This is a genomic window from Bradyrhizobium sp. USDA 4501 (genome assembly GCF_054062115.1).
Window position 1 is genome coordinate 8,014,121 of record NZ_JBSSEX010000001.1, and the last position, 888,102, is coordinate 8,902,222.

At 64.5% G+C, this 888,102-nt stretch carries 860 protein-coding genes, 13 tRNA genes, 26 pseudogenes and 2 riboswitches (2 of these 901 only partly in view); of the genes and pseudogenes, 549 read left to right on the forward strand and 350 right to left on the reverse strand.

The genetic code is table 11. From position 1 onward, the window contains the following. Positions 1-735, forward strand: partial view of a nitrate reductase gene (locus tag ACVWZM_RS37105; protein WP_456855837.1) — the end only. The gene continues 1,929 nt to the left of window position 1, outside the view; the window shows 735 of its 2,664 coding nt (coding positions 1,930-2,664); its start codon lies off the left edge, out of view; the stop codon is at positions 733-735. 97 nt (positions 736-832) lie between these two features. Continuing rightward, positions 833-1,888, forward strand: a complete 1,056-nt coding sequence (locus tag ACVWZM_RS37110) for an amidohydrolase family protein (RefSeq protein WP_253639613.1) — start codon at positions 833-835, stop codon at positions 1,886-1,888. Here the strand turns inward: ACVWZM_RS37110 and ACVWZM_RS37115 are convergent. Then, a complete protein-coding gene (locus tag ACVWZM_RS37115) occupies positions 1,885-2,136 on the reverse strand; it encodes a hypothetical protein (RefSeq protein WP_253639614.1) in 252 nt (83 codons plus the stop codon). The two genes, ACVWZM_RS37110 and ACVWZM_RS37115, sit on opposite strands and share 4 nt — an antisense overlap. Positions 2,137-2,429: 293 nt before the next feature. Between ACVWZM_RS37115 and ACVWZM_RS37120 the strand changes: the two genes are divergently transcribed. Next, complete coding sequence (locus tag ACVWZM_RS37120) at positions 2,430-3,656, forward strand: CaiB/BaiF CoA transferase family protein (RefSeq protein WP_229189315.1); 1,227 nt, start codon at positions 2,430-2,432, stop codon at positions 3,654-3,656. Between the two features lie 247 nt (positions 3,657-3,903). Then, entirely contained in the window at positions 3,904-4,299 is a 396-nt protein-coding gene (locus ACVWZM_RS37125; RefSeq protein ID WP_456855838.1) for a RidA family protein, read from the forward strand. Between the two features lie 29 nt (positions 4,300-4,328). Here the strand turns inward: ACVWZM_RS37125 and ACVWZM_RS37130 are convergent, their stop codons facing one another. Next, positions 4,329-5,018: a TetR/AcrR family transcriptional regulator gene (locus ACVWZM_RS37130; protein ID WP_057019566.1), complete on the reverse strand. Its 690-nt coding sequence runs from the start codon at positions 5,016-5,018 to the stop codon at positions 4,329-4,331. Positions 5,019-5,347: 329 nt separating this feature from the next. Here ACVWZM_RS37130 and ACVWZM_RS37135 point away from each other — a divergent pair, with 329 nt between their 5' ends. The 3 genes from ACVWZM_RS37135 to ACVWZM_RS37145 all read left to right on the forward strand — a co-directional run bounded on the left by ACVWZM_RS37135 (position 5,348) and on the right by ACVWZM_RS37145 (position 8,960). Next, entirely contained in the window at positions 5,348-6,580 is a 1,233-nt protein-coding gene (locus ACVWZM_RS37135; RefSeq protein ID WP_168857056.1) for an acyl-CoA dehydrogenase family protein, read from the forward strand. Positions 6,581-6,715: 135 nt separating this feature from the next. Continuing rightward, the gene (locus tag ACVWZM_RS37140; protein WP_253639617.1) at positions 6,716-7,774 is read left to right on the forward strand and encodes a phosphotransferase family protein; all 1,059 of its coding nucleotides are present in this window, start codon (positions 6,716-6,718) and stop codon (positions 7,772-7,774) included. Positions 7,775-8,045: 271 nt separating this feature from the next. Further along, positions 8,046-8,960, forward strand: coding sequence for a DMT family transporter (locus ACVWZM_RS37145; RefSeq protein ID WP_141342957.1), 915 nt, complete (start codon positions 8,046-8,048; stop codon positions 8,958-8,960). Positions 8,961-8,992: 32 nt separating this feature from the next. On the opposite strand, the gene argE is transcribed toward ACVWZM_RS37145, so the two are convergent. From argE to ACVWZM_RS37160, 3 genes are all read right to left on the reverse strand, one after another. Continuing rightward, positions 8,993-10,162 carry an acetylornithine deacetylase gene (gene argE / locus ACVWZM_RS37150; RefSeq protein ID WP_253639618.1) on the reverse strand — a complete coding sequence of 390 codons (1,170 nt, stop codon included), beginning with the start codon at positions 10,160-10,162 and terminating at the stop codon, positions 8,993-8,995. 754 nt (positions 10,163-10,916) lie between these two features. Then, the gene (locus ACVWZM_RS37155; protein WP_456851881.1) at positions 10,917-12,002 is read right to left on the reverse strand and encodes an IS4 family transposase; all 1,086 of its coding nucleotides are present in this window, start codon (positions 12,000-12,002) and stop codon (positions 10,917-10,919) included. A 150-nt stretch (positions 12,003-12,152) separates the two neighbouring features. Further along, positions 12,153-12,938: an SDR family NAD(P)-dependent oxidoreductase gene (locus ACVWZM_RS37160; RefSeq protein ID WP_057019562.1), complete on the reverse strand. Its 786-nt coding sequence runs from the start codon at positions 12,936-12,938 to the stop codon at positions 12,153-12,155. Between the two features lie 152 nt (positions 12,939-13,090). Here ACVWZM_RS37160 and ACVWZM_RS37165 point away from each other — a divergent pair, with 152 nt between their 5' ends. Together ACVWZM_RS37165 and ACVWZM_RS37170 are read left to right on the forward strand one after the other, a co-directional pair. Continuing rightward, entirely contained in the window at positions 13,091-13,798 is a 708-nt protein-coding gene (locus ACVWZM_RS37165) for a histidine phosphatase family protein (protein WP_057019561.1), read from the forward strand. A gap of 76 nt (positions 13,799-13,874) precedes the next feature. Continuing rightward, complete coding sequence (locus ACVWZM_RS37170) at positions 13,875-14,642, forward strand: SDR family NAD(P)-dependent oxidoreductase (RefSeq protein ID WP_456855839.1); 768 nt, start codon at positions 13,875-13,877, stop codon at positions 14,640-14,642. Positions 14,643-14,758: 116 nt separating this feature from the next. Here the strand turns inward: ACVWZM_RS37170 and ACVWZM_RS37175 are convergent, their stop codons facing one another. Continuing rightward, positions 14,759-15,982: a serine hydrolase domain-containing protein gene (locus ACVWZM_RS37175; protein ID WP_253639619.1), complete on the reverse strand. Its 1,224-nt coding sequence runs from the start codon at positions 15,980-15,982 to the stop codon at positions 14,759-14,761. Positions 15,983-16,151: 169 nt separating this feature from the next. On the opposite strand from ACVWZM_RS37175, the gene ACVWZM_RS37180 reads away from it, so the two are divergent. Next, positions 16,152-16,227: transfer RNA gene (locus ACVWZM_RS37180), tRNA-Trp, on the forward strand. 64 nt (positions 16,228-16,291) lie between these two features. On the opposite strand, the gene ACVWZM_RS37185 is transcribed toward ACVWZM_RS37180, so the two are convergent. Then, on the reverse strand, positions 16,292-17,449 hold the full coding sequence (locus ACVWZM_RS37185) for an ABC transporter substrate-binding protein (protein ID WP_456855840.1): 1,158 nt from the start codon (positions 17,447-17,449) through the stop codon (positions 16,292-16,294). A gap of 231 nt (positions 17,450-17,680) precedes the next feature. On the opposite strand from ACVWZM_RS37185, the gene ACVWZM_RS37190 reads away from it, so the two are divergent. Both ACVWZM_RS37190 and ACVWZM_RS37195 read left to right on the forward strand, forming a co-directional pair. Then, positions 17,681-18,445 (forward strand): FadR/GntR family transcriptional regulator, encoded by a 765-nt coding sequence (locus tag ACVWZM_RS37190; RefSeq protein WP_253639620.1) that lies wholly within the window; start codon positions 17,681-17,683, stop codon positions 18,443-18,445. 59 nt (positions 18,446-18,504) lie between these two features. Beyond that, positions 18,505-20,118 carry an acyl-CoA synthetase gene (locus tag ACVWZM_RS37195; RefSeq protein WP_253639621.1) on the forward strand — a complete coding sequence of 538 codons (1,614 nt, stop codon included), beginning with the start codon at positions 18,505-18,507 and terminating at the stop codon, positions 20,116-20,118. A 5-nt stretch (positions 20,119-20,123) separates the two neighbouring features. On the opposite strand, the gene ACVWZM_RS37200 is transcribed toward ACVWZM_RS37195, so the two are convergent. Continuing rightward, complete coding sequence (locus tag ACVWZM_RS37200) at positions 20,124-20,957, reverse strand: DUF3313 domain-containing protein (RefSeq protein ID WP_253639622.1); 834 nt, start codon at positions 20,955-20,957, stop codon at positions 20,124-20,126. Positions 20,958-21,161: 204 nt separating this feature from the next. Between ACVWZM_RS37200 and ACVWZM_RS37205 the strand changes: the two are divergent. Continuing rightward, positions 21,162-21,905: pseudogene (locus ACVWZM_RS37205) on the forward strand (response regulator). Here ACVWZM_RS37205 and ACVWZM_RS37210 read toward each other — a convergent pair. Next, complete coding sequence (locus ACVWZM_RS37210; protein ID WP_456855841.1) at positions 21,872-22,219, reverse strand: hypothetical protein; 348 nt, start codon at positions 22,217-22,219, stop codon at positions 21,872-21,874. The pseudogene ACVWZM_RS37205 and the gene ACVWZM_RS37210 overlap by 34 nt on opposite strands. A gap of 43 nt (positions 22,220-22,262) precedes the next feature. On the opposite strand from ACVWZM_RS37210, the gene ACVWZM_RS37215 reads away from it, so the two are divergent. From ACVWZM_RS37215 to ACVWZM_RS37245, 7 genes are all read left to right on the forward strand, one after another. Then, entirely contained in the window at positions 22,263-22,640 is a 378-nt protein-coding gene (locus ACVWZM_RS37215) for a hypothetical protein (RefSeq protein WP_456855842.1), read from the forward strand. Continuing rightward, a complete protein-coding gene (locus ACVWZM_RS37220) occupies positions 22,618-23,235 on the forward strand; it encodes a sensor histidine kinase (RefSeq protein ID WP_456855843.1) in 618 nt (205 codons plus the stop codon). The genes ACVWZM_RS37215 and ACVWZM_RS37220 overlap by 23 nt, the downstream gene beginning before the upstream one ends. A gap of 336 nt (positions 23,236-23,571) precedes the next feature. Further along, complete coding sequence (gene secE / locus ACVWZM_RS37225) at positions 23,572-23,763, forward strand: preprotein translocase subunit SecE (protein ID WP_028335448.1); 192 nt, start codon at positions 23,572-23,574, stop codon at positions 23,761-23,763. A 20-nt stretch (positions 23,764-23,783) separates the two neighbouring features. After that, positions 23,784-24,317: a transcription termination/antitermination protein NusG gene (gene nusG / locus ACVWZM_RS37230; protein WP_021081670.1), complete on the forward strand. Its 534-nt coding sequence runs from the start codon at positions 23,784-23,786 to the stop codon at positions 24,315-24,317. Positions 24,318-24,447: 130 nt separating this feature from the next. Next, the gene (gene rplK / locus ACVWZM_RS37235; protein WP_016840552.1) at positions 24,448-24,876 is read left to right on the forward strand and encodes a 50S ribosomal protein L11; all 429 of its coding nucleotides are present in this window, start codon (positions 24,448-24,450) and stop codon (positions 24,874-24,876) included. Between the two features lie 6 nt (positions 24,877-24,882). Beyond that, positions 24,883-25,575, forward strand: a complete 693-nt coding sequence (gene rplA / locus ACVWZM_RS37240) for a 50S ribosomal protein L1 (RefSeq protein ID WP_018272150.1) — start codon at positions 24,883-24,885, stop codon at positions 25,573-25,575. A 154-nt stretch (positions 25,576-25,729) separates the two neighbouring features. Continuing rightward, on the forward strand, positions 25,730-26,686 hold the full coding sequence (locus tag ACVWZM_RS37245; protein WP_456855844.1) for a 2-hydroxyacid dehydrogenase: 957 nt from the start codon (positions 25,730-25,732) through the stop codon (positions 26,684-26,686). Positions 26,687-26,694: 8 nt separating this feature from the next. Here the strand turns inward: ACVWZM_RS37245 and sigJ are convergent, their stop codons facing one another. From sigJ to ACVWZM_RS37260, 3 genes are read right to left on the reverse strand one after another with little or no spacing between them, the layout of a single operon-like run. Next, positions 26,695-27,579 carry an RNA polymerase sigma factor SigJ gene (gene sigJ / locus ACVWZM_RS37250; RefSeq protein WP_141342195.1) on the reverse strand — a complete coding sequence of 295 codons (885 nt, stop codon included), beginning with the start codon at positions 27,577-27,579 and terminating at the stop codon, positions 26,695-26,697. Beyond that, entirely contained in the window at positions 27,557-28,102 is a 546-nt protein-coding gene (locus ACVWZM_RS37255) for a hypothetical protein (RefSeq protein WP_456855845.1), read from the reverse strand. The genes sigJ and ACVWZM_RS37255 overlap by 23 nt, the downstream gene beginning before the upstream one ends. After that, positions 28,095-28,505, reverse strand: a complete 411-nt coding sequence (locus tag ACVWZM_RS37260; RefSeq protein ID WP_456855846.1) for a hypothetical protein — start codon at positions 28,503-28,505, stop codon at positions 28,095-28,097. The genes ACVWZM_RS37255 and ACVWZM_RS37260 overlap by 8 nt, the downstream gene beginning before the upstream one ends. Before the next feature lie 585 nt (positions 28,506-29,090). Between ACVWZM_RS37260 and rplJ the strand changes: the two genes are divergently transcribed. From rplJ to ACVWZM_RS37290, 6 genes are all read left to right on the forward strand, one after another. After that, a complete protein-coding gene (gene rplJ / locus ACVWZM_RS37265; RefSeq protein ID WP_028335452.1) occupies positions 29,091-29,609 on the forward strand; it encodes a 50S ribosomal protein L10 in 519 nt (172 codons plus the stop codon). 52 nt (positions 29,610-29,661) lie between these two features. Further along, a complete protein-coding gene (gene rplL, locus ACVWZM_RS37270; RefSeq protein ID WP_028335453.1) occupies positions 29,662-30,042 on the forward strand; it encodes a 50S ribosomal protein L7/L12 in 381 nt (126 codons plus the stop codon). A gap of 441 nt (positions 30,043-30,483) precedes the next feature. Then, entirely contained in the window at positions 30,484-34,602 is a 4,119-nt protein-coding gene (rpoB, locus tag ACVWZM_RS37275) for a DNA-directed RNA polymerase subunit beta (protein ID WP_057019553.1), read from the forward strand. A 127-nt stretch (positions 34,603-34,729) separates the two neighbouring features. After that, entirely contained in the window at positions 34,730-38,932 is a 4,203-nt protein-coding gene (gene rpoC, locus ACVWZM_RS37280; protein WP_057019552.1) for a DNA-directed RNA polymerase subunit beta', read from the forward strand. A gap of 180 nt (positions 38,933-39,112) precedes the next feature. Then, the gene (locus ACVWZM_RS37285; RefSeq protein ID WP_057019551.1) at positions 39,113-41,173 is read left to right on the forward strand and encodes an FAD-dependent oxidoreductase; all 2,061 of its coding nucleotides are present in this window, start codon (positions 39,113-39,115) and stop codon (positions 41,171-41,173) included. Between the two features lie 226 nt (positions 41,174-41,399). Continuing rightward, positions 41,400-43,442 carry an ABC transporter ATP-binding protein gene (locus ACVWZM_RS37290; RefSeq protein ID WP_253639629.1) on the forward strand — a complete coding sequence of 681 codons (2,043 nt, stop codon included), beginning with the start codon at positions 41,400-41,402 and terminating at the stop codon, positions 43,440-43,442. Between the two features lie 40 nt (positions 43,443-43,482). Here ACVWZM_RS37290 and ACVWZM_RS37295 read toward each other — a convergent pair whose 3' ends face one another. Next, the gene (locus tag ACVWZM_RS37295; RefSeq protein ID WP_456855847.1) at positions 43,483-44,694 is read right to left on the reverse strand and encodes an FAD-dependent monooxygenase; all 1,212 of its coding nucleotides are present in this window, start codon (positions 44,692-44,694) and stop codon (positions 43,483-43,485) included. 698 nt (positions 44,695-45,392) lie between these two features. Between ACVWZM_RS37295 and rpsL the strand changes: the two genes are divergently transcribed. From rpsL to ACVWZM_RS37460, 33 genes are all read left to right on the forward strand, one after another. Then, positions 45,393-45,764, forward strand: coding sequence for a 30S ribosomal protein S12 (gene rpsL / locus ACVWZM_RS37300; protein WP_006611834.1), 372 nt, complete (start codon positions 45,393-45,395; stop codon positions 45,762-45,764). Positions 45,765-45,779: 15 nt separating this feature from the next. Then, positions 45,780-46,250, forward strand: coding sequence for a 30S ribosomal protein S7 (rpsG, locus tag ACVWZM_RS37305; protein WP_016843741.1), 471 nt, complete (start codon positions 45,780-45,782; stop codon positions 46,248-46,250). A 30-nt stretch (positions 46,251-46,280) separates the two neighbouring features. After that, entirely contained in the window at positions 46,281-48,353 is a 2,073-nt protein-coding gene (gene fusA / locus ACVWZM_RS37310; protein WP_057019548.1) for an elongation factor G, read from the forward strand. Between the two features lie 39 nt (positions 48,354-48,392). After that, complete coding sequence (tuf, locus tag ACVWZM_RS37315; RefSeq protein ID WP_018272140.1) at positions 48,393-49,583, forward strand: elongation factor Tu; 1,191 nt, start codon at positions 48,393-48,395, stop codon at positions 49,581-49,583. Positions 49,584-49,669: 86 nt separating this feature from the next. Next, on the forward strand, positions 49,670-49,978 hold the full coding sequence (rpsJ, locus tag ACVWZM_RS37320) for a 30S ribosomal protein S10 (protein WP_002712302.1): 309 nt from the start codon (positions 49,670-49,672) through the stop codon (positions 49,976-49,978). A 54-nt stretch (positions 49,979-50,032) separates the two neighbouring features. Beyond that, positions 50,033-50,752, forward strand: a complete 720-nt coding sequence (rplC, locus tag ACVWZM_RS37325) for a 50S ribosomal protein L3 (protein WP_057019547.1) — start codon at positions 50,033-50,035, stop codon at positions 50,750-50,752. A gap of 1 nt (position 50,753) precedes the next feature. Next, on the forward strand, positions 50,754-51,374 hold the full coding sequence (rplD, locus tag ACVWZM_RS37330) for a 50S ribosomal protein L4 (protein ID WP_016843745.1): 621 nt from the start codon (positions 50,754-50,756) through the stop codon (positions 51,372-51,374). Continuing rightward, positions 51,371-51,670, forward strand: a complete 300-nt coding sequence (locus ACVWZM_RS37335) for a 50S ribosomal protein L23 (RefSeq protein ID WP_028339313.1) — start codon at positions 51,371-51,373, stop codon at positions 51,668-51,670. The genes rplD and ACVWZM_RS37335 overlap by 4 nt, the downstream gene beginning before the upstream one ends. Before the next feature lie 12 nt (positions 51,671-51,682). Further along, entirely contained in the window at positions 51,683-52,516 is an 834-nt protein-coding gene (rplB, locus tag ACVWZM_RS37340; RefSeq protein WP_021081655.1) for a 50S ribosomal protein L2, read from the forward strand. Positions 52,517-52,528: 12 nt separating this feature from the next. Then, the gene (gene rpsS / locus ACVWZM_RS37345; protein WP_028335459.1) at positions 52,529-52,807 is read left to right on the forward strand and encodes a 30S ribosomal protein S19; all 279 of its coding nucleotides are present in this window, start codon (positions 52,529-52,531) and stop codon (positions 52,805-52,807) included. 10 nt (positions 52,808-52,817) lie between these two features. Beyond that, a complete protein-coding gene (gene rplV / locus ACVWZM_RS37350; protein WP_016843750.1) occupies positions 52,818-53,204 on the forward strand; it encodes a 50S ribosomal protein L22 in 387 nt (128 codons plus the stop codon). 20 nt (positions 53,205-53,224) lie between these two features. Further along, complete coding sequence (rpsC, locus tag ACVWZM_RS37355) at positions 53,225-53,926, forward strand: 30S ribosomal protein S3 (RefSeq protein ID WP_016843751.1); 702 nt, start codon at positions 53,225-53,227, stop codon at positions 53,924-53,926. A gap of 30 nt (positions 53,927-53,956) precedes the next feature. Beyond that, positions 53,957-54,370: a 50S ribosomal protein L16 gene (rplP, locus tag ACVWZM_RS37360; RefSeq protein ID WP_016843752.1), complete on the forward strand. Its 414-nt coding sequence runs from the start codon at positions 53,957-53,959 to the stop codon at positions 54,368-54,370. A 5-nt stretch (positions 54,371-54,375) separates the two neighbouring features. Further along, complete coding sequence (gene rpmC / locus ACVWZM_RS37365; RefSeq protein WP_016843753.1) at positions 54,376-54,582, forward strand: 50S ribosomal protein L29; 207 nt, start codon at positions 54,376-54,378, stop codon at positions 54,580-54,582. 10 nt (positions 54,583-54,592) lie between these two features. Further along, positions 54,593-54,841, forward strand: a complete 249-nt coding sequence (gene rpsQ, locus ACVWZM_RS37370) for a 30S ribosomal protein S17 (RefSeq protein ID WP_016843754.1) — start codon at positions 54,593-54,595, stop codon at positions 54,839-54,841. Positions 54,842-54,916: 75 nt separating this feature from the next. Beyond that, positions 54,917-55,285, forward strand: a complete 369-nt coding sequence (gene rplN, locus ACVWZM_RS37375) for a 50S ribosomal protein L14 (protein WP_011473865.1) — start codon at positions 54,917-54,919, stop codon at positions 55,283-55,285. Then, positions 55,285-55,599, forward strand: a complete 315-nt coding sequence (gene rplX, locus ACVWZM_RS37380; protein WP_016843755.1) for a 50S ribosomal protein L24 — start codon at positions 55,285-55,287, stop codon at positions 55,597-55,599. Before rplN ends, rplX begins: the two co-directional genes overlap by 1 nt. Continuing rightward, complete coding sequence (gene rplE / locus ACVWZM_RS37385) at positions 55,592-56,149, forward strand: 50S ribosomal protein L5 (RefSeq protein WP_016843756.1); 558 nt, start codon at positions 55,592-55,594, stop codon at positions 56,147-56,149. The genes rplX and rplE overlap by 8 nt, the downstream gene beginning before the upstream one ends. Positions 56,150-56,195: 46 nt before the next feature. Next, positions 56,196-56,501: a 30S ribosomal protein S14 gene (rpsN, locus tag ACVWZM_RS37390; protein WP_456855848.1), complete on the forward strand. Its 306-nt coding sequence runs from the start codon at positions 56,196-56,198 to the stop codon at positions 56,499-56,501. Between the two features lie 15 nt (positions 56,502-56,516). Beyond that, positions 56,517-56,915: a 30S ribosomal protein S8 gene (gene rpsH, locus ACVWZM_RS37395; RefSeq protein WP_018272133.1), complete on the forward strand. Its 399-nt coding sequence runs from the start codon at positions 56,517-56,519 to the stop codon at positions 56,913-56,915. Positions 56,916-56,929: 14 nt separating this feature from the next. Then, positions 56,930-57,463, forward strand: a complete 534-nt coding sequence (gene rplF / locus ACVWZM_RS37400) for a 50S ribosomal protein L6 (RefSeq protein ID WP_092114986.1) — start codon at positions 56,930-56,932, stop codon at positions 57,461-57,463. 11 nt (positions 57,464-57,474) lie between these two features. Continuing rightward, positions 57,475-57,834 (forward strand): 50S ribosomal protein L18, encoded by a 360-nt coding sequence (rplR, locus tag ACVWZM_RS37405; protein ID WP_016843760.1) that lies wholly within the window; start codon positions 57,475-57,477, stop codon positions 57,832-57,834. A gap of 58 nt (positions 57,835-57,892) precedes the next feature. After that, a complete protein-coding gene (rpsE, locus tag ACVWZM_RS37410) occupies positions 57,893-58,468 on the forward strand; it encodes a 30S ribosomal protein S5 (RefSeq protein WP_016843761.1) in 576 nt (191 codons plus the stop codon). Positions 58,469-58,507: 39 nt separating this feature from the next. Then, positions 58,508-58,699 carry a 50S ribosomal protein L30 gene (rpmD, locus tag ACVWZM_RS37415; protein ID WP_028335461.1) on the forward strand — a complete coding sequence of 64 codons (192 nt, stop codon included), beginning with the start codon at positions 58,508-58,510 and terminating at the stop codon, positions 58,697-58,699. Between the two features lie 21 nt (positions 58,700-58,720). After that, on the forward strand, positions 58,721-59,206 hold the full coding sequence (gene rplO, locus ACVWZM_RS37420) for a 50S ribosomal protein L15 (protein ID WP_092082428.1): 486 nt from the start codon (positions 58,721-58,723) through the stop codon (positions 59,204-59,206). 156 nt (positions 59,207-59,362) lie between these two features. Continuing rightward, positions 59,363-60,697 carry a preprotein translocase subunit SecY gene (gene secY, locus ACVWZM_RS37425; RefSeq protein WP_016843764.1) on the forward strand — a complete coding sequence of 445 codons (1,335 nt, stop codon included), beginning with the start codon at positions 59,363-59,365 and terminating at the stop codon, positions 60,695-60,697. Between the two features lie 71 nt (positions 60,698-60,768). Continuing rightward, a complete protein-coding gene (locus ACVWZM_RS37430; RefSeq protein WP_141342190.1) occupies positions 60,769-61,653 on the forward strand; it encodes an adenylate kinase in 885 nt (294 codons plus the stop codon). A 189-nt stretch (positions 61,654-61,842) separates the two neighbouring features. After that, positions 61,843-62,211, forward strand: coding sequence for a 30S ribosomal protein S13 (rpsM, locus tag ACVWZM_RS37435; RefSeq protein ID WP_057019544.1), 369 nt, complete (start codon positions 61,843-61,845; stop codon positions 62,209-62,211). Between the two features lie 114 nt (positions 62,212-62,325). Beyond that, the gene (rpsK, locus tag ACVWZM_RS37440) at positions 62,326-62,715 is read left to right on the forward strand and encodes a 30S ribosomal protein S11 (protein ID WP_006021048.1); all 390 of its coding nucleotides are present in this window, start codon (positions 62,326-62,328) and stop codon (positions 62,713-62,715) included. A 119-nt stretch (positions 62,716-62,834) separates the two neighbouring features. Next, positions 62,835-63,866: a DNA-directed RNA polymerase subunit alpha gene (locus ACVWZM_RS37445; RefSeq protein ID WP_035631062.1), complete on the forward strand. Its 1,032-nt coding sequence runs from the start codon at positions 62,835-62,837 to the stop codon at positions 63,864-63,866. 210 nt (positions 63,867-64,076) lie between these two features. Then, complete coding sequence (gene rplQ, locus ACVWZM_RS37450) at positions 64,077-64,493, forward strand: 50S ribosomal protein L17 (protein WP_016843769.1); 417 nt, start codon at positions 64,077-64,079, stop codon at positions 64,491-64,493. Between the two features lie 291 nt (positions 64,494-64,784). Continuing rightward, on the forward strand, positions 64,785-65,579 hold the full coding sequence (locus ACVWZM_RS37455; protein WP_253639632.1) for an SDR family NAD(P)-dependent oxidoreductase: 795 nt from the start codon (positions 64,785-64,787) through the stop codon (positions 65,577-65,579). 6 nt (positions 65,580-65,585) lie between these two features. Continuing rightward, positions 65,586-65,882, forward strand: a complete 297-nt coding sequence (locus ACVWZM_RS37460; protein ID WP_253639633.1) for a DUF1330 domain-containing protein — start codon at positions 65,586-65,588, stop codon at positions 65,880-65,882. 102 nt (positions 65,883-65,984) lie between these two features. Here ACVWZM_RS37460 and ACVWZM_RS37465 read toward each other — a convergent pair whose 3' ends face one another. From ACVWZM_RS37465 to ACVWZM_RS37475, 3 genes are all read right to left on the reverse strand, one after another. Further along, positions 65,985-67,112, reverse strand: coding sequence for a hypothetical protein (locus ACVWZM_RS37465; RefSeq protein ID WP_456855849.1), 1,128 nt, complete (start codon positions 67,110-67,112; stop codon positions 65,985-65,987). Positions 67,113-67,165: 53 nt separating this feature from the next. Next, the gene (locus tag ACVWZM_RS37470) at positions 67,166-68,245 is read right to left on the reverse strand and encodes a phosphotransferase (RefSeq protein WP_076831366.1); all 1,080 of its coding nucleotides are present in this window, start codon (positions 68,243-68,245) and stop codon (positions 67,166-67,168) included. Between the two features lie 188 nt (positions 68,246-68,433). Next, a complete protein-coding gene (locus tag ACVWZM_RS37475) occupies positions 68,434-69,447 on the reverse strand; it encodes a zinc-binding alcohol dehydrogenase family protein (RefSeq protein ID WP_141343264.1) in 1,014 nt (337 codons plus the stop codon). Between the two features lie 118 nt (positions 69,448-69,565). On the opposite strand from ACVWZM_RS37475, the gene ACVWZM_RS37480 reads away from it, so the two are divergent. After that, entirely contained in the window at positions 69,566-69,946 is a 381-nt protein-coding gene (locus ACVWZM_RS37480) for a winged helix-turn-helix transcriptional regulator (protein ID WP_253639635.1), read from the forward strand. Between the two features lie 145 nt (positions 69,947-70,091). Further along, positions 70,092-71,255: an IS4 family transposase gene (locus tag ACVWZM_RS37485; RefSeq protein WP_253590589.1), complete on the forward strand. Its 1,164-nt coding sequence runs from the start codon at positions 70,092-70,094 to the stop codon at positions 71,253-71,255. A gap of 334 nt (positions 71,256-71,589) precedes the next feature. Here the strand turns inward: ACVWZM_RS37485 and ACVWZM_RS37490 are convergent, their stop codons facing one another. After that, positions 71,590-73,188 carry an OprO/OprP family phosphate-selective porin gene (locus tag ACVWZM_RS37490; RefSeq protein WP_456780390.1) on the reverse strand — a complete coding sequence of 533 codons (1,599 nt, stop codon included), beginning with the start codon at positions 73,186-73,188 and terminating at the stop codon, positions 71,590-71,592. A gap of 345 nt (positions 73,189-73,533) precedes the next feature. On the opposite strand from ACVWZM_RS37490, the gene ACVWZM_RS37495 reads away from it, so the two are divergent. Continuing rightward, positions 73,534-74,892 (forward strand): DegQ family serine endoprotease, encoded by a 1,359-nt coding sequence (locus ACVWZM_RS37495; RefSeq protein ID WP_092090135.1) that lies wholly within the window; start codon positions 73,534-73,536, stop codon positions 74,890-74,892. Next, the gene (locus tag ACVWZM_RS37500; protein WP_141343263.1) at positions 74,889-76,223 is read left to right on the forward strand and encodes a replication-associated recombination protein A; all 1,335 of its coding nucleotides are present in this window, start codon (positions 74,889-74,891) and stop codon (positions 76,221-76,223) included. The genes ACVWZM_RS37495 and ACVWZM_RS37500 overlap by 4 nt, the downstream gene beginning before the upstream one ends. Before the next feature lie 292 nt (positions 76,224-76,515). Here the strand turns inward: ACVWZM_RS37500 and ACVWZM_RS37505 are convergent, their stop codons facing one another. Continuing rightward, positions 76,516-77,433 carry an alpha/beta hydrolase gene (locus tag ACVWZM_RS37505; protein WP_246786891.1) on the reverse strand — a complete coding sequence of 306 codons (918 nt, stop codon included), beginning with the start codon at positions 77,431-77,433 and terminating at the stop codon, positions 76,516-76,518. Positions 77,434-77,600: 167 nt separating this feature from the next. Here ACVWZM_RS37505 and ACVWZM_RS37510 point away from each other — a divergent pair, with 167 nt between their 5' ends. From ACVWZM_RS37510 to ACVWZM_RS37520, 3 genes are all read left to right on the forward strand, one after another. After that, positions 77,601-78,893, forward strand: a complete 1,293-nt coding sequence (locus ACVWZM_RS37510) for an RluA family pseudouridine synthase (protein WP_141340981.1) — start codon at positions 77,601-77,603, stop codon at positions 78,891-78,893. Between the two features lie 116 nt (positions 78,894-79,009). After that, positions 79,010-80,224 carry an amidohydrolase family protein gene (locus tag ACVWZM_RS37515; protein WP_456855850.1) on the forward strand — a complete coding sequence of 405 codons (1,215 nt, stop codon included), beginning with the start codon at positions 79,010-79,012 and terminating at the stop codon, positions 80,222-80,224. 89 nt (positions 80,225-80,313) lie between these two features. Next, positions 80,314-80,616: a hypothetical protein gene (locus ACVWZM_RS37520; protein WP_225160323.1), complete on the forward strand. Its 303-nt coding sequence runs from the start codon at positions 80,314-80,316 to the stop codon at positions 80,614-80,616. 151 nt (positions 80,617-80,767) lie between these two features. Here ACVWZM_RS37520 and ACVWZM_RS37525 read toward each other — a convergent pair whose 3' ends face one another. Continuing rightward, entirely contained in the window at positions 80,768-80,977 is a 210-nt protein-coding gene (locus ACVWZM_RS37525) for a hypothetical protein (RefSeq protein WP_076831706.1), read from the reverse strand. 427 nt (positions 80,978-81,404) lie between these two features. Between ACVWZM_RS37525 and glsA (ACVWZM_RS37530) the strand changes: the two genes are divergently transcribed. From glsA (ACVWZM_RS37530) to ACVWZM_RS37545, 4 genes are all read left to right on the forward strand, one after another. Further along, positions 81,405-82,403, forward strand: coding sequence for a glutaminase A (glsA, locus tag ACVWZM_RS37530; protein ID WP_141340979.1), 999 nt, complete (start codon positions 81,405-81,407; stop codon positions 82,401-82,403). Between the two features lie 70 nt (positions 82,404-82,473). After that, positions 82,474-84,126 carry an MFS transporter gene (locus ACVWZM_RS37535; RefSeq protein ID WP_253639641.1) on the forward strand — a complete coding sequence of 551 codons (1,653 nt, stop codon included), beginning with the start codon at positions 82,474-82,476 and terminating at the stop codon, positions 84,124-84,126. Between the two features lie 419 nt (positions 84,127-84,545). Next, entirely contained in the window at positions 84,546-85,109 is a 564-nt protein-coding gene (locus ACVWZM_RS37540) for an HdeD family acid-resistance protein (RefSeq protein WP_092090157.1), read from the forward strand. 166 nt (positions 85,110-85,275) lie between these two features. Next, positions 85,276-86,583 carry an amidohydrolase family protein gene (locus tag ACVWZM_RS37545; RefSeq protein WP_456856834.1) on the forward strand — a complete coding sequence of 436 codons (1,308 nt, stop codon included), beginning with the start codon at positions 85,276-85,278 and terminating at the stop codon, positions 86,581-86,583. Between the two features lie 114 nt (positions 86,584-86,697). On the opposite strand, the gene ACVWZM_RS37550 is transcribed toward ACVWZM_RS37545, so the two are convergent. After that, on the reverse strand, positions 86,698-87,153 hold the full coding sequence (locus ACVWZM_RS37550) for a hypothetical protein (RefSeq protein ID WP_057015498.1): 456 nt from the start codon (positions 87,151-87,153) through the stop codon (positions 86,698-86,700). Between the two features lie 70 nt (positions 87,154-87,223). Here ACVWZM_RS37550 and ACVWZM_RS37555 point away from each other — a divergent pair, with 70 nt between their 5' ends. From ACVWZM_RS37555 to ACVWZM_RS37575, 5 genes are all read left to right on the forward strand, one after another. Continuing rightward, positions 87,224-88,009, forward strand: coding sequence for an ATP12 family chaperone protein (locus ACVWZM_RS37555; protein WP_253639643.1), 786 nt, complete (start codon positions 87,224-87,226; stop codon positions 88,007-88,009). 64 nt (positions 88,010-88,073) lie between these two features. Continuing rightward, positions 88,074-89,657, forward strand: a complete 1,584-nt coding sequence (gene fliK / locus ACVWZM_RS37560) for a flagellar hook-length control protein FliK (protein WP_456855851.1) — start codon at positions 88,074-88,076, stop codon at positions 89,655-89,657. Beyond that, positions 89,654-89,917 carry an EscU/YscU/HrcU family type III secretion system export apparatus switch protein gene (locus ACVWZM_RS37565; protein WP_028335488.1) on the forward strand — a complete coding sequence of 88 codons (264 nt, stop codon included), beginning with the start codon at positions 89,654-89,656 and terminating at the stop codon, positions 89,915-89,917. The genes fliK and ACVWZM_RS37565 overlap by 4 nt, the downstream gene beginning before the upstream one ends. Positions 89,918-90,050: 133 nt before the next feature. Next, positions 90,051-90,863, forward strand: a complete 813-nt coding sequence (blaOXA, locus tag ACVWZM_RS37570) for a class D beta-lactamase (protein ID WP_456855852.1) — start codon at positions 90,051-90,053, stop codon at positions 90,861-90,863. Positions 90,864-90,943: 80 nt separating this feature from the next. Further along, positions 90,944-91,600 carry a carboxymuconolactone decarboxylase family protein gene (locus ACVWZM_RS37575; RefSeq protein WP_028335490.1) on the forward strand — a complete coding sequence of 219 codons (657 nt, stop codon included), beginning with the start codon at positions 90,944-90,946 and terminating at the stop codon, positions 91,598-91,600. Positions 91,601-91,776: 176 nt separating this feature from the next. Here ACVWZM_RS37575 and ACVWZM_RS37580 read toward each other — a convergent pair whose 3' ends face one another. Then, entirely contained in the window at positions 91,777-93,135 is a 1,359-nt protein-coding gene (locus tag ACVWZM_RS37580) for an aminotransferase-like domain-containing protein (RefSeq protein WP_456856835.1), read from the reverse strand. A 353-nt stretch (positions 93,136-93,488) separates the two neighbouring features. Between ACVWZM_RS37580 and ACVWZM_RS37585 the strand changes: the two genes are divergently transcribed. Both ACVWZM_RS37585 and ACVWZM_RS37590 read left to right on the forward strand, forming a co-directional pair. Further along, complete coding sequence (locus tag ACVWZM_RS37585) at positions 93,489-94,352, forward strand: DMT family transporter (protein WP_456856837.1); 864 nt, start codon at positions 93,489-93,491, stop codon at positions 94,350-94,352. A 247-nt stretch (positions 94,353-94,599) separates the two neighbouring features. Beyond that, positions 94,600-95,542, forward strand: a protein-coding gene (locus ACVWZM_RS37590) for an IS630 family transposase (protein WP_456854999.1) whose coding sequence is annotated in 2 segments (ribosomal slippage) — positions 94,600-94,938 and positions 94,940-95,542 — 942 coding nt in all. Because the reading frame shifts where the segments join, the coding sequence is not laid out codon by codon here. Between the two features lie 22 nt (positions 95,543-95,564). Here ACVWZM_RS37590 and ACVWZM_RS37595 read toward each other — a convergent pair. Beyond that, positions 95,565-95,981 carry a DUF4260 domain-containing protein gene (locus ACVWZM_RS37595; RefSeq protein ID WP_028335494.1) on the reverse strand — a complete coding sequence of 139 codons (417 nt, stop codon included), beginning with the start codon at positions 95,979-95,981 and terminating at the stop codon, positions 95,565-95,567. Between the two features lie 160 nt (positions 95,982-96,141). Between ACVWZM_RS37595 and ACVWZM_RS37600 the strand changes: the two genes are divergently transcribed. Beyond that, positions 96,142-97,674, forward strand: a complete 1,533-nt coding sequence (locus tag ACVWZM_RS37600; RefSeq protein ID WP_092090150.1) for an acyl-CoA carboxylase subunit beta — start codon at positions 96,142-96,144, stop codon at positions 97,672-97,674. Between the two features lie 246 nt (positions 97,675-97,920). Here ACVWZM_RS37600 and ACVWZM_RS37605 read toward each other — a convergent pair whose 3' ends face one another. Then, positions 97,921-98,148, reverse strand: coding sequence for a hypothetical protein (locus tag ACVWZM_RS37605; protein WP_456855853.1), 228 nt, complete (start codon positions 98,146-98,148; stop codon positions 97,921-97,923). Continuing rightward, positions 98,100-98,990 (reverse strand): serine hydrolase domain-containing protein, encoded by an 891-nt coding sequence (locus ACVWZM_RS37610; protein WP_456855854.1) that lies wholly within the window; start codon positions 98,988-98,990, stop codon positions 98,100-98,102. Before ACVWZM_RS37610 ends, ACVWZM_RS37605 begins: the two co-directional genes overlap by 49 nt. Positions 98,991-99,112: 122 nt before the next feature. Here ACVWZM_RS37610 and ACVWZM_RS37615 point away from each other — a divergent pair, with 122 nt between their 5' ends. Continuing rightward, positions 99,113-99,460 carry a hypothetical protein gene (locus ACVWZM_RS37615; protein WP_225646218.1) on the forward strand — a complete coding sequence of 116 codons (348 nt, stop codon included), beginning with the start codon at positions 99,113-99,115 and terminating at the stop codon, positions 99,458-99,460. Positions 99,461-99,631: 171 nt separating this feature from the next. Here ACVWZM_RS37615 and ACVWZM_RS37620 read toward each other — a convergent pair whose 3' ends face one another. Together ACVWZM_RS37620 and ACVWZM_RS37625 are read right to left on the reverse strand one after the other, a co-directional pair. Continuing rightward, positions 99,632-99,982, reverse strand: coding sequence for a cupin domain-containing protein (locus ACVWZM_RS37620; protein ID WP_018272103.1), 351 nt, complete (start codon positions 99,980-99,982; stop codon positions 99,632-99,634). Positions 99,983-100,125: 143 nt separating this feature from the next. Beyond that, complete coding sequence (locus ACVWZM_RS37625; protein WP_456855855.1) at positions 100,126-101,373, reverse strand: glycerophosphodiester phosphodiesterase family protein; 1,248 nt, start codon at positions 101,371-101,373, stop codon at positions 100,126-100,128. A gap of 94 nt (positions 101,374-101,467) precedes the next feature. Between ACVWZM_RS37625 and ACVWZM_RS37630 the strand changes: the two genes are divergently transcribed. Beyond that, positions 101,468-101,785 carry a hypothetical protein gene (locus tag ACVWZM_RS37630; RefSeq protein ID WP_456855856.1) on the forward strand — a complete coding sequence of 106 codons (318 nt, stop codon included), beginning with the start codon at positions 101,468-101,470 and terminating at the stop codon, positions 101,783-101,785. Between the two features lie 135 nt (positions 101,786-101,920). Next, positions 101,921-102,217: a twin-arginine translocation signal domain-containing protein gene (locus ACVWZM_RS37635; protein WP_456855857.1), complete on the forward strand. Its 297-nt coding sequence runs from the start codon at positions 101,921-101,923 to the stop codon at positions 102,215-102,217. Between the two features lie 69 nt (positions 102,218-102,286). Here the strand turns inward: ACVWZM_RS37635 and ACVWZM_RS37640 are convergent, their stop codons facing one another. Then, entirely contained in the window at positions 102,287-102,550 is a 264-nt protein-coding gene (locus tag ACVWZM_RS37640; protein WP_076831326.1) for a GCG_CRPN prefix-to-repeats domain-containing protein, read from the reverse strand. On the opposite strand from ACVWZM_RS37640, the gene ACVWZM_RS37645 reads away from it, so the two are divergent. Continuing rightward, positions 102,549-102,674 carry a hypothetical protein gene (locus ACVWZM_RS37645; protein WP_256520351.1) on the forward strand — a complete coding sequence of 42 codons (126 nt, stop codon included), beginning with the start codon at positions 102,549-102,551 and terminating at the stop codon, positions 102,672-102,674. The two genes, ACVWZM_RS37640 and ACVWZM_RS37645, sit on opposite strands and share 2 nt — an antisense overlap. Before the next feature lie 179 nt (positions 102,675-102,853). Here the strand turns inward: ACVWZM_RS37645 and ACVWZM_RS37650 are convergent, their stop codons facing one another. Beyond that, the gene (locus tag ACVWZM_RS37650) at positions 102,854-103,549 is read right to left on the reverse strand and encodes an ArsR/SmtB family transcription factor (protein ID WP_026192884.1); all 696 of its coding nucleotides are present in this window, start codon (positions 103,547-103,549) and stop codon (positions 102,854-102,856) included. A 117-nt stretch (positions 103,550-103,666) separates the two neighbouring features. On the opposite strand from ACVWZM_RS37650, the gene ACVWZM_RS37655 reads away from it, so the two are divergent. Genes ACVWZM_RS37655 through ACVWZM_RS37665 form a run of 3 tightly spaced genes read left to right on the forward strand, consistent with a single transcriptional unit; the run spans position 103,667 to position 105,234 of the window. Then, complete coding sequence (locus tag ACVWZM_RS37655; RefSeq protein ID WP_050384507.1) at positions 103,667-103,975, forward strand: NIPSNAP family protein; 309 nt, start codon at positions 103,667-103,669, stop codon at positions 103,973-103,975. 33 nt (positions 103,976-104,008) lie between these two features. Next, positions 104,009-104,359, forward strand: a complete 351-nt coding sequence (locus tag ACVWZM_RS37660; protein ID WP_028338223.1) for an antibiotic biosynthesis monooxygenase family protein — start codon at positions 104,009-104,011, stop codon at positions 104,357-104,359. A gap of 56 nt (positions 104,360-104,415) precedes the next feature. Beyond that, a complete protein-coding gene (locus ACVWZM_RS37665) occupies positions 104,416-105,234 on the forward strand; it encodes an isocitrate lyase/PEP mutase family protein (RefSeq protein WP_456855858.1) in 819 nt (272 codons plus the stop codon). Positions 105,235-105,300: 66 nt separating this feature from the next. Here the strand turns inward: ACVWZM_RS37665 and ACVWZM_RS37670 are convergent, their stop codons facing one another. Next, positions 105,301-105,741 carry a hypothetical protein gene (locus ACVWZM_RS37670; protein ID WP_456855859.1) on the reverse strand — a complete coding sequence of 147 codons (441 nt, stop codon included), beginning with the start codon at positions 105,739-105,741 and terminating at the stop codon, positions 105,301-105,303. 144 nt (positions 105,742-105,885) lie between these two features. On the opposite strand from ACVWZM_RS37670, the gene ACVWZM_RS37675 reads away from it, so the two are divergent. After that, positions 105,886-106,527 (forward strand): trimeric intracellular cation channel family protein, encoded by a 642-nt coding sequence (locus ACVWZM_RS37675; RefSeq protein WP_168858105.1) that lies wholly within the window; start codon positions 105,886-105,888, stop codon positions 106,525-106,527. On the opposite strand, the gene ACVWZM_RS37680 is transcribed toward ACVWZM_RS37675, so the two are convergent. Beyond that, a complete protein-coding gene (locus tag ACVWZM_RS37680) occupies positions 106,508-107,758 on the reverse strand; it encodes a c-type cytochrome (protein ID WP_456855860.1) in 1,251 nt (416 codons plus the stop codon). The two genes, ACVWZM_RS37675 and ACVWZM_RS37680, sit on opposite strands and share 20 nt — an antisense overlap. Positions 107,759-107,991: 233 nt before the next feature. Here ACVWZM_RS37680 and ACVWZM_RS37685 point away from each other — a divergent pair, with 233 nt between their 5' ends. The 11 genes and pseudogenes from ACVWZM_RS37685 to ACVWZM_RS37735 all read left to right on the forward strand — a co-directional run bounded on the left by ACVWZM_RS37685 (position 107,992) and on the right by ACVWZM_RS37735 (position 122,727). Beyond that, complete coding sequence (locus ACVWZM_RS37685) at positions 107,992-111,483, forward strand: indolepyruvate ferredoxin oxidoreductase family protein (protein ID WP_456855861.1); 3,492 nt, start codon at positions 107,992-107,994, stop codon at positions 111,481-111,483. Between the two features lie 70 nt (positions 111,484-111,553). Then, on the forward strand, positions 111,554-111,916 hold the full coding sequence (locus ACVWZM_RS37690; protein ID WP_456855862.1) for a hypothetical protein: 363 nt from the start codon (positions 111,554-111,556) through the stop codon (positions 111,914-111,916). A gap of 154 nt (positions 111,917-112,070) precedes the next feature. After that, the gene (locus ACVWZM_RS37695) at positions 112,071-113,228 is read left to right on the forward strand and encodes a thiolase domain-containing protein (protein WP_456855863.1); all 1,158 of its coding nucleotides are present in this window, start codon (positions 112,071-112,073) and stop codon (positions 113,226-113,228) included. Continuing rightward, positions 113,228-113,617: a Zn-ribbon domain-containing OB-fold protein gene (locus ACVWZM_RS37700; RefSeq protein WP_456855864.1), complete on the forward strand. Its 390-nt coding sequence runs from the start codon at positions 113,228-113,230 to the stop codon at positions 113,615-113,617. The genes ACVWZM_RS37695 and ACVWZM_RS37700 overlap by 1 nt, the downstream gene beginning before the upstream one ends. Positions 113,618-113,826: 209 nt before the next feature. After that, complete coding sequence (locus ACVWZM_RS37705) at positions 113,827-114,687, forward strand: MaoC/PaaZ C-terminal domain-containing protein (protein ID WP_456855865.1); 861 nt, start codon at positions 113,827-113,829, stop codon at positions 114,685-114,687. A 137-nt stretch (positions 114,688-114,824) separates the two neighbouring features. Next, positions 114,825-115,706 carry an SDR family oxidoreductase gene (locus ACVWZM_RS37710; RefSeq protein ID WP_456855866.1) on the forward strand — a complete coding sequence of 294 codons (882 nt, stop codon included), beginning with the start codon at positions 114,825-114,827 and terminating at the stop codon, positions 115,704-115,706. Between the two features lie 93 nt (positions 115,707-115,799). After that, positions 115,800-116,756 carry a dihydrodipicolinate synthase family protein gene (locus ACVWZM_RS37715; RefSeq protein ID WP_141340969.1) on the forward strand — a complete coding sequence of 319 codons (957 nt, stop codon included), beginning with the start codon at positions 115,800-115,802 and terminating at the stop codon, positions 116,754-116,756. A 2-nt stretch (positions 116,757-116,758) separates the two neighbouring features. Further along, positions 116,759-117,559 (forward strand): NUDIX hydrolase, encoded by an 801-nt coding sequence (locus ACVWZM_RS37720; RefSeq protein ID WP_141340968.1) that lies wholly within the window; start codon positions 116,759-116,761, stop codon positions 117,557-117,559. A 272-nt stretch (positions 117,560-117,831) separates the two neighbouring features. Then, positions 117,832-118,739, forward strand: a pseudogene (locus ACVWZM_RS37725) (DMT family transporter). A 186-nt stretch (positions 118,740-118,925) separates the two neighbouring features. Beyond that, positions 118,926-119,897: a Bug family tripartite tricarboxylate transporter substrate binding protein gene (locus ACVWZM_RS37730; RefSeq protein ID WP_456855867.1), complete on the forward strand. Its 972-nt coding sequence runs from the start codon at positions 118,926-118,928 to the stop codon at positions 119,895-119,897. A 148-nt stretch (positions 119,898-120,045) separates the two neighbouring features. Next, positions 120,046-122,727 carry a PAS domain S-box protein gene (locus ACVWZM_RS37735; protein WP_310880518.1) on the forward strand — a complete coding sequence of 894 codons (2,682 nt, stop codon included), beginning with the start codon at positions 120,046-120,048 and terminating at the stop codon, positions 122,725-122,727. A gap of 106 nt (positions 122,728-122,833) precedes the next feature. Here ACVWZM_RS37735 and ACVWZM_RS37740 read toward each other — a convergent pair whose 3' ends face one another. Beyond that, entirely contained in the window at positions 122,834-123,184 is a 351-nt protein-coding gene (locus ACVWZM_RS37740) for a GrlR family regulatory protein (RefSeq protein WP_057015832.1), read from the reverse strand. Between the two features lie 235 nt (positions 123,185-123,419). Between ACVWZM_RS37740 and ACVWZM_RS37745 the strand changes: the two genes are divergently transcribed. Then, a complete protein-coding gene (locus ACVWZM_RS37745; protein WP_076831290.1) occupies positions 123,420-123,851 on the forward strand; it encodes a hypothetical protein in 432 nt (143 codons plus the stop codon). A 15-nt stretch (positions 123,852-123,866) separates the two neighbouring features. Here ACVWZM_RS37745 and ACVWZM_RS37750 read toward each other — a convergent pair whose 3' ends face one another. Then, positions 123,867-124,250 (reverse strand): VOC family protein, encoded by a 384-nt coding sequence (locus ACVWZM_RS37750; RefSeq protein WP_316396788.1) that lies wholly within the window; start codon positions 124,248-124,250, stop codon positions 123,867-123,869. Between the two features lie 159 nt (positions 124,251-124,409). Between ACVWZM_RS37750 and ACVWZM_RS37755 the strand changes: the two genes are divergently transcribed. Continuing rightward, positions 124,410-125,144, forward strand: coding sequence for a hypothetical protein (locus ACVWZM_RS37755; RefSeq protein ID WP_456855868.1), 735 nt, complete (start codon positions 124,410-124,412; stop codon positions 125,142-125,144). A 216-nt stretch (positions 125,145-125,360) separates the two neighbouring features. Beyond that, complete coding sequence (locus ACVWZM_RS37760) at positions 125,361-125,885, forward strand: hypothetical protein (protein ID WP_063790055.1); 525 nt, start codon at positions 125,361-125,363, stop codon at positions 125,883-125,885. Between the two features lie 120 nt (positions 125,886-126,005). On the opposite strand, the gene ACVWZM_RS37765 is transcribed toward ACVWZM_RS37760, so the two are convergent. After that, complete coding sequence (locus ACVWZM_RS37765) at positions 126,006-126,416, reverse strand: hypothetical protein (protein ID WP_028339251.1); 411 nt, start codon at positions 126,414-126,416, stop codon at positions 126,006-126,008. 217 nt (positions 126,417-126,633) lie between these two features. After that, positions 126,634-126,713: riboswitch (ZMP/ZTP riboswitch) on the forward strand. A 15-nt stretch (positions 126,714-126,728) separates the two neighbouring features. Here ACVWZM_RS37765 and ACVWZM_RS37770 point away from each other — a divergent pair. The 5 genes from ACVWZM_RS37770 (at position 126,729) to ACVWZM_RS37790 (ending at position 129,939) form a co-directional block, all read left to right on the forward strand. Beyond that, complete coding sequence (locus tag ACVWZM_RS37770) at positions 126,729-127,592, forward strand: bifunctional 5,10-methylenetetrahydrofolate dehydrogenase/5,10-methenyltetrahydrofolate cyclohydrolase (RefSeq protein WP_456855869.1); 864 nt, start codon at positions 126,729-126,731, stop codon at positions 127,590-127,592. 129 nt (positions 127,593-127,721) lie between these two features. Beyond that, on the forward strand, positions 127,722-128,174 hold the full coding sequence (locus ACVWZM_RS37775) for a MaoC/PaaZ C-terminal domain-containing protein (RefSeq protein ID WP_076831284.1): 453 nt from the start codon (positions 127,722-127,724) through the stop codon (positions 128,172-128,174). A 58-nt stretch (positions 128,175-128,232) separates the two neighbouring features. Continuing rightward, entirely contained in the window at positions 128,233-128,820 is a 588-nt protein-coding gene (locus ACVWZM_RS37780) for a zinc-ribbon domain containing protein (protein WP_206601531.1), read from the forward strand. 210 nt (positions 128,821-129,030) lie between these two features. Further along, complete coding sequence (locus ACVWZM_RS37785) at positions 129,031-129,324, forward strand: hypothetical protein (protein WP_456855870.1); 294 nt, start codon at positions 129,031-129,033, stop codon at positions 129,322-129,324. A 243-nt stretch (positions 129,325-129,567) separates the two neighbouring features. Further along, positions 129,568-129,939, forward strand: coding sequence for an SANT/Myb-like DNA-binding domain-containing protein (locus tag ACVWZM_RS37790; protein WP_016846479.1), 372 nt, complete (start codon positions 129,568-129,570; stop codon positions 129,937-129,939). A 121-nt stretch (positions 129,940-130,060) separates the two neighbouring features. Here the strand turns inward: ACVWZM_RS37790 and ACVWZM_RS37795 are convergent, their stop codons facing one another. After that, positions 130,061-130,321: a hypothetical protein gene (locus ACVWZM_RS37795; protein WP_316396765.1), complete on the reverse strand. Its 261-nt coding sequence runs from the start codon at positions 130,319-130,321 to the stop codon at positions 130,061-130,063. Between ACVWZM_RS37795 and ACVWZM_RS37800 the strand changes: the two genes are divergently transcribed. After that, positions 130,295-130,927 carry a class I SAM-dependent methyltransferase gene (locus ACVWZM_RS37800; protein WP_316396766.1) on the forward strand — a complete coding sequence of 211 codons (633 nt, stop codon included), beginning with the start codon at positions 130,295-130,297 and terminating at the stop codon, positions 130,925-130,927. The two genes, ACVWZM_RS37795 and ACVWZM_RS37800, sit on opposite strands and share 27 nt — an antisense overlap. A gap of 26 nt (positions 130,928-130,953) precedes the next feature. On the opposite strand, the gene ACVWZM_RS37805 is transcribed toward ACVWZM_RS37800, so the two are convergent. After that, positions 130,954-132,099 carry an alkane 1-monooxygenase gene (locus tag ACVWZM_RS37805; protein WP_316396768.1) on the reverse strand — a complete coding sequence of 382 codons (1,146 nt, stop codon included), beginning with the start codon at positions 132,097-132,099 and terminating at the stop codon, positions 130,954-130,956. 161 nt (positions 132,100-132,260) lie between these two features. Between ACVWZM_RS37805 and ACVWZM_RS37810 the strand changes: the two genes are divergently transcribed. Beyond that, on the forward strand, positions 132,261-133,271 hold the full coding sequence (locus ACVWZM_RS37810; protein ID WP_456855871.1) for a helix-turn-helix domain-containing protein: 1,011 nt from the start codon (positions 132,261-132,263) through the stop codon (positions 133,269-133,271). 898 nt (positions 133,272-134,169) lie between these two features. Here ACVWZM_RS37810 and ACVWZM_RS37815 read toward each other — a convergent pair. Both ACVWZM_RS37815 and ACVWZM_RS37820 read right to left on the reverse strand, forming a co-directional pair. Next, positions 134,170-134,246, reverse strand: a tRNA-Arg gene (locus ACVWZM_RS37815). Between the two features lie 102 nt (positions 134,247-134,348). Continuing rightward, the gene (locus ACVWZM_RS37820) at positions 134,349-134,621 is read right to left on the reverse strand and encodes a hypothetical protein (RefSeq protein ID WP_076831273.1); all 273 of its coding nucleotides are present in this window, start codon (positions 134,619-134,621) and stop codon (positions 134,349-134,351) included. A gap of 212 nt (positions 134,622-134,833) precedes the next feature. On the opposite strand from ACVWZM_RS37820, the gene ACVWZM_RS37825 reads away from it, so the two are divergent. Next, positions 134,834-135,280 carry a hypothetical protein gene (locus tag ACVWZM_RS37825; RefSeq protein WP_028339233.1) on the forward strand — a complete coding sequence of 149 codons (447 nt, stop codon included), beginning with the start codon at positions 134,834-134,836 and terminating at the stop codon, positions 135,278-135,280. A 76-nt stretch (positions 135,281-135,356) separates the two neighbouring features. Here the strand turns inward: ACVWZM_RS37825 and ACVWZM_RS37830 are convergent, their stop codons facing one another. The 5 genes and pseudogenes from ACVWZM_RS37830 to ACVWZM_RS37850 all read right to left on the reverse strand — a co-directional run bounded on the left by ACVWZM_RS37830 (position 135,357) and on the right by ACVWZM_RS37850 (position 139,537). Then, positions 135,357-136,994, reverse strand: coding sequence for a cation:proton antiporter domain-containing protein (locus ACVWZM_RS37830; protein WP_456855872.1), 1,638 nt, complete (start codon positions 136,992-136,994; stop codon positions 135,357-135,359). A 787-nt stretch (positions 136,995-137,781) separates the two neighbouring features. After that, positions 137,782-138,084: a hypothetical protein gene (locus tag ACVWZM_RS37835; protein ID WP_050385697.1), complete on the reverse strand. Its 303-nt coding sequence runs from the start codon at positions 138,082-138,084 to the stop codon at positions 137,782-137,784. A 13-nt stretch (positions 138,085-138,097) separates the two neighbouring features. Beyond that, on the reverse strand, positions 138,098-138,316 hold the full coding sequence (locus tag ACVWZM_RS37840) for a hypothetical protein (RefSeq protein WP_316396774.1): 219 nt from the start codon (positions 138,314-138,316) through the stop codon (positions 138,098-138,100). A gap of 85 nt (positions 138,317-138,401) precedes the next feature. Continuing rightward, entirely contained in the window at positions 138,402-138,629 is a 228-nt protein-coding gene (locus ACVWZM_RS37845) for a hypothetical protein (RefSeq protein ID WP_076831268.1), read from the reverse strand. Positions 138,630-138,717: 88 nt separating this feature from the next. Beyond that, positions 138,718-139,537 (reverse strand): annotated as a pseudogene (locus tag ACVWZM_RS37850) (AraC family transcriptional regulator). A 111-nt stretch (positions 139,538-139,648) separates the two neighbouring features. Between ACVWZM_RS37850 and ACVWZM_RS37855 the strand changes: the two are divergent. Beyond that, complete coding sequence (locus ACVWZM_RS37855; RefSeq protein WP_456855873.1) at positions 139,649-140,833, forward strand: MFS transporter; 1,185 nt, start codon at positions 139,649-139,651, stop codon at positions 140,831-140,833. 140 nt (positions 140,834-140,973) lie between these two features. Next, a complete protein-coding gene (locus ACVWZM_RS37860) occupies positions 140,974-141,348 on the forward strand; it encodes a hypothetical protein (protein WP_456855874.1) in 375 nt (124 codons plus the stop codon). Between the two features lie 30 nt (positions 141,349-141,378). Here the strand turns inward: ACVWZM_RS37860 and ACVWZM_RS37865 are convergent, their stop codons facing one another. Continuing rightward, positions 141,379-142,206: a hypothetical protein gene (locus ACVWZM_RS37865; RefSeq protein ID WP_057015859.1), complete on the reverse strand. Its 828-nt coding sequence runs from the start codon at positions 142,204-142,206 to the stop codon at positions 141,379-141,381. Between the two features lie 728 nt (positions 142,207-142,934). On the opposite strand from ACVWZM_RS37865, the gene ACVWZM_RS37870 reads away from it, so the two are divergent. Both ACVWZM_RS37870 and ACVWZM_RS37875 read left to right on the forward strand, forming a co-directional pair. Next, positions 142,935-144,152 (forward strand): IS4 family transposase, encoded by a 1,218-nt coding sequence (locus tag ACVWZM_RS37870; RefSeq protein ID WP_438071829.1) that lies wholly within the window; start codon positions 142,935-142,937, stop codon positions 144,150-144,152. A gap of 236 nt (positions 144,153-144,388) precedes the next feature. Beyond that, entirely contained in the window at positions 144,389-145,261 is an 873-nt protein-coding gene (locus tag ACVWZM_RS37875) for a DMT family transporter (protein WP_253608273.1), read from the forward strand. Here ACVWZM_RS37875 and ACVWZM_RS37880 read toward each other — a convergent pair. Both ACVWZM_RS37880 and ACVWZM_RS37885 read right to left on the reverse strand, forming a co-directional pair. After that, positions 145,258-146,721 (reverse strand): cryptochrome/photolyase family protein, encoded by a 1,464-nt coding sequence (locus ACVWZM_RS37880; RefSeq protein WP_456855875.1) that lies wholly within the window; start codon positions 146,719-146,721, stop codon positions 145,258-145,260. The genes ACVWZM_RS37875 and ACVWZM_RS37880 overlap by 4 nt on opposite strands. Positions 146,722-146,742: 21 nt before the next feature. Continuing rightward, entirely contained in the window at positions 146,743-147,402 is a 660-nt protein-coding gene (locus tag ACVWZM_RS37885) for a peroxiredoxin (protein ID WP_028337644.1), read from the reverse strand. Positions 147,403-147,790: 388 nt separating this feature from the next. Here ACVWZM_RS37885 and ACVWZM_RS37890 point away from each other — a divergent pair, with 388 nt between their 5' ends. Beyond that, positions 147,791-148,372 (forward strand): hypothetical protein, encoded by a 582-nt coding sequence (locus ACVWZM_RS37890; RefSeq protein WP_057017042.1) that lies wholly within the window; start codon positions 147,791-147,793, stop codon positions 148,370-148,372. A 43-nt stretch (positions 148,373-148,415) separates the two neighbouring features. Here the strand turns inward: ACVWZM_RS37890 and ACVWZM_RS37895 are convergent, their stop codons facing one another. From ACVWZM_RS37895 to ACVWZM_RS37915, 5 genes are all read right to left on the reverse strand, one after another. Continuing rightward, entirely contained in the window at positions 148,416-150,257 is a 1,842-nt protein-coding gene (locus ACVWZM_RS37895) for an alkaline phosphatase family protein (RefSeq protein ID WP_456835035.1), read from the reverse strand. A gap of 139 nt (positions 150,258-150,396) precedes the next feature. Continuing rightward, a complete protein-coding gene (locus ACVWZM_RS37900) occupies positions 150,397-153,621 on the reverse strand; it encodes an efflux RND transporter permease subunit (protein WP_456855876.1) in 3,225 nt (1,074 codons plus the stop codon). After that, entirely contained in the window at positions 153,614-154,834 is a 1,221-nt protein-coding gene (locus ACVWZM_RS37905) for an efflux RND transporter periplasmic adaptor subunit (RefSeq protein ID WP_456835037.1), read from the reverse strand. Before ACVWZM_RS37905 ends, ACVWZM_RS37900 begins: the two co-directional genes overlap by 8 nt. Positions 154,835-154,947: 113 nt before the next feature. Further along, complete coding sequence (locus ACVWZM_RS37910) at positions 154,948-155,298, reverse strand: hypothetical protein (protein WP_168858090.1); 351 nt, start codon at positions 155,296-155,298, stop codon at positions 154,948-154,950. Positions 155,299-155,390: 92 nt separating this feature from the next. Continuing rightward, positions 155,391-155,618, reverse strand: coding sequence for a hypothetical protein (locus ACVWZM_RS37915; RefSeq protein WP_076831245.1), 228 nt, complete (start codon positions 155,616-155,618; stop codon positions 155,391-155,393). 94 nt (positions 155,619-155,712) lie between these two features. On the opposite strand from ACVWZM_RS37915, the gene ACVWZM_RS37920 reads away from it, so the two are divergent. The 4 genes from ACVWZM_RS37920 (at position 155,713) to ACVWZM_RS37935 (ending at position 159,967) form a co-directional block, all read left to right on the forward strand. Beyond that, positions 155,713-156,207, forward strand: coding sequence for an ArsI/CadI family heavy metal resistance metalloenzyme (locus ACVWZM_RS37920; protein ID WP_456855877.1), 495 nt, complete (start codon positions 155,713-155,715; stop codon positions 156,205-156,207). Between the two features lie 124 nt (positions 156,208-156,331). After that, on the forward strand, positions 156,332-159,034 hold the full coding sequence (locus tag ACVWZM_RS37925; RefSeq protein ID WP_456855878.1) for a bifunctional diguanylate cyclase/phosphodiesterase: 2,703 nt from the start codon (positions 156,332-156,334) through the stop codon (positions 159,032-159,034). 81 nt (positions 159,035-159,115) lie between these two features. Beyond that, positions 159,116-159,565: a PPC domain-containing DNA-binding protein gene (locus tag ACVWZM_RS37930; protein WP_057017046.1), complete on the forward strand. Its 450-nt coding sequence runs from the start codon at positions 159,116-159,118 to the stop codon at positions 159,563-159,565. A gap of 153 nt (positions 159,566-159,718) precedes the next feature. Then, entirely contained in the window at positions 159,719-159,967 is a 249-nt protein-coding gene (locus ACVWZM_RS37935) for a septal ring lytic transglycosylase RlpA family protein (RefSeq protein ID WP_245467148.1), read from the forward strand. Between the two features lie 19 nt (positions 159,968-159,986). Here ACVWZM_RS37935 and ACVWZM_RS37940 read toward each other — a convergent pair whose 3' ends face one another. Further along, a complete protein-coding gene (locus tag ACVWZM_RS37940; protein ID WP_456855879.1) occupies positions 159,987-162,455 on the reverse strand; it encodes a PAS domain S-box protein in 2,469 nt (822 codons plus the stop codon). Between the two features lie 174 nt (positions 162,456-162,629). Beyond that, positions 162,630-163,409 carry a thermonuclease family protein gene (locus tag ACVWZM_RS37945; protein ID WP_456855880.1) on the reverse strand — a complete coding sequence of 260 codons (780 nt, stop codon included), beginning with the start codon at positions 163,407-163,409 and terminating at the stop codon, positions 162,630-162,632. 341 nt (positions 163,410-163,750) lie between these two features. Here ACVWZM_RS37945 and ACVWZM_RS37950 point away from each other — a divergent pair, with 341 nt between their 5' ends. The 4 genes from ACVWZM_RS37950 to ACVWZM_RS37965 all read left to right on the forward strand — a co-directional run bounded on the left by ACVWZM_RS37950 (position 163,751) and on the right by ACVWZM_RS37965 (position 167,439). After that, complete coding sequence (locus ACVWZM_RS37950) at positions 163,751-163,957, forward strand: hypothetical protein (RefSeq protein WP_016840474.1); 207 nt, start codon at positions 163,751-163,753, stop codon at positions 163,955-163,957. A gap of 197 nt (positions 163,958-164,154) precedes the next feature. Then, the gene (locus tag ACVWZM_RS37955; protein ID WP_141342728.1) at positions 164,155-166,170 is read left to right on the forward strand and encodes an acetyl-CoA carboxylase biotin carboxylase subunit; all 2,016 of its coding nucleotides are present in this window, start codon (positions 164,155-164,157) and stop codon (positions 166,168-166,170) included. Positions 166,171-166,276: 106 nt separating this feature from the next. After that, the gene (locus tag ACVWZM_RS37960; RefSeq protein WP_229193311.1) at positions 166,277-167,143 is read left to right on the forward strand and encodes an isocitrate lyase/PEP mutase family protein; all 867 of its coding nucleotides are present in this window, start codon (positions 166,277-166,279) and stop codon (positions 167,141-167,143) included. Continuing rightward, positions 167,140-167,439 (forward strand): acylphosphatase, encoded by a 300-nt coding sequence (locus ACVWZM_RS37965; RefSeq protein ID WP_253590005.1) that lies wholly within the window; start codon positions 167,140-167,142, stop codon positions 167,437-167,439. Before ACVWZM_RS37960 ends, ACVWZM_RS37965 begins: the two co-directional genes overlap by 4 nt. Positions 167,440-167,448: 9 nt before the next feature. Here the strand turns inward: ACVWZM_RS37965 and ACVWZM_RS37970 are convergent, their stop codons facing one another. After that, positions 167,449-168,261 (reverse strand): class I SAM-dependent methyltransferase, encoded by an 813-nt coding sequence (locus ACVWZM_RS37970; protein WP_456855881.1) that lies wholly within the window; start codon positions 168,259-168,261, stop codon positions 167,449-167,451. 230 nt (positions 168,262-168,491) lie between these two features. Here ACVWZM_RS37970 and ACVWZM_RS37975 point away from each other — a divergent pair, with 230 nt between their 5' ends. The 4 genes from ACVWZM_RS37975 (at position 168,492) to ACVWZM_RS37990 (ending at position 171,610) form a co-directional block, all read left to right on the forward strand. Continuing rightward, positions 168,492-169,049: a GbsR/MarR family transcriptional regulator gene (locus ACVWZM_RS37975; RefSeq protein WP_057020860.1), complete on the forward strand. Its 558-nt coding sequence runs from the start codon at positions 168,492-168,494 to the stop codon at positions 169,047-169,049. Positions 169,050-169,075: 26 nt separating this feature from the next. Further along, entirely contained in the window at positions 169,076-169,741 is a 666-nt protein-coding gene (locus ACVWZM_RS37980; protein WP_456855882.1) for a DUF4166 domain-containing protein, read from the forward strand. Next, complete coding sequence (locus ACVWZM_RS37985) at positions 169,738-171,174, forward strand: TIGR01777 family oxidoreductase (protein WP_456855883.1); 1,437 nt, start codon at positions 169,738-169,740, stop codon at positions 171,172-171,174. Before ACVWZM_RS37980 ends, ACVWZM_RS37985 begins: the two co-directional genes overlap by 4 nt. 73 nt (positions 171,175-171,247) lie before the next feature. Then, entirely contained in the window at positions 171,248-171,610 is a 363-nt protein-coding gene (locus tag ACVWZM_RS37990) for a hypothetical protein (RefSeq protein ID WP_141342732.1), read from the forward strand. A gap of 18 nt (positions 171,611-171,628) precedes the next feature. On the opposite strand, the gene ACVWZM_RS37995 is transcribed toward ACVWZM_RS37990, so the two are convergent. After that, positions 171,629-172,486 carry a LysR family transcriptional regulator gene (locus tag ACVWZM_RS37995; protein WP_253590625.1) on the reverse strand — a complete coding sequence of 286 codons (858 nt, stop codon included), beginning with the start codon at positions 172,484-172,486 and terminating at the stop codon, positions 171,629-171,631. A gap of 115 nt (positions 172,487-172,601) precedes the next feature. Between ACVWZM_RS37995 and ACVWZM_RS38000 the strand changes: the two genes are divergently transcribed. Then, positions 172,602-173,027, forward strand: a complete 426-nt coding sequence (locus ACVWZM_RS38000) for a tautomerase family protein (protein WP_141342690.1) — start codon at positions 172,602-172,604, stop codon at positions 173,025-173,027. A 3-nt stretch (positions 173,028-173,030) separates the two neighbouring features. Here the strand turns inward: ACVWZM_RS38000 and lipB are convergent, their stop codons facing one another. Then, a complete protein-coding gene (lipB, locus tag ACVWZM_RS38005; RefSeq protein WP_141342691.1) occupies positions 173,031-173,759 on the reverse strand; it encodes a lipoyl(octanoyl) transferase LipB in 729 nt (242 codons plus the stop codon). 60 nt (positions 173,760-173,819) lie between these two features. Here lipB and ACVWZM_RS38010 point away from each other — a divergent pair, with 60 nt between their 5' ends. From ACVWZM_RS38010 to ACVWZM_RS38020, 3 genes and pseudogenes are all read left to right on the forward strand, one after another. Next, entirely contained in the window at positions 173,820-174,065 is a 246-nt protein-coding gene (locus ACVWZM_RS38010; protein ID WP_021080574.1) for a FliM/FliN family flagellar motor switch protein, read from the forward strand. Positions 174,066-174,158: 93 nt separating this feature from the next. After that, positions 174,159-174,243: transfer RNA gene (locus ACVWZM_RS38015), tRNA-Leu, on the forward strand. 250 nt (positions 174,244-174,493) lie between these two features. Then, positions 174,494-174,867: pseudogene (locus ACVWZM_RS38020) on the forward strand (hypothetical protein). A gap of 6 nt (positions 174,868-174,873) precedes the next feature. Here the strand turns inward: ACVWZM_RS38020 and ACVWZM_RS38025 are convergent. Together ACVWZM_RS38025 and ACVWZM_RS38030 are read right to left on the reverse strand one after the other, a co-directional pair. Then, on the reverse strand, positions 174,874-176,253 hold the full coding sequence (locus ACVWZM_RS38025) for a polysaccharide deacetylase family protein (RefSeq protein ID WP_456855884.1): 1,380 nt from the start codon (positions 176,251-176,253) through the stop codon (positions 174,874-174,876). Positions 176,254-176,349: 96 nt separating this feature from the next. After that, positions 176,350-177,165 (reverse strand): polysaccharide deacetylase family protein, encoded by an 816-nt coding sequence (locus ACVWZM_RS38030; protein WP_057020842.1) that lies wholly within the window; start codon positions 177,163-177,165, stop codon positions 176,350-176,352. Between the two features lie 84 nt (positions 177,166-177,249). On the opposite strand from ACVWZM_RS38030, the gene mgtE (ACVWZM_RS38035) reads away from it, so the two are divergent. Both mgtE (ACVWZM_RS38035) and ACVWZM_RS38040 read left to right on the forward strand, forming a co-directional pair. Then, positions 177,250-178,671 carry a magnesium transporter gene (mgtE, locus tag ACVWZM_RS38035; RefSeq protein ID WP_057020841.1) on the forward strand — a complete coding sequence of 474 codons (1,422 nt, stop codon included), beginning with the start codon at positions 177,250-177,252 and terminating at the stop codon, positions 178,669-178,671. A 126-nt stretch (positions 178,672-178,797) separates the two neighbouring features. Further along, positions 178,798-179,118, forward strand: a complete 321-nt coding sequence (locus ACVWZM_RS38040) for a helix-turn-helix domain-containing protein (RefSeq protein WP_028343385.1) — start codon at positions 178,798-178,800, stop codon at positions 179,116-179,118. A gap of 773 nt (positions 179,119-179,891) precedes the next feature. Here ACVWZM_RS38040 and ACVWZM_RS38045 read toward each other — a convergent pair. Then, positions 179,892-180,419, reverse strand: a complete 528-nt coding sequence (locus ACVWZM_RS38045) for a DUF6428 family protein (RefSeq protein ID WP_456835041.1) — start codon at positions 180,417-180,419, stop codon at positions 179,892-179,894. 49 nt (positions 180,420-180,468) lie between these two features. On the opposite strand from ACVWZM_RS38045, the gene ACVWZM_RS38050 reads away from it, so the two are divergent. Genes ACVWZM_RS38050 through ACVWZM_RS38065 form a run of 4 tightly spaced genes read left to right on the forward strand, consistent with a single transcriptional unit; the run spans position 180,469 to position 183,096 of the window. Next, entirely contained in the window at positions 180,469-180,828 is a 360-nt protein-coding gene (locus ACVWZM_RS38050; protein WP_057020839.1) for an ArsR/SmtB family transcription factor, read from the forward strand. Further along, positions 180,828-181,514 carry an aquaporin gene (locus ACVWZM_RS38055; protein ID WP_456823037.1) on the forward strand — a complete coding sequence of 229 codons (687 nt, stop codon included), beginning with the start codon at positions 180,828-180,830 and terminating at the stop codon, positions 181,512-181,514. The genes ACVWZM_RS38050 and ACVWZM_RS38055 overlap by 1 nt, the downstream gene beginning before the upstream one ends. Further along, positions 181,511-181,933 carry an arsenate reductase (glutaredoxin) gene (gene arsC, locus ACVWZM_RS38060; RefSeq protein WP_456855885.1) on the forward strand — a complete coding sequence of 141 codons (423 nt, stop codon included), beginning with the start codon at positions 181,511-181,513 and terminating at the stop codon, positions 181,931-181,933. Before ACVWZM_RS38055 ends, arsC begins: the two co-directional genes overlap by 4 nt. Next, a complete protein-coding gene (locus ACVWZM_RS38065; RefSeq protein WP_316395081.1) occupies positions 181,930-183,096 on the forward strand; it encodes an MFS transporter in 1,167 nt (388 codons plus the stop codon). Before arsC ends, ACVWZM_RS38065 begins: the two co-directional genes overlap by 4 nt. Here ACVWZM_RS38065 and ACVWZM_RS38070 read toward each other — a convergent pair. Next, positions 183,065-183,973 (reverse strand): LysR substrate-binding domain-containing protein, encoded by a 909-nt coding sequence (locus ACVWZM_RS38070; RefSeq protein WP_057020835.1) that lies wholly within the window; start codon positions 183,971-183,973, stop codon positions 183,065-183,067. The two genes, ACVWZM_RS38065 and ACVWZM_RS38070, sit on opposite strands and share 32 nt — an antisense overlap. A gap of 80 nt (positions 183,974-184,053) precedes the next feature. On the opposite strand from ACVWZM_RS38070, the gene psrA reads away from it, so the two are divergent. From psrA to ACVWZM_RS38140, 14 genes and pseudogenes are all read left to right on the forward strand, one after another. Next, complete coding sequence (psrA, locus tag ACVWZM_RS38075) at positions 184,054-185,184, forward strand: iron-containing alcohol dehydrogenase PsrA (RefSeq protein WP_456835042.1); 1,131 nt, start codon at positions 184,054-184,056, stop codon at positions 185,182-185,184. A 25-nt stretch (positions 185,185-185,209) separates the two neighbouring features. Then, positions 185,210-186,457: a phosphonoacetate hydrolase gene (gene phnA, locus ACVWZM_RS38080; protein ID WP_456835866.1), complete on the forward strand. Its 1,248-nt coding sequence runs from the start codon at positions 185,210-185,212 to the stop codon at positions 186,455-186,457. Between the two features lie 26 nt (positions 186,458-186,483). After that, positions 186,484-187,932: a phosphonoacetaldehyde dehydrogenase gene (phnY, locus tag ACVWZM_RS38085; protein ID WP_456855886.1), complete on the forward strand. Its 1,449-nt coding sequence runs from the start codon at positions 186,484-186,486 to the stop codon at positions 187,930-187,932. 86 nt (positions 187,933-188,018) lie between these two features. After that, positions 188,019-189,335, forward strand: a complete 1,317-nt coding sequence (locus ACVWZM_RS38090) for an MFS transporter (RefSeq protein WP_210262819.1) — start codon at positions 188,019-188,021, stop codon at positions 189,333-189,335. A 441-nt stretch (positions 189,336-189,776) separates the two neighbouring features. After that, positions 189,777-191,081 (forward strand): MFS transporter, encoded by a 1,305-nt coding sequence (locus ACVWZM_RS38095; RefSeq protein WP_057020831.1) that lies wholly within the window; start codon positions 189,777-189,779, stop codon positions 191,079-191,081. A 52-nt stretch (positions 191,082-191,133) separates the two neighbouring features. Beyond that, positions 191,134-191,910, forward strand: a complete 777-nt coding sequence (locus ACVWZM_RS38100) for a maleate cis-trans isomerase family protein (RefSeq protein ID WP_076834556.1) — start codon at positions 191,134-191,136, stop codon at positions 191,908-191,910. A 15-nt stretch (positions 191,911-191,925) separates the two neighbouring features. Continuing rightward, positions 191,926-192,732 (forward strand): GntR family transcriptional regulator, encoded by an 807-nt coding sequence (locus tag ACVWZM_RS38105; RefSeq protein WP_456855887.1) that lies wholly within the window; start codon positions 191,926-191,928, stop codon positions 192,730-192,732. After that, positions 192,729-193,493 carry an aspartate/glutamate racemase family protein gene (locus tag ACVWZM_RS38110; RefSeq protein WP_057020829.1) on the forward strand — a complete coding sequence of 255 codons (765 nt, stop codon included), beginning with the start codon at positions 192,729-192,731 and terminating at the stop codon, positions 193,491-193,493. The genes ACVWZM_RS38105 and ACVWZM_RS38110 overlap by 4 nt, the downstream gene beginning before the upstream one ends. Next, positions 193,493-194,905, forward strand: a complete 1,413-nt coding sequence (hydA, locus tag ACVWZM_RS38115; RefSeq protein ID WP_456855888.1) for a dihydropyrimidinase — start codon at positions 193,493-193,495, stop codon at positions 194,903-194,905. Before ACVWZM_RS38110 ends, hydA begins: the two co-directional genes overlap by 1 nt. A 46-nt stretch (positions 194,906-194,951) precedes the next feature. Then, on the forward strand, positions 194,952-195,836 hold the full coding sequence (locus ACVWZM_RS38120; protein WP_456855889.1) for an alpha/beta fold hydrolase: 885 nt from the start codon (positions 194,952-194,954) through the stop codon (positions 195,834-195,836). 474 nt (positions 195,837-196,310) lie between these two features. Next, complete coding sequence (locus tag ACVWZM_RS38125; protein WP_456856838.1) at positions 196,311-197,957, forward strand: phospholipase C; 1,647 nt, start codon at positions 196,311-196,313, stop codon at positions 197,955-197,957. Positions 197,958-198,067: 110 nt separating this feature from the next. Beyond that, positions 198,068-199,399 carry a cytochrome-c peroxidase gene (locus ACVWZM_RS38130; RefSeq protein ID WP_253639688.1) on the forward strand — a complete coding sequence of 444 codons (1,332 nt, stop codon included), beginning with the start codon at positions 198,068-198,070 and terminating at the stop codon, positions 199,397-199,399. 72 nt (positions 199,400-199,471) lie between these two features. After that, a pseudogene (locus ACVWZM_RS38135) lies at positions 199,472-200,250 on the forward strand (aldo/keto reductase). A 205-nt stretch (positions 200,251-200,455) separates the two neighbouring features. Next, the gene (locus tag ACVWZM_RS38140; RefSeq protein WP_456855890.1) at positions 200,456-201,361 is read left to right on the forward strand and encodes a hypothetical protein; all 906 of its coding nucleotides are present in this window, start codon (positions 200,456-200,458) and stop codon (positions 201,359-201,361) included. Positions 201,362-201,554: 193 nt separating this feature from the next. On the opposite strand, the gene ACVWZM_RS38145 is transcribed toward ACVWZM_RS38140, so the two are convergent. Continuing rightward, positions 201,555-202,232, reverse strand: coding sequence for a DUF599 domain-containing protein (locus ACVWZM_RS38145; protein ID WP_076834541.1), 678 nt, complete (start codon positions 202,230-202,232; stop codon positions 201,555-201,557). Between the two features lie 119 nt (positions 202,233-202,351). On the opposite strand from ACVWZM_RS38145, the gene ACVWZM_RS38150 reads away from it, so the two are divergent. The 5 genes from ACVWZM_RS38150 to ACVWZM_RS38170 all read left to right on the forward strand — a co-directional run bounded on the left by ACVWZM_RS38150 (position 202,352) and on the right by ACVWZM_RS38170 (position 205,597). Continuing rightward, positions 202,352-203,005 carry a glutathione S-transferase family protein gene (locus tag ACVWZM_RS38150; protein WP_456855891.1) on the forward strand — a complete coding sequence of 218 codons (654 nt, stop codon included), beginning with the start codon at positions 202,352-202,354 and terminating at the stop codon, positions 203,003-203,005. 117 nt (positions 203,006-203,122) lie between these two features. Beyond that, positions 203,123-203,491 carry a YidB family protein gene (locus tag ACVWZM_RS38155; protein ID WP_057020822.1) on the forward strand — a complete coding sequence of 123 codons (369 nt, stop codon included), beginning with the start codon at positions 203,123-203,125 and terminating at the stop codon, positions 203,489-203,491. Between the two features lie 217 nt (positions 203,492-203,708). Next, positions 203,709-203,912, forward strand: a complete 204-nt coding sequence (locus ACVWZM_RS38160; RefSeq protein ID WP_018272021.1) for a hypothetical protein — start codon at positions 203,709-203,711, stop codon at positions 203,910-203,912. 155 nt (positions 203,913-204,067) lie between these two features. Then, a complete protein-coding gene (locus tag ACVWZM_RS38165) occupies positions 204,068-205,018 on the forward strand; it encodes a hypothetical protein (RefSeq protein ID WP_076834537.1) in 951 nt (316 codons plus the stop codon). A 138-nt stretch (positions 205,019-205,156) separates the two neighbouring features. Next, positions 205,157-205,597, forward strand: coding sequence for a DUF1489 family protein (locus ACVWZM_RS38170; protein ID WP_456855893.1), 441 nt, complete (start codon positions 205,157-205,159; stop codon positions 205,595-205,597). A 43-nt stretch (positions 205,598-205,640) separates the two neighbouring features. On the opposite strand, the gene ACVWZM_RS38175 is transcribed toward ACVWZM_RS38170, so the two are convergent. Both ACVWZM_RS38175 and panC read right to left on the reverse strand, forming a co-directional pair. After that, positions 205,641-206,387, reverse strand: a complete 747-nt coding sequence (locus tag ACVWZM_RS38175) for a hypothetical protein (RefSeq protein WP_456855895.1) — start codon at positions 206,385-206,387, stop codon at positions 205,641-205,643. Positions 206,388-206,528: 141 nt separating this feature from the next. Then, positions 206,529-207,380: a pantoate--beta-alanine ligase gene (panC, locus tag ACVWZM_RS38180; protein ID WP_456855896.1), complete on the reverse strand. Its 852-nt coding sequence runs from the start codon at positions 207,378-207,380 to the stop codon at positions 206,529-206,531. A 280-nt stretch (positions 207,381-207,660) separates the two neighbouring features. Here panC and ACVWZM_RS38185 point away from each other — a divergent pair, with 280 nt between their 5' ends. The 4 genes from ACVWZM_RS38185 to ACVWZM_RS38200 all read left to right on the forward strand — a co-directional run bounded on the left by ACVWZM_RS38185 (position 207,661) and on the right by ACVWZM_RS38200 (position 211,550). Beyond that, positions 207,661-208,584 (forward strand): division plane positioning ATPase MipZ, encoded by a 924-nt coding sequence (locus tag ACVWZM_RS38185; protein WP_456855898.1) that lies wholly within the window; start codon positions 207,661-207,663, stop codon positions 208,582-208,584. Between the two features lie 390 nt (positions 208,585-208,974). Beyond that, positions 208,975-209,916 (forward strand): alpha/beta hydrolase, encoded by a 942-nt coding sequence (locus tag ACVWZM_RS38190; RefSeq protein ID WP_057020818.1) that lies wholly within the window; start codon positions 208,975-208,977, stop codon positions 209,914-209,916. A gap of 89 nt (positions 209,917-210,005) precedes the next feature. Continuing rightward, the gene (locus tag ACVWZM_RS38195; RefSeq protein ID WP_253590024.1) at positions 210,006-210,746 is read left to right on the forward strand and encodes a VWA domain-containing protein; all 741 of its coding nucleotides are present in this window, start codon (positions 210,006-210,008) and stop codon (positions 210,744-210,746) included. Between the two features lie 84 nt (positions 210,747-210,830). Further along, positions 210,831-211,550, forward strand: a complete 720-nt coding sequence (locus ACVWZM_RS38200; protein WP_456855899.1) for a DnaJ domain-containing protein — start codon at positions 210,831-210,833, stop codon at positions 211,548-211,550. A 239-nt stretch (positions 211,551-211,789) separates the two neighbouring features. Here ACVWZM_RS38200 and ACVWZM_RS38205 read toward each other — a convergent pair whose 3' ends face one another. Beyond that, entirely contained in the window at positions 211,790-213,583 is a 1,794-nt protein-coding gene (locus ACVWZM_RS38205) for a serine hydrolase (protein ID WP_253590025.1), read from the reverse strand. Between the two features lie 422 nt (positions 213,584-214,005). Between ACVWZM_RS38205 and ACVWZM_RS38210 the strand changes: the two genes are divergently transcribed. Next, the gene (locus ACVWZM_RS38210) at positions 214,006-214,344 is read left to right on the forward strand and encodes a phasin family protein (RefSeq protein ID WP_016844841.1); all 339 of its coding nucleotides are present in this window, start codon (positions 214,006-214,008) and stop codon (positions 214,342-214,344) included. A gap of 716 nt (positions 214,345-215,060) precedes the next feature. Here the strand turns inward: ACVWZM_RS38210 and ACVWZM_RS38215 are convergent. Both ACVWZM_RS38215 and ACVWZM_RS38220 read right to left on the reverse strand, forming a co-directional pair. Further along, entirely contained in the window at positions 215,061-216,941 is a 1,881-nt protein-coding gene (locus tag ACVWZM_RS38215; RefSeq protein WP_057020815.1) for a TadE/TadG family type IV pilus assembly protein, read from the reverse strand. A 345-nt stretch (positions 216,942-217,286) separates the two neighbouring features. Further along, a complete protein-coding gene (locus ACVWZM_RS38220) occupies positions 217,287-217,463 on the reverse strand; it encodes a hypothetical protein (protein WP_156436563.1) in 177 nt (58 codons plus the stop codon). Here ACVWZM_RS38220 and clpS point away from each other — a divergent pair. Further along, complete coding sequence (gene clpS / locus ACVWZM_RS38225; RefSeq protein WP_038385792.1) at positions 217,456-217,788, forward strand: ATP-dependent Clp protease adapter ClpS; 333 nt, start codon at positions 217,456-217,458, stop codon at positions 217,786-217,788. The genes ACVWZM_RS38220 and clpS overlap by 8 nt on opposite strands. Before the next feature lie 259 nt (positions 217,789-218,047). Next, positions 218,048-220,453, forward strand: coding sequence for an ATP-dependent Clp protease ATP-binding subunit ClpA (gene clpA / locus ACVWZM_RS38230; RefSeq protein ID WP_028336408.1), 2,406 nt, complete (start codon positions 218,048-218,050; stop codon positions 220,451-220,453). Between the two features lie 84 nt (positions 220,454-220,537). On the opposite strand, the gene ACVWZM_RS38235 is transcribed toward clpA, so the two are convergent. From ACVWZM_RS38235 to ACVWZM_RS38245, 3 genes are all read right to left on the reverse strand, one after another. Next, the gene (locus ACVWZM_RS38235) at positions 220,538-221,959 is read right to left on the reverse strand and encodes an MFS transporter (RefSeq protein ID WP_456835051.1); all 1,422 of its coding nucleotides are present in this window, start codon (positions 221,957-221,959) and stop codon (positions 220,538-220,540) included. A 124-nt stretch (positions 221,960-222,083) separates the two neighbouring features. Beyond that, positions 222,084-222,437, reverse strand: coding sequence for a PilZ domain-containing protein (locus tag ACVWZM_RS38240; protein WP_456835052.1), 354 nt, complete (start codon positions 222,435-222,437; stop codon positions 222,084-222,086). Positions 222,438-222,597: 160 nt separating this feature from the next. Further along, entirely contained in the window at positions 222,598-223,554 is a 957-nt protein-coding gene (locus tag ACVWZM_RS38245) for an AraC-like ligand-binding domain-containing protein (RefSeq protein WP_456835053.1), read from the reverse strand. 207 nt (positions 223,555-223,761) lie between these two features. On the opposite strand from ACVWZM_RS38245, the gene ACVWZM_RS38250 reads away from it, so the two are divergent. Both ACVWZM_RS38250 and ACVWZM_RS38255 read left to right on the forward strand, forming a co-directional pair. Then, complete coding sequence (locus tag ACVWZM_RS38250) at positions 223,762-224,772, forward strand: carbon-nitrogen hydrolase family protein (RefSeq protein WP_076834510.1); 1,011 nt, start codon at positions 223,762-223,764, stop codon at positions 224,770-224,772. Between the two features lie 30 nt (positions 224,773-224,802). Further along, positions 224,803-225,855, forward strand: a complete 1,053-nt coding sequence (locus ACVWZM_RS38255) for a phenylacetaldoxime dehydratase family protein (protein ID WP_456855901.1) — start codon at positions 224,803-224,805, stop codon at positions 225,853-225,855. 32 nt (positions 225,856-225,887) lie between these two features. Here ACVWZM_RS38255 and ACVWZM_RS38260 read toward each other — a convergent pair whose 3' ends face one another. After that, positions 225,888-226,823 carry a glycine/sarcosine/betaine reductase selenoprotein B family protein gene (locus ACVWZM_RS38260; RefSeq protein ID WP_456855903.1) on the reverse strand — a complete coding sequence of 312 codons (936 nt, stop codon included), beginning with the start codon at positions 226,821-226,823 and terminating at the stop codon, positions 225,888-225,890. A 91-nt stretch (positions 226,824-226,914) separates the two neighbouring features. Here ACVWZM_RS38260 and ACVWZM_RS38265 point away from each other — a divergent pair, with 91 nt between their 5' ends. The 5 genes from ACVWZM_RS38265 (at position 226,915) to tsaA (ending at position 230,847) form a co-directional block, all read left to right on the forward strand. Further along, on the forward strand, positions 226,915-228,024 hold the full coding sequence (locus ACVWZM_RS38265; RefSeq protein ID WP_253639699.1) for a lytic transglycosylase domain-containing protein: 1,110 nt from the start codon (positions 226,915-226,917) through the stop codon (positions 228,022-228,024). A gap of 192 nt (positions 228,025-228,216) precedes the next feature. Further along, entirely contained in the window at positions 228,217-228,969 is a 753-nt protein-coding gene (locus ACVWZM_RS38270) for an AzlC family ABC transporter permease (RefSeq protein WP_028336401.1), read from the forward strand. Beyond that, a complete protein-coding gene (locus ACVWZM_RS38275; RefSeq protein WP_076834502.1) occupies positions 228,966-229,310 on the forward strand; it encodes an AzlD domain-containing protein in 345 nt (114 codons plus the stop codon). The genes ACVWZM_RS38270 and ACVWZM_RS38275 overlap by 4 nt, the downstream gene beginning before the upstream one ends. Positions 229,311-229,371: 61 nt before the next feature. Beyond that, complete coding sequence (locus ACVWZM_RS38280) at positions 229,372-230,352, forward strand: Bug family tripartite tricarboxylate transporter substrate binding protein (protein WP_456835057.1); 981 nt, start codon at positions 229,372-229,374, stop codon at positions 230,350-230,352. 3 nt (positions 230,353-230,355) lie between these two features. Then, the gene (tsaA, locus tag ACVWZM_RS38285; protein ID WP_456835058.1) at positions 230,356-230,847 is read left to right on the forward strand and encodes a tRNA (N6-threonylcarbamoyladenosine(37)-N6)-methyltransferase TrmO; all 492 of its coding nucleotides are present in this window, start codon (positions 230,356-230,358) and stop codon (positions 230,845-230,847) included. 98 nt (positions 230,848-230,945) lie between these two features. Here the strand turns inward: tsaA and ACVWZM_RS38290 are convergent, their stop codons facing one another. The 4 genes from ACVWZM_RS38290 to ACVWZM_RS38305 all read right to left on the reverse strand — a co-directional run bounded on the left by ACVWZM_RS38290 (position 230,946) and on the right by ACVWZM_RS38305 (position 234,063). Continuing rightward, entirely contained in the window at positions 230,946-231,371 is a 426-nt protein-coding gene (locus ACVWZM_RS38290; RefSeq protein WP_057020806.1) for an HIT family protein, read from the reverse strand. A 52-nt stretch (positions 231,372-231,423) separates the two neighbouring features. Continuing rightward, entirely contained in the window at positions 231,424-232,674 is a 1,251-nt protein-coding gene (locus ACVWZM_RS38295; protein ID WP_456816230.1) for a GNAT family N-acetyltransferase, read from the reverse strand. Positions 232,675-232,839: 165 nt separating this feature from the next. Next, entirely contained in the window at positions 232,840-233,592 is a 753-nt protein-coding gene (locus ACVWZM_RS38300) for a glycerophosphodiester phosphodiesterase (RefSeq protein ID WP_076834494.1), read from the reverse strand. Between the two features lie 3 nt (positions 233,593-233,595). After that, a complete protein-coding gene (locus tag ACVWZM_RS38305; protein ID WP_016845428.1) occupies positions 233,596-234,063 on the reverse strand; it encodes a RidA family protein in 468 nt (155 codons plus the stop codon). A 263-nt stretch (positions 234,064-234,326) separates the two neighbouring features. Here ACVWZM_RS38305 and ACVWZM_RS38310 point away from each other — a divergent pair, with 263 nt between their 5' ends. Both ACVWZM_RS38310 and ACVWZM_RS38315 read left to right on the forward strand, forming a co-directional pair. Next, complete coding sequence (locus ACVWZM_RS38310; protein WP_057020803.1) at positions 234,327-235,193, forward strand: cell envelope integrity EipB family protein; 867 nt, start codon at positions 234,327-234,329, stop codon at positions 235,191-235,193. 244 nt (positions 235,194-235,437) lie between these two features. Beyond that, positions 235,438-235,839: a RidA family protein gene (locus ACVWZM_RS38315; protein WP_038388572.1), complete on the forward strand. Its 402-nt coding sequence runs from the start codon at positions 235,438-235,440 to the stop codon at positions 235,837-235,839. Between the two features lie 164 nt (positions 235,840-236,003). Here ACVWZM_RS38315 and ACVWZM_RS38320 read toward each other — a convergent pair whose 3' ends face one another. Both ACVWZM_RS38320 and ACVWZM_RS38325 read right to left on the reverse strand, forming a co-directional pair. Beyond that, positions 236,004-237,320, reverse strand: a complete 1,317-nt coding sequence (locus ACVWZM_RS38320) for a DNA polymerase IV (RefSeq protein ID WP_076834490.1) — start codon at positions 237,318-237,320, stop codon at positions 236,004-236,006. Continuing rightward, positions 237,299-237,598, reverse strand: a complete 300-nt coding sequence (locus ACVWZM_RS38325; RefSeq protein ID WP_076834488.1) for a DUF3572 domain-containing protein — start codon at positions 237,596-237,598, stop codon at positions 237,299-237,301. Before ACVWZM_RS38325 ends, ACVWZM_RS38320 begins: the two co-directional genes overlap by 22 nt. A gap of 228 nt (positions 237,599-237,826) precedes the next feature. Here ACVWZM_RS38325 and ACVWZM_RS38330 point away from each other — a divergent pair, with 228 nt between their 5' ends. Together ACVWZM_RS38330 and ACVWZM_RS38335 are read left to right on the forward strand one after the other, a co-directional pair. Further along, on the forward strand, positions 237,827-238,192 hold the full coding sequence (locus ACVWZM_RS38330) for a response regulator (RefSeq protein WP_028336390.1): 366 nt from the start codon (positions 237,827-237,829) through the stop codon (positions 238,190-238,192). Positions 238,193-238,207: 15 nt separating this feature from the next. After that, complete coding sequence (locus tag ACVWZM_RS38335) at positions 238,208-239,581, forward strand: PleD family two-component system response regulator (RefSeq protein ID WP_028336389.1); 1,374 nt, start codon at positions 238,208-238,210, stop codon at positions 239,579-239,581. A 190-nt stretch (positions 239,582-239,771) separates the two neighbouring features. Here ACVWZM_RS38335 and ACVWZM_RS38340 read toward each other — a convergent pair whose 3' ends face one another. Further along, complete coding sequence (locus ACVWZM_RS38340) at positions 239,772-240,893, reverse strand: serine hydrolase domain-containing protein (protein WP_456855905.1); 1,122 nt, start codon at positions 240,891-240,893, stop codon at positions 239,772-239,774. A gap of 149 nt (positions 240,894-241,042) precedes the next feature. Then, positions 241,043-241,645 (reverse strand): TetR/AcrR family transcriptional regulator, encoded by a 603-nt coding sequence (locus ACVWZM_RS38345; RefSeq protein WP_076834486.1) that lies wholly within the window; start codon positions 241,643-241,645, stop codon positions 241,043-241,045. A gap of 133 nt (positions 241,646-241,778) precedes the next feature. Between ACVWZM_RS38345 and ACVWZM_RS38350 the strand changes: the two genes are divergently transcribed. The 3 genes from ACVWZM_RS38350 (at position 241,779) to ACVWZM_RS38360 (ending at position 245,111) form a co-directional block, all read left to right on the forward strand. Continuing rightward, entirely contained in the window at positions 241,779-243,011 is a 1,233-nt protein-coding gene (locus ACVWZM_RS38350; protein ID WP_057020799.1) for an MFS transporter, read from the forward strand. A gap of 501 nt (positions 243,012-243,512) precedes the next feature. Continuing rightward, positions 243,513-244,910 (forward strand): ammonium transporter, encoded by a 1,398-nt coding sequence (locus tag ACVWZM_RS38355; RefSeq protein ID WP_076834484.1) that lies wholly within the window; start codon positions 243,513-243,515, stop codon positions 244,908-244,910. A 72-nt stretch (positions 244,911-244,982) separates the two neighbouring features. Then, positions 244,983-245,111: a hypothetical protein gene (locus ACVWZM_RS38360; protein WP_256527872.1), complete on the forward strand. Its 129-nt coding sequence runs from the start codon at positions 244,983-244,985 to the stop codon at positions 245,109-245,111. Here the strand turns inward: ACVWZM_RS38360 and ACVWZM_RS38365 are convergent. From ACVWZM_RS38365 to topA, 7 genes are all read right to left on the reverse strand, one after another. Beyond that, on the reverse strand, positions 245,108-245,638 hold the full coding sequence (locus tag ACVWZM_RS38365) for a hypothetical protein (RefSeq protein WP_076834482.1): 531 nt from the start codon (positions 245,636-245,638) through the stop codon (positions 245,108-245,110). The genes ACVWZM_RS38360 and ACVWZM_RS38365 overlap by 4 nt on opposite strands. Positions 245,639-245,747: 109 nt before the next feature. After that, entirely contained in the window at positions 245,748-245,915 is a 168-nt protein-coding gene (gene rpmG, locus ACVWZM_RS38370; protein ID WP_018271988.1) for a 50S ribosomal protein L33, read from the reverse strand. A 128-nt stretch (positions 245,916-246,043) separates the two neighbouring features. After that, the gene (locus tag ACVWZM_RS38375) at positions 246,044-247,369 is read right to left on the reverse strand and encodes an LLM class flavin-dependent oxidoreductase (protein WP_076834480.1); all 1,326 of its coding nucleotides are present in this window, start codon (positions 247,367-247,369) and stop codon (positions 246,044-246,046) included. 205 nt (positions 247,370-247,574) lie between these two features. Next, the gene (locus ACVWZM_RS38380) at positions 247,575-248,324 is read right to left on the reverse strand and encodes an NUDIX hydrolase (protein WP_076834478.1); all 750 of its coding nucleotides are present in this window, start codon (positions 248,322-248,324) and stop codon (positions 247,575-247,577) included. A 36-nt stretch (positions 248,325-248,360) separates the two neighbouring features. Continuing rightward, entirely contained in the window at positions 248,361-248,798 is a 438-nt protein-coding gene (locus tag ACVWZM_RS38385) for a DUF983 domain-containing protein (protein WP_018271985.1), read from the reverse strand. Further along, a complete protein-coding gene (gene rnr / locus ACVWZM_RS38390; RefSeq protein ID WP_456855906.1) occupies positions 248,789-251,146 on the reverse strand; it encodes a ribonuclease R in 2,358 nt (785 codons plus the stop codon). The genes ACVWZM_RS38385 and rnr overlap by 10 nt, the downstream gene beginning before the upstream one ends. Then, positions 251,147-253,921 (reverse strand): type I DNA topoisomerase, encoded by a 2,775-nt coding sequence (topA, locus tag ACVWZM_RS38395; RefSeq protein ID WP_076834474.1) that lies wholly within the window; start codon positions 253,919-253,921, stop codon positions 251,147-251,149. It lies immediately after the preceding gene. Between the two features lie 1,000 nt (positions 253,922-254,921). Between topA and ACVWZM_RS38400 the strand changes: the two genes are divergently transcribed. Beyond that, on the forward strand, positions 254,922-256,139 hold the full coding sequence (locus tag ACVWZM_RS38400; protein WP_456855907.1) for an IS4 family transposase: 1,218 nt from the start codon (positions 254,922-254,924) through the stop codon (positions 256,137-256,139). A 16-nt stretch (positions 256,140-256,155) separates the two neighbouring features. Here ACVWZM_RS38400 and ACVWZM_RS38405 read toward each other — a convergent pair whose 3' ends face one another. Then, positions 256,156-256,437 carry a LexA family protein gene (locus ACVWZM_RS38405; RefSeq protein ID WP_076829365.1) on the reverse strand — a complete coding sequence of 94 codons (282 nt, stop codon included), beginning with the start codon at positions 256,435-256,437 and terminating at the stop codon, positions 256,156-256,158. Between the two features lie 39 nt (positions 256,438-256,476). On the opposite strand from ACVWZM_RS38405, the gene ACVWZM_RS38410 reads away from it, so the two are divergent. After that, positions 256,477-257,607 carry an IS630 family transposase gene (locus tag ACVWZM_RS38410; protein ID WP_076829362.1) on the forward strand — a complete coding sequence of 377 codons (1,131 nt, stop codon included), beginning with the start codon at positions 256,477-256,479 and terminating at the stop codon, positions 257,605-257,607. Positions 257,608-257,687: 80 nt separating this feature from the next. Continuing rightward, positions 257,688-258,451, forward strand: a protein-coding gene (locus ACVWZM_RS38415; RefSeq protein ID WP_139481326.1) for an IS5 family transposase whose coding sequence is annotated in 2 segments (ribosomal slippage) — positions 257,688-258,023 and positions 258,026-258,451 — 762 coding nt in all. Because the reading frame shifts where the segments join, the coding sequence is not laid out codon by codon here. 179 nt (positions 258,452-258,630) lie between these two features. Here ACVWZM_RS38415 and ACVWZM_RS38420 read toward each other — a convergent pair. Further along, the gene (locus ACVWZM_RS38420; RefSeq protein WP_076834473.1) at positions 258,631-259,107 is read right to left on the reverse strand and encodes a winged helix-turn-helix transcriptional regulator; all 477 of its coding nucleotides are present in this window, start codon (positions 259,105-259,107) and stop codon (positions 258,631-258,633) included. A gap of 109 nt (positions 259,108-259,216) precedes the next feature. Here ACVWZM_RS38420 and ACVWZM_RS38425 point away from each other — a divergent pair, with 109 nt between their 5' ends. Next, the gene (locus ACVWZM_RS38425) at positions 259,217-259,990 is read left to right on the forward strand and encodes an SDR family NAD(P)-dependent oxidoreductase (protein ID WP_057020793.1); all 774 of its coding nucleotides are present in this window, start codon (positions 259,217-259,219) and stop codon (positions 259,988-259,990) included. Between the two features lie 254 nt (positions 259,991-260,244). Next, on the forward strand, positions 260,245-260,403 hold the full coding sequence (locus ACVWZM_RS38430; RefSeq protein WP_092078167.1) for a hypothetical protein: 159 nt from the start codon (positions 260,245-260,247) through the stop codon (positions 260,401-260,403). A 57-nt stretch (positions 260,404-260,460) separates the two neighbouring features. Here the strand turns inward: ACVWZM_RS38430 and ACVWZM_RS38435 are convergent, their stop codons facing one another. Further along, complete coding sequence (locus ACVWZM_RS38435) at positions 260,461-261,069, reverse strand: FMN-dependent NADH-azoreductase (protein WP_076834471.1); 609 nt, start codon at positions 261,067-261,069, stop codon at positions 260,461-260,463. 99 nt (positions 261,070-261,168) lie between these two features. Between ACVWZM_RS38435 and ACVWZM_RS38440 the strand changes: the two genes are divergently transcribed. Further along, entirely contained in the window at positions 261,169-261,579 is a 411-nt protein-coding gene (locus tag ACVWZM_RS38440; RefSeq protein WP_038380388.1) for a winged helix-turn-helix transcriptional regulator, read from the forward strand. 167 nt (positions 261,580-261,746) lie between these two features. Here the strand turns inward: ACVWZM_RS38440 and dprA are convergent. Then, positions 261,747-262,775: pseudogene (gene dprA / locus ACVWZM_RS38445) on the reverse strand (DNA-processing protein DprA); the annotation flags it as partial. A gap of 85 nt (positions 262,776-262,860) precedes the next feature. Here dprA and ACVWZM_RS38450 point away from each other — a divergent pair. From ACVWZM_RS38450 to tnpC (ACVWZM_RS38465), 4 genes are read left to right on the forward strand one after another with little or no spacing between them, the layout of a single operon-like run. Then, positions 262,861-263,424: a hypothetical protein gene (locus ACVWZM_RS38450; protein ID WP_456855908.1), complete on the forward strand. Its 564-nt coding sequence runs from the start codon at positions 262,861-262,863 to the stop codon at positions 263,422-263,424. A 47-nt stretch (positions 263,425-263,471) separates the two neighbouring features. After that, on the forward strand, positions 263,472-263,945 hold the full coding sequence (gene tnpA, locus ACVWZM_RS38455; RefSeq protein WP_253610664.1) for an IS66-like element accessory protein TnpA: 474 nt from the start codon (positions 263,472-263,474) through the stop codon (positions 263,943-263,945). Further along, positions 263,926-264,279, forward strand: coding sequence for an IS66 family insertion sequence element accessory protein TnpB (tnpB, locus tag ACVWZM_RS38460; RefSeq protein ID WP_076834308.1), 354 nt, complete (start codon positions 263,926-263,928; stop codon positions 264,277-264,279). Before tnpA (ACVWZM_RS38455) ends, tnpB (ACVWZM_RS38460) begins: the two co-directional genes overlap by 20 nt. Positions 264,280-264,331: 52 nt before the next feature. After that, entirely contained in the window at positions 264,332-265,903 is a 1,572-nt protein-coding gene (gene tnpC, locus ACVWZM_RS38465; RefSeq protein WP_141343446.1) for an IS66 family transposase, read from the forward strand. 35 nt (positions 265,904-265,938) lie between these two features. On the opposite strand, the gene ACVWZM_RS38470 is transcribed toward tnpC (ACVWZM_RS38465), so the two are convergent. Continuing rightward, the gene (locus ACVWZM_RS38470; protein ID WP_456855909.1) at positions 265,939-266,481 is read right to left on the reverse strand and encodes a hypothetical protein; all 543 of its coding nucleotides are present in this window, start codon (positions 266,479-266,481) and stop codon (positions 265,939-265,941) included. A 180-nt stretch (positions 266,482-266,661) separates the two neighbouring features. On the opposite strand from ACVWZM_RS38470, the gene ACVWZM_RS38475 reads away from it, so the two are divergent. Next, on the forward strand, positions 266,662-267,651 hold the full coding sequence (locus tag ACVWZM_RS38475; protein WP_456855911.1) for an IS1595 family transposase: 990 nt from the start codon (positions 266,662-266,664) through the stop codon (positions 267,649-267,651). Here the strand turns inward: ACVWZM_RS38475 and ACVWZM_RS38480 are convergent, their stop codons facing one another. From ACVWZM_RS38480 to ACVWZM_RS38490, 3 genes are all read right to left on the reverse strand, one after another. After that, positions 267,652-268,224: a DUF2335 domain-containing protein gene (locus ACVWZM_RS38480; protein WP_456855912.1), complete on the reverse strand. Its 573-nt coding sequence runs from the start codon at positions 268,222-268,224 to the stop codon at positions 267,652-267,654. It lies immediately after the preceding gene. After that, a complete protein-coding gene (locus ACVWZM_RS38485; RefSeq protein ID WP_456856882.1) occupies positions 268,151-268,444 on the reverse strand; it encodes a hypothetical protein in 294 nt (97 codons plus the stop codon). Before ACVWZM_RS38485 ends, ACVWZM_RS38480 begins: the two co-directional genes overlap by 74 nt. Positions 268,445-268,656: 212 nt before the next feature. Beyond that, positions 268,657-269,112, reverse strand: a complete 456-nt coding sequence (locus tag ACVWZM_RS38490; RefSeq protein WP_456855913.1) for a hypothetical protein — start codon at positions 269,110-269,112, stop codon at positions 268,657-268,659. 105 nt (positions 269,113-269,217) lie between these two features. Here ACVWZM_RS38490 and ACVWZM_RS38495 point away from each other — a divergent pair, with 105 nt between their 5' ends. Together ACVWZM_RS38495 and ACVWZM_RS38500 are read left to right on the forward strand one after the other, a co-directional pair. Continuing rightward, positions 269,218-269,460 carry a DUF6471 domain-containing protein gene (locus ACVWZM_RS38495; protein WP_456855915.1) on the forward strand — a complete coding sequence of 81 codons (243 nt, stop codon included), beginning with the start codon at positions 269,218-269,220 and terminating at the stop codon, positions 269,458-269,460. 3 nt (positions 269,461-269,463) lie between these two features. Then, positions 269,464-269,766: an excalibur calcium-binding domain-containing protein gene (locus ACVWZM_RS38500; RefSeq protein WP_253608366.1), complete on the forward strand. Its 303-nt coding sequence runs from the start codon at positions 269,464-269,466 to the stop codon at positions 269,764-269,766. On the opposite strand, the gene ACVWZM_RS38505 is transcribed toward ACVWZM_RS38500, so the two are convergent. Next, entirely contained in the window at positions 269,763-269,885 is a 123-nt protein-coding gene (locus ACVWZM_RS38505; protein ID WP_456855916.1) for a hypothetical protein, read from the reverse strand. The two genes, ACVWZM_RS38500 and ACVWZM_RS38505, sit on opposite strands and share 4 nt — an antisense overlap. Before the next feature lie 125 nt (positions 269,886-270,010). On the opposite strand from ACVWZM_RS38505, the gene ACVWZM_RS38510 reads away from it, so the two are divergent. Continuing rightward, entirely contained in the window at positions 270,011-271,249 is a 1,239-nt protein-coding gene (locus ACVWZM_RS38510) for an amidase (protein WP_076834467.1), read from the forward strand. Between the two features lie 125 nt (positions 271,250-271,374). Here ACVWZM_RS38510 and plsY read toward each other — a convergent pair whose 3' ends face one another. The 3 genes from plsY to ACVWZM_RS38525 all read right to left on the reverse strand — a co-directional run bounded on the left by plsY (position 271,375) and on the right by ACVWZM_RS38525 (position 274,456). Next, positions 271,375-271,971 carry a glycerol-3-phosphate 1-O-acyltransferase PlsY gene (plsY, locus tag ACVWZM_RS38515; protein WP_076834465.1) on the reverse strand — a complete coding sequence of 199 codons (597 nt, stop codon included), beginning with the start codon at positions 271,969-271,971 and terminating at the stop codon, positions 271,375-271,377. 224 nt (positions 271,972-272,195) lie between these two features. Continuing rightward, positions 272,196-273,497, reverse strand: a complete 1,302-nt coding sequence (locus ACVWZM_RS38520) for a dihydroorotase (RefSeq protein ID WP_316395008.1) — start codon at positions 273,495-273,497, stop codon at positions 272,196-272,198. Positions 273,498-273,502: 5 nt separating this feature from the next. Further along, positions 273,503-274,456: an aspartate carbamoyltransferase catalytic subunit gene (locus ACVWZM_RS38525; protein WP_026192854.1), complete on the reverse strand. Its 954-nt coding sequence runs from the start codon at positions 274,454-274,456 to the stop codon at positions 273,503-273,505. A gap of 268 nt (positions 274,457-274,724) precedes the next feature. On the opposite strand from ACVWZM_RS38525, the gene ACVWZM_RS38530 reads away from it, so the two are divergent. The 7 genes from ACVWZM_RS38530 (at position 274,725) to ACVWZM_RS38560 (ending at position 280,425) form a co-directional block, all read left to right on the forward strand. Continuing rightward, on the forward strand, positions 274,725-275,459 hold the full coding sequence (locus ACVWZM_RS38530) for a M15 family metallopeptidase (RefSeq protein ID WP_076834461.1): 735 nt from the start codon (positions 274,725-274,727) through the stop codon (positions 275,457-275,459). Between the two features lie 186 nt (positions 275,460-275,645). Then, positions 275,646-277,289: an acyl-CoA dehydrogenase family protein gene (locus ACVWZM_RS38535; RefSeq protein ID WP_456855917.1), complete on the forward strand. Its 1,644-nt coding sequence runs from the start codon at positions 275,646-275,648 to the stop codon at positions 277,287-277,289. Positions 277,290-277,417: 128 nt separating this feature from the next. Then, on the forward strand, positions 277,418-278,188 hold the full coding sequence (locus ACVWZM_RS38540; protein WP_076834453.1) for a CPBP family intramembrane glutamic endopeptidase: 771 nt from the start codon (positions 277,418-277,420) through the stop codon (positions 278,186-278,188). 66 nt (positions 278,189-278,254) lie between these two features. Beyond that, entirely contained in the window at positions 278,255-278,497 is a 243-nt protein-coding gene (locus ACVWZM_RS38545; protein WP_076834451.1) for a hypothetical protein, read from the forward strand. Next, complete coding sequence (locus tag ACVWZM_RS38550) at positions 278,494-278,709, forward strand: hypothetical protein (RefSeq protein ID WP_076834450.1); 216 nt, start codon at positions 278,494-278,496, stop codon at positions 278,707-278,709. Before ACVWZM_RS38545 ends, ACVWZM_RS38550 begins: the two co-directional genes overlap by 4 nt. Before the next feature lie 38 nt (positions 278,710-278,747). Then, positions 278,748-279,146 carry a CPBP family intramembrane glutamic endopeptidase gene (locus tag ACVWZM_RS38555; protein ID WP_076834449.1) on the forward strand — a complete coding sequence of 133 codons (399 nt, stop codon included), beginning with the start codon at positions 278,748-278,750 and terminating at the stop codon, positions 279,144-279,146. Positions 279,147-279,213: 67 nt separating this feature from the next. Beyond that, positions 279,214-280,425, forward strand: coding sequence for an ABC transporter substrate-binding protein (locus ACVWZM_RS38560; protein WP_456855920.1), 1,212 nt, complete (start codon positions 279,214-279,216; stop codon positions 280,423-280,425). Positions 280,426-280,699: 274 nt separating this feature from the next. Here the strand turns inward: ACVWZM_RS38560 and ACVWZM_RS38565 are convergent, their stop codons facing one another. Beyond that, positions 280,700-281,083, reverse strand: a complete 384-nt coding sequence (locus ACVWZM_RS38565; protein WP_456855922.1) for a hypothetical protein — start codon at positions 281,081-281,083, stop codon at positions 280,700-280,702. An 18-nt stretch (positions 281,084-281,101) separates the two neighbouring features. Here ACVWZM_RS38565 and ACVWZM_RS38570 point away from each other — a divergent pair, with 18 nt between their 5' ends. Beyond that, a complete protein-coding gene (locus ACVWZM_RS38570) occupies positions 281,102-281,896 on the forward strand; it encodes a GNAT family N-acetyltransferase (protein ID WP_456785105.1) in 795 nt (264 codons plus the stop codon). 44 nt (positions 281,897-281,940) lie between these two features. On the opposite strand, the gene ACVWZM_RS38575 is transcribed toward ACVWZM_RS38570, so the two are convergent. The 3 genes from ACVWZM_RS38575 to ACVWZM_RS38585 form a co-directional block, all read right to left on the reverse strand. Then, positions 281,941-282,867 (reverse strand): AEC family transporter, encoded by a 927-nt coding sequence (locus ACVWZM_RS38575; protein ID WP_076834445.1) that lies wholly within the window; start codon positions 282,865-282,867, stop codon positions 281,941-281,943. Positions 282,868-282,869: 2 nt separating this feature from the next. Next, a complete protein-coding gene (gene ruvX, locus ACVWZM_RS38580) occupies positions 282,870-283,352 on the reverse strand; it encodes a Holliday junction resolvase RuvX (protein ID WP_028341005.1) in 483 nt (160 codons plus the stop codon). A 76-nt stretch (positions 283,353-283,428) separates the two neighbouring features. Further along, on the reverse strand, positions 283,429-284,319 hold the full coding sequence (locus ACVWZM_RS38585) for a LysR substrate-binding domain-containing protein (protein ID WP_456855924.1): 891 nt from the start codon (positions 284,317-284,319) through the stop codon (positions 283,429-283,431). Between the two features lie 58 nt (positions 284,320-284,377). On the opposite strand from ACVWZM_RS38585, the gene ACVWZM_RS38590 reads away from it, so the two are divergent. From ACVWZM_RS38590 to ACVWZM_RS38635, 10 genes are all read left to right on the forward strand, one after another. Continuing rightward, a complete protein-coding gene (locus ACVWZM_RS38590; RefSeq protein WP_076834442.1) occupies positions 284,378-285,424 on the forward strand; it encodes an NAD(P)H-dependent flavin oxidoreductase in 1,047 nt (348 codons plus the stop codon). Between the two features lie 152 nt (positions 285,425-285,576). Then, positions 285,577-286,656: an NAD(P)H-dependent flavin oxidoreductase gene (locus ACVWZM_RS38595; protein ID WP_076834440.1), complete on the forward strand. Its 1,080-nt coding sequence runs from the start codon at positions 285,577-285,579 to the stop codon at positions 286,654-286,656. A 360-nt stretch (positions 286,657-287,016) separates the two neighbouring features. Further along, entirely contained in the window at positions 287,017-287,304 is a 288-nt protein-coding gene (gene gatC / locus ACVWZM_RS38600; protein WP_057020773.1) for an Asp-tRNA(Asn)/Glu-tRNA(Gln) amidotransferase subunit GatC, read from the forward strand. Positions 287,305-287,382: 78 nt separating this feature from the next. Then, positions 287,383-287,613, forward strand: a complete 231-nt coding sequence (locus ACVWZM_RS38605; RefSeq protein ID WP_057020772.1) for a hypothetical protein — start codon at positions 287,383-287,385, stop codon at positions 287,611-287,613. Then, positions 287,610-289,085, forward strand: a complete 1,476-nt coding sequence (gatA, locus tag ACVWZM_RS38610) for an Asp-tRNA(Asn)/Glu-tRNA(Gln) amidotransferase subunit GatA (protein ID WP_253623789.1) — start codon at positions 287,610-287,612, stop codon at positions 289,083-289,085. Before ACVWZM_RS38605 ends, gatA begins: the two co-directional genes overlap by 4 nt. A gap of 3 nt (positions 289,086-289,088) precedes the next feature. Next, entirely contained in the window at positions 289,089-289,379 is a 291-nt protein-coding gene (locus ACVWZM_RS38615) for a hypothetical protein (protein WP_141341878.1), read from the forward strand. Between the two features lie 156 nt (positions 289,380-289,535). Next, positions 289,536-290,897, forward strand: coding sequence for a patatin-like phospholipase family protein (locus ACVWZM_RS38620; RefSeq protein WP_310885880.1), 1,362 nt, complete (start codon positions 289,536-289,538; stop codon positions 290,895-290,897). A gap of 117 nt (positions 290,898-291,014) precedes the next feature. Continuing rightward, positions 291,015-292,502: an Asp-tRNA(Asn)/Glu-tRNA(Gln) amidotransferase subunit GatB gene (gene gatB, locus ACVWZM_RS38625; RefSeq protein WP_076834432.1), complete on the forward strand. Its 1,488-nt coding sequence runs from the start codon at positions 291,015-291,017 to the stop codon at positions 292,500-292,502. A 30-nt stretch (positions 292,503-292,532) separates the two neighbouring features. Further along, on the forward strand, positions 292,533-292,955 hold the full coding sequence (locus ACVWZM_RS38630) for a hypothetical protein (RefSeq protein WP_141341872.1): 423 nt from the start codon (positions 292,533-292,535) through the stop codon (positions 292,953-292,955). A gap of 1,104 nt (positions 292,956-294,059) precedes the next feature. Further along, complete coding sequence (locus ACVWZM_RS38635; protein ID WP_021078341.1) at positions 294,060-294,326, forward strand: hypothetical protein; 267 nt, start codon at positions 294,060-294,062, stop codon at positions 294,324-294,326. Positions 294,327-294,367: 41 nt separating this feature from the next. On the opposite strand, the gene ACVWZM_RS38640 is transcribed toward ACVWZM_RS38635, so the two are convergent. The 4 genes from ACVWZM_RS38640 to ACVWZM_RS38655 form a co-directional block, all read right to left on the reverse strand. Next, positions 294,368-295,132 (reverse strand): sulfite exporter TauE/SafE family protein, encoded by a 765-nt coding sequence (locus ACVWZM_RS38640; protein ID WP_076834430.1) that lies wholly within the window; start codon positions 295,130-295,132, stop codon positions 294,368-294,370. A 72-nt stretch (positions 295,133-295,204) separates the two neighbouring features. Continuing rightward, entirely contained in the window at positions 295,205-295,927 is a 723-nt protein-coding gene (locus ACVWZM_RS38645; RefSeq protein WP_141341865.1) for an AraC family transcriptional regulator, read from the reverse strand. A gap of 69 nt (positions 295,928-295,996) precedes the next feature. Further along, entirely contained in the window at positions 295,997-297,259 is a 1,263-nt protein-coding gene (locus tag ACVWZM_RS38650) for an MFS transporter (protein WP_310885881.1), read from the reverse strand. Next, a complete protein-coding gene (locus tag ACVWZM_RS38655; RefSeq protein WP_456855927.1) occupies positions 297,256-297,762 on the reverse strand; it encodes a PaaI family thioesterase in 507 nt (168 codons plus the stop codon). Before ACVWZM_RS38655 ends, ACVWZM_RS38650 begins: the two co-directional genes overlap by 4 nt. 187 nt (positions 297,763-297,949) lie before the next feature. Here ACVWZM_RS38655 and gcvA point away from each other — a divergent pair, with 187 nt between their 5' ends. After that, on the forward strand, positions 297,950-298,849 hold the full coding sequence (gene gcvA / locus ACVWZM_RS38660) for a transcriptional regulator GcvA (RefSeq protein WP_057020764.1): 900 nt from the start codon (positions 297,950-297,952) through the stop codon (positions 298,847-298,849). 215 nt (positions 298,850-299,064) lie between these two features. Here gcvA and ACVWZM_RS38665 read toward each other — a convergent pair whose 3' ends face one another. After that, positions 299,065-299,853, reverse strand: coding sequence for an AraC family transcriptional regulator (locus ACVWZM_RS38665; RefSeq protein WP_456814449.1), 789 nt, complete (start codon positions 299,851-299,853; stop codon positions 299,065-299,067). Positions 299,854-299,949: 96 nt separating this feature from the next. Between ACVWZM_RS38665 and ACVWZM_RS38670 the strand changes: the two genes are divergently transcribed. Beyond that, a complete protein-coding gene (locus ACVWZM_RS38670; protein ID WP_057020762.1) occupies positions 299,950-300,858 on the forward strand; it encodes a DMT family transporter in 909 nt (302 codons plus the stop codon). Positions 300,859-301,281: 423 nt separating this feature from the next. Here ACVWZM_RS38670 and ACVWZM_RS38675 read toward each other — a convergent pair whose 3' ends face one another. Continuing rightward, a complete protein-coding gene (locus ACVWZM_RS38675) occupies positions 301,282-301,563 on the reverse strand; it encodes a hypothetical protein (RefSeq protein ID WP_057020761.1) in 282 nt (93 codons plus the stop codon). A gap of 163 nt (positions 301,564-301,726) precedes the next feature. Further along, complete coding sequence (locus ACVWZM_RS38680) at positions 301,727-302,293, reverse strand: hypothetical protein (RefSeq protein ID WP_456835067.1); 567 nt, start codon at positions 302,291-302,293, stop codon at positions 301,727-301,729. Between the two features lie 857 nt (positions 302,294-303,150). On the opposite strand from ACVWZM_RS38680, the gene ACVWZM_RS38685 reads away from it, so the two are divergent. Both ACVWZM_RS38685 and ACVWZM_RS38690 read left to right on the forward strand, forming a co-directional pair. Further along, positions 303,151-303,411, forward strand: a complete 261-nt coding sequence (locus tag ACVWZM_RS38685) for a hypothetical protein (RefSeq protein WP_141341846.1) — start codon at positions 303,151-303,153, stop codon at positions 303,409-303,411. A gap of 239 nt (positions 303,412-303,650) precedes the next feature. Beyond that, positions 303,651-303,959 carry a hypothetical protein gene (locus ACVWZM_RS38690; RefSeq protein ID WP_210262909.1) on the forward strand — a complete coding sequence of 103 codons (309 nt, stop codon included), beginning with the start codon at positions 303,651-303,653 and terminating at the stop codon, positions 303,957-303,959. A 240-nt stretch (positions 303,960-304,199) separates the two neighbouring features. On the opposite strand, the gene ACVWZM_RS38695 is transcribed toward ACVWZM_RS38690, so the two are convergent. Together ACVWZM_RS38695 and ACVWZM_RS38700 are read right to left on the reverse strand one after the other, a co-directional pair. Then, positions 304,200-304,293, reverse strand: a tRNA-Ser gene (locus ACVWZM_RS38695). A 239-nt stretch (positions 304,294-304,532) separates the two neighbouring features. Further along, positions 304,533-307,019, reverse strand: a complete 2,487-nt coding sequence (locus ACVWZM_RS38700) for a transglycosylase SLT domain-containing protein (RefSeq protein WP_375166565.1) — start codon at positions 307,017-307,019, stop codon at positions 304,533-304,535. 331 nt (positions 307,020-307,350) lie between these two features. Between ACVWZM_RS38700 and dapA the strand changes: the two genes are divergently transcribed. The 4 genes from dapA (at position 307,351) to ACVWZM_RS38720 (ending at position 309,887) form a co-directional block, all read left to right on the forward strand. Continuing rightward, positions 307,351-308,241, forward strand: coding sequence for a 4-hydroxy-tetrahydrodipicolinate synthase (gene dapA, locus ACVWZM_RS38705; RefSeq protein ID WP_456855929.1), 891 nt, complete (start codon positions 307,351-307,353; stop codon positions 308,239-308,241). Positions 308,242-308,300: 59 nt separating this feature from the next. Beyond that, the gene (gene mscL, locus ACVWZM_RS38710; RefSeq protein WP_057020874.1) at positions 308,301-308,717 is read left to right on the forward strand and encodes a large conductance mechanosensitive channel protein MscL; all 417 of its coding nucleotides are present in this window, start codon (positions 308,301-308,303) and stop codon (positions 308,715-308,717) included. 1 nt (position 308,718) lies between these two features. Next, positions 308,719-309,192, forward strand: coding sequence for an SsrA-binding protein SmpB (gene smpB / locus ACVWZM_RS38715; protein WP_076834415.1), 474 nt, complete (start codon positions 308,719-308,721; stop codon positions 309,190-309,192). A gap of 113 nt (positions 309,193-309,305) precedes the next feature. Further along, entirely contained in the window at positions 309,306-309,887 is a 582-nt protein-coding gene (locus ACVWZM_RS38720) for a peroxiredoxin (RefSeq protein WP_076834413.1), read from the forward strand. A 220-nt stretch (positions 309,888-310,107) separates the two neighbouring features. On the opposite strand, the gene ACVWZM_RS38725 is transcribed toward ACVWZM_RS38720, so the two are convergent. Next, positions 310,108-310,767: a uracil-DNA glycosylase gene (locus ACVWZM_RS38725; RefSeq protein ID WP_076834401.1), complete on the reverse strand. Its 660-nt coding sequence runs from the start codon at positions 310,765-310,767 to the stop codon at positions 310,108-310,110. Further along, positions 310,748-311,380, reverse strand: a complete 633-nt coding sequence (locus tag ACVWZM_RS38730; protein WP_016844002.1) for a LabA-like NYN domain-containing protein — start codon at positions 311,378-311,380, stop codon at positions 310,748-310,750. Before ACVWZM_RS38730 ends, ACVWZM_RS38725 begins: the two co-directional genes overlap by 20 nt. A 361-nt stretch (positions 311,381-311,741) precedes the next feature. Between ACVWZM_RS38730 and rpoZ the strand changes: the two genes are divergently transcribed. From rpoZ to ACVWZM_RS38790, 12 genes are all read left to right on the forward strand, one after another. Next, positions 311,742-312,134, forward strand: a complete 393-nt coding sequence (rpoZ, locus tag ACVWZM_RS38735) for a DNA-directed RNA polymerase subunit omega (protein ID WP_016844003.1) — start codon at positions 311,742-311,744, stop codon at positions 312,132-312,134. A 210-nt stretch (positions 312,135-312,344) separates the two neighbouring features. Continuing rightward, positions 312,345-314,636 carry a RelA/SpoT family protein gene (locus ACVWZM_RS38740; protein WP_057020754.1) on the forward strand — a complete coding sequence of 764 codons (2,292 nt, stop codon included), beginning with the start codon at positions 312,345-312,347 and terminating at the stop codon, positions 314,634-314,636. A 101-nt stretch (positions 314,637-314,737) separates the two neighbouring features. Beyond that, positions 314,738-315,511, forward strand: coding sequence for a pyridoxine 5'-phosphate synthase (locus ACVWZM_RS38745; protein WP_057020753.1), 774 nt, complete (start codon positions 314,738-314,740; stop codon positions 315,509-315,511). Then, a complete protein-coding gene (gene acpS, locus ACVWZM_RS38750) occupies positions 315,508-315,924 on the forward strand; it encodes a holo-ACP synthase (protein WP_021078359.1) in 417 nt (138 codons plus the stop codon). The genes ACVWZM_RS38745 and acpS overlap by 4 nt, the downstream gene beginning before the upstream one ends. A gap of 283 nt (positions 315,925-316,207) precedes the next feature. Next, positions 316,208-316,969: a signal peptidase I gene (gene lepB / locus ACVWZM_RS38755; protein ID WP_028333840.1), complete on the forward strand. Its 762-nt coding sequence runs from the start codon at positions 316,208-316,210 to the stop codon at positions 316,967-316,969. After that, positions 316,966-317,787, forward strand: coding sequence for a ribonuclease III (gene rnc / locus ACVWZM_RS38760; protein ID WP_057020752.1), 822 nt, complete (start codon positions 316,966-316,968; stop codon positions 317,785-317,787). Before lepB ends, rnc begins: the two co-directional genes overlap by 4 nt. Then, a complete protein-coding gene (gene era / locus ACVWZM_RS38765; protein ID WP_016844010.1) occupies positions 317,780-318,703 on the forward strand; it encodes a GTPase Era in 924 nt (307 codons plus the stop codon). The genes rnc and era overlap by 8 nt, the downstream gene beginning before the upstream one ends. A gap of 14 nt (positions 318,704-318,717) precedes the next feature. After that, positions 318,718-319,098: a hypothetical protein gene (locus ACVWZM_RS38770; protein WP_057020750.1), complete on the forward strand. Its 381-nt coding sequence runs from the start codon at positions 318,718-318,720 to the stop codon at positions 319,096-319,098. Positions 319,099-319,154: 56 nt separating this feature from the next. Beyond that, a complete protein-coding gene (gene recO, locus ACVWZM_RS38775; protein ID WP_057020749.1) occupies positions 319,155-319,904 on the forward strand; it encodes a DNA repair protein RecO in 750 nt (249 codons plus the stop codon). A 72-nt stretch (positions 319,905-319,976) separates the two neighbouring features. Continuing rightward, positions 319,977-322,232: a DNA topoisomerase IV subunit A gene (gene parC, locus ACVWZM_RS38780; protein WP_076834399.1), complete on the forward strand. Its 2,256-nt coding sequence runs from the start codon at positions 319,977-319,979 to the stop codon at positions 322,230-322,232. Between the two features lie 173 nt (positions 322,233-322,405). After that, positions 322,406-323,356, forward strand: a complete 951-nt coding sequence (locus ACVWZM_RS38785) for a cation diffusion facilitator family transporter (protein ID WP_076834397.1) — start codon at positions 322,406-322,408, stop codon at positions 323,354-323,356. Between the two features lie 149 nt (positions 323,357-323,505). Beyond that, positions 323,506-324,309, forward strand: a complete 804-nt coding sequence (locus ACVWZM_RS38790) for an N-acyl homoserine lactonase family protein (protein WP_076834411.1) — start codon at positions 323,506-323,508, stop codon at positions 324,307-324,309. On the opposite strand, the gene ACVWZM_RS38795 is transcribed toward ACVWZM_RS38790, so the two are convergent. Next, a complete protein-coding gene (locus tag ACVWZM_RS38795; protein ID WP_076834395.1) occupies positions 324,300-325,118 on the reverse strand; it encodes a helix-turn-helix domain-containing protein in 819 nt (272 codons plus the stop codon). The genes ACVWZM_RS38790 and ACVWZM_RS38795 overlap by 10 nt on opposite strands. Before the next feature lie 79 nt (positions 325,119-325,197). On the opposite strand from ACVWZM_RS38795, the gene ACVWZM_RS38800 reads away from it, so the two are divergent. Beyond that, the gene (locus ACVWZM_RS38800; protein WP_141342650.1) at positions 325,198-326,076 is read left to right on the forward strand and encodes a DMT family transporter; all 879 of its coding nucleotides are present in this window, start codon (positions 325,198-325,200) and stop codon (positions 326,074-326,076) included. Here ACVWZM_RS38800 and ACVWZM_RS38805 read toward each other — a convergent pair whose 3' ends face one another. Next, on the reverse strand, positions 326,077-326,268 hold the full coding sequence (locus ACVWZM_RS38805) for a hypothetical protein (RefSeq protein ID WP_057020744.1): 192 nt from the start codon (positions 326,266-326,268) through the stop codon (positions 326,077-326,079). A 174-nt stretch (positions 326,269-326,442) separates the two neighbouring features. Here ACVWZM_RS38805 and ACVWZM_RS38810 point away from each other — a divergent pair, with 174 nt between their 5' ends. Continuing rightward, complete coding sequence (locus ACVWZM_RS38810; RefSeq protein ID WP_076834391.1) at positions 326,443-327,699, forward strand: adenylate/guanylate cyclase domain-containing protein; 1,257 nt, start codon at positions 326,443-326,445, stop codon at positions 327,697-327,699. Positions 327,700-327,805: 106 nt separating this feature from the next. Here the strand turns inward: ACVWZM_RS38810 and ACVWZM_RS38815 are convergent, their stop codons facing one another. The 4 genes from ACVWZM_RS38815 to ACVWZM_RS38830 form a co-directional block, all read right to left on the reverse strand. Next, positions 327,806-329,047: an MFS transporter gene (locus ACVWZM_RS38815; protein WP_076834409.1), complete on the reverse strand. Its 1,242-nt coding sequence runs from the start codon at positions 329,045-329,047 to the stop codon at positions 327,806-327,808. 143 nt (positions 329,048-329,190) lie between these two features. Next, positions 329,191-330,945 (reverse strand): flotillin family protein, encoded by a 1,755-nt coding sequence (locus tag ACVWZM_RS38820; protein ID WP_141342651.1) that lies wholly within the window; start codon positions 330,943-330,945, stop codon positions 329,191-329,193. Between the two features lie 3 nt (positions 330,946-330,948). Continuing rightward, the gene (locus tag ACVWZM_RS38825) at positions 330,949-331,611 is read right to left on the reverse strand and encodes an OB-fold-containig protein (RefSeq protein ID WP_076834388.1); all 663 of its coding nucleotides are present in this window, start codon (positions 331,609-331,611) and stop codon (positions 330,949-330,951) included. Then, positions 331,608-332,738 carry a PspA/IM30 family protein gene (locus ACVWZM_RS38830; protein WP_253623801.1) on the reverse strand — a complete coding sequence of 377 codons (1,131 nt, stop codon included), beginning with the start codon at positions 332,736-332,738 and terminating at the stop codon, positions 331,608-331,610. The genes ACVWZM_RS38825 and ACVWZM_RS38830 overlap by 4 nt, the downstream gene beginning before the upstream one ends. 121 nt (positions 332,739-332,859) lie before the next feature. Here ACVWZM_RS38830 and ACVWZM_RS38835 point away from each other — a divergent pair, with 121 nt between their 5' ends. Further along, complete coding sequence (locus ACVWZM_RS38835) at positions 332,860-334,233, forward strand: Nramp family divalent metal transporter (RefSeq protein WP_076834384.1); 1,374 nt, start codon at positions 332,860-332,862, stop codon at positions 334,231-334,233. Here ACVWZM_RS38835 and ACVWZM_RS38840 read toward each other — a convergent pair. The 3 genes from ACVWZM_RS38840 to hemB all read right to left on the reverse strand — a co-directional run bounded on the left by ACVWZM_RS38840 (position 334,230) and on the right by hemB (position 336,901). Further along, positions 334,230-335,006 (reverse strand): arginyltransferase, encoded by a 777-nt coding sequence (locus ACVWZM_RS38840; RefSeq protein ID WP_076834382.1) that lies wholly within the window; start codon positions 335,004-335,006, stop codon positions 334,230-334,232. The genes ACVWZM_RS38835 and ACVWZM_RS38840 overlap by 4 nt on opposite strands. 86 nt (positions 335,007-335,092) lie before the next feature. Continuing rightward, a complete protein-coding gene (locus ACVWZM_RS38845) occupies positions 335,093-335,650 on the reverse strand; it encodes an RDD family protein (protein ID WP_057020739.1) in 558 nt (185 codons plus the stop codon). A 186-nt stretch (positions 335,651-335,836) separates the two neighbouring features. Continuing rightward, the gene (hemB, locus tag ACVWZM_RS38850) at positions 335,837-336,901 is read right to left on the reverse strand and encodes a porphobilinogen synthase (RefSeq protein WP_076834380.1); all 1,065 of its coding nucleotides are present in this window, start codon (positions 336,899-336,901) and stop codon (positions 335,837-335,839) included. A gap of 212 nt (positions 336,902-337,113) precedes the next feature. Between hemB and ACVWZM_RS38855 the strand changes: the two genes are divergently transcribed. From ACVWZM_RS38855 to ACVWZM_RS38870, 4 genes are all read left to right on the forward strand, one after another. Continuing rightward, positions 337,114-337,575: a DUF6163 family protein gene (locus ACVWZM_RS38855; protein ID WP_016845013.1), complete on the forward strand. Its 462-nt coding sequence runs from the start codon at positions 337,114-337,116 to the stop codon at positions 337,573-337,575. A 662-nt stretch (positions 337,576-338,237) separates the two neighbouring features. Next, positions 338,238-338,756, forward strand: a complete 519-nt coding sequence (ldtR, locus tag ACVWZM_RS38860) for a transcriptional regulator LdtR (RefSeq protein ID WP_018271925.1) — start codon at positions 338,238-338,240, stop codon at positions 338,754-338,756. A gap of 219 nt (positions 338,757-338,975) precedes the next feature. After that, on the forward strand, positions 338,976-339,206 hold the full coding sequence (locus ACVWZM_RS38865; protein ID WP_016845011.1) for a hypothetical protein: 231 nt from the start codon (positions 338,976-338,978) through the stop codon (positions 339,204-339,206). A 20-nt stretch (positions 339,207-339,226) separates the two neighbouring features. Further along, on the forward strand, positions 339,227-339,448 hold the full coding sequence (locus ACVWZM_RS38870) for a hypothetical protein (protein ID WP_050384934.1): 222 nt from the start codon (positions 339,227-339,229) through the stop codon (positions 339,446-339,448). 245 nt (positions 339,449-339,693) lie between these two features. On the opposite strand, the gene ACVWZM_RS38875 is transcribed toward ACVWZM_RS38870, so the two are convergent. Continuing rightward, positions 339,694-340,074, reverse strand: a complete 381-nt coding sequence (locus tag ACVWZM_RS38875; RefSeq protein WP_141341081.1) for a hypothetical protein — start codon at positions 340,072-340,074, stop codon at positions 339,694-339,696. 186 nt (positions 340,075-340,260) lie between these two features. On the opposite strand from ACVWZM_RS38875, the gene ACVWZM_RS38880 reads away from it, so the two are divergent. Then, complete coding sequence (locus ACVWZM_RS38880; RefSeq protein ID WP_076834407.1) at positions 340,261-340,518, forward strand: DUF3551 domain-containing protein; 258 nt, start codon at positions 340,261-340,263, stop codon at positions 340,516-340,518. 330 nt (positions 340,519-340,848) lie between these two features. On the opposite strand, the gene ACVWZM_RS38885 is transcribed toward ACVWZM_RS38880, so the two are convergent. The 8 genes from ACVWZM_RS38885 to ACVWZM_RS38920 form a co-directional block, all read right to left on the reverse strand. Beyond that, complete coding sequence (locus tag ACVWZM_RS38885) at positions 340,849-341,022, reverse strand: hypothetical protein (RefSeq protein ID WP_225158918.1); 174 nt, start codon at positions 341,020-341,022, stop codon at positions 340,849-340,851. Positions 341,023-341,787: 765 nt separating this feature from the next. Beyond that, on the reverse strand, positions 341,788-341,970 hold the full coding sequence (locus ACVWZM_RS38890; protein WP_057020734.1) for a hypothetical protein: 183 nt from the start codon (positions 341,968-341,970) through the stop codon (positions 341,788-341,790). Further along, positions 341,967-342,272: a hypothetical protein gene (locus tag ACVWZM_RS38895; protein WP_229192341.1), complete on the reverse strand. Its 306-nt coding sequence runs from the start codon at positions 342,270-342,272 to the stop codon at positions 341,967-341,969. The genes ACVWZM_RS38890 and ACVWZM_RS38895 overlap by 4 nt, the downstream gene beginning before the upstream one ends. Beyond that, a complete protein-coding gene (locus ACVWZM_RS38900; RefSeq protein WP_456855931.1) occupies positions 342,269-342,607 on the reverse strand; it encodes a hypothetical protein in 339 nt (112 codons plus the stop codon). Before ACVWZM_RS38900 ends, ACVWZM_RS38895 begins: the two co-directional genes overlap by 4 nt. Positions 342,608-342,695: 88 nt before the next feature. Next, positions 342,696-343,151 carry an Hsp20 family protein gene (locus tag ACVWZM_RS38905; protein ID WP_456855933.1) on the reverse strand — a complete coding sequence of 152 codons (456 nt, stop codon included), beginning with the start codon at positions 343,149-343,151 and terminating at the stop codon, positions 342,696-342,698. A 511-nt stretch (positions 343,152-343,662) separates the two neighbouring features. Beyond that, positions 343,663-344,052 (reverse strand): PRC-barrel domain-containing protein, encoded by a 390-nt coding sequence (locus ACVWZM_RS38910; RefSeq protein WP_076834372.1) that lies wholly within the window; start codon positions 344,050-344,052, stop codon positions 343,663-343,665. Between the two features lie 127 nt (positions 344,053-344,179). Continuing rightward, positions 344,180-344,943 (reverse strand): IS5 family transposase gene (locus ACVWZM_RS38915; protein WP_139481326.1). Its coding sequence is split into 2 segments (ribosomal slippage): positions 344,180-344,605 and positions 344,608-344,943, totalling 762 coding nucleotides; the frame shifts between segments, so codons are not numbered across the junction. 69 nt (positions 344,944-345,012) lie between these two features. Next, positions 345,013-345,246, reverse strand: coding sequence for a hypothetical protein (locus ACVWZM_RS38920; RefSeq protein WP_057020731.1), 234 nt, complete (start codon positions 345,244-345,246; stop codon positions 345,013-345,015). Positions 345,247-345,577: 331 nt separating this feature from the next. Here ACVWZM_RS38920 and ACVWZM_RS38925 point away from each other — a divergent pair, with 331 nt between their 5' ends. Genes ACVWZM_RS38925 through ACVWZM_RS38935 form a run of 3 tightly spaced genes read left to right on the forward strand, consistent with a single transcriptional unit; the run spans position 345,578 to position 348,542 of the window. After that, positions 345,578-346,546, forward strand: a complete 969-nt coding sequence (locus ACVWZM_RS38925) for a Bug family tripartite tricarboxylate transporter substrate binding protein (RefSeq protein ID WP_456855935.1) — start codon at positions 345,578-345,580, stop codon at positions 346,544-346,546. After that, positions 346,543-347,043 carry a tripartite tricarboxylate transporter TctB family protein gene (locus ACVWZM_RS38930; RefSeq protein ID WP_456855937.1) on the forward strand — a complete coding sequence of 167 codons (501 nt, stop codon included), beginning with the start codon at positions 346,543-346,545 and terminating at the stop codon, positions 347,041-347,043. Before ACVWZM_RS38925 ends, ACVWZM_RS38930 begins: the two co-directional genes overlap by 4 nt. Further along, positions 347,043-348,542: a tripartite tricarboxylate transporter permease gene (locus ACVWZM_RS38935; RefSeq protein ID WP_057020728.1), complete on the forward strand. Its 1,500-nt coding sequence runs from the start codon at positions 347,043-347,045 to the stop codon at positions 348,540-348,542. Before ACVWZM_RS38930 ends, ACVWZM_RS38935 begins: the two co-directional genes overlap by 1 nt. A 191-nt stretch (positions 348,543-348,733) precedes the next feature. Here ACVWZM_RS38935 and ACVWZM_RS38940 read toward each other — a convergent pair. After that, positions 348,734-348,940, reverse strand: a pseudogene (locus tag ACVWZM_RS38940) (hypothetical protein); the annotation flags it as partial. A 307-nt stretch (positions 348,941-349,247) separates the two neighbouring features. Here ACVWZM_RS38940 and glyA point away from each other — a divergent pair. The 9 genes and pseudogenes from glyA (at position 349,248) to ACVWZM_RS38985 (ending at position 357,950) form a co-directional block, all read left to right on the forward strand. Beyond that, positions 349,248-350,549 carry a serine hydroxymethyltransferase gene (glyA, locus tag ACVWZM_RS38945; RefSeq protein ID WP_057020726.1) on the forward strand — a complete coding sequence of 434 codons (1,302 nt, stop codon included), beginning with the start codon at positions 349,248-349,250 and terminating at the stop codon, positions 350,547-350,549. 26 nt (positions 350,550-350,575) lie between these two features. Beyond that, complete coding sequence (gene nrdR / locus ACVWZM_RS38950) at positions 350,576-351,058, forward strand: transcriptional regulator NrdR (protein ID WP_016844999.1); 483 nt, start codon at positions 350,576-350,578, stop codon at positions 351,056-351,058. Next, the gene (gene ribD / locus ACVWZM_RS38955) at positions 351,055-352,215 is read left to right on the forward strand and encodes a bifunctional diaminohydroxyphosphoribosylaminopyrimidine deaminase/5-amino-6-(5-phosphoribosylamino)uracil reductase RibD (RefSeq protein ID WP_456855939.1); all 1,161 of its coding nucleotides are present in this window, start codon (positions 351,055-351,057) and stop codon (positions 352,213-352,215) included. Before nrdR ends, ribD begins: the two co-directional genes overlap by 4 nt. A gap of 110 nt (positions 352,216-352,325) precedes the next feature. Continuing rightward, entirely contained in the window at positions 352,326-352,934 is a 609-nt protein-coding gene (locus ACVWZM_RS38960; RefSeq protein ID WP_076834365.1) for a riboflavin synthase, read from the forward strand. Between the two features lie 224 nt (positions 352,935-353,158). Then, positions 353,159-353,651: pseudogene (gene ribH, locus ACVWZM_RS38965) on the forward strand (6,7-dimethyl-8-ribityllumazine synthase). A gap of 2 nt (positions 353,652-353,653) precedes the next feature. Continuing rightward, complete coding sequence (nusB, locus tag ACVWZM_RS38970) at positions 353,654-354,148, forward strand: transcription antitermination factor NusB (protein ID WP_016844994.1); 495 nt, start codon at positions 353,654-353,656, stop codon at positions 354,146-354,148. A gap of 150 nt (positions 354,149-354,298) precedes the next feature. Continuing rightward, positions 354,299-355,300: a thiamine-phosphate kinase gene (gene thiL, locus ACVWZM_RS38975; RefSeq protein WP_076834361.1), complete on the forward strand. Its 1,002-nt coding sequence runs from the start codon at positions 354,299-354,301 to the stop codon at positions 355,298-355,300. 285 nt (positions 355,301-355,585) lie between these two features. Next, entirely contained in the window at positions 355,586-357,706 is a 2,121-nt protein-coding gene (locus ACVWZM_RS38980; protein WP_076834360.1) for a sodium-translocating pyrophosphatase, read from the forward strand. Positions 357,707-357,794: 88 nt separating this feature from the next. Next, complete coding sequence (locus ACVWZM_RS38985) at positions 357,795-357,950, forward strand: hypothetical protein (protein ID WP_167350400.1); 156 nt, start codon at positions 357,795-357,797, stop codon at positions 357,948-357,950. A 42-nt stretch (positions 357,951-357,992) separates the two neighbouring features. Here the strand turns inward: ACVWZM_RS38985 and ACVWZM_RS38990 are convergent, their stop codons facing one another. Both ACVWZM_RS38990 and ACVWZM_RS38995 read right to left on the reverse strand, forming a co-directional pair. After that, positions 357,993-359,000 carry a Bug family tripartite tricarboxylate transporter substrate binding protein gene (locus ACVWZM_RS38990; RefSeq protein WP_057020720.1) on the reverse strand — a complete coding sequence of 336 codons (1,008 nt, stop codon included), beginning with the start codon at positions 358,998-359,000 and terminating at the stop codon, positions 357,993-357,995. A 154-nt stretch (positions 359,001-359,154) separates the two neighbouring features. Further along, complete coding sequence (locus ACVWZM_RS38995) at positions 359,155-359,634, reverse strand: outer membrane protein assembly factor BamE (protein WP_310885889.1); 480 nt, start codon at positions 359,632-359,634, stop codon at positions 359,155-359,157. Positions 359,635-359,771: 137 nt separating this feature from the next. Here ACVWZM_RS38995 and ACVWZM_RS39000 point away from each other — a divergent pair, with 137 nt between their 5' ends. The 7 genes from ACVWZM_RS39000 to ACVWZM_RS39030 all read left to right on the forward strand — a co-directional run bounded on the left by ACVWZM_RS39000 (position 359,772) and on the right by ACVWZM_RS39030 (position 364,634). Then, entirely contained in the window at positions 359,772-360,323 is a 552-nt protein-coding gene (locus tag ACVWZM_RS39000; RefSeq protein WP_076834357.1) for a ubiquinol-cytochrome C chaperone family protein, read from the forward strand. Next, a complete protein-coding gene (locus ACVWZM_RS39005; protein WP_076834355.1) occupies positions 360,320-360,913 on the forward strand; it encodes a YceD family protein in 594 nt (197 codons plus the stop codon). Before ACVWZM_RS39000 ends, ACVWZM_RS39005 begins: the two co-directional genes overlap by 4 nt. Before the next feature lie 309 nt (positions 360,914-361,222). Continuing rightward, positions 361,223-362,284, forward strand: a complete 1,062-nt coding sequence (gene plsX, locus ACVWZM_RS39010; protein WP_076834353.1) for a phosphate acyltransferase PlsX — start codon at positions 361,223-361,225, stop codon at positions 362,282-362,284. Next, the gene (locus ACVWZM_RS39015) at positions 362,281-363,258 is read left to right on the forward strand and encodes a beta-ketoacyl-ACP synthase III (protein ID WP_057020717.1); all 978 of its coding nucleotides are present in this window, start codon (positions 362,281-362,283) and stop codon (positions 363,256-363,258) included. The genes plsX and ACVWZM_RS39015 overlap by 4 nt, the downstream gene beginning before the upstream one ends. A 130-nt stretch (positions 363,259-363,388) precedes the next feature. Further along, positions 363,389-363,724 carry an integration host factor subunit alpha gene (locus ACVWZM_RS39020; protein ID WP_035631661.1) on the forward strand — a complete coding sequence of 112 codons (336 nt, stop codon included), beginning with the start codon at positions 363,389-363,391 and terminating at the stop codon, positions 363,722-363,724. Between the two features lie 127 nt (positions 363,725-363,851). Next, the gene (locus ACVWZM_RS39025) at positions 363,852-364,445 is read left to right on the forward strand and encodes a MerR family transcriptional regulator (protein ID WP_076834351.1); all 594 of its coding nucleotides are present in this window, start codon (positions 363,852-363,854) and stop codon (positions 364,443-364,445) included. Positions 364,446-364,556: 111 nt separating this feature from the next. Continuing rightward, positions 364,557-364,634 (forward strand) — tRNA-Pro (locus ACVWZM_RS39030). Positions 364,635-364,850: 216 nt separating this feature from the next. Here ACVWZM_RS39030 and ACVWZM_RS39035 read toward each other — a convergent pair. Then, positions 364,851-366,184 (reverse strand): annotated as a pseudogene (locus ACVWZM_RS39035) (IS5 family transposase). A gap of 440 nt (positions 366,185-366,624) precedes the next feature. Between ACVWZM_RS39035 and ACVWZM_RS39040 the strand changes: the two are divergent. Continuing rightward, positions 366,625-367,524: pseudogene (locus tag ACVWZM_RS39040) on the forward strand (Mu transposase domain-containing protein); the annotation flags it as partial. 36 nt (positions 367,525-367,560) lie between these two features. Next, complete coding sequence (gene istB, locus ACVWZM_RS39045) at positions 367,561-368,307, forward strand: IS21-like element helper ATPase IstB (RefSeq protein ID WP_310885944.1); 747 nt, start codon at positions 367,561-367,563, stop codon at positions 368,305-368,307. Between the two features lie 110 nt (positions 368,308-368,417). On the opposite strand, the pseudogene ACVWZM_RS39050 reads toward istB, so the two are convergent. Further along, a pseudogene (locus tag ACVWZM_RS39050) lies at positions 368,418-368,573 on the reverse strand (SOS response-associated peptidase); the annotation flags it as partial. Here ACVWZM_RS39050 and ACVWZM_RS39055 point away from each other — a divergent pair. The 4 genes and pseudogenes from ACVWZM_RS39055 to ACVWZM_RS39070 all read left to right on the forward strand — a co-directional run. Next, positions 368,570-369,022 (forward strand): annotated as a pseudogene (locus ACVWZM_RS39055) (IS66 family transposase); the annotation flags it as partial. The pseudogenes ACVWZM_RS39050 and ACVWZM_RS39055 sit on opposite strands and share 4 nt — an antisense overlap. Positions 369,023-369,127: 105 nt before the next feature. After that, a pseudogene (locus tag ACVWZM_RS39060) lies at positions 369,128-369,659 on the forward strand (tyrosine-type recombinase/integrase). A 1,393-nt stretch (positions 369,660-371,052) separates the two neighbouring features. Then, positions 371,053-371,928 (forward strand): tyrosine-type recombinase/integrase, encoded by an 876-nt coding sequence (locus ACVWZM_RS39065; protein ID WP_310885890.1) that lies wholly within the window; start codon positions 371,053-371,055, stop codon positions 371,926-371,928. A 28-nt stretch (positions 371,929-371,956) separates the two neighbouring features. Next, a complete protein-coding gene (locus ACVWZM_RS39070) occupies positions 371,957-373,126 on the forward strand; it encodes an IS91 family transposase (protein WP_456856839.1) in 1,170 nt (389 codons plus the stop codon). 753 nt (positions 373,127-373,879) lie between these two features. Here ACVWZM_RS39070 and ACVWZM_RS39075 read toward each other — a convergent pair. The 3 genes from ACVWZM_RS39075 to ACVWZM_RS39085 form a co-directional block, all read right to left on the reverse strand. Then, the gene (locus tag ACVWZM_RS39075) at positions 373,880-375,040 is read right to left on the reverse strand and encodes an IS110 family RNA-guided transposase (protein ID WP_083715145.1); all 1,161 of its coding nucleotides are present in this window, start codon (positions 375,038-375,040) and stop codon (positions 373,880-373,882) included. 239 nt (positions 375,041-375,279) lie between these two features. Further along, positions 375,280-375,804 (reverse strand): hypothetical protein, encoded by a 525-nt coding sequence (locus ACVWZM_RS39080; RefSeq protein ID WP_310885891.1) that lies wholly within the window; start codon positions 375,802-375,804, stop codon positions 375,280-375,282. Between the two features lie 519 nt (positions 375,805-376,323). Next, entirely contained in the window at positions 376,324-376,806 is a 483-nt protein-coding gene (locus tag ACVWZM_RS39085; RefSeq protein ID WP_310885892.1) for a hypothetical protein, read from the reverse strand. A gap of 138 nt (positions 376,807-376,944) precedes the next feature. On the opposite strand from ACVWZM_RS39085, the gene tnpA (ACVWZM_RS39090) reads away from it, so the two are divergent. From tnpA (ACVWZM_RS39090) to ACVWZM_RS39105, 4 genes and pseudogenes are all read left to right on the forward strand, one after another. Next, entirely contained in the window at positions 376,945-377,418 is a 474-nt protein-coding gene (gene tnpA, locus ACVWZM_RS39090; protein ID WP_456855941.1) for an IS66-like element accessory protein TnpA, read from the forward strand. Beyond that, positions 377,399-377,752: an IS66 family insertion sequence element accessory protein TnpB gene (gene tnpB, locus ACVWZM_RS39095; RefSeq protein WP_456855943.1), complete on the forward strand. Its 354-nt coding sequence runs from the start codon at positions 377,399-377,401 to the stop codon at positions 377,750-377,752. The genes tnpA (ACVWZM_RS39090) and tnpB (ACVWZM_RS39095) overlap by 20 nt, the downstream gene beginning before the upstream one ends. A 52-nt stretch (positions 377,753-377,804) precedes the next feature. Then, positions 377,805-379,377: pseudogene (tnpC, locus tag ACVWZM_RS39100) on the forward strand (IS66 family transposase). A 278-nt stretch (positions 379,378-379,655) separates the two neighbouring features. Next, a complete protein-coding gene (locus ACVWZM_RS39105) occupies positions 379,656-379,967 on the forward strand; it encodes a hypothetical protein (protein WP_456855945.1) in 312 nt (103 codons plus the stop codon). Positions 379,968-380,094: 127 nt separating this feature from the next. Here the strand turns inward: ACVWZM_RS39105 and ACVWZM_RS39110 are convergent, their stop codons facing one another. Further along, positions 380,095-380,847, reverse strand: coding sequence for an outer membrane protein (locus ACVWZM_RS39110; RefSeq protein WP_310885894.1), 753 nt, complete (start codon positions 380,845-380,847; stop codon positions 380,095-380,097). A gap of 489 nt (positions 380,848-381,336) precedes the next feature. On the opposite strand from ACVWZM_RS39110, the pseudogene ACVWZM_RS39115 reads away from it, so the two are divergent. Together ACVWZM_RS39115 and ACVWZM_RS39120 are read left to right on the forward strand one after the other, a co-directional pair. Further along, positions 381,337-381,585 (forward strand): annotated as a pseudogene (locus tag ACVWZM_RS39115) (hypothetical protein); the annotation flags it as partial. Between the two features lie 292 nt (positions 381,586-381,877). After that, the gene (locus ACVWZM_RS39120; RefSeq protein WP_244559002.1) at positions 381,878-382,393 is read left to right on the forward strand and encodes a hypothetical protein; all 516 of its coding nucleotides are present in this window, start codon (positions 381,878-381,880) and stop codon (positions 382,391-382,393) included. A 304-nt stretch (positions 382,394-382,697) separates the two neighbouring features. Here the strand turns inward: ACVWZM_RS39120 and ACVWZM_RS39125 are convergent, their stop codons facing one another. Beyond that, entirely contained in the window at positions 382,698-383,210 is a 513-nt protein-coding gene (locus ACVWZM_RS39125) for a MarR family winged helix-turn-helix transcriptional regulator (protein ID WP_076834347.1), read from the reverse strand. A 454-nt stretch (positions 383,211-383,664) separates the two neighbouring features. On the opposite strand from ACVWZM_RS39125, the gene ACVWZM_RS39130 reads away from it, so the two are divergent. After that, a complete protein-coding gene (locus ACVWZM_RS39130) occupies positions 383,665-385,197 on the forward strand; it encodes a porin (RefSeq protein WP_057020678.1) in 1,533 nt (510 codons plus the stop codon). Between the two features lie 2,865 nt (positions 385,198-388,062). Next, a complete protein-coding gene (locus tag ACVWZM_RS39135) occupies positions 388,063-388,359 on the forward strand; it encodes a hypothetical protein (protein ID WP_141341069.1) in 297 nt (98 codons plus the stop codon). Positions 388,360-388,543: 184 nt separating this feature from the next. On the opposite strand, the gene ACVWZM_RS39140 is transcribed toward ACVWZM_RS39135, so the two are convergent. Next, complete coding sequence (locus tag ACVWZM_RS39140; protein WP_158074162.1) at positions 388,544-388,681, reverse strand: hypothetical protein; 138 nt, start codon at positions 388,679-388,681, stop codon at positions 388,544-388,546. 230 nt (positions 388,682-388,911) lie between these two features. Here ACVWZM_RS39140 and ACVWZM_RS39145 point away from each other — a divergent pair, with 230 nt between their 5' ends. Next, positions 388,912-389,874, forward strand: a complete 963-nt coding sequence (locus ACVWZM_RS39145; protein WP_076825270.1) for an SDR family oxidoreductase — start codon at positions 388,912-388,914, stop codon at positions 389,872-389,874. Between the two features lie 42 nt (positions 389,875-389,916). Here ACVWZM_RS39145 and ACVWZM_RS39150 read toward each other — a convergent pair whose 3' ends face one another. From ACVWZM_RS39150 to ACVWZM_RS39165, 4 genes are all read right to left on the reverse strand, one after another. Further along, positions 389,917-390,384, reverse strand: a complete 468-nt coding sequence (locus tag ACVWZM_RS39150) for a GcrA family cell cycle regulator (protein ID WP_076825272.1) — start codon at positions 390,382-390,384, stop codon at positions 389,917-389,919. A gap of 106 nt (positions 390,385-390,490) precedes the next feature. Further along, a complete protein-coding gene (locus ACVWZM_RS39155) occupies positions 390,491-390,691 on the reverse strand; it encodes a hypothetical protein (protein WP_016844973.1) in 201 nt (66 codons plus the stop codon). A gap of 173 nt (positions 390,692-390,864) precedes the next feature. Continuing rightward, positions 390,865-392,691 carry an AMP-binding protein gene (locus ACVWZM_RS39160; protein ID WP_076825273.1) on the reverse strand — a complete coding sequence of 609 codons (1,827 nt, stop codon included), beginning with the start codon at positions 392,689-392,691 and terminating at the stop codon, positions 390,865-390,867. Between the two features lie 195 nt (positions 392,692-392,886). Beyond that, positions 392,887-393,828 carry an acetamidase/formamidase family protein gene (locus tag ACVWZM_RS39165; protein ID WP_076825275.1) on the reverse strand — a complete coding sequence of 314 codons (942 nt, stop codon included), beginning with the start codon at positions 393,826-393,828 and terminating at the stop codon, positions 392,887-392,889. 66 nt (positions 393,829-393,894) lie between these two features. Here ACVWZM_RS39165 and ACVWZM_RS39170 point away from each other — a divergent pair, with 66 nt between their 5' ends. From ACVWZM_RS39170 to ACVWZM_RS39180, 3 genes are all read left to right on the forward strand, one after another. Continuing rightward, positions 393,895-394,689 (forward strand): YdcF family protein, encoded by a 795-nt coding sequence (locus ACVWZM_RS39170; RefSeq protein WP_083714900.1) that lies wholly within the window; start codon positions 393,895-393,897, stop codon positions 394,687-394,689. Positions 394,690-394,775: 86 nt separating this feature from the next. Next, complete coding sequence (locus ACVWZM_RS39175; RefSeq protein WP_076825277.1) at positions 394,776-395,558, forward strand: DUF169 domain-containing protein; 783 nt, start codon at positions 394,776-394,778, stop codon at positions 395,556-395,558. 66 nt (positions 395,559-395,624) lie between these two features. After that, a complete protein-coding gene (locus tag ACVWZM_RS39180) occupies positions 395,625-396,800 on the forward strand; it encodes a saccharopine dehydrogenase family protein (RefSeq protein WP_076825278.1) in 1,176 nt (391 codons plus the stop codon). Between the two features lie 178 nt (positions 396,801-396,978). On the opposite strand, the gene ACVWZM_RS39185 is transcribed toward ACVWZM_RS39180, so the two are convergent. Then, on the reverse strand, positions 396,979-398,178 hold the full coding sequence (locus ACVWZM_RS39185) for an FAD-dependent oxidoreductase (protein WP_310885897.1): 1,200 nt from the start codon (positions 398,176-398,178) through the stop codon (positions 396,979-396,981). A gap of 122 nt (positions 398,179-398,300) precedes the next feature. Here ACVWZM_RS39185 and ACVWZM_RS39190 point away from each other — a divergent pair, with 122 nt between their 5' ends. Further along, positions 398,301-398,795: a MarR family transcriptional regulator gene (locus ACVWZM_RS39190; RefSeq protein WP_141341084.1), complete on the forward strand. Its 495-nt coding sequence runs from the start codon at positions 398,301-398,303 to the stop codon at positions 398,793-398,795. Here the strand turns inward: ACVWZM_RS39190 and ACVWZM_RS39195 are convergent. From ACVWZM_RS39195 to ACVWZM_RS39210, 4 genes are all read right to left on the reverse strand, one after another. After that, positions 398,767-400,035, reverse strand: a complete 1,269-nt coding sequence (locus tag ACVWZM_RS39195) for an O-antigen ligase family protein (RefSeq protein ID WP_076825280.1) — start codon at positions 400,033-400,035, stop codon at positions 398,767-398,769. The genes ACVWZM_RS39190 and ACVWZM_RS39195 overlap by 29 nt on opposite strands. A 146-nt stretch (positions 400,036-400,181) precedes the next feature. Continuing rightward, positions 400,182-401,726: an undecaprenyl-phosphate glucose phosphotransferase gene (locus ACVWZM_RS39200; protein WP_057020669.1), complete on the reverse strand. Its 1,545-nt coding sequence runs from the start codon at positions 401,724-401,726 to the stop codon at positions 400,182-400,184. 115 nt (positions 401,727-401,841) lie between these two features. Then, a complete protein-coding gene (locus ACVWZM_RS39205) occupies positions 401,842-402,981 on the reverse strand; it encodes a glycosyltransferase family 4 protein (protein ID WP_229190295.1) in 1,140 nt (379 codons plus the stop codon). Positions 402,982-402,984: 3 nt separating this feature from the next. Beyond that, a complete protein-coding gene (locus ACVWZM_RS39210; protein ID WP_076825284.1) occupies positions 402,985-403,596 on the reverse strand; it encodes a polysaccharide biosynthesis/export family protein in 612 nt (203 codons plus the stop codon). Positions 403,597-403,771: 175 nt separating this feature from the next. On the opposite strand from ACVWZM_RS39210, the gene ACVWZM_RS39215 reads away from it, so the two are divergent. Beyond that, the gene (locus ACVWZM_RS39215) at positions 403,772-406,114 is read left to right on the forward strand and encodes a GumC family protein (RefSeq protein WP_456855947.1); all 2,343 of its coding nucleotides are present in this window, start codon (positions 403,772-403,774) and stop codon (positions 406,112-406,114) included. Positions 406,115-406,123: 9 nt separating this feature from the next. On the opposite strand, the gene ACVWZM_RS39220 is transcribed toward ACVWZM_RS39215, so the two are convergent. Next, positions 406,124-407,104 carry a Bug family tripartite tricarboxylate transporter substrate binding protein gene (locus ACVWZM_RS39220; RefSeq protein WP_076825404.1) on the reverse strand — a complete coding sequence of 327 codons (981 nt, stop codon included), beginning with the start codon at positions 407,102-407,104 and terminating at the stop codon, positions 406,124-406,126. Positions 407,105-407,243: 139 nt separating this feature from the next. Between ACVWZM_RS39220 and ACVWZM_RS39225 the strand changes: the two genes are divergently transcribed. Further along, entirely contained in the window at positions 407,244-408,203 is a 960-nt protein-coding gene (locus tag ACVWZM_RS39225) for a LysR family transcriptional regulator (protein WP_076825288.1), read from the forward strand. Positions 408,204-408,253: 50 nt separating this feature from the next. Here ACVWZM_RS39225 and ACVWZM_RS39230 read toward each other — a convergent pair whose 3' ends face one another. Then, entirely contained in the window at positions 408,254-409,591 is a 1,338-nt protein-coding gene (locus ACVWZM_RS39230) for an MFS transporter (protein ID WP_016844958.1), read from the reverse strand. Positions 409,592-409,914: 323 nt separating this feature from the next. On the opposite strand from ACVWZM_RS39230, the gene ACVWZM_RS39235 reads away from it, so the two are divergent. Then, the gene (locus ACVWZM_RS39235) at positions 409,915-410,853 is read left to right on the forward strand and encodes a LysR family transcriptional regulator (RefSeq protein ID WP_076825290.1); all 939 of its coding nucleotides are present in this window, start codon (positions 409,915-409,917) and stop codon (positions 410,851-410,853) included. A 4-nt stretch (positions 410,854-410,857) separates the two neighbouring features. On the opposite strand, the gene ACVWZM_RS39240 is transcribed toward ACVWZM_RS39235, so the two are convergent. Continuing rightward, a complete protein-coding gene (locus ACVWZM_RS39240) occupies positions 410,858-412,051 on the reverse strand; it encodes a GNAT family N-acetyltransferase (protein ID WP_456855949.1) in 1,194 nt (397 codons plus the stop codon). Between the two features lie 167 nt (positions 412,052-412,218). Here ACVWZM_RS39240 and ACVWZM_RS39245 point away from each other — a divergent pair, with 167 nt between their 5' ends. Next, a complete protein-coding gene (locus ACVWZM_RS39245; protein WP_168855923.1) occupies positions 412,219-413,247 on the forward strand; it encodes a polysaccharide deacetylase family protein in 1,029 nt (342 codons plus the stop codon). Here ACVWZM_RS39245 and ACVWZM_RS39250 read toward each other — a convergent pair. Beyond that, positions 413,244-413,453 carry a DUF2842 domain-containing protein gene (locus ACVWZM_RS39250; protein WP_016844954.1) on the reverse strand — a complete coding sequence of 70 codons (210 nt, stop codon included), beginning with the start codon at positions 413,451-413,453 and terminating at the stop codon, positions 413,244-413,246. The genes ACVWZM_RS39245 and ACVWZM_RS39250 overlap by 4 nt on opposite strands. A gap of 193 nt (positions 413,454-413,646) precedes the next feature. On the opposite strand from ACVWZM_RS39250, the gene ACVWZM_RS39255 reads away from it, so the two are divergent. Continuing rightward, positions 413,647-414,732 (forward strand): COX15/CtaA family protein, encoded by a 1,086-nt coding sequence (locus tag ACVWZM_RS39255; protein WP_168855922.1) that lies wholly within the window; start codon positions 413,647-413,649, stop codon positions 414,730-414,732. A 21-nt stretch (positions 414,733-414,753) separates the two neighbouring features. Here ACVWZM_RS39255 and nadC read toward each other — a convergent pair whose 3' ends face one another. From nadC to ACVWZM_RS39295, 8 genes are all read right to left on the reverse strand, one after another. Continuing rightward, positions 414,754-415,605, reverse strand: coding sequence for a carboxylating nicotinate-nucleotide diphosphorylase (gene nadC / locus ACVWZM_RS39260; RefSeq protein WP_456855951.1), 852 nt, complete (start codon positions 415,603-415,605; stop codon positions 414,754-414,756). Then, positions 415,602-417,152, reverse strand: a complete 1,551-nt coding sequence (locus tag ACVWZM_RS39265; RefSeq protein ID WP_456855953.1) for an L-aspartate oxidase — start codon at positions 417,150-417,152, stop codon at positions 415,602-415,604. Before ACVWZM_RS39265 ends, nadC begins: the two co-directional genes overlap by 4 nt. Continuing rightward, entirely contained in the window at positions 417,149-418,135 is a 987-nt protein-coding gene (gene nadA / locus ACVWZM_RS39270) for a quinolinate synthase NadA (RefSeq protein ID WP_456855955.1), read from the reverse strand. The genes ACVWZM_RS39265 and nadA overlap by 4 nt, the downstream gene beginning before the upstream one ends. 54 nt (positions 418,136-418,189) lie before the next feature. Next, positions 418,190-419,041, reverse strand: a complete 852-nt coding sequence (locus ACVWZM_RS39275; RefSeq protein ID WP_233286175.1) for an NUDIX hydrolase — start codon at positions 419,039-419,041, stop codon at positions 418,190-418,192. Between the two features lie 119 nt (positions 419,042-419,160). Further along, positions 419,161-419,568, reverse strand: a complete 408-nt coding sequence (locus ACVWZM_RS39280; protein WP_456855957.1) for a hypothetical protein — start codon at positions 419,566-419,568, stop codon at positions 419,161-419,163. Between the two features lie 157 nt (positions 419,569-419,725). Then, the gene (locus ACVWZM_RS39285; RefSeq protein ID WP_076825306.1) at positions 419,726-421,006 is read right to left on the reverse strand and encodes an O-acetylhomoserine aminocarboxypropyltransferase; all 1,281 of its coding nucleotides are present in this window, start codon (positions 421,004-421,006) and stop codon (positions 419,726-419,728) included. 148 nt (positions 421,007-421,154) lie between these two features. Then, complete coding sequence (locus tag ACVWZM_RS39290) at positions 421,155-421,739, reverse strand: CoA-binding protein (RefSeq protein ID WP_057020656.1); 585 nt, start codon at positions 421,737-421,739, stop codon at positions 421,155-421,157. A 106-nt stretch (positions 421,740-421,845) separates the two neighbouring features. Beyond that, positions 421,846-422,673 (reverse strand): enoyl-CoA hydratase, encoded by an 828-nt coding sequence (locus tag ACVWZM_RS39295; protein ID WP_057020655.1) that lies wholly within the window; start codon positions 422,671-422,673, stop codon positions 421,846-421,848. A gap of 70 nt (positions 422,674-422,743) precedes the next feature. Here ACVWZM_RS39295 and ACVWZM_RS39300 point away from each other — a divergent pair, with 70 nt between their 5' ends. The 5 genes from ACVWZM_RS39300 to ACVWZM_RS39320 all read left to right on the forward strand — a co-directional run bounded on the left by ACVWZM_RS39300 (position 422,744) and on the right by ACVWZM_RS39320 (position 426,013). Then, positions 422,744-423,172, forward strand: coding sequence for a PaaI family thioesterase (locus tag ACVWZM_RS39300; RefSeq protein WP_028340177.1), 429 nt, complete (start codon positions 422,744-422,746; stop codon positions 423,170-423,172). Between the two features lie 152 nt (positions 423,173-423,324). Beyond that, the gene (gene rplM, locus ACVWZM_RS39305; protein WP_016840522.1) at positions 423,325-423,789 is read left to right on the forward strand and encodes a 50S ribosomal protein L13; all 465 of its coding nucleotides are present in this window, start codon (positions 423,325-423,327) and stop codon (positions 423,787-423,789) included. Further along, the gene (gene rpsI, locus ACVWZM_RS39310) at positions 423,789-424,265 is read left to right on the forward strand and encodes a 30S ribosomal protein S9 (protein ID WP_028333930.1); all 477 of its coding nucleotides are present in this window, start codon (positions 423,789-423,791) and stop codon (positions 424,263-424,265) included. The genes rplM and rpsI overlap by 1 nt, the downstream gene beginning before the upstream one ends. 249 nt (positions 424,266-424,514) lie before the next feature. After that, complete coding sequence (locus tag ACVWZM_RS39315; RefSeq protein ID WP_057020653.1) at positions 424,515-425,732, forward strand: GGDEF domain-containing protein; 1,218 nt, start codon at positions 424,515-424,517, stop codon at positions 425,730-425,732. A 44-nt stretch (positions 425,733-425,776) separates the two neighbouring features. After that, positions 425,777-426,013, forward strand: a complete 237-nt coding sequence (locus ACVWZM_RS39320; protein WP_028333932.1) for a hypothetical protein — start codon at positions 425,777-425,779, stop codon at positions 426,011-426,013. A 7-nt stretch (positions 426,014-426,020) separates the two neighbouring features. Here ACVWZM_RS39320 and ACVWZM_RS39325 read toward each other — a convergent pair whose 3' ends face one another. Continuing rightward, positions 426,021-427,157, reverse strand: coding sequence for an AI-2E family transporter (locus tag ACVWZM_RS39325; protein ID WP_141342878.1), 1,137 nt, complete (start codon positions 427,155-427,157; stop codon positions 426,021-426,023). 278 nt (positions 427,158-427,435) lie between these two features. Between ACVWZM_RS39325 and ACVWZM_RS39330 the strand changes: the two genes are divergently transcribed. Continuing rightward, positions 427,436-428,206: a gamma-glutamyl-gamma-aminobutyrate hydrolase family protein gene (locus ACVWZM_RS39330; protein ID WP_456855958.1), complete on the forward strand. Its 771-nt coding sequence runs from the start codon at positions 427,436-427,438 to the stop codon at positions 428,204-428,206. Positions 428,207-428,491: 285 nt separating this feature from the next. Here the strand turns inward: ACVWZM_RS39330 and ACVWZM_RS39335 are convergent. Next, positions 428,492-429,252 (reverse strand): IS5 family transposase gene (locus ACVWZM_RS39335; protein WP_456815844.1). Its coding sequence is split into 2 segments (ribosomal slippage): positions 428,492-428,907 and positions 428,907-429,252, totalling 762 coding nucleotides; the frame shifts between segments, so codons are not numbered across the junction. Between the two features lie 506 nt (positions 429,253-429,758). After that, a complete protein-coding gene (locus ACVWZM_RS39340; RefSeq protein WP_229192711.1) occupies positions 429,759-430,568 on the reverse strand; it encodes a hypothetical protein in 810 nt (269 codons plus the stop codon). A gap of 752 nt (positions 430,569-431,320) precedes the next feature. On the opposite strand from ACVWZM_RS39340, the gene ACVWZM_RS39345 reads away from it, so the two are divergent. Both ACVWZM_RS39345 and ACVWZM_RS39350 read left to right on the forward strand, forming a co-directional pair. Continuing rightward, positions 431,321-433,594, forward strand: a complete 2,274-nt coding sequence (locus ACVWZM_RS39345) for a PAS domain S-box protein (RefSeq protein ID WP_456855960.1) — start codon at positions 431,321-431,323, stop codon at positions 433,592-433,594. A gap of 245 nt (positions 433,595-433,839) precedes the next feature. Continuing rightward, positions 433,840-434,844, forward strand: a complete 1,005-nt coding sequence (locus ACVWZM_RS39350) for an ABC transporter substrate-binding protein (RefSeq protein WP_456855962.1) — start codon at positions 433,840-433,842, stop codon at positions 434,842-434,844. A gap of 274 nt (positions 434,845-435,118) precedes the next feature. Here ACVWZM_RS39350 and ACVWZM_RS39355 read toward each other — a convergent pair whose 3' ends face one another. Both ACVWZM_RS39355 and ACVWZM_RS39360 read right to left on the reverse strand, forming a co-directional pair. After that, positions 435,119-436,348 (reverse strand): ABC transporter substrate-binding protein, encoded by a 1,230-nt coding sequence (locus ACVWZM_RS39355; RefSeq protein WP_456855964.1) that lies wholly within the window; start codon positions 436,346-436,348, stop codon positions 435,119-435,121. 184 nt (positions 436,349-436,532) lie between these two features. Then, positions 436,533-437,510: a GlxA family transcriptional regulator gene (locus ACVWZM_RS39360; RefSeq protein WP_456855965.1), complete on the reverse strand. Its 978-nt coding sequence runs from the start codon at positions 437,508-437,510 to the stop codon at positions 436,533-436,535. A gap of 152 nt (positions 437,511-437,662) precedes the next feature. On the opposite strand from ACVWZM_RS39360, the gene ACVWZM_RS39365 reads away from it, so the two are divergent. Next, positions 437,663-437,926, forward strand: a complete 264-nt coding sequence (locus tag ACVWZM_RS39365; RefSeq protein WP_253623815.1) for a tautomerase family protein — start codon at positions 437,663-437,665, stop codon at positions 437,924-437,926. 165 nt (positions 437,927-438,091) lie between these two features. Here ACVWZM_RS39365 and glnA read toward each other — a convergent pair whose 3' ends face one another. After that, complete coding sequence (glnA, locus tag ACVWZM_RS39370) at positions 438,092-439,501, reverse strand: type I glutamate--ammonia ligase (RefSeq protein ID WP_028333940.1); 1,410 nt, start codon at positions 439,499-439,501, stop codon at positions 438,092-438,094. Positions 439,502-439,652: 151 nt separating this feature from the next. After that, positions 439,653-439,991, reverse strand: coding sequence for a P-II family nitrogen regulator (locus tag ACVWZM_RS39375; RefSeq protein WP_011441447.1), 339 nt, complete (start codon positions 439,989-439,991; stop codon positions 439,653-439,655). A gap of 355 nt (positions 439,992-440,346) precedes the next feature. Here ACVWZM_RS39375 and ACVWZM_RS39380 point away from each other — a divergent pair, with 355 nt between their 5' ends. The 3 genes from ACVWZM_RS39380 to ACVWZM_RS39390 all read left to right on the forward strand — a co-directional run bounded on the left by ACVWZM_RS39380 (position 440,347) and on the right by ACVWZM_RS39390 (position 442,608). Continuing rightward, a complete protein-coding gene (locus ACVWZM_RS39380) occupies positions 440,347-441,846 on the forward strand; it encodes an NAD(P)H-hydrate dehydratase (protein WP_456855966.1) in 1,500 nt (499 codons plus the stop codon). Further along, positions 441,836-441,964 (forward strand): hypothetical protein, encoded by a 129-nt coding sequence (locus tag ACVWZM_RS39385; protein WP_256520413.1) that lies wholly within the window; start codon positions 441,836-441,838, stop codon positions 441,962-441,964. Before ACVWZM_RS39380 ends, ACVWZM_RS39385 begins: the two co-directional genes overlap by 11 nt. Positions 441,965-442,050: 86 nt before the next feature. After that, entirely contained in the window at positions 442,051-442,608 is a 558-nt protein-coding gene (locus ACVWZM_RS39390; protein WP_076825322.1) for a flavin reductase family protein, read from the forward strand. Here the strand turns inward: ACVWZM_RS39390 and ACVWZM_RS39395 are convergent. Then, the gene (locus tag ACVWZM_RS39395; protein ID WP_057016444.1) at positions 442,605-443,504 is read right to left on the reverse strand and encodes a LysR family transcriptional regulator; all 900 of its coding nucleotides are present in this window, start codon (positions 443,502-443,504) and stop codon (positions 442,605-442,607) included. The genes ACVWZM_RS39390 and ACVWZM_RS39395 overlap by 4 nt on opposite strands. Positions 443,505-443,647: 143 nt before the next feature. Between ACVWZM_RS39395 and ACVWZM_RS39400 the strand changes: the two genes are divergently transcribed. From ACVWZM_RS39400 to ACVWZM_RS39415, 4 genes are all read left to right on the forward strand, one after another. Further along, positions 443,648-444,649 (forward strand): HpcH/HpaI aldolase/citrate lyase family protein, encoded by a 1,002-nt coding sequence (locus tag ACVWZM_RS39400; protein ID WP_229191159.1) that lies wholly within the window; start codon positions 443,648-443,650, stop codon positions 444,647-444,649. Further along, entirely contained in the window at positions 444,639-445,838 is a 1,200-nt protein-coding gene (locus ACVWZM_RS39405; protein ID WP_229191158.1) for a CaiB/BaiF CoA transferase family protein, read from the forward strand. The genes ACVWZM_RS39400 and ACVWZM_RS39405 overlap by 11 nt, the downstream gene beginning before the upstream one ends. A 39-nt stretch (positions 445,839-445,877) precedes the next feature. Further along, the gene (locus ACVWZM_RS39410) at positions 445,878-447,248 is read left to right on the forward strand and encodes an LLM class flavin-dependent oxidoreductase (protein ID WP_253590111.1); all 1,371 of its coding nucleotides are present in this window, start codon (positions 445,878-445,880) and stop codon (positions 447,246-447,248) included. A 61-nt stretch (positions 447,249-447,309) separates the two neighbouring features. Continuing rightward, entirely contained in the window at positions 447,310-448,728 is a 1,419-nt protein-coding gene (locus ACVWZM_RS39415) for an MFS transporter (protein ID WP_456855968.1), read from the forward strand. Between the two features lie 93 nt (positions 448,729-448,821). Here the strand turns inward: ACVWZM_RS39415 and ACVWZM_RS39420 are convergent, their stop codons facing one another. Then, entirely contained in the window at positions 448,822-449,163 is a 342-nt protein-coding gene (locus tag ACVWZM_RS39420) for a hypothetical protein (RefSeq protein WP_063790074.1), read from the reverse strand. Positions 449,164-449,512: 349 nt separating this feature from the next. Here ACVWZM_RS39420 and ACVWZM_RS39425 point away from each other — a divergent pair, with 349 nt between their 5' ends. Further along, positions 449,513-450,289: a tetratricopeptide repeat protein gene (locus tag ACVWZM_RS39425; RefSeq protein ID WP_141341006.1), complete on the forward strand. Its 777-nt coding sequence runs from the start codon at positions 449,513-449,515 to the stop codon at positions 450,287-450,289. Positions 450,290-450,322: 33 nt separating this feature from the next. Here the strand turns inward: ACVWZM_RS39425 and ACVWZM_RS39430 are convergent, their stop codons facing one another. The 3 genes from ACVWZM_RS39430 to ACVWZM_RS39440 all read right to left on the reverse strand — a co-directional run bounded on the left by ACVWZM_RS39430 (position 450,323) and on the right by ACVWZM_RS39440 (position 453,564). Continuing rightward, positions 450,323-451,033, reverse strand: coding sequence for a hypothetical protein (locus ACVWZM_RS39430; protein WP_057016449.1), 711 nt, complete (start codon positions 451,031-451,033; stop codon positions 450,323-450,325). 77 nt (positions 451,034-451,110) lie between these two features. Beyond that, the gene (locus ACVWZM_RS39435) at positions 451,111-452,196 is read right to left on the reverse strand and encodes an enolase C-terminal domain-like protein (RefSeq protein ID WP_456855969.1); all 1,086 of its coding nucleotides are present in this window, start codon (positions 452,194-452,196) and stop codon (positions 451,111-451,113) included. Positions 452,197-452,214: 18 nt separating this feature from the next. Continuing rightward, positions 452,215-453,564 (reverse strand): multicopper oxidase family protein, encoded by a 1,350-nt coding sequence (locus tag ACVWZM_RS39440; protein ID WP_456856841.1) that lies wholly within the window; start codon positions 453,562-453,564, stop codon positions 452,215-452,217. A 136-nt stretch (positions 453,565-453,700) separates the two neighbouring features. Here ACVWZM_RS39440 and ACVWZM_RS39445 point away from each other — a divergent pair. From ACVWZM_RS39445 to lon, 5 genes are all read left to right on the forward strand, one after another. After that, a tRNA-Leu gene (locus ACVWZM_RS39445) sits at positions 453,701-453,785 on the forward strand. Positions 453,786-453,949: 164 nt separating this feature from the next. Continuing rightward, the gene (gene tig, locus ACVWZM_RS39450) at positions 453,950-455,308 is read left to right on the forward strand and encodes a trigger factor (RefSeq protein WP_057016451.1); all 1,359 of its coding nucleotides are present in this window, start codon (positions 453,950-453,952) and stop codon (positions 455,306-455,308) included. Positions 455,309-455,548: 240 nt separating this feature from the next. Next, positions 455,549-456,184 (forward strand): ATP-dependent Clp protease proteolytic subunit, encoded by a 636-nt coding sequence (locus ACVWZM_RS39455; RefSeq protein ID WP_016847729.1) that lies wholly within the window; start codon positions 455,549-455,551, stop codon positions 456,182-456,184. Positions 456,185-456,626: 442 nt separating this feature from the next. Then, positions 456,627-457,901, forward strand: coding sequence for an ATP-dependent Clp protease ATP-binding subunit ClpX (clpX, locus tag ACVWZM_RS39460; RefSeq protein WP_018271869.1), 1,275 nt, complete (start codon positions 456,627-456,629; stop codon positions 457,899-457,901). A 322-nt stretch (positions 457,902-458,223) separates the two neighbouring features. Next, a complete protein-coding gene (gene lon, locus ACVWZM_RS39465; RefSeq protein ID WP_028333951.1) occupies positions 458,224-460,653 on the forward strand; it encodes an endopeptidase La in 2,430 nt (809 codons plus the stop codon). A 65-nt stretch (positions 460,654-460,718) separates the two neighbouring features. Here lon and ACVWZM_RS39470 read toward each other — a convergent pair whose 3' ends face one another. The 3 genes from ACVWZM_RS39470 to ACVWZM_RS39480 all read right to left on the reverse strand — a co-directional run bounded on the left by ACVWZM_RS39470 (position 460,719) and on the right by ACVWZM_RS39480 (position 463,393). Further along, positions 460,719-461,378 (reverse strand): glutathione S-transferase family protein, encoded by a 660-nt coding sequence (locus ACVWZM_RS39470; protein ID WP_456855970.1) that lies wholly within the window; start codon positions 461,376-461,378, stop codon positions 460,719-460,721. A 133-nt stretch (positions 461,379-461,511) separates the two neighbouring features. Beyond that, positions 461,512-462,723, reverse strand: a complete 1,212-nt coding sequence (locus ACVWZM_RS39475) for an MFS transporter (RefSeq protein ID WP_168855909.1) — start codon at positions 462,721-462,723, stop codon at positions 461,512-461,514. A 1-nt stretch (position 462,724) separates the two neighbouring features. Next, the gene (locus ACVWZM_RS39480) at positions 462,725-463,393 is read right to left on the reverse strand and encodes a GntR family transcriptional regulator (protein ID WP_456855971.1); all 669 of its coding nucleotides are present in this window, start codon (positions 463,391-463,393) and stop codon (positions 462,725-462,727) included. Positions 463,394-463,591: 198 nt separating this feature from the next. On the opposite strand from ACVWZM_RS39480, the gene ACVWZM_RS39485 reads away from it, so the two are divergent. Beyond that, entirely contained in the window at positions 463,592-464,002 is a 411-nt protein-coding gene (locus ACVWZM_RS39485; RefSeq protein WP_057016455.1) for a GFA family protein, read from the forward strand. 63 nt (positions 464,003-464,065) lie between these two features. Then, positions 464,066-464,142 (forward strand) — tRNA-Val (locus tag ACVWZM_RS39490). 163 nt (positions 464,143-464,305) lie between these two features. Here ACVWZM_RS39490 and ACVWZM_RS39495 read toward each other — a convergent pair. Continuing rightward, a complete protein-coding gene (locus tag ACVWZM_RS39495; protein WP_016847733.1) occupies positions 464,306-464,515 on the reverse strand; it encodes a hypothetical protein in 210 nt (69 codons plus the stop codon). Between the two features lie 248 nt (positions 464,516-464,763). Between ACVWZM_RS39495 and ACVWZM_RS39500 the strand changes: the two genes are divergently transcribed. The 3 genes from ACVWZM_RS39500 to ACVWZM_RS39510 all read left to right on the forward strand — a co-directional run bounded on the left by ACVWZM_RS39500 (position 464,764) and on the right by ACVWZM_RS39510 (position 466,317). Continuing rightward, positions 464,764-465,045: a hypothetical protein gene (locus tag ACVWZM_RS39500; protein WP_038385060.1), complete on the forward strand. Its 282-nt coding sequence runs from the start codon at positions 464,764-464,766 to the stop codon at positions 465,043-465,045. 23 nt (positions 465,046-465,068) lie between these two features. After that, positions 465,069-465,374, forward strand: a complete 306-nt coding sequence (locus ACVWZM_RS39505) for a YciI family protein (protein WP_141341002.1) — start codon at positions 465,069-465,071, stop codon at positions 465,372-465,374. Positions 465,375-465,465: 91 nt separating this feature from the next. After that, positions 465,466-466,317: a class I SAM-dependent methyltransferase gene (locus ACVWZM_RS39510; RefSeq protein ID WP_456855973.1), complete on the forward strand. Its 852-nt coding sequence runs from the start codon at positions 465,466-465,468 to the stop codon at positions 466,315-466,317. A gap of 161 nt (positions 466,318-466,478) precedes the next feature. On the opposite strand, the gene pepT is transcribed toward ACVWZM_RS39510, so the two are convergent. Together pepT and ACVWZM_RS39520 are read right to left on the reverse strand one after the other, a co-directional pair. Beyond that, positions 466,479-467,735, reverse strand: coding sequence for a peptidase T (gene pepT / locus ACVWZM_RS39515; RefSeq protein WP_456855974.1), 1,257 nt, complete (start codon positions 467,733-467,735; stop codon positions 466,479-466,481). A gap of 171 nt (positions 467,736-467,906) precedes the next feature. After that, complete coding sequence (locus ACVWZM_RS39520) at positions 467,907-468,230, reverse strand: HU family DNA-binding protein (RefSeq protein WP_259171327.1); 324 nt, start codon at positions 468,228-468,230, stop codon at positions 467,907-467,909. A 308-nt stretch (positions 468,231-468,538) separates the two neighbouring features. Here ACVWZM_RS39520 and ACVWZM_RS39525 point away from each other — a divergent pair. After that, positions 468,539-468,615, forward strand: a tRNA-Asp gene (locus ACVWZM_RS39525). Between the two features lie 116 nt (positions 468,616-468,731). On the opposite strand, the gene ACVWZM_RS39530 is transcribed toward ACVWZM_RS39525, so the two are convergent. The 5 genes from ACVWZM_RS39530 to ACVWZM_RS39550 all read right to left on the reverse strand — a co-directional run bounded on the left by ACVWZM_RS39530 (position 468,732) and on the right by ACVWZM_RS39550 (position 471,737). Then, positions 468,732-470,036: a hypothetical protein gene (locus ACVWZM_RS39530; protein ID WP_456855975.1), complete on the reverse strand. Its 1,305-nt coding sequence runs from the start codon at positions 470,034-470,036 to the stop codon at positions 468,732-468,734. A 156-nt stretch (positions 470,037-470,192) separates the two neighbouring features. Next, a complete protein-coding gene (locus tag ACVWZM_RS39535; protein WP_057016461.1) occupies positions 470,193-470,384 on the reverse strand; it encodes a hypothetical protein in 192 nt (63 codons plus the stop codon). A 14-nt stretch (positions 470,385-470,398) separates the two neighbouring features. Further along, positions 470,399-470,599 (reverse strand): hypothetical protein, encoded by a 201-nt coding sequence (locus tag ACVWZM_RS39540; RefSeq protein WP_028333962.1) that lies wholly within the window; start codon positions 470,597-470,599, stop codon positions 470,399-470,401. Positions 470,600-470,697: 98 nt separating this feature from the next. Beyond that, complete coding sequence (locus tag ACVWZM_RS39545; protein WP_456855977.1) at positions 470,698-471,342, reverse strand: haloacid dehalogenase-like hydrolase; 645 nt, start codon at positions 471,340-471,342, stop codon at positions 470,698-470,700. A 191-nt stretch (positions 471,343-471,533) separates the two neighbouring features. Continuing rightward, positions 471,534-471,737: a hypothetical protein gene (locus ACVWZM_RS39550; RefSeq protein ID WP_057016463.1), complete on the reverse strand. Its 204-nt coding sequence runs from the start codon at positions 471,735-471,737 to the stop codon at positions 471,534-471,536. Between the two features lie 199 nt (positions 471,738-471,936). On the opposite strand from ACVWZM_RS39550, the gene ACVWZM_RS39555 reads away from it, so the two are divergent. Further along, positions 471,937-472,950: a TRAP transporter substrate-binding protein gene (locus tag ACVWZM_RS39555; RefSeq protein WP_456856842.1), complete on the forward strand. Its 1,014-nt coding sequence runs from the start codon at positions 471,937-471,939 to the stop codon at positions 472,948-472,950. Between the two features lie 41 nt (positions 472,951-472,991). On the opposite strand, the pseudogene ACVWZM_RS39560 reads toward ACVWZM_RS39555, so the two are convergent. Both ACVWZM_RS39560 and ACVWZM_RS39565 read right to left on the reverse strand, forming a co-directional pair. Continuing rightward, positions 472,992-474,283: pseudogene (locus ACVWZM_RS39560) on the reverse strand (spinster family MFS transporter). Positions 474,284-474,330: 47 nt separating this feature from the next. Continuing rightward, a pseudogene (locus ACVWZM_RS39565) lies at positions 474,331-475,517 on the reverse strand (Rieske 2Fe-2S domain-containing protein). A 130-nt stretch (positions 475,518-475,647) separates the two neighbouring features. Here ACVWZM_RS39565 and ACVWZM_RS39570 point away from each other — a divergent pair. From ACVWZM_RS39570 to mtnK, 22 genes and pseudogenes are all read left to right on the forward strand, one after another. Further along, positions 475,648-476,163 carry a MarR family winged helix-turn-helix transcriptional regulator gene (locus tag ACVWZM_RS39570; protein WP_057016467.1) on the forward strand — a complete coding sequence of 172 codons (516 nt, stop codon included), beginning with the start codon at positions 475,648-475,650 and terminating at the stop codon, positions 476,161-476,163. Positions 476,164-476,377: 214 nt separating this feature from the next. Continuing rightward, complete coding sequence (locus tag ACVWZM_RS39575) at positions 476,378-476,743, forward strand: NADH-quinone oxidoreductase subunit A (protein WP_018271860.1); 366 nt, start codon at positions 476,378-476,380, stop codon at positions 476,741-476,743. A gap of 50 nt (positions 476,744-476,793) precedes the next feature. Next, on the forward strand, positions 476,794-477,339 hold the full coding sequence (locus ACVWZM_RS39580; RefSeq protein ID WP_176936700.1) for a NuoB/complex I 20 kDa subunit family protein: 546 nt from the start codon (positions 476,794-476,796) through the stop codon (positions 477,337-477,339). A gap of 10 nt (positions 477,340-477,349) precedes the next feature. Then, on the forward strand, positions 477,350-477,967 hold the full coding sequence (locus ACVWZM_RS39585; protein WP_076825355.1) for an NADH-quinone oxidoreductase subunit C: 618 nt from the start codon (positions 477,350-477,352) through the stop codon (positions 477,965-477,967). After that, positions 477,964-479,160: an NADH-quinone oxidoreductase subunit D gene (locus tag ACVWZM_RS39590; protein ID WP_076825356.1), complete on the forward strand. Its 1,197-nt coding sequence runs from the start codon at positions 477,964-477,966 to the stop codon at positions 479,158-479,160. The genes ACVWZM_RS39585 and ACVWZM_RS39590 overlap by 4 nt, the downstream gene beginning before the upstream one ends. 41 nt (positions 479,161-479,201) lie before the next feature. Then, entirely contained in the window at positions 479,202-479,813 is a 612-nt protein-coding gene (nuoE, locus tag ACVWZM_RS39595; protein ID WP_029080758.1) for an NADH-quinone oxidoreductase subunit NuoE, read from the forward strand. Continuing rightward, entirely contained in the window at positions 479,813-480,025 is a 213-nt protein-coding gene (locus ACVWZM_RS39600) for a hypothetical protein (protein WP_035631350.1), read from the forward strand. Before nuoE ends, ACVWZM_RS39600 begins: the two co-directional genes overlap by 1 nt. Before the next feature lie 19 nt (positions 480,026-480,044). Beyond that, a pseudogene (nuoF, locus tag ACVWZM_RS39605) lies at positions 480,045-481,372 on the forward strand (NADH-quinone oxidoreductase subunit NuoF). A 5-nt stretch (positions 481,373-481,377) separates the two neighbouring features. Then, complete coding sequence (locus tag ACVWZM_RS39610) at positions 481,378-481,869, forward strand: hypothetical protein (RefSeq protein ID WP_143270708.1); 492 nt, start codon at positions 481,378-481,380, stop codon at positions 481,867-481,869. Between the two features lie 7 nt (positions 481,870-481,876). Continuing rightward, the gene (gene nuoG / locus ACVWZM_RS39615) at positions 481,877-483,952 is read left to right on the forward strand and encodes an NADH-quinone oxidoreductase subunit NuoG (protein ID WP_253639754.1); all 2,076 of its coding nucleotides are present in this window, start codon (positions 481,877-481,879) and stop codon (positions 483,950-483,952) included. A gap of 10 nt (positions 483,953-483,962) precedes the next feature. Further along, positions 483,963-485,033 (forward strand): NADH-quinone oxidoreductase subunit NuoH, encoded by a 1,071-nt coding sequence (nuoH, locus tag ACVWZM_RS39620; protein ID WP_018271855.1) that lies wholly within the window; start codon positions 483,963-483,965, stop codon positions 485,031-485,033. 7 nt (positions 485,034-485,040) lie between these two features. Beyond that, entirely contained in the window at positions 485,041-485,535 is a 495-nt protein-coding gene (gene nuoI / locus ACVWZM_RS39625; RefSeq protein WP_018271854.1) for an NADH-quinone oxidoreductase subunit NuoI, read from the forward strand. Between the two features lie 9 nt (positions 485,536-485,544). Continuing rightward, positions 485,545-486,183 (forward strand): NADH-quinone oxidoreductase subunit J, encoded by a 639-nt coding sequence (locus tag ACVWZM_RS39630; protein ID WP_028333975.1) that lies wholly within the window; start codon positions 485,545-485,547, stop codon positions 486,181-486,183. Then, positions 486,180-486,488 (forward strand): NADH-quinone oxidoreductase subunit NuoK, encoded by a 309-nt coding sequence (nuoK, locus tag ACVWZM_RS39635; protein ID WP_016841823.1) that lies wholly within the window; start codon positions 486,180-486,182, stop codon positions 486,486-486,488. Before ACVWZM_RS39630 ends, nuoK begins: the two co-directional genes overlap by 4 nt. A gap of 8 nt (positions 486,489-486,496) precedes the next feature. Beyond that, complete coding sequence (gene nuoL, locus ACVWZM_RS39640) at positions 486,497-488,569, forward strand: NADH-quinone oxidoreductase subunit L (RefSeq protein WP_456855978.1); 2,073 nt, start codon at positions 486,497-486,499, stop codon at positions 488,567-488,569. Then, a complete protein-coding gene (locus tag ACVWZM_RS39645) occupies positions 488,570-490,084 on the forward strand; it encodes an NADH-quinone oxidoreductase subunit M (RefSeq protein ID WP_016841819.1) in 1,515 nt (504 codons plus the stop codon). It begins immediately after the preceding gene. A gap of 10 nt (positions 490,085-490,094) precedes the next feature. Continuing rightward, a complete protein-coding gene (gene nuoN, locus ACVWZM_RS39650; RefSeq protein ID WP_456855979.1) occupies positions 490,095-491,531 on the forward strand; it encodes an NADH-quinone oxidoreductase subunit NuoN in 1,437 nt (478 codons plus the stop codon). Positions 491,532-491,592: 61 nt separating this feature from the next. After that, the gene (locus tag ACVWZM_RS39655; RefSeq protein WP_456856843.1) at positions 491,593-492,399 is read left to right on the forward strand and encodes a biotin--[acetyl-CoA-carboxylase] ligase; all 807 of its coding nucleotides are present in this window, start codon (positions 491,593-491,595) and stop codon (positions 492,397-492,399) included. Next, the gene (locus tag ACVWZM_RS39660) at positions 492,399-494,069 is read left to right on the forward strand and encodes a ribonuclease J (protein WP_456855981.1); all 1,671 of its coding nucleotides are present in this window, start codon (positions 492,399-492,401) and stop codon (positions 494,067-494,069) included. Before ACVWZM_RS39655 ends, ACVWZM_RS39660 begins: the two co-directional genes overlap by 1 nt. A gap of 71 nt (positions 494,070-494,140) precedes the next feature. Continuing rightward, positions 494,141-494,545 carry a methylmalonyl-CoA epimerase gene (gene mce, locus ACVWZM_RS39665; protein WP_057016476.1) on the forward strand — a complete coding sequence of 135 codons (405 nt, stop codon included), beginning with the start codon at positions 494,141-494,143 and terminating at the stop codon, positions 494,543-494,545. 6 nt (positions 494,546-494,551) lie between these two features. Further along, positions 494,552-494,827, forward strand: coding sequence for a DUF1467 family protein (locus ACVWZM_RS39670; protein WP_057016477.1), 276 nt, complete (start codon positions 494,552-494,554; stop codon positions 494,825-494,827). Positions 494,828-495,024: 197 nt separating this feature from the next. Further along, on the forward strand, positions 495,025-496,329 hold the full coding sequence (gene mtnK, locus ACVWZM_RS39675) for an S-methyl-5-thioribose kinase (RefSeq protein ID WP_456855982.1): 1,305 nt from the start codon (positions 495,025-495,027) through the stop codon (positions 496,327-496,329). A gap of 366 nt (positions 496,330-496,695) precedes the next feature. On the opposite strand, the gene ACVWZM_RS39680 is transcribed toward mtnK, so the two are convergent. From ACVWZM_RS39680 to ACVWZM_RS39695, 4 genes are all read right to left on the reverse strand, one after another. After that, positions 496,696-497,730, reverse strand: a complete 1,035-nt coding sequence (locus ACVWZM_RS39680; protein WP_057016587.1) for an ABC transporter permease — start codon at positions 497,728-497,730, stop codon at positions 496,696-496,698. 94 nt (positions 497,731-497,824) lie between these two features. Continuing rightward, a complete protein-coding gene (locus ACVWZM_RS39685; protein ID WP_253623821.1) occupies positions 497,825-499,327 on the reverse strand; it encodes a sugar ABC transporter ATP-binding protein in 1,503 nt (500 codons plus the stop codon). Positions 499,328-499,336: 9 nt separating this feature from the next. Further along, positions 499,337-500,374 carry a sugar ABC transporter substrate-binding protein gene (locus tag ACVWZM_RS39690; RefSeq protein WP_456855983.1) on the reverse strand — a complete coding sequence of 346 codons (1,038 nt, stop codon included), beginning with the start codon at positions 500,372-500,374 and terminating at the stop codon, positions 499,337-499,339. Between the two features lie 88 nt (positions 500,375-500,462). Further along, positions 500,463-500,888 (reverse strand): globin, encoded by a 426-nt coding sequence (locus tag ACVWZM_RS39695; RefSeq protein ID WP_057016481.1) that lies wholly within the window; start codon positions 500,886-500,888, stop codon positions 500,463-500,465. Positions 500,889-501,327: 439 nt separating this feature from the next. On the opposite strand from ACVWZM_RS39695, the gene ACVWZM_RS39700 reads away from it, so the two are divergent. The 10 genes from ACVWZM_RS39700 (at position 501,328) to ACVWZM_RS39745 (ending at position 512,146) form a co-directional block, all read left to right on the forward strand. Then, positions 501,328-501,717, forward strand: a complete 390-nt coding sequence (locus ACVWZM_RS39700) for a DUF2946 domain-containing protein (protein WP_253623823.1) — start codon at positions 501,328-501,330, stop codon at positions 501,715-501,717. 82 nt (positions 501,718-501,799) lie between these two features. Continuing rightward, positions 501,800-504,208 carry a TonB-dependent receptor family protein gene (locus tag ACVWZM_RS39705; protein ID WP_456855985.1) on the forward strand — a complete coding sequence of 803 codons (2,409 nt, stop codon included), beginning with the start codon at positions 501,800-501,802 and terminating at the stop codon, positions 504,206-504,208. An 11-nt stretch (positions 504,209-504,219) separates the two neighbouring features. Further along, entirely contained in the window at positions 504,220-505,446 is a 1,227-nt protein-coding gene (locus tag ACVWZM_RS39710; protein ID WP_456855986.1) for a sialidase family protein, read from the forward strand. Further along, positions 505,443-505,940, forward strand: a complete 498-nt coding sequence (locus ACVWZM_RS39715) for a TlpA family protein disulfide reductase (RefSeq protein ID WP_057016485.1) — start codon at positions 505,443-505,445, stop codon at positions 505,938-505,940. The genes ACVWZM_RS39710 and ACVWZM_RS39715 overlap by 4 nt, the downstream gene beginning before the upstream one ends. 35 nt (positions 505,941-505,975) lie before the next feature. Continuing rightward, positions 505,976-506,500, forward strand: coding sequence for a copper chaperone PCu(A)C (locus ACVWZM_RS39720; protein ID WP_456855987.1), 525 nt, complete (start codon positions 505,976-505,978; stop codon positions 506,498-506,500). A 7-nt stretch (positions 506,501-506,507) separates the two neighbouring features. Next, the gene (locus ACVWZM_RS39725; RefSeq protein ID WP_057016487.1) at positions 506,508-507,035 is read left to right on the forward strand and encodes a YcnI family copper-binding membrane protein; all 528 of its coding nucleotides are present in this window, start codon (positions 506,508-506,510) and stop codon (positions 507,033-507,035) included. 3 nt (positions 507,036-507,038) lie between these two features. Beyond that, entirely contained in the window at positions 507,039-508,601 is a 1,563-nt protein-coding gene (locus ACVWZM_RS39730) for a copper resistance CopC/CopD family protein (protein ID WP_456785044.1), read from the forward strand. A 164-nt stretch (positions 508,602-508,765) separates the two neighbouring features. Then, the gene (proS, locus tag ACVWZM_RS39735) at positions 508,766-510,085 is read left to right on the forward strand and encodes a proline--tRNA ligase (protein ID WP_038380332.1); all 1,320 of its coding nucleotides are present in this window, start codon (positions 508,766-508,768) and stop codon (positions 510,083-510,085) included. 72 nt (positions 510,086-510,157) lie between these two features. Next, positions 510,158-511,438, forward strand: a complete 1,281-nt coding sequence (locus tag ACVWZM_RS39740) for a lipoprotein-releasing ABC transporter permease subunit (RefSeq protein ID WP_028339647.1) — start codon at positions 510,158-510,160, stop codon at positions 511,436-511,438. 9 nt (positions 511,439-511,447) lie between these two features. Beyond that, positions 511,448-512,146: an ABC transporter ATP-binding protein gene (locus tag ACVWZM_RS39745; protein WP_016840545.1), complete on the forward strand. Its 699-nt coding sequence runs from the start codon at positions 511,448-511,450 to the stop codon at positions 512,144-512,146. A 111-nt stretch (positions 512,147-512,257) separates the two neighbouring features. Here ACVWZM_RS39745 and ACVWZM_RS39750 read toward each other — a convergent pair whose 3' ends face one another. Both ACVWZM_RS39750 and ACVWZM_RS39755 read right to left on the reverse strand, forming a co-directional pair. Continuing rightward, positions 512,258-512,530: a DUF3551 domain-containing protein gene (locus tag ACVWZM_RS39750; RefSeq protein ID WP_456855988.1), complete on the reverse strand. Its 273-nt coding sequence runs from the start codon at positions 512,528-512,530 to the stop codon at positions 512,258-512,260. A gap of 114 nt (positions 512,531-512,644) precedes the next feature. Continuing rightward, a complete protein-coding gene (locus ACVWZM_RS39755) occupies positions 512,645-513,010 on the reverse strand; it encodes a DUF3551 domain-containing protein (protein ID WP_456855990.1) in 366 nt (121 codons plus the stop codon). A gap of 222 nt (positions 513,011-513,232) precedes the next feature. Between ACVWZM_RS39755 and ACVWZM_RS39760 the strand changes: the two genes are divergently transcribed. From ACVWZM_RS39760 to fabZ, 14 genes and pseudogenes are all read left to right on the forward strand, one after another. Then, positions 513,233-513,967, forward strand: coding sequence for an outer membrane protein (locus ACVWZM_RS39760; protein ID WP_028333998.1), 735 nt, complete (start codon positions 513,233-513,235; stop codon positions 513,965-513,967). A 192-nt stretch (positions 513,968-514,159) separates the two neighbouring features. Further along, a complete protein-coding gene (locus ACVWZM_RS39765) occupies positions 514,160-514,363 on the forward strand; it encodes a GDCCVxC domain-containing (seleno)protein (RefSeq protein ID WP_253625991.1) in 204 nt (67 codons plus the stop codon). Between the two features lie 477 nt (positions 514,364-514,840). After that, entirely contained in the window at positions 514,841-518,365 is a 3,525-nt protein-coding gene (gene dnaE, locus ACVWZM_RS39770; RefSeq protein WP_253623833.1) for a DNA polymerase III subunit alpha, read from the forward strand. Between the two features lie 218 nt (positions 518,366-518,583). Then, on the forward strand, positions 518,584-519,576 hold the full coding sequence (locus tag ACVWZM_RS39775; RefSeq protein WP_057016493.1) for a 30S ribosomal protein S2: 993 nt from the start codon (positions 518,584-518,586) through the stop codon (positions 519,574-519,576). Positions 519,577-519,703: 127 nt separating this feature from the next. Beyond that, positions 519,704-520,627: a translation elongation factor Ts gene (gene tsf, locus ACVWZM_RS39780; RefSeq protein ID WP_057016494.1), complete on the forward strand. Its 924-nt coding sequence runs from the start codon at positions 519,704-519,706 to the stop codon at positions 520,625-520,627. 71 nt (positions 520,628-520,698) lie between these two features. Beyond that, positions 520,699-521,415: a UMP kinase gene (pyrH, locus tag ACVWZM_RS39785; protein ID WP_028334006.1), complete on the forward strand. Its 717-nt coding sequence runs from the start codon at positions 520,699-520,701 to the stop codon at positions 521,413-521,415. Positions 521,416-521,489: 74 nt separating this feature from the next. Beyond that, positions 521,490-522,053, forward strand: coding sequence for a ribosome recycling factor (frr, locus tag ACVWZM_RS39790; RefSeq protein ID WP_028334007.1), 564 nt, complete (start codon positions 521,490-521,492; stop codon positions 522,051-522,053). A gap of 21 nt (positions 522,054-522,074) precedes the next feature. Beyond that, positions 522,075-522,833 (forward strand): isoprenyl transferase, encoded by a 759-nt coding sequence (locus tag ACVWZM_RS39795; protein WP_057016496.1) that lies wholly within the window; start codon positions 522,075-522,077, stop codon positions 522,831-522,833. Beyond that, a pseudogene (locus tag ACVWZM_RS39800) lies at positions 522,830-523,679 on the forward strand (phosphatidate cytidylyltransferase). Before ACVWZM_RS39795 ends, ACVWZM_RS39800 begins: the two are co-directional and overlap by 4 nt. 4 nt (positions 523,680-523,683) lie before the next feature. Then, the gene (gene dxr, locus ACVWZM_RS39805) at positions 523,684-524,910 is read left to right on the forward strand and encodes a 1-deoxy-D-xylulose-5-phosphate reductoisomerase (protein ID WP_253623835.1); all 1,227 of its coding nucleotides are present in this window, start codon (positions 523,684-523,686) and stop codon (positions 524,908-524,910) included. 44 nt (positions 524,911-524,954) lie between these two features. After that, a complete protein-coding gene (gene rseP / locus ACVWZM_RS39810) occupies positions 524,955-526,106 on the forward strand; it encodes an RIP metalloprotease RseP (RefSeq protein WP_028339659.1) in 1,152 nt (383 codons plus the stop codon). 175 nt (positions 526,107-526,281) lie between these two features. Further along, positions 526,282-528,822, forward strand: coding sequence for an outer membrane protein assembly factor BamA (gene bamA, locus ACVWZM_RS39815; RefSeq protein ID WP_057016498.1), 2,541 nt, complete (start codon positions 526,282-526,284; stop codon positions 528,820-528,822). Positions 528,823-528,854: 32 nt separating this feature from the next. Beyond that, on the forward strand, positions 528,855-529,916 hold the full coding sequence (gene lpxD / locus ACVWZM_RS39820; protein ID WP_057016499.1) for a UDP-3-O-(3-hydroxymyristoyl)glucosamine N-acyltransferase: 1,062 nt from the start codon (positions 528,855-528,857) through the stop codon (positions 529,914-529,916). Beyond that, positions 529,916-530,374: a 3-hydroxyacyl-ACP dehydratase FabZ gene (gene fabZ / locus ACVWZM_RS39825; protein WP_016841580.1), complete on the forward strand. Its 459-nt coding sequence runs from the start codon at positions 529,916-529,918 to the stop codon at positions 530,372-530,374. The genes lpxD and fabZ overlap by 1 nt, the downstream gene beginning before the upstream one ends. 12 nt (positions 530,375-530,386) lie before the next feature. On the opposite strand, the gene ACVWZM_RS39830 is transcribed toward fabZ, so the two are convergent. Then, positions 530,387-530,710, reverse strand: coding sequence for a KTSC domain-containing protein (locus ACVWZM_RS39830; RefSeq protein WP_141342145.1), 324 nt, complete (start codon positions 530,708-530,710; stop codon positions 530,387-530,389). Between the two features lie 147 nt (positions 530,711-530,857). Here ACVWZM_RS39830 and lpxA point away from each other — a divergent pair, with 147 nt between their 5' ends. From lpxA to ACVWZM_RS39855, 5 genes are all read left to right on the forward strand, one after another. Continuing rightward, positions 530,858-531,652: an acyl-ACP--UDP-N-acetylglucosamine O-acyltransferase gene (lpxA, locus tag ACVWZM_RS39835; protein WP_028334015.1), complete on the forward strand. Its 795-nt coding sequence runs from the start codon at positions 530,858-530,860 to the stop codon at positions 531,650-531,652. 19 nt (positions 531,653-531,671) lie between these two features. Beyond that, positions 531,672-532,529 carry an LpxI family protein gene (locus ACVWZM_RS39840; protein WP_159109568.1) on the forward strand — a complete coding sequence of 286 codons (858 nt, stop codon included), beginning with the start codon at positions 531,672-531,674 and terminating at the stop codon, positions 532,527-532,529. Further along, a complete protein-coding gene (gene lpxB / locus ACVWZM_RS39845; protein ID WP_456855991.1) occupies positions 532,529-533,707 on the forward strand; it encodes a lipid-A-disaccharide synthase in 1,179 nt (392 codons plus the stop codon). The genes ACVWZM_RS39840 and lpxB overlap by 1 nt, the downstream gene beginning before the upstream one ends. 119 nt (positions 533,708-533,826) lie before the next feature. Further along, a complete protein-coding gene (locus ACVWZM_RS39850; RefSeq protein ID WP_076825392.1) occupies positions 533,827-534,486 on the forward strand; it encodes an SRPBCC family protein in 660 nt (219 codons plus the stop codon). Between the two features lie 93 nt (positions 534,487-534,579). Then, positions 534,580-534,948: an ArsR/SmtB family transcription factor gene (locus ACVWZM_RS39855; RefSeq protein ID WP_253623836.1), complete on the forward strand. Its 369-nt coding sequence runs from the start codon at positions 534,580-534,582 to the stop codon at positions 534,946-534,948. 34 nt (positions 534,949-534,982) lie between these two features. Here ACVWZM_RS39855 and gltA read toward each other — a convergent pair whose 3' ends face one another. Together gltA and gltX are read right to left on the reverse strand one after the other, a co-directional pair. Next, a complete protein-coding gene (gene gltA, locus ACVWZM_RS39860; protein WP_168855886.1) occupies positions 534,983-536,284 on the reverse strand; it encodes a citrate synthase in 1,302 nt (433 codons plus the stop codon). A 160-nt stretch (positions 536,285-536,444) separates the two neighbouring features. Then, positions 536,445-537,866 (reverse strand): glutamate--tRNA ligase, encoded by a 1,422-nt coding sequence (gene gltX / locus ACVWZM_RS39865; protein ID WP_168855885.1) that lies wholly within the window; start codon positions 537,864-537,866, stop codon positions 536,445-536,447. Between the two features lie 177 nt (positions 537,867-538,043). Between gltX and ACVWZM_RS39870 the strand changes: the two genes are divergently transcribed. The 3 genes from ACVWZM_RS39870 (at position 538,044) to ACVWZM_RS39880 (ending at position 540,796) form a co-directional block, all read left to right on the forward strand. Then, positions 538,044-539,723, forward strand: coding sequence for a glutamine--tRNA ligase/YqeY domain fusion protein (locus tag ACVWZM_RS39870; RefSeq protein WP_057016590.1), 1,680 nt, complete (start codon positions 538,044-538,046; stop codon positions 539,721-539,723). Positions 539,724-539,767: 44 nt separating this feature from the next. Beyond that, positions 539,768-540,154, forward strand: coding sequence for a YybH family protein (locus ACVWZM_RS39875; RefSeq protein WP_141342153.1), 387 nt, complete (start codon positions 539,768-539,770; stop codon positions 540,152-540,154). Between the two features lie 279 nt (positions 540,155-540,433). After that, on the forward strand, positions 540,434-540,796 hold the full coding sequence (locus tag ACVWZM_RS39880; protein WP_057016506.1) for an SPW repeat domain-containing protein: 363 nt from the start codon (positions 540,434-540,436) through the stop codon (positions 540,794-540,796). Between the two features lie 319 nt (positions 540,797-541,115). Here the strand turns inward: ACVWZM_RS39880 and ACVWZM_RS39885 are convergent, their stop codons facing one another. Both ACVWZM_RS39885 and ACVWZM_RS39890 read right to left on the reverse strand, forming a co-directional pair. Then, entirely contained in the window at positions 541,116-542,444 is a 1,329-nt protein-coding gene (locus ACVWZM_RS39885; protein ID WP_057016507.1) for an MFS transporter, read from the reverse strand. Positions 542,445-542,830: 386 nt separating this feature from the next. Beyond that, positions 542,831-543,112 (reverse strand): LexA family protein, encoded by a 282-nt coding sequence (locus ACVWZM_RS39890; RefSeq protein WP_076829365.1) that lies wholly within the window; start codon positions 543,110-543,112, stop codon positions 542,831-542,833. Positions 543,113-543,151: 39 nt separating this feature from the next. Here ACVWZM_RS39890 and ACVWZM_RS39895 point away from each other — a divergent pair, with 39 nt between their 5' ends. Continuing rightward, complete coding sequence (locus tag ACVWZM_RS39895; protein ID WP_076829362.1) at positions 543,152-544,282, forward strand: IS630 family transposase; 1,131 nt, start codon at positions 543,152-543,154, stop codon at positions 544,280-544,282. Between the two features lie 64 nt (positions 544,283-544,346). Further along, positions 544,347-546,627, forward strand: a pseudogene (locus ACVWZM_RS39900) (ComEC/Rec2 family competence protein). Here the strand turns inward: ACVWZM_RS39900 and ACVWZM_RS39905 are convergent. The 9 genes from ACVWZM_RS39905 to ACVWZM_RS39945 all read right to left on the reverse strand — a co-directional run bounded on the left by ACVWZM_RS39905 (position 546,624) and on the right by ACVWZM_RS39945 (position 553,667). Beyond that, the gene (locus ACVWZM_RS39905; RefSeq protein WP_076825420.1) at positions 546,624-546,851 is read right to left on the reverse strand and encodes a hypothetical protein; all 228 of its coding nucleotides are present in this window, start codon (positions 546,849-546,851) and stop codon (positions 546,624-546,626) included. The pseudogene ACVWZM_RS39900 and the gene ACVWZM_RS39905 sit on opposite strands and share 4 nt — an antisense overlap. Positions 546,852-546,996: 145 nt before the next feature. After that, positions 546,997-547,425: a hypothetical protein gene (locus tag ACVWZM_RS39910; RefSeq protein ID WP_026192810.1), complete on the reverse strand. Its 429-nt coding sequence runs from the start codon at positions 547,423-547,425 to the stop codon at positions 546,997-546,999. A gap of 256 nt (positions 547,426-547,681) precedes the next feature. Then, positions 547,682-548,386: a transcriptional repressor LexA gene (gene lexA / locus ACVWZM_RS39915; RefSeq protein ID WP_016841600.1), complete on the reverse strand. Its 705-nt coding sequence runs from the start codon at positions 548,384-548,386 to the stop codon at positions 547,682-547,684. A 243-nt stretch (positions 548,387-548,629) separates the two neighbouring features. Then, a complete protein-coding gene (locus ACVWZM_RS39920; protein ID WP_456855993.1) occupies positions 548,630-549,841 on the reverse strand; it encodes a molybdopterin molybdotransferase MoeA in 1,212 nt (403 codons plus the stop codon). A 26-nt stretch (positions 549,842-549,867) separates the two neighbouring features. Continuing rightward, on the reverse strand, positions 549,868-550,494 hold the full coding sequence (locus ACVWZM_RS39925; protein ID WP_076825423.1) for an HAD family hydrolase: 627 nt from the start codon (positions 550,492-550,494) through the stop codon (positions 549,868-549,870). 433 nt (positions 550,495-550,927) lie between these two features. Further along, the gene (locus ACVWZM_RS39930; RefSeq protein WP_253610086.1) at positions 550,928-551,086 is read right to left on the reverse strand and encodes a hypothetical protein; all 159 of its coding nucleotides are present in this window, start codon (positions 551,084-551,086) and stop codon (positions 550,928-550,930) included. Positions 551,087-551,170: 84 nt separating this feature from the next. Further along, the gene (locus ACVWZM_RS39935) at positions 551,171-552,442 is read right to left on the reverse strand and encodes a serine hydroxymethyltransferase (RefSeq protein ID WP_456855994.1); all 1,272 of its coding nucleotides are present in this window, start codon (positions 552,440-552,442) and stop codon (positions 551,171-551,173) included. 36 nt (positions 552,443-552,478) lie between these two features. Further along, a riboswitch (ZMP/ZTP riboswitch) is annotated at positions 552,479-552,564 on the reverse strand. A gap of 289 nt (positions 552,565-552,853) precedes the next feature. Then, positions 552,854-553,300 (reverse strand): YybH family protein, encoded by a 447-nt coding sequence (locus ACVWZM_RS39940; protein WP_076825427.1) that lies wholly within the window; start codon positions 553,298-553,300, stop codon positions 552,854-552,856. A gap of 85 nt (positions 553,301-553,385) precedes the next feature. Next, entirely contained in the window at positions 553,386-553,667 is a 282-nt protein-coding gene (locus ACVWZM_RS39945; protein WP_076829365.1) for a LexA family protein, read from the reverse strand. Positions 553,668-553,706: 39 nt separating this feature from the next. Here ACVWZM_RS39945 and ACVWZM_RS39950 point away from each other — a divergent pair, with 39 nt between their 5' ends. Then, a complete protein-coding gene (locus ACVWZM_RS39950) occupies positions 553,707-554,837 on the forward strand; it encodes an IS630 family transposase (protein ID WP_076829362.1) in 1,131 nt (376 codons plus the stop codon). A gap of 34 nt (positions 554,838-554,871) precedes the next feature. Here ACVWZM_RS39950 and ACVWZM_RS39955 read toward each other — a convergent pair whose 3' ends face one another. The 3 genes from ACVWZM_RS39955 to ACVWZM_RS39965 form a co-directional block, all read right to left on the reverse strand. Then, on the reverse strand, positions 554,872-555,564 hold the full coding sequence (locus ACVWZM_RS39955; protein WP_168855879.1) for a winged helix-turn-helix transcriptional regulator: 693 nt from the start codon (positions 555,562-555,564) through the stop codon (positions 554,872-554,874). 210 nt (positions 555,565-555,774) lie between these two features. Next, entirely contained in the window at positions 555,775-556,437 is a 663-nt protein-coding gene (locus ACVWZM_RS39960; RefSeq protein ID WP_028334034.1) for a response regulator transcription factor, read from the reverse strand. After that, complete coding sequence (locus ACVWZM_RS39965) at positions 556,434-557,858, reverse strand: histidine kinase (RefSeq protein WP_456855995.1); 1,425 nt, start codon at positions 557,856-557,858, stop codon at positions 556,434-556,436. The genes ACVWZM_RS39960 and ACVWZM_RS39965 overlap by 4 nt, the downstream gene beginning before the upstream one ends. A gap of 236 nt (positions 557,859-558,094) precedes the next feature. On the opposite strand from ACVWZM_RS39965, the gene ACVWZM_RS39970 reads away from it, so the two are divergent. From ACVWZM_RS39970 to ACVWZM_RS39980, 3 genes are all read left to right on the forward strand, one after another. Further along, positions 558,095-559,030 carry a DUF3280 domain-containing protein gene (locus tag ACVWZM_RS39970; RefSeq protein ID WP_310884643.1) on the forward strand — a complete coding sequence of 312 codons (936 nt, stop codon included), beginning with the start codon at positions 558,095-558,097 and terminating at the stop codon, positions 559,028-559,030. A gap of 137 nt (positions 559,031-559,167) precedes the next feature. After that, on the forward strand, positions 559,168-560,079 hold the full coding sequence (locus ACVWZM_RS39975) for an amino acid ABC transporter substrate-binding protein (protein WP_076825432.1): 912 nt from the start codon (positions 559,168-559,170) through the stop codon (positions 560,077-560,079). Positions 560,080-560,350: 271 nt separating this feature from the next. Beyond that, positions 560,351-560,638, forward strand: coding sequence for a hypothetical protein (locus ACVWZM_RS39980; RefSeq protein ID WP_143270718.1), 288 nt, complete (start codon positions 560,351-560,353; stop codon positions 560,636-560,638). A gap of 54 nt (positions 560,639-560,692) precedes the next feature. Here the strand turns inward: ACVWZM_RS39980 and ACVWZM_RS39985 are convergent, their stop codons facing one another. After that, on the reverse strand, positions 560,693-561,097 hold the full coding sequence (locus ACVWZM_RS39985) for a hypothetical protein (RefSeq protein ID WP_076825434.1): 405 nt from the start codon (positions 561,095-561,097) through the stop codon (positions 560,693-560,695). Positions 561,098-561,331: 234 nt separating this feature from the next. Between ACVWZM_RS39985 and ACVWZM_RS39990 the strand changes: the two genes are divergently transcribed. Then, entirely contained in the window at positions 561,332-562,525 is a 1,194-nt protein-coding gene (locus tag ACVWZM_RS39990; RefSeq protein ID WP_456855996.1) for an NADH:flavin oxidoreductase/NADH oxidase, read from the forward strand. Positions 562,526-562,678: 153 nt separating this feature from the next. Further along, entirely contained in the window at positions 562,679-564,037 is a 1,359-nt protein-coding gene (locus tag ACVWZM_RS39995) for a S41 family peptidase (RefSeq protein ID WP_076825437.1), read from the forward strand. Positions 564,038-564,226: 189 nt separating this feature from the next. Here the strand turns inward: ACVWZM_RS39995 and ACVWZM_RS40000 are convergent, their stop codons facing one another. From ACVWZM_RS40000 to ACVWZM_RS40020, 5 genes are all read right to left on the reverse strand, one after another. Continuing rightward, positions 564,227-566,959: a bifunctional diguanylate cyclase/phosphodiesterase gene (locus ACVWZM_RS40000; RefSeq protein WP_076825439.1), complete on the reverse strand. Its 2,733-nt coding sequence runs from the start codon at positions 566,957-566,959 to the stop codon at positions 564,227-564,229. 148 nt (positions 566,960-567,107) lie between these two features. After that, the gene (gene moaC, locus ACVWZM_RS40005; protein WP_050384518.1) at positions 567,108-567,635 is read right to left on the reverse strand and encodes a cyclic pyranopterin monophosphate synthase MoaC; all 528 of its coding nucleotides are present in this window, start codon (positions 567,633-567,635) and stop codon (positions 567,108-567,110) included. Between the two features lie 4 nt (positions 567,636-567,639). Continuing rightward, positions 567,640-568,461 carry an indole-3-glycerol phosphate synthase TrpC gene (gene trpC, locus ACVWZM_RS40010; RefSeq protein ID WP_076825441.1) on the reverse strand — a complete coding sequence of 274 codons (822 nt, stop codon included), beginning with the start codon at positions 568,459-568,461 and terminating at the stop codon, positions 567,640-567,642. Positions 568,462-568,476: 15 nt separating this feature from the next. After that, positions 568,477-569,490, reverse strand: a complete 1,014-nt coding sequence (gene trpD, locus ACVWZM_RS40015) for an anthranilate phosphoribosyltransferase (protein ID WP_076825443.1) — start codon at positions 569,488-569,490, stop codon at positions 568,477-568,479. A gap of 70 nt (positions 569,491-569,560) precedes the next feature. Beyond that, a complete protein-coding gene (locus tag ACVWZM_RS40020) occupies positions 569,561-571,462 on the reverse strand; it encodes a peptidylprolyl isomerase (protein WP_316394219.1) in 1,902 nt (633 codons plus the stop codon). A 241-nt stretch (positions 571,463-571,703) separates the two neighbouring features. Here ACVWZM_RS40020 and tpiA point away from each other — a divergent pair, with 241 nt between their 5' ends. Then, the gene (tpiA, locus tag ACVWZM_RS40025) at positions 571,704-572,456 is read left to right on the forward strand and encodes a triose-phosphate isomerase (protein WP_456855998.1); all 753 of its coding nucleotides are present in this window, start codon (positions 571,704-571,706) and stop codon (positions 572,454-572,456) included. Between the two features lie 224 nt (positions 572,457-572,680). Here tpiA and ACVWZM_RS40030 read toward each other — a convergent pair whose 3' ends face one another. Both ACVWZM_RS40030 and ACVWZM_RS40035 read right to left on the reverse strand, forming a co-directional pair. Then, positions 572,681-573,211 carry a GNAT family N-acetyltransferase gene (locus ACVWZM_RS40030; RefSeq protein WP_076825448.1) on the reverse strand — a complete coding sequence of 177 codons (531 nt, stop codon included), beginning with the start codon at positions 573,209-573,211 and terminating at the stop codon, positions 572,681-572,683. Positions 573,212-573,214: 3 nt separating this feature from the next. After that, positions 573,215-573,781 carry a helix-turn-helix domain-containing protein gene (locus tag ACVWZM_RS40035; RefSeq protein ID WP_456856000.1) on the reverse strand — a complete coding sequence of 189 codons (567 nt, stop codon included), beginning with the start codon at positions 573,779-573,781 and terminating at the stop codon, positions 573,215-573,217. A 203-nt stretch (positions 573,782-573,984) separates the two neighbouring features. Here ACVWZM_RS40035 and secG point away from each other — a divergent pair, with 203 nt between their 5' ends. Together secG and ACVWZM_RS40045 are read left to right on the forward strand one after the other, a co-directional pair. Beyond that, positions 573,985-574,374 carry a preprotein translocase subunit SecG gene (secG, locus tag ACVWZM_RS40040; protein ID WP_028334048.1) on the forward strand — a complete coding sequence of 130 codons (390 nt, stop codon included), beginning with the start codon at positions 573,985-573,987 and terminating at the stop codon, positions 574,372-574,374. A 167-nt stretch (positions 574,375-574,541) separates the two neighbouring features. Further along, positions 574,542-576,173, forward strand: coding sequence for a CTP synthase (locus ACVWZM_RS40045; protein ID WP_057016524.1), 1,632 nt, complete (start codon positions 574,542-574,544; stop codon positions 576,171-576,173). Between the two features lie 23 nt (positions 576,174-576,196). Here the strand turns inward: ACVWZM_RS40045 and ACVWZM_RS40050 are convergent, their stop codons facing one another. The 3 genes and pseudogenes from ACVWZM_RS40050 to ACVWZM_RS40060 form a co-directional block, all read right to left on the reverse strand. Then, entirely contained in the window at positions 576,197-576,859 is a 663-nt protein-coding gene (locus tag ACVWZM_RS40050) for a class I SAM-dependent methyltransferase (protein ID WP_057016525.1), read from the reverse strand. Between the two features lie 216 nt (positions 576,860-577,075). Then, positions 577,076-578,456 (reverse strand): annotated as a pseudogene (locus ACVWZM_RS40055) (sensor histidine kinase). After that, the gene (locus tag ACVWZM_RS40060) at positions 578,453-579,127 is read right to left on the reverse strand and encodes a response regulator transcription factor (RefSeq protein WP_316394226.1); all 675 of its coding nucleotides are present in this window, start codon (positions 579,125-579,127) and stop codon (positions 578,453-578,455) included. Before ACVWZM_RS40060 ends, ACVWZM_RS40055 begins: the two are co-directional and overlap by 4 nt. A gap of 168 nt (positions 579,128-579,295) precedes the next feature. Here ACVWZM_RS40060 and ACVWZM_RS40065 point away from each other — a divergent pair, with 168 nt between their 5' ends. Beyond that, on the forward strand, positions 579,296-579,622 hold the full coding sequence (locus tag ACVWZM_RS40065; RefSeq protein ID WP_018271819.1) for an NIPSNAP family protein: 327 nt from the start codon (positions 579,296-579,298) through the stop codon (positions 579,620-579,622). 182 nt (positions 579,623-579,804) lie between these two features. Here ACVWZM_RS40065 and ACVWZM_RS40070 read toward each other — a convergent pair whose 3' ends face one another. Then, positions 579,805-580,140 (reverse strand): PAAR domain-containing protein, encoded by a 336-nt coding sequence (locus tag ACVWZM_RS40070; protein WP_076825455.1) that lies wholly within the window; start codon positions 580,138-580,140, stop codon positions 579,805-579,807. A gap of 165 nt (positions 580,141-580,305) precedes the next feature. On the opposite strand from ACVWZM_RS40070, the gene kdsA reads away from it, so the two are divergent. The 3 genes from kdsA to glsA (ACVWZM_RS40085) all read left to right on the forward strand — a co-directional run bounded on the left by kdsA (position 580,306) and on the right by glsA (ACVWZM_RS40085) (position 584,388). After that, positions 580,306-581,163 carry a 3-deoxy-8-phosphooctulonate synthase gene (kdsA, locus tag ACVWZM_RS40075; protein WP_076825457.1) on the forward strand — a complete coding sequence of 286 codons (858 nt, stop codon included), beginning with the start codon at positions 580,306-580,308 and terminating at the stop codon, positions 581,161-581,163. 15 nt (positions 581,164-581,178) lie between these two features. Beyond that, a complete protein-coding gene (locus ACVWZM_RS40080) occupies positions 581,179-582,372 on the forward strand; it encodes an MFS transporter (RefSeq protein WP_456856001.1) in 1,194 nt (397 codons plus the stop codon). Positions 582,373-582,537: 165 nt separating this feature from the next. Further along, entirely contained in the window at positions 582,538-584,388 is a 1,851-nt protein-coding gene (gene glsA / locus ACVWZM_RS40085; RefSeq protein WP_456856845.1) for a glutaminase A, read from the forward strand. Between the two features lie 9 nt (positions 584,389-584,397). On the opposite strand, the gene queF is transcribed toward glsA (ACVWZM_RS40085), so the two are convergent. Together queF and ACVWZM_RS40095 are read right to left on the reverse strand one after the other, a co-directional pair. Further along, positions 584,398-584,859: a preQ(1) synthase gene (gene queF, locus ACVWZM_RS40090; protein ID WP_210262590.1), complete on the reverse strand. Its 462-nt coding sequence runs from the start codon at positions 584,857-584,859 to the stop codon at positions 584,398-584,400. 69 nt (positions 584,860-584,928) lie between these two features. Then, positions 584,929-585,912: a Vgb family protein gene (locus ACVWZM_RS40095; protein ID WP_456856003.1), complete on the reverse strand. Its 984-nt coding sequence runs from the start codon at positions 585,910-585,912 to the stop codon at positions 584,929-584,931. Positions 585,913-586,086: 174 nt separating this feature from the next. On the opposite strand from ACVWZM_RS40095, the gene eno reads away from it, so the two are divergent. From eno to ACVWZM_RS40160, 13 genes are all read left to right on the forward strand, one after another. Further along, positions 586,087-587,370 carry a phosphopyruvate hydratase gene (gene eno, locus ACVWZM_RS40100; protein ID WP_076825508.1) on the forward strand — a complete coding sequence of 428 codons (1,284 nt, stop codon included), beginning with the start codon at positions 586,087-586,089 and terminating at the stop codon, positions 587,368-587,370. Between the two features lie 47 nt (positions 587,371-587,417). Continuing rightward, positions 587,418-588,554 carry a zinc-binding dehydrogenase gene (locus tag ACVWZM_RS40105; RefSeq protein WP_076825465.1) on the forward strand — a complete coding sequence of 379 codons (1,137 nt, stop codon included), beginning with the start codon at positions 587,418-587,420 and terminating at the stop codon, positions 588,552-588,554. Between the two features lie 168 nt (positions 588,555-588,722). Further along, positions 588,723-589,274, forward strand: coding sequence for an NADPH-dependent FMN reductase (locus tag ACVWZM_RS40110; protein WP_076825467.1), 552 nt, complete (start codon positions 588,723-588,725; stop codon positions 589,272-589,274). A 139-nt stretch (positions 589,275-589,413) separates the two neighbouring features. Then, positions 589,414-589,725, forward strand: coding sequence for an FtsB family cell division protein (locus ACVWZM_RS40115; RefSeq protein ID WP_028334062.1), 312 nt, complete (start codon positions 589,414-589,416; stop codon positions 589,723-589,725). Between the two features lie 166 nt (positions 589,726-589,891). Then, complete coding sequence (gene pdhA, locus ACVWZM_RS40120) at positions 589,892-590,911, forward strand: pyruvate dehydrogenase (acetyl-transferring) E1 component subunit alpha (protein WP_057016533.1); 1,020 nt, start codon at positions 589,892-589,894, stop codon at positions 590,909-590,911. A 45-nt stretch (positions 590,912-590,956) separates the two neighbouring features. Next, on the forward strand, positions 590,957-592,351 hold the full coding sequence (locus tag ACVWZM_RS40125) for a pyruvate dehydrogenase complex E1 component subunit beta (RefSeq protein WP_076825471.1): 1,395 nt from the start codon (positions 590,957-590,959) through the stop codon (positions 592,349-592,351). Positions 592,352-592,356: 5 nt separating this feature from the next. Beyond that, on the forward strand, positions 592,357-592,662 hold the full coding sequence (locus ACVWZM_RS40130; protein ID WP_018271806.1) for a DUF5076 domain-containing protein: 306 nt from the start codon (positions 592,357-592,359) through the stop codon (positions 592,660-592,662). Between the two features lie 2 nt (positions 592,663-592,664). Continuing rightward, on the forward strand, positions 592,665-594,035 hold the full coding sequence (locus ACVWZM_RS40135) for a pyruvate dehydrogenase complex dihydrolipoamide acetyltransferase (protein WP_456856004.1): 1,371 nt from the start codon (positions 592,665-592,667) through the stop codon (positions 594,033-594,035). Between the two features lie 12 nt (positions 594,036-594,047). After that, the gene (locus ACVWZM_RS40140) at positions 594,048-594,224 is read left to right on the forward strand and encodes a hypothetical protein (RefSeq protein WP_456856005.1); all 177 of its coding nucleotides are present in this window, start codon (positions 594,048-594,050) and stop codon (positions 594,222-594,224) included. Continuing rightward, positions 594,225-594,467 (forward strand): hypothetical protein, encoded by a 243-nt coding sequence (locus ACVWZM_RS40145; RefSeq protein WP_057016535.1) that lies wholly within the window; start codon positions 594,225-594,227, stop codon positions 594,465-594,467. It abuts the gene before it with no gap. A 17-nt stretch (positions 594,468-594,484) separates the two neighbouring features. Then, on the forward strand, positions 594,485-595,906 hold the full coding sequence (gene lpdA, locus ACVWZM_RS40150) for a dihydrolipoyl dehydrogenase (RefSeq protein WP_456856007.1): 1,422 nt from the start codon (positions 594,485-594,487) through the stop codon (positions 595,904-595,906). Between the two features lie 179 nt (positions 595,907-596,085). Continuing rightward, complete coding sequence (locus tag ACVWZM_RS40155; RefSeq protein WP_456856008.1) at positions 596,086-597,327, forward strand: threonine synthase; 1,242 nt, start codon at positions 596,086-596,088, stop codon at positions 597,325-597,327. A 79-nt stretch (positions 597,328-597,406) separates the two neighbouring features. Further along, entirely contained in the window at positions 597,407-598,375 is a 969-nt protein-coding gene (locus ACVWZM_RS40160) for a tripartite tricarboxylate transporter substrate binding protein BugD (protein WP_456856009.1), read from the forward strand. Between the two features lie 48 nt (positions 598,376-598,423). Here ACVWZM_RS40160 and ACVWZM_RS40165 read toward each other — a convergent pair whose 3' ends face one another. After that, positions 598,424-600,643: a lytic transglycosylase domain-containing protein gene (locus tag ACVWZM_RS40165; protein WP_456856010.1), complete on the reverse strand. Its 2,220-nt coding sequence runs from the start codon at positions 600,641-600,643 to the stop codon at positions 598,424-598,426. A 299-nt stretch (positions 600,644-600,942) separates the two neighbouring features. On the opposite strand from ACVWZM_RS40165, the gene ACVWZM_RS40170 reads away from it, so the two are divergent. Further along, entirely contained in the window at positions 600,943-601,791 is an 849-nt protein-coding gene (locus ACVWZM_RS40170; protein WP_229159936.1) for an SMP-30/gluconolactonase/LRE family protein, read from the forward strand. Positions 601,792-601,809: 18 nt separating this feature from the next. On the opposite strand, the gene ACVWZM_RS40175 is transcribed toward ACVWZM_RS40170, so the two are convergent. Next, positions 601,810-602,064: a hypothetical protein gene (locus ACVWZM_RS40175; protein WP_456856012.1), complete on the reverse strand. Its 255-nt coding sequence runs from the start codon at positions 602,062-602,064 to the stop codon at positions 601,810-601,812. A gap of 27 nt (positions 602,065-602,091) precedes the next feature. On the opposite strand from ACVWZM_RS40175, the gene ACVWZM_RS40180 reads away from it, so the two are divergent. Further along, complete coding sequence (locus ACVWZM_RS40180; RefSeq protein WP_156436145.1) at positions 602,092-602,229, forward strand: hypothetical protein; 138 nt, start codon at positions 602,092-602,094, stop codon at positions 602,227-602,229. A gap of 38 nt (positions 602,230-602,267) precedes the next feature. Here ACVWZM_RS40180 and ACVWZM_RS40185 read toward each other — a convergent pair whose 3' ends face one another. The 3 genes from ACVWZM_RS40185 to dctP are packed head-to-tail and all read right to left on the reverse strand — an operon-like array spanning position 602,268 to position 605,196. Beyond that, positions 602,268-603,626, reverse strand: coding sequence for a TRAP transporter large permease (locus ACVWZM_RS40185; RefSeq protein ID WP_141340612.1), 1,359 nt, complete (start codon positions 603,624-603,626; stop codon positions 602,268-602,270). Continuing rightward, positions 603,623-604,177, reverse strand: a complete 555-nt coding sequence (locus ACVWZM_RS40190; protein WP_016842495.1) for a TRAP transporter small permease — start codon at positions 604,175-604,177, stop codon at positions 603,623-603,625. The genes ACVWZM_RS40185 and ACVWZM_RS40190 overlap by 4 nt, the downstream gene beginning before the upstream one ends. Continuing rightward, complete coding sequence (gene dctP / locus ACVWZM_RS40195) at positions 604,174-605,196, reverse strand: TRAP transporter substrate-binding protein DctP (protein WP_229191491.1); 1,023 nt, start codon at positions 605,194-605,196, stop codon at positions 604,174-604,176. The genes ACVWZM_RS40190 and dctP overlap by 4 nt, the downstream gene beginning before the upstream one ends. Positions 605,197-605,557: 361 nt before the next feature. On the opposite strand from dctP, the gene ACVWZM_RS40200 reads away from it, so the two are divergent. After that, the gene (locus ACVWZM_RS40200; protein ID WP_092083897.1) at positions 605,558-605,791 is read left to right on the forward strand and encodes a pentapeptide MXKDX repeat protein; all 234 of its coding nucleotides are present in this window, start codon (positions 605,558-605,560) and stop codon (positions 605,789-605,791) included. A 56-nt stretch (positions 605,792-605,847) separates the two neighbouring features. On the opposite strand, the gene ACVWZM_RS40205 is transcribed toward ACVWZM_RS40200, so the two are convergent. Both ACVWZM_RS40205 and ACVWZM_RS40210 read right to left on the reverse strand, forming a co-directional pair. Then, positions 605,848-606,204 (reverse strand): DUF6481 family protein, encoded by a 357-nt coding sequence (locus tag ACVWZM_RS40205; protein ID WP_057016541.1) that lies wholly within the window; start codon positions 606,202-606,204, stop codon positions 605,848-605,850. 208 nt (positions 606,205-606,412) lie between these two features. Next, positions 606,413-606,637, reverse strand: coding sequence for a hypothetical protein (locus tag ACVWZM_RS40210; RefSeq protein ID WP_057016542.1), 225 nt, complete (start codon positions 606,635-606,637; stop codon positions 606,413-606,415). A gap of 188 nt (positions 606,638-606,825) precedes the next feature. On the opposite strand from ACVWZM_RS40210, the gene ACVWZM_RS40215 reads away from it, so the two are divergent. The 3 genes and pseudogenes from ACVWZM_RS40215 (at position 606,826) to ACVWZM_RS40225 (ending at position 608,239) form a co-directional block, all read left to right on the forward strand. Beyond that, entirely contained in the window at positions 606,826-607,002 is a 177-nt protein-coding gene (locus ACVWZM_RS40215; protein ID WP_162832424.1) for a hypothetical protein, read from the forward strand. 140 nt (positions 607,003-607,142) lie between these two features. Next, positions 607,143-607,406 carry a hypothetical protein gene (locus ACVWZM_RS40220; protein ID WP_456856013.1) on the forward strand — a complete coding sequence of 88 codons (264 nt, stop codon included), beginning with the start codon at positions 607,143-607,145 and terminating at the stop codon, positions 607,404-607,406. Between the two features lie 117 nt (positions 607,407-607,523). Continuing rightward, a pseudogene (locus ACVWZM_RS40225) lies at positions 607,524-608,239 on the forward strand (IS5 family transposase). A 32-nt stretch (positions 608,240-608,271) separates the two neighbouring features. Here ACVWZM_RS40225 and ACVWZM_RS40230 read toward each other — a convergent pair. Beyond that, positions 608,272-608,448, reverse strand: a complete 177-nt coding sequence (locus ACVWZM_RS40230) for a hypothetical protein (protein ID WP_166205288.1) — start codon at positions 608,446-608,448, stop codon at positions 608,272-608,274. 208 nt (positions 608,449-608,656) lie between these two features. On the opposite strand from ACVWZM_RS40230, the gene ACVWZM_RS40235 reads away from it, so the two are divergent. From ACVWZM_RS40235 to ACVWZM_RS40245, 3 genes are all read left to right on the forward strand, one after another. Further along, positions 608,657-608,872 carry a hypothetical protein gene (locus ACVWZM_RS40235; RefSeq protein ID WP_026192800.1) on the forward strand — a complete coding sequence of 72 codons (216 nt, stop codon included), beginning with the start codon at positions 608,657-608,659 and terminating at the stop codon, positions 608,870-608,872. Positions 608,873-609,012: 140 nt separating this feature from the next. After that, on the forward strand, positions 609,013-609,927 hold the full coding sequence (locus tag ACVWZM_RS40240) for a 2-dehydro-3-deoxygalactonokinase (protein ID WP_456856846.1): 915 nt from the start codon (positions 609,013-609,015) through the stop codon (positions 609,925-609,927). 11 nt (positions 609,928-609,938) lie between these two features. Beyond that, on the forward strand, positions 609,939-610,574 hold the full coding sequence (locus ACVWZM_RS40245; protein WP_076825492.1) for a 2-dehydro-3-deoxy-6-phosphogalactonate aldolase: 636 nt from the start codon (positions 609,939-609,941) through the stop codon (positions 610,572-610,574). A 16-nt stretch (positions 610,575-610,590) separates the two neighbouring features. Here the strand turns inward: ACVWZM_RS40245 and ACVWZM_RS40250 are convergent, their stop codons facing one another. Further along, entirely contained in the window at positions 610,591-610,896 is a 306-nt protein-coding gene (locus ACVWZM_RS40250) for a hypothetical protein (protein ID WP_057016599.1), read from the reverse strand. 232 nt (positions 610,897-611,128) lie between these two features. On the opposite strand from ACVWZM_RS40250, the gene ACVWZM_RS40255 reads away from it, so the two are divergent. After that, positions 611,129-611,542, forward strand: a complete 414-nt coding sequence (locus ACVWZM_RS40255; protein ID WP_076825494.1) for an SRPBCC family protein — start codon at positions 611,129-611,131, stop codon at positions 611,540-611,542. Between the two features lie 20 nt (positions 611,543-611,562). Further along, positions 611,563-611,802 (forward strand): YdeI/OmpD-associated family protein, encoded by a 240-nt coding sequence (locus tag ACVWZM_RS40260; protein WP_316394257.1) that lies wholly within the window; start codon positions 611,563-611,565, stop codon positions 611,800-611,802. 664 nt (positions 611,803-612,466) lie between these two features. Here the strand turns inward: ACVWZM_RS40260 and ACVWZM_RS40265 are convergent. Next, entirely contained in the window at positions 612,467-612,925 is a 459-nt protein-coding gene (locus ACVWZM_RS40265; RefSeq protein ID WP_076825495.1) for a DUF992 domain-containing protein, read from the reverse strand. 88 nt (positions 612,926-613,013) lie between these two features. Between ACVWZM_RS40265 and ACVWZM_RS40270 the strand changes: the two genes are divergently transcribed. After that, positions 613,014-613,148: a hypothetical protein gene (locus tag ACVWZM_RS40270; protein ID WP_456856014.1), complete on the forward strand. Its 135-nt coding sequence runs from the start codon at positions 613,014-613,016 to the stop codon at positions 613,146-613,148. A gap of 521 nt (positions 613,149-613,669) precedes the next feature. Here ACVWZM_RS40270 and ACVWZM_RS40275 read toward each other — a convergent pair. Continuing rightward, a tRNA-Arg gene (locus ACVWZM_RS40275) sits at positions 613,670-613,746 on the reverse strand. A 288-nt stretch (positions 613,747-614,034) separates the two neighbouring features. Between ACVWZM_RS40275 and ACVWZM_RS40280 the strand changes: the two genes are divergently transcribed. The 7 genes from ACVWZM_RS40280 to ACVWZM_RS40310 all read left to right on the forward strand — a co-directional run bounded on the left by ACVWZM_RS40280 (position 614,035) and on the right by ACVWZM_RS40310 (position 627,311). Beyond that, positions 614,035-619,242, forward strand: coding sequence for an alpha-2-macroglobulin family protein (locus ACVWZM_RS40280; protein WP_456856016.1), 5,208 nt, complete (start codon positions 614,035-614,037; stop codon positions 619,240-619,242). A gap of 68 nt (positions 619,243-619,310) precedes the next feature. Beyond that, entirely contained in the window at positions 619,311-621,437 is a 2,127-nt protein-coding gene (gene pbpC, locus ACVWZM_RS40285) for a penicillin-binding protein 1C (RefSeq protein ID WP_456856017.1), read from the forward strand. Positions 621,438-621,519: 82 nt separating this feature from the next. Continuing rightward, a complete protein-coding gene (locus tag ACVWZM_RS40290; protein ID WP_375166968.1) occupies positions 621,520-623,265 on the forward strand; it encodes an ArnT family glycosyltransferase in 1,746 nt (581 codons plus the stop codon). Position 623,266: 1 nt separating this feature from the next. Continuing rightward, on the forward strand, positions 623,267-624,112 hold the full coding sequence (locus ACVWZM_RS40295; RefSeq protein WP_456835087.1) for a phosphatase PAP2 family protein: 846 nt from the start codon (positions 623,267-623,269) through the stop codon (positions 624,110-624,112). Positions 624,113-624,178: 66 nt separating this feature from the next. Continuing rightward, positions 624,179-624,970 (forward strand): glycosyltransferase family 2 protein, encoded by a 792-nt coding sequence (locus ACVWZM_RS40300; protein ID WP_310884665.1) that lies wholly within the window; start codon positions 624,179-624,181, stop codon positions 624,968-624,970. Further along, on the forward strand, positions 624,970-625,308 hold the full coding sequence (locus ACVWZM_RS40305) for a lipid-A-disaccharide synthase N-terminal domain-containing protein (protein ID WP_016845896.1): 339 nt from the start codon (positions 624,970-624,972) through the stop codon (positions 625,306-625,308). The genes ACVWZM_RS40300 and ACVWZM_RS40305 overlap by 1 nt, the downstream gene beginning before the upstream one ends. Before the next feature lie 203 nt (positions 625,309-625,511). After that, entirely contained in the window at positions 625,512-627,311 is a 1,800-nt protein-coding gene (locus ACVWZM_RS40310; protein ID WP_456843648.1) for a M23 family metallopeptidase, read from the forward strand. A gap of 48 nt (positions 627,312-627,359) precedes the next feature. On the opposite strand, the gene ACVWZM_RS40315 is transcribed toward ACVWZM_RS40310, so the two are convergent. Further along, positions 627,360-629,060, reverse strand: coding sequence for a Na/Pi cotransporter family protein (locus ACVWZM_RS40315; RefSeq protein ID WP_456835090.1), 1,701 nt, complete (start codon positions 629,058-629,060; stop codon positions 627,360-627,362). A gap of 338 nt (positions 629,061-629,398) precedes the next feature. Here ACVWZM_RS40315 and ACVWZM_RS40320 point away from each other — a divergent pair, with 338 nt between their 5' ends. Together ACVWZM_RS40320 and ACVWZM_RS40325 are read left to right on the forward strand one after the other, a co-directional pair. Further along, complete coding sequence (locus ACVWZM_RS40320; protein WP_076828746.1) at positions 629,399-629,644, forward strand: PilZ domain-containing protein; 246 nt, start codon at positions 629,399-629,401, stop codon at positions 629,642-629,644. Between the two features lie 140 nt (positions 629,645-629,784). Next, positions 629,785-630,609, forward strand: coding sequence for a tetratricopeptide repeat protein (locus ACVWZM_RS40325; protein WP_310884668.1), 825 nt, complete (start codon positions 629,785-629,787; stop codon positions 630,607-630,609). A gap of 15 nt (positions 630,610-630,624) precedes the next feature. On the opposite strand, the gene ACVWZM_RS40330 is transcribed toward ACVWZM_RS40325, so the two are convergent. The 5 genes from ACVWZM_RS40330 to metC form a co-directional block, all read right to left on the reverse strand. Continuing rightward, positions 630,625-631,893, reverse strand: coding sequence for an AAA family ATPase (locus tag ACVWZM_RS40330; RefSeq protein ID WP_057016553.1), 1,269 nt, complete (start codon positions 631,891-631,893; stop codon positions 630,625-630,627). Beyond that, the gene (locus ACVWZM_RS40335) at positions 631,890-632,630 is read right to left on the reverse strand and encodes a CpaD family pilus assembly protein (RefSeq protein WP_456856848.1); all 741 of its coding nucleotides are present in this window, start codon (positions 632,628-632,630) and stop codon (positions 631,890-631,892) included. The genes ACVWZM_RS40330 and ACVWZM_RS40335 overlap by 4 nt, the downstream gene beginning before the upstream one ends. A 33-nt stretch (positions 632,631-632,663) precedes the next feature. After that, complete coding sequence (locus ACVWZM_RS40340; RefSeq protein ID WP_038377148.1) at positions 632,664-634,112, reverse strand: type II and III secretion system protein family protein; 1,449 nt, start codon at positions 634,110-634,112, stop codon at positions 632,664-632,666. 34 nt (positions 634,113-634,146) lie between these two features. Continuing rightward, a complete protein-coding gene (cpaB, locus tag ACVWZM_RS40345) occupies positions 634,147-634,947 on the reverse strand; it encodes a Flp pilus assembly protein CpaB (RefSeq protein WP_057016555.1) in 801 nt (266 codons plus the stop codon). Positions 634,948-635,228: 281 nt separating this feature from the next. After that, positions 635,229-636,425 (reverse strand): cystathionine beta-lyase, encoded by a 1,197-nt coding sequence (gene metC, locus ACVWZM_RS40350; RefSeq protein ID WP_456856018.1) that lies wholly within the window; start codon positions 636,423-636,425, stop codon positions 635,229-635,231. Positions 636,426-636,753: 328 nt separating this feature from the next. Between metC and ACVWZM_RS40355 the strand changes: the two genes are divergently transcribed. Genes ACVWZM_RS40355 through ACVWZM_RS40370 form a run of 4 tightly spaced genes read left to right on the forward strand, consistent with a single transcriptional unit; the run spans position 636,754 to position 641,268 of the window. Continuing rightward, positions 636,754-637,770, forward strand: a complete 1,017-nt coding sequence (locus ACVWZM_RS40355) for an amino acid ABC transporter substrate-binding protein (protein WP_310884671.1) — start codon at positions 636,754-636,756, stop codon at positions 637,768-637,770. A 23-nt stretch (positions 637,771-637,793) separates the two neighbouring features. After that, on the forward strand, positions 637,794-638,999 hold the full coding sequence (locus ACVWZM_RS40360) for an amino acid ABC transporter permease (protein ID WP_456835093.1): 1,206 nt from the start codon (positions 637,794-637,796) through the stop codon (positions 638,997-638,999). Then, a complete protein-coding gene (locus ACVWZM_RS40365; protein WP_456835094.1) occupies positions 638,996-640,516 on the forward strand; it encodes an amino acid ABC transporter permease in 1,521 nt (506 codons plus the stop codon). Before ACVWZM_RS40360 ends, ACVWZM_RS40365 begins: the two co-directional genes overlap by 4 nt. Before the next feature lie 11 nt (positions 640,517-640,527). Further along, a complete protein-coding gene (locus ACVWZM_RS40370; RefSeq protein ID WP_028331915.1) occupies positions 640,528-641,268 on the forward strand; it encodes an amino acid ABC transporter ATP-binding protein in 741 nt (246 codons plus the stop codon). A gap of 149 nt (positions 641,269-641,417) precedes the next feature. Here ACVWZM_RS40370 and ACVWZM_RS40375 read toward each other — a convergent pair whose 3' ends face one another. Then, entirely contained in the window at positions 641,418-642,452 is a 1,035-nt protein-coding gene (locus tag ACVWZM_RS40375) for a cysteine synthase A (RefSeq protein ID WP_076828754.1), read from the reverse strand. A 614-nt stretch (positions 642,453-643,066) separates the two neighbouring features. Between ACVWZM_RS40375 and ACVWZM_RS40380 the strand changes: the two genes are divergently transcribed. From ACVWZM_RS40380 to ACVWZM_RS40405, 6 genes are all read left to right on the forward strand, one after another. Further along, complete coding sequence (locus ACVWZM_RS40380) at positions 643,067-644,536, forward strand: efflux transporter outer membrane subunit (protein WP_316394383.1); 1,470 nt, start codon at positions 643,067-643,069, stop codon at positions 644,534-644,536. After that, a complete protein-coding gene (locus ACVWZM_RS40385) occupies positions 644,526-645,971 on the forward strand; it encodes an efflux RND transporter periplasmic adaptor subunit (RefSeq protein ID WP_456856020.1) in 1,446 nt (481 codons plus the stop codon). The genes ACVWZM_RS40380 and ACVWZM_RS40385 overlap by 11 nt, the downstream gene beginning before the upstream one ends. 48 nt (positions 645,972-646,019) lie before the next feature. After that, a complete protein-coding gene (locus ACVWZM_RS40390; RefSeq protein ID WP_076828758.1) occupies positions 646,020-649,148 on the forward strand; it encodes an efflux RND transporter permease subunit in 3,129 nt (1,042 codons plus the stop codon). After that, positions 649,145-652,249: an efflux RND transporter permease subunit gene (locus tag ACVWZM_RS40395; RefSeq protein WP_076828759.1), complete on the forward strand. Its 3,105-nt coding sequence runs from the start codon at positions 649,145-649,147 to the stop codon at positions 652,247-652,249. The genes ACVWZM_RS40390 and ACVWZM_RS40395 overlap by 4 nt, the downstream gene beginning before the upstream one ends. 66 nt (positions 652,250-652,315) lie before the next feature. Continuing rightward, positions 652,316-653,011 (forward strand): tRNA-uridine aminocarboxypropyltransferase, encoded by a 696-nt coding sequence (locus ACVWZM_RS40400; protein WP_456856022.1) that lies wholly within the window; start codon positions 652,316-652,318, stop codon positions 653,009-653,011. A 55-nt stretch (positions 653,012-653,066) separates the two neighbouring features. Beyond that, a tRNA-Cys gene (locus tag ACVWZM_RS40405) sits at positions 653,067-653,140 on the forward strand. Positions 653,141-653,183: 43 nt separating this feature from the next. On the opposite strand, the gene ACVWZM_RS40410 is transcribed toward ACVWZM_RS40405, so the two are convergent. Beyond that, positions 653,184-653,366 carry a hypothetical protein gene (locus tag ACVWZM_RS40410; RefSeq protein ID WP_024584196.1) on the reverse strand — a complete coding sequence of 61 codons (183 nt, stop codon included), beginning with the start codon at positions 653,364-653,366 and terminating at the stop codon, positions 653,184-653,186. A gap of 396 nt (positions 653,367-653,762) precedes the next feature. Continuing rightward, positions 653,763-654,407 (reverse strand): TetR family transcriptional regulator, encoded by a 645-nt coding sequence (locus ACVWZM_RS40415; RefSeq protein WP_456856023.1) that lies wholly within the window; start codon positions 654,405-654,407, stop codon positions 653,763-653,765. Positions 654,408-654,501: 94 nt separating this feature from the next. On the opposite strand from ACVWZM_RS40415, the gene ACVWZM_RS40420 reads away from it, so the two are divergent. The 7 genes from ACVWZM_RS40420 to ACVWZM_RS40450 all read left to right on the forward strand — a co-directional run bounded on the left by ACVWZM_RS40420 (position 654,502) and on the right by ACVWZM_RS40450 (position 662,197). After that, positions 654,502-654,987 carry an anthrone oxygenase family protein gene (locus ACVWZM_RS40420; RefSeq protein WP_456856024.1) on the forward strand — a complete coding sequence of 162 codons (486 nt, stop codon included), beginning with the start codon at positions 654,502-654,504 and terminating at the stop codon, positions 654,985-654,987. A gap of 270 nt (positions 654,988-655,257) precedes the next feature. Further along, positions 655,258-655,332, forward strand: a tRNA-Asn gene (locus tag ACVWZM_RS40425). A gap of 135 nt (positions 655,333-655,467) precedes the next feature. Then, the gene (locus ACVWZM_RS40430; protein ID WP_050404540.1) at positions 655,468-655,647 is read left to right on the forward strand and encodes a hypothetical protein; all 180 of its coding nucleotides are present in this window, start codon (positions 655,468-655,470) and stop codon (positions 655,645-655,647) included. 136 nt (positions 655,648-655,783) lie between these two features. Beyond that, a complete protein-coding gene (locus ACVWZM_RS40435) occupies positions 655,784-656,449 on the forward strand; it encodes a protein-L-isoaspartate O-methyltransferase family protein (RefSeq protein WP_076828767.1) in 666 nt (221 codons plus the stop codon). A 215-nt stretch (positions 656,450-656,664) separates the two neighbouring features. Then, positions 656,665-658,068: a TolC family outer membrane protein gene (locus ACVWZM_RS40440; protein WP_050385334.1), complete on the forward strand. Its 1,404-nt coding sequence runs from the start codon at positions 656,665-656,667 to the stop codon at positions 658,066-658,068. 334 nt (positions 658,069-658,402) lie between these two features. Continuing rightward, complete coding sequence (locus ACVWZM_RS40445; protein ID WP_168856413.1) at positions 658,403-659,140, forward strand: PopZ family protein; 738 nt, start codon at positions 658,403-658,405, stop codon at positions 659,138-659,140. 192 nt (positions 659,141-659,332) lie between these two features. Beyond that, entirely contained in the window at positions 659,333-662,197 is a 2,865-nt protein-coding gene (locus ACVWZM_RS40450; protein ID WP_456856026.1) for a valine--tRNA ligase, read from the forward strand. A 21-nt stretch (positions 662,198-662,218) separates the two neighbouring features. Here the strand turns inward: ACVWZM_RS40450 and ACVWZM_RS40455 are convergent, their stop codons facing one another. Then, positions 662,219-662,824 carry a DNA-3-methyladenine glycosylase gene (locus ACVWZM_RS40455; RefSeq protein ID WP_456835099.1) on the reverse strand — a complete coding sequence of 202 codons (606 nt, stop codon included), beginning with the start codon at positions 662,822-662,824 and terminating at the stop codon, positions 662,219-662,221. A 165-nt stretch (positions 662,825-662,989) separates the two neighbouring features. Between ACVWZM_RS40455 and lipA the strand changes: the two genes are divergently transcribed. The 3 genes from lipA (at position 662,990) to ACVWZM_RS40470 (ending at position 665,046) form a co-directional block, all read left to right on the forward strand. Continuing rightward, positions 662,990-663,949, forward strand: a complete 960-nt coding sequence (lipA, locus tag ACVWZM_RS40460; protein WP_076828772.1) for a lipoyl synthase — start codon at positions 662,990-662,992, stop codon at positions 663,947-663,949. Between the two features lie 90 nt (positions 663,950-664,039). Then, on the forward strand, positions 664,040-664,579 hold the full coding sequence (locus ACVWZM_RS40465; protein ID WP_253623861.1) for a P-loop NTPase family protein: 540 nt from the start codon (positions 664,040-664,042) through the stop codon (positions 664,577-664,579). After that, on the forward strand, positions 664,579-665,046 hold the full coding sequence (locus tag ACVWZM_RS40470) for a type II toxin-antitoxin system RatA family toxin (RefSeq protein WP_076828775.1): 468 nt from the start codon (positions 664,579-664,581) through the stop codon (positions 665,044-665,046). Before ACVWZM_RS40465 ends, ACVWZM_RS40470 begins: the two co-directional genes overlap by 1 nt. A gap of 86 nt (positions 665,047-665,132) precedes the next feature. On the opposite strand, the gene ACVWZM_RS40475 is transcribed toward ACVWZM_RS40470, so the two are convergent. The 3 genes from ACVWZM_RS40475 to ACVWZM_RS40485 all read right to left on the reverse strand — a co-directional run bounded on the left by ACVWZM_RS40475 (position 665,133) and on the right by ACVWZM_RS40485 (position 667,521). Beyond that, positions 665,133-665,528 carry a BA14K family protein gene (locus tag ACVWZM_RS40475; RefSeq protein ID WP_168856409.1) on the reverse strand — a complete coding sequence of 132 codons (396 nt, stop codon included), beginning with the start codon at positions 665,526-665,528 and terminating at the stop codon, positions 665,133-665,135. A 165-nt stretch (positions 665,529-665,693) separates the two neighbouring features. Continuing rightward, positions 665,694-666,293: a CinA family protein gene (locus tag ACVWZM_RS40480; RefSeq protein WP_038386736.1), complete on the reverse strand. Its 600-nt coding sequence runs from the start codon at positions 666,291-666,293 to the stop codon at positions 665,694-665,696. A gap of 1 nt (position 666,294) precedes the next feature. Beyond that, the gene (locus ACVWZM_RS40485) at positions 666,295-667,521 is read right to left on the reverse strand and encodes a bifunctional 2-C-methyl-D-erythritol 4-phosphate cytidylyltransferase/2-C-methyl-D-erythritol 2,4-cyclodiphosphate synthase (RefSeq protein WP_076828778.1); all 1,227 of its coding nucleotides are present in this window, start codon (positions 667,519-667,521) and stop codon (positions 666,295-666,297) included. A 333-nt stretch (positions 667,522-667,854) separates the two neighbouring features. Here ACVWZM_RS40485 and dusB point away from each other — a divergent pair, with 333 nt between their 5' ends. The 9 genes from dusB to ACVWZM_RS40530 all read left to right on the forward strand — a co-directional run bounded on the left by dusB (position 667,855) and on the right by ACVWZM_RS40530 (position 680,392). Then, positions 667,855-668,808 (forward strand): tRNA dihydrouridine synthase DusB, encoded by a 954-nt coding sequence (dusB, locus tag ACVWZM_RS40490; RefSeq protein WP_233475472.1) that lies wholly within the window; start codon positions 667,855-667,857, stop codon positions 668,806-668,808. Further along, positions 668,805-669,980, forward strand: coding sequence for a two-component system sensor histidine kinase NtrB (locus ACVWZM_RS40495; RefSeq protein ID WP_026192783.1), 1,176 nt, complete (start codon positions 668,805-668,807; stop codon positions 669,978-669,980). The genes dusB and ACVWZM_RS40495 overlap by 4 nt, the downstream gene beginning before the upstream one ends. Positions 669,981-669,989: 9 nt before the next feature. Continuing rightward, on the forward strand, positions 669,990-671,432 hold the full coding sequence (gene ntrC / locus ACVWZM_RS40500; RefSeq protein ID WP_050419700.1) for a nitrogen regulation protein NR(I): 1,443 nt from the start codon (positions 669,990-669,992) through the stop codon (positions 671,430-671,432). A gap of 188 nt (positions 671,433-671,620) precedes the next feature. After that, positions 671,621-674,107, forward strand: a complete 2,487-nt coding sequence (locus tag ACVWZM_RS40505) for a sensor histidine kinase NtrY-like (protein ID WP_057016578.1) — start codon at positions 671,621-671,623, stop codon at positions 674,105-674,107. Between the two features lie 17 nt (positions 674,108-674,124). After that, positions 674,125-675,495, forward strand: a complete 1,371-nt coding sequence (ntrX, locus tag ACVWZM_RS40510; protein WP_028331957.1) for a nitrogen assimilation response regulator NtrX — start codon at positions 674,125-674,127, stop codon at positions 675,493-675,495. Between the two features lie 374 nt (positions 675,496-675,869). After that, positions 675,870-676,118, forward strand: a complete 249-nt coding sequence (gene hfq / locus ACVWZM_RS40515; protein ID WP_006020546.1) for an RNA chaperone Hfq — start codon at positions 675,870-675,872, stop codon at positions 676,116-676,118. Between the two features lie 11 nt (positions 676,119-676,129). Then, a complete protein-coding gene (hflX, locus tag ACVWZM_RS40520; RefSeq protein ID WP_168856407.1) occupies positions 676,130-677,512 on the forward strand; it encodes a GTPase HflX in 1,383 nt (460 codons plus the stop codon). 154 nt (positions 677,513-677,666) lie between these two features. Continuing rightward, positions 677,667-679,037: a magnesium transporter gene (gene mgtE, locus ACVWZM_RS40525; RefSeq protein WP_456856027.1), complete on the forward strand. Its 1,371-nt coding sequence runs from the start codon at positions 677,667-677,669 to the stop codon at positions 679,035-679,037. A gap of 269 nt (positions 679,038-679,306) precedes the next feature. Then, positions 679,307-680,392 carry an IS4 family transposase gene (locus ACVWZM_RS40530; protein ID WP_456856028.1) on the forward strand — a complete coding sequence of 362 codons (1,086 nt, stop codon included), beginning with the start codon at positions 679,307-679,309 and terminating at the stop codon, positions 680,390-680,392. Between the two features lie 169 nt (positions 680,393-680,561). Here the strand turns inward: ACVWZM_RS40530 and mazG are convergent, their stop codons facing one another. Next, positions 680,562-681,401 (reverse strand): nucleoside triphosphate pyrophosphohydrolase, encoded by an 840-nt coding sequence (gene mazG / locus ACVWZM_RS40535; RefSeq protein WP_456835101.1) that lies wholly within the window; start codon positions 681,399-681,401, stop codon positions 680,562-680,564. A 128-nt stretch (positions 681,402-681,529) separates the two neighbouring features. Here mazG and queC point away from each other — a divergent pair, with 128 nt between their 5' ends. Next, a complete protein-coding gene (gene queC, locus ACVWZM_RS40540; protein ID WP_168856406.1) occupies positions 681,530-682,249 on the forward strand; it encodes a 7-cyano-7-deazaguanine synthase QueC in 720 nt (239 codons plus the stop codon). A 447-nt stretch (positions 682,250-682,696) separates the two neighbouring features. Here queC and ACVWZM_RS40545 read toward each other — a convergent pair whose 3' ends face one another. Genes ACVWZM_RS40545 through nthA form a run of 3 tightly spaced genes read right to left on the reverse strand, consistent with a single transcriptional unit; the run spans position 682,697 to position 684,359 of the window. Then, positions 682,697-683,074, reverse strand: coding sequence for a nitrile hydratase accessory protein (locus ACVWZM_RS40545; RefSeq protein WP_050419707.1), 378 nt, complete (start codon positions 683,072-683,074; stop codon positions 682,697-682,699). Continuing rightward, positions 683,074-683,733, reverse strand: a complete 660-nt coding sequence (gene nthB, locus ACVWZM_RS40550) for a nitrile hydratase subunit beta (protein WP_076828791.1) — start codon at positions 683,731-683,733, stop codon at positions 683,074-683,076. Before nthB ends, ACVWZM_RS40545 begins: the two co-directional genes overlap by 1 nt. Further along, entirely contained in the window at positions 683,730-684,359 is a 630-nt protein-coding gene (gene nthA / locus ACVWZM_RS40555; protein WP_028344028.1) for a nitrile hydratase subunit alpha, read from the reverse strand. Before nthA ends, nthB begins: the two co-directional genes overlap by 4 nt. A gap of 74 nt (positions 684,360-684,433) precedes the next feature. Here nthA and ACVWZM_RS40560 point away from each other — a divergent pair, with 74 nt between their 5' ends. After that, the gene (locus tag ACVWZM_RS40560) at positions 684,434-685,240 is read left to right on the forward strand and encodes an enoyl-CoA hydratase/isomerase family protein (RefSeq protein WP_456856030.1); all 807 of its coding nucleotides are present in this window, start codon (positions 684,434-684,436) and stop codon (positions 685,238-685,240) included. Positions 685,241-685,473: 233 nt separating this feature from the next. Here ACVWZM_RS40560 and ACVWZM_RS40565 read toward each other — a convergent pair whose 3' ends face one another. Both ACVWZM_RS40565 and ACVWZM_RS40570 read right to left on the reverse strand, forming a co-directional pair. After that, positions 685,474-685,977, reverse strand: a complete 504-nt coding sequence (locus ACVWZM_RS40565; protein WP_168856405.1) for a DUF6496 domain-containing protein — start codon at positions 685,975-685,977, stop codon at positions 685,474-685,476. 123 nt (positions 685,978-686,100) lie between these two features. Continuing rightward, positions 686,101-686,382 carry a LexA family protein gene (locus ACVWZM_RS40570; protein WP_076829365.1) on the reverse strand — a complete coding sequence of 94 codons (282 nt, stop codon included), beginning with the start codon at positions 686,380-686,382 and terminating at the stop codon, positions 686,101-686,103. 39 nt (positions 686,383-686,421) lie between these two features. Here ACVWZM_RS40570 and ACVWZM_RS40575 point away from each other — a divergent pair, with 39 nt between their 5' ends. Continuing rightward, the gene (locus ACVWZM_RS40575) at positions 686,422-687,552 is read left to right on the forward strand and encodes an IS630 family transposase (RefSeq protein ID WP_076829362.1); all 1,131 of its coding nucleotides are present in this window, start codon (positions 686,422-686,424) and stop codon (positions 687,550-687,552) included. Between the two features lie 7 nt (positions 687,553-687,559). Here the strand turns inward: ACVWZM_RS40575 and ACVWZM_RS40580 are convergent, their stop codons facing one another. Then, positions 687,560-688,744: an acetate/propionate family kinase gene (locus tag ACVWZM_RS40580; protein WP_456835102.1), complete on the reverse strand. Its 1,185-nt coding sequence runs from the start codon at positions 688,742-688,744 to the stop codon at positions 687,560-687,562. A gap of 3 nt (positions 688,745-688,747) precedes the next feature. Continuing rightward, a complete protein-coding gene (locus ACVWZM_RS40585; RefSeq protein WP_168856403.1) occupies positions 688,748-691,153 on the reverse strand; it encodes a phosphoketolase family protein in 2,406 nt (801 codons plus the stop codon). 662 nt (positions 691,154-691,815) lie between these two features. On the opposite strand from ACVWZM_RS40585, the gene ACVWZM_RS40590 reads away from it, so the two are divergent. The 3 genes from ACVWZM_RS40590 to ACVWZM_RS40600 all read left to right on the forward strand — a co-directional run bounded on the left by ACVWZM_RS40590 (position 691,816) and on the right by ACVWZM_RS40600 (position 693,071). Beyond that, entirely contained in the window at positions 691,816-692,163 is a 348-nt protein-coding gene (locus ACVWZM_RS40590; protein WP_076828800.1) for a response regulator, read from the forward strand. Between the two features lie 306 nt (positions 692,164-692,469). Further along, a complete protein-coding gene (locus ACVWZM_RS40595) occupies positions 692,470-692,667 on the forward strand; it encodes a hypothetical protein (protein WP_076828802.1) in 198 nt (65 codons plus the stop codon). 224 nt (positions 692,668-692,891) lie between these two features. Then, entirely contained in the window at positions 692,892-693,071 is a 180-nt protein-coding gene (locus tag ACVWZM_RS40600) for a hypothetical protein (protein WP_076828803.1), read from the forward strand. 310 nt (positions 693,072-693,381) lie between these two features. On the opposite strand, the gene ACVWZM_RS40605 is transcribed toward ACVWZM_RS40600, so the two are convergent. Together ACVWZM_RS40605 and ACVWZM_RS40610 are read right to left on the reverse strand one after the other, a co-directional pair. Further along, positions 693,382-693,561, reverse strand: coding sequence for a hypothetical protein (locus ACVWZM_RS40605; protein ID WP_233475470.1), 180 nt, complete (start codon positions 693,559-693,561; stop codon positions 693,382-693,384). An 87-nt stretch (positions 693,562-693,648) separates the two neighbouring features. Beyond that, complete coding sequence (locus tag ACVWZM_RS40610) at positions 693,649-694,269, reverse strand: response regulator (protein ID WP_316394384.1); 621 nt, start codon at positions 694,267-694,269, stop codon at positions 693,649-693,651. Between ACVWZM_RS40610 and ACVWZM_RS40615 the strand changes: the two genes are divergently transcribed. The 13 genes from ACVWZM_RS40615 to ACVWZM_RS40675 all read left to right on the forward strand — a co-directional run bounded on the left by ACVWZM_RS40615 (position 694,163) and on the right by ACVWZM_RS40675 (position 704,947). Beyond that, positions 694,163-695,173 (forward strand): chemotaxis protein CheB, encoded by a 1,011-nt coding sequence (locus ACVWZM_RS40615; protein ID WP_168856401.1) that lies wholly within the window; start codon positions 694,163-694,165, stop codon positions 695,171-695,173. The genes ACVWZM_RS40610 and ACVWZM_RS40615 overlap by 107 nt on opposite strands. Further along, positions 695,173-695,442 carry a hypothetical protein gene (locus ACVWZM_RS40620; RefSeq protein WP_076828806.1) on the forward strand — a complete coding sequence of 90 codons (270 nt, stop codon included), beginning with the start codon at positions 695,173-695,175 and terminating at the stop codon, positions 695,440-695,442. The genes ACVWZM_RS40615 and ACVWZM_RS40620 overlap by 1 nt, the downstream gene beginning before the upstream one ends. Positions 695,443-695,803: 361 nt before the next feature. Then, positions 695,804-698,974, forward strand: coding sequence for a CheR family methyltransferase (locus ACVWZM_RS40625; protein ID WP_456856031.1), 3,171 nt, complete (start codon positions 695,804-695,806; stop codon positions 698,972-698,974). Continuing rightward, entirely contained in the window at positions 698,975-699,721 is a 747-nt protein-coding gene (locus ACVWZM_RS40630; protein ID WP_076828811.1) for a Crp/Fnr family transcriptional regulator, read from the forward strand. Between the two features lie 303 nt (positions 699,722-700,024). Then, a complete protein-coding gene (locus ACVWZM_RS40635; protein WP_028331978.1) occupies positions 700,025-700,225 on the forward strand; it encodes a hypothetical protein in 201 nt (66 codons plus the stop codon). Positions 700,226-700,580: 355 nt separating this feature from the next. After that, positions 700,581-700,835, forward strand: coding sequence for a hypothetical protein (locus ACVWZM_RS40640; protein WP_168856399.1), 255 nt, complete (start codon positions 700,581-700,583; stop codon positions 700,833-700,835). A gap of 245 nt (positions 700,836-701,080) precedes the next feature. Further along, complete coding sequence (locus ACVWZM_RS40645; RefSeq protein ID WP_456856032.1) at positions 701,081-701,941, forward strand: hypothetical protein; 861 nt, start codon at positions 701,081-701,083, stop codon at positions 701,939-701,941. 22 nt (positions 701,942-701,963) lie between these two features. After that, a complete protein-coding gene (locus ACVWZM_RS40650) occupies positions 701,964-702,185 on the forward strand; it encodes a hypothetical protein (protein WP_050385371.1) in 222 nt (73 codons plus the stop codon). 5 nt (positions 702,186-702,190) lie between these two features. Continuing rightward, on the forward strand, positions 702,191-702,634 hold the full coding sequence (locus ACVWZM_RS40655; RefSeq protein ID WP_233475468.1) for a hypothetical protein: 444 nt from the start codon (positions 702,191-702,193) through the stop codon (positions 702,632-702,634). 95 nt (positions 702,635-702,729) lie between these two features. Continuing rightward, complete coding sequence (locus tag ACVWZM_RS40660) at positions 702,730-703,242, forward strand: hypothetical protein (RefSeq protein WP_168856396.1); 513 nt, start codon at positions 702,730-702,732, stop codon at positions 703,240-703,242. Positions 703,243-703,244: 2 nt separating this feature from the next. After that, a complete protein-coding gene (locus ACVWZM_RS40665) occupies positions 703,245-704,330 on the forward strand; it encodes a YihY/virulence factor BrkB family protein (RefSeq protein ID WP_168856395.1) in 1,086 nt (361 codons plus the stop codon). A 53-nt stretch (positions 704,331-704,383) separates the two neighbouring features. After that, on the forward strand, positions 704,384-704,608 hold the full coding sequence (locus ACVWZM_RS40670; RefSeq protein ID WP_028331984.1) for a hypothetical protein: 225 nt from the start codon (positions 704,384-704,386) through the stop codon (positions 704,606-704,608). 9 nt (positions 704,609-704,617) lie between these two features. After that, positions 704,618-704,947 (forward strand): four-helix bundle copper-binding protein, encoded by a 330-nt coding sequence (locus tag ACVWZM_RS40675; protein WP_028331985.1) that lies wholly within the window; start codon positions 704,618-704,620, stop codon positions 704,945-704,947. Positions 704,948-705,139: 192 nt separating this feature from the next. On the opposite strand, the gene ACVWZM_RS40680 is transcribed toward ACVWZM_RS40675, so the two are convergent. From ACVWZM_RS40680 to ACVWZM_RS40700, 5 genes are all read right to left on the reverse strand, one after another. After that, positions 705,140-705,571 (reverse strand): CBS domain-containing protein, encoded by a 432-nt coding sequence (locus tag ACVWZM_RS40680; protein ID WP_057018654.1) that lies wholly within the window; start codon positions 705,569-705,571, stop codon positions 705,140-705,142. 128 nt (positions 705,572-705,699) lie between these two features. Continuing rightward, on the reverse strand, positions 705,700-705,876 hold the full coding sequence (locus tag ACVWZM_RS40685) for a hypothetical protein (protein WP_158074202.1): 177 nt from the start codon (positions 705,874-705,876) through the stop codon (positions 705,700-705,702). A gap of 64 nt (positions 705,877-705,940) precedes the next feature. Continuing rightward, positions 705,941-706,693, reverse strand: a complete 753-nt coding sequence (locus ACVWZM_RS40690) for a DUF72 domain-containing protein (protein ID WP_168856394.1) — start codon at positions 706,691-706,693, stop codon at positions 705,941-705,943. A 33-nt stretch (positions 706,694-706,726) separates the two neighbouring features. Next, on the reverse strand, positions 706,727-707,974 hold the full coding sequence (locus ACVWZM_RS40695; protein ID WP_168856393.1) for a DUF763 domain-containing protein: 1,248 nt from the start codon (positions 707,972-707,974) through the stop codon (positions 706,727-706,729). Between the two features lie 87 nt (positions 707,975-708,061). Beyond that, positions 708,062-708,550, reverse strand: a complete 489-nt coding sequence (locus ACVWZM_RS40700) for a YciE/YciF ferroxidase family protein (protein ID WP_028344048.1) — start codon at positions 708,548-708,550, stop codon at positions 708,062-708,064. A gap of 238 nt (positions 708,551-708,788) precedes the next feature. Here ACVWZM_RS40700 and ACVWZM_RS40705 point away from each other — a divergent pair, with 238 nt between their 5' ends. The 5 genes from ACVWZM_RS40705 (at position 708,789) to ACVWZM_RS40725 (ending at position 714,867) form a co-directional block, all read left to right on the forward strand. Next, positions 708,789-708,992, forward strand: coding sequence for a CsbD family protein (locus tag ACVWZM_RS40705; protein ID WP_028331989.1), 204 nt, complete (start codon positions 708,789-708,791; stop codon positions 708,990-708,992). A 101-nt stretch (positions 708,993-709,093) separates the two neighbouring features. Further along, a complete protein-coding gene (locus ACVWZM_RS40710; RefSeq protein ID WP_076828827.1) occupies positions 709,094-709,702 on the forward strand; it encodes a cysteine hydrolase family protein in 609 nt (202 codons plus the stop codon). A 556-nt stretch (positions 709,703-710,258) separates the two neighbouring features. Continuing rightward, positions 710,259-711,278, forward strand: coding sequence for a TRAP transporter substrate-binding protein (locus tag ACVWZM_RS40715; protein ID WP_456856034.1), 1,020 nt, complete (start codon positions 710,259-710,261; stop codon positions 711,276-711,278). A gap of 27 nt (positions 711,279-711,305) precedes the next feature. Further along, positions 711,306-713,192: a TRAP transporter large permease gene (locus ACVWZM_RS40720; RefSeq protein WP_156436347.1), complete on the forward strand. Its 1,887-nt coding sequence runs from the start codon at positions 711,306-711,308 to the stop codon at positions 713,190-713,192. A 25-nt stretch (positions 713,193-713,217) separates the two neighbouring features. Next, positions 713,218-714,867 (forward strand): acyl-CoA synthetase, encoded by a 1,650-nt coding sequence (locus tag ACVWZM_RS40725; RefSeq protein WP_310884697.1) that lies wholly within the window; start codon positions 713,218-713,220, stop codon positions 714,865-714,867. Positions 714,868-714,871: 4 nt separating this feature from the next. On the opposite strand, the gene ACVWZM_RS40730 is transcribed toward ACVWZM_RS40725, so the two are convergent. The 6 genes from ACVWZM_RS40730 to ACVWZM_RS40755 form a co-directional block, all read right to left on the reverse strand. Continuing rightward, positions 714,872-715,678, reverse strand: coding sequence for an MBL fold metallo-hydrolase (locus ACVWZM_RS40730; RefSeq protein ID WP_456856035.1), 807 nt, complete (start codon positions 715,676-715,678; stop codon positions 714,872-714,874). Further along, on the reverse strand, positions 715,675-716,466 hold the full coding sequence (locus ACVWZM_RS40735) for a TatD family hydrolase (RefSeq protein WP_057018720.1): 792 nt from the start codon (positions 716,464-716,466) through the stop codon (positions 715,675-715,677). The genes ACVWZM_RS40730 and ACVWZM_RS40735 overlap by 4 nt, the downstream gene beginning before the upstream one ends. Positions 716,467-716,480: 14 nt before the next feature. Further along, positions 716,481-718,475: a methionine--tRNA ligase gene (metG, locus tag ACVWZM_RS40740; RefSeq protein WP_456856036.1), complete on the reverse strand. Its 1,995-nt coding sequence runs from the start codon at positions 718,473-718,475 to the stop codon at positions 716,481-716,483. A gap of 87 nt (positions 718,476-718,562) precedes the next feature. Next, positions 718,563-719,603, reverse strand: a complete 1,041-nt coding sequence (locus ACVWZM_RS40745) for a DNA polymerase III subunit delta' (protein ID WP_456856038.1) — start codon at positions 719,601-719,603, stop codon at positions 718,563-718,565. Next, a complete protein-coding gene (gene tmk / locus ACVWZM_RS40750) occupies positions 719,600-720,286 on the reverse strand; it encodes a dTMP kinase (protein WP_168856388.1) in 687 nt (228 codons plus the stop codon). The genes ACVWZM_RS40745 and tmk overlap by 4 nt, the downstream gene beginning before the upstream one ends. Before the next feature lies 1 nt (position 720,287). Continuing rightward, positions 720,288-721,547, reverse strand: a complete 1,260-nt coding sequence (locus ACVWZM_RS40755; RefSeq protein WP_456856039.1) for a D-alanyl-D-alanine carboxypeptidase family protein — start codon at positions 721,545-721,547, stop codon at positions 720,288-720,290. A gap of 162 nt (positions 721,548-721,709) precedes the next feature. On the opposite strand from ACVWZM_RS40755, the gene ACVWZM_RS40760 reads away from it, so the two are divergent. Beyond that, positions 721,710-722,645 (forward strand): alpha/beta fold hydrolase, encoded by a 936-nt coding sequence (locus tag ACVWZM_RS40760; RefSeq protein ID WP_168856387.1) that lies wholly within the window; start codon positions 721,710-721,712, stop codon positions 722,643-722,645. Between the two features lie 33 nt (positions 722,646-722,678). Here ACVWZM_RS40760 and ACVWZM_RS40765 read toward each other — a convergent pair whose 3' ends face one another. Further along, on the reverse strand, positions 722,679-723,611 hold the full coding sequence (locus tag ACVWZM_RS40765) for a septal ring lytic transglycosylase RlpA family protein (RefSeq protein ID WP_456856041.1): 933 nt from the start codon (positions 723,609-723,611) through the stop codon (positions 722,679-722,681). A 662-nt stretch (positions 723,612-724,273) separates the two neighbouring features. Between ACVWZM_RS40765 and ACVWZM_RS40770 the strand changes: the two genes are divergently transcribed. Next, positions 724,274-724,834, forward strand: coding sequence for an NUDIX domain-containing protein (locus tag ACVWZM_RS40770; RefSeq protein WP_456856043.1), 561 nt, complete (start codon positions 724,274-724,276; stop codon positions 724,832-724,834). On the opposite strand, the gene ACVWZM_RS40775 is transcribed toward ACVWZM_RS40770, so the two are convergent. After that, positions 724,788-725,267 carry an arsenate-mycothiol transferase ArsC gene (locus tag ACVWZM_RS40775; RefSeq protein WP_456856849.1) on the reverse strand — a complete coding sequence of 160 codons (480 nt, stop codon included), beginning with the start codon at positions 725,265-725,267 and terminating at the stop codon, positions 724,788-724,790. The two genes, ACVWZM_RS40770 and ACVWZM_RS40775, sit on opposite strands and share 47 nt — an antisense overlap. A gap of 149 nt (positions 725,268-725,416) precedes the next feature. Between ACVWZM_RS40775 and ACVWZM_RS40780 the strand changes: the two genes are divergently transcribed. Both ACVWZM_RS40780 and ACVWZM_RS40785 read left to right on the forward strand, forming a co-directional pair. Beyond that, positions 725,417-725,506, forward strand: a tRNA-Ser gene (locus ACVWZM_RS40780). 298 nt (positions 725,507-725,804) lie between these two features. After that, positions 725,805-726,347 (forward strand): SGNH/GDSL hydrolase family protein, encoded by a 543-nt coding sequence (locus ACVWZM_RS40785; protein ID WP_456856045.1) that lies wholly within the window; start codon positions 725,805-725,807, stop codon positions 726,345-726,347. A gap of 7 nt (positions 726,348-726,354) precedes the next feature. On the opposite strand, the gene ACVWZM_RS40790 is transcribed toward ACVWZM_RS40785, so the two are convergent. Next, complete coding sequence (locus ACVWZM_RS40790; protein WP_456856047.1) at positions 726,355-727,275, reverse strand: alpha/beta fold hydrolase; 921 nt, start codon at positions 727,273-727,275, stop codon at positions 726,355-726,357. Positions 727,276-727,427: 152 nt separating this feature from the next. Here ACVWZM_RS40790 and ACVWZM_RS40795 point away from each other — a divergent pair, with 152 nt between their 5' ends. Beyond that, positions 727,428-727,886, forward strand: a complete 459-nt coding sequence (locus tag ACVWZM_RS40795; protein WP_229190720.1) for a winged helix-turn-helix transcriptional regulator — start codon at positions 727,428-727,430, stop codon at positions 727,884-727,886. Between the two features lie 86 nt (positions 727,887-727,972). Next, the gene (locus ACVWZM_RS40800; RefSeq protein ID WP_016847764.1) at positions 727,973-728,140 is read left to right on the forward strand and encodes a hypothetical protein; all 168 of its coding nucleotides are present in this window, start codon (positions 727,973-727,975) and stop codon (positions 728,138-728,140) included. Positions 728,141-728,152: 12 nt separating this feature from the next. Here the strand turns inward: ACVWZM_RS40800 and ACVWZM_RS40805 are convergent, their stop codons facing one another. Next, a complete protein-coding gene (locus ACVWZM_RS40805) occupies positions 728,153-728,971 on the reverse strand; it encodes an aminoglycoside phosphotransferase family protein (RefSeq protein WP_456856049.1) in 819 nt (272 codons plus the stop codon). Between the two features lie 201 nt (positions 728,972-729,172). Between ACVWZM_RS40805 and ACVWZM_RS40810 the strand changes: the two genes are divergently transcribed. Then, positions 729,173-729,430, forward strand: coding sequence for a hypothetical protein (locus ACVWZM_RS40810; RefSeq protein ID WP_028340659.1), 258 nt, complete (start codon positions 729,173-729,175; stop codon positions 729,428-729,430). Between the two features lie 18 nt (positions 729,431-729,448). Here ACVWZM_RS40810 and ACVWZM_RS40815 read toward each other — a convergent pair whose 3' ends face one another. From ACVWZM_RS40815 to ACVWZM_RS40835, 5 genes are all read right to left on the reverse strand, one after another. Then, entirely contained in the window at positions 729,449-730,792 is a 1,344-nt protein-coding gene (locus ACVWZM_RS40815) for a PQQ-dependent sugar dehydrogenase (protein ID WP_456856051.1), read from the reverse strand. An 80-nt stretch (positions 730,793-730,872) separates the two neighbouring features. Next, positions 730,873-732,486 (reverse strand): DHA2 family efflux MFS transporter permease subunit, encoded by a 1,614-nt coding sequence (locus ACVWZM_RS40820; protein WP_456856053.1) that lies wholly within the window; start codon positions 732,484-732,486, stop codon positions 730,873-730,875. Continuing rightward, positions 732,483-733,640 (reverse strand): HlyD family secretion protein, encoded by a 1,158-nt coding sequence (locus ACVWZM_RS40825; RefSeq protein WP_253623888.1) that lies wholly within the window; start codon positions 733,638-733,640, stop codon positions 732,483-732,485. Before ACVWZM_RS40825 ends, ACVWZM_RS40820 begins: the two co-directional genes overlap by 4 nt. Before the next feature lie 83 nt (positions 733,641-733,723). Further along, positions 733,724-735,220, reverse strand: a complete 1,497-nt coding sequence (locus ACVWZM_RS40830) for a sensor histidine kinase (RefSeq protein WP_057018673.1) — start codon at positions 735,218-735,220, stop codon at positions 733,724-733,726. A 16-nt stretch (positions 735,221-735,236) separates the two neighbouring features. Beyond that, positions 735,237-741,527, reverse strand: a complete 6,291-nt coding sequence (locus tag ACVWZM_RS40835) for a HAMP domain-containing protein (protein WP_057018674.1) — start codon at positions 741,525-741,527, stop codon at positions 735,237-735,239. A gap of 273 nt (positions 741,528-741,800) precedes the next feature. On the opposite strand from ACVWZM_RS40835, the gene ACVWZM_RS40840 reads away from it, so the two are divergent. Next, positions 741,801-743,789 (forward strand): PAS domain S-box protein, encoded by a 1,989-nt coding sequence (locus ACVWZM_RS40840; RefSeq protein WP_456856055.1) that lies wholly within the window; start codon positions 741,801-741,803, stop codon positions 743,787-743,789. A 180-nt stretch (positions 743,790-743,969) separates the two neighbouring features. Here ACVWZM_RS40840 and ACVWZM_RS40845 read toward each other — a convergent pair whose 3' ends face one another. After that, the gene (locus ACVWZM_RS40845) at positions 743,970-744,152 is read right to left on the reverse strand and encodes a hypothetical protein (RefSeq protein WP_225646739.1); all 183 of its coding nucleotides are present in this window, start codon (positions 744,150-744,152) and stop codon (positions 743,970-743,972) included. 169 nt (positions 744,153-744,321) lie between these two features. Next, positions 744,322-744,633: a hypothetical protein gene (locus ACVWZM_RS40850; RefSeq protein WP_456856057.1), complete on the reverse strand. Its 312-nt coding sequence runs from the start codon at positions 744,631-744,633 to the stop codon at positions 744,322-744,324. Between the two features lie 61 nt (positions 744,634-744,694). Here ACVWZM_RS40850 and ACVWZM_RS40855 point away from each other — a divergent pair, with 61 nt between their 5' ends. After that, on the forward strand, positions 744,695-744,895 hold the full coding sequence (locus tag ACVWZM_RS40855) for a DUF3072 domain-containing protein (RefSeq protein ID WP_026192767.1): 201 nt from the start codon (positions 744,695-744,697) through the stop codon (positions 744,893-744,895). Positions 744,896-745,012: 117 nt separating this feature from the next. Next, positions 745,013-745,267 carry a hypothetical protein gene (locus tag ACVWZM_RS40860; RefSeq protein WP_028332017.1) on the forward strand — a complete coding sequence of 85 codons (255 nt, stop codon included), beginning with the start codon at positions 745,013-745,015 and terminating at the stop codon, positions 745,265-745,267. A 173-nt stretch (positions 745,268-745,440) separates the two neighbouring features. On the opposite strand, the gene ACVWZM_RS40865 is transcribed toward ACVWZM_RS40860, so the two are convergent. Beyond that, entirely contained in the window at positions 745,441-745,698 is a 258-nt protein-coding gene (locus ACVWZM_RS40865) for a hypothetical protein (protein WP_456856059.1), read from the reverse strand. 112 nt (positions 745,699-745,810) lie between these two features. Here ACVWZM_RS40865 and ACVWZM_RS40870 point away from each other — a divergent pair, with 112 nt between their 5' ends. Further along, the gene (locus ACVWZM_RS40870; RefSeq protein WP_456856061.1) at positions 745,811-747,880 is read left to right on the forward strand and encodes an ATP-dependent helicase; all 2,070 of its coding nucleotides are present in this window, start codon (positions 745,811-745,813) and stop codon (positions 747,878-747,880) included. A 159-nt stretch (positions 747,881-748,039) separates the two neighbouring features. Here ACVWZM_RS40870 and ACVWZM_RS40875 read toward each other — a convergent pair whose 3' ends face one another. The 3 genes from ACVWZM_RS40875 to ACVWZM_RS40885 all read right to left on the reverse strand — a co-directional run bounded on the left by ACVWZM_RS40875 (position 748,040) and on the right by ACVWZM_RS40885 (position 749,109). Then, on the reverse strand, positions 748,040-748,267 hold the full coding sequence (locus tag ACVWZM_RS40875; RefSeq protein ID WP_456856063.1) for a hypothetical protein: 228 nt from the start codon (positions 748,265-748,267) through the stop codon (positions 748,040-748,042). Further along, positions 748,260-748,772 carry an adenylate/guanylate cyclase domain-containing protein gene (locus ACVWZM_RS40880; RefSeq protein WP_456856065.1) on the reverse strand — a complete coding sequence of 171 codons (513 nt, stop codon included), beginning with the start codon at positions 748,770-748,772 and terminating at the stop codon, positions 748,260-748,262. Before ACVWZM_RS40880 ends, ACVWZM_RS40875 begins: the two co-directional genes overlap by 8 nt. Before the next feature lie 85 nt (positions 748,773-748,857). Beyond that, positions 748,858-749,109, reverse strand: a complete 252-nt coding sequence (locus tag ACVWZM_RS40885) for a PilZ domain-containing protein (RefSeq protein ID WP_076828861.1) — start codon at positions 749,107-749,109, stop codon at positions 748,858-748,860. A gap of 264 nt (positions 749,110-749,373) precedes the next feature. Here ACVWZM_RS40885 and ACVWZM_RS40890 point away from each other — a divergent pair, with 264 nt between their 5' ends. Genes ACVWZM_RS40890 through ACVWZM_RS40900 form a run of 3 tightly spaced genes read left to right on the forward strand, consistent with a single transcriptional unit; the run spans position 749,374 to position 752,404 of the window. Further along, a complete protein-coding gene (locus ACVWZM_RS40890; RefSeq protein WP_456784951.1) occupies positions 749,374-750,780 on the forward strand; it encodes an MFS transporter in 1,407 nt (468 codons plus the stop codon). Between the two features lie 11 nt (positions 750,781-750,791). Next, complete coding sequence (locus tag ACVWZM_RS40895) at positions 750,792-751,979, forward strand: acyl-CoA dehydrogenase family protein (protein ID WP_456856067.1); 1,188 nt, start codon at positions 750,792-750,794, stop codon at positions 751,977-751,979. Between the two features lie 23 nt (positions 751,980-752,002). Continuing rightward, the gene (locus tag ACVWZM_RS40900) at positions 752,003-752,404 is read left to right on the forward strand and encodes a VOC family protein (RefSeq protein ID WP_141342398.1); all 402 of its coding nucleotides are present in this window, start codon (positions 752,003-752,005) and stop codon (positions 752,402-752,404) included. A 305-nt stretch (positions 752,405-752,709) separates the two neighbouring features. On the opposite strand, the gene ACVWZM_RS40905 is transcribed toward ACVWZM_RS40900, so the two are convergent. Beyond that, a complete protein-coding gene (locus tag ACVWZM_RS40905; RefSeq protein WP_076828866.1) occupies positions 752,710-753,450 on the reverse strand; it encodes a Spy/CpxP family protein refolding chaperone in 741 nt (246 codons plus the stop codon). 454 nt (positions 753,451-753,904) lie between these two features. Between ACVWZM_RS40905 and ACVWZM_RS40910 the strand changes: the two genes are divergently transcribed. The 9 genes from ACVWZM_RS40910 to ACVWZM_RS40950 all read left to right on the forward strand — a co-directional run bounded on the left by ACVWZM_RS40910 (position 753,905) and on the right by ACVWZM_RS40950 (position 763,430). Further along, a complete protein-coding gene (locus ACVWZM_RS40910) occupies positions 753,905-755,245 on the forward strand; it encodes an ABC transporter substrate-binding protein (protein ID WP_168856372.1) in 1,341 nt (446 codons plus the stop codon). 116 nt (positions 755,246-755,361) lie between these two features. After that, positions 755,362-756,300: a carbohydrate ABC transporter permease gene (locus ACVWZM_RS40915; RefSeq protein WP_028340672.1), complete on the forward strand. Its 939-nt coding sequence runs from the start codon at positions 755,362-755,364 to the stop codon at positions 756,298-756,300. After that, the gene (locus tag ACVWZM_RS40920) at positions 756,300-757,211 is read left to right on the forward strand and encodes a carbohydrate ABC transporter permease (RefSeq protein ID WP_016847559.1); all 912 of its coding nucleotides are present in this window, start codon (positions 756,300-756,302) and stop codon (positions 757,209-757,211) included. The genes ACVWZM_RS40915 and ACVWZM_RS40920 overlap by 1 nt, the downstream gene beginning before the upstream one ends. Before the next feature lie 4 nt (positions 757,212-757,215). Next, on the forward strand, positions 757,216-758,316 hold the full coding sequence (locus ACVWZM_RS40925) for an ABC transporter ATP-binding protein (RefSeq protein WP_456784949.1): 1,101 nt from the start codon (positions 757,216-757,218) through the stop codon (positions 758,314-758,316). Positions 758,317-758,345: 29 nt separating this feature from the next. Continuing rightward, positions 758,346-759,335, forward strand: coding sequence for a hydroxyacid dehydrogenase (locus ACVWZM_RS40930; RefSeq protein WP_225646746.1), 990 nt, complete (start codon positions 758,346-758,348; stop codon positions 759,333-759,335). Between the two features lie 69 nt (positions 759,336-759,404). Then, positions 759,405-760,829, forward strand: a complete 1,425-nt coding sequence (locus ACVWZM_RS40935; RefSeq protein WP_456856069.1) for an amidase — start codon at positions 759,405-759,407, stop codon at positions 760,827-760,829. A gap of 100 nt (positions 760,830-760,929) precedes the next feature. Further along, positions 760,930-761,595 (forward strand): hypothetical protein, encoded by a 666-nt coding sequence (locus ACVWZM_RS40940; protein WP_057018687.1) that lies wholly within the window; start codon positions 760,930-760,932, stop codon positions 761,593-761,595. Between the two features lie 55 nt (positions 761,596-761,650). Next, a complete protein-coding gene (locus ACVWZM_RS40945; protein WP_229192174.1) occupies positions 761,651-762,424 on the forward strand; it encodes a transporter substrate-binding domain-containing protein in 774 nt (257 codons plus the stop codon). Positions 762,425-762,596: 172 nt separating this feature from the next. Then, positions 762,597-763,430 (forward strand): DUF2147 domain-containing protein, encoded by an 834-nt coding sequence (locus tag ACVWZM_RS40950; protein ID WP_456856071.1) that lies wholly within the window; start codon positions 762,597-762,599, stop codon positions 763,428-763,430. Positions 763,431-763,594: 164 nt separating this feature from the next. On the opposite strand, the gene ACVWZM_RS40955 is transcribed toward ACVWZM_RS40950, so the two are convergent. Then, the gene (locus ACVWZM_RS40955) at positions 763,595-763,999 is read right to left on the reverse strand and encodes a (R)-mandelonitrile lyase (RefSeq protein WP_057018689.1); all 405 of its coding nucleotides are present in this window, start codon (positions 763,997-763,999) and stop codon (positions 763,595-763,597) included. Positions 764,000-764,019: 20 nt separating this feature from the next. Further along, on the reverse strand, positions 764,020-764,718 hold the full coding sequence (locus tag ACVWZM_RS40960; RefSeq protein ID WP_076828879.1) for a ribonuclease activity regulator RraA: 699 nt from the start codon (positions 764,716-764,718) through the stop codon (positions 764,020-764,022). A 213-nt stretch (positions 764,719-764,931) separates the two neighbouring features. Between ACVWZM_RS40960 and pxpB the strand changes: the two genes are divergently transcribed. From pxpB to ACVWZM_RS40980, 4 genes are all read left to right on the forward strand, one after another. Next, the gene (gene pxpB / locus ACVWZM_RS40965; RefSeq protein WP_456856073.1) at positions 764,932-765,663 is read left to right on the forward strand and encodes a 5-oxoprolinase subunit PxpB; all 732 of its coding nucleotides are present in this window, start codon (positions 764,932-764,934) and stop codon (positions 765,661-765,663) included. Then, positions 765,660-766,694, forward strand: a complete 1,035-nt coding sequence (locus ACVWZM_RS40970; RefSeq protein WP_456856075.1) for a 5-oxoprolinase subunit C family protein — start codon at positions 765,660-765,662, stop codon at positions 766,692-766,694. Before pxpB ends, ACVWZM_RS40970 begins: the two co-directional genes overlap by 4 nt. A 30-nt stretch (positions 766,695-766,724) precedes the next feature. Then, the gene (locus ACVWZM_RS40975; RefSeq protein WP_057018693.1) at positions 766,725-767,498 is read left to right on the forward strand and encodes a LamB/YcsF family protein; all 774 of its coding nucleotides are present in this window, start codon (positions 766,725-766,727) and stop codon (positions 767,496-767,498) included. 148 nt (positions 767,499-767,646) lie between these two features. Beyond that, positions 767,647-768,063 (forward strand): hypothetical protein, encoded by a 417-nt coding sequence (locus ACVWZM_RS40980; RefSeq protein ID WP_057018694.1) that lies wholly within the window; start codon positions 767,647-767,649, stop codon positions 768,061-768,063. 74 nt (positions 768,064-768,137) lie between these two features. On the opposite strand, the gene ACVWZM_RS40985 is transcribed toward ACVWZM_RS40980, so the two are convergent. The 3 genes from ACVWZM_RS40985 to ACVWZM_RS40995 all read right to left on the reverse strand — a co-directional run bounded on the left by ACVWZM_RS40985 (position 768,138) and on the right by ACVWZM_RS40995 (position 770,376). Continuing rightward, entirely contained in the window at positions 768,138-768,290 is a 153-nt protein-coding gene (locus ACVWZM_RS40985; protein WP_016844408.1) for a hypothetical protein, read from the reverse strand. A gap of 341 nt (positions 768,291-768,631) precedes the next feature. Next, the gene (locus ACVWZM_RS40990) at positions 768,632-769,789 is read right to left on the reverse strand and encodes a CmpA/NrtA family ABC transporter substrate-binding protein (protein WP_456856077.1); all 1,158 of its coding nucleotides are present in this window, start codon (positions 769,787-769,789) and stop codon (positions 768,632-768,634) included. Beyond that, on the reverse strand, positions 769,786-770,376 hold the full coding sequence (locus ACVWZM_RS40995) for an ANTAR domain-containing response regulator (RefSeq protein ID WP_028332037.1): 591 nt from the start codon (positions 770,374-770,376) through the stop codon (positions 769,786-769,788). Before ACVWZM_RS40995 ends, ACVWZM_RS40990 begins: the two co-directional genes overlap by 4 nt. A gap of 116 nt (positions 770,377-770,492) precedes the next feature. Between ACVWZM_RS40995 and rimO the strand changes: the two genes are divergently transcribed. Continuing rightward, positions 770,493-771,818, forward strand: coding sequence for a 30S ribosomal protein S12 methylthiotransferase RimO (gene rimO, locus ACVWZM_RS41000; protein ID WP_456856079.1), 1,326 nt, complete (start codon positions 770,493-770,495; stop codon positions 771,816-771,818). A gap of 101 nt (positions 771,819-771,919) precedes the next feature. After that, complete coding sequence (locus ACVWZM_RS41005) at positions 771,920-772,093, forward strand: hypothetical protein (protein WP_156436349.1); 174 nt, start codon at positions 771,920-771,922, stop codon at positions 772,091-772,093. A 4-nt stretch (positions 772,094-772,097) separates the two neighbouring features. On the opposite strand, the gene ACVWZM_RS41010 is transcribed toward ACVWZM_RS41005, so the two are convergent. Beyond that, positions 772,098-772,541, reverse strand: a complete 444-nt coding sequence (locus ACVWZM_RS41010) for a hypothetical protein (RefSeq protein WP_456856081.1) — start codon at positions 772,539-772,541, stop codon at positions 772,098-772,100. Between the two features lie 1,015 nt (positions 772,542-773,556). Then, complete coding sequence (locus ACVWZM_RS41015; protein ID WP_076828958.1) at positions 773,557-773,778, reverse strand: DUF3606 domain-containing protein; 222 nt, start codon at positions 773,776-773,778, stop codon at positions 773,557-773,559. A gap of 258 nt (positions 773,779-774,036) precedes the next feature. Between ACVWZM_RS41015 and ACVWZM_RS41020 the strand changes: the two genes are divergently transcribed. Further along, positions 774,037-775,233, forward strand: coding sequence for an acetylornithine transaminase (locus ACVWZM_RS41020; RefSeq protein WP_076828892.1), 1,197 nt, complete (start codon positions 774,037-774,039; stop codon positions 775,231-775,233). A 138-nt stretch (positions 775,234-775,371) separates the two neighbouring features. Here ACVWZM_RS41020 and ACVWZM_RS41025 read toward each other — a convergent pair whose 3' ends face one another. From ACVWZM_RS41025 to pcsA, 3 genes are all read right to left on the reverse strand, one after another. After that, positions 775,372-776,346, reverse strand: a complete 975-nt coding sequence (locus tag ACVWZM_RS41025) for a quinone oxidoreductase family protein (RefSeq protein ID WP_456856083.1) — start codon at positions 776,344-776,346, stop codon at positions 775,372-775,374. A 158-nt stretch (positions 776,347-776,504) separates the two neighbouring features. Continuing rightward, positions 776,505-777,230, reverse strand: a complete 726-nt coding sequence (locus tag ACVWZM_RS41030) for a TerC family protein (RefSeq protein WP_456856085.1) — start codon at positions 777,228-777,230, stop codon at positions 776,505-776,507. Next, a complete protein-coding gene (gene pcsA, locus ACVWZM_RS41035; RefSeq protein WP_057018701.1) occupies positions 777,227-777,955 on the reverse strand; it encodes a phosphatidylcholine synthase in 729 nt (242 codons plus the stop codon). The genes ACVWZM_RS41030 and pcsA overlap by 4 nt, the downstream gene beginning before the upstream one ends. Before the next feature lie 132 nt (positions 777,956-778,087). Between pcsA and ACVWZM_RS41040 the strand changes: the two genes are divergently transcribed. Beyond that, the gene (locus ACVWZM_RS41040) at positions 778,088-779,272 is read left to right on the forward strand and encodes a UbiH/UbiF family hydroxylase (protein WP_456856087.1); all 1,185 of its coding nucleotides are present in this window, start codon (positions 778,088-778,090) and stop codon (positions 779,270-779,272) included. Positions 779,273-779,342: 70 nt separating this feature from the next. Here the strand turns inward: ACVWZM_RS41040 and ACVWZM_RS41045 are convergent, their stop codons facing one another. Next, positions 779,343-780,296 (reverse strand): AEC family transporter, encoded by a 954-nt coding sequence (locus tag ACVWZM_RS41045; RefSeq protein WP_016845765.1) that lies wholly within the window; start codon positions 780,294-780,296, stop codon positions 779,343-779,345. 121 nt (positions 780,297-780,417) lie between these two features. Between ACVWZM_RS41045 and hspQ the strand changes: the two genes are divergently transcribed. Next, positions 780,418-780,750, forward strand: a complete 333-nt coding sequence (gene hspQ, locus ACVWZM_RS41050; RefSeq protein WP_021081543.1) for a heat shock protein HspQ — start codon at positions 780,418-780,420, stop codon at positions 780,748-780,750. 47 nt (positions 780,751-780,797) lie between these two features. Here the strand turns inward: hspQ and ACVWZM_RS41055 are convergent, their stop codons facing one another. Continuing rightward, positions 780,798-782,072, reverse strand: coding sequence for an MFS transporter (locus ACVWZM_RS41055; protein WP_456856089.1), 1,275 nt, complete (start codon positions 782,070-782,072; stop codon positions 780,798-780,800). Positions 782,073-782,084: 12 nt separating this feature from the next. Between ACVWZM_RS41055 and ACVWZM_RS41060 the strand changes: the two genes are divergently transcribed. Next, positions 782,085-782,369, forward strand: coding sequence for a hypothetical protein (locus tag ACVWZM_RS41060; RefSeq protein ID WP_456856091.1), 285 nt, complete (start codon positions 782,085-782,087; stop codon positions 782,367-782,369). A gap of 42 nt (positions 782,370-782,411) precedes the next feature. Here ACVWZM_RS41060 and ACVWZM_RS41065 read toward each other — a convergent pair whose 3' ends face one another. Next, positions 782,412-783,242: an invasion associated locus B family protein gene (locus tag ACVWZM_RS41065; protein ID WP_028340693.1), complete on the reverse strand. Its 831-nt coding sequence runs from the start codon at positions 783,240-783,242 to the stop codon at positions 782,412-782,414. 385 nt (positions 783,243-783,627) lie between these two features. Between ACVWZM_RS41065 and ACVWZM_RS41070 the strand changes: the two genes are divergently transcribed. From ACVWZM_RS41070 to ACVWZM_RS41080, 3 genes are all read left to right on the forward strand, one after another. Then, positions 783,628-785,361: an extracellular solute-binding protein gene (locus ACVWZM_RS41070; RefSeq protein ID WP_456856850.1), complete on the forward strand. Its 1,734-nt coding sequence runs from the start codon at positions 783,628-783,630 to the stop codon at positions 785,359-785,361. Between the two features lie 29 nt (positions 785,362-785,390). Beyond that, positions 785,391-786,944 (forward strand): AMP-binding protein, encoded by a 1,554-nt coding sequence (locus ACVWZM_RS41075; RefSeq protein ID WP_456856093.1) that lies wholly within the window; start codon positions 785,391-785,393, stop codon positions 786,942-786,944. 106 nt (positions 786,945-787,050) lie between these two features. Then, a complete protein-coding gene (locus ACVWZM_RS41080; RefSeq protein WP_456856095.1) occupies positions 787,051-788,277 on the forward strand; it encodes a GGDEF domain-containing protein in 1,227 nt (408 codons plus the stop codon). Between the two features lie 63 nt (positions 788,278-788,340). Here ACVWZM_RS41080 and ACVWZM_RS41085 read toward each other — a convergent pair whose 3' ends face one another. The 5 genes from ACVWZM_RS41085 to ACVWZM_RS41105 are packed head-to-tail and all read right to left on the reverse strand — an operon-like array spanning position 788,341 to position 792,788. Further along, positions 788,341-789,276: an arginase family protein gene (locus ACVWZM_RS41085; protein ID WP_456784938.1), complete on the reverse strand. Its 936-nt coding sequence runs from the start codon at positions 789,274-789,276 to the stop codon at positions 788,341-788,343. Then, entirely contained in the window at positions 789,273-790,529 is a 1,257-nt protein-coding gene (locus ACVWZM_RS41090; RefSeq protein WP_456856097.1) for a M20/M25/M40 family metallo-hydrolase, read from the reverse strand. The genes ACVWZM_RS41085 and ACVWZM_RS41090 overlap by 4 nt, the downstream gene beginning before the upstream one ends. After that, positions 790,516-791,181 (reverse strand): amino acid ABC transporter permease, encoded by a 666-nt coding sequence (locus ACVWZM_RS41095; RefSeq protein WP_168856357.1) that lies wholly within the window; start codon positions 791,179-791,181, stop codon positions 790,516-790,518. The genes ACVWZM_RS41090 and ACVWZM_RS41095 overlap by 14 nt, the downstream gene beginning before the upstream one ends. Positions 791,182-791,189: 8 nt before the next feature. Then, positions 791,190-791,984 carry an ABC transporter substrate-binding protein gene (locus ACVWZM_RS41100; RefSeq protein WP_456856099.1) on the reverse strand — a complete coding sequence of 265 codons (795 nt, stop codon included), beginning with the start codon at positions 791,982-791,984 and terminating at the stop codon, positions 791,190-791,192. Positions 791,985-792,011: 27 nt separating this feature from the next. Continuing rightward, complete coding sequence (locus ACVWZM_RS41105) at positions 792,012-792,788, reverse strand: amino acid ABC transporter ATP-binding protein (protein ID WP_038386315.1); 777 nt, start codon at positions 792,786-792,788, stop codon at positions 792,012-792,014. Positions 792,789-792,978: 190 nt separating this feature from the next. Between ACVWZM_RS41105 and ACVWZM_RS41110 the strand changes: the two genes are divergently transcribed. Continuing rightward, positions 792,979-793,884, forward strand: a complete 906-nt coding sequence (locus ACVWZM_RS41110; protein ID WP_076828905.1) for a LysR family transcriptional regulator — start codon at positions 792,979-792,981, stop codon at positions 793,882-793,884. A gap of 24 nt (positions 793,885-793,908) precedes the next feature. Here the strand turns inward: ACVWZM_RS41110 and mfd are convergent, their stop codons facing one another. Continuing rightward, the gene (mfd, locus tag ACVWZM_RS41115; RefSeq protein WP_456856101.1) at positions 793,909-797,427 is read right to left on the reverse strand and encodes a transcription-repair coupling factor; all 3,519 of its coding nucleotides are present in this window, start codon (positions 797,425-797,427) and stop codon (positions 793,909-793,911) included. Then, on the reverse strand, positions 797,424-797,714 hold the full coding sequence (locus tag ACVWZM_RS41120; RefSeq protein WP_141341314.1) for an FAD assembly factor SdhE: 291 nt from the start codon (positions 797,712-797,714) through the stop codon (positions 797,424-797,426). The genes mfd and ACVWZM_RS41120 overlap by 4 nt, the downstream gene beginning before the upstream one ends. A gap of 250 nt (positions 797,715-797,964) precedes the next feature. Between ACVWZM_RS41120 and recG the strand changes: the two genes are divergently transcribed. Then, complete coding sequence (gene recG, locus ACVWZM_RS41125; protein ID WP_456856103.1) at positions 797,965-800,073, forward strand: ATP-dependent DNA helicase RecG; 2,109 nt, start codon at positions 797,965-797,967, stop codon at positions 800,071-800,073. 146 nt (positions 800,074-800,219) lie between these two features. Beyond that, a complete protein-coding gene (locus ACVWZM_RS41130) occupies positions 800,220-800,507 on the forward strand; it encodes a GIY-YIG nuclease family protein (RefSeq protein WP_253590275.1) in 288 nt (95 codons plus the stop codon). Between the two features lie 123 nt (positions 800,508-800,630). Here the strand turns inward: ACVWZM_RS41130 and ACVWZM_RS41135 are convergent, their stop codons facing one another. Next, a complete protein-coding gene (locus ACVWZM_RS41135; protein ID WP_253590276.1) occupies positions 800,631-801,416 on the reverse strand; it encodes a DUF502 domain-containing protein in 786 nt (261 codons plus the stop codon). 95 nt (positions 801,417-801,511) lie between these two features. After that, positions 801,512-803,338, reverse strand: coding sequence for a glutamine--fructose-6-phosphate transaminase (isomerizing) (gene glmS, locus ACVWZM_RS41140; protein ID WP_456856105.1), 1,827 nt, complete (start codon positions 803,336-803,338; stop codon positions 801,512-801,514). A 286-nt stretch (positions 803,339-803,624) separates the two neighbouring features. Here glmS and ACVWZM_RS41145 point away from each other — a divergent pair, with 286 nt between their 5' ends. From ACVWZM_RS41145 to ACVWZM_RS41160, 4 genes are all read left to right on the forward strand, one after another. Next, on the forward strand, positions 803,625-804,902 hold the full coding sequence (locus ACVWZM_RS41145) for a tyrosine-type recombinase/integrase (protein ID WP_456856107.1): 1,278 nt from the start codon (positions 803,625-803,627) through the stop codon (positions 804,900-804,902). Positions 804,903-805,475: 573 nt separating this feature from the next. Then, on the forward strand, positions 805,476-805,625 hold the full coding sequence (locus ACVWZM_RS41150) for a hypothetical protein (protein WP_456856109.1): 150 nt from the start codon (positions 805,476-805,478) through the stop codon (positions 805,623-805,625). Positions 805,626-805,746: 121 nt separating this feature from the next. Beyond that, entirely contained in the window at positions 805,747-806,673 is a 927-nt protein-coding gene (locus tag ACVWZM_RS41155; RefSeq protein ID WP_456856111.1) for a hypothetical protein, read from the forward strand. Positions 806,674-806,771: 98 nt separating this feature from the next. Then, complete coding sequence (locus ACVWZM_RS41160) at positions 806,772-807,902, forward strand: hypothetical protein (protein WP_456856113.1); 1,131 nt, start codon at positions 806,772-806,774, stop codon at positions 807,900-807,902. A 419-nt stretch (positions 807,903-808,321) separates the two neighbouring features. Here the strand turns inward: ACVWZM_RS41160 and ACVWZM_RS41165 are convergent, their stop codons facing one another. After that, positions 808,322-808,615, reverse strand: a complete 294-nt coding sequence (locus ACVWZM_RS41165) for a hypothetical protein (protein ID WP_456856114.1) — start codon at positions 808,613-808,615, stop codon at positions 808,322-808,324. A gap of 319 nt (positions 808,616-808,934) precedes the next feature. On the opposite strand from ACVWZM_RS41165, the gene ACVWZM_RS41170 reads away from it, so the two are divergent. From ACVWZM_RS41170 to ACVWZM_RS41200, 7 genes are all read left to right on the forward strand, one after another. Next, positions 808,935-809,312: a hypothetical protein gene (locus ACVWZM_RS41170; RefSeq protein WP_456856116.1), complete on the forward strand. Its 378-nt coding sequence runs from the start codon at positions 808,935-808,937 to the stop codon at positions 809,310-809,312. Positions 809,313-809,467: 155 nt separating this feature from the next. Beyond that, positions 809,468-810,901, forward strand: a complete 1,434-nt coding sequence (locus ACVWZM_RS41175) for a hypothetical protein (RefSeq protein ID WP_456856118.1) — start codon at positions 809,468-809,470, stop codon at positions 810,899-810,901. Positions 810,902-810,903: 2 nt separating this feature from the next. Continuing rightward, positions 810,904-811,647, forward strand: coding sequence for a hypothetical protein (locus tag ACVWZM_RS41180; protein ID WP_456856120.1), 744 nt, complete (start codon positions 810,904-810,906; stop codon positions 811,645-811,647). 52 nt (positions 811,648-811,699) lie between these two features. Next, positions 811,700-812,506 carry a hypothetical protein gene (locus ACVWZM_RS41185; RefSeq protein ID WP_456856122.1) on the forward strand — a complete coding sequence of 269 codons (807 nt, stop codon included), beginning with the start codon at positions 811,700-811,702 and terminating at the stop codon, positions 812,504-812,506. Positions 812,507-812,945: 439 nt separating this feature from the next. Beyond that, complete coding sequence (locus ACVWZM_RS41190) at positions 812,946-813,167, forward strand: hypothetical protein (RefSeq protein WP_456856124.1); 222 nt, start codon at positions 812,946-812,948, stop codon at positions 813,165-813,167. Between the two features lie 313 nt (positions 813,168-813,480). Beyond that, positions 813,481-814,245 carry a helix-turn-helix domain-containing protein gene (locus tag ACVWZM_RS41195; RefSeq protein ID WP_456856126.1) on the forward strand — a complete coding sequence of 255 codons (765 nt, stop codon included), beginning with the start codon at positions 813,481-813,483 and terminating at the stop codon, positions 814,243-814,245. Next, the gene (locus tag ACVWZM_RS41200; RefSeq protein WP_456856128.1) at positions 814,220-815,761 is read left to right on the forward strand and encodes a GNAT family N-acetyltransferase; all 1,542 of its coding nucleotides are present in this window, start codon (positions 814,220-814,222) and stop codon (positions 815,759-815,761) included. The genes ACVWZM_RS41195 and ACVWZM_RS41200 overlap by 26 nt, the downstream gene beginning before the upstream one ends. 161 nt (positions 815,762-815,922) lie before the next feature. Here ACVWZM_RS41200 and ACVWZM_RS41205 read toward each other — a convergent pair whose 3' ends face one another. The 3 genes from ACVWZM_RS41205 to ACVWZM_RS41215 all read right to left on the reverse strand — a co-directional run bounded on the left by ACVWZM_RS41205 (position 815,923) and on the right by ACVWZM_RS41215 (position 817,772). Beyond that, complete coding sequence (locus ACVWZM_RS41205; protein ID WP_057018714.1) at positions 815,923-816,570, reverse strand: hypothetical protein; 648 nt, start codon at positions 816,568-816,570, stop codon at positions 815,923-815,925. Next, positions 816,567-816,842 carry a hypothetical protein gene (locus ACVWZM_RS41210; protein WP_057018715.1) on the reverse strand — a complete coding sequence of 92 codons (276 nt, stop codon included), beginning with the start codon at positions 816,840-816,842 and terminating at the stop codon, positions 816,567-816,569. The genes ACVWZM_RS41205 and ACVWZM_RS41210 overlap by 4 nt, the downstream gene beginning before the upstream one ends. A gap of 135 nt (positions 816,843-816,977) precedes the next feature. Continuing rightward, positions 816,978-817,772, reverse strand: a complete 795-nt coding sequence (locus tag ACVWZM_RS41215) for an adenylate/guanylate cyclase domain-containing protein (RefSeq protein ID WP_057018716.1) — start codon at positions 817,770-817,772, stop codon at positions 816,978-816,980. A 208-nt stretch (positions 817,773-817,980) separates the two neighbouring features. Between ACVWZM_RS41215 and ACVWZM_RS41220 the strand changes: the two genes are divergently transcribed. Next, positions 817,981-819,297: an ISNCY family transposase gene (locus ACVWZM_RS41220; protein ID WP_456856129.1), complete on the forward strand. Its 1,317-nt coding sequence runs from the start codon at positions 817,981-817,983 to the stop codon at positions 819,295-819,297. Between the two features lie 204 nt (positions 819,298-819,501). Here the strand turns inward: ACVWZM_RS41220 and ACVWZM_RS41225 are convergent, their stop codons facing one another. Next, complete coding sequence (locus ACVWZM_RS41225) at positions 819,502-820,566, reverse strand: carbon-nitrogen hydrolase family protein (RefSeq protein WP_057018472.1); 1,065 nt, start codon at positions 820,564-820,566, stop codon at positions 819,502-819,504. 175 nt (positions 820,567-820,741) lie between these two features. Here ACVWZM_RS41225 and ACVWZM_RS41230 point away from each other — a divergent pair, with 175 nt between their 5' ends. The 3 genes from ACVWZM_RS41230 to ACVWZM_RS41240 all read left to right on the forward strand — a co-directional run bounded on the left by ACVWZM_RS41230 (position 820,742) and on the right by ACVWZM_RS41240 (position 823,691). Continuing rightward, positions 820,742-821,692 (forward strand): LysR family transcriptional regulator, encoded by a 951-nt coding sequence (locus ACVWZM_RS41230; RefSeq protein ID WP_168856350.1) that lies wholly within the window; start codon positions 820,742-820,744, stop codon positions 821,690-821,692. 76 nt (positions 821,693-821,768) lie between these two features. Then, positions 821,769-822,095, forward strand: a complete 327-nt coding sequence (locus ACVWZM_RS41235; RefSeq protein WP_082653885.1) for a DUF485 domain-containing protein — start codon at positions 821,769-821,771, stop codon at positions 822,093-822,095. 12 nt (positions 822,096-822,107) lie between these two features. Beyond that, positions 822,108-823,691 carry a solute symporter family protein gene (locus ACVWZM_RS41240; protein ID WP_229190581.1) on the forward strand — a complete coding sequence of 528 codons (1,584 nt, stop codon included), beginning with the start codon at positions 822,108-822,110 and terminating at the stop codon, positions 823,689-823,691. 257 nt (positions 823,692-823,948) lie between these two features. Here the strand turns inward: ACVWZM_RS41240 and glmU are convergent, their stop codons facing one another. After that, positions 823,949-825,307 (reverse strand): bifunctional UDP-N-acetylglucosamine diphosphorylase/glucosamine-1-phosphate N-acetyltransferase GlmU, encoded by a 1,359-nt coding sequence (gene glmU / locus ACVWZM_RS41245; RefSeq protein ID WP_456856132.1) that lies wholly within the window; start codon positions 825,305-825,307, stop codon positions 823,949-823,951. Between the two features lie 183 nt (positions 825,308-825,490). Between glmU and ACVWZM_RS41250 the strand changes: the two genes are divergently transcribed. Further along, positions 825,491-826,861, forward strand: a complete 1,371-nt coding sequence (locus ACVWZM_RS41250; protein WP_456856134.1) for a hypothetical protein — start codon at positions 825,491-825,493, stop codon at positions 826,859-826,861. A 94-nt stretch (positions 826,862-826,955) separates the two neighbouring features. Then, a complete protein-coding gene (locus ACVWZM_RS41255; RefSeq protein ID WP_016844836.1) occupies positions 826,956-827,336 on the forward strand; it encodes a hypothetical protein in 381 nt (126 codons plus the stop codon). Here the strand turns inward: ACVWZM_RS41255 and ACVWZM_RS41260 are convergent. Beyond that, the gene (locus ACVWZM_RS41260) at positions 827,296-828,924 is read right to left on the reverse strand and encodes a glycoside hydrolase family 17 protein (protein WP_168856347.1); all 1,629 of its coding nucleotides are present in this window, start codon (positions 828,922-828,924) and stop codon (positions 827,296-827,298) included. The two genes, ACVWZM_RS41255 and ACVWZM_RS41260, sit on opposite strands and share 41 nt — an antisense overlap. 245 nt (positions 828,925-829,169) lie before the next feature. Between ACVWZM_RS41260 and ACVWZM_RS41265 the strand changes: the two genes are divergently transcribed. From ACVWZM_RS41265 to ACVWZM_RS41275, 3 genes are all read left to right on the forward strand, one after another. Then, complete coding sequence (locus ACVWZM_RS41265) at positions 829,170-829,781, forward strand: hypothetical protein (RefSeq protein ID WP_057018479.1); 612 nt, start codon at positions 829,170-829,172, stop codon at positions 829,779-829,781. A 193-nt stretch (positions 829,782-829,974) separates the two neighbouring features. After that, a complete protein-coding gene (locus tag ACVWZM_RS41270; RefSeq protein ID WP_076828919.1) occupies positions 829,975-832,824 on the forward strand; it encodes a glycosyltransferase in 2,850 nt (949 codons plus the stop codon). Positions 832,825-833,002: 178 nt separating this feature from the next. Continuing rightward, positions 833,003-833,078: transfer RNA gene (locus ACVWZM_RS41275), tRNA-Lys, on the forward strand. A 270-nt stretch (positions 833,079-833,348) separates the two neighbouring features. On the opposite strand, the gene ACVWZM_RS41280 is transcribed toward ACVWZM_RS41275, so the two are convergent. The 3 genes and pseudogenes from ACVWZM_RS41280 to ACVWZM_RS41290 all read right to left on the reverse strand — a co-directional run. After that, a complete protein-coding gene (locus ACVWZM_RS41280) occupies positions 833,349-835,385 on the reverse strand; it encodes an acyltransferase family protein (protein WP_199805295.1) in 2,037 nt (678 codons plus the stop codon). A 93-nt stretch (positions 835,386-835,478) separates the two neighbouring features. Continuing rightward, complete coding sequence (locus tag ACVWZM_RS41285) at positions 835,479-835,895, reverse strand: hypothetical protein (protein WP_456856883.1); 417 nt, start codon at positions 835,893-835,895, stop codon at positions 835,479-835,481. Positions 835,896-836,078: 183 nt separating this feature from the next. Then, a pseudogene (locus ACVWZM_RS41290) lies at positions 836,079-836,263 on the reverse strand (hypothetical protein); the annotation flags it as partial. Positions 836,264-836,577: 314 nt separating this feature from the next. Here ACVWZM_RS41290 and ACVWZM_RS41295 point away from each other — a divergent pair. Beyond that, positions 836,578-837,939, forward strand: a complete 1,362-nt coding sequence (locus ACVWZM_RS41295; protein ID WP_057018482.1) for a TubC N-terminal docking domain-related protein — start codon at positions 836,578-836,580, stop codon at positions 837,937-837,939. A gap of 737 nt (positions 837,940-838,676) precedes the next feature. Here ACVWZM_RS41295 and ACVWZM_RS41300 read toward each other — a convergent pair. The 4 genes from ACVWZM_RS41300 to ACVWZM_RS41315 form a co-directional block, all read right to left on the reverse strand. Further along, on the reverse strand, positions 838,677-838,901 hold the full coding sequence (locus ACVWZM_RS41300) for a hypothetical protein (protein ID WP_158074204.1): 225 nt from the start codon (positions 838,899-838,901) through the stop codon (positions 838,677-838,679). A gap of 305 nt (positions 838,902-839,206) precedes the next feature. Next, the gene (locus ACVWZM_RS41305; protein ID WP_057018484.1) at positions 839,207-839,443 is read right to left on the reverse strand and encodes a hypothetical protein; all 237 of its coding nucleotides are present in this window, start codon (positions 839,441-839,443) and stop codon (positions 839,207-839,209) included. Positions 839,444-839,585: 142 nt separating this feature from the next. Then, positions 839,586-840,491 carry a ribonuclease Z gene (locus ACVWZM_RS41310; protein ID WP_456856136.1) on the reverse strand — a complete coding sequence of 302 codons (906 nt, stop codon included), beginning with the start codon at positions 840,489-840,491 and terminating at the stop codon, positions 839,586-839,588. A 206-nt stretch (positions 840,492-840,697) separates the two neighbouring features. Beyond that, the gene (locus ACVWZM_RS41315) at positions 840,698-840,892 is read right to left on the reverse strand and encodes a hypothetical protein (RefSeq protein WP_016846119.1); all 195 of its coding nucleotides are present in this window, start codon (positions 840,890-840,892) and stop codon (positions 840,698-840,700) included. Positions 840,893-841,160: 268 nt separating this feature from the next. Here ACVWZM_RS41315 and ACVWZM_RS41320 point away from each other — a divergent pair, with 268 nt between their 5' ends. After that, positions 841,161-841,379, forward strand: coding sequence for a hypothetical protein (locus ACVWZM_RS41320; RefSeq protein WP_057018485.1), 219 nt, complete (start codon positions 841,161-841,163; stop codon positions 841,377-841,379). A 39-nt stretch (positions 841,380-841,418) separates the two neighbouring features. Here ACVWZM_RS41320 and ACVWZM_RS41325 read toward each other — a convergent pair whose 3' ends face one another. The 3 genes from ACVWZM_RS41325 to ACVWZM_RS41335 all read right to left on the reverse strand — a co-directional run bounded on the left by ACVWZM_RS41325 (position 841,419) and on the right by ACVWZM_RS41335 (position 842,428). After that, positions 841,419-841,877, reverse strand: coding sequence for a hypothetical protein (locus tag ACVWZM_RS41325; protein WP_456784926.1), 459 nt, complete (start codon positions 841,875-841,877; stop codon positions 841,419-841,421). Between the two features lie 37 nt (positions 841,878-841,914). After that, entirely contained in the window at positions 841,915-842,079 is a 165-nt protein-coding gene (locus tag ACVWZM_RS41330) for a hypothetical protein (protein ID WP_016846117.1), read from the reverse strand. A gap of 88 nt (positions 842,080-842,167) precedes the next feature. Then, positions 842,168-842,428, reverse strand: coding sequence for a DUF3551 domain-containing protein (locus ACVWZM_RS41335; protein WP_057018487.1), 261 nt, complete (start codon positions 842,426-842,428; stop codon positions 842,168-842,170). 333 nt (positions 842,429-842,761) lie between these two features. On the opposite strand from ACVWZM_RS41335, the gene ACVWZM_RS41340 reads away from it, so the two are divergent. After that, positions 842,762-843,553: a hypothetical protein gene (locus tag ACVWZM_RS41340; protein WP_057018488.1), complete on the forward strand. Its 792-nt coding sequence runs from the start codon at positions 842,762-842,764 to the stop codon at positions 843,551-843,553. Positions 843,554-843,709: 156 nt separating this feature from the next. Here the strand turns inward: ACVWZM_RS41340 and ACVWZM_RS41345 are convergent, their stop codons facing one another. Together ACVWZM_RS41345 and ACVWZM_RS41350 are read right to left on the reverse strand one after the other, a co-directional pair. Further along, positions 843,710-844,561, reverse strand: a complete 852-nt coding sequence (locus ACVWZM_RS41345) for a 3-hydroxybutyryl-CoA dehydrogenase (RefSeq protein WP_456784925.1) — start codon at positions 844,559-844,561, stop codon at positions 843,710-843,712. A 137-nt stretch (positions 844,562-844,698) separates the two neighbouring features. Next, complete coding sequence (locus ACVWZM_RS41350; protein ID WP_141340402.1) at positions 844,699-844,890, reverse strand: hypothetical protein; 192 nt, start codon at positions 844,888-844,890, stop codon at positions 844,699-844,701. 249 nt (positions 844,891-845,139) lie between these two features. Here ACVWZM_RS41350 and ACVWZM_RS41355 point away from each other — a divergent pair, with 249 nt between their 5' ends. The 8 genes from ACVWZM_RS41355 (at position 845,140) to ACVWZM_RS41390 (ending at position 850,187) form a co-directional block, all read left to right on the forward strand. Beyond that, positions 845,140-845,289, forward strand: a complete 150-nt coding sequence (locus tag ACVWZM_RS41355; protein ID WP_167350391.1) for a hypothetical protein — start codon at positions 845,140-845,142, stop codon at positions 845,287-845,289. Between the two features lie 219 nt (positions 845,290-845,508). Then, positions 845,509-845,724 carry a hypothetical protein gene (locus ACVWZM_RS41360; protein WP_057018490.1) on the forward strand — a complete coding sequence of 72 codons (216 nt, stop codon included), beginning with the start codon at positions 845,509-845,511 and terminating at the stop codon, positions 845,722-845,724. 128 nt (positions 845,725-845,852) lie between these two features. Then, complete coding sequence (locus ACVWZM_RS41365; RefSeq protein ID WP_057018491.1) at positions 845,853-846,110, forward strand: hypothetical protein; 258 nt, start codon at positions 845,853-845,855, stop codon at positions 846,108-846,110. Positions 846,111-846,179: 69 nt separating this feature from the next. Beyond that, positions 846,180-846,943 (forward strand): IS5 family transposase gene (locus ACVWZM_RS41370; protein WP_139481326.1). Its coding sequence is split into 2 segments (ribosomal slippage): positions 846,180-846,515 and positions 846,518-846,943, totalling 762 coding nucleotides; the frame shifts between segments, so codons are not numbered across the junction. Positions 846,944-847,124: 181 nt separating this feature from the next. Beyond that, positions 847,125-848,414: a hemolysin family protein gene (locus ACVWZM_RS41375; RefSeq protein ID WP_057018492.1), complete on the forward strand. Its 1,290-nt coding sequence runs from the start codon at positions 847,125-847,127 to the stop codon at positions 848,412-848,414. A gap of 121 nt (positions 848,415-848,535) precedes the next feature. Further along, positions 848,536-849,135: a formyltransferase family protein gene (locus tag ACVWZM_RS41380; RefSeq protein ID WP_018271570.1), complete on the forward strand. Its 600-nt coding sequence runs from the start codon at positions 848,536-848,538 to the stop codon at positions 849,133-849,135. 193 nt (positions 849,136-849,328) lie between these two features. Further along, the gene (locus ACVWZM_RS41385) at positions 849,329-849,688 is read left to right on the forward strand and encodes a hypothetical protein (protein WP_076828571.1); all 360 of its coding nucleotides are present in this window, start codon (positions 849,329-849,331) and stop codon (positions 849,686-849,688) included. Further along, positions 849,633-850,187: a hypothetical protein gene (locus ACVWZM_RS41390; RefSeq protein WP_076828573.1), complete on the forward strand. Its 555-nt coding sequence runs from the start codon at positions 849,633-849,635 to the stop codon at positions 850,185-850,187. Before ACVWZM_RS41385 ends, ACVWZM_RS41390 begins: the two co-directional genes overlap by 56 nt. Positions 850,188-850,257: 70 nt before the next feature. On the opposite strand, the gene ACVWZM_RS41395 is transcribed toward ACVWZM_RS41390, so the two are convergent. Then, entirely contained in the window at positions 850,258-850,656 is a 399-nt protein-coding gene (locus ACVWZM_RS41395) for a RidA family protein (protein WP_057018605.1), read from the reverse strand. Positions 850,657-850,887: 231 nt separating this feature from the next. Between ACVWZM_RS41395 and ACVWZM_RS41400 the strand changes: the two genes are divergently transcribed. Beyond that, a complete protein-coding gene (locus tag ACVWZM_RS41400; protein ID WP_057018494.1) occupies positions 850,888-851,763 on the forward strand; it encodes a DMT family transporter in 876 nt (291 codons plus the stop codon). Positions 851,764-851,843: 80 nt separating this feature from the next. Here the strand turns inward: ACVWZM_RS41400 and ACVWZM_RS41405 are convergent, their stop codons facing one another. Both ACVWZM_RS41405 and cysK read right to left on the reverse strand, forming a co-directional pair. Continuing rightward, a complete protein-coding gene (locus tag ACVWZM_RS41405) occupies positions 851,844-852,083 on the reverse strand; it encodes a BrnA antitoxin family protein (RefSeq protein ID WP_050400483.1) in 240 nt (79 codons plus the stop codon). An 18-nt stretch (positions 852,084-852,101) separates the two neighbouring features. Next, entirely contained in the window at positions 852,102-853,076 is a 975-nt protein-coding gene (gene cysK / locus ACVWZM_RS41410; RefSeq protein ID WP_076828575.1) for a cysteine synthase A, read from the reverse strand. A gap of 224 nt (positions 853,077-853,300) precedes the next feature. Between cysK and ACVWZM_RS41415 the strand changes: the two genes are divergently transcribed. Further along, positions 853,301-853,516, forward strand: a complete 216-nt coding sequence (locus ACVWZM_RS41415; protein WP_028332087.1) for a hypothetical protein — start codon at positions 853,301-853,303, stop codon at positions 853,514-853,516. Positions 853,517-853,525: 9 nt separating this feature from the next. On the opposite strand, the gene tgt is transcribed toward ACVWZM_RS41415, so the two are convergent. Next, positions 853,526-854,659 carry a tRNA guanosine(34) transglycosylase Tgt gene (gene tgt / locus ACVWZM_RS41420; RefSeq protein WP_456856138.1) on the reverse strand — a complete coding sequence of 378 codons (1,134 nt, stop codon included), beginning with the start codon at positions 854,657-854,659 and terminating at the stop codon, positions 853,526-853,528. A gap of 248 nt (positions 854,660-854,907) precedes the next feature. Between tgt and ACVWZM_RS41425 the strand changes: the two genes are divergently transcribed. The 4 genes from ACVWZM_RS41425 to ACVWZM_RS41440 all read left to right on the forward strand — a co-directional run bounded on the left by ACVWZM_RS41425 (position 854,908) and on the right by ACVWZM_RS41440 (position 859,058). Further along, positions 854,908-856,041, forward strand: coding sequence for a patatin-like phospholipase family protein (locus ACVWZM_RS41425; RefSeq protein WP_057018497.1), 1,134 nt, complete (start codon positions 854,908-854,910; stop codon positions 856,039-856,041). Between the two features lie 96 nt (positions 856,042-856,137). Next, entirely contained in the window at positions 856,138-856,896 is a 759-nt protein-coding gene (locus tag ACVWZM_RS41430; RefSeq protein WP_057018498.1) for a TetR/AcrR family transcriptional regulator, read from the forward strand. Between the two features lie 262 nt (positions 856,897-857,158). After that, positions 857,159-857,776, forward strand: coding sequence for a PepSY domain-containing protein (locus ACVWZM_RS41435; RefSeq protein WP_057018499.1), 618 nt, complete (start codon positions 857,159-857,161; stop codon positions 857,774-857,776). A 244-nt stretch (positions 857,777-858,020) separates the two neighbouring features. After that, on the forward strand, positions 858,021-859,058 hold the full coding sequence (locus ACVWZM_RS41440) for an aspartate-semialdehyde dehydrogenase (protein WP_057018500.1): 1,038 nt from the start codon (positions 858,021-858,023) through the stop codon (positions 859,056-859,058). A 167-nt stretch (positions 859,059-859,225) separates the two neighbouring features. Here the strand turns inward: ACVWZM_RS41440 and queA are convergent, their stop codons facing one another. From queA to coaD, 5 genes are all read right to left on the reverse strand, one after another. Further along, positions 859,226-860,302: a tRNA preQ1(34) S-adenosylmethionine ribosyltransferase-isomerase QueA gene (gene queA / locus ACVWZM_RS41445; RefSeq protein ID WP_057018501.1), complete on the reverse strand. Its 1,077-nt coding sequence runs from the start codon at positions 860,300-860,302 to the stop codon at positions 859,226-859,228. 114 nt (positions 860,303-860,416) lie between these two features. Continuing rightward, on the reverse strand, positions 860,417-860,881 hold the full coding sequence (locus tag ACVWZM_RS41450; protein ID WP_016846097.1) for a peptidylprolyl isomerase: 465 nt from the start codon (positions 860,879-860,881) through the stop codon (positions 860,417-860,419). Continuing rightward, the gene (locus ACVWZM_RS41455; protein ID WP_057018502.1) at positions 860,857-861,294 is read right to left on the reverse strand and encodes a hypothetical protein; all 438 of its coding nucleotides are present in this window, start codon (positions 861,292-861,294) and stop codon (positions 860,857-860,859) included. The genes ACVWZM_RS41450 and ACVWZM_RS41455 overlap by 25 nt, the downstream gene beginning before the upstream one ends. 5 nt (positions 861,295-861,299) lie before the next feature. After that, entirely contained in the window at positions 861,300-861,863 is a 564-nt protein-coding gene (locus tag ACVWZM_RS41460) for a peptidylprolyl isomerase (protein WP_057018503.1), read from the reverse strand. 45 nt (positions 861,864-861,908) lie between these two features. Next, complete coding sequence (coaD, locus tag ACVWZM_RS41465; protein ID WP_057018504.1) at positions 861,909-862,406, reverse strand: pantetheine-phosphate adenylyltransferase; 498 nt, start codon at positions 862,404-862,406, stop codon at positions 861,909-861,911. A gap of 267 nt (positions 862,407-862,673) precedes the next feature. Between coaD and ACVWZM_RS41470 the strand changes: the two genes are divergently transcribed. The 5 genes and pseudogenes from ACVWZM_RS41470 (at position 862,674) to ACVWZM_RS41490 (ending at position 865,957) form a co-directional block, all read left to right on the forward strand. Then, complete coding sequence (locus tag ACVWZM_RS41470) at positions 862,674-862,931, forward strand: hypothetical protein (RefSeq protein ID WP_057018505.1); 258 nt, start codon at positions 862,674-862,676, stop codon at positions 862,929-862,931. A gap of 167 nt (positions 862,932-863,098) precedes the next feature. Continuing rightward, entirely contained in the window at positions 863,099-864,997 is a 1,899-nt protein-coding gene (locus ACVWZM_RS41475) for a potassium transporter Kup (RefSeq protein ID WP_057018606.1), read from the forward strand. Between the two features lie 21 nt (positions 864,998-865,018). Further along, a complete protein-coding gene (locus tag ACVWZM_RS41480) occupies positions 865,019-865,297 on the forward strand; it encodes a hypothetical protein (protein ID WP_456856141.1) in 279 nt (92 codons plus the stop codon). A gap of 208 nt (positions 865,298-865,505) precedes the next feature. Further along, a pseudogene (locus ACVWZM_RS41485) lies at positions 865,506-865,730 on the forward strand (phosphotransferase family protein); the annotation flags it as partial. A gap of 68 nt (positions 865,731-865,798) precedes the next feature. Then, positions 865,799-865,957 carry a hypothetical protein gene (locus tag ACVWZM_RS41490; protein WP_456856884.1) on the forward strand — a complete coding sequence of 53 codons (159 nt, stop codon included), beginning with the start codon at positions 865,799-865,801 and terminating at the stop codon, positions 865,955-865,957. 70 nt (positions 865,958-866,027) lie between these two features. Here ACVWZM_RS41490 and ACVWZM_RS41495 read toward each other — a convergent pair whose 3' ends face one another. The 4 genes from ACVWZM_RS41495 to ACVWZM_RS41510 all read right to left on the reverse strand — a co-directional run bounded on the left by ACVWZM_RS41495 (position 866,028) and on the right by ACVWZM_RS41510 (position 872,064). Next, the gene (locus ACVWZM_RS41495; RefSeq protein WP_456856143.1) at positions 866,028-867,803 is read right to left on the reverse strand and encodes an adenylate/guanylate cyclase domain-containing protein; all 1,776 of its coding nucleotides are present in this window, start codon (positions 867,801-867,803) and stop codon (positions 866,028-866,030) included. 159 nt (positions 867,804-867,962) lie between these two features. Next, positions 867,963-870,689, reverse strand: a complete 2,727-nt coding sequence (gyrA, locus tag ACVWZM_RS41500; RefSeq protein WP_456856144.1) for a DNA gyrase subunit A — start codon at positions 870,687-870,689, stop codon at positions 867,963-867,965. 224 nt (positions 870,690-870,913) lie between these two features. Then, positions 870,914-871,312 carry a DUF2306 domain-containing protein gene (locus ACVWZM_RS41505; protein WP_456856146.1) on the reverse strand — a complete coding sequence of 133 codons (399 nt, stop codon included), beginning with the start codon at positions 871,310-871,312 and terminating at the stop codon, positions 870,914-870,916. Positions 871,313-871,569: 257 nt separating this feature from the next. Continuing rightward, on the reverse strand, positions 871,570-872,064 hold the full coding sequence (locus tag ACVWZM_RS41510) for a single-stranded DNA-binding protein (RefSeq protein ID WP_057018508.1): 495 nt from the start codon (positions 872,062-872,064) through the stop codon (positions 871,570-871,572). Between the two features lie 448 nt (positions 872,065-872,512). Here ACVWZM_RS41510 and ACVWZM_RS41515 point away from each other — a divergent pair, with 448 nt between their 5' ends. The 3 genes from ACVWZM_RS41515 to uvrA all read left to right on the forward strand — a co-directional run bounded on the left by ACVWZM_RS41515 (position 872,513) and on the right by uvrA (position 877,533). Continuing rightward, on the forward strand, positions 872,513-873,259 hold the full coding sequence (locus ACVWZM_RS41515) for an outer membrane protein (protein WP_076828596.1): 747 nt from the start codon (positions 872,513-872,515) through the stop codon (positions 873,257-873,259). Positions 873,260-873,517: 258 nt separating this feature from the next. After that, on the forward strand, positions 873,518-874,177 hold the full coding sequence (locus ACVWZM_RS41520) for an outer membrane protein (protein ID WP_076828598.1): 660 nt from the start codon (positions 873,518-873,520) through the stop codon (positions 874,175-874,177). Between the two features lie 368 nt (positions 874,178-874,545). Then, entirely contained in the window at positions 874,546-877,533 is a 2,988-nt protein-coding gene (gene uvrA, locus ACVWZM_RS41525) for an excinuclease ABC subunit UvrA (RefSeq protein WP_141340415.1), read from the forward strand. Between the two features lie 326 nt (positions 877,534-877,859). Here uvrA and ACVWZM_RS41530 read toward each other — a convergent pair whose 3' ends face one another. The 7 genes and pseudogenes from ACVWZM_RS41530 to ACVWZM_RS41560 form a co-directional block, all read right to left on the reverse strand. After that, complete coding sequence (locus ACVWZM_RS41530) at positions 877,860-878,396, reverse strand: RNA 2'-phosphotransferase (RefSeq protein ID WP_456856147.1); 537 nt, start codon at positions 878,394-878,396, stop codon at positions 877,860-877,862. Between the two features lie 167 nt (positions 878,397-878,563). Then, positions 878,564-878,863: a VOC family protein gene (locus ACVWZM_RS41535; protein WP_456856149.1), complete on the reverse strand. Its 300-nt coding sequence runs from the start codon at positions 878,861-878,863 to the stop codon at positions 878,564-878,566. Positions 878,864-879,040: 177 nt separating this feature from the next. Beyond that, the gene (locus ACVWZM_RS41540) at positions 879,041-879,373 is read right to left on the reverse strand and encodes a PRC-barrel domain-containing protein (RefSeq protein WP_141340418.1); all 333 of its coding nucleotides are present in this window, start codon (positions 879,371-879,373) and stop codon (positions 879,041-879,043) included. A gap of 262 nt (positions 879,374-879,635) precedes the next feature. Then, the gene (locus tag ACVWZM_RS41545; RefSeq protein ID WP_456856151.1) at positions 879,636-880,574 is read right to left on the reverse strand and encodes a YVTN family beta-propeller repeat protein; all 939 of its coding nucleotides are present in this window, start codon (positions 880,572-880,574) and stop codon (positions 879,636-879,638) included. 103 nt (positions 880,575-880,677) lie between these two features. Beyond that, positions 880,678-881,215, reverse strand: a pseudogene (locus ACVWZM_RS41550) (SRPBCC family protein). A gap of 158 nt (positions 881,216-881,373) precedes the next feature. Then, the gene (locus ACVWZM_RS41555; RefSeq protein WP_410469804.1) at positions 881,374-881,928 is read right to left on the reverse strand and encodes an AAA family ATPase; all 555 of its coding nucleotides are present in this window, start codon (positions 881,926-881,928) and stop codon (positions 881,374-881,376) included. Further along, positions 881,920-882,030: pseudogene (locus ACVWZM_RS41560) on the reverse strand (AAA family ATPase); the annotation flags it as partial. The gene ACVWZM_RS41555 and the pseudogene ACVWZM_RS41560, both read right to left, overlap by 9 nt. 189 nt (positions 882,031-882,219) lie before the next feature. On the opposite strand from ACVWZM_RS41560, the gene ACVWZM_RS41565 reads away from it, so the two are divergent. Continuing rightward, complete coding sequence (locus ACVWZM_RS41565) at positions 882,220-882,543, forward strand: hypothetical protein (protein ID WP_168858303.1); 324 nt, start codon at positions 882,220-882,222, stop codon at positions 882,541-882,543. 292 nt (positions 882,544-882,835) lie between these two features. Here ACVWZM_RS41565 and ACVWZM_RS41570 read toward each other — a convergent pair whose 3' ends face one another. The 4 genes from ACVWZM_RS41570 to ACVWZM_RS41585 all read right to left on the reverse strand — a co-directional run bounded on the left by ACVWZM_RS41570 (position 882,836) and on the right by ACVWZM_RS41585 (position 887,093). Beyond that, complete coding sequence (locus ACVWZM_RS41570; RefSeq protein WP_456856153.1) at positions 882,836-883,711, reverse strand: PCC domain-containing protein; 876 nt, start codon at positions 883,709-883,711, stop codon at positions 882,836-882,838. A gap of 4 nt (positions 883,712-883,715) precedes the next feature. After that, positions 883,716-885,356, reverse strand: coding sequence for an acyl-CoA synthetase (locus tag ACVWZM_RS41575; RefSeq protein WP_456856155.1), 1,641 nt, complete (start codon positions 885,354-885,356; stop codon positions 883,716-883,718). Positions 885,357-885,566: 210 nt separating this feature from the next. Next, on the reverse strand, positions 885,567-885,968 hold the full coding sequence (locus tag ACVWZM_RS41580) for an SPW repeat protein (RefSeq protein WP_057018520.1): 402 nt from the start codon (positions 885,966-885,968) through the stop codon (positions 885,567-885,569). A gap of 180 nt (positions 885,969-886,148) precedes the next feature. After that, positions 886,149-887,093 carry a tetratricopeptide repeat protein gene (locus tag ACVWZM_RS41585; protein ID WP_456856156.1) on the reverse strand — a complete coding sequence of 315 codons (945 nt, stop codon included), beginning with the start codon at positions 887,091-887,093 and terminating at the stop codon, positions 886,149-886,151. Between the two features lie 100 nt (positions 887,094-887,193). Here ACVWZM_RS41585 and ACVWZM_RS41590 point away from each other — a divergent pair, with 100 nt between their 5' ends. Beyond that, positions 887,194-887,466 carry a GNAT family N-acetyltransferase gene (locus ACVWZM_RS41590; RefSeq protein ID WP_229189821.1) on the forward strand — a complete coding sequence of 91 codons (273 nt, stop codon included), beginning with the start codon at positions 887,194-887,196 and terminating at the stop codon, positions 887,464-887,466. An 11-nt stretch (positions 887,467-887,477) separates the two neighbouring features. Here the strand turns inward: ACVWZM_RS41590 and ACVWZM_RS41595 are convergent, their stop codons facing one another. Continuing rightward, positions 887,478-888,102, reverse strand: partial view of a fumarylacetoacetate hydrolase family protein gene (locus ACVWZM_RS41595; protein ID WP_141340426.1) — the 3' portion only. It continues 167 nt past the right edge of the window; 625 of the gene's 792 nt are visible here — the last part of the coding sequence; the start codon falls outside the window, past its right edge — the gene reads right to left on this strand; its stop codon occupies positions 887,478-887,480.

Sequence of the window (888,102 nt, forward strand, 5' to 3'; positions counted from 1 at the left end):
GTCAGCGCCGACCAGCGCCGCGGCTGCGTGTTCGTGCCGATGCACTGGAACGCGGAGTTCGCCGGCGAGGGGCGCGTCAACGCGCTGGTCAATCCGGCGACAGATCCAGTGTCCGGCCAGCCGGAGTCCAAGCACACGCCGGTCAAGGCCGATCCCTATACGCCGAAATGGCACGCCTTCATCCTGAGCCGCGACGCGATCAGGCGTCCGGCAAGCGGCTATTGGGTTTACGGCAAGGCCGGTGATTGCACGCGGCTGGAGCTCGCGCTCGACACTCGCCCGGAGAGCTGGCGCGACTGGGCGAGGGCGCAGCTCGGCCTCGACGGTGTCGAGATCGAGTGGATCGCCTATCGCGATCCCGCGGCGGGACGCTTTCGCTACGCGGCGGTGCGCGACGGCGGGCTCGAGGGCTGCGTGTTCATCGCGCCCGATCACGCGCTGCCGTCGCGCGCCTGGCTGACCGGGCTGTTCGCCGAGCAGCAATTGTCGGCCAATGCGCGGATGTCGCTGCTCGCGGGAAGGCCGTTCGGCGCGGGCGAGGATGTCGGCCCGATCGTCTGCTCCTGTTTCAGCGTCGGACGGCACCAGATCACCGCCGAGATCAAAAAGGGCGCCGACAGCGTCGATGCGATCGGCCGCTGTCTGAAGGCCGGCACCAATTGCGGCGGCTGCAAGCCCGAGATCGGCAAGCTGATCGGCGCCACCGCGCAGCCGCGGCAGGCGATCGCGTCGTAGGTCGCCGCGCCAGGGCCCAGCCGAGAAATGCGCGATTCAAGATTGTTGCGGCGCAAATTGACCGTGAGCCCTATTTCTACGGCCGCAATTTCCTGATGTGATCTTCAATATTGCGAGCCAGTTTGCGGTTACCCCTGCTGAGGCGCGCCGTGCCGATCACCATCATGTCGTGACCAAAGCCATAGAACAGGAAGGACATTACATGCCTTCACGCCGTCATCTTCTGACCGGCGCCGTCGCGACCGGTGTCGCGCTGTCAATGCAACGCGCCACTGTAGCAGTCGCGCAGCAAAAACGAGTGATCGTCGATTCGCAGGTTCACCTGTGGCCGGCAAGCACTCCGGAGAGACCCTGGCTCCCCGGTGCCAAGCCGCAGCTCCCGGAGCCCTTCACCATCGAGCGAGTCATTCCACTGATGGACGAGGCTGGCGTCGATCGCGTTGTCATCGTTCCGCCAGTGTCGCTTGAAGGTGAGCGCATCGATTATGCCCAGGAGGCAGTCAGACGGTACCCGGGCCGCTTCGCCATCATGGCGCGTGTCGCCCTCGACAAGCCCGACCGCGCGGCACGGCTTGCGACTTGGCGCGACCAGCCCGGCGTACTGGGCGTGAGGTTGAACGTCGGCCCCGGCGAAGCGGCGTGGCTGACAGACGGAACCGCGGACTGGTTCTGGCCGGCGGCGGAGAAGGCCCGCCTGCCGGTGATGTTTCTCACTGAGGGGCAGACGTCGCTGTTCGCCCGCATCGCCGAGCGGCACCCGCAACTTACGCTCATCATCGATCACATGGGCGTCGGCGCGGGACTTCGCCCTCGTCCCGGCTCATCGGAAAACAACATGGTGCCGGAGGCTATCGTCCAGGCGGCCGCGCTCGCAAAATATGCGAATGTATCGGTGAAGTTGTCGTCGGTCCCGCTGATTTCGACTGAGCGATATCCATTCCGCGACGTGATCCCGCACATCCACCGCCTGTTCGACGCCTACGGCCCGGAGCGCTGCCACTGGGGGACCGATCTAACCAACTCATTCGCCCGGGCCACTTACCGGCAGCGCGTGACGCAATTCACCGAGGAGCTTCCGTTCCTCAGCGATAGCGACAAGGACTGGATCATGGGCCGCGCGATCCTGGCGCGGCTTCGCTGGACGTCGTCCTAGCAGCCGCGGCAGATGCTCTTCAGCTTGCTGTTGAGCAGGCGGTCCTCTTCGTCGGAGGCCGCCTTGGTGTAGGGGTCGTTGCCGTGGCGCTTGTCGTCGGCAAAACTGCCGGCGCCAGTGGCGCCGCCCACGTGCATGCCGTGCATCGCGTGCCCGCCGCCATGGCCGTGGCCGCCGCGCGCGTCCACCGCCGGCATCGCGACCGCAAGCAGCGTCAGCAGCAGCCCGACTGTCGTGATCGTCCGCATGTTTTCCTCCTCGTCGCGGCAAAATACCGCTGACGCTGAGGCAAATCGGTGTCGGTCATCTTCACAATTTCGCGTGGCGGCAATCGGAGCCGCACCGCTCTGGCCCGCGATCCGGGCCGGCCGGTTCCGGCCAAATACCGCCGGTGCGCCGCACATAGGCCGCCCGGGGATGGCTTCATGCCGACAATGCAGTGCTCGTCACACCAAAATGGTGTATCGGCAGGCTTGAGCGCGCGCGGGCAGCGGCCCGGTGCGACCACAATCAAGATATCGCAAGATTTGGAGGAAGGTTCATGTCGGCTCTGCCACTCTCGGGCATCAAGATTCTCGACCTGACGCGGGTGCTCGCGGGCCCGCTGTCGGCCCAGATGCTGGCGGATCTCGGCGCCGAGGTGATCAAGATCGAGCGGCCCGGCGGCGGCGACGACGCCCGCGCCTTCGGCCCGCCCTATCTCACCGATCCCGAAGGCAAGCAGAACAACAACAACTCGTTCTACCTCTGCGCCAACCGCAACAAGAAGTCGGTCACCGTCAACATCGCCAAGCCGGAAGGGCAGGCGATCATCCGCGAGCTCGCCAAGACGGCCGACGTGATGATGGAGAACTACAAGGTCGGCGACCTCAAGCGTTACGGTCTCGACTACGAGACCATCAAGCAGCTCAACCCCGGTATCATCTATTGCTCGGTGACAGGTTTCGGCCAGACCGGACCTTACGCGCCGCGCGCGGGCTATGATGCGATCCTGCAGGCGATGGGCGGCCTGATGAGCGTCACCGGCCATATCGACGGCGAGCCCGGCGAGGGCCCGATGAAGGTCGGCCCCTCGATCGTCGACTACATGACCGGCATGAACACCTCGATCGGCATCCTCTCGGCGCTCTACCATCGCGACGCCAACAACGGGGAAGGACAGCATATCGACGTCTGCCTGTTCGACACGGTGATCGCATCGCTGTCGCACTGGCTGCAGATCTACCTCGTCAATGGCAAGACCCCGCCGCGCCGCGGCACCTGGGGCAATGGCGGCATGCCGGCCGGCGTGTTCCGCTGCACTGATGGCGAGCTGATGCTGGTGGTCGGCAATGACGGCCAGTTCCAGCGCACCTGCGCCGTGCTCGGCGAGCCCGAGCTCGCGAACGACAAGCGCTTCGTCAAGAACAACGACCGCGTCGTGCACGGCAAGGAGATCATGGCGATCTTCGCCGGGCTGTTCCTGAAGCATCCGGTGGCCTACTGGCTGGAGAAGCTCGAGGAGGCCGGCGTGCCGTCGGGCCCGATCAACAATTTCGAGCAGGTGTTCAGCGATCCGCACGTGCAGTCGCGCGGCATGCGGGTCAAGGTCGACCATCCCTTCGAGCCGAACCTGTCGCTGATCCGCAACGCGCTGACCTTCTCGGGCACGCCGATCACCGAATACCGCGCCCCGCCGCTGTTGGGGGCCGACACCAAGGAGATCCTGGCGACCATCGGCTATGACGACGCCAAGGTCGAGGGACTGAAGGCGCAGGGGATTCTGTAGGCACTGACTTCGAGGCCGCGGGCGGTGGAGTTTCTCCGTCATCCTGAGGTGCGAGCTCTTGCGAGCCTCGAAGGATGAACGGCCCCGCTGGTGGCCGTCGACCCTTCGAGACGCGCGCAAGGGCGCGCTCCTCAGGGGTGACGGGACCAGGGTCGTCATTCCGCAACAACACTTCGACCAGCATCGAAGCATCATTGACATCCGCCTGCTAGGTTGGCGCCCTCGATCCTCATCGAAGGTGCCAATCATGAAACGTGAAGTGGTCCGCGTCGAACCGATCTCGAGTTGGCTGGAGCGCTGGAAGGCGCCGGCATCGCCGGTGACCCGGGCCGGCAACATGGTGTTCGTCTCCGGCCTGCCGCCGTTCGATCCCGCGACCGGCGAGTTCGCCGCCGGCGCGTCGATCGAGCGGCAAAGCGAGCTGGTCATGGAGCAGCTCAAGCAATGCCTCGAGGCGGCCGGCGCCACGCTCGACAATGTGATGAAGTGCAACGTGTTCTGCACTTCGGCAAAGCACTTCACAACCTTCAATGCAGTCTATGCAAGGTACTTCCCGCACCAGCCGCCGGCGCGGATCTTCGTCTGCATCCCGGAATGGACCGGGCCGTTCGACCTCGAGATCGACTGCATCGCGATGGTGTAAGGGCAGAGCGCCGCAGCGGCGCCCTCGCTTCACAAATCCTGCCGCGTCAGCCGCCCGTGCATCGCGACCGGTCGCGGCGCCGGCTTGCTCGGCACGTCGCCCATCGTCAGCGCCATCACCGAGACCGTGACCACGCGATCGATGATGCCGCGGACGTCGTCCAGATCGCATTTGCCTTCCGACAGCCGCAGCAGGCGTTCCTTCTCGCGGATGGTGTGGTGCGCCATCGCGAGCGCGAAGTGCAGGCCCCAATAGAGCTCGGTGTCGCTGCTGGCCGGCATCGCGCGGCGCATCGCCGCGGCGAACTTGCGCAGGTGATCGACCTCGCGATTCTTGATGCGGCGGATCGGCGGCACGGATTCGATCGAGGCGCGGATCATGAACCGCGCCGCGGTCGAGCCCTCGCGATCCGGCCCGAGGCAGCCGCGCAGGGTGGGGCCGACGAGGGCGCGCATGATGTCCTCGATCGCGGCGCGGCCGCCGCCTTTTTCCTCCGCCGCCCGCAGTTCGTTGAGGCGCTCGCGGTTGGTCTGGATGCTGCGGGTGACGAACAGCTCCGCGATCAATTCGTCCTTGGAGCCGAAATGATAGTTCACCGCCGCGAGGTTGACGTTCGCTTCCGCGACGATGTCGCGCAGCGTGACGTCGCCGAAGCCGCGGTCGGCATAGAGCCGCTCGGCGGCGGCGAGAATGGCGGATCGGGTCTGGTCGCTGGCCATGGCTGAGAGCCTCCGGTCATTCCGGGGCGATGCGCAGCATCGAACCCGGAATCTCGCTCCACAATTTCCGGATTCCGGGTTCAGCCCTGCGGGCTGCCCCGGAATGACGAACGCAAGGTTGCATTTCAAACATTTGTATGAAACTATCGTTTGAACGGTCGGAAATGTCAATCCGCAGATCGCGGGGCAGCATTCTGGCACACCGCCGCCGCCCTTTCGCGAACGCCCTTGCGAGCCGCGGAGGCGGGGTCAACAATGTCGGCAAATGGCTACGGCCCAGGTCATCGGCCCAGGTCAGCGGCCCAAGTCTAGGAAACGAGGAGCGTCCCATGGATTTCACGATGTCGCCCAAACAGAAGGAGTGGCTGGAGCGCGTTCAGGCCTTCATGAAAACGCACGTTCGGCCCGCCGTGCCGATCTACGACAAGCAGGATGCCGAGGGCCCGCGCTGGAAGGTGATCCCGATCCTCGAGGATCTGAAGAAGAAGGCGAAGGCCGAAGGCCTCTGGAACATGTTCATGCCGCCGTCCTCGCATGAGGACGATGAATTCCACGGCGCGGGATTGACCAATCTCGAATACGCGCTGCTGTCGGAAGAGATGGGTCGCATCTCCTGGGCTTCGGAAGTGTTCAACTGCTCCGCTCCCGATACCGGCAACATGGAAGTGTTCATCCGCTACGGCACCAAGGAGCAGAAGCGCAAATGGCTGCGCCCGCTGATGGACGGCGAGATCCGCTCCGCCTTCCTGATGACCGAGCCGGCGGTCGCTTCGTCCGACGCCACCAACATCGAGACTCGGATCGAGAAGGACGGCGATCACTACGTCATCAACGGCCGCAAATGGTGGTCGTCGGGCGTCGGCGATCCTCGTTGCAAGATCGCGATCCTGATGGGCAAGACCGACTTCAACGCCGCCAAGCATCAGCAGCAGTCGCAGATCCTGGTGCCGCTCGATACCCCCGGCATCAAGGTCGAGAAGATGCTGCCGGTGTTCGGCTTCGACGATGCGCCGCACGGCCACGCCCAGGTGCTGCTCGAGAACGTCCGCGTGCCGAAGGAAAACATCCTGCTCGGCGAAGGCCGCGGCTTCGAGATCGCCCAGGGCCGTCTCGGTCCGGGCCGCATCCATCACTGCATGCGCACCATCGGCCAGGCCGAGGAGGCGCTGGAGAAGATGGTGAAGCGGCTCGCCTCGCGCACCGCGTTCGGCAAGAAGATCATCGAGCATTCGGTCTGGGAGCAGCGCATCGGCGATGCCCGCACCGACATCGAGATGAACCGTCTGCTCTGCCTCAAGGCCGCCGACATGATGGACAAGGTCGGCAACAAGACCGCGCAGGCCGAGATCGCGATGATCAAGGTCGCAGCTCCCAACATGGCGCTGAAGATCATCGACCAGGCGATTCAGGCCTTTGGCGGCGGCGGCGTCTCCGACGACGCAGGCCTCGCCCGCGCCTATGCCCACATCCGCACGCTCCGTCTCGCCGACGGTCCGGACGAGGTGCACAATCGCGCCATTGCCAGACTTGAACTTCGGAAGTATGCAAACACGTCGCACTGAGCATGATGCGGAACGCATGGCGTTCGCGCGCACATCGTGCTCAGAATGAAAAAGAGAGATCAGGCTGGCGTGCCAGCCTGATTGAGGGAGCGCCCCGACGCGCTCCTTGAAAAATCGAGTTGAGGGAGCGTCATCGTGGCGGACGGCGTCAGGAAAGACGAAGAATTTTCCGGCACAAGGGAAGTCGAGGAGCGCCATCGTATCAACGAGGCCAGTCTCGACGCCTGGATGAGGGAACACGTCGAAGGCTATCAGGGCCCGCTCACGGTCCTGCAGTTCAAGGGTGGCCAGTCCAACCCGACCTACAAGCTCGAGACCCCCGGCCGCAACTACGTGATGCGGCGCAAGCCGTTCGGTAAATTGTTGCCGTCGGCGCATGCGGTCGATCGCGAGTTCCGCGTGATCGCGGCGCTTGGCAAGCAGAATTTCCCGGTCGCGAAAGCCTACGCCCTGTGCACCGACGATGCGGTGATCGGCTCGGCCTTCTACATCATGTCGATGGAAGAGGGGCGGGTGTTCTGGGATCCGACGCTGCCGAGCCAGGAGCCCGACGCGCGCCGAAAGATCTTCGCCAGCAAGATCGAGACGCTGGCCAAGCTTCATCTGTTCAATCCCGAGACGATCGGCCTCGGCGATTTCGGCAAGCCCGGCAATTATTTTGCGCGGCAGGTCGATCGCTGGACCAAGCAGTACCGCGCCTCCGAAACCCAGCACATTCCCGAATTCGAGAAGCTCGCCGAGTGGCTGCCGAAAACCGTTCCGGAGCAGAAGCGCGTCTCGATCGTTCATGGCGACTATCGCCTCGACAACATGATCTTCCACGCCACCGAGCCGCGGGTGCAGGCGGTGCTGGACTGGGAATTGTCGACGCTCGGCGATCCCATGGCCGACTTCACCTACCTGTTGATGCAGTGGACCATGCCGGGCCTCGTCAATGCCGATCTCAAGGCATTGAACATTCCGAGCCAGGATGAAGCGGCGCAGATCTATTGCGACGTGACCGGCATCCCGGTGCCGGACCTGAACTGGTATTTCTCCTACAATCTGTTCCGCCTTGCCGGCATCACGCAGGGCATCGCGGGCCGGGTTCGCGACGGCACCGCGGCGAATGCCAAGGCCCTCGAGTCGGCCAAGCGCACCGTGCCGCTGTCGCAGGCGTCATGGGAATACGCGCAGAAGGCCGGCGCAACCTGATTCAGGAAAGCGGCGCGATCCCGCAGGGTTCGCGCCGCCTTGCGTCCGCTTCACCTCGCCCCGCCTGCGGGGAGAGGTAGGATCGCATCGCCAGATGCGATCCGCGTGAGGGGAGTCTCCGCAAACACATTTGTCGCCGTTGATGCGGCGCCGCCGCTGCAAGGTGCGGCATGTTTCCGCATTGTAGCCATCTGTGACTTGAGTTCGCGCTGCCGCTTTGGCAAGTCAGTCCGGTCAACGCCCGCCCTGGTCCTGATCGGACATCTTCATTTTGACCCTTTCCTCCAATCTTCGCGGCAGCCTGTTCATGGCTGCGGCCATGGCCAGCTTCACGGTCAACGACACCATCACCAAGGCGGTGTCGGCGGAGCTCAACATCGGCGAGATCCTGCTGGTGCGCGGCCTGGTTGCGATGGTGCTGGTCGCGGCGCTCGCCTGGTACCGTGACGCGCTGCGCAGTTTCAGCGTGCTGCTGATCTGGCCGGTCGGGCTGCGCGTCCTTGGCGAGATCGGCGGCACGCTAACCTATCTCTCCGCGATCGCGCAGATCCCGCTCGCCAACGCCTCGGCGATCTTCCAGGCGCTGCCGCTGGTCATCACGCTCGGTGCGGCGCTGGTGTTCGGCGAGCCGGTCGGCTGGCGGCGCTGGCTTGCGATCGCGGCCGGCTTCATCGGCGTGCTTGTCATCGTTCGGCCCGGTGCGGAAGGCTTTAGCCAGGCTGCGCTCTTGGCGCTGGCGTCGGTCGGCTTCTGCGCGGTGCGCGATCTCGCCACCCGCCGTATCCCGAAAGAGCTGCCGACCGTGTTCATCACGCTGCTCACCACCGTGACCGTGACGACGGCGGGTGCTGTCGTCCTTGTCCCGCTCGGCGGCTGGCGGCCGCCGTCCGGCACCGCGCTCGGCCTGCTCATATTGGCCGCGGTCCTGATCCTGATCGGTTATCAGTGCATCATCGTGTCGCTGCGCACCGGCGACATCTCGGCGGTGGCGCCGTTCCGCTATACCGCGCTGCCGTGGGCGATGCTGACAGGCTATCTCGCCTTCGGCCACAAGCCCGATGGTCCAATGCTCGCGGGCGCCGCGATCATCGTGGCCTCCGGCCTCTATGCCTTCTACCGCGAGCGCAAGCGCGACAAGCTCCGTCCGGCCGCGACCGGACCGGGCCTGCCGCCGGATGGGCTGTGAGGCATCCGTGATCCTACGCAATCATTTGCAAATCACTTCGCGCAATGCGCGATCAGCCGTGCGACGAATGCGCCGCACGCCTCGAGCTGCGACATCTCGACGAACTCATCCGGCGTATGCGCCTGTGCGATCGAGCCGGGGCCGACCACAACGGACGGCACGTCCGCCATGCTGACGAACAGGCTGGCCTCGGTGCCGAAGGCAACCTTGGCGTGGTCGTTGCGGCCGGCAAATTGCTTGGCGAGCGTGACGATCGCGGCGTCCGCCGCGGTGTCGAGTGCGGGGTAGTCGAGGATCTCCTCGAAGTCGATGCCGCAGTCCGGATGCCGCTTGCGCATGTCAGGCTCGATCTCGGCCTTGGCCCAGGCGATGATCGCGTCCGTCACCTCTCTCGACTCGGTGATGCCGATGCCGCGGCACTCGAATTCCACCACGCATTGGTCCGGCACGATGTTCAGCGCGGCGCCGCCATGCACGATGCTGGTGAGCAGGGTCGAGTGCGGGACATCGTAGAGGCTGTCTCGCTCGGCATCCGCCGCCAGCAGCACGGCGCGACGGCGGATTTCGGCGATCAGGTCGGCGGCATATTCGATGGCGTTGACGCCGTCGGGCGCGATCGAGGAATGGCGGGCGAGCCCGCGGAACGTGGCGCGCACGCCATGCTTGCCCTTGTGACCGATGATCACCTGCATCTGGGTCGGCTCGCCGACGAAACAGCCGAGCGGCTTGATCGGCTTGCGCGCGACCTCGCGCAGCATCGGACGCACGCCGACGCAACCGATCTCCTCGTCATAGGAGATCGCAAGATTGATCGGCGTCTTCAGATCGGCCGCGAGCATCTCGGGAACCATCGCGAGGCAGACGGCGACAAAGCCCTTCATGTCGGTGGTGCCGCGGCCGTACAGCCGGCCGTCGCGCTCGATGAGCTCGAACGGGTTGTGGCTCCAGTCCTGTCCCACAACCGGCACGACATCGGTATGCCCCGACAGCACCAGTCCGGCCTTGTCCTCGGGGCCGACCGTGACCCACAACGAGGACTTCTGCCCGGTTTCATCGACGATGCGCTGTCCCGTGAGGCCAAGCGAGGCGAGGTAGCGCTCGATGTAGTCGATCAGGGGCAGATTGCTGCGGTCGCTGACGGTGTCGAAGGCGACGAGGTCGGCCAAGAGCTTGCGGATGCGGTCGGGACGTTGATTTTGCATTGCCTGTTCGTTTGCGAGGGGATTGTGCGAGGAATGACGAGTGTGCGGGCGATCCTACCAGCGAAGTATAACAGCTGGTGGGCCTGCCGAGGCCAAGCAATATTCGGACCGTTGCCAGCGGTTATTGGAGGTCCAGGCGTGTAGATGGGTAGAGCGAAGCGAAACCCATCAAACATATCCGCGCGGCGCGGTGAGATGATGGGTTTCGTGGAGCTATCAGTCGCGCGCGTTGCGCGGACCTAGCGCGGACGAAAGGCAAGACTCGGACGATTTATGTCGCGAGAATGCGAAGCTGTTCCCCATTCTCGGCTGTCATCGCCCGGCTCGGACCGGGCGATTCAGTACGCCGCGGCCTCTCGGCTCAAGCACAGACGTCTCTGGAGTACTGGATCACCCGCATGCGTATGCGCAGGTGATGACACCGCATTGTTTGGCACTTGAATGCGAACCATCTCCAGCGTCGTCCCGGCGAAGGCCGGGACCCATTACCCCAAATGCCAATGAATGCGCGACGCTGGGGCAACAGCCTTCTTCAACTACTCGACCCTGTGGTTATGGGTCCCGGCCTTCGCCCATAGGCGCTAAGATAGTTTGATCATAGTCTGATAGTGGCGCTTATGTCTGGGTGGCTCGCGTAGATGTCGCCGGAGAGCGTGACTGGCTCTGCAGAGTAGAGCGATTGCGGGCTGTGGAATGATCGCTTGCCGTAGCGAAGCGACGAGCTGGCGCAGCAGACGCCACGTCACTGGGTGGGTCAGGCGGCGTCGGGCAAGCGGGGAGAGTCTTCGAGTTCGTCGACGAGCGGCTCGAGCAATAGAATGATCAGCAGATGAGCGAGGATATGGGGTCTGGCGGACCGCTCGTCGGTTCCGGGAGGTCCCTTCAGGCCAATCAGGCTTTTCAGCCGCTTGAAGCCGAGCTCAATGCGCCATCGCAGCCGATAGAGGGCGAGGATATCTGCAGTCGTGAAGTCCTCTGGCCTGAGTGAGGTCACCAGGATCACCCAATCTGCGGCGTCAAGTGTTTGCCTGGAGAGCTGATGACCTCCCTTTTGTGCAGTCCGGCGCGCCTTGCGTCGCGCAGCCGCAGCAGCTTGCGCCGGCTTCTTCGCGGCAACCAGACGCACTGCGAGCGGCGGCGCACCTGACTTGCGCTTTATCCAAATCGGCCGATCGATCAGGCCACGCGCCGAGGCGTTGCGCAGTTCGGCAGTGAGGTCAACAAGATTACCTTCGGCATCGAGCCAGCGCGCGCTCTTCCAGCCGGCCCGGATCACGAAGTCTGCATCGGCATCGACGAGATGCGCCATGCGCTCCGGTTGCAGATAGGCGCGATCGGCAAGACGGATCTCACCGGCAACCGCCGGTATCCGATCCAGCGTCTCGCCCGCTCGCTGATCGGTCAGCTCGAAGTGACCAAAGCGCTCCTGCGGAAGATCGAACGCGCTATGGATACGCCACACTGCGTTCTTGTTCCTGCCGCTCGTCCCAGCCTTGGGGACCGTCGTGGCGTCAACAATACGGATCAGACGACCGCGGCTCGCCTTCGGCGCCGCGTCGGCAAGCGCCTGCTCGACCAAGATTGCCAGCCAATCTCCGCACTGACGTAAGCGATACAACAGAGCCACGTTGGAGATATCGACAAGCCCAACCGACGTGGCCCATGCCGCCGTCAACCGCAGCCCTTTCTCACCAAGGCAATAAGCCAAGATCAGGCGCAGCAAGTCGACCGCATTGCTGATCTCCCGCGGACGGACAAACGCCTTCGTCTTGCGCGCGCTAATGTTCAGAGCCTCGGCTCCGCCAAGTCGGGCGACAACGCGCGCCCAATCTTTGTTCACAAGCGATTCGTGTGCCATTCCATCTTGGAATCACAAACGAATCCAAGGCGCAAATCCTATTTTAGCGCCTATGGGCCTTCGCCGGGACGACGGTCGTGAATGTGGAGCCATCGGGGCCGCAGCCGGGATAACCACTGGAGACTGCCCTCGCTAGATCGGCTTGCCCGTATAGGGCATCGATGCGGTGAGGCCGCCGTCGACCGGGATGGCCTGGCCGTTGACGTAGGACGCATCATCGCTTGCCAGGAACAATCCCATCGCGGCGAGCTCGTGCGGCTGGCCGGCGCGCTTGAGCGGATTGAGCTGGCCGATCTTGTCGGCGGTGCCGCGCTCCTTGGCGCGATCGAACACCGGTTTGGTCATGCCGGTTTCAATCAGGCCCGGGCACACCGCATTGATGCGCACGCCGGTGCCGGAGAGCGAGTAGGCGGTGGTCTGCACCAGGCTGATGACGCCGGCCTTGCTCGCGCCGTAGGGATGTCCGCTGGCACCCGACTTCAGGCCCGCGACGGAGGCGGTGCAGACGATCGAGCCGGAGCCTTGCTTCGTCATATGCGGAATCGAATGCTTGATCGCGAGGAACGGGCCGATCAGATTGACGCGCAGCACTTCCTGCCAATGTTCGACGGTCTGGTCGGCGAGCGGGACGAGGCCGCCGCTGACGCCGGCATTGGCCCAGATCGCATCGAGCTTGCCATACTTCGAAACCGCCTTCTCGATGAAGGCCTTCACGTCGCTCTCCGAGCCGGCATCGGCGGTGACGGCCTCGACAGTGCCGCCGGCATCGCGCACCAGCTTGGCGGTCTCGTTGACGCCCTCGGTGCGATCGACCGCGATCAGCTTGGCGCCTTCCCTGGTGAACAGCAGCGAGGCGGCGCGGCCGATGCCGCTGCCTGCGCCGGTGATGATGACGGATTTGCCTTCGAGGCGGCCCATGGGTTTCTCCCTGTTCACGTGATTAGTTCGGGTGGTCCTTGGCGCGTCTGCCGCGCGACGGAATTCAAACAAAATTTCAAACGTCCGAAGCACTTGAGACGATGTGCGGCGTGACGTACAGCGAGACGGGACACTATTGAAGGGCTCATCCGATGTCCAATCCAGACAAGCCTGACGTGACGGTGACGCGGTGGTGGTGGGTTCGCCACGCGCCGGTGCGCAGCGACGGCGGCAACATCTACGGACAGGAGGATATCGACTGCGACACCGGCGATGTCGAAGTGTTCGAGGCGGTCGCCAAGATGCTGCCGCGCGATGCGGTCTGGTATTCGAGCAATTTGAAACGCACGCACAAGACCGCGGACGCGATCTGGGCTGCCGGGTTTCCAAAACCGGAAAGCATGACGCAGGAACGCGACTTCGCCGAGCAGCATCTCGGCCAATGGCAGGGCATGAACCGCGCCGCGTTTCTCGCCAGCCGTCCGCCGGGTACGGCCTGGTTCGCCGACGTCAACGATCCCGCGCCCGGCGGCGAGAGCTACATGGATCTCTACACTCGCGTCTGCCGCACCATTGTGCGGATCACCGCGGCGGAAGCGGGCAGGAATATCATCGCCGTCGGCCATGGCGGCGTGATCAAGGCTGCGGTCGGGCTGGCGCTCGGCGGCCAGCCGGACAGGGGGCTGTCGTTCGATATCGATAATGTCTCGGTGACGCGGCTCGATCACATCGCAAGCGCAGGCCTGTCGACCTGGCGCTTGCCGATGGTGAACCAGCAGCCGTGGATTGCCGATCCGCGCCACGCCGCTATGCATCAGCCGTCCGGGCCTGAAGTCAGGCCGGCGAGCAAGCTTGCGTGATTGCTGCTATCGCAACCCCACGACGCTGCTTAAGCTCACCGCAGAATTCAAACACCGTAACATCAGGGAGAGAAACATGACCTTGTTCGACATGAAGGGAAAAGTCGCCGTCATCACCGGCTCGACGCGCGGCATCGGACGCGCGATCGCCGAGCGCATGGCCGAGCACGGCGCCAAGGTCGTGATCTCCTCGCGCAAGGCTGACGTCTGCGAGCAGGTGGCGAAGGAGATCAACGACAGCTACGGCAAGGGCACCGCGGTTGCGATCGCGGCCAACATCTCGTCGAAGGAAAACCTGCAGAACCTGGTCGACGAGAGCAACCGCGCCTTCGGCAAGATCGACGTGCTGGTCTGCAACGCGGCGTCCAATCCTTACTACGGTCCGCTCGCCGGCATCTCCGACGATCAGTTCCGCAAGATTCTCGACAACAACATCGTCGCCAACAACTGGCTGATCTCGATGGTGGTGCCGCAGATGATCGAGCGCACGGACGGCTCGATCATCATCGTGTCCTCGATCGGCGGCCTGAAGGGCTCGACCATCCTCGGCGCCTACGCGATCTCCAAGGCTGCCGACATGCAGCTCGCGCGCAACCTCGCCTGCGAATATGGCAAGCACAATATCCGCGTGAACTGCATCGCGCCGGGCCTGATCAAGACCGACTTTGCGAAAGCGCTGTGGGACAATCCGGACAATCTGAAGGCCTCGACCGCGCGCTCGCCGCTGCTGCGGATCGGCGTGCCGGACGAGATCGCTGGCGCCGCCGTGATGATGGGCTCGCGGGCCGGCGACTTCATGACCGGCCAGACCATCGTGATCGACGGCGGCGCGACGATCAGCTGAGCATCACTCGTCATTCCGGGGCAGCCCGCAGGGCTGAACCCGGAATCTCGATGTTGTTGCGCGAGATTCCCCGATGCGCGATTGCGCATCTTAGGTTCGCGCCCCGGAATGACGGACTACTCCACCGCCGCGTACACCCCGTTGCGCACCAGCGAGCGGGTATATTCGCGCTGGCCCGGGCCCTGCATCATGAAGACCGCGATCAGGTCTTCGCTCGGATCGATCCAGAAGAACGTGCCGGCCATGCCGCTCCAGAAGTACTGGCCGACCGAGCCGGAGAACGGCGCGATGCCCTGCTGCATGCGCACGGCGAAGCCGAGGCCAAAACTGTGGCCGGGCGACACCAGCGTGCCCTGGATCTTCACGCCGCCGCCGAGGTGATCGGAGGCCATGAATTCGAGCGTCTTGCGGCCGATGATCCTGGTACCGTCGAGCGAGCCGCCGTTCAGCAGCATCTGCGCGAAGCGGGCATAATCCATCGTGGTCGAAACCAGGCCGCCGCCGCCGGATTCCATCGCCGGCTTCTCCAGCATGTTGAACAGCTGCACCTTGTCGTTGGTCCAGGGATCGTTGGCAAAGGCCTCGGCGAGGCGGCCGGCATTGGCTTCCCCGGTGTGGAAGGCGGTCTCGGTCATCTGCAGCGGCGAGAGGATGTGCTCAGTGAGGTACGCGCCGAGCGTCTTGCCGCTGACGACCTCGATGATGCGGCCGAGTATGTCGGTGGAGCGGCTGTAGTTCCACTCGGCGCCGGGCTGGCAAACCAGCGGCATGCCGGCGAGCATGGTGGCGTGCTCGGCATTGGTGATCTTGCGGCTGCGCAGCCGCGACTGCTGGTAGAGCTGCTGCACCGGGCCGTTGCCGGTGTGGTCATAAGTAAGCCCAGACGTGTGGCGAAGCAGGTCCTGGATCGTCATCTGCCGCTGCACGGGTACCAGCTCGAGCTTGCCGTTGTTCTCGACGCCGACCTTGGTCTCGGCGAATTCGGGGATGAACCTCGCCACGGGGTCGTTGAGCAGGAAGTGGCCGTCCTCCAGCAGCTGCATGATGCCGATCGAGACGATCGGCTTGGTCATCGAGAAGATGCGGAAGATCGTGTCATGCGCCATCGGCGCCGAGGCGGTCGGGCTTTGCCGGCCGATCGCGTCGAACCAGCCGATCTGGCCGCGCCGCGCCACCAGCACCGTCACGCCGGGCACGGTTCCCTTGTCGACCTCGCGGCGGAAGGTGTCGGACATCGCCTGCAGCCGCACGCTCGACAGCCCGATCGATTCGGGCTTGGCGAGGGGAAGGGACGGGGTGGTCGGGCTGGCGGCGTGCTTGGTGGCGGTTTGAGCGTTCATGGTCTCTCCCTGGTTCTTGATTCTTGCGGCGAGGTGCCGACACGGGGTGATCGCCGAAGTCTGGCGCAGAAGTTTTGCAATGAACAGAAGCTTCACCGCTTCGCCCTTGCAAACCGGCCATGCCCTGTGCTTGAAACGGCGCGAACCGGCGGCGACGCGGGTTCCCTGCAGGAGTGTAGCTCAATTGGTAGAGCACCGGTCTCCAAAACCGGGGGTCGCAGGTTCGAGCCCTGCCACTCCTGCCAGCCTTTTCCCAATCATTTGAATGCCTTGGCCGAGGTCCCGGACCCCGGCCATAATCCTGTTCGCCTACTTGATGAGCGGGCAGCCGCCGTCCTTCAGCGGCCGGAACGCCTGGTCGCCGGGCACTTCGGCGAGCACCTTGTAGTAATCCCACGGCGCCTTCGATTCCTCGGGCTTCTTGACCTCGAACAGGAACATCGAGTGCACCATGCGGCCGTCCTCGCGCACCACGCCGTTGTCAGTGAAGGCGTCGCGGACCGGGGTCGCGCGCATCTTGGCCAGCACCGGCCTGGTCTCCTTGGTGCCGGCGGCCTTCACCGCGTTGAGGTAGTGCAGGGTGGCGCTGTAGGTCGCGGCCTGGTTCATCGTCGGCATCCGCTTCATGCGCTCGAAGAAGCGCTTGCCGAAGGCGCGGGTGCGGTCGTTGAGATCCCAGTAGTAGGCCTCGGTGATGATCAGGCCCTGCGCGAGCTTGAGCCCGAGGCTGTGGATATCCGAGATGAACATCACGATGCCGGCGAGGTTCTGCCCGCCCGCGACGATGCCGAATTCGGAGGCCTGCTTGATGGTGTTGATGGTGTCGGCGCCGCCATTGGCCATGCCGATGATCTTGGCCTTCGAGGCCTGCGCCTGCAGCAGAAAGGACGAGAAGTCCGGCGTGTTGAGCGGATGCCGCGCGCTGCCGAGCACCTTGCCGCCGGCGGCGCGGACCACGTCGCCGGTGTCGCGTTCGATCGAATGGCCGAACAGATAGTCGGCGGTGATGAAGAACCAGGTATCGCCGCCGTTCTTCACGATCGCGCTGCCGACGGTGTGGGCGTTGGCGTAGGTGTCGTAAGTCCAGTGCAGCGTGTAGGGCGAGCAGGACTTGCCGGTGATGTCGGAGCTCGCCGCATCCGTCACGATCATGATCTTCTCGAACTGCTTCGACATCTCCATGCCGGCGAGCGCGGTCGCCGAGGTCGGCATGTCGATGATCATGTCGACATTCTCGGCCTCGTACCATTTGCGGGTGATGGTGGCGGCGACGTCGGCCTTGTTGAGGGCGTCGGCGGTGACGAGCTCGATCGGCTTGCCGAACATCGACCCGCCGAACTCCTCGATCGCCATCTTGGTGGCCTCGACATTGCCGGCGCCGCCGATGTCCGAATAGACCGACTGGAAATCCGTGAGCACGCCGATCTTGAGCGGCGCCTGCTGGGCGAGCGCCGGCCCTGCCAGCACAGCCGCGATCAGGCCGGCGGCGGACAGACTCTGACGATGGATTTCATGATGGTGTGCCTCCCCGAGGTGTTCTTGTCAGTTTGTCCGACAAAGCTAGATTTGCCCGGTTCCGGTGTCAATTCCGACCGCTCGGGTGCGACAATCAGGCCGAATATTGCCCGTTTGACGCCCCAAGGGCCTTCGCCTATCTTTTGTCCGACAAACGACAATCGGGGTCCGGGGGAGCTGAAGATGCCCACCACGCCGCTGTTCCGGCGTATCGATGTCGCGCCGGCCTATCAGAAGGTCGCCGACGCGATCGAACGCGAGATCATCAACGGGCGGATCAAGCCGGGCGAGCCGATCGGCACCGAGCAGCAGCTGGTTGCGCAGTTCGGCGTCAACCGCTCGACGGTGCGCGAGGGCATTCGCGTGCTCGAGGAGGGCGGGCTGATCCGCCGCGATTCCAGCCGCCGGCTGCAGGCCTGCCTGCCGCGCTACAACAAGCTCGCGACGCGACTGTCCCGCGCGCTGATTCTGCACGAGGTGACGTTCCGCGAATTGTTCGAGACCTCGATGACGCTGGAGGTCGCGAGCGTCGAGGGCGCGGTGGAGCGCGCGACCGAGGAGAACATCGCCGAGCTCGCCGGCAATCTCGAGCGCAGCGCAGCTGTCGTCGGCAATCCCGCTGCGCTTGCCGAGCTCGATGCGGAATTCCATGCGCTGATGGCCAAGGCCTCGCAGAACCGCGTGCTGCAGCTGGCGCGCGAGCCCGCCGCGCAACTGTTCTTTCCGACCACCGAGATGATCGTGGGCGGCGTGCCTGAGGGCGGCGCGCGGCTGGTCGAGGCGCACCATCATCTGCTCGACGCGATCAAGCGGCGCGACAAGGAGGCCGGCGTGCTGTGGACGCGGCGGCACCTGCAGGACTGGCGGCGCGGTTTCGAGAAGATCGCCTCGCTCGATCGCTCGGTCGAGCACACCTACATGGAACACGCTTACGCCGCCCGGCAATAGCGACGGCGCGGCCAAGACAAGACGAAAACAACGACAACAAGCACATTCAGGAGGGACAAATGAGCGGAGACATCGCAGCAACCATCCAGCGCGCCCGCGGGCACAGCATCGGCGATCTGCTGCGCCGGTCGGCGAAGCGCTACCCCGGCAAGACCGCGCTGATCTGCGGCGAGGTGAGCTGGAGCTTTGCGGAGATGGACGCGATCTGCAATCGGCTCGGCCGCGGCTTGCTCGCGCTCGGCGTTGCGAAGGGCGATCGCGTCGCGGTGCTGTCGCGCAACTCGCACGGCTTCGCCGCGCTACGCTTTGCGGTGGCCCGGATCGGCGCCATCCTGGTGCCGATCAACTTCATGCTCAATCCGGACGAGATCAATTTCATCCTCGCCAATTCCGGCGCCAAGCTGCTCGCGGTCGGCCCCGATTTCGTGAAGACGGCGCACGCTGCGGCCGCCAAGGGCTCGGCGGTCGAGACCCTGGTCTGGCTGCCCGGCGAGGATCCGGCCACCGCGCCCAACGGCATCACGACGTTCGACAGCCTGTTGCACGGCGACGCGTCGGCGCCGGAGGCATCGGTGGACAGCCGAGATCCCGCGCAGGTCATCTACACCAGCGGCACCGAGTCGCTGCCGAAGGGCGCGATCCTCACCCACGAAGCCGTCATGTGGCAGTATGTCAGCTGCATCATCGACGGCGGCATGGTGACCGACGACACGGTGCTGCACGCGCTGCCGCTCTATCACTGCGCGCAGCTCGACGTTTTCCTCGGGCCCGCGATCTATCTCGGCGCCACCAGCCTCATTACCGGCAAGCCGGTGCCCGACAATGTCCTGGCGCTGATCGCGGCCCACAAGATCAATTCGTTCTTCGCGCCGCCGACGATCTGGATCGCGATGCTGCGCTCGGGCGCGTTCGACCGCACCGACCTGTCGACCCTGCGCAAGGGCTATTACGGCGCCTCGATCATGCCGGTCGAGGTGCTGCTCGAATTGCAGCGCCGGCTGCCCGAGGTGAAGTTCTGGAATTTCTACGGCCAGACCGAGATCGCGCCGCTCGCGACCGTGCTTTCGCCGGAGGACCAGCTGCCGAAGGCGGGCTCGGCCGGCAAGCCCGCGATCAATGTCGAGACGCGGGTGGTCAGGCCCGATATGACCGACGTCGAGGTCGCGGAGGTCGGCGAGATCGTGCACCGCTCGCCGCATCTGTTGTCCGGCTATTACAACGATCCGGTCAAGACCGCGGCCGCGTTCGCCGGCGGCTGGTTTCATTCCGGCGACCTCGCGACCGTCGATGCCGACGGCTACGTCACCGTCGTCGATCGGGTGAAGGACATGATCAAGAGCGGCGGCGAGAATGTCGCGAGCCGCGAGGTCGAGGAGATGATCTACCGGCTGCCTTCGGTGTCGGAGGTCGCGGTGGTCGGGCTGCCAGATCCGCGCTGGATCGAGGCGGTGACCGCGATCGTCGTGGTCAAGGCCGGCGCGAGCCTCGAGGCCGAGGCGGTCATCAAGCATTGCGCGGCGTCGATGGCCCATTTCAAGGTGCCGAAGCAGGTCATCTTCGTGGATGCCTTGCCGAAGAATCCGAGCGGCAAGCTGCTCAAGCGCGAGCTGCGCCAGCGCTATGTCGGTGGCGCCACGCTCGATCAGGCGGTGCAGAAGAGCTTCGCCGGCTAGGCTGTCTATTGGCCAGCTGTCGCCGGCGCGTTGTCCGACCATTCCGGCGGCAAGCCAAGCTTGCCGGCGGCCATTCCGACCAGGCCGGGACTGCGGCCGAACGCCTCGCAGGCCGCGTATTTCGGCTTGCCGCCGAACGTTGCGCCAATCTTGTCGAACGATGGCGGCTCCGGCGCCTTTCCGAATGGCGTCGCGCCGGTGACGACGAGCTTGCTGAAGTCGTCGCTGAAGGAAGGGGCGAGATCGTAGGCGTCACCGGCGCTCGAGACCATCGGTGAGTTGGTGAACGAATTCGCCCCGCGGGCCCAGATCATCGCCGCCTGCTGGCGGCTGACCTGATCGCGCACCTCGGCTTCGACGGTCAAGCTGCCAAGCCCGACCGGCAACCGCGGCACCGGCACCGGCACGCCTGCGCCGAACGCGCTCGGCAGGAAGCTGACCACCTTGGAAGTGCCCGCCGCGACCTCGTCGGTGGGCGCCGCCTGGGTGACAAGCGCGTGCACGGACAAATCCGCAGGCTGATCGGGACGAACGACCTGAAGGCGCTCGCTCAGGCCGACGCACAGCGAACGATCGATCGCGTTGGCCACCAGGTGCCGCTGCTCCTGGGACAGCGTCGGCGACGCTGCCTGCGAGAAGGTCGTCGGGACGATCCGCACCGTCTTCGCAGCGAGGACCTCGTCCTTGTTGACGCGAACCAGCGATTTCGCCAGCACTCCGTCGGACGGCGTGAGATTGTCGTAGGATGCCAATGACCCGCCCCGCGTCATCGGTGCGCTGGCACAGCCCGACAACAACGCCACCAGAACCGCAGCGCCCGGCAGAAATTCGATTCTCATGTACCCCTCGAACGACCGCTCATCCCACGAACGATCGAAGGTCACGATAGAGCAGGGCCGCCGGGGTCGGGATTAAGAGATATTAAGTCAGATGTAGCTCGCGAAACCGCGCGACCTATTTGAGCCACATTTGGCCGTGCAGGCTTAACAAAACGCTATATTTGCGCACTGCGCATCCGGGGCCGAGGCCTCTAAAATGCCGTGATGCAAATCCTGGAATACGACCTCGTGGCTTTCCCCGTCACCAACGCACGCATCCTCTGCGTCGAGGACGATGCCGATATCGCGCGCATGCTGGCCGAGGTGCTTGAGGACAACGGCTTCCGACCGGTGCTGGTCGGCTCGGCCGTGGAGATGGATGCGCTGCAAGCGCGAGAGCTTTGATCTCGTCGTACTCGACGTGATGCTGCCGGGCGAGGATGGGCTGAGCATCTGCCGGCGCCTGCGCATGTCGTCTTCGATTCCGATCATCATGCTCACCGCGCGGGGCGAGGACATCGACCGCATCCTCGGCCTCGAGCTCGGTGCCGATGACTACGTCACCAAGCCGTTCAATTCGCGCGAACTGGTCGCCCGCATCCGGGCGCTGCTGCGCCGCGTCGAGAGCGGCGCCACGTCGCGGTCACGGCCGCGTCCGCTGACCTTTGCCGGATGGCGCACCAACCCCACCACCCGTGAGCTGCATGACCCCGCGGGCGTCCGGATCACGCTGACCGGCGCCGAGTTCGATCTGCTGCTGGCGTTCTGCCGCATCCTGGGCAGGTGCTGTCACGCGAGCAATTGATCGAGCAGGCCTTCGGCGGCCTGATCGCCTCAGTCGAGCGCAGCGTCGACGTTCATATCAGCCGCATCAGGCAGAAGATCGAACCGGATCCGAAGGACCGCTCGATGATCAAGACGGTGCGGCTCGGCGGCTACCTCTTCACGCCTGCGGTCGAGCAGATATGATGGGATGGGCGCAGCGGCTGATGCCGCGCAGCGTCGCTGCGCAACTCATGAGCCTCTTCGCGCTCTCGGAACTGATCGGCATCACGCTCGCGGCGGTGACCATCATTTTCATTCGATTCTCCCTCGATCACCGACACGCAGAAGTTTCTTGCCGGGCGGGTCGCGGAGATCACGCAGCTTGTGCGTTCCACGAAGACGCCGGCAGACGCGGATGAACTGCCGGCCGCAGCCAGGCGCGGCGGTCTCGACGTCAGGCGCGTCGCCTTGGGCGAACTGGTGCCTCGAACAGCCGCAGAGACGCGGTCGTTTTCCATGCGAGCGTTCCGGCAAGTGGCTGCCGAGCCCCGAATTGAATTGATGGAGGATCTGCGCCATCCCGCAGGCTCGTCGTCACAGGTGATCGTGAGACTCGACGATGGCCACGCGCTGATGGCCGACGTTGCGGTCAAAGGCGGCCTTTGGTCCACTTTGCTCCGCCCGCTGGCCGGGGGCACGATCATCGTGCTGATCTCGATGCTGCTGCTGTCGGTCTATGCGGTGCGTTGGGTGATCGCGCCGCTGGCCGATGTCGCGCGTGCCGCGACCTCGTTCGGCCGCTCGCCGCGGGCTCCCGAGGTGTTGCGCCGGCGCGGTCCGCTCGAGATCGCCGGTCGCCGACGCGCTGAACGACATGCGCACACGTATCGCAGCGCTGCTCGACGACCGCACCCGCATGCTCGCCGCCATCAGTCATGACCTGCGGACGCCGCTGACCCGGCTCAGGCTGCGCACCGAGCGCGTCGGCGACGACACCCTGCGCCCGGCGATGCTGGGCGATATCGCCAAGATGACGCGCATGATCAACGAGACCCTGGAGTATCTGCGCGAGGATGCCCGCTCGGAGGCGGCGTCGTTCATCGACCTGCCGAGCTTCCTGCAGACCATCTGTTCGGACTTCGCCGACATGGGCCACGCGGTATCCTATGCCGGGCCGGCGCGTCTGCCTTATGCCTGCCGGCCCCGCGCGCTGTCGCGCGCCGCCACCAAAATCGTGGAGAATGCGGTCAAGCACGGCAGCAAGGTCGCGGTGACGCTTCGCCCCATGGAGGCTGGCCACATCGAGATCGAGGTGGCGGATGACGGTCCGGGCATCCCACCTGCGCTGCACGACAAGGTGTTCGAGCCCTTCTTCAAGGCCGACAGCGCCCGGCAGGAGGGGGGCTTCGGGCTGGGACTATCGATCGCGCAGGATATCGCCAAGCGCCATGGCGGCAGCATCGCGTTGAGCCTGCGGGAGCCGAGCGGACTGCTCGTATCGATGCTGCTGCCGCCAAAACCCGGCCTGGCCTAGAGGGGCGAGACGAACGACGCTGATCCCGCCAGGACGCCAGGGGATCGCAGGGCGCCGGCTAAGCCCTTGATTTGGAGAGACCAATGCCCGATTTGCCCGAACCGGGCGGGAGCCGGACCCGACCCCGCCGACCTTGACGTTTGGCCGGTCTCGCAGTAGATACTCGCCACTCGCAGCCGGCCCGCTTTGATGGCGGATATCCGGCGCGGCCTAATTCCCCGAACATTCGAGCTCGTTTATCGGCTCAACCTTCCAAACGAGGGCTGGGTCCGCAAGGTCGGCTGTTCGGATTCCTTGAAACGTTGCAATCGTCCGGAGACGGACGCGGATCTCACGATGGCTTTCAGCCCGTTCAAATTCCTGCAGGAAGTGCGCTCGGAGACCGCCAAGGTCACCTGGCCGACGCGCCGCGAGACGACCATCACCACCATCATGGTGTTCGTGATGGTGGCGCTGGCCTCAGTCTTCTTCTTCGCCGCAGATCAGATCATCCGCTATCTGATTACCCTGATACTGGGCATCCACTGATGAGCATGGGAACTCAATTGATGGACAAGCGCTGGTACATCGTCCACGCCTATTCGAACTTCGAGAAGAAGGTTCAGGAATCGATCCGCGAGCAGGCCAAGCAGCGTGGGCTGGAAGAACTGTTCGAGCAGATTCTAGTGCCGACCGAGAAGGTCACAGAGGTGCGCCGCGGCCGCAAGATCGACGCCGAGCGCAAGTTCTTCCCGGGCTATGTACTGGTGAAGATGAAGCTGACCGACGAGGCGTTCCATCTGATCAAGAACACCCCGAAGGTGACCGGCTTCCTCGGCGCGGAAAACAAGCCGATGCCGATCTCGGAAGCGGAGGCGATGCGGATCCTGCACCAGGTGCAGGAGGGCGTGGAGCGTCCGAAGGCGTCGGTGTCGTTCGAGATCGGGGAGAACGTACGCGTGGCCGACGGCCCGTTCGCTTCGTTCTCCGGCGTGGTGGAAGAAATCGACGAGGCGCGCTCGCGCGTCAAGGTCGCGGTGTCGATCTTCGGCCGCGCGACGCCCGTGGAACTGGAATTCGGTCAGGTCGAAAAGGTGGTCTGACCGGACGGCGCGGGGTATCTGCCTCGCGTCAAGTCGAGAGGCCGTGGGAGGGAGGAGGCGGTCGCCAGCCCCTTCAACCGAACCACGGAACCTGAAACCGCCGGCACGTCCGGCACAACAGGAGTGATAAATGGCAAAGAAAGTGACCGGATACCTGAAGCTTCAGGTCCCGGCCGGTGCGGCGAATCCTTCGCCCCCGATCGGCCCCGCGCTTGGTCAGCGCGGTCTCAACATCATGGAGTTCTGCAAGGCGTTCAACGCGCAGACCCAGAAGGAAGAGAAGAACACCCCGATCCCGGTGATCATCACCATCTATGCGGACCGGTCCTTCACCTTCGAGATGAAGACCCCTCCGATGTCCTACTTCCTCAAGCAGGCCGCCAAGATCCAGTCCGGATCGAAGGCGCCGGGCCGTGACAAGGCCGGCCAGGTGACCAAGGCGCAAGTGCGCGAGATCGCCGAGAAGAAGATGAAGGACTTGAATTGCGACACCATCGAATCGGCCATGAAGATGGTCGAGGGCTCTGCCCGTTCGATGGGTCTGGAAGTTGCGGGGTAACGGGCCATGTCAATCGGAAAGCGTTTGAAGAAGGCCCGCGAGGGCGTCGATCGCGAGAAGCTCTATCCGCTCGCGGATGCCATCAAGATGGTCAAGGAGCGCGCCAAGTCGAAGTTCGACGAGACGATCGAGATCGCGATCAATCTCGGCGTCGACCCGCGCCACGCCGACCAGATGGTCCGCGGCGTCGTCAACCTGCCGAACGGAACCGGCCGTACGCTTCGTGTCGGCGTGTTCGCGCGCGGCGCCAAGGCTGAGGAAGCCAAGGCCGCCGGTGCTGACGTCGTCGGTGCGGAAGACCTGGTCGAGAAGGTGCAGGGCGGCGCGATCGATTTCGATCGTTGTATCGCCACGCCCGACATGATGCCCCTGGTCGGCCGCCTCGGTAAGGTGCTCGGTCCGCGCGGCATGATGCCGAACCCGAAGATCGGCACCGTGACCATGGACGTCACCAACGCCGTGAAGGGCGCCAAGGGCGGCTCGGTCGAGTTCCGCGTCGAGAAGGCCGGCATCGTGCAGGCCGGCATCGGCAAGGCCTCGTTCTCCGAGGACAAGCTGGTCGAGAACGTCAAGGCGCTTGCGGACGCGGTCTCCAAGGCGAAGCCGGCGGGTTCCAAGGGCACCTACATCCAGCGCGTGGCGGTTTCCTCCACCATGGGCCCGGGCGTGAAGGTCGAGCCGGGCACGATCCTCGGCTGAGGTCTCTGGCCGTGACGAGATAAAGAGGGGCGGGACCGGGCAACCGGTTCCGCCCTTTGTTTTGCCAAAGCGTTTTCGAGCGAAGTGGCTACCGGTTCGCGTGAAAAAAACGCGCCAAGACAAGATCTGAAGCCTCTCGCAAGAAAGAACAACAATGCCCGATAAGGTCCTGGTCTATTCACGCTTTCCCAAGGCCCAGCTGATCCGCTTCGGCGAGCGCTATGAGCTGCTGAATGCGGCGGGCAAACGATTGGACGAAGCGTTCCCGGCGGCCGAGCTCGCCGATATCCGCGCCATGATCACCGCGGGCGGCACCGCGCTCGGCGCGGAGGCCATCGACATGCTGCCGAAGCTCGGCGCGATCGTCTGCTACGGCACCGGCTATGACGGCGTCGATCTCGCCGCTGCCGCCAGGCGCGGCATCGCGGTCGGCCACAGCCCGGGGGCCAATGCGGCCTCCGTCGCCGACACGGCGGTGACCTTGATGCTGGCGTCGGTGCGGCGGTTGCTGGTGGCTGACAATTACGTGCGGAGCGGCGACTGGGCCGGTGCAAAGCCGTCGCCGATGATGCGGCCGCAGGCCGGCATGCGCGGCCGCAAGGTCGGCGTCTACGGCATGGGCGAGATCGGCCGCAAGATCGCCGCCCGCGTCGCGGCCTTCGAGACCGAGGTCGGCTATTTCAGCCGCTCGAAGCACGACGTGCCCTATCAATCCTTTCCGACGCTGGAAGCGCTCGCCGATTGGTGCAGCGTGCTGCTGGTGGCCGTCCGCGCCGGCGCCGAGACCGAGCATGCGGTCAATGCCGACATCCTGCGCCGGCTCGGCAGCGACGGGTTCGTCGTCAACATCGCGCGCGGCTCGGTCATCGACGAGAAGGCGCTGGTCGCAGCGTTGACCGACGGCGTGATCGCCGGTGCCGGCCTCGACGTGTTCGCGAGGGAGCCGCATGCGCCCGATGCGCTGACGGCGTTGCCGAACGTGGTGCTGTCGCCGCATCTCGGCGGCCACACGCTGGAATCGCACGTCGCCATGCAGGATTGCGTGCTGGCCAATCTCGATGCGTTCTTTGCCGGCAAGCCGCTCGCCTATCCGGTGGCGACGGCGGCCTGACCGGAGCTTCAGCTCCGGCGCGGCGCGTGGCGCAGCTTGTCCGGGTTGCGGACGATGTAGATCGCCGCGATCCGGCCGGTCTCGCCGTCGATCGCCATGCTCAGTGTGTGGTCGACTTCGCCATCGAGGAAGATCAGCGCGCCCGCGCTGCCATTGACCATCATCGGTTCGACGCGAACCTCGCTGCCGGCGTTCTTGCCGGCGATACCGATGATGAAGCGGACGATCTTCTCTGCCCCCTTGATCGGCTTCAGCGCCGCCAGCTTGCGGCCGCCGCCGTCGGTGATCGCGATGGCATCCTCGCGCAGCAGGTTGGCGAGGGCGGAGACGTCGCCGCTGGCCGCGGCCTTGCAGAATGCCGTCAGCAGCCGTGCGTGGCCTTCGGGCGGCTCGGCGGGAACAGGGCGGTTGTCGCGGACCGATCGGCGGGCGCGCGCGGCGAGCTGCCGGCAGGCCGCCTCGCTGCGCTCGAGGGTGCGGGCGACTTCCGCGAACGGCCGGTCGAACACGTCGTGCAGCAGGAACGCGGCGCGCTCGAGCGGCGTCAGGGCGTCGAGCGCCAGCATCAGCGCGAAGGAGAGATCGTCGGCGAGTTCGGTCGCCGCCTCGGCCGACAGCGCCTCGTCGAACACCGGCTCGGGCAACCAGGCACCGACATAGACCTCGCGCTGGGCGCGGGCGCTCTTCAGCCGGTCAAGACAAAGCCGGGTCACCACCGTGACGAGGAACGCCTCGGGATTGCGAACGTCGTCGACCGCGGCGAACCGCAGCCAGGCGTCCTGGACCACATCGTCGGCATCGCCGCGGCTACCGAGCATGCGATAGGCAAGCCCGGTCAGCCGCGCCCGATACGGCGCCAGCGGGTCGCGCTCAGGCAGCCTGCTTGATGACATCGATCTGATGGCCGGCCACGGTCACGCGGCGACACTCCCTGGCATATCCCAGCGCCAGCTTCATCATGGGGAATATCCGGCCGATTTGTAGGGCCATGGCGAGCTCGATCACGCCTTTTTCGCCCCAGCGCGCGCGAACGGCGTCGCGGCAGGCGTCATCGTCGGTCGAGCGCTGCACGATGGCGTCGGCGAAGTGGAAGCCGAGCGCGGTGTCGGCGGTCATGGCGGCAACGTCACGACGGAGCACGGCGGTGACCTGCTGTTCCGCCATTCCCGCTCCGATCGCCATGTCCACGACCAGTTGCGCACAGGGACCGCAATCTTCCGCCAGCGCGCCGGTCAGCTTGGCGGCATAGAAGGCCTCAACCGGCGCGACCGCGCGGTAGGCGGCGGCCTTCATCGCGCCGGCGAATTTGAAGAACGCGGCGGGCGATTCCTTCAGCATGATCTCGAGATAGGTGGTGTCGTAGCCGTAGCGCCTGGAATAGGCGCGCAGCATGCGGCGCGCGATGAAGCTACGCATGTCGTTCTCCTTGATTTGGCAGGGCGGAATAGAGGGCGAGCGCCGCCGGCAGGACGACCGCCACCAGATCGGATGCGGCATGGTGGTCGTGGCCGCCGGCGATCATCACGAGATGCAGCAGGCCGTGGCCGGCCAGGAACGCGGCGCCCGCGACCGCTGCCGGCCACCAGGCCGGCCACAAGGCTCGCGCCGCCAGGCCGAGCCCGGCCGCGATGAAGGCAATGCCGACGTCCTGGACCAAATGAGGGTTGAACGGACCGGTATCGGCGGCGCGGGGCACGAGCGACCACCAGAGGGAACCGGCCGACAGCATCACCAGCCCATTGGCGAGGTTGAAGAGGGCGAGAATTCCTGCAATCCATCGTTTCATGCGAGCCTCCAGCGCCCAGACGAGCGACGGCATTGGAGCGTGACGCCTCGGGGAAGAAATTTTTCGCTGGGCCGGGCAGATCGCCGAACTGGTCTGAAATTTGCTCTTGGCAAGTAGGGCAGGACGGGCTACATAGCGCCTTCCGGGCGTGCTGGCACTTGCTGGCATGTCCGTGCTCGCAATCCGAAAACCTGTGATGATAGGAGATCATTCCTTTCCGCATGCCCGCAAGGATGCTCGAAAGGAAGGAGACCCATCGCCTTCAGAGGAATGAGAGCAGGGGCCTTCAGCGTGCTGAAGTGCCTCGATCCTGTCCAAGACTGCAGGCGCCCGCGAGAACTTCGTGTTTTCAACGGCTTAATCGCATGGCCTGCATAGACGGGTGAAGACCGGATTTTGCACTCCACGTCGCGATCAGTTCGCGGCCGGGAGGCTGGTTTGGTTCGAACCTCGACAGCCCATGGCCGCAAGGCTCTGGGAGGGCAGGCTTCTAGATGTCGTCTTGCCCGGCATGTCCGAAGGGTCTTGCGCCCCAAGGATCAGGTTTAGGGCGGGACGATGGGTGCAACCCGGCGGTCCTGCCTTCGCGGAAAGGCCGCCAACCGGAAAGAGCTTGCTGTGGAACGAGCGGCAAAAAAAGAGTCGGTCGAACAACTTAACGAGGTCTTCAAGACCACGTCGGTTGCGATCGTTGCTCACTATTCCGGCCTCACCGTGGCCCAGATGCAGAAGCTGCGCATGCAGATGAAGCAGGCGGGCGCGTCGGTGAAGGTCTCGAAGAACCGTCTCGCCAAAATTGCTCTTGAAGGCACTGACGTCGCTGCCATCGGCTCCCTGCTGAAGGGACCGACCGTGATCGCTACTTCGAACGATCCGGTTGCGGCGCCAAAGGTTGCCATCGAATTCGCCAAGGCGAACGAGAAGTTCGTCATCCTCGGCGGCTCGATGGGTAAAACCGTCCTGAATGTCGACAGCGTGAAGGCGCTTGCCTCACTGCCGTCGCTCGACGAACTGCGCGGCAAGATCGTTGGCCTCCTCGTGGCGCCGGCGACCAAGCTTGCTCAGCTCTCCAACGCGCCCGCGGCCAAGCTCGCACGCGTCATTCAGGCTCATGCCTCAAAGGGCGAAGCGGCCTGACCCTTCGCTAATCTCAAACCTGGTTCGAACCAAACGTTTAAGGAACTGAACAATGGCTGACTTGCAGAAAATCGTCGACGACCTCTCGAGCCTCACCGTGCTCGAAGCGGCCGAACTCGCCAAGCTCCTCGAAGAAAAGTGGGGCGTGTCCGCCGCTGCCGCCGTTGCGGTTGCCGGCCCGGCTGCTGGTGGTGGCGGTGCCGCTGCTCCGGCTGAAGAGAAGACCGACTTCACCGTCGTGCTGGCTGGGGCCGGCGACAAGAAGATCGAAGTCATCAAGGAAGTCCGCGCCATCACCGGCCTGGGCCTGAAGGAAGCCAAGGACCTCGTCGAAGGCGCTCCGAAGCCCGTCAAGGAAGGCGTCAACAAGGAAGAAGCCGACAAGATCAAGGCCCAGCTCGAGAAGGCTGGCGCCAAGGTCGAGCTCAAGTAATGCGCGATCCGGGAGCGCCGCAGGGCGCTCCCGGGCCATGCAAACGGCGTGCGACAGGTTGTCGCGTGGCGCGCCGGACACAAAAAAGTGTGGGGATCCGTGGACTTAACCCTCGAATCTCCTTTATTGCCATCCCATATCGGGTTGGCAGCGGAAAAACACGGTAGGCGGCGGGGACGGCAGGGTCCTCGGCGGAAGCCGTTGGGAGACAGTCAGATTTCGGGCTTTTTCAGTCCGTAAAGCGGAGCGTTTGGACGAGCGGGTGCAGTGATGCGCCCCGCGCGTTGTTTTGCGTTTTGGAGGTGGTCGGGGCCGGGACGGGGATTTAATTCCTGACTTTGCGCTTCGTTCCTTCGAGACGATTCGAAATTCAACCCGGGGCCGATGGCAGTCGCTCCCGGAAGGTTCGCCCCACAAAGGCGACGAAAATGAGAGGCCACGATGGCGCAGCAGACATTCACCGGTCGCAAACGCGTACGCAAGTTTTTCGGTCACATCAAGGAAGTCGCCGAGATGCCGAACCTCATCGAGGTTCAGAAGGCGTCCTATGACCAGTTCCTGATGGTCGACGAGCCGACCGGCGGTCGGCTCGACGAGGGCCTGCAGGCGGTGTTCCGCTCGGTGTTCCCGATCTCGGATTTCTCCGGCACCTCGATGCTCGAATTCGTCCGCTACGAGTTCGAACAGCCGAAATATGACGTCGACGAGTGCCGCCAGCGCGGCATGACCTTCGCTGCGCCGCTCAAGGTGACGCTGCGCCTCATCGTGTTCGATATCGACGAGGAAACCGGCGCCAAGTCGGTGAAGGACATCAAGGAGCAGGACGTCTACATGGGCGATATCCCGCTCATGACGATGAACGGCACCTTCGTCGTCAACGGCACCGAGCGCGTCATCGTCTCGCAGATGCACCGTTCGCCGGGCGTGTTCTTCGACCACGACAAGGGCAAGACCCATTCGTCCGGCAAGCTGCTGTTTGCCGCGCGCGTGATTCCGTATCGCGGTTCCTGGCTCGACATCGAGTTCGACGCCAAGGACATCGTGTTCGCGCGCATCGACCGCCGCCGCAAGCTGCCCGTGACCTCGCTGATGTACGCGCTCGGTCTCGACGGCGAGCAGATCCTGTCGACCTTCTACAAGAAGATCACCTACAAGCGGACCAAGGACGGATGGCGCGTGCCGTTCGATGCCAACCGCTTCCGCGGCTATTCGACCGTCAACGACCTGATCGACGCCGACACCGGCAAGGTGGTGCTCGAGGCCGGCAAGAAGCTGACCGTGCGCCAGGCGCGCCAGCTTCAGGAGAAGGGCCTGAAGGCGCTGCGCATGTCGGACGAGGAGCTCGTCGGCAACTATCTCGCCGAGGATCTCGTCAACCCAAAGACCGGTGAGATCTACGCCGAAGCCGGCGAGGAGATCACCGAGAAGTCGCTCAAGGTGCTGAACGAGCAGGGTTACAAGGACCTGCCGCTGCTCGACATCGACCACGTCAATGTCGGCGCCTACATCCGCAACACGCTGTCTGCCGACAAGAACATGACGCGCGAGGACGCGCTGTTCGACATCTACCGCGTGATGCGTCCGGGCGAGCCGCCGACGCTGGATTCGGCGCAGGCGATGTTCCAGTCGCTGTTCTTCGACGCCGAGCGCTACGACCTCTCCGCGGTCGGCCGCGTCAAGATGAACATGCGCCTCGAGCTCGATGCGCCCGATACCCATCGCACGCTGCGCAAGGAAGACATCCTGGCGGTCATCAAGACGCTGGTCGACCTGCGCGACGGCAAGGGCGAGATCGACGACATCGACCACCTTGGCAACCGCCGGGTGCGCTCGGTCGGCGAGCTCATGGAGAACCAGTACCGGATCGGCCTGCTCCGCATGGAGCGCGCGATCAAGGAGCGCATGTCGAGCGTCGATATCGACACCGTGATGCCGCAGGACCTGATCAACGCCAAGCCCGCGGCTGCCGCGGTGCGCGAGTTCTTCGGCTCCTCGCAGCTGTCGCAGTTCATGGACCAGACCAACCCGCTGTCGGAGATCACCCACAAGCGGCGCCTGTCGGCGCTTGGCCCGGGCGGCCTGACCCGCGAGCGCGCCGGCTTCGAAGTCCGCGACGTGCATCCGACGCATTACGGCCGCATCTGCCCGATCGAGACGCCGGAAGGTCCGAACATCGGCCTGATCAACTCGCTGGCGACGTTCGCGCGCGTCAACAAGTACGGCTTTGTCGAGACGCCCTATCGCAAGATCAAGGACGGCCGGGTCACCGACGAGGTGATCTATCTGTCGGCGATGGAAGAGGGCCGCTACCGCGTCGCGCAGGCCAACGTGCCGCTCGATGCCAAGGGCCGCTTCACCGACGACCTCGTGGTCTGCCGTCACGCCGGCGAAGTGCTGCCGGTGACGCCGGACAAGGTCGACTACATGGACGTGTCGCCGAAGCAGCTGGTTTCGGTCGCCGCGGCGCTGATCCCGTTCCTCGAGAACGACGACGCCAACCGCGCGCTGATGGGCTCGAACATGCAGCGCCAGGCGGTGCCGCTGGTTCGCGCCGAGGCGCCGTTCGTCGGCACCGGCATGGAAGGCGTGGTCGCCCGTGACTCGGGCGCGGCGATTGCCGCGCGCCGCTCCGGCGTGATCGACCAGATCGACGCCACCCGCGTCGTGATCCGCGCCACCGAGGATCTCGATCCGACCAAGTCGGGCGTCGATATCTACCGGCTGATGAAGTACCAGCGCTCCAACCAGTCGACCTGCATCAACCAGCGTCCGCTGGTGAAGGTCGGCGACATCGTCAAGAAGGGCGACATCATCGCCGACGGTCCGTCGACCGATCTCGGCGAGCTCGCGCTCGGCCGCAACGTGCTGGTCGCGTTCATGCCGTGGAACGGCTACAACTTCGAAGACTCGATCCTGCTCTCCGAGCGGATCGTGAAGGACGACGTCTTCACCTCGATTCACATCGAAGAGTTCGAGGTGATGGCCCGCGACACCAAGCTCGGTCCTGAGGAAATCACCCGCGACATCCCGAACGTCTCGGAAGAAGCGCTGAAGAACCTCGACGAAGCCGGTATCGTCTACATCGGTGCGGAAGTCCGCGCCGGCGACATCCTGGTCGGCAAGATCACGCCGAAGGGCGAGAGCCCGATGACGCCGGAAGAGAAGCTGCTGCGCGCCATCTTCGGCGAGAAGGCCTCCGACGTCCGCGACACCTCGCTGCGCGTGCCTCCGGGCGTGCAGGGCACCATCGTGGAAGTCCGCGTGTTCAACCGCCACGGCGTCGACAAGGACGAGCGTGCGCTGGCGATCGAGCGCGAGGAGATCGAGCGTCTGGCCAAGGACCGCGACGACGAGCAGGCGATCCTGGACCGCAACGTCTACAACCGCCTCGCCGAGCTGCTGGAGAACCGCCAGGGCATCGCCGGCCCGAAGGGCTTCAAGAAGGATACCAAGATCACCCGCGCGGTGCTCGACGAGTATCCGAAGTCGCAGTGGTGGCTGTTCGCCTCGCCGAACGACAAGCTGATGGCCGAGATCGAGGCCATGCGGAAGCAGTACGACGAGTCGAAGAAGGGCCTCGAGCAGCGCTTCCTCGACAAGGTCGAGAAGCTGCAGCGTGGCGACGAGCTGCCGCCCGGCGTGATGAAGATGGTCAAGGTCTTCGTCGCGGTGAAGCGCAAGATCCAGCCCGGCGACAAGATGGCCGGCCGTCACGGCAACAAGGGTGTGGTGTCGAAGATCGTGCCGATCGAGGACATGCCGTTCCTCGAGGACGGAACGCACGCCGACATCGTGCTCAATCCGCTCGGCGTGCCTTCGCGCATGAACGTCGGTCAGATCCTTGAGACCCATCTCGGTTGGGCCTGCGCCGGCCTCGGCAAGCGCATCGGGCAGACCATCGACGCCTATTATCACAAGCAGGATCTCAAGCCGCTGCGCGAGACCCTGAAGAAGATCTACGGCGAGGATGAAACCATCAAGTCGCTGAACGACAACGAGCTGGTCGAACTCGGCCGCAATCTGAGCCACGGCGTGCCGATCGCAACGCCGGTGTTCGACGGCGCCAAGGAAGCCGACATCGAGGAGATGCTGAAGCTCGCGGGCTTCGACGCCTCCGGCCAGTCGACCGTTTATGACGGCCGTACCGGCGATCAGTTCGATCGTAAGGTGACGATGGGCTACATCTACATGCTCAAGCTGCACCATCTCGTGGACGACAAGATCCACGCGCGTTCGATCGGTCCGTACTCGCTCGTCACCCAGCAGCCGCTGGGCGGCAAGGCGCAGTTCGGCGGCCAGCGCTTCGGCGAAATGGAGGTCTGGGCGCTGGAAGCCTACGGCGCCGCCTACACGCTGCAGGAGATGCTGACCGTGAAGTCGGACGACGTCGCCGGCCGTACCAAGGTGTACGAGGCGATCGTGCGCGGCGACGACACCTTCGAGGCCGGTATTCCGGAATCGTTCAACGTGCTGGTCAAGGAAATGCGCTCGCTCGGCCTCAACGTCGACCTGCACAATTCCAAGGTGGGACCGGCGTCGACGTCGGAAGCGGCCGAGTAACGCTGTGATCATGCCCGGCGCCAAACGCGCCGGGCCTTCGCACTCCGCTCGGACGTTGGGCGGGGCGCGCGCTGAATAAAAGTTTCGAATTTGCTGCCGGTGACGATCGGCACGCGAGGAGAAGACCATGAATCAAGAGATTATGAATCTTTTCAATCCGACGACCCCGGCCCAGGTCTTCGACCAGATCCGGATTTCGATCGCGTCTCCGGAGAAGATTCTGTCCTGGTCCTACGGCGAGATCAAGAAGCCGGAGACCATCAACTACCGCACCTTCAAGCCGGAGCGTGACGGCCTGTTCTGCGCGCGCATCTTCGGGCCGATCAAGGACTACGAGTGCTTGTGCGGCAAGTACAAGCGGATGAAGTACAAGGGCATCATCTGCGAGAAGTGCTCGGTCGAGGTGACGCTGTCGCGCGTCCGGCGCGAGCGCATGGGCCATATCGAGCTGGCGGCGCCGGTCGCCCACATCTGGTTCCTGAAGTCGCTGCCCTCGCGCATCGGCCTCCTGCTCGACATGACGCTGAAGGATCTCGAGCGGATCCTGTACTTCGAATACTACGTCGTGCTCGAGCCGGGTCTCACCGCGCTGAAGGACCGTCAGCTGCTGTCGGAAGACGAGTATCTGAAGGCGCAGGACGAGTACGGCCAGGATTCCTTCACCGCCATGATCGGCGCGGAGGCGATCCGCGAGCTGCTCAAGGGGCTCGAGCTCGAGAAGCTCGAGGCGACGCTGCGTGCCGACATGGCGGAGACCGACTCCGACATCAAGCACAAGAAGCTCGCCAAGCGTCTGAAGATCGTCGAGGCATTCCGCGTTTCCGGCAACAAGCCGGAATGGATGATCATGACGGTCGTGCCGGTGATTCCGCCGGACCTGCGTCCGCTGGTGCCGCTCGACGGTGGCCGGTTTGCGACCTCGGACCTCAACGACCTGTACCGCCGCGTCATCAACCGCAACAACCGCCTGAAGCGGCTGATGGAGCTGCGTGCGCCCGACATCATCATCCGCAACGAAAAGCGCATGCTGCAGGAGGCCGTCGACGCACTGTTCGACAACGGCCGCCGCGGCCGCGTCATCACCGGCGCCAACAAGCGTCCGCTGAAGTCGCTCGCCGACATGCTGAAGGGCAAGCAGGGCCGGTTCCGCCAGAACCTGCTCGGCAAGCGCGTCGACTATTCCGGCCGTTCGGTGATCGTGGTCGGTCCCGAGCTGCGCCTGCATCAGTGCGGCCTGCCGAAGAAGATGGCGCTCGAGCTGTTCAAGCCGTTCATCTACTCGCGGCTCGACGCCAAGGGTCTGTCCACCACGGTGAAGCAGGCCAAGAAGCTGGTCGAGAAGGAGCGTCCGGAGGTCTGGGATATCCTCGACGAGGTGATCCGCGAGCATCCGGTGCTGCTCAACCGCGCGCCGACGCTGCATCGCCTGGGCATCCAGGCGTTCGAGCCGGTGCTGATCGAGGGCAAGGCGATCCAGCTGCATCCGCTGGTCTGCGCCGCCTTCAACGCCGACTTCGACGGCGACCAGATGGCCGTGCACGTTCCGCTGTCGCTCGAAGCGCAGCTGGAAGCGCGCGTCCTGATGATGTCGACCAACAACATCCTGCATCCGGCGAACGGCCAGCCGATCATCGTGCCGTCGCAGGACATCGTGCTCGGCCTCTACTACGTCTCGATTATGCGCGAAGGCCTGCCCGGCGAGGGCAAGATCTTCGGCGACATGGCCGAGCTCGAGCACGCCCTGCATTCGAAGGTCATCCACCTCCACACCAAGATCAAGTACCGGTGGGAAGGCCTCGACGAGGAAGGCAAGCACTCCAAGCGCTGGATCGAAACCACCGCGGGCCGCGTCATGCTCGGCAACCTGCTGCCGAAGAACCCGAAGATCTCGTACGACATCATCAACAAGCTGATGACCAAGCGCGAGATCTCCGGCGTGATCGATCAGGTCTACCGGCACTGCGGTCAGAAGGAGACGGTGATCTTCTGCGACCGAATCATGGCGCTCGGCTTCTACAACGCCTTCAAGGCGGGCATCTCGTTCGGCAAGGACGACATGGTCGTGCCGGCGTCGAAGTGGAAGATCGTCGATCAGACCCGTACGCTGGCGAAGGATTTCGAGCAGCAGTACAATGACGGCCTGATCACCCACGGCGAGAAGTACAACAAGGTCGTCGACGCCTGGTCGAAGGCCGGTGAAGAAGTCGCCAAGGCGATGATGAAGGAGATCTCGTCCACCAAGAAGACGGCGGCGGGCGCGGATGCCGACATCAACTCGATCTACATGATGGCGCACTCCGGTGCGCGTGGTTCGCCGGCCCAGATGCGCCAGCTCGCCGGCATGCGCGGCCTGATGGCCAAGCCGTCGGGCGAGATCATCGAGACGCCGATCATTTCCAACTTCAAGGAAGGTCTGTCGGTGCTCGAGTACTTCAACTCGACCCACGGCGCCCGCAAGGGCCTCGCGGACACCGCGTTGAAGACCGCGAACTCGGGCTACCTGACCCGCCGTCTGGTCGACGTCGCGCAGGACTGCATCATCACGCAGACCGACTGCGGCACCACGCTCGGCATCAAGATGCGCGCCATCGTCGACGCCGGCACCGTGGTCGCCTCGCTCGGCTCGCGCATCCTGGGCCGCGTGGCCTGCGATGACGTGCGCGATCCCGCCACCAACGAGGTCGTCATCAAGCGTGACACCTTGATGGAGGAGAGCCACGTCGACGCGATCCAGCAGGCCGGCATCCAGGAAGTGAAGATCCGCTCGGCGCTGACCTGCGAGCTGATCAACGGCATCTGCGCCAAGTGCTACGGCCGCGACCTGGCCCGCGGCACCCCGGTCAACCACGGTGAGGCCGTCGGCGTCATCGCGGCACAATCGATCGGTGAGCCCGGCACGCAGCTGACGATGCGCACGTTCCACATCGGCGGCGCCGCCCAGCTCAACGAGCAGTCGTTCGTCGAATCGAACTTCGACGGCAAGATCGTGATCAAGAACAAGGCGATCGCCCGCAACAGCGAAGGCAGCCTGATCGCGATGGTGCGCAACATGGTCGTTGCGATCGTCGATGCCGACGGCACCGAGCGTGCGACCCACCGTATTCAGTACGGTTCGAAGATGCACGTCGACGAAGGCGATATGGTCAAGCGCGGCCAGCGCATCGCCGAGTGGGATCCCTATACCCGCCCGGTGCTGAGCGAGGTCGAGGGCACGATCGGTTTCGAGGATCTGGTCGAGGGACAGTCGATCTCGGAAACGCTCGACGAGTCGACCGGTATCGCCAAGCGCGTGGTCATCGACTGGCGCACGACGCGCGGCGGTTCGGACCTGCGTCCGGCCATCGTGGTCAAGGGCAAGGACGGCAAGGTGATGAAGCTCGCGCGTGGCGGCGATGCCCGCTACATGCTGTCGGTCGACGCCATTCTGTCGGTCGACACCGGCGGGAAGGTGATGCCGGGCGACATCCTGGCGCGTATCTCGACCGAGAGCGCCAAGACGCGTGACATCACCGGCGGTCTGCCGCGGGTGGCGGAACTGTTCGAGGCTCGCAAGCCGAAGGATGCGGCGATCATCGCGGAGACCGCGGGAACGATCCGCTTCGGCCGCGACTACAAGAACAAGCGCCGCATCTCGATCGAGCCGATGGACAAGACCGAGGAGCCGCGCGAGTACCTGATCCCGAAGGGCAAGCACATCCACCTTCAGGACGGCGACATCGTCGAAAAGGGCGATTTCATCGTCGAAGGCAATCCGGCGCCGCACGACATCCTGGCGATCAAGGGCATCGAGGAGCTCGCTGCCTATCTGGTCAACGAAATCCAGGAGGTCTACCGGTTGCAGGGCGTGCTCATCAACGACAAGCACATCGAGGTGATTGTCCGTCAGATGCTGCAGAAGGTCGAGGTCACCGATCAGGGCGACACCGACATGATCTCGGGCGAGCAGGTCGACAAGATCGAGTTCGACGCGCTCAACACCAAGGCCAAGGAGGAGGGCAAGAAGCCCGCCACGGGTACGCCGGTTCTGCTCGGCATCACCAAGGCGAGCCTGCAGACCCGCTCCTTCTTCTCGGCGGCGTCGTTCCAGGAGACCACGCGCGTGCTCACCGAAGCTGCCGTCAACGGCAAGGTGGACCCGCTCGAGGGCCTCAAGGAGAACGTCATTGTCGGCCGCCTGATCCCGGCCGGCACCGGCGCCTCGATGGCGCGGATCCGCGAGGTCGCGGTCAAGCGCGACAAGCTGATCCTCGACGAGCGCGAGAAGCAGCAGGCGGCGATCGTGCCGACGGCTCCGGAAGCGGAGCCGCTGGCGCTGCCGCCCGCCGAATAGGCATCCGCAAGACTACGGGTATGGCGAGAAGGCCGGCGTTTAGCCGGCCTTTTTGCTGCTTTCTTTGCTTGCTGCGGTGCAGGGACGCAGTTTGTTCATCTTTCCTTCAGGCAAAAAAGTGCCTTTGCTGGGATGACTTAGACCGGCTGTTTGGCTCGCGCCGGAGACGACGGAATCCATATGCTCGACTTGGCTATCGTAGGCGGCGGCCCCGGGGGGCTGATGAGCGCCTGGTATTTGAAGCGCAAACTCGGCGACCTCTGCCGCGTTACCATCTTCGAGGCGTCGAACCGCCTCGGCGGCAAGATCGTCACGCGCAAATTCGACACCGCGCCCGCGATGTATGAGGCCGGCGTCGCCGAGATCTATGATTACTCGATGACGGGGCCGGACCCGCTGCGCGAGCTGATCCAGCATTTCGGCCTGCAGACGATCCCGATGGACGCCGAGCAGGTGCAGCTCGACGGCGAGTTGCTTGCCGACGTTCCCGGCATGCGCCGCAAATACGGGGCGAAGACCGCGGCCGCGATCGAGGCGTTCCGCAAGCGCTGCAGCGACCTGGTGTCGCCGATCGAATATTACGAGGGCGTCGGCGCCCACGACAACGAACACCCGTGGGCCTACAAGACCGCCGAGCAGGTCCTCGACGAGGAGGTCGAGGACGCGACCGCCAAGCGTTTCTTCAAGGTGATGGCGCGTTCCGACATCGCGACCGAGAGCCACAACACCAACGGCCTCAACGCGCTGAAGAACTACGTGATGGACGTCGACGGCTATATCGGCCTGTATTCGATCCAGAACGGCAACGAGCAGCTGATCGATTGTCTACGCTCGGAAGTCAGCGCCGACATCCAGCTCAACCATCGTGTGCTCAAGGTCGGCAAGACCGCTGGCGGCCGCTACCAGCTCAACATGATGAACGGCAAGGGGCCGGAGACGCGCGACTTCGATCTCGTGCTGGTCTGCCTGCCGCACTCCTGGCTCGCGACCATGCGCTGGGACGGCGAACAGCTGCGCAAGTCGATGGTCAAGCACGTCGCCTATTTCGACCGGCCCGCGCATTATCTGCGGGTCTCGATCCTGTTCGACGAGCCGTTCTGGGGCGAGAAGATCCCGGGCGCCTGGTTCATGTCGGAAGCGTTCGGCGGCTGCTGCGTCTACAATGAGGGCGCGCGCCACGATGTCGGCAAGCACGGCGTGCTGAACTGGCTGATCGCGGGCTCGGATGCGCTGGCCTTCGCCAATCTCAGCGACCAGGAGCTGATCGATGCCGCGTTGAAGTCGCTGCCGGCCTCGCTCGGCGATGCGCGCGAGCATTTCCTGGAAGGCAAGATCCATCGCTGGCTGTCGTCGGTCAATGCGCTGCCGGGCGGCCTGCCGGTGCGCGACGTCATGACCAACCACCGGCCCGAGCCGAAGGAGCATCCCGGCATCGTGGTGGTCGGCGACTATCTGTTCGATTCGACGCTGAATGGACTGCTGGATTCCTCCGATGCCGCGACCGACATCATCGTCACCGAGATGATGCGGCTGCGCCGTACCCGCGCGCAGGACGAGAGCTCGCTGTCCGACAAGATCGACCGCAGCTATTTCGACAATTATCGCGGCGTCGGCCCCTACAGCGAGGTCTGGCGCAACTTCACCGACCCGGCCTATCTGACGGACCTGATCAAGACGGTCTGGGGCAGGGCGAAGGGCTACAAGCTGCTGATCGCCGGCTCCGCCAGCGGCGAACTGGTCGGCGCGCTGCGCGAACGTGGCATCGATGCCTGGGGCATCGAGAACAACCGCTACATCCACGGCAAGACGCCGAAGGCGCTCAAGAAGTACAACAAGCTCGGCTCGATCGCCGACATGCCGTTCAAGGCCAACGAGTTCGACTTCGTGTTCGAGACCTCGCTGTGCCATCTCGGCGAGAAGCAGGTCGTGCGCGGGGTGCGCGAGCTCAACCGCGTGGTCAAGACCGGCGTCGTGTTCGCGTCGGTGACCTCCGACATGGCGGCGGCAGTGATCGATCGCTACGACCTGCTGCGCGGGGTGAAGAAGCTCGGCACCTGGTGGGAGTGGTCGGAATTGTTCTTCGGCAACGGCTTCGATCTGTCGATGCACCGCCGCGACTGCACCGATGCGCTGTGGACATTGACGCTGGCCGCCAACAAGGGGCCAGGGCAGTGGTACGCCGACTCCGACAGCCTGCGCTATTCCTTCTTCGACAAGGTCGAAGCCGACCTCGACGACTAGCGGGACCGACCGGAAGCTTTTGCCGCGAGCCGACCGGCCTCGTGTCAACCAGCTGTCAAACGGCGGCAATGCTTTGCTCCGCGAATCCGCGCGAGCGCGCCGCGACGCGTCGGCCGTTCCAAACGCTTTGCCGAATTCGTCGTGATCGCATAGGATTACGGGCGCAGTGTTATCAGCTGCGGTTTCGATTTGCGGTCATGCCGGCCGTGGAGCATCGGTTGGTTTCATGGCGCCAAGACCTCCTGCATCAGACGATCCGACGAGAGCGGCGGCCGACGATCCCGAGCTGAAGAAGAAGCCCGCGTCCGGTCCGCCCGCGGCGGCCGCCTCCACGAAGCCGTCCGCGGCGCCGGCTGACGACGAAGAGGAAGACGACGCGGACGACGAGTTCGAGCTCGATGACGACGATGATGACGAGGACCTCGTCGTCTTCACCGCCAAGGAAGCCGCCGGCGCGCTCTCCACGATCTTTGGCTTCGTCAGGCCGATCCTGGCGAACTACAGGAAGCCGTTCGCCTGCGTCGCCTTCGGCGTGCTGGTCGAGACGTTGTTCAACGTCATCATGCCGCTCAGCCTGAAATTCCTGATCGACGACGCGCTCGGCGAGGAGGATTTCGGGGCCCTCTACAAGATCCTCGGCGTGCTCGCGGTTGCCGGCATCGTCACCTCGATCATCGCGGTCTGGTACGAGCGCTGGGATGCGCGGCTGGGCGCCGGCATCATCGCCGACGTGCGGACGCGGCTGTTCGACCATGTCCAGAACCTGCCGTCGGCCTATTTCGCGCGCACCAAGCGCGGCGAGATCCTGTCGCGCTTCTCGATCGATCTGTCGGCGTTCGAGGGCTCGGTCAAGACCTTCGCCAACAGCGCGGCGCTGCCGGGCCTCGAGCTGGTCGCAGGCATCATCCTGATGCTGTTCCTGAACTGGCAGCTTGCCGTGGTCGCCTTGCTGGTGTTTCCGATCACCCTGATCGGGCCGCGCATCCTGACGCCGAAGGCGGTGCAAGCCAATTACGAGCAGAAGCAGAACGAGGCCGCGCTGCTCGGAACCGTGCAGGAGAACGTCGCCGCGCAGGCGGTGGTGAAGGCGTTCAATCTGCAGCGCCGGGCGCTCGGCTGGTTCACGATGCGCAACCGCGACGTCCGGGCCAAGGCCGCGTCAGCCATGTTCCTGTCGACCATGGTGGAGCGCACCGTCACCATCGCGGTGCTGCTGCTCCACCTCGTGGTGCTGGCGATCGGCGCCTATCTCGCCACCAAGGGGCAGATCACCGTCGGCACCTTCGTGACCTTCGAGAGTGCGTTCTGGGAGGTGTCGTACAACATCGCCCATCTGATGCATTTCATCCCGGTGTCGATCCAGTCGGCGGCGGCGGTGCGGCACATCCAGGAACTGCTCGACGAGCCGACCCGCGGCGCCGACCGTCCCGGCGCGCCGGATCTGCCGCGCATCACCAACGACATCTCCTTCGATCGCGTCACCTTCCAGTATGAGGGGGCACAGACGCCGGTGCTCGACAATCTCAGCCTCAAGCTCAATGCCGGCAAGAGCATTGCGATCGTCGGTCCCAGCGGCTCGGGCAAGAGCACGCTGATCAACCTGATCCTGCGGCTCTACGTGCCGGACGAGGGCCGCGTCGCCGTCGACGGCGTCGATATCCGCCGGGTGACGCGCGAGTCGCTGCGGGCCAACATGGCGGTCGTGTTCCAGGAGAACATGCTGTTCAACATGTCGATCCGCGAGAACATCCGGCTCGGCAAGGAAGGCGCGACCGACGCGGAGGTCGAGGACGCTGCCCGCAAGGCCGAGATCCATCGCTACATCATGAGCCTGCCGCAGCGCTACGACACGCCGGTCGGCGAGCGCGGCGATACCTTGTCGGGCGGCCAGCGCCAGCGCATCGCGATCGCGCGCGCGATCATCCGTAACCCGTCCGTGCTGCTGCTCGACGAGGCGACTTCGGCGCTCGACCAGACCACGGAGGCTGCGATCAATCGCACGCTGCTCAAGGTCGCCGAGGGCCGCACCATGATCTGGTCGACGCATCGCCTGACTTCGGTGGTCGAGATGGACGAGATCATCGTGATCTCCGGCGGCAGGGCGATCGAACGCGGCTCGCACGAGGAGCTGCTGGCCCGCAATGGCGTCTATCGCAAGCTGTGGGACGACCAGGGACATCTGAATCACGACGAGGACGCCGACGACGCGGATGATGACGATGATGACGATGATGATGAGGAGGACGAAGACGAGGATGAGGAGGCGTGAGGCCCGCGTCGCGGGCGATGGTCGAGCGCCAGATTTTTCGTTACGCCCGGTCCGCGGCGTGCGGACGTTGCCGGAAGTGGTTGGCCGGCTGCGTCGTTGACGCCGCCGCCGCAGGGTTGTGCAGCCGGCGCAGCCAGCCGCGGCCGAGATAGCCGAAAAAGCGCGCCCAGCGCTGGGCCTGCCACGAGGGCCCGCTGCCGACCGACACCTCGCGGAAGCTGAATGCCTTGGCGTTCGACCAGGCGTCGCAGGCGGTCTTGACCGGATCGTCGTAGAACGCGGTGATCTTCTCCTCGCCCATGCCGTCGGTCGACAGCCAGGCCGGGATGTGGACGTTGCAGAGCTGGGTGACGTCGGTGAACACCTTGTCGGTACCGGTGCCGGTGACGGGGCAGGTGCTGGCGAAGGCATCACCGACCAGCACCACGCCGGCCTGCCGATAGCCGGTGCTGACAAAGATGTCGGCGGGCCTGATCTTGATATCGCCGGCGATGTCGAACTCGCCGGTGAGCCGGCGCAGCCGCGGCAGCGCGGCGTTCAGCGTCTCCACCGGATTGCGCCGCATCGCCCGCAGCCAGGGATCGTCGGCCTTGCGATAGGTGAAGAGGTTGGCGCGCATCCGGCTTCCGATCGGAAACAGCGTGATGTAGGGGATGCGATCGCTCGGCCGCTCCGAGAAGTAGGTCATGGCCGCGAACGGGAAGGCGGGGCGGCCGACGGGGACGAAATCGAAGCCGAGCGAGATCGAATGGCAGAAGCTCGTGACCAGCCGCTCGATGCCGAGCATCCGGCGCAACCCGACGTTCAGGCCGTTGGCAAGCACCACAAGGCGCGCCGAGATCTCCTCGCCATTGGCAAGCACGAGCCGCTGCCGCTCGGAACTGGTCGCGACATTGATCACCTTGTCGCAGATGAATTCCGCCGGCCCGGCGATTTCGTTCCGAATCGCCGCAATCAGCGCGTCGTACATGATGCCGTATTGCCGGCTCGGCTGCCGGTCGAGCAACCGGCCGAATCGCGCGATCCAGTTCTCGCCGTCCAGCGTCGCCGAGCGGAGCACCGACTCGGCGAGGCCGGTCTTGGCGAATCGCTCGAGCTGGAGGTCGCCGCCGATCTTTTCGACACGGAAATCGAACGGGTAGACCCGGTGGGGGTCGATCAGGATCGTCGGTATCCCGGCACGGCCGAGCATGGCGGTTGCGGTCGAGCCCGCAAGACCGCCGCCGATGATCGCGATGTCGGTGTACCGCATGAGAATTCCGTGGCTGTGACCCCGATTTTTGCGCTGCGAATGGCAAATAAAGGCTTAGTTTCGAAGTTTGCCTTCGGGACTAACTTGGGGAGAGTTGTTTCTATTCATATTTTACCCGGATGTAATATGATTCCGCGCGCGCCCGAAGATTCGGATGAAGTGCGCGGGAGGTCGGTCGGCCGTCACATTTCGCCTTGCGCCGAACCTCGGTGAAATGCGAAATCCGCAAGTGCCAGAGGCGTTTCTTTGCTTGTCGTTTTGCTTGACTTCACTATCTCTCGATTATACAAGGCGCCCACTTAACGACAGGCGGTGAGCTACGCCAGCGTCGGAACGGAACACCCGAAGGTCCTTTTTGAGGAGCCGGACGGGCACCAACCTCGACGAATGCCGCTCAAACGCTGTCGATGATAGCTAGGCAATGCCAGGACGATATTAGTTCTCTTGAGCACGTCCTCTTGAGAGTGAATTCGGATGCATGACCTCGGTGGCGGACCGAACAGCGAACGCTGAACGGTTCGGGATCGCGGTCCTCTGTGGCGTCGATGCGCTTTCCGCTCAGCGATGAGTGGTTGGCGCGATTTCGCTTTGCGCGGTTGATTGTTCCGTGTCGAGCGGGCCGTGCGGGACGGCTAGTCCTGAGAAGAAATTTGCGGAGCCATTCAAGGTTTTCGCGCGAACTAAAGGGTGAAGGCTGCATGCCGACGATCAACCAGCTGATCGCAAATCCGCGTGAAGTGCAGAAGTCGCGTAAGAAGGTGCCGGCGCTGCAGCAGTCGCCGCAGAAGCGCGGCGTGTGCACGCGCGTCTACACCACGACCCCGAAGAAGCCGAACTCGGCGCTTCGTAAGGTCGCCAAGGTGCGCCTGACCAACGGCTTCGAGGTGATCGGCTACATCCCGGGTGAGGGCCATAATCTGCAGGAGCACTCGGTGGTCATGATCCGCGGCGGCCGCGTCAAGGACTTGCCCGGTGTGCGCTACCACATCCTCCGCGGCGTGCTGGATACCCAGGGCGTCAAGAACCGTAAGCAGCGTCGTTCGAAGTACGGCGCGAAGCGTCCGAAGTAAGCGGGAACCGATCAGATGTCGCGTCGCCATTCTGCCGAGAAGCGTGAAGTTCTTCCGGATCCGAAGTTCGGGAACATCATCATTACGAAGTTCATGAACTCGGTGATGTACGCCGGGAAGAAGTCGGTTGCCGAAAACATCGTCTACGGTGCGCTCGGCATGATCGAGGCCAAGACCAAGCAGAACCCGCTCGGCGTGTTCGAGCAGGCGCTCGAGAACGTGATGCCGACCATCGAGGTTCGTTCCCGCCGCGTCGGCGGCGCGACCTACCAGGTTCCGGTCGAAGTCCGTTCGGTGCGCCGTCAGGCGCTCGGCATCCGCTGGCTGATCTCGGCCGCCCGCGAGCGCAACGAGAAGACCATGACGGAGCGTCTCTCGGCTGAGCTGCTCGACGCCTCGAACAATCGCGGCAACGCCGTCAAGAAGCGGGAAGACGTGCACCGGATGGCGGAAGCCAACCGCGCGTTCTCGCACTATCGCTGGTAAGGCGAACAACGGAATTTAAGGAACAGTCTCATGCCCCGCCAACATGCCATCGAGGACTACCGCAACTTCGGTATCATGGCGCATATCGACGCCGGCAAGACCACGACCACCGAGCGTATCCTGTATTACACCGGCAAGAGCCACAAGATCGGCGAAGTGCACGAAGGTGCCGCGACGATGGACTGGATGGAGCAGGAGCAGGAGCGTGGCATCACGATCACCTCGGCTGCGACTACCGCGTTCTGGAACGGCAAGCGCCTGAACATCATCGACACCCCCGGCCACGTCGACTTCACCATCGAGGTCGAGCGTTCGCTGCGCGTGCTCGACGGCGCCGTTTGCGTTCTCGACTCCAACCAGGGCGTCGAGCCGCAGACCGAGACCGTCTGGCGCCAGGGCGACAAGTACAAGGTTCCGCGCATCGTCTTCGCCAACAAGATGGACAAGACCGGCGCCGACTTCTTCAAGTGCCTGTCCGACATCGTCGACCGCCTCGGCGCCAAGCCGATCGCGATCCAGCTGCCGATCGGTGCCGAGAACAACTTCAAGGGTCTCGTCGACCTCGTGAAGATGAAGGGCGTCATCTGGAACGATGAATCGCTCGGCGCCAAGTTCGACTATGTCGACATTCCGGAAGATCTGGTCGAGCAGGCCAAGGAATATCGCGAGAAGATGGTGGAAGCCGCCGTCGAGCTCGACGACGACGCTTTGGCTGCCTTCCTCGACGGCAAGGAGCCGGACGAGGCGACCCTGAAGCGCCTGATCCGCAAGGCCGTGCTGACCGGCGCGTTCTATCCCGTGCTGTGCGGCTCCGCGTTCAAGAACAAGGGCGTGCAGCCGCTGCTCGACGCCGTCGTCGACTATCTGCCGTCGCCGATCGACGTGCCCGCGATCAAGGGCACCGACGATGAGGGCAACGAAGTCGTGCGCAAGGCGGACGACAAGGAGCCGCTGGCGCTGCTCGCGTTCAAGATCATGGACGACCCCTTCGTCGGCACCATCACCTTCTGCCGCATCTATTCCGGCATCCTGCAGTCGGGCACCGGCGTGGTGAACTCGACCCGCGAGAAGAAAGAGCGTATCGGCCGCATGCTGCTGATGCATGCGAACAACCGCGAAGACATCAAGGAAGCCTATGCCGGCGACATCGTCGCGCTGGCTGGCCTGAAGGAAGCGCGCACCGGTGACACGCTGTGCGATCCCGACAAGCCGGTGATCCTCGAGAAGATGGAATTCCCGGAGCCGGTGATCGAGATCGCGATCGAGCCGAAGTCGAAGGCCGACCAGGAAAAGCTCGGCGTGGCGCTTGCCAAGCTCGCCGCGGAAGATCCGTCGTTCCGCGTGTCGACCGACCAGGAGTCCGGCCAGACCATTCTCAAGGGCATGGGCGAACTGCATCTCGACATCAAGGTCGACATTCTCAAGCGCACCTACAAGGTCGACGCCAACATCGGCGCGCCGCAGGTGGCGTTCCGCGAGCGCGTGACCAAGAAGGCCGAAGTCAAGTACACCCACAAGAAGCAGACCGGCGGTACCGGTCAGTTCGCCGAAGTGTCGATCGTCGTCGAGCCGAACGAGCCCGGCAAGGGCTATGAGTTCGAATCGAAGATCGTCGGCGGCGCGGTGCCGAAGGAATACATCCCCGGCGTCGAAAAGGGCCTCAACAGCGTGATGGGCTCCGGTGTCGTTGCCGGCTTCCCGGTGGTGGACGTCAAGGTGCAGCTGGTCGACGGCAAGTATCACGACGTCGACTCGTCGGCACTGGCGTTCGAAATCGCATCGCGGGCTGCGTTCCGCGAAGCGTTGACGAAGGGCAAGTCCGTTCTGCTCGAGCCGATCATGAAGGTCGAGGTGGTGACCCCGGAAGACTACACCGGTTCGGTCATCGGCGACCTGAATTCCCGGCGTGGCCAGATCCAGGGCCAAGACATGCGCGGCAACGCCAACGTCATCAACGCGATGGTGCCGCTCATGAACATGTTCGGTTACGTGAACAACCTGCGCTCGATGAGCCAGGGTCGCGCGACCTTCACCATGCAGTTCGATCACTACGCCGAAGCTCCGGCGAACGTGTCGGCTGAAGTCCAGAAGAAGTTTGCCTGATTGTCGTTGATGGCAGTCAACGATTGAACGGAGAGTCAAATGGCCAAAGCTAAATTCGAACGTAACAAGCCCCACTGCAACATCGGCACCATCGGTCACGTCGACCATGGCAAGACCTCGCTGACCGCAGCGATCACCAAGGTGCTCGCAGAAACCGGCGGCGCGACGTTCACCGCGTACGACCAGATCGACAAGGCGCCGGAAGAGAAGGCCCGCGGCATCACGATCTCGACCGCTCACGTCGAGTACGAGACGACCAACCGCCACTACGCCCACGTCGACTGCCCCGGCCACGCCGACTACGTGAAGAACATGATCACCGGTGCCGCCCAGATGGACGGCGCGATCCTGGTCGTGTCGGCTGCTGACGGCCCGATGCCGCAGACCCGCGAGCACATCCTGCTCGCCCGCCAGGTCGGCGTGCCCGCGCTCGTCGTGTTCCTCAACAAGTGCGACATGGTCGACGATCCGGAGCTGCTCGAGCTCGTCGAGCTCGAAGTCCGCGAGCTGCTCTCGAAGTACGAATTCCCGGGCGACAAGATCCCGATCATCAAGGGCTCGGCGCTCGCCGCCCTTGAAGACAAGGACAAGAAGCTCGGCCACGACGCCATCCTCGAGCTGATGCGCAACGTCGACGAGTACATCCCGCAGCCGGAGCGTCCGATCGACCAGCCGTTCCTGATGCCGGTTGAAGACGTGTTCTCGATCTCGGGCCGCGGCACCGTCGTCACCGGCCGTGTCGAGCGCGGAGTGATCAAGGTCGGCGAGGAAATCGAAATCGTCGGTATCCGCGACACCCAGAAGACCATCGTCACCGGCGTCGAAATGTTCCGCAAGCTGCTCGATCAGGGCCAGGCCGGCGACAACATCGGTGCGCTGCTCCGCGGCACCAAGCGCGAGGAAGTCGAGCGTGGCCAGGTGCTGTGCAAGCCCGGTTCGGTCAAGCCGCACACCAAGTTCAAGGCTGAGGCTTACATCCTCACCAAGGAAGAGGGCGGTCGCCACACCCCGTTCTTCACCAACTACCGTCCGCAGTTCTACTTCCGCACCACCGACGTGACCGGTGTCGTGCACCTGCCGGAAGGCACCGAGATGGTGATGCCGGGCGACAACATCGCGATGGAAGTGCACCTGATCGTGCCGATCGCGATGGAAGAGAAGCTGCGCTTCGCGATCCGCGAAGGCGGCCGCACCGTCGGCGCCGGCGTCGTCGCCGCGATCATCGAGTAACTACGCGAATAGGGAATGGCGAGTAGCGAGTGGGTCACTCCATTCGCTATTCGCTACTCGCCACTCACTAAAGAAAGAATACGGCAATGAACGGCCAAAATATTCGCATCCGTCTCAAGGCGTTCGACCATCGAATCCTCGATACGTCGACCCGCGAGATCGTGAACACGGCGAAGCGCACCGGTGCGCAGGTTCGCGGACCGATTCCGCTGCCGACCCGCATCGAGAAGTTCACCGTCAACCGTTCGCCGCACGTTGACAAGAAGAGCCGCGAGCAATTCGAGATGCGCACCCACAAGCGCCTCCTCGACATTGTCGACCCGACCCCGCAGACCGTCGATGCGCTGATGAAGCTCGACTTGGCCGCCGGTGTCGACGTCGAGATCAAGCTCTAAGGTTTTGGATTTTTACGTCCGCCGCTTGCGGACAGAAAGACAGGAAGCACGCCGATGCGCTCCGGAGTGATCGCACAAAAGGTCGGGATGACGCGGGTCTTTACGGAGACCGGCGAGCATATCCCTGTGACCGTGCTGAAGTTGGGCAACTGCCAGGTGCTGGGCCACCGCACGACCGAGAAGAACGGCTATGTCGCTCTTCAGCTCGGCTCGGGCGCCCGCAAGACCGTGTACATGCCCAAGGCCGAACGTGGCCAGTTCGCGGTCTCCAAGGTCGAGCCGAAGCGCAAGGTCGCCGAGTTCCGCGTGTCCGAGGACGCGCTGATCCCGGTCGGCGCGGAAATCCAGGCGGACCATTTCGTGGTCGGCCAGTTCGTCGACGTGACCGGTACCTCGATCGGTAAGGGCTTCGCCGGCGGCATGAAGCGCTGGAATTTCGGCGGTCTGCGCGCCACCCACGGTGTGTCGATCTCGCACCGTTCGATCGGTTCGACCGGTGGCCGTCAGGACCCCGGCAAGACCTTCAAGAACAAGAAGATGCCCGGTCACATGGGCGTCGACCGCATCACCACGCTCAATCTGCGCGTGGTTTCGACCGACGTCGAGCGCGGCCTGATCCTCGTCGAAGGCGCCGTTCCCGGCTCCAAGGGCGGCTGGATCTCGGTGCGCGACGCGGTCAAGAAGCCGCTGCCGAAGGACGCCCCGAAGCCCGGCAAGTTCAAGGTTGCAGGTGGCGAAGCTGCCGAGGCTGTGGCCGAGAAGGAGGGCGTGTGAGATGGAATTGAAAGTCACGACCCTTGAAGGCAAGGACGCCGGATCCGTCGAGCTCTCGGACGCGATCTTCGGTCTCGAGCCGCGCGCCGACATCATCCAGCGCTGCGTGCAGTGGCAGCTGAACAAGCGTCAGGCCGGCACCCACAAGGCCAAGGGCCGCGCCGAGATCTGGCGCACCGGCAAGAAGATGTACAAGCAGAAGGGCACCGGCGGCGCCCGTCACGGCTCGGCCCGCGTGCCGCAGTTCCGCGGCGGTGGCCGTGCGTTCGGTCCGGTCGTTCGCTCCCATGCGACCGACCTTCCGAAGAAGGTGCGCGCGCTCGCGCTCAAGCATGCGCTCTCGGCCAAGGCCAAGGACGGCGGGCTGATCGTGATCGACAATGCGCAGCTCGAGGCCGCCAAGACCAAGGCGCTGCTCGGCCACTTCTCCGGCCTCGGACTGACCAACGCGCTGATCATCGACGGCGCCGAGCTGAACGCCGGTTTCGCGACCGCGGCCCGGAACATTCCGAACATCGACGTGCTGCCGATCCAGGGCATCAACGTCTACGACATTCTCCGCCGCCAGAAGCTGGTGCTGACCAAGGCTGCGGTTGATGCGCTGGAGGCGCGCTTCAAATGAAGAACATCGATCCGCGCCACTACGACGTCATCATCTCTCCCGTCGTGACGGAAAAGGCGACGCTCGCCTCCGAGCACAACAAGGTGATGTTCAAGGTCGCAGGCAAGGCGACCAAGCCGCAGATCAAGGAAGCGGTCGAGAAGCTGTTCGACGTCAAGGTGAAGAGCGTCAACACTCTCGTTCGCAAGGGCAAGACCAAGGTGTTCCGCGGCAATCTCGGCTCGCAGTCGGACACCAAGCGCGCGATCGTGACCCTGGAAGAGGGCCACCGCATCGACGTGACTACCGGACTATAAGGCGCAACGACGATGGCATTGAAAACCTACAATCCCACGACGCCGGGCCAGCGCCAGCTGGTCATGGTCGATCGTTCGGCGCTCTACAAGGGCAAGCCGGTGAAGACCCTGACCGAGGGCAAGCTCGGCAACGGCGGTCGCAACAACACCGGTCGCATCACCGTGCGTTTCCGCGGCGGCGGCCACAAGAAGGCCTACCGCACCGTCGACTTCCGCCGCGACAAGGTGGACATGCCGGCGGTCGTGGAGCGGCTCGAGTATGATCCGAACCGCACCGCGTTCATCGCGCTGATCAAGTATCAGGACGGTGAGCTGGCCTACATCCTGGCGCCGCAGCGCCTGGCGGCAGGCGACACCGTCGTCGCCGGCAACTATGTCGACGTCAAGCCGGGCAACGTCATGCCGCTCGGCAACATGCCGGTCGGCACGATCGTGCACAACATCGAGCTGAAGATCGGCAAGGGCGGTCAGCTGGCGCGCTCCGCCGGCACCTACGCCCAGATCGTCGGCCGCGACCAGGACTACGTGATCGTCCGCCTGAACTCGGGCGAGCAGCGTCTGGTGCACGGCCGTTGCCGCGGCACGATCGGCGCGGTCTCCAACCCGGATCACATGAACATCTCGATCGGCAAGGCCGGTCGTACCCGCTGGCTCGGCTGGCGTCCGCACAACCGCGGCGTCGTCATGAACCCGATCGATCACCCGCACGGCGGTGGTGAAGGTCGTACCTCGGGCGGTCGCCACCCGGTTACTCCGTGGGGCAAGCCGACCAAGGGCAAGAAGACCCGCACCAACAAGTCGACCAACAAATTCATTCTCCTCAGCCGCCACAAGCGGAAGAAGTAAGGAACGCCGGACATGGTTCGTTCAGTCTGGAAAGGCCCGTTCGTCGAGGGTTCTCTGCTCAAGAAGGCAGATGCCGCGCGCTCGTCCGGCCGTCACGACGTCATCAAGATCTGGAGCCGCCGCTCGACCATCCTGCCGCAGTTCGTCGGCCTGACGTTCGGCGTCTATAACGGCCACAAGCACGTGCCGGTGGCAATCAACGAGGAAATGGTGGGTCACAAGTTCGGCGAGTTCTCGCCGACCCGGACCTTCCACGGCCATTCGGGCGACAAGAAAGCCAAGAAGGCTTGAGGATTAACCGATGAGCAAACCAAAGCGCGAACGTAGCCTCGCGGACAATGAGGCCAAGGCCGTCGCCCGCATGCTGCGCGTCAGCCCGCAGAAGCTCAACCTGGTGGCGCAGCTGATCCGCGGCCGCAAGGCGTCCGCTGCGCTCGCCGACCTGCAGTTCTCGCGCAAGCGGATCGCGGTCGATGTCAAGAAGTGCCTGGAATCGGCGATCGCGAACGCCGAGAACAACCATGACCTCGAGGTAGACGATCTGGTCGTCGCCGAGGCGCATGTCGGCAATGGCATCGTGATGAAGCGTTTTGCTCCGCGCGGCCGTGGCCGTTCGGGCCGTGTGTTCAAACCGTTCTCGCACCTGACCATCGTGGTTCGTCAGGTCGAGGCCGAGGCAAGCGCCTAAGAAGGGCGCAGGAGAAGACGATGGGTCAAAAGATCAATCCAATCGGGCTGCGTCTCGGCATCAACCGGACCTGGGACTCCCGTTGGTTCGCCGGCAAGCAGGAATACGGCAAGCTGCTGCACGAGGACGTCAAGATCCGCGAGATCCTGCACAAGGAGCTCAAGCAGGCGGCCGTCGCCCGCATCGTGATCGAGCGTCCGCACAAGAAGTGCCGCGTGACGATCCATTCGGCCCGTCCGGGCGTCGTGATCGGCAAGAAGGGCGCCGACATCGACAAGCTGCGCAAGAAGGTTGCCGACATCACCTCGTCGGACGTCGTGATCAACATCGTCGAAATCCGCAAGCCTGAGCTCGACGCGACCCTGGTCGCTGAATCGATCGCCCAGCAGCTCGAGCGCCGCGTCGCGTTCCGCCGCGCCATGAAGCGCGCCGTGCAGTCGGCGATGCGTCTCGGTGCCGGTGGCATCCGCATCAACTGCTCGGGCCGTCTCGGCGGCGCCGAAATCGCGCGCATGGAGTGGTACCGCGAAGGTCGCGTGCCGCTGCACACGCTGCGCGCCGACGTCGACTACGGCGTTGCCACCGCGTTCACGACCTTCGGCACCTGCGGCGTCAAGGTCTGGATCTTCAAGGGCGAGATCCTCGAGCACGATCCGATGGCCCAGGACAAGAAGATGGCCGAAGGCGACAGCACGCCGCGTTCGCGCCGCGACGCCGCTTGAGGCAAAGCAGGAATTTGAGGGCTTAAAGCCATGATGCAACCTAAGAAAACGAAGTTCCGGAAGGCGCATAAGGGCCGTATCCACGGCGTTGCGACCTCTGGCGCGACGTTGGCGTTCGGCCAGTTCGGCCTGAAGGCGATGGAGCCTGAGCGCGTCACCGCCCGTCAGATCGAAGCCGCCCGCCGCGCGCTGACCCGTCACATGAAGCGCGCCGGCCGCGTCTGGATCCGCGTGTTCCCGGACGTGCCGGTGTCGAAGAAGCCCGCCGAAGTCCGCATGGGCTCCGGCAAGGGTGCCCCGGAATTGTGGGTGGTCCGGATCAAGCCGGGCCGCGTGATGTTCGAGATCGACGGCGTGCCGGTGCAGACCGCGAAGGAAGCGCTGTCGCTCGCCGCCGCCAAGCTGCCGATCAAGACGCGCTTCGTTGCGCGCATTGCGGAGTAATCGCCATGGCCGAGATGAAAGTTGAAGACATTCGCGCGATGAGCGACGACCAGCGGGAAGACGCGATCCTGAATTTGAAGAAGGAACGCTTCAACCTGCGTTTCCAGCGCGCCACCGGGCAGCTGGAGAACACCTCGCGGATGCGGGAAGCCCGCCGCGATATCGCTCGTATCAAGACCATCGCTGCCCAGCAGCGCGCGAAGAAGAAGTAAGGGGCCAGCTATGCCGAAACGTACTCTGCAGGGCGTGGTCGTCAGCGACAAGCAAGCCAAGACCATCGTGGTGCGCGTCGATCGCCGCTTCACCCACCCGATCTACAAGAAGACGATCCGCCGTTCCAAGAACTACCACGCGCACGACGAGAACAACCAGTTCAAGCCGGGCGACATGGTCTGGATCGAGGAATCGAAGCCGATCTCGAAGCTGAAGCGCTGGACCGTGGTCCGGGGCGAACACAAGAAAACGGCCTGATTACTTCGGCCTGGCCGAGGGAATTCAGGGAAATTTTGAGCGCGCTGAAGCGCAGAAAGAGGACGAGGTGCATCAATGATTCAGATGCAGACCAACCTCGACGTGGCCGATAATTCAGGCGCACGCCGTGTCATGTGCATCAAGGTTCTTGGAGGTTCCAAGCGCCGCTATGCCACCGTGGGCGACGTTATCGTTGTGTCGATCAAGGAAGCCATTCCGCGTGGCAAGGTGAAGAAGGGCGACGTGATGAAGGCCGTCGTGGTCCGGGTCCGCAAGGACATCCGCCGCGCCGACGGTTCGGTCATCCGCTTCGACCGCAACGCCGCCGTGCTGATCAACAATCAGTCCGAGCCGGTCGGCACCCGTATCTTCGGGCCGGTGCCGCGCGAGCTGCGCGCCAAGAACCACATGAAGATCATTTCGCTCGCGCCGGAGGTGCTGTGATGGCTGCCAAGATCCGCAAGGGCGACAAGGTGATGGTGCTCACCGGCCGCGACAAGGGTCGCACCGGCGAGGTGTTCGAGGTGCGTCCGGACGAGAACAAGGCTCTCGTTCGCGGCATCAACATGGTGAAGCGTCACCAGAAGCAGACCCAGACCCAGGAAGGCGGCATCATCTCCAAGGAGATGCCGATCGACCTTTCGAACATTGCGTATGTCGGCAAGGACGGAAAGCCGACCCGCATCGGGTTCAAGATTCAGGCCGATGGCAAGAAGGTTCGTGTTGCCAAGAGCTCGGGAGCAGAGATCGATGGCTGATACAGCTTACACGCCGCGTCTGCGCGCGGAGTATGACAAGAAGATCCGCGGCATGATGACCGAGAAGTTCGGTTATGCCAACGTGATGCAGGTGCCGCGCCTCGACAAGGTCGTGCTCAACATGGGCGTGGGCGACTCCGTCAACGATCGCAAGAAGGCCGAGACCGCCGCCGCCGAGCTGACCCAGATCGCCGGCCAGAAGGCGATCGTGACCTATTCGCGGATCGCGATCGCGACCTTCAAGCTGCGTGAGAACCAGCCGATCGGCTGCAAGGTCACGCTGCGCAAGACCCACATGTACGAGTTCATCGACCGCCTGGTGAACGTGGCGCTGCCCCGCGTCCGCGACTTCCGCGGCCTGAACCCGAAGAGCTTCGACGGCCGTGGCAACTATTCGCTCGGCATCAAGGAGCACATCATTTTCCCCGAGATCGACTTCGACAAGGTCTCGGAAGCGCGTGGCATGGACATCACGGTCTGCACCACCGCCAAGACCGACGACGAGGCGCGTGCCTTGTTGACCGCTTTCAATTTCCCGTTCCGGCAGTGAGTAGCTGAGCCAAAGCCACTCAAACGCGGATACCCAGGAGCCAAGCATGGCAAAGAAGAGTTCAGTCGAGAAGAACAACCGGCGCAAGCGGATGGCGAAGAACGCCGGCCCGCGCCGCGAGAAGCTGAAGGCGATCATCGCCGACAAGACCAAGCCGATGGAAGAGCGCTTCGCGGCGACGCTGAAGCTCGCCGAGATGCCGCGCAACTCGTCGTCGACGCGCATCCGCAACCGTTGCGAGCTGACCGGGCGTCCGCGCTCGAACTATCGCAAGAACAAGCTCTCGCGCATCGCGCTGCGTGAACTCGGCTCCAAGGGCCTGGTTCCCGGCCTCGTGAAGTCGAGCTGGTAAGGGAGGGTCGGAACAATGTCTACGCACGATCCGATCAGCGATCTCATCACCCGCATCCGCAACGCGCAGATGCGCTCCAAGTCCAAGGTCTCGAGCCCCGGCTCGAAGATGCGCGCCAACGTGCTCGAGGTGCTGAAGTCCGAGGGTTACATCCGCGGCTACGCCAGCGTCGAGCATGCCTCGGGCCGCAGCGAGCTCGAGATCGAGCTGAAGTATTTCGACGGCGAGCCCGTCATCCGCGAGATCGAGCGGGTGTCGAAGCCGGGCCGCCGCGTTTACGCCTCGGTGAAGAACCTGCCGCGCGTGAACAACGGTCTCGGCATTTCGGTGTTGTCGACGCCGAAGGGAATCATGGCTGACCACCAGGCGCGCGACGCCAACGTGGGCGGCGAAGTTCTCTTCACGGTGTTCTGAGGAAGGATTTTACGATGTCACGTATCGGCAAAAGGCCGGTGGCGATCCCGTCGGGTGTGACGGCAAGCGTCGAGGGCCAGACCGTGAAGGTGAAGGGGCCGAAGGGCCAGCTTCAGTTCGTCGTGCATGACGACGTCGAGGTGAAGTTCGAGAACGGCCAGGTCAAGGTCGCTCCGCGGGTCAAGACCAACCGCGCGCAGGCGATGTACGGCACCGCGCGCGCGCAGGTCGCCAACCTCGTCGAGGGCGTCACCAAGGGCTTCGAGAAGAAGCTCGAGATCACCGGCGTCGGCTACCGCGCCGCGATGCAGGGCAAGAACCTGCAGCTCGCGCTCGGCTACAGCCACGACGTGGTGTACGCGATCCCGGAAGGCATCACCATCGCGGTGCCGAAGCCGACCGAGATCACGATCACCGGCAACGATCCGCAGCGCGTCGGCCAGGTCGCCGCCGAGATCCGCGCCTACCGTCCGCCGGAGCCCTACAAGGGCAAGGGCGTGAAGTACGCCAACGAATTCATCTTCCGCAAGGAAGGCAAGAAGAAGTAACGGAGCCGGTCATGTCACTCAAGGTTACGAATGCCCGGCGCAAGCAGCGCGTGCGCCTTGCGCTTCGCCGCTCGGCAGGCGGCCGTCCGCGGCTGTCGGTGTTCCGCTCGTCCAAGCACATCTACGCCCAGGTCATCGACGACCAGAAGGGCGAGACGCTCGCCTCCGCCTCGTCGCTGGAGAAGACCATGCGCGACGCCGGCAAGACCGGCGCCGACATCGATGCGGCGAAGGCGGTCGGCAAGTTGCTCGCCGAGCGCGCGGCGCAGAAGGGTGTCAAGGAAGTCGTGTTCGATCGCGGCGCCTACATCTATCACGGGCGCGTCAAGGCGCTCGCGGATGCGGCGCGCGAAGGCGGATTGAGCTTCTAAACTTTACGAACGATGACGAGGAAAGAGGCGCAAGGCCTCCTAGAGATTGGAAAACACCATGGCAGGTGAACGCGAACGCGGCGGACGCGAACGGAGCAGGGAGCGCGAGGAGCGCGACAGCGAGTTCGTCGACAAGCTCGTCCACATCAATCGCGTGGCGAAAGTCGTCAAGGGCGGCAAGCGCTTCGGCTTTGCGGCGCTGGTCGTGATTGGCGACCAGAAGGGCCGGGTCGGGTTCGGCCACGGCAAGGCGCGCGAAGTTCCGGAAGCGATCCGCAAGGCGACCGAATCGGCGAAGCGCAACCTGACGCGCGTCGCGCTTCGCGAAGGCCGCACGCTGCATCACGACATCGCCGGCCGTCACGGCGCCGGCCGCGTCTACCTGCGTGCCGCTCCGGCCGGTACCGGCATCATCGCCGGCGGCCCGATGCGCGCGGTGTTCGAGACGCTCGGCATCCAGGACGTGGTGGCGAAGTCGATCGGCTCGTCGAATCCCTACAACATGGTTCGCGCGACGTTCGACGCGCTGAAGCATCAGGATTCGCCGCGCTCGGTGGCGGCACGCCGCAACATCAAGGTCTCCACCCTGCAGTCGCGCCGCGTCGGCGGCGACGCCGAAGTGGTGGCGGAATAACAACGCGCGCTTCTCGAAGCGCTATTCGGAGTTACTGTCATGGCCAAGGCCAGCAAGACCATCAAGGTCGAGCAGATCGGCAGCGCAATCCGCCGCCATCACTCGCAGCGTTCGACGCTGATCGGCCTCAAGCTCAACAAGATCGGCCGGGTTGCCGAGCTGCAGGATACCCCTGAAGTTCGCGGCATGATCAGCAAGGTTCAGCATCTCGTCCGCGTCGTCGGCGAGTAAGCAGAGATAAGGAGAAGGGCGATGAAGCTCAGCGATATCGCCGACAACGCCGGCTCGCGCAAGAAGCGCATGCGTGTCGGCCGTGGCATCGGTTCCGGCAAGGGCAAGACCTCGGGCCGCGGCGGCAAGGGCCAGACCGCGCGTTCGGGCGTCCGCATCAAGGGTTTCGAAGGCGGCCAGATGCCGATGCATCGCCGTCTGCCGAAGCGCGGCTTCAACAACATCTTCCGGCTCGACTTCGCCGAGATCAATCTCGACCGTCTGCAGGAAGCGATCGACAACAAGCTGGTCGATGCGAGCGCGACGGTGAACGCCGAATCGCTGGTCAAGGCCGGCGTGCTGCGCCGCGCCAAGGACGGCCTGCGGCTGCTCGGCCGCGGCGAGATCAAGACCAAGCTGACCATCGAGGTGCACGGCGCTTCCAAGTCGGCCATTGCCGCGGTCGAGAAGGCCGGCGGCTCGGTCAAGATCCTGGCCCCCGCCAAGGAAGAAGGCGAGGCGGCGTAACATCTGCGTCATTGCCCGCGACGCGCGGGCAATCCGCAGATCGAATGATGGACTTATCGAGGCCGAGCACCAGATAATGTCCGGTGTCTGCCGGCGCCCGGGGAATTGATCTCTTTGGGGGCGCCGGCGAATGGGGCTCCGGGAGAAAGCCGAAACATGGTCTCAGCAGCCGAACAACTTGCCGCCAACCTCAATTTCGGACAGCTGGCGAAAGCCGACGAGCTGAAGAAGCGCATCTGGTTCACCCTGGGTGCGCTGCTTGTTTATCGGCTCGGCACCTACATCCCGCTGCCCGGCATCGATCCCAACATCTGGGAGCAGGTGTTCCGCAGCCAGTCCGGCGGCATCCTCGGCATGTTCAACATGTTCGCCGGCGGCGGCATCCACCGCATGGCGATCTTCGCGCTGAATATCATGCCGTACATCTCGGCATCGATCATCGTGCAGCTGCTGACCACCGTGTCGCCGCAGCTCGAGGCGCTCAAGAAGGAAGGCGAGGCGGGCCGCAAGACGCTGAACCAGTACACCCGCTATCTGACGGTGATCTTGGCGCTGTTCCAGTCCTACGGCATCGCGATCGGCCTCGAAGGTGCCGGCAATGTCGTCAGCGACCCCGGCATGTTCTTCCGGATCTCGACCGCGATCACGCTGACCGGCGGCACCATGTTCCTGATGTGGCTCGGCGAGCAGATCACCTCGCGCGGCATCGGCAACGGTATCTCGCTGATCATCCTGGCCGGCATCGTCGCCGAGCTGCCGTCGGCGCTCGCCAACATGCTGGAACTGGGCCGCCAGGGTGCGATGTCGACCGGGCTGATCCTGATCGTCATCGTGATGGCGGTCGCCGTGATCGCCTTCATCGTGTTCATGGAGCGCGCGCAGCGCCGGCTTTTGATCCAGTACCCGAAGCGCCAGGTCGGCAACAAGATGTTCGAGGGCCAGTCCTCGCATCTGCCGCTCAAGCTCAACACCTCGGGCGTGATTCCGCCGATCTTCGCCTCGTCGCTGCTACTGCTGCCGACCACGGTGGCGAACTTCAACGCCGGCAAGGGGCCGGAATGGTTCCAGTGGATCACGACCCAGCTCAGCCACGGCCGGCCGCTGTTCCTGTTCATGTATCTCGCGCTGATCGTGTTCTTCGCGTTCTTCTACACCGCGATCGTGTTCAATCCGACCGAGACCGCGGACAATCTGAAGAAGCATGGCGGCTTCATCCCGGGCATCCGGCCCGGCGAGCGCACCGCCGAGTACATCGACTATGTGCTGTCGCGCATCACGGTGCTCGGCGCGGTCTATCTCGCGATCGTCTGCCTGATTCCTGAAATTCTGATTTCCTACGCATCGGTCCCGTTCTACTTTGGCGGCACCTCGCTGTTGATCGTCGTCAGCGTGACGATGGATACGGTGTCGCAGGTGCAGGGCTATCTGCTCGCTCATCAGTATGAGGGGTTGATCAGGAAGTCGAAGCTCAGGGGAGGCCGCCGCCGCTGATCGCGGCTCGGCTTCGAACTCAAAACACAGGTGTGCGAACGTCGCCCACCTAGCCGGGGGGCGAAACAGATATGAGATTGATCCTTTTGGGGCCGCCGGGCTCGGGCAAGGGAACCCAGGCGCAGCGGCTGGTGCACAAGCACGGCATCGTCCAGCTCTCGACCGGTGAGATGCTGCGCGCTGCGGTCGCCGCGGGCACGCCGGTCGGCCTACAGGCCAAGGAGATCATGGCCAATGGCGGCCTGGTTCCAGACGAGGTCGTGGTGGGAATCATCGCCGACCGGATCGAGGAGCCCGATGCCAAGAAGGGGTTCATTCTCGACGGCTTCCCGCGCACTGTGCCGCAGGCCGAGGCGCTCGACGATCTGCTCCGGAAAAAGCACCTCAAGCTCGACGCGGTGGTTGAGCTCCGCGTCAACGAGAGCGCGCTGCTCGCCCGCGTTGAGAAGCGTGCCGAGGAAACCCGCGCGCGCGGCGAGGAAGTCCGCCTCGACGACACGCCGGAAGTGCTGACCAAGCGCCTGGCGCAGTACCGTTCGCTGACGGAGCCGCTGATTCACTATTATTCGGAGCGGCGGAAGCTCCTGACGGTCGATGGCATGATGACCATCGAGCACGTCACCCGCGAGATCAACCGGATCCTGACCGCACTCGGCGCGCTGGAACCGAAGGATCACGAGGATCACGCCCCGAAGGCGGCTAAAAAGGCCGCCAAGGCGGCCATGAAGGCCAGCAAGAAGCCGGCCCGGAAGGCAGCTAAACCAGCCCAAAAGGCCGCCAAATCGGCCCGGAAGGCTGCCAAGGCGCCCTCCAAGGCCAAAGCGGCCAAGAAAACCGTGAAGAAAGCCGCGAAGAAGGCGGTAAAGAAGGCCGCCCGCGCCGCCAAAGCCCGCAAGGGAGCAAAGACCGCCAAAAAGGTGGCAAAAAAGCTCACGAAAAAGCGAGCTAAACGCTAGGAGCGGTTGACGAAACCGACATGAATCCTTTAATAAGCTCCGCATCCAAGTTGGATAGTTTGATGACGATGCCGGGCCCCGAAGGACATGAGGGGAGGGCGTCGTGTTCGCGTTTGTGGACACAAGCCCGAGAGAGCAAGCACTTGAGAAGCCCGTATCCGTGATGGATCGGCGACAGGAGAGAAGTCCGTGGCCCGTATTGCCGGCGTCAACATTCCCACCAACAAGCGCGTCCTGATCGCGCTTCAGTACATCCATGGCATCGGCCAGAAGAACGCGGCCGACATCATCGAGAAGGTCAAGATCCCGCTGGACCGTCGCGTCAACCAGTTGACCGACCAGGAAGTCCTGCAGATCCGCGAAGTGATCGACCGCGACTACCTGGTCGAGGGCGACCTCCGTCGCGAGGTCGGCATCAACATCAAGCGGCTGATGGACCTCGGCTGCTACCGCGGCCTGCGTCATCGCCGCGGTCTGCCGGTGCGCGGCCAGCGCACCCACACCAATGCGCGCACGCGCAAGGGGCCGGCCAAGGCGATCGCCGGCAAGAAGAAATAAGTTTTGCGAATTGCTAGTGGGGAGTAGCGAATGGAAATTCGCTACTCGCCATTTGCGTTTTGAGGTGTAGCCGCTGGCACTACGGCGGCGTCGAGATCACAGGAAAGGTTTGAAATGGGCAAGGAAGCCACCCGCGTACGCCGCCGCGAACGCAAGAACATCGCCTCCGGCATCGCGCACGTGAATTCGTCGTTCAACAACACGACCATCACCATCACCGACGCGCAGGGCAACACCATTGCCTGGTCGTCGGCCGGCACCATGGGCTTCAAGGGCTCGCGCAAGTCGACCCCCTATGCCGCGCAGGTCGCGGCCGAAGACGTCTCCAAGAAGGCGCAGGAACACGGCATGCGCACGCTGGAGGTTGAAGTGGCCGGCCCGGGTTCGGGCCGTGAGTCGGCGCTCCGTGCGCTGCAGGCTGCGGGCTTCACCGTCACCTCGATCCGCGACGTGACCACCATCCCGCACAATGGCTGCCGTCCGCGCAAGCGTCGGCGCGTTTGATCTGTAAGTCGTGGGCGGCCTCTGGCCGCCCTGCGATGATTTTTGGAATTGACCGCGCGGACTGATCCGCGATCTCCAACGCCGGGTTCGGCCATTCGATTTGGCCCTGTGACCGGCAAATGGGTGAAACAGTGACGATCCAGAAAAATTGGCAAGAACTCATTCGACCGAACAAGCTGCAGGTGACGCCGGGCTCGGACGCGAGCCGGTTCGCCACCGTGGTCGCCGAACCGCTCGAGCGTGGCTTCGGCCAGACGCTCGGCAACGCGCTGCGCCGCATCCTGTTGTCCTCGCTGCAGGGCGCGGCGGTGCAGTCGGTGCATATCGACGGCGTGTTGCACGAGTTCTCCTCGATCGCCGGTGTCCGTGAAGACGTCACCGACATCGTCCTCAACATCAAGGACATCTCGATCAAGATGCAGGGCGAAGGCCCGAAGCGCATGGTCGTGAAGAAGCAGGGCCCGGGCGCCGTCACCGCCGGCGACATCCAGACCGTCGGCGATGTCACGGTGCTCAACCCCGACCTGCAGCTCTGCACGCTGGACGACGGCGCCGAGATCCGCATGGAGTTCACGGTCACGACCGGCAAGGGCTATGTCGCCGCCGAGCGCAACCGTCCCGAGGATGCTCCGATCGGCCTGATCCCGGTCGACAGCCTGTTCTCGCCGGTCCGCAAGGTGTCCTACAAGGTCGAGAACACCCGCGAGGGCCAGATCCTCGACTACGACAAGCTGACCATGACGATCGAGACCAACGGCGCGATCACGCCGGAGGACGCGGTGGCCTACGCCGCGCGCATCCTGCAGGATCAGCTCAACGTGTTCGTCAACTTCGAAGAGCCGCGCAAGGAAGTCACGCAGGAGATCATCCCCGATCTCGCGTTCAACCCGGCGTTCCTCAAGAAGGTCGACGAGCTCGAGCTGTCGGTGCGTTCGGCAAACTGCCTGAAGAACGACAACATCGTCTACATCGGCGACCTCGTGCAGAAGTCGGAAGCGGAAATGCTCCGCACCCCGAACTTCGGCCGCAAGTCGCTGAACGAGATCAAGGAAGTGCTGGCCCAGATGGGTCTGCACCTCGGCATGGAAGTGCCGGGCTGGCCGCCGGAGAACATCGACGAGCTCGCCAAGCGCTTCGAGGATCACTACTGATCCGATTCCACCGTCGTGGCCGGAAAACTTCCGGCCACGATTTTTTACGCAGCATGATCCCGGAAAAGCGCGGAGCGGTTTTCCGGCGAGGATCATGCTCAAACGAGATAGCAAAAGCGCGCTAAGGCGCTTTTGCGGGCGAACGCAGGATGCCCACCTGCAAAACTTGTCGCTGAACCACCGCGGCAGAATTGAAGAAGGAATAAGTCAATGCGTCACGGCAAGGTTCATCGGAAGCTCAACCGCACCGCCGAGCACCGGCGTGCGATGTTCGCCAACATGGCGGCCGCGTTGATCAAGCACGAGCAGATCGTCACCACGCTGCCGAAGGCCAAGGAGCTGCGGCCGATCGTCGAGAAGCTCGTCACCCTCGGCAAGAAGGGCGGCCTCGCCCTGCGCCGCCAGGCGATTTCGGAGCTGCGCGACGTCGACCAGGTCAAGAAGCTGTTCGACACGCTGGCGACCCGCTACAAGGACCGCCAGGGCGGCTACACCCGCATCATCAAGGCCGGCTTCCGCTACGGCGACAACGCGGCGATGGCCGTGATCGAGTTCGTCGACCGCGACGTCGACGCCAAGGGCCAGGACTCCGGTCCGGCGCAGGACAAGGAAGCCGAGGCGGCGTAAGCCCCGCTTCGAGCCAGGTTTTGAAAGCGGCGCCTTCGGGCGCCGTTTTTATTTGGTGGCCACGCTCCATCCCCGTCGTCCTGGCGAAAGCCAGGACCCATTACCCCAAATCTAAATTGTTGCGCGACGCTGGGGCTCAAATCCTTCTCATAATCACCTGCGGTGGTAATGGGTCCCCTGGCTTTCGCCAGGACGACGAGGTGTGTTCTGCTTCCTCACGCATCGGTGAGATGCAATTGCGGCGCTGCATGCCGCGCCCGATATGTCCGTCGACATCAATGGAGATGACAGATGAAAATCGACCTTTCCGGAAAGACTGCGCTGGTGACCGGCTCGACCGCGGGCATTGGCAATGCCATCGCAAGGGGGCTGGCCGAGACCGGCGCCGAGGTCGTCGTCAACGGCCGCGGTCAGGCCAAGGTCGATGCCGCGATTGCCGCGATCACGAAGGCAGTACCGGACGCAAAGCTCCGCGGCATTGCCGCCGACGTCTCGACCGCGGCGGGCTGCAAGGCGCTGCTCGCGGCGCTGCCGGACGTCGACATCCTCGTCAACAATGCCGGCATCTTCGAGCCGAAGCCGTTCTTCGACATTCCCGACGAGGACTGGAGCCGCTTCTACGAGGTCAATGTGATGTCGGGCGTGCGGCTGTCGCGCGGCTACATGCAGGGCATGCTGAAGCGCAACTGGGGCCGCATCGTCTTCATCTCCTCCGAGTCCGGCCTCAACATTCCGATCGAGATGATCCATTACGGCATGACCAAGACCGCGCAGCTTGCGATCGCGCGCGGGCTCGCCGAGCTGACCAAAGGCACCGCCGTGACCGTCAACTCGGTGCTGCCCGGACCGACCATGTCCGAAGGCGTCGAGACCTTCGTCAAGGATCTCGCCAAGCAGAACGGCCAATCGGTCGAGGAGGCGGCCTCCAACTTCGTCAAGCAGCACCGGCCGACCTCGCTGCTGCAGCGCTTTGCCAGCACCGAGGAGATCGCCAATCTCGTGGTCTATGTCTGCTCCAGGCAGGCATCGGCGACCAACGGCGCCGCGTTGCGCGCCGAAGGCGGCATCGTCAACACCATCGCATGAGGCCGCATGCCGGCCTATGTGATCTCCGAGGTCGAGATGCGCGACGCCGCGGCGTTCGAGGCCTATCGGACGCTGGCGGCGAACACCATCGCACAATTTGGCGGGCGCTACGTCGTGCGCGGCGGCACGGTCGAGGTGGTGGAGGGCGGTCCACCACCGAACGCGATCGTCATCGTCGAATTTCCGACCATGGCGCGCCTGCGCGAATGGTATGCGTCACCGGAATATGCCGAAGCGTTGAAGCTTCGCGCAACCGCGCTGGAGCGACGCCTGCTGTTCGTCGAGGGCGTGCCGGCGATCTAGAGCTTTTCCCGTTCCGATGGAATCGGAACGGGGCTCTAGATTCTTGTTTTGACGCGTTTTCTTCACGCGGACCGGTATCCACTTCGCTCGAAAACGCTCTAGCTATCCCTTCGCGCCGTCCAGGAATTCGCTGAAGCCTGCGGGACGGTAGGGACCGAAGCAAACCTGCTCCAGCACGCCAATTCCGGTCTGGCCGCCCTGGCGGGCGCGGACCACCTGCTGGACGTGCACATTCTCGCGGGCCAGCGGGTCGAGCGTCGATGGATCGAACGACTCGCCGCCGATCTCGAGCTCGCCCTTCCACATGCCCTGGCCCCACTGCGGATGGCCGTAGCCGAGCCCCTTCATCTGGAATTTGAGGATCGGGTCGAGCGCGATGGTCGTGGTGTGGCCGTCGATATCGACGAGGTCGATTTCAGCCGACTGCGCGAGCCGGGTGTGCGGCACGTATTTGACGCGATGCTGCGCGGTCGCCATGCGGCGGTCGAGGCCGTCGACCACGCCGGGAATCTCGGCCTCGCATCGGTAGAGCGGCGCGGTGATGCCCTCGCGGACCAGCGCCTCGCCCTGCGTCCCGTCGAAGAAGATCGTGTGCGAGATGTGGTCGTCCCAGACCAGCGGCGCCCAGAGGAAGAACACGCTCGGCGGCGGCATCGGCGCGCCTCCGACGTCGCGTTCGCCGACATTGCGCACGCCCCAGGAGCGATCCTTGGTGCCGTAGCAGGTGCGATCGTCGACCTTGATCCCGCCGTCGGGGTGGCTGATGACGCCGCTCCAGCGGCCGAACTGGTCGAACCGGGTCGAATCCATCGCGCGGCGGTCGCCCGACCAAAGCGTCTGGCGCGCTTCCTGGATCGCGGCGGTGCGCGCGGAGAAGGTCAGGTCGCAGGCGAGGCCCGTCGCATTGTCGTCGAGCACGACCCGGGTCCGCAGCATCGGCTCGAGCACTTCGAGCCTGAACGGACCGACCTGCATCTCGGTGCGCTCGAGCGGGGCGCGCCGCGAACCGTAAAAGCAGTGCTGCCGTCCGCCGCGCTCCACGACGCTGAAGGCGCAATCGAGGATCTTGCGGTGCGGGTAGATCGCAATGCCGATCCCGAAATAATACGCGGCGTCGGCGGTGTAGCCGTTGAACCAGGTCCGGTCATAGACATTGCGGTCGCTGGTCGAGGGAACCGCGATCGGCTCCGGCGTCTGGTGGATGGGGAAGTCGTCCAGTTTGTTGAGCACGCCGATCCCTTTCGATGTCCTGACGGGTTGTATCCACTTCGCTCGAAAGCGCGTCAGTCCTGCCAGTATGAAAAGCTGTCGTGGTCCAGGGCTTGCGCGCAGGCGCCGCGGGTCATTTTCAGGAACAGCGCGTCGCCTCGCTCGGAGCGCTGGACGCTGAGCGCGGAGACGACGCCCATCATGATGCCGTGCAGCGTGTAGCGCCGGTAATCCCGCCAGCAACGATCCCAGTCATAGTCCCGCACGCCGCGCCGGATCAGTTCCGAATGATAGAACCGCACCAGGTCGGCTTCATGAAGCCGCCGTTCGATCGGGTCGATGCCGGCCGAGAGGAAATAGGCGACGTCGACGATTGCCGGGCCCACTGTCAGCGTCTGCCAGTCCAGCGTCGCCATCGGATGGGTATTGCCGCGGACGTCGAACAGCATGTTGTCGAGCCGGAAATCTGCGTGCTGGAGCGTTCGCGGCGCCGATCGATCGGACTGGTAGCGCAATAGCGCGTCCGGAAGCCGGTCGATCAGATCAAGGAATTCCGGCTCGATCACGCCGCGATATCGCTCCTTGTAGTGACCGATGATGCCGGGCAGCACCGAGCGAAGGTCTCTGCGCCGGCTTGCGGCCATCACGAAGCATTGCACCGCATCGAGGCTCGGGTCATTCCATCGCGGCGCATGCAACGCCGCGGCCTCGGTCATGGCGATCTGGCTGTCGGCGATCGAGCATCCGGCGAGCTGATCGCCCGGACGTGCGGGCGCGAGGTCCTCCAGGATCAGGGTGAAGTCGTCGGTCGCCGGATCGATTTCGGCAAGAATCGGCCGCGGGGTGTGAATGGCGACGGTCGCCGCCAGTTCGCGATAGAACGCGACCTCGCGGACGTAAAGCGTGTGCGCGGAACCGGAGCGGCGGCTGTCGGGATCTGCGGCCGGGAATTTGCCGACGACGCTCAAAGGAGCGTTCGGCTCGTCGCCGTCATAGGTCAGACGAAATCGATAGCTGTCGCCGACGAGGCCATTGCCGACCGGCTTGCAGGCGAGATCGACGACCCTGACCTGGTCGATCACACCGGCTTCGCGCAGCGCCCGCGTCATCCACTCCGGATCGATCCGCGACGGATCGGCCGTGAGCAAACTCATCGGTTTCCTCCCATGCCCGTGGGCGTCACCACCGCTCCGGCCGCGTCCTGCGCGGCCGGATTGAGGACGGGGTGATCGTTGCGCAAATCATACAGGCGCTGGCGGCTTTGGCAAAAACCACCCGCCGGCCTGTGGGGATATCATGCCCGGGATGTTGCCCGGGCATGAGGAAGCGGACGTGAGGAGCCTTACCAGCCCTCGAGCACGATCTTGCCGCGTGACTTGCCGCTTTCCAGCAGAGCGTGGGCGCGCTTGAGGTTGGCGGCGTTGATGGTACCGAAGGTCTGGTCGAGCGTGCTGCGCAGCACGCCCTTGTCGATCAGGTCGGCGACATCGTTGAGCAGATGGTGCTGCGCGATCATGTCGGGTGTCTGGAACGAGGAGCGCGTGAACATCGATTCCCAGTGCACCGAGACCGCCTTGCCCTTGAACGCGGCGACGTTGAATTCCGGCGGATCGTCGATCAGGCCGAACTTGCCCTGCGGCGCGATGAAGTCGGCGATCGACTTGTAGTGCTGGTCGGTGAAGGTGAGGCTGGCGACGAGGCCGACCGGCGGCAGCCTCAAGCTCTCGATCTGCTCCTTCATCGGCTGCGAGTGGTCGATCACCGCATGGGCGCCGAGATCGCGGCACCACTTTTGCGACTCCGGCCGCGTTGCGGTCGCAACCACGGTCAGTCCGGTGAGGCGGCGCGCAAGCTGGATCAGGATCGAGCCGACACCGCCGGCGCCGCCGATGATCAGAAGCGTGCGCGGATCGAGGCTCTTGCCCGGCACCGCGCCGAGCCGGTCGAACAGCAGCTCCCACGCGGTGATCGAGGTCAGGGGCAGGGCGGCGGCCTGCGCGAAGGACAGCGACGCCGGCTTGTTGCCGACGATGCGTTCATCGACCAGATGAAATTCCGAATTGGTGCCCTGGCGCAGGATCGAGCCCGCGTAAAACACCTCGTCGCCGGGCTTGAAGAGCGAGACGTCGGGCCCGACCGCGTCGACCACGCCGGCCGCGTCGAAGCCGAGGATCTTGTATCCGCCGTCGGTCGGCGCCGCGCGCTTGCGCACCTTGTAGTCGACCGGATTGGCCGAGATGGCCTTCACCGCGACGCGGATGTCGCGCCCCTTCGGCTCGGGCTTGGCGATCTCGAAATCGACGAGCGAATCCGCCGCCTCGATCGGCAGCGATTTTTGGTATCCGACGGCCTTCATGCCTGGTCTCCGTGGTGGGCGATTGCCTGCCGATTAACTGTCGCGCTGGCGTCCATTTGGCAAGTACTGTAAAAACAGGGAACTAGTCCCTGTTTGTATACTATTGGGAAAATACTGCATGAAACGGAAGAATTTCGCGCGCCGGCCGGGCTGCGCGGTCGAGGCGGCGCTCGACCTGATCGACGGCAAATGGAAGGGCGTGATCCTGTATCATTTGCAGGCCGGCACCCAGCGCTTCGGCGAGTTGCGGCGGCGCATGCCCGGCATCACCCAGCGCATGCTGACCAAGCAGCTGCGTGCGCTCGAGGACGATGGCCTCGTGATCCGCAAGGTCTATGCCGAAGTGCCGCCGCGGGTCGAATACACGCTTTCCGAACTCGGCGAGAGCCTGCGCCCGGTGATCGGTATTCTGAAAGCCTGGGGCGAGGGCCATCAGGAGCGGCTGTCCTGCGCGCCGGCGCCGGAGGTCATTGTGAAGAAGTCGAAGCGCGCGGCCTGAAAGCATGTTCGCGCGACGCGCTCCGCTTCACCTCGCCCTGCGTGCGCAGGGGTGTCCGGGGAATGATTCACTGTGTCGCGGTGCATGCTCGGCAGGACCGAGGCAAATCGGTCTTTTCTGGTTGTCGAGACACAGAGGGCCGAGCATGCGATATCGCGGTAGCATTTTTGGAAGGCTGCTTGAACCGATCAATCGACGGCAGTTTCAGACGGTTGTGGATCGTCTGGACGGGGATGCCTACGACAAGTCGTTCAGGAGCTGGGATCATCTGGTGGCGCTGATCTATGCCCAGCTTAGCGGCAACAGCAGTCTGCGCGGGGTAGTGACTGGCTTCAACGCCAATTCGCAGCATCACTATCACTTGGGAACCGGCAAGCTGTCGCGCTCGACGTTGTCCGATGCCAATGCCCGCCGTCCGATCGGCATTTTCGCGCAAACCTTTGCGGCGCTGTCGGCGATGGCGCGTCGCCAGCTGCGGAGTGAAGGCATGGAGATGGTGCGTCTGATCGACGCCAGTCCGATCCCGCTCGGCAAGGTCTGCAGTTGGGCGACGTGGAACGGCCGCATCCGCGGCATGAAGCTGCATGTCGTCTACGACCCAAGGAGCGATGTCCCGACCTGCGTCGAGATGACGGCCGCGAACGTCAATGACATCGAGATCGGCCGACAGACCCCAATCCAGCCCGCCACCACCTATGTGTTTGACAAGGGCTATTGCCGTTTCGACTGGTGGCAGAAGATCAATGATAGCAAGGCTTTCTTCGTTACCCGGGCGAAGACGAGCATCCGTCTTCGCTCGCTCAGGCATCGCGCCATCCGCAAGCGTAACGGGGATGGCTTCGAAATCCTTGCCGATGACGAGGTGAAGCTCACCAGCAAGGGCGATTCGCGCCTTCCAATCCCGCTCCGCCGCATCAAGATCAGACGCGAGAAAGGCGGCAAGATCACACTCCTGACCAACGACCTTGCCCGTAGCGCCGTCGAGATCGCCGCCCTCTACAAGAGCCGATGGCAAATCGAGCTGCTGTTCCGCTGGATCAAGCAGCATCTCGATATTCGCAAGTTCCTCGGCGCCAACGACAACGCGATCCGCCTTCAGGTGCTCGCTGCGATGATTGCCTACCTGCTGCTGCGCATCGCCGCTCACTCCAACTGCATCAAAATGCTCCCGCTCAGGTTCGCCGAACTCGTCGGCCAGCTCCTGCTCACGCGTCGATCCCTCGCTGCCATCGACAAACCTCCGCCCATCAACCCCAGCCGTCGGAAATCAACCATCTCACCTGACCAGATGGAGCTCCGCTATGCCTGAATTTCCCCGGACACCCCTGCTGCGTGCGGGGAGAGGCATAGGCCGCCTACGGCGGCCGTTCTCAAGAACGCCGAAGCGGTGCTTCGGCTATGACGCATCGTCAGATGCGTTCCGGGTGAGGGGGAGCCTCAGCAAGCGCAGCTGCTGCCGAATACGCGGAGAGGGCCCCTCACCCCAACCTTCTCCCCGTAAGAACGGGGAGAGGGAGCGCGGCGCCGTCCTGGTCAATATTCGACCGATCTCATTCAGCTAGAAACGCGTGAACCAAACGCTCGATGAAAACGGCCGGAGCGATGCCCCGGCCGTCTATGAGTTGGTCTCAGCTCCGATCAGATCAGAACGCAACCTGCGTACGCAGCGCGACCGCGTCGAACTTCGAGCCGACGTCCGCAGCCGAGGTCGCCGAGGCCTGCTTGGCGATATCGCCGTGCAGATAGTTCAGCATGAAGCGGACATTGTTGTTGACGTACCAGTTCAGCGCGGCGGTGTAGACGGTCTGCCGTCCACCCGCGATGCCGACCGCCTGCGCGATCTGATCGTTGAGGTCCATCGTGCTGACGCGGCCGGCGATTTCCCAGGCGCCCCAGCCGCCGCCCGCGAGCGAGAACGGATCATGCGGCTTGATCCCGCTATAGGAGGCCGTCGCCGGGTTGTAGGCGTGGTTCTCGCCGGTCAGCACATAGCCGACCTGCGCGTAACCGCCGTCGAACTTCAGGCTCGGCGCGCCGAACGGCGGCAGTCCGGTGTTCGCGGAGCGATCGACATTGAACCAGTAATATTCGCCCTGCGCGATGAACGGGCCATAGGTCGCCGCCGCCTCGACGCCGTAGACCTGCGCGCCGGAGACGTTGGCGATCGCACCGGTCGAGATCAGCGTGGTCGGATCGATGCGCAGCTCGGGCCGGTCGCTGAGCGTGAGCGTCTGCGCCTGCGTGAGCTGGTTGCGTGGCGGCTGCACCAGCCATTCCGCATCGGCGCCAATGTGCACCGAATAATTCTTGCCGCTGATCGGATTGCCGGCGACGCGGATGACCCCGCCATACTGCTCGGACGTGCCGGCCGGCGAGGCGGAGGACGCGGAGTGGATGGCGCCCGACGTCGGTCCGGTGACATAGCCGCCGATCCAGAACTGGTCGTTCCACCAGCGGGTGCCGGCGGCCGAACGGAAGTCACCGGCGGCGATGTTCTGTGCGATGATGCCGACCGAGGCGCGCTCCATGAACAGGATGTCGTTGGAGCTGGTCGCTTCGTCGAGTGTCCACGGCACGTCCATGATGCCGCCTTCGATCGCCATCTTGCCGCCGAACGGCTTGAAGCCGGTGTAGCTCAGATACGCGTTCTCGATGCCCGAGGTGCCGCCGCCGGGCAGCGATCCCGGCGCCGCGCCGCCGAAGCCGTCGGACGAGCCGCCGAAATCGTAGATCAGTGAGTAATTCCAGTCACCGAAGAACTTGCCGACGATGCCGATGCGCGCGCGGCGGACGTTCTCGCCGCTGTCGAGCTTCTGCGGTGAGGTGCCTGCGGTGTTCGGGCGATAGTCGTAGCCGCCGACATCCCAGTGCACGCGGCTCGTGATCGCAACGCAGTTCTGTTCGTCCGCGGTGCAGATCGTCGGCCGGTTGTTCGGCATCGTCACCACGACGCCGGACGGCGCGACCGGGCCCTTCACCGGGATCGCGGCGTTGGCGCTCGCCACCCGCGCGGCCTTGGCATCCGCCGCCTTCGCATTGGCGTTTGCGCTGGCTGCGCTTGCGGTATTGGCGTTGGTCTGCTTCTGCAGTTTGTCGAGCTTCTGCTCGAGCATCTTCAGCTGCTGCTTCAGCAGCGCGATCTCCGCATCGCTGCCGCCTCCGGCCGATTGCGAATAGGCCGGCGAGGCGGCAAGCGCCCCTGCCAGGCCTATGGCGATTGCACTGACTTTTGTTGCACCCATTGTGCACCCCTGTTGTGTTTGAATTCCCCACTCACTCACTGAACGGTCCTAGGAGCGTATCGTGACTGACGCACGACAGTGCTTCCGGGCATCGCAGTTCCGCTTGTGGTCCGCAGGCAACAAGCGGAGCGGCGCAGTGAGATGACAGCCATCATAGAAGCTTGGCGGCGCGCTTCAACGCGGCCGCTGCGGGTTGTGCACCGGTACGGCGGGGGGCCAGTTATCCGGCCGGGCGCCCTTCAATTGCCCGGCGAACACGCCTATATTCCGGCGTTTCCACGAGAGGTGAGAATGCTCCGACCTGTCCGCTTTGCTGCCGTATCCGCTCTGTGCACGTTGGCCTTCATGGGGAATCTTTCCGCAGCCGCGGCCCAGGACCGCCGCGTGCCGTCCTCGCAGGCCGAGCTGCAATTGTCCTATGCGCCGATCGTGCAGCGGGTGCAGCCGGCGGTGGTCAATGTTTACGCCGCCAAGACCGTGCAAAACCGCAATCCATTTCTGGATGACCCGATTTTTCGCCGCTTCTTCGGCGTGCCGGGACAGCAGCCCGAGCAGATGCAGCGCTCGCTCGGCTCCGGCGTGATGGTCGACGGCTCCGGCCTCGTAGTCACAAACAATCACGTGATCGAGGGCGCCGATCAGGTGAAGGTCTCGCTCGCCGACAAGCGCGAATACGAGGCCGAGATCGTGCTGAAGGACAGCCGTACCGACCTCGCGGTGCTGCGCCTGAAGGACACCAACAAGGAGAAGTTCGCGACCCTCGACTTCGCCAATTCCGACCAACTGCAGGTCGGTGACGTCGTGCTCGCGATCGGCAATCCGTTCGGCGTCGGCCAGACCGTGACGCACGGCATCATCTCGGCCCTGGCGCGCACTCAAGTCGGGATCACGGATTATCAATTCTTCATTCAGACCGACGCCGCGATCAATCCCGGCAATTCCGGCGGCGCGCTGGTCGACATGACCGGCCGGCTCGCCGGCATCAACACTGCGATCTTCTCGCGCTCCGGCGGCTCGCAGGGCATCGGCTTTGCGATCCCCGCCAACATGGTGCGCGTCGTGGTGGCCTCCGCCAAGAGCGGCGGCAAGAATGTGAAGCGGCCATGGCTCGGCGCGCGGCTGCAGGCGGTGACGCCGGAGATTGCCGAGACGCTTGGGCTGAAGCTGCCGTCTGGCGCGCTGGTCGCCAACGTCGCGCCGAACAGCCCGGCGGCGAAGGCCGGACTGAAGCTCTCCGACCTGATCGTCGGGATCGACGGCACGCCGATCGACGATCCCAACGCGTTCGACTACCGCTTCGCGACCCGTCCGCTCGGCGGCAACGCGGAGATCGAGGTGCAGCGCGCCGGCAAGCCGGTGAAGCTCACCATACCGCTGGAGACCGCGCCCGACACCAACCGCGACGAGATCGTGCTGACCGCGCGCTCGCCGTTCCAGGGCGCGAGGGTCGCCAACATCTCGCCGGCGCTGGCCGACGAACTGCATCTCGACGCCGGTGCCGAGGGCGTGGTGGTGACTGATCTCGCCGGTGACGGCACCGCGGCCAATGTCGGCTTCCAGAAGGGTGACATCATCCTCGCGGTCAACAACGAGAAGATCGTGCGGACCAGCGACCTCGAGAAGGCATCGAAGACGGGGACGCGGGTCTGGCGCATCACGCTGGTGCGCGGCGGCCAGCAGATCAACGTGACGCTCGGCGGATGAGCCCCAAGCAACCGCGAGAGGCCGGCAACCTCTTTGCTGCGGCGGGGATGGAGCAGGACGCGCCGCACCCGCTGCCGGACCGGCTGCGTCCGCGCACGCTGGCCGATGTCGTCGGCCAGGATCACATCCTCGGCCCTGACGGCGCGCTGACGCGGATGCTGGAAACGCGCACGCTGGGCTCGCTGGTGTTCTGGGGGCCGCCCGGCACCGGCAAGACCACGGTGGCGCGGCTTCTGGCCGACGCCACCGAGCTGCATTTCGAGCAGATCTCCGCGGTGTTCTCCGGCGTCGCCGATCTCAAGAAGGCGTTCGATGCCGCGCGTGCACGCCGCGAGACCGGCAAGGGCACGCTCCTGTTCGTCGACGAGGTGCATCGTTTCAACCGCGCGCAGCAGGATTCCTTCCTGCCCGTGATGGAGGACGGCACGGTGGTGCTGGTCGGCGCCACCACGGAGAACCCGTCCTTCGAGCTCAACGCGGCGTTGCTGTCGCGCGCCCGCGTGCTGGTGTTTCACTCGCTCGATACGGCGGCGATCGAGAAACTGTTCGCCAATGCCGAGAAGATCGAGGGCAAGCCGCTGCCGCTCGATGCCGAAGCCCGCGCCGTGCTGGTGCGGATGGCCGATGGCGATGGCCGCGCCTCGCTGACATTGGCCGAAGAGGTCTGGCGCGCCGCCCGCAAGGGCGAGGTGTTCAACGCCGAGCAGTTGCAGGCCATCCTGCAACGCCGGGCGCCGATCTACGACAAATCGGCCGACGGCCATTACAATCTGATCTCGGCGCTGCACAAGTCAGTGCGCGGCTCCGATCCGGATGCGGCGCTGTATTATCTGGCGCGCATGTTCGATGCCGGCGAGGATCCGCTGTTCCTGGCGCGGCGCGTGGTGCGCATGGCGGTCGAGGACATCGGCCTTGCCGATCCGCAGGCGCTGGCGGTCTGCAACGCCGCCAAGGATGCTTACGACTTCCTCGGCTCGCCGGAGGGTGAGCTCGCGATCGCGCAGGCCGTGGTCTATCTCGCCACCGCGCCGAAATCGAACGCGGTCTACACCGCGTTCGGCGCGGCGATGCAGACCGCGAAGCAGGGCGGCTCGCTGCTGCCGCCCAAGCACATTTTGAATTCGCCGACCAAGCTGATGAAGTCGGAGGGCTACGGCTCCGGCTATCAATATGATCACGACATGCCGGACGCATTCTCCGGCCAGGACTATTTCCCGGAAGCGCTGGGCCGCCAGACCTTCTACGATCCGCCCGACCGCGGCTTCGAACGCGAGATCCGCAAGCGGCTGGATTACTGGCAGCGGCTGCGCAAGGAACGGGGCGGGAGCTAGAGCAAGACGAGATTGGGCCGCGGCCGCGAATAACGCACGTTCCCGTTTCCACCTGCGGCGTGGAAGCGTCAGTTGCGGAGGCTCGCCAATGCCATATGCAACACCTTCAGGCGAGGAATACTTACGTAACTTCGGAATATTAGAAATATATTCCTGATTTGCCCGACGTGTCAAGTTGCTTGGTGCCAGTTGCTTGGTGCCACGCCGATCGCCGCCGGCTCCTTTGCATTTGTTTTCGATATTTTGCCAGCGCCCGCTGCGACGGCCCATAACCTCATATTGCGCTGGCGCGTCACTTGACGCTCTTCACGAACTCCAAAATCTCGTCCGTCAGCCGCGTGTCCGGCGTGTTGATCGCATAGACCTCCGACATGTGGCTGTGCTGCGGCAGCATGAAGCTGCGGGCGCAGCCGCTCGGCCGCTTGCAGTTGGCCTGCTTCATGAGCTCGAACTGCTCGACGAAGCGCGGCGGATCGAGCTCCGCCGCCGTGATCAGGAACGGGATTGGGCTCGCGACCAGCCCTTGCAGCGAGGAGCGTTCGGCATAGCGCGAGGGGTCGGAGCCGTAATAGGCGAGCTCGGCGTCGCCGGCCGGCGAGGCCGTCAGATCATAGATGCCCGACACCATGATCGCGCCGGCAAGTCCGCCGCCCTTCACCTTGTGGAATTCGCCATGGGAGACATAGCTCGCGACATGGATCGCGCCGGCCGATTGGCCCATCAGGAAGATGCGCCTCGGCTCGCCGCCGCGGGAGGCGATGTTTTCCGCAACCCACTGCACGATCGCACCCATGTCCTCCGGGCCTGCCGGCCACGGAAAGGCCGGCGCGAGGCGATAGGTGGCATTGACGCCAACGAAGCCGTTCTTGACCGCCCACAGCATGATGTTGTCGTAGAACGGGCTGCCGGGCGCGCGCTTGTTGCCCGCGACGAAGCCCCCGCCATGGATGTAGATCAGCACGGGTCGTGCGGGCGCCGCCGTCTCCGGCGTGAACACGTCGAGCAGATGCCGGTCGGCGGGGCCGTATTTGAGGTCGCGCTCGACCTTGACGCCCTGATAGGGCTCCTTCTGTTGCAGCGGCGCGTAGAGTGCAGCGGTCTTGGGCGGGTCGATGACGCGGCCGAGTTCCAGGAGCTTCCAGGCCAGATCTTCCGGCATCGCGGCTTCGGGCATCGGACTTTGCTGGGCGAGCGCAGGGTCCGTGAGCATCAGGGCCGCCGCCAAAGCCGATATCGCCAGTCTCATTCCAGGGCCCCCGTCGATTGTCGTATGCGGCCGAACATGGCCGATGTTGCACCGGATTCACACCGATTTCGCCGTGACGATTCGCGGCATTTGCGCTAGGCACAATGCAGGTCTGGAGCCGAAAAATCACCATGAGCCGCCGCATCAAGAGAACTACATCGCCGGGCGACCGCGCCAAAGGGCGCGACAAGGGCCGCGACCGGGACCGCGCCGGCGATCGCGGCAAGGATCGTGGTAAGGATCGTGGCAAGAGCGGATCGGCGCAGCGCACCCGCAAGCCGGACGATCGCAAGTTCGGTGAGCGCAAGTCTGGAGAGCGTCCGTTCGCGCATCGTGCGGCCGGAAAGCCGCCGCGCTTTGCCGAGTCGCGTCGCGACCGGCAGGAGCGGGCTGAGCCCGCCGCTACGAAGCCCGCGGCCGAGCAGCCGCTGCCGACCAAGGTACAGACCGTCGTCGTCACCGCCGACGAGAACGGCATGCGCGTCGACCGTTTCCTCGAGGCACGCTTTCCCGGCCTGTCGTTCTCCCACATCCAGCGCATCGTCCGGAAGGGCGAACTCAGGGTCAACGGCAAGCGCGCCGATTCCAAGGACCGGCTGGAGGAGGGCCAGAGCGTGCGCATCCCGCCGTTGCGGCTCGATACGCCGAAGACATCAGGCACGCTCTCCGAGGCCGAGGCGAAGACGCTGCAGGCGCTGAAGGACATGACGCTGTACGAGGACGACGACGTGCTGGTGCTGAACAAGCCGGCCGGTCTCGCCGTGCAGGGCGGCTCCGGCATGACGCGCCATGTCGACCAGATGCTCGAGGTGATGCGCGACGCCAAGGGGCAGAAGCCGCGGCTGGTGCATCGGCTCGACCGGGAGACCTCCGGCTGCCTTCTGGTCGCCAAGACGCGTTTCGCTGCCACGCACCTCACCGGCGCATTCCGCCATCGCTCCGCGCGCAAGATCTACTGGGCGCTGGTCGCCGGCGTGCCGAAGCCGAAGCAGGGCCGCATCTCGACCTATCTCGCCAAGGAGGAGAGCGAGGAGGACAGCATCATGCGGATCGCCGAGCATGGTGACGAGGGCGCGAGCCACGCCGTGACCTATTATGCCGTGGTCGAGACCTCGGCGACCAAGCTCGCCTGGGTCTCGCTCAAGCCGGTGACCGGCCGCACCCATCAATTGCGCGCCCACATGGCGCATATCGATCATGCCATCGTCGGTGATCCGAAATATTTCAACAAGGAGAACTGGCAGCTGCCCGGCGGCTTGCAGAACCGGCTGCATCTGCTCGCCCGCCGTATCGTGATTCCGCACCCGAGGGGCGGCGTGATCGATGCCACCGCGCCGCTGCCGCCGCACATGCTGCAATCCTGGAATCTGCTCGGGCTCGAGGCCGATCGGTTCGACCCGATAGAGAACGCGCCCGAGGAGTGACGGACGGGGCGCGGCCTCCAATATCCGTCGCGGACAGCAACAACGATCAAACGGCTCCGCGCTTTGCGGCTATCTTCGCGCGCCGGCTTTTTGCCGGCCTGCAACGGAGACTCTCCATGATCGGCACCTGGCTGCGCGTCATGCTTTTCCTGATCAGCTCAGCTGTCGCCGCGGTGACGGCACAGGCCGAGACCATCGTGCTCCGCGGCGGCACGCTCTACGCATCGGCCGATGCGCAAGCGCTGCCGGATGCGGTGATCGTGGTGACCGACGGCGTCATCAGCGCGGTCGGCAAGTCCGGCGACATCCAGGTGCCGCCGGATGCCCGCGTGATCGATTGCAGCGGCAAGACCATCGTCGCCGGCTTCTGGAACAGCCATGTCCATTTCACGCAGAAAGTCTGGCGCAACGCCGGCGCAGCGCCGGCCGCGGCGCTGACGCAGCACATGCAGGAGATGCTGACGCGCTGGGGTTTTACCACGGTCTGGGATCTCGGCTCCGATCCGAGCGACACGTTGCCGCTGCGCAAGCGCATCGTCGTGGGCGAAGTCGCCGGCCCCAACATCCTGCTCGCCGGCAACATCTTCCCGAAGGGCGGGCACCCCGTCTACATCCCGCGTGAAGTGCAGCTTCCTGAAGTCGCAACGCCGGAGGAAGCCACGAAATGGGCACGCGACTGGCTCGGCATGGGTGAGGACGGCATCAAGCTGTTCACCGGGGCGTTCATGGGCGACAAGCCCGTTGTCAACATGGACCCTGCAATCGCCAAAGCGGCTGTCGACGTCGCGCATGCGCAGGGCAGGCCGGTGTTCGCACATCCGCAGAACAAGGTCGGCGTCGAAACGGTGATCGAGTCCGGCGTCGACGTGCTCGCGCACACCACGCCCGGCGAACCCAGCTACACCGCGGATCAGCTGGCGCGGTTCAAGGCACAGGGGACTGCGCTCGTTCCCACACTGTCGCTGTTCACCACCGTGGTGCTCGATCCGAACGTCACCAACCGTCTGGTGGCCTCGACCGTCAACCAGCTCAAGCAGTTTTCGGAGAATGGCGGCACGGTACTGTTCGGCACCGATGTCGGTTTCACCACGCTGTACGACACCACGCAGGAATTTCAGCTGATGCACCGCGTGTTGTCGGAGCGGCAGGTGCTGGCCACGCTGACGACCAATCCGGCGCGGTTCTTCAAGGCCACGAAGAAGGGACGGGTGGAGCGGGGCTTCGACGCCGATCTCGTGGTGCTCGACGGCGATCCGCTCGGCGACGTCGGCAATCTTGCGAAAGTGAGCAGCACCATCCGTGCCGGTCACGTGATCTACCAGAAGCCGTGACGAGGGTGGGGAACTCGCATTTTCGGGGACAGTATTGACGCTTGGTGCGTTCACTTGAACCGTTGCTGCCGCGTCACGACATATAGGCTATGAAGCGATCCCTGATTGTTGCCGGCATTCTGCTCTGGGCCATCGGCGCGGCAAGCGCGCAAATCCTTGCGCCCGGCCGCTCGACGTGGGATCCCCCGGTCCCTCAGCCTCCGCCTCCGCCGCGGATCGAGGTGCCGGCGATCCCCAGGATGGACGCGCCGACGCAGCCGAGCCTGCGTTCGCGGCCGCGCAGCTCGTTCGGCGACCGCGTCAGCCGGTGCCTCGACGAGGCCGCCGCCGCCGGCCTGAACCAGGCCGAGCGTGCCGCCTATTCGCGATCCTGCGCCAACCACCGCGATTAGGGCAGGGCGTTGTCTGCTAGGCTAGACAAGTCTTGCTGACGCATGGACGGAATTGTCGTCGCGCCGGCGCGAGTACGAACAGGCAAGCGGCATCGGCCGGCGGAGCCGCGGCGATCCGGTTCAAGGCTGTCGACCGTGCGAATCTGTCTGGCTATCCAAACGGACCGCTTTGATTTCGTCTCATGATCTTGAGCGTGAGCAGGGCCGCCCCGAGCACAAGAAGCAAGACACCGACGACAGTTGTGCTTGTCGATTCGAATGTCACACCGACTGCTGTCAGCAAGCAGCCGACAACGATAGCAATAAGCCCACCAAGCTTCTTTACCAACAGAAGCTGTCCGTCGCTTGCGCGCGCCACCATGATCAACCTCACTCTGTAAGTGATGCGGTCATTCCACCGTCGCCGCGGGCCGGTGTTGCTTGGACAAGCGGCGGGCTCACATCCGCACACGATGATCGTACTCTCGCGTGCCAATGATGGAAATCGCTCGTTGCTGCCATGATGACTTCTCTTTTGATTCAATTGCGCCGCGGGCGATTGGACAATCTTGCTTACCTAGCCGCGCCGAAACGTCGCATGACTATATCGAATGTGCATCGCGCAACGGCGCTGCGATTCCGCGATACGCAATGCGTTCAGCGCATTTGTCGTAAAGTGTTCTGGACCAACGCAAGCATTGCAAAGGCTGTGGGAGTGGATCGTTGACTCCGTGGTTTTTTGGGCGCCTACTTCTGGTTGCCGACTAGAAGACCTGAAGCAATAAGGTCGAAATCCGGAAGGACAGCCAATGCGGCCGCCTTCGATCGCGGAACAAGCGGAGCGGCCCTACATCTCGACCGGGCACTTGCCCGAACCCGAGATGGTGCAGGAGCTCGTGTCTCAAGCGCATCAGCGCTTCAAGTCGAACAGCGAAGGGACCAATTCGCAGGTTTATCCGGCCCTGGCCAGAGTGCCGAGTGAACTGTTCGGCGTCTGTGTGGCCGGTACCAGCGGGCGTGTCTACGGCGCGGGCGATGTCGAATACGAATTCTCGATCATGAGTGTATCGAAGCCATTCGTATTCGCATTGGTGTGCGAGGCCATCGGCCCTGAAGAGGCTCGTGCAAAACTGGGCGCGAACGCGACCGGGCTGCCGTTCAATTCACTGGCGGCGATCGAGCATGGAGCCGGGCGCACCAACCCCATGGTGAACGCAGGCGCGATCGCGACCACAAGCCTTGTGCCGGGCTCGAGCGCTGACGAGCAATGGCGGTTCATCCATGACGGTCTCTCGCGCTTCGCGGGCCGCAAGCTTTCGCTCAACGAGGAAGTCTACGCATCGGCATCCAAGACCAATTTTCGCAATCGAAGCATCGCGCGGTTGCTGGAGAGCTACGACCGGATCTATTGCGACGCCAGGCAGGCGACCGATCTCTACACCCGGCAGTGTTCGCTGAATGTGAGCGCCAGGGATCTCGCCGTGATGGGTGCGACGCTGGCCGACGGCGGGGTGAACCCCGTGACCCGGCAGCGGGTGGTCGATGCGGCCGTGTGCCACTATGCGTTGGCGGTCATGGTCACTGCTGGACTGTACGAGACGTCGGGCGACTGGCTGTACGACATCGGTCTGCCCGGCAAAAGCGGCATTGGTGGAGGCATCGTCGCGGTGTCTCCGGGAAAGGGTGGTTTCGGCACTTTCGGGCCGCCACTGGATGCGGCCGGCAACAGCGTGCGAGGGCAGCTCGCCGCGAAGTTCCTGTCGCAAAGACTGGGCATGGATCTGTTCGTGTCCCAACCGGACGAGTGAACAAGAGGCACTGAAGATCGGTCGAGCCGTGGCCCGATCGATCGCAACGTCGGGCAGGTTGGAGGACGCGATGGCAACGCAAGCAATCTCGATCGGCGACATTCATCAGGAAGAGCGCGCATCATGGGTGCCCATGGTCGCGATTGCGTTCGGCCAGATGATCATGTCGTTCAACGTCGCGTCGTTGCCGGTTGCGATGGGGGGAATGGTGGCCAGCTTCGGCGTGCCGCCGACCACGGTCGCGACTGGAATCGTGGCGTACTCGATGCTTGTCGCCGGGTTCGTGATGCTTGGCGCCAAGCTCGCCCAAAGGTTCGGGGCGGTGCAGGTATTTCGCGGTGCCGTCGTGCTTTTCCTGATAGCGCAGATTGCGATGACGTTCAGCCCTACGGCCTCCGTCATGATTTCCGCTCAGGCGCTTTGCGGCGCTGCGGGCGCGGTGATCGTGCCCTCGCTCGTCGCGCTGATTGCCGAGAATTATGCCGGACGCCAGCAGGCGACGGCCCTTGGCGCGTTGGGCTCGGCGCGGGCTGCCGCCGGCGTGCTGGCATTCGTCGTCGGCGGGTTGCTCGGCACCTATATCGGCTGGCGCCCCGCGTTTGGAGTTATCATCGTTGCCTCGGCGATCGCTTTCGCTCTGAGTTTCAGCCTGCGGCCGGACCGCGGTCGCGCGGATGTCCAGATCGACCTGATCGGGGTCGCTCTTGCCGCGAGCGCGATCATCTTCATCAGCTTCGGCTTCAATAATCTGAACAGTTGGGGCGTGATCCTGGCGACCCCTAACGCGCCATTCGACTTGCTGGGCGTCTCGCCGGCACCGGTCCTGATCGTGCTTGGCATAGTGCTCGGGCAGGCATTCCTGATGTGGACGCATCGCCAGCAGGCCGCGGGGAGGACGCCTTTGCTGGCGTTGGAGGTGATCGATTCGCCGGAGGAGAGGTGTGCGGTCTACGCGCTGTTCGCGGTCGTGGCGCTCGAGGCCGCGCTGAACTTCACGGTGCCGCTCTACATCCAGATCGTGCAGGGACGTTCGCCAATCGCGACGGCGATCGCGATGATGCCGTTCAATCTGACCGTCTTTCTCTCGGCGATGCTGATCGTCAATCTCTACGACAAGCTGAGGCCCCGCCAGATCGGACGCTTCGGTTTTGGGCTCTGCACCGTTGCGTTGCTGTGGCTCGCGTTCGTCGTGCGCAACGACTGGAGCGAGATTCCCGTTCTCCTTGGCCTCGTGCTGTTCGGTATCGGCCAGGGCTCGCTGGTGACACTGCTGTTCAACGTTCTGGTCACTGCTTCGCCCAAGGCGTTGGCGGGGGATGTCGGGTCTTTGCGCGGAACCACGCAGAATCTGGCGGCTGCCGTTGGCACCGCGGTGGCCGGAGCTCTTCTGGTCGGTCTTTTGAGCACGATCGCGCTCGGCAGGATCGCGGCCAGTCCGGTGCTGACCAAGGAGCTTCAGAGCCAGGTTGATCTCGGCAACATCACTTTCGTCAGCAATGATCGGCTGCGCAGCGTACTCGAAGGCACGAGCGGTACGCCACAGCAGGTCGAGGAAGCCGTCCGGGTCAACACCGAAGCTCGCCTGCGCGCTTTGAAGATCGGGTTGCTGATCATGGCCGGCCTCGCACTGCTTGCGGTCATTCCCGCGGGACGGCTGCCGAATTATCGGCCAGGCGAAATACCGGACGACGGAGCGACCGGCGAGGGCGAGCGATCGGCCTGATCGGACGTCGGGCGCCGCGGGGCAAGAAGGTCTCTGCAATAACGAGGTGCCAGATATGGATGAACTCGACCGTCGCATCGTGCTCCGGAGAATGCTTGGCGGCGTCGCAGTCGCTGGTCTCGGAACCGGCTTGCTGATGCAGGCGGCCAAGGCGCTGCCAGTCGCCCCCCGAAGATGCCCTCGTCGCGAAGATGGATGATCCGGAGCGGCCGCTTCATATGGTCGTCGCCCGGCCACCATCGCGCCCGCGTCCTCCGCCACCGCGCCGCCGCCGCTGGACCTGTTGGTGGCACAGAGGTCGCCGCCGCTGCGGATGGCGCTGGTGAGGGCAGGCACAAGCTTCGGCAGCTCGAGTGGCCCGGTTGCGCGGCCTGGAATGCGCGACCGTGCCATGGCTGCCAGGGATCAAGGAGGACGACATGGCTACCTATGAGAACAGTTCCACGATGCTCCGCGGCCTGCCTGGCCCGCCTTTATGGGTCTGCGTTCTGCTGGGCCTCGTCATGATCGCCGCGGGCCTTCTGGTCCTGGGAGATGTCGTGCTTTTCACCGTGATCAGCGCCATCTTTATCGGCTGGACGGCCATCGTTGCCGGCGGGTTCGAAATCCTGCACGCCTTCTGGACCAAGGGCTGGGGTGGATTCGTGTGGCAGCTTGTGCTGGGGGTGCTCTACCTTGCCTGCGGAATCGTTCTGCTCAGCCAACCGGTGGCGAGCGCGCTGCTCCTGACCTATGCCCTCGGTCTCATGCTTTTGGTCTCCGGGATTGTGCGCATGCTGGTCGGCATCGGCCATTGGCAGCAGTCCGGCTGGATCATGCTCGCATCCGGGCTGTTTGGCGTTCTGGCCGGCCTCGTCATTCTGACGGGATTTCCGGCGACCGGACTGTGGGTGCTCGGGCTGCTGCTGGGGATCGATCTGCTGTCTCATGGCATCGGATGGCTGAGTTACGCTTTACAGCCTGCCGCCAGAGCGGCTCAATAAGCCGTCGATCCTCCAGGGAGCAGCAGAACTCTCATTAATCGTCTGAAATCAAGTCGGCTCCTCGCGAGATCAATGACGGTCTCGCGCGATGCGCCATCGGCGGAGAGTGGACATGTCAGGTTTGAGGAAGGGCGTGAGAGTTTCGGCGCTGGTTGCGTCGATTGTGATGAGCCTCATCGCCTTGCTGCCAGCGCAAGCTCAGCAGGATGGCGACGTGCTGTTTCAGAACGTGCGAATTTTCGATGGCAGGAATGGCGCGCTGTCCGGGCCGTCCAATGTGCTGATCCGGAACAACAAGATCGAGAAAATTTCGACTGGGCCGATCGCGGCCGACGCTCAGGTGATTGCCGGCGACGGACGGGTGCTGATGCCCGGGCTGATCGACGCGCACTGGCATGCATTGCTGGTACGCCCGACGCCGGCGGCCGTGATGGCCAGCGACATCGGTTACATCAATCTTCTTGCGGCCGCCGAGGCAACGGCCACCCTCATGCGTGGCTTCACCACCATTCGCGACATGGGCGGCCCGGCCTTTTCCCTCAAGCGCGCGATCGACGAAGGTCTCGTCGTCGGTCCTCGCATCTACCCATCCGGTGCCATGATCACCATCACCGGCGGCCATGGCGACTTCCGGCCGCTGTCCGATCTGCCCAGAACAATCGGCGGCATGCTCAGCCGCATGGAGAGGATAGGCGGCGCCATGGTCGCGGACAGCCCGGATGAAGTTCGCGTGCGCGCGCGCGAGCAGCTCATGCAAGGGGCTACGCAGGTCAAGCTCACGGCGGGCGGTGGGGTGGCGTCGCCGTTCAGCCCGCTCGATGTGTCCACGTTCACTGAACCGGAGTTGCGCGCCGCGGTCGAGGCTGCGGAGAATTGGGGTACTTATGCCGTCGTACACGCCTACACGCCGGTCGCGATCCAGCGATCGATCGCAGCGGGGGTCAAGTGTATCGAGCATGGTCATTTGATGGACGACGCGTCGGCCCGCCTGATGGCCGAGAAGGGAATTTGGCTGAGCACCCAGCCCTTCCTCGATGTGTCGGGCGCCAGCGCCCTTGGACCTGCGGAGCAGGACAAGATGCGGCAGGTTGTTGCCGGCACCGACAGGGTCTACGGCTTTGCGAAGAAGTACAAGTTGAAGACGGCATTCGGTACCGACGTCTTGTTCTCGAAAGCGCTCGCTGACCGGCAAGGCGCCATGCTGACGACCCTCACGCGATGGTACACGCCGGCTGAAGCGCTCATCATGGCGACATCGACGAATGCCGAATTGCTCAGTCTGTCCGGGCTTCGAAATCCATATCCAGGCATGCTGGGCGTGGTGGAGGAAGGCGCGTTGGCCGACCTTCTGCTGGTCGATGGCAATCCAATCGACAACATCAAGCTGATAGAGGATCCGGCGAAGAATTTCCTGGTCATCATGAAAGATGGGAAGGTCTACAAGAATCTTCTTGGTGGTGACCGGAACAGGTAGGCGGACATAGTCACAAGGCGGGCCAAGCGGCAGCGTCAAAGCATCGGCTTGTAGCCGATATGGCTGCCGACGTGGCCGGTGGAGCAGCGATCGCCGGAAGGGCAAGGGCAGCTACTACCGCCGAAACTGCGTCAGAAACGTCCGCAAGGAATCGTGCGGGCTCTCGACATCCGAAATCACCCAGCCGTCGGGACCATTGACGACGATGAAGTTGAGCGTGACGGCGCGGCCTTCATTGTCGAATGTCACCGTCACGTCGGCCTTGTCGAACTGCCGGCGCGGGATTGCGATCGAGATCGGGCCGAGCCGCCAGGTCGGGCTCTGCACCAGAAAATCGTAGGGCGCATCGTGCAGCGCGGTCCAGGCACCGCGCAGGGTGGGATCGAAGAATCGGCGAGCCGTTTCCTCGTCGCGCGGCAGGCCGTTGGAATATTCGGCGCTGCCTCGCCCATAATGAGCGTAGACGTTGCGGATCAGGGATTCCGGCGAACGGAACCCGGCACAGGCTGTGGCGGAGGCGAAAACCACCGCAACCAGCGAAAAACCCGCAAGGAATTTGCCGCGTCCCATCAGCTTTATTTGCCGTTGCCCCTGACATATCTTGCAGGGAAATCCCTATGAACGAAAGCTACCCGGCGCGATGCGCGAACTTTTCGACGATGTCCCAGAACAATCTCCGTTCGATCCGCAGGAGGCGGTGCGGCGCCACATCCGCACGCCCCAGCGCAAGCGATTCTACACCGGCGCCGGCGTCGCCGAGGCCGATGGCGGATTTTCGATCACGCTCGACGGCAAGCCGATCCGCACGCCGTCCGGCAAGCCGATCGCGGTGCCGACGCGGGCCATTGCGGACACGGTGGCGGCGGAATGGAATGCGCAGCGCGAGACCATCGATCCCATGACCATGCCGCTGACGCGGCTTGCCAACAGCGTGATCGAGGGGGTGATCGATCGCATCGACGAGGTCGCCGACGATGCGGCCAAGTTCCTCGGCAGCGACCTCTTGTTCTACCGGGCCGGCCATCCAGAGACGCTGGTGGCGCGCGAGGCCCAGCACTGGGATCCGATCCTGTTCTGGGCCGCCGACGCGCTCGGCGCCCATTTCGTGATGGCCGAGGGGGTGATGCATGTCGGCCAGCCCGAGCCTGCGATCAAGGCGGCGCGGGCGGCGTTCCCGACCGACCCATGGTCGGTCGCGGCGCTCCATGTGGTGACGACGCTGACCGGCTCGGCGCTGCTGGCGCTGGCGCTCGCCCATGGCGTCCGCGACGAGGACCAGGTCTGGGCCGCCGCCCATGTCGACGAGGACTGGAACATCGAGAAATGGGGCGTCGACGAGGAGGTCGCCGTCCGCCGCGCCGCCCGCCAGCTCGATTTCAAGGCCGCCGCCGGCGTGCTCAGGGAGCTCAAGCCGGCCGCCGGTTAACGAGGGGTTTACGGCGCCGGGCTAGCCTGCGGCACGTTCCTCGCGCAGGGCCGAGACCTCCGACATGGCACTCGCCATCAATCCCGTGCTGCCGGTGCTCGCCTCGAAGGAGGTGGACGGCGTTGCGCCGGACCTCAAGCTTGAGGCCGGCAGCGTCGTCAATGCGCAGGTGCTGAAAGTGCTGTCCGCCGATCTGGTGCGGATCGCGATCGCGAGCCTGTCGATCGACGTCCAGACCGAGGTGCCGCTGCAGCAGGGCCAGAACCTGCAGCTCGCAGTGTCGCAGACCAATGACGGCATCCGCCTGCAGCTGGTCGGGCCGGGGCCGGACACCGGCGATGCCGTACGGCTGTCGCCGGCAGCGGCCAACGCCACCGATGCCGCCCAGCCGGTCGCCACGGCACCGAAGGCTGTATTGACGCCGCTGGAGCGCGTCACCATCACCGCGACGGCGCAGACCGCGGCGGCGGTGCAGGGAAGCCAGGCGCCGCTGTTCGCCAATCTCGCCGCGGTCGCCTCGGCCAATCTGCCGCCGAAGCTGCAGGCCGCGATCGCGCAGGTGCTGGCGCAGCAGACCGGTCTCGACGAGAATTTGAGCGGCGATGCGGTCAAGACCGGCTTGCAGAAATCCGGCCTGCTGTTCGAGGCGACGGTGGCGGCGGGCATTGCGCCCGCGAGCGGCAGCGCGCCCGATCTAAAGGCCGCGCTGATCGTGCTGCGCCAGGCGCTGACCTCGCTTGGTACCGCTGATGCCGGCAGGCCCGCGTCCGCCACACCGCTCCAGCAACCGGCGCAGGCCAGCGCCGCGACGGCGCCGAGCCTCATGCCATCCGGCACGCCAGACCTCGACGTTCAGGAGATCTTGCTGCCGCAGGCCCGCCTGCCGGTCGCCGAGGATGTCACCCGCGGCACCACAGGGTTCGCAGGGGCGCTCGCGGATGCGCTCGATGCCGGCCCGTCCTCCGGCGGCGCGCTCAATCTCATTCAGCAAGCGCTGCACGAACTCGGCAACCCCGCACGGCAAGGCGCCGCGCCGAGGGAGATGCTGCCGGGCGAGGTGCCGGTACGCGGCAACACACCGCCACCGCCGTTTCACGGTGCGCTGCCGTCGGCGCAGGCCGTCGCCGAGCCGTCGATCGCCCCAAACACGCCACTCGCGACCGCCGCGCATCGCCTGCTGGAAAACACCGACGCCGCGCTGGCGCGGCAGACGCTGCTGCAGGTCGCCTCGCTGCCGGACCGCGGCGACGCTACGCGGCCGCAGCTCGACGCCATGCTGCCGCGCTGGAATTTCGAGATCCCGTTCCTGACCCCGCAGGGCACGGCGATGGCGCAGTTCGAGATTTCCCGCGACGGCGGCGGCAATGAGGTCGAAGCCGCCAAGCGGGTGTGGCGCGCGCGCTTCACGCTCGATGTCGAGCCGGCCGGCCCGGTGCACGCGCTGGTGTCGCTGAACGGCGAGCGCACCTCGGTGCGGATGTGGGCCGAGCGTCCCTCGACCGCCGCGCAACTGCGCGCCGGCGCTTCCGAGCTGAGCCGGGCGCTGACCAGGGCCGAGCTCACGCCCGGCGACATCGAGATCCGCGACGGCAGCCCGCCGCAACCCGCACCCGCCCGCGCCGGCCATTTCCTGGACCGCGCATCATGAGCGAGGCCAACAACCAGCTCGCGGTCGCGCTGCATTACGACCACGCCGGTGCGCCGCGCGTGGTGGCAAAAGGCAAGGGCGCAATCGGCGCCAAGATCATCGAGGTCGCCAAGGCCAACGACATCCCGATCGAGGAGAACGAGGTGTTGGCCGGCGCGCTCTCCAATGTCGAGCTCGGCGACGAGATTCCGGCCGAGCTCTACAAGGCCGTCGCCGAGGTGCTGGTGTTCGTGCTGCGGATGTCGGGCCGGGCGCGCTAGCGGGCGCGTTTTCGAGCGAAGCGGGCACCGGTTCGCGTGAAGAAAACGCGACAGACAAGTGAGTTCTCTTGCCATCCTTTCACCACGATGGCATCCACCATCGTCGTCAATGCGAACCTGCCCAGGACTTGTCGTGATCCATCGCCGCCATGCGCTCGGTCTGCTTGCTGCCGCTACGATCCTGCCATCGCGCAGCTTCGCCAATGTGTCCTACCAGCGCAGCGAGTTTCGCGAGGAGCTGCAAAAGCGGTTCTTCGAGCTCGGCACCGAGGGCACCTTCGTCGGCTACAAGGTCGAGGACTATCTGATCATCGCCAGCGACAAGGTCCGCTCGGGCGAGGGCAGGCTGCCGGCCTCGACCTTCAAGATCCCGAACGCGCTGATCGCGCTCGAGACGGGGGTGGTGCAGGACCCCGACAAGGACGTCTTCAAGTGGGACGGCACAACCCGCAGCATCGAGGCCTGGAACAAGGATCACACGCTGCGCTCCGCGCTCGCGGTGTCGGCCTTTCCGGTGTTCCAGGAGATCGCCCGCCGCATCGGCGAGGAGCGGATGAAGAAATATCTCGAGATCATCGACTACGGCAACCGCGACATCGGCGGCGGCATCGACCAGTTCTGGGTGACCGGCAATTTGCGGATCGATCCGGTGCAGCAGATCGATTTCCTCGACCGGCTGCGCCGCGGCGTGCTGCCGGTCGACAAGCGCAGCCAGCAGCTGGTGCGCGACATTCTCCCGGTGACGAAAGTCGGCGACGCCGTCATTCGCGCCAAGACCGGCCTCACCGACAAGGAGCACGGCTCGCTCGGCTGGCTGGTCGGCTGGGCCGAGAAGGGCAACGACATCACGGTGTTCGCGATGAACATGGACTGCAAGACGCAGGCGCAGACCGATGCGCGGATGAGCGTCACGCAGCAATGCCTCACCGATATCGTCGCGCTGTGATGACCTGATCTGCGTGTTCATCGCTGGCTGGCGCTACGTAGCTCGACTAGCATCCTCCGATAAAATCAAGCGGAGGAATCATGCATTCAGCAACAGTCTGGCTCTCGTCGCTCACGCTGGCCGCGGCCGGCGGCTGGCTCGCGGCGACGGTGTTCTCGGTGCCGGCCACCAGCAAGGAGCCGCGCTTCCCGCAGCTCACGATGGAGCAGCTCAGCGACCTGCAAAAACCGCTCGGCGAGCAGATCATGAAGGTGTCGAGCGTCGGCATCGGCGGTCCCTACAATCCGATGATCCGGAGCCCGGTGCTCGGCCAGCGGCTCTACGATCTGTTCTATTATCTGCGCTGGCAGACCTCGGTGCCGACACGGCTGAACGAGTTCGCGATCCTGATCATCGGCCGGCAGTGGCGCTCGCAGGTCGAGTGGTTCGCGCACGCGCCGCTCGCCGCCAAGGCCGGCCTGCCACCCGACGTCATCGCGGAGCTCAAGGCCGGCAACCGGCCGTCGAAGATGGCCGACGACGAGGCGGTCGTGTACGACTTCGTTACCGAGCTGACCACGACCAAGAAGGTCTCCGACGAGACCTATGCGCGGGCCAAGAAGATTTTCAACGATCAGCAGATCGTCGACCTCACCGCGGTCGCCGGCAATTACGTGATGGTGGCGATGATCCTGGCGATGGCGGAGGAGACCGTGCCGCCTGGCAAGGAGGAGCCGTTCAAGGTTGGTGAGAAGTAGGGGCGGCGCGGACTCCGTTCACCTCGCCCCGCGTGCGGGGAGAGGTCGGAACGCATCGCAGATGCGTTCCGGGTGAGGGGACTCTCCTCAGGCACAGCTATCACCGTGCAAGAGGAAGCAGCCCCTCACCCCAACCCTCTCCCCGTAAGAACGGGAGAGGGAGTAGGGCGCCGTCGCTATTGGCGCCCGATCGCTCGCTGCAAGGTCGGCATCAGCTTCGGGTCGCGGCATTGCGCGACGTTGAAGCGCATGAAGGCGGCGGCGGTCTGCGAGGCGCTGAACACGTTGCCGGGCGCCAGCACGACATTGTCCGTTAGCGCCAGCCGCGCCACGTCGGCGGAGTCGCACCCGTCGGGCAGATGGCACCACAGATAGAAGCCGCCGCGCGGCATCAGCCAGGGTGTGACGCCGATGCGCTGCAGTTTGTCGCCGACGTCGCGGCGGGCGCGGGCAAGGCGCCGGCGCAGCTCCTCGACATGCTTGCGATAGAAACCGCTCGACAGCACGCTGGCGATGATCTCGGTGGCGACCGCGCTCGGGCCGCCGAAACCGGTCGCGACCTGGAGATCGACGAGATCCTCGATCCAGTCCGCCCGCGCGGCGATGAAGCCGCAGCGCACCGATGCCGACAGCGTCTTGGAGAAGCTGCCGATCCGGATCACGCGGCTCAGGCCATCGAGCGCGGCGAGCCGCGCCGAAGGCTCCGGCTCGAAGTCCGCAAAGATGTCGTCCTCGACGATGGTGAGATCATGGGCGGTGGCGGCATTCAGCACGCGGTGCGCGGTCTGCGGCGACAGCGTCGCACCGGTCGGATTATGCAGCGCCGAGTTGGTGACATAGAGCCGCGGCCGCTCGGCGGCCAGTGTCGCCTCGAAGCTTGCGACATCGGGGCCCGATGCCGTGTAGGGCACGCTGACGATGCGAACCTGATGCGCGCGCAGCAGCGCCCGGAAATTGAAATAGCAGGGATCGTCGACCAGCACAGTGTCGCCCGGCCGCAGCAGGAAGCGGCAGACGAGGTCGATCGCCTGCGTGCCGGACGCGGTCAGCAAGAGCTGCTCGGGTGGCACCTCGAGGCCCTCGTCGGCAAACCGCGCCATCAGGATCCGACGCAGCGTGAGCGAGCCGCGTGTCGCGCCATAGTCGGAGAGCACGGCGTCGTCGGCCCGCGCGAGGCCGCGCAGCGCGCGCCGCAGCGCCTCGGTCGGCATCCACTCGGCGGGCAGCCAGCCGCAGCCGGGTTTGAGCGCGCCGGTCTCGGCATCAAGCGATTGCCGCGACACCCAGAACGGATCCACCGCGCGGTCGCGTTGCGGCTGGTCCTTGGCGAGCGCGAGCGGCGGCAGGGCCGTGGACGAGACATAGAAGCCGGAGCTGGGCCGGGCCCGGATCAGGCCCTCGGCCACCAGCCGGTCATAGGCCTCGACGACGGTGGAGGGCGAGACGCCCATGGTCGCGGCCAGGCCGCGGATCGAGGGCAGGCGGTCGTCGGCGACCAGCGCGCGGCTCGCCACCTTGGCGCGGATCGCGTTCATCACGTCGGTGGTCCGCGTCGCCTTTGGCGCATCGGATTGCTGTTGCAAGTGTATGCCTACCTTTGCCCATACAGTTTGACGATATTGTACTGATCTGTAGCTGCCTTGGCGAGCCGTCGCTGGCTATGGTCGGTGCGACATCGGACTCGGCATCACCTCGCCCCGCCTGCGGGGAGAGGTCGGAACGCATCACCAGATGCGTTCCGGGTGAGGGGGGAGTCTCCACGGGTTCGGGCGTTACCGAGTATGCGGGGCGGCCCCTCACCCCAACCCTCTAAGAGCGAGCTTCGCTCGTCTCGGCCCCGCAAGAGCGGGGCGAGGGGGCGCAGTTACGTTTTGGGAAGCAAAGTATGATGGACAAGGCTTCGATCGACGGCTGGGGCAGCGGCCTGCTCGGCGTGATTATCTTCAGCGGCTCGCTGCCGGCGACCCGCGTCGCCGTGGCAGGGTTCTCGCCGCTGTTCTTGACTTCGGCGCGGGCGGCGATCGCGGCGCTGCTCGGCGCCGCGCTGCTTGCGGCGCTGCGGCAGGCCTGGCCGCAGCGCAAGGATCTGGTGTCGCTGACCATCGTCGCACTCGGCGTCGTGATCGGCTTTCCGCTGCTCACCGCGCTCGCGCTCCAGCACATCACCTCGGCGCATTCGATCGTGTTCATCGGGCTGCTGCCGCTGTCGACCGCCGTGTTCGGCGTGCTGCGCGGCGGCGAGCGGCCGCAGCCGCTGTTCTGGCTGTTCTCCTGCATCGGCAGCGCGACGGTCGGCGCGTTCGCCTTGTCGAGCGACGGATCGGCGTCGCTGACCGGCGACCTCCTGATGGTCGCCGCCATCATCGTCTGCGGCCTCGGCTATGCCGAGGGCGCGGCGCTGTCGCGGCGGCTCGGCGGCTGGCAGGTGATCTCCTGGGCGCTGGTGCTCTCAGTGCCCGTGGTGCTCGTGATGACGATCATGACGCTGCCGCCGAGCTGGCAGGGCATCGGCGCGCCGGCCTGGCTCGGGCTCGCTTATGTCTCGATCTTCAGCATGCTGGTCGGTTTCGTGTTCTGGTATCGCGGCCTTGCGATCGGCGGCATCGCCAGCGTCGGCCAATTGCAGCTGCTGCAACCGTTCTTCGGCCTCGCGCTAGCCGGCCTGTTGCTGCACGAGCAGGTGCCGTGGTCGATGATCGTGGCGACCATGCTCGTCGTCGTCTGCGTGGTGTTCGCGCGCCGCTTTGCTTGACGTCTGTCTCTCCTCACGGTGAGGAGCGCGGAACGCGCGTCTCGAACCATGAGGCCACAGGCGGGCCTGCATCCTTCGAGACGCCAGCAATCGACGCGCACGCTGTCAATTTGACCGGCCGTGCGTGGCGTCAGGAAGCGGGCGCTAGAGCGGTTTCCAGTTGAGGTGAATCGGAACAGTCAAAGGGGATTCCCACGGGCACGCAAATCAGATTCGGTGTTGCCCGCGACAACATGCGGGGCATGCGATGGCGAAGGGATACTCCAAGGACCTCAGGGTGCGTGCGGTTGAGCTTGTTGAGTCCGGCGAAAGCGCACGTGAGGCTGCGCGCATTCTCAATCTCGGCGCTTCGACTACGATCCGATGGATGGATCGTTGGAGGAAGACCGGAAACGTTGAGGCCAAGCCCGGCACCGGGCACAGCCGCTCGCCGTTGGAGCAGCACAAGCAGTGGCTGGTCGAGCTGATCGCCGCGGAGCCGGACCTGACGCTCGAGGAGATCCGCGCGCGTCTGCGCTCTCAGAGAAAGCAAAAGGCCGGCATCGGTTCGATCTGGCGTTTCTTCGACCGTCACAGCATCACCTTCAAAAAAAACACTGCACGCCGCCGAGCAGGATCGACCTGACGTCGCTGCCGAGCGTGCCGCGCTGAAAGCCGAGCAGCCCAAGCTGCGTGCACCGCGCCTCATCTTTATCGACGAGACTGCGGTCACGACGAAGATGGTCCGGCACTATGGGCGCTCTCCTCGCGGTGAGCGCCTCGTCTCTGGCGTGCCCCATGGTCACTGGAAGACGCTGACGCTTGTCGCCGCGCTGCGCATCGATGGCCTCACGGCGCCCTATGTCATCGACGGTGCAATGGATGGGCCCTCGTTCCTGGCTTATGTCGAGCAAGTCCTGGCGCCGACCTTGCGCAAGGGCGACATCGTCTTCATGGACAACTTGCGCACTCACAAGATCGCCGGTGTCCGCGAGGCGATCGAGGCTGTCGGCGCCCGCGTGCGTTATCTGCCGGCCTACTCGCCCGACCTCAATCCAATCGAACAGGCCTTCTCCCGGTTGAAAGCTGCGCTGCGCAAAGGCGCCACCCGCACGGTCCAAGCCCTGCTCAAACTCATCGGCAAACTCGTCAAGTCGTTTGCGCCGCAGATGTGTGCCAACTACTTTAGGCATGCTGGATACACCAGATGATCCACATCATGTGGAAAATGCTCTAGGCGGGCTCTTGCGCTTTCCCGATCCGCCCGAGATGGGTGAAGCCAAAGCCCTTGGAATATTTCAGCCCGTAGCCGAGGGCGCGGTCGATCCCGATATGGGCGAGCCAGATCATCGCGATCGACAGCACCAGCGGCGCCGCGGCGGCAAAGCCCAGCGTCATCAGCGCGACCGGCGCCAGATAGCTGTGGGCGGCGTTGTAGACGATGGCGCCGACCCGCGGGCCGGCGAGATAGGCCGCGAAACTCAAATCCGGCACCAGGAACAGCAGGACATAGACCAGCCACGAGCCCTCCCATTGGGCATAGAGCACGGTCATGCCGAGGAACAGCACGAGGCCCTCCAGCCGGAGCAGGGTGCGCACCCCGCCGGTCGGTGCGCCGGTCTCGACCGTGGCCGTGCTCGTGTCGGTCATCGCCATCTCCCCAGATATCGGAAAATCCTACCGTTTTTGCGCCCGAACCCGTCCACAACCGCCTTTCCGGTTCCGAAATGGCCGTGCTAAGCCATTTCCGAACGAAGCGGACCTCGGCTCGCGCCGGGACGCGGACTGTAGCTAACACGGGCGGAAACAAATGAAAGATATCCTCGATACCCTCGAAGAGCGGCGCGCCGGCGCCAAGCTGGGCGGCGGTGAAAAGCGCATCGAGGCGCAGCACGCCCGCGGCAAGCTGACCGCCCGCGAGCGGATCGAGCTCCTGCTGGACAAGGGCTCGTTCGAGGAATTCGACATGTTCGTCGAGCACCGCTCGATCGAATTCGGCATGGAGAAGACCAGGATCCCCGGCGACGGTGTCGTCACCGGTTGGGGCACGGTCAACGGCCGCAAGACGTTCGTCTTTGCCAAGGATTTTACGGTGTTCGGCGGCTCGCTTTCCGAAACCCACGCGCTGAAAATCACGAAACTGCAGGACATGGCGATGAAGGCGAGGGCGCCGATCATCGGCCTCTATGACGCCGGCGGCGCGCGTATCCAGGAGGGCGTCGCGGCGCTGGCGGGCTATTCCTATGTGTTCCGCCGCAACGTGCAGGCCTCGGGCGTGATCCCGCAGATCTCCGTCATCATGGGCCCCTGCGCCGGCGGCGACGTCTATTCGCCCGCGATGACCGACTTCATCTTCATGGTGAAGAACACCAGCTACATGTTCGTCACCGGCCCCGACGTGGTGAAGACCGTCACCAACGAGGTGGTGACCGCCGAGGAACTCGGCGGCGCCTCGGTGCATGCCACGCGCTCCTCGATCGCCGACGGCGCGTTCGAGAACGACGTCGACGCGCTGCTGCAGATGCGCCGCCTGATCGACTTCCTGCCCTCGAACAACAGCGACGGCGTGCCGGAATGGCCGAGCTTCGACGATATCGGGCGGGTCGACATGTCGCTGGACACGCTGATCCCCGACAATCCGAACAAGCCCTACGACATGAAGGAATTGATCCTCAAGGTCGTCGACGAGGGCGACTTCTTCGAGATCTCGGAGACCTTTGCGAAAAACATCGTCACCGGCTTCGGCCGCATCGCCGGCCGCACCGTCGGCTTCGTCGCCAACCAACCGATGGTGCTGGCGGGCGTGCTCGACAGCGACGCCTCGCGCAAAGCGGCGCGCTTCGTGCGGTTCTGCGACGCCTTCAACATCCCGATCGTCACCTTCGTCGACGTGCCGGGCTTCCTGCCGGGCACGAGCCAAGAATATGGCGGCCTGATCAAGCACGGCGCAAAGCTGCTGTTCGCCTATTCGCAGTGCACGGTGCCGCTCGTCACCATCATCACTCGCAAGGCCTATGGCGGCGCCTTCGACGTCATGGCCTCAAAGGAAATCGGCGCCGACATGAACTACGCTTGGCCGACCGCCCAGATCGCCGTGATGGGCGCCAAGGGCGCGGTGGAGATCATCTTCCGCTCTGACATCGGCGACCCCGACAAGATCGCCGCCCGCACCAAGGAATACGAAGACCGCTTCCTGTCGCCCTTCATCGCCGCCGAACGCGGCTACATCGACGACGTCATCATGCCGCATTCGACCCGCCGCCGCATCGCGCGGGCGCTGGCGATGCTGAAGGACAAGAAGGTGGAGATCCCCGCGAAGAAGCACGACAATCTGCCGTTGTGAGGAGAGCGTAGGGTGGGTTAGCGCAAAGCGTAACCCACGACCTTCGCATGCGCGTCTCCCTTTGTTGCTCTTGTTGTCGTCATTCCGGGGCGCGCGTGAGCGCGAACCCGGAATCTCGAGGTTCCAGGGGCGTACGATCCGTGGCGGGTTGCGGCTTCCGCCTTCGCTCACTGCGCTACGCGCGCGGACCCGGTCGCGTAACCGGCCCTGCGAACAGAGAGCTGAGCTCAGCCCCATTCCAACCCTTTACGCTGAAAGGGGCGGACAGTCCGTCACGGCAGGCAGGAGAAACCGGTTGAGGATGGCGTTTGAGATGGCATCGTGGTCGAAGGCGTTCACGACGACCACCAGATCGAGCCCGGGCACGATGAAAAGGCGTTGGCCACCGCTGCCGTACGCGGCGATCCAGATCAGGTCGTGACCGTTCAGCAAGGAACGGCCAAGCCACCAGTGATAACCATAGTAGACGGCCACGTGCCCTCCGGCGTTAACCCGCGGCTTGGTCGACTCGGCGATCCACGCGGCGGGCAGGACCTGTCTGCCGTTCCAGCGTCCATCATTCGCGACGAGTTGGCCAAGCTTGGCGACGTCGCGCGGCCGTAGCCGCAATCCGGCAAAGGCCGCGAGTTCGGCACTGCCGGTAAAGCTGACCACTCGACATCAGTGATGCCGAGCGGTTCGAACAGCTTGTCTCTGGCAAAAGCATCGATCCGTTGGCCGACGCTCTTGGCAAGGGCCGCAGCCAGGAGGCTGGTGGCGCCGCCGCTATAGTTGAACGATACGCCGGGCGGGAGCGCCATCCGCTGTTGCAGAACATAGCGGTAGGGATCTTTCGCTTCGAGCAGATGCCGTTCGTTGTTCGCCTGACTGTTCCAGCCGCGCGCTTCATCCCACCGTAGACCGTGCGACATGGTGAGCAGGTGCCGGAACGTGATGCGAGCGTTCCTCGTCGTACGAAGATCGGCGTATTCGGGGAAGTAGTCGATAACACGGGAATCTAGCGGCGGAAATTGTCCCTCGCTGATCGCCAAGCCGATCAGAAGTGAGGTTACGCTCTTCGAGATGGAGCGGATGTCGTGCTTCGTTTCCGCCGAAAATTGAACCGGTGCCGACCACTCCATCCACCGCCGCTCCCGGCCGGCGAAATAGCGCTCGAACACAAGCTTGCCGCGCCGCACGATGACAACGGCGTGAACTTTGCACTTGGGCCATTGTTTGAGAAACGCGTCGAGTCCGGAGAGGCTTTCGGCATCGAAGCCGACCTCGGCGGGAGCCGCAACGACCCATCCGTCGTCGAGCGTTGAACAGGCTAACATTTGATTTGAGTCCGAATCGGATGACCAAGAGCTAGCGCGCGCCTGAAGCGTAGCGATTTCTTGCGAAAATGAACACGGCGGGTTACGGCTTCCGCCTGACCCGCCCTACAGGTCCGAACCCGATGACCGAAGACCAGCCGACCGACGAGATCTCCGAGATCGAGGCGCAGATCGAGGAGCTTGCCGAGAGCGCCGAGCGCTCCCGGCGGATCATTCTCGGCTCGAAGGTCGCGATCGCAGGCGGGTTCGCGTTGCTGGCCGTCGCGTTGCTCGGGCTGCTGGGCGCCGGTCAGACTGCGGCACTCGGATCGATCGCACTGGTGCTCGGCGGTATCGTGTCGCTCGGCTCGAATGTCAGCACGTTGCGGCAGACCGAGGCAGCGATCAGCACCGCCGAGGCGCGCCGCGCGCGGCTGATCGGCAATATCGACCTGCGGCTGGTTCACGACGCGCCGCTGAAGCTGATGTGAGGCGCGGCGGGCGCGCAAAGCGGCGCCGCAAACTCAGTGTCGTGCTGACGAAAGCCAGGACTCATTATCCCAAGTCTCAATTGTTGCGCGACGCTGGGGCCGCGATCCCGTTCATCACCGAAATGCGGTGGTAATGGGTCCCGGCTTTCGCCGGGACGACAGCGGAGGGAGTTACTTCGACGCCAGCGGTACGTAGTCGTATTCGCCGACGCCTTGCAGGATCAGGAACGTCAGCGACGTCGTGCCGGCGTTGGTGACGAGGTGAGGGCGGGTCGGGCGGACGGCGTAGACTTCGCCGACCTTCAGGTTCACTTCCTCCTTGGGCTCCTGCAGGAACAGCCGCATCTGGCCCTCCAGCACGTAGAAGGTGTCCGAGATGTTGCTGTGGGTGTGCCACGGCACCTTCTGGGTCGGCGAGAGTTGCAGCTCCATGATGCGGAAGCCGGGGCGGGCGGCGTGCTGGGCGCGGCGCTCGACTTCGTAGAGATGGCTGGCGTCCTTGACCGGTTGTCCTGGCTTCATGGCGGCCTCCCTGTGGTGTTGTCCCGTCGGGCGGGAAGGCGATGATGCTAGTCCCGTTCTGCCGCGCGCGGAACGGCCGGAATGGTCATGGCGGGCGCGCACGGTGCGTAGGGCGGGGCAGCCGTAACGCGCCCGGCAAGACCTCACTTCATCCCCATGCAGTTCGCATAGAATGTGGTCGTCGCCGGCCAGTCGGAAAACATCGCGCGGACGCCGACCTGTCTTGCCAGCACGTCGAGCACGGTCAACGTGTCGCCGTCGCGGTCGATCGCCGCCTTCACCGACTTGTGGTAGAACGCACCGCCTCGGTTGAGCGGCCCGTCGCGCTCCAGCGACCAGCCGATCAGATCGAGGCCGGCGGCCTTCGCTGCCCTGGCGTAAGCCGACGGGACGATCTCGCCCTTGTCGTTCAGCGCCAGCATCGCGAAGATCGGCGGTCCCAGGATCGCGACGCCGGAGGCCTTCAATTCCTGCATCGACGGCTTCCAGGTCTCCGGCCGGTTCGGATCGAGGCCTGCTTTCTCGTAGCGGTCCTCGAGGTAGAGCGCCTGGCCGGCAAAGTCGGGTTCGGTCTTCACCCAATAGAGGATGTCCTTGAGGCTGAAGCTCTGTGGGAACACGTCGCTCGGCGGAATGCCGGCGGCCTTGTAGGCGGCGAGCATCTGGGTCGCATATGTCTCCTGGGTGTAGTCGCCGTCGAACGGCATCGCCACTTCCGGCGCCTTCAGCTCGGGCGTGAATTTTGCGCCGAGACTCCTGATCAAGGCGATGCTCTCGTCATGGCTCATCAGCGTGCCGGAATTGGCGTAGAGGTCGGTGCGCCAGCGCGGCGTGCCGCTCTGGTACTCCTCGGGCGTCCTCGCATCCGGATTGAAGCCGTCCATTTTCGCGGTGAGCCGCTTGAATTCGGCGAGCGTGATGTCGCTGGTGCAGCATTTCGCCGAGGCCTTCCTGCCGGCGGCCGGATCGGCCGGGCTGAAGGGTTGCGTGCATTTTGCGGTGAGATCCGGCACCGTCAGGATGTTGGTCGTGGTGTGCAGGTCGCATTGCGAGTGCCGGCACACCAACTGGCGGTCCCTGGTGAAGGTGACGTCGCATTCGATCACGCCGGCGCCCATCCGTGCGGCGGCGAGATAGGATTCGCGGCTATGCTCGGGAAATTGCAGCGCGGCGCCGCGATGGCCGATCGAAAAATCAGTCTTGTGGAACGGCCCGGTGCATTGGCTGAGCTGCTGCTTCAGGGGCCCGTCCTTCATCCTGTCGACCAGATAGAACGGGCGCGGCCCGAGCTGCGCCTCGCGCGGCAGCGCGATCTCCCCGGCGGCGACGGGAAGCGCGGCGCCGAGGGCGAGCAGGAACGAGAGCAGCGCGGTGCGGTGACGGGCAAGCATGGGTGATCCCCCTGATCGGGCATTGTCAGCAGGCCGACATATCACGGAGCATATGCCGGCCGCTCGTGCGAAATGAAACCATGGAGGAAAACCAATGCCCGCAGCCTATTTCGTCGTCCGCGCCACCGTCACGGACGCCGCCCGGCGTGCCGCCTTCGACGCCTGGTATTCGCGCGAGCATCTGCCGGACGCGATGAAATCGTTCGGCGCCGAACGCGCCTGGCGATGCTGGAGCCTGAGCGATCCCTCGCTGCACCAGGCGACCTATCAGTTCGCCGACGAGAAGGCGCTCGCGCGCGCGGTGAGCAGCGAGGACATGAAGCGGCTGGTCGCCGACTTCAACCGTGACTGGCCGGAGGTGACGCGCACGCGCGATCTCCTGGTGCTGGCGGAGGAGGCGACGGCGGCATGATGGCTGCGTGACGTCACGACGTCGACAACCCTCGAGTTCCATGAAACGTGAACGCGCGGTTCAGCGAGCGTTCAGCTCGCGAGGCAAAAACTCGCCGCCGCAGTTGGTCCAACTCAGCAACAAAGGGAAACGCTCATGGAACGCCGGGATTTTCTGAAGATGGCCTTCGGTGTCGCCGCCGGAGCCGCCACCTTCGCAGCGACGGCGCAGGCGGCGCCGCTCGCGCCGCTTCCCCTCAACCGGGATGCACGCGCACCAGCGGCTGGCGATGCGCATCCCGCCGTCACCACCGGTGACGAGGTCGGCCGCATGAAGCCCGAGCAAGTTCGCTGGCATCATCGCCACTGGGGTTGGCGTCACCGGTACTGGCACCGCAGGCATTGGGGCTGGCGCCGCCACCATTGGCGCCGTCATCACTGGCGCCGCTGGTGATATCGACTCCATGACGAAAAGAAAAACCCCGCGCCAGGCGGGGTTTTGTTAGTTCGGAATCTGCCGCGATCAGATCGGGCGGCAACGGCCGTAGCGCCAGACAAAGCCGTACGGGCAGGCGCGGACACGCGGCGCCACCACGACGGGGCGCTCGACCACGACCGGCGGGCGCACGACAACGGCGCCCGGCGCGACGACGACGCCGCGATTCCTGACGCAGCCGCCATAGGGGCCACGGTGCCAGCCGGGGCCGCAGCCACCGGCCGCATCAGCGGCGCTGATGCCGGCGAATGCGGTCGTCAGCAGAACTGCTGCAGCAAAAAGATACTTCATGTCTTCTCCTTTTTTATTTTGGGCCGCGCTGCGGCACCGCAACAAGCTTTCGTCTACCGATTCGCCCGGCCGGATCATTGCAGAAGGCGTGCCCGATGTCGCCGACCATAATGTTGCGGCCTGAATGCGACATGAATGTTGCAGCTCAAAGCTGCGTCAGCACGCCGCAAGCCGGCTCAGCATCAGTTCGAAATATTTCGCGGACGCGGGCAGCCGCGCGCACATGGCGAGCGTACGAAAATACATCGGAAGGCGAGGCAAGCGAGACCGGCGGTTCATCGACGCTTGCCCGAAGGCGCGCCGCTATTGGTCCGGGCCGAACAACGCAGCGAATCGCTTCTCGCCGTTACGCGAAAAATTGACCACGCGGCTGCCCGGCGCAGCGTCGCGCGCGGCCCATTTCAGTTCCGTGAAGCGGTCCATCATGGCAGCGCCCAGCGTGCCGGCGAGATGATGCCGCCGCTCGCTCCAGTCGAGGCAGGCCTTGCACACCGGCCGGCGCGGATGCGTCAGCGCATCGGCGTCGATCTGCAGCTCCTCGGCCATGAAGCGCTTGCCTTCGCCGGTGAGCTCGATCGCCTGCTTGCTCTGGCGGACCAGCTTCTGCCGCTTCATGCTGTCGAGCATCTGAACGCCGAGATCGCCGGCGAGATGGTCGTAGCAGATGCGGGCGCGGCGCAGCGCCGGATCCTTCGGCCCGGTGCGCACCCGCATATGGCCGGCGCGAGCGGCAATGCCCTGCAGGCCTTCCAGCACGTCGGCGACGTCGGGGTCGGAGAGGCGGTAGTAGCGGTGGCGGCCCTGCTTCTCGGGCTCGATCAGCCCGCCGGCCTCGAGCTTGGAGAGATGCGAGCTCGCCGTCTGCGGCGTGATGCCGGCCTCCTGCGCCAGCTCACTCGCGGTCAGCGCCCGGCCGGTCATCAGCGCGGTCAGCATGTTGCAGCGCGCGGGATCGCCGACCAGAGCGGCGATCCGGGAGATGTCGGGTCCTGCTTTCATAGTTCGATGATAGACGAAGCATCGAGGTCGGACAAGCCGCTATTGTTCACCGTGCCGTCATTGCGAGGATTGCTTCGCTGACGCTCGCAACAACGGAAACATGACCGGAGGCCATCCATGACCGTCACCGTTTTCATCCGCTACCAGCTCGATCCATTCAAGCGCGCGATGTTCGAGGAGTATTCGCGGAACTGGCTCTCGATCATCCCGCGCTGCGGCGGCGACCTCATCGGCTACTGGATGCCGCATGAGGGAACAAACAACATCGCCTTCGCGCTGATCTCGTTCGACAGCCTTGCCGCTTATGAGGCCTATCGCGCGCGGCTGCGCCAGGACAAGGAGGGCGTCGCAAACTTCAACTTCGCGGAAGAAAACCGCTTCATCCTCGCCGAGGAACGGACATTTCTCCGCAAGGTCGAGGTATAGTCGGGCCACAACAGCAATGTGCGGGAGGCACCCATGATCGCAGTGATCTTCGAAGTCTGGCCCAAGCCTGAGCAACGGGATCTCTATTTCGACCTCGCCGCCGAGCTGAAGCCGATCCTGCAGGAGATCGACGGCTTCATCTCGGTCGAGCGGTTCGAGAGCATCACCGAGAAGGGCAAGTTCGTGTCGCTGTCATTCTTTCGCGACGAGGCTGCGGTGGAAGCCTGGCGCAACACGATCGAACATCGCCGTACCCAGGCCAAGGGCCGCGCGCGGATCTTCGAGAACTACCGGCTGCGGGTGGCAAGCGTGATCCGGGATTACGGCCTGAACGAACGCGATCAGGCGCCGAAGGACAGCCGCGCGGCGCATGAGCCGCACTAGCGGGCGGATGCGTGGGTGCCTATCTCTGCGCGGCCAATGACTCCAGGGAGCGACCAATGCCACTGCCAACTGCTGACAAACGCGCCGCCTTCAAGAAGCTGCATGAGAGCGGCTGCTTCATCATTCCGAATCCGTTCGATGTCGGCAGCGCCCGCGCCTTGCAACATCTCGGCTTCAAGGCGCTGGCGTCGACCAGCGCGGGCTTTGCATGGACCATCGCCAAGGCCGACAACCGCGTCACCGTCGATGACGTCTGCGACCACCTGACCGCGCTGTGTGCGGCGGTCGATATTCCCGTCAATGCGGATTTCGAGGGCGGCTTCGCGGTCGAGCCCGACAAGGTCGCCGCCAATGTCGCGCGCGGCGTCAAGACCGGCGTCGCCGGGCTTTCGATCGAGGACTCCACCGGAGACGCCGCCAACCCGCTGTTCGAGCACAAGCTTGCGGTGGAGCGCATCAAGGCGGCGCGCAAGGCCATCGATGCCGACAACAGCGGTGTGTTGCTCACCGGCCGCTGTGAGGCATTCCTGTGGGGCAAGAAGGACATCAATCTGGTGATCGAACGGCTGCAGGCCTATTCGGAAGCAGGAGCGGACGTCCTTTATTCGCCGGGCATCGCGACCAAGGAGGAGATTTCCGCGGTTGTGAAGGCGGTGGCGCCAAAGCCGGTCAATCTGTTGATCGGCGGCGTGTCGGAGCTGACGCTGCAATCGGTCGCCGATCTCGGCGTGCGCCGGATCAGCGTCGGTGGAGCGCTTGCTCGGATGGCCTGGACCGGCGTGATGAAGGCGGCCAAGGAGATGGCCGAGAAGGGCACCTTCACGGAATTCGCCAATGGCTATCCCGGCGGCGAGCTCAACAAGATGTTCAAGTAGACTCACACGCAAAAAAGCAGCGGGCCGCCGGAGCCCGCTGCTTCATCGCTCACGATAGCGAGCGGATTACTTGTTCTTGTCGCCGGTCGAGTCGGCCGGCGCCGCCGAGCGGTCGATTTCCTGTCCAGTCGGCTTGTTGGCCGATGGAGACGCCGGCTGCGCAGGTGCCGCGCCCGTGGTCGTGCCGGGCTGGCTGTTCGGCTTCGGCGTCACGTCGCGCATGCCCGGAGGCGGCGCGGCCGGATTGGCCGGCTGCTGCTGCGCGGTCTGCGCTGACGGCGTGGTACCCGCCTCATGCACCGAGGTATTGTTCAAGCCGTAGAACAACGCACCGAGCACCACGGCCACCGCGACGGCGAACATCGCGATCTTGGTGGTGCTGGCCGGTCCCTCCTGGAGTTCCGGGTCCGGCTGCAGCTCGTTGTCCAGGCTGTTGAAGCGCGCCTGACGGCGCATTTCGTCCTCGGTCAGGTTGGCGCGATACGGATCGTCAGGTTGATGGGTCATTGCAAAGTTCCTCCGTTAGCACCTGAAAGCTAAACGCAGAAGACAATGGCTGGCGCGCGAGGATGTTCCGCGCCAATGTTGCAACCTGTTCATGCAGGAACCGCCGATTCCTCGGGTTCCAAGCTGTTTCATGAGGCCTTTTCAATGTGGACCATGCCGCCCACCGATTCGGTGCTGCACTTGCTCTCGTTCATTGCGGTTGCGGCGCAGTCGATGACGGCGGCACTGGCGGCAGGCAGGCGCAGCATGGATTGGGCCGGCGTCTGCATGCTCGGCGCGATCACCGCGCTCGGCGGCGGCACCATCCGCGACGTGCTGCTCGGACATTATCCGCTGCTCTGGGTCGCGCACCCGATCTACCTTGCGGTCGCGGCGGCGGGCGCCTTCGCCACCATCCTGCTGGCGCGGCTCGTGCACCGGCTCAACCTCGCATTCCTGGTGCTCGATGCGATCGGACTTGTGGTGTTCACCATGGCCGGTTGCGACGTGGCCTCGCAAATCGACGTCCCGCTGCCGATCGTGATCGTCGCCGGCATGATCACCGGCTGCGCCGGCGGCGTGCTGCGCGACATCCTCTGCAACGAGGTGCCGTTGTTGTTTCGCAGCGAGCTCTACGCCAGCGTCTCCGTGGTGACGGGACTGTTCTATGTGACCGGCTCCGGGCTGCAGGTGAACACCCAGCTCTGGACCGCGCTGACCTTCGCACTCGGGCTGACGTTCCGCATGCTTGCGATCCGCTACCGATGGGAGATGCCGAAATTCGTGTTCAGCGACGAGGAGCGCTGAACGGCTCTTTCGCCGTCCGCGCCTTGGCGACCTCGTCCGCGGTGACGGCCGGCGCCGCGTTGCCCCAGGCATTGCGGATGTAGGTCGCAACGTCCGCGACCTCCTGGTCGGTGAGCTTGGGATAGGCCGGCATCGAGCCGCCGTTCGGGGCGCGCGGCGTGGTCACGGTCTGTGCGCCGTCGAGGATGATGCGCAGCGTGCTTGCTGGATTGGCCGATTGCAGGTTGGCGTTGCCGGGCAGCGGCGGATAGATCCGCGGCGCGCCGGAGCCGTCGAGCTCATGGCAGGCGATGCAGGCCCCGCGGTAGATGCGTTCGCCATTGCTCATCTGCGCCGGCGAGGGCGGGGTGACCTCCGGCTCCGGCGCGCCGGCGGGCAGGCCCTTCAGATAGACCGCAATGGCGCGTACGTCGGCGTCGCTCATCTTCGAGGTCGAATTGAGCACCACCTCGGACATCAGGGGGCCGGCATGGCTGTGCACGTTGCGGCCGCTCTGCAGATATTCGGCGATGTCAGCGACGCTCCATGATTTCAGCCCGCTGCGCGCGGCGCCATCGAGCCTTGGCGCGAACATGCCTTGCACCGTGCTGCCACCGAGCGCCTGGTCACGCCTGTCGGCGCCGAAGGCGTTCTTGGGCGTGTGGCAGGCGCCGCAATGGGCGAGGGCCTCGACGAGATAGCGTCCGCGATTCCATTCCGTACCCTTGCCCTGGTCCGGCTGGATGATGCCCGGCGTGAAGAACAGTGCGTTCCAGGCCCGCATCAGCACGCGGTAGTTCAACGGCCAGCGCAGCTCCGGCGGCGGCGCCTTGTCGTTGACCGGCGCCAGCGTCGCGAGATAGGCACGGATCGCCAGGATGTCGTCGCGGATCAGCTTCGTGAAATAGGGGTAGGGGAAGGCGGGATAATAATGCGCGCCGCTCGGCGCGACGCCGATCCGCAGCGCGCGCAGGAAATCGTCGTCGCTCCAGCCGCCGATGCCGGTATCGCGGTCGGGGGTGAGGTTCGGCGAGAACACCGCACCGAACGGCGTGTCGATCCGCTTCCCCCCGGCAAAAGGCTTTGCCGGATCGGCCGTGTGGCAGCTGGCGCAGTCGCCGGCGATCGTGAGCGCCTTGCCGCGGGCGATGACGTCGTCGGTCGGCGCGGCGGCACATTCGCGGGTCGCCAGCGCACCGCACAACAGCGCTGCGACCAGAATCGCACCCGTCGTTCGAAATCGTCGCCGCATCCGATCACCTTCCGGTCCACAAGACGCGTCACGCCATTTCGCCACGGGCCTGTCCTGCGACAGAAACCGAAACGGCCCTGCAATATTCCCGGCACGAAATTGCGATTTTTGAGCGACGGGCCTGGTCGCCCAGAATTGTGCTGCGCGGGCCGGAAAATCCGACATAGACTGGTTCTAACAAGCTCGGATGACTAGCTAAAAGCAGTCGTCGCGACCAGCGAAAAGAGGGCTAAATGGGAATCAACCAAGGGCCTATCAGCCTCGACCAGAAATACACCCAGGACACCGGCCACGTCTTCATGACCGGCATCCAGGCGCTGGTCCGCCTGCCGATGGCGCAGATCAGGCGCGACCGCGCCGCGGGCCTCAACACGGCAGGCTTCATCTCCGGCTATCGCGGTTCCCCCCTCGGCGGCTACGACCAGCAGCTGTTCGCCGCCCGCAAGCATCTCGAGCAGTACAACATCAAATTCCAGCCCGGCGTCAACGAGGACCTCGCGGCCACCGCGATCTGGGGCTCGCAGCAGCTCGTCCTGTCGCCGGGCGCCAAATATGATGGCGCGGTCGGCATCTGGTACGGCAAGGGCCCCGGCGTCGACCGCTGCGGCGACGTGTTCCGCCACGGCAATGCGGCCGGCTCCGCCAAGCATGGCGGCGTACTCTGCCTTGCCGGCGACGACCATGGCGCGAAATCCTCCACCGTCCCGCATCAGTCCGACCACGCCTTCATCTCCGCGCTGATGCCCTACCTCTACCCCTCCAGCATCCACGAAATGATCGAGATGGGCCTCCTGGGTATCGCGATGTCGCGCTACTCTGGCTGCTGGGTCGGCATGAAGGTGATCACCGAGACGGTCGAGACGACCGCCGAGATCGACCTCACCGACGAGATGACGCCGTTCGTGATCCCGACCGATTTCGAATTGCCGCCGGGCGGCCTCAACATCCGCTGGCCCGACGACCGCTTCGAGCAGGACCGCCGGTTGCAGGACTACAAGGGCTTTGCCGCGATCGCCTTCGCCCGCGCCAACAAGGTCAACCGCATCACGATGGATTCGCCGAACGCGCGCTACGGCATCATGGCCTCGGGCAAGAGCTACGAGGACATCCGCCAGGCGTTGCGCGAGCTCGGCATCACGCCCGAGATCGCCGCCAAGATCGGCATCCGCCTCTACAAGATCGGCATGCCCTGGCCGCTGGAGCCGGAAGGCGTGCGCAACTTCGCCGTCGGCCTCGAGGAGATCTTCATTGTCGAGGAGCGCCGCGAGATCGTCGAGAACCAGGTCAAGCAGGAGCTGTTCAACTGGCGCGACGACGTGCGTCCGCGCATCGTCGGCAAGATGGACGATCACGACAAGCGCTTCCTGACCTTCGCCGCCGAGCTCAGCGTGGCCTCGCTTGCGAGCTCGCTCACCGAACGGCTGCTTCGACTTAATCTCAATCCTGAAATCGCCGAGATGCTGCGCGCCAAGGCCGACTGGTTCAACGGCCGTCAGTCGACGCAGATGCAGGCGACCGCGCCTGTCAGCCGCACGCCGTATTTCTGCTCGGGCTGCCCGCACAACACCTCGACCAAGGTGCCGGAAGGCAGCCGCGCGCTGGCAGGCATCGGCTGCCACTTCATGGCACTGTGGATGAACCGGTCAACCGAGACCTTCACCCATATGGGCGGCGAGGGCGTGCCGTGGGTCGGCATCGCGCCGTTCACCAACGAGAACCACATCTTCGCCAATCTCGGCGACGGCACCTATTTCCACTCCGGCATTCTCGCGATCCGCCAGTCGATCGCTTCCAAGGCCAACATCACCTACAAGATCCTCTACAACGACGCGGTCGCCATGACCGGCGGCCAGCGCCACGACGGCGATCTCTCGCCGCAGCAGATCACCTTCCAGCTCCATGCCGAAGGCATCCGCGAGATCTATCTGGTCTCGGAGAATCCGGACGCCTATCCGGCCGACACCATCGCGCCCGGCGTCAAGCTGTATCACCGCGACGAGCTCGAGAACGTCCAGAAGATGTGCCGCGACACCAAGGGCACGTCGGCGATCGTGTTCGTGCAGACCTGTGCCGCCGAAAAGCGCCGTCGCCGCAAGCGCGGCCTGATGGAGGATCCGCAGCGCCGCGTGCTGATCAATCCCGCGGTCTGCGAAGGCTGCGGCGACTGCTCGGTGCAGTCGAACTGCATCTCGGTCGAGCCGCTGGAGACGGAGCTCGGGCGCAAGCGCACCATCAACCAGTCGACCTGCAACAAGGATTATTCCTGCGTGAAGGGCTTTTGCCCGTCCTTCGTCACGGTCGACGGCGGCAAGCTCAGGCGGCGCGCGCCGCCCGAGCTCGGCAGCATCGATAATCTGCCGGAGCCGGCCTCCAAGCCCGCGCTCGACCGGCCCTACAACATCGCGGTCGGCGGCGTCGGCGGCACCGGCGTGCTGACGATCGGCGCGCTGCTCGGCATGGCCGCCCATATCGAGGGCAAGGCCTCGATGATCCTCGACATGTCAGGTCTCGCGCAAAAGGGCGGCGCGGTGCTGAGCCACGTCCGGCTCTCCGAGCACACCGCCGACGTGACCTGCTCGCGCATCGTGACCGGAACGGCCGATCTGGTGCTTGCGGCCGACGAGGTCGTGGCGGCGTCGAAGGACACCATCACGCTGTGCGATGCGAGCCGCACCGTCGGCATCATCAACAGCCACGTGATCCCGACCGCGGACTTTATCCTGAACCGCGACTTCAACTTCCAGAGCCGCAAGGTCAACAGCGTGCTGGAGACCGAGCTGCGCAAGGACTCCGCCTTCTTCGACTTCACCAAGCCGGCCGAAGCGCTGCTCGGTGACTCCATCGCCACCAACATCATGATGATGGGCTTTGCCTATCAGCGCGGGTTGCTGCCGCTGTCGGCGGAGGCGATTCTGCAGGCGATCGAAGTCAACGGCGTCTCGATCAAGATGAACACCCAGGCGTTCCAGCTCGGGCGCCTGGCCGCCGCCGATCCGGCACGGCTGAGCGGCATGATGAAGGGCGACGACGAAATCGCGCCACCGAAATCGCTGGATGCGATGTCGCTGGATGAGATCATCACCCATCGCATGGCGTTCCTGACCGACTACCAGAATGCACGTCTGGCAAAACGCTACCGCAAGCTGCTCGACCAGGTTCGCGAGACCGCCACCAAGGGCGGCTACGGCGAGGCGCTGCCGCGCGCGGTCGCGATCAACTACGCAAAGCTGCTCGCCTACAAGGACGAGTATGAGGTGGCGCGGCTGTTCACCGACGGCCGTTTCGAGAAGCAGCTGCGCGATCAGTTTGAGGGCGAGTTCAAGTTCAACTTCAATCTGGCGCCGCCGATCCTCGGCGGCGGCCTCGACGCGCAGGGCCGGCCGAAAAAGCGCGCCTTCGGTTCGTGGATGATGTCAGCCTTCAGGGTGCTGGCGAGATTCCGCTTTCTGCGCGGCACGCCGCTCGACATCTTCGGCTACAACCCCGACCGCAAGCTGGAGCGCGATCTGATCGCGGGCTACGAGAAGGATGTCGCGACCGTGCTCGGCCTGCTGTCGCCGCTCAATCACGACATCGCGGTCGAATTGCTGGCGCTGCCCGATCGCATCCGCGGCTACGGTCCGGTGAAGGACAAGGCGATCAAGGAGGCGAAGGTTCGCTACGCGCAACTCGCCGCCGACCTCGCCAACCCGCCGTCCGCGCCGCGGCAGATGGCGGCGGAGTAGGGCGGCAGTAACTGTGTAGGGTGGGTTAGCGAAGCGTAACCCACCATCTCGTCCGCACGCGGGTGCATCGATGGGTAACGGCTTGGGCATGGACACCGGTCGGAGAATCGTCACGCAGACGCCACTCACAGAACTTTGGGACAGCAGCGGGCCGGTGAACGCGGTCCGCATTGAGCCCATAGGCGACGCAGAGATTGTTCGGCTTTTGCGTGATGGTTCGACCATCGTAGTTGCCGACGTGGGTCTTCCGCTGCGGTGGTTAGCGGCGGACGATCGCTTTGCGTTCTGGAAGGATGAAGTGAAGCATCGTCTGGCGAAACCCAACGTGGATCGCCTTCATCTCAGCGAATATCCGGCGGACTACTGCTATGCCGCATCGAAGTGGTCATGCACGTCGCGTGGCCCGGTGATCGTTCTCGAAAAGCATCACTAGCTTGGCGGCACACGCAAGGGTGGGTTACGCCTTCAGCTAACCCACCCTTGCTCTTTACCCGCAGTCTCGCCTGACGGAATATTTCCGCGCTTGCCAAGGTCGCGTCGTCGGTTCAGAAAAACGCTCGAGCGAAGAAACGCCAGCGGAGAGCGATTTGACCATCAAGGGCAAGGCCTACATTGCCGGGATCTACGAACATCCCACCCGGCACGCACCCGATAAATCAACAGCACAGCTGCACGCCGAGGTCGCCAAGGGCGCGATCGAGGATGCCGGGCTCACCAAGGACGACATCGACGGCTATTTCTGCGCCGGCGACGCGCCGGGCGGGCTGTGGCCGATGGTCGATTATCTCGGCCTCAACACCAAGAAGCTGCGTCATGTCGACTCCACCGAGACCGGTGGCTGTTCCTATCTGATCCATCTCGGCCACGCCGCCGAGGCGATCGCCGCGGGCAAATGCTCGGTCGCGCTGGTCACGCTGGCGGGCAAACCGCGCACCGGCCCGATGCCGCCGCGCGCGTCGGGCGCCGAGGCCGATTTCGAATCCGCCTACGGGGCTACCACGCACAATGCCTATGGCATGTGTGCCATGCGCCATATGCACGACTACGGCACCACCTCCGAACAGCTCGCCTGGATCAAGGTCGCCGCCTCGCATCACGCGCAATACAATCCGAATGCGATGCTGAAGGAGGTCGTCACCGTCGAGGACGTGCTGAACTCGCCGATGATCTCCGATCCGCTGCATCGCATGGATTGCTGCGTCGTCACCGACGGCGGCGGCGCGATGATCGTCACGACGCGCGAGATCGCCAAGAGCCTGAAGAAGCCGCTGGTGCGTCTGATCGGCCATGGCGAGGCGATGAAGGGCCCGCGCGGCGGCAAGGATCTCGATCTGACCTACTCCGCCGGCGTGTGGTCCGGTCCGCGTGCCTTCGAGGAGGCGGGCGTGACGCCGAAGGACATCAAATACGCCTCGATCTATGACAGCTTCACCATCACGGTGCTGATGCAGCTCGAGGATCTCGGCTTCTGCAAGAAGGGCGAGGGCGGCAAGTTCGTCGCCGACGGCAATCTGATCTCGGGCGTCGGCAAGCTGCCGTTCAACACCGATGGCGGCGGCTTGTGCAGCAACCATCCCGTCAATCGCGGCGGTATGACGAAAATCCTCGAGGCTGTGCGCCAGTTGCGCGGCGAGGCGCACCCGAAGGTGCAGGTGAAGAACTGCGACCTCGCGATCGCCCACGGCACCGGCGGTCTGCTCGGCGTTCGCCACGCCGCCTCAACCTGCATTCTGGAGCGTGCGTGATGTCTGAAGCGAAGAAGTACAATGCCCCGGTGACCAACGCGGAGACCGCGCCGTTCTGGGAGGCGGCGAAGGCGGGCAAGTTCATGATCAAGCGCTGCAACACCTGCGGCGAGGCGCATTACTTCCCGCGCGCGATCTGCCCGTTCTGCTTCTCGGACAAGACGGTGTGGGAAGAGTCGAGCGGCGAGGCCACGGTCTACACCTACAGCCTGATGCGGAAGTCGCCGACCGGTCCCTATGCGATCGCCTATGTGACGCTGAAGGAAGGTCCGTCGCTGCAGACCAACATCGTCGATTGCGATCTGGAGAAGGTGAAGATCGGCCAAAAGGTGAAGGTGGTGTGGAAGCCGACCGACGGCGCCCCGCTGCCGTTCTTCACGCCGGCCTGATTTTACCCTCTCCCCTTGTGGGAGATGGTGCCTTCGCTGAAAGCGAAGGCGGGTGAGGGGTCTCTCTCCGCGTAGAAAATCTCTCTGTGGCGCGAACCCCTCACCGAAACGAGTTTGAGACGACTGCCGGTGCTGCCCTCTCCCACAAGGGGAGAGGGCGCAGTAATGGGCACCGTGCCGTTAAGAATACATTCGGGGAGAAAACAACAATGCCGATCGTGTACGAACAGCTGATGGCCCTGAAGAATCTCGGCCAAAAATACAGCTACGCCGACCGCGACGTGATGCTCTATGCCTATGGTATCGGCCTGGCTGCCGATCCGATGGACGAGAACGAGCTCGCCTTCGTCAATGAGGGCGTGCTGACGCCGCGCCCGCTCAAGGTGGTGCCGACGTTCGCCTCGGTCGCGGCCTGGGGCGCCGGTCCCGGCGAGATGAATCTCAACCGCGTCATGGTGGTCGACGGCGAGCGCGACATCACCTTCCACAAGCCGTTCGCGACCGCCGCGCACATCACGGCCGACTCGACCGTGCTCGACGTGTTCGACAAGGGCAAGGACAAGGGCGCGGTGATCCGCCACCAGACCGTGCTGAAGGACGAGAAGGGCGACAAGCTCGCCACGCTGGTCGCCTCGCGCTTCGCCCGCGGCGATGGCGGCTTCGGCGGCCCGTCCGACGGCCAGCCCGAGCCGCACAAGGTGCCGGAGCGCGCGCCGGACAAGGTCGTCGACATCACGACGCGGCCGGACCAGGCGCTGGTCTATCGGCTGTGCGGTGACCGCAACCCGCTGCATTCCGATCCGGAGTTCGCCAGGAAGGCCGGCTTCCCGCGGCCGATCCTGCACGGCATGTGCACCTACGGCATCACCTGCCGCGGCGTGCTGCAGACCTATGCCGACTACGATCCGTCCGCCTTCAAGCAGCACGTGGCGCGGTTCTCCTCGCCGGTGTTCCCCGGTGAGACCGTGACCATGGAGCTGTGGAAGGACGGCAATGTGGTGTCGTTCGAGGCCAAGGTGAAGTCGCGCGGCGTCACCGTGATCAAGAGCGGCAAGACGGTGCTGGCGTAGCTTTCCGTCATTCCGGGATGGTCCGAAGGACCAGACCGCAGGTGCGCAATTGCGCACCGGGGAATCTCGAGATTCCGGGTTCGCGCTGCGCGCGCCCCGGAATGACGGCAATCAAGAACAAAACGGAGAAAACAACCATGAGATTACTCGACGGCAAGGTGGCGCTGATCACGGGCGCCGGCGGCGGGCTTGGTGAAGCCTATGCGAAGCTGTTTGCGCGCGAGGGCGCGGCCGTGGTGGTCAACGATCTCGGCGGCCCGCGCGACGGCTCGGGCTCCGACAAGTCGATGGCCGACAAGGTGGTCGACGCGATCAAGGCCGAGGGCGGCCGCGCCGTCGCCAACGGTGCCGACATCTCGACCTTGGCCGGCGGCCAGTCGGTGTTCGACGACGCCATCAAGCATTTCGGCCGCGCCGACATCCTGGTCAACAATGCCGGCATCTTGCTCGACGAGACCTTCCACAAGGCCAAGGAAGCGAACTGGGACAAGGTGATGAAGGTGCATCTGAAGGGCACCTTCTGCTGCACCCAGCCGGTGTTCAAATGGATGCGTGACAATGGCGGCGGCGTCATCGTCAACACGTCCTCGACCTCGGGCCTGATCGGCAATTTCGGCCAGACCAACTACGGCGCCGCCAAGGGCGGCATCTGGGGCCTGTCCAACGTGCTGGCGATTGAGGGCCGCAAGTACAACATCCGGATCTGGACCCTGGCGCCGGGCGCGCTGACCCGCATGACCGCGGACCTGCCGCGTTACAAAGAGAACCCGGGTGCGGCGCTCGGCCCGGACGGCATCGCGCCGGCCGTGCTCTATATGGTCAGCGACCTGTCCGGCGACCAGACGGGCAAGGTGCTTGGCGTCTCCGGCCCGCGCGGCGTCCGCGAGATGCGGATGATGGAAATGGAGGGCTGGACGCCGCCGTTCACGGGATGGAAGGCGGAGGACATCGTCACCCACGCCAAGGAGATCTTCTTCTCCGAGGAGGAGATCAAGAAGTCGGCGCGGCGGTTCAAGTAAGGATTGGCACCCGCGACCGCGGGACGGCTTCCCGATGCGCAATGGCGCATCGGGAAATGACGCTGTATAGAGGGCGAAACAAACGAGGCACCCATGACCAAACTCACCGCCCAGGCCGCAGGAACCTTTGCGATCGCGCCGACCCCGTTCCACGACGACGGCCGCATCGACGAGGCATCGATCGACCGGCTGACCGATTTCTACACCGAGGTCGGCTGCGACGGCGTCACCGTGCTCGGCATCCTGGGCGAGGCGCCGAAGCTCGACGCCGCGGAGGCCGAGCAGGTCGCGCTGCGCTTCGTCAAGCGCGCCAAGAAGCTCCAGGTCATCGTCGGTGTCTCGGCGCCGGGCTTTGCCACGATGCGCTCGCTGGCGAAGAAGTCGATGGATGCGGGCGCCGCCGGCGTCATGATCGCGCCGCCGCCGCATCTGCGTACCGACGACCAGATCATCGGCTATTTCAAGCAGGCGCAGGAAGCGATCGGCGACGATATTCCCTGGGTGCTGCAGGACTATCCGCTGACGCTGACCGTCGTGTTCACGCCGGCCGTGATCCGCAAGATCGTGATGGATTCGCCGTCCTGCGTGATGCTCAAGCACGAGGACTGGCCGGGCCTGGAGAAGATTTCGACCTTGCGCAACTTCCAGAAGGACGGCTCGCTGCGGCCGCTGTCGATCCTGGTCGGCAATGGCGGCCTTTTCCTCGATTTCGAGATGGAGCGCGGCGCCGACGGTGCGATGACCGGCTATGCCTTCCCCGAGCTGCTGATCGATGTCGTCAACCTGTCCAAGGCCGGCAAGCGTGATGCCGCGCATGATCTGTTCGACGCGCATCTGCCGCTGATCCGCTATGAGCAGCAGCCCGGCGTCGGCCTGACCGTGCGCAAATACGTGCTGCAGAAGCGCGGCATCATTTCCTCCAGTGCCCAGCGCAAGCCCGGTGCTGTCATCACGCCGCAGGCGAGGGCGGAGGTCGACTATCTCTTGTCCCGCGTGGCGCGCGTCGACCGCCGCGCCAATCTGCAACCGCAATCCAGTGCAGCAGGCTAATCATGACCGAGATCGTTGCCCCGCGCCTTGCGTCGACCGTGCTGCTGCTGCGTGACGGCAGCTCATCGGGCGAAATCGAAGTCTTCATGATGGTCCGCCATCACCAGATCGAGTTCAACTCGGGTGCGCTGGTGTTTCCGGGCGGCAGCGTCGACAAGAACGACAAGGAGATCGCCGCCGATCCCGCGCTCTATTCCGGCGGCGAAGGGCTCGACGGCGACGCGCTCGGCTTCCGCATCGCGGCGATCCGCGAGACCTTCGAGGAGAGCGGCATCCTGCTGGCGCGGCCGGTAGGCTCGAAAGACCTGGTCGATGCGAAGCGCGCGAACGAGATCGCGACCGCGCATCGCACGGCGCTGAACGAAGGCAAGATCAGCTTCCTCAAGGTGCTGACCGACAACGGCATGGTGCTCGCGCTCGATGCACTCGTGCCGTATGCGCACTGGATCACGCCGGAGGGCATGCCGAAGCGCTTCGACACCTGGTTCTTCCTGGCCGCCGCGCCGCCCGAGCAGCTCGGCGCCCATGACGGCAAGGAATCGACCGACTCGATCTGGGTGTCGACGCGCGAGGCGCTGGAGGGCGGCGAGAGCGGCCGCTTCAAGCTGCCGTTCCCGACCACGCGCAATTTGATCAGGCTCGGCAAGCAGCCGAACGTCGGCGCCGCGCTCGCCGACAGCAAGGGCAAGTCGATTGTCGCCGTAATGCCCGTGATGACCAAGACCGCCACCGGCCGCCAGCTCCGCATCCCCAAGGAAGCGGGGTACGATGGCGAGGTGTTCGACGTCGGGGCGCTGGGGTAGGTCCGTCGTTCTGAGAGACGTCGAGTGCGTGACTCACAGGCAGCGCTATGTCGTCCCGGCGAAGGCCGGGACCCATAACCACCGAACTGCATTGCTGCGCGACGCCGAGGCTGCAGCTTTTTCCAACAACACAACCCTGTGGTAATGGGTCCCGGCCTTCGCCGGGACGACGGGGAAGGAGAGTCGCTTCTCCACATTTCGGCTTATATCGAAATATCATCACCTCGCAGCGATGTAGCTTCCGTCTCAACCATCGAGACGGAATCCCGCCAATGACCACCGCCCCACGACAGCCGAGCATGGCCTTCGAGCTCGCCTTGCTGCTCGCGCTCGCCACCCTGTGGGGCGGCTCCTATACCTTCATCAAGCTTGGTGTCGCGACCATCCCGCCGATCACGCTATCGCGGCGCGCACCACGATCGCGGGGCTGCTGCTGCTCGTCATCATGCGGATGCGCGGCGTATCGATGCCGGCCGATCGCGCGACCTGGCGCCGCTTCATCTTTCAGGCCTGCCTCAACAGCGTGATCCCGTGGACGCTGATCGCCTGGGGCGAGCGCTTCGTCGATGCCGGGCTCGCCACCATCCTCAATTCGGCCTCGCCGATCTTCACCTTCCTGTTCACCGCCGCGATCACCCGCCATGAGGGGGCGAGCCCGCGCAAGCTGTTCGGGGTGATATCAGGCATGGCCGGCATCTGCCTGATCGTCGGCGTCGATGCGTTCCGCGATCTCGGGCAGGCGATCGTGGCCGAGGTCGCAATCGTCGCCGCCACCATCTGCTACGCCTGTGCCGCGATCTTCAGCCGCGGCTTCAAGGAGCTCGATCCGATGGCGCCGGCGGCGGGTTCGCTGCTCGCGGGCGCCGCGATCCTCGTTCCGCTCAGCCTTGTCGTCGAGCGGCCCTGGACGCTTTCGCCGTCGACGACATCGCTCACCGCATTGCTGGCGCTTGCCGTGTTCTCGACCGCGATCGCGTTCGTGATCTACTTCCGCCTGATCCAGACCCTCGGCTCGGTCGGCACCACCGCGCAAGCTTACTTGCGGGTGCCGATCGGGGTGGCGCTCAGCGTCACGGTGCTGGGCGAACGGCTGAGCCCGACGGCGTGGATCGGCCTCGCCTGCGTTGTGATCGGCGTCGCCGCGATGACGATTCCCGCACGAAGGATCGCCACAGCCTGACGTCATCGCCGCGATGACGATTCCCGGGCGAAGGATCGCCACGGCCTGACGTCATCGCCGCGATGACGATTCCTGCGCGCAAGATCGCGCCGCCTGAAGTTTCGCCCGCTGAAACCGGCGCCTTGCTGCCGCCGGCCAATGCCTGCATGCTGCCCGCAACGAGATCGCAGGGCGGGAAACGGGACGATGTTGCGGCGGATCAGCCTCATTGCCGGTGCATGCATGGCGTTGCTGGCGATGGCCGGCACGGTGCGCGCGCAGGACTTCCCGAACCGGCCGATCCGCATCGTCATTCCCTACGCACCGGGCAGCGTGGCCGACGTGTTCGCGCGCATCATGGCGCAGGACATGCAGGAGCAGTGGAAGGGGACGATCGTCGTCGAGGCTAAATCCGGCGCCAATGGCTCGATCGCGGCCGAGGAGGTCGCACGCGCCGCTCCCGACGGCTACACATGGCTATTGGTGACGACCTTCTTCACCGCAAGCCCGGCACTGAACACGCAGCTGCGCTGGGATCCGGTCAGGGACTTCGTGCCGGTCGGGCAGATCTGTCTCGCCCCGAACTTCTTCATCGTGTCGACCTCGCTGCCGGTGAAGACCGTCGCCGACTATGTCGCGCTGGCCAAGGCCAAGCCGGGCACGCTGAACTACAGCCATCCCGGCAAGGGCTCGACCGGCCATCTCGGCTTCGAGCTGTTCAAGCGGCTCGCCGGCATCGACGTCACCGCGATCGGCTATCGCGGCTATCCGCAGATGGTGCCCGATATCGCGAGCGGCCTGATCACCTCGAGCTTCCTGTCGGCCAACCAGGCGCTGGCCCAGGTGCAGTCCGGCAGCATCCGGATCATCGGGGCGATCAGCGACGGCCGCTCGAAGCATTTCCCCGACGTGCCGACCATGGCCGAGCAGGGCTTTGCCGAAGCGCAGGTGACGCCATGGTTCGGCTTCGTGGTGCCGGCAGGCACGCCGCAGCCGGTGGTCGAACGCATCAGCGCCGCGCTGGAGACGGCGCTGGCCTCCGCTGAGGTGCGGAAGAAGCTAGATGTCGCCGGTTGCGACGCCCGTAGCGCGCCGCTGAGGCAGTTCGCCGATATCATCAAGGCGGACGTTGCGCTCTGGGCCAGGGTGGTCAAGGAGGCCGGCATCCCACCGGACTGAGCCCCGCCGCCCTGTGCCGGAATCGGTCACCGGCACCCGCCCGGGGTGACGCCGGTCACACCTCCGGCGGGTTGGGCCGTGCAGCATGTTTCCCCAAAGCCCGTAATTTCCCGTATATTAAGGCGCATTGGACCCCGGCCTTGATGACATGACCGCTGAATTGCCGCCGAATTCGCAAGCGCCGCGTGCGTTCTCCCTCTCCATTGGCCAGCTCACGTTCGGCAGCTTCCTGCTGGTCCTGGCTGTGATCATCATCACATCCACCGCCAGCGTGATCGCGATCCGCCACATCGATACGACCTTCGCCGAGCTGCAGCGGCTGCAGAGTGTCGGCGACATCGCCGAGGATATCGACCGCCGCATGAACGAGCTGCGGCTCGCGGCGCGCGATTTCGTCACCGAGCCGGGCAGCCAGTCGGTCCAGGTCGCGGAGGCGGCCCAGTCGCTGAGCGAGATCCTGAAAAAGACCCGCATCAAGCTGGCGCCCGAGCAGCAGGACATGATCGACGGCGTCACCCAACGGCTGGCGACCTATCGCAACGGCATCGAGCGCATCTCGGCGCTGCTCAGCCGCCGCGCCGAGCTGGTCGCCGGGCTGCCGCCGCTGCGCGACGCCTTCGACAAGGCGGTCGCCGCGAGCAACGATGCGGCGCTGGCCAATGCGCTGTCGCAATCCCAGAGCCGGATTGCCACCGCATTGCTGGCGCACAACACGTCCGCTGCCGAGCAGGCCGCGCAGAGCATGCGGGCGATGACCATCTCCGATCCCGCGCTGCGCGGCGCCGTCGACAATTATGCCGAGGCGATCATCGCGGTCTCGGTGCGCGAGGGCCAGATCGCCGACATCGACAAGGAGGTGCTCGGCGCCGAAGGCCGGTTGATCCAGAAGGTCACCGAGCTGCTCCGCGAGCTCAGCTCTCGCCGCGGCCACGTGCTGTCGCGCGATTTTGCCCGGACGCTGGCCGAAGCAAAATGGCAGAGCATCGTGCTCGGCACGGCGGGTGTGCTGATCGGCCTGTTCGCGTCGGTGTTGGTGGTTCGCCGCACCGTCCGCCCGCTCGCCAGGATCGCGGGCTCGATCCGCAAGGTCGCCGGCGGCGAGAAGAGCGCGTTCATTCCCGGCGCCGACCTCGACAACGAGATCGGCGATATCGCGCGCGCCGCCGAAGTGTTCCGCCAGACCCTGGTCGACGCCGACAGCGCGCGCGAGGCGGCGCTGCGCGCGCTCGCCGAGCAGCGGCTCGCCGAGGAGAGCTACCACAAGCTGTTCGAGGCGTCGGTCGAGGGCATCTACGTCACGACGCCGGGCGGCGCGCTGCTCAACGCCAATCCGGCGCTGGCGCGGATGATGGGCTATGCCGCGCCGCAGGACCTGATCAAGGGCATCGACGACATCGCCACCACCGTCTACGTGGATCCGGCGGCGCGCGAGCAGTACCAGCAGCTGATGCAGCGCGACGGCACGGTGCGCGACTACGAGTACCAGGTGCGCGCGAGCGACGGCACCGTGCTATGGCTGTCCGATTCGGCGACCGTCGTCCGCAACGACGAGGGCGAAGTGATCCGCTACGAGGGCACGGTGCGCGACATCACCGACCAGAAGCGCGCCGAAGACGCGATCGCCGAAGGCCGTCGGCTGTTGCAGATGGTCATCGACACCGTGCCCGCCGTCATCAACGTCAAGGACCGCGACCTGCGCTACGTGCTGATGAACCGCTACATGGCGGGAATCTTCGGCATCGAGCCGCAGGACGCGATCGGCCAGACCACCGGCGAGCTGATGTCGCGCTATGGCGCGGCGAAGACCGATGAGAACGACAAGCGCGTTCTGTCGGCGCGGCGCGAGCTCGGCTTCTATGAAGAGGAGTACAAGGACGTCGCCGGCAACATGCGGCAATGGCTGGTCAACAAGCTGCCGATCCTCGACGCGCAAGGCGATATCGAGAACATCGTCACGGTCGCGCTCGACATCGGCGAGCGCAAGCGCTCCGAGCAGGAGATGCGCAAGGCGAGGGATTCCGCGGAGGCCGCGTTGCGTAATCTGCGGGAAACCCAGAATTCGCTGATCGAGGCCGAAAAGCTCGCCGCGCTCGGCCGCCTGGTGGCCGGCGTCGCCCATGAGGTCAACAATCCCGTCGGCATCAGCCTGACGGTGGCGTCCGCGCTGGAGCGCAAGACCGCGAATTTCGCCACCCAGGTCGAGCGCGGCGACCTGCGCCGCTCCAGCCTCAACGATTTCCTGAACACGGCGCGCGATGCCTCATCGCAACTCGTCGCCAATCTCAACCGCGCCGCGGAGCTGATCCAGTCGTTCAAGCAGGTCGCCGCCGACCGCAACTATTCGGACCAGCGCACCTTCGACCTCGGCGATCTCACCGAGCAGGTGGTGATGAGTCTGAGGCCCGGCCTGCGCAAGCACAATCTGACGCTCAATGTCGATTGTGAGCCGAACCTGATCATGAATTCCTATCCGGGACCGTATGGCCAGGTGCTGACCAATCTGTTCCTCAACGCGGTCGCGCATGCGTTCCCGGACGGCAAGGCCGGCGAGGTCGAGATCCAGGTCCACGCCGCCGGCGGCGACAATGTCGAGGTGATCTTCGCCGACAATGGCTGCGGCATGAGCCTCGACGTGCGCCGCCGCGCCTTCGATCCGTTCTTCACGACGCGGCGCGATCAGGGCGGCACCGGGCTCGGCCTGCACATCGTCTACAGCATCGTCACCACGCGGCTCGGCGGCCGGCTCTCGCTGGATTCCGCGCCGGGCAACGGCACACGCATCCAGATGATCCTGCCGCGCGTCGCGCCGCTGGAGCAGGCCGCGGAGTAGCGCGAAGCGTAGTGGCCAACCACGCGTTTGCTCTCGATCCGTCATCCCCGCGCAAAGGCGAAGCCCTTGCGCGGGGGTGACGGATCTAGCAGCGAGTTTCAAACCGCTAATTGATATCCGCGAGCTTGTGCAGCGTGGCGCCGAAGATCAGGCTCGCCTTGCCGACCAGCGCGGTCCCGCTCATGGTGCCGCGGGTGTCGGTGAAGGTGCCGGAGACGCCGATGCCGACGGGCGCGGGCCCGCCGAACAGCGGGTTGTCGGTGTCGCGCGGCGTCGTGTGGCGTTGCACAAGGATTTCGCCCTTGAAGGCATCGCCCTTCACCGTGTAGCTGCCGGTGTAGTAAAGATAGGCGTCGCCGCCCAGTATCTGGCCATCGCGGAAGAGAATGACGCCGCTGCCCTTGCCGACGCGACCGTCCAGCAGGGTGACGTGAATTGAGTAAAGTCCATTCTTCATGACGTCCCGATTGCTGGCCGCCACGCTCACGGCAAGCCAGTTGGTTTTTTATGCCAAAGCGAGCAACCTCGTGCAATGCGGCAGGTTGATTCCCGGGTGTCCCGCGTTCGGGTGACCCTCGGTTCCTGCCAGGCAGTGTGACGGCGCAATGACAGCGGACCGTACGCGCGAATCAAAGTGGCCCGCGAAATGCATAGCTCTGGTTGCACTGGCCGGTGAGTGCTGGAGCAAACACATGTCTGACTGGATTGAATCCGGCGGCCATTGGGCACGCCCCCGCAGGCTCAATGGAACTTCGGCCCGTTATGCGGGCCACATGATCGCATCCCTCGTGCTGATAACGCTGGTGTTGGTCGCGGCCATGCGAATCGCGCAGGCGCGCGATCCCGACGGCCGCTACGCCAATTCGCCGCTGAAGGAGTGGTTCGACGGCCTGCGCAGCGGCAAAGGGCCGTGCTGTTCGGATGCCGACGGCACAGCGGTCAGCGATGTCGACTGGGAATCCAAGGACGGGCACTATCGTGTGCGCCTCGACGGGGCGTGGATCGATGTCCCCGACGAGGCCGTGGTCACCGAGCCCAACCGGGTCGGTCGCGCCATGGTCTGGCCGATTCCCAGCTACATGGGCGTGACGATCCGCTGCTTCATGCCTGGCAGCATGACTTAGCGCCGCACGCGTGGCTCAGACGTATTTTTGGTCGCGCTCGAGCAGTTCGATCGAGATGCCCTGCGGGCCGCGGATGAAGCAGATCCGCACGCCCGGACGGATCGTGGTTGGCTCCTTGGAGAATTCGACGCCCTTGGCCTTGATCTCGGCCGCGACCGCGTCGATGTCCTTCACCGTGAGCCCGAAATGGTCGAGCCCCTGATAGGGCGTCACCGGCGCGGCGTTGACGCCGTCGCCCTGGGTCACCTCCGCAATGAACACCTTGGCGCCGCCGAGCTGGACGTCGATGCGGCCGGGGCCGCGGATGATCTCGCCGCCGAGAATGTCGCGCAGCCAGGTCGCGGTGGCCTCGGGATCGGGACTGCGCAGGTGGACGTGGTCCCAGGTGACGACAGGCATCGCGATCTCCTTGTTGTTGTCGTGCCGCTGTTCGGTGCGCGGCACTCGCTCTCGGGCGGCGCAAATCTAGCGAGCGGTTCGCTGGGATACCATCCCTCGTTATGCCTGCCCAAGATTGTCGTCCGGGAATGAAACCATTGCGGCCGTCAGCGATTGTTTTTGCGTGGCCGCTCGACCTGCGGCCGTCCCGGAAGCCGCGCGGTGCGGCTTCCTCTCTGTGTGGGGGCGGCCCGATCAGGCTGCCAGGGTGAGGGCACGACGATGCGGATCGGCTTGGCGTCGTTTCGGAGGTTGGCCGCCGGACGTCTCGGTGAAGGGGGCTTCTACGCCAGCCTGCTGCTGCCGCTGATTGCGCTCGCCGGGATCGCCGCATGGTTCATGCTCCCCGAGCCGAGCGACGCCGGGGACCAGGACGTCTGGCCGGTGTCGTCCATGATCCGCACCGCGCAGAATGCCCCGACCGGCGAGCAACCAGCCCAAATCACAAATCAGACCAGGGATGCGCTTGCCGCACCGGCGGACGAGCCGACCACCGTCGGTGTGGCCATCGCTCCACAGGGGGCAGAGGAGGCCAAGCCGTCCGGGCCCGGCGCTGAAAGGTCGCCGCTGGATAAGCTGCGGATCGCCTCGCAATCGTGGCGGCGCGGCGGGCTAGGTTCGAAGGCGCTGGTCACCCTGACGCTGCGCAATGCCAATGATTTCGCCGTCAAGGATATCGAGATCGCCTGCGCCTTCATCCGCCGGGACGGTCGGCCGCTGACCGAGCGCAAGCGGCTGATCTCCGACACCATCGCCATGAAGAGCCGCAAGACTTACTCGCAAATGTTGGTCGGGTTCGTCAACGTGAACGCAAACAAGGCGAAATGTTCGGTCGTGACGGCGAGCCGCCTCTAATTCCCGGCATCTCGAAAAAGTGACCGCGAATTGACTTGTCGGGTGAACCGTAACGGCCGGACAGGAACTAACTAATAAACCAGCCGTTAGCGAACGACCCGGGAGCGCGGACAGCGTCCGGGTGATCATGCGCAGACGATGAAATCGCCCGCGCGATGACTGATGTCGTCGCGCCGAGATGAACCGCGCCCTGCTGCGCGGGGGGGAGCTACCAAAATGCCTGTGGCGCGTTATTTCCTGTTCGTTGGTGGAGTGCTGCTCGCGCTGCTCTTCGTCGTCAATGCCATCGTGCCGCAGGAGGCCGTGGTCGCCGGCCAGAACCAGGGATTGTCGTCGCCGGGCGTCGACAAGACCATGGTGCGCATCAAGTCGACCCAGAAATTGCCCGAGCGGGTGGTCTACGACACCAATTTGCCGACCATTGTTCCGGCGCAGGTCAACGCGGTCGCCGCGGCTATCCCGTCGGCTACGGGCGATGCGTCGGCGCAAGCCCGCGTCCGCAATACGTTCGCCCAGTTCATTCCGCCGGAGAAGGCTGATGCGCAGAAGGTCGCGGCTGAGGCAAAATCGGCTGAACAACCGGCGCAGGCCCAGCCTCAGGCGCCGAAGAAGCGCAAGGTCGCGCGCTACCATGCCCATCCCCAGCAGCCGATGCGGCTGGCACAGCCCGGCATGTATCAGCCCTACCGCGTCGCGCAGCAGCAGCGCATGGGCTTCTTCGGCGGCTTCGGCACCTGGTAAGAAAGGGCTGCCGCAGCCGGCAATCAATCCGCCGCCGCAAACACTTGCGGCGGCTTTTTCATGTCCGCGATCAGGCGGGTGGCCGGATCCGGGACGGCGTCCGAGCGGCGCTCGCTACCTTTAGCGCGGCAGGCGCGGAATCTTGTCCGCGAAGCCGTTGTAGCAGGTCAGCCGCTCGTCCTCTTCCTTCACGAAGCGGCAATCGTTGACGCCCTTGGCCGGGGCAGCCTTCGGCTTCGGCTGCGGCTTGAAAATCTCGTCGTAGCAGATCAGCCGCTCCTTGGTGGCGTCGTCGATGTCCTGACAGGCCTGAAGCTTCTGAGCGACCGATTGAGGCTTGCCGGGCGCGGCAGGCTTCTCGCCCTTCTTGGCGGCCGACTTCTTGCCGACCTGGACCAGCGGCTTGTCGCCGACCATCGGCTGCGAGGTCGCCGCCGCCGGCTTGTCTGCGTCGGCGGGGGCCGGCGTGGTGCCCTGGGCAAGCGCGGCAGCCGGGCAGAAGAGCGCCAGCGCGAGGATGATATGTCTCATGTCGAAAATGTCCGAAATGGCGTGATGACCGGAAGGATGGCGCCGGGGATCGGAAAAGCCCGGCAAGCGCCGAGACTTAACGCAAGTCTTGCCCGAATCCTACCCCCAGAGGTGACCCGCCCGGCACCGATCCACCGGCAAAAGTGAGGGCAATTCGTCGCCGTTCGACCCGCGGGAGAGCGTGAATTGCCTTTACCCGGCGGGGCGGCTATGACCACGCCATCTGCGCGACTGGCGCTTGGATGGACCACCATCGGGGAGCGCAGAGACTGAACGCCGCGCGCCTGGGCACCGCTTCGAAACGGAGGTGCCATGACGGCGAACATTCTCGATGGGCATGCACATGCCCAAATTGTCATCGACAAGATTGCTGGCGAACTCGACCGGCTGCCCCGCGCGCCGGGGCTTGCGGTCGTGCTGGTCGGTTGCGACCCGGCGAGCCAGATCTATGTGCAGAGCAAGGTCAGGATGGCCGAGCGGCTCGGCCTGCGCGGCGAGGTCGCACGCCTGCCGGATGATGCCAGCGAGTCCGATCTGCTTGCCGGAGTAGAGGCGCTCAATGCGCGCGACGATATCGACGGCATCCTGGTGCAGCTGCCGTTGCCGGCGCATATCGACGCCTTGCGCGTGATGGCGGCGGTCTATCCCGCCAAGGATGTCGACGGCCTGCACGCCCTGAACGCCGGCCGGCTGTTTCACGGCGATGACGCGCTGGTGCCGTGCACGCCGCTCGGCTGTCTCCGGCTGATCAAGTCGGTCCGATCAGACCTCACCGGCGCCCATGCCGTGGTGATCGGCAGCTCCAACATCGTCGGCAAGCCGATGGCCGCGTTGCTGCTGCAGGAGCACGCGACCGTGACGCAGACCCATATCCACACCCGCGGCATCGGCAGGATCTGCCGCGAGGCCGACATCCTGGTGAGTGCGGTGGGCAAGGCCGGCCTCGTGCGCGGCGACTGGATCAAGCCCCAGGCCATCGTCATCGACGTCGGCACCACGCGCGTCGAGAAGCCGGACGGCGGCTACGCGGTGTGCGGCGACGTCTCGTTCGACGAGGCGGTGCAGGTCGCCGGCGCCATCACGCCGGTGCCGCGCGGCGTCGGCCCGATGACGATCGCCTGCCTGATGGAGAACACGCTGAAGGCCGCAAAGGCGAGGGCGGCCCGGCTGCAATAGCGCGGGATGCCCGTGGCGATATGCGAGCGGCGGGTGTCGCTCGCGTATCGCGCGCGAAGTTCATGACGTCCGGGGTAATGGAAAGCCCGCACCATTCGTCTATCGTCGCGCGACAGATGGAGGCGCGCGATGCTGTATGCGGAAGATCTCACCGAGGGCCAGACGTTCAAGCTTGGCAGCTACACGATCGGCGAGGCCGAGATCCTGGAGTTCGCCGGCAAATATGATCCGGTGCCAATCCATGCCGATCCCGTCGCGGCTGCGGCAGGCCCGTTCGGCGGACTGATCGCAAGCGGCTTCAACACCATTGCGATCTATCAGCGGCTCGTCGTGGAGGCGATCTGGACCAAGGTGGCGGGGATCGTCGGGCGGAGCTTCGAGATCCGCCTGCCGAGCCCAGTTCGGCCCGGCGCCACGCTCACCGGCCAATCCCAGATCCAGAAGATCACCATCAGGCCGGAGCGGCGCGACGCTGTCGTGATCTTCAAGACGGAGCTGGTCAACGACGAGCAGCGCCCGGTTCTTGTCCTCGTGCTCGACGCGCTGATCCGCATGCGGCCGGCGGAGCAGGGGCCGGCATAGGCGCGGCCTGAGGGGCATCCCGAAGTCATCCGCCTCGGACGGCCGTCAGCGCCTCTACGTGTTCCCCGCACGCGACCTTGTCGTCGCGCAATGTTGCGGCAATTATGACAAGCCGGCGGCAGAACGGCAGCGCATCAATGACGTCATCATCGACGAGGTCGTGCTGCCCGGTATTTGCTTCGTCGATGCGCCGAACGCATTCGACCCAGACGGATGTGCCGCCGTGAAACGCAGCAAGCAGACGAACGGAGAGATCGAAGCCAGGCGGCGCAAGGCCGAGGAATGGCTCCGCATGCAGACCCGACGCGCCGCTGAACGGCAACGGCTTCGCGACTACAAGATTGCGCTGGCGCGCGACGAGGTTGCCGTCGATACGACGCGGCTTGCGCCCTCGAACAGCTATTCGACCCCCGACTTCGTGCTGCGCGGAACCTATCGACCCGAGCCTTTCGTCTGCAAGGACTGCGGTGTTGCCGAGGTCTGGACGCCGTTGCAGCAGAAATGGTGGTACGAGACCGCCAAGGGCGACGTGTTCACCAAGGCGGTGCGCTGCCGGGCCTGCCGCACCAGGGAGCGCGCGCGCAAATCCGCCGCACGCCGCGTGCATCTGGAAGGACTCGCAAGGAAGAAGCCTCCCGTCTCGTAGCGATGGGCGTGACTTCAGGGTCGCACTTCACATCTGATGCGCGGGGAACCGCTGCGCAGGCGGTCAATGCGTCGCGCGTGCGGAACGTTTCGTTGCCTGATTGGTTCGAGACCTTGAAGCCCCCGATGTGGGGTGCGGGCGGGGAGGAACCAGCCAAGGAAACTTGTCAAGGAAACCATCGCGGCCGGAACCAACGAGAAGGAGCAGCGGATGAAACTCAATTCCACGCAAGTCAAGCAGACCATGACGCAACTGAATGCCCAGGTGCTTCCGGACGATCACCCGGCCGTGGCGCAACTGAACAGCGTGTTCGGTGAGCACACATTCTTCGTCGACACCAGCGGGCTCAAGGTGCTTGAACCGGCCCAGACCACCGACATGCCGGGGCAGACCGGCGAAGTCGTCAGTCTCGCCGAGTGGAGTGATCCGGAGCTGACCTCGCTTCGGCCGCACGAGCCCGAGCCGACCGGCGTGCTCATCGCGCTTGAACCCAGCAAGCACTGAAGCGTTCCAGCGCGAAGTGAATACCGGTTCGCGCAACCAAAACGCCATCAAGCAAGGGGATTGAGAGCATGATCCGATTCAATCGGATCATGCTCTTTGTGCTGCATCGTGCGACACCGCGATCGGCCGTCCTGATGGCGACAGCCCCGACGTCGCATCAAGAGGTGCCGAAAGTCACATGGCAAATCAGCGCCGCCTGCGTATGCATCGGTTTGAGATGGGTATCCAGGCGGTGAGGGGCAGATGGGGATCGTGCGGCGCTGGAGCCCTGACGAGGACGAGAAGCTCAGAGAACTCGCCAGGGCCGGCAAGAACGCTCTCGAGATCAGTAACGAACTGACCCGCAGCGCTTCGGCCGTGCGCCGGCGCGCCGAGGTCCTGTCGGTCCTGATCATGGCAAAGGCGTTTCGCGCGCGCCCCTCGCATGTCGCCACCCATCTCGAGCGGGTCGCGATCGACGCGATCCGCAACCGCCGTCCGTTTCCCGCGGGCGTCGGCCCGAGCACCATTGCCGGAATGATCGAGAAGGGCTGGATCGTCCCGGAGATGGGGCGCAGATACAACGTGACCGATGCCGGCGTGGAGGCGGTGCGGCGGAAGATTCCGAGCGGCTGAAGGGAATGCCGGCTGCACGCCGGGCGCGCCATGCCGAAGCGGCTCGCTCTTCCGGTGGGGGAAGGCGGACTATTCGCGAGCGAACGCAAGATTTCGCGCCCGAGACGGATGTCCCATCCGTTCAATCATCGGGTCGCGACGACCTGCGGCCTCTCTGTGTCCTCTTCAGCCCACCGATCTGATTGCGCCGATGCTCAACGCCCAGCCAGCCCAAACCGACCGATACCAAGCCGACCGATACCAGCGTTTCGCCGATCTCGCTGTCACCGTCGGTGACGCGATCAATGCGATCGCCGGGTTGAATCCGGCTCAGCGTACAGACGTGGACTTCCTCGAACGCGAATTTATCCCTGCAATGGGGCTCAATGACGAACTGCTTCATGAGCAGCCGCCGGAGCTGGCGCCGAACTTCGGCAAGGGCCTCCACCTCTGGCAATATCCGAACCAGCTTGCGCCATATCTCGCCTGGCTTGCGCGCAATGCGTCCGGCATCTCCTCATACATGGAGATCGGCTGCCGCTGGGGCGGCATGTTCATCCTGGTTACGGAGTGGCTCAGGAACAGCGGCGCCGACCTCAAGACCGTGATTGCACTCGATCCGATCGCGCCGACGCCCTTTATCTCGACTTATTTCGATCTGCTGCAGCAGCAGGCCGCTATCGAGCCGATCTACATGCAGGATTTTTCGACCTCGCCGCTGGTCGGTGCGCATGTCGACCGGCTGAAGCCCGACTTCGTCTTTATCGACGGCGATCACAGCCTGCGCGGTGCGCTACAGGATCATCTGCTGGTGCGTTCCCACGCCCGCATCATCGTGCATCATGACATCCATTCCCAAGCCTGTCCGGATACCACGCTGCTCTGGAAGGCGCTGAAGCAGTTGGAAGCACCAAGCTTCGATACGTTCGAATTCACCAGCCAGTATCCGTCGGTGAATGGCTCATTCCTCGGCATCGGCGCCATGAAGCGGCGATCGGCCCAGATGTAGGACCGGTAGCCGGGCAATCGCCGCGATCACGAGCTCGCGGGCCGATCGCGGAGGTTCAGCTTGCTCTTGTCGCCGCCGGCCCAGGCCAGGGTCTTCGGGTCCATCACGCGGAACCAGAGCGGCGGGATCGCCGCCAGCCCGAACATGCCGGTGTAGCCGTTCGGCAGCCGCGGGATGTCGTCGAAATCGCGCAGCGACTGGTAGGGGCGCATCGGGTTGGCGTGGTGGTCGGAGTGACGTTGCAGGTGGAACGTCATCAGGTTCGAGACGATGTGGTTGGTATTCCATGAGTGGCGCGGCTCGACCGCCTGGTAGCGGCCGTTCGGCAGCTTCTCGCGTAGCAGCCCGTAGTGCTCGACATAATTGGCCTGGGTCAGCGCGTACCAGCCGAGGAAATGGTGCGCGACGATGAACGGCGCGACCTTCCAGCCGAACAGCGCGATCAGGACGGCCGCGACGACGAGCGTCAGCGCAAAGCCCTGCAGGATCTCGTTGTTGATCGACCAGACCGGCTCGCCGCGGCGGGTCAGCCGTTCGGCCTCGTTGCGCCAGCCGCGCTTGAACGCACCCGGCAGCTCGCGCGTTGCGAACGCATAGATCGATTCACCGAAGCGCGCGCTGGCGGGGTCTTCGGGCGTTGCGACCCAGGTGTGATGGCCGCGATTGTGCTCGACGCGGAAATGCGCGTAGCCGACCGCGCAGTTGGCGAGCATGCCGAACAGGATGTTGAGCCTGTCAGGCTTGTGGCCGAGCTCGTGCCCGATCAGGAGCGCGCCGCCATTGATGGTGCCGACGCCGAGCAGCAAGGCGACATAGGACCACCACGGCAGATCCTGGGTGCCGAAGAAGGCGATCAGCGCGACGTAGTTGATCCAGGGAAATACCACGGTGATGCGCGCGAGCCGCAGGTAATAGGGATCGGCCTCCATCGCGGCGACCACTTCCGCCGGCGGATTGTGGGTGTCTTCGCCGAACACGACGTCGAGCAACGGGATCAGGATGAAGATGAAGACGAAGGGGATCAGCGTCACCAGCGGATTGTGTGTCCGCAGGAACAGCCAGTAGGACAACAGCGGGATCAGCGGCGGAATGAACGAGAGCATCCAGAGATAGCGTTTGCCGTCCCGGTAGGTGATCGTTTCGCCAGCAGCATTGGTGCCCGTGAAGATCATCGCATTCCCTCCAGCATCTCTTGCGAGGCGGCGTTCGCCATTGTTGGGCCAAGCATGCCGCCAGGCGGGCCTGCGCCGCCAGTTCACAACAGGCCAATTTTGTGGCATTTTGCGCCAAGCTTGTTCGGCCGGACGTTCGCGAGGGGGAGGTCGCCGACGCCATGCACGGATCGGAATCCGATGCCCTTCGCACGCCGGTCTCCGCGGTCTATGCGCGGGCCCTGGTGCGGGCATTTGGCCAGACGCGAGGCGATCGCGACGAGCTGCTGAAGGGCACCGGAATTCGGCTCGAGGCGCTCGACCAGCCCGGCGCTCACATGCCGGTATCCTCGCTGGTGGTGCTGGCGGCCAACATCACCCGCCGGCATGGCGAGCTGTGGCCGTTGTCGGCCGCGGCGGTGTGGTCGACATCGCTGCAAGGCGCGCTCGATGTCGCGACCAGGACGGCGCCGACCATCGCGGATGCGTTGGCGACCGGCGCGCGCTTCGGGTCGACCCGCGCGCCCTTCGTCCGCAACCGGCTGCGCAAGACAGCGCGCGCGATCCAGATCGAAATCTCTCCCGCCGTCGCGATGGACGAAGCGCTGTGGCACGCCGTGGCGCTGGCGGTCAGCCTCAACGTGCACGCCGTGTACGAGCAGCTGCTCGAGGATGCGATCGGTGAGGCGACACTGCAATTTCCCTGGTCGCCGCCTGCGGGCGCGGAGCGGCTGCTCGAGCATTATTCCTGCGCGGTGAAGTTCAACGCCGCCGCCTTCATCTTCGAGGTGCCGAAAGCGCTCGGCGCACGGCCGTCGCCGTTTGCCGATCCGCAATTGCACGCCAAGGCCATTGAAGCGCTCGAGGCGATCGAAAATCCGCAGCCCGACACCGCGGCGCTGGCGGGGATCGTCGAGCGCCTGATCGCGGCGCGCCTGCCGCAGCGCCTCGCCGAGGAGGAGGCCGCGCGCCTCGTCGGCACTTCGCGGCGAACGCTGGTGCGGCGGCTCGCCGAGACCGGCTGCGCCTTCCGCCCGCTGCTCGACGGCGTGCTACGCGAGCGCGCGAGGATCATGCTCGCGGCAGGCACCCAATCGCGCGACCAAATGGCGGCCGCGCTCGGCTATACCGACGCGACGAGCTTCAGCCGGGCGTGCCGGCGGTGGTTCGGAGAGAAGGGCGGGCGGGATTAGGGCGCGGTCGATGGCTCGCGCAAGCCCACAGACCCTGGTGGACGATACGCAGACTTAAGCGATGCCGATCCCGTCAATGCGTATGCAGGGCGTCGTAGGCGTGCGCAAAAAACACAGCGGCGCTGAGGAGCAGCAGCGCGACAATGGTCGCTTCCATCATGACACTTCCCCATTATTGTTTGGGAGAAGTGGTACCGGTCAAATGTTTCCGCCCGGTTTCGTCCGCTGATGAAAATGGTTTCGTGGCAGGATCGCTGCAACAATCGGCTGCCGGATCGAGCTCGCGCGGTGCTCGGATCGCTCGGCATCGATACTGTGACGCCGACCTAAAAGCTACGCCGCCGGGCCCGAAATGGTTTGTCCCGGCGGCGCCCTGTCATTCCCAGCGCTAGGGCCCTGAAATTCCCAGTGTCATTTCCTTAGCAGATCCGCGGAGAGACGGCTGTTGCCGAACTCACACAAGCTTCTAAGAGAGGAGCCGACGCCAGGGCCTACACGTCAGCTCCTCCGAAACGTGACCGTGCTGCGTCCCCAACGGTCCCGTCCCTCTGAGAAGCCTGCGCCGATCTAGTTGCCGATTTGCTAACCGTCCCTCTCGTCGGCAGGGCGGCCGATACCATCACTCCAATTCTGATATCGTTTTTCGGCGAGCCTGGCCGGGAGGTAATCCCTATTCGTGCTATTGGCGGCAGGAACGAGCGGTGGTTTTGGAAGTAGTGTCTTCCGGCTCCCGGCTCTCATACCCCCAACCCGGCTGGGAGCCACAGGGGCGGCCTCGGCGCGCTGCGTCGGGGTCGTTCTCATCTTGCAGCATCGCTTCAGAAGAGACGCAACGCGAAAACGCTCACTCAGAACGAAATGAGCGCGGCTTAAATTATTGATCTATCGGCAAAATCGCTGGCGCGCTCGGAGAGATTCGAACTCCCGACCCTCGGAATCGAAATCCGATGCTCTATCCAGCTGAGCTACGAGCGCGTAGCGGGTCGATTATCAGACTTGGGCGGGGAGGGCCAGCAGGCAGGCACGGAGCGCGGCACCCAGCGGTGCCGGCACGTCCCGCCGTCTCCCTTATAGCCGTCAGAAGCAGGGATGCCGGCGGTGGTCCTGGCCGATATAGGCGGCCGCGCTCTGGTAGCACTTGTTGCGCGGGGAGCCGTCGTAATAGGCGAAGCTGCCGGCAGTCGGGCCGGGGCCGTAATTGTGCAGATAGCTGATGTGGTAGGGCAGGCCCCAATGGGCGTGGTGGTGATGCCGGTGGTGGCGCGGATGGGCCGTGAGGTCGGCCGCAGCCGCCGGGGTCAGGGCCATCACGGCCAGAGCGAGGGCGGCGAAAAGCTTGGTCTTGGTCATGGGCGGCCTCCGGTCATTTACGGGAATCGGCATTGTGGGCCGCCCCGGGGTCCATTTAACCCGGAATCGGGGCCAAAAGCTGCGGGAAATCAGCCACAGCGCGCCAAATTTTGCCTTTTTGCGGATGCTTAACGGATTGCCAACACAGTCCGGCCAGAGTCTTGCGGTCAGGTCCCCCCGGGCCCGGCCTTTCCCGCGGTTTCGAACGATCCATGCGCATCACGCCCCTTGTCGCCTTGCTGCTCTCGGTTCTGGCCGCGACGCCCGCGCGGGCGGTGCTGCACATCACGCGCGACCATGGCGGCTATGTCGAGGAGTACAAGGCTAAGTACAAGCAGATCCGCGAGCGCCGCGAGCGCGTCGTGATCGACGGCATCTGCAACTCGGCCTGCACGCTGGTGTTCGGCATCGTGCCGCTGAACAAGATCTGCGTTACGCCGCGGGCCAGCATCGGCTTCCACCAGGCCTATTACGACAAGGCCTTCACCTTCGGCATCAAGGTCACCAGCCTCGAGGGCACCTCCGACCTGATGTCCTACTACCCCGATACGGTGAAGGACTGGATCCGCCGCAATGGCGGGCTCACCACCGAGATGAAGAAGATCAAGAACGGGATCGATCTCTGGAAGATCGTCGATCCCTGTCCGGAAGAGTGGTAGGCGCGGACGCGCTCGCGCTTCGAACCTCCTTCCTCAGGTCCTTGTTCTAGGTCTTCGGGCTTCAAGTCTTCGGGTTTCAGGTCTTGGGCCTGACGTCGCCATCCGACACCAGCAGCACGGACGCCTTCGACTTGCCGAGCACGGCCGCTGCGATGCTGCCGAAATTCAGGCTGTCGCCCTGGATGCGGTCGACGCCGATCACGACGAGGTCGGCCCGGCTTGACGCGATTTCCTGCAGGATCGCGACCTCAGGTGCGGTGTTGGCACGTAGCCGCGTCGTTACGTTGATGTCGTAGCGCGCCGCGGTCGCCGCGATGTCCTTCAGGATGGCTTCCTCATGCGCTAGCGACATGCTGGGGCTGGTGCGGCGGGCGCCCTTGTCGCGTGTGGTCGAGACGTAGACCACCTGCAGCGGCTCGCTCGAAAGGCGCGCCAGCGCGATCGCGACCTCGGCGCCGCGCCGCGAGACGTTGCTGCCCGAGACCGGCACCAGGATCTTCCGCGCATTCGCCGTCGGCTCCTTCTCGTGCACGCCCTTGGCGGCCGCGATCGCCAGCGGGCCGTCGAAGTCGGAGGTCAGGTCGTCGAGCCGCCGGTCGAAGCCGCCGTCGGGACCGGCGGCCGCGTCCATGCCGACCACCAGCAGGTCGAAACCTTTTTTGGCTTCCTCGGCGATCGCCTCCGCCGCCGTCTCCTCGCGGGCGCGGCTGATGACGTCGACATTGCCGCCGCCGTCGGCATCTGCTTCGGCGCTCGCCTTGGCCGCGTTGATGACAGCCGCCTCGGGGCTCTCCTCATCGGCACGGTTCTTCTCCTGCAGGTTGGCGTTGGCGCCGACATGCAGCACCGTGATCGGCAGACCGCGCCCGCCGGCGAGATGCGCGGCGAATGTCGCATTGCTGCTCTCGTCGACCGCGAGCAGCAGCCGCTCGAGATTGGCGACGAAGCCGCGCTGCTCATATTCCTCGCGCTCCAGCCGCTCCTTCTCGTCCCGGCCGAGCGGCAGCCGCGCCAGCGCGCTGCGCAGCATCGGCGGCATCGCCATCGTGGTCAGGATCGCCATGGTCACGATTATCGAGAACATGGTCTGGCTCAGCACCCCCATCGACAGGCCGATGGTGGCGATGATCACCTCGGTCGAGCCGCGCGCATTCATGCCGCTCGCCAGCGCATAGGACTCCTGCCGGGTCAGCCCGCCGAGCGCACCGCCGACAAAGGCGCCGCCGAACTTGCCGATGCTCACAATCAGCACCAGCGCCGCGGTCAGCCCCAGCACCGACGGATCCTTCAGCACCGTGAGGTCGGCGCTGAGGCCGGCAAGCCCGAAGAATACCGGCAAGAACAGGCTCGAGATCAGCCCGCGCAGCCGCTCGTCGGTCTGCCGGGTCAGGATCGGGGATTCCCCGACCAGCACGCCGGCGATGAAGGCGCCGAGCACGGTGTGCACGCCGATCAGATGCGTGATCATCGCCATCCCGCTCATCAACAGCAGGATCACGGTGATCACCGCCGCCGAAGAGACCAGATTGTCGTTGGCCCAGCGGATCAGCCGGAACACCAGCCGCCGGCCGATCGTGAAGCTGACCGCGAGGAAGGCGAGGGTGCCGAACTGCGCCTGCGCGACCGAGAGGATGTCGAGGCTGCCGCGCGAGGCAAGGCTGAAGATGACAGCGATGATGATCCAGCCGAGGGTGTCCCCCAGCGGGATCACCATGGCATCTCCGATTTCCAATTCCGGCGCGGCTCGGCCGGCTTGCCGCATGCGGTCAACGCCCGGGTTCCGAAAGCGATCCCCTGGGTCAGATTTTGGAACAGAGGCACCGGCGGTTCGTTTTGCTCAGGATGCGTTCATCCTGGTGATGCGAATGTCTCCATGAGCGAGCCTGACCGCCGGAGCGGCTGTGGCTCAGCTCGCGCGAACGGGAGGCTGCAATGGCAACCAGATCCAATCTTTCGAAGGCTGAACTCGCGCGTAGCGTTGCCGGCGCTACATCGGCATTGGTGCTTAGTGCGCTCGTCCTGTTCGTCGCCGCGCATCACTTGAGCGGCGGGTAGGAAGGCGGCGCGTGCCGCGCTGATCCATCAAAGCAGGAAGGTCCCGATCAGGAGGCCGGCCGCAAATGCCCAAAGCCCGAGGGTGCAGGCCGATATGACCCGGACGAGATTGCGCAAATCCACGTCCTGCCAGCTGCTATGGGACCGATACGTCAATTGCAGGCACCCCCTGCGGTGGCCGCCTTTGCTTCGCTTTTGCGCTTCGCTTTTGCTTCCTGGGCCGACAGCCTGTTCCCGATAGGTGCCGAAATGAAGGCAACCGGTGGTGGCACCCGATCACGCATTTGCGAGCCGCCGCCTAGCGCGCGATGAGATCGGGTGCCGTCGTCATCGCGTTCTAGCTCGTTGTTTGAGCGTGATTTTTTCGAAAAATCGCTGCGCACTTTCCCGGATCACGCTCGGGCGTGCGGTATTGTCTTGCTGTCTGTGGGGGCGCCCGCGGCCGGTCAGGCGGCCCGGCGCTTGCGGGTACGTGCCGCCTTTTTCGCCGAGCGCGACCGCTCCGCCGCGGGGCGGCTCGCGGCCGCCTTGCCGCCGAGCTTGCCGCCCTTGCGCGACGGGGAATGATCCTCGCGCGTGCCGCGGCCGGAGCCGCTCTTCTTGCCGCCGTGGGTCTCCTTGTTGACGGTCGCCCATGCGCGCCGCTCGGCCTCGCGATCCGGAACGCCACGCGTCTCGTAGCCTTCCTCGATGTGCTCGGCCTGCCGTTTCTGCTTGTCGGTATAGCTCGACTTGTCGCCTCTGGGCATCGCGCTCTCCTGTCTATTTTGATCGAGACGTCCGCCGGACTTCGGCCGTGTCGTCGTTCGGCTCGACGACCTCGAATCTGGACCGGCTGAAGCGGCCCAATCCGCTGAGCTCGTAATAGCCGTCACGTTCGATATCCTTTGTCACCTCGTAGACGCGTCCGAGCGAGAGCGTCTCCCGCTGCAACGTGTTGTCGACGCAGCGAACGTGAAAAATCTTGCCGGTTTCGGCCATGCGCTCATCCTGAATTGTTGGTCTGGTTCGGCGTTACTTATCGCGCAACGTCACGATCGCAACCGGCAACCCTGCCGCGGGCCGATCACGAAATTTCGTTCGGTAACTTCCATTCGGGCGCCGGTTCGAACACTTCGCTGTCGCCGGGAATTCGCTTCATGTGATAGCCGGCCGGCAGCACCTGGCCCGGCGCTTCATCCGCCACCGGAACGTCGAAGATCAGTCCGCAGATCAGCGCATGTTCCCACGCTTGCTTCTCCGTCGGAAAAGCCTTGTCGATCTGTCTGTCGCGATCGAACAGCGCGTAGGGCATCTGGCATCCTCGCTGCATTGGCTTGGCGTAGGCGGCTCGCTTGTCGTTCGCCCGATATGTCGAAAACGTCCGTTGCCGACCGGTGTTCCTAAATTCGCCCGCCAGCCGCGAACGCCGAGCCGCTCCCTTGCATGATATCGCTGAGATATTTCGCCGGTGGCTTGCCGAGCGCCTTCTTGAACATGGTGATGAAGGCTGTGACGGATTCATAACCGAGCTCGGACGAGACCTGCTGAACGCTCGCGCCGGCGGAGAGTTCGCGCAACGCGACGATCAAATGCAGTTGCTGACGCCAGCGTCCGAATGTCAGGCCGGTTTCCCTCAGGATGAGACGCGCGAGACTGGTCTCGCTCAGCGCCACGCGTTCGGCCCATTCAGCGATCGTGCGGCGATCGGCCGGATCGTCGGCGAGCGCTGCCGCGATCCGTCGCAAGCGTGGCTCGGGCGAGATCGGCAGATGCAGCTGCTGCAGCGGCATGCGCGGCAATTCGCTCAGCAGCAATTGCGCAACGAGGGTTTCAGTGCCGTGGTCCTGCTGCATACGGTCGGAAAGCGCGATGATCAGCTCTCGCAGCAAGGGTGAGATCGACAATGTGCAGCAGCGGTCGGGCAGGTCGGCCGCACCGGGCTCGATGAAGACGAAGAAGACGTGCATTGGCGGTTGCGATATTGGTGTGGCCCGTGCCGCCGGGAAGCCAGACGCCGCAATGCGGCGGCACCATCCACAACCCGTTCGGAACGCGGCACATCACGCCGCCGCCGAGCGCGAAGACGAGCTGTCCCTTCCGGTGTGCATGCTCGGCTGCCTCGACCTTGTTTTCGGTGACGTCGAGGCGCACGGCGATGGCCGTTGCCGCGACGTCATCCGGATCAAGGTCCGGCCAGGGATAGCGAAGTTGAAAGCCCATAACGGAGCTGGAAACCCGTCGAGTGACCGAATTTAGCGATCGATAGAATAGATATGTAAATTCTTCCGACAGCCAAGTCGATAGCTTGGCGCAGATGGGCAGGAGCATGCGATGACGATGATAGCGCCGATGCGCACGCTGGGCGGGCAGGGGCTGTTGTTGATGGGGATCCTGCTGATCGCCTCCACGCTCCGCGCGCCCATTACCGGCGTCGCGCCGATGCTCGGCATGATCGGTGAGACCATCGGGATCAGCGCGGCCGAGGCCGGAATCCTGACGACGCTGCCCTTGCTGGCGTTCGCCGCGATCTCACCGGTTGCAGCTGTGCTCGGGCGCGAATGGGGCATCGAGCGGTCGCTGTTCGGTGCGCTGCTTGTCATCGCGGCCGGGATCGCGCTGCGCTCGTCCGGTCCGGTCTGGGCGCTGTTCGCGGGCACCGCCACCATTGGTGCCGGAATCGCCGTTGGAAATGTGCTGCTGCCGAGCCTGCTCAAGCGGGACTTTCCGACTCGCATCGCCAGCCTGACCGGCGCTTACGCGATCACGTCCGCATTGGCCCAGGCGCTCGCATCTGTCGTGGCCATGCAGCTCTCGCAATTGCCGGGATCGAACTGGCATCTCTCGCTTGCGAGCACGCTGATCTTTCCGTTGGTGGCGCTGATAGCCTGGGCACCCCAGCTGGGCACGCACGCGGCCCCGACGGTCGAGCCGGCCTCGCCGCCGCATCGCGGGCGCATCTGGCACTCGCTGCTCGCCTGGCAGGTGACCGGCTTCCTCGGCCCGACCTCTTTGGTGTTCTACATCATCGTCGGATGGCTGCCCGCCATCCTCGTGCAGGCAGGTTACGCGGCGGCGACGGCGGGTACGCTGCACGGTGTGCTGCAATTGGCGACCGCGCTTCCCGGCCTGATCCTCGGGCCGATGGTCCGGCGCATGAAGGACCAGCGCGGGATTGCGATCGCCGTGTCGCTTGCGACCTGCCTCTCGCTGCTGGGATTGTGGCAGTGTCCGTCGCTCGCAATGCTGTGGGTCGCGCTGTTCGGCTTCGGGGCGGGTGCAGCCTTCATCCTCGGCTTGACATTCGTCAGCTTGCGTACCTCGCACAGCCATCAGGCGGCAGCGCTGTCGGGCATGGCGCAGTGCCTGGGCTATTCGCTCGCCGCCGCGGGCCCGCCGCTCGCCGGACTTGCCCATGATGCGACCGGAAGCTGGGAGGTTGCGCTCGCATGCTGCGTCGTCGCGACGGTGTTGATGGCAGTCCTGGGCCGATCAGCCGGCCGTGCGGCGACAATCTGATTGTCGTTCGATGCGGAAATATCGCGAGCCAGATCCCACTCGCCACAAGGCGCGGCGGCGGGCGGTCGGTTGTCTGCGCCGCAGGCGCGCGCTACAGAAGGCGGGAAGCTTCGCAAGCAAGAGCCAAGGGAAAAGTATCGTTGAGGACATCTGCCAGCACGCGCATCGTGATCGGATCGACGCTCTTTGCCTTGGCGTCGAGCGCATTCCTTTTTCTGGTTCCTCCGAGTCCGATCGACAGGAACCTGCTGCGTGGCGCCTTCCGTGTTTACAAGGGATATGCGTATCTCATCCCCGTCAAATACGTGGACGGCACGCTCGAGACTGCCCGATTGTACGAAGACGACCGGCTGCTCGGCCCCGCGAACACCGCCCAGCAAGAGATCATCGACAAGGGTGCCGGCCGCTTCGCATTCTACCGGGACACCTGGAATTACTTTGACCCGGCCTTGATGTTCTCGACAAGCGACAACACCGACCCGAATACCAACGGCAGGAAGTATCACCTGAGATGACGAACTGACCTGCGCTGTGTCCGGCTGTCGTCACGTCGTGCGTATCACGCCCAGTTCCTTCGACCGTTGGAGAAGAGCCGGCCGGTAAGGCGGGGAGGGATCGTCGTCGTCAGGGATGGCGCAATGGCCGAACTCCTGCTGGATGCGCTGGATCTCCATGACCCGATCGTTCAACCGCTGCAGATGCTCAAGCGATGTTGCCTTCCAGTAGCGGAAGGTGTCGAGCGTAATCGGCACGAAGGCGGTGCCGAACAGCGTTGGATCGGGCACGATGGTCCGCCCGAGCAGCAGGTAGCGGTCCTGACCGACGATGACGAGGGTGGCATACGGCCGCCCTTCACTTACCCTGAGGCCCTTCAACGAAAGTTCGCACAGCTTGCTGAAATAGGGTTCCTCGCGCCAGCGGTCGGGATCATCGAGGTCGACCTGCACATTCAGCGCGTCGAGCCCGAAATGCGGCACCATGCCCGTGGTCTCGGGAAACCAATCATCATCGAGGTGGCCTTGCAGCCAGGCACAGCTGAATGAGCGGCACTGCCGGGGACGCTCGTGGTAGATCTCGCATCCGCCGCCCGCCAGGATGTGGCTGCAGACCGTATTCACCGGCTTGCTGAGATCGGTCACCTCAAGCACCTTGCAGCAGAGGGTGCATGATCCACATTGTCTGACCGTCGGAGCCACGGGAAAGCCGAGGGCCCACGAGCCCTGCCGTTCGCGGAGGAGCAGCTTCTGCTTCTCCAGCGTGCTCAGTGCACGCTCGACCTTGAGACGCGACAATCTGGTCACGCCGATAATATCTTTCGTCGTCGTCGCGCCGCTCTCGACCGCCCGAACGACGACCAACGCCACTTGATCCATTGTTTTTCTTCTTGTCCGGCTCGTGGCCGGCTCTTCTTGTGCAGTGTTTTTGGCCGCCGGTATTCGGCGACGGTATATTCCAGTGCAATCCGGAACGTGCCGCGACCGACGGCTGCGAGATTCTGCCGAAGCGTATCGGTGAGGGCGACGTGTCGCATCCGATAAACGCGCATGGCATCCCTGAGGACAAATCGTCGTGATTGGCAGCGCGTGCGGCCGGCGCTTCGCGTGAGAGGACTGGCGAGGTCCGCGAGCTCGCGAGCCTCTGTCACCGCGGCAAGTCGACCCGACGGGCAACTCAGTGAAAACCTGTCAAACCACTGACCGCGCAACACAGCCAGTGTCGTCCCTGCCTAGTGCGCAATTGCGCACGGGAGCAGGGACCCATAACCACAAATGCTGATTGTTGCGCGATGCTGATACGACGAGTCCCGTTCACAACAACCGCCGCGGAGTATGGGTCCCTGCTTTCGCACTAGCGTGTCTACACGGTTTTGGGGCGCGACAGATTGACTCGGTGCAGCAAGAAGTGGCGTCTCTGCAGCATGTTGTATGATTCTCTCACTGGCGCTTTGATTCGAAGGAGCGCCAGCGATGCAGCCGGATTTGTCTTTGGGTGAGTTCGGGGACGTTCGTCTCGACAAAAGGGGGCGACGCTTCTCCGGGCTATGCTTTGCACGCGCAGCGTCTGCTTGCGCCAGATGGCCCGGGGCGATTGGGCTGCCAATATGGCGTTCTGGCGGTTTGTGAACAACCCCCAAGTCACGATCGATAAATTGATTGAGGGCTGGAGCGCGCAGACGCGGACTGCGGTCAGCGGGCGTCATGTGCTGGCGATCCAGGATACGAGCGAGGTCAAGTTCCAGACCCAGGCGGGACGGCGGCGCGGGCTGGGCAAAGTCGGCAAGGGCAATGCTCGCGGCGTGCTGTTGCATGCGATGATGGCGGTGGATGCCGACAGCGGGGTCTGTCTTGGCCTTACTGGCGGCAACGTTTGGACGCGCAAAGGCAAGGTAAAAATCCCGCATGAGCGGCGCGCCTTGGCCGACAAGGAGTCGGCGCGCTGGGTGACGGCCGCCGAGCAAGGCCGCGACGTCCTGGCAGATGCCCGCATGATCACCGTCGTCAACGACCGCGAGGGGGATTTCTTTGCTCACTGGGCGCTGACGCCAGCTGAGAATGTCCATCTTCTGTCGCGTGCCATGCACGACCATGCGCTGGTCGATGGCGACACACTTTATCAGGCGGTCGAGCGGAGCCGCTTCTGCGACAACGCGGTGATCGATCTGCCGCAGCGAATGGATCGGCGCGGCCGGCAGGCCCATCTCTCGATGCGCTTCGGAACCGTCGTGCTCAAGCGGCCGCAGAGGCCCGGCGTCACCGACTTGGCGGAGGGCATCAAACTCAGCTTCGTAGAAGTGGTCGAGTTGCATCCGCCGAGAGGTGCGGAGCCCATTCGCTGGCTGCTCCTGACCACTCATCCGGTCGCCACCGTTAAAGACGCCTGGCAGATCGTCTCCTGGTACCGCCAGCGCTGGATCATTGAGCAACTCTTTCGCTCGCTGAAGAGCCAGGGTTTGCGCATCGAGGATAGTCAGATCGAGAGCGCCGAAGGCCTGATCAAGCTCGTGGCGGTCGCCACCAGAGCGGCATGTATCGTCATTCAACTCGTTCAGGCCCGCAACAGTGGCGAAGAATTGCCGGCTGAATTTGTCTTCACCGCAGAAGAGATCGAGACGCTCAGGGCCATCAACAAAACCATGAAAGGTCGCACCGAGCTTCAGAAAAACCACCATCGCCCCAACACTCTTGCTTGGGCGGCATGGATCATCGCAAAACTCGGCGGATGGACCGGCTACGCCTCCCACCGTCCACCTGGACCAATCACCTTCCACACCGGAATGGCCCGCTTCCAAATCCTCGCAAATGGCCCGACAAACGTGTAGATGCACTAGTGCTTTCGCAGGGACGACGCCAGGAAAGAGCCGTGAGCTCTCATTCTCCTTCTTTCCGGCGTCATGCGCGGGTGATGCCACCGCGTGTTGGTCATCTTGAATTGCGACTCATCCCCACTGTCGTGCCTGCTTGCGCCGGGAAGAAAGTGTGCTTGCGGAAACAGGCGCGGCACCCCACAAAATTCGCGATTGCTGGTTGCTTCATCTTCAGGCAATGACGGTCTGCAATGAACAAGAGCTTCGAGGAAACTGCCGCTCGTCTGGCGCCGGCGATCTTTGTCGTGCTGTGGAGCACCGGATTCATCGGCACCAAATACGTCATCAACAATGCGGAGCCGCTGACCTATCTGGCGATCCGGATGGCGTTCGTGGTGGTGGTGATGGCGGTCATCGCCGCGATCGCGCGGCCGAACTGGCCGGACCGGACTGGTATTTTCCACAGCGCGGTCGCCGGCATCCTAGTGCACGGCTTCTATCTCGGCGGCACCGCGATTGCGATCGCGCATTCGGTTCCGGCGGGGCTCTCGGCCTTGATCCCGGGCCTACAGCCGATCCTGACCTCGACCATTGCCAACCGCTGGCTGGGCGAGCGCGTCACGCCGCTGCAATGGGGCGGACTGGTGCTCGGCCTCGCCGGCGTCGTCTTGATCCTGCACAACCGGCCGATGACGAGCGAGGCGGGGTGGGGCTGGCTCGCCTCCGGCGTCTCGCTGATCAGCATCACCTTGGGCACGCTCTATCAACGGCGCTATTGCAACCGGATCGACTGGCGCGCCGGCAATCTGGTGCAGTACATAGCGGTGACGATCTTCTTCGGTATCGGCGCCTTCGTGTTCGAGACCAATGTGGTGCATTGGACCGGCGAGTTCGTGCTGGCGCTGGCCTGGCTCGTGTTCGCGCTGTCGATCGGTTCGATCGGGCTGTTGTACTGGCTGATCCGTCACCATGCCGCGACCTCGGTCGCGAGCCTGTTCTATCTGGTGCCGGCGGTGACCGCGCTGATGGCCTACGTCCTGTTCGACGAGCGGCTGGATCATGTCGCCATTGCCGGCATGGCCGCCTGCGCCGCGGCGGTGCTGCTGGTCAATCGCCGCGCTTAGTCTTTGCGACGGATCTTCGCGTAAGCTGCAAGCGCGCGTTCGCGCCCCTGCTTGTGATCAACGATCGGCGGCGGGTACGTCTTGCCGAGTTCGATGCCGGCGCTCGCCAGCTCGATCGGTGTCGCTGTCCAGGGCTGATGGATCAGCTCGTTGGAGAGCTGCGCGAGCTCCGGCACCCAGCGCCTGACATAGCCGCCGTCGGGATCGAATTTCTTGCCCTGCAGGACCGGATTGAAGACGCGGAAATAGGGCGCGGCGTCAGCGCCGCAGCCCGCGACCCATTGCCAGTTGGCGGGATTGGAGCCGGCATCGGCATCGACCAGCGTATCCCAGAACCATTGTTCGCCTGTGCGCCAGTCGATCAAGAGGTGCTTGACCAGGAACGAGGCCGCCACCATTCGCACCCGGTTGTGCATCACGCCGCTGTGCCAGAGCTCGCGCATGCCGGCATCGACGATCGGATAGCCGGTGAGTCCGCGTTGCCACGCCTCCAGGGCGAGAGCGTTGCGCCTCCACCGAAAGGCATCGAACAGCTCCTGCAAGTTCCGATCCGCCATATCGGGGACGTCGAACAGCAGATGGCGGCAGAATTCGCGCCAGCCGAGCTCGCTAAGGAACTTGTCGATGTCGCCGGCAAGGCGCGAGTCTTCCGCGGCGGCGAAGCGGGCCGCGTGAAAGACCTGCCGCGGGCTGATCTCGCCGAAGCGCAGATGCGGCGACAGGCGCGAGGTGCCGTCGCGGTCGGGCCGATCGCGGTCGTCGGTGTAACCGCTGATCCCCTCATCGAGGAATCGCTTCAGCCGCGCCTGCGCCGCGGCTTCACCCGGTGTCCAGGTCTCGCGCAGGCCGCCGGCCCAATCCGGCCGTGTCGGTTCGAGACCCCAGTCATCGAGGGCGTCGCTCGCGATGCCGCCGATGGATGTGAGTCTCTTCGGCGCCGGCAATGGCCTTGGCGGATCGCCGAGGCCTTGGACGCGCCGCCAGAACGGCGTGAACACGCGCAAGGCCCGGTTGTCCTTGTTGCGGAGCGCCTTCGGTTCGACGAGCAGATCGCCGCGGAAAATTTGCGAGTCGATGCTGTCACTTGCGAGCGCGGCTTCGACTTCTCTGGCAACGGCCTGATGCGGAGCCTGCGCGATGTCGTTCCAGAATACGGCGCGTGCGCCGATTTCGCGCGCCAACGTGGCGATCACCGACGCGGCCGGTCCGGTGCGCAGCACCAGCGATCCGCCTGCCATGGTGAGGCTCTTGCCAAGTGCGCGCAACGACTGCGCCAGCCACCAGCGCGTCGCACCCCCGAGCCGACGTACGGCCGGCGGCATCAATGCACGGCTCTCTTCGTCGCGCACATAGAGGCCGACGACCGGCGCGCCGCTTGCCGCCGCCTCATGCAACGCCGGGTGATCCGACAGCCGCAGATCGTCACGAAACCAGACGATGATCGTCTGTGCGCGGGTCACCCGGACGCAGTGAGCCTGCCGCTACTTCGGCTGCGGCACGATGCGGATGTAAGGCTTCGGCGCCTTCCAGCCCTGCGGGTAGATCGTCTTGGCTTCGTCGTCGCTGACCGAGCCCGCGATGATCACGTCCTCGCCCTGCTTCCAGTCGGCAGGGGTGGCGACGCGGTGCTTGGCGGTCATCTGCAGCGAGTCGATCGAGCGCAGGATCTCCTGGAAATTCCGGCCGGTGGTCATCGGATAGACCATCACCAGCTTGATCTTCTTGTCCGGTCCGATCACGAACACGTTGCGGACGGTCTGGTTGTCGGCGGCGGTGCGGGTGAGGGGATCGCCCGAGGTCGAGGCCGGCAGCATGTCGTAGAGCTTTGACACGTTGAAATCGGTGTCGCCGATCATCGGATAGTTCGGCGCCGCGCCCTGGGTTTCCTTGATGTCGTCGGACCATTTGGCGTGGCGGTCCACCGGGTCGACCGACAAGCCCATCAGCTTGACGCCGCGCTTGTCGAACTCAGGCTTCAGGCGGGCGAGCGCACCGAGCTCGGTGGTGCAGACCGGGGTGAAGTCCTTGGGATGGGAGAACAAAAGCGCCCAGCTGTTGCCGATCCAGTCATGGAACTTAATCTTTCCTTCGGTCGTCTCGGCTTCGAAGTCGGGGGCGACGGCGCCAATCTGAAGTGCCATGATTTTACCTCATCTCTTTGAAGTTGCGATTGAATTTGTATTTGAGGCTGTCTGTTCCAGTATAGGACGGGATAAGGCTTAAGTGAACGGGTTCTGAAAAAAGGTGAAACATTTCTCCTTGAGGGTGGAATTCCAAGCAACTTGTTTTGATCTGGATCCCTGCGGCGAAATATCAGCTGCGGCACAAAGGCTTGGAAATGCCCAGATAATGCCGCTTATCGCAGTCATCACGCCGGCCCTGGCTGCTATAGGACTGAACCGTGACGACGTTTAAAGCGACCAAATAGCAACCATCTAAAAATCTCGGAACGCAAGTTCCGAATCATTAACCACTCGTTTACGCCCGCATGGAAAAGCTGGCCTGAGATAGGAATTGAAAGCTCCCACAATGTCTACCCCAAGTACCAAGACCGCTGAGCCTCTCAGCGGTGCGTTGCATCCGTCCTGCCGCAAGACTGCCGCCCATGCGCTCACCATCGTGCGCGACGGCGTGATCACCGGCGAAGGCCCGACCACCAAGGGCCGCATCCATTTCTCCCGGTCTCTCGATGCCGATGACGCTGCCTGGTGCGCGCGCATCCTGACGGCGGCCGCGGTCGAGCATCAGCCGATCAGCCGGGCCGAGATCGAGGCGCTGTTCGCGATCAACGAGGCCGCCGCCGAGCGCAGCGATGGCGGCCGGTTCGACGATCTGCTCGCCAAGGCGATCGCCCACCATGCCGCCTCCGAGTCCGGCCTGCCGGTGCCGCCGCGCACGGTGGCGCTGTCGCCCGACACTGAGATCGATCGCTGGGCGCCGAGGCAGGGCGCCAAGATGGACACCAAGGTCCTGGAGTGGATCGCGGGCCAGATGCGCGGTCAGCGCCGCACCGGCCGCGCGCTGGCGGCGATGGTAGCGACGCTGGTCGGCGCGACCGCGCTGCCGCTCGCGGCGCAGCTCCCCAACGTGTTCGACATCGGGATGATGTAAGCCATCATCCCGCGTAACTGGAATTCGACGAAAACGGCGGGGATTACTTCCCCGCCGTTTTCTGTTTGCCGCCGGTTTCCTCGAGTCCGAGCGTCCGCCCCGGAAACCCGGCGACGTCGAAATAGCGGGTCGAGAGCACTCGCTGGAATTTCAACACGGTGCGCAGGCCGTTGGCCGACGGCTTCTTCGACATGATGGTGCCCTCGACCATCTTCGGCACGATGCCGTTCGGCAGCGCCTCCGACATCACTCGGCCGATCAGCCCGCCATTGTTCGGCGCGCGCAGGCCGAGCAACTGGGCGGCGGTCATGCCGACATCGGCGTTGCTGACCGGTAGCGGATCGACATAGCCCGCCTTGAAGTCGGGGCCGATCGCCGCGGTGAAGTTGAAGGTGTCGCCGCGGCTGAAGCTGCCATGCATGCCCTGGCCCTGGCGCAGCACGGTGTCGGCGATCTGCACCGAGCAGTTGGTCGGGATCTCGCAACCGCTCGACCAGGAGCGGAAATTGACCACGATCGACGGGTTCGGCGTCACCGCCTTGCCCTTCAGATTGAGGTTCGACATCGGGAGCGTGCCGGGGAAGGTGCCGAGCTTGTCGTCGACAAACAGGCCGCTGACATAGTCCTGCTCGAGCAGCGCCTTGATGACGCGGTCGGCGAGCTTCTTGTCGCGGTTCGGCAGATAGATCAGGTCCGAGCCGCCATTGGTCGCGATCACGGCATCGGGCTTGGCCGGATCCTGGCCGAGCACGCCGTTGCCGGCCTTCGGGTGTGCGTTGTGGGCGACCTTGGCGTTCTTGTCGTTGGGGTCGAACAGCGGCAGGTCCAGCGCCCTGGCGAGGTCGATCGCCAGAAAGCCCATCGGCAGGAAATCCTTCGGCGTGTCGCTGTAGGCGATCTTGGCCGAGGGGCTGGTCTTGCTCTCCTTCGAGATCGTCGAGAACCCGTGGTCGGAGGAGATCATGATGTTGGTGTCGGCGGAAAGGCCGAGCTCGTCGAGCGCCTTGCGCAGCTGCGCGAGGTTGTTGTCGGCGTTCTTGATGCCCGCCATCGAGGTCGGGCCGTTGATGCCGGGGGTGATGGTGTTGAGGCTGTCGCCGGTGTTGTGCTGGCTGCCGTCCGGATCGCGCGACCAGAACACCAGCACGAACGGCTTGTTGCGCGCCTTGAACATCGGCAGCACCACCTTGGTCGCGACGTCGGCCATGTAGGCCTGCTGCGCCACGTTGGCGACCGTGGTGCCGGGCGTCTTGGCATCGCCCGCCTTGGCGTTGTCGCCGCGGCTCGGGGTGGCGAGCGGAAGACCGGCCTTGGTCAGCGCGTCCTTCATCTCGTCGGAGAGCGGCACGCCGGTCTTGCCGCCGGTGGAATCGTCGACCACGATCGTGTTCTTGCCGCGATCGGTGTGGTCGAACAGCAGGGTCGGGCCGACCTTGCCGATGGCGGCGGTGCTGAAACCCTGGCCGCGGGCCATCTTCAGCAGCGTCTCCTCGTTGAGGTAGTCGCCGTTGAAGTGATCGTCGACATCGGCGAGCACCGCGTCGTTCTCGATGAAGGGGACCACGGTGTCGCCCGCCGGCGCCGAGGTGTAGCCGGTATAGATCGTGTTGGAGAAGGTGCCGGTGTCGCCGAGATAATGGCCGGTCGACAGCGCCGAGCTGTTTGCCATCGTGAAGGTCGGGAACAGCGAGTGCGAATTCTTGAAGTTGACGCCCTTGTCGCGGATTTCCGCCATCGCAGGCGCCGTCTGCGGCGTCACGATGCCGCCACGCAGGCCGTCCGGAACGAACAGGATGAGGTTGCGGGGCTTGGCGTTCTGCGCCGAGGCGGCGCCCGCCGAAAGCGCGATCATGCTCGCGGACAGTAAGGTAATGGCACGACGCATATTGCTGTTCCCCCTGATGAAGCCCCGCGGCAGCCCGCCGCAGCCTTCGTTTAGTTTTGCCATATGACAGAAATGTTACAGCGCTTGCTCGGCGCTGTAACGGCCGGATTTTTCCCGCAGGACGCCGGTCAACACACCGTCATTCCGCAGGCTGAATCGCGGTTCTCTCATTGCGCGCAGCGCTGCCGGCATGCCCGTACCGGGCATAGAGCGCCGGCAGCACGGCGAGCGTCAGCAGGGTCGCGCTGATCAGGCCGCCGATCACGACGGTGGCGAGCGGCTTCTGCACCTCAGCACCGGTGCCGGTGGCGAACGCCATCGGCACGAAGCCGAGCGAGGCCACTAAGGCGGTCATCACCACGGGGCGGAAGCGGGTGAGGGCGCCTCGCTCGATGGCTTCCCGCATCGGCACGCCGCGCTCGCGCAACTGCCGGATGAAGCTCAGCATCACGAGCCCGTTCAGCACCGCAACGCCCGACAGCGCGATGAAGCCGACCGCCGCTGAGATCGAGAACGGCATGCCGCGCAGCCAAAGTGCGGCGATGCCGCCGGTGAGCGCCAGCGGCACCGCGCTGAACACCAGCAGGGCATCGCGGGCCGAGCCCATCGCCGCCAGCAGCAACAGGAAGATCATCGCAAAACACGCCGGCACCACGACGGCCAGGCGCTGGCGCGCCGCGGCGAGGTTCTCGGATTGGCCGCCCCAGGTCATCCAATAGCCCGGCGGCAGCTGCACCGATTGCGTGACTCTTGCCTGGGCTTCCTCGACCACCGAGCCGAGATCGCGGCCGCGAACATTGGCTGTCACCACGATGCGGCGCTTGCCGTTCTCGCGGCTGATCTGGTTCGGCCCCTCGGTGAAGGAGAACTGGGCGACGCGGTTGAGCGGCAGGCTCTGCACCGGCGAGCTCGGCGTCGCCTTCGGCAATGCGACCGGCAAATTGCTCAGCGCCTCGAGATCGGAGCGCACGCTCTCCGGCAATCGCACCACGATGTCGAAGCTGCGATCGCCTTCGTACACAACACCGGCATCCTGACCGCCGACCGCGGCACCGATCACGTCCTGCACGGCCGAAACGCTGAGGCCGCGCCGGGCGATCGCCGCCTTATCGACCTTGATCTCGAGCACGGGCAGGCCGCCGGCCTGTTCGACCTTGACGTCGGTCGCGCCGCGCACGCTGCGCAGCGCTGATGCAATCTGGTTGGCGGCTTTCTGCATCGGCCCGAACTCGTCACCGAACACCTTGACCGCGATGTCGCCGCGAACGCCGGCGAGCAGCTCGTTGAAGCGCATCTGGATCGGCTGGGTGAACTCATAGACGTTGCCGGGCAGCCGGCCGACCGCCTTCGAGATGTCCTCGATCAGTTGTTCCTTGGTCAGCGATGGGTCCGGCCACTGCTCGCGCGGTTTCAGGATGATGAAGGTGTCGGACGCGTTCGGCGGCATCGGATCGCTCGCCACCTCTGCGGTGCCGGTCTTGGAGAAGACGAACGACACCTGCGGAAAGCGGCTGACGGCCTTCTCGACCGACAGCTGCATCGCCTGCGACTGTGACAGCGCCGTACTCGGAATCCTGAGCGCGTGCATGGCGATGTTCTTCTCGTCGAGCGAGGGGATGAACTCCTGGCCGAGGCGGAAGAACCCGAACATGGCGGTTGCGAACAGCACGACCGCCACCGCGATGACCGGCACAGGCGTTGCAACCGCGCGCCGGAGCAGCGGGCTGTAGCAGCGCTTCAGGGCGGCAACGAGCCGGTTTTCCTGCTCCTGCACGCGGCCGGTGATGCCGATCGCGATCAGCGCCGGAACCAGCGTCAGCGACAGCACGAAGGCGGCCGCAAGCGCAAGGATCACGGTCAGCGCCATCGGCTCGAACATCTTGCCTTCGACGCCGGTGAAGGTCAGCAGCGGCACATAGACCAGGAGGATGATGGCCTGGCCGTAGAGGCTCGGCTGCACCATTTCCACAGCGGAGGCCCGCACCGTCGCCAGCCGTTCATCGCGCGTCAGCACGCGGCCGAGAGCATGCTGCTTCTCGGCGAGGTGACGCAGGCTGTTTTCGGTGATGATCACGGCGCCGTCGACGATCAGGCCGAAATCCAGCGCGCCAAGGCTCATCAGATTGGCGCTGATCCGGCCCTGCCACATGCCGATGGCGGTCATCAGCATCGCGACCGGGATCACCAGCGCCGTGATCAATGCCGCGCGGAAATTGCCGAGCAGCACGAACAGCACGGCGATCACAAGCAATGCGCCTTCGCTGAGGTTGCGCGCTACGGTGCCGATCGTTGCATCAACCAGCTGGGTCCGATCCAGCACCGTCTTGACCTCGATGCCGGCCGGCAGGGATGGCATGATTGTCCGCAGTTTGGCGTCGACCGCGGCCGACACGGTGCGGCTGTTGGCGCCGATCAGCATCAGCGCGGTGCCGACCACGACCTCGCGGCCGTTCTCGCTGGCGCTGCCGGTGCGCGTCTCACCGCCGATCGAAAGCGTGGCGAGGTCGCGGATCCGAACCGGGACGCCGCCGCGGGTGGTGACGACGACGGCGCCGAGCTCGTCAATGTTCTCGAGCCGGCCGCCGGAGCGCACGACGAAGCCTTCGCCGTTGCGCTCGATATAGCGCGCACCGCGGCTGACATTGTTGGTCTCGATCGCCTTGGCGACGTCGGCGAAGGTGAGGCCGAGCGCGATCAGTTTCGCCGCATCGGGATGGACCTGATACTGCTTGAGGTATCCACCGATCGTATCGACGCCGGCGACACCAGGCACCATCTTGATCTGCGGCTTGATGATCCAGTCCTGCACGGTGCGCAGATAGGCATCCTTCTCGACCTCGCTCTGCAGCAGCTGGCCGTCCGCCGTCAGGAAGCGGCCGTCGCTTTGCAGGCCCGGCGCGCCGTCGGTCTGCACCTTTTGGCCGGAGTAATGGACGGTCCACATGTAGATTTCGCCGAGGCCGGTCGAGGTCGGGCCGATCCGCGGCTCGATGCCTTGCGGCAGGCGCGCGCGGACTTCGGTCAGACGCTCGCCAACCTGCTGGCGGGCAAAATAGATGTCGGTGGCCTCGCTGAACACTGCCGTGATCTGCGAGAAGCCGTTACGGGAGAGCGAGCGCGTGCTCTCGAGGCCGGGCGCGCCGGCCAGGGCCGTCTCGATCGGGAAGGTGATCTGCTTCTCGATTTCGGCCGGCGACAGCGCCGGGGCCACGGTGTTGATCTGGACCTGCTTGTTGGTGATGTCGGGCACCGCGTCGATCGGCAGCTTCGTCAATGCAAGGCCGCCGAGGACCATCAGGATCGCCGTCAATGTGACGACCACCCAGCGCCGCCGGATCGCAAGACCGATGATGCGCTCAATCATGGTCGTGCTCCGCCTCGTCCTTCTCGAACTCCGCCTTCAGCGTGAAGGTGTTCTGCACCGCGATGGTCTCGCCGGCCGCGAGGCCGGCAACGATCTCGATATCGTCGTCGTCCTCGCGGCCGGTCCGCACCGATCTCGCCTCGAAGCCGTCGGCATCGCGCACGAACACGGTCGGCGTTCCCTTGATGGTTTGAAGCGCCTTCTTCGAGACGATCACGGTCGACGGCGCGCCTGACAGCGGGACCTCCGCGGTGACAAAGGTGCCCGGCTTCCAGCGGTGGTCCTTGTTGGGCATGGTCGCGATCACGCGCGCGTTGCGGGTCTCGCGGTCGAGCAGGGGGCTGACGAAGATCACACCGGCATTGGCTTCATCTTCGGTGCCGATGGCGCGGATTTTCACCGAAACACCTTCGCGGACCGCGCCGATGTCTTCGGGTGAGACCGCGAGGTCGACCCAGATGTCGTCGAGATTGACGATGACATAGAGCTCGCTCTCCTGGCCCTCGCGCCCAATCAATCCGCCGAGATCGACGCGCCGTTCGGACACCCGGCCGCTGATCGGCGCGCGCAAGAACTGCGTCCGCAGGCTCTCCGGGGGCTGGTTCGGCAGGTCGGCGATCTCGCTTTCCGAGAGACCAAGCGCAAACAGCTTCTGCCGGGCGCCGTCGAGCTTGATCTGGGCATCGTTCGCGGTCAGCCGCGTGCGCAGGAACTCGTTTTCCGACACAATGCGGGTCTCCACCAGCGTCTTCTGCCGCGCGTAGAGGGTCTGCTGCAAATCGTTGGTGAGCCGTGCGGCGAGGTATTCGCTCTTGGCGTCGGCCACCTCGCGGCTTTCGATCGCGGCGACGATCTCGCCCTTCTCGACGACGTCGCCGAGACGCTTGCGCAGTTCTGTGACCGTCGCAAGCACGCGCACCGAGACCCGGCCGATATGATCCGCATCGGGGATCAGCGATCCCGGCGCGAGGAAATGCCGCTTCAGCATGCCGCCGCTGGCTTGCGCGAACGTGATGCCGGCTTCGCGAACCTGGTCTTCGCTCAGCTCGATATGCCCGGGGGCCTCGTGCCGGGCCTCGGTCTTTGCGTCTGTCGTCGCAGTCTCCTGCGTCGCGGCCGGGAACCTGACCGGCCAGCCGATCCATCCGGCCGCCACAACGACCAGTGCAATGCCGGCGGCCACGCCGGCGAAAAATAGAACAACCCGTTTCATATGCGCCTCTCCGCAGCGCAGGCCGATGGCCCTGCGCTGTCGCGACATCGATCTGTGCGGAAGGGTGCGCGCTGCCGAATGGCAGCAGCGCACGGCCGGTCACGTCGACCGGATCAGGCGCGGGGTGGCTTGAAGGGCGAGCGGCGATCGGCCGAAGCCGGCAGCCCGATGTTGGTGTCGCCGTAGCTGTGCGGCGCATAGGCGATCGGGAACGCGGCCTCCTGCGGAGCCACGGAGGCGACGTGCGTCAGGCAATGGTCGCTGTGAGGCGAGGCGGGATGCGCCGGAGCCTTGCCGCCGGCGTCGTTGATCGACTGCGCGATCGAGAAGCCGGGAGCCGCGTCGGCATCGCCGTCGGAGGTCCAGCCGTGGAAGAACGACAGCACCAGCGCAAGCGAAATCAGTCCCGCAAGCAGGCTGCGCCAGCGGCGCGATCCCGTTGCGTGAGGAGAAGACTGAATCATGGTGCGCGAAGCGTCCATGGGGCCTACTTAGCGCCGTGCCCGCGCGCATTCAAGTTCCGGTCCGCGACAGATTGGCCGCGGATACTATAACGTTACGCGCGGTCTGCGGTTCGGCGCAGCAGCCATCGGCGCGCCGCGACGACCGCCCAGATCGCTTCGACGAGGCCGAACGGCCAGGCGCCCTGCAGGAAACCGTAGGCCGAGCCGAGCGCGCAGGAGACAGCGAAGGCCAGGATGAACCAGGGGCTGCGATCTTCGGCCGCATAGCAGACGAGCATCATGGTCACGGCGAATAACCCGAACAGCGTCAGCGCATCCATTCCGCAGCAGAACTCCTGTTGTAACACTGTTGATATCTGAGCATGCTTGGGATGGAATATCCATCCAGCGCCGCCGCTCTGAAAGGACTGCCCCATGAAGCGCATGCATGTTCACGTCGCGGTCAAGGACATCCCGCAATCGGTCGGCTTCTACTCGGCGCTGTTTGGGGCCGAGCCGACGGTCGTGAAATCAGACTATGCCAAATGGATGCTCGACGATCCCCGCGTCAACTTCGCGATATCGAGCCGTGGCCGCGAACCGGGCCTCGATCATCTTGGCATTCAGGTCGAGAGCGCTGAAGAGCTCGGCGAGGTGTACGGACGGCTGCGCAAGGCAGGCGGCGAGGTCATCGAGCAGGGCCAGACGGTGTGCTGTTATGCCAAGTCGGAGAAGTCGTGGATCGACGATCCCGCGGGAATCGCGTGGGAGACGTTCCACACGACCGGTGAGAGCATCGTCTATGGCGACGGCACCGGCGAGCGGACCGCGCGTATCGCGCACGAGAAGCAGGAAGACAAACAGAGCGCGTGTTGCGCCCCACAGCCCAAGGCCGCGCCGCCCGGGGCTTCGGCTTGCTGCAGCCAGTGAGCACGGAGCGGCCGAGGGGCCAGTTGCGCGCGAGTCCACGCTGGCCTTAACCCTCCGATAACTGATTTTCCTAACCACCCCTTGGGTTGTGTTCCCGTACAAGGGCACCCACAGGGGCAGGAAAATGTCGGTTGTCTCAACGAGCAGCGTGCCGGAATACCGGCGGCTGTCGATCAAGGGTGTGTTGCGCACCAGCAGGATGGGCGCGATCCAGTGGCTCGTCTTGAGCGCCGCGCTGCTGGTGCTCGCCATCACGCTTGGCACCGGCTATCTCGCGCTGCAGTTTCGCGAGCGCGCGCTGGAGATGTCCGAGCGCGAGCTCAACAACACTGCGCTGCTGCTGTCGCGGCATTTCGATCAGCAGCTTACAGATCTCCAGCATGTCCACGACGACATCGTGAATTACCTGCGGGCCGAGCAGGTCGAGACCGCCGATCAGTTCGAAAAGAACATGTCGCTCCTGAGCGCGCACGAGATGCTGCGCACGCGGCTGGCGGCGCTGCCGCATGTCGGCGGGCTCAATCTGTTCAACGCCAAGGGATGGCTGATCAACTCATCCGAGATGTGGCCGGTGCCCGACATCAGCGTTGCGGACCGGCGCTATTTCCAGGAGTTCACTTCGGGACGGCCAACGTCTCCTGTCATCGTCGAGCCCGCAATGAGCAAGGTGACCGGCAACTGGACCACGATCTTTGCGCGCAAGATCACCGGGCGCAACGGCGAGATCATCGGCTTCGCGAGCCGCGGCGTCGAGCCAAGCCATTTCGAGGATTTCGTCGCCTCGCTGGCGCTGAGCGGCGACACCGTGATTTCGATGATCCACCGCGACGGCACCATCATCGCACGCTATCCGCAGGATGCCGGCGTGATCGGTCGCAACATCATCAATCTGCCGGTGTTTCAGAAGGTCATCAGCTTTGGCGGCAACACCTCGGGACGGTTCGTTGGCGCTTCAGGCGAGGAGAACGTCGGTGCGGTCAGATCGCTGTCGCATTTTCCAATCCTGATCCTCGCTACCACGAAAACATCGAGCGCGCTGGAGGACTGGCGCACTCAGACCAAACTGCAATTTTGCGCAGCCGTGTTGGCGGTACTGATCATCAGCTTCGCGGTCTTCCTGATCGTCCGCCAGCTGCAGCGGCAGCACGATGCGGCAAGCCGCAGGCTGTCCGAGAAGAGCCAGCACCTCGACACCGCCATCAACACCATGACGCAGGGGCTGCTGCTGTTCGACGCCTCGGCGCGGCTCGTGATCTGCAACCAGCAATATATCGACATGTTCGGCCTCTCGCCTGATGTCGCGAGGCCGGGCTGCCATCTGCGCGAGCTGATCCTGCATCGCCAGGCGATCGGCTCGTTTGTCGGCGACGTCGACGAGTACTGCGCCCGCTTCACCAACCCGAGGGGCGATGAGGTTCGGGACTCCGTGATCATGACGCCTGACGGTCGCAGCATCCGCCTGATCTATAAGCGTGCGCCCGACGGCGGCTGGGCCACCACTCTCGAGGACGTCACCGACGGGCGGCGTGCGCAGGCGCGGATCGAGTATCTCGCGCATTACGACGCGCTCACCAATCTGCCGAACCGGACGCTGTTCCAGCGCCACGCGGAAGGGCTGCTGCTCGAGGCCGCCACGCGCGAGTTCGCCATCCATTACATCGATATCGACGAGTTCAAGCGGATCAACGACACGCTAGGCCATCTGATCGGCGATGAGTTTCTCCGGCGCGTCGCCGAGAAGTTGCGCCAGTCGGTCGGGTCGAACGACTTCATCGCGCGGCTCGGCGGCGACGAGTTCGCAATCGTCCAGCACGACGTCACCTCGGACGACGACGTCGGCGACCTGGTCGCACGCATCTATCAGTCGCTGCGCACGCCGTTCGACTGCCTCGGCCACCATTTGTCGAGCGACGCCAGCATCGGCATTGCGATCGCCCCGCGCCACGGCTCCGATCTGTTCCGCCTGCTCAAATGTGCCGACCTTGCGATGTACGCCGCCAAGGCGGCGGGCCGCAGGACCCATCGCTTCTTCGATCCGGCGATGGAGGCGCAGGCCAATCTGCGCCGCGCGCTGGAGGCCGATTTGCGTATCGCGCTGGCCGAGGGCGGCTTCGAGCTGCACTACCAGCCGCTGGTCGACCTGCGCAGCGACGAGGTGACCGGCTGCGAGGCGTTGCTGCGCTGGCGGCATCCCGTGCGCGGCATGATCTCGCCGGCGGAGTTCATACCGGTTGCCGAGGAGACCGGGCTGATCGAGGAGATCGGGCAGTGGGTGCTGCGCACCGCCTGCACCGAGGCGGCAGCCTGGCCGGCGCATGTGCGCGTCGCGGTCAACGTCTCGCCGATCCAGTTCAAGTCGGAGACGCTGGCGCTGAAGGTTGCGAATGCACTTGCCGAGAGCGGGCTCGATCCGCGCCGGCTCGAGCTCGAGATCACCGAGGCGGTGCTGATCGCCGACGACGATGCGGCGCTGGTCACGCTCGGCCAGCTCCGCGCGCTCGGTGTCCACATCGCGCTCGACGATTTCGGCACCGGATACTCATCGCTGCAATATCTGCAACGCTTCCCGTTCGACAAGATCAAGATCGACCGCAGCTTCGTCAAGGAAGTGACCCGCAACAGCGGCTCGGCCTCGATCATCCGCGCCGTGGTCTCGATCGCAGCCGACCGCAACATGATCACCACCGCCGAGGGCGTCGAGACCGATCAGCAGCGCGACACCGTGCAGATGCTCGGCTGCACGCAGATGCAGGGCTACCTGTTCAGCAGGCCGGTTCCTGCGCGGGACCTGCGGACGCTGCTCGCGGCCGATTGCGTCGCCGCCTGAGCGCCTGCCGATCCGGCCCCTCAGGAACAATCGTCGCCGTCTCCGATTGAGACTGGAAGCTCTTGAGAGGCGAGGCGGTCCATGAAAAGCAAGCTCGTGTCCGATGCGCCCAGCGCGCAGGTTCACGTCGTCGTGCTCGATAGCGGCGAGGAAGCGTTCGGCGCGCTGACGAAGTTCGCCAATGATGCGAAGGTGACGGCGGCATCGCTCACCGCGATCGGCGCGTTCGAGCGGGCAACCGTCGGCTGGTTCGATTTCGCATCCAAGAGCTATCGGAAGATCGAGATCAACGAGCAATGCGAGGTGCTGTGCGCGATCGGCGATATCGCGACCGGCGACGACGGCAAGGCCAGCCTGCATATTCACATCGTGCTCGGACTGTCGGATGGATCGACGCGCGGCGGCCATCTGCTTGCCGGCATCGTTCGGCCGACACTGGAGGTTGTGGTCACCGAAGCCCCCGCCAGGCTTCGCCGGCGGAAGCGGCCCGAGCTCGGCATTGCCCTGATCGATCCAGCCGCGACCGCCTGACGCTTTCCTCCGAAAAGTTCCTAAAAATCGACCTGCCGACGCCGAGGCGCGGAACCGAACCCGTGGAACCGCGTTCCCTTGCGGGGCTCGACCGGCAGGCGATCAATGAAAACCGCAGCAACGTCCGCGGCCATGCTGCTATTTGCCTCGTGCATGGCAAACGCAGAGAGTGGCCTTGCGTCCTATTATCGTGGCATCGGCAGGAGTGGCGAGATGACCTGCGCGCATCGCAAGCGGCCATTCGGCAGCATGATCACCGTCTCGTATCTGGGAAAATCGATCCGGTGCCGCGTCAACGACCGGGGCCCGTTCGTTCGTGGACGGATCATCGATGTGTCGACCACGGCGGCCCGCGCGCTCGGCATCCTTCAGCTCGGCGTCGCGCATGTCGTGATCCAGTAGAGCGCGGCCGGCGGCAGGATCAGGGCCTGGAAGCAGTCGCCCGCTGTTCGGCGATCGCCTTGCGGAGCGTCCGTGACAGCGCCTCGACCGAATAGGGTTTCTGGATCAGCTCGAAGCCGCTGTGCGCGTTCTCGGCGAGCACGTTGCTGTAGCCGCTGGTCAGCACCACCGGCAGTCCAGGAAAGCGATCGCGGATGATTCCGGCGAGCTCGACGCCGTTCATGCCCGGCATGATCACGTCGGAGAACACCAAGTCGGCGGCGAACTCGTTCTCCGAGAGGATCGAGAGCGCGGCATTGGCATTGGCCGCGCGCTTGACCGAATAGCCGAGATCCTCGAGCAGCTCGGTGGAGAACTGGCCGACATCGTCGTTGTCCTCCACCACGAGGACGCGATAGCCGCGGCCGATCGAAGCCTGCTCGGTGCCCGCGCTGGCGGCGACCTTGGCGTCCGCCGGGCGCATCGCGTGCGGCAGATAGATGGTGAAGGTCGCACCGTGCCCGGGCGTAGAGGTGACCTCGATGTCTCCATCGGATTGCTTGACGAAGCCGAAGGCCTGGCTCAATCCGAGACCCGTTCCCTTGCCGACCTCCTTGGTCGTGAAGAACGGCTCGAAGATCGCGTCGAGGTTTTCCGGCGAGATGCCGGTGCCGGTGTCCTGGATCGAGACCGTGACGAAATCGCCGCTGCGCGAGGCCTGGGCGCGCAGGGCAGGGATATTCTTGACCTTCCGGACGCCGATCGTCAGCTGGCCTTCGCCGCTCATGGCATCGCGGGCGTTGACCGCGAGATTGAGTAGCGCGGTCTCGAACTGGCCGATGTCGGCGATCGCAAAGCAGTCGGGATCCTCGATCCTGACCTCGATGTGGATCCGCGCGCCGACCAGCGGGCGGATCAGCTGCGTCACGCTGTCGACCTGCGTGCCGACATTGAACACTTCCGGATTGAGCGGTTGCCTGCGCGCAAATGCCAATAGCTGGGCGGTGAGCTTGGAGGCCCGCTCCACGGTCTCGGAGATCGCATCGATATAGCGGCGGCGCCGGTCATCCGGTAGATCGCGGCGGCGCAGGAAGTCGGTCGCGGAGCGGATGATGGTGAGCAGGTTGTTGAAATCGTGCGCGACGCCGCCGGTGAGTTGGCCGACGGCTTCCATCTTCTGCGATTGCCGCAGGGCTTCCTCGCCGCGGCGCCGTTCGGTGATATCGACGGCCTCCGGAACGGCGCCGACGATGGTGCCGTGCTGGTCCTGCAGCGGCCGCATCGCGAAATCGAAATAGCGCTCGCCGATCGGCAGGCGCAGCTGCATCTCGATCTTGACTTCCTCGCCGCGCATCACGGTCGCGAAGGCATTCTGGATCACGCGCGGCATGCCCTCGGTCGCGGCGAACCACGGCGTGTCCCAGAACGGCTTGCCGACGACGTCGGCGGCATCGGTACAGATGCCGGCCAGCGCCGTCTGGTTGGTGTAGAGCAGGCCGCCATCGCGGTTGAGCAGCATCTGGTATTGATGGCTGGTTTCCAGGATCGCGCGCGTCTGCGCTTCGCGGGATTCGAGCTGCGCGGTGCGCTCCAGGATGCGCCGCTCCAGCGACTCGTTGAGCTTGCGCAGCTCGATCTCGGCTTCCTTGGCCGCCGTGATGTCGTGGGCGACGCCGATGAAGCCGATGTGCTTGCCGTTCGGGTCCCAGCGCGGCTGCGATTCCGAGCGCAGCCAGCGCCAATCGCCTGCGGCGTTCCGATAGCGGGCCTCGAGCACGAATGGCTTCAGCGAGAGCTCGCCGGTGATCTGCTCCTGCAGGATTTGCGGCAGGTCATCCGGATGCAGCGCCTTGCGCCAGTCGAACACGATCGCTTCCTCAAACGGCAGTCCAAGGAAGTCGAGATAGGCCTGGTTGGCAAAGGAGCGGGTGCGGTCGAGCTTGGTCACCCAGATCGGCACCGGCGCGCTGTCGGCGATCAGGCGGAAGCGCTCTTCGCTCTCGCGCAGGGTCTCCTGTGCCAGCATCTGATCGGTGACGTCGAGATCGGCGCCGACCAGCCGCAGCGCACGGCCGCTGCGGTCGCGCTCGATCTTGGCGACGACGCGGATCCAGCGGCTCTCGCCGTCGTTCGGGCGGATGATGCGGTATTCGGCCGTGTAGTCTTCGCCGCCGGCCTTGAGCACGCCGAACAGGTGCCGGATCGTGCGCTCGCGATCCTCGGGGTGGATGCGCGCGACCCAGTTCTCATAGGTCTCGTTGACCTCTTCGGGTGGCAACCCATGCACCAGGAGATATTCGGGAGAGCGGCGGTTGCGCACGCCGTCGCGGAAATCGATCTCGAGTCCGCCGACCCGCGCGATGCGCTGGATCCGCGCCAGCTCCGCCTCGCGCTCCTGGAGCTCGCGATGGGCGCGATCGCGTTCGCGCGCGATCTCCTCAAGATGCTGCCGCAGCCGTTCGGCTGCCGCAGCTTCGGGAAGCACATCAGCGGGATCGGATGGGGTCATACGCGCCGGCAACCTCTCGGTGCAGTCTCACACAGGACGCGGCGGCTTTGCCAGCTTGATTTACGGCAATCGTTAGGCTGAGTCATTCCGGGGCGATGCGAAGCGTCGAACCCGGAATCTCGAGATTCCGGGTTCGCTTCGCGCCCCGGAATGACGATGCAATCCACGAGCTCTTCATTTGCTCTTGGGCGGCCGGCAATTATAGGCCCGGCGGAACCCGGCGGCCTGTGCATCTTCCTCGGAGCAGAACCAGCGATCCGGATTGCCGAGGCCCGGGTAACCGCGGCACGCCTGCAGGTGGTAGATGCCGACATTGCCGGTGACGCGGGCGCGCACGGCGTATTTGCCCTTGATGTTGCAGCTGGCCGGCATCGGCAGGTCGTCGGGGAAGAGCACATTGCGGATCTGCGTGTCACGGTCGGCGGGGCAGGCGTTGCCGAGCAGGGCGCCATCCTTCCTGGCCGTACGAAAATCGCGCGGCGCCACGAAGCAGCCCTTCCAGAGCCCGGCGCGATTGTCCTTGGCGGTGGCTTCATCCGGCTTGAATCGGCCAGTGGCCGACCCCTCGACATTGAGAGCATAGCCCTTCTGGACCAGCACCTGGCTGAGGCTGGTCGGGTCGCCCTCGATCTTGCAGACGCCGAGGCGGCGCTTCTTGAAGGTCGGATCGACGCCGATATCGTCGCAATGAATTGGCTTGCCGCCGATCAGCCTGGTCAGCTGGTCGCGCGCCTCGATCCCGCAAGTCCAGGCGTCGGCGTGCTCGTCGATGCAGAGCTGATCGACCGCCGGCGCGTCGATGCCGTCGAGCCGATAGGTCGTGTTGCCGAGCTGAACGGTGCCGGCGTCCTTGATGACCGCAGTGGCCGTGGGGCCTGCGGTTGCAGTCGGGCTGGTGGTTGCAGACAGGAAGGCCAGGAGAAGCGTCGTGGCGACCGGATTTCGAAACCGCATTTTCTCAACTTCAGATCTTTGGCGGGCAGCCGAACTTCTAGCACAAGCCGGTACGATCCAACCAAGGACTGTTCGCGAGCGGGGCGTGCGAACCGTCACATCCCGATCGGCATTCCGTGGCGCAGAACGGCCGGACATTGCCATTGAAGGGATGCGCATGGGCGAGTTTCGTTATCAACGTCCTCCGCCGAAATCATCACCGGCATTTGGAGCCTGCAATGCCTCGCGCGCTGGCGGCGGAAGAGAAAGACGGCCCAGGAGGCCGCGCCCGATCAAAGATCCAATTGACTTGATGAGAACAAAATAGGAACATGATGCACCACCTGAATCCCGGATACCCCATGATGTCTGCACGGCCCGAATCTGACGACGATGACGGGCTGGAAGCCGCTGTCGATCAGGCCATTTCCGCCTGCGGCGGGAATTTGCGCGCCACCATCCGGGCGCTGATCGTGGCCAATGAATTCCTGGAGAACGAGGTCAGCGAGCTGATGAAGGCCGTCGCGAAGGCTCATTCACGTGGCCGCTTCAAGACCTATTCGGGCTGAAATACCGATCGGGCTACCGCCGAGGACTGACCAGGGACTGGCCGGGCAGCGGGCAGGGTCTGCATTAGACCGTTGCCTCCGGGGCAATTTGCTGTACCAACGGAGTGATTACGCCCAATCGCCCGTGCCAGATTGCGCGGGGAGGAATCCTGCCAAATGGACAATTCGAAGTCCGAAAAAGCCCAAGCAAGAAGAGCATGTTCAAACGAATCCTGATCGCCAACCGCGGCGAGATCGCCTGCCGGGTCATCAAGACTGCGCGCCGTATGGGGATTGAGACGGTCGCCGTCTATTCCGAGGCCGACCGCGACGCGCTGCATGTCGAGATGGCCGATGAGGCCGTGCTGATCGGACCGCCCGCCGCGGCCGAGAGCTATCTTTTGATCGACAAGATCGTCGAGGCCTGCCGCAAGACCGGCGCGCAGGCGGTGCATCCCGGTTACGGCTTCCTGTCCGAGCGCGAGGCGTTTCCGCGCGCGCTGGAGGCCGCCGGCATCGTCTTCATCGGTCCGAACCCCGGCGCCATCGCCGCGATGGGCGACAAGATCGAATCCAAGAAGGCCGCGGCGAAGGCGAAGGTTTCGACCGTGCCGGGTCATCTCGGGGTCATCGAGGACGACAAGCACGCCGTCCAGATCGCCGACGAGATCGGCTACCCCGTGATGATCAAGGCCTCCGCCGGCGGCGGCGGCAAGGGCATGCGCATCGCGCATTCGAAGGCGGAGGTCGCCGAAGGCTTCAACCTCGCCAAGGCCGAGGCGAAGTCGTCGTTCGGCGACGACCGCGTCTTCATCGAGAAATTCATCGTCGATCCCCGGCACATCGAGATCCAGGTGCTCGGCGACAAGCATGGCAATGTGATCTATCTCGGCGAGCGCGAGTGCTCGATCCAGCGCCGCAACCAGAAGGTCATCGAGGAGGCGCCGTCGCCGCTGCTCGACGAGACCACCCGCCGCAAGATGGGCGAGCAGGCCGTCGCGCTGGCGAAGGCCGTGAACTACGATTCGGCCGGCACCGTGGAATTCGTCGCCGGCCAGGACAAGAGCTTCTACTTCCTGGAGATGAACACCCGCCTGCAGGTCGAGCATCCCGTCACCGAATTGATCACCGGCATCGATCTCGTCGAGCAGATGATCCGCGTCGCCGCCGGCGAGAAGCTCGCGATCGCGCAGAAGGACGTGACGCTGACCGGCTGGGCGGTGGAATCCCGCGTCTATGCCGAGGATCCGTTCCGCAACTTCCTGCCGTCGATCGGGCGCCTGGTGAAATACCGTCCGCCGGCCGAGGCCAGCCATGACGGCATCACGATCCGCAACGACACCGGCGTGCAGGAAGGCGGCGAGATTTCGATCCATTACGATCCGATGATCGCCAAGCTCGTCACCCACGCCCCGTCGCGCGCCGCGGCGATCGAGGCGCAGGCGACCGCGCTCGACGCCTTCTATGTCGACGGCATCCGGCACAACATTCCGTTCCTGTCGGCCTTGATGAACCATCCGCGCTGGCGCGAGGGCCGGCTGTCGACCGGCTTCATTGCGGAAGAGTTCCCCAAGGGATTTTCGGCGCACGCACCCGAGGGCGAGTTCGCGCGGCGGCTGGCTGCGGTCGGCGCCGCCATCGACCACGTGCTGGGCGAGCGCAAGCGGCAGATCTCCGGCCAGATGGGCGGCCGCGTGGTGCTGCGCGAGCGCCGCCGCGCGGTGTGGCTCGACCGCGCCGAGATCGCGCTCGATGTCGCCCGCGAGGGTGACGCCATCGCGGTGCGCTTCATTGCCGCCGACGGGCTCCCTGGCAATCCGCACAATCTGGTGTCGGGCTGGGTGCCGGGCGATCCGGTTTGGCAGGGCACCATCGACGGCAACTTCGTCGCCGTGCAGGTGCGGGCGATCAACAACGGCTTCCGCCTCGCGCATCAGGGTTTTGAGATCCCGGTCTATGTTTTCACCGAGACCGAGGCGACCTCGGCGCGGTTGATGCCGGTGGTCTCGGCCGCCGACACCGGCAAGAAGTTGCTGTGCCCGATGCCTGGTCTCGTGGTGTCGATCGCGGTGACCGAGGGGCAGGAGATCAAGGCCGGCGAGACCCTGGCGGTGGTCGAAGCCATGAAGATGCAGAACGTGCTGCGCGCCGAGCGTGACGGCACGGTCAAGAAGATCCACGCCGCCGCCGGCGCCACGCTCGCGGTCGACGCGCTGATCCTGGAGTTCGCTTAGCACCGTCATTGCGAGCGCCAGCGAAGCAATCCATCTAGCCTCATATGATGAGAGATGGATTGCTTCGTCGCTTTGCTCCTCGCAATGACGTGGATGGAGACACATCATGGCCTTCCGCAAACGCCGCGAAGCCCTGCGATCGATTCTCACCGGATCGACCTGCATCCGCCCGGGCTCGGTCTATGACGCGACCTCGATCCGGATTGCGGAAGATCTCGGCTTCGAGCTCGGCATGTTCGGCGGCTCGGTGGCGTCGCTCGCCGTGCTCGGCGATCCCGATATTGCGCTGATCACGCTGACCGAATTCGCCGAGCAGATACGCCGCATGTCGCGTGCGTCGACGCTGCCGGTGCTGGTCGATGCCGACCACGGTTACGGCAACGCGCTCAATGTCCGCCGCACGGTCCAGGAGGTGGAGGCCGCCGGCGCGGCCGGCCTCACCATCGAGGACACGCTGCTGCCGCAGGTGTTCGGCCAGGCCAAGACCCAGCTGATCTCGCTGGAGGAAGGCGTCGGCAAGATGAAGGCGGCGCTTGACGGCCGCAGCGATCCGTCGCTCGTCATCCTGGGCCGGACCGGTGCCGTCTCGATCACCGGTCTCGACGATGCGATCGCACGCGCCAGGGCCTATGAGGCGGTCGGCGTCGATGGCTTGTTCTTCACCGGCATCAAATCGCGTGGCGAGTTGGAGGCGCTCTCGGCCGCGACGACGCTGCCGATCGTGCTCGGCGGCGCGCCGGAGGAGATGACCGCGCTCGACTATCTGGCAAGCCGGCGCGTCAGGATCGCGCTGCAAGGCCACGCGCCATTCGCGGCCGCAACCCAGGCCGTCTACGAGACGCTGAAGGCGCTGCGCGAAGGCACCTCGCCGAAGAACCTCAAGGGCATTGCCTCGTCCGAACTGACCGGCCGCGTCATGCGCGAGGCGGAGACCAAGGCGCGCAGCGGCGAGTTCCTCGGTCTGAAGAAATGAGCGGCGTGATCCGCCACGTCACCATCAGCGGCCGCGTCCAGGGTGTCGGCTATCGCGCCTGGGTCGACGAGCAGGCAAACGCACGCGGCCTCGAAGGCTGGGTCCGCAACCGCCGCGACGGTAGCGTCGAGGCGGTATTCGCCGGTCCCGACGACGTCGTCACTGAAATGATCACGGCATGTGGCCGCGGTCCGTTCTCGGCGCGCGTCGCTGCCGTGCACGCCGGATCTGGCAATTCCGATCTTTTGAACCAGCGCCGGGCAGGGGAGCGGTTCTCGGTCCTGCCCACGATCTGAAGCGAGTCGTTACGCGACCGCTGAGATCACCAGCGCCTGAATCCGGCCTTCGATCGCGCCGCTGCCGAAGCGGCGCGCAACGGCCGATGCGGCATGCTCGGTCGCCGCATCAAGGCCGATACCGCCGCGCGCCTCGATCTCGCCACGCAACGGTGATCCCTGGCAAAAGCCGATCGCAGGATCATGAGGCGCATTGGCCCGGCTTTGCAGCCGAACGTCGTCGATTTCGATCTTGCTGAAGCCCGCGACTGCAAGGTCGGCCCGGATCGGGTCGGCCGCGTAGTGGCCATAAGGCGTGCGCGCCAGGAAGCGCGGCGGATCGGCCGGAAAGACCTCCGCCAATGCCTGGGTCACCACGTCGGCAAACTCGTTGTCTTCGATGCGACCCCACATGCTGAACAGGAAACGGCCGCCCGGCTTCAGCACGCGGCGCGCCTCCGAATAACCCTTGGGCTTGTCGGGGAAGAACATCGCGCCGAATTGGCAGGCGACGACGTCGAAGCTCGCATTGTCGAACGGCAGGTTCAGTGCATCGGCTTGCCGCCAGGTGATTGCGGTCCCGCTCGGCATCTGTGACTTCGCTCGTTCGAGCATCGGCTCATTCAGGTCGGTCGCCACGATCCTGGTGTCGCTGCCGAGCGCGGACGACAGCGCGCGGGTGACGGCGCCGGTGCCGGCTGCCGTCTCAAGCAGGTCGCGCGGGCCAAGAGCCTTGGCGCGTTGCGCCAGATCGCGTGCGTAGGGTTCGAAAATCATCGGCACGAGGAGCCGGTCGTAAAGCTCTGGAATGGATCCAACGAACTCCTTGTCGGACGCTGGCATGCGCAATCTCCCTTGCGGCCGCGACGCCGGCAACCCGGCGCACGGCCCATCATCCACGCGGATCAGCTTGGACGAAGAGCTCGGGGGCCACAAAGGAAAACTCCTCACCTCCGATGCACGGCATTCGCCGAGGCGCCGGATAGGTCAGGAGACCTGCCATGTCTCGTGCGCCGTCGTGGACAGCACCGGCCAGCCTTGACTTCTGCTCCGAACCGTCTGATATTTCTGTTATGACAGAAATAACCGCCAAGAAAAAACTTCCCGCCGTCGTCGAGCGCTTCATCCTGCATTGGGGCGACATGGGCGACGAATGGGGCGTCAACCGTTCGGTCAGCCAGATCCACGGGTTGCTCTACCTTGCCGAAGCGCCGATGACGGCGGAAGACATCGCCGACACCCTCGGCATGGCGCGCTCCAACGTTTCCAACTCGATCAAGGAGCTGTTGTCCTGGGGATTGATCCGGCGGGTGCCGATCCTTGGCGACCGCCGCGACCACTTCGAGGCCGAGACCGACATCTGGGAGGTCGCGGCCAGGATCGCGGCGGGGCGCAAGGAGCGCGAGATCGATCCCGCGCTTGTAGCGCTGCGCGCCTGCGTCTCCGACGCGGCCGACGATCCCGCGATCAGCCCGCTCGCCAGCAAGCGGCTGAAGGAGATGCTGACATTCACCGAGCTGGTCGACCGTTGGTACACGCAGATGCTGAACGTGCCGCGGCCGCGCCTGGTCGCGTTGATCAAGCTCGGCGAGAAGATCGTGAGTTTCCTGCCCACGGGCAGGGCCAAATAAAGGCGGCGGCGTAACGGGAGCGTGCGATGGCGTCAGCAAGGATATCCACCTTAAAGACAGCGCCGGCTTCCGATATAAAGCTGCTCGACGACCACCGCTTCCGCGCATTGCTGTCGGACGAGGATTGGGGCCGCCTGCCGGTTGCGATCTGGCGGCGTTTCTCGAAACGGTTCGAGGACGGCAACACCGTCGTCTATGTCGGCGAGGTCGAGGAAGCCGCGTGCAGCCGCATCGGCTGGTGGCTGGCGCAGGCCGCGCGGCTGATCGGCGGACCGTTCCCGACCGGCACCGAAACGCGCGTGCCGATGATCGTCACCGTCACCGAGGACGCGGCAAGCGGCGGCCAGGTCTGGACCCGCATCTGCGCGCGCCGCGACGGCTTCCCGCAGGTGATTCATTCCGCCAAGCGCTTTGCCGGTTCGACCGGGCTCGAGGAATATGTCGGCTTCGGCGTCAGCATGGCGCTGCGGATCGCGGTCGAGCACGAGGCGCTGGTGTTTCGCAGCGTCGGCTATTCGCTGCAACTCGGCCCGTTTCGCCGGCCGCTGCCCGAATGGCTCACGCCGGGCGATCTCACCGTGACCCATTCCGATCTCGGCTGCGGTGACTTCCGCTTCACGCTGGAGATCATCCACCCGCGTTTCGGCAGGCTGATCCGTCAGTCCGCCGTGTTCAGGGAGGCCACGCCATGACGCCGCTGCTTTGGACACTTGTCGCCATCCAGATTGCGATGGGCGCATTCGATACGTTCTATCACCACGAATTCACCGAGCGGCTGGCCTGGCGTCCCTCGCAGCGCCACGAGCTGCAGCTGCACAGCGTGCGCAACATGCTCTATGCTCTGCTGTTCCTCGTGCTCGGCTGGCTGCAAGTGCACGGCATCCTTGCGATCGCGATCATGGCCGTCCTCGTCGTCGAGGTCGTCATCACCTTGATGGATTTCGTCGAGGAGGATCTGAGCCGAAAGCTGCCGCCGAGCGAGCGGATCAATCACACGCTGCTGGCGATCAATTACGGCGCCATCCTCGTGCTGCTGGTGCCGGTCCTGATCGGCTGGGCGATGCTGCCGACCGCCGTCGCGCCGGCCTATGCGGGTCCGTTAAGTCTGTTCGCGACGACTGCGGCCTTCGGCGTCGCGCTGTTCGGCGCGCGCGACTTTGCCGCGACGAGGCGCCTCGGACGGTTGGCCAGCGTGCCGGCCGCGACGCTGGTCGAGAAATTGCCGGCGCGGCAGACCGTGCTGGTCACCGGCGCTACCGGCTTCATCGGCAGCCGCCTGGTCGCGAGCCTCACCGCATCCGGCCATCAGGTGATTGCGTTGATCCGAAATCCGGCAAAGGCCGACATGCTGCCGCCGCCGGTGACGCTGGTCACGAGCCTCGACCAATTGCCCGCCGACTACGGGATCGACGCCATCGTCAATCTCGCGGGCGAGCCGATCGGCAACGGCCTCTGGACCGAGGCCAAGCGCCGCAAGATCATCGCCTCACGTATCGACATGACGTCTGACGTGATCAAGCTGATCGCGCGCCTCGAACGCAAGCCGTCGGTGCTCGTGAGCGGCTCCGCGATCGGCTGGTACGGGCTCTGGCAGGACCAGGTGCTGACGGAGTCGGCGAAATCCCACGCCTGCTTCAGTCACGAATTGTGCGAGGCCTGGGAGAATGCGGCGAAGCCGGCCGCGGATCACGGCGTGCGCGTGGCATATTTGCGCATCGGTCTCGTGGTCGGCATCGATGGCGGCTTCATCACGCGGATGCTGACGCCGTTCGAGTTCGGCCTCGGCGGCCCGCTCGGCTCGGGCAAGCAGTGGATGTCGTGGATCGAACGCGACGACCTCGTGCGCCTGATCGCGCATGTGATTGCGAGACCTGAACTGTCCGGTCCTGTCAACGCGACCGCGCCGATCCCGGTGACCAACATGAAATTCACCGAGGAGCTCGGACGCCGTCTGCACCGGCCGGCGATCTTCCGCGTGCCGGCGGCGCTGCTCCGCGCCGTTGGCGGCGATTTCGCCGACGAGCTCTTGCTCGGCGGCCAGCGCGTGCTGCCGAACAAGGCGCTGAGCAACGGCTTTGTGTTCCGACACGAAACCTTGCGCAGCGCGTTCGATGCGATCCTGTGAGGAGGCCTCGATGTGCAGCACCTGTTCCCGTGCATTCGGAGGTTGGCTTGCGGGCTGTGGCGCGGCGACTGCGGTGATTTCCGCCGTCGGTCAGACCATTGTGATGATGACGTCGCACGGCGATGTCGCGCGGCTGATCTACGGCATCGTCGTGATGCTGCTTCCGTCGGCCGCGATCTTCGTCATCACTTGTCTGCTCACAGCAATTCCCACGGCGATCGTCGTCTGGTTCACCGAGGAGTTCCATATCCGAACCGCGGGATTTTTCGCCTGCGCAGGCGCGGCGATCGGTGCGTTGAGCATCACTGTCCTTCTACGATCCCCGGCTGTCTGGACATCCGGACTGGTTTGCCTGTTCGTCGTGGCCGGGTTTGTCGCCGGCCTGACCTACTGGTTCGTCATGTGCGAACTGGCGGCAGGCGAAGACTCGATGTGAACCGCTACGATGTTCAACCTATGCCGCAGACGCCACGCTCCGAAACGTCGCGGCCAGCGTCCTGAGTGCCGCGAGCTTGGCGGGATCGCTGACTTTCGAATGCAGCATCACCTTCGACGTGCCGAGCCGCGGCAGCTTGTGGGCAGGGCCGATATCGACCAGGCCCGGCGGCGCGATGCGGCGGACGAGGGGCGCGACGGCAAGCCCTGCAAGCGCGGCCGCCACCACCGCGGTGACGCCGCCGCCGACGAAGCTTTCGGTCCAGGCGATGCCGGCCTTGTCAAGCGCGCGCACGGCGAGGGCGCGCACGCCGCAAGGCGGCGCCAGGGTCGCGAGCGGCAGCGCATCGCCGCGCGGCCAGACGAAGCGTTTGGCGGCGAACCAGCCGAATTCGTCCTCGGTCAGCTTCTCGCCGCCGCGCCGGCTGCCTTCCTGGCGCACGATCACGGCGTCGAGCTCGCCGCCATCATAAGCGTCGAGCATTTCGCGCGAGAAGCCGATGGTCACGGAGAGGGCAAGCTGGGAGGCCATCGCGTGCAGCCGCTCCAGCAGCGGCACCAGCTCCGGGCCCGCGGCGTGATCGCTGATCCCGAGCGTGAGTTGCTGCCGCGCCGGTTTCTCGCCGGCCAGCGCGCGATCATGCACCTCGATCAGCGCGCGGGCGTGCTGCAGGAAGGCCGCGCCGTCGGCGGTCAGCCGCACCGCGCGCGGCGAGCGCTCGACCAGCCGCTTGCCCAGCACCGTTTCGAGCCGCTGCAACTTCATGCTGATCGCCGCTTGCGTGGTGCCAAGCGCCTCGGCGGCGCGGGTGAAGCCTTGCAGCTCGGCGACGAGGAGGAAGGCCTGCACGGTGTCGATATCGAGCGTGGTAGTCATGATCAAGGATTATTATCATTGCTATCAATCTAGATAAGATACCAACATGATGCGCGAAGGTCTAGCTAGAGGAGGCGCAATTGACCCGCGCCAACCGAATTCAAGGAGACCGATCATGCCGCTCATCACCGTCACCTACGCGACCTCGCGCGAGAGGCCGTCGCTGAAGTCCGACATCGCCGCCGCCGTGTCGGACCTGACCGCACGGATTCTGCACAAGGATCCGAAGGTCACCGCTGTTATCGTGAAGTCGGCTGATGCCGGCAACTGGTTCGCAGGCGGCAAGTCGCTCGCCGAGCAGGGGCTTGCGAGCTACTGGCTCGACATCCACGTCACCGAGGGCACTAACACCAAGGACGAGAAGGCGGCCTATCTCGCGGCGCTGTTCAAGCGGATGGGCGAATTGCTCGGGCCGCTGCATACCGAGAGCTACGCCCATGTCGACGAGGTGAAGGGCGACGCCTACGGCTTCGGCGGCCTTACCCAGGAGCGCCGCTACATCGCCGGCAAGCTCGAGGTCGCGCCGCAGAAGGCGGCGTGAAGCCTATGACGTCGCTTCCGGCAGGCGCGCTGCGGTGTCGCCGAACACCTCGGCAAATGCCTGCCGGAGCGCGATGTCGACATCGGCCATCGTGACCGGCAGTCCGAGATCGAGCAGCGAGGTGACGCCGTAGCGCGGATCGACCACGCCGCAGGGCACGATGGCCTGGAAGTGCGCAAGATCAGGCTCGACATTGATCGCGATGCCGTGGAAGGAGACCCAGCGGCGCAGCCGCACGCCGATCGCGGCGATCTTGTCCTCATGGCCCGGTCCCTTGTCCGGGCGCCGGACCCAGACCCCGACGCGGTCCTCGCGGCGCTCGCCGCGGACGTTGAAGGCGGCCAGCGTGCGGATGATCCATTCCTCCAGCGAAGCGACATAGGCGCGCACATCGGGCCGGCGCCGCTTGAGGTCGAGCATCACATAGGCGACGCGCTGGCCCGGGCCGTGATAGGTGACCTGGCCGCCGCGGCCGCTCTGGAAGGTCGGAAAGCGCGGCGCGAGCAAATCGTCGGCCTTGCCGCTGGTGCCGGAGGTATAGAGCGGCGGGTGCTCCAGCAGCCATACCAGTTCGGGGGCCGCGCCCGTCGCGATCTTCACTACCCGCTCGTCCATTGCGGCGAGCGAATCGAGGTAGGGCACCGCGCGGTCGGAAATCCGCCATTCGACCGCTTCGCCGCCCGAAGGGCGCGCAAAGGTCGTCAAATCGAGGCTTTGGCGGTCGTTAACCATTAGCTAACCCTAACGTGGTCAGGTGAACCCACAATCTAGTTCCCGTTCGGCGGTTCAGAAGTGCCCACCCTCGATAAAGTCAGCGTTGATCTCATGGTGGTCCTCGGCACCACCACGATGCCGATTCACCAGGTCATGCGGCTATCCCGCGGTGCCATCATCGAACTGGATGCCACCGAGGCCGACGAGGTCAAGATCCTCGCCAACAACCTGCCGGTGGCCAGCGGGGTGGTCCTGGTCGACCGCAACCGGATTGCGGTCGAGGTCAAGCAAATGCTGCCGAAATCTCCCGGGGTTCGCAGTTAATTCCCGCATTAATCGCCTTGTCCCTGCATCCGTGATTTGTTACATGGCCCCGTCGATCCGGCGGTGCCTTCGGGGTTCCATCCGGTATCCCAAGCGCTCGTGGCGGAATTGGTAGACGCGCTGCCTTGAGGTGGCAGTGGGTAACACCGTGGGGGTTCGAGTCCCTCCGAGCGCACCACACCTCAGCTGATCCTTGAAATCGCTGGACTTTTCGGAGCGTGGCCGCTCGCCGGCTATGCCGGCCCGTGCCTCCGGGGGCAGGTCCGACGAGTGCAGGCGGGTGACGTGGAGGTGCAGGTCGATGCGGTCATGTAACACCGGTCAGGTAGATTCGCGGATGCATGGCCTTACCGGTTTGGTGTTGCCGACCGAAGCCGACCGCTTTCCCCCAATCGCGCGGCTGCAAGCTTGCCTTACCGGAGCGCCTGATGATCTTTGCGAGCTACGCCTACCGTGTGGTCTCCAACTTCGTGTTCCTGGGGCTGGTCTATTTCACGCTGAACCTTCTGGAGAAGTACGAGCAGCGCGCGACGGTCGCAATTCTGGTCCTGGTCTATGCGGCGATGCACGCTTTTCCGGCCTGCGCTCGTTCTATTTCTTCCAGCGCATCGAGCGCCTGGAGGGCGAGACGCGACGGCTCGCCGCGGCGGCCGGCGAGGGGCCAAATGCTGTCGCCTCGCGCAGGCAGATCGTCGCCGATGTCACCGTGCTCAGGCATGCCGGCGAGATCAAATCCTATATCGATATCTTGTTCCTGGCGCTGGTGATCCTGCTCTGCGTCGCCAAGATCGTGGCCAGCTAGATCACGTCAATCAGGCACGCGCTTGCCGGCCGCCGCCGCCTCGGCGCGCGGCGTGCGCTTCTTCACATTATTGGCGACGTGGACTGACGCGTTGTCGGCAGCCGGCGGCGCGACATGCAAGGGCGCGCCGTGGCCTCGGCCGTGCGCCGGGGCGGGCCCCTGATGCGCAGCCTGCTTCGGATGCCTGGCCTGGCGCGCGGAGAACGCCTGCGCGCGCGATACGCCAACGCCAATTGTCGCACGCTGCACGAGGCGGCGATTGGCCGTCGATCGGGCTGCGAGCAGGGTCAGGTCGAGCGCTTCGGGAACGCGGAACACGTCGGGCGCCGGGACCGGCAATGTCGGGACGGATGCGAACCGCGCAAGCTGGGGCTGCGGCCACAGCGTGCGGACGGGCATCGCGACCCGGGTGCGCTGTGCGTGGTCGAGGATGTCGGCATCGCGCCAATCCATGTCGGCAAGCACCGGGGCAGGCAGCGTCCGCGTCGCGGTGAAGACGAAGTTCGGAATCCTGGGCCAGCGCGTGGTCGCCACCGTCTCGGTCGGCGGATGCAGGTACCATTGCTGCGGCTGGGTCGGCGTCGCCGGGCGATCGGGCGTTGCGGGCACGACATGAACGATCCGGTAGCCGCGCTCCTTCAGCGTGTTGAGGATGCGCGGCAGCGCCGCAACGGTGCGCGGCTGGATGTCGTGCAGCAGCAAGATGCCCTTGCGCTTGGCTTCGATCCGCTGGATCGCGAGGTCATAGACCCGCTGCGGCGAGATGTGGCGCCAGTCGTCCGCGGGGAAGTCGGCGCTCCAGACCTGGATGCCCTGGGACGCCAGATAGGCCTCCGGGATCTCGGCGCGCATCAGGCCGGGAATCCGGAAGAACGGCGCGAGCTTGCTCTTGTCGCCATTGAGGGCTGCGAGCGTCGAGGCAATGCCGTCGTCGACCTCCTGCCGCACCTTCTCGAGCGACATCTTGTTCATCGTCAGCGGATGGTTCTGGCTGTGCGTGCCGACGGTATGTCCGGCCGCGATCAGCTTGCGCACGCCCTCCGGATTGAACCGGGCCTGGGAGCCGATGGTGAAGAAGGTCGCCTTGACGCATTGGCTGGCGAGAATGGCCAGCACCTGGTTGCTATATTTAGGTAGCGGCCCGTCGTCGAAGGTCAGTACCACTTCGTGATCGGCGAGCGGCAAGGTCTCCGGGTACTGCATGGTGCCGATCCGGGGATGCTCCTTGGGATCGACGACGAGGGTCCGCGAGGTGCCGAGTGCGTTGGGGTTAGGGCAGTCTGCGGCGAGGGCGGCGTACGGCGTCATCAAGCCGCAGCCCAGCAGCGCTGCGCGGACCACGGTCCGCGACCGCTTCCGGATCATCACCAGGACGTTTGCAATCATCGAATCTCGGCCGCATTCCAAACGCACTGACGAATCCTTAGGTGCGGCGCCATGAATGCCGCCTTAACGGTCTGTAATCCACCTAGCGTCCCGGGTTCAATGTGTCCGGTCGGACACGGTTTTCAGCGCCGCCGGGACGATGTGGACGACGTGGTATTTATGCTCCTGCAGGTACCTCAAGAAGGCGGGCAGCATCTCGGCTGTCCGCATTTGCGGGTCATGCAGCAGTATAATTCCCTTGCGGTGGCCTTCGAGCCGCCCGGTGAGCAGCTTGAGTTCCTCCTCGGGGGTCATCTTGTTCCAATCGCTGGCCCAGAAATCGGCTCCGAACACCGCGATACCGCGCTTTTCCAGATGGTCCAGCAGGGCGGGTGTCGATTCGAAATAGGGGAACCTGAAGAATGGCGTGCTCGGGACCGTGCTTGCGGTGCCGCGCAGGGCCTTCTGGACCGCTTCGATCCCCCGGTTGATGTTCGCCTCGGCCTGATCCAGCGGGAGCTTGTTGAGATGCGGATGGTCCCAGCTGTGATAGCCGATGCTGTGGCCGAGGCGCGCGATCTTGCGGACCATATCGGGATGATCGGCCGCGTTGCGGCCGACCATGAAGAAGGTTGCCTGCACGCATTCGGCCGCCAGCGCCGTCAGCACCTTGTCGGTGACCCCCGGCGTCGGTCCGTCGTCGAAGGTCAGCACGACCTCGCCATCCCTGAGCGGCAGGGTCTGCGGAAAGCTCTTCAGCCCGACGCGCGGATAGGTCGCGGGGTCGACCTCGAGTACACGTGAGGTGCCGAGCGCGTCCTTGCGCTGGCATTCGGCGGCGTGCGCCGAGCCGAACAGTGCAACAGGCGCGAGCGCGACCAGCGCCGCGAAAGCCTTCCGGAGCGGTCGCGGTGCGCTCGACATCTTTCTCATTGCACTGGGCCCCACCGATTAGGTAATCCGTTCCGCACTCATCCAACCAGTTTTTCCCCTCCTGTCAAACCGGCGAAACACGGCATGGCCGAGAATTTCGACGTTGCCGAACCCGCCGAGGCCGATCCGCTGGCCCGGATGCCGATGCGGGACGAGGAGGGCGAGCTCCGCGGCGAATTCGTCGCGGCGATCACCCGGGCCATCCACGCCGCCGACCGGCCGTTGCTGTGCGAGGTAGTGGCGGAACTGCACGAGGCCGATCTCGGCGACCTGATCGTGGCGCTGGAGCCGGTCGACCGCGTCACCCTGGTCGAGATCACCGGCACCGATTTCGACTTCTCGGCGCTCAACGAGGTCGACGAGACGGTCCGCGAGGAGATCCTAGAGGAACTCGAGCCGGAGACGGTTGCCGAGGGCGTCCGCGAGCTCGAATCCGACGACGCCGTCGAGCTCCTGGAGAGCCTCGACGAGGAGGACCAGGAAGAGATCCTGGAAAAGCTGCCGGCGGCCGAGCGCGAGGACATCGAGCGGAGCCTGCTGTACCCGGAGAATTCCGCCGGCCGGCGGATGCAGACCGAGTTCATCGCGGTGCCGCCGGATTGGAATGTCGGGCAGGCGATCGACTATATGCGCGACACGCCGGATCTGCCGGATCGCTTCTATGAAATATATGTGGTCGATGCCGACAAGCACCTGCTGGGCGTGGTGCCGCTCGACGTGCTGCTGCGCACGCGCCGCCCGGTTCCGATCAAGGACCTGATCGACGAGGACCGCCGCCGGGTCTCCGCGCTGGAGGACCAGGAAGAGGTCGCGCGGATGTTCGGCAAGTACAACCTGGTCGCAGCTCCCGTGGTCGACACCATCGACCGGCTGGTCGGCGTGATCACCATCGACGACGTCGTCGACGTGATCGAGGAGGAGGCAGACGAAGACTTGAAGGCGCTCGGCGGCGTCACCAGCGACGAAGAGCTGTCCGACACGGTGTGGACCATCGCCCGCGGTCGCTTCAACTGGCTCTTGGTCAATCTCGCCACCGCGTTCCTGGCCTCGTCGGTGCTCGGTCTGTTCGAGGGCCAGCTCGAGAAGATGGTGGCGCTTGCGGTGCTGGCGCCGATCGTGGCGAGCCAGGGCGGCAATGCCGCGACCCAGACCATGACGGTCGCGGTGCGCGCGCTCGCCACCCGTGAGCTCGGCCCGTACAACGCGATGCGGGTGGTGCTACGCGAGACCATGGTCGGGCTCGTCAACGGCATCGCCTTTGCCGTCATCACCGGCGTCGCCGCGGTGGCCTGGTTCAAGATCCCCGGCCTCGGCATCGTGATCGGGCTTGCGATCATCTGCAACCTGGTCGCCGGCGCGCTCGGCGGCATCCTGATCCCGATGGTGCTGGAACGGGTGCGGGCTGACCCCGCGGTCGCCTCCGGCACCTTCGTCACCACCGTCACCGACGTGGTCGGCTTCTTCTCCTTCCTCGGCATCGCCACGCTGTGGTTCGGCCTCAAGTAACGCGCTCGCGGGCAGGGCGGCGCATGGTCCGGGCGCGAGCCGCGCCGGGCCGCTTATCGTTAATCCGAACTTAACGCGCTTCATCGATGATGCCGCTATCTCCAAGCGGCCATCACGGGGGCCATCATGCAGCGGTTGCGGCTCAAGGCGGACGGACGGATCGTCGAATTGCGCGACGGGCAGGAAATCCCGCTCGTGCCCGCACATCCCGACCAGGCGGCGATGCAGCCTGCGGCAGCGCAGCCGGCCGTACGCGATCTGCGCCGCCGGGCCCAGCTCACCCAGCTCGAATTCGCCGCCAAGCTCGGCGTGCCGGTGGAAACCATCCGCAACTGGGAGCAGGGCAAGCGCGCGCCGCGTGGACCCGCCCGCGCGCTGCTCGCCGTGATCGCCCATTCGCCGGAGACGGTGTTCGCCGCGCTGTCGAGCGAGCCGACGGCGGCTTGAGCGGGTAGGGCGCGCTCTATCATCGCTGCAATCTCGGTGTCGTCCCTGCCTAGTGCGCAATTGCGCACGGGAGCAGGGACCCATACTCCGCGGCCCGTGTTGTGAACGGGACTCGTTCGTTCGACCGTCCCGCAACAATGCCGATCTGTGGTTATGGGTCCCTGCTTTCGCAGGGACGACAGCGAGCGTGTTGCGCGAGCTGTGAATCAAGCTTCCGCGTCCTCGCGACATGATCTGCCCGAGCTTTGCTTTGTGTTCCGCCCTCTCTTGAACAGAGGGCGCAGGGAAAGCCGGGTGCCGATCGCACCCATGGGCCCCGAGCAAAAGGTAGAAAGCTCGGGGGTAGGACCACAGGTGTAACCGGAAACAACCCGGCTTTCCCTGCGCGATGGGTTACGGCTTATACGTGCTCTCCCCGGCGAGACTGGGCTTTTTTGTCGCCGCCCTCGCAAACGCTTGCGCACTTTGCGAGAGGACACCTGCCGCTAGGGCGTCAGGCCTGCACGATTTCGCCGTCCGCATCATGCGCACTCGTCAGTTGCGCTTGCCGCGTCCACCGCATCTCACCGCAACACCCGTGACGATGCGCAGCGCCCCTCGATCGGGTGAGACGCGTTATTCATACACTGAGTTGCGCTTCGGATAAAGCGAAATATTTTTGCTTCGGAGGCTTGACCTGTCGGGCAACTCAGTGATCGGCAATTTCCGGGCAGTCTTGCCGCGAGCGCCAATCCGCGTGACACGTCTGGCCATATCAGACGTTCAAGCATCCATCACCCGCAGCACGGCTGTTTGGCTTTCGGTGCGCAGCAGAACTGCTGGTCCTGGAGCCATCGGTCGCGCGGCTTGCAGCTCGACGGACGCGCCGAGAGATAGACGCGGATCGCCGCGTCGCCGGCATCCATGCGTTCGGCGCGATAGATCTGCATCGGCCGAACACCGTCGCTCACCTCGAACGTCAGCCGGGCTTGCGGGTCGAAGCCGACGGCCTCGTCGACCTTGCGGATGATCGCAAGAAATTTTCCGGCCGGCATGTGACCGCGGTTTTCCTCCTCGATGTCCCAGAGCTGAATGAAGGTCTCGCTCCAGCTCTCCGGGCTCGCGCCGCAATCGAGCGCCCTGAACGAACCGGTCTTGACTTCGGTCACGTGGTAGCTGGGGCGGACGTCCCGGCCGTCGTAGCTGAAGATCAGCGGTTTCTCCTTGTGCGCCTCAAGGCCGGAAAGGAGGGCCGCGGATGACAGCTCTTCCACCGGAAGCAGGGCGCCGACGATCGAACGGGTATTGGCAAGCGTGTCCATGGCTGTTATCCTCATTTCAACGATTGTTGAATTGTAGGATTATCGAAAGATGGAGGAGCGTCAAGCCCGAACCGCCTTCGCCGCGTTGTCGCAGGAAACGCGGCTGCGGATCGTGCGGCTGCTGGTCCAGGCGGGTCCCGAGGGGATGGCCGCGGGGGCGATTGCGGAGGCGGTCGAGGTGTCGCCATCCAACGTGTCGTTCCATCTGAAGGACCTCGAGCACGCCGGCATGATCGTGCCGCGCCGCGAGGCGCGCTCGATCATCTACTCGGCGGATTTCACCGGTTTGCGTGACCTCATCGCCTTCCTGATGAAGGATTGCTGCGCGGGCCACCCGGAGATCTGCGCGCCGGCGCTCGCCGCCGCCCAGTGCAAGCCTTCCACCAGCAAGAAGAAGGCGCGTGCGTGATGCGCGATTTCGATCTGCCACGGCGCCTTGTGGCGGAATGTCTCGGCACGTTGCTTCTGGTCGCGACCGTCGTCGGCTCCGGCATCATGGCAGAAACCCTGACCAAGGACGTGGCCCTGGCGCTGCTCGGCAATACGCTGCCGACCGGTGCCATCCTGGTGGTGCTGATCACGATCCTTGGACCGATATCCGGCGCGCATTTCAATCCGGCGGTGACGCTAGTGTTCACGCTCAAGGGCGAGCTCCGCCCGCCGCACGCCGCGCAGTACGTCGCGGCGCAGGTGCTCGGGGGAGTCCTGGGTGCGATGATCGCGCATGCCATGTTCGGCCTGCCGCTCCTGGAGTTCTCCGCCAAGGCGAGGACCGGGTTCCCGCAGTGGTTTGCGGAATTCGTTGCCGCGTTCGGACTGGTTGCAACGATCATCGGTGGCGTGCGGTTTCGCGAGGCCGCTATCCCATGGCTGGTCGGGCTCTACATCACCGCCGCCTACTGGTTCACCGCCTCCACGTCTTTCGCCAACCCAGCCGTTGCCATCGCGCGATCATTCACCGATACGTTTTCCGGTATCCGCGCGCAGGACCTGCCGGGATTCATCGTCGCCGAGATTCTGGGGGCGATGGCCGCGCTGGCGCTGATGACGTGGCTCCTGCGGCAGAGCGAAACGAAGATGGAAGCAATCCGATGACGATCACGATTTACCACAATCCCGCTTGCGGGACGTCGCGCAACGCGCTGGCCATGATCCGCCAAAGCGGGGAGGAGCCGGAGATCGTCGAGTATCTCAAGACGCCGCCCGCGCGCGACACGCTGGTCTCCCTGATCAAGGCCATGGGCATGACGCCTCGCGCGCTGCTCCGCGAGAAAGGCACGCCTTATGCAGCGCTCGACCTTGCCAATCCGAAATGGAGCGACGACGAGTTGATCGATTTCATGATCGCGCATCCGATCCTGATCAATCGGCCGATCGTGGTCTCGCCGAACGGCGTGAAACTGTGCCGGCCGTCCGAGGCTTTGCTTGAACTTCTCGCCACTGACATTGGCCAATTCGTCAAGGAGGACGGAGAAGTGGTCCCGCCCAGGACGCCGGGTGCGCGCGCCGGATGAGCCGCCGTGCAGACAACGTCCTGATCGTTGCGCTCGGGACCACGCAAACCCTTGCCTGGGCGTCGAGCTATTATCTGCCCGCCATCCTCGCGGATCCGATCGCGCGGGACCTCGGTATCTCGACGAACTGGCTGTTCGCCGCGTTCTCGATGGCGCTCGTGATCTCCGGGCTGCTCGGCCCGCGCGTCGGCCGCCAGATCGACCGGATGGGCGGACGCGAAGTGCTCTGCGCGTCCAACCTCATCCTGGCGTCGGGGCTGATCCTGCTCGGGCTGTCGCAGGGCGGCGTGCTGATGGCGGTGAGCTGGCTATTGCTCGGCGTCGGCATGGGCCTTGGCCTGTATGATGCCGCCTTCGCGGCGCTCGGGCGCATTTACGGCAACGCCGCCCGTCGCTCCATCACCGGCATTACATTGATCGCGGGCTTTGCCAGCACGATCGGCTGGCCGCTGAGCGCGTGGGGGCTCGCAACCATCGGCTGGCGCTGGACCTGTTTCGGCTGGGCTGCGGCGCACATCCTGATCTGTTTGCCGCTCAACGGCCTCCTGATCCCCAAGCTGAAACGGGAGCATCGGATCGCGGCCGACACGCCGAAGCCGCACATTGCCATCGACCGCGCCATGGTGTTGCTCGCCTTTGCCTTCGCCGCCGCCTGGAGCGTGACGTCGGCGATGGCGGTTCATCTGCCGCGAATTCTGGAGTCGCTCGGTGCGACGCAGGCGCAGGCGATCGCGGCGGGCGCACTGATCGGCCCGGCGCAGGTGGCGGCACGCATTGTCGAAGCGAGCCTGCTGAAGCGCTTCCATCCGCTCTGGTCAGCGCGCCTGGCCTGCATCACACATCCCTTGGGCGCCTGCGTCATCGGCCTGTTCGGCGGTGGCTTCGCGGGGGTGTTCGCGCTGTTGCACGGTGCCGGAAACGGCATCCTGACCATCGCGCGCGGCACGCTGCCGCTGGCGATATTCGGTCCGAAGGATTACGGCTACCGCCTGGGACTGCTCGGCGCGCCGTCGCGACTGTCTCAAGCCCTCGCGCCCCTCATATTCGGATTCCTGATCTCGCCGCTCGGTGGCTACACGCTTGCGGTCACATCGGCTCTGAGCTTGGCCGCGCTGCTGGCGCTGTTCGCGCTCAAGGCCGGGCCGAAGACCCCCTCGCGGTAGCATCACGCCCCTTCATCCGCCGGACCGTGTCGATGAACGCCTTGATGATCGGGGAATGGCCGCGTCCGCTGTGATGCGCGATGCTGTACTGGGTCTTGATGGTGCGGTCGCTGATCTCCAGCGCGCGCAGATTGGGATGCGGCACGAATTCGAAGTCGGCGACGACGCTAATGCCCAGGCCGCGCTCGACCGCCTTCCACACACCCTCGCGGCTCTCGATCTCGAACACCGGTTCGATCCTGATGCCCTCGGCCTGCATCGTCGCCTCGAACGCGCGCCGCGTGGTCGAGCCGCGCTCGCGCAGCACGATGGGCTGGTCGGCCAGCTCGCGCAGCCTGACCGATTTGCGCTTGAACCAGGGATGGTCGCGGTTGACGAACACGATCACGCGGTGCGTGCGGTAGGGGATCATGGTGACGCGCGGATCCTCCGGCACCTCCGCCAGGATCGCGACGTCGGCCTCGAAGTCGACGATGTGGCGGAAGGTGCGTTCGGAATTGCCGAGCAGGGTCGAGATCTGCACCTCCGGATGATCGCGCTTGAACGCCGCGATGATCTCGGTGGCATGAAACGGCCCGACGGTCGCGACCCGCAGATGGCCCTTGGTCGCCTTGCCGTGCGCGGCCAGGAGGTCGTGAGCCTCGTCGCAGAACGTCATGATGCCGCGGGTGATCTCGAACAGCGCGGCGCCGGCCTCGGTGAGCTCGGTATGCCGCGGCTTCCGAATCAAAAGCTCGACGCCGTAGCTCTCCTCCAGCTCCTTGACCTGGATGGTCAATGTCGGCTGGCCGACGTTGAGCACGCGCGAGGCCGCGGTGAAGCCGCCATGGGTGGCGACCGCGTGGAAGGCGCGAAGCTGGCTGAACACTATTGACATAATCAATAGAACGCATCCGTAGAATGAATTTGTCAATAGCAGCCGGCGCCGTACCTTCGCGCCAAACGGAGGACGCGCGGATGGACTGGACTTATTCCAACCCGGTGAGGATCGAATTCGGAGCCGACAGCTTCGACAAGCTGCCGGGGCTGATCGGCAAGCGCGCCTACGCGCTCGTGACCTATGGCGAGCCGATCTTCGACGAGCTCGAGCGGCGGCTGCGCGCCGCGGCGGGACCGTCTGTCCTGACCATTCGCGACGTCGCGCCCAATCCGGACTACCGCCTGCTTACCGAGCAGACCGCGCGCTTTGCCGGGCTCGCGAGGCAGCCCGAGGTGATCGTCGCGCTCGGCGGCGGCTCGGTGATCGACTCCGCCAAGGTGTTCGCGGCCGCCGGCGGCGACTTCGCGACCGTCAAAACCTATCTGGAGACGCAGCAGGGCGCCGAGCGCCTCGCGGCGATCCCGATCATCGCGGTGCCGACCACCGCGGGCACCGGCAGCGAGGTGACCTGCTGGGGCACGGTGTGGGACGAGGCCAACGGCAAGAAATACTCGCTGGCGCGTCCGTCGCTTTATCCGACCCACGCGGTGATCGATCCGTGCCTGATGCTCGGCAAGCCGCAGCTTCTGACCGTCAGCACCGGGCTCGACGCGCTGTCGCATGCGCTGGAGAGCATCTGGAACGTCAACAACAATCCGGTGTCGGCCAACCACGCGGTGGCCGCGGCACGCAGCATCCTCGAGGTGCTGCCGAAGCTCGCCAACGACCTCGGCAATCTCGAACTGCGCAGCCGCATGGCGCAGGCGGCATTGTTCGCAGGCCTTGCGTTCTCCAACACCAAGACCGCGATCGCGCATTCGCTGTCCTATCCGATTACGCTGCGGCACGGCGTCCAGCACGGCATCGCCTGCTCGTTCTCGCTGCCGATGGTGCTGCGCAGCGTCAAAGGGGCGGGCGGGCTCTGCGAGGACAGCTTGAGGCAGATCTTCGGCGCCGACCTGGCCCGCGCGGCCGACGATCTCGAGGACTTCATGGCGCGGCTCGGCATCTCCTGCAATCCGGCCGCCTACAGGATCGAGCGCGCCGAATGGCACGCGCTGATCGCGGACTCGCTGGAGGGCGAGCGCGGCCGCAACTTCTTAGGGTCGAAGGAACGGCTGATCGAGGCAGCGCAGACGCAGCGGATGCCGAGCGCGGCGAACGCGTGACGACGGCGCAGTGACGAGGAGAGGCATCATGCAAGACAATCGTAAAACCATCACCGTGAACGGGCGCGATTACGAGGCGCCGACGCGGCCAACCGTCGTGATTTGCCTCGACGGTTCGGAGCCCGGCTATATCGAGCGGGCGATCGAGGCCGGCGTCGCGCCGACCTTCGCGCGCTTCATGAAGGAGGGCGCGCACGTCCATGCCGCCAGCGTGATCCCGAGCTTCACCAATCCGAACAACCTCTCGATCATCACCGGACGTCCGCCCGCGGTGCACGGCATCGCCGGCAACTACTTCTACGACACGGCGAACAACGCCGAAGTCATGATGAACGATCCGAAGTTCCTGCGCGCACCGACCATTCTCGCCGGTGTCCACGACGCCGGCTACAAGGTTGCCGCCGTCACCGCCAAGGACAAGCTGCGCACCTTGCTTGCGTACGGTCTGGACTATTCCAGCGGCCGCGCCATCGCCTTCTCGTCCGAGAAGGCCGACCAGGCCACCAGGGCGGCGAACGGCATCGATGATGTGCTCGATTTCGTCGGCCTGCCGCTGCCCGAGGTCTACTCGGCCGATCTGTCGCGCTTCGTGTTCGCGGCCGGCGTCAAGCTGGTCGAGCGTTACCGTCCCGATCTGATGTACCTGTCGACCACCGACTACATCCAGCACAAGGTCGGGCTCGGCACCAAGATCGCCAACGACTTCTACGCGATGATCGACGGCTATCTTGCGAAGCTGGATGCGCTCGGCTGCAACATCGTGGCGACCGCCGACCACGGCATGAACGACAAGTTCCTGCCCGACGGCAAGCCCGACGTGATCTACCTCCAGGACGTCATGGACGACTGGACCGGTACGGGCGCCGCACGCGTGATCCTGCCGATCACCGATCCCTATGTCGCCCATCACGGCTCGCTCGGCTCGTTCGCGACCATCTACACACCGGAGGGCGCCAACGTCGATACGCTGCTGTCGCGGCTGCGTGCGACCGGCGGCATCGAGGTCGCGCTGACGCGCAACGAGGCTTGCGCGAGGTTCGAGCTGCCGCCGGACCGGATCGGCGACATCGTCGTGATCTCCACCAGGCACAAGGTGCTCGGCACCAGCGAGGCGCGTCACGATCTCTCAGGCCTGACCGAGCCGCTGCGCTCGCATGGCGGGCTCACCGAGGAGCGGGTGCCGCTGATCGCCAACCGCAGGATCGCGCTGCCCGCCGGTCACGCCCTGCGCAATTTCGACGCCTTCGACGTCGCGCTCAACCGCATCCAGTGACGCATTCGGACCCCAAGGACAGTGCCATGAACATCCAGAGCCCGGCCGTTCGCCATGAGCAGATGCGGATCGCAGGCAGCCTCGTCGACACCGACGAGCATGTCGAGGTTTTCAGTCCCTACACCAACAAGGTGGTGGGCACGGTGCCGGCGGCGCGGCCGGAGCATGTGCGCAGCGCCTTCGCCAAGGCGGCCGCGTTCAAGCCGAAGCTGACGCGCTACGAGCGCCAGCGCATCCTGCTGCGCACCGCCGAGATCCTGGCCGGGCGCAAGGAGGAATTCGCGCGGCTCATCACCGCCGAGTCCGGCCTGTGCTGGAAGGATTCGCTCTACGAGGCGGGCCGCGCCTACGACGTCTATTCCTTTGCCGGCCAGCTCGCGATCAAGGATGACGGCGAGACGTTCTCCTGCGACATCAGCCCGCAGGGCAAGGCGCGCAAGATCTTCACGACGCGCACGCCGCTGCTCGGCGCAATCTCGGCGATCACGCCGTTCAACCATCCGCTTAACATGGTGAGCCACAAGATCGCGCCGGCGATCGCGACCAACAACCGCGTGGTGCTGAAGCCGACCGAGCTGACGCCTTTGACCGCGCTCGCGCTCGCCGACGTGCTGTACGAAGCCGGGCTGCCGCCGGAGATGCTGTCGGTGGTGACCGGCAATCCGCATTCGATGGGCGATGCGATGATCACCGATCCGGACGCCGATCTCGTGACCTTCACCGGCTCGGTCAGGGTCGGCAAGCACATCGCCGCCAAGGCGGGCTACAAGCGGCTGGTGCTCGAGCTCGGTGGCAACGATCCGCTGATCGTGATGGAGGACGCCGACCTCGACAAGGCGGCCGAGCTCGCGGTCACCGGCGCCACCAAGAATTCCGGCCAGCGCTGCACGGCCGTGAAACGTATCCTCTGCGTCGAGGCGGTCGCCGACGATTTCGCCGCGCTGGTGCTGACGAAGGCACGCAAGCTGAAATGCGGCGACCCGATGGACCCGACGGTCGACGTCGGCACCGTGATCCATGAGGGCGCGGCGAAGGAATTCGAGCGCCGCGTCAATGCCGCCGTCGCCGACGGCGCCGAGCTGCTGCACGGCAACACTCGCGACGGCGCGCTCTATCCGCCAACCGTGGTCGACCGGATTCCCTACACCAGCGAGCTGGTGATGCAGGAGACGTTCGGGCCTGTGATCCCGATCATCCGCGTGCCCAACGACATCGACAGCGTGATCCGGATCTCGAACGCGACCGCGTTCGGCCTGTCATCCGGCGTCTGCACCAACCGGCTCGACTACATCACGCGGTTCGTCAATGAGCTCGACGTCGGCACCGTCAACATCTGGGAAGTGCCGGGCTACCGGATCGAGATGTCGCCGTTCGGCGGGATCAAGGATTCCGGCCTTGGCTACAAGGAAGGCGTGCAGGAGGCGATCAAGAGCTTCACCAACGTCAAGACCTATTCGCTGCCCTGGCCGGTCTAGAGCAGCGCGTTCGACGAGGGCCGCACGCGGACAACAAGAACAACGCGGCGGCCGACTGCGATCAACCAAACAAAGGGGAGGCCTCAATGTCGATCACGTTCAGTCCGTCGGGCGTCGGCTCGGTCGGAGTCCAGAATCCGGAGCTTGCGACATCGTTCCGCCGCGCGCAGTGGCGGATGCTGTTCGCGGCGATGTTCTGCTATCTGTTCTTCTACACCGGGCGGCAAACCTTCGGCTTCGCCATTCCCGGCATCCAGGCCGAGTTCGGCGTCACCAAGGAGGCGCTGGGCTGGGCCAGCGCGGCGCTGCTCTGGTGCTACGCGGTCGGGCAGGCGATCAACGGCAATCTCGGCGACAAGTTCGGCGGCCGGCGCGTGATGAGCGCCGGCGCGATCCTCTCCTTCATCATGAACTGGGCCACCAGCCTCTCGACCGGGATCGTCAGCCTCACCGCGTTCTGGGGCATCAACGGCTATTTCCAGTCGATGGGATGGGCGCCGGGCAGCCGGCTGCTGTCGAACTGGTGGGGCCGCCACGAGCGCGGCACGGTCTACGGGCTCTATACATTCGCGGCGGGGCTTGCCTCGGTGCTGTCGTTCGTCACCTCGCTGGTCGTGGTCGGCTACTTCCAGCTCGACTGGCGCTGGATCTTCCGCATCCCGGTGGTGCTGCTGCTGCTCGGCGGCATCGCGTTCTACCTGATCGCGCGCGAGAAGCCCGAGGACATGGGCTTTGCCTCGCCGCATGACGAGGCCGACGATGTCGCCTCTGCGGAAACTGCGGTCAGCGCCGATGAGGGCTCGCTGGCGCGCTACAAGGCGGTGCTGTCGAACTGGCGTCTTTTGGTCGCCGGCGTCGCGATCGGCTTCCAGAACGCGGCGCGTTACGGCCTCTTGGTGTGGGTGCCCGTGCACTTCCTCGGCAGCAACTGGGCCAAGGCCGGCGCCGCCTCGGTGATCGATCCGCGCTGGATCAGCATCGCGCTGCCGGTCGGCATGGCGGTCGGCGCGTTCAGCAATGGCTGGGTCTCCGACAAGGTGTTCGGCTCGCGCCGTTACCTCGCCATCGTGCTCTACATGGCGCTCGCCGCGGTCACCTCGCTGTGCATGTACGCGATCCCGACCTCGGACGTCGTTCTCGGGATGACTGTGCTGTTCCTGTGCGGGTTCTTCACCTACGGCCCGCAATCCTCGTTCTGGGCGCTGTGCCCGGATCTGGTCGGCCACAAACGGGCAGGGACCGCGACCGGGGTGATGAACTTCTTCGCCTATCTGTTCGCAGGTCTCGGCGAGCCGATGATCGGCCACTTCATGGACAAGCATAACCAGACGTCGCTGGTGTTCCTGGTGGTCGCTGTCTGCGCGACCTCCAGCGCGGTGGTGGCGGCCTTCATCCGTCGCTAGCTCACTCACTGCGTCCCGGGCAACGGCCCCGGGGGCGCCGCTGTCCGTGCCTACGTAGCCCGGATGAGCGAAGCGATATCCGGGGCTGGTTTTGTCCCCGCATGTCGCTTCGCTCATGCGGGCTACGCTCCTTTTTGCAGTGAGCAGAGCACCGCGGCGGGCGATTGTTGCAGCGGCGACGCCGGGCCAATTCCCTGCAATCGCCTGCCTCGCGCGGCTGACCTGACGCCCAATTCCTGATCATCGGCTGCTCAATTGAAGCGCAAGATTGATAAAATATCGACTTATATCAATGAGATATATTAAATTGCATGCAGAATACAAAATGTGCTTGTCGGTTTGGCCGCCTTGAAGCAGACTTCGCGCAGGGCAGGAGAGGCCAGCGACCGTCAAGGACGAGGGGCGCGGCAGGGCAAAACAATCTGTCGGGAGGAGCAAGCAATGAGCGATCAGGTGTCCACCATCGCAATGGCAGATGCGGCAAAGCCTTCGGGCGTGCGCTGGAAGATTTTCCTGCTGATGCTGTTCCTGATCTCGATCAACTATATCGATCGCGCCTCGCTCTCGGTCGCGATGCCGGTCATCGCCAAGGAGTTCGATATCGATCCGGCGATGCAGGGCCTGATCCTGAGCTCGTTCTTCTGGACCTATGCGCTGATGCAGGTGCCGGGCGGCATGCTCGCCGATCGCTTCAAGCCGCGCATCGTGATCGCGCTCGCGACGCTGTTCTGGGGCTTCTTCCAGGCGCTGGCGGCGCTGTCGACCAGCTGGATGTTGCTGCTGCTGACCCGGCTCGGGCTCGGCGCGTCGGAAGCGCCGATCTATCCGGCCGGCGGCAAGCTCAACGCGATCTGGATGACGCAGACCGAGCGCGGCCGCGGCGCCACCTTGCTGGACGGCGGCGCACCGCTTGGTGCGGCGCTCGGCTCGATCGTGATCGCCTGGTTGATGGCGGCGTTCAGCTCCTGGCGCGTCGCCTTCGTCATCGCCGGCGTCGGCACCATGCTGTGCGGGCTGTGGGCCTGGTACTACATCCGCAACGTGCCGCGCGAGCATCCGTCGGTCAATGAAGCCGAGGCGCGCTATCTCGAGGAGGCGCACGCGATCGAGGATGCGGCGACGCCGCCGTCTTCGGGCGCAAGCTGGATGGCGTATTTCCGGTTTCGCTCGGTGTGGTGCATGTGCCTCGGCTGGATGTTCTTCAACACCACGTTCTACGGGCTGCTGACCTGGATGCCGACCTACCTGTTCAAGGTGCACGGCTTCGACATCAAGGCGCTGGGCGGCGCGTCCTTCATCATCTTCTTCGCAGGCTTCGTCGGCGAACTGGTCGGCGGCTGGATCGGCGATAACTGGCGGGAGCGGGGAGGGTCGCCCAACACCGTGTTCCGCACGCTGTTCGGCATCGCGGCGATCATGGCGACGGTGTCGATCTTCCTCGTCGCCTACGTCACCAACGCGGTTGCGGTCGTGGTGCTGCTGTCGACGACGCTGTTCTTCCTGCGCTGGTGCGGCATGTACTGGGCGATTCCGTCGGCGCTGGCGGGCCGCGGCAAGTCCGGCTTCCTCGGCGGCTGCATGAATCTCGGCGGCAACATCGCCGGCATCACGACGCCGCTGATCGTCGGCTTCATCGTGCAGGCCACCGGCTCCTATTTCCTGGCCCTGATGTATTTCGCCGCCGCGGGCATTGCGCTGTTGATCTGCTCGACCCTGATCGATTACAGCCGCAAGCTCCCGGTCTAAAACGGATGCGGCCGAATCCGCCAAGGATTCGGCCGCTTGATGAGGCTCACCAATGACACGTCCCGTCCGGCTCGGCATGCTGACGCCGTCGTCGAATACCGCGCTTGAGCCGATCACCTGCGCGATGCTATCGGGCGTCGACGACGTCTCGGCGCATTTCTCGCGCTTCAAGGTGACCGAGATCGCGCTGTCGGAGCAGGCGCTGCGCCAGTTCGACGCCAGCGAGATTCTTCGCGCGGCCGAGCTGCTGGCGCATGCCAAGGTCGACGTCATCGCCTGGAATGGCACCTCGGCAAGCTGGCTCGGTTTCGACCGCGACGAGAGCCTGTGCGAAGAGATCACGGCGGCAACGGGTATCAAGGCCTGTACCACGGTGCTGGCCTATCGCGACGTGTTGCGGCGGATCGGCGCCAGCCGCATCGGGCTGGTGACGCCGTATCGCAAGGACGTGCAGGAGCGGATCGTCGCCAACTGGAATTCGCAGGGGCTGCACTGTTTTGCCGAGCGGCATCTTTCGCTGCAGGACAATTTCTCCTTTGCCGAGGTCAGCGAGGCCGAGGTCGCGCGGCTGATCGAGGAGGTGGTGCGCGAGGGCTGCGATGCCGCCGTCGTGCTCTGTACCAACATGCGCGGCGCCGGCGCGGCCGAGCGGCTGGAGCGCGGATTTGGCGTCCCGGTGCTGGATTCGATTGCGGTGACACTGTGGGCATGCCTTGCCGCGGCCGGCTGCGATCCGTCGCGCGTGCAGGGCTGGGGCAGCCTGTTCTCGAACCCCGATCTGCGCGCGGCCGCCGCGATCCACGTGGGAGGGCGCGATCTCCAATCATGACAGTGAAGGCAAGCGGTGACTGAACCCAAGGCGACCAGACGTAACAAGGAACCCAAGCGCGCGATGACCGCGCTGCAACGGCGCCGTCTGCGCGTGCCGCGGGTTGGGCTGCACGAGCAGGCGGCGACGCGGCTGCGCACCATGATCGTGCGCGGCGAGCTGGCGCCGGGGCAATCGCTGGGGGAGGCGGACCTCTCCGACGCGCTCGGCGTCTCGCGCACGCCGCTGCGCGAGGCGCTGAAGCAATTGGCGAGCGAGGGCCTGGTCGAGCTGCGGCTCAACCACAGCGCCGTGGTGGCGCCGTTCCGCCGTGCCGAACTCGCCGAACTGTTCGAGGCCGTCAGCGGCATCGAACGCTGCGCCGCCGAGCTCGCCGCGCTGCGCATGGAGCCGGACGACTTCGAACGGCTCGCGGCGCTGCAGGACAAGATCGAATGGCATCACGGCCGCGGCGAGCTGCGCGATTATTTTCAAGTTAATCAGCAGATCCATTCGGCGATCGTCGGCTTCGCCCGCAATGCCGTGTTGAAGGCGACGCACGAGGCGCTGCTGGCGCGGGCCGAGCGGGCGCGCTTCTTCGCGCTGTCGGTGCTCGGCCGCTGGGATGAATCGGTGCAAGAGCATCAGGAGATTTTGTCGGCGCTGAAGGCGCGTGATGCGGCCCGGGCCGGGCAGATACTGGCCCACCACGTGCGCCGCACCGGCGAGATCGTCGCCGAGACGCTGGGTGCCAAGGCAATGAACGACAAGGCGGACGACGCCGCGGCACCGGAGGCACCGGCAAGGCCACGCGGCCGCAAGACGAGGGACGTTGCGCCATGAAGATCCTGCTGCTCAATCCCAACACGACGGCTGATGTGACGGATCTGCTCCATGCCGCCGGCAGCAAGGCGGCGTCGGCCGGCACCGAGCTCGTGCCGCTCACCGCCGCGCGCGGCGTGCCTTATATCGCCACCCGCGCCGAGGCCCAGATCGGCGGTGCGATCGCGCTGGAGATGCTGGCCGAAGCCGGCCCCGGCGTCGATGCCGCTGTCATCGCGGCGTTCGGCGATCCCGGCCTGTTCGGCGCGCGTGAGCTGTTCGCCTTCCCCGTCGTGGGATTGGCCGAAGCTGCGATGCTCACGGCCTGCATGCTCGGCCGCCGGTTTGGTATCGTCACCTTCGCCGGCGCGCTGGCGCCCTGGTACGAGGAATGCGTCGCCATGCACGGGCTGAGCTCGCGCTGCGCCGGCATTCGCACGCTTGACGGTCATTTCCAGTCGATCTCGGAGGTGCAGGCCGAGAAGGAGGAGCTGCTGGTCGCGCTCGCCAACCGTGCGGTCGATCAGGACAACGCCGACGTCGTCATTCTGTCGGGCGCACCGCTTGCCGGACTCGCGGCAAAAGTCCGCGACCGCATTCCGGTGCCGGTGGTCGATCCGGTCGCGGCGGCGGTGCGGCAGGCGGAGACGCTCGCCGTGCTCAAGCCGCGCAAGGCGGTGGCCGGCACCTTCCGCCGTCCCGATCCGAAGCCGACGCGCGGGCTGGCCGAGCCACTCGCCGCAATCATCGAACACCGCTCACCGAAGGAGGGAACAAACTGATGTCCTTCGACACCATTATCCGCGGCGGCATCGTGGTGACCGCGGCCGACACCTTCGCCTGCGACGTCGGTATCCGCGGCGGCAAGATCACGGCGCTCGGCCATGATCTCGGCGATGCAGCCACGATCATCGACGCCACCGACCGCCTGGTGCTGCCCGGCGGCATCGACAGCCATGTCCACTTCGCCCAGCCGTCCGGCGACGGCATCGCAATGGCCGACGGTTTTGCCAGCGGCACGCGATCGGCGGCCTTCGGCGGCAACACCACCGTGCTGCCGTTCTGTCTGCAGGAGAAGGGCCAGACCCTGCGCGAGGCGCTGAAGCATTACCATTCGCTGGCCGAAGGCGAGTGCCATGTCGACGTCGCCTTCCATCTCATCCTCACCGATCCGACCGAGCATGTGCTGGGCCAGGAGCTGCCGGCCCTGGTCGAGGACGGCTACACCTCGCTCAAGGTCTTCATGACCTATGAGGGCCTCGCGCTGTCGGACCGGGAGTTGCTCGAGACCATGTCGGTCGCGCGCGAGACGGGCGCCATGCTGATGGTGCATGCGGAGAATTTCGACGCCATCCGCTTCCTGACCGACCAGCTCGAACGGACCGGTAACACCGCGCCGCGCTTCCATGCGACCTCGCGGCCGATCCCGGTCGAGCGCGAGGCCACCCATCGCGCGATCTCGCTGTCCGAGCTCGTCGACGTGCCGATCATGATCGTGCATGTCTCGAACCGCGAGGCGATGGACGAAATCCGGCGCGCGCAGCAAAGGGGCTTGCGGGTCATGGGCGAGACCTGTCCGCAATACCTCATGCTGACCGAAAAGGATCTCGATCAGCTCAACATGGAAGGCGCAAAATACGTCTGCTCGCCCCCGCCGCGCGACGTCGCCAGCCAGCAGGCCTGCTGGGAAGGTCTGCAGCAGAAGGTGTTTTCGGTGTTCTCGTCGGACCATTGTCCGTTCCGTTACGACGACCCGCAGGGCAAGCTTGCGCCGAAGGGACGTACCAGCTTCCGCTGGGTGCCAAACGGAATCCCGGGCGTGGCGACGCGGCTGCCGATCCTGTTCTCCGAAGGCGTGGTGAAGGGGCGGATCGACCTCAACAGCTTCGTCGCCTTCAGCGCCACCAACCATGCCAAGATCTACGGCCTCTATCCGCGCAAGGGTACAATCGCGGTCGGCTCGGATGCCGACATCGCGCTGTGGGACCCGAAGCGCAAGGTGACGATCCGTCACGAGTTGATCCACGACGGCGCGGACTACACGCCCTATGAGGGGCTCGAGGTCACGGGCTGGCCGGTGCTGACCATGGTGCGCGGCAAGGTCGTCGTCGATAACGGTACGCTCATTGGCGGCAAGGACCACGGCACCTATCTGCCCCGCGCCAAGCCGCCGAAGGCCGCGACCATTCCGTAACGCGACCAAATCCGTAACAAGCAAAGAGAGAAGGCAGGAGATCAACATGCCCTATGCTGTGACAGACGACGGAGTGCGGCTCTATTTTGAGGAGACCGGATCGGGGCATCCGGTGATCCTGGTTCACGAGTTCGCCGGCGACTTGCGCAGCTACGAGCCGCAGATGCGGCACTTCGGCAAGCGCTTCCGGACCATCGCCTACAATGCGCGCGGCTTTCCGCCGTCGGATGTGCCGGAGCAGGTCTCGTCCTATTCGCAGGCGCGTGCCGCCGACGATATCCTGGCGGTGCTCGATCATATCGGCGCGCCGAAGGCGCATATCGTCGGTCTGTCGATGGGCGGCTTTGCGACGCTGCATTTCGGATTGCGTCACCCTGATCGGGCGCTGTCGCTATGCATCGGTGGCTGCGGCTACGGCGCCGAGCTCGATAAGCGCGAGACGTTTCGCGCCGAGGCCGACGTGATCGCGGGCATGATCCGCAAGGAGGGCATGCCGACCTTCGCCGAGCGCTACGCCTACGGGCCGACCCGCGTGCAGTACGAGAACAAGGACCCGCGCGGCCATGCCGAGTTCAAGGCCATGCTGGCCGAGCATTCGGCGGTGGGATCGGCCAACACCCAGCAGGGCGTACAGAAGGAGCGCCCTTCGCTCTACACGCTGGTCGACGAGATGAAGCGGATCAAGGTGCCGACGCTGATCATCACCGGCGACGAGGATTGGCCTTGCCTGCTGCCGGGCATCCTGATGAAGCAGAGCATCCCGTCGGCCGCGCTCGCGGTGATGCCGAACTGCGGCCACGCCATCAACATCGAGGAGCCCGACGAATACAACCGGGTCGTCGGCGAATTCCTGGCGCAGGTCGAGAGCGGCCGCTGGCCGCAGCGCGATCCGCGCGCGGTCAGTGCTTCGATCACTGGAATGAAGGGGTAGGCTTCACGCCGAGTTGAATCGCGGCCTTCATCCGCCACCAGACCAAGCATCCGCGCTTTTCGGGACACATCCCCGGAAGGCGCGGATTTTTTTCGGGCGTGAGCAAGCCGCGACAGCCGGCGGTGCACAACCTGTTCGCATGATTGCTGACTGCTGCAGTCATCTCCAACGCGATCCGTTCAATTCCATGTCTTGTGACCGAAACCGCGTCCACAGATAGCCGATCGCGTGAGACGGAAGAGGAGGGCGTCTGTCATGCGCGCAAAGATTGGTCCCCCGATATCTGCAACCGATGCGGACATGAGCGCGCATCATCGTTCGTCGCATTCATTCGACCGACACAGCGCTGTCATCGGTGGTGGATAACTTGTCGCAGGTCGACGTCATAAATCCTTAAAAATAAAAAGGGGCACTACGGTGAAAACCAAATTTCTTTCGACGGTCGGAGTCTGTCTGGTTGCTGCCGCTGCGGTGATGTGCAGCGCCGCCGCTCAGGACGACAACAAGGGCAATAACGGCCACGATCATCATCCGCACGACATCCACACCCAAACGCCGATCAAGCATCTCGTCGTCATCTTCAACGAGAACCGCTCGTTCGATCACTACTTCGCAACCTACCCGGTTGCGACCAACCCGACCGGCTCGATTCCGTTCACGGCGAAGCCGCATACGCCGAAGGTCAACAATCTCGCCAGCGCCAATCTGTTGACCAATAACCCGAACACCAATCCGGCCAACGGCACCGGCGCAACCAATCCGTTCCGCCTCGACCGCACCCAGGCCAACACCAAGTCGCAGAACCACGCCTACACGCCCGAGCAGCAGGCAGTCGACAACGGCAAGGAAGACCTGTTTCCGAAATTCACCGGTCGCGGCACCGCCGGCGGCGTCGGCGCGTTCGGTACCAACGGGCAGGTGATGGGCTATTTCGACGGCAACACCGTCACCGCGTTCTGGAATTATGCCCAGAACTTCGCGATGAGCGACAACAGCTGGACCGACACCTTTGGTCCGTCGACGCCCGGCGCGCTCGAGGTGATCTCCGGCCAGACCAACGGCGCGCAGAACATCGTCGGCTCATCATCTTCGATCGCCGACGGCCAGGGCGGCCTGACGCTGATCGGTGATACCGACCCAGCCTACGATGCCTGCTCTAGCACGACCAGCCAGGTCCTGATGACCAGCAAGAACATCGGCGACCTGCTCAATGCCGAGCAGATTAGCTGGGGCAGCTTCATGGGCGGCTTCGACCTGACGCTCAAGAACAGCAACGGCACCACCAACTGCGGCCGCAGCACGTTCTCGAGCAACGTCAACGGCACCGTCGTGGACTACATCCCGCACCACGCCTGGTTCCAGTACTACAAGTCGACCGCCAACCCGAGCCATGCGCGGCCGAGCTCGGTGAATGCGGTCGGACACACCTATGTGCCCGGCAGCAAGACGCTCGATCCGGCCAATCACGCCTACGATCTCGAGGACTTCTATGCTTCGGTGAAGGCCGGCAACTTCCCGGCCGTCTCCTACATCAAGATGCCGGCCTATCAGGACGGTCATCCCGGCAACTCCGATCCGCTCGATGAGCAGGCCGGCAATGTCGAGCTGATCAACTTCCTGCAGAAGCAGAAGGAGTGGGGCGAGACCGCCGTCATCATCACCTATGACGACTCCGACGGCTGGTACGACCACCAGTACCTTGCACCGATCAGCGCCTCGTATGATCCCACCGCCGACCAGGTCAACGGTCCCGGCCAGTGCGGTCGCGGTATCGGCAGGCAGACGCCGCCGAACGGCCTCAACGGCCAGCCGGTAAACGGCCGCTGCGGTCCCGGTACGCGTGTCCCGTTCCTGGTGATCTCGCCCTTCGCCAAGCGGAATTACGTCAGCCACACCCGCATCTCGCAGGCCTCCGTCGTTCGCTTCATCGAGGACAACTGGCTGCACGGCCAGCGTCTCAGCGGCGGCTCGTTCGACGACAGCGTCGAATCGATCGCCGACATGTTCGACTTCGAGCGCGGCCACGGCCAGGACCACGAGTACCGGCAGGACACGCTGTTTCTCGATCCGACCGCCGGCACCGTCATCGTCAGCGCGCCGGACGATCACCATCACCACTAACGCCCTTCGGTTCTGATCCAATCAGAACCGAGGCTCTGCCCTTGACGCGTTCTGCTCGCGCGAACTGGTCTCCAGTTCGCGCGAAAACGCTTAACGACACTGGATCTGATATGAATGGCCGCACCTTGTGGCTTCTCGGCGCCGGCCTGCTGTGCATGGCCGGCGCCGTTGCGGCCGTCGAGACGCAGGGACTTCCGGGGACCAATCCGAACCCGGTGCAGCTCAGGCGTCCGCCTGTTGCTCCGCTGTCCGCCATGGCGCAGCTCGGCCAGAAGATTTTTTTCGACGCGTCGCTGTCCTCGTCGGGCGCATTGTCATGCGCGTCCTGTCACAGTCCGGACCACGCTTACGGGCCACCCAATGATGGGCCGGTGATGCTCGGCGGGCCCGCGCAATCCCGGCAAGGGACACGCGCCGTGCCGGGCCTGACCTATCTCGAGCGGCAGCCGAATTTCAGCATCGGGCCGGAAAAGGACGAAGACGACAATGTCGTCGACTTCGCGCAACTGGCCGCGCTCGGCCAGCAGGCTCCGCGCGCCAAGAAGGTCGCGACCGGGACTGCCGCGTCGGCGGTCAACATCGTGCCGCAGGGCGGACTGTTCTGGGACGGCCGCGCCGATACGCTGCAGGACCAGGCGATCTTCCCGCTGCTTGATCCCAACGAGATGGACGGCGGCAGCACCGAAATCGTGGCGCAGAAGCTGCGCCAGGCAAGCTACGCGCCGCGCTTCGCCGAGCTGTTCGGCGCCGGTGTCTTCGACAATACGCGGCTGCTGGTCGCGGAGGCGATGTTTGCCGTCGCGCGCTATCAGGTTGAGGAGCCGAGCTTCCATCCCTACACCAGCAAGTTCGACTACTGGCTGGAGGGCAGGGCGCGATTGAACGAGAGCGAATTGCGCGGCCTGCAATTGTTCAACGATCCGGACAAGGCCAATTGCGGCGGCTGCCATACGTCGCAGCCCACCCGGGACGGTCTGCCGCCGCTGTTCACCGATCACCAATATGAGGCGCTCGGTGCGCCGCGCAACGCCGCGCTCGCCGGCAACCGCGATCCCGACCATTTCGATCTCGGGGTCTGCGGTCCCTACCGCACCGACATTGCCGAGCAGACGCAATATTGCGGGATGTTTCTGACGCCGACCTTGCGCAACGCGGCAACGCGTCGCGTGTTCTTTCACAATGGCGTCTTCATCAGCCTCGAGCAGGTGCTCGACTTCTATAACTTCCGCGATACCAATCCGGAGAAGGTCTTTCCGCGCGGCGCCGACGGCACGGTGCGCAAGTACGATGACCTGCCGGAAAAATATCATGGCAATGTCGACGTCAGCGATCCGCCGTTCGAGCGCCATCTCGGCGACACGCCGGCGATGACGGCGCAGGACGAGGCCGACATTATCGCCTTCCTGAAGACGCTAACCGACGGCTACCAGCCGGAGCGGTGAGACGTCGCGACGTTCCATCGCGGAACCGAACCGCGAGTTGGCAGGGCTTCGTCATGCGCGCATAATGGGCGCATGAATGTCGTCGAAGGCAACGGTGCCAGAATCGCGGGCTCGGCACATGGGAGCTGCGCGGGCGGACCTGCGCACGCATCGTCGAGCAGGCGTTGCGGCTCGGCTATCGCCACATCGACACCGCCCAGATCTATGACAATGAGCGCGAAGTCGGCGAGGGGCTGCGTGCCTCCGGCATCAAGCGCGACGACGTGTTCGTCACCACCAAGGTCTGGACCACGCATTTCATGGCCAAGGATCTCGAGCGGTCGGCGAAGGAGAGCCTGGCGCGGCTGCGCTCGACCGAGGTCGATCTGTTGCTGCTGCACTGGCCCAATGCACAGGTGCCGCTTGCCGAGACGCTCGGCGCGCTGGCGCGGGTCAGGCAGGCGGGCCTGGCGCGGCATATCGGCGTCTCCAACTTCAAAGTGGCGCTGATCAAGGAGGCGGTGGCGGCATGTCCCGAACCGCTCGCCTGCGACCAGGTCGAGTACCATCCTTATCTCGACCAGGCCGATGTGATCGAGGCCTGTCGACGCCACGGCATGGCGTTCGTTGCCTACAGCCCGATCGCGAAGGGACGGGTCAAGGGCGACCGCGCGCTCGCGCGGATCGGCGACCGCTATCGCAAGACCGCGGCCCAGGTCAGCCTGCGCTGGCTGGTGCAGCAGAATGTCTCCGCGATCCCGCGCACCTCGAAGCTCGAGCGCCTTCAGGAGAACATCGACATCTTCGATTTCGAGCTGTCGGTTGACGACATGCGCGAGATCTCGGCGATCGGGAGCGCTGACGCGCGATGATGGGCCCGCGACGCATGGGGTCTTTGCCTGAGCATCAAGTCTTGGAAAGCATCAAGTTTTGGAAAAATGGCTGGGTCCTGATCCGGATCATGCTAATGCCCCGCTGGCCGATTGCGGCTTTGGACCGAATGGGGATTGAGGCAGGCGGGTTCCGGCCGGTATTGTAGCCCGGCGGGGAGAGACGTCACTGATGTGATCGAGTGGGATGAAGTTTCGGCCAAACGCGGATCTGATGGCGTCGGTGTTCGTGCACCTGATGCTGCTCGCGCTGATTTTCCTTTATTCGGAGGTCCATCAATTCGATCCCGTCGCCGCTGACACGGTGCCGGTCGAGATCGTGACGCCGCAGGAGGTCGCCAAGTCCGAGGTCGAGACCAAGCCCGAACCGGCACCGAGCCCGTCGCCAACGCCCGAGTTGCAGTTGCCGTCGCTCGATAAGCCGGTGGATTCGGCCAAGCCCGAACCATCGGCACAGGCGCCCGCGCCGCAGCAGAACGCGCAACAGCAACCGCCGCAGAAGCAGGCGACGCCGCCGGCGCCCAAGCCCAGCCCGGCGCCGCAACGTGCCGCGGCCGAGCCGCTGCCCACGCCGGCACAGCAAACGCCACCGATGCCCCAGCCAACGGCGCAGCAACAGGCGGCAGCGTCGCCGCCTGCCTATGCGCAGCCCGAGCCTGATCTTTCGGTCAAATACAACGTCATGCTCGGCCTGCCGCCGGATATCTCCGTGAAACCGCCAGCCAGCGCGCCGTCCGGCCTCGGACCCGGCAAGGACAATTTCGACGCGGCCGCCACCGAGCAGGCCGATGTCGGCTCGAGCGTGGTTGCCGAATTCCGCCGTCACCTGAAGACCTGCCTGAAGCTCCCGCCGACGCTGAGCGCGGGCGACGACGTGAAGATCAAGCTCAGGGTGTTCATGAAGCCTGACGGCAAGCTCGCCGCGTCACCCTTGCTGATCGAAGCCACCGCCTCGGAAAAGGGGCCGCTGTTGCTGAAGAGCGCGACCGATGCGCTGCAGGCCTGCCAGCCCTATGCGATGCTGCCGCGGGATCGCTATGGGGAATGGAAGGTGCTCGACCTCGATTTCAGCCCGCGCGATTTCGCGTCGTAGACCAGGGACGAGCGGCGTACTCGGCCTCGCCCCGCGTGCGGGGAGAGGCCGGATTGCATCGCCAGATGCAATCCGGGTGAGGGGGAGTCTCCGCGAACGCGTCTCTCTCCGTCGATGCGGAAACAGCCCCTCACCCCAACCCTCTCCCCGTAAGAACGGGGAGAGGGAGCGCAGCACGGCCTCGACCATCGCGTCAGCTTCCCATCGCCTGCCAGGCATTCGAGGCGAACTGCCGGCGCCAGATCACGATCACGACGGCGGCTGTCGTGACGAACAGCACCCAGGGGCTGACGAACCAGCCGAGATAGCCGAGGGCGAAGAAAAACGCGCGCTGGCCGCGGTTGAAGTGCCGGCCCGCCGTCTCGAACAGCCGCGTGGTGCGGATCACATGGGCCTCGGCCTCCGGCGTATCGCGCTGGTCGGCCGGCGGCATCGCGCCGAACAGGATCGCCACATAGTTGAACAGGCGATAGGCCCAGGCGAATTTGAAGAAGGTGTAGATGAAGATCAGGATCAGCCCGATGCACTTGACCTCCCACAAAGCGGGCGAGGGCGTGAGGTTGACCGGCAGCGCGCCGAGCACAGCGAGCGCGTCATTGGTGGCACGCAAGAGCGCCAGCCCGCCGCCGATGGCGATCAGGCTGGTGGAGGCAAAGAACGCGGTGCCGTTCTGCAGGCTCGCCATGATCTGCATGTCGACCATCCGTGCGTCGCGGTTGAGCAGATTCCGCACCCAGATCTCGCGATAGACGTGCATCCGCGCCGACAGGCTGTCGCGTCCATACGCGGTGTGCTCCAGCGTGATGGCGTAGACCAGCCATTCCAGCGCAAAGAAGCCGACGGCCAGGATGTCGGTCCAATAGCCGGTCATGTTGCCTTCCTTCGTGAGCGCGCGGCTGACTGTCCGCGCCGGGCCGCATCCGCGTCATGTACAGGTTGAACGCGTGCAATGCACTATGGCAAACTACCGAGGCAACAGGATTCCCGGACATGCTCAAGCTCGTCATCGGCAACAAGAACTATTCGTCATGGTCGATGCGGCCCTGGCTGGCGTTGCGCGCCAACAACATCCCGTTCGAAGAGGTCTTCATTCCGCTCTACACGGACCAGGCCGACAAGGACCGCATCCTATCTTTCAGCAAGGCCGGCAAGGTGCCGACGCTGATCGATGGCGACGTCACGGTGTGGGATTCGCTGGCGATCATCGAATATCTCGCCGAGAGATTTCCCGAGGCGAAGCTCTGGCCTGCGGATCGTGCCGCGCGCGCGCATGCCCGCGCGATCTCGGCGGAGATGCATTCCGGTTTCATGCCGCTGCGCAACGAATGCGGCATGAACCTGCACCGGCCGATCCGCGCTGTCGCGCTGTCGGATGATGCGCGCGCCAACGTGGCGCGGATCCAGGATATCTGGGCCGAGTGCCATGCGCGCTACGGCAAGCAGGGTCCGTTCCTGTTCGGCGCATTCTCTGCCGCCGATGCGATGTACGCGCCCGTGGTGCATCGCTTCTGCACCTACGCGATCCCGGTGAAGGCCGAGGCGCAGCACTATGTCGATGCCATGATGCAGCTTCCGGCATTCCAGGAATGGACCCGCGACGGCGTTGCCGAGACGCTGCGGATCGCCCGATTCGAGGATGTCTGACGGTTGCTGCGCTTCCGAATTGTGACAGCGGTCGCAAAGATCGCGGCTTGACGCCGCGGGGCCGAAGGCGTCGAATCCCGAAAGGCTGGTTTTGCAAGTCGTGAAAGGACTTAGACCATGGGCATTCTCGATTCCCTGGAGAATTCGCCGGAGCTGAAAGGCATGCTTGGCCAGCTTGGCGCGGCGGTGATCCCCGTCGTGCTCGGCGAGGTCCTGGGCAATGGCGGGCAGGGCGGCTTGTCCGCGATCGTCGCCAAGCTCGAGCAGGCCGGGCTTGGCGAGCAGGTCAGATCCTGGATCGGTACCGGTCAGAACCTGCCGATCACCGCTGAGCAGCTCCAGCAGGTGCTCGGCAGCGACACGGTCAAGCAGCTCGCCGCCAGGTTCAACATTCCGGTGGACCAGCTGTCCAAGGTGCTCGCCCAGCAACTTCCGGCTGCGGTCGACGGCGCGAGCCCGGGCGGCAAGCTGCCGCAGACCGCTTGAGCCGGTGGAATCAGGGTTCCAACCGGGCTCGGTGGGCAATTTCCGGCTGGCACGCAAATTGCTGCTTATCGCCCTGAAAAACCTGCAAAATCACACCTTCGCTATGCCCCAATCTTGCTGGATTTGGGGAGGTGCGATGTGCTAGCTTGCCGCAGGGTTCTCAAAATGCCGGCCTGAGCTATCGGGACTGTCAGCTCAGCCAGCAATCTCTAAGAAAATGGAGAGGGCGTTGAAGCATAAGTACTCGATTGGCGAGACCGTCTATTTCACGGCCAGCAACGTGGCGCGCCCCGCCGCGAGCGGCACCTATCAAGTGATCCGTCTGCTGCCGACCGACGGTGACGATTGCCAATATCGCATCAAGAGCTCGACCGAAGCTTTCGAACGGGTGGCCAAGGAGAGTCAGCTCGCGCTGTCCTGAAGGAGTGTTGTGCGCAAGCCGGCGGCTGGAGCGGGTTCCGCGCCGCCGCCGTCAAAAGGCCCTGTTCGCAGACCCATTGTGCTGAAGGTTGGACGTCGGGGTGGCGGCGTTCGCCGTCGCCGATTGTGCTTACGCTGCGTTGAGGGACATCGCGCATGAACTGGGCTTCCTCGCTGGATCAGATCTGGCGCTCACCGACCTTCCCGATGTGGCTGACGCTGGCCGCTGCGGGGTTCTTTGGGATCGTCGTTCTGGTCACGCTGCTGCGTGCGGAAAAATCCGTCGCCAACGGCGCGCTGACCGTGATCACGCTGCTGTCGATCGCGGTTGCGGTCGCCGCGACGATCCGTGGCTTCGGCTCGGGCGGGCAGGCGGTGCCGGCCGAGACACGGACGGCGCAACTGGCCAGCCAGACGGTGCCGGCGCTGGCCTGCGTCGACGACCTCGCCGGAGACGCCGTTCTCAACGCCTGCGAGAAGGTGCTGTTCGGTTCATCGGATACGGCGGCGGCGGCGGTCAGCTACGCGGCGGCGCAGGTCTCGCGCCTGACCGCGCTGGGCGACCTCGCGACCGCCGAGCGCAATTCGACCACCGAGTTGCAGGCGCTGCGCCGCGCCATCGAGCATGACCGCTACGGCCTGGTCGCCTATGCGCTGATGGCGCGCGACCACTGCACGCCGACCGCGTGCCCCGCGTTCCGCTCGCTCGGCGACAACCATCAGATCATCGCCAACATGAACGAGCGGACCTACGAGAACCTGATCACGCGCTACGCAGGGTCGTGGAACGCGCCGGCCGGCGCCCAGGCATCGGCTGCCTCCGGCCTGGTCGCGGCGCTGCCGCAGTCGTTGCCCACCGGCAAGCCGACCAATGCGGAGTTTCCGAGCTCAGCGAACACGCCGCCGGTCAGCATCATGACGCCCGAGCCGGCAAAGCCGGCCGCCGCCGCACCAGCGCCGGCCGCGCGCGCTGCCGCCGCGCCGCCCGCCGCAGCCCCGAAGCGTCCGCCGGCGGCGAAGCGCCCGGTCCAGATCGCGCCGGCCCCGGCCGCGCCGGCGTCGCCTCCTGCCGCCGCCAGCGCACCGGCGGCTGCGAACGAGCAATGAGCGTGATGACGGCGGCTTGAGCCGCCGTCGTTGCGCCGTTCCGGCTTCGTTTGGCTCGAAAAGCGCTCTAGTCCCGATATCCACCGCCGCGGAGAGCGCTCCCTTTTCAAAGCGCTCGCCGGCCGCTACATCCGGCGCATGCCGCTTCATCTCATCAAGCTCGCCGTCGGTTGCGACTCCGTCAAGGAACTCAAGGGCTGGGTTGCCGAACGGATGGCGACCGCGAAGAAAAAGAGCCTGCCGCTCCGTCACGTCCACATCACGCGGATGACGCCGAAGCGCGAGGAGGAGATCCTTGCCGGCGGCTCGCTCTATTGGGTGATCCGCGGCGAGATCGCCGCGCGCGAGAAGATCATCGCCATCGAGCCGTTCCGCGACAAGGACGGCATCGGACGCTGCCGGCTGGTGATGCAGCCCAAGGTGATCGCGGTCTCGCCGCGGCCGATGCGGCCGTTCCAGGGCTGGCGCTACCTGACCGCAGACTCCGCGCCGGCCGATCTCACCAAGTCGAGCGCCGCCAGCGTGGCATCGATGCCCGAGCCGATGCGCCGCGAGTTGCGCGACCTCGGCTTGCTGTAAGCAATCGGGTTGCTCTGAGCAATCGAACGGCAGTGATCCGGGATCACTGGGTCACGAGATGCAGCCGAGCCCATTCTGAGGCCGGGACCTCGACATAACGGCCACCTGCCCTGTCGGCGGTGACGTCGAACAGTTCATGGCCGATCCCCATCTCGCTGAGATATCTCCGGAACTGATCGGTGAAGATTGTGGTAACGCTTTCGCGGTGCTCGGCAGAGACGTTGGGTGCGAGCCGGTCGTAGATCTGCATCCTTGCGGTCAGGATGACGCGGTTGCCGGGCGGCAGGTTACGATGCACGCCGCCCGCAAGCATCAATACACATGCAAGCTCGCAGGGCACACCGGAGAGCTTTTCCTTCGCATCCAGCGGGCCGCCAGGCCGCTTCAGTGCAAAGCATTCCTCCTCGGGTTTTCCGTTGCATGCCTCGACCTCGGTTGCCGCCACCGCCGCATCGATGCCGCGACCGCGCAGGATGCGACCGAGGCTGGCAGCGACGGTGAGGTCGGAGCCCGGTTTGACATTGATCACCACCGGCAGCTTGCGTCCGTTCTGCCGGTCGAGGATCGCCAGCAGGCGCTTGTAGGTGTCCCATTGCACCGCGCCTTCGGCCGCGATCCAGTCCGAGCAGCCGGGGCCGCAGGCATCAGGCGCACCATGCGCGACGTAGAAGATCATGGCGCCGGGCGCCGAATTGACGCCGCCGACCGGCGGCCGGGTCTGTGCCTGCGCCCCAGCCGCGGCCAGCAGCGCGATGCCAAGAACAATGCCTTGCCTGAAGTAATGGTTCATTCCGATCGCCCTCGAAAGGCGCGATCATCCATGCGTCGCGAGCGTGGCGCAAGCACCCGGCCGCACAGATGAGGCCGAGCCCTCATTACAGGCTCGCATCCTCTCTGCGCATGAACCGTTTCACACTTTTCCGGTCCGGTCTCAGACCGCGATATTGTCGATCAGGCGCGTGCTGCCGAGCTTTGCCGCCACCAGCATCCGCATCGGGCCGTCCTTCAGCGAGCCGATCGGCGCCAGGGAGGCGGCGTGGCGCACTTCGAGATAATCGAGCACGAAGCCGGCCCTGGTGATCGCCGCGGCGCCGTCAGCCATTGCGGTCGCGGTATCCTCGCCGGCGCGCAGGCGGCCGGCCGTTTGCTTCATCACCCGGTGAAGCTCAGGGGCGGCGCGCCGTTCCTCCGGCGAGAGGTAGACGTTGCGTGACGACATCGCGAGACCGTCGCGCTCGCGCACCGTTTTGGATCCGATCACCTTGACCCCGAGGTCGAGGTCCGCGGCCATCTGGGTGACGACCCGGAGCTGCTGAAAGTCCTTCTCGCCAAAGATCGCGACGTCGGGCCGGACCTGGGTGAACAGCTTGCCGACCACGGTGGCGACGCCGCCGAAGAAATGCGGCCGGAAGCGATCCTCGAGCCCGGCGGTGGCCGGCCCCTCCGGCACGATCCTGGTGGCGAAGCCGTCCGGGTACATCGCCTTCACCTCGGGATGCCAGATCAGGTCGACGCCCTCGGCGGCGAGCTTGGCGACGTCGGCTTTCCAGGTGCGCGGATAGGAGCCGAAATCTTCGGTCGGCGCGAACTGGGTCGGGTTGACGAAGATCGAGACGACGACCCGCTTGGTGCGGCGCTTGGCGAGCCGCACCAGCGACACATGGCCGTCATGGAGCGCTCCCATGGTTGGGACCAGCGCGACGGTTGCCTTCTTGACGCGCAGCGTGTCGACGGCGCGACGAAGGGCGGGGACGGTACGGACGACGGTGGGATTTCTCGGCATCTGGTCTCGGCTCGTGGGGCAATCCGGGTGGGAACGAATCTGGGCGGGACGGGTTGGCGTTCGGCAGGTCACGCAGCTTACCAAGTCCGAACCACGATCGGCAAACCGGCCGATAAGCCTTACACGATCTCGAACGTGCGCGGATCAAAGCCGCCGATCGACGCAGCAGTGTTGCTTGATCGATTCATCAGCACGGCCGCAATCGATTTCCTGTCGCAGCGATGCATTTCACTTGACCGCAGCGGCGCTCGCTTTGAAGATCATTGCGGGGATTTGAATCATGTTGGTGCAGGCTCGTCAGGGTCAATCCGGCTCCGCACATGTCATCGTGCTGGGCAACGAGAAGGGTGGATCGGGAAAGTCGACCACCGCCCTGCATATCGCCGTCGCGCTGCTGAGGGCCGGGCAACGCGTCGCCAGCATCGATCTCGACTGCCGCCAGCAGAGCTTCACCCGCTACATCAGCAATCGCCAGGCCTGGGCGCGACGCACCGGGCTCGACCTCGAGCTCCCGGCACACCACTGCATCAAGTACGGCGAGACGATGCAGATCGAGGAGAACGAGAACGCGGAATTCCAGCAGTTCATGGCCGCTGTGAGCGCGGTGGAACGCGCCTGTGATTTCATCGTCATCGATACCCCGGGCGCGGACAGCTACCTGATGCGGCTCGCGCATTCGATGGCCGACACTTTGGTAACCCCGATCAACGACAGCTTCCTCGATTTCGACGTGCTCGGCACCGTCGATCCCGCGACCTATGCGGTGACCGGCGAGAGCCATTATGCGGAGATGGTGCGCGACACCAGACGCAAGCGCCGCCGCCTCGATGGCGCCTCGACCGACTGGATCGTGGTGCGCAACCGGCTGTCGATGCTCGGCTCGCGCAACAAGCAGCTGGTGGCCGACGGCTTGAAACAGCTGTCGCTGCGGCTCGGGTTCCGTGCGGTCGACGGCTTTGCCGAGCGGGTGGTCTATCGCGAATTCTTCCCGCGCGGGCTGACGGCGCTCGACGACATCGACGAGGCGACGCTCGGCACCCGCCCGAGCCTCGGTCACGTCACCGCCCGCGAGGAGGTGATGAGCCTGCTGCGCCAGCTCAAGCTGCCGCTCGACGAGCGCGGCCGCCGCAGGGCCGCCAACCGGGCCGAATGGTTCAGCCAGGTCGACAAGCCGCTGGAAGTCGACGACATCATCGGCGGCTAGACCGCCGGGCACTCCTTCTGGCAGGTTCCAGGGCGTCGGGCGTCCAGGAAGTGACTATCGTCACTTCCTGGCCCGTCCAGAAGCACGGTAGTCTTGCGGGGTTTTCGGCCACTCCGTCGCCAATATGCCGGAACAAAGCTGGCCAGATCCGGTTTTCCCAAGCCAGCCGCGTTTCCGCTCCCCGTCGGTTGGTCTTGAGGTATTATCGTGCCGCAGAACCATGGCGCCAGAAGCGAATGCACAAAGGTTGTGTGCACCGCACAATGAACGTGCTGCGAAGTCCCAACTTTTAGACTTCCTGTCACGGCGCTGTGACATATATTCTCAAAAGGAGGCCGAAGAGTCTCCGGCCAAGAATAGCCCTGAAAAGGCGGGCACCTCGAGGACGTCATGAAGCGTGGAATTCTCGTTCTGCTTTCTCTCTCCGTGGTGATCACGGCGGCCTATTTTACCGCGAGCAAGTGGGCGATCCGTCATGAAACTCTCATGTTCAAGGACCCGACGCGCGATGAGCGGCCGGTCGCGGTCGACGTTGCCGTGCGCTTCGACAAGGAGATGCAGGCCGACGCTGGCATGATCACGCTGCCGGTTGCGATCCTCAATCATGGCAATACCGTCAAATTCACCGAATATTCCTTCCTCGCGAACGTGTTCGCGGCGCGCGGCTATCTGACCATCAGCATTCAGAACGACCTGCCGTCGGACGGGCCGATGGTGACCAAGGTCGGTGAGCTCTATGTCGGCCGCCTGCCGCAGTACCAGCGCGGCATCACCAACATCAAGTTCGCGATCGAGGAGATGAAGAAGCGCAAGCCGAACGCGGACTACAGCAAGCTGACGATGGTCGGCCATTCCAATGGCGGCGATATCGCGATGTATTTCGCCAAGCAATATCCGGACGAGATCAAGAAGGTGGTGACGCTGGACAATCTGCGCGTGCCGTTCATGACCGACGGCAAGTTCAAGATCCTGTCGTTCCGTTCGCATGACTCGCAGTTCAAGCCGGATCCGGGCGTCGTTCCCGATGCCGACGAATGCGAGAAGGCCGGCATCACCGTGGTGAACACCAACTTCCAGCACAACGACATGCGTGACACCGGGCCCGAGAAGGCCAAGGACTCGATCCAGGCCATGCTCGATAAATTCCTCGCCGATACCGACAGCGCTGTCGCGCCGGTCGACACCAGGAATGCGCCGCCGAAGATTCTGGAGCCCGGTCCCGTCTCGCTTTACGTGCCGGTCGAGAAACCTCAGACCTTGACCGATAAGCTCAAGAAGTCGCTCTCGCTGACCAAGACCGAGACGAAGAAGGATCCGTCGGTCACGAATTGACCGGGCGGCTCGCGGTCCAGGCTGGCCTCTCACGTTGACCAATCCACTGCCGCGGCCCACATAGTGTTTGCTGTACGAGGCAAGCGCTGATGGCCGGCAAGACGATCAAACCGACATCCGGAAGCGATGTACGCCCGGCCCATGCGCCTGGCGTGCCGGCATCCAGCGCGAACGACATCGCGGCATTCGTCGCCAAGGCGCGGGCGATGTCGCCGCATCGCGCCGGCGCCCACGGCAGGCTGGTGTTCGCGCTCGACGCCACGATGAGCCGGCAGCCGACATGGGACATGGCGTGCACGCTGCAGGCGGACATGTTCCGCGAGGCCGGCGCGCTCGGCAGTCTCGATATCCGCCTCGTCTATTATCGCGGCTTCAATGAATGCCGTGCGTCGGGCTGGATCTCCGACAGCGCGCAGCTCGCGCGGCTGATGAGCAAGATCGATTGCCAGGGCGGCAACACCCAGATCGGCAAGGTGCTGTCCGAGACGCGTCGCGAAGCGGTCGAGGCAGGGGTGCGCGCCTTGGTGTTCGTCGGCGACGCGATGGAGGAGAGCGCCGACGATCTCTGCGCCAAAGCCGGTGAGCTCGGCCTGCTCAAGGTGCCGGTCTTCATGTTCCAGGAGGGCAGGGATGCGACCGCCGAGCTGACGTTTCGCGAGATCGCGCGGCTGACCGGCGGGGCATGGTGCAGGTTCGATCCCGGCGCGGCCGCGCAGCTCCGCGAATTGCTGCGTGCCGCCGCAGCCTATGCCGCCGGCGGCCGCGAGGCGCTGCTGCAGCTGGCCAAGACCGCGAGCGGTGCGGCGAAGCTGATCGGCCAGATGAAATAGCGCCGCGTCGCGTCAGGCTCCGCCTGACGCCGGTGAGACGAAGCTTCGCATGCTTTTTGCCGCCGGGCCGCCTATATTCCGGATATGCCAACCCTGATCGCCGGCGTCGTCGCCGTTGTCGTCCTTTATTCCGCGCTGCAGATGTTTCGTGCGGCCAATCCCGCCGTGCTTGCGCGCGCGATCAAGATCGGTGGCGGGGTGCTCGCGCTGGCGGTCGCGGCCTTTACCGGCGTGCGGGGCGAACTGGCGGTGGCAATTCCGCTCGGCATTTTCGGCGCCGGACTGCTCGGCTGGTCGCCGTTCGGAAGCACCGGATTTCCCAATCTCGGCGGTATGTTCGGCGGTTCGCGCAGCCAGGGACAAAGCTCGCGGGTGCGCTCGCAATATCTCGATATGACCCTCGATCACGGCAGCGGCGTGCTCAGGGGCCAGATCGTGGCCGGACCGCAGGCCGGCCGCATGCTCGATGAGTTCGACCTGTCGCAGCTATTGGCGTTGGTCCCGAGCTTCGACGCCGAGAGCGTCGCGCTACTTGAAAGCTATCTGGACCGCCGCTTTCCCGCCTGGCGTCAGGACGCACAGGGCGACCGGGCACGGGGGCAGGGCCGTGCGGCGTCGGGCGGCAAAATGACGAACGAGGAGGCCTATCAGATCCTTGGCCTGCAGCCGGGAGCGTCGCGCGACGACATCAGCCGGGCTCACCGAACCCTGATGAAGAAACTCCATCCCGACCAGGGGGGCTCGACGTACCTCGCGGCCCGTGTGAACGAGGCCAAGGACACTCTGCTTCGCACGCATCTCTAACTCCGGCTACGCTACCAACGCCACAGCCGAGAGCTGCCTTCCGTTTCTGATTGATGCCCCGTCTGGCCCGCCGCTGTCCGGCGTGGCCGATCGCTCTTTCGGGAAAACTTAACCGTAAAATCTTGACGAGAAGTTTCATGGTTGCGCCGCTCGCGGACGGCCGGCTGTTTTCGCGGCGGCAAAAGCAAAACGGCCGGCGCTTGCGGCGCCGGCCGTTCGAAATCAGCAGATGCTGACGATCAGTTGCGAACGGTGATGCAGGAGATCTCAGCGCGCTTCAGCGTCTTGCAAGCCGCCTCGGCCTGATCGCGCTCGAGGCCGGCAAAACGGGCGCGATAGAGCTTGCGATTATCCTTGGCGACCACCTCGGTAAACGGGTCCGCCTTGCTGAGCAGGCCGCGGGCCGAGCTGCGCGCCAGGTCGATGCGCTTGTTGGCTTCGCCCTCGGACTCCAGCGCGCCAACCTGGATGATCCAGCCGGTATGCGCGGCGCTCGGCTTTGCTGAGCTGGTCGGCGGAGCGGCCTGCACGCTGCGGGTTGCGGGCTCGATCGACGCAACGGCCTGTGGCGCCGGGGTAGCGGGTGCATGGACGGCCGAGGCCGGCAGCACGCCGAGGATGCCATTGCCGGTGCCGAAATTGGCCGGCTGCGGCGGCATTTCCGGCCTCGAGGTCTCGGCGGCCCGCGCCATCATCGCATTGGAGGTCTCGGGGACCTCGCCGCGCGAGGGGATCGTGTTGGTGATCGGAGGCGCGGACTGCGCCGGGCCGGCCGCGGCGAGCTTGATCTGGCCGGCTTTGACCTGCACCGTCTTCACCTTGACCGGCTTCATCGGTTCAGCCGAGCCGGGGATCGCGGCGATCGGCTGGGTCTGGATCACGCCTGAGGTCAGCGGCGCCGGCTCGGGCTTGGCCTGCGGCTCCGGCTTGGCCGGAAGCGGCGGCAGCGCGGCGGCGGCGGCCGCCATCAGCGAGGGCTTGCTGGCCGGGCGCGGCGCCTGGATCGCGGCAGCTGCAGCGGCGGGCTCCGATGCCGCGACGGGCGAGGTGTCCGGCGCGCGCGCATTATCCGCGTCGGCGACCTCCACATTGGCGTCGGCCGGATTGCGTTCGGTGATCGCTGCGGCAGTGCGGGTGGTCGCGGCCTTCCCGACGTTCTCGGCGAGCAGGTTGCGCATGATGGCGTCACGCGAGCCGCCGCTGCGGCCGCCAAGCACCACGCCGACCAGGAAGCGATTGCCGCGGCGCATCGAGGTCACGAGGTTGAAGCCGGACGCGCGGGTGTAGCCGGTCTTGATACCGTCAACGCCCTCGACGTTGCCGAGCAGATGATTGTGGTTGCGGATCGATTGGCCGCGGAAGTTAAACACCGAGGTCGAGAAGTAGCGGTAGTAGCGCGGGAAGCGGTCCTGGATCGCGCGGCCGAGAGTCGATTGATCGCGCGCCGTCGTCACCTGCTCATCGTTGGGCAGGCCGGAGGCGTTGCGATAAACGGTCCGGCTCATGCCGAGCGCACGGGCCTTGCGGGTCATCATCCGGGCGAAATCGTCTTCGCTGCCGCCGATCGCCTCGGCGATCACGACCGCGGCGTCATTGGCCGAGCGGGTGACCAGGCCCTTGATGGCGTCTTCGACCTTGATGGTCGAGCCGGGCCGCAGGCCGAGCTTGGTCGGGTCCTGTTCGGAGGCGTGCTCGGACACCGGCATTTCGGTGTCGAGCTTCATCTTCCCGGAATCGAGGCGCTCGAACAGCAGATAGAGCGTCATGATCTTGGTCAGCGAGGCCGGGTGGCGCAAGCCGTCGGGACTGGTGGCGGTGAGCACCGAACCGGTGTTGCCGTCGACGATGATCGACGCGAATTGCGGGCTGTAGCTCTCGCGCGCTTCCTGGCTGTGGTGGTGACGGGCGTAGTGGCGCCGGTGACGGCGCGCCTCGGCGCTATCACTCGTGATCAGGATCGCCGTCGTGACGGTAACGAGCCCAAGAACGCCAACTCGCAGCGCCCGCGAGGAGGCCAAGGTTGTTCGAAGCATCTACTTCCCCGTCCCAATTTCTATCTAGATCACTGGCTCGTGAGGCGAAATTGTGCCCGGCGGCCATCGATCCTTGCCTGCGCAACAAACCACTTCGGGCAGAACCATCGGCCGAGGTGGCGGCTCAGGTCGCTCTTCTAGCTAAGGTGTTGTTCACAAACAGCTTTCGAGGCTGTCTGTCGGAAGGCGAACAAAGTCCGGGAATCAGGTTAGGCGGACCGAGTTTCCAAAAGATTAAGCAACCGTTGCGTAGTCCCCGGGGTTTATCGCGAATGCCGGAGATTCGGGGTTGTGGGATTGTGCGATGCACAATATTCGTTGACTCTATTGTGCGATGCGATATGGCTATCGGCGTCAGGGGGCCGGGAGCTTCCCGGCAATGGGAATTTGCGCCTTCAAGTCTGGGAAAAGGAATTCCATCCATGGTCAAGATCGAAGACATTCAGAACTACGGCAAAGAGCATTTCGAGTCGGTCACCGCGTCGGCGAACAACCTGCAGAGCGGCGTTCAGGCCATCGCCACCGCCTATGGCGACTATGCCAAGAAGTCCTTTGAGGACACCAAGTCGTTCGTCGAGAAGCTGTCGGGCGTGAAGTCGCTGGACAAGGCGCTCGAGGCGCAGACCGAGTACCTGCGCTCGTCCTACGAGACCTTCGTTGCGGAATCGCAGAAGATCGCCGGCCTGTACAGCGACTGCGCCAAGCAGACCTTCAAGCCCTATGAGGGTCTGGTCTCCAAGTTCGCGCCCGCCGCTCAGTAAGCGTTGCCGTCCAAGACAAACGAAAAGCCCGGCCGTTTGGCCGGGCTTTTTTGTTGGTGTGCCGAGCATGTTCGACAGCTTGGAGGTGGAAGTCCTTTACCCAGCCTGATGGCGGCGAAGGGTTAGCGAAGCGCAAGGGCGTCATCGCGAGGTGGGGTCTGAAGGAAGCGTGGAGCAAACCTGCGGCCCGATGGACAAAAACCGGATAACGAGGCCTACCCAACCGGACGAGCGAGCCAATGATCGCAAAGTCCACAGTCATCAAGGGTTGGGGTGGTAAATCCGGCGGGCGTGCAGGGAAGGCGGTCGAACTTACCTCGGGAGATCTTCGGCGTGTCCGGGCGACCGGACTGAGCGGGCCGCAAGGTCCGTGATCGCGACGGAGAAGTCAGCAGACGGCATAGTAGGCGGAACGAGTTTCGCTGAAGGCCCGAACGCTGGAAAGACGTTTGGATGTGGAAGCCTCGAGCCGGCCATGCGGCTGAAATCCAGGTCACTGGCCTTTGGAGCGGCGGGAAAGGGTGAAGCCCGGACGGCGCCGCTCAAAGGGGCCGAAGCCGACACGACGGAGACCACTATCTGAGCCTCTGGCGCGGACGCAAAACAAACCGTTCGCGCTTAATCCGGTGAACCGCCGTATACGGACCCGTATGTACGGTGGTGTGGGAGGGGAGAGTCGCGAGACTCCCCCTATCCCGATTGCCTCAAGCGGGCGACTATTTGGCCAGCCGCAGCTTGCTGAGGGCCGTTCCGATCGTGTTGAACGTCGTCAGGATCTGGGTCGAGCTGGTGAGCATGAAGAATTTGTCGGGCGTGCTGGCGCAGTTCTTCAGGACGGTCGAGGTCGGATCGGCGGGCGAGTGCGTGTTCACCTGGATCGTGTAGATCGTGTACAGCGGTTGGCCGCTGGAGTCCTTCGCGGCCTGCAGATTCTGGCACAGCAGGGCCTGCCTGGCGTCGATCGGGTTGCCGGAGGCCTGCGTGCGGCCGTCGCCGTATTCGGGCCAGCGGTCCTCGGTGTTCAGACCGTCGGACAAGAGAATGATGACCCGGTTGTAGGTGGTGTTGGAGTCCTCCGCCGGCGTGTTCAACGGGCCGCCCACCAGTAGCGACTGCCATGCCCACGCCAGGCCGACCGCCTGGTTGGTGCCGCCGGTCGGCTGCATCGCGTTGACCGCATTTTTGAGCGCGGTCCAGTTGTAGCTCAACGGAATGATCGGCTCGAGCTGCGGCGAGGAGTTGCTGCTGCAGTAGGAGTAGCCGTTCTCAAAGAGCTCGTTGGCCGGGAAAAGCGTGGTGACGTCGGATGACGCCGGCAGCACGCCGGTTGCATCATTCGGCTGGGTGCGGTCGGCGATGCAGCCCGTCCAGTTGCCGATCGGGTTGGTGGACGCTTGCCGCCAGTCGTTTTTCACGGTGGGGATCTGGTTGGTCGAGGTCCATTGATTGTTGGTCCATCCGACGACGGCGCTGACCCGGGGCTGGCCCTGATTGTCGGCCGTGTCGTTGGGGCCGGGCTGCGTCCAGTCGTGGGTATACAGCTTGCCGGTGCATTGATAGACGCCGCCGGAGGTGCCGCAACTGCAGCCGGAGACATCGTTACCCGACGAATTCTTCGGACAGCTGCACGACGTCGAGCCGCTGCAGAACACGCCGGTGCCGACCTGCGTGCTCACCCAGCAGCCATTGTAGCGCGTGTAGGAGTTCGCATCGACGCTGGGGCAGATGTAGCCTGAATAGGTCCCGCTCGAGGGGATGTAGTTCGCGCTGCCCGTATTTGTCGGGCTCTTCTGGCAGGTGAAGCCGCCGTTGTTGTTGGTCCACGGGCATCGCGCACCGGGTCCGACCGCGTGCCAGTTCATCGGCAGGCTTGCCTGCATGGTGCCGTTGGCGGGCTGCGTGGTCGGGGGATTGAGCCAGTCGGTCCAGTCGATCCAGCTCTGACCGACATTGCTGGTGCCGACATTGACGACCTTCTCGAACGGAATGACGGAGATATAGACGTCACCATTGTTCTTGCTCAGCGCGCTGAGCTGGTCGATCAGCCCGCCGGTTCCGGCCACCGCGTTGCGCAGCGCGGTGATCTTGTTGTCGTCCGACATCGATCCCGTGTTGTCGAGGGCGAGGGCGACGCGCATCTTGACGTTGCCCCAGGTGGTGGTCGTCGAGCTCTTGAAACCCAGCGTCGGAAAACCGGCCAGCTGCATGAAATCGGATTTGATGTGGCCGGATCCGCCCAGCAGGATGGTGGCCGCCGCGCTCGAGGTCGGGGTGGTGTAGTTCGCCGTGACGGAAATGCCCTGGCCGTCCTTATTGGTGTAAAGCGCGGTGAAATAGGTCTGCGCCTTGCTCGGGATATCCGCAGCCGTGATGTTGCCCATGGTCAGATCCTTGGACAGCATCAGCGCGGTCGAATCGAGGGCTGCCTGCATCGCGGAGCGGGCGTTGTTGGCGCGGGTATAGTCGATCGCGGCTCCCACGAAAGCGAGGAGCGGCAGCATTGCGAAGGTGAAGATCACCGCGACATTGCCGTTATTTGCCCTGGAAAACCGGCGAGCAACCGCGCAGACGCGATCGGAAATGGCTGAACCAAGCATGGCACTCTCGTCGAAATGGATTGCGGTGGCATCTCGACCGGCGCCGCTAAACAGATGGTGAATCGGGCGCGGGAAACCCGGCAGGGCGGCGCGGGGGAGGCTCAAAAGCCGGGCAAAAGCGCTCGCTATCCTCAATGACGTCTAAATTGGCCGCCCGACTCCTTTGTCAAATCGGGCAGAAATGATTAACCTTCCGAGGGTTGCCGCGCCCGGAATCGGACCGGTGGGCCGCGCCGGGTCTGCGCTTGCGGCTGGGCCTCGCGAGGCCCATATTCGGGAAGTCGATCCGGCCGCCGGATCGGACCGGGAGCGGCAATCTGGAAAGCATTGCTGGGGGTTCCGCGATCAGTCTTGCGGCAATCGCGACCACCATCCAATTGCCATCCGGTTTCCCGCCATCCGGTTTCCCTTGGGGAATTCGAACGCCTGAGCCATGTTGCGATCCACGTTGACAGTCCCGATTTCCGAGCCGGTTTCGTCGATGCCGGCGGTGGCCGCCGCGCCGGCGCCGAAAATGAACAATGATGACAACCGCAATGGGACGGGCAACGGCCCCTCGACCTCGGTCATCACCAAGGTCAAGCCGAAGACCAAGCGTCCGAACCTGTACCGAGTCCTGATCCTGAACGACGACTACACGCCGATGGAGTTCGTCGTTCACGTGCTGGAACGATTCTTCAACAAGGACGCCGAGGCGGCGACCAAGATCATGCTGCACGTTCATCACCACGGGATCGGCGAGTGCGGCGTTTTTACCTACGAGATCGCCGAGACCAAGGTGACGCAAGTCATGGACTTCGCGCGCAAGCACCAGCATCCACTGCAGTGCGTGATGGAAAAGAAATAGGTCGCTGGAACGACTGACCCGCCGCGAGGCGCGGAACGGGTCTTGCATCGCGGTTTTTGATGGTGGTGAACGGCGTTCCCGTACGATCACGGGCGTCGCCGCGCGACGCCCCGATGCCCCGAATTTAGAAGAAAACCATCATCGCGGGACCGGTCTTTCGCCACGATCCGTCGTAACTATATCAAAGGCGATCACGAAGGTTGTTATTGCCTGACCCGGTAATGGCGATCATGATGGCAGGGGGCCATAGAGGACGCGAATGCCAACTTTTTCCCAAAGCCTTGAACAGTCGCTGCACCGTGCATTGGCGATCGCAAACGAGCGTCACCATCAATACGCGACGCTCGAACATCTGCTGCTGTCGCTGATCGATGACTCGGATGCGGCGGCTGTGATGCGGGCCTGCAGCGTCGATCTCGACAAGCTCAGGACCAGCCTCGTTAATTATCTCGAGACCGAATTCGAAAACCTGGTGACTGACGGCGCCGATGACGCGAAGCCGACCGCCGGGTTCCAGCGCGTGATCCAGCGCGCGGTGATTCACGTCCAGTCGTCCGGTCGCGAGGAAGTGACCGGCGCCAACGTCCTGATCGCGATCTTCGCCGAGCGCGAGAGCCACGCCGCGTACTTCCTGCAGGAGCAGGACATGACGCGCTACGACGCCGTCAACTACATCAGCCACGGCATCGCCAAGCGGCCCGGCGTGTCCGAGGCGCGGCCGGTGCGCGGCGTCGACGAGGAAACCGAGACCAAGGGCAACGAGGACGCCAAGAAGAAGGGCGAGGCGCTCGAGACCTATTGCGTCAACCTCAACAAGAAGGCGCGCGACGGCAAGATCGATCCGGTGATCGGCCGCAATGCCGAGATCAATCGTGCGATCCAGGTGCTGTGCCGCCGCCAGAAGAACAACCCGCTGTTCGTCGGCGAAGCCGGCGTCGGCAAGACCGCGATTGCCGAAGGCCTCGCCAAGCGCATCGTCGACAGCGATGTGCCGGAAGTGCTGGCGGCCGCGACCGTGTTCTCGCTCGACATGGGCACGCTGCTTGCGGGCACCCGCTATCGCGGTGATTTCGAGGAGCGGCTCAAGCAGGTCCTGAAGGAGCTGGAGGCGCATCCGAACGCCATCCTGTTCATCGACGAGATCCACACCGTGATCGGCGCCGGCGCCACCTCCGGCGGCGCGATGGATGCGTCCAATCTGCTGAAGCCCGCGCTGGCTTCGGGCACGATCCGCTGCATGGGCTCGACCACCTACAAGGAATACCGTCAGCACTTCGAGAAGGACCGCGCGCTGGTGCGGCGCTTCCAGAAGATCGACGTCAACGAGCCGACGGTGGAAGACGCAATCGCGATCCTCAAGGGCCTGAAGCCCTATTTCGAGGATTACCATCGGCTGAAATACACCAACGAGGCGATCGAGGCTGCGGTGCAGCTGTCGTCGCGCTACATCCACGACCGCAAGCTGCCCGACAAGGCGATCGACGTGATCGACGAGTCCGGCGCGGCGCAGATGCTGGTCGCCGAGAGCAAGCGCAAGAAGACGATCGGCATCAAGGAGATCGAGACCACGATCGCGACCATGGCGCGGATCCCGCCGAAGAGCGTGTCGAAGGACGATGCCGAGGTGCTGAAGCATCTCGAGCAGACCCTGAAGCGCACGGTGTTCGGCCAGGACAAGGCGATCGAGTCGCTGGCGGCGTCGATCAAGCTGGCGCGAGCCGGCCTGCGCGAGCCGGAGAAGCCGATCGGCAGCTATTTGTTCTCGGGTCCGACCGGCGTCGGCAAGACCGAGGTGGCCAAGCAACTGGCGGCGTCGCTCGGTGTCGAGCTGCTGCGCTTCGACATGTCCGAATATATGGAGCGGCACACCGTGTCGCGCCTGATCGGCGCGCCTCCCGGCTATGTCGGTTTCGACCAGGGCGGCCTGCTCACCGATGGCGTGGACCAGCATCCGCATTGCGTCGTGCTGCTCGACGAAATCGAGAAGGCGCATCCGGATCTCTACAACGTGCTGCTGCAGATCATGGATCATGGCCGGCTCACCGACCACAACGGCAAGCAGGTCAACTTCCGCAACGTGATCCTGATCATGACCACGAATGCCGGCGCGGCCGATCTTGCGCGGCAGGCCTTCGGCTTCACCCGCTCGAAGCGGGAAGGCGACGATCACGAAGCGATCAATCGCCAGTTCGCGCCGGAGTTCCGCAACCGGCTGGATGCGATCGTCTCGTTCGCGCACCTCAATGCCGAGGTGATCGGCATGGTGGTCGAGAAGTTCGTGCTGCAGCTCGAGGCGCAACTCGCCGACCGCGACGTCACGATCGAGCTGTCCGAGCCTGCAAAGGCCTGGCTGATCGAGCACGGCTATGACGAGCAGATGGGCGCACGTCCGATGGCGCGCATCATCCAGGAGCACATCAAGAAGCCGCTCGCGGATGAGGTGCTGTTCGGTCAGCTCAAGGGCGGCGGACATGTCCGCGTCATCCTGGTCAAGGACGAGGCGACCGCCAAGGACAAGATCGGCTTCGAATATGTCGAGGGCCCGGTCACGCCGAAGCCCGAGAACCTGCCGCCGCGCAAGCGCAAGCCGCCGAAGGGCGGTCCCAACGGCGGCGGAGGCGGCACCAAGGGGCCGGCCTCAAAGGGACCGATGGTCAAGGTCTGAGGCGCGAGCGAACAACCAAACGAAAAGGCCGGCTGAACAGCCGGCCTTTTTGTTTCTGGCGGTGGGAGGCGCGTCTCCGCGCCGTCACTCGCCCTTCAGCCGCTGGCCCTCCTGGACCCGCACCCGGTCGGCGCCGCGGCTGCCGGCCGAGGACAGCCGGAGCGTGCTGAGCACAGCTCCCACGACGGCAAAGCCGACGCCGACCATCAGCGAGATCCGGGTGCCGTCAGCCGGATAGCGCGCCAGCAGCAGCGCCACCAAAGCGGCGCCGATGGTCTGTCCGAGCAGGCGCGCGGTCCCTAACATGCCGCTGGCGCCGCCCGAGCGCTCGCGCGGGGCGGCGGCGATCATGGTGCGGTTGTTAGGGGTCTGGAACAGGCCGAAGCCGGCACCGGCGAGCGCCATGCGCCAGATCACGTCGACCGGCGTCGCGTTGGCCGGCATCAAGGCCAGCGTGCCCAATCCCGTCGCGAACAGCAGCAGGCCGATGCCGCCGAGCAGGCCGGCCGGATAGCGTTCCACCAGCCAGCCCGCGAGCGGGGCGGCGAACGCGACCGCGATCGGCCACGGCGTGATCAACAGGCCGATCTGAACCGCCGAATATCCGAAATGGTTTTCCAGATAGAACGGCATCGCGACAAAGGCTAGCATCTGGCCGCAGAACGAGGCGATCGAGGTGCCGATCGAGAGTGCGAAGATCGGAATCCGCAGCAGGTCGACGGGCAGCAGCGGCGAGGGCAGATGCTGCTGCCGCCGGTACAGCAAATGCGAGGCGACCGCGGCGACCGCGAACTCCAATGCGCAGAGATACAGCGACCCGCCATGGCCGGCGCTGTCGATCGCGCTGATGCCGAACCCGAACGCGATGGCGCTCATCGCGGCGCTCTGCCAGTCGAAGGCGTGAACCGCCGGCCTGGTGTGCGGCAGGAAGCACCAACCCAGCGCCAGCGTGACAATGCCGAGCGGGACATTGATTGCGAACAGATACGGCCAGGTCCCCACCGCCAGGATGAACGAGGCGATGGTCGGACCGACCGCGGCAGAGATCGCGACCACCAGCGCGTTGACGCCGATGCCGCGGCCGAGCAGCGAATGCGGATAGATGAAGCGGACCAGCGCGGTGTTGACGCTGAGGATTCCGGCAGCGCCAAACCCCTGCAGGATGCGGGCGACCGTCAGAAGCGGCAGCGTATGCGACAGCGCGCAGAACAGCGAGGCCAGCGTGAACAGCAACAGCCCCGCCAGATAGACGCGGCGATAGCCGATGATTTCGCCGAGCGAGGCCAGCGGCAGCAGCGAGATCGTGATCGCCAATTGATAGCCGTTGACGATCCAGATCGAGAACGCGGGGCTCGCGTTCAGATCCCGGGCAATGGTCGGCAGCGCAACGTTGGCGATCGAGCCGTCGACGACGGCCATCACGAGGCCGAGCGCGATCGTGAGAATGGCCCAATTGCGCTGCGGCTGCGGCAGCCCGTCGGGATGCTCTGTCATCGCGGACGACATGTCGTGGAGTGGCTCTCGGTTCCGGCGTTGCGGGGATTACCGCATGCTGGATTAGCCCGGCCTTTGCAACCCCGAATGCCGGATGCCGGCCGCGAACGAAACGAGGGCTCCGAGCCGAGATGGCTCAGCCCTGGCCGAGCAATTCATTGATGCGCCGCTGCAGCTGCCGCTTCTTGATCTCGCTGCGGCGGACCCGTTCGTCGAGATCGCTGACCGGCGTGTCGGAGGTCATGATCCGGAAGGCGAGGCCGACCTTGTTAGCCTGGCGCCAGATCAGGCGGGCCAGGAACGAGCGGCCCTTGCGTGCGACGCTGAGATTCATCTCTTCGGGCAAGTGCGCGGCATCGCTAAATTCAACGCAGGCACCGCCTTCGCTGATGTTGCGGACGACGCAATCCATCGTCGAGCCGCGTTCATCGATCTCCGCAACCGCACCATAGAACACCTTCTCGCGTACGCTCTGGCGCCGGTCCTGCACGGGAAATCCTCCAAATGAACGGCACGACTGTACCGGTCCGCCCCAGCGAAAAGAAGGGCGCCGGGGGAACCGTTGCAGTTAGCGTAAATATTTGCATCCGTGAGGGCGCGGATTCCCGGCTATTTTGCGCCGCAACAGACCTATGGCTTCCCTCGAAGCTTTAGTTCGGCAGCCGGCTTTGCCGCCAGTCGCGCGGCGACAGGCCGTAATGGTCGCGGAACACGCGGCCGAAATGCGAGAGATCGTTAAAGCCCCAGGCGAATGCAATCTCGCCGATGTGGCGATGCGCGTGCGCCGGTGAGGCGAGGTCGCGCTTGCAGCGCTCCAGCCGCTGCGCCAGCACGAAGCGCTGGAACGAGGTGTCCTCGTCGGCCAAAAGGCTGTTGACGTAGCGCGGCGAGATGCCGAGCGCGGCGGCGGTCTCGGTGAGGTTGAGCTCGGGGTTCGGCAGATGCGCAAGCACATGCGCCTTCAGGCGGTAGAGCAGCGCGGAGCGGTGGGTCGAGGCGGGCAGCGCGGTGCCGCCGAGTCGCTCGCTCATTGCCATCGCCAGCAGGTCGGCGGCCTGGTCGGCGAGGCGGATCGCGTTGTCAGGATCGAGCTTGTCGGCGATCTCGGAGAGCCCCGCGATGAACTGCCAGGCGAGCCGCTGCACGGGACGATCCGATGTGAACGTGGTCGCAGTTAAGCCCTGGGTGCCGGCAAAGCGCCGGTGCAGGATGGCGCGCGGCACCTGGAAGATGGTCTGCGTGAAGTCGGCGTTGAAGCGCAATTCATAGGGCCGGGTGGTGTCGTAGAATGCGAACTCGCCCGGCTGGATCACGGTCTCGCGGCCGTCCTGCAGCACGGCGCCCGCGCCACTCCGGCCGAGGGCGAACAGAACAAAATCCTCGCTGGCGCGTGCGATCCGCGACGGCGTGCGCAGCACCCGTTGCTGGCTCGACGAGACAACGGAGCATTTCACCGCGCCCAGCTGCGCGCTGGTGATGGCGCCGTGGAAGGCGGTGCCGAGGTCCGACTTGCAGTCGAGCTGCACGAACACGTCGCAGACGATGTCCTGCCAGAGCGCAAGGCGCCGATGGGTGGGCGCGTCTTCCGTGGTGAACAGGGCCGGCATGATTTCCTCCCCTCACGAGTGCAAACGCTGGCCACGCAAACAAAGCAAGCTTCATACCGGGGACGGCCGGGGAATCTCCTCCGCAGTCGAATTTTCCTTCCGTCCCGGTCGAACGGCGTGCCCGGTCTCGGGGCAGCATGATGTCAGAGGCCGCCATGGCCGATCAAGCACGAACCGGCCGCAAGCGTCGGCCGCGAGGAGGACATCATGGGCATCGAACATCCGAAATACCGCGTTGCGGTGGTGCAGGCCGCACCTGCCTGGCTCGACCTCGACGCCTCCATCGCCAAGTCCATCGCGCTGATCGAGGAGGCCGCCGCCAAAGGGGCGAAGCTGATCGCGTTCCCCGAGGCGTTCATCCCCGGCTATCCCTGGTACATCTGGCTGGACTCGCCGGCCTGGGCGATCGGGCGCGGTTTCGTGCAGCGCTATTTCGACAACTCGCTGAGCTACGACAGCCCGCAGGCCGAGAAGCTGCGGCTCGCGGTCAAGAAGGCCGGCATGACCGCGGTGCTCGGCCTGTCCGAGCGCGACGGCGGCAGCCTCTATCTCGCGCAATGGTTGATCGGGCCCGACGGTGAGACCATTGCGAAGCGGCGCAAGCTGCGGCCGACCCACGCCGAGCGCACCGTCTATGGCGAGGGTGACGGCAGCGACCTTGCGGTGCATGACCGTCCCGGCATCGGCCGGCTCGGCGCGCTGTGCTGCTGGGAGCATCTGCAGCCGCTGTCGAAATACGCGATGTACGCCCAGAACGAGCAGGTCCATGTCGCGGCCTGGCCGAGCTTCTCGCTGTACGATCCGTTCGCGCCGGCGCTCGGCTGGGAGGTCAACAACGCGGCCTCGCGGGTCTATGCGGTCGAAGGCTCGTGCTTCGTGCTGGCGCCCTGCGCCACGGTCTCGCAGGCGATGGTCGACGAGATGTGCGACCGCGACGACAAGCACGCGCTGCTGCATGTCGGCGGCGGACATGCCGCGATCTACGGGCCGGACGGCAGCTCGATCGCCGAGAAGCTGCCGCCCGAGCAGGAGGGCCTGCTGCTCGCCGATATCGATCTCGGCGCGATCGGGATCGCCAAGAACGCCGCCGATCCGGCAGGGCACTATTCGCGCCCCGATGTCACGCGTCTGCTGCTGAACAAGAAGCCTTCGAAGCGCGTCGAGCATTTCGCGCTTCCGCTCGACAGCCTTGAGGAGATCGACGCGGCCGCGAGCTGAAAGCACGACATCCAACGGGAGGCGACTGCCATGGAATCCGCCATTCCATCTCATTTGCAGACAGTCCGATCGCGTCATCGGCGTGTGCCCGACGATTACGCGCCGCCTTATCCATCCTTCGTCGCGCGCCACAAGCCCGCGGTCACGCGCGTGATCATGGCCTATTTCGGCGTGCAATATCGCGGTGAGAGGAGCGCGGCGGCGACCGACGCGCTGGCGCAGATCGCCACGCGCTTTGCCAGAGAAAACAGTCCGACGCATTGGGACCGCGCGCAATATGTTGACCAGGCCGGCTTCACCAACGTCGTCTCGGTCGCCTATTGGGACGACGCCGGGCGTTTCGACGCCTGGTTCGACGGCGCGCGCGAGGCCTGGACCGGCAGCGGCGCCAGCGACGGCGTCGGCCGCTTCATCGAGGTGCTGCGGCCGCATGTTGCGCGCTACGAGACGCTGTTCTCGTCGCTGGGCCGTCCGGAGGGTGTCGCGGTGCTCGTCGACGGCATGAGCGGAGAGGTGCAGGAGCATGCTTATTGGGGCGGCATGCGCGACCGTATCCCGCTGTCGCAGACCGACGCGATGACGCCGGGCGGCGAGCCGCGCGTGATCCGCGACGGCGCACGCATCCGTGTGGTCGCGCATGACAATCTCTGCCTGATCCGTTCCGGACAGGATTGGAGCGATACCGAGGCAGCGGAACGCAAGATGTATCTCGACGATGTCGAGCCGGTGCTGCGCGAGGGCATGGATTTCCTGCGCGACGACGGTGTGCCGATCGGCTGCTATGCCAACCGCTATATGCGCGTTGTCGATGCGGAGGGCAGGCCGACCGAAAAGTCTTACGGCCAGAGCTGGTGGAAGAGCCTTGCGGCACTCGAGCGCTGGGCGGAATCGCACCCGACCCATGTCAGGATTTTTGGCGCGGCGATGAAGTATCTCTCGACCTTGGGGCCGAACGCCAAGCTCAGGCTGTATCACGAGGTCACGGTGGCAGGCGCCGACGAGCAGTTCTTCGAATATCTCGGCTGCCATGAACGGACCGGCATGCTCACCGCCGTACAGGTCGCCCGAGCGACGACGCCTTGAGTTGGCAAAGTGCTCGTATCTAGCGTCGAGCCTTACGCAACGCGCTCGCGCAGGCCCTTGGCGACTTCCTTCTGCGCGTCGAACTCGCGGCGCAGGCGGGCCAGCTCCTCGGCGCTGAGCGCATCGGCGTTGCTGTAGTCGCGCTTCCAGGAAGCATCCTCGCTCCAGCGCAGCGGTGACTGCACGGTGGTCTGCGGACCGGGCGCCTGCTCAAGCACGCGCACCGCCAGCTCCAGCGTGAACGCCTGCGAGGCGACGTCCTGCGGCTTGCCGGCGGAATTGCCGAGCGGGAAATCGGAGAACAGGAAACGCGGCACCGCGGCATGCTCGACGATATCCTTGGCGCAGCCCATCACGACCGTGGAAATCCCGTTGGCCTCGAGATGCCGCGCCACCAGGCTGACGGTCTGGTGGCAGACCGGGCAGTTCGGCACCAGCACCGCGGCGTCGACCTTGTCGTCACGGCAACGCTTGAGGATTTCGGGCGCGTCGGTCTCGATGGTGACGCGGTGGCTGCGGTTGGTCGGGGCGCCGAAGAAGCGCGGCGCGACGTCGCCGATCGTGCCGGCCGCGGCGAGGCGCTTCAGTTGTGCCAGCGGGAACCAGGTGCCGTTGTCGGTCGCCGTGGTGTGGGTGCGGTCATAGGCGATGTGCGAAATCCGCAGATCGTGCTGCTTTGACGTGTCGCCGTCATAGACCGCATAGAACTTGGCCCCGCCGTTGTATTTCGCGCCGGGACCCTGGTCGCCCCGTGCCGGATCGAACGGCGCCGCGGTCGTGATGATGGCGACCCGGGACTGGTTCAGCGGCTTCTTCAGGGGCTGGAACGGGGCGGAGGTGTAATGCGCCCAGCGGTAGGGGGTGGTGTAGCCGATAGCCGCGTAATAATCGCGGGTTCGCTTCATATAGCCGATCGGGGCGTCGTCATCGGGGGCAAAGCCGAGTTGATCGTCGGATGCTGCGGCCATTTGCGCTCCCTTTTGCGCGCCATCATTTCAGTCCATAGCTAGACCACGAGCTTGCGGTGTCAAGCCGCGCCCGCACGGGAACAGAATTGCCATGCGAACCGGTCGTTGCGCCGCATTGGTCATGCTTGTGCTGCTGGTGCCGCCGGCCCGCGTCGGCGCGGAGGACGCTCCGGCCGCGGCCCCGGCGCCGCCGCCTGGCGCCGAGCAGCCGGCAGCGCCGCCCCCGGACAAGCCCGCTGAGCAGCCCGCGGCCGCGCCGGCGGAGCCGCCTGCGCCACCGCCGGGAGAGCAGGCCGCACCATCGGCCGACAAACCTGCCGCGTCCCCGGCGGATACGCCCGCAGCGCCGGCCGAGAAGCCCGCGGCGGCGACCGACAAGCCCGCGGACGATGTGCGCGAGAGCGACACCCGCGAGGCGATGTGCCTGATGATCGAGTCGGCGGCGCGGGCCAACGATCTGCCGCTCGAATTCTTCGCGCGCGTGATCTGGCAGGAGAGCCGCTTCCAGGCCGATGCGGTTGGTCCGATGACGCGCAACGGCCAGCGCGCGCAGGGCATCGCGCAATTCATGCCGGGCACGGCAAACGAGCGCGGGTTGCTCGATCCGTTCAATCCGGTGCAGGCGCTGCCGAAGTCGGCCGAATTCCTCAGCGAGCTGCGCAACCAGTTCGGCAATCTCGGCCTCGCGGCCGCGGCCTACAATGCCGGCCCGCGCCGGATCCAGGATTGGCTCGCCGGCTCCGGCTACATGCCGCAGGAGACGCGCAATTACGTCTCCGCGATCACCGGCTCCAGCGTCGACGACTGGGCCGCTGCCGGGCGCAACGGCAAGATGCCGCAGCGCGCGCCGACCACGAGCTGCCGCGAGCTGATGGCGCTGCTCAAGCGCGCGCCGAATCCGTTCGTCGCTGGGCTCGAGCAGCACATCACGCTGTCGGCCGCCAAGGTCTGGGGCGTGCAGCTTGCCGCCGGCTTCAGCCGCGACAAGGCGCTCGCGATGTATGCCCGCGCCATCAAGCGCCTTGCCAACGTGATCGGCGATCAGGATCCGAGTTTGCTGAGCTCACGGCTTCGCACCCGCGGCAGCGCGACCTTCTACCAGGTGCGCATCGGCGCCGACACGCGTCCCGAGGCCGACGGCCTGTGCAACCGCATCCGCAAGGCGGGCGGGGCGTGCTTCGTGCTGAAGAACAGGGCGTGATTGCGTGGATCGGTAGCCCGGATGAAGCGAAGCGCAATCCGGGACAGCTCTCGCCGGTTGCAAGAGCGGCCCCGGATTTCGCTGGCGCTTCATCCGGGCTACCAAGGCGCATACCCGCCCTGTGCCGTCTCTTGCTTGACCCTGCGTTGTCAGCGCCCTAAGCCGCCGCGATTGCAAACCATCCGGTTCCCCGTGGCGCTTCCTCCGCTCGATTCTCCGCAATGGCACACCTCGTTCCGCGCCTTCCTGTGGGGCGCACGGTCGATCGGCGCGACCGTGCTGACCCTGGTGCTGTTTGCGACCTATCTCGGCATCGGCGCGCTGGCGCATGATTCCGGCTTCTCGCTGGGCTGGACCCTGGCGAGCACGGCGTTCGTCTGGGCTGGCCCTGCGCAGATCATCGTGATCACGACACTCGGCTCCGGCGCCACCGTGCTGCAATCGGCGATCGCGGTCACCGTCAGCGCGATCCGCCTGTTTCCGATGGTGGTGTCGGTGTTGCCGATGATGCGGACCGAACAGACCAAGCGCCGGCATCTGATCCTGGTGGCGCATCTCACCGCCGTGACGCTGTGGGTCGAATGCTTCCGCTTCCTGCCGCAGGTGCCGCGCAACCGGCGGATCGCCTTCATCCACGGGCTCGGCTGCGGGCTGGTCACGGTCTGCCTGATCGCCAACACGATCGGCTACATGCTCGCGGCCAACCTCACGCCGCTGTTCGCCGCCGGCATGCTGATGCTGACGCCGCTCGCCTTCCTGTTCTCCACGGCGCGCAACTGCCGCGAGCTCGCCGATGTCATCGCGCTGGTGCTCGGCCTATTGCTGTTCCCGCTGGCGGCGATGCTGAACAGCGGCGTCGACATCCTGGTCAGCGGCGTCGTCGCCGGCACCATCGCCTATGCCGTGCACCGCGCGAGGGCAGGCATCGTCGGGGCGCGCGCATGAGCGGTTTCATCGGCGAATGGCACGCGCTGGCGATCCTGTTCGTCGCGGGCGTCATCCCCAACCAGATCTGGCGCATGCTCGGCCTGTGGTTCGGCGGCGGCATCGACGAGAACTCCGAACTGTTGGTCTGGGTGAGGGCGGTCGCCACCGCGATCCTCGCCGGTATCATCGCGCAGATCGTGGTGCAACCGCCGGGCGCGCTCGCCAGCGTGCCGGACTGGCTGCGCTACGGCGCCGTCGCCGCCGGCTTTGTCGTGTTCATGCTGGCGAGGAAATCGATCTTCGCCGGCGTGATCGCAGGCGAAGTCGTCATGATCGCTGGCAAATACTGGCTCGCCTGATTGCGGCGTCCGCATTATCCGCTAGTCTCGCTCCCCAAGAACAAGACAACGGGGAAACGGCATGCAGCGGCGCGCATCATCGCTAATCATTGTTGCTCTGACGGCGTTGCTGGTGGCGACGCTGCCGGCGCGTGCCGCGGATTATCCGACGCGACCGATCAAGCTCGTGGTGCCCTATGCCGCGGGCGGGCCGACCGACGTGCTCGGCCGCATCGTCGGCGAATATCTCGGGCGCGATCTCAAACAGGTGGTCGTGGTCGAGAACAAGGCCGGTGCGCAGGGCGCGATCGGCGCCGAGGCCGTGGCGCGCTCCGATCCTGACGGCTACACGCTGTTCGTGACGGCCGCCTCGATCTTCGTGCTCAATCCGATGCTCTACAAGAAGCTGCCCTACGATCCGGCCAGGGATTTTCGCCTGCTGTCCGTCATCACGGACGCGCCGATGATCATGGAGGTGCACCCGTCGGTGCCGGCGAGGACGATCGCGGAGTTCGTCGCTTACGCGAAGAAGAATCCCGGAAAACTCAATTTCGGATCGGCGGGCACCGGCGGCACGGTTCATCTCGCCGGCGAGATGTTCAAGCAGATGGCCGGCGTCGAGATGACCCACGTGCCGTACAAGGGCGCAGGACCCGCGCTGACCGATCTGCTGTCCGGCAACATCCAGCTGATGTTCGACACGCTCGGCACCGCGCTGCCGCCGGTCAAATCGGGCATGCTGCGGCCGCTCGGCGTCAGCTCGACGGAGCGCATCCCCGATTTGCCCGATCTGCCGACGATCGCCGAGAGCGGCTATCCCGATTATGCGGTCAGCGTCTGGTATGGTATCGCAGCGCCGTCGAGGGTGCCTGACGACATCGCCGACAAGATCAAGGCGAGCCTCGACCGGGCCTTGAACGACGAAGCGTTCCGCGCTTCGCTGCTCAAGATCGGTTTCCCGCCGCTGCGCGCGAAGAGCCAGGCCGAGATCGACAAGTTCGTGAATACCGATCGCGCGCGATGGGCGGGCGTGGTCAAGGCGCTGAACATATCGCTGGATTGAGACATGGTACGTGAAATGGAACTGCGCCAGGGCGAGGTCGCCGTCGACATGCCGACGGCGCGCGATGCCGCGCTTGTCTTCATCGGCCGCATCCGCACGCCCTGGACCTCGCGGCTGGCGACGCCGCGGCAGGGGCGGCATGACGGACCGGTGTGCCGGCTCGAGATTTTCGAGCCCTGGGTCGCCGCGATCAAGGGCGTCGATTTCTATTCAAATCTCGAGGTGCTGTACTGGCTGCACCAGTCGCGCCGCGACATCGTGCTGCAAAGCCCGAAGAACAACGGCAACACCCGCGGCACCTTCTCGCTGCGCTCGCCGGTGCGCCCCAATCCGATCGGCACCGCGATCGTCAAGCTGGTCGGCGTCGAGCGCAACGTCATTTTGGTGCGCGGCCTCGACTGCCTCGACGAAACGCCGCTGATCGACGTCAAGCCCGACCGTTGCGAGTTCACCCCGCTCGCCCCGCCGCAGGCCGGGGACTTCGAGACGGAGTAGAATCTCTCAACCGTCTCCGGGGCGATGCGAAGCATCGAACCCGGAATCTCGAGATTCCGGGTTCGCGCTCCGCGCGCCCCGGAATGACAGCGGTGGAATTACTTCAACGCTGCGATCAGCTTCGCCGCGCTGGCCTCCAGCACCTTGCCGTCTTCCTTGTGGCTCGCGGGCGGCAGCAGTGCGACGCCGTCCTTGCGTGGCATGACGTGCATGTGCAGATGGAAGACGACCTGGCCACCGGCCGGCTCGTTGAATTGCTGCACCGTGATGCCGTCGGCTTCGAACGCCTTCATCGCGGCGGCGGCGATCTTGTGCGAGGCGCGCGCGACATGGGCGTAGTCGTCGGGCTTGATGTCGAGGATGTTGCGGGCAGGGGCCTTCGGGATCACGAGCGTGTGCCCCGGCGAGCGCGGCATGATGTCGAGGAACGCGAACACGTGCTCGTCCTCATAGACCTTGTAGCAGGGCAGCTCGCCGCGCAGGATCTTCGCGAAGATGTTGTTGTTGTCGTAGGCGGCGGGCATGGCGGCGGCTCCTCGATGATGCTGATTTATTGCCTAGGTGGCGGCGGAGACGTCAAGCGTCGTCGTCGACCGTCTTGCGGAACGGGCCGGCCTCGGTGAGCTCGCGGCCGACCTCGGCGACATAGTCGCGCTCGCGCTTGAGGTAATCGGCGATCGCACGGCGCAGCCCGGGATCGGCGATGAAATGCGCCGAATAGGTGGTCTGCGGCAGGTAGCCGCGCGCCAGCTTGTGCTCGCCCTGCGCGCCGGCCTCGACCACCTTGAGGCCGCGCTGAACCGCGAAATCGATCGCCTGGTAGTAGCAGACCTCGAAATGCAGGAACGGGTGGTGCTCGATCGCGCCCCAGTTGCGGCCGAACAGCGTGTCGGAGCCGATGAAGTTGATCGCACCGGCGATCCAGCGGCCGTTGCGCTTGGCCATCACCAGCAGCACGTCCCGGCTCATCGTCTGGCCGATCAGCGAGAAGAATTCTCGGGTCAGATAAGGCCGGCCCCATTTGCGCGAGCCGGTCTCCATGTAAAATTCGAAGAACGCATCCCAGGCGTCCTCGGTGATGTCTGAGCCGGTCAGCCAGTGGATGGTGATCCCGGCGGCGACCGCCTCGCGGCGCTCGCGCTTGATGCCCTTGCGATGGCGGGAGTTCAGCGAACCGAGAAAGTCGTCGAAGGTCTTGTAGCCGTCATTGTGCCAGTGGAACTGCTGGTCGGTCCGCTGCAGGAAACCGTGGGCGCCGAGGAACCTGGCCTCGTCCTCGCGGGCGAACGTCACATGCACGGAGGACGCCTCGGTGGCGTTGCAGAGCGCCCGGAGGCCCCGCGCCAGCGCCGAGCCGATCACCTCGCGGTCGACGCCGTCGCGGATCAACAGCCGCGGCCCGGTCGCGGGCGTGAAGGGGACGGACACCTGCAGCTTCGGGTAATAGCTGCCGCCGGCGCGGTGATAGGCCTCGGCCCAGCCGCGGTCGAACACGTATTCGCCCTGCGAATGCGATTTCAGATAGCAGGGCACGACGCCGACGATCCGGCCATCGAGCTTTGCGATCAGATGCCGCGGACCCCAGCCGGTCCGCGCGCAGGCCGAATTGGAGGCTTCGGCGGCAGCAAAAAAGGCATGGGAAACGAATGGGTTATAGCCCGAACTTGCGGCGGTCTGGCAATCCTTTGCGGAACCGGGCGAGGCAAGCGTGTCGAGGTGATGGATGCTGTCCGCATCCGCCTTGGGATTGGCGCAGGCGTCCCATTCGGCGGCCGGAATGCCGCCGATGTCGGCTACAGCTTCTAAGGTGATTTCAGAAGACGCCATCGAGAATGAAGACCGGTGCCTCGTTTGAGCATGATCTTTCCGGAACAGCTGCCTCCACTTCCGGATCATGCCCCGCATTGCGCCATCGCCGATGACGACCAACCCTCGCCAACATCGTGCGTCGCAGCGACGAGTTCAAGACTGCAAGGGCATGTCTCGGACATGTCAGGTTCCCGGCACGAACCCCTCGAAAATCATCTGGTCGGCGTAGCGCGCCGCGCGCTCGCGCTGTTCCACCGTCCGCACGGTCCAGGCCAGCAGCGCACAGCCGAACACGTTGCGGGCGATCCACGGCTCCGGTGCCGGCAGCTGGTTGACCCAATAGGCGACGAAATGCGGCTCGGTCGTAAAGCCGTGCCGCAGGTATAGCATGCTGTCGCGCTGTGCTGGCGTCAGCTTGTCCCAATGGCCGTCGTCATAGGTGCGCTGGGCGGTGATGCCGCGCGGCAGGTTCGGCATGATCTCGCGCAGCGCCAGCACCTGGTCGGGATCGAAGGACATGCCGACCACCGGGCCGGAATAGGACGCCAGCACCTCGGCCATCCGCCGCACCAGCTTGCGGTCGCCGTCGAAATGGCTCTTCACCTCGACCACCAGCGGCACGCGGCCGGCGACCAGCGCGCAGAGATCGCCGAGCGTCATCATCTGCTCGGCGGTGTCCTTGAACTTGACGGCCTTCAGCTCGGCCGCCGTCCTGGTTGCCAGCAGCCCCGCCCCCTCGGTGAGGCGGCCGAGCGCATCGTCGTGATGCACCATGGCCTCGCCGTCGGCGGTGAGCTGGATATCGCACTCGATGGCGAAGTTGCCGGCTACCGCGGCGGTGGCCGCGGCCGGCATGTTCTCGATGATGCCGCGTGCGGCATCGTGCAGGCCGCGATGGGCAACCGGCCGTTTCGTCAGCCAATCAGGAGCGCGCATCGATCAGGCGACTTCGAACACGCCTTCGACTTCGACCGCAGCGTCCGCGGGCAGCGAGGCGACGCCCACGGTGGTACGGGCATGGCGGCCCTTGTCGCCGAACGCCTCGACCATCAGGTCGGAGGCGCCGTTCAGCACCTTCGGCCCGTCAAAGAAGTCGGGCGCCGAATTGATGAATCCGCCGAGCCGCACCACGCGCACGACCTTGTCGAGGTCGCCGAGCGCGGCCTTGATCTGGGCCAGCAGATTGATTGCGCAGCCGCGCGCGGCAGCGGCGCCCTGTTCGAGCGTGACGCCGGCGCCGAGCTTGCCCTTGGCGATCAGCTTGCCCTCGGCGTTGAAGCAGACCTGGCCGGACACGAACAGCAGGTTTCCGCTGCGGACGAAGGGGACATAGTTTGCGACCGGGGAGGTCGGCTCCGGAAGTGTGATGCCCTGTGACGCCAGTTTTTGTTCGACGGTACCCGCCATTTTTGGTCCCCCAATTGGATTGCACGAAGCCTGAAACGCGGTCAGGGCCAAGTTTGTTTCGATTGTTTCGCGCATCGTGCCGCCGGTTGCAAGCGACGGTAAGGTGAGGACAACGCGGCCATGACGTGCCGAATCGCACGGAAAGCTGCCGAAAATGACGGCAATTTCGCTGCATACATTGCCATTTTGTCAGACTTGCCCCAGTTGCGGCGCAATACCACCGTCACTATTGTGGCGAATCCCTGCCTCCTTGAGGAAACCACATGACCCTGCCGTTCCGGACTCCGTCGCGTGCCCTGGTGTTTGCGATCGCCGTTGCCGCAGGATCCGGCCTGGTTCAGGGGCCCGCGGTCGCTGCGGCAAGCGGGCCGTTTCTCGCGCATCAGGCGCTCTACGACCTCAGCCTGGTGAAATCGCGCGGCTCCAACTCGGTCAGCGATGCGCGCGGGCGCATCCTCTACAATTTCTCCGGCAACTCCTGCGAAGGCTACACCTCCGAATTCCGCCAGGTGTCCGAGCTCGACAGCGGCGAGGGCAAGGTGACGCTGTCCGATCTTCGCTCCACGTCCTGGGAGGACGCGTCGGGCAAAAGCTACCGCTTCAAGATCGACACGCGGATGAACGACAGCGAATCGTCGCCGGTCGACGGCATCGCCGAGCGGGTCGGCGATCATATCACCGTGAAGCTGACCCAGCCGGTGAAGAAGACGTTCAATATCGACGGCAAGATCGTGTTCCCGACCGAGCAGATCCAGCACATCATCGCTGCCGCCCGCGACGGCAAGTCGGTGCTCGAGCAGACCGTCTATGACGGCTCCGACAACGGCGAGAAGATCTACAACACGCTGACCGTGATCGGCCGGCCGATCACAGGCGACCGCGCGCCGTCATCGCCCGATCCGTCGACGGCGAGCAATGCGATGAAGGCCATGACGCGCTGGCCGGTGACGGTGAGCTATTACGACAGCGACGCGCGCGCGAAGGACGGCGAGCAGACGCCGGTCTACGCGATGTCGTTCGAGCTGTACGAGAACGGCGTCTCCCGTGCGCTGGTGCTGGACTACAACGATTTCGTGATCTCGGGCGCGCTGGACAAGTTCGACGTCAGGGATTCCAAGCCCTGCAAGTGAGGGCTGGCTATCGCCACCCACTCAGCGTCGTCCCGGGCAAGCGAAGCGGGACCCATCACCACAGGGGTGAGTTGTTGAAGGGGGCTGTGGCCCCAGCGTCGCACAACAATCACCTTCGGTGGATGGGTCCCGGCTTTCGTCGGGACGACGGCGGAGCAAGCCCGAGCACTCCACGACACCGCACTGGCCGGAACCGTCCGACACGAGTACGCTTCCCAAAACGCACGTGTCAGGGAGGCACCTCATGAGCGAGCTCAACCACCTTCGCCCCAGCGGCCTGCATCACAATCCGGCTTACTCCCACGTCGTCGTCGCCTCCGGCGCGCGCACGATCTACATTTCGGGACAGGTCTCCGTCGACGAGGAGGGCCGCGTGGTCGGCGCCGGCGATCTCGCCGCGCAGACGACGCAGGTGATGCAGAACCTCGGCATGGCGCTGAAGGCCGCCGGAGCCAGCTATTCCAATATCGTGAAGATCACGACCTTCGTCGTCGGCTACAAGCCGGAGCTCCGTCCCATCATCGGCAAGGCACGTTCGGCGTTCTTTGAGGGCATGGAGCCGCCGGCCTCTACGCTGGTCGGCGTCACCGCGCTCGCGGCGCCGGAATGGCTGATTGAGATCGAGGCGGTTGCGGTCGCGGATTGAGAAGGGCATCGTGACGCTGAGTACCGTCACCCTGAGGAGCGCGCATCGCGCGCGTCTCGAAGGGCGACGGCCCGAGGCTTTCCGGTCATCCTTCAAGGCTCGCTCCGCTCGCGCCTCCAGCGACAAAGGCGAGGCCTTTGCGCGGGGATGACGTCAACGATGAATTACTCCCCCTCGCTCTTCTGCGGCCCCTCATAGGCAATGCCCCTGATCACGGCGGCATTGCCGAATTTCCTGCGCAGATTGTCCATCGCGCGTTCGGCGTGCGCCGAGCGGCGGTCGAGCATGTCGGAATCGTTGGCCTGCGCGCCCGGGCGCAGCGCGCTGACGCCGGTGCCCATCAGGCGGAAGGCGGTGCCGTCGACTTCCTTCGCGAGCATCTCGCGCGACACCGCAAAGATCTTGGCGGCAAGCTGGGTCGGGGTCTGGATCGATTGCGAACGGGTACGCTGGCGGAAGTCCGCGGTCTTCAGCTTCAGCGTGATGGTACAGCCCGAGAGCTCGCTGGTCTTCAGCCGCGCCGAGACTTTCTCGGACAGTTTCCAGAGCAGTCTTTCCAGCGTTGCGAAGTCGCGGATGTCGGTCTCGAAGGTGGTCTCGCTCGAGATCGTCTTGGCGCCGCGATCGGCCACCACGCTGCGGTCGTCGATGCCGCGCGCGAGCCGCCACAGCCGGCGGCCTTCGCTCGCAAACTGCTTCATCAATTCGTTCTCGTCGGCGCGCTGCAGGTCGGCGATGATGCGGAAGCCGCGCTGCACCAGCTTCTCCTGGGTCGCAGGGCCGACGCCGTAGATGAAGCCGACCGGTTTGCTGGCGAGCATCTCGCGCGCCTCGTCCTGGTCGAGCGCGGCAAAGCCCCTCGGCTTGTCGAGGTCGGAGGCGATCTTGGCGAGGAACTTGTTGCAGGACAGCCCGACCGACACCGTGATGCCGATGTCGCGCTCGACATCGCGGGCGAATTTGGCGAGCACCTTGGCCGGGATCATGCCGTGGACGCGCTGCGTGCCGGCGAGATCGAGGAAGGCTTCGTCGATCGACAGCGGCTCGACCAGCGGCGTCAGCGCCTGCATCGCCTGCCGCACCTCGCGCCCGACCCGGACATACTTCGCCATGTCCGGCGGAATTACGGTCGCATCCGGGCAGAGTTCCAGCGCCTTGAACATCGGCATCGCCGAGCGGACGCCATAGGTGCGGGCGATGTAACAGGCGGCCGACACGACGCCGCGCTTGCCGCCGCCGATGATGACCGGGCGGTCGGCGATCTCGGGATTGTCGCGCTTCTCGACGGTGGCATAGAACGCGTCGCAGTCGATGTGCGCCAGCGCCAGCGCGGGCAGGGCGCGATGACGCACCAGCCGCGGCGAGCCGCAATGGCTGCATCGCTTCACCTTGATATCGAGGTCGCCGAGGCAGTCTCGGCAGAAACTGAGGGGGCCGTCGGAAGCTGCCGCTGCCGTCGTCACGGCACGTCGCGCTCCCATTTCGGGTCGCCCAGCGCCTGATGGGCGGCGGCGATATTGGTCGGGTGCAGTTCCGAGGCCCTGGCAAACGCCTTCACGGTGGCGTCGTCGCGCATCACGAAATCGAGCACGCTCGCAAGAAATTGAGGGTTGGACGCGGCGTTCCGCAGCGTCTCTGGACCGATTCCGGTTTCAGCCAGGAACAGGCCCAGCCGCTCGGGATCGCCGGCAATGAAGCCGAGCGCCTGAATCGCAACGATTTCAGCAACTTCCCGGGGGTTGTGAACAGGCTTTTTCAACGCGCCGGTTTGCCTTTCCGTTAACTTATGGTCTCTATTGAGAGGCCCATCATGCCCGAGTCTTCCTCATGTGTTCAAGCAACGGAAACCACGCTGCGGAAGTTGGACTTCGGGTTAACGGGTTAGAGCGATTCTGGCGCTAGTTTGAATTCACATTTTCGACGCGCCCCGAGCGCGGTGCGTGAGGTACCGCAGCCGGGCCCGTCTCCTGGGTTTGGGAGGGACGGGATGGCCAAAACCGTCCTGATCGTGGAGGACAACGAGCTCAACATGAAGCTCTTTCGCGATCTGTTGGAAGCGCACGGCTATCAGACTTCGGGCACCAGCAATGGCTTCGAAGCGCTCGACCTTGTCCGCAAGCTGCGCCCCGACCTCATCCTGATGGACATCCAGCTACCCCAGGTTTCCGGCCTGGAGGTCACGCGCTGGATCAAGGACGATCCCGATCTGCGCGCAATTCCGGTGGTCGCGGTCACCGCCTTCGCCATGAAGGGCGACGAAGAACGTATCCGCGAGGGCGGCTGCGAAGCCTATTTGTCCAAGCCGATCTCGGTCGGCAAATTTATTGAGACTGTCCGACGCTTTATCGGATAGGGGAGTTGTGGTGCAATGTCCGCGCGTATCCTCGTGGTCGATGACGTTCCGGCGAACGTCAAGTTGTTGGAAGCCCGTCTGTCAGCCGAATATTTCGATGTGTTGACTGCCTCCAACGGGACCGAGGCACTGGAAATTTGCGCACGCGCCGAATGCGACATCATCCTGCTCGATGTCATGATGCCCGACATGGACGGCTTCGAGGTCTGCCGCCGGCTGAAGTCGAATCCGGCGACCCATTTCATTCCGGTCGTCATCGTCACCGCGCTCGACAGCCCGGCCGATCGCGTGCGCGGCCTTGAAGCCGGCGCCGATGACTTCCTGACCAAGCCGGTGTCCGACGTCGTGCTGATCGCGCGCGTGCGCTCGCTGACGCGGCTGAAGATGATGACCGATGAGCTGCGCATGCGCGCCATCACCTCGCTCGAGATCGGCATGCAGGCGCCCGAGCGCAGCGCGATCGCCGACAAGGGCACCGGCGGCCGCATTCTCCTCGTCGACGACCGGCCGTCGTCCTACGAGAAGCTGGCGCCGATCCTCTCGGCCGAACACACCGTCGACGTCGAGATCAATCCGTCGGAAGCCTTGTTCCACGCCGCCGAGGGCAATTACGACTTGCTGATCGTGTCGCTCAGCCTCGACAATTATGACGGCCTGCGGCTGTGCAGCCAGGCCCGCTCGCTGGAGCGCACGCGCCAGGTCCCGATCCTCGCCATCTCGGATGCCGACAACAACACGCGGCTCATGCGCGGGCTCGAGATCGGCGTCAACGACTATCTGCTGCGTCCGGTCGACAAGAACGAGCTCTTGGCGCGTGCGCGCACGCAGATCCGCCGCCGCCGCTACACCGATCATCTGCGCGACAATGTGCAGAACTCGATCGAGATGGCGATCACGGATGCGCTGACCGGTCTCAATAACCGACGCTACATGGAAAGCCACCTCGCGACGCTGGCGGAGCAGGCCTCGATCCGCGGCAAGCCGCTGGCGCTGATGATCCTCGACATCGACTACTTCAAGGCGATCAACGACACCTACGGCCACGATGCCGGCGACGACGTGCTGCGCGAATTCGCCGTCCGCATCCGCAAGTCGATCCGCGGCATTGATCTGGCCTGCCGCTATGGCGGCGAGGAGTTCGTCATCGTGATGCCCGAGACCGACCTGCATGTCGCCGGCATGGTCGCCGAGCGGCTGCGCCGCTCGATCGCGGGCGAGCCCTTCACCGTCGACAAGGGCGGCAAGCGGATCACCGTCACGATCTCGATCGGTCTCACCACGCTGGAGCGCAAGGGCGAGCAGGTCACCGATGTGCTCAAGCGCGCCGACACCGCGCTCTATCGCGCCAAGCACGACGGCCGCAACCGCGTGGTGTCTGCGGCAGCGTAGCGCGATCTCGCAGCCCGGATGCAGCGAAGCGCAATCCGGGGTATCGCGCCGCTTGCACCAGCTTCCCGGATTTCGCTGCGCTCCATCCGGGCTACGAAGTGCCCTTAGCGGCCGCGTCTCACCGCGTCATAGGCCATCCGCTTGAACTCGAACGAGAACGGATGGACGAACGCCATCTGGCGCTGCGCCATCATGACGCCGGCGATGCCCGTTTTGGGCGAAATCCACCACTGCGTGCCTGCGACACACCGCCCCAATAGAGTTCGCCGGCGGCGTCGGGATGATCGATCGAGGAGGGGTTGAGGATCAGTCCGCCGGTAAGACCATAGGTCTTGCCGGGCTGCTCGCCCATCATCGCGAAGCGGATCCATTGGCCCGGCGTGAGCTGGTTGGTCATCGCCTCTGCGATCGTCTCCGGCTTCAGCAGCGTCGGCCCGCCGGGCAAGAGGCTGCGGATCAGCGCGACCATGTCATGCAGCGTCGAGACGAGGCCGCCGCCGCCATTGAAGCGCGGCACCGGGCGCAGATAGGCGCCAGGATAGGGCGCGTTGTCGGTGCGCGTCAGCCCGGGCTTCATCGGGTCCATCAGATCGGCGCCGGCGTAATAGGCGACGAGCCGGTTGTGATCCTTCTCCGGAACATGGAAGCCGGTGTCGACCATGCCGAGCGGATCGAGGATCCGCGCCTTGACGAACTTGTCGAACGGCTGGCCGCTCACCACCTCGACCAGCCGTGCGACCACGTCGATGGCAACGGAATATTCCCACGACGAGCCGGGATGGAACACCAGCGGCAGATCGGACAGACCGTCGACCATGTCGGCGAGCGTCGTCATCGGATTGAGGATCTTGCGCTCGTTGTAGGCCTTGAAGATCGGTGTGCCCGGATCGAACAGGCCGTAGCTGAGGCCGGCCGAGTGGCTCAGCAGATGGCGAATGGTGATCGACCGCTGCGCCGGTTCGGTGTCGTCGATCGACGTCGCGCCCGGCCGCAGCACCTTGCGGTTTCTGAGTTGCGGGATGAAGGTCTCGATCGGATCGTCGAGCCGGAAGCGGCCTTCCTCGACCAGCAGCAGCGCCGCGCAGGAGGTGATCAGCTTGGTGTTGGAGAAGACGCGGAAGATGTGATCGGTGCGTAGCGGAATCTGCGCTTCCTTGTCGGCCCATCCGACGCAGCCCGTGTCAGCGATGTCGCGCCCGACCAGAACCGTCCAGGAGACGCCGGACAGGAGATCGTTGTCGATGTAGCGCTGCATGGCCGCGCGCGCCGGCGCGAAATCATAGCCGATGGCCGTCACCTTCAGATCTTCCATGGTCGTTTCCCCTGTTGTGCCGCAAGTCTTCTAAGTAGCAGGTCTTCGCGCGGTCGCGGCCAATCTCGCGGGACGGAATATCCAGCCGGGAATGCCGTGGCCTGCGGTCGGTGTTAACAACCAAACCTGACTTCCGCACGCAACCGGATTTATCCGGCGCGTTTCTTGCCGGCGGGGGCGGGGCTGCCGACCTTGACGCCTGCATTTGCCAGCAACACGCGTGCGGCTTCCTTGGCCGCGCGCGCCATCGCCGGATCGTCGCGCACCAGATCCTGCGCGATCGAGCCATCGACCAGCAGCGTGAGCTGGGTCGCAAGTCCCTCGGCATCGGCGACGCCGAGCCGCCGCAGCAGATCGCGAAACCAGAGCCGGCGGCTTTCCTTGAAGGCGATTGCGATGTTCCTGAAGGTGCGATCCTCGTCCTCCGGCCCGAGCTCGGCCACCGCGTTCACGAACGGGCAGCCGCGAAAGTCCTTCGCCGAGAAGCGCCGCTCCAGCGAATCGAAGGTTGCGAGAATCTGCTCGGCCGGCGGCTTGTCGGAGGGACGCGGCTGCACGAAGCGGCGTTGCAGATAGGCTTCTATCAGCGCGTCCTTCGACGGGAAGTGGTTGTAGAGCGTGCGCTTGCTGATGCCGATCTCGGCCGCGATGGTGTCGACGCCGATGGCGCGAATGCCCTGCAGGTAGAAGAGCTTGTCGGCGGTCTCGAGGATCCGCTCCTTCATGGTCTGTTTGGGAGGCGGGTAAGCCATGCGCCAGCCGTGATCCTCTTCGCTTGACAGTCAGCCTCCTGTATAGCCTAAGTACACAGGTCTGTGTAACCAAAACATGCATGAATCGCAGGCCATGGCACGCGTGCCGTGCCGTTATGGGAGAATAAGAACAATGCCCCTGTTGCAGGTCCTGCGTCCCACCCTTCCCATCCTGATCGGCGCCTCCATCATGCTCACGCTGAGCATGGGGCTGCGGCAGAGCCTCGGCATCTTCATGCAGCCGCTGACGCACGACATCGGCATCTCGATATCCCACTTCACGCTGGCGCTCGCGGTGCAGAACCTCGCCTGGGGTTTTCTGCAGCCGGTCGCCGGCGCGATGACGGTGCGTTACGGCTTTCGCCCGATCATGGTGGTCGGCGCGCTGGCCTACATCGCGGGCCTCGTGCTGATGACGACGGCGCATGGGCTCGTTGCCATCATGATCGGCGCCGGTGTCCTGATCGGCCTTTCGCTCGCCTGCACCGCGAATGCGATCGCGATGTCGGTCTCGGCGCGCGCGGTGCCGGAGACGGTACGCTCGACAGTGCTCGGCATGGTCTCCGCCGCGGGCTCGCTCGGCGCGCTGCTGTCGGCGCCGATCGGCCAGATGCTCAATGAGGGTTTCGGTTGGCGCGTCGGACTTGCCGGCTTTGTCATTCTCTCGATCTTCATGATCCCGGCGGCGTTGTACGCCGGGCGCGTCGACAAGATTCCGCTGCCGAAGCCCGCTGGCGACGACATCGGCAACGCCACCGCGGCGACGGCGGCGAAGACCGCGTTCGGCAACGCAGCCTTCGTGGTGATGACCTGCGCCTACATGGTCTGCGGCATGCAGCTCGTCTTCCTCACCACGCATCTGCCGTCGTATCTCGCGATCTGCGGGCTCGATCCGATGCTGAGCGCGCAGACGCTCGGCATGATCGGCGGCTTCAATGTGCTGGGCTCGCTGTTCTTCGGCTGGGCCGGCCAGCGCTGGAACAAGCTGGCGCTGCTCGGCGCGATCTACATCCTGCGCTCGCTGGCGCTCGCCTGGTACTTCATGCTGCCGGCAACGCCCGGCTCGACGCTGCTGTTCGGTGCGATCATGGGCTTCCTCTGGATGGGTGTCGGTCCGCTGGTCGCGGGCGCGGTGGCCGAGATGTTCGGCTTGCGCTGGCAGGCGATGATCCAGGGCCTCGCCTTCATGAGCCACCAGGTCGGCAGCTTCCTCGGCGCTTACGGAGGAGGGCTGATCTACGACTCGCTCGGCTCCTACACCATGGCCTGGCGCATCGGCGTCGCGCTGGGCCTTGCCGGCGGCATCATCCAGCTCGCCTTCGCGCTGATCCGGCCGGCGCAGCCGCCGCTGCTGAAGGCCGCTTAGCAGAATCCCTGCGAAGCTGGCGGCTGCTCCTTGCGAGGGCAGTCGCCAGATTCTGCCTAGTTTTTGACCGGCCACTTGCCGCAAGAGCGTGCAATGGAGCGCGATGCTGTTCCGGCCGCGGATCGAAGCGATAGCTTTTTCAACGTGTTACGCGGCGCGCAGTGGTGGCACGAATCTTGTTTCAATTTGGCTAGAAATCGTGCCGGAAACCCTCGCTGAGGGTTCCGGCCTGGGGACTTTGGGAAGGGCTGGCCGCGATGGGGCTAGTCGCCGTCATTCTCCAGCCATCCGCGCACCACGGCCTTTGCCGCGCCGCCGAGCAGGAGGCCCTTGTGCCCTGCGTCGGGCCTGATGCCGCTGCGACTTCGCTGCATCCCGCCACCCGCACCGCGGCACTTCGAGACATCCCGATAACCGGACGCGCGCTGTCCTTCGGCGCTCACGCTGCGAACGCGCCGCGCCCATTCCGAACGCCAGCATTTCTCTTGTGATGGGAGGTCGATGATGGAGTCTGCGACACACACGCGCCAGAAGCTCGTGAGAATCGTGGTTGCCTTGTTGGGCGTGGCGTTCCTTTGCCTGCTGTTCGGCGATCTCGCGCTGGCCGAGGATGCGGCGGCGCCGCCTGCCTGTGGCGGCAAGATTCTCGAGAAGTGCACGCCGAATTCCGGCGACACCGCCTGGATGCTCACGTCAGTCGCGCTCGTCCTGATGATGACGATCCCGGGGCTCGGCCTGTTCTATGGCGGCATGGTGCGCAAGAAGAATGTCGGCGATACCGTGATGACCAGCTTCGCGGTCACCTGCCTGGTCACGATCCTGTTTGCCGTCCTTACCTACAGTCTGGCGTTTCGTGCCGGCACGCCGTTCATCGGCGGCCTCGATCGCCTGTTCCTCAAGGACATCCTGAGCGACATCGGCAAGGGAGGCATCGGCAATCCCAATCCGCTCGCTGCGACGATCCCCGAGTCCGTTTACATCTGCTTCCAGATGACGTTCGCCATCATCACGCCGGCGCTGATTGCCGGCGCGTTTGCCGAGCGGATGAAGTTCTCCGCGATGCTCTGGTTCATCGGGCTGTGGGCGATCTTCGTCTATGCGCCGATCGCGCACTGGGTCTGGGGCCCTGACGGCATATTCTCGGCCGGCAACGACGCTGCGTATGTCAAGGTTCTCGATTTCGCCGGCGGCACCGTTGTGCACATCAACGCCGGCGTCGCGGGCCTGATGTGCGCCATCATGCTCGGCAAGCGCGTCGAGACGGGGCCGGCGCACAATATGGTGCTGACCTTCATTGGCGCCTCGCTGTTGTGGGTCGGCTGGTTCGGGTTCAACGCCGGCTCCGCTGTCACGGCCGGAATGCAGGCGGGCATGGCCATGCTGGTGACTCAGATCGCCACGGCGGTGGCGGGCTTCACCTGGATGCTGGTGGAATGGGCGTTGAAGGGCAAGCCGACCGTCGTCGGAATCTGCTCGGGTGCCGTGGCGGGCCTCGTCGCGATCACGCCGGCCTCCGGTTTCGTCGGGCCGGTCGGCGCTTTCGCGATCGGCATCGCCGCCGGCGTCTGCTGCTACTGGGGATGCACCGGCTTGAAGCGCATGTTCAGCTACGATGATGCGCTGGACTGCTTCGGTGTCCATGCCCTTGGCGGCATCGTCGGAGCGCTGCTGACCGGGGTGTTCGCGGTCGAGCAGTATGGTGGAACGGCAGGTGTTCTGGAAGGAAATCCCGGGCAGTTCCTCAATCAATGCATCGGCGTCGCGACGGTTTTCGTGTATGATGCCGTGGTGAGCCTGATCATCCTGTTCGTGATCAATCTCTTCGTCGGGCTTCGAGTGACGCGGGACATCGAGCGCGAAGGGTTGGATCTGGCACTGCACGGCGAGGTCGTGCAGTAGACTTTGGCGGCATTCCGCGCAGCCGGCGATCTTCGCCCGCTGGCGCGGATTTAAGCTGTTCGAGGTGATCCGATGAACTGGTTCTATTGGAACACAGCGTGGTCGCTGTTCTTCAGCCTCATTTGGTTCATGACGATCACACACAATCCGGATGCAGAGATCGCAGACGCGCATCTGCGTGACGAGGCGTTCAAGGGTTAGCTCCGGTAGTAACGCCACATCCTGAGGAACGTCCGGTGGATCTCGTCGGGCGTCCGGTCGAATGGCTCCAGATTGACGCGGACTACGCCACGATGGTCCATGCGCCACGGCAGGCGCATCAACAGCCGGTAGGCCGGCCGCTTGCGCCAATCGGCCACCAGCGCGCTGCCGAGCGGTCCGTTAAGCGCGATCTGCAACTCGTGAACCGTCATCGCGCGCTCAGCGATCTCGACGAGGTCGATGCGCGTGATGGCGCGCCAGCGGATCAGCCCGAAGGCCTGGATGAAGATGCCGTACTGGTTGGCCCCGATCGTCGGACGACCAGCCTCCAGCAGGGGGATGTTGTAATAGGTGAAGCCGCCCGCTGCCGCTGCCGGCGCCAGCCAATAGATCGCGCCCGTGATCCAGGTCGCGGTCAGGAAGATCGCGGCGAGGGCTGCCGTGACATAGACCGGAAAGTAGATGTCCTCGCGGCCGTAAGCGACCGAGTAGCCGCCGACGTTTCCCTCGTCCAAGGTTGCGATCATCTGAGCCCTGCGCCCGGGACTGCTCCGGGAATCATGAGGGATGACGCAAGCCTAGAAAGCAAAAACGGGGCCGCGAGGGCCCCGTTTGAAACGTCGGAAGCAGCCGATCTTACTTGATCTTGGCTTCCTTGAACTCGACGTGCTTGCGCGCGACCGGGTCGTACTTCTTCTTGACCAGCTTGTCGGTCATGGTGCGCGAATTCTTCTTGGCAACGTAATAGAAGCCGGTGTCGGCCGTCGACACGAGCTTGACCTTGATGGTGACCGCCTTGGCCATGTGCAAAACCTCGAAAATCGGGGGAATTCGGGAGCCGGCCAAATCGGCCCGCGTTTGGCCGGGAAACTAGCCAGAAACAGCCCAAAGTCAAGGATTTCTGAGCCAAGATCACCCCGATTCCGGGCCTATTACCCCTCGAAGAACTGATTTTTCGGCCGCGGCAGGCCCAAATTCTCGCGCAGGGTCCGACCTTCGTACTCAGTGCGGAAAATCCCGCGCTTTTGCAGTTCCGGCACCACCTTGTCGACGAACTCGAACAGGCCCTGCGGCAGATAGGGGAACATGATGTTGAAGCCGTCGCTGCCCCGGCCGGTCAGCCATTCCTCCATCTGGTCGGCGATGGTCTGCGGCGTGCCGACGAAGGCGAGCCCGCCATAGCCGCCGACGCGCTGCGCGAGCTGGCGCACGGTGAGCTTGTCGCGCGCCGCGACATCGACGAGGCGCTGCCGGCCGCTTTTGCTTGCATTGGTTTCGGGGATCGGCGGCAACTGTCCGTCGGGATCGAAGCCGGACGCATCGGTGCCGAGGATCACCGACAGCGAGGCGATCGCGCTGTCGTAATGCACGCGGCTGTCGAGCAGCGCGCGCTTCTCTTTTGCTTCTTCGACGCTGTCACCGACCACGACGAAGGCGCCGGGCAAGATCTTCAGATGCTCGGGATCGCGGCCGATCTTCTCCATGCGGCCCTTGATGTCGGCATAGAGCTTCTGTCCGTCGGCCAGGCTGCCGCCGCCGGTGAACACGGCTTCCGCGGTCTCGGCCGCAAGCTGCCTGCCGTCATCGGAAGCGCCGGCCTGCACGATGACAGGCCAGCCCTGCACGGGGCGGGCGATGTTCAGCGGGCCGCGCACCGAGAGATATTTGCCCTTGTGATTGAGCACATGCATCTTGTCGGGATCGACGAACAGTCCGGACTCGACGTCGCGCACGAACGCGTCATCGGCGAAGGAATCCCACAGGCCGGTGACGACGTCGTAGAACTCGCGGGCGCGCCTGTAGCGCTCGGCGTGCTCCATGTGATCGTCGAGGCCGAAATTCAGCGCCGCGTCCGGATTGGACGTGGTGACGATATTCCAGCCGGCGCGGCCGCCCGAGATGTGGTCGAGCGAGGCGAAGCGCCGCGCGACGTGATAGGGCTCGTCGAAGGTGGTCGAACCGGTCGCGATCAGGCCGATATTCTCCGTCACGGCGGCGAGCGCCGATAGCAGCGTGAACGGCTCGAACGAGGTCACGGTGTGGCTGCGCTTCAGCGCGTTGATCGGCATGTTCAGCACGGCAAGATGGTCGGCCATGAAGAAGGCGTCGAATTTGCCGGCCTCGAGCTTGCGGATCAGCGTCTTGATGTGGTCGAAGTTGAAATTGGCGTCGGGCCAGGCCCCGGGATAGCGCCAGGCACCGGTGTGAATGCTGATCGGCCGCATGAACGCGCCGAGCTTGAGTTGACGCTTCGCCATTGCCCCGTTCCGTCCTTGATGTCGTTAGCGGAACAGATAGGGAGGCGTTTCGCGGCGCGCCATCGGGAAGATTATTTTGTTTTTGGCCGCTCTCTCGACAGTGTCATTCCGGGGCATCGCGCAGCGATGAACCCGGAATCTCGCGCCGCAATCTCGGGATTCCGGGTTCGATGCTGCGCATCGCCTCGGAATGACGAGGATCATACTACACCCCCAGCACGTCCTTCTGCATCTTGCCGCCGTAGAAATGGAAGAACGGCACCGGCGCGTCGTGGTGGAGCGGGCCGGTGGCGAGACGGCGGTCGAGCTCGGCGAGCACGTTCTTGGTCATGGCATGCGCGTCGGCGAGCGGCTCGGAGCCGATCTCGACCCAGACCAGCTCGACCAGCTCGGCGTCGGCATGCACCACGCCCTCGACACGATGCGCGATGGTCGACGCGTCGGCAGTGAAGAAGCGCGTGTCGAAGCGGCGGACGCGGCCGGGCGGGGTGATCGCGCGCGCGATCAGGAACAGGCCGGACGGATCGGGCAAGAGACCCGCGTCGGCGAACGGTGCCCAGGGCCCGTCGAGCTTGTGCCGCTTCTCGACCTTGCGGCCGAGGCAGAGCCCGGTCTCTTCGCAGGCCTCGCGGATCGCGGCGTTGGCAAGCGCACGCGCGCGGCCGGGCGTGATCTTCGGGCTGCCCTTCAACAGATTGGCTTCGAGCTCCGGCGTGATCGGCGCTGCGACCGGCACGCGGTTGTCGGCCTTGTCGACGCGGCCGCCGGGGAAAACGAATTTGCCGGGCATGAACACGACCTTGTCGTGACGCTTGCCGACCAGCACCTTCGGCTTGGCGCCGGAGCGATCGATCAGGATCAGCGTCGCCGCATCCTTCGGCCGGAAATACGCATGATGGTCGGCTTCTTTTTCGCCCTGGTGGACGACAGCGGCGGGCGCGGCAGCTTCAGTCATTTCATCCCTTTCATTTCTTCTTGCGGCCCGGTTTAGCTAGACCGGCGGGATGTCGCTAGGGGGATTCTCGTCAAAGCCATGCATGCGCAGGGCCCATTGCAAGCCGATCACGGCTCCCTTCACCGGCTGCAACAGCGCCAGCGATGCGAACAGCGTGAACGGCAGATAGATCGCAAGTTGCAGCCACACCGGCGGAGAATAATTGGTCTCGATCCACAGCGCCATCGGTACCACGATATGGCCGACGATAACGATGACGAGATAGGCAGGCAGATCGTCCGCGCGATGCGGCGTGAAGTCGAGGTCGCAGACCGGGCAATGGCCGTCGCATTTGAGAAACTTGCGGAACAGTCTGCCTTTTCCGCAGCGCGGACAGCGGCAGCGGAACCCGCGCTTCATCGCGCTCCACACGTCGCGCTTCTCGGGCTCGGCCGCCTCGCGAGTCCAGACCACTGTCGGTGGTGTCACTTCCATGACTTGCCTCGCTTTGATTTGCCGGACTTCTGCTGCGCCGGCTTGCGATCCTTCTTGCGCGATTTCCGCTCCTTGTGCGCCTTCTTGCCTGATCGTTTTGGTCCCTTGTCAAATCCGGCGGCACGGCGCTCGGCCCTTACGCTGTCGCGTTTTCTGCCGCGCGGAATTGCCTGACCATCGGATAATAACTCAAATCGCAGCGCGCCGGCTATCGGCGCGGCTTCCACCAGACGCACATCGACGACGTCGCCGAGCCGATACATGGTGCCGCTGCGCGTGCCGATCAGCGCGTGGCGAGTTTCGTCGTAGTTGAAATATTCGCTGCCGATGGTGCGGATCGGGATCAGACCGTCGGCGCCGGTGTCGTCGAGCTTCACGAACAGGCCGGATCGCGTCACGCCGGAAATGCGGCCCTGGAACGAGGCGCCGACCTTATCGGCAAGGAAATGCGCGATCAGGCGGTCGGTGGTCTCACGCTCCGCCTTCATCGCGCGGCGCTCGGTGACGGAAATCTGCGCGGCGATCTCGGCGAGCGTCTCCACGGTTTCATCGGTCGGCAACGCGCCTTCGCCAAGCCCGAGCGCGCGGATCAGCGCGCGATGCACGATCAGATCGGCATAGCGGCGGATCGGCGAGGTGAAGTGCGCGTAGCGGCGCAGGTTCAAGCCGAAATGGCCGTAGTTCTCGGCGGAGTATTCCGCCTGCGCCTGCGAACGCAGCACCACCTCGTTGACCAGCGGCTCGTAGTCCTCGCCGGCAACCTGCGCCAGCACGCGGTTGAATTGCGTGGGACGCAGCGCGCCCTGCTTGGTGAAGGGCAGGTCGAGCGTCTTCAGGAATTCCTGCAGGTTGTGCACCTTCTCCTGGCTCGGCTCGTCGTGCACGCGGTAGATCAGCGGCAGCGCCTTCTTCTCCAGCATCTCGGCCGCGGCGACGTTGGCGAGGATCATGAACTCCTCGATCAGCCGGTGCGCGTCGAGCCGCTGCGGCACGATCACGCGATCGACGGTGCCGTCGGCTTTCAGCAGGATCTTGCGCTCGGGCAGATCGAGATCGAGCGGGTCGCGCTCGTTGCGTGCAAGCTTGACCAGCTCGTAGGCCGACCACAGCGGTTTGAGGACCGGATCGAGGATGGGGCCGGTGATGTCGTCGGGCCGTCCGTCGATAGCAGCCTGTGCCTGCGCGTAATGGAGCTTCGCAGCCGAGCGCATGAGCACGCGGTGGAAGGTATGCGAGCGCTTGCGGCCGTCGGCGCCGATCACCATGCGCACCGCGAGCGCGCCGCGCGGCTCGCCCGGCACCAGCGAGCAGAGATCGTTGGAGATCCGCTCGGGCAGCATCGGCACGACGCGATCAGGGAAATACACCGAGTTGCCGCGCTGCAGCGCGTCGCGGTCGAGCGCCGAGCCGGGCCGCACATAGAAGGCGACGTCGGCGATCGCGACATGGACGATGAAGCCGCCCTTGTTGTTCGGATCGGGATCGACTTCCGCATGCACCGCGTCGTCGTGATCCTTGGCATCCGGCGGATCGATGGTGACGAGCGGCACGTCACGCCAGTCCTCGCGGCCCTGCAAGGTTGCGGGCTTGGCGTCTTCAGCGTCGCGCAGCGCAGAAGTGGAGAACACCTGCGGGATATCGTGGGTGTTGATCGCGATCAGGCTGATCGCCTTCTCACTGGCGATCGAACCGAGCCGCTCCTTGACGCGGGCGGAGGCGAGGCCGTAGCCGCGGGTGCGGATCAGGTCGACGCTGACGAGATCGCCGTCTTCGGCGCCGCCGCTGTCGGCCTTGGCGATGTTGAGCTCGCGGCCGGCCTGCTTCTTGTCGACCGGGATCAGGCGCCCGCCGCCATCGGGATTGCCACGGAAGATGCCGAGGATCCGGGTGCGCCCGTGATCGATCACCTTGATGACGCGGCCGCGATAGGGTGTGCCGTCTTGCTCATCCGTGACTTCGACGCGCAGCAGCGCGCGGTCGCCGACGCCGGCGGTGGTGCCGGGCTTCGGCCGCCGCGGCGTCTCGATACGGATTTTCGGGGCGGTGCCGTTCTCGTCCGAGTCCCACTCGGCGGGCGTGGCGATCAGCTCGCCGTCGCTGTCGCGGCCGGTGATGTCGGCGAGCAGGGTCGGTGGCAGCGCCGCCGGCTCGTGGATCTTGCGGCCGCGCTTGGCAATCGTGCCGTCGTCGGCGAGCTCACGGAGGATCCGCTTCAGCTCGACGCGGTCGGCGTTCTTCAGGCCGAACTCGCGCGCGATCTCGCGGGTGCCGACCTTGCCTGGATTGGCGCGGATGAAGGCGACGATGGCGTCCCGGCCCGGAAAGCCATGGTCGGGTTTTCGTTTCACTTATCCTCGTGCCTTGCCGGCGCTTTTCTTCGCGGGCGCTTTCGCTGGTGCCGATGATTTTGCAGGCGACGTCTTGGCACCGGAGGCGACCGGCGCGCGCGCCTTGCTGGTCGCATCCGTTTTCGGCTTCGCCGCGGCTTTCTTCGACGCAGCCTTCTTGGCGGGCTTGGCGTCGGCGTCACCGTCGGCATCTTCAGCCTTTGCTGCCTTGGCCTTCGTGGCCTTGGCGGGCTTTTCCGCCTTGGCCTTCTTGGCCTTCTTGCCGCCGCCCTTGGCCGCGCGCTCGTCGATCAGCGCGATCGCCTCCGCGAGCGTGATCTGGTCGGGGGTGCGGTCGCTCGGGATCGTCGCGTTGACGCCGCCCGCCGCGACATAGGCGCCGTAGCGGCCGTTCTTCAGCGCGACCGCGCCGAGCGTCGGATGATCGCCGAGCGGCTTGCCGGGATCGGCACCGAAGCGGCGGCCGCTCGGGCCCTTCGCGATCTTCTCCGCGATCAGCGTGACGGCACGGTTCAACCCGATGTCGAAGACCTCGTCGCCGGCCTCGAGGCTCGCATAAGTCTTCTCGTGCTTGACGAACGGCCCGAACCGGCCGAGGCCGGCGGTGATCGGCTGTCCGGTTTCCGGATGCTTCCCGATCTCGCGCGGCAGCGACAGCAGTTTCAGTGCCAGTTCGAGATCGACATCAGCCGGTGAGGTGCCCTTTGGAATGCCCGCGCGCTTCGGCTTCTCGCCTTCGGCGTAGTCCTTCTGCTCGCCGAGCTGGATGTAGGGGCCGAAGCGGCCGGCCTTCACCGTGACATCGAAGCCGGTGTCGGGATCGGTGCCGAGCACGCGGTCGGCGCTCTCGGCGCTGTCGGCCGCGAGCGGACGGGTGTAGCGGCATTCCGGATAATTCGAGCAGCCGACGAAGGCGCCGAACTTGCCGGCCTTGAGGTTGAGCCGGCCGGTGCCGCAGGTCGGGCATTGCCTGACGTCGCCGCCATCCGCGCGCGGCGGATAGATATGCGGGCCGAGCATCTCGTCGAGCGCGTCGAGCACCTCGGCGACGCGCAGGTCCTTGATGTCGTTGACCGCGCCGATGAAGCCGCGCCAGAAGTCCTGCAACACCTGCTGCCAGGCGATCTCATTGTTGGAGATGCGGTCGAGCTGCTCCTCGAGATCGGCGGTGAAGTCGTATTCGACGTAGCGCGAGAAGAAGTTCTCCAGGAACGCGACCACGACGCGGCCCTTGTCTTCGCCGTGCAGCCGCTTCTTCTCGAGCTTGACATAGCCGCGGTCCTTCAGGACCTGCAGGATCGAGGCGTAGGTCGAGGGGCGGCCGATGCCGAGCTCTTCCATCCGCTTCACCAATGATGCTTCCGAGAAGCGTGGCGGCGGCTCGGTGAAATGCTGGGTGACGGCGAGGCTCTGGCGCTTCACGGCCTCGCCCTCACTCATCGCGGGCAGGCGGCGCGAATCCTCGTCCTCCTCGTCGTCGCGGCTTTCCTGATAGAGCGCGAGGAAACCATCGAACTTGATGACCTGGCCGGAGGCGCGCAATTCCAGCACGCGGGAGCCGGCCTTGGCCTCGATGTCGACGGTGGTGCGCTCGAGCTCGGCCGACTCCATCTGGCTCGCAATGGTGCGCTTCCAGATCAATTCATAAAGCCGCGCCTGATCGGCATCGAGCCGTCGGCCGATGGTGGCCGGGCGACGCGACAGATCGGTCGGGCGGATCGCTTCGTGCGCTTCCTGCGCGTTCTTGGCCTTGGCCTGGTACTGGCGCGGGGCGTCCGGCACGTAGGCGTTGCCATAGTCCTCGCCGATCACCTTGCGCGCCTGCGTGATCGCTTCGGGTGCGATCTGCACGCCGTCGGTTCGCATATAGGTGATGAGGCCGGTGGTCTCGCCGCCGATGTCGATGCCCTCATAGAGCCGCTGCGCGATGCGCATGGTGTGCGCCGGCGCGAAACCGAGCTTGCGGCTCGCTTCCTGCTGCAGGGTCGAGGTGGTGAAAGGCGCCTGCGGATTGCGCCGCGCCGGCTTGGCCTCGACGGTCGCAACCTTGAACAGGGCCGCCTCGATCGCCTTCTTGAAATCCTCGGCTTCCGCGCCGGAGCCGATGTCGAGCCGTGCGATCTTCTTGCCGTCGGCGCCGACCAGCCGCGCCTCGAAGGCATCGCCGCGCGGCGTCAGCAACGTCGCGACCAGCGACCAGTACTCCTTCGGCACGAACTTCTCGATCTCGAGCTCGCGGTCGCAGACCAGCCGCAGCGCGACCGATTGTACGCGGCCGGCGGAGCGGGCGCCGGGCAGCTTGCGCCACAGCACGGGGGAGAGGGTGAAGCCCACCAGATAGTCCAGCGCGCGGCGCGCCATATAGGCGTCGACCAGCGCGCCATCGATCTGGCGCGGCGCCTTCATCGCCTCGGAGACGGCCTGCTTGGTGATGGCGTTGAACACCACGCGCTCGACCTTCTGGTCCTTCAGCGCGCGCTTCTCCTTCATCACCTCCAGCACGTGCCAGGAGATTGCCTCGCCCTCGCGATCGGGGTCGGTTGCGAGGATCAGACGGTCGGCACCTTTGAGCGCCTTGGCGATGTCGTTGAGCCGGCTCGCGGCCTTGGCATCGACCTCCCAGATCATCTGGAAATTGGCGTCGGGATCGACGGAACCATTCTTGGCCGGGAGGTCGCGAACATGGCCGAACGACGCCAGGACCTCGTAGGAGGACCCCAGATATTTGTTGATCGTCTTGGCCTTGGCCGGCGACTCCACAATGACGATATTCATGTCATTCCAATAGCTTACGGGAAAACTTGAAGGTGGGTTCCGCTAGACTCGCGGCCCGCCGTGTCGGGGCGAACATGGGTGCTGGGGCGGTCCCTGTCAAATCGCCAGATATTGAAGGGAGGCGCCAAGCTGTGGAGTTTCTATCCCAAGGGTTGCAAAATGCGTCCTAGAGTTGCGGCCGGCAAGGGCTTATCTCTTTATATAAAGCGTAGGAATCGGATTAGGCCTTTTGAGCAGCACAGGGGGCGGCCGGAAGCGCAAGGCGTCCGGCGGGCGGCGACCGGCGGGCGACGAGACGGCTGGGGAAGGCGGCCCCGACGACGCCCTGGTCCTGATCGCAGGCGCCGCGACCTAACTCGCCAAACTCGCCCGGCGCCACAAACTCGAAGTTCTCGACCGCCTGTTCGCGATGGCCCGCCTGGAGGCCGACGAGCAGCTGCGCTCGCGCAGCCGAAGGAAGCGGTCGTGAGGGGCGTTACGGGAAGCAGGGTCGTGTCCTGGCTTTCGCCAGGACGACGGTGGGGATGGACCGCAATTCAAGATGTCAAACAGCGCGGTGCGGCGAAACAGAAGTCGTGATTTGCGACCCTTCCTGGAGAAAGGAAGAACGCTAGCTCGCGCCACATCCACCGCCGTCGTCCCGGCGCAGGCCGGGACCTATAACCACCGGATAGTGTTGTTCAGGCGGGCTGTGGCCCCAGCGTCGTGCAACAATCAGCATCGGTGGTTATGGTCCCTGCTTTCGCACTAGCGTGTCTACACGGTTTTGGGGCGCGACAGATTGACTCGGTGCAGCAAGAAGTGGCGTCTCTGCAGCATGTTGTATGATTCTCTCACTGGCGCTTTGATTCGAAGGAGCGCCAGCGATGCAGCCGGATTTGTCTTTGGGTGAGTTCGGGGACGTTCGTCTCGACAAAAGGGGGCGACGCTTCTCCGGGCTATGCTTTGCACGCGCAGCGTCTGCTTGCGCCAGATGGCCCGGGGCGATTGGGCTGCCAATATGGCGTTCTGGCGGTTTGTGAACAACCCCCAAGTCACGATCAATAAATTGATTGAGGGCTGGAGCGCGCAGACGCGGACTGCGGTCAGCGGGCGTCATGTGCTGGCGATCCAGGATACGAGCGAGGTCAAGTTCCAGACCCAGGCGGGACGGCGGCGCGGGCTGGGCAAAGTCGGCAAGGGCAATGCTCGCGGCGTGCTGTTGCATGCGATGATGGCGGTGGATGCCGACAGCGGGGTCTGTCTTGGCCTTACTGGCGGCAACGTTTGGACGCGCAAAGGCAAGGTAAAAATCCCGCATGAGCGGCGCGCCTTGGCCGACAAGGAGTCGGCGCGCTGGGTGACGGCCGCCGAGCAAGGCCGCGACGTCCTGGCAGATGCCCGCATGATCACCGTCGTCAACGACCGCGAGGGGGATTTCTTTGCTCACTGGGCGCTGACGCCAGCTGAGAATGTCCATCTTTTGTCGCGTGCCATGCACGACCATGCGCTGGTCGATGGCGACACACTTTATCAGGCGGTCGAGCGGAGCCGCTTCTGCGACAACGCGGTGATCGATCTGCCGCAGCGAATGGATCGGCGCGGCCGGCAGGCCCATCTCTCGATGCGCTTCGGAACCGTCGTGCTCAAGCGGCCGCAGAGGCCCGGCGTCACCGACTTGGCGGAGGGCATCAAACTCAGCTTCGTAGAAGTGGTCGAGTTGCATCCGCCGAGAGGTGCGGAGCCCATTCGCTGGCTGCTCCTGACTACTCATCCGGTCGCCACCGTTAAAGACGCCTGGCAGATCGTCTCCTGGTACCGCCAGCGCTGGATCATTGAGCAACTCTTTCGCTCGCTGAAGAGCCAGGGTTTGCGCATCGAGGATAGTCAGATCGAGAGCGCCGAAGGCCTGATCAAGCTCGTGGCGGTCGCCACCAGAGCGGCATGTATCGTCATTCAACTCGTTCAGGCCCGCAACAGTGGCGAAGAATTGCCGGCTGAATTTGTCTTCACCGCAGAAGAGATCGAGACGCTCAGGGCCATCAACAAAACCATGAAAGGTCGCACCGAGCTTCAGAAAAACCACCATCGCCCCAACACTCTTGCTTGGGCGGCATGGATCATCGCAAAACTCGGCGGATGGACCGGCTACGCCTCCCACCGTCCACCTGGACCAATCACCTTCCACACCGGAATGGCCCGCTTCCAAATCCTCGCAAATGGCCCGACAAACGTGTAGATGCACTAGTGGCTCGTCACAGTGATTTTGACGGTTTGATACCGAGCCAGCTTAGGATCGGCAAGTTCTCTGGCGGCACGAGGATTTCGATGCTTCTGGGGATATCGGCTCGACGGCGAATGAGGCCGTTACGTTCGAGCGTGACGATCATCTGATGGACTGAGGGCGGGCTAACACCGAAGTGACGCTGCATGTCGGCTTCGGCGGGGGGCCGTCCGAACATGTGCGAGTAGGTATAGATGAAAGCCAGATAATGGCCCTGCTTCTCGGTAAAGCGTGCGCCTGATTTTTGACTCATGGATCGATTCGTCCGGAGCCTCCGACAGGGAGGCGAACGATGAATGTACGGTACCGGGTTGAATTGAGCCAAGCCGAGCGAGAGGAACTGACGGCGATGCTGAGCGGCGGCAAGCATGCCGCTCGCAAACTCAAGCGGGCCCAGATTTTGCTGGCGGCCGACATCGGCAGCCGCGACGAGGAGATTGTCCGGACCGTCAGAGTAAGCGCCTCCACCGTCTATCGGACCAAACGCCGCTTGGTGGAAGGCAATCTCGATCGGGCCTTGAGTGAGGAGCCGCGTCCCGGTGCGGAGCGCAAGCTGACCGGCAAGGAGGAAGCCCTGCTGGTGGCGACCGCATGCGCCAAGCCGCCCGCTGGCCGGAGGCGCTGGACGCTGGCGCTGCTGGCCGACGTGATGGTCAAGCTCACCGATCATGACAGCCTGTCGGGCGAGACCGTGCGCCGCCGGCTGGCCGATAATGACCTCAAGCCGTGGCGCAGGGACATGTGGTGCATTCCCCATGTCGATGGCGAATACGTCGCCCGCATGGAAGATGTGCTCGATCTCTACGCTGAAGCGCCTGATCCCGAGCGGCCGCTGGTCTGCTTCGACGAAACCCCCGTCCAGCTCATCGGCGAAGTGCGCCAGCCGATCCCACCCGAGCCGGGAAAGCGCGAGCGTTACGATTACGAGTACCGCCGCAACGGCACCGTCAATCTCTTTGTCGCCCTCGATCCGCATCGGGCCTGGCGTAACGTCAAAGTCACCGAACGGCGCACCGCCGTGGATTATGCTCACTGCATGCGCGAACTCGTCGATGTCCATTACCCCAAGGCCGCCTGCATCCGTGTCGTGCAGGACAATCTGTCGATCCATGCCCCCGGCGCCCTCTACCAGGCCTTTGCCCCCGCCGAGGCCCGCCGCATCCTGCGCCGCCTCGAGTTCCACTACACCCCGAAACACGCCAGTTGGCTCAATATGGTCGAGATCGAGATCGGCGTGCTCCAAGGGCAGTGTCTCGGCCGCCGGATCGACGATCCAAAACGCCTTAGAAACGAGATCGCAGCATGGGAGCGGCAGCGAAACAAAACTCGCGCCCGTATCAACTGGATGTTCACAACGGACAAAGCTCGCACCAAACTGGGGCGCGCCTATCCAGGCATACCCAAAGAGTCAAAATCACTGTGACGAGCTACTAGGTGGTGTGGACTCTAAGGATTCCCTTTTAGGCGCAAATCAGATTCAAGGCTGCTTTTGGGGAGGCCGCCTTGGGTGTGATGGACCGCTTGGTATTGAGCGACGCGACATGGGAGCGGATGGCGCCGCTGATCATCGGCCGGCCTGACCAGAAGGGTTCGACCGGACGGGACAACCGGATGTTTGTGGAGGGCGTACTTTGGATCGTGCGCACTGGCTCTCCCTGGCGTGATCTTCCGGAGGTGTTTGGAGACTGGAACAGCGTGTTTCGGCGCTTCAGTCGATGGAGCATCAAGGGGGTCTGGTGGCGCATATTCGAAGCGATGTCCGGTGATCCGGACTTCGAGTATCTGATCGTCGACTCCACCATCGTCCGGGCGCACCAGCACGCCGCTGGGGCGAAAAAAGGGGGTCTGAAGATCAGGCGATCGGTCGCTCGCGCGGTGGCCTGAGCACCAAGATACATATGGCCGTTCGCGGCCTGGGATGTCCCGTACGGTTCAAGCTCACCGCAGGTCAGAAGAGCGACGTACCGCAAGCCGCCGAATTGATCGAGGGATTACCTGCCCAGGTCGTCATGGCGGATACGGCTTATGACGCCGATCACTTGCGCCAGGCGATCGCTGCCAAAGGCGCGCTCGCCGTCATCCCCAACAACCCGTCACGTGCGCTCAAATATCCGCTGGACAAGCATCTCTATGCCCAGCGTCATCTCGTCGAATGCTGCTTCTCAAAACTCAAGCAGTTCCGCCGCGTCGCAACCCGCTTCGAAAAGACCGCCCGAAATTACCTGGCCGTCGTTACTCTCGCAGCCATCGTCTTATGGATGCGATAAATGTCCACACCACCTAGTGCTTTCGCAGGGACGACACCCAATATGGGTCGTCGTATGTGAGTCATACATCCGCATCCTCGCGACGCGAGGCGCATTCGGATAAAGCGAAATATTTTCGCGGGCGAGGATTGACAAGTTTTTGGTGAGTTGCCCGTCGTGTCGTACCAGCAACACCCGTCCTACGCACTCACGAGGCGCCGCGCGCGCTTCGCTGCAGGCCGCGGCTTCAGCGTCGTATCCGCGGCACCCAGCACGCGTCCATCCTGCGAATAGAGCGCGAGCTTCTTCACCGGCTTGCCCTTGTCGCGGTCGACCAGGATGGTCGCAATCTCGTCCGGATGCTCGTCGAATTCCTCGGTCCATTGCCGCAGCGCGACCAGGATCGGAAAGATGCCGTGGCCCTTCGGCGTCAGGACATATTCCTGATAGGCGCTGCCGTCGGAGGCGGGGACCGTCTTCAGGATGCCGCGTTCGACCAGCGTGCGCAGCCGTGTGGCAAGGATGTTCTTGGCAAGCCCGAGGCCCGCCTGGAATTCGCCGAAGCGGCGCCGGCCGAGGCTGGCGTCGCGGATGATCAGGAGCGACCACCAGTCGCCGAACACGTCGAGCGCGCGTGCGACGGGACAGCTGTCGCCTGCAAGGCTGGTTCGTTTCACCGACCGTCTCCAGGAATTTGGGCCATCACAACCTTGTGTGGTTGCAATATTAAACCGTATGCCATAGCTAAGCAACGAAGTTTAATAATGCAACCAACTGGAGGCGGACATGAGACTGGCGAACAAGACGGCGTTGATCACCGGCGGCAACAGCGGCATCGGGCTCGCGACAGCAAAGCTGTTCGTGGCGGAGGGCGCCAAGGTCGTCATCACCGGGCGCAACAAGGAGACGCTTGCGGCGGCATCCAGGGAACTCGGGCCGAACGCGCTCGCGGTGGCGGCTGATGCCACCGACGTCGCGGCGCTGGAAGCCGCGGTGAAGCAGGGCGCCGAGAAGTTCGGCAAGTATGACGTTCTGTTCGCCAATGCCGGCATTCCCGGCCAGACGCCAGTGGGCGGCACCACGCTGGCCGCATTCGAGAATGTGATCCGGACCAATCTCACCGGCGTGTTCTTCACGGTGCAGGCGGTCGCGCCGTATCTCAACGACGGCGCGTCGATCATTCTCAACGGCTCGGTGATCTCCGTGCTCGGCAATCCCGGCTACTCGGCCTATGCCGCGAGCAAGGCCGGCGTGCGCGCGATGGCGCGGGTGATGGCGTCAGAATTCTCGCCGCGCAACATCCGCGTCAACGTGGTGGCGCCGGGTGCGGTGCGCACGCCGATCTGGGGCGCGGCGATCGCAACGCCCGAGGCCGAGAAGATCTTCGAGCAGCGGATCGGCAAGACCACGCCGCTCGGTCGGATCGGCGAGCCCGATCACATTTCAAAGACCGTGCTGTTCCTGGCGTCCGACGACGCCGCGCATGTGCAGGGGCAGGAGCTGTTCATCGATGGCGGTGCAACGGCATCACCGGCGGGCGCGCCGATCTATCGCGGATAGAGCCTTTCCGTTCCGATTAAATCGGGCCGGGGCTCTGGTTTTATTCTGACGCGTTTTCTTCACGCGAACCGGTATCCACTTCGCTCGAAAACGCTCTGGTTTGTTTCTCATTGTATCGAACGGCCGGTGTGAAGCGTTTCATACCGGCCGGTTTGGCTTGCGACTATCATCGCGCGGATTGAACCTTTGACGTACTGCCCGGACTCCTGATTGGGCGGGGAGTTTTTCACCACGGAATCATTTGGAGTGCCGCCATGCCGAAAGCAGCCCGCATTTCGACGTCGATCCCGGTTTCGCCCGCATCCGAAAGTTCAGATACGACGCAGTTCGTGACGGTCGCGCTGTTCTCCGGCATCGGCCTGTTGATTTCGCTGGTCGCCGTCATCCTCGGCATACAGGGCGTCTGGTTCTGAGTTCCTCCACCTGAACGGCCTGCCGCCGCCAAGCGACGGCAGGCGCTTTGAATCACATCAGGCTGCGTTCAGGCTGCCGGCGGCCTGCAGCGCGCCCGCCACAGCCTTTTCGCGATGCTCGGGGCCGACCTGGATGCCGTCGGCGGGGATGAACTCGACATTCCTGACGCCGATGAAGCCGAACACGCCGCGCAGGTAGGTCTCGAGGTGCTCGAGCGCGGCCATCGGCGTGTCGGCGCCGTAATAGCCGCCGCGCGAGATCGCGATGATGACGCGCTTGTTGCCGGCCAATCCCTCGACGCCGCCGGTGCCATACTTGAAGGTCTTGCCCGCGACCAGGATGCGGTCGATCCAGGCCTTGAGCTGGCTCGGAATCGTGAAATTGTACATTGGCGCGCCGATCACGACGATGTCGGCGGCGAGGAACTCGTCCAGCACCGCTTGGCCGGTCGCGATGTCGTCGCGCACCGACGGATCCGGCGCCGCGCCTTGGCTGGCGGCGAGGTGCAGGCCGGAGAGGTGGGCGAGCGGGGTCTGGCTGAGGTCGCGGTAGCTGACGACGAGGCCCGGATTGGCCTGGCGCAACCGCTCGACGGCGGCGGCGGAGACCTGGCGGCTGACAGAGTGGGGGCCGAGGACTGAGGAATCGATGTGCAGAAGTTTCATGGCTGAGGCCACCTTTGGTATAGGTTTGTAACTGGCGCTATATGAGTGACCGTCTTAAATCTCCGCAAGAACGCACATTTTTGAAACCCGAGCACACCAATGGAACCCGAGCACATCGATGTAACCGCCGAAACCGGCCTGCCGCGTGGTCCCGGGACGCATCAGGACTGCCGCGGCGTGGCCTCGGTGCTGTCGCGGGTCGGCGACAAATGGAGCGTGCTGGTCATCATGCTGCTGCGCGATGGACCGCGCCGCTTCAACGAGCTGAAGAGGATGATCAACGGCATCTCGCAGCGCATGCTGACCTTGACGCTGCGCGGCCTGGAGCGCGATGGCCTGGTGACGCGCACGGTGTTTCCGACCATTCCGCCGCGGGTCGACTACGAGCTGACCGATCTCGGGCGCGGACTCGCGGTGCCTGTGATGGCGCTCGGCGAATGGGCGTTCGCGCATCTGCCGGAGATCGAGGGCGCGCGGAACGATTTCGACGCGCGGAATGGCGAAGGCTGAGTTCGGAGCCTTCGCGTTCGGACAAGCAGACCCGTCATCCTGAGAGCCTGCGTAGCAGGCGTCTCGAATGATGCACGGCCACCAGTCGGGCCGTCGATCCTTCGAGACGCGCTGCGCGCTCCTCAGGATGACGGACAGGCGTTTGCGCGAGCGAGATATTCAGCTCGTCAAATCATCGACACCAGCCCGCCGCCGTGGCGTTCGAGCCTGCCGGCGAGCTCGAGCTCGAGCAGCACGGCGCGGACAACGGCCGGCGACACGTCGGCCATCCGGATCAGATCGTCGAGGCTGATCGGGCTCGGCCCGAGCAGATCGATGATGCGGGCGCGATCGCCGCTATCAGTGGCAAAGTCCAGCGGCTCGTCGTCCTCGCGCGCGCCAAGCATCACCGGCCGCTCCATGATCGGCGTCACCGCGCTGATGACGTCGGCGGCTTCGGTGACCAAGGTGGCGCCTTGCTTGATCAGGTCGTTGGCGCCGGCGGCGCGCGGATCGATCGGCGAACCCGGCACGGCGAACACCTCGCGGCCCTGTTCGGCCGCCATCCGCGCCGTGATCAGCGAGCCCGAGCGATGCGCGGCCTCGACGATCACGACGCCGAGCGAGGCGCCCGAGATCAAACGGTTGCGACGGGGAAAGTCGCGCGCCCGCGGCACATGGCCGAGCGGCATCTCCGAGATCGCCGCGCCGCGCTCGAGCAGGGCGGCCAGCAGATCCTCGTGCTCCGGCGGATAGATCCTGTCGTGGCCGCCGGCGAGCACGGCGACCGTGCTGCTGGCAACGGTGGCGCGGTGCGCTGCCTGATCGATGCCGCGGGCGAGGCCCGAGATCACAAAGCCGGCATCGCCAAGATCGCGCGCCAGGGTGCCTGCAAATTTCAACCCGGCGCCGGAGGCATTGCGGGAGCCGACGATCGCGATCATCGGCCGCGTCAGGGTATCGCGCGCGCCGCGCACGGCAAGCAGCGGCGGCGCGTCGTCGATGGTGGCAAGCCGCGCCGGATAGTGCGCTTCCTCCGGCGCGACGAGATCGATGCCGAATTTGCGGCAGGCCGCGAGCTCGGCGGCGGCGTCGGCCTCGCTGCAGATCCGCCCGGGGCCGGAGGCGCCGCCGCGGCGCGCGAGGTCAGGCAGGCGCTCCAGCGCGTGCGCCGCATCGCCAAAATGGCGGAGCAGCGATGCAAAGGTGCGCGGGCCCGGTATTATGGCGCAAACGCCACAAGCCTACCGAAACTCCGGTTCCTAGATTCCGGGAGGGGTACCGTGAGCTAGGAGAAGCGCCGTGAGGCGGCGCGCGGCTTGGGCCGCATTCGGACTATTGACTTTAGTCAGCCCAACTCAATTCGGGCAGGATGAAATAGGTGATTTCATCCACCGGGATCATGCCCTGATCCACGTCCAGACCAAGACCCTTGGCTTGTCTGAGAAGATACCCGAAGCCAGTCATATGAGGGCCAGAATCCCTTTGGCCGGGGCTCGAATAAACGACGCAGCCATAAACTACGATGCCGAAAAGGTCTCTCTTGAAGTCAGGGGGGGCGAATCTCAGTTGGGTTCTCCCCTTAGTGACTTCGTCCGGAGTGAATCCCCGAGTTATGGGGGAATTCATGATGTTGTCACCCGGGAAAATGACGAGCCCAGACCTGTTCGCCCGCGACCTTATCCTTTCGCAGAATTCATTCTGAGCTTTGACCGCATCTCCCCCATTTGGTTCGATCATTACATGGAGCTGGGCGTCGAATGCTGGAGCCCTTCCAACGTTTATCGTCTTTCCGCTCAAGGCCAGTTGGAGGCCCCTATCGTCAAAGACGGTAAGCGCGAATTTCCCCGCACCTTTTGGTTTTGAGTGCTCTGATGCATGAGGTGTCCACTTAAATAGGTGGACACCTCATGATGAGCGACGATGGTCAGAAACTGCGTGTCAGGCTTGTTGGTCGGAACGGTCGCCGGCGCTTTGAGACGACATCGAAGGAGCGTCTTGTGGCGGCCTGCCTTGAGCCTGGCGTTTCGGTCTCGAGACTTGCACTCGAACATGGGGTCAACGCGAACCTGCTTCGGAAGTGGATCAAGAAGGACGCCGCGGCCAGGTCGGCGCCGTCGTCGTCACCCTCGGCGTTCATCCCGGTTCACCTTGAGGGGGCCGCCGAGCGGGGTTTGTCGCGGCAAGGCAGTGTGGAGGCGGTGGATTTGCCGGCGACCTGCGATGAAGTGGGTGGGTCGGAATCCAAGGGGTCTCCAGCTTTTTGTTCTCCGGCCAAAGTGAGCGCGTCGCTGCCGAATGGCGTGAAGCTCGCGCTGGAATGCGGGGATGTGGATGCATTGACGGCGATCATTGGAGCCCTGGGCCATGTTCAGACTGGGCGGTGACCTGCAGGTCTATCTGCACCGTGAGCCGATCGACTTCCGAGCTGGCATCAACAGCCTTGCGGTTCTGGTTCAGGAGACGATGGCGCTCGATCCGTTTGTGCCGGCGGTTTTTGCGTTCTGCAATCGCCGTTGCGACCGGATGAAGTTGCTGTTCTTCGACCGGTCCGGCTTTGTGCTGGTCCTGAAGCGGCTGACCGAGGACAAGTTCCGATGGCCGCGCCGCCAGGAGGCGGTCGTCCGGCTTACGACCGAGCAGTTGCACTGGATCCTCGACGGCATCGATATCGATGCGATGGTCCGTCATCCGGTGCGGCAATATCAGGTTGCCGGCTGAGCTCTTGAGTTGAGCGGTTGACGCGTCGGAACGGTTCAGATTCAAGAATCCGATGAATCGAACCGGCAATCCGAGTGTCGAGGTGCTGTTGGCGCGCATTGCCGCGCTGGAGGCGGAGAATCGTCAGCTCACGGAGCGCGTCGTCAAGCTGGAGGAAGAACTGGCGCTGGCACGCCTGCATCGTTTTGCGCCGCGCAGCGAAAAGCACGTCGACCGTCTCTTCAATGAAGCCGAGCAGGCCGCCGATGAGGATGACGCCGGCAGCGAAACGAACGATACCGCCGAACTTCCGGACACGGGTCTGCCATCGGTCGAAAGCACGACGGGAAAGAAGCGCGGCCGCAGGCCGCTGCCGGCAAACCTGCCGCGCGAGCGCGTCGAGTATGACCTGCCCGACGATCAGAAGGCGTGTCCTTGCTGCCGTGGCCAGATGCATCGCATGGGCGAGGCTGTCACCGAGCAACTTCATATCGAGGTGAAGGCGAAGGTTTTACAGAATGTGCGCTTCAAATATGCCTGCCGCCATTGCGATCGCACCGGGATCAACGCCCCTGTCGTGACCGCGCCGATGCCGACGCAGCCGTTGCCGGGCAGCGTTGCCACGGCCTCGACGCTGGCGTTCGCGCTGGTTCACAAATATGTCGACGGCACGCCGCTCTACCGCTTGGCGCAGGCCTTCGAACGCGCAGGCGTTCCTGTCAGCCGCGGCGCTTTGGGCCACTGGGTGATCGGCTCGAGCGAGAAGCATCTGCATCGCATTTATGACGCCCTGAAGCTGCGGCTCAGATCGCAGCCTCTCATCCATGGCGACGAGACGACGGTTCAGGTCCTCAAGGAGAAGGACAAAGCGGCCACCAGCACATCGTACATGTGGGCGTATCGCAGCGGCAAGGATAGTCACGAGCCGATCGTTCTTCTGGATTATCAGCCGGGCCGCGGCCAAATCCACCCGCAGGTCTTCCTCGGCGATTACCGTGGCATCGTGATGAGTGACGGCTATAGCGCATGGCGCACGCTGGAAGGGGCCACCCACATTGGATGCATGGCCCACTCCCGGCGGCGTTTTGTCGACGCCCTCAAAGCGAGAAAGAAGGGCGGCGGGCCGCCCGAGCAGGCGCTGCGGTTCTTCGAGCAGCTCTACCGGGTTGAAAGGCAGGCGCGGGACGAGAAACCGGACAGAGACGAAACGCCGGATCAATGCATCCGTCGCTTCCGCCAGCAACACAGCATTCCTGTCCTGAACGCCCTCAAGGAATGGCTCGATCAAATCGCCCCGAAGGTCCTGCCGGACAGCAAGCTTGGCGACGCCGTATCTTACACCCGGAACCAATGGGACTATCTGACGCGTTACACCGAAGATGGCAGGATGCCGATCGACAACAATCTTCTGGAGCGCGACATCAGGGTTTTTGCCACCGGCCGAAAAAGCTGGCTGTTCAGCGACACCGTCGACGGAGCCAGGGCCAGCGCCGTCGTCTACAGCCTAATGCTGACCTGCCGCGCCTCACGTGTCGAGCCGTTAACATGGCTGCGCCATGTGCTCACCGAGTTGCCTCAGCGCGTGGACAACGCCGATATCGCTGACCTGTTGCCCTTCAACTTCCCCAAAGCGGCCACTGCCTGAACGGCTCAGCATCGCCCCGATACGAAGGCCATCCGTCAAATCGCGGCCGACAACGTGCGCGGAAAATCGCGCTTACCAAAGACGAGCGGTTTTATGATTTCAAATTGAGCCTTGAGCCAAGGTCGCTGATCCATTTCCAACAAGGCCAACTGATGCTGCAAGGCTTCTGTTTGCTTCGACGATGCATCAGCAGCATTTTTAGCGATTGCGATAGACGCTCCCATATCGCGGGATTGATCGGCAGCGGTTTGGGCCAGAAGCTCAAATTGCCGTTCTCCGGCCCTCCAAAGCTTATTGGTGGCCAGCCAAAGACCAATGGTGGAAATGGCAAGAACGATAGTGAATCCTCCGACCACGCTTTTGTCGTGATGTTCAAGGAATCCGTCGAGCGCGTCGAGAGAGGCGATTACTCCCGTGTGAAAGGCGGGGCAGTATTTCTTATCATCGTGATTGGTGGCTTGCTGACCGTGCTCTGGCTTTATCAGACACAGCGATAAATCCGGCACAGGCCCCCAACTCAAAACTTCAGCAAACGCAAGATAAACGAGCGCGATTAGCGCCCAATTCCGCTTGAGCATTACCAGCCCCAAAAGTCCTAAATATCCAACGATACTACCTTTTCGGGTTATTGGGCCGCAATACACCCAAAAACTATTACCGCATTGCAATCTAACGGATTCGTGACCTAACGAAAACGATAGATTTCTTGACCTGAAGCAAAGCCTATCATATTCGTTACCTATCATATTCGTTAGGTAATGGCTGTGTCTCAACACTTCCTCCTCAGCAAAGCGGCAAAGACCCTGAGCTTGGCTCAGGTCTTCCGCATGACCGACGCGGAAGCCGAGACGGCCTTCAAGGCCATCCGTTGGGCTTTTACCGCTGGCGCTCCTGTATGCCCTTCCTGCGGCTCCGTAGAGGCTTACGAAGCCCGCCGCCCGAACGGCTCCCTGCGCTTCCGCTGTAAGGGCTGCAAGAAGGACTTCACCATCACCAGCGGTACGCTGTTCGCCAGCCACAAGCTGCCCCTGCGCGGCTATCTGGCCGCCATTGCGGTGTTCTGCAACGAGGTGAAGGGCAAGTCCGCACTCGCGCTCAGCCGGGACCTGGGGCTGTCCTACAAGTCCGCATTCGTGCTCCTGCATAAGCTCCGTGAGGCGATGGCTGAGGAAATGAAGGACCGTGTCGTCGGCGGCGAAGGCAAGACTGCGGAAGTCGATGGCGGCTACTTCGGCGGCTACGTGAAGCCCGCCAACCTGAAAGAGGATCGCATTGACCGCCGCTTTGCCCGTAACCAGAACGGCAAGCGCAAGGTTGTCGTGATCGTGCGCGAGCGCGGCGGCAACTCAGTCCCGGCCGTGTTCGGCTCCGAGAGCCAAGCCGCTGCTTTCATCAAGGCCCGCATTGCCAAGGGGACAGTAGTCAACGCCGACGAAGCCGCCTCTTGGGATGGCCTGCATGAGCGTTTCGAGATGCGCCGGATCAATCATCAGGAGGCGTACAGCCTCGACGGCGCTTGCACCAATCAGGCTGAGGAGTATTTCAGCCGCCTGCGTCGCGCGGAGATCGGTATCCACCACCACATCGCTGGCGCGTACCTGCTCCGGTATGCGCAGGAGTCCTCATGGCGTGAGGACAATCGCCGGGTCTCAAACGGGGATCAGGTGAGCCGGATTGCCGGGCTGGCCTTGAAGCGCGGTAAGTCGGTTGACTTCACCGGCTACTGGCAGCGGCACATTGAGGGGTGATTATTCGCTATGCTCAGGCTTGCCGCCTTGCACAGGACCGTCCGGCTTTTCCTTCTTTTCCTTCTCCGCAGGCTCTCCGGACCTTCTTCCGTGTACGAACGTCCCAACGACAGTGCCAAGGACACCTGCACCCAAAAGCGTGCCACCAATAGCCTTGTCGCCACAGACAACCAAAATGGTCCCGGCGACCAATAGAGCGAGCAACGCGGCGAAGCCTAGAAGCATACCGAGCCGCCGATCCGAAAATTCGTGATCGAGCGCCTTGTCGCGTCGTGTCTCGCGACGCTCTTGCGCGATTTCCGCCATTCGAATTATTCGATCGGCGGAGCCACTACAGGTCTCTTCATAGGCTTGCAGATGGCGGGGATGGGGAAGCGGCCCTCGAAAGCGCTCCGACGTAATCATCTGAGTAACGCGCTCGACTACCTGAACGCGCTGACTTCCCCCAACTATGGGGCCGATGACTTGCTCAACCTTCTCCCGAACTGCTACGGCTTCGTCAGTCCGCGATAGCGCGGAGCCTGTCGGTTCGTTTTCGTTCTGGGTCGGCTTCTGGGGCGGGGATTTGGCCATGCTCAAAATCGCGGCAGGCCGAATTCAACAAATCACCGACCTCCCGCCATGAGTCATAAGCGGAGTTGACGGTTTCGTGCAAGTTGTATGTATAATTTAAGTTGCAAATATATCGCTGCGGCGCGAAGCCAACGGCGACGCCTTCCCAGAAGGCGCGCGACTGCAACACGTCCTGAATGGCGCTGAACGTCACGTAGTGATGTGTGCTCTTGCGGGTCATAGCGCTCAGAATCGCACCGTGGGCTCGACAATGCGAGGGAAGTATTGTCGCGGGGTTAACATAGTCGCCACGGCGCAGTTCCTCTCCGAACCTGCTACCTCGTGCCTTCTATTATGCAAAATATAGGCCTTTCGCAAGGCTGCACCAGTAGGTTAGCGCGATTTAATCTGGTTGCCGCCAGCGAGAATCGAGCCCTTCTATAGGCAAAATCACTATTGAGCGACAATCTGCCACCGCGCCGGACTGGCCTCGCCAACACGCTCCACGGCCTTTCCCTCATGATTCTTGAGGCTGTGCTGGATGCCCAGCGCGATTCCCTGCACGTCGTCGCCGGTCGCGTCCTGCACGCCATGGGCAGCTAGAACGGCCTTCGCTAGGTCCGTCGTGGTCATCGGCGCGGTGGCCGTCCTGAGCACGTCCAGCGCCCGCCTGTAGAGGGTGCCGCGCTTGAACCACGGGTTGGGCTTCCGCCGCTTCACCGCGATCCGCCCCAGGTTGTAGCTGGGGTCCAGCATCTTGATGACGGCCTCAACGTGCCGCATCCGCTCGCTCAGGGCGTCATGCTGTTGCCGGTTGGCGAGTATCTGGCCGCCCAGCTCCATATGGAGCCGTTCAAGCGTGTTGATGGCCGGTCGGGTGTGAGGGTCTTTCGTCGGTCTGCCGCGCATTGCTGCATCCTATCGAATATGATAGCTAACGAATATGAACCGTTTGACCGGAAGTCAAGGCAGGTCTATCATATTTGTTAGCTCACGTAATCGATAGGAGACGCCATGGTCCTACCCAAGGCGGAAAAGGAATGGGGGGAGCGCGCGAGCGCCTTCCTGAAAGCTGAGATGAAGAAAGCCGACGTGACCTATGCCGAGTTGGCTAGGCGGCTGAAGAAGCACGGCCTCAAGGATGAAACCGAGGCTGGGATCACCATGAAGCTCAAGCGCGGATCGTTTACAGCGATCTTCTTTCTTGCGTGCGTTGCAGCGCTGGAGCTTGAACAGGTGATTTTGGAGGAGATTTGAGGCATGGCGAGGCGTGTAATCCAATTTCGGCCACGCCCTCGATTGCCGTCGCCACAGTCCCCATATCTAAGTTATGCGGCCGTCGCGGCTATATCTGCCATCGCTGGGGCCGCCTTATGCTGGGCCGTCCTGTGCCAAATCTCTTGGCATCCGCTTTTGCTATTCAAGCATATCGCGGCGTTTCCAAATTGTGCGGCTGCACGCGCCGTTGGCTTGGCTCCATCCCGCCGAGGCGAACCGGGCTATTGGTCCAAGCACGATGCCGACGATGATGGCGTTGCATGTGAGAATTTTCGTCGATTTTAGCCTTGTGGCGTTTGCGCCATAATACCGCGCGGGCCGACATTGTCGGAGCGGATCAGCCGCAGGCGGTTGAGCCGTTCGGTGTCGGTGAGTTTTGGAGGGCTGGGCGAGCGGTCATGCATACGGGGCCCAGCTTCGCCCAACCTGAGATTGTGATCACCTGCGACATTGGCGCAGCCGCGCGCGACGCGCTAAAAGCGCTTGGCAAGAAGCCGCCAAAAACCGTCAAGAAACAGGAAGTCCGCCGATGATTTCGCTTGCCGATCTCCAACGCCGCATCGCCTCCGGCGAATTGTCCACCGATGTCGCCATCACGCAGACGCGGGACGCGATCGCGGCGCAGGACAAGACTATCGGCGCCTTCGTCCGCCTCGACGAGACGGCGCGTGGGCAACAGGCCGGGCCGCTGCGTGGAATTGCAGTCGGCATCAAGGACATCATCGATACCGCTGACCTCCCGACCGAGATGGGCGCCGCGATCTATCGCGGGCATCGGCCGCGCGCCGACGCTCCGGTCGTGATGGCGCTGAAGCAGGCCGGCGCCACCATCATCGGCAAGACCACGACGACGGCATTCGCGGCGAACGATCCGACCGCAACGCTCAATCCGCACAATCACGCGCACACGCCGGGCGGCTCGTCGTCGGGCTCGGCCGCCGCGGTCGCCGCCGGGATGATCCCGCTGGCGCTCGGCACGCAGACCGGCGGCTCGGTGATCCGGCCGGCCTCGTTCTGCGGCGTCGCCGCGATCAAGCCGAGCTACCGGCTGCTGCCGACCGTCGGCGTGAAATGCTTCTCCTGGACGCTCGATACCGTCGGGCTGTTCGGCGCCGGCGTGCGCGACGTCGCGCTGGGGCTCGCTGCGATGACGAAGCGGCCCGAGCTGGTGGTGCCGTCGAAGGTTTCCGCGCCGCGCATCGGCGTCGTCACGCAGGCCTTCGCCGGCGCGCCTGAACCTTCCGGCGCGGAGGCGTTGCAGAAGGCCGCGCGTGCGGCGGAGCAGGCCGGTGCGACCGTGCGCGAACTCGCGATGCCCGAGGTCGTCGCGGAGGCGTGGCGGATCCATCCGGTGGTGCAGGAGTTCGAGGCGCATCAGTCGTTCGCCTGGGAATACGGCCAGAACTACGATGCGATGCCGCCGCTGCTGCGCGGCCGGCTCGACGAGAGCAAGGGTGGTACGCCGGCGGAATACGACGCGGCGATGGACGTCACGCTGCGCGCACGGCAGGCGCTGGCTGCTGTTCTCACCGAGGTCGACGTGCTCGTGACGCTGTCGGCACCGGGCGCGGCACCCGAGGGTTTGGCGTCGACCGGCGATCCCCGTTACAACCGGCTCTGGACCTTGTTGGGCGTGCCCTGCGTCAACGTGCCGACGCTGACCGCCGAGGGCGGATTGCCGGTCGGCGTGACCGTGATCGCGGGTTTTGGCTATGATGCCAAAGCGCTGGCGGCCGCGAGCTTTGTCGAGGACGCGCTGAAGCGGTAGGCTTGGTCATTCCGGGGCGATGCGCCGCATCGAACCCGGAATCTCGCCCCACAACTTCTGGATTCCCCGGTGCGCAATTGCGCACCTGAGGTTCATCGTTGCGCGATGCCCCGGAATGACATACGTCACTTCCGCTCGCCGATCTTGCCCTCGGTACCGGCCTGCAGGCGCTGGATGTTCTCGCGGTGCATGTAGAACAGCAGCAGCGTCAGCACGGCGAACAGCGAGGCGAGCGCGTTATGGCCGAACCACCACAGGAACAGCGGCGTCACGAACGCGGCGATCAGCGCCGACAGCGACGAGTAGCGCGTGGTGTAGGCGGTGCCGAGCCAGATCACGGCGAAGATCAGCGCCGCCGGCCAGAACAGGCCGAGCAGCACGCCGAGATAGGTCGCGACACCCTTGCCGCCGCGAAACTTGAGCCAGACCGGGAAGAGGTGGCCGAGGAAAGCCCCCAGCGCCGCCAGCATCGCCGCGTTCGGGCCGTCGATGGTGCCGGCGATGATGACGGCGACGGTGCCCTTCAACATGTCGCCGAGCAGCGTCGCCGCGGCGAGGCCCTTGCGGCCGGTGCGCAGCACATTGGTGGCGCCGATATTGCCCGAGCCGACCGTGCGCAGATCCTGCGTGCCGGCCATCCTGGTCAGCACCATGCCGAACGGGATCGAGCCCAGCAGGTAGCCGATCAGGAAGGCGAGCGGCAGCAGCCCATCAGCAGACATCGCAGTGGTTCCCTGGAGCGGTCCGGCCCGAACGGGGCAGTGCCGTCAATGAAATATTAACCATAAATCCGCACCATGGCCTTGGTAATGAGGGAGCTTATCATGGCTTCTGTTCGCAGGCGGCTGGAGCAGTTTTTCTTTGTCGTTTACGTCGCGGCCATCGTCGTTGGCACAACGATGGAAGCGATGTCGCAACTCGCGTCGCGCTAAGTTCCACCCCAGTTTCAGACGTGCTCGTAAACGGTCCGTCCGCCGACGATCGTCCGCGTCACGCGGCCCGAGAAGCGGGCGTCGTCGAACGGCGTGTTCTTGCACAGTGATTTGAGATCGTCGCGGTCGAGGACCCAGGGCGTGTCGGCGTCGATCACGATGACGTCGGCCGGCGCGCCCGCGCGCAGCGTGCCGCCGGGCAGGCCGAGCAGCTCCGCCGGCCGTGTCGACATCGCCCGGATCAGCGTCTTGAAGTCCATCTCGCCATTGTGGATCAGCCGCAGCGCCGCCGGCAGCATGGTCTGCAGGCCGACTGCGCCGCTCGCCGCTTCCGCGAACGGCAGCCGCTTGACCTCGACGTCCTGCGGATTGTGGTCGCTCATCACGACGTCGATCAGCCCGGAGGCCAGCGCCGCGACCAGCGCCTTGCGGTCCTCCTCGGTGCGCAGCGGCGGGGCCAGCTTGAGGAAGGTGCGGTAGGGGCCGATGTCGTTCTCGTTCAGCGTCACGTGATTGATCGAGACCGAGGCCGAGACATTGTGGCCGGCGTCGCGGGCGCGCTTGAGGATCTCCAGCGACTCGATCGAGGTCAGCGAGGCTGCGTGATAGCGCCCGCCGGTCAAGCCTGCGAGCCGCATGTCGCGTTCGAGCATGATCGACTCGGCCGCGGTGGGAATGCCGGCGAGGCCGAGCCTTGTGGCGAATTCGCCCTCGTTCATCACGCCTTCGCCCACCAGATTCGGATCCTCGGTGTGATGCACGATCAGCGCGTCGAAATCGCGGGCATAGGTCAGCGCACGCCGCATCACCTGGGCGTTGGTGACGCTGCGGTCGCCGTCGGTGAAGGCGACGGCGCCGGCGGCCTTGAGCAGGCCGATCTCGGTCATCTCCTGGCCCTGCATGCTCTTGGTCAGCGCCGCCATCGGATGGATGTTGACGATCGCGGTGTCGCGGGCCCGGCGCAGCACGAAGTCGACGGTCGCCGAATTGTCGATCACCGGCGAGGTGTCGGGCTGGCAGATGATGGTGGTGATGCCGCCGGCCGCGGCGGCCTGGCTGGCGGAGGCGAAAGTCTCGCGGTGGCTGGCGCCGGGCTCGCCGACAAAGGCGCGCATGTCGATCAGGCCGGGGGCCACGATCTTGCCGGCGCAATTGACGATGTCGGTGCCTTCGGGGACGCCGGCGGCGCCGATGCCGCGCTTGGCGTCACGGATCACGCCGTCGGCAATCAGGACATCGCCCGGACCGTCGAAATCGCGCGACGGATCGATGACGCGGGCGTTGGCGAGCAGGATGGGGCGGCGGTCGGTCAGCATCGGTCTCACGCGTTCGGCAGGTTGCGGGCGAGCGCTTCCAGCACCGCCATGCGCACTGCCACACCCATTTCAACTTGTTCACGGATCAGCGACTGCGCGCCGTCGGCGACGAAGGTGTCGATCTCGACACCGCGGTTCATCGGGCCGGGATGCATCACCAGCGCATCCGGCTTGGCATAGCCGAGCTTCTTCTGGTCGAGGCCGAAATAGTGGAAATACTCGCCCGACGACGGCACGAAGGAGCCGTTCATGCGCTCACGCTGCAGCCGCAGCATCATCACGATGTCGGCGCCGTTCAGCCCCTCGCGCATGTCGCGCGCGACCTCGACGCCCATCCGCTCGATGCCGGGCGGCAGCAGCGTGGAGGGGGCCACCACGCGGACGCGCGCGCCCATGGTGTTGAGCAGGAAGATGTTGGAGCGCGCCACGCGCGAATGCAGCACGTCGCCGCAGATCGCGATCGTCAGCCCCTCGAGCCGGCCCTTGTTGCGGCGGATCGTCAGGGCGTCGAGCAGCGCCTGGGTCGGGTGCTCGTGGCTGCCGTCGCCGGCGTTGATCACGGAACCGTCAACCTTGCGCGCCAGAAGCTCGACCGCGCCGGAGGCGTGGTGGCGTACCACGAGAATGTCCGGGTGCATCGCGTTCAGTGTCACCGCGGTGTCCATCAAGGTCTCGCCCTTGCGGGTCGACATCGATGACACCGACATGTTCATGACGTCGGCGCCCAGGCGTTTTCCGGCGATCTCGAACGAGGACTGGGTCCGGGTCGAGGCCTCGAAGAACAGATTGACCTGGGTACGGCCGCGCAGGCTGGCGCGCTTCTTGTCGACCTGGCGGTTGAGCTCGACATACTCCTCGGAGAGGTCGAGCAGGCCCGTGATGTCGTCAGCGGAAAGGCCCTCGATGCCCAGCAGATGCCGGTGACCGAGGACAAAAGTCGATTTCAATGATGGGGTCATTAAAGCGAGAGCTATAGGCGCGGATGGCCGGTGGGGCAAGCGCGAAGAGGGCTCGCGGGAGTTTTCCCCGAGTAAGATGTCGCCGCCTTCCCGGCGGTGCTGCCGGGGCTCGCCGCGGGACATCCGCGCCTTGCTTTTGCGGGGGTTTCCGGAACAAGACGTGGATGGCGGGGCACAGGCGGAGCGGCAGCGACGCCGTCCTCCTGACGGGCTATACCCGGCCGTGACGCCGGAGCGAGACCTCGTGAAAATTGTCGTGATCGCATGGATGGCCATCGCATTGATCCCGGGGGCGATCTCGCCTGCCTTCGCTCAGAACTTGCCCGGCGACTTCGCGTTCCTTCGCGACATCGATCCGACCATCATCCAGGACATCCGCTACGCCGGCGCGAACAATTTCATGGGGCGGCCGATCGCGGGCTATGGCGCGGCGGAATGCGTGGTGAAGCGGGAGGTCGGGCTCAGGCTCAAGGCCGTGCAACAGGAACTGGCCCGGCAAAGACTGTCGCTGAAGATGTTCGATTGCTACCGGCCGGCCCGCGCTGTCGCCGACATGGTGGCATGGTCGAAGAACGGCACCGAGACCGCCGCCGAGCGGCGCTACAACCCGGCCTTTTCGAAGGCGGACCTGTTCCGCCTCGGCTACATCGCCACCCATTCGGGCCATTCGACAGGGGCCGCGGTCGATCTCACGCTGGTCGATCTTGGCGCCGACAATTCGCGCAAGTTCGATCCGGCCAGGGACTATGCCGACTGCACCGCGCCAGCCGCCACGCGCGCTCCGGAGGGCAGCGTCGACATGGGCACCGGTTACGATTGTTCCGACCTGAAGGCCCACACCGCGACGGGCTCGATCACGCCTGCGCAGAGGCGCTGGCGCGCCATGCTGGTCGCGGCGATGGCCCGGCAAGGGTTCGCGAACTATGCCAAGGAATGGTGGCACTTTTCGCTGCCGCGGGCAGGCGGGCCGGCCTACGACTTCCCGATCGTCCGGGCGCGGTAGCGCGTTTTCGAGAAGTAAGCATCTAAAGCATGGAAGCATCCAGCGGACGTGTACTTTTCGCTGCCCCGCGTCGGCTCGCAGGCTTATGATCCTCCGATTCCATCGCGCCGCGGCTGGCCCGTGATCCCGGCCGGAAGAGGCCGGTTGTCCCGGCCGCATGCGTGCAGACCAGTTGCCGAGGAGACCATGACGCAGGCTCCGTTTGCCACCCACGACGTCTTCAACCAGTCGCCGCCGTTCGAAAATGTCGACCTGTTCACGGTGGATGCGCCGCTCGCCGCGGCGGTTGCCGCCAATGGCGGGGCGGCGGCAACGGCTGAGCTGTCGGATTTCGGCAAGCATTGGGGCTCGGACGCGATGGCGGAGCGCGGACGCATCGCCAACGAGCACACACCGAAGCTGCGCTTGTTCGATGCCAGGGGCAATCGCCGCGACGAGGTCGAGGTTCATCCGGCCTATCACGAGCTGATGGCGCACTCCGCGCATGCCGGCGTGCACAATTCGACCTGGAGCGCCGACGGCAAGCCGGCCGGCGGAGCGGCCGAGGTGGTGCGTGCGGCAAAGTTCTACATCGCTTCCCAGGTCGAGACCGGCCATCTCTGCCCGATCACGATGACGCGCGCCTCGGTCGCGGCGCTGGCCTCGCAGCCGGACATTCTGGCGAAGACGATGCCGGTGATCGGAACGCGCGCCTACGATCCCACCTTTGCGCCGTGGTGGACCAAGCGCGGCATGACCCTCGGCATGGGCATGACGGAAAAGCAGGGCGGCACGGATGTGCGCGCCAACATGACGCGCGCCGAGCGCGACGGCGGGGCCTGGCGCATCACCGGGCACAAATGGTTCATGTCGGCGCCGATGTGCGACGCCTTCCTGGTGCTGGCGCAGACCATGAATGGGCTGAGCTGCTTCTTCATGCCGCGCTTTGCGCCCGACGGCACGGTCAACGCGATCCACTTCCAGCGCCTGAAGGACAAGCTCGGCAACCGCTCCAATGCCTCGTCGGAGGTCGAATTCCACGGCGCTTATGCCGAGCTGATCGGCGAGGAGGGCAAGGGCATCCGCACCATCATCCAGATGGTGCAGCTGACGCGGCAGGACTGCGCGATCGCATCCGCCGGGCTGATGCGCTCGGGGCTGGCGCATGCGCTCCATCACGCGCGGCACCGCAGCGTGTTCCAGAAGCATCTCGCCGACCAGCCGCTGATGCAGGCGGTGCTGTCGGACATGGCGCTGCATGTCGAGGCGTCGATCGCGCTGGTGATGCGGCTCTGCCGTGCCTTCGATCGCGCGCCGGCCGATGCGGGCGAGGCCGCCTATATGCGGCTGCTGACGCCGGCGATCAAATACTGGACCTGCAAGAGCGCGCCCGGCTTCCTCTATGAGGCGATGGAGTGCCTCGGCGGCAATGGCTATGTCGAGGAAGGCATTTTGGCGCGCCATTACCGGGAGTCGCCGGTCAACGCGATTTGGGAGGGGTCCGGCAACGTGATGTGCCTCGACGTGCTGCGCGCGCTCGGCCGCGAGGCTGACGCCGCACTCGCGGTGCTGCGCGCGCTCGCCGAGGAGACCAGGGGCCTGCCCGGCGCCGCCGAGGCTGTTGCCTCGATCGGGCAGTCGTTCCGGCGGCCGGACAGCGAGCGCGTCGCGCGGCTTGCGGTCGAGCAGCTGGCGCTCCTGGCAGCAACCGCGGCGCTCAACCAGGTCTCGCCGAAAAACGCCGAACTGTTCGCGGTGACACGGCTTGCCGAACGCCACGCCGGCATGTACGGCGCGGTGGACTTATCCGATGCCAATCAGCGCGCGCTGCTGGCGCGGGCGCTGCCATGACCACATTGACCACCGTCATGCCCGGCCTTGTGCCGGGCATCCACGTCTTTGCTTCGACAGGGCAAGGAAAGACGTGGATGGCCGGGACAAGCCCGGCCATGACGAATTGATAGAGCCGAGGTTCGCTGATGGATTCTCTCACGCCGCAAGACGCGACTGCCGCGATCGAACCGCCGCCGCTCCCCCCGCGGGTCTGGAAATTCTGGGGCACCGCGCTGTGGGGCCTGTTGATCTTCGCCGCGATGTTCGTCGGCCAGGTCACGGTCATCGTCTGGCGCATCGTCGCGCAGGGCGGGGAGGTGTCGACGGCCGGCATCACCCATGTGGTCGCCGACGGCCTGACGATCTCGCTCTCGGTCCTCGCCGGCCTGCCGATGGTGTTGCTGGTGCTGTGGTTCGCGATCCGCCGGACCCGGATCCCGTTCGCCGATTACCTCGGGCTGCGCGGGACGTCGTGGAAGAACGTGATCATCGGCGTCGTCGCGCTCGTCGTGCTGGTCGGAGCCTGGGACATGGTGTCCCGCGCCGCCGGCCGCGAGGTGTCGCCGGGCTTCATGGGCGACGTGCTGAAATCGGCGCAGGAGCACAGCGCGCTGTGGCTCCTGGTGATCGCCTTCGCCGTGGCCGCGCCGCTCTGGGAGGAACTGTTCGCGCGCGGCTGGCTCTACCGCGGCTGGTCGGAATCCGCGCTCGGACCCTATGGCGCGATCCTGCTGTCGTCGATCGTCTGGACGGTGATGCACCTGCAGTACGACTGGTTCTTCCTCTGCCAGGTGCTGACGATCGGCCTCCTGTTCGGCTATTTGCGCTTCCGCACCGGATCGACCTGGCTGACCATCCTGCTGCACGGGCTGAACAATTTCGCGGCGACGATCCAGACCTGGTGGCTGGCGGGCTGAGAGTTCCCTATGCTAGGTTGAAGCTAGGCCCACCTTCGCTGCAACGTTGTTGCAGAAGAATCCCATATGTCGAACTTCGAGAATGCCAACGCGCCGGTACCGGCACCGCCGCAGCGGACCTGGGATTTCGTGGAGACGGCATTCGTCATCCTAATCGCTTACGGCGTTTTTACGCTGGTTGGAGGTTGGGCCATGACGATCATCATCGCGGCGCAAGACGGCGTAGCCAGAATGTCGCCGGCTCAATTGCGGGATTCGCCGCCCAGGGGCGATGGTACGGCGCTGGCCTTACCATCGCGAGCCCCTTGACGATCGGCGTGCTCTGGATCGCGATCCGGAAGGCTCGCCGCGGGTTCGAGGAATATCTCGCGCTCAACTGGCCGAGCCCGGCCGAAGCCATGCGCGCATTTGCAATCTTTGCCGGCATTCTGCTCGTTGAATCGGTCATCAATTCGAGTGTTGGTGGCGAGGGGGCCGCGGTGGATGACCCGGTCTTCGTGGTCAAGGGCGCGAGCGGCTAGATGATCCTGCTCATCGGTACCTGCATTGCCGGACCATCATGGAAGAGTTCCTCATTCGTGGCTTCTTGTATCGCGGCTGGTCGGAGTCGTTTCTGGGTCCGATCGGAGCGATCGTTTTGACCGCCGCCGTCTGGGCTATGACCCACACACAGTATGACGTTTATGGGAAGTTGGAGATATTCGGGATGGGATTGGCGCTGGGCTATTGCCGTTGGCGCAGCAACTCAACCTGGCCGACGGTCATGATCCATTCCGCCCTCAACACATTCATCTTTTTCGTGACAGGCCCGTATGTCCTAGGGCCCAACGGCTGCGATCACGATTGGCATGTCCGGGATCCTCTGCGGCGTGATCATCATCCGGAACCAGCGCCGGTGCGTCGCCAGCCATCGGAAGGTTGGAGGATGCCAGCGGCCCCCTCGAGTGCTATGATCTAGATCAATGAATGAGCGCGGGCCGGACTGAAACCAGGCAGCGGCGGCTGCCGTCGTGCGAGCTCTTCTCATGGCTATCTTGATCCGAGCACTCCTGGCCGGCGTCGTCGCGCTGGCGTCTCTCGGCGCCATCACGCAGCAGGTGCGCGACCAGGGCGTTACCGACACCGAAATCCGGATCGGCAATGTCATGCCGTATAGCGGCGCGCTGGAGATTTTCGGCCAGATCGGCAAGGCGGAAGCCGCCTATTTCGAGATGATCAACGAACGCGGCGGCATCAATGGCCGCAAGATCCGCTTCATGTCCTATGACGATCTGTCGGATCCCTCCAACGCCATGGATCTCACGCGAATTCTGGTCGAGACCGACAATGTGCTCTTGATGTTCGGTTCGTTCGGCACGCCGGGGAATCTGGCGGTGCGGAAGTATCTCAACGAACGCAAGATCCCCCAGCTTTTCGTTGCTTCCGGCGATCACGAGCTCAGCGAGCCGTCGCTCTATCCGTGGACCATGGGCTGGCAGCCTTCGTATCGCGAGGAAGGGCGCATCTACGCCAACTACATCCAGGCGTTCTATCCCGGCAAGAAAATCGTGGCGCTTTGGGAGAATGACCAGTTCGGGCGCGAATTGTTCAAGGGACTGGTGCAAGGGCTGGGCGACGTCGCCCACAACCTCAGGGTCGACATCGCCTATGATGTCGACGATCAGCACCTGGACGGCCACGTCTCGATCCTGAAGCAATCTGGCGCCGAGGTCTTCGTGTTTGCCGGAGTACCGGAAAATGCCGCCAAGGTGATCCGCGCGGCGGCCGACCACGGCTGGCGGCCGGTGTTCGTCGTGAACCAGATGGCGTCATCGATCGAGACGGTGCTCAAGCGGGCCGGCACGGAGAATGCGACCGGCGTCATCACCGCCGCGTTCCTGAAGGATGCGAGCGATCCGGCCTGGAGAGCGGAGCAGGGTGCCTGGTACAGCTTCCTGGACAAGTACACCAAAGCCGGCGGCAAGGATGACGCGGCTGCAGTCTACGGCTATGCCGCTGCCGAAACGATGGTCGAGGTGCTCAGGCAATGCGGCAACGACCTGTCGCGCGAGAACGTCATGAAGCAGGCTGCGGCGCTCAGGGATTATCAGGCGTCCGCCTTGCTCCCCGGCATCAAGATCAACACCGCTCAGTTCCGACCGGTCGAGCAATTGCGGTTGCTTCAGTTCGATGGCCGTAGCTGGCAGCCGATCGGGGATGTGCTCGATACGGCGTTCGCCGGTTCGACCGGGAAATAGCGGCGATCAACATAAGCCTACGAGCCGCGCGCAATTGTTGCGGGCCTTCGCTCTTGCTGAAGCGCAAGGGCGAGTTGTGGTGCTACGTCGCTGGGACCGGCGGGCCGGTCTATTGCGGGAGGGCGCGCGCCGCTCGGCGCCGACGGGGCCTCGAAAGAGACGCAACTTCGAAAGTAATGACTTGTTGCGCGGATGGCACAGGAGGCCGCGGCCAAATCAGGTACATTGATACTGTATTGAAAGACTTTTCATCACCCGGAGCATTGCGTTGGCGTCAGACGCAGTCAGTCTGGCTGATACAACAAGCGTAGCGGACGCGGCGGCTGCTACAGCGCCGTTTCGCGTAAAGATCGTGACGCGCGACGAAATCGCCGGTTGTCCCGCTTGGGAGGCCAGTTTCGTCGACCTGCGCAAGGATCACCGCTACTACGAAATCCTGGAGGATACGCTCCGTGAGCGTGTCGAGTACCGGTACTTCGCGATCATCGACTGGGCAGGCTGTCTCCATGCCGTCCAGCCGTTTTTTCTTCTCGACCAGGACGTTCTCGAAGGACTTGGAGCGCAATGGCAGCCGCTGCTGGCGCGCATCCGAGGCTTCGTTCCCGGGTTTCTCAAAATGCGAACCCTGATGGTCGGATGCTTCGCTGGTGAAGGGCATCTTGCCGGATCAAGCACGGTGCCGTCCGGCAAGATCGCCGAGATTCTTTGCGGCGAAATCGTCACGCTCGCCCGATCGTGCGGGGCGCAACTCATCGTCCTGAAGGAATTTCCTGCGCGCTACCGGCCGGTGCTGGATTGCTTTGTCCGGCGCGGCTTCGCCCGTGCGCCGAGCATGCCGATGACGGCGCTCAATATCGAGCACGACGACTTCGATGCCTACATGCAAAATGCGCTGCCGCGATCGGCACGCTGGCAGCTCCGCAAGAAATTCAAGGCAACCGACGGTGAAACCATAGCTCTTACCGTCACCGACGACGCAAGGGATGCCGTCGACGAGATCTATCCGCTCTACCTGCAGGTCTTCGATCGCTCGAAATTCCGTTTCGAGAAACTGACAGCCGACTATCTCCGCCGGCTCGGCAGCGACATGAAGGACAAGGTCCGCTTCTTCATCTGGCGCCGTGGCGGGAAGGTGATCGCCTTCAGCCTTTGCATGGTCGAAGGCGACAGTCTGTTCTGGGAGTATGTCGGGCTCGACTATGCTGTCGCACTCGACCTTCATCTTTATTACTACACCATTCGCGACATGATGAATTGGGCGATCGCCAACGGTTACAGGTGGCTTCGAAGCACGGGTCTCAGCTACGAACCGAAATTCCGGATGCGGCATGACCTCGATCCGCTCGACCTCTATGTGCGGCTTCGCTCTCCGCTTCCGAACGCGATCTTCAGGCTCCTGTTGCCCTGGATCGTACCGGCCCGCTATGACAAGACCTTGCGCAAATTCGCGAACTATCGCGAAGTCTGGTAGCGACCGATTGCGCGGCGATATTCAAGGCCGATCGGGTACGCCTTCTAAAGCCCCACCGCGGCAATCACGATCGGCATCGTGATCGCGGCCAGAATTGTCTGCAGCGTGATGATCTGGGCGAGCAGCGGCGCGTCGCCGCCCATCTGGCGCGCCAGCACATAGGCTGACGGCGAGGTCGGCACCGCGGCGCAGGCCGCGACGATGGCGAGATTGGAGCCGGTGACGCCGAACCACATCGCGAGCGCGACGGTCAGCACCGGCATCAGCACGAGTTTGAGCACCAATGCCGCGCTGGCGGCGAGGCTGGGCCGGAAGATGCCTTCCAGATGCAGCCCGGCCCCGGTGACGAGCAGGCCGATCGCCAGCGACGAGCCGCCGAGCGCGTCGGCGACGTCATACCAGATCTGTGGCAGCGGGATGTGCGCGACATTGATGACGAGCCCGATGACGCAGGCCCAGATCAGCGGGTTCTGCACGACAGTCATCACGATGGCGCCGGTCGAACGCTTCTCGGACGAGGCATATTTCGCCAGCACGGCGACGCTGAACACATTGACGAGCGGGATGATCGCGACCATCGCGACCGAAGCCAGGGCAAGGCCTGTGCTGCCATAGAGATTGCGCGACACCGAAAGCGCGACATAGGTCTGCCAACGGGTCGCGCCCTGGAAGATCGAGGTGAAGGCAGGGCCGTCGACGCCAGCGCGCGCCAGCGGGCCGCGCAGCGCGAGGCAGAATAGCGACATCACCAGCGCCGCGAGCAGCAGCGCGCCGCCGACGCCCGCGACCGGCACCGTGGTAAGGTCGGCCTTCACCAGGGTCTGCACCAGGAGCACCGGGAACAGCACGTAATAGGTCAGCCGCTCCAGCCCTTGCCATTGCGTATCGAGCGGCATCAGCGTGCGCTTGAGGACGAAGCCGAGCACGATCAAGAGGAACACCGGCAGCAGCGCCGCGATCACCACGGCCATGGTCAGCGCTCCCCGCGCAGCTTCGCGAGCCGGTCCAGCGCACCCTGCAGGATGAAGATCGCGGCGTGCTCGTCGATCACCTCGGCGCGCCGGGCGCGGCTGACGTCCATCCCGATCAGCTCGCGCTCGACCGCCGCAGTCGAGAGCCGCTCGTCCCACAGTCCGATCGCAAGCGCGGTGAGGCCGGCGAGGTTGCGGGCGAAGGCCCGGGTCGATTGCGCGCGCGGCCCCTCGCTGCCGTCCATGTTGATCGGCAGGCCGAGCACGAAGCCGACGGCATTGCGTTCGGCGGCGATCGCGAGCAGCCGCGCCGCATCGACCTTGAACTGCTTGCGCTGAATGGTCTCGACGCCGGTCGCCAGCCGCCGGTCCGGATCGGAGGCGGCAACCCCGATGGTCTTGGTGCCGAGGTCGAGGCCGACAAGCGCGCCGCGCTCGGGCCAGTGCGGCGCGGCTTCGATCAGGGGAAGGATGGGGGCGGGCATGGCGCTAGCGCTTAGCACGCAGCCGCGCGCCGAGGCAAAGCCCGGCACTGCCGTGGCGTCCATGCGAAAAAGCCGGTCAGGCGGCGATCACCCGCTCGTCGCCACCGAGGCACGCGGCCAACCCCTGCAACGCGCTGTACTGATGCGCGGTGCGGCGCTGGATGAACAGCGTCTCGACATGCGCATGCTGCGGATTGAGCTTGTGGATGTTGATGTCGCGCTGGACATGGTCGCGCTCGACGACGGCGCGCGGCAGCAGGGTGACGCCCATGTCGGCGGCGACGCAGCCGATCATGCCGTCGAGCGTGCCGAACTCGAACCGGACGGCCGACGGCCAGCCGAACTCGGTAAACACCTGTTCGAGACGCTGCCGGTAAGTGCAGCCGGTGCGGAACACCAGCGCGGTCGGGCCCGACTCCGGCGTGCCGGCGCGCAAGGCGGCCAGCGATTTCCAGCGCTGCGCGGTGACGAGCACCAGTTCCTCGGTGAAGGCTGATGTTGCTGACAGTTCGGCATGCTCGATCGGACCGGCAACAAAGGCGCCGTCGAGCGAGCCGTCGAGCACGGCGGCAACGAGGTCGGCGGTCGGCGCGGTGCGCAAGGTCAGGCGCACCGCCGGATAGCGGCGATGAAACTCGGCGAGCAGCGTTGGCAGCCGCACCGCGGCGGTGGTTTCCATCGAGCCGATCGACAGCGGACCCTTCGGCTCGCCATCGTCGCGCGCGGCGAGCACGGCTTCGCGCGACAGCGCCGCCATGCGCTGCGCATAGGGCAACAGGCGGCGGCCGGCGCCGGTCAGCGACATGCCGCGGCTGTGACGTTCAAAGAGCGCGGTGCCGATCTCGGCCTCCAGCGCCTTGATGCGCTGGGTGACGTTGGACTGCACGGTGTTGAGCTCGTCAGCGGCCTTGGTGATGCCGCCGAGGCGGGCGACCGTGGAAAAGGTGAGCAGGTCGGTCAATTCCATCTGGGACCACCGTTTCAAATCAGAGATGGGAGCGTTCTCTAGTATTCATTTTCACAGAATGTTAGCCCGACCTAGTCTGGTTGTCCACAAACCCCGGAGGAACGCCATGTCGATCGACACGCCGCTGACTGCGCTTTTGGGAATCCGACAACCGATCTTGCTCGCACCGATGGATGTGGTCGCGGGCGCGAGGCTCGTGACTGCGGTCAGCGCCGCCGGCGGCCTTGGCATTCTCGGCGGGGGCTATGGCGACCGGCCTTGGCTCGAGCAGGAGACGGCGAAGCTCCGGAAATCGACGACCCCGTTCGGCATCGGCTTCATCACCTGGAGCATGGCGAAGCAGCCGGAGGTGTTGGACGTCGCGCTTGCAGCACAACCGCGCGCGATCATGCTGTCGTTCGGTGATCCGAAGCCGTTCGGACCGCGGATCAAGCAAGCCGGTGCGCGCCTCATTTGCCAGGTGCAGGACGAAGAGATGGCGCAGGACGCACTGGATGCCGGCGCCGACGTCCTCGTCGCGCAGGGGACCGAGGCCGGCGGTCATGGCGCGTCGCGAACCACTCTTGATGTCGTGCCGGCGATCGTTGATCTCGCCGCGGGGCGTGTCCCGGTGGTTGCCGCCGGCGGCATCGCGGACGGCCGCGGTCTTGCCGCCATGCTGATGCTCGGCGCCTCCGGTGTGCTGCTCGGCACACGATTCTACGCGAGCCAGGAAGCCGAGATTGCTGACGAAGCGAAGCGGCGGGTCTGTGCCGCCAAGAGCGGTGAGACGGTGCGTGGCATCGTCTTCGATCTGTCACGCAACAATGTCTGGCCGGCTCCGTTCAACGGGCGCTGTCTCGTCAACGATCATGTCCAGCGCTGGACGGGACGTGAGGTCGAATTGCTCCAGAATGTGAAGAAGGTTGTCGCCGACTATGCGGAGGCCAAGGCGCGCGGCGATTTCGACGTCGCCGCCGTCATCGCGGGCGAAGCGGTTGGGCTGATCCACGACGTTCCGCCGGCGGCCGAGATTGTCGACAGGATCACGTTGGAGGCCGAACAGATTCTGCGTGGACGTCGCAACTCCGTGCTCAACCCTGCGCAGGCGCCGGCTCCTGCCTGAAAAGGCGTGAATCGGAACGCGCATCGCATAAGAGACTTGAATCCGTAGCGATCGGTGATAGTTCCGCTCGCTGGCTTTCGTATCGAACCGACCCTCTCCCTTTTTGCGGAGAGGGTTCAAAACCAACAACAACCAGTTCAAGAGCAAGAAGAATGTGGCCTGATCGACGTCTAACTGATCTCTTCAAAACCGAATTCCCGATCGTACTGGCGCCGATGGCGGGCGTGATGGATGCGGAGCTTGTCATCGCAGCCGCAGAGGGTGGCGCACTCGGCTCATTGCCATGCGCGATGCTATCGGCCGAGAAGACACGCGAGCAGGTCAATATCATCCGTCAGCGCATTTCGGCGCCCGTCAACATGAACTTCTTCTGCCACACGCCGGTCGAGACCGATCGCGCGCATGAAGCGACATGGCGGCAGCTGCTCGCGCCTTACTATCACGAGCTCGGCCTCGATCCGGATGCGCCGATCAACGCGGCGAACCGCGCGCCGTTCGACGCGGCGTTTTGCGCCGTGGTCGAGGAGCTGAAGCCCGAGGTGGTCAGCTTCCATTTCGGCCTGCCGGAGCCGAAGCTGTTGCAGCGGGTGAAGGCGGCCGGTGCGATCGTGATGTCGTCGGCGACCACGGTGAAGGAGGCGATCTGGCTGGAAGAGAACGGCGCCGATGTCGTCATCGCGCAGGGCGCCGACGCCGGCGGCCATCGCGCCATGTTCCTGACCGAGAATATTTCCGAGCAGCCCGGGACGTTCTCGCTGTTGCCGCAGGTGGTCGATGCGGTGAAGGTGCCGGTGGTCGCGGCCGGCGGTATCGCTGACGGGCGCGGGATCGCGGCGGCATTCGCGCTCGGCGCCGCGGCCGTTCAGATCGGCTCGGCCTATCTGCGCTGCCCGGAATCCAAGGTAACCCCGCAGGGCCGTGTCGCGCTGGCGCAAGCGAGCGACGAATCGACCGTCATCACCAATGTGATGACCGGACGCCCGGCGCGCGGCGTCGCCAACCGCGTGATGCGCGAGGTCGGGCCGATCTCGCCGGACGCGCCGGCGTTTCCACACGCCGCGACCGCGCTCGGACCACTGAAGGCGGCTGCCGAGAAACAGGGCAAGGTCGATTTCACCAATCTATGGGCCGGGCAGGCAGTGCGGATGGGCAAGGAGATGCCGGCCGCCGAATTGACCCGCGCGCTCGCCGGCGCCGCGCTGGCGCGGATGGCGGCTCTGTCTCAGGCCTGACGCGCGGCCTCGTTCAGACCAGGCAGGCCACGTAGAGGATCGCGACCCCCAGCGCCGTGCCGATCGACCAGAGGGCGGGGTCCCAGCCCTCCGGGGGGAGGCTGCCGTTGAGCATTGACATGACGCGCTCCGAACTTTTCTGTTTGGTGGAGTAGGCGCCGTGAATGTTTCGGGACGACTTCGCGGTGGCCGCGAACTGGTTTCGTCGTGCGTTTCGCAGCCGGAATGCGTGGCAGGGTGTCTTGCCCGGTCGCCGGATGGGCGCAAAGCCCCGTTGGGCGGGCAAATTCGCGCGGTTGCGGCGCAAAACCGGCCTCTGCTATACGGCAGGCTGACCTTTCAGCCCCGAGGCCCTATATAATGTCCGTAGACGCCACGACCGTCCGCCGCATCGCGCATCTGGCGCGGATCGCGGTCAGCGACGCCGAAGTTCCCCATCTCCAGGGCGAGCTGAACGCGATGCTGGCCTTTGTGGAGCAGCTGTCGGAAGTGAATATCGACGGCGTCGAGCCGATGACCTCGGTGACGCCGATGGAGATGAAGAAGCGCGCCGACGTGGTCAATGACGGCGAGATCGCCGACGTCATTGTCCGCAACGCGCCCGACACCGTGAACGACTTCTTTCTGGTGCCGAAGGTGGTCGAGTAACGCAAGCATCGCGTTTTCGAGCGAAGTGGATACCGGTTCGCGTGAAGAAAACGCGTCAAACAAAAGCGACAAAGCTCAATGTGTCTGCTGTGCGACGATGAGAAGGCCTACAAGGCCTATATGGACTTCCTCGATGCCATGGAGCGCAAGGGGAAGGTCGCCGATCCCAACGCGGCGATGGACGCCGTGCTCGACCATCTCGAGGCGCTTGACGCCGCCCGCGCCAAGGAAAATGCCAAAGCCCGGCATGACGACCCCGCCAACGACAAGACCCTGTCTCCGTTCTTCTGCAGCCCGATCAATAAATGACTGATTTGACATCGCTGACGATCGCCGAGGCCCGTGAGGGCCTGGCGAGCAAGTCTTTCACCGCCCGCGAACTGACCGATGCGCATCTCGCCGCGATCGAAGCCGCGCGCGTGCTCAACGCCTATGTGCTCGAGACGCCCGACCGCGCCCGCGAGATGGCCAAGGCCGCCGACGCGAAAATTGCAAAAGGCGAGGGCGGACCGCTCGCCGGCATCCCGCTCGGCATCAAGGACCTGTTCGCGACCCGCGACATCAGGACCACTGCGTGCTCGAATATCCTCGGCAATTTCATTCCGCCCTACGAGTCGACGGTGACCTCGCAGTTGTGGCGCGACGGTGCAGTGCTGCTCGGCAAACTCAACAATGACGAATTCGCGATGGGCTCGTCGAACGAGACCTCGTGCTTCGGCCCGGTCACCAACCCGTGGCGGCGCGAGGGCTCCAACACCACGCTGGTGCCGGGCGGCTCGTCCGGCGGCTCGGCTTCGGCGGTGGCGGCTGCTCTCTGCATGGGCGCGACCGCGACCGACACCGGCGGCTCGATCCGCCAGCCCGCCGCGTTCACCGCAACCGTCGGCATCAAGCCGACCTATGGCCGCTGCTCGCGCTGGGGCATCGTCGCGTTTGCATCCTCGCTCGACCAGGCCGGCCCGATCGCGCGCTCGACGCGCGATGCCGCGATCCTGATGCGCTCGATGGCGGGGCACGATCCCAAGGACACCACGTCGGTCGACATCGCCGTGCCGGACTACGAGGCCGCGATCGGCAAGTCCGTGAAGGGCATGAAGATCGGCATCCCCAGGGAGTATCGGCTCGACGGCATGCCGGCCGAGATCGAGAAGCTCTGGAGCGAGGGCGCGCAGTGGCTGAAGGCCGCGGGTGCCGAGCTCGTCGAGGTGTCGCTGCCGCACACCAAATACGCACTGCCTGCCTATTACATCGTGGCGCCGGCGGAGGCTTCGTCGAACCTCGCGCGTTACGACGGCGTGCGCTACGGGCTGCGCGAACCGGGCAGGAACATCATCGAGATGTACGAGAACACCCGCGCCGATGGTTTTGGCGACGAGGTGCGCCGCCGCGTGCTGATCGGCACCTATGTGCTGTCGGCCGGTTACTACGATGCCTATTATCTGCGTGCGCAAAAGGTCCGGACGCTGATCAAGAAGGACTTCGAGGACTGCTTCGCCAAGGGTGTCAACGCAATCCTGACGCCGGCGACGCCGTCGGCGGCGTTCGGCATCGGCGAGAAGGGCGGCGCCGATCCGGTCGAGATGTATCTCAACGACATCTTCACGGTGACCGTGAACATGGCGGGCCTGCCGGGCATCGCCGTGCCCGCCGGCAAGGACACGCAAGGTCTGCCGCTCGGCCTGCAGTTGATCGGCCGTCCGTTCGACGAAGAGACGCTGTTCTCGCTCGGCGAGGTGATCGAGCAGGCGGCCGGCCGGTTCACGGCCCCTAGATGGTGGTGAGCGATGGCGGATTTCCGCGCCAGTCTCGCTGACACCGCGCCCGATGCGGCGCTGTCGCCGCCGCTCGCCGCGTTGTGGTGGGCAAAGAAGGGCGATTGGGACCAGGCGCACCGCATCGTGCAGGATGAGGGCGACGCCAATTCGGCCTGGGTGCATGCCCATCTGCATCGCGTCGAAGGCGATCTCGGCAATGCCGGCTACTGGTATCGCCAGGCCGGCCAGCCGGCCGCAAAGGACACGCTCGAGGCCGAGTGGGAGCGGATCGTAGCCACGCTGCTGGCGCAGCGCGGCTAAAGGACGCCGGTGCGGAGGCACCGCGAGCATTAACCTTGTTTCGGCCGCCATGCCGCCGCCCAGATTGGCCGTGATAGGCTAATGGAACCGGGCGGGGGCCAGCGGCAAAAGAGAGTATTCGTGCGTGGGTCGGGCATAGGGGGATGGCTGTCAGCAATGCTGGCGGCCGTGGTGGCGGCGGGCCTTGCCGGCTGCGCCTCCGTCTACAATCTGCCCGGTAATGTGCCGCTCGGCGCCGCGCTCGCCGACAACAGCAGCGCTCGCGACATTCCGGCCTACGAAGATGATCTGCTGCTCGCGCTGTCGTTCTCCGGCGGCGGCACCCGCGCGGCGGCGTTTTCCTTCGGCGTGCTGGAGGAGCTTGACCACACGCGTTCGAGTGCGGCGGGCACCAAGACGCTGCTCGACCGCGTCGACTTCGTCTCCGGCGTCTCCGGCGGATCGGTCACCGCCGCCTATTTCGGATTGAAGCGCCGCGCGGCGCTCGACGATTTTCGCCAGCGCTTCCTGCTGCGCAACGCCGAGGAGGGACTGAAGACCCGGATCTCGCTCGGCAATATCGGGCGCGCGCTCGGCGGCGGCGTCAACGACAGCCAGTTCACCGACTGGCTCGATCAGAATTTGTTCGACGGCGCGCGGTTCGACGCACTGGCCGACGATCGCCGGCCGCGGGTCTGGATCAACGCGTCTGATATCTACAACCGCACGCCGTTCGTGTTCGGCAAGACGTCGTTCGATGCCTTGTGCAGCGACATCAGATCGTATCGTGTCGCCGAAGCGGTGGCGGCATCCGCCGCGGTGCCGCTGGCATTCGCCCCGATCGTGCTGCAAACCTATCCCGGCGGTTGCGCCGCGCCACTGCCGGCCTGGCTCGAGCGGGTGCGCAACGATCCGAACGCACAGCCGTTGCTGCGCGCCTATGCCGAGGCCCAGGCGCATTACCGCGACGGCTCGATGCGTTACGTCAAGCTGCTCGATGGCGGCCTCGTCGACAATTACGGCCTGTCGGGGCTGAGCATCGGCTTGCTCGCCGCGGAACGTCCGTACGAGCCGCTGAACGAGCGGCAGGCAGCCAAGCTGAAGCGCATCCTGTTCCTGGTGGTCGACGCCGGCCGCGGCATCTCCGGCGACTTCGTGCAGACGCTCGAAGGGCCGAGTGGCGTCGAACTGGTGTCCGCGGCCGCCGACACCGCGATCGATGCCAGCGTGCGCTCCAGCTACGCCGCCTTCACGGCGCTTGCCGAGGACTGGTCCGGCAAGCTGAAGCGCTGGCGCTGCGGGTTGTCGGCGGCGGAGCGCAGCCGGCTCGGCGTCGGCGCCGGCTGGAAATGCGGTGACGTCGCGATCTATGTCGAGCGGCTCGGCTTCGACCGCCTCGGACCGGACCGCGCCGGCATCCTGAACGCCATCCCGACGCGGTTGTCGCTGCCGCCGGAGCAGGTCGACCAGCTGATCGCGGGCGGCGCCGACGCGCTGCGCTCGAGCAAGGCCTACCAGCAGTTCCGGCGCGGGCTCTGATCCCGCCGCAGGCGACGGCGGCGGGCCGCAAGAGGACAGGAAGGCGGCTTGACTGGCGCGATTGGTTGCGCGAAGCCCAATCCATCCCAGATATCCTTTATCCGGAAACCGAGATCCATGACCGCATCTGCCGCCCCGCACAAACTGATCAAGAGCGCCACCGGCGATTGGGAGGTCGTGATCGGCATGGAGATCCATGCCCAGGTCACCTCGAACGCGAAGCTGTTCTCCGGCGCATCGACCGCGTTCGGCGGCGATCCCAATTCCCATGTCTCGCTGGTCGATGCCGCGATGCCGGGCATGTTGCCCGTGATCAACGAGGAGTGCGTCCGCCAGGCGGTGCGCACCGGTCTCGGGCTGAATGCGCAGATCAACCTGCGCTCGGTGTTCGACCGCAAGAACTATTTCTATCCGGACTCGCCGCAGGGCTACCAGATCAGCCAGTACAAGTCGCCGATCGTGGGCGAGGGTGAGGTGTCGCTCGAGCTCGACGGCGGCCGCAGCGTCACGATCGGGATCGAGCGGCTGCACCTGGAGCAGGACGCCGGCAAGTTGCTGCACGATCAGTCGCCGACGATGTCCTATGTCGACCTCAACCGTTGCGGCGTTGCGCTGATGGAGATCGTCTCCAAGCCCGACATCCGCGACGCCGAGCAGGCCAAGGCCTACGTCACCAAGCTGCGCTCGATCCTGCGCTACCTCGGCACCTGCGACGGCGACATGGAGAAGGGCAATCTGCGCGCCGACGTCAACGTCTCGGTGCGCCGTTACGGCGAGACCGCGTTCGGCACCCGCTGCGAAATCAAGAACATGAACTCGGTCAACTTCATCGGCCAGGCAATCGAGTACGAGGCGCGGCGTCAGATCGAGATCATCGAGGACGGCGGCTCGATCGACCAGGAAACCCGGCTGTTCGACCCGAACAAGGGCGAGACCCGCTCGATGCGCTCCAAGGAAGAGGCGCACGACTACCGGTACTTCCCCGATCCCGATCTGTTGCCGCTCGAGTTCAGCCAGGCCTTCGTCGACGATCTCAAGGCGCAGCTGCCGGAACTGCCGGACGAGAAGAAGTCCCGTTTTATTACGGGCTTCGGCCTGTCGCCCTATGATGCGAGCGTGCTGGTCGCCGAGCGCGAGAGCGCGGAGTTCTACGAGACGGTGCTGTCGGGTCTTGCCGACAAGGCGCGCGACGGCAAGCTCGCCGCCAACTGGGTGATCAACGAATTGTTCGGTCGTCTCAACAAGGAAGGCGTCGAGATCGCAGCCTCGCCGGTGTCGGCGGAGCAGCTCGCCGCGATCGTCGACCTGATCGGCGAGGGAACGATTTCCGGCAAGATCGCCAAGGACTTGTTCGAGATCGTCTGGCAGGAAGGCGGCGATCCGCGCGCGCTTGTCGAGGCGCGCGGCATGAAGCAGGTCACCGACCTCGGCGCGATCGAGAAGGTGGTCGACGACATCATCGCGGCCAATCCCGACAAGGTCGAGCAAGCGAAGGCGAAGCCGCAATTGGTCGGCTGGTTCGTCGGTCAGGTGATGAAGTCGTCGGGCGGCAAGGCGAACCCGCAGGCGGTCAACGACCTCTTGAAGTCGAAGCTCGGCATCTGAACAACAGGACAATGATGTTGTCCTTGGCGCATGATCCAGCCGGATCATGCTCCCTTGCATGCTCCTTTGCCGTCACCTTCGGTGTCGTCGCGCGCGCGTGAACGTGGCGTGATCCTGCCTCACACCCTCCGTTCGTGGCGCGCCGGCGCCACCGGCGCCGAATCGCAGAAGCCGCGATTCGTTCGCAAATCCGGTTCGGATGACCTCAAACGAGGCAAAAGCCGTCTTTCCCACGAAAATTTTTTCGTTGCCAAAAATTACGACTCGGCGTCGGCGACGTGCCGCTTTTCGTCTTCGCTCGCGACTCAGCGCAACGACGATCTCGCGTCGATCGCTTCAATGCGAATTCAAGAAAAGCCTACAACAGAAGGCATTTCCTGCAACGTTGACAAATGCCGATGTCGGCGGCTGTTGCACTTCTTGCATCGTCGCGTGAATGAAGTGTCGATTTGAACGGCGGCGCGCGCGGTGCGCGTTGCCACCGCTGCGTCAACACTTCCTTAAGCGGGACACTGTTTTTTTCGGTCTGTTGGTGTATTCGGGAAGTAGTGCATATCGATTCCCGAGTGCACGCAGCGAAGTAGAGCCATCTCACATACTGGAGGGCAACATGGCTAAGAAGGCAAAGAAGGCGAAGAAGGCGAAGAAGGCGAAGAGCGCAGTGAAGAAGACTGCGAAGAAGACCCGCAAGGTCGCCAAGAAGAAGTAAGCCTCTCGCCTCGAGAGGATTGCCGGCGGCTTGACGCCGGCACGTCGCGAGAGCCAGCGGACGGACTGCTGAGAGGCACATCCCACCCCCAAGGCTCTGGCTGACGAAAGAGGGTGTCGGCGAGACATCAGGTCAAACGGCTGGATCGAATTTCGGAGAGGGCAACCTTCCCAAAACCGGTCCGGCAGAAGAAACAGAGATTTCTTCGTTCGGTGCGGAGCCCGCTTGGTTCCGCAATTTCACCGGCGAGAATGCCGAGCTGAAATCTGGTCCTGACGTGTTCGCCGACCCCCTCGTTCCGGCGGCCCGCGCAGTCCGCGCCCGGCAGCCACTTTCCCCATCCATCCCCGTTCCGGATCGACGTTGGGCCTGACGGCCTCGCGTTGCTTTTCTCTGTGCACCCGACCGCACGCCGCTCCGCGGCTCGTCCATGGTCGCGCCGTCCCTCCGTCAATTTCGAACTGATTACCTGGTGGGACCCGCCGGCGCCCGCGGCCAATGTCCGCCATGGTTATCGTTGTCCCAAACACCAGGGTAAACCGGCGTTCACGAATGCAAGGAAGTGCCTGCGGCACAGGCACTTCTGCGATTCCTCGATGCGCCCTCGGCGACGCCGATTTACATCCCGTTCATCGCGATACTTAAACCGCTCTTCAAATTTGATGGGCCATGATCATCCCAACAAGCCGGCAAACGGCACGCGGTGATCCCGAGGATCAGCGCGGGGCATGATCAAGAGATCAGCCCGGGCATGATCAAAGATCAGCCAGGGAATGACAGGGTAGTTTCAACAGTGGACGGGGGCCGCGCTCGGGGGAGGGCGGCCAACAACAAAAAGGGGAATGAGAATGTTTCAGGGGGTCATCGATCAGGAAAGCGCTGTCCCGGTTGCCGCAACGGCGATCCAGGACGTGCTGTTCGAACGTGGCATGTATTGGGCGAGCGGCCGCTCCGGTGTGGTCAACCTCGTCGCGGCGCACAAATGGTTCAACCTGGCGGCGCTCAAGGGACGTACTGACGCGATCGCGCACCGCCGCGAAGTCGCCGAGCAGATGTCCGATGTCGAGATCGCGGCCGCCCAGCGTGAAGCCCGCGCCTGGATGACGACGCACTAAGCCAACCGATGTCGATGGGAGCCTCGGCTCCCTCGCTCCACCTAGAACCAGTATCGCGCCGCGTAGACCACCGTCATCAGCGCTCCGGCCACGATGACGAACTGCCGGACGATGTGGCCGGGAAGGATCCGGATCAGGAAGCCTCCGGCATAGCCGCCGATCATGGCGCCGAGCAGCATCGCCAAGGTCTCTGGCCATCGCACCGCTCCCTGCAAGATAAAGATCAATGTGGCAGCGAGCGACACGCACGTCGCGAGCAGGTTCTTCAACGCCTTGATCGCCCTGATGTCGCCGGGCTCGGTGATCGACAGCACCGCGGTCAGGATGACGCCGAGACCGGCGCCGAAGAAGCCTCCATAGATGCACGACAATCCCAGGACAGCACCGCTCGCGCTGGTCGAGGGCAAGGCCGCGGCCTTGTGGCGCTCGACGGTCCATCCCTGGATCTGCGGCGCGAAGCCGAACAACAGCGTTGCAAATGCGATCAAGGCCGGCACCGGCAGCAGGAACAGCCGCTCGGGAAGCAGCAACAGCACGCCGGCGCCGACCGCGCCGCCCACCGTGGCGATCACGACGAAGCTGATCGTGCGCCGCGTCGGCGGCGGCAGCTTGCCGCGATCGGCGAGCGCCGCGATCAAATGCCCCGGCGAGATCGCCACCGCATTCGACGCGTTGGCGATGACGGCCGGCAGGCCCGCCGCGAGCATCGCCGGAAAGGTGATGAGTGTGGCGCCGCCCGCCAGTGCATTGATGATCCCTCCGGCGACCCCGGCCGCCAGCAGCAGAAGACTTGTCTGGGTATCCATCCTTCACCCTCTTGAGGGTGAGCAGGCTAGCGGGCGGCGCGCCAATCGGTCTGGAACGTCTGTGACGTCACTTCAGCCGCGCCAGTAGACGCCCGGCGTCGTGCCAAAGGTGCGGCGGAACAGCCGGGTGAGGTGGCTCTGGTCAGAAAAGCCCGCATCGGCCGCGGCTGCTGCGATCGGCTCGCCGGCGCGCAGCAATTGCCGGGCAAGATTGAGGCGGGCCAGCCGGCGGAAGGTATGCGGCGGGATGCCGAGCTCGCGGCTGACCATGCGGCTGAAGCCTTCGCGGCTTCGCCCGAAGCCGGCGGCAATCGCTCCGATCGGCGCGACGCTCTCGGTCAGCGTGATGCCGAGCTTCGTCTTGTCGGTGCACCCGGCGGGGTGGGACGGCGCGCACGACAGGATGTCGTCGGCGATCTCGCTGACGTGCCCAGGCGAGATCTCGTCGACGTTCCGCCAACGCTGCCCGAACCGGATGATCCGCACCGATGAGCAGACGCGGCCGGCAGGAACGTAGGCGTTCAGGCAGGCCGTTTCCTCGTCCGACATCGTCATCGGCGCATGCAGCATTCCGGCCGGAATCAGCGCGGCATGGCCGGCGGGCACGGTGACGGTCGCGCCGCCGATGCGAAAGGCGCGCGACCCTGACAGCACCAGCACGATCTGGTTCTCGTCATGGAAGTGCGGCTTGAGGCCAAGCGAGCCGGCGCCGCGCCACGATGCCAGCTCAACGATGTCTTCCCTGTCGGCTCGCCGATAAGTCCAGGCATTGGTCATGGCGAGGCGAGCGATCACGGAGGTCTCGAAACGATGGGGCGGTGATCTCCGAGCGTAGCACGGGGGTCACCGACCGTCATGAGGGCCTCACGCCTGCTCAACCGAGGCGATCGGCGAGGCCGTTCGCATGGTCGCCATTGCAATGAGGGCGGCGACGAGGTTGGCGGCCGCGCTGATCGCCACCGGAATGAAGTAGCTGTGGCTGATATCGTAGGCGAAGCCGGCGGCGCTCGGGCCCAGCAGCGTGCCAACCGCGACGCTGGTGTAGAGGATGCCGATGATGCCGCCGACATTGCGGCCGCCGAAATGGTCGGTGACGACAGCGGGCAGGATCGCGACCCAGCCGCCATAGAACAGGCCGAACAGCAGCGCGAAGACCGTGAGCGACCAGAAGGTGCCGGCGATCGCCCAGATCGCCAGCGAGACGGCCATGCCGAGATACATCGCGACCAGGAATGCATCGCGGCCGACGCGGTCGGCGATGCCGCCGAGGAAGAACCGTCCGGCCGTGCTGCCGACCCCGATCATCCCGAGCAACAGTACGGCCAGCGTCGGCGCCACCTGATGATCGACCGCAAGCGGCACGAGGTGCACGAACGGCACGAACACCCCGAACGCGCTGATCAGGCAGGCGGCATAGAGCCCGGCGAAGCGGGCGGTCCGCACCGCGCCGCGGATCGAGACGCCCTGGCGGAGCGGCGCGCCCGAAACCGTCTCGAGCGGATCGCCGTCCGGTCCGGTGCCGTACCGGCGCGGATCGTCCGCGATCAGCAGCGATGCACCGATCCCGGCGACGGCGGCGACAACGCCCAGCACGACATAGGCATCGCGCCAGCCGAGGCTCGTGATCAGCCAGGTCGCGAGCGGCGGCATCACCAGCGTGCCGACCCCGATCCCGCTGACCGCGAGGCCCGACGCAAAACCGCGCCGGCTGACGAACCAGCGCTGCACGGCGCCCAAGGTCGGCACGTAGGCGCAACCGACACCGGCGCCGATCCCGATGCTGTAGGCGGCATAGACCTGGAGGATGGTCTGCGCCTGTCCCGCCAGCACCATGCCGAGACCGACCAGCGCCATTCCGAGGCCAGCGAGCCTGCGTGCGCCCCAGCGATCGGCAAGCGGACCGGAGATCATCCCCAGGCCGAAATACAGGAAGCCAGCGAAGGAGAACACCAGCGATACCGAGCCGCGCGAGGCGCCGAACTCCCGCTGCAGGGACTCGACGAAGGACGAGAATGTGTAGGCGCTGCCGAAGCCGATCAGCGTCACGACGAAGGCTGCTGCGACGACGTACCAGCCGTAGAACGGTCTGGCTCGTTGATAATCGGCGTGCATGACGGCATTCCTCATGATCGTTCTCCCTGTGCCGCATGACCACCGGCCTTGCTCGGCGGGTAGAGCAGCATCTGCGTGCAGCGAAACAGCGCGATGGTCTTGCCTGTCGCCTCGCTGCGGATCTCGGCGTCCCACACCTGGGTGGAGCGCCCGGCGTGAACGAGGCGCGCCTCGCAGCTCATGCCGCCTTCGCGCGCGGCGCCGATGAAGTTGGTCTTCAACTCTCCGGTGGCGAAGCCGATGGCGCCGTCCGGCAACGACGCGAGGCAGCCGAACCCGCATGCGGTATCGGCCAATGCGACGATGCTTGCGCCGTGCAGCAGCCCGTGCGGCGAGAAGTGTTTTGCGGCAATCTCGAAGCGGCGGCGGATGTGGCCGCGTCCGGCTTCGAGCCACTGAAAGTCCAGCAGGCCGGGCAGGCTGCCGGCTTGCGACGCGTTGATGCGCTCGACGAGCGGGCCGGTCTGGCCGCCGGCAGCGATCTCGCGGAGGCCGAGCTTGCTTGCGACCTCGGTCATGGCTTGGCTCCATCAAGAAAACGGAGCCGTCGGGAGCGGCAAAGAAGGTTAGAAAATCTAAGTTCCATGATTTCGACTTTCTCTGCGTTGACGCGGCTTTCAGCATCGGATTAAGCTGATAAGGCGCCCGGGACGCCGAGTTGGCAAACCAGATTTGCTGGGCAATTCAGATTAGAAAATCTAAATCATGGAAAGCCGGCTTCCACCCCTGAACGCGCTCAAGGCGTTTGAATCCGCTGCTCGCCATCTCTCGGTGAAGCTCGCGGCCGAGGAGCTATGCGTGACGCCGGGCGCGGTCAGTCAGATGCTCAAGACGCTCGAAGCCGATCTCGGCGTGAAGCTGTTCGAGCGGGTTCCGCGCGGCATCTATCTCACCGACGCCGGCCGCGACTATCTGCCGTCGATCCGCAACGCGTTTCGCCAGATCGCGGATGCCTCGCGCCGCGTCGCGGCATCGGTCGATGTCGGTACGCTCACGGTGAGCGTCACGCCGTTCTTTGCGTCGGCCTGGCTGGTGCCCCGCATGGCCTCGTTCCAGGATGCGCATCCCGAGATCGATCTGCAGATCGTCACCAGCAACACAGTGGTCGATTTCTCGCGCAGCGGCGTTGACGTCGCGGTGCGCCACGGCCTTGGCCGCTATCCGGGGCTGCGCAGCGACCGCGTCGTCACCGTGGAGATGGTGGCGGTGGCATCGCCGTCGCTGGTTGAGCGACTTGGCCGGCCGGCATCTCCGGGCGAACTCGCGGGCTGGCCGCAGGTGCATGACGCCGATCGCAAGGGGTGGAGCCTGTGGTTTCAGGCCAACGGCATCGCGGAGGTTCGCACGCCGCGCGGACCCTCGTTCGATGACAGCGGCCTTCTGCTGAAGGCCGTGCTGACGGGGCAGGGCGCGGGCCTGCTGCCGGCCGCGATGGTCGCAAATGAGATCGCGAGCGGCGAACTGGTCCAGCTGCTCGAGACCGCGCATCTGGAGGAGTTCGCCTACTATCTCGTCTGTCCCGACAACCGGCAGTCGCTTCCGAAGATCGCGGCGTTCAGGGAATGGATCCTGGGACCGGAGGCTCAGTCGGCGGCGGAGCACTAAAGCGCGACGAAATTATGCCAGGCCGAGCAACGGACTCTGCTTCACCTCGCCCCGTGTGCGGGGAGAGGCCGGATCGCATGGAGCGAAGCGCAATGCGATCCGGGTGAGGGGGAATCTCCGCGAGTCTAACTCGAAGTTGTTTTGCGGATGCAGCCCCTCACCCCAACCCTCTCCCCGTAAGAACGGGCAGAGGGAGCACAGCGGCAGTGGACGGCTCACCGATAGAACGCGTTGGGCGGCACGCCAAAATGCTTGCGGAACATCGCGCTGAAGGCGCTCTGGCTGGCATAGCCGGCATCGAGCGCGACATCGATCACGCGGGCGCCGCGCGCGAGGCGTTCGAGCGCGAACAGCAGGCGGGCCTGCTGACGCCATTCGCCGAACGTCATGCCGGTTTCCCTGGCGAACAGACGATGGATGGTCTTCGACGTCAGCTTCAGCCGGCGCGCCCATTGCTCCGCCGTGGAGCCATCGTCCGGGTGGGCCACCAGCGCGGCGCAGATCCGCGCGAGCCTTTCGTCGCGCGGCATCGGCAAGTGCAGCGGCAGCACATCGACTTCGCGCAGCTGGTCGAGCAGCACGCGCATCAGGCGCTCATCGGAGGTCGCGGGCGCATAGTCCAGCGGGACGCGCATCGCGGCGACGAACAATTCGCGCAGCAGCGGCGAGACCGCGAACACGCAGCTGGCCCCCGGCAGATCGGGAGCCGCGTCGGCGTCCACGAACACGGTGCGGATCTTGACCGCGCCGCACATCCGGACCTCGTGCGCGAGATCGGCCACCAGCCACACCGCACGGTTGGGCGGCACCACCCAGGTGCCTTCAGCGCAGCGAACGACCATCACGCCTTCGATCGCATAGAGCAGCTGGCCGCGCGGATGCGCGTGCAGGCCGGTCGACGCGCCGCTCGGATAGTCGATCTCCATCGCCGCCATCGGCCGCGCCGTGGCGTGATAGTCGAGGTGCCGTGTGGTCAGCTCGTCCAACACGTCTTCATCTCGCATGTCCCAATCTCACTAGGTGAGGTCATTCTAGCGTGAGACGGACGTTAGCGCGACAGGTAGTTGCTGGAGCGTCCTTCACCAACGCGCTGCCGGGTCATGTTCAAGCAGAAAGTCGCACTTCTCTATCCCTTCGTTGCCATCGTGCTGTGGGCGGGCAACGTCATCGTCTCTCGCCTCTCGGCGCACACGATCGGTCCGCAGGCGATCACCTTCTATCGCCTGCTGGTCGCGATGCTCTTGATGTCTCCGTTTGTGGCGCGCGGCGCCTGGCGCAATCGCCGTGCGATCTGGCCGCATCTCGGTCCGCTCGCGATCCTCGGCTTCCTTGCGATGTGCCTGTTCCAGAGCCTGTCGTATCTGGCGGCCGAAACCGCCACCGCGACCAACATGGCTGTCTTCACCGCGCTGACGCCGCTGTTGACGGTCGCCCTCAGTGCCGCGCTGCTCGGCGAACCGCCGACGCTTGGCATGATCTGGGGCGCACCGCTGTCATTTGCGGGCCTCGTCTACCTCGTCAGCGGCGGCGACTTGTCGTCGCTGTTGCAGAACGGCGTGCATGCGGGCGACGCGCTGATGCTGCTGGCCGCGATCGCCTATGCGCTGTACGGCGTGCTGCTGAAACGCTGGAATCTGCCGATCACTGGATGGCAATCCACCTACATGCAGGCGCTGTGCGCGCTGGCCGTGATGTTTCCCGCGTTCCTCGCGACGCCGGCGCCGCTGCGTCAGGTCAACGCCGAGACTTTGCCGCTGATCGTGTATGCCGGTGCGCTCGCGTCGGTGGTGCTGCCGTTCCTCTGGATCCGCGGCGTCGCGCAGCTCGGCCCGAACCGCTGCGCGATCTTCATGAATCTCTTGCCGGTGCTGACCGCTGTGGCCGCGATCGTGATGCTCGGCGAGCCGGTCAGGCCATTCCACGTCGTCGGCGGCGGCCTCGCGCTGCTCGGTGTCGCCTGCGCGCAGGCCTTGCCGCGGCCGCTAAAGACCGCGATCGGTGCGCGATAACGAAGTGACGGATCGCCGATCTCGCTGTTTTGATCGCATGTGAGAAGCCAGGGCAGAATACAGCGCTACGCTCGGCGATCACCTGTTCGGTGAAACGGAGTGATCGCGATGCGTGTTGTCTTGCGTGTTTGCTTGCCTATTTCCTTGGCCTTGGCGTTGCCGCTTGCGATGCTGTGGAGCTCGGTTGCCGGCGCCGCAACGGCGCATCATCGTCGCGTGCGACAGCACCTCATCATCCGTCCAAGTGAACAGGTCGTGTCTCCGGACCGGTACGTATATCCGGGCTTTGGCCCGATCCCGCCCGGCGAGAACCGAAACCTCGATCCATCCACCCGCGGCAGCGGCTGACGTCGTCGCCGCCGCACTGATGCTTCATCGCATCGATCGCTCTGCCCGCGTGCAAGGAGCTGGTCAAAGACCGAGCTATGCTGCGTCGGTCACCAGCTTGTGCTGAGATCTCTCGGCGACGCGCTTTTCGAGCGTGGCAATCGTTCCCTTGAGATTGGCGTGCCGCTCATTGAGCGACCTTGCCAAAATCGGATACCTCGCGTCCGATCGGTCATAAATTCCCACGCGCGCTTCTTCGGTCGCGATGTCGGCTTCGATCTGCCGGCAGGCCAGGACGAGATCGGACAGCATCTTGCTGACCGTCGACTCGCGTCCGCCACGTCCGCCAGCTGTCTCAAAACGATGATGCATGTTCATTTGCGTGCTCCGAATGTCTGAGTTCGGCACACCGAGAACAGCTGGCGCCGAACTATTCACGGATACATCGCAAGTTCCCTGCCAGTTGGGGGTCCGTAAGAATACTGTCGGGGCGGTGCGGCGCGGCGTGTGCCGCCGGCTGGCGACAGTCTGATGGCTCGGACTAGTCTCGCCGCCACGCCGGAACGCAAGCACCCAGCGTGATGCGCTTGTAGTCTCGCGCGGCGTCCTGATCTCCTGCCTGTTCGGCAAACCTGACCGCTGCTTCCATGTCTTGAGCGGCGGACGCGCTGTCGCAGAATTGGCTGCGAATTTCAGCCCGGTATCGATATGCCCTGTAGTTCATCGGGTTGTACTGAAGCGCAAGGTTGTAGCTGCTTTGCTCCTCAGTGGCGCCTCGGCGCGCTTCATCCGACTGACTGCCGAAATTGGTTTGGCGATTGAGCGCCTGGAGTGTCCCGAGCTCCGTGTAACGCAGAGACATCGCACCGAGACTGGCAGGAAGTGCGTCACCCGACGAAGAAGGTTGCCTCGCCGAGGTACGTTCAATTTCGATCTTCTTGTACTTGATTGCGTTGCCGTAGTCCCGCAAGCCTTGGAAGGTGCTCGATATTTCGCCGGTGATCGACGCAAGATAAGCGGTCGAGAGGCGTCGATCGCTCAGCAGGTTGAGACACGCCCGTATCTTTGCCTGCGCAGGCAAGACGTCGCGGCATTCCTTGTCAACCACACGCCACTCGTCCCGCGAATGCAGCGTCGGCGCCGTCTGCGCAGCAGGCAGAAGGAGAACCAGCGCGAAACAGATCGCTGACCTGAGACCGCGACTTGGGCCATCCATCTATTTCTTCGCCTTCAGCTCGAGCTCGACCGGCCGACGGATTCTTCGCGCGGGCGCCTTGATCATTTGATGCCAAATAATCAAGCCGAGGGAAAGCTGACGCGGTTCATGGATGGGCCTAAAAGTGGGGCCGTTCGTGACTGGGAAAGACCGAACGGCCCCAGCCGGCCCGTAGTGCCAAAATGGAAGAAATAGGCCGGCGCTCCAGTTACGGAGTCGCCGGACAAATGGTTTCACCAGAGCCAATTGACGTCGCTACCGTACGTCCCCAATGCGGCTGCTTGCTATGAACGGGCGGGGTCGGCTTGACGGCAGGTCGTCAGGACAAACGCTGCCTTGCTACATTGCCACTCGCTGCCAAGCGCAGCGCTCGAGACCGGCCGCGGGGCAGCAGCGATCGCCAGCACAACAACCATGCAAGCCAGCGAAGTTGCGACCACGAGCCTGCCTGCCTTGGATGAGAAGCGCTGCCGTAACCAGGGACCCAAGTCGGCGGATCGGCGAAGCTGGGCGTTACGCAGAACCTGGTCGGTATCCTGGAAGTGGATGCCACTGTCTTGCTGCATGGCTTTACCCCGGAAATGTTCAGGTGAAATAAACAATGCGGGGATGGTGGGCGCGGTTTGTTGCGTGCTCGCTTCGCGGAGCCGGGAATGATGTTTCATTCACGCGGAGGTGACAACCGGTCCAGGCCAGGGGCCGATGCCGGCATTCCTCCAGGACGACCCTCTTAGGACCGCCGCTCAAGAGTGAGTAAAGGGCTGCTTTTTCTGCGGCTTATGGACAATACCGGGCGAACAAGAGAACTGGAAAATACTTTCGAAGTCACAGTCAGCGGTCGCACGCCAATACCGTTTTGGATGTGGGCGATTGCCTCGGCGGTCCCCCATTTCGGATGGAGCAACGGCGAAGGCGCCATCAAAGGTGCGGCGCTCGCCGTGTTGTTCGCTGGCCTGCTCGATAGGCCGCTTCCGGATCGTCTGCCCGGCTGGGCAACCGACTGGATCTGATCGAATCCCCAAAAAGTACGCCGCCGGTCTCAAAAATACACGCCCGGCGGCGTTTCCTTCCTGAACTGGGACACTGAAATCCCCAGCACGGTCCAGAGTGCAGGCACTATGCCATCGCGGTTCGCGCCGGGGCAGCTAAGTACCCATGTCGCGTCGCTGGATTGCTTGACCTAGATCAAACCCCACGACCGAAAAACAGCCTCGCATGCGCTCCTCCTGTAATTTCAATGGAGGGTAGCATGGCAGTAGTCGTGCAGTACGTGGTCAAGCCGAATCCAGGCGGTGACCTCGCAGGAATACTCGAATTGGCAAAGGAGAGTGCCGCGCTTTGGCGCAAGCATGGTGGCAAACCAAGGTTCTGGTCTGTCGCCGTCGGTGAAGCCGGCAATTTCGTTTTCTCAGTAAATTTTGAGACGTTTTCGGCTTATGGCGCGGCGGTTGACAAGCTGAACGCCGATCCAGCTTTCCAGACCTGGCAAGCGAAGAGATTGAAAGCGGGCTTGACCACTCTTGTGCGCGCGAACATGGCAATCGAGATTGAACTTTAAGGGAGCGCCGTGCAGCACGCCAAAAGTACGCCGCCGGGCTCGAAATGGCATTGTCCCGGCGGCGTTTCTTTATCCAGCCTTGGTCATATTTGCAGTAACGGTCGAACTGATCGCCGTCTCAAGTTTCGGAAAATCGGCGCGATTCTGAGAGATGAATTTGACCATGCTCTCGCACGAGGTTGTCACCATGTCTTAGGCACGACCTGTTACCCATGTCTCCGGGCTGGACAAATAGTTGGCTGGCGGAGACGGAGGGATTCGAACCCTCGATAGGCCTTTACAAGCCTATAACGGTTTAGCAAACCGCCGCCTTCAGCCACTCGGCCACGTCTCCAATGGCGCCGATATGCCCGAGAGGGCGCTGAGCCGCAAGCGGCAGATTCAGATTGCGCCAAGGTGATTTGAGGGCAGCTCGGCCGCCGGCCGTCCCCAAGCCTTTATAAACCGCGCCGATCGGCTCGTATCGGAGCGCGCGGTTGCTTAAAATGCAAGATATAACAATAGATTAGCTGGATCTTTGGTCGAGGCTGGAAGCTGCGGTCGCCCAGCCTGTTGAAAACCGGTTGCGCCGGCTCATTCCACGCTGGCGCCGCGTCGCAAATCGGCCTCGATCTGCAATTTGGTGCCGCCGCCGAACCGGGCGCGATAGACCTGCAGGTTTTCCATGATCCGCTGGACGTAGTTCCGCGTCTCCGAGAACGGAATCAGCTCGACCCAGTCGACCGCGTCGACCTTGGGATCGCGCGGATCGCCATAGCGCTCGATCCACTTCCGCACGCTGCCGCGGCCGGCATTGTAGGCGGCGAAGGTCAGGATGTAGGAGCCGCGATAGTCCTCGAGCAGGCCGCCGAGCTCGGCGGCGCCGAGCATCGCGTTGTAGACCGGATCGGTCTTCATCCGGTTGAGGTCGAAGCCGATGCCGGCGCGCTTGCAGACGTAACGTCCGGCGTCCGGCGTCACCTGCATCAGGCCGTAGGCCTGGGCCGGTGACACCACCGCAGGATTGAACGCGCTCTCCTGGCGCGCGATCGCGTAGACGACGCTTTGCTCGACCTCCGGCCCGACCTGGCGGAACGAGGGGATGCCGTTCACCGGATAGGCGTAATGGTCGAACGGCAGTCCGCGGTTGAGCGCGGCCTTGCCCATCAGCAGCATCCCGCGGGCATCGCCGTGGCGCGCGGTGAGCTCGCCGAGGCCGGCAAGGGCTTCCGGATCGCCATTGTCGCCCATGTCGCCGAAGATCGGGATCGCGAGCTCGCGCGCGTCGATTTCGTAGAGCAGCGCCACCGCGCGTACGATCTCCAGCCGCTCGGCGCCGCGGCCGCGCGGCGCGCTGTTCAGCTCGATCTGCGGCAGGCCGAGCTTGGCGCGCGCGAGCTGGCCGTAATAGCTGGTGGACTGCTCGGCCGCGCGTCCGTAGGCGGCGCGCGCCTCCTGGCCGCGGCCGGCGGCTTCCGCGGCGCGGCCCTGCCAATAGCCGGCACGCGCCAGCGCGGTCGGATTAACGCTGCCGACGCCGATCCGCGCGAAATGCTGGGCGGCGAGGGCGGGATCGTTGAGGAAGCGCAGCGCGATCCAGCCCGAGGTGAATTCCTGCTCGGTCTTGTAGATGTCGCGGGCCGGCAGCGCCGCGTCGCGCGCGATCAGATAGGCGGTACGAAACTCGTTGGTGTCGATCATCTTGCGCGCCAGCAGCCGGCGCTCGATCCACCATTCGTCGACATTGTACAGGCGGGAAGCTTCCTTCGGTGCGCTCAGCATCAGCCGCGCGGCCTCGGAGAATTTCTCCTCGCGGCGGAGCAACTGGATCCTGGCGAACAAGTAGCCGGTGTCGCCGGAGAGTTCGCTCGGCACGGCTTCCAGCAGCGCGCGCAGGTTCGAACCCTTGCGGGTGGCGGCGATGCGTGCCTTCGCGAGCGCCACGTAGCCGGAGCCAAGGCGTTTGGCTTCGCGCATGCCGGCGGCCTCGTTGTCGGTGCCGTACAGCATGGTGTCCATGCGTGCCTTGTGGTCGCCGGCAGTCAGGAAGGAGCCGAACAGCTCGAGCGCGGTGTTTTCGGTGTCCTCGCTCATCCCGTCGTTGCGCCAGGCCTCGCGGACCAGGCGCTCGGCATTGCCGCGGTCGCCGCGTCCGATCATCACCTTGGCGAGCGCGAGCCGGCCCTTGGCCGAGACCGGCGATTCATTCTGGAACCAGGCCCAGACCGCGGAGTCGTCGCGGCGGTCGTCCCACAACGAGGCCTCGATGCGACGACGCAGGAAGGTCTGCGACGGCCAGCTCGGATTGGCATCGAGGAAGGCGCGGTAGCGCTCGACCGAGGCGCCGTTGTCCTCGCTGCGCAGGATCAGCCATTCGGCAAGCTTGCGCGCGACCGGATCTGAGATCGAGGCCTCGGCCTCGGTGGCGTCCGCCGGCTTGCGCTTGCGCAGCAGCTCGACGACGCTTGCAAGCGCTTCCTTGTCCGACTGCGACGTCGAGGATGTCGCGGCCACGGCCGCAGGCAGCACCGGCTTGCGCGCGATCGGCGCGGCATGCTGGCGGGTTGCCGGAACCAGTGCGGGCGCGGGCACCGACCTGTTCGATACAGTTCCCGTTGCAGCCGGAGCGGCGGGCTTGGCCGCGGTGGTCTTGGATGTGTTGGTCTTGGACGTGGTGCCCTTGGATTCCGTGGGCTTCGGAGCCGTTGCCTTGTGAGCTTCGGTCTTGGCGGGAGCGGCCTTGGCTCCGTCTGTCTTGACCGCGCCGGACTTGGACGACGTTGTCTTGTGAGCCTCGGTCTTGTGAGTGTCAGTCTTTTCAGCGTTGGTCTTGGCAGCGTCAGTCTTGGCGGCGCCGGGTTTGATTGCCGCTGGCTTTGAAGCCGCCGCCTTCGGAGCCGTGGACTTCGGCGTGGTCTTGGAGGCGGCGCCCTTGGAAGCCGCGTCTTGGGCAGCCGGCTTCGCGGTTGGAGCATCCTCGGCGGCCCAGGCATCGGCCGTGATGGCGGCAAGGCCGACAACGAGCGCCAGGCTCGTCGCCAGCGCCGTCGACCGCAATGTGCCTGCACGAACGGAACGGATCACAGAAGTCCTCTGCGGCCCCGAATCATCTGGTCGTTTGGGCCATGGGTTCTTATTTGATTGAAAACGTACACAAAATACTAAGAAGCCTGCCGGTGCGGCTGTTTGCGCCAGCACAACGGCAAAATCGCGGCTGGAAACGATTTCGCGCGCCGCAGATTACCGCTGGGAATAGGTACGGTACGGCCCTTTCGCCTGTCCGCCAGACCCGATATGAATTGCCTTTCATGGCGTTTCGCAACAACCGGGTGCCGGTCGCACGGACGTGAAGCGCGCCAACAACGAAGGTCCGTCGACCTAGCCTTTAGCCTGAAGCGTTTGGAGGAAGTCCATGGCAGCCAAGACAAAATTCCGGGGATCATTCACTGCCTTGGTGACGCCCTTCAAAAACGGCTTGGTGGACGAAGCCGCCTTCCGCGGCCTTGTGAACTGGCAGATCGCCGAGGGCACCCACGGCCTGGTGCCGGTCGGCACCACCGGCGAGAGCCCGACGCTGAGCCACGACGAGCATAAGCGGGTGGTCGAGTGGTGCATCGAGGAGGCCAAGGGCCGGGTGCCCGTGATCGCCGGCGCCGGTTCGAATTCGACCAAGGAGGCGATCGAACTCGCCGAGCACGCCGAGAAGGCCGGCGCCACCGCGGTGCTGGTCGTGACGCCGTACTACAACAAGCCGACGCAGGAAGGCATGTATCAGCACTTCAAGGCGATCAACGATGCGATCGGCATTCCGATCATCATCTACAACATCCCGCCGCGCTCGGTGATCGACATGTCGGTCGACACCATGAAGCGGCTGTTCGAGCTGAAGAACATCGCCGGCGTCAAGGACGCCACCGCGAGCATGGTGCGGGTCTCGCAGCAGCGCGCCGCGATGGGCGAGGATTTCAACCAGCTCTCCGGCGAGGACGCCACCATCATCGGCTACATGGCCCATGGCGGCCACGGCTGCATCTCGGTGACCTCGAACGTCGCGCCGCGGCTGTGCTCGGAGTTCCAGACCGCCTGGCAGAAGGGCGACGTCACCACGGCACTGAAGATCCATGACAAGCTGATGCCGCTGCACACCAACCTGTTCATCGAGAGCAATCCGGCGCCGGTGAAATACGCGATGTCGCTGCTCGGCAAGCTCGACGAGAAGCTGCGCCTGCCGATGGTGCCGGTCACCGAAGCGACCCGCCAGGCGGTCCGCAGCGCCATGGTCCATGCCGGCCTGATCAACTGAGCCGGACCGCGACCGCCGTGAACAGTGCCGTGCGCAATGTCGAGCAGAAGGGGATGGGCATGCTGAAGGAATTCCGCGAATTCGCCATGAAGGGCAATGTCGTCGACCTCGCCGTCGCCGTCATCATCGGTGCAGCCTTCGGCGCGATCGTCACCTCGCTGGTCGGCGACATCATCATGCCGATCATCGGCGCGATCACGGGCGGACTCGACTTCTCCAACTATTTCACCGGGCTTTCCAAGGCCGTGAACGCGACCAACCTCGCCGACGCCAAGAAGCAGGGCGCGGTGCTGGCCTGGGGCAGCTTCCTGACGCTGACGCTCAATTTCCTGATCGTCGCTTTCGTGCTGTTCATGGTCGTCCGCTTCATGAATCAGTTCAAACGCAAGGATGAGGCCAAGCCCGCCGAACCGCCGAAGCCGTCCGACGAAGTCGTGCTACTGACGGAAATCCGCGACCTCCTCAAGAAGAGCTAAAGTGGCCGAGAAGAACGAACGCCCGATCAAGGTTGTTGCCGAAAACCGAAAGGCCCGCTTCAACTACGCAATCGAGGACACGATCGAGGCCGGCATTTCGCTGACCGGCACCGAGGTGAAATCAATCCGCAACGGCAAGAGCACGATCGCGGAATCCTATGCGGATTCCAAGAACGGCGAGATCTGGCTGATCAACGCCAATATTCCTGAATATCTGCAGGCCAACCGCTTCAACCACGAGCCGAAGCGGCCGCGGAAGCTGCTGCTGCATCGCAAGCAGATCAACAAGCTGCTCGGAGCGGTCGACCGCGAGGGCATGACGCTCATTCCGCTGAAGCTGTATTTCAACGAGCGCGGCCGTGCCAAACTGCTGCTTGCGGTCGCCAAGGGCAAGAAGCTGCACGACAAGCGCGAGACCGAGAAGAAGCGCGACTGGAGCCGCGAGAAGGGCCGCCTGATGCGGGCGCGGGGATAGCGTTCAAGTCGTCATTGCGAGGAGCGAAGCGACGAAGCAATCCATCTGTCCAGTGCGCGTCTCTATGGATTGCTTCGCTTCGCTCGCAATGACGACCGAGGGAGATTTGGGTCATGAGCCAATCGAGCCTTACTGACGTCGACTGGAGCAAGATTCCGGCGCCGACGGATGACGGCGGCGCGGGGCATCTGACCGGCATGACGATCCCGCCGGTCAGGCTGCGTGCCACCGACGACACCGCGGTGGCGCTGTCGGCGCTCAAGGGCCGCACCGTGGTGTTCGCCTATCCGCGAACCGGCGAGCCCGGCAAGATCGGGCTGGTCGACGATTGGGATATGATCCCCGGCGCCCGCGGCTGCACCCCGCAGACCTGCGCATTCCGTGATCTGTTCGCCGAGCTGAAGGCGGCCGGTGCCGCCCAGGTGTTCGGGCTGTCGACGCAAAGCAACGCTTACCAGACCGAGATGGCCTCGCGCCTGCATCTGCCGTTCCCGGTGCTGTCCGACGAAGCGCTGGAACTGACGCACACGTTGAAGTTGCCGACGATGTCGGTGGCGGGCCTGACGCTGATCAAGCGGCTCGCGCTGGTGATCGACGACGCGCGCATCACGCATGTGTTCTATCCGGTGTTCCCGCCCGACCGGAACGCCGGAGATGTGCTGGAATGGCTGAAGGCCAATCCGCGGTCGGACTAGCTAGACTAGAGCAATACGAAGTTATGGGGCCGTCGCAGGTCGCGCTGCCAGAATATCGAAAACAACCCCATGCAAAGTAGCCGGCGGCGGCCGGCGTTCACCCAGGCAACTTGACACGTCGGGCAATTCAGGGGTATTTTCTATTATTCCGAAGTCGCGCGAGCGTCCAGCATTTGCATGCTTTGGATAGCGGTTCGCAAAGCGGATACCGGAAGGGGCGCTAGCCGAGCTCCTTGCGCACGGTCGCGAAGACCTTGCGGAACATATCGGTCGTCAACACGCCCGTGTTCGTGTTGTAGCGCGAGCAGTGGTAGCTGTCGTAGAGCTTGAATTTGCCCGCACTATGCACGGCACCGTGCACAAAGGGCGCGGCAGCCAAACGAACATCCAGTGCCTTGAGAGTCGATTCGTGGGCGATTCGCCCGAGCAGCACGATCGCGCGCAGCTTCGGCATCGCGGCGATGGTGGCGCGGAGGAATTGCCGGCAGGTGTTGATCTCGGCCGGCAGCGGCTTGTTCTGCGGCGGCACGCAGCGCACCGCATTGCTGATCCGGGCGTCGACCAGCTTCAGGCCGTCGTCCGGCCGCGCCTGATAGACGCCGCTGGCAAAACCATATTCGAGCAAGGTCGCGTAGAGCAGATCACCGGCGTAGTCGCCGGTGAAGGGACGGCCGGTGCGGTTGGCGCCCTGCAGGCCCGGCGCGAGCCCCACGATCAACAACCGCGCATTCGGATCGCCGAACGATTCCACCGGCGAGTTGAACCAGTCCGGATGCAGTGCGCGCGCCTGCGCGCGGAAGTCGGCCAGCCTGACACAAAGCTGACAGTTGCTGTCGGGGCGCGTAGCAGCAGCGACGAGATTACTCGTCGAAATCGTCATCGGCTCCCCGTGGGGCCATGGTGGTCGCGCGCTGCAGGAATTGCGGGGAGTGGTGGCGCGGTTCGCGCGGGGCCGGGCGTTCGGACGGATCACGGCCAAGCTTGGATTGCAACTCGACGAGGTCGGTGAAGACGTCGGCCTGGCGGCGCAGCTCGTCAGCGATCATCGGCGGCTGGCTGGCGATGGTGGAGATGACCGTGACGCGAACGCCGCGGCGCTGCACTGCTTCCACCAGCGAACGGAAGTCGCCATCGCCGGAAAACAGAATCATCTGGTCGATGTGCTCGGCGAGTTCCATGGCATCGACGGCGAGCTCGATGTCCATGTTGCCCTTCACCTTGCGGCGGCCGCTGGCGTCGATGAATTCCTTGGTCGCCTTGGTGACGACGGTGTAGCCGTTGTAATCGAGCCAGTCGATCAACGGGCGGATCGACGAATACTCCTGATCCTCGATGATCGCCGTGTAGTAGAACGCACGGAGCAGGGTGCCGCGACTCTGGAACTCCTTGAGGAGGCGCTTGTAGTCGATGTCGAAGCCCAGCGTCTTTGCGGTGGCGTAAAGATTCGCTCCGTCGATGAAGAGCGCGATCTTGTTGGAAACAGGTGACGACATCAAAGTGTTCTCGCGTGGTTGTTAGTGTTCTTAGCGCGGCGGTGATCAACCGCGCGCAATTTCCGGCGTTGCTGCCTAAAGTTCTGTGAATCTTTCCCCACGACAGTCACCACCGCAATTATGGTGAGGCGAGGGCAAAAAGCCTAGATCCTTGACATTGCAATGAAGAGATTTACTCGCCTGGGACAGCAACCTGGCCATGTCGTCAGACGCTCCGGCCCTTCTGGCCCCCGTCAGACCGGGTTATCAGAGCCTGTTCGGAAGGCAAATCACAAATTTTACCTTGCGAAACCGGGGCTAGGCCTATAACTAACCCTCATAACCTACATGTTCGGTCCCTTTTACCACGGAGCGCCTCGAGATGGCTCGCGTCACCGTCGAAGATTGCATTGACAAGGTCGACAATCGTTTCGACCTCGTCCTGTTGGCCGCGCATCGCGCCCGGATGATCTCCTCGGGGTCGCAACTCACGGTTGATCGCGACAACGACAAGAATCCGGTCGTCTCGCTGCGCGAGATTGCCGATTCGACGATCTCGCCGGAAGACCTGAAAGAGGAACTCGTTCACTCCCTGCAGAAGTTCGTCGAGGTCGACGAGCCCGAGCCCGACACCGTGCCGCTGATCGGTTCCGCCGGTGCCAGCGTCGACGCCGACGACACCGAGGTGGCGGTCGAGCGGATGACCGAGGAAGAGCTGCTGAAGGGCCTCGAGGGTCTGGCGCCCCCGGAGGAGCAGCCCGAGGAAGACGAGTAAGCTCGCCGTCGTTTCGAACAGATTTGCCGAAGGCCCGGACATTGCTCCGGGCCTTTGCTTTTGTTGACAATTTTGCTGTTACGGTGCGTCCTACGCGGACGCGGGAAATTGAATGGTTCCAGGGCCCGCGCGGGGTGCTGCTTCATTGGAAAGCGCACTAGATTGAGGAAAGGTGGGACGTTCCGGTCCCGCGCGAGAGGCAGCGAGTTCATGGCGTATCGACGCCGCAGTTCCATCCAGATGCAAGCTGCAACCGAAACGGTCGCGGTGGCGCCGACGTCGTCCACGGCGGAGAGGCCGGCCAAGCCGCGGACGCGAATGATGCGACAATATGACCTTGTCGAGCGCGTCCGCTCCTACAACCCCGACACCAACGAAGACCTGCTCAACCGCGCCTATGTCTACGCCATGAAGGCGCACGGCACGCAGACCCGTGCTTCCGGCGATCCCTATTTCTCGCATCCGCTCGAGGTCGCCGCGATCCTCACCAACCTCAAGCTCGACGACGCCACGATCGTGGCGGCGCTGCTGCACGACACGATCGAGGACACCGAGGCGACGCGGGCCGAGATCGACAATGTGTTCGGCCACGAGATTGGCGCACTGGTCGAAGGCCTGACCAAGCTGAAGCGGCTGGAACTGGTATCGCGCGAGGCCAAGCAGGCCGAGAATTTGCGCAAGCTGCTGCTTGCGATCGCCGACGACGTCCGCGTGCTGCTGATCAAGCTCGCCGACCGGCTGCACAACATGCGCACGCTGGAATTCGTGCCGCCGGCCTCGCGCCGCCGCATCGCCGAGGAGACGCTGGATATCTATGCGCCGCTGGCCGGTCGCATGGGTATGCACGAGATGCGCGAGGAACTCGAGGACCTTTCGTTCTTCGTGCTCGATCCAGAGGCCTATGCGGTGGTCAAGCAGCGGCTCGACTCGCTGGCCGAGCGCAACCGCAATTTGATCGGCGAGATCGAAACCCAGCTCTCCAAGAACCTGCAGAAGAACGGCATCACCGCGCGGGTATTCGGCCGCCGCAAGCAGCCGTTTTCGATCTGGACCAAGATGGAGCGCAAGTCGGTCGGCTTCGAGCAGCTGTCCGATATCTACGGCTTCCGCATCATCCTCGACGATGTCGGCGCCTGCTACCGCGCGCTCGGCATCGTCCACACCACCTGGCCGGTGGTGCCGGGCCGCTTCAAGGACTACATCTCGACCCCGAAGCAGAACGACTACCGCTCGATCCACACCACGGTGATCGGGCCGGGCAAGCAGCGCGTCGAGCTGCAGATCCGCACCGAGGACATGAACCAGATCGCCGAGTTCGGTATCGCCGCGCATGCCTTCTACAAGGAGGGCGCGGGCTCGCCGCACGAGCGGCTGAAGCACGAGTCCAACGCCTTCGCCTGGCTGCGCCACACCATCGGCATCCTCTCGGAAAGCGCCAATCCGGAAGAATTCCTCGAGCACACCAAGCTCGAGCTGTTCCACGACCAGGTGTTCTGCTTCACGCCGAAGGGCAAGCTGATCGCGCTGCCGCGCAACGCCAACGTGATCGATTTCGCCTATGCCGTTCACACCGGTGTCGGCAACAGCGCGGTCGGCTGCAAGATCAACGGCAAGTTCGCGCCGCTGTCCTCCGAGCTGCAGAACGGCGACGAGGTCGAGGTGCTGACCTCGAAGGCACAGTCGGCGCCGCCGTCGGCCTGGGAGGCGCTCGCCCGCACCGGCAAGGCGCGGGCTGCGATCCGCCGTGCCACCCGCGACGCGGTGCGCGACCAGTATGCCGGCCTCGGCCGCCGCATCGTCGACCGCCTGTTTGCCCGTGCCAAGATCGAATACGCCGACGACAAGCTGAAGGGTGCGTTGCCGCGGCTCGCGCGCGGCTCGATCGAGGACGTAATGGCTTCGGTCGGGCGCGGCGAGATCAAGGCCTCCGACGTCGCACGCGCGATGTATCCCGATTACAAGGAAGAGCGGCTGGTGCGCTACGGTGCCAAGAAGGGTCTCGCCGCCAAGCTGAAGACGCAGAACCCGCCGCACCCGGCGCGCGCAACCTCGGTGATCCCGGTGCGCGGCATCAATTCCGACCTGCCGGTGAAGTTCGCGCCGAACGGCGGTGCGGTGCCGGGCGACCGGATCGTCGGCATCGTCACGCCGGGCGAGGGGATCACGATCTATCCGATCCAGTCGCCGGCGCTGAAAGATTTCGAGGAGGAGCCGGAGCGCTGGCTCGACGTGCGCTGGGATATCGACGAGACCATGCCGCAGCGCTTCCCGGCCCGTATCCTGGTCCACAATGTCAACGAGCCCGGCAGCCTCGCCCAGATCGCGACCGTGATCGCCGAGCACGACGGCAATATCGACAACATCCACATGTCGCGCCAATCGCCCGATTTCACGGAGCTGACCATCGATCTTGAGGTCTATGACCTCAAGCATCTCAGCGCTATCATCGCCCAGTTGCGCGCCAAGGCCGTCGTCGCTCGGGTCGAGCGCGTCAATGGGTAACGTCTCGTCGTTGCCGGGCTTGACCCGGCAACCCATCTTTCCAAAAGGATGGATGCGCGGGTCAAGCCCGCACATGACGGGCTAGATTGCAGGTCAAAGAGATGTCCAAAACTCCGCCGCTGCGTCTCGGTATCAATGTTGATCACGTCGCCACCCTTCGCAACGCCCGGGGCGGAGCGCGGCCCGATCCGGTGCGGCTGGCGCTTGCCGCGATCGCGGCCGGCGCCGACGGCATCACCGCGCATTTGCGCGAGGATCGCCGCCACATCCGCGATGAGGACATGGCGCGGCTCAAGGCCGAGATCTCCAAGCCGCTGAATTTCGAGATGGCGGCGACCGACGACATGCTGCGGATCTCGCTCGCCACCAAGCCGCACGCGGTTTGCCTGGTGCCGGAACGGCGCCAGGAGCTCACCACCGAAGGCGGCCTCGACGTGGTCGGCCAGCACAACGCACTGGCGCCGTTCATCGCGCGGCTGGGTGACGCCGGCATCCGCGTCTCGCTGTTCATTGCCGCCGATCCCAGGCAGATCGAGATGGCCGCGAAGCTGAAGGCGCCCGTGATCGAGATCCACACCGGCGGCTGGTGCGACGCTGTGGTCGACGGCCACCAGGACAAGGCGGAGGCCGAATGGAAGCGCATCGTCGCCGGTGCCAGGCTGGCGCAGGCGGCCGGGCTCGAGGTCCATGCCGGCCACGGGCTCGACTATGATACCGCGGAGACGATTTCCGCGCTGCCCGAAATCCGGGAGTTGAACATCGGTTATTTCATGATGGGCGAGGCACTGTTCGTCGGCATCGCCGGGACGGTGCGTGAGATGCGTGCGGCGATGGACCGCGGCCGCGCCAGGGCGCAGGGTGGCGTCAGCGCATGATCATCGGCATCGGCTCCGACCTGATCGACATCACCCGGGTGGCCAAGGTGATCGAGCGCCATGGCGAGCGATTCCTCGATCGCATCTTCACCGACGCCGAGCGCGCCAAGGCGATGCGCCGTGCCAACAACGAGAAGATGGTGGTCGCAACCTACGCCAAGCGCTTTGCCGCCAAGGAAGCTTGCTCCAAGGCGCTCGGCACCGGTATCCGGCGCGGGGTGTGGTGGAAGGACATGGGCGTCGTGAACCTGCCGGGCGGGCGGCCGTCGATGCGGCTGACCGGCGGGGCGCTGGCCCGGCTGCAGGAACTGACGCCCGAGGGCATGCAGGCGCAGATCGACCTTTCGATCACCGACGATTGGCCGTTGGCCCAGGCCTTCGTCATAATTTCGGCGGTTGCCCCCGCCAGATGATCCCGCGGTGCCGGATTCTGCCGGAAAACTTCAGCAAACTAAAAAATCATTGATATTTCAATGAATTGCGAAGTTTTGAGGCGGCGATTGATTGCGCCCCTGCGAACAACCGTCTAAAACGCCGCAGGGTTATATCGAGCGAGACGCTGATTCCGGGTTTAGGCCGGAATTTGCCCTCAAGATCAGAATCAAGGCCATTTTCCTCACGCGAAGGCCGAACGCTTCGCGCGAAGAGAACGTTCTGCCACCGCGTGGACATCAGTCCACGGGAATTGAGAAAGCAATGAGCGTGACCACCGGGACCAAATCTGAAAGCGGCTTGGGCGAGACCATCCGCGTCGTCATCCATGCTCTTCTGATCGCGCTCGTCATCCGCACCTTCCTGTTCCAGCCGTTCAACATCCCCTCCGGGTCGATGAAGGCGACGCTCCTGGTCGGCGACTACCTGTTCGTCTCGAAATATTCCTATGGCTACAGCCACTATTCGATCCCGTTCTCGCCGAACATTTTCTCGGGCCGCATCTTCGGCTCGGAGCCGAACCGCGGCGACATCGTGGTGTTTCGCCTGCCGCGGGATGACTCCACCGACTACATCAAGCGCGTCATCGGGCTGCCCGGCGACCGCATCGAGGTGAAGAGCGGGCTGCTCTACATCAACGATGAGCCGATCAAGCGGGAGCGGCTGAGCGATTTCGTCGGCGAGGATCCCTGCGGCTCGGCGGATGCGACCGCCCGCGTCAAGCGCTGGAAGGAGACGCTGCCGAACGGCGTCAGCTATGAGACGCTGGACTGCACCGACAACAGCTACATGGACAACACCATCGTCTACACCGTTCCGCCCGGGCATTTCTTCATGATGGGCGACAACCGCGACAACTCCACCGACAGCCGCTTCCTGTCGCAGGTCGGCTACGTGCCGTTCGAGAACATCATCGGGCGAGCCCAGATGATCTTCTTCTCGATCGCCGAGGGCGAGCAGGCCTGGATGATCTGGCGCTGGCCGCTTGCCGTGCGGTGGAATCGCCTATTCTCTATCGTGCGATGAACGACGATACCGCATCCATCAACGATCCAGCGCCGACCGGCGAGCCGAGCCAGACGCCTGCCGCCGACGGCACAGCCGCGCCGAAGAAGCGGCGCAGCAAGGCGGCCAAGGCCGCTGAGGAGAAGGCCGCGATCGCCGGCACCGAGGCGCGGATCGGGTACACGTTCCAGGATCCCGCGCTGCTGACCACCGCGTTCACCCACGTCTCCGCGCTGAAGCCCGCCACCCGCAACCGCGCCGACAGCTACCAGCGGCTGGAGTTCCTCGGCGACCACGTGCTCGGGCTGATCGTGTCGGACATGCTGTTCCGGTCGTTCCCCAAGGCCGACGAGGGCGAATTGTCGAAGCGGCTCGCCGACCTCGTGCGCAAGGAGAGCTGCGCCGACGTCGCCAAGGCGCTCGGGCTGCTCGAGGACATCAAGCTCGGCATGGTGAAGGCGGTCGAGGGCGCCCGGCTGCGCAAGTCCGTGCTCGGCGATATCTGCGAAGCGGTGATCGGGGCGATCTTCCTCGACGGCGGCTACGAGGCTGCGCGCCAGTTCGTCGAGCGCAACTGGACCGAACGGATGCACAAGCTGCGCCGGCCGCTGCGCGATCCCAAGACCGTGTTGCAGGAATGGGCCCAGGGCAAGGGGCTGCCGACGCCGGTCTATCGCGAGGTCGAACGCACCGGTCCGCATCACGATCCACAATTCCGCGTTGCGGTCGACCTGCCGGGCCTGGCCTCCGCCGAGGGCCTCGGTGGCAACAAGCGCGCGGCCGAGAAGGCGGCGGCATCCGCGATGATCGAGCGCGAAGGCGTCGGCACCAATGACTGACGAGGCCAAAGGGCAAGGGGACGCGACGCGCTGTGGCTTCGTCGCGCTGATCGGTGCGCCCAATGTCGGCAAGTCGACGCTGGTCAACGCGCTGGTGGGCTCTAAGGTCACGATCGTCTCGCGCAAGGTGCAGACCACGCGCGCGCTGATCCGCGGCATCGTGATCGAAGGCAACGCGCAGATCATCCTGGTCGACACGCCCGGCATCTTCGCGCCGCGGCGCCGGCTTGACCGCGCCATGGTATCGACCGCCTGGAGCGGCGCGCACGACGCCGATCTCGTCTGCGTGCTGCTCGATGCGAAGTCGGGCCTCGACGAAGAGGCCAACGCGATCCTGGCCAAGCTCGAAACCGTCGCGCATCCGAAGATCCTGGTGCTGAACAAGGTCGATCTCGTGCAGCGCGAAAAGCTGCTGGCGCTGGCGCAGGCCGCCAACGAGCGGATGCGCTTCGAGCACACCTTCATGATTTCGGCGCTGTCCGGCGACGGCGTTGCCGATTTGCGCCAGACGCTCGCCAAGCTGGTGCCCGCGGGGCCCTTCCTCTATCCCGAGGACCAGATGTCGGATGCGCCGATGCGGCATCTGGCGGCCGAGATCACGCGCGAGAAGATCTACAGCCATCTGCATCAGGAACTGCCGTACCAGTCGACGGTCGAGACCGACAGCTGGACCGACCGCAAGGACAAGTCGATCCGCATCGAGCAGACGATTTTTGTCGAGCGCGAGAGCCAGCGCAAGATCGTGCTCGGCAAGGGCGGCGCCACCATCAAGTCGATCGGCGCGCAGGCGCGTGCCGAGATCGCCGAGATCATGGGCGTCCCCGTGCATCTGTTCCTGTTCGTCAAGGTGCGCGAGAACTGGGGTGACGATCCCGACCGCTACAAGGAAATGGGACTGGAATTCCCCAAGGAATAAGAGTCGACGCTTGCATGAACGTGCCCAGAAATGTGCTGTGGTTTGAGGTTCTGCTCTATCTGTCGCTGACGCTGGATGCGCTGTCGGTGGCGTTTCAGGACCGCACGCCGACCGTCCTGAAGACCGAGCAGGTGATCATGGGTGAGACCCTGACGGCCGGCTGCATGATCCTGCTCCTGATGTATTTCGTCCGGCTTGCCGCGCAGCACCGCAAGAACTGGCCGCGCTGGGCGCTGCTCGCGGTGCTCGTCTTGTCGTTGATGTCCCTGGTGCAGGTCATCGGCGCAAGGGGCATGGAGATCGACAGCGCCATCGAGGTGGTGTCATGCATTCTGACCACGGCCGGGCTGTATTATTCCTTCACCGGCGACGCGCGGGGCTGGTTCAACGCGTAGCGAATGACGCGTGCGGAAAGCTGCGTTCATCCGCGGAATCCTGCTAGACTCCGCACATGGAATGGACCGACGAAGGCATCGTGCTGGGCGTGCGGCGGCATGGCGAATCCTCCGCCATCGTCGAGCTGTTGACGCGCGAGCACGGCCGCCATCTCGGCCTGGTGCGCGGCGGCGCCAGCTCGCGGATGCGGCCGCTGCTGCAGCCCGGCAACAGCGTCACCGCGGTGTGGCGGGCGCGGCTCGACGAGCATCTCGGCATGTATGCGCTGGAAGGCACGCGACTGCGCGCTGCGACGCTGCTCGGCTCGTCGCATGCGGTCTATGGTGTCACGCATCTGGCGGCGCTGGCCCGGCTGCTGCCCGAGCGCGATCCGCATGAGGACATCTACGAGATGCTGGAGGGGACGCTCGACGATTTCGAGGACGCAGGCGTTGCCGCCGTGCATCTGATCCGGTTCGAGCTCGCGATGCTGACCGAGCTCGGCTTCGGGCTCGACCTGGAAAACTGCGCGGCCACCGGGGAGACCACCGACCTGATCTATGTGTCGCCGAAATCCGGCGGCGCGGTGTCGCGCGCCGCCGGCGAGCCATGGCGCGACCGGCTGTTGCCGCTGCCGGCGTTCCTGCGCGAAGGCGAGGGCGGCGCCAACAGCTGGTCGGACCAGGACCTGCTCGACGGCTTCCAGATCACCGGCCTGTTCCTGCTCCGCCACGTGCTGGAGCCCCGCGGCCAGGGCCATTCCGACGCCCGCGACGGATTTATCAACGCCGTGACGCGGCGGCGGGGCCGGAGCGCGGTTCCGTAAGGCCGATTCGGGCCTTAAATTCCCGCTGATTCGCGGCTTGCCCGATTCAGCGCTAAGGTTTAACGCCTCCCCATGGGAAAACGACAGATACCGCCGGAAGAGCCGGCCGAAATTCACGAGGTGCCGCTGCGTGATGCGCTCGAGGAGCGCTATCTCGCCTATGCGCTCTCGACCATCATGCATCGCGCGCTGCCGGACGCCCGCGACGGGTTGAAGCCGGTGCATCGGCGCATCCTCTACGGCATGGACCTGCTCGGGCTCGACCCGCGCGCCGCGTTCAAGAAGTCGGCCAAGATCGTCGGCGACGTGATGGGCTCGTTCCATCCTCACGGCGACCAGGCGATCTACGACGCCATGGTGCGCCTGGCGCAGGATTTCTCCTCGCGCTACCCGCTGGTCGACGGCCAGGGCAATTTCGGCAATATCGACGGCGACAACCCGGCCGCCTACCGCTACACCGAAGCGCGCATGACCGAGGTCGCGCGCCTCTTGCTCGAAGGCATCGACGAGGACGGCGTCGAGTTTCGTCTCAACTATGACGGCCAGTCGAAAGAGCCGGTGGTGCTGCCGGGCGGCTTCCCGAACCTGCTCGCCAACGGCGCGCAGGGCATCGCGGTCGGCATGGCGACCTCGATTCCGCCGCACAACGCCGCCGAGCTCTGCGACGCCGCGCTGCATCTGATCGAGAAGCCCGACGCCAAGTCGAAGGCGCTGCTGAAATGGGTCAAGGGCCCGGACTTCCCGACCGGCGGCATCGTGGTCGATTCCAAGGAAGCGATCGTCGAGGCCTACACCACGGGGCGCGGCTCGTTCCGCACCCGTTCGCGCTGGACCCAGGAGGAAGGCGCCCGCGGCACCTGGGTGGTCGTCGTCACCGAGATCCCGTGGCTGGTGCAGAAGTCGCGGATCGTCGAGAAGATCGCCGAGCTCATCAACGAGAAGAAGCTGCCACTGGTCGCCGACGTCCGCGACGAGTCGGCCGAGGACGTCCGGCTCGTGATCGAGCCGAAATCGCGCACCGTCGATCCGGCGCTGATGATGGAGTCGCTGTTCCGGCTGACCGAGCTGGAAAGCAAGATCTCGCTGAACCTCAACGTGCTGATCAAGGGCCGCATCCCCAAGGTGGTCGGCCTTGCCGAGTGCCTGCGTGAATGGCTCGACCACCTGCGCGACGTGCTGGTCCGGCGGACCAAATTCCGCAAGACCCAGATCGAGCACCGCCTGGAAGTGCTGGGCGGCCACCTCGTCGCCTATCTGAACCTCGACAAGGTGATCAAGATCATCCGGACCGAGGACGAGCCGAAGCCGGTCTTGATGAAGACCTTCAAGCTCACGGAGATCCAGGCCGATGCCATCCTCAACATGCGCCTGCGCAATCTGCGCCGCCTGGAGGAGATGGAGATCCGCACCGAGGACAAAGATCTTCGCAAGGAGCTGAAGGGCATCGAGGGCCTGCTCGGTTCCGAGACGGAGCAATGGGCCAAGGTCAGCGATCAGGTGCGCAAGGTCCGCGATATCTTCGGGCCGAAGACGCCGCTCGGCAAGCGCCGCACCACCTTCGCCGATGCGCCCGAGCATGACCTCGCCGCGATCGAGGAAGCGCTGGTCGAGCGCGAGCCGTGCACCGTCGTGATCTCAGAGAAGGGCTGGGTACGGACGCTGAAGGGCCATGTCGAGGACCTCTCGGGGCTTGCCTTCAAGACCGACGACAAGCTCGAGCACTCGTTCTTTGCCGAGACCACCTCGAAGCTGTTGCTGTTCGCGACCAACGGCAAGTTCTACTCGCTCGACGTGGCAAAGCTGCCGGGCGGCCGCGGCCATGGCGAGCCGATCCGCATGTTCATCGACCTCGAGCAGGACGCCGCGATCATCTCGCTGTTCGTCAACAAGGGCGAGCGCAAGTTCCTGATCGCGAGCAGCGAGGGGCAGGGTTTTGTCGTCAAGGAAGAGGACTGCGTCGGCAACACCCGCAAGGGCAAGCAGGTGCTCAATGTCGAGATGCCGAACGAGGCCCGCGCGATCACGACCGTGAACGGCGACACCGTTGCGGTGATCGGCACCAACCACAAGATGGTGCTGTTCGGCCTCGACCAGGTGCCGGAGATGGCGCGCGGCCGCGGCGTGCGCCTGCAGAAATACACCAGCGCGTCGCTGTCTGACGTTGCGGTGTTCGACGCCAAGGCCGGCTTGAGCTGGAAGGATTCCGCCGGCCGCGAGCACAGCATGACCATGAAGGAACTGGCCGACTGGCGCGGCAACCGCGCCGACGCCGGCCGGCTCGCCCACGGCCTGCCGAAGTCGAATAAGTTCAATCGCGGCGTGGAGTAACGGTGTTGTAGCCCGGATGAAGCGAAGCGAAATCCGGGAGCTCGCGCCGGATCACCAGTGATCCCGGATTGCGCTGCGCTCCATCCGGGCTACGGGGGCTCAGTGCGCGGTGTGATAGTATCCACATTTCACCGCGCTATAACCGTCGCCGACGACATCGGGCGACGGTTGCCATGGCGCACAATCACGACCACGACCACAGCGGTCATTCTCACGGACATGCCGGGCATTCCCATGCCGGGCACAGCCACGCGCCCGACAGTTTCGGCACGGCCTTTGCGGTCGGCGCGTCGCTGAACACCGCTTTCGTCGTCGCGGAGCTGATCTTCGGCTATTCCGCCAACTCGTTGGCGCTGGTCTCCGACGCGGTTCACAATCTCTCCGACGTCATCGCGCTGCTGTTGGCCTGGGGCGGGGCATGGCTCGCCGGCAGGCGGCCGACCGATACTCACACCTATGGCTACCGTCGCGCCTCGATCCTGGCGGCGCTGTTCAATGCCGGGTTGCTCCTGATCGCGGTCGGCGGCATCGCGGTCGAGGCGATCAATCGCTTGCGCGAGCCGGCGGAGGTCGCAAGCTGGACCGTGGTCTGGGTCGCGGCGCTCGGCATCCTGATCAATGGCGGCACCGCGCTGCTGTTCATGCGCGGCCGCGACAGCGACCTCAATGTCCGCGGCGCCTATCTGCACATGGCGGCGGATGCCGGTGTCTCGCTCGGCGTCGTGATCGCCGCGCTCCTGATCATGGCGACCGGCTGGCAGTGGCTCGATCCGGCGATCAGCCTGGTGATCGCCGTGATGGTGCTGCTGAGTGGCTGGGAGCTCGCCCACGACAGCGTCAACCTCGCGCTCGACGCGGTGCCGAGGGGGATCGATCTCAAGCAGGTGCGGGATTATCTCATCGCGCTCGAAGGCGTCACCGAGGTGCACGACCTGCACATCTGGGCGATGAGCACCAGCGAGACCGCGCTGACCGCGCATCTGGTGCGGCCCGGCGGACACGACGATGTCTTCCTGCATCACGTCTGCGCCGAGCTCTCGGAGCGGTTCAGCATCCACCACGCGACACTGCAGGTCGAGATCAGCAGCGAGACCTGCCGGCTGGCGCCGGCGGAAATGGTCTAGCCGACGCGGCCGCCACGCACTCGCATTCAATTGATCGATCGACCCATGTCCACGGCTTCCACGGGCGGCGACGAGACGGCACATTGCGACCGCGCGAATGGCTGGCGTAATCAACGGAGGGCGACGTGAAGAAGGCAATCGGTCTTGCAATGTTGTTCTTCGCCGTGGGCGCGCTGCCGCATGCGCATGCCGAGCCGGCGAAAGCAGGCGTCGAGAAGCTCTACATCCTCAACTGCGGTGAAGGCGTTGCAGGTGACATTTCACGCTGGTCGCCCGGCGTCAACGAAGGCAAGTCGATGGACTTCGTCGACAATTGCTACCTGATCAAGCATGCCCAGGGCTGGTTCCTGTGGGACACCGGGATTCCCGACGCGGTGGCGGCGATGCCGGACGGCCTTGCGCCGGCTGATCCGAAGGCGATCACCTGGCGGCGGCCGAAGACGCTCGCCGCGCAGCTCGACCAGCTCGGCGTCAAGCCGACGGACATCAAGGCGATCGCCGTGTCGCACACCCATCCCGATCACATCGGCAATGTCGAGCTGTTCCCGGCGGCGATGCTGTATGTGCAGAAGGCGGAATATGAATGGCCCGGCACCAACAACGCGCCGCGCTTCAAGCCTGAGCATCCCGTGACGAAGCTGGAAGGCGACCGCGACGTATTCGGCGACGGCAGCGTCACCATCCTGTCGACGCCGGGCCATACGCCCGGCCACCAGTCGCTGCTGGTGAAGCTGCCGAACACAGGTGCGATCGTGCTGACCGGCGATGCCGTTCACTTCAGGGATAATTGGGACAATCGGCGCGCGCCGAGCATGAACGCCAGCAAGGAGCAGACGCTGGCCTCGATGCAGAAGATCGCCGATACGCTGACGAAAGAGAAGGCGCAGCTCTGGATCAACCACGACAAGGCGCAGCGCGACGGGCTGAAGCTGTCGCCGGAATTCTACGACTGAGCCGCCGTGGCGGTGTTCGCTTTCGACCAGTTTCGAAAAATCTGCGCGGTCTCCTCGTCCATCGGAAAGAAGCTCTCGATGCGCAGCTCCTGCAGCGTGACGTCCTGCGGCGTCCCCAGCGTCGCGATCGTGGTGAACAGCTGCAGGCTGACGTCGCCCTTGCGGAACAGCATCGGCAGCACCGGTCCGGATGCGGGACTTGCCGGCGCGGCCAACGCGGCCTCGACACCGTCATAGGCCAGCAGGCGCTTGAGCAATTCCGCCGTCGCAGTGGTGCCGTCGGCGGCGGCATCGGCCTCGACGCTGCGGACGAAGTAGCCGGCAACCTCGGTCCAGTTGGTGAGATAGGGGCGCAACACACCGGGCGCGACCAGCGCATCGGCGAGGTTGACCGCCGTGCCTGGCGCCAGCGGCCCGACCAGGAATTCCACCAGTTGGCTTGCGCCTGCATTGGCGAGCAGCAGATTCCAGTGCCGGTCGACCACGACCGCCGGGAAGGGCTCCTGCTGTGCCAGGATGAAATCGAGCGCGTAGCGGATCTGGGCGAGCTCCGGCGCGGCGAGGTCGGTTTGCCGCCAGACCGGCGCGAAGCCGGCCGCCACCAAGAGCGCGTTCTGCTGGCGCAACGGCACGTCGAGCGCCGCGGCAAGCCGGATCACCATGTCGCGGCTCGGCGCGGCGCGGCCGAGCTCGAGAAAGCTGAGATGGCGCTGGGAGATATCCGCGCGCCCGGCGAGCTCGAGTTGCGAGTGCCCCTTGCGCTGCCGCCACCAGCGCAGGCTGGCCGAAAAATCGCGCTGCTGCGACATGAATACCTGTGAAGTAGTTGCCGGAATGATCTCGCCGGGCAAGATGCCACAAGCGAACCGAAAACGCATGGGGATCGGGATGGGCGAGTGGATCGGCGTTGCGATTGCACTGGTCTCGAGCTGCCTCGGCGGCACCGCCGCGGCGATCACCCGTTACCTGGCGGGCAATGCCGACCCGATCACGCTGGCGATCCTGCGCTGGGTGATCGGCTTTCTCTGTGTGCTGCCCGCCGCGGTCCTGCTCGGGGCGAAGTGGCCGCGGCGTGACGACTTGCCGGCGGTCGCGGCGCTCGGCGTCGCCTTCTTCGGCGTGTTCTTCGTGCTTTATAATCTCGCGATGTCCTACACGACGGCGGCGCGCGCCAGCCTGGCGCTGGCGACCTTGCCGCTCTCGACGATGGTGGTCGGCGCCTTGCTCGGCTTCGAGCCGCTGACGATGCGCAAATCGATCGGGGTCTCGATCGCGGTGCTCGGCGCGGCGGCGGCGCTGGCATCCGGGCTGGCGGCGGCGCCAGTGGGCGCATGGCGCGGCGAACTGAGCATGGCCGCCGCAGTGCTCTGCATGGCCTTCTACAACGTGCTGTCGCGGCCGTTCATCCGCCGCTCCAGCGCGCTCGGCTTCCTTGCCGTCGGCATGGGCGCCGGCGCGGCCGCGCTGGTGGCGGTGGGATCGTTCACCGGCAGCCTGGCGACGCTGCGCGAGTTCGGCACGTCGCAATGGATCGCGGGGCTCTATCTCGGCATAGCCGGCGGCGCGCTGGCTTTCATCCTGTGGGTGCTGGCGCTCGAGCGGGCCTCGCCGACCCGCGTCGCCAACACCATGACGGTCAATCCGATCGCCGCCGCGCTGCTTGCGAAGCAATTGGTCGGCGAGCCGATCACGGCCAATCTGGTCGTCGGCCTGATCGCGGTCTTCGCCGGGATCTGGATCGCGACGTCGGAAACCAAATCGGTCTGATCAGCCGCGCGGCGCGGCAGGCGCGGCCGCCGGCGGGGCAGGCGAGTGCGTCGGCTTCAGCGTGCCGGCGTAGAACGACAGGACGAACACCAGGATAAGGCCGACAAGATAGACCCCATAGGATTGCGGCGGGGTGATCGCCCATTGCATGAGGCGTCGGATCGGGTTTGGCGGGCCAGCGTCGTTGTCCATGCGCTGTTGTGCGCGAAGGCCCGGACAAAAGGAAGCGGAATCGGCGCCATTCGGCGGCCGTGTTCCGCGCGAAATGGTGAGGCGGGCGGCCTTGCAATGCCGCATTGGCGTTCGCATCTGTCACGCGACGACCAACCCTTCCTCCCGCACCAATTGCCCGGCATAATCCAGCTTATGGAACTGACGCCCCGTTTGCGCCTCATGAATTGGCTGGTCCGCCAGGGTTTGACGGGCCTGCCGGAAAACGACCTGCTGCGCGGTTTCTGCGAGCGCTGCCGGGCCGCGGGCATGCCGCTGTCGCGGGCGATCGTCTTCATCGATACGCTGCATCCGATCTTCGAGGGACGCGGTTTCCGCTGGAACGACGGCGAGAGCAACGAGGCCGACATCTTCGAATACGGCTCGACCAGCACCGGCGAGGCCAGCCAGACCTGGCGGCGGTCGGCCTTCTATCACATGCTCGAAAACGGCCATGACGAGATAGTGATCGATCTCGCCGACACCTCGCACGATTTCTCGATGATCGGCGAGCTGGCGGAGAAGGGCCACAAGCATTTCGCCGCCTTCGTGCATCGCTTCGGCGAGGCCGGCACGATCGGCGAGATGGACTGCTTCTACTCCTACTACACCACCCGCCGCTCGGACGGGTTCGACGAGAACCATATGGCGGCGCTGCGCGACCTGGTGCCGGTGCTCGGGCTCGCGATCAAATCGGCTGCCCAGGTCGAGATCGCCCGCACGCTGGGGCGGGTCTATCTCGGCCGGGACACCGCGGAGCAGGTGCTGCGTGGACGCATGCAGCGCGGCATCACCGAGAAGATCAAGGCCGTGCTGTGGTACTCCGACGTGCGCGGCTCGACCGCGATCAGCGAGCGGATCGGCCCGGACGAGATCATTCCGTTCCTCAACGATTATGCGCAGGCCTCGATCGATGCGATCCACGACGCAGGCGGCGAGGTGCTGAAGCTGATCGGCGACGGCGTGCTGGCGATGTTCACCGGCGAGAACGTGGCAGGCGCCAAGCGGGCCGCGCTGCGGGCCGAGCACAGATTCCGGCATAACATCCGCGTGCTGAACGACCGCCGCGAGAACGAGGGCCGGCCGACCACCACGGCCTATGTCGGGCTCCATGTCGGCCAGGTCTTCTACGGCAATATCGGCAGCGAGGACCGGCTGGATTTCACGGTGGTCGGACCGGCCGTCAACGAGGTCAGCCGGATCGCCTCGATGTGCGCCTCGGTCGATCGGGAGCTGTTGACCTCGACCGATTTCCGCACCGGGCTCGACGCCGCCGGCCGCAACTATCTGGTCTCCACCGGCCGCTTCGTGCTGCGCGGCATCGGCCATGCGCAGGATCTCTACACGCTGGATCCGGCGATTGCCGCCGACGAGGTCGTCGGCGGCAAATACGAGCGGTACTTGGCGAGCTAGGGTCTCTCCACCGTCGTTGCGAGCGCAGCGAAGCAATCCATTCCTCCACAGGTGGCGACATGGATTGCTTCGCTGCGCTCGCAATGACGGCTGAGAAGACCCGGGATCAGCACCGCGCGGGTTCGCCGACCATGTCGGGCTGCCGCGTCAGCGCCACCGCGGGCGACATCAGGATCACCAGCGCCTGGGCGGCGAAGATCGCGGCCGCGAGATAGAGGCAGGCTTCGGCGCCGTAGAGGCCGCCGACGATGGCGCCGAGCGCGGAGCCGAGCGGGCGCGCGCCGTAACTCATGATGTTGATCGCCGAGACGCGCCCGAGCAGCGAGGGCGGCGTCACCGACTGCCGCAGCGTGGTGGTCGAGATCACCCACAGGATCGGCCCGACGCCGAGCAGGAAGAAGCTGAGGCCGGCGAGCAGCGGCGTCGCAAACCAGGTCGTCAGCGCCATCACGGCCGCGGCGACGAAGCCGGTAACCGGGCCGAGCCCGATCACGGTGCCGAACGCCAGCCGCTTCATCACGCGGGTCGCGAACAGCGCACCGACCACCATGCCGACGCCGTACATCGCAAGCGTGGTGCCGACGCCGGTGGCGCTGAGCCCGAGATGGCGCACCGCATAGGGCACGAACACGGCGAGCAGCAGGAACGACGCGGTGTTGAAGATGAACTGGGTGATGAACACCGGCCGCAGCAAGGCGTGGTGCATTACGAAGGCGGCGCCTTCCTTGATGTCCTGCAACGGATGGCGCCGCGGGGCAGGCTGCCGCGCCGGCTCGTAGATGCCGGCGAGCAGCACGACCGCGATGGCCGACAATGCCGCGGCGAAGCCGAATGCGGGCGCGGCACCGACCCAGCCGACCAGCACGCCGCCGAGCGCGGGGCCGCTGGCGAACGCGACGGTACGCGCGAGCTCGATGCGGGCGTTCGCCGCCGGCAATTGCTGTGACGTCACCAGCGAGGGGACCAGCGCCGGCGCAGCGACGCTATAGGCGACCGTGCCGCAGACCGCGATGAAGCCGAGCAAAGCGAGCAGCGGCAGCGTCATCGCGCCCAGCCACAGCAACAGCAGGATCGCGGCAAGCGCGGCCGCGCGCAGCGCTTCGGAGCCCGCCATCACCCAGCGCCGCGACACGCGGTCGGCGAGCAGGCCGGCGGGAATCGCAAACAGGATGAAGGGCAGCGTCAGTGCGGTCTGCAACAGGCCGGTCTGGCCTTCGCCGACGCCGAGCAGCAGCACGGCGACGATGGGCGCAGCCGCAAGCGCAACCTGTTCGGCGGATTGCGCGGCGAGATTGGACCAGGCCAGGCGGTTGAAGGTGGCTGGCAGGCGAGGCGTATCGGCGGACATGACGGAATCCTTGATCATTCGACTGCCCGGTAGTGTGTGGTTGGAAGAGGCCCGATCCCACCCGTTTCCCGATAACGCCAAAAGCAGAAGCCCGCTGAAGGGGATCGGCGGGCTCTTCCAGAGTCAGACTTGGCTGAAAGCTGTCACTGCGGTTTGGGAGCAGGCGCCAGTTGGCCCGTAATGGTGCCGACCAGCGCGGTTGGCGCGCTTTCGATGCCCACCGTCGGTGTTTCGGTGACCTCGGCCTTGCGCTGCGCCAGCGCGCTGGTCAGGCTGGTGAGTGCGTCGGAGCCGGCGGGGAAGCCGGCCTCCGAGAGGATCTTGTCGATCATCGGCTTGAATGCGGAGACCGACAGCAGCTGCGCGGCGAGCCCGTCGCCGAGCCCGAGGCCGCCATTGCCGTTGGCGTGGCCGTTGGCGCCGCCGCGACCGAGCATGCTGCCGGTGTCGAAGATCCGGATGTCGGAAATCTTCTCGATCGGCTTCACCGCCTCGGCGAGCGCGCTCGGGATCACGTTGATCCGCGCGAGGTTGAGATCGTAGGCGATCATGTCGGCGCTCAGCTTGTTGCGCGCCTCCGCCTTCATCGTCGCGACCTCGGCTTCGGCCTGGCCGAGCGCCTTGACGCCGGCAGCGCGGGTGGTGGCAGCCGCCGCATCGGCCTTGGCGAGCACGTTGGTGGCTTCCGCCTTGTTGGCGGCGGCCTGGCGTTCCGCCTCGGCCATCACCGTGATCGGCATCGCGTCAGTCTCGGCCGCCTTGCGCGCCGCGATCACGTTGATGATCTTGTCGCGCTCGGCGATCTCGGTGGCGCGGGCGGTGGTGACCTTTTCCTCGGCGGCGATCGCAACGGCACGCGCGGTCTCGGCGATGGTCTGGGCCTCCGACTGCTCCTTGCTCTTGGCCGCGACCGCGATCGCGCTTTCCTGCGCGACGATCTGAAGGTCGCGCTCCATCTCGGTGTTGCGGCGCTTGACCGCGAGATCGGCCTCGATCTTGCGCGTGTCGCGGGCCTGGTTGGCCTCGGTCTGCTTGTTGGCGACCGCGAGCTCCTGCTGGATGCGGTATTCGGCCTCGTTCTGCAGCGCGGTCTGTTCGACCTGCGCCGTCTGCGCGCGCATCGCGGCGGTCTTGTTGGCGATGTCGCGCTGCTGGGCGAGCTCGGCCTCGCGCTTGGTGCTTTCGATCGTCAGCGTGGTCTGCCGCGCCACCAGATCCTGCTGGGCGATGTTGACCTCGGTGGTGCGGACGATCTGGTTGCGCTCCTGCTCACGCTCCTTGGTGATCTTGGTCAGCGTGGTGAGACCATGCGCATCGAAGAAATTGCTCGGGTTGAAGTGCTTGATGTCGCTCTGGTCGAGCTTCGTCAGCGACACCGATTCAAGCTCGAGACCGTTGTTCTGGATGTCGGCGCCGACCGCGTCCTGCACCGCCTTGACGAAGGTGGCGCGCTGCTCCTGCAATTCCTCGAGGTTCATGGTCGCGGCGACCGAGCGCAGGCCGTCGACGAACTTGGCCTCGACCAGCTCGCGCAGCTCGGCCGCGTCATTGGTGCGGTTGCCGAGGGTCTGCGCCGCGAGCGCGATCGACGACGCGTCGGGTTTGACGCGCAGATAGAACTCGGCGCCGATATCGACGCGCATGCGGTCCTTGGTGATCAGCGAGTCCGGGCCGCCGCGCGCGACCTCGAGCCGTAGCGTTTTCAAGTTCACCGCGGCGGTGGAGTGGAAGATCGGCAGCACGAGCGAGCCGCCGTCGAGCACCACCTTCTGGCCGCCGAGGCCGGTGCGGACATAGGCCTCATCGCGCGTCGAGCGCTTGTAGAGCTTTGCGAACAGGAGACCGATAACGAGGATGACGATGACGCCAATAACGACGGGTACAGCAAGTTCCCACATGTGTTATGCCCTGTTGGAAGATCGTTGTTGTTCGACGAGGTCGGCTGGAGCGGCAATCGCGATGAAGCCCTTGGCATCGCGATCGACCAGCAGCACGCTGGCGCCGACCGGCAATGCCTCGGACTCCGCGCTGGCACGCGCCGACACGGTGTGCCAGTTGCCGAAGACATCCTTGAGACGGACCCGGCCGGGCAGGCCCTGATCGAGCGGGCCGACCGACACGGTTGCGACCTTGCCGACAAAGTCGCTGTCGTTGACCGCATAGCTCTCGTCGCGCGGAATGACGCGGGCGAGGCCGCGGCTGGTATTTCTGATCACGGGGATGCTGCCTGCGGCAGCAACCACCGCGGCAAGCGAGACCGGGATGGCGGTGCCTGCGGCATGCGCCAGTCCCTGAAGCAGGAAGCCTCCGATCGAGAAGATGCCGAGGATCAGGATGATCAGGATCAGGAGGGGAAGCCGTCCGGCGTTGATCCAGAGAAACAGGCCACTGAGAGCATTGTGGCTCTCGGCCTCGACCGCGAAATCCTTGCCGATCAATTCGCTGATCGAAAGTCCGATCATGGTGCTGAGCAGTTCGATACCGCCAAGTGCCACCATGATCGCGGCCGCGACCGCGAAGGGCCGCACGTCGGGGGCGAGCAGAATGTCGCCAACTGCACTCATTTTTCTGACTTGATCCTTTCAAGCCGCGCCGCGATTTCCTTTTCGCGATGCAGGCGATCGAGTTCGTCAAGCTCCTTGTCGCCGAGCACGCTGGAGGCGGGAACACCGGTGACCCGGGCGATCGCCGCCATGGCGCGCTCAGCACTCCATGTATTGGTCGTCGATGGGCCCCGGCTGGTTTCGTCCTGGGCCTCGCGGATCAGGCTTTGTTCGAGATCGGCCAAGCGCGTCTCCGCCTCGCGGCGCGCGCCGAGCATGGCCTGCAGCGCCTTGGTCTGCTCGTCGATTTCGAGTTCGATGAAATCCATCGCGCGTTCCAGCGCGATCACCTGCGACTCCAGATCAATTTGCCGTGCAACGCCGGCGCGCGCGAGATCCTCGCGATTTTCCGCAAGTGCGAGACGAATCTTTTCGTTCAGATTGGTCGTTTCGGTATCCAGTTCTTCGCGCCGCTTCTTCAGGCGGAATTCTTCGGCGCGCGACTTGCCGAGCGCGTAGCGCGCTTCGTCGGCGCCGGCGTCGATCTCGCGGATCGCCTGTTTGACCAGCGCGACCTTGTTGTTGTTCTCGACATTGTCGATGGTCTGGCTCGCGATGGCGGCAAGAAGCCGGCCCATGCGCGCAAGGATGCCTTCGTGAAGCATGGTCTTCTCCTCCGGTTGTGCTGATTTCGATTTGACGGCGATGTGGATTTCGTAGCCGCGTCCATCCGAGATCAAATGCGCCGGGAAGGGGCTTTCCCAGCCTGAGACATATCCCGGCACATCGAACGGCACCAAGACGCGTCCGCTAACAGTGCTAATGGTCAGTGAAGTTGGGCCCTTGATCGCAAACAACTTGTCGTCGAGCGGTATCCGGCGGACGGCGGCGCCTGCGATGTAATTGGCACGGTCGCGCAGGCCGAGCGTCACCAGCCGTGCGGGGAGGCCGGTCTCCTTGCGGATCTTCTCGTAGGCCTGGGCGTGCAGCGAGACGAGGTTGGCGCCGACGGGGGCGACCTCGGCGAGGATCGCCATCATCCGGTCATAGGCCGCAAAGGTCGCCTCGATCGCCTCGATGCCTGAAGGGTCAGGGGCGAGGGCGTAACGCAGGGTTGCGGTGGGCGTCTCGACGGGCAGCTTAATCATGCATCTAACGTAAAGCACTTCCTCAGTGCTTTACAAGAAGGGCGGTTGGTATCATTTTCGTGAGCCTAGATGCAGTTGCAAATGAGTTGCAATAACGGGACAGATCGGCCATCCTTGTCGGATGGATGCTCGGACCCCTGAACTGTCTTCCGTTTCGGTTCCCAATGCCGTGCCAAGTGGCTGGCGGGGCGATGCCGGACATGTGCGCAGCCTGCCTGAGGTGAACGCGACCGTCGCGGTGCCGTCAGGCGGCCTGTGGTGGCGGCGGCTGCTGGCCTTCGCCGGGCCGGGCTATCTGGTTTCGGTCGGCTATATGGACCCCGGCAACTGGGCCACCGACCTCGCGGGCGGATCGAAGTTTGGCTACACGTTGCTGTCGGTCATCCTGCTCTCCAACCTGATGGCGATCCTGCTGCAGGCGCTTGCCGCGCGGCTTGGCATCGCCACCGACCGCGACCTGGCGCAGGCCTGCCGCGCGACCTACTCGCGCCCGGTGAATTTGCTGCTGTGGCTCGCCTGCGAGGCCGCGATCATCGCCTGCGACCTCGCCGAGGTGATCGGCACCGCGATCGCGCTCAAGCTGCTGTTCGGCATTCCCCTGATCGGCGGCGCGCTGCTGGCGGCGCTGGATGCGTTCCTGCTGCTGCTCCTGATGAATCGCGGCTTCCGCTTCCTCGAGGCCTTCGTCATCGCGCTCTTGATCGTCATCGCGGTCTGCTTCGTCGTCCAGATCGCGGCCGCCGCGCCGCCGGTGGCCGCCGTGCTCGGCGGCTTCATCCCGTCGCGCGAGATCGTCACCAATCCGGAGATGCTGTACATCGCGATCGGCATCATCGGCGCCACCGTGATGCCGCATAATCTCTATCTGCACTCCTCGATCGTGCAGACCCGCGCCTACCCGCGCACCGAGGAGGGACGGCGCGACGCGATCAAATGGGCGACCACCGATTCCACCATCGCGCTGATGCTGGCGCTGTTCGTCAATGCCGCGATCCTGGTGCTGGCGGCCGCGACCTTTCACAAGAGCGGCCATTCCGATGTCGCCGAGATCGACCAGGCGTTCGAACTGCTGTCGCCGCTGCTCGGCCTCGGCATCGCCTCGACGCTGTTTGCCGTGGCGCTGCTCGCCTCCGGCCTCAACTCGACGGTGACGGCGACGCTGGCCGGCCAGATCGTGATGCAGGGCTTCCTCGACCTCAAGCTGCCCGACTGGCTGCAGCGGCTGGTGACCCGCGGCATCGCGATCGTCCCTGTCATCGTGGTCGCCGCGCTCTATGGCGAGAGCGGCACGGCGCAGCTGCTGGTGTTCAGCCAGGTCGTGCTGTCGATGCAGCTGCCGTTCGCGGTGATCCCGCTGGTGCGGTTCGTGTCCGACAAACGCAAGATGGGCGCGTTCGCGATCTCACGCCCCGTCGCGGTGGCGGCGTGGATCGTCGCAGGGTTGATCGTGATCCTGAACGTGAAGCTGCTGATCGATACGTTCTTCGGCAGCTAGTCCTGCGGCTCGGCGAGCACCTCGCCTGATGCGTCGACGCGCAGCCAGCCCGACGGCGCGAGCCGCTGCTGCGGCAGGAAGCGGCCCTTGTAGTCCATCTTCTTGGAGCCCTCGATCCAGTACCCGAGATAGACGTAAGGAAGGCCCTGCCGGCGGGCGCGGGCGATGTGGTCGAGGATCATGAAGGTACCGAGCGAGCGGGCCTCCAGCCCGGGCTCGAAGAACGAATAAACCATCGACAGCCCGTCGCTGAGCACGTCGGTCAGCGCCACCGCCATCAGCTCGTCGCCGCGGCCGGTGATGGCGCTGTCGCCATTGCGCTTGCGGTACTCGATGATCCGGGTCTCGACATGGCTGTCCTCGACCATCATGGCGTAGTCGAGCACGGTCATGTCGGCCATCCCGCCATTGCGGTGGCGGCGGTCGAGATAGGCGCGGAAGACCGAATATTGCTCCGAGGTCGGCACCGCGGTGCGCTGCTCGCCGATGATGTCGGCGTTGCGGGCCAGCACCTTGCGGAAGTTGCGGGAGGGGCGGAATTCGTTGGCGATCACCCGGACCGAGACGCAGGCCCGGCACTGGTCGCAGGCTGGGCGGTAGGCGATCGACTGGCTGCGGCGGAAGCCGCCATGGGTCAGCAAGTCGTTGAGATCGCCCGCTTTGTCGCCGACCAGGTGCGTGAAAACCTTCCGCTCATGTCGGCCCGGCAAATACGGGCAAGGCGAGGGCGCCGTCAAATAGAACTGGGGAGTATCACGCGAATGCTGGGTCACGTCAGATCGTCGGGCTCCACAAACAATACAGGCAGCCGAGTGAGCATCGCCCCCCTGAGGCTAACGGTCAATTGGTTTAGGCGGGCCTAATAGGAGGTCCGCGCGGCCGGGGCGACGGGGGTCCGGACCGAGCTGTTGATAATGACGGTTCCGAGGACGATGTCGTGCAGCAGCCGGCGGCGGCCGTTGAGCAGCCCGATCAGGAGCACTAGCGGCGACAGGAACGAGATCGTCACCCAGAACAGCACCGCATGGGTGGCGCCGAGCACGAAATAGCCGCGCGCACCGTACCAGGTCCGCAGTTCCAGATCCATCATGCGCATGCCGATGGTGGCCGAGTGCTGCCCGCCGATCGAGGCGCCGTAGTAGACGATCGCCCAGACGATCGAGGCCGGCGAGACCAGCCAGAACAGCGCCCAGCCGAGACCGAGCGTGACGAGGCCGAACACCGCGATGAAAATCACCGCCAGGATCACCGGCACCGACAGCACGAACAGGTCGATCAGGAACGCAAAGACACGTCGCGTCAGCACGCCGCGGAACAGGTCCGGCTGCATCATTGGGTCGAACGCATGCGGAGGAACGCCGCCGTCGTTGCGCCAGGCCTCGTTGCGCCAGGTGCCGCCGTCATTGCCGTAAGACATGACCAACCTCCGATGAAAGTCCCGCGCAGGACATGGGAACAGGAGGCGCATTCGCCAAGCCTGCGCGAACATTAACTAGCCGAAATAATCCGGCGATTCGGGGGCTGGATTGAGCGGTTCTACCTTCACGCCGTCATTGCGAGCGGAGCGAAGCGATCCACTTGTCGCAATAACGGGCGGCGGCCGTCAGCTCTCCGCCTTGATCTTTTCGGCGGCCTTCGGCGCGAAATAGGTGAGGATGCCGTCGGCGCCGGCGCGCTTGAAGCCGACCAGGCTCTCCATCATCGCGCGCTCGCCGTCGATCCAGCCATTGGCGGCGGCGCCCGCGATCATCGCGTACTCGCCGGACACCTGGTACACGAAGGTCGGCATCGCGAAATGGTCCTTCACGCGGCGGACGATGTCGAGATAGGGCATGCCCGGCTTCACCATCACCATGTCGGCGCCCTCGGCGATGTCGAGCTCGACCTCGCGCAGCGCCTCGTCGGAATTGGCGCTGTCCATCTGGTAGGTGCGCTTGTCGCCGGTCAGCGTCTTGGCCGAGCCGATCGCGTCGCGGAACGGGCCGTAGAAGGCGGAGGCGTATTTCGCCGCATAGGACATGATCTGCACGTCGCCGAAGCCGTTGTCGTCGAGCGCCTCGCGGATCGCGCCGATCCGGCCGTCCATCATGTCCGACGGCGCGATCACGTCGCAGCCGGCCTCGGCCTGGGTCAGCGCCTGCTTCACCAGCACCGCGACTGTCTCGTCGTTGAGGATCCTGCCGTCCTCGATCAGCCCGTCATGGCCATGGCTGGTGAAGGGATCGAGCGCGACGTCGCAGAGCACGCCGATGTCGGGAAACTCCTTCTTGATCGCGCGCACCGCCTGGCAGACCAGATTGTCGGGGTTGAGCGCCTCCGAGCCCTGCTCGTCGCGCAGCGACGGCTCGGTGAACGGGAAAAGCGCGATGCAGGGAATGTTGAGCCTTGCCGCGCGCTCGGCGTCGCGGACGATCTGGTCGACGGTGAGCCGGTCGACGCCGGGCATCGAGGCCACCGGCGTGCGGGTGTTGTGGCCATCGACCACGAACATCGGCCAGATCAGGTCATTGCTGGTCAGCACGTTCTCGCGCACCAGGCGTCGGGCCCATTCCGACTTGCGGTTGCGCCGCATCCGGATCGTGAGGTCGAGCGAGGGGGAGGCGAGGGCATCGCTCTGCCGCCGGGGCGCATCACGCAGTTCAATCGGGCGCCCGAATTTGATCGCCATGTCTTCTTCTCCTCGACGGACGGCATTCTGGACCTGATAAGGTCTGGACCTGATATAAGTCCGTTTCTAGCACCTGTCAGGGCCGCCGTCATTGCGCCGCTATTGCATCCGTGGCGCCCTTGATTTGCCGCAACGGCAATTGATTTTGCGTCCCCGGCGGGCCAAGACTGCGCCCATGAACCCCATTTTGCAGCCGCTCTGCGGCGATTCGGATGTCTGACACCTCTGCACGCGATCAGGCGCGGGACAATGCCATCTCGGTGAGCGCGATCTCGTCCGACCGGATCGAGCCGGACGACAATGCGTGGACGCGGCGCCTCGTCATCTTCCTGCGCATCATGGCCGTCGTCTCGGTCGCCAAGGGCCTCTATCACTGGGCCCAGGTGACCGGCTTCGTCGGCGGCGAGGAGGAGGCCTTCGAGAACCAGTCGATGGCCTGGCAGACCGCCACGATCTATTTCGCCGTCATCGAGCTCGTCGCCGCCGTCGGGCTCTGGCTCGCGACGCCCTGGGGCGCCGTGGTGTGGCTGACCACCGTGGTGTCGATGGCGGTCATCGAGCTGATGTTTCCCGGCATCTATGGCGGCAGTCTCACCGTGGTCGGGCTCGAGGCGCTGATGCTCGCCGCCTATCTCGCGCTGGCCTGGATGTCGGCGCGCGAACGCCCGCCATAGGCCGGCGTGCAGCGATGGCCTGATGCACTGTTGCCCCGTGGCGACAGCGCCACGAATAGCCGGCCGCGGCCGGCAATATTTGCCAGCCGTGCGCGCAACGAGAAGACAGCTCTGCTGGTTCTGATAGGTGGGTGCCGACAGATCGCATCCGTTTGAGACACTCCCTTGCGGGACCGTCTCTACGGGACCTGCCGTCGGGGCCCATTTCACCGGACCTCGGCGCGTGTGCCGGCCGGCTTTGCGCGGGCCGACGGCGGAACCGGTCTGGCCCCCACAACAGATCGGCACCGCTGCGCGCATCGCGTGCACGTCCCGCCGCTGCACTCCGATAAAATTTTCAAAGAATTTTCCGGTAACCGATCGGTCACCGTAAAGGGTTCCCTCATACCCGTTACGCCACCGTTTCGAATTCAGACGATGCTGTTTCCGAATGTGACAGGGCAGGCAGACGAAGCGTGAACAAGGGTCCGCCACCGTCAATGAAAAGTTGCGAAAAGCCTTTGATCCATGGGCTTAATCCACGATTCACTGTCTTAAATTCATGATCTCTTTATTCTCTTATTTAAGCGGATATTCAAACGGCCCCCTTACGTTGGACCTATCAGGCGGGACACAAGTTTCGTCGAATAAAGTCGATAAAAACGACAAACAGGGGAAGTGTCATGATGAAAGCCGTTGCGACAACGGCGGCGGATGCCGCTGATCGCGCTACCGGTCAAGCTCCGGTGCAGCCGCTCTATCTCGAAGCCCTGACTTTGGTGGAGCGGCTGCATCGCCGGCTCCTCGACGTCATCAAGGACGAATTCGATCGTCGTGGCCGCGCCGACATCAACTCGGTGCAGGCGCTGCTCCTGTACAACATCGGCGACAAGGAGTTGACCGCCGGCGAGCTGCGCACCCGCGGCTACTATCTCGGCTCCAACGTCTCCTACAATCTGAAGAAGCTCGTCGAGCTCGGCTTCCTCGATCATCAGCGCTCGCGCGTCGATCGCCGCTCGGTCCGCATCCGGCTGACCCCGCAGGGCCAGGAGGTCCGCAAGATCGTCGACGCACTCTATCAGAAGCACGTCAAGACGGTGGAGCAGGTCGGCGGCATCTCGAACGAGGAGTTCGCGAGCCTCAACAAGTCGCTGCATCGCCTCGAGCGGTTCTGGACCGACCAGATCCTGTATCGCCTCTGAGCCTTCCCGTTTTCGCCTGATGGCCAAGCCGGCCGCGCGAGAAGACCGGCAGCCTTCCTTCAGTCCAGCCTTGCTCCGGTCCAACCTTGCTCCAGTCAACGCATCGGTCATGCCCGGCCGATGCGTTTTTCATGCTGCACCTGCGAAAATAAATGGGCCCCGGCGAGGAACCAAGGCGTTCCCTGCGGCTTATCCGTTAGCCAACGGAGAGGCAGGGATATGTTGCTCGAACGCGGGATTGAGGTGCTGAATGTCGAGGTCGTCGGTGACGCCTACGCGATCGCCTCGAACTATCTGCGCAAATCCGGCGCCATCCCCGACAATTTCGCCACCAATGAGCGCCTGCTCGGCATCATCGTGAAGCTGTTCCAGCGTGGTGAGATGAATCGCCTCCGCCTCGCCAACAAGGCGATCGCGAAGTTCGAGGCCGAGACGCTGGTGGTCGCCTGAGCGTCAACCCGGAGACTTCAATGGAAGCCGCTATCGATCGGATCATGCAGACGTATGATCTGCTGCTCAACCGCACGCCCGCTGCGAGCGAGGAAGCGCGGGCGAAGGTGACAGAGTACGTGCAGACGCTGTTCGACGCCGGCGAGCGCGATCCGCATCGGTTGACGGTGTGCGGGCTGACCTATCTGCGCCAGCTCGACGGTAGTACCGACCACGTGAAGGCCGGCTATACCGGGCTGTAGCGGCGCGCCTGGCTTCGCGGTCTGATTCCGCGTCGTCGGCAAGGCTTCCTCGGCGGCGATTTGCTTTGCTCGCAACGACGCGATGACGGTGCAGGTTCCTCGCGCACGATCGTCGTCCTGAAAGCAGGACCTATAACCACCGCATTTGGCGATGAGCGGGATCGCGGCCCCAGCGTCGCGCAACAATAGTGATTTGGGGTAATGGGTCCTGGCTTTCGCCAGGACGACACTGAGTTTGTCGCAACTCAAAACTGAAATGGAGCAACCGAAACCGCCAACTTTCCGTCGCTCGATTTCTGCACGGTGAATTCGACTTCCTTGGAAGCCTTGATGTCGCCCACGGAAACCGAGATGCCGCCGCTGCATTGCAATGTTCGCTTGTCCTCACTTGCCGAGGTCGTGACGATCTTTTCACCGAGGAGGTATTGTGGATTTGCGTTTTCCGCGGTGGGCTTCGCCGTCGATTCCCTGGCGGCGAAATTGACAAGCGGATTGCGGTGATCGTTGGAGATGGTCTGGAGCACGGCCTTCCGGGTTTCGATTGAATCGCACTCGAGTTGATCGCCGCAACCACCCAGAACAACCAGAACCGGAAACCCTAAAAACCAAAGCAGTCGTGACGGCATGCCGATTGACTTGTGTGGGATGGATTGGTTTCCGACAACCGACCCAACGGAGCATGGTTCCTGCGCTCGCGCTCGGCGCGGCCGCTCCGGCTGCGGCTTGCGATCTTGCTAACCGGCCGGCCACTATCGAAGGGAACGCTAATCTTGCCGCTCCGTTGGTCCTCGATTGCTTGCGAGGACCCGATCATGCGCGCAACCGTCCTATTCGCTGTCCTGGCGTTCGTCCTGGCGTTCGGCGTTGCAGGACTGGCAAGTGTGAGCCCAGCCAGCGCCCGGGATTATCGCTGGTGCGTGCAGGGGCGCGGCGTCGGCTATCCCGGCGATTGCATGTACCAAACCCGCGCCCAGTGTCTCGCGTCAGCTTCCGGAAGGAACGTGACCTGCGGGATCAATCCTCGTGCCGCATATGGGCAGCAGCGGCGGGGATATCGCGACCGCTATTGATTGTCGCGCCTATGGCGCGCGCGAGGCGGTTGGGGAAGGGCGCACCCTAAGGGTGATGCGGTTAGCCGGGGCCGCTTTTTGAGCCTGCCGTTTTGAAACCTCTCCTGCCCTATGGAATCTCTCCTGCCCTATGGATAGGTGTGGCCTTTCTGAGCAACGCGCACAGCCAGTGGCGTGCGGGGAAGATCCCCAAACTCGGACGAGTCGTAGTCTCGGCCTTCAGGTGTCACGATGTGGATGTCGTAACACTGCGACCGTGAAAGCTCTTTTGCCTTGCGTAGAGCCGCTTCGGCCGTGCCACGACGGTGCACGATCTCTCCAAACTTGCACCTAGCTTTTACGGTGAAGCTCATCTTTCTTCTTTTTCTTGTTTCGTTTGACGACCTCGGCCTGAGCCCGGAACGCTTGGGCGAGGCTCTTCATTTGCTCGGCCGCGAATTCGTCAGCCGTCCGCACCGCCGCCTGCTCGGCGGTCTTGGCCTGTTTCTTCAGGTCCTTGGCCATGCCCATGCCCTGTAACGTCCATGCCGTTTCGCCAGTTCCATCCGTCTGATCTCATTGACGCGAAGCTGGCAGGAACTTTTTAGGCTTCCCGGGCTTTTTGATTTTGCTTTCGGGGCAGCCAAACGTCAGCGTTGGAGAGAGGAGCCATGAAGCGACGACGCCGGGTTAGGCAGATTTTCCCTCTTGAAAAACGCCTTGCCCAAGAAGCCGAACGGCTACGTCAACGGGCCAAGAACCTTCCTCCCTGTCGAGAGCGAGAGACCCTGTTGAGGCAGGCGCGGCATGACGAAACCACCGCCAATTTGGCGGCGTGGCTACTGTCTCAAGGTCCGCGGGCACCCATCTAGGAGGACGCTCAATGCATACAAACCACCACCATATCGACGGTGTGGAGATTGCCTTTGTCAGCGCTGCGACCGTGTCGCTTGTGGCTCTCATCGCCTCCATGGCCTGGCTTTTGCTAGGGTGAAATTCCGAACCAGGGCTCCGATCCGAGACCTTCGATCGGGATCGTTAGGCGGAACCCATGGAATGAAAGATCTCCAGCGTGACCAATGAGCCAAAGACTGCGCCGGTCACAGCGAGGAAGACAGCGAAATAGTAGATCCGATACATAAGGCAACCTCTCCCGGATGCGTACCAAGCCTCCGGATAACGGACGCGTCCTTTGATGGTTCGAAGGCACGCGGGGTGGCTTTGCGACCTTCGCGCGAGGCGAGCGGCGGGCATCACGAGCGGATTTGCTCTCCCGCCGCCATGAATCGCTCACGCCGCGCGTGACGACCGATCGGAATCGTCGAGCAACCGGCCTAGTATCCGGCGTTCTTCCTCGATCCTCCGTCGATAGCGTTCGCGCTCTTGTTCCGAGGTCGCGCTATCCAGCAGGAATTGATAGTGACCGATGACTTTTTCGCTGCCTCTTATCAGCAGTTGTTGCAGCCCATTCATGGCGTGATCTCCTCGCAAGCTGCGCGATCGAACGAGGAGGGAAGGGATGGAATGTCGGCCGCGAGGCCTTGCATTGCCGTGGTTTCTTCGGACAGCCGTCTTTCGATGAATTCGCGCTCGAGGTCGGAGAGCTGGGTCTGCAGCAATCGCCGATACCGATGAATATTGTTGCGATGAGCGCGCAACTGTTCAAGCCGGTGGTCGAACAGTTCTGAGCTCCGGCGCCTTGCCTGTCCAAATCTTGACCGCCAGCGTCCCTCGAGGCGGTCGATGACCTGCTTCGGTAGCCTGATGTCTGTCATCTCGCGCTCCTATGCAGCCAGGCAGCGGTCGACGGAGCGCAGGCGGGCAGGCGCCGGCCGCCTGGCGGATGGTGCGGATCGCTGTCGAGCGCGCGAAGCGCTTCGAGGATGTCGCTGACAGGAACGGGCGCTTTGAGCCCCTTGGGTGCGCGCAAAGCGGGATTGGACGCTACAGCGCGGGCGTCCGAGGCCCAGGATGCCAGGAGAGCGCGTTTCTCGGCCAGGCTCAGGCGAGAATCCCGCACCACATCGTGCGGGACCCCATATTGGTGGTGATCGCCAATCGGCAGATGAAAGCCAATAACGTTATGAGCAGGCGCGGTCGTCGGCCGCATGGATACCTCCGTTCGAAAGACGAGTTGCTGAGAAGAGTGAGAAGACGAAGCCGCGACCTGTTCGTCGGACGCGGCTTCGCCGGTTCAATCAGGCGGCGACGTTTTCGAGCTGTCGGGGCGCCGTGTTCGATGCCGCGTTGATCGCGATGCGTCGCGGCTTCATCGCCTCCGGCACTTCGCGCGCCAGCTCGATCCTGAGAAGCCCGTTGTCGAACGCCGCGCTCTTGACCTCGACGTAGTCGGCCAAGCTGAACTGGCGCTTGAATCTGCGCGTCGAGATGCCCTGATAGATGTATTCGCGCTCGGCCTTCTCGACCTTGACGCCTTCGACAGTCAGAACGTTCTGCTCTGCCGTGACGGAAATCTCATCCGGCGCAAAACCGGCGATCGCGAGCACGATCTGATAGCTGTCTTCGGACAGCCGTTCGATGTTGTAGGGCGGGTAGTGATCTTCGCCGGCCCGGTGGGCTGCTTCGGCAAGATCAAAGAGCCGGTCGAATCCGATGGTCGACCGGAACAGGGGAGAGAAGTCGCATGTGCGCATAGCCAAATCCTCCATAGAGCAAGATGGATATGAACGGCACCGGACACGACCGGTGCCCGTCTCGCCTGGCCCCGAGGGGCGACCAGGCCCCAGCCTCCGCGTTGGGGGCTGGCGCGAAAGAAAATAAAAACCGGAGATATCGTGTCAAGAACCCGACCGAAAAATTTTTGCGGTTGATTCTCCGCGTCAGAACCGCGGCTGAAGCGGCGGCGGATCAGCGCCGCTCGAGGGAGGCCTGTTGCAGACAAGACATGCCGGTGGAAAATTAGGTCGCCGATTTACATAGGCTAATGCCGGAACCGCGGGGGCGTTGATCGATTGGACTGCCTGGCTCCAACAGCTCAGCCCCGGATCAGGCAACCGGCCCCAGCACCGGCCTCCAGTCCCCCCAAAGGTGCTGGGGCCGTTTCGTTGCGCGACCCTGGTCCGTTCCGGCGAGCTTGGATAGGGCCGCCATCACTTGCGTGAATAGCGCCCCGTCTGCTCTGAGCGAGCAGACGGGGCGTCGATGCTACTTATTCTCCGGCTTCCAAGTCGTGCTGGCGCGATCGTATTTGAAACCAGGTGCGGCCTTCAGGCTGTCCTTGGTCTCGTCGAGCGTAAGCCACCACTTGTCTTCTTTCTTTTGAGACTTGACGGCCGTGAACGGCACGATCACGTCCTTTTCGCCGGCGCCGAGGAAGCCGCCGACACCGACGACGAGACCGGTCACCTTGCCGGACTTGTCGACAAGCACGTCGTCGATCGTCCCGATCTTGGATTCCTTCGGGTCGTAGACATTCTGCTTGTAGTAATTGGTGATGGTCGAACTGTCCGCCGGAGCGGCGGGCATGGTGGTTGCGGCATGCGCGGCGGTAGCGAACGCTGCGGCCATGATGCAGCCGATAGCTAAGTACTTCATAAGTGAAACTCCTCGCCTTCAGTGAAGATGGCCGAACAGGTAGATACCGCCGCCGATGACGATGATCGCCGGCACGGCCCAAAGAATGATGACTGGCATGCGATCGCCTCCTAGGTGGTGTGGACATTTATCGCATCCATAAGACGATGGCTGCGAGAGTAACGACGGCCAGGTAATTTCGGGCGGTCTTTTCGAAGCGGGTTGCGACGCGGCGGAACTGCTTGAGTTTTGAGAAGCAGCATTCGACGAGATGACGCTGGGCATAGAGGTGCTTGTCCAGCGGATATTTGAGCGCACGTGACGGGTTGTTGGGGATGACGGCGAGCGCGCCTTTGGCAGCGATCGCCTGGCGCAAGTGATCGGCGTCATAAGCCGTATCCGCCATGACGACCTGGGCAGGTAATCCCTCGATCAATTCGGCGGCTTGCGGTACGTCGCTCTTCTGACCTGCGGTGAGCTTGAACCGTACGGGACATCCCAGGCCGCGAACGGCCATATGTATCTTGGTGCTCAGGCCACCGCGCGAGCGACCGATCGCCTGATCTTCAGACCCCCTTTTTTCGCCCCAGCGGCGTGCTGGTGCGCCCGGACGATGGTGGAGTCGACGATCAGATACTCGAAGTCCGGATCACCGGACATCGCTTCGAATATGCGCCACCAGACCCCCTTGATGCTCCATCGACTGAAGCGCCGAAACACGCTGTTCCAGTCTCCAAACACCTCCGGAAGATCACGCCAGGGAGAGCCAGTGCGCACGATCCAAAGTACGCCCTCCACAAACATCCGGTTGTCCCGTCCGGTCGAACCCTTCTGGTCAGGCCGGCCGATGATCAGCGGCGCCATCCGCTCCCATGTCGCGTCGCTCAATACCAAGCGGTCCATCACACCCAAGGCGGCCTCCCCAAAAGCAGCCTTGAATCTGATTTGCGCCTAAAAGGGAATCCTTAGAGTCCACACCACCTAGTCCGAGGTACAGACCTTGACGCTCTTCATGCCAGTCTCGGCCTCGGAGCGCGTCTTGTAGACAGTGCCTGACGGGCTGACGACGGTGGTCGTCGTGTCGACGGGCTTCTTGTCGACGATCGTGCACTTCTTCGTCTTCACATCCTGGACGACGTAGAATTCATCCGCTGCGAATGCCGGCGAGACGAAAGCGGCAAGCAAAGATGCCGCGACAATGGTCTTAAACTTCATGTTCTCTCCTCCAATAGCCGTACCAATCGGCGGAGGTGGAACGGGAGAAAATGGCGAAGGTTCCTAGAACCGAACTTGCGTTGGCGAGCCGTGCCGAATCAAAGCAAGCGAAAAATGACCGGAGATGGTGCGGCGATTTGCAGCACTGGCTAGCTGCGCCCTCCGGCTTGCCGAAGGCTGTGGCGAATGGTCGCTAGGGACACGCAGACGCGAGACCGGCGAGCGATTCCTGACCCGAAGGGACCGCGCTGTCCGAGTGGCGATGCGATCACGTGACCGGATGCAGCCGGCGATCCGCAGGCTGCTTTCCGAAAATTCAGGAGGAAGCCCCATGATCTCGTCCCACATGCGCCTGTTCGGCGCGGTCGTCGCGCTGTTGCTCGGGGCGAGCGGTCCGGCGCCCGCGCAGCAGCTCGAGCTCAAGCTGATGGCGCCGGCGGCGCCGGGCGGCGGCTGGGATCAGACCGCGCGTTCGATGCAGCAGGCGCTGGTCGCGGCCGGCATCGCGCGCAGCGTCCAAGTCACCAACGTTCCCGGCGCCGGCGGCAGCGTCGGCATCGCGCAGTTCGTCAACGGCGCCAAGGGCGACGGCAACCAGATGATGGTGAACGGCTTCGTCATGGTGGGCGCACTCGCCATGAACAAGTCGCCGGTGACGCTGGATCAGGTGACGCCGATTGCGCGCCTCACCGAGGAGACCCAGGTCATCGTGGTGCCGGCGAACTCGCCGATCAAGACGGCGCAGGATCTCGCCGCCGCGGTGAAGGCCGATATCGCCAAGGTGACCTTTGCCGGCGGCTCGGCCGGCGGTGTCGACCACGTGATGGCGGCGCTGTTCGCGGGCACGGTCGGCGCCGACGCCAAGAAGATCAACTACATTCCGTTCTCGGGTGGCGGCGAGTCGCTTGCAGCCATTCTCGGCGGCAAGGTCACGGCTGGCATTTCCGGCCTCAGCGAATATGAAGGCCAGATCAAGGCCGGCAAGTTGCGCGCGCTCGGCGTGACGTCGGCGAAGCGACTGCCGGGCGTCGATATCCCGACCTTCAAAGAGCAGGGCATCGATCTCGTGCTGGCCAATTGGCGCTCGGTGGTCGCTCCGCCCGGCATCACGCCGGAGCAGCGCAAGGTGCTGAGCGATGCGGTCGAGAAGATGGTGAAGTCCGATTCCTGGAAGGAGATCCTGAAGCAGAAGGGCTGGGATGACGCCTATCTCGGCGGCGACGCCTTCGCGGATTTCCTGAAGAAGGAGATCACGCGCGTGACCGAGGTGCTGAAGTCCGTCGGCCTCGTGAAGTCATGACGCCGGACGCGGCGTCTGAAAACCTCCGGCCGGCGCCGGCGCGCCGCGTCGATCGCGCCGGCGTGGTCATCGCGGCCGCGCTTGCCGGGCTTGCTGCGGTGCTGGTGTGGGACGCCAGCAAGCTGCCGTCGACCACGATGTACGGCATGGGGCCGGAGGCGATGCCGGTCGTCATCGCGATCGGCCTTGTCATCCTCGCGGTCGGCAATCTGATCGACGCGCTGCGCGGCAAGCTGCCGCCGCGCGAGAGCATGGATCCGAAACCGGTGTGGCTGATCATCGGGGGCCTGACGCTCCTGATCGCCATCATCGGCTTTGGCGGCGGCTTCATCCTCGCCACCTCGGCGCTGTTCGTCACCACGTCGGCGGCGTTTGGCCGCCGCGCCGTCCTGGCCGACACCGTCATCGCGCTGGTGATCACGACGCTGATTTATCTCGCGTTCGACAAGCTGTTGACGCTGAGCCTTCCCGCCGGCCCGCTGGAGCGACTGCTGTGATGGACACTTTCGCCGCGCTGGCGCACGGCATGGCGGTCGCCATGCAGCCGATGAACCTGCTCTACGCCCTGATCGGCGTGTTCCTGGGCACCGCGGTCGGCGTGTTGCCGGGCATCGGACCGGCGCTGACGGTCGCGCTGCTGCTGCCGGTGACCTACAAGCTCGATCCCGGCGGCTCGCTGATCATGTTCGCCGGCATCTATTATGGCGGCATGTATGGCGGATCGACCACCGCGATCCTGATCAATACGCCGGGCGAGAGCGCGTCGATGGCGACCGCGCTCGAGGGCAACAAGATGGCCAAGGCCGGCCGCGGCGGCCCGGCGCTGGCGACCTCGGCGATCGGCTCGTTCGTGGCCGGCACCATCGCCACCATCGGCCTCGCATTCCTCGCGCCATGGCTGGTCGATTTCGCCGTGCGCTTCGGGCCGGAGGATTACTTCGCGCTGATGTGCGTCGCCTTCGTCACGGTGTCGGCGACCTTCGGCGACTCGCCGGTCCGCGGCCTCACCAGCCTGTTCATCGGCCTCACGCTCGGGCTGGTCGGCATCGACAAGCTGACCGGTCAGGCGCGGCTTGCCTTCGGCATCCCCGAACTGCTCGACGGCGTCGAGGTGACGACGCTCGCGGTCGGCCTGTTCGCGGTCGGCGAGGCGCTCTATGTCGCCTCGCGCCGGCATCACGCCGAGGAGAAGCTCGAGCCGGTGCGCGGCTCGCTGTGGATGACGCGGGAGGACTGGCGGCGGTCGTGGAAGCCGTGGCTGCGTGGCACGCTGTTCGGTTTTCCGATCGGGGCGCTGCCGGCCGGCGGGGCGGAGATCCCGACATTCCTGTCCTATTCCACCGAGCGGCGGCTGACCAAACATCCGGAGGAGTTCGGCAAGGGAGCGATCGAAGGCGTCGCAGGGCCGGAAGCGGCGAACAACGCGTCCGCCGCCGGCACGCTGGTGCCGCTGCTGACGCTGGGGCTGCCGACCTCGGCGACCGCGGCGATGATGCTGGCGGGCTTCCAGCAATACGGCCTCAACCCGGGGCCGCTGTTGTTCGCGGAGCGGCCCGACCTGGTGTGGGGCCTGATCGCGAGCCTGTTCATCGCCAACGGCATGCTGCTGGTGCTCAATCTGCCGCTGGTCGGCCTTTGGGTGCGGCTGCTGGCGATCCCGCAGCCCTGGCTCTATGCCGGCATCCTGGTGTTCGCCACCATGGGCACGATCGCTGCGAAGCCGTCGGTCGTCGAGCTGTCGATGCTGGCGGCGTTCGGCGTCATGGGCTTTCTGATGCGCCGGTTCGACTTCCCGATCGCGCCCGTCGTGATCGGGCTGATCCTCGGGCCGATCGCCGAAAGCCAGTTGCGCCGCGCGCTGGCGATCAGCCTCGGCGATCCCATGGTGCTGCTGCAAAGCCCGATGTCGGCGACGCTGCTTGGCATAGCGCTGATCGCGCTGCTGGCGCCGTTCGTGCTCAAGGGATTGGGGCGATTCAAGGCGAACGAGGATTAGGACGCGACCAGACCGTAAAAGGCCCGCTCCGGGGCTCGCATTTCGGAGCGGGCCAGTCTGGGCACGGCAAATATCGCCGCGACGCGAAACCTAGCGTGACAAGCTGACACCACCCTGACGACAGCGAAAAAAGAGAGGCGGCCGAATGCCGCCTCTCGGTCACATGATTTTCCGTGAACTGAAAGTTCAGCTCACCATTTGTAGGCGAGGCTCGCCGTGATGCGGCGGCGATCGCCGTAGTAGCAGGAGCTGATGGTCGCGCAGCTCGCGACATAAATCTTGTCAGTGACGTTCACGACGTTGAGCGCCGCGCGCCAGTTGTTGTCCCATTCGTAATGCAAGGCGAGGTCGCCAAGCACGACCCCCGGGACGCGTGCGGTGTTCGCGGTGTCGGCGGTTGCGCGAGCAACGCGTTGAAACCTCGAGGCGATAGTTGTCTCGTCCGCGGTCCCCGCGCGGTCGGGAAGGGGAGTCACGTTCCACTCGGCGGCTGCCACAGCCGTGCTGGCCGCGCGGCGGGGGCGGCCGTCCGGCCGGCTAGCAATCCCCGCCATCCCCACCATATCTGGCATAATTGACCGGCAGGGACCGCAACCGCTTGGCCATTTTGGGGCGATGTGATAACGCTCTGAAACCAGCTTCGACCGCCACTCGTGACCGTCCGCATCCTGCCTAAAGGCTTGCGGCGGTGGAGATATTTCGCCGATGACCTCGTCCAGCAAGACCGCTTCCGCGCCCGATTCCTTCTTCACCGCGACCCTCGCCCAGGCCGATCCCGAGATCGCCGCCGCGATCAAGGGCGAGCTCGGCCGGCAGCGTCATGAGATCGAGCTGATCGCCTCCGAAAACATCGTCAGCCGCGCCGTGCTGGAGGCGCAGGGCTCGGTGATGACTAACAAATATGCGGAGGGTTATCCGGGCGCGCGCTACTACGGCGGTTGCGAGTGGGTCGACGTCGCCGAGACGCTGGCGATCGAGCGCGCCAAGAAGCTGTTCGGCGCCGGCTTCGCCAACGTCCAGCCGAACTCTGGCAGCCAGATGAACCAGGCGGCGTTTCTGGCGCTGCTGCAACCCGGCGACACCTTCATGGGCCTCGACCTCGCGGCCGGCGGCCATCTCACCCATGGTTCGCCGGTCAACATGTCAGGCAAGTGGTTCAAGGCCGCGCACTACACCGTGCGCCGCGAGGACCAGATCATCGACATGGACGAGGTGCAGAAGCTGGCCGAGCAGGTCAAGCCGAAGCTGATCATCGCCGGCGGCTCGGCCTATTCGCGCGCCTGGGACTTCAAGCGCTTCCGCGAGATCGCGGATTCCGTCGGCGCGTATCTGCTGGTCGACATGGCGCATTTCGCGGGCCTCGTGGCCGGCGGCGTGCATGCCTCGCCGGTGCCGCACGCCCACGTCACCACCACCACGACGCACAAGTCGCTGCGCGGCCCGCGCGGCGGCCTGATCCTCACCAATGACGAGACGCTGGCCAAGAAGCTGAACTCGGCGATCTTCCCGGGCCTGCAGGGCGGTCCGCTGATGCACGTCATCGCCGCCAAGGCGGTGGCGTTCGCAGAAGCGCTGCGGCCGGACTTCAAGGTCTATGCCAAGAACGTGGTCGAGAACGCCAAGGCGCTGGCGGAGACGCTGCGCGGCCATGGCCTCGACATCGTCTCGGGCGGCACCGACAACCATCTGATGCTGGTCGACCTCAGGCCGAAGGGCCTGAAGGGCAACATCTCCGAGAAGGCGCTGGTGCGCGCCGCCATCACCTGCAACAAGAACGGTATCCCGTTCGATCCCGAAAAGCCGTTCGTCACCTCCGGCCTGCGGCTCGGTACGCCGGCGGCGACCACGCGCGGCTTCGGCGTCGCCGAGTTCAAGCAGGTCGGCGGCATGATCGCGGAAGTGCTGAATGCGCTGGCGCAGTCGCCGGACGGCAAGGCGCCGCTGGTCGAGGCCGCGATCAAGGAGCGCGTCAAGGCGCTGACCGATCGCTTCCCGATCTATCAGTAAAAGGTCGTTGCTAGAGGTCCCGTCGGATGCGCTGCCCGAGCTGCAATTCTCTCGACACGCAGGTCAAGGACTCGCGTCCGACCGAGGACTCCGCGGTCATTCGCAGGCGTCGCGTCTGCATGGCCTGCAACTTCCGCTTCACGACCTTCGAGCGGGTGCAGCTGCGCGAACTGACCGTGATCAAGCGCAACGGCCGCCGCGTGCCGTTCGACCGCGACAAGCTGGTGCGCTCGCTGCAGATCTCCTTGCGCAAGCGCCCGGTGGAATCCGAGCGGGTGGAGAAGATGGTGTCCACCATCGTGCGCGAGCTCGAAAGCGGCGGCGAGGCCGAGGTCTCCTCTGAGGCGATCGGCGAGATCGTGATGGAGCATCTGCGCCAGCTCGACGACGTCGCCTATGTGCGCTTCGCCTCGGTCTACCGCAATTTCCGCGAGGCCAAGGACTTCGAGGCCGTGCTCGACGAATTGACCGGCGAAGAGGACCCGCGGCTCGCGACGCTACGCAAATGATCTTCCGCATTCTGGAAGACCAGTTCGCGCAGAAGGCCAAAGAGGCCAAGGAAGCGGCAAAGGCGGCCGATCTGCGCTTCATGCAGCTGGCGCTGGCGCTTGGCCGGCGCGGGCTCGGGCGCACCTGGCCCAATCCGGCGGTCGGCGCCGTCATCGTCAAGGACGGCGTGATCGTCGGCCGCGGCTGGACGCAAGCAGGCGGCCGGCCGCATGCCGAGGTCGAGGCACTCAGACGCGCCGGCGATGCCGCGCGCGGCGCCACGCTCTACGTGACGCTCGAACCCTGCTCGCATTTCGGCCGCTCGCCGCCCTGTGCGGACGCCGTTGTGGCGGCCGGGCTCGCCCGCGTCGTCTCGGCGATCGAGGATCCCAATCCGGAAGTCGCGGGGCAGGGGCACTCCAAGCTGCGTGCCGCGGGCATCGCGGTCGATGTCGGGCTGTGGGCGGAAGAGGCCGCGCGCGACCATGCCGGGCACTTCCGCCGCATCCGCGACAAGCGCCCGCATGTGATCCTCAAGCTCGCGGTGTCCGCCGACGACAAGATCGCTGCCAGCGGCCGTAAGCCGGTTACGATCACCGGAGAGGCCGCGCGGACGCGCGTGCATCTGCTGCGCGCGCAGAGCGATGCGATCCTGGTCGGCATCGGCACGGTCAAGGCCGACGATCCGCTCTTGACCTGCCGGCTGCCCGGCATGGCGGCGCGCTCGCCGGTGCGCCTGGTGCTGGACCGCGCGCTGCGGATCTCTGGCGACAGCCGCCTGGTGCATTCGGCGCGCGAGACGCCGCTCTGGGTGCTGAGCTCGGATATGGCGGAGGCGCCTGCCGCGGTGAAGCTAGGTGCCGCCGGCGCGCAGGTGATCCGCGTCGCCGCCGGCGCGTCCCAAGGGCTCGATCTGCCGTCCGTCCTGCATATGCTGGCGGAGAAGGGGATCTCGCGGCTGCTGGTCGAGGGCGGATCGCGCGTGGCAAATTCTTTCGTGGCAGCCGGCCTTGTCGACGAGATCTGGCTGTTGCGCGGGCCTGATGCGATCGGTGCCGACGGCGTTCCCGCGCTGGACGCAATGCCGCTCGACGCAATCACGCAGTCGCCCGCCTTCCGGCTTCGTGCTAGCGAAGCCTTGGCCAAAGATGTTTTGACTATCTACGATCGATCCTAGGTCGTCATGCCCGGGCTTGACCCGGGCATCCACGTCTTGGTCGCCAGCAGTGAAGTAAGTCGTGGATGGCCGGGTCAAGCCCGGCCATGACGAAGAGTAAGAGGTTTGTTGTGTTCACGGGAATTGTCACCGATATCGGTGAGATCACCAGCCTGAAGCAGGTGGCGCAGGGGCAGCTGCACCGGATGCGGATTGCCTGCGACTACGACCAGACCACGATCGCCGACGGCGCCTCGATCGCCTGCAATGGCGTCTGCCTCACCGTCGTCGCCTCCGGCACCGCCGATGGCAAGACCTGGTTCGATGTCGATGCCGCGGCCGAGACGCTCGGCATGACCACCGCCAAGCATTGGGGACAGGGCAGCCGGCTCAATCTCGAGCGCGCGCTCAAGATCGGCGACGAACTCGGCGGTCACATCGTGGCCGGGCATGCCGACGGCATCGCCACCATCGTCAAGCGCGACGATCTGCCCGACATGGCGCGCTTCGAGCTGCGAACCAGCCGCGAACTGGCGCGTTTCATCGCGGCGAAGGGATCGGTCACACTGGACGGCGTGTCGCTGACCGTGAACACGGTCGACCACGTCAGCTTTTCGGTGCTGATCATCCCGCACACGCTTTCCGTGACGACCCTGAGCGGCTGGAAGGCCGGCAGCGAGGTCAATATCGAGGTCGATCTGATGGCCCGCTACGCGGCGCGGCTGTCGGAGATGAAATGACGGCATAGCGGTCATTCCGGGGCGATGCGCAAGCATCGAACCCGGAATCTCGAGATTCCCCGGTGCACTATTGTGCACCTGCGGTCTGGTCCTTCGGACCATCCCGGAATGACAGTGCCTGAGGCATTCGTGCTTGGCTTCAGTCGTCGGGGCGACTACAAACTCGCGAAACGTTGACATCCAACGTTATCGGTAAATGTCAACAATATGAAATGGATACGTAGATGGCTGACGCGCGGCGCGCACCCCTGAAGGACCAGACCGACATTACCGGCGCACGCGTGCTGATCGTCGAGGCGCGGTTCTATGACGACATCCAGGACGCGCTGCTGGAAGGCGCGTTGGCCGAGATCAAGGCCGCGGGTGCGACGCACGACGTGATCACGGTGCCGGGGCGCGCTGGAGATTCCGGCGGCGATTGCGATCGCGATCGATGCGGCTGAAGCGAACGGCAAGCCGTATGACGCGGCGATCGCGCTCGGCTGCGTGGTGCGCGGCGACACCATCCATTTCGAGATCGTCTCGCAGGAGTCCTCGCGCGGATTGATGGATTTGGCCATCAGCCGGAAATTCCCGCTCGGCAACGGCATCCTCACCGTCAACACCGAGGCGCAGGCCTGGGCGCGGGCGCGCGCCAGCGAACTCAACAAGGGCGGCGACGCGGCGCGTGCGGCGCTGGCGATGCTGCGGATCAAACGCCGCCTGGCAAAGGCCTGACCATGGCAGACAACAAGAAGCCCGCGAAAGCCCCCGACAGAAAAGCCAACCGCCGCGGCGCGGCACGGCTCGCGGCGGTACAGGCGCTCTATCAGATGGACATTGGCGGCGCCGGCATCAACGACATCTTCGCCGAGTTCGAGAGCCACTGGCTCGGCAACGAGGTCGAGGGCGAGAAATATTTGCCGGCGGAAGCCGCGTTCTTCCGCGACGTGGTCTCCGGCGTGGTGCGCGACCAGGCCCGGCTCGATCCTTTGATCGACGAGGCGCTGTCGAAGGGCTGGCCGCTGAAGCGGATCGACGCTATCCTGCGCGCGGTGCTGCGGGCAGGCTCCTACGAGCTCGAGCACCGCAAAGACGTGCCGGGCCGCGTGGTGGTCTCCGAATATGTCGACGTCGCGCATGCCTTCGTTGAGAAGGACGAAACCGGCATGGTCAACGCCGTGCTCGACCAGATCGCGCGCCAGTTCCGCGGCGACGAGTTTGTGCGGAGCTAGGTGCCGCGATGCCGCCCACCTCCGTAGCCGTCACCCTGAGGTGCCGTAGCGAAGCGGAGGCCTCGAAGGGCGACGGCGTGGCGCTACGGTCGCATCGGGGCCGTGCATCCTTCGAGGCTCGCTTTGCTCGCACCTCAGGATGACGGGTTGATGACCCAAGCAAGCAAACATACCTCCGGCGAAGACTCCCTAATCGCGCGCTATTTCAAGCCGCTCGCGACCGATCCGGGTGCGTTCGGGCTCGACGACGACGCCGCCGCGCTGAGGGCGGCCGGCGAGGACATCGTGGTCACCACGGACGCCATCGTCGAGGGCGTGCATTTCCTCGGCGATGATCCGCCCGACACGCTGGCGCGCAAGGCGCTGCGGGTGAACCTCTCCGACATCGCCGCCAAGGGCGCGGTGCCGGCGGGCTTCGTGCTGACGCTGGCGCTGCGCGGCGCCGAGGAGGCCTGGCTGAAGCCGTTTGCCCGGGCGCTCGGCGAGGACGCCGCGCATTTCGGCTGCCCGCTGCTCGGCGGCGACACGGTCTCGACACCGGGGCCGCTGATGATCTCGATCACTGCGTTCGGCCGGGTGCCGCAGGGCACGATGGTGCATCGCGCGGGAGCACAGGCGGGCGACCGTGTGTTCGTCACCGGCACGATCGGAGACGCCGCGCTCGGCCTCGATGTGCTCCGGGGTGGCCCGGTCGCCGCGGCTCTGGCGGACGATGTCGTCGGGCGGGATTTTCTTGCCGCCCGTTACCGTGTTCCGCAGCCGCGGGACGCCTTGGCCACGGCCGTCCGCACCCACGCCAGCGCCGCGATGGATGTGTCCGACGGTCTTGCCGGCGATCTGACCAAGCTTTGCGCAGCCAGTGGTGTGGCGGGCGTGATCAACGTGCCGAGCATCCCGTTGTCGTCTGCAGCCGCAGGGCTGCTCGCGCGCAGGGCGATCGGTATCGAGACCTTGGTGGCCGGCGGTGATGATTACGAGCTCTTGTGCGCGGTCCCGAGCGATCATGTCGACGCGTTTCTGCGCGACGCACGGCAGGCCAAGGTCGCGGTGACCGCAATCGGCGGCCTGATCGCAGGCTTGTCGCCACCAAGCTTCCTCGACGGGCAGGGGCGGGAACTGAAGCTGAGGCGGCTGTCCTACAGCCATTTCTAGAGCGTTTTCGAGCGAAGCGGGCACCGGTTCGCGTTAAGAAAACGCGTCGGAACGGAAGCAGCTCTGGACTTCCCGCGCCGGATCGCGCCGATTTTCCTTCTAAATAGCTGCCGATATCGGCGTTTTCGGCCACGGGCGGCGTTGCACAGCGGTAACGATTTTGGCAAGGTCGCGCCCGATTTGAGGCAATCCGTTTTTGGGGAGGATTGTCCTCGCAAAATAAGCGCCTGCCGCCCCCTAGCGGCACAAGAAGGCGCGGGGGTTACATCAAGGATCTGAGGCAACATGACAGCTTTATGGTTGATTGTGCTCTGCGGGGCGCTTTCCATCGTCTACGCGATCTGGGCGACGCAGTCGGTCTTGAACGCGGATGCGGGTAATCCGCGCATGCAGGAAATCGCGGCCGCGGTGCGCGAGGGCGCACAGGCCTATCTGCGGCGGCAGTACACCACGATCGGCATGGTCGGTATCGTGATCTTCGTGGTGCTGGCCTACTTCCTGGGCCTGCCGGTGGCGATCGGCTTTGCGATCGGCGCCATCCTGTCGGGGGCTGCCGGCTTCATCGGCATGAACGTCTCGGTGCGCGCCAACGTCCGCACCGCGCAGGCGGCAACCACCTCGCTCGCCGGCGGCCTCGAACTCGCCTTCAAGGCGGGCGCGATCACCGGCATGCTGGTTGCGGGGCTCGCGCTGCTCGGCGTCACCATCTATTTCATGATCCTGGTCAAGTTCATGGGTCTGGAAGCGGGCAGCCGCACCGTGGTCGACGCCATGGTGGCGCTCGGCTTCGGCGCCTCGCTGATCTCGATCTTCGCCCGTCTCGGCGGCGGCATCTTCACCAAGGGTGCGGACGTCGGCGGCGACCTCGTCGGCAAGGTCGAGGCCGGTATCCCCGAGGACGATCCGCGTAACCCGGCCACCATCGCCGACAATGTCGGCGACAATGTCGGCGACTGCGCCGGCATGGCGGCGGACCTGTTCGAGACCTATGCGGTGACTGCGGTCGCCACCATGGTGCTCGCGGCGATCTTCTTCGCCAAGACGCCGATCCTGGTGAACATGATGACGCTGCCGCTCGCGATCGGCGGCATCTGCATCATCACCTCGATCATCGGCACCTTCTTCGTCAAGCTCGGTGCCAGCCAGTCCATCATGGGCGCCCTCTACAAGGGCCTGATCGCCACCGGCATCCTGTCGCTGGTCGGCGTCGCGCTCGTGATCAATTGGCTGGTCGGCTTCGGCAAGCTCGACGGCGTCGACTATACCGGCATGGCGCTGTTCTGGTGTGGCGTGGTCGGTCTCGTCGTCACCGGCCTGATCATCTGGATCACCGAATACTACACCGGCACCGACTATCGCCCGGTGAAGTCGATCGCCTCGGCCTCGGTCACCGGTCACGGCACCAACGTGATCCAGGGCCTCGCGGTCTCGATGGAAGCGACCGCGCTGCCCGCGATCGTGATCATCGCCGGCATCCTCGTCACCTACAGCCTTGCCGGCCTGTTCGGCATCGCGATCGCGACCGCCACCATGCTGGCGCTGGCCGGCATGATCGTCGCGCTCGACGCCTTCGGCCCGGTTACCGACAACGCCGGCGGCATCGCCGAGATGGCGGGGCTGCCCAAGGAGGTGCGCAAGTCGACCGACGCGCTCGACGCGGTCGGCAACACCACCAAGGCGGTGACCAAAGGCTACGCGATCGGCTCCGCCGGTCTCGGTGCGCTGGTGCTGTTTGCGGCCTATAATCAGGACCTCAAATTCTTCATCAGCGACTCCAATGCCCATGCCTACTTCAAGGGCGTCAACCCGGACTTCTCCCTGAACAATCCTTACGTCGTGGTCGGCCTGCTGTTCGGCGGCCTGCTGCCGTATCTGTTCGGTGCGATGGGTATGACCGCGGTCGGTCGCGCCGCCGGCGCGATCGTCGAGGAAGTGCGCCGTCAGTTCCGCGAGAAGCCCGGCATCATGCAGGGTACCGACAAGCCGGACTACGGCAAGGCGGTCGACCTGCTGACCCGGGCGGCGATCAAGGAGATGATCATCCCGTCGCTGCTGCCGGTGCTGTCGCCGATCGTGGTCTACTTCCTGATCTACGCGATCGCGGGCGGTGGCGCAGCCGGTAAGTCGGCCGCTTTCTCCGCGGTCGGCGCCATGTTGCTCGGCGTCATCGTCACCGGCCTGTTCGTCGCGATCTCGATGACCTCGGGCGGCGGCGCGTGGGACAACGCCAAGAAGTACATCGAGGACGGCCACTACGGCGGCAAGGGCTCTGACGCCCACAAGTCCGCGGTGACCGGCGATACCGTCGGCGATCCCTACAAGGATACGGCGGGCCCGGCGGTGAACCCGATGATCAAGATCACCAACATCGTGGCGCTGCTGCTGCTGGCGATCCTGGCGCACTGAGCGGCGGACACGACTGAAACGAGGCCCCGCGGTGAAAGCCGCGGGGTTTTATTTTTGAACCAGACGCGAACAACACGGAGATCAATCGATGTCGCTCTCATCCGCACGGAACTACGCGCTCCGCGCCTCCAAATCGCAGGATCAGAAGGAGGCCATCGAGCTGCTCTCGAAGGCGATCATGGAACTGGCGATGTCGATTGAAGCGACCGACGCCAAGGTCAAGAAGATCAACAAGTCTTCGTAGCGTTGGCCGCAACGTGCTCAGGAAACGTCGTGACGGCAGCTGTTACTTGACCTCCATCTGCAAGCCTTCCTTCTCGATGATCGCCGCGAACTTCTTCGTCTCGGCATCGACGAAATCGGAGAATTGCTGGGGCGTGCCGTAGTCGGCGCGCGCGCCCATGCCGGCGATGTTCTTCTTGACGTCGTCGCGCTCCAGCATCGCCTTGACTTGGCGGTTCAACTCGTCGAGCACCGGGGCGGGCGCGGTCTTCGGCAGGAACACGCCGAACCAGGACGAGACGTCGAACTTTGCCAGTTCCGGCGCGCCCTCGCGCATTGTCGGCAGGTTCGGTGCGGAATCGCTACGCTCCGGCGTGGTGACACAGAGGCCGTTGAGCTTGCCGTCCTGCACCTGCGGCAGCGACGGATAGAGATTGTCGAACAGGATCTGGATGTCGCCGGCGAGCCCGGCCTGCAATGCGGGACCGGCGCCGCGGAACGGCACGTGCGTCATCTTCAACCCGGTGAGCTGCAGGAACCAGGCACCGGTGAGGTGAGGGCTTTGTCCGGTGCCGGACGAGCCGTAGGTGAGCTTGTCCGGATTCTTCTTCAGAAAGGCGATCAATTCGGGGATCGACTTGAGACCGGTCGACGGATGCGCCGACACGATGTTCGGAATCCGGATCATGTTGGAGACCGGCTGCAACTGGTCGGCCTTGTAGGTCAGGTTGCGGAAGATGCTGTAGGCGATCGCGTTGGGGCCGGGATTGCCTATCAGGATGGTGTGGCCGTCGCCCTTGGCGCGTGTGACCTCGGATGTGCCGATGGTGCCGCCGGCGCCGGAGCGATTCTCCACCACCACCGACTGGCCCCAGAGCGGCTGCAAATGCGCCGCGAGCAGCCGCCCCATCACGTCGGTCGAGCCGCCGGCCGCCGCCGGCACGATGATGCGGACGGTCTCGGTCGGCCGCCAGTCACCGGCGCCGAGGCTCGCGCGCGGCAGGATCGCCGCGGCCGTCAATGCGGCCGTGCCCGACAATACCGTACGACGGGAAAATCTCTTGGCTGTCATGCGTTTACCCCCTGCTCAGGCTCTTGTTTGCGAGCAAACTAGGGGACCGCTTGCCCCTCGGGCAAGCGACAACTTGGCGCAGCGGCTTATGCTCTGGACTCCGGCTTGACGCGTTGTCTCACGCGAACCGGAGCCCACTTCGCTCGAAAACGCTCTAGTTGAAGCTCAGCAGCTTGAAGAGCGGTGTCAGGTAGGACATTTCCTGGCCCGACGTCGGCGTGGACCGGCTGACGAAGTCGAAGATCTTGCCGTCCTTCAGGCCGTAATTGGCCAGTCGGCGCACCTGCCGGTTCTTGTCGAAATAGACCGCGATCACGCGCTGGTCGATCACCCGCTGATTCATGAAGGCGACCGGGCGGGAGGTCCGTTGCGAGATGTAATAAAACACCTCGCCGTCCAGCGTTGCGACCGTCGAGGGCGTGCCGAGCACGATGAGCACCTGGTCCTGGCTCGCGCCGATCGGGATCTGCTCGAGCGCCCCCTCGGGCAGGATGTAGCCCTTCTGGAATTGTTCCCCGGCGCAGCCGCCGAGTGCGGCGGCGCAGACGAGGCCAATCGCCGCGACGGCGCGGAGACGCGAAAAGAACCCGCGCGCGGAAGCGGCGCGAGACTGTCGTGAAAGAATGTGGTTCATCGGCGGAACTGATCCGTCCCCTTGCATCGGCCGAGGCATTGACGTACCGGGCAGCTCAATGGATTGCAATCATGCCGAGCTCCAATGGGCGACCTCTCAACAGGCGACCCTTTGGGGACCGGCAGCCGGAACCCGTCATGCTTTGGCCGTTCAATCACTTCAGAAGACCCCGGGTGCCCGCGCGCAGCACCATTGAGACCATCTATGGCATGATCGTGACGCAGGCGCGAGAACCGTTGTTTTACCGTGACTTGGGCGTTCCGGACACGGTTAATGGCCGTTTTGACCTGCTTCTGATGCATCTGTGGCTGGTGCTGCGGCGACTGAAATCCGTCGAGGGCGGCGTCGCGCTGTCCCAGGCCCTGTTTGATCATTTCTGCATCGATATGGACGACAATCTGCGCGAAATGGGCGTCGGCGACCTCACGGTGCCGAAGCGCATGCAGGCGTTCGGTGAAGCCTTCTACGGCCGCACCGCGGCCTATGATCTGGCGCTGACCGACAGCGAGGCAGCCTTGGCCGAGTCGTTCTGCAAGAACATCCTCAACGGTCAGAACATCGACAAGGCCCGCGAGCTCGCCGCCTACGCCAAGGAGGCGATCAAAGAGCTGGCGCGCGCCGATCTCGCGGCGTTGGCCAAGGGTACCTGGCGTTTTCCGGCACCACAGCCTGCGGGGACGGCGGCATGAGCGGCGGCAGCACAGGGCAGCCCGATGCACGGCGCGACCGCGACCCCTGGCGGGTCCTGGTCAACATCGCGCAGATTCCGGAGACCGGCCTGCATCGCGAGATCGCAGCCGACGAGGCGGCGCGCAAGGCGATGGCCGAAGTTGCCGAGTTGAGGGAGGTCGTCTCCGCGCGTGCAGAGTTCGACCTGCAGCCCAAACGCGACGGCAGCTACCACGTCACCGGCAGAGTTAAGGCCAGGGTCGGGCAGACCTGCGTGGTGACGCTCGATCCGATCGAGAACGAGATCGATGAGCCGATCGATGTGGTGTTCGCGCCGCCCGAGCAGATCCCGCAAATGGCCGACCTGGTCGACGACGCCGACGACAGCGATGAGGAAACGCCGGACCCGCCGGAGCCGATCGTCGGCGGCTTCATCGATATCGGCCGGCTTGCCACCGATGCGCTGTTTCTCGGCATAGACCCGTATCCGCGCAAGGTGGATGCGGTCTTTGAACAGAAGGCTGAAGCGCCTGACCCGGAAAATCATCCTTTCGCGGCGCTGAAGGCGTTGAAGGAAAAGCCGGACGGCAAGAAGCCCAAGGGAAGTTGAGGGCGCCTGGCGCCACATTTGCGGGGATGGCTTGCCTGCAAGCTTGCGCGAGCGGTGTTCCTAGTTACTTCAAATACGTGTCACAATACATTGAAATACAATGTATTTCTGGTATGCTCCGATGTGTTGCGTGACGGTTCGGCAGCTGCCTCATTTGCGGTCAAGAGGTTGTGTCGGACCGAGGACACGCTATTGTCGCGGCCCGGCCGGGACGCGAGTTGGTGTTTCGCCGCGCGCCGTTGACGGCGGTGACTTCAAGCGCGCGGTCTTCGTCTGAAGGCTGCGGGAAAGCAGGCTTCCGGGACGTTCATGCCTCAAAAGGTTCGAATAGCGCTTGACGCCATGGGGGGCGATGTCGGCGCTTCCGTCGTCATTCCCGGCGCCGCGATCTCGTTAAGCCGTCATCCCGACAGCGAATTCCTGCTGGTCGGGGACCGGGCCCAGATCGAGCCGGAGCTCGCCAAGCATCCGGCACTGAAGGCGGTATCGAAAGTGATCCATACCGACGTCGCCGTGAAGAACGATGAGAAGCCGAGCCAGGCGCTGCGGCGGACCCGAAGGGCGTCCTCGATGTGGCTCGCGATCGACGCCGTGAAGCATGGCGAGGCCGACGTTGCGGTCTCCGCCGGCAACAGCGGCGCGCTGATGGCGATGGGCAGCCTCAATCTGCGGACGCTCCCCGGTGTCGACCGCCCGGCGCTTGCGGCGGTGTGGCCGACGCTGCGCGGCGATTCTGTCGTGCTCGACCTCGGCGCCACGATCGGCGGCGACGCCCGCCATCTGGCGACGCTGGCGGTGATGGGCAGCGCCATGGCGAGCGTGCTGTTCAACCTCGAACGGCCGACCGTCGGCCTGCTCAACATCGGGTCCGAGGAGATGAAGGGGCACGGGGAAATCCGCGAGGCGGCGGAGATGCTGCGTGCGATGAACTCGACGCAGTTCAACTATATCGGCTTCGTCGAGGGCGACGCGATCGGCAAGGGCCTCGCCGACGTCATCGTGTCGGAAGGTTTCAGCGGCAACATTGCGCTCAAGGCCGCCGAAGGAACCGCGCGCCAGATGTTCACGCTGCTGCGCGAGGCCATGTCATCTAGCTGGCTAGCGCGGATCGGCTATTTGCTGGCCCGCGGCGCGTTCCAGAAGCTGCGCGACAAGCTCGATCCCAACAAGTCGAATGGCGGCCTGCTGCTCGGCCTGAAGGGCGTCGTGGTCAAGAGCCATGGCGGCACCAACGCGGAAGGCTTTGCCTATGCGGTGGATGTTGGCTATGAGATGGCCCACTTCGATCTCCTCACCAAGATCAATCAGATGCTTAATCGCGACGGCAGTGCGCTGGTGCAGGCGCAGACCGCGCAGGAGGCTGTCTCGTGACTGCTATACGTTCGGTAGTGCTCGGCTGCGGCTCATATTTGCCGGAGCGGGTTTTGACCAATGCCGAACTGGCCACCCGGATCGACACGTCGGATGACTGGATCGTGCAGCGCACCGGCATCAGCGAGCGCCACATCGCGGCCGACGACGAATTCACCTCGCATCTGGCGATCAAGGCGGCGCAGGCCGCGCTCGCCCACGCGCAAGTCGATGCGCAGTCGATCGACCTGATCGTGCTCGCGACCTCGACGCCCGACAACACCTTTCCCGCCACCGCGGTCGCCGTCCAGCACGGGCTCGGCATCAACCATGGCGTCGCCTTCGACCTGCAGGCGGTCTGCTCCGGCTTCGTCTTCGCGCTGGCCACCGCCGATAATTTCCTGCGCGCCGGCACCCACAAGCGGGCGCTGGTGATCGGTGCCGAGACCTTCTCACGCATCCTCGACTGGAACGACCGCGGCACCTGCGTGCTGTTCGGCGACGGCGCCGGCGCGGTCGTGCTGGAGGCGCAGCAGCATTCCGGCACCACCAGCGACCCCGGCGTGTTGACGACGCATCTGCGCTCCGACGGCCGCCACAAGGCGAAGCTGTTCGTCGATGGCGGGCCCGGCTCGACCAGGACGGTCGGGTATCTCCGGATGGAGGGCCGCGAGGTGTTCAAGCACGCCGTCGGCATGATCACCGACGTGATCGTCGACGCCTTCAACGCCACCGGCTTTACCGCCGAGGACATCACCTGGTTCATCCCGCACCAGGCCAACAAGCGAATCATCGATGCGTCGGCGCACAAGCTCCATATTGCGCCGCAGAAGGTGGTCCTGACGGTCGACAAGCACGGCAACACGTCGGCGGCCTCGATCCCGCTCGCGCTGTCGGTCGCCGTGAAGGACGGGCGCGTCAAGAAGGGCGATCTGGTGCTGTTCGAGGCGATGGGCGGCGGCTTCACCTGGGGCTCGGCGCTCGTGCGCTGGTAGCGTATCGCCAAACAGTATCGACAGGTTGCCGGTATCTTTCCTGCGCCTGGGCGCTGGTCACTGTTGACCATTGCGCGCTAAGCTTTTAATTTCAGTCAAGAAATTGTTCGCCGAGAGTGCGGGGCAGGCGATGACCACGGGAACCGGAAAAACAGTTACGCGCGTCGATTTGTGTGAGGCGGTCTACCAAAAGGTGGGTCTGTCGCGCACGGAATCGTCGGCATTTGTCGAGTTGGTGCTGAAGGAGATCACCGATTGCCTGGAAAAGGGCGAGACAGTGAAGCTGTCCTCATTCGGCTCCTTCATGGTGCGCAAGAAGGGCCAGCGTATCGGCCGTAATCCGAAGACCGGCACCGAGGTGCCGATTTCGCCGCGGCGGGTGATGGTGTTCAAGCCGTCGGCGATCCTGAAGCAGCGGATCAATGGCCATGTCGTCACCAATGGCGACGGCAGCAAGGCCGACTAGAGCGTTTTCAAGCGAAGTGGATACCCGGTTCGCGTGAAGAAAGCGCGGCAAACCTAGAATCCGGAGCCCCGTTCCGATTCAATCGGAACGGAAAGGCTCCAGGCATTGAGCTCAAAGGAGCGGGCATTTGGACAAGGCGCCGGATGCGTTCCGTACCATCAGCGAGGTCGCTGATGAACTCGATATTCCCCAGCATGTGCTGAGATTCTGGGAAACGCGCTTCGCGCAGATCAAGCCGATGAAGCGCAGCGGCGGACGCCGCTATTATCGCCCCGACGACGTCGACCTGCTCAAGGGCATCCGCCGGCTGCTGTACGGCGAGGGCTACACCATCCGCGGTGTGCAGCGGATCCTGAAGGAGCACGGCATCAAATCGGTGCAGGGCATCGCCGACCAGACCGCGGCGGTCTCGTTCGGCGCGGTCGAGGAAGCCGTCGGCAACAGCATGGCCGAGCCCGACGATCTCGAGAGCGGCGACGGCCTCGATTTCGACGGCGAGGAGAGTGATGGCGACGAGAAGGGGATCGACTACCGATTCGTCGATCCCGACGAGGATCCGATCCTGTCGACCTACAAGGCGCACGCCCAGCCGGGCAAGGCGCCCGCCGCGCCGCCGGTTCGTCCCTCCGTTCCGTCAGTCGATCGGGAGCGGCTCGAACGCGTGCTGCAGGAGCTGGTCGCCTGCCGACAGATGATCGACGCGGCGATGAAGGACGGCTGAGGCAAGGAAGCCTGCCGAGGAAACCTGCCAAGGGAACCGGCCTCGGAATACAGTCTTTGAGAGCCTGCCCCGCCTTGCGCGAACGCAGGATCGCAGCTAATGGAACGGCATCGGAGCGTGGCGCAGCCCGGTTAGCGCACTAGTCTGGGAGACTAGGGGTCGGAGGTTCAAATCCTCTCGCTCCGACCATTTTTCTCAATACGATCAATGGCGATTTCAAGCGGGCGGTTGCCAACCGGCCGCCCGTTTCCATTCAGTTGTCAATTTCGTTCGTGCGACGTTCTAACTCCGCAATATGTTCTCATGGCTTCCGGGGTGCTGGCCTGTTTCCATCCCTAGTGGCCTGCTTTGATTTTTGGAGTGGCCTAGTTTGTCGTTCGTGAAGAACTGGCGCCGGCGCCCGGCTTAAGCGGTGTTTCGAGCCGGGACGGTCTCGAAGAAGGCTCGGATGATGACACGCAAGAGCTCTGCGAGCCATCGCAGCAGCAGGCCGAAGTTATAGCCGGCAGCGGCGAGAACAGCGTTGATGCGGTCGCCGAGGCGTCCCTTGAGATAATTTCTGTCCATGCGGTGCTCGGCCTTGACGTGGCCGATGACGGGCTCGACAGCCGCGCGACGCTTCATCTCGCGACGGATGGAAGCTGTGACGCGGCGGACCTGACCCGAGATCCAGACCCTGAACCGATGCGGGTGGTTGTGACCGCGATATCCTTTGTCGACGTGGATACCGCGAGCCTCCACCCCGGTGAGCTTCTCCATGTCGGCGATTACGGGACCGAGCGTGTGCCCATCGAAGGGATTGCCATGCAGCGCCTTGGCATGGAGCACGAACTGGCCGCCCTTCGGAGACGTCACAGGGGTGGCGATGCTGACCTTGCAGCCGAACTCGTAGGGCGCACGGGCTTTACCCTTGCCGATGCACTCAACCTCCGGAGCATGTAACGCATAGACCTTCGGACCGCGCTGATGCTGATCCTGGCTGCGCACCTGCTGCGCTAAACCGAGCAACGGGCCGAAGCGAGCTTCCAGCACCGTATCGCCATCAATCTTGCGGCGGATGTCGCGGATGATCCGGCCAAGCCGTGTCCGCAGGAACTTGAGCTGCCGCCGGGCGCGTTTGAACTGGTGGGCGTGGGTATAGCGGCCGGTCATGATGGCGGCGCGCTTGGCCAGGCGCAGATAGCTCTGGCGTAGCGGCACACGGTTGCGCTTGGCGAGCCCGACCAGCTTGATGATTGCTCGATGCAGGAGCCGCGCGTCGGTCGGATGCGCAACCGCCTTGGGCTGCACCGTGGTATCGACCACCACGCGCTCCAGGTCCTTCGGGCCGAGGGCGCCTGTCTTGTGCGCCACCGACAGACTTTCCTGGATAGCGCAACGAGCTGCTCCTCGCCGAGCCGCTGCCGCCAGCGCGTCATCGACGATCGATCGAACGGCAGACGGTGGCGGAAGCTCAGCTCGCCGCAGAAGTATTGGTAATAGGGATTCTCGATCCAGCGAGCGCACAGCACCTCATCTGACAGGTTGTGCATGTGCTTCAAAATGAACAGGCCGGCGACTAGCCGCGTCGGCAAGCCCGGCTGTCCCGACCCTGCTTGGCACACCGAACTGAAGCGCTCATTCAGGATGTTCCAGTCGATCAGCGCTGCCAACCGCACCAGCGGATGACCCATGTCGATGATCTGATCAAGCGCCGGAAGCAACAGGTCTTTCTGGCGATCATCCCGCGGCTTGCTCATCGCATTCCCCAATGTCGACGACGCCGTCAGGGAATCACGAATCACCCAAAAGCAAAACCTAAAACGCAAGAAAGCGAGGTCCAATACCCCGCTTTCCTGCAAAATCGAATACTACATCAAGACCAATTCTGCTTATTTCTCAAGTCAATCCGCATTCTTCACGGACGACTAGTTTGCCATTAACCCCGACGCAACCAAGGGTTAGTCGATGTTCTCGGTAGGACTACTGAACCGCGCGGTGGATGTTCTCACCATAGCAATGGTTATGGTCCGCCAAGTGTTCGCTATCCCCAGCGGAGGAGTGTTACCGGGTGTTCTCCGTGGGGGAACGAAGTTCCGCACGGAGGCAGAAAAAGAGGGTCAAATGGCGGGATTAGAGGTGCCCTTGATCTAACTCAATCGGCCGCACCTGGCCCGGCTCAACCCTCCGGGCATGAAGGAAGGCGATCGTCTGCGACAATCTGAAGGCCGGGGTCGTCAAGGCGTTGTGGTTCGAGCCGACGCTCAACCAAACCTTTGCCGCCATGGCCGAGCACTACGACACGACGATTTTGCCGACCCGCAGCCGCAAGCCGCGCGACAAGGGCAAGGTTGAAGGCGCGGTGCTGATTGTTGAGCGCTGGATTCTGGCACGGCTGCGCCATCGGCGGTTCTTCAACCTGACCGATCTCAATACTACGATCGGCGGTCTGCTGGAGGAGCTGAACCATCGGCCGATGCGCCATATCGGCAAATCCCGCCGGCAGCTGTTCGAGGAGATCGAGCGCGCTGCGTTGACGCCGCTGCCGGGCGAGCCGTTCGAATACGCCGAGTGGAAAACGGCGAAGGTCCACCCCGATTATCACGTCGAAGTCGACAAGACCTTTTACTCGGTGCCGCACCGGCTGATCGGCCGTCGGGTGGACGTCCGGCTCACCTATCGAGCCGTCGAGATCTTCCAGGATCACACGCGTGTCGCCAGCCATGTGCGCCGCTCTCAGCGCGGCGGCCATGTCACCGTGAACGAGCACATGCCCAAGGCCCATCAGCGTTATGCCAATATGACGCCGACGAGCTTGATCAAGATGGCAGCGCGGATCGGCGTCAACATCGCCACTCTGGTCGAGCGGATGATGCGTGAGCGCCCGCATCCCGAGCAGGGTTATCGCTCCGCCATGGGGATCATCGCCCTGGCACGGCGCTACGAGCGCGATCGGCTCGAAGCGGCCTGCGAGCGGGCACTCGTCATCAACGCGATCAGCTACTCCTCGGTGAGCGCGATCCTCAAATCCGGGCTCGACCGCGCGAGCCCTGCTGCCGCACCCGTCAAAGCCACCCCCTCGCACGCCAACATCCGTGGTGGGGGGCTATTATCAATGAAGGAAAGGAACATCGCGATGCTGACCCACCCGACCCTCGAGCAGATGCAGGCGCTCGGCCTTGCCGGAATGGCGGCCGCCTACCGGCAATTGGCCGAACAGGACAATGCCGCCGATCTCAGCCGCGACGAGTGGCTCGGCCTGATGCTCGATCGCGAAGCCGCCATGCGCGCCGACCGGCGCCTGACCAATCGGCTGGCCGCAGCCAAGCTGCGCTTCGTCGACGCCTGTATCGAAGACGTCGACTTCGCGTCCCGCCGCGGCCTTGACCGGCGCAACACCCTGCAGCTGGCGCAAGGCGCCTGGCTGAAAGCCCATGAGAACTTCATCATGTTGGCATGTGCCTTCGGACGCCAGGCGGCCAGGCTCGATCATTCCGTCCTTTATTTGCGTATGCCGCGCTTGTTCGAAGACCTCGCCATGGCCCGTCTCGATGGTCGCTTCCCGCGCCTCATCGACAAGCTCGCACGGGTCCAGTTGCTCATCCTCGACGACTGGGGCACCCACACCCTCAATGATCAGCAGCGCCTTGATCTCCTCGAAATCTTCGAAGAGCGCTATAGGCGCAAATCGACCTTGATTACCGCCCAGCTGCCCGTTGCCCAATGGCACGACATGATCGGCGAGCCAACCATCGCAGACGCTATCCTCGACCGGATTATCCACAACTCCCACCGCATCGCCCTCGAAGGCGACAGCATGCGAAGGAAAAAAGCCGCGCGCCCCTTGACCGACGTCGAAAACAGCGAAACGAATACCAACTGACTTCAACAACCAGGCAACCAAAAGCCAGCGCCGCCACGCTGTCCGCGATTTAGCGAAACTGCTTTCCGTCAGTTAGCGAAACCGCTGTCCCGTTTTTGCGAAATACGCACCCACGGCGCGCGCATCCAGATGTCGCGCTCCTCGTCGGTGGTCAGGATCACCGGCATCGCTTTTGGATGGATCGGCGCAACCACCTCATTCGGCTCGGTCGTCAGGAAGCCGTAGACAAGGTGTGGCCCCGGGATCGGCTTGGACTTCGTTCCTTGGCGCCGACGAGCGGCGCGCCGTGCGCCAGGAAAACAGCAAGCCGCTTCTCGAGGACATGCACGCTTGGCTGCTGCGTGAGCGCGAAACCCTCTCGCGCTCCTCCGAGGTCCTGAAGCCGATCAACTACATGCTCAGGCGCTGGGACGACTTCGCCCGCTTCCTCGACGATGGCAGGATCTGCTTGACCAACAATTGTGCCGAGCGCGCATTGAGAGGCATCGCATTGGGAAGGCGCAATTGGACCTTCGCCGGCAGCCAGCGTGGCGCCGACCGCGCCGCCATCATTCTGACGATGATCACGACCTGTCACCTCAACGACGTCGATCCCAAGGCCTGGCTTGCCGACGTCCTCGCCCGTATCGCCGATCTTCCCGCTTCGCGTCTGCACGAACTGCTGCCCTGGGAATGGAAACTCCTGCGCCAAGCCGCCGGTCAGCAGGCCGCCTGACCTTCACGCAACGCCATCATAGAGCCCGCCGCGCCCGCGCGCATGCGTCACTCAGGCGGTCTTCGTCGTATGCGTACAGGAGGCCATCATGGCTAGATCTCAACCATTGCTGAAGTGGTATCCCAGCGCGTCTCTTGGAATAAGGGCAAGATCGTTGGAGCGAAGCCGCCGCTCCGTCCTAAGCACGTCTGGTCAATTCGGACGAAGCTTCAGGTCGAGGGCCGCACCCGCGATCTAGCGTTGTTCAACATCGCCATCGACAGCAAACTTCATGGATGCGACGTAGTCGCCCTAAAGGTCGACGACGTTGCACCAAGCGGGTATACCGCCGATAGAGCGAGTGTCCAAGAAACCAGGAGATCGTCCTATCTACTGGCCGCAGAGGGCCGGACTCTAGCCTGACGACACGGCAATATGCACGCCTGCTATCGGAATGGCTGACCGGTATTGGATTGGATCCTCACCTGTTCGGAACGCATTCCCTTCGTCGCACCAAGGCGGCGCTGATCTATCGCCGTACCGGGAATTTGCGAGCCGTACAGCTTCTGCTGGGGCATACAAAAATCGAGAGCACGTCCGCTACCTCGGAATAGAGGTCGACGACGCACTTGCAATAGCAGAACAGGTGGACGTCTGAATCGACCTTGCGTAGATCGGCGGCGTGGCGGCGGCCACGTTCGACGCAGGTTCTTGTGGCAGGGACCGCATTTCGGGGCATTTGCCCAGCGCGGGCCAGCCGCGAAACACGTCCGATTTCTACGGGTATCAGTAAGGCCCGGTCTACACCTCACAGCCGACGAGTGAGTGGTTGGACGCAATGGGCGCCGATGGGCTCAAGCGGCGGTCGAAGATCACGAGAGACGAGCCGGAATCCGACCATTCGGGTTTATCTTCAGATACTCACCGCGATCCGTGCCGAAAGCTGTGGTGTTGAGCAACGCCAAGCATTGCCCCATAAGCCCTGTTGGGCCCAAACAACGGAGCCGCGCCGCCAGGCAGTTCCAGGCCCATTCTGCCTGCTGGCGTTAACTCGCAATCGTTTAGCACATCCCTATCTGGGTATTGCGCCTGAAACGAAGCCGGATTTGAATTCGCCCACGTCGGGCACTGGGCACTTGCAGAGCTTATCACGCCAATCGACATAATCGCTGCAATAATAGAAGTCCTGAATCCACTCACAGTCGTACTCCGGAACGGGTGTTGTTTTCGTGCGGAGCATTCGCGCTGGCTAGAATCGGCTGCTCTGTTGAAAGCGTTTCCTTCGAATTCTTTTTTGGACAAGAATTACGTAGGTATGCGCTTGATGAAAAGACACTCAGTGAAAAATCACGGCTGCGCGAACGGCAAATCGGTATGCTCACCGTTGCGTGACCCGCACCCGCACGCAGGCAGATGGCAAACCAGCACACGGCGAGAGGGGCTGCGCAGAGACTACGTTTAGTCTCAGGCCGGTGGTCGGACGTCGCATCAGTCATGCAAGCGTTAACGTAGTAACTTTCGTCCGCGCTTCCCACGTTAGCGTGTGCATAGTAACTCCTTTGTCGGAAGCTTCATGCGAACTCATAAGTTACTTATTGCTCTCATTCTCGCGAGCCTGATCGCGGCGCCATCGATGGCACTGGCCATGGCAGCGAGTTTCGAAACGCCACTGCGCCCGCCCGTCATCGTCGGTGCCCCTCGGTTGGTATCTCCGCGCGCGGCAGCACCGTACGTGATGGACCCCAGACGCACCACGCTCCACTGGCCAAACGCCAGCGCCAAATTTCATCGTTGATTGATGCGCAGGGCTTGAAGGATCTGCTGCGGATGCCGAACAATCAGGGCTGCCGCCCCGTCGCGAGTCGTGATTTCGAGCGTGTGTCCGATACTCGTCGCCGAACACCCGGCGATGTCCGGGTAGGGTCAGTGGACTAAACCGCTCGCGCGGTAGGACGCCGCGGCTGGCGGCACGGCCAAGACGATAGCGCAACGGGGCGTCCTGTCTTGAGATCGAGGGGTTCGACAACCTCACTCAAGACAGGAGCATCGCCATGACCGACGAGGCAATGAGCCCGTTGCGCCGGCGCATGATCGAAGACATGACGATCCGCAAGTTGGCCCCGAAGACCCAACATGACTACGTGCAAAGGGTCAAGAACTTCGCCGCATTTCTCGGGCGATCACCGGATACGGCGACCTTCGAGGACGTGCGCCGCTATCAGCTACATCTGACGGCAAGCGGCGTTGGCGCGCCGACCATCAACCAGACCCTCTCGACGCTGCGGTTCTTCTTTCGGGTCACACTCAAGCGCCACGAGATCGTCGAGCATACCCATGTCATTCACGAGCCGCGCAAGCTGCCGGTGGTACTGAGCGTGGAGGAAGTGGCACGGCTGCTCGATGCCGCACCGGGGCTCAAATACAAGGCGGCGCTGAGCGCGGCCTACGGTGCCGGGCTGCGTGCCAACGAGGTCGTCTCGCTCAAGGTCTCCGATATCGACAGCAAGCGGATGATCATCCGCGTCGAGCAGGGCAAGGGCGGCAAGGACCGCAATGTCATGCTGTCGCCCAGCCTGCTCGCGCTGCTACGGGCCTGGTGGAAGATGGCTCGGCCGCAAGGCTGGTTGTTCCCTGGCCGTGACCCGGCCCAGCCAATGACCACACGCCAGCTCAACCGTGCCTGCCACGCCGCCGCCCAGATGGCGGAGATCAACAAGCGCGTCTCGCTGCACACCTTGCGGCACAGCTTCGCCACCCACCTGCTTGAGCAGAACATCGACGTCCGCGTCATCCAGGTGCTGCTCGGCCACGCCAAGCTCGACACCACCGCGCTCTATACCCGCGTCGCCACCAAGACGATCAGCGAGGTCATGAGCCCGCTGGAGCATATCACGCTGAAGCTCAAGGAGGTCCGACCGCCCGGCTGACGGCGCTTGTGTCGCGCCCGTTGCGGATATTTTCCGCAGCCATGGCGTAGCATGGCGCAAAGCTCATGCCGGCCATGTCAGCCTCGACCAGTTGAAGGTGATGTCGGCGATCGAGCGCTGCCGCACGGTGGCGCTCGGCGGCCATGTCGCGCGCTGCGCGGACTGCGCCTACACGACGATCGCCTACAACTCCTGCCGCAACCGGCATTGCCCGAAGTGCCAAGGCGCCGCCGCAAAGGAGTGGCTCGCCGATCGCGAGGCCGAGCTGTTGCCCGTGCCGTACTACCACCTGGTGTTCACACTCCCAGGAGCGATCGCCGACATCGCCTGCCAGAACAAGGCCGTCCTCTACGACCTGCTGTTCAAGGTCTCGGCCGAGACCATGCTGACGATCGCCGCCGATCCGAAGCATCTGGGGGCCAGGATCGGCATCACCTCCGTGCTGCACACCTGGGGCTCGGCGCTGACCCATCACCCCCACGTGCACATGATCGTGCCGGGCGGCGGCATCTCGCCCGATGGTCAGCGCTGGGTGTCCTGCCGGCCCGGATTCTTCCTCCCCGTGCGCGTGCTCTCCCGCCTGTTCCGGCGATTGTTCCTTCAGAAGCTCGTCGCCGCCCATCAAGCCGGCCGCCTGAGCTTCTTTGGCGACAACAGCCAGCTCGCTGATACCCCATGCTTCGCAGTCTTCCTGGCGCCGCTGCGCAAAACCAAGTGGGTCGTCTATGCAAAGCGTCCGTTCGGTGGACCGGAGGCGGTGCTGGCCTATTTGTCGCGCTACACCCACCGGGTTGCCATCGCCAACAGCCGCTTGATCGCTTGCGACCAGCAGCGCGTCACCTTCAAATGGAAGGACTACCGCATCGAGGGCCGCGATCGATACAGGCAGATGACGCTCGCCACAGACGAGTTCATCCGCCGCTTCCTCATCCACGTGCTGCCCAAGGGCCTTCACCGCATCCGCCATTACGGCCTGTTCGCCAAAGGCGCTTGCGCCGACAACATCGCACGCGTCCGCGAGGTGCTCACCGGTGCAAAGCCTGAAGCCAATCCCACCGCGGCTGCCGTCGATGCCAACAAGCCGGCTTGCCCATGCTGCGGCGGTCGCATGATCATCATCGAGGTCTTCGAGCGCGGTTGTACGCCACGGCATCGGCCGACAGCTCCAACGAACCGCATCAGGATCGACACCTCATGACCACGTCGCTGTCCTGCAAATCTATTCGTAGTGCTCGCTGCCTCTCGGCCAGCCACGGCAGAGCGCGCTCAGATATCCACCGCCCGCCATAACGCGCTCGACAATTTGTCGAGCTCGACACCACCCGCCGCGCATTCGCCAGCCGATTCACCCTCGAACACCTCGTTGCATCGGCTCGATTCAAATCAGCCAATTCGCCCGCGGCAGTCAAATCCCCATAGCGCCTGCGGCACCGCCTACGTTTCCCTTAAGCGCGGTTTCCTTGTATGGGCTTTGTCAAGGGAGGCGTTTAAATAGGCGATAGGTCGGCGCATCTTTTCCTTCGTCAGTTTCTTTGTTCGATCTGAGGCCGTTTCTTCGTCCCGACCCGCACTTCGCTTGCGCTGGCGCGCGCAGAAGCTGTCAAGGTTGGCCGCCGCACGAATCGTACGACAGGCTCCGCCGTTGCCAGGCCACACCTTGACAGCTTCGAGCACGACGGCATCGCTTGGTGCGATCGGGATGACGATCGGAGGGGAGCCCGCTTGCGGGCGCGATCAATCGCGCCACAACCTTGTATCCGGTGGGTCCAAGGACCCCGAACCATGATGCAGTCATGCGCATCGGCAGCGAAGCTCCGAAGCGGCGGACCCATTCTCCCTTTCGGCATCGAAGCCAAGGAAACACGTCGGGACCCCGCCACCTCGAACCGTCATCGGCGACACCGTCACAGGCGGACGGAAGGCCGAAACTGTTGGGGTGTCCTTCCTCCGTTCATGATGCCGGCCGCAGAACGACGCCGTCCGGCACTACGCCCTCCCGCACGAGTCGCCACAGAGCGATCAGGAGCTTGCGCGCCAAGGCCACGATCATGGTCTTGCGCGTCCCGCGGGCATTCTCGGTACGAGTTCGAAACCACTGCGCCAAGACGCTGTCCTTCTGGAATCTGAGAAATCGCCACGCCAATTCGATCATGCCTCGTCTCACTCGGGCATTGCCGGAACGGGTCAGCCCTCTCTCCCGGCGTTTTCTGCCGCTTTCGTCAGGCGAGCCAGTGAGGCCGGCATAACGCGCTATCGCCCTTCGGTCGCGCATGCTTCGCGATAGTACCTCCTGCACCAGCATGTCGCCGGTCTCGACACCAACCCCGATTACCCGCGCCAACAGGCGCTCCATTGCGTGTGGTCCATCACTGGGCGTTTGCTTGAGACGCTCCAGGCGAGCCTCCTCGATCTGCCGTATCTGATCGCTGACGAGCCGCCGGCGCGCCATGTCGCGACGCAGCTCAGCCAGGGTGTTGGGCGGGATCGGCTCTCCTTCGGGGGTGCGCAAGCCGTCAAGGCGTTCGGCGGCTTTCTTCAGCTTGGGATTGAAGCCGCGGATGCCGAGCCGTATCAACGCTGCTTTCATTCGGTTGACGATCCGACTTTGCTCTCCGACAAGGCTCTCGCGCTCACGGGTGGGGCGCTTGGCATCTTCGTCCTTGATTGTCGGGATCGCGACCATCTTGCAGTGATCACGCTCGCCCCGCAACCAGCCGAGAAAAGAGCGTTTCAGCAGTTCGGTGTCGAGACGATCGGTCTTGGCGCGCCGGTGCTCGCGCGATACCGCTATGCTCGATGCGTGAATGACATGCGCCTCGATGTCGCGCACCCTGAGCCAGCGGGCCAGCCAGAAACCGTCACGGCCGGCCTCGAAAGCGACCGCGATGCGTTCGATGCGGTGTCCTGCCTTCCGCGCCTCTTCTCGCCAGCGATTGAGCAGCTTCAGCAAGGCGTTCTCGTCGACCTCAAGCTTCTTCGACGGCTGGCGCTCGACACCAGGCACAATCCCCGCAACGAGCCAGCTCGACAGGCTCATCTCGATCACAGCGATCAGCGTACCGTCCGGTTTGAGGGGTGTGAGGGATCGGCTCAGGTCGTTCAACTTCTGCATGGGGTGCTCCATCGGTTCACATCAGCGCCGATGAATGCCATATCCTCACCGTCCTCACCGCCGCCGCCCGCACCATAGCATCTCCCTTGCAGGCTTTCGGACGCCGGCCGCCGAATGTGCCGCGCCGTCAGTCATGCGGCCGGCATCCGAAACCCTTCACAGAAGCGGACATCAACCAGCCCTCAATCTCTGCCAAATGCGTCGAAAATGACCCATAGCGGCGGTGTGTCAATTTTCTTTCATGACTTGTTGAAGGCGACCGTCTTGTTCCTGAGGGTGCGGTCAGGTGCCATTTGGCCGGCACTGGAAGAGCAGTCCCTCAGCTTCGCCAGCGCGTCGGTGACCGTCCGGCCCAATTGTTCAATCGCTTGATCAGTGAGGATCGATTTTGCGCTTCCGAGCCGATCGACGCTGACATTCAAGTCCGTCAGCGCGTCCCTCAGTTGCACCATCTCGTGTTGAAGAGCTGGGTGTTCTCCTGCCTTGATCTCCCGAAGGGTATTGCCAAGCGTGCGGACTTCCGCCGTCAGATTTTGCAGGTTCGCCAGCACGTCTTTCGCTGGCAGATCGACCTTCGACAGCACGGCTTCAGTCATTGTTGCGACGACGTTTTCTGCAAAATGGTTGATGCGCGCAATCGCGACAAGCGCAACAATCGCGGCGACAATCACCAGGATTGCGGTCGCATTGATCAGCGCCAGCAGCAACTGCCCAGGGAGCCTCCACAACCGCGCGGAAATGCCATTGCCGCCGGGCTCAGCCATGGTTGCCTCCGGTCGTTGTCGACAGCACACGCTGCCATTGGGCAGCACGCCGCATTAGCGCTGCTTTAGCCCGCGCTTGGCTGCCATGGCCCCACGATTGGAGCTACTTCGCAGTGCCGGTTGTTGTGGTGTCTGAGCCACCACCGCGCCGCGTCTCACGTCGCTCGTGACGGCCTGTACGCCGGGTTTCCCGCCGTTCATGGCGGCCGCTGCGCCGTTCCTGACGGCGTTCCATCCCAGCAGTCTGGGCCTCGGCATCAGAAGTCATAATGACCGGAAGCATTGTTCCCGCGCCAAACGCGGCCGCGACCAAGGTGAGAACCTTTCGGCGGGAGACACTATTTTCGCTCATGATCTGAACCTCCTGCACCTCAAGAAAGTGACAAAATTGGAGGACTGCGCCCTTTCACCCTTGATTTAAGTCAAACGATTTGCGCGTCGATCGCATCGGTTGTCATTGAGGTCGGTCAAGGTTTCGCGCGATGACGCAGCCGTAATCCATCGCCATCATCTAGCTGGTCACCAGACATAGCTGTCAAACCAACCAAACCGCGGCCGCCGCTCCGCAAAGAGTGCGTAATATGGCGGTGTGGTTCTCCCTGCATGTGCGTACTTATGGGACGGCTTGGCTGCTTTCGATTTGGGGACTGACAACTTTGGCCGCTCGATACCGGATGGCTGCATCTGGGCGAAGGCCGCTCGATTTCCCGGCGACGCCTCGGCAATCTCGACTGGGACTGGGGCTTGGGCTGGGTCAGGATCATCTTGCGCGACGTGCTCGGGAACGATGATCGGCCGGCTCGTATCGTACACGACGAGGTCGGGCAGCTTCTCCATCGAATGGATGCGAATGGCCGGGCGAACGGAGTTGGATCGCTCTGCCACCGGCGAATTCGGCAGATAGGCACCCAAGAGAATGAGGAGCGCGAGCAGCGCTCCGCCGACATGTGGAGTGCCGCCGATCTGCACGGCGATTTCACGGTCGGTCTTGTGCTGGGCCATTCTTCGCAAGATGGGGTGGAGCCACTGGAGTACTCAACGCTGGAGACTGAACATGAGTAAGCGCGAATTTCTCCGCACCTTTTGCTTTTGAGTGCTCTGATGCATGAGGTGTCCACTAAAATAGGTGGACACCTTGTGATGGCAGCGGATGATCAGAAACTGCGGGTCAGGCTTGTTGGCCGGAACGGTCGCCGGCGCTACGAGGCGGCATCGAAAGAGCGTCTTGTGGCGGCCTGCCTTGAGCCTGGCGTTTCGGTATCGAGACTTGCGCTCGAACATGGGGTCAACGCGAACCTGCTTCGGAAGTGGATCAAGAAGGACGCCGCGGCCAGGTCGGCGCCGTCGTCGTCACCCTCGGCGTTCATCCCGGTTCACCTTGAGGGGACCGCCGAGCGGGGTTTGTCGCGGCAAGGCAGTGTGGCGGCGGTGGATTTGCCGGCGACTTGCGATGAAGTGGGTGGGTCGGAATCCAAGGGGTCTCCAGCTTTTTGTTCTCCGGCCAAAGTGAGCGCGTCGCTGCCGAATGGCGTGAAGCTCGCGCTGGAATGCGGGGATGTGGATGCATTGACGGCGATCATTGGAGCCCTGGGCCATGTTCAGACTGGGCGGTGACCTGCAGGTCTATCTGCACCGTGAGCCGATCGACTTCCGAGCTGGCATCAACAGCCTTGCGGTTCTGGTTCAGGAGACGATGGCGCTCGATCCGTTTGTGCCGGCGGTTTTTGCGTTCTGCAATCGCCGTTGCGACCGGATGAAGTTGTTGTTCTTCGACCGGTCCGGCTTTGTGCTGGTCCTGAAGCGGCTGACCGAGGACAGGTTCCGATGGCCGCGCCGCCAAGCGGCGGTCGTCACGCTGACGACCGAGCAATTGCACTGGATCCTCGACGGTATCGATATCGATGCGATGGTCCGCCATCCAGTACGGCAATATCAGGTTGCCGGCTGAGCTCTCGAGTTGAGCGGTTGACGCGTCGGTACGGTTCAGATTCAAGAATCCGATGAATCGAACCGGCGATCCGAGTGTTGAAGTGCTGTTGGCGCGCATTGCTGCGCTGCAGGCGGAGAACCGTCAGCTCGCCGACCGCGTCGTCAAGCTCGAGGAAGAACTGGCGCTGGCACGCCTGCATCGTTTTGCGCCACGCAGCGAAAAGCACGTCGACCGTCTCTTCAATGAAGCCGAGCAGGCCGCCGATGAGGATGACGCCGGCAGCGAAACGAACGATACCGCCGAACTTCCGGACACGGGTCTGCCATCGGTCGAAAGCACGACGGGAAAGAAGCGCGGCCGCAGGCCGCTGCCGGCGAACCTGCCGCGTGAGCGCGTCGAGTATGACCTGCCCGACGATCAGAAGGCGTGTCCTTGCTGCCGTGGCCAGATGCATCGCATGGGCGAGGCTGTCACCGAGCAACTTCATATCGAGGTGAAGGCGAAGGTTTTACAGAATGTGCGCTTCAAATATGCCTGCCGCCATTGCGATCGCACCGGGATCAACGCCCCTGTCGTGACCGCGCCGATGCCGACGCAGCCGTTGCCGGGTAGCGTTGCCACGGCCTCGACGCTGGCGTTCGCGCTGGTTCACAAATATGTCGACGGCACGCCGCTCTACCGCCTGGCGCAGGCCTTCGAACGCGCAGGTGTTCCTGTCAGCCGCGGCGCTTTGGGCCACTGGGTGATCGGCTCGAGCGAAAAGCATCTGTATCGCATCTACGACGCCCTGAAGCTGCGGCTCAGATCACAACCTCTCATCCATGGCGACGAGACGACGGTTCAGGTCCTCAAGGAGAAGGACAAAGAGGCCACCAGCACATCGTACATGTGGGCTTATCGCAGCGGCAAGGGCAGTCGCGAGCCGATCGTTCTTCTGGATTATCAGCCGGGCCGCGGCCAAATCCACCCGCAGACCTTCCTCGGCGATTACCGTGGCATCGTGATGAGTGACGGCTATACCGCATGGCGCACGCTGGAAGGGGCCACCCACATTGGATGCATGGCCCACTCCCGGCGGCGCTTTGTCGATGCACTCAAAGCGAGAAGGAAGGGTGGCGGGCCGCCGGAACAGGCGCTCCGGTTCTTCGAACAGCTCTACCGGGTTGAAAGGCAGGTGCGGGACGAGAAACCGGAGAACGGTGAAACACAGGCCGACTGCATTCGCCGCTTCCGCCAGCAACACAGCATTCCCCGTCCTGAACGCCCTCAAGGTATGGCTCGATGACATGGCCCCGAAGGTCCTGCCTGACAGCAAGCTCGGCGACGCCGTGTCCTATACACTGAACCAGTGGGATTATCTGACGCGCTACACCGGGGACGGCAGCATGCCGATCGACAACAATCTTCTGGAACGCGACATCAGGGTTTTTGCAACTGGCCGAAAAAGCTGGCTGTTCAGCGACACCGTCGACGGAGCCAAGGCCAGTGCCGTCGTCTACAGCCTGATGCTGACCTGCCGCGCCTCACGTGTCGAGCCGTTAGCGTGGTTGCGCCACGTCCTCACCGAATTGCCTCAGCGCGCGGACGACGCCGATATTACCGACCTGCTGCCCTTCAACTTCCACAAAGCCGCAACTGCCTGAACGGCCCGGTATCGCCCGATACTGGGGCAATCCATCAAAAACCGCCAAACCGCCAGCGTCGACGTGCGGGGAAAATCGCGCTTACCAACATGACGCAGAGAATTGTCCGAAATACTGCAATTGCACTTTCGACTATCGCTTGTGCGACACTGCTCTCCATCACTTGGTCTGAGCAAGGTGGCGTTTCGGCGTCAGTCGAAAGTGCCCAGGCGCGCGTGGGCCGACCGCTGACGCCCATGAGCGTTGCGGGAGTTGCCCGTCGTCACACGCGGCGCGCCGTGTACGGATATGGGTACGGGCATCGGCACTATGGTTATGGCGCGGGAATCGCCGCGACCGCAGCTGTCGCCACGGCCGCCGCTGCCGCGCCGGCCTATTCCGGATGGGGCACAGGCGATTGGGGCAATGCCTATGCCGCCCAGACTGATCCTCACTTCGGCCAACCTTACTACCCGGCACGGGCCTATCATGGGATCAGCCCCTACTACGGCTATGCCGGATGGACGGAATACAAGGCAGCTAATGGCATCGGCTGCGAACCCGGTACGATGACGAAGATGGCTGACGGCCACATGTACGTCTGCCAGTGACGTCGGCACAACGGCACGGCAAGCGGGCGGCTCCCTGAGCCGCCCTCTTGATCTTCTGATCATCGAATTGACAGAAAAAGCCCCGGACGACGCCGGGGCTTCTAGTCTGCTGAAGATCACCAGTTGGTCAGTAACGCGCCGTAACCGGCGCGGCGTATCCACCAAAGCGGTAGTTGAAGCGCACCGTGACCATGTCCACGTCTTGGCTGATACGGTCGTTGAGTACTGCCGCAAGGCGCGGATCGGCCACGGAGAAGGAGTTATTGGCGTGTCCCATCCACAGATGGTCGTATTCAACACCGACCGACCAGTTCGGTGCGAAGCCATACTCCCAGCCGACACCCAGTGCGCCGCCCCAGCGCGTGTTATCCGCCGAGACCAGGCCGATCCCGGTTGTGTTGTCGAATATCGTTAGGCGATTGCTCGTCACGGCCGCGCCGCCCTTCACGTAGAGCAGTGACGCGTTCCATGCCCAACCGAGTTGGGCCGTGAAGAGGCCGATGCCATCGGTTTTAACCGTGGTTGAAAGCGTCGGATTGAACAGGCTGACGCGCGTGTTGCTGAGGTCGGCCCAATCACCCTGCGCTTCCAATCCGAACACAAACTGATTGGATTGCCAGCGATAGCCAATTTGCCCACCGGCGAGGCCGCCCGAACGATCACGGCAACCGCTTGCGACTGTTCCTGCGAGCGTGACGAAATCCACACAATTGTGGCTTTCACCCCAGCCGCCATTGGCACCAATGTAAAAACCGCTCCAGTTGTAGATCACGGGAAGCGGGGCCGGTGGCGGCGCCTTGACCGCCATATCGGCTGCCGACGCGGAAGTTGCCATGCCGAGCGCAATCAAACCTGCAGTACCCATCAACAGTTTCTTCATCGCATTGTCCCCTTCCGGCGTCGTTGCAATGACTGCCCGGACGACGGCCGCTAACTATGTTGCAAAGGTTGTGCTTGCATTCCCATTCCACCTGTCAGCCTAATCGATTTGGAGCCGACGACGTGTGCCAGGACTGCAACAGTTGCGGCTTTTCAGCAAACGTATGCACGCTACTGCGCGCACTATGCAGTTTGTGCCGCGCGACCGTTGGCTTGATTGGCTGGGGACCGCCAAAATCGAGCAGCTGATCTCTAGGCGGTTGACCGTGGCGGTGCCTTGACGTGAAGCCTGCTCACAAGAGCTACGATCGCCACCGCATGCATCGAGTGTCGCGCGAGCGGACAGAGTTCGGTGAAGCCCTCCCCATTGGATGGGTCGCAATCAGGCAACGACGTTGATCCTACGTCAACATCACCTGTCCTTTGCCACGCACGTTAGGTTTGCCGCGCCTGAAGCGGTCCTTCACCTTTCGGTTCGCGGAGGAGCACCATGCATCTTTCGACCAAACCAATGACAGTTGCGGGAATTGTGGCCAGCCTGACGCTGGGATTTGCAGTTGTCACACTCAGTCAAGCACCGGCGAAGGCCGTCATTTACTGCGAGTACGTCGGTTATCCGCACGGTTGCGTGGCGAGGGCCGGCGTCGTGCTCAGGCCTCGTCCGGTGGCGCGCGCTGCCGTCCGTCATAATGCCGGTGGCAATTTGAACGGAGGCGTCAATCGCGTTGGCGTGCGGCGGTATCCAAGGAGAGGGCAATTCCTCGTGACGCCGAGGGGGCAGTTTTCCACGGCGCGCGACAAGCCGGTCTGCCGGTGGATCCGGCCTATATGGATGCCGTCCCAAATCACCAGAGCCGAACATACGAATTCCAGTTGCCAATCGGAATAGAAAATCGTTTGTTTTCAGTATTATTAGAATAGGGTAGTTGCCAAAAAGGGTGAGCTAATTCAATCGGCTTCCCGCGTCTGGGAGACTAGGGGTCGGAGGTTCAAATCCTCTCGCTCCGACCATTTTTCTCAAAATTCGTTCGGTGTGGTTTGAAGCGGGCGCATCGCTCGCCGTCGGCTTGCGATTGGTTGCCAATGCTGTTCGCCAGTCGCGGAAAGCTGTGCGCGGAAGCCAACACGCTGTCGTTAATATCGAGCAAACGCTCGTTGATGAGGCAGCACCAAGCCGATCGCATCGGCGGCTGTCGTTGTCGATGAACAAGCGTTCATGGAACGTCACTGATTTCAGGCGGTTAGTTGCGGGGCGCATTTTGGAGGACAAAATGAAGCACGCAATCATCGTCCTTTCCGCGGCATGCCTGATGGCTTCCACCCCGGTTGCTTTTGCACAGGGCGTTTCGAGCAAATCACCTGGACACGAGATGCAAAAAAAGGGCTCCAAGAAGGGCAGTCCCGGCGCTTCGGGCTATGCACCCGGGCGCGAGATGCAGGCACGAGGATCGAAAGCCGGGAGCCCAGGGGCCTCTGGCTACGCCCCTGGTCAGACGACGGGGTCGGGCAGCGGGATGACCGGAGGCGGCTCGACCAAGTCCAGATAGTTACACTGCAAGGTTGGTTTATCGGGGCCCCGGCCGTCAGCGCCGGGGCTCCTTTTTCATGGCCCGTTCACGGATCGACCGCGGCTTGGCCCGTTTCATGCTTTCCATTGAGGGGCAAATGGGGGGCCAACATGATTGCTGAACACTTTCTGGTCTGGGCTGCGCTGCTGAGCGTTCTCGCCTTCCTGGCGTTCCAGTCGCCGGGGCGCGGCCACCGATAAGTCTCCGCTTCCAACGCTTCGCGAGGTGAGCGGCGCGATCGTGCCGGTTGCCAGTCGTCCCGTCCGCTGCAGAGCCGGTCGCCTCAGGCCTCGGCTTCCATCGCAACAATCAGGCAGGCCTTTTCGAGGCGGTTGGTGAGCATCGAAAGCTTGGCCGTGAACTCGGCCAGCTCAGCCTCGCTGAACTCCTCGAAAACGGTTTTCTTGAACGCCTTGTGCTGTTCGGCGAGGCCCGCGAGGTGCTTTTTGGTCTTGTCGGTCAGCGACAGCCGGACCACTCGCGCATCGGCCGGGGAGGGCGCGCGCCGCAGCAGCTCCTTCTGCTCGAGCAGCTTGGACTGCGTGGTCACGAACGACGGATCGACGTGCAGCAGCTTCGACACCACGTTGATCGGTACGCCGTCATCCTTGTCGAGATCCGAGATCGCGATGAGAATCATCCATTGCGGACCGCTGACGCCAAGCGACTTGCCCCAGAACTGACGGACGCGCTCCAGATGCGAGTTGATGGCCGAAATCTCGAGCGTGAACCGCTTGATGATGTCGAGATGTTCGATGGCGCGCTGGCGCGTCGAATCCTTCCTTGTCACTGACACAGCTTCCTCTTCCCTCGGGCGCCGACTCAGCTTTGTGCTGATTTATTTCTTGTTTTCTGCGCTGCAGTAGGTTTTTTCCCGCAAGCCGCCAACGAACGCAAGTGAACGTAAAGTAATTATGATGGTCGTGTGACGGTTGGACTATTTGGGGTGTGACAAGTTTTCTCAGGTAAGCAAAGGGCTTACAGGCAGCGTTGCCGACGAGACACAGTGTGGCCGCATTCGCATTCCTGACTTTATAAACTATTTTGATTGGCGAACTCGCCAATGCATATTGAACCCGGCGGTAGGGGAATCTCGATCGTCCCGTTGCGGTGATCGTTCAAGTCCGTCGCACACCACAGATTGATCTGAGGGTGCGGGGTTTGGGGAAAACGGTCTTGGACAATGCGGGAGGATCACGGGGCGCTCGCGGCCTCGGACTCTCCGCATATGAGCAACTTGGAGGTTTAATATGAATTTGAAGAGCCTTATCCTGGGCTCGACGGCTGCGCTGGTCGCGGTCGGCGGGGCACAGGCGGCCGATCTTCCCGTCAAGGCCAAAGCGGTCGAGTACGTGAAGGTTTGCTCGCTTTACGGTCCGGGCTTCTACTACATCCCCGGCACCGACACCTGCATCAAGCTGGGCGGCTATGTGCGTGCTGACGTCGTGGTGAACGGCAACAGCGTGTACGGCGCGAACTACAACGGCGCCAGCGGTGCCAACAACCGTTTCACGAACGGCTACACCTGGCGTTCGCGTGAAGACTTCAACATCGATACGCGCACCGCGACCGAATACGGCGTGGTCCGCACCTATTTCGATGCGGTGTTCACCTGGACCTCCGACACCTATGCCGGCCAGGGCAACGGCTCGACCGTGTACTCGGCGATCGGCTCGTCTTCCGCGCCGAACAACGCCGGTTCGGGCAACGTGGCTGCCGGTACGGTCGGCGTCTACTACGCCTTCATCCAGTTCGCCGGCTTCACGATGGGTAAGGCCGTTTCGCAGTTCGCTGCCCCCTGGAACGGTTATCCGGGCAACAACTACGACGCACTCGTCGGTGGCGTGAACACCACCAACGGCATCAACCAGTTCACCTACACCGCGCAGTTCGGCAACGGCGTGTCGCTGGCTCTGTCGGCGCAGGACCAGGTTGCCTACATGCAGGCTGGCGTGAACAACCTCGGCGTCGGTGGTGCCTACGGCTCCAGCGACTACGCCGGCACGATCGCTCCGGACTTCGTCGCTTCGCTCAAGGTCGACCAGGCTTGGGGTATCTTCCAGGCGTCGGTCGCCGCGCATGACAACCACGCTGCCTACTATGGCGGCACCGAGTTGACCGGTCATCCCGACGACAAGTGGGGTTGGGCTGGTGCGTTGGCCCTGTCGATCAAGAACATCCCGACCGGACCCGGTGACACCATCAACATCCAGGGCGTCTACACCGACGGTGCGACCCGTTACAACATCCAGGAACTGGCCAGCCAGGCCGGCGCGATCGCCATCTTCGGCGGTTCGAGCCTGCCGGGCGTCTATGGCAGCGTTGGCTTCGGTACGGCACCCGACACGGTGTTCGGCCCCGGCGGTCAGCAGCAGTCCATCAAGACCTGGGGTATGCGCGGTGCGTACACCCACAACTGGGATCCCTACTGGAACACCAGCTTGTACGGTGCGTTCGCCGCTGTTTCGTACAACGACGCGGCTAAGTCGCTCATCTGCGGCGTTGGTGGCGTCGGTGGTTCGTTCCGTGCCGCATTCGCTGGCGGCGCTGGCGTGACCGCCTGCAACCCCGACTACAACATCGCGCAGATCGGCGTGATCACCCGTTGGACCCCGGTCAAGAACCTGACCTTCTCGGCCGACGTGACCTACTCGCACCTCGATCAGAAGTATGCCGGTATCATCACGACGTCGTCGACTGCTATCGGCAAGCCGACCGCGACCTACGAGCTGAAGGATCAGGACACTGTCCAGATGCTCTTCCGCGCTCAGCGCAACTGGTAATACCGGTTGATCTGATCACGATCCAACAGAACCCCGGCAGGCAACTGCCGGGGTTTTTCTTGGTGTGCCGAGCATGTTCGACAGCTTGGAGGTGGAAGTCCTTTACCCAGCCTGATGGCGGCGAAGGGTTAGCGAAGCGCAAGGGCGTCATCGCGAGGTGGGGTCTGAAGGAAGCGTGGAGCAAACCTGCGGCCCGATGGACAAAAACCGGATAACGAGGCCTACCCAACCGGACGAGCGAGCCAATGATCGCAAAGTCCACAGTCATCAAGGGTTGGGGTGGTAAATCCGGCGGGCGTGCAGGGAAGGCGGTCGAACTTACCTCGGGAGATCTTCGGCGTGTCCGGGCGACCGGACTGAGCGGGCCGCAAGGTCCGTGATCGCGACGGAGAAGTCAGCAGACGGCATAGTAGGCGGAACGAGTTTCGCTGAAGGCCCGAACGCTGGAAAGACGTTTGGATGTGGAAGCCTCGAGCCGGCCATGCGGCTGAAATCCAGGTCACTGGCCTTTGGAGCGGCGGGAAAGGGTGAAGCCCGGACGGCGCCGCTCAAAGGGGCCGAAGCCGACACGACGGAGACCACTATCTGAGCCTCTGGCGCGGACGCAAAACAAACCGTTCGCGCTTAATCCGGTGAACCGCCGTATACGGACCCGTATGTACGGTGGTGTGGGAGGGGAGAGTCGCGAGACTCCCCCTATCCCGATGTGTGCCGAGCATGTTCGACAGCTTGGAGGTGGAAGTCCTTTACCCAGCCTGATGGCGGCGAAGGGTTAGCGAAGCGCAAGGGCGTCATCGCGAGGTGGGGTCTGAAGGAAGCGTGGAGCAAACCTGCGGCCCGATGGACAAAAACCGGATAACGAGGCCTACCCAACCGGACGAGCGAGCCAATGATCGCAAAGTCCACAGTCATCAAGGGTTGGGGTGGTAAATCCGGCGGGCGTGCAGGGAAGGCGGTCGAACTTACCTCGGGAGATCTTCGGCGTGTCCGGGCGACCGGACTGAGCGGGCCGCAAGGTCCGTGATCGCGACGGAGAAGTCAGCAGACGGCATAGTAGGCGGAACGAGTTTCGCTGAAGGCCCGAACGCTGGAAAGACGTTTGGATGTGGAAGCCTCGAGCCGGCCATGCGGGCTGAAATCCAGGTCACTGGCCTTTGGAGCGGCGGGAAAGGGTGAAGCCCGGACGGCGCCGCTCAAAGGGGCCGAAGCCGACACGACGGAGACCACTATCTGAGCCTCTGGCGCGGACGCAAAACAAACCGTTCGCGCTTAATCCGGTGAACCGCCGTATACGGACCCGTATGTACGGTGGTGTGGGAGGGGAGAGTCGCGAGACTCCCCCTATCCCGATGTGTGCCGAGCATGTTCACAGCTTGGAGGTGGAAGTCCTTTACCCAGCCTGATGGCGGCGAAGGGTTAGCGAAGCGCAAGGGCGTCATCGCGAGGTGGGGTCTGAAGGAAGCGTGGAGCAAACCTGCGGCCCGATGGACAAAAACCGGATAACGAGGCCTACCCAACCGGACGAGCGAGCCAATGATCGCAAAGTCCACAGTCATCAAGGGTTGGAGTGGTAAATCCGGCGGGCGTGCAGGGAAGGCGGTCGAACTTACCTCGGGAGATTTTCGGCGTGTCCGGGCGACCGGACTGAGCGGGCCGCAAGGTCCGTGATCGCGACGGAGAAGTCAGCAGACGGCATAGTAGGCGGAACGAGTTTCGCTGAAGGCCCGAACGCTGGAAAGACGTTTGGATGTGGAAGCCTCGAGCCGGCCATGCGGCTGAAATCCAGGTCACTGGCCTTTGGAGCGGCGGGAAAGGGTGAAGCCCGGACGGCGCCGCTCAAAGGGGCCGAAGCCGACACGACGGAGACCACTATCTGAGCCTCTGGCGCGGACGCAAAACAAACCGTTCGCGCTTAATCCGGTGAACCGCCGTATACGGACCCGTATGTACGGTGGTGTGGGAGGGGAGAGTCGCGAGACTCCCCCTATCCCGATTGTGCCGAGCATGACCGGCAGCTTGGAGGTGGAAGTCCTCTATCCAGCCTGATGACGGTGAAGGATTAGCGAAGTGCAAGGGCGTCATCGCGAGGTGGGGTCTGAAGGAAGCGTGGAGCAAAGCCGCGGCCCGATGGACAAAAACTGGATAACGAGGCCTACCCGGCCGGACGAGCGAGCACGCGATCGCGAAGTCCACGGTCATCGGGGCCGGGGTGGTAAATCCGGCGGGCGTGCGGCGAAGGCGGTCGATCTTACCTCGGGAGATCTGCGCTGCGTCTCGGCAACGAGACTGAGGTCGTCGTAAGGCGATCTGACCGCAGTGCAGAAGTCAGCAGAGGGCATAGTAGGCGGAACGAGTTTCGCCGAAGGCCTGAACGCTGGAAGTGACGAGTAGATGCAGCGATATCGCATCGGCCATGCGACTGAATTCCGGGCAGCTGGCCTCGGAACGGCGGGAAGGGGTGAAACCCTGACTGACGCTGATCAGAGGAGTCGAAGCTGGCGCGACGATTGCTGACACCCAAACTACGGCGGCAACAGAACAACTCTTGCCGCTTAATCCAGCGAACCGCCGTATACGGACCCGTATGTACGGTGGTGTGGGAGGGGAGGGGCTGCGAGGCTCCCCCCTATCCCGATTGCGAAAGATTCTAAGGAGAGCTGCGCTGCGTCAATTCGGTCCACGCGAACGACGAAGACGAGCCATGCGATTCATTCGCCGCAGACTTATTTACTTACCTGATCTACTAAACTATATACGCCACGGCCAACACATTGAATGATGGCTCTTAGCTAGCTGCTAAGCCTCCCAAACCTCCGGCAATGCCCTGCCGGAGGTTTTTGATTCAAGGCCCAGCCGGCGGCGACGATGGTGGCGCGGGTTGCCGTCGCCTTGCCGATTCGATGCCGTCAAGATTTGACGGAATCGATCCGCAGTGCATTCTCGCCATTGATGGGACGCTTCAAGAACAGCCGCCTGGCGCGCATGAGCAGCGGCCACTATTGCCTGATCCGGGATCTCGGGCTGGTGAAGGGCGGCAAGGGATTGCGGCACCATGAGGTAATCATCGATTTCTCCTGGCGCGGCCTGCTCAAGCTGGCCCTGAGCGCGGGTGCCGGCGTCCTGCGGCGGCGCGCGTCCGTGCGCATCGAGACAGCCGAATAGCGCGGGGCCGCGTCATGACGCGGCGTGGCCTGCGGCCAGGATGCGCGAGATCATCGCGTGAGGCTCACGCGCTTCGCAAACAAGTGTTCGAGTTCGGACGACGTGATCGCAACATTGTCAGAGCTTCGCCCATGACGATCGCACGCTGTGCCACGCCGCGCGCTGCGCTGTGCGCCGATTGCGATCAACGTAGTTCATCTGTGCAGGTGCTGTCGCGCTGCTTCGCTGGTTTTACCTCGGCAGCTGCGGCCGCGGTGGAAATTTCGGCCGCGATCGCCATCAGCGTTGTCGCGACCAATCTGTTCAGGATGTGCACGATCATGGTCTCCGATTGTGTCGATGTCGGATTGTTCGCAACGCGGAATGATTTCGTTACGCGGCCACCGTCTCAACCCGCTGCAGGCGGCTCACTTGCGCGTGAGGCGGCGCCGTTGCTGGGCGACAATTCGGTGATGTAAGGTGCCGCAGCCAAGCGGTTGGGGCTGCGATCCGCGCTCCGGCCGAAACAAAGAAGAACAGGGCAAGAAAAATAAGGGAAGGAACGGATCTCACATGAAGGATTTCGCCGGAAAGATTGCCGTCATCACCGGTGGCGGCACGGGCATGGGGCGCGAGCTGGCACAGCAGCTCGTTGCCGAGGGCTGCAATGTCGCGATGTGCGACGTCTCGGCCGAGGCGATGGCCGAGACCAAGCGGCTGTGCGAGGTCGAGAAGCTGCCGCAGGGCCTGCGCATCACGACCCACGTTGCCGACGTCTCGATCGAGGATCACTACAAGCGCTTCCGCGACGAGCTGATCGAGCAGCAGGCGACCGACAAGATCCACCTGCTGTTCAACAACGCCGGAATCGGTGGCGGCGGCAGCCTGTTCTCCAACACGCGCGAGCAGTGGGAGCGCACCTTCAACATCTGCTGGGGCGGCGTCTATCTCGGCGTCCGCACCTTCCTGCCGCTGTTGGTGAAGGCCGACGAGGCGCACATCGTCAACACCTCGAGCGTCAACGGCTTCTGGGCCTCGGTCGGCATGGGCGTATCGCACACCGCCTACAGCGCCGCGAAATTTGCCGTGAAGGGATTCACCGAGGCGATGATCAACGATCTCCGGCTCAACGCGCCGCATGTGAAGTGCTCGGTCGTGATGCCCGGCCACATCGGCACCTCGATCGTGTCGAACTCGCGCAAGGTGCAGAACGGCTCCGACCAGCTCAACGCCGACGAGCTCAAGCAGGCCCGTCAGCGTCTGCAGGGGCAGGGGATCGACGTCGCCAAGATGTCGGACGCCGACATCCAGCAGCTCGCGCTCGACCGTGCCCGCATCTTCCACGATGAAGCGCCGACCTCGGCGGCGGCCGCCGCCAAGGTCATCCTCGACGGTGTGAAGGCCGAACGCTGGCGCATCCTGGTCGGCGACGACGCGCATCTTCTCGACGAGCGCGTGCGCAAGGCGCCGGAACAGGCCTACTCGCCGGAGTTTTATCAGGACCTCGTGGCAGCGACCGGGTGGAAGGTCGGCTGAACGGCCGTCCCGCATCGCGTGCGGGACGGATTCACTCAAGCGCTATCCGCGCATCGCGCGTTGGCGCGATCCCGCTTGATAGGCGAGGCGGTAATGCCCTGAGCAATAGGGCATGCCGCCGAGCGGTGTGTTGCCGCAGAAGCAGAAATCATCGGCGCCCGGGGTGCTGATCGGCCAGCGGCAGCGCTGCTCGCTCAGCTCGAACAGCGAGCAGCTGTTGGCGCTGACGATCGGGGCGTCGTCGGGCTCCTGCTCGTAGACCGCCTGGAGCAACCGGAGCTGCTGCTTGGCAGTCGCCCGTTGCGCGGCGTGGGCGGCGGATTTCTTGCGCCGCGCCCGGCGTTCGTCCGGCGTCGTGCGTGTGAGGTTCAGCCGCGACAGCTTGCCGATCACCGCATTGCGGCTGACGCCGATATTGACGGCGATGTCGCGGCAGGAGAGGCCGGCTTCAAAGTAGATCTTGAGTTGGTCGACGCGCTCCGGCGTCCAGGTCTCTTGGATGGCAATCATCTGACGGTTCCACGTTCTGTGTTGAACCGCCGCGCCGGCACACGCGCCCTTAGTTCTTGAGCATGATCTGTTCGGAAAACCGGTTTCCACTTTTCCGATCATGCTCTCAGGGCGTGCGGCCGTTGTCGCGGATTGCAAGCAACCCGTCCTTGATGGCGAGCCGAATGCCTTCCTCGATCAATGTCCGTGCGACGCCCGGGACGCTCGTGCCGTGGGTGCCCTGCCTCACCAGCTTCTCGAGGTATCCGATGGTCGAGAGCGCCAGCGTGACCGGGACGCGGTCGGTTTCGGCCTTTTCCGTAGCCATGGTGAAACGCTTAACCCTGAACGCCGGTACTGAAAAGTATCTATTTAGAGTCTATTTAGGAATGCGGCAGTTCGTCAAGCCGTGGGCGGCAAGAAACAGCCAGCCGCGCCCAAGCGCGCTGGAAGCGAGTTCCAGCGCGCTTGGGCATCGAATTATTAAGATAGATGAACGTGTTAGGGCCGTAACTCGACCTTGACCGGGAACTTCTTGAGAAGCCGCTCAGCCTTCTCGGCCTTGTCCGGAGGCGCGCTCACGCTCAGGTACAGCCCGCGGGACGGATCGGTGATCGCGTCGACACTGACCTCGCCGGACAATCCTTCCAGCGCCAGCAGCTCGCGCGCGGCCTCGCCGGCGGCGATCTCGCGCAGCTTCGGCTTGAAGATCTTGCCGACCGGAGTCACCGGCATCTCCGGAATCACCGACACCACGCGCGGGCGCGCTGGCGGCTCCAGGATGTTGTCCTGCACGAAGGCGGCGAGCGCGTTCGGATCGATATGGGAGCCGGGCTGCGCCGAGACGAACAGCATCGGCACTTCGCCGGCGTAGGCGTCGGGACGTCCGACGGCTGCGGCAAGCGCCACGCCCGGAAAGGCCAGCGCGGCGTCCTCGATCGCGCGCGGATCGATGTTGTGGCCGCCGCGGATGATGACGTCCTTGGCGCGGCCCATGATGTAGACGAAGCCGTCGGCATCGATCCGGCAGATGTCGCCGGTGCGCAGCCAACCGTCGCGGAACGCCTCCTCGGTCTGCTTCTTGTCGACATAGCCGGCGAACACCTGCGGGCCCCTGGTCAGCAGTTCGCCGACCGGCGAGGGCCACGGTCCGGTGTGGAGCTTGCCGCCGTCGAGGATCGCAAGCTCGACCAGCGGATTGCGGGTGCCGACGCTCTCGGCGCGCGGCTTCACGCCGTGCACATCGTGAGTGATGGCGCCGGCGAGCTCGGTCATGCCGTAGAGCTGCTGGATGCAGGAGCCGCCCCAGGTCGCAAGATAACGCCGCTCGATCTCCGGCGGGCAGATCGAGGCGCCGGTGGCGGTGACGCGCAGGGTCGAGATGTCGCTGTCCGCGACCGGGATATCGGCGAGGGCGCCAAGTATCGTCGGCACGTTGCCGGCGATGTTGATGCGGTACTTCTCGATGATCTGCCAGAAGTGCCGGACCAGCGCCGGATCGCGCGCGCCGGCGGGACCGGGGATGACCATCGTCGTGCCGGCCGCCAGGGAATTGGCCGTGGTGCAGAAAAGGCCGCCGACATGGAACAGCGGCATCGTGATCATCGCGCGCTCGCCGCGATGGAAATCGAGCGCCATCCGCGAGGATACGGTGGAGGCGACCATCGCGCGGTTGGTGAGCCGCGCCACCTTGGGATGGCCGGTAGTGCCGCCGGTCGGGAGCATCACGGCGACGCGGTCGGCCTCGCTCATGTCCTTGGACATGCCGTAGTCGTCGCGCCAGGCGGGATCAGGCCGCAGCACCTCACCGTCGAAGGCGATGCTGCCGTCGAGCGGCACGATCACAATGTGCTTCAGGGACGGCACCTCGCGCTGCAGGCCCTCGACCCTCTCATAGAGCCCGCCTGGCATGCCCGGCGGCGGCGCCAGCAATAGCTTCGCATTGATCGCATTGAGCTGGGCGACGATCGCTTCGCGCGTGAACAGCAAATTGAGCGGCTCGGCGACGCCGCAGGCGGCTGCGCCGAAGATCGCGACGACGGTCGCGGGGCACGCCGGGAGCAGGACAGCCACCGCGTCGTCCTTGCCGATGCCGTGCTTACGGAAATAGGTTTCAGCGGCCTTGATGCAGCCCATCAAGTGATCGTTCGAGATCACGACCGGGTTGGGATCGAGCGGCGAGCGCAGATAGATCGCGGCTTCAGCGTCCGGAGCGCCCTGCGGGCCGCGGGCAATGAGGTCGAGGATGCGCGGGCATGCCGCGAGCGTCTCCTGCATTTCCCTGTCGCGCGCAGCCTCGTCGGCCGGCGAAAGCCTGTCCTTCAGCATATCCGTCCCCGTCCATTCTTGTTCGTTGGGACGGGGATTGTATCGAGCCGTGCTCGCGGAACACAAGTGCGGCCATAGCACTCAGTCATTCCGGGGCGGCTCGCCGAGCCGAACCTCAGGTGCGCGAATTGCGCACCGGGGAGTCTCGAGATTCCGGATTCGATGCTGCGCATCGCTCCGGAATGACGTGCGTGGTTACCCGTGGACCACCGATTTGGCGATCATGCAGTGGATGCCCTTGGAGCCGTTGACCGTCTGCGTCACGCGCAGGTCGGCGGCCAGGCTGCACAGCGTGTAGGCGTCCTCGCGCGACAGATTGCGCTTCTCGCCGAGCAGCACGATCATGTCGCGCAGCGCCCGCACCACGCACTGGTCGAGATCGGGATCCATCGCCATGGTCATGTAATGATCCGCGGTCTCTGCGCGCGGATAGGCGAGCTTGATATCCTTGCGCAATGTGAGGCGGAAGCGGCCGGTCAGCGCGGTCTCGATCGCGGTGACGCAGACCTCGCCGTCGCCCTGCACGCCATGGCCGTCGCCGCAGGAGAACAGCGCGCCCGGAACGAACACCGGCAGATAGAGCTTGGCGCCGGCGCCGAGCTCCTTGTTGTCGAGATTGCCGCCCATCGCGCGCGGGATCAGCGAGGAGATCCGGCCCCAGGCCGGCGGCGGCGACACGCCCATCACGCCGAAGAACGGCTTGAGCGGCAGATCGAGCCCCCAGGGCATACGGCCGACCATGCGCCCGCGATCGAGCGGGATGTTGAGGACGCGTGTTTCGTGGAAATCGTCGGGCAGGGTGCCGGACAATGGCTTGATCAGATTGTAACCCCAGTCCTGTCGCAGCTGAACGTCGAGAATATCGACCTCGAGCACGTCGCCGGGTTCGGCGCCGGCAACCGCGATCGGGCCGGTCAGAATGTGTCCGGGTACCATCCGCTCGCACTTCGCATGGATCTCGTCGAGCTCCGGCGGAACGAAGAATTTGCCGCGGTCGGGCACCACGTCCGGGCCGCCGCTGACGGTTTCGATCGTGATCTCGTCGCCGCTCGCAACGGTCAGAACCGGTTTCAGCTTGGCTTCAAAGAAGCCCCAATGGCAGGTTTCAGGGCTCGACTTCAGATGATGATAGGTCATGTGACGGCTTTTGATTGGTTTCCCAGCAGCGTATGACGCTGTAGCAGAACTTCGCAGGGGCTTCTCTTGTTTTTTGTGCTCTCCAAGACGCTCGGCATCATGCTGTTGCCGATCAACTTCCTGATCGGTATCGGCGTGATCGGCACCGTGCTGCTGTTGACGCGGTTTGCGCGCCTCGGCCGCAGGTTGATGGTGGCCGCGCTGCTGCTGCTCGCGATCTGCGGCTTCTCGCCGCTCGGCAATGTCCTGATCTCCACATTGGAGCAGCGCTTCCCGCCATGGGATGCCTCGCGCGGCGCGCCGGACGGCATCATCGTGCTCGGCGGCTCGATCGATGCCGATCTGTCGGTTGCACATGGCACGCCGGTGGTGCGCAGCGCCGCCGATCGCGTCATCGCGGCGGCGACGCTCGCGCGCAGATATCCGAATGCGCGCCTTGTGTTCACCGGCGGCAGCGCGAACCTGATCTCGAACGATGCGCGCGAAGCCGACTATGCCGCCGAGATGTTCGAGGGGCTCGGCATTGCCAGGTCGCGATTGATCATCGAGCGCCGCTCGCGCAACACGGTGGAGAACGCCGAATTCTCCAGGGCGCTGGTCGATCCCAAGCCGGGCGAGCGTTGGCTGCTCGTCACCTCGGCCTACCATATGCCGCGCTCGGTCGGGCTGTTCCGCAAGGCGGGATTCAATGTCGAGGCCTATCCGGTCGATTGGCGCGTCGGCGATGTCTTCAGCTTCGCGACGCTTGCGATCGACGGCCTGTCGCGCACTGATCTCGGCACGCGGGAGTGGGTCGGGCTTCTGGCCTATCATCTGGCCGGCAAGACCGACGATTTGTTGCCGGGACCGGCTGCACGTTGAGGCGTAGGCACTTGTCGCCTCCAACGGCCAATCCTAACATCAAATCAACAGGCGGCGCCAAGCCGCCGATCACGGGAGTTTTCGCCATGCAACAGCAGACACCGCCGGAAAAGTTCGACCTCGGCGCAATCGTCACCGATCTGAACAATCTGCTGCGGCTGAAGACCACGGTGATCGGCATCAAGATGTTCGCGCGCGCCGAGGAGATGGAGGCGATCCCGAAGATTCGCCGTCCGTCGGCGGTCCACACCACGGACCAGATCGTCAGCATGGCCTCGCGGCTCGGCTGGACCGTCGGCATCACCGGCGACGATCTGGTCGGCGCGCAATGCCGCGCCGTGATCGGGCTCGCGCCGCAGGATGAGAAATGGCTTGCCGGCGAGAATTATGTCGGCGTCTGGCACGGCACCGCCGAAGACGCGCGCAAGCGCCAGGAGGCGCTCGACGTGGTGCCTTACGGCCAGTACCAGGCGATGGCGGTGAGCCCGCTGACCAGCGGACGGCTCAACCCGCCCGACATCTGCCTCGTCTATGCGACGCCGGGACAGATGATCATCCTGATCAACGGGCTGCAATACACCGGCTACAAGAAGTTCGAGTGGGGCGTGGTCGGCGAAACCGCCTGCGCGGATTCGTGGGGGCGGGCGCTGAAGACCGGCGAGCCGAGCCTGTCGCTGCCGTGCTTCGCCGAGCGCCGCTATGGCGGCGTGCCCGACGAGGAGATGCTGATGGCGCTGCCGCCGGCCTATCTGGTGAAGGCGATCGCCGGCATGAAGCAGCTCGCCAAGAACGGTTTGCGCTACCCGATCGCGCCCTACGGCATCCAGGCCGACGTGCGCGCCGGCATGGGCGTCTCGTACAAGAAATAGCCGATTGCGTCGCCGCGCCCGCGATGACAAAAGGGCGCCCAATTCGCTGCGCAGGGAGCCTGATCCATGTCCTCGTCGAAACTCGACATCGTCGTCTACGGCGCGACCGGCTTCACCGGCCAGCTCGTCGTCGAATATCTCGCGGCGCATTATCGCGTCGGCAGCCTGAAATGGGCGATGGCCGGGCGCAGCAAGGACAAGCTCGCCTCGGTACGCGACGCGATCGGCGCGCCCGCCGACACGCCGCTGATCGTCGCCGATGCCGGCGATGCCGCCTCGCTGAAGGCGATGCTTGCGCAAACCAGGTCTGTCATCTCGACGGTCGGACCGTATCAGCTCTATGGCAACGAGCTGATCGCGGCCTGCGTGGAAAGCGGCACGGACTATTTCGATCTCTGCGGCGAGCCGATCTGGATGCGGCAGATGATCGACAAATACGAAGCCGCCGCGAAGGCCAGCGGCGCGCGCATCGTGTTCTCCTGCGGTTTCGACTCGGTGCCGTTCGAACTCGGCGCGTTCTTCGTGCAGGAGGAAGCGAGGCGCGTGTTCGGCGCGCCGGCGCCGCGCATCAAGGGCCGCGTGCGCGACATGCGCGGCACGCTGTCCGGCGGCACCGCGGCGAGCGCCAAGGCGACCTTCGATGCGGTCGCCAAGGACCTCAGCCTGGTTGCGATCCTCAACAACCCTTTCGCGCTGACGCCGGGCTTCGAGGGCCCGAAGCAGCCACGCGGCAGCAAGCCGGCCTATGAGGAGGATTTGCACTCCTGGACCGCGCCGTTCATGATGGCGCTGATCAACACGCGCAACGTGCACCGCTCCAACATGCTGATGGGCTTTCCCTACGGACGGGACTTCGTTTACGACGAGATGGTCCTGACCGGCCCGGGCGAGAAGGGCGAGGCCAACGCCAAGAAGGTGATGGCGTTGAATTCCGAGAAGACCGGCCCAAGCGCGCCGAAGCCGGGCGAGGGGCCGTCAAAGGAGGAGCGCGAGAACGGCCGCTACGATCTGCTTTATCTCGCGGTCGCGCCCGACGGCCGCATGGTCCGCGCCGGCATCAAGGGCGATCGCGATCCCGGCTACGGCTCGACCTCGAAGATGATCTCCGAATGCGCGATCTGCCTGCTGCGCGATACACCCGACGTCGCCGCCGGCTTCTGGACGCCGGGAGCGGCGATGCAGCACAAGCTGATCAAGCGCCTGATCGATCACGCCGGGCTGACGTTCGAGGTCGAGAAGTAGCTTCGCTTACCTCGCCCCGCTTGCGGGGAGAGGTCGGATCGCATCGTCAGATGCGATCCGGGTGAGGGGTACAGGTCCGTCCGATCGCATTGCTCGTGGAGAGAGCCGCTCACCCCAACCCTCTAAGAGCGAGCTTCGCTCGTCTCGACCCCGTGAAGGACGGGGAGAGGGAGAGGCGCTACGCCGCCGCGCGCGGATTATAAGCGTACATGAAGTCCATGCCCTTGGACGACACCGGCAGCAGCAGCTTCAACATGTGATCGCGGAGCCAGGCGCCGGTCGGGCTGAACTCGCGCTTGCTGTTGCCGTTGCGGCGGGCGATCGCCACGATCTTCTCGGCGCGCGGGCGCCGCTCGTGCTCGAAAGCCTGGAACGTCATGCCGAGCTCCTGGCCGTCGCGCATCAGGATGCCGAGCCGCAGCGCGTCTTCCAGCGCCAGCGATGCGCCCTGGCCGGCATGCGGGCTCGTCGCGTGCGCGGCGTCGCCGATCAACAGGGTGCGCTTGCGCGACCAAGTCGGCAGCGTCGCGACGTCGAGCGTGTCGGTGACCACGATATTCTCGGCGGCTTCGATGATCTCGGGGATCGGCGCGTGCCAGCCGGCGTGGAAATCGCGCAGATGCTGCCTGATCGCGGCCTGGCTCTGCAACCGGTAGGCCGCCGCGGTCATGCCGTGCGACGGCTGCGTGCTCCACCACATCGCGCCCGTGTCCGGATCGGGGCTGCACATCCCAAAGCCGAAGAAGCCGCTCTGCCCGAACGTGGTCGCCACCCTCTGGCCGATCGGCAGCTTCTCGATCACCGCGCGGGGCACGAATCCGCCGAAGCCGATCAGCCCGGTGTCGAACGGCGTCGGGCCGTCAGGGATCACATGGCGCCGCACCGCAGAGTGCACGCCGTCGGCGCCGATCACGAAATCACCCTCGGCGGTGGTGCCGTCGTTGAAATAGGCGATCACGGGCTGATCGCCGCGGTCCTCGATCTTCACCAGTTTCCTCTCGAAGAACACCGAGACGTTGGAGGCCCAGGCCTTGTCGATCAGCGTCTCGTTCAACGTCGCGCGGCACATGTTCACCGCGGGCTGGCCGAAGCGCTGCTGCATGTTCTGGTTGAGCGAGCCGAGCTTCTTGCCGCCCTGCGAATAGAAGTCGAAGGACTCCGCGATCGAGCCGTTGCGGATCAACTCGTCGGCGAGGCCGAGCTCCGCCAGCACGTGCATGCCGTTCGGCGCGATCTGCAGCCCGCCGCCGATCCCGGTGGAGTAGGGCCAGGCTTCATAGAGCTCGGTCTCGATTCCGGCGCGGGTCAGGAACATCGCGGTGACAGGGCCTGCGATGCCGGCGCCGATGATCAGAGCTTTACGGGGACGTGAGGTCATGCCTTGCTCCAGCATCCGTGTGGGATAGGAAAGGTCAGTTGCTAATTATCTTAGTTTATAAGATGTTAGGCGAGTAAGATATAGGAGCCGATTTGTCAAGCACGACGTCGCGCGAAGCGCTGATGCAGGAACTCGAGGAGGCGATGCGCCGGTCATCCGCGCAGGGCGTGATGTACGGCCAAGCCGTTGCAAACATGGCCGGAATCTCCAACTCCGACATGGAATGCATGGACATCCTGCACCTTGAGGGGCGTGTGACCGCGGGGCGCCTCGCCGAGGTCACCGGGCTGACCACCGGCGCGATCACCGGCGTGGTCGATCGTCTGGAGAAGGCGGGTTACGTGCGCCGCGAGCGGGACGAGAGCGACCGCCGCAAGGTCTTCATCTCGGTGGTGGAGGAAAAAGCGGCGGAGATCGGCAAGTTCTACGTGCCGATGCAGGAGGCGATGCTCAAGCTGTGGAGCAGCTACACCGACGACGAGCTGCGCTTGCTGCTGCGCTTCGCCAATGACGGCTATAAGGGCGTGCTGGAAGCGACCGGAGCATTGAAGGCGGTGATCGACATGCCGCCGGAGCAGCGCGCCAGTCTCAAGATGCCGCCGAAGACTCGTCGATGATCCGTGCCGACGTCGCGCGGTAGTGCTCGGCTGCCGCATACATGCCCCACATCGTGCCCAGCATCATCCAGAAGTGCCGCCAGTGGTCGGTATCGATGATGAAGCTCTCGCCGACGAAGCCGAGGAACGCCGAGAAGACCGCGAGATAGCCGCGCTGCCACGGCACCCGCATGTAGATGTAGCGGAAGCCGATGATCGCGGTGACGAACACCAGCGCCGGATAGCAAATCCCCGAGATCCAGCCGCCCGACATGAAGGCGTTGAGATAGGAATTGTGGGTGTCCTCGGGGAAGTAGGTGTGGAATTGCAGCGGCCCGATGCCGAACGGCAGCTCGAGCGCCATCTGGGCGCCGAGGATGTGGCGGCCGAACCGGCCGAAGCGGCCTTCGTCATAGCTCTGGTCGAAGCTCGCGCGCTGCTTGAACATGTCCGCGACCGAGCCGATCGAGAGCAGCACAGCGATCAGCGCCACGGCCAGGATCGCGGCGATCAAGGTCATCACGATGATGCGCGAGCGCTGCGCCTGCGAGCGGCTGGTGAACACCATCAGCGCCAGCATGAAGGCCGCGGTGATCACGAGGCCGCCCCAGGCGGCGCGCGAGAACGACAGCAGGATCGCGAGCGAGATGATGCCGAAGGCGATGGCGTTGCGGAGCGCCTTGCCGAAGCGGTCGGAGACCACGCTCTGCAGCGTGAACAGCGCCGGCAGGATCAGGAAGGCGCCGAGCACGTTCGGGTCCTTGAAGGTTCCGCGGGCGCGGTCATACAGCGTCAGCAGGTCGTAGCCGCCGGGCACCAGACGGAAGTAGCCGGCGATGCCGGCGAGCGAAGCGATCATCGCGCCGACGATCAGGCCGCGGCGCAGCATGTCGAGGCGGGCTTCGGTATCCTCCGACATCACCATCGCGAAGAAGATGACGGTGATGGCCATGTACCAGGAGGTCAGGATCCAGTTCACCACCTCCGGCTTGTCGAGGAACGGCACCGCACCGATGCTGTAGCCGACATTGAGCACGATCAATGTGAACAGCAGCGGCATGAACACGAGCCGCATGCGCAGGCCCGTGGCGAAGAACAGCACGCAGGCAGTCAGCGTGACGAGCTCATACGGGCTCGGCTCGATGAACACAATGGCGCCGGACGCGCCGGCCAGCCACACCAGCGCCCGCTGCAGCGCCAGCACGCCCGTTGGTGCTGATGTCAGCGAATGGGTCGTCCCGGCTGTCGCCGCATAGGCCATCGGATACTCACGCAACGCAACGGACACAGAACCTGACACCCGTTATTGCGAGGAGCGTCAGCGACGACGCAATCCACCTATCCCCTAGCGGCAGCGTGGATTGCTTCGCTGCGCTCGCAATGACGTGCGGTTTGAACCCGCCTCGATCAGTACGCGTTCTCGCTTTTCGTTAGCAGCGAGAACGGGGTCTTGAGCAGGATGTAGAGGTCGAACAGCACCGACCAGTTCTCGATGTAATAGAGGTCGTATTCGACGCGCTTCTGGATCTTCTCGTCAGTGTCGACCTCGCCGCGCCAGCCGTTGATCTGCGCCCAGCCGGTGATGCCGGGCTTGACGCGGTGGCGGGCGAAGTAGCCGTCGACCGCCTCGTCGAACAGGCGGTTCTCCAGCTTGCTCTGCACGGCGTGCGGGCGCGGGCCGACCAGCGAGAGATTGCCCTTCAGCACAACGTTGAACAGTTGCGGCAATTCGTCGAGCGAGGTTTTGCGGATGAAGCGGCCGACGCGGGTCACGCGCGGATCGTTCTTGGTCACCACCTTGGAGGCGGTGGGGTCGGCCTGATGGTGGTAGAGCGAGCGGAATTTGTAGACGTCGATCCGCTCATTGTTGAAGCCGAAGCGCTTCTGGCGGAACAGCACCGGGCCGGGGCTGTCGAGTTTCACCGCGAGCGCCACCAGTCCCAACACCGGCAGCGCCGCAACCAAGGCCAGACCGCCGACCACGCGGTCGAACAGCCATTTCAGCACCAGATCCCAGTCGGTGATCGGCGCCTCGAACATATCGAGCGTCGGCACCTTGCCGATATAGGAATAGGAACGGGGGTGGAAGCGCAGCTTGTTGGTATGGGCCGACAGGCGGATGTCGACCGGCAGCACCCACAGCTTCTTCAGCATTTCCAGGATGCGGGTCTCCGCCGAGATCGGCAGCGCGAACAGCACGAGGTCGACGCGGGTGCGGCGGGCGAATTCGACGATGTCATCGATCTTGCCGAGTTTCGGTGCGCCGGCGCAGGTGTTGGTGGCGCGATCGTCATTGCGGTCGTCGAACACGCCGAGCAGATGGATGTCGGAATCATCCTCGGCGTTCAGCGCCTCGATCAGCTGCTCGCCATTGTGGTCTGCTCCGACGATGATGGTGCGGCGGTCGAGCCGGCCGTCATGCGCCCAGGCGCGCACCATCGATCGCAGCAGCAGCCGTTCGGCGATCAGCACCGCAAGGCCGACGCAGAAGAACGACGACAGCCAGACCCGCGAGACCTCGCCGCCGAGCTTGACCAGGAAGGAGATGCCGATGAACAGCAGGAACACGACGGCCCACGACGAGATCATGCGCGTCATCTGGCGAAGCTGGCCGCGGAAGATCTGCACCTGGTAGATATCGGCGGCCTGGAAGCAGACCACGGCGGCAGCCGACATGCCGAGGATCGATGCGATGTACCCCCAGTGAATACTGCCGCCGGCGAGCGGCCTGACATAGGCGAGATAGAGCCCGACGCCGACCAGGCTGAGCAGCACGAAGTCGGCGAGGCGAACCACGCCGGCGATCACAACCGGCGAGTAGGCGCCGCGAACCTTCTGGTTGGTAACGGCGAGCGCGGCCGGCGAGAGGCGCCGGCGCCGTTCGATCTGCGGCTGAGCGGCCGTCGCAGACGCAGCGGCATCCAGCATCGAGCGTGCGTTAAACGGTTCCACGAGTCCACGTCCATTCCTGCGCATGCAGATGGGCATCCGCGCGCAGCACGAAAATTCCCCCGGGCGTGACTTAAGGGGACAAATCGGAAGAAACGGTTACGTGTGCAAGAAGTGGTTAACGTTTGGCAAATGCGTCGCGATAGCCGGCCAGTACCCCCTCGACCATCGCGCTTTGCGAGAAATGTTCCGAAATCCGCTCGCGCAATCGCTCGGCGCGCGCCGCGGTCGCGGCGGGATCGTCGAGCGCGGCCTTGATCGCGTCGGCCATCGCTCCAGCATTGCTCGGCGCGAACAGGGCGTCGGTGTGGGTATCGAAGATCTCCGGGATGCCGCCGACATCGGCGGCGATCATCGGAACGCCGGCCGCGCCCGCCTCGATCACTACATAGGGCATCGAATCGCCGCGCGAGGGCACCACGAGCAGGCTGCCCTTCGAAAAGCCATAGCGCGCCTTGACGTGACCGATGAAGCGGACGGCCTCGCCGAGCGACAGCCGCTTCACCTGCTCCTTGAGGCGCTCGAATTCCTCGCCGTCGCCGCCGAGCGTCAACGTCACCGGCTTGCCCTCGGCGCGCAGCTTCGCCACCGCGTCGATCAGCAGATCGGCGCCCTTGATGCGCCGGAACTCGCCGACATAGGCCACGTCGGTGGCATCGTCGGCGCGGGGGACCGGTTCGAACTCCTCCGCGGTGACGCCGTTGAACACGCAGCGCACGAGGCCTGCCGGCTTGCCGACGGTGCGCTGATAGGTGTCGCGGGCAAACGCGCTCTCGAACAGGAACAGGTCGGTGCTGTTCATCAGGGTGCGCTCGAGCTGGCTGTAGAAGCGGCCCTTCCAGGTGTCGAGCGGGTAGTGCAGCGAGCCGCCATGCGGCGTGTAGACCCGGATCACCTTGCCCGACCGCCGCCGCAGCCGGACATAGGCGCCGGCCTTGGCGCCATGCCCGTGGACGACATCGGGTTTCAGCTTGCGGATCAGGCCGGCGATGTGGGCCCAGACCATGAAGTCGGCGAAGCGCGGCTCACGGCGTATCGCGACGCGGTGGACGCCGAGCTTGAGCCGCGGCTCGATCTCGGCAAGCGCCGCGTCGGCCCGCGCGCCGCCGGTCAAACTGTCGGCGACGATGCCGACATGATGGCCGCGTTCGATCTGGCCGTTGGCGACGTCGAGGATGTGACGAATGATGCCGCCGACCGGGGCACGCACCACGTGCAGGATGCGGAGGGGCGGTTGCTGATTTTGATCCTGCGCCATCGATCAGAACCAGCGCTCGCCGACGAACACGGTGTCGCCGGGGCCGATCGGCGTGCCCAGGGGAGCGACGAAGCGGCCGGCGCCGGATGCATTGGTGTGGGTGACGGTAACCTCGTCGCGCCTGGCGCGCGGCGAGAAGCCGCCGGCGATCGCGATCGCGCTTTCGACCGTCATGTTGGGCACATAGGGATATTGGCCGGGGGCCTGGACTTCGCCGAGGATGAAGAACGGCCGGTAGGCCTCGATCTCGACTGCGACCGACGGCTCGCGGATGAAGCCGTTGCGCAGCCGCGCGGTGATCTCGGCGGCAAGCCCGGCGGGCGTCCGGCCGCGCGCCGGCACCGAGCCGATCAGCGGCATGGTGATCGCGCCCGCGGCGTCGATCGCATAGGCGTTGGTCAGCCCTTCCTGGCCATAGACCACAACGCGGAGCTTGTCGCCGGGGCCGAGATTATAGCCCTCGCGCGTCGGTGCGGGATCGGCATAGGCCACGGGCGCAGCATACGCCATCGGTTCGAGACCGGGGTCACCGGCAAGCGGCGACGTTCGGCCAATGCAGCCCGACAGCGCGAGCGCAGCGACCAGACAAATAAGGGGAGCGCGCAGATCGCGCATGCAAGGAATCCCGCGACAATATCGGCTCCGATTAACGGCACCCATGGTTAACAAAGAATGACGGGGCGGGTGGTGGCGGCCATGCCCGTCAACCCCACCGATTAACCCAGCGGCAACCTTAATGGACTGTAATCGCCCCATTGAGATGGAGTCGCGGTGTCCGCGGGGGTTCGTTATGCGTTTTGCATTCTGGCGTAGAGGCAAGGATAAGGCCGTCGTGCAACGGGCGTTGCCGAAGTCTGCGCCCGTTGCCGACGAAGCTGTCGTGAAGCCGGCTGCGCCCAAGCCTGATCCCGACAAGCCTGCTCCTGACAAGCCGGCCCGTCCGGCGGAGGCGGCCGATCTTGACCTGCACGTGCTCGGCCGCGCGCTGGCGCGCAAGCGCGGCTGGATCATCGTGCCGACGGTGCTGGTGTTCGCGTTGTCGCTTGCCGCGGTCAACGTCGTGACGCCGCGCTACAAGTCGGAAGCGCGAATCCTGATCGACAATCGCGAGAACGCCTTCCTGCGTCCGAACGGCGAGCGCGACCTGGAGCGCACCTCGCTCGACGCCGAGGCGGTGACGAGCCAGGTGCAGCTGTTGCTGTCGCGCGATCTCGCGCGCGACATCATCAAGAAGAACAAGCTGGCCGAACGTCCGGAGTTCGATCCGGTGCTGCGGGGCTTTTCGCCGCTGAAGTCGCTGCTGGCGCTGTTCGGCATCGGCCGTGACCCGTTCAGCCTGACGCCGGAAGAGCGGGTGCTTGATTCCTATTACGAGCGCTTCCAGGCTTTTGCGGTCGACAAGTCGCGCGTCATGGTAATCGAGTTCCAGTCCGAGGATCCCGAGCTTGCGGCGCGCGTCGCCAACTCGATCGCGGACGGCTATCTCGTGCTGCAGCAGGCCGCGCGGCAGGACCAGGCCAAATCCGCCAGCACATGGCTGCTCGGCGAGATCGACAAGCTGCGCACCAAGGTCGCAGAGGCGGATTCGCGCGTCGAGGAATTCCGCTCGAAGTCGAGCCTGTTCGTCGGCACCAACAACATCCCGCTGTCGAACCAGCAGATGGGTGAGCTGAACACGCAGCTCAACAATGCCCGCGCGCTGAAGGCGGATGCCGAGACCAAGGCACGGCTGATCCGGGAGATGCTTCAGGTCGGCAAGCCGATCGAGGCGTCGGAGGTGCTCAATTCCGAGCTGATCCGCCGGCTGGCCGAACAGCGCGGCACGCTGCGCGCGCAGCTTGCCGAGCAGTCGTCGACGCTGCTCGACAACCATCCGCGCATCAAGGAATTGAAGGCGCAGATCGCCGATCTCGACCGGCAATTGCGCGAAGAAGCCGGCAAGGTTTCGCGCTCGCTGGACAATGACGCCCGCGTCGCCGATGGCCGAGTCATGGCGTTGCAGGCGAGCCTGGACCAGTCGAAGAGGCAGGCGTCGTCTAGCAATAGCCAGGACGTGCAACTGCGCGGGCTGGAGCGCGAAGCCAAGGCGCAGCGCGACCTGCTGGAGGCCTATCTCGCCAAGTACCGCGAGGCGACGGCGCGCGAGAACATCGAGGCCGCGCCGACCGACGGTCGCATCATCTCGCGCGCCTCGGTTTCGAATACGCCGGCCTATCCGAAGAAGCTGCCGATCGTGCTGATCGCGACGCTGGCGACGCTGCTGCTGTCATCCGGCATCATCATCACCGGCGAGCTGCTGCGCATCTCCGCGCCCGGTGCGGTTGGCCGCGCCTTCGCGCCGGCGGCTGCCGTGATCAGGCGCCGCGAGCCGGTCATGGATGCCGCAACCGTGGACCAGCCCGCGCCGGCGCTGCCCCCTGAACCCGCGCTCGCATCGCCGGTCGCGCCGAAGCCGGCCGTGGAGCCCGAACTGCCGCTGGAGCCTGCGGCTGCCTATGAACCTCCGCCGCAGCCTGAGTCCGCCCAGACTGCCGACGAGATCGATGAGCTCGCCGAGCGCCTTGTCGCCGCCGGTCCCGCCGCCCACAAGGTCACCGTGCTCGGCCCGGCCGCGGCTGATAGCGTTACGTTGACCGCCCTGACGCTGGCGCGTCTGATGGCGCGCCAGGCCAAGGTTGTCGTCGTCGATCTCGTCGCGTCCTCGCCGGTGCTGACGTCGGCGACCGTCGATCCGGCGGCGCCCGGCCTTGCCGAGCTGATGCAGGGCGAGGCGACCTTCGCGCAGATCATCACCAAGGACCGGCAGTCGCGTGTTCAGATCGTCAGCGCCGGGCGTCCGGGCTTCGATCGCTCGCATCTGCAATCCCCGCGGCTCGCCCTTGCGATCGATGCGCTGCTCAGGGTCTACGACCACGTGCTGCTCGACGCCGGTTCGGCCCTCGACCTGCCGGCCGAACTGCTGACCGCGAAGGCGCAGGCGGTCGTCGTGCCCGACGCCACCATGGCGCAGGATGCCCGCCACTCGATGGTCGAGCAACTCAGGGCGGTCGGCTTCGCCGAAGTGACGATGCTGAGCAAGCCCTGCGCGGCGTCGGAAGCGGCTGTGAGGGGCCCGCGGGTGGTGGCTGCCTGAGCGCCACCGTCAGCCCGTCGGGGTAAATCCGGTCGCCCGCACGATCCCTTTCCAGCGATCGGATTCGGTGGCGAGCAGTTGCGCAAAGTCATTCATCGCGATTGCGTCGACGTCGACCGACAGTTTGGCCATGCCGGACTTGACCTCGTCGCTGCGCAATGACGCCTGGATCGCGCCGTTGAGTTGCGCGACGATTGCCGCGGGCGTCTTCGCCGGCAGGAAGATGCCGAACCAGGTCACGTCCTGAAGCCCGGGGTAACCGGCTTCCGCCACCGTCGGCACATCGGGGAGGGATTTGAGACGGCTGGGACCGGTCGTCGCCAGAGCGCGAAGCTGTCCGGACTGGACCTGACCCAGCAGGCTGTCGATCGGCATCACCGCCGACGCGATCTCGCCCTTCAGGAGATCCTGGACCGCCCCTCTGCCTTGATAGGGCACGTGGAGATAGTCGAAGCCCGCGGTTCGGCCGAGCATCGCACCGATGAAATGCAGGGTGGTGCCAACGCCCGGCGTGCCGTAGGTCGCCTGTGTCGGGTTGGCGCGGCACCAGGCGACGAAGTCGGCGAGGCTCCTGACATCGTTCGGGACTTTCGGGCCGATCGCCAGCAGCGTCGCGAATGAGCCGACGGTCGATACCGGCGTGAAGTCCTGCGGTGTGTATGCGAGCGCATTGTAGGTGTGTGGAAACAGCGCGATGAACCCAAGCGGCGCGAGCAGCATGACCGATCCATCGGCCTCGGCGTTCTTTACCGCCTCGATCGCAATCCGGCCGCTCGCGCCGGGCCGGGTCTCAACGACGATGGAGTCGGCATAGTCCTTCATCTGCCCGGCAACGAGCCTTGCGACGGCGTCGGGCAATCCGGGCGTGTAGCCGGTCAGGATATGGGCGGTCTTCAGGCGGGGCTGCGCGCCGACTGGCCGGACCAGGCCTGCGGCGGCGAGCGCGGCACCGGCCGCTGACGCGGTCAGGACGTCGCGACGGGTCAACATGCATGCCTCCATGGTCGTCGAGCCGCGCCGTTCGGGGCGCGACGATCTGCGTCATCGCACGCGGAGGATGCGTGAGGCGGGGATAAACGTCCAATGCTAGTGTCTGAGGCGTCCATAACCGTTTTGGTAAGGATCGCTGATGCAGGACATCGAGCGTGCCCGACGCCGGATCAAGCTGCGCGACCTGCACATCCTGCTCGTTATCGCGCAGCGCGGCAGCATGGCGAAGGCTGCCGCGGAGCTCGCGGTGTCGCAGCCGGCGATTTCGCGGGCGGTCAGCGACATGGAGCACGCGCTCGGCCTTCGGCTATTCGATCGTTGCCGTAACGGCATCGAACTGACGGCCTATGGCCATGCTCTGGTGCGACGCGGGGTCTCGATCTTCGACGAGCTTACCCAGGGCTTGCAGGAGCTCGAGTTTCTGGCCGATCCGAGCATCGGAGAGTTGCGCATCGGCAGCACGGAGAGCATCGCAGCGGGCTTGCTTCCGGTGGCGATCGACCGCTTCACGCGGCAGCATCCCGGCATCCGCATCAATGTCGCGCAGACCGTTCTCAGCGATCTGCGCTACCGCGAACTGCGCGAGCGCAACATCGATCTGTTGCTTGGATGGACGCCGACGCCGTTTGACGAGACGGACCTGGCGGTCGAGCCCTTGCTCGATGATCGGCGCGTCGTGGTCGCGGGAAGGCGAAGCAAATGGGCGCGCGCGTCCAGGCTCGAATTGGCCGACCTCGCACACGAGCGCTGGGTGCTGCCTCCGCCGGACACCTTTCCGGGCGCCGCGGTGGCGGAGACGTTTCGCGAATTCGGAATGCAGATGCCAAGCGCGCCGATCACGACGCTGTCGCTTCATTTGTGCTGCCGGCTCGCCGCGACCGGCCGCTTCATCACCGTGCTGCCGGGCTCGGTCGCGCGGTTTGCCGGCGGTGATCTCGGGCTGAAGGAGCTTCCGGTTCAGCTTCCGCGAGCGGCCGCCGTCTCGGCCGCGATCGTCACGTTGAAAGGCCGCACCTTGGGGCCGACCGCCGAGATCTTCATCGCGTGCATCCGTGAGATCGCCAAGGCGGCCGCAAGCAAGGCGGCCGCCGGCAGGTGACAGGCATTACCGGCGCCGTTCCCATCCCATCCGGTGGAGGCGCCCGATGCCTAGTGCGCCATCATCGGCTCGCGCGCGGTTCGCTCGAGCACCGGATCGATCCGCAGCCTGATCGTGACCAGCGCGCCGATCAGTCCCATCACGGCGAGCAGCAGCAGCCCTGCCGTAAAGCTGCCCGTCAGGTCCTTCAGATAGCCGACGGCGAATGGGCCGGCGAAGCCTGACAGGTTGCCGAGCGAGTTGATCGCGGCAATGCCTGCCGCCGCCGAGGCGCCGGTCAGGATACCTGCCGGCATCGGCCAGAACATCGGCGGCACCGCCGACACGCCGATCTGCGCAAGGCAGAGCAGGGCGACGATCAGCACCGGATTCGACACCAGCCCGGCAAGGCCGATACCGACGGCGGCGAGCGTCAGCGCGCCGGCGACATGGTATCGCCGCTCGCCGGTCTTGTCGGAATGGCGGCCGAGCAGCACCATGCCGACCGCGCCGAACACGAAGGGCAGGGCCGCGATCAAGCCGGTCTGGGTGTCGGTGACGCCAAACGCCTTGATGATGGTGGGCAGGAAGAATGCGACGCCGTAGCTTGCCGCGTTGAGGCAGAAATACACGAAGGCGCAGGCAAGGACCCGCGAGTCGGTGAGCGACTGCAGGACGGAAATATGCTCCACGGCCTCGGTTTGCTGCCGCTCGCGCTCAAGCGTGGTCTGAATCCACTTGACCTCGTCGGGCTGCAGCCAGCTTGCCTGGCGCGGAAAATCCGGCAGGAAGGTCAGGACAGCGAAGCCGACCAGGACCGACGGCAATGCCTCGCAGACGAACAGCCACTGCCATCCGGTCAGGCCGGCGCCCGACAGGTTGAGCAGCAATCCCGAGATCGGCGCCCCGATGATGCTCGAGATCGGGATCGCCAGCATGAACAGGCTGATGACGCGCGCGCGGTACACCGACGGGAACCAGAGCGTCAAATAGAAGATGATGCCCGGGAAGAAGCCGGCTTCGCAGGCGCCGAGCAGGAGGCGCAGGAAGTAGAAGATCCATTCGCTCGACAGGCCGCTCGCCGCGGACATCTGCGGGATGAAGGCAAATGCGGCCGAGACGATGCCCCAGCTGATCATGATGCGGGCGATCCACCGCCGCGCACCGAACCGCTCCAGCAGGATGTTGGAGGGCACCTCGAAGAAGAAGTAGCCGATGAAGAACAGCCCGGCGCCGAGCCCGTAGGCGGCCTCGCTGAGGCCGAGCGCCGCGTTCATATGCAGCTTGGCGAAGCCGACATTGACGCGATCGAGATAGGCCACGAAGTAACACAGGATGAGGAACGGAATCAGCCGTCGCATCATCTTTCCGATCGCGCGCTTCTCGACATCGTCGCTCATCGTTCCCATCCCTTCCTGTTTTTCGATTCGGCAGACGATCACTGCGCTGTTCGGGGCGGCACCTGGCGCACCCGCAGCGGTTCGTCGCGTTGCTCTTGCAAGTCTTCTTCATTGTTGTGTAATCGACTGCCGCGTGACTAATGGCATTTGGGAATGGAGCCACGGCGAAACTGTCATGATGCACCGCGGTATAAACGCGGGAACCCTGGAGCGTTTTCCGGCGAAGTGGCTGCTCGCTCGCGTCAAGAAAACGCCTCAAAGCAGAATCTGGAGCCCCGTTCCGGCTTAATCGGAACGGAAAGGGCCCTTGCCGGGCAGGATGGTGGCGGGCCGTGATCAGTAATCTGAAACTGCGCCAGCTGCGCTTGCTGGTCGCTCTCGACAATGAGCGCAAGTTGCAGCTCGCCGCCGAGCGGTTGAACATCACCCAATCGGCGGCATCGAAGATGCTTGCCGAAATCGAGGCGCTGGCGCGGGTTCCCTTGTTCGAGCGCACGGCGCGCGGCGTCGAACCGACGGCCTATGGATCGATCCTGATCCGTGGCGGCAAGAGCGTGCTGGCCGATCTCGACCAGGTCACCGACGAGTTCGCGGGCTACAAATCCGGTGAGCTCGGCACCGTCTCCGTTGGAACAGTCGCCAAGCCGAGCATCGACCTCGTCGTCGACGTGATCCAGTATCTCGGCGAAAAGCTGAATCGGGTGAACATCTCGCTCGATGTCAGCACCAGCCCGCCATTGATCACGCGACTGCTGGCGCTCGAGTTCGATTTCGTCATCGCCAGGATTCCCGCCGGCATCGACCCCCGGCAATTCGACTATTACGAGATCGGCGCGGAGGAGGCGGTGCTGCTCGTTCGCGCGGAGCATCCGTTGGCCGGCCGCGAGACGGTCGAGCTGGAGGACATGGCCGACCAGCAATGGATCTGCCAGCCGCGCGAATCCTTCATGCGCCAGGCACTCGAGAGGCTGTTCATGAGCCGCGGCGTGACGCCGCCGCGCCGGGTCATCAACACCGAGTCGTTTTTCGCATCGGTCGGAATTGCCGCGGGCATCGACGCGATCGTGCCGGTCCCCATGCTGGTGTTCGATCTGGTCGATCCGCAGCGGTTCAAGGTGCTGCGCCTGCGCGACAGGCTGTTGTTGGAGAATTACGGCCTGATCAAGTTGCGCAAGCGTGCGCTGTCACCCGCTGCGGCACTCTTGTTCGACGCGATGAAACGGCTCGGCGTACCGAATGGCGGCGCAGAGCAGGGCGACGCGGCGCGCTGAACACTCAGCGGAACATGCTGCGCAGGTTCTGGGCAATCTCGAACAGCGCCGGATTTTGCTTCACAGCGCGCTTGGCGCGATTGATGGCCGACAGCGCGCTGGCCGCCGGCTTGCCGCGCAAGCTGAGCGGAACGAAGCTGTCGACGACGGCTTCATCGTCCTTGCAGAACAGCCGCTTGTACTCGTCCGAGCCGATGCCGAGATCCAGAGCGCGGTAGTTCAGGCCGGCATGGCGATCGATGATATCGCGCATCAGGATCAGGCCGGGGCTGAACTTGGAATTGGCCGACATCGTGTAGGTGTTGAACATCATCGAGAAGCGATGACCGTCGGACACGCCGGCGAAGATCGCGATCACTTCCTCGTCGCACTCCAGCGCGTGGATGTCGATCGCGTAGCCGTTGCCGTCGGCGCGCGGCGCGAGGCAGGCGGCACGAATGAACTGCTCGATGCCCGGCTCGGCGAACACGTTCGGCAGCTTCTGCTCGGCCATGCGCTGCGGCTTGACGCGGAAGAACCAGTCGAGCAGGCGGCAGACATCGGCGCTCTCGCTCGCGACGTAATAGCGGTAGCCGGGCAGCGCCTGCAGCTTGCGCTCCTTGCCCTTGAGGCGGCGGCGGAACGAGTTGCTGATCAGCGCCGCCGGTGCCGCGCTAGGCTCGATCGCCAGCACCGGACAGTCGTTGACCGAAGCCTGGCGCGGCAGCAGCGCCAGCGGATTCGGCAGGTCCCGCCAGCGCAGCGGCTGCTGGCAGAGCACGAGCGCATCGGCGCGGGAGCGTTCGGCGATCGATCCGATCAAAGCCGCGATGTCGGCTTCCGTCGCGTTGGCGGCGAAATCCTTCTCGCACAGCGCCATGTTGAAGGTCGTATGCTTGCCGCCCATGAAGCTCGCGCAGTTCGCGCCGAGGCGGGACTCGATTGCGAGCGGCAGCAGCAGCAGCGGCCGGCGTTCGCTGTCATGAGCGACGACGATGAAGGGCCGCAGGTCCTCGCGCTCGCCGACTTGGCGTTGCCAGCTGGCGAGGAAATCGAACCGCTGATAGGGCGTGTAGCTGTGCTGCGACGTCTCGAAGCCGCGCCAGGTCGCTTCGGCCGCGGTGAGATCATGAAAGATGTCGACGCCGGCGACGCGGATCGCGTTCGGCCACGCCCGCGTCTCGGCCGTCTGGCCTTCGATTGCCGCCGCCATGGTCATCTCGGAACCCGAAATTTTAGGGTATTAATTTACAGTTCTCGGCTGGGGCCGACCTTCGCAGGGAAATGTCAACAAAGAGTAAGAACAATGCCGCGGCGGTGTGCGGGAACCGCCTGACAAGGACGGGGATCTTGGCGCCGGACAGCGGGATTTTACGACGGGCCGGAATGGAGCTCGCGTATTTCAGTGGCGCCTTCAAGCTGCGGGAACGCGAGAGCGGCGGCGCCGGGGTGATCCTGCGCTTCGCCCGCGTTCGTCCCGCGCGACGCGGCCGGTTTCAGCCGCTGAAGTCCCAGGAGATCACGCCGGCTTTCCTCGATCGCACGATCCGTGGGTTGAAGCGCTGGCGGTATGACATCGTCAGGATCGATGAGGCTTGCCGCCGCGCGGTGACCTTGCCGGAGCGCCGGCGCTTTGCCTGCCTGACCTTTGACGGCGCCAGCAAGGACATCGTCACCCATGCCTGGCCGGTGCTCGCCAGGCACGGCGTTCCCTTCGCGCTGTATCTGCCGACGGCCTTTCCCGATGGCGTCGGCGTGGCGTGGTGGCTGGTGCTGGAGGAAATCATCGCGCGCGAAAACCGCATCAGCATGATGATCGACGGCCGGGAGCGGCACTTCGCGATTTCAAATCTCTCGGACAAATACGAGCTGTTCGATTTCCTGTCCGGCTGGCTGCGCAAGCTGCCGCCGTCGGACCTGTCCTACGCGCTGAACGATCTCGCCAGGCGCTATTCGGCCGACGCAGCCCAATTGTCACGCAATGCGTCACTCGACTGGCAGGATCTGGCGAAGCTTGCCGCCGATCCGAACGTGACGTTCGGCAGCGCGACCGTGAACTATCCGGCGCTGTCGAGCCTCAGGGATGCCGACGCGCAGCGCGAGATGGCGATGGGCAAGGCGGTGGCCGAGAGCGCGCTTGGGCGGCAGGTCAGACATTTCGCATTCCCGTTCGGGGACCGCGATGCGTTCGGCCGTCCGCATGTCGTGATGGCCGAAGAGGCCGGCTTTGCCAGCGCGGTGTCGACCATACCAGGGGTCATCGAGGCGCAGGGGCGCACCAACCTTCACGCCCTGCCGCGCATCGCATGGGACGGCCGCGTGCGCTCGCTGCGGATGATGCGGGTACTGCTGTCGGGCGTGATGTTCGCGCCGGTGCGGCCGACGCGCAGCGCGCGCGACCAGGACGTTACTTAGGCGCGATCGGGCCGCGACATCCAGGCGACGATCGGCATCGCCGGCAGCACCCAGCCGAGGCCAGCGACGACGTAGAAGATCGCCTGCAGCAGCCCCGAATTGGCAAGCCACGGCGTCTGCGCGACCGTCATGCCAAGCAGCGACCACACCACCACCAGGATCAGCAGGAAGATGGTTCCGAGCAGTTTGCGGGTGCGTATGGCCATGGCGGATATTTGCAACTCGTGATCCAGGGCGGTTTCGAGCGAAGCGGGCACCGGTTCGCGCAAAGAAAACGCGTCAAAACAACGTTCTGGAGCTTGCTTCCGACTTGATCGGAAACGAGGCTCCGGACGGCGGCTTGCGCCGCGGGCGCGGCGGACTATAAGGGGCCCGAAAATCCAATCAAGTCAGGGCGAAATGGCCGGTATTTCCGCAAAGACATCGCAGCTTCGCGCCGTCAGGGTATGGCTGGTCGCGGTGGCCGCCCTGATCGCCCTGATGGTCTTGGTCGGCGGCGCCACGCGGCTGACCGAGTCCGGCCTGTCGATCGTCGAATGGAAGCCGGTGACCGGTACGCTGCCGCCGCTGACCGAGGCGCAGTGGACCCAAGCCTTCGAGGGCTACAAGAGGATCCCGCAATATCGCGAGCTCAACGCCGGGATGACGCTCGAGCAATTCAAGACGATCTTCTGGTGGGAGTGGAGCCACCGGCTGCTTGGCCGCGTGATCGGCGCGGCCTATCTGCTGCCGTTCCTGTATTTCCTGTGGCGCGGCGCGGTGAGCGGCGAACTCGGCCGGCGATTGTGGGTGATTTTCGGCCTCGGCGCGCTGCAGGGCGGCGTCGGCTGGTGGATGGTCGCGTCCGGCCTCTCTGAACGCATCGAGGTATCGCAGTATCGGCTGGCGACGCATCTTGTGCTGGCGCTTCTGATCTTCGCGGCGATCGTCTGGACGCTGCGGCGCCTGACCGACCGCCCAAGCGTGATCGCGCCGCTCAGGCTGAAGCTCACGAGCGCGGTGCTGCTCGTGCTGACCTTCGTGCAGCTCTATTTCGGCGCGCTGGTCGCGGGGCTGCGCGCGGGCAGGGTTTATAATACTTGGCCCGACATCGACGGCGGCTTCATTCCGTCGGCTGACCGGCTTTGGTTCGAGACACCGTGGTGGCGCAATCTGTTCGACAACACGCTGACGGTGCAGTTCGAACATCGCATGACCGCCTATCTGCTGTTCGCGCTGGCGATCGCACATGCGATCGATGCCATGCGCGCGCGCGCCGGCGGCGCGGTGATCGCCGGCGCCTGGTGGCTGGTGGCGGCGATCACGCTGCAGGCGACGCTCGGCATCCTGACGCTGCTGCATCAGGTGCCGATCGATCTGGCGCTGACGCACCAGGCCGTCGCCATCGTCGTGCTGACGCTCGCGGTGCTGCAGGCCGAGCGCTTCGCCGCGCGCCGGACCGAGCGGGATCAGCCGACCCTCGTTGCGGTCGGCCAGCCCGGTTGATCGATCAACCTCTTTGATCGATCAGGACAGATAGTCGAGCCCGATATCGAGCGCGGCCGAGCTGTGGGTCACCCAGCCGACCGAGATCAGGTCGACGCCGGTTGCGGCAATCGCTGCGGCCGTCGCCGCGGTGATGCGGCCGGAGGCTTCGGTGATCGCCTTGCCGCGCGCCATGTCGACCGCCTGGCTGAGCTGCTCGGTCGTCATGTTGTCGAGCAGCACCGCGTCGACGCCGAGCGTCAGCGCCTCCTCGAGCTGCGACAGCGTGTCGACCTCGACCTCGATCTTGACGAGATGGCCGGTATTGGCCTTGGCGCGCTCGATCGCGGTGCGGATGCCGCCGGCGAGCGCGATGTGGTTGTCCTTGATCAGCACCGCGTCATCCAGCCCGAAGCGATGATTGCCGCCGCCGCCGGCGCGCACCGCATATTTCTCCAGCGCACGCAGTCCCGGCGTGGTCTTGCGGGTGCAGACGATCTGCGCGCGGGTGCCCGCCACGGCCTTGACCAGCGTAGCCGTTGCGGTGGCGACACCGCTCAGATGGCAGAGGAAGTTGAGCGCGGTCCGCTCGGCGGTGAGCAGGCTGCGGGCCGGGCCGTCGATGATCGAGATGACCTGGTCGGGTTCGACCGCGCTGCCGTCGGGCCGTTCGGCGCGCAGCGTGATGGCCGGCGACACCGTCTGGAAGGCTGACCGCGCGACATCGAGCCCGGCGATCACGCCGGGCTGCCGCGCCCGCATCACCAGCCGCGCCTGCTGGCCGGCCAGCACGATGGCGTCTGCGGTGATATCGCCGGCGCGGCCGAGATCCTCGCGCAAGGCGGTCTGCACGATCGGCTCATAGATCAGCGGCAGCAGGGGGGTGAGGGTCATGACAGGGCACTCCTGGCAAATGGCGTGGATTCGACGATGTCGCGCGCGGCGGCGAGTGCATCGGCGCGGGTAAGGGACGACGGAACGGCCGACGCAGCAATGTGCGGGAAATCGGTGCGGAAGTGGCCGCCGCGGCTTTCCTCACGCCGGATGGCGGCAACCGCGACCATCAATCCGACCAATGCTGCGTCGGACGCCGCACTGTGACCGCATGCGAGTGGATAGAGACTGCGGATCGCGCGGGCGATCCCGTCGCGATCGCGCAGGACGCCGAGTCCCTGGGTGAGGATCGGTCGCACGGCGGAGGGATCGGAAGCCTGTGGCATCGCATCGTCGCGCAGCATGGCGCGCGGGCCCGCACTTACGCTTTCGATGCTCTCCGCGACCCAGCGCGCGCAGACGATCGCTTCCATCAGCGAGTTGCTGGCGAGGCGGTTGGCGCCGTGCAACCCGGTGCGCGCGGCCTCGCCGCAGGCCCACAGGCCCTGCACCGTGCTGCGGCCATAGCCATCAACCGCGATGCCGCCCATATGGTAGTGAACCGCCGGCCGGATCGGGATCGGATCATGGGCGGGGTCGATGCCGGCCATCTTGCAGAACGCGCTGATCACGGGATAGCGCTGCGCAAACTCCGCGCCCGGATGTTGGCGCGCGTCGAGGAAGGTGCGATGCCCCGCGGCACGGTGGTGCCACACGGCGCGCGCCACGATGTCGCGTGGCGCAAGCTCGGCGCCGGGCTGATCGGCCATGAAGCGCTCGCCGGTCTCGTCGATCAACACCGCGCCATCGCCACGGATCGCCTCGGTCAGCAGCGGCATCGGGCGCGACGGCCCGTCGAACGCGGTCGGATGAAGCTGGACGAACTCGATGTCCGACAGTTTCGCGCCGGCCTGTGCGGCAAGTGCGAGCCCCTGGCCGAAACACCCGCCGGGATTGGTGCTGTCGGCGAACAGCCCACCGATGCCGCCGGTCGCGATCACCACGCGATTGGTCGTGATCGTCAGCGCGCCGCTTGCGTTGGCTGCAAGCACGCCCCTGACCGCATTGTCCTCGACCAGCAGCCGGCGCGCCTCGACGCCTTCCAGCAGCGTGATCGATGGTGTGCGCCGGACCGCCGCGATCAGCGCGCGCATGATCTCGCGTCCGGTACCGTCGCCGGTGGCGTGCACGATGCGGTTGCGGCGGTGTGCGGCCTCGAGCCCGAGGCGCCAGCTGCCGTCGGCGTGCCGGTCGAAGGCGACGCCGAGCCTCGCCAGCTGCTCGACGGCGGCGGGCGCGGCGTGGACGATCCGGCTCGCGGCGGCCGCGTCGCAAAGGCCGGCGCCGGCCGCGAGCGTATCGGCGAGATGCAGGGCAGGGCTGTCATCTGCGCCGACCGGCGCCGCAAGGCCGCCCTGAGCCCACATGCTGGAAGCTTCCGCGCCGAGCGGCGACTTCGACAGCAGCACGACCGGCTCGGGGGCGAGCTGAAGCGCGGTCATCAGCCCGGCGGCACCGCCGCCGATGATCACCGGGCGGCCGTTGAGATCGGAGATATCGGTGCTCATATCGCCAGCATCCTTTCGACGCTCTTGCGCGCGCGATCAGCGATCGCGGAGTCGATGGTGACCTCGTGCTGGTTGGTCTCCAGCGCGTGACGGATGTTCTTCAGCGTGATCCGCTTCATGTGCGGACAGAGATTGCAGGGGCGGACGAAGTCGACACCGGGATTTAGCGCGGCGATGTTGTCGCTCATCGAGCATTCCGTCAGCAGCACGACGCGCGGCGGACGTTTGGTCTCGACGAACGACTGGATCGCAGCCGTCGACCCGGCAAAGTCCGCTTCGGCGACCACCTCGGGCGGGCATTCCGGATGCGCCAGGATGGTGACATCGGGATGATCCTCGCGCAGGTGACGCACGTCATCGGCGGTGAACAACTCGTGCACCTCGCAGTGGCCCTTCCAGGCGATGATCTTCTTGCTGGTCTGCTTGGCGATGTTCTGCGCCAGATATTCATCCGGGAGCATGATGACGCGCTCGGCGCCGAGCGATTCAACCACCTTCAGCGCATTGCCCGACGTGCAGCAGATGTCGGACTCGGCCTTCACCGCGGTCGAGGTGTTGACATAGGCGACGACCGGTGCGTCCGGGTAGCGCGCGCGCATCAGCCGCACGTCCTGCGCGGTGATGGAATCCGCCAGCGAGCAACCGGCCTTGAGGTCGGGGATCAGCACGGTCTTGGCCGGATTGAGTAGCTTCGCGGTCTCGGCCATGAAGTGCACGCCCGCGAGCACGATGACATCGGCATCGACCTTGGTTGCTTCGCGCGCGAGCAACAGGCTGTCGCCGACGATATCGGCGACGCCGTGGAAGATCTCCGGCGTCTGGTAATTATGCGCCAGTACCACCGCGTTGCGGCGGCGTTTCAGCGCGAGGATCGCATCGACGTCCTCGGCGAACGTGGCCCATTCGAACGGCGGGATGACGCGTTTGACGCGCTCATAAAGCGGCGCGGTGCGGGTGAGCAGATCGGTATCGAGCGCAACCATTTATACTCTCCGTGAGCATAAGATGGCTTATACTTATCCTGAGCATAAGGCGTGTCAAGTGCGCGAAAGCGGGAGCTTGGTGCCGGCGACGGCCCGTTCGGCCAGCACGGCATGGCGGAAGCGGAATAGCTTGGCCGGCCGGCCGACGGTATCGGCGGCCATTGCGCCAGTCTCTTCAACGAGTTCCTGCTGCTCGATCAGCCGGCGGAAGTTCTGCTTGTGGACCAGCCGGCCTGCGAGCGCCTCAACACTGCGTTGCAGTTGCAGCAGGGTGAACTCGGCCGGCATCAGCTCGAATACCACCGGACGGTATTTGATCTTGGCGCGCAGCCGCGCGATCCCGGTCGCGAGAATGCGGCGATGATCCGCCGTCATCGGCTTGCCCGGCACGACCGGCGCCTCGCGGCCATGCGCGCGCCCGGCTTCCGGGATCAGCGAAGCCTCATAGAGCAGCTCATAGCGTTGCAGCACCAGCTCTTCGTTCCAGTCGCGATCGTCGAGACCGAAGGTGATGGCGCAACGCTGCCAGCGCTCGCGCTGCAGCGTCGGTGACGGCGCCGCCTTCGCCCACGTTTTCAGCTTCGGCGCGATCGTCTTCGCCAGGAAGGCCGGCGCGCCGGCGCGATGATCCTCCCAGGGGAAGTAGTCGTACCAGCCGGACCAGTGCGCCTCGAAGCCTTCGCCGACCCGATCCTCGCGGGTCAGGCCGAGATAGCTGATCGAGACGCTGTGCGGCCCCTTGGCATCGCCGGAGCGGCCGCGGTCGGCAAAGGTGTAGAGCTGCTCGACATAGCCGAGCGGGTGGCCGGTCTGCGCTTCGACCCAGGCCCGCAGCGCGGTCTGCAGCGAGCGATGAGTGAACTCGAACGGGCCGCTCGGCAGCGCGGAGCCGCCGGCGATGGTCATGATCTTGGGCGTGCCCTCGGTGACGGCGACCAGCACCGCGACGAGATCGGCGGTCACCGCGTTCCCCGAAGCCGGTGCGCTGGATTTCTGCGGCGATCTGGCCACCCGATCGGTCCGCGCTAGCAGTAGTCGTAGACGCCACAGGCGTAGGGCAGGCGGTCCCAATAGGTCACATAGGCACCGCCGTAGTACGGGCCGAAATAGTTGTAGGAGTGCCAGTTGCCGTAATAGCCGGGCAGCGACGACGACCCCGGCAGCAGCGGCTCGCCGGGCACGAACGGGATATACGGCTCGGAATTGAGCGGGATCACCACGGGCTGCTCGACGACCACGAGCTGGCGTCCGCGCCGGACATAGGTCGGCGATGTGATGGTGGTGCGGTAGGCGTAATGCCGGTGCGGTAGGCCCGCCGGCAGCTGGCGCGCGGCCTTGACGGTCGCGCTCTTGGCGACGGCCGGGCCGTCGGCGGCGTCAGCAGGCGGGATCGCAAACAATGCGATCGCGAGCGGCAATGTCCAGCGCAGCATCAATGGTCTCCCGAATCATCCGGAGCCTATCACTGCCACTTTAAGCCGGATTGAACGTTAACGAGAGGCCCGTCGGTATTAAGCGTTAACGGGATGTCCGTCTCCATGGGCAAGCTTCCGGAGTGATGCGGCGCACCGCTCCGGAACAATTGCGGGATCAGGCGCGCAGGGCCTGGTCGAGGTCGGCGATCAGGTCCTCCTTATCCTCGATGCCGATCGAAAGCCGCACCACCTCGGGCGCCGCGCCCGACCTCACCTTGGCGGCGTCGTCGAGCTGGCTGTGGGTGGTGGAGGCCGGATGGATCACCAGCGAGCGGGTGTCGCCGACATTGGCGAGATGCGAAAACAGCTTCAGGTTCGACACCAGATTGACGCCGGCGTCATAGCCGCCCTTAAGGCTAAACGTGAACACCGCCCCGGCTCCCTTCGGCGCATATTTGCGCTGCAAGGCGTTGTACCTGTCGCCGGGCAGGCCGGCATAGTTCACTGCTGAGACCGCGGGGTGGGTGGAGAGGAATTCCGCCACCGCCTTGGCGTTGTCGCAGTGCTTCTGCATGCGCAGCGGCAGCGTCTCGATGCCGGTCAGGATCATGAAGGCGTTGAACGGCGACAGCGCGGGGCCGAGGTCGCGCAGACCGAGCACGCGGCAGGCGATCGCGAAGGCGAAGTTGCCGAAGGTCTCCTGGATCCGGATGCCGTGATATTCCGGGCGCGGCTCGCTCAGCATCGGATATTTGTTGTCCTTCGACCAGTCGAAGGTGCCGGCATCGACGATGATGCCGCCGAGTGAGTTGCCGTGACCGCCGAGGAACTTGGTCAGGGAGTGCACGACGATGTCGGCGCCGTGGTCGATCGGCTTGATCAGATAGGGCGAGGCCAGTGTGTTGTCGACGATCAGCGGCACGCCGGCCTTGCGCGCAACGGCCGCGATCGCCTCGATATCGGTGATGCTGCCGGCCGGGTTGGCGATCGACTCGATGAAGATCGCCTTGGTGTGCGGCGTCACCGCGCGCTCGAAGCTTTCGATCTCATCGGGGTCGGCCCAGGCCACATTCCAGCCAAACGCCTTGAAGGCGTGGGTGAACTGGTTGATCGAGCCGCCATAGAGCTTGCGTGCCGCGATGATCTCATCGCCGGGCTTCAACAGCTGCTGCAGCACGACGACCTGCGCCGCGTGACCGGAAGCGACGGCGAGCGCCGCGGTGCCGCCTTCGAGGGCTGCGACACGTTCCTCGAGCACGGCATTGGTCGGGTTGCCGATGCGGGTATAGATGTTGCCGAAAGCCTGCAGGCCGAACAGCGAGGCCGCGTGGTCGGCATCGTTGAAGACAAATGACGTGGTCTGGTAGATCGGTGTCGCCCGCGCGCCAGTGGTGGGATCAGGCTGCGCGCCGGCGTGCACGGCGAGGGTGGAAAATCCCGGAAGGCGATCGGTCATTCTTTAGTATCCTGTTGTGGCCTGGTCGAAACGCGCGGCATGCTGATGGCGACGGCGCCCGCCGTCAAGCGAGTTGGGCGCATCGCCAGTTTTTGGAGGGGCATCCCGCGCTATACCGGATGATCGCAGCGATTATTCCGCCGCGATGTCAGGTCGTCTCGGTCTTGTTCTTTGCCGCGCGGTCGGACGCCGCGGTCTGTCCGCCGCCGAAGCTCGTGCGATTGAGCGACAGCCGCATGCCCTGCGTCGGGATCGGCGCACGCTTGGAACTCAGCGTGCGCGAGTTGACGCCCATCCACGAGATCTCCGACGACAGCCGGCCATACTCGATCTTCGGGCAGCGGTTCATCACCACTTTGAGGCCCGCGGCTTCCGCCTTCTCGGCCGCGGCGTCGTCGCGTGCGCCAAGCTGCATCCAGATCACCTTCGGCGGCGTCGACAATTTCAGCGCCTCCTCGACCACGGGCATGATGTGGCTTGAATTGCGGAAGATGTCGATCATGTCGATCGGCCGATCGATATCCGCAAGCGAGGCGACGAACGGCTTGCCCATCAGCGTCTTGCCGACATGGCCGGGGTTGACCGGGATCATGTCGTAGCCGCGCTGCGCCAGATATTTGAACGCGAAATAGCTCGGCCGCACATTGACCGGCGAGGCGCCGACCATCGCGATGGTCTTGACGTTGTTCAGAATGCTGCGGATGTAATTGTCGTCGTAGGCGTCGTGATTCATTTTTCTTCCGGGTTTGTCATTCCGGGGCTCGCGCAGCGAGAACCCGGAATCTCGAGATTCCGGGTCTGGTGCTAATGCACCATCCCGGAATGACGACCTCAGGTCGTCACTTGTCCTGCCACTTCGGATCGCGCTTCTCGATGAAGGCACCGATGCCTTCCTCGGCGTCGCGCGCCATCATGTTTTCGGTCATCACCTCGGCGGCGAAGCGATAGGCATCGGCGAGGTTCATCTCGGCCTGGCGATAGAACGCTTCCTTGCCGAGCTTGACGGTGTAGGCCGATTTCAGCGCGACCTTCTCGGCCAGCGCGATCGCGGCGTCGCGTTCGGTGCCAGCGGATACCACGCGGTTGACGAGGCCGATGCTCTGCGCCGTTGCCGCCGAGACCGGCTCTCCGGTCAGCAGCATCTCCATGGCCTGTTTGCGCGGCACGTTGCGCGACAGCGCCACCATCGGCGTCGAGCAGAACAGCCCGATGTCGACGCCCGGCGTCGCGAACGCCGCCGCTTCGGAGGCGACCGCGAGGTCGCAACTTGCGACGAGCTGGCAGCCGGCCGCGGTGGCGATGCCCTGGATGGATGCGACCACCGGCTTCGGCAGGCGCACGATGGCCTGCATCATCGCGCTGCAGGCGTTCATGATTTGCGCGAAATAGGCGCGGCCGCGGTCGGCATCGCTACGGCGCGCGGTAAGCTCCTTGAGGTCGTGGCCGGCGCAGAACGCCGGGCCTTTGGCGGCGAGCACGACGGCGCGGATGCGCTTGTCGCCGCCGACATCGTTCAGGGCGGCGTGCAGCTCGGCGATCAGGCCCTCGGAGAGGCTGTTGCGCGCTCCGGGGCGATTGAGCGTCAGTAGCGCGATACTGCCGACGGTCTCGCGCAGCAGGATCGGCTGGTGTTGCGGCGCTTCGGCGCGGGCGGCTTGGGCGGACATGCTGAAATTCCACTTTGGTCTCTGTGACAACTTAATGTAACAGGCAGGCTGAAGCGAGGGCAGGGACGGCATGGCGACTGCGAAAATGAGCGTGGCTGACGTGGAGGAGTTCCTGCGGAGGGAATTCCCGCAGGCGTTCGTCCACGACGATGTCCGGATCGAAAGCGCCGACGGCGAGACGGCCCTGCTGCGCCAGCGCTTCAGCGAGCGCATGCTGCGGCCTGGCGGTACGGTGTCCGGGCCGACCCTGATGGGCCTGGCGGATTTCGCGATGTACGTGGTGCTGCTGTCGGCGATCGGGCCGGTTGGCCTTGCCGTGACCACCAACCTCAACATCAACTTCCTGCGCAAGGGTCAGCCGGGGCAGGACGTACTTGCGGTGGCGAGGCTGCTCAAGCTCGGCAAGCGGCTCGCGGTCGGCGAGGTCAACCTGCTGTCCGGCTCGTCTCCCGATCCCATCGCCCATGTCACGGCGACCTATTCCATTCCAAATCAATAGGCTTTTCTACGGTATTATTGCACCATAATTGCAAGCCATTGTTTTTTCTGATGTAATTTGAGCGCGTGGGCGTTGACGCGCGATTGCGGCTTCTCTAGAAAGCTGCCAGTTCGGCGCATACGGCGCCGATTTCTTTTTCACGGATTTCACACATGAGCACGTTCTCGGCCAAGCCCGCCGAAGTGACGAAGAAGTGGGTCGTGATCGACGCCAAGGGTCTGGTCGTCGGTCGTCTCGCCACGCTCGTCGCGATGCGCCTGCGCGGCAAACACCTGCCCACCTACACCCCGCATGTCGATTGCGGCGACAACGTCATCATCGTCAACGCCGCGCATGTGGTGCTGACCGGTCGCAAGCGCGACCAGAAGACTTACTACAAGCACACCGGCTTCATCGGTGGCATCAAGGAGCGCACCGCGAAGCAGATCCTCGAGGGCCGCTTCCCGGAGCGCGTCGTCGAGAAGGCGATCGAGCGCATGATCCCGCGCGGTCCGCTCGGCCGTATGCAGATGGGCAATCTGCGCGTCTATCCGGGTGCCGATCATCCGCATGAAGCGCAGAGCCCCGAGAAGGTCGATATCGCTTCCCTGAATCGCAAGAACACGAGGGCCGCATAATGTCCGATACGTTGCAGTCCCTCGACCAGCTCTCGCAGGTCAAGCCGGCCGCTCCCGACGCGCCGAAATACGTCAAGAAGGTCGACAAGTACAACCGCGCCTACGCCACCGGCAAGCGCAAGGACGCGGTCGCCCGCGTCTGGGTCAAGCCGGGCTCCGGCAAGATCTCGGTCAACACCCGCGAGTTCGAAGTCTACTTCGCCCGCCCGGTGCTGCGCATGATGATCCAGCAGCCGCTGGTCGCTGCCGCCCGTAACGGCCAGTATGACGTGATCTGCACCGTCGCCGGCGGCGGTCTCTCCGGCCAGGCCGGTGCTGTCCGCCACGGCATCTCGAAGGCGCTCACCAACTTCGAGCCAGAGCTGCGCGGCGTCCTCAAGAAGGGCGGCTTCCTGACCCGCGACAGCCGCTCGGTCGAGCGCAAGAAGTACGGCAAGGCGAAGGCCCGCAAGTCCTTCCAGTTCTCGAAGCGCTAATTCGAGTTCTAAAATTCGCGGCAATTGCCGCGGGCATCGAGTTGCAGAGGGCGCCGCGAGGCGCCCTTTTTGCTGCGTCCGACCGGCGATGCTTCGGCGCGAATTAGCGCAGTTTTTCATGAAAACTTGCGTGTGCGTGCAAACGAAATTGGAACTCGCACCTTCTAGCTTGCGGGCTCGCAATGGCGCTGCATCACCGTATTCATTTGCGCCTGCGAACGTTGCATCACACCGGGCTGGGGTGAGTTTATGTCGTTCGATCCATCGACACTTTATTTGTTCGCCACCATGGTCGCGGGCATGCTCGGCGCCATGCTGTGGTTGTTCGGCAGGCAGGAGAACATTTCCGCGCTGAAATGGTGGGGCACCGCCTATCTGCTCGGCGCGGCCTCGGTCGCGGTCTGGACGGTCGGTAGTTCGACGCTCGATCCGATGGTTCTGCTGGGCCTCAATGCGATCGGCTTCGCCGCCTGCGGCCTGGTCTGGAATGCCGCGCGCATTTTCCACGGCCGCAAGGCCAATTTGCTGGGCCTCGTGCTCGGCCCGATCGCATGGATCGGGGCGGTGACGACGGTTGAGGATCCCGCGATGCGCCTGACGATCGGTGCCGGGATCGTCGCGATCTACGCCGCGCTGACCGCATCAGAACTGTGGAGCGAGCGCCGCCGCGCGATGCAACGGCGCTGGCTTGCGATCGTCATCCCGGTCGCGCACGGTTGCGTCCTGATGCTGCCGATCCTGGTCGGCGACCTGCTGCGATTGAACGGCCAGAATTTCGTCTCCAGCTTTTGGGTCACGCTGTTTTCGATCGAACTCGTGCTGTACGCGATCGGCACGGTGTTCGTGATCTTCATGATGGTGTCGGACCGCGCGGTGGCCGTGCACAAGACGGCCGCGTCGATCGACCCCCTGAGCGGCATGCTCAACCGCCGCGGCTTCACCGAGGCCTGCGCGCGGGTGATCGAGCGCGAGTCCATTGCCGGCCGGCCGGTCACCGTGATGATCTTCGACATCGATCACTTCAAGTCAATCAACGACCGCTTCGGCCATCCCGCGGGTGACGAGATCCTGAAGCTGTTCTCCGCTGTCGTGGTCAACAGCCTCAGGATCAGCGATCTGTCGGGCCGGATCGGCGGCGAGGAATTCGCGGCGCTGCTGCCGTGCTCGCTGGAGGAGGGTGTGCTGGTCGCCGAGCGCGTGCGCGAAGCCTTCGAGAACAGCAACATCACCTGCGAGGAAGGCGCGGTCGACACCACGGTCAGCATCGGCGTCGCAGGCGGTCCCGCCGGCACCGAGCTCGAGGTGCTGTTGGCCTCGGCCGACACCGCGCTCTACCAGGCCAAGCGCGGCGGCCGCAACCGCGTCGAGGCAGCGGAGGAATTGCCGCTCTCGCTGGAGAACTGGCGGCGCAAGACCGCGGGCCTGCCGGCTTCGGCGCGGCAAAAGCCGGCGAGCGTCCGGGCATGAGTGCGGTAACGAGTGGTTAACCATTCGATCCCATGCTTTCGGGCATGGAGTCGATCCGCACCCGCAATCCGCAGTCAGCCCTGATGTCGCTCGAAGCCGACGCGGTTTCGGCGCGCAGCGGTTTCGCCTGCCTGTTCTCGGACTCGCATGAATACGAGACCGCGCTGATCGCCGAACGGCGCGCGCAGGGGCGATACCAGCCGCCGAAGAGTCGCTGGCCGATGGTGATGCTGGCCGGCGTGATGCTGATGGTCGCGGGAACGGTGCTGCTGCTCTCCTGACGTGCGGTCACGCGGCCCGCGCCGGATCCTCCGTCTTGAAGTGGTCGATCATCACCTTGGCGATCGCCATCAGCGGCAGCGCCAGCGCCAGCCCCCAGATGCCGAACACGACGCCGAGCAGGATCTGGAACGCGAACAGCGTGGCCGGCGGGATGTCGAGCGCCTGGCGCTGGATGATCGGCGTCAGCACGTAGCTTTCCAGCGCGTGGACGCCGAGGAACAGGATGAAGGCCGACAGCGCCGCGATCCATCCGGTCGCAAGGCTCGCGAGCACCACGATCAGCCCGCCGAGGATCGCGCCGACCGTCGGAATGAAGGCGAGCAGGCCGGCCTGGATGCCGAGGATGAACGAGCTCGGAATGCCGATGATGGCAAGCCCGATCCAGGTGACGAGGAATACCGCCGTCATCGTGATGATCTGCGCGATCAGCCAGCGCTCCAGTGTCTCGCCGATGCGGTCGACGATGATGGTCGCCTGCGCGCGGTACTTGACCGGCGCGATGAACAACAGCCCGGCGCGGTAGATGCTGGGCTGGGCCGCGAAGGCGAGCCCGAGAAACAGCACGATGAAGAAGTTGCCGACGACGCTGACGGTGCCGAGTAGCACCTTCAGCGTCTGGCTGATGATGGCGCCGCCGCTTGAGGCCAGCGCGCCGGCGCCGGGGATGCCATGGGACTGCGACGATGGGGGCGTCGTTGTCGTCGTCGTCACGGCGGTGCCTTCGCCCTTTGCCTCGCCCGCGGCATTGGTGAAATCGAGATAGCTGGTGTCGACCCCGTGCTGTTCGAGGAAGTCCTTGACGCTGCCGAGCTGCGATTTGATCGTGTTGCTCAGCACCGTGGCCTGCTGCGCGATCGTGGTGCCGCCGAGGAACACGATGCCCGACAGCAGCCCGGCCATCGCCAGGCAGACGATCGCAAGCCGCAACGCGTGGGGCAGCTTGGTCAGCCGGCCGAGCAGGGTGGTCATGGCATTGAGGGCGACCCCGAGCAGCATGCCGGCGAACAGCAGGAACAAGGTCGCGGCAAAATGCCAGGCGAAGGTCAGCAGGGCAGCGAACAGCACCACGCCGATGCCGCCGACGGCGATCGCCCATGCCAAGTCGTTGCGGGCCTGCAGGCGATTGTCAGCCGAGTCTGTCACGGGTGATTCCCCCTTCGCGACGGTGTTTCGCGCAGTCTTTGGCGAAAACCCCGCCGGGATCAAGCTGGCGGGGCCGTGCCGGTTCGCCGCTGACGGGGTGCGGGGCCGGGCGCGATCGGTGGGCATCTGGCCGGCGTTGGGTCCCGAGGGGCGCGAATCTGTGCAGGACTGCAAGCCCCCCTGTGCAGATATAGACAGTTGATCCGGCGGGAACTCGAAGGCATGATCGTCTCCGCAACGTCGCAAACTTAGAAGAATCATTGCGCGAGACTTCAATAATGAGACGGCCCGTGGTCGGCGTGATCGGAAACGCCCATCGCATCGAAAATCGTTTCACAGTCCAGACGGTCGGGGAGCGCAACCTTCGCGCGGTTGCCGAGGTGTCGGGCGCGGTGCCGCTGATGTTCGCCGGCAGCCCCGAAATCACCGAGGTCAGTGCCTTGCTCGACGTGGTCGACGGCGTGGTGCTGACCGGGGCCCGCGCCAATGTTCATCCGACCCGCTTCAATACCGAACCTTGCGCCGCCCACGAGCCCTACGACATCCACCGCGACGACGTTGCGCTGGCGCTGTCGGAAGCCTGCGTCGCGCGCGGTGTGCCGATCTTCGGTATCTGCCGCGGCCTGCAGGAGATGAACGTCGCCTTCGGCGGCTCGCTGCATCCGGAGATCCGCGAGATTCCGGGCCGCATGAACCACCGGATGCCGCGGCTGGAGAACGGCGAGATCCATCCTGACCCGACCGTTGTGTTCGCCGACCGTCATGACGTCGCGCTGACGCCGGGCGGCGCGTTCGCAAAAATCCTCGGCCGGGAGACCATTCGAGTCAATTCGCTGCACGGCCAGGGCATCCTCGAGCCCGGCAAGCGCGTCGTGATCGAGGGCATCGCCGAGGACGGCACCATCGAGGCGATCCGCATCGCCGATGCGCCGGGTTTTGCGCTGGGTGTGCAGTGGCACGCCGAATACGATCCGCAGCGCAATCCGATCAACCGCGCCCTGTTCGAAGCCTTCGGCGACGCGCTGCGCGAACGGCGGCGGGCGGCGTAGGACGGTTTCACCGCCACCGTCCCTGCGCGTTAATCACGACGTCGTCTCCGAAAAACGCGCTGTCGTCCCTACGAAGGCAGGGACCATGCTCCGCGGCGGTTGTTGTGGAGGGGGACTCGTCGTTGCGGCACTGCTCAACAAGGACCGTCGGTGGTTATGGGTCCCTGCTTTCGCACTAGGGCATTTACACATCTCTTCGAGGCTAGAAAACCGACTCATCATCAAGGGGTTAGCTACTAGGCGAGAGCCGAAATCGGCGGGCGCAACCCTAGGACCGATCGACATTCATTGCATCCAGATCATTGCGGCAGCGAGATGGATGAAGCCGGTAAAGTTGTCAGATCGCCTGTCATAACGGGTTGCCAAGCGTCGGAAGTGTTTGAGCTGGCAAAAGCAGCGCTCGATGCGGTTGCGCTGTTTGTATGCGTCGGCGTCGTGCGGAATGATGATCCTGCGGGTGCGGTTTGACGGGATCACCGCCGTTGCGCCGATTTCCGCGATGATCGCACGCAGGGCGTTGCTGTCATAGGCCTTGTCGGCGAGCACGGCATCGCCGCTTTGGCCGTGGAGCAGTGCCGGCGCCTGGGTGATGTCATTAACTTGCCCAGCCGTGACGATGAAGCGGAGCGGACGGCCGAGCGCATCAGCCAGCATGTGGATCTTGGTGGTCAGTCCACCTCGGGAACGCCCCAGCGCCTGATCTTTGGCCCCCCTTTTCCGCTCGTCGCCTGCTGGTGGGCGCGAACGATGGTGCTGTCGATCATCAGATACTGGTTGTCGCGATCGGCGGTCAGAGCAGCGAACACGCACTCCCAGACGCCGGCATGGCACCAGCGGCTGAAGCGCTGATGCACCGTTTTCCACTTGCCGTACCGTTCCGGCAGGTCGCTCCAGTGTGCGCCCGATCGCAAAACCCACAAACATCCGTTGACGAACAGTCGATTGTCCGCAGCCGTACGTCCCGGGTCGCCAGCTTTCCCCGGCAGCAGTGGCGCAATCCTCGCCCATTGCGCCTCCGTCAGCTCATATCGTTTCGCCGCCACCATCTGCTCCGTGTCTCGAATCACGGAACTCTATGAATCAGCGATCAAACCGCTTGGGAATCCTGAATGTCGATCGGTCCTAGTGCTTTCGCAGGGACGACACCAAAGGTGTGGCGTCGCCTGTCCGTCGGGTCGGTTTGTCGAACCTCGGTTCGGGAAGCCATGAAAGACGCGGGGCTTTCCTTGGCCAATCGATGGGAGCCGAGCGGCAGGCGAGTAGATCGTTCCTAGAACTCAGGACGTCACGAAAGCAAAGTGTGTTGTCCCCGCAACGTCACAAGAGTTCCGTTGAGCATCGCACCTGTTGGGACTTCACTGTGTGGCAAATTCCCCGTTTAATAAAGGCGGACCTGAGGCAAAGATTTTACCACCAAGACGTTCATTTAAGATCAGGTTCAAGAGGCCGCTGACCAGCGCCAGCGGCCTCTTCGTGTTGCTTCATTGATCGCAAAGTGCAGGTACCGGCCGTTGCCGCGTCGACGGCACGCAGGAAGCAGCACGTCACGGCATTAGCGCACTGACCATGGCCATGCCGGCGGTTGCGGTTTGCTGGTGGCGTGCGGCCGCGTCGGGGTTGGCGCCGGTTTGCGCGCCTGGGCAACATCGGTCGACGGCCGCGGACGCGGCAGTGGTATTTCTGGGGCTACCGTTGGCTGTTCGGGGCTTACCTTTGGCTGTTCGGGGCTCACCTTCGGCTCTGCGGCGTTCGCAATGACACCGGCCAGCTGGTCCTGGCTTGCGTTGAGCCGCTCGGTGACCGTCTCGCTCTCGCGCGCCATCTGATCCTGGGTCGCCTTGATCTGGTCGATGATATCTTTGCTGCGTGCCATTTCTGCTTGGCTCGCCTCGAGTTGGCTTGCGACATTTTTATGGTCGCGGACCAATTGTTCTTGCCTCACCTCAAGCTGTTCGACCGCCTGCCTCAAGGCCGCGAGATCGCGCGCCATCGGTTGAAGCTGCTGCGCCAAGTCGGAAGAAAGTGCGGCGGCAGTCGGCGCAACGTCTTTCGGCGCGGCGTCTTTCGGCGGGGTTTGCGCAGGAGGTGAGGAGTGGCCAGGGGAGGCCACCATCGCCGTATCGCTGGGTGACGACCACCACCAAGCAGCGCCACCTATGCATGCTGCCAGCACGGAACCGACAATGGCCAGGTGGCGCCAATCCGCCAATCGATGAACCGCTTCTAGCGGCGCGTGAAACGCTTTCTTGCCGGTCGGCGGGCCGGAAGGGCTGACTCCTGCTTCGCGCGCGAGGTTCGAAAGCTGCTCTTCCAAGCTCACGAGCCGCCCTTCCGCGACCCTGTCATTCAGCATGGAATCCATTTTGTGCTCCGTAGCAAATGCAAAGTCACCCGCCTTGAGAGCAGATCCGCTCTTCGGCGCGCTAACATTCAACGGGACCCAGATCGGTATTTGCAGCTTAAGCCTACGAGGGATGAGGATGCGGCCTGCACGTCACATCGTCTCTCTTTTGTAAGCTCATCCTTCCTGAACTGTCCCGACGATTTTGGCCGAGATATTGTTCGTCCGCAATCGGGAACACCGCTTGCCACGGGGCGCTCGAGCTCGTGGATCGAGGTCCTGTTCGGCCGCCTCACGATGCGTCTCGCAGCCGAGGCACGTTACTTCGAGGTGTCGTAAGTCGGCGTTGAGAGCGTCGCCAAGCGCCGGCGAGGGCTGGGCTGGACCCAGAAACGTGGGAGTGGTCCATGTTTGGCGAGCGACCATGTCGGCATCCCGCCTGGCGCGTTCGGCCGACGGCTGACCACGGCGCCAAACATGCATCCCTCCTGCAAATTCTCGGTATGTTGAGTTGTGCTGCCGGCGAGATGTACCGCTGGTCGACAGGTCGCAGCTATTCTTCCGGTATTGCGCGTGCGCCGGAATCGGCCTTCCTCCGTACTAATACGGATACGAAAGTGGCGGATTGCGGCGCCGGACTCGGCTAAGCAACAGGGATATTTGATCCGGCGCCGACGACCCTTTCCGAATACTGCTTTTCCTTTTCCATTTTCGGGTGCAGCCGACACGAGGGGTTGGTCGGGATGAATTTGTCGGGCCGTCTGGCGATGGGGATGTTGTTTCCCGTCGCCGCGCTCCTGCTCGCGCTGGGCTTCATCCATGGCGTAACCTGGCCGGGCGTTCTGCTCGCGGGTGGCGCGGTTGCGGTGGTATTGATGACGGCTGAGGTGATTGCGAGATCGCTGTCCAGGACGCCCGCCCAGCTGGTGCGGGCGGCGGAGGCGTTGTCGCGCGGCCAGCAGGTCTCGCTCGGCTCAAGCGATGACGGCGAGACCGCTCAGCTCGCGGCGACGCTTGCCGAATTGTCGGCGCAGCTGGGCAGCAGGCAGCACCTGCTGGAGAAGACCGTCGAGAGCATCCGCGATCCGGTGGTGGTCGCCGACGAGCACGGGATGATCGTGATCGTCAACGCCGCGGCGCGACGGCTGTACAGTGTCGAACCCGGTTTTGATACCCTGACCGGCGTTCGCACCTTCCAGAACTATTATGCCGACGGCACCACCGTGATGCCGATCCCGGACACGCCGATGGCGCGTGCGCTGCGCGGCGATGACGTCGACGATTTCGAGCTGATCGTCAAACCGCAACCGCCGCAACCGGCCGTCTTCCTTGTCGTCAACGCGCGGCCGCTGCGCGACGATACCGGCAATCTGCGGGGCGCGGTCGCCGTACTGCACGACGTCACCGCGCAGCGTCGGGCACACCAGGCGCTGGTCGAGAGCGAGCAGATGGCGCAAGCCATCGTCAGGACCGCGCTCGACGCCTTCGTCCAGACCGACCAGGACGGCGTCATTCTCGACTGGAGCCCGCAGGCCGAGGTGCTGACCGGCTGGACGCGCTCCGAGGCGGTCGGTTATCGGGTGGTCGAACTGGTGTTTCCGGAGGAGCTGCGCCTCGCGCACCGGCAGCGGATCACCCGCTTCCTGCAGGAGACCGCGGCCGGCGCCATGGGCATGCGCTATGAAACGGCGTGCCTGCACCGCGACGGTCACCGGTTCTATGTCGAGGTGTCCCTCAACGCGCTGCGCCGCGGTGACGGCTGGATCATCAATTCCTTTGTCAGGGACGTCAGCCAGCGCCGGATCGCCGAGGAGCAGTTGATCCAGGCGCAGAAGTCGGAATCGCTGGGGCGGCTGACTGGCGGCATCGCGCACGACTTCAACAACATGCTGACCGTGATCACCGGCACGATCGAGATCCTCGCCGACGGCGTCAAGGACAACCCGCAACTCGCCGCAATCGCCAAGCTGATCAGCGATGCCGCCGATCGCGGCGCGCAGCTCACCTCGAGCCTCCTGGCATTCGCGCGCAAGCAACCGCTGCAGCCCGGCGAGACCGACGTCAACGACCTGGTCGGCGAGGTGGCCCGGCTGCTGTCGCAGACGCTCGGCTCGCAGACCGAGATCAGGACGGAGCTCAGCCGCGACGCCTGGCTCGCCTTCGTCGACCGCAGCCAGCTTGGTGCTGCGCTGGTCAATCTCGCCATCAATGCGCGCGATGCCATGCCTGACGGTGGCACGCTGAGCTTTGCGACCCGCAACATCCAGCTCGGGATTCCCGACGCCGTGGCGTGCGGCGTCGAGCGCGCCGGCGATCATCTCGTGATCGAGGTGACCGATACCGGCACCGGCATTTCGCCGACGCATCTGGAGAAGATCTTCGATCCGTTCTTTTCCACCAAGGAGGTCGGGCAGGGCGCCGGGCTCGGGCTCAGCATGGTGTTCGGCTTCGTCAAACAAAGCGGCGGCGGGATCGAGGTCAAGAGCGAGCAGGGGCGCGGCACCATCTTCAGGATCTATCTGCCGAAGGCCGACGGCACCGCACAGCGTGCGGCGGAGAAGGACGATCTGCCCGTCAGGGGCGGCGACGAGACGATCCTGTGCGTGGAGGACGACCCTACGATCCGAGACTATGTCACGGGCCAGCTCGAAAGCCTCGGCTACAACGTGCTGGTCGCTGCGAACGCGGACGCCGCGCTCGAGATCGTCAAACGCGGCACCGCGTTCGACCTTCTGTTCACCGATATCGTGATGCCCGGCAGCATGAACGGCCGGCAATTGGCGGAGACGCTGATGGCCGGGCGCCCGGCACTGCGGGTGCTGTTCACCTCGGGTTACAGCGACGGCGTGCTGCCCGCACAGCAGGGGCGTGGCGGTCACGGCATTCCGCTGCTGACCAAGCCCTATCGGCGCGGCGAGCTGGCGCGGATGCTGCGGCGCTGCCTTGATCTTCAGGTCGACTTTCAGGGCGATCCGGTTCCGCAGCCTTATTCCGTGCAGCCCGATCTCGAACGCTTCCTGCGCGAGAATCCGCCCGCGAAGACGTAGCCGCGGCGTGACTTGGATGCCAACGGGTCCGCAAGCGCGGCCCGATGATAAACTGCGCGAAACCCATCATCCCTGATGCGGCCGCTATTTGATGGGTTTCGCTTCGCTCTACCCATCCTACGCGCTAAGCTCCCGCGACAAAGGCGCGGCCGGTCAACGGCCCGATTTCAGGGAGTATGGAATGCAGGACCGCAAATGGTCGAGGCGCGACTGGCTCAAGGTGACGGCGGCCACCCGCCGCTGGCATGGTATTCGCGGAGCCGCTGCGCGCGGCGGCGCCGCCGGCGGAAGCCGTGACGCCGGAGCTGATCGCAGCCGCCAAGAAGGAAGGCAAGATCTCGTTCTACAGCGCGCTGGAGCTGAACACGGCCGAGCGTCTCGCGCGTGACTTCGAGCAGAAATATCCCGGGATCAGCGTCCGCGTCGAGCGCTCGGGCGCGGAACGCATCTTCCAGCGCATCGCACAGGAGCAGGGCAGCGGCATCAACGCCGTCGACGTCGCCAATTCCACAGATCCCGCGCATTACCTCGACTGGAAGAAGAACGACTGGCTCGCGGCCTATGTGCCGGAGGACGTCGCCAGGCATTTTCCGGCCGACCAGATCGATCCCGACGGCACCTCGGCGACATCCTGCGCCTGGTTCGAGGTAATCGGCTACAACACCGAGCAGGTGAAGCGCGAGGAGGCGCCGAAGAGCTACGCCGACCTGCTCGATCCCAAGTGGCGCGGCAAAATCGTCAAGGGCCACCCGAGCTATTCCGGCGCGATCATGACCGCGACCTTCGTGCTGGCACGCGACCTCGGCTGGCCGTATCTGGAGAAGCTGTCGCAGCAGCGCGTGATGCAGGTGCAGTCGGCGGCCGATCCGCCGAAGAAGATTCTGCTCGGCGAGCGCGCGGTGATGGCCGACGGTAACGACTACAACCTCGTGCTGGCCAAGGATCAGGGCAAGCCGGTCGAGGTGGTCTATCCGGCCGAGGGCGCGCCGCTGATCATCGTCCCGAGCGGCATCTTCAAGAACGCGCCGAACCCGAATGCGGCGCGGCTGTTCCAGAGCTACTTCTTCAGCGCCGAGACGCAGCAGATGCTGGCCGACGAATTCGCGCACCGCTCGTTCCACGCCAAGGTGAAGGAGAAGGCCGGTCACGTGCCGCTCGACAAACTGAAAATGCTCAAGGCCGATCCGGCCCAGGTGCAGGTGCAGTCGGAGGAGATCAAGGCGAGGTACGCGAAGCTGTTCCGGGTGTAGGTCAAGCTCCGTAGGATGGGTAGAGCGAAGCGAAACCCATCGCTTGTGCAGGGGGCGAGATGATGGGTTTCGCTGCGCTCTACCCATCCTACAGATCCAAGGCTACTAGCGTCATTGCGAGCGAAGCGAAGCAATCCATCTTTCCGGATACGCGGAGAGGTGGATTGCTTCGCCGCTTCAGCGCAAAATTGCTTTGCAACTTTGTCGCGAACTCCTCGCAATGACGCGGATAACGCTCGGACCGCCGGGCGGCGCAGTGAGGGGCTGCGGTCGGCTAACCTCCCACTTCCGCGCTGAGCATCGGCCCGAACAGCTCCCATCGCTCGCCCTTGAGTCGTCTGAGCTGCATCTGCTTGATCGGCGCGAAATCGATCGGGCTGGTGTTCATTGTGATGCCGGGCAGCAAGTTGGTGGTGCGGAAGGCCTTCAGGTTGGCGGCCTGCTTCATGACGTTGGCGCGCGTGAGATCGTCGCCGCACTGCTTAAGCACCTGAACCAGCGTCTGAGCCGCATTGTACCCTGTCATAATCAGGCTGTCGGCCCGATTGCCTTCGGGGAAATATTTGGAGAGATACTCGTCGAACGCCTTCATGCCGGGATCGTCCTTCCATTGCGGATCGAGCGGATCCATCAGGTAGGCCACCGAAATGATGCCTTGTGCGTTCTCGAAGCCGGCAGGCTGGATCACGGCGCCGAGCGAGGAACCTACCGAGTTGAGGATGTGCAGCGGTTTCCAGCCGATCTCGGCCGCCTTCTTGATGGCCTGCGCCGCGAATTTCGGTGTGGCGATGTCGACGAATACGTCGGCATTCATCGATTTCATCTTGACGATGTGCGTGTCGATCGTCGGCTCGGCCACCTCATACGCATCCTCGATTACGATCATCGACGCCGCCTTGTCGCCGAGGCCGTCCTTCAGGCCCTTGAGATAGTCCTTTCCATAATCGTCGTTCTGGTAGAGGACCGCGATCCTGCCGCCCGGCTTTTCCTTCAGGATGTGCTTGGCGTAGATCCGTCCCTCGCTCTGATAGCTGGGCTGCCAGCCCATGGTCCATGGGAAGTTTTGCGGATCGTTCCACTTGGTGGCACCGGTCTGAATGAACAGCTGCGGCACCTTCTTCACGTTCATGTATTTCTGAATCGCGCCGTTGGATGCCGTGCCGAGAGAGGCGAAGATCAGCAAGACCTCGTCGCCTTCGACCAGCTTGCGCGCCTGCTCGACCGTCTTCGGCGGACTGTAGCTGTCGTCATAGGAGATGAAGTTGATCTTGCGGCCATTGATGCCGCCCTCGGCGTTGATCTTGCGGAAATAGGCCGCCTGGGCCCGGCCGCTGGTGCCGTAGGCGGATGCCGGCCCGCTATACGGCATGATGTTGCCGATCTTGATTTCAGTATCGGTTGCGCCGATATCGTATTTCTTCTGGGCAAATGCGCTGCCAGCACAGACAGCGAGAATAGTGATGGCGGTCGAAAGCGCCGCCATTCGTCGAGCGACGAAAGACATCTCGTTTCTCCCCATGCAGAAAATGATTGCGTGTTTTATCGGAGGCCGCTTTCGGGTCCTTGCCGGCAGTGAACACCCGAGCCCAGGCGTTGTCGATCCCGGAAACACAACCTTGTGTGCGGTTCGCATCACGTCATCAGGTTCGTCAGCGTTGCTGACCGTAGTCTTCCGGCGCTTCCCGCGATCAGGCCGCGCGCATCGATCGTTGCGCGCGATAGGCCTGCGGCGATGTCAGCGTGAGCTTGCGGAAGGCCTTTCGAAAGCTGCTCTCGTCCTCATAGCCGGTGGCGCGGGCGATCGCCTTGATCGGCTGCGCCGTTGTTTCCAATAGCGTGCGGGCGTGCTCGACGCGGCGGCGCATGATGAAGGCCTGCGGCGGCTCGTGGGTCAGTTCGCGGAAGCGGCGGTTCAGTGTGCTTTCGCTGAGGCCGAGCGCATGCGCGAGGCCGCGCACCGTGATCGGGGTCTTGCCGGTGCGGCGCACTAGCATGTCCGCCTTGATCAGCAGCGGGTCCTGGCCGAGCATGTAGCCGAGCGGCATGAAGATCGCCTGGGTGCGCTGCGCGGTGTCGATCACCGCATAGTCGGCGCAAACCTTTGCGACCTCCGCGCCTTCGACGAGCTCGATCAGCCGCAGCAACAGATCGACCCACGACATCGGGCCAGCGGCGCAGACCAGGCGATCGGCCTGCGTGATCACGGCATCACCGGCGAGATCAACCTTGGGATGGCGGCGACGCAGCTCGCACTGCAGCCACCACGTGATGGTGGCGCAGCGACCGTCGAGCAGGCCGGCATTGGCGAGCAGCAGCACGCCGCTGCAGAATGCGCCGATCAGCCGGCCGCTGGCATGCTGCTGGCGCAGCCAGGCGCCGGCACGGTCATATTGCGGTTGCAGGCGCTCGGCGGTGAGATGATCGACCAGGCTGCCCGGCACGATGATCGCGTCGCACGCCGTCCGCCTGCCCACCGTACCATCGACGGCGAGCAACTTGCCGCCGCCGGCGCGCACCGCCTTGCCGTCGAGCGAGAGCGTCTGCCAGCTGAAGCGCGCCTTGCCGCCGCGCAGCTGCATCACGTGGTTGGCGAGGGTGAGGATGTCGGCGATGCCGGCGACCGCCGATTGCATGCAGCCTTCCAGCGCGAGGATCGCAAGCTTCATGGGACCTCCGGAATTTGCCGTCATGCTAGCCGATCAGCGCGATCGGGCGGTGGCAGATATTGCCCGATCTCTGTCCGATCGGCCACCGCCTGATTTGACCGTGCCGGTCCATCTTCGCTGCGTTGTCACACCCTCAGCAATGGAGAGAGACCATGCCTTACGTCACCATTTCCACCGTCCGCGGCATCTTCGATGTCGCGCAGAAGCAGGCGCTGCTGGAGCGCGTCACCGACCTCATGGTCGAGATCGAGGCGCAGGGTAACCCGGACTTCCGCCGCAACGTCTGGGTCAAGATCGAGGAGGGCGAGCCGGCGAGCTGGTCGCTCGGCGGCATGATTCCGACGCCGGACATGATCGCCGGCACCTTCGGCGCGCTCGACGCCGACGGACGGCGGCTCGCCAAGGCGAAGGTGTAACTGCCCTGCGTAGGATGGGTAGAGCGAAGCGAAACCCATCATCTCAAGGCTTGCACCGGTGCGATGGGTTTCGCTGCGCTCTACCCATCCTACGCACCGTTCTCACCCAAAACAAAAGGCGCTTCCGGTGGAAGCGCCTTTCGCATGTCGTCGGTGCCGCAAGATTTACAGCGAGTAGTACATCTCGAATTCCACCGGGTGCGGGGTCATTTCGAAACGCGCGACCTCGGTCATCTTCAGCTCGATATAGGCGTCGATGAAGTCGTCGTCGAACACGCCGCCGTTCTTGAGGAACGCGCGGTCCTTGTCGAGGCTCTCGAGCGCCTCGCGGAGCGAGCCGCAGACGGTCGGGATCTGCTTCAGCTCTTCCTTCGGCAGATCGTAGAGGTCCTTGTCCATCGCCGGACCCGGATCGATCTTGTTCTTGATGCCGTCAAGACCGGCCATCAGCATCGCGGCGAAGCCGAGATAGGGGTTGGCCATCGGGTCGGGGAAACGCACCTCGACGCGCTTGGCCTTCGGGTTCGCGGTGTAGGGGATGCGGCAGGCCGCCGAGCGGTTGCGCGCGGAATAGGCGAGCAGCACGGGGGCTTCATAGCCCGGCACCAGACGCTTGTAGGAGTTGGTCGACGGGTTGGTGAAGGCGTTGATCGCCTTGGCGTGCTTGATGACGCCGCCGATGTAGTGCAGGCAGGTCTCCGACAGGTCGGCGTATTTGTTGCCGGCGAAGGTCGGCTTGCCGTCCTTCCAGATGGACTGATGCACGTGCATGCCCGAGCCGTTGTCGCCGTAGACCGGCTTTGGCATGAAGGTGGCGGTCTTGCCGTAGATGTGGGCGACCTGGTGGATGCAGTACTTGTAGATCTGCATATGGTCGGCCATCAGCGTCAGCGTGTCGAACTTCATGCCGAGCTCGTGCTGGGCCGAGGCCACCTCGTGGTGATGCTTTTCGACCTTGACGCCCATCTTGGCCATCGCGCCGAGCATCTCGGAGCGCATGTCCTGCACCGAGTCCTGCGGCGGCACCGGGAAGTAGCCGGCCTTGGTGCGGATGCGGTGGCCGAGGTTGCCGCCCTCATATTCGGTCGCCGAGTTGATCGGCAGCTCGGAGGAGTCGAGGCGGAAGCCGGTGTTGTAGGGCTCGGCCGAATAGCGCACGTCGTCGAACACGAAGAACTCGGCCTCGGGGCCGACGAACACGGTGTCGCCCACGCCCATCGACTTCACCATCGCCTCGGCCTTCTTGGCGATGCCGCGGGGGTCGCGGTTGTAGGGCTCGCCGGTGGTCGGCTCGAGCACGTCGCAGGTGATGACCATGGTGGTCTCGGCGAAGAACGGGTCGATCGTCGCGGTGACCGGGTCGGGCATCAGGCACATGTCGGATTCATTGATCGCCTTCCAGCCGGCGATCGACGAGCCGTCGAACATCGTTCCCTCGGCGAAGATGTCATCGTCGATCATGCTGACGTCGAAGGTGACGTGCTGCCACTTGCCGCGCGGATCGGTGAAGCGCAGGTCGACGTATTTGACGTCGTTGTCCTTGATCGATTTCAGGACGTCTTTGGCGGTCTTCATGAATACCCCTTATGGATGTGCGGGTCGGTTTCCAGCGGAGAGCGACGTTATTCCCGCTTTTGGCGAGTTCGTGTGACTACACAAACGAAATCAGGCTGCCGAAGCAGCCTTTTTTCTCTTTTGCCGTCGGAAAATCCGGATAGCACCGCCCTTAAATAGCGTCCAGCCCGGATTCGCCGGTCCGGATGCGGATGGCTTCCTCGATGTTGGAGACGAAGATCTTGCCGTCGCCGATCCGGCCAGTCTGCGCCGCGCGGCGGATCGCGTCGATCGCCTTCTCGACCAGGTCGTCGCCGATCACGATCTCGATCTTCACCTTGGGCAGGAAGTCGACGATGTATTCCGCACCGCGATAGAGTTCGGCATGGCCCTTCTGGCGGCCAAATCCCTTGGCCTCGGTGACGGTGATGCCTTGCAGTCCGACTTCCTGGAGCGCTTCTTTCACCTCGTCGAGCTTGAAGGGCTTGATGATGGCTTCAATCTTCTTCACTGAGCGCCTCCCGGGCATTGCAGATTGCAGGGTCGAGTTCGATGCGCGTGGGGCGCAGTCTGGTTGGTCTTAAGGCTTCCGGCCGGTGGCCGGAAACACGCGCAATGGTCCGCATGAAGCGGCCTTGCGCGCGGCTTCCTCAAAAGCAGGGTCTATGCCAAGTTGTTAAAGTCCCCGATTTCAGAATGTTATCAGCCTTTTAACAGGCAATCGGCTGATATCGAACCACATGGGCTATGATATCCAAGCCTAACAAATAGGCAAATAGACCAATCCGTATGCAGTCGGCCAGTAGAAACCCCGCGAACGTCACAGGAATTGCCTCTCGAAAAGGCGAAGCGATTGAGGATTCGGCATGGACGTTCTGACCACGACCGAGATGGAGCGCGCTGACCGGCTGACCATCGCAGCCGGAACGCCGGGCTTCGCGCTGATGATGAGCGCGGGCCAGGCCGTCGCGGAAGCCGCGATGGACCTGGTCGAGGAGGGGCCGATCGTGGTGGTCGCCGGCCGCGGCAACAATGGCGGCGACGGCTTTGTCGCTGCCGCCGAGCTTGCCGCGCGCGGCCGCGAGGTCTCGGTGATCCTGCTCTGCGAGCGCGACAGCCTGCAGGGCGACGCGGCGCTGGCGGCGAAGGGCTGGAAATATCCGGTGCTGCCGTTCAACCCGCAGGCGCTCGGCAAGCCGGCGCTGATCGTCGACGCGCTGTTCGGTGCCGGCCTCAACCGGCCGGTAAAGGGCGATCCGCTGGAGATGATCGCGGCGATCAATGCCAACGGTACGCCGGTGCTGGCGGTCGACCTGCCGAGCGGCATCAACGGCACATCGGGCGCGGTGATGGGAGCGGCCGTGCAGGCCACCGAGACCGTCACCTTCTTCCGCAAGAAGCCCGCGCATCTGTTGCTGCCGGGCCGGATGTATTGCGGCCGGGTGCGCGTCGCCGACATCGGTATCGCCGCGCTGGTGCTCGACGAGATCAAGCCGCTGACCGCGGAGAATGCGCCGGAGGCCTGGCGATGGTCGTTTCCGGTACCGCGGATCGACGGCCACAAATACGCGCGGGGGCACGCCGTCGTGGTGTCGGGCGATCTCGCCTCGACCGGGGCGGCACGGCTCGCCGCGCGCGCCGTGCTGCGCGCCGGCGCCGGCCTCGTGACGCTGGCCTCGCCGCGTGATGCGCTTGCCGTCAACGCTGCGGCGCTGACCGCGGTGATGGTGCGCGCGGTCGACAACCCGATCCAGTTCGCCGAGCTGCTTGGCGACAAGCGCCTCAATGCCTGCGTAATCGGTCCGGGCGCCGGGGTCAGCGCGCGGACCCGTGACTTCGTCCACACCGCGCTGTCGGCGCAGCGGCATCTGGTGCTCGACGCCGACGCGCTGACCAGCTTTGCCGGCGCGCCGGACCGGCTGTTCGAGGCGATCAAGGCTAGCGCCGGTCAGCAGGTGGTGCTGACGCCGCATGAGGGCGAGTTTCCGCGGCTGTTCAGCGATATTTCCAACAAGCATCCCGGCCGCTCCAAGCTCGAGCGCGTGCGCGCGGCGGCCGAGCGCTCCGGCGCGGTGGTGCTGCTGAAAGGCGCCGACACGGTGATCGCGTCTCCCGACGGCCGCGCCACCGTCGCCGCCAATGCGCCGCCCTGGCTCGCCACCGCCGGCGCCGGCGACGTGCTGTCGGGCATCATCGCGGGTTTCCTGGCGCAGGGCGCCGCGGCCTTCGAGGCCGCCAGCATCGGCGTCTGGATGCACGGCGAGAGCGCGAGCGAGGCGGGCCCCGGCCTGATCGCCGAAGATCTCACCGAAGTGCTGCCCGCCGTGTTCCGCCGCCTCTATGACGAGTTCGGGATTGAGTATTAGGCGGCTGGTGCTGGCCGACATGGATGTCGCCGCGCGCGCGCATCGCGCGGCATTCGATCAGGCGCTGCCGTGGCTCGCCGGCCTGCACACGCCCGACGGCATTGATCGGATGATCTGAACAACTGGTTAGATATTTGCGTTTCTGCGATCGGTCGAGCTGGCCTATACGATTCGAAACCGTCGCCTCTCGCCCGGAACAGTCAGATGAACGCACCGACCAGCCTGCTTTCGACCGCTTCACGGACCGCCGCCGCTCCGGCTCACGGGAGCGTCGACCCCGCGTCCTATCGCGCGGCGATGCGCCACCACGCCGGCGCGGTGACGATCCTGTCGGCGGGCGGGCCGGGCGACAGGACGGGGATGACGGCGACGTCGGTCTGTTCGCTGTCGGACGCGCCGCCGCGGCTGATCGCCTGCGTCAACCGCTCGGCGAGCGCGCATGGCCTGATCCGGCGCACCGCTGCGTTCGGCGTCAACATGCTGCACGCCGACCAGGCCGAGCTGGCCAATGTGTTCGCCGGCCGCCGCGGCATCGAGCGGGACGATCGCTTTTCCGGCGCCGACGGCTGGCTGTCGCTGGCCACGGGCGCGCCGATCCTTAAGGATGCGCTGATCGGGCTCGACTGCGAGCTGATCGACGAGCATGCGCACGACACGCATTCGATCTTCGTCGGCGCGGTCCGCGCGATGCATCTGCGTGAGGGGGAGACGCCGCTGATCTATTTTGGTGGCGCGTTCTGCGGGTTGGCCCGGCGGACCTAAGGGCGCGGCTTGAGGAATTTGTGAATCACTGATGTCAGCGCGCCGGCAGCCGGCGAGAACGATTGTCCGCGCAACGAGACGATGCAGACGGTGCGCTCCAGCGTCGGATTGACGATCGGTAGCGCCTGCATCGTCTTCCTGACCGGCCGCGGCAAGGCGACCTTCGGCAGGATGCCGACGCCGAGACCGGCGCCGGCCAGCGCGGCCAGCGTGTAGCTGTGCTCGACCTCGAACTTGATCTTCATCTGCAGATTGCGCGTGGCGAGCGCGCGCTCCAGCATCGAGCGCAGCGCCGCCGATTTTGAGTTGAGCAGGATCGGATAGGCGGACAGTTCGGTTAGGTCGACAGCGCTGCGCTTGCGAAACGGAAACGCTCTTGTCGCCAGCGCATAGATCGGGTCGTTGAACAGCGGCGCGAACTGAAACTCGGTCGAGCCGTCCGTCTCCGGCCCGATGCCGAAATCCGCCTCGCGCCGGCGCAGGCAGTCCAGCATGTCCTCGGCCGCAAGCTCGCGCAGATTGATGTTGATGCCGGGATAGCTCGCCTGGAAGGCGTGCAGCGCCTGCGGCAGAATGGTCGCGGCAATGGTCGGGACGCAGGCCAGCGACAGCGTGCCGCGCTGGATGTCGATGACCTCACGGATCTCGCGCAGGCCGTTCTCCCATTCGCCGAGCGCGCGCCGCGCATGCGTCAGCAGTTGCAGTCCCTCCGCGGTCAGCTCGACGCGCCGCGTCGTGCGATGAAACAGCGCGGCGCCGACCTGATCCTCCAGCAGCTTGATCTGCATGCTGACCGCGGATTGCGAGCGGTTGAGCTGCTCGGAGGCCTGGCGAAAGCTCTTGTTCTCCGCGACCGCGATGAACATGTGCAGCAGCTTGAAATTGATCTGCGACATCGTTTTGCCCTGCAGACGATTGTCCCGGAGAACTGAACAGTTCTTAAGATAATCTCGTTAGAAAGATCAGTGTCGGACATCTAGCATGATTGTTGTTGGCCGCGGGAGACGATCCTGCGGCGCGATGCAGAAAAGATGCTCCAATGTCCTTCACCGTCACCAAGCCGCGCACGCGCCGCGTCCAGCGTTCCGAACTCGCGGTTCCCGCGACCTCGACCCATTTCTTCGAACGCGCAGCGAGTAGCGCGGCCGATTTCATCTTCCTGGATCTGGAGGACGCGGTTGCGCCGCCGCGAAAGCCCGAGGCGCGCGAGATCGCGATCGAGGCGCTGAACCGGATCGACTGGGGCAACAAGACGCTGGCGGTGCGCATCAATGGCCTCGATACCGAATGGGCGCATCGCGACATCATCGAGATCGTCAGCCGCGCGCCGCGCCTCGACCTCGTCATGGTGCCGAAGGTCGGCACCGCGTTCGACGTCCGTTTCGTCGACGCGCTGCTGGCGGGGCTCGAGCGCGAGTTCCCGCGCGCAAGGCCGCTGGGCATCGAGATCCTGATCGAGACCACGCTTGGACTCGCCAATGTCGAGGACATCGTGCAGGCGTCGGAACGGCTGGAAGCGGTCATCTTCGGCATCGGCGATTACTCGATCGACCTGCGTACCTGCGGCGAGATCATCGGCGCCTCCGATCCGCGCTATGCCGTGCTCACCGATGCGGACGAGGGAGGCGCGCGCCGGATGCACTGGAACGACCAGTGGCACTTCGCGCTCGCCCGCATCGCCAATGCCTGCCGCGCCCACGGCCTGCGTGCCATCGACGGCCCCTATGCCAATTTCGGCGATGCCGCAGGCTTTCGCGCCAGTGCGGCGCGGGCGGCCGCGCTCGGCTTCGAGGGCAAATGGGCGATCCATCCCTCGCAGCTCGAAACCGCCAACGAGGTGTTCTCGCCGACCGCACGCGAGATCGGCTGGGCGCGCGAGATCACGGCCAAGATCCAGTCCGCCAGCGCCGGCGGCGACGGTGCCTACGGGCAGGACGGCGTGTTGATCGATCTTGCGGTGCTCAAGCGCGCGCAGGCGATCATCGACCGCCATGACGCAATTCAGGCGGCGGGCAGGCAAGGAGCGCGCGATGTCGCATGAGCCACCGCTGTCCGGAATTCGCGTGCTCGACATCGCGACCTTCGTGGCGGCGCCGTTCTGCGGGACGGTGCTGTCCGATTTCGGCGCCGAGGTGATCAAGATCGAGCAGCCGGGCACAGGCGATCCCTTGCGCCGGTTCGGCACGCCGAGCGAATGCGGCGACACCTATGTCTGGCTCAGCGAGGCCCGCAACAAGAAGTCGGTGACGCTCGATCTGCGCAGCGAGCGGGGCGCGGCGCTGTTTCGCGAGCTGGTCCGCCAATCCGACGTGGTGCTGGAGAACTTCCGGCCGGGCACGCTGGAGAAATGGGGGCTCGGCTTCGAGGCATTGCGCGAGATCAACCCAAAACTCGTGATGCTGCGCATCAGCGCCTATGGGCAGGACGGCCCTTTGCGTGACAAGCCGGGCTTTGCCCGGATCGCGCACGGCTTCAGCGGGCTCGCTTATCTTGCCGGCGAGGCGGGACGGGCGCCGGTGATGCCGGGATCGACCTCGCTCGCCGATTACATTTCCGGGCTATGGGGCGCGCTCGGCGTGCTGCTGGCGCTGCGCCATGCCGAAGCCACCGGACACGGGCAGGTGGTCGATATCGGGCTCTATGAATCGGTGTTTCGGCTGCTCGACGAGATGGCGACTGTGTTCGCCAAGACCGGCTTCGTCCGCGAACGCCTCGGTGCCGATACCGTCAATGTCGTGCCGCACAGCCATTACCAGACCGCCGACGGCAAATGGGTGGCGCTGGCCTGTTCGAGTGACAAGATGTTCGAGCGCCTGGCGCAGGCGATGCGGCGGCCGGATCTCGCGACCGACCCGCGCTATGCGGCCATGGCCGGCCGCCTGGCGCGGCGCGAGGAGGTCAACGGGATGGTCGCCGACTGGATCGGCTCCATGCCGCTGGAGACGGCGCTTGCCGAATGCGAGCGCTACGACGTGCCCTGCGGGCCGATCTACAGCATCAGTGACATCTTCGCCGACCCGCAATACCGCGCCCGCGGCAACATCGCTGAGGTGCCCTCGCGCGCCGGGCCGATTGCGGTGCCGAGCGCGATCCCAAAAATGTCGCGCACGCCGCCGCAGTTCAAGCATGCCGGCGTCGCGCTCGGCGCGCACACCGACGAAGTCCTGACCTCACTTGCCGGCGCAACCGCGGCGGCGCTCGCCGCGCTGCGCAGCGACGGGGTGATCTGACATGCCCCAATTCTCCCGCGGCCACGAAGGAACCACGCCATGACCAGGCAGATGAAATTGATCGGCTTCCTGCAGGCCCAGAATTGCTCGAACTATCCCGCCTCCTGGCGCCATCCGGACTCGAAGCCGAACTGGTTCTCGCGCGACTATTATCAGGAGATCGGGCGCACGCTGGAGCACGGCAAGTTTCATCTCGCCTTCTTCGACGACCGGCTCGCGATCCCCGATCGCTTCGGCGACGATTTCCGTGAGACCATCCGCCACGGCGTGCGCGCGGCGAAGCTCGATCCCGTCTCGGTTGCGCTCACGATGGGATTGGCGACCGAGCGGCTTGGCATCGGCGTGACCTATTCGACCACCTATTACGAGCCGTTCCACGTCGCGCGGGTGTTCGCGACGATGGACCTGCTGCTGAACGGCCGCGCCGCCTGGAACGTGGTGACCTCGCTGAACGACTCCGAGGCGGCGAATTTCGGTGCCTCGCAGCATCTCAGCCACGATCTGCGCTACGACCGCGCGGACGAGTTCATGGAGGTCGTGCTCGGCCACTGGAACAGCTGGGAGGACGGCGCCGTCAGCTTCGACCGCGAGAGCGGGCTGTTCGCCGACCCGGCCAAGGTGCACCGGCTCGACCATCACGGGCAGTTCTTCCGCTCGCGCGGCCCGTTCACGGTGCCGCGCTCGCCGCAGGGCCATCCGGTGATCATTCAGGCCGGCCAGAGCGGCCGCGGCAAGACCTTCGCGGCGCGCTGGGGCGAATTGATCTTCGTGATCTATCCCAATCTCGACATCGCGAAGAAGCAGTATGCCGACTTGAAGGGGACGCTCGCCAAGACGGGCAGGGACATCAGCATCGCGCCGGCGGTCTATCCGGTCGTCGCCGAGACCCAGGCCGAGGCCGAGGACAAGTTCGCGGCGATCAACCGGCTCGCCAAGCCGATCGATGCGCTGACGCTGTTGTCGGAGGTGTTGAACTACGATTTCGCGGCCAAGCCGATGGACGAGCCGTTCACGTCGGATGAGCTGGCCTCGATCAGCGGGCTGCAAGCAATCCGCGACCGCGTGATGAATCTCAGCGGCAAGCCCAATCCGACACCGCGGGACTTCGTGCAGTTCAGCGGGCGCGGGACGCTCGCTGAACTACCGACCTTCGTCGGCTCGCCCAAGGCGGTCGCCGATCAGATGGAGCGCTGGTTCTGCGAAGGCGGCTGCGACGGCTTTGTCGTCGCCGCCACCCATGTGCCCGGAACCTACCAGGACTTCGTGCGCCTCGTCGTGCCCGAGCTGCAACGGCGCGGCCTGTTCCAGCGCGAGTATCAGGGCGACACGTTGCGCGAGAACCTCGGCCTGCCGCGGCCGCAAGCCATGCATGCGAGCGCAGACGAGGAGGCGCGCGTCTCGACCGGATAGCGCGGGCACAAAAATCGGCGCGGACAACGATCAAAACAAAATCAAAATCAGGGAGGCTGAAGTGACCAAGGGCGTTAACGCGGGGGGCCGGCTCGACAGATTGCCGATCTCAAGGTTTCACTACCGGATCTTCGCGCTGATCGGAGCCGGGCTGTTCGTCGACGGCTTCGAGATCTTCCTCGCCGGCAGCATTCTCGGCGCACTGGTTCAGTCCGGCTATTCGGACCTCGCGCAGAATGCGCGCTTCATCTCGGCGACCTTTGTAGGGATGCTGATCGGTGCCTGGCTGGCGGGCGTCGCCGGCGACCGCTTCGGCCGCAAGTTCGCCTATCAGGCCAACCTCCTGATCTTCGGCCTCAGCGCGCTGGCGGCAACGCTCGCGCCGTCGATGAGCTGGCTGATCGGGGCCCGCTTCGTGATGGGCCTCGGGCTCGGCGCCGAGATCGTCGTCGGCTATGTCGTGCTCAGCGAATTCATCCCGCCGCAGCAGCGCGGCCGCTGGGGCGCGGCGCTCGCGACCTGCACCAATGGTGCGCTGTTCGTCGCGACGCTGGTCGGCTGGGTCGTCATTCCGCACCTCGGCTGGCGCTGGATGTTTGCGCTGTGCGGCATTGGCGCGATGATCGTCTGGTTCCTGCGGCGCTCGCTGCCGGAATCGCCACGTTGGCTCGAGACGCAGGGCAAGAACGCCGAGGCGGAGGCGGTGCTGGCGGCGATCGAGCAGGAGGTCGGCAAGGGTAGGACCCTGCCGACCCCGGCCTATCAGCCGGCGCCGGTACAGCCGGACGTTCGCTTTACGCGCCTGTTCTCGCGCGCACTGATCGCGCGGACCATCGTCGGCTGCCTGATCCTGATCGGGCTCAACACCGCGGTCTACGGCTTCATCGCCTGGATCCCGACCTTCTTCGTCAAGCAGGGCATCAACCTGTCGTCATCGCTCGGCTACACCATGCTGATGACGCTCGGCAGCCCGCTCGGCACGCTGTCGGGCATGTGGATCGGCGAGAAGATCGACCGCAAGCCGTCGCTGATCGTGCTGTCGCTCGCCGCGGCCGGGCTCGGGCTGATCTATCCGATGTTCATCAACCCGGTCGCCTTCGTCGTGATCGGCTTCCTGCTCGTGTTCACGGTGGCGGTGATGCTGGCGCTGGCCTGGGGGCTTTACATCCCCGAACTGTTCCCGACCGAGCTCAGGATGCGCGGATCCGGCATCTGCAACACCGCCGGTCGCCTGATGTCGATCGTGACGCCGTTCATCGTGGTCGAGCTGTTCACCAGGTTCGGCGTCACCGGCGTCGTCTCTGTGGTGGCCGGGCTCCTGGTGGTGCAGGCGATCGCGGTTGCGGTGCTCGGCATCGAGACCCGCAAGCGTCCGCTGGAGGCATTGCGGCCGGAGGCGATGGACAGCGAAGCGTCATCGGCGCAGGCGCGCGGCAAGCTGCAACCGAGCACCGGCGGGATTGCCGGAGGCGGGGAGTAGGCGTCGGGCCAAAGGCCCCGGTCGAAAACGGCCGCGTTACAGCGCCCGCACTGTGCTCAGATGCGGGCGCTCGACGCTGACCTCAGGTCGATTTCATTCCGCTGCGGAAATCAGCGCGGTTTGGCTCACCCGCGTCTCGCCCTTGAGATTGTCGACGGTGACGTGTGTGTCGTACCAGGTCAGCCGCGGCCGGACTCCGAACCGTCCGGTGAGCTCGACGATCTTGGCCTCGGTAAACCATGCCTCGGCCGCCTCTCGGCTCTCCCAGAGATAGACGCCGCCGGTACCGGCCTCTCCATTGAGATAGTCTTTGCGGATCAGCCCCTTTGTTGCGAGCTTTCGGTAAATGGGGGCGGTGCCCATGCCACCCCTGATGGCCTGTTCTTCAGTTCGTTTCGGAAGGTCGAATTGAACGACGACGATACACTGTGCCATCCCTGTTCTCCGATCTGAGCCACATGGTGCCAGATTCGCTCGGCGGCACGCCGATCAACTCCGACACTACAGGATTTATCCGACGCTTGTCCCGAATTGACGGGTTCCGTTTCGCGATTTCGATGCGAATTGATGTGATCGCCATGGGCTCGACGACATCAGGCCGTTGGGTAGGCCAGAAGGTGGGCGGGGCGCTGCTGTTGACCTCATGTCGCGTTTTAACGAGACTGTTGCTGGACGCCCCGCGATGGCGGGGCTAGGGCCCTCAACATTCTCTCGGATCCTCCAGAAACCTCTCGTGAGTGGCAGGCAGAACAATTTCCTCGCTCAGGCGCTGCAACAAGGCGCCTTGGCGTTGCGGGCGCAGCAGTTTGCTCAGGCCGAGCAGATTGCGACGAACCTCCTGAAATCAAACCGCACGGACAGACACGCCGCGCTTCTTCTGGCGCATGCCCTGATGGGGCAGAACCGGGGCGGCGAGGCGATCGCAACGCTCGAGCGGGTTGCGCGTCGCACCGACGATGGAGAGGTCGAGACTTTGCTCGGCGCGCTGATGTGCGGCGCGGGCCGCGTCGCCGACGGCATCGCACAGCTTCGGCGCACGGCGGCACGCCGCCCGCCATATTTTCCGTCCTTTCAGGAACTCGCCGGGCAGCTTGCCAAGGCCGGTCAACACGACGAAGCGATCAGCACGATCGAGGCCGGTCTCGCGCTGGCCCCTGAGAGCGCCGACCTGAAGCTCGCTCTCGGGCGCCTGTTGCAGGAGACCAATGACGTCGCGCGGGCTGCAAGCGTCCTGACGGCGGCACGTGATGCTGCGCCGGGACGCCCCGACATTCTCAACCAGCTCGGGCGGGTCCTGATCCTCCGTGGCGACTACGCCGCAGCCGCGGATGCGTTCCGCCGCGTGCTCGCGCAATACCCGGATGATCGCTCAACCCGCGCCCACCTCGCCACCTGCCTTTTCGAGCAGGGGGAGCGCGATGCTGCCGAGGCAGCGCTGCGCTCGGTGATGCGCGGTCAGCCCCAGCTGTTTGGACGCGCGGCATTCGTCATGGCCTCGGGATCTCATGGCCGCTTCTTCTTCTCCCAGAGCGCCGCTGCGAAGTTCCTCGGCGGGGACTGAGATTGCGCGCGGCGGACGGCATTCCGCCATGCCTTACGCCCTGAAGTTTCTCCGGTAGAGGTTCGGCTGCCGTCTGAGCTCGGTGCGGAGTTCGCCGACCCGCTTGGCGTCTTCCGCGGTGAACGGCGATGCCTGCGCGGTCCAGTCGTCTCGCTTGACGGGAATACATTGCGCGATCGGAGTCCCCTTGGGGAGGACGCCTCTGAAATTCCTATCGTGCCAGTACGCCGGAAAGTGCACCCAATTGTCGGCATAGAGGTCGGAATTGACCAGGCCGCTGAGTGTGGTGAATGGCAGATCGAAGCGGTTGACGGGATGGGTGAAGTAGATCGCGTAGCCTTCCGGGGCTTCGACGGTCCACAAATTGTGGAATTTGAGAAAGAAGCGGCCCTCTTCAAACAGCGGAGTGCCGGTGACCTGACCCGGGTCGTGGAAGCCGATCGGTGAGCGTGGGAATTCCGGCGTGCCTCCCGGCGGCAGGTCCTGGTCCCAGGTGATTTCGCCGTCCTCGACTTTGAGATCGCAAACCAGCGGCAGCAAGAACCCGCAGGTCATCGCATCCACGAACGGCGGGCAGCGCTTGATGGTGTCCTCGTCGTGCAGGTTGATCGAGGAGAAGGCCGTTGCCGGCATCGCCCTGAGCCAGTCGGGAACGCCCTGCGCCGCCGGTATGGGGGCCGGTATCAGTCCGTCAAGCTCCGTCGGGCAACGGAATTTGAGCGTCAGCTTGCTATTGGTCGACATTGGGCGCTCCGATTTCGGATCGACCTACATGAATGCGTCGCAAAGGTGAAGCGTGCGCTCACCGGCCAGGATCGCCGCTAGCTGACGAGATGCTTCGCGACCGCCGGCTCGTTCCATTCGATGCCGAGCCCGGGACCCTTGGCGGTCACCGCGCCGTCGACGATTTCGGCGGGCGTTGTGAGGATCGCGCCGGCGAAGTCGAGGAACTCGAGCCAGTGCGCGGTCGGCGTCACCGCGAGCAGATGCGCGCTGACTTCCGCGAACAGATGGCTCGACATCGGGATCGAGGCGGCGTCGGCTTGTCCCGCGACTTGCATCCAGCCGGTGACGCCGCCGACCTTCATCACGTCGGGCATGATGAAGTCGGATGCGCCGGCCGCGATCGCTTCGGCAAAGCCGCGCGGAAACCACCAGTTCTCGCCGGCCTGGATCGGCGTCGGCGAGGTCTCGCGGACTTTTGCGTGGCCGGACAGGCTCTCCTGCGGCACCGGCTCCTCGATCCAGTGCAAATCGTAGGGCGCAAGGCGGGCGATGCGGCGGGTCGCCTCCGCCGGATCGAGCGACTGGTTGAAGTCGATCATCAACGCGATGTCGGGGCCGAGCAGGGCGCGCACGCCCTTCACGACGCGCTCGTCATTGGCGGCATCACCGTCGCCGCCTTTGATTTTTATACCGCGAAAACCCTGGTCGAGCGAGCAGCGCAGCGCGCGCTCATCGGCGACGGGATCGACCACGCCGTAGCTGTCATAGGCCTTGATCGGCTTCGCCGAGCCGCCAAGCAGTTCGACCAGCGGCCGGCCGGCGAGCTGGCCGAGCACATCCCAATAGGCCATGTCGAGTCCGGATACCGCCATGCCGACCAGGCCCTGCCAGCCGAGCAGCCGAAACTTGGCGTCCATTGCCTTGATCAGGTCGAACGGCGCGACCGGCTTGCCGATGAGCTCGCGGCCGATCTCCTCGATCAGATAGGCAAGAGGTTTAAGCGTGAGCTTGCTGTAGGCGAAGATGTAGGTGCGGCCGGTAACGCCTTGGTCAGTCTCGACATCGATCAGAACCAGCGGGCCGGAATCTATCACGCCGAAGGCGTTCTTCACAGGGCGCTTGAGCGGCACCACGACGCTTCGCGCCTTGACTGCGCGGATCGCTGCAACTGTCTGGCTCATGGACGTTTCCTCTTCTTGTTATTGGACACTGTACCATCGGACGAGCCGCGGCGCGGCCCAGTCGGTCGCGACCTGCTCGATCAGATAGCGGCCCGGATATTCGGCGAGGAAGGCGATGCGCTGGGTCTGGCCCGGCTCGATCGCGAGCGTGTCGAGCCAGAACGGCTTCCAGCCGTCGTCGAGCCGGTCGAGCAGACGGAAGTGATGGCCGTGCAGATGAAAGACGCTGGCGATCGGGCCGCGGTTGGTCAGCGCCAGCACCACCGGCCGGCCGGCTTTGGCCTGAAAGGCCGGCGCGGCCGATGGCTTGAAGTCCGCCGGGCGGAACCATTCGGTCGGCGTACCGAGAGTTAGCTCGAACCTTGCGGCGCTCTTGAGATCGAGCTGGGCGGGCATGTCGTTGCCGGGCAGCGGTGGAGCCGGCGGGAACGGCGCCGGGCGGACCGGCGGATCGTTCGAGACGGCCAGCTTGCCGACCGGGCGGGCCTGCTTGCCATCGTGCAGCAGGATCGGAAAGCTGGTTCCGGCCGGTCCGGCCGCGTCGACGAAGACATCGGTACGGCCGCCGGGAGCCAGTACCAGCGCACCGTTGCGGGCCGGAAACGGTTCGGCCGGCTGGCCGTCGATGGCCATCACACGGACATCGAGGTTCTCCAGCTTGATCGCTAGCACGCTGCGTTGGCTGCCGTTGATGAAGCGGAGTCTGAGGCGGGCATTGGCCGGTGCCGAGATGTCGTATGAGGTTTTGCCGTTAATCGTATGAATTTGCGTCGAATCTTTTGGATCATTGCCGGCCGGGATTGCGCTTCCGTCCGGCCGCAAGCGCCACTCCTCGATCAGCAGGACCTCGTCGCGGTCGACCGCGACCGGCGAGGTGCCGGTCACGATCAGCGACCGCGGCCGTGCCGGCGCCGTGCTGCCATCGCCGATCAGCGGCTCGCACAGAAAGGTGCCGGCATGCCGAAGCGGCAGCTGGAAGCTATCCTTTGCCCCGGCGGCAAGCAGCGCCCGGGAGGCCAGTGGCTCCGCCGCCGCGACGCCGTCGAGCCCGCGGCAATCCAGCGCGGCCGCGACCGGCAGGTCATTGCCAAAGGTGACGTCAAGGACCTCGCCGCGCTTGAAGCGGAGGTCGCCGCTGCCGAGTGACCAGACCGGTGTCTCCGGTCCGCCAGGACCCGGTCCGTCCGGACGAAGCGAGATGCGGTCAGGTTTGGCCTGGAGCGCGACCGCGATCCGGCCCTGCGCCGCGACGGTGGCCGGCAGAGCGGGGCAAAGCGCCGCGGCGCCGAGGGCGGCGATCAGATCGCGCCGGGTGAGGGAAAATTCGGGACTTGCGGGAGGACTTGCCATCCGGCCGATGCGGACCATTTTCAAGTGTACCTGTCCAGTCGCGATCGGTCGCAGGGTGGGCTCAACAGCGGCCATTTTTTTGCTGCGAACCGGTGGGCGCATGTTATAAGCCCGGCCGCCCGCGGCATCGCGGCCGGACTGGGATGCTTTTCGCGCGGGCGTGGCGGAACTGGTAGACGCGCTGGATTTAGGTTCCAGTGACGAAAGTTGTGGGGGTTCGAGTCCCTCCGCCCGCACCAAGCGCTTACAGCGTTTGCATGACGAATTCTTGGAGAACCTTTGGCCCCGATGGGGTGAGGGGTCGCCGAACCCACAGACGTTAGGCCGCAAGGCCCATCGTCGAACAGATTGAACACTGCCACGGCCGCTCGGGCCGCGGCAAAAGCGGAAGAAGATTGATACCATGCAGGTCACCGAGACCCTCAACGAGGGATTGAAGCACGAATTCAAGATCAGCGTCCCGGCATCCGATCTCGATGCCAAGGCGGACGCCAAGCTGGTCGACCTCAAGGACAAGGTCCGTCTCAACGGCTTCCGTCCCGGCAAGGTGCCGGTGGCACATCTGAAGAAGATCTACGGCCGCTCGGTGATGGCCGAGACCATCGACCAGACCATCAGCGATACCAACCGGCAGATCTTCGAGGATCGCGGCTTCCGCCTCGCCGGCGAGCCGAAGATCACGATGCCGACCGAGAAGGACCAGGTCGAGGAATTGCTGTCGGGCAAGACCGACCTGACCTACACCGTCGCGATCGAGGTCGTGCCGCCGATCCAGCTCGCCGATTTCAAGTCGTTCTCGGTCGAGAAGCCGGTCGTCGAAGTCTCCGACGCCGATGTCGACGATGCCATCAAGCGGATCGCGGAAGGCAGCCGCCCGTACAATGCCAAGACCGAGGGCGTGGCGGAGAAGGGCGACCGCGTCACCATCAGCTTCAAGGGCACCATCAACGGTGAAGCCTTCGACGGCGGCACCGGCGAGGGCATCCAGGTCGTGATCGGCGCCGGCCAGTTCATCCCGGGCTTCGAGGAGCAGCTGATCGGCATCGGCACCAATGAGACCCGCACGCTGAAGGTCTCGTTCCCGAAGAACTATCTGAACGAGAAGCTCGCCGGCCAGCCGGCCGAGTTCGAGACCACCGCGACGCTGATCGAGGCGCCCGGTGAGACCACGATCGACGACGAGTTCGCCAAGACGCTGGGCCTGGAGTCGCTCGACAAGCTGAAGGAGGCCGCCCGCGAGCGCCTGACGGCCGAGTTCGCCGGCGCCACCCGCCAGAAGGTCAAGCGCGCGCTGCTCGACCGGCTCGACGACAGCCACAAATTCGAGGCGCCGCCGTCGCTTGTCGCCGAAGAGTTCAATCTGATGTGGAACTCGATCAAGGCGGAGATGGACTCGTCCGGCAAGACCTTCGCCGACGAGAACACCACTGAGGAAGCGGCAAAGGAGGAGTACCACAAGATCGCCGACCGCCGCGTCCGCCTCGGCCTCGTGCTGTCGGAGATCGGCGAGAAGAACAAGATCACCGTGACCGACGACGAGGTGTCGCGCGCCGTGATCGAGCGCGCGCGCCAGATGCCCGGCCGCGAAAAGGAAGTTTGGGACTACTACCGCAGCAACGCCCAGGCGTTGGCCCAGCTCCGCGCCCCGATTTACGAGGACAAGGTTGTCGACTTCGTCCTGGAGCTCGCCAATGTGACCGAGAAGAAGGTCACCAAGGAGGAGCTGTTCAAGGATGAAGACGCCGAGAAAACTGCCGCTTAATTTCGGCACCTCGCGTTAATGATGAACCGCGAAAGCGCGCCTCGCGACGGGTCCCGTCGCTAGGCGCGAAGACGCGAATCAGCTTGAACTTCTGCGACCTGCCCAGGTGGCTAGTGCGGCGAGTTGACGGCCTTGTCGGCCGGAAATTGGCCCATATCTGGGTTAAGCCTTGAGGCAGTAGTCTTGAGCCAAGTAGTCTTGAGCAAAGTTCTGCATCACCCCTAACCCTTGGGTTCTTTCATGCGCGATCCCGTTGAAACCTACATGAACCTCGTGCCGATGGTCGTCGAGCAGACCAATCGCGGCGAACGCGCCTACGACATTTTCTCGCGCCTGCTGAAAGAGCGCATCATCTTCGTCACCGGTCCGGTGGAAGACGGCATGTCGACGCTGATCGTCGCGCAGTTGCTGTTCCTCGAGGCCGAGAATCCGAAGAAGGAAATCTCGATGTACATCAACTCGCCGGGTGGCGTGGTGACGTCGGGTCTTGCGATCTACGACACGATGCAGTTCATCCGTCCGCCGGTATCGACGCTGTGCACCGGGCAGGCGGCCTCGATGGGCTCGCTGCTGCTGGCTGCGGGCGAGAAGGACATGCGCTTCACGCTGCCGAATTCCCGCATCATGGTGCACCAACCCTCCGGCGGCTTCCAGGGTCAGGCCACCGACATCATGCTGCACGCGCAGGAGATCCTGAATCTCAAGAAGCGCCTCAACGAAATCTACGTGAAGCATACCGGTCAGACCTACAAGGCGATCGAGGACGCGCTGGAGCGCGACAAGTTCCTCACCGCCGAGGACGCCAAGGCGTTCGGCCTCGTCGACAAGGTCATCGACAAGCGTCCGGACGATCCGGCCGCCGCGAAGGCGGCCTGATCTGGGCAGGCATCTCGAGGCGTCGGTGTGATCTCCACATTGACGCCTCACATAACCGGCAAAAGCAGGGTGCTGGACCCGCCGGCGGGTGCATGCGCACAGCGGAAAGTTCCGCTTTCGTGCTCATATACCGACGTGGTAATCCCGCAACGTTCCGTGGATTTCGACGCGTATTCCACGTGCGATCGTTGAAAATCACGGTATTGTCACGGTCTTGAGCCGGCCATCCGATTAGCGAATTCTTGATAGTCGGGTGCCAGCATGGTTGGCTGTGATGCATCGGCTATGATCGCGGAGATTCGAATAAACCGTGATCCACACGGTCAGTATTGCGTAAGGGTCTTTTTTGGTACGGAATTTGCTCTATCTACCCAACAGCCCGGTTGTGTGCCGGATTGGGTCGATCTGGCAAACAAGATCGAACGGCGGACGGAGATAATGAATGAGTAAGGTCGGCACGAGCGACGCCAAGAACACGCTATATTGCTCGTTCTGCGGCAAGAGCCAGCATGAAGTTCGCAAGCTGATTGCCGGACCGACTGTCTTCATTTGCGACGAGTGTGTCGAACTGTGCATGGACATCATTCGCGAGGAGAACAAGTCCTCGCTGGTGAAGTCGCGCGACGGCATCCCGACGCCGAAGGAAATCTGCAAGGTCCTGGACGACTACGTGATCGGCCAGAGCCATGCCAAGAAGGTGCTGTCGGTCGCCGTCCACAACCACTACAAGCGGCTCAACCATCAGACCAAGCACAACGACGTCGAACTGGCGAAGTCGAACATTTTGCTGATCGGTCCGACCGGTTCGGGCAAGACGCTGCTCGCGCAGACGCTGGCCCGCATCCTCGACGTGCCCTTCACCATGGCTGACGCGACGACGCTGACTGAAGCCGGCTATGTCGGCGAGGACGTCGAGAACATCATCCTGAAGCTGCTGCAGGCCGCCGACTACAACGTCGAGCGTGCGCAGCGCGGCATCGTCTATATCGACGAAATCGACAAGATCAGCCGCAAATCGGACAACCCCTCGATCACCCGCGATGTGTCGGGCGAGGGCGTCCAGCAGGCGCTGCTGAAGATCATGGAAGGCACTGTGGCTTCGGTCCCGCCGCAGGGCGGCCGCAAGCATCCGCAGCAGGAGTTCCTGCAGGTAGATACCACCAATATCCTGTTCATCTGCGGCGGTGCGTTCTCGGGCCTCGAGAAGATCATCTCCGCGCGCGGCCGCTCGACCTCGATCGGCTTCGCGGCGCAGGTGCTCGCGCCGGAGGACCGCCGCACCGGCGAGATCTTCCGTCACGTCGAGCCGGAAGATCTGCTGAAGTACGGCCTGATCCCGGAATTCGTCGGCCGTCTGCCCGTCGTTGCGACGCTGGAGGACCTCGACGAGACCTCGCTGAAGAAGATCCTGACCGATCCGAAGAACGCGCTGGTGAAGCAGTACCAGCGGCTGTTCGAGATGGAGAACATCGAGCTGACCTTCGCCGACGAGGCGCTTGGCGCGGTCGCCCGCAAGGCGATCGAGCGGAAGACCGGCGCGCGCGGCCTGCGGTCGATCCTGGAGAGCATCCTGCTCGAAACCATGTTCGATCTCCCGGGCCTGGAAGGCGTCGAGGAAGTCGTGATCTCGCGCGAGGTCGTCGAGGGAACGGCGCGTCCACTCTACATCTACGCGGATCGTTCCGACCGCGCCGTCGAGAGCAGCGCGAGCGCCTAAACGGCGCTCGTCCCGACCCGCCAAAAATGCACGGCTGCCGGACGCTCCGGCGGCCGCCGTGGCGCAGCAGCGGCGCCCTTACGGCGTGGCAGCAAATGCTTGTTTAGCCTATATTTCCCGACACTTCTGAGACTTGACACCCCCCCGCCTGATAGCCACCTAATGCTATCGGTGAGGGATCTCATCCGTTGAGATTCGTCGCTTCACGATGCGGAATAAGCGGCTGCCGACGGCATTCTCATTCCGCATCACCAAGGCACCTTGTGGCGGTTGCGCAAGCAGGCGGACTGCGTGCAAGGGGGCACAACAAAAGGATTAGGCCATGACGACCTCAAAACCCCGGCCAACGATCGTCCACGGCGAAAGCCACTCCTATCCGGTGCTGCCGCTCCGCGACATCGTCGTCTTCCCGCACATGATCGTGCCGCTCTTCGTCGGCCGCGAGAAATCGATCCGCGCGCTCGAAGAGGTGATGAAGAACGACGCGCTGATCATGCTCGCGACGCAGAAGAACGCGTCCGATGACGATCCGGCACCCGATTCAATTTACGAGACCGGTACACTCGCCAGCGTCCTGCAGCTCCTGAAACTGCCCGACGGCACCGTCAAGGTGCTGGTCGAGGGCCTCGAGCGCGCGCGCGTCGAGAAGTATTCCGACCGCAGCGAATATTATGAGGCGACCGCGGTCGCGCTCGCCGACACTGACGCCAACTCGGTCGAAGCCGAGGCGCTGGCGCGGTCGGTCGTGTCCGACTTCGAAAGCTATGTGAAGCTGAACAAGAAGATATCCGCCGAAGTCGTCGGCGTGGTTCAGGCGATCACCGATTTCGCCAAGCTCGGCGATACCGTTGCCTCGCATCTCGCGGTCAAGATTGCCGATCGGCAAGCGATCCTGGAGACGTTGTCCGTCACGCAGCGCCTGGAGAAGGTGCTGGGCCTGATGGAGAGCGAGATCTCGGTGTTGCAGGTCGAGAAGCGCATCCGCTCGCGCGTCAAGCGCCAGATGGAGAAGACCCAGCGCGAGTATTACCTGAACGAGCAGATGAAGGCGATCCAGAAGGAGCTCGGCGACGACGAAGGTCGCGACGAGCTGGCCGATCTGGAGGAGAAGATCTCCAAGACCAAGCTGTCCAAGGAAGCGCGCGAGAAGGCCCAGCACGAGCTGAAGAAGCTGCGCCAGATGTCGCCGATGTCCGCGGAAGCGACCGTCGTGCGCAACTATCTGGATTGGCTGCTGTCGATCCCGTGGGGCAAGAAGTCCAAGGTCAAGAAGGACCTCGAGGCCGCGCAGGCGGTGCTGGACTCCGATCACTACGGACTAGAGAAGGTCAAGGACCGTATCGTCGAGTATCTCGCGGTGCAGTCGCGCGCCAACAAGCTGACCGGACCGATCCTGTGCCTAGTCGGGCCTCCCGGCGTCGGCAAGACCTCGCTCGGCAAGTCGATCGCGAAGGCCACGGGGCGCGAATTCGTGCGCGTGTCGCTCGGCGGCGTGCGTGACGAGGCCGAGATCCGCGGTCACCGCCGCACCTATATCGGCTCGATGCCCGGCAAGATCATCCAGTCGATGCGCAAGGCGAAGACCTCGAACCCGCTGTTCCTGCTGGACGAGATCGACAAGATGGGCGCCGATTTCCGCGGCGATCCGTCGTCGGCGCTGCTTGAGGTCTTGGACCCCGAGCAGAACTCGACCTTCAACGACCACTACCTGGAGGTCGACTACGACCTGTCCAACGTGATGTTCATCACGACCGCGAATACGCTGAATATTCCGGGCCCGCTGATGGACCGCATGGAGATCATCCGGATCGCCGGCTACACGGAGAACGAGAAGGTCGAGATCGCGCGCAAGCACCTGATCCCGAGCGCGCTCTCCAAGCACGGTCTGGACTCCAAGGAATGGTCGATCGACGACGCGGCCTTGCTCTTGATGATCCGCCGCTACACCCGCGAAGCGGGCGTGCGTAACCTGGAGCGTGAGCTCTCCACACTCGCCCGCAAGGCGGTGAAGGAGCTGATGATCTCCAAGAAGAAGTCGGTGAAGGTCACCGAGGCGAACATCGAAGAGTTCCTCGGCGTTCCGAAGTATCGCTTCGGCGAGATCGACGACGAGGATCAGGTCGGTATCGTCACCGGTCTGGCCTGGACCGATGTCGGCGGCGAGTTGCTCACCATTGAAGGCGTCATGATGCCCGGCAAGGGCAAGATGACCGTCACGGGCAATCTGCGCGATGTGATGAAGGAGTCGATCTCGGCGGCGGCGTCCTACGTCCGCTCGCGTGCGATCGTCTACGGCATCGAACCGCCGATGTTCGACCGCCGCGACATCCACGTTCACGTGCCGGAGGGCGCGACGCCGAAGGACGGTCCGTCTGCCGGCGTTGCGATGGCCACCGCGATCATCTCGGTCATGACCGGCATTCCGGTCCGCCACGATGTCGCGATGACCGGCGAGATCACGCTGCGTGGTCGCGTGCTGCCGATCGGCGGTCTGAAGGAGAAGCTCCTGGCCGCCGCCCGCGGCGGCATCAAGACGGTGCTGATCCCGGAGGACAACGCCAAGGATCTCACGGAGATTTCCGATGCGATCAAGGGCGGCATGGACATCATTCCGGTCTCGCGGCTGGATGAGGTCGTCGCCAAGGCGCTGGTCCGCGTGCCCGCGCCGATCGTCTGGGAAGAGGAGACGAGCAAGGTCGACGTCAAGCCCGATGCTTCCGATGAAGCGTCCGGCGGCCTGACGGCGCACTGAGCGAGCTCAGATCGACATAAGAAAACGGCGCCTTCGGGCGCCGTTTTTGTTTTCGTTGTTCGCGATCAGGTCGGGAAGGCTGCGGCTCTGTCCGCGGCGGCAAAGTGCGCCGTCTGATCGGCATGCGCCTTCGCGAAAGCCGGCCGCGCCGTGGCGCGCGCGACGTAGTCGCGACACGCGGGATATTCCGCCAGTCCGTCGAAGCGGTCGACCAGGCGCAGCACATCGGCCATGAGAATGTCGGCGACGGAGAACGGCCCGGCCAGCCATTTGCGGCCCGTCAGCACCGGCTCCATGTGCCTGAGCCGGGATTGCAGGAAGCCGTCGAAGCGTGTCCATGCCGACGTGCCGCCGCTCTCGCCCGAGAATACCAGGAGCGACCAGGGCAGGCTCGCCATCTCGACCGAGTTGAGCGCTGCGAACAGCCATTTCAAAGCCTCGTTGCGTTGGTGCGGATCGGTCGGCAGCAGCGCGTCGCTGCGCTCGCCGAGATGCAGCAGGATCGCGCCGCTCTCGAAGATCGAGATGTCGCCGTCGGTCAGCCACGGCACCTGGCCGAACGGCTGGTGCGCGAAGTGCTCGGCGCTCCGATCGCGAAATGGCACGCTCGCAACGCGATACGGCAAGCGCGCCTCTTCCAGTGCCCAGCGCACCCGGAGGTCGCGCACAAATCCCCGCGGCATCTCCGGAACCCAATCGAAGGTGGTCAGGGTCAGGTCGGCCATTGGGTATCTCCATTTGCTGGCTTCACAGGCAAAAGGACGAACGAATGGCGCGCGTTCCGACACCCCGACGGGCTTTTTCGTCGTTGCGGTACGGAACGATCGAGTTGCCGACGTGGGTACGCCGGCGCCGGAACTAGTCTTTCCTCTCGACGACGAAATTGCCGATCGCGCCGAGTGCCATCAGCACGCTGGTGCCGAGGAACACTGCGGGCATGCCGATATGGCCGCCGATGAAGCCGCCGCCGAGCGGGCCGATAACCTGGCCGGCATATTGCGCCGAGATCGAATAGCCGAGCATGCTGCCGGTGACCGCATCAGGCACGTTGTGCCGGATCACGCTCGCGATGCAGGGCAGGAGGCCGCCGAGCGCGAGCCCCATCAGGAAGCGCAGCAGGATCAACTGCCAGCCGCTGACCACGAAGGCCTGCGGGATCAACAGCAGCGCGGAGACAGCAAGGCAGATGGTGATGATCCGCCAGTGGCCGACCCGATCGGCCAGCTTGCCGAGATGCGAGGATGACAAGAGGCTGCCGAAGGCCGCCGCCGACATCACGAGGCCGGCGACGAACGTCACCTGCGGTGCTTCGACCAGTTGCGCGACATAGACCGTGATGATCGGCTCGATCGACATGTTGGCGACCATCAGCAGCAGGCCGGTTCCCCACATCGCGACGACAGGGCGCTTGTCCGGGACCAGCGACCAGCCGCCACGCGCCTTGCCGCCTTTCGCGGTCTTCGGGCGTGCTTCCTCGCGGATCAAAAAGGTCGTGCCGAGGAAGGTGAAGAAGATGACGCCGCCGATCAGGAAGAAGGTCGCGCGGATGCCGATCAGCCCCGGCAGCACGCCGCCGATCAAGGGACCGACCAGGCTGCCGGCCATGATGCCGGCCGACAGCACGCCGATCGCCCAGCCGGATCGCGCTTTCGGCGTCTGCGCCGCGACCAGCACGGTCGAACCCGACGCGTAGCCGCCGAGCAGGCCAGTCAGCAGCCGCAGGCCGACCAGCTCATAGACGTTGTGCGCCATGCCGATCAGCGACATCGCGATCGCCATGCCGAGGCTGGCGCGGATCAGCATCAGCTTACGGCCGTAGCGATCGGCGAGCCGTCCCCACAGCGGCGCCGTCAGCGCCGCGCTGAAGAAGGTCGCGCCATAGGCGACGCCCGACCATTGCACGATCGCGGCATGATCGGTCACGCCGAGCTGCTCGACATAGAGCGGCAGGAACGGCAGCAGCAGCGTCATCCCCACGATTGTCGTGAAGGAGCCGAACACGCAGACGATCAAATTGCGTTTCCAGGGGCCCGCGTCGAGCAGGGCTTCGCGATCGACTTCGATGTTCATGTCAGCGCAGCCCGATCACGGCGAAGCCGCGCGCCCGCAGGCCGCGGCGATCCTCGTTCAGCGAACGCAGCAGGCGATCACGGGTATCGGTGATGTGGTCGGCGGCTTCGCGTGCGGCGGCCTCCGGATCGTTGGCCTTGATGAAGCCGAGGATGCGCCGGTGCTCGCGCCAGGCCTGCTCGCGCGACGGCTCGGTCCACACTTCCAGCCAGCGTGCCCGCGACAGCCTCGTCATGGCGCCGGCGATCGCCTTGACGATGAAGGGATTGCCGGAGAGCCGCGCGATCTCGACATGGAAATCGGTGCCGACCCGATGCCATTCCTCGCGCGGCGCGCCGGACTGGCAGGCATCCAGCATCTCCTCGACGCCGGCGATATCGGCTGCGCTCGCCCGCGCGCAGGCGAGGCGCACCGCCGTCGTCTCCAGCGGAATCCGGAACTCGGCAAGCGCCTCCAGCTCACCGAGGTCGATCGGTGCGACAATCCAGTTGCGGCCGTCGCGGCGCACCAGCTCTTCGCCTTCGAGCCGGACCAGCGCGGCACGGATCGGCGTGCGCGATCCCTCGAACCGGCTCTCCAGCCAGCGCTCGGTCAGCCGCTCGCCGGGGCCAAGGTCGAGCGACAGGATCATCACCCGGAGCTGGTCATGGATTTGAAGCATCTGCGACATGGCGCCGTCCTTTGGCCGCCTCAGCGGGCACAGAATCTCGGTCTGGCAGGTTTCGTATCCCGATTTGGTATCCCAAACAAGGTAGCTATGGGATACCGATGTTGCTCCGTTAAGGGAGGTGGGCCGAGAGCTAGGCCCCTGGACGATGGAACCGCGCCCACGGCGGTTGCTTTGTTTGACGGAATTGGAAAGCGCTACATGCGTATCGACGGGCAATGCCATTGCGGGGCTATCACCTATCAGGCCGAGATCGACCCCGAATGCGTCTCGATCTGTCATTGCACGGACTGCCAGGCGCTGACCGGCTCGCCCTACCGCGTCACGGTGATCTGCGACGCCGAACAGGTGCGGCTGATCGGAGGTGCGCCGAAGGTCTACGGCAAGCGGGGCGATAACGGCCGAATCCGCTTCCAGCACTTTTGCGGCGATTGCGGTTCGCCGCTGTTTACGAGCGGCGAGGACGGCGGGCCCGACGACTGGGGCATCCGCTGGGGCAGCATTCGCCAGCGCGGCCAATTGAGCCCGCGACGCCAGGTCTGGTGCCGCTCCGCTGCGCCATGGATCAATGATCTCAAGGAATTGCCAGCGCACCCCAAGGACTGGAGCTGACGGATTGAGGTGTTGCGGCCTTGCGCCTCGGGGGCAGGCGAGGCTAAAGAGGCGCGCAGGTAAGGGCGGCTAGCTCAGCTGGTTAGAGCATCTCGTTTACACCGAGAGGGTCGGGAGTTCGAATCTCTCGCCGCCTACCAGCCTTCGCACCTCACGGGCTACGGCTGGGCAAGCCAGCCTGTGAGCACGAATTCATCCGCTTGTTCGGTTCGCATGGCGAAGGCTGTCGCACCGAAGCTCGAAGAGCGCAGGCGGACCGGCTGCCTGAATGTGCGGGCGTGCTTCCCCGTTTTGGATCCAGCCCTATGGCTGAAGCATCCTGATGGTCGCGATCGGCCACTTCCCGATGTGGCCCTTGATCGAGATGCGCAACCCATGAGATTCGTCGAGAAACACGCCCTCGACGGTCCCTGCGGTTCCATCGGTGAGAACCGCGGCTCGTCCGACCAGCTCGGCCTCCGCTTGCACATGCTCGCGCAGGATGACGGTGGCGCGGTGTTTCACGAGCTGCAAAGCGGCCTCTGGTTGATGAGCCCTACGGAGTAAGGCCATTGCATCGCTCTCGGTGAACGCGCGGAGAGGGCGCGATCCCGGCCGTGGAGTAGTCTCATGGGGATGGCCGGGACCGCGCTTGCTCCGCGCTGGCGTGCCGAATGTCATTCGATCCCCGATGGTGCGAAAGGTGCCGAAAGTCACGCGCTCCGATTTGATGCCGACGCTGCAGCGATGCTATTCTGTCCGCCTAACCGGGAACTTGATGCATGCGCAAACTCGCCGCGATTTTTCTTCTCACCATGATTGCCGGACCCGCATTCGCACAGTCGGATCACGTTCAGCGCTATCGCGAAGAGGTCGAGAAGTCGCCGGCCGATGCGGCCAACGAGGCGCGCCAGCAGCGCGCCTATCAGCGGGCGCTCAGTGGTGTGCCGGATCAGAAGCCGACCGATCCCTGGGGCATCGCGCGCAGCGACGGGCAGGGCGCGCCCAAGGCGAATGCCGCGAAGCCGAAACCGGCCAAGCCCACGAGCGCAGCCGCCAAATAGAGCTCCGAGCGCGGATCAGGTCGATGAAATACTACGTCTGCAAATTGACCGGACCGCGCCCGACCTTTCCTCAGGATATGGCGCCGCAGGAAGCCGCCATCATGCAGGCGCACGTCGCCTATTGCGGCGAACTGCTGCAGGCCGGCAAGGCGCTGGTGTTCGGACCGGTCGCCGATCCCGCCGGGGTCTGGGGACTCGGCGTGCTGCAGTTGCCTGACGATGCCGATCCGCAGGAGATCGTCGCCAACGATCCCGTCACCAAGGCCGATGCCGGATTCACCTATCAGCTGATGCCGATGCTGCGCGCCGCGACGCGCGAGACTTGCTAGGGCATGATCCGGAAAAGTGCGAAGCGGTATTCCGAAAAGGATCATGCCCAAGCATGAGACGACAGAAGCTTCCTAACGAGGTTTGGATCGCATGAACGCTGGCCATCCGCAGAACGCCGACCAGATTGCTTATTGGAACGGGCCGGGCGGTCAGCGCTGGGCCACACGGCAGGCCGCGCAGGATATCGTGCTGCAGCCGGTGCTCGACCTCCTGATCGATCGTGCCGCGCCGAAAGCCGGCGAACGCGTCGTCGATGTCGGCTGTGGCAGCGGCGCCTCGAGCTTCGCGCTGGCGGCCAAGGTCGCGCCCACAGGTCACGTGCTCGGCGTCGATGTCTCGGAGCCGATGCTGACGCGGGCGCGGCAGAGCGCGCCGCAGGGTTTGCCGGTCGAGTTCGCGCTGGCCGACGCGACCATCTATCCGTTTGTCAGCGAGAGCTTCGATCTGTTGGCCTCGCGCTTTGGCGTGATGTTCTTTGCCGATCCCGTGACGTCGTTCGCCAATCTGCGCAAGGCGATGAAGCCGACCGGCCGTCTCGCCTTCGTCTGCTGGCAGGAGCCGCGCGAAAATCCGTTCTTCATGACGCCGCTTGCTGCCGTCTACAAGCACGTGCCGAAACTGCCGCCGCTAGGGCCCGAGGATCCCGGCCCGTTCGCGTTCGCCTCCGAGGCCCGGGTGAGGCGGATCCTGGGCGAAGCCGGCTTCTCCGGCATTGCCATGGAGCCGTGCCGGGTTGAGCTTGATGTCGCGACCGGGCGCGGCATCGATGCCGCGATACAGGGCGCGCTCGAGATCGGGCCGGCCAGCCGCGCGCTGGAAGGGCACGCGGATGAGGTGCGCGCTGCGGCGATCGCCTCGATGCGCGAGGCGCTGGCGCCTTTCTTGAAGGGCGATGCGGTGCTGCTGCCCGGCGCGATCTGGATCGTGACCGCGCGGGCATAGAACTCTCGGGACCAAGCACTCCGTCATTGTGCGCGCGAGTAAGCAATCCATCGCGCCGCATATGTGGCAGCATGGATTGCTTCGTCGCTTCAGCGCAAAATTGCTTCGCAATTTTGCCGCCGAGCTCCTCGCAATGACGGAAGAAAAAGGAGCTGCGACTCCTACGCCCGCTCTTCCCAGATCATCGCCAGGTGCACGATGGTCTGCACGGCCTTCTCCATGTCCTGCCGGCTGACCCATTCGAGCCGCGAATGGAACGCGTGCTCGCCGGCGAAGATGTTCGGGCAGGGCAGTCCCATGAAGGACAGCCGTGAGCCGTCCGTGCCGCCGCGGATCGAGGTCTTCACCGGCGTGAGACCGGCGCGCTCGATCGCCTCGATCGCATAGGCCACGATCTGCGGGTGGCGATCGATCACATCCTTCATGTTGCGGTACTGCTGCTTGACCTCCATGCGGTAGGTCGAGCGCGGATAGCCCTTCATGACATCGTTCACGATGTCTTCCAGCAGCGCTTCCTTCTGCTTCAGGCCGGCCTCGGTGAAATCGCGCACGATGAAGTCGATCCGCGCGTTCTCCAGCGCGCCGGAGATCGCGACCGGATGCAGGAAGCCTTCCTTGCCCTCGGTGGTCTCGGGCGAGCAGCTGTCCTTCGGCAGGCGATCGACGATCGCGGCGGCGATCTTGATGGCGTGCTCCATCTTGCCCTTGGCGAATCCCGGATGGGTCGCGACGCCTTCGATGATGATGCTGGCGCCGTCGGCCGAGAAGGTCTCGTCCTCGATATGGCCAGCGGTCTCGCCATCCATGGTGTAGCCGAAATCGGCGCCAAGCTTCTTGATGTCGACCTTGTCGACGCCGCGGCCGATCTCCTCGTCCGGCGTGAACAGGATCTTGACGGTGCCGTGCTTCACCTGCGGATTGGTGATCAGGAAATGCGCGGCATCCATGATCTCGGCAAGGCCCGCCTTGTTGTCGGCGCCGAGCAGAGTGGTGCCGTCGGTGGTGATGATGTCGTTGCCGATCTGGTCGGCCAGCGCTTCGTGCTCGGCGGCGCGGATCACCTGCGAGGCATCGGCGGGCAGCACGATATCGCCACCGCGGTAGTTGTTCACGACCTGCGGTTTGACGTTCTTGCCGGTGCAGTCGGGGGAGGTGTCCATGTGCGAGCAGAAGCAGATCACCGGCACTGTCTTGTCGGTGTTGGCCGGGATCGTCGCATAGACGTATCCGTGCGGATCAAGATGCGCGTCGGATATCCCCATCGCCTGCAGCTCGGCGACCAGCAGGCGCCCGAGATTCTTCTGCTTCTCGGTGGAAGGCGTGGTGGGTGAATCCGGATCGGACTGGGTGTCGATCACGACATAGCGCAGGAAGCGCTCGGTGACGGTGTGCTTGAAGTCGAGAGCCGGTGCCAGCATGAAAACCGCGCAAAAAACTGGAGAAAGGAACAATGCGCTTTGGCGAAGTTGGTTCGCGCGAGCAAACCGCGTCAAGGCGAGTTTCGAAGGACAATCCTATAACAGAAAAGCGCCACCCGGGGCCGCGTCACGAGCCGGAATGGCGCTTTGCCTTAACGGAGAGAGTAGGCGCTAGACGGCTTCCTTCAGCTCCTTGGCGGCGCGGAAGGCGACCTTCTTGCTGGCCTTGATGTGGATCTGTTCGCCGGTCGCCGGGTTACGGCCCATGCGGGCGGCGCGCTTGCGGACCTGGAGGATGCCGAGGCCGACGATCCTGATGCGCTCGCCCTTCTTGAGGTGCTTGGTGATCCTGGTGACCATGTCGGTCAGAATCGCCTCGGCCTGCTTCTTGGACAGCTCCTGCTCCTCGGCGATGGCCGCCGCCAAATGCTTCAGCGTGATCGTCGCCGGTGTCGCTGCTTTCTTCGCCATGTCTGGCCCTCCTCGTTGCTGAATGGCTGGATTGCTGCTTTTCACGCGAATGGCGCGCCGTTCGCGTCGGGAAAATGCGTCCGGAAAAGTCCTGAAAACCGCCGGTTCCGGGAACGGGCAGCGCCGGGCCGGCCACAGGAAACCCAGACGTATCAGGCCTTATTTGATTCGGGGCTTCGCTGACTACGCCGTTTCCCCTGAAAACAGGCGACAACCCGCGTACGCGCCGCGAAAATGCCGACGCTGTGCAGGAATCCGCAACGTCCTTGACTAACCGGATGCGGGCCTTTATGCCCTCGGTCCTGCGCGGATCAATCCGACGATCGGCATCCGCGGGAGTAGCTCAGTTGGTTAGAGCGCCGCCCTGTCACGGCGGAGGCCGCGGGTTCGAGTCCCGTCTCTCGCGCCATTTATTTCAATGACTTAGCAGCGTGTTTGGCCCGAAACCATTGGTCCCTCTGGACCGGTGCCATAACGAGTTGCCTGCCCTCCTGTTCACTGCACCTGGCGAACTGCCGCGACAGCTCAGGACGCCGCGAGGCCGACAACGCTGACGGGTTGAGCGGCCTGCTCGAGCCTGACCGATAATGCCACGCGCTGTTCGGGCGTCAGCCACCACAGCAGGAACAGCAGTGCTATCCCGTTCGACAGCAGGCCTGTCGTGAGCGGCACGTTCATGATCGCCTGAACTGCGATGCCGGACGAAACCGCGATGAAGCGCAGCGACAGGTGCTTTGAGACCATCGATCCCACCGACAGGATCAGGCCGCAGACGAAAGCCGACACCGGGGCGAGCGCAAGACCGACCGATGCGATGCCCTCGGTGGCGAGGAAGGACGCGTTGAAATTGCCGTCCTGATAAATCGCTCCGAGGGTCGGGCCGAGCTCGCCGTACGGGCAGGCGGTTATGTATCGCAGGACGGTGATCTGGCAGAACCGGGTGAGTTCGCGGTGCGCAAAGAAGTCGGCGTATTGATCGAGCGCGAGTGACGGGATCGCGACGAAGCGCAGATTGATGGTGCTGAACACGATGTAGGTCTTGTCGGACACGAGGACGGCGAAAGCCAAAAGGCCGACGATCATCGGGATCAGAAATGCGAGCACCGTGGCCAGCCGCGGGTCGAACCGGCCGTACAGCCAGAACAGAAACGGCAGCCAGATCGGCAGCAACAGGACGGTCTTGTTGTTGACGACGGGATAGAAGCAAAGCGCAAGCAGCAGCACCCCGGCTGCCGGCATCCATCGGCTGCGCGATGCGAAATGCGCGAACAAATAGGGCAGGACCGCGCCGGTCATGATTCCGGTGAGATAGTTCAACAGCGCCGGGCGCACGACGGCGGTGCGGGCTGCGCCATAGGGATTGCCAAGATTGGCCCCGTAGGAGATGTCGGCCACCAGCACGGCGAAGCACGACGCCAGCAGCAGAATCGCGATGCGCTTGACGGCCGCCTCGGACAAATCGGGCCGCCAAACCGGGATATTCTGCAACATCAGAGGGATCATCGCTGCGGCCAGCGCGGCGATCATGGCCCAGCGGGCGATGGCGTGCGGATAGTCGAAGGCGCTGAAGAAGCTGAGCCAGACGAAGCCGAATACGGCTGACAGCAGCGAGAAGCCGACCAGATAACCGAAGCTGAATCGTGCCGCGACGAACGCCGGGACGAACGCGACCATGATGGTGATGCCGAGGACGGCCTGCGCGGTGATGCCGGATCGCCAGACATGCATCGCCGGGAATGCGTGCCCACAGGCGATCATCGAGGCGACGCTGAGGACGAAGAACCCGGGGATCGTGACCCCGACAACCAGGTCACCGCGCGTCAATGTCATCGGTCCGTCCGAATCCGAAAGCTGCCAGGCAGCTAGCCGGTCGGCCCTGGACGAAGCAAGTTAAGCAATATCTCGGTCTGTGTTGTTATGTTTCTGCCTGGCCATTCGTCTCCGCGATGCCCTACGAATTCACACAACGGCAACGCCCTGCCTTGATCAGGCAAAGAATGCGGCGACCGCGTTGAGGTCGGATTGTCCCGGTGCATCGCCGCGCAAATTGGCGTCGATGATGCGGCGGCAGGCGTCAACCGTGTGGGTGTCGCCCAATTCGTTGGCGGCCTCGAGGATCGACCAGACCGTGTCCAAGGGAACGTTGCTCTGCGTGGTCGCCTTCGGGTCTGACAGCATTGGCGGGGCCGCGGTTAGAATTCGAACAGGTCGCGGCCGCGCCGCGCCAAATTGTGCAGGTCCGCCACCGTGCCGCGCACCGCGTTGCAGCGGCGGCATTCTATGATGGTGTCGCCGGATGCATGCGCCGGATCGGCGACCTTGATCGCCAGGCTGCCGCAATCCGTGCAGATGATCTTGAAGCCGGTTGAAATTACTTGCTGCTGCAAATTCATTGTGGCCTGCGCCTTTGTTGACGCCGACCTTAGCCGGGCAACTTTTAAGACTGGGGTCGCGGAGCGGATTGCAATCGAACAACCGCGTTAGGGCGCGGTTAAGATTTCGCTGCGGCCGCGCGGCCCTGCAAATGCAGCGCCGGCCTGCCGAGCCCGGCCGCGGCGGCGCGCACGGCATCGCGGGCATTGACGGTGATGATGCCGGCGGCGTGGGCCCAGACCGCGAGGTCGGAGGCGCTGTCGCCGGCGTAGATGAAGCCCCCGGGAAATGTCCTTTGCAACAGGTCGGCCTTGTTGGCGCCCTTGAGATTATGTTCGCCGTCGGAGGCAAGCACCTGGTCGATCCAAGGCAGACGCGACGCCAGCTTCTGAGCGAGCAGCGCGTCGGCCGCGGTTGCCAGCACGATGCGGCGGCCGGCCGCGTTCTCGCGCTCGGCCAATGCGACGACGTCCTGGTGCAGTTCGATCCGGCTCCAGTCGATGCGCTGGCGCTGTGCGAGCCGGCGCTTCAGCGCCGCGCGGCCGCGCGTCAGCCAGGCGGCGCATGACACGACGATCAGCGGATTGCGGCGCAGGATCGAGACGAAGCTCAGATAGAGCAGGTCGCCCGTGATCAGCGTGCCGTCGAGGTCGAGCACCAGCGGCAGCGATGCCGGGAGGCCGAGCAAAGGGGGCGACCCGTCGGTGCGGGAAGCATGCTGCGGCTTCGCAATGTTGTCGCCGGCGAGGCGAGGTTCAGTCATTCGCGGCGCTCAGCCGGGTTGCGACCTTGCACACGTCGATCGCGCGCACTCCGGTCTCGGTGGTCCACAGTCGCCGTAGCCGAACCTCCTCGCAAAGGCCACACCGTCCTGGTCCGAGCTTGAGACGATCAGGACCAACAAGAAAGGCCGCCCAGGGGCGGCCGTTGTGTCTGCCGAGGCTTGAAAGCGTCTTAGCGGACCGTGGAGGTGCCCGACGAGGTGATCGCCACCGGCTTGCCAGCCTTGATGACCTGCGTGGACTGGGCAGTCTGGGTGAAATCCGCGTTGTTCCGGGCCGAAATGCCGAGCGCCGCGATCCCGATCCCCGCAATAAGGGCAACCACCACAATCTTGAGATGGGTCGCGCGGTCAGCTGAATGGATCGAGTGGTTCATGGTCGCCTCCGGGCGTCTGTGCGCCGTCTATGGCAGGTACTGGTAAGGCCCATCTGTTTCCGGATCGTTTCGTGAGTTCCGGGAAATGGTTTCGTGCCACGGGCGGATTGGTTTCACCGTGCCTTGCGTCACACTGCCGGCCGGCTAAAACTGCCCCAGGCGCGGAAATGCGCTTGGGAGAAAAACAATAATGAAAACAATGAGACTAACCCGGCGCCGGGTCCTTGGAGCCGGCTCCGCGGCACTCGCCGCCACGATGTTTGGTAAGCGCGCCGTTGCGGCGGCCGAGTTCGACTTCAAGCTCGGCGTCAACACTCCGGAAACCCATCCGCTAACAATCCGCCTGACTGAGGCCGCCAAGGCGGTCGGCGCGCAGTCGTCCGGCCGGGTCAACATCACGGTGTTCGCCAACAGCCAGCTCGGAGGCGATCCGGAGATGCTGTCGCAGGTCCGCGCCGGCGGGATCGAGCTGCTGGCCGCGCCCAGCATGACGCTGTCGACGCTGGTGCCGCTATCGGGGCTGCCCAGCATCGGTTTCGCCTTTCAGTCCTACGACCAGGTCTGGGCGGCGATGGACGGCGGCGTCGGCGACCTCGTGCGCGAGGCGATCACGAAGACCGGCGTCGTGCCGCTGAAGAAGGTCTGGGACAACGGCTTCCGTCAGATCACCTCGTCGTCGAGCCGGCAGCTCAACAGCGTCGACGATCTCAAGGGTTTCAAGATCCGCGTGCCGGTGACGGCATTGCTGACGTCGCTGTTCTCAGGGCTTGGCGCGCTGCCGTCGAGCATCTCCTACAGCGAACTCTATTCGGCGCTGCAGACCCACATCGTCGAAGGGCAGGAGAACCCGCTGGCGCAGGTCTCGACCGGCAAGCTCTACGAGGTGCAGAAATTCTGCGCGCTCTCGAACCATTGCTGGAGCGGTTACTGGATCCTCGGCAACCGCCGCGCGATGGCGGCCCTGCCGCCCGATCTGCTCGAGCTCGTCAATGCCGCGTTCGACGCCGCGGCGGTGAAGGAGCGCACCGATCTGGTCGAGATGGACCGCTCGCTGCAGGCCGAGCTGACCGAGAAGGGCATGACCTTCAACAAGCCCGATCCCGTGCAGTTCAGGGCCGCGTTGGTGAAGGCCGGCTTCTACACGCAGTGGCAGAAGACCTACGGCGCGGACGCCTGGGCGGCGCTGGAGAAATACACCGGCAAGCTGACGTGAGCGCAGCCTGACATCACGCGCCGGCTCGGCTGAGACGGGTGCTAGCTCGCGCGCGCGATGTCGGCGCGGATCGCGCGTGCCGCCAACACGAACAGCAGGGCACCGAGCGTCGTCGTGAGCGCGGCCGACAGCAGCGAGTAGCGAACCGCATCGACGCCGTAGGTGCCTTTCAGCGCGTCATTGATCATGCCGACGGCGAGGGGGCCGACGCCCTGGCCGAAGCAGGTCGCGGTCAGCAGCACGATCGCCGAGGCCAGCGCGCGCATGCTGGGTTTTGCCACCGTCTGCGCAATCGCGAAGATCGGGCCGAGATGAAAGCCGACCATGAACGAGGTCAGCGCCAGCGTCGCGACCATCAGCGTGAAGCTTTGCGTCAGCATGCACAGCGCGAACACCGGGCCGGCGAGACCGGACATGATCGCGGGCGCCCACAGCTTCCAGCGGTCGTCGCGACGGCCGATCTGCGCCACCACGAGGCCACCGATCAGCGTGCCCGCCATGCCGGCGAGACCCTTGAAGGTGCCGGCATAGGTGCCGATCTCGGCGCTGGTGAGGTGATGGATCCGCGCCAGGAACGGCGGGATCCACACCGCGGTGGCGTAGTTGGTGTAGGTCATCAGACAAGAGCCGATCAGCACGATGACGAAGCTCGGCTGCGATACCAGGAAACGCAGCGTCGGCCCCAGCGGCTCGGCCTTGAAGGTCTCGGCCATCGCGCCGTGCTTCGGCTCGGCGATCGTCAGCCACAAGACGGCGGCGAGCGCGATGCCGGGCAGGCCGGCGGTGAAGAACGCCATCCGCCAGCCATAGTGCTGGTTGACATAGCCGCCGATGAAATAGCCGAGGAAGACGCCGAGATAGGTGCCGATCGCGTAGATGCCGAGCGCGCGCGGTCGTTCGTTCTTGTCGAAGAGATCGGCGATCATCGATTGCGAGGCCGGCGTGCCCGCCGACCCCCGATGCCGACGCCGACCCGGGCCAATGCCAGCGTCGTGACGCTGGAGGCGAGGCCGCAGAGATAGGTCATCGCGCTCCAGAACGCGAAGGCGACCGCGACGATGTTGCGGCGGTTGAGGCGATCGGCCATCCGCGCGATCGGAATGCCGAGCAGCGAATAGAACAGCACGAAACCGAACCCGGCGAGCAGGCCCATCGTGGTGTCGCTGAGCGTGAACTCCTTCTTGATCGGTTCGATCAGCACGTTGAAGATGGTGCGGTCGAGGAAGTTGAGGGCGTAGATGATCGTGAGCAAGGCGAGGACGTAGCAGCGGCGCGCCGAGGGCGCGGCCGCAGCTTGCGTTGGCGCGGCCGCCTGCGGTGCGACATCGACCATCACTTCCTCCCCCGATCTTCTTTGTTGTTGTTGCTTGCGCGCGGGCCTTACGCCTCGCGGATGTAATTCCCTGCCTCGAATTCGACCGGCCTCGTGTCGGCGTCGAACGACACCCCGATCGGGTCGCGGCCGGTGGCCATGGCCTCGAGCTGGTCAGCGAGCATCCGGCGGATCATCAGGATGCCGCGGTCGCTCTGGCCAAAATGCTCTTCGGAATGGATCGTCACCGCTCCCTGGCCGACCTGGGCCTCGTAGTCGCCGGGAAATTGCTGGTGCTCGGCCTCGGTCATGTCCCACCAGAACTTGCCGTTGAACTTCGAGCGCATCCGCCCGATATCGCCCGCGTTCTTGACCCGGCCGGCGACGTAGATGCGGAACGAGGTGTCGTCGATCGGCAAGGTCCAGCCGATCGATTCGACGCGCGCGAACTGCGCGACGCGCGGATTGGGCACGACGCGGAGTGTGGGGAGGGCGGCCTCGGTGACGCGATAGAACACCTTGCCGTCGTCCTGCCTGCGGATCGAACGCACCGTGATGCCGCGCGGCGACATCTCGAACTTCACGTCGAGCATCGAGGCCATCATGTTGGTGAACTGCGGCCCTGAGAACGAGCCGTGCAGCACCGGCACATGGTAGGGGTCGGCGACGTTCTCGAAATGCTGCAGCCAGTTGGGATCACGGCAGGGCCGCCGCCGCCGATCGAGGAATCGTCGGCCTCGACGAACTCGCCGTCGTCCATGTTTTCCAGGCACTCGTAGCGCGGCAGCACCGGCCTTTTCCCGGCCGGCCCCATATAGGCGAAGATCAGGCCGTAGCGTTCCTGCACCGGATACCAGGGCTGGCGCACCTTGTCCTTGAACAGGCCGCCGTCGGGCTCGCAGGGGTGTTCGAGGCAGCGGCCCTCGGTGTCGAATTTCCAGCCGTGATAGCAGCAGCGGATACCGTCTTCCTCGACCTTGCCGTAATAGAGCGTGGTGCCGCGGTGGCAGCAGCGCGCATGTAGCAGGCCGGCCCGGCCATGCCGGTCGCGGAACAGGATCAGGTCTTCGCCAAGTGCGCGGACTTTTCTGGGGATATCGGAGGCGTCACCGGTGAGGCCGACCGGCTGCCAATACCGGCGCAACAGCTCGCCCATCGGCGTGCCGCGGCCGACCGAGGTGAGCTCGGTCCGGGTGCTCGACGGCTTCATCGCATAGGCCGTGCCGAGATCGCGGTCCCGCTGGGTGATCGTCATGTTGTCCTCCCCGCCGCTGGTCGGGCGCCGGCGGCCGATCTATCGTTGACTAAGTCAACGATAGATAGATGACAATGTCAACGATATCGTTGAGCTTGGCAGCGCGCGGCTTTGTTGGCAGAGGTTGGTGATGACCGAGAAGCTCAGGACTGAGAGGGCCTTGCCGCCGGAGGCCGTTGTCGATTCCGAACTGGCGCCGATCACCGCGATGATGTCGTCGCGGCTGATGGTGCTGGCGAACCTGCTCAGGCGCGGCGCGATGCTGCGCTACAAGCGCCTGACCGGCCTGTCCTCGGTCGAGTTCGGGCTGGTCGCCTCGCTCGGCCGGCGGCCGCCGATGAGTGTGGTGCGGCTCGCCGAGGCCGTCGGCATGGACAAGGGGCAGATCAGCCGGGCGCTCGCCGAGCTCGTGGCGCGCAAGCTGGTGGCGAAGGCGGCCAATCCGCGCGACAACCGGGAGACCCTGGTCTCTCTCACCAAGGCCGGCCTGGCAGCCCATGATGCCATCGTGGCCGGCGCGCAGGAGCGAAACCGGCACCTGCTGGAACAGCTTGCGCCGGGGGATCTTGAGCTGCTGCTCGGACACATCGATCGGCTCACCCTGACCGCCGCCGAGATGCTCGCTGCCGAGCGGGGGCTGGGCTGATATGGGGAGAGCGCAGGGCACCGGATGGCCGCCGCGGCGTTGCCCATGGAGGCAAGCGCATCCGCCTGATGAGGCCAAGAGCCCGCGGGAAGGACGGTAAAAGCGTCAAAATAGCTTGTCTTGCGCCCCCAGTTGCGCTGCGCTAAAGCCTCAAGAACAATTCCAATCAACGAATCTGCGGCATGTCCGAAACCGCAGCAAGAAGGCCTCGCCGATGACCGGCATCCTGCAGAATTATCTCCCGCTTGTGGTCTTTATCGGAGTCGCGAGCCTGATCGGTCTGGCACTCCTGATCGCGCCGTTCCTGGTCGCGTTCCAATCGCCGGACCCGGAAAAGCTGTCCGCCTATGAATGCGGATTCAACGCTTTTGACGACGCCCGCATGAAGTTCGACGTCCGGTTCTATCTGGTGGCGATCCTCTTCATCATCTTCGACCTCGAAGTGGCGTTCCTGTTCCCCTGGGCCGTGGCGTTCGGAAAGCTCGGCGCCACCGGGTTCTGGTCGATGATGGTGTTCCTGGCCGTGCTGACGGTCGGGTTTGCGTATGAATGGAAGAAAGGCGCGCTCGAATGGGATTGAGCCCCACCGCCGCAACCTCCCAGCCGGCGATTGCCAAATCTGAGATCGCCATGGCTCCGAGGGGTATCCTTGATCCGTCGACCGGTAAGCCGGTCGGCGCCAATGATCCGTTTTTCCTCGAGGTCAATCACGAGCTGTCCGACAAGGGCTTCTTCGTCGCTGCAGCCGATGACCTCATCACCTGGGCGCGCACCGGCTCCCTGATGTGGATGACCTTCGGTCTCGCCTGCTGTGCGGTCGAGATGATGCAGGTCTCGATGCCGCGCTATGACGTCGAACGCTTCGGCTTCGCACCGCGCGCCTCGCCGCGGCAGTCCGACGTGATGATCGTTGCGGGCACCCTGACCAACAAGATGGCGCCCGCGCTGCGCAAGGTCTACGACCAGATGCCGGAGCCGCGCTACGTGATCTCGATGGGCTCCTGCGCCAATGGCGGCGGCTACTATCACTACTCCTATTCGGTGGTGCGTGGCTGCGATCGCATCGTGCCGATCGACATCTACGTGCCCGGCTGCCCGCCCACGGCGGAAGCGCTGCTCTACGGTGTGCTGCTGCTGCAGAAGAAGATCCGCCGTATCGGCACTATTGAACGCTAAGGTTTCAGGTATGGACGACGGCAAGCTCGACGCCCTTGGGCAGACGATCGTGAGCGCGCTTCCGGGCGCGGCCACGGCGCACTCGGTCGCGTTCAATCAGCTCACTATCGACGTCGAGATTGGCAGAATCGTGGAGGTCGCCAGGTTTCTGCGTGACGATCCCGGCTGCCGTTTCGTCAACGTCACCGACGTGACCGCGGTCGACTATCCGAGCCGCGAGAAGCGCTTCGACGTCGTCTACCATCTGCTGTCGCCGACGCTGAACGCGCGCGTCCGTTTGCGCGGGCAGGCCGACGAGACCACGCAGGTGCCGTCGATCATCGGCGTCTTCCCGGGCGCCGACTGGTTCGAGCGCGAGACCTACGACCTCTATGGCGTGATCTTCACCGGCCATCCCGACATGCGCCGCCTGCTGACGGACTACGGCTTCGACGGCCATCCGCTGCGCAAGGATTTCCCGCTCACCGGCTTCGTCGAGGTCCGCTACGACGACCAGGAGAAGCGGGTGCTGTACGAGCCGGTCAGGCTCAACCAGGAATTCCGCAAGTTCGATTTCCTTTCGCCCTGGGAAGGCGCGGACTATCCGCTGCCCGGCGATGAGAAGGCCAAGGCGGAGCCGAAGCCATGAATGAACAGCCGCAAAACCTTCGTAACTTCACCATCAACTTTGGGCCGCAGCATCCGGCGGCGCACGGCGTGCTGCGCCTCGTGCTGGAGCTCGACGGCGAAGTCGTCGAACGCGTCGATCCGCATATCGGCCTGCTTCACCGCGGCACCGAGAAGCTGATCGAGCACAAGACCTATCTGCAGGCGATTCCCTATTTCGACCGGCTCGACTATGTCGCGCCGATGAACCAGGAGCATGCGTTCTGCCTCGCGGCGGAAAAGCTGCTCGGCATTACGGTGCCGCGCCGCGGCCAGTTGATCCGCGTGCTCTATTGCGAGATCGGCCGCATCCTGTCGCATCTGCTCAACGTCACCACCCAGGCGATGGACGTCGGCGCGCTGACCCCGCCGCTGTGGGGCTTCGAAGAGCGCGAGAAGCTGATGGTGTTCTATGAGCGCGCCTCGGGCTCGCGCATGCACGCGGCGTTCTTCCGCGTCGGCGGCGTGCATCAGGACCTGCCGCCGAAGCTGATCGACGACATCGAGGCGTGGTGCGATCCGTTCCTCAAGGTCGTCGACGACCTCGATCGGCTGCTCACCGGCAACCGCATCTTCAAGCAGCGCAACGTCGATATCGGCGTGGTGCCGCTCAAGGAAGCCTGGGAGTGGGGCTTCTCCGGCGTGATGGTGCGCGGCTCGGGCGCGGCCTGGGACCTGCGCAAGTCGCAGCCCTACGAGTGCTACGCCGAGATGGATTTCGACATTCCGATCGGAAAGAACGGCGACTGCTACGACCGCTATCTGATCCGCATGGAAGAGATGCGCCAGTCGGTGCGCATCATGAAGCAGTGCATCCAGAAGCTCAAGGCACCCGACGGGCAGGGCCCGGTCGTGGTCGAGGACAACAAGATCGCGCCGCCGCGCCGCGGTGAGATGAAGCGCTCGATGGAAGCGCTGATCCATCACTTCAAGCTCTACACCGAAGGCGTGCACGTGCCGGCCGGCGAAATCTATGCCGCGGTCGAGGCGCCGAAGGGCGAGTTCGGCGTCTACCTCGTCGCCGACGGCTCCAACAAGCCCTACAAGTGCAAGATCCGCGCGCCGGGCTTCGCCCATCTGCAGGCGATGGATCACATCTGCAGGGGCCATCTGCTGGCCGACGTTTCCGCCATCCTGGGCTCGCTGGACATCGTGTTCGGCGAAGTCGACCGGTGACGATGTCCGCATCCGAACCGCGCGCAATGAGAGTTTGATCGATGTCCGTCCGCCGCCTTGCCCCGAAGGAATTGCAGCCCGCGAGCTTCACGTTCACGGACGAGAATCTTGCCTGGGCCAAGAAGCAGATCGAGAAATATCCGCCGGGACGGCAGGCTTCGGCCGCGATCGCGATCCTGTGGCGCGTGCAGGAGCAGCATGACGGCTGGGTCTCGGAAGCCGCGATCCGCGCTGTCGCCGACCTGCTCGAGATGCCGCATATCCGCATGCTCGAGATCGCGACGTTCTACACCATGTTCCAGCTCTCGCCGGTCGGCAAGAAGGCGCATGTGCAGGTGTGCGGCACCACGCCGTGCCGGCTGCGCGGCGCCGCCGACCTGATCGAGGTCTGCCAGCACCGCATCCATCACGATCCCTTCCAGCTGTCGAAGGACGGCAACTTCTCCTGGGAAGAAGTCGAGTGCTTAGGGGCCTGCGTGAACGCGCCGATGGTGCTGATCTGGAAGGACACCTATGAGGACCTGACCAAGGAAAGCTTCGGCAAGGTCCTCGACGGCTTTGCCGCCGGCAATCCGCCGAAGCCGGGCCCGCAGGTCGACCGTCAGTTCTCGGCGCCCGCGGGCGGGCCGACGACGCTGAAGGAAACCACCTGATGCGGAGCTTTCAGGTGCTAGCAGATGAGACGGGAAGGGGCGCTGCGATGAAGGCTTGGCGCACGATCGCCCTGCATACCGTTGTCGCGGCGGGCTTCATGTTCCTGCTGCAACGCTACGGCCTGAGCGCCACGCTGGAATCCAGCCTGTTGTGGGCCATCGTGTTCGGCGGCTGCGCTGCCGGGCTCGCTTATTCGCAAGCCAATCGGTGATGTTCGGAAAGTTTTGAGCATGCTCGACGACAAGGACCGCATCTTCAAGAACCTCTACGGCCTGCATGATTGGGGCCTCGAGGGCGCGCGCCGCAGAGGCGCCTGGGATGGCACCAAAGGGATCATCGACAAGGGGCGCGACTGGATCATCAACGAGATGAAGGCGTCGGGTCTGCGTGGCCGCGGCGGCGCCGGCTTCCCGACCGGCATGAAGTGGTCCTTCATGCCGAAGGAATCCAAGGACGGCCGTCCGAGCTATCTCGTCGTCAACGCCGATGAGTCGGAGCCCGGCACCTGCAAGGACCGCGAGATCATGCGGCACGATCCGCATCTTTTGGTCGAGGGCTGCCTGCTCGCGAGCTTCGCGATGGGCGCGCATGCCTGCTACGTCTATATCCGCGGCGAGTTCATCCGCGAACGCGAGCGGCTGCAGGCGGCGATCGACCAGGCCTATGAGGCCAAGCTGGTCGGCAAGGACAATATCAACGGCTGGCCGTTCGACATCTATGTCGCGCACGGCGCCGGCGCCTATATCTGCGGCGAGGAGACCGCGCTGCTCGAGAGCCTCGAGGGCAAGAAGGGCCAGCCGCGGCTGAAGCCGCCGTTCCCGGCCAATGTCGGCCTCTATGGCTGCCCGACCACCGTCAACAACGTCGAGTCGATCGCGGTCGCGCCGGACATCCTGCGCCGCGGCGCCGCCTGGTTCGCCGGCATCGGCCGGCCGAACAATGTCGGCACCAAGCTGTTCTGCATCTCCGGCCACGTCGAACGGCCCTGCAACGTCGAAGAGGCGATGGGGATCTTCCGTTCCGCGAGCTGATCGAGAAGCATTGCGGCGGCATCCGCGGCGGCTGGGGCAATCTGAAGGCCGTGATCCCCGGCGGTTCGTCGGTGCGCATGGTGCCGGCCGAGCAGATCATCGACACGCCGATGGATTTCGACAGCCTGAGCAAGCTGCGCTCGGGCCTCGGCACCGCGGCGGTGATCGTGATGGACAAGTCGACCGACCTGATCCGGGCGATCGCGCGCATCTCCTATTTCTACAAGCATGAGAGCTGCGGCCAGTGCACGCCGTGCCGCGAGGGCACGGGGTGGATGTGGCGCGTCCTGACCCGGATGGCCGACGGCCGTGCCCACAAGCGCGAGATCGACATGCTGCTCGAGGTCACCAAGCAGGTCGAGGGCCACACTATCTGCGCGCTCGGCGACGCCGCCGCCTGGCCGATCCAGGGCCTGATCGCGCATTTCCGTCACGAGATCGAAGAGCGCATCGACCAATATTCGCACAAGGCCGATCTCGACGATCAGGGCATTCGCGATCCCATGCACATGGTAGCCGCGGAGTAATGTTGGTGATGACGCAACAGGCCGCATGGTGGCAGAAGTACGGGACGCTTGCGCAGATGGCGCAGGCGACCGTGGCGCTGCTCGGCTTTGTTGCAATCCTGCTGCAGATCAACGAAATCCGTACCTCGAACCGTGCTTCCAGCGCGCGTTCGGCGTTTCTCGGCTACACCGATCTCGCATTCCAGAATCCGAAATTCGCTCAGCCGGACTACGAGACCATCAAGGCCGCCGGTCGCGAAGAGCGGTCCCAATATGAGAGTTTTGTCTCGTATTTCCTCTATGCCTGCGAGGAGACCTTTGCCGCCTTCGCGGATAAGCGCGAATGGCAGGCATCGTGTGACTACGACCTGAAACCGCATCTGCCGTTCCTCTGCGAGAAGAACCAGGCGCAGCCTGCCTATCTCGCGACCTACGGCGCCGACACCCAGCAATGGGTGAAGACCTCATTGAAAACCGCGAGCGTCGCACCGCCCGACTGCAAGCTCGGAAAGACTTGAGACAGACATGAGCAAGATCATCGTCGATGGCAAAGAGATCGATGTGCCGCCGGAGTACACGCTGCTGCAGGCATGCGAGGCGGCCGGCGCAGAGATTCCGCGCTTCTGCTATCACGAGCGGCTGTCGATCGCCGGCAATTGCCGGATGTGCCTGGTCGAGGTGAAGGGCGGCCCGAAGCCGGTCGCGAGCTGCGCCTGGGCCGTGCGCGACTGCCGGCCGGGCCCGAAGGGCGAGCCGCCGGAAATCTCGACCCGTTCGCCGATGGTGAAGAAGGCGCGCGAAGGCGTGATGGAGTTCCTGCTGATCAACCATCCGCTGGACTGCCCGATCTGCGACCAGGGCGGCGAGTGCGATCTGCAGGACCAGGCGATGGGCTACGGCGTCGACACCAGCCGTTTCGCCGAGAACAAGCGCGCGGTCGAGGACAAGTATCTCGGCGCGCTGGTCAAGACCTCGATGAACCGCTGCATCCAGTGCACGCGCTGCGTCCGCTTCTCCGCCGAAGTCTGCGGCGCGCCGGAAATGGGCGCGACTGGCCGCGGCGAGGACATGGAGATCACCACCTATCTCGAGCAGGCGCTGAGCTCGGAGCTGCAGGGCAACCTGGTCGATATCTGCCCGGTCGGCGCGCTGACCTCGAAGCCCTACGCCTTCGCGGCGCGGCCCTGGGAGCTCGGCAAGACCCAGTCGGTCGACGTCATGGACGGCGTGGGATCTGCGATCCGCGTCGACACCCGCGGCCGCGAGGTGATGCGCATCCTGCCGCGCATCAACGAGGCGGTGAACGAGGAGTGGATCTCCGACAAGACCCGCCACATCGTCGACGGCCTGCGTACGCAGCGCCTCGACCGGCCCTATGTGCGCGAGAACGGCCAGCTCCGGCCGGCGACCTGGCAGGAAGCCTTCGCCGCCATCGCCGCCAAGGCCAGCCGCAGCGACGGCAAGCGGATCGGCGCGATCGCCGGCGATCTGGCCGCGGTCGACGAAATGTATGCGCTGAAGGAAATGCTCGCGAAGTTCGGCTCGGTCAATCTCGCCGTGCAGGGCGGCGATGCGTTCGACGCCAAGGCCGGCCGCGGCTCCTACATCTTCAATCCGACCATTGCCGGCATCGACCAGGCCGACGCGATCCTGATCATCGGCTCGCATCCGCGCAAGGAAGCCGCGGTGCTGAACGCGCGGATCCGCAAGCGCTGGCGCACCGGCGGGCTCAAGGTCGGCATGATCGGCGCCAAGGCCGATTTCACCTATGACCACGACTATCTCGGCGCGGGCACCGATACGCTGGCCGATCTCGCGGCGGGCAAGCACTCCTTTGCCGACGTCTTGAAGAAGGCGCAGCACCCAATCATCCTGGTCGGCGCCGGCGCCTACACCAGGCATGACGGGGCGGCCGTGCTGGCGCAGGCCGCCAAGCTCGCAGTCGACGTCGGCGCGCTGAAGGACGGCTGGAACGGCTTTGCAGTGTTGCAGGATACCGCCTCGCGCGCCGGCGCGCTCGATATCGGCTTCTCGCCGGCGGCTGGTGGCCTGACCTCAGCGCAGATGACGACCTTCGGCACGCTCGACGTGCTGTTCCTGCTTGGCGCCGACGAGATCAAGGTGCCGGACGGTACCTTCGTGGTCTATATCGGCACCCATGGCGACCAGGGCGCGCATCGCGCCGACGTCATCCTGCCGGGCGCGGCCTATACCGAGAAGTCCGGCATCTACGTCAACACCGAAGGCCGGGCGCAGATCGCCAACCGCGCCGCATTCCCGCCGGGCGAGGCCCGCGAGGACTGGGCGATCATCCGCGCGCTGTCCGACGTGCTCGGCAAGAAGCTGCCGTTCGACTCGCTGCAGGCGCTGCGTCAGGCTATGTTCAAGGCCTACCCGCATCTGATGCGGCTCGACCAGATCGAGGCCGGCAAGCCCGACGACGTCAAGGCGCTGGCAGGCAAGGGCGGCAGCGTCGACAAGGCGGCATTCAAGCCGACCGTCGAGGACTTCTATCTGACCAACCCGATCGCGCGGGCCTCTGCCGTGATGGCGGAGTGCTCGCGGCTGGCGTCGGGCCGAATGCTGACGGCAGCGGAGTGAGCGTGACCTGATGGCTGAATTCTTCGCAAGCTCGTTCTGGACCGGCTTCCTCTGGCCGCTGATCATCATGGTCGCGGAGAGCCTGTTGCTGCTGGTCGTGCTCCTGATCGCGATCGCCTACATCCTGCTCGCCGACCGCAAGATCTGGGCGGCGGTGCAGATCCGCCGCGGCCCCAACGTGGTCGGGCCGTTCGGATTGCTGCAATCCTTCGCCGACCTCCTGAAATTCGTGCTGAAGGAGCCGGTGATTCCGTCCGGCTCCAACAAGGGCGTGTTCCTGCTCGCGCCGCTGGTGTCGTGCATCCTGGCGCTGGCCGCCTGGGCGGTGATCCCGTTCGATCTCGGCTGGGTGATCTCCGACATCAATGTCGGCGTTCTCTACATCTTCGCGATCTCGTCGCTGTCGATCTACGGCATCATCATGGCCGGCTGGTCGTCGAACTCGAAATATCCGTTCCTGGCCGCGCTGCGCTCGGCGGCGCAGATGGTGTCCTACGAGGTCTCGATCGGCTTCGTCATCATCACCGTGCTGCTCTGCGTCGGCTCGCTGAACCTGTCGGCTGTGGTCGAGGCGCAGAACACCCGCGGGCTTGCGCACCTGATCGGCCTGCCGCAGCTCACCATCCTGAACTGGTATGTGTGGCCGCTGTTCCCGATGTTCGTCGTGTTCTACGTCTCGGCGCTGGCCGAAACCAATCGTCCGCCGTTCGATCTGGTCGAGGCCGAATCCGAGTTGGTCGCCGGCTTCATGACCGAATACGGCTCGACCCCGTATCTTTTGTTCATGCTCGGCGAGTATGTCGCGATCACCACGATGTGCGCGCTGGCGTCGATCCTGTTCCTGGGCGGCTGGCTGCCGCCGGTCAATCTGCCGCCGTTCACCTGGATTCCGGGCATCGTCTGGTTCGCCCTGAAGGTGTTCTTCATGTTCTTCATGTTCGCGATGGCGAAGGCGATCGTGCCGCGCTACCGCTACGATCAACTGATGCGGCTCGGCTGGAAGGTGTTCCTGCCGCTGTCGCTGGCGATGGTGGTGATCGTGGCCGGCGTGCTGCAGTTCGCCGGCATCGCGCCGAAGTGAGGCCGTCATGAGTGTCAATGTCAACGCAACAGCCCGCTCGCTTCTGCTGTCGGAATTCGTCTCGGCGTTCTTCCTCGCGATGCGCTATTTCTTCCAGCCGAAGCCGACGCTGAACTATCCCTTCGAGAAGGGCCCGATCTCGCCGCGCTTCCGCGGCGAGCACGCGCTGCGCCGCTATCCGAACGGCGAGGAACGCTGCATCGCCTGCAAGCTGTGCGAGGCGATCTGCCCGGCGCAGGCGATCACGATCGAGGCCGGCCCGCGCCGCAACGACGGCACCCGCCGCACGGTGCGGTACGACATCGACATGGTGAAGTGCATCTATTGCGGCCTGTGCCAGGAGGCATGCCCGGTGGACGCCATCGTCGAGGGACCGAATTTCGAATTCGCGACCGAGACCCGCGAGGAACTGTACTATGACAAGGCCAAGCTGCTCGCCAATGGCGACCGCTGGGAGCGCGAGATCGCGAAGTCGATCGCGCTCGACGCGCCGTACCGGTGAGGTGAGGGCATGATCCTTCCGGCGCTGTTCTTCTACCTGTTTGCTGCGGCCTGCGTGGCCTCGGCGGTCATGGTGATTGTCTCGCGCAATCCCGTGCACTCCGTGCTGTTCCTGATCCTGGCCTTCGTCAACGCGGCCGGTCTGTTCATCCTGATGGGCGCCGAGTTCCTCGGGATGATGCTGATCGTGGTCTATGTCGGCGCGGTCGCGGTGCTGTTCCTGTTCGTGATCATGATGCTCGACGTCGACTTCGTCGAGCTACGCGAGGGCTTCATCCAGTATCTGCCGATTGGCATCGTGATCGGCGGCATCTTCATGTTCGAGCTGCTGCTCGTCGTCGGCGCCTGGGTGATCAACCCGGCCGTGACCAAGACGATCACCGCGGCGATCCCGACCAATGTCAGCAACACCGAGGCGCTCGGCCTCGTGCTCTATACGAAGTACATCCATTACTTCCAGCTCGCCGGCATGGTGCTGCTGGTCGCGATGATCGGCGCCATCGTGCTGACGCTGCGCCACAAGGCCAAGGTCAAGCGGCAGAACATCAACGTGCAGAACGCGCGCACGCCCGAGATGGCGATGGCGATGCGCAAGGTGGCGTCGGGGCAGGGCCTGCAGGATGCCGACGCGGCGGAGTGGGTGAAATGACGATCGGGCTCGGACACTATCTCGCGGTCGCCGCGATCCTGTTCACGCTCGGGATCCTCGGCATCTTCCTCAACCGCAAGAACATCATCGTCATCCTGATGTCGATCGAGCTGATCCTGCTGTCGGTCAACATCAACCTGGTGGCGTTCTCGACCTTCCTCGGCGACATCGTCGGCCAGGTGTTCGCGCTCTTGGTGCTGACGGTGGCCGCCGCCGAGGCTGCGATCGGTCTCGCCGTGCTGGTGGTGTATTTCCGCAACCGCGGTTCGATCGCGGTTGAAGACGTCAATCTGATGAAGGGCTAGGCGCAGTTATGGTTCAGGCAATCGTATTCCTGCCTCTGCTGGGCGCCATCCTCGCAGGCATTATCTCGCTGGTCGGTGCCCATGCGCGCTGCCCGAGCGGCGATACCGTCGACCATCACGACGATGCGCATGGCGACGCCCATGCCTTCGCGGCCCATGACGATCACGGCCATGATGACCATGGCCATGACGATCACCATGTCTCCGAGCCGGCGGCCGCCGGCTCGCGCCTTGCCGAGCTGATCACCACGGGCCTCTTGTTCGTGTCGGCGGCGCTGTCGTGGTTCACGCTGGTCGATGTCGGCTTCATGCACCATGACGCGCGCGTCGTGCTGCTGCCCTGGATCAACTCGGGCGACCTGCAGGTGGCCTGGACGCTGCGGGTCGACACCCTGACCGCGGTGATGCTGGTCGTGGTCAACACGGTGTCCGCGCTCGTCCACCTCTATTCCATCGGCTACATGGACGAGGATCCGAACCGGCCGCGCTTCTTCGGCTATCTCTCGCTGTTCACCTTCGCGATGTTGATGCTGGTGACGTCGGACAACCTCGTTCAGCTGTTCTTCGGCTGGGAGGGCGTCGGCCTCGCGAGCTACTTGCTGATCGGGTTCTGGTACCAGAAGCCGTCGGCCAATGCCGCGGCGATCAAGGCCTTCGTGGTCAACCGCGTCGGCGACTTCGGCTTCGCGCTCGGCATCTTCGCGATCTACGCGCTGGTCGGCTCGACCGATTTCGAGACCATCTTCCATGCCGCGCCCGGTCTGACCGGCAAGACCATCAACTTCTTCGGCTGGCAGGCCGACGCGCTGACCTTGACCTGCCTGTTGCTGTTCATGGGCGCGATGGGCAAGTCGGCCCAGTTCCTGCTGCACACCTGGTTGCCGGACGCGATGGAAGGTCCGACCCCGGTGTCGGCACTGATCCATGCCGCGACCATGGTCACCGCCGGCGTGTTCATGGTGGCGCGGCTGTCGCCGCTGTTCGAGCTGTCGCCGACCGCGCAGGCGGTGGTGATGTTCTTCGGCGCGACCACGGCGTTCTTCGCCGCCACGATCGGCCTCGTGCAGAACGACATCAAGCGCATCGTCGCGTATTCGACCTGTTCGCAGCTCGGCTACATGTTCGTGGCGATGGGAGCGGGGGCCTATTCGGTCGGCATGTTCCATTTGTTCACGCACGCCTTCTTCAAGGCGCTGCTGTTCTTAGGGTCAGGCTCGGTGATCTACGCGATGCATCACGAGCAGGACATCCGCAACATGGGCGGCCTGTGGCGCAAGATCCCGTACACCTTCGCGGTGATGTGCATTGGCACCCTGGCGCTGACCGGCTTCCCGCTGTTCGCCGGCTACTTCTCCAAGGACGCGATCATCGAGGCGGCCTATGCGGCGCATAATCCGTTCGCGACCTACGCCTATCTCTTGACCATCGTGGCCGCCGGCCTGACCTCGTTCTACTCCTGGCGCCTGATCTTCAAGACGTTCTTCGGCGAGCCGCACGACCAGAAGCACTACGACGCGGCGCATGAGAGCCCGGTGTGGATGCTGGTGCCGATCGGCGTGCTCGCCGCCGGCTCGATCCTGGCGGGCCTGCCGTTCAAGGAGCTGTTCGTCAACCCGCACGGCGTGGAAGAGTTCTTCCGCGAGTCCGTGAAGATGAACCCGCACATCCTCGAGGACATGGAGCACATGCCGGGCTGGCTTGCGCCGCTGCCCACCGTGATGATGGCGCTCGGCCTGTTCATCTCGTATCTGTTCTACATCCGCAGGCCGTACCTACCGGTCGAGCTCGCGCAGCAGCAGCCGATGCTGTACCAGTTCCTGCTCAACAAATGGTACTTCGACGAGCTGTACGACTGGATCTTCGTGCGCCCGGCGAAGTGGCTCGGCTACACGCTGTGGAAGAAGGGCGACGGCTTCATCATCGACGGCTTCGGTCCCGATGGCGTCTCCGCCCGCGTGCTCGACGTCACCCGCAACGTCGTGAAATTGCAGACCGGCTACCTCTATCACTACGCATTCGCGATGCTGATCGGGGCCGCCGGATTGATCACCTGGTTCATGTTCGGCTTGGGAGGCCAGTAGATGACAACCTGGCCCATCCTTTCGGTCACGACCTTCCTGCCGGCGGTCGGTGCGATCCTGGTCTATCTGCTGGCGCGGGGCGGTGACGAGACCGCGAGCCGCACGGCGCGCTGGATCGCGCTGTGGACCACGCTGATCACCTTCGCGATCTCGCTGATCCTGGTGGCGCGCTTCGATCCGGCCTCGACCGACTTCCAGTTTGTCGAGAAGGCGTCCTGGCTCGCCACCGGCATCACCTATCACATGGGCGTCGACGGCATCTCGCTGCCGCTGATCATCCTGACCACCGCGATCATGCCGCTCTGCATCATCGCGAGCTGGAAGTCGGTGACGCAGCGCGTCGGCGAATACATGATGGCGTTCCTGATCCTGGAAACGCTGATGGTCGGCACCTTCTCGGCGCTCGACCTCGTGCTGTTCTATTTGTTCTTCGAGGGCGGCCTGATCCCGATGTTCCTGATCATCGGCGTCTGGGGCGGCCCGCGCCGGGTCTATGCGTCGTTCAAGTTCTTCCTCTACACCTTCCTCGGCTCGGTCCTGATGCTGCTCGCCATCATGGCGCTGTACTGGAACGCCGGCACGACCGACATCCCGACCCTGATGCACACCGCGGTGCCGCGGTCGATGCAGACCTGGGCATGGCTGGCCTTCTTCGCCTCGTTCGCGGTGAAGATGCCGATGTGGCCGGTGCACACCTGGCTGCCCGACGCGCACGTCGAGGCGCCGACGGCGGGCTCGGTGATCCTGGCCGCGATCCTGCTGAAGATGGGCGGCTACGGCTTCCTGCGCTTCTCGCTGCCGATGTTTCCGCTGGCCTCGCACGACTTCGCGCCGTTCGTGTTCGTGCTGTCCGTCATTGCCATCATCTACACCTCGCTGGTGGCGATGATGCAGGAGGACATGAAGAAGCTGATCGCGTATTCGTCCGTCGCGCATATGGGCTTCGTCACCATGGGCATCTTCGCGGTGACCACGCAGGGCGTCGCCGGCGGCATGTTCCAGATGGTCTCGCACGGCATCGTCTCCGGCGCGCTGTTCCTTTGCGTCGGCGTCGTCTACGACCGCATGCACACCCGCGAGATCGCGGCCTATGGCGGTCTCGTCAACCGGATGCCGCTCTACGCGCTGACCTTCATGGTCTTCACCATGGCCAATGTCGGTCTGCCGGGCACCAGCGGATTCGTCGGCGAGTTCATGACGCTGCTCGGCACCTTCAAGATCTCGCTGCCGACGGCGTTCTTCGCCACCACCGGCGTGATCCTGTCGGCCTGCTACGCGCTCTGGCTCTACCGCAAGGTGGTGTTCGGGGCGCTGGTCAAGCCGTCGCTGATGTCGATCAAGGATCTCACCTTCCGCGAATGCGTGACGCTGTTCCCGCTGATCGCACTGACCATCCTGTTCGGCGTCTATCCGAAGCCGGTGCTCGACATGTCGGCGGCCTCGGTGCAGCAGCTCGTCAACAATTACCAAACCGCCGTGACTGCCGTGAAGGCAGCCGCGCTGACCGTCCAGTAAGGCCCTCGTCATGAGCTTTTCCAGTGCAGGTTATCAGTTGCAGCCGGTGCTGCCGGAGCTGGTGCTCGCGGTCGGCGCCATGGTGCTGTTGATGATCGGAGCCTATCGCGGGCAGGGGACGACGCGGCTCGTCACGGCGCTGGCGATCTGTCTCCTGGTGCTGACCGGCGTGCTGGAGCTTTGGTTGCCGGCCGGCAAGCTCGTGACCTTCGGCGGCAGCTTCATCGTCGATGATTTCGTGCGCTTCCTGAAGGTCCTCGCGCTGATCGCCTCGGCGGCAACCCTGATCCTGTCGACGGAGTACCTGTCACAGCCGTCGAGCCGCAACTTCGAGTTCTCGATCCTGGTGCTGCTGTCGACGCTCGGCATGATGGTGCTGATCTCGGCCGGCGACCTGATCTCGCTCTATCTCGGCCTCGAGCTGATGAGCCTTGCGCTCTACGTCGTCGCCGCCAGCCAGCGCGACAACGCCAAGTCGAGCGAGGCGGGCCTGAAGTATTTCGTGCTCGGGGCGCTGTCGTCGGGCATGCTGCTCTACGGCGCCTCGCTGATCTACGGCTTCACCGGCACCGTCAGCTTCGCCGGCATCGCGGCCGCCGCGACGACCGGCAGCATCGGCATCGTGTTCGGCCTGGTGTTCCTGCTCGCCGGCCTCTGCTTCAAGGTGTCGGCGGTGCCGTTCCACATGTGGACGCCCGACGTCTATGAGGGCGCGCCGACGCCGGTGACGGCGTTCTTCGCGTCCGCCCCGAAGGTCGCGGCGCTCGCGGTGTTCACCCGCGCGACGCTGACCGCGTTCCCGGGCATCGTCACCCAGTGGCAGCAGATCCTGGTGTTCGTGGCGATCGCCTCGATGGCGCTGGGCTCATTCGCGGCGATCGGCCAGACCAACATCAAGCGGCTGATGGCCTATTCCTCGATCGGCCATATGGGCTTTGCGCTGGTCGGCCTCGCCTCCGGCACGGTCGAGGGCGCCCAGGGCGTCCTGATCTACATCACGATCTACGTCGCGATGACGCTCGGTTCCTTCAGCATCATCCTGGCGATGAAGCGCAACGGCCAGGCGCTGGAGCAGATCAGCGATTTCGCCGGGCTGTCCCGCACCAACCCGTTGCTCGCCTTCATCTTCGCGATGCTGCTGTTCTCGCTGGCCGGCGTGCCGCCGCTCGCCGGGTTCTTCGGCAAATGGTACGTGTTCGTCGCCGCGATCAAGGCCAATCTGTTCACGCTCGCCGTGATCGGCGTGCTGACCAGCGTGGTGGGTGCGTTCTACTATCTGTCGATCGTCAAGGTGATGTATTTCGACCAGCCGCTCGGCAAGCTCGACCCGGTCCGCGTCGAGCTGCGCACCGTGCTGGCGGTCGCCGGCATCTTCAATATCTTCTACTTCGCCTATCCGGGCCCGCTGGTGAGTGTGGCCACGGCGGCGGCAAAATCGCTATTTTGAAGCGTGCAGTTCCGAAATCGGGATGCTGGCTTTCGGAACCAATCATGCGCATAACGCTGACATGACCTTCACGCTCGGGCCCCGGGCCATAGCGGCGGGCTATCGGCTCGCCGCCTTCGATCAGATCGGCTCGACCAATGCCGAGGCGATGCTGCGCGCCCGCGGCGGCGAGCGGGGGCCGATGTGGTTCGTGACGCCCGAACAGACCGCGGGCCGCGGGCGGCGGCAGCGGGTCTGGGTCGCGCCGCGCGGCAATCTCGCCAGCACGATCCTCGAGGTGACGGACGTCCAGCCGGCAGTCGCCGCTACCCTCGGCTTCGCCGCCGGGCTGTCGCTCGAAGCTGCGCTGCGGAAGGTCAGCATCGAGGCGGCGCTGCGGCTCGGGCCGGACAGCCCGAAGTTCACCCTGAAATGGCCGAACGACGTGCTGGCCAACGGCAGGAAGCTCTCGGGCATCCTGCTTGAGGCCGAAGCCATCGGGAGCCGGCTGGCGGTCGTCGTCGGCATCGGCACCAATGTCGTCGCAGCACCAGAGGGGACGCCGACGCCGGCCGTATCGCTCGCGGCGCTCGGCATCCAGATCGGGGCGGAGGAGCTGTTTGCCGCGCTGTCGGACGCCTGGGTCGAGTTTCGCGGCATCTGGGACGAGGGCCGCGGCTTCCCCGAGATCCGCCGGCTGTGGCTGGAGCGCGCGGCCGGGCTCGGCGAGAAGGTCGCGGTCCAGACCGGCTCGGCGACCCTTGAGGGCACGTTCGACACCATCGATGATACCGGCTGCCTGATCGTCCGCACTGCTGATGGCGAGCGCCTGCCCGTGACCGCCGGCGAGGTCTATTTCGGCTCCGCAGCCTCGGTGAGGGCGAACTGATGGCGCGTCCGGACGAGCTCAGCTTTGCGCCGCTCGGCGGCGTCGGCGAGATCGGCATGAACCTGTCGATCTACGGCCTCGGCAACCGCCACCAGCGGTCCTTCCTCGCGGTCGATCTCGGCGTCTCCTTCGGCGACGAGGAGCATCTGCCGGGCATCGACCTGATCATGCCCGACGTCCGCTTCCTCGAGAAGGAGCGCAACAATCTGGTGGGCCTCGTGCTGACGCACGCCCATGAGGATCATTTCGGTGCCATTATCGATCTTTGGCCGAAGCTCGGCTGCAAGATCTACGCGACGCAATTCAGCGCGGCGCTGTTCGAGGCCAAATGCGCCGCCGAGCGCAACCCGCCAAAAATCCCGGTCACGGTGATCCCGTCGGGCGGGCGAGTCGATATCGGTCCGTTCAATGTCGAGTTCATCCCGGTCGCGCATTCGATTCCGGAATCGCACGCGCTGGCGATCAAGTCCGATCTCGGCACCGTGCTGCATACCGGCGACTGGAAGATCGATCCGACCCCGATCATCGGCCAGCCGACCGACGAGCGGCGGCTGCGCGAGCTCGGCGATGAAGGCGTGCTGGCGCTGGTCGGCGATTCCACCAATGCGGTGCGCGACGGGCGCTCGCCGTCGGAGACCGAGGTCGCCGCCACAATCAAGAAGCTGGTCAAGGCGGCCAAGGGCCGGGTCGCGGTCACGACCTTCGCCTCCAATGTCGCCCGGGTGCGGGCGGTGGCGGACGCCGCCAACGCCGCCGACCGCGAGGTCGTCGTGGTCGGCCGTGCCATGGAGCGCGTGGTGCAGGTGGCGCGCGAATGCGGCTATCTCGATGGCTCGCATAAATTCCGCAGCGCCGACTATTACGGCCATTTCCCGGCCGACAAGGTGCTGGCGCTGTGCACCGGCAGCCAGGGCGAGCCGCGTGCGGCGCTGGCGCGGATCGCCAATGACGACCATCCGCAGGTCACCCTGAACAAGGGCGACACCGTGATCTTCTCCTCCCGCACCATTCCCGGCAACGAGAAGGCGGTCGGCTCGATCATCAACAACCTCGTCATGCAGGGCGTCGAGATCATCACCGACCGCGAGCATCTGGTGCACGTCTCCGGCCACCCGCGCCGCGACGAGCTGCGCGACATGATCTCCTGGGTGCGGCCGCAACTGCTGATCCCCGTCCATGGCGAGGCGCTGCATCTCGCCGAACACGCCAAGCTGGCGCGCGCCGCCGGCGTGCCCAAGGTCCTGACCTGCCGCAACGGCGACCTCGTCAAGCTCGGGCCCGGCGAGCCCGGCATCATCGGCGAGGTGCCGGCGGGGCGGCTCTACAAGGACGGAACCATCCTGGAGGACGCCAAGTCGCGCGCTGTGGTGGAGCGGCGGCGGATGGGCTTTGCCGGCTGCGCCTTCGTCGCCATCGCCATGACCGAGCAGGGCGAGCTCGTCGACGATCCCGAGGTTGATCTGGTCGGCATGCCGGAGAACAATGCGGCGGGCGAACTGCTCGACGACATCGTGTTCGATGTGGTGGTATCGACGATCGAGGGCCTGCCGAAGCCGCGGCGGCGCGATCCGGACGCGCTGGGGGAATCGGTGCGGCGCGCGGTGCGGGCGGCGCTGAACGAGCAATGGGGCAAGAAGCCGATCTGCGTCGTGCACGTTCTGACGGTTTGAGCCTAAGCATGATCCGGAAGAGTGCAAAGCGATTTTCCGAAAAGATCATGCTCAACTAAAGGGAGAGAGAGATGCTGGGCCGGCTCAATCACGTCGCGATCGCGGTCAAGGACGCCAAGCAGGCCGCGAAGATCTACGGCACTGCCTTCAATGCCGAGATTTCCGATGCGGTGCCGCTGCCGGAACACGGCGTGATTACCGTGTTCGTGACGCTGCCGAACACCAAGATCGAGTTCATCGAGCCGCTGGGCGAGACCTCGCCGATCGCGAAATTCGTCGAGCGCAATGCCGACGGCGGCATCCACCATGTCTGCTACGACGTGCCCGACATCATCGCGGCCCGTGACCGCATGATCGCCGAGGGTGCGCGGGTGCTGGGCGACGGCCAGCCGAAGATCGGCGCGCATGGCAAGCCGGTGCTGTTCTTCCACCCGAAGGACTTTTCCGGCGCCCTGGTCGAGATCGAACAGGCCTGAGGCCGCATGGCTTACCAGATCTCCACCGGACTTGCGATCTACTTCGTGCTTTGGTGGCTCGTGCTGTTCCTGACGCTGCCGTTCGGCGTGCGCAGCCAGCACGAGGACAATGTCGGCGCGCCCGGCACCGACCCCGGCGCGCCGATCCTGGCGCGGATGGGCCGCAAGCTGCTGTGGACCACGCTGATTTCCGCCGTGATCTTCGCGATCGCGATGTGGGCCTATCATTCCGGCTATCTCTCGATCGAGCGGCTGTCGAAGCTGATGGGAATGCCGTTCTGATACGCAGAAGTAGCCCGCATGAGCGAAGCGACATGCGGGATCACTTTCCCGGGTATCGCGGAGCCTGTCATCGGGCGCGCGTTCGCGCGACCCGTTGGCTCACCCGGGCTACGTACCGATGGGGATGCTGTTTTAGAAACTGATGCCAATGGAGTGGGGATCAACCTCGCCCTGGCAATGCGGAGGAGGCGACCACGATGAACCTGCAGTCCCAGCCGGGCTCCGGGCCGAGCGCATATCGAATCCTGCGGGAAGCCGATCTGCGGGCTTATCTCGCGGGACTGCCCGCCATCGTCGCGCAGCTCGGCGGCGCGCCGGCGGACTGGTCGATCAGCGAGGTCGGCGACGGCAATCTCAATCTCGTCTTCATCGTCAAGGGCGGAAGCGGCGGCCTCGCGGTCAAGCAGGCGCTGCCGTATGTGCGCCTCGTCGGCGAGAGCTGGCCGCTGCCGCTGTCGCGGGCGCATTACGAGCACATGGCGCTGGTGCACCAGGCGCGGCTGGCGCCGATGCTCGTGCCGGCGGTGCTGCATCATGATGCGCCGCTCGCGCTCACCGCGATGGAGCTGCTCGAGCCGCACATCATCATGCGCAAGGGCCTGATCGAGGCCACGTGGTACCCGCGCTTTGTCGAGGATATCTCAACCTTCCTGGCGCAAACGCTGTTCTTCACGTGCGACCTTGCGTTGTCGGCCGCGGAGAAGAAGCAGGGCATCGCCGATTTCGCCGGCAACCACGCGCTCTGCAAGATCACAGAAGACCTGATCTTCACCGATCCCTACCGCATCGCCGAGCAGAACCGCTGGACTGCGCCGTATCTCGACGCCACGGCGGCGGCGTTCCGCGAGGACCTCGACCTGCATGTCGCGATCTCCAGGCTGAAGCTGAAATTCATGGCGAGCCCGCAGGCGCTGCTGCACGGCGATCTGCATACCGGCTCGATCATGGTTACAGACAGCGAGACCAGGGTAATCGATCCCGAGTTCGCCTTCTACGGCCCGATGGGCTTCGACATCGGCGCCGTCATCGGCAACCTCCTGATGGCCTATCTGGCCTCCGCCGGCCACGAGCGCACGCCGGGCGAGCGCGCCTCGTTCGAGGCCTGGCTACTCGCGACCATGGAGGGCGTCTGGAGCGAGTTTTCCCGAAAGTTCCTGGCGCTGTGGCGCAGCGAGGCGAACGGCGACGGCTATCCGGTGTCGCTGTTTACCGGCGAGGCAGGTGCCGCGCGGTTGGAGGCAGAACGGCAGGCGTACATGGCGCGGCTGTTCGAGGACACCGTCGGCTTCGCCGCGGCCAAGACCATCCGGCGCATCCTTGGTCTCGCGCACAACATCGACTTCGAGTGGATCGCCGACGAGAAGCAGCGCGCGATCTGCGAGGCGCGGGCCCTCAAGCTCGCCCGCAATATGATGCTGGGGGCGCCGTCCTACACGACGATCGGCGCGGTCACCTACGCCGCCCGCGAGCTGCGCCACTGGCAGCCGGATTTTGCGAGGTAGCCGGGAAGCGTAGGATGGGTGGAGCGAAGCGGTACCCATCATTCTGACAGCGCGATAAGAGTTGATGGGTTTCGCTTCGCTCTACTCGTCCTACGCAGCGCGGCTTTCCCTGCGCCCTCTTCAACGCGAGGGCGGAACGAACAGCAAGCTCGGACAAATCATGTCGCGAGAATGCGGATGTTTGACTCACAAGCGATACACACTCGGCGTCGTCCCGGCGAAGGCCGGGACCCATAACCACCAACGATCATTGTTGAGCGACGCTGGAATGACGAGTTCCTTCAACAATACCCGCCGCGGCGTATGGGTCCGTGCTTTCGCAGGGACGACGAATGGAGAGAGCTGTGTGCTCAGCTCCCTTCATCCTTAATCCGCCGCCTGTTCCCGCAGCCGCTGCGCGTACACGTTGATGATCAGCGCCGCGAGCAGGATCAACCCGCGGATCAGGATCTTCAGGAAGCTGTCGATATTGACGTGGTCGAGGCCGTTGTTGAGAACGCCGAGCACGAACAGGCCGACGATGGTGTTGCCGATGCCGCCGCGGCCGCCGAACAGGCTGGTGCCGCCGACCACCACGGCCGCGATCGAATCCAGCAGATAGGTATCGAACTCGTTCTGCTGGGCGCTGCCGAAATGGGCGACGCCGAGCATGCCGCCGATCCCCGAGCACACCGCCGAGATCACCATCACACTGCCGAGGATGAGCTTGACGTTGAGGCCGGCAAATTCCGCGGCCTCGCGGTTGCCGCCGACCATGTAGACGTAGCGGCCGAACCGTGTGTAGGTCAGCACCAGGTGGCCGCCGAGCAGCATCACCGCGGCGACGATCACAATCCAGGGGATGCCGCCGATCGAGCCGGAGCCGAGCGTCGTGATCAGGTCCGGCACCTTGTAGGCGATCTGGCCGCGCACCAGCAGCGCCGAGACGCCGGCCGCAATCTGCATCATGGCGAGCGTCATGATGAAGGAGGGGATGCCGATCATGGTCAACCCCAGCGCGTTGACGAGGCCGAGCAGCGCGCACAGCGCCAGCGCCAGCAGGATCGCGACGATGCCCGGCATCGGGACATTGGCGATGTTGACGTAGGATTCCTGCAGCGTGAAGTACGCCACCGCAATGCCGGTGACGTTGGCGATGCTGGCGATCGACAGGTCGATCTCGGCGCACAGGATCACGAAGGTGAGGCCGACGGCGATGATGCCGGTGACCGACACTTGCGTGAGGATGTTGCCGACATTGTCGATGGTGGCAAACGACGGGCTCGCGATCGCGAAGAAGGCGCTGAGGAAGATCAGCGTCAGGAACGGCGCAATGTTGCGCATCTGCGAGCGCACGAAGGGCGCCAGCCCGCGCGACCGCTGGTGATCCGCTCGCGCCGTGGCGCCGTCACTGCTTGCCATCATGTCTCTCCATCAAGCGCGATGAGGTGGTCATCGCGCTTTCTCTGTTTGTTTGAGCATCGGAAAACCGCTTCGCACTTTTCCGGATCATGCTCTAGGCCGCCTCCAGCAGCCGGTCCTTGCTGACCGCTTCGCCCGCGAATTCGCGCACCACCGCGCCGCGCTTCAGCACCAGGATCCGGTCGGCCAGCGACAGCACCGTCTCCGGCTCGGTCGACAGCACGATGATCGCCAGCCCCTTGGCGCGGAGATCGCGCACGATGTTGATCACGTCGTTCTTGGCGCCGACATCCATGCCGCGGGTCGGCTCGCACAGCACCAGGACGCGCGGCGGATAGGCTAGCCATTTCGCCAGCGCCACCTTCTGCTGATTGCCGCCGGACAGCATGCCGAGATCGAGGCCGACCACCGGCGGCCGGATCTGCAGTTGCTCGACCTGGCGCTGGGCGATCGCACGCTCGCGCACCGGCTTGAGCAGCAGCGCCGAGATCCGTTCGAGGATGCTGATCGAGATGTTCTTGTAGACCGGTTCCTGGTGGAACAGCATGGCGCGCCGGCTTTCCGGCACCAGGGCGACGCCGGCCCGTCGCGCCGCCGCGGTGCTGCGAAACGTCTTCGTGGCGCCGTCGACCGCAAGCGTTCCGCCGTCGGGTCGCAGCTTGCCGAACAGGATGCGCGACAGCTCCAGCTGCCCGCAGCCCATGAAGCCGTAGATACCGAGCACTTCGCCGGAGCGGGCCTCGAACGAGACGTCCCGCAGGCTGCGGCGCAGCGAGAGCTGATCGACCTTCAGCACCGCCGCGCCTCCGCTCGATTGCGGGAGCATCATGTCATCGGTGTAGCTGTGTTCCAGCGCCTCGCCGCCGCGGCCGATCATGGCCTCGATCAGGGCGCCCTTGGTGGTGTCCGCGGACGCGGTCTCCGCGATCTTCCGCCCGTTGCGGAACACCGTCACCACGTCGGAGACCCGCAAAATGTCCTCGATGAAGTGCGAGATGAAGACGATGCTGGTGCCTTCGTCGCGCAGCCTGTGCAGCGTCGCAAAGAGGCGTTCGACCTCGGGCGGAGAGAGGGCGGAGGTCGGCTCGTCCAGGATGATGATGCGTGCGCCGGAAAACAGCACGCGAGCGATCTCGATCAGCTGCTGCAGGCCGATCGGCAAATCGCCGAGCCGCGTCATCGGGTTGACGTCGATGCCAAACCGGGCCAGCTGCTCGCCGGCCTCGCGCGCCATCCGCCGCCATTGCACGAAGCCGAGGCGGTTGGTCGGCTGGTTGCCGAGGAACACATTCTCAGCGACCGTGAGATCAGGCGCGACGCTGAGCTCCTGATGCACCATGCCGATGCCGGCGGCGTGCGCGTCACGGGTGGAGCGGAAGCGGGTCTCCTTGCCGTCCAGCATGAAGCGGCCGGAGAACTCCGGATGCACGCCGGCGATGATCTTCATCAGCGTACTTTTTCCGGCGCCGTTCTCGCCGACGAGACCATGGATCTCGCCGGCGTGCAGCGCGAAGTCGATCCCACGAAGGGCTTCGACGCCGCCGAAGGCCTTCGTGATCTGGTGCAATTCGAGGATCGCCGAGCGTCCCTGCGTCATGAGGCCCGCTCAGATCAGGAAATGATCCTCCATCCATTGCATGCCGGCGGCGTTGGCCTTGGTCACGACGGGACCGTCGGTCACGACATTCTTCGGAATGCCATGGCCGCTCTTTTCGCCGCCGACCACGGCGGCGACGCCCGCGACGATCGCGCCGCCATGGATGCGGCAGGACGGATTGCGGACGGTCGCGAACATGCGGCCTTCGCTGACCGCCTGAATCGCCGGCGGCATGGCGTCGACACCGCCAATCAGGATGTTGGTGCGGTTGCGCGCCTTCATGATGTTGTAGGCGGCGAGCGCCATGTCGTCATTGTGGAAGAAGGCGGCGTCGATCTGCGAGTATTTGGTCAGATAGGTTTCCCAGAGCCGGGCGGTCTTCGAGACGTCCCAGTCGGCGGGCTGGGTATCCAGCACCTCGATGTTCGGGAACTGCTTGATGACCGAGTTGAAGCCCTTGGCGCGGCCCTGCGCGCCGGTATGGCCGAGCGCGCCCTGGGTCATGATGACCTTGCCCTTGCCGCCGATCGCGTTGCACAGCGCCTGCGTTACGGAGGCGCCCATGAACTCGTTGTCAGGTGCGAGGAACGAGTGGACGTTAATTTGATCGAGAGGAGCAATAAGCGTGTCCATGTCGATCACGGGGGTCCCGGCGTCGATCATCTTCTGCACCGGCTGGGTCAGCGTGCCGATGCCGAACGCCTGGATCGCGACGAAGTCCCATTTCTGCGACGCCATGTTGTCGATCGCGGCGCGCTGCTTGACGGCATCGAGCTGGCCGTCGAACCAGGTCACCTCGACGTTGAACAGCTTGCCCCAGAACTCGGCGGCCTGCTTGCCTTGCGCGCACCACGTCGCCTGCAGTCCGGCATTGGAGAACGCCGCCTTCAGCGGCTTTTCCGAGCGTCCCGTTTCGGCGGCGAGCGCCGACGTCGTCATGCCCATTCCGCCGAACAGGCCGGCCGCAGCTCCACCTGCCGCCGCCATCTGCAGAAGGTCGCGCCGCGTCGTCGACGCCTTGTCCATCCCCTTGTCGGTCCCTGGCATTGCTTGCTCCCTCTTCGTTTTTCTGACCGTCGGCGTCAGTTGCACGCGCCGCGGATAAAGCGAGTGTGTCACAATCGGAACGGTGACGCTACGGCCTCTCGTCCACGAGATGTTTCTGCTGCAGCACGATGGCTTCGATGTCGCCGAGCAGCTTGTGCCACGCAGCATCGATCTCCGCAGACCATTGCTCGCCGAGAATGTCGCGCAGCGTATCGGCGATCACCGCGAAGAACGCGACGAACAGTTCGCGCGGCGTGCCGTAGGCGTCGTGCGAGAACACTTCCGATTCGATCAGGCGAAAATGTCCGCGGCGCTCGCCCGCGAAATCGAGGATGGCTTCGATCGTCAGCTGCAGCATCGAGCCTTTCACCGGCTCGCTGCCTTCGGTGCGAAACATCGCCTGCGTCTCGGGATGTTCGCGAAACAGGCGGCGATAGACTGACGGTGTCAGATCATCGCAAGCCGCTGCTGCGAGTTCAAAGCTGCGTTCGATCGGATTCAATGATGGAGCCATAGCGGATTGCGATCATCACATAAAAAAAGAGCAGGGCTCAAAGCCCTGCTCCAAAAATTGTGTCGACCCTATTTGCCCCAAAAATTCGATTTGATCTTGATTGATGGGGTGACGCTGCTTGTGCGCGTCGGGCTCCTCCCGAGACTTGGACCACCAGGACACACCTCGCGGCTGGCCTGAGCCCGAATTGGTAGACTATCTTTCCAGGCTTGTCATCATTTTCGGCAACGATTGTTCAATTTTCGAGCAATTTGCGAAATGATTGGGATGGCGCCACCGGCGGTTGTGACGGGAGATATAAAACACGTGGCAGGGTAAGGGGATACGACTGATTTCGGAGTTGCCGTGACGCAAGTGCCACGCTCGGTTATTTCCGTCGGCTGGAAGAAACCGGACGCATCGGCGATCTCGACTTCCGGCGCCCATGGTGGTTAGTTCCGTGGCGGATGGATTTGCGATGCGCCGGCGGCTGAAGAATTTTCTGCCCATCGTCTTGGTTGCCCTGCTGGTGCAGATTCTTGCACCGATCGGGGCCTGCTGGGCGGCGAGCCTTGCCGCGTCCGATCCGCTCGCGGCCGCCACCATCTGCCACGGCGATGCCGGCTCCGGAGCGGGGCAGGGTGACCAGACCAGTCACGACGCCCATGACGGCTGCTGCTCGGCCTGCAGCGTGCTGCAGACCGGTGCGCCGGTTGATAGCCCGCAAGTTGTGGCCCAGGCCGTCGAACGCCTGCCGAACCCGATCGCCTGGCTTGATTTCGCCTCCGAGCTCGATCGTTCGCGCGCCGGCCTCTCGGCGCAAGCCCGCGCGCCGCCGCTGTTTTCCTGACGACCTTGTCGCTGCCGGTGCGTCCCGCGCCAGCAAGTGCCCTTGAGCAAGCCGGCCGGAGCGCCGGTGTCAGGATTCATCCATGTTTCGCTATCATCCGCTGGAGGCGGCAAGCGTGCTCGCGCTGGGCGCGACGCTTTGCGCATTGCCGTCCGCTGCCGAAGCCCAGGCGCCCAGCACAGAGCTACCCTCCGTCACCGTCGAGGCGCCCCGGACGGCGGTGCGCGCCAAGCCGGCGGCGCAGAAGCCGCGCGTTCGTGCCGCGTCCGTGCGGCGGCCGCCGAAGCCGGCGACAGCGCCAGCCGTGACGGCGGCCCCAGCGGACGGCGCGAGGCCGGGGGAGACGCTTGCCGCGACCCGCGACGGTTTGAACCGGGCGCCGACAGGCCAAACGCAGACCACCATCGACCGCAGCCAGTTCGACAACCGACCGGCGTTCTCCGTCGCCGATGTGCTGCGCGACAGTCCGGGCATCTCGATCAAGCAGGGCAACGGCCCGCGTGATTTCGGCATCTCGATCCGCGGGTCGAATGCGCGGAACGGCTTCGGCATCCGCAACCTCGTCATCTTCGACGACGGTTTCCCGGTGACCCAGCCGGACGGCCTGTCGCGCAGCGACCTGATCGATCCGCATGCCTATGGCGCCATCGACGTGGTCCGCGGGCCGTCATCGGCGCTCTACGGCAATTATGCGACCGGCGGCGCGCTGAATTTCAGGACCCGGCCGGGCGGCAAGATCGACGGCGTCGAGTATGGCGTCGACGGCGGCAGCTTCGGTTACCTCAACAACTATCTCGCGGCGGGCAAGAAGGTCGGCAATTTCGAGGCCTCGCTGTTCGCGAGCGACGCGCGCGGCGACGGCTACATCGGCAACAGCTGGTTCAACACACAGACCGTTAATTTCCTCGGCACGCTGCAGGTCACGCCGGACGACCGCTTCACGGTGAAGCTGATCAACAACGACCTGACGACGCGCCTGCCGATCCGCTCCTCGCTCAACCAGTTCTACCAGAACCCGTTCCAGCAGGGCTGCACGACCGGCGCGACGGCCGCGCCGGGATGCGCCACCGTGACGTTGTTCAACAACGGATTCAACGCGGCGGCCGGGACCGACAGGGAGACCGCGGTTCAGGCCGGTCTCGGGCGCGACGACCGCCGTACCATCGTCGGCGGCCGCTGGGAGCACGACTTCGACAACCAGACCACCTGGCGCAACCAGTTCGTCTTCGACGACCGCAATATCAATCAACCGACGGGATCGACCAGCGCGATCGGCGACTTCCCGTCGTACAACTACATGAGCGACGTCGTCAGACGCGGCGATATTTTTGGGCTGGATTCGACGACCTATTTCGGCGGCTTCTACAATACGCTCACCGCGTCGAGCGACACCCGCAATGTAATGCCGGGCGGAAATGCGACGCTCGGAAGCCTGTCGAGCAATTTGTTCAGCACGACGACAAATTACGGTGTTCGCGCACGCGAGGAATTGAAGCTCACGTCTGCGCTGACGGCCGTTGCCGGCATTGGCTGGGAGGCCACCAGTCTGACGGGCCGGAACACCGCCTACAGCTACGCCGGCGCGGCCGGAACCACGACCACGGCGATCACGACGGCGGACCGGCAATTCCAGAATACCGCGCCCGAGCTCGCATTGCTGTACCGGCTGAGCAGCGAGTGGCAAGTCCGTGGACGAGTGGCAACCGGATACGGCACGCCGCAGGTCAGCAATTTGTTCGTCCTGCCGAGTGGCGCCTCGGGCAACAACACCCAGCTGCGGACGCAAAAGAATCTCGGTTACGATGTCGGTGCCGACTGGACACCGAACAACGCGCTCAAGCTCAGCGTCACGGGCTTCTACGAGTTATTCAAGGACGAGCTCGTTTCTCAGGCCACGCCGCTTGCGGGCATCTCCTACACGTTCAACGCGCCGCGATCGGAGCATCGCGGCGTCGAGCTGGCCGCCGACTGGAAATTCCTGCCGGGCTGGCGGTTCTCGGCGGCCTACACTTATCTCGACGAGGTCTACACGGAATACGTCGAGAACATCACGAACGGCGCGGTGTTCAGCTTCAATCGCGCCGGCAACAAGATTCCCGGCATTTCGCCGAACGAGCTCACGGCGCGGTTGGGCTACGACCAGCTGTCGGGTCAGTTTCAGGGATTTGGCGGGTTCGTCGAAGTGCAGTGGAAGGACAGCTTCTACATGGACAACGCCAACCTCTTGAAGGCGCCGGGCTATGAGCTGGTCAACCTCAATCTGCACTACAAGACCGATCTCGTCTCCGATTATTTCAAGGCGCTGAACCTCTACATCGAGGTGAGGAACGTCTTCGACCGGACCTACGTGGCGTCGGCGAACAACATCTCAAATTCGGTGACCGCGGCAGGCATTCAAAATCCCGCGAGCGTACTAGCGAACTCAACCAACTCGATCTATGCCGGATCGCCGCGCGCCTTCGTGGCGGGCATGAAGATTGCGTTCAAATGAGGAGCGCATCGATGACCTATCGCAAACCGGTCGCCCTGACGCTGCTTGCAACGCTCGTACTCGCGGCCTTGCCGAACCTTACCGTCGCACAGATGAGCCATCAGCACGCGTCCGAAGCGGCCTGCGAAGAGACGGCCCTGCGCTGCGCGACCAAGGTCACGCCCGCCTTTGGCCGGGATGGGACATTGTGGCTGGTGTGGATGGCCGGCGGCCAGATCTCCGTCGCGAGCTCAAAAGACCAGGGCAAGAGCTTTTCCACACCGGTGCAGGTCACACGGGAGCGGCTCAGTCTCGATTGGGGACCGGATGCGCGGCCGAAGCTTGCGATCGATGCCAAGGGCAACATCGCTGTGGCCTTCTCGATCTTCCGCGATCAGAATTTCAACGGCCAGGTGCTGACCACGCGATCGACCGATGGCGGGCGCAGCTTCGATGCGCCGAAGCCGATCACCACGAACAATGAGAGCCAACGGTTCGAGGCGATCGGTTTCGATCCTGCGGGGGCGATGTTTGCCGCGTGGCTCGACAAGCGCAACCGCGTGCCGGCGCAGCAGCGCGGCCAGAAATATGACGGTGCCGGATTGTTTTTCGCGTCATCGGGAGATGGCGGAGCAACCTATTCCGACGCGCGGCTCGTCGCCGACAACACCTGCGAGTGCTGCCGCCTCGCGCTGGCGTTCGATGGTGCGGGCCATCCTGTGGTCGTGTTCCGGAACATCTTTGAAGGCGGCGTGCGCGACCATGCGGTCGTGACGTTCTCCGACCTGGCTACGCCCGGCGAGATACATCGGGTGAGCCGCGACGACTGGCAGATCGCGGCCTGTCCGCATCACGGTCCGAGCCTGACCATATCGCCCGAAGGAACCTACAATGTGACGTGGTACACCAACGGCAAGGCGCGCAAGGGATTGTTCTATGCGCGCTCGCGCGACGGCGGCAAAACCTTCTCCGATCCGCTTCCGGTCGGTCAGCCGAACCGCAGCCCATCCCGGCCGCAGATTATCGCGGGGCCGCAGGGGCTTGTCATGGCCTGGAAGGAATTCGACGGGCAGAAGACGACAATCGACCTCATGACGTCGCACGACGATGGGGCGACATGGTCGAAGCCGACGGTGATCGCGGACACCGCCGACAGTTCCGACCATCCGCTGCTCGTCTCGGACAGTCGGCAGACCTATCTGTCGTGGATGACGAAGGCCGACGGCTACCATTTTCAAGCGATCGAGGGCGAACCATGAAGCGTCATCTGCTGGCTGCGCTGATCCTGCTCGCGACGCTGCCGTCCGCACTGGCGGCGGGAGAGGGCGCGCCAAAGCCGTTCGAACGCGGCAGCTGGCAAAAGCTGCTGCATGCGCATGCCGGTCATCCGACCCTGGTGCATTTCTGGGGAGTGACCTGCGGACCATGCAAGGTCGAGCTGCCGGAGCTCGGCCAGTTCATGAAGGATCATCCCGGAATCGATATCGTCACGATCAGCGCGGATCTGGTTCCCAACCTTCCGGAAGCGACGCGATCGATGCTGGATCGCGCCGGCCTCGGCGCGGCCGAAAACTGGATCTTCGACGACGGCTTTGCCGAGCGGTTGAGATTTGAGATCGATCCGGCCTGGCAAGGCGATATCCCGCGAACCATGCTGATTTCCCGGGATGGAACGATCACGACGATCGAAGGGTCGGCCGAAATCGCCGATCTGAACAAATGGTCCATCGCCCAGTCGGCAGCAACCCGATGACACTTGAATTTCAACTTGAAAGGAAATCCGTCGCCATGAAGACGCTCTCCCGCATCCTTGCCCTCGCAGCGCTGACCGCTGCACTCGCGTCGACGTCCGCGCGCGCGGAGGACGTCAAGGCCGGCGATCTCGTGATCACGCAGGCCTGGACGCGCGCAACACCGAACGGTGCCAAGATCGGCGGCGGCTACCTGACGATCGAGAACAAGGGGACGACGCCCGACCGGCTGGTGTCAGGCACCGGCGATGTTGCCGGCAAGATCGAAGTCCACGAGATGTCGATGGACAATGGCGTGATGAAGATGCGTGCGCTCGACAAGGGCCTCACCATCGAGCCCGGCAGGACCGTGAAGCTCGCGCCGGGCGGCTATCACCTGATGATGTTCGACCTGAAGAATCCGCTGAAGCAGGGCGACAAGGTGCCGGTCACGCTCGAGTTCGAAAAGGCCGGCAAGGTCTCGGTCTCGCTGGACGTGCAGGCCGTCGGCGCGCAGGGGCCGGGCGGCGGTCATTCCGGTCATGGCGACCATTCCGGTCACATGGACATGAAGAAGATGTGAGGCAGCCATGCGATCACAGACGTTCGTCGTTGCCACGGCGGCGCTGCTCGCAGCGCAGCCGGCGATCGCGCATATCACACTCGAAGGAAAGCAGGCGGCGGTCGGATCGTATTACAAGGCGGTGTTCGCCGTGCCGCATGGCTGCGCGGGCTCGGCGACAATCAAGATCCGGGTGCAGATTCCGGAGGGCGTGATCGGAGTTAAGCCGATGCCGAAGGCGGGCTGGACTCTCGATGCGGTCACCGGCAAATACGCCGCCCAATACGACTATCACGGCGCCAAGCTTTCCGAGGGCGTCAAGGAAGTCGCCTGGAGCGGTGGCAAGCTTGCGGACCAGAACTACGACGAGTTCGTGATGCAGACGTTTCTCACCGATACCTTGAAGCCCAACACCACGTTGTACTTTCCGGTCGTGCAGGAGTGCGAGCAGGGCGTCAGCCGCTGGATCGATACCCCAGCCGACGGGCAGGGCGGCGGGCACGACCATGGCAGCAAGACACCGGCGCCCGGCGTCAATCTGCTGCCGAAGTCGTAAGTGATGCGGTTGGTCGCAAACCTCGCAGCGCTGCTCGTGGCGCTGTGTCTTGCGACCTCAGCCCATGCGCATGCCGTCCTGATCGGCGCCGAACCGGCCGACGGCAGTGTGGTGGCTGAAGCACCCAAGACGTTGGTGCTCCGCTTCAACGAAGCGGTGGCGCCGACGGCGGTCAGCCTGCTCGACGCTGCGGGCAAGCCGCGCGACGTCGCGATCCGCGCCGTCGACCAGTCGGTGATGGTGACACTGCCGGCGGGCCTGCCGCAGGGCACGCAGGTGGTCAGCTATCGCGTGGTGTCGCAGGATGGCCATCCGGTCGCGGGCTCGCTGCTGTTTTCGATCGGCGTCGTCACCGGCTCGGCGGCGCCGTCAAGCGACGGCGTGCTCGATGTGTTGATCTGGCTGGCGCGGCTCGGGCTCTATCTGGGCCTGTTTGCCGGCGTCGGCGGCGTGTTCTTTGCGGCCTGGATCGGGCAGGGCCCGGCCGGCGAACGGCTGATCATGTGGTCGCTGAAGATCGGCCTTGTCGGCGCGATCGCGTCGCTTGGCTTGCAGGGTGTCGACCTCTTGAACCTGCCGCTCTCGGGCATCGTGACGTGGGCGGCATGGGCCAGCGCCGCCGCTACCAGCCTGTTTCCCGCGCTGCTGCTCGCGATCGCCGCGATGCTGATCGCGGCGATCGCCTGGCGCAGCCCGTCGTTCGGTGCAGCTTTCACCCGCACCGCGATCGCAATGATCTGTGTCGGGCTGTCGTTTGCGGTCAGCGGCCACGCCGCCACCGCTTCGCCGCAATGGCTGACGCGAGCCGCGCTGTTCATCCATGGCGTGGGCGTGGCGTTCTGGATGGGCGCGCTCGCGCCGCTGGCGGTGCTTGCCTGGCAGCGCAAGGATTCGCTGCTGCGGGTGCTGCGGCATTTTTCGACGATCGCGGTGCCGGTCGTCGCGTTGATCGCCTTGTCGGGCCTGGCGCTCGCGATCGTCCAGCTCGACAGTTTTCACGCGCTGATCGACACCGGGTACGGCAACATCCTGGTTGCGAAACTGGTGCTGGTGGTGTTGTTGCTCGGGCTCGCTGCGCTGAACCGGTTGGTGTTCACGCCGGCCATCGCGCGCGAGTTTCATCGGACACGGCCGCTGCAGCGCTCGATCGCGCTGGAATTCGTGCTGATGATCGCCATTCTCGGCCTCGTTGCACTCTGGCGCTTCACGCCGCCGCCGCGCGTGCTGGCGATGTCGGCCGATGTTCCGCTCGCGGTCCACATTCACACCGATGCCGCGATGTTCCAGGTGCTGATCGCGCCGGGCAAGGTCGGGCAAAATGACTTCGTGCTGCAGCTGATGAACGGCGATGCCAGCCCGTTCACGGCCAAGGAGGCGACGCTGACGCTGAGCTTGCCCGAGCGCGGCATCGAACCGATGGAACGCGCCGCCGCGCGCGGTGCCGATGGCTATTGGCACGTGCGCAAGGTGCCGTTGCCGGTGCCGGGCCGCTGGCACATGCAGATCGACGCCTTGGTGACCGATTTCAAGAAAGTGACGCTGGAAGACGATTTCGAGGTCAGGTAAAGCCGCGGTCGGCGCGCTGGGCACTTCGATGGTACGCAATTCGTTCAAATGGCCGAAAATCGCCTGATTTGAAGGGTTTTTCTTATTTGGCGGCCTTGTGTTTTCACAGCCGATCCGGTTTCACTGCAGCTCTTCCCACGCTTTCCTGATTCCCGAGTAACGCCATGCGATTGTCGCGGTTTTTCCTGCCCATCCTGAAAGAAAACCCGAAAGAGGCGGAGATCGTCTCGCATCGGCTGATGCTGCGCGCGGGTATGATGCGGCAGGAGGCTGCCGGCATTTATGCCTGGCTGCCGCTCGGTTTCCGGGTGCTGAAGAAGATCGAGCAGATCGTTCGCGAGGAACAGGACCGCGCCGGCGCGCTCGAGCTCTTGATGCCGACGCTGCAGCTCGCCGATCTCTGGCGCGAAAGCGGCCGCTACGACGCCTATGGCCCGGAGATGCTGCGCATCCTCGATCGTCACAAGCGCGAGCTGTTGTACGGGCCGACCAACGAGGAAATGATCACGGAGATTTTCCGCTCCTACATCAAGTCCTACAAGAACCTGCCGCTCAACCTCTACCACATCCAGTGGAAATTCCGCGATGAGCAGCGTCCGCGCTTCGGCGTGATGCGCGGCCGCGAGTTCCTGATGAAGGACGCCTATTCGTTCGACCTTGACGAGGCCGGCGCGCGGCGCTCCTACAACAAGATGTTCGTGGCCTATTTGCGCACCTTTGCGCGGATGGGCCTCAAGGCGATCCCGATGCGGGCCGAGACCGGCCCGATCGGCGGCGACCTCAGCCACGAATTCATCGTGCTCGCGGAGACCGGCGAGTCCGGCGTCTACATCAACCGCGATGTGCTGGACCTGCCGGTGCCGGGCGCGGACGTCGATTATGACGGTGATCTGACGCCGATCATCAAGCAGTGGACTTCGGTCTACGCCGCGACCGAGGACGTCCACGAGGCTGCGCGCTTCGAACAGGAAGTGCCTGAGGCAAAGCGGCTGAACACGCGCGGCATCGAGGTCGGCCAGATCTTCTATTTCGGCACCAAATATTCCGAGACCATGAAGGCGATGGTGGCCGGTCCCGACGGCGTCGACGTGCCGATCCATGGCGGCTCCTACGGCGTCGGCGTGTCGCGTCTGGTCGGCGCGATCATCGAAGCGTGTCACGATGACGCCGGCATCAAATGGCCCGAGGCCGTCGCGCCGTTCCGCGCCGCGATCCTCAATCTCAAGCAGGGCGATGCCGCGGTCGATGGCGCCTGCGAGCAGCTTTATCGCGAGCTCTCGGCGAAGGGCGTCGACGTGCTCTACGACGACACCGACCAGCGTGCCGGCGCCAAGTTCGCCGCGGCCGATCTGATCGGCATCCCGTGGCAGATTCTGGTCGGACCCAAGGGGCTTGCGGACGGCAAGGTCGAAGTGAAGCGTCGCAGCGACGGCTCACGCGACAACATGAGCCCCGCCGACGTGGTCGCGAAGCTCGCGGGTTAAAGTTTATTCACGCCGCGCTGATCGGCGGGGTAATCCGGCCACATTTGGCCCGAATCATGGGATTATCGACAGATGGATGAGACCATGAGCGAGCCAGTCCGTACCCCGCCCTTTGCGCCATTCGAATGGCTGCTGTCCGGACGCTATCTGCGCGCGCGCCGCAAGGAAGGGTTCATTTCGGTCATCGCCGGCTTTTCGTTCCTCGGCATCATGCTCGGCGTCGCCACGCTGATCGTGGTGATGGCGGTCATGAACGGCTTCCGCAAGGAGTTGCTGGACAAGATCCTCGGCCTCAACGGACATATTCTGGTGCAGCCGCTGGAATCGCCGCTGACCGACTGGAAGGATGTCGCCGACCGCATCAGTCAGGTGCAGGGCATCCGCCTCGCCGCGCCGGTGGTCGACGGGCAGGGGCTCGGTTCATCGCCGTTCAACGCCGCCGGCGTCTTCATCCGCGGCATCCGCGCCGACGATCTCAACAACCTCACCTCGATCGCCAAGAACATCAAACAAGGCTCGCTCGAGGGCTTTGATGAGGGGCAGGGCGTCGCGATCGGTCGCCGCCTCGCCGACCAGCTTTCGCTGCATGCCGGCGACATGATCACGCTGGTCTCGCCGAAGGGCGCGGTGACGCCGATGGGCACCACGCCGCGCATCAAGCCCTACAAGATCACTGCGGTGTTCGAGATCGGCATGTCGGAATATGATTCGACCTTCGTGTTCATGCCGCTGACCGAGGCGCAGGCCTATTTCAACCGCAACAACGACGTGTCCTCGATCGAGGTGTTCACCACCAATCCGGACAAGATCGAAACCTATCGCAAGTTGGTGACCGAGGCGGCCGGCCGGCCGGTGTTCCTGGTCGACTGGCGGCAGCGCAATTCGACCTTCTTCAACGCGCTTCAGGTCGAACGCAACGTGATGTTCCTGATCCTGACCATGATCGTGCTGGTCGCGGCGCTCAACATCGTCTCGGGACTGATCATGCTGGTGAAGGACAAGGGCCAGGACATCGCGATCCTGCGGACCATGGGCGCCTCGCAGGGTTCGATCATGCGGATATTCCTGATCACCGGCGCATCGATCGGCGTCGTCGGCACGCTGGTCGGTCTGCTGGTCGGCTTGCTGATCTGCTTCAACATCGAAACCATCAGGCAGTTCCTGTCGTGGCTCACCAACACGGAATTGTTCGATCCCACACTGTATTTCCTGTCGAAGCTGCCTGCTGAAATCGATTTTGGCGAGACGCTCGCCGTCGTGATCATGGCGCTGACGCTGTCCTTCCTTGCGACGCTCTACCCGTCGTGGCGCGCCGCGCGCCTCGATCCGGTCGACGCGCTCCGGTACGAATAAGGAGCGCACATGGCGGAGGGGGCGGAAGACACACCGGTCGTCTATCTTCATGACATCAAGCGGGAATACCGGCAGGGCGAAGCGACGCTGACCGTCCTGAACGGCGCCAATCTCGCGCTGTGGCCCGGTCAATCGGTGGCGCTGGTGGCGCCGTCGGGATCCGGCAAGTCGACATTGCTGCACATCGCGGGCCTGCTGGAGACCCCCGATGACGGCGAAGTCTATGTCGCGGGCACGCCGACCTCGCAGATGTCCGACGTCGACCGCACCCAGATTCGCCGTTCCGATATCGGCTTCGTCTATCAATCGCACCGGCTGCTGCCGGAGTTCTCGGCGCTCGAGAACGTCATGCTGCCGCAGATGATTCGCGGCCTCAAACGCTCCGAAACCGTGAAACGGTCGACCGAGATTCTCTCCTATCTCGGGCTCGGCGATCGCATCACCCATCGCCCGGCCGAGCTCTCGGGCGGCGAGCAGCAGCGTGTCGCGATCGCGCGCGCGGTTGCCAACGCGCCCCGGGTACTGTTCGCGGACGAGCCGACCGGCAATCTCGATCCCGGCACGGCCGACCACGTCTTCAACGCGCTGATGCAACTCGTGAAGGCGACCCGGGTCGCGATGCTGATCGCGACTCACAATCTGGATCTCGCCGCGCGAATGGATCGCCGGGTGTCGCTGTCGAACGGACAGGTTGTCGAGCTCGAATAGTGCGCCGTCGCGTGAACTGGCTAGCGGTGCGCGTGAAGAAGCCGCGCTAAGACGAGAGAATCCGGAGCCTTTTTCCGTGTCGCTTCGATCGGAACAAAATACTTCTGGCTCTCAATAAGCGGGGCGAGGCCGTCTGCCGGATGCTCTCGGCTGCCTGTCGATCGGCGGCCCGGCATAATAGGGGTTGTTCATGCAGATCGCCGCGAGGCCGGACGCCGAAGCCTGGCACTGCGCGATCGAAGTGTAGCCGCAGTCGGTATCCTCACCGCCCCATCGGTAGTTGGTTTTGCAGACCGGCGAGGTCGAATCGTATTTCTGGGCGCTGGCCGGCGCGGCTGCCAAGGCCAGGAGTGTCGGCAAGAGTGCCAGAATCAGACTGCGCATCAGAAATCTCCTCGTCGGCGCCGGCAATGCTGATGCCGAGCGCGCGCGAATAGGCACCTGTGCGCAGCGCCGGATCAACTCACATTCCCGCGCCGGGTTGCCGGACCGAGCGTATCAGTGGATGAACAGGTCGAAGAAATTGCCCTCACGGGGGTCCCGCGGGGACACGTGAAGATACGAGCGCGGGTCGTTGTCGCCGGCATAATAGGGGTTGGCGATGCAGTTCTGCCCGATGCCCGAAGCGGTGGCCAGGCACGCCTCATACGATGGATAGGAGCAGTTGCTCAGGCCGGGATAGCGGTCGCCTTGAATGCAGAACGGGTAACGCACGCCGACGGCATGCGCGGGCGCAGTCCCCAGCGTTGCAAGTGCAGCCACCGATGCCGCAGCAGCAAGAATCATCGTCCGCATCTGCATTCCTTTTGCTGCGAAGATTCGACCCTGGCGACGATCCAAATCGGACAAGCCGGTTCCGGTCAACGATCTTGCGCCCAGCTGCGCACGCAGATCCGAATTGTGAAGATTGTGCGGCAATTATGTGGCAAAAACTCCAGGAAGTGCCCGTAATACAGTATTAACTTCAAATTTGAGCGAAGTCGTTTGGCCCTGCCTGTTGCCGCGAAGTTACAGCAATTCCGCCGGGGGCTGCTATGACGGTGTCTCGCGGCCTTGGGGGCCTGTAGAAAAAGTTGGAACGGGAAAATGAAAAAGATTTTGCTTGTCACCGCCAGCATGCTCGCGCTCAGCGCGACTGCTGCCTCCGCGGCTGACCTCGCGGCTCGCCCTTACACCAAGGCTCCGCCGCCCATGGTTGCCGCTGTTTATGATTGGACTGGCTTCTACATCGGTATCAACGGTGGTTGGGGCCAGAGCCACGACAACCGTTCGGTCGACGGCTTCGGCGGCGTCGGAAGCTTCGACGCCAACGGCGGCACCGTCGGTGGCCAGATCGGCTACCGCTGGCAGGCCGGCGGCTGGGTGTTCGGTCTGGAAGCTCAGGGCAACTGGGCTGACTTCTCCGGCAGCACCGGCAATCTGGTCGTCCCGGGCGGCATCGTTCGCTCGAAGACCGACGCGTTCGGCCTGTTCACCGGTCAGATCGGCTACGCCTGGAACAACGTCCTGCTGTACGCCAAGGGTGGTGCTGCGGTCACCGATCGCAACTTCCAGTTCCTGAACGCGGCCGGCAATCTGGCGTCCGAGACCGGCTTCGACACCCGTTGGAGCCCGACGGTCGGTGTTGGCCTCGAATTCGCCTTCTCGCAGGGCTGGTCGCTCGGCGTCGAGTACAACCACATCTTCGAAGACACCCATGGCGCGACCTTCGTGACCCCGGCTGGTGTTGCCGTGACCGGCTTCCACACCGGTGGCGACACCGACATGGTCCTCGGCCGTCTGAACTACAAGTTCGGTGGCCCGGTCATCGCGAAGTACTGATCGCTCGCTTAATTCAAGCGGCATCGAAAACCCCGGGCTTCGGCCCGGGGTTTTTTGTTGGCCTGGCGGCGCCGCCGATCGGCCAGGAGCAGGGGACAGGCTTTGCCGTCCGCTCCGGGATTCGGGTCGGGTTTGATTGGGCGGGGCTTTCCAACCGAACAGTTAACGCCGCATATTCGCGGCATGACGGACCTGCAGCTGACTTCCCAACTGACGTGCCCGTCCTGCGGCCATGTCTCCATCGAGACGATGCCGACCGACGCCTGCCGGTTCTTCTATGATTGCAAGGGCTGCGGCACTCGCCTGAAACCGAAAGCAGGAGATTGCTGCGTTTTTTGCTCATACGGAACGGTCCCTTGCCCTCCCAGGCAGGCTGGGAATTGCTGCGGTAACTAGCTCCCCGGAGGCTCAAGACGAGTTCGCCATCCGGATCACTGTCGGCGGCGAGACGTCGGCCGCTCAGGAATTAACCACAGGGGTCACTTCTCGAACTGGGTCGCCGGCATTGCTTGACTCCTAGAACAAAAAAGGAACAATGTTCTGCATACGTTCCGGTTCAGGGAGAGCGGCCATGTTGAAGATTTTCGTGCAAGAAGCTGCAGCGCTGGCATCGATCACGCTGTTCGTCGGGATGATCGCGGTGTGGGCCCAGCTGATCACCCAATTCTGAAAATGCGCCCGCGGGGACAGGGGCATCGCCGGCGGCATGGTCTGCCCCTGGGGAAAAGCAGGAGGACTTGCCGCCACGCCGCGTTCGGCGTGGACTTGGCAGGGGTCAGGCCCCACCATGGGATTGCGAGTCGGGTCTGACACTTTCGAGTTCCGGCCCTGGCGCTCGCTCCATCCCTGACGCAAGAGCTTCCGTAAGCAGTCATGCCGAATGCCGGATTCGTTCACCTTCACGTTCATTCCGCCTATTCGCTGCTGAAGGGCTCGATCAAGATCGCCAAGCTGGGCGAGCTCGCGAAGGCCGACCGCCAGCCGGCGCTGGCGCTGACCGATACCGACAACATGTTCGGCGCGCTGGAATTCTCCGACAAGATGGCCGGCTACGGCATCCAGCCGATCGTCGGCTGCGAGCTGGCGGTGGATTTCGGCGACGTCGATCCGAATACGCGCAGCATCCTTGCGACGACGGGCCCGGCGCGAATCGTGCTGCTGGCGGCGCGCGAGCGCGGCTACCGCAGCCTGATGCGGCTGAACTCGCGGGCGTTCCTGGAGACGCCGGTCAACCAGACCCCGCACATCAAGTTCGATTGGCTCACCGACGACGCCGAAGACCTGATCGCGCTGACCGGCGGCCCGGACGGGCCGATCGCGCTGGCGCTGCGGGCAGAACAGGCGGCGCTGGCGACCACCCGCTGCGAGCGCCTCGCCAGTCTGTTCGGCGATCGCCTCTACATCGAATTGCAGCGCCACGGCGCCGACAAGGAACGCCGCACCGAGGGCGGCCTGATCGATCTCGCCTACAGCAAGGGCCTGCCGCTGGTCGCGACCAACGAGCCGTATTTCGCCAGCAATGACGACTACGAATCGCATGACGCGCTGCTCTGCATCGCCGGCGGCCATCTGATTGCCGAGACCAACCGCGAGCAACTGACCCCGGATCACCGCTTCAAGACCCGCGCGGAAATGGCGGTGCTGTTCGCCGACATCCCGGAGGCGCTGGCCTCGACGGTGGAGATCGCCGAGCGCTGCTCGTTCCGGCCGAAGACCCGCAAGCCGATCCTGCCGTTCTTCACGGTGGGTGCCGCCGCCAGCGCCGATGCCGCCGCCGACGAGGCCGCCGAGTTGAAGCGCCAGGCCGAGGAGGGGCTCGCGAATCGCCTGCGGGTGCACGGTCTCTCGCCGGGAATGACCGAAGAGGACTACAGCAAGCGGCTTGCCTTCGAGCTCGACGTCATCACCCGCATGAAATACGCGGGCTACTTCCTGATCGTCTCCGACTTCATCAAATGGGCGAAGGCGCAGGGCATTCCGGTCGGGCCGGGCCGCGGCTCCGGCGCCGGCTCGCTGGTCGCCTGGGTGCTGACCATCACCGACCTCGATCCGATGCGGTTTGCGCTGCTGTTCGAGCGCTTCCTCAATCCCGAACGCGTCTCGATGCCGGACTTCGACATCGACTTCTGCCAGGACCGCCGCGGCGAGGTGATCCAGTACGTGCAGGAGCGCTACGGCCGCGACCAGGTGGCGCAGATCATCACCTTCGGTACGCTGCAGGCGCGCGGCGTGCTGCGCGACGTCGGGCGCGTGCTGCAGATGCCCTATGGGCAGGTGGACAAGCTGACCAAGCTGGTGCCGCAGAATCCCGCAGCGCCGGTGACGCTGGCGCAGGCGATCGAGGGCGAGCCGAAGCTGCAGGCGTTCCGCGACGAGGATCCGGTGGTCGCGCGTGCGTTCGACATCGCGCAGCGTCTCGAAGGCCTGACGCGCCATGCCTCGACGCATGCCGCCGGCATCGTGATCGGCGACCGGCCGCTGAGCGAGCTGGTGCCGCTCTACCGCGATCCGAAATCCGACATGCCGGTCACCCAGTTCAACATGAAATGGGTCGAGCCGGCGGGCCTCGTGAAATTCGACTTCCTCGGCCTGAAGACGCTGACCGTGCTGGACGTCGCGGTGAAGCTGCTCAAGCAGCGCAACGTCCATGTCGATCTCGCGACGCTGCCGATCGACGATGCGCCGAGCTATCAGATGCTGGCGCGGGGCGATGTCGTCGGCGTGTTCCAGGTGGAAAGCCAGGGCATGCGGCGCGCGCTGATCGACATGCGGCCGGACCGCTTCGAGGACATCATCGCGCTGGTGGCGCTGTATCGCCCGGGCCCGATGGCGAACATCCCGACCTATTGCGCGCGCAAGCACGGCGACGAGGAATCGGAATATCTGCATCCGATCCTGGAGCCGATCCTGAAGGAGACCTTCGGCGTCATCATCTATCAGGAACAGGTGATGCAGATCGCGCAGCAGATGGCGGGCTACTCGCTCGGCCAGGCCGACCTGCTGCGCCGCGCGATGGGCAAGAAGATCCGCGCCGAGATGGACAAGCAGCGCGACATCTTCGTCGACGGTGCGATGAAGAACGGCGTGGCGAAGGGCCAGGCCGAGACGATTTTCGAGCTGCTCGCCAAGTTCGCCGACTACGGCTTCAACAAGAGCCACGCGGCGGCCTATGCGCTGGTGTCGTACCACACCGCCTATATGAAGGCGCACTACCCGGTCGAGTTTTTGGCGGCGTCGATGACGCTCGAACTCAACAACACCGACAAGCTGTCCGAATTCCGCTCCGAGGCGCAGCGGCTCGGCATCAAGGTCGAGGCGCCCAACATCAATCGCTCCGGCGCGACCTTCGAGGTCAGCGACAACACGATCTACTACGCGCTGGCGGCGCTGAAGGGCGTCGGCATCCAGGCGGTCGAGCAGATCATCGAGGAGCGCAACAAGAAGGGCGCCTTCACCTCGCTCGCCGATTTCGCCGCGCGGGTGAGCCCGCGCGCCGTCAACAAGCGGATCATCGAGAGCCTTGCGGCGGCCGGCGCCTTCGACACGCTGGAGCCGAACCGCGCGCGCGTCTTCGCCGGCGCCGATGCGATCCTCGCCGCCTGCCAGCGCAGCCATGAGGCGGCGACCTCGGGCCAGAACGACATGTTCGGCGGCGCGGCGGATGCGCCGAGCATCATGCTGCCGCAGATCGAGCCGTGGCTGCCCGCCGACCGGCTGCGGCGCGAATACGACGCCATCGGCTTTTTCCTGTCGGGCCATCCGCTCGACGACTACGCCACCGCGCTGAAGCGGCTGCGCGTGCAGTCCTGGGCGGAGTTCTCGCGCGCGGTGAAGACCGGCGCCACCGCCGGCAAGGTCGCGGCAACCGTCGTGTCCCGCATGGAGCGCCGCACCAAGACCGGCAACAAGATGGGCATCATGGGCCTGTCGGACCCGACCGGCCATTTCGAAGCGGTGCTCTTCTCGGAAGGCCTTGCGCAATACCGCGACGTGCTCGAACCGGGAGCGGCCGTGCTGTTGCAGCTCGGCGCCGAGCTGCAGGGCGAGGACGTGCGGGCGAGGGTGCTGCACGCCGAGCCGCTGGATCACGCCGCGGCCAAGACGCAGAAGGGCCTGCGGATCTTCGTGCGCGACACCAAGCCGCTGGAGTCGATCGCCCGCCGGCTCAACATGCCGGAAGCCGCGCCTGCCCCGGGCGGCGCCGCAAAGGCACCGGCCGTGAAGCCGGCCGCCGCGCCGCCACCGGCGGCGGGGGCCGATGGCGACGTCTCGCTGGTGATGATGCTGGACCTCGAAACCGAGGTGGAGATGAAGCTGCCCGGCCGCTACAAGGTCTCGCCGCAGATCGCCGGCGCGATCAAGGCGGTGGCGGGCGTGGTCGACGTGCAGACCCTGTAAACTGGGGACTCCGGACGCCAAACAGGGCCGTTTCGGCACGAATTGGGCCCGGCCGGCCGGTGTAACCGGCCGTATTTCCTTGCTTCTGGCGCAAATCGCGCTATATAGCGCGCCATCTCACACGGAAACATGGCTCTCAAGGCCGTCCGGTGGCAACCGGGCCATTCAGGCGCGTTTGCTCACACGTTTCCGGAGGAACCAACCGGAGAATTATCACTATGTCGCTACCCGATTTTTCTATGCGTCAGTTGCTTGAAGCTGGCGTTCACTTTGGCCACCAGGCCCACCGCTGGAATCCGAAGATGCAGGATTACATCTTCGGCGCCCGCAACAACATCCACATCATCGACCTCGCGCAGACCGTGCCGATGCTGCACCGTGCCCTGCAGGCGGTCAGCGATACCGTCGCCAAGGGCGGCCGCATCCTGTTCGTCGGCACCAAGCGCTCGGCCCAGGACGGCGTTGCCGACGCTGCCAAGCGTTCGGCGCAGTACTTCGTCAACTCGCGCTGGCTCGGCGGCACGCTGACCAACTGGAAGACGATCTCGGCCTCGATCAAGCGCCTGCGTCATCTCGACGACGTGCTGTCGTCGGGCGAAGCCAACTCCTACACCAAGAAGGAGCGGCTGACGCTGCAGCGCGAGCGCGACAAGCTCGACCGTTCGCTCGGCGGCATCAAGGACATGGGCGGCCTTCCCGACATGATCTTCGTGATCGACACCAACAAGGAAGACATCGCGATCCAGGAAGCCCAGCGGCTCAACATCCCGGTCGCGGCGATCGTCGACACCAATTCGGACCCGAAGGGCATCACCTATGTGGTGCCGGGCAATGACGACGCCGGCCGCGCGATCTCGCTGTATTGCGATCTCGTGGCGCGCGCCGCCATCGATGGCATCTCGCGCGCTCAGGGTGATTCCGGAATCGACATCGGTGCGTCGGCGACGCCCGTGCAGGAAGACCTTCCGGCGGCTGCGCCGTCCGGCTTCCAGGGCCTCGCCGGCCCGCGCGGCACCGCCGACAACCTCAAGAAGCTCACCGGCGTGTCCGGTGCGATCGAGAAGAAGCTCAACGACCTCGGCATCTTCCACTACTGGCAGCTCGCCGAGCTCGACCACGACACCGCGCACAAGATCGGCGAAGAAGTCGGTCTGCCGAGCCGTGCCGACGCCTGGGTCGCCCAGGCCAAGACGCTCGCCGAAGCGGAATAAAGGCTACGCGGCGTGGCCGGGTCTCGCCCGGCCGCCGCTTCTATTCCACGAACAACGATCTCCCTGTCGCAGATAGCGGCGCCATCGGGCGCCGCGGTTTCTGTACAGGCAAGAAGGACATTGAACGATGGCAACGATCACAGCAGCGATGGTCAAGGAGCTCCGCGAGTCGACTGGCGCGGGCATGATGGATTGCAAGGCGGCGCTGACCGAGAACAACGGCGACATGCAGGAAGCGCAGGACTGGCTGCGCAAGAAGGGCCTCTCCAAGGCCGCCAAGAAGGCCGGCCGCGTCGCGGCCGAGGGCCTGATCGGCGCGCTGACCTCCGGCACCAAGGGCGTGCTGGTCGAGGTCAACTCGGAGACCGACTTCGTTGCGCGCAATGAGCAGTTCCAGGGCCTCGTCAAGATGATCGCCCAGGTCGCGCTGCACAACGGCGCTGACGTCGAGAAGATCAAGGCGGCCAAGGTCGGCGACGTCACCGTCGAGACCGCGATCTCCGACGCGATCGCGACCATCGGTGAGAACATGACGCTGCGCCGCGCCGCTTCGCTCGAGGTGAGCAAGGGCGTGGTGTCGAGCTATGTCCACAACGCGGTTGTCGAGGGCGCCGGCAAGATCGGCGTGATCGTGGCGCTGGAGTCCGCCGGCAAGACCGACGAGCTCGCGGTGCTCGGCCGCCAGCTCGCCATGCACGTCGCGGCGGCCAAGCCGCTGGCGCTCGACCCGGCCGGGCTCGATCCGGAGACCGTCAAGCGCGAGAAGGACGTGCTGGCCGACAAGTACCGCCAGCAGGGCAAGCCGGAGAACGTCATCGAGAAGATCGTCGATTCCGGCCTGAAGACCTACTACAAGGAGGTCTGCCTGCTCGATCAGGCCTTCATCCACGATAGCGGCAAGTCGGTTGCCCAGGCGGTGAAGGAAGCTGAGGGTAAGGTCGGCGGGCCGATCAAAATCGCTGGCTTTGTGAACTATGCTCTCGGTGAGGGAATCGAGAAGCAGGAAAGTGACTTCGCCGCCGAAGTCGCGGCCGCCAGCGGCAAGAAGTAACCGCTGACACCAGGGCGTCCGGCGCTCTGCGCCGGAAGCCTGCCTGCGCGGGATAAGAAAGCGATTGCATCATGGCTGAGCCGATCTATCGTCGCGTGGTGATCAAGCTGTCCGGCGAATATCTGGCCGGCTCCCACGGGTTCGGTATCGATCAACCGACGGTCGATCGCATCGCCGACGACCTGATCGCAGCCCGCAAGCTCGGTATCGAGGTCGCCGTCGTGATCGGCGGCGGCAACATCGTCCGTGGCGTCGAGGTGTCCTCGCGCGGTGTCTCCCGGCCGACCGGCGACACCATGGGTATGCTTGCCACCATGATGAACTGCCTCGCGCTGGAGGCGGCGATCGAGCGCAAGGGAACCCCGGCGCGGACCTTGTCGGCATTCGTGATGCCGGAGATTTCCGAGCTGTTCACCCGTAGTGCAACGCACAAATATCTCGCCGAGGGACGCATCGTCCTGCTCGGCGGCGGAACCGGCAACCCGTTCTTCACGACCGACACCACCGCCGTGCTCCGCGCGGCCGAAATCGGTGCGCAGGCGGTGCTGAAGGCCACCAATGTCGACGGCGTCTACAGCGCCGATCCGAAGAAGGACCCCAAAGCCAAGCGCTTCGACCGCCTAACCCATTCGCAGGCGATCGAGGGCGGCTACAAGGTCATGGACGCGACCGCTTTCGCACTTGCCCGCGAGACGTCGCTGCCTATCATCGTGTTCTCTATCGCGGAGCCCGGTTCGATCGGTGCGATTCTGCGCGGTACCGGACACGGCACCGTCGTCGCCGGCTGATTGCCGCGCCTCCGGGTCCAGATTTTGGACCCGAGGGCGTCGACAGCCGGTTTCTAGTGAAAGGGAGAAACGTCATGGCCGCAGCTGGTTTTGACATCAACGACGTGAAGCGCCGCATGCAGGGCGCCACGCAATCGCTCAAGCACGAGCTCGGCGGCCTGCGCACCGGCCGTGCCGCGGCCTCTATGTTGGAGCCGGTCCAGGTCGAGGCTTACGGCTCGCATATGCCGCTCAACCAGGTTGCCACCATCAGCGTGCCCGAGCCGCGCCTGCTCTCGGTGCAGGTCTGGGACAAGACGATGGTCAAGGCCGTGGAGAAGGCAATCGTCGACTCCAACCTCGGCCTGTCGCCGGCGACCGAAGGACAGGTGCTGCGCTTGCGGATTCCCGAACTCAATGAGGAGCGCCGCAAGGAGCTCGTCAAGGTCGCGCACAAATACGCGGAAGCGGCCAAGGTCGCGGTACGCCACGTGCGCCGCGACGGCCTCGACGTGATCAAGAAGCTCGAGAAGAATCACGAGATCTCCGAGGACGATCAGGAGCGCCTGTCGAACGAGGTGCAGAAGGCGACCGACGGCGTGATCGCCGAAGTCGATCAGCTGCTTGCCGCCAAGGAAAAGGAAATCCTGACGGTCTGAAGGCGCTACGGGAACGAGCCGATGTCGAACGCCGCCGCCCCAGCAGCTGACGGACCGGATCGCTCCGGCAGTCCGTTGCATGTGGCCATCATCATGGACGGCAACGGGCGCTGGGCCGCTTCGCGCGGCTTGCCGCGCGTCGAGGGCCATCGCCGCGGCGTCGAAGCGCTGCGCCGCGTGGTGCGTGCGGCCCATGAACTCGGCATCGTCTATCTCACCATTTTTTCTTTCAGCTCGGAAAACTGGTCGCGGCCCGCGAGCGAGATCGGCGATCTGTTCGGCCTGTTGCGCCGCTTCATCCGCAACGATCTGGCGACGCTGCATCGTGACGGGGTGCGGGTGCGCGTGATCGGCGAGCGTGACGGGCTTGACGCCGACATCTGCGCGCTGCTCAACGAGGCAGAGGAGCTGACGAAGAACAACGTCAAGCTCAGCCTTGTGGTCGCCTTCAACTATGGTTCGCGGGCGGAGATCGCCGCCGCGGCGCGGCGCCTTGCGCGCGAGGTCGCCGAAGGCAAGCGCGACGCCAACTCCATCGATGCCGACACGCTCGGGCAATATCTCGATGCGCCCGACATTCCGGATCCGGATCTGATTATCCGCACCAGCGGCGAGCAGCGTCTGTCCAACTTCCTGATGTGGCAGGCCGCCTATAGCGAACTCGTGTTCGTGCCGATTCACTGGCCGGATTTCGACAAGGCGGCGCTCGAAGGCGCGATTGCGGAATACGGCAAGCGCGAGCGCCGGTTCGGCGGGCTCGCTGCGAAAACCGGATCGTGACCGAGGGCGAGGCCGCGCCGGCGGCAGCAAACGAGCAGGGGTCGCGCAATCTCGCGATGCGCGTGATTGCGGCGCTGGTGCTGGCGCCGGTTGCGATCGCGCTGGCCTATATGGGCGGCGTCGCCTGGTCGCTCCTCGTGACATTGGCGGCGGCCGGATTGTTCGCGGAATGGCTTGTTGTCACCGGACTCGGACGCGAGCTCCGTGTCGTGGTGCCCGGCGTGGTCGCGTTGCTGCTCGCCGGACTATGCCTGATGGCCGGCCGTATCGATGCGGCCCTGATCGTGCTCGCCGCCGGTGCGGTTGTTGTGGCACTGACGTCCGGCGCGCGGCGCAACTGGGCCATTGCGGGACTGCTCTATGCGGCAGGGGCCGAGATCGCATCGGTCCTGCTGCGCCTCGACACGGCGAAGGGCTTTGCCGCGCTGATGTTCGTGTTGCTGATCGTGTGGGTCACCGATATCGGCGGCTACTTCGCGGGCCGCAGTATCGGCCGGGCCGAAGCTCTGGGTGCGGGTCAGCCCGAAGAAGACATGGGCGGGCGCGGTTGGCGGCTTCGGGGCGAGCCTGCTGGTCGCGGCCGGCTTTGCCGCCTTTGAGATCGGCTCGACCGGTCCGCTCTTGATGCTCGGCGCCGTGTTGTCGGTGGTCTCGCAACTTGGCGATCTCTTCGAATCCGCGGTGAAGCGGCGGTTCGGCGTAAAGGATTCGAGTCACATCATTCCCGGTCATGGCGGCCTCCTGGACCGCCTGGACGGATTTGTTGCGGCCGTCATTGTGGCGGCGATTTTCGGCTTTCTCCGTGGTGGCGCCGATGGCGTCGGGCGCGGTCTTATGGTTTGGTGATGAGATGAGCGCAGTTCCGTTGCGTAACAACAAGGCCGCGGCGGCATCCGCCCTGCGGACTGTAACCGTCCTCGGTGCCACCGGCTCGATCGGCGACAGCACGATGGATCTGCTGCGCGGCGCGCGCGACCGCTACCGGGTCGAGGCGCTGACCGCGAACAGCAATGTCGAGGGCCTCGCCAAGCTGGCCAAGGAATTCGGCGCGCGGTTCGCCGCCATTGCCGATCCGGCGAAGCTTTCGGAGCTGAAGGACGCGCTGGCCGGAACCCGGACCGAATGCGGGGCCGGGGAGAGCGCGATCACCGAAGCGGCCGCGCGGCCGGCCGATTGGGTGATGGCGGCGGTCAGCGGCGCGGCCGGGCTGAAGCCCGCACTTGCCGCGGTCGATCGTGGCGCCACCGTCGCGCTGGCCAACAAGGAATGTTTGGTCTGCGCCGGCGATATCTTCATGGAGCGGGCGAGGAAGGCCGGCGCCTGCATCCTGCCGGCGGACTCCGAGCACAATGCGCTATTCCAGGCGCTGGCTTCCGGCAACCGCGAGGAACTGACGCGGGTGATCATCACCGCGTCCGGCGGCCCGTTCCGTACCTGGGCGCCCGCCGACATCGAGCAGGCGACGCTGGAACAGGCGCTGAAGCATCCGAATTGGAGCATGGGGCAGAAGATCACGATCGATTCCGCCTCGATGATGAACAAGGGTCTCGAGGTGATCGAGGCGTCCTATCTGTTCGCTTTGACGCCCGACGAAATCGACGTGCTGGTGCACCCGCAGTCGATCATCCACGGCATGGTCGAGTTCTCCGATCGCTCGGTGGTCGCCCAACTCGGCACGCCCGATATGCGGATCCCGATCGCGCATTGCCTCGGCTGGCCCGACCGCGTCGTCGGCCCGTCCGCCAAGCTCGACCTCGCCAAGATCGGACAGCTCACCTTTGAGGCGCCGGATTTTGAGCGCTTCCCGGGGCTGCGGCTGGCCTACGAGGCGTTGCGGATGGGGCACGGCACGACGACGGTCTACAACGCTGCGAACGAGATCGCGGTCGCCGCGTTTATCGCCGGCAAGATCAAGTTCGGCGCGATCGCCCGGCTGGTCGAGGCGACGATGAACGATTGGATCAAGTCAGGGAACCAGCCACCACTGCACTCGGCGGATGATGCGATTTCCGTTGACCATATCGCGCGAAATAAAGCTGCCGCCCTATTGCCTCAAATTGCCTTAAAGGCAACCTAGAGGGTTGGGGACGGAGCCTTTGGCTCTTGTCGAGGGAAAATCGAATGCCCGAGTATTTTATTCATAGTATCAATGCGTTGAGTCATGGGCTTCTCGGTACCATCGTTCCCTTCCTCTTCGTCCTGACCATCGTCGTCTTCTTCCATGAGCTCGGCCACTTCCTGGTCGCGCGCTGGGCCGGCGTGAAGGTGTTGACGTTCTCGCTGGGCTTCGGCCCGGAGCTCGCCGGCTTCAACGACCGGCATGGCACGCGCTGGAAGATCTCGGCGATTCCGCTCGGCGGTTACGTCAAATTCTTCGGCGACGACAGCGAGGCTTCGACGCCGTCCACCGAGACGCTCGCCGCCATGACGGCGGAAGAGCGTGAAGGCAGCTTCCATCACAAATCGGTCGGAAAGCGCACCGCCATCGTTGCGGCCGGCCCGGTGGCGAACTTCATTCTCGGCGCCCTGATTTTCGCGGGCATGGCGCTCTACTACGGCAAGCCGAGCACGATTGCCCGGGTCGACGGCCTAGTGGCCGAAAGCGTCGCCGCGAACGCCGGCTTCAAGGTCGGCGATGTCGTCGTGGATATCGACGGCAGCGCGATCCAGAGCTTCGCCGACATGCAGCGGATTGTAGCTTCGAATGCTGGTTCAGAGCTTGGATTCAAGGTGAAGCGCGATGGTGCGATTGTCGCGCTCAAGGCGACGCCGGCGCTCCGGGAGGTCAAGGACCCCTTCGGCAATGCCCACCGAATCGGCGTGCTCGGAATCGAGCACAAGGCTCAGGTCGGCGAAGCGACCAGCGCCTCGGTCGGCGTGCTGGAGGCCCTCAAGATCGGCGTCGAGCAGGTTTGGTACATCATTTCCAGCACGTTCAAGTTCCTGGGGTCGCTGTTCGTTGGAACCGGCAATCCGGCCGAGGTGAGCGGCGTCATTGGAATCGCGAAGCTGTCGGGGCAGGCCGCGAGCGCCGGGTTCCAGTTCGTGATCAACCTTTGCGCCATCCTGTCGGTCTCGATCGGCCTGCTGAACCTGTTTCCGATCCCGCTTTTGGATGGCGGACACCTGCTTTTCTACAGCGCGGAGGCGCTGCGGGGACGCCCGCTCTCGGAGCGGACGCAGGAGGTGGGTTTCCGAATCGGGCTGGGTCTGGTCCTGATGCTGATGGTGTTTGCGACGTATAACGACATCCTCAGGATCGCCGGGTCCTGAAACGGGCTTTTTTGTGGCGTTGCCAATGGGCAACGTCTTGGAACGAAAATGGAAATGTTCAGCTCTAGTAAGTTTGCCCCCTTGGCAAATTTGGTTACAAGCTGAGCGGCAGGTTGGGAATCTGTCGGGTCGTTGGGGAACGATCTGGCATCGTTAAGATAAGGGCGCATTGCGCATGATGTTTGGAATGCGAGTGAGGGGGGGGCTGTTCGCCGCCTTGGTCATGTTCGCCGCGCCGGTGGTTGCCACCTTGGCGACCGTAGCTGTGTCTGTGCCTGCGTCGGCGCAGACCGTCGATTCGATCACGGTGGAGGGGAACCGCCGTGTCGAGCTTGAAACCATCCGCTCCTACTTCCATCCCGGACCGGGCGGTCGGCTGGCCCAGGCCCAGATCGACGACGGTCTGAAGGCGCTGATCGAGACCGGCCTGTTTCAGGACGTCCATATCGACCAACGGGGCGGGCGCCTCGTCGTGGTCGTGGTCGAGAACCCGGTGATCGGCCGCGTTGCCTTCGAGGGCAACAAGAAGATCAAGGACGAGCAGCTCACCGCTGAAGTTCAGTCCAAGCCGCGCGGCACGTTCTCGCGCCCGATGGTCCAGTCGGACGCCCTGCGCATCGCCGAAATCTACCGTCGGTCCGGCCGCTATGACGTGCGGGTCAATCCGCAGATCATCGAGCAGCCGAACAACCGCGTCGACCTGATCTTCGAGGTCAATGAAGGCGTGAAGACCGGCGTCCGGTCGATCGAGTTCATCGGCAACAGCGCCTATTCGGCGTCCCGTCTGCGCGACGTCATCAAGACCCGCGAATCGAACATCCTGAGCTTCCTCGGCGGCAACGACGTCTACGATCCCGACCGGGTCGAGGCCGATCGCGACCTGCTGCGTCGCTTCTATCTCAAGAACGGCTATGCCGACGTCCAGGTCGTGGCCGCGCTGACCGAATACGATCCCGAGAAGAAGGGCTTCCTGGTTACCTTCAAGATCGAGGAAGGCCAGCAGTACCGCGTCGCGTCGGTCAACTATACGTCGTCGATCGCAACGCTCGACCCGAACGCGCTGCGCACCTACTCGCGCGTCAATGTCGGCTCGCTCTACAACGCCGAGGCGCTGGAGAAGTCGGTCGAGGAGATGCAGATCGAGGCATCGCGCCGCGGCTACGCATTCGCGGTGGTCCGGCCGCGCGGTGATCGCAACTTCGACAATCACACGGTGTCGATCACCTTCGCGATCGACGAAGGTCCGCGCACCTATATCGAGCGCATCAACATCCGCGGCAACAGCCGTACCCGCGACTACGTGATCCGCCGCGAGTTCGATATCTCGGAAGGCGACGCCTACAACCGTGCGCTGGTCGACCGCGCCGAGCGCCGGCTGAAGAACCTCGACTTCTTCAAGACGGTGAAGATCACCACCGAGCCGGGCTCCTCCAGCGATCGCGTCATCCTGATCGTCGATCTCGAGGAGAAATCGACCGGCGACTTCTCGGTGTCGGGCGGCTACTCGACCACCGACGGCGCGCTGGCCGAAGTCAGCGTCTCCGAACGCAACCTGCTCGGCCGCGGCCTGTACGCGAAGGCGTCGGTGACCTACGGCCAGTATGCCCGCGGCTACTCGCTGTCGTTCGTCGAGCCCTATCTGCTCGACTACCGCGTCGCGCTCGGCCTCGACCTCTATCAGCGCCAGCAGCTGTCCAACAGCTACATCGCCTACGGCACCAAGACGCTGGGCTTCAGCCCGCGGCTCGGCTTCAGCCTGCGGGAAGATCTGTCGCTGCAGCTGCGCTACTCGATCTACCAGCAGGAAATCACCCTGCCGTCGACGCTGAACAACTGTAACAACGTGCCGACCCTGCCGGATGGAACGCCCAACCCCGCGTTCAATCCGAGCCCGGCCTATGCGAACCTGAACGGGATCAGCCTGGTGTCGACCAATGGTCTCGGCTGCTTCTTTGACGGCGAAGCCTCGCTGCCGGTCCGCAAGGAGCTGGCGGGCGGCAAGACCCTCACATCGGCGCTGGGTTACACGCTCAACTACAACACGCTCGACAACAACAAGAACCCGACCGACGGTCTGATCGTCGACTTCAAGCAGGACTTCGCCGGTGTTGGCGGTGACGTCAGCTACATCAAGACCGCGATCGACGCGAAGTACTACACCCCGCTGGTCTCCGACATCGTCGGCGTGATCCACGCCCAGGGCGGCATCCTGAACAAGCTCGGGACCTCGGATCTGCGCATGCTCGATCACTTCCAGATGGGCCCGAACCTGGTCCGCGGCTTCGCGCCGAACGGTATCGGTCCGCGTGACATCAACCCGTACGGCACCATGGATGCCATCGGCGGCACCAAGTACTGGGGCGTGTCGGCGGAACTGCAGATGCCGTTCTGGTTCCTGCCGAAGGAAGTCGGGCTCAAGGGCGCGGTCTATGCCGACGCCGGCGGGCTGTACGACTACCAGGGCCCGACCTCGTGGGCGGCGACCGGCGAAGTCAACGTGCCTGGCTGTGTCAGGCCGACGAACAATCCGCCGTCTCCGGGTACGTGCCTTGGCCTGAGCTACGACGACAGCAAGGTTGTCCGCACCTCGGTCGGTGTCGGCCTGATCTGGCAGTCACCGTTCGGCCCGCTGCGCTTCGACTACGCGGTGCCGCTGACCAAGGGTGCGTTTGACCGCACGCAAGAATTCCGGTTTGGCGGCGGTACGACGTTCTAAGACCGATTGCCAACCGGACTGCGACGGATGGAATGGCGCAGCCGATCTTCTACAAGAGTCCTCCTTCGTCATCGCTGGCTGAAATAGCCGCGCTGACGAAGGCGCAACTGGTCGACCCCGAAAGGGGCGCGCTTCAGATCAGGGGGCTGGCCTCGCTCGACGAGGCCGGTCCGATGCATCTCGCCTTTTTCGACAATCTGAAATACGCCGACCAGCTTGCCGCGACCAAGGCCGGGGCGTGTCTGGTCAGCCCGCGCTTCGAGGCGCAGGTGCCGAAGGGCACGGCCGTGCTGCGGGCGGCGAAGCCGTTCCAGGTGTTCGTCGAGCTCGCCCGCGAATGGCACGCCGATGCCCTGCGGCCGCAATCCTGGTTCGACACCGAGGGGATCGCGCCGTCGGCGATCATCGATCCCACCGCGCGCCTCGAGGACGGCGTCATCGTCGATCCGCTGGTCGTGATCGGCCCGCGGGTCGAGATCGGCTCGGGCACCATCATCGGCGCCGGCGCGGTGATCGGGGCCGATGTCAAGATCGGCCGCGACTGCAATGTCGGCGCCAAGACCACCATTCAGTTCGCGCTGATCGGCAACAACGTCCTGATCCATCCCGGCTGCAATATCGGCCAGGACGGCTACGGCTTCATCTTCTTCGGGCCGGCCGGCCATGTGAAGGTGCCGCAGACCGGCCGCGTGGTGATCCAGAACAATGTCGAGGTCGGCGCCGCCTCGACCATCGACCGCGGTTCCCTGCGCGACACCGTGATCGGCGAGGGCACCAAAATCGACAATCAGGTCCAGATCGGCCACAATGTGACGATCGGCCGGCACTGCCTGCTGGCGGCCCAGATCGGGCTCGCCGGCAGCCTGACCATCGGCGACAATGTCGCGCTCGGCGCCAAGGTGGGCATCAACAACCACCTCAAGATCGGCGACGGCGCCCAGGTGACGGCGATGAGCGCGGTCAAGGACGATATCCCGGCCAACGGTCGGTGGGGCGGGCATTTCGCCAAGCCGACCAAGCAGTGGTTCAGGGAAATTATCGCAGTGGAGCGTCTGGTGCGCGACAACGAAGCCAAAGGTGAGGGGCAGGAGTGATGGAGGAGGCACCGGTCAAATTCGAGCTGGTGGATATCAACGATATCCTGAAGACGCTTCCGCATCGCTTTCCGATGTTGCTGATCGACCGGGTGATCAAGATCCGCACCGACTACAGCGGCATCGGCATCAAGAACGTCACCTTCAACGAGCCGCCGTTCCAGGGTCACTTCCCGGATCGCCCGGTCTACCCCGGCGTGATGATGATCGAGGCGATGGCCCAGACCGCCGGCGTCATCGGCATCAAGTCGGTCGAGGGCACCGAGAAGCCGCGCGCGGTGTATTTCCTCACCATCGACAAGTGCAAGTTCCGGAAGCCGGTGATGCCCGGCGACACCATCGAGTATCACATGCGCTCGCTCGGCCGGCGCAAGACGATGTGGTGGTTTCACGGCGATGCCAAGGTCAACGGTCAGGTCGTCGCCGAAGCCGATGTCGGTGCGATGCTGACGGATTAGGCCGCGCCGGTCTCACGACGTGGTGCAGGTGTAGCGGCCGTCCGCGCCCGCGATCCGCAGGACGCGATTGAGGAAGATGCCCATCGACGGTGCGTTCATCAGCGCGTCGTAGGTTTCGGCAGGGACGCCGCAATAATGCTGGTAGCTGCCTCTGACCGCCACCAGCAGCGCGCGTTGATCCGTGCTGTAGCAGACCCGCTGGACGATCGTGCTGCGGTTGATGTCGTGGCATTCGAAGCTCGAGAGATCGACCGCCGTGCTGTTGCCGAGATCGACCGTCTCCGGGCCGATTGGCGCAGAGAGCAGGCTGAGGATCAGCGCGGCGGCCCGGACCATGGTTCGGTTGCGACCTTCTCTTGCAACAGGCCGTCATCATACGTCACTGGACAGGGCGGGCAAAGTCGCGCTAACGACCGCCCCAATCGATAGGCTGGCGCCTCGATAGCACCTTGGCGCCATTAACGAATTCCGGACCGAAATTTCATGAGCATGATCGACCCGACTGCGCGGATTGCCGATGGCGCTGTGATCGGGGCCGGCACCGAGATCGGTCCGTACTGCATCGTCGGCCCCAACGTCGTGCTCGGTGAGAACTGCAAGCTGATCGCGCATGTCACGATCAGCGGGCATACCAGGATCGGCGCCGGCTGCATCATCTCGCCGTTCGCAGCGCTCGGCGGGCCGCCGCAGGATCTCAGCTATCGCGGCGAGCCGACCCGCCTCGAAGTCGGCGAAGCCTGCACGATCCGCGAGGGCGTGACGATGAATGTCGGCACGGTCAAGGGCGGCGGGCTCACGCGCGTCGGCGATCGCGGCTTCTTCATGAACAACAGCCATGTCGGCCATGACTGCATGGTCGGCAATGGCGTGATCTTCGCGACGTCGGCGACGCTCGGCGGCCACTGCGAGATCGGCGACTTCGTCTATATCGGCGGCCTGTCGGCTGTGCACCAGTTCACCCGCGTCGGCTCGCAGGTGATGATCGGCGGCGTCTGCGGCGTGCGCGGCGACATCATCCCGTTCGGCCTCGCCAACGGTCAGTACGCGGTTCTCGAAGGACTCAACATCATCGGCATGCGGCGCCGCCAGTTCACCAAGGCGCGGCTGGCGACGGTGCGCGCGTTCTATCAAAAGCTGTTCCACGGTCCCGGCATCTTCGCCGAGCGGCTCGCCTCGGTGCAGCCGCTGGCGGGCGAGGATCCGGCGATTGCGGAAATCCTGGCCTTCATCGAGGGCGGCAAGCTGCGCCCGCTCTGCCTTCCCGCCGATACCAATTGAGCAGGGGATGGCCGCCAGCATGACGTCAGCGGCTCCCTCGCTTTCCTCGCCGGTCGGCGTCATCGCCGGCGGCGGCGCCATGCCGTTCGCGGTCGCCGACTCCCTGGTTGCGCGCGGCATCACGCCAGTGCTGTTCGCGCTGCGCGGCGCCTGCGATCCGGCGCGCGCGCAGCGGTTTCGTCACCGCTGGATCTCGGTCGGCCAGCTCGGGCGGGCGACCCGGCTGTTCCGCGACGAAGGCTGCCGCGATCTGATCTTCATCGGCACCCTGGTGCGGCCCGCGCTGTCGGAGATCCGGCTCGACTGGGGCACGCTGCGCCTGCTCGGCCACGTCGTGCGCGCATTTCGCGGCGGCGACGATCATTTGCTGTCGAGCGTTGGCCGCATCCTCGAGCAGCAGGGCTTCCGCATGGTCGGGATCAAGGATGTCGCGCCCGATCTCTTGATGCCGGAGGGTGCCGTGACGCTCGCGGCGCCCGACGGCACGGCACTCGCCGACATCGCGCGCGGACGTGGTGTGCTCGACGCGCTCGGCCCGTTCGACATCGGTCAGGCGGCCGTGGTGATCGACGGTCATGTGGTGGCGGTCGAGGATATCGAGGGCACCGACGGGCTGCTCGCGCGCGTCGCGCGGCTGCGCGCCGAGGGCCGCATTCGCGCCAAGGCCGGCCGCGGCGTGCTGGTGAAGGCGCCGAAGAGCCGGCAGGATCTGCGCTTTGATCTGCCGACCATCGGCCCGCGGACGGTCGAGGGCGCGGCAGCAGCCGGTATCGCCGGCATCGCCGTGATCGCCGGCAATACGCTGGCCGCCGAGCCGCAGGCCCTGGTCGAGGCCGCCGACGCCAAGGGGCTGTTTGTCATCGGGCTGGCGGGCTGATGCAGGAGCGCAGCCCCAGCACCACTCGCAAGATCTTCCTCATCGCGACCGAGGAATCCGGCGACCGCCTCGGCGCGGCACTGATGCAGGTGCTGCGCCAGCGGCTCGGCGATGCCGTGCAGTTTTCCGGCGTCGGCGGCCGGGCGATGACTGCTCAGGGAATCGTCCCGCTGTTTCCGATCGAAGAGCTCTCGATCATGGGCTTTGCCGCCGTCGTGAAGCAATTGCCGAGAATCCTGCGATTGATCCGGCGCACCGCCGATGCCGTGTTCGCCGACGCGCCTGACATGCTCGTCATCATCGACAGCCCCGATTTCACCCACCGCGTCGCCCGTCGTGTCCGCGCCCGCAATCCGAACATTCCGATCGTCGACTACGTGTCGCCGTCGGTCTGGGCCTGGCGGCCGGGCAGGGCGCGCGCGATGCGGGGCTATGTCGACCACGTGCTCGCGCTGCTGCCGTTCGAGCCGGAGGAATATCGCAAGCTGCAGGGACCGCCGTGCAGCTATGTCGGCCACCCCCTGACCGAGCAGCTCGCCACGCTGCGCCCGAACGAGGACGAGCAGAAGCGGCGCGATGCGCAGCCTCCGGTGCTGCTGGTATTGCCCGGAAGCCGGCGCAGCGAGATCAGGCATCATCTGGCGCTGTTCGGCACCGCGCTCGGCCAGCTCAACAAGCAAACGCCGTTCGAGCTCGTGCTTCCCACCATGCCGCATCTCGAGGCGATGGTGCGCGAGGGCGTCGCGTCGTGGCCGGTGGTGCCGCGGCTCGCGATCGGCGAGACCGAGAAGCGCGCCGCGTTCCGTGTCGCCCGCGCTGCGCTCGCGAAGTCGGGCACGGTGACGCTGGAGCTCGCGCTGTCAGGGATTCCCATGGTGACGGCCTATCGCGTCGGCGCCGCCGAGGCGTTCATCCTGCGCCGCGCGATCCGGGTGTCCTCGGTGATCCTCGCCAATCTCGTGATCGGCAGCGATATCATTCCCGAGTTCCTGCAGGAGGACTGCACGCCGGACAAGCTCGCGGCGGCGCTGGGCGACGTGCTTGCGGATTCGCCCGATCGTCTGCGGCAGCTCGTGGGGTTCGCGACGATGGACGGGAAGATGTCGACCGGCGACCAGCCGCCGAGCGTCCGCGCCGCCGACATCGTGCTGGCGGAAATGGGCCGCCGTTCGGCCTAGCCAATCGATCGTGTCCTCGTTCAGTTCAGTGGCGACATCCCGCCGCAAGGATCTCGCTTGCGCTGAATATTTAGACCGTCCTAATATTAGCAATAGCTAATATTAGGACGGAGCATGCCATGAAGATCGACCCGGTCGCCTATCTCGGAGCCGTCATTCGCGAAGTCGCCTTCCGGGAACGCGACGGCAAGCCGGCCCGGGCGGTGATCGCGACCCGCAGCTACGACACCGACATTGCCGATCTCTGGGATGTGCTGACCAACCCCGAACGCATTCCGCGCTGGTTCCTGCCGATCTCGGGTGACCTGAGGCTTGGCGGCCGCTATCAGTTCCAGGGCCATGCGGGCGGCGAGATCACGACGTGTGAGCCACCGCGCCGGCTTGCCGTCACGTGGGAGTCCATGGGCACGGTCAGCTGGGTTAGCGTCACGCTGGCCGAGAATGGCCCGGACGCCACGCGCCTGGAATTGGAACACCTCTCGGTGATCGAGGGCGACTTCTGGGACCGCTACGGGGCCGGTGCGGTCGGCGTCGGCTGGGATCTCGCGCTCCTAGGGCTCGCGCTCTATCTGGCCATGCCGCCCGGCGAGGAATTCGACCGCGCCGCCGCGTCCGCCTGGCCAGCCACCGGCGACGGCAAGGAATTCATCCGCCGCGCCAGCGAGGACTGGTGCAGGGCCTCGATCGCGGCGGGCACCGAGGAGGCTGCGGCGCGCAGATCGGCCGCAAACACCACGGCGGCCTATTGCGGCGAGCCGGAGCCGGGGAGCGGAGGCTAGAGCATGATCCGGAAAAGTGTGAAGCGGTTTTCCCTCGCGACAAACGCGAAGCGTTTGCGCGGAGATCATGCTCAAACGAAGAGCTAAAGCGGGATGACGATGCAGTCTCATCGCGCTTTAGCGACCTTGCACGCCTTCGACATCCTCGGCGATCCCGTCCGCCGGCGCATCCTGGAACTGCTTGCGACCGGCGAGCACAGTTCGGGCGACGTCGTTGCGGTCGTGCAGCGCGAGTTCGGCATCACCCAGTCGGCGGTGTCGCAGCAGCTGCGGATCTTGCGGGACGCCGGTTTCGCGTCGGTGCGTGCCGAGGGCACGCGCCGCATCTATGCGGTCGAGTCGGCGCGGCTGCGCGAGGTCGACGACTGGCTCGACCGGTTCAGGGCGTTCTGGCTGCCGCGCCTTGACGCGATCGCGACCGAAGTCGCGCGGGGCAAACGAAAACGGCGCCATCAGGAATGATGGCGCCGTCCCGGATTCTCTTCAGCGATGCAGCTTACTTGCGCCTGTCGATCTGCACATAGTCGCGGCGTGCGACGCCGGTGTAGAGCTGGCGCGGACGGCCGATCTTCTGCTGCGGGTCCTCGATCATCTCGCTCCACTGGCTGATCCAGCCGACGGTGCGGGCGACCGCGAACAACACGGTGAACATCGAGACCGGGAAGCCCATCGCCTTCAGCGTGATGCCCGAATAGAAGTCGACGTTCGGGTAGAGCTTGCGATCGATGAAGTAGGGATCGCTGAGCGCGATCTTCTCGAGCTCCATCGCGACCTTGAGCATCGGATCGTCGCCGTGGCCGGTCTCCTTCAGCACCGCGTGACACATCTTCTGCATGATCTTGGCGCGCGGATCGTAGTTCTTGTAGACGCGGTGGCCGAAGCCCATCAGGCGAACTTCGCTGTTCTTGTCCTTCACCTTGGCGATGAAGTCCGGAATGTTTTCGACCTTGCCGATGCCGTAGAGCATGTTGAGCGCGGCCTCGTTGGCGCCGCCATGCGCCGGGCCCCACAGGCAGGCGATGCCTGCCGCGATGCAGGCGAACGGGTTGGCGCCCGACGAGCCGGCGATGCGTACCGTCGAGGTCGAGGCGTTCTGCTCGTGGTCGGCGTGCAGGATGAAGATCTTGTCGAGCGCGTCGGCGAGCACCGGGTTGATCTTGTAGTCCTCGCAGGGCACCGCGAAGCACATGTTGAGGAAGTTCTCGGCAAACGAGAGCGAGTTCTTCGGATACACGAAGGGCTGGCCGACCGTGTACTTGTAGGCCATCGCCGCCAGCGTCGGCACCTTCGCGATCATCCGCATCGAGGCGATCATGCGCTGACGCGGATCGTTGATGTCGGTGGAGTCGTGATAGAACGCGGCGAGCGCGCCGACGGCGGCGACCATGATCGCCATCGGATGAGCGTCGCGGCGGAAGCCCTGGAAGAACCGCGCCATCTGCTCATGCACCATCGTGTGATGGATCACGCGATGGTCGAAGTCCTTCTTCTGCGCCGGGGTCGGAAGATCCCCGTACAGCAGCAGGTAGCAGGTCTCGAGGAAGTCGCCGTGCTCGGCGAGCTGCTCTATCGGATAGCCACGGTACTCGAGCACGCCGGCGTCGCCGTCGATGTAGGTGATCTTCGACTGGCAGCTGCCGGTCGAGGTGAAGCCGGGGTCGTAGGTGAACACCCCGGCCTGGCCGTAGAGCTTGGCGATGTCGATGACATCAGGCCCAACCGTGCCGCTCAGGATCGGGAAATCGTAGTTCTTGTTGCCGATGGTGAGTGTGGCTGTCTTGCTGGATTTTGCGTCCATCGTGATATCCCCGATGAATTCGTTGCGAAAACCGACCTTGCCCAGTCGCTAAATTGCGGCCCATGGCGGGGCGGAACGGCTTGTGGAGAAAGCGTCCGGAATTGGGTAGCTCATTGCCATGTGCGCTGCAAGATGGACCCTGGAGGGGGTCCATGCAGGATCACGCCGCCTGATCGGCGAGACGGGCAAGGCACTCCTGGCGTCCCAGCACGGCCAGCACGTCGAATATGCCCGGCGACGTCGTGCGTCCCGTCAGTGCCACCCGAAGCGGCTGGGCGACGGCGCCGAGTTTCAGGTTGTTCTGCTCGGCGAAATTCCGCATCGCGGTCTCGGTGGTTTCCGCTGTCCAGTCGTTGACGGCTTCCAGCGCGGTGCGCAGGCGGCCGATCATCGCACGCGTTTCCGGCGTCAGCAGCGCCACAGCTTTCGGATCGAGCGCGAGCGGACGATCGGCGAAGATGAAGTAGGCGCCCGAGATCAGCTCGATCAGCGTCTTGGCGCGCTCCTTCAGGCTCGGCATCGCCCGCAGCAATTGCGCGCGGGTGGTGTCGTTGAGCTTGGCCTTCAGCGCGGCGCCCTCGGGAACATAATCCAACACGCTCTCGAACTGGGTCACGAGGGATTGATCGTCGCTCTGCCGGATATAGTGACCGTTGAGGTTCTCCAGCTTGGCGAAATCGAACCGTGCCGCAGAACGGCCGATGCCCGAGAGGTCGAACGCGTCGATCATCTCCTGGGTCGAGAAGATCTCCTGATCGCCATGGCTCCAGCCGAGCCGGACGAGGTAGTTGCGCAAGGCGGCCGGCAGGTAGCCGAGCGCGCGGTAGGCGTCGACGCCGAGCGCGCCATGGCGCTTCGACAGTTTCGAGCCGTCGGGACCGTGGATCAGCGGAATGTGGGACATGCTCGGCAGTTCCCACTCCAGCGCGTCGTAGATCTGCTTCTGACGCGCGGCGTTGATCAGGTGGTCGTCGCCACGGATGATGTGAGTGACGCCCATATCGTGGTCGTCGACCACGACCGCGAGCATGTAGGTCGGGGTGCCGTCGCCGCGCAGCAGGACGAGGTCGTCGAGGTTCTCGTTCTGCCAGACCACGCGGCCCTGCACCTGGTCCTCGATCACGGTTTCGCCGGTCTGCGGCGCCTTGAGGCGGATGGTCGGCTTGATGCCGTCGGGCGCCGTGGCCGGATCGCGGTCGCGCCACATGCCGTCATAGAGGCGGGTGCGGCCCTCGGCGCGCGCCTTCTCGCGCATCGCGGTGAGCTCTTCCGGCGAGGCATAGCAGTAATAGGCGCGCCCGGCGGCGAGCAGGCTCTCGGCGACCTCGCGATGGCGGGCAGCGCGGCTGAACTGGTAGATGACCTCGCCGTCCCAATCGAGCTCGAGCCACTTCAGGCCGTCCAGGATGGCGTCGATCGCCTCCTTGGTCGAGCGCTCACGGTCGGTGTCCTCGATCCGGAGCAGCATCTTGCCGCCGAGCTTCCTGGCATAGAGCCAGTTGAACAGCGCGGTGCGGGCACCTCCGATATGGAGGAAGCCGGTCGGTGAGGGGGCGAAGCGGGTAACGACGGGTTTGGTCATGATCGAGCGAGACGTATGCTGAGACGGCGGTGGTGTATATCAGGAACCGGACATAACTAAACCCCCGGCTGACCTTTTGCCCACCAAACCAGGCCTCAAACCAGACTTGAAACCAGGCTTGGCCGGACGGCACGAATTTGGCAGAAGGTTGAGCTGACTCCTCCAGGGAACCCTTTGATGACGACTGACACGACGGCAGAGGCAGGGCGCGACTTCATCCGCGACATCGTCCAGGCCGATCTCTCCTCCCACAAGCACAACCGGATCGTGACCCGTTTCCCGCCGGAGCCGAACGGCTACCTGCATATCGGCCACGCCAAGTCGATTGCCCTGAATTTCGGCATCGCGCAGGAGTTCGGCGGCCAGTGCAATTTGCGCTTCGACGACACCAATCCGACCAAGGAGGAGCAGGAGTACATCGACTCCATCCAGGCCGACGTCCATTGGCTCGGCTACGACTGGGGAGCCAACCTGTTCTATGCGTCGGACTATTTCGAGCGCCTGTACGATTGGGCCGAGGGCCTGATCAAGGCCGGCTATGCCTATGTCGACGATCAGTCCCAGGAGGAGATCCGCACTTCCCGCGGCACGCTGACCGAGCCCGGCAAGAACTCGCCGTTCCGCGACCGCTCGGTCGAGGAGAACCTCGACCTGTTCCGCCGCATGAAGGCCGGGGAGTTCTCGAATGGCGCCCGCGTGCTGCGCGCCAAGATCGACATGGCCGCGGGCAACATCAACCTGCGCGACCCGGTGCTCTACCGCATCTTGCACGCCCATCATCCGCGCACCGGCGACAAATGGTCGATCTATCCGAGCTACGATTACGCGCACGGCCAGTCGGACGCGATCGAGGGCATCACCCATTCGATCTGTACGCTGGAGTTCGAGGATCACCGCCCGCTCTATGAGTGGCTGCTCGACAAGCTGCCGGTGCCTTCGAAGCCGCGCCAGTACGAAATGGCACGGCTCAACCTGACCTATACGCTGCTGTCCAAGCGCGTGCTGACCCAGCTCGTCCGTGACGGCCATGTCTCGGGCTGGGACGATCCGCGCATGCCGACCATTGCCGGCTTGAAGCGGCGCGGCGTGCCGCCGGCCGCTGTGCGCGAATTCATCAAGCGCATCGGCGTCGCCAAGGCCAACAGCGTGGTCGATGTCGGGATGCTCGAATTCTGCATCCGCGAGGAGCTGAACCGCACGGCGCTGCGCCGGATGGCGGTGCTGCGGCCGCTCAAGGTGGTGATCGAGAATTATCCGGAAGGGCAGGTCGAGGAGATCGAGGCGATCAACCATCCCGACAATCCGGAAGCCGGCACCCGCAAGATCGCGTTCGGCCGCGAGCTCTATATCGAGCGCGACGACTTCATGGAGAATCCGCCGAAGAAGTTCTACCGCCTCTCGCCCGGCAACGAGGTGCGGCTGCGCTATGCCTACTTCATCAAATGCACCGGCGTGGTGAAGAACGACGCCGGCGAGATCGTCGAACTCCGCGCGACCTACGATCCCCTAACCAAGGGCGGCAACGCGCCCGACGGCCGCAAGGTCAAGGCGACGATGCACTGGTTGCCGGCGGCGCAGTCGAAGCCGGCGGAGGTCCGTATCTACAACCAGCTGTTCGCCAATCCGAGCCCGAACGCGGCCGATTTCGCCGCCGACCTCAATCCGCAGTCGCTCGAAGTGCTGAAGGATGCGCGCGTCGAGCCGGCGATCGCCGAGAGTAATTCGCCCGATCCGGTGCAGTTCGAGCGGCAGGGCTATTTCGTGCGCGATGCGGATTCGACGCCGGACCGGCTGGTGTTCAACCGCACCATCGGCCTGCGCGACACCTTCGCCAAGGAAGTCGGCGGCAAGGGCTAGCCGAGAGGAAGCGCGTCCCGAGCGGACAAGCGGACGGGGGATCGATGCCTGATGAATCCGACGAGATCGTCTCCGCCATCATCGCCAGATGGTCGGCGGGTTTCAGCAGGCTCGATGCGAATGCGTTAAGCGCGCTCTATTCGAAGAGCGCGTTCTTCTTCGGCTCGAACCCGACGCTGTATCGCGGCCGCGACGGCGTCAAAGCCTACTTTGACGGTCTGCCGCGCTGGCGCGCGCCGCGCGTTCAATTCAGCGATGTCAGGGCAGAGCGGGTCAACGCCGATCTCGTCAACATGGCGGGCATCGCGTCATTCTTCCTCGACGGCGATGCGCCCTCGCTCGCCGTCAAGATCACCTGGGTGATCGCGCGCGAGGACGGCGACTGGAAGATCGTCTGCCACCACGTCTCGTCGCAGACGCCGCTGATCTAGGCTCAGCGCTGGAGCTGACGCAAAAAGTCGAGGGCCGGCGGGCCCTCGTAGTCAGGGAGAGTGCGCGGGGCCGGGCGCCTCGCGGCTGCACCCAACTCGCAGGCTATCCGGATCGCGCTGCATTGCGAGGAGGGACCAAGGTCGTAGGCTGCGGAGCGCGGCTTCCGGGCGCCCGGACGGTCGTCGGCTTGCGGATCAGCAGCGGCAACACATCGCAGGTCGGACAGATGCTTTTTTGCCCGCGCCGCACCATGTCTTCGGAAGAAGGAGGTGAGGATCATGCGCATTCAACACTGGCAGGATGCTGCCAGCCTGTTGGTAGGCGCCTGGCTGGTCGCATCGCCGTTTGCACTGGGCTTTTCCGGGGCAGCTCTCTGGATCTCCATCGCGCTCGGATTGGGCGTCGTGCTGTTCGCCCTGGAGGCATTCATCATTCCGTCCTATCTGGAGGAATGGGGCGAGATGCTGATGGGGTTGGCTCTGGTGGTGGCACCCTGGACGTTCGGCTACCAGCAGGGATCGGTCACGACGAGCAGCGTGCTCGCCGGCGTCGCGGTGATCGTGCTCGCGTGCTGGGAGCTGACGATGGATCGTGATTTCGCCACCTGGTGGCACGATCGCTGGCATCACCGAGCTGGCTGAGAGGAAGCTGACTGAGACGTTGGCCTGACCGCCAACCAAAGGCGGCCGGAGCGGGGATTTGCGTGGCGCGGGATCCCCTCTGCCGCCCGATGCAGGTTCTGCAGAGACATCTCGCCAGAGACGGCGGGTGTGGGACGATTCAGAAGCGTCGTCCCGCACTCGCTGGACGGCGGCCATGGCGCCTGCTGCAGGGTGAGAGCGCTTTCGAGCGACGTGGATAGCGGCTCGCGTAAGGAAAACGCATCGAGACAAGATTCTAGAGTCCCGTTCCGATCCCGTCGGAACGGAGCTGTAGTCGCCCGTCAGCAAGGTGACTCCGTCACGATGCGGCTTTCGCCTCGATCTGCTCCCAAATTCTGGTCTTGCGTGTCTCGGGCATGATGAAAACGGCGATCACGAAGCACACCGCGGGAACGACAATCGGGTAGATCAGCGCATAGCCGATGCTGCCGGTCGCCGCGAAGGCGGCTGATGTGATGAACGGCACCAATCCGCCGCCCCAACCATTGCCGATATGATACGGCACCGAGACCGAGGTGTACCTGATCCTGGCCGGGAAAAACTCCGCCAGGAACGCGCCGACCGGCCCGTACACCATCCCGACATAGCAGACGAGGATGAAGATGATGAAGACGGCGACCGGATAGTTGATGTGTCCCGGCTGCGTGACCATGCCGAGCCACAGATACAGCGGATAGTAGGTGATCGCGGCAAGCAGCATTCCTCCGAGGATCACGGACTTGCGGCCGATCTGATCCGACAGCCAACCAAAGAAGATCAGGCTCGGCGTTGCGATCAACAATGCGGCTCCCACGATGTAGGCCGAGGTAACCGCATCGACCTTGGAGACCTGCTGCAGGAAGTACAGTGCCCAGAATTGACCACTGTACCAGACCACGCCCTGTCCAATCAGGACGACGATAGCGATCAGGATGTACTTGATGTTGGCGCTGAGGAAGGCTTCCCGCCAGGGATTCCTGGTCATCTGTCCCTGTGCCTTGATCTCCTGGAAAATCGGCGTCTCCTGGAGCTGCAGGCGGATGTAGATGGCGATGGCCACCAGCACGAACGAGACCAGGAACGGTACGCGCCACGCCCATTCGTCAAAGGCCTGATTGCCGGCCCAGGTTCGGGTCAGAACGATCACCGCCAGCGACACCACGATCCCGAGCGTCGGCGAGGTTTGTAGCCAGCCCGTGTAGTAGCCGCGGCTGTCGTCCGGAACATGCTCGGCGACGTAGGTGATGGCGCCGCCATATTCGCCGCCCAGGCAGAGACCCTGGATCATCCGCAAGCCGAACAGAACGAATGCGGCCGTCAGGCCGATCGACTGATAAGTTGGGATCAGTCCGATCGCTCCCGTTCCCAGGCCCATTCCGCTCAGCGTAATGAGGAATGTATATTTGCGGCCGACCCGATCGCCCATCCATCCGAACAGGAAGGCCCCCAGCGGGCGGATCAGGAATCCCGCAGTGAACAGCGCGATCGTGCTCAGCAGGGCTGCGACGGGGTGGGATTGCTCAAAGAACTTGACCGAAAGAACGGCGGCCAGGCTGCCAAAAATATAAAAGTCGTACCATTCAATGATGTTTCCCACTGACGCAGCGACAATCACGCGGCGAAAATCGCTTGGTACTTGAATTGCCATGTGCTGCTCCTCTCAAATGCAAACGCTACTCCTCGCGTTTTTCAGCGATCTATCCGCTCGCGGAGTGCGCGTGGTGCACGGCGTTACAGGCGAGATTTGCGCGTTCGTCCGCAACGCCTGATCTCAGGGGAGTTGTGGCCACCTGAGAGGAGCTCCAGCGGCCTTCAAGTGCCGCGAGCCGTCACTGCCTCATCTCCGTCTCTTCGGGAGCGGAGGCATCAGGACAGTCTATTCCTAATGTGATCGGTATCTTAGTGAGACTTTCGGCTCGATCGATTTGACGCAGGCGGCAGCCGTGGCCCGGCGCGAGCTAGGCAAGGCGCAGGACGATCCAGATACCCGGGCGTTCCCGGTCCGTATTCTGCATCCGTTCCGCTAGTGGCTCGTCACAGTGATTTTGACGGTTTGATACCGAGCCAGCTTAGGATCGGCAAGTTCTCTGGCGGCACGAGGATTTCGATGCTTCTGGGGATATCGGCTCGACGGCGAATGAGGCCGTTACGTTCGAGCGTGACGATCATCTGATGGACTGAGGGCGGGCTAACACCGAAGTGACGCTGCATGTCGGCTTCGGCGGGGGGCCGTCCGAACATGTGCGAGTAGGTATAGATGAAAGCCAGATAATGGCCCTGCTTCTCGGTAAAGCGTGCGCCTGATTTTTGACTCATGGATCGATTCGTCCGGAGCCTCCGACAGGGAGGCGAACGATGAATGTACGGTACCGGGTTGAATTGAGCCAAGCCGAGCGAGAGGAACTGACGGCGATGCTGAGCGGCGGCAAGCATGCCGCTCGCAAACTCAAGCGGGCCCAGATTTTGCTGGCGGCCGACATCGGCAGCCGCGACGAGGAGATTGTCCGGACCGTCAGAGTAAGCGCCTCCACCGTCTATCGGACCAAACGCCGCTTGGTGGAAGGCAATCTCGATCGGGCCTTGAGTGAGGAGCCGCGTCCCGGTGCGGAGCGCAAGCTGACCGGCAAGGAGGAAGCCCTGCTGGTGGCGACCGCATGCGCCAAGCCGCCCGCTGGCCGGAGGCGCTGGACGCTGGCGCTGCTGGCCGACGTGATGGTCAAGCTCACCGATCATGACAGCCTGTCGGGCGAGACCGTGCGCCGCCGGCTGGCCGATAATGACCTCAAGCCGTGGCGCAGGGACATGTGGTGCATTCCCCATGTCGATGGCGAATACGTCGCCCGCATGGAAGATGTGCTCGATCTCTACGCTGAAGCGCCTGATCCCGAGCGGCCGCTGGTCTGCTTCGACGAAACCCCCGTCCAGCTCATCGGCGAAGTGCGCCAGCCGATCCCACCCGAGCCGGGAAAGCGCGAGCGTTACGATTACGAGTACCGCCGCAACGGCACCGTCAATCTCTTTGTCGCCCTCGATCCGCATCGGGCCTGGCGTAACGTCAAAGTCACCGAACGGCGCACCGCCGTGGATTATGCTCACTGCATGCGCGAACTCGTCGATGTCCATTACCCCAAGGCCGCCTGCATCCGTGTCGTGCAGGACAATCTGTCGATCCATGCCCCCGGCGCCCTCTACCAGGCCTTTGCCCCCGCCGAGGCCCGCCGCATCCTGCGCCGCCTCGAGTTCCACTACACCCCGAAACACGCCAGTTGGCTCAATATGGTCGAGATCGAGATCGGCGTGCTCCAAGGGCAGTGTCTCGGCCGCCGGATCGACGATCCAAAACGCCTTAGAAACGAGATCGCAGCATGGGAGCGGCAGCGAAACAAAACTCGCGCCCGTATCAACTGGATGTTCACAACGGACAAAGCTCGCACCAAACTGGGGCGCGCCTATCCAGGCATACCCAAAGAGTCAAAATCACTGTGACGAGCTACTAGTCGGGTGACGGGGCGATCCGCTAGCCTGCCGCCCGGCAGGGATCGCAAGCGGAATGGCGGAGCAGGGCACGACGCCGGGCGGCAAACGCGGCTACGCGGGGACGTGGCCGCCGCGCACGGCTGCGCCGGTCGGCGGCTTTCTCCCGGCGCGCGCCGGCATCTGGAAGCCTCTCGTCGAGACATTGCGGCAATGGGCGCGCGCCGAGGCCGGCGCTGGCCGCCTGTTGCCCTGGGTGCCGGTGGCGTTCGGCACCGGCATCGCGTTCTATTTCGCGGCCGAGCACGAGCCGGTGCTGTCGGTCGCGGCCACCGTCGCAATCCTGCTCTGCCTGCTGGCGCTGCTGCTGCGGCGGCGCAGCGTGTTTCCCGTCATCGCGCTGCTGGCCGCGGTGGCCGCGGGCTTTGCGACGGCGACCTGGAAGACGGCGCGCGTCGCTCACACGGTGCTGGCGCGGCCGATGTTCTCGGTGGCGCTGACCGGCTTCGTCGAGACGCGCGACATCCGCGAGAAGACCGATCGTTTCGTGCTGCGTGTTGGTTTCGATGGAGAGCCCGCGCGACATGACGAAGCTCGATCGGGTCCGGCTCTCGGTGAAGAAGGGCACCGCGCCCGATGTCGGCAGCTTCGTTGAATTGAAGGCACGGCTGATGCCGCCGCTCGGGCCACAGCGCCCGGGCTCCTATGATTTCGGCCGCGACCTGTATTTCCAGGGCATCGGCGCCTCCGGCTTCGTGATGGGCGCCGTCAAGACCAGGGAGCCGCCTGCGACCGGCGGCTTTGCGCTGCGCTACGCCGCCTTCATGCAGGGCCTGCGCGACACCATCGACGCGCGGATTCGCACCACGCTCGACGGCGACCAGCGCGCGATCGCGACCGCCTTGCTCACCGGCCGGCGCGATGCGATCTCGTCGCCGGTCAACGATGCGATGTTCATCTCGGGACTCGGCCACGTGCTGTCGATCTCCGGCTACCACATGGCCGTGGTCGCCGGCGTCGTGTTTTTCGCGGTGCGCGCGCTGCTCGCGCTGTTTCCGGCGCTGACGGCGGCGCATCCGATCAAGAAATGGGCGGCGGCGGCCGCGCTGGTCGCCGCCGCATTCTATCTTCTGCTGTCGGGCGCGGAGGTCGCGACCCAGCGGTCATTCTTCATGACCGCCGTGGTGCTGCTCGCCGTGATCGTCGACCGCCGGGCCATCACCTTTCGCACGCTGGCGGTGGCAGCGCTGATCGTGCTCGCGATCGCGCCGGAGGCGCTGGTGCATTCCAGTTTCCAGATGTCGTTCGCCGCGACGCTCGGGCTGGTGGCGCTGGTGCAGATCGGGCTGCCGAACCTGCTGGCGTCGCCCGACCATTCGGCGACCCCGCGCGTCGCGCTGTGGGGCGGGCGCGAGCTCACGATGCTGATGCTGGCCTCGCTGGTGGCGGGGCTGGCGACGACGCCCTATGCCGCATTCCATTTCCACCGCGTGACGCCCTACGGGCTGCTCGCCAACCTCGCGGCGATGCCGGTGGTCTCGGCGGTCGTGATGCCGGCCGGCCTGCTGGGGCTCGTCGCCATGCCGTTCGGCTTCGACGGCGTGTTCTGGGCGATCATGGGTCTTGGCATCGACTGGATGATCCTGGTGACGCAATGGGGCGCCGCACTCCCGGGCGCGGTCGGCCGCATGGCGGCGTTCGGCATCGGGCCGCTGATCGCAGCGAGCGCCGGCATCATCCTGCTCGGGCTGCTGCGCACGCCGCTGCGCTGGTCAGGTGCGGTGCTGCTGCTGGTGGCCTCGGTCTGGGCGCTCAGGGTGCCGCAGCCGGACGTGCTGATCTCGGGCGACGGCCGCAATGTCGCGGTGCGTGGCGGTGATGGACGGCTGCATCTAATGCACAGCGCCAAGGATGCATTTTTGGTCAAGGAGTGGCTGGCGGCGGACGCCGACGCGCGCACCGCCACCGATGCGTCGCTCGGCGAGGGCGTCTCCTGCGATGCCAGCGGCTGCGTGACCCAGGGACCCGGCGGCGCCTTCGTCGCGCCGGCGACCCGGCCGGAGGCCCTAGTGGACGACTGCGAGCGCGCAGGCCTGATCGTGACGGCGCGGCCGGCGCCGCAGGGCTGCGCGGCATCGGTGATCGATGCCGAGCGGCTGCGCCGCCACGGCGCGCTGGTGCTGCGACGGAGCAGGGACGGCTACGTCGTCGATGCGGTCAAGCCCGGCGGGATCGACCGGCCGTGGTCGCCGGCGGTTCCCGGCGACGGCGAGAGCGAGACGACGCTACGCGCCCCCGCGCCGCGGCCTGCGGTGGATGCGACGCCGGCCGAGACCGATCTGCAGGGCGATGATTAGCCGTGGTCCGGCAAGGGCGCGCTCGGCAGCTCGAACAGGCCGAGATGGTATTCGTCGGAGTCGGGGCCGGCGTCGGGCTTCTTGACGAGAGTGAAGGAAGCCTCGGGAAATTGCTCCCAGACTTTCAGGTCGTCGGCCGTTACCGTCAGCCAACCGAACCGGAACATGTAGCGGCCCGGTTCCGTGACGCGTCCAGCCTTTTGCCATGTGACCTTATCGACCACCGCGCACGTCCTCCGTACCCGATGATGCGCCAAGGTGCCGGCCGACGCAAATCTCCTTCTGCGCCCCGGAAGCGGGAGTCCGGGGTCGCCCGAAATTGCTTAGGTCATCCGCCGCCGAACAGCTCATTCCACGGCGACGATGCGCTCAACCCAAAAACAGCGTTGCGAATGCGGAAGGCCGCCGCTCCACAACCTTCGGCTTCTGCTCGACCGGCGGATGCAGCGCCGGCAATTGCAGCACGCTGACGCGCTGTCCCTCGACCAGCTGGGTCACCAGCACATGGCTGCCGTCGGGGAATTCGACCGCATCATGATGCCGATCGGGCACGTCGGGCTCGACTTCGTTGAATACGCCGACGCGATAGTTCAGCGTCTTGGTCCAGATCCAGCGGCTGTCGTAGCGAACGTTCTCGGCGAAAGCGAGCTCGGTGCCCGGCAGCATGCAGACCGCGACAGTGGGGTCATTCTCCGAAGCAAAGCCGCGGGTCGACGTGCCGCGGAACGTCGTCGTGATCAGCGTCTCTCCGACAATGGCGGGGCGCGATGCCACGGCGTGCAGACTATAGTCACACATCGGATGGCTCCTCATTTCGAGGTAGCGACCCCTGCCTCTCCTTGAGGCATTAGGGCCTCTACCAGAGTGGACGATAGCGAACGAGCGTCTGCTCGTTTCTGGGCGATTGTACGACTGGTCCGAGATCGCTCCGATCACAAACACGCGACGCTGCGCGAGAGGTATCGGAGCGCATCGGGCAGGCCGTACGCTACACTATCATGCAAGGAACGATCCGACGTGTTGCTCGTTCCCGGCCGCCGCAAGTATTTGCAATTCAGTATTTGCGATAAAGGCCGATCAGCTTGCCCTGGATGCGGACCCGGTTCGGCGGCAGGATGCGCACTTCATAGGCGGTGTTGGCCGGCTCGAGCGCGATCGATGCGCCGCGGCGGCGGAAGCGCTTCAGGGTCGCTTCCTCCTCGTCGATCAGCGCCACCACGATGTCGCCGGTATTGGCGACGTCGTTGCGCTGGATCAGCGCCATGTCGCCGTCGAGGATGCCGGCATCGACCATCGAGTCGCCGCGTACCTCGAGCGCGTAGTGCTCGCCGGCGCCGAGCATGTCGGGCGGCACGCTGATGGTGTGGCTGCGGGTCTGCAGCGCCTCGATCGGCGTACCGGCGGCGATCCGGCCCATCACGGGGACCGCGACCGGACGGTTGCCGTCGTCCTCGGCAATCGGCGGCGTGCTGGCGCGCCGGCCGAGGGTGCCTTCGATGACGCTGGGCGTGAAGCCGCGGCGACCGTTGCCGCCGCCGGCCGAGAGTTCGGGCAGCTTGATGACCTCGATGGCGCGGGCGCGGTTCGGCAGACGGCGGATGAAGCCGCGCTCCTCCAGCGCAGTGATCAGGCGGTGGATACCGGACTTCGAGCGCAGGTCGAGCGCATCCTTCATCTCGTCGAAGGAGGGCGGTACGCCGGCCTCTTTCAGACGTTCATTGATGAAACGCAGTAGTTCGTACTGTTTGCGCGTGAGCATCTCGAGTATTCCCCCGGTTGATAGCGTCGTTCGATTCCGAGACTCTTCTGGTGGGGCCTGCAGGCCGGGCCTGACCTCAGGAGCATGTGCTCGATGCACCTGCTTCCATGCAGCTTCCCGAATGTAGACACCAGCACTCGAAACAAATCATGAACGGACACTATATGTTCGATATGTGTTCCGCAACCACTTAATTTCCGGTGAACGTGTCGGGCAACGCACAATCGGCGGGGCGCGAAAACCCTATTCGGGCAGTGTCAGGATCTCGCATTCGCTGCCTTCGACGGCCGCCGCCGCGAACGGCGGGCGCACGAGAAGTGCCCGTGCCGCAGCGAGATTCCCGAGCAACGACGAGTCCTGCTGCGTCACCGGCGTTGCGATCAACGTGCCGTCCTCGCGCGCTTCGAGCCGTGCACGCAGATAGTCCTCGCGCTGGTCGTTGGCGGCGAGGTCGCGGCCGAGCAGGGCGCTCGTGCGGCGATGATGAATCACTTTCCGGCCGCTCAGCGCCCGAATCAACGGCACCAGGAACAGGAAGGCGCAGACATAGGACGACACCGGATTGCCGGGCAGGCCGATCACCCTCATCGCGCCGAGCCGGCCATGCATCATCGGCTTGCCGGGCCGCATCGCAATCCGCCAGAACGTCATGTCGACGCCCTCGGCTTCCAGCGACCGCTTGACGAGATCGTGGTCGCCGACCGAGGCGCCGCCTGTCGTGATCAGGACATCGGCACCGGCCTCGCGCGCCCGGCGGATGCCCGCCGTGGTCGCCTCCACCGTGTCGGCGGCAACGCCGAGGTCGACGGTCTCGGCGCCCTCGGCGCGCGCCAGCGCCCGCAGCGCGTAGCCGTTGGAATAGACGATCTGGCCGGGGCCGGGCTGCGAGCCCGGCATCACCAGCTCGTCGCCGGTCGCCAGCACCGCGACCTTCGGGCGGCGGCGCACCGCAAGTCCCGGATAGTTCATGGCGGCCGCCAGCGACAGCGCGCGGTCGGACAGGCGGCTGCCGCCGACGAGCAGCACCTCGCCCTCACGGAAGTCGACCCCAGCCGGGCGGATGTGCCGCCCGACGCTGGCGGCCTCCGTGATCGTGATGTGGTCGCCGTCGACGGCGGTGTCCTCCTGGATGATCACCGCGTCGGCGCCATTGGGGATCACGCCGCCGGTGAAGATCCGCACCGCCTCGCCGGCGCCGACCGTCCGGTCGAACGGCCGGCCGGCGGCGACTTCGCCGATCACCTTGAGCCGGGCCTTTAGATCAGCCGCATCGGCGGCGCGCACCGCATAGCCGTCCATCGCCGACATCGGCTGCGGCGGCTGGGTGCGGAGCGCCGCGAGGTCGTGCGCAAGCGTGCGGTGGTAGGCGGCATCGAGCGCGACCATCTCCTCCGGCAGCGGTTCGGCGCCGGCGAGGACGGCGGACAGGGCATCGGCAACCGGCATCAGGGCCACGCTCAGAGTTCCTCAATTCCTAATCTTCAAATTCCAAGTGCGGTCAAAGCCCTTGCCACGTCATCCGTCGATGTCACGTGGATAGCATAAAGGCCGCGGGCCCGCGCACCTTCGATATTGGCGGCCAGGTCGTCGAAAAACAGGATCCGCGACGCCGGCACGCCGATGGCTTTTACCACATGATCATAGGCCTCGGCGTCGGGTTTGCGGAAGCCGATGCTCGAGGACAGGAAGACGTTGCGGAAATGGCTGAGCAGCTCGGCATGGGTGACCGAGAAATGCGCGACATGGGCCGGATTGGTGTTGGAGAAGGCGTAGAGCGGCATCCGCTTGGCGGCCGCCGCGAGCAGCGGGGCGATGCCCGGCATCTCGCCGGTGAAGATCGCGTTCCAGCCTTCGAGGAACTGGGCGTCCGTGATGTTGATGCCGAGCGTCCGGCGCAGATTCTCGAAGAAAGCCGCGTCGTCGATCCGGCCGATCTCATGATGCTTGAAACTGTCGTCGACGACAAAGCGCGTGGCGAGCTCGGCGGGCGCACACCCGGCATGCTGCGCCCAGTGCGCCATCACCTTGTCAAAGTTGATGTCGAGCACGACGCGGCCGATATCGAACAGCAGCACGTCGACGGAGTTGGGAGTGAATTGCGAGGTCATTGCATGAAACCGTGTACGAGAATTGCGGGCAGGCGGCAATGTCCTCGATTTCAGTGACCGGTGTGTGGATTGTACGTGGCGTTGCATTCATCGCGAGACTGTTCCCGCGCACACCACCGTCGTCCCGGCGAAGGCCGGGACCCACAACCACCGCATTTGATCAGGAACGGGATCGTGGCCCCAGCGTCGCACAACAATTGAGATTTGGGGTAATGGCTCCCGGCCTTCGCCGGGACGACGGCGGGTGTCGTCGCTTGTGCTTCAAACATCCGTATTCTCGCGACATGATCTGTCCGAGCCTTGCTCTTTTCACCCTATATTTTTGCTACGGGGCTTGGCTTGCCGCGTCGGCCAGTGGCACGCACGCACTAGCTTTCAGCGCACCAAGCGACTTGATGCTTGCCGGCGGCTTGACGCCCGCCGGGCGTAGCTCTCACAGCCTGGATAGCGCCAGGCCGAGGTAACCGATCAGCGCACCGGTGCTGAGAATGATGACGACGAGCGCCTGTTCCGAGCGTGCTTGCAAGGTTTTCCGGGTCACGGCGTTGGACGCTCCGTCTTCGAGATCATGCGGTCCAACGAACAGCATCAATTTCCGTTCCGGTCCTTCCCCCGGGAACCTTCACGACCTGCCGAGCTACGCGACGAATGCGGAACAGGAACGCGGCTCGGCTGCCTATGAGGGCGGCGCGATCCCCGGAACGGGGAAGGCGCGGCACATCTCGACGCTGTTCGACCTCAGTCGCTTGACGACCGCTGCATCTCCCTTCGACCGGAGGGATTCCGCAATGAGTTCGGCGATGAGGCGCATTTCGGGCTCGCCCATGCCGCGCGTGGTCGCCGCCGGCGTCCCGAGGCGAATGCCGCTCGGCTTGAGCGGCGGATGCGGATCGTCGGGAATGATCTGCTTGTTTGCGGTGATCCCAACGGCGTCGAGGATGTTCTCGGCCGCGCTGCCGTCCACGCCGACGCTGGCCACGGTATCCACGACCATCATGTGATTGTCGGTTCCGCCGGTGATCAACGTCATGCCGCGTTCCATCAACGCTTCGGCCAGGACCTTCGCGTTGCGCATGACCAGCCTTGCATAGGCATGAAAATCGGACGTCGAAGCCTTCTTCAGCGTGACCGCGGTTCCGGCCACAACGTTCATGTGCGGACCTCCCTGCAATCCCGGGAACACCGACGCGTCTATCTTGCCGGCGAACTCCCGGCGACAAAGAACGATGCCGCCACGCGGCCCGCGAAGCGTCTTGTGCGATGTCGTCGTCATCACGTCGAAACCCGCATCGAGCGGATTGCGCAAGGCGTTGCCGGCGATCAGGCCGCCGTAATGGCTGACGTCGGCCATGGTCAGTGCACCCACTTCATCGGCGATGCTCTTGAAGGACGCATAATCCAGATCGCGCGGATAAGAGCTGTAGCCGCACAGCACCAGCTTCGGGCGGACGTGCCGGGCCATGGCGCGGAGCTCATCGAAATCGATGGCGCCGCCGTTTGACGGCTGCGTCTTGTAGCGGGCGAAGTTGAAGAGCCGCCCCATGTGCGACACCGGCGCGCCATGAGTGAGATGGCCGCCGTGTGAAAGGTCCATCGCCAAGATCGTATCGCCGGGCTGCAGCAGGCCGAGATACACGGCCTGGTTCATTGGCGACCCGGACAGAGGCTGAACGTTGGCATGTTCGGCGCGGAACAGCGCGCAAGCGCGCTGGCGGGCAAGGTTCTCCATCTGGTCGGTGAATTCCTGGCCGCCGTAATAGCGACGTCCCGGATAGCCCTCGGAATACTTGTTGGTGAACACCGATCCGAGCAGCTCGAGCACCTCGGGATAGGTGTAGTTCTCCGACGGAATCAGCTCGACGCCGTCTTGCTGGCGGCGCTCTTCGCCCTCGAGCGCAAGGGCAACTTCCGAATCGTTGAGATGGAGTTCATTGCGGAATGACGGCATGGTGCGGGCTCCCTAAGACGCTGGATCATCAGCTGAACGGGTTGCCCAGGCGAACGGCGTTGAAACCCTTCGCGCTTCACCGTGGTCAATTCCACGTAAGCTCGCCAGTCGCGCGAGGGACGAATGAGCCTGCGAGGCTCATCGCGAGCAGAAGGCTATCCAATCCCCGGCGGGCTCGCAAGGGTTGGTTGCTGGCGCCGCCGCGGGCCCAGCGTTGGGCGAGATCGAACATCTGGCGACAGCCACGGCAATGGCGACCAAACCGAGGGACGTCCGGCTTACCCAATGAACCGATGTCCCGATGATCAATGCCGTCTTCGGCTGAGGGCCAATAAGGTGCATGACCATCCGTCACTTGCGGGCCGTCAGGCTTGCGGGGTGGCTGACCGTGTGGCTGTGGCACCCGCGAATCTATTCCTTGACGAAGATATGAGACTTTATCTTCCACTGCCCGTCGGGTTGGCGTTCAAGCAGTCTCACGGTGCTGCCAGAAATTGGCGCCGCCTTCTCATTTATTACTAGCGTGGCCGTGAAATGCGAGGTGGTGTAGGCGTATTTTCCCATGGGCAACACATCGAGCAGCTCAACCTTGTGATCTCTGACGCTTCTTCCCCGCCCGGCAAAGAAATTACGGATTGCCAAAGGGCCGGTGACTGGCTGCGCACCAGGCGGCATCAATCTGGCGTCAGCGGCATACAACGGTAACAGGGCATCGAAGTCTGCGTTGTTGATGGCGGCATCCCATTTGGCAGCCGCCGAGGAAAGTTCGTCGGCAGGTGGGGCTGCCCCTGCGGGACTGACGCAAGTACAAGTAAAGATCAACAACAGGGTGCATGAAAGAAGAGAAGGGCGGCTCATCTTTGCCTCCTTTAGCTGAGATGCTTAGCGCGGGAGCGCATTCGCAAACGCTATAGCCGAGGCAAGCAGAACCACTAGTGGCTCGTCACAGTGATTTTGACGGTTTGATACCGAGCCAGCTTAGGATCGGCAAGTTCTCTGGCGGCACGAGGATTTCGATGCTTCTGGGGATATCGGCTCGACGGCGAATGAGGCCGTTACGTTCGAGCGTGACGATCATCTGATGGACTGAGGGCGGGCTAACACCGAAGTGACGCTGCATGTCGGCTTCGGCGGGGGGCCGTCCGAACATGTGCGAGTAGGTATAGATGAAAGCCAGATAATGGCCCTGCTTCTCGGTAAAGCGTGCGCCTGATTTTTGACTCATGGATCGATTCGTCCGGAGCCTCCGACAGGGAGGCGAACGATGAATGTACGGTACCGGGTTGAATTGAGCCAAGCCGAGCGAGAGGAACTGACGGCGATGCTGAGCGGCGGCAAGCATGCCGCTCGCAAACTCAAGCGGGCCCAGATTTTGCTGGCGGCCGACATCGGCAGCCGCGACGAGGAGATTGTCCGGACCGTCAGAGTAAGCGCCTCCACCGTCTATCGGACCAAACGCCGCTTGGTGGAAGGCAATCTCGATCGGGCCTTGAGTGAGGAGCCGCGTCCCGGTGCGGAGCGCAAGCTGACCGGCAAGGAGGAAGCCCTGCTGGTGGCGACCGCATGCGCCAAGCCGCCCGCTGGCCGGAGGCGCTGGACGCTGGCGCTGCTGGCCGACGTGATGGTCAAGCTCACCGATCATGACAGCCTGTCGGGCGAGACCGTGCGCCGCCGGCTGGCCGATAATGACCTCAAGCCGTGGCGCAGGGACATGTGGTGCATTCCCCATGTCGATGGCGAATACGTCGCCCGCATGGAAGATGTGCTCGATCTCTACGCTGAAGCGCCTGATCCCGAGCGGCCGCTGGTCTGCTTCGACGAAACCCCCGTCCAGCTCATCGGCGAAGTGCGCCAGCCGATCCCACCCGAGCCGGGAAAGCGCGAGCGTTACGATTACGAGTACCGCCGCAACGGCACCGTCAATCTCTTTGTCGCCCTCGATCCGCATCGGGCCTGGCGTAACGTCAAAGTCACCGAACGGCGCACCGCCGTGGATTATGCTCACTGCATGCGCGAACTCGTCGATGTCCATTACCCCAAGGCCGCCTGCATCCGTGTCGTGCAGGACAATCTGTCGATCCATGCCCCCGGCGCCCTCTACCAGGCCTTTGCCCCCGCCGAGGCCCGCCGCATCCTGCGCCGCCTCGAGTTCCACTACACCCCGAAACACGCCAGTTGGCTCAATATGGTCGAGATCGAGATCGGCGTGCTCCAAGGGCAGTGTCTCGGCCGCCGGATCGACGATCCAAAACGCCTTAGAAACGAGATCGCAGCATGGGAGCGGCAGCGAAACAAAACTCGCGCCCGTATCAACTGGATGTTCACAACGGACAAAGCTCGCACCAAACTGGGGCGCGCCTATCCAGGCATACCCAAAGAGTCAAAATCACTGTGACGAGCTACTAGTCCAGAAAGTGGACTGGATATCCTCAACTGGCTGAGACTCGATCTGCGGCCGCCGGCGCCTCATCGGCATATTTGCTGCGTGGGAACCAAGTCCGCATGCTGTTCACAAGATGCCTGGGACCGTCGATCTCGATTTTGCCGAGCTCACACGCCCGTAGCAGCGGCATCTCTTCTACGAAAATCTGCACGAGCGTCAGCAGACTCGCATAGAGGCTGATATCGACCTTGAAGCCGGGGTCATCCCAGCAAAGATCGGCTTCCTCCTTCTTCACAACAAACCACCAGCGCTTTGGCCGAGCGTCCGCAATCTCGATGTACAGAACGAAGTCGCATGGAATGTGCCTTAGATCGAACGAACGGCGCATATTCCACATGAGCCGGCCCGCGTGAAGTTCGTTGGGTGTGAGCTGGCTGCGAGCCCATTTGTGGCCCCAATAGCCCATTGCATCGATAATTGGCCTGGCTTCCCTGGCTGCCTGGGTTGGATGGTACTCCCAATGCCCGTTATCGCCTGATCTGCGTGAGATTAGCCCGGCTTCTTCTAGCGTTTGCAGGCGCTTGGAGAGGAGGGTCGGCGACATCTGCGGGATGCCGCGGCGAAGCTGGTTGAAGTGGTGGGACCCCAGCAACAGTTCGCGGAGCAGGAGCGGGGTCCACCGCTCCGTGAGAATTTCCGCAGCTTTGGCTACGGGGCAAAATGATCCATAGCCTTTCATGACGAGAACTTTAGCATCACGAGGGCCACCAAGGTAGTCCAGGTTCTGAACTATGTCCCAGACGAGCCAGCATCGAGGCTGTCCTGGAGGTCTGTTACGCGATTTTCTCGAGACTCGGCCATTCGACGATGCCGGCTCGATGTTCGGTTTGCCCGGAGGCAGATGCGGCTCGATTTGCCAGTACGCGGCCTGGCTGGTGCCACCGCGGGCTCAGCGTTCGCCGAGATCGATCTGCGTGAGGATGCCTTGCCGCAGCGCGAGGCGGACCAACTCGATATCGGTGCCGACGCCGAGCTTGTCCTTGATCAGGGAATGCAGGTTCGCGACCGTCTTGGGGCTGAGGTGCAGTGCCTCGGCGATCTCCTCGGTGGTGTTTTCCGCGAGCAGCATCCGCAGCACCTCGAATTCCCGCGCGGTCAGGAGGTCGGCCGCCTTGGTCTCGCCGGCAAGGTGGCTGAGCGCGAGCTCGTGGTCGATATCCGGGCTGATCGCGATCTTGCCCGACAGCGCATCCATCACGGCGTGCACCAGCGTCTCCGGCGGGCTGGTCTTGGTGACATAGCCGCTCGCGCCGGCGCGGATCGCCTGCACGGCAAAGGCCGCGTTCTGGTGCATGGTGAACACCAGGATTTTTGCGCGCCTGTCCCACTGCCGGAGGCGGCGAATGGCCTCGATGCCGCCGATGCCGGGCATCGACAGGTCCATGATGACGAGGTCGGGCCCGGTCTCCTTGTAGAGGCGGTAGGCCTCGACACCGTCGGAGGCTTCGGCGACGACGCAGAGGCCCGGCTGCTTCTGCAGCATCGCCCGGTAGCCCTCCCGGACGACGGCGTGGTCGTCGACCAGCATGATGGTGCGCGCCGCGTGGCTCATGCCGCGCGCTCCACCGGTGCGGCCTCTCGGCTGGCCGCGACGGGAACGATGACGCGGAGCGAGGAGCCGCTGGGCTGTCCGGTCTCGAAGCTGAGCCGCCCGCCCAGCGCGGCGACCCGCTCGCGCATGCCGAGCAGGCCGAGGCCGGACCTGAGCTGGGGATCGCCTTGCGGATCGCCGGGCTGGCCGTCATCGTCGATCGCGAGCACGATCGCGCTGTCGCCGCCGCCAGGCGGCGCCTCGCGCATCTCAAGCCGCAGCATGACGCGCGTGGCGCCGGCATGCTTGGCGGCGTTGGTGAGCGCCTCCTGCACGATGCGGTAGAGATTGGCGCTGACGGAGGCGACAAGGCGCTCGAACGATCCCGATATGGTGATCTCGAACCGTGGCTGTCCGCGGCTGCGGCCGTTCCAGCCGGCGACCAGGCCCTCGAGGCTGGCCGCAAGTCCGAGTTCGTCGACATCGGGCGGGCGGAGCCGGAAGAGGGCGCCGCGCAACGTCTCCATCATGTCGGTCGCGGTCCGCGCGATGCCGTCGCATTCGGCGAGCAAAGGCGGGCAATCCGCGGCCGCGGTTTGGCGCGCCGAGGCGGCGAGCGCACGGATTGCGGCCAGCGACTGCCCGAACTCGTCATGCAGCTCACGCGCGAGGTGCCGGCGCTCCTCGTCCTGCACCAGGATCAGTTTCTGCGTCAGCGCGTTGCGGTCGGAGAGCGCGGCGGCGAGGCGCTCGGCGAGCTGGTTGAAGACATCGCCGATCGCCGACAGTTCGGCGAGATCGAACGGCGGCAGGCGCGCGGCGAGGTCGCCTGCGGCGATCCGCTCGAGCCCGTCGCGGATCTGCCGCGTCGGACGCAGCGCGCGCGCCAGCGCCGCATAGACCAGGGCGCAGAGCAGCAGCGGCAGCGCGATCATGAACACCGCCATCAGCCGGCCGGCATCGTGCCAGGCCTCGGCGGTCGGCACCGCCGGATCGATCCAGGCCACGGCCTCGCCGATGGCATTGCCGCGCGAAACCACCTGCCGCACCACCTCGCGGCAGGGATCGAACAGGCGGCGATAGAGCGCCGCGAAGGCCAGCGGCGGCGCGGCCGTGTCAGTCTGCGCGCCGCCGCAGAAGCGCTGGCTGATCTCGCCGCTATTGCTGCGAAAGGCGAGGCACAGTCCCGGCGTCATGACCGAGGCGGCAACGCTGTCGAGATCGGGAAATTCGGAGCGCGCATTGTTCAGCCACTGGATCTTGCTCTGCTGCAGCTCCAGCGTCTTGGCGGCGACATCGGCAACGGCCGCGATCCGCCCGCGCACCGAGCGGTCGGCCTCGATCAGGAAATAGCCGGAGATGACGGCAAAGCAGAGCGTCGAGACGATCGCCACGCGCAACGTCAACCGCAGTTTCAGATCGCTTCCGGACCAATTCCACATTGGCGTATCCTCAAGATCGAAGGCGGACTTCGGCGCGCGATCGCGGGCAGGGTCGTCACGCACATTAAACGGCAGAACGGAGGCGCCGAGAAGCGCTGCCATAGCCGTTCTTCGGGCGCGGACCATCGTCGTGAAATTTTCCCGGCACCGGGCGGGAGGCACTCCGCTGCGGCGCGGAGGCCAGTTGGCCCAGGATGCGACCGACCCGCCCGCGCCAGCAGCTGAAAGGCCCAATCATGCACCAGTCGCGCCTCGTCTTGCTCGCCCTCGCGTTGACCGGCCTTCTGGCCAGACCTTGTCCGCCGCGCGCCGAGACCGGCACGGTGCCGGCATCTCACCTTGGCGTCAGCATCGATGATTTCAGCTACGTCGACACCTCGGGCGAGGTGATCGACCAGACCGCCGTGCACCAGAAGCGGCTCGACGCGTTCATGCGCGCGCTGCGCGCCGACGTCGCCGCGGAGCCGCGCTATCGCCTGGTGCCAGCAGCGGCGTCCGCAGGCGAGGCCCGGATCAAGGTGGTCGGCGGCGTGCAGAAGATGAGCACGCTGGTGCAGTGGGCCAAGGTGGCGGTCGTCGATGTCGAAGGGAGCCGCGTGCTGTACGAAAAGCTCTACACGTTTCGCGGCGACAATGACGACGCATGGGACCATGCGCGGATGTTCGTGTCGCGCGAGGTGCTCGGCGTGCTCGCGGCCGTGTTGCCGCCGGCACAGACCGCCACGGCTGCGCCGATCGGGCTTGCGGTGTTCGAGTTCGAGCTTGAGGACACCTCCGCGGCGCCGGCATCCGGCCTTGCCGACGCCGATGCGGCCTACCTCGCCGATGTGACCAAGGGCGTGCGTGACCGGCTTGCGCAGTCGGGCCGCTACCGCCTGGTCGATACCGGCGGCGCGACCGCCGAGCCCGTCAAGGCGCGTGCGCTGCGCGACTGCGACGGCTGCGAGGCCGCGATCGCGCAACAGCTCGGCGCAGATCAATCGCTGATCGGCGTGATCAGGCGGGTCAGCCGGACCGAATACACGATCGGCTTCCAGCTGCGCGACGCCCGCAGCGGCGCGGTCGTCTCACGCGGCGACAGCGGCCTGCGGATGGGCGCCGATTATTCCTGGACCCGTGGCGCGGTCCGCCTGGTCGGCGATCGCCTGCTCGAAGGTGGGGCGCAGCGCTAGGGATGCTTCGCGGCTGCGGCTGCAACTCTGGCAGGCGGACCATAGCAAAGTGCGATAGCTGCTAGACACACCGTCATCTGGCTCCGGGCTCATGGGTGCGCTATCACCGCCGCCTGATCACCGCACAGGAGCCGCCGATGCGTTTGCCCGCCATCTTCTTCGCCCTCACGCTCGCCGCAAGCCCCGCGGCGGCCGAGGAGCTGTCGGGCACGCTGCAGAAGATCAAGGAGACGAAGAAGGTCACGCTCGGCTTTCAGGAGGCTTCCGTTCCCTTCAGCTATCTCGACGACAATCAGCGGCCGATCGGCTTTGCGCTCGACATCTGCCTGAAGATCGTCGATGCCGTGAAGAAGGAGCTCGGCGTATCTGACATCGCCGTCGACTACCTCCCGGTGACCTCGTCGAACCGCATTCCGCTGATGGTCAACGGCACGATCGATCTGCATTGCTCGGCGACCACCAACAGCGCGGACCGCCAGAAGCAGGTGACCTTCACCAACACGCACTTTCTCAGCGCGACACGGTTTGCCGCCAAGAAATCCGCTGGCATCAACACGATCGACGACCTCAAGGGCAAGTCCGTCACCGCCGTTGCGGGCTCGGTGAACCTCACGCAGCTCATCAAGGTCAACACCGAACGCAAGCTCGGCATCAACGTTCTCCCGGCCAAGGACCAGGCCGAGGCGTTTTTGATGCTGGAGACCGATCGCGCCCAGGCCTACGCGCTCGACGATGTCCAGCTTGCGGTTGCGATCGCGCGGTCGAAGCAGCCTTCGCTCTACATGATCAGCGAGGAGGCGTTCTCGAAGGCAGAGCCGTTCGGCATCATGCTGCGCAGGGAGGACACCCCGTTCAAGGTGCTCGCCGACCGCGCCACGGCGGAACTCTACAAGAGCCCCGAGATCGAGGTCATGTACAGGAAGTGGCTGGAAGCGCCGACCCCGCCGAAAGGTATCAATTACAACGTCCCGATGTCGCCGGCGCTGCGCCACGCGTTCGCCCATCCGAGTTCGAGCTTCGATCCCGACGTGTACGAGGTCGGCAAGTAGCGTCACTTGCGGGTGTGCCAGCGCAAATCGATTGTGGTTCTCGGAAGCCGCTGCGCTCACCCCCGCGCCGAGCGGCAGTCCGGGTGCACCTCCAATGATTTACGGCCCCAGCGTGACGGCTGGGGCCGCAGGAGGTGGTGTGTGCCTCTGGGGCAATGAATCAGAGGACAACCACCGAACCGCACATCGATGACAATGTTCCAACAGGCTGCGGCCGGCCGTGCCATGCTGCCACTGAGAAGCTTGCAGACCGCGCCAGGACCGTACCATCATGACGTCGGCCGGCCCGAATCGAATGCGGGCCTGGTGGACGTCTCCAGCGTCGGCCTTCGGCCCCAAAGGGTGCCGGGGTCACATTCCGTTTGCAGCTAATTTTTTCCGTTATGCCGATTGTTCTGCGGAGCCGACATTGAACCACGATGCATTGGCCAAGCTCACCGTCACCATCATTGTCCTGGTCGCGTTGCTGGTATGGCGCGTTGCCGACCAGAAGAAGTCGATTGAATGCGGCGCAAATTGCCCAACCGACCTCTCTGCGAGCCGGAAGGCCGCCCAATAATATCTGAGCGACTCGATCCCGGTTCACGGCCGCCTGGTCAGCATGGCGCGTAGCCTAGCGCTTTGCGGGTGGGCCGCTCTTGTTGCCTGGTTGTCCCTTGATGTTCGACGAATCCTGTTCCTGGACATGCAGGTTCTGCGAGTTCGAGCCGACCGTGCCTTGCTTGGCGGGCGGCCCGCTCTTGTTGCCCGGCGCGCCGGCGATTCCGGTTCCGGAACTTTGAGCGCTCGGGGACGTCGTGGCGTTTGGGGAACCGGCGGCCGTGTCGGGGCGCCCCGGAGGCGTTGCGGCCGCGCCGGGCCTGTCCTGATCGCCGACATAGCCGGATTCACCGGAGTTGCGGGTCTTGGCACCCTTGTCGGCCTCGTTTTGCAGGTTCTGGGCAACCGCGTGTTGCGCCAGTATCGGGCTGGTTGCCATGGCACCGGCGATGAGCAGTGCGATTGTGCGGGTTCTCATGAGTGTCCCTCCTCTGGGTTGCCGGGGACAACACGTATCGCGATCATCATTTCCTATGCGCGCGAAAAATCGCCGCGAGGGAACAAGCATCGCGAACGTGCCGCGGCCGGCTACAGCGATCCGTTTGAGTGGTCGCACCGCGCCTCTATCGGCCATCGTGCGGCGCGTATATCGTCCGCGCCAAACACAAGATCGGTCCCGGCACGCCGGGTAACGACGCATAATGAGGAAGCGATGTCCGACATGCTGCTGTTTTCGCCAATGACCATCCGCGGCGTCACGCTGAAGAACCGCATCGTGGTGCCGCCGATGCACCAATATTCCGCCGAGAAGGGCTTTCCGACCGACTGGCATCTGATGAATGCCGGCAAGTTCGCCGCCGGCGGCGCCGGTCTCGTGATCGTCGAATCGACCAAGGTCGGGCGGCGCGGCTGCGGCACGATCGGCGATCTCGGCATCTGGGACGACAAGTTCATCGCGCCGCTCAGTCGCCTCGTCGGCTTCATCAAGCAGCAGAACGCGGTCGCCGGCATCCAGCTCGGTCATTCCGGCCGCAAGGCGCGCGCAAGCCGGCCCTGGGAGGGGGATCGTCCGCTCGAACGCACCGCCGAGATCGAGGACTGGGATGCCTGGACGCCGGTGGCGCCGAGCGCGATCGCCCATAGCGAGCGCTGGCCGGTGCCGCGCGCGCTGGATACGCACGAGGTGAAGGACCTCGTCGCAGCCTGGGGGCAGGCGGCACGGCGCGCCCATGCGGCAGGGTTCGAGGTGCTGGAACTGCACGGCGCCCATGGCTATCTCGTGCACGAATTCCTCTCCGGGCGCTCCAACCAGCGCAGCGACGAATATGGCGGCTCGGAAGCCAACCGGATGCGCTTCCTGATCGAGGTCACCGAGGCGGTGCGGGCGCACTGGCCGGATCACAAGCCGCTGTTCGTGCGGCTGTCGGTCGAGGACAACGCCGGCTGGGGCCCGGAGCAGAGCGCGCGGCTCGCCAGGATCCTGAAAGCGAAGGGGGTCGACGTGATCGATTGCTCATCGGGCGGAATCAGCGAGATGGCGCCGATCCTGGGCAAGGAGATCAAATACAACTATCAGGTGCCGCTCGCGGAATATGTCCGCGCCCATGCCGATATCATGACCATGGCGGTCGGCCTGATCATCCACGGAGACCAGGCCGAACAAATCCTGCGTGATAAACAAGCAGATTTGATCGCGGTCGGCCGGGAAATCCTCAATAACCCGAACTGGCCGATGGACGCCGCGCTCAAGCTCGGCGTCGAGGGGCCGTTCCGCAATGTTCCTCCGCAGTTCGGCTACTGGCTGGGCACGCGGGCCAAGCGCGGATTCGGCACCCAGCCGTCGACCTGGCAGAACGGGTTGCGGGAGACTGGGCCAAAGGCCGACGAAAGGCTGACAGGGGGCTGACAAGAGGCCGATCCGGGCACCGTGACAGGACCGTAATGGTCCGGTGACAAGGCGGCCTTGATCCGACCAAAAAGCCGTTGTGTGGTGCCCCGCGTCGGGGTGGGGCCGAATGTTGCGAAACGTTGCCGGCCGTTAGCGAAGGGATCACGGATAATGCGCAAACATGTTGGCTTCTTGCTCGGGACGGTCGCGGGCGCGTGTCTCACCCTGCTCGTGGCCTCGCCGCAGGGCGCGCATCTGTTCGCCGTCGCCAACGCCGCCGCGCATTCCGACAACAGCAACACCTATTCGCAGCTCAATCTGTTCGGCGAGGTGTTCGAGAAGGTCAAGACCGACTACGTCGAGAAGCCCGAGGACGCCAAGCTCGTCGAGGGCGCGATCAACGGCATGATCTCCTCGCTCGATCCGCACTCCCGCTACATGAACGAGAAGGGCTGGGCGGAGATGCAGGAGACCACGCATGGCGAGTTCGGCGGGCTCGGCATCGAGGTCACCATGGAGGACGGCTTCGTCAAGGTGGTGGCGCCGATCGACGACACGCCGGCCTCGCGCGCCGGCATCATGTCGGGCGACGTGATCACGTCGATCGACGACGACCAGATCCAGGGCATGACGCTCGACCAGGCCGTCAACAAGATGAAGGGCGCGCCCAACAGCTCGATCCGGCTGAAGATCATCCGCAAGGATGCCGACAAGCCGATCGAGGTCTCGATTATGCGCGAGATCATCCGCGTCCGCCCGGTGAAGTATCACGTCGAGGGCGGCGACATCGGCTATATCAGGATCACCTCGTTCAACGAGCAGACCACCGAGGGTCTGCGCAAGGCGATCGGCGATATCCAGAAGCAGATCCCGCAGGACAAGCTCACAGGCTACGTCGTCGACCTCCGCAACAATCCCGGCGGCCTGCTCGACCAGGCGGTCTCGGTGACCTCGACCTTGATGCAGCGCGGCGAGGTGGTCTCGACCCGCGGCCGCAATCCCGAGGAAACCCAGCGCTTCACCGCGCATGGCGGCGACATGACCAAGGGCAAGCCGCTCGTCGTCTTGATCAACGGCGGTTCGGCCTCGGCCTCCGAGATCGTCGCCGGCGCGCTGCATGACCACAAGCGCGCGACCCTGATCGGCACCCGCTCGTTCGGCAAGGGCTCGGTGCAGACCATCATTCCGCTCGGCACCGGCAATGGCGCGCTGGCGCTGACCACGGCGCGCTATTTCACGCCGTCGGGCCATTCGATCCAGGCACTCGGCATCAAGCCCGACATCGAGGTGCTGCAGGACGTGCCGGACGAATTCAAGACCCGCTCGGAGATCAAGGGCGAGGCCTCGATGCGCGGCCATCTCTCCGCCGAGGGCGCCGAGCAGACCGGCTCGCAATCCTACGTCCCGCCGGACGAGAAGAACGACAAGGCGCTGGCCGCGGCGTTCAACCAGCTGCGCGGCGTCACCGTCAACGCCGATGCCAAGAACGCCGACACCAAGGCCGCGCAGAAGCGGCCGGTGCCGAACTAGAACCTGTAGCCCGGATAGCTCCATCCGGGCTACGCAGCTGCCAAAATATCGAAAACAACCCCATGCAAAGGAGCCGGTGGGGGCTGGCGCTCGACCAGGCAATTTGACACGTCGGGCAATTACAGGGTAAATTTCCAAAATTCCGAAATCGTGCGGGCGCGTCCCTCGGGCTCCGACTTCCGAGCAGCCTTACGCCGCGCCGGCGACCGGCTTGCGTCGCCGCGCCGTGCTCGCGCCCGCAGCGGGGCCGCGGCGATGCCCGGCCAGCAGCTCGCGGATCTGGGCAGCGGGCTTTGGCGGGCTGAACAGATAGCCCTGCATCTCCGAGCAGCCGAGCTCGCGCAGCAATTGCTGTTGCTGCGCGGTCTCGACGCCTTCCGCCGTCGTCGTCATGCTGCGCTCGGCGGCGATGTTGACGACGGCCTCGACGATGCCGGCCGAGCCTTGCGGATCGGCGATGTCGGTGACGAAGCAGCGGTCGATCTTGATCTTGTCGAACGGGAATCGCTTCAGGTAGCTCAGCGACGAATAGCCGGTGCCGAAATCGTCGAGCGCGATCCTGATCCCGATGGCGCGCAGCTGGTGCAGCGCGGCCAACGCGCTCTCGTCGTCGCGGATCAGCACCGCCTCGGTGATCTCGAGCTCGAGCCGGCTCGCTGACAGCCCCGACGATGCAAGCGCCGCGATCACCTTGAGCGCCAGCGTGCCGCTGCGGAACTGCACCGGCGAGACGTTGACGGCGAGCCTGACGTGGTCGGGCCAGTTCACGGCTTCCTTGCAGGCCGTCATCAGTACCCACTCGCCGAGCTGGTTGATCAGGCCGGTCTCTTCCGCAATCGGCACGAATTCGGCCGGCGAGATCATGCCGCGCTGTGGATGACGCCAGCGCACCAGCGCCTCGCAGCCGGTGATCTCGTTGCTGCGCAGGTCGACGCAGGGCTGGTAATGCACTTCGAGCCCGCTGCCGGCGGCGATCGTCTGCCGCAACTCCATCTCGAGCTCGCGGCGGGCGCGGGCGTCGGCATCCATCGCCGGCTCGAAGAAGCGGAAGACGCGCCGGCCGGCCGACTTCGCCGCATACATCGCAAGATCGGCGTTCTTCATGATCTGGTCGAGATCGGTGCCGTCCTTCGGCGCCAGTGCGATGCCGATGCTGGCGTCGGTCGTGACCTGGTGGCCGAGGCATTGATAGGGCGCGCGGATCACCTCGTAGATGCGCGCGACGAGGTCGGCGACCTCGGCCTCGCTCTTCACCCCGGTCTGCACGATCGCGAACTCGTCGCCGCCGAGGCGAGCGACGAAATCGCCGTCGCCGATCACGCCGCTCAGCGTCCGCGCCACGGACTTGAGAAGCTCGTCGCCGACCATGTGGCCGAGCGAGTCGTTGACGCCCTTGAATTCGTCGATGTCGATATAGAGCACCGCAAGCTGGCTGTCGGGCGTGACATGCGGCAGCTCGCGCCTGATCTCCTCGTGGAACAGCGCGCGGTTCGGCAGGTCGGTGAGCGCATCGTAGTGGGCGAGATGCGTGATGCGCTCTTCGGCGCGGCGGCGCTCGGTGACGTCCTCATGGGTCGCAAGCCAGCCGCCGTCGGCCAGCGGCTCGTTGACGACCTGGATCGAGCGCCCGTCGGGCGTCGTGATCACCATGGTGTTGCGGATGTCGACGTCGCGCAGCACGAGATTGACGTAGCGCTCGACGTCGCCCTGGAACGAGCCGGTCCGGTGACGATGCACGATGACGTCGCGGAAGCTGCAGCCGGGCTTGATGATGTCGGCCGACAACCCGTACATCTCGATATAGCGCCTGTTGCAGATCACCAGGCACTGCGCGGCGTCGAACAGCAACAGGCCCTGCGTCATGTTGTTGACGGCGGTGTCGAGCCGCAGCTTCTCCAGCGTCAGGCGCTGCTGCTGGGCGCGATGCTGCTGCACCAGCTTGCGCACCACCAGCGTCAGCAGGATCGCGATCGCCAGCACCGAGATGCTGGTCACCGCGATCAGGATGCCGATCTGCTCGCGCCAGTTGGCGAGCGCCGCCTCGGTGGTGCTCGTCGCGACGACGACGATCGGGAATTTGGTCAGTGCCCGCGACGACACCAGGCGGTCCTTGCCGTCGACCGGGCTGGCGAGCCGCGTCGTGCTCTGCGGCAGCTCGAAAACCTGCTGCTGATTGACTGGACCGTTGCGGAAATTCCTCCCGATCAGCTCTTCGACATGGGGATAGCGTGCCAGCAGCGTGCCGTCGCGATGATGCATCGAGATCGCGGCGCCGTCGCCGAGCGCCACGGTGGAGAAGAACTTCTCGAAGGCCGCCGGCTCGATGCCGCGGCCGACCACGCCGAGGAATTCCCCGTGCGGACCGGTGACCTTGCGGACGATAACGGTGGTCCAGTTTCCGGTGATGCGGCTCACCACCGGCGCGACCTGCATGTCGGGCGAATAGGGGCTCGACTTGAAGATCTGGAAGTAGGGGCGGTCGGCAATGCTTGCCTGCGGCAGCGGCCAGGCGCCCGAGCTGTTGATCAGAACGCCGTCGGCGTCGAACACGTTGAGGCTGCCGACATTGGACAGCGCGTCCATCTTGGATTTGAGCATCGCATGGATGTCGGCGGCCGACATCCGGCGCCTGTAGTTCTCCGGCGTCGCGATTGCATTGTCGCGCATGAACGTGATCAGGTCGCGCTGGACGACTTCGAGATCGTCGAGCTGCTGGTCGAAATGCCGCGCCAGCAGCAGTACGGTGTTCTCGAGCTCACGCTCGCTGTTGTGCAGGGCGCGATCGCGGAAATTCTCCGCCATCAGCGTAGCGCCGATCGCGATCGCGGCCATCAGCACGGCGCCGCCGAGGATCAGCCAGCGGATCGGACCGCTGCCGATCACCGATTTGATGTTGAACGTGGCGCTGCCGTTTGGAGTCATTTGCCGCAATCGCTTCCAGGTGTTTCACCCGGAAGTAGGTCTCGTGCACCCCCGGCCCGCGAAAGTCGTATCCAATCGAAATGGAGCGCGGGTTAGCGAGATTGGTTAATGAAACCTTGCGGGCATTGGCGACAGTGCGTACCGGCGATCACGCGCCGGCGCGATAGTGCCCCGATTTGCCGCCGATCTTCTCGACGAGGTGGATGCCCTCGATGCGGATGCCGCGGTCGACCGCCTTGACCATGTCGTAGATCGTCAGGCATGCGACCGAGACTGCGGTCAGCGCCTCCATCTCGACGCCGGTCGGCCCCGTCACCTTGACGCTGGCGCGGACGATGCAGCCGGGCAGCTTGCGGTCGGGTGTGATGTCGATCGTGACCTTGGTCAGCGCCAGCGGATGGCAGAGCGGGATCAATTCCGAGGTCCGCTTCGCCGCCATGATGCCGGCGATCCGCGCCGTCGCCAGCACGTCGCCCTTCTTGGCCTGGCCGGTTTCGATCAGCGCCAGCGTCGCCTTGCTCATCACGACGCGGCCTTCGGCGACCGCGGTCCGCTCGGTCGCGGGCTTGGCCGAGACGTCGACCATCCGAGCCTCGCCCTTGGCGTCGATATGGGTGAGGGCGGTGCCGGAGCCGGAAGGCTCGGCCTTGGTCTTGCCCTTGCTGTTCCGCGCCATTGCGTCAGCGCGTTGCGGTGGCGCGCGGGGCGGCCTGCCGCGTCAGCAAGGCGCGGGTCGCCGCGGTGACGTCCTGCTGGCGCATCAGGCTTTCACCGACCAGGAAAGTCGACATCCCGACCCGTTCGAGCCGGGCGAGATCGCCAGGCGTGAAGATGCCGCTCTCGCCGACCATCAGGCGGTCGGGCGGGATCAGCGGTGCCAGCGCCTCGCTGGTCGCGAGCGTGGTCTCGAAGGTGCGCAGATTGCGGTTGTTGACGCCGATCATCGGCGAGCGAAGTTTCAAGGCACGGTCAAGCTCGGCGCGGTCGTGAATCTCGACCAGTACGTCCATGCCGTAGCCGAGCGCGGCGTCCTCGATCTCCCTGGCCGCCGCGTCGTCGAGCGCGGCCATGATGATCAGGATGCAGTCGGCGCCATGGGCGCGCGCCTCCGCCACCTGGTAGGTGTCGAACATGAAATCCTTGCGCAGCACCGGCAGGCTGGTCGCCGCGCGGGCCGCAACCATGAAGTCGAGATGGCCCTGGAACGAGGGCGCGTCGGTCAGCACCGACAGGCACGCCGCGCCGCCGGCCTCGTAGGCCTTTGCGAGCACGGGCGGATCGAAGTCGGCCCGGATCAATCCTTTCGAGGGCGAGGCCTTCTTCACTTCCGCGATTAGCGCGTAGTCGCCGCGCGTATGCTTGTCCTTGAGGGCGCGGACGAAGCCGCGAGGAGCCGAGGCCGATCTGGCCTCCGCCTCGATCTCGGCGAGCGGATGGGCGCGCTTCGCGGCGGCGATCTCCTCGCGCTTGTAGGCCTCGATCTTGGTCAGGATGTCCGACATCGCTTAGCGCCTTGCTTAACCGTTCGAAACCGCGACCAGATGCTTCAGCCGCGCGGCGGCAGCGCCGCTGTCGAGCGACTGGGCACCGATCGCGACGCCTTCCTTGAGGTCCTTGGCGCGGCCGGCCACGATCAGCGCGGCGGCGGCGTTGAGCAGGGCGACGTCGCGATAGGCGCTCGGCTTGCCCTGCAGCACGCTGGAGAGCGCGATCGCATTTGCATCGGCGTCACCGCCCTTCAGCGCCTCGCCGCCGACGCGGCCAAGGCCGGCATCCTCGGGCGTGACCTCTGATGTCCTGATCTCGCCGTTCTCGAGCGTCGCAACGAAGGTCGGGCCGGTGAGGGTGATCTCGTCGAGGCCATCGGAGCCATGCACGACCCATACCTTGTCCGAACCGAGGTTCTTCAGCACCTGCGCCAGCGGCTGCACCCATTGCCGCGAGAACACGCCGACCATCTGCCGCTTGACGCCGGCCGGGTTCGATAGCGGCCCGAGCAGGTTGAAAATGGTGCGGGTAGCGAGCTCGACCCGGGTCGGACCGACATTCTTCATCGCCGGATGATGCGCGGGCGCGAACATGAAGCCGATGCCGGCTTCCTTGACGCAGCGCCCGACTTGTGCGGGCGTCAAATCGAGCTTGACGCCGAGCGAGGCCAGCACGTCGGCGGCGCCCGAGCGCGACGACAATGCGCGGTTGCCGTGCTTCGCCACGGGCACGCCAGCGCCGGCCACGATGAAGGCCGCGCAGGTCGAGACGTTGACCGAGCCGGAGCCGTCGCCGCCGGTGCCGACGATGTCGACGGCCTCCGCCGGCGCCGTGACCGGCAGCATCTTGCCGCGCATCGCGGTGACGGCGCCGGTGATCTCCTCGACGGTCTCGCCGCGCACCCGCAGTGCCATCAATAGCCCGCCCATCTGCGAGGGCGTGGCTTCGCCCGACATCATGCTGTCGAAGGCGGACGCCGCCTCTTCACGCGTCAGCGTGGCGCCGGTGGCGACTTTTCCGATGATCGATTTCAGGTCGTCCATTCGCTGGCTCAGGGTCTGTTGTTGGAGCTTGATCGCCGCGCAGCGCGTCGTCGCGCTGTCCCGATCATGCTCAATTATTTGCGCCTGTCACCTGTGCGAAGGCTGCCTGGTTGATGGTCACACCGATATCGGACTCGATCTTCGTGACATATTGCGCGACCTGCTCGTCGCTCAGCGACCGCCGCAGCGCCTCGGTGAGCTGCTTGGCCGCGTCCGACGCGAAGTCGACCGGCGGCACCGTCACGTTGGTGACGCGGAAGACCACCCACTGGCTGCCGCCGGCGACGGAGGTCTGTCCATCGCCGTCCTTGGCGGTCCGGAATGCCGCCGCAATCACGCCGGCCGGCACGGCAGGCAGCGAGGCCTCGCGGTTGAAATTCGCCGCGGTTTCGACCTTGACGCCGGCAGCGGCGGCTTCGTCGGCGAGCTTGGCGCCGCTGTCGAGCTTCTGGACGATCTCGGTCGCCTTGGCACGCAGCTTGGTGGAGATCTGGTCTTCGCGCCACTTGGCCTCGACCTGATCGCGAACCTCGTCGAGGCTGCGCTCGCGCGACGGCGTGATGCCGAGCACGTCGTACCAGACATAGCCGCCGTTGAACTGGATCGGGTCGTTGTCGACGCCAACGTCGCTGTTGAAGGCCTGCGACACCACGTCGAGGCCGCGCGGGATGTTGGTCGCGACCTGGCCGTTCGGCAGCCGTCCGGAGCGATCGACCGCGTCGATGGTGATCGGCGTCAGCTTCAGTTTCTGTGCGGCTTCGACGACGCTGGCGCCGCCGCCGCGCTCGTCTTCCATCTTGTCGCGCAGGTCGGCGACCTTGGTGCGGGCGCGCTCGGAGGCGATCTCGTTCTTCACCTGCTGGGCGAGGCTCTCATAGCTCGGGGTCGCGCCGGGCTCGACCTTGCCGACCTTGACCAGCGCGACACCGAAGCGGCCCTGCACCGGCTGGCTGACTTCGCCTGCGGGCAGGGAGAAGGCGGCATCGGCGACGGCAGGGTCGAGGATCGCCGACTTCGCGACCAGGCCGAGATTGACGTCGGCCAGATTGAGGTTGCGCTCCTTGGCGATGTCGTCGAACGACGCGCCCGACGCGATCCGCCCGCGCGCGGCCTGCGCCTCGCCGGCGTCCGGAAACACGATCTGCGAGACCTCGCGCTTCTCCGGCGTGCTGAGCCGGTCCTTGCGCTCCTCGAAGATCTTCCTGGCGTCCTCGTCCGACACCGTTTCCCACTTGCCGATTTCCTCCGGCGTGATGGCGACGAAGGAGATCTTGCGGTATTCGGGCGCGCGGAACTGGGCCTTGTGGTCCTCGAAATAGGCGGCGAGCGCCTCGGGCGAGGGCGGATCGATGGTTCCGGCCTGCGCGGCGCCGAGCGTGATGTAGTCGATCGAACGCTGCTCGTTCTGGAACCGGGTCAGCGCCTCGACCAGAGATTTCGGCGGCTCGATCCCGGACGAGATAGTGCCGGCGATCTGGCGCCTGAGGCCAACGCGGCGCTGCTCGGCGATGTAGCGACCTTCGGTATAGCCATAGTTGCGGATCACGGCCTGGAAACGCTGCGGGTCGAACTGGTTGTTGAGGCCCTTGAAGTTCGGATCGTTGTAGATCGCGCGCAGCACCTCGGCGTCGGACAAATTGAGGCCCATGCGGCGTGCTTCCTCGTCCATCGCGGCTTCCGCAAGCGTCTGCTGCAGCACCTGGCGGTCAATGCCGAAGGCGCGCGCCTGGTCCGGCGTCAGCGGGCGGCCGAACTGGCGGCCTAGCTGCTGCAGGCGGTCGGTATAGATCTGGCGGAACTGCTCGGCCGAAATCTCGGTCCCGCCCACCTTGGCGAAGGTCGACTGGCCAAACCCCTTGAAAATGTCGGCAATGCCCCAAATTCCGAAACTGACGATCAAAACGCCCATCACCACGGCCATAATCGTCTTGCCGAGCCAGTTTGATGAGGCTTTCCGCATTCCTCGAAGCATGGGTCCAACTTGTTTTACAGGAGGGGAACCGGGTCGTGCCCAATGGGGAGCCGAAAGTCGAGGCTTTTGTCCCGCAGCAGGGCGTCACCGGGTTGAAAACCCATCATAAAGTGGCCGAAGCGCCCCCGCAACCTTGGCCGCGCGGGCGGAAGCGTCGCACGGTGTGCGCGAAGCCGCGCTCTGGAAGTCGCCGCCCGGCTCTGGTAGCGCAGGGACACGCTCGAACGATGGGAAATCCGACATGACCGACGCCATCCGGCCGCTGATCGCCGGCAACTGGAAAATGAACGGCCTGAAATCCTCTTTTGCCGAGTTCGACGCGATGCTGGCGGGCGCCGGAGATGTCGCCGGGAAGGCTGATCTCCTGGTCTGTCCGCCCGCGACATTGGTCGGGGCGTTCGCTGACAAGGCGCGCGGCTCGAAGGTCGCGGTCGGCGCCCAGGATTGCCATCCCAAGGCATCGGGCGCCCACACCGGCGATCTCTCGGCGGAGATGTTCAAAGACCTCGGCGCGGTCGCGATCATCGTCGGCCATTCCGAGCGGCGCGCCGACCACGGCGAGACCGACGCCTTGATTCGGCAGAAGGCGGGGGCCGCCTGGCGCGCCGGGCTGACCGCGATCGTCTGCATCGGCGAGACACGCGAGCAGCGCGACGCCGGCAAGACGCTCGATGTCTGCGGCACCCAGCTTGCGGGCTCGCTGCCCGACGGCTCGACCGCGGCCAACCTGGTGGTGGCCTATGAGCCGGTCTGGGCGATCGGCACCGGCCTGACCCCGACGGCCAAGGATGTCGAGGAAGTTCACAGGTTTATCCGAGGTCAGCTCACCGATCGCTTCAAGGGCGAGGGAAACAGGATCAGGATCCTCTACGGCGGCTCGGTCAAGCCGTCGAATGCGGTCGAGCTGATGGCCGTCGCCAATGTCAACGGCGCCCTGGTCGGCGGCGCCAGCCTCAAGGCGTCGGACTTTTTGGCGATCGCTGCGGGGTGTTAGGGCTGCCCCTTTCGCACCGAGCTCTCACACCGTCATCATGAAGGAGGCCGCAACGCGGCCGTCTCGAAGGATCGACGGCCCAGCTGGTGGCCGTCGACCCTTCGAGACGCGCGGAGCCTGTCATCGGGCCGCGCTTTGCGCGGACCCGTTGGCGCTCCTCAGGGTGACGGGATGGGCAGTGTTGCGCAGACAGTTGCCATCGGCATCTCTGCTTGGCTACGGATTCAGGCCGCCGCCGCGCCGATCCGCTTCCAGTAGATCATCGTGCCGGTGAGGCCGCCATTCGGCTTCAGCGCGTAGTCCGGGATGAGGCCGGTGAGCTGAAATCCCAGTCTTTCATAGAGTGGCGCAGCGCCATCCTCTGCGGCGGTGTCGAGCACCAGCAGCGTGCGGCCGTGCGCGATCGCAAGCTGCTCGGCCGTGCGCATCAATTCCGTCGCGACGCCGCGATGGCGATGGGCGACGCGTGTCATCATCTTTGCAATTTCCGCCCGATGCGGCTGGTTGGGCGGCAGCTTGAGCAGAAGCGTCACGGTGCCGATCAGATCATTGTCGGTGAATGCGCCGAGCACGATGCGCTCGCCGCGCGCGGCGGCGCCGAGCGAGTCCTGCCAGAATGCATCGGCGTCGTCCGGCGACAGCGGATGCATGAAGCTCACCGAGCCGCCGCTGGCGACGGTCTCGATCAACAATTCGCTGAGCGCGCTGCGAATCCCGGGCTCATCGGCGAGTGGCTTGATCGAAAACTGCGGCATGCATCAGCTCCGGGCCAGGGCGACCACATAGGTGCAGGAGGCGTTGGTCTCGTTGGCGAAGGTCGTCTCTGCCGGCGGGCCGAATCCGAGGCAATCACCGGCGCCGAGCAAATGGCGTGCGCCGCCTTCGGTGATGACGAGGCTGCCGCTGAGCACCCAGACCAGTTGGCGGATATGCGCGTAGGAGGAGGCGGGCAGGGTCACGGTCTGCTTCAGCGGCAGCTCGACCCGCACCAGTTCGACCGGATGGTCGGGACGGCTGAACACCTGGCGGCGTAGATAGCCGGTTTCCGGATCGCGCCAGACCGGTTGCGCGGCGGCGCGCGACAGCCGTTCGCCCTGGCCTTCGGCGCGCAACATCAGGCCGGCCAGGGTGAGATCGAAAGCCGAGGCGAGGCGCACCAGCACGACCGCGGTCGGGCTGACCTCGGCGCGCTCGATCTTGCTGATCGTGGCCTTCGAGACGCCAGCGCGTTCGGCGAGGTCGGCCAGCGACCAGCCCCGGCCATCGCGCTCGAGCCTGATCCGCTGCGCCAGGCGCTGGCTCAGATCTTCTACTAAAGTATCCATTTGTCTACTATAGTAGAAATTGCCGGTTCCCGGCAAGGCCCGGCCGGGCCGCCATCGGCGCCGCTTGTGATCATCGACAGTGCGACTATCTCGGGGGTGACAATGCCCGGTGCAATCGTGTAACAGGGCGCGACTTCACGAAAACCGTAGAGCCGATAGCGCCGTTTGTCTGGCCGCTTGGCGGCTTGTGACGAAGGCTTGCGATGCAGACTGTCGTTATCATTGTCCACCTCATGATTGTCGCCGTCATGATCGGCGCCGTGCTGTTGCAGAAATCCGAAGGCGGTGGCCTTGGCATGGGTGGCGGCGCCGGCTTCATGTCGAGCCGCGGCACCGCCAATTTGCTGACGCGGACTACGGCGATCCTCGCGGTGGGCTTCTTCATCACCAGCCTGTTCCTGTCCTGGTACGCAGGCTACGACCGCAAGCCGAGCTCGATCGTCGGCACCGGCGCGCCGGCGCAGACGCAGCCGGCCGGCGGCACGCCGATGAACGCGCCGACCTCGGGCGGCATCCTCGATTCGCTGAAGAAGGCCGACGAGCAGCAGGGGCAGCAGGCCCCGAGCGGCCCGCAGGCGCCACGGTCGCAATAAAGCGGGGTGGCCATGCAGGATGCCCCGCTGGCATCCTGCATCAGAAACCCCCATCAATGCTCTGAAATCGCTTCCAGTTTGATGCAACCCACAGCCCGGCGAATTGTTTGCCGGGAACAGCCGATTCGTTTTGCGAATCGCCGGAGTCGGATTAAAGGTAAAGTCCCATGGCGCGGTACATATTCATCACCGGCGGCGTGGTCTCCTCGCTCGGCAAGGGTCTGGCTTCAGCGGCGCTCGGCGCTCTGCTGCAGGCCAGGGGCTACAAAGTCCGCCTTCGCAAGCTCGATCCCTATCTCAACCTCGATCCCGGAACGATGTCGCCGTATCAGCACGGCGAAGTGTTCGTGACCGACGACGGCGCCGAGACCGATCTCGATCTCGGCCATTACGAGCGCTTCACCGGTCGTCCGGCCACCAAGGCCGACAACATCACGACCGGGCGAATCTACCAGGACATCATCACCAAGGAGCGCCGCGGCGATTATCTCGGCGCCACCATCCAGGTGGTTCCGCACGTCACCAACGCGATCAAGGAATTCGTGCTGTCGGGTAACGACGAGTTCGATTTCGTGCTGGTCGAGATCGGCGGTACCGTCGGCGACATCGAGGGCCTGCCGTTCTTCGAGGCGATCCGCCAGCTCAAGAACGAGCTGCCGCGCGATCACGCGGTCTACATTCACCTGACGCTTCTGCCGTACATTCCAAGTGCCGGCGAACTCAAGACAAAGCCGACGCAGCACTCGGTGAAGGAGCTGCGCTCGATCGGCATCCAGCCGGACATCCTGCTGTGCCGCACCGATCGCGAAATTCCCAAGGAGGAGCGGCGCAAGCTCGGCCTGTTCTGCAACGTGCGCGAGAGCGCCGTGATCGAGGCGCGCGACGTCGACAACATTTACGCCGTGCCGGAGGCCTATCACGCCGCCGGCCTCGACGATGAGGTGCTGGCCGCGTTCGGCATCACCGCGAAGATTCCGCCGGCGCTGCAGAGCTGGCACGTCATCAACGAGCGCGTCCGCAATCCGGAAGGTGCGGTGACGATCGCCATCGTCGGCAAATACACCGGCATGAAGGACGCCTACAAATCGCTGATCGAGGCGCTGTCGCACGGTGGCATCGCCAACAAGGTGAAGGTCAATCTCGATTGGATCGAGAGCGAGGTGTTCGAGAACGAGGACCCGGCGCCGTTCCTCGAGCACGTCAACGGCATCCTGGTGCCCGGCGGCTTCGGCCAGCGCGGCGCCGAGGGCAAGATCCGCGCGGCGCAGTTCGCGCGCGAGCGTGACGTGCCGTATTTCGGCATCTGCTTCGGCATGCAGATGGCGGTGATCGAGGCGGCGCGCAATCTGGTCGGCATCGAGGACGCCAACTCGACCGAGTTCGGCCCGACCAAGGAGCCGCTGGTCGGCCTGATGACGGAATGGCTGCGCGGCAACGAGCTCGAGAAGCGCTCGCAGAGCGGCGATCTCGGCGGCACGATGCGGCTCGGGGCCTATCCCGCGGCGCTCAACCGCGGCAGCCGCGTCTCGCAGGTCTATGGCGGCGCGACCGAGATCTCCGAGCGGCACCGCCATCGCTACGAGGTCAACACCGCCTACAAGGACCGCCTCGAGCAGCACGGCCTGCGCTTCTCCGGCATGTCGCCCGATGGCGTGCTGCCGGAGATCGTGGAGTACGAGGACCATCCCTGGTTCATCGGCGTCCAGTTCCATCCCGAGCTGAAATCGCGGCCCTTTGAACCGCATCCCCTCTTCGCGTCGTTCATCGAGGCGGCAGCCAAGCAGAGCCGGCTGGTTTAACTGAGCGGCCGTCAGCTGCGCCGCTACACGGCGCAGTCCTCGCTGGTCCGGCGTTCCTTCTTGATCGGTGAAACGTTTGCACCAGCCGCCGGCGTGCCGTCGCGCGTCATCAGCTTGTATTGCGGGCGTCGCGTCAGCCGGTAGACCGCGGCCGGCGGCACGTTGAGGATGGCGCGATCGACCAGCGTGGCGCGCAGGCCGAGCCGGTCGAGGATCGGCCGCGGCACCGGACAGCGCATGCCGTAGGTGAATTGATAGAACGCGCCGCCGGGACGTAGATAGCTGAACGCGCCGCCGACGATCGAGATGACCTTGCGCGGCGACATGTTGAGCAGCGGCAGTCCGCTGACGACGGCGCCGACCGGCGCGCCATCGTAGAGCCGCTCCGAGGCGAGGCGCGCCGCGTCCATCCACAGCACGCGCGCGCCGGGAAAGCGCAGCTGCAACAGCCGCATGAAATCCGAGCCGTATTCGATCAGCGTAAGATCCTGCTGGCGCACGCCGCGCTTCAACAGCTGATAGGTGAACGCGCCCGTGCCCGGACCGAGCTCGAGCACCGGGCCGGTGTCGGCGCTGATGTCGCGCGTGATCAGTTCGGCGAGCGCGGCGCCCGACGGCGCGATGGCGCCGACGCGGCCAGGGGCCGCCATCCACGCCGTGAAGAAAGACAGCAGATCATGTGACATTGGGATTCCCAGCAAAGTGTCGCGGCGCTTCGACTCAGATGCGAAGCGTGACGCCTTGTTTGCGGGAGCTGCATTGCGAGAACATTGCGCGAGAGCGCCGTTCCGATTGAATCGGAACGGGGCTCTCGACCCTAGTTTTGACGCGTTTCCTTCACGCGAACCGGTGCCCATCCCGCATCGAGTGCGGGACAGGCTTCGCTCGAAAACGCTTTGGCATCACGACGCGAACGGCGCCGGCGGTAACGTGAGGCGGAAGCACGCGCCGCCCTTCGGACCGTCGAGCACGGAGACGTGACCGCCGTGCAGCCTTGCGATCTCGCGCACCATGTTGAGGCCGAGTCCGGCGCCGCGGTCGAGCGGCGCGAGCCGATAGAACGGATCGAAGATCCGGGTGCGCTGGTCCTGGGGAATGCCGTCGCCTTCATCCGATACGTCGATGGTCGCGGCACTGCCGACATGGATGGTGATGGTGCCCGCGGCGGCCGCCATGCTGGATGGCGTTCTGCACCAGATTGGTGAGCGCGCGCTCCAGCGCGGCGCGATCGCCCAAGATCTCGACGCGATCGGTTGCGGTATCGAGCGACAGCTCGTAGCCGGCCGCGATCGCGAGCGGCGCGAGGTCGGCCGCGACATTGCGGGCGACCGCGACGAGATCAACGCGGACGAACGGATTGCGGCACTGGTCGAAGCGCTGGATGTCGAGCAGTTGCTCGGCCAATGTCGCAAGCCGCGCCGAATCCTCGAGCAGGCGGGTTTTCTCCGGACCTGGCGGCAGCGACTCCAGCCGCGTGTTGAGGATCGCGATCGGCGTGCGCAATTCATGCGCCGCGTCGGCGACGAATCGCTGGTGCCGGGAATAGCCATCGTCGAGCCGTTTCAGCGCATCGTTGATGGCGGTCACCAGCGGCGCTACCTCGAGCGGCAGATGGTCCGCCGACAGTCGGCTGCCGCGCTGGCGGAAATCGATCCGGCGCGCTTCGTCGGCGGTGGTATCGAGACCGGCGAAGGCGCGCTTCACCACCATCGGCGTCGCGATGAAGGTGGCGCATGCCATCAGGAAAAGGCCGGGCAGGGCAATGGCGAGGAATGCCAGCGTCGTGGCGAGCGCGGTCTTGACGCTCGACATTGGCCCTTGCGTCGCTGTGAGCACCTGCACGGGGCCGGCGTCGGAATTGACGCGCTTCAGCCGCGCCGGCGGCTTGCGCGGATCATCCTCGAACATCTGCCAGCCGAGCCGCGCCTGGCTGATCTGGTCGAGTGCGTCACCGATCCTGGCAAATTCCGGCGGCACCGCGCCTTCCGTCAGCGAACGGCCATGCCGGTCGCGCACCAGGAACCAGAGGTCGGGCGTGTCGTCACGAAGCTTTTGCAGTTCGGCCGTCGGGCGCAAAATCAACTCGCCCTTGCCGTCGCGTGCGACCGCGCCCTGCACGATGGAAATCACATGATCCTCATCGCGTGGAACGATCAGGAAGCCGGTGGCACACAACGCGCTGATCAGGCAAACGATCAGCATGGCAAGCAGCAGCGCCTGGAGCGTCACCAGCCGCCAGCTCAGTTGCGAGCGCAGGCAATAGTGCTCGGCCTGTTCGCTCATGACGTTTGCTTCAAGAGATAGCCGACGCCGCGGATGCTGTGGATCTCGACGCCGGCGTTGGCGTCGGCAAGCTTGCGCCTGAGACGCGAGACGTGCGCATCGAGCGCGTTGGACTGGATCTCGTCCTCGAAATTGTAGACGGCTTCCTCCAGCGTCGCGCGCAGCACGGTGCGGCCCATGCGGCGCAGCAGCGTCTCCAGCACCAGCAGCTCGCGCCGCGGCAGCTCAAGTGGGCAGCCGTCGACACTGGCCTCGCGATGGCCGCAATCGAACGCCACGCGGCCGGCCCTGATGATCTCGAGCTGCAGGCCGGCGGGGCGGCGCAGCACGGCGCGCAGCCGCGCCATCAGCTCCTCGACCGCGAACGGCTTGGCCAGATAGTCGTCGGCGCCGCTGTCGAGGCCCGTGATGCGGTCGGTGAGATCGCCGCGCGCGGTCAGCACGATGATCGGCACGCCGTCGGCCTTGGCGCGCAGCTTCGGGATCAGCGTGAGGCCGTCGCCGTCCGGAAGCTGGCGGTCGAGCAGGACCGCGCCATGCACGTCGGCACAGATCGCTTCCTCGGCCTCGGCAAGGTTCGGCACGTGGTCGACCACCATGTCGTAGCCCTTCAGCGCCTGCGACAGCGCCGCCGCCATTTCGGCCTCGTCCTCAACCAGCAGTATCCGCATGTCCTTGTGGTCCAACTCCTGAAGGCAGGTTTTAGGGCAAGTAACATTGCAACAACATTGCGGAAATGGCCGCCCGTCGCGAGCAGGGGTGCCATGTTGTCACCCCCTCAAGACAGTCCGGAAGGCGCTGGCTATAACCGCCCGCACACCAATCTGGGAGGACTGCCAATGATCTACGAGACCCGCGTCTATCGCTGCCTGCCGGGACGGCTGCCGGCGCTGCTCAAGCGCTTCGAGACCATCACGCTGAAGCTCTGGGACAAGCATGGCATCAGGCAGGCCGGCTTCTTCACGACGCTGGTCGGGGAATCCAACCAGGAGCTGACCTATCTGCTGGCCTGGGAATCGCTCGCCGAGCGCGAGAAGAAGTGGACCGCGTTCCAGACCGATCCGGAGTGGATCACCGCGCGCGCCAAGACCGAGGAGGACGGCCAGATCGTCCTCAACATCGTCAACCAGCTTCTGGTGCCGACGGCGTTTTCGTCGGTCAAGTGACGCCCGCTGCGGCCATGTTCCCGTCATTGCAAGCGAAGCAATCCATTGGCACCACATATGCGGAGCGATCGATTGCTGCGTCGCTTCAGCGCAAAATTGCTTCGCAATTTTGTCGCGAGCTCCTCGCAATGACGGGGAGGCATCTTTTCTCGGTCCCTTGGGGAGGGAAAGTTGCAGCGACGCTATTGCGGGCAGCCCGAGGTCTGATCGCCCTGGGTCACCATCGGCTTGCCGTTGATGAAGACGCCGTGGCTGCCGGAGGTCGTCTTGCCGCCGCAATGCGTGCGATCGCCCATGACCACCGCCGGCTTGCCGTTGATCAGGACGTTGGGCACGCCCTCGACGAGCGGGCCGCCATTGCTGGTGGTATCGCCGCTGCGCGCCGCCGGCTTGCCATTGACGGTGACGCCGGTGGCTCCGCTGGTGACGACCCCGGGCTGGGTGCTGGTCTGGCCATAGGCGAGGCCCGACATCGCCGACATGGCGGCGACGGCTCCGATCATCAGCGGGATGCGCATGGCTTCCTCATGGGAATCTGTTCCGCGCCAGTTTATAGGCGCTGTTTGGGCGGGATTGTGTTAGCACGGCGCACCCACGGCGTCAGCGCAACCCCCTCATCGTGCGGGATGGCTTGATCCGTCCCGCGCGGGACTGCATGGTCGCCGGCAAAAGGATGCAGCATTTTGACCAATCAGGTTTCCGCGCAAGCCGCCGCGCCGATCGTTGCCGTCGGATCGGCCAAATTCGGCAATGCCTTGCCGATTTCGATCATCGCCGGTCCGTGCCAGCTCGAGAGCCGCGCGCATGCGCTTGAGGTGGCGTCCGCGCTGAAGGAGATCGCGGTCCGGCTCAAGGTCGGTCTGGTGTACAAGACCTCGTTCGACAAGGCGAACCGCACCAGCGCGACCGCGGCGCGCGGCATCGGATTGGCGCAGGCGCTGCCGATCTTCGCCGAGATCCGGTCTTCGCTCGGGCTGCCGGTGCTGACCGACGTGCATGAGGCGACCCAGTGCGCCGACGTGGCGCAGGCGGTCGACGTGCTGCAGATCCCGGCCTTCCTGTGCCGGCAGACCGATCTGTTGCTGGCTGCGGCCGCGACCGGCAAGGTCGTCAATGTCAAGAAGGGCCAGTTCCTGGCGCCGTGGGACATGGCAAATGTGGTCAGCAAGATCACCGGCGCCGGCAACGCCAATGTGCTGGTCACCGAGCGCGGTGCATCGTTCGGCTACAACACGCTGGTCTCGGACATGCGCGCGCTGCCGATCTTGTCGCGCACCACCGGCGCGCCTGTGATCTTCGACGCCACCCATTCGGTGCAGCAGCCGGGCGGCAAGGGCACCTCGTCGGGCGGCGAGCGTGAATTCGTGCCGGTGCTGGCGCGGGCCGCGGTCGCGGTCGGCGTCGCCGGCGTGTTCATCGAGACTCATCCCGATCCGGATCATGCGCCGTCGGACGGCCCCAACATGGTGCCGCTCCGCGACTTCGAGGCCCTCGTCAAGCGGCTGATGCAGTTCGACGCGCTCGCGAAGACGGCGGCCTGACCGGCGGACAACGACATGACCGCAACCAGCGGCATGCCGCCGGCCCTCAACGTGATCACGCTGGCGACCTTCGCGGCGAGCCTGTCGGTGCGTGCGCTTGATCCGGTGCTGCCGCATGTCGCTGATGACTTCGGCGTCAGCATAGCGACCGCCGCGAGCTTCGCCGCGGTGTTCGCCTTCACCTTTGCCGCGGTGCAGCCGGCGATCGGCGCCGCTGCCGATTTGTTCGGCAAGGCGCGGCTGATGACGATCTGCCTCGGACTGCTCGGCGTTGCCAACATCCTCGGCGCGCTCTCGACCTCGTTTCCGATGCTGTTCGTGACCCGCATCCTCTCCGGCATCGGCTCGGGCGGCGTGTTTCCGGTGGCGCTGTCGCTGACCAGCGATCTGGTTGGCCCGGACAAGCGGCAGCTCGCGATCGGGCGAACCCTGGCGGGCTCGATGACCGGCAATCTGCTCGGTGCGACGGCATCCGGCCTGATCGGCGACTTCCTCGGCTGGCGCGGCGTGCTCGCGGTGCTCGGCGGCCTCGTGATTATCGTCGCGCTGGCGGTTGCAGCCGGCTTCCGCGGCGCTGCGCTGAACCGTCCGCCGCGCACCAGCCTGAAGGCGCTGCGCCACGGCTATCGTACCATCTTCACCAATCCGAACGCCCGCATCTGCTATTCGGCAGTCTTCATCGAAGGCTGCTGCGTGCTCGGGCTGTTTCCCTTCATCGCCTCGTTCCTGTTCGAGCTCGGCGAGACCTCGCTGTCGATCGCCGGCATCGTGATCGCGGGATTTGCGATCGGCGGATTGCTCTACACGCTGACGGTATCGCGCCTGCTGCCGTGGATCGGGGTGAGGGGGATGATGATCGTTGGCGCGACACTGGTTGCGATTCAACTGGTCGGGGTCGCCTTCGGGCCGCACTGGAAGCTGCAGATGGCGGGCCTCCTGGTGATGGGCCTCGGCTTCTACATGATCCACGGCTGCCTGCAGGTGTTCGCCAGCGAGCTGTCGGTCGAGGCGCGCGCCACCGCGCTGTCGCTGCACTCGTTCTTCTTTTTCATGGGCCAGACCGTCGGCCCGATCGCCTATGGCTTCGGCCTGCAACACGTCGGCAAGACCGCGACGTTGGTGTCAGCCGCCGCCGTGATGGTCGTGCTCGGCTTTATCTGCGCGCGGTTTCTGCGTCAGACCAGGCCCGCCGATGCGCAGATAACCTAGGCGTCCACGGGCTCACCGGCGGTGGCAGACACAACATGCAGGGAAGCGGGGTGCAGCGTCAGGATGACGCATTCGCGGCAGCGTTCGGACGACCGCGCATGGCATGAGGATTGCTTATTTCTCGCCATTTGAGGTGAGAGCGTGGACGTCCAGACTGGCTGGCCTATTCGAGGGAATGCGGACGTCAGGACAACGGGATATGGCACCGAGCCTCCACTTCAGCGTTTTCTGGCCTCCTGCCACCAAGAATTCAAATCGGACAATTCCGGCGCGCTCGCCGACTACATTCCGGAGCTGAAACGGGCCAACCCGGCGCATTTCGGCATCAGCCTCGTCACCATCGATGGCCATGTCTACGAAGTCGGCGACAGCGCCGCTCCTTTCACCATCCAGTCCGTTTCGAAGGCGTTCGTGTTTGCGCTGGCCCTCGATCTCGTCGGCGAAGCGCGCGTCGCGTCGGCGATCGGCGTCGAGCCGAGCGGTGAGGCATTCAACTCGATCCGGCTGACCAACGACAACAAGCCGTTCAATCCGATGGTCAACGCCGGCGCGATTGCCTGCTCCGGGCTGATCCACGAGGTCGATGGCCGCGCCGCATTCGAGCGCATCCGGGACAAGCTCGGCCAGTTTGCCGGCCGCGAACTCGACGTCGACGACGCGGTCCATGCGTCGGAGACGGCGACCGGCAACCGCAATCGCGCGATCGCCTGGCTGCTGCGCAACTACCTCGTGCTACAGGACGGCGTCGATGCCGTGCTCGATATCTATTTCCGGCAATGCGCAATTCTCGTCACCGCGCGCGACCTCGCGGTGATGGCCGCAACGCTCGCCAATCGCGGCGTCAATCCGGTCACCGGCGTCCAGGTGGTGACGCCGCATGTCGTCGCGCGCACGCTGTCGGTGATGACGAGCTCGGGCATGTACGACTATGCCGGCGAGTGGATCTATCGCGTCGGAATGCCCGCCAAGAGTGGGGTCGGCGGCGGCATCGTCGCAGCGCTCCCGTCGCAATTGGGGCTCGGCACCTTTTCGCCGCTGCTCGATGGGCACTTCAACAGCGTGCGAGGCCTGAAGGTTTGTGAGGCGCTGTCGGCGCGATTTGATCTGCATATGCTCAACCGCAGCGGCGACGTCCGCACCTGCATCATCGCCGACTACGACATCTTCGGCATCACCTCCCGCCGCAGCCGCCAGCCGCACGAACAGCAGATCCTCGATGACCGCCACAGCGACACCCGCGTCATCGAGCTGGTGGGGGCGCTCAACTTCGCGTCGATCGACTACGTCACTCGCCGGCTGTCCAGCGAGCCGCCCGGCGCGCCGCTGCTGATCCTAGATTTCCACCGCGTGCCCGACATCACGGCAGCCGGCGCCCAGCTGCTGGCTGAGAAAATCGCCACGCTCGGAAATTCCGGTGTCACCACGATCATCTCCGGTGTCGAGACGACGTCGTCGGTCTGGGCCACGATCCGCGCGCAGATCGAAGAGCCGAAGCGGTTGCGGCATTTTCCGCTGCTCGACGACGCCGTTGAATGGGCCGAGGATCAACTGATCTACCGCTATGGCGGCTTCACCGAGACCAAGGAGACCGCCCATCTCGGCGAGCAGGCGCTGTTGGCCGATCTCGCGCCCGAGGAGATCGCTGCGCTCGCCGAACTCTCGACGCCGCGCCGCTACGACGCCGGCCAGCGCATCGTCGTGGCCGGCGAGCCGGCCAATTCGTTGTTCTTCCTGCAAAGCGGGATGGTGAGCGTGAAGCTGCCGAGCGGCGTGCGGCTTGCCTCGCTCGGGCCGGGGATGGAGTTCGGCGAGATGGCGATCATCGAGAGCCACCGCAGCGCCGACGTCTGGGCGGACACGCCGGTCAAATGTCTCGAGCTACCGATCGACAGCTTTGCCGATTATCGTCAACTCCACCCGCAGATTTCGATGAAGATCATGCGCAATCTTTCCGCACTGCTGGCGCGCCGCCTCATCCTCGCCAATGCCAAGGTCGATCTGCTGAGCGCCTATTGAGACGCCGGATCAGCCCCGGCCTCGATAGGGCGCGACGCCCTGATCGGGAACCCAGATGCCCTTCGGCAGCCGGCCGGTCTGGAAGAACACGTCGATCGGAATGCCGCCGCGCGGATACCAGTAACCGCCGATCCGCAGCCATTTCGGCTTGATTTCCCCGACGATGCGCTTCCCGATCATGACGGTGCAATCCTCGTGGAAGGCGCCGTGATTGCGGAAGCTCGCCGCATAGAGTTTCAGCGACTTAGATTCCAGGAGCCACCGGCCCGGCACATAGTCGAGCACCAGATGGGCGAAGTCCGGCTGGCCGGTGATCGGGCAGACCGAGGTGAATTCCGGGATAGCGAAGCGCACCAGATAATCCGTGCCGGCCTGCGGATTGGGGACGCGGTCGAGCACCGCCTTGTCCGGGCTATCCGGCCAAGCGACGGCACGGCCGAGTTGCAGGGTTTTCTTCGCCATGGGCCTCATCCTTGTGGGAGCGGCCGAAATGAACGGAAGCGGGCGGTTCGTCAACCGTCCGCGTGCGGGGGCAGGGTGCTACGCGGGCGCCGCCGTCTGGATCAGGACCAAGCGGTCTTGGCCGGATTCACAGCCCCAGACCTCGCCGGGCCGGCCATCGAGTTGCCGGACATTCGCGCCGGCGCGGTCGCTCGGAAAGGCGTTGAAGGTCGCGCCCACCGGATCGAAGCGCATGATCGCGTTGGCCGAGAAATCGGTGAGCCAGACCTTGTCCTTGTCGTCGACATAGACGGCATAGGTCCGTGGATTGCTGCCGGGCAGCTTCCAGGCCCTCCACGTCCCGTCGGCGGGATCGTGCACCGACACGTTGCCGCTGTTCCATTCGCTGACCCAGATCCGCCCCCGCGAATCCGACCACACCCATCGCGCGCCCTGTTTCGGCGTCGGCGGTTGGACCACGCTGGCGTTGCCGGTCGCAGGGTCAATCCGTGCGATATAGCTGCCGGCAAGCGAGGCGTACCAGATGTCGCCGTTTGGGGTCACGGTGATGCCGTAGGGGCCGACGCCGCGCGGTGCCTCGAACACCTTCATCTCACCGGATTTCGGATCGAGCCGGCCGTAGAAGCCGGACTGGCCGGTGAACCAGTAGACGCCGCGCTTGTCGAACACGCCGGTATTGAGATTGGCGTCAGCGGCTTTCTCAGGCAGGCGGAACAGCGTCACCTTGTGGTCGCCGGGGTCGACGCGGGCGATCGCATTCTGCCCGCCCTCGGTTACCCATGGCGCGCCGTCGGGGCCGATCGTGACGCCGTGCGGGGCCGCACCCTTGCCGAGGCTGACCAGCTTGAACGCACTGTCGCGCGGATTGAGCCGGCCCAGCGCACCGCTGCGCTGGCCCGTGAACCAGACGGTGCCATCGGGCGCCGGCGTGACATCGTGCAGGCCGGTCCCGGCGTCGACGTTGAAATATTTCACCCGGAACGGCGTCTGGGCATCCTGCGCCTGCGCTCTCTTGGTCAAAATCGCGGCAGTGGTGGAGGCGAGAAACTGGCGACGGTTCATTGCGTTATCCCGGCTTCGTGAAACAATGGGCCAGCACGCGAAGGTAATCCCCGACAGCATAAACCCACCACATTGCACCGTCAGACGGGCCGGGCGGGCGGGCCGTTCACATTTGCTTGCGCGCCGTGTATGACGCGGCGCATCAGCCAACCCCATATCGAGAAAGAGCACGTCATGACTGACATCGTCGACATCATCGGCCGCGAAATCCTTGATAGCCGCGGCAACCCCACGGTCGAGGTCGATGTGGTGCTGGAGGATGGGTCGATCGGTCGCGCGGCGGTGCCGTCGGGCGCCTCCACCGGCGCGCATGAGGCGGTGGAACTGCGCGACGGCAACAAGGCGCGCTATCTCGGCAAGGGCGTCGAGAAGGCGGTCGCCGCCATCAACGGTGAGATCTTCGAGGCGCTCAGCGACCAGGCGGTCGAGGAGCAGGTCGCGATCGACCAGATCATGATCGAGCTCGACGGGACGCCGAACAAGAGCCGGCTCGGGGCCAACGCCATCCTCGGCGTCTCGCTGGCCTGCGCCAAGGCCGCCGCCGAATCCTTCGACATGCCGCTGTATCGTTATGTCGGCGGCACCTCGGCGCGGACGCTCCCGGTGCCGATGATGAACATCATCAATGGCGGCGTGCATGCCGACAACCCGATCGACTTCCAGGAATTCATGATCCTGCCGGTCGGCGCCACGTCGTTCGCCGAGGCGCTACGTTGCGGTTCGGAAATTTTCCACACGCTGCGCGGCGAACTGAAGAAGGCCGGCCACAACACCAATGTCGGCGACGAGGGCGGCTTCGCGCCGAACCTGCCGTCGGCCGACGCCGCGCTCGAGTTCGTGATGAATGCGATCGGCAAGGCCGGCTACAAGGCGGGCGACGACGTCGTGCTCGGCCTCGACTGCGCCTCGACCGAATTCTTCAAGGAAGGCTCCTACGTCTATGGCGGCGAGAACAAGACCCGCTCGCGCTCCGAGCAGGTGAAGTATCTCGCCGATCTCGTCAGCCGCTATCCGATCGTCACCATCGAGGACGGTATGTCGGAGGACGACATGGACGGCTGGAAGGAACTGACGGATGCGATCGGCAAGAAGTGCCAGCTGGTCGGCGACGATCTGTTCGTCACCAACGTCACCCGGCTTGCCGACGGCATCAAGAACGGCCGCGCCAATTCGATCCTGGTCAAGGTCAACCAGATCGGCACGCTGACCGAGACGCTTGCGGCGATCGAGATGGCCTACAAGGCCGGCTACACCGCCGTGATGTCGCACCGCTCCGGCGAGACCGAGGACTCCACGATCGCCGATCTCGCGGTCGCCACCAATTGCGGGCAGATCAAGACCGGCTCGCTGGCGCGCTCCGACCGCACCGCCAAATACAATCAGCTGCTCCGCATCGAGCAGCAGCTCGGCACCCAGGCGAAATACGCGGGCAGGGCGGCCTTGAAGGCCTTGGCGTAGCGCCCCAGCTTGAACGTGATCCAACAAAACTCAAAAGGGAGGTCGGGATGAGCGACGGCAAGAGCGGTCTGCAGCTGCGTTCGCTGCTCAAGAAGAATGGCGAGCTCGAGATATCGCTGGTCAATGTCCCGACCCCCGAGCCCGGCCCCGACGAGGTCGTTGTCCGGGTCGAGGCGACCCCGATCAATCCCTCCGATCTCGGTCTGTTGATCGGCCCGGCCGACATGTCGGCCGCCAAGGTCTCCGGCAGCCAGGAATTGCCAGTGGTGACCGCGCGCGTGCCGGAAGCTGCGTTGCCGGGCCTCGCGGCACGGCTCGATGAGTCCATGCCGGTCGGCAATGAAGGCGCCGGCGTCGTGATCAGGACCGGTTCATCGGATGCGGCGAAAGCGCTGATGGGCCGGACGGTCGCGATGATCGGTGGCGCGATGTATGCGCAATACCGGACGCTGCGCGCCAACGAATGCCTGCCGCTGCCCGACGGCACCACGCCGGCGGAAGGCGCGTCCTGCTTCGTCAATCCGCTGACCGCGCTCGGCATGACCGAGACGATGCGGCGCGAGGGGCACAAGGCGCTGGTGCACACCGCGGCAGCGTCCAATCTCGGCCAGATGCTCAACAAGATCTGTCTCAAGGACGGCATCGGCCTCGTCAACATCGTGCGCAACAAGGAGCAGGCCGACATCCTGCACAAGATCGGCGCCAAACATGTCGTCGATTCCTCCGCGCCCGATTTCATGGACAAGCTCACCGGCGCGCTGGTCGAAACCGGCGCCACCATCGCCTTCGATGCGATCGGCGGCGGCAAGCTCGCGGGCCAGATCCTGGTCGCGATGGAGACCGCGATCAACAAGACCGCCAAGGCCTACAGCCGCTACGGCTCGAATGTGCACAAGCAGGTCTATGTCTATGGCAGCCTCGACACCCGCTCGATCGAATTGCCGCGCGGCTTCGGCATGGCCTGGGGCGTCGGCGGCTGGCTGCTGTTCCCATTCCTGATGAAGATCGGTCCGGAGGCCGGCAACAAGCTGCGCCAGCGCGTGGTGGCCGAACTGAAGACGACTTTCGCCAGTCACTACACCAAGGTGGTCTCGTTGCAGGAGACCCTGCAACTCGACAACATCGCCGTCTACAACAAGCGCGCGACCGGCGAGAAATTCCTGATCAACCCGAACAAGGGCTGAGGATCGAAACGCAGGGGCCGTCCCGATGGGGCGGCCTTTTGCTTTGCATAGACCAATTCCGCGAAACGCTGCGTTTCCGGAATTGGACGATCCATGCACTTGCATCTTTCTTGGTGCGCCGGTAGGTGAGGGGCACCAGTTTCACGCGCAATCCGAGGGGAATTTGCTATGGCCTATAACATCGTCACCATCGTCGGCAGCATCCGCAAACAGAGCTTCTCGCTCAAGATCGCCAATGCGCTGGCCAAGCTTGCACCGGCGTCGCTGAAGCTCGATGTGACGACGCTTCAGGAAATTTCCTTCTTCAACCAGGACCTCGAGGCCGCGCCGCCGGCGGACTGGCTTGCCTTCCGCGAGAAGCTGCAGAAGTCGAACGGCGTGCTGTTCGTGACCCCCGAATACAACCGCTCGATCCCGGGCGTGCTGAAGAACGCCATCGACGTCGCCTCGCGGCCCTACGGCAAGAGCTCGTTCATCGGCAAGCCGGTCGGCATCATCGGCAATTCGCCCGGACCGCTCGGCGGCGTCAGCGCGGTGAAGCACCTGCAGAACATCCTGCCCGGCATTTCCGGCCCGATCCTCGGTCAGCCGGAAGCCTATCTCAACGGCGTCGGCGATGCCTTCGACGACAACGGCGAACTGACCAAGGAGTCGCTCAAGGGTGTGCTGCAGCAGTATCTCGACGCCTTCGCGGCCTTTATCGAAAAGCAGAACCGCTGAGCAAGAGTCCCGTTCCGATCGAATCGGAACGGGCTCTGAACTTGCTTTGACGCGTTGTCTTCACGCGAACCGGCATCCACTTCGCTCGAAAACGCTCTGGTTCAGCGTTCGTTAACCCCATGGCCGCATGCTCGCGGCCATGGTTTCCCGCACACGCCTCAAATCGATTCTGACCGGGCTCGCCCTCTATACGCTGGCGGCGCTGATGGTCGGCTATTTCGGCGTCAACGCCTACACCGGCAAATACGGCTTGAACGCGCGGCAGGAGCTCGATCAGGAGATCATCGCGCTGACCTCCGAGCTGGCGCGGCTGAAGAAGGAGCGGGCCGAGGGCGAGCAGCGGGTGTCGCTGCTGCGGTCGGACCGGGTCGATCCCGACATGCTGGACGAGCGTGCGCGCTTCCAGCTCGACTACGCCAATCCGCGTGACCTCGTTCGGATCAACAAGTAACTGACGACGCGTTCTCAAATTTCAAAATCATTCGCGCGCTATCACAAAAATGTCGCGCTGCGCTGCAGTGCGGCATAGCAAAATTCCATCGGGCGAACGCAATCCTTCCAAGGCGATTTGAGTTGGGTTAGAGAGGGTTCTCCGACTTCTCTCACCCGGAATTGCCATGGCCGCACCCAAGAAAAGCGTCGCAAAAGAATCAGGGCAGGAGAAGGCCGGCTCTCCCCCCGAATTCACCAAGGAGCAGGAGCTCAAGGCACTGCGGGACATGCTCCTGATCCGGCGCTTCGAGGAGAAGGCCGGTCAACTCTACGGCATGGGTGCGATCGGCGGTTTCTGCCATCTCTATATCGGCCAGGAAGCGGTCGTGGTCGGCATGCAGATGGCGCTGAAGCCGGGCGACGAGGTCATAACCGGCTACCGGGACCACGGCCACATGCTGGCCTGCGACATGGAAGCCAAGGGCGTGATGGCCGAATTGACCGGACGCCGCGGCGGCTATTCCCGCGGCAAGGGCGGTTCCATGCACATGTTCAGCAAGGAGAAGCACTTTTATGGCGGTCACGGAATCGTGGGCGCGCAGGTCTCGCTCGGCACCGGCCTTGCGTTCGCCAACCGCTATCGCGGCAACGATAACGTCAGCGTGACCTATTTCGGCGACGGCGCGGCCAACCAGGGCCAGGTCTATGAGAGCTTCAACATGGCGGAGCTGTGGAAGCTGCCGGTGATCTACGTGATCGAAAACAATCGCTATGCGATGGGCACCTCGGTGTCGCGCGCATCGGCCCAGCAGGATTTCTCCAAGCGCGGCGCCTCCTTCAACATTCCGGGCAAGCAGGTCGACGGCATGGACGTGCGCGCCGTCAAGGCCGCCGCCGATGAGGCCGTGGCCTGGTGCCGCGGCGGCAACGGTCCGATGATTCTCGAGATGCAGACCTACCGCTACCGCGGCCACTCGATGTCCGATCCGGCCAAGTACCGCACGCGCGAGGAGGTCGAGAAGGTGCGTCACGACCAGGACCCGATCGAGCAGGTGCGCAACCGCTTGCTGGCCTCGGGCGCCAGCGAGCAGGACCTGAAGGCGATCGACGCCCAGGTGCGCGAGATCGTCAACGAGGCCGCAGACTTCGCGCAGCACGATCCGGAGCCGGATCCGGCCGAGCTCTACACCGACATCTACCGCTGACCCCACCCGCGCAGACGAATTTCAAGACCGATTTCGGGAGCCGATATGCCCATTCAAGTGCTGATGCCTGCGCTGTCGCCCACCATGGAGAAGGGCAACCTCGCCAAATGGCTGAAAAAGGAAGGCGAGACCATCAAGTCCGGTGACGTCATCGCCGAGATCGAGACCGACAAGGCGACGATGGAGGTCGAGGCAACCGACGAGGGCACGCTCGGCAAGATCCTGATTCCGGAAGGCACCGCGGACGTTGCGGTGAACACGCCGATCGCCACCATTCTCGTCGACGGCGAAAGCGCCGCCGACCTCGCCAAGGCGCCGGCGGCTCCAGCGCCGCAGCCGAAGGCCGCCGAAGCCGCGCCTGCCGAAGCCAAGGCGGAAACGCCGCAGCCCGCGGCGAAGGCACCAGCCGCGCCCGCGACCGAGTCACTGCCTGATCCGGAAATCCCTGCGGGGACCGAGATGGTCACGCAGACCATTCGCGAGGCGCTGCGCGATGCGATGGCCGAGGAGATGCGCCGCGACGGCGATGTCTTCATCATGGGCGAGGAGGTCGCGGAATATCAGGGCGCCTACAAGGTGACGCAGGGCCTGTTGCAGGAATTCGGCGCCCGCCGCGTGATCGACACGCCGATCACCGAGCACGGCTTTGCCGGCGTCGGCGTCGGCGCGGCGATGGCGGGCCTGAAGCCGATCGTCGAGTTCATGACCTTCAACTTCGCCATGCAGGCGATCGACCAGATCATCAACTCCGCCGCCAAGACGCTCTATATGTCCGGCGGCCAGATGGGATGCTCGATCGTGTTCCGCGGCCCGAACGGCGCCGCCGCGCGCGTCGCCGCGCAGCACAGCCAGGACTATGCGGCGTGGTACTCGCAGATCCCGGGCCTCAAGGTGATCGCGCCGTATTCGGCCGCCGATTACAAGGGCCTGCTCAAGGCCGCGATCCGCGATCCCAATCCGGTGATCTTCCTCGAGAACGAGGTGCTGTACGGCCACACCGGCGAGGTGCCGAAGCTGGCTGATTTCGTGGTGCCGATCGGCAAGGCGCGGATTGCCCGCGCCGGCAAGGACGTCACCATCGTCTCCTGGGCGATGGGCATGTCCTATGCGCTGAAGGCTGCCGACGAACTCGCCAAGGAAGGTATCGAGGCCGAGGTCGTCGATCTCCGCACCATCCGTCCGATGGATACCGAGACCATCATCAACTCGGTGAAGAAGACCGGCCGCGCGGTGACGGTCGAGGAGGGCTGGCAGCAGAGCGGCGTCGGCTCTGAGGTCGCCGCGCGCATCATGGAGCATGCCTTCGACTATCTCGACGCGCCGGTGGCGCGCGTCTCCGGCAAGGACGTGCCGATGCCCTATGCCGCCAACCTCGAAAAGCTCGCTCTGCCCTCCGTCGCCGAGGTGGTCGCCGCCGCCAAGGCCGTATCCTACCGGTAACGCCGATGGCCGGTCCCAAGGAGCAGCCGCTGCCGCCTGACGTGATGGGCCGCGACGACGCCATCGAGGTGCTGCGCGCCTTCGTCGTCGATGGCGGCCTGTCGATCGCGTTCCAGCGCGCTTTCGAGGAGCCGGACATGTGGGGGCTCATGCTGGTCGACATCGCCCGCCACGCGGCGCGCGCCTATGCGCGCGAGAGTGAATACACCGAGGACGAGGCGCTCGCGCGCATCGTCGAGATGTTCGAAGCCGAAATCGCCCGGCCGACCGACATGGGCCAAACCAAACCGCGGTCGCAACAAGGTCACTGACAATGCCGATCAATATTCTCATGCCCGCGCTGTCGCCGACGATGGAAAAGGGCAACCTCGCCAAGTGGCTCAAGAAAGAGGGCGACAAGGTCAAGTCCGGCGACGTGATCGCGGAGATCGAGACCGACAAGGCGACGATGGAAGTCGAGGCGGTCGACGAAGGCACGATCGCCAGGATCCTGGTGCCCGAGGGCACCCAGGACGTGCCGGTCAACGACGTCATCGCGGTCATGGCCGGCGACGGCGAGGATGTGAAGGCGGCGGCCAGCGCCGGAGCGGGCGCCGCACCTGTCGCGAAACCCGCCGAGGCGCCGAAGCCCGCCGCCCAGGCCGCGCCGGCGGCGGCTCCCGCACCGGCGGCGGCGCCTGCGCCGAAGCCGGCCGCAGCGCCAGCGCCGGCAGCGGCGCCTCAGGCTGCTGCACCGGCCGCGCAGGCTAACGGCCACGCCCGGGTGTTCTCATCGCCCCTGGCGCGCCGGCTGGCAAAGGAAGCCGGCATCGATCTTACCCGCATCACCGGCACCGGCCCGCATGGCCGGGTCATCGCGCGCGACGTCGACGAGGCCAAGTCCGGCAAGGGCCTGAAGGCGCCGGCGGCAGCGCCCGCCGCGGGACCGAGCATCGCGCCGTCAATGTCGGACAAGCAGATCCTCGCGCTGTTCGAGCCGGGCTCCTACGAGGTGGTGCCGCATGACGGCATGCGCCGCACCATCGCGCAGCGTCTCACCGCCTCGGTGCAGAACGTCCCGCACTTCTACCTCACCATCGACTGCGACATCGGCCAGCTGCTCGCCGCGCGCGAGGAGATCAACGCCGCAGCGCCGAAGGACAAGGAGAAGAAGCCGCTCTACAAGATCTCGGTCAACGACTTCGTCATCAAGGCGATGGCGGTCGCGCTGCAGAAGATTCCGAACTGCAACGTCAGCTGGACCGAAGGCGGCATGCTCAAGCACGAGCATTCCGACGTCGGCGTCGCGGTGGCGATGCCGGGCGGCCTGATCACGCCGATCATCCGCAAGGCCGAGACCAAGACACTCTCGACCATCTCCAACGAGATGAAGGATTTCGCCGCCCGCGCCCGCGCCCGCAAGCTGAAGCCGGAGGAATATCAGGGCGGCACCACCGCGGTCTCCAACCTCGGCATGTACGGCATCAACCACTTCACCGCCGTGATCAACCCGCCGCATGCCTCGATCCTCGCGGTTGGCACCTCGGAGGAACGTCCGGTGGTGCGCGGCGGCAAGATCGAGATCGCGCACATGATGAGCGTGACGTTGTCGTGCGATCACCGTGCGATCGACGGCGCGCTCGGCGCCGAGCTGATCGGTGCCTTCAAGCAGCTGATCGAAAACCCTGTGATGATGATGGTGTGACGGGCATCCGCCATGTACGCGATCGTCGGTCCGTACGTCCTGCTCGCCGCTATCGCCGTCGCGTTGCTCGTCGCGGTCAACCGCGACCTGATATCGACGATCCAGTTCAGGATCATGATGATCGGCGCCGCGGTGCTGGCGCTGGCGTGGTCCGCGTTCCTCGGTGCGGTATGGCGGGAGTACGGATGAATGGCCAGCATGGCTCGCACGCGCTGGCCCTGGATCTCGCTGTTGCTGTCGGCCGCACTGGTGCTCAATCCGGTCGGATTGGATTTTCTACACTCCGCGTTCTTCGCCGGCGAGCAGCTGGCGCGGAACATCGCCCAGCCGATCGTGCTGACGGCCCTGGCCATCATGGCCCTGGTGATCGGACTCGAATGGCTGGTCAGGTCATTGATTGCAAGAAGCCGCGCCCGCGGCGTCACACGTTGAGTTGAACGGGAGCCGCCATGGCCGACACATCCTTTGACGTCATCATCATCGGCTCCGGCCCCGGCGGCTACGTGACCGCGATCCGCGCCGCGCAGCTCGGCCTCAAGACCGCGATTGTCGAGAAATCCTATCTCGGCGGCATCTGCCTGAACTGGGGCTGCATCCCGACCAAGGCGCTGCTGCGCTCCGCCGAGATCTATCACTACATGCAGCACGCCAAGGATTACGGGCTGTCGGCCGACAACGTCTCGTTCGATCCGAAGGCGGTGGTGCAGCGCTCGCGCGGCGTCTCGAAGCGCCTCAATGACGGCGTCGGCTTCCTGATGAAGAAGAACAAGGTCACGGTGATCTGGGGCGACGCCACGATCGACGCGCCCGGCAAGATCACGGTGAAGAAGTCGGCGGTCGAGGCGCCGAAGGGCGCCAGCGGGGAGGGCACCTATCAGGCCAAGCACATCATCGTGGCGACCGGCGCGCGGCCGCGCGTGCTGCCCGGGCTCGAGCCCGACAAGAAGCTGATCTGGACCTATTTCGAGGCGATGGTGCCGGAGCGGATGCCCAAATCGCTGCTGGTGGTCGGCTCCGGCGCGATCGGCATCGAGTTCGCCTCGTTCTTCCACACCATGGGCGCCGACGTCACCGTGGTCGAGGTGCTGCCGCAGATTCTCCCGGTCGAGGATGCGGAAATCGCAGGGCTCGCCCGCAAGCGGTTTGAGAAGATGGGGATCAAGATACTCACCTCGACCAAGGTGACAAAGCTCGAGAAGAAGGCCGACAGCGTGGTTGCGACCATCGACGACGGCAAGGAGAAGCCGCAAGCGGTGGAGTTCGAGCGCGTGATTTCGGCGGTCGGCGTGGTCGGCAATATCGAGAATCTCGGGCTGGAGAAGCTTGGCGTCAAAACCGATCGCGGCTGCATCGTGATCGACGGCCTCGGCAAGACCAACGTTCCCGGCATCTATGCGATCGGCGACGTCGCGGGACCGCCGATGCTCGCGCACAAGGCCGAGCATGAGGGCGTGATCTGCATCGAGGCGATCAAGGGCCTGCATCCGCATCCGATGGACAAGCTGATGATCCCGGGCTGCACCTACTGCAACCCGCAGGTCGCCTCCGTCGGCCTCACCGAGGCCAAGGCCAAGGAAGACGGCCGCGAGATCCGGGTCGGCCGCTTCCCGTTCGTCGGCAACGGCAAGGCGATCGCGCTCGGCGAGGACCAGGGCCTCGTCAAGGTGATCTTCGATAAGAAGACCGGCCAGCTGCTCGGCGCCCACATGATCGGCGCCGAGGTCACCGAGCTGATCCAGGGCTACGTCGTGGCGATGAATCTGGAGACCACGGAAGAGGAACTGATGCACACCGTGTTCCCGCATCCGACCTTGTCGGAGATGATGAAGGAAGCGGTGCTCGACGCCTATGGGCGCGTGCTGAATATCTGAGGCCGCGGACGGCGGCCACGGTCCCGTCATCCTGAGGAGCGCGGAGCGCATCCCGAAGGATGCACGGCCCGGAGCGAGCAGCGGGGCTCGTCGCCCTTCGAGACGGCCGCTGCGCGGCCTCCTCAGGGTGACGGGTCCGACAAAACGAATTCGCAAAGAAAAAAGAAAGAGCGCATCTCGTGAAAGACAACGACAACCTCACCATCGAACGCCCGACTTTCGTCACCCATCTCGAATGCGCGATGGAGGGCGATCATTATCCCGCCGACCAGGTGCACAACCTCTCCAAGGCCGGCAAGCCGCTGCTGGTGCGCTATGACCTTGCCGGGGTGAAGAAGGCGCTGACGAAGGACGCCCTGGCGCAGCGTCCCGCCGATTTGTGGCGCTACCGCGAGCTGCTGCCGGTGCGCAAATGCAAAGATATCGTCAGCCTCGGCGAGGTCACGACACCGCTGATCCGGCTGCCGCGGCTCGGCGCCAAGCTTGGCGGCGGCGAGATCATTGTGAAAGATGAAGGCCGGCTGCCGACCGGCTCGTTCAAGGCACGCGGCCTGGTGATGGCGGTGTCGATGGGCAAGGCGCTCGGCATCAAGCACATGGCGATGCCGACCAACGGCAATGCCGGCGCGGCGCTGGCGGCCTATGCGACCTCCTGCGGCATCAAGACCACGATCTTCTGCCCGGCCGATACGCCGGAGGTGAATGTCAGCGAGATCGAGCTGCAGGGCGCCACCGTCTATCGCGTCAACGGCTATATCGATGACTGCGGCAAGATCGTCGGCGAGGGCAAGGCGAAGGTCGGCTGGTTCGATACCTCGACCCTGAAGGAGCCGTACCGGATCGAGGGCAAGAAGACGATGGGGCTTGAACTTGCCGAGCAGCTCGGCTGGGACGTGCCCGACGTGATCTTCTACCCGACCGGCGGCGGCACCGGCCTGATCGGCATGTGGAAGGCGTTCGACGAGCTCGAGAAGATCGGCTTCATCGGAAGCAAGCGCCCGCGCATGGTCGCGGTGCAGGCCTCCGGCTGCGCGCCGATGGTGCGGGCCTATGCGGCCGGCACCGAGCACGCCGCGCGCTGGGAGGACGCCCACACCATCGCCTCGGGCATCCGCGTGCCGCAGGCGATCGGCGACTTCCTCATCCTGCGCGCGGTGCGCGAGAGCAAGGGCTTTGCGATCGCCGTCGATGACGACAAGATCAGCGCCGCCCTCAATGAGGTCGCGCGCGAGGAGGGGCTGCTGCTGTGCCCCGAGGGCGCCGCGACCTATGCCGCCTACAAGGAGAGCCTCGCCGACGGCCGTGTCAGCAAGACCGACCGCGTGATGCTGTTCAACTGCGCCAGCGGCCTGAAATACCCCCTGCCGCCGATCACCCGCACGCTCGACCGGCACAAGCCGATCGACTTCTCGCAGTTCTGACGCCTCATCCGAAGGGCCATCTTGTCGAAAGGTGGCCCTTCAAAAATAATTGGAAACAAGAAAATTGAGGGAGAGCGTGATGCGGAAGCTGGTTCTGGCCGTATTGGCGATGTTCGCGTTGACGGGGACCGTTTCCGCGGAAACCTATCCCGCGCACCCGATCACCATCGTGGTGCCGTTTGCTGCCGGCGGCCCCTCGGATGCGATGGCGCGCATCCTCGGCGAACGAATGAAGCAGTCGCTCGGTGAGGTGCTGCTGATCGAGAACGTGACTGGAGCGGGCGGCTCGATCGGCGTTGGCCGCGCGGTGCGCTCGGCGCCCGACGGCTATACCATCTCGTTCGGTCATCTCGGCACCCATGTCGCCAACGGCGCGATCTACAAGCTCGGCTACGACCTCGTCACCGATCTCGAGCCGGTGGTGCTGCTGCCGAGCAACCCGATGATCATCGTCAGCAAGAACGCCGTGCCGGCGAAATCGCTGAAGGAGTTGCTGGAGTGGCTGAAGTCGCGGCCGGCGCCGCCGACCGCGGGCACCGCCGGCGCCGGCAGCGGCAGCCATATCGCCGGGCTCTATTTCGAGAACGTCTCCGGCATCAAGCTGCAATATGTACCGTATCGCGGCACCGGCCCAGCGCTGAACGACCTCGTCGCCGGCCAGATCGACATCATCGTCGACCAGACCTCGAACTCGATCAACCAGGTCCGTGCCGGCAATATCCGCGCCTATGCGGTCACCGATTCCAAGCGGGTCGCGAATGCGCCTGACGTTCCGACGGTCGACGAGGCCGGCCTGCCGGGCTTCCACATGACGCTGTGGTCCGGCCTCTGGGTGCCGAAGGGTACCCCGAAGGAGATCGTGGCCAAGCTCAACGCCGCTGCGGTCCAGGCGATGGCCGATCCGGCCGTGCAGAAGCAGCTCGAGAATTTGGGCTTGCAGATGCCGCCGAAGGATCAGCTCACGCCGGATGCGCTCGGTGCCTGGCAGAAGGCGGAAATCGCCAAATGGTGGCCGATGATCAAGGCCGCCAACGTGAAGGTGGATTGAAACTTGTCATCCCGGCCGCGCGCAATTGCGCGCTAGGCCGGGACGACGTTATTGCGACGGCATTGCCTCAGCCGGCGCCGCGTTGCTCTCCTGTGTCACGACGCGCTCGCCGTTCTTGGCCACCGCCGTGCCGGCATCCTCGAACCGCGCCTGGTAGACCGCGAAATTCTCCATCACGCGCTGCACGTAGTTGCGCGTCTCGGAGATCGGGATCCGCTCCACCCAGTCGACCGGATCGACCTTGGGATCGCGCGGGTCGCCATAGGCCTTGACCCAGTCGCGGACGCGGCCGCGACCGGCGTTGTAGCCGGCAAAGGTCATGATGTGGCAGTTGCGATATTCCGACAGCAACGCGCTGAGCTCGGCTGCGCCCATCTGGGTGTTGTAGACGGGATCGGACACCATCCGGCTCCAGTCATAGCTGACGCCGAAGCGCTTGGCGGTGTCACGGCCGGCTTCCGGCGTCACCTGCATCAGGCCGACGGCGTTGGCCGCCGACTTGTCGCGCTGGTCGAACGCGCTTTCGGTACGCGCGATCGAGTAGGTCATGCTGCGCCCGATATCGGGCGCGATCGGCGTGTGCTTGGGAATGCCGATCACCGGGAAGGCGTAATGGTCGAAGGCAAAGCCGCGCGCGAGCGCGATCTTGCCGATCTGCAGCATGGCGCGGGCATCGTTGCGGCGGCCGGTCAGCTCGCCGAGCGCTTCGAGCATCCCGACATCGGTGCTTTCCTCGGCGAGGTCGGCGGCGAAATAGAGCACGACGTCGGGCTCGCCGATCGCATAGAGCATATCGGCGGCGCGGACCCGCTCGTCGGTCGCCATGCTGCCGGCGCTGGCAGCCGGCGAGGGCGCGCGCAGCTCGACGCCACCATCACGGCCGAGCTTGGCCAGCGCGAGCTGACCGTAATAGGCCGTCGGGTAGCGCGCGGCGGCCTGGTAGTCGGCCCGCATCGCCGCGGAATTTCCGAGTGCCTCGGCGGCGCGGCCGCGCCAATAGGCGGCGCGCGCCAGCACGGTCGGGTTGGTCTGGCCCTCGTCGATATGCGCGAAGTGCGCCGCGGCGGTCTTGGCGTCGTTGAGATAACGCAGCGCGATCCAGCCGCGCATGAAGTGCATGTCGGAGCGGTAATAAGGATTGTCCGGCGCCGCCGCGGGCCGGATCACGTCATAGGCCGCCTGGTACTCGCCCTGGTCGAGCAGCTTGCGGGAGAGGATGCGGCGCTCGCGCCACCACTGGTCGGTGTCCTGCTGCGCCATCGTCTCGGGCTCAGCCGCGATCGTCACGCGCGCGGCTTCGTCGACCTTGTTCTTCGCAAGCAGCCACTGAATTCGGCACAGCGTGTAACCGAGATCGCGGCGGGCATCGGCCGGCACATCGTTGAGCGTGTCCTCTGCCTTGCTGGATTGTCCGCGGACCGCGCTGCAGGCTTTCACGATCGCCAGATCGTCGCTGCCGAGCCGCTGCGCCGCGCGCCTCGCGCCGGCGAGATCCTTGGCGCCGATCAGCTTGTCCATGCGCGCGCGATGGTCGTCGCGCGTCAGCAGGTCCTTGAACGCATCATAGGCGTCGCTCTCGGAGCGATCGGACAGCTCCTCCGAGCGCCAGGCGTCGCGGACCAGCCGGGTGGCGCCGTCGCGGTCGCCTTCGGCCAGCAGCGTGCGGGCGAGCGCGAACTTGCCCTTGGCGCTGATCGGCTGATCGAGGGTGAAGCCGTGCACCGTGGCCGGATCGCTGCGCTCCTGCCAGATCCGCGCTTCGGCGCGCTTGCGCAACAGCGTGACGCTAGGCCAATCCGGATTGGCCGTCACGAATGCCGCATAACGGCTGAACGGCGCGCTCGATTCCGAGTGGCGCAGCAGATACCACTCGACGAGTTTTCGCCCGACCGGGTCGGTGATCCTGGCCTGGATATCGGTCGCGTCGCTGGTCTTGCCTCTGCGCGCGGCGAGGATCGCGTCCCTGATCGTGGCGAGATCGCCCAACAATTGCGGCTCGGCGGGTTTCTCCGGCTCGGGCGCCTTCTCAGCGGATTTGGAAGGATCGGATTTGGCCTTCGCGGATTTACGTTTGTCGGCGCCGTGTCTGGCGTGCCGCCGCTGGCCGGAGGCACTCTCGCGCGCGGCCTTGCCGCCATGCGCCTTCTTGTCCCCGTGGCCGCTCTTGGCCTGGTGCTGGTGATGCGGCTTGGCGGTCGCCTGGACCGGAAGCAGCGCGAGCGCGGCGGCGGTGGCGAAGCACGCCAGCGGACGTAGGCAACGGTTCATTCCCTGGTCCCCCCTGAGAAACCATGAGGCACAACAGAACGCGTCATACGGCGGCACAACCGCCGCAGATTATCACTACCCTCGATTCTCGAGTCTTAATGCAGCTGCAACTCAACAGGGAAAACGCGGCAAAATATGGAATATGGCGTGTGGAACCCGCGGGAACCGGGGTTTTCACGGACGAAAATGGCGGGCAGCACCGTGCTTTGACCGGTTCCGCGTGAGTTGTATCGTCGTCGCGAGCGCACGTGGGGGCTGCCGATGTCACTGCCACATCACTTTTCTTGAGCCGGTGCGTCATGACGGCTCGCCTCAGAACGATCCTCGACGGCGGCCGCTATTTCGAAGGCCCGCGATGGCATCGCGGGCGGCTCTGGTTCGTCGATTGCATGGCGCGGGCGCTTCTGAGCATCAGCTCGTCGGGCGAGTTGCAGGAGCATGCTGCGCTGACCGACGACACGCCGTGTGGTCTCGGCGTCCTGCCTGATGGCGACATCGTCGTGCTGACGATGTTCAGGAAGCGGCTGCTGCGGTTTTCCGATGGAGCGCTGTCGCTCTATGCCGATCTCTCCGAGGTCGCGACCGGCACGATCGACGACATGATCATCGACGGGCAGGGACGCGCCTATGTCGGCGATCTCGGCTTCAACCTGCCGCCGCCGGAGCGCCGCGGTGCGGTCGGCCGGATCATCCTCGTGACGGCCGATGGCAGTGCGCGCGTCGTTGCTGAAGGCTTGCGGTTTCCCAACGGCATTGCCGTCTCCTCCGACCATCGCCGACTCGTCGTTGCCGAAATGGATGGCGCCGGTCTCGCCGAATACGACATCGCGCCGGACGGCGGCCTGAGCCTGCGCGGGCGGTTCGGCAGCATCAACGATCCCGACGGCATCTGCCTCGATGCCGACGGGGCGACCTGGGTCGCGTCCTTCACGGAAGATGCTTTTGTCCGGATCGATCGCACCGGTGTGGAGCGTAAGCGCATCACGGTGTCCGGCCGCCGCGCGCTTGCCTGCGCGCTCGGAGGCGCGGACCGCAGGACGCTGTTCTGCCTGAGCGCGGAGACGTCCTACGAGGAGCTACGCAAGGGCAGGTCCGCGTCGCGGATCGATGTGGTCGAGGTCGACTCGCCGGGTGATGGCTATCCCTGACCCGAACGCAGGCGCGTCTCACTTCTTCTTTTTCTTCTCTTTCCTCTTCAGGATATCGGCCTGACTCCTGAAGGCGCGGGCGAGGGAGCGCATCTGGTTGGCGACAAGTGCGTCGGCCGTCGTCAATGCAACTCGCTCCGCGGTCTGCGCCTGCCTGCGAGTTGCCTTGGCCATTTTCATGAAGGAATCGCGTCGCGTCGCTCTGGTTCCTGCACCGGCCACGGCGGCTTGAAGCCATCTCGCGGCCTTGAGTTTCGTTCTTGTTTCGTTCATATTGGCGCGCTCCGGGGGAGTGCTGCCATGGACGCCGAGCGAGACCGCGAAATCATCAGGCTGTGGAACGAGCTCCGCCGGCTGCAGCGCGAGGGGCGTCCGACGGCGGTGCTGGTCCGCCGGATCGAGAGGGCGCTCGCGGAACGCGAGCAGGAGGCTGCCTGAAACTACGGTCTGCCGCGTCCTCGCTGCGCGCAAGCGGTCTAGCGCCCGCCGTCCGGCCCCATGATCAGATTCGGCAGCCAGGTCGATATCTCCGGAAAGAAGCAGAGCAACAGCACTGCGAACATCATCAGCAGCACGAATGGCAGCGTGCCCCAGATCACCTCGCTCAAGGGGATGTCGGGCGCGACGTTGCGGATGACGAAGATGTTGAGGCCGACCGGCGGATGGATCAGGCCCATCTCCATCACGATCGTCATGACGACGCCGAACCAGATGATATCGAACTCGGCCGCCCGCAGTGGCGGCAGGATGATCGGCGCGGTCATTAGGATGATCGAGACCGGCGGCAGGAAGAAGCCGAGCACGATCACCATCACGAGGATCGCAAACAACAGCTCCCAGCGCGGCAGGTGCATGGCGACGATCGCTTCCGCGGCCGACTGCGAGATGTGCAGGTAGCTCATCACATAGGAGTAGAGCAATGACATGCCGATGATCAGCATCAGCATGGTGGACTCGCGGATGGTCGATTTCAGGATCGGCGACAGGTCGCTGGGCGTCCACACGCTGTAGATCACGGCGATCAGCCCGAGCGCCAGGAGGCCGCCGAGGCCGGCGGTTTCCGATGGCGTGGCGTAGCCGCCATAGAGCGCGATCATCACGCCGGTCAGCAGCAGCACGAACGGGATCACGCGCGGCAGCGCGCTGAAGCGCTCGGCCATGGTGAATTCGTCATGCTGCAGGATCGCCGCGTCCTTGCCGGTCGCGTCATAGACGGCGCGGGCCATGGCGTATTCCTTGCGGAAGCGGAACACCGCGTAGAAACCGAACAGCGTCACCAGCAGCAGGCCGGGGCCGATGCCGGCGAGAAACAGCCGTCCCAGCGATTTCTCGGCTGCGACGGCGAACAGGATCATCGTGATCGAGGGCGGCAGCAGGATGCCGAGCGTGCCGCCGGCGGCGATGATGCCCGCGGCAAAGCCGCCGGAATAGCCGCGCTTGCGCATCTCCGGGATGCCGGCCGAACCGATCGCCGAGCAGGTCGCCGGCGAGGAGCCGGCCATCGCCGCGAACAGGGCGCAGGCGAACACGTTGGCGACGCCGAGGCCGCCGGGCACGCGGTGCAGCCAGGCGTGCAGCGCCGAATAGAGGTCCTGGCCGGCTCGCGATTTGCCGATCGCCGCGCCCTTCAGGATGAACAGCGGGATCGACAGCAGCGTGATCGAGGCCATCTCCTCGTAGACGTTCTGCGTCACCGTATCGAGCGAGGCCGCCGGCATGAAGATCGCCATGAACACGACCGCGACGGCACCGAGCGCGAACGCGATCGGCATACCGGAGAACATCGCAAACAGGGTGGCAAGTCCGTAGGAGATACCAATACCAAACACGGTCATCGGCGCGCGCCACCCGTCAGTGGAATGATGATTTGCAGGAGGATTTGCACGCAGAGCAGCGTCATGCCCAGCGCCATCAGCACGTAGGGGATGGCGAGCGGCGGCGACCACATCGAGTTGGACACCTGGCCGTCGACATAGGCTTCATGCGCCAGGGTCCAGGATTTCCAGGCGAAGAAGGCGCAGAACGCGAAGCTCGCGACGTCGACCAGCCACAGCCGGATGGCGTTGGCGCGCGCCGAGAGCAGCCCGACGAACGCCTCGATGCTGACATGGCCGCGCTGGCTCTGCACATAGGCCGAGGTCATGAAGGTGGCGCCGACCAGGAGGAAGACGGCCGCCTCGTCCTGCCAGTAGTTCGGGCTGTGGAACAGGGCGCGGCCGAGCACGCTGTAGCTCAGGATCACGCAGGCCGCGACCAGAGCGAGCGCGGCGAACACCACGATGATGTTGTTGCAGATGGACAGCGCGCGCCCAAGCAAGGCCACGGGCGTGTTGCCCGCGGCGATGCTTGCGGTTTCGGCCTGATCCGCGACCGGACCATGCATCATGCGGCGACGTCGCTAGCGAGCTTCAGCAGGTTGGCGGCGGTGGCGGTCTTGGCGCCGTAGTCCTTCCACGCGGTGTCGCGCGCGATGTCGCGCCACTTGCCGACAATGGTTGCATCGAGCGCGCTGACCTTGGCGCCGGCCTTCTCATAGACCTTGGCGACTTCGGTATCGTCGTCCTGCGCCCCCTTGCGGCCAAACGCCTCGAGCTCGGTGCCGACGGCAAGGATGATGTCCTGCTGGTTTTTCGGCAGCTTGTCGAAGATCGCCTTCGACATCATCAACGGCTCCAGCATGAACCAGTAGGAGGCGCCGGCGCCCGAGGTCAGCGACTTCGCGACCTCCTCGAGGCGGAACGAGATCAGGCTGGTGGAGGAGGTGATGCCGGCGTCGCAGGCGCCGGTCTGCATCGCGGCGTAGAGCTCGTTGGACGGCACCGACAGCACGGCGGCGCCGGCGGTCTGCAGCACCATGTCCATCTCGCGCGAGCCGCCGCGCACCTTGAGGCCCTTGGCATCTTCAGGCGCCACGATCGCCTTGGAGCGGCTGGCGACGCCGCCGGCCTGCCAGACCCAGGAGATCAGCAGAATGCCCTTGTCGGCGAGGAAGTCGCTCAAGGCCTTGCCGACCGGCTCCTTCTTCCAGCGCAGGCCCTGGTCGTAGGTGGTGACGAGGCCCGGCATCAGGCCGATATTGGTCTCCGGCAATTCGCCGCCGGCATAGGGCATCGGATACAGGCTGAGGTCGAGCGCGCCCTTGCGCATCGCCGAGAACTGCGCGTTGGTCTTGATCAGCGACGAGTTCGGATAGACCTCGGCGGTCAAATCGCCGCCCGAGCGCTTGGCGACCTCGGCCGCGAACATCCTGCACAGCCGGTCGCGGAAGTCGCCCTTGTCGATGGTGCCGCCGGGGAACTGGTGCGAGATCTTCAGCGTGGTCGCGGCATGCGCGGTCCCGATGCCCATCCGCAGGACGGCGGGTGCGGCGAGGGCGGAAGCGAGGACGTGGCGGCGTGTGAGCATTGTTCTCCCCTGAGAGCTTCTTGAGTGGCTGTTAGGCCGGCGCGGAGCTTTAGTTTAGCCGGTCTTCGCGTGAATATTCTCTAGTCTGATAGTTCGAGGCGCCCTGATAGTGCGAGCCGATACGCGGCTGCAAGTCCTGACGTTCAAGTCCTGACGTTCAAGCCTTGCCGTTGTTGCGATGCACACTGATGCGCGGTGACGCCGCGTCGTCACGCAACCGTCGCGCGACCAGCCGCCGGGCGACCGCAGCCGTGCTGCTTCAAGAATTCGTTATTGGAGGTAACGACGGCCGGCGCAAGTGCGTCGAGTAGAGAGCGGCAAGTCGTCGCGCTCACATTCGACCACACAAGGGATCATCACCATGACCACCAAGACCCGCCTCGGCCTTTCCGCCGCGCTGCTCTCGTTCAGCCTGGCGCTGGCGCCCGCCGCCTTCGCTCAGGACAAGATGGGCAAGGATGACGCGATGAAAAAGGAAGACTCGATGTCCAAGGATGCCATGAAGAAGGACGGTGGCATGATGAAGAAGGACGACGCCATGAAGAAGGACGGCGGCGCGATGATGAAGAAAGACGACGGCATGAAGAAGAACTGACTGCCGTCATCGCCCGCTATCCGCAGGCCCGCCGCTCTGGCGGGCCTGGTTGCGCCTTAGCGCTTCTTCTTGCCGCGCTCCTTGCGTGCCGCGTAGCGGGCATCGCGCTTGGCCTTCTGCTCGGCGAGCAGCGCCTCCTCGCGGGCGGCTTCCTCTTCCTTCTCGCGGGCAATGCGGGCGGCCTCGGCGGCGGCGGCCTCTTCCTCGCGGCGCTTCTGCTCGGCCTTTTCGGCCTCACGGGCCTCCTTGGCCTTGGTGCGGCGTTCGGCGATCGCCGCGCGCTCCTCGGCACGTGCCTTCACAGCGGGATCGTCAGCTCCCGGCTGGGCGCGAAACTTGTTGAGGAGGTTTTGCCGCGCCTGCAGGGCCGCTTTCTGGCGGTCGGCAAAACCCGGTTCCTTGAAGCCACTCATAGAGGAAGCCTTGCTGCTTTCTGTTCGGGTGATGGATGGGGTTGGTTCGGCGTTTCAATAAGTGAATGGCGACGAAATTGCCAGTGGTGAACGGAGGGCTGTGGAGCAAGGGAGATATGAGCCAGCGTCAAGCAGCCATCGTTCGCCCCGCGGACGCGTGGTGAGTGGCTGGTCACCAAGGGCTGTTGAACAAGGGCTGTTGAAAAGTTCAGCCGCGCTGGAGGTGCTCGCGTCGTCCGTTACCCAGGACTTTGGCGACCGTCTCGGCGGTCATCGCGCTCCGGTCCGAGGCGCGCTGGGCTTCCAGCCTGTCGCGCGCCCTTTCGACGATCAGTAGGCTGATCAGCCGCTGCCTGCTGCTCTCATCGACAGCCTCCGAGAGCAACTGCCTGTAACGCTGATAGTCATACGTCGTCGCTTCTTGTTCGCTCATCGGCACGCCCCGCACACGCGCTCCACTTCAGCGAGTAGTCTTTCGCGAGTCGCCCCTGGCGCGCAACGGAATTGCGGTGCCGACGGCCGCGGCCGTGCATTTCGTTGTGCGACTGTTGCAGAATTGATCCCACGCAACCATGCAAAGGGTCATGATGCGGACCATGGCAACCGGGAACCGAAGCGGGCATGAGCGAATCCGACGACGGAGGCAGCAGAAGGGGCGCGCTGATCGGACTGCTGGTCGCGGCGGTCATGCTCGCGGTCGGCCTCTGGCTCGCGCATGACCTGACGGCGGCGAGCAAGATGCAGGACTGCCTGATGTCGGGCCGGACCAACTGTAATGTGATCGAGCCGGCGCGCTGACCCCGTCTTGCGGCAGTGCAATATCGATCCCACATCAACCCCAAAGACTCGGGCTGAACTGTTTGATCCCGGTTGTGATTCCGATCGCACGCGGACAGGCGGGCTGCCTCGACTCCTGGAGATCGGCGGGAACCAAGGCCATGATGTCCAAGCTGTGGTCCGGAAAGGGCGCGGCGCTGGCTGCCGCAGGCGCGGCGGGTGCCGTTTTGGTGGCGTATCTATCCCTGACACTGGCGTCGCCCGAGCCGGTGTCCAATGCGGCGCTCGGGCCGGAATGGCAATGCAGCCGGGTTGCTTTCGTGCTGACCACCTGCACCAGGGGGACCGAGGCTGAGGCCAAGCCGCAGGGCGAGGTCAGAGCGATCCCGGTGCGGGCGAAGGACGATTGTCCGCCAGAACTCTAGGTGGTGTGGACTCTAAGGATTCCCTTTTGAGAGCAAATCAGATTCAAGGCTTCTTTTTGGGAGGCGGCCTTGGGTGTGATGGAGCGTTTGGTGTTGAGCGACGCGGCCTGGGAGCGCATGGCGCCGCTGATCATAGGCCGGCCCGATCAGAAGGGCTCGACCGGGCGGGACAACCGGATGTTCGTGGAAGGTGTGCTTTGGATCGTGCGTACGGGCTCTCCTTGGCGTGATCTTCCGGAGGCTTTTGGAGATTGGAACAGCGTGTTCCGGCGGTTCAGTCGATGGAGCCGCAAGGGTGTCTGGTGCCGCATCTTCGAGGCGATGTCCGAGGATCCGGACTTCGAATATCTGATCGTCGATTCCACCATTGTCCGGGCGCATCAGCACGCCGCCGGGGCGAAAAAAGGGGGTCTGAAGATCAAGCGATCGGGCGCTCGCGCGGCGGCCTGAGCACGAAGATACATATGGCCGTACGCGGCTTGGGATGCCCCGTGCGGTTCACGCTCACCGCGGGCCAGAAGGGCGATGCACCACAAGCCGCTGCATTAATCGAGGGGCTGCCCGCCGAGGTCGTCATCGCCGATACGGCTTATGACGCCGATCGTTTGCGCCAAGACATCGCCGCCAAAAAGGCGCTCGCCGTCATCCCCAACAACCCCTCGCGAGCCCTCAAATATCCGCTCGACAAACATCTCTATGCCCAGCGCCATCTCGTGGAATGCTGCTTCAGCAAGCTCAAGCAGTTCCGACGCGTCGCAACCCGCTTCGAAAAGACCGCCCGGAATTACCGGGCCGTCGTCACTCTCGCTGCCATCGTCCTATGGCTGCGATAAGTGTCCACACCACCTAGCGGCCGTATTTCAAGTCATTTCTTGGTGGTACTGCGCGGCTTGATCGACAGGCCGAGGCGCATCGCCATCTTCTTGATCCGCTCCGGCGAGCGGCCGGTCGCCTTGACGACCTCCTCCAGCGACTTCGAGGAGCGTGCCAGTTCCATCAGTCGTCGGTCCTCCTTGAACGACCACCGCGGCTTTCGGGCCATCTTGTTGGTTTCCTTGTGCATTGCTGGGCAACAAAGCCGCCAGGCGGGGTCGCCTGACGGCCTTGCCGGTGTGGGCCCGGACCTTGGGGAAATGTCCGGTGGATAAGCAATACTGCTTCCGAATAAGGCCGCAATTGAAACCGGAATTTAACCTAACCCATCAAGGTTACTTGCAACGTTACTCGGATACGGCGTGGCAGGAGGCCTTATGCGCAAGGTCGCCATTTTGAGTGCCGCAGCATTTTTACTGTCCGGTTGCTGGTCCGACCCGGAGGTTACGGGATCGACCAACAGCTGTGCGGCCAATCTTTACAGTCAGTACAATCCCAAGGTCATGGATCAGTGCGTCAACGCCTGCATCAAATGTGACCGCGGCAACGTGACGACCTGCACGACCTCCTGCACGCTGAAGGGCGCGCGGTAATCGATCCGCGCGTCCGATGCCAGCGAGGCCTCGTGGCGTCATGCCACCGAGCCGCCTTGCGTGGCGCGATGATCGCCTTTATCGCGTCTGGCAGCGGCGCCGTCGGCGCGCGGGACACTGAGAGCGTGGAACAGGGCGCGATGAGCGGGCTTTCCTATGTCGCGGTCGACTGGGGCACCAGCAGCTTCCGGCTCTGGCTGACGGGCGCCGGTGGCAAGGTGCTCGGTGAGCGCCGCAGCGATGAAGGCATGACCGCGGCAGCCAGGACCGGCTTTGCGGCCGTGCTGCAATCGCATCTCGATGCGCTGGGTGTGCCGGCCGACCTGCCGGTCGTGATCTGCGGCATGGCGGGCGCGCGGCAGGGCTGGGTCGAGGCCGGCTATATCGATACGCCGGCGCATCTGTCGGACATCCTCAAGGGCGCTGTCGTGGTCAGCGGGCAGACGCGCGAGATCCGTATCCTGCCCGGGATCGCGCAGCGTGATGCCGCCGCGCCGGACGTCATGCGCGGCGAGGAGACCCAGCTGCTCGGGGCGCTCGGCTTGAATGCGCCGGGCGAGGCGCTCGTCTGCATGCCGGGAACGCATTCCAAATGGGTGAGGGTCCGCGGCGGAACGGTCGAACGCTTTGCGACCTTCATGACCGGAGAGCTGTTCAGCGCGGTCGCGCGCGACACCATCCTGTCGCACGCCGTCGCCGGCGCCGAGGAAGCGGTTGACGGCGATGCGTTCCGCGCGGCGGTCGCGGCGGCATTCGCGGCGCCGGCGCTAGCGGCCAATCTGCTGTTTCGCGTGCGATCGCGGCAGCTGCTGTTCGGCGGCAACGCACAGGCCGCGCGCGAGACGATCTCGGGCACGGTGATCGGCGTCGAACTCGCGGCGGGCCTTGCGGAGCGGGAGCAGGGAGCGCCGGTTACGCTGCTTGCCTCGGGCCGGTTGCAGCGGCTCTATCAGATGGCGCTCGAATGCCTTTCGATTCCGCTCAATGTTATGGATGCGGAGGAGGCGGTTCGCCGTGGCCTCGCCGGCGCGGCGGCGGCGATCTGGAAGAACTGAGGGATCAACGCATGAGTATTCCGTTTCCGCCGATGAATCGGCCGCTGGTCGCGATCCTGCGCGGCGTCAAGCCGGACGAGGTGCTGGGCATCGTCGGCGCGTTGCTCGACGCCGGCATGACCGCGATCGAGATTCCGCTGAACTCGCCAGAGCCGTTCCGCTCGATCGAGATCGCGGCGAAGCGCGCGCCGGCCGATGTTCTGATCGGCGCGGGCACGGTGCTGACTGCAGCCGACGTCGATCGCCTGCACGACGTTGGCGGCCGCCTCATGGTGTCGCCGAATGTCGATGTCGAGGTGCTGGCGCGTGCAAGGGACCACGCGATGATCACGATGCCCGGCGTGTTCTCGCCGACGGAAGCGCTGCTCGCCGCGCGCGCGGGGGCATCTAGCCTGAAATTCTTTCCGGCCAGCGTGCTCGGCGCCGCCGGCATCACCGCGATCCGCGCCGTGCTGCCGCCGGACGTGATGATCGCCGCGGTCGGCGGCGTCTCGGACCAGAATTTCGCCGAGTATGTGAAGGCAGGCATTCGCGCCTTCGGTCTCGGCAGCAGCCTTTACAAGCCGGGCATGACGGCCGCGGATATTGCGGTCAGGGCAAGGCTGACGATCGAGGCCTATGACAAGGCCGTGCAGGATACCGGCTAGGCTCGGCGCAAGCGCGCTAATCGTCCCGCCTGCCGCCGTCGATCACCCTGAACAGCGGGGCCGCCTCGCGGGGATTCTCAAGCAGCTCTTCGACCATGGCGATCGCGGCCGCGACGTATTTCCCGGTCGCGGCGTCCAGCGGCCGTTCGGCTTCGTCTGACAGCGCGAGCCTTGCGCCTTCGAGCAGCTTGCGGGTGCGGACGGCGGACTCGTCGCCGGCGGTGAGGGCGGCGCGCGCGATCGATCGCAGCACGAACAATTCGCCCTCCAGCCGCAGCAGGCGGTCGTTCAGCTTGCTCAGGACGGTGTTCAGGTTCCGCATGATGCGCTCTCCGGGCATTGGACCGTCTTCCATACACGGTCATTCCTGACGAAATTCTTGTGACGACCGCGCACCATTTGGTTGGTCGAATGGCATCTCGGATATTCTCATGCTCCCGGTGGCCCGGGCATTGCCATTTGACGAAGGCATCAATGGCCCTAATAGAATGGCTGCGGTCCGGCGCCGCCCGGGAGGCGCGTCAGCTTCACCCCATCGCAACGAGGGAATTGATATGAGGATTGCCGTCGAAACGACCGTTGCCGCGCCGATCGCGGATGTCTGGCGCGCCTATACGACGCCTGACGACATCAAGCAGTGGAACGCGGCTTCCGACGATTGGCACACGACCGCCGCGACCGTCGACCTGCGCACCGGCGGCGCCTTCTCGTCGCGAATGGAAGCCAAGGACGGCAGCATGGGGTTCGATTTCGCCGGCACCTACACCAGGGTCGAGGAGCCCCGTCTGCTCGAATATTCGTTCGGCGATCGCAGCGCGCAGGTCGCATTCACGCCGGAGAGCGGCGGCGTCAAGGTGCAGGTCAGCTTCGACAGCGAGGATACCCATTCGGTCGAGCAGCAGCGCGGCGGTTGGCAGGCGATCCTGGATAACTTCAAGCGTTACGTCGAAGCCAAGCGGCGGTCCTGATCCGGCGATCGGAGGGCGGCGTGACGTTGAAGCGACCGCGCGCGGCGATGCCGGCGAGCATCCGCCGCAAGCTCGATGCTGCCGGACTGATGCAGGCGTTCAAGACGCGCCCGCCGTATCAGCGCAACGACTATCTGCACTGGATCGGCCGCAGCGTGCGAACTGCAACACAGCGCAAGCGGATCGACCAGATGCTGGCGGAATTGAAGGCCGGTGGGGTGTATATGGGAATGGCGCATCGGCCGAGCAAACCAAAGTGAGACTCTCGCGGCGTGACCGCTGCGCGCGGTGCGTTCGCATCGCTCGCGTGATGTTTTGGTCGTGCGAATCCTCATCGAACAAAAAGGACGATCTGGGAATCGTCCATCGCGGTCCTGAAAAATATCGACGACCGATGCGCGCACTCACAATCCTCTAGCAAAACATTCTTGGATTAAGAAATTGCGAAGCGCGCTGCCGGCGCTCACGGCAAGTGGAACCTGCAATCGCACGAACGGAAAGCGATCAGTCCCTCAATCGCCGCCGGAACTTTGTTCACGCACGGAGAACTACGGAATCGTTTCGTGCGCTGAATGATAAAAACGGCGAGTGATTTCACGGCACACGGCGAACATCAAAAAAGAAAGGCCTCAGCGCGTGGGCCACGCTGAGGCCAAGTAAACACTTTGGTCGTGAGGCACCGTCGCCGGCGCCTCGATGCCTAACCTATCTTTGTTTCTGTGTTTCCAAATGGCCCATTTGGGCCATGCCGCGTGATAGCCAATTTGGGACATGCGCCGCTGGCACAAAGTGTGCAGACTTGGAGCTGTCAGGATTTTGCATCACCTTCCTGGGGCTAGGGCCAGCGCCGTCCGCATCTATTTCAAGCGGACGGCGTTGTGCATTCCGGCGGCCGCGCCGGCCATCGCCTGGCTGCGCTCAGGGTCAGCGGTCCACCGGCCGAATCTCGAGGTTCTCGATTTTCAGGGGCGGCGTTGAGGGGACGTTCCGCTCGTTCAACGGATGCAGCGTGATCGGCGTATTCGTGCCGCCGGCGAGAACGTTGACGCCGGCGCCGTCGGCATGGGCGTAGCCGCCGGCGAGATCGTCGCTTCCAAGCCACGGCACGGGCGCCATCACCTTCCAGGTCATGGCGACTTCTTGATCTCCGATCAAAACGCCGAGGTTGCGGATGGCCGCGACATAACGACTGTCCGGCGTGCTATCGACGTGCAGCACGCAATTGAGGTTGGTCACCGGACCCACCACGAACCCGGTATCGGGTCCGCCACGACACTCAAGCGTTCCGGCCTGCACCTGCTGCGCATTGGCGGCTGCGAGCGGCGCAGCGAGAACCGCCGCACCACACAGAGCAGAGGCGATCGGACGGCTTGTCACACGCATGGTGCTGGATAACGCGGATCGGCGCGCAATCGGCCCATGACCCCGCGTGCGGCCTTCGCTTGTGGTTAAGAGAGCCTTAGAGATTGGTTTGATTGCTGCCGACGGTCGACGTTCGCAAGCGACCGGCCAGGAGGACGACGATCAACCAGCGGCGATCCTTTTCATCGCCGTGCCGGCTGACACCTCGATGGTGGAGCTATCGACGTCGAACGAGCGTGCTTGATTTCCAGGCAGGAGAGGCCGCGGGCGAAGCAAGGGAATGGTCCCGGCACTGACGCCGGACCGTTCGGATCATGGCGGTGAGCCCGTCCCGAAAAATTACGCCGCCGGGCTCGAAATGCATTGTCCCGGCGGCGCCTGTTCCAATCTGGGCCCGCAATCCCAGTCATGTTTGTGTCTGCAAAACCGGCGCCAAGGTTCGAGCGCCCCCGTAATCATACGGGGACTGGGGGGCCCGCGATGGATTGGTGTTGGCTGCTTGTGCGCTGGCGAAGGTCCGATTGTCTGGGGTGATCCAAGCCGCGGCGCGAGAACGGCTGATCGCCACCGATGCTCCGCCCGGTCAGATATGATGCTCGAGCTTGCGCATCTCCTGCAGGCGAGCCAGGCAAAAATCCCGATACAATTCGTTGATGAAATCCCACATGACCGAAGCCCCTTGGTCCAACCCCCTGCACACTACGCCGGGTTTGTTTCCGGCCGGCTTCGTGGCTTCTGGAAAATGGTTTCATCGAGGAGGGAGGGTGGCGATCCCGGCAGGATTCGAACCTGCAACCCGCGGAGTAGAAATCCGCTACTCTATCCAGTTGAGCTACGGGACCGTGGCGGCCTTGTAGCACCGCCAATATGAAAAATCCGCCTTTCCGCCAAGTCCGTCCGAACCGATTTTTGTGGTCGAACGACAAAGGCGAGCAGGGCGCCCGCCCTGCGTTGGCCTGTCCAGCCTGCCGAGCCGCACGACGCTGCAGCCGGGGGCCGGTCAAAGGAATGTCGGCAATGCGATCTGCGACGTTTTCGTCCGTTCATGTCCGCGCCTTCACTCCGTCACCTTTTCGCGCACTTTTGGCCCCAACGCGGCGTTCGACCGCGGGGCGTTCAGGAGCTCCATCATGATCGGATTGGTTCGTGCCGCCACGATATGCGCCACGCTGCTGCTCGCCCTGGTGGGCGCCCAGGCCGCGGACAAGGCCTTCAAGCGCGACGATCTCGCCGATTCCGCGATCAAGCTGGAAGCCCAGATCAAGAGCGAGGCCGGCGCGGTCAACAAATCGGCCGCGACCCTGCGCACTGACGCCGACGCCGCCTTCAAGCGCAATGATTTCCGCGGCGGGCTGCAAATCCTCGGCCAGATCGCGGCGACCACGCCCGAGGACGGCGCTAACTGGCTGCGGCTCGCCAGGACGATTTTCCAGATCCGCTCGGCGAGCTCCAGCGAACAGACGTTCCTGATGGAGCGCGCCTCCACTGCCGCCTACATCGCCTATCAGCGCGCCGGCAATGCGGGCGAGGAGGCGGACGCGCTGGCCGTGCTCGGCAAAGCGCTTGCCGAGCGCAAGCTGTGGCGCCCGGCGCTGGACAGCTTGCGGCTGTCGCTCGACATGCGCGAGGTCGCCGATGTCCGCGGCCAGTATGAGAAGATGCGCGACGAGCACGGTTTCCGGCTGCTCGATTATACCGTCGATTCCGACGCGGCCTCGCCGCGGGCCTGCTTCCAGTTCTCGGAGGAACTCGCCAAGCGCGTCGACTTCGCGCCGTATCTCGCGCTCGCCGGCACCGACAAGCCGGCCTTGTCGGCGGAAGGCCAGCAGCTCTGCGTCGACGGGCTGAAGCACGGCGAGCGCTACAACATCAATCTGCGCGCCGGCCTGCCGTCGACCGTCAAGGAGACCCTGCCGAAATCGGCCGAGTTCAACATCTATGTCCGCGACCGCAAGCCGTTCGTGCGGTTCACCGGGCGGGCCTATGTGCTGCCGCGGACCGGACAGCGCGGTATCCCGGTGGTCAGCGTCAACACGCCGGCGGTCAAGGTCGACGTCTTCCGGATCGGCGACCGCAACCTGATCAACACGGTGATCGACAGCGACTTCCAGAGCACGCTGAGCCGCTACCAGCTCTCCGATCTCGGCGACCAGCGCGGCGTCAAGGTGTGGTCCGGCGAGCTTGCGACTGCGACCACGCTGAACCAGGACGTCGTCACGGCGTTTCCGGTCGACCAGGCGCTCGGCGACCTGCAACCCGGTGTCTATGTCATGACCGCCGCGGCCAAGGGGCCGGGCACCGACGACGACGGCACGCTGGCGACGCAATGGTTCATCGTCTCGGACATGGGCCTGTCGGCCTTTTCCGGCAATGACGGTATCCACGTCTTCGTCAACTCGCTGGCTTCGACCGAACCGGTCGCCAACGCCGACGTGAAGCTGGTCGCCCGCAACAATGAGATCCTGGCCACGCGCAAGACCGATGCCGCCGGCTATGTGCTGTTCGAGCAAGGCCTGGCCCGGGGCGAGGGCGGGTTGTCGCCGGCACTGCTGACTGTCATGGGCGAGAAGGCCGACTATGCCTTCTTGAGCCTGAAGACCAATGCGTTCGACCTCACCGACCGCGGCGTCGCGGGCCGGGCGATCCCGGCCGGCGCGGACGCCTTCGTCTACGCCGAGCGTGGCGTCTACCGCTCCAGCGAGACCGTCTATCTGACCGCGCTGTTGCGCGACGGGCAGGGCAATGCCCTGACCGGGACGCCGCTGACCATGGTGATCGAGCGCCCCGACGGCGTCGAATTCCGCCGCGCCGTGCTGCCCGACCAGGGCGCCGGCGGCCGGCTGCTGGCGGTGGCGTTGAACTCTGCGGTGCCGACCGGCACCTGGCGCGCCCGCGTCTTTACCGATCCGAAAGGCTCGTCGGTCGGCGAGACCACCTTCATGGTCGAGGATTACATTCCCGAACGGGTCGAATTCGATCTGACCAGCAAGGAGAAGGTGATCAAAGCTGAAGTTCCAGTGGAGCTTCAGGTCTCCGGCCATTTCCTCTACGGCGCGCCGGCCTCGGGCCTGCAGCTCGAGGGCGACATGCTGGTAGCGCCCGCGGCGAACGGCCGGCCCGGTTATGCCGGCTATCAGTTCGGCGTCGACGACGAGCAGACCGCGAGCAACGAGCGGACCCCGATCGAGGACCTGCCGGAGGCCGATGCCAACGGCGCGGCGACCTTTCCGGTGAAGCTCGAGAAGGTGCCGACCTCGACGCGGCCACAGGAGGCCCAGATCTACATCCGCATGGCGGAGACCGGCGGCCGCTCGGTGGAACGCAAGATCGTGCTGCCGGTGGCCCCTGGCGCCTCGCTGATCGGCGTCAAGCCGCTGTTCGGCGACAAGAGTGTGGCCGAGGGCGACAAGGCCGAGTTCGACGTCGTGTTCGTCGCGCCCGACGGCAAGCAGCTGCCGCGCAACGGGCTGCGCTACGAGCTGTTGAAGCTGGAGTCGCGTTACCAGTGGTACCGGCAGAATTCGTCCTGGCAGTATGAGCCGGTCAAGTCGACCCGCCGCGTCGCCGATGGCGACGTCAACCTCGCGGCCGACAAGCCGATGCGCCTGGCCTTCCAGCCGCAGCCCGGCCGCTACCGGCTCGACGTGAAATCGACCGACGCCGACGGCCCCGTCACCTCGGTGCAGTTCGACGTCGGCTGGTATTCCGACGGCAGCGCCGACACGCCCGATCTATTGGAAACCTCGATCGACAAGCCGGAATATGCCTCGGGCGACACGATGACCGTGTCGGTCAATGCGCGCACGTCAGGCAAGCTGACGGTCTATGTGCTTGGCGACCGCCTGCTGACCACCCAAAGCGTCGACGTCACGGAGGGCACCCGGCAGGTCAAGCTCCCCGTCGGCAAGGACTGGGGCACCGGCGCGTATGTCATGACGACGTTGCGCCGTCCGCTCGATGCCGCCGCCGGGCGCATGCCCGGCCGCGCGATCGGACTGAAATGGTTCGGCATCGACAAGAAAGCGCGCACGCTTGCCGTCGAACTGTCGCCGCCCGCGTTGGTGCGGCCGGGCTCGACACTGAAGATCCCGGTCAGGCTCGGCGGGCTCAATCCCGGCGAGGATGCCAAGGTGGTGCTCGCCGCGGTCGATGTCGGCATTCTCAATTTGACCAATTACAAGCCGCCGGCGCCGGACGACTACTACCTTGGCCAGCGCCGTCTGACCGCCGAGATCCGCGACCTCTACGGCCAGCTGATCGACGGCATGCAAGGTACCCGCGGCCAGATCCGCAGCGGCGGCGACTCTGCCGGCGCCGAGCTGCAGGGCTCGCCGCCAACGCAGAAGCCGCTCGCGCTCTATTCCGGCATCCTCACGGTCGGGCCTGACGGGACGGCCGAGGTGAGCTTTGATATCCCGGAATTTGCCGGCACCGCGCGGGTGATGGCGGTGGCGTGGAGCGCAACCAAGGTCGGCCGCGCCAATGTCGACGTGATCGTGCGCGATCCCGTGGTGGTGACCGCGACCTTGCCGCGCTTCCTGCTGACCGGTGACAAGGGCACCATCAGCATGGATATCGACAATGTCGAAGGTGCGGCCGGCAACTATGCCATCAGCGTCAAGGCGAGCGGCCCGATCAACGCTTCCGGCAATTCGACCACGACGGTGAAGCTTGCCGCCAAGCAGCGCTCCTCGCTGTCGCTGGGCCTCGAGGCCGGCGGCGCCGGACGTGCCGAGTTCGACGTCGACATCTCCGGGCCGAACGGGCTGACGCTGGCGCGGCATTATGCGCTCGACGTCAAGCCGGCGACCCAGGTTCTGGCGCGCCGTTCGATCCGCACGCTGGCGAAGGGCGAAAGCCTGACGCTGACCTCGGACATGTTCTCCGATCTTGTGCCGGGTACCGGCAGCGTTTCGGTCTCGGCGAGCCTGTCGACCGCGCTCGATGCCGCGAGCATTCTGAAGGCGCTCGACCGCTACCCGTATGGCTGCTCCGAGCAGATCACGAGCCGCGCGTTGCCGTTGCTCTATGTCAATGATCTCGCCGCCGGTGCCCATCTTGCGATGGACTCCACGGTCGACCAGCGCATCCGCGACGCGATCGAGCGGCTCCTCGCTCGACAGGGGTCCAACGGCTCGTTTGGCCTGTGGTCGGCGGGCGGCGACGACGCCTGGCTCGATGCCTACGTCACAGACTTCCTGACCCGGGCCCGCGAAAAGGGCTTTGCGGTGCCGGACGTGCTGTTCAAGAACGCGCTCGACCGCGTCAGGAACTCGGTGGTCAATGCCAACGAGCCGGAGAAGGACGGCGGCCGCGATCTGGCCTACGGCCTCTATGTTCTCGCGCGCAACGGCGCGGCGCCGATCGGTGATCTGCGCTATCTCGCCGACACCAAGCTGAACAATCTGGCGACCCCGATCTCCAAGGCCCAGCTTGCGGCGGCGCTGGCGCTGGTCGGCGACAAGGCGAGGGCCGAGCGGGTCTATGGTGCCGCGCTCGATGCGCTGAACCCGAAACCCGTGATCGAGTTCGGCCGGGTCGACTACGGCTCGGCGCTGCGCGATGCTGCTGCGCTGGTCTCGCTCGCTGGCGAAGGCAATGCACCGCGCACCACGCTGACCCAAGCCGTGCTGCGGGTCGAGGCGGCGCGGGGACTGTCGCCCTACACCTCGACGCAGGAAAATGCGTGGATGGTGCTGGCGGCGCGGGCGCTCGCCAAGGAGACGCTGGCGCTCGACATCAACGGCCAGACGGTCAAGACCGCGGTCTATCGCAGCTACAAGGCCGAGGAGATGACCGGCCAGCCGCTCAGGATCACCAATACCGGCGATGCGCCGGTGCAGGCGGTGATCTCGGTGTCGGGCTCGCCGGTCACGCCGGAGCCGGCGGCCTCCAACGGCTTCAAGATCGAGCGCAGCTATTTCACGCTCGACGGCAAGCCGGCCGATGTCACCAAGGCGAAACAGAATGACCGCTTCGCGGTTGTCCTGAAGGTGACGGAAGCCAAACCGGAGTTCGGACACATCATGGTGGCCGACTATCTGCCGGCCGGGCTCGAGATCGACAACCCGAACTTGGTGTCATCGGGGGATTCCGGCACGCTCGCGTGGATCGAGGACGGCGTCGAGCCGAAGAACACCGAGTTCCGCGATGACCGCTTCACGGCGGCGATCGATCGGGGCGCCAACGACAAAGCGGTGTTTACGGTCGCCTATGTCGTGCGCGCGGTGTCGCCGGGCAAATATGTGCTGCCGCAGGCCTATGTCGAGGACATGTACAATCCCTCGCGCTATGGCCGCAGCGGAACCGGTGCGGTTGAGGTGAAGCCGGCGAAATGAACAAGGACGCGCGGCGCAAACTCTTCTCGTCATGGCCGGGCTTGACCCGGCCATTCATAGGCGCGTCCATGCGAACGAAGGATGTGGATGCCCGGGTCAAGCCCGGGCATGACAAGCGCAGCGGGCGGCTGGCGCTCCGCGTCGCGGCCGCAATGGCCGTCGTCCTTATTGCGATCACCGGCGCCTTCGCCGCCTGGATCGTTTCGCTCGGGCCGTTGCCGCTCGACAAGGCGCAGCAGGTCTCGACCACGGTGATCGATCGCAACGGCAAGTTGCTCCGCGCCTATGCGATGACGGACGGGCGCTGGCGGCTGCCGGTCGATGCGAAGACGTCAGTCGATCCCACCTATCTGAAGCTCTTGTTCGCCTATGAGGACAAGCGCTTCTATGAGCATCACGGCATCGATCCGCTGGCGCTGTCGCGCGCCGCATTCCAGCTTCTCACCAGCGGTCATATCGTCTCGGGCGGTTCGACGATCACGATGCAGCTGGCGCGGCTGATCGAGCCGCGCCACCAGCGCTCGGTCTACGCAAAGCTGCGGCAGATGGTGCGGGCGGTCGAACTGGAGCGGCAGCTCTCGAAGGACCAGATCCTCGATCTCTATCTTGCGCTGGCGCCGTTCGGCGGCAATCTCGAGGGCATCCGTGCCGCCTCGATCGCCTATTTCGGCAAGGAGCCGAAGCGGCTGTCGCTCGCCGAAGCCGCGCTGCTGGTGGCGCTGCCGCAATCGCCGGAGCGGCGGCGGCTCGATCGTTACCCGGACGCCGCCCACGCCGCCCGCGACCGCGTGCTCGAGCGCATGGTCGAGGATGGCGTGGTGTCGAAGGACGATGCCGCGCAGGCCACGGCGACGGCGGTGCCGAAGATGCGCAAGCAGTTTCCGATCCTGGCGCCGCATTCGTCCGATCAGGCGATCGCGACGATGAAGGATGCGCCCGTCATCAAGCTGACGCTCGACGCCGCGCTACAAAGGAACCTAGAGGCGCTGGCGCGCGACCGCGCCATCGCGCAGGGGCCTGACGTCTCGGTTGCGATCGTCGTGGTCGACAATGAGACGGGCGACGTGCTCGCGCGCGTCGGCTCGGCGGATTATTTCGATGAGCGGCGGGCCGGGCAGGTCGACATGACGCGCGCGGTGCGCTCGCCGGGCTCGACCTTGAAGCCGTTCATCTATGGCCTTGCCTTCGAAGATGGCTTTGTCCATCCCGACAGCCTGATCGAGGACCGGCCGATCCGCTTCGGCACCTACGCGCCGGAAAATTTCGACATGACGTTCCAGGGCACGGTGCCGATCCGCAAGGCGCTGCAATTGTCGCTGAACGTGCCGGCGATCGCGCTGCTCGACCGGGTCGGTGCCAGCCGGCTGTCGTCGCGGCTGAAGCAGGCCGGCACCAGTCTCGTGCTGCCGAAGGACGAGGCGCCGGGCCTTGCGATGGGTCTCGGCGGTGTCGGCATCACGTTGCAGGATCTCGCTCAGCTCTATTCCGGCCTGGCACGGCTCGGCGCCACCAAGCCGCTGCGCGAGATCATCCAGGCCAATGACGGCCGCGACACGATGCGGCTGATGGATCAGGCTGCGGCCTGGCAGGTCGGCAACGTCCTGCTCGGCACGCCGCCGCCGGAGAACGGCGTGCACAACCGGATCGCGTTCAAGACCGGTACCAGCTACGGCTATCGCGATGCTTGGTCGGTCGGCTTCGACGGCCGCGTCACGATCGGCGTCTGGGTCGGCCGTCCCGACGGCGCGCCGGTGCCGGGTTTAGTCGGCCGTACGGCCGCGGCACCCATCCTGTTCGACGCCTTTGCGCGCACCGGCAAAATCCCGGCGGCATTGCCGAAGCCGCCACGCGGCGTTCTGGTCGCCTCCAACGCGAAACTGCCGCCGCCGCTGCGCCGCTTCCGGCCGCTCGGCGAACTGGTCCGTAGCGGCAACGACCAGGCTCCGCACATCCAGTTTCCGCTGAACGGCTCGCGCATCGATGTCGATCAATCCGAGGGCGGCCGCAATGCCGCGCTGCCGGTCAAGGTTGCCGGCGGGGTGCTGCCGCTGACGGTCCTCGTGAATGGTGTCTCAGCCGGGGACATCGACAGCCGGCGCCAGCGCCTGATCGAGCCGCCCGGGCCGGGCTTTGCGCGGCTCACCGTGATCGACGCCACGGGGGCCGCGGATACCGTTGTGATCCGCGTGCAATGATCGCACGGGAAAGCGGAGCGGCACGGCCGGAAAGCGGAACAGCACAGTTGTTTGCGCTGCGGTTTCATCGTATGCGAAACCCATGGTGGATGGCCTCCAACCCCGGCGCTTCGGAGCAGGGCAACAGTCTGTAAAACCTGCGCATTCGAGCCGCAGGCTGTTCATGGCGTTCGAGTTCGCAACGGCCAGCCAATGGCGTTCGATCCTGTTCCTGACGCTGACCTGCCTGGTGCTGTTCCTGCCGGGCTTCTTCACCATCCCGCCGATCGACCGTGACGAGGTCCGCTTTGCCCAGGCGACCAAGCAGATGGTCGAGAGCGGCGATTTCGTCGACATCCGCTTCCAGGACGACGTCCGTTACAAGAAACCGGTTGGCATCTACTGGATGCAGGCGGCGGCGCTGAAGACGGTCTCCGCGCTCGGGGTGCCGCGCGCCCAGGTCCGCATCTGGGTGTACCGCCTGCCGTCCCTGATCGGCGCCATCGGCGCCGCTTTGCTGACCTATTGGACGGCGCTTGCCTTCGTGACACGGCAGGGGGCGGTGCTGGCCGCCCTGATGATGGCAAGCTGCGTGTTGCTCGGGGTCGAAGCGCGGCTCGCCAAGACCGACGCGATGCTGCTGCTGACAGTCACTGCGGCGATGGGTGCGATGGCGCGGGTCTATCTGGCGTGGCAGCGCGGCGAGGATCCCGCACACCCGTCATGGGGCCCGCCCGCGGTGTTCTGGACAGCGCTGGCGGTCGGCATCCTGCTCAAGGGGCCGCTGATCCTGATGTTCGTCGGCCTTGCGATGGCGGGGCTTGCGATTCTCGATCGATCGGCGGCCTGGTTCTGGCGCATGCGCCCGGTCTGGGGGCTGATGTGGACCCTCGTGCTGGTGCTGCCGTGGTTCGTGCTGATCTTCCTGCGCGCCGGCGAGACCTTCTTTGCCGACTCGGTCGGCGGCGACATGCTGAGCAAGCTCGGTGCGCAGGAATCCCATGGCGCGCCGCCTGGACTCTATCTGCTGCTGTTCTGGATCACGTTCTGGCCCGGTGCGCCGCTGGCCGGCATGGCGGCGCCTGCGGTCTGGCGGGCGCGGCGCGAGCCCGGTGCGCAGTTCCTGCTGGCCTGGCTGATCCCGTCCTGGATCGTGTTCGAGGCCGTGCTGACCAAGCTGCCGCATTACGTGCTGCCGCTTTATCCGGCGATCGCGATCCTGACCGTCGGCGCGCTGGAGCGGCGCGTGCTGTCGCGCTCGCCGTGGCTGTTGCGGGGCGCCGCCTGGTGGTTCGCGATCCCCGCCTTCGGTGCGGTGCTGGTGATCGTCGGCGCCATCAAGGCGATCCATCAGCCGGTGTTTCCGGCCTGGCCGTTGTTCGCCGTTGCGATGGTGTTCGGCCTGATCGCGTGGTGGTTGTTCGAGGACAGCCGCGCCGAGCGCTCGCTGCTCAATGCGGTGATTGCCGCGGCGCTGATGGCAGCCGGCACCTATGGTGTGGTGCTGCCGCGGCTTACCACCGTATTTCCGAGCCAGGAGGTCGCACGCGCCTTGCGCAACGTGACCTGCGTCGGCCCGAAGGCGGCAGCCGCCGGCTTCCACGAGCCGAGCCTCGTGTTCATGACCGACACCTCAACGCTGCTCACCGACGGATCGGGCGCCGCGGATTTCCTCGGGCAGGGCTCCTGCCGCTTCGCGCTGGTCGAACAGCGCTCGGAGCGCGCCTTCGTGCAGCGCGCCGAGGCGATCGGCCTGCGCTACAACGCGCCGGTGCGCGTCGAGGGCTACAACATCTCGCAGGGCAAGGCGGTCTCGATCGCGATCTTCCGTTCCGAAGGGACGGAATGACATGCCGGCGCCGCCAGCCATCCCGGATTCTGCCAATTATTTCGGACGATTGCTGACGCTGGTTTGGCTGTCCCTTGCCCAGCTCGTGCGGGCGCCGTCGCATTCGCGCCGCGCCGAGGCGGCGCGCCGCTCCGCGCGCCACGGACTTTTGCTCGTCGTCATCGTCGGCGCCGTGATCATCACGCTGATGTATGCGTTCGATGTCACCGAGATCAGTCTGATGCCGCCACGCGGCACGCCGGGTCTCTGGTGGGTGAAGACGCTCACCGATTTCGGCAAGGACGAGTATGTGCTGTGCGCGCTTGGCCTGCTGCTGATCGTGGTCGCGCTGGCGGCGCCTGCGCTGCGCGGCGTGCCGCGCGCCACCTTGCTTGGCTTCGGGACAAGGCTGCAATACCTGTTTCTGTCGGTCGTGCTCTCGGTCGCTGTCGGCGAATTGATCAAGTGGATCGTCGGCCGCGGGCGGCCCTTTGTCGGCGGCAAGGCCAATGCCTTCAACTTCCAGCATTTCGCCGGCACTGAGGCCTATTCGAGCTTTCCGTCGGGACATTCGATCACGGCGTTCGCGCTGGCCTTTGCCATATCCGCGGTGTGGCCGGGCGCGCGGTTCGTGATGCTGGTCTATGCGCTGGTCATCGCCGCGACCCGGCTCGTGCTGCTGGCGCATCATCCGAGCGACGTGGTGGCCGGCGCGCTGGTCGGGGTGATCGGCGCAATGGTCGTGCGCTACTGGTTCGCCGCCCGCCGCCTTGGTTTTGCCATTCATCGCGACGGCACTGTGGTGGCGCTGTCAGGACCGTCGGACGGGCGTCTCAAAAGGGTTGCGAGGAGCGCCTTCGCCCCATAAAAGCGGTCGCCCGACGGCCGGATCGGGCTGGTTCCATCGCCGACAACACCAACCACGAGTGCCGATTTGCCTGCTCCCGACCAGACGCCGGTCGCCGTTTCCATCGTCGTGCCCGTGCGCAACGAGGCGGACAACATCGCGCCGTTGATCGCCGAGATCGCGGCCGCGCTCGACGGACGCTGGGCCTACGAGGTCGTCTACGTCAATGACGGCTCGACGGATGCCACCGGCGAGCGGCTGAGCGCGGTCATGGCCGGGCGGCCCAATCTCCGGCAGCTCCGCCACGCGGTCTCGTCGGGCCAGTCGGCGGCCGTGCGCAGCGGCGTGCGCGCCGCGCGCGGCGCGATCGTGGCGACGCTCGACGGTGACGGGCAGAACAATCCCGCCTTCCTGCCGGACCTGATCGCGGCGGTCGAAAGCGGCAACGGCCGCGTCGGCCTCGCCGCGGGCCAGCGCGTCGGGCGCAAGGACACCGGCTTCAAGAAGCTGCAATCGCGCATCGCCAACACGGTGCGCGGCATCATCCTGCGCGACGGCACCCGCGACACCGGATGCGGCCTGAAGGCGTTTCCGCGCGAGGTGTTTCTGGCGATGCCTTACTTCGACGGGCTGCATCGTTTTCTTCCGGCACTGGTCCGCCGCGAGGGACTGGCGATTGCCTATGTCGACGTCGTCGACCGGCCGCGCCATTCCGGCGTGTCGAACTATGGATTTTTCGACCGGCTCTGGATCGGGATCATGGATCTCGCCGGCGTGTGGTGGCTGATCCGCCGCAAGAAGCCGACGCCGGTCGTCACTGAAGTGGTCGCTGAAGTGCCCGGTGTCACTGGTGTGCCGGGCGTGACCGAGGTGAAGTGATGCTGATTCAGTACGGTCAGGCGCTGAGCGCCTATCTCTACGACGTGTTCATCGCCAAGTTCGACTTCTGGCTGGCGTTCGGCCTGATCGCGCAATTGTTCTTCACCGCGCGCTTCCTCGTGCAGTGGATCTCCAGCGAACGCGCCGGCCAGAGCGTGGTGCCGATGGCGTTCTGGTTCTTTTCGATGGGTGGCGGCCTGATGACGCTGATCTACGGGCTTGCCAAGCGCGAGCCCGTCATCATCATCGGGCAGGGTCTCGCCACGCTGATCTACATCCGCAACATCATGCTGATCGTGAAGAACCGCGGCCGCGGGTCGAAGACACTCGATAGCTGATTGCCGTCATCGCCGGAGCGGCGAGCGGTATGCCGGGCCTTGTTCGGGAATCTCGATAGATTCCAGCATCGGGCTCAGCCCGGGATCAATTGCGACCGAATCTGAACCAAGGTCAAACATTCGCCCCAAGCGGCATGGCATCTACGGCTTGCCGTGGGCGTGGCGGCATCTCGAGACCGTGCCCCAGGGGATGAGGGGCGTTGATGACCAGCCGTGACGAAGCGACGAAAGCGGGCGGTTATCGATCGAGCGTCCGCGATATTCCGTCGCTTGACGAGCCACCGCTGACCGGCGAGCGCAAATTGCCTGACCGGCGCGCCGTCAGCCTCCGCTGGATGGCGGGGACGATTCTGATCGGATCCGCCGCCGTCGCTCTTCTGGCTGGCGCGCTTCGCGGGGCATTTGGCGATCACGCGCGATTCGCAGCCGCGCCGGTCGCGTCACTTCCGCGCTTCGCAGGACAGGTGGTTGACGAGGCGCGACGCGGCGATCGTCTCGACCGGAGGCTCGGCCCGCAGGGCAATTCCGCTGCGCTCAAGATTGAGCAGCTGAGCGATGCCGGCGCGGTCCGTCGATTTACCCGCGTGTCGGCGCGGCTCGCGGAGATCGATCTCGCGCCACACCAGGAAGCGCGGGGAGACGAAAAGGACGACGCGCGAGCGGGCTCGCAACGCGACCTGCTGTCGGAGCTGCCGGCCATCATACGGACAGGTCCAGCGCGGCGCCCGCTGCCGGGCGGCACCAGCGCCTATGCTGACGGTGAAGACGTGCCGCATCCGCCGGCTCCGATCGGCGAGGCTGTCAACGTCACCAACCTTCCGAAGTCGCCTACGTCGTCGCGTCACCGTCGACATGTCATTATCGCGAGGAGCGGCGACACGCTGTCCGCCATTCTGCGGGCGCTGGCGGCGGCCGCGGAGGACGCGCCGGCGATCCTGGCGGCTTTCCCGTCGCCTGGCGCTCTGGAGACGCTGTCCGGTGGCGAGAAAATCACGGTCGTCGAACAGGGCGAAGACGCCGGTTCGCCGCGCGGCCATGTCGCGAAGGTGTCGATCGAACGCGCCGGCTCCGATGTGTCCGCCGTCGGTCGCACCGATGGCGGCCAATACCAGCCGATCGTGCCCGAACAGCCCGACATCGCCGCGCGGAGCGAGAGCCCGCTGCGTGAGTCGATCGATACGCATTCCGTTCCGGGCGAAACGCTGCGCGACGGCCTTGACGCGCTTGCGCGCTCCAACCACGTCGACCAGGGGATCGTTGCTGAACTGATGCGGCTCTGTGGCCGCGATTTCGACCTCGGCGAGCCGCTCGGCGACGCCGATGTGGCCGAGATCATCTACGCGCCGAACGACATCGGTCAGCCGGAGTTGGTCTTCATCGATTTGACCGCGGGCGGGCAGACCCGCCGGTACTATCGCTTCACGGCGCCGGACGATGGCAGCTCCGATTTCTATGATGAGACCGGCCAGTCCATCACCAGATTCCTGTTGCGCAAGCCGGTCGTGAGCGGGCGGCTCGGCGACGGCTTTGGTTGGCGGATTCATCCGATCCTTGGCGACCGCCGTTTCCATGAGGGCGTCGATTATGCGGCGCCCTATGGTTCGCCCATCGCGGCCGCGGGCGCCGGCGTCGTCGAGACCGAAGGGTACGAACGCGGGTACGGGAAATATATCCGCGTGCGGCACGACCGCGGTTATGAGACGACCTATGCCCACGTCGCGAGCTTCCCGCCCGGGCTGAAGATTGGAGACCGCGTTCGTCAGGGCGAGACGATCGCCTTTGTCGGATCGACCGGGCTCTCGACCGGACCGCACCTCTATTACGAGGTGCGGATCAACGGCCGCAACGTCGATCCGCTTCGGATGAAGCTGTCGGGCGGCCGGCTGCTGCAAGGCGACCTGCTCGGGGCCTTCGATCGCCAGCGTGACAGCATCGACCAACTCGCTGCGGTCTCCGCGCTACCGCAGCGGCGTTCCGGCTCCGAACATCGGCCGCCGACATAGCGAGCGCAGATCGCACCACGCCATGCCGCCGCGGCGGGCCTTGCTGGGTCAGGAGCCCGGAGAGCTCGAAGCTGCGGGCGCCGCAACCTCGGTCGCTTCCATGGTGATGCTCTCGCGATCGGCGGCGGTCTCGCCGGCGGCATCGAGCACGGGATAGGCGACCGAGCAGATGTGCGAATGGATGCGGCGAAGGTCGCGCAGCACGTCGAGATGCAGCGAAGTGGTCTCGATGGTTTCGGGCCGGCCTTCGCGCAGGCGCTCCAGATGACGCTCGACGGCGGCCAATTCGGCCGCGCGCAGCGCCGCCTTCTCGGTGAGCAGCTTGCGCGCCTCGTTGGCGTCGCCCGACATGAACACGCCGAACGCGATTCGCAGCGAGTCGATCGTGCGCTTGTGGAACGCCGACAATTCCTCGGCGCCTTCGGTGGAGAATTGCAGGCGATGCTTGATCTTCTTGGTCGCGAGCTCGCTCAGGTTCTTGTCGACGATGTCGCCGATATGTTCGAGATTGATCGCGAACGCGACGATCTCCATCGCGCGCTGGCCCTCGCGCTCGTCCAGGCTGCCGCGGGTGAGTTTCGTGACGTAAAGCTTGATTGCCTCGTTCAGCCGGTCGACGGTGTTGTCCATCTTCGACACCTGGTCGACCAGGGCGCGATCGTTGGTCAGCATCGCCGCCATCACCTTGCGCAGCATGGCCTCGGTGTGATCGCCCATATGTAGCACCTCGCGCGCCGCATCGGCCAGCGCCAGTGAAGGCGTCTCCAGCGCGCTCTCGTCGAGATAGCGCGGCCGTGATGGATCGGTCTCCTGCGCTCGCTTCGGCAGCAAACGCTCAAGCAGCCGCGCCATGTGGTCGAGCACGCCGATGAACAGCAGCGCGGTCGCAACGTTGAAGGCGATGTGGAACAGCGCAGTCGCCTTGGCGAGATCGGGCTGCCAGGCGTAGATGATCTCGGTGATCGGGCGCAGGAACGGCGCCACCAGCAGGATGCCGACGACGCGGTTGACGAGATTGCCGACCGGCAGCCGGTAGCTCGCCGGATTGTCGCGCCGCGCGCCCTCCAGCAGCGGATTGATGGCACTGCCGAGGTTGGCGCCGAGCACCAGCGCAAATGCGGCATAGGGCGAGATGAACTGGGAAAAGGCCAGCGACATCACCAGCAGCACGCTGGCGACACTGGAATGGACCAGCCAGGTGACGACGGCGCCGATCAGAATGCAGAGCACGGGATCGCCGGTGATCGCGCCCAGGAACACGCGCACGCCCGGAGCATTCTCGGCGGGCGCCATCGTATCGAGCAGGATGTGCAGCGCCAGAAGCATCAGGCCGAGGCCGATCGAGACGCGGCCGAGATCCTTGATCCGGGAGCGCGGCCCGCTGCGGAACGCGACGAGGCCGACAATGAACAGGACCGGCGCGATGGCGGCGACGTTGAACGACAGCACCTGCACGATCAGCGTGGTGCCGATATTGGCGCCGAGCATGATCGCGAGCGCCGGCACCAGGCTGACGATCTCTTCGGCGGCGAAGGAACTGGTGATCAGGGCAGTCGCGGTCGAACTCTGGAGCAGGGCGGTCAGGCCGAGGCCGGCGCCAAGGGCGGTAAAGCGATTGCGCAGCGCCCGGGCGAGCAGCAGCCGCAAATCCGGTCCGAAGGCGCGCAGAATCCCGCTATGGACCATGTGCAGGCCCCACAGCAGGAGCGCCACGCCCCCCATCAGATCGAGCAGAACAATGCTTCCCATGCTTCCTGGCATCCCGGCGAATTCGAGTCGAATGAACATAGGTATCGTCTATCGACTGGCGATCAACCCCTTTTTGTTCTCATGCGACCACGGCGGGAGCGACGCAGGCTATCGAGTGAGGCGGCCTATCGGGGAGACGTCATTCGACCTGCAGCACATATCATTCAACTATTCAATCTTTGATTGATCAAAGCTCGTGTCTCCCGGCGAGGGCGCCCCCCGGTAAACGAATCTCGAACGCGACCGCTCAATTGCGATGGGTTCCGCTAGGCAGTTTCCAATCTTTCCCCGCTATGACGATAGGCCAGGAAGTTGCCCAGAAAGGCTTGGGGATCAGAATGTTTATGAATCGCCGCAAGAGCGAACGCCGCCCGTGCCGGAGCGTCGCCAAAATTCAGCTGGGCACAGGGTCGCTGCCACGCGACTGCATGATCACGGATATTTCGGCCGGCGGCGTCAAGGTGATCGCCGAATATCTGGAGATCCCGCCGGAATTCACCATCATCCTGTCGAGCGGCAGTCCGCGTCAGTGCCGGCTGGCCTGGCAAATCGGGCACGAGTTCGGCGCTCAGTTCGTCGATTGAATCTGCCATTTGGCTGCTGTCTCGCCAGGCGTCCGGCACCGCATCTGGGCCGGATGACGGCGACATGATGGCATCCTTAACCGGACCTTAGGGTTAAGCTGTGAGCATCCCGGAACCTTCGCCGTTCCGAGTCTCGCTTTATGTTTGAGAAATTCCCCCGACCCTCAGGCCGCGTGCGCCGTCTCGCGGGCACGGTATCTGCTGCGATCCTGCTGATCGGGTTGTCTGCCTGTCAAACCTCCGGCCCGTCTGACATCACCGGCTCATTGGGCGACACGGCGGAGGCCACGCCGGCCCCGGCCGATCCGCGGCGCGACATCGCGACCTACCACGAGCGCGTCCGCGCCAACCCGAAAGACACCGACGCCGCGCTGAAATACGCCCGGGCGCTGCGCGCCACCGGCCAGCGGGCCCAGGCGGTCGCCGTCATGGAGCAGGCGGTGCTGGTGCAGCCCAGCAACAAGGCGCTGCTCGCGGGTTACGGACGGGCGCTCGCCGACAACGGCAATTTCCAGCAGGCATTCGACGTGCTCGGGCGCGCGCATACCCCGGAAGATCCGGACTGGCGCATCCTGTCGGCGCAGGGCGCCGTGCTCGACCAACTCGATCGCCACGACGAGGCGCGGCAGTATTATGCGAGTGCGCTGAAGATCGTGCCTGACGATCCGTCAGTGCTCTCCAATATCGGGCTGTCCTATCTGCTGTCAAAGGACCTGCCGAAGGCCGAGGAGACGCTGCGCCGCGCGCGGGAGCGCGCCCCCGGCGACATGCGGGTGCGAACCAATCTCGCCGTCGTGGTTGGCTTGCAGGGCCGCCAGTCCGAGGCGGAAACCATCATGAAGGCCGATTTGCCGGCGGAGCAGGGCTCAGCCAACGTCGCCGCGCTGAAGCGACTGTTGGCGCGCAGGGATGCGAGCCGCACCGACGCCGAGAAGATCCCGGTCGCAGCCAGTCGCCGCGACTAGAGCGCTAGCGGGACGCTAGCCGGCGGCCCGGCGCCCGTCATTTCGGCGCGACTGCAGCTTCCTGAGGATGGGCGACAGGAACGACTCGCGGGCTTCGGCGAGATCGGGACGGCCGGTGAGGCGCTGCGCGATCTGCAGGAAAGTCCTTGTGGTGCGGTGACGCGCGGAGACTTCCGCGATCATCTGGCCGTTGTTGGCGGCTTCACCGAACAGCCTGCAGTCGAACGGGATCGCCGCGATCGGCTGGCTCTCGATGGTCTTGGCGAAATCCTTGACCTCGATCTCGGGGCGCTTCGACATGCCGACCTGGTTCAGGCAGTAGAGCGGCGGACGGTCGTTCGGACGCGCGGTCCTCAACAGGTTCATCATGTTCTTGGTGTTGCGCATGTTGGCGAGGTCGGGCTCGGCCACGATCAGGATATCGTCGGCACCGACCAGCACGCGTTTGGTCCAGGCGGTCCATTGATGCGGCACGTCGAGCACGATGCAGGACGTCGTCATGCGCATCGTATCGAAGATGGCATCGAACGCCTCGGCGCCGAAATCGTAGACCTGGTCGAGGGTGGCCGGCGCCGCCAGCAGGCTGAGATGATCGCCGCACTTTGCGAGCAGGCGTTCCATGAAGGCAGAGTCCGGACGCTCGGGCGAGAACACGGCGTTGGCGATGCCCTGCACCGGGTCCTGATTGTAGTCCAGGCCGGCCGTACCGAAGGCGAGGTCGAGATCGACGACGACCGAATCCAGCCCGAGGTCGCGTGCGATGGTCCAGGCGACATTGTGGGCAATGGTCGAGGCGCCGACGCCGCCCTTGGCGCCCGCGACCGCGATCAGGCGGCCGACCGAGACCGCTTCGGAGGCCGAGAACAGGCTGCAGATCGAGCGCACGATGTCGAGCACCTTGACCGGCCCGATGACGTAGTCGTTGACGCCGCGCCGGACCAATTCGCGATACGGCGCAGTCTCGCCGGCCGTGCCGAGCACCACGACGCGGGTGCCGGGATCGCAGACCGTGGCGAGCTCGTCGAGACCGGCGAGGAAATCATGATCCGGCTCGGTCTCGAGCATGATGACGTTGGGCGTCGGCGCCTTGTGGTAGGCGTCGATCGCCGCGGCGATGCCGCCCATATGGACCGAGAGATGAGCCTTGGCGAGCCGGCGGTCGTCGGCAGCCGCGCGTGCGTTCGCGGCGGTCGCGACGCTTGCGCAGAACGCCTGCACGGAAATCCGCGGCGCCGGCGCGATGTAATCGTTGGCGTGCTGCGGCTCGTCTTGTTGTTCGGTCATTTCGCGGCGTCGCTCAGCTTGGCTTTCTCGGCTTCGGGGTAGGCGGTCGCGGTCGACTCACCCTTGCGGTATTTATCGAACGCGATCGTACGGCGCGGCGTATAGGCTGCGGTCTCGGTTCGCGGCTGTTCGAGGTCGGACGGATTGGCGACCATCGCGGCAAGGTTACGCTGCGTGGCGCAGCCGAAATTGTCGTACTGCTTGTTCTGGTTGTAGTTCGGATTGTAGATCGAGGGACCGAGGTCGTTCGGCCACACTCCGCAGGGACCGGCGACGGCGGCCATCTTCGGATAGCTCAGCCGAATGGTCGGAAGCGCGCGCGGATCATCGAGATGGTAGGAGCGCTTGGTGATGGCATGGGCGGGTACGCCCATCGACGCCAGCAGGCCGCGGATCTCCTGATACACCGCCTGTGCCGAGCGCGAGTTCGAGCTGTCGGCCGGCACGTCGATCGCAATCGCGCCGGTGCCTTCGCGCCGCCAGGTGCGCGCCAGCCCCATGACGTCGTCGCGCTGCGCTTCGGTGAGGTTGCCGCGGGCGCGGCCGACGAAGACGACGATTGATTGCTCGCCCTCGGTCACCGCGATCGGATGCCGCTGCCGGTAGTCGTCGCCCACGGTGCCGGTGGCAAGATTGTCGCCCGTCAGATTGCAGCCGCCGAGCGCGATCGCGCTGACGACGAGGGCGCCCAACAGCGACAGCGTCCTGGCACGACCGGCTTGTGTGTTGCGTGTCATCATAGGATCCCCCAACCCCTTCAGGTCCGCGCCTCAGTCGATGATGAAGCCGAAATTGACCGGCGTGGCGCCGATCGGCTCGCTGCGGGCGGCGACGCCGTAGATGCGATTGACGCGCGCCAGCAGTGCCGACTGCGCGTCGGAAGCCGGGGCAAATCCGTCGTCGGGACGGGACAGCTCCTTCTGCGCAACGGCGCGCACCACGTAGGGCGTCACGATGACCATGAGCTCGGTCTCGTTGTTGACGAAGTCCTGGCTCCGGAAGAGCTGGCCGAGGATCGGGATCTGGTCGACGCCGGGCATGCCGTTGATGGCCTGCTTGGTCTGCTCCTGGATCAAACCGGCCATCGCGATCGAGCCGCCGGAGGGCACCTCCAGCGTGGTGTCGGCGCGGCGGGTCTTGATCGAGGGAATGGTCGTGCCGTTCTGGCCGCCGGTCAGGGCGTTCTCCATCGAGACTTCGGAGACCTCGGTCATCACCTTCAGGCTGATCCGTCCCTCGGTCAGCACCACCGGCGTGAAGTTGAGCGAGATGCCGAACTTCTTGAAGCTGACGGTCTGCACGCAATTGCCGATCGTGCCCGACGTCGTCGTCTGGCAGGTGACGCCGGTCGGAATCGGAAACTCGCCGCCCGAAATGAAGGTCGCCGACTCGCCGGAGATCGCGGTGAGGTTGGGCTCGGCCAGCGTCTTGACCACGCCCGCGCTCTCCATCGCGCGCAGCGTCGCGGTGACGGTCGGCACGCCGAGCTTGTTCAGGGCTGCGCCCGTCAGCCCGTTGTTGGGGGCGAGCGCACCGTTATTGGCGGTGAAGGCGTTGGCGTTGTTGAAGACCACCGCGGCGGTGCCGTAGTTCATGTTGGCGCTGAGGTCGACGCCGAGCTGCTTGACGACGTCCCGGCGGACTTCGGCGACGGTGACTTTCAGCATCACCTGGTCGCGGCCGCGGACCACGATGGAATTGACGACCTTGTCGGCGCTGCCGACCAGTTTGGCGGCGATGTCGCCGGCCTGCTGGGCCTCGACCGGGCTTGCCACCGTGCCGGTCAGGACGACGCTGTCGCCGACGCCCTCGATCTGGACGCCGGGCAGCATCTGCTTCAGCGCGGCGCGCATTCCGTTAAGGTCGCGCTTGATCGCGATGTCGTAGGAGGCGACCTGGTTGCCGTCGGCGTCGAAGAACACCACGTTGGTCTGGCCGACTGCCGCGCCGATGATATAGGCGCGCTGCGCCGAGCGGATCACGGCGTTGGCGATCTTGGGATCGGCGACCAGAACGTCCTTGGCCTCGCGCGGCAGGTCGACCACGACCGACTTGCCGACGCCGAGCGAGACGGAGCGCGTCTTGGCGGCGATGCTGCTCGTCACCGCGACATCCGCGTTCTTGTCGGGATCGGTCGCGCTGGCAAGGGCAGGGATCAGCATCAGCGCGGTGATCGCCGACAATGACAGCGCGCGGACCAGCGTGGTCGACGTCGCCATTTGTTTCGCACCCGTCGTCATATCGAAGCCCCCATCACTTCTGTGTCGTCAGAGAGCTCGGGATGCCGAAGCGCACCACCTTGATGCTCTCGCCCCGCTTCGGGGCATGGTCTCTGGTCTCGTCGGTCTGCTCGTTGACGTCGGCGATGCTGCGCAGCGCCAGCGCCAGCGTTCCGCTCTGCCGGGCGCGCGCCAGCGTCTCGGCCTGTTCGGGCTTGAGCTCGAGGGTCACGGTCTTGCCGACGAGGGAGTTGTTGCCGTCCTTCTCCTTCGGCGCCTGGTCGATCGCCAGCACGCGGACGTTGGACAGCAGGATTTCAGTGGTGACGATATCGCGGCCGCCTTGCTGATCGGGATTCTTGTCGCGACGCGACAGGATCACATCGACGCGGTCGTTCGGCAGAATGAAGCCGCCGGCGCCCGTCTCCGGCGAGATTTCGGTGGAGATCGCGCGCATGCCGGAGGGCAGGATCGCGGCCATGAAGCCGCTTCCGTTGGCCTTGACCAGCTTTTGCTCGCGGATCGGTTCGCCGACGATGAAGGGCGCGCGTGCGATCGAACCGATGATGTCGTTCATGGCATTGGCGTTGGCGTCGTGACGGATGAACGCGCTGCTTGCAGTTTCAGCCGGCCAGCGCTGCCACTGGATGTCTTCGGCCTTGACCGATTGACCGAGCCCGATGTCGGACTTTGCGACCAGCACTTCGACGGTCGGCAGTTGCGCGACGGGCGGCGCGACCGGCGCCGGTTTGCGATCGCCAACGCTCGCGAGATACATGGCCGCGAGGCCTGCGACGCCGGCGATGCCGAGGACCACGATGCGTGCCGTTTTCATGCGATTGTCTGAATGCCCTTCACACAGGGCAATCGCGTCCTTGCGGCACTGACAGCCCTTCCCGAGGCATCACTACGGCCGCAAAAGTATAAGGGAACTTGATGGAAGGTCCGGACAATTAAGGGATTGGTGGGGATGGTGAACGGCGAGTTATCGGCGCCGTTGCATCTCCGCAGAATCCCGGAGATCGCGCGTGCTTAAGGCGTACGACGTTGGTCGCAACGCGGCGTCAGCGCCGGTGGAGCGTGGTTAATGTCGTCTAACGTGGCAGGGCGCGAGGATCAGAGCGCGGCCTTCAACGCCGCAAATCCACGGTCGAGATCGGCCTTGAGGTCGTCGAGATTCTCGAGCCCGATATGCAGCCGCAGCGTCGGCCCGCCCGGCGACCATTTGGTCGCGGTGCGATAGTCGCTGCAGTCGAACGGGATGGCGAGGCTTTCGAAGCCGCCCCAGGAAAAGCCCATGCCGAACAAAGTGAGCGCGTTCAGCATTGCATCGACCGCGGTCTGTGGCACCGGCTTCAACACGATGCTGAACAGCCCGGAGGCGCCGGTGAAGTCGCGTTTCCAGATCGCGTGCCCGGGATCGGTGTCGAGGGCAGGGTGCAGCACGCGATCGACCTCGGGCCGCGCGCCGAGCCAGCGCGCGATCTCGAGTCCGGATCGGTGGTGCTGCGCAAGCCGCACCGATAGCGTGCGAACCCCGCGCAGCGCGAGATAGACGTCGTCGGGGCCGGCGCAGACGCCGAGCAGGCGGATCGCCTCCTGGATCAGCGGCCAGGCTTTCGCATTGGCTGCGATGGTGCCGAACATGATGTCGGAGTGGCCGCCGATATATTTGGTGCCGGCCTGCATGCTGATGTCGACGCCCTGTTCGAGCGAGCGGTGATAGAGCGGCGTCGCCCAGGTGTTGTCGTCGATCATGAGCGCGCCGCGGGCGTGCGCCACGGCCGATATCGCCCGCACGTCCGGCATCTCGAACGTCTGCGAGCCGGGCGCTTCGATCAGCACCGCGCGGGTGTTCGGCTTGAACAGCGTCTCGATGCCGGCGCCGATCAGCGGATCGAAATAGCTGGTCTCGATGCCGTAGCGCTTGAGCATGTTGTCGCAGAAATTGCGGGTCGGCCGATAGGCATTGTCGCACACCAGGAGGTGATCGCCGGTCTTGAGTACGGCGAGCAGCGTGGTGCTGATCGCCGCCAGTCCCGACGGGGCAAGGCCGACGCCAGCGCATTGCGGGCCTTCCAGCGCCATCAGCACGTCCTGCAGCGCCCGCGTGGTCGGGCTGCCGTGGCGGCCATAGGTAAATTCGGCGCGATGGGCGTGCAGGTCCTCCGCGGTCGGATAGAGCACGGTCGAGCCGTGAAACACCGGCGGATTGACAAAGCCCTTCTGGGCCTTGGTGTCGCGGCCGGCCGTGACCAGGCGGGTGGCGGCCTGTTGCGGGTGGGAGGGCTTGGAGCCGTCGGAGGAGGTCATGGAGCGCTGCCGTTAGACTTTAGACTTTTTGCCGCAGCCGTACCGCGTCGGGAAGACGGGGCCGGGCCGGGAGGTGTTACTAACAAGAGGTAGAAGACATGCGTCAACCCCTTGACCCGGCTCGTCAGTCGCTATGTGATGCGGCGCAACTACCAGTCGCCGCACGTTGAGGGGCCTGCCGCGACCTACGATCCGTTGCCTGACCGGTTTGCAGGTCAAACTGCCGGTCAAATCGGCATTTTTGCTGCAAGGGATCATTGGGATGGCCCGTGAACGCGAGGCGATCACAATGCAAACGTCCACCGGACGACCCTGAAAGGCCCCGCCCATGAAACGCGTATCCCTGGCTGTCACCCTCGCCGCTGCCGCCGCCCTGTCGGTCCAGGCCGCCTCGGCGCAAACCCTCAAGACGGTCAAGGACCGAGGCCAGCTGTCCTGCGGCGTCAGCGGCGGCCTGCCGGGCTTCTCGTCGCCGGACGACAAGGGGAACTGGACCGGCATCGACGTCGACATCTGCCGTGGCATCGCGGCGGCGATCTTCGACGATCCGTCCAAGGTCAAGTTCGTGCCGCTGTCGGCCAAGGACCGCTTCACCGCGCTGCAGTCGGGCGAGATCGATGTGCTGTCGCGCAACACCACCTGGACGCTGTCGCGCGATACTTCGCTCGGCGCCAACTTCACCGGCGTGACCTATTATGACGGGCAGGGCTTTCTGGTGAAGAAGTCGCTGAAGGTAAACTCGGCGCTGGAGCTGAACAGCGCGTCGGTCTGCGTGCAGACCGGCACCACGACCGAGCAGAACCTCGCCGACTACTTCAAGGGTAACAACATGAAGTATGAGGTGATCGCGTTCGCCGGTGCCGACGAGACCGTGAAGGCCTACGAGACCGGCCGCTGCGACGTGTTCACCTCCGACGTGTCCCAGCTCTATGCGCAGCGACTGAAGCTCGCCAACCCGTCCGACCACGTCGTGCTTCCCGAGATCATCTCCAAGGAGCCGCTCGGCCCGATGGTTCGCCATGGCGACGACCAGTGGTTCGACATCGTGAAGTGGGCGCTGTTCGCCCAGATCAATGCCGAGGAACTCGGTGTCACCCAGAAGAACGTCGACGAGATGGCCAAGTCGGACAAGCCCGACCTCAAGCGCGCCTTCGGCACCGACGGCAATCTCGGTGAGCAGCTCGGCCTGACCAAGGACTGGTTCTCCCGCATCATCAAGGCCGTCGGCAATTACGGCGAGATGTACGATCGCAACGTCGGCGTCGGATCGAAGCTGCAGATCGCACGCGGGCTCAACAATCTCTGGAACAAGGGCGGCATCCAGTACGCGCCTCCGATCCGCTGATCGGCGACGAGGCGGCTGCGGCGATGACGACCGAGCCCCGAAAACCACCGCCTCAGTTCATCTTCCGCCTGAAGCGCGTGCTCGGCGGCCAGTCCGGCTGGACTGGCCTTGCCGTGCAGATCGTGTTCGCGGCGGTGTTGGCCTGGGTCGCCTATGAGATCGTGGCCAATGCCCGCGCCAACCTGGAGACGCAGCGCATTGCCTCCGGGTTCGGGTTTCTCAAAAACAATGCGGGCTTTGATGTCAGCCTGAACCTGATCCCGTATTCGGGGTCGGACACCTATACGCGGGTGTTCTTCGTCGGCCTGCTCAACACGCTGCTGGTTGCGGGCATTGGCATCGTCTTCGCCACCATCATCGGCTTCATCATTGCGCTGTGCCGGCTGTCGCCGAACTGGCTGTTGGCGCGGCTCGGCGAGATCTATGTCGAGATCGTCCGCAATCTGCCGCTGCTGTTCCAGCTGTTATTCTGGTACCTCGCGGTGCTGGCGGCGCTGCCGGGGCCGCGCCAGAGCATCTCGCTGTTCAACGCCTTCTTCCTCTCCAATCGCGGGCTGGTGATCCCGCGGCCGATCGGCGAGCCCGGGCTCGATCCGTTTCTGATCGCGCTCGCGATTGGCGTCGCAGGCGCGCTGGCGCTGCGCGGCTACGCAAGGCGGGCGCTGTTTCAACGCGGGCAGGCGATCCGGATCTGGCCCTATGTGCTCGGCCTGTTGGCCGGATTGCCGCTGGTGACGATGCTGGTGTTCGGGCTGCCGGTGACCTTCGAGCTGCCGCAACTCAAGGGCTTCAACTTCGCCGGCGGCGCGCGGGTGATTCCGGAGCTGGTTGCGCTGGTGGTCGCGCTGTCGACCTATACGGCGGCCTTCATCGCCGAGATCGTCCGCGCCGGCATTCTGTCGGTCCATAAGGGACAGATGGAAGCCGGCTCGTCGCTCGGCCTGTCGCGCGGCACCACCTTGCGGCTGATCGTCGTGCCGCAGGCGATGCGCGTCATCGTTCCGCCGCTGACCAACCAGTACCTCAACCTGACCAAGAATTCGTCGCTGGCGGTCGCGATCGGCTATCCCGACCTGGTCTCGGTATTTGCCGGAACGACGCTGAGCCAGACCGGCCAGGCGATCGAGATCATCGCCATCACCATGGGCGTGTACCTGCTGATCTCGCTGGTCACCAGCGCGATCATGAGCGTCTATGGCTGGCGCATCAACCGGAGCCTTGGGGCATGACCGACGCCACCGCGTCATCCTTCGTCCGGCAGGATCTGGTGCCTGAACGCCGGGCGCCGGTGAAGACCACCGGCCTCGTCGGTTTCATCCGCACGCGGCTCTTGAATTCGCCGACCAACATCCTGCTGACGATCCTGGCGCTGGGGCTGCTCTGGTACACGATCGTTCCCGCGTTCAAATTCCTGCTGGTCGATGCGGTCTGGAGCGGCAAGGACCGCAATGCGTGTCTCGCCGAAACCGCCGGCCGTCAGGTCGGCGCCTGCTGGCCCTACATCCAGGCCAAGCTCACCCAGCTGATCTATGGCTTCTATCCGGAAGCCGAACGCTGGCGCGTCAACCTGACCTTCGTCCTCGCGGCCGTCCTGTTGCTGCCACTCCTTATTCCGCGCCTGCCGGCGAAGGGCCTAAATGCGAGTCTGTTCTTCTTCGCGTTCCCGGCGGTCGCCTTCTTCCTTCTGCGCGGCGGCGGACTAGCCGGCTTCGGCGTCAGTTGGGTCGCGAGCCTGTTGCAGCTGTTCGACGACAGCATCGTCAATGCCGGTCGGGCGCTGGTCAATCTCAGCCGGAGTTCGGCGATCGGGCCGCTGCTGTGGGCCGTCGGCAATATCATCGTGCTCGTCGGCAGCCTGATCGGCTGGCTGATCTTTCCGCTGACCTGGCTGCGCGAGCAGCTCCAGATGTCGATCCAGCCGCTGTGGTTCGACTTCCTGCTGACCACGGCGATCGTCTCGCTGATCCTGTTTTTCCTCGGCGGCGGCATGCGAACCGGACAACGGGCGCTGCTCGGGAGCCTGGCGAGCTTCGCCGGCATCGCGATCGTGATCAAGCTGATGGGGCTCGACCGCGGCGGACTGCCTATCGTCGACACCAGGCTGTGGGGCGGCCTCCTGGTGACGCTGGTGGTGTCGGTCACCGGCATCGTCACCTCGATGCCGATCGGGATCGCGCTGGCGCTGGGCCGCCGCTCGACCATTCCGCTGATCCGGATATTCTCGATCGCCTTCATCGAGTTCTGGCGCGGCGTGCCGCTGATCACCGTGCTGTTCTTCGCAACCTACATGCTGCCGCTGTTCCTGCCGGGCAACTTCAACGTCGACGGGCTGGTCCGCGCGCTGATCGGCATTGCGCTGTTTGCCGGCGCCTATCAGGCCGAGGTGGTGCGCGGCGGCCTTGCCGCAATCCCGCGCGGGCAGGGCGAGGCGGCGAGCGCGCTCGGCCTGTCCTGGTGGAAGACCACGTCGCTGATCGTGATGCCGCAGGCGCTGCGCCACGTCATTCCGGGTCTCGTCAACAGCTTCATCGCCCTGTTCAAGGACACCTCGCTGGTTTCGATCGTCGCACTGTTCGACCTCTTGGGATCGTTGCACGCGACGTTCTCCGATCCGACCTGGTCGACGCCGACCACGGCCTTTACCGGCTTCGCCTTCGCTGGAATGATCTACTTCGTGTTCTGCTTTGGAATGTCGCGCTACTCGCTGTTCGTCGAAAACCGGCTCAACGCTCACCGCCGCCACTGAACAAGGTCACCATGTCCACAACCCCGATCGTCAACATTTCCGCTCTCAACAAATGGTACGGCGACTTCCACGTGCTGCGCGACATCAACCTGGAGGTCGGCAAGGGCGAGCGCATCGTGATCTGCGGCCCATCCGGTTCGGGCAAGTCGACCCTGATCCGCTGCATCAACGCGCTGGAGGAATTCCAGGAGGGTGAGATCGTGGTCGACGGCATCGACCTCGGCCCGAACCTTCGCCGTGTCGACGAAGTCCGCCGCGAGGTCGGCATGGTTTTCCAGAGCTTCAACCTGTTCCCGCATCTCACCGTGCTCGACAATTGCACGCTGGCGCCGATCTGGGTGCGCAACATCCCGAAGAAGGATGCCGAGGCCACCGCGATGAAGTTCCTCGAGCGGGTCAAGATCCCGCATCAGGCCAACAAGTTTCCCGGCCAGATGTCGGGCGGTCAGCAGCAGCGCGTTGCGATCGCCCGCGCGCTGACCATGAACCCGAAGGTGATGCTGTTCGACGAGCCGACCTCGGCGCTCGACCCGGAGATGGTCAAGGAAGTGCTCGACACCATGGTCGATCTTGCCAAGGAGGGCATGACCATGCTGGTCGTGACCCACGAAATGGGCTTTGCCCGCGAGGTCGCCAACCGCGTCGTCTTCATGGACGCGGGCCAGATCATCGAATCGAACACGCCGCAGGAATTCTTCGCCAACCCGCAGCATGCGCGGTCGAAGCTGTTCCTGAGCCAGATTCTGCGGTGATTTCTGCCGTCATTGCGAGCCACCCGGTCGGCGCAAAGCGCCGCCGGATGACAGGCTCCGCGAAGCAATCCAATCCTCCGCATCGGAAGCATGGATTGCTTCGTCGCAATAGCTCCTCGCAATGACGTCTGCGGGGACGCATTCGCTCCCTAGACCAGCGGCAGCTCGATCTTGCTGCGCTTTTCCAGCCATTCCGGGACCGGCAGGTTCTTCGAGCGCATGAAGGCCGGGTTGAACAGCTTGGACTGATAGCGGTTGCCGGAGTCGCAGAGGATGGTGACGATGGTCTTGCCGGGGCCGAGCTGCTTGGCGAGCTGGATCGCGCCCGCGATGTTGACGCCGGTCGAGCCGCCGAGGCACAGGCCTTCGTGCTCCAAAAGCTCATAGATGATGGTCACCGCTTCCTCGTCGGAGATCAGGAACGCAGTGTCGACCTTCGCCGTCTCGACCACAGGCGTGACGCGTCCGAGCCCGATGCCTTCTGTGATCGAATCGCCCGGCGTCGATTTGACCTGCCCATTCTTGAACAGTTCGTACATCCCGAAGCCGTGCGGATCGGCGCAGGCGGTGACGATGGCCGGGTTCTTTTCCTTCAGGTAGCGGCTGATGCCGGCGAGCGTGCCGCCGGTGCCGACCGAGCAGATGAAGCCGTCGACCTTGCCGTCGGTCTGCTGCCAGATTTCCGGTCCGGTCGAGTCGTAATGCGCCTTGGGATTGTCGAGGTTGTTCCACTGGTCGGCAAACAGCACGCCGTTCGGTTCGGTCTTGCGCAGCTGCTCCGCGAGACGCCTGCCGAGATGTTGATAGTTGTTCGGATTGGCGAAGGGCAGCGCCGGCGCCTCGACCAGTTCGGCACCGCACAGCCGCAGCATGTCCTTCTTTTCCTGGCTCTGCGTCTCCGGAATGACGATCAGGGTGCGGTAGCCGCGCGCACTCGCCACGACAGCAAGCCCGATCCCGGTATTGCCCGCGGTCGACTCGACCACGAGGCCGCCGGGCTTCAGCGTGCCGCGCCTCTCGGCCTCCAGGATCATCCATTTGCCGGCACGATCCTTCACCGACTGGCCCGGGTTCATGAATTCGGCCTTGCCGAGAATGGTGCAGCCGGTCAGTTCGGACGCGCGTTTCAGCTTGATGAGGGGGGTGTTGCCGATCGCTTCGATGACGTCTTTGTTGAATATCATGTCGGGGAATTTCTTTGCCGGTCTGGGTCTTGCTTGGCGAACCTAGTGTGCTGATCGAAAAAGGGAAGGGCTTTTGCACTGCGGCAAAACACGGGTTCAACACGCTTGACCTCGCAAGCGCGGAGGTCACGGGCTTGGGGAGAACTCCGTTTTGTGGCGGTCGGGTCGGCCAGCAGAATCATCCTGTGGTCCGCGGTTTCGCGTGAGTTGCGCGCTCTCGGCCAATCAAGACCTGACGGCGCGGTGCGCGGTGGCGCGAGTCTGGCGCCGTGCCGGCACATCTTGCGGATTCAATGCAACAGCAGCCGAGAAATCCCCATGAAATCTTTGTAAGAATCGTGACTTCCGGCACCGGTCCGAAATGCGCGGAAATGCCGTAAAAAATAGGGAAAAGTCGGCATTCAAGGTAGCTACGAATCGCTTGCGATGCGACGCCACGCAATCGTGACGGGGCTGTCCGCCCCATTGTCCCAAGGGTAGGATGGGACAGGCAGGTTCCATTGGAAGCATACCCCCGTGAACGTCACCCAGACCATCGCTGAACGCGTCATTCGTGCGCCACGGGCGAAGTCTGGCTTCGGCGGAGAACGGGTGTGACCCAGCCGGTGTCCGTGATGGTGCCTGGAGGCCGGTTCGGCCTCGCCGCCCGCGCGCGCCGGCTCGCGGCACGTTCGCTCGTTGCGCTCGGCCTGGTCGTTGGTTCTGCCGGCTGCATTCTGACCCAGGACATCCCTGACCCAGCGCTCGACGTGCCGCAGGGCTACAAGGCCGTGCGTCTCGGCCGGCCGGGCGACGCGCTTCCGACGCTCGATTGGTGGCGGGGCTTCCGCTCCAGGGAGCTGACGCAGCTGATGGAGGAGGCGCAGACCGTCAACCTCGACATCGCCGCTGCGGTTGCGCGCTTCCGCCAGGCCGACGCGCTGGCGCGGCAGGCCGGCGCGGCGCTGCTGCCGACCCTCAATCTCAACGGATCGGAAACCTACTCGCGCACCTCCGGCTCCAGCGCCAGCGGCCTCACCAATGGCGGGCGCGAGGTGGTGAACTACAACGCCTCGCTGAGCGCCAGCTATCAGCTCGACTTCTGGGGCCAGAACCGCGACGCCGCGCAGGCGGCGGAGGAGACCGCCGTTGCCAACCGGTTCGACCGCGAGGTGGTGGCGCTGACCACGCTGGCGAGCGTCGCCAATGCTTATTTCAGCGTGCTCGCGACGCAGGACCGGCTGCGCACCGCGCAGCGCAACATCGCCAGCGCCGAGCGCATCCTCAATGCGATCAAGGAGCGCTTCAAGGCCGGCACCGGCTCCGATCTCGACGTCGCGCAGCAGGAGACCGTGCTCGCCAACCAGCGCGCGCTGGTGCCGCCGCTGCGGCAGACGCTCGACCAGAGCATCAATGCGCTCGCGGTGCTGGTGTCGCGACCGCCGGAAAGCGTGCGCGTCTCCGGCGGCTCGCTCAACGCCGTTGCGATCCCGCGCGTTACGCCGGGCCTGCCGTCTGAATTGCTGACCCAGCGTCCCGACATCCGCCGGCAGGAGGCGCAGCTTGCATCCGCCACCGCCAATGTCGGCAGCGCGCGGGCGCAGTTCTTCCCGAGCATCCAGCTGACCGGAACGGGCGGCTACCAGAGCCAGGCGCTGGTCTCGCTATTCCAGCCGCATGCCGCCTTCTTCAACCTGGTCGGCAGCATGACCCAGCCGATCTTCGACGGCGGCCGGATCCTCGGCAATTTCGAGTACACCAAGGCCAAGCAGGACGAGTTGCTGCAGACCTACCGCAAGACGGTGGTGCAGTCGTTCACCGACGTCGACAATGCGCTGGTCGCGATCCGCGAGACCACGCGCCGGCTGCAGCTGCAGCGCGACGTGCTGTCGTCGTCGCGGCGCGCCTTCGACCTCGCCGAGCAGCAGCTCAAGGCCGGCACCGCCGATATCGTAACTGTGCTAAACACGCAGCTGACCCTGTTCCAGGCGGAAGATGCCTATTCGCAGGCCCAACTGGCCCGGCTATTGGCGATCGTGAGCCTATATCAAGCATTAGGGGGCGGCTGGGAACCGAAGATGGAAAGACCGGTCGATGCTCTTTAAGCCCGACTCGACGGACGACGAGAAACGCACGGCGCCGCGCAAGCGGAGCCTTCTCTCGCGCGTGCTGGGGCGCATGGTGTCCTTGCTCATCACGCTCGTGATCCTCGGCGGGCTCGGCTATCTCGGCTGGCTCGCCTTCCAGCCCAAGCAAAATGGGGGCGGCGGGCGCGGCGCGGGCGGGCGGCCTGACCCGCCGGTGCCGGTGCTGGCGGCCACGCCGCAGGTGCATGACGTGCCGGTCTATCTCGACGGCGTCGGTTCGGTGAGGGCGCTGAATACCGTGACCGTGCGCTCGCAGGTCGACGGCAAGCTGCTCAAGGTGAATTTCGTCGAGGGCCAGGACGTCAAGAAGGACGATGTTCTGGGCGAGATCGATCCGGCGATCTATCAGGCGCAATACGACCAGGCGGTGGCCACGAAGGCCAAGGACGAAGCGCTGCTCGCCAATCAGAAGATCGATCTTGCCCGCTATGAGCAGCTCGCTGCCACCAACGCGGGCTCGAAGCAGCAGGCCGATACGCAGCGAGCGCTGGTCGCGCAGCAGCAGGCCATCATCAAGGCCGACCAGGCCCAGATCGACAATGCGCGCGCCACGCTCGGCTATACCAAGATCGTCGCGCCGATCGCGGGGCGCGCCGGCCTTCGCCAGGTCGACCAGGGCAACATCATCCACGCCGCCGATACCACGGGGCTCGTCATCCTGACCCAGCTGCAGCCGATCGCAGTATGGTTCAGCCTGCCGCAGCAGCAGATCATGCGGGTCAACGCCGCGGCCGCGAAGGGCCAACTCGCGGTCGACGTGTTCGGCAATGACGGCGTCACCGTGATCGATACCGGCAAGCTGACCGGCATCGACAACCAGGTCGATCCGACCACCGGCACGCTGAAGCTGAAGGCGGAATTCCCCAATGCCAGCTACCAGCTCTGGCCCGGCCAGTTCGTCAATGTCCGCCTCAAGGTCGAGACCCTGCCGCAGGCGATCGTGGTGCCGACCTCCGCGGTGCAGCGCGGTCCCGCCGGCACGTTCAGCTACGTGATCGGTGAGGGCGATATCGTCACCGCCAAGCCGGTCACGGTCACGCAGCAGAACGAGCATGACGCCGTGATCGCCAGCGGCCTGACCACGTCGGACCGCGTCGTGACGACCGGCTTTGCCAATCTCGCCGATGGCGCGAAGGTCGTGGTCGGCAAGGACGACGGGCCGCCGGCCGCCGATCTCGCGCCGCGCAAGCGCAGCCGCAACCCTGACGGCAAGCGCGGGGCGCAAGGCGAAGGTCAAGGCAAGGACGGTAAGAAAGACTGGCAGGGCAAGGACGGCGAGCATCGCGGCCGGCACGAGCATAGCGAAGGCGATCAGAAGGGGCAGACCGGACCGGCGCCCGCGCCGGCGGCAGGGGGCGAACAGTCGGGCGGCGCGCCGAAGGCGCAGCCATGACCGTTATCCTGACTTCGCAATGTCCGATCTTACAGCGAGCACGCAGCCATGAGCGTCTCCGAACCGTTCATCCGCCGGCCGATCGCCACCTCGCTGCTCGGCATCGCCCTGATGATCGGCGGTGCGCTCGGCTATTGGGCGCTGCCGGTCTCGGCGCTGCCGCAGGTCGACTTCCCGACCGTACAGGTGACGACGCAACTGCCCGGCGCGAGCCCCGACGTGGTTGCCTCGCTGATCACGGCGCCGCTCGAGCGGCAGCTCGGGCAGATCCCGTCGCTGTCGTCGATGAACTCGACGAGCTCGTTCGGCGTCAGCCAGATCTCGCTGCAGTTCGACCTCAACCGCGACATCGACGGCGCCACGCAGGATGTGCAGGCCGCGATCAATGCGGCCGCCGGCATCTTGCCGAAGACGCTGCCGTATCCGCCTGTCTACGCCAAGGTGAACCCGGCGGACGCGCCGGTGATGACGCTGGCGCTGACCTCGGAGACGATCTCGCTGCGGGCGATGAGCGATCTCGCCGACACCATCCTGGGTCAACGGCTGAGCCAGATTTCCGGCGTCGGCCGGGTCTCGATCCTCGGTGGATTGAAGCCGGCGGTGCGCGTGCAGGCCGATCTGGCCCGGCTCGCGGCCTACGGCATCGCGATGGAGGATCTCCGCAACGCGATCGCCGGTGCCAACGTGTCGGGGCCGAAGGGATCGCTCGACGGTGCCCAGCAGTCCTACACCATCGCCGCCAACGATCAGATCGCCGCCGCCGACGCCTACCGGCCGATCATCATCGCCTATCGCAATGGCTCGCCGGTCACGATCGGCGACGTCGCCCAGATCGTCGATGGCCTGGAGAACGACCGCACCGGCGGCTGGTACCAGGGCACGCCGGCCGTCATCATCGACATCCAGCGCCAGCCGGGCGCCAATGTCATCGACGTCGTCAAGCAGATCCGCGGCGAAATCCCGCGGCTGCAGCGCGCGGTCCCGGCCGGCGTCAAGCTGACCATCGTCTCCGACCGTACCGTGACGATCCGCGCCTCGGTGCGCGACGTGCAGTTCACGCTGATCCTGAGCGTCGTGCTTGTGACGCTGGTGGTGCTCCTGTTCCTGCGGTCGCTGCGCGCGACCCTGATCGCCGGCGTTGCGCTGCCGCTGTCGCTGATCACGAGCTTCGGCATCATGTATTTCGCGGGCTTCAGCCTCGACAATCTGTCGCTGATGGCGCTGACCATCGGAACCGGGTTTGTGGTCGACGACGCCATCGTCATGATCGAGAACATCGTTCGCCACATGGAAGACGGCGAGACGGTGATGGAGGCCTCGCTGAAGGGAGCCAGCGAGATCGGCTTCACCGTGATCTCGCTGACGGTGTCGCTGATCGCCGTGTTCATCCCGCTGCTGTTCATGTCCGGCCTGGTTGGCCGCATGTTCCGCGAATTCGCGCTCACTTTGACGATCGCGGTCGTGACCTCGGCGATCGTCTCGCTGACATTGACGCCGATGATGTGCTCGCGGCTGCTCAAGAACATCCATGAGGAGATGGCGGTCCCGGGCCTTGCCGCGGTCAGCCGTTTCATCGACCGCATGGTGGAGTTCTACCATCGGACGCTGCTCTGGGTGCTGCGGCGCCAGCGCGCGACGCTGCTGGTGACGTTCGCGACCATCGCGCTGACGCTGATCATGTATGTGCTGGCACCGAAGGGTTTTCTGCCGCTGCAGGACACCTCATCGATCACGGCGGTGACTGAGGCCGGACCCGACGTCTCGTTCGCCGAGATGCAGCGGCGGCAGAGCGCGGTCTCAAACATCATCAAGGCCGATCCTGATGTGGTCGGCGTTGTCTCGGTGATCGGTTCGGGCTCGGTCAATCCGACCACCAATGTCGGCCGTCTGGTGATGACGCTGAAGCCGCTCGACCAGCGGCGCGAGGGCGTCGTCAAGGTGATCGAGCGGCTGAAGGAGAAGATCGCGACGGTGCCCGGCATGACGGTGTACTTCCAGCCGGTGCAGGATGTGCAGATCTCGACCCAGTCGAGCCGCTCGCAATACCAGTACACGCTGACCGCGACCGACGCCGCCGAGGTCTCGCAATGGGCGCAAAAGCTCGTCGCCGAGATGCGGCGCGACCCGATCTTCCGCGATGTCTCCTCGGAGGCGCAGGAGGGCGGCCTGCGCGCGGCGCTCGACGTCAATCGCCAGCGTGCCGGCCAGCTCGGCGTCAGTCTGCAGGGCGTCACCGACACGCTGAACGATGCCTTCGCGCAGCGGCAGATATCGACGATCTACGGCCAGGCCAACCAGTACCGCGTCGTGCTCGAAGCGCTGCCGATGTATCAGCGCGACCCGTCGATTCTCGACAAGCTCTATCTGCCCGGCGCCAACGGCGCGCAGGTGCCGCTGTCGGCGGTGGCGACGCTGGTCCGGACCACGGCGCCGCTCGCGATCTCGCACCAGGCGCAATTCCCGTCGGTCTCGCTCAGCTTCAACCTGGCGCCGGGCGAGGCGCTGGGCGACGCGGTCGCGGCCGTGAAGGCGATCGAGAGCAGGATCGGAATGCCCGGCAGCATCGTCGGGATCTATTCCGGCGACGCCGCCGAATTCTCGCGCTCGCTCGCCGGCCAGCCCTGGCTGATCCTGGCGGCGATCATCACGATCTATATCGTGCTCGGCGTGCTCTATGAGAGCTATATCCATCCGATCACCATCCTCTCGACGCTGCCCTCGGCCGGCGTCGGCGCCATCCTCGCCTTGATGCTGTGCGGGCAGGACCTCTCGGTGATCGGCCTGATCGGCATCATCCTGTTGATGGGTATCGTCAAGAAGAACGCGATCATGATGATCGACTTCGCGCTGGAGGCCGAGCGTCGCCAGGGCATGTCGTCCTATGACGCCATCGTGCAGGCCTGCCTGCTGCGCTTCCGCCCGATCATGATGACGACGCTGGCGGCGTTGTTCGGCGCGCTGCCGCTCGCGATCGAAAGCGGCACCGGCGCCGAACTGCGCTTCCCGCTCGGCATCTCGATCATCGGCGGCCTGCTGCTGAGCCAGCTGCTGACGCTCTACACCACGCCGGTGATCTATCTGGCGCTCGACCGCCTCAACCGCCGGATCGAGCGGGCCGTGCCGGAGCCGGGTCCCAGCGGCCCGCCGATCGCGGGCGCCACCGAGGGCATGCAGTGATCTCGATCTCCGAGCCCTTCATCCGCAGGCCGGTGGGCACCACACTGCTTGCGATCGGGCTGTTCCTGGTCGGGATCGTCGCCTACCAGTTCCTGCCGGTGTCGTCGGTTCCGAATGTCGATTTCCCGACCATTCGGGTGTCGGCGTCCAGGCCAGGGGCCGATCCCTCCGTAATGGCCGCGACCGTCGCCGCACCGTTGGAGCGCAAGCTCGGCACCATTTCGGGCGTCGACCAGATCACCTCGACGAGCTCACTCGGCACCACCAGCATCCAGGTGCAGTTCTCGATCGGCCGCAATATCGACCGCGCCGCGCGCGACGTGCAGGCCGCGATCAACGCCTCGCTCGCCGATCTGCCGAGCGACCTGCCGTCGCTGCCCAGGTTCCGCAAGGCCAACCCGGCCGCGTCGCCGGTATTCGTGCTGGCGCTGACCTCGAAGACGATCTCGACTAGCGCGATGTACGACGTCGCCGACACGGTGCTGGCGCAGCGCATCTCGCAGGTGCCGGGAGTGGGCGAGGTGACCGTCAGCGGGGCCGACCAGCCAGCGGTGCGCATCGCGCTCAACCCGGTGTCCCTGGCGAACGCCGGGATCGCGACCGACGACGTCCGGCTCGCGATCATCAATGCCAACCCGCTGGGGCCGGTCGGCATCTTCAATGGCGGCCGGCTGAGCGAGACGCTCTCGATCAACAAGCAGATGCGCACCGCCGCCGAATTCCGCGACATTGTCATCAAAAGCTCGAACGGCAATTACGTCCGCCTCGCCGACGTCGCCGAGGTCGAGGATTCCGTGCGCAACTCGCGCTCGATCGCCTGGTTCAACAAGCAGCCGGCGGTGCTGATCCAGATCACCAAGCAGGGCGACGCCAACGTCATCGACACCGTCGACGGCGTTCGCAGGATGCTGCCGGAACTGAAGAAATGGATTCCGGCGGGCGTCGAGATCTCCACCCTGGTCGATCGCACCGGAACGATCCGCGCCAGCGTCGAGGACATGCAGTTCACGCTGCTGGCGACCGCAGTGCTTGTGATGATCGTGGTGTTCGTGTTCCTGCGCCGGGTGGTGCCGACGATCGCCGCCGGCGTGTCGGTGCCGCTGGCGCTGGCGGGCACCTGCGCCGGGATGTGGCTCGCCGGCTTCTCGATCGACAATCTGTCGCTGATGGCGCTGGCGATCTCCGTCGGCTTCGTGGTCGACGACGCCATCGTGATGATCGAGAACATGTACCGCAATCTCGAGCAGGGCATGGCGCCGTATCCGGCCGCGGTCGAAGGCGCCAAGCAGATCGGCTTCACGGTGCTGTCGATCTCGCTGTCGCTGATCGCGGCCTTCACGCCGCTGATCTTCATGGATGGCATCGTCGGGCGCCTGCTGCGCGAATTCTCGCTGACGCTGGTGTTCGCGATCGCGGTTTCGACCGTGGTGTCGCTGACCATCACACCGATGATCTGCGCGCATTACATCAGGGAGGCGACCTCCGATCATGCCACCTGGTACGATCGCGTCATCGAGGGCACGCTGTCCCGTGTCGTGGCGTTCTACGCAGCGACGCTGCGAATCGTGCTCGGCTATCCCTTCCTGACCCTGGTGGTGTTCTTCGCCACCGTCGCGCTGACGGTGACGCTCTACATCAAGACGCCGAAGGGCTATTTTCCGACCGACGACAGCGGCTTCGTGATCGGCTCGACGCGGGCGTCGGCGGATATCTCGTTCCAGGCGATGCTTCAGCTGCAGCAGCGGCTCGCCGACATCGTGATGGCCGACCCCGCTGTCGCCGGCATCGGCTCGTCAGTCGGTTCCGGCGGCGGCCCGGGCGGCGCCACCTCCAACCGCGGCATCATGTACATCAGTCTGAAGCCGCCGGAGGAGCGGGGCGGCCTGTCGACCGCCCAGGTGATCGACCGGCTGCGCCGCAACCTGTACATGGTGCCGGGCATCCGCCTGTTCATGTTCGCCGCCCAGGATATCCGAACCGGCGGCCGGCAGAGCGATTCCGACTACCAATACACGCTCGCCTCGACCGATCTCGAGCTGTTGCAGAAATGGGCGCCGATCGTGGCCAAGCGCATGGAGACGGTGGAGGGCATCACGGACGTCTCCTCCGACCGCGATCCCGGCGGGCTACAGCTCAACCTCGTGATCAACCGCAAGACCGCCTCCAGCCTCGGCGTCCGCGTGCAGGACATCGACAATGCGCTCAACAACGCCTTCTCGCAGCGGCAGATCTCGTACATCTACACCCAGCGCAACCAGTACATGGTAGTGCTCGAGATCGATCCGAAATTCCAGAGCGATCCGTCGAACCTCGAGCGCATCTACGTTGCCGGCGCCAACGACGTGCAGGTGCCGCTGTCGGCGCTGGTGCACTACCAGCGTGGATTGTCGGCGCTCGCGGTCTATCACTCCGGCGGCTTCCCCTCGACCACGGTGTCGTTCAACCTGCTGCCGGACGTGCCGCTGGAGGTCGCGACGACGAACATCCAGCAGGCGGTCGACGAGCTGCACATGCCCGAGGGCATTCGCGGCAGCTTCGACGGCAATGCCGGCGACTTCAACAAGACCAGCGGGCGGCAGCCGCTCCTGATCCTCGGCGCGCTGGTCGCGATGTATATCGTGCTCGGCGTGCTCTATGAGAGCCTGGCGCATCCGATCACGATCATCTCGACCCTGCCTTCGGCCGGCCTCGGCGCGTTGCTCGCACTGCAGGTGACGAACACGCCGCTGACCGTGATCGCCTTCGTCGGCATCATCCTCTTGATCGGCATCGTCAAGAAGAACGGCATCATGATGGTCGATTTCGCGCTCGAGGCCGAGCGGCATCAGGGCCTGTCGTCGCGGGACGCGATCTTCGAGGCCTGCCGCGCGCGCTTCCGTCCCATCCTGATGACGACGATGGCCGCGCTGTTCGCCGGCATTCCGCTGGTCATTGCGACCGGCCCGGGCACCGAGCTGCGCCGGCCGCTCGGCATCACCATCATCGGCGGCCTGTTCGTGTCGCAGATCCTGACGCTCTACACGACACCGGTGATCTATCTCTTGATCGACCGGCTGCGCCAGCGCCGCGAGCCGTCAGGCGTGCACGCACCCGCGGAATAGTTTGAATTGCACGATTGCAAGCGTATAGCGGAGCGATGTCCGAACCGACCGAAGCAAAAACCGATATTGTCGCCGAGATCGAGGGAGTGCGCGCATTGCGGCAAGCCGTTGCCGCTGTGCATCTGCGACAGCGTCACGCCGATCGAGAGCCGCATCCAGCTCCTGATCCTGATCCATCCGCAGGAGCAGGACAGGGCGCTCGGCACCGCGCGACTGTTGGAACAGCATTTCGAAAACGCCGTGGTGCGGATCGGGCTGTCCTGGCCGAGCCTGGCCAAGGCGCTCGGCCGGCCGGTACCCGATCCGTCACGCTGGGCGGCGCTCTATCTCGGCTCCGCCAAGGTCGAAGACCTCGATACCGATGCCGAGATCGTTGCGATCAACCGCAAGGGCGAGCTCGAGCCGCATCAGCGCGCCATCCTCTCCGACATCGAGGGCATCGTGCTGCTCGACGGCACCTGGAGCCAGGCCAAGGCGCTGTGGTGGCGCAATGCCTGGATGCTGAAGTGTCAGCGGGTGATTCTCGGGCCGAAACGGCCCTCGCTCTACGGCAGACTGCGGCGGGAACCGCGCCGCGACGGCCTGTCCACCATTGAGGCGGCCGCGATCCTGCTGGCGGGGCTGGAGAAGCGGCCGGATATTGCCGCAACGTTAACTAATAGTTTCGAGCGGATGCTGGCGAGATTCCGCGAAGTGCAGGCCAAAATGCCGGAATTGGCGCCAAAACCGAAGAAGCGGGACTTTCGCAGACGCCGGCGTTAGCCGTCCGGCTTGGTTGCCTATCTCGGAGAGGGCGTATATGAAGTGCGCCGCAAGGGGCCACGTGGCGGAGTGGTTACGCAACGGTCTGCAAAACCGTGTACACCAGTTCAATTCTGGTCGTGGCCTCCACTCATCTCATCAATGGCTTGCAGCCAGTCAATGAGAAGCCGCATTAGCTCGCGGCGTACCAACCTTCAGGAAACGGAATCAGCGGCCACGGCGCCTGGTTGTCATTGGCCGCGCGCGGTGGCGGCTGAATGCGGGGCGAGGGCTGAGCCACGAAATCCTCCTGAGCAATGGGCGCGATCGCCGTTCGCACGGCGTCCAGCAGCAGATCAAATTCGACTTCGCTCATCACGCTCTCCGAGGTTCGAGAGCGCCATGGTCGCAAAACAGTCTTCGGTCCGGATTGAGCGATTCGTTCGAATTTTATGAAAAGAACGATGGCGCCCGCTTTGGTTAATGAATCGTTGGTGATCCCTTCGGGAACCTAGGTCGGCATGGCCGCACCTCGTGTGAAACAAATCACAACTTTCTAAAAACTCTTGCCGGGATTCCCGGCGGTATTCATAGCCGTCAAATATCGCAGGAATTTTAGGGAGACGTGACAATGGAGGCAAGTATCGCACGGTGGGGACCAGTCGCATGCCGCACGATCCTCGGCTCCTGCTGACGCGAACGGCGTAAGCCGTATGCGCCCGTATCTATCGTTTCTGTACAGGGAATATTCCCAACGCTCGTGCCGGAGCCGTCATGCCAGACTGGCGAGGTCGTGCGGCAGCATGGTCTTGAACTGCGTCAGCGCCTGCCGCGCCTTCCTCGGTGGCAGCGTGATCGTGTGACGCACGGCGGCTGCGATCAGTGTCATGGTCAGGGCGGAAAAGGTGGCGAGAGCGGCAGTCGGCATGTCGGGCGCAATCCGCCTGATCGCGTCGGACAACAGGCCGGAGAGCACGGCCATGTCGTCCGCATCGAGCTTCTGCAGGGCGCGGTCGGCTTGCGTCGCCTGCCAGATGTCGCGCATGACAGGCTCGCGCATGAACATCTCGTAGTAGCTGTCGACGATCCTGCACAGCGCCGGGTGCAGGTCGCGCGCGGTCGTCACCGCGGCCAGATCGCGCCTGACGCAATCGCGCCCGACCGCGTTATGGCGTTCGGCCAGGGTGCCGATGATCGCGGCCTTGTCCGGGAAATATTGATAGAGCGAGCCGAATGCGACGCCGCTGCGCGCGACGACGTCGCTCATGCGGAAAGCCTCGCTGCCCTTTTCCGCCATGATCTCGGTCGCATAGGCGAGGATGCGCTCGAAGCGCTCGCGGCTGCGCTGCTGGGTCGGGGCAAGCCGCGCCAGCCCGGGCAGGGCGACTTCCACGGATGCGGCCTTTCGTCTCGACATCTTTCGCTTCCCTGCGATCGGGGTTGACGGCTCTAATACGAGAGTTTATCGCATTTCGCAAATACGAGTATATCTCGCATTTGGAGGCGGAACGATGCGCCAGATCCTGACCTCGGGCTTGCTTTGGTTTTCCGCGCTCGGCTGCGGCCTGCTCGCTGGGCTCTATTTCGCGTTCTCGGCTTTCGTCATGACCGCGCTCGGCCGCATCGATCAGGCCGCCGGCATCTCGGCGATGAACGCGATCAATGTCGATATCGTCCGCTCGCCGTTCATGCTGGTGTTCCTCGGCACCACGCTGTCCTGCGCCGTGCTGGCCGTGCTCGGCGGGCTCAGATGGCAGGAGCCGGGCGCGGTTGCGATGATTTGCGGCGGCGGCCTCTACGTGGTCGGCATGTTCGTCGTCACCGTCGTCTTCAATGTGCCGCTGAATGATCAGCTTGCGGCCTCTGACCCGGCGGGCACGTCGGCGGCGTCGGTTTGGGCGCGCTATCTGACCGACTGGACCTTCTGGAACCACGTGCGGACCATTGCATCGCTGGCCGCGACCGCGCTGTTCATCGTTGCCATCGCCGGGCGGTAGCCAACCCGTTTGCGATAGGAACTGGGCCGTGGCGCCCCTGACAGAATCGCGGGCGCGGTGCGACCGCCGCGCTGGCGGTGTTTCCAGGCGCCCGCGGGAGCGCGGCCGGGCCGGCGGGCTGGGCATGTTGCACGCCGGGCGATAGGTAAGCCCTTGTATCGCAGAGGCTTACCGTGCGCGCTAAAGTTTCGCCGGAGGGGCCATTTGGTTCTTTGCAAGGCCGAAAGGCTTTGTTATACGCTGCCCGCTCGCGAACAGATGTTCGCCTATTCCTCGGTAGCTCAGCGGTAGAGCATTCGACTGTTAATCGAATGGTCGCTGGTTCGAATCCAGCCCGGGGAGCCAGTTTGGTCTGGCCCCATCGATCCCCCAAATCGCCATCACAAGCCCGTGGTCCGCAGCGGACAGGCCGAAAACGTCGTCAAATCGACTCAATAGCCGTCGACACTTGCTCCCGCCGGGTCTTGAGAGGTGATTTTGATGGCCATTAACCTGATCGACCTGTCGATGCCGCAGCCGACGCTCGTTCCGAGCGATGCCCCCGACATCAGTGACGACGAGTGCGTCCGCCGGCTCGCGAGGGCCGTCGAGGAGCATGATTCCGAGCATCTCGATGAAGTGGCCCGCCTGATCGGCCGGCTCGCCGTCACGATCGAATAGACTGCGCCTTGGAGCGCGTTTTGGGAGCGCGTTTTGCACGCCAGCGGCGTGTTGCGTTTTGGCGGAGCTTGTTCCAAAAGATGGCCCTGTTCTAGCTTCTCCAGCGGCAATGCCGCGACTTGCAGGGTCTCCGCCAATGACCGGTTTTTCGACCGCGCGCCAGTATATGGTCGATGGTCAGGTGCGTCCGAGCGACGTGACCGATGATCGCATTCTCGATGCCATGCTGACCGTGCCGCGCGAGGTCTTCGTGCCGGCCAGCAAGCAGGCGCTGGCCTATCTCGACCTCGACCTCGATGTCGCCGAGGGCGGTGCGACGAGGCGCTGCCTGATCACGCCGGCGCTGCTCGCCCGGATGCTCCAGGCCGCCGAGATCAAGGCCACCGACCGCGTCCTCGTGGTCGGCTGCGCGACCGGCTACGCCGCCGCCGTCGTGGCGCGCTTTGCCGCAGAGGTCAGCGCGACCGAAAGCGATCCGGCCCTTGCCGCAAAGGCGACCACGGCGTTCGCCGAGCTCGGGATCCAGAATATCACGGTCAAAGCGGCCGCGGCCGCCGATGGCGATGCCGCGGGCGCCCCGTTTGACGTCATTATCCTCAATGGTGCGACGGAAATCGTCCCGACCGGGCTGTTCGGCCAACTCAAGGAGGGGGGCCGGCTGGTCGGGGTGTTCGGCCTGTTGCCGCCGCCGCGCGCCACCCTGGTGACGCACTCCCACGGGGATTTCGGCCATCGCGAGCTGTTCGACGCCTCGGCTCCCGTTTTACCCGGATTCGAGCGAGTTCCCGCCTTCGTCTTCTGACCGCGATGGCGGCGCACCGGCTGATAAAATCCCGTTCCGAATCAGAAGTGTGGCCCGTTTGCCCCATGTGAAGAGTTTCGACCGTGTTCCGTTGCGGGGTAGTTCCGTTGGGCCTAGCTGCGGACTAAGGTGAGGCGGGACTCACTTCGACTGAAGCGACCGCCGGACTGATTTGCGTGTGGGAGACGGCGACTACAATGATTGGATTTCCGGGGATGCGTGGGGTGAAGGTTGTCACCGCGGCTGCGACTGCCGTCCTTCTGTTGGCGGAGATGGGCCCTGTGCCCGCACTCGCCGATACAATCGAGGCCGCGCTGGTGCGGTCCTACCAAAACAATCCCCAGCTGAACGCGCAACGCGCGCAGGTGCGGTCAACTGACGAGAACGTTCCGCAGGCACTGTCGGGCTACCGCCCGAAAGTCGCACTGACGGCAAGCGCGGGGTATCAATACACCGATACGCTGACGACACAGGGCGGCGACGCGAACAATCTTGTCCGCACCCAAATCCATGGCGCCAACGCGCCGCGCAGCGCAGGCCTCACGGTCAACCAATCGCTGTTCAACGCGCAGACCGCGCCCAGGGTGCGCGCGGCCGAAAGCCAGGTCTCGGCGGCGCGCGAGGGCCTGCGTGTGCTCGAGCAAACCGTGATCCTGAGCGCGGCCACGATCTACATGGACTATCTCCGCGACTCCGCCATCGTCGAAGTTCAGCGCAGCAACACGCGCGTGCTGGAACAGACGCTGAAGCAGACCCAGGACCGCTTCAATGTCGGCGAAGTGACGCGGACCGACGTCGCGCAATCCGAAGCGCAGCTCGCGGCAGGTAAAACCCAGCAGCTCACCGCCGAATCGAACCTGACGACGACGCGATCGAATTTCCGCCGCATCATCGGCAACGAGCCGCAGAATCTCGCGCCGGGCTCGCCGGTCGACCGCTTCCTGCCGACGACGCTTGCGGCCGCCGTCGATCTCAGCCTGACCCAGAATCCGAACGTCACCTCGGCGATGTACGGCGTCGACGTCAACTTCCTGCAGGTCAAGGTCAGCGAGGGTGCGCTGTTCCCGTCGGTCAACCTGCAAACGTCGGTGCAGCAGCAATACGAACAGACCCTGATCAGCCAGCGCGCATTCAGCGCGGGAACGGCGGTCCAGCTGTCGGTGCCACTCTACCAGGGCGGTGCGGAATACTCGCTGATCCGCCAGTCCAAGGAATCGCTGGCGCAGCAGCGCCTCGTGCTCGAACAGACCCGCGATCAGGCGCGCGCCAACGTCGTCACCGCGTGGGGCCAGCTGGTCGCCGGCAAGTCGCAGGTGGCATCGGCACAGGCGCAGGTGACCGCGTCGGAGATCGCCCTGAACGGCGTGCGCGAAGAGGCCAAGGCCGGTCAACGCACCACGCTCGACGTGCTCAACGCGCAGCAGGCGCTCGTCAACGCGCGCAACGCGCTGGTCACCGCGCAGCACGACCGCGTCGTCGCGTCCTATAACGTGCTGAGCGCGGTTGGCCGCTTGTCGCCGCAGGTGCTCGGGCTTTCGACCAACGTCTACGATCCGAGCGTGCATTACCAGCAGGTTCGTGACAACTGGGCCGGCGTACGCACGCCCGACGGCCGCTAAACACCTTCGCATCGTCATCGCTTATCGCGTCATGTTTGTGGTTCTGAGTTAATCAGGACCACAAACAGGCGCGTTTGCTTGCATTCGATAATTGGCCTGACATACCGTTTTGTCGGGCAGCAAGGCGATTCGCGGCGCGCCGGCGTAGCGTGATGACAGGTGCGACGCCCCCTGTGAGCACGCTGCATTGGGCGACACGAAGCTTGCACAAAGCCTCGGGCGGGCTTGATCTGGGGACAAGTCGGGCGGGAGCAGTCAAAATCTCCGCCCGCATCATCGGAACCGGCGAATCCTCTCGGGCTTGATGTAAAATCGTTTCGATGTGGAGTCGGAGATGACGCAACCTGCGAAGGTCCAAGAGCCCTCGATGGAGGAGATCCTGGCGTCGATCCGTCGCATCATTGCCGACGACGAGGCGAAGCCGGCCGCGGCCGAGAAGCCTGCGGCCGCCGCTGCAGCCCCGGCGCCGAAGGTCGAGCCAGCACCAGCAGCCAAGCCCGCGATGAAGAGCCCGCCGTCCGCAGCGCCACCGGCCGCGAAGGCCGCCGCGCCGGCGCCGAAATCACCGCCGCCTGCGGCGCCGGCACCGGCGGCCAGCAACAGTCAGGACGATATCGACTCGCTGCTCGCCAGCCTCGATGAGGCGACGCCCGCAGCCGAGATCAGGCCGTCGCCGCAGCCCGCGGCCCAGCCCGAAGCCGACGTGTTCGAACTCACCGACGAGATGGCGCTGCCGGACCCGGCCGCCGCGCCGTCGTTCCGCAAGGTCGAGCCGCAGGACGACCTCGAGTTCACGGAAGCGCGGAGCCGGGCGCCGGAACCGGCCCGGGAGCCGCCGGCGATCGAGACCGCGCCCATGCAGCAGATCATCTCGGGAACCACGATGCGGGCCGTCGAGTCGGCCTTCAACTCTTTGGCCAACACCGTGCTGAGCAACAATGCGCGGACGCTCGAGGATCTGGTCAAGGAGATGCTGCGGCCGATGCTGAAGTCCTGGCTGGACGACAATCTGCCCGGGCTGGTCGAGCGGATCGTCAAGGCCGAGATCGAGCGGGTATCCCGCGGGCGCTAGCTCCGCCGCGGGCGCTAGCTCCGCCGTGGGCGCTAGCAACGCAACCGGCGCGAGGCTGACTCCCGCCGTTGGGCCTGGCGGCCCTCAATCAGCTCCCCAAATGCCCTAAACGTCGATTTGACGTACTGGTCCGGTTGACTTGGTGCGCTCCGGCGGCTTTCTAACGCTTTCCATGGTCCACAGCGCATTGTCATGATCGAGAAAAACTACCAGCCCGCCGATATCGAGCACCGGATGGCCCGGATCTGGGAGGAGAGCGGTGCGTTCAAGGCCGGCCGGCCTGAACGCAAGGACGCCGCGCCTTTTACCATTGTGATCCCGCCGCCGAACGTGACCGGCTCGCTGCACATGGGCCACGCGCTCAACAATACGCTGCAGGACATCCTGTGCCGCTTCGAGCGGATGCGCGGCCGCGACGTGCTGTGGCAGCCCGGCACTGATCACGCCGGCATCGCCACCCAGATGGTGGTCGAGCGTCAGCTGATGGAACGGCAGGAGCCGGGCCGGCGCGACATGGGCCGCGCCAAGTTCCTCGAGCGAGTCTGGCAGTGGAAGGCCGAGAGCGGCGGCACCATCGTCAACCAGCTCAAGCGTCTCGGCGCCTCCTGCGACTGGTCGCGCGAGCGCTTCACCATGGACGAGGGCCTGTCGCGCGCCGTCGTCAAGGTGTTCGTCGAGCTGCACCGCGATGGCCTGATCTACAAGGACAAGCGCCTGGTCAATTGGGACCCGAAGCTGCTCACCGCGATCTCCGATCTCGAAGTGCAGCAGGTCGAGGTCAGGGGCCATCTCTGGTACCTGCGCTACCCGATCGAGGGCCGCAGCTTCAGCCCCGAGGATCCGAAATCGTTCATCGTGGTCGCGACGACGCGCCCCGAGACGATGCTCGGCGACACCGCGGTCGCGGTGCATCCGGACGACGAGCGCTACGCCGATCTGGTCGGCCAGCACGTCATCCTGCCGCTGGTCGGCCGCAGGATTCCGATCGTCGCCGACGACTATTCCGATCCGGAGAAGGGCTCGGGCGCGGTCAAGGTGACGCCTGCGCACGACTTCAACGACTTCGAGATCGGCAAGCGTCACGGCCTGCCGCAGATCAGCGTGCTCGACCAGGAAGGCAGCCTCAGCCTGGTGGGCAACGAGGACTATCTGCGCGGCCTGCCTGTCGGCGCCGACGAGTTCGCCGCCGAGTTTGACAAGATCGAGCGCTTCGCGGCGCGCAAGAAGATCGTCGCAAGGCTGGAGGAGTTCGGCTTCCTCGAGCGGATCGAGCCCAACACCCACATGGTGCCGCATGGCGACCGCTCCGGTGTCGTGATCGAGCCGTATCTGACCGACCAGTGGTATGTCGACGCCAAGACGCTGGCGCAGCCGGCGATCGCGGCGGTGCGCTCCGGCGAAACCACGTTCGTGCCGAAGAACTGGGAAAAGACCTATTTCGAGTGGATGGAGAACATCCAGCCCTGGTGCATCTCGCGCCAGCTCTGGTGGGGCCATCAGATCCCGGCGTGGTACGGACCCGACGGCAAGGTGTTCGTCGCCGAGACCGAGGAAGAGGCGGTCGGCCACGCGCTCGGCTATTACGTCGAGCAGGAAGTCATCACGCCGGAGCAGGGCCACGACATGGCGGTCGACCCCGCCAAGCGCGAGGGCTTCATCACGCGTGACGAGGACGTGCTCGACACCTGGTTCTCGTCGGCCCTGTGGCCGTTCTCGACGCTGGGCTGGCCGGACGACACGCCGGAGGTCGCGCGCCACTACCCGACCAATACGCTGGTTACCGGCTTCGACATCATCTTCTTCTGGGTCGCCCGCATGATGATGATGGGCCTCCATTTCATGAAGGAGGCGCCGTTCTCGACCGTCTACATCCACCGCCTCGTCCGCGACGAGAAGGGCGCCAAGATGTCGAAGTCGAAGGGCAACGTCATCGACCCGCTCGGCGTGATCGACGAATACGGCGCCGACGCGCTGCGCTTCGCGCTGACCCGCGAGGCGGCCCAAGGCCATGACATCCGCCTGTCGCCGCATCTGGTCGAGACCAACCGCAATTTCGCGACCAAGTTCTGGAACGCCTGTCGGTTCGCCGAGATGAACGAGTGCGTCAAGCCGGACGGTTTCGATCCGAAGGGCGCAAAGGAGACGTTGAACCGCTGGATCGCGCACGAAACCTCGCGCGTCACCCGCGAGGTGACCGAGACGATCGAGGATCATCGCTTCAACGATGCCGCGGGCGCGATCTACCGCTTCGTCTGGAACGTGTTCTGCGACTGGTATCTTGAGCTCGCGAAACCCGTGCTGATGGGCGAGGAGGGCGCGGCCAAGGCCGAGACCCGCGCCATGATCGCCTGGACCCGCGACGAGATCCTCAAGCTGCTGCATCCGTTCATGCCCTTCATCACCGAGGAGCTGTGGGCGGTGACCGCAAAGCGCGACGGCCTGTTGGTCTTGGCGTCCTGGCCGCGCAAGTCGGGCGTGACCGGCGAGCAGCTGGCCGCGATCGCGACCGCCGGTCCGGTGGTCGATCCGATCATTCCGCCGGTGATTGCCGCGCTCGACGCCGACGAGTTCAGCGATCCCGCGGCCGAGGCCGAGATCGGCTGGGTGGTCGATCTCGTCACTGCGATGCGGTCGGTGAAGGCGGAAATGAACATCCCGCCGTCGACACTGACGCCGCTGGTGATCGCGGGCGCCTCCGACGAGACGCGGGACCGCGCGCGGCGCTGGAACGACACCATCAAGCGGCTCGCGCGATTGTCGGATATCTCGTTCGCCGATCACCCGCCGGAAGGCGCGGTGCAGCTCCTTGTCCGCGGCGAGGCGGTCGCGCTGCCGCTGAAGGGCGTGATCGATCTCGCGGCCGAACGCACGCGGCTGGAGAAGGAGCTCGGCAAGGCCGACGCCGACATCAAGCGGGTCGATGCCAAGCTCGCCAACGACAAGTTCGTCGCCAACGCGCCGGACGAGCTCGTCGAGGAAGAGAAGGAAAAGCGCGCGGCAGCAGCGGAGCGCCGCGCCAAGATTCTCGAGGCGATCGAGCGGTTGAAGAAGGCGTAATAGCTGATAACGCCGTGGTGCTCAAAACCGCTTGCTGAGGAATTTTGATCCCTTCAGCCCGTAGCGCCAGGGCAGGTCGACGGCCTTGGTGATGCCGATCCGCACCCCGGTGATGATTTCGGGGGCTTCGGTCCGCGCATGGAGCGCGATCGGGGCGCGGTCGAGTGGCAATTCGCTGTGCGCGATGGTGATGCCGAGCGCCTCGCAGAGCTTGCCGGGCCCCGAGCACAGCGCGCGCTCGTCTTCCAGCCCGCGCCGCCGGCGCATCGCCGCGAGCCCATGGGTCGGCTCGATCGCGCGGATCAGCACGGCGCTGGCCGAGCCCGCTTCCTCGCAGACGAAGTTGACGCACCAATGGATGCCGTAGGAGCGGTAGACGTAGGAGAAGCCCGGCGGGCCGAACATCACCTGGTTGCGCGGGGTCGGCCCGCGGTAGGAATGCGCCGCCGGGTCGGTGTGATGATAGGCCTCGACCTCGGTGATGATGCCGCCGGCGCCGCCGACCAGGAAGGTCGCGCCGATCAGGTCGGGGGCGACCTCGTGGACGCTGCGATCGAAGAAGGAGCGTTTCAGCGCCTTGCCGAGGCGCGGCGCGGTCGCGCTGATGGGTAGGGGTTTTTGAGCCATTTTGAGGTGGGAATCGGCATGGAACGGGCCGCAAGACTGCCAATATATGGGCAGGTCTGCTAGGGTCGCGGGGCGGGTTGCGAGCCGCGTCAACACCGATTAGCTAAGCCCTTGGTTCGGAGCATTGATCTGCCTGGATCATGCTCCCGCGACTTGCAGGCATCCATGGTCACCATCGTCGATACCATCTCCACCACTCAGCTCCGCCCGCGGCACCCCGAAAAGGTCAACCGGCCGGATGCCGTGTCGCCGCCGAAGCCGGACTGGATCCGGGTTCGTGCGCCGAACACGCGCGGCTATGCAGATACGCGCCGGATCGTGAAGGAGAACGGCCTCGTCACGGTGTGCGAGGAGGCGGGCTGCCCCAATATCGGTGAGTGCTGGGACAAGAAGCACGCCACCTTCATGATCATGGGCGACACCTGCACGCGCGCCTGCGCGTTCTGCAACGTCAAGACCGGCATGCCCGGCGCGCTCGAGGCGAGCGAGCCGGAATACGTCGCGGAGGCCACCGCCAAGCTCGGGCTCAGTCATGTCGTGGTCACTTCGGTCGACCGCGACGATCTCGCCGACGGCGGCGCCGAGCATTTTGCCGAGACCATCCGCGCCATCCGCGCGCGCTGCCCGAGCACCACGATCGAGATCCTGACACCGGACTTCCTGCGCAAGGACGGCGCGCTGGAGCGCGTGGTCGTGGCCAAGCCCGACGTCTTCAACCACAATCTGGAAACCGTGCCGTCGCGCTATCTGACGGTCCGTCCCGGCGCCCGCTATTTCCATTCCATCCGGCTGCTGCAGCGGGTCAAGGAGATGGATCCGACCATCTTTACCAAATCAGGCATCATGGTCGGACTCGGCGAGGAGCGGCACGAGGTGCTGCAGGTGATGGACGATCTGCGCTCGGCCGACGTCGATTTCCTGACCATCGGCCAGTATTTGCAGCCGACCCGCAAGCATCACGCCGTGATGCGCTACGTGACGCCGGACGAGTTCGCAGGCTACGAGCGCGTCGCCTATACCAAGGGCTTTTTGATGGTGTCGGCGAGCCCGTTGACGCGCTCGTCGCATCACGCCGGCGAGGATTTCGCCAAACTGCAGGCGGCGCGCACGGCCCGCGGCCGCTAGATTTTTGCAAACGGCGGTAGGCCGGCGCCGTCACGCGCCGTTGCTTGATCGGGCCTTGACCGAACCTTGACCGAATCTTGGACTGGACCAATGCAGCGCGTTCTGGTGATGGGATCGTCGGGATCCGGCAAGTCGACCTTTGCGCGGCGGCTGTCCGCGATGACAGGGATTCCGACCGTGTCGATCGATGCGCTGTTCTGGAAACCGGGCTGGGTCGAGTCGGGCAGGGACGAATTCGAGCGCCGCGTGACCGAAGCAGCCCAGGAGCCGCGCTGGATCATGGATGGGAACTACATGAGGCATGGTGCAGGGGAATTGCGCCGGGAGCTCTCCGACACGATCATCTGGTTCGACCTGCCGCGGTCGACCTGTATGCTCGGTATCTTCAGGCGGATCGCCGGGAGCTATGGCGAGGTCCGCCCGGAGATGGCGGAAGGCTGCCCTGAGAAGATCGATCTCGAATTCTTCCGCTACGTCTGGACCTATCGCCGGCAGCAGCGGCCGAAGCTGATCGAGTATTTTGCCGGCTTGCGGCCCGATCAATCGCTGGTCTGTTTCACCGATCGGGCGCAGGCGGATGATTATCTGAAGCGCCTCGCACTCGGGCAAAACCGTGCGAGTATCCACTGATGCCACGATTCTCAAGCAAGCGGCGGGTCCGGCACACCGCACCCCAAATGTTCGATCTGGTTGCCGACGTCGAGCGCTATCCCGAATTCGTGCCGCTATGCCAGTCGCTCAAGATCCGCCAGCGCACGCCCAAGGACGACGGCACCGAGGTCGTGGTGGCGGACATGACGGTGTCCTTCAAACTGGTGCGGGAAACCTTCACCAGCAAGGTGACGCTCGACCGGGCCAATCTGAATATCCTAGTCGAATATCTGCGCGGCCCGTTCAGCAATCTGGAGAATCGCTGGAGTTTTGAGCCGAAGTCAGAAACCGAATGCGATGTCGGCTTCTTCCTGAACTACGAATTCAAGAGCCGGATGCTGGCGATGCTGATGGGCTCGATGTTCGACGCCGCATTCTCGCGCTTTGCCGCGGCGTTCGAGAAGCGCGCGGATCAGGTCTACGGCAAGCCGCAGCTGTCGACGTAGCGAAGCCGTCTCGTCTACATCTCTGGAACGCAAATGCCCGGCACGAGGCCGGGCACGACGGATGGTGCGGGAGAGCGTTCGCCGACTTACGGGCAGGATCGCCGCACGCCGCCGGATGCGATGTAGGTGCCCGAAGCGGGGTCGTAGGTACGGAAACGCTGGGAGCAATAAGCGTCGTTGTTGGCCTTGGCCTGGCTCGCCGCAATCGCGCCGCCGATGATCGCGCCGGCCGCCAGCCCGCCGATGATCGCCGCGCCGTTACTGCCGCGATCGCGATAGTAACCACCGCGGTAGCCGTATCCGCCGCGATAGCCGTAACGCGGACCACCGTGCCAGTGACGATACTGCACATGCTCGACGGAGGTAGGCTGATCCTGCAATCGCGCGGGAGCGAGTGGTGCGGCGGACGAAGGCACAACAGTCGACAGCGTCATGGCGCCAGCGCTGATGGCGGCCACGACCAAAGTTCCCAACTTCATCATTTTCTCCTTGTTGTGGGATTTTGCTGTTGGACGAACAATCGAAACAGCAGAGTTGGAACAACATAAAGCGGCGAAGCCGCGTCAAAGTTCCATTTCAGCTAAGCGTCACCGGGCCGCAGTTGACACAAGCCCGTGTAAGGCGGGCCGTGGCGCGACTTGTTGGGCCTATCCGCGCGGCGGCCGGCGGCGTTTCGCAGCGTGGCTCCGCGGCGACCGGGCCACCCTTGGCCGCAACCGGCTGGCCGCCTCGCGACGCGGCTTGGCGGCCTGCGGCGGGCGCGCAAGCTCCATCAGCATGCGCAATGCTTCGACCACGGAGCGCTGCCGCACCGTGCTGCGGCCGATCGCGCCAAATCGCTGCTCACGATGAATGATGCGGCCGTCGCGCGCGGCGACGGCGAAATGCACCAGGCCGACCGGCTTGCCCGGTGTCGCACCGCCCGGGCCCGCGATGCCGGTGATCGAGACCGCAAGGTCGACGCCGGCCTTTTCCAGCGCGCCGATCGCCATCGCAGTCGCGGTTTCCTTGCTCACCGCGCCGAACGTTTCGAGCGTGGCCGCCTTGACGCCGAGCATGACCCGCTTGGCCTCGTTCGAATAGGTCACGAAGCCGCGGTCGATCACGTCGGAAGAGCCGGGGATGTCGGTGAGCGCACCCGCGACCAGGCCGCCGGTGCAGGATTCGGCGGTCGCGATGGTCAGCTTGCGCATCCGGCACAGGTCGAGCAGCGAGCGGGAGAGGGCACGAGCGTCGCTGCCGCCCATGTCAGGCACTCCGGCCTTTATCGTCCCAACCTTTATCGTCCCAGCCTTTATCATCCCACGGGAGACGGACCGTGGCGCTCGCGGTTGCCGCGATGCCTTCCTCGCGGCCGGTGAAGCCGAGCCGCTCGCTGGTGGTGGCCTTGACCGCCACGCGCGAGACGTGGACGCCGGAGATCTCCGCGATCTTCGCCCGCATGGTGTCGCGCAACGGCCCGATCTTCGGCCGCTCGCAGATCAGCGTCACCTCGAGATTGGCGATCCGTCCGCCACGCGCGGTGACGCGCTCGACCGCGTATTTCAGGAACTGGTCGGAGGAGGCGCCCTTCCACTTGGCGTCGCTCGGCGGGAAATGCGAGCCGATATCGCCGTCGGCCAGCGCGCCGAGGATCGCGTCGACCAGCGCATGCAGCCCGACATCGCCGTCGGAATGGGCCAGGAATCCCTTCGTGTGCGGCACGCGCACGCCGCAGATCATGACATGGTCACCGTCGCCAAAGGCATGCACGTCGTAGCCGGTGCCGGTTCTGATGTCGCCGAGCTGGCTTGCGAGCCGCGCTTCCTCGCGCACGAAGTCCTCGGGTGTGGTGAGTTTCATGTTGGCAGCATCACCTTCAAACGTCGCAACCGTCAATCCCGCCCACTCGGCAAGCGCCGCATCGTCGGTGAAATCGGAGCGGCCATCGCGCGCTGCGCGACGATGCGCCTCCAATATTACGTCGAAACGAAAAGCCTGTGGCGTCTGCGCGATCCGCAGGCGCGCGCGCTCCGGCGTCGCCTCGACGTCGCCGGCATCGCCGGTGAGCTTGATGGTGTCGGTGACGGGAATCACGGGGATCGCAGCGCCGGTCCGGCCGGCCGCGGCGATCGCGCGCGAGATCACGGCTGATGTGACGAAGGGGCGCGCGGCATCGTGGATCAGCACGATGTCCGGCTTTTCGCTTGCGAGCGCCTCGAGCCCGGCATGGACCGAGGCCTGCCGGGTCGCGCCGCCCGGCGTCGGCGGCCGATGGCGGAGGCCTGCGACGGCTTCATCGAACAGCGCGGTGTCGTCAGGATTGACCACAGGCTGCACCGCAAACACGTCCGGATGTCCGGAGAACGCCTCCATGGCGCGGTAGATCACCGTCTGTCCGCCGATCGTCCGGTATTGCTTCGGCCCGCCTGCGCCGGCGCGCAGTCCACGGCCGGCTGCGACAAGGATGGCTGCGGTACGCTCAGGCTTCGGCATTTTGAACCAGTGACAGACGAATCGGGGATGAGGGGGACGGCGAGGATCGCCGCGCACAGCCCTTAGCATGACCGCTGCGCAAAAACAGAGCGTTTGCCGATGACTGTGGGAAAAGCAGATTTTGTTGCAGTGCACCTGCACTGATGATAGGAATGTCTAAACCGTAGGCATGAGCCTTGACTGCACAAGAATTGTGCGCAGAATAGGCGACGTCAGCTGCAATGGCGTGGCTGACAGAACGACGAGACGGCTGTGACCGGCGTGCAAAGTACTCCTCGTAACCCATTGAAGATCGGCGATATTGCTGTCGCCAACCGGGTTCTCCTCGCGCCCATGTCCGGCATCACCGATGCGCCCTTCCGGCGACTCGCTGCCACTTTGGGCGCCGGCCTGGTGGTCTCCGAGATGACCGCCAGCAACGATCTGGTGAACGGCAAGCCGATGTCGAAGCTGCGTTGCGAGGCAGCCGGGGTCGGGCCGCATGTGGTCCAGCTGGCGGGCTGCGAGACCCACTGGATGGCGGAGGGCGCACGGATCGCCGAAGGCGCCGGCGCCGACGTCATCGACATCAACATGGGCTGTCCGGCCCGCCACGTGACCGGGGGCCAGTCCGGCTCGGCCCTGATGCGCGACCTCGACCACGCGGTCACGCTGATCGAGGCGACGCTGTCGGCGGTCAGGGTGCCGGTCACGCTGAAGATGCGGCTCGGCTGGGATGATCGCTCGCTCAATGCACCGGAACTGGCGCGCCGCGCCGAGGCCGCCGGCGTGCAGATGATCACCGTGCATGGCCGGACCCGCTGCCAGTTCTACAAGGGCGAGGCGAACTGGAACGCGGTGCGCGCGGTCAAGGACGCCGTCACCGTCCCGGTCGTGGTCAACGGCGATATCACCTCGTTCGACAAGGCTGTCAGTGCGCTCGAGATGTCGGGCGCCGACGCCGTCATGATCGGCCGCGGCGCGCAGGGGCAGCCCTGGCTGCCGGGACAGATCGGCCGTCGCCTCGAGACCGGGATCGCCGAGGCCGCGCCGTCGCTCGCCGAGCAGCTCAAGCACGTTCGCGCGCTCTATGACGAGGTTTGCAGCCACTATGGCCTGCGCATCGGGCTCAAGCATGCACGCAAGCATCTGGGCTGGGCGCTGGAGGCTGCTGCGGCCTATAGCTGCGCGCCGGCCGCGACCTTGAAGACCTGGCGGCAGGCGATCCTGACCGCGGAAGAGCCGTCCAGCGTGCATCGCTCGCTCGCCGACGCCTACGACGATTTTGCCTGGAGTGCTGCCGCATGACGTCAGCCATGGAATTCCGCCGGCCGGTGCCGACTGACGGGGAGGCCATCCTCAATGCGCTGCCCAATCCGGTGCTGCTGGTCGCACCCGACGGGCGGATCGTCGACGCCAATATCGCAGCCGAATCATTCTTCGAGATATCGACCCAGTTCCTGCGCCGGCAATCGCTGAAGGAACTGGTGCCGTTCGGCAGCCCGCTGCTGGCGCTGATCGAGCAGGTGCGGACGAGCGGCTCGCCGGTCAACGAATACAAGGTCGATCTCGGCACGCCGCGGATCGGCGGCGATCGCCAGGTCGATCTGCACGTCGCGCCGCTGACCGAGCGGCCCGGGCATATCGTGGTGATGCTGCAGGAGCGCACCATCGCCGACAAGATGGATCGGCAGCTCACCCACCGCAGCGCGGCGCGCTCGGTGATCGCGCTGGCGGCGATGCTCGCCCACGAGATCAAGAACCCGCTGTCGGGCATCCGCGGCGCGGCGCAGCTTTTGGAGCAGCAGGCGTCCTCCGAGGACCGGCTGCTGACACGACTGATCTGCGACGAGGCGGACCGCATCGTGACGCTGGTCGACCGCATGGAGGTGTTCGGCGACGACCGCCCGGTGGCGCGCGGTCCGGTCAACATCCATTCCGTGCTCGATCATGTGAAGCGCCTGGCGCAGTCCGGCTTTGCCCGCAATGTCCGCTTCATCGAGGACTACGATCCGTCGTTGCCGCCGGTGCTGGCCAACCAGGACCAGCTGATCCAGGTGTTCCTCAACCTCGTGAAGAACGCGGCCGAAGCGGTGGCCGATCTCGGCACCGATGCTGAGATCCAGCTCACCACTGCGTTCCGGCCAGGCGTGCGGCTGTCGGTGCCCGGCAAGAAATCGCGGGTCTCGCTGCCGCTGGAATTCTGCGTCAAGGACAACGGCTCTGGCGTGCCGGAAGACCTGCTGCCGAACCTGTTCGATCCCTTCGTCACCACCAAGCAGACCGGCAGCGGGCTCGGCCTCGCGCTGGTCGCCAAGATCGTCGGCGATCACGGCGGCATCATCGAATGCGAGTCGCAGCCGCGCAAAACCACTTTCCGCGTGCTGATGCCGATGTACAGCGCCGCCAAGCAACTCGACCAAAGCAACCGCGATGACGTTCCGGGTACGTCCTCGCCTGCCTCTCAGGATGCACGATGAGGAACACCAATGCCTGCAGGTAGCATACTTGTCGCTGACGACGACACCGCCATCCGGACCGTCCTGAACCAGGCGCTGTCGCGCGCCGGCTATGAGGTTCGCCTCACCGGCAACGCCGCCACGCTGTGGCGCTGGGTCAGCCAGGGCGAGGGCGATCTCGTCATCACCGACGTGGTGATGCCCGACGAGAACGCATTCGATCTCTTGCCGCGGATCAAGAAGATGCGGCCGAATTTGCCTGTCATCGTGATGAGCGCGCAGAACACCTTCATGACCGCGATCCGCGCCTCCGAGCGCGGCGCCTACGAATATCTGCCGAAGCCATTCGACCTGAAGGAGCTGATCACCATCGTCGGCCGCGCGCTGGCCGAGCCGAAGGAGCGGGTCTCCAGTCCCGCCGATGACGGCGAGTTCGACTCGATCCCGCTGGTCGGCCGTTCGCCGGCGATGCAGGAAATCTACCGCGTGCTGGCGCGGCTGATGCAGACCGACCTCACCGTGATGATCTCGGGCGAATCGGGCACCGGCAAGGAGCTGGTCGCGCGCGCGCTGCACGACTACGGACGGCGCCGCAACGGCCCGTTCGTCGCGGTCAACATGGCGGCGATCCCGCGCGACCTGATCGAATCGGAGCTGTTCGGCCATGAGCGCGGCGCCTTCACCGGCGCCAACACCCGCGCCTCCGGCCGCTTCGAGCAGGCCGAGGGCGGCACGCTGTTCCTCGACGAGATCGGCGACATGCCGATGGAGGCGCAGACCCGGCTGCTCCGCGTGCTGCAGCAGGGCGAGTACACCACGGTCGGCGGCCGTACCCCGATCAAGACCGACGTCCGCATCGTCGCCGCCTCCAACAAGGACCTGCGCATCCTGATCCAGCAGGGCCTGTTCCGCGAGGACCTGTTCTTCCGCCTCAACGTGGTGCCGCTGCGGCTGCCGCCGCTGCGCGAGCGCATCGAGGATCTGCCCGACCTGATCAGACACTTCTTCTCGCTCGCCGAGAAGGACGGCCTGCCGCCGAAGAAGCTCGACGCCCAGGCACTCGAGCGGCTCAAGCAGCACCGCTGGCCGGGCAACGTCCGCGAGCTGGAAAACCTCGCGCGGCGGCTCGCCGCCCTCTATCCGCAGGACGTCATCACGTCTTCCGTCATCGACGGCGAGCTGGCGCCGCCCGCGGTCACCTCGGGCAGCACGGCGACCGTCGGCGTCGACAATCTCGGCGGCGCGGTCGAGGCCTATCTGTCCTCGCACTTCTCCGGCTTCCCGAACGGCGTGCCGCCGCCGGGCCTCTACCACCGTATCCTCAAGGAGATCGAGATCCCGCTGCTGACCGCCGCGCTGGCGGCGACCCGCGGCAACCAGATCCGGGCCGCCGACCTGCTCGGGTTGAACCGCAATACGCTACGCAAGAAGATCCGCGACCTCGACATCCAAGTCTACCGGAGCGGCGGCTAGGGCTGCCAGGGCGGGGCGCAAGCCTCGCTTCAAGCTCGCTACCGTATTGAGTAGTCACAAATGGTTTTGGGGACACGGCGCCGCACCAGGGGTTTGCGCCGCGGAAATGTCGCAATTCGGCAACATTGTGATATGATTGCATCAGTTCGCAATTCCCGCGGGCGATCGCTCTCAGCTCAATTGCCGGTATGACCAGCGCAGAGACCACCGCTTCAACATTACGCGCCCCGTCGGCCGAGCAGCCCAATGCAGAGGCGCGGGGCTTCCCGCTGCGGCGCTGGCTGGCGCCGTTTGCCGTGGCCATCGCGCTGCTGTCCGCCTTCCTGACCTTCGTGGTGCTGACCGGGCTGACCCCGATCGAGCCCACGTCCGAGGTGGTCCGCTCCTTCCTGATGATCAATGCCGGCACCATCCTGCTGCTGGTCGGCATCATCGTCCGGGAAGTCTGGCAGATGGTGCAGGCGAGGCGGCGCGGCCGGGCCGCGGCGCGGCTGCATGTGCAGATTGTCGGCCTGTTCTCGGTGATCGCGGTGCTGCCCGCCGTGCTGGTGTCGATCGTCGCCAACGTCACCATCGAGCGCGGCCTCGACCGGCTGTTCTCGGGTCCCACCAAGCAGGTGATCCAGAATTCGCTGACCATCGCCAGTGCCTACATGCAGGAGCACGCCCAGCTCATCAACGGCGACACGCTGGCGATGGCCAATGACCTCGCCCATGCCCGGCCGCTCTACGACCAGGATCGCATGACGTTCCTGCAGCTGATGACGGCCGGCGCCGAGTCGCGCAATCTTCCGGTCGCGGTGCTGATGGACAAGGACGGCAAGATCGTCGCCAGCGCCGAGACCGGCGTTCGCCTGAACTACGAGGCGCCGCCGCCCGACATCCTGAAGGACATCAACGAGACCGAGCCGAAGATCTCGGTCTTTCCGGAAAACTACGTCGCCTCCGTGGTCCGCCTGCGGGCCTATGACGACATGTTCCTGTATGTGGCGCGGCTGCTCGATCCGGCGGTGGTTGCCCAGCTCAAGCAGACCCAGACCAGCGCGGCCGAATATGCCCAGCTCGAGACCCGCAGGCTCGGCATCCAGGTCGCGTTCGCGCTGATGTTCGCGGTGATCGCGCTGACCATCCTGATGGCCTCGGTGCTGATCGGGCTGAACTTCGCCAACGGGCTGGTGTCGCCGATCCGCCAGCTGATGGGTGCGGCGAGCGAGGTCTCGACCGGCAATCTCAATGTCCAGGTGCCGGTCAACAAGTCGGAAAGCGACCTCGCGCTGCTCGGCGAAATCTTCAACAAGATGACCCAGGAGCTGCGCACCCAGCGCAACGAGCTGGTCGACGCCAGCGAGACCATCGACAGCCGCCGCCGTTTCATCGAAGCGGTGCTGTCGTCGGCCTCTGCCGGCATCATCGGGGTCGACGCCTCAGGCACCATCGGCGTCCTCAACCGCTCGGCGGAGAAGCTGATCGGGCACGCCGAATCGGAGACGCTCGGCCATCCGCTCTCGGACGTGCTGCCCGAGCTCGACGAGATGATGAAAACCGCGCGCGAGGGAACGCAGCGCCTGGTGCAGGGGCAGGTCACGATCCTGCGCGACGGCCATGAGCGCAATCTGTCGGTCCGCGTCTCGGCCGAGCAGACCAGCCAGTCGCGCGACAGCTACATCATCACACTCGACGACATCACCGAGCTGGTGTCGGCGCAGCGCACCTCGGCCTGGGGCGACGTCGCCCGCCGCATCGCCCACGAGATCAAGAACCCGCTGACCCCGATCCAGCTCTCCGCCGAGCGCATCCGCCGCAAGTTCGGCAAGACCATCACCGAGGAGAAGGACAAGTCGATCTTCGAGCAGTGCACCGATACCATCGTGCGCCAGGTCGACGACATCAGGCGGATGGTCGACGAGTTCTCGCGCTTTGCGCGGATGCCGAAGCCGGTGATGGAAGGGGAGGACGTCGCCGACGTGGTGCGCCAGGCGGTGTTCCTGATGAAGGTCGCGCATCCCGATCTCGACATCGAGGCCGACATCAAGCAGTCGCCGCTGCCCGCGCAGTTCGACCGCCGGCTGATCTCGCAGGCGCTGACCAACATCATCAAGAACGCCACCGAGGCGATCGAGCAGGTGCCGCGCGAGGAACTCGGCAAGGGCCGCATCGACGTCGTGGCGCAGCGCGAGAACGACGACATCCTGATCGACGTGGTCGACAACGGCATCGGCCTGCCCAAGGTCGCCCGCGCGCGCCTGCTCGAGCCCTATGTCACGACCCGGGCGAAGGGCACCGGCCTCGGCCTGGCGATCGTCGGCCGCGTTCTGGAGGACCATGGCGGCCGCATCGAGCTCAAGGATGCCTCCGATTTCCGCGACGGCCAGCGCGGTGCCTGGATGCGGCTGCGCTTTGCCGTCACGGGACACGCGGCCAAGCCGGAGAACAAGCCCGAAAGCAAGGACCAAAAACCGGACGTCAAACCGGACAAGGCCGAACCGGAAAGTGAAAAAAATCCGCCGGAGGAGCCGACCAACGGCCCGGCACAAGCGACCAACAATGAACCAAAAATCCAAGAACCGACCCAAGAACCAATCCAAGAACCTATCCGAGATCCCGCTGATCAGGGGCCAAACAATCAAGAGCCAAATGCGCAAAAGCCAAAATTCAAAGCCGCGACGAGCGACTGACAAGGCAGGTGTAACCCATGGCAAGTGACATTCTGATTGTCGACGACGAAGCTGACATTCGCGACCTCGTTGCGGGTATTCTGGACGATGAGGGCTTTTCCACGCGCACCGCGCGCGACAGCGACTCGGCGCTCGCCGAGATCGCCAATCGCCGGCCCAATCTGGTCTTCCTCGACATCTGGCTGCAGGGCTCCAAGCTCGACGGCCTGCAGCTGCTCGAGCAGATCAAGAAGGACAATGCCGATCTGCCCGTCGTGATGATCTCGGGCCACGGCAACATCGAGACCGCGGTCGCCGCGATCAAGCGCGGTGCCTACGACTTCATCGAGAAGCCGTTCAAGTCGGACCGGCTGATCCTGGTCGCGACCCGGGCGCTGGAAACCTCGCGGCTCAAGCGCGAGGTGAAGGAGCTCAAGCAGCTGGCTCCGGCGGCGAGCGTCCTGACCGGCCGCTCGGCCTGCATGAACCAGCTGCGCCAGACCATCGACCGCGCCGCCAAGGCCAACAGCCGCATCCTGATCGTCGGTCCCTCCGGCGCCGGCAAGGAGCTTGCCGCGCGCACGCTGCACCATGCCTCCGGGCGCGCCGAGGGGCCGTTCGTGGTGATCAATGCGGCCGCGATCACGCCGGAGCGCATGGAGATCGAGCTGTTCGGCATCGAGGGATCGAACGGCGAGCAGCAGCGCAAGGCCGGCGCGCTCGAGGAGGCGCATGGCGGCACGCTGTTCATCGACGAGATCGCGGACATGCCGCGCGAGACCCAGAACAAGATTCTGCGCGTGCTGGTCGATCAGACCTTCCAGCGCCAGGGCGGCACCGGCAAAGTCCATGTCGACGTCCGCATCATCTCCTCGACCGCGCGCAATCTCGAGGAGGAGATCGCCGCAGGCCGCTTCCGCGAGGACCTCTATCATCGCCTCTCGGTGGTGCCGATCCGGGTGCCGCCGCTGTCGGAGCGACGCGAGGACATCCCCGAGCTGATCGACTATTTCATGGACCAGATCTCGGCCGCCACCGGCCTGCCGAAGCGGCAGATCGGGCAGGACGCGATGGCGGTCCTGCAGTCGCACGTCTGGCCGGGCAACGTCCGCCAGCTCCGCAACAATGTCGAGCGCGTGATGATCCTGGCCGGCGGCGGTCCGGAGGCGATCATCACCGCCGACATGCTGCCGCAGGACGTCGGCTCGATGGTGCCGGCGATGCCGACCTCCAACAATGGCGAGCACATCATGGGCCTGCCGTTGCGCGAGGCGCGCGAGGTGTTCGAGCGCGACTATCTGATCGCCCAGATCAGCCGCTTCTCCGGCAATATCTCGCGCACCGCGGAGTTCGTCGGCATGGAGCGCTCAGCGCTGCATCGCAAGCTGAAGGCGCTCGGGGTCGGCTGACCCCGGCGCGGCAGGCCGGCAGTCCGCTGGCGGCTCGAAGCGAAGCCCCGGCGGTCACCCGCCGGGGAGCCGACAGGCGGCTCTCGGGGCGGTTTGGATCGATCGGCGGGGCGAGGGCGGGGCCGGTACAACCGGGGATTTATCCACGCTCCACGAGAATATTCGTCTCTTTCCCCGCACTTTCTTAGAATTGCCACCGTGTTCCTACCGACTGCACCGCGAACAGGCTTGCCTAAAAACCGCGCGTAGCCTCTAATCCTACCGCTATGCCTGCCGGAGGGGGATCTCGTGGCAGGTGGGCAGCCGGAGGAGGCTCCGTCAGAGAGCAACAACCGGTTCAATAAAAAGAAGCACAAGCTTGCGGGACAAAAACAATGGCGGCAGACCGCGCACAAAATCTACAAGACACCTTCCTTAATCACGTTCGTAAAACCAAGACGCCACTGACGATATTTCTGGTCAACGGAGTAAAGCTGCAGGGCATTGTCACATGGTTCGACAATTTCTGCTTGCTGCTGCGGCGCGATGGTCACTCGCAGCTGGTCTACAAGCACGCGATCTCGACCATCATGCCCGGAGCTCCGATTCAGTTGTTCGAAGGTGGTGAGGACGCACCGGCTTGAGAGTGAACTGATTGGAACCCTTCAATCGTGAAGGGGGCGCCGACCGCGCACGGTCGGCGGGGGACGGCAGCACCGGGCGGGTGATCGTCATCGGCCCGTATCTGCGCACGCGCCGTGGCGACGGCGATGCGCAAACAGATTCGTCTGTCCGCGACTATGAAGCGCGGATCGAGGAAGCCGCCGGCCTCGCTGGTGCGATCGACCTCACGGTGGTGGACTCCGTGATCGCGCCGATCAGCCAGATCCGGCCCGCAACCTACCTCGGCAAGGGCAAGGTCGAGGAGATCAACGGCCTCGTCGCCAGCAACCAGGTCGAGCTCGTGGTGATGGATTGCGCGCTGTCGCCGATCCAGCAGCGCAATCTCGAGAAGGCCTGGAGCACCAAGGTGCTCGACCGCACCGGCTTGATCCTGGAAATCTTCGGCCGCCGCGCCAAGACCAAGGAAGGCGCGCTGCAGGTCGAGCTCGCCCATCTCAACTATCAGCGCAGCCGTCTGGTGCGGTCCTGGACCCATCTCGAGCGCCAGCGTGGCGGCTTCGGCTTCATGGGCGGCCCCGGCGAAACCCAGATCGAGGCCGACCGCCGCCTGATCAGCGAGCGCATCACCAAGCTCGAAGGCGAGTTGAAGAAGGTGCAGGCGACGCGGCGGCTGCATCGGGCCGGCCGCCAGCGCGTGCCGTATCGCGTGGTGGCGCTGGTCGGCTACACCAATGCCGGCAAATCGACGCTGTTCAACCGCCTGACCCGCGCCGACGTGCAGGCCGCGGACATGCTGTTTGCGACGCTCGACCCGACCCTGCGCGCGCTCAACCTGCCGCATGGCGGCAAGGCGATGCTGTCGGACACGGTCGGCTTCATCTCCAATTTGCCGACCCAGCTGGTGGCCGCGTTCCGCGCCACGCTGGAAGAGGTGCTGGAAGCCGACATCATCCTGCATGTCCGCGACATCTCCCATGAGGACGCGGAGGCGCAGGAGCGCGACGTCGAGGCGGTGTTGCGCCAGCTCGGCATCGATCCCGATGCCGACGGTGGCCAGCGCATCATCGAGGTCTGGAACAAGATCGACCGCTTCGATCCCGAGGAGCGGGACAATTTGCGCAATATCGCCGCGCGCCGTCCGCCGGAGCGGCCATGCTTCCTGGTTTCGGCCGCAACAGGCGAGGGGATCGATGCGCTGCTCGCCGCGATCGAGGATCGCCTCGCGGCCAAGCGCTCGACGCTCAATCTTTCGATCGACGCCTCCGATGGCGCCGGCATCAGCTGGCTGCACCGCAATGCCGAGGTCCTGAACAAGGTGCTGCATGGCGAGCGCTTCGACATGACGGTGCGCGTCGACGAGACCAAGCGCGACATCGTGATGAGCCGGTTCGCCGCCGTCCCCTACGAGGCGTAAGCCCTCGAATACGGGCCTTGCAATCTTCCGAAATATGACGATGCCGTGACGTTGCAGGGCGCCGATGCGCCTGCGACGCGGCGTCGCACTTTCTGTTTGAAATCCGCGCCGCCTTGGTTCATTGCGCTGCAGAACGCAAAGCCGAGGCGGATCGATGCAGGACACCAGCGAAACCATCACGAAAGAGGCGCTCGCCGGCCAGAGCGGTGACCTTGCCCATGTCCGGGCTCCCGAGATCGTCGATGCGCTCAACGCCCGGGAGCCCGCGGATGCCGCGAAGCTGCTGCGATCGCTGCCGGCCGAGAAGGCGATCGAGGTGCTTGACCTGCCCGGACTCGACAACACCTGCGAGATCCTCGCCGAGCTGCCGAAGGATACCGCGGTCTCGCTGCTGTCGGGCGTCTCCGACGACCGTGCCGCCGATATCTTCAAGGAGCTGGTCGAGCCGCTGCGCGCCACGCTGCTGAACGGGCTCAATCCGGAGACCCGCAACGTCATCTCGGGCCTGTTGGCCTATCCCGAGCGCAGCGCCGGCAGCATCATGACGACCGAGTTCGTCAGCGTGCCCTCGAGCTGGACCATCGCCGAGGTCCTGCATCACATCCGGATGGTCGAGCGCACCCGTGAGACCGTCTACTCGATCTTCGTGATCGACCCGGTCAAGAAGACGCTGATCCAGGCCGTGCCGCTGCGCCGCCTGATCTCGGGCGATCCGCACGCCAATGTGCTGACCGCGGCGCCGGCGCGGAAGCCGTTGATGATCTCGCCGGAGGCCGACCGCATGGAGGCGGCGCGGCTGATCTCGCGCTACGACCTGCTCGCCGTCGCCGTCGTCGACGGCCCCGGCCATATCCTCGGCATCGTCACGGTCGACGACGTCATCGACGCCATCGTCGAGGAATCGACCGAGGACGCCCAGAAGTTCGGCGGCATGGAAGCGATCGACGAGCCGTATTTGCGGATCGGTTTCGGCGAGATGATCAAGAAGCGCGCCGGCTGGCTGTGCGCGCTGTTCCTGTCGGAAATGCTGACCGCGACCGCAATGCAGTCGTACCAGAGCGAGCTCGAGAAGGCGATCGTCCTGACGCTCTTCATCCCGTTGATCATGAGCTCGGGCGGCAATTCCGGCTCCCAGGCAACCTCGCTGTTGATCCGCTCGCTGGCGCTGCACGAGGTGCGGCTGCGCGACTGGTGGCGTGTCGCCGTGCGGGAATTGCCGACAGGCATCGCGCTCGGCGCCATTCTCGGCCTGATCGGCGTCGTCAGGATCACGCTCTGGCAGACGCTCGGCCTGTTCGACTACGGCCCGCATTGGGTGCTCGTCGCAGCGACCGTCGGCACCGCACTGATCGGCATCGTCACCTTCGGATCGCTGTGCGGCTCGATGCTGCCCTTCATCCTCAAACGCATCGGCTTCGACCCGGCCAGCGCCTCCGCGCCATTCGTCGCGACACTGGTCGACGTCACCGGCCTCGTGATCTATTTCGGCGTCGCCGCGGTGATCCTGCGCGGGACGCTGTTGTAGGCTGAGCCTGCGCCCTCAACCTCGGTGTCGTCCCTGCGAAAGCAATGCGAAAGCAGGGACCCATGACCACCGGCCATCGTTGTTGAGTGCAGCGGAAGTTCTGCATCTTGCTCGCCTCGCTGAATCTCTGGCGATGCGTGGGATTGATACCGTCGACTATCCGTTAGATCACGCGGTATGGGTCCCGGCGTTCGCCCATAGGCGCTAAAATAGGATTTGCGCCTTGGATTCGTTTGTGATTCCAAGATGGAATGGCACACGAATCGCTTGTGAACAAAGATTGGGCGCGCGTTGTCGCCCGACTTGGCGGAGCCGAGGCTCTGAACATTAGCGCGCGCAAGACGAAGGCGTTTGTCCGTCCGCGGGAGATCAGCAATGCGGTCGACTTGCTGCGCCTGATCTTGGCTTATTGCCTTGGTGAGAAAGGGCTGCGGTTGACGGCGGCATGGGCCACGTCGGTTGGGCTTGTCGATATCTCCAACGTGGCTCTGTTGTATCGCTTACGTCAGTGCGGAGATTGGCTGGCAATCTTGGTCGAGCAGGCGCTTGCCGACGCGGCGCCGAAGGCGATCCGCGGTCGTCTGATCCGTATTGTTGACGCCACGACGGTCCCCAAGGCTGGGACGAGCGGCAGGAACAAGAACGCAGTGTGGCGTATCCATAGCGCGTTCGATCTTCCGCAGGAGCGCTTTGGTCACTTCGAGCTGACCGATCAGCGAGCGGGCGAGACGCTGGATCGGATACCGGCGGTTGCCGGTGAGATCCGTCTTGCCGATCGCGCCTATCTGCAACCGGAGCGCATGGCGCATCTCGTCGATGCCGATGCAGACTTCGTGATCCGGGCCGGCTGGAAGAGCGCGCGCTGGCTCGATGCCGAAGGTAATCTTGTTGACCTCACTGCCGAACTGCGCAACGCCTCGGCGCGTGGCCTGATCGATCGGCCGATTTGGATAAAGCGCAAGTCAGGTGCGCCGCCGCTCGCAGTGCGTCTGGTTGCCGCGAAGAAGCCGGCGCAAGCTGCTGCGGCTGCGCGACGCAAGGCGCGCCGGACTGCACAAAAGGGAGGTCATCAGCTCTCCAGGCAAACACTTGACGCCGCAGATTGGGTGATCCTGGTGACCTCACTCAGGCCAGAGGACTTCACGACTGCAGATATCCTCGCCCTCTATCGGCTGCGATGGCGCATTGAGCTCGGCTTCAAGCGGCTGAAAAGCCTGATTGGCCTGAAGGGACCTCCCGGAACCGACGAGCGGTCCGCCAGACCCCATATCCTCGCTCATCTGCTGATCATTCTATTGCTCGAGCCGCTCGTCGACGAACTCGAAGACTCTCCCCGCTTGCCCGACGCCGCCTGACCCACCCAGTGACGTGGCGTCTGCTGCGCCAGCTCGTCGCTTCGCTACGGCAAGCGATCATTCCACAGCCCGCAATCGCTCTACCCTGCAGAGCCAGTCACGCTCTCCGGCGACATCTACGCGAGCCACCCAGACATAAGCGCCACTATCAGACTATGATCAAACTATCTTAGCGCCTATGGGCGTTCGCCGGGACGACGGCGGTTTTGGCTTCATTCCACAACGCGTCCATCTCCTCCAGCGATGCCCCCTCCAGCGAACGCCCCTGCGCCGCCAGCGCCTTCTCGATATAGGCAAAGCGCCGCTCGAACTTGGCGTTGGTCGCACGCAGCGCCGCTTCCGGATCGGCGTCGACGTGGCGGGCGAGGTTGACCAGCGCGAACATCAGGTCGCCGGTTTCCTCCGCGATCTCCGCCTTGTCGTTGCGGTCGAGCGCGGCCTCGATCTCGTCGGCCTCCTCGCGGATCTTGGCGAGCACCGCGCGCGGGTCGTTCCAGTCGAAGCCGACGGTGGACGCCTTGCGCTGCAGCTCCATCGCGCGCGTCAGGGCAGGCAGGCCCGCCTTCACGCTAGCCAGCAGCGATTTGTGCGCAGTCTCTTCGGGCGGCCGCCGCGCGGCGCGCTCGGCCTTCTCCTCGGCCTTGATCCGTTCCCAGGCGCTCTTGACGCCGGCCGGCTGGATATTGCCGTCCTTGTCGGCGAAGACGTGCGGATGACGGCGGATCATCTTCCTGGTGATCGCCTCGACCACATCGCCGAACGCGAACGCGTTCTGCTCCTCGGCCATCCTGGCGTGATAGACCACCTGCAACAACAGGTCGCCGAGCTCCTCGCGCAAATCGTCGAGATCGCCGCGCGTGATCGCATCCGCAACCTCATAGGCCTCCTCGATCGTGTAGGGCGCGATGGTCTCGAAATTCTGCACGAGGTCCCATGGGCAGCCGGTCACCGGCGTGCGCAGCGCAGCCATGATCTCGATCAGGCGGGAAATGTCGCGGGATGGGGTCATGGGGCACCGGCATCAAAGAGGTATTGGCTTTATGCCAAAACACCCCTCCCGATCCCAGTAAAACACGCCGGAATCGCGACGCTGTCCACGGATTGGCCACGGCGCCGTCAGGTGCTAAATCGCGTTCCATGACCGATCAGAATGCTTCCGACACCGCGCTGGTGCTGTTTTCCGGCGGCCAGGATTCCACCACGTGCCTTGCCTGGGCCTTGTCGCGCTTTGCCCGCGTCGAGATGCTCGGCTTCACCTACGGCCAGCGCCACGCGATCGAGCTCGATTGCCGGGACCAGCTGCTGGCCGGGATCAGGCGGGTCCGGCCGGAATGGTCTGCGAAACTCGGCGACAGCCACACGCTTGATATCCCGACGCTGTCCGAGATTTCCGACACCGCGCTGACCCGCGACGTCGCGATCGAAATGGGCGCGGACGGCTTGCCGAACACCTTCGTGCCCGGCCGCAACCTCGTGTTCCTCACCTTCGCTGGGGCGCTGGCCTATCGGCGGGGGATCCGCCACATCATCGGCGGCATGTGCGAGACCGACTATTCCGGCTACCCGGATTGCCGCGACGAGACCATTAAGGCATTGCAATCCGCGCTCAATCTCGGCATGGCCAGGGATTTCGAGCTGCACACGCCGCTGATGTGGCTCGACAAGGCCGCGACCTGGCGGCTCGCGCACGAGCTCGGCGGAGCAGGGCTGGTCGACCTGATCCGCGAGCACTCGCACACCTGCTATCTCGGCGAACGCGGCGCGCAGCACGATTGGGGCTATGGCTGCGGCGAATGCCCGGCCTGCAGCCTGCGGGCCAAGGGCTGGCGGGAGTACGTCGCGCAGGGTGGCCCGTAACCGTGGACTGATGGCCCCGCAGGGCGCACGGCCAAAATATCGAAAACAACCCCATGCAAAGGAGTCGGCGGCTGCCGGCGTTCGACACGGCAACTTGACACGTCGGGCAACTCAGCGGTATTCTTCTATTATCCAGAAATCGTCCCAGGCCCGGCTCGACCGGGCGATCCGGTATGCTGCGGCTTCTCGGCTCCAGCACTCCCGTCTCTGGAATCCGTGCGCGCGGTCTCTCCCCGTCGTCGTCCCGGCGAAGGCCGGGACCCATACGCCGCGGCAGGCGTTGTGGGTGGGACTCGTCGTTCCAGCATCGCGTAACAATTTGCATTTGGGGTTATGGGTCCCGGCCTTCGCCGGGACGACGATGAGGATGAGTTCGCGATTCAAGGCGACCCACCACGCGATGACATCACCCGCGCATGCGCATGTAGGTAATCATGGCATTCGAGGCTACTCGAAATCCGCGGCCGTCAGCACGATCGGCTGGCCGTGCGGGGTGCGGTCGGCGGCGTGGTCCCAGGCGTCGCGGTAGCGGTGCAGTGTCTCATGCGTCGTGACGCCCTTGGCGGCGACGAGATGTTCGAGCGTCGCGAGCCAGTGCTGGTAATAGGTCTCGCCGGTGTCGGGATCGCCGGCGGCCTGCGCGCGCTTGATCTGGTCGGCAAGCGCCGCAGCCCATTCGGGCCAGGTGAACACGCCGCGGTCATGCAGCGTCAAGGCCATGGCGAACGCCTGCGCCTCCCACGGTGCACGGAACACCGGGCCGTCCTGGTCGCGGGGAATGCTGGACACTGCGCTGGTGGCGCGCGCGGCGGCACCTGCATCCATCACACGGCCTCCAGATACGGCTCGAACGCGTCGATCGAGACCTTGATGGTCGGATCGGAGTCCGGGCCCCACAGCTCGCGTCCGTCGAACACGACGGTGTACAGCCACTGCGGATGTTCGCCGGCGTCGTTGGCCACGGTATCGGGAAATACGTGACAGCCATGATCGCGCTCGACCACCCCGACGTGACCGCGCACGTAGCGTGGCAGCCGTGTGTGCGTCGCGGGATGGATGTTCTTCGCCCGCACCCGATCGCCGGCCTTGAATTTCGCAGGCCCCGGCGCGGCGCGGCCGAACTTGCCGCGCACCATGATGCGCTCGATGTCGGCGACGGAGAACTTGCCGTGCTTGAGCGATTTCGCCGGCGCGACGGAATGCCCGGCGGCGACGTCGTCCTTGGAGATATAGCCCTTGTCGAGCAGCAGGGCTTCCAGCCCAAGCAGCCATTTCCTGTAGTAGGAGCTCGACAGATAGACCTGCGGGGGCAGGGTCTCGCGATAGAAGCGCGAGGCGTCGATGTTGAAGGCGCCGGCTGCGCCCATCGCACGGACCATGGCGAGCACCCGGGATTCCCATTCCTCATGGAACATCGGTTCGTTCGGCTCGGGCTCGACCTTGCCGAACCCGTCCATGCCGCCCATGTCGTGGACGCCGTTCATGACGGCGCCCCCGGTTTCTTGGGAAAGCCGGTGCCGATCATGGAATCGCGCGTCACCAGCTCGGCGAGCTGGTCTTCGCTCCAGCCCTCGGTGCCTTCGGGCCGCATCGGCAGCACCAGAAAGCGCGTCTCCGCGGTCGAATCCCAGACCCGGATTTCCGTCTCCTTCGGCAGGCTGACGCCGAAATCGGCGAGCACGCCGCGCGGATCCTTGACCGCGCGCGAGCGATACGGCGAGGCCTTGTACCAGACCGGCGGCAGCCCGAGCATTTCCCAGGGATAACAGGAGCACAATGTGCAGACGACCATGTTGTGGCGGCCGGGTGTATTCTCGATCGCGACCAGATGGTCGCCGACCCGGCTGACATGGCCGAGGGTGCCGACCGCCTTGCTGGCGTCCTCGAGCAGCGCCTTCTTGAAGGCGGGATCGGTCCAGGCCTTGGCGACGACCCGGGCGCCGTTATGCGGGCCGATCTTGGTCTCATAGGCCTGCACGATGGCGTCGAGCGCGGCAGCCTCGACATAGCCCTTCTCGGTCAGGATCGATTCCAGCGCACGGACGCGCAGTTCGGTCTCCGACAGTTCGGAATGGTCGTGATCGTGGTGGTGATGATCATGTTCGCTCATGCCCACAGAATAGGCGAAACCGTCGTGCTATGTCGAGGCAGGCAGTACACAAGAATGCGAGCGGGGAGGTATGCGTGGTTGACTATGTGACGATCGAGAAAGGCCTCGGGCCGGAGGGCCGCATCGCCGTGGTGCGGTTCGACCGCGGCGACGGTATCAACGCGCTGTCGCCGGAGGCGCTGCGGCAGCTGACCGACGCGGCGCGCAGTTTCGAGGACGATAGCGAGACCTCGGTGGTGGTGCTGACCGGCGGCGCCAAATCGTTCAGCGCCGGCTTCGACCTCAAGGACGCCGAGGGGCGTTCTCGCCAGACCATGGACATGCGCACGCTGCGCCGGCACCTGAAGCTCGGGCCGCGGCTGACGCGCGCCTGGCAGGACATGGAGCAGGTCACGATCGGCGCGATCGAGGGCTTTTGCGTCGGCGGCGGCGTGGCACTCGCGGTCGCGCTGGATTTCCGCGTCATGGCGCGCGACGCGCATATGCGGGTGCCGGAAATCGCGCTCGGCATGAACATGAGCTGGCAGAGCGTGCCGCGCATGCTGCATCTGATGGGACCGGCGCGCACCAAGCAGGCGGTGATCCTGGCCGACGACCGGATCTCGGCCGAGGAGGCCTACGAGTGGGGCCTGGTGGAGCAGGTGACCGATCCTGGAAAGTCATATGACATCGCGATGGCGCTCGCGGCCAAGGTCGCTGCCCAGCCGCCGATCTCGGTCGCGACGACCAAGCTGACGGTCAACCGGCTCGCACATGCGCTCGACGATCTCGCCAGCCACATGGACCTCGACCAGTTCGCGCTGGCGAGCCTGACCGAGGATCACAAGGAAGGCGTCGCGGCCTTCCTCGGACGGCGGAAGCCGGGCTTTAAGGGGCGCTGATGCTTGTCGTTCAAGAGCCTTTCCAGGCTTCGGAATGGCGAAGGCCCTGACGCCCGGGCCGGTGCGTCAGGGCCTTTGCGGTGCGGAGACGACCCCAGCACCTTTGCGGGCCCTGGGGCCGACGCTGGGGTCATCCGCCTGCACCGTTGTCGAGACTAAGCAGGTAACGGGTATGATGCGCCCATCACAGCGTCCGCATTTGCCTATGTGAATCGCCATCCCCGTCCTCGAGCTTACTTTCGCCGCCGCGCTCTGGTGCGGGCTGCTTTCTTTACTGCGGCCGAACGAACGGCCGATCCCTTGGTTTTTGCCGCCTTGCGTGCCGCGGCCGAGCGGGCCGATGCAGAACGCCGCGAGGCCGCGCGCCGCGTTTGTTTCGACAGCGCCGTGTGCGACGCCGCGCTGCGCGGTTCCCGTTTCAGGACGTTGGACACCGCTCGCGAGACGCGCGGCCTGCGTCTGGTCTTTCGCTTGCCCTGGCCCGCCTCATAGGCGTACTCCGCGCTCTTGCGGGTGGTCGCCTTGGCTGCGCCTTTCTTGGGGGGACGGAGCGGAACGCCCGCGCGCCTCGCCTTCGACAGGCCGATTGCAATGGCCTGTTTGGAAGATCGCGCGCCGTGCTTGCCACGGCGAACCTTGCGAATTTCCTCGTGCACGAACTCGCCCGCCTGGGTGGTCGTCGACTTTCCCGCGCGCCGGTCCTGTCTGGCCTTTTGCATCGTCTTTCGTTCCGGCATTATCGTTCTCCCGTTGCCGATTTCGGTTTCCGGGACGTCAACGTCCGGCTCAAGGAAACGGTCCTTCAAGCATCGATTTAGCCCACTGCCGCAGGAGCGCCTCTCGGCGATCCTAGTGGCTCGTCACAGTGATTTTGACGGTTTGATACCGAGCCAGCTTAGGATCGGCAAGTTCTCTGGCGGCACGAGGATTTCGATGCTTCTGGGGATATCGGCTCGACGGCGAATGAGGCCGTTACGTTCGAGCGTGACGATCATCTGATGGACTGAGGGCGGGCTAACACCGAAGTGACGCTGCATGTCGGCTTCGGCGGGGGGCCGTCCGAACATGTGCGAGTAGGTATAGATGAAAGCCAGATAATGGCCCTGCTTCTCGGTAAAGCGTGCGCCTGATTTTTGACTCATGGATCGATTCGTCCGGAGCCTCCGACAGGGAGGCGAACGATGAATGTACGGTACCGGGTTGAATTGAGCCAAGCCGAGCGAGAGGAACTGACGGCGATGCTGAGCGGCGGCAAGCATGCCGCTCGCAAACTCAAGCGGGCCCAGATTTTGCTGGCGGCCGACATCGGCAGCCGCGACGAGGAGATTGTCCGGACCGTCAGAGTAAGCGCCTCCACCGTCTATCGGACCAAACGCCGCTTGGTGGAAGGCAATCTCGATCGGGCCTTGAGTGAGGAGCCGCGTCCCGGTGCGGAGCGCAAGCTGACCGGCAAGGAGGAAGCCCTGCTGGTGGCGACCGCATGCGCCAAGCCGCCCGCTGGCCGGAGGCGCTGGACGCTGGCGCTGCTGGCCGACGTGATGGTCAAGCTCACCGATCATGACAGCCTGTCGGGCGAGACCGTGCGCCGCCGGCTGGCCGATAATGACCTCAAGCCGTGGCGCAGGGACATGTGGTGCATTCCCCATGTCGATGGCGAATACGTCGCCCGCATGGAAGATGTGCTCGATCTCTACGCTGAAGCGCCTGATCCCGAGCGGCCGCTGGTCTGCTTCGACGAAACCCCCGTCCAGCTCATCGGCGAAGTGCGCCAGCCGATCCCACCCGAGCCGGGAAAGCGCGAGCGTTACGATTACGAGTACCGCCGCAACGGCACCGTCAATCTCTTTGTCGCCCTCGATCCGCATCGGGCCTGGCGTAACGTCAAAGTCACCGAACGGCGCACCGCCGTGGATTATGCTCACTGCATGCGCGAACTCGTCGATGTCCATTACCCCAAGGCCGCCTGCATCCGTGTCGTGCAGGACAATCTGTCGATCCATGCCCCCGGCGCCCTCTACCAGGCCTTTGCCCCCGCCGAGGCCCGCCGCATCCTGCGCCGCCTCGAGTTCCACTACACCCCGAAACACGCCAGTTGGCTCAATATGGTCGAGATCGAGATCGGCGTGCTCCAAGGGCAGTGTCTCGGCCGCCGGATCGACGATCCAAAACGCCTTAGAAACGAGATCGCAGCATGGGAGCGGCAGCGAAACAAAACTCGCGCCCGTATCAACTGGATGTTCACAACGGACAAAGCTCGCACCAAACTGGGGCGCGCCTATCCAGGCATACCCAAAGAGTCAAAATCACTGTGACGAGCTACTAGGTTCCCGAGATCAAGGCTGCGCAGTGGCGAGCAATCGTTGCTTCCTCGTTTGTCGCCATGACGAGCACGTCCACCGAACTGTCCGTGCCAGCAATGTGCAGCTCTGCCGCGGCGTTGGCGCATGGATCGAGCTCAACACCCAGCCATCGCAGGCGTTCGCAGACCTCGCTGCGAACCTCGCCCGCGTGCTCGCCGATACCGCCGGTGAACACCAGGCATTCCAGTCCGCCCAGCGTGCCAGCCATCGCGACGACCTGCTGCGCGATGCGGAACGTGAAGAGATCAACCGCTTCCTTCGCGGCTGGCTCCTGGCTGGCGAGCAAGACACGCATGTCGGAGGAGATGCCCGAAACGCCGAGCAGCCCCGATTGGTGATAAAGCAGCTGCTCAAGGTCGTCGACCGACATGCCGTTCTGCTGCTGGAGGTAAAGCAGAACGCCCGGATCGATCGTGCCGCAACGGGTCCCCATGACCAGGCCGTCGAGCGGCGTCAGACCCATCGTGGTGTCGATGCTCCGGCCGTTGCGCATGGCGCAGAGGCTCGCGCCATTGCCGAGATGCGCCACCACGGTGCGCTTTGCGGAAAACTCCGGCGAGATGTCGGCAAGGCGGCCTGCGACATATTCAAAGGAGAGCCCATGAAAGCCGTAGCGCCGAATGCCGGCGCGTTCGAGATGTCTCGGGATCGCAAACCGATTGACGGGCGGCGCGAGGCCATGATGGAACGACGTGTCGAAGCATGCGACCTGCATCAGTTCCGGCCGGATCGCGCTGATTGCCCGGATTGGCGTCAGGCAGCGAGGCTGATGCAACGGCGCCAGCGGGGTGAGGGCGTCGAGGACGGCAAGCACCGTCCGATTGACTTCGACCGGTCGCGAAAATTCGCGGCCGCCATGTACGACGCGATGCCCGACGGCACGCAGCCGCTGGCCAAGATGATGTTCGATCCGTGCCAGGACGTCGGCGAACAGCCGATCGGGCGACGCATCTGGTTCGGCTTGCTCCAACGCGAACGACGCGCGGCCGGCCGGGTCGGTGAAGACCAATCGCGACGCGCCCTCGTGCTCGTCGACCTGTGCCTTGCAGAGCAGCGCGGGATCGGTATGCGAAGCATCGAAAACGCCGAACTTGATGCTCGACGAGCCGGAGTTGACGACCAGAACCGCATCGGACGTCGGCATGGCTCAACCGCCCGCAGGTGTGGCGCCGCCAGTGCCGTTTGGCCAGACCCAGTCTCGAACCTCCGGCATGTCCTCGCCATGTTCGCGCACATATCGCGCATGCGCGATCAAGGCGTTCCGGTATTCTTGCTTGATCTGTGCGGCCTTGGTGGCGAGCCCCGGCACGCGCTCGATCACCTCGATCGCGAGATGATAGCGGTCTAATCCATTGAGAACGACCATGTCGAAAGGTGTGGTCGTCGTGCCTTCCTCCACAAAGCCGCGCACATGCATGTTGTCGTGATTGGCCCGGCCATAGGTGAGTCGGTGGATGAGATAAGGGTAGCCGTGGTAGGCAAAGATGACGGGGCGATCGCGCGTGAACAGGCTGTCGAAGTCGCGATCGCTGAGGCCATGAGGGTGCTGTTGCCTCGGCTGCAGCGTCATCAGGTCGACGACGTTGACCACGCGGATCTTGAGGTCGGGGAGGGCCTTGTGCAGCAGATCAACGGCGGCGAGCGTCTCCAGCGTCGGAACGTCACCCGCGCAAGCCATCACGACATCGGGCTCGCTTGTGGCATCTCCGGTTCCGGCCCACGTCCAGATGCCAATGCCGGCATCGCAATGGGTGGCGGCGTCCTGCATCGAAAGCCATTGCGCGGACGGTTGTTTGCCGGCGACGATGACATTGATCCGATCGTAGGTCTGCAGGCAGTGATCGGCGATCCATAGCAGCGTGTTGGCGTCGGGCGGGAAATAGACACGGACGATGTCGGCCTTCTTGTTGGTGACCAGATCGACAAAGCCGGGATCCTGGTGGCTGAAACCGTTGTGATCCTGTCGCCAGACATGCGACGTCAGCAGATAATTGAGCGAGGCGATCGGACGCCGCCACGCCAATTGGCGCGAGACCTTCAGCCATTTGGCGTGCTGGTTGAACATCGAATCCACGATGTGGATGAATGCTTCATAGCAGGAGAAGAAGCCGTGGCGTCCGGTCAATAGATAGCCCTCCAGCCAGCCCTGGCAGAGGTGTTCGCTGAGGACTTCCATGACGCGGCCGTCTTGAGCGAGATGGACATCGTACGGCTCGGTCGGCTCCATCCAGACCCGGTCTGTGGCTTCGAATACGGCATCCAGCCGGTTCGAGGCGGTTTCGTCAGGCCCCATGATGCGGAAATTGCCGGCATTGGCATTCAGCTTGAGGACATCGCGCAGGTATTTTCCGAGCTCGTGGGTCGCTGCGGCGACCGTCTGACCCGGATGCTTCACGTCGACGGCAAATGCGCGGTAATCCGGCAACCGGAGCTCGCGTTTCAGAAGGCCGCCATTGGCGTGCGGATTGGCGCCCATCCGGCGGTTCGCGGTCGGGGCGAGGGCCTGGAGCTCCGGGATCAGCGCACCATCCTTGTCGAACAGTTGCTCTGGATGATAGCTTCGCATCCAGTCTTCAAGCAGCCTGAGATGCGCGGGGTTGTCGCGGACTTGCGCGATCGGCACCTGGTGCGCGCGCCAAAAGCCCTCGACTTTCAGCCCGTCGACCTCCTTCGGACCGGTCCAGCCCTTCGGACTGCGCAGCACGATCATCGGCCAGCGCGGCCGCTCCGATCGTTTGCCGCCGCGCGCCTCGGTTTGGATCTTGTGAATGGCTGCAAGCGCCTCATCCAGGGCAGCGGCCATGGCGCGATGCATCGGCATCGGATTGTCGCCCTCGACGAAAAGCGGCTCATGTCCGTAGCCGCGAAACAGGTTGCGGATTTCCTCGTCGCCCATCCGCCCGAGCACCGTCGGATTGGCGATCTTGTAGCCGTTGAGATGCAGGATCGGCAGCACCGCGCCGTCACGCGCGGGATTTAAGAACTTGTTCGAGTGCCACGATGCAGCCAGCGGACCGGTTTCCGCCTCGCCATCGCCGACGACGCAGGCCACGATCAGATCGGGATTGTCGAACGCCGCGCCATAGGCGTGGACCAGCGAATAGCCGAGCTCGCCACCCTCATGAATGGAGCCGGGCGTTTCCGGTGCCGCGTGGCTTGGAATACCGCCGGGGAAGGAAAACTGCCGGAACAACTTTCGCAGACCATCCGCGTCTCGGCCGATGTCGGGATATATCTCGCTGTAGGAGCCTTCGAGATATGTGTTCGCCACCATGCCCGGACCGCCATGTCCGGGACCGCAAATGTAGATGACGTTGAGATCGAGCGCGCGAATGACACGGTTGAGATGGGCATAGACGAAATTCAGGCCCGGTGTGGTGCCCCAATGACCGAGCAGGCGGGGCTTGATGTGTTCCTTGCGCAGCGGCTCGCTAAGCAGCGGATTGTCGAGAAGATAGATCTGGCCGACCGAAAGGTAATTGGCGGCGCGCCAGTAGCGGTCGAGCAGGTCGAGATTGCCGGCGGTCGTTCTTTGTTCGATGGTTGCTTTCATGGAGCCAACTCCTCCCCAAAACTATCACAACAGCTACAGGTTGATCCGGCCGGTGATGATCGCGCTCGACTGATGGCGGGGCCGGGCGGGACGTCGGGCAGCGATAGCGGCGGCGGTTCTTGGCTGCGGTTCTTGGCTGATGCATTGCGTTCGCTGGCTCCAACCGCAGGCGCCGACCCTCGTTCCTTAGTTTGCCGCCTTGGAGCCGCGCACCCGCACACCCTAGCGGTGACGGCGACTGGTTTGTTCTTCGACATCGGCAAACAAGGCATCTCCGGGCGGGACCACCGATCTCTCATATGTAAATGCCGGAACCAGGCAGAGAGATGACAAGCGGCAGCGACTGATGTTTCGACCGCGATTCGATATCCGCCATAGTCATCCGAAGGGTGCAGTTGATGAATCTCATCGACCGCTACTTTTTCGCCGCAACGATCACTGTGACAATTGTACTCTGGCTGTACCTCGGGTTGCTGGTGGCCGGTAGCTGACGGCGCGCGCCTGGAAAATCGGGACCACCCTCCGTCTTGAATTCCCGCTCTTTGAATGGGCCATGACCGCTGTCCTAACGGTGCGCGGAACGACGCGCCTGGGAAACCCAACCGGCGGGAGAACGTTAACACCTCGATCATCCGCGAAGATCAACTGGCAGAGGTACTGCTATGCGTACGATCTTGATCGTGGAGGACGAGTATTTCATTGCCGATGACTGTGCCACGCTGGCACGACAGGCCGGCTATCACGTCGTCGGCCCGTTCGCTTCGATCGACGAAGCCCGCCCACACGCGTCCGGAGCGTCCGGCGCGCTGATCGACATCAACGTCAATGGAACCTCGTCCTACAAGTTGATCGATACCCTGCTTGCGATGGGAACACCGGTCACCCTGTATACCGGCTACGACCCCAGCGCGCTGCCCGAGAAGTATGCGCATCTCCCCGTGGTGACCAAGCCGCGCGGGTGTGCGGAGGCTCTCGGGATCTTGTGCAAGCAGATGAGCGTCGCCGAATAGCCGGCGAACTGAACGCAGATCGGTGCGCGCGCCGGGATGCGCAGCGGTGGATATGGGTCCGGCCCCCGTGCCAATGACACCAAAGAGAATGAGCGTTCGCTGCTCTTTCCACACGTCGTCCCTGCGAAAGCATGCGAAAGCAGGGACGACACCGTATGTATTGCGCTGTGATTCCCAACACAGCACTTTGTTGGCAACTTTCCTGGTCGAGGTTTGTTGTCTCCTCATCACTGGCCAAGGCTCTGCCGTAGGCGTCGGTGGCTGAGAGACCGATTGTGCTCCCGCCTGCATAACAGGGAGTACACCATGCCCATCGAGCGGCAAATCTATCGTCTTTCCAATTACCGTGATCTCAACGATACCGAGCGGATGATCCGGGTCGTCGAGCACGCGCGCAAGCTCCTCGCCGAAAGCCGCGCCAGCACGTTTCTGGGCCGCAAGACGCAGGAACCCTTCCCGCAGGCGGAAAGCCAATATGGAATCCTGAATCCTGACCTGTGTTGAGCTTTCGCACCCTGCGGAGGCGGAACCATGCTGGTTGGGGTGATTACTGTGTCACCCCCGCCAGGGAGCAGGCCATGAAGCGGCGCACCGACGCTGGCGACGACCGCGTTCGAACAATCTTCGATGTCTCATGAGATACGTTTGTCGCGCTGCCTCGGAGCAAACCCGCTGCGGACTTATCACATGACAGGGCGGCGGCAGCGATCGGGTGACATGTTTCGTCGATGATCGATCCCCTGTTCGCCCGCGCTCAGCTTGCCATCGAAGAAAGTCTCACTTTGCGCGCACAGAAGCGATCGCTCGCGGATCAGCGAGACGATCAGCTCGCCGAGTTGCGGCAATCGGTGCGTAATTCCGCGAGCACGCGCATGGAGATCAAAGCCCACCGCGACAACAGTACGTAAGGCTTTCGCTGGTGGGGGCGGGCAATATCCCTATCGGTCGGCAGGCCGACTAGCGGGCGTTGATGAAGCGTTCGAGATGCATGGAGAATTCGTAGCTCAGCGCCAATTGTCGCCAGGACCTGGCCAGCAACTCGTAATCCTTGCGCGTCCTTTCGACGCCGGACGTCGCGGCCAGACGGTCGGCCTCGTCGGCCAGTTGCCGGCATTCCGCGATCCGATCCGTTGAATCGTGCAGTGTCGTTGTCCTTCCTGAAAACGATGGGAGGATGTATCGCGCCGCCGGTTCACCCGAGATCGTGGACCGAGACAATCAGACAGTATGAGCGTCACCCGGCCTCAAGCTCCTGAGCTGCGCGACGACGAGGCGCAACTCGTTTGCCAATTGGGCGTTACGGATGCGGGTTTCCGTGACGGTTGAGAGGTCGGCGACCAGCGCGCGTTCTGCGGCCGTCTGCTCCAGCAGCTCGATACGTCTTTCGATCTCGGTCATTACACACCCCCGGTCCGATATCGTGACCGGAGTATCGTGAGGCCGTCTGCAAACCTCCGCACTAACATTTGCAAATGCTCGAGCGGATTATTCGTGTCCGGCAGCGTCATTGCCGCGCAGGATCATGCCGGCGAGCCCGTGCGCCATGGCGCGATGATCGAACGGCTTCTCCCACAACGGAACGTCCGCGAATTCGCTGCTCAGCACGATCTTGTCGTATCCCGAGGTGAACACCATCGGCACGCCGCGCGCCTGCAGCTCGCGCGCGACCGGATAGATCATCTGCTTGCGGATGTTTACATCGAGCACCGCTCCATCGATCACGCCGCCGTCTTGAAGGATACGAAGCGCATCGTCGATGTCACCGGCCGGCCCGGCGATATCGGCACCGAGCGCACGCAGCGCGCTGCGCATGTCGTCGGCAAGGAAATATTCGTCTTCGACAATCAGGACGCGCCGTCCGGTCAGGAGAGGGCGTTCGCGCAAAGGTGCAAATTCAGACATGTCGATTCGGGCCGTACCCGGTGTGATGTCGTCGCAAAATTGGAACATAAGCCGAATGCTCGCCTTGTTGTAAACAATATCGGAAAAGGCAGGTTCCATGTCCAATCGGGACATCATCGTCATCGGCGGTTCGGCTGGGGCGACTGCACCGTTGAAGGAGATTCTGGGCCGGCTGCCGGTGGATCTGCCGGCCGCGGTCTTCATCGTATTGCACATACCGTCTCACGGCATCGGCATTCTCTCCACGGTCGCGAGCGCCGCCGGCAAGCTGCCGGTCCGGCAGGCGGAAAGCGGCATGGTCATCGAAAATGGGCACGTCTATCTGGCGGCGCCGGACCACCATCTGCTGATCCAGGATGGCCACCTGATGCTCGGCCGCGGGCCACGCGAAAATCTGGTGCGGCCGGCGATCGACGCACTGTTTCGCTCGGCCGCACTGCACTATGGACCGCGCGTGATTGGCGTTGTGCTCAGCGGCCTGCTGTCCGACGGCGCGGCAGGCCTGAACGCGATCAAGCGGTGCGGTGGGGTCGCGCTGGTTCAGGAGCCCCAGGACGCGATGTCCGATGAAATGCCGCTCAGGGCATTGGAAGCGACCACCGTCGATCTCTGTATCCCGGGCGCACGGCTTGGCGATGTGCTGTCCGATCTGGTTCGGGAGCGGCCCGGCGCGATCCTGCCGATTCCGCCGGAGATCGTGCTGGAGGTGAAAATTGCGGCGGGCGAGCGCGTCGGCAGCGATACGCTGGTCGAGATTGCCGATCCGGCACCGCTGACTTGTCCGGGATGCGGTGGCGTCCTTTCCGAGCTCAAGGTCGGGCACCCGCTGCGATTTCGCTGTCAGGTCGGTCACGCCTATACGGCCGACGCGCTTGCCAAGGAGCAGGAGGGCCGGGTTGACGAGGCGCTCCGGGTCGCACTCCGCATCATCGAGGAGCGCGCCGAACTGGTGCACCGGATGGCCGAGGACGGCCGCCAGAGCGGTCGCCCGGCGGTCGCGCAAATGTATGACGCGCGCGCCGCTGAATATCGCGAATACGCCGATATGATCCGGCGAGTCATGCTACAATCGCTCGATCCGAAGCGACCGGCGCGGAAGGAACCGTGATGGCCAGCGCTGAGCATGCGAACTGGGCCGAACAGCTGCGGTCCGAACGTGCGCTGCTGGTCAAGGCGGACGTCGATATCGAGGAGGGCTGGAGGCGGCTGCGCAGCCAGCAGGATCTGCTGGATTGGCTGCAACGGGCCGGTCACGACACTGTGCAAGCCGAGCGGCTGGTCGGCTTGCTCAAGCAGACCTTGATCGAGTGGGAGCGGCATCGAACCCTGATCGTGCAGCGGGTCGCATATCTCGAGGAGCGGGTGACATCGCACTAGCGCCTGGGAGGAGGATCGGGGATGCGCCTCAGTGCCCTGAACTCCGCTCCAAGTTCGAACATGTGGTCAAACTGCTGCAGGACGCGCTGGCGCCAGAGGTTCTCGTCGATGAGGCGATGGGCTTCTGCAGTCGCCCGTTCCGCACGCCTGATCGGGGCTGTGAGCTCTCCGGATCCATCTATCGTCGGGTCGCCTTCCATCACCTAACTATGACCCTTCCGGTTTTGGAGGGCAATCGATCCCGGAGTCGAGGTTCCCGGGAGGTTGGAGAATTCCTACCTATCCCGTTGGGATAGGACTAAACTCTGCTATCAAAAGACGCGGGCGAGACGCCAGCAGGAGAATGAGAGCCGCTGCAATCATGGATGATGTTGGCCAATCCCAGAGCGGAGACGAAGAGCGCCAGTCCAAGGCGCCGCTGATCATAGGTGTGGGCGCGTCCGCCGGCACCCTCGACAGCATCGAGCGGTTCTTCTCGAAGCTAAGGCTCAATCCGGACCAGGCCGTCGTGCTCGTGTTGCAGTACCGGGATGCCATCGAGGACACCCGGTTGCGCGAAGCGTTGCAGCGATCGGAAGGCGCCCGGCTGTCCGAGATCAGCGACGGACAGCTCGTCGAGGGTGGCACGATCCATCTGTGTCCGTCCGACATGATCACCACCGTTCATGGCGACCGTTTCGCGGTCCGGCGCGCCGAGCAGGCGCGCGCCGAGCGGGCCACCATCGACAGTTTCCTGGTGTCGCTGGCGGAGGAGCGCGCCGAGGAATCGATCGGCGTGGTGCTGGCCGGCACCGGTGGCGACGGCACGCTCGGGGTCGCGACCCTGAAGGATCATGGCGGCCTGGCGATCGCCGAGCGCATCGGGGATGGCGAACCCGATCCGCACGCCGAAGGCAATTCGGCCGTCGCGATCGCGGATTTTGTGCTGCCGCCCGAGGCCATTCCCGAGCATATCGACGTCTATGCCCGCCACCTGCGCCGGCTCGAGGAGAAGCAGGGGTTCGACGAGGTGCTGGCCGCGGCGGCAACCTCGCTTGCGCGCATTGCGGATATCCTTCGCAACAAGACCGGCAACGATTTCCACGGCTACAAGCAGAACACCTTCCTGCGCCGCGTCCAGCGCCGCATGCAGGTGGTGCAGATCGACGATATCTCTGCCTATGTCGATTTCCTGAGAAACGACAAGGACGAGGCGCAACATCTGTTCAACGACCTCCTGATCGGCGTCACGGAATTCTTCCGCGACAAGAAGGAGTTCGATGTCCTGGAAACCCAGATCATTCCGAAGATATTCGAAGGGAAGGGCGTCGGCCAGCAGGTGCGTGTCTGGGTGCTTGGCTGCGCGACCGGCGAAGAGGCCTATTCGATCGGCATTCTGCTGCGCGAGCATATGGCCGGTCTCGACTCGGTGCCGCAGGTGCAGATCTTCGCGACTGACATCGACGGGCGCGCGCTCGCCGCCGCGCGCGTCGGGCGCTATCGCACCAGCATCGAGAACGATATGACGCCGGAACGGCTGGCGCGCTGGTTCGTACGCGAAGGCGACACCTACTGCGTCGTCAAGGAGCTGCGCGAGATGTGCATTTTCTCGCAGCACAACGTCATCAAGGACGCGCCGTTCTCCAAGCTCGATTTGATCTCGTGCCGCAACCTGCTGATCTATCTCAATGCCGAGCTGCAGAACCGCGTCATCCCGCTGTTCCATTTTGCGCTGCTGCCGGACCGGTACCTGTTTCTCGGCAATTCCGAGAACGTCACCCGGCATCCGAAGCTGTTCGCGCCGGTCGACCGGCGCGCACGCATCTTCAAGAAGCTCGAGACCGGGACGCGGCTGCCGCCGGAATTCCCGATCACGACGGCGGCCGGGCGAGCCGCGATCGACATACCACCGGTCCGCTCCATCGGCCCCGATGTCGGCCTCGAGCGCCGCGCCCAGCGCATCGCCGAGCGCTATGCGCCGGCCTATGTGATCACCGACGACCACTTTCACATCCTGCATTTCTCCGGCCGCACCGGCCGCTATATCGAGCCGACCGCAGGCACGGCGACCCTCGACCTGCTGCAACTCGTGCACCGCGACCTCAGACTTGAGCTGCGCACGGCGCTCAGCCGTGCCGCGGAAACCAACGAGGCCGCGCATGCCGAGCAGGTGCAACTCGGCGTCAACGGGCATCGCGTGCTGGTCGACATCACGGCCGAACCAATTCTCGACGGCCCTGCGGGTCACCGCAATTTCGTCGTGCTGTTCAAGGATGGGCCGATCCGCCCTGTGGATCGCGCCGAAACCAATCCCAACGTTCTGGTCAGGACCGAGCATGTCGAGCGGCTGGAAAGCGAGCTGCGCGCCACCCGCGAGCGGTTGCAGGCCACGATCGAGGAGCTCGAAAGCACCAATGAGGAACTGAAATCCTCCAACGAGGAGTATCAATCGCTCAATGAGGAGCTGCAATCCGCCAACGAGGAACTGGAGACCTCGCGCGAGGAATTGCAGTCGGTCAACGAGGAGCTGACGACCGTCAACGGCGAGCTGGCGCATCGCGTGCAGGAATTGACCCGCGCCACCAGCGACCTGAAGAATTTCCTCGAGAGCACGCAGATCGCGACCGTGTTCCTGGACAACGATCTGAAGGTGATGAACTTCACGCCGGCGATCACGCATTTGCTGCATCTGGTCGAGACCGATGTCGGCCGCCCGATCGCGCATATCAAGGCGCGCATCCCGATCGAGGAGCTCTACGACGATGTGCGGCGCGTGCTGCGGACGCTGGCCAGCGCCGAGCGCGAGCTGACCGCGCCCGACAGCGGCACGCGCTATATCGTGCGCATCCTGCCGTACCGCAGCATCGACAATTTCATCGCCGGCGTCGTGATCACCTTCATCGACGTCACCGCGATCACGCGGGCCGAGGAGCGGCAGCGGCTGCTACTTGCCGAGCTGCAGCATCGCGTGCGCAACACGCTCGGCGTGGTCCGCTCGATCGCGCGCCGCTCGGCCGAGACCAGCGCGAACGTCGAGGACTACGCATCGCATCTCGACGGCCGGCTCAACGCCTTCGCGCGGACCCAGTCGCTGGTGACCCGCGATCCGGAAGGCGGCGTCGACCTCGAATATCTCGTGGTCGAGGAATTGCTTGCGTACAACGCGAAGGAAGGCGAGCAACTGAAGGTCGCAGGTCCCAGGATCCGGCTCCAGCCCAAGGCCGCGGAGACCTTCGCGCTGGCACTCCACGAGCTCGCAACCAATGCCTTGAAGTATGGCGCGCTGAGCGATACGGCCGGGCGCATCGACGTCTCATGGCGCATCGATGATGCGGCCGATCCGCGGCAACTGCTGTTCGACTGGCGCGAGCGCAACGGGCCCGCGGTGGCGCCGCCGCGCCGCAGGGGATTTGGATCCGATCTCCTGGAGCGGACGCTGGCGTTCGAGTTCAAGGGCAAGAGCACGCTCGAGTTCAATCCGTCGGGACTGCACTGCACGATCGCCATACCGATGAACCCGCGAGCCATCCATACGCCGAGCATGGGGAGCTAGATGCATCCCCCGATCCTCGAGGGAAATCTGGCGCAGCCGGTGATCCGGCGGCTCAATGCCCTGCGGCAATTGTCCGAACGCGGGATCGCGTTGCTGCAACAGGCGATCCAGGAAGGGCTGCATCGGGCCCGCCCGGGCGAAGACCTCGCCACCGAGGGCGATCCGGTCGAGAGCGTCAGGATCATCCTGTCGGGCTGGCTCTGCCGCTACAAGACGCTGCCGGACGGCCGCCGCCAGATCGTCAATTTCATCCTGCCAGGCGACAGCTGCGACGCCTGCGTTTATCTGCTGTCGGTGATGGATCATTCGATCGGCGCGCTGACCCCGGTCACCTATGCCGACATCAAGCGGCCGGCGTTCGAGCAACTGCTGGCGAGCGACCGTTCGCTGGAGGAGGCGCTGTGGTGCGAAACCATGGTGAACAGCGCGATCCAGCGGGAATGGACGGTCAATATCGGACGGCGCGTGGCGCTGGAGCGGGTCGCGCATCTGTTGTGCGAACTCCATGAGCGCCTGCTGCCGGTTGGAATGATCGACGGCGATTCCTGCCTGTTCCCGGTCACGCAGATGGATCTCGCCGATGCCACCGGCCTGTCGGTGGTCCACGTCAACAGGACGCTGCAGGAGCTGCGCGGCTCCGGCCTGATCGTGCTGCGCGACCGCATGCTGACGATCAACGACCTGAAGCTGCTCAAGGACACGGCGTTGTTTTCGGCCGACTATCTGCACACCAAGCGGCGCGGCTGAGACGCGGCAAGGCGGCTCTATGCTGCTCCCCCTGAAATCGCGACGGATGCCGGTGCGGCGGGCGCGCGAGGCGCCGCAGGCGTTCGCTGATGCGATCCTTGAAATGTCGCAGCGGGACTGACGCGGAGGCGCGTCATTTTGCAGAGCGCACTGACGATCTGAACATGACAGTGATTTGTCGCGACGAAGACAGCGCGACGGTCGGCCGCGCAAGATTTGGATACGGCTGTTAACATACTTGAACTCCTCTCGCGCGGTGTCGCGCTACGATGCAGTTCGATCCACGAGGGCAGGGAGGCAATCATGCTCGATGGAGAGACGGCCGCAGTGCTTCGCGCGGTGCTCGACGAGGTCTGCGGAGGCGTGCCGCGCTCGGATACGACGAAGCGGACCAACGTCGCCTCTGGATTGCTGCAGGCCATTCGCGAGGGACGCTCGTCAATCGATGAGCTGCGCATCGCAGGCCAGGCCGCGTTGCGCACCGCCCCGAGCATGTGGCGCTAGGCGGTCTGATCGGGCAATCGCAGCGGCACGATTGTGCGTCGCACATTTGCAGACGTTAGTGCCGGAACTGACTTCGACGCGCATGCTCTCGCGAGCTGACGCGCCGACCGGCCGTCAGCGCAACCAGGAGAACCCCGTACGACCCCAGCTCTCCATCCCTGAGCTGGGGTCACTTGTGTCGAACAGGGAGTGGAGCCACAGCGATCGAGTAGAGCGTCGTGGGCTCCTCGATCTCGTCCTCCGGTCACGTCCAGCCGCCATGATGGTGAAGGAACGTTCAGGAAAGTTCCGATCCTGTTCCTGCAACATGCGCGGACGCCAGTCGTTATCACGGCGTACTAGAAAGGAGGATGCCATGACGAAGCTTACTTACGCTCTTGCCGCGGTTGCGGCACTCTCGATAGCGGCACCGACCGTTGCGAGCGCGCAGGGTGTGGGCATCTATGTCGGCGGGGACCACGGCTACTACAGCGATCGATATTATGGTGGTCCGCGCGTCGACGTATACCGGCATGACCGGGGCTGGCACCACGGCTGGTACAACCATCATCGCGACTACTACCGCGACCGCGGCTTCGTGATCCGTGGTCATGACTGGGACGACGACTAACGGTGTTGGTCGCACGTCGCGATCAGCAGATCGCGACGACCAATGAGGGCCTCGCTTCGGCGGGGCCCTTTTTATTGGCCTGCCGCATCGCGCCGGTTCGTCCGCGTAGGAACCTTGGCTTCTCCACCAGATTGTCAGGACGGGAAGGACGGAGGAGGTTTTCATGAACCAGTTGATTTATCTGGTCGGACTGATCGTGGTCATTTTGGCGATATTGTCGTTCTTCGGGCTGCGGTAGGCGCGTCATGGATAACGAGCGAGGGCTTGCCGTGTCCGCCGCCAACAGGACCGGGCTTCGGCTGCAATGGAGTCCGGTCATCGCCGGCGCGCTGGCTGCGGCGGCGCTGTCGGTGATCCTGATCGGCTTCGGCGCGGCGGTCGGGTTGGGTGTCAGTTCAAGCTCGCCGTCATGGCGCGACGCATCAGCCGCGCTCGCGTTGCTGTCGGGGCTGTATCTGATCCTGCAGGCATTGGTGAGCTTCGGCGTCGGCGGCTACATCGCCGGCCGGGCCCAGCGCGTGATCGGCGCGACGCCATCCGACGAGATCGACAGCCGCGACGGGCTTCACGGCCTGACCGCCTGGGCGCTCGCCGTCATCCTCGGTGCTACGATCGTCGCGCTGGTTGGCCTGTCAACCGCGCGTCCGGTGGTTCAGAACCGGCCATCTGCGACGGCCGCGGAGCCGCTGCTGAGCGCCGAGCTCGACCGCCTGTACCGGTCAGTGCGGCGTCCGGCCAATCTCGATATCGGCTATGAGCGGGCAGAGGCCGGTCGCATCCTGCTGACGAGCTCCAGCCGCAGTGGCGTCAGCTCCGACGATCGCAGCTATCTGATCCAGCAGGTGGCGGCCGCGACCGGTCTGCCTGCTGCGGAGGCGGAGAAACGCGTCGACAGCGTGATGGGCGATGCCAGGACCGCCATCCAGCGGTCGCGACGCAGCGCAGTGATCTTGGCTTTCTCGGTTGCGGCGGCGTTGCTGTTCGGTGCGGTCGCCGCCGTGGGCCGCGGCCGGCGCGGGTGGCCGTCACCGCGACGGCGCCGCGCTGCCGGAGTGGATGGGCGGCAGGCCGACGACGGCCGTGCCGATTGTCTGATGCAGTTGTGAATGTCCTTCAAGGGAGACGATGATGGCAACGATCTTGGTGATGGACCACTCCGGCGACACGAGACAGCAGTTCGACCCCGACAACAGTGAGCAGCTGGCCTGGGCGAATGCTCGCTTCACCCAGCTCACGTCGGACGGCTACACCGCCGCAATCCGGCAAGCGACCGGAGAGGCGAAGTTGGTCCGCGCGCTCGATCCGACCGCCGAGGAAACCCTGTTCTATCCGAGGCTGGTCGGCGGCTGACGCCAATGCTCGCCCGTCTGCGCGAGATGTCCCTGCGGTCCGTGCTCCGGCGCGCCGCCGGCACGCTGGGTGCGACGCTGGCCGCGATCTGGGATCGCTGGCAGGCCTATGAGCGAATTGAGGCGCGCGGACTTGCGCTGCTGTCCGCGTGGCTGTCACCCGAGCAGCGGGCGCAGTTCGAAAAGTATAAGCGCTTCGACGTCATCGGCTCGGACTCCGGCAAGCGATACCGGATTTGCTACGGCACCTCGACCAACGTCTATGAGATGGACGGCGGCGATCGTATCGTGCTGGGCTGGTGCTTCCGGCCCGTCGGCGCGCTGGCGGCGGGCGACGTGATGCTTGCCCAGAAGATCGCGCTCGAAACCGACGAGCGCGGGACGCTCATGGTCGCGAAGCCATTCCCGAGCTCCATGCCGCCACGCGCAAATCTCCCTCCGGTCAGTTAGCGCTCGGTTCGCGCTGTCCCGCATGGCGCAAACTGTTGCGCGTTGCCGGGGAGGAACGTCGATCTTCCCGCCGGGTTGTCGGATGCCGACTTGCAATGGACCTCGTCATGCGCGTCAACACGTCGTCTTCGCTGAGCCTGATCTTCCGCTCCTACCTTGCGGACTTGCGACAATGGATGACGCGCCTCGTGACCGGCTACGCATTTGCGTGCAGCTTCATGCTGGCGGGTGCGGTCTCGCTTCTGATCGCGACCGGGATCGGGGTTGGCGCGGCTTTCCACGCCCTTGAAATGCATTACGGCATCTGGATCGCATATGCCGCGATCGGCGGCGCCTTTGTCCTCCTCGGGATCCTGGGGCTCGTCATGGGCCGCGTGCTGCTCGCGCGTCCTGCGCCGGCCGTGCCGCGCCCGGGCCGACAGGCCGACATGCTCAAGCGCGCGATCGCAGTGCCCGTCGCCGCGCGGCTGATCGCCACCACGCGGACGGGAGCAGGGGCGAGCGTAGATCCCACCACCCGCGCACTGGCCGCCGGAGCTGCAATCATGCTTGTCGGCTGGTTTGCTGCATCGCGCGCCCGGCGTCAGCGCGATGCGATCCAGGACTAGCGATGGGTACGCTGCGCAATTGGCCGAACGACCTGATGCTCGCCGGTGCAACGGCGCTGGCGACGTTGGCGATCGCTCGCCAGCTGTCCCGATCTGAGCGGCCGTCCGCTCGGGAGCAGGGCGTCGAACCCGCGCTGGCCGAAACGCAAGATCGTGGACGGCTCGCCGACACGCCGCTCGAGATTCCGACTGCCGGCTGGAAGGACATTCTGCTGCGCACCTATCAGCAGATCGACGAGGACCGTCTGCTGGCAACCGCGGCCGGCGTCGTGTTCTATGGCCTGCTCGCGATCTTCCCGGCGATCACCGCGCTGGTCTCGAGCTACGGCCTGTTCGCCGATCCGTCCACGATCTCATCGAACCTGCAGAGCCTGGCGCTGATGCTGCCGGAAGGCTCGTTTGCGATCGTCCAGGACCAGATCGCGCGCGTGCTCGCGAAGGGGACCTCGACGCTCGGCCTGACCTTTGCCGCCGGCCTGCTGATCGCGATCTGGAGCGCCAATGCCGGCATGAAGGCGATCTTCGATGCGCTCAACGTCGTCTATGACGAGAAGGAAAAGCGCAGCTTCGTCAAACTGAATCTGATGTCCCTCTCGTTCACGATCGCCGGGCTGATTTCCATCATGCTGATGGTCGGAGCGGTGGTCGTCGTCCCGCTTCTGCTACAGCAGGTCGGACTGGGCACGACCGCCGAGCTCGTCATCCGGTTCGGACGGTGGCCGATCCTGGTGCTCCTGCTCCTCACCGCGCTCGCGGTGCTGTACCGCTATGGTCCGAGCCGAACCAGGCCGCGCTGGCAGTGGCTCAGCGTCGGCGCCGTCGCAGCGGCCGTGCTGTGGCTGGCCGGTTCGGTGCTGCTCTCCTGGTATCTGGCGAACTTCGGCGATTACAACGCGACCTATGGCTCGCTGGGGGCGGCCATCGGTCTGATGACGTGGATGTGGATGTCCGCCATCATCGTGCTGTGCGGGGCAGAGCTGAATTCAGAGATCGAGCATCAGACCATGCTCGATTCGACCGAGGGCCGCCGCAAGCCGCTCGGAGCGCGTGGCGCAACCATGGCTGACACGGTCGGCAGGGCGTCTTAGCCGGCGCAGACCCCGCAGCAGCGCACCCGGCAATGAGCATAGGAACCAACGGCATGACCCGCGCTTATGCCAAAATGGTTGAGATCAACGTGCTGGAAAAACCGATCGAGCGGATCAAGCAAACCTGCGAGCTGATGGGCATCGCGGACAGGTTCGACCGCGCGCTTCCCGAACTCGAGACCTTCCTCGAAGCCGAGATCGCGCAGGGCGAAGTCCGCGAGTCGAAGCTGACCCTTGATGGACTTTGCTACCTGCGCCAGCTGCTGGCGCAGGCGTGAGGTATCGACATGGCATTCTCTGAGGAAATGAACCGATGCGTCGAGACCTGTCTGTCCTGCTATAGGACCTGCCTCGGCACGGCCATGAACCATTGTCTCGTCACCGGCGGCAAGCATGTCGAGCCGGCGCATTTCCGATTGATGATGGCTTGTGCGGAAATGTGCCGGACGGCGGCCCATTTCATGCTGATCAACACCCCGCACCACAAGCACACCTGCCGGGAATGCGCGGAGATCTGTGGTGAATGCGCCGAGGATTGCGAGCGCGTCGGCGGCATGGACGAATGCGTGGCGATGTGCCGTGCGTGCGCGGAATCCTGCCGCAAGATGGCGGCCTGACGGCGCGAGCTCCCCGTTCGGTCAATCGGAGCTGACGTAATGGGCGCGCCAGAGCAGCGCCGTGACGATCAGGGCGATGACCCCGGCGGCAATCACGATCCACGGTACATAGTCGGCCATTGGCGCACCTGACGCTCCGCTTCGCGAGCCGGGCCTTTGCGAGCCAGGGCCGCGAAGCGGAGCCGTGTAAGTCTAGAGTTGCGCGTGTTGGGTGGTCGGGCGTGAGATCTGGCTGAGCGCCATGCCCGTACCATCGCTGGCCTGGATCAGGGCGATATCCCCGAGTGCGATGATTCCGACCAGGCGCTTGTCCCGGCTCAGCACCGGCAGGCGCCGAACCTGGATCGCACCCATGTTCTGCGCGATGTCGTCGAGCTCCTGATCCTCGAAACAATACTTCACCTCGGCCGTCATGACGTCGCCGACCCGCGAGTCGGGGCCGCGACCCATTCCGATGCCGCGAAGCGCGATGTCGCGGTCCGTGATCATGCCGACCAGGCGCTCGCTATCGGTAACCGGCAGCAGGCCGACGCCAAGCGCTGCCATCGCTTCTGCGGCATCGCGGAGCGTATCGTCGGGGGTGCACAGCTGGACGTCAGGTGTCATCGCGTCGCAAACCTTCATGATAGCCTCTCCATTTGGCTGGTTGCGTCAACGGCCTAACGATGCCGCCCGGAACGGCGTTCCTAACAAGGCGAGGCGGATGGCAATGTTGGTCCAGGTCGGATGAAGCGGCATGTCCCGCTCCGTGCCTAGGCTACGCCGGGATAGGTCGCCGACTTCAGCAGGCGTGCAGGATGTGCCGCGTTGGCCGCAAGCATGGTGGTGGTCTGCACAGTCTTGTCGTAGGGCTTTTTGAGGTCCTTGTAGTGGGTCGGGGAGGGATCCTTGCCCCGCTTCAGCGTGTAGTTCAGCGCAATGGCTTTCAACGATCGGATGGCATCGCGTCGGCTCGTCTCTTTGGCAGCCAATGCAGGCTGGAACCGTTCGTTCCTATTGCGAACGCCGCCGAGGAACGGTGGCGCCGAGTAGCGCGCAAAGCCGTTTGGCATCCGCCGGCGCTGCGCTCTTCTGGTCGTTGTCGAAATAGACATAGATGTCGCATCCCTGCCGCTTCCAGCCGCGGATGCGTTTGGCCCAGTCGGAAAGCTCGGCCGGCTTGTAGTGCCCGCGATATCGGCCGCCCGGGCCGTGGCCGCGGACGTAGACGAAATCCGCGGTCCGTTTCCACGGCGCCGGCGCGTCGTGGTGATCGGAAATGCAGAGCGCGATATTGCGATCCGCCAGCAGTTTCAGGGTATGCGGCGCGTACCAGCTGGGGTGGCGGAATTCGAACGCATAGCGCCGCCGCCGCTTCAACAGCTTCAGGAACGAGGCTAGCCGATCGGCATCGATCGTGAAGTTCGGCGGCAGCTGAAACAGGACCGGGCCGGCCTTGTTGCGCAGCAACGACAGACGCTCTTCCAGCAATTGGAGACTGTTGACCGAGTTCGCGGAGAGGCGCTTCCAGTGCGTGATGAATTTCGACGCCTTCCAGGCGAAGACGAAATCCGCATCGGTCGCATCGCGCCAGCCTGTCACCGCCTGTTCGGTCGGCGTGCGGTAGAAGACGCCGTTCAGCTCAGTCGTCGGAAACTGCGTCGCGTAGTAGTCGAGTTGCCGCTTGAGCGGCAAGCCCTTGGGAAAGAACGGACCGCGCCAGGACGAATAGTGCCAGCCGGAGGTGCCAATCAATACGCGCGCCATGCGATGGTCCAAGCGGTGGATCAAGCCTTCGCTTTAAGGCTTGGTGATCCCGTCGCGCTCGGCAAGGTCGGCTTCCCAACCGAACACCGAGCGGCCGTCGAGCGAAGGAGAACGGGCCCGCTCGTTCGCGACAAACGCCTCAAAGGAGGGGCCGGTGGCGGTTCGTTCCAATCTGCGGGCCTGATCGTCGAGCCGCTTCAGCGCCTGCATCTCCTCATCGCGGCCGAGCTTTGCCTGCTGCACGGCCGACTTCAGCACGCGGATGGTCTCGTCATAGACCTTGATCGGCACCGGGAAGGGATGACGGTCCTTGCCGCCATGGGCGAGCGAGAAGCGCGCCGGGTCGCGGAAGCGATAGGGCGTCCCGTGAACGACCTCGGCGACCATCGCGAGCGACTGCACCGTGCGGGCGCCGACGCCGGGCGTCAGCAGCAGCTCGGGAAAATCCAGCGGCCCGCGATCGGCAGCCGCGGCCAGGGTGCCGTGCAGGCGGCGGACGAACACGTCGCTCGAGCGCACGTCGTGATGCGCGGGCATGATCAGGTGGAGGAGATCCGGTTGCGCGGTCGCGCTCTCCGTCAGCTCGGCATATTCGCGCGTGATGCCGTCCGGCCCCAGCGCAGCGAGCAGATCGAGCTGCGCCTGGCGCGAGCCTTCGGCGCGGTGATCGGTGAGATTGACGATCTCGCCCTGCGTCGGGCCGTCGATCGCGCTGTGCGGCTCGTCGACGAAGCTACGCAGGCCTTCGGAGTGCCAGTGATAGCGGCGGGCCTGCCGCTTGTCGCCGTTCATGCCTTGCTGGACGACGGTCCATTTGCCGTCGTCGGTGACGAAGAAACCATGCAGGTAGAGCTCGAATCCGTCCTGCACCGCGGCGCTGTCGACCTTGGCCACCAGCCGGCTCGCGCGGGTTAGGGCGGCACCGTCGAATCCGACGCGGTCGCCGAGGGCGGACAGTTCATCGGGCGTGCGGCGCGAGTGCTTGCCGCGCCCGCCGCAGACGTGGATTCCGAGCTCGCCCTGCAGCGGCGCCAGACCTCGCTTCAGCGCACCGATGACGCTGGTGGTGATGCCGGACGAGTGCCAGTCCATGCCCATCACGGCGCCGAACGACTGGAACCAGAACGGATGCGACAGTCGCTGCAAAAAGGCATCGCGGCCGTAATGGTGGACGACGGCCTGCGTGATGATGCCACCCAGCGTCGCCATGCGCGCCGCCAGCCATGGCGGCACGCGGCCGCCATGGAGCGGAAGATCGGCGCTGCCGGTGCGTCGGGCCATCGGGCTCCCAGATGCTGAATCGGCGTCCAATCTACCAGCAAATGCGAGCATGTGTACAAAGCGGACGTCGCTTCATCGCGCGTCTGGTCAGGCGGCTTCGGCGTTGATGCCGCTGACGGCAAGCTTGGTGAGCGCTTCATCCGTCTTCTTTTCCTCGGCCAGGGTCTGGTCGATGAGCTTGACCGCATCCTTCATGCTGAGCCGGTTGGCCCAAGCCTTCAAGGTGCCGTAGCGGGCGATCTCGTAATGTTCGACCGCCTGGGCTGCCGAGAGCAGGCCCGCGTCGAGCGCCGGCGTGTCGGCATACTCCTCCATGATCTCCTTACCCTCGTCGATGATCCCCTCGATGGCGTCGCACTTCTTGCCGCGCGCCGGCTTGCCCATCAGGTCGAAGATCTGCTCGAGCCGCTCGATCTGTCCTTCGGTCTCGTCATGATGCTTCTCGAACGCCGCACGCAGATCGTCGGACTCGGCGGCCTTGGCCATCCGCGGCAACGCCTTCAGTATCTGCTTTTCCGCGTAATAAATGTCCTTGAGGGTATCGAGGAAGAGGGCGCTGAGATCCTTGTCCGGCATTGGTCGCTCCGTGTGTTGGGTGAATAGTCCGGAGTGCCAACACGAGTGCGGAAAGCAAGTTCCTATCCTTGATCGATGCGTGGCAAAGCGCCTCGTCGGCCGTCGCACATTCGAGCGGGTCACGATGGAGCTTGGTCGGATTGCGAAGTCTGGATTGCGAAGTCTTGCCGCAACGTGCCTTCGGAACGAAGCCTCGGCCGGCCCGTTGGTCGGTCTCATCGTTCAAGGGAGAACCGCAATGGATTGGAATCGTGTCGAAGGCAACTGGAAGCAGGTCAAGGGCAAGGTCAAGGAGCAGTGGGGCAAGCTCACCGATGACGATCTCGATGTGATCGACGGCAAGCAGGACCAGCTCGAGGGCCGTCTGCAGCAGCGCTACGGCTATGCCAAGGATCAAGCCGCCAAGGAAGTGAACGACTGGTACGGCCGCCAGAAATGGTGAACGGGACCGCGTTCCGGGCCCCGCTTCGGCGGGGCCTTTCGCGGCCTGGGCGGCTGAGCTTGCGTGTGACGGCATCCGGTCGGCGCGCGCAGGAGTGAGCGATGGGACAGCTTCTGAGCCCGCCAGGTCCGCGCGCGGCGCACCTTTGCATCGATATGCAGCGGCTGTTCGAGCCCGGAGCGCCCTGGGCGACGCCCTGGATGGACCGCGTGCTGCCGCGCATCATCGAGCTGGCACGGCATGCGCCTGAACGTACCGTGTTCACCCGCTTCATTCCGCCGCGCTCGAAGCACGACGCGCGAGGGATTTGGCGGGCTTATTATGAGAAATGGGAATGCGTGACCCGCGAGCGGCTCGATCCGGAGTTGATCGAGCTCGTGCCGGCGCTCGCCGCCTGTGTGCCGCCGGCCGCCATCGTCGACCGGCCGATCTACAACGCGTTCGGCAACGGACGCCTGCAAGCTCATCTGGATGCGCATGGGATCGATACGGTGATCGTGTCGGGCGGCGAGACCGACGTGTGCGTGCTCGCCACCGTGCTGGCCGCGATCGATATCGGCTACCGGGTGATCATGGCCGAGGACGCCTTGTGCAGCTCTTCCGATCAAAGCCATGACGCGCTGCTGCAGCTCTATGCCGAACGCTTCAGCATCCAGATCGAGGTGGCATCCACGGCCGATATCCTCCGGATGTGGACCCTCGACGACTGAAGCGACAGCGGGCCGAAACGAGGTACCGGTATCAGGGCAATCGGAGCAGGGGTGGCAATACCTGCTTCCTGGGGCTGAGCTGACGCTGGCGATGCGTAGCTGCGAGGCAGGCGTGCCTGGCTGATACGGCTCATCGCTCAACCGCTGGAAGGTAGGACTGGGCCGTCGATCTGTCAGACGGAGCCAAGGTTCCTGATTCTCGGCGTCACGGCGAAGGTGAGCGGAGCTATGGGATAGCTGCCGGTGATCGTAGCCACGCCCATATCCATAATTCGCATAAGGTATATTATGGAATATTTATATCTACAATTAGATCAGATATTTAGTGGGAAATCTTCGCACTGGTCCGCAAGTTGGCGCGCGTGGCGGTGTGTCCCGAACTGTCGCCAGCCGCAGCGATGCACGCGCGCGCATCTCGTCTGAAAGCCGATATTGCCGCCGCGTACGGACGCTGCAATAAGCCCCAGTTGTGCAGAGATCGCTGGTGACCCCGCGGCATCAGGTCCGTATAGGATGGCATCTCAGAACAACAACAAGCCTCTTGAGGGAGCAACCAATGAGCTTTTCACGACGCACGCTGCTGAAGGTTTCCGCCGCTTCCGCCGTCCTCGGCGGGATCGGCGCGCCCTATGTCGCGCGCGCCCAGTCGGCCGAGTTCTCTTACAAGTTCGCCAACAACCTGCCGGAGTCGCATCCGTTCGTGGCGCGCGCCCGGGAGATGGCCGCGGCGATCAAGACCGAGACCAACGGCCGTTTCGACCTGCAGGTGTTCCCGAACAGCCAGCTCGGTTCCGATACCGACATGCTGAGCCAGGTGCGCTCCGGCGGCGTCGAGTTCTTCACGCTGTCCGGCCTGATCCTGGCAACCCTGGTGCCGGCCGCCTCGATCAACGGCATCGGCTTCGCATTCCCGGACTATCCCACGGTCTGGAAGACCATGGACGGCGAGCTCGGCGCCTATGTGCGCGGCGAGATCAACAAGGCCGGCCTCGAGGTCATGGAGAAGATCTGGGACAACGGCTTCCGGCAGACCACATCGTCGACCAAGCCGATCACCGGTCCCGACGACCTCAAGGGCTTCAAGATCCGCGTGCCGGTGTCGCCGCTGTGGACCTCGATGTTCAAGGCGTTCGATGCATCGCCCGCCTCGATCAATTTCAGCGAGGTCTATTCGGCGCTGCAGACCAAGATCGTCGAAGGCCAGGAAAACCCGCTGGCGCTGATCTCGGCGGCGAAGCTCTACGAGGTGCAGAAATACTGCTCGATGACCAACCACATGTGGGACGGCTTCTGGTTCCTGATGAACCGCCGGGCCTGGGCGGCGCTGCCGGACGATATCAAGACCATCGTCGCCAAGAACGTCAACGCGGCGGCCGTCAAGGAGCGTGAGGACACCGAGAAGCTGAACGCCACCGTGAAGCAGGAGCTCACGGGCAAGGGGCTCGTGTTCAACCAGCCCGAGGTCGGGCCGTTCCGCGACAAGCTCCGCACCGCCGGCTTCTACGCCGAGTGGAAGGGCAAGTACGGCGAGAAGGCCTGGGATCTGCTCGAGAAGTCCGTCGGCAAACTGTCCTGATCGATCAAATCAAGCGGGAGGTTTGCCATGGCTCATGTCGAGATGACGCCGGCCGTGGCCGGCGAGGCGGCGTCGCAGCCCCCTCGCCGCCGCTCCGTCCTCGGTTCCATCGACGCGGCGCTCGGGATGCTGGTGGAAATCCCGGCGGCGATCCTTGTCGTCGCCGAGGTCGTGATCCTGTTCGCCGGCGTGGTGTCGCGCTACGTGCTCCATGCGCCGTTGATCTGGTCCGATGAACTGGCGTCGATCCTGTTCCTGTGGCTCGCGATGCTCGGCTCGGCGGTGGCGTTTCGCCGCGGCGAGCACATGCGGATGACGGCGCTGGTCGCAAGTGCGGGACCGCGGCTCTGGGCCTATCTCGACGTTGTCGCGACCTGCGCCGCACTGGCATTCCTGATCCTGATCGTGCGGCCGGCCTATGAATACGCCTACGAGGAGAGCTTCATCACGACGCCGGCGCTGCAGATATCCAACACCTGGCGCGCGGCGGCGCTGCCGGTCGGCACCTGCCTGATGGCGCTGTTCGCGCTGCTGCGGCTGGCGCGGGTCGGCGATTTCAGGACCTTCCTGCTGGCCGCGCTGACCGTAGCTGCGCTGATCGGGCTGTTCTGGCTCGCACAGCCGATGCTGCGGCCGCTCGGCAATCTCAACCTGATCATCTTCTTCGTCGGCGTGGTCGGCTTCTGCGTGTTCGCCGGCGTGCCGATCGGCTTTGCCTTCGGCATGGCGATCTTCGGCTATCTGGCGCTGACGACCCGAACGCCGCTGATGGTGCTGGTCGGCCGGATGGATGAGGGCATGAGCCATTTGATCCTGCTGTCGGTGCCGCTGTTCGTCTTCCTCGGTCTCCTGATCGAGATGACCGGCATGGCGCGGGCCATGGTGGCGTTCCTGGCGAGCCTGCTCGGCCATGTCCGCGGCGGCCTGCATTACGTGCTGGTCGGCGCCATGTATCTTGTCTCCGGCATCTCCGGATCGAAGGCGGCCGACATGGCCGCGGTCGCGCCCGTGCTGTTCCCGGAGATGAAGCAGCGCGGCGCCAAGCCGGGTGATCTGGTCGCCCTGCTCGCCGCCACCGGCGCGCAGACCGAAACCATTCCGCCGAGCCTCGTGCTGATCACGATCGGCTCGGTGACCGGCGTCTCGATCTCGGCGCTGTTCACCGGCGGCCTGCTGCCCGGCGTGGTGCTGGCGATCACGCTGTCGGGGCTGGTGTGGTGGCGCTACCGCGGCGAGGATCGCAGCCACGTCCAGCGCGCCACCGGCAGCGAGATCGGCAAGGCGTTGGTATTCGCCCTGCCCGCATTGGCCCTGCCCTTCGTGATCCGCTACGCCGTGGTCGAAGGCATCGCCACCGCCACCGAAGTGTCGACCATCGGCATCGTCTACGCCTTCGTCATCGGCCTCTTGATCTACCGCAAGTTCAACTGGCGGCGGCTGTTGCCGATGCTGATCGACACGGCGTGCCTGTCGGGGGCGATCCTGTTCATCATCGGCACCGCGACCGGCATGGCCTGGGGCCTGACCCAGTCCGGCTTCTCGCGGGCGCTGGCGGCGGCGATGACCGGGCTGCCGGGCGGTTCAGCGACCTTCATTGCGGTCTCGATCCTGGCCTTCGTGATCCTCGGCAGCGTGCTCGAGGGCATCCCGGCGATCGTGCTGTTCGGGCCTCTGCTGTTTCCGATCGCGCACCAGGTCGGCGTCCACGAGGTGCACTACGCCATGATCATCATCCTGGCGATGGGCATCGGGCTGTTCGCGCCGCCGTTCGGGGTCGGCTATTATGCCGCCTGCGCCATCGGGCGCGTCGATCCGGCCGAGGGTATCCGGCCGATCTGGGGTTACATGCTGGCGCTGTTGATCGGCCTGATCATCGTCGCCATCTTCCCCTGGATATCGATCGGTTTCCTGTAAAGCACCTTGCGGATGGGATAGAGCCATGAGTGCAGCTCAGAACCAGTACTCGATCGGGTTGGACAAGACGCCGGCCAACTACGTGCCGCTCTCGCCGCTGAGCTTCCTGGCGCGCTCGGCCGCCGTCTATCCCGACCATCTCAGCGCGGTCTATGAGGGCCGCAGCTTCACCTGGAAAGAGACCTACGAGCGCTGCAGGCGCTTTGCGTCCTATCTCGCGGGCCGTGGCATCGGCCATGGCGACACGGTCGCGGCGATGCTGCCGAACATCCCGGCGATGAACGAATTGCACTTCGCGGTGCCGATGACCGGCGCGGTGCTCAACGCGCTCAACATCCGCCTCGACGCGGCATCGATCGCGTTCCAGCTCGAGCATGGCGGCGCAAAGATCATTCTGGTCGATCCCGAATTCTCCGGCGTGATCGCGGAGGCCCTGACCCTGATGAAGGGCGCAAAGCCGTTCGTGATCGACGTCGATGACGCGGCCTTTGGCGGCGGCAAGCGGATCGGCGAGATCGAGTATGAGGCTGCCGTCGCGGCGGGCGATCCCGGCTTCGTGGAACGGCCGCCGGCCGACGAATGGGACGCGATCGCGCTGAGCTATACGTCGGGTACGACGGGCAATCCCAAGGGCGTCGTGACGCATCACCGCGGCGCCTATCTCAACGCCGTCAGCAACATCCTCGCCGGCAATCTCGGTCAGCATCCGGTCTATCTCTGGACGCTGCCGATGTTTCATTGCAACGGCTGGTGCTTCCCCTGGACGATCGCGGCGGCCGCCGGCGTCAATGTCTGCCTGCGCAAGGTCGACCCGGCCAAGATCTTCGAACTGATCCCGAGGCACGGCGTCACCCACATGTGCGGCGCGCCGATCGTCTACAACACGCTGATCAACGCGCCCGATGCGCCAAAGGGTGGCAAGGCAAAGCCCGTCGTCGGCCTGATCGCCGGCGCGGCGCCGCCGGTTGCGGTGCTCGAGGGTGGCGAGCGCATCGGCATCAAGCTGACCCACGTCTACGGGCTGACCGAGGTCTATGGCCCCGCCTCCGTCTGCGCCGAGCAGCCGGGCTGGGACGAGCTGTCGGCTGATGCGCGCGCGCAGCTGAAGCGGCGCCAGGGCGTGTCCTATCCGCTGCAGGAAGGCGTCACGGTGCTCGATCCCGAGACCATGCGCGAGGTGCCGCGCGACGGCGAGACCATCGGCGAGGTCATGTTCCGCGGCAACATCGTGATGAAGGGTTACCTGAAGAACGCGACGGCGACGCAGGAAGCCTTTGCCGGCGGCTGGTTTCACACCGGCGATCTCGGCGTGCTCGACGAGCACGGCTACGTCATCATCAAGGACCGCTCCAAGGACATCATAATCTCCGGCGGCGAGAACGTCTCCTCCGTCGAGGTCGAGGACATCCTCTACAAGCACCCGGCCGTGCTGTTTGCGGCAGTCGTGGCCAAGCCCGACCCGAAATGGGGTGAAGTGCCCTGCGCCTTCATCGAGCTGAAGGACGGCGCCAAGGCGACCGAGGCCGAGATCATCGCCTATTGCCGCGAGCACATGTCGGGTTTCAAGACGCCGAAATCCGTGGTGTTCGGCGTGATCCCGAAGACCTCGACCGGCAAGATCCAGAAATTCCTGCTGCGCAACCAAGTCGGATCGGCCAAGGCGATCTCGGCCTGAGCCTTCAGCCTGCCCGGTCGAGCGTCAGCCGCATGCCGTCATGGGCCGGGATGACGGCGGCCGGCAGGCTCTGCCGCAGCACCTCGTAGTCGAGGTCGGAATGCATGTTGGTGATGACCGCGCGCTTCGGCTTGAAGCGCTCGATCCACGACAGCGCGTCCGCAACGCTGAAATGGCTGGGATGCTGCGCATAGCGCAAGCCGTCGACGATCCAGAGATCGAGACCTTCGAGCGCCGGCCAGCTTTCCTGGGGGATGTCGTGCAGATCGGGCGTGTAGGCGGCGCCGCCGATGCGGTAGCCGAGCGCCGGGATCTTGCCATGATGTACCAGGAAGGCCGCGAGCTTCAGCGGACCGCCCTTCCCCTGGACCGTATGGCTCTCGCCGGCCTCGATCGAATGCCGCGTCAGGATCGGCGGATAGTCGCTGCCTTCCGGCGAGATGAAGCAATAGGAGAACCGCGCCATCATGTCCTTGGCGGTCGACTGGTTGAAGTAGACCGGGATGCGGCGGCGCTGATGCAGCACGACCGAGCGCAAATCGTCGATGCCGTGGGTCTGGTCGGCATGCTCATGCGTCAGGAACACCGCGTCGATGTGCTCGACATTGCTGTCGATCAGCTGCTCGCGCAGATCGGGCGAAGTGTCGATCACGACCCGCGTGGTGCCGTGCTCCATGGTGCGCTCGGCCATGATCGAGCAGCGGCGGCGGCGGTTCTTGGGATTGCTGGGGTCGCAGGCGCCCCAGCCGAGTGCCGGGCGCGGCACGCCGGCGGACGAGCCGCAGCCCAGAATGGTCAGTGTCAGCGTCATGCAGCAACCTTCGGCGCCGGCACCTTGGAGAACAGCCGGAAAAAGTTTTCGGTGGTCTGCCGCGAGATCTCCTCCAGGGAGACGCCGCGGGTTTCCGCGAGCACCCTGGCGACCTCGACGACATAGGACGGCTCGTTGCGCTTGCCGCGGAATTTGCCGGGCGCAAGATATGGCGCGTCGGTCTCGACCATGATGCGGTCGGCCGGCAGCTCGGCTGCCAGGGCCCGCAGCGCGTCGGACTTCTTGAAGGTCAGGATGCCCGTGAACGAGATCGACAGCCCAAGCGCGATCGCCTTCATCGCGAGTTCGCGCCCGCCGGTGTAGCAATGCAGAACCGCCTTGAACGGGCCCTTCGCGACCTCGTCCTCCAGGATGCGGCCGCAATCCTCATCGGCCTCCCTGGTATGGATGACGAGCGGCAGGCCGGTCTCGCGCGCCGCGGCGATGTGCGCGCGAAAGCCGCGCTCCTGCGCCTCGCGCGACCCGTGCTCGTAGAAATAGTCGAGCCCCGCCTCGCCGAGCGCCACGACCTTCGGATGCTTCGTCAGCTCGATCAGTTCGCTGGCCGGGATGCCGTCCTCTTCATCGGCATGATGCGGATGGGTGCCGACCGAGCAGTAGACGTCGGGAAAGCGCTCCGTGATCGCGAGCAGACCGCCGAGCCGTCTCACCCGGGTCGAGATCGTGACCATGCGGCCAATGCCGGCCGCCTCGGCGCGCCCGACGATCCCGTCGAGATCGTCGGCGAAATCAGGGAAATCGAGATGGCAATGACTGTCGACCAGCATGAATTTCGAACCGCTCACTCGGTCTTCGGTTCCACATAGCGCGGGAAGACGCCGACAGGCGCCGGCAAAACCGTACCCGGCTTGATCCGTTCGGCGACCGCGGCAAAGCTGCGCGCGTCAGCAGCGATACCGAGGCTGTCGAGCATCTTGCCGCAGGACTCCGGCATCACGGCCTGCGCCATGATCGCGATCTGGCGCACGACTTCGGCGGTGACATACAGCACCGTCTTCTGGCGCGCGGGATCAGTCTTCGCCAGCGCCCACGGCGCCTCGCCGGCAAAATAGCGGTTGGCCTCGGCGACCACGGCCCAGACCGTGTTGAGCCATTGATGGATCTGCTGCGTCGCCATCGCGGTCCGCGACGTCTCCAGCATGGCGTCGGCCTGCGCCAGAAGCGCCTTGTCGTTGTCGCTGAATTCGCCGGGCTCCGGCAGCACGCCGCCGAGTTGTTTGGCGATCATCGACAGCGAGCGCTGCGCCAGATTGCCGAAATCATTGGCGAGGTCGGCGTTGATACGCGCGACGATGGCCTCGTGGTTGTAGTTGCCGTCGTGGCCGAACGGCACTTCGCGCAGAAAGAAGTAGCGCATCTGGTCGACGCCGTACTGCTCGGCGAGATTGAAGGGGTCGACCACGTTGCCGACCGACTTCGACATCTTCTCGCCCCTGTTGAACAGGAAGCCGTGTGCATAGACCCGCTTCTGCACGGGAATGCCTGCCGACATCAGGAAGGCCGGCCAGTACACGGCGTGGAAGCGGATGATGTCCTTGCCGATGATGTGCACGTCGGCCGGCCAGTAGCGCCAATGCTTGTCGTTCTCATCGGGATAGCCGACGCCGGTGATGTAGTTGGTCAGCGCGTCGACCCAGACATACATCACGTGCTCGGGATCGTCCGGGACCTTGACGCCCCAGTCGAACGTGGTGCGCGAGATCGAGAGGTCCTTGAGCCCGCCGCGCACGAAACTCATCACCTCGTTGCGGCGCGAATCCGGGCCGATGAAATCGGGCTGACTCTCATAAAGGTGCAGCAGCTTGTCCTGGTAGGCCGACAGCTTGAAGAAATAGCTCTTCTCCTCGACCCATTCGACCGGCGTGCCCTGCGGGCCGCGGCGGACATTGTCCTCGCCGACGACGGTCTCTTCCTCGGCGTAATAGGCCTCGTCGCGCACCGAGTACCAGCCGGCATAGGTGTCGATATAGATGTCGCCATTGTCCTGCATGCGGCGCCAGATCTCTTGCACCGACTTGTGGTGAGCAGGCTCCGAGGTGCGGATGAAGCGGTCGAACGAGACGTTGAGCCGCTCGTCCATCTCTTTGAACCGCGCGGCGTTGCGGGTCGCGAGATCGAACGGCGTCATGCCCTCGCCGGCCGCGGTCTGGATCATCTTCTGTCCGTGCTCGTCGGTGCCGGTCAGGAAGAATACGTCCTTGCCGTCGAGCCGCTGGAAGCGCGCCAATGCGTCGGTCGCGATCGCCTCATAGGCGTGGCCGATATGCGGCTGCCCGTTCGGATAGGCGATCGCGGTCGTGATGTAGAAGACGTTGCCGCGGTCCGCGGCGGGCACCGGAACGGAAGCGGCCGCAGGAGCCACCGCCGCGGGTTTGGGCTGCTTCGGCGCGCGAACCTTTGCCGGTCTCTGCGCCTTCTCGGTAACGGGAGCCATCGGCAGAGCGGGCTTCTTTGCCGCCAGTGCGGCGGCTGCTGCGGCTGCTTTCTTCGGCGCAGCCTTGGTGGCCTTCGCAGCAGCCTTCTTGGCCGTGCTCTTGGCCGTCTGCTTCGCAGCCTTCTTGACGGCCTTTTTGACGACCTTCTTTGCCGCCGATTTCCTGGCGCCCTTGGCTCCGGTCTTGGATTTGGACTTGGCGGCCTTCTTCGCTTTCTTGGCGACGCGCCCGGCCTTCTTGGCTGCGCGCGCCTTCGCCGTTGCTTTGCTGGTCGCGCGAGCGGGCGATGCCTTCTTCGTCTTCTTGGCTTTTTTCGACGATTTCTTCTTAGCGGTCGCCACCACGGAATCCTTTGCAGATCGAAACGAGATTGTCGGGAGTGTTGTCAGACGGATGTGTTTTCAGCAGATGCGTTTAAGACGCGGTGTCTATCGGGTCGCATCCGCGAGCATCGAAAACACCGAGAAAACCAGCGGCTTGCGCTCCAGATTGTAGGCTTCGGTATCGCGCGCGGCGCGGACGATCTTTTCCCATACCTCCGCCAGCCGTGCAAGGCGCGGCAGATTGGCATTGGCATCGCCCGTGCGCATGCACTCGCTCATCCAGCGATCGATGCCGTCGATGAAGGCGGCGAGCGCGACGCGGTCGCTGGTGCCGAGCGCTTCGCCCAGCGAATGCAGCTCACGCGGATCGACACTCGGAAGCGTCGCGAGCAGCGCGGCCGTGCGTTGCTGCAGTTTCAGCGCATCGCCGCCGAGCAGCGACAGCGCCCGCCCGACGCTGCCTTCGGATGCTGCGGCGGCTTCCGCCAGCGCGGGATCGTCGGCTTCGATATCGGTTGCAGCCGCGGCCGCGCGCACCACATCGTCCGTCTCCAGCGGCCGCAGCAGCAATTTGCGGCAGCGGGACAGAATGGTCGGCAGCACCCGTGACGGTGCGTGGCTGACCAGGAGGAACAGCGACTGCTGTGGCGGCTCCTCGAGGATTTTCAGCAGTGCGTTCGCGGCGTTGGGATTGAGCTCGTCGACGGTATCGACAATGCAGACGCGCCAGCCGTCGACCGCAGCCGTCGAGCCGAAGAACGAGATGGTCTCGCGCGTCTCGTCGACCGTGATGACGGTCCGCATCACGCCGCGATCGTTGAGGCCGCGCTCCAGCACCAGCAGCCCGCCATGAGCGCCTGCCGCGACCTGCCGCGCCACGGGGTCGGCCGGATCGACCAGCAGCGTCGGCGCCTGCTGCACCTGGGACGATTTCGGATTGCGAAATGCCAGCACGAACCGCGCCATGCGGTAGGCCAGCGTCGCCTTGCCGATGCCCTGCGCCCCGCCGATCAGCCAGGCGTGCGGAATTCGTCCGCTGCGATAGGCATCGAGCAAGGCGGTCTCCGCCTCGCGATGCCCGAATAAATCCGGCGTTTCGCGCGGATGGCGGGCGGCGCTCTCCTGTTCGACCTTGCGCGCGCTCATGCGATGCTGTCCGCCGCAAGCGTTGCGCGCAGATGTTCGCGCAGCGCGGTCCATATCCTGGCCGTGACCGTGTCCGGATCGGCCGTAGCGTCGATCAGCACGCAGCGCTCCGGATCTTCGGCCGCGATCCGGCGGTACGCGTCACGCAAATCCTGATGGAACTTGATGCCTTCGGCTTCGAAGCGATCGGCCGTAGCGGTGCCGCGGCGCGCGGCGGCGCGTTGCAGTCCGACCTCGACCGGCACATCGAGGATGAAGGTCAGATCGGGCTTGAGATCGCCGATGGTCACGCGCTGCATGGCGTTGACGAGTTCGGGCGACACCTGCCCGAGCTGGCCCTGATAGGCACGCGTGGAATCGAAGAAGCGATCGCACAGCACCCAGATGCCCTGATTGAGCGCCGGCAGAATCACGGTGCGGACATGGTCGTCGCGCGCAGCGGCAAACAGCAGCGTCTCGGCCTCCGGCCCGAGCAGCTTGCCCATCCCCGACAGCACGAGGTGACGGATGATCTCCGCCCCCGGCGAGCCGCCCGGCTCGCGGGTCACGATCGCGCGCAGCTTGGCGGCATCGAGCCGCTCGGCAAGCTTGCGGATCTGGGTCGATTTGCCCGACCCCTCGCCGCCCTCAAAGGTGATGAAGCGACCGCGCAAGCTCGGCCGTTGGACTGCTGCTTCCGCCATGTCAGAGCTTCTCGACCCCTGCGCGGAACATGCCGATGACCAACTCCTGAGCGCCGTCGAGCGCGCGACGCATCGTCGATCCGGTGCCGACCGCGTCCGCTGCGAAGACCGGAGCCTCCATCGCGACATTGGCGCCGCGCCACACCCGCACCACCCCGATCTTCTGGCCGGCGGTGATCGGCGCCTTGACCGGGCCGCTATAGATGATGCGCGCGAGCAGCTTGTCGTTGCCGTTCTTCGACACCATCACCTTGATCGGATCGGGGCTGACGAGCTTGACCGAGCGGCTCTCGCCGCCGAACACCCGTGCGTAGCCGACCGGCTGGTTGGCCGCGATCAGGGTCCGGGTCTCGAAGCTGCGGAACCCCCATTCCAGCATCTTCTTGGCTTCGGTCGCGCGGTCCTCGGAATCCTCGAGGCCATTGACCACGACGATCAGCCGCGTGTCGTTCTGCACCGCCGAGCCGACCATGCCGTAGCCGCCTTCCTTGGTGTAGCCGGTCTTCAAGCCGTCGGCACCGGGCAACGCGTTCAGCAGCGGATTGCGGTTCTGCTGGCGGATCTTGTTCCAGGTGAATTCTTTCTCGCCGAACAGCTTGTACCGGTCCGGGTAGGTCAGGATGATGTGGCGCGCCAGCGTTGCGAGCTCCCGCACCGTCATCTTGTTGGCCGGGTCGGGCAGCCCGTTGGAATTGCCGAAGGTCGACTTGGTCATGCCGAGCTCGCGGGCGCGCTTGGTCATGACGTCGGTCGCAAAGCTATGTTCGTTGCCGGCAATGCCTTCGGCGAGCGCGATGCAGGCATCGTTGCCGCTCGGGATGATCGCGCCATGCAGGAGATCGTCGACCGAGACCTTGCTGTTGATCGCCGCGAACATCGTCGAGGTGCCGGACGGCGCCCCGCCCCGCCGCCAGGCGTTCTCGCTGATCCGGTACTCGTCCGTGAGCTTGACGTCGCCCTTCTTGATGGCGTCGAACACCACCTCGGCCGTCATCAGCTTCATCATGCTGGATGGCGCGCGGAGCTCGTCGGCGTTCTTCTCGAACAGCACGCTGCCGCTTGAGGCCTCCACCAGGATCGCGGTCGGCGCATCGCCGTCGAACCCGCCCTCTTCCTTCTTGGCGCCCTGGACACTGTTGTTGGCGGCATAGACCACTCCGCCGCAACCGATCGCCAGCGCGACCGCGGCCGCGACCAGGCCGCGCCAGCAACGCCCGGCGCGAGCTGACAACGTGCGGGGAACTGCGGTCTGGGCTGCCATCGGCGATGTCCTGAAAGACTGCGTTCTAACAGCTGGAAGTATCGCAAACAACTGAGGTTTCTGCGCTTGTGCACGGCCGGCCGGATTGCCGGTTGCGTTGAACGTCCCTATCCTTGGAACCAGCCAACGTAAGCAGAACCGGCAAACAAGGCGGAAACGCGAATGTCATCCTCCCGCACCATCTCCGCCAACGGCATCGACATGTTCGTGCGCGAGGCCGGGCAAGGCCCGCTGGTCGTGCTCTGCCATGGCTGGCCGGAACTGTCCTATTCATGGCGGCACCAGATCGCGGCGCTGGCCGCGGCAGGCTTTCGGGTCGTCGCGCCTGACATGCGCGGCTTCGGCCGCACCGGCGCGCCGGCCGAGGTTGGCGCCTACACGATCTTCGATACGGTCGGAGACATGGTGGCGCTGGTTGCCGCGCTCGGCGAGACACGCGCGATGATCGTCGGCCATGACTGGGGCGCGCCGGTGGCCTGGCACGCGGCCCTGTTCCGTCCCGACATCTTCACGAAAGTCGCCGGCCTCAGCGTGCCGCCGCCGTTCCGCGGCCGCGGTCGCCCGCTCGAGACCCTGCGCGACAGCGGCATCACCAATTTCTATTGGCAGTACTTCCAGCCGCCCGGCGTGGCCGAGGCCGAGTTCGAGCGCGACATCGCCCACACCATGCGCCTGGTGCTCGGGCGTGGCGTCTCCGATCCAAGCTCGATGTTCGTCGACGAGGCCAAGGGCTTCCTCGGCAAGCTGCCGGCCGGAATGCCGTTGCCGGCCTGGCTGACCGAGGCCGACATTGCCGAATTCGCCGAAGGCTATCAGCAATCCGGCTTCCGCGGCGGCCTCAACTGGTACCGCAATCTCGACCGCAACTGGGAGCTGACCGCGCCCTGGCAGGACGCGCAGATCCATCAGCCGTCGCTGTTCATCGCCGGCTCGAATGATTCGGTGATCACCGGGCTGATCGGCGCCAAGCGTGTCGCGGACATGGAGCGCGTGCTGCCGAACCTCAAGCAGAAGCTGATCATCGAGGGGGCCGGCCACTGGATCCAGCAAGAGCGCCCCGACGAGGTCAACGCGGCGCTGATCGCGTTTCTGAAGTGATCAGGCCAACAGCCTGATCTGTAAACGCATGGCTCAGTAGAGCCCGCGCCCGCTCAGGACTTCGGCCGGTCCGCGCGCGTCGATCGGGACATAGGCGGCCGCCGGGCTCGGGCTTGCGGCGTAGCGCGCGTCGCCCTCATAGGAGACTTCGCGCGGATTGTTCAGGGCGCGGCGGTGTGACCGGCTCGAGGCCGACATTTCCGAGGTGGCGCTCACCGAGGCGTAGTCGGCCTGGGTGTTGCCGAGGCTGTAGGGCCGCCCCTCAGGCAACGGAACGTCGCCACGGACCCGGCCCGAGGAGGACGACATCTCCGGCACGAACGGCCGTGCGGAGGCGACGCGGACCATCGACGGGGACGGCGCTGGAGTACCGGTGCGCAAGGTCGCCATCAGCTGGCGGTCGTCGGACCCCTCGAGCGGCGCCCGGCCGACATATTCGACGCGAACGCGCGCCACGCCATTGCCTTTGAATTCAAGCAGTTCTGCGGCTTTGTTCGAGACGTCTATGAGGCGATTGCCGTGGTACGGGCCGCGGTCATTGACCCGAACGACGAGCGATCGGCCATTGCTCAGATTGGTGACGCGGGCGTAGCTCGGCATCGGCAAGGTCGGATGGGCGGCGGTGAGCGAGCCCATGTCGAACACCTCGCCATTGGCGGTCAGGCGGCCATGGAAATCGTCGCCGTACCAGGACGCCATGCCCTCGGCGCGGTAGTTCTCGTTTTCCTCCGGCACATAGGTGCGGCCGGCAACAACGTACGGCTTGCCGATGCGATAGGTGCCGCCGCCTTTCGGCACGGGATCACCCAGCGCCACCACGCGCGCGCTCGACGACACCCCGTATTTGGGGTCGACCCGGCTGGCGAACTTGTTCGAAGAGGCACAATTGGCGAGGACGAGGCACGTCGCCACCGCAACGGCGCCGCGCGCCGTCCGGATCATCGAATCTGGCCGTCTAATCCCCATCTGCCCCAAGTACCATTCTGCCGGACCTGCGCCCACTCCGAGGCGTCGAAGTCCCTTGCCGTCGCTGTGCGGCCCACCTCCGCACCAGAGCGTGACGATATCGCAACCGGAACACGGCGGAAATGGGGAGAGCCGGCGGGCGGTGGCGTCTTGGTGAATGGTCTGTTGTGCCTCCTCCGTCGTTCTACTGACCTTCGCCCCCGCCAAACGCCCTCGCCTGTCCCGCGATCAGACACACTGTTGCAGCAAATCATCAGTCCGGGCGCATCTTGGATTCCAACAATTGAATCTTTTTGACTGTGCAAGCCTGCAATCGTTCTCTCCTCCGTGTGGGGCGCAAAGGAAGTTTGCGATGATCGAGACGGTTACAGCGGTGATGGGCCTGGTGAGTGCGGCGATCTTCTTGGCGCACGCCGTGGAAGGCTATCGGTACCGGGCCTGACAGTCCGTTGAAGGCGGAAAGACGCGTCACCTCTTTCCAGGAGTGAATGTTCGGAAAGCTTTAATCAATTCGGATGAGCATCGATTGAAGGCAGGTGTATCATGCGTAATCACGATTTGGTCTCCGACGGGTTTCTGACCCTGACCGCAGCAAGCCTCGTGCTGCTGTGCTCGAGCCTGCTGGCGTTCGCTTTCGGCTGAACGTTTTTGAGATTTTGCCGGTGCCCCGTGCGACGGGCATCGGTTACCCCTACTCATTCCCCGCCAAACGGGTTGCGGCAGACGCGCTGTCTTCTCCCCGCCCCACTCGTGACGCATCCTCGCCGTTTCCCGAAGAGGATGTACGGATGACCGGCCGTGTCAGGGAGGGAACGTCCGCCCTTCTCGTCAGCACAGATAGCCGGCTGCTGATGCAACTGCGCGACGACCTCCCGCATGTTACCGATCGCGGAACGATCAGCCTGTTTGGCGGACGGCGGGAGGGCGCCGAGACCTTCCTCGAATGCGTCGTTCGCGAGATCCACGAGGAGATCGGCTACTACCTGCCGCCCGAGCGTTTCGAGTTGATCGACCGCTATTCCGGTCCCGATCATGCAACGCCAAACGGCACGCTTCGCGGCGAGGTGTTCCTCGCGCGCGACGTGCCCATCGACCAATTGACGGTGATCGAAGGCCGCCTCGAGATCGTCGCCATCGACGACCTCGAACGCATCAGCGACATGCTCGCGCGCCCGGCTACGTTTGCGCTCGAGATTTTCCTGAAGCGCGAACCGATGACCTGAGCGCCGAAACCAGCGTGCGGATGTGATCGTCGATCATGGCCAACGCGACTGACGGATGAGCAAAGTTGATATCGTCAACTTGCCAGTAAGTCACCCTGTCGGCGACCTCCGGGAACCGGCGCTCGATCAGCGGACGGTGCTCGGCCTCCTTGAGCGCGATCACGAGGTCGGCGTCGTCGAAGTCGGCCAATGAACAGGGCTGCGGAAACCGCGTTGCGCCTTCCGGAACGATGCCGCTCGCGCGGAGACGATCGTCGGTGAAGACTGACATCGGCCCGACATTGTCGGGCGATCCCCGCTCGGCCGCGCCTCTGGAGGATGCGCGCCACGCCAGTTGTTCGGCTCTTGCAAGATGATTGAACAGTTCCTCTGCGTATCGACTGCGATAGTAGTTGCCGGTGCAGAGAAAGAGGACACGCTTCATGGGCGTCATGATGGCCAAGGTGGGCCCTCGCGGTCAACGGCGTTGCGAGCATGAGCCCCAGGCCCACGGACCGGCGAATGACGGGTCGGCCCGGGTTTCGCCGCCAAGTTCGCGTTGCGTTCGGCGCCGCCCTACGCTAAGGGCCTGATCCTTGATCCGGAAGGGTGGCCGAGTGGTTTAAGGCACCGGTCTTGAAAACCGGCGTGCCCGCAAGGGTACCGTGGGTTCGAATCCCACCCCTTCCGCCACCGCTTTCAATTGGGCGCTGTCCAGCCGGGCTCAGAGCTGAGACCAAAGCGGCAGCGATAGCCAACCACCAAATGGCCGCAACGGAGGTAACGGGTTGCGCGCCGCCGTATCCGGCCACCTCCCGCAGGACGTGATCCGCAGAAAGTGATCGCTCCGGCGTTGTGCGGGTGTTTCCGAATATTGCTCGGGCTGGAGCCGCGATGATAGCTCTGAGGAGCAATGCGTCGCGCACTACCTTGGGTTTTGGCCGTTACTTTTCTGATTGGTTTTGTCGCTTCCTTTGCGGAGCTGCAGAGGATGCGCAACCGTTTCGGCGAAGTGTCTCAGCACGCCTTTCACGATCATGCCGCGGTGCGCGAATTCATGATACGCGATGCGCCGGCGCCGATCGTCGTGCTTGGCGATAGCATCACCGAAATGGCTCCGCTGCCCCGGCAGCTCTGCGGACGTCCGGTCGTCAATGCCGGCGTTGGCGGTCAGACCATCGCGGAGGCAAAGCAACTCGCCCGGCGCGTGCTGCAGGACCAGGGCGCGTTCTTGCTCGTGCTCGCGGTCGGCGCCAACGACGCCGGATCGCCAACGGCGCAACGCGACTTCACCGACCTCATCGAGACCGTCAAGTCGCTCTCGACGCGGCCATTGGTGGCCATCGCCGTCGCAGCTGACGAATCGACCAACCGGGCGATCGAAGCCGCCGCAGTTGCGCGTGGCGTTCGGTTCATCGATGCGCATCTGCCGCCCGGCGCGAAAATGGCCGACGGAATTCATTTCACCGCGGCCGCCTACAAGGCTTGGGTGCCGACACTTGAGGCTGCGATCTCGGCGGAATGCACGATGTGACGCGTAGTCACGTCTGCCGCATGAACTCCGCAATCAGGCCGGCGATTTCCCCAGGCGCATCCTCGAAGCAGTAATGCCCGACGCCGGCAAGGCGCCTGACCGGCGCCGTCGGGAAGATTGCGGAAAACAGCGGCAGGAAATGCTCCGCGCGCAGCGTGCGGTCCGCCTCGCCCCAGATCGCGAGCGCAGGCTTGCTGCGGATCAAGCGGTCGGCGGCGGAATCGGGCGCCTGGAATTGATGCGCGCCGATCGCAAAGCCCTTGGCCCAGCCGATCGCACCGAGGCAGTCCGCCGGACGGGCGAAGTGCGCGCCGTAGGCGGCGAGCCAGGCGTCCGTGATGACGGCGTTGTTCTCGAATCCGTTGAGCTTCAGCGTGCTCAAAATGTTGAAGCCGAGCTGTCCGAGAACCGGCTCGAGGTCGCCGCTCGCATCGGCCTTTGCGATCCATTGAAACCACGGCGAGACCTGCGCGTTGGCGGCGACGCGATCGAACAGATCGCTCTGCCCGAACGGCGTTGGCCCGTTGGCGGAGACGATGCGGCGGATCCGGCCCGGATGCCGGGCCGCCAGCCCCATGCCGACCGGGCCGCCGAAATCATGCATGACGAGCGTGATGTCGGTGAGATCGAGCGCGCGGACCAGCGCTTCGAGATTGTCGACATGGTCCTGCAGCCAATAGCTGCGATGCGCCGGCGTCGCGCTCTTGCCAAAACCCATGTGATCCGGAACGACCACCCGGTGCGTCGCACTGAGGCCCGGCACGAGGTGGCGGAACAGATAGCCCCAGCTTGGTTCGCCGTGCAAGCAAAGCGCCACCTCGCCGTCCCGCGGACCTTCGTCGACATAATGCATCTGAAAGCCCGGTGCCGCGCTGAAATGCGGTGCGAAAGGAAAGGTGCCGTCGAACGCGGCGTCGGCTGGGATCACGGCTCTGACCTCACGTGGTTTCAATTTGAAACCATCGTGTATAGCTTGAGGTTTTACTTTGCAACCAATATATCGAACCAACGATCGGGTGGTTTTCCGGCCGCGGCACTGAGCGCCGATCATCCCCCAGGGAATGAGTGTTGAGGATCACGATGGCCAAGCGAGTGAGCCACAGGGACTCGATGTGCGGCGTCGCCCGGCCGCTGGATGCGATCGGCGACTGGTGGTCGTTGCTGATTGTCCGCGATGCGTTCGACGGGCTGCGTCGCTTCGGCGAGTTTCAGAAGAGCCTCGGGCTTGCCAAGAACATCCTCTCGGTCCGGCTCCGCAATCTTCTGGCGCACGGCATCATGGAGACGGTGCCCGCAAGCGACGGCAGCCCCTACCAGGAATATGTGCTGACCGAAAAGGGACGCGGCCTCTTTCCCCTCCTCGTTGCGCTCCGCCAGTGGGGTGAGGATTTCTTCTTTGAACCCGATGAGGCGCATGTGCTGCTGGTCGACCGCAAGAACGGGCTGCCGGTGCGACGGCTCGAATTGCGCGCGCAGGATGGACGCGTCGTTGGCGCAGAGGACACGATGGTGCGGCTGCCGCCGGCTTCACCTGAGTGAGTGAAGCAAGCGTGTCGCGCGCGCCGTCAACAGCAACTGGATGTTAACTCCCCGTGCCGCAGCATCCGCGCGTGGAGGTTCGACCAATGCAGACATTCCGGATTTCGCTGAGCGATGGGACGCGGCAATTCCACACCGCGATTCAGGCGCCGGACCCCGCTTCCGCGCGCATCAAGGCCGCCTATTTCTTCGATATCTCGAAGTGGCGGATTTTGAGCGTGTCGCTGAGTGGAGCCAGCGCCGCGGCGGCGTAGTCGCTGCGCGCCCTACGCCATCCGGTCGAGTTCGGCGGCGGCGAGCTGTGCAATCGTAAGGTCGATTTCGGCGAGCGGATCGTCATCCCCCAGAAACCATGCGGCCGACAAGCCGGTCCAGGCTACGATCCATGACAGCAGGCGCCGGCGATCCAGCCGCGCGGCTTCAACGACGATGTCGAGCCGCCGCGCAAAGCGTCCGGGTTCGGTCGCGACCGGCCGTGTCGGATCCGCAAGATCCGGATTGGTGAAGATGTTGGCGAAGTCGAAGCCGCGCTCGCCGACGAGATGCTTCGGATCGATCGCAAGCCAGCCGCGCGCGCCGAAGTCGAGCACGTTGTCATGGTGCAGGTCGCCATGCAGGACCACGATCTCACGCTGACTGCCCAGCAGAGCTTCGGCAACTTCCGCCGATCGGATCAGAATGCCGCCATGCGCCCTCGCCGCAGGCCACAACTCACGAAACCAATGCGTCAGCGGCGTCAGATCCGGCCGCGGCTTCGCTCGCTCGGCGTGAAGCCGATCAGCCGTTGCGCAGAGAATCCTGCACGCCTCGTCGTCCCGGCCGGTTCGCGCCATTTCGCTGAGCGAAGCCGATCCCGTCGCCCTCTCGAGCAGAAGGGCGTCGCCGTCACGGGCAAGAACCCGCGCCGCACCTTCGCCGTCCCACCACTCCATCACGACGGCACCGAGGCGCTCGTCCGGCTCGTGCGAGAGCTTGAGCATCGCTGGCTCCCCATGCCGGCGCACCGGCAGCAACCGTGCGGCATGCGTCACGATCGGGGCGCCGTCGGGGACAAGACTCCAGGCCAAGAGATAGGGAGCGAACATTTGGGTGGACTGACCCGAGACGAAGAAGCGAGCCTCGTGGTTCTAATCATTGCTTCCGCGCGCTGCCACGCCGGTTCCCTGCGGCGCATCGTGGCAGGGCCACGCGAACCGGTTCCCCGCTGCCCTGGCCATGTTGGCTGATGACAGCCCCCACCCATCTCGCGCTACAATGTCGCAGCCGGTGCTACGGAGGGTGTGGCGATGCCGCGAAAGGGAATTACCGGACACGACGAATGGGTGGTCACGGAGGCCCTGGCCACAGCGCTGGTGGCGCTCGAACAATTGCCGTCAAAGCATCAGCCGCGCGCGCATATGGAGGATGTCCGAAAAATCCTGACCGCCAGATGTGAGGCCGGCGCCGTCACGCTGCATCTTGCGCAGGCCAAGTGCCGGTTGTTTCCCGACACCGATCCCCTGACCATCTACGAGGAGTATGGCCTCAAGGACGGGCTCGGCTAGCGCGCGCCGCCTGCAGCGCTAGTCGCGGCTGACGCGCCAGATCGTGCCGTTGCCGTCTTCGGAGACCAGCAGTGCGCCGTCGCGCGCGACCGTCACACCGACCGGACGGCCCCAGACCTCATTGTCGCCGATGACGAAGCCGGTGACGAAATCCTCGTACTCGCCGGTCGGCACGCCGTCCTTCAGCCTGATGCGGATGACCTTGTAGCCGGTGCGCTTCGACCGATTCCACGAGCCGTGTTCGGCAGCAAAAGCATCGCCGCGATATTCCGGCGGAAAACTGCTGCCGGTGTAGAAGGTCAGGCCAAGCGACGCCGAGTGGGCCTGCAATAGCACGTCAGGGACCGTCACCTTGTCCTTCAGGTCGGGCCGCGCGCCGGCATGCGCGGGGTCTTCGTTGCCGCCGATGTAGTACCAGGGCCAGCCGTAGAACGCGCCTTCGCGGACCCGCGTCACATAGTCGGGCACGAGGTTGTCGCCGCGGCCGTCGCGCTCGTTGGTCGAGCACCACGGCGTGCCGCTTCCCGGCTGGATCGCAAGCCCGACGCAATTGCGGATCCCGGTGGCAAACAGCTTCTGGTTCTTGCCATCAGGATCGAAGGCGAGCACGGCGGCGCGATCGGTCTCGTCGCCCCAGGCCGCGCCGAGCGCATGGTCGCGGCTCCAGGCCTCGATGCCCTTCGGCGGGCGACCCAGCCCCTCGCCTGCGTTGCCGGCGGAGCCGACCGACACCAGCATCCGCTTGTCGTCCGGCGTGAACACGATATCACGCGTGGCATGGCCGTAGCCGGGCGGCAGCCGGGCGACGATCGTCTCGGGCTTTCCCGACGTCTTGAGATCGCCGTTGCGGTAGGCAAAGCGCACGACGCTGTCGGTGTTGGCGACATAGAGCCATTGCGGATTGTCACCGCTCGGAAAGAACGCGATGCCGAACGGCTGGTTCAGGCCGGTTGCGTAGACTTCATTGGTCGCAGGCCTGGTGGCGCCCTCGGCGCTGCGCAGGATACGAATGCGGCCGGAGCCGGTTTCCACCACGTAGATATCGCCATTGGGCGCGGTCCGGATGATCCGCGGGCCGCTGAGCCCGCTCGCAAACAGTTCGACCTTGAACCCTGCCGGCACCTGCGGCGTGGCCGATGCAGGTCTCGGCATGACGCGCGGAAACTTGCTGCTCGACGCCGTTGCCCCGGGCTTGGGCAAGTCCTGCGGCGTGATCAGGCGCACCGTGCCCGGCTTGTCGCGTTGCCAGTCGCCGAAGGCTTCCGCGCCTTTCAGCACGGGCTCGGCGCCCGACCGCGTGATGCTGATCGCCGCGAGGAAGACGACCGACAGACCCGCACCGACAAGACTCGTCCTGGGCATATGCTCCTCGCGCGATTTCCCTTCGGCCACGCCGTTCATAGCGTGGTTCGGCCGCTCCCGCGTTCACAATGTCGTCTGCTCTAATGTCCCTTGGGTGGCGCCGTCAGATCGACCGGTTTGATGATCAGCGCCAGCGGGATCATCACGAGGCCGATGATCGAGAGCATCCAGAACACGTCGATATAGGCGAGCAGGTCGACCTGCCGCTGCAAGGTCTGGCCGACCCAGGCGACCGCCTGGGACGCGGCGTCCGATGCGTTCGACCCCTGTGCCTCAAAGAAGCGCGTCATCGTGTCGATGGTCTGCTGATACCCGATGTCGGACGGCGCGGCATGTTCGACCAGCCGGCTCTGGTGGAATTGCTGGCGTTGCGCCAGCGCGGTCTGCGCGAGTGCGACGCCCATCGACCCGCCGATGTTGCGCGCGACGTTGATCAGCGCCGAGGCTTGGTTGGTCTTGTCCGGCGGCACGCCGTCATATGAGGCCGTCGTGACGGGGAGAAACAGGAACGGAAGGCCGGCGGAGAGAAAGATGCGTGCGAGCGCGGCATAGCCATAGGTGATGTCGCCGTTCAGTCCCGTCAGATGCCACATCGAGAATGCGACGATGCAGCCGCCGATCGCGATCAGATATTTCGGCTGAACGCGACTGACGAGATGGCCGACCACCGGCATCAAGATCAGCGTGACGACGCCGCCGGGCGACACTGCGAGCCCGGCAAGCAGCGCAGTATAGTTCAGCTCGGTCTGCAACAGCTGCGGCAGGAGCTGCGTCGACGAGATCAGCACCGCGCCGGTGCACAGCATCACCAGGAAGCACGATCCGAACTGGCGACGTCCCAGCAGGCGGAGATCGACGATCGGGTCCTTGCGCGTCAGCTCCCAGGGGATCAGCGCGATCAGGCAAATCGCAGAGGCCAGCGCGAAGCCGACGATCATGTTGGACCCGAACCAGTCCTTGCGCTGGCCTTCGTCGAGCACGAATTCGAGCGAACCGAGCCCGATCGCGACCAGTACGAAGCCGATGTAGTCGACGCGCAGGCCGTCCTTGAGGAGCTCCTTGCGCTCCTGCTCGGCGCCGAACGGCTCCTTGACCAGCGTCCCGACCAGGAACAGCGAGAGCAAGCCCATCGGCACGTTGATCAGAAAGATCCAGTGCCAGCTATAGGTATCGGTGATCCAGCCGCCGAGCGTTGGCCCGACCACGGGAGCAACCACCACCGCGACGCCGTAGATCGCGAACGCCTGGCCACGCTTGGCCGGCGGAAAGGAGTCGGCGAGGATCGCCTGCTCGCTCGTCGCCATCCCGCCGCCGCCAAGGCCCTGGATGATCCGGAACAGAACCAGCGCCTCCAGGCTCCAGGCAAGCCCGCACAGCAGGGACGCGAACGCGAAGGTGCCGACGCAGATCATGTAGAAGCGCTTGCGGCCGATCACGGTCGCGAGCCAGCCCGAGATCGACAGCACGATCGCGTTGGCGACCAGATAGCTGGTGATCACATAGGTGCTCTCGTCGATGCCGACGGCCAGGCCGCCCGCGATATGGCGCAAGGCCACGTTCGCGATCGTGGTGTCCAGCACCTCCATGAATGTCGCGATCGAGACGACGAAGGCAATCAGATAAGGATTATGTCCGCCGGCAGCCGAACGCTCCGGCGACCAGGCCGCGCCGCCGCCTGCCGCAACGTCGCTCATCGCACCCTGGTCCAGGGCACGACCGACATGCCCGGCCCGATCGGAACGTCATTCGGCCAATTGTCGATCACGATCTTCACGGGAACGCGCTGCACGACCTTGACGAAATTGCCGGTCGCGTTCTCCGCCGGCAGCAGGCTGAACGCAGTGCCCGAGCCCGGCTGAACCGAAGCCACGCGGCCAGTGAGCTTGCGCCCCGGATACGCATCGATCCTGATCTCGACCGGCTGGCCCGGGCGCATGTCCGTCAGCTGCGTTTCCTTGTAGTTGGCGGTGATCCAGACCTCGTCAGGAACGAACATCATGACGCTCTGGGCCGGCGCCACATAAGTGCCGACCGCGCCGCTCAGCTTGACGACGCGTCCGGATTGCGCTGCGACGATGCGGGTATATTGCAGGTTCAATTTGGCCTGATCGAGCTGGGCCTGCGCCTGCTCCAGCGATGCCTTGCTGCTCTTGAGCTGAGCCTCGAGCGTCTTGACGCCGAGCTCTGCGGCAGTCACTGCCGTTCTGGCGCGGCTGGCATTGGCCTGCTGGGCGTCGAGATCCGAGCGGGTCTGCTGCTGCCGCTGCACCGTGCCCGCGCCCTTTTCGACGAGGTTCTGGGCGCGCTCCGCCTCCTCCCGCGCGAACTTCAATTGCGCCTCGGCCTGTTGCTGCTGCGCCTTGGCTTCCTTGATCTGCTCCTGCTGGCTGTCGATCTGGGCCTCGACATTGGCGATATTGGCCTCTGCGACCGCGACCTGTGCGCTGGCCTGATCGACTGATATCTTGTAGTCGCGCTCGTCGATCCTCGCGAGGAGATCGCCGGCATTGACGTGCTGGTTGTCGGTGACGGGGACCTCGACGACATAGCCGCCGACCTTCGCCGCCACCGCAAAGCTGCGTGCGGCCACGAACGCGTCATCGGTCGATTCATAGTGACGCACGTTGAGCCAATAGCTCACGCCACCGATGATCGCGAGCAGGAGCAGACAGGCGCCGACTGTGGCAAGCAGCCAGTGCTCGCGCAGCCGGTCGCGCATCGATGGCTTGCGCTCGGTTTCCTGCTGTGGCGCGGATCCGCGGTCGGGTCGCGATCCTTGCTCGGGGTTGCGCTCGGGCTGCCGCGGCTTCTCCCCGGACGGCCCGCGCTCTCGGGTTTGGGCATCCAAGGCAGCACCTCAAGCCACGAATGGAGCGATCAAGCCCCGTTAACCGCAGCGTCCGGCGCTTGGTTCCTGTTCGATGGGAGGCGCTACACGGCCCTGGAACTGACCATGGGCTGGCGCTGCTCGGCCGTCGACAAATCGCGGTAGGCCGCGGGCTCTCCGGCCAGCGCCTTGAGCGGAACCGTGAGCCGGCACACCAGGCCCTCGGTGCGCCAATCGAAGTCGGCGCGGCCGCCGAGCTGGGTCTCGATGCTGGCGATGACGCTTCTCGTGCCGAAACCTCTCTGCTTCGGCTTGGTCACGGGAGGTCCGCCGGATTCCACCCAGGCCAGGATCAGCGTTTCGTCGTGCAGTTCCCAGGTGATCGCAAGCCGGCCCGACAGCACCGACAGGCTACCGTATTTGGCGGAGTTGGTGACGAGCTCATGCAGCGCCAGCGCCAAGGTCTGCGCGGTCGCGGGCTGCAACTGCACCTCTTCGCCATCGATCTGGATCTGTCCGGCTTCCGAATACGGCGCGATCTCCTCGGCGACCAGCCGCCGGATTTCGGCGCCCTGCCAGCTCGACAGCGACAGCACGGTGTGAACGCGTGCCAGCGCTGTGATGCGGCCCTCGACCGCCCGCACATAGGCGGTCACGTTCTGCGCGCGCGTCAGCCGCACGATCGATTGTGCCAGCGCGAGCGCGTTCTTGGCGCGATGGTCCACCTCGCGGGTCAACAGGCTCTGCCGCTCCTCGGCCTTCTTGCGATCGGTGATGTCGACGGTGACGCCGCTCACCCGTACCACCTTGCCGTTGCGGTCGCTGGTGGCCGCGGCTGTACCGACGCACCAGCGCACTTCGCCGTCCGGCCGCATGACGCGGAATTCGGTTTCATAGGACGTCTGGCCCTTGCCGAAGCCGGTCCAGGCTTGCCGGAGGTGCTCGACATCGTCGGGATGAAACAGCGCCTGTATATTGTCGGAGGTGAGCTTGAAGGATTTCGGGTCGACGCCGAAGATCTTGTATTGCCCCTCGTCCCACATCCAGTCGCCGTTGACCCAATCCCAGTCCCACGAGCCCATCTTGCCGGCCGCAATCGCCATGCTGCGGCGTGCCTCGCTTTCGACCAGTCGCGTGGTCGACTGCTCGAGCTCGGCGGTGCGTGCGCGCACGCGGTCCTCGAGCTCCGCGTTGAGGCGTTCGAGCTGTCGTGTCTTGCGGTAGAGCTCGGCGAACACGCGGATCTTTGCCCGCAGCACCTCGGGCACGACGGGCACCGGCACGTAATCGACCGCGCCCATCTCGTAGCCGCGGAGCCGGTCGATATCGCTGACCTGGATCGCCGAGATGAAGATCATCGCGGTCTTCTGGAAGCGCGGATGGTCGCGGATCATCGCCGCGAGCTCGAAGCCGTCGAGCTCTGGCATGCAGACGTCGACCAGGATGACCGCGACTTCGTTCTTGAGCAGGAACTCCAGCGCCTCGCGGCCCGACGACGCGGCGACCAGTGTCTCGCCGAGCTCCTTCAGGATGACCTCATAGGCCAGCAGCTTCGCCGGCTGGTCATCGACCAGAAGGATGTTTACCTTTTCGTGGTCCATCATGTTCGATCGCCGATCAGCGGTGCAGCCACATGCGGATCGCCAGCAGCAGTTGCTCGGTGTTCACGGGTTTCGCCAGATAGTCGGACGCGCCTGCCTCCAGGCATTTCTCTCGATCGCCTTTCATCGCCTTCGCGGTCAGCGCGATGATCGGCAGCCGCGCGAAGGCGGAGTTTTGCCGGATGGCGCCGATGGTCTGGTAACCGTCCATCTGCGGCATCATGATGTCCATCAGCACGATCGCAATCTTGGGATTGGATTCGACCAGCGAGATGGCCTCGTGACCGGTTGTCGCAGTCAACACCTTCATACCTCGCCGCTCCAACACGCTCGAGAGCGCGAAGATGTTGCGGGCATCGTCGTCGACCAGCAGTGCGGTCTTGCCAATAAGATCCTCATCGGAACTATTGAGCTTCTCCAGCATCCTCTGTTTTTCGACGGGCAATTCCGTGATCACACGGTGCAGGAACAATGACGTTTCGTCGAGCAGACGCTCCGGCGATTCCACGCCTTTGACGACGATGCTGCGCGCCATCGTATGCAGTTCCGCGTCTTCTTCCGCTGAAAGTTCCCGGCCCGTAAACACGACGACGGGTATATTGGACAGCGTCTCGTCCTTGCGGATCTGATCCAGCACTTCGAAACCGCTCATGTCGGGCAGGCGCAGGTCGAGCACGACGCAGTCGCACGGATTTTCGCGCATCGTCGAGAGCGCCCCTGCCCCGGTGCCGGTGGTCACGATCTCGATATCCTCGTGCCCGAGCAGTTCGGTGATGCTGAGCTGCTCCGCCGCATTGTCCTCCACGATCAGCAGGCGCTTGCGGCGTGGTCTGGCGTATTCCTTGATCTGCGACAGCGCAGCGCTGACGCCTTCCGTCGTCGTCGGCTTGTTGACGAAGGAGAACGCGCCGCGCGCCAGCGCGTGCTGCCGGTCCTCGTCGAGCGTGATGATCTGAACCGGAATGTGACGGGTCAGCGGATTGTGCTTGAGCTGGCTCAGCACCGTCCAGCCGAGCATGTCGGGCAGGAAGACGTCGAGCGACACCGCGCTCGGCTGGAACTGCTTGGCCAGATCCAGCGCTTCGGCGCCGCGGCTTGCGACCAGCACCTTGAAGCCCTTGTCGCGCGCCAGATCGATCAGCACCCGCGCGTAATGCGGATCGTCCTCGACGATCAGCAGGATGGTGTCGCCGGGCTCGAGATCGAGCCGGTCGTCCGGAAGCTGCTCGATCACACGCTCCTGCGCGCCCGAAGCCTGCAGTGCCGGCGCCGGCGCGTGCGGCATCGCGATCGGCTGAGCCTGCGGGCGCAGTGCCACCGAGGGTCCGGCATATTTCAGCGGCAGATAGAGCGTGAAGGTCGAGCCCTTGCCCGTCGCACTGCGCAGATGGATCTCGCCGCCGAGCAGACCCGCGAGCTCACGGCTGATCGCCAGTCCAAGACCGGTGCCGCCATATTTGCGGCTGGTGCCGGCGTCGGCTTGCTGGAACGCCTCGAAGATCAGCTTCTGCTTGTCCTGTGGAATGCCGATGCCGGTATCCGACACCTCGAACGCAACGACCGCAGGCGCCGCGTTGAGGATCGGATGCTCCACACTCCAGCCGCCGAGCGCGGCCGACACGGTCAGGCTGACGCCGCCTTCCGCGGTGAACTTGAACGCATTCGACAACAGGTTCTTGAGCACCTGCTGCAGCCGCTTGGAGTCGGTCACCATGCTGCGCGCAAGATTGGCGTCGACATCGATGCTGAACGAGAGATGCCGGTTCTCCGCCTCGTGCCGGAACGGCCGTCCGACGGTCTCGAGCAGGCTCGATGTCAAAATCTCCTCGGCGTCGACCGTCACCGTGCCGGACTCGATCTTGGAGAGATCGAGGATGTCGCTGATCAGGTTCAACAGGTCGGTGCCGGCGCCGTGAATGGTGCGGGCGAACTCGACCTGCTTGCCGGTCAGATTGCCGTCGGGATTTTCGGTGAGCTGCTGGCCCAGGATCAGGATCGAGTTCAGCGGTGTCCGCAACTCGTGAGACATGTTGGCGAGGAATTCGGATTTGTACTTCGAAGTCAGCGACAGCTCGGTCGCCTTTTCTTCCAGCGCGCGCCGCGCCTGCTCGATTTCCTGGTTCTTGCGCTCGACGTCGACATTGCGTTCGGCCAGCTGCTGGGCCTTCTGCTCCAGCTGATCGTTGGTCTGCTGCAATTCCTTCTGCTGGGTCTGCAACTCGCCGGCGAGCTGTTGCGACTGCTTGAGCAGCGCCTCGGTCTGCATCGTCGCCTCGATGCTGTTGAGCACGATGCCGATGCTGTCGGTCAACTGTTCGAGGAAGGTGATCTGCGAGGTCGTGAACGAGGAGATCGAGGACAGCTCGATCACCGCCTTGACCTGGTTCTCGAACTGCACCGGAAACACGACGAGGTTCTTCGGCATGATCCGCATCAAGGCCGAATTGATCGGCACCGCATCGCCGGGAATTTCGGAGACGAGGCGCTGGCGCTTGTCGAGCGCGCATTGGCCGATCAATCCCTCGCCGAACTGGACGATCTGCGGATGCGGATTGCTGCTGTCGCTGGCATAGGCCGACAACAGGCGCAACTGCGCATTCTCGGGATTGTCGACCTGGTAGATCACGCCCATATGCGCGTTGATCAGCGGCGCAAGCTCGGTCAGCAGCAGCCGGCCGACGGTCGCAAGATCGCGCTGGCCCTGCAGCATGTTGGTGAAGCGCGCCAGATTGGTCTTCAGCCAGTCTTGTTCGGTGTTGCGCTCCGTGGTCAGACGGAGGTTGCCGATCATCGTGTTGATGTTGTCCTTGAGCTCGGCGACCTCGCCGCGGACGTCGACCTGGATCGAGCGCGTCAGGTCGCCCTTGGTCACGGCGGTCGCCACTTCCGCGATCGCGCGCACCTGCGAGGTCAGGTTGGCCGCGAGCAGGTTGACGTTGCCGGTGAGATCCTTCCAGGTGCCGGCCGCCCCGGGCACGTTGGCCTGACCGCCGAGCCGTCCCTCGACGCCGACCTCGCGAGCCACGCTGGTGACCTGTTCGGCGAAGGTCGCAAGCGTCTCGGTCATGTTGTTGATGGTGTCGGCGAGCGCGGCCACCTCGCCCTTCGACTTCACCGTCAGGTTCTGCTTCAGGTCGCCGTTGGCGACCGCGGTCACCACCTTGACGATGCCGCGCACCTGCTCGGTCAGGTTGACCGCCATGACGTTGACGGTGTCGGTGAGGTCCTTCCAGGTGCCGGCAACGCCGCGCACCTCGGCCTGGCCGCCGAGCTTGCCCTCGGTGCCGACCTCGCGCGCCACGCGCGTCACCTCGCCGGCGAAGGCGTTGAGCTGGTCGACCATGGTGTTGATGGTGTTCTTGAGCTCGAGGATTTCGCCCTTCACGTCGACCGTGATCTTGCGCGACAGGTCGCCGCGCGCCACCGCGGTGGTGACTTCGGCGATGTTGCGCACCTGGGTGGTCAGGTTCGCCGCCAGCAGGTTGACGTTGTCGGTGAGGTCCTTCCAGGTGCCGCCGACGCCGGGCACCACGGCCTGGCCACCGAGCCGTCCCTCGGTGCCGACCTCGCGCGCCACGCGCGTCACTTCGGCGGCGAACGAGCGCAGCTGCTCGACCATCGTGTTCAGGGTGTCCTTGAGCAGCAGGATCTCGCCGCGCACGTCCACGGTGATCTTCTTCGACAGGTCGCCGCCGGCGATCGCGCTCGCGACCTCGGCGATGTTGCGGACCTGCGCGGTCAGGTTCGACGCCATGAAGTTGACGTTGTCGGTCAAATCCTTCCAGGTGCCGGCGACGCCGGGCACTTCGGCCTGGCCGCCGAGCTTGCCCTCGGTGCCGACCTCGCGCGCCACGCGCGTCACCTCGCCCGCAAACGCATTGAGCTGGTCCACCATCGTGTTGATGGTGTTCTTGAGCTCGAGGATTTCGCCCTTCACGTCGACGGTGATCTTGCGCGATAAGTCGCCGCGCGCCACGGCGGTGGTCACCTCCGCGATGTTGCGGACCTGCGCGGTCAGGTTGCCGGCCATCGAGTTGACGTTGTCGGTCAAGTCTTTCCAGGTGCCGGCGACGCCGGGCACGTTGGCCTGGCCGCCGAGGCTGCCGTCGGTGCCGACCTCGCGCGCCACGCGCGTCACCTCGCCCGCGAAGCGGTTGAGCTGGTCGACCATCGTGTTCAGCGTTTGCTTCAGCTGAAGGATCTCGCCGCGCACGTCGACGGTGATCTTGCGCGACAGGTCGCCGCCGGCGATCGCGGTCGCGACCTCGGCGATGTTACGCACCTGCGCCGTGAGATTGCCGGCCATCGAGTTGACGCTGTCCGTCAGGTCCTTCCAGGTGCCGGCGACGCCGGGCACCTCGGCCTGGCCGCCGAGCTTGCCGTCGGTACCGACCTCGCGCGCCACGCGAGTCACCTCGCCGGCGAAGGCGTTGAGCTGGTCCACCATCGTGTTCAGCGTTTCCTTCAGCTGAAGGATTTCGCCCGACACGTTCACCGTGATCTTCTTCGACAGGTCGCCCTTCGCCACCGCGGTCGCGACCTCAGCGATGTTGCGGACCTGCGCGGTCAGGTTCGAGGCCATCGAGTTGACGCTGTCGGTGAGATCCTTCCAGGTGCCGGCGACGCCGCGCACCTCGGCCTGGCCACCGAGCTTGCCTTCGGTGCCGACCTCGCGCGCCACGCGCGTCACTTCGCCGGCGAAGGCGTTGAGCTGATCGACCATCGTGTTGATGGTGTCCTTCAGCTCGAGGATTTCGCCGCGCACGTCCACCGTGATTTTCTTCGAGAGGTCGCCGCCAGCGACCGCGGTCGTCACGGCGGCGATGTTGCGCACCTGCGCGGTCAGGTTCGACGCCATGAAGTTGACGTTGTCGGTCAGATCCTTCCAGGTGCCGGCGACGCCGAGCACGTTGGCCTGGCCGCCGAGCTTGCCTTCGGTGCCGACCTCGCGCGCCACGCGCGTCACTTCCGACGCGAACGCGTTGAGCTGGTCCACCATGGTGTTCAGCGTTTCCTTCAGCTGAAGGATCTCGCCCGACACGTTGACCGTGATCTTCTTCGAGAGGTCGCCGCCGGCGATCGCGGTCGCGACGTCGGCGATGTTGCGGACCTGCGCAGTCAGGTTCGACGCCATGAAGTTGACGTTGTCGGTCAGGTCCTTCCAGGTGCCGGCAACGCCGGGCACCTGGGCCTGGCCGCCGAGCTTGCCCTCGGTGCCGACCTCGCGCGCCACACGCGTCACTTCCGACGCGAACGAGTTGAGCTGGTCCACCATCGTGTTGATGGTGTCCTTCAGCTCCAAAATCTCGCCGCTGACGTCGACCGTGATCTTGCGCGACAGGTCGCCGCGCGCCACGGCCGTGGTCACGTTGGCGATGTTGCGCACCTGGGCGGTCAGGTTGCCGCACATCGCGTTCACCGAGTCGGTGAGGTCCTTCCAGGTACCGGCGACGCCGGGCACGATCGCCTGGCCGCCGAGCTTGCCGTCGGTGCCGACCTCGCGCGCCACGCGCGTCACTTCGGAAGCGAACGAACGCAGCTGATCGACCATCGTGTTGATGGCTTCCTTCAGCTGCAGGATCTCGCCGCGGACGTCGACCGTGATCTTCTTGGACAGGTCGCCGTTGGCGACCGCGATCGTCACCTCGGCGATGTTGCGGACCTGGCCGGTCAGGTTGTTGGCCATCGAGTTGACGCTCTCGGTCAGGTCTTTCCAGACGCCGGTCACTTCCGGCACCTGGGCCTGGCCGCCGAGCTTGCCCTCGGTGCCGACTTCGCGCGCCACGCGCGTGACCTCCGAGGTGAACACCGAGAGCTGCTTGATCATCGTGTTGACGATGTTCGCCGACTGCAGGAATTCGCCGCGCAAAGGCCGGCCCTCGACGTCGAGCTGCACGGTCTGCAGCAGGTCGCCTTGCGCCACCGCAGCGACCGCGCGGGTGACCTCGCGGGTCGGCCACAGCAGATCGTCGATCAGCGTGTTGACCGAGCTCTCCATATCGGCCCAGGCGCCGCTGGCGAGGCCGAAATTGACGCGCTGGCGGGTCTGTCCCTCGCGGCCGACGACCTGGCCGACGCGCGCCAATTGCTGCGCCATGCGCTCGTTGGCGGCTGCGATTTCGTTGAAGGCGTCTGCGATCTTGCCGTCGATGCCGAGATAGTCGCCACGCATCCGGACCGAGAAGTCGCCGGCGCGCATCGCCTGCAGCGACTGCAGCAGGTCATGCGAGGAATCGAGGCTTCCGTTTGATTGCTGGCTGCGGCGCGTATCAGCACGGGGACGAGGCGACGAACCGAGATCGGTCATGTAATTTCCCCTACGCGCTGGCTGCGAATCCAGAGACTCGGAAAAGCCAGTGTGACCATAAGAATGACTGCCCTTGATCTATTCAAGCGGGAAAACGCCAAAACCGCAATTTGTGACGCAAACCGAGTACCTTAATCGCGATTGGAACCAAAAGTTCCGACCGTTGGCCGAACTTTTCCGAAGAACGACGGAGCCGGCCCTGATCGCCCGGTCCTCGTGCTCGCATGGAACATTGACCATCCCCGCGCGTTTCGGGCGGGGGCAGGATCGGTGATGGTTAAGAAATCAGAACAACTCAAACGGGGCATCGTCGAGAGCCGGCACGATCGTCGGCCGGTGGCTGGCGGCGTGGTCGACTACGCCATTTGCACGCTCGGCCCCGATGGCCGGGTCATCAACTGGAACAAGGGCGCCGAGCGCATCACGGGCTATCCGGCCAAGGCGATCCTCGGCAAGCACTTCTCGGTCTTCTATGCTGCCGAAGACCGCGCATCCGGCGTTCCGGCGAGAGCGCTGCAGATGGCGCGGAAGGAGAAGCACTCAGCGGCCGAAGGCTGGTCCGTCCGCAAGGACGGGTCGCAATTCTACGCCGCTGTGGTCATCGATCCGATCTACGAGAAGCGCAAGCTCGTCGGCTACACAATGGTCACCCGCGACATCACCGAGCGGCATCAGGCGCGCGCGGATCTCGAGGCCAGCGAAAGCCAGTTCCGCCTGCTGGTGAGCAATGTCACCGACTATGCGCTCTATATGCTGACGCCGGCCGGCATCGTCGCCAATTGGAACGCCGGCGGCGAGCGCATCAAGGGCTATTCGCCCGGCGAAATCATCGGCCAGCACTTCTCGCGGTTCTATACGCCGGCCGACCAGGCTGCCGGCAAGCCCGCCCATGCGCTCAAGATCGCGGAAGAGACCGGGCATTACGTGGAGGAAGGCTGGCGGGTCCGCAAGGACGGTTCGTTCTTCCGGGCGAGCGTCGTGATCGATCCGATCCGCGATACCGACGGCAGCCTGGTCGGCTTCGCCAAGATCACCCGGGATATTTCCGAGCGGCGCGACGCGCATCAGAAGCTCGAACAGGTGCAGCGTCAGCTTGCGGAATCGCAAAAGATGGATGCGCTCGGCCAACTGACCGGCGGCGTCGCGCACGACTTCAACAACCTGCTGATGATCATCTCCGGCAATCTGCACCGGATCAAGCGCGAGGTGATGAGCGAACGGGGGACGCTTGCACTCGGCGCGATCGAAACCGCATCCGAGCGTGCCGCGTCCCTGACCAGGCAGCTCCTCACCTTCGCGCGTCGGCAGAGTGTCAATCCGCAGACCATCAACGTCGCTGACAGGATCACCGCGGTGCGAGAGGTTTTGACCAGCGCGCTCGGCGGCGCGATCAAGCTGAACATGGAGATCGGACCGGATCTCTGGCCGATCTTCGTCGATCCGACGGAATTTGAGACCGCGCTGATCAACCTCGTGGTCAATGCCCGGGATGCGATGACCGGCGGCGGCACGCTGACCGTCGCGGCGCGCAATGTCCCGGAAGCCGCCCAGGTGGTCGTCAGCATTACCGACACCGGCGAAGGCATTCCAGACGATGTCATGAACAAGGTCTTTGATCCCTTCTTCACCACCAAGCCGGTCGGCAAAGGGACCGGCCTTGGGCTGTCCCAGGTTCACGGTTTCGCGCACCAGGCGGATGGCCGGGTCGAGATTACAAGCGCGCTCGGCAAGGGCACGACGGTCAGCATCTATCTCCCGCGCGGGACTGCGGCCGCAAAGCGCACGGCTACGGGGCACAGCACGCCCGGCTTGGCCACGATCCTGCTGATCGAGGACAATCCTGCCGTCGCCGATGCGAGCACGGGCCTGCTCGAACAGCTCGGCTACATCGTGCGCTGGGCCTCGAACGCGGAGGCCGCCTTGTCGGAGATCGACGCCAACGGGATCGATGTGGTGTTCAGCGACATCGTCATGCCCGGCAGGATCGATGGACTGAAGCTGGCGCGCACGATCCGGGACAGAAAGCCCGAGCTGCCGATCCTGCTGACGACAGGCTACAGCGCGAGCGCACGCGACGTGAGGTCCGACTTTCCGGTGTTGCGCAAGCCGTACCACATCCACGACCTCAGCCGCGAACTCGCAAAGTTGACGGGGCACGGCGTCGGCAGCGCGACGAGCGGGCCATCCGGCAACGCTTCGAGCGAGTTCGATGCCACCGCGCATGACGTCGTGGCAAGACCAAAGGCGAAAGCCCGCTCCTAGTGTGCTTTATGAATGCGAAGTTCGTGCGATTTCGCGGCAGCCACTTTCACGAACTTCGCATTCATAAAGCACACTAGAATCATAAGTTTGCTAGTGTGCTTTATGAATGCGAAGTTCGCTCCGAAGGTGCGGCAAATGATGCGAACTTCGGATTCGGGACACTAGCTCTAAATCGAAAGGCTAGCGTTCCGCCGGCCAGCTTCGCCGCACCAATTGCACCCGCTCGATGCGGCTGCATTGCTCGCAGCGGTACTGAAGAATATCCCTGCCCTCGCTGCCCGGATGGCTGCTCTCGAGCCGCATCGTCCTGATGCAGCTGATGCAGGAGATCAGCGTCAGCAGTGGACTGCGATCGTCATTCATCGATGCCCGCGGTGGCGCGGTCGGATCGGCGATCATGGCGCTGGGCGATGCTATGGTATTGGCTCTCACCACAAGAAAATGCAGATCCTGCGGTTCCAGTTCCTTCCTTGAAACCTGATTTGGGCCTGAGCCGGTGTTCGAGGCTCCCTTCTTTGGACAAACCCCCGGATCACACCCGGGCGTTGCTGTGACCGGGCGTAGGCTTCGCCTTGTCCTTGTCCACCTTGATCTTCGCGCCGGCGCGGTCCTCGAAGCTCCGGCTCAGCCGCTCCCGGACCGTGGGGAGACGCTCGCCGCCGCCGGCGGCTTTCCACCGGCCGACCAGTTGGACCACTTCGGCTCGCATCGCGATCAGCCGGTACGATGCTTCACTGCAATCGAGGTCACGGTTGACCTGATCCCGGATCGACGCCTCGATCAGGCTCATCTCAGCTCGCAACGTGCTGATCTTGCGCCGAATTTCATTGATCTTATTGTCCATGTCTTGTTAGAACAAAAATAGAACATATTGTCAAGTCACGATCCAGCAAGCGAGGCAAGCAATGAGCGTGGCAGCGGTAAGATATGGTGGGGTCGCGGAGCGGCTTGGTGGGCTGATGACCCGTGCCCAGGCGCTGCGGTTGAGGAGCCTTGCCGAGGAGGCCTATCAGCCGAACCAGTACGCACGCGACCTGACGTCCGAGGAAGCCGAACGGCGGATCGACGCGCTGAAGGCGGAGATCGCGCTGGCGGATTCGTTCTGACCGTCCGCGCCAGCCAGGCCGGACGTCCCCTTAAGGCTTTGATATAGCGGCGCAGCTAGGTCTGTTCCTGTTATTGCTGCTTTGTTTTATTGCTGCTTGGTCCTGGGGGAGCCTGACGTGCTGGAGTTGGAGAAGCGGTCGCCGCTTGCGTTCCCGATTACGCTGAAGGACGGGCGAACGCTCGCGACGGTCGGCGACGCCGCGGACTACCTGTCCGCGCTAAACTTGGATCAGCGCGAGCGCGGCTACTGGAAGACGGCGATCATGATGTTCAACAACGCCATGCGCGAGCCGAGCTATCTGAAGATCGCAACCATGAACCTCCGGTCCGCGCTCGTGTATGACCGCCTGGTCGATGACGTTGGCCCGTGATTGTGGTGCCGCGGCTACAGCCGAATCGGCGGTGGTTGCGTAAGGCGCTGTTCGTTATGGCCGCAAACAAGGTAACGGCGGTACACGCGACGGCCGGGTGCGCAATGCGCTTCAGCCGCACTCTCGGGCCGCCTTGGAGGGCCAATGGAACACCAAGGCGGCTCATTTTCTTTTCAAAGCAGTTTCGCGCGGACGAACAGCATCCGCAACGCGTTGGTCGCTTGCACCGTCAGCATGGCGTTACCGGCCGCTCTCTCGAGCGCAACCAATGCCTCGTCATGCAGCGAGCGGAACTCCATCCATTCGACGGCGCTGAGATTGCTGATGAAGCTATAGGCCTGGCCGACGGTCGCGAGCGTCACCGTCTCGCCGTTCAGCCGCACGTTGAACGTCGCCTTCAGCGGCGTGTCGGATTTGGATACGTCACCCATGGCGGGGTTGTGCGCCGCGCCGCGTTAATGTCAATCTAATTTCTCTGCGTCCGCCTCGGCGCGCCGGCCCCAATGAATCGCAATGTCTGTTAGCGTTTCGTGGGGGTGATTCGTGACTGATCTTGCCAACACAGCCTATCTCGATGCGCTCAATGCCGAGCAGCGCCGCGCTGTCGAGCACGGGGTCGGCAAGGATTGCATCGTCGGCGCGCCGCTGTTGGTGATCGCGGGCGCGGGGTCCGGCAAGACCAACACCCTCGCCCATCGCGTCGCGCATCTGATCGTCGCTGGCGCCGATCCGCGCCGCATCCTGTTGATGACCTTTTCGCGGCGCGCCGCCGCCGAGATGGCCGGCCGCGTCGAGCGCATTGCGCGCCGCGTGCTCGGCGATCGCGCCTCGGTCATGACCGACGCGCTGAGTTGGGCCGGCACGTTCCACGGCATCGGCGCGCGGCTGCTGCGCGAATTCGCCGAGCGTATCGGCCTCGACCCGGCCTTCACGATCCATGACCGCGAGGATTCCGCCGACCTGATCAATCTGGTCCGCCACGATCTCGGGCTCTCCGGCACCGAAAGCCGGTTCCCCACCAAGGGCACCTGCGTTGCGATCTATTCGCGCTGCGTGAACGCGGAGATGCCGATCGAGGCCGTGCTCGGCCAGTTCTTCCCGTGGTGCTCCGGTTGGGCCAGTGAATTGAAACAGCTGTTCGGGGCCTATGTCGAAGCCAAGCAGCGGCAGAACGTGCTCGATTACGACGACCTCCTGCTCTACTGGGCGCAGATGGTGACGGACAGCGCGCTGGCCAAGGAGATCGGCGGCCGTTTCGACCATGTGATGGTCGACGAATATCAGGACACCAACCGCCTGCAGTCCTCCATCCTGCTCGCGCTCAAGCCCGCGGGCCGCGGGCTCACCGTGGTCGGCGACGACGCGCAGTCGATCTATTCGTTCCGCGCCGCCACCGTGCGCAACATCCTTGACTTCCCGGCCCAGTTCAGCCCGGCCGCCGAGATCGTCACGCTCGATCGCAACTATCGCTCGACGCAGCCGATCCTGTCGGCGGCCAATGGCGTGATCTCGCTCGCCAAGGAGCGCTTCACCAAGAACCTGTGGACCGACCGGACCTCGACCCGTAAGCCGCTGCTCGTCACGATCCGCGACGAGGCCGATCAGGCCCGTTACATCGTCGAGCAGGTGCTGGCCAATCGTGAGGAAGGCACCCTGTTGAAGCACCAGGCGGTGCTGTTCCGCACCTCCTCGCACAGCGGACCGCTGGAGGTCGAACTGACCCGCCGCAACATTCCGTTCGTGAAATTCGGCGGCCTCAAATTCCTCGACGCCGCGCATGTCAAGGACATGCTGGCGCTGCTGCGCTTCGCCGCCAATCCACGCGACCGGGTTGCAGGTTTCCGCATCCTGCATCTGTTGCCCGGCGTCGGACCGGCCTCGGCGCAGCGGGTGCTCGACCGCATGACCGAGGCCGCCGATCCGATTGCTGCGCTCGTCGCGCTGCCCGCTCCGCCCCGCGCCGGTGCGGACTGGCGGCTGTTCGTGGAGGCCATCGAGAACCTTCGCTACTCGGAATGGCCCGTCGATATCGAACGCGCCCGCCTCTGGTACGAACCGCATCTCGATCGCATCCACGAGGACAGCGAGGTACGCCGCGCCGATCTCATTCAGCTCGAGCAGATCGCCGCCGGCTACCCGTCACGCGAACGTTTTCTCACCGAGCTTACGCTCGATCCACCCGATGCGACCAGCGACCAGGCTGGCGTGCCGTTGCTCGATGAGGATTATCTGATCCTGTCGACGGTCCATTCCGCCAAGGGTCAGGAATGGAAATCCGTCTATGTGCTCAATGTCGTCGACGGCTGCATGCCCTCCGACCTCGGCGCCGGCACGTCGGCCGAACTCGAGGAGGAGCGCCGCCTGCTCTACGTCGCGATGACCCGCGCCAAGGACGATCTGCATCTGCTGGTGCCGCAGCGCTTCTTCGTTCACGGCCAGGCCGCCAAGGGCGACCGCCACATGTATGCCTCGCGCACCCGCTTCATCCCGGAACGACTGCTGCCGATGTTCGAGCGGACCACCTGGCCGCGCGCCGCGGCCGCGCAGGCCTCCGCGGCCAACCGCGCGCCGCCGATCGACATCGGCGCCCGGATGCGCGGCATGTGGCGCTGACGCCGGTTCGAAGATTTTCATACGGGCTGGAACCAAGCCGCCGACCTTGCGTTGAGGCGGCGTTCGTAATCGGCAAACGACCATCCCCGACGGCTTCGGCGCGCAGTTGCACGCTGGAGCCGTCTTTTTTGCGCCGCGTCAATTCACGCGAAAGCCAATTCACGCAGGAAATAATGTGACGGGCTGGTCGAAGCCCTTCAGGGTGTAATCGGCACCGGCTGCCGTGATCATGTCGCGGGTTCGATCCCGCACGGCCGTCGTCACAGGAATCTCGCCTGACCTGGCGGCCGCCTGCGCGCGTGCCGCGCGATTGACCACCGTGCCGACTGCCGTCAGGTCGCGGTGGGCCTGGCCGAACTCACCGAAATTGGTGTCACCGCTATCCATTCCGATTCCGATGCCGATCTCGATGTCGCCGGCGCCGATCGCCCGCACCAGCGCATCGTGCCATGTCGCGAAAACTGCGCTGGATCTGACGCGCCGCGAGCAAGGCCTGCACGGCATGATCGTCGCGCCGCACCGGAAAATTGAAGATCGCGAACACGGCGTCGCCGATGGTCTTGTTGAGGATGCCGTCATAGCGCCAGATCGCGGCGGCACAGTCGTCGTAGAACGCGTCGAGCAGCGAGGTCAGCCCGTCCTGCGCGATGGTCTGCGTCAGTGTGGTGTAGCCGCGCAGATCGGCGAACAGGATGGTGGCGTCGATGGTCACGGCGCGCGCCTTCATGATCTTCGAGAAGGCCATCTCGCAGAGCGAGCATGTGTTCGGGTTCATGCGGCTCGGCCGGACGCCGAACAGACGCAACGGCGCCGCCAATGGACCGCGCAACGGGATCGGCATATGCAGGTTTTGCCAGCAGCCAAGGCAGATCGTTGCAGGTTCCGGAGTCATCGGCGGATCACCTGCTGTTCCAGCAACGAAACCCGACCGCCTTGGCACGCAGGTTCATGGGCGTCCCCAATCGAGATAGCCGCGCTCAGGCGGTTGCCACGAAACTCACTCCAATTCGCGACTTCTTACTCCAGATCACCTGGCACTCGTAGACGACCGAGGCGTCGCGGGCCATCACCAGGCGGAATCGGTGCGGGACGAAGGCCGGATTCTCGACCTCGATGGCCGCCCCCTCCGGCGAGATGTTCACGATCGTGCAATGCATGACCGAACCGCCCGACGAGACATAGCCGGGTTCATTGACCTCGGTTCGCGGATGCTTGCGCTTTTCGTCCACCCGGCTGCTCCCCGCTTCCTCCACGCAAACGTGGGCGATCGGCATTGCAGAAGTCAACGGCTTCGGCGGCTCACATCGGGCTTTCGCACCACCATTTGTGCGCAGCAGTACGCCGAACCGCTTATCGCGCGAATGCAGATGAGCCCCGCGTCGGCGCGGGCTTGTCGTTCGCGCTGGCACGAGGATAGCCTCATCCTATGGGCGATGCGCTGGCGCGACGCACGCTCCGGGGAACAATGAACAGGCGCCATGGGGAGACGCGCCATGTTCGAGATTCTCGATCGCCGGACGACTCTGACCGGCAACCAGATCAAGATCCTTGCGGCGGCCATCATCGGCGATGCGCTGGAATTCTTCGACTACTTCCTGATCGGCTTCGTGCTCGCGTTCCTGATCGGACCGTGGAAGCTCACCTTCGGCCAGTCGGCCACCGTGCTGATGAGTTCCGGCATCGGCGCCATCCTCGGCGCCTACCTCTGGGGCTGGCTCGCCGACCGGGTCGGGCGGCGTATCGTCTTCATCGGCACGGTGCTGAACTTCTCGATTGCGACCGGCCTGCTCTATTTCACACCCGATAATGGCTGGGTCTATCTGGCGATCCTGCGCTTCTTCGTCGGCACCGGCGTCGGCGGTCTTTATTGTGTCGACCTGCCGCTGGTGCAGGAGTTCATGCCCTCGCACAAGCGCGGCTGGGTCGGCGGCCTCGTCACCTGCGTGATCCCGCTCGGCGTCGGCCTCGGCGCGGTGCTCGGAGCCGTCATGGGAACCGATCAATGGCGGCTGTTGTTTGCGATCGGCGTGCTGCCGTCGGTCCTGGTGCTGCTGGTTCGGATCTGGGTCCCGGAGTCGCCGCGCTGGCTGTGCCGGCAAGGACGCTATGACGAAGCCCGCAAGTCGCTGGCCTGGGCGCTGCAGGTGCCGCCGTCGGAGCTGCCGCTGCCGAGCGCGGCCGACGCCGGTCCGATCATCACCACGAGCTGGTTCGATCTGTTCAAATATCCGCGCAGCCTGATCGTCTCCTGGCTCGGCAATGCAGGCGCGCAAACCGGCGTCTACGGCATCACGCTATGGGCGCCCGCACTGTTCGTGCTGCTGCTGAAGGTGACGCCGCAGGAAGCCGCCAAGATGATGATCCTGCTCAGCATCACCGGCTTCCTCGGCCGCATCTCGTTCTCCTGGTTCTCTGAACTGCTCGGACGGCGTGTTGCCGGCGGCCTGCTCGGCTTCGGCGCCGGCGCGCTGACGATCATTGCCGGCTACCACTACGATGCGACTTTGTTCGGCATGTCGGCGTTCTGGCTGCTGCTGGCCGCCGCCTTCTTCTTCGCCGACGGCGGCTTTGCGATCGTCGGTCCCTACGCGGCGGAAGTCTGGCCGTCGCATCTGCGTACCACGGGGATGGGGTCGGCCTATGGCTTCGGCGGCATCGGCAAGATCATCGGGCCGGTCGGGCTTGCGCTGATCGTCGGTTCGAACAACTACCTCAAGCCCGACGTGCCACTGACCCAGATCCCGACCGCCTTTGTCTATCTCGGCTGCTGGTTCCTGATGGCGGGGGCCGTCTATTTGTTCTTTGGGCTCGAGACCCGGGGCAAATCGATCGAGCAGATCGACAAGGAGCTCAACGCGACGGTCGACGTCGCGGCCTCCGCAACGATCCGGCGCGCCTGAGGGAGGCGAACATGAATGTGACTTCTGCGGACCTTACCGGCGATCGCGACGTGATCGCCCGCGCCGAGGCGATCAGGGACGCGGTGGCGGCCGCCTCCAACGATATCGAAACGACACGCCGCCTGCCGCCCGACCTGCTCGACCGGCTGCATGAGGCGCGGCTGTTCCGCCTGCTGCTGCCGCGTTCAACCGACGGGATCGAAACCGATCCCGTCACCTTCTTTCATACCATCGAGACCATCGCCAAGGCGGATGCCTCGACGGCGTGGTGCCTGAGCCAGGCCGGCGGCTGCGCGATGTCGGCGGCCTATCTCGACCTGCCGGTCGCGCAGGAAGTGTTTGCCGAGCCGCGTGCCGTGCTCGCCTGGGGCCCCGGCCCGAAGGTCAAGGCCATCGAGTGCGAGGGCGGCTACCGCGTCACCGGGGTCTGGTCGTTTGCCTCGGGCGGGCGGCACGCCACCTGGCTCGGCGCGCACTGCCCGGTCTATGCCGCGGACGGATCGCCGCGCCGGGACGCCAATGGCGAGCAGGTCGAGCGCACCATGCTGGTACGGACCGAGGACGTCGAATGGACCGACATCTGGAACACGGTCGGATTGCGCGGTACCGCCAGCGACCAGTTCGCGCTCGACGATTTCTTCGTCCGCGCGGACCATTCGATCACCCGCGAATTCGACCGCGAGTGCCGCGAGGACGGCCCGCTGTACCGGATGAGCAACCACACCTGCTACCAGATCGGCTTTGCCGGGGTCGCCTGCGGCATTGCCCGCAGCGCGCTCGACAATTTCGTCGACGTCGCCCGCAACAAGGTGCCGCGCGGCATGAAGAAGACGCTGCGGGACAATGCGGTCGTGCAGTCCGGCCTCGCCCAGGCCGAGGTCAATCTGCGCGCGGCCCGCGCCTTCCTGCTGCAGTCGATGGCCGACATCTGGAAGGATCTGGTTGCCGGCCACAGCATCACGGTGGCACAGCGCATGACGATCCGGATGGCGGCCACGCATGCCATCCACAAGGCGCGGGAGGCCGTCGATTTCGCCTACAATACCGCCGGCGCCACCGCGATCTTCGACGGCCATCCGCTGGAGCGGCGCTTCCGCGACATCCACACCGTGACGCAGCAATTGCAGGGCCGCTTCAGTCATTTCGAGACGGTCGGCGCCTGGATGCTGGGTGCCGATGCCGACCTCAGCTTCGTTTAACTCGATTCTCAAGGAGAAGAACCATGCCATTGGGCGGACTACAGCATTACACCATCGAGCCGCAGGATCTGGAGAAGACCAAGGCGTTCTATTGCGATGTGCTCGGGCTCGAGAACGGCGAACGGCCGCCGCTCGATTTCCCCGGCTACTGGCTCTATTCCGGCGGTCAGGCCACCGTCCATCTGATGGGCACCCGCAAGCCCCGCGACGGCATCGTGGTGCGCGGCACCGAGAAGAAATATGAGGACACCGGCCGCCTCGACCATATCGCCTTTGCCGCCAGCGACGTCGAAGCCGTGCGCAAGCGCCTCCAGTCGAAGAACGTCACCTTCCGTGAGCAGATCGTGCCGCGCACCGGCGACACCCAGATATTCCTCTACGATCCGGACGGCGTCGGTGTGGAGCTGAACTTCCCGAAGAGCTAAGCGCCGGCGTTTTGCGGATCGCTGATTGCCGGGCAGAGCCGTCCGAAGGACATCGTCGCTTTGCCGCGCCGATGTCCCGGTCATTGACGGCTCAATCCGCGCTGGCCTCGGGCGCTGTGGATGGTTCCCGACAAGGCCCTGACTCGGCCATCACTCGGGCGTGATCCGGTCCGTTTTTCTTCAACATTGAATGACGAATTAACCGGGCCGCGCCGCTGCGGCAGAATAGCCGGGTGCTGCGCCTTTAACCTACCCCAGGGCTTGGTGGCCCGGCTATTCGTCCCCACTTGGCCGGCGAGATTTCCTCAGTCGAGCCCGCGTTCGTGGCTCAGGCGGACCATTTCGTTGATGAAGATTTGTTTCTGCTTGTCGTCGAGGCTGGCAAACAGCGGCTCGGCGGCGTCGGCGACGCCGCGCTGATCGACCGCCCGGTCATTGAGGAACTGGGCCTCGTTGCGCATCTGCTCGATGATGTCATCCGGCGGATCGCGCTGCGCCCGCGCGATGCGCAGGTTGAGTCGGTCGGCGCCGTTGTGGCCGAGATAGTGCATCGCACTGTTGAAGCCGGCCCAATTCTTCTCCTGCTCCGGCGTCAGGTTGAGCTCCTTCTTGATCCGTTCGATGTTGGCGTCGCTGTTGGCGACGATCTGTTCGGCCGTCAACTGCGGCGCGCCGGCCTGGGTCAGCACGGTCGGCGCTTGCTTCGCGCCCTTGTCCTTTGCGGCGGCCTTGGCCGACTTGGGGGCCTTGGCGCCGGCCGCCGCGCCCTGTGCGTTCTTGCCGCTGCCGGCATTGGGGTTGTTGCCATTGTTGCCGGTCAACACCCCGGTCACGCCGGTCACCACCCCGACAACGCCGCCGATGGCTCCGCCGAGAACGCCGCCGACCGGCCCGGCAGCCTTGTTGCCCTCGCGCGCCCCCTTTTCGACGCCCTGCACGATCTGCGCATCGACCATATGAGGCACTGCGAGCAACGTGACGGTGGCGGCCCCAACCGCGGCGCACAATCTCCATTGTGCGCGCAGCTTCGCTACCGGGATGAGCATGATCGGGTCTCCGTGATCGGTGGTGGATTGCGGAATTGATGCGGGAGTAGGTTCGACAAATCCGGACTTTAGCGTTTCCGGCTTCAGCAAGTCTATCGGCCGCGCCGGGCATCAACATGGCGGAACAGAGTTCGCTGAGGCTTGACCGGAAAGCTGCGGCTCAACCGCGCACCGTCTGCGACCTTGTCTGCGTCGCCGCCCGCGTGCGTCGCAGCATGATCGCAAGACGCACGGCAAACCGCCGGCAACTGCAGTGATGCGAACGGCACTGCCTGCTATTTGACCACAACGTTAGTTCTAGTTGGCATCAGCATCTCGTTTCTCGACAGATGCCGGCAATTCTGTTCTGATCGGTTTCAACGCAATCCCGCGACGTCGCGCAAACGCGACGCACAAAAAAGAACAACGGGATTCAAAAAGTCTTTTGTCCGTCGGCTACCAGGGAGGGAATGCCATGTCACGGAAGAAGCTCTCGCGCCGAGAATTCGTCGCAGCGACAGCGCTGTCATCGGCCGCGCTGATTACAGCCCCCTACGTGCGTGGCGCCTACGCAGCCGGAAAGCTCTCGATGGGCTTCTGGGATCACTGGGTGCCCGGCGCGAACAGTGCGTCCACCGAGCTGGTCAATGAATGGGCTGCCAAGGAGAAGGTCGAGGTCCAGATCGACTACATCACCAGCCAGGGCAACAAGAACATCGTCACCATCGCCGCCGAGGCGCAGGCGAAATCCGGCCACGATATTTTCCAGATGCCGACATGGTGGCCGCAGGCCAACGCCGAGTTGCTCGAGCCGGTCAACGACATCATGGATCCGCTCCTCAAGCTGAACGGCGATGTCAACGGCACGGTGAAATATCTCGGCCAGGCCGGTGGTAAATGGCTCGGCGTTCCCGCCAGCGTCGGCAGCCAGATCAAGGGTCCCTGCTCACGCATCGACCTGATGAAGAAACACGCCAACATCGACGTGCAGGAGATGTATCCGGTCGGAAGCGAGCCGAAAGCCGATAACTGGACCCTCGATACGTTCCTCAAGGCGGCTGAAGCCTGCCACAAGGCCGGATTCCCGTTCGGTATCGGCCTCGGCGAAACCAGCGACAGCGTCGACACCGCCGGCGCGATCTTCCAGTCGTTCGGCGCGCAGCTGGTCGATGCCAAGGGCAATCTCACCGTCAAGACCGACGCGGTGCGCCAGGCCCTCGACTACTACAAGAAGCTGCTCGCCTTCCTGCCGCCCGATGTGTCGGCATGGGACGACGCTTCCAACAACAAGTGGCTGGTCGCCGGCAAGGGCGCGATGATCCTGAATCCGCCGAGCGCGTGGGCGGTCGCCAAGCGCGATGCTCCGCAAGTCGCGGAGCAGTGCTGGACGCACGGGTTCCCGGCCGGGCCGAAGGGACGCTTCGCGCCCTATCTGCCGTTCTTCTGGTCGATCTGGTCGTTCTCGAAGAACAAGGAGGCGGCCAAGAGCCTGCTGACGCACCTGTCGCAACCTGCATCGATCGAGAAAATGGTGGTCGCCAGCGGTGGCTATGACCTGCCGGCCTACGAAAAGCTCACGACCTTGAAGGTCTGGGCGGAGCAAGCGCCGCCAAAGGGGACGCTCTACCACTATCCGAACCCCTACAAGCACCAGACGCTGTCGATTGCGGCCTCGCCCGCGCCGCCCAAGATCGCGCAGCAGATCTACTTCCAGGCCACGCTGACCAAGATGTGCCTGCGGTACTACCAGGGTGAAAGCATGGAAAAGACGCTCGCCTGGGCCGAGGGCGAGTGCGAAGGCTTCATGCGAAGCTGACGACAAGCGAGGTCTCGCGCGACCGCCCGTGATGTTGGCCGCGCGAGATCCCGTCTTCACTGACCGGCCGCCGAATCGGCGTGCTGTGCAACCAACCCGCGCGAGGGAACTGCGTTATGGTTGATGTCGCATTCCAATCCAACCGTGCAGCCGCTGCCCAGACGGGACGAAGGCGCGTCGGCCTGCGCAACGCGCTGCGGCGCAAGTCGATGGCCGCGTTCCTGATGACCTTGCCGCTGATCCTCCTGATCGCGATCCTGGTGCTCTACCCGGCCCTCTACTCCTTGCACCTCGCAACACTGAACAAGGCGATGACGAAGTTCGTCGGGTTCGGCAATTTCGAGTTCCTGTTCAAGCGCGACACCTTCTGGCTGGTGGTCAAGCAATCCTGCATTTTCGCGATCTCGGCGGTGATCTTCAAAGCCCTGATCGGCTTCATCGTCGCGCATTTCGTGCACAACGTACCCGCCAACAAGCAGCGCAAGTGGCGCGGCATGCTGCTGGTGCCATGGGTGATCCCGCCGGCGATGAGCACGCTGGCGTGGCTCTGGCTGTTCGACCCCTCCTACAGCGCCTTCAACTACACGCTTTCCTTCTTCGGCATCGGGCCGATCCCGTGGACCGGCGATGCGATGTGGGCGCGCTTCTCGGTGATCCTCGTCAACGTCTGGTACGGCGCGCCATTCTTCATGATCATGTATCTGGCGGCGTTGAAATCGGTACCCGACCAGCTTTATGAGGCGGCCGCTATCGACGGCGCCAATTGGTGGCAGCGCATCTGGTACGTTACGCTGCCGATGATGCGCAACATCATCGCGATCACGACGCTGTTCTCGCTGATCGTGACCTTCGCCAATTTCGACATCGTGCGTATCCTGACCGCGGGCGGGCCGCTCGACCACACCCATATCTTCGCCACCTGGGCGTTCCGGGTCGGCATCGAGGGCAGTGATGTGCCGCTCGGCGCCAGCGTTTCGCTGTTCATGGTGCCGATCCTCGCGGTCGCGGCGATTTTCATCCTGCGCGACATCACCAAACGCGGGAACGAAGCCTGATGAGCTCGCTGACGATCGACAAGTCCGGACCGACCCGCAAGGTCAAGTACGGCAGCATGAGCCGCGACCGCGCCTGGGCGCTACGCTGGTCCTATTTCTTCCTGGTGCTGTTTGCGATCTTCTCGCTGACGCCGCCGATCTACATGCTGATCACCTCGCTGAAGAGCAGCGCCGAGATCTCGGCCGCGACCAATCCGTGGTGGGTCTATCATCCGACACTCAGCAACTACATCGAGCTGCTGACCTCGAACCAGTTCCTGCGCTTCTTCTGGAATTCGGCCTGGGTCTCGATCATCGTGGTCACCATCACGATGCTGATCAGCGTGCCGGCGGCCTTTGCGCTGGCGCGGATGAAATTCTGGGGCTCGGCGACGCTCGCGACCGGCGTGTTCCTCACCTATCTCATTCCGGACAGCCTGCTGTTCATCCCGCTGTTCAAGATGTTCGCCGTGTTCGGCGACTGGACCGGCATCCAGCTGGTCAATCGCTGGTACGTGCTGCTGTTCATCTACCCGACGCTGACGGTACCGTTCTGCACCTGGATCATGATCGGCTATTTCGCCTCGATCCCGAAGGAGCTCGACGAGGCGGCGATCATCGACGGCGCGAGCTGGTTCCAGACGCTGACCCGGATCTTCATCCCGGTCGCGCTGCCCGGCCTGATCGCGGCCACGATCTTCGCCTTCACCGTCTCCTGGGCTCAGTTCCTCTATCCGCTGGTGTTCACGACATCGACCGATCAGCTGGTGCTGCCGGTCGGCATCATCACGACCCTGATCAAGGGTGACGTCTTCAACTGGGGACAGATCATGACCGGCGCCCTGCTCGGCGCCGCGCCGCCGCTGATCATCTATGCCTTCCTGATGGACTACTACATTGCCGGCCTGACCGCCGGTGCGACAAAGGGTTGAACTTATGGCTGACGTCAGTTTGCGGAAGGTTGTGAAGCGTTACGACGAGGTCGAGGCGGTGCGCGGCATCGACCTTGATATCGCAGACCATGAGTTCGTGGTGCTGGTCGGGCCGAGCGGCTGCGGCAAGTCGACGACGCTGCGGATGATCGCCGGCCTCGAGGACATTTCCGACGGCGACATCATGATCGGCGGCGACGTCGTCAACGACGTGCCGCCGAAGGACCGCGACATCGCGATGGTGTTCCAGAACTATGCGCTCTATCCGCATATGACCGTTGCCGAGAACATGTCGTTCGGTCTGCGGCTGAAGCACTATCCCAAGGCCGAGATCAAGAGCCGGGTCACCGAGGCAGCCCGCATGCTCGACATCACCGACCTGATCGACCGCAAGCCGAAGCAGCTCTCCGGCGGCCAGCGCCAGCGCGTCGCGATGGGACGGGCAATCGTGCGCAATCCGAAGGTGTTTCTGTTCGACGAGCCGCTGTCCAACCTCGACGCCAAGCTCCGCGTGCAGATGCGGATCGAGATCAAGAAGGTGCACCAGAAGGTCCGCACCACGACCGTCTACGTCACCCACGACCAGGTCGAGGCGATGACGCTCGCCGACCGCGTCGTGGTGATGAACCACGGCAGGATCGAGCAGATCGGCACGCCCAACGAGCTCTACCACAAGCCGGCGACCCGGTTCGTCGCAAGCTTCATCGGCTCGCCCGCGATGAATTTCGTGCCCTGTCGGCTCGAGGACACCGGCGGCAAGCTCAACGTGCGGCTGACCGATCGCCTCGCTTTCTCGCTGCCGCCGGCACGCGCCGCCCGCTACCAGGCTCTCTCCCGCACCGACAAGCTGTTGCTGGGCATCCGGCCCGAGCACGTCATGGAGGCGCGGCCGCATGCCGAACCGGGCATCGAGCCGTTCGACGCGATGCTCGACGTTACCGAGCCGATGGGGATGGAGACCCTGGTCTATTTCACGCTCGAGGGCACCCAGGTCTGCGGCCGGGTCAATCCCAATGCCGGTGCGCAGGATGGCAGCCCGCTCCGATTGGCTGTGGACCTCAACAATATGCATTTGCTAAACGAGGTGACCGGCGTCGTCCTTTGACGGCGCACAAGAAACCTCAAGGGCAGGAAATGGCCACCAACAAGAAGAAGATTTTTGTCACCCAGACTTTGTCACCGGGGGCACGGGTGCTCCTCAACGAGCGGGATGACGTAGAACTCATCGAATTTCCCAACCTGATCTCCGCCAAGGACTTTCAGACCATGCTCGAGCAGCATGCGCCGGTCCATGGCGTGGCGCTCGGCGCAACCCGCTTCGGCGAAGCGGAGCTGGAGGCGTCCAAGGGCATGATGGTGGTGACCCGGATCGGTGTCGGCTATGACGCCGTCGACGTTCCGGCGCTGTCGCGCCGCAAGGTGCCGCTGATGGTCGCAGGCACGGCGAACTCGCCGTCGGTCGCCGAACAAGCTGTGTTCATGATGCTGACGCTGGCCAAGCGCGCGCAGGAAATGCACACGATGGTCAAGGACGGCACCTGGGCGAGCCGGCTCGGCGTGCTGCCGTTCGATCTCTACGGCAAGACCGTCCTGATCGTTGGCTTCGGCCGCATCGGCACCCGCACCGCCAAGCGCTGCCTCGCCATGGAAATGAACGTGCTGGTCTACGATCCCTACAAGCCCGCCAGCGAGATCACGGCTGCCGGCTGCGAGGCCGTGTCGAACCTCGAAGCGGCGCTGCCGCGGGCGGACTTCGTCACGATCCATTGCCCGAAGAATCCCGAAACCGTCGGGCTGTTCAACGCCGCGCGGATCAGGCTGATGAAGCCGACCGCCTATCTCATCAACACCGCCCGCGGCGGCATCGTCGACGAGAAGGCGCTGCACGACGCGCTGGTGTCGGGCAAGCTCGCCGGCGCTGGCCTCGACGTGTTCGAGGTCGAGCCGCCGCCGGTCGGCCAGCCCCTGCACGCTTTGCCCAACGTGATCATGGCGCCGCATGTGGCCGGCGTCACGGTCGAGGCCGTCGATCGCATGAGCGAGCAGACCGCACGCAATATTCTGAGCGTGCTGGATGGCAATCCGCTGCGCCAGAACGTGATCAACCAGGACGTCCTCGGCTGAGCTTTCAGCCTTCCTCGTTTGCGCCGCGGCCGATCCGAAAGGATCGGCCCGGCGATGCGGAGTACCCACATGGCCTTCAAGGAATTCGGCAACTACGATGCGGTCGGTCTCGCCGAGCTCGTCCGCAACAAGGACGTGACGCCGAAGGAGTTGCTCGACGAGGCGATCGCGCGCACCGCCGCCGTCGATCCCAAGATCAACGCTGTGGTCGTCAAGCATTACGACTATGCCGAGCGCCAGATCGCCAAGGGGCTGCCTGACGGTCCCTTCACCGGCGTGCCGTTCCTGCTGAAGGACCTCGATCTGCTCGAAGGCACCCGCACCACGTCGGGCGCCAGCCTGCTGAAGGACTTCGTTGCCGATCACAATGGCACGCTGGCCCAGCGCTTCGTCGACGCCGGGCTTGCGATCTTCGGCAAGAGCTCGAGCCCGGAATTCGGGCTGATGCCGACGACGGAATCCCGTCTGTTCGGCCTGACCCGCAATCCCTGGAATCTCGACCATTCCTCCGGCGGCTCGTCCGGCGGCGCTGGGGCTGCGGTCGCGGCCCGCATCCTGCCCGTCGCGCATGCCAGCGACGGCGGCGGGTCGATCCGGATCCCCGCCTCCGCCTCCGGCGTGTTCGGCATGAAGCCGACGCGCGCCCGCAACCCGGTGGGTCCCGATCGCGGCGAAGGCTGGGGCGGCTTCTCCGTCGGCCATGTGCTCAGCATCAGCGTCCGCGACAGCGCGGTGATGATGGATGCGATCCACGGTCCGGAGCCGTCGAGCCTCTACGTGGCGCCGCCGCCGGAGCGACCGTTCTCGCAGGAAGTCGGCCGCGATCCCGGCCATTTGCGCATCAGCTTCACCGACAAGTCGCCCTACGGCGATGCCATCGATCCCGAGATCGCTGCGGCGGTGCGCGACATAGCCAAGCTGCTGGCGGGCCTCGGCCATCACGTCGAGGAACGTGCGCCGCCGCTTGCGGCCGATCCCGCCGCAGTCATGACGACCATCGTCGGAGGCAACACAGCGCTGACCATCCGTCTGCTCGAGCAGCGCGTCGGGCGCACCCTGACGTCGGACGATGTCGAGCGGCTCACGCTCGCCAGCGCCCAGAATGCGACCAAGATGAACCCGGCCGACTACGTGGCCGCGCAGCTTGCAGCGTTCCAGATCTCGCGCGCGCTTGCGACCTTCTTCGAAGGTTGCGACATCTTCCTCAGCCCGACGCTGTGCGCGCCGCCGCTCCGCCTCGGCGAGCTGAACACGATGTCCGAGGACCTCGGCCACATCGCGCCGGTGCTGCGCCGCTACATGCCGGGCACCTCGATGTTCAACATGTCCGGACAGCCGGCGATGTCGGTGCCGCTGGCCTGGAACAAGGCCGGTCTGCCGCTCGGCATGATGTTCGCGGCCAAGCTCGGCGAGGAAGGGCTGCTGTTCCGCCTGGCCGGCCAGCTCGAACAGGTCCGCCCCTGGAAGGACCGGCGTCCGCCGGTTTGCGCGTAGGCCCCACCGAAGCGCCCGGGCTGACAAAGGCCAGTCAGATCAGGTAGATAGGAATGGCGTCGGCGCGATTCCGCCAACGCCGAGCCTGGGAGACCGAACCGTGAGTGACCCGACCGACAATGCGCTCGCCGCAATCGCGAGCATCCTCGATCAGACGACGACACCTCCCGAGAAGGCCAAATCGTCCGACAAGACGGCGGATAAGGAAGCCGAGCCCGCCAAGGAGCCTCCGGTCTCCATCGCGATGCCGCCGCCCCTTCCGTCGTCAGTCGAAGTCGTATCAGTCGAGACCGTGTCCATCACGACCGTGTCCGTCGAGGCCGCGCCCGCCGAGTCGTCGGCGGGCGAGCCGCCGCCGGTCGAGGCGTCCGAACCGGTCGAACAGCCCGAGGCAAGTAAAGCTGAAGCAAGTGAACCGGAGCCAACCGAACCGGAGCCGAGCCAGCCGGAAGCGGAGCCGGAGTCGATCCAGCCGCCGCCCCAACCGATCGAGGCCAATGGCTATTCCAAGTCCGGCCCAGGACCAATGGCCGCGCTGCGCTTCCGCTGGACGGTGCGCCAGGACGGCGCCCAATATTATGTCGACGAGACCGTCGGCGAGGCATCGACCCCGCTCGTCAACGGCCCGATGGAGCGGGACGCCGCGATCAAATTCGTCGACGATCGCGAGGCCCAAGCGCGGCGGCGCTTCGAGCATTTCAAGCACGAGATGCTCAGCCGCACTGCAAGCGTCGTTCAGGCGAGCAAGGACAGCAACGAGGCCTGAGACGCGATACGTGCCCTTCGGGCATCGCAATCAAATGCGGATGGAGAAGACCTCGATGTTTCGCGCGCTGGCCGGCCTCGCTCTCGCTTTGCTCCTGTCCGCCGCGCACGCGCAGCAGGCGCCGTCCCGGCTCGATGAGATCGTCAAGCGCGGCATCCTGCGCGTCGGCATGACCGGCGACTATTTGCCCTTCACCTATCTCGACAAGGAGACCAAGGCCTTCCGCGGCTTCGATGTCGACATGGCGCAGTCGCTCGGCAAGGCGCTCGGCGTCAAGGTCGAGTTCGTGCCGACATCGTGGCCGCAGATGACCAAGGATTTCGAGGCCGACGATTTCGACATCGCGATGGGCGGCGTCTCCATCACCTTCGATCGGCAGAAGAAGGGTCTGTTCTCGACGCCGATCATGCGCGAAGGCAAGACGCCGATCGCGCGCTGCGCCGACAAGGGCAAGTTTGAGACGATCGCCGAGATCGACAAACCCGGCACCCGAGTCATCGTCAATCCCGGCGGCACCAACGAGCGCTTCGCGCGCGCCCACGTGAAAACCGCCGAGATCCGCGTCTTCAACGACAACACCAAGATCTTCGACGAGATCGCCAAGGGCGACGCCGACCTGATGATGACCGATGCGTCCGAGACGCGCTATCAGCAGAAGCTGCATCCCGGCGTGCTGTGCGCCGTGCATCCCGACAAGCCGTTCGACTTCGCGGAAAAGGCCTACTGGATGCAGCGCGACGTCGCCTTGAAGGCGTTCGTCGACCAATGGCTTCACATCGCGCGCGAAGATGGCAGCTACGCGAGGATCTACGCCGCGTGGTTCGAATAGCCCGCGCCGCGCGCATAATTTGAAGCGCACGGCCTGAAACCAGACCGTAATCCAGCGATTTGAACCTAGACCGCGAGGATACGACTCATGTTCTGACCGTGATCTGGGACACGTTCAACGGGGTGGTCACCGGATAGCCTTGCGAGCGAGGCTCCCTGCACCGGAGGTCGAGATGAGAAAGCTTCTGGCGATCGCCACGCTCGTGCTGGCAAGCACGGCCGCAGCGCAGGCGCAGTACACATTCGATTACGGCGGCCGCACTATTCGCATCGATCCCGATCGCGGCACGGTTTCGATCCCCGGCGTCTACGACAATACTCCCCGCCGCACCAAACGCGCCAAAAGCGAGGACACCGAGCAGAAGCGCAAGGCTCCGAAGGAGGCCAACACGGACGCCAAGTCGGACACTAAGACGGACGCTAAGACGAATTCCCAGGCCGCGCCGCCCAGCGCGCCAGCAGCGACTGCTCCGCCTGCCGTCGATCAGGCCGCCGTCCCGCCGGCGCCTGCCGCAACGGCAGAGCCGCCCAGCACGGGCGTTGCGGCCACGCCGCCTTCAGCTACAGCCGCGACCACACCGCCGCCGCCCGCGGCGCCAGCCGTCCAGCAAACTGCGCCGGCTGCAAAGCCCACCACAGCTCCAACGGTCGGCGCCGCCTCGCCGAGCGCTCCGGTGCCCAAGCCGCTCGCCAATCCCGTGCAAGCAGCGAACTCGCCGCTCGGCGTCTGGCTCACCGAAGAGAAGGAAGGCAAAATCCGCATCGAGCAATGCGGTGGCAATCTCTGCGGGTACGCCGTCGACAAGAAATCGAACGCCAACGGCGAACAGGTGCTGGTCAACATGAAGGCGGGCAAGGACAAGTGGAGCGGCCGCATCTTCGATCCGAACAGCGGCAGCACCTACGATTCCACCATCGCGATGAGGAGCCCGGACACGCTACGCGTCCAGGGCTGTGCGTTCGGCGGCATGTTCTGCGGCGGCCAGACCTGGACGCGGGTGAATTGATTGCCTGCAAATCGTAGCCCGGATGGAGCGAAGCGTAATCCGGGATTTTCACCATGGGAGAGACCGCCCCGGATTGCGCTTCGCTCCATCCGGGCTACGGTCTCATAAAATCAAAAGCCCCGCCTGACGAGCGGGGCTTTCATCTTTCAAACTGCTACGGCTGCTCAGCGGACCTTGCCGTTGTATTCCTCGTCGGTGACGTGCTCCATCCAAGTCGAATAGACGCCATCGAGCGCCTCCTGCATGGCGATGTGGGTCATGCTGTTGTCCGGCGAGGCCCCGTGCCAGTGCTTCTCGTTCGGCGGAATCCAGACGACGTCGCCAGGGCGGATCTCCCTGATCGGGCCGCCCTTGGCCTGCACGCGCCCGATGCCGGAGATCACATACAGCGTCTGTCCGAGCGGATGGGTGTGCCAGGCGGTGCGTGCGCCGGGCTCGAACGACACGCGCGAGGCGTTCAGCCGCGCCGGCGCGGGCGCCATGTTGATCGGGTCCTGTAACACCGTGCCGGTAAAATTCTCCTTCGGCGCGCGGCGGGTCGGCCGCGAGCCGGAAACGTGGATGTCCATGTTACCTCCCTTTCTTGACGTTATTTCTTGGTCGCGGCGTAGCGCGCCTTGGTCTCGGCATTCATCGGATACAGGCCGGGCAGCTGGGCGCCATTGTTCACCTCGTTGACGATCCAGGCTTCCATCCGTTCCTGCTCCGGCCCCTCGGCCAGCACGTGATCGAGGAACGCCTGCGGGATCAGCACCGCGCCGTCCTGGTCGGCCACCACCACGTCGTTCGGGAATACGGCAACGCCGCCACAGCCGATCGGTTCGCCCCAGCCGACGAAGGTCAGACCTGCAACCGACGGCGGAGCCGCGTAGCCGTCGCACCACACCGGCAGGCCGGTGCCGAGCACGCCCTCGACGTCGCGCACCACGCCATCGGTGATCAGCGCCGTCACCCCGCGCTTGGCCATGCGGGCGCAGAGGATGTCGCCGAAAATGCCGGCATCGGTGATGCCCATGGCATCGACCACGGCGATGCAGCCCGCCGGCATCGCCTCGATCGCGGTGCGGGTCGAGATCGGCGACGACCAGGATTCCGGCGTCGCCAGATCCTCACGGGCCGGCACGAAACGCAGCGTGAAGGCCGGTCCGACCAGCCGCTTCTGCCCTGGCTTCAGCGGCTTGGTGCCGCGCATCCAGATGTTGCGCAGGCCCTTCTTGAGCAGGACGGTGGTGATGGTGGCGGTGGACACGTGCGACAGCGTCGCGATCGCTTCGGCGGACAGTGACATCTGGAAAGCTTGCTCCGATGGGAGGAAAAGACCGGCGCATGTTGCCGGGCAAAGGCCTTGCGTCAAGGGCTGCGCGAAAAAGCTGCGATCATCCAGATTTATCACTGGCATGCCGATTAATTTATTGAAGTTGCTGCATCATTTTGCACGAAGCGAATTCCGTTTTAGCTCGAAACACGCTAGCTTGATGGTTGACGAACAGCGCTTGACCCAATGGCCGACCCCTTAAGTCCTCCCCGCCTTTTGCCGAGTGGCGACAGCGCCATCACGGTGGAATTCAGCCGCACCATCGACGACGCCGCCAACCGGCGGGTGCTGGCGCTCGACCGCGTGATATCCGCCGAGCCGATCGCCGGCATCACCGAGACCGTGCCGACCTACCGGTCGCTGCTGGTGCATTACGACCCCGTGCAGATCGGCTTCGACGCGCTCGGCGCGCAACTGCTGGCTCGCGCCGCCAAGGCGCCGCCGACCGAGACCGGAACGCGGCGCTGGCGCATCCCGGTGACCTATGGCGGCGAGCACGGCATCGATCTCGAGGACGTCGCGAAGGCGCTCAAAACCACGCCCGACCAGATCGTGGCGCGCCATGTCGCCGGCGACTATCGCGTCGCCATGATCGGCTTCACGCCGGGCTGGTCCTATCTCAGCGGACTGGAGAAGTTCCTACACATGCCCCGGCGCAAAGATCCGCGGCTCCTGACCCCGGCCGGCACCATTTCGATCGGCGGCATCCAGACCGGCGTGCAGTGCCTGGCCGGCCCGAGCGGCTGGCACCTGCTCGGCCGCACCCCGGTGCGAACCTACCAATTGCATCGCGATCCGACCTTCCTGCTGGAGCCGGGCGACGCCATCACCTTCACCGCGATCGACGCCAAGACCTTTGCCGAGCAGGACCGCGCCGCCGAGGCCGGCGAGTTCGTCGCTGAACTGGTGACGCCATGAGCAAGCTCGTCGTCACCTCGATCGGCCCGGCAAGCTCGGTGCAGGACGCTGGTCGTCCGGGCTCGCAGCGCTACGGTCTCGTGCCGAGCGGCGCGATGGACCGGCTTTCGCTGGCGGCCGCCAACACGCTGGTCGGCAACGACCTGTTCGCCGCCGCGGTCGAGATCGGCCCGTTCGGCGCCAGCTTCACCGCGCGCGGGGGCGCGGTGCGCGTCGCCCTCGCCGGCGCGTCGCGCAATGCGGATATCGGCGGCCGGCCGGTCGCGTTCGACAGCTCGGCGACGCTTGCCGAAGGTGAGACGCTCACTCTCGGCTTCGCGCGCGGCGGCTCGTTCAGCTATCTCGCGATCGAGCACGGCATCGAAGGCGAGCCGATGTTCGGCAGCCTCGCCGTCAACGCCCGCGCCGGGCTCGGCAGCCCCTACCCGCGGCCGCTGCAAAGCGGCGACGAGTTGACGACGCAGGCTGCAAGCGGCGCGCCCGAGCGCCGCATCGAATTGCCGGCCGCGACCGATGCGCCGATCCGCATCCTGTTCGGCCCGCAGGACGACGAGTTCGCCGAGGACCACAAGGAGCTGTTGGTCGACAGCGAGTGGAAGATCTCGGCGACCAGCGACCGCATGGGCTATCGCCTCGAAGGTCCCGCCATCAAGCATCTCGACGGCCACAACATCGTCTCCGACGGCACCGTGAACGGCAGCATCCAGGTGCCCGGCAACGGGCAGCCGATCGTGCTGATGCCGGACCGCGGCACCAGCGGCGGCTATCCGAAGATCGCAACCGTGATCACGGCCGATTTCGGCCGCTTCGCGCAGATCTCGGCCGGCCGGCCGTTCCGCTTCAAGGCGGTGACGATGGCTGAAGCGCAGGCCGAGGCGATCAAGTTCCACGAGCTGCTGCGTTCCCTGCCCGACCGCCTCCGCGGCATTGAGGATTTTGGTCTCAACATCGAAGCGCTGCGGGATGCGAATGTCGCGGGTCAGGCCGTCAACGCCGTCGATGTGTCGACCTGGCAAGTTGCGCTACCCTGAATCTGTACAACAATAGACGGATCGATCGTCATGACTTCAACTATCGACCTCAATTGCGATCTCGGCGAAAGCTTTGGCCCCTGGGAAATGGGCAATGATGCCGCGATGATCGAGCTTGCGACCTCGGTCAACGTCGCCTGCGGCTTCCATGCCGGCGACGCCGACATCATGCGCAAGACGGTCGAGCTGGCGAAGGCGCGCGGCGTCAGCGTCGGCGCCCATCCCGGCTATCGCGACCTGCACGGCTTTGGCCGCCGCCCGATGCCGGGACTGACGTCCTCGGAGATCGAGAACCTGATCGCCTATCAGATCGGCGCTTTGCAGGCGATCGCGACCGCGGCCGGCCACAAGGTCACCCATGTGAAGGCGCATGGCGCGATTTCCAACGTCGCTTGCGAGGACGACATGACGGCACGAGCGATCGCCAATGCGATCAAGGCAGTCGATCCCAATCTCATCTTCGTGGTGCTCGCCAACTCGAAGCTGGTGCGCGCAGGTGAAGCGGCGAATCTGCGGATGGCGCATGAGGTGTTCGCCGACCGCGCCTATGAGGACGACGGCAACCTGGTGTCGCGCAAGAAGCCCGGCGCGGTGCTGCACGATCCCAAGGCGATTGCCGATCGTGTGGTGCGGATGGTGCAGGACGGCGCGGTCGTCTCGGTCACCGGCAAGGTGATCAAGATGCAGACCGATACCGTCTGCATCCATGGCGACACGCGTGGCGCCGTCGAGATTGCGCGCGGCCTGCGCGAGGCGCTGAAGCAGGCGGGCATCACCGTTGCGCCGTTCAAGACCGCGCACTAAGCCGCGAACATCGATCAAAAAAGGGCTGGCCGCCGTGCCGGCCCTTTAGATTCCGTTAAGAGTCTTCTTAAACCCAAACTTGCCGTTTGATTGTTAGGTGCAGCTTCCGAGCCTTTGATTGTCCTCTTAGGAAATTGGGTACGAAAGCATGTTCCGCACCAGCCTCTCCCTCACCATTGCCGCGGTTGCCACCGCCGCCTTCACCAGCGCGGCATCCGCCGGCTGCTACAGCTGCTATACGCCGCCGCCGCAGCCGTGCACGACCTGCTATCAGGTGCAGAGCGTGCCGCCGCAGTATCGCACGGTGCAGGAGACCGTCATGGTGGCGCCGGGCCGCGTCGTCGCGCATCGCACGCCGGCACAGTATCGCACCGTGATGGTGCCGAGGACGGTGATGGTCGCGCCCGAAGGCGTCGCCTATGAGCGCATTCCGCCGCAATACGCCACCCAGGAGCGCGTGCAGATGGTCTCGCCGGGCTATTCCTACTACGCGCCGGTTCAGCAGACCTGCAGCACCTGCGGTGGCGGCTACGGCTACGGATATGGTCGCGGTTACGGCTACTGAGCTGTCAGCATCCAGCCAACACAAAGCCGCCGCCTGAGGACATCAGACGGCGGCTTTTGAATTTTCCGAAGGACTCAGAACGGGTGGACGGACAGCGTGCCGAACACGATGGCCGCGATCACCGCAAAGGCGCTGTACAGCGCCGCCGTGTGAATTCCGGTCCCGGACTTCCGTGAAATATTACGCGCGTAAAGGTGCAGGCGGGCCTCCGCCGATAGCTCGCGCATGGTCGATCTCCAACGCCCCATTGTCGGACATATGGAATATCGTTCGCGCCCGGATTCAAGCGGGCGGCAAAAATAGCGATGCCGCCGCCTTCGGGAACTCGGTTCCGAGAGGAATATTCCTTCCCGCGCGCTCGGCCGAGAACCCTATTCGCCGCAATTCGAGGCGTCGGGAACCCGCGCCAGTCCCGCGATAACCGAAAATCTCGAAAACAACCCCATGCAAAGTAGCCGGAGGTCGATAGCCGAGGCGCTGCCGCCGCCGCGCCTGTTGCCCATCCCTGTCCCAGCAACACGACGCACCGGTTGTGCACGTGCCGCCGGAAGCGGCCGCTGCGGCGCGCTCAGGCCTTCCAGCGCCCGATCTTGAACGCCGCCAGATGGCCCGGAACGTCGCTCGGGTCGAAAGGCGGGCCGGCGAACGCCCCGATGGCGCTGGAGGCGCCGGCCGGGCGACCCGATGCCGCGTCGTAGAGATCGGGCCTGAACACGGCCATGGCGGTCTTCAGCGCTTCCGGCCGGTATGGCGCCTGGCCCCAGCGAACCATCTGCGCATAGAGCCAGGCCGCCTGCCCCGGATCAGGCCGCGCCGCCGCCTCGCGCCCGACCAGCAAATAGCGATTGCTCTCGCGCATGGTGCCGTCGGGCGAAATCTTCAGGTGGCCATCGAGCGTGCGCTGGATGACGCTGGCATCGACGCCGATCCGCTCGGGCTGCGCCAGGATGCGCGCGACCTCGGACCGGTTCTCGGGCCGCTCGATGAACTCCACGGCGCGCAGATGTGCACGCACCAGCGCCGCCACGACGCCGGGATGCTTCTCCGACCAGCTCTGCCGCACTGCCAGCACCTTTTCCACCGCGCTGAGCAGGATGTCGGAGACGAAGTGCAGGATGTGGCCGACGCCGAGATCGACCGCGATCGAATTCCAGGGGGCGCCGACGCAGAACGCATCGACATGGCCGTTGGCGAGACTGTCGACCATGTAGGGCGGCGGCAGCACCACAAGCTGAACATCCTCGTCGGGATCGACGCCGCCGGCGGCCATCCAGAACCGCAACTGGTAGTTGTGGGTCGAGAACGGGAAGGTCATGCCGAAGGTCAGCGGCTCCGCCCCGCTCTTCCGCCGCTTGGCCACCACGCGGGCGAGCGCGTGTGCGGTTGCCATCGGATCGAAGCGGTCGCCGTCGATCTCTTCCATCAGCGCGGCGTGCAGCGCCGGCGATACGGTGATGGCATTGCCGTTGAGCCCGAGGTTGAAGGGCGCCGCGATCGGCACCTTGACGTGACCGAGCCCGAGGCTCGAGGCGATCGCCACCGGCGCCAACAGATGAGCGGCGTCGAACAGGCCGATGTTGAGCTTGTCGCGGACGTTCGACCACGACACTTCCCGCACCAGCGTGACGTCGAGGCCTTCGGCCGCCGCGAATCCCTTGTCGACCGCAACGATCAGCGCGGCAGCGTCGACCAGCGGAATGAACCCGATGCGCAATGGTGTGGTCATTTCAGGAGCTCCGACGCCGTCAGGATCGATTGCGCGATCTCTCCGATTTTCTTTTTCTCGCGCATCGCGGTCGAGCGCATCAGCACGTAGGCCTCCTCCTCGGTCAGTCCCTTCACCTTCATCAGGATGCCCTTGGCGCGATCGATCACCTTGCGCTCCTCCAGCGCGTGCTTGGTGCGGTCGAGCTCGTCCTGCAATTTGGCGAAGGCATTGAAGCGGGAGACGCACAGATCGAGGATCGGCTTCATCCGCTCCTTCTTGAGACCGTCGACGATGTAGGCGGAGACGCCCGCCTCGACCGAGGCCTGGATCGAGGCGGCGTCGCTCTGGTCAACGAACATCGCGATCGGCCGGCGGACGGCGCGGCTGACCTGGAACATTTGTTCCAGCACGTCGCGACTGGGGTTCTCGAGGTCGATGACGATGATCTCGGGGTCGAGCGCATAGATTCGCGAGAGCAGGCTCTGCATCTCGCTGATATGCACGACATCCGTATACCCGGCCTCCCGCAGTCCCTCTTCCAAGATGGCCGCTCGGATCGGGCTCTCGTCGACTATGACGATCTTGGGAGACGATTCAGCGCTCATCGACAACTCTTAAGGCCCGGCAGATGCATCCATATCATGCCGGAAGCCCCGGGAAAGGGTTGTAATTCTCGGCAATTGGGACTAGCTCCTGCCCATTCATCAGGCAGATCATAGATATGCAAGAGGCCGCCGCGCCGAAAGTGAGCTTTGTGTCCTTGGGGTGCCCCAAGGCGCTGGTCGATTCCGAGCGCATCATCACCCGGCTGCGCGCGGAAGGCTATGAGCTGGCGCGCAAGCATGACGGCGCCGACATCGTCATCGTCAACACCTGCGGCTTCCTCGACAGCGCCAAGCAGGAATCGCTCGCCGCGATCGGCGAGGCCATGGCCGAGAACGGCAAGGTCATCGTCACCGGCTGCATGGGTGCCGAACCGGAGCAAATCGAGAGCGCCTATCCCGGCGTGCTCTCGATCACGGGGCCGCAGCAATATGAGAGCGTGCTGGACGCCGTGCATCGGGCGCTGCCGCCGGCGCACAACCCGCATATCGACCTGGTGCCGCCGCAGGGCGTCAAGCTGACGCCGCGGCACTACGCGTATTTGAAGATTTCCGAAGGCTGCAACAACCGCTGCAGCTTCTGCATCATCCCGAAGCTGCGCGGCGATCTGGTGTCGCGGCCGGCCAATGACGTGCTGCGCGAGGCCGAGAAGCTGGTGAAGGCCGGCGTCAAGGAATTGCTCGTCATCTCGCAGGACACCTCGGCTTATGGCGTCGACCTGAAATACGCTGAGAGCCCGTGGCAGGACCGCAGCGTCCGCGCAAAATTCTTCGATCTCGCCAAGGAGCTCGGTGAGCTCGGCGCCTGGGTGCGGCTGCAATATGTCTACCCCTACCCGCATGTCGACGAGGTCATCGGCCTGATGACCGAGGGCAAGGTGCTGCCCTATCTCGACATCCCGTTCCAGCATGCGAGCCCTGACGTGCTGCGCGCGATGAAGCGCCCGGCTGCGCAGGAGAAGACGTTGGCGCGGATCCAGAAGTGGCGCGAGCAGAGCCCCGAGCTGACGCTGCGCTCGACCTTCATCGTCGGTTTCCCCGGCGAGACCGATTCCGATTTCGCCTATCTGCTCGACTGGCTCGATGAAGCGGAAATCGATCGCCTCGGCTGCTTCAAATACGAGCCGGTTGCCGGTGCCGCGTCGAACGCGATTGGCGATGCCGTACCCGACGAGATCAAGCAGGAGCGCTGGAATGCGCTGATGGCGCGGCAGCAGAAGATCTCCGCGAGGCGCCTCAAGCGCAAGGTCGGCACCCGCCAGCAGGTCATCATCGACGAGGTTGGCCCCACGGTGGCGAAGGGCCGGTCAAAGGCCGATGCGCCCGAGATCGACGGCGCCGTCTACCTCACCAGCCGCCGCCCGCTGAAGGTCGGCGAGATCGTGACCGCCAAGATCGAGCGCTCCGACCAGTACGACCTGCACGGCAGCGTCGCCGGATTCTAGCTCCAGTCCGCTCCTTCGAGACCTCCCCGGATACCAAACGGCGTCCGTTGCTAGACGGAACTCAAGCGTCGCCGACAAATTGTTGGTCCAGGAGGAATACGATGAGCCGAGCAGATCTTTTGAGGCAGGCGGAGAACGCGGAGCGCCACGCTGACCAAGCCACCGATGAGGAAATCAAGAGCGCGCTAAAGAAGGCCGCCGATGATTATCGGCGCGAGGCCGCGCAGGAGACTGCTGTCGCGACAATCGCGTCAGAAGCTGCCGAGCGCGGCTGAAACATCACGGAAGATAGTTGCGCTGAGTACGAGGATCTGGAAGATCACGACGAGAATGCAGCAACTGATAAAATGGAACGGACGGTTCGATCGGCTTTGCCCAACGCACCCAAGCAAAGGTCTCTCGCCCCCTAGCGACAGCTTCATCAGTCATGCTCATTGCCTGCCTGGCTCCCCACAATGGCATCAAGACAAGCCAAACTAGGAAAATCGGGCAAACGAAGAGGTAGGATATAGCGTTCTCAGGCTCAAGCGGCTTACCGAACCTATCGAGCCCATGACGGATGATTTCCGAGGGAATTGGAAACTTGAGGTAGACGTACAAGGTCACGCTTATACCCACGAAGGCAAGCAATGCATTGATGATTGCCGTGCGCTTCATGAGTTGCCGAAGGACACCGGCCAACTCGTCGGGCACCCGAGGACGGGCTTGCGCATTTTGAGACATTCAGGTCGAAACCTTCGAGCTTCTGCGAACAAGGCTAGAACAGCACGCGGGCCGGTAGCAACTGCGCGGGGTTCCGCTCCGTAGGAACGCCGCTTCTTTCGGTTCGTTAACGGAACATCACCGCACGGCCAGTGGCAACTATCGGTGATGAGATCGCCCGGTTTAGCGCTCCGGCCCAACACCAGCCGGGAGCAACGCCATGACCAGCAAGCGGCGTCGTTTCAAGCAAACCCAATCACTGCAAGAACGCCTAGCCGACGAGGCCATGCGCTCGCAGGCCAAGGCACTCTCTCCGTCTGCAAAAAAGAAGCCCTGCTCAGGAGAGCCCGGCAAGGCGAGACCCCAGCCAATCTGACGGAGTGGCTGACGACCCCAGGTTCACGAGCGCCGATCTAGGCCGCGCCATGATCAACCAGCCCCAATTCGATTCCTATTCGACGGCTGCGCGCGTCTGTCTAGGAGTTGCGGTCTTTAGCGCCACGATGCTCGCTGCACTGATGACGAGCATTCTTATGTAATAGGGCCTCTCAGTTGGCCGGTCTGCAGCGAGGCTGACGTATTACCCCTATTCGCGCAATAGAAAGGGCCCCAGCTGCGAAAGCTGAGGCCAGTGTTCAGCTGGGCGTCTCAGTGCCGGTAGCGGTGCGGCACCGAACAGGGCGAACAATGCGGCCGCAAGCGCTTCGTTCCTACTCATAAAAAAGGCCCCTGCATCCGGATCATGCAGGGGCCAAGCTGGATCGCCGCACCGCTGTTCACCGAGAAGCAACGGTCGTCGTCCTAGGGCAGGAAAAAACACGAAATGAAAATCACGCGCCCTCTTGCCCGGATCATCCCAACGACATCCAGTTCCGGAAATAACTCGTGTGAATCTCGGCGAGACAAATTGCCGCTTTTTCCTGTCCCAAGCGACGGTCCCAATAGAGATGGTCGCGAATGTGCCCCGGGTCTTCGGGGGCAAGACCCGGGGCACGTTCATTCGTCTAATGCCGCTCTGCCGAGGAGCGGCGCATTGCTAACGACGCGTCGAAGGTACCGTTCCTAACGTCTTCCTTATCGCCGACCCGAGCCGGCGCTCAACTCGCTTGCGGCTATTGCCGACCTTCTTGACGGCCTTCTTCACCGATGCTGCCGACTTCCGGGTTTTCCTCGCCTCATAGCTCACCTCGTAATCCTGCCCGCCGGCGACGCGCGCACGGTCCTGCTTGCGACCGCGCGCGGTCTGCTTCCGCGCTATGCCCGTCGAATGAGGCGCTGTCCGCGCTTGACACCACCGCCCCTCTCGCTGTATGGGCCTGCGCCATGAAGCTGAACCGGACCCACCGCCGCGCCATCTGCCGTCGTCGCACCCGCGACGATGCTGGGCTGCGCCGTGTCCGACGCCATCGCTGATCCTATAAATCAGCCGAGGTTTTCGAGAAGGCCGCGCCCCCAAGCGCGGCCTTCTCGCTTTTCGGCCTGCCCTTTCCCAACACCGACCCCAGAGGAGATCGACATGACCAACGCTACCCATCCGTTCGATGCGCTGATGGACATCACCGCTCGCCCCGAGGTCGTGTTCGTACGCGGCGCCGGCTCGTATTTGTGGGACAGCAACCGCAACCGCTATCTCGATTTCGTGCAGGGCTGGGCCGTCAATCCCCTCGGCCACTCCCCGGTCATCGTGGCCGACGCGCTGGCGGCGCAGGCGAGACGGCTGCTGACGCCGAGCCCGGCGTTCTACAACGAGCAGAGCCTGAAACTGGCAAAGCTGCTGGTCGACAACAGCTGCTTCGACCAGGTGTTCTTTGCGAACTCAGGCGCGGAGGCCAATGAGGGTGCGATCAAGCTCGCGCGCAAATATGGCACGAAGTACAAGAACGGCGCGCATGAGATCATCACCTTCGAAGGCGGCTTCCACGGCCGCACGCTCGCGACCATGTCGGCCTCGGGCAAGAAGGCGTTCGAGCCCCTGTTCGAGCCGAAGGTCTCGGGCTTCCGCAAAGCCAGACTGAACGACATCGAGTCGGTGCGAAAGCTGATCACGTCGTCGACGGTCGCGGTCATGCTGGAGCCGATCCAGGGCGAGGCCGGCGTCTGGCCCGCGACGGATGAGTTCTTGCAGGAGTTGCGGGCGCTGACCCAGCAGCGCGGCCTGCTGCTCATTGTCGACGAGATCCAGACCGGCATCGGCCGGACCGGAAAGCTGTTCGGCTATCAGCACGCCGGGATCGAGCCCGACATCATGACGCTCGGCAAGGGCATCGGCGGCGGCGTGCCGCTCGCGGCCCTGCTCGCGACCGAGCATGCCTCGTGCTTCGATCACGGCGATCAGGGCGGCACCTTCAACGGCAATCCGCTGATGTGCGCCGCGGGGCTTGTCGTGCTCGATCAGATCGGAAAGCCCGATTTCCTGAAATCGGTTGTCGATGCCGGTCTTTTGCTCGAGCGCGAATTGCAGCGGCTGTCGTCGCGGCACGGACTCGGAGAGATCAGGGGGCGCGGCCTCCTGCTGGCGCTCGACCTGAAGATGCCGATCGGCGCGGCCGTGGTTGCCGAGGCGTTTGCGGCCGGCGTGCTGATCAACTCGCCGCAGCCGGACACGCTGCGCTTCATGCCGGCGCTGAACGTGACGCGGGAGGAGATTTCCCTTGTCGTCGACTGCCTGGATACGGTGCTGACCAAGGTCGGCGCGGCACGGCGGGTGGCGTAGGATCCTCCCCCCTCGTCATTGCGAGGAGCGAAGCGACGAAGCAATCCATCTTCCCGGGTGGAGAGGTGGATTGCTTCGCGGAGCCTGTCATCCGGCGGCGCTTTGCGCCGACCGGGTGGCTCGCAATGACGGCGAGAATTACGGCCGCAGGATCGCCGCGCCCGTCGTCGCCCTGCTCTCCAGGTCGATATGCGCCTTGGCGGCGTCCTTGAGCGCGTAGGCGTGGTTGATCGGCACGTGCAGCTTGCCGTTGATCACGGCGGCGAACAGCGTGTCGGCGCCTTCGAGCAATTCCTTGCGGGTGCCGACATAGTCGTTGAGCTTGGGCCGCGTCGCGAACAGCGAGCCGTGGTTATTGAGTTCGGCGAGCGGGAACGGCGGCACCGGGCCCGACGCGTTGCCGAAGGAGACGAACAGACCGCGTGGCCTGAGGCAGGACAGCGATCCCGGGAACGTGGTCTTGCCGACGCCGTCATAGACGACGTCGCAGAGCTCGCCCCGGCTGATCTGCTTGACGCGTTCGACGAAGTTCTCCTCGTTATAGAGGATGACGTGATCGCAGCCATTGGCGAGTGCGAGATCGGCCTTCGCCTTCGAGCCGACGGTACCGATGACATGCGCGCCGAGTGCCCGCGCCCATTGGCAGGCCAGCAGCCCGATGCCGCCCGCCGCGGCGTGGATCAGCACGCGATGGCCGTGCTCGACCTTGAAGGTCTTGTGCAGGAGATACCAGACCGTGAGGCCCTTCAGCATCAGCACGGCGCCCTGCTCGTAGGTGATATGGTCGGGCAGCTTGACGAGCTTGTCGGCCGGGATGACGCGCTCGGACGCGTAGCCGCCGAGATTGTAGTAGTAGGCGACGCGATCGCCGGGGTGGAAATTGGTCACGCCCGGACCCACGGCCAACACCTCGCCTGCAGCCTCATTGCCGGCAATGAACGGCAGGCCGGGCGCCTTGTAGAGGCCGGTGCGGAAATAGACGTCGATGAAGTTCAGACCGACCGCATGCTGGCGGATCCGGACCTCGCCCATCGCCGGCGCGCCCACCTCGACGTCCTCGTAGGTCAGGACTTCCGGGCCTCCCACCTGGTGCACGCGCACAGCCTTGGTCATGTCGTCGCTCCCCTCAATATCAGCGTCAAGCGAGCGAATGCCATCGCGGCCGGCTTGTCAACCAAGCGGGCCGGAACCGGCTACGGCACGATCCGGAAAAGTGCGAAGCGGCTTTCCCTCGCGACAAACGCGCAGCGTTTGCGCGGAGATCATGCCCATCAGCGCGCCGGCTTCCTGCGGTTGCGCTTGGCCATGACGTTGAACGCCTCGACGGCGGCCGAGAAGGCGATCGCGAAATAGATGTAGCCGCGCGGAATGTGGAATTTGAAGCCGTCGGCCACCAGCGCCACGCCGATCAGCACCAGGAAGGCCAGCGCCAGCATCTTGGTGGTCGGATGCTCGGCGACAAACCGCGCCACCGGTCCCGACGAGATGTACATGATGACGCAGGCGATCACGACCGCCGCGATCATGATCTCGATGTCCTGCGCCATGCCGATCGCGGTGATGATCGAATCCAGCGAGAACACCAGGTCGATGATGATGATCTGCACGATCACCCAGAAGAACGCGCTGGCGCTCGGCCTGTCATCGGCGTCCGCCTCGCGCGCCTCGACCTCGCCGTGGATCTCATGGGTCGCTTTCGCGATCAGGAACAGGCCGCCGCCGATCAGGATGATGTCGCGCCACGACAGCGCGACGTCGCTGACTGATATCACCGGTTGGGTCAGCCCGATCAGCCAGACCAGGATCGAGAGCAGCAGAATGCGGAACACCAGCGCCAGCAGCAGGCCGATCTGCCGCGCGCGCTTGGCCTGCGCCGGCGGGATCCGCGACACGATCACCGACAGGAAAATCACGTTGTCGATGCCGAGCACGATCTCGAGCGCAGTCAGGGTCAACAACGCCGCCCAGGCTTCCGGGCTGGTGATCAATTGCATCATGCTCTGAAGGCTTTCATCCGGCGGATCACGGTATCGCTGCCGATGATGTAGACGGCGATGGCGCAGAGACCGAAGGTGATCGGAGCTCCGACCACGAAATCGTTGGCGAGCGTGTACATGCCGAGCAGCGCCCATGCGCCGAGCAGCCACAGCGTCAGCCAGCGCAGCCGCACCACACGCAGCGGATGCAGCACGTGGAACGGCGCGAAGGTCAGCACGATCAGGAGCGCGACCACGATCGTCGACAGCACGGGCGGCAGATGCAGCAGGAACAGGTAGAACGCCGCCGCATTCCACAGCGCCGGGAAGCCGCGGAAATGGTTGTCATCGGCCTTCATGCGGCGGTCGGCGAAATACAGCGCGCTGGAGACCACGATGCCGATGCCGAGGATCGGCGCCGCCAGCGGCAGCAGCATGCCGCTCGCGGTGATCGCATAGGCCGGCACGAACACATAGGTGACGAAATCAACCACCAGGTCGAGCACCTCGCCCGACCAGTTCGGCTGCAGCCGCACCACGTCGAGCCGGCGCGCCAGCGGGCCGTCGATCCCGTCGATGATGAGCGCGACCCCGAGCCAGGCGAACATGTTGGCCCAGTGCTCGCGCACCGCCTCCAGCATCGCCAGCAGCGCGACCCCGGCGCCGAGCGCCGTGAAAATATGAACGGTGAATGCGGCGGTCCGCATCCGTTCTGGCAACGCATCGGGCTGGCTCGAATGCTCCATCGGCCGAGTGCTATCAGGAATCGGACCGGTTTGCATATGCGGTCTTGCGGCGTTCCGCCGCGCAAAGCGTTGGAAACTCTTGGTGGTTACCGATGGCTTGAAAATCGGGCCAAGCATGTCAAATGTCCTGATATGACCGACAGCTCGCTGGATTATGACGTTATCGTAATAGGCGGCGGTCCGGCCGGATTAACGGCTGCGATTGCCCTTGCCGACGCAGGTGCGCGGACTGCGCTGCTGGCGCGCCGCGCGCCCTATGCCGACAACCGGACCACCGCGCTGCTCGGTGCCTCGACCGATATCCTGGATCGGCTCGACGTCTGGCGGCGCTGCAGCGACCGAGCGGCGGCGCTCAAGACCATGCGCCTCGTCGACGACACCGGCCGCCTGATCCGTGCGCCCGAGGTGCGCTTTTCGTCCGATGAGATCGGCCGCGAGCAATTCGGCTTCAACATCGACAACCGCTCGCTGGTCGCGGCGCTCGAGGACCGCGCCGGCGAAATGTCCGCGCTGACGCGGTTCGACGATGAAGCCGCCTCGGTGCGGCCGGACGATGCCGTGGTTACCGTGGTGACGCGGCAGGGCCAGTCGCTTCAGGCCCGGCTCGTGGTCGGTGCCGACGGGCGCAATTCATTGTCCCGCGAGGCCGCCGGCATCGAGGTGACAAGCCGCGAGCTCGGGCAGTCCGCCCTCACCTTCAACGTCACCCACACCCGGCCGCACCACAACATCTCGACCGAGTTCCACACCGAGCACGGCCCCTGCGTGTTCGTGCCGCTCAGCGGCGTCAGAAGCAGCGTGGTCTGGGTCTCGGCGCCCAAGGAGGCCGAGCGGCTGATGGCACTCGGCGACGACGAATTGTCGCTCGCCGCCGAGCGGCAATCGCATTCGATCCTCGGCCGCATCGAGGTCCAGGGCGGCCGTCACGTGTTTCCGCTCGCGATCGAGCGGCCGCGGCAATTCGCCAAGGACCGGATCGCGCTGGTCGGGGAATCCGCCCATGTGCTGCCGCCGATCGGCGCGCAGGGCCTCAATATGGGACTGCGCGATGCCGCCGATATCGCCGAGATCACCGGTCAGGCGATCGGTCGTGGCGAAGATCCCGGCGCGCCCAATGTGCTGTCGCGCTACCAGGCGGCGCGGCGCCCCGATGTCGCCAGCCGGACCTGGGCGATCGACATCGCCAACCGGTCGCTGCTGAGCGATTTCCTCGGCATGCAGACGGCGCGCGCTGCCGGCCTGCATCTGCTCGGCGCATGCAGCCCGTTGCGGCGCCTCGCGATGCGCGAAGGCCTCGCTCCGTCGTGGCGGCGGTGAGCAAAGCGTTTTCGAGCGAAGTGGGTACCGGTTCGCGTTAAGAAAACGCGTCAAATAAGAAGCGCGCCGATCAGGGAAACACCAGCCGTCCGCTCTGGATGAACCACATCACGCTGGTCAGCGTGACCACGGAGGCGAAGGTGCCGATCAGCACCGCGACCGACGCCGGCTCGATCCAGGTGTCGTTCTGCCGCGCGATCACGAACACATTGAGCGCCGGCGGCAGCGAAGCCATCAGCACCGCTGTCGCGGCCCAAGGCTGCGCGAACGGGCCGAACAGCAGCATCAGGCCGAACGCCAGCAGCGGATGGATCAAAAGCTTGATCGCGACCACGCCCGGGACCTCCCACGGCACCCGCTCGAACGGCCGCAGCGCCACCGTGATGCCGAGCACGAACAGCGCTGTCGGCGCGGCGGCGTTTTCCAGGAACTGGATGGTGCGATCGAGCGCGACCGGGATCGGGATGTGAAACGCGGCGACCAGCGCCCCGAACACCGCCGACATGATCAGCGGGTTCTGCACGATCTGTCGCAGCACCACGCCGAGTGCGTGCAGCAGCGAGGGATGGTCGCGGTCGGTGAGCTCGATCAGCAGCGGCACGATCGAGAACAGGAAGATGCTGTCGCAGCAGAAGATCAGCGCCGTCGGCGCCGCCGCCTTGGCACCGAGCACGGCGAGCGCGAGGCCAGGCCCCATATAGCCGATATTGCCGTAGGCGCCCGACAGGCCGGCCAGCGTCGCCTCGCGCAGCGTGAGCCCGCCGATCACCTTGCCCGCGACCATCGCCAGGAAGAATGCGAGCACGGTTCCGAGCGTGGTGGCGATCAGGAATGGCGGGTTGTTCAGCTCCGCAAACGGCGTCTTGGACATGATCCCGAACAGCAGCGCCGGCAACGAAACGTAAAGCAGGAAGAAATTCATCCAGGCGAGCCCGCTCTCGGGCAAACCCTTGGCCTTGCCGCACGCGTAACCGATGAAGATCAAGCCGAAATACGGCAACGCCAGATTGAGGATATCGATCATTCTGAAAGTAGTTTCTCGGCTGGATTTCGGGTCGTTTTTGCAGGGCTGGAATCGGTAAAGCGCGGGTTAATTCGGACCTTAGCCCCTAGCATCGGCCACAATGTTGGTCTATCGACGAGCCATGATCAAAGCGCGCACCGCCAAGTTTCAGATCGGGCAGATCGTCCGTCACCGGGTGTTCTCCTTCCGGGGCGTGATTTTTGATATCGACCCGGAGTTCAACAACACCGAGGAATGGTGGCTGTCGATCCCCGAGGACATGCGGCCCCACAAGGACCAGCCGTTCTACCATTTGCTCGCGGAAAACTCGGAGACCGAGTACGTCGCCTATGTCTCGGAGCAGAACCTCTTGCCCGACGAGTCCGGCGAGCCGATCCGGCATTCGCAGGTGGCGGAGATCTTCATCAAGGACAAATCGGGCGGCTACCGTCCGCGCAATCCGTCGCTGAACTGAGGTCCGGCGGCGCTCCGGCGAATGCCACGGCGTTCGCGCTGCCACGCTCACACCCCCTCGCGCCTAGCCAAGACAACCGCGATCGCCCAGACGACAAATCCCGCCAGCGCCAGCCCCGCGCCGACGAGGCCGGTCGACGTCCAGCCATAGCCGGCTGCGACCGCCATTCCGCCGAGCCACGGACCCAGCGCATTGGCGACGTTGAAGGCGGAGTGGTTGAGCGCCGCGGCGAGGCTCTGTGCCTCGCCCGCGACGTCCATCAGGCGGGTCTGCAACACGGTGGCGAGCGCCCCGCCCAGCCCGATCAGGAACACGTCGGCGGTCAGCGTCCAGAAATTTCCGGCCGCCAGCGGATACAGCGCGAGCGTCGCCGCCGACCACAGCAGGAGCCCGCCTGCTGTTGCCATCAGCGCGCGGTCGGCGAAGCGCGGCACGATGATGTTGCCGGCGGTGAGGCCGGCGCCGAACACGCATAGCGTGACCGGCACCAGCGCGGGCGAGGTGTGGGTCACCGCCAGCATGGTCGAGGCCAGGTAGGTGTAGACCGAGAACAGCCCGCCGAAACCGATGGCGCCGATCGCCAGCGTCAGCCAGACATGCTTGCGCCCGAGTGCCGACAGTTCGCGCAGTGGGCTCGCCTTGCTGTTGGCGGCATCACGCGGGGCGAAGATCAGGACCAGGACCGCGGTCAAGAGCGCGAGGCCGGCGACGATCGCGAAGGCCCAGCGCCAGCCGATCGCCTGCCCGACCCCGTTGGCGAGCGGAACGCCGATCGTGGTCGCGATGGTGAGCCCCAGCAGCACGCGGCCGACAGCCGCCGTGCGCTTGTCTGTCGGGACCAGCGAGGCCGCGACCAGCATGGCGATGCCGAAATAGGCGCCGTGCGGCAGCCCCGCCAGGAAGCGCAGCGCCAGCATGGCGTGATAATCGGGTGCGAGCCCCGAAAGGCCGTTCATCAGCGCGAAGAAACCCATCAGCGCGATCAGCAGCGTCCGCCGCGTCATGCGCGCCGACAACACCGCGATGACCGGCGCACCGACGACGACGCCGAGCGCGTAGGCGCTGATCGCGTGGCCGGCCTGGGGCTCGCTGACGTGCAGGTCGTGGGCGAAGAACGGCAACAGGCTCATGGTCGCGAATTCGGCGATGCCGATCGCGAAGCCGCCCATCGCCAGCGCGAGATGGACGATGCCGGGATGAAACGTTCCGGGGACGTTGTCCTGGCTGACGCGAACGCCAGCATCGACCGACGCACCGCCGGTCGGCCGCTCCCGAGGCCGGGAGCGCGGTTCCCGCCGTTGCGTGCCGGCTTGCTGGGACATTGCGCGACTTCCATGACTGCGAGCGGCGGCCAGGATTCGCGGAAGAACCACGCGCGCATTCGCGCGTCGAAGGCGCTGTTCGCGCTTTCGTCTGGCCTCCCGTATCGGATTTATGATTGTGCTTCGACGCCGGACTTGTCCGGACAAGGCACCAACGATGCGCGCTCATCGCGCGACGCAATCGAAGCACCCTTCGACGACCATCGCACACGATCTGCACGATCACCAGCGCAGCAGGCTGCCAGCAGCCAGTCTGTTTCGCATGACAAAAAAGGCGCCCTTCCGGGCGCCTTTTGATCGCGATGATCTCGCGTTTACTTGAACGCGTGATTGAGGTGTTTACTTGGCCGCCGGGTTGGCCGGCGCCGGAGCCTGCGCAGAGCCACCGCCCGCGCCTTCCAGCTTCTTGCGCTGCTCTTCGGCGCGCTTCTGCAACTCTTCCTGCAGCTTCTTCGAGTTTTCCTCGAACACCTTCGGATCGGTCGGCGGGCCGTCATAGGCCTTGGCGAATTCGGTGTTGAGCGGCAGCGGCAGCGTCAGCGGCGCGCCGTTGGAATTGATCGCCTGGACCACGAGGTTCTGGCCCTTCTTCATGTTGGCGATCAGCTCGGGCGTTGCTTCATAGTCGGACATGCAGCCGTTCTGGAAGCAGATCACATAGGGCGCCTGCTGCGGCGGGTTGCCGTCGACGATGATGCGGGTGCCGTGCACGAGCTGCATGCCGAGCGGCAGCGTGACGCGCAGGATCTTCTTCGGCTCGCCTTCCGGCTCGATGATCACGGCGGCGATCACCGGCTGGCCGGACTCGATGCGGCCGTCCTTGCCGGTGAAGCAGACCTGCTTGGCGTTGGCTTCCTGGCCCTTCAGGCAGAACTTGGTCCAGGGGGCGTAGATCAGCTGGATCTGCTGATCCTGCGCCGGCGGCTGGGCGGCCGCAGCGGGCGGCTGGCCGGCGGCCGGTGCTTGGGCGGGCGCCTGGGCTGCCGGAGCCTTCGGAGCTGCCTTGGGTGCCGCCTTGGGCGCAGCCTTCGGTGCCGCAGGCGCCGGCGCTGCCGGCTGCTGGGCCCGAGCGGCAGGAACCAGGAGCGCTGCAGAGAATGCCGTCGCCGCCATCAGGGCAACAATTCGCCCATGCGGCCGGACCGGGGCGGCCAAGATACGGAAATTCATTGCGGAAAACCCTTTCTGAACGGAAGCCCGAAACCGCTGCAGGCGCCGACACATAGCCGTTTGGGCGGCTGTCTCCTAGTCAATTGAGGCGGATACGTGACAGGCGTTCCCGCCTTCGAATTGCACGCCTTCAATACAGCGGCGCGCGGAAAGATCAATGCCGACAAGCGGATTTGCGCCCATCTCGCGGCGAGTTTCAGCGGCCTGTGATAAACCTCCGGACGTGACGTTTCGCGAATCAAATCCGGCGCCTCACGCACGTGTTCCCGGGCACACTTGGCGCGCCGCATGGGCCGCCATTTGGCTGGTGTTGGGATTCCTGGGCTTGGCATTCCTGACGAGCGGGCTGGTCCCTGCGGCGGCCGCCGAGAGCCACGCGATCGCGATGCATGGTGCCCCCGCGCTGCCACCCGACTTTACCCACCTGCCCTATGCCAATCCCGACGCTCCCAAGGGCGGCCGCCTGGTCCAGGGCGTGATTGGCACCTTCGACAGCCTCAATCCCCTGATCATCAGGGGCATCGCCGTGCAGCAGGTCAGGGGCTACGGCTATGAGCGCGGTTATGTCTACGAAAGCCTGATGGCGCGCGGCAATAACGAGCCGTTCACGCTGTACGGCCTGCTCGCGCGCAGCGTCGAGACCGACGACGCCAGAAGCTACGTGACGTTCCACATCGATCCCCGCGCCCGCTTCTCGGATGGCCGGCCGGTACTGGCCGACGACGTGCTGTTCTCGCTGGCGCTGCTGCGCGACCACGGCCGTCCGATGCACCGTCAGTATTATTCGAAAGTCGCAAAGGCCGAGGCGCTCGACCCGCTCACGGTCCGGTTCGATTTCGGCGGCGTGGCGGACCGCGAATTGCCGCTGATCCTCGGCCTGATGCCGATCCTGCCGCGGCACGCCATCGACCCCGAAAAATTCGAGGAAACCACCTTGGCCCCACCGATCGGGTCCGGCCCCTACCGCGTGACGGCGGTCAAGCCCGGCGCCAGCGTCACCTTCACGCGCGACCCCAATTATTGGGGCCGCGACCTGCCCATCAACCGCGGCCTCTGGAACTTCGACGAGATCAGGCTCGATTACTACCGCGAGGCCAACGGCATGTTCGAGGCCTTCAAGCGCGGCCTGTATGATTTCCGGACCGAGACCGAGCCGTTGCGCTGGCACGACGGCTATGACTTCCCGGCGGCGCGCAACGGCGAGGTGATCCGCGACACCATCAAGATCGGCACGCCGCGGCCGTCCGAATTCCTGGTTTTCAACAGCCGGCGGCCGAAATTCGCCGACCTGCGGGTGCGTCAGGCACTGGCGATGCTGTTCGATTTCGAATGGGTCAACCGCAACTATTATTTCGGACTGTTCTCACGCGCCGGCGGTTTTTTCGCCGGATCGGATCTGTCCGCCTATGGCCGCCCCGCCGACGATCGCGAGCTCGAGCTGCTCAAGCCATATCTGTCGCACATCCAGCCCGATATCCTCGACGGCCGCTATCGTCTGCCGGTCACCGACGGGTCGGGGCGCGACCGCGGCCTCCTGCGCAGTGCGCTCGCGCTGCTCGCCGAGGCGGGCTACGCGCTCGACGGCACGGTCTTGAAGCAGCGCTCGACAGGGACGCCGCTGCGCATCGAGATCCTGGTGACGACGCGCGAGCATGAGCGGATCGCCCTCGCCTATCAGCGTGACCTGAAGCGGGCCGGCATCGAAGCCGCGGTGCGGGTGGTCGACGCGGTGCAGTTCGAGCAGCGCCGGGTCGGCTATGACTTCGACATGATCCCCATCCGCTGGGACCAGTCGCTATCGCCAGGCAACGAGCAGTGGTTCTACTGGAGCAGCCAGGCCGCCGATGTGCCGGGCACCCGAAACTACATGGGCGCCAAGGATCCCGCCATCGACGCCATGATCGCGGCGCTGCTCGCGGCGCGCGAGCCGCCGGCCTTCGTCTCGGCGGTGCGGGCGCTGGACCGGGCCCTGATGTCGGGCTTCTACGCTATCCCCCTATTTAACTTGGGAGAGCAATGGATCGCGCGCTGGAATCGGATAGAACGGCCTTCGACCACGGCGTTGACGGGCTACCTGCCGGAAACCTGGTGGCAGAAGCCCGCCGCGCAGTCCAAGTGATTTCCAAGTGATTTGCGACCCGATGCGGCATGATCTGGTCCGATCGAAGCGATGCAACCGACGTTGAACCTGTGAACCAGTCGATCACCTCGCCAACGCTCGATACCTTGTTCAAGCGCACTTTGGCGCGGCAACCCGAGGCGCTGGCGCTGGTCGACCCGCTCAACAAGCAGCGCATCACCGGACAGACCCGCAAGCGCCTGACCTATGCCCAGGCCGACCGCGCGATCTCGGCGATCGCCGCCCACTTCGTGCAGAGCGGATTGCCGGCCAACACGGTGATCGCCGTGCAGCTGCCCGGCACGGTCGAATTCGCCTTGACCGTCCTTGCCGCGCATCGGGTCGGCCTGGTGGTGGTGCCGCTGCCGCTGCTGTGGCGGCAGGCCGAGCTGACGTCTGTGCTCAACCGCACCGCGGCGCGGGCGATCGTCAGCTGCGGCCGGATCGACGGCGTCTCCTATGCCGACATCGCCATGAACGCCGCGGCCGAAGCGTTCTCGATCCGCCATGTCTGCGGCTTCGGGACCGATCTGCCCGAAGGCATGGCGTCGCTCGACCAGGCGATCCTGGAGGACTCCCGGGCCTCGCGCCCGATGATCCAGGACGGCCGCAAGCCGGCGCTGATCTCCTTCGACGTCACCAGCGAAGGTCTTCGTCCGGTGCCGCGGGCGCATTTCGGCCTGATAGCCGGCGGGCTCGCGATGTCGCTGGAGAGCGATCTGCCGCAAGGCGCCACCATCATGTCGGCGTTCGCGCCGATGTCGTTCGCCGGCATCTGCGCGTCGCTGGTGACCTGGCTGCTGTCGGGCGGAACGCTGGTGCTGCACCACCCGTTCGACGAGGAAGCGTTCGAGACCCAGTTCAACGATCACACCTGCAACACGCTGATCGCGCCGGCGCAGCTCGTACTGCGGCTCGACGAGCGCGGCCTGTCGGAGCGCCTGCCCAGCCTGCGCACCGTGATTGGCCTCTGGCGTACGCCCGAGCAGGTTGCCTCCAGCGCGCACTGGAGCTCGCGGCGGGTGACCATGACCGACGTCTATCTGTTCGGCGAGGCCGGGCTGTTCGGCGCCCGCCGCACCGCCGAGGACGGATCGCCGGCCGTGATCAAGCCGGGGCCGCACAGTGCGCCGCGCGAAGCGCCCGGCGCATCGGTCGCCGGCGAGATCCTGCTGACGCCGAAGGGCACGCTCGGCCTGCGCGGCCCGATGGTGCCGGTCGCCGCCTATGCGCCGCCGCCTCCGCCCGGCGACAGCCTGATCGCGCCGCCGCCGCGCGATTTCGTCGACACCGAATATGCCGCGCGGGTCGATCGCGCGACCGGGGCCGTCAACATCACCGCGCCGCCGTCGGGGGTGATGACGGTCGGCGGCTACCGCTTCCTCGCCCAGGAGCTGCAGGAATGGTCGCGCCGCCTCGGCCAGGGCGCGCTGCTCACCGCATTGCCGGACCGTCTCAGCGGCCACCGGCTGGCCGGACGGGCACAGGACAATGCGCGCGCCCGCGACGCTCTCACAGAACTTGGGCTTAACCCTTTGATGGTCGAAGCATTTCGCGACCGTGGCGGCGCCGGGTTGAGTTAAAATCTTATCATTGTGTTAGTCTTATCATTGTGTTGACGCCGCATTAAGCCATGCGAACTAGCATCGCAGCCGTTGCTGATCTTAAGCATTGGTTTCGAGCGTTCGAATGTCCCAGCAAGGTCCGGTCCTCATCGTATCGGCGTCGACAAAGCCGTCGTTTGCCGCAGCCCTCGATGAGACGAAACTCTTCCCGGTCGTGGTCACCGACTGGAACGAGGTCGGACGGGCCATCGAGCAGGTCAAGCCGGCCGCGATCATCGCGGCCGCCGAGGGGGTCGACTTCGTCACCCTGTCGGGCCTCGCCAAGCGCGCCGCCGCCCGTGCGCCGTATCTGCCGCTGATCGCGGTCGATCCCGCGACCACCCTGCCCGACACCGTGATTGCATTCTTCCAGAAGAAGGGTCTGCCGGATCGGCTGGTCGCCCGGCTCAACGCGTCCTTACGCGTTCGCGCGCTGCATTCTACCGTGATGCGCCGCCTGGTGCCGCCGGCACCGATCGCCCTGTCTGACATCGATCCGATCGGAGAGGCCACCGCGCTGTTGATCGGCCGCGGCGGCGCTTATCCGACGCTGTCGGTCGCGCTCGGCGAACGCGCCGGCGTGGTCGGCGCGCTCAGCATCGAGGCTGCTGCCAAGCATCTCTCGAGCCGCGATATCGACGGCATCGTGCTGGCGGAAGGCTTCACGCCGCGGGTGATGGATGCGTTCCTGACCGTGCTGACCGAGGATGTCCGCTTCCGCCCGTTGCCCGTGATCGTCGCCTCGGGCGAACTGACGCCGCGATACGAGCTGCCCAATCTCGAGATCGTCACGGCCGGGCCGACCCGCATCGCCGACATGGCGCTGCCGATGATCCGCCAGCACGCCTTCGAGGCGCGGCTCGGCCGCATGCTGAAGGCGATCGACGCCAAGGGCCTTATCGATGCCCGCACCGGCCTGCTCACCAAGGCCGCGTTCGAGCGCGACTTCGCGACCGCGGTCTACCAGACCGCCGAGCGCGGCGGCGCGCTCTCGGTGGCACGCTTCACCTTCGACAACACGCAGCCGCGCGCGCAGTTCGACGGCGCGCGGATCATCAGCCGGCTGATGCGCAAGGCCGATTTCGGTGCCGTGCATGACGAGCGCTCGCTGGTCGTGGCATTCGCCGGCACCGACCTGCGCAACGCGCAGGCGATCACGCGGCGATTGGCGAGCGTCATGCGCCACACCCAGAACGGCCGCCGCGACGCCCGCGCCGAGCCCGCCGTCAGCGTCGCAACGCTGATGCCGGGCGATTCCGCACTGTCGCTGCTGGGGCGGCTGTTCGGAGCGCCGGAGCGCGCTGCGTCGTAAGGCCCGCGGATTTTAGGGCACGGTCATCGCCGGCGTAGCATGACCGATCAAGCCGCCGCGATTTCAGTCCGGCAACAGCCCCATGCCCGCGGCAAGCAGCACGAGAGCCTCCATGATCATATGGGCGCAGAGCTGGGCGGCCATCCCCTGAACGTCCTGTGGCGGGCTGACCGTGTTGAAATCCATCGCGACGATATTCAAGCCTGAAAGGCTGCGCAGCAATTCGATCCCCTCGCGGGCTGACAGGCCTCCCCAGGCGGGCGTGCAGACGCCGGGCGCAACCGATGGATCGAACACATCCATGTCCCAGCACAGATAGACCGGCCGCGCGCCGACCACTTGGCTGAATTCCGCGACGGTCTGCGCGAAACCACGCCGCATCAGCTCCTCGATCGTGACGACGCGAAATCCGAGCGACCGCGTATGTTCGAGCACACCCGGGCAATAGGTGAAGCCGCGCACGCCGATGTGCCAGGATCGGCCGGCGTTCACCACGCCTTCCTGCGCCGCGTTGGTGAACTGCGTGGCCGCATTGTACCGATCGTCCGGCGTATACGGATATGCATCGGTATGGCTGTCGATATGCAGTGCGACGAGATCCTTGTGATACCGGGCGGCGGCGCGCATCAGCGGAAGCGAGACCGAACCGTCGCCGCCGATCCCGACCGGCACCGCGCCAAGCTCGAGAATCCGGCCAGCGGCAGCCTCGATCTTGACAAAGGCGTCTTCGATGCGTCCCGGCACCAAGGCAACATCGCCGGCATCGACTGCACCCAGCAATGACAGCACATCGACGTCGGCGAGCGACGGATGATAGCGGCGAATGAGCCGCGACTCCCGCCGGACCTCCAGGGGACCTTGCCGGGCGCCGACGCGGAACGGATGCGTGCCGCAATCGAACGGCACGCCGAGCACGGCAGCGCGGCTGCCCGGCCGCCGTAACCCCGCCGGCAATCCCATGAATGTTTCCGGACCCACGAAACCCGCCACGTCGCTCATTCTCTGTTCTCTCTTGTCAGCATGTCGAAGGCGGTCAGCGCGTGCACGCGCGACACCGTCGCCAGTTCGGCGATGTCAGCGTACTCGTCCGGCGCGCCCATGTTGTGAGGTGTCGGTCCATAGACGACCGTCGGGATTCCGGCCATGCGAAACCAACGCGCATCGGAGCCGCCGACGCGCATGTTGATCGCCGGCGCCCTGCCGATGATTTCCGTCGCCGCAGTTGCGCAGCGCGTGACGATCTCGTCACCGGGGCCGGTGTGATTGGGTTCGAAACAGCGCAACACGCGCCATGTGATCCCGGGCAGATCGAGCACCTCTCGCAACAGCGCCAAAACAGCTTCCGACGTGACGCCGACCGGCAGACGCAGGTCGATGGCCGCTCGCGCCTGGCTCGGCACCAGGTTCGGTGACGAACCGCCACTCACCGTTCCGATGTTGACTGTGACGCTCGACAGGACGTCGGCTTCGCCGGCGCCGCACAACGGTTCGGAGACAGGCCTTGCGCGGCGGATGGCATCCGCCACATTGACCGGCATCACAACCGCCAGGCTGCGCAGCTTACTCACCCTGTCCAGCGCTTCGCGCAAGCGATCGATCGCATTGATGCCGAGATGGACATGCGCGCCGTGCGCCGCGTAGCCCTCCGCCTCGATCTCGATCCAGAGGAATCCCTTCTCGCCGAAGCGCAGCACCATCGGCGAACCGGCGTCGCCAATGATCACGGCGTCTCCGCTGGCATGGGAGACCTGGTCGAGCAGGTATTTGGTGCCATACGGACCCATGCTTTCCTCGTCTCCGGCGAGCGTCAGCACCACCTCTCCCGCCCATGCCTCGCGCTGCTCGGCCAATGCGGCCATCGCGGCCATTGATGCCGCAATGCCGCCCTTCATGTCAGCCGCGCCGCGGCCGTAAAGGCGGCCGCCCACGACCTCTCCGTCGGGATTGACCGACCAACTCATCCGCTCCCCCAACGGATAGGTGTCGAGATGGCCGTTGAACACGATGCGGCGGCCGGGGGCATGGCCTTTGATCCGCGCGACGACGTTGACGATCTCGGCTGTCCCCGGATGCAGCTCAACCGCAACGCCCGGCACATGCGCCCTGAGGAGATCGGCCGCCAGCGCCGCGACGGCGCGCGTGTCGCCGTCCGGATTTGGCGACGCCACTCCGATCAGCCGCATCGCCAGCTCGACGACCTGGCTGGTCCGATCGCTCGAAACCGCGCGGCGAACTCGATCAACGTTGTGCAAGGCGCGCTTCCCATATGCGGATTGAGTGGGTGAGCGGCCAGCAGATCGCGAAATACACCACCGCGATGAAGGTGAATATTTCCAGCGGCCTGAACGTTGACGACGACAACTCCATGCCGCGCCGCGTGACCTCGCCGACCGACACCACGGACGCAAGCGAGGAATATTTGATGAGCTGGACGAAATTGGCGGCCAGCGGCGGCAGCACGCTGCGAATCGCCTGCGGGCCAACGATCCGCACAAAGCTCTGCGCGGGCGTCAGGCCGAGCACCTGTGCCGCCTCGCGGTGCCCGACCGGAACGGTCTGGATGCCCGCCCTGAAGACCTCGGAGATGAACACCGCCGAATAGAGCGAGAGACCGAGGATCGATGCGGCCAGCGCATCGATCCTCACATTGAAGACGATCGGCAGCACGTAATAGACCCATAGCAGCTGCACGAGGATTGGCGTATTGCGGACGATTTCGCCGACCGAAAGCGCGATGATGCGCGCGATGCGGAAGCGGGACATCTGCATGATCGCGATGACGAGTCCCAACAGGGTCGCCACCACGAGCGTGACAATTGAAATGAAAAGGGTCATTTCCATGCCGGAGGCAAGAAAGCCCAGATTGTTCGGGATGACGTCCCAGCGAAAGCTGTAGCTTTGCATCTGATGTCTCAGGGCGCGACGATCGGTCCGAGCTTGTTCTTCTCGGCGGCGGCCTTGAGCCGGCCGTCGAGCTTGATGGTGCGTACGAACAGGTTCACGTAGTTCAGCCAGATCTGGTCACCCTGGTTCATGACGTACGCGTAAGGCGTCACGGACAGGTTTTCCGGCGGCGCCACCGTCGTAGTCCAGTCGAACTGGGCATTCATTTTGATCGAGGCCGGATAATCGGTCATGACGACGTCGACGCGTTGCGCCATCAGCTCAGCCTGGGTCGTGGCGGGAGGTGCGACCGCGACGGTCTTGGCGTTCTTGAAGTAGGACCGCATGAAGTTCTCGACATAGCTGCCGAGCGAGACGCCGGCGTTGACGCCCGGCTTATCGATATCCGCCCAGGATGTGATCGGGCCGCCTTTGCGCACGACGGCATAGACGCCGCTCGTCAGATACGGGTCCGAGAACGCGACGGCCTGCGCACGCTTCATCGTCGCCCCGACGCCGAACATGCCGAGATCGCATTTGTTGGCCTGCAGGTCGGCGATGAAACTGCCAAAGCTGGTCTCCACATAGTCCAGCTTCACGCCCATGTCCTTGGCGAGTTCCTTGGAGAGATCGATGTCGATCCCCTCGAGCTGTCCGCTATCTGGATTGCGGAACGAAATTGAATAGTACATCGGCCAGATGCAGACCCTGAGTACCCCGCTCTTGGTGATCTCGTAGAGGCGCGACTGCGTCTGCTGGGCAGCCGCCGGCGTCAACGAGAGAAAGAGCGCGCAAACGAAGGCAAGTCGGCGCAGATTTGGCATGAGCTTCAATCTCCTGTCGTGCAGTGATCACTCGTCAAACTGATTGAGAAAGCGCTTGGCGCGCTCGGTTGTCGGCCGTTCGAAAAAGGCGGCCGGCGTGCCGTGCTCAACGATCATCCCCTCGTCCATGAACACGACATGGCTCGCCACGCGGCGGGCGAAGCCCATCTCGTGCGTCACCACGAGCATCGTCATGCCTTCGAGCGCGAGCGTGCGCATGACCTGCAGCACCTCGCGGCGAAGTTCGGGATCGAGAGCCGACGTCGGCTCGTCGAACAGGAGTATCTTCGGCTGCATGGCAAGCGCCCGGGCGATCGCGACGCGTTGTTGCTGGCCTCCGGACAGCCTGGCCGGATAGGCATCGCGCTTCGCCTCCATGCCGACCTTCTGAAGCAGCCGTTCGGCCGTGACGACCGCCTCATCCCGGCTGACCCCGCGCACGCGCATCGGGGCCTCGATGATGTTTCCCAGCACCGTCATGTGCGGCCACAGATTGAACTGCTGGAACACCATTCCGATTTCCGGCCGCACCTTGCGGGCAGCGAGCCGCACATCGGACGATGGCCGGGCCTGCGAGACCGTCGCCCCCTCCATCACGACGCGCCCGTCGGAAGGAGCCTCCAGCAGCGCCATGCATCGCAGAAGGGTCGTCTTGCCTGAGCCGCTTGGACCGATGATGCAGGTCGACTGCCCGGTGCCCAGCGCAAGATCCACGCCGTTCAGAACGGTGTGGGCGCCGAAGCGTTTGACCACCGCTTCGGCGGCCAGGACCGACGCGGCGCACGATGCGTGGCTTGTGTTCATCCCCGCAGACCCTCCAGACGACTTCATCTCGAAACATAAGCAAATATAATGCCAATGCTCGTCACGCTCAGATTGCAGTAACATTATCTGGAATTTCGCCGGCGTGATGTGCGAAAATTCCTTGTATTATTGGCGTTTCCCTTCATGCTCATACCACGAGCGACATCGAAACGATATATAGATATTGGTTATGGATCGGCGTCTTGTTGAGATTTTTCATGCTGTTATGCAGCATCGATCGGCAACCGAGGCCGCGCGTGCACTCGGGGTATCGCAGCCGGCTGTGAGTGCGGCCTTGAAACGGCTGGAGGCAGATGTCGGGTTTGCGCTGTTTCGCCGGGAGAGCCGCCATATCGTGCCTACGCCGGAGGCGCATCTGTTGCACAATGAAGCGATCCGGGCGCTCGCCGGGTTTGCCGAACTGGAGGACGCCGCTGCCGGAATCTCCGCAGGCAAGCGCGGCGTTCTGACGATCGCGAGTCCGGGACCTGGGATAGTCTGGCTTCCGGGCGTCGTCAGCCGCTTCCAGCGCGAGCGCCCGTCAACAACGATCAGGCTCCTGACCCGAAGCTCCGAGAATGTCCGGAGCCTGGTCTCGGCACGTGCATTCGACTTCGGAGTCGCCGAGCCGCCGTTCGACCGCACCAATGTCGTGTTGCGGCGCTACCGGATGTCGCTCGACTGCGTGATGCCTGCAACGCATGCACTGGCTGACCGGAAAGTCGTCACGCCCGATCTGCTCGAGCGACATGATCTGATCATCACCTCGCAGAGCCGATCGACCTATGCCGCGGTATCGCGCGCCTTCGAAGCCAGCGGTACGCCGTTTCATCCGGCGATCGAGTGTGAATTCTTTGCCGTCGCGCTCAACCTCGTCATCGATGGCGCGGGTGTCTGCCTAGTCGACGCGCTCAGCGCGTCCGAAACGCTCAGGCGAACCAGCGGAGCGAGCAAGCTCGTCGTCCGCCCCTTCGCGCCGGCGATCCACTACGAGGTCGGAGTCCTGAAGCCGACGATCGGCGAACTCAGCGTTCTCGCCGAGCAGTTCCTGAAACTGCTCGACGACCACGTTGCGCCCTATTTGATCCGATCCTGAGGGGGGCTTGCGTCGCACCGCGTGTCAAGCCGCCTTCTTGCTCTCGGCGAGATTGGCGAGCTGGCGCAGGATCTCGGTGGTGCCGGCGAGCCGCTCTTCCGGCGTATCCCACTCCTGGAAGAACACCACCTTCATGTCGGGCCGCACCTTGGCGGCCTGGCCGTGCTGGCGGATGAAGCCCACCAGCCGCTCCGGATGCGCAAAACTGTTGTCGCGGAATGCGATCACGGCGCCCTTCGGGCCGGCGTCGACCTTCCCGACATTGGCCCTTCGGCAATAGGCCTTGATCGCCGCGACCTTAAACAGATAGCGCACCTCGTCCGGCAGCACGCCGAAGCGGTCGCGCATTTCGGCGGCGAAGGCGTCGATGTCCTCGTCGGTGTCGAGATCGGCGAGCCGGCGATACAGCGACAGCCGCACGCTGAGGTCGTTGACATAGTCCTCGGGGATCAGGACCGGCATGCCGATCGTGATCTGCGGCGACCAGCGGTCCGCGGCCGGCTCGGCGACGCCGGCCTTGAGGTTGACGATCGCCTCCTCCAGCATCGACTGGTACAGCTCGAAGCCGACTTCCTTGATGTGGCCGGATTGCTCTTCGCCGAGCAGATTGCCGGCGCCGCGGATGTCGAGGTCGTGCGAGGCGAGCTGGAAGCCGGCGCCCAGCGTCTCCAGCGACTGCAGCACCTTGAGCCGCCGCTCCGCCTGCGCCGTGATCTTCTGCTGTGCCGGCAGCGTGAACAGCGCATAGGCGCGCAGCTTGGAGCGGCCGACGCGGCCACGCAGCTGGTAGAGCTGGGCGAGGCCGAACATGTCGGCGCGGTGCACGATCAACGTATTGGCGTTCGGGATGTCGAGACCGGACTCGACGATCGTGGTCGAGAGCAGGATGTCGTACTTGCCGTCGTAGAACGCGGACATGATGTCCTCGATCACGGTCGGCGGCATCTGGCCGTGGGCGACCGCGACCTTCATCTCCGGCACGTTCTTGTCGAGGAAATCCTTGACGCCGGCGAGGTCTTCGATCCGCGGCACGACGTAGAACGCCTGCCCGCCACGGTAGCGTTCGCGCAGCAGCGCCTCGCGGATCATCAGGGGATCATGCGGCGCGACGAAGGTGCGCACCGCAAGACGATCGACCGGCGGCGACGCAATGATCGAGAGCTCCCGGACGCCGGTCAGCGCCAGTTGCAGCGTGCGCGGGATCGGGGTTGCCGACAGCGTCAGCACGTGGACCTGGGCGCGCAACTGCTTCAGCCGCTCCTTGTGGCTGACGCCGAAGTGCTGCTCCTCGTCGACGATCAGGAGGCCCAGATCCTTGAACTTGATCGCCTTGCCGAGCAGCGCGTGGGTGCCGACGACGATGTCGACGCTGCCGTCGGTGAGCCCCTTCTTGACCTGGTTGAGCTCCTTGGTCGACACCAGCCGCGACGCCTGCGCCACATTGACCGGGAAACCTTTGAAGCGCTCGGTGAAAGTCCGCGAGTGCTGACGCGCCAGCAGCGTGGTCGGCACCACCACCGCGACCTGCCTGCCCTCCAGCGCCACGGCGAACGCCGCGCGCAGCGCCACTTCGGTCTTGCCGAAGCCGACGTCGCCACAAATCAGCCGGTCCATCGGACGGCCGATCTCGAGGTCCTTCAAGGTCGAGGTGATGGCCCCTAACTGATCCTCGGTCTCCTCATACGGGAAGCGCGCGCAGAACTCGTCATAGACGTGCGGCTGCAGCGGGAATTTCGGCGCCTCGTGCAGCTGCCGCTCGGCCGCGATCTTGATCAACTCGCCCGCGATCTCGCGGATCCGGTTCTTCAACTTGGCCTTGCGCGCCTGCCAGCCGCCGCCGCCGAGACGATCGAGCTCGACATTGGCGCTGTCGGAGCCGTAGCGCGACAGCAGCTCGATGTTCTCGACCGGCAGGAACAGTTTAGTCTCGGCGGCATAATGCAGTTCGAGACAGTCATGCGGTGCGCCGGAGACTTCGAGCGTCTGCAGCCCGACGAAGCGGCCGATGCCGTGCTCGACATGGACCACGAGATCGCCGGTCGCAAGGCTCGTCACCTCCGAGATGAAATTGTCGAGCTTGCGGCTCGCCTTGCGCGGCCGCACCAGGCGGTCGCCGAGAATGTCCTGCTCGCTGATGACGGCGAACTCGTCGGTCTCGAAGCCGGATTCCATGCCGAGCACCGCCAGCATGGTTTCGTTGCGCGGCGTCGCCTGCACGATCCGCCAGGTGTTGACGCTGGTCGTGTTCAGGAGCTTGTGGTCGCGCAGCATCGCGCCCATGCGGTCGCGCGAGCCCTCGCTCCACAACGCGATCACCACCTTCTTGCGCTGTGACTGCAGCGCGCCGACATGGCCGACCACGGCCTCGAACACGTTGACATTGCTGTCGGCGCGTTCGGGGGCGAAGTTGCGGCCCTGCCGCGCGCCGGCGTCGAACACGTCGGGCGTGCCTTCGGGCACCGCGAACGGCGTCAGCCGCGCCAGCGGCGCATCGCCGAGCAGCTTGGTCCATTCGGCCTCGGTCAGATAGAGCTGGTCCGGCGGCAGCGGCTTGTAGACCGCGCCGCTGCCCGGATGCTCCAGCGCCTCGCGCCGTGCGTCATAGTAGTCAACGATCTGCGAGAAGCGTTCGCGCGCTGCGTCCTCGCCCTGCGGCTCGATCGCAACCGTCGCCCCGTCGAGATAATCGAACAGCGTGTCCATCCGCTCCTGGAACAGCGGCAGCCAATGCTCCATGCCGGGGTGACGCCGTCCCTCGGAGACGGCTTCATAGAGCTGATCGTCGCGCCCCGGCGCGCCGAACGCGGCGACATAGCCCATGCGGAAACGCCGGATGGTTTCGGTGGTGAGCTGGAATTCCGACACCGGCACGAGATCGAGCCCGCGCATGTCGAGTAGCGTGCGCTGGGTCTCGGCATCGAAGGTGCGGATCGATTCCAGGCTGTCGCCGAAGAAGTCGAAGCGCACCGGCTGGTCGAGGCCGGCCGGAAACAGATCGAGGATGCCGCCGCGCACGGCATATTCGCCGGGCTCGCGCACCGTGGACGAGCGGGTGTAGCCATTGTGCTCGAGCCAGGCCACGACCGAATCCATCGGCACCACATTGCCGGGCGCAACCGACAGCGCTTGCGCTGCGACCTGATCGCGCGCCGGGACCCGCTGCACGGCCGCATTCACCGTGGTGAGCACAATCAGCGGCTTGTCGCTGCCGACCAGCCGCGACAACTTGGCCAAAGCGGTGAGCCGTTGCGCCAAAATGCCGGAATGCGGCGAGACGCGGTCGTAGGGCTGGCAGTCCCAGGCCGGAACCTGCATCACGGCGATATCGGGCGCAAAGAACTCCAGCGCGCGGGCGAGCTGCTGCATCCGCGTGCCGTCACGGCACACCACGGCAAGGCTGACCGCCGGCCGCTTCGGCTGCGCCGCGATCGCGCGCGCCAGGTCGGAGATGACGAGCCCTTCGGCGCCCTCGGCGACGTTGGCGATGGTCAGCACCCGGCCGGGCGCGAGCATCGCGGCCGGTGATTTCATCGGCTGTTTCATGCGCTGGGATCCGCGACCCGGAACGACTTGATGCGGGCAAACAGCGCGGTGGCATATTCGGACGGCAGCACCTTGTCGCCGGTCAGCGCCGCATAGAGGTCGGGATCCGGGACCTCGATCAAATGCTCGAGCTCGCTGAGCTCGTGATCGGACAGCTCGCCAATGGTCGCGTCGGCGAAGCGGCCGAGGATCAGGTCCATCTCCCGGGTGCCGCGGTGCCAGCAGCGAAACAAAAGCCGCTTGCGGCGGTCATCGAGCCCGCTGCTCGATCGTGTCGATCCCGTCATGTCCCAAAATCCATCCAACGCCAACAGCCCGGACGTGCCGGGCGGGCTTGATATAGCCATGGCGATGGCCGATGTCAGCCCTCATTCGCCGCGTTTTGGGGTTTCCCTGGGCGCATGCCGTCATTGCCGGGCTTGCGCGCCCGTCGAAGCCTTGGCGTAGACGGGACCGGCCGACATCAGCTCCAAAAAAAGACGTGGATGCCCGGCACAAGGCCGGGCATGACGGTGTGAAACGGTCTTGGATTCGTCGATGCGCCCAGCCCTGCTCAATCCGCTGTTTGCCCAGGTCACGACCCTGCAAGGGGTCGGCCCGAAGCAGGACAAGCTGCTGCGCTATCTGCTCGACCGCAGCGAGACGCCGCGGCTGGTTGACCTGCTGCTGCATCTGCCGGCGAGCGTGATCGACCGCCGCGCCCGGCCGAAGATCCGCGACGCCGCGGTCGGAACCATGGTGACGCTCGAGGTCACCGTCGACCGCCATCGCCCGCCGCCGCCGCGCAATTCGCGCGCGCCCTACCTTGTCTATGCCAGCGACGACACCGGCGACGTCGTGCTGACCTTCTTCCGTGCCCAGCCCGGCTATGTCGAGAAGCTGCTGCCGGTCGGCGAGAAGCGCTACGTCTCCGGCACGCTGGCGATGTATGACGGCATCCCGCAGATCGTGCATCCCGATCGCGTCGTCGATGAAGCGGGCTTTGCAAAACTGTCCTGCATCGATCCGGTCTATCCGCTGACCGAGGGGCTTGCGATCGGCTCGCTCCGCCGCGCCATCGCGCAGGCGCTGACCAGGCTGCCCGAGCTGCCGGAGTGGATCAGCCCCGAGGTGCTGCGCCGCTGCAACTTCCCGCCGATCAGGGAGGCGCTGACCCGCGTGCATGTGCCGGTCGAGCTGACCGATATCCTGCCCGACGGTCCGTTCTGGTCACGTCTCGCATTCGACGAGCTGCTGGCCGGCCAGCTCGCGCTGGCCCTGATCCGCGCCACGCTGCGACGCCCCAGCGGTGTGCGCAACGCCGGCGATGGTCATCTGCGCCGGAAGATCATCGATGCCGTGCCCTATGCGCTGACCAGGTCGCAGCAAGAGGCGGTCGCGGCGATCATCGCGGACCTGCAGCAGCCGGTGCGGATGCTGCGCCTCGTGCAGGGCGACGTCGGTTCCGGCAAGACCGTGGTGGCGCTGCTGGCCGCCGCCGCGGTTGCGGAAGCCGGCAGGCAGGCCGCGCTGATGGCGCCGACCGAAATCCTGGCGCGCCAGCACATCAAGACCATCGCACCGCTCGCCGAGAGCGCTGGCCTACGGGTTGCGATCCTCACCGGCCGCGAGAAAGGCAAAGAGCGCCGCGAGCTGCTGGCACAGCTCGAGGCCGGCGAGATCGATCTGTTGGTCGGCACCCACGCACTGATCCAGGACGACGTGATCTACAAGGCGCTGGCGCTTGCCGTGGTCGACGAGCAGCATCGCTTCGGCGTCCGCGAACGGCTCGCGCTGACCTCCAAGGGCGAGGCCGTCGACGTGCTGGTGCTGAGCGCCACCCCGATCCCGCGCACGCTGGTGCTCACATACTTTGGCGACATGGACGTCTCGGAGCTGCGCGAAAAGCCCGCCGGCCGCCAGCCGATCGACACCCGCGCGGTGCCGATGAGCCGGATCGAGGACGTCATGGACGGCGTCGGCCGCGCGCTCGGCGCCGGCAAGCTGGTCTACTGGATCTGCCCGCTGGTCGATGAATCCGAGGCCGAGGGCACCGAGCATCTCACCAACGCGACCGAACGTTTCGAGAGCCTGCAGAAGCGGTTCGGCGATCGCGTCGGTCTCGTGCACGGCCAGATGAAGGGCACCGAGAAGGACCGCGTGATGACGCAATTCGCCGCGCACGAGATCGGCCTCCTGGTCGCGACCACGGTGGTCGAGGTCGGCGTCGACGTGCCCGCGGCGACCATCATGGTGATCGAGAACGCCGAACGTTTCGGGCTTGCGCAGCTGCATCAATTGCGCGGGCGCATTGGCCGCGGCTCGGAGGCCTCGACCTGCCTGCTGCTCTACAAGGAGCCGCTCGGCGAGATGTCGAAGGCGCGGTTGAAAGTGATCCGCGAGACGACGGATGGATTCCGGATCGCCGAGGAGGATCTGAAGCTGCGCGGCGAAGGCGATGTGCTCGGCATCCGCCAGAGCGGCCTGCCCGGCTACCGCATCGCGCGCTCCGAAGTGCACGGCCAGCTCATCACCCAGGCCCGCGACGAGGCGCTGCGGATCATGAAGGACAACCCGAAGCTGAAGGGCGAACGCGGCGAAGCGCTGCGCGTCCTGCTCTACCTCTACGAACGCGACGAAGCCGTGCCGCTGATCGGCGCGGGGTAGCGGCCAGCCCCGTCATTGCGAGCGCTCAACCCATCGTCATTGCGAGCGCAGCGAAGCAATCCATCGTTCCGCATATGCGGAAGCGTGGATTGCTTCGTCGCTCCGCTCCTCGCAATGACGGTATATACTTGCGGCTGGGGGACATCATGAAACAACCATGCGTCTACATCTTCGCCAACAAGCGTCACGGCACCGTTTACACGGGCGTTACCGCAAATCCGCCCAAGCGTGCGTTTGAGCATCGCGAGGGATTGGTGAAGGGCTTCTCGGCCAAATATGGCTGCAAGATTCTGGTCTGGTACGAATTGCACGAAACCATGTACAATGCGATCACTCGAGAGAAGCAGATCAAGGCCGGCAGCCGCGCGAAGAAGATTGCGCTGATCGAGGCGCTGAATCCAGATTGGAACGACCTCTACGAGACGCTGATCTAGGTGTGCTCATCGCCCCTTCCCGCCGTCATTGCGAGCGTAGCGAAGCAATCCATCGGTCCGCATATGTGGAATCATGGATTGCTTCGTCGCTTCGCTCCTCGCAATGACGGGGATAGACGGGAGCTACTCCACCTTCGCCGGCGAGGGCTGAGTTGCCGGCTGCAGCGAAGCCTGGCTCGCAATGCGCGCAGCATTGGCCATGCCGGCGAGCGCCGCGGCGCGCTTCTGATCGGCGGTGCCGCCGGGCTGCACCACGCCGGCGGACATGATCAGCGTCGCGGCATCCTCGGTGCTCATTTCGATCTCGATGATCTTGCTCTTCGGCACGTAGAAGAAGAAGCCGGTGGTCGGGTTCGGCGCGCACGGCAGGAACACCGAGATGTGCTCTTCCGCTCCGGGCAGGCTAGCGGCAAGTTCGGCGCTCGGCGCCTGCGAGATCAGCACGATCGACCACATGCCGGGCGAGGGAAACTCGACGAGGCCGACGCGGCGAAAGCTCGAGCCGTTGCCGGAGAACAGCGTTTCGAACACCTGCTTGAGGCCACGATAGATCGCGCGCACCGCAGGGATGCGGCCAAGCAGCCGTTCGCCGAGATCGACCAGGGTTCGCCCGATCAGATTGGCGGTGAGGAAGCCGAGCAGCGTAAGCGCGATGACCGCGACGATCAGGCCGGAACCCGGCAGCCCGAATGGCAGATAGGTTTCCGGCCGGTAGGCCGTGGGCACGAACGGCCGGACCAGATTGTCGACCCAGTTCACGAACCACCAGGTCAGATACAGGGTGATCGCAACCGGTCCGGCCACCACGAGGCCGGTCAGGAAATAGTTGCGAAACCGCGCCATCAGCCCGCGCGGGGCATCCGGGGGCAATTCACCGGTCGAGGCGGGAGGCACTTGGTTGGAGGTCATTGCGGTTCCAGGGTCGTCGAAGCGGCCGTAGTCCACCACCCAGCTAAGCCATTCTGTCGCATTTTTGAAGGGCCGCGTGAAGCCGCGGCTTGCGACTATTCGACCGTGACCGATTTGGCCAGATTCCGCGGCTGGTCGACATCGGTGCCCATCACGACAGCGGTATGATAGGCGAGCAGCTGCACCGGAACGGCGTAGACCATCGGCGCGAAGGTCGCCCCCATGTCCGGCATCACGATCGTCACCAGCGACTGGATGGTCGCCTCCGCCGCGCCCTTGGCGTCGGTCATCAGGATGATCTTGCCGCCGCGGGCGGCGACCTCCTGCATGTTGGAGACGGTCTTCTCGAACACCTTGTCGTAGGGCGCGATCACCACGACCGGCATGTGCTCGTCGATCAGCGCGATCGGCCCGTGCTTGAGCTCGCCGGCGGCGTAGCCCTCGGCATGGATGTAGGAGATTTCCTTCAGCTTCAGTGCGCCCTCCAGCGCCAGCGGATAGCTGGTGCCGCGGCCGAGATAGAGCACGTCGCGAGACTTCGAGATCTCGCGCGCCAGCTTCTCGATCTGCACTTCAGTGGTCAGCGCTTCCGACATCAGGCGCGGAATCTCGACCAGGCCATGCACCAGCTTGGCCTCGTCGGCATCGGACAGCTCGCCGCGCGCCTTGCCGGCGGCGACCGCGAGCGAGGCCAGCACCATCAGCTGGCAGGTGAACGCCTTGGTCGAAGCGACCCCGATCTCGGGACCGGCGAGCGTCTGCAGCACGGTCTCGCTCTCGCGCGCGATCGTCGAGGTCGGCACGTTGACGACCGAGAGCGTGTGCGCACCCTGCGCCTTGGCGTAGCGCAGCGCCGCCAGCGTGTCGGCGGTCTCGCCCGATTGCGAGATGAAGATCGCAAGATCGCCCTTGCGCAGCGGTGCCTCGCGGTAGCGGAATTCGGAGGCGACATCGAGCTCGACCGGTAGCCGCGCCAGCCGCTCCAGCCAGTATTTCGCGACGAAGCCGGCATAGCTCGCGGTGCCGCAGGCGGTGACCGAGACGCGCTGGATATCCTTGAAGTCGAACGGCAGCTTCACCGGCATGGTGACGCGCTCGGTCGCCATGTCGACATAGCGCGCCAGCGTGTGCCCGACCACTTCGGGCTGCTCGTGGATCTCCTTCGCCATGAAGTGGCGGTAGTTCGCCTTGTCGACCAGCGCCGTTGCCGTCGTGTGCTTGATCGCCTCGCGGTGGACGATGGCGTTGTCCTTGTCGAAGATCGTGGCGCCCTTGCGATTCAGCACCACCCAATCGCCGTCCTCGAGATAGCTGATCGTATCGGTGAACGGCCCGAGCGCGATCGCGTCGGACCCGAGAAACATCTCGCCTTCGCCATGGCCGACCGCGAGCGGCGGGCCGTTGCGGGCGCCGATCATCAGGTCATCCTCGCCGGCGAAGATGAAGCCGAGCGCGAACGCGCCGCGCAGCTGCGACAGCACCGCCCTCACCGCCTCGATCGGCTTGACGCCGCCCTTCAGCAGATTGTCGACCAGATGCACCACGACCTCGGTGTCGGTCTCGGTCGAGAACGCCGCGCCCTTGGCCTCGAGTTCCTCGCGCAGCTCGCGGAAATTCTCTATGATGCCGTTATGCACCACGGCGACGCGCTCGGTGGCGTGCGGGTGCGCGTTGTTCTCGGTCGGCCGCCCGTGCGTGGCCCAGCGGGTGTGGCCGATGCCGGTATGGCCGCCGAGCGGCTTGGCCTCGAGCCGGGCCTCGAGATTCTTCAGCTTGCCTTCGGCGCGGCGCCGCGCCAGGCCGCCATTCTCCAGCGTGGCGACACCCGAGGAATCATAGCCGCGATATTCGAGCCGCTTGAGCGAATCCACCAATTGCTCCGCGACCGGAGCGCGTCCAAGAATGCCGACGATGCCGCACATGCGGTTCAATGTCCCCAAAAATCGCCGAAAATTTGCCAAAGCGGCGACACGGTCCCTTAACGGGAATCGCCGGCCGCAAGATACTCAATAATTATTGCCGATTGTTCGATTAGCTCATTGTTCAACCTTGGACTCTTGCGCTCAATTTAGCACCTAAGGGTTTGATAAAGCTTTAATTTTCCGTAAATTTGTGTATCATCTTTGTGCGCGATTGATCACCTCAATTCGCGGGCAACACGTCATATACACCCATTAATTATTGCGGGGAGTAACAGGGATGCCCGTCATGCACATGACGGACGCGACCGTGCGCGCGCTCGTCAAGGAACCACCGCCCCAAGGGAAACAAATCGATTATTTCGACGACCCCGCAAACGGGGGGACGAAGGGTCTGCTCCTCAAGCACAGCTACGGGGGCACCCTCGCCTGGTACCTGCTCTATTACGATAAGAAGGGCAAATCAAAACAACGCAAGCTCGGCCGATATCCAGCGCTCACACTTGCGGCGGCGCGGGTCGAGGCCCGCAAATACCTCGCCGAACTCGACAAGGACCGCGCCTACTTCGAGAAGACGCGACAGGCCGAGATCGACGCCGAGAAGGAGGCCGAGGCCAAGCTTCTCACGTTCAGGAAAGTCGTGGAAGACTACAAGCGGCGTTACGTCGAGAGGAACAAGCTCCGCACTGCAAAGGTGATGATCCAGCAAATCGATAAGCACCTGATGCCCGATTTGGGAGATCGCCCATTCGCTGAAATCAGGCGCCAAGAACTCAAGACCGTTCTAAATAAAGTCGAAGATGCTCATAGCGCGTCAATGGCCGACTCGGTGCTCGCGGTCTTCCGTTCGATAGCGGCGTTCTACACTCTCGAAGACGAGGACTACGTCTCGCCAATCGTCAAGGGAATGAAGCGCTACAAGAGGAAGAAACGCACCCGTGTGCTCGACGACGCCGAAATCAGGGCTCTGTGGAATGCTACTGCCAAGCTCGGGACTTTCGGAGCCCTCGCCCGTGTATGCTTGCTGACGGGAGCTAGGCGAACCAAGGTCCAGCTCATGAAATGGACGGACATCAAGGACGGCATTTGGCACATGGGCAAGGCCGAACTAGAGAAGCTTAACGCAGGAGTCATCAAGCTCGCGCCGATAGTCGCATCCATCATCGCGGAGCAGCCTCGCTTGGAAGGAAACCCGTATGTCTTCGTTGCGATGTACAAGCGCGGCCCGTTCAACGCATTTGGTCAGTTCCAGGGTAAATTGATGGAGCTAATGCAGAAGGAAATCCCCGGCATGCCGTCGCACTCGCTGCACGACTTGCGCCGCACGTTCCGTACTCGATTGTCGAGGCTCAAAATCGAGCCCCACGTTGCTGAGCGCTGCATGGGCCACGTCGTCGGCAACAACGTCGAGCGCGCTTACGACCTATTCGAGTTCTTCGACGAAAAGACAGCCGCGTTTGCAGCTTTAGCACTCCACGTTCAGGAGATCGTCAATCCCCCAGCAGGGAACGTCGTGAAGATGATCCGTCGAAAGCCCGTCGTTCGGGAACGACGCGAGCGAGCATGAGCGGCGGGGACGGCAGCGCCCCTCCTCTCGGAGGCTCGAAATGCATATCCCTGCTCCAGCGCGCTCTGCTGCGATCTCAGCGCGCGTTCGTAACGAGTTCTCATCATCAGGTACGTTTTTGCAGAGCAGTTCGGGCCGTTCCGTTGCCCAACGTCCCCGAGGACGATCTCTGAAGGGGCGCAGGACGCAGCAACGCCCGGTTTCTGTGCGCGTTTCCGTATCTGGAAGGGGAAGATGCGGATTGACGAGCATCGCGCTCCTGCCCGCTCCGCTGCGATTTTAGGAATATTGATCGTCTCGGGTCGTTTTGATATCCTCGCATCAGGCCACAGGAGTGGCGAAGTCCCGGGGAAGTACGGGACCTCTCGTTGATCGAGCTCGCGGTCACCAGCCCCAGCCGTCAACCCTCGTTTTCGCATTGTCGCCGTAACTGGCGAATGCGGTAGCTATGGGTTGAACATGTCAACGAAGCCACAACGTCAAGCTGCACCCCCCCGAGCAACTACCGAACGTAAGCTCCCACCTGCTGGTTCAGTACTCGTCGACCGGCATCAAGCTGCGCTGATCCTCAACATGTCCGTGATGACCGTGCGTCGGCTGGAGGCCGACGGCAAACTCGTGAGCCGCAGGCTTCGCGACGGCCGCACGTCCAAAGCGCTCTATCGCAAGGACGAGGTGTACGCGCTCGCGGGTGCTCCGATGCCCGAAAATAATCACGCCTAAAAATGCAACGACCCCGCTCAGTTGACGCTGGGCGGGGCCGCAATGTTGCGCGCAACGATCACGAACCACGCCGTCCAAGGCAAGCTCATGAATGAGCGATCATCACTAGGGAAGATCGTCGATGCTGATCTTATGGGACCTCTACAAGCGCGACAAGCCGCCAGTTCTTGCGCGCGTTTTCGCGTTCATCCACACAATCGAAGTGTTCTGGCCGTGGAATTTCGGCGCGGAATTGAAGAACGCGCTGCGCGCCGAGACGAAGCGCCAAGTCTGGGACGATCCTCTCATCATCGATGGGGTCGTCATCGGCTGGATATTGAAATTGAATGCACCGACAAAGCGCGCCGTCGAAATTCTGGACGAGATGTGGGAGGAGCGCATGTCGATCTGTCGGCTCCATGTCGCATATGATCTCGACCCGGCTCCAGGTATCAGCCGTGCGGACATCAGAGCGTTGATGACGCGTTGCACGAACCTGAATTACCGCAAAACCTCCGACAGGATCAGAAACGAAAAAGGGACGATCTACGGGATCGACACCGCGTACAGAAGAGGAAGGCTATCGAGGAATTGGGCCTATTACGATGACGAGCCGGGAGAATTGGACGGAGAGTGTGAAAAGCCGCACTTCGAAATCCGGGAGATGACGGGTGATGCCATCAAGCGCGCTGGAATATCCAGACCGCGCGATCTGTTCAACATCAAGCCACGGCCTCATTTCCAGAAACGCATCACGATACGGGACCCTGCGGAAATGGAAATCCGGCGTTGGATGCGAAAATTGAAGCGATCACGCCACTACGACATTCCCCGCAATGTCACAGGAAGATTTCAACGGCTTGGGATCACACTGGCGGATATGCGGAAGAACGCTCCCAAGAAATTCGAAAAGATGCGGCAGCTGGATGTGCTGGACATCTGCGCAGAAATGCAATGGTTGCCCGCTAAGGGACACGAGAAGGAAAAGGAATGGGGGAAATTTTGTAGATTATCACACCCGCGTCCAGTCAGGCCGTCCAAGCCGAAGATGCAGCGTGAAAGGCTCTGACTCCCTTGTCCTCTTGTCCACATGACTGGCAACACCCCGAAAGCTGTCCAAGCTTTATACCCGTTGTGCGATGGTCAACTCGTCCATACAATCGGAGCATGAGCCGACTCACTCCGATTGGAGCGCGACTTGAGATCGCGCTAGATGCTGAATACTTGCGCATGCAGAACGAGTGGTTTTTCAAATGGCACCATATCGGGAGCGAGAGCGTTGCTGAAATCGACGGCTTCGACGGTAGGATGATCCGTTTTGGGGGGCTCAGGTTCTCCGGCACCGTCCGCGACGTCTACTGGGACACGATCCAAAGATACGCACGACAGAAAGTTGGCAAGCTGTTCGATGAGCTTGAGACCCAGCTACAGGAGTATCCTGTCGATATCCGTTCTACCGCACTGAACGAAGCCCAATCGTTGATATCAGCCTTCATAGCGAAAATTCAGAGGACCGCCGTCGAAAAGGACCGCATTCTCAGGGGAGATGGGTTCAAGTTTCCCGCTCCACAAGATCTTGGGAGTTGGACTGGCGCGACGTCCACCGACATTGCGTCCCGTGCCGACATGTTGCGGCATATATATTGCGACCTGGAAATTGCAGAAGGAGGAAATAGCATGGCCCTAGCCAGTTTGCTGAGGGATAAGGTGACGCTCGTGAAAGCCGACGGCACCGTGATCCGTGAGGACATCAAAGCGCAGGTCTCAGCCGGGCAAATCATCACCTTTGATGTCGATCTGCCGCTTGAGCCCGGCGATCATTTTCTCCGATCACTACCGTCAGGGCTTGTTGAAGACTATGTGGTAGACGACCCGAATTTTATGACGGGCCTTCGCAGCATTCCGTCCAGCTTTCAGGCCAAAGTACATCGGAGCCGGGAAGCAGCCGCCCCACCGCAGCAGGTCATCCAGCAAATAACGAACCACTTCCATGGTGACAATTCACGCGTCACCTTCGGTACGGATAACAGCACCAACGTAGTCAACAACAATCTCAATCCAGCCGCAGTTGCAGGCGTTATCGAGCAAATCAAGCCGCACGTGGCCTCATTGCCCGAGCCACAACGCACGGATATCGCTGCTCCTCTGAAACTCTTGGAAGACGAAATTAGGAGCGGCACGCCCGATCCTTCAAAGATGAAGACAACCCTACAGGCGATACGTACTGTTGTGGAAGGAGCCGCCGGAAATCTCATCGCAGCTGGGATCGGCAGCATGATTGCGGGCTTGCTGAAATAGAAGCGCGCTCCTCCATGTTCTCTCGGCGAATGTCGGACCGAGTGATCGGCACTGACTCGTTGGGAGCACGCGGCATGCAACGAAATCGGGGGTAGGAGATCGTCCGGACGCCGGAACGCCGCTCCAACCGCTCGAAAACCGCAGCAATCAGCGTCCCAGAGACAGGAAATCCCCCGCGATCCGGACCCCGCCTAGTCACTCGGACGATCCACGCCTAGGATGCTGATCCCTCGAACCGAGGGAAATCCAGATGCCAGACAATCAGATCGGATACGAATTCGCAGGCCCAGGACGGAAGCGGCGTGAACGACTCGCGCTCGCGAACATCGCGCAGTCGTTCACACCGAGAACGATCAAGCCGAAGCCAACGCCAAAATCCCCATCCCAAAGGAACTCAAAAAGGGAAACGACGCGGGACATCACGGAACGGAGGCCTGAAAGCGAAAATCCGTCGCCTCACGCTCCAGACCGAAAGCTTCAAGGAAGTATGCGACGAACTGGAACGTGCAAACATCTCGGTCTCCGGCGTCACTGTTGGCGATGTCCGTTCCGAGATGCGCGAGACCGTGAAGCTCCTGATAGAGGAAGGCCTGATCGACGAACGACGGCTTGAACGCTATCAACGCGAATATCAGCGTAGTCAGAGGAAGATCAGCAAGCGGCCCTAGTCTGAACCTCGACAACCAGCAGCACGGGATCAGGATCGAATACATGTTGTCCCCTTCCCGTTTGTTGTCCGATTGTTGTGGGACCCGCGTATTCACATCTCGTTCTATTTAGTTCTGATCACCAGAAACGAGCGAGTGAGCGCCGAAATTATTTCGCCTCGCAATAGGAAAGCGTCAAAAAGACCTGCTCCCATCGGCGCTTGCACTTCGGTGTTGACAGATAAGGCGTGCATATGACGTGAATGCGCGTCCTGTAACGCGAAGTATTCGCAGACGCAGTGCAAAGAAGATGCACGGGACCCTAAAACACACCTCCAAGCCCAAACGAAAACGCAATCTAAGCGCCGTCACATCAGGGCGCCGATTGTTTGCCGAACGCATCTCGACAACGGACTCTCCCAGAGGACGACGCTTCTCCGATCTGGTGTTGCGTTACATCGAAGATTGCGGGGGCGAAGATCGCATCAGCGAGACCACGCGCAATCACATCCGGCGTATCGCCTTCCTGCAATGCGTCCTCGAAGATTGCGAAGCAGCATACGTCAAGACTGGCAGCACCACGCTGGATGAGCGGCTTGAATATCAGCGTCTATCCAACACCCAGTCTCGTCTCATGAAGAAGATCGGCCTGCTCAGCGCCACACCCGGCAAGCGTGATGATGACGATGACGACATAGACCCGCTGGAATATGCACGGCGTGGCGGCTCGCGTCATTCACACCGTGAACGCATGGGGGATTGATGGGCGCTCGTCGTCACCGTGAACGGCTTGACGACACCCACACCACCGCCACACCCCAAAGACCAGCCAGACTACGGATTGAGGATGCAACACCCCGGCTTACGTCTCCTCGGTCAGATCGTCTCACACTGCTGGATGCTATCGCGGACCCCAATGTGTTCGCGAAGTTCTTCCCTGATCCGGAAAGCTGGATAGCGTGGCGCTCGTTCATAGCAGCAGCGTTCGGCTTGCCGATGTCGGACGAGGAACTTGCGATCTATCGCCAATGCACGGGCCGAACCGATCCTCCGACCGAGCAAGCTCGTGAGTGTGTCCTCGTTATCGGCCGACGTGGGGGCAAGTCGCGCATCCTCGCATTGATCGCAGTCTGGCTGGCCTGTTTCCACGACTATCGGCAGTATCTTGTCGAGGGTGAGCTTGGCGTCGTCCAGGTACTCGCGGCAGACAAGGATCAGGCTCGCGTCATCCTCCGCTACGTCAAGGGCTTCATCAAGAAGGTCCCGATGCTCTCCCGGATGATCGAGCGCGAGACGCGGTTCGGGCTCGAACTATCCAACTCCATCTCAATCGAGATTACCACTTCAAGCTTCAAAGCAGTACGCGGTCGCTCCATAGTTGCGAGCGCCTGTGACGAAATAGCGTACTGGCAATCCGAAGACTCGGCAAATCCCGACGTAGAGGTCATTAACGCGATCCGGCCGGGAATGGCAACGATACCCAACTCCATGCTGTTGCTCGCATCGTCGCCATACGCCCGCAAAGGCGTGCTGTACAACATGCATCGGCAGCACCATGGGAAGGACAATCCGCGCATCCTTAGCTGGCAAGCTGCGACCGATGTGATGAACCGGGAGATCGACCCCGACTTCCTCGCCCAGCAATTCGAGGATGACCCTGTTTCGGCATCCGCTGAATACGGCGCGCAGTTCCGGACTGACGTCGAAGCCTTCATTGCACGTGAAGCAGTCGATGCAATCACCTCCGACGAGCGTGAGCGTCCCTACATTGCCGAGTTCAACTATCACGCGTTCGTCGATGCTGCTGGCGGATCAGGCAAGGACTCGTTCACGCTCGCAATCGGACACGTCGAGAACGGTGTCTCCGTCTTGGACGTGATCCGGGAGGCCAGGCCGCCATTCTCGCCGCGCAGCATCGTCGAGCAATATTCCACGCTGCTCAAATCCTACAGCATCAGCGAAGTGAGGGGTGACCGTTACGCTGGCGAGTGGCCGCGGGAACAGTTCCTCGAGCACGGGATCAAATATGAGCCGTCAGCGAAGCCCAAAAGCACGATCTACGGCGAGTTTCTGCCCCTGATGATGTCGAAGAAGTGCGACCTCCTCGACCATCCCAAGCTGACGATGCAGCTATGCGGGCTCGAACGCAAAACAGCACGCTCCGGCAAGGACAGCATCGACCACGCTCCCAACGGGCACGATGACGTAGTGAACGCCGTTGCAGGCGTCCTCACGTCGATGGGCGTCCGCAAATATCGCTACGTGGCTGACCTTTCATGGGTAGGAGGACCTTCGGAACGCAGCCCCGCTGCAGAGAGACTAAGCACCATCATGGCAATGAGAGGCCTTTAAACATGACTACCACTCACGACCACGAGATCATCGACCGCAATGGCAAACGTGTCACGCGGGGGCACATCGTCGAAGATGGCGACGTGATCCGCGTTCCAATCAAGCTGATGGATCACGCCGACCACGGCTTGATGGCAGCTATGGCAGCCGCGCAGTCGGCAAGGCGTGTCGAGCAGTTCGACGCAAAGATAGCCTTCCCCGGTCTGGAACTGGACCACAAGCAGGCGACGCTGCTCGATGCTGCGAAGCTCACTCCGAGTCAGCTGACATTATTCAAGGACCATCTGACTCGAAAGGGTTTCAGGCAAGCACTCGATCTCGCGAAGCGGAACGTCGTCAGCATCAAACGCACCGACGCAACGGTTGGCTACGCTCTGGCCGATCCTCAGCTACAGGCCCAGGTCGATGGACTCCCTCCGGATCAGCGCAGGGCTTTCGAGGATGCCTTCTATGGGCATCACGATAAGCAGCTGACATTCGACGAGGCAATGGCGTTAGCCAAAGGCTTCACGCCGCAGGCTGTGGCCCATCAACCGGGTTACCGCTTCGTTGATGCTGCCGCCAACACAGAACGAGAGCGGCTCCGTGAACAGCGTGATGCCGATTTGACCAATGCTTGGCGCAAGCCGCCTCCGATCATCGATCAGCAGCGATCTCAGCCGCACGACACGCGTCCGGGCACTCTAACCCACGATGAATTACTCGACCGCCGAGATAAACGCCTAGAGGAAAACTGGAAGCAGTGAACAACGAGGCCCGTCGTTTTGGCGGGCCTCACTACATAGGAAGGTGACCAAAATGTCGACTTTACCCCCACGAGTGCAGGCCAAGCTCGCAACGCTCAAGGATGCCGAGCAGCAGGCCTTGACCATCATGACGTACAATCAACGGGCTCTGTCCGACGCTGAGCGCTCGCTGATCACAGCGCCGAGCGACAGAATAGCCGTCCTGGAACGCGAGATCGTCCGGCTCCGTGCATCGCAGCCCGACTATCAGGATCGATACAGAGCACTCGCAGACCTCAATGCCAAGGTCGCACGATATCTTGCGCAATTGCCCGCCAACGTCGAGCTTGAAGATGCTCGGCCGATCAAATCGAAAACCAAGACGGACGAAAGCCATCTGCAAGCCGTGCAACGTCTGCGCGGCCGGATCATGGAGTTGATCTCCGAGCGTGGCCGTGTCGAGCGTGCATCTCCGACAAAAGCGGAAATGAAGCGACAGGCCGCGCTCTATGTTCAAAAGCTTGCTTTGGATGGAACGCCGGTCTTCGTCAGCGAGCACGACAAATTCAAGCTCTCCTTCGGAGAGAACAAGCTGATACCTCCCGAAGCAATCTTGGCATGGGTCAATCCCGAACTGCTGCAGGATCGGCTTGACGCGTTGATTGACGAGATGCCGCAGTCAGGTCGGCAGATGGATGCCGACGAACGGAAACAGCGGCTTGCCGAGCTCAAAACCGAATTGTTTGAAGCCGAGAGATACGAGTGCGCTCACCTCGATGCTGCTCGTTCGGAAGGCACCGTGATCGAGCACCGGGCAAACGTGGACATTCGGGCGTTGCTCGGGCTCGTGACATCGCGATCCAACGCGAACGCAGCATGACTCCGATCCTCGACGGCTTTGCCTCCTTGGGCCTGTCGAGTCCGAGCGGTCAGTGTCGTTGGTTCCGCGCTGACGTGGCTCGAACCGAATTCGTGGGCGTTCGCGAATTCGGAGCCCGCCATCGTCTCTCCAATCCCCAGCGTGGGCGATGGCGGGCAATCTATTCCGTTTCCGGTCGCTTTCGGTCACGACCGGATGATCGCGAAGCTTGACCCCGCGATCAGGCCCGCCGTCGTCTCGTCAACGTACCTTCCTGCGAGCGGCGGCGGGCTACTACTCCGCGTGGTCCCCTCAAATCCATTGCGGCGTTCCATCCTGCGGTCGCGGCTTCCGACGACATCGGCTGGACTTGGCACCTTAGCCACGCAGGAATGCGACGGCCCAGCGATGTGAAGAAGCTGCGAAGCTCCGCGCGCCAGTCGCAGTACTTCATGATGCTATGATCGGGGAAGAGGCCACCACGAAACGCGTGGCATCTGCGGATTTGGTCAAGCTCGCCGGAAAGCTTCATTTTCTGAAGTCTATCGCAGTGCTCCGGCCAAAGCGGATCATCGAGCGCGTCCCTTACAGCGTGCAGCCGGTTCGTGCGGGCTTGCTCTACCTTCTTGAGGAAGGCTCTGGCATCCGCTACGCCGTGTCGATTTTGGATGGCCGTCTGTAGGGACCTAGTAGCGCAAATGGTGTCATCAAGCGTGAATAGTCTTTCGCGGAACATGTGTGGCCTCCGTCACCCGATTGAGGAACGATGACGGAGTCCACATCCTCAGCGGGTTCTGAGGCAGTTCGGCGGAGTTACCGCTTGGCCGAGGATAGTTTCGCAAGGGGTCACATGGGAGTCAACGGCGCGGCGGCCATTCCTGCAGCGGCCTCGACGATCAATTGTGCGGCGCAAATAACGATTGCATCAGACCAAAGTTTGAATATGACTTCAAAGTCATGCAGCAAAGCTGAGTCGGGCAACTCAGAGGGTCAAGATGCCTCACGACGAACGAAAGCCAATCGATGCTATCGGCCAGAGGCTTCGCCACCTGCGCGAACTGTTGGGATTGACCCAACTTGATGTTGCACAACGTCTCGATGTGGGGCAAACCGTTATCTCTCGGATAGAGGGGCGATCCGATCTGCTTCTTTCAACGATCCGATCATATCTGATTGCGCTTGGCGGCACGTTAGACATGAGGGCCGTTCTGGAGACTGGGATCGTCGTGCAGCTTGACGCGATTGCAGCGACGCTGAACGAAGGTGCTCCGCTATCGGAAGAACAACTGACGTTGCCGGGTTTTCCGGCTCCGTCCGAAGGGCCGAATAGAGACGTCGTGTTCAGCATACACCCAGGGCATGCCGAGAAAATATTGAGAGGTGAAAAGACCGTAGAGCTGCGGCGCAAGTTTACCGAGGAGTTTGAGCCCGGCGGTTTGGCTATGATCTATTCAACAAGCCCCATCAAGGCGCTGACCGGCGTTGCTAAAATCCGAGATGTTCAACGTCTGAAGCTTCCAACGCTTTGGAAAGAGCACAGGGAAAAGTTCTGCGTTCGGAAGAATGATTTCGATACCTATTTTGCTGGGCTTGAACGCGGCTATGCGATCCATCTGAATGAAGCGCAGCCGCTACCACGACCAATCCATCTCGACGAATTAAGAGTTCGATGCGGCTTTGCTCCTCCCCAGTCATTCCAGTACGCATCAGCCTCGCTGCGCGGTCTAGTGAACTATGAGCGGGCACAAGGTCCTAATTGACACCAACGTCATCATTGAGCTTGAGGACCACAAAGAGGTCTCACCCATCTTTGCGCGATTTCTCCAGTTGTGCACGCAACATGGAGTCCGAGTTTTCGTTCACGAACGCGCCGTCGCCGACATAGACCGCGACAAAAACGCCGAGCGCCGAGCCGTCACGCGGAGCAAAATCCGCAAGTTCGAGGCGCTGAACGGCATCAAGTCCCCTCCTCTGGATGAGTTGGCGGCGCGCTTCGGCACTATCAACAAGCCAAACGACGAAGTTGATGTCGCCTTATTGCACGCGCTAGACCTCGGCGCTGTCGATTTCCTAGTTTCTCAAGATCAAGGCATCCACACCAGAGCACGCCGGAAAGACGTCGGGCTGGCTGATCGCGTTCTAGTCGTCGCGGATGCGCTGCAATGGCTGGAAACGACGTTTGAAGCGCTTCCAGTCAAGCTGCCGCTCATTGAGGAAGTACCGGCCCACGCAATCTCGCCTGCGGACGAAATTTTTGAGAGCCTACGGGATGGCTACGCCGATTTCGATGGGTGGTGGAAATCCAAGTGCGTCGGCCAGCATCGACCTTGTTGGGTGGTGACAATAAACAATGAGTTGGCTGGCCTGATCGTTCGCAAGCAGGAGGATCACGCGGAAGCGCAGACCAAGTACGTCGGCGATAAAATCCTCAAAATCTGTACGTTCAAGGTCAAGCCTGAATTCCGCGGAGAAAAGCTGGGCGAGTTGCTCTTGAAGCAAGCATTATGGTTCGCTCAGAAAAATCAGTTTGATTTGGTGTACGTCACGACCTTTGAAAATCAAACGTCACTGATCCGGGTGCTGGAATATTTTGGTTTCGAGAACACCAAGAAAAACGAGCGTGGCGAGCTTGTCTTTGAGAAGCCGCTGCCGCGCACGATCTTGAGCGCCACCGACGATGACGATGTGTTCGACTTGGCCCGCAAGAACTATCCGCGGTTTGTTGCGCGTCCGCCAGCAGAGGCCTTCTGCATTCCCATACAGGGGCGATATCACGACACCCTTTTCCCCGAACTGGCATTGCCCGATCAGCCGGACTTCTTCGGAACGGCTGGAACAGTCGGCGGGGCACGGACGCCCGGCAACACCATTAGAAAAGTGTACTTGTGTCGTGCGAAATCGCAGGCAGTCGGGCCAGGGTCGATCATCCTATTCTATCGATCCAACTCCCCCGGCTATTGGATTTCGCAGTCGATCACCAGTGTCGGGGTTGTTGAACGAGTCTTGCACGCTCATTCCGTGGAGGACCTTGTCCGGCTGACAGCCAAGCGGTCGGCCTACACCACTGAACAGCTTTCCGAGTTCTTCAAGATCAGCAAATCCGCTGTGAAGGTGATCGACTTCCTGCTGATGGGGCACTTCGATCCAGCTATCCCGCTAGATCAGCTCCTCAAGGACGGCGTGTTTCGGGGCTGGCCCCCTCAATCGATCACTCGTCTGGACGAGCAGCGATTTGCCAAGGTCCGTGGCCAGATGAATTTCGGCTTCGGCGTATGACGGACACTCAATAAGTACGCTATATGGAATGGCTTTATTTTTAACTAATTGTTATTGTTGGTCTTTTTTCAACTTCCCTATTGCCGATTGCGACAGTCTTAAACGGCAAGGTTGATGCGAAAGGCTGGTTAATCGGGGCTAACCATTTTGGCAAGAGCGCGTCAGCGCGGATCCGCCGGCGCGGGCCACGGTTTCGCCTCCCAGATCGTGGTCCATTCCTGACCCGCGCCGCACGCAGGCGCACTGACCTCGACGCGAACCACGACAAAGCTTTCGCGATTGGTCACGTCTAGCCGATAGACATGCCGCAGGTGTGGGCTGGGACACAGGTCCGATCCGGTTTCGGCCTGAAACAAGCCGGCCTCCTCCCTCCATGTGATGAAACCCGGAGTGTCCGTCGTACCGAAGCCGTTCAGCGCGACGTACGGAAATTCCATCGGCTTTGGTCTGCTGACGTCGGAAAGATCGAACGCGCGATGCGATCCGGTCACGGAAAGCCGACAGAACATCAGCGCGAGACGGTGCCCGGCCACTTTCATGAAGCGAACCGGCAACTTTTCGATGTCATCACTGTATTTGCAGCCGGATTGCTCGGCCGCAAGCGCGAGCATCCTTGGCACCAAGGCCGGATCGGAAATTTCAAAGTCCGTGCGTCCATTGGCAAGGCTGCTCCATTCGCGAAGCGCCTCGCGTCGTGCATTGATGCTCGCAGTTTCGTCGCCGCGCGCGACCGACACGAGCGGCGGACCGGCCGTGAGAAGACCTCCGAGCAGCACCTTGATCAATCCAGCGATCAGCCGCGCGCTCACGGTTCCCATCCCCGGCCACGCAGCCAGACCTCGCGGCACGTAACCAGCATGCCGAGCAGTCCGTTCTTGAGGAAAAACAGATAGAGCGCGAACAGCAGCACGAAGCTGGGCCGATCGTCGCCCCAGGAAACGAACTCAGGTTGGTCGTGTGTCTTCCGGGACAGCACCGCCAACTGTCCGGTCTCGGCCCATTGGTAGAGTCGTGCGGCGCTGAAGTACGTCACCAGGCTGCAAAAGACTCCAATCAGAACGGTCGCGGCATGTTTGCGCATGCCGTGTTTTGCCTTGTCGCCTCCTAAGAGCGATGAAACCGCAGACGGCAAACGTCGTTAACCGCATCAATATGTCATTAACGCCTTTCGGCGAGGCCAGCCGACGCTGGCGGTAGTCGACGCTCCCGGGACGCCCTAATGCTCCACCCGGTAGAGCCGCCATCGCTCCGGCACGCCTTTGAGCTGGTGCGCGCCGCGGTCCTTGAAGCGGATTTCGGACTTTGACATCAGGTCCTTGACCGCGCTCGAGACCAGCACTTCGCCGGCCCGCGCTTTCGCCGCGACGCGCGCGCCGATGTGAAACGCAAGCCCGATCACCTCCGCGCCACTCACCTTGTATTCGCCCGCGTGCAGTCCGACCCTGATCTCCAGCCCCAGCGTGCGCACGGACTCGCGGATCGCGGTCGCGCAACGGATCCCGGCTGCCGGCGCGCGGAACGTCGCCAGCAACCCGTCGCCCGTCGTCACGACTTCCTTCCCCCGCAAGGCCTTCAGCTCCCTGCGCACAGCGACATAGTAGTGGTTCATCACCGTCGCCCAGCGCGTGTCGCCGAGCCGCGCGGCCTTTTCGGTGGATCGGACGATATCGACATAGAGGATCGTGGCGAGCGCCTGCTTGAGCTGCGAGTCCCGGTCGGTGGTTCGCCGCCGGTTCGCGATATTTCCAGCCAGAGGCTCGTAGCGATGGCTGCGTCGCCGCGCGATGGCGGCCTTGGTGTAGTCCTGGGCGCGCTGCACCGTGCGGCAGCGAATGGTTTTTTCCTGCGGTGGAAACGTCCAGTGGACCTTTCGCCTGTCGCCCGCGCCATCAACCTGCACGGCGCCCCATTTCAGGAAAACCGTCGAGCCGGCCCGTCGAATGCACCATGCCTTCGACGTGTATCCGGAAACGTTCGACTGATGGACTCCGATGCGAAGGAATTTTGGCATGAGCGTCCGGCCGATCGAAGGAACGTTTGGCAGCCTACCCAGGGTAAAGCGTAGCCATACATTCCCGCGTTGGCAACGGTGCAGGTTTGCGGTGTCAGTAGCTCGTGATCTGTCGCCTGTTTGTAGCTCGTGAAGTGTCGTGTTTTCGGTGCTCCGGAACAAGGGGGGCGCGATGGGCACGGCATCCATTCACGAGGGTGTACGACGGATGCGGTTTTCAGATTTGCTGGATCGGACGGAGGCGAAGGAACTGACGCAGGAGGCAGCATCGGAGGTTCTTGGGATCAGTGTTCGGACGTTTCAACGCTGGGCGGAGCGCTATGAGGCGGAGGGCGACGACGGGCTTGTCGACCGCCGGCTGGGGCGTCGTTCGCCACGGCGGGCGCCGGAGGAGGAGCTGGAACGGATGCTTGCGCTGTACCGGGACAAGTACGCGGACTTCACGGTGAAGCACTTCCACGAGCAGATGCAAAAGCGGCACGACTATGTGCTGGGCTATACGGTGACGAAGCTGGCGCTGCACGCGGCGGGGCTGGTGCGGAAGGCTCCGAAGCGTTCGGCGCACCGCAAGAAGCGGCCGCGGCGGCCGCTTCGGGGCATGCTGCTGCACCAGGACGGATCGCGCCACGTTTGGATCGAAGGCCTGCCCGCGAGGGACCTGATCGTCACGATGGACGATGCGACCAGCGAGATCTACTCGATGGTGCTGGTCGAGGAAGAAGGAACGGCCTCGACCTTCCAGGCCTTGCGCGAAGTGATTGGCGAGCATGGCCTGTTCTGCGCGCTCTACACCGACCGCGGCAGCCATTATTTCCTGACCCCAAAAGCTGGCGAGAAGATCTCGAAGACGCAACAAACCCAGGTGGGACGGGCTTTGTCGCATCTTGGGATCGAGCATATCGCAGCCTATTCGCCGCAGGCGCGCGGGCGCTCCGAGCGGGTGTTCGGCACCTTGCAGGATCGGCTGCCGAAGGAGCTGCGGCTTGCCGGGATCACGACGGTTGAGGCTGCCAACGCGTGGCTGAAGGCGCATTACATCCCCCGGCACAACGCCGCGTTTGCGATCAAGCCCGAACAGGAAGGCACGGCATTCGTGGCCGATCGGCATGAGGCCTGGCGCGAGGCGCTGTGCGTGATCGAGGAGCGAACCGTCGCCAACGACAATACCGTTGCATGGAACGGTCGGCGGCTGCAGTTGCCGCAGAGCCGGCTCAGACCTCACTTCGTCAAGGCTGTGGTGCGGCTCCATGAGTATCCCGATGGCACCGTCAGCGTGTTCCTTGGACCGCATCGATTGGCGAGGTTTGCGCCTGACGGACAGCAGATCAGCCCCGACGCGCTTCAGCCTGGCGGCGTGCTCGGAGCCATCAAGGACAAGCCCTGGCGGGCGCGCAAGCGCGCGTCCTTGACCGCTCCTGCGCGCGCCGCCGTCGAGAAAGCGCGGGTCGGGACGGAGAAACGGGCTTCAAGTCGAACAAAGAAACTCACCTACAGGGCTAAAACCGCCACAACAGCCGTGGCATGATCAATCAGGGAAAGCCGTCCCCGCCTTCCGGCTCCCCTGCAAATCAGAAACGAAGGCGACAGATCACGAGCTACAAAAACACGACATCTTCACCCGCTACGGACACGGTGCAGGTTTGCGGACTATCGAGAATGCCGGACCGCGATGTCCGCGTCGGGTCCCGCACGCGGACGAAGGATCGTGTGAGGCAGCACCAGCGCTTCGTCAGCTCCGGAGGTCGCGGCCCTGCCCATTCGATGCAGCGTCGGCGTCGACCGACAGAATTGCCGCGTCTTGCACGTCCGCTATCGGCTGCTCTGGATCGCGGAATCGAGCCGGGGTCAACCGGCTGCGGTCGACCGTCACGCCGAAGATGTCGAAGCGGTTGTAGTAACCGACCACGTCGTGAAACTGTTTCGGCTCGACGCAGCGATTGAGATCGATCTCCGCGTAGGCGATCCCCTCCTCGTCCTGCAATCCATCGCCGAAGACGCTGCCGGTCGGATCGACGAAGAAGCTCGCCGCACGTGGTGTCTGGTCGATCACGTCGGCGATCGTTCGATCGCGTTCAATGAGGAAGGCGCGCAACGCCTGGTCCATGTAGCCGGCGGTGACGATCCCGAATACCTTGGCTTCGAAGCAATGGGCGCTGGCCCGGATGCGGTTGGCGGCCACGTTGTCGAAATTGCCGCCGCCTGCCGGGCGCCGGGTGGGCCACATCGGCGGCCAGCTCGAAATGTGCACCTGCTCGCCCTGCGCCATCAGCGCGAAGCGGGCCAATGGATTGGTATTCTCGCCGCAAATCAACCCGCCGATCCGGCCCTGCCGCGTCTCCGCGACTTTAAGGCCCGCACCATCCCCGGACGACCACACCAGCTTCTCATAGAAGGTCGGAACCAGCTTGCGGTGATGGATGAGAATTTCTCCGGTCTCGCCGATCAGCAGGTTCGAGTTCCACAGCCCCCCGACGCTGACGGCCGAGCGCTCGCTGATGCCGATCGAGACCGTGACGCCGAGGGCGCGTGCCTCGGCGCAGAGCCGCGCCACTTCCGGTCCGTCCGCCAGCACGGATTGCTCCGCCATGCGCACGAACAGATCGTGGTTGTCGATTGGAGGCCACAGCGCAGCCCAGACCGGAAAGGCGGGAATATAGGTTTCGGGAAACGCGATCAGCTCGGCGCCGGCCCTGGCCGCCTCGCGAATGATGGCGATCGCCTTTTCGGTGGTCGCCCAGCTGTCGAGGAAGACGGGCGCGGCGTGGACGGCAGCAGCCTTGAAACGAGGAAGCATGTCGAAAATCCCGGCTAGGACTAGGGGAGCGAAGCGGTATCATCCCTGGCTTGCCGGCGTGCATGGGAATTGTCGCAAGGTCGGTTGCGAAGGATCGGAACCGCCACGCGCTGGAACGGGAATTGCTTTGCTGACAAGGGCCGCAATTTCAACGGCCGCAACCTGGAGGCCGGTGATGTTCGACACGATCAACTGGGACGATCTGCGGGTGTTTCTCTGCGCCGCCCGCGCCGGGAATTTGAGCCAAACGGCAAAGCGGCTGCGGCTCGACCATTCCACCGTCAGCCGGCGCATCGCCCAGATGGAAGCTTCGCTCGGGGTTGCGGTGTTCGAACGCCACCGCACCGGGCTCAAGCTCAACGAAGTCGGCGAGCGGCTGTTGCGCCATGCCGAGCGGGTCGAGAGCGCGGTGATCGCGATCCGCGAGGAGGCCAGCGCCAGCGACACCCAGGAGCTCGTCGGGACCGTGCGGCTCGCCACCATGGAGGGGATCGCCTCGCTCTATCTGGCGCAACGCTTTGCCAAGCTGCGACGCACCGCGCCACAGCTCACCGTCGAACTCGTCACGTCCGCCCAGACGGTCTACGTTCATAAGCGCGAGGCCGATCTGTTCGTGTCCTTCTTCCGGCCGCCCGGTCCGGGCCTGATCTCGGAGCGCATCGGCAAGTTTCGGCTCGGGCTATTCGCGAGCCAGGACTATCTCGACCACCACGGGATGCCCGCAAGCCTGCGCGACCTGCAGGATCATTGGTTCGTGTCCTATATCGAGGACCTGATCCAGGTCGATTCGGTGCGCTGGCTCGCCGATGTCATCGAAGAGCCGAAAATCGCCTTCCACTCGAACAGCATGATCGCGCAGATGAACGCCGCGGCGGGCGGCCTCGGCATCGTGATGCTTCCGAGCTTTGCCACAAGGGACCGGCCCGACCTGATACCGGTGCTGCCGGCTCTCGCCGGCACCGTTCGCGAGGTCTGGCTCAACGTCCACAGCGACCTGCAATTCGCCCCGCGCATCCGCGCCGTCCGCGCCTTCCTGAAAAATACCCTGAAGCAGGATCCCGACATGCAGGTCACGCTGGCCGATGTCGTGCCGCAGCCGTGCACAGCAGATTGCAAAAATCCATAATTCCCTTCCGTCAGCCCCCGGCTGAAGCTCGTCCGATTGGCGCAAGCAGAGCGCGCTGAAGTTTTGAGGGGCCGATATGAACGTGGTTATTCCCGGCAATGCCGATCCGGCGCCGAACGGCGGCGCATTGGCCAAGAAGCAGGCCGAGAAGCTGGCCAAGAAACTGGCCAAGAAGCGGCTGACAGTCGCGCTCGTTCTGAGCGTTGCGATGATCGTAATCTATTTCGGCTTCATGGGACTTTTCGCGTTCGACAAGCCGCTGCTCGGCACCATTCTGATGCCCGGCCTGTCGCTTTGCATTGTGCTCGGCCCGCTCGTCATCATCTCTTCCTTCGTGCTCTGCCTGGTCTACGTGCTGTGGGCGAACCGGGTGTTCGACGCAGGCGTTCGCGAGCTTCGCTAAGGGGACAGGCAAATGGGCAGCAGCACGCTTTCGATCGGGTTCTTCTTCGCCTTCATGGCGTTGACGCTGGCGATCACCTATTGGGCTGCGCGGCGCACGCGCACCACCGAGCACTTCTTTGCCGCCGGCGGCCAGGTCACGCCGTGGCAGAACGGCTGGGCACTCGCGGGAGACTTCCTGAGCGCCGCGGCCCTGCTCGGAATTGCTGGCATCGTCACCTCGAACGGCTTCGACGGCATGATCTATTCGATCGGGTGGCTGGTCGGCTGGCCGATCATTCTGTTCCTGATCGTCGAGCCATTGCGCAATGTCGGCCGCTTCACCTTCGCCGACGTCGTGGCCTATCGCCTGCGCCAGCGTCCGGTGCGCCTCGCCGGCGCCATCGGTACACTTGCCGTGATCCTGTTCTACCTGATCGCCCAGATGGTCGCGACCGGATCGCTGATCAAGCTGCTGTTCGGCCTGCCCTACACTTGGTCGGTCGTCGTCGTCGGCAGCGTGATGCTGGTCTATGTGCTGTTCGGCGGCATGTTGGCGACGACCTGGGTGCAGGTGGTCAAGGCTGTGCTGCTGATGGGCGGTGGCATCCTGCTCGCCCTCCTCGTGTTGACCCATTTCGACATGAACCCGCTGAAGCTGTTCGCCGCGGCGTCCGAGAAATACGGCACCAAGGTGCTGCAGCCGGGATCGAAGGTGGTCTCGGGTCAATGGGATGCCATCTCGCTCGGGCTCGGACTGATGTTCGGAACCGCCGCGATGCCGCATGTGCTGATGCGGGCCTACACGGTGAAGGATTCCAAAGCCGCACGGCTGTCGATCCTCTATGCCACCGGCCTGATCGGCGTCTTTCATCTCATGGTCTTCATCATCGGCTTCGGCGCCATGGTGCTGGTCGGCGCCGAGGCGGTGGCCAAGGCCGGCGGCGGCGGCAACATGGCGGCGCCCCTGCTCGCACTCACCGTCGGCGGCAACGCGTTCTTCGGCTTCATCTGCGCGGTCGCGTTCGCGACCATGCTTGCCGTCGTCGCGGGGCTGACGCTGTCGGGCGTCGCCACGCTCTGCCACGACGTCTGGACCAATGTGATCAGGAGCGGCACCGCTTCGGAAGCCGAGCAGCTCAAGGTCGCGCGGGTCGCGACGGTTCTGATTTCCATCCTCGCCATCGGCCTGGGCATCGCGTTCGAAGGCCAGAACGTCGCGTTCATGGCGGGACTTGCGTTCTCGATCGCCTGCGCCGCCAACTTCCCTTCGCTCGTGCTCGCCATCACCTGGCGCCGCTTCACGACGCCTGCTGCCGTGGCGAGCATCCTCGTCGGCACACTGAGCTCGCTGGTGCTGATCTATCTGTCCCCGACCATCCAGGTCGACATTCTCGGCAAGCCGCTCGCCGCGGTCGAGCATCAATGGTGGTTCGTGTCGCTGCGCAATCCCGCGATCATCAGCATGCCGCTATCCTTTGCGGTCGCGATCCTGCTGTCGCTGGTGACACGGGAGAAGAACGCAAACCTCGCCTTCGACGAGATGCAGCGGCGCATCCTGCTTGGACCGGTAGAGCCGAACACCGACGAGCCGCGCCAGGCGAAGAATGCGGCATGAACCGGGTCAACCGATCGACGTTGCGATCAGCCCGTTGCGAACCCCGTCACCCGATTCGCATGTGTGACTCACAGATCGCGCAACACACTCAGTGTCGTCCCGGCGAAAGCCGGGACCCATAACCACCGACGGTTATTGCTTCACGATGCCGGAACGACGAGTCCTGTCCCCAACTTCCGCCGCGGAGCATGGGTCCCGGCTTTCGCCGGGACGACACCTTATGGTCGAGACAGGCTCGCAAATATGTCGCGAGAAGATCACTTCCCCTTCGCAGCCTTCTCCTTCAGCTTCGCCGTGCGGTAGCGCGCGGCGCCGCCTTCGCGGATGGACTGCTCGCTGCGCTCGAGCGCCATCGCATCGTCGGGAACATCCTTGGTGATCACGGAGCCCGAACCGATATAGGCGCCCTTGCCGATCGTGACCGGCGCGACCAGCGACGTATTGGTGCCGATGAAGGCGCCCTCGCCGATCAGCGTCTTGTGCTTGAGGAAGCCGTCATAGTTGCAGGTGATGGTGCCGGCGCCGAGGTTGGAATTGGCACCGACATGGGCGTCGCCGACATAGGAGAGATGGTTGACCTTGACGCCGGCCTCCAGCCTCGAACCCTTCGTCTCGACGAAATTGCCGATCTTCACGCCATCGCCGAGCGAGGTGCCGGGCCGCAGCCGCGCGTAGGGTCCGAGTTCCACCTTCTTGCCGATCGTAGCTTGCGTGATGTGCGAGAAGGAATGGATCACGGCGCCGTCGTCGATCGAGACGCCGGGTCCGATCACCACGAACGGCTCGATCGTGACGTCCTTGCCGAATTTGGTGTCGGCGGCGAGATAGACCGTCTCCGGTGCGATCAGGGTCACGCCGGCCTCGAGCGCCTGGTTGCGCAGCCGCGCCTGCATCACGGCCTCGGCCTCGGCGAGCTGCGCCTTGGTGTTGATGCCGCGCACTTCGTCTTCGCTGGTCTCGATCACGACGGCCTCCAGTCCGAGTTCCCTGACAATGCCGACGGCATCGGTCAGATAATATTCGCCCTTGGCATTGGCATTGCCGATCTTCTCGATGATCGCGAGCGCCTTCTTGCCGTCGAACGCCATCACGCCGGCATTGCACAGCGTGATCTTGCGCTCTTCGGCACTTGCATCGGCCTGCTCGCGGATCGCGACCAGCTTGCCGTTCTCGACCACCAGGCGGCCGTAGCCGGTCGGGTCGGCGGCATGGAAGCCGAGCACCGCAAGCGCCGCGCCGTCGCGCAGCGGTGCGCGCATACGGGCAAAGGTCTCGGCCGAGATCAGCGGCGTGTCGCCGAATGCGATCAGGAGGTCGTCGGCGCTGCGGGCGATCGCCTCGCGCGCCGCCAGCACCGCATGCGCGGTGCCGAGCCGCTCGCGCTGCACGAAGGTCTGTGCGTCGGGCCGCACCCGACGCACCTCGTTGGCGACCGCCTCGTGGTCCGGGCCGATCACGACCGCCAGCTGCGACCCCTCGCCGGAGGCCGCGGCGTTGAGCACATGCGCCAGCAGCGGCTGCCCGGCCACGGGGTGCAGCACCTTCGGCAGCGACGAGCGCATCCGCGTGCCCTCACCGGCCGCAAGCACCACTGTCAGGCTCGTTCGCGCAGTCATTCGCAATCCTCGATGTCGCGCGCAGTTCGCTGCGCAAAGCTGTCTTCGAGGCCGTCTTTAATTGTTTTCCCCGGCAGAAGAAACCGATTCGCCTCCGTGGCGCTCCGGATTCAAGTTCCCGGTCCATTTCCTGTTAATCTTTGCCTCGTGATTCGGCGGGCCTTGAGGAGGGCCAAGCGGGCTTTGGCCAAAGATCGCGACAATCTGGCGGCGGAATTCGACACCGAGAGCACCACCGGCTTTTTGGCCGAGGAGGATGCTCTGGATCGCCGCATGCTGTGGCGGCTCGGCTCGTGGGGCGTTGCCGCGGTCGGCGCCGTCACCGTCGCGGTGATGGCCAACCAGTCGGCGTTGACGCTGCGGCGCGACCAAGTTGCCGCAGCGGACCTCGCGCGACAGGCCCAGCAGTTGCAGACGCTGGCGAAGGAGAGCCACAACGAGACGCGCCGGCTGGCGTCTGCGATCGATACGCTCAACGGCGACCGCGATCGGCTGTATTCGCGCGTCACCACGCTGGAGCAGGGCCTCGACTCCGTGACCGGCGCGATCGTCAGGCAGCCGCCGGCACCATCGCCCTTGGCAGCGCCCGGTACCTCCCCCGCAACCGCCAGTTCGTCGCCCGCCGCCTCCGCGCCCACCGTTGCCGCCGTCGCAACGATGCCGACGGTCGCATTGGACAAGCCGGCGGCGATCGACAAGCTGCCCACAGCCGGCGACAGCAAGGCGACTGGGCCGATCGAGAAGCCGGTTGCGGCGGCCGAAAAGCCGGCAACGGCCGACAAGAAACCGGCGTCCGCGCCCGCCAAGCCGCAGGCCGCCGCGGAGAAGCCGCCAGCCTCCGACAATTCGCCGCCGAATTCCGCCACGGCCGCATCGATCGCAAGTCCAATGAGCGCCGCCGCGGCCGGCGCCGAGGATGCACCCGCTGCGCCGGCGCCGGTCGCGGACAAGTCGCTTGCCGACAAGCCGGTCCTGGCATCGCTCGATCCCGCAGCGAACAAGGCAACCGAAACGGTCAGGCCGCCGACCGCCAGCGATGTCACCGCCGCACCGATCCCTCCGCTGGTGATCACAGCGGATCCGGACGCCGAGGACGATGCGCCGCAGGCACAGATCCACCGCACCGAGTTCGGCGTCGATCTCGGCACGGCCAATTCGGTCAATGGACTGCGCGCGCTGTGGCGCGGCCTGTTGAAGTCGAAGGCCAACGCGCCGCTGGCGGCGCTGCGGCCGATCATCGTGATCAAGGAGAACAGCAACGGGCTCGGCATGCAGTTGCGCCTGGTGGCCGGACCGCTGAACGACGCCGGCACCGCAGCCAGGATCTGCGCGGGCCTCAACCTGGTGCAGCGGACCTGCGAGACGGCGATCTATGACGGCCAGCGACTGGCCCTCATCGAGCCGGCCGCCGGAGCCAAGCCGGCGCCGTCGCATCGCCGGGCCGTGCCGAAGCGCGCCGTCGCGCCGCCGCCGCAGCAGCAGCAGCCGGTCGCCGAGGACAAGAAGCCGGAGCCGACCACGATCTCCTCGATATTCCGGCGGAACAGCCAATAATCATGTGAGCCAAGGGATTGTGGCCGGATTTTCAACCGATTTCGATGCTCCGACCGAACTTGTCCCGCAACCCGATCCCGACCATAGTGCCGCGATGACAAAACCTCCGTTCCGCCTCTCCCCCTATCAGGTCCAGTTCCTGATGGTCGTGGGCTTCGTCACCGTCGGCTACGCGCTCTACGTGCGCTATCTGGCAATCGAGTTCTCTCCCGTTGCGCTGGCCTGCGACGCCGGCGCGCAGACCATGCTCTGCAAGGCTCGCGCGCTGTCGACCGTACTGTTCAAGAACTCGGTGTTCGGGATCACCGCGCTGGTAATCGCGGTGCTCAACCTGACGCGGCCGTCGATCGTGCTGCTCACTGTCGGCTTGATCGCTGCGGGGCTCGGGATCGTGCTCTACAACGTCGTGCTGTCGGGGCTCGCGATCGGGCTGTTCATCCTGGGTTTTGCGCGGCCCGCGCCCGCCACAGCGTAGCGGCGAGCAAGAGGTACATCACGCAGGTCCAGTCCGACTGCCAGTTGATCGTGCCCTCGTTGTAGATCGTGTAGCCGGCGGCGATCACCAGCAGGCCGGCGAATACGGATTCCGCGAGCGGCCGGATGCCTTCCTTCGGACGGTTGAGCATGGTCAGGAGCGCGAATGGCACCACCGCCATGGTCAGCGAGGCATACGGGAAATCGCGGTAGCGCGGATCGAAGGTAAAGCCGAGCGCGGTTTCGGCAGCAATCACCGTGGTGATGATCAGCACAATCGCCAGCGCCGCGCCGATCACGCCCTTGCCGCGATAGTCGCGCGGCCCGACCAGTTCCAGGAAGGTCGGCAGCGACCGCCCGGCGATCAGCGCGTGCGCCGTCAGCAGCGGCGCGGCAATGCCCGCTGCGAGCAGCACGCCCCAATGCAGCCAGCCGCCGACGCCGTAGCTCTCGTAATACATCTTGTCGCCGGCAATCCCGAGCAGCGCCCCCGCCGTCGTCGCCGAAATGGCGACCGCGATCCAGGCCGACGGCCGCGGCGTCCAGGGCCGGCGGCGCAGCGTCAGCCAGGCCGCGAGGAATGTGGCGACGGACAGCGCCATGCCGCCCGCCATCTGCAGCTTCCAGTCCGGATAGTTCGTGATAGCAACGCCGGGCGGATATTTCACCTGCCGCTTGACCGAATCGAACAGGCCCCAATTGCCGCCGACGGTGCCCTCGAGCTTGCGCTTCCAGGGCTGGTCGTAGGCCTCGATCAGGTTGACCCGAAAGCCCTCGCGCTTGGCGAGGTCGAGGATCTCGGACACCACCCGCGCCTGGTTGGTGCGCGACGGCAATGCGCCCTCCCGCATCCGCCCCTGGCTCGGCCAGCCGGTCTCGCCGATCAGGATCTCCTTGCCCGGGAATGTCACCGCCATCCGCTTGCGGATATCGTCGACATGCGCCGCGGCGTACTTCGCCTTGACCGGGATGTCCTCCCAATACGGCAGGATGTGAATGGTGACGAAATCGACCGCGTCATAAATCTCGCGGTTCTTCACCCAGTATTCCCAGACGTCGGCATAGGTGACGGGAAGATTGCCCGCCGCCGCCTTCACTGCGCGGATGTTGCCGGCAAGATCGGTGGCGGTCATCTCGCCGCGCAGCAGCACCTCGTTGCCGACGATCAGCGAGGTGACGACGCCGGGATACTCCTTGGCGAGCCGCACCGCGATCGCGATCTGCTGCAAATTCTTGAAGCGGTTGCTGCTGAGCCAGATGCCTTGCATCACCTTCAGCCCGACCTTGGCCGCAACGCCGGGGACCTGGTCGAGGCCGTTCTCGATCGAATAGGTGCGCACGCAGTCGGTGACCTTGGCGAGATCGGTCAGATCCTGCTCGATCTGCTCGACTGGAATCTGCGTGGTGGGATCCAGCGGCGTCTGCGCGCCGCGGAACGGCGTATAGGACACGCATTGCAGCTTTGCAGCGGGATCGATCGGCGCGCGCACGAGCGTAATCGGCGTGGCGAGCCACCACCACACGGATGCAATCACGGCGAGCGAGATCAGGAGAAGCGCCAGCGGCGTACGAAGCGAAATCGGTTCCATCCTCCGGGGGACCGTCGAATTAGCCGGTCACAGCCCATCTGCCAAGAGCGGGATTAGGTCAATACCATGGTTGTCCTGCGACAGTTTTGCGCTGGGTCGATAAAGTTGTGAGTTTGCTGGACAAAATACCAAATTCCAGTCATCAGATTTCGCCAGAGTCTCCGCCGCACTGGAGACCTATTTGGACGGCATCACGCGAGCCGTTAGGATGATCCCGCGGGGGCAGGAACATTATCGGGGAATACATGCGTCGACGGCTGCTTGAGTTGAAGAACACTACTTTGCGCCATCTTGCCGTAACGGGCCTTGTCACGGGCCTTGCGCTCCTCATTGGGGCCGGCGGCGCGTTCGCCCAGAGCGGCACGCCGAATCCGCCGGATCAGGCGAAACAGCAGCCTGGACAGCCCGACGCCAACGCAAATGCCGCACGGGAAGCCAACCAGCGCAAGGTCGAGGAGTTCGTCGAGGCCCAGCAGGCCATCAACGGCCCGGCCGGCAACCCGGAATGCGTCTGGCTCGGCCGCCGCGTCGTCCGCTTGATGTGGAACGACGACCTCGATACCGCGTTCCGCCATCTCGACCTCTACGACCGGTTCGGCTGCCCCGGCGGCCACGTCCAGGCGGCGTTCCGCTGCCTGACCCGGTTCGGCGCCCAGATCGACGACAAGGTCCGCGGCAGCCTCGACGGCCGCATCCACGCCTGCTGGATCAATCCGGGCGCGCAGCCCCAGGCCGCGGCCGCCGCCGCTGCTCCCACCCCGGCGCCGGCGACGGCCGGCACCGCCGCACCGGCACCGGCAGCCTCGCCCTCGCCTGCACCGACCCCGTCGGCGTCACCTGCGCCGGCGTCGAAATAGCCATATCCCGTGACCGGGGTCCGGCCGCGATTTTTTCGCGGCTGGAACGGCTTGCGCCCTTAAAACGCCATCGCGGCACACCAGTTGTTAAATCGGATGGCGGAGATATCTTTCCCTCCGCTGTCGTGTTGGTCGAACCCAGGGGACGGGTTCGCTTAGTCCTCAATCTCAGGCCCCGTATGGTTTAACCGCGATGCGCGCCGTCGTCGCCGTCCTGTTGCTTGTCACCGCCGCCCACGCCGCCCTGTGGGGTCTCTTCCAGGAGAAGCAGTCGGCGCCCGATTTCCGTGGCACGCTGCCGAGTCTGTCCTACGCTCCGTTCGAGTCAGGCCACACCGTCGCAGACGTTGCCGCCGACACCGAGAAGGTGCGCACCGACCTGCGAAAACTGTCCACGCTCACCAAAGCGGTCCGCCTCTATTCGTCGACGGAAGGCAACGAGCTGGTGCCGCCGGTCGCCGCCGAGTTCGGCATGAAGGTCACGGTTGGCGCGTGGATCGACAAGGACGCCAACCGCAACAACCGTGAGATCGAAGCCGCGATCAACCTGGCCAAGCGCAACAGCAACGTCATCGGCATTGTAGTCGGCAACGAAACCGTGTTCCGCGGCGAGCAGGTGCCGCTGGAAAACCTCGGCTCGGTTCCGGAGATCGGCGTGCCGCCCGAGGAGTCCGAGAGGATTCTTCGCGAGGAAGCGCAGCGTCTTCACGACGCGGAAATGCAGCCGGATGAAAACGGCAGCAGCGGCTTGAGCAAGCGCGCTGAAGCGATCAAGTGGGCAGTCGCCGAAAACAACGTGCACCGGCTGATCAAGGTGATCCAGCGGGTCAAGAAGTCGGTCAACGTCCCCGTCACGACCGGTGAAATCTGGAACATCTGGCGCGACCATCCGCAGCTCGCCAACTCGTCCGACTTCGTCGCCGCGCACGTGCTGCCCTACTGGGAAAACTTCACCGACAAGCAGGCGGTGGACCAGGCGGTCGACCGCTACAATTTGTTGCGCGACTCCTTCCCCGGCAAACGCATCCTGATTGCCGAATTCGGCTGGCCGAGCCAGGGCTACAATCTGCGCAGCGCCGTTCCCGGCCCGTTCCAGCAGGCCACCGTGCTGCGCAACTTCGTCACCCGCGCCGAAGCCATCGGCATGGACTACAACATCGTCGAGGCGATCGATCAGCCCTGGAAGTTCTTCGAAGGCGGCGTCGGACCCTACTGGGGCATCCTCAATGCCGACCGCGAGCCAAAGTTCGCCTGGACCGGTCCGGTCACCGATCCGAACTACTGGAAGATCGCGCTGGTCGCCGTCCTGGTCGGCCTGTTCATGTCGCTGCCGATCCTGCGGCTGGACCAGCCGACCGTGATGCAGGCGCTACTCTTGTCGGCGGCCGCCAACGGCGTCGGCGCCTGGGTCGCGACCGTGTTCTCGTACTGGACGACGCACTATTTCGTCTGGGGCTCGGCCTTCGCGCTCAGCCTCGGCCTGGTGCTGCTGGTTCCGCTGGTGCTGATCGCGATGGCGCGGATCGAGGAGATCGCGGCGGTGGCGTTCGGCCGCGGCCCGCGCCGGCTGATCGGCAAGAGCGCGCCGCTCGCGCCCGCCACGATCGGCGAGAACGTCAAGTTTCCGAAGGTCTCGATCCACATCCCGGCCTATTTCGAGCCGGTCGAGATGCTGAAGCAGACGCTCGATGCGGTGTCGCGGCTCGACTATCCGAACTTCGAGTGCGTCTGCATCATCAACAACACGCCCGATCCCGACTTCTGGCGGCCGATCCAGGATCACTGCCGGCTGCTCGGCGAGCGCTTCAAGTTCATCAATGCCGAGAAGGTGCAGGGCTTCAAGGCCGGTGCGCTGCGCATCGCGATGGACCGCACCGCGGCGGATGCCGAGATCATCGGCATCATCGATGCCGACTACGTCGTGCATCCGGACTGGCTGAAGGATCTCGTGCCGGCATTCGCCGATCCGCGCGTCGGTCTCGTGCAGGCGCCGCAGGAGCATCGCGACGGCGATCGCTCGCTGATGCACTACATCATGAACGGCGAATATGCCGGGTTCTTCGACATCGGCATGGTCCAGCGCAACGAGTTCAACGCCATCATCGTGCACGGCACGATGTGCCTGATCCGCCGCGCCGCGATGGACAAGGCCGGCGGCTGGTCCTCTGACACGATCTGCGAGGACACCGATCTCGGCCTCTCGATCCAGCAGCAGGGCTGGCTCACGCACTACACCAATGTGCGTTACGGCGAAGGCCTGCTGCCCGACACCTACGAGGCCTTCAAGAAGCAGCGCCATCGCTGGGCCTATGGCGGCTTCCAGATCGTCAAGAAGCACTGGCGGCGCTTCCTGCCCGGCGCCAGCCGGCTGACGCCCGATCAGCGCCGCGAGTTCTCGCTGGGCTGGCTCAACTGGCTCGGCGCCGAAAGCCTCGGCGTCGTGGTTGCGATCCTCAATCTGATCTGGGTGCCGATCGTCGCCTTCGCCGACATCGCGATCCCCGACAAGATTCTGACGCTGCCGATCATCGCCTCCTTCATCGTCTCGCTGGTGCATTTCGTCGCGCTCTACCGGCTGCGCGTGAACATCAAGGCAGGCCAGATGTTAGGGGCCATGATCGCGGCGATGAGCGTGCAGTGGACGGTGTCGCGCGCGGTGGCGCAGGGCCTGATCACCGAGCATCTTGCGTTCGCCCGCACCTCCAAGGGCGGCCTGTCGCGGATGTCGATCGAGTTCCAGGCGTTCTGGGAAGCCGTGATCGGCGTGTTGCTGCTGATCGGCGCCGTCGTGCTTGTCGTCACCAACGGCTACAAGCAGGTGCGCGAGATCTACATCTTCGCCGGCGTCCTGGTGTTGCAGAGCCTGCCATTCCTGGCGGCGGTCTCCATCGCGATCCTGGAAAATTCGCGGATCAACGAGTTCGCATTCTGGCGCAACAGCGCGATCCGCACCGCGGAACTGATCGGGTTGCGCCCGGTCAGCCTGCCCTCGGTCGCCGCCCCGTCGCAGCCGGTCGGCTCGGAAATCCGCCGCGACAACTGAGCCAACTTCAAGAAGCGGCCCTAAGCACAGGCGCAGGAACGGCAAATCCGGCGCAGCGGTGCACAATTGACCGCCCCTCGGCTATTGACCCGATGGGCCCTGCCCCCTACACAGCGCTGGCTGGAGCACGATCCGGAGCGGTTCACCGCTGGCGTCCGGATCTAATGTTCAGGTGAGTGAGCGCGTAGCTCAGGCGGTAGAGCACGTGACTTTTAATCATGGGGTCGAGGGTTCGAGTCCCTCCGCGCTCACCAAAAATTCCAGCAAATCCAATACTTTAACAGATTAGTATACTCGGTAAAAGTTCACAATCTTGGCGAAAAGTTTACAATCTACCCCTTGGGCCGCCTAGCTGAACCGTGACTGTTGAACCCGAAGTTCGACGAAACCTGCACGTTGAGCGGCATGGCTTAGGTCGTAGAGTCGGCGATCGGTCTGGCTGACTCCACACTTGGCGCCGCGCTAGAAGCGGCGGCGCAGCTAAGCGTGAAACCATCGCATTGACATGCAGCACGGACTAGCGCTCACTCCAACAGAGAATCAAGAAATCGGAGATGCTGGCGGACGAAGATCGGCCTCAGGTGCGTGAAATCTGAGAACTTGGGTTCGCGATCTCCAAAAAACGGCGAGCATCCCTCACTTGTGCCGCAGATGTCTGGGAAGGCATCGAGGATACCAGCTCCGGTCCGCTCACTGATCCTGCGCAGATGCTCGTCCGAACTTACCTGGCTCGATCGGAGCTCTGCTATCGGAACTGATCTACCGACCTCCGGTGAGAAATGAATGCCGGCGAAACTCCGGGTCGCCATCTTTCCGGGATCAAAGCGCTGATGTATCGGCAGGCCGAGCACCAAGTAGACATGCGCGCCGGCGGACTGCAGCGCCCTGATATAGTCCTCGAGGTTATCGAAAAAGGCATCCTTGCCGGCTGGGGAAGCCAGAGGAAGGTCCTTACCGTTCCGATGCACCGACATTCCTGGCTCGCTGTAGCCGCTCCATGCGCCTCCTAATACAACGGTCTGCACCGTCTCCCTCTTTACCAAAGCCATCAAATCGTCGGTCAGCGATGCGCACCGAGCGAACTTATCCTGCTGTGCAACGGCGGGAACTGGCGGACACCTAGGACCGACTACGAAGAACGTGTTCGCGTGCAGGCGTTGTTCATCGGATAGCTCTTGAACACGCGGGCCGAAGTGGAAGATCAGGCTGTCACCAGCAAGGGCGACCTTCTTATCTCCATGACCGAGATGCGCGATCTTGACCCACCCGGTGTCAATAACGTCCATCCCTGTCGTCGGATTAAATTCTGCATCCAGCTTGGCGCTGCCGATTTTTCGGATGTCTACTTCGGGAAACGCCGAGAAACGGTCAGGGAAACCGCCGGCAGCCCAGGCGATTAAGCCGCTGGCTCCGATCGCTGCCAAGCAGATAGCGGCAATCCACGTGCGCTGATGTCGCCGAACCCCAAACCGAACCGGCTGCTCGACAAATCGATATGTCATCCAAGCCAACAAAAAACTGACCGCAAGCAGCGCCAGCCCGAGCAGAGGTGTAGGCGGTTTCCCAAGGCGGAGAATGTAGGCGTAGGAAATCAGAGGCCAGTGCCAAAGATAAAGTGGATAGCTGATCAGTCCGATTCCAACAGCTGCGTGATGCGCCAACACCTTTCGGTTCAATGGGGCGTCGGGGCCGGCCAAGATTAGTGCCGCGGCTCCTGCTACGGGCAGGAGCGCATACCAGCCCGGGAAGGCGATGCCCTGCGTGAACATCACAATTGAGAAGCAAAGCGCAGCAAATCCGGCAATTGACGCCGACGACCTTGCGGCGCGCGGGAGAGCGATCGGTCCGAGCCATGCAAGCGCCGCGCCCGCCATCAGCTCCCAAAACCTCGATACAGGCAAATAGAAAGCATCAGCCTGGCTCGCCGCCGACAGAACGACGTTGATGGCGAAAGAAATCGCAAATAACGCCAGAAGTGCGCGGCCGAAATTGACCTTCCATCTGAAGGCCAGCCACAAGAACGCGGGCCAGACGAGATAGAATTGCTCTTCAATGCCTAGCGACCAAAAATGCAGCAATGGTTTCGACGTCGCCGCAGCATCGAAGTATCCGCTCTCGAGCCACAAGCCGATATTGGAAAGGAATCCGGCGCCGAGGAATACATGCTTGCCAAGTTGCGCGAGCTCAGCGGGTGTCAAGCAAATGAAGCCATATGCCAGGACAGCCGCCAAGCATACGCTAAGAGCGGGGAAGATGCGTCTAACGCGTCGCTCATAGAACGACACGATCGAGAAACGATTTTCGTTCAATTCGGCAAAAAGGATTGAGGAGATGAGATAGCCGGAGATGACAAAGAAGACGTCAACGCCAATGTAGCCGCCGGGAATGACACCAGGGAATGCATGGTAGAGGATCACCGAAAATACGGCGAACGCTCGAAGACCATCAATATCTGCACGATATTGAGTTGCATGGGATGATCTATGATCGGCCGGGTGTGTCCGCTCGACAAGCCGCCGAGACGGATCCACTACCCTTTGCAGGGCATGCGCGACGCCCAACTGCGCCCCCAGATTTATTTCAATAGATCTCTGCAGTGTTGCTGAGGTTAGTAAGTCGGCGAGGGCTGATCCGCAAGGGCGAGTTGCAGGGAACTATACTTTCGACCAATGGTAGGATGATAACGGTAGCTGTCTAGGCATACCCACGTCCGGATACTCGATCACCCGATTGAACCCGGTCGCCCGCACATAGGGCGACCCATTCGGCTCCGAGAAGCACAGCGCCACGGCGTCCCCCTCATCCGGGCTCGGCATACCCCGCTTCTTCATCTCGTCCTTGCTCTCCAGCACCAGCCGGCCGTCGCTGGTGTACTTGTAGCCGGGCCCCGTCAGGTCGGCCTGCAGGCTGTCGCTGTCCGGCAGCGAGAAGTGAGATCCTGACAGCGCTTTCTTGAGGTTCGACCACATCTCCGGCACGACGGTTTGCCGGACCACCAGAGGCCTTGCCGCTGTCATCCAGCGGCGGCGGTTCGATCGGCTTCGATCCGAAGTTGCGCTGTTCACCGCCATACCCCTGCTCCACCAACCGATCATAGGTGCCGGCGCCGAGGCCACCGACGTCGATGTTGACCTTGGCCGGCTTGTCCGCCCGCATGATGCTGGCGACCCATCCGGCGACCTGCATGGTGTCCAGGCCGTGCCGTTTCTCGATCTTCTCAATGCAGCTGCCGCGGCGCCAGGCGATGGCCGTGCTGTGCCGAACGGGTTGTCGCGGGGTTGCAGGGTTTCTGCTCCAGGTCGAAGTATCCCAAATCATCGTGCATGAAGCTGACGAGCCAAATGCCGTCATCGACTTCCTTGATGCCGAGTTGTTGGCCGGCCAGCACGGTGGCGATGTTGATCCGCTTGCGGTGCAGGCAAAGCCGCCCGACGCTTGATGGAGCACGCGAGAGCATTCGAGGCGATCCAGGCGGCCCACGCGAGCGGAACGTTCGCGCGGATGCTCCAGCCTGGGAAAGACCTGCTCGCCTGGGCGGTCCCATACATCCGGAGTACCTCATCTAGTGGGCTAAGGCCACGAGACCTTGGCGTTTCGCACGCGCCAATATCCATCGGGAATTTGCACTTCCTTCCTGGGGCTAGGCCGGCGCTACCCGCATGCATTTCAAGCGGACGGCGTCGGGTGTTCTCGCCATGCGGATGATTGACCAGGTGCCGAAAGAAGTTTGGGAGCACCCGAGGACGATCTCAAATGGAAACGGCCACGCTTCTATCGGTTCTCCGCGACCGGAACGTCAGAGTATGGGTCGAAGGGGACCGCCTGAAGTGCAGCGCCCCCGCTGGCGCGCTTGACGCAGAGTTGCGCGCGACACTGGCCGACGGAAAGCAAGAACTGCTCGCCTGGTTTCGGCAGGCGGAGACGCTGAAGAGCGGTCCGGCCGACTCCCTGCCGTTCGAGCGCGAGGACGGGACAAGAGCGCTCCTGCCGACAATTTCCAGGGAAGTTCCGTTGCCGATAATCCCGGCACGGCGTGAACGCATGAGCCGTTTCGTCAAGGAGCTCCGAAGTTGCGGTTACGACCTCGCAAGCTGTGCCGAACGTCTTGAGGTCCTTCCTCGCCTCGGCGTCAATTTCTGGCAAAGAATGCGAATGTCCTGGACTCCTCGGAAGAGCGATCCGATCGACAATCTCATTACGCTCTTCATCGATGGCCAGCAGGTGAGCGCAGACGTTATCGCGAAGCAGATTTCGTCGTTCTTTGTCGATGCGGCGCTCGAAATGAGATTGGCTGAAAAAACGGCGACGTGTTGCAGTCGAACTTCTGTTTGTTTCCATGCTATGGGAAATACCTGGTCACCGATCAGGCAGAGAAGAATACCGCAATCAACCAAGTCATTGTGGTTGTGGGGAGAGAGCTTTATGCTCGGCGGCTTTGTGAAGAGGATTCCCCGCAGGCGCGCCATTGATCTCGGAACAGGCTCCGGAGTGCACGCTATTCTGGCAAGCGACCATTCTGCGACAGTAGTGGGCGCAGACGTCAGTCCACGCGCCATCGCATTCTCCAACTTCAATGCAGCGCTAAACGAAAAGAGCAACATCGATTTTGTTGCAAGCGATCTCTTCGATTCGATCGACGGGACATGTGATCTGCTGGTATGTAATCCTCCTTACGCACCGGACACGGCCGCCAAGGCGAGCGATAATTTTTGGAGCGGTGGAATAGAAGGCACTGAGCTTCTGCGGAGGGTCGTCGAGGCTCTTCCCACGAGGTTGGATGCGGACGGAACAGCCTACATCAATGCTCTGTTTCCGAATCCTCCAGGAACGAAAATCAGGGATCATTTCGATGCTTGGCTTGAAGGCAATCTCACGGAGTGGGATGTGCTGGATCACACCTGGCCTGTGCCGGGATATCAAGATTTGTTCTCCGAGCAGCCATTCCAAGGTGATATGAGCGCGTGGCGCTTTGGCGTGGTGAGTATGCGTCGATCGCGGATTGGCCGGGGTTGGTGGAAGGAAGTCGCAGGCAATGGCCTGTTTTTTCGAGAGGACGGAAGTTGCAGCGTAATCGCTGATCACGATGCCTACGGGCCACCTGCTGGAATATCGTAGGACACGCGGAACACAGCATCACTCCCGGCAGACGTCCGCCATGGCCTCCTCGTCCAGAAGACAGGCGACAAAGCGACGGCGCTCTTCCATCACCGAACTCGCTTTCCACGGCATCCACACCTCCCGCAGAACAACAGCGGAAAGTGTACCCATGTGTCCGGTACGAGATGTCACCGATGTCTCGGGCCGCTGAAACCATTTGAGCCAAGTAGTCCCCTCCCAAACATTCGCGAAATTTCCGTGTGGCAGTGACATCGCTCTCGTGGTGTTTGGAAGCCGGCCCGGGCCCTGGCGCCGGCTCTTGTTCTTAATTTTGTGTGAACCAAGCCACACTTGTTCGGCGTGATCTTTAGTAGGTTTTCGGCGCTGGGGATTTCAGGGCCCAGAGGCTGGAAGAACAGGGCGCCGCCGGGACAACTCATTTCGGGCCCGGCGGCGTAATTTTTCGGGACGGTCAGAACTGCAATCCCAATGCTCGGACCAGACGCATTCGGACGCCAACGGCTCGTTGCTCTCCCTGTCGCAGTCATCACGTTCGGCGTCGCTTGCGTCGAGCCTGCCTGCGGTTCTCCGGACCGGTCGGAGGCGCGTGTATTCCGGCATGAGCCTTGCTCTTTAGGTGGCGCAGGAAATTTCAGTGTCCCGGTTCAGGAACAAGCTGTCGCCGGATGTGTCTTTTGGAGACGAGCAGCTGGATTCATTGGGAGGTATCGTTGAGATACGCAGCGCCCCTACAGTCAAGGTTTGTCGTTCGGAGAGGAAGCACCGACTGGATGGTTTATGATCGAGAGCTCAAGGGACCAGCGCAGTTGAAGAAAGACGGCCACTTCGCCGAGAAGCTGACGAAGGAACAGGCCGAACACATAAAGCAGGCCTTGACGGACGCCCTTGAGCCCGAGCCGTAGGCAGAGCTGGATCGAATACCCCGATCGGTGGCGACACAAACCGCGAACAGATGACATCTGTGTTACCTCGTAAGGTATATGAACAGAGTTGGGCAAAGCGAACGAGGCGCGGCGAAATGGCGGCGCATCGGTGGAGCAATTAGGCCCTTGCGGAATTCAGCTTTGGCCACGGGACGTTCTGAGCGGGCCAGCGTCGCCGTTGGGAGGGAACGATCGGGGAACAGCTCAAGGCACAACGAAAACCGCCCCCCTCACAAAGTTTACCCCCGCGCCGAGGGGGAGCGCGACGCATGACGGCGCAAGCGCGCCGTTCAGCGCACAAATTCGGAGCGAACATTCGGAACGCTGCTGGAGTTCGGCCGTCAAGATAACGGCAGTTCGCCCTGACCGCCTGTCCAGTCGATGATATCGAGCTGCATCCCTCGCTTCAGCATCTCGGCCTCGAGGCTGCCGGCATGCCGTTTCCACTCGGGCGTCGCGCGGACGCGGAATTTTGGCTCTTCGCCGGCTGCCTCGAATTCGTCGTCGGCTCTGAGCGCACCGCGGACGGCTTCGTACATCATCTTCAGGCTGGCGTCGGTGAAGGCGCCGTAGTCCATCGGTCGTCTCCCTTGGCACTGTGGGACGCAAAAAGCCGCCACGTAGTCACTCGTGGCGGCCTTCTGCTAGCGGCCCATCCAGACGGCCTGGGACGACGTTGCGTGAGTCGGGTTAATGAAACGTTGTTCGTGCGGCGCGCACTCAGATAGCGATGCGGTCGAAGTCGATGGCTATCCTGCTGTTCGGGAAAGTCCTCGTCGCCTCCGCCAGAATGTCCTCGTCCGGATAGCGGCCGGAGATGTGCGTGAGGACGAGTTGCTTGACCCCGCTCCGCGCTGCGAGCGCGGCGGCTTCGCTGGCCGTCAAATGCCCGTAGTCGCGCGCGATGGCCGCGTCGCGCTCGAGAAACGTCGCTTCGATCACCAGCACGTCGGCGTCCCTGACGTGTTCAGCCAGCCCCTCGGTTGTTTCAGCATCACCGACAATGACGAGCTTCTTTCGCCCCTGGGCCGGGCCAAGCACCTGCTCCGGATCGATGGTGCGACCATCGTCCAGCTTCGCCTGCCGCCCCTCCGCCAGCTCCCGGCGAACCGGCCCATCAGGCACGCGCAGCGCCAGAAGCCGGTCCGGGAGGAGATGCCGGCGTATCGCGCTCTGAAAGGTGAAGGCGAAGCTGTCCGTATCCCGGTGGCGGACGGGAAAGCAATCGACGGTGAATTCGCCGGCGTCGAGGACTCGCCCCTCGCTCAACGGCACCAGATCAAGCGGGATCGGCGCTCTGCCCTCGCCCCACAGGCCTGCCAGCATCCGGACGACGACATCGAGCGTGCCTGGCCCGGCATGAATCGTCATCGCATCCGAACTTTGCCGCAACCGGAGGGTCGAAAACAGCCCGGGGATGCCGAGCACATGATCGAAATGCCCGTGGGTCAGCAGCAGGTGATCAAGCCGTCGAAAGACGGCGCCGCTCCGCAGCAGCTGGCGCTGCGTTCCCTCGCCGCAATCGACCAGAATACGACTGCCGGCTGCCTCGACGAGAATGCCCGGGTGATTGCGCTCGGGAGACGGCACGCTTGCCGACGTTCCCAGAAAAGTCAGCGAGAACATCGCAGCACCTCGCCTTCCGACTGCCGACGGCGCCACGCCGCCGAGATCGCGCAATCTGATGGCAGCGTCGCCCGATGTGTTCAAGCATCTCGATGCCGACGACGGTGGACCGAAAGGTCCTGAAGCCGGCGGCTTTAGGCGCAGACCGCATCCGCGCCATCGGGATCGGTCGTCGTGACCGGTGCCCTCGTCACGCCCTCAACCGGTCACAGCCTCAAGCATCGAAACAGCTGCGCGAGCGCGGTGTTGGCGGATTGCGCGCGCCGTTCGACGATTTCGGCCGCGGCGGCGTAGTTGCGCGCCAGGATCTGGAGCGCGCGGCGGGCATCCGGCAGCGTGGATTGCTCCGCCATCTCCAGGCACTGATGCTCGAAATATCTGAGCTCCTCAAGTTCGGTCATTCGCGAATCGTCCGATCGGGTCCTTACATTTTCGAACTCAGTGCGCCAGCGCCCTAGTGAAAGTTTGGCAAGTTTGTTGCGGGGGACGCGCAATCTGGTCGGAGTGTTTCTGGACGCATGATTTGATGATCACCGCTCCGTGACCGATGCGAGGGTGAGCCGCGCGGATCGACAAGCGCGTGCAATCGTCTCACAATGCGGCGGGCTCGCTTGGCGAGCCTCGGAACACACGCGGTTGGTGCGGTATCGAATTGGCTTTGTTGGACCGATGAGGAAACGCGATTGGGCTTTCGTGGCGGCCTGTGTGGCAGGCGCGCTGCTGTTCGGCGTCTGGAGTTTCCAGATGGGTATCGCGTTTCATCGATCCCAGCACGGCGCGACCGACCTCTCCAGTTCGCACCGGCGGAGCCAGGACAGCGCGTCCGCGCACGGCCCGGCCCGGCCGAAGGCGGATGACGGCGATCAGCAGGCCGGGCAGCCGCGATAGGCGCCGCGATCGCGTTCGTCGCCGCCACATCGCGTCGGACTAGGCCCAAGCCAGGCCTGCCATGCCGGCGGCGCCATCGTCATCTGTCTTCGCATGCGTGAGCCGCCTGCGGCGCGTGCTGTCCTTGGCGCGACGGTGACGAACGCCAAACCTGTGCAGCGCCATCGGCACATGCTGCATCACGCCGCGGACGCGACCGATAGCCTGTCTGACGACCGCCACAACCGTCGCAACCCGGGTAAAGAAGCCGATCAGGAAGATCATCGAGAAGATGTCGATATAGGCCAGCACATCGCCGACCAGCATCAGCTCGGGAGGAAGCGGAATCCGGTGCCAATAGGCGCCGATCACGATCGCAACCGGGATCAGCGCGATCAGCTTCCGCAACGTCAGCCGATCGAGCAAGGCGGCGAGCTCAACGACCAGGATCTGCCACAGCCAATCGCCAAGCGCGGCCGGCTTGTCGATCGTCCAAGACTGCCACAAACGCTGCCACATCGCCGCTCCGCCTCCCCTTGCGCGCAATACCGGCGCGCTACGGCTTCGACGACGCCTCGCTGCCGCTGCCCTCGTCTGCGGCGCCCTGCGCATCAGCCGGATCGGCCGATGGAAAAATGCGCTCATAGTTCGCACGCGCCTCGCGGATCAGACGCGCACGCTCGCGTTCGGACTTCGAGATGAACCTGATGATCTCGCCCATATTCGCTCCAAGGCAGAAAAAATGATCCGACCGTCAGCTATGCAACCATCGTGCCCGACGGTCGCTTGGCCCGACCTCCTTGCACCGCTCAGCGGAACGCCCGCGGCGCCAACCGCTGCTGGCTGAAGGCAACGCGCGGATTGATGCCGCAATAGGCGTCGCGGCCCGATGCGGATGCCTGGCACTGCTGATAGGTCTGGTAGCCGCAATAGCCGGGATATCCCTCCTGCCGGCCCTGGATGCACCAGGGATACTCATAGGGATCGGCCGCAGCAGGCGACGCGGAACCGACAATCCAGCTCGTTCCGAGCGCCGCGAACGCCAGAATTGCCCAATTCGTCCTGCGCATGATCGTGTTTCCTTGCTCAATCGGCTCCCAGCCGCTGATCTAGGTACGGCGGCAGGATCTGCGAGGTTTCCGGGCACCGCCTCAAGAAGCTGTGACGATGGCTCAAAGCCCGGTCGCGGCACGGTGAGGACCGGCTGACGGGTCATCGGCCCCCGCGGCCTCCAGACCCGCTGCCCGCCGGGCCATCCCAGCGCATGTAGTTAACCGGCGCCTAATCGCAGATGCCCGGTTGAAATGTACGACTTAAGCGCGCCGCAAGGCGGCTGCCCTAGTCTCCCGCGCGGCTCAATGGACGACGACACCCGGAGAGGGCTCGTCGCACGGGGGATAATCATGCGCAGCACGCTCATTGCTTCAATGATCCTGTCACTTGCGGCCGGAGCGGCCGTTGCCGGACCACGAATGTCGGGGGCGTCCGAGGCGGCACCAAGCAGCGTCGAGAAATATCGCGGCTACGTCTTCGATCTCTCCGAGAACGCCGACCGCAAGGACGTCACCAGCATCGCCGACATGGTCCGCCGCCAGCTCGACGTCGTGGAAACCGCGGGCTTCAGCCCGAAGGTGTTGCAGTTCTTCCATCGCGTGCCGATCGTTGCGAGCGAGATGGCGTGTCTCGACGAAGGCGCGGCAGCGGCCTGCTATGGCTTGACGCCGCCGGAATGGGACCGCGGCACGACCCGCGACGTCACCATCTGGGATCACGACAAGCAGCAATGGACCAATTCGGATCCGCTCGCGCTTGCGCTCGATTCCGGCATCGGCATCATCAGGATGCGTCCGAACATGATGCGTTACGCGAAGGAGCCGGTGCTGCTGCACGAATTCCTTCACGCCTATCACGCGCGGCTGATGCCGAACGGCTTTGAGAACAAGGGCATCAAGGGCTTCCTCAGCCAGGCCAAATCGAAGGAGCTGTTCGCCAAGGAGGCCTATGCGCTGAAGAACCAGCAGGAGTTCTTCGCGGTGACGGCGAGCATCTTCCTGGCCGGCAAGGATTCCGAGCACGAACCCTATACGCGCGCCACGCTGAAGGAGAAGATGCCGGACTACTACAAGTTCCTCGTCGGCCTGTTCGGCGCCGATCCCGATGAAACCGGCGTCACGCCGGTCGCATCGGCCAACTGAGCCCGGTATCCCACAAAAAAACGAGGCCCGGTGTGCCTAGGAGACCGGGCCTCGTTTCTGATGTCCCCCGCCTCGTGGCGGATCAGGTCTTGTCGTTACGCGACCTTGTCCGCGCGATCCATCCCGGATGATTACGGGGTCAGGCGCGCGCCGGCCTCACTTGCTGTAGCTGTAGAACCCCTGCCCGGTCTTGCGGCCGAGATGGCCGGCATCGACCATCTCCTTCAGCAGCGGCGCCGGCCGGTACTTGGGGTCGTTGAAGCCGGTGTAGAACACCTCCATCACCGACAGCATCGTGTCGAGCCCGATCAGATCGGCGAGCGCGAGCGGGCCGATCGGATGATTGCAGCCGAGCTTCATGCCGGCATCGATCTCCTCGGCGGTGGCAATGCCTTCCTGCAGCGCGAAGATCGCCTCGTTGATCATCGGGCACAGGATGCGGTTCACCGCAAAGCCGGGGCTGTTCTTCGCCGTGATCGCCACCTTGCCGACCCGCTTGGCGAAGCCTTCGGCCTTGGCGACGGTGTCGTCTGAGGTCTGCAGGCCCCGGATCAATTCGAGCAGCGCCATCACCGGCACCGGATTGAAGAAATGCATCCCGATGAAGCGGTCGGGACGATCGGTCGAGGCCGCAAGGCGGGTGATCGAGATCGACGAGGTGTTGGTTGCGACCAGCGCGCTCGGCTTCAGCCCCGCACAGAGATCCTTCAGGATCTTGACCTTCAGCTCCTCGTTCTCAGTCGCGGCTTCGATCACCAGATCGCAGGCGGCGAGCTTGGCCTTGTCCGTGGTCGCATTGATGCGCCCGAGCGTCGCGTCGCGATCGGCCGCGGTCATCTTCTCCTTGGCGACCAGCCGATCGAGACTGCTCCCGACCGTCTTCAGGCCGCGCTGCACCGCCGCGTCGGAGATATCAACCATGGTCACGCCGAGGCCTGCCGCCGCGCAGACCTGCGCGATGCCGTTGCCCATGGTCCCGGCGCCGATAATGCCAACCGTCTCAATCATCGCGTTCGTCCCTCGTCGCTTGCGCGGCCGCGCGGCCGCATCGTCAAAAACGGCGGACCGGAGGGGTCCGCGGATGGCGCATGAATAGCAGTCCGGCCGCACGGCCGATACAGCGGAGGCTGGTATTCCGGTGAGGTCTATTCGGGGCGCGGCGGGACAGGCCGCCGTGGCGGAACAGCGGGCCGCGGCGGCGATAGGGTGCGCGGTGGTTCGGCCGCGCGCGACGGTTCGAGCACGCGGTTAAATCGGACGATCCACCAGGCCAGCCGCCCGTAGCTGCGGCGCAGCGCCGATCCAAATCCCTCGTCGATGTCCTGGTCACGATCCATACCCCTATCAATAACGTGCATCCTTGAAGGAACGGTGAGCGCCATCACGTGCCGCGCCGGCAATCGTTAGGAAGCTGGCAACTATTTCGCGCAAGCCTCGGTTGACGGCGTGGGCGCCGTAATCTCCCGGATTGCGTGCGAGAGACATTGCGCCGCAGCATCGCCGTGCCGGTGCGACTCGCATTTTGTTGATCGAATTTTCCGCGGCGCGCCGCGACACAAGGACATTAGACGACGAGGGCTACGCCCATGCTTTCTGAAAAATTCTTTTTGGTGCTCGAGACATTGCTCAACGGCCAGACCCATTCTGACGGAAGCCCCCGCGTGGTGAGCACCGCGCCCCACATCCCGGTCGAGCTTCCGCGCGAAGGCCAGCCGAAACGCAGCCCTTCCCGCTAGGCCGCTTGCTGGCGGCAGGTGGTCGCCAAGGCCGGGCTGGAGTTTCAGTCGCCGCGGCCACGTTGCTGCGGAATGCTGATTGCGACGTTTGCCTCCGCCAGTTGGCCCGTCGTGACGCACGAAGCCATTTGGCCGGAGTGGCCCCTCCGCTCGTGATCCAGCTCATAGTTGGTGAAGCCGAGCCACGCTACACCGCTCCGGTAACGACGTGGTGCCGCCGTGGACGATAAGACCGACAGCAAGACCGATTTCGGAAGCATCGCCGTCGCAATCTGCGTCGCCGCCTACATCGCGATCATGCTGGCCTATCTCGCCCAATACGATCTCGGACTGACCGCCGCGCGGACGCGTCATCTCTCGATGCTCGCAGCGCTGTTCCTCGCGCTGCCGGTCGCGCTGGATTTGCTGCGCACCGGGCCCAGCGACGCTCGCTGACGCGGGCACGAACACGCCTGCAGCCTTCGATCTCCCCTGCGGCAAACGCGCCTGCGCAACATTGCGCTAGGTGAAGCGACGCGAATCAGCGTTACTTTGCAACTGATCGCTTCGTGGGATTTGGCGGCATGACCCAGCCCGACGTGTTTGATCAGAAGGTTCTGGATCAGAACATTCGCGAACTGCAGGAATGGCTGCGCAAGGCCTGGCAGCAACTCGCGGACCCCTCGCTCACCGCCTTCTCCCGCCGCGAATTGCGCAACCAGATGAAGCAATGCAACGCCGACTTGCGCGTGCAACTGCAAGCCGCCTCCAAACGAATGCTGATGCAGCCCGCCTCATCGGGCAGGAGGTTCGCCAAGCCGGCGCTGCGGATCCTCGCCTAGGTGGTGTGGACTCTAAGGATTCCCTTTTAGGCGCAAATCAGATTCAAGGCTGCTTTTGGGGAGGCCGCCTTGGGTGTGATGGACCGCTTGGTATTGAGCGACGCGACATGGGAGCGGATGGCGCCGCTGATCATCGGCCGGCCTGACCAGAAGGGTTCGACCGGACGGGACAACCGGATGTTTGTGGAGGGCGTACTTTGGATCGTGCGCACTGGCTCTCCCTGGCGTGATCTTCCGGAGGTGTTTGGAGACTGGAACAGCGTGTTTCGGCGCTTCAGTCGATGGAGCATCAAGGGGGTCTGGTGGCGCATATTCGAAGCGATGTCCGGTGATCCGGACTTCGAGTATCTGATCGTCGACTCCACCATCGTCCGGGCGCACCAGCACGCCGCTGGGGCGAAAAAAGGGGGTCTGAAGATCAGGCGATCGGTCGCTCGCGCGGTGGCCTGAGCACCAAGATACATATGGCCGTTCGCGGCCTGGGATGTCCCGTACGGTTCAAGCTCACCGCAGGTCAGAAGAGCGACGTACCGCAAGCCGCCGAATTGATCGAGGGATTACCTGCCCAGGTCGTCATGGCGGATACGGCTTATGACGCCGATCACTTGCGCCAGGCGATCGCTGCCAAAGGCGCGCTCGCCGTCATCCCCAACAACCCGTCACGTGCGCTCAAATATCCGCTGGACAAGCACCTCTATGCCCAGCGTCATCTCGTCGAATGCTGCTTCTCAAAACTCAAGCAGTTCCGCCGCGTCGCAACCCGCTTCGAAAAGACCGCCCGAAATTACCTGGCCGTCGTTACTCTCGCAGCCATCGTCTTATGGATGCGATAAATGTCCACACCACCTAGGGTATGATGCCAGCGCGCCAAAATGCCGCGATCTCCTGCAGCATGCTGGCCATACGCACCCTCTGCTTGTGCAGGGACGCCCGACAAGGCACAGCAAAACCGCTCCGGTATGCCTATATTGGGCGTCGTGTAGCGGCCGACGCCGCCAATGTTTAGGGACTCCCGTGTTATATCTGGAACTTGCGATCGTGGCGGTCTTGATCGTCGTCAACGGTCTGTTGTCGATGTCGGAGCTCGCGATCGTTTCCTCGCGTCCGGGGCGTCTTGCGGCGCTGGTCGAACGAGGCGTCAGCGGTTCGCGCCGCGCCCTTGCACTGGCCTCCGATCCCGGCAAGTTCCTCTCTACGGTGCAGATCGGCATCACGCTGATCGGCGTGCTGTCGGGCGCCTTCTCGGGCGCAACGCTCGGCCAACGTTTGACGCAATGGCTGCTTGAGCTCGGCGTGTCCCCAAGTGTCGCCGACGCGGTCGGCGTCGGCCTCGTCGTCGGCGTGATCACCTATGCCTCGCTGATCGTCGGCGAGCTGGTGCCGAAGCAGATCGCATTGCGCGATCCCGAGTCGATCGCGGTCAAGGTCGCTCCGGCCATGACCATGATGGCGCGGCTGTCGCTGCCGCTGGTGTGGCTGCTCGACCGTTCCGGCAAGTTGCTGCTGTGGGTGCTCGGCCATCGCGAGGATGCACAGGACCGCGTCAGCGAGGACGAGATCAAGACGCTGGTGGTGGAGGCCGAGAACGCCGGTGTGCTCGAGCCCGGCGAAAAGGAGATGATCGCCGGCGTGATGCGGCTCGGCGATCTGCCGGTCGGCGCCGTGATGACGCCGCGCCACGAGGTCAGCCTGATCGACCTCGCCGCTCCCGCGGCCGAGATCCTGGCGACGCTGCAAAAGAGCAGTCACTCGCGCTGCGTGGTGTTCGACGGCAACCGCGACCATGCGCTCGGCATCGTGCAGGCCAAGGATGTGCTCGATGTCTACCTCGCGGGCCAGACGCCCGACATCCGCGCGCTGACGCGCGATGCGCCGATCATTCCGGAGACCGTCGACGCCCGCGACGTGGTCGCGATCCTGCGCGACTCCAGAGTGCATATCGGCCTCGTCCACGACGAGTACGGCACCTTCCAGGGTGTCGTCACCAGCGCCGACATCCTCGAGGCCATCGTCGGTGCCTTCCACACCGAGGAAGGACCGGCCGAGCCTGCCTATGTCCGGCGCGCCGACGGCTCCTATCTGATCTCCGGTTGGATGCCGGCGCTGGAATTCAGCGAGCTGCTCGGCATCACGCTGCCATCGCCGCGGCCCTACCAGACCGCGGCCGGCTTCCTGCTGCATGAATTCGGCGCGATCCCCGATGTCGGCGCGAAAACCGCCGCGCAGGGCTGGGAATTCGAGATCGTCGACCTCGACGGCCGGCGCATCGACAAGGTTTTGGCCAGCAAGCAGCCGGCGGCCTGACATTTGCCACCCGGCCGTCCTGTTGATAAGGGGCAAGACAGCGAAACAGGCCGCCGCGGTGTGCTATCGGCATAGCGGCGGCCCGAGCAATCCCCGAGTAAACCCCACGGAATAGATCCCCATGCGCATTACCCTTGTCGGTTCCCGCCATTTCGGCGTGACGACCCTGAACATGCTGCGCGAACACCACGTCACGCTGGTCAGGGTGGTCGTCCATGACGGCGAGGACCGGCTGGCGGCAGCGGCCAGGGCGGCCGGCATCGAAGTCGTTGTCCAGGCTGATCCCAAGCTGGTGACGGCCGCCGAGATCGCGCCGGACACCGACCTGATCGTGACCGCCCACAGCCATGCCCGGGTCAGCAGGGAGGCGCTTGCCGCGTCCCGGCTCGGCGGCATCGGATACCACCCGTCGCTGCTGCCGCGCCACCGTGGCATCGCCGCGGTGGAGTGGACCATCAAGGAAGGCGATCCGATCGCCGGCGGCAGCATCTATCACCTCGCCGACCGCATGGACGCCGGCGCGATCGCCGCGCAGGACTGGGTGTTCGTCAAGAAAGGCGAGACCGCCCGCGAGCTGTGGGAGCGCGCGCTGGCGCCGCTCGGTTTGCGTCTGCTCGCCCAGGTCATCGACTATGGCAAGGTCAACGGCTCGCTGCCGGCCAAGGTCCAGGATGAGCAGTTTGCGACCAAGGCGCCGAATTTGAGCCCCGGCAAACACTAACCCGAGCTAGGGTATATGAATACCTCGTTCGGAAAAGCCATGCCCAGATTTTCCGTTCCTGATCCGGAACCGAATTCACCATGATGTGTTTGAGTTCATAGGAACATTTGGGGACTCCCGCGACGCAGCAAATTTTGAACACATTGTGACAGGATAAGCCGCGTCATCACACGAAATTACAGGGATTTGATTCATGCGTTCGATCCGCATTCGCGACCTGATTTTGGTCACTTCGGTCGCTTCGGCTGCTGCCCTCACCGCTGCTCCCGTGTCCGCTCAGCAGCCTTATGACGGGCTTTGGAACGTCACCGTCGTCACCAAGACCGGCAGCTGCGAACCGTCGCAGAGCTCGACCGTGACCGTCGCTGAAGGAAAGATCTCGGCACAGGGCGCGGCGATCTCCGGCACCGTCGGCAGCGGGGGACTTGTGCGAGTCTCGATCAATGGTGCATATGCGAACGGACAACTCAGTGGCAACTCCGGATCGGGGAAGTGGAATGGGGCATCAGCTGGCGTACCATGCAGCGGCCGATGGGAAGCATCCCGTCAGTAAGATCACCAGCCTATCAAGTTTCTTTGCCATCGCGCGGCGGCCAGCATTTGCAGCCGCCGCGTTTTTCGTGACCGCACTCGCAAGTACCACGGGCCATGCCCAGTCCGGCCCGTTCGCCGGCATGGCGGGCACCTGGTCGGGCGCCGGCTCGGTCACGCTGGACGACGGCTCCAGCGAGCGCATCCGCTGCCGGGCGACGTATCACGTCGGCGGGCCCCGGATGACCATGAGCCTCACCTGCGCCAGCGACGCTTACAAGTTCAACCTAGCGGCCGATGTGCAGGCCGAAGGCAGCGTGGTCAGCGGCAATTGGAGCGAGTCCAGCCGCAATGTCAGCGGCTCGTTGCAGGGTCGCGGCGGCGGCGGCAACTTCCAGGTCGTTGCCAGCGCTCCCGGCTTCAACGCCGATATCTCGATGCGCACCACCGGCAACAAGCAGGCCGTTACCATCAGGGCTGACAGCCAGTTCCGCGGCGCCAGCATCACGCTGTCGAAGTAATCGATCCGAACTCCAACCTGAAAAGCCCTCGAGTCATCCCCGAGGGCTTTTTGTTTACGCCCCAGCGGTGCTATGCCGCAGGCACGAATGCGGTGACCTCGATCTCGACCTTGGCGCGCTGATCGACCAGCCCGTCGATATAGAGCAAGGTGGACGGCGGGAAATTGCGCCCGAGCGTCTCCTTCCACGCCGCGCCGATACCGGCGCCCGCGGCCTCATATTCGCTGCGGCTGGTCAGGTACCAGGTCAGGCGGACGATGTGCTCGGGGCCAGCACCGGCCTCATTCAACAGCTTGATGATGCGCTTCAACGCGGTGCCGACCTGGGCGGCCATCTCGGGGGCGTAGTCGCCCTTCTCGTCGCCGCCGGTCTGCCCCGCCAGCACGATCCACTTGCCGGGCGCGTCGAACGCGACACCGTGCGAGAAGCCGCGGGGTTTCGACCATTCGGCCGGTTGCAAGACGCGCATGAGCAGATCCTCCTTTTTGGCGTTCGTCATTCCGGGATGGCTCGCAGAGCCAGACCCGGAATCTCGAGATCCCGGGTTCGCCCGTTTCACGTGCGCCCCGGGATGACAGCGTAGTCGATGCTGCTTAGCAGAGATCGCGTGGGTGACGCATCACCGCGCAGACGGAATTGCGCGTTGCAAATTCATGGCAGCTCGCCGATACCGGGCACCCCTCCTCCGCCGTTCCCCGTCATGGATCGCACGCCCTCAAAGACCCGCGCAGCATTGTGGATGTCCGGCTGGCTCGCGCTGATGCTGATCGTGGCGGTGGCCGGCCGCGAGGCGACGCGCGAGGTCAACGTCTTCCAGCTGATGGCCGTGCGCGGCGTGCTCGGCTTCGCGATGCTCTATCCGCTGATCCACATGAATGGCGGGTTTGCGATCGTGAAGACGGCACGGGTGCACGTCCATATCGTGCGCAACCTGATTCATTTCTGCGCGCAGCTCGGCTGGTTCTTTGCGCTGACATTGATCCCGATCGGCCAGGTGGTCGCGATCGAGTTCACGATGCCGATCTGGACCGCGATCCTTGCTGCGAGCTTTCTCGGCGAGCGGATGACGCTGTGGAAGATCGTCGCGATGGTGCTTGGGCTGGTCGGCGTGTTCGTGATCGTGCGGCCGGCGGCCGGCGCGATCAATCCGGGCCAGCTGATCGCGCTCGCCGCGGCGGTCGGCTTCGGCATCTCGGTCGCCGTGGTCAAGTCGCTGACGCGGACCGAGCAGACGCTGACGATCATGTTCTGGATGCTGGTGGTGCAATCGCTCGCGAGCATCGGGCCTGCGCTCTATGTCTGGACCTGGCCGCCGCTCTCGACCTGGGGCTGGCTCGCCGTGATCGCGTTCTGCGGCACGTTCTCGCACTATTGCATGGCACGCGCCCTGCTCCACGCCGACGCGACTGTCGTGATCCCGATGGATTTCGTCCGCGTGCCGCTGACGGCGATCGCCGGTTGGCTGATCTATGCCGAAAGGCTCGATGTTTACACGGTGCTCGGCGCGGCCATGATCCTGGCCGGCAACCTCATGAACCTGAAACCGACCGCAAGGAAGCCGGCGCGCGCGAGGTGACGCTCGCGCCGCAGCCAGCGCGGCCGCGCCCGCCAGCCAAAGCCCGGGGATCGTCCCGGGCCTCCCGGTTTCGAAAGGTGTTACTTTCCGGCAGCCTTGCGCAGCGCCGCGTTGATGCGGTCCTGCCAGCCGGGGCCGCCCTCCTGGAAATACTCCAGCACGTCCTGATCGATCCGCAGCGTGACCTGCTCGCGGACGCCGGGGACAGCGACGGTCTTTGGCACCGCGTCCGCGACCTTGGTGGTGGCGCGCTTGAACGCCGCCTCGGCTTCGCTGCGCGCATCGTTCAGGGTTCGCGGTCGCCTCGGCTGGTCAGCCATATGCTGGATTCCTGTGTGTCAGATTCCTTCAAACAGTACCGTAGAGAGATAGCGCTCCGAGAATGACGGCACAATCGCCAGAATGGTTTTGCCGGCCGCTTCCGGCCGCTTGCCGATCTGCAAGGCGGCAGCGATCGCGGCACCCGACGAGATACCGCCGGGGATGCCTTCGTTGCGCGCCAGCTCGCGCGCGGTCTCGATCGCGGTCGCGCTATTGACCTTGACGATCTCGTCGATCACGGAGCGGTCGAGGATGTCAGGGATGAAGCCCGCGCCGATGCCCTGGATCTTGTGCGGCGTATGCTGGCCACCCGACAGCACCGGGCTCTCTTCCGGCTCCACCGCGACGACACGCAATGATGGCTTGCGCGGCTTCAGCACCTGGCCAACGCCCGTGATGGTGCCGCCGGTGCCAACGCCGGCAACGAAGTAATCGATGTTGCCGCCGGTGTCGTTCCAGATCTCCTCGGCGGTGGTGCGGCGATGGATCTCGGGATTGGCGAGGTTCTTGAACTGCTGCGGCATGACAGCGTTGGGCGTCGTGCGCACCAATTCCTCCGCGGTCGCGATCGAGCCTTTCATGCCCTGCGCGGCCGGGGTCAGCACAATCTCCGCGCCGAGAAAGGCCAGCATCCGCCGCCGTTCGATCGACATCGATTCCGGCATGACGAGCTTGAGCCGATAGCCGCGCGAGGCCGCGACATAGGCAAGCGCAATCCCGGTGTTGCCCGAGGTCGGCTCGATCAGCACGGTGTCGGCGTTGATGATGCCGGCCTTCTCCATTGCCACGATCATCGCCGCGCCGATGCGGTCTTTCACGCTGGCTGCCGGATTGAAGTATTCCAGCTTGGCGAGGATCGTCGCGTTGACGCCAGCCGCCTGCGGCAATCTGCGCAGCCGCACGATCGGCGTAGAGCCGATCGCATCGACGATGGAGTCAAAGACGCGGCCGCGTCCGGGTTGCACTGCACTCGTTGTCGACGGCGCGTCCATCAAGCGGCTCCTGTAGCGGATGTGCTGGGAATATGCGGTCTTGTCTCATTAGAAGCAGCGCACCATGGCACGCAAGTGAGAAACCGCCGCAACGCGAATTCGTTGCATCGCAAAATAGAACCTGCGCAAATAACGTAAAAGCTACGCATTTGTGTTGCGACAAGGTCAAACAAATGGGTTTATATACTTTCGTCAGGTGCAGCTCAGAACGCAAAGGAGGTCACATGCCAGCTCTCGCTGAAGTTCTGTCGACCACAGCGTCCAGGCCCGATCCGCGCGGCTGCGATTTGCCGACCTGTCCGGTGTGTGCGGACTCCATGGTGGCGGCGGAAGCCTCCGCGTACCTGTTCGACAATTTGATCAGCTATCTCTGGACCTGCGACAACTGCGGTTACGGGTTCGTTACCAAACACGCGGTGAAACCGATCGTGTGCAACTGATCACACAGCTCATCTTGGAGCGATGTCACCGCGCGCCCAACCGGCGCGCGTTTTCGTTCTGAAGTCCTCGAACGTGCCGTTCGCCACCGCATCGCGGATGCCCTGCATCAGCTGCTGGTAGTAGGCGACGTTGATTTCGGACAGCAGCATTGCCCCAAGTGTTTCGCCTGATCGAACCAGGTGATGCAGATAGGCACGCGAATAGCCACTCGCCGCCGGCCACGGGCTCTCTTCATCGAGCGGGCGCGGATCGTCGACGTGCCGGGCGTTGCGCAAATTGATCTGCCCGAAGCGGGTGAACGCCATGCCGTGGCGTCCGTTCCGTGTCGGCATCACACAGTCGAACATGTCGACGCCGCGCGCTACCGCCTCGAGGATGTCCTCCGGCGTGCCGACGCCCATCAGATAACGCGGCCGATCGACCGGGAGCGCCGGCGCGGTCTCCTCGATCATTGCCAGCATCACCGCCTGCGGCTCGCCGACCGCGAGGCCTCCGATCGCATAACCGTGAAAGCCGATGTCGGTCAGCCCGCGCGCGCTGGCGTGCCGCAGATCCGGCACGTCGCCGCCCTGCACGATGCCGAACAGCATGTAGCCGTCAGGCGCCGCCTCAAACGCGCGCTTGGAGCGTTCAGCCCAGCGCAGCGACAACTGCATCGCGCGCTCGATGTCGGCGCGCTCCGCCGGCAGCCGGACGCATTCGTCCATCTGCATGGCGATATCGGACCCGAGCAGCCGCTGCACCTCAATCGAGCGCTCCGGCGACAGCTCGACCTTGGTGCCGTCGATATGCGAGCGGAAGGTCACGGCCTTCTCGGTCACCTTACGCAGCTCCGACAGCGACATCACCTGGAAGCCGCCGGAATCCGTCAACATCGGGCCGCCCCAGCCGGTGAAGCGCTGCAGGCCGCCAAGCCCGGCAATGCGCTCGGCGCCCGGGCGCAGCATCAGGTGATAGGTGTTGCCGAGCACGATATCGGCGCCCGCATCGCGCACCTCGCGCCAATGCATGCCCTTCATCGCGCCCGCGGTGCCGACCGGCATGAAGGCGGGCGTCCGCACGAGGCCGTGCGGCGTGGTCAGGCGCCCGGTGCGGGCGGCGCCGTCGGTCGCCAGCAGCTCGAAATGATTGGGAAGAGTCATGCGGCTGCTTATTGCGTGTCGCCGGTGCCCGATCAACCCGTCGGATAGCGGCCCTCGCGCGACTTCGTGAACACGGACAACCGGCCGGACGCTTGCCTTGCATCATCAGCCCCGTTAAACAAAACGAAACAGTATCGTTTTATGATGACAATCTGGCAACCGGCTTCCCGCAGCGACGTCGATCCGCGAACGTGACTGGCAGAGATGTCTTACCCCCTAGCGTCCAGCGCGCCGGCGCCGGTCTTCGGATGACGGATGCCCGCGCGATCCGGCAAGCGATCCTGCTGTGCGGCCTCGCCTTGGCGCTTTCGGCCTGCAGCTCGCTGCCGCGGATGCCCTACACGGCCGCCGACGCCGCCAATTCGCGGGTGCTCGACCTCGACGGGCTGCGCCGCTATGCCGACGAGCCGGCGTCAAAATTCAAGCTCGAGAAGAGCGACCTCGCCCCGATCAAGACCTACCTCGCCCTCTCCGGCGGCGGCGCCGACGGGGCTTATGGCGTGGGCGTCCTCAACGGCTGGACCGCGGCCGGCAACCGCCCGGCCTTTTCGGTTGTCTCCGGCGTCAGCACCGGCGGACTGATTGCGCCCTTTGCCTTCCTTGGCCCGCGCTACGACGACACGCTGAAGGAGGTCTACACCTCGGGCATCGCGGAAAGCCTGCTGCAGGATCCGAGCCTGATGCGGGTGCTGTTCGGCTCCGGGCTGTTCGGCAACAAGCGGCTGCGCGAACTGGTGGCGCGTTACGTCGGTCAGGACATCCTGAGCGAGGTGGCGCGCGAAAACGCCAAGGGCCGAAAGCTCCTGATCGTCACCACCGATCTCGACACCCAGCGCACGGTGATCTGGGACATGGGGCGAATCGCCGCTGTCGGAACGCCCGAGGCGCTGCAGTTGTTTCGCGACGTGATGGCCGCCTCCGCCAGCATCCCGCTGGTGTTTCCGCCGATCATGATCGACGCCGAAGGCCAGGGCCGCCGGTTCCAGGAGATGCATGTCGACGGCGGCGTGACCGCGCCGGTGCTGACATTGCCGGATGCGCTGCTGTTCCGCGAGCGCGGCTGGCCCGCCAACAGCCGCATGAACATCTACATCCTCGTCAACAAGAAGCTCGAGGGCAACTTCGAGCTGGTCTCGAACTCGACGATCGAGGTCGCCTCCCGCAGCATTTCCGCGATCACGCAAGCGCAGACACGCTCCGTGATCCTCTCGACCTATGACTTCGCCCGGCGCAACCGGCTGGGTTTCCATCTGTCCTACATCGAGCGCGACTATCCGGCTCCGGAATCGCAGGGCTTCGACACCGCCTATATGCGCGCGCTGTACCAGTACGGATACGACAAGGCCGCCGCTGGGCAGGCCTGGACTGCGACGCCCCCTTAAGCGGCCTGCTCCTGGTACCGCCGAATGGACGAATCCGCACGGCGCGGGTTATAGACCGGACAGACCCGTCCGATGCACAACGAGATGAATGGGCAAATGGGATTGACGGCAACCAAGGCCAAGGCGGCCAAGCGCGGCGTGATCAAGTCACGCGGCGGCCGGCCGACGCGGGACGCTGCGATCGAGCGCGACCAGCGGCTGATCGAGGTCGCCACCCGCCTGTTCCTCGAGCGCGGCTTCGATGCGACGTCGATCGACGCGGTGGCCGAGGCCGCCCGCGTCAGCAAGCCCACGGTCTATGGTCAGTATGGCGACAAGCGGGGCCTGTTCGCCGCGGTGCTCCGCCGCGAGATCGCCCGCTGGCTTGCCCCGCTCGCCGCCGCGGCGGCCGAAGCGCAGGCCGGCGGCAACTGCGACGGTTCGGTCGAGGAACGGCTGACCGAGCTCGGACGCCAGCTATTGGTGCTGAATTGCAGCGCCGACTCCATCGCTTTCAGCCGGATCCTGACCGCGCAGGCAATTAATTTCCCCGAGGTCGCCAAGCTTGCCGTCGACGAGGGCTGGTCGAAAGCGGTGTCCACCACGGCGGATTTCTTCGACCATCTGGTCGATAAAGGCGTTCTCGATCTCGAGGACACCACAATCGCCGCCGAGACATTTCTCAACATGGTGGTCGGCCACACCCACCGGATGGCAACATTCGGAATTCCGATCGACATGAAGACCGCCGAGACCCGGATGGAAGTCTCGATCCGGCTGTTTCTCGCCGGCGCCGCCGGGCCGCAGGACCGGCTTCGCGATGCGGCCAAAGAGGCGATCAAGGAAGCGACGAAGGCGCGCCGCCCGGCCCGCTGACAGTTTTAGGATCGTTGCATCGCCTCACACGTTGTCGTGATGAGCCTTGAAGGAAACAGAACGAAACCGTATTGTTTAGTTGCAATGAGACGCGAAACCCAAGTTCAGCCCCCCAACGGTTTCGTGTCGCCTTGTCACTTCGATCGTCAGGACGGAGCTGCCGCCATCGCTCCGTCTGAACGTTCGGCGGCCGACCTCTGACTAACAAAGGTCGGCCGCACTTTCTCTGCCCGGGCGGCGGTTCGACGCGACGGATGCGACCATGACGACGGGACGATTACACGCACTGCGGCATTGGGCATTCGGCACGCGGCTGCTGGCAACCGCGCTCATTGCCCTGCCCTTCGCGACGCCGGCGCACGCGATCACGAGCTCAACGGCTGCAGCGCTTACCCCGCAGGATAACGACACCGCGCTCGATGCGCACACGGTTCGCCGCGAGCTCGACAGCTTCCAGGCGGCCCAGATCTCGCTGCGCAAGGCGATGGCGATTGCGGAGGCGCTGCATTCCGGTTCGATAACCGCCGACATCAGCTTCGACGGCGCGTCGGAGCCTGCGGTCTACCGGGTCAAGACCATGCAGCAGGACCGCATCTGGCGGCACGCCATTGACGCGGCGACCGGCGAAGTGGTGGGTGGCGAGGCCGCCGCGCCGCTGAAGTCGCTCGGCACCGAAGACCGTGACAACCTCGCCGTGCTGAGGGCGCTCCGGCATCGCCTCGCCGACGCCGTGCGGGTGGCCGAGCGCACGACCTCCGGAAAGGCGATCAGCGGTGGCCTGATGCGCGAACGCGGCAAGCTCAATTTCGTTATCGTCGTGCTCGCCGGCAGCGACCTGAAAGAGGTGATCCTCGAACCGCCCGGCGCGCGCAGGCGCTGAGGCCGGCGCGGCACTCGCCAAGTTTTCTCTCGCCAAGTTTTCGCCCAAAAGCCGTTGACGGACGCCGATCTGTCCCGCATAAGTCCGCTCCATGATCACCGCGACCAAACGCACCAGCAAAACCACCAAGCCCTCCGGGGCCTCGGGAGGCGTGCGCGCGTAGTCGGTCGAACCGCATCATCTCTACCCGAAGCCCCGCCTGATGAAGGTCCGGGGCTTTTTTGTTGCCTGAAATACAACTCGAATGGAGGACAAAGTGAGTAACGATCCCGTCGTCGCGATTGTCGGCGTCACCGGTGCCGTCGGCGCCGAATTCATCGCCACCATGGACAAGCGCGGCTTCCGCGTCGGCAAGCTGAAGGCGCTGGCGAGCGCCCGCTCGGCCGGCAAGACCATCAGCTTCCGCGGCAAGCCGATCGTGATCGAGGAACTGACCGAGCGCGCCTTCGAGGGCGTCGACATCGCGCTGTTCTCGGCCGGCAGCGGCATCTCCAGGAAGTTCGCGCCGCTTGCGGTGAAGTCCGGCGCCGTCGTGGTCGACAATTCCTCGGCGTTCCGGATGGATCCGAACGTGCCGCTGGTGATCCCCGAGATCAACGCCAACCGCATCCGCGACCACAAGGGCATTATCGCCAACCCGAACTGCGCCGCCATCACCGCGCTGGTGCCGCTGTGGCCGATCCACCAGAAGAACCGCATCAAGCGCGTGATCATCTCGACCTACCAGGCCGCGAGCGGCGCCGGCGCAGCTGCGATGGAGGAGCTCGTCGAGTCCACCCGCGCCAATCTCAACGGACAGGTCTACACCCCGAAGGTGATGCCGCACCCCTACGCCTTCAACCTGTTCAACCACAACACGGCGATCGATCCGGAGACCGGCTACAACGACGAGGAGACCAAGGTCATCAAGGAGACCCACAAGATCTTCGAGGACGAGAAGATCGCGGTCGGCGTTACCTGCGTGCGGGTGCCTGTGCTGCGCGCGCATTGCGAGTCGATCACCTTCGAATGCGAGAAGCCGATCACCGAGGACCAGGTGCGCGCGATGATGGCGCAGGCGCCGGGCGTCAAGGTCGTCGACGATCGCGCCAAGAACTACTTCCCGATGCCGATCGACGCCTCCGGCCAGGACGACGTGCTGGTCGGCCGCATCCGCAAGGATCTCAGCGACCCCAGCGGTCACTCGATCTCGATGTTCGTCGCGGCCGATCAGCTGCTCAAGGGCGCCGCCCTCAACGCGGTGCAGATCGCCGAGCTGCTGCCCGAACGCGCGATGGCGTGAATGCAAGAACCGTCATCCCCGCGCAATGGCGCAGCCATTGTCGCTGGAGGAGCCCGCGCGGCGGGCGTCTCGAAGGATGCATCGGCCCCAGTCGGGCCGTCGCCCTTCGAGGGCCGCTGAAGAAGCGGCCGCCTCAGGGTGACGGTGAAGCAACCGTGCTTGCGGAGCTAGCCTCGCGCGCGAAACAGCAAACACGCATCGCCATACGAATAGAACCGGTAGCCGTCCCTGATCGCATGCGCGTAGGCGCCCTGCATCGTCTCGAGGCCGGAGAAGGCCGAGACCAGCATGAACAGCGTCGAGCGCGGCAGATGGAAGTTGGTCAGCAAAATATCGACCGCGCGGAAGCGGTAGCCCGGCGTGATGAAGATCGAGGTTTCCGCCGCAAACGGCTCGATAGTGCCGTCGGCACTGGCGGCACTTTCCAGCAGGCGCAGCGACGTGGTGCCGATCGCGACGATCCGGCCGCCTTTTGCGCGCGCGGCATTCAAGGCGGAAGCGGTCTCGGCGGTGATGCAGCCCCACTCGGCATGCATCTTGTGCTCCGAGGTCTCCTCGGTCTTCACCGGCAGGAAGGTCCCTGCCCCGACATGCAGCGTCAGGCGGTGCAGCTCGACACCGCGGCTCTTCAGCGCGGCCTCCAAGGCCGGCGTGAAATGCAGCCCCGCCGTGGGCGCTGCGACCGCGCCCTCATTGGCGGCGAACATGGTCTGGTAGTCGCTGACGTCCTTCTCGTCAGGCGTGCGCTTGGAAGCGATGTAGGGTGGCAGCGGCGTGGCGCCGACATCGGCGATCGCCTGGTCGAGCATCGGACCATGGAACGAGAATGACAGCGTCACCTCGCCCTCCTGCCCCTTGGCCTCGACCTCTGCATCGAGATTGCCGAGCAGGCACACCCTGCCCTCATTGCCGAAGCGGATGGTGTCGCCGGGGCTGAGCTTCTTCGCCGGCTTCACCAGCGCCTGCCAGCGTGAGCCGTCGAGCCGCTTGATCAAGGTCGCCTCGATCTTCGGTTCGGTGTCGCGCCCGATGCGGCGGCCCTTGAGTTGCGCCGCGATCACCTTGGTGTCGTTGACGACGATCTGATCACCCGGCTCCAGCCACTGCGGCAGGTCGGCGATCGCGGCGTCGCGCAGCACGCCGTCCGGATGCACCACCAGCATCCGCGCGGCATCGCGCGGGCTCGCGGGGCGAAGCGCGATGCTTTCCGGGGGCAGTTCGAAGTCGAAGAGGTCGGTGCGCATGGCGGTGACTAATACTTCAGCGCCGTCATTCCGGGGCACGCGAAGCGTGAACCCGGAATCTCGAGATTCCGGGTTCGATGCTGCGCATCGCCCCGGAATGACGGAGTGTTTGACTTACGCCGCGTCGGCGGCCATGCGCGCCTTGACGATCTTGTCCGGATCCTTCACCGGCTCGCCGCGCTTGATCTTGTCGACGTTCTCCATGCCCTCGGTGACCTTGCCCCAGACGGTGTACTGGCCGTTGAGGAACGAGGCGTCGTCGAAGCAGATGAAGAACTGGCTGTCGCCGGAATCCGGATTGGCGGCGCGGGCCATCGAGGCGGTGCCGCGGACATGCGGCTCCTTGTTGAATTCGGCCTTCAGCTTCTTGCCGGAGCCGCCCATGCCGGTGCCCTGCGGGCAGCCGGTCTGCGCCATGAAGCCGTCGATCACGCGGTGGAATACGATGCCGTCGTAGAAGCCCTCGCGCACCAGCTCCTTGATCCGCGCGACGTGGCCGGGCGCGAGATCCGGGCGCATCTCGATCGTGACCGGGCCCTGGGTGGTTTCGAGGATCAGAGTATTTTCGGTAGCAGCCATGCTCGCTTCTCCTGGCTTCGGGGTGGATACTTCTTATTCCTGAACGGGATCGCGAATGGGCGGCCGGCGACTGCGCCGCCCAGGCTCTCGGTAAATGGCAACGGCGTGCAGCGTTGCAACGTCTCCATCACCGCGATCCGGTATGCAATCCGGTCGTTGTCGGTCGCCTCCTGCGATTCATAGCTGATCCTGGGATGCCCGAGGATCGCGCCCTCGCGGTTGAAGCTGACAATGACGGTGATGTCGATCGGGCCGGCCTTGTCTGCCGGCGGCGGCCGCCAGCAGCGGTGGATGGCAAGAACAACGTCCTTGATCGTATTGAGTTGCTCCGGCTCGGCCTGCACCGGTGCGGTCAGCGTCAGGCAAACCAGCGGCGCGGCGAACCAGGCGAGTGGTTTGCAGCGCGCCGCCATGCGGATCACTTGATGTCGGATGCGACCTGCACCTTCACCATCTTGTCGGGATCGGTGACGGCTCCGCCAGGAGAGCCCGCAGACGCCTTCTTCAGCTTGTCGACCACGTCCATGCCCTGCACCACCTCGCCGATCACGGTGTACTGGCCATTCAGGCTCGGCCCGTCGGCGAACATGATGAAGAACTGCGAATTGGCGCTGTCGACGCTGTCGCCGCGCCGGGCCATGCCGACGATGCCGCGCTTGAACGGGACCTGGGAGAATTCCTGCTTCAGGTTCGGATATTTCGAGCCCCCGGTGCCGTTGAAGTTCTGGCCGTCGCCGGTCTGCGCCATGAAGCCGTCCATTACGCGATGGAACGGCACGTTGTTGTAGAAGCCCTCGCGCGCCAGCTGCTTGATGCGCTCGGCATGCTTGGGCGCGATATCGGTGCGCAGCTTGATGACGATGCGGCCCTTGGTGGTGTCGATCACGATCGCATCGGCCTTGTCGGGATTGGCCGGCAGCGGCTGCGCGACCGCGGGCATGACGCAGAGCAGCGCAGCAACGAATGCAAGAATGCGGATCATGGCAACTCCGGAGCTTTAACGTTGGGGTGTGGCAGGCCGCCGGGATCAGCCGGCGAACTTGGCCTTCAGGCTAGCTGCGACTGATGACGGCACGAATGAAGAGAAGTCGCCGCCCATCTGGGCGATTTGGCGCACCAGTGTGGCGGTGATCGGGCGGACCGCAACCGACGCCGGAACGAACACGGTATGCACCTCGGGCGCCATGGCCTCGTTCATGCCGGCAAGCTGCATCTCGTAATCGAGATCGGTGCCGTCGCGCAGGCCGCGAATCATCAGCGTGGCCTTGGCCGCGCGGGCCGCCGCGACCGTGAGATTGTCATAGGTCGCGCTCTCGAAGGCGCAGCCTGCCTGCTGGGCGATGGGGCCGAACACCTCATGGACCATGGCCAGCCGTTCCTCGGTGGAAAACAGCGGCTTCTTGCCGGGATGGACGCCAATGGCGACGATCAGGCGGTCGCAGAGGAAGACGGCCTGTTTCACCACGTCCAGATGGCCGTTGGTGACGGGATCGAAGGAGCCAGGATAGATCGCGATACGGGACATGGTCCCTCCTAACCCGCCCGGCTCTCCCCGGCAAGCCGCCCGGGTTCCATTGCTTGCTCGAAACAAATTTCCAGTCGTCCAGTGAACGAGTCCTGGGATGCCAGCGTCTACGGGGGTGAATGTTTCGTCGGCCGTTGGCGGACGAAACAAAACCGGCCCGCGACGAAACCATTTCCCGCGGTGGCGAAGACACCAGGAAACTTGCTGCCGGTAGACATTGGACAACGAAACGACGGGCCCGGGCGGCCCGATCAACTGGGGACCGTCATGATCAAGGCACTTTCCGCCATCGCTGTTGCCGCGTTCATTGCCGCCGCGCTCACCGTGCTGCCGGGCTTTGCGCCGCAGGTCGAAGCCTCCACCCCGCAGCCGCTGGCCAAGAGCGACCGTCTCGACGTCCACCCGGTCGGCAAGGACTGCTCGCAGCAGGCCTGGCCGAATTTCGAGGCCGCGTGCCTGCGCAGCGCCGGCAACAAGACAGTGGTTCGTGAAGCCCGCCTGGTCACCGCCGACCGTACCCCGTAGCCCGTAGTCGAGCGACGTCCCTCGTCAGCCTGGCGTAAGGTCAGGCCGTCACACAAAACCCAATGGTAATTTGCGACGTCCCGTCGCAGACTATCGTCTAAGGCGCCCGGCCGGATGACCCGGCGCGCGCAAGACACCGGGGGATTGCCGTGACGAGTACGCCCGCCATCGTTTCTTCTGGCCACCCCCCGTCCAGTCCGATCCCGGTTGCCGTCACGCTCGGTGCCCTCGGCGTCGTCTATGGCGACATCGGCACCAGCCCCCTCTACGCCCTGAAGGAAGCCGCCAAGGCCGCCACCCATGGCGGTCCGCTCACCGAGAGCGCGGTGCTCGGCGTGGTCTCGCTGATCCTGTGGGCGCTGATTCTGATCATCTCGATCAAATACGCGATGCTGATCCTGCGCGCCGACAACCGCGGCGAAGGCGGCATCGTCGCGCTCTTGGCGCTGCTCTCGGCGCGCAACGCGGCGCCCGGCACCTGGCGCGCCCATCTTCTGGTGGTCGGCCTGATCGGCGCCGCCCTGCTCTATGGCGACGGCGCCATCACCCCGGCCATCTCGGTGCTGTCGGCGATCGAGGGCCTCAAGGTCGACGCGCCCTCGCTGACCCCTGCGGTGGTGCCGATCACCGTCGTGATCCTGATCGGCCTGTTCATGATGCAGAAGCAGGGCACCGGCTTCATCGGGAGGATCTTCGGCCCGGTGATGCTGTTCTGGTTCGCCGTGCTGGCAGCGCTCGGCATTCACGGCATCGTCAAGGCGCCCGGCGTGCTGGTTGCGCTGAGCCCGCTTTATGCATTCGATTTCCTGATCCATCAGGATTTCCACGTCAGCTTCGCCATCCTTGGCGCCGCCTTCCTCGCGGTGACCGGCGGTGAGGCGATGTATGCCGACATGGGGCATTTCGGCCGCTTTCCGATCCGGCTCGCCTGGTTCGCCGTCTGCCTGCCCGCTCTGGTGCTGAACTATTTCGGCCAGGCCGCGCTGTTGATCACCGACCCGACCGCGATCGAAAATCCGTTCTTCCAGTTGTCGCCGGACTGGTCGCATTACCCGCTCGTCCTGCTCGCGACGATCGCCACCGTGATTGCCTCGCAGGCCATCATCTCGGGTGTGTTCTCGCTGACCCAGCAATCGATCCAGCTCGGCTTCCTGCCGCGCATGCACATCGAGCACACCACGAGCGATGCCATCGGGCAGATCTACGTGCCGCTGGTGAACTGGCTGCTCGCCGCGGGGACACTCGGCGCGGTGCTCGCCTTCGGCACCTCGGACGCGCTCGCCGGCGCCTACGGCATCGCAGTGTCGCTGTTGATGGCGATCACCACGCTGCTTGCAGCGCTGGTCGCGATCCAGTGGGGCTATTCGCCGATCATCGTGATCGCCGTGAACGGCTTTTTCTTCATCATCGACGCGATCTTCTTTGCGGCGAACTCGACCAAGCTGTTCGAAGGCGGCTGGTTCCCGCTGCTGCTCGCCGCCGCGGTGGCCTTCCTGATGCTGACCTGGCGCGGCGGCGTGAAACTGGTCGAGACGGCGCGCAGCAAGCTGCGTCAGCCGGAAGAAGATCTGATCGAAACCGCGGTCAACAAGTGCCACAGCCGGCTGCCGGGCACCGCCATATTCCTCGCCTCCGCCCCTAACGGCGTGCCGCTTGCCTTGACCCAGTTCGTCAAGCACAACCACGTGCTGCACCAGCGCGTGCTGCTGGTCACCGTACAGATCGAGGAATCCCCCCGCATCCCGGACGAGGATCGCGTGGTGGTTCACGACGTCACCCCGGGCATCATCCGCGTCATCCTGCGTTACGGCTTCATGCAATATCCCACCGTTTACGAAGGGCTAAAGCTCGCCTGTCGTCAGGGCAAACTGCCCGGTCTGCGTCTGACCGATGTGACCTACTACATCGGCCGCGAGACCATCATCCCGCGGGAAGACATTCCGGGCATGTGGGTATGGCGGGAATCGCTGTTCGCGTTCCTGCAGCGCAACGCCGAACGGTCGGCGGCGTTCTTCGGCGTGCCGACCGGACAGGTCGTGGAATTCGGGACGGAGATCGAGATCTAGTCCCACAGCCCGGATGCGGACATGTCAGACGATCCGCCTCTTCAGCTGAAGCCGCGGCTGGCGATTTCGATCGACCAGGCTCAGGCGATCATCGATCGGGTTGCGCCAGGCGCGCGCGTGGCAGGCATCACCGAGCTGCGCGGCGGCGAGATCAGCACGATCCTCGAGATCACCCGGGCGGACGCGCCAAGCTGCATCCTCAAGGTCTACCCCGCCCAGCTGCAATGGAAGATGGCGAAGGAGGTCTATGTCCTCGGTCTTCTGCGCGACGCCGGCATTGCCATTCCCGCATCCTCGTAGCTGATGACAGCCGCGCGCTGATCGACTTCAATTTTTGTGCTGATGAGCAAGCTCGACGGCGTCGTGCTCGGCAACCGCGAGGCGGCGCTGACGGATCAGGAGCTGCTTTCGATCTACGCTCCGCCGTATCAATGGCATCACGCTCGACAGCTTCGGCTATATCGGCCCGCACGGCGTCTGGACGTCGTACCCGACCAACCGCGCCTACATGTCCGCGCAGTTCGAGCGGAAGCTGACCGAGTTTTGCACGCGCGGCGGGGACGAAGCGCTGGCCGCGCGGCTGCGGGCCAGCATCCTGGCGCGCAGTGTCCTGCTCGACGCAGCCGACACGCCCCGCCTCTGCCACTATGACTTCCACGCCGGCAACGTGCTGGTGACACCGGAGGGGCAGCCGCGTCTCACCGGCATCGTCGATTTCGAGAATGCCACCGCCGGCGATCCGCTGATGGACATCGCCAAGGCGCTCTATTACTTCACGCCGACGCGCCGAATCGCGACGGATTGCTCGCGGGCCACGGCACGAGCGACCGGCCGGACTGGGAGGCCACGATCGCGCTCTACCGGCTGGCCTCGACGCTCGAGCTCTGGTGCTGGTTCGCGCAGATCGGCCGGATGGACGCCCTTCCCGGGCTCACGCGCGAACTGGAAAGCGCCATCTAGGCCGCGCCCCCACAAACACAGAGCCCGCGGTGCTCCCGATGGCCGCCTCGTCGGCGCCCGCGGGCATAATTCATTCGGGCAATCCCGCCTTCCGAAGCCCCTCGATCAACAGCTGCGCGTTTGGGTACCCGCCCCTGGCGATCATTGCGGAAATTGTAAAGGCGGGATCGAGCTGAAGCAGGAGCGCCGCCGCCTCGCGCGCCTCCGCGTCGCGTCCGAGATGAGCGAACGCGGACGCGAGACAACGGTAGGCCAGCGAATAGGAGGCATTCTGGCGCCGGCATTTATTCGCTGCGGCAATGGCCTCGTCAAAGCGGCGAAGCTCGATGAAGGCCATCCCCATCCCAACAAACGTGATGGGTAGCCGCGGGTCTAACGGGCTCAGGCGGATGGCGCGTTCAAAACTCCGGACCGCTTCATCGGGAAGCCCGGCAACTCTGTAGACGCTGCCTCTGGCGGTCCATGCGCGATATGAATTCGGATTGAGAGCGACCGCCCGGTCGGCCAATTCGATCTCACTCTCACAATCGCCGACCATGTACGCCGAGGTGAGGGAAACCCAGGCTAATGTTTCCGCATCGCCATCGTCGATGCTCAATGCCAGGCGAAGCAGCCGGACCGCTTCCTTGCGGTCAAATTGAGGATCGACGGCATGCCCCCAAAGGATGTTCTGCATGTGGGCGAGACCTGCCAGAGCGGCGACAAAGCCGAACCGGGGGTCAAGCTCCAAAGCACGATGCGCCAGCCTGATCGCCTCGGCCAACCCGTCGGCGGTCATCAGGTAATGCTGCTGCATGGCGCGGAGATAGAAATCATAGGCGGTGAGGTTCTCTGGTCGCCGTGCCGACAGGCCGATTTCGATCTGCAGCAATTTTGGTTGAATGGCCGAGACGACGGCGACGGTCACCTCGTCCTGGAGAGCGAATATGTCCGTCAGGTCACGCTCGAACCTGTCTGCCCAGATGTGCGTTCCGGTCACCGCATCGATCAACTGCCCGGTGATGCGAACCTTCCCCGCGGCCTTGCGCACAGACCCCTCAAGGACATAGCGGACGCCGAGCCTGCGGCCGACCTCCTTGATATCGACGGCCCGGCCCTTGAAGGTAAAACTCGAATTTCGGGCGATCACAAACAGCCATTTGAAGCGCGACAGCGCCGTGATGATTTCCTCGACCATTCCGTCCGCGAAGTATTCCTGCTCGGGGTCGCCGCTCATATTCTCGAACGGCAGCACGGCGATCGACGGCTTGTCAGGGAGCGCCAGAGCTTGCACGCTGTCGACCGGCGGCTCGATCGGCGCCCCCTCAGGATGGCCCGCGTTTATCCTCAATCGCCACGCGCGCATCGGCTCAGCAATGTTCTTCAGGTTCTGCGAGCCCATGTCCTCGAACACGGCATCGACCTTGCCGCGGATTTGACGTTGCGCATCGTCCGAGATGCAGATTCCGCCGGGCTCCGCGATCCCTTCAAGGCGGGCGGCGATATTGACGCCGTCTCCAAAGATATCGTTTTCATCGACGATGATGTCGCCGACGTGGATGCCAATGCGGAATTCGATCCGCTTGAGTTGCGGCACCGTGGCATTTCGCTCGGCCATTGCGCGCTGGACCTCAATGGCGCAACGCACCGCATCCACGACACTGCCGAACTCGGCGAGCACGCCGTCGCCCGTGTGCTTGACGACCTTGCCACGGTGTTCGCTGATCTTGGGATCAGCGAGTCCACGCAGACACTCCCTCAGCCGGACGTGTGTCCCTTCCTCGTCCAGGCCGGTCAGCCGACTATATCCGGCCACGTCAGCCGCCAGGATAGCTGCAAGCCGCCGCTCAACGCGATGATCGGTCACAACGGCCTCCCGAAATCGGTAGATCCGCCGGACCCCATCAAAGCATAGGGCGTTGCCCTTGGGCTAGGGGCGTACGGCAGGCCCGCCGGATTTCGCGGAGCCTGTCAACGGGCGCGCCTGTTGGCTGCATTCGTGCTGGGGTTCTCCGAAACGGCGGCGCTAGCCGCCGTTGCCGTTCTCGCCGTTTTCCTCTTCAGGGATGTGCTCGACCGAGACCACGTGCTCGTCCTCGGCGGTGTCGAACACGATCACGCCCTGGGTCGAGCGGCCGGCGACGCGGATATCGGCCACCGGGCAGCGGATCAGCTGACCCTTGTCGGTGACCAGCATGATCTGGTCGGCGTCCTCGACCGGGAACGACGCCACCAGGTTGCCGTTCCGGTTGTTGACGCTCATCGCGACGATGCCTTTGCCGCCGCGGCCGGTGGTGCGGTACTCGTAGGACGAGGTCCGCTTGCCATAGCCGTTGACGGAGACGGTCAGCACCACCTGCTCGGCCGCCGACAGTTCGGCATAGCGCTCCTGCGACAGCTGGATCGCATTCGCTGTCTCCTCGCCCTCGGTCTCGACCGGCTCCTCGGTCGCGGCCTCGCCGGCCACGGCGCGGCGCATCTTCAAATAGGCCGAGCGCTCGTCCGAGGTGGTCTCGACATGGCGCAGGATCGCCAGCGAGATCAGCTTGTCGGCCTCGGGCAGCGCAATGCCGCGCACGCCCATCGAGGTGCGGCCGGTGAAGACGCGCACATCGGTGACCGGGAAACGGATGCACTGGCCGCCGGCGGCGGTCAGGAGCACGTCGTCATGCTCGGTGCAGATCTGGACGTCGACGATCGCCTCGCCTTCCCCGAGCTTCATGGCGATGATGCCGGAGCGGCGCACGTCGACGAAGTCGGACAGCTTGTTGCGGCGAACGGTGCCGCCGGTCGTCGCGAACATCACGTCGAGATTGGCCCAGGAGGATTCATCCTCCGGCAGCGGCATGATCGTCGTGATGCGTTCGCCCTGCTCCAGCGGCAGGATGTTGATCAGCGCCTTGCCGCGCGCGTTCGGCGCGGCCATCGGCAGCCGCCAGACCTTCTCCTTGTAGACCTGGCCGCGCGACGAGAAGAACAGCACCGGCGTGTGCGTGGAGGCCACGAACAGGCGCGAGACGAAATCCTCGTCGCGGGTCTGCATGCCGGCGCGGCCCTTGCCGCCGCGGCGCTGCGCCCGATAGGTCGACAGCGGCACGCGCTTGACGTAGCCCGCATGCGACACGGTGACGACCATGTCCTCGCGCTGGATCAGGTCCTCGTCCTCGACCTCGCCTTCCTGCTCGATGATCACGGTCTTGCGCGGGGTGGCGAACTGCTGCTTCACCTCGGCCAGTTCGGTCTTGACGATGCCCTGCACGCGGGCACGCGAACGCAGGATGTCGAGATAGTCGGCGATCTCGGCCGCGAGCTTGTCGAGCTCTTCGGAAATCTCGTCGCGCCCCAGCGCGGTCAAGCGCTGCAGGCGAAGGTCGAGGATGGCCCTGGCCTGCTCCATCGATAGCCGCAGCGTGCCGTCCTCGTTGATGCGATGCCGGGGATCGTCGATCAGCGTGATCATCGCCTCGACGTCGCGTGCCGGCCAGTCGCGTGACATCAGGGCCTCGCGCGCGGTGTTCGGATCGGGCGAGGTCCGGATGACGCGGATGATCTCATCGATGTTGGCGACCGCGATCGCAAGGCCGACCAGGATGTGGGCGCGGTCGCGCGCCTTGCCGAGCAGGAACTTGGTCCGCCGGGTCACCACCTGCTCGCGGAACGCGACGAAGATGGTGAGCAGGTCCTTCAGATTCATCGTCTGCGGACGGCCGGAATCCAGCGCCAGCATGTTGGCCGGGAAATTGGTCTGCAGCGGTGTGAATCGGTAGAGCTGGTTCAGCACCACGTCGGGCACCGCTTCGCGCTTCAGCTCGATGACGACGCGATAGCCGTCACGATCGGACTCGTCGCGCAGGTCCCCGATGCCCTCGATCTTCTTCTCTTTGACGAGATCGGCGATACGCTCGACCATCGTCGCCTTGTTCACCTGATAGGGAATCTCGGTGATGATGATCGCTTCACGGTCCTTGCGGATGGTGTCGATCGTCACCTTGCCGCGCATCACGATCGAGCCGCGGCCGAGGTGGTAGGCGCTGCGAATGCCCTGACGGCCGAGGATGACGCCGCCGGTCGGGAAGTCCGGTCCGGGAATGATGTCGATCAGTTCGTCGATCGTGAGCGCCGGATTGTCGATCAGCGCCACGCAGGCATCGACGACCTCACCGAGATTGTGCGGCGGGATATTGGTCGCCATGCCGACGGCGATGCCGCCGGCGCCATTGACCAGAAGGTTCGGGAACCGGGCCGGCAGAACCGACGGCTCTTTCTCGGAGTTGTCGTAGTTCGGCTGGAAATCGACCGTTTCCATGTCGATGTCGGCCAGCACGGCGAGCGCCGCCCGGGTCAGCCGCGCTTCGGTATATCGATAGGCGGCCGGCGGATCGCCGTCGACCGAACCGAAATTGCCCTGGCCGTCGATCAGCGGCACGCGCAGTGAGAAATCCTGCGCCATGCGGACCATCGCGTCGTAAATCGACTGGTCGCCATGCGGGTGATATTTACCGATCACGTCGCCGACGACGCGGGCGGATTTGACGTATTTCTTGTCCGGCGTATGTCCCTGCTCATGCATCGAATAGAGGATGCGCCGGTGCACCGGCTTGAGCCCGTCGCGCGCATCGGGCAGCGCACGCGACACGATCACGCTCATCGCGTAATCGAGATAGGACTTCTTCATCTCGTCGAGGATGGAAACGGGACGAATATCTGAGGGTCCCGGCGGCTCGCCGGGCTTGTGGTCGTCGTTATCGGACAAAGGGGAAATCCGGTCGGTTCTACTGGGGAATCATATAGCCCATCGGAGGCCTGATAACCACCCTTGCGCGGCTCCGGCAAGCCGTTTTTCCGTTCGTTTTTTCATGCACTTACGGGGGGAGCGCCAAGGTTCCCACGGCTTGGTCGGGAAGCGCGTGGCGAATGGCGAACAGCAATGGAAAAATCCCCTATTCGCCACCCGCCATTCGCTACTTGTCTCTCCCGTCAGTGGCCGAAGACCACCGCGTGCATGATCCGCCCGGGGATGAAGGTGAACAGTCCGGCGATGAGCAGTGCGCCAAAGAAGATGCCGATCATCGTGAACCTGTGGCGACGGACATTGTGGCTCCGTGCGGCCGTGACGCCGAGCACCAGCATGGCGAGCGAGAAGATCGACACTAGGTGGATCGGGCTCCAGGGACCGACCAGCTGGATCTGATGGATCCAAAACGAGCTTCCGGCGACCACCAGCATCAGGATCACCCAGATCCAGCCCAGGGTCCGGTGCGGCAGCGTGCCCTTGGGGGCGGCGAGCTGGATGGAGCCGAGCACGAAGGCGCCCATCGCGGCAAAGGCGTGGAGCGGGATCGCAGGCGCGGTGTCGAGCAATGGCGCGAGGCTCATGATGGCCGGCCCTCGGGTGAAGCTCGCGGCCAAGCATCAAATGCCGCAGGCCAATGTAAATATCATTTACATCAGGCTGTCAAAGTCCAGGGAACCCGCATCCCTTTACGTCGAACCACCGACGTTCTGACAGAGAGTTACCGAGTTATCCTCATATTCCACACGAGGAAATTGCTGGTGCCGATCGCAACGACCGTTCCGGGAAATGATCTTCACGGAACGGCGCCTGACGGAATCGACGGAAGCGCGACCGCTGCTCAGAACGGGATGTCGTCGTCCATGTCGCTGTTGCGGCTGCTGCCACCACCCGCGGCGACGGCGCGGCGCGGCGCCGAGCTGACCGGTCCGGCCGAACCGAAATCGCTGCCGCCATCATCGGAGAAGCTGCTGCCCCCACCGCCACGCCCGTCGAGCATGGTGAGGTTGGAGTTGAAGCCCTGCAGCACGACTTCGGTCGAGTACTTCTCGACGCCGCTCTGGTCGGTCCATTTGCGGGTCTGCAACTGCCCCTCGATGTACACCTTGGCGCCCTTCTTCAGATACTGCTCGGCGACCTTGCAGAGGCCCTCGTTGAAGATCACGACGCGGTGCCACTCGGTCTTTTCCTTGCGCTCGCCGGTGCCCTTGTCGCGCCAGGTTTCCGAGGTGGCGATGGAAAGGTTTGCGATCGGACGGCCGTCCTGCGTCCGCCGGATTTCCGGATCCTTGCCGAGGTTTCCCACCAGGATCACCTTGTTCACGCTTCCTGCCATCGCATCATCTCCACTCAAAAACCGGGCGTCCGGACATTCGGCCGCCACTCTCAACCTTCGCCACTTACGCCGCAGGCGTCGTGGATGACCCTATACGCCGGTGCCGGCTCGTCGCCTTTGCCGTCTCGCGGTTATCCACGGATATCGGGATATAGCACCGGATCCGGCATCGTTCCAGTTTTGTTCGCCACAACCATCCGTAGAAGCGGCGAGTGCCGTCAGAGCGGCAGTCGATCTCGGTGCAGGCCGACGCTCGGCAGCAAGATTTAGAAAAACAACAAACAAATCAGCAGCTTGCCTTATCGATACTTCTCCCGCGAGTGTTGCATTTGGGAGACTGCGTTTGCGGTTGAATCAGCGTATAGCTCCAACCATGGCGCGGGCGCTCGCGTCTGGGATCGTGCTTCGGGACCGTTTGGAAGCCGATCGGGGTGCTGGGGGATTGATAATGAAGAAGTTTTTGCTCGGTACGGTTGCTCTGATTGCGTTTGCTGCGCCTGCCGCGGCTGCCGATCTCGCTGCGCGCCCGTACACCAAGGCGCCGCCGCCCGTGGTTGCCCCGATCTATGACTGGACCGGCTTCTACATCGGCGCCAACGGCGGCTGGGGCTCGAGCCACAATTGCTGGGACCAGCTCCCGGCCGGCATCTTCCTCGCATCAGATGGTTGCCATGATGCAACCGGCGGCGTCGCCGGTGGCCAGATCGGTTATCGCTGGCAGGCTGGCGCTTGGGTGTTCGGCCTCGAAGCGCAGGGCGACTGGGCTGACCTGAAGGGCAGCAACAACAGCGCGATCTTCCCGGGCCTGTTCACCAACCAGTCCAAGATCGACGCGTTCGGCCTGTTCACCGGCCAGATCGGTTACGCCGTCAACAACGTGCTGCTCTACGCCAAGGGCGGCGCGGCGCTGACCGACAACCGCTTCAACACCTACTTCACCCCAACCGGCGTGCTGGTCGGCAGCGCCAGCGACACCCGCTGGGGCGGCACCGTCGGCGCCGGCATCGAAGTCGGCTTCGCGCCGAACTGGACCGCGGGCATCGAATACGACCACCTGTTCATGCAGGACAAGACCTATAACCTGATCGCCCCCAACGGCACGCTGAACAGCACCATCCGCGATCGCCAGGACGTCGACCTCGTTACCGTCCGCGTGAACTACAAGTGGGGTGGTCCGGTCGTCGCGCGCTATTGATCGCGCCAGGCCGATTGATCCAGACGAAAGGCCGGCCTCGCGCCGGCCTTTTTGTTTGCGCGCCTGTTTGTGCGCCGGCTTTTTCGTTGCGTGTGCACGCGCACCTCACCGGGGCCGTTTTCGGTGCGTTGTGGTTTCGCGGATACACACGTTCCGGCATTTCTCTGTAGAAGCACCAGCACGTCACGCGACACTGCTGTGACGCTCTCTTCAAGATATCTGAAGGGACAACAAGAAAATGGGACTGGGACTTTGAAAATGAGGACTGTTTTGCTGGCCTCGGCCGGCATGTTTGCACTGAGCGCTTTTGCACCGGCAATGGCCGCCGACATGGCGGCACGCGCGCCTTACGTGAAGGCTCCGCCGCCGGCCGCGATCTACAACTGGACCGGCTTCTACGTCGGTGGCTTCGGCGGCTACGCCAGCGAGAACTCCGGCACCCCGAGCATGGAAGGCGGCTTCGGCGGCGGCACCATCGGCTACAACTGGCAAGCCGGCAACATCGTGTACGGCCTCGAGGTCGACGCCGCAGGCGCTGACATCGACGCATCGGTCTCCGCGCTCGGCGTCACCGCCCGCAGCAAGATCGACTCGCTCGGCACCGTGCGCGGCCGCCTCGGCTTCGCCGTCGACAAGGTGCTGTTCTATGGCACCGGCGGTTACGCCTGGGCCAACAACGAAGTCAGCGTCACCGCGCTCGGCGTGACCGCCTCGCAGAGCAACTTTCACTCCGGCTGGACCGTCGGCGCCGGCGTCGAGGCGTTCATCGCGCCGCAGTGGTCGATCAAGGGCGAATACCTGTATCGCAGCCTCGACAGCGAGAACTATTTCGGCGTGCCGTCCGGTACGCTCGAGCTGCACAGCGCCCAGTTCGGCGTCAACTATCACTTCGGCGGCCCGATCGTCGCCAAGTACTAAGCCTGAGCGAATTGCCTGACCGCCATCGGCGGTCAGATCGCACTGAAAGGCCGGCCTAGCGCCGGCCTTTTTGCGTAAGCGCGTTTTCGAGCGAAGTGAATTGCGGTTCGCGTCAAGAAAACGCGTCACAGCAGGAATCCAGAGCTCCCGTTCCGATCCCATCGAAGCGGGAAAAGGCTCTAGCGGAACCGGCGCTGCTGACGGCTGCTGCCATCAGGCAAACTATCCGTTGATGGACGCGACTCAGCACTGGAAATTGTCCACCGTTCTTCCTACGTTCCAGTCTTCACACCCCATCGGCGCAAGGTCCCGGCATCACCGGCGATGCGCGCCCAAAAGGCGCCAAGCATGCGCCCGGAACTGTCGCTATGGATGAAGTGCTCAAGGCGAAGCGCCAACAGAACGCCGGCTCCTCATCGCGCGCCATCACGATCCGTGGCGCGCGCGAACACAATCTGAAGAACATCGACGTCGAGATTCCCCGCGACAAGCTCGTGGTGTTCACCGGCCTGTCCGGCTCCGGCAAATCGTCGCTCGCGTTCGACACCATCTATGCCGAGGGCCAGCGCCGCTACGTCGAATCGCTGTCGGCCTATGCGCGCCAGTTCCTCGAGATGATGCAGAAGCCGGATGTCGACCAGATCGACGGCCTGTCGCCGGCGATCTCGATCGAGCAGAAGACCACGTCGAAGAACCCGCGCTCCACCGTCGGCACCGTCACCGAGATCTACGACTACATGCGCCTGCTCTGGGCGCGCGTCGGCGTGCCCTATTCGCCGGCCACCGGCCTGCCGATCGAGAGCCAGATCGTCTCGCAGATGGTCGATCGCGTGCTAGCGCTGCCGGAAGGCACCCGCCTCTATCTGCTGGCGCCGGTCGTGCGCGGTCGCAAGGGCGAGTACAAGAAGGAGCTCGCCGAGTACCTCAAGAAGGGCTTTCAGCGCGTCAAGATCGACGGCACCTTTTACGAACTGTCCGAGGCGCCGGCGCTCGACAAGAAATTCCCGCACGACATCGACGTCGTGGTCGACCGCATCGTGGTGCGTCCCGACCTCGCCCAGCGCCTCGCGGAAAGCTTTGAGACCGCGCTGAAGCTCGCCGAGGGCCTCGCCGTGATTGAATATGCCGACGCGCCGGCGGCGGCCGCCCAGGACGACAAGAAAGAGGACAAGAAGAAAACCGCCAAAATCCACGACAAGAGCGGGCCCGAGCGCATCCTGTTCTCGGAGAAGTTCGCCTGCCCGGTCTCCGGGTTCACGATCCCCGAGATCGAGCCGCGCCTGTTCTCGTTCAACAACCCCTATGGCGCCTGTCCGGCCTGCGGCGGCCTCGGCGTCGAGCAGCATATCGACGCGGACCTGGTCATCCCCGACAAGGAGCTGACCTTGCGCAAGGGCGCGATCGCGCCCTGGGCGAAATCATCCTCGCCCTACTACATCCAGACCCTGACCGCGCTCGGCAAGCACTACAAGTTCACGCTCGACACCAAGTGGAAGGACCTCACCAAGAAGGTCCAGAACGCGCTGCTGCACGGCTCCGGCGACGACGAGATCAAGTTCTCCTATGAGGACGGCGTCCGCTCCTACGACACCAAGAAGCCGTTCGAGGGCGTCATCACCAACATCAACCGCCGCTACCGCGAGACCGAGAGCGAGTGGGCGCGCGAGGAACTCGGCAAGTATTTCTCCGACGTGCCCTGCGAAGGCTGCAACGGCCACCGCCTGAAGCCGGAGGCGCTGTGCGTCAAGATCGGCGGCAAGCACATCGGCGAGATCTCCGAGCTCTCGGTCAAGCGCGCCGGCGAATGGTTCGAGACGGTGCCGGAGGCGCTGAACGCGCAGCAGAACGAGATCGCAACGCGCATCCTGAAAGAGATCCGCGAGCGCCTGACCTTCCTGCTTGACGTCGGCCTGAACTACCTGACGCTGTCGCGCTCCTCCGGCACGCTGTCGGGCGGCGAGAGCCAGCGCATCCGCCTCGCCTCGCAGATCGGCTCGGGCCTCACCGGCGTGCTCTACGTGCTGGACGAGCCGTCGATCGGCCTGCACCAGCGCGACAATGCCCGCCTGCTCGACACCCTGAAGCGGCTGCGCGACCTCGGTAACACCGTGGTCGTGGTCGAGCATGACGAGGACGCCATCCGCCTCGCCGATTATGTGCTCGATATCGGGCCCGGCGCCGGCATGCATGGCGGCCACATCGTCGCTGAGGGCACGCCCGACCAGATCATGCGCAACCCGAAATCGCTGACCGGCAAGTATCTCACCGGCGAGTTGTCGGTGCCTGTGCCCGACCGGCGGCCGCCGAACCACCGGCGCACCATCAAGGTCGTCAACGCCCGCGGCAACAACCTCAAGAACGTCTCGGCCGAAATCCCGCTCGGCCTGTTCACCTGCGTGACCGGCGTCTCCGGCGGCGGCAAGTCGACGCTGTTGATCGACACGCTGTACCGCGCCATCGCCCGCAAGCTGAACAACGCCAGCGAGGGCGCGGCGCCGCACGACCGCATCGAGGGCCTCGAGCACATCGACAAGATCATCGACATCGACCAGTCGCCGATCGGCCGCACGCCGCGTTCCAACCCCGCGACCTATACCGGTGCCTTCACGCCGATCCGCGAATGGTTCGCCGGCCTGCCGGAGGCGAAGGCGCGCGGCTACGAGCCCGGGCGCTTCTCCTTCAACGTCAAGGGCGGCCGCTGCGAGGCCTGCCAGGGCGACGGCGTCATCAAGATCGAGATGCACTTCCTGCCCGACGTCTACGTCACCTGCGACACCTGCAAGGGCAAGCGCTATAACCGCGAGACCTTGGAGGTGCTGTTCAAGGGCAAGAGCATCGCCGACGTGCTCGACATGACGGTCGAGGAGGCCGCCGAGTTCTTCAAGGCGGTGCCGCGCGTGCGCGAGACGTTCCAGACCTTGCACCGCGTCGGCCTCGACTACATCCATGTCGGCCAGCAGGCGACGACGCTGTCGGGCGGCGAAGCCCAGCGCGTCAAGCTGGCGAAGGAATTGTCAAAGCGCGCCACCGGCCGCACGCTCTACATCCTGGACGAGCCGACCACCGGCCTGCACTTCCACGACGTAGCAAAACTGCTCGAGGTGCTGCACGAGCTGGTCGCCCAGGGCAACACGGTTGTCGTGATCGAGCACAATCTCGAAGTCATCAAGACCGCCGACTGGGTCATCGACCTCGGCCCCGAAGGCGGTGACGGCGGCGGCGAGATCGTCGCCTGGGGCCCGCCCGAGGACATCGTCAAGGCCCCGCGCAGCTACACCGGCAAGTTCCTGGCTCCGGTGCTGAAGAAGGCGAACAGCAAGCCGAGGAAGAGCTCAGCGAGCGAGGCCGCGGAGTAGCTAACGTGCCTTTGTACAGCTACGTCGTCGGCTACCGCGGTTCGACGTATCGGTGCAGAGCAGCTCCAGCAACTTCAAAGGCTTTGCACCACAAGCGCTTGCGCAGATTCCGGATGGCGCACTTCCAGGACTGACCCCAGCCTTGCGCAAGGATTTGGCCAAGGCCTGGGGCGAATGGGAGCAGATTCCCGAATTGTCGCGCGTATGGCGGACAAGGTTTAGAGTCGGCGACCACGAGATGATTGGTGTACGCCGTCGAAACCAAACCCTAGTAAGAGCAGGACGGAATATCGAGCGCAATCCGCTCGATATTGGTCGCTGGCACGTTACGCAAAAAACTCCGGCGGCACGTGGTCGGTCAGCCATACGCCGTTGTCCGCACGATAGAACTTGAATCCCTTCCCGTGCATGCCGCCCGCATCGACCTTGAAGATCTGCGGCTTGCCGTGGCGCTGACCGACGCGCAGCGCCGTGGCTTCGTCAAACGATAGGTGCACCTGCTGACGTCCCTGCGGTTTCAGGCCCTCTGACAGAATCGCCTCGACAAACCGTGTCGCGGTGCCGTGATAGAGCAAGGACGGCGGCTCCTGCGGCGCCAAGCCGAGCTCCACGGTGACCGAATGTCCTTGTGCAGCGCGGATACTGAGGCCATCGGGCGAAATCGAAAACCGCTTCTTGTCGCTGTCCGCCACGACATCAAGCAGGTCCGCCCGGCCGAACTTCGTCCCCGCGGCATTGGCTTTCGCGATCAGCTCGTCGATGTTGGCCCAGCCTCCGGAGCTAAGCGTCAAGCCAATTTCGCCGGGCTTGTGCCGCAGCACGAAGCTCAAGAACTTGCTGAGTTGGATTGGACCGACCGGCATTGCTGGATTTCCCGTCCCGCCGGTTTATACCGAGCGCCGATCCTGACGAGCAAGTGCCCCCAGAGCGTATTGCGGATCAGCGAAGCATAATCCGCTGCTCTTGCGACGAGCGCGGGCGGGTTGCGCCGGAGCCTGTCATCGGGCCGCGACCCGCTCTACAGCCCCTCTCAATTCCCGCGATGGGTAGCGATCTGCCAGACGTTGGCCCAGGCATCCCGCACCATCGCGCGTCTGTCGCCATAGGGCGTATCCGCAGGCGGCTCGCTCGATTCAGCGCCTGCCGCGATCGCCCGCCGATAGGTCTCGTCCGCGTCTCGAACATAGACGTAGAGAAAGGCCGACGTCGCCTCGCGGACGCCTCCGCCGTCGCTGATCAGGATGATCGAGTCTCCGATCCGGATTTCCGTTGGCGCGCCGGAGCGGACTTCGCCCTGCGCATCGAAGACGTCTCGAAGAAATCTGGCCAAGCCAGTGAGGTCGCGGGTGACAATTCGCGGTATGACGGAAGGCCAGCCTGCGGGCTTGAATTGGGGCATGTGCCTGACTTAGTAGCCCGCATGAGCGGAGGGGTCTATCAGCCGAACAAGTTGACCGCTCCCGCATGTCGCTTCGCTCATGCGGGCTACGGTCTCTCAACCGCTCTGCTACACCGCCCAATAATTCGGGTGCGTGTACGATCGCGAGCGGTCGCCCCAGTCGAATTCGTCGCCGTCGAATTCGGAGGGTCCTGACCGCAGATCATCCAGCGTCACCTCGGCCTCGAAGGCCTGCCGCACAGGATCGAATCGCAGCGCGGTCCATCTGACGGGATAGTGGTGGTGGGTACTCAGCACGCCTCCGGTCTTGATGATGGCATAGGCCACCGTTCCGCTCACCTTGTCGAGCATCAGCCGCTCGATCGACCCGAGCTTGGCGCCATCGCGCCCGAAGACGCAGACATGCTCGACCCGGTCACTGGGCACCAAGGTATGATGCATGGCATCCTCCCTGTGTTCCGCTTATTTGCCCGATAATATATGCCTGCCGCGCTGGTGAGCCAATGGGGCGCGGCTCGGCGACAGGTTGCAGGGGCCGGTTGGCTCTACCCTGCGGCGGCGGACGCTTGCACAATTTCGGAATAATAAAAACGTACCGCTGATTTGCCCGACGCGTCAAGTCGCTTTTCCGAGTCTCGGCGGCAGCCTGCTCCTTTGCATGGGGTTGTTTTCGATATTTTGGGACACCCCACGCACCTTCCCCCTACTCCGTCCGTCTGAGGAACGCCCCGAACGCGCGCGGGCCGTCGCCGACCTTGACCTCGCCAATCACCTTCAGCTCGGCGGCGTCGATCATGCTCAGCGTGTTGCTTTCCCAGTTCGCGACCAGGATGCGCTTGCCGTCGGCGGTCGCCTCGATGCCTTCGGGGTAATCGCCGACCGTGATCCGCTTCACGGGCTGCAACGTCGCGAGGTCGAACACGCTGACCTTGCCGTCATACTGGTCAGTGACGAAGCCGCGGCCCTGCGCCAGCGCCACCGCGTAGGGGCGCAGGCCGACATGCACGCGGCCGATCTCGCGCGCGGTCGCGACGTCGATCACCGAGACGTCGTTGGTGCCGACATTGGCGGTGTAGGCACGCTTGCCATCGGCATCGATGGTGACACCAAACGGCCGACTCCCGACCTTCACGATCCCCCTCCGCTCGCGCGAGGCGGTATCGATGATGGAGACGCTGTCATCGTCGCGATCCGCCGACAGCAGCAGCAGCCCATCCGGTGTCACCGCCAGCCCGGACGGCGATGCACCGACTGCGATACTTGCGACGACACGCCGCTCTCTGGCATCGATCACCCGCACCGCGGCGGCGTACCAGTCGGCGACATAGACCATCGCGCCGTCGGGCGCGACCGCGATGCCGAGCGGCCCGCCGCCGACATCGACCCGGCCCACCACCTTTCGCGCCGGCGCGTCGACTACCGTGACCGCCTTGGCATCCGGGCTGGTCACATAGGCGAAGCGGCCGTCATTGCTGACGGCAACGCCGGCGGGCTTGCCGCCGATCGCGATGGTCGCAACCGGCTTCGAAGTCGCGAGATCGACCACCGTGAGATCGTCGCTGAGCTGGTTGGTGACGAACGCCTCCTCGGCGCGCGCGGCGCCGAGGCTGGCAAGCAGCGCGACGAGCGCAATCGCGCGCACGGCTAAAGCCCGACGAGATTGGGACAAACCATCATCGCGCTTTAGCTCCTCGTCTTGAGCATGATCTTGTCGGAAAACCGCTTCGCACTTTTCCGGATCATGCTCAGGTCCCGCTCTCGATCTTCTTCTTCAGCGCTTCGAGCCCGGCCTTGTAGAGCCCGCTCACCGCCTTCACCGCGGCCTCGTCGCTCAGCTCCGGCGGCGGGTCGTTGTTGGGAAAGCCGCGATAGAACGCGCCGTTCCATTCCAGCTTCGACTTGCCGTCGGGCGCCGGCGACACCGTCAGCGTCGAGGAATAATTGGTGACCGGTAGCACCTTCACGTCGACCGCCGTGATCCGGTACGAATAGCTCATCATCTCCGGCTCGTATTTGTAGAGCTCCTCGTCGACGGTGGCGCCGGGCCCCAGCGTCAGCCGCCGGGTGGCGCCGATCTCGTTGCCCTTCTCGCCCTCGGTCTTGGTGACGCCGGCGAGCCAGCTCATGTCCTGGAAATTGCTGATCACCGCCCACCTTGGCCTGCGGTGCGTCGATCTCGATCGATTCCCGCACCTTCTGGCGGGTCGGCCCATGGGCCCAGGCGGCCCCCAACACGGCCAATGCCGCCACCACCACGAAAGTCCGTGCGATCGACCGCCTCATCCTTGGTCCTCTCCCGATGTCTGTCGGCCCTGCGCCGCCTGGCGCATGCCGCAGTTTATGATTGGAGGTTCTAGACTAGACCGGCAACCTGCTTCTTGCACCAGAGCGAACTCGCACCCGCCGGCTTCCCCGGGAGGCAAGTCCGCCGGGCGGTGGTCTCACTCCTCGATCGCCGCCTCGACGAACCCTTTCGGATCGTCGCAGAACTCGCGCATCAGCCGGTAGTGATCGGTGTCCCTCAGGCTCACCGGCTCCAGTGCGTATTTGCTCAGCCGCAGCAGCGTCGCATTCGGATAGGCCATCAGCACCGGCGAATGCGTCGCCATGATCACCTGGCAGTGGCCGGTGCCGTTCATCCGGTGCAACAATTTGAGGAATTCGATCTGCCGCGACGGCGACAGCGCGGATTCCGGCTCGTCGAAGATGAAGATGCCCTGCCGCTGGCAACGCTCGTTGAAGAAGCGCAGGAAGCCTTCGCCGTGGGAATAGGACAGGAAGTTCGGCGGCACGTCCCCGACATCCAGCGCGGCCTCATCGACATAGCGCGCCACCGAGAAAAAGCTCTCGGCGCGGAAGAACCAGCCATTCGTGATCTTAGGTAGCCAGCTGGCACGCAGCGCCGACGCAAGCGAGCCGCCCATCTTCTCAACGGCATTGCCGTGGTCGACCGCGCGATAGCCCTTGCCGCCGCCGGCGTCGTCATAGCCGGCCATCACGGCGATGCCTTCGAGCAGCGTCGATTTGCCGGTGCCGTTCTCGCCGACGATGATCGTGATCGCCTTGTCGAAGCTCAGCTCGAAATCGTCGCGCAGCAGCGGCAGTACGAACGGATAGGCATCGCGGTTCGGAATTCGCGCAGGATCGAGCCAGACCCGCTTCAGATACGGCGCAGGCATGTTGATCGGGCGGTTTCGTCTGGCCATGTGCGCGGATCCGGGGAAACAATGGCGGGCGGCCCAGTTTATGATAAGAGCCCGCAACAATCCTAGATGGCCGGATGCCCCATGCCCAGCAAGTCTTACGCACTCTTCCGCAAGGCTGTCAGCACCGAACAGCAGGTCGTCTGCATCTATGACGGCCGGCCGCGCGAACTCTGTCCGCACATCATCGGCCACAACAAGAGCGGTGAAGAGGTCGTGCTGGCCTGGCAGTTCGCCGGCTCGAGTTCGGGCAGGCTGCCGCAATGGCGCTGCCTGCGGCTCGCTCACGTCAGCGACATCAGCCTGCGCAACGGCCCTTGGCACGAGGGCGGATCGCATCGCACCGAGCAGACCTGCGTCAGCGAGATCGACCTCGACATCAACATCCATGTCCGCAAGCGGAGGTGAGCGGCCCCTGCGCCCCCTGGTCAAGAGAGGGCGGCGAAGGCGGCAAGCCTCGGACAATTCATGTCGCGAGAATGCGGATATGTGACTCGCAGATCGCGCAACAAATTAGGTGTCGTCCCGGGCAAGCGAAGCGCGACCCGGGACCCATAACCACCGAAGGTCATTATTGCATAACGCTGGAGCCACAGCTCGCTTCGACAACGAATGTCTGTGGTTATGGGACAGCGGAGGCCGCGGCGCGATATCGGCTCCGGCGAACGCCAGGACGACCGCCGGGAGAAAGCGCCCGCCCCTACGGCTGCTCCGCCTCCGCCAGCACCTCCAGCGCCAGCTCCATCGTCATCAGCACCGGATTGTCGCCGCGCACCAGGCGTCCCTCGGCGATGCCGCCGAGATAGTCGACCAGCGCGATGTCGAGCTCGGCATGCAGCCGGCCATCCGCGTCCGGTGCGATCTCGCCCGCGGTCACCGCGAGCTCGGTCGCGAACGGCACCACGCGGTGGCCGTCGGTGAAGACGGCGCCGATGGTCGAGCCGACGCCGCCATGCAGCCGCGCGCGCAGGATGCCGTGCTGGCGGCAGAAGGCTTCCAGCGCGCAGGCAAAATCCTGGTTCGGCCGCAGCCGCAGCGCGAAGGCATGGCTCGTGGTCCTGGCCCCACGCGGCGCGCTGGCGACGGGACCGAACAGCTTGAAATTGGTCTCACTGTCCGCTTCGGCCAGGAACGTCGCGCCGTCGATCCCGAACGCATTCACCTCGAACGGCTCGGCGACAATGGTATCATCCGGCAGCATGTGGCCGCCATTGAAACGGCCGTCGGCCTCAGTCCACAGGCCGTGGCAATGAAAGAACGGCGCGCCGTCGCGTTCGCCGAAGGTCAGCGCCGCGAGCTTGAGCCGGGTCACGCCGTCGGGACGGAACGTGTCGCTGTAGAACGCGGCGTTGACGCCGTCCTTCGATAGCGCCGGCATCACATAGGCGAACGGCCCGAGCGCGCCGCTTTTCGCGCTCAGGACGCCGCTGCAAAAGCCCTCCGCCGCAAAGCCGCTGCGCACGGCTTCGAGCAAGGGAATGCCGGCCTCGAGCACGAATGAAAAGGCGCGGCCGCGCGCGCTGACCCATTGGATGCGCTCTGGATGCGGAGCGCCAGGCTGGGCGATGCTGCGCATCGCCTCACGCTCCCGTCGATTTGGCGATCACCTCGAGCAATCCGCGCGCCTCGAGTTCGTCGCGGATCAGCCGCTTCGGCACCTTGCCGTAGCCGGACTTCGGCAGCGCCTCCCAGAAGAAGAAGCGTTTCGGCATCTTGTAGCGCGGCACTTTTGGCGCGAGATAGGCGGCAAGCTCCGCCTCCGCGACCGCCTCGGCGCCCTCGCGCGCGACGCAGACGGCGACGCCGACCTCGCCCCAGAAGGGATCGGGTACGCCGAGCACCGCGACCTCGCCGACCGCGGGATGGGTCAAGAGCTTCTCCTCGATCTCGCGCGGATAGATGTTGGAGCCGCCCGAGATGTACATGTCGGAGGAACGGCCGGTGATGTAGACGAAGCCCTCCTCGTCCATGTGGCCGAGGTCGCCGGTGCGGAACCAGCCGTCGCGAAACGCCTTCGCATTGGCCTCGGGGTTGTCGTAGTAGCCCGCGAACACGCCGGGACCGATCACGCAGATCTCGCCGGTCTCGTGCGCTTTCAGCTCGCTTCCATCGTCGCCCTGGATCGAGACCTGCATCCCGGTGCGCTCGAAGCCGCAGGTGCCGATCCGCGCATGCGGCCCGTCCTCTGGATCGTGCAGGCCGGGCGGCAGCACGGTGATGTTGCCGGTGACCTCACCGAGACCGAAATACTGCACCAGCACGCCACCGAGCTTGTTCAGCGCCGCCTTCTGGTCCTCGCGATACATCGGCGCGCCGGCGTAAATGATGTAGCGCAGCGAGGAATGGTCGTGCTGGTCGGCGGCGGGATGCTCGACCATCATCTTCAGGATGGTCGGCACCGTGAACATGTTGCTGACGCGATGCTTGGCGATCAGCCGGAAGGCTTCGGCGATGTCGAACTTCTCCGACGGCAGCAGGATGGTCGGCACGCCGCGCGCGGTCTGCACCAATTGATGTACGCCGGCGCCATGCGACAGCGGCGCCACCACCAGCGAGGCGTCCTCTTCCGTGGTGCCGGGCATCAAGTCGGCGAGATGGTTGGTGATGACGAAGGCCATCTGGCCATGGGTCAAGACCGCGGCCTTGGAGCGGCCGGTGGTGCCGGAGGTGAAGAAGAACCAGCAGGGATCGTCATAGTCGACGGCAACGTTCTCGACCACAGCGCCGGCGTGCTTGGCGATGACGTCGCCGAGCGTCGCCTCGCCGAACGTGCCCTCCTCCCCGATCTGCCAGACGAATTCGAGCGCGGGATTGGCGGCCGCCTTGGCATGTTCGAGGAAGTCGGCGTGGCACAGAAACGCCTTGGCGCCGGAGGCCGCCGCGAGATAGGCGACCTCGTCCGGCATCAGGCGGAAATTGGTCGGCACCCAGACTGCGCCGAGCCGGAAGGCGGCGAACATCGACCAGAACATCTCGTCGCAGTTCTTGGAATGCACCAGGATGCGGTCGCCCTTGACGATGCCGCGCGCGGCCAATGCCGCCGCCAGCGCCGAGACGTTCTGGTCGATATGGCGCCAGGACCAGGCCTTCTCGTTCCAGATGAAGCCGGGGCGATCGCCGTGGCGGCGGGCGTTCTGGGTCAGGATGTAGGCGAGGTTCATCACCCGGCGCGATACCCGCGCGATCCCGCCGCGCGGCGCGGCAGCAGCCGTCCCGCTCATTGCCGCCCCGCCGATACGCACAACAGACAGGGCAAGGTCAGGACGATCATCGGGTGTTTCCTCGGTCAGAACCGGGCGTCTTCAAGCGCCGCAAGGGATTGGTACCGCCCGGTTTATCGCCAAGCCGCCGCCTTCGGCAAGGCCCGACGGGCGCGGCCCGATGATACCGCGCGCCGGCGGCGGTCAACCCGTTGTTTTCTGCCCAGCCCGCTACTGCGGGTGCTTGGCGAGTTCCTGCTCGCTCAGGTTCCAGTCCTGCCACAGCTGCAACGCGCCTATAAAGGCGACCAGCGCGCCGAGCAGGATGTGCCAGAACTGCAGCGCGTGGTCCTCGGCGTAACCAAAGACCATGGGCGATGCCATCAGCCAGAGACCGAGCAGGATGCTGGCCACCTCCTCCCAGCGGTGCAGCGCGACATATTCGAGCTGGGCGATGCCGAGCACCAGCATGCCGACGATGAAGCTGTTGAGGACGAGGTGGCTGCGCTCGATATCGACGGCGCCGCTCACCTGCATCGGAAACCAGGGCGAGACCATGATCAGCACGCCGAGCAGCATGCCGAGCCAGTCCTCCCAGGGACGGTGTGTGTTGAAGAAACGATTGTCCGACATGACGAACCTCCTCCGACAAGAGGCATACGTCGGCGGCCGGCTCCGCCACTCCGTACCAGACGACCATCCAGCCGCATCAGGGGCGTATGTCTGTCATCAAACGTAATCGAACTGCATCCATCCGCAAGGCCCGTCCCGCGTATGTGCGACACGGCAGGAGCGATCGTTGCCGGCAAGATGTCACCGCGCTCCGCCGAGCCGCGCCAGCGCTCCCTTGGCGCTCTGCAAATCGGGCTGCAGCTCGAGCGCCTTGCGGAAATCGGCCGCCGCGCCCTTTTTGTCGCCGAGCCGCAGCTTGGCCTGGCCGCGATTATTCCAGGAATAGACGTCGTTCGGATCGTATTGCAGCGCCTTGTCGTAATCGGCGAGCCCGCCCTTGTTGTCCCCTTGAAAGAGACGGATCATGCCGCGGTTGCGCCAGCCGCGCGCATCGGTCGGCGCGATCCTCGCAGCCTCGCCATAGTCGGCGGCGGCGCGATCGAGCTGCTCGGTATCGCGATAGACATTACCGCGGTTGATGTAGGCGAGCACGTTGGGCTCGAGCTTGATCTCGGTGGTGAAGTCGGCGATCGCATGCGCCGCGTCGCGCTTGCGGTAGTAGACGAAGCCACGATTGCCATAGGCGGTGGCGAGCTGCGGATTGTATTTGATGGCGAGGCTGAGATCGGCCAGCGCGCGGTCGAGATCGCCCTTGTTGAGCCAGGCATCGCCGCGATTGTTGTAGGCCAGCGCGAATGCCGGATCGATGCGGATCGCCTCTTCGTAATCGGCAATCGCATGATCGAGATCGCGCTTGAAGGCGTAGACGCGGCCGCGATTGGTATAGGCGCAGGCGTAGGCGGAATCGAGCTTGATGGCCTCGTTGAGGTCGGCGAGCGCTGCATCGAGCTCGCGCTTCTCGGTCAGCCCATGGCCGCGATTGCAATAGGCCCCGGCCAGCCGCTTGCCGGTCTCGGTCTTGCCGTCGATCACCGTGGTGCAGGCGGCCACGCGGTCGCCGGGCGCCGTCGTCAGGCCGACGCAGGTCTGCCAGCTCGGATCGTCGCCGGCGGCGGCTTGCGGCGGGTCTGGAAGCGTCAACGCGGCGCCGAGCAACACGGCGGTCAGGCAGGCCAAAATGCGCATATCGTCAATCCACAAATGCCAATTTGCGGGTTGGTCGCGGCTTTGCATCGGCGGGTTCACACGCTTACATCAGGGCCTGCGAATCAACCGGGATTTTGCGATGGCTGCCGTCCGCGACAACAGGGACCAAAACCGCTTCGAACTCGACACCGAGGGCGGCCTCGCTTTTGCGAATTACCGGCGGACGCCCGCGGCCGTGATCATCACCCATACCGAGACACCGCGCGCCCTGCGCGGCCGCGGCATCGCATCGGAGCTGGTCAGGGGGGCGCTGGAGCTGATCCGCACCGACGGCCACAAGGTGATCGCCGGCTGCGGCTTCGTGGTCGACTACCTCAACAAGCATCCGGAATACGCGGATCTTGCAGGTTAGAGCCCTGCCCCTCAGACGATCTTGATCGACATATCGGGCAGGCCCTCGAGCTTGCACAGCAACACGTCGCCCTTGACGACCGGGCCGACATTCTCCGGCGTGCCGGAATAGATGATGTCGCCGGCCTTCAGCTCGAAGGCCTCGGAAAGCTTCGCGATCTGCTCGGCGACGCTCCAGATCATGTTCTTCAGATCCGAGCTCTGCCGCACCGTGCCGTTGACCGCGAGCGATATCGCACCTTGCGTGAAGTGGCCGGTCTTATCAGCCGGATGGATCGGCCCCAGCACTGCGGCATGATCAAAGCTCTTGCCGATCTCCCACGGCTTCTTTTCCGCCGCCATGCCGTTCTGCAAATCGCGCCGCGTCATGTCGAGGCCGAGCGCGTAGCCATAGACGTGGTCGAGCGCCTTGTCGGCTGGGATGTTGGTGCCGCCGGATTTCAACGCGGCGACCAGCTCGACCTCATGGTGATAGTTCTTGGTCAGCGACGGATAGGGATGATCGGCGACCGTGCCGATCGCGACATTCTGGATCGCGTCGGTCGGTTTCTGGAAGAAGAACGGCGGCTCGCGGGTCGGATCGGAGCCACGCTCGATCGCATGCGCCGCGTAGTTGCGGCCGATGCAGTAGATGCGG

What these genes read in the sequence shown, in the direction of transcription:
- tsaA (WP_456835058.1), top strand. Translation starts at nt 230,356, where the DNA reads ATGGTACGTGAAATGGAACTGCGCCAGGGCGAGGTCGCCGTCGACATG.
- ACVWZM_RS41010 (WP_456856081.1), bottom strand. Translation starts at nt 772,541, where the DNA reads ATGTCTCAAAATGCGCAAGCCCGTCCTCGGGTGCCCGACGAGTTGGCC.
- ACVWZM_RS40180 (WP_156436145.1), top strand. Translation starts at nt 602,092, where the DNA reads ATGGACGCCGAGCGAGACCGCGAAATCATCAGGCTGTGGAACGAGCTC.
- ACVWZM_RS41065 (WP_028340693.1), bottom strand. Translation starts at nt 783,242, where the DNA reads ATGAATTTCCGTATCTTGGCCGCCCCGGTCCGGCCGCATGGGCGAATT.
- ACVWZM_RS39315 (WP_057020653.1), top strand. Translation starts at nt 424,515, where the DNA reads ATGTCGTTCGATCCATCGACACTTTATTTGTTCGCCACCATGGTCGCG.
- ACVWZM_RS41005 (WP_156436349.1), top strand. Translation starts at nt 771,920, where the DNA reads ATGAGCCGAGCAGATCTTTTGAGGCAGGCGGAGAACGCGGAGCGCCAC.
- ACVWZM_RS41120 (WP_141341314.1), bottom strand. Translation starts at nt 797,714, where the DNA reads ATGACGGGATCGACACGATCGAGCAGCGGGCTCGATGACCGCCGCAAG.
- ACVWZM_RS39080 (WP_310885891.1), bottom strand. Translation starts at nt 375,804, where the DNA reads ATGGCTGAGCCCGGCGGCAATGGCATTTCCGCGCGGTTGTGGAGGCTC.
- ACVWZM_RS38210 (WP_016844841.1), top strand. Translation starts at nt 214,006, where the DNA reads ATGGTCAAGATCGAAGACATTCAGAACTACGGCAAAGAGCATTTCGAG.
- ACVWZM_RS39730 (WP_456785044.1), top strand. Translation starts at nt 507,039, where the DNA reads ATGCGGTTGGTCGCAAACCTCGCAGCGCTGCTCGTGGCGCTGTGTCTT.
- ACVWZM_RS37805 (WP_316396768.1), bottom strand. Translation starts at nt 132,099, where the DNA reads ATGATCTTCACGGGCACCAATGCTGCTGGCGAAACGATCACCTACCGG.
- ACVWZM_RS38255 (WP_456855901.1), top strand. Translation starts at nt 224,803, where the DNA reads ATGGAATCCGCCATTCCATCTCATTTGCAGACAGTCCGATCGCGTCAT.
- secE (WP_028335448.1), top strand. Translation starts at nt 23,572, where the DNA reads ATGGCTTTCAGCCCGTTCAAATTCCTGCAGGAAGTGCGCTCGGAGACC.
- ACVWZM_RS37775 (WP_076831284.1), top strand. Translation starts at nt 127,722, where the DNA reads ATGCTGTATGCGGAAGATCTCACCGAGGGCCAGACGTTCAAGCTTGGC.
- ACVWZM_RS39530 (WP_456855975.1), bottom strand. Translation starts at nt 470,036, where the DNA reads ATGACATTGACGCGCGGTGACCTGGTTGTCGGGGTCACGATCCCCGGG.
- rpsC (WP_016843751.1), top strand. Translation starts at nt 53,225, where the DNA reads ATGGGTCAAAAGATCAATCCAATCGGGCTGCGTCTCGGCATCAACCGG.
- arsC (WP_456855885.1), top strand. Translation starts at nt 181,511, where the DNA reads ATGACGATCACGATTTACCACAATCCCGCTTGCGGGACGTCGCGCAAC.
- ACVWZM_RS41515 (WP_076828596.1), top strand. Translation starts at nt 872,513, where the DNA reads ATGAAGAAGTTTTTGCTCGGTACGGTTGCTCTGATTGCGTTTGCTGCG.
- ACVWZM_RS40610 (WP_316394384.1), bottom strand. Translation starts at nt 694,269, where the DNA reads ATGAAGACCGCGGCCGGCAGATCCACCGGCAGCCGGCCCAGAATCTCC.
- ACVWZM_RS38425 (WP_057020793.1), top strand. Translation starts at nt 259,217, where the DNA reads ATGAGACTGGCGAACAAGACGGCGTTGATCACCGGCGGCAACAGCGGC.
- ACVWZM_RS38930 (WP_456855937.1), top strand. Translation starts at nt 346,543, where the DNA reads ATGACGCCGGACGCGGCGTCTGAAAACCTCCGGCCGGCGCCGGCGCGC.
- ACVWZM_RS39190 (WP_141341084.1), top strand. Translation starts at nt 398,301, where the DNA reads ATGCAGGAACTCGAGGAGGCGATGCGCCGGTCATCCGCGCAGGGCGTG.
- ACVWZM_RS38480 (WP_456855912.1), bottom strand. Translation starts at nt 268,224, where the DNA reads ATGGCCAAATCCCCGCCCCAGAAGCCGACCCAGAACGAAAACGAACCG.
- ACVWZM_RS41100 (WP_456856099.1), bottom strand. Translation starts at nt 791,984, where the DNA reads ATGCCAAATCTGCGCCGACTTGCCTTCGTTTGCGCGCTCTTTCTCTCG.
- ACVWZM_RS40695 (WP_168856393.1), bottom strand. Translation starts at nt 707,974, where the DNA reads ATGGCCCGACGCACCGGCAGCGCCGATCTTCCGCTCCATGGCGGCCGC.
- ACVWZM_RS37800 (WP_316396766.1), top strand. Translation starts at nt 130,295, where the DNA reads ATGGGGCTCAATGACGAACTGCTTCATGAGCAGCCGCCGGAGCTGGCG.
- queA (WP_057018501.1), bottom strand. Translation starts at nt 860,302, where the DNA reads ATGCGCACCGACCTCTTCGACTTCGAACTGCCCCCGGAAAGCATCGCG.
- ACVWZM_RS40430 (WP_050404540.1), top strand. Translation starts at nt 655,468, where the DNA reads ATGGCCATTAACCTGATCGACCTGTCGATGCCGCAGCCGACGCTCGTT.
- ACVWZM_RS39600 (WP_035631350.1), top strand. Translation starts at nt 479,813, where the DNA reads ATGCGGAGCTTTCAGGTGCTAGCAGATGAGACGGGAAGGGGCGCTGCG.
- ACVWZM_RS37835 (WP_050385697.1), bottom strand. Translation starts at nt 138,084, where the DNA reads ATGCCCAGAGGCGACAAGTCGAGCTATACCGACAAGCAGAAACGGCAG.
- tnpC (WP_141343446.1), top strand. Translation starts at nt 264,332, where the DNA reads ATGAATCGAACCGGCAATCCGAGTGTCGAGGTGCTGTTGGCGCGCATT.
- ACVWZM_RS39225 (WP_076825288.1), top strand. Translation starts at nt 407,244, where the DNA reads ATGCAGGACATCGAGCGTGCCCGACGCCGGATCAAGCTGCGCGACCTG.
- rpoB (WP_057019553.1), top strand. Translation starts at nt 30,484, where the DNA reads ATGGCGCAGCAGACATTCACCGGTCGCAAACGCGTACGCAAGTTTTTC.
- ACVWZM_RS37520 (WP_225160323.1), top strand. Translation starts at nt 80,314, where the DNA reads ATGAAGCGATCCCTGATTGTTGCCGGCATTCTGCTCTGGGCCATCGGC.
- rseP (WP_028339659.1), top strand. Translation starts at nt 524,955, where the DNA reads ATGCCCGAGTATTTTATTCATAGTATCAATGCGTTGAGTCATGGGCTT.
- ACVWZM_RS38280 (WP_456835057.1), top strand. Translation starts at nt 229,372, where the DNA reads ATGCAGCGGCGCGCATCATCGCTAATCATTGTTGCTCTGACGGCGTTG.
- ACVWZM_RS39195 (WP_076825280.1), bottom strand. Translation starts at nt 400,035, where the DNA reads ATGGCCTATGCGGCGACAGCCGGGACGACCCATTCGCTGACATCAGCA.
- rplC (WP_057019547.1), top strand. Translation starts at nt 50,033, where the DNA reads ATGCGCTCCGGAGTGATCGCACAAAAGGTCGGGATGACGCGGGTCTTT.
- ACVWZM_RS40475 (WP_168856409.1), bottom strand. Translation starts at nt 665,528, where the DNA reads ATGATGAAGTTGGGAACTTTGGTCGTGGCCGCCATCAGCGCTGGCGCC.
- ACVWZM_RS39570 (WP_057016467.1), top strand. Translation starts at nt 475,648, where the DNA reads ATGACCGAGAAGCTCAGGACTGAGAGGGCCTTGCCGCCGGAGGCCGTT.
- lpxB (WP_456855991.1), top strand. Translation starts at nt 532,529, where the DNA reads ATGCAGGAGCGCAGCCCCAGCACCACTCGCAAGATCTTCCTCATCGCG.
- ACVWZM_RS40570 (WP_076829365.1), bottom strand. Translation starts at nt 686,382, where the DNA reads ATGAGTCAAAAATCAGGCGCACGCTTTACCGAGAAGCAGGGCCATTAT.
- ACVWZM_RS41330 (WP_016846117.1), bottom strand. Translation starts at nt 842,079, where the DNA reads ATGGGCGAGATCATCAGGTTCATCTCGAAGTCCGAACGCGAGCGTGCG.
- ACVWZM_RS41510 (WP_057018508.1), bottom strand. Translation starts at nt 872,064, where the DNA reads ATGGCAGGAAGCGTGAACAAGGTGATCCTGGTGGGAAACCTCGGCAAG.
- ACVWZM_RS38375 (WP_076834480.1), bottom strand. Translation starts at nt 247,369, where the DNA reads ATGGCGAAGCGTCAACTCAAGCTCGGCGCGTTCATGCGGCCGATCAGC.
- ACVWZM_RS40465 (WP_253623861.1), top strand. Translation starts at nt 664,040, where the DNA reads ATGCAGCGCGTTCTGGTGATGGGATCGTCGGGATCCGGCAAGTCGACC.
- ACVWZM_RS39320 (WP_028333932.1), top strand. Translation starts at nt 425,777, where the DNA reads ATGGAGTCGATCCGCACCCGCAATCCGCAGTCAGCCCTGATGTCGCTC.
- ACVWZM_RS39065 (WP_310885890.1), top strand. Translation starts at nt 371,053, where the DNA reads ATGACCGACGAGGCAATGAGCCCGTTGCGCCGGCGCATGATCGAAGAC.
- ACVWZM_RS37120 (WP_229189315.1), top strand. Translation starts at nt 2,430, where the DNA reads ATGTCGGCTCTGCCACTCTCGGGCATCAAGATTCTCGACCTGACGCGG.
- ACVWZM_RS37545 (WP_456856834.1), top strand. Translation starts at nt 85,276, where the DNA reads ATGAGCCTCATCGCCTTGCTGCCAGCGCAAGCTCAGCAGGATGGCGAC.
- ACVWZM_RS40815 (WP_456856051.1), bottom strand. Translation starts at nt 730,792, where the DNA reads ATGCCCAGGACGAGTCTTGTCGGTGCGGGTCTGTCGGTCGTCTTCCTC.
- rplO (WP_092082428.1), top strand. Translation starts at nt 58,721, where the DNA reads ATGAAGCTCAGCGATATCGCCGACAACGCCGGCTCGCGCAAGAAGCGC.
- ACVWZM_RS41335 (WP_057018487.1), bottom strand. Translation starts at nt 842,428, where the DNA reads ATGCGCAGGACGAATTGGGCAATTCTGGCGTTCGCGGCGCTCGGAACG.
- ACVWZM_RS39020 (WP_035631661.1), top strand. Translation starts at nt 363,389, where the DNA reads ATGACCACGGGAACCGGAAAAACAGTTACGCGCGTCGATTTGTGTGAG.
- ACVWZM_RS37760 (WP_063790055.1), top strand. Translation starts at nt 125,361, where the DNA reads ATGCCTGTGGCGCGTTATTTCCTGTTCGTTGGTGGAGTGCTGCTCGCG.
- ACVWZM_RS39745 (WP_016840545.1), top strand. Translation starts at nt 511,448, where the DNA reads ATGGCGGAGGGGGCGGAAGACACACCGGTCGTCTATCTTCATGACATC.
- ACVWZM_RS41530 (WP_456856147.1), bottom strand. Translation starts at nt 878,396, where the DNA reads ATGCCGGTCGGTCCAATCCAACTCAGCAAGTTCTTGAGCTTCGTGCTG.
- ACVWZM_RS39690 (WP_456855983.1), bottom strand. Translation starts at nt 500,374, where the DNA reads ATGCCAGGGACCGACAAGGGGATGGACAAGGCGTCGACGACGCGGCGC.
- ACVWZM_RS41570 (WP_456856153.1), bottom strand. Translation starts at nt 883,711, where the DNA reads ATGCGCAGCATCGCCCAGCCTGGCGCTCCGCATCCAGAGCGCATCCAA.
- ntrC (WP_050419700.1), top strand. Translation starts at nt 669,990, where the DNA reads ATGCCTGCAGGTAGCATACTTGTCGCTGACGACGACACCGCCATCCGG.
- ACVWZM_RS41265 (WP_057018479.1), top strand. Translation starts at nt 829,170, where the DNA reads ATGCGTCGACGGCTGCTTGAGTTGAAGAACACTACTTTGCGCCATCTT.
- ACVWZM_RS39455 (WP_016847729.1), top strand. Translation starts at nt 455,549, where the DNA reads ATGCGCGATCCCGTTGAAACCTACATGAACCTCGTGCCGATGGTCGTC.
- ACVWZM_RS39830 (WP_141342145.1), bottom strand. Translation starts at nt 530,710, where the DNA reads ATGGTCCGGGCCGCCGCGCTGATCCTCAGCCTGCTCTCTGCGCCAATC.
- ACVWZM_RS41450 (WP_016846097.1), bottom strand. Translation starts at nt 860,881, where the DNA reads ATGGCTGCTACCGAAAATACTCTGATCCTCGAAACCACCCAGGGCCCG.
- ACVWZM_RS37600 (WP_092090150.1), top strand. Translation starts at nt 96,142, where the DNA reads ATGAAAGATATCCTCGATACCCTCGAAGAGCGGCGCGCCGGCGCCAAG.
- ACVWZM_RS40020 (WP_316394219.1), bottom strand. Translation starts at nt 571,462, where the DNA reads ATGCTTCGAGGAATGCGGAAAGCCTCATCAAACTGGCTCGGCAAGACG.
- mtnK (WP_456855982.1), top strand. Translation starts at nt 495,025, where the DNA reads ATGAACCTGCAGTCCCAGCCGGGCTCCGGGCCGAGCGCATATCGAATC.
- ACVWZM_RS40565 (WP_168856405.1), bottom strand. Translation starts at nt 685,977, where the DNA reads ATGCCGGAACGAAAGACGATGCAAAAGGCCAGACAGGACCGGCGCGCG.
- ACVWZM_RS37525 (WP_076831706.1), bottom strand. Translation starts at nt 80,977, where the DNA reads ATGGTGGCGCGCGCAAGCGACGGACAGCTTCTGTTGGTAAAGAAGCTT.
- ACVWZM_RS41190 (WP_456856124.1), top strand. Translation starts at nt 812,946, where the DNA reads ATGATCGGGGAAGAGGCCACCACGAAACGCGTGGCATCTGCGGATTTG.
- ACVWZM_RS39695 (WP_057016481.1), bottom strand. Translation starts at nt 500,888, where the DNA reads ATGGCTCCATCATTGAATCCGATCGAACGCAGCTTTGAACTCGCAGCA.
- ACVWZM_RS37920 (WP_456855877.1), top strand. Translation starts at nt 155,713, where the DNA reads ATGAAGCGCATGCATGTTCACGTCGCGGTCAAGGACATCCCGCAATCG.
- trpD (WP_076825443.1), bottom strand. Translation starts at nt 569,490, where the DNA reads ATGGACGACCTGAAATCGATCATCGGAAAAGTCGCCACCGGCGCCACG.
- ACVWZM_RS41085 (WP_456784938.1), bottom strand. Translation starts at nt 789,276, where the DNA reads ATGAGCGACGTGGCGGGTTTCGTGGGTCCGGAAACATTCATGGGATTG.
- ACVWZM_RS39940 (WP_076825427.1), bottom strand. Translation starts at nt 553,300, where the DNA reads ATGAGCCGCCCTTCTCTTCTTTCATGCACCCTGTTGTTGATCTTTACT.
- ACVWZM_RS40680 (WP_057018654.1), bottom strand. Translation starts at nt 705,571, where the DNA reads ATGAAGGTTTGCGACGCGATGACACCTGACGTCCAGCTGTGCACCCCC.
- ACVWZM_RS38185 (WP_456855898.1), top strand. Translation starts at nt 207,661, where the DNA reads ATGTTGGTGCAGGCTCGTCAGGGTCAATCCGGCTCCGCACATGTCATC.
- ACVWZM_RS39870 (WP_057016590.1), top strand. Translation starts at nt 538,044, where the DNA reads ATGACGACTGACACGACGGCAGAGGCAGGGCGCGACTTCATCCGCGAC.
- ACVWZM_RS39440 (WP_456856841.1), bottom strand. Translation starts at nt 453,564, where the DNA reads ATGGTCCGCATCGGCCGGATGGCAAGTCCTCCCGCAAGTCCCGAATTT.
- ACVWZM_RS39970 (WP_310884643.1), top strand. Translation starts at nt 558,095, where the DNA reads ATGCACCAGTCGCGCCTCGTCTTGCTCGCCCTCGCGTTGACCGGCCTT.
- queF (WP_210262590.1), bottom strand. Translation starts at nt 584,859, where the DNA reads ATGAGGCCCATGGCGAAGAAAACCCTGCAACTCGGCCGTGCCGTCGCT.
- ACVWZM_RS39345 (WP_456855960.1), top strand. Translation starts at nt 431,321, where the DNA reads ATGTTGTTTCCCGTCGCCGCGCTCCTGCTCGCGCTGGGCTTCATCCAT.
- ACVWZM_RS38405 (WP_076829365.1), bottom strand. Translation starts at nt 256,437, where the DNA reads ATGAGTCAAAAATCAGGCGCACGCTTTACCGAGAAGCAGGGCCATTAT.
- clpS (WP_038385792.1), top strand. Translation starts at nt 217,456, where the DNA reads ATGAACAATGATGACAACCGCAATGGGACGGGCAACGGCCCCTCGACC.
- ACVWZM_RS40165 (WP_456856010.1), bottom strand. Translation starts at nt 600,643, where the DNA reads ATGAACCGTTGCCTACGTCCGCTGGCGTGCTTCGCCACCGCCGCCGCG.
- ACVWZM_RS38050 (WP_057020839.1), top strand. Translation starts at nt 180,469, where the DNA reads ATGGAGGAGCGTCAAGCCCGAACCGCCTTCGCCGCGTTGTCGCAGGAA.
- ACVWZM_RS40785 (WP_456856045.1), top strand. Translation starts at nt 725,805, where the DNA reads ATGCGCAACCGTTTCGGCGAAGTGTCTCAGCACGCCTTTCACGATCAT.
- ACVWZM_RS38380 (WP_076834478.1), bottom strand. Translation starts at nt 248,324, where the DNA reads ATGACTGAAGCTGCCGCGCCCGCCGCTGTCGTCCACCAGGGCGAAAAA.
- ACVWZM_RS40330 (WP_057016553.1), bottom strand. Translation starts at nt 631,893, where the DNA reads ATGACCGAACAACAAGACGAGCCGCAGCACGCCAACGATTACATCGCG.
- nuoN (WP_456855979.1), top strand. Translation starts at nt 490,095, where the DNA reads ATGAGCTTTTCCAGTGCAGGTTATCAGTTGCAGCCGGTGCTGCCGGAG.
- fusA (WP_057019548.1), top strand. Translation starts at nt 46,281, where the DNA reads ATGCCCCGCCAACATGCCATCGAGGACTACCGCAACTTCGGTATCATG.
- ACVWZM_RS37960 (WP_229193311.1), top strand. Translation starts at nt 166,277, where the DNA reads ATGGCCTTCCGCAAACGCCGCGAAGCCCTGCGATCGATTCTCACCGGA.
- rpsJ (WP_002712302.1), top strand. Translation starts at nt 49,670, where the DNA reads ATGAACGGCCAAAATATTCGCATCCGTCTCAAGGCGTTCGACCATCGA.
- ACVWZM_RS38875 (WP_141341081.1), bottom strand. Translation starts at nt 340,074, where the DNA reads ATGCCGTCACGACTGCTTTGGTTTTTAGGGTTTCCGGTTCTGGTTGTT.
- ACVWZM_RS41230 (WP_168856350.1), top strand. Translation starts at nt 820,742, where the DNA reads ATGTTCGACACGATCAACTGGGACGATCTGCGGGTGTTTCTCTGCGCC.
- rnc (WP_057020752.1), top strand. Translation starts at nt 316,966, where the DNA reads ATGAACGACGATACCGCATCCATCAACGATCCAGCGCCGACCGGCGAG.
- ACVWZM_RS38795 (WP_076834395.1), bottom strand. Translation starts at nt 325,118, where the DNA reads ATGTCGCAGCAGCGCGATTTTTCGGCCAGCCTGCGCTGGTGGCGGCAG.
- dnaE (WP_253623833.1), top strand. Translation starts at nt 514,841, where the DNA reads ATGCCGAATGCCGGATTCGTTCACCTTCACGTTCATTCCGCCTATTCG.
- ACVWZM_RS37535 (WP_253639641.1), top strand. Translation starts at nt 82,474, where the DNA reads ATGGCAACGCAAGCAATCTCGATCGGCGACATTCATCAGGAAGAGCGC.
- ACVWZM_RS40130 (WP_018271806.1), top strand. Translation starts at nt 592,357, where the DNA reads ATGGCCGGTCCCAAGGAGCAGCCGCTGCCGCCTGACGTGATGGGCCGC.
- ACVWZM_RS41300 (WP_158074204.1), bottom strand. Translation starts at nt 838,901, where the DNA reads ATGTCATCTGTTCGCGGTTTGTGTCGCCACCGATCGGGGTATTCGATC.
- ACVWZM_RS41430 (WP_057018498.1), top strand. Translation starts at nt 856,138, where the DNA reads ATGGGATTGACGGCAACCAAGGCCAAGGCGGCCAAGCGCGGCGTGATC.
- ACVWZM_RS38865 (WP_016845011.1), top strand. Translation starts at nt 338,976, where the DNA reads ATGTTGCTCGAACGCGGGATTGAGGTGCTGAATGTCGAGGTCGTCGGT.
- ACVWZM_RS41435 (WP_057018499.1), top strand. Translation starts at nt 857,159, where the DNA reads ATGACGACGGGACGATTACACGCACTGCGGCATTGGGCATTCGGCACG.
- ACVWZM_RS38305 (WP_016845428.1), bottom strand. Translation starts at nt 234,063, where the DNA reads ATGGCGGGTACCGTCGAACAAAAACTGGCGTCACAGGGCATCACACTT.
- argE (WP_253639618.1), bottom strand. Translation starts at nt 10,162, where the DNA reads ATGCAAAATCAACGTCCCGACCGCATCCGCAAGCTCTTGGCCGACCTC.
- ACVWZM_RS38335 (WP_028336389.1), top strand. Translation starts at nt 238,208, where the DNA reads ATGTCCGCGCGTATCCTCGTGGTCGATGACGTTCCGGCGAACGTCAAG.
- ACVWZM_RS40450 (WP_456856026.1), top strand. Translation starts at nt 659,333, where the DNA reads ATGATCGAGAAAAACTACCAGCCCGCCGATATCGAGCACCGGATGGCC.
- ACVWZM_RS37975 (WP_057020860.1), top strand. Translation starts at nt 168,492, where the DNA reads ATGACAGAAATAACCGCCAAGAAAAAACTTCCCGCCGTCGTCGAGCGC.
- ACVWZM_RS40175 (WP_456856012.1), bottom strand. Translation starts at nt 602,064, where the DNA reads ATGAACGAAACAAGAACGAAACTCAAGGCCGCGAGATGGCTTCAAGCC.
- rplD (WP_016843745.1), top strand. Translation starts at nt 50,754, where the DNA reads ATGGAATTGAAAGTCACGACCCTTGAAGGCAAGGACGCCGGATCCGTC.
- ACVWZM_RS41345 (WP_456784925.1), bottom strand. Translation starts at nt 844,561, where the DNA reads ATGATTGAGACGGTTGGCATTATCGGCGCCGGGACCATGGGCAACGGC.
- ACVWZM_RS37640 (WP_076831326.1), bottom strand. Translation starts at nt 102,550, where the DNA reads ATGAAGTATCTTTTTGCTGCAGCAGTTCTGCTGACGACCGCATTCGCC.
- ACVWZM_RS37685 (WP_456855861.1), top strand. Translation starts at nt 107,992, where the DNA reads ATGGGAATCAACCAAGGGCCTATCAGCCTCGACCAGAAATACACCCAG.
- ACVWZM_RS37460 (WP_253639633.1), top strand. Translation starts at nt 65,586, where the DNA reads ATGCCGGCCTATGTGATCTCCGAGGTCGAGATGCGCGACGCCGCGGCG.
- lipA (WP_076828772.1), top strand. Translation starts at nt 662,990, where the DNA reads ATGGTCACCATCGTCGATACCATCTCCACCACTCAGCTCCGCCCGCGG.
- ACVWZM_RS39890 (WP_076829365.1), bottom strand. Translation starts at nt 543,112, where the DNA reads ATGAGTCAAAAATCAGGCGCACGCTTTACCGAGAAGCAGGGCCATTAT.
- ACVWZM_RS37515 (WP_456855850.1), top strand. Translation starts at nt 79,010, where the DNA reads ATGATCGGCACCTGGCTGCGCGTCATGCTTTTCCTGATCAGCTCAGCT.
- ACVWZM_RS39410 (WP_253590111.1), top strand. Translation starts at nt 445,878, where the DNA reads ATGACCAGGCAGATGAAATTGATCGGCTTCCTGCAGGCCCAGAATTGC.
- ACVWZM_RS40385 (WP_456856020.1), top strand. Translation starts at nt 644,526, where the DNA reads ATGCTCTTTAAGCCCGACTCGACGGACGACGAGAAACGCACGGCGCCG.
- ACVWZM_RS37160 (WP_057019562.1), bottom strand. Translation starts at nt 12,938, where the DNA reads ATGGGCCGCCTCGAAGGCAAATCCGTCATCATCACCGGCGCAGGCAGC.
- fabZ (WP_016841580.1), top strand. Translation starts at nt 529,916, where the DNA reads ATGGAGGAGGCACCGGTCAAATTCGAGCTGGTGGATATCAACGATATC.
- pepT (WP_456855974.1), bottom strand. Translation starts at nt 467,735, where the DNA reads ATGCTGGCACCGGCTCTCGACTTCAAGCACACCGTCACCGAGCGCTTC.
- rpsS (WP_028335459.1), top strand. Translation starts at nt 52,529, where the DNA reads ATGGTTCGTTCAGTCTGGAAAGGCCCGTTCGTCGAGGGTTCTCTGCTC.
- ACVWZM_RS38490 (WP_456855913.1), bottom strand. Translation starts at nt 269,112, where the DNA reads ATGCGCGGCAGACCGACGAAAGACCCTCACACCCGACCGGCCATCAAC.
- ACVWZM_RS37285 (WP_057019551.1), top strand. Translation starts at nt 39,113, where the DNA reads ATGCTCGACTTGGCTATCGTAGGCGGCGGCCCCGGGGGGCTGATGAGC.
- mce (WP_057016476.1), top strand. Translation starts at nt 494,141, where the DNA reads ATGCTGGGCCGGCTCAATCACGTCGCGATCGCGGTCAAGGACGCCAAG.
- ACVWZM_RS38025 (WP_456855884.1), bottom strand. Translation starts at nt 176,253, where the DNA reads ATGATTGCAAACGTCCTGGTGATGATCCGGAAGCGGTCGCGGACCGTG.
- dusB (WP_233475472.1), top strand. Translation starts at nt 667,855, where the DNA reads ATGTCCGGCATCACCGATGCGCCCTTCCGGCGACTCGCTGCCACTTTG.
- rplF (WP_092114986.1), top strand. Translation starts at nt 56,930, where the DNA reads ATGTCACGTATCGGCAAAAGGCCGGTGGCGATCCCGTCGGGTGTGACG.
- ACVWZM_RS40375 (WP_076828754.1), bottom strand. Translation starts at nt 642,452, where the DNA reads ATGATATTCAACAAAGACGTCATCGAAGCGATCGGCAACACCCCCCTC.
- ACVWZM_RS37195 (WP_253639621.1), top strand. Translation starts at nt 18,505, where the DNA reads ATGAGCGGAGACATCGCAGCAACCATCCAGCGCGCCCGCGGGCACAGC.
- ACVWZM_RS38725 (WP_076834401.1), bottom strand. Translation starts at nt 310,767, where the DNA reads ATGACGATTTCGACGAGTAATCTCGTCGCTGCTGCTACGCGCCCCGAC.
- ACVWZM_RS38670 (WP_057020762.1), top strand. Translation starts at nt 299,950, where the DNA reads ATGTTCAAGCAGAAAGTCGCACTTCTCTATCCCTTCGTTGCCATCGTG.
- ACVWZM_RS41425 (WP_057018497.1), top strand. Translation starts at nt 854,908, where the DNA reads ATGACGGATGCCCGCGCGATCCGGCAAGCGATCCTGCTGTGCGGCCTC.
- ACVWZM_RS40890 (WP_456784951.1), top strand. Translation starts at nt 749,374, where the DNA reads ATGTTCGAGATTCTCGATCGCCGGACGACTCTGACCGGCAACCAGATC.
- ACVWZM_RS40000 (WP_076825439.1), bottom strand. Translation starts at nt 566,959, where the DNA reads ATGACTCCAAACGGCAGCGCCACGTTCAACATCAAATCGGTGATCGGC.
- ACVWZM_RS40335 (WP_456856848.1), bottom strand. Translation starts at nt 632,630, where the DNA reads ATGACACGCAACACACAAGCCGGTCGTGCCAGGACGCTGTCGCTGTTG.
- ACVWZM_RS37550 (WP_057015498.1), bottom strand. Translation starts at nt 87,153, where the DNA reads ATGGGACGCGGCAAATTCCTTGCGGGTTTTTCGCTGGTTGCGGTGGTT.
- ACVWZM_RS38175 (WP_456855895.1), bottom strand. Translation starts at nt 206,387, where the DNA reads ATGAACCATTACTTCAGGCAAGGCATTGTTCTTGGCATCGCGCTGCTG.
- ACVWZM_RS37700 (WP_456855864.1), top strand. Translation starts at nt 113,228, where the DNA reads ATGTCTGAAGCGAAGAAGTACAATGCCCCGGTGACCAACGCGGAGACC.
- rpoC (WP_057019552.1), top strand. Translation starts at nt 34,730, where the DNA reads ATGAATCAAGAGATTATGAATCTTTTCAATCCGACGACCCCGGCCCAG.
- ACVWZM_RS39435 (WP_456855969.1), bottom strand. Translation starts at nt 452,196, where the DNA reads ATGAGCCAGACAGTTGCAGCGATCCGCGCAGTCAAGGCGCGAAGCGTC.
- ACVWZM_RS38870 (WP_050384934.1), top strand. Translation starts at nt 339,227, where the DNA reads ATGGAAGCCGCTATCGATCGGATCATGCAGACGTATGATCTGCTGCTC.
- ACVWZM_RS40970 (WP_456856075.1), top strand. Translation starts at nt 765,660, where the DNA reads ATGAGCAAGCTCGTCGTCACCTCGATCGGCCCGGCAAGCTCGGTGCAG.
- ACVWZM_RS38475 (WP_456855911.1), top strand. Translation starts at nt 266,662, where the DNA reads ATGGCTGTGTCTCAACACTTCCTCCTCAGCAAAGCGGCAAAGACCCTG.
- ACVWZM_RS39215 (WP_456855947.1), top strand. Translation starts at nt 403,772, where the DNA reads ATGCGTTTTGCATTCTGGCGTAGAGGCAAGGATAAGGCCGTCGTGCAA.
- rpsQ (WP_016843754.1), top strand. Translation starts at nt 54,593, where the DNA reads ATGCCGAAACGTACTCTGCAGGGCGTGGTCGTCAGCGACAAGCAAGCC.
- lon (WP_028333951.1), top strand. Translation starts at nt 458,224, where the DNA reads ATGACGACCTCAAAACCCCGGCCAACGATCGTCCACGGCGAAAGCCAC.
- ACVWZM_RS40420 (WP_456856024.1), top strand. Translation starts at nt 654,502, where the DNA reads ATGCGCCAGATCCTGACCTCGGGCTTGCTTTGGTTTTCCGCGCTCGGC.
- ACVWZM_RS41460 (WP_057018503.1), bottom strand. Translation starts at nt 861,863, where the DNA reads ATGATCCGCATTCTTGCATTCGTTGCTGCGCTGCTCTGCGTCATGCCC.
- rpsE (WP_016843761.1), top strand. Translation starts at nt 57,893, where the DNA reads ATGGCAGGTGAACGCGAACGCGGCGGACGCGAACGGAGCAGGGAGCGC.
- ACVWZM_RS38585 (WP_456855924.1), bottom strand. Translation starts at nt 284,319, where the DNA reads ATGGAATTGACCGACCTGCTCACCTTTTCCACGGTCGCCCGCCTCGGC.
- ACVWZM_RS38995 (WP_310885889.1), bottom strand. Translation starts at nt 359,634, where the DNA reads ATGAACCACATTCTTTCACGACAGTCTCGCGCCGCTTCCGCGCGCGGG.
- ACVWZM_RS40445 (WP_168856413.1), top strand. Translation starts at nt 658,403, where the DNA reads ATGACGCAACCTGCGAAGGTCCAAGAGCCCTCGATGGAGGAGATCCTG.
- ACVWZM_RS38350 (WP_057020799.1), top strand. Translation starts at nt 241,779, where the DNA reads ATGCCCCTGTTGCAGGTCCTGCGTCCCACCCTTCCCATCCTGATCGGC.
- ACVWZM_RS38100 (WP_076834556.1), top strand. Translation starts at nt 191,134, where the DNA reads ATGACACGTCCCGTCCGGCTCGGCATGCTGACGCCGTCGTCGAATACC.
- ACVWZM_RS38720 (WP_076834413.1), top strand. Translation starts at nt 309,306, where the DNA reads ATGAGCCAATCGAGCCTTACTGACGTCGACTGGAGCAAGATTCCGGCG.
- glnA (WP_028333940.1), bottom strand. Translation starts at nt 439,501, where the DNA reads ATGAAGACCGCCAAAGACGTCCTGAAATCGATCAAGGACAACGACGTC.
- ACVWZM_RS40360 (WP_456835093.1), top strand. Translation starts at nt 637,794, where the DNA reads ATGACGACCGAGCCCCGAAAACCACCGCCTCAGTTCATCTTCCGCCTG.
- ACVWZM_RS37945 (WP_456855880.1), bottom strand. Translation starts at nt 163,409, where the DNA reads ATGCGGTTTCGAAATCCGGTCGCCACGACGCTTCTCCTGGCCTTCCTG.
- clpA (WP_028336408.1), top strand. Translation starts at nt 218,048, where the DNA reads ATGCCAACTTTTTCCCAAAGCCTTGAACAGTCGCTGCACCGTGCATTG.
- ACVWZM_RS38730 (WP_016844002.1), bottom strand. Translation starts at nt 311,380, where the DNA reads ATGTCGTCACCTGTTTCCAACAAGATCGCGCTCTTCATCGACGGAGCG.
- ACVWZM_RS38040 (WP_028343385.1), top strand. Translation starts at nt 178,798, where the DNA reads ATGCAGCGGTTGCGGCTCAAGGCGGACGGACGGATCGTCGAATTGCGC.
- pbpC (WP_456856017.1), top strand. Translation starts at nt 619,311, where the DNA reads ATGCGAACGAAGGATGTGGATGCCCGGGTCAAGCCCGGGCATGACAAG.
- ACVWZM_RS39660 (WP_456855981.1), top strand. Translation starts at nt 492,399, where the DNA reads ATGGCGCGTCCGGACGAGCTCAGCTTTGCGCCGCTCGGCGGCGTCGGC.
- ACVWZM_RS37855 (WP_456855873.1), top strand. Translation starts at nt 139,649, where the DNA reads ATGACGATGATAGCGCCGATGCGCACGCTGGGCGGGCAGGGGCTGTTG.
- ACVWZM_RS40105 (WP_076825465.1), top strand. Translation starts at nt 587,418, where the DNA reads ATGAGCGACGGCAAGAGCGGTCTGCAGCTGCGTTCGCTGCTCAAGAAG.
- ACVWZM_RS40050 (WP_057016525.1), bottom strand. Translation starts at nt 576,859, where the DNA reads ATGTCACATGATCTGCTGTCTTTCTTCACGGCGTGGATGGCGGCCCCT.
- ACVWZM_RS41385 (WP_076828571.1), top strand. Translation starts at nt 849,329, where the DNA reads ATGCGTTCGATCCGCATTCGCGACCTGATTTTGGTCACTTCGGTCGCT.
- ACVWZM_RS39680 (WP_057016587.1), bottom strand. Translation starts at nt 497,730, where the DNA reads ATGGCAAGCAGTGACGGCGCCACGGCGCGAGCGGATCACCAGCGGTCG.
- ACVWZM_RS37825 (WP_028339233.1), top strand. Translation starts at nt 134,834, where the DNA reads ATGCGCATCACGCCCCTTGTCGCCTTGCTGCTCTCGGTTCTGGCCGCG.
- ldtR (WP_018271925.1), top strand. Translation starts at nt 338,238, where the DNA reads ATGATGAAAGCCGTTGCGACAACGGCGGCGGATGCCGCTGATCGCGCT.
- ACVWZM_RS38130 (WP_253639688.1), top strand. Translation starts at nt 198,068, where the DNA reads ATGAATGGCCGCACCTTGTGGCTTCTCGGCGCCGGCCTGCTGTGCATG.
- ACVWZM_RS40380 (WP_316394383.1), top strand. Translation starts at nt 643,067, where the DNA reads ATGGTGCCTGGAGGCCGGTTCGGCCTCGCCGCCCGCGCGCGCCGGCTC.
- ribD (WP_456855939.1), top strand. Translation starts at nt 351,055, where the DNA reads ATGATCTTCCGCATTCTGGAAGACCAGTTCGCGCAGAAGGCCAAAGAG.
- ACVWZM_RS38340 (WP_456855905.1), bottom strand. Translation starts at nt 240,893, where the DNA reads ATGGAAGATCTGAAGGTGACGGCCATCGGCTATGATTTCGCGCCGGCG.
- ACVWZM_RS41395 (WP_057018605.1), bottom strand. Translation starts at nt 850,656, where the DNA reads ATGCGCGTCTTGCAACCGGCCGAATGGTCGAAACCCCGCGGCTTCTCG.
- glyA (WP_057020726.1), top strand. Translation starts at nt 349,248, where the DNA reads ATGACCTCGTCCAGCAAGACCGCTTCCGCGCCCGATTCCTTCTTCACC.
- ACVWZM_RS40290 (WP_375166968.1), top strand. Translation starts at nt 621,520, where the DNA reads ATGGTGGATGGCCTCCAACCCCGGCGCTTCGGAGCAGGGCAACAGTCT.
- ACVWZM_RS38535 (WP_456855917.1), top strand. Translation starts at nt 275,646, where the DNA reads ATGACGCAGGCTCCGTTTGCCACCCACGACGTCTTCAACCAGTCGCCG.
- lipB (WP_141342691.1), bottom strand. Translation starts at nt 173,759, where the DNA reads ATGGTTAACGACCGCCAAAGCCTCGATTTGACGACCTTTGCGCGCCCT.
- ACVWZM_RS40630 (WP_076828811.1), top strand. Translation starts at nt 698,975, where the DNA reads ATGCATCCCCCGATCCTCGAGGGAAATCTGGCGCAGCCGGTGATCCGG.
- ACVWZM_RS39245 (WP_168855923.1), top strand. Translation starts at nt 412,219, where the DNA reads ATGGAGCTCGCGTATTTCAGTGGCGCCTTCAAGCTGCGGGAACGCGAG.
- queC (WP_168856406.1), top strand. Translation starts at nt 681,530, where the DNA reads ATGACCGATCAGAATGCTTCCGACACCGCGCTGGTGCTGTTTTCCGGC.
- ACVWZM_RS40725 (WP_310884697.1), top strand. Translation starts at nt 713,218, where the DNA reads ATGAGTGCAGCTCAGAACCAGTACTCGATCGGGTTGGACAAGACGCCG.
- ACVWZM_RS40865 (WP_456856059.1), bottom strand. Translation starts at nt 745,698, where the DNA reads ATGGGTGACGTATCCAAATCCGACACGCCGCTGAAGGCGACGTTCAAC.
- ACVWZM_RS39955 (WP_168855879.1), bottom strand. Translation starts at nt 555,564, where the DNA reads ATGAAAGGCTATGGATCATTTTGCCCCGTAGCCAAAGCTGCGGAAATT.
- ACVWZM_RS37585 (WP_456856837.1), top strand. Translation starts at nt 93,489, where the DNA reads ATGGACAAGGCTTCGATCGACGGCTGGGGCAGCGGCCTGCTCGGCGTG.
- ACVWZM_RS39275 (WP_233286175.1), bottom strand. Translation starts at nt 419,041, where the DNA reads ATGACCATCGCCGGCGGCTCCGCGCTGCCGAGCGGCCCGTTCGAGTTC.
- rplK (WP_016840552.1), top strand. Translation starts at nt 24,448, where the DNA reads ATGGCAAAGAAAGTGACCGGATACCTGAAGCTTCAGGTCCCGGCCGGT.
- ACVWZM_RS40035 (WP_456856000.1), bottom strand. Translation starts at nt 573,781, where the DNA reads ATGGATACTTTAGTAGAAGATCTGAGCCAGCGCCTGGCGCAGCGGATC.
- ACVWZM_RS38485 (WP_456856882.1), bottom strand. Translation starts at nt 268,444, where the DNA reads ATGACCCGCAAGAGCACACATCACTACGTGACGTTCAGCGCCATTCAG.
- ACVWZM_RS38315 (WP_038388572.1), top strand. Translation starts at nt 235,438, where the DNA reads ATGAGCGAGCTCAACCACCTTCGCCCCAGCGGCCTGCATCACAATCCG.
- ACVWZM_RS38190 (WP_057020818.1), top strand. Translation starts at nt 208,975, where the DNA reads ATGAAGCGTGGAATTCTCGTTCTGCTTTCTCTCTCCGTGGTGATCACG.
- bamA (WP_057016498.1), top strand. Translation starts at nt 526,282, where the DNA reads ATGATGTTTGGAATGCGAGTGAGGGGGGGGCTGTTCGCCGCCTTGGTC.
- ACVWZM_RS37555 (WP_253639643.1), top strand. Translation starts at nt 87,224, where the DNA reads ATGCGCGAACTTTTCGACGATGTCCCAGAACAATCTCCGTTCGATCCG.
- ACVWZM_RS41255 (WP_016844836.1), top strand. Translation starts at nt 826,956, where the DNA reads ATGACAAAACCTCCGTTCCGCCTCTCCCCCTATCAGGTCCAGTTCCTG.
- ACVWZM_RS38160 (WP_018272021.1), top strand. Translation starts at nt 203,709, where the DNA reads ATGGAGAGGGCGTTGAAGCATAAGTACTCGATTGGCGAGACCGTCTAT.
- ACVWZM_RS40645 (WP_456856032.1), top strand. Translation starts at nt 701,081, where the DNA reads ATGGATAACGAGCGAGGGCTTGCCGTGTCCGCCGCCAACAGGACCGGG.
- recO (WP_057020749.1), top strand. Translation starts at nt 319,155, where the DNA reads ATGGAATGGACCGACGAAGGCATCGTGCTGGGCGTGCGGCGGCATGGC.
- ACVWZM_RS38555 (WP_076834449.1), top strand. Translation starts at nt 278,748, where the DNA reads ATGGAAGAGTTCCTCATTCGTGGCTTCTTGTATCGCGGCTGGTCGGAG.
- ACVWZM_RS39935 (WP_456855994.1), bottom strand. Translation starts at nt 552,442, where the DNA reads ATGCCGTCATTCCGCAATGAACTCCATCTCAACGATTCGGAAGTTGCC.
- ACVWZM_RS37580 (WP_456856835.1), bottom strand. Translation starts at nt 93,135, where the DNA reads ATGAACGCGATCCGCGCCAAGGTGGCGAGCCGCGCGCTGGTCGCCGAC.
- ACVWZM_RS40255 (WP_076825494.1), top strand. Translation starts at nt 611,129, where the DNA reads ATGAGGATTGCCGTCGAAACGACCGTTGCCGCGCCGATCGCGGATGTC.
- ACVWZM_RS39645 (WP_016841819.1), top strand. Translation starts at nt 488,570, where the DNA reads ATGACAACCTGGCCCATCCTTTCGGTCACGACCTTCCTGCCGGCGGTC.
- ACVWZM_RS38120 (WP_456855889.1), top strand. Translation starts at nt 194,952, where the DNA reads ATGCCCTATGCTGTGACAGACGACGGAGTGCGGCTCTATTTTGAGGAG.
- ACVWZM_RS38675 (WP_057020761.1), bottom strand. Translation starts at nt 301,563, where the DNA reads ATGAACATGCATCATCGTTTTGAGACAGCTGGCGGACGTGGCGGACGC.
- ACVWZM_RS41260 (WP_168856347.1), bottom strand. Translation starts at nt 828,924, where the DNA reads ATGGAACCGATTTCGCTTCGTACGCCGCTGGCGCTTCTCCTGATCTCG.
- ACVWZM_RS38990 (WP_057020720.1), bottom strand. Translation starts at nt 359,000, where the DNA reads ATGACAGCCAAGAGATTTTCCCGTCGTACGGTATTGTCGGGCACGGCC.
- ACVWZM_RS39775 (WP_057016493.1), top strand. Translation starts at nt 518,584, where the DNA reads ATGTCGCTACCCGATTTTTCTATGCGTCAGTTGCTTGAAGCTGGCGTT.
- plsY (WP_076834465.1), bottom strand. Translation starts at nt 271,971, where the DNA reads ATGTCTGCTGATGGGCTGCTGCCGCTCGCCTTCCTGATCGGCTACCTG.
- ACVWZM_RS39160 (WP_076825273.1), bottom strand. Translation starts at nt 392,691, where the DNA reads ATGCTGAAGGACAGGCTTTCGCCGGCCGACGAGGCTGCGCGCGACAGG.
- ACVWZM_RS40045 (WP_057016524.1), top strand. Translation starts at nt 574,542, where the DNA reads ATGGCGCGGTACATATTCATCACCGGCGGCGTGGTCTCCTCGCTCGGC.
- ACVWZM_RS40615 (WP_168856401.1), top strand. Translation starts at nt 694,163, where the DNA reads ATGTCCAATCGGGACATCATCGTCATCGGCGGTTCGGCTGGGGCGACT.
- ACVWZM_RS37820 (WP_076831273.1), bottom strand. Translation starts at nt 134,621, where the DNA reads ATGACCAAGACCAAGCTTTTCGCCGCCCTCGCTCTGGCCGTGATGGCC.
- ACVWZM_RS37670 (WP_456855859.1), bottom strand. Translation starts at nt 105,741, where the DNA reads ATGACCCATCAACCTGACGATCCGTATCGCGCCAACCTGACCGAGGAC.
- ACVWZM_RS38815 (WP_076834409.1), bottom strand. Translation starts at nt 329,047, where the DNA reads ATGTCCGCCGATACGCCTCGCCTGCCAGCCACCTTCAACCGCCTGGCC.
- ACVWZM_RS40930 (WP_225646746.1), top strand. Translation starts at nt 758,346, where the DNA reads ATGGCCACCAACAAGAAGAAGATTTTTGTCACCCAGACTTTGTCACCG.
- ACVWZM_RS38275 (WP_076834502.1), top strand. Translation starts at nt 228,966, where the DNA reads ATGAGCGGTTTCATCGGCGAATGGCACGCGCTGGCGATCCTGTTCGTC.
- hemB (WP_076834380.1), bottom strand. Translation starts at nt 336,901, where the DNA reads ATGGCGATCAAATTCGGGCGCCCGATTGAACTGCGTGATGCGCCCCGG.
- ACVWZM_RS39430 (WP_057016449.1), bottom strand. Translation starts at nt 451,033, where the DNA reads ATGTCGACCAATAGCAAGCTGACGCTCAAATTCCGTTGCCCGACGGAG.
- ACVWZM_RS40700 (WP_028344048.1), bottom strand. Translation starts at nt 708,550, where the DNA reads ATGCCGGACAAGGATCTCAGCGCCCTCTTCCTCGATACCCTCAAGGAC.
- ACVWZM_RS38900 (WP_456855931.1), bottom strand. Translation starts at nt 342,607, where the DNA reads ATGCGGCCGACGACCGCGCCTGCTCATAACGTTATTGGCTTTCATCTG.
- ACVWZM_RS40080 (WP_456856001.1), top strand. Translation starts at nt 581,179, where the DNA reads ATGACCGCAACCAGCGGCATGCCGCCGGCCCTCAACGTGATCACGCTG.
- ACVWZM_RS38360 (WP_256527872.1), top strand. Translation starts at nt 244,983, where the DNA reads ATGAACTGGTTCTATTGGAACACAGCGTGGTCGCTGTTCTTCAGCCTC.
- ACVWZM_RS37785 (WP_456855870.1), top strand. Translation starts at nt 129,031, where the DNA reads ATGAAACTCAATTCCACGCAAGTCAAGCAGACCATGACGCAACTGAAT.
- ACVWZM_RS37950 (WP_016840474.1), top strand. Translation starts at nt 163,751, where the DNA reads ATGATGTCTGCACGGCCCGAATCTGACGACGATGACGGGCTGGAAGCC.
- nthB (WP_076828791.1), bottom strand. Translation starts at nt 683,733, where the DNA reads ATGAACGGCGTCCACGACATGGGCGGCATGGACGGGTTCGGCAAGGTC.
- ACVWZM_RS40640 (WP_168856399.1), top strand. Translation starts at nt 700,581, where the DNA reads ATGACGAAGCTTACTTACGCTCTTGCCGCGGTTGCGGCACTCTCGATA.
- ACVWZM_RS39670 (WP_057016477.1), top strand. Translation starts at nt 494,552, where the DNA reads ATGGCTTACCAGATCTCCACCGGACTTGCGATCTACTTCGTGCTTTGG.
- ACVWZM_RS39840 (WP_159109568.1), top strand. Translation starts at nt 531,672, where the DNA reads ATGACGTCAGCGGCTCCCTCGCTTTCCTCGCCGGTCGGCGTCATCGCC.
- ACVWZM_RS41040 (WP_456856087.1), top strand. Translation starts at nt 778,088, where the DNA reads ATGACCGACAGCTCGCTGGATTATGACGTTATCGTAATAGGCGGCGGT.
- ACVWZM_RS40480 (WP_038386736.1), bottom strand. Translation starts at nt 666,293, where the DNA reads ATGGGCGGCAGCGACGCTCGTGCCCTCTCCCGCTCGCTGCTCGACCTG.
- ACVWZM_RS38690 (WP_210262909.1), top strand. Translation starts at nt 303,651, where the DNA reads ATGGCAGTAGTCGTGCAGTACGTGGTCAAGCCGAATCCAGGCGGTGAC.
- ACVWZM_RS37610 (WP_456855854.1), bottom strand. Translation starts at nt 98,990, where the DNA reads ATGTTAGCCTGTTCAACGCTCGACGACGGATGGGTCGTTGCGGCTCCC.
- ACVWZM_RS37895 (WP_456835035.1), bottom strand. Translation starts at nt 150,257, where the DNA reads ATGCGTCGTGCCATTACCTTACTGTCCGCGAGCATGATCGCGCTTTCG.
- ACVWZM_RS39725 (WP_057016487.1), top strand. Translation starts at nt 506,508, where the DNA reads ATGCGATCACAGACGTTCGTCGTTGCCACGGCGGCGCTGCTCGCAGCG.
- ACVWZM_RS38510 (WP_076834467.1), top strand. Translation starts at nt 270,011, where the DNA reads ATGATTTCGCTTGCCGATCTCCAACGCCGCATCGCCTCCGGCGAATTG.
- nadA (WP_456855955.1), bottom strand. Translation starts at nt 418,135, where the DNA reads ATGGTTGCGCTCGATACCGATCTGCTCACCCGCACCGCGCCGCTTTAT.
- ACVWZM_RS39720 (WP_456855987.1), top strand. Translation starts at nt 505,976, where the DNA reads ATGAAGACGCTCTCCCGCATCCTTGCCCTCGCAGCGCTGACCGCTGCA.
- panC (WP_456855896.1), bottom strand. Translation starts at nt 207,380, where the DNA reads ATGCCGAGAAATCCCACCGTCGTCCGTACCGTCCCCGCCCTTCGTCGC.
- ACVWZM_RS37505 (WP_246786891.1), bottom strand. Translation starts at nt 77,433, where the DNA reads ATGCTCACGGACCCTGCGCTCGCCCAGCAAAGTCCGATGCCCGAAGCC.
- ACVWZM_RS38540 (WP_076834453.1), top strand. Translation starts at nt 277,418, where the DNA reads ATGGATTCTCTCACGCCGCAAGACGCGACTGCCGCGATCGAACCGCCG.
- ACVWZM_RS40410 (WP_024584196.1), bottom strand. Translation starts at nt 653,366, where the DNA reads ATGAGCGAAGTCGAATTTGATCTGCTGCTGGACGCCGTGCGAACGGCG.
- ACVWZM_RS38905 (WP_456855933.1), bottom strand. Translation starts at nt 343,151, where the DNA reads ATGCGCACATGCGACTTCTCTCCCCTGTTCCGGTCGACCATCGGATTC.
- rplA (WP_018272150.1), top strand. Translation starts at nt 24,883, where the DNA reads ATGTCAATCGGAAAGCGTTTGAAGAAGGCCCGCGAGGGCGTCGATCGC.
- ACVWZM_RS40070 (WP_076825455.1), bottom strand. Translation starts at nt 580,140, where the DNA reads ATGCGCATCCCGCTGATGATCGGAGCCGTCGCCGCCATGTCGGCGATG.
- ACVWZM_RS38165 (WP_076834537.1), top strand. Translation starts at nt 204,068, where the DNA reads ATGAACTGGGCTTCCTCGCTGGATCAGATCTGGCGCTCACCGACCTTC.
- ACVWZM_RS37135 (WP_168857056.1), top strand. Translation starts at nt 5,348, where the DNA reads ATGGATTTCACGATGTCGCCCAAACAGAAGGAGTGGCTGGAGCGCGTT.
- ACVWZM_RS38650 (WP_310885881.1), bottom strand. Translation starts at nt 297,259, where the DNA reads ATGAGGAATGCCGTCATGCACGCCGATTATCAACGAGCCAGACCGTTC.
- ACVWZM_RS40670 (WP_028331984.1), top strand. Translation starts at nt 704,384, where the DNA reads ATGACCCGCGCTTATGCCAAAATGGTTGAGATCAACGTGCTGGAAAAA.
- ACVWZM_RS41235 (WP_082653885.1), top strand. Translation starts at nt 821,769, where the DNA reads ATGAACGTGGTTATTCCCGGCAATGCCGATCCGGCGCCGAACGGCGGC.
- lpxA (WP_028334015.1), top strand. Translation starts at nt 530,858, where the DNA reads ATGAGCATGATCGACCCGACTGCGCGGATTGCCGATGGCGCTGTGATC.
- ACVWZM_RS38505 (WP_456855916.1), bottom strand. Translation starts at nt 269,885, where the DNA reads ATGCATGACCGCTCGCCCAGCCCTCCAAAACTCACCGACACCGAACGG.
- tsf (WP_057016494.1), top strand. Translation starts at nt 519,704, where the DNA reads ATGGCAACGATCACAGCAGCGATGGTCAAGGAGCTCCGCGAGTCGACT.
- ACVWZM_RS39485 (WP_057016455.1), top strand. Translation starts at nt 463,592, where the DNA reads ATGCGTATCGACGGGCAATGCCATTGCGGGGCTATCACCTATCAGGCC.
- ACVWZM_RS40730 (WP_456856035.1), bottom strand. Translation starts at nt 715,678, where the DNA reads ATGACGCTGACACTGACCATTCTGGGCTGCGGCTCGTCCGCCGGCGTG.
- ACVWZM_RS39985 (WP_076825434.1), bottom strand. Translation starts at nt 561,097, where the DNA reads ATGAGAACCCGCACAATCGCACTGCTCATCGCCGGTGCCATGGCAACC.
- ACVWZM_RS40485 (WP_076828778.1), bottom strand. Translation starts at nt 667,521, where the DNA reads ATGCCGAAGCCTGAGCGTACCGCAGCCATCCTTGTCGCAGCCGGCCGT.
- ACVWZM_RS37255 (WP_456855845.1), bottom strand. Translation starts at nt 28,102, where the DNA reads ATGCGTAGCTTCATCGCGCGCCGCATGCTGCGCGCCTATTCCAGGCGC.
- tnpB (WP_456855943.1), top strand. Translation starts at nt 377,399, where the DNA reads ATGTTCAGACTGGGCGGTGACCTGCAGGTCTATCTGCACCGTGAGCCG.
- ACVWZM_RS40665 (WP_168856395.1), top strand. Translation starts at nt 703,245, where the DNA reads ATGGGTACGCTGCGCAATTGGCCGAACGACCTGATGCTCGCCGGTGCA.
- ACVWZM_RS40250 (WP_057016599.1), bottom strand. Translation starts at nt 610,896, where the DNA reads ATGCGGAACCTGAACACCGTCCTGAGCAAGCTGAACGACCGCCTGCTG.
- ACVWZM_RS37740 (WP_057015832.1), bottom strand. Translation starts at nt 123,184, where the DNA reads ATGAAGAATGGACTTTACTCAATTCACGTCACCCTGCTGGACGGTCGC.
- hfq (WP_006020546.1), top strand. Translation starts at nt 675,870, where the DNA reads ATGGCGGCAGACCGCGCACAAAATCTACAAGACACCTTCCTTAATCAC.
- ACVWZM_RS39295 (WP_057020655.1), bottom strand. Translation starts at nt 422,673, where the DNA reads ATGTCCGCCCAAGCCGCCCGCGCCGAAGCGCCGCAACACCAGCCGATC.
- ACVWZM_RS39945 (WP_076829365.1), bottom strand. Translation starts at nt 553,667, where the DNA reads ATGAGTCAAAAATCAGGCGCACGCTTTACCGAGAAGCAGGGCCATTAT.
- ACVWZM_RS38365 (WP_076834482.1), bottom strand. Translation starts at nt 245,638, where the DNA reads ATGATCGCAACCTTGGACGAGGGAAACGTCGGCGGCTACTCGGTCGCT.
- ACVWZM_RS40830 (WP_057018673.1), bottom strand. Translation starts at nt 735,220, where the DNA reads ATGGACCACGAAAAGGTAAACATCCTTCTGGTCGATGACCAGCCGGCG.
- ACVWZM_RS40145 (WP_057016535.1), top strand. Translation starts at nt 594,225, where the DNA reads ATGGCCAGCATGGCTCGCACGCGCTGGCCCTGGATCTCGCTGTTGCTG.
- ACVWZM_RS38835 (WP_076834384.1), top strand. Translation starts at nt 332,860, where the DNA reads ATGGATGCTCGGACCCCTGAACTGTCTTCCGTTTCGGTTCCCAATGCC.
- ACVWZM_RS38320 (WP_076834490.1), bottom strand. Translation starts at nt 237,320, where the DNA reads ATGGGAGCGCGACGTGCCGTGACGACGGCAGCGGCAGCTTCCGACGGC.
- mscL (WP_057020874.1), top strand. Translation starts at nt 308,301, where the DNA reads ATGCTGAAGGAATTCCGCGAATTCGCCATGAAGGGCAATGTCGTCGAC.
- tpiA (WP_456855998.1), top strand. Translation starts at nt 571,704, where the DNA reads ATGACCGACGCCATCCGGCCGCTGATCGCCGGCAACTGGAAAATGAAC.
- ACVWZM_RS37660 (WP_028338223.1), top strand. Translation starts at nt 104,009, where the DNA reads ATGATCGCAGTGATCTTCGAAGTCTGGCCCAAGCCTGAGCAACGGGAT.
- ACVWZM_RS38525 (WP_026192854.1), bottom strand. Translation starts at nt 274,456, where the DNA reads ATGACCCCATCATTGAAATCGACTTTTGTCCTCGGTCACCGGCATCTG.
- ACVWZM_RS38045 (WP_456835041.1), bottom strand. Translation starts at nt 180,419, where the DNA reads ATGGACACGCTTGCCAATACCCGTTCGATCGTCGGCGCCCTGCTTCCG.
- ACVWZM_RS38330 (WP_028336390.1), top strand. Translation starts at nt 237,827, where the DNA reads ATGGCCAAAACCGTCCTGATCGTGGAGGACAACGAGCTCAACATGAAG.
- lexA (WP_016841600.1), bottom strand. Translation starts at nt 548,386, where the DNA reads ATGCTCACGCGCAAACAGTACGAACTACTGCGTTTCATCAATGAACGT.
- ACVWZM_RS41285 (WP_456856883.1), bottom strand. Translation starts at nt 835,895, where the DNA reads ATGGCGGTGAACAGCGCAACTTCGGATCGAAGCCGATCGAACCGCCGC.
- era (WP_016844010.1), top strand. Translation starts at nt 317,780, where the DNA reads ATGACTGACGAGGCCAAAGGGCAAGGGGACGCGACGCGCTGTGGCTTC.
- ACVWZM_RS41325 (WP_456784926.1), bottom strand. Translation starts at nt 841,877, where the DNA reads ATGTGGCAGCGTTTGTGGCAGTCTTGGACGATCGACAAGCCGGCCGCG.
- rplR (WP_016843760.1), top strand. Translation starts at nt 57,475, where the DNA reads ATGTCACTCAAGGTTACGAATGCCCGGCGCAAGCAGCGCGTGCGCCTT.
- ACVWZM_RS41055 (WP_456856089.1), bottom strand. Translation starts at nt 782,072, where the DNA reads ATGTCCCAGCAAGCCGGCACGCAACGGCGGGAACCGCGCTCCCGGCCT.
- ACVWZM_RS40365 (WP_456835094.1), top strand. Translation starts at nt 638,996, where the DNA reads ATGACCGACGCCACCGCGTCATCCTTCGTCCGGCAGGATCTGGTGCCT.
- ACVWZM_RS40845 (WP_225646739.1), bottom strand. Translation starts at nt 744,152, where the DNA reads ATGAATGACGATCGCAGTCCACTGCTGACGCTGATCTCCTGCATCAGC.
- ACVWZM_RS37810 (WP_456855871.1), top strand. Translation starts at nt 132,261, where the DNA reads ATGCACGGATCGGAATCCGATGCCCTTCGCACGCCGGTCTCCGCGGTC.
- ACVWZM_RS39540 (WP_028333962.1), bottom strand. Translation starts at nt 470,599, where the DNA reads ATGAATTTGCAGCAGCAAGTAATTTCAACCGGCTTCAAGATCATCTGC.
- ACVWZM_RS40495 (WP_026192783.1), top strand. Translation starts at nt 668,805, where the DNA reads ATGACGTCAGCCATGGAATTCCGCCGGCCGGTGCCGACTGACGGGGAG.
- ACVWZM_RS38880 (WP_076834407.1), top strand. Translation starts at nt 340,261, where the DNA reads ATGCGCGCAACCGTCCTATTCGCTGTCCTGGCGTTCGTCCTGGCGTTC.
- ACVWZM_RS39590 (WP_076825356.1), top strand. Translation starts at nt 477,964, where the DNA reads ATGAATGAACAGCCGCAAAACCTTCGTAACTTCACCATCAACTTTGGG.
- ACVWZM_RS37245 (WP_456855844.1), top strand. Translation starts at nt 25,730, where the DNA reads ATGCCCGATAAGGTCCTGGTCTATTCACGCTTTCCCAAGGCCCAGCTG.
- ACVWZM_RS41025 (WP_456856083.1), bottom strand. Translation starts at nt 776,346, where the DNA reads ATGACCAAGGCTGTGCGCGTGCACCAGGTGGGAGGCCCGGAAGTCCTG.
- ACVWZM_RS40415 (WP_456856023.1), bottom strand. Translation starts at nt 654,407, where the DNA reads ATGTCGAGACGAAAGGCCGCATCCGTGGAAGTCGCCCTGCCCGGGCTG.
- ACVWZM_RS37215 (WP_456855842.1), top strand. Translation starts at nt 22,263, where the DNA reads ATGGAGGATCTGCGCCATCCCGCAGGCTCGTCGTCACAGGTGATCGTG.
- ACVWZM_RS38575 (WP_076834445.1), bottom strand. Translation starts at nt 282,867, where the DNA reads ATGGCCGTGGTGATCGCGGCGCTGCTGCCGGTGTTCCTCTTGATCGTG.
- ACVWZM_RS37940 (WP_456855879.1), bottom strand. Translation starts at nt 162,455, where the DNA reads ATGACCCCATCCGATCCCGCTGATGTGCTTCCCGAAGCTGCGGCAGCC.
- ACVWZM_RS37635 (WP_456855857.1), top strand. Translation starts at nt 101,921, where the DNA reads ATGGAACGCCGGGATTTTCTGAAGATGGCCTTCGGTGTCGCCGCCGGA.
- ACVWZM_RS37565 (WP_028335488.1), top strand. Translation starts at nt 89,654, where the DNA reads ATGAGCGAGGCCAACAACCAGCTCGCGGTCGCGCTGCATTACGACCAC.
- ACVWZM_RS39380 (WP_456855966.1), top strand. Translation starts at nt 440,347, where the DNA reads ATGGACGTTCTGACCACGACCGAGATGGAGCGCGCTGACCGGCTGACC.
- ACVWZM_RS41195 (WP_456856126.1), top strand. Translation starts at nt 813,481, where the DNA reads ATGCCTCACGACGAACGAAAGCCAATCGATGCTATCGGCCAGAGGCTT.
- ACVWZM_RS39155 (WP_016844973.1), bottom strand. Translation starts at nt 390,691, where the DNA reads ATGGCTACGGAAAAGGCCGAAACCGACCGCGTCCCGGTCACGCTGGCG.
- ACVWZM_RS41390 (WP_076828573.1), top strand. Translation starts at nt 849,633, where the DNA reads ATGGGGCATCAGCTGGCGTACCATGCAGCGGCCGATGGGAAGCATCCC.
- ACVWZM_RS41590 (WP_229189821.1), top strand. Translation starts at nt 887,194, where the DNA reads ATGGCTGCCGTCCGCGACAACAGGGACCAAAACCGCTTCGAACTCGAC.
- tig (WP_057016451.1), top strand. Translation starts at nt 453,950, where the DNA reads ATGCAGGTCACCGAGACCCTCAACGAGGGATTGAAGCACGAATTCAAG.
- ACVWZM_RS37995 (WP_253590625.1), bottom strand. Translation starts at nt 172,486, where the DNA reads ATGACTACCACGCTCGATATCGACACCGTGCAGGCCTTCCTCCTCGTC.
- ACVWZM_RS40435 (WP_076828767.1), top strand. Translation starts at nt 655,784, where the DNA reads ATGACCGGTTTTTCGACCGCGCGCCAGTATATGGTCGATGGTCAGGTG.
- ACVWZM_RS37730 (WP_456855867.1), top strand. Translation starts at nt 118,926, where the DNA reads ATGTTGCGGCGGATCAGCCTCATTGCCGGTGCATGCATGGCGTTGCTG.
- ACVWZM_RS37905 (WP_456835037.1), bottom strand. Translation starts at nt 154,834, where the DNA reads ATGAAACGGGTTGTTCTATTTTTCGCCGGCGTGGCCGCCGGCATTGCA.
- ACVWZM_RS39995 (WP_076825437.1), top strand. Translation starts at nt 562,679, where the DNA reads ATGCGCAAACATGTTGGCTTCTTGCTCGGGACGGTCGCGGGCGCGTGT.
- topA (WP_076834474.1), bottom strand. Translation starts at nt 253,921, where the DNA reads ATGAATATCGTCATTGTGGAGTCGCCGGCCAAGGCCAAGACGATCAAC.
- pcsA (WP_057018701.1), bottom strand. Translation starts at nt 777,955, where the DNA reads ATGGAGCATTCGAGCCAGCCCGATGCGTTGCCAGAACGGATGCGGACC.
- moaC (WP_050384518.1), bottom strand. Translation starts at nt 567,635, where the DNA reads ATGGCGCGGAACAGCAAGGGCAAGACCAAGGCCGAGCCTTCCGGCTCC.
- ACVWZM_RS40650 (WP_050385371.1), top strand. Translation starts at nt 701,964, where the DNA reads ATGGCAACGATCTTGGTGATGGACCACTCCGGCGACACGAGACAGCAG.
- ACVWZM_RS38440 (WP_038380388.1), top strand. Translation starts at nt 261,169, where the DNA reads ATGGAACCCGAGCACATCGATGTAACCGCCGAAACCGGCCTGCCGCGT.
- sigJ (WP_141342195.1), bottom strand. Translation starts at nt 27,579, where the DNA reads ATGTCATCAAGCAGGCTGCCTGAGCGCGACCCGCTGGCGCCGTATCGG.
- ACVWZM_RS40200 (WP_092083897.1), top strand. Translation starts at nt 605,558, where the DNA reads ATGACCACCAAGACCCGCCTCGGCCTTTCCGCCGCGCTGCTCTCGTTC.
- ACVWZM_RS37690 (WP_456855862.1), top strand. Translation starts at nt 111,554, where the DNA reads ATGGGTAACGGCTTGGGCATGGACACCGGTCGGAGAATCGTCACGCAG.
- glmS (WP_456856105.1), bottom strand. Translation starts at nt 803,338, where the DNA reads ATGTGCGGCATCGTCGGCATTCTTGGACGCGCTCCGGTCGCGGAGCAA.
- ACVWZM_RS40315 (WP_456835090.1), bottom strand. Translation starts at nt 629,060, where the DNA reads ATGGGAAGCATTGTTCTGCTCGATCTGATGGGGGGCGTGGCGCTCCTG.
- ACVWZM_RS40775 (WP_456856849.1), bottom strand. Translation starts at nt 725,267, where the DNA reads ATGACGCCCATGAAGCGTGTCCTCTTTCTCTGCACCGGCAACTACTAT.
- ACVWZM_RS37645 (WP_256520351.1), top strand. Translation starts at nt 102,549, where the DNA reads ATGTCTTCTCCTTTTTTATTTTGGGCCGCGCTGCGGCACCGCAACAAG.
- ACVWZM_RS40455 (WP_456835099.1), bottom strand. Translation starts at nt 662,824, where the DNA reads ATGGCTCAAAAACCCCTACCCATCAGCGCGACCGCGCCGCGCCTCGGC.
- ACVWZM_RS37970 (WP_456855881.1), bottom strand. Translation starts at nt 168,261, where the DNA reads ATGCCAGCGTCCGACAAGGAGTTCGTTGGATCCATTCCAGAGCTTTAC.
- gatB (WP_076834432.1), top strand. Translation starts at nt 291,015, where the DNA reads ATGACCGCATCTGCCGCCCCGCACAAACTGATCAAGAGCGCCACCGGC.
- ACVWZM_RS40215 (WP_162832424.1), top strand. Translation starts at nt 606,826, where the DNA reads ATGAGCGAATCCGACGACGGAGGCAGCAGAAGGGGCGCGCTGATCGGA.
- ACVWZM_RS38300 (WP_076834494.1), bottom strand. Translation starts at nt 233,592, where the DNA reads ATGCGCGCTCCTGATTGGCTGACGAAACGGCCGGTTGCCCATCGCGGC.
- ACVWZM_RS39575 (WP_018271860.1), top strand. Translation starts at nt 476,378, where the DNA reads ATGACCGGCATCCTGCAGAATTATCTCCCGCTTGTGGTCTTTATCGGA.
- ACVWZM_RS40980 (WP_057018694.1), top strand. Translation starts at nt 767,647, where the DNA reads ATGTTCCGCACCAGCCTCTCCCTCACCATTGCCGCGGTTGCCACCGCC.
- ntrX (WP_028331957.1), top strand. Translation starts at nt 674,125, where the DNA reads ATGGCAAGTGACATTCTGATTGTCGACGACGAAGCTGACATTCGCGAC.
- ACVWZM_RS39875 (WP_141342153.1), top strand. Translation starts at nt 539,768, where the DNA reads ATGCCTGATGAATCCGACGAGATCGTCTCCGCCATCATCGCCAGATGG.
- ACVWZM_RS40835 (WP_057018674.1), bottom strand. Translation starts at nt 741,527, where the DNA reads ATGACCGATCTCGGTTCGTCGCCTCGTCCCCGTGCTGATACGCGCCGC.
- nuoE (WP_029080758.1), top strand. Translation starts at nt 479,202, where the DNA reads ATGTCCGTCCGCCGCCTTGCCCCGAAGGAATTGCAGCCCGCGAGCTTC.
- ACVWZM_RS40840 (WP_456856055.1), top strand. Translation starts at nt 741,801, where the DNA reads ATGGTTAAGAAATCAGAACAACTCAAACGGGGCATCGTCGAGAGCCGG.
- ACVWZM_RS40820 (WP_456856053.1), bottom strand. Translation starts at nt 732,486, where the DNA reads ATGAGCGACGTTGCGGCAGGCGGCGGCGCGGCCTGGTCGCCGGAGCGT.
- ACVWZM_RS38345 (WP_076834486.1), bottom strand. Translation starts at nt 241,645, where the DNA reads ATGGCTTACCCGCCTCCCAAACAGACCATGAAGGAGCGGATCCTCGAG.
- ACVWZM_RS39535 (WP_057016461.1), bottom strand. Translation starts at nt 470,384, where the DNA reads ATGCTGTCAGACCCGAAGGCGACCACGCAGAGCAACGTTCCCTTGGAC.
- ACVWZM_RS40915 (WP_028340672.1), top strand. Translation starts at nt 755,362, where the DNA reads ATGGTTGATGTCGCATTCCAATCCAACCGTGCAGCCGCTGCCCAGACG.
- ACVWZM_RS41350 (WP_141340402.1), bottom strand. Translation starts at nt 844,890, where the DNA reads ATGGATCGTGACCAGGACATCGACGAGGGATTTGGATCGGCGCTGCGC.
- rplV (WP_016843750.1), top strand. Translation starts at nt 52,818, where the DNA reads ATGAGCAAACCAAAGCGCGAACGTAGCCTCGCGGACAATGAGGCCAAG.
- ACVWZM_RS41380 (WP_018271570.1), top strand. Translation starts at nt 848,536, where the DNA reads ATGCGCATTACCCTTGTCGGTTCCCGCCATTTCGGCGTGACGACCCTG.
- ACVWZM_RS41155 (WP_456856111.1), top strand. Translation starts at nt 805,747, where the DNA reads ATGCTGATCTTATGGGACCTCTACAAGCGCGACAAGCCGCCAGTTCTT.
- ACVWZM_RS37675 (WP_168858105.1), top strand. Translation starts at nt 105,886, where the DNA reads ATGTGGACCATGCCGCCCACCGATTCGGTGCTGCACTTGCTCTCGTTC.
- ACVWZM_RS39150 (WP_076825272.1), bottom strand. Translation starts at nt 390,384, where the DNA reads ATGATTGCCATCCAAGAGACCTGGACGCCGGAGCGCGTCGACCAACTC.
- ACVWZM_RS41095 (WP_168856357.1), bottom strand. Translation starts at nt 791,181, where the DNA reads ATGCAAAGCTACAGCTTTCGCTGGGACGTCATCCCGAACAATCTGGGC.
- ACVWZM_RS37985 (WP_456855883.1), top strand. Translation starts at nt 169,738, where the DNA reads ATGACGCCGCTGCTTTGGACACTTGTCGCCATCCAGATTGCGATGGGC.
- ACVWZM_RS38605 (WP_057020772.1), top strand. Translation starts at nt 287,383, where the DNA reads ATGTGTCTGCTGTGCGACGATGAGAAGGCCTACAAGGCCTATATGGAC.
- nrdR (WP_016844999.1), top strand. Translation starts at nt 350,576, where the DNA reads ATGCGCTGCCCGAGCTGCAATTCTCTCGACACGCAGGTCAAGGACTCG.
- rpsH (WP_018272133.1), top strand. Translation starts at nt 56,517, where the DNA reads ATGTCTACGCACGATCCGATCAGCGATCTCATCACCCGCATCCGCAAC.
- ACVWZM_RS39350 (WP_456855962.1), top strand. Translation starts at nt 433,840, where the DNA reads ATGGTATTCGCGGAGCCGCTGCGCGCGGCGGCGCCGCCGGCGGAAGCC.
- ACVWZM_RS37840 (WP_316396774.1), bottom strand. Translation starts at nt 138,316, where the DNA reads ATGGCCGAAACCGGCAAGATTTTTCACGTTCGCTGCGTCGACAACACG.
- ACVWZM_RS38560 (WP_456855920.1), top strand. Translation starts at nt 279,214, where the DNA reads ATGGCTATCTTGATCCGAGCACTCCTGGCCGGCGTCGTCGCGCTGGCG.
- ACVWZM_RS40995 (WP_028332037.1), bottom strand. Translation starts at nt 770,376, where the DNA reads ATGAGCGCTGAATCGTCTCCCAAGATCGTCATAGTCGACGAGAGCCCG.
- ACVWZM_RS38495 (WP_456855915.1), top strand. Translation starts at nt 269,218, where the DNA reads ATGGTCCTACCCAAGGCGGAAAAGGAATGGGGGGAGCGCGCGAGCGCC.
- ACVWZM_RS38110 (WP_057020829.1), top strand. Translation starts at nt 192,729, where the DNA reads ATGAAGATCCTGCTGCTCAATCCCAACACGACGGCTGATGTGACGGAT.
- ACVWZM_RS37165 (WP_057019561.1), top strand. Translation starts at nt 13,091, where the DNA reads ATGTCCAATCCAGACAAGCCTGACGTGACGGTGACGCGGTGGTGGTGG.
- ACVWZM_RS38125 (WP_456856838.1), top strand. Translation starts at nt 196,311, where the DNA reads ATGTGCAGCGCCGCCGCTCAGGACGACAACAAGGGCAATAACGGCCAC.
- ACVWZM_RS39950 (WP_076829362.1), top strand. Translation starts at nt 553,707, where the DNA reads ATGAATGTACGGTACCGGGTTGAATTGAGCCAAGCCGAGCGAGAGGAA.
- ACVWZM_RS38805 (WP_057020744.1), bottom strand. Translation starts at nt 326,268, where the DNA reads ATGGACAACGACGCTGGCCCGCCAAACCCGATCCGACGCCTCATGCAA.
- ACVWZM_RS39290 (WP_057020656.1), bottom strand. Translation starts at nt 421,739, where the DNA reads ATGAATCACGACGCCTACGACGACAATTACATCCGCAGCATTCTGAAC.
- ACVWZM_RS40340 (WP_038377148.1), bottom strand. Translation starts at nt 634,112, where the DNA reads ATGGCGACGTCGACCACGCTGGTCCGCGCGCTGTCATTGTCGGCGATC.
- ACVWZM_RS39265 (WP_456855953.1), bottom strand. Translation starts at nt 417,152, where the DNA reads ATGAGCACCGATATCTCCGATCTCAACGGCCGCCCGGTGATCATCGGC.
- ACVWZM_RS37490 (WP_456780390.1), bottom strand. Translation starts at nt 73,188, where the DNA reads ATGGGTGCAACAAAAGTCAGTGCAATCGCCATAGGCCTGGCAGGGGCG.
- ACVWZM_RS39360 (WP_456855965.1), bottom strand. Translation starts at nt 437,510, where the DNA reads ATGAAGCTTGCGATCCTCGCGCTGGAAGGCTGCATGCAATCGGCGGTC.
- lepB (WP_028333840.1), top strand. Translation starts at nt 316,208, where the DNA reads ATGAGCGTGACCACCGGGACCAAATCTGAAAGCGGCTTGGGCGAGACC.
- ACVWZM_RS37770 (WP_456855869.1), top strand. Translation starts at nt 126,729, where the DNA reads ATGACGGCGAACATTCTCGATGGGCATGCACATGCCCAAATTGTCATC.
- ACVWZM_RS39075 (WP_083715145.1), bottom strand. Translation starts at nt 375,040, where the DNA reads ATGCAGAAGTTGAACGACCTGAGCCGATCCCTCACACCCCTCAAACCG.
- ACVWZM_RS41225 (WP_057018472.1), bottom strand. Translation starts at nt 820,566, where the DNA reads ATGCTTCCTCGTTTCAAGGCTGCTGCCGTCCACGCCGCGCCCGTCTTC.
- ACVWZM_RS37540 (WP_092090157.1), top strand. Translation starts at nt 84,546, where the DNA reads ATGGCTACCTATGAGAACAGTTCCACGATGCTCCGCGGCCTGCCTGGC.
- ACVWZM_RS41470 (WP_057018505.1), top strand. Translation starts at nt 862,674, where the DNA reads ATGATCAAGGCACTTTCCGCCATCGCTGTTGCCGCGTTCATTGCCGCC.
- ACVWZM_RS38195 (WP_253590024.1), top strand. Translation starts at nt 210,006, where the DNA reads ATGGCCGGCAAGACGATCAAACCGACATCCGGAAGCGATGTACGCCCG.
- ACVWZM_RS39895 (WP_076829362.1), top strand. Translation starts at nt 543,152, where the DNA reads ATGAATGTACGGTACCGGGTTGAATTGAGCCAAGCCGAGCGAGAGGAA.
- ACVWZM_RS37955 (WP_141342728.1), top strand. Translation starts at nt 164,155, where the DNA reads ATGTTCAAACGAATCCTGATCGCCAACCGCGGCGAGATCGCCTGCCGG.
- ACVWZM_RS40095 (WP_456856003.1), bottom strand. Translation starts at nt 585,912, where the DNA reads ATGAACCGTCGCCAGTTTCTCGCCTCCACCACTGCCGCGATTTTGACC.
- ACVWZM_RS41105 (WP_038386315.1), bottom strand. Translation starts at nt 792,788, where the DNA reads ATGAACACAAGCCACGCATCGTGCGCCGCGTCGGTCCTGGCCGCCGAA.
- ACVWZM_RS37890 (WP_057017042.1), top strand. Translation starts at nt 147,791, where the DNA reads ATGTCTACCCCAAGTACCAAGACCGCTGAGCCTCTCAGCGGTGCGTTG.
- secY (WP_016843764.1), top strand. Translation starts at nt 59,363, where the DNA reads ATGGTCTCAGCAGCCGAACAACTTGCCGCCAACCTCAATTTCGGACAG.
- ACVWZM_RS37475 (WP_141343264.1), bottom strand. Translation starts at nt 69,447, where the DNA reads ATGAAGGCCGTCGGATACCAAAAATCGCTGCCGATCGAGGCGGCGGAT.
- ACVWZM_RS39505 (WP_141341002.1), top strand. Translation starts at nt 465,069, where the DNA reads ATGAAATACTACGTCTGCAAATTGACCGGACCGCGCCCGACCTTTCCT.
- ACVWZM_RS38260 (WP_456855903.1), bottom strand. Translation starts at nt 226,823, where the DNA reads ATGGCCGCAGCATCCGACGATCAACTCGGCTTTGCCCCCGATGACGAC.
- ACVWZM_RS41405 (WP_050400483.1), bottom strand. Translation starts at nt 852,083, where the DNA reads ATGGCTGACCAGCCGAGGCGACCGCGAACCCTGAACGATGCGCGCAGC.
- ACVWZM_RS41150 (WP_456856109.1), top strand. Translation starts at nt 805,476, where the DNA reads ATGTCCGTGATGACCGTGCGTCGGCTGGAGGCCGACGGCAAACTCGTG.
- ACVWZM_RS38980 (WP_076834360.1), top strand. Translation starts at nt 355,586, where the DNA reads ATGACAGCTTTATGGTTGATTGTGCTCTGCGGGGCGCTTTCCATCGTC.
- ACVWZM_RS39175 (WP_076825277.1), top strand. Translation starts at nt 394,776, where the DNA reads ATGCAACAGCAGACACCGCCGGAAAAGTTCGACCTCGGCGCAATCGTC.
- rpsN (WP_456855848.1), top strand. Translation starts at nt 56,196, where the DNA reads ATGGCAAAGAAGAGTTCAGTCGAGAAGAACAACCGGCGCAAGCGGATG.
- ACVWZM_RS38410 (WP_076829362.1), top strand. Translation starts at nt 256,477, where the DNA reads ATGAATGTACGGTACCGGGTTGAATTGAGCCAAGCCGAGCGAGAGGAA.
- ACVWZM_RS40655 (WP_233475468.1), top strand. Translation starts at nt 702,191, where the DNA reads ATGCTCGCCCGTCTGCGCGAGATGTCCCTGCGGTCCGTGCTCCGGCGC.
- ACVWZM_RS37170 (WP_456855839.1), top strand. Translation starts at nt 13,875, where the DNA reads ATGACCTTGTTCGACATGAAGGGAAAAGTCGCCGTCATCACCGGCTCG.
- ACVWZM_RS38245 (WP_456835053.1), bottom strand. Translation starts at nt 223,554, where the DNA reads ATGCCGGCCCTGTTCACCACGGAAGACGCGCCCACCCATCGGCGCCTT.
- pdhA (WP_057016533.1), top strand. Translation starts at nt 589,892, where the DNA reads ATGGCCGCACCCAAGAAAAGCGTCGCAAAAGAATCAGGGCAGGAGAAG.
- ACVWZM_RS39085 (WP_310885892.1), bottom strand. Translation starts at nt 376,806, where the DNA reads ATGGCCCAGCACAAGACCGACCGTGAAATCGCCGTGCAGATCGGCGGC.
- mgtE (WP_057020841.1), top strand. Translation starts at nt 177,250, where the DNA reads ATGGCCGAGAATTTCGACGTTGCCGAACCCGCCGAGGCCGATCCGCTG.
- ACVWZM_RS39855 (WP_253623836.1), top strand. Translation starts at nt 534,580, where the DNA reads ATGACGATGCAGTCTCATCGCGCTTTAGCGACCTTGCACGCCTTCGAC.
- ACVWZM_RS38895 (WP_229192341.1), bottom strand. Translation starts at nt 342,272, where the DNA reads ATGACAGACATCAGGCTACCGAAGCAGGTCATCGACCGCCTCGAGGGA.
- ACVWZM_RS37495 (WP_092090135.1), top strand. Translation starts at nt 73,534, where the DNA reads ATGGGGAATCTTTCCGCAGCCGCGGCCCAGGACCGCCGCGTGCCGTCC.
- dapA (WP_456855929.1), top strand. Translation starts at nt 307,351, where the DNA reads ATGGCAGCCAAGACAAAATTCCGGGGATCATTCACTGCCTTGGTGACG.
- dxr (WP_253623835.1), top strand. Translation starts at nt 523,684, where the DNA reads ATGAGCGCAGTTCCGTTGCGTAACAACAAGGCCGCGGCGGCATCCGCC.
- ACVWZM_RS41270 (WP_076828919.1), top strand. Translation starts at nt 829,975, where the DNA reads ATGCGCGCCGTCGTCGCCGTCCTGTTGCTTGTCACCGCCGCCCACGCC.
- ACVWZM_RS39420 (WP_063790074.1), bottom strand. Translation starts at nt 449,163, where the DNA reads ATGGCACAGTGTATCGTCGTCGTTCAATTCGACCTTCCGAAACGAACT.
- ACVWZM_RS41220 (WP_456856129.1), top strand. Translation starts at nt 817,981, where the DNA reads ATGCGGTTTTCAGATTTGCTGGATCGGACGGAGGCGAAGGAACTGACG.
- ACVWZM_RS41520 (WP_076828598.1), top strand. Translation starts at nt 873,518, where the DNA reads ATGAGGACTGTTTTGCTGGCCTCGGCCGGCATGTTTGCACTGAGCGCT.
- cysK (WP_076828575.1), bottom strand. Translation starts at nt 853,076, where the DNA reads ATGGACGCGCCGTCGACAACGAGTGCAGTGCAACCCGGACGCGGCCGC.
- ACVWZM_RS38790 (WP_076834411.1), top strand. Translation starts at nt 323,506, where the DNA reads ATGTTGTTCTTCGCCGTGGGCGCGCTGCCGCATGCGCATGCCGAGCCG.
- glmU (WP_456856132.1), bottom strand. Translation starts at nt 825,307, where the DNA reads ATGACTGCGCGAACGAGCCTGACAGTGGTGCTTGCGGCCGGTGAGGGC.
- ACVWZM_RS40605 (WP_233475470.1), bottom strand. Translation starts at nt 693,561, where the DNA reads ATGACCGAGATCGAAAGACGTATCGAGCTGCTGGAGCAGACGGCCGCA.
- ACVWZM_RS40135 (WP_456856004.1), top strand. Translation starts at nt 592,665, where the DNA reads ATGCCGATCAATATTCTCATGCCCGCGCTGTCGCCGACGATGGAAAAG.
- rplP (WP_016843752.1), top strand. Translation starts at nt 53,957, where the DNA reads ATGATGCAACCTAAGAAAACGAAGTTCCGGAAGGCGCATAAGGGCCGT.
- ACVWZM_RS41480 (WP_456856141.1), top strand. Translation starts at nt 865,019, where the DNA reads ATGTCAGACGATCCGCCTCTTCAGCTGAAGCCGCGGCTGGCGATTTCG.
- ACVWZM_RS37735 (WP_310880518.1), top strand. Translation starts at nt 120,046, where the DNA reads ATGACCGCTGAATTGCCGCCGAATTCGCAAGCGCCGCGTGCGTTCTCC.
- ACVWZM_RS39480 (WP_456855971.1), bottom strand. Translation starts at nt 463,393, where the DNA reads ATGTCGCAGATGCTTCAAATCCATGACCAGCTCCGGGTGATGATCCTG.
- ACVWZM_RS40710 (WP_076828827.1), top strand. Translation starts at nt 709,094, where the DNA reads ATGGGACAGCTTCTGAGCCCGCCAGGTCCGCGCGCGGCGCACCTTTGC.
- ACVWZM_RS38890 (WP_057020734.1), bottom strand. Translation starts at nt 341,970, where the DNA reads ATGAATGGGCTGCAACAACTGCTGATAAGAGGCAGCGAAAAAGTCATC.
- ACVWZM_RS39655 (WP_456856843.1), top strand. Translation starts at nt 491,593, where the DNA reads ATGACCTTCACGCTCGGGCCCCGGGCCATAGCGGCGGGCTATCGGCTC.
- ACVWZM_RS37290 (WP_253639629.1), top strand. Translation starts at nt 41,400, where the DNA reads ATGGCGCCAAGACCTCCTGCATCAGACGATCCGACGAGAGCGGCGGCC.
- clpX (WP_018271869.1), top strand. Translation starts at nt 456,627, where the DNA reads ATGAGTAAGGTCGGCACGAGCGACGCCAAGAACACGCTATATTGCTCG.
- ACVWZM_RS38520 (WP_316395008.1), bottom strand. Translation starts at nt 273,497, where the DNA reads ATGCTGACCGACCGCCGCCCCATCCTGCTCGCCAACGCCCGCGTCATC.
- ACVWZM_RS37965 (WP_253590005.1), top strand. Translation starts at nt 167,140, where the DNA reads ATGAGCGGCGTGATCCGCCACGTCACCATCAGCGGCCGCGTCCAGGGT.
- ACVWZM_RS41160 (WP_456856113.1), top strand. Translation starts at nt 806,772, where the DNA reads ATGAGCCGACTCACTCCGATTGGAGCGCGACTTGAGATCGCGCTAGAT.
- hydA (WP_456855888.1), top strand. Translation starts at nt 193,493, where the DNA reads ATGTCCTTCGACACCATTATCCGCGGCGGCATCGTGGTGACCGCGGCC.
- ACVWZM_RS40760 (WP_168856387.1), top strand. Translation starts at nt 721,710, where the DNA reads ATGTCATCCTCCCGCACCATCTCCGCCAACGGCATCGACATGTTCGTG.
- ACVWZM_RS39685 (WP_253623821.1), bottom strand. Translation starts at nt 499,327, where the DNA reads ATGACGCAGGGACGCTCGGCGATCCTCGAATTGCACCAGATCACGAAG.
- rimO (WP_456856079.1), top strand. Translation starts at nt 770,493, where the DNA reads ATGCAAGAGGCCGCCGCGCCGAAAGTGAGCTTTGTGTCCTTGGGGTGC.
- ACVWZM_RS39740 (WP_028339647.1), top strand. Translation starts at nt 510,158, where the DNA reads ATGGATGAGACCATGAGCGAGCCAGTCCGTACCCCGCCCTTTGCGCCA.
- ACVWZM_RS41585 (WP_456856156.1), bottom strand. Translation starts at nt 887,093, where the DNA reads ATGCGCATTTTGGCCTGCCTGACCGCCGTGTTGCTCGGCGCCGCGTTG.
- ACVWZM_RS39390 (WP_076825322.1), top strand. Translation starts at nt 442,051, where the DNA reads ATGAACGCACCGACCAGCCTGCTTTCGACCGCTTCACGGACCGCCGCC.
- ACVWZM_RS37915 (WP_076831245.1), bottom strand. Translation starts at nt 155,618, where the DNA reads ATGGATGCGCTGACGCTGTTCGGGTTATTCGCCGTGACCATGATGCTC.
- ACVWZM_RS39130 (WP_057020678.1), top strand. Translation starts at nt 383,665, where the DNA reads ATGAATTTGAAGAGCCTTATCCTGGGCTCGACGGCTGCGCTGGTCGCG.
- ACVWZM_RS40850 (WP_456856057.1), bottom strand. Translation starts at nt 744,633, where the DNA reads ATGGACAATAAGATCAATGAAATTCGGCGCAAGATCAGCACGTTGCGA.
- tnpB (WP_076834308.1), top strand. Translation starts at nt 263,926, where the DNA reads ATGTTCAGACTGGGCGGTGACCTGCAGGTCTATCTGCACCGTGAGCCG.
- ACVWZM_RS39205 (WP_229190295.1), bottom strand. Translation starts at nt 402,981, where the DNA reads ATGGCGCAGGATCAAAATCAGCAACCGCCCCTCCGCATCCTGCACGTG.
- ACVWZM_RS39990 (WP_456855996.1), top strand. Translation starts at nt 561,332, where the DNA reads ATGTCCGACATGCTGCTGTTTTCGCCAATGACCATCCGCGGCGTCACG.
- ACVWZM_RS38430 (WP_092078167.1), top strand. Translation starts at nt 260,245, where the DNA reads ATGCCGAAAGCAGCCCGCATTTCGACGTCGATCCCGGTTTCGCCCGCA.
- ACVWZM_RS41415 (WP_028332087.1), top strand. Translation starts at nt 853,301, where the DNA reads ATGCCAGCTCTCGCTGAAGTTCTGTCGACCACAGCGTCCAGGCCCGAT.
- istB (WP_310885944.1), top strand. Translation starts at nt 367,561, where the DNA reads ATGCTGACCCACCCGACCCTCGAGCAGATGCAGGCGCTCGGCCTTGCC.
- ACVWZM_RS40905 (WP_076828866.1), bottom strand. Translation starts at nt 753,450, where the DNA reads ATGCTCATCCCGGTAGCGAAGCTGCGCGCACAATGGAGATTGTGCGCC.
- ACVWZM_RS37980 (WP_456855882.1), top strand. Translation starts at nt 169,076, where the DNA reads ATGGCGTCAGCAAGGATATCCACCTTAAAGACAGCGCCGGCTTCCGAT.
- ACVWZM_RS41315 (WP_016846119.1), bottom strand. Translation starts at nt 840,892, where the DNA reads ATGACCGAACTTGAGGAGCTCAGATATTTCGAGCATCAGTGCCTGGAG.
- parC (WP_076834399.1), top strand. Translation starts at nt 319,977, where the DNA reads ATGGGAAAACGACAGATACCGCCGGAAGAGCCGGCCGAAATTCACGAG.
- ACVWZM_RS38070 (WP_057020835.1), bottom strand. Translation starts at nt 183,973, where the DNA reads ATGTCAATAGTGTTCAGCCAGCTTCGCGCCTTCCACGCGGTCGCCACC.
- ACVWZM_RS41075 (WP_456856093.1), top strand. Translation starts at nt 785,391, where the DNA reads ATGATCTGGTCCGATCGAAGCGATGCAACCGACGTTGAACCTGTGAAC.
- ACVWZM_RS41340 (WP_057018488.1), top strand. Translation starts at nt 842,762, where the DNA reads ATGCGCAGCACGCTCATTGCTTCAATGATCCTGTCACTTGCGGCCGGA.
- nusG (WP_021081670.1), top strand. Translation starts at nt 23,784, where the DNA reads ATGGACAAGCGCTGGTACATCGTCCACGCCTATTCGAACTTCGAGAAG.
- ACVWZM_RS40675 (WP_028331985.1), top strand. Translation starts at nt 704,618, where the DNA reads ATGGCATTCTCTGAGGAAATGAACCGATGCGTCGAGACCTGTCTGTCC.
- ACVWZM_RS39760 (WP_028333998.1), top strand. Translation starts at nt 513,233, where the DNA reads ATGAAAAAGATTTTGCTTGTCACCGCCAGCATGCTCGCGCTCAGCGCG.
- ACVWZM_RS41310 (WP_456856136.1), bottom strand. Translation starts at nt 840,491, where the DNA reads ATGTTCTCGCTGACTTTTCTGGGAACGTCGGCAAGCGTGCCGTCTCCC.
- ACVWZM_RS41080 (WP_456856095.1), top strand. Translation starts at nt 787,051, where the DNA reads ATGTCCCAGCAAGGTCCGGTCCTCATCGTATCGGCGTCGACAAAGCCG.
- mfd (WP_456856101.1), bottom strand. Translation starts at nt 797,427, where the DNA reads ATGAAACAGCCGATGAAATCACCGGCCGCGATGCTCGCGCCCGGCCGG.
- ACVWZM_RS40065 (WP_018271819.1), top strand. Translation starts at nt 579,296, where the DNA reads ATGATCTACGAGACCCGCGTCTATCGCTGCCTGCCGGGACGGCTGCCG.
- dctP (WP_229191491.1), bottom strand. Translation starts at nt 605,196, where the DNA reads ATGCTCACACGCCGCCACGTCCTCGCTTCCGCCCTCGCCGCACCCGCC.
- ACVWZM_RS40660 (WP_168856396.1), top strand. Translation starts at nt 702,730, where the DNA reads ATGGACCTCGTCATGCGCGTCAACACGTCGTCTTCGCTGAGCCTGATC.
- ACVWZM_RS40910 (WP_168856372.1), top strand. Translation starts at nt 753,905, where the DNA reads ATGTCACGGAAGAAGCTCTCGCGCCGAGAATTCGTCGCAGCGACAGCG.
- ACVWZM_RS38295 (WP_456816230.1), bottom strand. Translation starts at nt 232,674, where the DNA reads ATGGCGTCTTCTGAAATCACCTTAGAAGCTGTAGCCGACATCGGCGGC.
- fliK (WP_456855851.1), top strand. Translation starts at nt 88,074, where the DNA reads ATGGCACTCGCCATCAATCCCGTGCTGCCGGTGCTCGCCTCGAAGGAG.
- ACVWZM_RS38910 (WP_076834372.1), bottom strand. Translation starts at nt 344,052, where the DNA reads ATGAAGTACTTAGCTATCGGCTGCATCATGGCCGCAGCGTTCGCTACC.
- ACVWZM_RS38055 (WP_456823037.1), top strand. Translation starts at nt 180,828, where the DNA reads ATGCGCGATTTCGATCTGCCACGGCGCCTTGTGGCGGAATGTCTCGGC.
- ACVWZM_RS38170 (WP_456855893.1), top strand. Translation starts at nt 205,157, where the DNA reads ATGCCGCTTCATCTCATCAAGCTCGCCGTCGGTTGCGACTCCGTCAAG.
- ACVWZM_RS40810 (WP_028340659.1), top strand. Translation starts at nt 729,173, where the DNA reads ATGCCGCGAAAGGGAATTACCGGACACGACGAATGGGTGGTCACGGAG.
- ACVWZM_RS38200 (WP_456855899.1), top strand. Translation starts at nt 210,831, where the DNA reads ATGCCAACCCTGATCGCCGGCGTCGTCGCCGTTGTCGTCCTTTATTCC.
- metC (WP_456856018.1), bottom strand. Translation starts at nt 636,425, where the DNA reads ATGACCTCCTCCGACGGCTCCAAGCCCTCCCACCCGCAACAGGCCGCC.
- ACVWZM_RS40855 (WP_026192767.1), top strand. Translation starts at nt 744,695, where the DNA reads ATGAGCGTGGCAGCGGTAAGATATGGTGGGGTCGCGGAGCGGCTTGGT.
- ACVWZM_RS39300 (WP_028340177.1), top strand. Translation starts at nt 422,744, where the DNA reads ATGGCGACTGCGAAAATGAGCGTGGCTGACGTGGAGGAGTTCCTGCGG.
- secG (WP_028334048.1), top strand. Translation starts at nt 573,985, where the DNA reads ATGCAGACTGTCGTTATCATTGTCCACCTCATGATTGTCGCCGTCATG.
- ACVWZM_RS41580 (WP_057018520.1), bottom strand. Translation starts at nt 885,968, where the DNA reads ATGTCGGACAATCGTTTCTTCAACACACACCGTCCCTGGGAGGACTGG.
- ACVWZM_RS39400 (WP_229191159.1), top strand. Translation starts at nt 443,648, where the DNA reads ATGTCCTTCACCGTCACCAAGCCGCGCACGCGCCGCGTCCAGCGTTCC.
- ACVWZM_RS38620 (WP_310885880.1), top strand. Translation starts at nt 289,536, where the DNA reads ATGCTGGCGGCCGTGGTGGCGGCGGGCCTTGCCGGCTGCGCCTCCGTC.
- phnY (WP_456855886.1), top strand. Translation starts at nt 186,484, where the DNA reads ATGAACATCCAGAGCCCGGCCGTTCGCCATGAGCAGATGCGGATCGCA.
- ACVWZM_RS41565 (WP_168858303.1), top strand. Translation starts at nt 882,220, where the DNA reads ATGCCCAGCAAGTCTTACGCACTCTTCCGCAAGGCTGTCAGCACCGAA.
- frr (WP_028334007.1), top strand. Translation starts at nt 521,490, where the DNA reads ATGGCCGCAGCTGGTTTTGACATCAACGACGTGAAGCGCCGCATGCAG.
- ACVWZM_RS37885 (WP_028337644.1), bottom strand. Translation starts at nt 147,402, where the DNA reads ATGGCACTTCAGATTGGCGCCGTCGCCCCCGACTTCGAAGCCGAGACG.
- ACVWZM_RS39140 (WP_158074162.1), bottom strand. Translation starts at nt 388,681, where the DNA reads ATGATCGTGCACATCCTGAACAGATTGGTCGCGACAACGCTGATGGCG.
- ACVWZM_RS40635 (WP_028331978.1), top strand. Translation starts at nt 700,025, where the DNA reads ATGCTCGATGGAGAGACGGCCGCAGTGCTTCGCGCGGTGCTCGACGAG.
- ACVWZM_RS40900 (WP_141342398.1), top strand. Translation starts at nt 752,003, where the DNA reads ATGCCATTGGGCGGACTACAGCATTACACCATCGAGCCGCAGGATCTG.
- ACVWZM_RS41030 (WP_456856085.1), bottom strand. Translation starts at nt 777,230, where the DNA reads ATGATGCAATTGATCACCAGCCCGGAAGCCTGGGCGGCGTTGTTGACC.
- ACVWZM_RS40985 (WP_016844408.1), bottom strand. Translation starts at nt 768,290, where the DNA reads ATGCGCGAGCTATCGGCGGAGGCCCGCCTGCACCTTTACGCGCGTAAT.
- ACVWZM_RS38530 (WP_076834461.1), top strand. Translation starts at nt 274,725, where the DNA reads ATGGCCATCGCATTGATCCCGGGGGCGATCTCGCCTGCCTTCGCTCAG.
- ACVWZM_RS39110 (WP_310885894.1), bottom strand. Translation starts at nt 380,847, where the DNA reads ATGAAGAAACTGTTGATGGGTACTGCAGGTTTGATTGCGCTCGGCATG.
- ACVWZM_RS37335 (WP_028339313.1), top strand. Translation starts at nt 51,371, where the DNA reads ATGAAGAACATCGATCCGCGCCACTACGACGTCATCATCTCTCCCGTC.
- ACVWZM_RS38740 (WP_057020754.1), top strand. Translation starts at nt 312,345, where the DNA reads ATGGCGTATCGACGCCGCAGTTCCATCCAGATGCAAGCTGCAACCGAA.
- ACVWZM_RS38825 (WP_076834388.1), bottom strand. Translation starts at nt 331,611, where the DNA reads ATGAGTGCAGTTGGCGACATTCTGCTCGCCCCCGACGTGCGGCCCTTC.
- ACVWZM_RS38830 (WP_253623801.1), bottom strand. Translation starts at nt 332,738, where the DNA reads ATGATTAAGCTGCCCGTCGAGACGCCCACCGCAACCCTGCGTTACGCC.
- ACVWZM_RS38590 (WP_076834442.1), top strand. Translation starts at nt 284,378, where the DNA reads ATGTTAGCCCGACCTAGTCTGGTTGTCCACAAACCCCGGAGGAACGCC.
- ACVWZM_RS38500 (WP_253608366.1), top strand. Translation starts at nt 269,464, where the DNA reads ATGGCGAGGCGTGTAATCCAATTTCGGCCACGCCCTCGATTGCCGTCG.
- ACVWZM_RS40210 (WP_057016542.1), bottom strand. Translation starts at nt 606,637, where the DNA reads ATGAGCGAACAAGAAGCGACGACGTATGACTATCAGCGTTACAGGCAG.
- ACVWZM_RS37795 (WP_316396765.1), bottom strand. Translation starts at nt 130,321, where the DNA reads ATGAAGCAGTTCGTCATTGAGCCCCATTGCAGGGATAAATTCGCGTTC.
- ACVWZM_RS40925 (WP_456784949.1), top strand. Translation starts at nt 757,216, where the DNA reads ATGGCTGACGTCAGTTTGCGGAAGGTTGTGAAGCGTTACGACGAGGTC.
- ACVWZM_RS38800 (WP_141342650.1), top strand. Translation starts at nt 325,198, where the DNA reads ATGGGCGAGTGGATCGGCGTTGCGATTGCACTGGTCTCGAGCTGCCTC.
- recG (WP_456856103.1), top strand. Translation starts at nt 797,965, where the DNA reads ATGCGCCCAGCCCTGCTCAATCCGCTGTTTGCCCAGGTCACGACCCTG.
- ACVWZM_RS41540 (WP_141340418.1), bottom strand. Translation starts at nt 879,373, where the DNA reads ATGCATCATACCTTGGTGCCCAGTGACCGGGTCGAGCATGTCTGCGTC.
- ACVWZM_RS40745 (WP_456856038.1), bottom strand. Translation starts at nt 719,603, where the DNA reads ATGAGCGCGCGCAAGGTCGAACAGGAGAGCGCCGCCCGCCATCCGCGC.
- ACVWZM_RS38140 (WP_456855890.1), top strand. Translation starts at nt 200,456, where the DNA reads ATGAAGTTTCGGCCAAACGCGGATCTGATGGCGTCGGTGTTCGTGCAC.
- ACVWZM_RS41070 (WP_456856850.1), top strand. Translation starts at nt 783,628, where the DNA reads ATGCATGGTGCCCCCGCGCTGCCACCCGACTTTACCCACCTGCCCTAT.
- ACVWZM_RS38855 (WP_016845013.1), top strand. Translation starts at nt 337,114, where the DNA reads ATGTCTGACACCTCTGCACGCGATCAGGCGCGGGACAATGCCATCTCG.
- tnpA (WP_456855941.1), top strand. Translation starts at nt 376,945, where the DNA reads ATGGCAGCGGATGATCAGAAACTGCGGGTCAGGCTTGTTGGCCGGAAC.
- ACVWZM_RS39705 (WP_456855985.1), top strand. Translation starts at nt 501,800, where the DNA reads ATGTTTCGCTATCATCCGCTGGAGGCGGCAAGCGTGCTCGCGCTGGGC.
- ACVWZM_RS41240 (WP_229190581.1), top strand. Translation starts at nt 822,108, where the DNA reads ATGGGCAGCAGCACGCTTTCGATCGGGTTCTTCTTCGCCTTCATGGCG.
- ACVWZM_RS38095 (WP_057020831.1), top strand. Translation starts at nt 189,777, where the DNA reads ATGAGCGATCAGGTGTCCACCATCGCAATGGCAGATGCGGCAAAGCCT.
- tnpA (WP_253610664.1), top strand. Translation starts at nt 263,472, where the DNA reads ATGAGCGACGATGGTCAGAAACTGCGTGTCAGGCTTGTTGGTCGGAAC.
- ACVWZM_RS37655 (WP_050384507.1), top strand. Translation starts at nt 103,667, where the DNA reads ATGACCGTCACCGTTTTCATCCGCTACCAGCTCGATCCATTCAAGCGC.
- ACVWZM_RS37715 (WP_141340969.1), top strand. Translation starts at nt 115,800, where the DNA reads ATGACCAAACTCACCGCCCAGGCCGCAGGAACCTTTGCGATCGCGCCG.
- ACVWZM_RS41455 (WP_057018502.1), bottom strand. Translation starts at nt 861,294, where the DNA reads ATGGCGGCGCGCTGCAAACCACTCGCCTGGTTCGCCGCGCCGCTGGTT.
- cpaB (WP_057016555.1), bottom strand. Translation starts at nt 634,947, where the DNA reads ATGAAAACGGCACGCATCGTGGTCCTCGGCATCGCCGGCGTCGCAGGC.
- ACVWZM_RS40690 (WP_168856394.1), bottom strand. Translation starts at nt 706,693, where the DNA reads ATGGCGCGCGTATTGATTGGCACCTCCGGCTGGCACTATTCGTCCTGG.
- ACVWZM_RS40975 (WP_057018693.1), top strand. Translation starts at nt 766,725, where the DNA reads ATGACTTCAACTATCGACCTCAATTGCGATCTCGGCGAAAGCTTTGGC.
- ACVWZM_RS39285 (WP_076825306.1), bottom strand. Translation starts at nt 421,006, where the DNA reads ATGACCGATCGCCTTCCGGGATTTTCCACCCTCGCCGTGCACGCCGGC.
- proS (WP_038380332.1), top strand. Translation starts at nt 508,766, where the DNA reads ATGCGATTGTCGCGGTTTTTCCTGCCCATCCTGAAAGAAAACCCGAAA.
- ACVWZM_RS39240 (WP_456855949.1), bottom strand. Translation starts at nt 412,051, where the DNA reads ATGACCATGGCGGCGGCAATCGAAGGCCAGACGGCCGAGACGCGGGCG.
- ACVWZM_RS39850 (WP_076825392.1), top strand. Translation starts at nt 533,827, where the DNA reads ATGAAGATCGACCCGGTCGCCTATCTCGGAGCCGTCATTCGCGAAGTC.
- ACVWZM_RS38310 (WP_057020803.1), top strand. Translation starts at nt 234,327, where the DNA reads ATGACCCTGCCGTTCCGGACTCCGTCGCGTGCCCTGGTGTTTGCGATC.
- ACVWZM_RS40600 (WP_076828803.1), top strand. Translation starts at nt 692,892, where the DNA reads ATGATCGATCCCCTGTTCGCCCGCGCTCAGCTTGCCATCGAAGAAAGT.
- ACVWZM_RS40805 (WP_456856049.1), bottom strand. Translation starts at nt 728,971, where the DNA reads ATGTTCGCTCCCTATCTCTTGGCCTGGAGTCTTGTCCCCGACGGCGCC.
- rplL (WP_028335453.1), top strand. Translation starts at nt 29,662, where the DNA reads ATGGCTGACTTGCAGAAAATCGTCGACGACCTCTCGAGCCTCACCGTG.
- ACVWZM_RS41060 (WP_456856091.1), top strand. Translation starts at nt 782,085, where the DNA reads ATGACTGCGAGCGGCGGCCAGGATTCGCGGAAGAACCACGCGCGCATT.
- ACVWZM_RS37260 (WP_456855846.1), bottom strand. Translation starts at nt 28,505, where the DNA reads ATGCCGTCGCTCGTCTGGGCGCTGGAGGCTCGCATGAAACGATGGATT.
- ACVWZM_RS40625 (WP_456856031.1), top strand. Translation starts at nt 695,804, where the DNA reads ATGGATGATGTTGGCCAATCCCAGAGCGGAGACGAAGAGCGCCAGTCC.
- tmk (WP_168856388.1), bottom strand. Translation starts at nt 720,286, where the DNA reads ATGGCGGAAGCAGCAGTCCAACGGCCGAGCTTGCGCGGTCGCTTCATC.
- ACVWZM_RS41045 (WP_016845765.1), bottom strand. Translation starts at nt 780,296, where the DNA reads ATGATCGATATCCTCAATCTGGCGTTGCCGTATTTCGGCTTGATCTTC.
- ACVWZM_RS40190 (WP_016842495.1), bottom strand. Translation starts at nt 604,177, where the DNA reads ATGATGCATGGTCCGGTCGCGGATCAGGCCGAAACCGCAAGCATCGCC.
- ACVWZM_RS40295 (WP_456835087.1), top strand. Translation starts at nt 623,267, where the DNA reads ATGCCGGCGCCGCCAGCCATCCCGGATTCTGCCAATTATTTCGGACGA.
- ACVWZM_RS39965 (WP_456855995.1), bottom strand. Translation starts at nt 557,858, where the DNA reads ATGTGGAATTGGTCCGGAAGCGATCTGAAACTGCGGTTGACGTTGCGC.
- gltX (WP_168855885.1), bottom strand. Translation starts at nt 537,866, where the DNA reads ATGACCAAACCCGTCGTTACCCGCTTCGCCCCCTCACCGACCGGCTTC.
- ACVWZM_RS41505 (WP_456856146.1), bottom strand. Translation starts at nt 871,312, where the DNA reads ATGAGCCTCGCGCCATTGCTCGACACCGCGCCTGCGATCCCGCTCCAC.
- ACVWZM_RS39000 (WP_076834357.1), top strand. Translation starts at nt 359,772, where the DNA reads ATGCTTTGGCCGTTCAATCACTTCAGAAGACCCCGGGTGCCCGCGCGC.
- ACVWZM_RS37210 (WP_456855841.1), bottom strand. Translation starts at nt 22,219, where the DNA reads ATGGAAAACGACCGCGTCTCTGCGGCTGTTCGAGGCACCAGTTCGCCC.
- ACVWZM_RS40920 (WP_016847559.1), top strand. Translation starts at nt 756,300, where the DNA reads ATGAGCTCGCTGACGATCGACAAGTCCGGACCGACCCGCAAGGTCAAG.
- ACVWZM_RS40355 (WP_310884671.1), top strand. Translation starts at nt 636,754, where the DNA reads ATGAAACGCGTATCCCTGGCTGTCACCCTCGCCGCTGCCGCCGCCCTG.
- acpS (WP_021078359.1), top strand. Translation starts at nt 315,508, where the DNA reads ATGATCATCGGCATCGGCTCCGACCTGATCGACATCACCCGGGTGGCC.
- ACVWZM_RS37875 (WP_253608273.1), top strand. Translation starts at nt 144,389, where the DNA reads ATGAACAAGAGCTTCGAGGAAACTGCCGCTCGTCTGGCGCCGGCGATC.
- ACVWZM_RS40185 (WP_141340612.1), bottom strand. Translation starts at nt 603,626, where the DNA reads ATGACCGTGTTTGGTATTGGTATCTCCTACGGACTTGCCACCCTGTTT.
- eno (WP_076825508.1), top strand. Translation starts at nt 586,087, where the DNA reads ATGACTGACATCGTCGACATCATCGGCCGCGAAATCCTTGATAGCCGC.
- ACVWZM_RS39365 (WP_253623815.1), top strand. Translation starts at nt 437,663, where the DNA reads ATGCCTTACGTCACCATTTCCACCGTCCGCGGCATCTTCGATGTCGCG.
- ACVWZM_RS40305 (WP_016845896.1), top strand. Translation starts at nt 624,970, where the DNA reads ATGCTGATTCAGTACGGTCAGGCGCTGAGCGCCTATCTCTACGACGTG.
- ACVWZM_RS39750 (WP_456855988.1), bottom strand. Translation starts at nt 512,530, where the DNA reads ATGCGCAGTCTGATTCTGGCACTCTTGCCGACACTCCTGGCCTTGGCA.
- ACVWZM_RS40585 (WP_168856403.1), bottom strand. Translation starts at nt 691,153, where the DNA reads ATGAAAGCAACCATCGAACAAAGAACGACCGCCGGCAATCTCGACCTG.
- ACVWZM_RS38655 (WP_456855927.1), bottom strand. Translation starts at nt 297,762, where the DNA reads ATGACCGAGGTCGCAAGCAAGCTCGGCCTCCGCGAGATCGCTGCCGGC.
- hspQ (WP_021081543.1), top strand. Translation starts at nt 780,418, where the DNA reads ATGATCAAAGCGCGCACCGCCAAGTTTCAGATCGGGCAGATCGTCCGT.
- ACVWZM_RS38595 (WP_076834440.1), top strand. Translation starts at nt 285,577, where the DNA reads ATGTGGCCTGATCGACGTCTAACTGATCTCTTCAAAACCGAATTCCCG.
- ACVWZM_RS40320 (WP_076828746.1), top strand. Translation starts at nt 629,399, where the DNA reads ATGTTTATGAATCGCCGCAAGAGCGAACGCCGCCCGTGCCGGAGCGTC.
- ACVWZM_RS40990 (WP_456856077.1), bottom strand. Translation starts at nt 769,789, where the DNA reads ATGACCACACCATTGCGCATCGGGTTCATTCCGCTGGTCGACGCTGCC.
- rplX (WP_016843755.1), top strand. Translation starts at nt 55,285, where the DNA reads ATGGCTGCCAAGATCCGCAAGGGCGACAAGGTGATGGTGCTCACCGGC.
- ACVWZM_RS40440 (WP_050385334.1), top strand. Translation starts at nt 656,665, where the DNA reads ATGCGTGGGGTGAAGGTTGTCACCGCGGCTGCGACTGCCGTCCTTCTG.
- ACVWZM_RS39135 (WP_141341069.1), top strand. Translation starts at nt 388,063, where the DNA reads ATGGTGGCGCGGGTTGCCGTCGCCTTGCCGATTCGATGCCGTCAAGAT.
- ACVWZM_RS40735 (WP_057018720.1), bottom strand. Translation starts at nt 716,466, where the DNA reads ATGCTGGTCGACAGTCATTGCCATCTCGATTTCCCTGATTTCGCCGAC.
- ACVWZM_RS40945 (WP_229192174.1), top strand. Translation starts at nt 761,651, where the DNA reads ATGTTTCGCGCGCTGGCCGGCCTCGCTCTCGCTTTGCTCCTGTCCGCC.
- lpdA (WP_456856007.1), top strand. Translation starts at nt 594,485, where the DNA reads ATGGCCGACACATCCTTTGACGTCATCATCATCGGCTCCGGCCCCGGC.
- ACVWZM_RS40580 (WP_456835102.1), bottom strand. Translation starts at nt 688,744, where the DNA reads ATGCCGACGTCCGATGCGGTTCTGGTCGTCAACTCCGGCTCGTCGAGC.
- ACVWZM_RS38435 (WP_076834471.1), bottom strand. Translation starts at nt 261,069, where the DNA reads ATGAAACTTCTGCACATCGATTCCTCAGTCCTCGGCCCCCACTCTGTC.
- ACVWZM_RS37750 (WP_316396788.1), bottom strand. Translation starts at nt 124,250, where the DNA reads ATGCCTGTCGTCACCTGGGACCACGTCCACCTGCGCAGTCCCGATCCC.
- ACVWZM_RS40470 (WP_076828775.1), top strand. Translation starts at nt 664,579, where the DNA reads ATGCCACGATTCTCAAGCAAGCGGCGGGTCCGGCACACCGCACCCCAA.
- lpxD (WP_057016499.1), top strand. Translation starts at nt 528,855, where the DNA reads ATGGCGCAGCCGATCTTCTACAAGAGTCCTCCTTCGTCATCGCTGGCT.
- ACVWZM_RS38665 (WP_456814449.1), bottom strand. Translation starts at nt 299,853, where the DNA reads ATGCGAGATGAAGACGTGTTGGACGAGCTGACCACACGGCACCTCGAC.
- ACVWZM_RS40960 (WP_076828879.1), bottom strand. Translation starts at nt 764,718, where the DNA reads ATGTCACTGTCCGCCGAAGCGATCGCGACGCTGTCGCACGTGTCCACC.
- ACVWZM_RS39975 (WP_076825432.1), top strand. Translation starts at nt 559,168, where the DNA reads ATGCGTTTGCCCGCCATCTTCTTCGCCCTCACGCTCGCCGCAAGCCCC.
- ACVWZM_RS40125 (WP_076825471.1), top strand. Translation starts at nt 590,957, where the DNA reads ATGCCCATTCAAGTGCTGATGCCTGCGCTGTCGCCCACCATGGAGAAG.
- ACVWZM_RS40160 (WP_456856009.1), top strand. Translation starts at nt 597,407, where the DNA reads ATGCGGAAGCTGGTTCTGGCCGTATTGGCGATGTTCGCGTTGACGGGG.
- ACVWZM_RS40705 (WP_028331989.1), top strand. Translation starts at nt 708,789, where the DNA reads ATGGATTGGAATCGTGTCGAAGGCAACTGGAAGCAGGTCAAGGGCAAG.
- ACVWZM_RS40955 (WP_057018689.1), bottom strand. Translation starts at nt 763,999, where the DNA reads ATGGACATCCACGTTTCCGGCTCGCGGCCGACCCGCCGCGCGCCGAAG.
- ACVWZM_RS40755 (WP_456856039.1), bottom strand. Translation starts at nt 721,547, where the DNA reads ATGGCAGCCCAGACCGCAGTTCCCCGCACGTTGTCAGCTCGCGCCGGG.
- ACVWZM_RS40325 (WP_310884668.1), top strand. Translation starts at nt 629,785, where the DNA reads ATGTTTGAGAAATTCCCCCGACCCTCAGGCCGCGTGCGCCGTCTCGCG.
- ACVWZM_RS38545 (WP_076834451.1), top strand. Translation starts at nt 278,255, where the DNA reads ATGTCGAACTTCGAGAATGCCAACGCGCCGGTACCGGCACCGCCGCAG.
- ACVWZM_RS37220 (WP_456855843.1), top strand. Translation starts at nt 22,618, where the DNA reads ATGCTCGCCGCCATCAGTCATGACCTGCGGACGCCGCTGACCCGGCTC.
- ACVWZM_RS37680 (WP_456855860.1), bottom strand. Translation starts at nt 107,758, where the DNA reads ATGCGGCGACGATTTCGAACGACGGGTGCGATTCTGGTCGCAGCGCTG.
- gcvA (WP_057020764.1), top strand. Translation starts at nt 297,950, where the DNA reads ATGGAAAGCCGGCTTCCACCCCTGAACGCGCTCAAGGCGTTTGAATCC.
- ACVWZM_RS39250 (WP_016844954.1), bottom strand. Translation starts at nt 413,453, where the DNA reads ATGGCCATACGCACCCGCAAACTGCTCGGAACCATCTTCCTGCTGATC.
- rpsI (WP_028333930.1), top strand. Translation starts at nt 423,789, where the DNA reads ATGTCCGATACGTTGCAGTCCCTCGACCAGCTCTCGCAGGTCAAGCCG.
- ACVWZM_RS38400 (WP_456855907.1), top strand. Translation starts at nt 254,922, where the DNA reads ATGGCGTTCTGGCGGTTTGTGAACAACCCCCAAGTCACGATCAATAAA.
- nuoH (WP_018271855.1), top strand. Translation starts at nt 483,963, where the DNA reads ATGGCTGAATTCTTCGCAAGCTCGTTCTGGACCGGCTTCCTCTGGCCG.
- ACVWZM_RS37745 (WP_076831290.1), top strand. Translation starts at nt 123,420, where the DNA reads ATGTCTGACTGGATTGAATCCGGCGGCCATTGGGCACGCCCCCGCAGG.
- ACVWZM_RS40235 (WP_026192800.1), top strand. Translation starts at nt 608,657, where the DNA reads ATGCGCAAGGTCGCCATTTTGAGTGCCGCAGCATTTTTACTGTCCGGT.
- ACVWZM_RS40110 (WP_076825467.1), top strand. Translation starts at nt 588,723, where the DNA reads ATGGCCTATAACATCGTCACCATCGTCGGCAGCATCCGCAAACAGAGC.
- ACVWZM_RS38785 (WP_076834397.1), top strand. Translation starts at nt 322,406, where the DNA reads ATGGCGCACAATCACGACCACGACCACAGCGGTCATTCTCACGGACAT.
- ACVWZM_RS38615 (WP_141341878.1), top strand. Translation starts at nt 289,089, where the DNA reads ATGGCGGATTTCCGCGCCAGTCTCGCTGACACCGCGCCCGATGCGGCG.
- ACVWZM_RS39145 (WP_076825270.1), top strand. Translation starts at nt 388,912, where the DNA reads ATGAAGGATTTCGCCGGAAAGATTGCCGTCATCACCGGTGGCGGCACG.
- rpsK (WP_006021048.1), top strand. Translation starts at nt 62,326, where the DNA reads ATGGGCAAGGAAGCCACCCGCGTACGCCGCCGCGAACGCAAGAACATC.
- psrA (WP_456835042.1), top strand. Translation starts at nt 184,054, where the DNA reads ATGGACTGGACTTATTCCAACCCGGTGAGGATCGAATTCGGAGCCGAC.
- nthA (WP_028344028.1), bottom strand. Translation starts at nt 684,359, where the DNA reads ATGAGCGAACATGATCATCACCACCACGATCACGACCATTCCGAACTG.
- ACVWZM_RS40765 (WP_456856041.1), bottom strand. Translation starts at nt 723,611, where the DNA reads ATGGGGATTAGACGGCCAGATTCGATGATCCGGACGGCGCGCGGCGCC.
- rpoZ (WP_016844003.1), top strand. Translation starts at nt 311,742, where the DNA reads ATGGCTCGCGTCACCGTCGAAGATTGCATTGACAAGGTCGACAATCGT.
- rplE (WP_016843756.1), top strand. Translation starts at nt 55,592, where the DNA reads ATGGCTGATACAGCTTACACGCCGCGTCTGCGCGCGGAGTATGACAAG.
- ACVWZM_RS40265 (WP_076825495.1), bottom strand. Translation starts at nt 612,925, where the DNA reads ATGCGTGTGACAAGCCGTCCGATCGCCTCTGCTCTGTGTGGTGCGGCG.
- ACVWZM_RS37710 (WP_456855866.1), top strand. Translation starts at nt 114,825, where the DNA reads ATGAGATTACTCGACGGCAAGGTGGCGCTGATCACGGGCGCCGGCGGC.
- ACVWZM_RS37295 (WP_456855847.1), bottom strand. Translation starts at nt 44,694, where the DNA reads ATGCGGTACACCGACATCGCGATCATCGGCGGCGGTCTTGCGGGCTCG.
- ACVWZM_RS37650 (WP_026192884.1), bottom strand. Translation starts at nt 103,549, where the DNA reads ATGAAAGCAGGACCCGACATCTCCCGGATCGCCGCTCTGGTCGGCGAT.
- ACVWZM_RS38250 (WP_076834510.1), top strand. Translation starts at nt 223,762, where the DNA reads ATGGGCATCGAACATCCGAAATACCGCGTTGCGGTGGTGCAGGCCGCA.
- ACVWZM_RS37470 (WP_076831366.1), bottom strand. Translation starts at nt 68,245, where the DNA reads ATGAGTTTGCTCACGGCCGATCCGTCGCGGATCGATCCGGAGTGGATG.
- ACVWZM_RS37500 (WP_141343263.1), top strand. Translation starts at nt 74,889, where the DNA reads ATGAGCCCCAAGCAACCGCGAGAGGCCGGCAACCTCTTTGCTGCGGCG.
- ACVWZM_RS38290 (WP_057020806.1), bottom strand. Translation starts at nt 231,371, where the DNA reads ATGCCCGCCGCCTACGACAACAACAACATCTTCGCGAAGATCCTGCGC.
- ACVWZM_RS39005 (WP_076834355.1), top strand. Translation starts at nt 360,320, where the DNA reads ATGAGCGGCGGCAGCACAGGGCAGCCCGATGCACGGCGCGACCGCGAC.
- plsX (WP_076834353.1), top strand. Translation starts at nt 361,223, where the DNA reads ATGCCTCAAAAGGTTCGAATAGCGCTTGACGCCATGGGGGGCGATGTC.
- ACVWZM_RS40595 (WP_076828802.1), top strand. Translation starts at nt 692,470, where the DNA reads ATGCCCATCGAGCGGCAAATCTATCGTCTTTCCAATTACCGTGATCTC.
- ACVWZM_RS38215 (WP_057020815.1), bottom strand. Translation starts at nt 216,941, where the DNA reads ATGCTTGGTTCAGCCATTTCCGATCGCGTCTGCGCGGTTGCTCGCCGG.
- ACVWZM_RS39330 (WP_456855958.1), top strand. Translation starts at nt 427,436, where the DNA reads ATGAGACGGCCCGTGGTCGGCGTGATCGGAAACGCCCATCGCATCGAA.
- rpmC (WP_016843753.1), top strand. Translation starts at nt 54,376, where the DNA reads ATGGCCGAGATGAAAGTTGAAGACATTCGCGCGATGAGCGACGACCAG.
- ACVWZM_RS40240 (WP_456856846.1), top strand. Translation starts at nt 609,013, where the DNA reads ATGAGCGGGCTTTCCTATGTCGCGGTCGACTGGGGCACCAGCAGCTTC.
- uvrA (WP_141340415.1), top strand. Translation starts at nt 874,546, where the DNA reads ATGGATGAAGTGCTCAAGGCGAAGCGCCAACAGAACGCCGGCTCCTCA.
- ACVWZM_RS37130 (WP_057019566.1), bottom strand. Translation starts at nt 5,018, where the DNA reads ATGGCCAGCGACCAGACCCGATCCGCCATTCTCGCCGCCGCCGAGCGG.
- ACVWZM_RS39340 (WP_229192711.1), bottom strand. Translation starts at nt 430,568, where the DNA reads ATGGATTCCATGCTGAATGACAGGGTCGCGGAAGGGCGGCTCGTGAGC.
- ACVWZM_RS41215 (WP_057018716.1), bottom strand. Translation starts at nt 817,772, where the DNA reads ATGCCAAAATTCCTTCGCATCGGAGTCCATCAGTCGAACGTTTCCGGA.
- ACVWZM_RS41295 (WP_057018482.1), top strand. Translation starts at nt 836,578, where the DNA reads ATGGAAACGGCCACGCTTCTATCGGTTCTCCGCGACCGGAACGTCAGA.
- ACVWZM_RS38845 (WP_057020739.1), bottom strand. Translation starts at nt 335,650, where the DNA reads ATGTCTTACGGCAATGACGGCGGCACCTGGCGCAACGAGGCCTGGCGC.
- ACVWZM_RS41440 (WP_057018500.1), top strand. Translation starts at nt 858,021, where the DNA reads ATGGAGGACAAAGTGAGTAACGATCCCGTCGTCGCGATTGTCGGCGTC.
- ACVWZM_RS40060 (WP_316394226.1), bottom strand. Translation starts at nt 579,127, where the DNA reads ATGCGGATACTGCTGGTTGAGGACGAGGCCGAAATGGCGGCGGCGCTG.
- ruvX (WP_028341005.1), bottom strand. Translation starts at nt 283,352, where the DNA reads ATGCCCGCCCCCATCCTTCCCCTGATCGAAGCCGCGCCGCACTGGCCC.
- ACVWZM_RS39925 (WP_076825423.1), bottom strand. Translation starts at nt 550,494, where the DNA reads ATGACCTCGCAATTCACTCCCAACTCCGTCGACGTGCTGCTGTTCGAT.
- gatC (WP_057020773.1), top strand. Translation starts at nt 287,017, where the DNA reads ATGTCCGTAGACGCCACGACCGTCCGCCGCATCGCGCATCTGGCGCGG.
- ACVWZM_RS40115 (WP_028334062.1), top strand. Translation starts at nt 589,414, where the DNA reads ATGGTTTCCCGCACACGCCTCAAATCGATTCTGACCGGGCTCGCCCTC.
- tuf (WP_018272140.1), top strand. Translation starts at nt 48,393, where the DNA reads ATGGCCAAAGCTAAATTCGAACGTAACAAGCCCCACTGCAACATCGGC.
- ACVWZM_RS40590 (WP_076828800.1), top strand. Translation starts at nt 691,816, where the DNA reads ATGCGTACGATCTTGATCGTGGAGGACGAGTATTTCATTGCCGATGAC.
- ACVWZM_RS41575 (WP_456856155.1), bottom strand. Translation starts at nt 885,356, where the DNA reads ATGAGCGGGACGGCTGCTGCCGCGCCGCGCGGCGGGATCGCGCGGGTA.
- rpsG (WP_016843741.1), top strand. Translation starts at nt 45,780, where the DNA reads ATGTCGCGTCGCCATTCTGCCGAGAAGCGTGAAGTTCTTCCGGATCCG.
- ACVWZM_RS37910 (WP_168858090.1), bottom strand. Translation starts at nt 155,298, where the DNA reads ATGATTCAGTCTTCTCCTCACGCAACGGGATCGCGCCGCTGGCGCAGC.
- ACVWZM_RS39255 (WP_168855922.1), top strand. Translation starts at nt 413,647, where the DNA reads ATGGCCGGTATTTCCGCAAAGACATCGCAGCTTCGCGCCGTCAGGGTA.
- ACVWZM_RS38065 (WP_316395081.1), top strand. Translation starts at nt 181,930, where the DNA reads ATGAGCCGCCGTGCAGACAACGTCCTGATCGTTGCGCTCGGGACCACG.
- ACVWZM_RS38470 (WP_456855909.1), bottom strand. Translation starts at nt 266,481, where the DNA reads ATGCTCAAGCGGAATTGGGCGCTAATCGCGCTCGTTTATCTTGCGTTT.
- ACVWZM_RS41210 (WP_057018715.1), bottom strand. Translation starts at nt 816,842, where the DNA reads ATGCGCAAACATGCCGCGACCGTTCTGATTGGAGTCTTTTGCAGCCTG.
- ACVWZM_RS39280 (WP_456855957.1), bottom strand. Translation starts at nt 419,568, where the DNA reads ATGCTGCGCTGGACATTGCCGCTCGCGATCGCATTGTTTGCGATCCCG.
- ACVWZM_RS37575 (WP_028335490.1), top strand. Translation starts at nt 90,944, where the DNA reads ATGCATTCAGCAACAGTCTGGCTCTCGTCGCTCACGCTGGCCGCGGCC.
- ACVWZM_RS37445 (WP_035631062.1), top strand. Translation starts at nt 62,835, where the DNA reads ATGGGTGAAACAGTGACGATCCAGAAAAATTGGCAAGAACTCATTCGA.
- ACVWZM_RS39475 (WP_168855909.1), bottom strand. Translation starts at nt 462,723, where the DNA reads ATGAACATCGAAGTCGATCGCGAAGCCCTGCTCGACGCGGGCCCCTGG.
- ACVWZM_RS41135 (WP_253590276.1), bottom strand. Translation starts at nt 801,416, where the DNA reads ATGACCTCCAACCAAGTGCCTCCCGCCTCGACCGGTGAATTGCCCCCG.
- ACVWZM_RS37630 (WP_456855856.1), top strand. Translation starts at nt 101,468, where the DNA reads ATGCCCGCAGCCTATTTCGTCGTCCGCGCCACCGTCACGGACGCCGCC.
- gltA (WP_168855886.1), bottom strand. Translation starts at nt 536,284, where the DNA reads ATGGACGCAAAATCCAGCAAGACAGCCACACTCACCATCGGCAACAAG.
- ACVWZM_RS41165 (WP_456856114.1), bottom strand. Translation starts at nt 808,615, where the DNA reads ATGTATTCGATCCTGATCCCGTGCTGCTGGTTGTCGAGGTTCAGACTA.
- ACVWZM_RS38145 (WP_076834541.1), bottom strand. Translation starts at nt 202,232, where the DNA reads ATGACCGGCTATTGGACCGACATCCTGGCCGTCGGCTTCTTTGCGCTG.
- ACVWZM_RS38235 (WP_456835051.1), bottom strand. Translation starts at nt 221,959, where the DNA reads ATGTCGTCCGCGATGACAGAGCATCCCGACGGGCTGCCGCAGCCGCAG.
- ACVWZM_RS37930 (WP_057017046.1), top strand. Translation starts at nt 159,116, where the DNA reads ATGAAAAGCAAGCTCGTGTCCGATGCGCCCAGCGCGCAGGTTCACGTC.
- ACVWZM_RS37115 (WP_253639614.1), bottom strand. Translation starts at nt 2,136, where the DNA reads ATGCGGACGATCACGACAGTCGGGCTGCTGCTGACGCTGCTTGCGGTC.
- rpsL (WP_006611834.1), top strand. Translation starts at nt 45,393, where the DNA reads ATGCCGACGATCAACCAGCTGATCGCAAATCCGCGTGAAGTGCAGAAG.
- ACVWZM_RS40205 (WP_057016541.1), bottom strand. Translation starts at nt 606,204, where the DNA reads ATGAGTGGCTTCAAGGAACCGGGTTTTGCCGACCGCCAGAAAGCGGCC.
- ACVWZM_RS40280 (WP_456856016.1), top strand. Translation starts at nt 614,035, where the DNA reads ATGATCGGATTGGTTCGTGCCGCCACGATATGCGCCACGCTGCTGCTC.
- ACVWZM_RS38265 (WP_253639699.1), top strand. Translation starts at nt 226,915, where the DNA reads ATGCGAACCGGTCGTTGCGCCGCATTGGTCATGCTTGTGCTGCTGGTG.
- ACVWZM_RS37175 (WP_253639619.1), bottom strand. Translation starts at nt 15,982, where the DNA reads ATGAACGCTCAAACCGCCACCAAGCACGCCGCCAGCCCGACCACCCCG.
- ACVWZM_RS40720 (WP_156436347.1), top strand. Translation starts at nt 711,306, where the DNA reads ATGGCTCATGTCGAGATGACGCCGGCCGTGGCCGGCGAGGCGGCGTCG.
- ACVWZM_RS38090 (WP_210262819.1), top strand. Translation starts at nt 188,019, where the DNA reads ATGTCGATCACGTTCAGTCCGTCGGGCGTCGGCTCGGTCGGAGTCCAG.
- ACVWZM_RS40370 (WP_028331915.1), top strand. Translation starts at nt 640,528, where the DNA reads ATGTCCACAACCCCGATCGTCAACATTTCCGCTCTCAACAAATGGTAC.
- ACVWZM_RS39910 (WP_026192810.1), bottom strand. Translation starts at nt 547,425, where the DNA reads ATGTGTGACTATAGTCTGCACGCCGTGGCATCGCGCCCCGCCATTGTC.
- coaD (WP_057018504.1), bottom strand. Translation starts at nt 862,406, where the DNA reads ATGTCCCGTATCGCGATCTATCCTGGCTCCTTCGATCCCGTCACCAAC.
- ACVWZM_RS39630 (WP_028333975.1), top strand. Translation starts at nt 485,545, where the DNA reads ATGATCCTTCCGGCGCTGTTCTTCTACCTGTTTGCTGCGGCCTGCGTG.
- ACVWZM_RS37790 (WP_016846479.1), top strand. Translation starts at nt 129,568, where the DNA reads ATGGGGATCGTGCGGCGCTGGAGCCCTGACGAGGACGAGAAGCTCAGA.
- nusB (WP_016844994.1), top strand. Translation starts at nt 353,654, where the DNA reads ATGGCAGACAACAAGAAGCCCGCGAAAGCCCCCGACAGAAAAGCCAAC.
- ACVWZM_RS39710 (WP_456855986.1), top strand. Translation starts at nt 504,220, where the DNA reads ATGACCTATCGCAAACCGGTCGCCCTGACGCTGCTTGCAACGCTCGTA.
- ACVWZM_RS38640 (WP_076834430.1), bottom strand. Translation starts at nt 295,132, where the DNA reads ATGGATACCCAGACAAGTCTTCTGCTGCTGGCGGCCGGGGTCGCCGGA.
- ACVWZM_RS38030 (WP_057020842.1), bottom strand. Translation starts at nt 177,165, where the DNA reads ATGAGAAAGATGTCGAGCGCACCGCGACCGCTCCGGAAGGCTTTCGCG.
- ACVWZM_RS39355 (WP_456855964.1), bottom strand. Translation starts at nt 436,348, where the DNA reads ATGTCTTTCGTCGCTCGACGAATGGCGGCGCTTTCGACCGCCATCACT.
- ACVWZM_RS40875 (WP_456856063.1), bottom strand. Translation starts at nt 748,267, where the DNA reads ATGGATAGCGGTGACACCAATTTCGGTGAGTTCGGCCAGGCCCACCGC.
- ACVWZM_RS37430 (WP_141342190.1), top strand. Translation starts at nt 60,769, where the DNA reads ATGAGATTGATCCTTTTGGGGCCGCCGGGCTCGGGCAAGGGAACCCAG.
- ACVWZM_RS39220 (WP_076825404.1), bottom strand. Translation starts at nt 407,104, where the DNA reads ATGTTGACCCGTCGCGACGTCCTGACCGCGTCAGCGGCCGGTGCCGCG.
- ACVWZM_RS38745 (WP_057020753.1), top strand. Translation starts at nt 314,738, where the DNA reads ATGTCCAAAACTCCGCCGCTGCGTCTCGGTATCAATGTTGATCACGTC.
- ACVWZM_RS37765 (WP_028339251.1), bottom strand. Translation starts at nt 126,416, where the DNA reads ATGAGACATATCATCCTCGCGCTGGCGCTCTTCTGCCCGGCTGCCGCG.
- ACVWZM_RS37665 (WP_456855858.1), top strand. Translation starts at nt 104,416, where the DNA reads ATGCCACTGCCAACTGCTGACAAACGCGCCGCCTTCAAGAAGCTGCAT.
- ACVWZM_RS39395 (WP_057016444.1), bottom strand. Translation starts at nt 443,504, where the DNA reads ATGTCGCAGATCAATTTCAAGCTGCTGCACATGTTCATCGCGGTCGCG.
- nuoG (WP_253639754.1), top strand. Translation starts at nt 481,877, where the DNA reads ATGAGCAAGATCATCGTCGATGGCAAAGAGATCGATGTGCCGCCGGAG.
- ACVWZM_RS39885 (WP_057016507.1), bottom strand. Translation starts at nt 542,444, where the DNA reads ATGGCAATTCAAGTACCAAGCGATTTTCGCCGCGTGATTGTCGCTGCG.
- ACVWZM_RS40715 (WP_456856034.1), top strand. Translation starts at nt 710,259, where the DNA reads ATGAGCTTTTCACGACGCACGCTGCTGAAGGTTTCCGCCGCTTCCGCC.
- ACVWZM_RS40390 (WP_076828758.1), top strand. Translation starts at nt 646,020, where the DNA reads ATGAGCGTCTCCGAACCGTTCATCCGCCGGCCGATCGCCACCTCGCTG.
- ACVWZM_RS37190 (WP_253639620.1), top strand. Translation starts at nt 17,681, where the DNA reads ATGCCCACCACGCCGCTGTTCCGGCGTATCGATGTCGCGCCGGCCTAT.
- ACVWZM_RS41305 (WP_057018484.1), bottom strand. Translation starts at nt 839,443, where the DNA reads ATGGACTACGGCGCCTTCACCGACGCCAGCCTGAAGATGATGTACGAA.
- ACVWZM_RS38635 (WP_021078341.1), top strand. Translation starts at nt 294,060, where the DNA reads ATGTTTCAGGGGGTCATCGATCAGGAAAGCGCTGTCCCGGTTGCCGCA.
- ACVWZM_RS39230 (WP_016844958.1), bottom strand. Translation starts at nt 409,591, where the DNA reads ATGGGAACGATGAGCGACGATGTCGAGAAGCGCGCGATCGGAAAGATG.
- ACVWZM_RS40220 (WP_456856013.1), top strand. Translation starts at nt 607,143, where the DNA reads ATGATGTCCAAGCTGTGGTCCGGAAAGGGCGCGGCGCTGGCTGCCGCA.
- ACVWZM_RS38000 (WP_141342690.1), top strand. Translation starts at nt 172,602, where the DNA reads ATGCCGCTCATCACCGTCACCTACGCGACCTCGCGCGAGAGGCCGTCG.
- nuoK (WP_016841823.1), top strand. Translation starts at nt 486,180, where the DNA reads ATGACGATCGGGCTCGGACACTATCTCGCGGTCGCCGCGATCCTGTTC.
- ACVWZM_RS38985 (WP_167350400.1), top strand. Translation starts at nt 357,795, where the DNA reads ATGTCGCTCTCATCCGCACGGAACTACGCGCTCCGCGCCTCCAAATCG.
- thiL (WP_076834361.1), top strand. Translation starts at nt 354,299, where the DNA reads ATGACCCAAGCAAGCAAACATACCTCCGGCGAAGACTCCCTAATCGCG.
- ACVWZM_RS39880 (WP_057016506.1), top strand. Translation starts at nt 540,434, where the DNA reads ATGCGCATTCAACACTGGCAGGATGCTGCCAGCCTGTTGGTAGGCGCC.
- ACVWZM_RS38920 (WP_057020731.1), bottom strand. Translation starts at nt 345,246, where the DNA reads ATGAAGTTTAAGACCATTGTCGCGGCATCTTTGCTTGCCGCTTTCGTC.
- ACVWZM_RS37595 (WP_028335494.1), bottom strand. Translation starts at nt 95,981, where the DNA reads ATGACCGACACGAGCACGGCCACGGTCGAGACCGGCGCACCGACCGGC.
- ACVWZM_RS37870 (WP_438071829.1), top strand. Translation starts at nt 142,935, where the DNA reads ATGGCGTTCTGGCGGTTTGTGAACAACCCCCAAGTCACGATCGATAAA.
- ACVWZM_RS38820 (WP_141342651.1), bottom strand. Translation starts at nt 330,945, where the DNA reads ATGTGGGAACTTGCTGTACCCGTCGTTATTGGCGTCATCGTCATCCTC.
- mazG (WP_456835101.1), bottom strand. Translation starts at nt 681,401, where the DNA reads ATGACCCCATCCCGCGACATTTCCCGCCTGATCGAGATCATGGCTGCG.
- ACVWZM_RS37480 (WP_253639635.1), top strand. Translation starts at nt 69,566, where the DNA reads ATGAAACGGAAGAATTTCGCGCGCCGGCCGGGCTGCGCGGTCGAGGCG.
- rpmG (WP_018271988.1), bottom strand. Translation starts at nt 245,915, where the DNA reads ATGGCCAAGGCGGTCACCATCAAGGTCAAGCTCGTGTCGACGGCCGAC.
- rplQ (WP_016843769.1), top strand. Translation starts at nt 64,077, where the DNA reads ATGCGTCACGGCAAGGTTCATCGGAAGCTCAACCGCACCGCCGAGCAC.
- ACVWZM_RS37900 (WP_456855876.1), bottom strand. Translation starts at nt 153,621, where the DNA reads ATGATTGAGCGCATCATCGGTCTTGCGATCCGGCGGCGCTGGGTGGTC.
- ACVWZM_RS37510 (WP_141340981.1), top strand. Translation starts at nt 77,601, where the DNA reads ATGAGCCGCCGCATCAAGAGAACTACATCGCCGGGCGACCGCGCCAAA.
- ACVWZM_RS38630 (WP_141341872.1), top strand. Translation starts at nt 292,533, where the DNA reads ATGATCCAGCCGGATCATGCTCCCTTGCATGCTCCTTTGCCGTCACCT.
- ACVWZM_RS37125 (WP_456855838.1), top strand. Translation starts at nt 3,904, where the DNA reads ATGAAACGTGAAGTGGTCCGCGTCGAACCGATCTCGAGTTGGCTGGAG.
- ACVWZM_RS41320 (WP_057018485.1), top strand. Translation starts at nt 841,161, where the DNA reads ATGAGGAAACGCGATTGGGCTTTCGTGGCGGCCTGTGTGGCAGGCGCG.
- ACVWZM_RS38155 (WP_057020822.1), top strand. Translation starts at nt 203,123, where the DNA reads ATGGGCATTCTCGATTCCCTGGAGAATTCGCCGGAGCTGAAAGGCATG.
- ACVWZM_RS39405 (WP_229191158.1), top strand. Translation starts at nt 444,639, where the DNA reads ATGTCGCATGAGCCACCGCTGTCCGGAATTCGCGTGCTCGACATCGCG.
- ACVWZM_RS37830 (WP_456855872.1), bottom strand. Translation starts at nt 136,994, where the DNA reads ATGGTGATCCCGCTGGGGGACACCCTCGGCTGGATCATCATCGCTGTC.
- mgtE (WP_456856027.1), top strand. Translation starts at nt 677,667, where the DNA reads ATGCAGGACACCAGCGAAACCATCACGAAAGAGGCGCTCGCCGGCCAG.
- pyrH (WP_028334006.1), top strand. Translation starts at nt 520,699, where the DNA reads ATGGCTGAGCCGATCTATCGTCGCGTGGTGATCAAGCTGTCCGGCGAA.
- ACVWZM_RS39580 (WP_176936700.1), top strand. Translation starts at nt 476,794, where the DNA reads ATGGCTCCGAGGGGTATCCTTGATCCGTCGACCGGTAAGCCGGTCGGC.
- ACVWZM_RS38935 (WP_057020728.1), top strand. Translation starts at nt 347,043, where the DNA reads ATGGACACTTTCGCCGCGCTGGCGCACGGCATGGCGGTCGCCATGCAG.
- ACVWZM_RS37925 (WP_456855878.1), top strand. Translation starts at nt 156,332, where the DNA reads ATGTCGGTTGTCTCAACGAGCAGCGTGCCGGAATACCGGCGGCTGTCG.
- ACVWZM_RS38385 (WP_018271985.1), bottom strand. Translation starts at nt 248,798, where the DNA reads ATGGAAGTGACACCACCGACAGTGGTCTGGACTCGCGAGGCGGCCGAG.
- ACVWZM_RS37705 (WP_456855865.1), top strand. Translation starts at nt 113,827, where the DNA reads ATGCCGATCGTGTACGAACAGCTGATGGCCCTGAAGAATCTCGGCCAA.
- ACVWZM_RS41200 (WP_456856128.1), top strand. Translation starts at nt 814,220, where the DNA reads ATGAGCGGGCACAAGGTCCTAATTGACACCAACGTCATCATTGAGCTT.
- ACVWZM_RS37935 (WP_245467148.1), top strand. Translation starts at nt 159,719, where the DNA reads ATGGCAAACGCAGAGAGTGGCCTTGCGTCCTATTATCGTGGCATCGGC.
- ACVWZM_RS39980 (WP_143270718.1), top strand. Translation starts at nt 560,351, where the DNA reads ATGACGTCGGCCGGCCCGAATCGAATGCGGGCCTGGTGGACGTCTCCA.
- rplM (WP_016840522.1), top strand. Translation starts at nt 423,325, where the DNA reads ATGAGCACGTTCTCGGCCAAGCCCGCCGAAGTGACGAAGAAGTGGGTC.
- ACVWZM_RS39585 (WP_076825355.1), top strand. Translation starts at nt 477,350, where the DNA reads ATGGACGACGGCAAGCTCGACGCCCTTGGGCAGACGATCGTGAGCGCG.
- ACVWZM_RS37845 (WP_076831268.1), bottom strand. Translation starts at nt 138,629, where the DNA reads ATGCCCTACGCGCTGTTCGATCGCGACAGACAGATCGACAAGGCTTTT.
- ACVWZM_RS40245 (WP_076825492.1), top strand. Translation starts at nt 609,939, where the DNA reads ATGAGTATTCCGTTTCCGCCGATGAATCGGCCGCTGGTCGCGATCCTG.
- ACVWZM_RS41185 (WP_456856122.1), top strand. Translation starts at nt 811,700, where the DNA reads ATGTCGACTTTACCCCCACGAGTGCAGGCCAAGCTCGCAACGCTCAAG.
- ACVWZM_RS41110 (WP_076828905.1), top strand. Translation starts at nt 792,979, where the DNA reads ATGGATCGGCGTCTTGTTGAGATTTTTCATGCTGTTATGCAGCATCGA.
- ACVWZM_RS38925 (WP_456855935.1), top strand. Translation starts at nt 345,578, where the DNA reads ATGATCTCGTCCCACATGCGCCTGTTCGGCGCGGTCGTCGCGCTGTTG.
- ACVWZM_RS40230 (WP_166205288.1), bottom strand. Translation starts at nt 608,448, where the DNA reads ATGGCCCGAAAGCCGCGGTGGTCGTTCAAGGAGGACCGACGACTGATG.
- ACVWZM_RS40880 (WP_456856065.1), bottom strand. Translation starts at nt 748,772, where the DNA reads ATGACTCCGGAACCTGCAACGATCTGCCTTGGCTGCTGGCAAAACCTG.
- ACVWZM_RS39555 (WP_456856842.1), top strand. Translation starts at nt 471,937, where the DNA reads ATGAGACTAACCCGGCGCCGGGTCCTTGGAGCCGGCTCCGCGGCACTC.
- ACVWZM_RS38205 (WP_253590025.1), bottom strand. Translation starts at nt 213,583, where the DNA reads ATGCTTCGAACAACCTTGGCCTCCTCGCGGGCGCTGCGAGTTGGCGTT.
- nuoL (WP_456855978.1), top strand. Translation starts at nt 486,497, where the DNA reads ATGGTTCAGGCAATCGTATTCCTGCCTCTGCTGGGCGCCATCCTCGCA.
- gatA (WP_253623789.1), top strand. Translation starts at nt 287,610, where the DNA reads ATGACTGATTTGACATCGCTGACGATCGCCGAGGCCCGTGAGGGCCTG.
- tgt (WP_456856138.1), bottom strand. Translation starts at nt 854,659, where the DNA reads ATGACTCTTCCCAATCATTTCGAGCTGCTGGCGACCGACGGCGCCGCC.
- rplB (WP_021081655.1), top strand. Translation starts at nt 51,683, where the DNA reads ATGGCATTGAAAACCTACAATCCCACGACGCCGGGCCAGCGCCAGCTG.
- ACVWZM_RS39180 (WP_076825278.1), top strand. Translation starts at nt 395,625, where the DNA reads ATGTCCTCGTCGAAACTCGACATCGTCGTCTACGGCGCGACCGGCTTC.
- ACVWZM_RS41180 (WP_456856120.1), top strand. Translation starts at nt 810,904, where the DNA reads ATGACTACCACTCACGACCACGAGATCATCGACCGCAATGGCAAACGT.
- ACVWZM_RS39500 (WP_038385060.1), top strand. Translation starts at nt 464,764, where the DNA reads ATGCGCAAACTCGCCGCGATTTTTCTTCTCACCATGATTGCCGGACCC.
- ACVWZM_RS40935 (WP_456856069.1), top strand. Translation starts at nt 759,405, where the DNA reads ATGGCCTTCAAGGAATTCGGCAACTACGATGCGGTCGGTCTCGCCGAG.
- ACVWZM_RS39470 (WP_456855970.1), bottom strand. Translation starts at nt 461,378, where the DNA reads ATGGCCGACCTGACCCTGACCACCTTCGATTGGGTTCCGGAGATGCCG.
- rpmD (WP_028335461.1), top strand. Translation starts at nt 58,508, where the DNA reads ATGGCCAAGGCCAGCAAGACCATCAAGGTCGAGCAGATCGGCAGCGCA.
- ACVWZM_RS38355 (WP_076834484.1), top strand. Translation starts at nt 243,513, where the DNA reads ATGATGGAGTCTGCGACACACACGCGCCAGAAGCTCGTGAGAATCGTG.
- ACVWZM_RS41355 (WP_167350391.1), top strand. Translation starts at nt 845,140, where the DNA reads ATGCTTTCTGAAAAATTCTTTTTGGTGCTCGAGACATTGCTCAACGGC.
- ACVWZM_RS41020 (WP_076828892.1), top strand. Translation starts at nt 774,037, where the DNA reads ATGACCAACGCTACCCATCCGTTCGATGCGCTGATGGACATCACCGCT.
- ACVWZM_RS37615 (WP_225646218.1), top strand. Translation starts at nt 99,113, where the DNA reads ATGACCGAAGACCAGCCGACCGACGAGATCTCCGAGATCGAGGCGCAG.
- ACVWZM_RS41365 (WP_057018491.1), top strand. Translation starts at nt 845,853, where the DNA reads ATGACCCAGCCCGACGTGTTTGATCAGAAGGTTCTGGATCAGAACATT.
- ACVWZM_RS37625 (WP_456855855.1), bottom strand. Translation starts at nt 101,373, where the DNA reads ATGCTTGCCCGTCACCGCACCGCGCTGCTCTCGTTCCTGCTCGCCCTC.
- ACVWZM_RS40170 (WP_229159936.1), top strand. Translation starts at nt 600,943, where the DNA reads ATGACGGCTCGCCTCAGAACGATCCTCGACGGCGGCCGCTATTTCGAA.
- ACVWZM_RS37865 (WP_057015859.1), bottom strand. Translation starts at nt 142,206, where the DNA reads ATGGATCAAGTGGCGTTGGTCGTCGTTCGGGCGGTCGAGAGCGGCGCG.
- ACVWZM_RS40800 (WP_016847764.1), top strand. Translation starts at nt 727,973, where the DNA reads ATGCAGACATTCCGGATTTCGCTGAGCGATGGGACGCGGCAATTCCAC.
- ACVWZM_RS39185 (WP_310885897.1), bottom strand. Translation starts at nt 398,178, where the DNA reads ATGACCTCACGTCCCCGTAAAGCTCTGATCATCGGCGCCGGCATCGCA.
- rplN (WP_011473865.1), top strand. Translation starts at nt 54,917, where the DNA reads ATGATTCAGATGCAGACCAACCTCGACGTGGCCGATAATTCAGGCGCA.
- ACVWZM_RS38770 (WP_057020750.1), top strand. Translation starts at nt 318,718, where the DNA reads ATGAACGTGCCCAGAAATGTGCTGTGGTTTGAGGTTCTGCTCTATCTG.
- ACVWZM_RS40895 (WP_456856067.1), top strand. Translation starts at nt 750,792, where the DNA reads ATGAATGTGACTTCTGCGGACCTTACCGGCGATCGCGACGTGATCGCC.
- ACVWZM_RS40310 (WP_456843648.1), top strand. Translation starts at nt 625,512, where the DNA reads ATGACCAGCCGTGACGAAGCGACGAAAGCGGGCGGTTATCGATCGAGC.
- glsA (WP_141340979.1), top strand. Translation starts at nt 81,405, where the DNA reads ATGCGGCCGCCTTCGATCGCGGAACAAGCGGAGCGGCCCTACATCTCG.
- ACVWZM_RS39715 (WP_057016485.1), top strand. Translation starts at nt 505,443, where the DNA reads ATGAAGCGTCATCTGCTGGCTGCGCTGATCCTGCTCGCGACGCTGCCG.
- ACVWZM_RS41145 (WP_456856107.1), top strand. Translation starts at nt 803,625, where the DNA reads ATGCACATGACGGACGCGACCGTGCGCGCGCTCGTCAAGGAACCACCG.
- ACVWZM_RS41400 (WP_057018494.1), top strand. Translation starts at nt 850,888, where the DNA reads ATGGATCGCACGCCCTCAAAGACCCGCGCAGCATTGTGGATGTCCGGC.
- ACVWZM_RS40545 (WP_050419707.1), bottom strand. Translation starts at nt 683,074, where the DNA reads ATGGATGCAGGTGCCGCCGCGCGCGCCACCAGCGCAGTGTCCAGCATT.
- ACVWZM_RS38810 (WP_076834391.1), top strand. Translation starts at nt 326,443, where the DNA reads ATGGAACTGACGCCCCGTTTGCGCCTCATGAATTGGCTGGTCCGCCAG.
- ACVWZM_RS41130 (WP_253590275.1), top strand. Translation starts at nt 800,220, where the DNA reads ATGAAACAACCATGCGTCTACATCTTCGCCAACAAGCGTCACGGCACC.
- ACVWZM_RS39960 (WP_028334034.1), bottom strand. Translation starts at nt 556,437, where the DNA reads ATGAGCCACGCGGCGCGCACCATCATGCTGGTCGACGACCACGCCGTC.
- ACVWZM_RS37720 (WP_141340968.1), top strand. Translation starts at nt 116,759, where the DNA reads ATGACCGAGATCGTTGCCCCGCGCCTTGCGTCGACCGTGCTGCTGCTG.
- ACVWZM_RS39550 (WP_057016463.1), bottom strand. Translation starts at nt 471,737, where the DNA reads ATGAACCACTCGATCCATTCAGCTGACCGCGCGACCCATCTCAAGATT.
- ACVWZM_RS37200 (WP_253639622.1), bottom strand. Translation starts at nt 20,957, where the DNA reads ATGAGAATCGAATTTCTGCCGGGCGCTGCGGTTCTGGTGGCGTTGTTG.
- ACVWZM_RS41555 (WP_410469804.1), bottom strand. Translation starts at nt 881,928, where the DNA reads ATGGCCGGCTATGACGACGCCGGCGGCGGCAAGGGCTATCGCGCGGTC.
- ACVWZM_RS38565 (WP_456855922.1), bottom strand. Translation starts at nt 281,083, where the DNA reads ATGCCCTTCACCAGCGAAGCATCCGACCATCAGGGTTCGCATTTTGAG.
- ACVWZM_RS38150 (WP_456855891.1), top strand. Translation starts at nt 202,352, where the DNA reads ATGCTCAAGCTCGTCATCGGCAACAAGAACTATTCGTCATGGTCGATG.
- ACVWZM_RS40140 (WP_456856005.1), top strand. Translation starts at nt 594,048, where the DNA reads ATGTACGCGATCGTCGGTCCGTACGTCCTGCTCGCCGCTATCGCCGTC.
- nadC (WP_456855951.1), bottom strand. Translation starts at nt 415,605, where the DNA reads ATGACCCTCACCCCCCTGCTGCCGCTGATCTATGAGCCGATCGTGCAG.
- pxpB (WP_456856073.1), top strand. Translation starts at nt 764,932, where the DNA reads ATGGCCGACCCCTTAAGTCCTCCCCGCCTTTTGCCGAGTGGCGACAGC.
- ACVWZM_RS40030 (WP_076825448.1), bottom strand. Translation starts at nt 573,211, where the DNA reads ATGCCGCAGTTTTCGATCAAGCCACTCGCCGATGAGCCCGGGATTCGC.
- trpC (WP_076825441.1), bottom strand. Translation starts at nt 568,461, where the DNA reads ATGTCGGACATCCTGACCAAGATCGAGGCCTACAAGCGCGAGGAGATC.
- ACVWZM_RS39210 (WP_076825284.1), bottom strand. Translation starts at nt 403,596, where the DNA reads ATGCGCGATCTGCGCGCTCCCCTTATTTGTCTGGTCGCTGCGCTCGCG.
- ACVWZM_RS39545 (WP_456855977.1), bottom strand. Translation starts at nt 471,342, where the DNA reads ATGACTGAACCTCGCCTCGCCGGCGACAACATTGCGAAGCCGCAGCAT.
- ACVWZM_RS39510 (WP_456855973.1), top strand. Translation starts at nt 465,466, where the DNA reads ATGAACGCTGGCCATCCGCAGAACGCCGACCAGATTGCTTATTGGAAC.
- ACVWZM_RS40620 (WP_076828806.1), top strand. Translation starts at nt 695,173, where the DNA reads ATGGCCAGCGCTGAGCATGCGAACTGGGCCGAACAGCTGCGGTCCGAA.
- ACVWZM_RS37455 (WP_253639632.1), top strand. Translation starts at nt 64,785, where the DNA reads ATGAAAATCGACCTTTCCGGAAAGACTGCGCTGGTGACCGGCTCGACC.
- ACVWZM_RS39165 (WP_076825275.1), bottom strand. Translation starts at nt 393,828, where the DNA reads ATGACCTATCATCATCTGAAGTCGAGCCCTGAAACCTGCCATTGGGGC.
- ACVWZM_RS40950 (WP_456856071.1), top strand. Translation starts at nt 762,597, where the DNA reads ATGAGAAAGCTTCTGGCGATCGCCACGCTCGTGCTGGCAAGCACGGCC.
- ACVWZM_RS37485 (WP_253590589.1), top strand. Translation starts at nt 70,092, where the DNA reads ATGCGATATCGCGGTAGCATTTTTGGAAGGCTGCTTGAACCGATCAAT.
- ACVWZM_RS39795 (WP_057016496.1), top strand. Translation starts at nt 522,075, where the DNA reads ATGTCGAACGCCGCCGCCCCAGCAGCTGACGGACCGGATCGCTCCGGC.
- ACVWZM_RS37620 (WP_018272103.1), bottom strand. Translation starts at nt 99,982, where the DNA reads ATGAAGCCAGGACAACCGGTCAAGGACGCCAGCCATCTCTACGAAGTC.
- ACVWZM_RS40795 (WP_229190720.1), top strand. Translation starts at nt 727,428, where the DNA reads ATGGCCAAGCGAGTGAGCCACAGGGACTCGATGTGCGGCGTCGCCCGG.
- nuoI (WP_018271854.1), top strand. Translation starts at nt 485,041, where the DNA reads ATGAGTGTCAATGTCAACGCAACAGCCCGCTCGCTTCTGCTGTCGGAA.
- ACVWZM_RS40575 (WP_076829362.1), top strand. Translation starts at nt 686,422, where the DNA reads ATGAATGTACGGTACCGGGTTGAATTGAGCCAAGCCGAGCGAGAGGAA.
- ACVWZM_RS40505 (WP_057016578.1), top strand. Translation starts at nt 671,621, where the DNA reads ATGACCAGCGCAGAGACCACCGCTTCAACATTACGCGCCCCGTCGGCC.
- ACVWZM_RS38885 (WP_225158918.1), bottom strand. Translation starts at nt 341,022, where the DNA reads ATGGCCAAGGACCTGAAGAAACAGGCCAAGACCGCCGAGCAGGCGGCG.